We start from the raw sequence: 895,365 nt of genomic DNA, 5'->3' as shown, positions 1-895,365 counted from the left end.
GATCCCGGGAAAGGCGACCTGTTTCATCCCGAGCTGCACCTGCTCCATGTTAGAGAAGTCCTGCAGCAGGATGCGCCCCCAGAACGCCTCGTCCTTCCGGTCGTCGCAGCGCTCGGGCTTGGGCTGGGGCGGCTCGACGCCCTCCGGGGCGCGGTCGAGGGCATAGACCTCGAAGATGCAGCTGTCGGGATCATAGCCGTTCGGCCGGGCGCGGTAGCCCAGCACGAAGGTGGGCGCCTGGAGGATCACCGTATTGGGGAAGATGTGCCAGTCGTAGCCGGCCTCGGCGGATTGCTCGGGCGTGACCTCTGGCCAGGTGACGCCGCGCCCGGCGTCGATCTCGCGCGCCCACCCGAGCATCCTGTCGTAGGCCACATAGGGCGGCGTCTCCGGCGGCAGCTCGACCGGGATCCGCTGGGCGGCCTGGGCGATGCTGTGGCTCTGGAAGGCGTCGAGCGTCTCGTAGAGCAGCCACTCGCGCTCCGCGATCGCCTGCAGATAGTCCTTCCGGGGCTCGGGGTAGATATAGGCCGATCCCTCGCCGAGGTTTCGCATCCCCTCCTGGATCAGGACGCCATGGTTGGCGTGCTTCCCCTGCGCCCGGCTCCAGGTGATGACGTCCGAATAGCGCATCAGCTGCGGGTGGGTGCCGAAGGTGTGGTAGCTCTCGTTGAAGGCTTCGACCGCGACCTTCCAGTTGCAGGGCATGACCAGCCACTTGCGCCAGCGGTAGCGCATCTTGCCGATCTCGTAGGGACGCAGCAGGGCGGCGGCCGGTTCGAGGAAATCCCGCAGCGGCTCGCACTCGGGATCGAAGTTGATGAAGACGTAGCCGCCCCAGGTGTCGAGCCGCACGTCGCGCAGGCGCAGATTGTCCGGCGTCAGGGCGTCGCCCCAATCCTCACCCTCCAGGACACGCAGCGACGCGCCGTCGAGGCTCCACTGCCAGCCATGGAACTTGCATTGGAAGCGCTTGGCGTGGCCGCAGTCCTCGGTCAGCCTGCGCCCGCGGTGCATGCAGACGTTATGGAAGGCCCTCAGCTGGCCGTCGTCGCCGCGGGCGACGATGATCGATTGGTCGAGGATCTCATAGGTGACGAAGTCGCCCGGGCGGGGCAGTTCTTCGACCCGGCAGGCGATCTGCCAGACCTTGAGCCACAGCCTGTCGCGCTCGCGCTGCGCATAGTCCCGGGAAAGGTAGGGCTCGACCGGGAAGGTCTCCGAAACATGCTGCGGGTCTTCGCCGGCGGAGATCCGCGGAACGTCCTCCATCACCCGCATGAACACCCCCTCCGTTCTTGACGTTTCTCGTTGCGAGCCGGCGATAAGGCGCAGTGCGGCCGGCGGGCGCGTTTCACGTCTTGAGGAAGACCATCACCCTAGGTGTGAGCTAACATTGGGGGGCGGGCCGAATCTCGACACTGCGCGCAAGGCATCAGGCATTCTGCGACGGCGGCGCCGTCGCCTCAGCTCGCCGACCGCTGACCGGCTTCAGCATCACCACCGGGATGACGCGATCGCCGGCCGACTGTTCGTACGCCGTGTACGGCGGATAGAGCCCCGCCATATAGCTCCACACGCGGGCGCGCTCCTGGCCCTCCGCGACGCGCCAGGCGCCGCGGAACTCTTGCGTGGCGATCTGGAAGACGGCCTCTCCCTGCTCCAGCAGGTTCAGGAACCAGGCAGGATGCTCCGGCGCGCCGCCCTTGGATGCAATCACCACCCACTCGCCGCCGAAGACGCCATAGAGGAGAGGGACCACGGACGACCGCCCGCTCCGCCGTCCGGTCGTCTTCAGCAGCAGGGTGGGCAGCATGCCGGGCACGCCCACGTGGCTGAAGTCTTCGATATGCCCGTCGGCCCCGCCGCTTGCGAGATATCGTGCAAGGTGGTCCGCCACGAACTCCTGGGTCCGCGCCAGCAGTTCGTCGGCGCCTTCCTGCGAAGTCATCCAAACCTCCCAATGTTTCTATTTCTGGCGGTCCTGGGACCGGCGGGGCCAGAGCTTCCGAGCGGTCGCGGCGGTTGTCCATGTCTGTGGAGGAACGGACGGTCTCGATCCGGGTCCGAGGGAGAGCGAGATGGACGCCCCGTGCGGCTGGCGCCGCACCGGCGGAAACCGCCAAAATTTTTTCAGCCGCGCAGGAACTTCACGCCCGCGCGGAGGTTGATGAGGCGACCGTCAAGCGAAAGCCCGAGGGTCGAGACCGGAGCCTCAGCCAGAAATGGAAGAGACCGATCCCAGAAAGCCCGGCGCGCACCCTTGAAAAAGGGCAACGCCGGGTTTTCGCTGTGCGGATCCGCAAAACCAGATCTCCGGTGCAGACCGCGGCCAGCCGTCGTTGCGCCTCGGTTCATGCAGGCGACGACGACAGGTCAGGATCCGCCAGGACCGGACAGGCTCTACGGGAAAAGCCCGCGCAGCTGATGGGCCGCGCCGACGCGGTTCAGGGCCTCGATCATGGCGGCGGTGCGCATGTCGAGCTTGTCCGCTTCCGCCCGCCGTTGGGTCCGGGTCATCGCGTCGGTGAGGATGTTGCGCATGCGCTCGTTGATCTCTTCGAGCGGCCACATCAGGTTCTGCAGCCCCTGGACCCACTCGAAATAGGAAACGACCACGCCGCCGGCGTTGGCGAGGATGTCGGGCAACAGGAAGACGCCGCGCTCCTTCAGGATCTCGTCGGCCTCGAGCGTAGTCGGCCCGTTGGCGCCTTCCGCCAGGATCCGGCAGTTCAGCCGGCCGGCGTTCTCGGCGGTGATCTGGTTCTGCAGCGCGCAGGGCGCAAGGACATCGCAGTCGAGCTCGAGCAGCTCGCGATTGGTGATCGCCTCGCCAAAGGGGCAGTCGGCGAGCAGGCGGTGCTCGCGGACATAGTCCTGGAGCTTGTCGATCGGCAGTCCCTGCGGATTGTAGAGCGCCGTTCCGACATCGCTGACCCCGACCACCTTGGCGCCGCTTTCCGCCAGGAAGGTCGCCGTATGCGCCCCGACATTGCCGAACCCCTGAACGACCGCCGTCCCGCCGTTGAGGTTGACGTCCATGCTCCGGCACGCGTGCTCGATCAGATAGACCAGGCCGCGGCCGGTCGCCTCGTTGCGGCCCAGCGAGCCGCCCAGCACGATCGGCTTGCCCGTCACGACCGAGGGCACCGCATAACCGACATGCTGGCTGTAGGTGTCCATGATCCAGGCCATGACCTGTCCGTCGGTGCCCATGTCGGGGGCGGGGACGTCCTTGTCCGGCCCGATGATGCCGATGAATTCAGAGGTGTAGCGCCGGGTCAGCCGCTCGAGCTCGCCTTGGCTGAGCGCGGCCGGGTCGACCCGCACGCCGCCCTTCGCGCCGCCATAGGGCAGGTTGGTCAGGGCGCATTTCCAGGTCATCAACATGGCCAGGGCCGCGACCTCGCCGAGGCCGACGTCCGGGTGGTAGCGGATCCCGCCCTTGGTCGGTCCCATCGAGAGCACATGCTGCACGCGATAGGCGAAGACCGTCTCCACCTGGTCGCCCTTGTCGCGCTTGAACGGCAGGGCGGCGATCTGGGCGCGTTCCGGAAACAGCAGCCGTTGGCGGATGTTGTCGTCGAGCTCGGCGATGTAGGCGGCCTTGAGGAGCTGCTGCTGGGCCAGGTGGAACATCGCCGAATGCCACTCGGCGCCCCGGGCATGGGCCCGCTCGACGGCGTAGTGGATCGAACGCAGCAGCGAGACGCTGTTGATGCGATCCTTCAGAAGATAGTCCTGCGCGCCGCCTTCGACCGCCCTGGACGCCAGGCTGACGTCGTCAAGCGAGCTCTGGATGATGATGGGCGTCTCGGCCGACTGCGCGCGGACGCGGAAGAAGGTGTCCAGCGCCATGCTGTCGGGCAGCATCAGGTCGAGCAACACGACGTCGACGCCGCCCTTGGCCAGGCGCTCCAGCGCGGCGGCGAGCGTCTCGACGGTGACGACGTCGAACGTCGGGTGCTCGGAGCGGCCGAGCAGCCGCTGGATGAGGCGCATGTAGAGCGGGTTGTCCTCGACCAGGAGGACGGTGAGGGGCTTGCTGGCCATGGCGCGTCATCCCGTCTGCTGGCTGGTCTTGTCGGCCAGCGCCGCTGTCAGGCGGTCGATTTCGAGGCGGAGCGCGTTCCAGCCGCCGTCCGCGCCGGACAGGTCGCCCCCGGCGCCCATCACCTCCAGGCGCCGCGCCGCTTCGGTGGCCGCCGCCGTCGCGAAGATGCGGGCCGAGCCCTTGAGGCTGTGCGCGGCGCGCTGCAGCGCCAGGCCGTCGCCGGCGTCGATGGCCGCGCGGACCTGACGCATCATCTCCGGGCATTCCTCAATGAACAGGCCGGCGAGCTCGATCAGCAGATCCTCGCTGCCGTCGACGTTCTCAAGCGCCCTGTCCCAGTCGAGCACAGTCGCCATGTCTCACTCCCTTCCTTCTCTGTCTTCCGCGCCGTCCGTGCTCGCCCGCAGCTTCCCCCGGCTCTCCACGACCGCGTAGAAATCGTTGGCCCTGAGGGGCTTGGCGACATAGCCGTCCATGCCGGCGGCGAGGCACCGCTCGCGGTCGCCGCGCATCGCGTTCGCCGTCATGGCGACGATCGGGATATGTGCGCCGGTTTGCATTTCCGCCGCGCGGATGGCGGCGGTCGCCTGGAAGCCGTCCATCACCGGCATCTGCACATCCATCAGGACGAGGTCGAAGCCGTCGCCCGCCACCGCCTCGACCGCCTTGGCGCCGTCGTCGACGATCTCGACCCGGTGGCCGCGCCGCTCGAGCAGCCGCTGGGCGACGCGCTGGTTGATCGCATTGTCCTCCGCGACCAGGATTTTCAGCGAGGCCGGTTCGCTGGGCGCCTCCGGCGCGGTCGGCAGCTCCTCTTCGCCCGTCACGCCGAGCACCGCGAGAATCGACTGCAGGAGCTCCGACTGACGTACCGGCTTCAGCAGGAACCGGCCGACGCCGGGGGCTGAGGCGCGCCGGGCGATCTCGTCCTTGTGCGCCGAGGACAGCATGATCAGCGCCGGAGCCCCGATCTCCCGGCTGAGCGCCATCTGCTCGGCCACGGCGAAGCCGTCCATGCCGGGCATCATCACATCCAGCAGCACAAGCCGGAACGGCTGACCGACGGACGCGGCGTTCTTCATCGTGGCGAGGGCCTTGGGGCCGCTGTCCGCCGTCTGGGACTTCATGCCCCAGCTTCGGACCATCTCCACGAGGATGCGCCGGTTGGTCTCGTTGTCGTCCACCACCAGCACCGGCAGGTGGTCCAGCGCCGACCGATCGAGCCGCGGGCCGGCGACCCCCTTTTCGGCGACCGCGAAGGGCACGGAAAAATGGAACAGGCTTCCCTTGCCGACCTCGCTCTCCAGCTCCAGCCGCCCCCCCATCAGCTGGACGAGCTGGGTGGCGATCGTCAGGCCCAGGCCGGTGCCGCCATAGCGACGGGTGAACGAGGCGTCCGCCTGGGAGAAGGCCTCGAAGATCACTTTCTGCTTGTCCGGCGGGATCCCCGGCCCGGTGTCGCGGACGCCGAAGTGCAGGCGCGCGCCGCTTTCGCCCTTCGTCTCGCAGCTCACCTCGACGACGACTTCGCCCTTGTCGGTGAACCGGACCGCATTGCCGACGAGGTTGATGATGATCTGGCGCAGTCGGTGCGGGTCGCCCTCCAGGCCCTCGGGCACGTCCAGCCCGACATGGCAGGCCAGCTCCAGGCCCTTCTCGGTCGCCCGTCCGGCCAGCGTCTGCAGCGCGTCGGCGAGCTCGTCGCGCAGGCTGAACGGCACGGCCTCGAGCTCAAGGCGCCCGGCCTCGACCTTCGAGAAGTCGAGGATGTCGTTGATCAGGTGCAGCAGCGCTTCGGCCGATTGGCTAATCATGTGGAGATATTCGTGCTGCACGGGCGTCAGGTCGGTGTCGCCGAGCAGTTCCGCCGCGCCGATGACGCCGTTCATCGGCGTGCGGATCTCGTGGCTCATATTGGCTAGGAACAGGCTCTTGGCGCGGGTCGCCTCCTCGGCCTTGGTCTTGGCCGCCCCCAGGTCGCGTGCGGAAATCTCCAGCTGCAGCGTCCGCTCCTCCAGCCGGCTGTAGACCCTGCGCAACTCGGCGGTGCGTTCCTCGACGACGCGCTCGGTGCGGGCGCGTTGATTGGCCAGCGAGAAGAGGTAGGCGACCAGGACGGCGGTGACCGACAGGCCGCCGGCCAGCGCGATCGTGGGGGCGGCGAGCCAGCCTTGGCGGCCATAGGCGTCGGTGGCGGCGGCGTAGACGGTGTAGACGCTGTCGCCGATGACGATCGAGCTCGAATGAAACAGCTCAGCGTCCATGGCGGGCGCGCGGCCCTCCGTTGCGGGGCGCGACGACTTGCGCTCGTCAGGGGCGGGGATCGACAGCAGCACCCGCCGGTCGGCGGGCGCGGATGAATCCAGCAGATAGAGGTCGACGCCCTCGCGCGGCGTCAGCTCGATCGCCTCCTGGATCAGGTCGCCGACCCTCAGCACCGCGGCGACGAACCCCTTCAGGCGCTGCCGGCGCTCGTCGGTGCTCGCCGTCTCCTCGCCGCGGTCATAGACCGGCGCGAACACGGCCATGCGCAGGTCGTCGTCGGGCGCGCCGGGCAGCCGAACGCGGACGGCCGCGTTGACCTCGCCGGTGTCGCGCGCCGCCAGCAGCGCGGCCCGCGCCGCCGGGTCCGATCCCCAGTCGAAGCCGAGCTCTTCGGGGGCGTCGCCGAAAGGCGATTGCGCAAAAAACACCGGGAAATAGGCGTCGCGCTCGCCGGCCGGGGCGAGCGTCCCGTCGGGCGCCATCTGCCGGAACCGGTAGCTCGGATCGACCTCCCGCGCGCCCAGGGCCTCCCAGGCGCCTCGCCGGGCCTGGGGCGCAAAGGGGATCCACTGCAGGGAGTCGATGTTGGAAGGCTCGGCCAGGAAGACCTCGGAGAAGGCCTCGAAGTCGCTCCGGTCGACGGCTTGCGACGCGCGGTAATGGGCCAGGAGGGCGGTGACGACGCCGGTCTCGGACGAGAACTGCCGCTTGATGCTCTCGGCCCGTTGCTCGGCCTCCAGCGCAAACTGGGTCGCGGTGGAACGATGCTGATCGGCCAGCAGCCCCCGCCACACGCCCAGCGTCAGCAGCAGAGCCAACAGGCCGACGACGATGACAAAGCGGTAGCCGCCGCGGGCGGGCAGGGTGGCCACCCGCTGCACGACCCGCCGGAGCGTCGTGGTGAACGACGCCGGTCCGAGCCCGGCCAGCCTCAATCCCCCTCTCCACCTGGCGAGGGGCGCCGCCCCTTCGGGCCCAGCGGGGGTCATTGGTAACGCACCTTCGAGGGCGTCGCCCGCCACACGCTCGCCAGTTGTCGCGCCTCGCTGACCTGCGCCGGGGTCATGGCGGCGGCCACGTGCTGCAGCGCCCGGCTCGCACTATTGCGCACGACGTCCGTTCGCGCGTTGGCGCGGGAGAGCGCGAGCCATTTGTAGGCGGACACCAGGTCCCGCGGCACGCCGCGACCCGCGCCGTACATCTTACCCAGCTCCTGCTGCGCTTCGGCGTGACCCTGCGCGGCGGCGCGCTCGAACCAGTAGGCGGCCTTCTGGGGGTTCACGCGCACGCCGGCGCCGATGAGGTAGAAGGCCGCGAGGGTGAACTGCGCCCGGGAGTGCCCCTGTTCGGCGGCGCGGTTGTACCATCTCGCCGCCTCCAGCAGGTCCTGTTCGACGCCCTGCGACCTGAAATACATCTCGCCCAGATTGAACTGGGCCGCCGGCGACCCCAGCGCCGCCGCCTGGCGGAACCATTTTCTAGCCTGGGTGTAGTCCCGCCTGGCGCCCTGCCCGTACAGGTACATGACGCCCAGACTGTTCTGGGCGTTGGCGTCGCCTCGATCCGCCAAGGTCTGGTAGATGCGAGCGGCCGTCGCATAGTCGCCGCGCTGATGGGCGGCGGCGGCGTCCTCCAGCGGTCCAGCCCAGGCGGAGAGTGCGAGGGCCTGAATGAAGGCGGCGATGCAGAGCGGGCGCAAGACCGCGCCCTGACCGCCCTTCGTCGAATGCGGTCTCGCGGGGCCTATCGCCTTGCTCCGGCCCACCATATCGGTTCTCCCGCGCCTCGCGCGGATCGGGTCCAGAAAAACAAGCTGATCCTAACGCAGATGGGGCTGAAATGCTTGGAATTTCAGTGCGTCCCATGCCTGCGGCGGCGGCGTTGCTGTCCAGGAGAAAGGCATGGGGATTCCCCGCCCCGCCGAGACGTGTTCAGCCAAGTCGAGTCGTGGATCTTCGTCGCTCAGTGCGAGTGAGTCAGCAGGTGGGCCAGGCGGTGCAGGTTCTCCTGGACATGTTGCTTGCGGACCCAGGGCACCTCCGGAATGGGCAGCTTGGGGGGATTTCGCACGTGAACGGTCGCGATCGCGCCGCCCGAGGTGGGGGCGACCTGATAGACGATGATCCCGCGCACCGGCCCCTCCACGATCTCCATGGCCAGCCGGCGGTCGGGATCCAGCTCCGTGACTTCGGTGACGAACGGGCCTCGCAGGCCCAGCGTGCCGGAGTCATGGCGAACGCGCGACCCGACAGCCATGGGGCCGGGGGTCAGCCTCTCAGCCTTCCCGGCCTTGTTGACCCATTTGTCCTCCAGATCAGGATCAAACATGATCCGCGCGACCTCGGCGGGCGCCGCATGGATGACTTGCTCGACATGAAATTCCATGGGGAGACCCCTCCTGCAATGATCCAGGTCGCTTGACCGAGAATTTCCTACGCTTGGCCGTTCGCGGACGCGCGATGGGTGAACGGGGCGAGAAGAGTTGGAGTTCCGCGGTTAAGTCTGCGACGGGCCACCGGAGATTGGTGACGACGCCAGCTTCCATGCGGCGCTTGTGATCTCAGTGGGTGCGATCGACGCGCCTATAACCGGGCTGCGCCCCCCGCCGCTGAAACCTGCGAAGTCGAGGCCGGCTGCTCGGGGCTGATTTGACATTTCTCTAGGCGCCGACGCCGGGGCTGTCGCCGTTGCGACGGCCCCGGTTGACTCGGCGGGACGCCCTTGAAACTGTGATCACCGTTCAGGGGGGTGCATGGGGTCCGCACTGCTGGCGACATCGTCGAAGCTGTCCGGCCGGATGACCGCGCCCGTGCTGCGTAACGCTCGGGAGATGCGCATGGCGCTTGATCCGGTGCTCATGGCGGCGCGACATCTGCGGTTGAACAAGTCCACCGGTCGGCGAGCGCAGGCGCGATCTTGCGGGCGCCGCAGCATGAGAGCCGGATCCAAGTCGCTGAACCGCAAGCTCGACGCCCAGGAGGCTTAAGCAAGACATGAACACGATCCGTCGCGGCCAGAGCCGTCGTTCGCTGCTCACCACCTTCGGCGCCGCCGCCGTGGGGCTTTCGTTCGGTGGGCTGGAAGCCTGCAGTCCCAAGGAAAAGGCCTCAGGCGCCGCCGGCGCCGAGGAGCCGAAGCTCAACTTCTACAACTGGGACACCTACATCGGCAAAACCACCCTGGGCGACTTCAAGAAGGCGTCCGGCGTCGATGTGAACATGAGCCTGTTTGCGACCAACGACGAGTTGTTCGCCAAGCTGAAGGCCGGCAATCCCGGCTTCGACGTGATCGTGCCGTCCAACGAGTTCGTCACCCGGATGGCGCAGGCGGGCATGCTGATGGCGCTGGATCACGCCAAGATCCCCAACATCAAGAACATCGACCCGTCGTTCCTCGATCCGAGCTTCGACCCGGGGCGGAAGTATTCCATGCCCTACACCTGGCTGACGCTCGGCATCGGCTATCGAAAGTCGAAGGTGAAGGGGGTTCCGGACAGCTGGAAATACCTGTTCGACTCGCCGGAGTACGCCGGTCGGATCGCGCTGCTCTCGGAATCCGCCGACCTCGTGCGGCTCTGCGCGAAATATCTCGGCCACTCGGTCAACAACATTCCCCAGGAGATGCTGCCGAAGATCCAGGCCATGCTCATCAAGCAGAAGCCCTTCATCAAGGCGTTCCACGACGACAACGGCCAGGACATGCTGCTGTCCAAGGATGTCGATCTGGTGCTTGAATACAATGGCGACATCGCTCAGGCGATGGTCGAGGACCCGGATCTCGACTTCGTGGTGCCGAAGGAGGGCAGCTTGCTGAACTCCGACACCCTCTGCATTCCGACCGGCGCGCCGCGGCCCAACAACGCCCACGCCTTCATCAACTACCTGCTGGACGCCAATGCGGGCAAGGAGATCACCGAGACCATCCTCTATCCGACGCCGAACGCCGCGGCGAAGGCGCTGATGCCGGCCAGCTACAACGAGAACAAGGTCATCTTCCCGCCGGCCGAGGTGATGGCGAAGTGCGAATACGGCGCCTTCGAGGGGCCGGAGAAGGCCAAGGAATACGAGGAGCTGATCACCAGGGTCCGCGCCGCCTAGCCGCAGCCCAGGCGACCAAGGAGAGCCCCCGCTTTGGAACAGAGCTGGAAAAAGGCCAAGGCCGTCTTCGCAGGGGCGCTGGGGCCGCCGCTGTTCTGGCTCGTGGCCTTCTTCCTCGTGCCCATGGGGATCGTCTGGGCCTACAGCTTCGGCGAGAACCGGGGTCTGACCGAGATCGTCATCGACGGGACCTTCCAGAACTACGCCCGGGTGTTCGAGCCGCTCTATCTGCTGATCTTCTGGAAGTCGGCCTGGACGGCGGCCCTGACCACGCTCTTCTGCCTGATCCTGGGCTTCCCGGTGGCGCTCGCCATCACCTTCGCGCCGTCCAAGCTGAAGGCCTGGCTGCTGCTGCTGGTGATGCTGCCGTTCTGGACCAACCTGCTGGTCCGCACCTACGCCCTCATCGCCGTCTTGCGGACCGAGGGCTATATCAACCTCACGCTGGGATGGATCTGGACGCGCCTGACAGGCGCGGCGTTCACGCCGCTGGAGCTGCTGCACAACAATTTCGCCGTCGTCGTCGGCCTGGTCTACGTGCACCTGCCCTTCATGGTGCTGCCGCTCTATTCCGCCCTGGACCGGCTGGACCGCTCCCTGCTGGAGGCCAGTCTCGACCTCGGCGCCGGGCACCTGCGGACGCTGTTCTCGGTGGTCGTGCCGATGGCGCTGCCCGGCATCGCCTCGGGCGTGGTGATCACCTTCATCCCGGCGCTCGGCGCCTATCTGACGCCGGACCTGCTGGGCGGGCCGGAAAGCCAGATGATCGCCAACGTCATCGAGCGCCAGTTCAAGCGGGCCAACGACTGGCCGTTCGGCGCGGCCCTGTCCTTCGTCCTCATGTACCTGACCTTCCTGGCGATCGCCGTTCAGGCCGTCAGCGCGCGCACCCGCAAGGCCGCCGAACCATGAGCCGCAAGCCGCCCGCCGGACCGCTCGAATACCTGCGCCGCTGGCCGCTCCAGGCCTGGCTGGCGATGGTGGCGATCTTCCTCTACGCGCCGCTGCTGACGCTGATGGCGTTCAGCTTCAACGACTCGCGCCGCAACATCGTCTGGAAGGGCTTCACCCTCGACTACTACAAGATGGCCCTGACGAACTCGAGCCTGCTCGAGGCCTTCGGCAACTCCCTGACGATTGCGGCCGTCTCCACCCTCGTCAGCCTGATTCTGGGCGCCCTGGCGGCCCTGGTGCTCTGGCGCTTCCGCTTCCCCGGCAAGACGGCCTTCGACGGCGCGCTCACCCTGCCGATCGTCGCACCGGAGATCTGCATGGGCGTGGCCATGCTGGTCTTCTTCGCCAAGGTCGTGCCCTGGCCTCAGGGCCTGCCCTGGCCGTTCAACCTGGGCGCCATCATCATCTCGCACATCTCCTTCTCCTTCCCCTTCGTCGCGGTGGTGGTCCGCGCCCGCATGGCCTCGTTCAACCGCGAGATGGAGGAGGCGGCCCGCGACCTGGGCGCCGGCGAGTGGCGGATGATCTGGGACGTGATCGTGCCGCACATGGCGCCGTCGCTGGTGGCCGGCGCCCTGCTGGCCTTCACCCTCAGCCTCGACGACTTCGTGATCACCTTCTTCACCTCCGGGCCGGACACCATCACCTTCCCGGTGAAGGTCTATTCGATGGTGCGCTTCTCGGTGACGCCGGAGGTGAACGCCGCCTCGACCCTGCTCATCGTCCTGACCGTCGTGCTGACCGCGGTCGCCCTGCGGCTGCAGGGCGATCCCGCCGCAGCCGCCGGCCATGGCGGCCCCGCCGAGAAGAAGAGCTGACCCATGACGCCGCTCGTCTCCGCCGAACCTGCCGTCGCCGGCGCGACCGGCCAAGCCCTCGAGCCGGCCGGGCGGCCGATCATCATCTTCGAAAACGTCACCAAGCGCTTCGGCAAGATGATCGCCGTCGACAATGTCGACCTGACCATCCACGAGGGCGAGTTCTTCGCCCTGCTGGGCCCCTCCGGCTGCGGCAAGACCACCTTGCTGCGGATGCTCGGCGGCTTCGAGACCCCGACCGAGGGGCGCATCCTCATCGACGGCCAGGACGTGGCGAACACCCCGCCCAACAAGCGGCCGGTGAACATGGTCTTCCAGTCCTATGCGGTCTTCCCGCACATGACGGTGGCCGACAACGTCGGCTATGGGCTGAAGGTCGATCGGGTGGCCGCGGCGGAACGCGCTCGCCGCGTCGAGGAGGCGCTGGCTTTGGTGCAGCTGGACGGCTTCGGCGGCCGCAAGCCGGACCAGCTCTCCGGCGGCCAGCGACAGCGGGTGGCGCTCGCCCGCGCCCTGATCAAGCGGCCGCGCGTGCTGCTGCTGGACGAGCCGCTGTCGGCGCTGGACGCCAAGCTGCGCGACCAGATGCGCAGCGAACTCAGCGCCCTGCAGCAGAAGGTCGGCATCACCTTCATCATGGTCACCCACGACCAGGACGAGGCCCTGGCGCTGGCCAGCCGCTGCGCGGTGATGAACCGTGGGGTGCTGCAGCAGGTGGCCCCGCCCAATGACCTCTACGAATTCCCCAACTCGCGTTTCGTCGCCGACTTCATCGGTACGGTGAACCTGTTCGAAGGCGCGCTCGTGGAGGACGAGCCGGACCAGGCGAAGGTCCGCTCGCCCGAGCTGGAGGCCGACATCTACCTCGACCACGGGGTGACGGGGGCTACGGGCGCGACGGTCTGGGCGGCGATCCGGCCGGAAAAGATCGAGCTCAGCAAGCGAGCGGAGGGATCGGCCCCGCCCAAGCTGGACGAGGACGCGCCGGCGGGCGCCAACGCCGTGGCCGGGGTAATCCGCCAGGAGATCTACCTGGGCAGCGACTCGCTGTTCGAGGTGGAGATCGCCGGCGGCCGTCGCATCCGCGTGCAGCGCTCGAACCTCACCCGCTGGGACCAGGAAGAATTCTCCGTCGGCGAGGCGGTTTGGCTCAGCTGGCACGCCTGTTCGCCCGCCGTCCTGCTATCCTGAGGCGGAATGACAGGAGGCCCCATGAGGGCGAACTGATGAAATACCGTGAGAAGAGGGCCAAGCCCGCGCCCTACGCCGCACGCGGCGTCGGATCCGTGGAAGAGGCGGCCGAGTGGTTTCGCCGGCAGAACATCGAAGAGATCGAATGCATGGTGCCCGATCTCGCCGGCGTGGCCCGCGGCAAGATCATGCCCGCGACCAAGTTCCTCGCCACCCCGCAGATGAACCTGCCGCTGGCGGTCTTCTACCAGACCATCACCGGGGACTTCCCGGACCTGGAGGGGCTGGTGGGGGCGGTGCAGTCCGACACCGACATCTTCCTCACGCCGGACTACGGCACCCTGGCCGTCGTGCCCTGGGCGCACGATCCGACGGCCCAGGTGATCCACGACGCCTTCTCGCCCGACGGCGCGCCGGTTGAGGAGAGCCCGCGCCGGGTGCTGCGCCGGGTGCTGGAGCTCTACGCCGCCAAGGGCTGGAAGCCGGTGGTGGCGCCTGAGCTGGAGTTCTACCTCGTCGAGAAGAACCTCGATCCCGACTATCCGCTGAAGCCCCCGGTGGGCCGTTCCGGCCGACCCGAGACCGGGCGGCAGGGGTATTCCATCTCGGCGGTCAACGAGTTCGACGCCCTGTTCGAGGACATGTACGAATATTCCGAACAGCAGGGCCTGGCGATCGACACCCTGATCCACGAAAGCGGCGTGGCGCAGATGGAGATCAACCTGCGCCATGGCGATCCCCTGGAGCTGGCCGACCAGGTGTTCATGTTCAAGCGTACGATCCGCGAAGCGGCGATGGCGCACGACATCTACGCCACCTTCATGGCCAAGCCGATGGCCGCCGAGCCGGGCTCGGCCATGCACATCCACCAGTCGATCATCGATCCGGCGAGCGGACTGTCGCTGTTCTCGGACCCCGAGACCGGGGCGCCGACGGCGATGTTCGAGTCCTTCATCGCCGGCCAGCAGCGCTACCTGCCGGCGATCATGTCGATCCTGGCGCCCTACGTGAATTCCTACCGGCGGATCGCCCGGGACTCCGGGGCCCCGATCAACACCCAGTGGGGGCACGACAACCGCACCGCCGGCCTGCGGGTGCCGCCGTCGGACGCCGCCAACCGGCGGCTGGAGAACCGCATCCCGTCGTCTGACGCCAACCCCTACCTGGCCATCGCCGCGGTGCTGGCGACCGGCTACCTGGGGATGGTCGCCGGGCTCAAGCCGAGCGCGGCGGTGGCGGACGACGCCAACGCCGGCGGCATCGCCCTGCCGCGCAGCCTGATCGACTCCCTGGCTCTGATGGAGTCCTGCGAGCCGCTGGTCGAGATCCTGGGGCCGCGTTTCGTCGCCGCCTACACACGGGTCAAGCAGGCGGAGTACGAGACCTTCATGCAGACCATCAGCCCGTGGGAGCGGGAGTTCCTGCTGCTGAACGTCTAAGCGGCCCATGCGCAACCGCGGTCATCCGCCCGGCGGCTGGTACGCCGAGACCGCCGGTCCGCCATTCGACCTGCCGGCGCTGCAGGGCGAGGCCCGTTGCGACGTCTGCGTCGTCGGCGCGGGCTTCACCGGCCTGGGGGCCGCCCTGGAGCTGACCAGGGCCGGCGCCGACGTGCGCCTGCTGGAGGCCGCCGAGGTCGGCTCCGGAGGCTCGGGCCGCAACGGCGGCCAGATCCACACCGGCCAGCGCCGCGACCAGCCCTGGCTGGAGGCGCGCCTCGGCGACGTCGACGCCCGCCGGCTCTGGGATCTGGCCGAGGCGGCGCGGGATCATCTGCTCGCCTTGGCCCGGACCATCGACTGCGACCTGCGGCCGGGCCTGCTGCACGCGCGTCACCGCCAGGGCGGGGAGGAGGAGGACGCCCGCTTCATCGAGCATATGCAGCGCGTCTACGGCTGCGATCGCTACGGCCTGCTCGACGAGACCGCCCTGGCCGAGGCCCTGGGGACGGAGGTCTACCACGGCGGCATGATCGACCGCGGCGGCGGCCATCTGCACCCGCTGAAGCTGGCCCAGGGCATGGCCCGTGCGGTCCTGGCCGCGGGCGGCGTCATCCACGAGCGGACCTTCGTCCGCCGCTGGCGCCGCACCGCCGCCGGGTTCGTGGTGGAGACGCCGCAGGGCGAGGTCGTCTGCCAGCAGCTGATTCTGACCGGCGACGGCTATCTCGACGGGCTGTCGTCGGCGCTGGAGGCGCGGGTGATGCCGATTCAGAACTTCATCGCCGTCACCGAGCCGCTGGACGATCCCGCGATCCTGCCGGGCGGCGAGGCTGCCGCCGACAGCCGCTTCGTGGTCCGCTACTGGCGCCGCACCCCCGACGGGCGGCTGCTGTTCGGCGGCGGGGAATCCTATGTCGCCGGCGAACCGGCGGACATCGCCGCGGTCGTCCGCCGCCACCTGCTGGAGGTCTATCCCCAGCTCGGCGCAGCGAAGATCACCCATGCCTGGGGCGGGGCGCTCGGCGTCACCTTCCACCGCCTGCCGTTCGTGCGCGAGCTGATCCCCGGCGTCTGGACCGCCGCCGGCTATTCCGGCCAGGGGGTGATGCTGGCGCCCTATGTCGGAGGTCTGCTGGCGCGGGCGACCCAGGGGGATCGGGCCGGGGTCGACCTGCTGGCGCGCCTGCCGTGCCCGCCGTTCCCGGGCGGGCGTCTGTTGCGCTGGCCGGTGCTGGCGGCCGGAATGACCTGGTATGCGCTGCGCGATCGGCTGGGCTGAATCATCTCGCACCTGATCGTCATCGCCGGGCTTGTCCCGGCGACCCATGAACCCTGATCTCGAAGGAAAAGGCGGCGGCCTTGCCGCGGCAGAGCTTCAATCATGGTGTTCATGGATGGCCGGGACGAGCCCGGCCATGACGTTCTTCAATATATTCAAAAACCTGGTCGAGTATCGATCCCAGGCGTCATCCTCCCTCAGCCGGCGGCGCGCAGCCTGGGTTCCGCCAGGTCGAGGGCGCGGCGCAGGGTGGCGACCAGCTGATCGATCTGGGCATGGCTGATCACCAGCGGCGGGCTCATGACGATCGAGTCGCGCACCGCGCGCACCATCAGGCCGTGCTCGATGCAGAGGTCGCGCACCATCAGGCCGGTCGGCCCCTGCTTGCCGCCGAAGCGCTCGTTAGTGCCCTTCTTCGAGACGATCTCGACGCAGCCGATCAGGCCCAGCGAGCGGACCTCGCCCACCAGCGGATGGTCGTTCAGCGCAGCCAGCTGTTCGGCGAGATAGGGGCCGAGGTCGCTGCGGGTCCGCTCCACCAGGTTCTCGCGCTCGATGATCTCGATGTTCTTCAGCGCGACGGCGGCCGCGGTCGGGTGGCCGGAATAGGTGTAGCCGTGGACGAAGTCGTCGCCGGTGGTTCGCAGGGCTTCGACGATATGGTCGGCGACGCCCACCGCCGAGATCGGCAGGTAGCCGGACGACAGGCCCTTGGCCATCGAGACCAGGTCCGGCTTCACGCCGAAGTGCTGGAAGCCGAACCATTGGCCAAGCCGGCCGAAGCCGCAGATCACCTCGTCGCAGACCAGCAGGACGCCGTACTTGCGGCAGATCGCTTCGACCCGCGGCCAGTAGGTCTCCGGCGGGATGATCACGCCGCCGGCGCCCTGGACCGGTTCGCCGACGAAGGCGGCGACCTTCTCCGGCCCGACCTCCAGGATGCGATCCTCGACCGCCTGGGCCGCGCGCTCGGCGAAGGCGAGCGGATCTTCGCCGAAGCCCTCGGCGAACCGGTAGGGCTGCATGACGTGCTCGATGCCCGGCAGCCAGGGACCGCCCTGTTCGTGCATGTGCTTCATGCCGCCGAGGCTGGCGCCGGCGATCGTCGAGCCGTGATAGCCGTTGACCCGCGAGATGATGACGTTGCGCTGCGGCTGGCCCTTGATCTGCCAGTAGTAGCGGGCCAGCCGGATGACGGTGTCGATCGCCTCTGAGCCGGAGTTGTTGAAGAAGACGTGCTGCAGGTCGCCGCCCAGCAGTTCGGCGATCTTGGCCGCCAGCATCACCGTGGGCGGCGCGGCGGTCTTGAAGAAGGTGTTGTAGTAGGGCAGCTCGAGCATCTGCTCATAGGCCGCTTCGGCCAGCTCCTTGCGGCCGTAGCCGACCTGCACGCACCACAGCCCGGCCATGCCGTCCAGCAGGGCCTTTCCGTCGCCGTCGTAGATGGTGCAGCCGTCCGCCCGGGTGATGATCCGGCTGCCGCCGATGTCGCGCATCATGCCGTGATCCTGCTGTGACGGCAGGTGGTGGGCGACGTCCAGGCGGCGCAGTTCGGCGATGTCGTAGTTGCGAAGGGTCATGCGCAGCTCCGGGAAGGCGGGGAGAGGAGGCGTTCGCCGCGCAGGGCGCGGCCGAGCAGCTGGAAGAACATCTGGGAGTCCGGATTGGTCTCGGGTCGCCACTCGGGGTGCCATTGGACCGCCAGGACCTGGGCGCCGAGGATGTCCGCCGAGACGGCCTCGACGATCCCGTCCGGGGCGGTCGCCTCGACCGTGAGGCCCGGGGCCAGCCGGTCGAGACCCTGGAAGTGGACCGAGTTCACCGTGATCTGCGGGCGGCCGAAACTGCGGGCGAGCAGGCCGCCGGGCGTCAGGGCGACCTCATGGCTGTGGGCGAACATCGCTCCCAGGTCGGCGTCGGCCGGGGCGTGGTGGTCGATCAGGTCCGGGCTGCGGCTCAGGTCGCGCCGCAGCGTGCCGCCCAGGATGACGTTCAACTCCTGCAGGCCGCGGCAAACGCCGAACACGGGCTTGCCGAGGTTCAGCATCTCCTCGACCAGGGCCGCGGCCATCGCGTCACGCGCCGGGTCGTAAGGACCTGCCCTGTCCTCGGCGCCGGCCTGGCCATAGCGCGCCGGCTCGACGTTCGACGGGCTGCCGGTCAGCAGCAGGCCGTCGAGCAGGGGGGCGATCTCGCGGGCCCGCATCAATTCGGGCAGGGCGGGAACCAGCAGGCCCGCGGCGTCGGCGTAGCGCAGGGCGCTCGCCACATACCGCTCCATCACGCTCTGGGCGGCTTCCCCGCCGACGCTGCGCCGGCAGCAGGTGACGCCGAGAACGGGACGCAGGGGGAAATCCGCCGTGCTCATCGGGCGCGTTGGGCCGGCGAGGCCCCCTCCAACCATTTTGAGGAACGTCTCATCTGTGATCACGTAGCTCCGGATCCCCTCAAGCTGTCAAGGACGACCGGTCGGGCGCGAGCCAGCGATGCTGCATTCCGCGCATGGGCTGGGCAAGAGCTGCGCGCCGACCATGGGCGTCGCGCCGCGAGGCCCATATCGGCTTGCACTGTGATCACTGAAGTCCTAGTGCTCGCAAAATTGGCTCGAAACCCCGGCCGCAATGCGCCACCTTCGCGGCAGGTGCGCCCAAGGCGGCCCTGCAATCGAGGAAGACGCCGGGATGGCGGACGGACACGACCCGAAGAACAGCGCGCTCGAAGCCTATTGGATGCCGTTCACGGCCAACAAGGCGTTCAAGGCGCAACCGCGCATGCTCGCCTCGGCCAAGGACATGCACTACGTCACGCCGGACGGCCGCAAGATCCTGGACGCCACCGCAGGGCTCTGGTGCGTCAACGCCGGTCACGGGCGTGACTCGATCGTCGCGGCGATCCGCGAGGCGGCGGGGCGGCTGGACTATGCGCCCAGCTTCCAGCTCGGCCATCCGGCCGCCTTCGACTTCGCCCGGCAACTCGCCGACATCCTGCCCGAGGGCATGGACCACGTCTTCTTCTGCAACTCGGGCTCGGAGGCCGTCGACAGCGCCCTGAAGATCGCGCTGGCCTGGCAGCGCGCCGCCGGCCGCGGAACCCGGACCCGGTTGATCGGCCGCGAGCGCGCCTATCATGGCGTCGGCTTCGGCGGCATTTCGGTGGGCGGCATCGTCACCAACCGCGCGCCCTACGGCGCCCTGCTGCCGGGCGTCGACCACCTGCGCCACACCTACGACCCCAGCCAAGGGATTGTCCGCGGCCAGCCGGAGCGGGGCGCCGAACTCGCCGACGACCTCGAGCGGCTGGTCGGCCTGCACGGGGCGGACAACATCGCCGCGGTCATCGTCGAGCCGCTGGCCGGCTCGACCGGGGTTCTCGTGCCGCCGACGGGCTATCTCGAACGGCTGCGGGCGATCTGCGACAAGCACCAGATCCTGCTGATCTTCGACGAGGTGATCACCGGCTTCGGCCGCCTGGGCGCTGCGACCGCCGCCGAGCGCTTCGGCGTCACGCCGGACATCATGACCCTGGCCAAGGGGCTGACCAATGCTGCCGTGCCGATGGGCGCGGTCGGCGTCCGCCGCGAGATCTACGAGGGCATGATGGAGGCGATCGCCAGCGGCATCGAGCTGCCGCACGGCTACACCTACAGCGGCCATCCGCTCGCCGTCGCCGCCGGCCAGGCGACGCTGGACATCTACCGGGACGAGGGCCTGTTCCTGCGCGCCGCCGATCTGGAGCCGGTCTGGGAGGCTGCGGTGCACGGGCTGGCCGACGCGCCGCACGTCAAGGACGTCCGCAACCTCGGCCTGGTCGCCGGCATCGAGCTGGAAAGCCGTCCCGGAGCCGCGGGGCAACGGGCGACGGAGGTCTTCCGCGCCTGTTTCGACGCAGGCCTGCTGGTCCGCGTCACCGGCGACATCATCGCCCTGTCGCCGCCGCTGATCATCTCTCCGGCGCAGATCGACCAGACGGTGCAGACCATCGCCGACGTGCTGCGCCGCACCGCCTGATGGCGGCTCCCGCCGCCGCCTCGCCCGCCCTAGGATCACAGCGCCGGAGCCCCAGATGACCGTTTCCGCCGCCCTTCAGGACCGCCTCGCCGCGCTGCAGCCGCCAGGCCTGATGATCATCGACGGCCGCAAGATCGCCGCCCTGAGCGGCGAGACCTTCGCCAACATCTCGCCGCGCGACGGCAAGCCGATCAACGCCGTCGCGGCCGGCGACAAGGCGGACGTGGACCTGGCGGTCGCCGCCGCCCGCGCCGCCTTCGAGGACGGTCGCTGGCGCGATCGCACCCCGGCAGAAAAGAAGAAGACCCTGCTGCGCCTCGCCGAGCTGATGGAGGCTCATCGCGAAGAACTGGCGCTGCTGGAGGCGCTGGACGTCGGCAAGCCGCTGAGCGACGCCCGCAACGTCGACATCCCGCTCGCGATCCAGACCACCCGCTGGTACGCCGAGGCGCTCGACAAAATCTACGGCGAGGTGGGCCCCAGCGGTCCCGGCAGGCTCTCCTATGCGGTGCACGAGCCGTTGGGCGTGATCGGCGCCATCGTCCCTTGGAACTTCCCGCTGCACATGGCGATGTGGAAGGCCGCTCCGGCCTTGGCCATGGGCAATTCGGTCGTGCTGAAGCCGGCCGAGCAGTCGCCGCTGACCGCGCTGCGGGTCGCCGAACTGGCGCTGGAGGCGGGGCTTCCGCCGGGTGTGCTCAATGTCGTGACCGGTTTCGGCGAGACCGCCGGCCAAGCGCTCGCCCGCCACATGGACGTCGACATGATCACCTTCACCGGGTCCGGCTCGGTGGGGCGGCGGTTGATGGTCTACGCCGGCGAGAGCAACCTCAAGCGGGTCAGCCTGGAGCTGGGCGGCAAGTCCCCGCAGATCGTCTTCGCCGACTGCCCCGACCTCGACGCCGCCGCCGAGGCGGCCGCCTGGGGCGTCTTCTTCAACCAGGGCGAGGTCTGCACCGCCGCCTCGCGGCTGCTGGTGCAGGAGGCCATCCGCGAGCCGTTCCTGGAGAAGGTGCTGGCCGTCGCCCGCGGCATCCAGGTCGGCGACCCGCTGGACGAGGCGACCCGCTTTGGCGCCATGGTCAGCAGCGAGCAGATGCGCACGACCCTCGGCTACATCGAACGCGCCCGGGCGTCGGGTCTGGAGCCGGTGCTCGGCGGACGGCAGGTGCTGCAGGCCACCGGCGGCTTCTATGTCGAACCCACCATCTTCGACCGGCTGTCGCCGGACGCAGCCCTGGCGCGCGAGGAGGTTTTCGGCCCGGTGTTGGGCGTGCTGTCGTTCCAGACCTCGGACGAGGCGCTGCGCATCGCCAACGACACCGTCTATGGCCTGGCCGCCGGCGTCTGGACCTCGAACATCGACCTAGCCATGAGCGCGGCGCGCCGGTTGCGGGCCGGCCTGGTCTGGATCAACGGCTGGGACGCTTGCGACATCACCATGCCGTTCGGCGGGTTCAAGCAGTCCGGCTTTGGCCGCGACCGCAGCCTGCACGCGCTTCACAAGTACGCCGACCTGAAGTCGATCACCCTCAGCCATAGGCCGCCGCATGTCTGACGCCCGTTCGCCCAAGCCTGCGACGGCGCTCCCGGCCGCGCGCGCCGAGCTCGACGCCTTTCTCGCCGCCCGTCCCGAGATCGAGTTCTTCGACGTCCTGTTCACCAGCCTGTCGGGCGTGCCGCGCGGCAAGCGCCTTCGCCGGCATGAGCTGGCGGGCGTCTACGACTACGGGCGCTTCCTGCCGGGCTCGGTGCTGGTGGTCGACATCACCGGCCAGGACTGCGAGTCCACCGGCCTGGTGTGGGAAGACGGCGACGCCGACCGCGTGGGCAAGCCCGTTCCCGGGACCCTGGTCCCGGCGCCCTGGCTGGGCGCCGACGTCGCCCAGGTCTCGCTGTCGCTCTACGAGCTCGACGGCCAGCCGAACGACCTCGACCCGCGCGTGGTGCTGCAGCGGGTGATCGATCGCTTCACGAAGGACGGGCTGACTCCGGTCACCGCCTGCGAGCTGGAATACTATCTTGTCGACGCCCGCCGGGCGGCGGACGGCGGCCTGGCGCTGGCGCCGTCGCGCTTCTCCGGCGAGCGCCCGACCCTGCACCAGGTCTATGGACTGCCCGAGATCGAGGAGGCCGCGCCCTTCCTGCGCGATCTCTGGGCCGCCTGCGACGCCCAGGGCGTGCCGCTGGAGGGGGCGATCTCCGAATACGCGCCGGGCCAGATCGAGCTGACCCTGAAGCATAAGGCCGACGCGCTGCGGGCCGCGGACGACGCGGTGATGTACAAGCGGGCGGCCAAGGGCGTCGCCCTGACGCACGGCTGCGAGGCGACCTTCATGGCCAAGCCGTTCGGCGACCGCGCCGGCAGCGGCTTCCACGTCCATGTCAGCTTCAACGACGCCGCCAGCCAGAACGCCTGCGCCAGCGAGGACCCGCAGGGCTCGGAGCTTTTGCGCCACGCGATCGGCGGGATGCGGGCGCTGCTGGCCGACAGCATGGCCATCTTCGCGCCGAATGCGAACTCCTGGCGCCGCTTCAAGGCCAACTCCTATGCCCCGGTGGCGCCGACCTGGGGGGTGAACAACCGCACGGTCTCGTTCCGCGTGCCGGCGGGCCCGCCGTCGACCCGCCACGTGGAGCACCGCGTCGCCGGCGCCGACGCCAATCCCTACCTGACGCTGGCGGCCGTGCTGGCCGCGGCCCACTACGGGATCACCAACAAGATGGATCCCGGCCCCGCAGTCTCCGGCGACGGCTACGCCGCCGCAGCGCAGAGCGGTGAGGGCTTCGCCGTCAACTGGTTCGCCGCCGTCGATCGCTTCGCGGCCAGCGAGGTCCTCAAGGACTATCTCGGCGAGCGCTTCGTGAAGATGTTCGCCGAGGTGAAGCGGACGGAACAGGCCCGCTTCTTCGACGTGGTCACCGAGCTGGATTACGCCTGGTACCTGCGCAACGCCTGAGGCTATCGCGCCTCAGGTCGCATCGAGGGCGCTGCGGCCGATCAGTCCCATGCCGTCGGCGATGTCGCCGCGGATCGCCTGGCGCAGCGTCGCCTCGTCGCCCCGCACCAGGGCGTCCAGCGCCATGGCGTGCTGGTCGACCAGCTTGGCGGTGCCGACCCGGCCGTAGACCACCCGCATATAGGGCCCGAACTGCAGCCAGAGCACCTCGATCAGCTGGTTCAGCGTGCCGTGCGGATGGGTGCGATAGAGGGTGAAGTGGAAGTTGGCGTTCGCCTGCATGTAGGCGTCGACGTCGCCGCTATCCAAGGCGTCGTTGATGGCGCTGTCGAGCTCGCGCAGGCGGCGCAGCCTGGGCGAGGTCATGTAGGGCAGGGCCAGGGCGGCCGACTCCGGCTCCAGCAACAGGCGGCAGCGCAGCAGGTCGTCGAACCGGTCGGGCGTCATCGGCGGGATCTCCACCTTGCGCTTCGACCGGATCTGGATGGCGCCCTCGGCGGCCAGCCGGCTCAGCGCCTCGCGCACCGGGGTCTGGCTGACGCCGAGCTCCTGGGCGAGGCCGCGGGTCGAGAAGCTGCGGCCCGGGAAGATCTGGCCGGTGATGAAGCGCCGTCGCAGCTCATTGTAGACGCTGGTGTGCAGCAGGGCGCCCGGCTCGGAGCCGGCGGGACCGTCTCCTTCCGCCGCCTCCGGCGTCGTCTCTTTGCTCTCGGCGAGCGTGATCATGGCTTCAGAAACGGTCACGCGCCGCACCGGGAGTCAATCAGTGGGGACGAGCGCGCCAAGCCTATTCATGTGCTGGCTGAATCGGCGCACCTGCGTCCGCCACGCGTCTCGGGCTCGGTGCACAACCATGGGGTGCTTTCGCCCCCTGTGCGAACTGCGAATATGGTAAATCTCTGCGCAGGATCCTGGCCGCACCGGCTGGGCGGAATCACAGCGCTGGGCGGTCATGTGGTGTCGACGCGACTTGCAGCCGACAGTTTTTTTCGCCGTGCGCTCGAGAGCAGCCCTGACGGCATCCTGATTCTCGACCTCGGCGGGATCGTGCAGTTCGTCAACCCGAACGCTGCGGCGATGCTCGGCGCCGGCGAGTCAGCCGCCCTGCTGGGCGCGCCCTGGCAGACGTTGTGCGCCGAGCCGGACCGCCTCGCCGCACAGGCCGCCGTCGACGCCGCCGCCTGCGGCGAGACCCGGCGCTTTCCCGCGTCGGGGCAGATGGCGGCCGGCAGGCTGCGGCGCCTCGACCACATCGTCTCGCCGCTGCACGACGACGCCGGCGCGCTGGTCGCCTTGCTCGTCACTTCGAGAGACGTCACCGATCTCGAGGCGGCGCGCCTCGCCGCTGAGGCGAGCGCGCGCGTGGCCGCCCATGAAGCCTCGGTGCAGCGCTCGGTCGCAGAGATGGCCTACCTCACCAGCTGGGATCTCGATTTCCGCAGCAACGTCAGTCGCGTGGGGGCGGCCGGCGTGCAGGCGATGCGCGGCGGCCCGGAGCACAGCGAAATCACCATGGAACAGGGCCTGGCCATGTACGCGCCCGAGGACCGGGCCCGGATTCTGGGCCTGCTGGACCGCGCGCGGCTGTACGGCGAGCCCTTCAGGTTCGACGCGCCGATAACACGACACGACGGGACGTTGGGCTGGGTTCGGCAGTTCGGGGAGCCGATTTACGAGGACGGCGTGTGCGTCGGCATCCGCGGGGCCGGGATGGATGTCACCGACGAGATGACCGCCCAGGAGAGAATCCGCAGCGCACAACAGCGATTGAACCTCGCCGTCCAACTCGCCGGCCTGGAAGTCTACGAGTACGATTTCGACCAGCAATCGCTGATCCACGAGGGGGCCTCCACGTCGACCTTCGATAGCCCAACGGGTTTCGAAAGCCTTTTCATGCCGGATCTGGCCAACCCGGTGGCTTCGCAGGATCGCGCGCGGGTGCGGGCGGAGTGGGTCAAGGCCCAGGAAACACATTCGCCCTTCCGCTCCGAATTCCGCGTCTGTCGCCCCGATGGCCAAGAAGTCTGGGTCTATGGCGTCGCCGAGATCGTCGAGGAGGAGGGGCGGCCGAGGAGGCTGGTGGCCGCGATCATGGATATCACGGAGCGCAAGCGCAGCGAGCTGGAGATGCTTCAGACGCTGGCGCAGATGCGCGAGCATGAGGAACGGCAAAAACTGCTGCTCGACGAGCTCAATCACCGGGTGAAAAATACGCTCGTCGCCGTGCAGTCGGTGGCCGTCCAGACCTTGGCCAGTACGCGGGATCCGCAGGAGGGCCGCGATCTTTTCATCGAGCGGCTGCTGGCGCTCTCGAACACCCACAACCTGCTCGTCAAGAGCGCCTGGACGAGCGCCTCATTCCGGCAGCTCGTGGAAACCGCGCTGAAGCCTTATGGCCAAGCCTATCACTACGAAGGCCAGGACCTTCACCTCGACCCGAACTTCGCCGTGAGCCTGGGGATGGCGCTGCACGAACTCGCCACCAACGCTCTCAAGCACGGCGCCTGGCGCGCCGGCGGTCAGGTGGACATCACGACGGTGGTCACAGGCGGCGAGGTCCGCATCACTTGGCGCGAAAGCAGCGGTCCGCCGGCGTCGACGCCGGCACGGCGGGGTTTTGGCTCTCGCCTGCTCGAACGCGGCGTGGCCGCCGAGCTCGGCGGCAAGGTCGTGCTGACCTTCGCGCCGGAAGGCCTCGTCTGCAGAATCCAGGCGCCGACGAGCGCTCGCATGATGGTGGTCCATGAGTCCCTGGAGCCCCGCCAGCCTGTATGAACGTCTGGGCGCAGGGGCCAGCGCTCAGGGCGTCCGATCGCCCGCTTCGGCCGCGCGCCGGTCCGCAATGAAGGCGCCCGGAAAATGCGAGGTGCAGGCCATCACGTGGGTGATGGCCTCGGCGTCGTACTCGTCGTCTGACCGGTACGCTTCGAAATAGGCGTTCAACCGCTCCACACGGTCGAGGTGGCGGCGCGCGGCCTGCAGGCCCAGCGAGACACCGTAGTTGGTGAAGGCGAACCGCACGTGGCGCTCGCGCCGTCCGCGGCCGAAATAGCCCGGCGGGTCGACCCATAGGTGATCGAGCCCGTCCAGCGAGCGCGCCGACTGCAGCTTCGCCCAGGGTTCCTGCGGGAAGAAGTGCGCCAGCCACAGCATCATGCCGAGGCCGAGGTCCTGATCGATGTCGAGGCTGCGGTGCTGCCGCTCGATGAGCTCCCGCATCTGGCCGATCTCGGCCGCCAGCGCGGTCTCGTCGAGAAGCCGGTAGGCGACGTAGCCGTCGAAGGCGTCGAGCGCGCCCAGGCCATAGCCCGGATAGGGTCCGCTCAGGTCCTCCTGCATCTTCCAGATCACGCCCACCCCCGGAACCACGAAGGCGGAATGGATGTCCTTGGCGAGCTGAACGCCGCGTTCCCGGTACTGCGGCCGGTGATCCCCGAGCCGGGCGAGCGCGAACAGCCACATGGCGAGGTAGTGGAAGTACTGCCCGTCACGGTCGGGCGCCTGGCCGATCCGCAGGCCGCGCGGCCGCCCCAGCACACGCTCGACATCGGCCACCAAGGCCTCCGCCTGATCCAGCCAGGCGGCCTCTCCGAACTTCCGGTACAGGGAGACCAGGAGCACGACCCCGAAGGCGTCGGTCCAGAGGTAGCGTAGGCCGTTGGGCCAGATGCGCTGCTCGCGCATCCAGTCGAGCTTCGCCAGCACATAGTCCGTCTGCTCGAGCATGATCGGCTCCTCGCGGGCCGAGCGGATAGATATCTTCCGCACCTTGCGCATCCAGCCAACGACGGGGCGGGAAGGGGGTTCCGGACCCGTCACGCACGCCATGCGTCGGGTGAAATCCGATTGCTCACTGCGCGGTGATGCGGCGCACAGCCAGTCGCGTGCGCCTGAACTGCGCGCGGAGGCGGGCGCGGCCTCCTGCATTAAAATATGAGCGCGGCGGGCAGGAACTTAGCGAGGCGGGCGATGATTGAGGAGGTTTCTGCATGGCCACATCCGCGTGTCTGTCTCAAGCGGCCAACCTGACCGCGCTGGCGCGCGGCTTCTCGAGGGAGGAAGTTCCGATGGCAGATGTCCAAAATCTCACGACGAGTGGGGCTCCGAAGGGCGGAGACCGCCCTGCTGGGGCGGAGACAGGCCGTGCAGGCGCTGAAGCAGGCTCGCGGTCGTTTGATGAGAGCGCACGCGCCGCCGAGGCCGTAGCGGACAAGACCGCCGATGCGAGCCGCGCTGCGGCCAAGGCCAATACGGAGATCCTGCGCAGCCAGTTCGAAACCGCCGAACAAGCGGTGCACTCGAGCTTGGAAGCCGGCGCGCGCAGCATCGAGGGGCTCAGTCAAACCTGGACGCGGGCTTTCGGGGTGGGGAACCCGAACCCGGTTTTGGCCGAGCAATCGGCGCAGAATATCCAGGCGGTGTCGCGCGCGTCGAGCGCGTTGGCCAAGGGCGCCCAGGAGGCCTCGCGCGCCTGGTTTGACCTGACCCAGAAGACCCTGCGCATGAACCTGGAAGCGATCGGCCGGTTCGCCGGGTGCCGGTCCGTTCAGGAGGTGGCGAACGTGCAGAGCACCCTGTTGCGCGACAACCTGCAGCAGGTGATCGAGAGCGGCGAGGTGATCGCGCGGACCCAGTCCAGTGCGATCCAGGAAGCGACCCGGGCGATTCAACCCCAGGTCCGTCAGAAGGTCTGATTTGAGGGGGGCGCCCGTCGGGCGCTCCCCCGTCGTTTACAGGCTGCACCGCACATTCATCCGCGTGGAGGGCATCCGCGTGGACGGCGCCCGCGCGGAAATGGCTCCGGTCGCCCGGGGGTGAGAATGCCACCGGAGCCATCCGACTGTGTGCGCCACGGGTGGGATCGGAAACACACAACCCCTAGATGAGTTGAGCGCCGTCCAAGGTCAAGGGAAGCCCGCCAAAATAAGCGCCACAATTGTCGTGCTCGAGGTTTCGCCGTCGACTAAGTGGCGCAGCGAGCCGGCCCACGGCTTCCGTTCCGAGGCGCGACGGACGGGGACATCGGACGTGTCTGCCTCGCGCGCCAAATGAGCGTGGGAACGGCGGGCAAGCGCGGCCGTTCTGCCCGCATGGCCATCTACACCTTCACCCTCAGGTCACCGCCCGCGCGTTGCACCGCGTGTTCGAGTTTTTGAAAGACGAGCGATGTTAGCGCACGGCGGGATCTTCGAGATCGGCAAGACATACAAGATGACTATGCTCGTCTACGACAGCGACGGCCGTGCGGACCGCGAGATGCGACCAGGCTGCAGGGTCGTCGCCATCGACGGGCCAATTCTGAAGCTCGATCAGCGCGGAAAGGAGTGGATCCTGAACGTCCACTCCCCGCTTTTCGTGGAAGCCGAACTCGCCTGAGGGAATGGCCGAGGCCTGCTCCATCGGTCCATCAAGTCGCTGGAACTTTCTTGCCACCGCGGCGCTTGGTCGAGATGCTGAGGGTCGCCGTCCGCGGCCCTTCAGCGAGGGCAGGCGAACATGCTTGCGATCACCCGTAGAAACGTGGTGCTGGGCGCCGCCGGGGGATTGACGCCCTTCGCATCCGTTGCGACCGCCCAGGTGCGGGATGGGCCGCTCGCGGAGCTCGCCGTCGGGCTCGAGCGCGAAATCGCTGGACTTGCCGCCGCCCCCGAGGAGGCGCTCGGGGGCGTCCAGGCGCTGCTGCGGTCTGCGGCGGGGGCCGGCGCATTCGATCGCTGGCGCAGATCGCCGCCGGCCGAGAGCCACAAGATTGAAGTCCTGCGCTCCGGCGGGCTCGGCCGAAGCTGGAAGGTGCAGCTCTTCGGCATCCCCGAGGGCCGCAGCCACCCGCCGCACTGTCATGAGAACCTCGCCTCCTGCCTGGTGGTCCTGGATGGCCGGCTCAGAGTCCGGGAGTACGAGCGGCTGCGTGCGCGGGAGACGGAGGCCGCGGCGCTCCTGCGCGGCGTCTTCGACGACCGGCTGGGCCCGGGGGAGGGGATGGTCACGGCCGAGGACTACCGCAACGCCCACTGGTTTGGCGCCGTCGGCGGGCGGGCGCTCGCGGTCAACTTCAAGGCCTCCGGGCATTTCCGACGCGAGCTGTTCCGGTTGCGCAACCGCCGCTACCTGGACCCCTCGGGCGGCAGGCGCGGCGAATTCTGGGCGCCGTTCATCTCTCCCGCTGAAGCCCGGGCGCGGTTCGCGGGGGCGCCACTCTAGGGTCCGAGCATATGTGGCTGGACGCCATGCCCGTCGCGCCGATCGCAGGTCCGCCAGCCCCGGCGGTGGCGGCGGCGGCCGAGCTGCATTTCGGCGGGCCAGACCGGCCGGCGCGCGTGCTCCGTGACCTGTTGCTCGCCCGAATTGAGGCGGCGCCGCCCGGCAGCGAGATCCTCTGGGTGACCTACTACTTCCGGGACCGCGGGCTTGCGCAGGCCTTAACGGCCGCGCAGAGGCGCGGGGTGCGGGTGCGCGTCGTGCTCGACGCTCGCCCCCGGCGGGCGGACATCAACGGGCCGGTGATCGCCTGGCTGCGCGCCGGCCTGGGAGAAGGGCTCCGGGTCCACCGCTCGCCAGTGGCGGGGCTTCGCCTGCACACCAAGATCTACGCCTTCTCAGGCCCCGCGCCGGTCGCCTTCCTGGGCTCGTTCAATCCCTCCGGCGACGAGCCGGAGGATCCGGGCGTGCTGGAGGATATCGGTGACCAGGATCGCGGACATAATCTTCTCGTGGAGTACCGGGATCCCGCGACGGTGGAGGCGGTGCGCCTGCAGGCGGCGCGGATCTGGGGCCAGCGCGACGTTTCCCGCTTCTCCCTCTGGCAGAACCGACCGGTCAGGCTCGGCGCCACGACGCTCTACTTCTTCCCGCGCCTGCGCCCGGGCGTCGTAGAACGGGGGCTTTCGAGATTGGGGCCGGGCGACCATGTTCGTGCGGCGGTCTCGCACGTGGAGCGCGGGCCGTTCACCGCCAGGCTGACGGAGGCGGCGCGGCGGGGCGCGCGGGTGGAGCTCGTGGTTCACGACACCCGCCGACGCGTGCCGGATCCCGTCGTGGCGGGGCTGTCGCGGGCCGGCGTCGTCGTACGCCGCTATTGCCATCCGGACGGCCTGCCGATGCATGCGAAATTCGTGGTGGTGCGCGACGGCGCGCAGAGGACGGCTTGGTTCGGCAGCCTCAACTACAATGCCAACTCTCGCTTTCTCAACCACGAGATTCTGCTGCGCAGCACCGACGCTCGGGTGGTGTCCGGGCTCGACGCCCGCTTCGGACAGATCTCGGCCGAGGCGGTGCGGCTGACGGCCGGCGCCCGGACGGCGCGAACGCCTTTCGCCTCAGCGAAAGCGGACTCTGGCGTGATCAGGGTCTCCGGCCGGTCGGGGCCGGCCGCAGTGCGGGCGCTCGCTCCGGACCGCGCCTGCGGAGAAGCGCGCGGGCGCATCCCGCGGGGGCGTAGTCCCTGGATCTCGTCGGGGATGATCTGGGGCATGTGAGGCCGCCACTCCGCGGCGAGCGATGCGGCCGCGGAGGCTGTCAGCTGCGGGACCAGCCGGCCCTCAGTCGAATATGTCGAAGATCGACCCTCGCTTCTTTCGGTAGCCGCCATGGCCGTATTCGCCGCGCTCTCCGCCTTCTCCGTATTCGCCCCTTTCCCCGCGCTCGCCGTAGTTGGTGTTCCAGGGCGGCGCGGGCGGGGCGCGATGCTGCGCGCTTTGGGCGGGCGGCGGCGCTGAGTCCTGGGCGCTGGCCATGAGCTTCTCGAGTTCGCCGCGGTCGAGCCACACGCCACGACAGGTCGGGCACATGTCAAATTGGACACCGTTACGATCCACGGTCTGCATTGAGCTGCTGTCATTCGGGCATAGGAGCAGAGGCATCCAAGCTTCCTTCTGTTGATCGACGGAGGCGCGACGCCGGCAAGGGGATCGGGCCTCACGTGGGAACGTGATGCGTCCGACATCGCGGAGACCAATTCATGTCGGTCGCCGCCAGAGGGGCCCGGCCCGCGCCGTGAACATGGGAGCGCGGAAGAGGGGCGGCAAGTGGCGCACCGGCGTGTCGAACGCTCTCGCCCTGCGGTCGTTCAGTCTGCGACAAGAGCGTGGCGGAGCGCCGGCGCGTGCTGCTCGGCTGTTCACAAACATGGAGAGGCAGGTTGATTGTTCTGGCCAATGTCCTGAGCCGGGACGAGGTCCTCGCAATTCGCGAGGAGCTTGCGCTCGCGCCGTTCCGCGATGGCCGGGCCACGGCGGGCCCCGCCGCCGAACGGGTCAAGAACAACGAACAGGCCCGAGGGGACGATCCTGGCGTGATCGCCCTGGGCCAAAGGGTGCGGCTTGCCCTGGAGACCCATCCCGAGGTTCGAACCTTGGTGCGACCGGTCCGCTGGTCGCGGCTGATGTTTTCGCGCTATGGCCCGGATCAGGAATACGGGATGCATGCGGATAACGCCTCGATGTTCGACGACGGCGGCTGGCCCCTGCGGACGGACCTCAGCTTCACCTTGTTCCTCTCCGATCCGGAGACTTATGAAGGCGGCGCGCTGCTGGTCCGGGACCTGACCGGCGATCACGAGTTTCGACCTTTGGCGGGATCGGCGGTTCTGTACTCGACCGGGCAGCTTCACGGCGTGACGCCGGTGACGCGCGGCGTCCGCCTGGCCTGTGTCGGGTGGGTCCAGAGCCTGGTTCGGCGGCCCGATCAGCGGGAACTGCTCTACGATTTGGAGCGAGTCCGGGCCGGCCTGGGTCCAGAAGCAGGGTCCCTTCTTCTGGACAAGGCGATCGGCAATCTGCTGCGAATGTGGGGCGAGGCGTGAGGGCGACGCTGTCGGCGAATTTCCGAAGGTCGGGGGAGGGGGGATCTAGTACCAGCCCAGATCGGTGCGTTCGCTGTTGACGATCAGGCCTTTCAGCCGGGCCTTGCCGTCGGCGCCGACGGAGACAACGGCGCGTGCCGTCACCGGGGCGTTTCGCGTCGCCGCAAGCTGTTTCTGGATCGTCTCGGCCTGGGCCTGGTCGGTGTGCAGCCGGTCCAGGCCGAGATTGAGGACCACCCATGTGGTCTCCGGCGCCGGGCGCGCGAGGCAGTCGAGGTCGCCGCGCACGACCACCTCTCCCAGTTTCTGCGCCGCCTCCCGGCTGAGGGTTGCGCCCGTCGCCACGTGGTGGTCGCCCTGCCGCTTGAGCGCCACCCAGGCGCCGGGGCGCCGGGAAAAGCCGCCGTGTCCGGGCGGGCAGGGCGTCCCGCCGGGATGCTCCGACCGGAACTGGAACCGCACATAGTGGCCGGTCAGCAGGCTGCGCGGATCGTAGCCGCTGATCGCCAGCACGACCTCCTGGCCGCCGGACCGCGCCCTGCCCTCGCGCACCACCAGCCCCACCAGGGCCAGCGCCAGCACCGACGCGACGGCCATGATCCGCACCGGGACCGACGGCGGCTTCATGCCGGTCTCCGCCGACGCATGGCGAGGGCTGTCACCAGGGCGACGATCGCACAGCCGGCGAACACCGCCGATGACGTCATCAGCCCGATCCCCAGGTTGAACAACAGGACCGCCCCCGCGGCGAGCAGGCCGACCACGCCGGCCGCCGTGACCGGCGAATGCCGGTCGTGCCGGCCCAGCGCCACGACCGCCAGCGCCAGCAGCATCCACGCCAGGCTGTGGGGCACGCCCCTCAGCCGGTCGCCGAAGCCGGCGACGCCGAACCAGAGCAGCGCGCCCCAGGTGAACCAGCCGTAGAGCACGCTGGGCGGGCCTTCGAAGCGCTCGCGAACCGCCCGGGCCAGCCCGGCGCCGAGCGCCAGGACGAGGGCCGCGCCCATGAAGGTGATCTCCTCATGGCCGCGCCCCAGACGCTCCAGCGTCAGCACCGCGACGACGGCCGCAATCCCCGACACATGCGCCAGCGCCTGTGACCGCCACCAGACGGCGGTCAGCGCGCCCAGCGGTGCGGCGACCACCAGCCAGCCCAGCCAGGGTTTCGATGCGTCGAACAGCCGGCCGACCGCCAGCTCGCCCAGGCCGATCAACACCAGACCGACCGCCGCCGCCCAGGGCGACCGCCCCGCCAGCGCCAGCAGCGCCGCCGCCAGGCCTGCGCTCCGCAGCGCCGTCTGCGGATCGCCGGCGATGTCGAAAATCTGTCCGGTCAGGCCGATGGCGGCGGCGAAGATCAGCGCCGCGACGCTGAGCAGCACCTGGCTGGTGACCGCCCTTTGGCGGGTGCTGGCCCAGGCCGCTCCGCCCGCTGCGCCGAGGAACGCCGCCAGGATCAGGGCGAACCGGGCGATGCGCGGGATCTCCGACCAGTTGGCCGCCACGAAGGCGATCACCGCCACGCCCGCCAGAAGTCCGCCGACGATCGACAGGGTCGTCGCCACATCCAGTCGGCGGGCCTCGCCCACCGAGTCCAGGATCGCTGCACGGCTCTCGGCCGGCACCAGGCCCCGGCCGATCCATCCGTCCAGATCCTGCTCCAACCGGCGCCGATAGCTTGCCATTCGCCCTCCGCGACGGGCGGAGAGTGGCCAAGCTGGGGGGCGGCGCCTAGTCCTTCTTTCCGTCGCGCTTGCCGCGCGTCCGGGCGCCGGCCGGCGCTCGCCCCGTCATGCGAGGGTCATCCCCAAGACCCCGCGAATTTCCGGGTGTTTGGAGCGGCGGAAATCTGTCTGTGACCCAACAATGCTTATACAGGCGGGTTCCCCGTGACGTGTGGCGCGAAGGACGTCGGATCGCGTGAGACCCAGGTACGCCATCTATTACACGCCGCCCCGCGGTTCCGATCTGTCGGTCCGGGCCGCGGCCTGGCTCGGCCGGGACGCCTGGAGCGGCGGCGCCGTTCCGCGGCCGGACTTGCCTGGCTTGGACGGTCTGGATCTCGACGCGTTGACCGCCGATCCGCGGCGCTATGGCTTCCATGCGACCCTGAAGGCGCCCTTCGAACTCGCCGAGGGGCAGGAGGAGGCGGCCCTCCTCGCCGCCGCCGACAGGATGGCGGCCGGGCTTGCGACCTTCTCCGCATCGATTACGCCGGCGTCCCTGGGTCGCTTCCTCGGCTTCGAACTGACGGGCGACACCCAGGCGATGGCGCGGTTGCACGCCGCCTGCCTCTCCGGCTTCGAGACCTTCCGGGCGCCGATCTCCGAATTCGACATCGCCCGGCGGCGCAAGTCGGGCCTCACCCCCGAGCAGGACGCAAGGCTCCTGCAATGGGGCTACCCCTACGTCTTCGACGACTTCCGCTTCCACATGACCCTGACCGGCGCGATCGCCTCCGACGCGCTTCACGGCCGCCTGCTGACGGCGCTCGGCGACTACTTCGCCGCCGACGTCGGCGACCACGTCTTCGACGCCATCTGCGTCTTCAAGCAGCCGGTGCGCGGCGAGCCCTTCAACGTCCTTGGGCGCTTTGCGTTCGGCGGCGGCCATCCGCCCGGTCGCGCTTCGTCACGGGCCTTGTCCGCCGAAGGCCAGGCCACCCTGGCGTCTTAGACGCCGCGTCGCCCAATCGTCGCGCCACTGCAAGAAGGTGAGCTGAAACCTACGTTCCATCTACCGCCGCCCGTCACGGTCGCCAGCCGCGATGGAGGCTCGGCGTGCGAGCGGGTCCGCCTTCACGCCGATGATCAGCAGATAGAGACAGGTCAGGATCTCGCTTAGCCGAGGCAGGGTGATCCAGCGGCCGACGCCGCTTGTTGCGTAGCCGCTCACCAGGATTTCACAGAAGAGGTCGACCGTGTAGCCGATGCTGGCGAGCATGAGCAGCGCGCCCAGCAGCTTGGGGAGGGCTCCAGATCGGAACACCAGATAGCCAAACGGAGCGAGCCAGAGCCCCCAGAACAGCTGGCAGAGCAGAAGGCCGTCGTCGTAGGCGGAGAACGCCTTCGCCACGCGGCCGGCGAGCTCCGCAGGCGCGCCGTCCGGGCCGCTGATCGCGGACAGCACCTCGATCAGCTTGCCCGTATTGATCAGGGCGATGGGCACGCTGGCCGTCGCGAAGGCCGTCATCAGCAGCGCCGCGGTCCGGTCGACACGGCCAAGCAGCCTGTAGAGGGCGAGCGGCAGGACCAGGAAGGCGGCGTAGCAAAGTAGGGCGGCGGCGATCGAGACCCGGAAGAGGGTCTCGTTGGCCTGCAGCCAGGCGACCGTCGCGGCAGGGGCGTCGTCGCCGGGCATGCGGCCGGGAACATAGGCGAGCGAGAAGATCCCCGCCGCCACGACGACCAGGTACAGGGCGCCGGCCAAGCGGGCCGTCGAGCGGTCGAAGCGCTCGGCCGGCGTCGAGATGAGCGCTTCAGCCATTGGCCGCGACGGCTTGCGGGACGGCGTCGGCTGGCGCCTCCCGCGGCCAACGCACCGCATGCCAGACGATGAGCCCCGTGAAGGCGATCTCGACGGCCCCGAGCAGGACGTAGAAGGCCCAGGCTCCCTGGATCGCCAGCACCATGATCACCGTGTAGATCGAGCCCAGGACGATGTTGGCCCATCGGCTGGCGACAGCGGGCAGCGCCAGGGTCAGGAAGATCATGGCGCTCGGGACGGCCATCAGGTTCGCGAAGGCGAACAGCAGCCCCTGACTCACGGGGCCGACCGGCGTCTCCCCCGCCATCAGGGACTGGATCTTCTCAGGCCTGTAAAGGCTGAAGAAGTCACCGTAGACGTAGCAGAACATCACGGCGGTCCAGAGCGCCGAGATCTTCAACTTGACCGGCGTGCGCACGTCAGCAAGGCGTTGTCGAGGTCTCACGCCCCCTCCGGTGATGTCGTCTCGCACGGTCCGCTCGGCTGTACTGAACTCGCCAGTTAAATCTGTGTCACATCGCTCTTCGAACGCGCCATGAACCCCCCGAGTAGAAGGATCAGGCGCGCGGCGCCGCTCAGGCCAGCATCCTGCGAAGCTGCCGTCTTGGAGTCCCGCGAAACGGGAAGACGAGAACATTCAGGGGTAAGCGCATCGCTGAGGTCCGTACGGGTCTCACCGCGACGCAATCGGCCGTCACTGCGTGAGGGCGGCGAGGAAGGCGTTGACGCCTTCCTCCAGCGTGCCGTCGTTTCGCACGACGATGGCGTCGGCGTCCGTCACCTCATAGGCGCAGCCTCGCGCCAGGCGGGCCTCGATCTCGCGGGCCGTCTCGCGGCCGCGCAAGGCGAGGCGAGCCGCCACGATCTTCGGGTCCGCGACGATCGAGATCAGGCGGACCTCCGGGAACTGACGCCGCGCCGCCTCGATCACCGTGCGGGAGACATTGGCGACGACCCGTCGCCCCGACTGCAGCTGGTCGACCAGCCCTGCGCCCAGGCCGTAGTAGAGCCCGTGGGCCTCCCACCAGAGCAGATAGTCCCCGGCGGCGGCCTTGGCCTTGAAGGCGCGCTCGCTGACCGCGATGTGGGCTTCCCCGCCGGCGTCCTGGGGCCGGGTGATCTCGCGCTGCGCGAACACGAAGCGGTCGTCCAGGCGTTCACGCGCCGCGTCCAGAAGACTGTCCTTGCCCACGCCCGAGGGGCCCACGATCAGGATCAGCACGGCCGGGCCAGCCAGACGTCGTGGCTGATCACCACCTTGTGCGGCCGGCGCCGCACGTCGCGCGCGATCGCGCAGAACTTGCCGAATTCGCTATAGGCGGCCGAAGAGTCGTTCACGATGTAGATGTACGCGCCGATCCCGACTTCCGACAGGCTGGTTCGGGCGCCGACGAGGGCTCATGGGCCCAGCACGCCGGGGCGTTCGCGTGGAACGCACCGAGGTGAAGACGGAGGCCCGGATGGCGCAACGGTCCAAGGTCCGGTTTCAGGCGCCACGGCCTACAAGCCCAGGTCGACGATCGGGCCGTCGAAATTGCCGCCCAGGGCCTGCGTGGCCTTGGCCAGCCTTTCCGGGGCGGCGGCCTGCAGATAGCCGTCGATGACCCGCTGGTAGTTGCTGATCAGCCCTTCGATGTCCTTCGCCAGGCGCATGAACTCGAAGCCCTCGGCGTGCAGGCCTATCTGCTGCTCGGGAATGTTGGAATAGTCCTGCCGCGGGATCGGCGGGAACTGGTCGCTGTCGTAGGGGAGCATTAGCGGCGCCATGGGCGGCTCGGGTTCCTCGCCCTCGGGGAAGAAGGTCAATGACCAGAGCTCGAACAGGCAGCTTTCCGGACCCAGCGGTCGAATTCGGTAGGACGCCATGCTGCTGAAAAACGATAGCAGGAAATAGTGCGGGAAGATGAACTCCACGGCCTTGAGCGGGTCGGAGACCGCGACCGCGTTCAGGTCCGGTACGGGCTCGCCCTTCGCGCGCAATTGCTGGGTGATCTGGGCCTGAACCAGGCTGAACCAGGTCATCAGCGCCTGGTTGGGGTCCTCCGGCAGATCGACGTCCACCAGCTGGCGCGCGATCTCGATCTCCTTGGCGTGGATCTGCCCCGCCATGCCGCGGTTCAGCTCCACCATATGTTCGATCTGCGCGCCGATGTTCTCGCGGACGCTGAGCTTCGCGCCGCCGGCGTCACCGGCGTACATGCCGTTGTACAGGGACGGCAGGATCTCCTGCAGTTGCGGATGTGTCCGCATCACATGGAAGCCTTCCATGAAGGCTTCCATCGCGGTCTTCCAGTTGGCCGGGAGCACCGTGGCGTACCACCACTCGGCGCGCAGCTGGCCCACGTTGTGAGCGTCCAATCGGTCGGCGAGCGGACCGATGATCTCGCGGAACGCGGGGGCCTCATCGTCGAAGTTGATGAAGACGCACCCGAGCTGCACCTCTGAGCGGCACGGCGCCAGGGCGAGTTCCGCCGGATCGAGCTGGCCCTCGCCGAACAGGCGCCTGCCGTAGACGAAGGTGTTCTTGCCCTCGATGTTCCAGCGCCAGCCGTGGAACGGGCAGGTGAAGCCCTGGACCTCGCAATTGCCGTGGCCCCTGGCGAGCTGGACGCCGCGGTGGCGGCAGGCGTTGTGGAAGGCCTTCACCCCGCTCTGGGTGCGGACCACGATCACCGACTTGCCGAGGTTCGAATATTCGATCCAGTCGCCGACGTTCGGGATCTGCTCCAGCCGGCAGGCCATCTGCCAGACATGCGGCCACAGCCGCTCGCACTCGAGCCGATAGAAGTCCTCGTCGTAGTAGCGCTTCGCGGGAATGCGTTCCGGGTCGACCACCTGGAACGACGCCGCGCCGAAACGAGCGTCACCCTCTGCCATTGGACATCTCCGGGGCGCGATCGGCGCCAGCCATCGTGAACGGATCCGGCTGGCCTAGCCGAGCACCGCGCCGCCGTCGGCGACGAGGGTGTGGCCGAGCACGTAGGAGGCCTTGTCGGTGCACAGCCAGATCGCGGCCTCCGCCACCTCCTCGGGTTCGGCGAGGCGTCGCAGAGGCGTAAGCGCCTCCAGCTGCTCGACGTGGTGCGGGTTCTGCTCAGCCGTCTGGCGCAGCGCCGGCGTCCACATGGAGCCCGGGCCGATGGCGTTCACCCGGATCCCCTGGCCGCCGTAGTCGAGGGCGGCGACCTTGGTCAGGCCGTAGATGGCCTGCTTGGCGCTCAGGTACCAGGACAGGCCCGGCTTGGAGCTGTGCTCGTTGCCCGAGCCGACGTTGACGATCGCGCCGCCGCCACGTTCCAGCATGGCGCGGATCTCGTGCTTCATGCAGAGGAACACGCCGGTGTAGTTGACCGCGAGCGCCCGGTTCCAGTCCTCGTCGGGGATGTCGGCGAGGGGATGGCGACCGTAGAAGTAGACCGCGTTGTTGATCGCGCAGTCGAGGCCCCCATAGGTCTCCACCGCAGCCCGGACCATCGCCTCGACCTGGGCGGGCTGAGACACGTCGGCCCCCACGGCGATGGCCTCGCCGCCGGCGTCCTTGATGAGCTGGACCGTCTCCTCGCCGCCCTCGGGGCGGAGGTCGACCACCACGACCCGGGCGCCTTCGCGCGCGAAGATGCGGGCGCACGCCCGCCCCAGACCCCGGCCGGCGCCGGTGACGAGCGCAACCTTGCCCTCGAGTGCCGCCATCTTCTCCTCCCTCATGTTCTGTTGCGCCGACGCCTGCGGGCGCCGATCGTTGAATACGTATACATTCAGCAATGGCGCGCCCGCAAGCGGGGTGACTCCGCGCGGTCGGCGGGCGGGTCTCAGTCGCGCTGGGTGCTGGCGCGAACCTTGAGCTCGCCCTCGACCATGGAGAAGGCCGGGGGCTCGGCGGCGTCGGAGGCCAGCAGGATCGCCGCCACGCGTTCGATCACGGCGTCCACCGGCAGGGAGTAGGTGGTGAGGCTGAAGGACGGCCATGCCGCCTGTTCGATGTCGTCGAAGCCGGCCACCCCCAGCTCGCGCCCGATCGCGAGCCCGAACTCGTAGCGGGCGACCTCGATCGTGGCGAGCGCCATGTCGTCGTTGGCGCAGAAGATGGCGTCCGGCCGCGGCGTCCGCGACAGCAGGCTGCGCGCGGCCTCGATCGCGCCCTCGCGCAGGAAGTGGCCGACCTCGCGCACCGGCGCGGGCAGTCCTTGGGCGATCAGATGGTCGGTGAAACCGGCCTCCCGCTCGCGGTTGGTGGAGGTTTCCGTCACGCCGGCCATGAAGGCGAGACGCCGATAGCCCTGCTGCAGCAGGTGGTCGGCGATCTTCGCGCCGCCGCCGATGCTGTCGCCGCTGATGCTGGCGAAGCCCCGCACCTTACGCGCCGGACGGTTGAAAGAAATGATCGGAACGCCCTCGTCGCGGCACCGCTGGGCCAGCTTCGAGGAGAGGCTGGCGGCCATCAGCAAGAGGGCGTCCACCCGGTATTTCAGCAGGTCTTCGACGTGGGCGTCGGCCGTGGCGTTCCCCTCGACGGTGAAGATGAGGATGTGCTTGCCGGCCCGGGAGAGGCGCGTCGAAAGCGCGTCGAGCGCCGTCAGGAAGAAGGGATAGTGGGTGCCGATCACCACCCCGACGATCCCCGACCGGCCCTTGATCAGGGAGCGGGCCAGCAGGTTGGGGCGGTAGCCGAGCGCCTTGGCCGCCTCTAATACCTTGTCCCGCGTGGCCGCCGCGATGCTCGCGCCCGGCGTAAAGGCGCGTGAGACGGCGGCTTGCGACACCCCTGCCAGGCGGGCCACGTCGTGCGCGGAAGGCGGCGGCGGTCGCTTGGACATCATGCCTCGAAAAGCTTCAGCAGGGGCTGATCGCCCCGGGGTATAGGCATCCGTCTCGGCCTTCAAGTTGAGGCGCGGCCAGCCGCCGGAATGGCGGTTGCGCATAGCTATGCATACGTATACATATTTTCAGGAGGGCGAAAGGCGTCGCGCGCCGCGGCGCAGTTCGGAGCGTTGTTCACGTCGTCCACGCCCAGGTTCAACGGGTCGGCTCGCGATCGCCGGGGCGTGCAGTTGACGAGGGGCGAGATGGGAAGCGCCACGACTGAACCTAGCGTCACCCGGCGGGCGAGGGGTTGCGGCCTGTTCCGTAAGGCCCCGGTGCGGCCCTATCATCTGCTCACCTGCGAAAGTCGCTGAGATGGCCCTGACCTCCGAAATCCGCGATCGGTTGACCCTGCCCGCCGTGGCCGCGCCGATGTTCCTGTGCAGCGGCGTCGAGCTTGCGACCGAGGTCTGCAAGGCCGGGCTGGTCGGCTCGCTGACCCGTAACCACTGCCGCGACCTCGAGGAGCTCGAAGCCCAGCTGAGGGCCGTCCGCGACGCGCTCGCCGCCTTCCACGATCAGCATCCGGATCGGAAGATCGGGCCGCTGGCGGTGAACATCTCGCCGACGTTCAGCGCGGAAGAGATGCGGGCCCACCTGCAAGCCTGCCGGCGCCATGGGGCGAGCATCGTGATCACCTCAGTGGGCAATCCCACGGACAATGCGCCGCTGATCCATGACGCAGGGCTCGTGCATTGGCATGACGCCACGACGCTGCGCTTCGCCGAGAAGGCGGCGGCGGCCGGGGTCGACGGCATCGTCGCCATCGGGGCGGGCGGCGGCGGGCATTCCGGCGTCATCAGCCACCTCGCCTTCATCCCGCAGATCCGGGCCATGTTCGACGGAACCATCATCATGGCGGGGGCGGTGACGACGGGGGCCACGATCCGGGCGGCGGAGATCCTTGGCGCGGACCTGGCCTATATGGGCACCCGCTTCATCGCCACCCGCGAGGCCGCCGCCCCGGAGGCTTACAAGGCGATGATTCTCGAGGGGACGGCCGCCGACGTGACCTACACGACCGGCGTCAACGGCCTGCCGGCCATGTGGCTCAAGGCCTCGATCCGTGGGATCGGCATGGACCCGGACAGCCTGCCAAGGCTCGAACGCCGTGGGACTGATCACCTGCCCGACGGCGTCACGCCGTGGCGCGACATCTGGAGCGCCGGCCAGGGGATCGGCCTGATCCGCGACATCCCAAGCGTCGCCGAGCTCGTGCGCCAGCTGCAGGCGGAATATGTCGCCGCCTGCCGCTTGCCCGACATGGCGGAGGCCGCCAGGGCGGCGCTGCAGAACGAGGCGGTCGAATGTCCCAGCGCATAGGCCGCAAGGATGCGGACGGCGTCTGCACGCTGACGCTCGACCGGGCCGAGAAGCTCAACGCCCTCGACATGGCCGCCTTCGAGGCGCTGGACGCCCACCTGACCGCGCTCGAGACCGACGACGCCGTCGGCTGCGTCGTCCTGCGCGGGGCCGGTCGCGCCTTCTGCGCCGGCGCGGACCTGGGCGACCTGGACACGCCGACCGAGCGGCCGCCGCGCTTCAAGCCAGGCGTGATCGAACGCCTGGCGCGCCTGCCAAAGCCGGTGATCGCCGCGGTGCACGGGGTCTGTTTCACCGGCGGGTTGGAGCTGGCCCTCGCCTGCGACTTCATCCTCGCCGACGCCACGGCGAAGTTCGCCGACACCCACGGCAAGTGGGGGCTGGTGGCGTCCTGGGGCATGTCCCAGCGGCTGCCGCGCCGGATCGGGCTTCCCGCCGCCAAGCGGATGATGATGACCAGCCGGATCGTCGAGGCGGCCGAGGCCGAAGGCCTGGGGCTGGTCGACCTGCTGGCGCCGGCGGGCGGGCTGGACGAACTCGTGCGGACCGTCGCCGGCGAACTCACCGCCAACAGCGGGTTCACCAACACCGCCAACAAGCGGCTGCTGATCGAGACGGACGGCATGTCCTTGGCGCAGGGCCTGGCGCACGAGCACTACCGCCACCCCGGCCGGGCGCCGGACTGGCGCGAGCGGATCGACCGCTTTCGGCGGCCCTAAGAACGAAAAACAAAGGGAGGGAGAAGGCCATGTCTCAGCCAGGGGATCGCCCCGTGCGACACGTGCCGGCGCGCGATATTCCGATACCCGCCTCGGTCAGTCCGCAGGCTCAGGCCATCATGGCGATGCGCCGGCCGGATCCGCCGCCCTATCCGGCCCTCGGCGACCTGACCAGCTGGCGCGCCTACGCCGCGGCGGTGAACCAGGCCATGCTGGGGCCCATGCAGGCGATGGCCGCCAAGGTCCCGGCGGAAGTCGAGGAGATCGACGCCGGCGGCGCCAGGGTGTTCGTCGTCACGCCGCACTCGGTGGCCGCGGACGACCGCCGCGTCTACCTGGACATCCATGGCGGCGGCTTCATCGTCGGCGGCGGCGAGAACTGCCGCGCCTTGGCCGTCGTCCAGGCGGGCGTGCTTGGGGCGCGGGTCTGGTCCGTCGACTATCGGGCGCCGCCGGACCATCCCCATCCGACGCCCCTCGACGATTGCCTCGCGGCCTACCGCGCGCTGCTCAAGGCGCGCCGGCCGGAAGAGATCATCATCGGCGGGGCTTCGGCGGGCGCCCACCTGACCGCGGCCCTCATCCTGCGGGCGAGGGATGAGGGACTGCAGCTTCCGGCCGGCTGCGTCCTGCTCACGCCCGCGCTCGACCTGACCAATTCGGGGGACTCCTTCGAGACCCACAAGGGGCTCGACGCCGTCTTGACCGGCGACATGATGTCGATCAACCGGCTCTACGCGGCGGGACACGATCTCACCCACCCCTATCTCTCGCCGCTGTTCGGCGATTTCACCAAGGGCTTCCCGCCGACCTTCCTGAGCGCCGGCACCCGCGACCTCTTTCTCTCGAACGCCGTGCGCATGCACCGGGCGTTGCGCGCCGCAGGCGTGGCGGCGGAGCTGCATGTCATCGAAGCGGCCTCGCACGGCGGCTTCCACGGCGCCCCGGAGGAGGAGGACCTCAATGGCGAGGTTCGCCAGTTCGTCTGGACCCACTGGGGACGCGTGCGCTCGCCGGGGGGCTGACGGTCCGCTCAGTCAGCTCCCCGCTTTGCGTGCAGGGCGATTGCATATCGAACGTGCTCGTCATCCCGGACGGCCGAGGGCCGAGCCGGGACCCAGGGTCGCCGCACAGTGCAGAACCCCCTGGGTCCCGGCTCTCCGCTTCGCTGCGGCCGGGATGACGGCTTCGGTTGGCTCTATTGGCCGGTCGGGCTGCGCAACTCCGGACCCGGCCCTAGTTCACCGATTGGCACTGGCCTCCGTCGATGCGGTAGTTCGCGCCGTCCACGAAGGCCGCCAGGGGGCTGGCCAGGAAGGCGACGAGCGCGCCGACGTCCTCGGGCCTGCCATACCGCTCGGCGGCGCACGGAAACATTCCGAGCTCCATGAACCGGGCTTCGCGCGCCTCGTAGTCGTCGGGCCAGCCATGCTCGGCCGCGAGCTTGTCGAGCGTTCGTTCGAAGGCTTCCGTTCGCGTGCAGCCTGGACTTACGGTGTTGACGGTCACGCCCGTGCGGGCGAGCGCCTTCGACAGGCTGACGGTCATATTGATCACCGCCGCCTTGGCGGCGCAGTAGTCGGGCACGGCGGCGGGCGGTTCCGTGCCCCCAGCGCTGGCGACGTTGATGACGCGACCCCATCCCCGGTCGCGCATGGCGGGTGTGAAGGCGTGGATCATGCGGACCGCGGCGACGAGATTCTGCTGCATCGATCCGGCCCAGTGCTCGGGCAGGATTTCGAACCAAGATTTCAGGCCGCCGCCGCTCGACTCGGTCCCGCCGATGTTGTTGACGAGGATGTCGAGGCCGCCGGCATGGTCGTGCACGGCCTGCACGACGGCCGCCGCGCCGGCTTCCGTCGCAAGGTCGCCGATCGCGACGTGGGCCACGCCTCCGGCGGCGCGGATCGCCTCCGCCACGCCGTCGGTCCGCTCGCGATTGCGCCCGTGGATCACCACCGTCGCGCCTTCGCGCGCCAGGACCGCCGCGACGCCCTTGCCGATGCCCGAGCTGCTTCCGGTCACAAGCGCGCGCTTTCCGGCGAGTTGCAGGTCCATTTCGTCCTCCCTTGATGCGGCCGGCCCTGATGAATTGAGGTGGGGCGTATACGTATACAAGATCGATCGCAATCGCTTTAGGCGGGTCCGCGCCTCGGCTGCAGGTCGCGACCTAGCGGAGAGACGCCGAGGAGACTCTACGAACGCCGCTTCGTCAGGCCCCTTGTCGATAGATGCTCAGGCGCTGGATGCGGCCCTCACTGTTGAGGTGAAAGAAGCTCGCCATGCGGCGAAGCTCGCCATTTGGCAGATGCACCTCAAGCTCCACCGCGATGGCGTTGGGACCGGGAACCATTGCGATCGGTGACGGCGTCGGCGCGCCTGCCGCGAAGACGCCAACCTCCATGTCGCGAATTGCGACGACGCCTGAGATCTCACGGCCGTCGGGAAGGGTCAGAGTCGCATCACGATCAAAAAATGCGATGAAGCTGTCGATGTCGCGCGCTCTGACGCTGGCGAAATAGCGATCCGCGAGCTCGGTCGTTTGCATGAGCTATGACTCCCGGTTCTATCCGAGCCCTTCTTTGACGACCTTCTAGTTCAGACCGGCGTCCAGATCGGTGCGCCGCGCTCGGCGCGCAGCGACGGGATCGTCCGGCGGCCGGTGACGTAGACCGTCGCGCCCTGGTCGGCGAGGGCCAGCGCGATGCCCCGGCCGATCCCCCGGCTGGCGCCCGTCACCACGGCGACCTTGCCTGAGAGTTGGCCCGCCATTTTCAGGGGCGCTCGCGTCCTGCCGCCGTGGACTCCGACATCCTGAGCTCCATGGCGGCCATCCGACCCTCCCTCAAGCGCCGGCGCCCACGGGTGCACGGTCGTTGGCCATTGATTACGCCCGGGGATGGGGCGTCGCTTGACCGATTTCGACTGATGGGTTGCTCTGACCGAGAGCCGCATCGCGGCGTGGCGCGGCGGCGGCGAGACCAGGCTGGGAGAAGGGCGTGGCGAAAACCTCTTCGGCGGAGCCGCAGTCCGAGGCGGGGCAGCGCTTCGACGTGGTGCACGCCAAGATGCTGCAGTTCTTCCCGGACCTCGTCGAACAGCTCGGCGGGGATCCGCAGCAGCTGGCGGCGCAGGTCGGGATCGACGCTGCGCATCCAGGCGAGCCGGGGTCGAAGGTGACGTACCGGCAGGTGCTCGACTTGCTGGAGTGCGCCGCGGAGACCTTGCCTTGCCCGGACTTCGGCATGCGCCTGGCGAGGCTTCAGGGCGGGCGGATGTTCGGCCCCTTGGGGGTCGTGATGAAGAACTCGCAGACCTTTGGCGAGGCGCTCGACTACGTGAGCCAGCACGCCGCGGCGCACAGCCTGGCGGCGCGGATCTGGCTGGCGGGGCCGCGCCGTCACGGCGCCGTTTTCGCGGGTCATGACATTCTGCTCGACCATGCGCCGCACAAGGCCCAGGCCATGGAACAGATCTTGTTGGTCGGGCACCTCTCCGCAATGGAGATGACGGGGGGCGGGGCCCGCGCCCGGAAGGTCTACTTCCGTCACCAGCCGATCTCTTCCCCGAAGGTCTACCGTCGCTACTTCGGCTGCGAAGTCCTATTCGGCCAGCATGTGGACGGTGTCGTCTATTCAGAACGGGACTTGGCCGCGCCGATCGTGACCCCGGACGCCCGCGCCTACGCGGCGGCGACCTCCTTTATCGACACCGAATTCAGCGGCTGCCGGGTCCCGCTTCATGCCCAGGCGAGGGGCGTGATCATGCAGTACCTGGGCACCGATCTTTGCCGCAACGAGCGTATCGCCGCCGAGCTCAGTCTGCATCCGCAGACCATGCTGCGTCGCCTCAAGGCTGAAGGCGCCTCCTTCCAGAAGATCAAGGACGACGTCCGCCGCGACCTGATGATCTACTATATCCAGGGAACCGACCTCGACTTCGCGAGCATCTCGGAGCGTCTCGGCTTCGCCGAACAGTCGGTCATGACGCGCACCTGCAATCGCTGGTTCTCCGCCTCGCCGACAAGGCTGCGATCAGCGGCGAGGTCGCCGCACCCCGCGGGCTGAGCACGCGAATTTTGTCGAAATTCATCAAGCCCCGGCCTGCCGCCCGGCCGCACACAAGCCGACGAACGGCGTAAGCGGGCAGGGCGCGGATAGGCATTCATCCCGCCGCAGGCCCTCGCGCAAAGAAACGATGGAGGATGCGATGGCGGACGACGCAGTGGTTCAACTCGACCTGAGCGACATCGAGTGGCGTCTCGGCCAGAAGGTCGGGGGCGGGCAGCTGTGGGAGCCCTGCAACAAGACCGACATCCGCCGCTGGGTGATGGCGCTGGACTATGTGAACCCGTTGCACTGGGACCAGCGGTTCGCCAGCCAGACCAAGTTCGGCGACATCATCGCCCCGCAGTCGATGGCGGTCGCGCTCGACTACGGCCATGGCAACAACCAGGCCTGCGTCGGCCGCATCGACGGCCAGCACATGATCTTCGGCGGTGAGGAATGGTGGTGGTACGGAACCCACATCCGGCCGGGCGACCAACTGTTCCAGGAGCGGATCTTCACCGACTACAAGGTCGCCGACACCAAGTTCGCCGGCCCGACCCTGTTCCAGCGCGGCGACACCATTCACCGCAACCAGCGGGGCGACCTGATCGCCCGGTCCTGCCCGACGGTGATCCGCTACCTCGCCAAGGAAGCCGAGAAGCGCGGGGTCTACGCGGCGACGGCTGGCGAGCTGAAGCGGTGGACCTCGGCCGAACTGGCGGAGATCGACAAGATCCGCCGCGCCTGGTTCCTGTCCAACCGTGAAGGCAAGTCGCCGCATTTCGAAGAGGTCAAGGTCGGCGACAAGCTGCCGCGCCGGGTGATCGGTCCGCATTCGATCGCCAGCTTCACCACCGAATACCGCGCCTTCATCTTCAACATCTGGGGCAGCTTCTACTGGACCTCGCCAGAGGGGGTCGAAAACCCCTGGGTCAACCAGGACATGGGCTGGATCGAAGGCTTCAGCTTCGACGAAGAGGGGGCGATGATCGACCCGCGCCTGCGCGACGGCCTCTACGTCGGGCCTTCGCGCGGTCACATCGACGACGGCAAGGCGAGCGAGATCGGCATGGCCCGCGCCTATGGCTACGGGGCGACCATGGCGGGTTGGAATACCGACTACCTGGCCTTCTGGGCCGGGCACGACGGTCTCGTGCGGCACGCCAAGTCGGAGTTCCGCGGGCCGGCCTTCGAAGGCGACGTAACCTTCATCGAGGGCGAGGTGGTCGCCAAGATCGAGCGGTCCGAGTGGGGCGTTCCCCTCGTCCAGGTGAGGGTCAAGATGACCGACCAGAACGGCAAGACGATCGTCACCGCGCTGAACGAAGTCGAGCTTCCCTACTAGGCAAGCCAGACGCCGCGGCCCGGCCAGGCGCTTGTCGCCGGACCGGGCCGCGCCCGCCGCCGCTGGCCATCAAAACGAGATGCAGACCTTCTGCGCCGCCTGGGCGTTCGCCGCGAGTTCCAGCGCCTCGCTGATCCGCTCGACGGGGAATTCGTGGGTCACCAGGAAAGACAGTTCGTCCTTCCGCGCCCGCATCATCGCGAGGATGTCGGGCAGCAGATCTTCCGTCTCGCCGTCGCCGCAGCCGTGAATGTGCCAGTTGCTGAAGCTGACCTGCACCCAGTCGATCGGCGCCGGCTGCTTGTGGACGCCGACGATCGAGATGGCGCCGTTGCGCGGCGCCAGCATCGAGAAGCTCTCGATCACCGACTTCACCCCGACCGCATCGACGTAGAGTCGCGCGGCGCAGCGCTCGCCGAAGTGGCTTTGCACAGAGCTGAACTCGGCCAGCGCCTTGGCCTTGAGGTCTTCGGTCGACGGATTGCAGGTCGAAAAGCCGAACTTGCGAGCGTTCTCCAGACGGAAGTCGGAGAGGTCGACCACCATGACCTTCTTGCAGCCGTACCAATGCAGCATGATCGCACTGGTCAGGCCGATGATGCCGGCGCCGAAGACGATCGCGGAGTCGCCGGGCTGGGGATCCAGCACCTTCACGCCGCGCGTGCCGATGACGAAGGGTTCGAACAGGACCGCCGTGCGCAGCGGCAGGTCGTTGTCGATCTTCAAGAGGCTGTGGCCCGCCTCGCACTGCGGAATGCGCAGGTAGTTGGAAAAGCCGCCGGTCGCCGACATGCGCCGCATGTCGCGCATGGCCTTGCCCTGGTTGACGAACACCCGGTCGCCGACCTCCAGGCCAGTGACGTTCTTGCCGAGCGCCACGACCTCGCTGATCGCCTCGTGGCCGAACTCCTCGTCGATCCAGATCCGGCTTTCCGGGCCGTGCTTCTGGAAGGCGAAGATGTCGGAGCCGCAGATGCCGGTCAGGACATTGCGCACGATGGCCTCGTCGTCGCCGCATTGCGGATAGGGAAGGTCGACGACCTCAACCTTGCCGACGCCGCGGAAGATCGCGGCCTTGTAGGTTTTCGGCGTCATCCTTGATGTCTCCCGCAGTCGATCGATTGCGACGCCCGCTCAGATCATGGTCGACGGCGTCGGATGCGGTCCGCGACAAGCGCCGCCTTCCCGCTGAAGATCACGATGGGCCGTCCGCCGTCCGTTCAGCCACGGACCACGCGCCATGTCTAATTAAGTGTTCTCTTAGTCGTAAAATCAATGTTGTGGCGTGGTGTGGATCCAATTGAGTGCATGTTAAGCTCCGCCGGAGCCTGCCGAGGGGTCAGCTGGCCAAGGCGCCGGCCAGGCCTCCATCGACCAGCAGGTCGGTCCCGGAGATGAATGAGGCCTTGTCGGAGGCCAGAAATTCGATGGCGTCGGCGATCTCGAGCATGGTCCCCTCTCGCTTCAGGGGGCTGCGCTCGTAGAGCCTGATCTTGGTCGGGCTGTTCTCGAATTCACGGGCGCCCATCGGCGTGGCGATCAGTCCCGGCGACAGCGAGACGATCCGTGCGCCGTGCTCGCCCCACGCGGCGGCTTGGCGTCGGCAATAGGCCATCAGGGCGTACTTCGACAGCACATAGGCCATCTGCGGCGTGGCCTGATCCTTCCCCAGGGCGGCGGCAAGCGCGTCGACCAGGTTCGCGGCGTCGGGGCGGCGCAGAAGGTCTTCGATGGCGGCGTCGGGGCGAAAATTGTGCCCAGCCAGCGAGGAAATGAAGATGCCGGCCGCGCCGCGATCCGCCAAGGGCAGAAGCCCCGCGGCCACCGCGACCGCACCGACGAGGTTCACCGTCAGGATCGCGCGGAAATCCCCAGCGGAGGGCGAGAGCCCGGCGACGTGGGCCAGGACGCGAAACCCGCCGTGCTTGCCAACCGTCTCGACCAGGCTGGACACCGCCGTCGGATCGGTGATGTCGCAAGCGACGCCGGTCGCGTCGCCGCCTTCATGGCGCAAGGCGTCCGCCGTGCGCTCCGCTCGCTCAGCGTCGATATCGACGACCAGGACGCGATGGCGTTGCGAGAGCCGGCGCGCCGCGGCCGCGCCCAGGCCGCCGGCGCCGATGACGACCGCCAAGCTCCAGTCCGGTCTCTCGCTGGTTCCGATCTTGTGCATGCACAGCTCCACAGGACGCGCGTCTAGCGAGGGCGAGAGGGGGCCCGCCCGCCGCGCTTTGCGCGGGGGAGGCAGGTCTCACATCGAGGGTTTGCCGAATTCGCCCCGGGCGACCTCGTCGATCTTGTCCTGGATGAAGGCGTCGGGCGAGGCGGCGTGGCGCCGGATCACCTCCCAGACCTTGTCGTCGGTCGGGATGATGACGCGGCCGTCGCACATGCCGTTGGCCAGGGTGACCGCCGCCTGCTCGACCGTGGCCACCTTGTACTGGGCGCCGGGGCCGCGGAACGGGATGTTCTCGCTCCAGGACTTCATCGCATTCATCACCCCGGTGGCCACCGGCCCCGGGCAGAGGCAGCTGACCCGGACGCCTTGCGGGTGGAGGTAGAGCGCCATCGACTCCGAAAGCGCGATGACGGCGGCCTTGGAGGCGACGTAGGGCATCCGGTTGGCGGCGTAGGGATAGAGGCCGGCGAACGAGGCGGTGTTGACGATGTGGCCGCGGCCGCGCGCCGTCAGCTTCGGGATGAAGACCTGGTTGCTGTAGATGACGGAGAACAGGTTGAGGTCGATGATCCGCCGCCATTCGTCGAGGGGGATGTCCTCGGGATTGCCGTTGGTGATGACCCCGACGTTGTTCATGACGATGTCGACGTCGCCGAGCGCGCGCTCGGCCTGGTCGGCGACCTCGCGGATCGAGTCTTCGCGCGTCACGTCGCAGGCGAAGGCCGCCGCTTCGCCGCCGATGGCCTTGATCGCCGCAGCGGTCTCCTGCGCGCCTGGGACGTTGATGTCGGCGATGGCGACGCGGGCGCCGCGGCGGGCGAATTCCAGCGCCACGGCCCGGCCGATGCCCTGGCCCGCCCCATAGATCAGCGCGCAGCTATCCTTGAAGGGCGCCGACGGGGCGTGGGTCGCATCGTCTTGGCTCATGTCGCTGTTCCTCAAACTCTGGGCTGTCAGACGCCGGCCTCGGTCAGGAAGGCCGAGGCGAGCTTCACGCCACGGCGGATCGCCGAGTCGTAGCCTTCCGCTTCGATGACCGGTCCCAGGACCTCGAGGTCGAACGGTCCCTTATAGCCGGTCGCGATGACGTCCTGGATCAGCCGTTGCACGGGCAGTTCGCCTTCGCCGATATGAACGCGGCCGCCCGGCGGCGGCCGCCCATTGCCGCCGATGACGACGTCGCAGATCTGCACCAGGGCGATGTGCGGGGCGGCGCGCTGCAGCACCTCGGCGAGGTCGCGCTCCATCCAGCAGTTGCCGAAGTCGACGATCAGGCCGAGGCCGGTGCGTTCGCAGACGTCGACGGCGTCGCGCAGGGTGTTGACGAAGGAGACGTCGGTCCGCAGCGAGGGTTCGAACGCCAGCCGCACGTCATGGTCACGCGCGTAGGCGACCGACGGCGCGACGGCTTCGGCGAAGGTGTCCAGCACCTCGCTCCAGGGGGCGCCGGTGGTGCGGCCGGGCGTCATATAGGCCGTCCCCCCGCCCGCGGTTTCGACGGCGTCGATGATCGCCTTCAGCAGGACCCGGGTTTGCTCCCAGGAGCCGCGGTCGGCGAGATCGAACCCGCCGGTGACGATGGTGCTCGGGCGAATGCCGGCGTCGAGCAGGCGTTGCATCTTGCCGGGGATGTCGTCGGCGATCTTGGAGATCAGCAGGCCGGCGTAGCGCACGTCCAGCTCGCGCCACAGCGCCAGGTCCTGGTCGAACGACCAGTTGAACGAGCTGAGCGCGTCGATCGAGAGGCGGGGATGGGTCATTGGGCAGGGCCCTCGACGGCGGCCCGCAGCCGGCGCACCTCGGACTCCAGCCAGCGCACTTCGCTGAAGTTCTCGCGGGTGGAGCTCGCCAGCAGCTGCTCGGTGGCGGCGAGCTTCAGCGACAGGGCGCCAGGATCGGCCGGGGCCTTGGCGAGCGCGGCCTCTGCCAGGTGGATCGCCTCCAGCGGGCGGTTCTCGGCGAGCTTCTGACGGCCTCGCGCCACGACGGGCGCCGGCCCGCCGGCGAGTTCGACCAGGTCGGCCGACACCGCGCCGAGCGGCACGTTGTAGAGCTCGGTCGTGCTCTCGAAGCGGAACCAGCCGAGATGTTCCTCCCAGATGGCGCGGATGATCCAGGGAACCTTGCCGTGGCCCTGGCCGACATCGAGCTCCGGCGGGAGCTTGATCTGGCCCATCAAGGTCCAGAGGTCGACGCCGGCGTTCATCCCCTCGAAGGTGCGGTCCTTCAGGTGTTGGACGGCGTCGCGGATGCGGCTCAGCTGGCGACGGATTTCGGCGCCGCCGCGGATCGGGTCGCCGTGGCCGGTGATCAGCACCTCAGGTTCGAGGTCGATGACCCGCTGCACCCCGTCGAGCCACCACTGGACGTAGCGGATCTTGTCGCCGCGCAGTGTGTAGAGATTGGGCACGTGGCCGAACAGCGGGCCGGTGAGGTTGCCGGTGAACACCACCCGATCCTGCGGCATCCACACCACCAGCGAATCCAGCGTCTCGCCGCCCGGCGTCGCGAGGAGTTCGAAACGCCGCCCCCCGAGTTCGAAGCTGTGGGTGTCGTGGAAGGTGGTGGAGATCGCCGGTTCCGGCCGTTCGGTCATCTCCTGCTGCTGGTCGCGCGCCCACAGGTGGCGCGACCGCCGCGTCATCGCCTCGCCGAGCCCCGTCCAGTAGCCGCGCACATGGGCGAAATTGGCCTGGGCGATGGTCTCGGTCCCGGGCTGGTTGAAGCTCCGCCAGCCGCCGATGTGGTCGTCGTGGCTCTGGGTGAAGATGATCTTCGCGATCGGGTTGGCGCTGACCGCGCCGAGCCGGCGCGCGTTCTCGTGCTCGTGCCAGACCATGCCGGTGTTGATGATCACGTCGCCGGCCGGCGTCACCACGCGATAGGCGTTCGAGATGTCGCGCGACATGTAGATGTCGTGGCCCAGGGCCACGGCGTCCTGCACCCCGTCGCCGGCGCGGATGATCAGGGCGTTCTCGGGTTGGTCGGCCATCTCACTTCACCTCGTGCTTCACGGGAAAGAGGTCGGTGTAGAAGCTGAAGCGTTCGCGCAGCGCCCGGACATCCAGGCCGAAGTTGCCTTCCAGGTCGTAGACGACCCGGCCGGCGCGGCCGCGGGGGTGATGGTCCATGTAGTCGCGCAGATCCTCGGCGCTGTCCGCCGTCGCCGGCAGGCCGGCGGCTTCCAGCACCTGCTGCGCCGAACCCACGTCGTCGGCCATGATGTCCTGGAACATCAGGTCCACGCGCCGCGCCTGCGGAACCGCGTCCATGTCGCGGATGTAGGCCCGCAGCATGTGCTCGATCCGGTCGGTCCAGTAGGCGACGTGGGCGGCGACGTCGGGCCGCTTCTGGCTGGCCAGCACATACATGCCGCGCATGGTCAGCACCGACTGCAGGATGGCGAGGGGATCGCGATGGTTCATCACGATCGTTGCGTCCGGATAGATCTTGTTCAGCGCCAACAACTGCTCGCTGTGCTGGTTCCCCTTCATCATCCAGCGCCGGTCCCTTGGGAACTGGAGGGAGATCGCCTTCAGCACCTTGCGGCCGTAGGCGTAGTGCGGCGTCTGGTCTTCGGCGAAATAGGCGTCGCGCCACTTCGGCACGTCGCCCATCCACTCCCACTGGTAGGTGGCGAAGTCGGGCAGCTGGAGCTCGTTCTCGCCGCAGGCATGGTCCGGCGAATGCTCGTGCATGGCCTCCATGATCGGATTGGCGCGCATGCGCTCCCACCGCTGCTGCGCACGTTCCCAACGCGGGTCGCGACCGTCCGGCCCGGCCGTTTCGCCCGGCTGCGGGGTGGCCTGGTAACCCAGCCAGACGGGCAGGTGGCGCAGCCGCCGGTCGGCGCCGATCAGGTTCTCCAGGTGGGTGGAGCCGGAGCGCGGCAGGCCGACGATGATGATCGGCCGGTCGATCCGGAGGTCGTCCGCCTCCGGATGGTTTTTAAAGAAGTCCTGATTGCGCAGCCGATTGGCGGCGGCGGAGACGCACTGCTCGACAAACTGCGCCTTGTAGCGCCGCCAGACGTTGGCGTCGGCCTCGACCTCGCCGAGCAGCCGGCCGAGCCGGGCTTCAAAGTCGCGCGGACCGAAGTCGCTGAGGCCCGTCCGCGCCTGGGCTGCGGCGAGCACGGCGTCTACGGACATGTCCAGCGGCTGGGCTTCCTCGGCTTCCAGGGCCTGACGCTGATCCTCGGCCAGGACCGGGTTCTTGAAGGCGTCGACGTGGAAGGTCTTGGTCTCCACCGCATCCTTCGCTTTATCAACGGTGCTCGCACTCATCAGCGCAGCGCCCCGATGTTGGACTTGCCGGCGTTAGCCATCCAGCCGCCGTCGACCTTGACCAGGTCGCCGGTGTGGAACCGCGAGGCGTCGCTCATGAAGTAGACGCCGATCCCCTCGAAGTCCTCGGGCGTCCCGAACCGCGGGATCGGCGTGCCTTCGCGCACCCGCTTGCCGAGCGGGTGGTCGGGACCCGGATCGATCACTGTCTCGCTGATCGTGTAGCCGGGGCAGACGGTGTTGGCGCGAATGGCGTAGCGTCCGAGATCGACGGCGATCCCGCGCGCCATGGACGCCATCGCCCCCTTGGCGGCGTTGTAGTGCTGCATTCCTGGCGAACCGGTCACGGCGGAGAGGCTGGCGCAGAACAGGATTGAGCCACCGGACTGATCGCCGGCGTCCCAACGCGCCTTGAAATGGCGAGCCGCCTCGCGAGCGGCGTGGAAGGCCCCGTGCTGATTGATCGCCAGAAGGCCGTGGTAGGCCTCATTGGTCATCTCAAGGAACGACGTGACGGGCTTCATGACGCCCGCGTTGGCGATCACGCCGGTGACGCGTCCCATCTTCGCGACAGCTTCGGCCATGCCCGCGACCACCTGCGCCTCGTCGGCGACGTCGACCGACTGCGGCAGTGCGCGCACGCCGAATTCCGCGAGTTGCGCGGCGGCTTCTTCGTTCTTCTCCTGGCGGCGGCCCCAGATCACCACGTCGCCGCCGGCGCGGGCGATCCCGCGTGCGAAGCCCAGGCCGATCCCGGCGTTGCCGCCGGTGATCACGACCACCTTGCCCGTCATGTCCCACGGCGCCGCCATCGCGTCCTCCACCCAGCTTGCTTTTTATTAGGTACACTCTTTATCGATATGTGCTCGCATTTCAAGTAATAATTTGCAACAGAGTAGCCTATTAACGTGGCTGGGCGACTTCGGCGCGCCGGACCGCGGCCACCGCCAGGCGGCAGCCTGGCATCCGGGAGCGATCGCGTTAGAGCCTGATCCTTGAGGGAATGTCGTGGTGGAGGCAGTCGGGGCAAATTGGCTACGACGCGAAGGTCGGGAAGACCGTCCAACTCCAGCGTAGAGGGCCGCGAGATTTTTGTTATCAGGTGGCGGTTTACGAATTCAGAGATGCAGTCTACTCTTCTCATAGTTGCATGAAAGCCTGTGTGATCCGCTGGAGTTTGGTGGATCTGGGCCTGCGTTTTCTCGAAATCTCTGAACACCTCTCTCGACCAGGAGGGTGACGTGAAGCTGTTTCTGGCCAACCCCAGGGGCTTCTGCGCCGGGGTGGAACGCGCGATCGCGATCGTGGAGCAGATGCTGAGCACGGCCGAGGAGCCGGTCTTCGTGCGCCACGAGATCGTCCACAATCGCGTGGTGGTGGAGCATCTCCGCGCCCGCGGAGCCGTCTTCGTCGAGGACGTGTCCGAGATCCCGCTCGGCGCGCTGGCTGTCGTCAGCGCCCACGGCGCGCCGATCAGCGTGTTCCGCGAAGCCGGCGACCGGTCTCTGAGGCTGATCGACGCGACCTGCCCCCTGGTGTCCAAGGTGCATCTGGAAGTCGCGCGCCACGCACGTCAGGGGCGCAGCGTCATCGTCATCGGCCACCGCGACCACGTGGAGGTCAAGGGCATCATCGGGCACTACGAGCACACGGGCGCCGCGGCGGTCATGGTGGTCGAGTCGAACGCGGAGGCCGAGGCCGTCGCCCCGCCGACGCCGGACAACCTGGGCTACGTCACCCAGACGACCCTTTCGGTCAGCCACGCGCGCGGAATCATCGCCGTGCTGCGCCGGCGCTTCCCGCACATCATCGCCCCTCACGCCCAGGACATTTGCTACGCGACGGAGAACCGACAGAACGCCGTGCGCAAGCTGGCGGAAGCCTGCGACCTGATCCTGGTGATCGGCGCGCCGCACAGCTCGAACTCGCAGCGCCTCAAGGAGACGGCGCAGGGCGAGGGCGTGGCGGCCCAATTGATCGAACGCCCGGAGGAGATCCAGGCGGAGTGGCTCACCGGCCTTCGCACGCTGGGCCTGACGTCGAGCGCCTCGGCGCCGGAGCATCTGGTGGCGAGCACGATCGAGCGCTTGACGGCGCTCTCTCCAGGGCTCGTGATCGAGGAGTTCGGCAAGCCGGAGATGATCTCGTTCCGCCTGCCGGCAGGATTGAGCGACTTCGACAGGGCCGAGCCGGATTCGGCCCGCGCTTAGACAGGAGCCGTCATGGCCGAGGACACCAAACGCGACGCCGCCGGGCTGGAGGACGTGATCCGCTCGGTCAGAGTGTTGGCGCGAAATGCGCGGGCGCTCGTGGAGGACGCCGGGGGCGTGGCGGAGCGCGAGCTCGCCATGCTTCTCACCGTGGCGGAAGACGCGCGCGACCGACTGGCCTCCAAGGAGGCGCTCGAGCTCGGCCGGGCCCATCCGCTGTTCCGGGCGCTGCGGGCGGACGCGCATCGGGCCGTGGACCTGGGGTTCGACGCGGCGGCGACGGGCTATGTGGTGGTCCGCGACGCCTTCGAAGGCTTCCTCGACCAGCCGCGCCCGGCCATCGCGGCCCGGACGGCCTGAGCGCCCGGCGCCCTCACTCCGGCGCCGCGACCTCGAAGCTCAAGGGCAGGTCCTCGCCGTCGTCCTTGAGAGCCAGCACCACCTCATAGCGCCCTGGCGCGGCGGTCTCCGGGACGGTGACGAACACCGTCAGCTTCTCGAAGTCGCGCGGCGCCACTTCCAGACTCGCCGGCGCAAAACGGATGTCCTTGGCGGACAGGCCGACGGCTTCGACGCCCTCCTGACGGATCGCGCGGACCAGGGGCGCCAGACCGGTCATGGGGCGTTCGCCGGGGTTCTCGATGGAAAGCGGGACCCTCAGGGTCGTCCCGGCGCGCACCCGCGGCCCGCCCCGGCTCGCCGGGGCCTGGCCCGGCGCCGGCGCCGCCGCCCGGCCGCCCGCGCTGATGGCGGTGGTGACCATTCCGACGAGGTTGGTCGCCGCCGCGAGCGAATAGTGGATCATCGCCGGGATCGGCGCGTCGTTGACCGGCGTCGCCACCTCGGAGGTCGGCGCCGTGACCCGAGCGGCCGTGCGGGCCAGAGCGACGCCGACGCCGAACGCGGCGTCAATCACGTCGACGACGCTGCGGGTGAGGTCTTCGCTGGGGCTCGAGGGCGGCGGGGGCTGACTCATGGGGTCCTCACGGGTGCAGCGGCGCTGTCACGACGGGCGGCGGACAGGGCTCTTCGCCTTCGCAGGGCTGCGGCTTGGCGACGGTGGCCCCGGTCAGGCGCACGGCGATCAGTCGGTTGCGGCCGAGGTTGATCTCCAGGCTGTAGTCCGACGCGATGTGCCAGGTGTTGCAGAAGCGGACCTGGAGCGGCGTGCGCATCTGCAGCGCATGGTGGATGGGGTCCGACAGGGCGGTGCGCAGGGCGTGCGACTGCCGGTGCTCGTCCGGAAAGGCGTGCCGCATGGCCACCTGGACCGGCTGATCCGGATCGCCGCCCAGTACGACGCGGCCGCTGATCTCGCAGGGACGGTCCTCGTCCCAGAGGACCATGTGCACGAGCGGCCGCTCAGGATTGGAGCCGTGCACGATCTCGCCGTCGTGCTGGTGCCGCAACGGATCGAGTTTGGCGTGCCCATGCAGAGCCACGCCGCCATGGTGGCGAAGGTCGAAGGCCTCGCCCTCGGGCTGGGTGATGATGCGGGTTTCGCCGTCGGCCATGAGCGGGTCTCCTAACGGATCCGGTAGAGGTCCATGTTGAACGCCTGGTCACAGGTCCAGGCGTCCAGCACCACTTTCACCTCATGCTCGCCGTCGAGGCAGGCATGGGCGAACTGGGTCGCGCCGTCGCTCGAAGCATGAACGCAGAGCGGCTCCCCGTCGACCTCGACCGCGAAGGGCGTGCCGATGGCGAACTGGAAGCGATAGACCCCGTGATTGAAGCAGCCGAGGCCCATCCACGCGGCCTTGTACGGCAGGTGGAGGTCGCGCAGGGTGCGCGGCGTCAGGTCGCTCGAGGGGAGGCCCTCCGTGCAGGCCGCCTCGGGCCCGACATCCAGGCTCTTGCGCGAGACCTGGATCCAGACCGGCCGGCTCGCCGAGGCCAGGGCGTGCAGAAGCTGGGCGCCGCGGACGAGCATGAGCGGCCCCTTGGCGGCGGCCGAGGCGCCGCCGACCATCGAGGCCGTCCCTAGCCGGACGCGCGGGATGGTGTCGTTTCCGGCGCCGTCGTCCTGCGAGTCGCCGCCGCCATTGGTGCGTCCGCCGAGCGCGCCCGCCACGATCCGCAGGCGCAGCTTGTCGCGCAACGCCGCCATCACCAGCTCGTATTCCACCGATCCGATGACCACCAGGAAACGCCGCTCCTCAGGCGTGAACGGCAGGAGCTCGACAGTGTTGCCCGCGCCCGAGAACGGCGGCGCCGTGGTGAGCTCGACGATGGCCATGTCGGCGAACCCGCCGGCGCCCGGGGCGTGAGCCACGGTCTCGACAAATCCATCGAGGGTTTCTCCTTCGCCGCCTCCCCCCAGTCCCTCGCCCCCTCCGGAGGAGACGGTCTTGATGCGGCGGGTCTTCTCGTCGATCCCCAGGCGGAGCGTCTGGCCTGAGGCCTGCGCTTCGCGGATCATGTCCAGCTGCGCCTGGGCGACGCCGCGTTCGGCGTTCTGCAGATCGAGCAGACAGGTCTCCGCCCCTCCCGTCGCGCCCAGGACGACGATGGTGGCGAGATCGGCCGCCTCGCCCCGCGCGCCGGTCCGGTTCGTCGCGTTGACGCTGACGCCGACGATCAGGCCGCTGACGGCGCGGGTCTCGCCGGCCGGGTCCAGGCCGTCGCGCGTAATCCGCGCGACCCGCTCGGCCACCCGTTCGGCCTCGCGCGTCTCGAACTCCACCTCGACCGGCTCGGCCGAGTCCATGGCGTCGCGCAGGATCGCCAATTTCGAGAGGCGTTCATTGAACCGCTCCGGGTCGGCGTCGAGGTCGGGGATGCGATAGTCGGCCTGGCTCCCGTCGTCGTGCAGCAGCGAGAAGACCACCAACCCCTGGCGGCCGATCTCCAGCTTTTCGATGAAGCCACGTTGCGTGGGCATGTTCAGCCTCCTGGTCGATCGGATGAGCGCGGGGTCATGGCCGGGGCAGGTCTCCCGACTCGGCGAGGTCCTCGAAGCTCGTCCCCTCGCGCCGCACGCGCAGCTTTCCCGGGAAGACGAGGCCCTGGCTGGAGATCTCAAGCCCTTCCAGGCACGACTGGAGTTCCGCGACGCCGACCACCACCGGCGGGATCGCCTCGATTTCGCGGGCCTGATCGTCGGCGAACTCCTCCGCCAGGCGACCGCCCACATCGTCGATCATGCCCTCGATCACGCCCAGCATGATCCAGCCCACGATCGGAATGATCAGGTCGACGAAGACGTCGCAGCAGCTTTGCCCGGCGTCGAACTCGCCCATCTCGGGATCAATTTCGATCGAACAGGTCTCGTCCGTCTCGGTGACGACGACATTGAGGAAGATCGGACCGGAGAAGGTGACGTCGGGGTCCGGCCAGCAGTCGATGTGCACCTCCGCCTCGCCCTCCGCCCAGAGATGTCCGCGCGCTTCGTCATGAGCGCCCGGGTCGGATGGCGTGACGGTGAGGCGCTTGAGGTCGGCGTCGCCCTCTTCCGTCTCGATGAACTGGCTGCCGTTCTTGAGGTCGGGGAAGGCGGAGTCGATCGACGCCGCGATGATCTCGTCCAGCTTCGCGCGGCCCACCGCCAGCGCCAGCGAGCCCCCGCCCAGGAAATTGTCCGGCGGGACGTCGTCGGCCTCCGTCCCGCTGCGGCGGTTCATGAGGATCGCCAGCACCCCGTCCGCCGGCAGCAGGAACCCCTTCGGCGTCGCGAGCGGCTCGTCGGGATCGCCGCTGTCGGGCGTGTACATCGGGTAGCGCTTGTCGGCGAGGTAGGCGGCCGCCTCCGCGGCGATGACGGCCTTGGCCGAGGCTTCCGTGAACCACGGCTCGGTGATGGTCCCGAAGCCGGCCAGCTGGGCGTTCACCAGCGGCGTCAGCTGAGTGACGATGAGCCCTTCGGCGGGATGCGAGCCGTCGAACGCGACGACCGTCGCCAGGGCCGGGTCGGCCGGCGCGGTCCCCATGTTCACCGAGACCGAACTGTCGGTGGCGACCACCTCCCGCCAGAAGGTGACGACCCCGTATTGGGCGAAGACCGCCGTAGGAACGGTGGCGTGGATCGGCAGCGTGACCTTCAGGAACTGGCTCGCGCCATGGGGTTCGAGCACGGCCGTTATCGGCGGGTTGCCGCTCTTGTTCGGCGGGCTCAGGGAGGTGTCTCGCACGCCGTCATAGAGGACGAGCGTATTGCCGGCCTGGGCGAAGGTGTGCGTGGGAAGGTCGTCGTAGCGCTCATGGATCGCGTTTTCGAAGCGGGCGGAGTCCAGGGCCGGCAGACCGGAGACCGCCGGAACGTTGACGGCGCCAGCCTCGACGCCCGCGAAATCGACCCCCAGCTGGTCTTTCCCATCGACCTGCCAGGTGGCCAGGGCGCCGGGAACCTGCACCGCCGAGCGCAGCGTCACGCGAGCGAGCGCCGGATCCGGCGCGTCCGGGATCTCGGCGGTGACCTCGAAGGGGAGGGTGAAGACGATGTGGGCGCTGTCCTGGAACGTAAGGTCGGCAGGACTGTCGTTGTCGTCGATCAGCCGCACCGAGATCGACATGGCGCGCCCGGAATAGGTGCGGTCGAATGGGCCGATGTTGTGTGGAAACAGCGCCTCGTTCTTAAGCGCAAGATGGAAGATCGCCTTCACAGGCGCGAGACCCAACTCGACGCAGAAGTCGAAGTTGGAGGTCAGGCTCACGGCTTCATGCTCCCGCCCGGATCCTTGAAGCGGACCGATGTGATCCACGACCGGAAGGCGTTCGGCTGTTCGCCCGAGGCGATCTTCCGGAAGGCTTCCGGCGTGCGGATCGGGAAGGCCATCCGCTGGATCTGGCCGAGTTCGACGAGGTCGCGAGCCAACTCGTGCCGGTCCTTGTAGAACCAGGCGGTCTCGAGCGTGACCGACTGCGGTCGTTCCGCCGCCGGCGGCAGGTCCGGGACCGCGGCGCCGAGATCAAGGCGCCGGACCGCCTCCTTCCACGGCTTCATGCCGATGCTGGAGCGCACCGCCAAGCGCCGCGGACCGGGATAGCGCTTATTGCCCGCCGGCCGCACCGGCTTGATGCGGGTCATCACCTCGGCGTTCAGCGGCGGGCGGTAGGCCGGCTGAGCGTCGCCGACCATCCGTGGCTCGAGGCCGAGACGGTCGAAAAGGACCTGCGCGAGCCAGGTCTCGTCATCGACTCGCGGCGGCGTCCCCAACGCCTCCGTCAGCTTCGCCTCAAGCGCCTCGCGGCGGGTCCGCAGGCGGGGCGGATGGCGGACCGCGCGCAGCACATGGTCCTGCATTTCAGGAGTCAGCTTGATCCCGTACCGTTCCATGGCGAGCACGGGGTTGATCGCCATCATCACGCCGAACTCGGGATCTTCAGAGATCCGCGCGGCGATCTTTCGGAAGGCCACGGCCACGCCGCGGTGGTCCTTCACCTCAAGGGTCTCGAACGTCTTCGGGGGCTTCAGGGGCGACAACCTGTGCTTGAGGCCCGCTGCGGCCCGCGACCCTGCCCGATCCGGCGGCGCGCCGGTCAGCCCGGCCTTGCTGCGAGCTGACGACGCCTTCGGTCCGCCCTTGTCATCATCGCCTTTGTCTCGCGACATCTCGATACCTCGAAATCTCACGACGCGATGAATATGTATCCATCGCGATCGCGCAAGTATACCGCAAACAAAAAAGCTTTTATGTAGATCAACATTATTGCTATCTTCGACAGCGTGTCGGGCAGCACGGTTCCGGAAACGCGTGGCGAAATTCAACGACCCAGAACTATGGGCTGAACCCACCGGTTTAGGACCTTGCGGCCCGTTCCCGGCAAAGCGGCTAGCCGACGGCGTGGAGCGCCGCTGGCTTCACTATGCCTTCCTATCGCGCGATGGTCGATACAGCTTAGTGGCGAATTCTGCCTGGCTGGGTCCGCCCGACGAAGATACGGAAGACGCCACCCGCGTAACCACCATCCTGCTGCTGCACGAGCGCGGCAGGCCGTGGGCGTCGAGCCAGTTCAACGCAGACATTTCGCGCCCGGCGTGGTCAGCCTTCCGACAGCCCATGCCTCTGCACGAGCCAGGCCGCCTGCAGATCGCCGCCGTCGCGAGCGAGCCTGCGGTGGACCTCATGCTTCGCCGTACGAGCCGGCCCTGCACCAGCCAGTGCGCGGTCTTCGCGGGCAGCCATCACCTGCGCTGGCAATCCGAGACCGGCGTGCGCGCCGCCGGACGCTGGCGGTTTCACGGGCGCGAGGTGGAGATCGACGCCGTGGGTTACCATGAGCGCGTTCGCGGCCGTTGGGGCTGGCCCGAGCTGGATGAGTGGGTCTTCGGATTCGCCAACGATCTCAGCTCGGAGGGCGACCGACCGCCGACCTATGCGGGGGTCTTCACCTTCATCAAGCCGCAGTGGCCCGCTGACGCGACCACGGCCTCCTTCATGCTCTGGAAAGATGGGGTGATGCGGCGCCATTTCCCGCGCCGCCGCGTGACGTTCGCTGTCCGCGGCGAACTGGCCCGGGAACATGTGACCCTCACGCCGCCGCTCGCAGGGCTTTTTGGCGTGCGGCCGATGGCTCCGGTCCCGAAGCGCCTGATGATCAGCGCCCGAATGGCGGACGACTGGGCGGTGCTGGAGTTCGAGGCCGAGGCCTGCGCCCGGGTGGTGATCCCCAGCGAAACGAGCTTGCCGGCCTTCAGCGTGCACGAGGTGGTCGGCGACTGCGTCCTGGCCGGCTCGCTCGACGGGGAGCGGTTCGAGATCCAGACCCGCGGGATTGTCGAGTTCTCGGGCGGGGCCCGGCATGATTAAGGCGGCCGCGGACCTGCTGGTGGCGACCGTCGAGACCCTTGCCGCCCGCGCTCCGGCGATCGCGGCGGCGGCGGCGCACGAGCTGGGCGATATCCGGCTGGCCTTGCACTTCGGCGACGGGAGTCACGCCTCGCTCCACCGCGAGCACAGTCGCCTGCTGGCCGCCCGGGAGCGCCTGGCGGCGCCCGCCGTCGAGGTGCGCTTCGACGACCGGGCGCTGAAGTTGCTGTTCGACGCCCAGCACCGTCCGGTCGACGCCGTCTTCGAAAAGAGCTTCGACGTCCGCGGGTCGCGCGACGAACTGCTGGCCACCTGGCGATGTTTCAGCCTCCTGGCGCAGCGCGCCTCCGGTCTGCGCGCCGTGCAGGCCTTGTGGTGCGCATACCGCGACCTGTCCCCGCCGGAGCGCTGGAGCGAACCGGCGACCACGACCGCCAGCGTCCGGCGAACGGGACCGGCGTTCTGGGGCGACGTGCGGTGGCCGGCGCTCGACTACCTCAACCATCGCTATCCCGCCGATGTCGAGCTCTTCCGCGACGACGTCGAGCCGGTGCTGGCGCCGGGCCGCAGCCTCTGGGACGGGCGCGAAGGGCGAAGCTGGGCCGATCATCCGGAGCTTTTCGACAACGACCTGGACGAGACCATGCGGCGACTGAAGCGCCGCGTGGTGGACGAGATCCTCACCTTGGTGCCGAAGCGCCAGCCCGGTCCCGAGCTCTACGACCTCATGATCGACTATGTGAAGCGGGAGGGTAAGGGCCTCAGGCCCACGCTGGTGCTGGCCACCTGCATGGCCTTGGGCGGTCGGGCGGACGACGCCATCCGCGCCGCCGCGGCGCTGGAGATGTTCCACAACGGCTTCCTTGTGCACGACGACATCGCCGACGAATCCACCCACCGGCGCGGCAAGCCCACGCTGCACGAAAGCCATGGCGTCGGCCTCGCCGTGAACACCGGGGACGCGATGAACCTCTTCGCCGTCGACCTGGTGCTCTCCAACCTTCCGCAACTGGGGCTCGCCCGGACCCTGGGGGTCATCCATGAGATCCTCCACATGTGCCGCGAGACGGTGGAGGGACAGGCCGTGGAGCTTGGCTGGATCCGGCGCAACTTCGTCCCCCTGCGGGACGCCGACTACAGCCGGATGAGCACGAAGAAGACCGGCTGGTACACCTGCATCAGCCCCTGCCGGCTGGGCGCCGTCTGCTCTGGCGAAACCGCGCCCGAACGGCTCGACCGGTTCAATGAAGCCTTCCGCCTTATCGGGATCGCCTTCCAGATCCAGGATGACGTGCTGAACCTGATCGGCGACACCGCCCTCTACGGCAAGGAAGCGCTCGGCGACCTGCTGGAGGGCAAGCGCACGGTGATGATGATCCATCTGTTCCGCTCGGCCGATTCCGCCGTGCGCGCCCGGATGAGCGCGATAAACGGCCTGCCCCGCACGGAGAAGACCTTCGACATGGCGATCGAGATGCTGGACGCCATGAAGCGCTACGGCTCCATCGACCACGCCATCGCCCTGGCCGACAAGCTCGCCCAGGAGGGGGTGAGGCGCTTTGAACGCGACTTGGCGTTCGTGCCGGAGAACTCGGCCAAGGCGGTCCTGCGCCAGGTGGCCTACTATGTCACCACGAGGCCGCTCTGATGGCCGCGGGCCGTGAGCCGCCGGCCGCGTTCGGGCCCGCCGACCGAGCCCTGTTCGAGCTGTTGAGCGCGCAGAACCTGGTGCTTCGCGCCGGTCTCTGCACCCTCGCCCGCCTCGGCGTCGCTCTGCGCAAGGCCGACCCGGATCGAGCCGCGGCCTGGGCCGACGCGATCTCGCGGCATCCGGTCTACAAGGCGGGGCAGTTCCTGTTCGACCTGATGGAGTGGGAGGACTTCATGCTGGACGGCCCGCCCCCGCCGCTTGCGCCCGACCTCGCCCGCGACCTGGCGGTTCAGCTGGCCGACATCCTCGGTCTGAACTCAACGATCCTGGCCGAGGCGGAACTCCCGGCGGCCGCGCTGCCGGACCTGGAGTCCGGCTTCTATCTCTACCGTGACGTCGTGCTGGGCCTTATCGCGCTGGCGACCAGCAGCGGCCGGATGGCGTTGGGCTAGGTTTCCGCCGCCCTGGCCCGGTTTCGGGCGGCCGCTCGCCGAACTCGCCCCGGGGAGCCAACGCTGTCGGGACTGGCGCGGCGGGCGGCACGACGTCGCAGGCGGGAGCAGCCTCTGCGGAAACCAGAGCATTCATGTCGTTTGATAGAATCTCCGCTGTCGTCCGGAGGTTGTGTCCTAGCTGAGTTTTCAGAGGACACCTGGAACATGTATTTCGCCCCCTACTTCGCCGCGTGTCTCGACGACGCCGATCTCTCCAACGGAGCTTCAAGCCAGCCGGATGTCGTCGACTTTGAGCCGATCGCAGCGGCCGCCGAATTCACACGGGAGGGTTGGAACAGTGGAGCCGGCGACTTGGCGCGTGCTGTCGTTCTCGCCGCGGCGTTGGTGCAGAAGACCAAACCGGAACTCGTGGACGCCGTCGCGACCTACGTTAGCACCGCCAGGGTGAACTTCCGGTGGGTCCTGCATGACCTCGCTTGCGCGCGCCGGCGATGTGCCGAGGCGCTGGAGGTGCTCCAGAGCGCGGCCGCGCGTTTAGACGTCGCAATGGCCGAAGCTGAGCACCAAGAGCGAATGTCGCGGAGCCTCCCGAGCGCGGCGACATCAGTCGAGCGGTGCGGTCTGGCATCACAGGCTTGTGGCAGGTGAGCGGCCGCAACGACTATCGCCGGCGCGTGGCGCTTCTCTATGGGCGCTCCCGCTCGCTGGGGCTCGATGTGTCGATCCGAGCCGTCCGACACCCGCGTAGACTAGCTCACTGTTTGCTTGGCAGCAGCGAGACGTTCCCGCGGCGAGTCCGCTTCACGCAGAGGTGACGGAGACCTGCCAGGGGCGCTTCTCATCTGTTGTGTCGGGGACGTCACCGGCAAGCCCAGCGTGGGTGCAACCGTGGCCCTGCCAGCGCCGCCGCTGCGCGCGAACAGCGACGGCGCCGCGCCAATGGATCGGACCGAGATGACGGCCTACACGTTCGAGACGATCACCTCTGCCGAGGCCGCGAACTATTCGGCGTCAAGTGACACGCTGCAGTTCGCTACCCCGGGGGCGAACGCTTGGCAGGCCAGTCTTGTTTTTTCACCCGCGACCGATTGGTCATTGGACTACGTGACCATCACGGTGGGCAGCCGTTCCATAGATTTCGGCTTTGGCATCCATGGTAGCGACGCCCGGTTCCCAGACGGGAGCCTGCTGTTCATTGGTTGCCCGCTGGCGGAGGACTGGTGGCTCGGCAGTGCGAGCGGCGACGCGATGTTTGGCGCTGGCGGCGACGACAGCCTCACGGGTCTTGGGGGAGCCGACCGGCTGCAGGGCAACCAGGGTCGGGACACCCTAGTCGGCGGCCAGGGCGACGACTGGGTGGTCGGCGGCAAGGACAACGACCAGCTGTTCGGCGACACCGGCGACGACATCGTCAACGGCAATCTCGGCGCGGACACCTGCTCCGGCGGGGAGGGCGCGGACATCGTCCGCGGCGGTCAGGCCAACGACCTGCTGGACGGGGGCGCTGGCGGGGATTGGCTGTCGGGCGATCTCGGGGATGACACACTGACAGGCGGCGCCGGGGCGGATGTCTTCTACTTTTTCGCCGGAGGCGGCCTCGACCGGGTGCTGGACTTCAGCGTCGCGGACGGGGATCGGGTCCAGGTCTTGCCCGGTCAGTCCTACAGCCTGAGCCAATCAGGCGCGGACACAGTGATCGACCTCTCCGGCGGCGGCAGGCTGGTCCTGGTCGGCGTGCAGCTCTCAAGCTTGCCGGGTGGGTGGATTTTCGGCGCTTGAGGCGCCCGCTCGCGCCTCGGCCGGGACTAACCCAGTCCAAAAGACGGCCCCACACGGGTGCTGGCGCGAGACGCTAGGACAGCGCCGCTTGGCCCGCTGGGCCGGGAAGCCTAAGCGCTTCCGCCATGCAAGGGCGGAGCGGTCGTCGCCCAGGACCGATCTTCAGTCAGTGCGGCCTCGACGCGAAGATCGGCGGCCTGGCGGAGCAAACGCTCCTTGTCCGGATGAAAGCTGATCATCTTGGCCAGGTGCTCGGCCGCCTCAGCTTCCCGGAGAAGTTGCTCATGTCCCATGCCCAACTGCGGACTTGGACCCGCAGCTCCTTCATTGGCGCCCTGCAGTCAGCAAGGCCCGCGGGCGGAAATGATATAGCGCTCCAATTCCGGCGCCTTGATCGAATGACAATCCACCTGCGCGCCTGGCCGGGCCATCTTGATCCGACTACCTGTGTTCGTCCCACCGGGGTGACGAAGGGCGTGCAATCGACCCATGGCGAACCTTGTCAATACGCCTTTGAGTTGTCTCAAGCATCGTAGATTGGTGATCCGGAAGAAGGCAATTCCGCATAGCTTGTGAGCATCAATGTGACTGAATTCAACCACAGGTAAATATGTTCACGACGTGGTGAATTCAGCACTTCGATCTTATCGCGGCCAAAATAGCACGGTGCGTGTGAGTTCATCAAATCAAGGGAACTCAAAGTCACCCCGCCGTATTCGTATTTCTACTCGGAGCTACGTGTATTAGTGGAGGGGGTTATGTCTATGTTGAGCGCCGGCCGCGTTGTTGCGCGCGGCGGGGGGGCCGCGTTCGCCGAGGCGGCTGACGTCGGACAGGTCGACGTCGGGCATGTGCAGAATTTCTGGCGGAGAGTGGAGCGCATGCCGGTCGGCGCCAGCATTTCCGGTCCCGAGAACGCGAAGCGCCAGATCGTCGTGGTCTCGGGATGGCTTACCGAGACGCAGATCCTTCCGGACGGCCGGCGGCAGATCTTCACCTTCCTCCTGCCTGGAGATGTGGCGTGCGTCGGCGGCTCCTCGCACGCCGGCAGCCGCGGCTTGGTCGCCTTGACCAATGTGGAGATCGCCGACGCCGCGGTCCTTGAGACTGGCGACCGGGCAGCCGCCTCCATTACAGATGCGATCCGTCAACGCGAGCAGCGGCTGTTCGACCATGTCGTGCGGATCGGCCGGCTGACGGCCAAGGAACGGGTGCTGAACCTTCTGCTCGAGCTTCACGATCGGCTCGACGCAGTGGGTCTCGTGAAGGAGAACTCCTTCCGCCTGCCGCTCACTCAGGAAGTGTTCGCCGACGCGCTCGGGCTCAGCGTGGTGCACATCAACCGAACGCTGCAGCAGCTGCGGAGCGAGGGGATGCTGACGGTCGGGCGCGGCATGGTCACCTTGCACCAGCTGCACAAGCTCGCGGCTGTCGCCTGCTACCAGTCCGCCTCTGAGCGCGTCGGGCTTGAGCGTCAGCCGCGCAGGGCCGGCGGGGTCCGGGACTAACCCAGCGCGAGAGGGGTCGAATGGTGGTGGTCATCAGCGTCGCGCGGCGGAGCTCGTGGCCGAGCCGGAACTTCAGATGCTCATCTGCAGCTTCGTGGCCATAGATGCCGTCGGCCGGTGATTTTCCTGAGCCGGCCACGTGCGCCTGAATCGGGCGACGAGCGCAGCCTTGCAAAGCAAGAGCCAGTCTTGATGCTCTTGCTCAACAAGAGCCCGTCTTCTTGGGTCGCGAATACGGGTGAGCAAGTGAGCACAATAGGTCGCCTGCTCGTGATAGAGCTTCGTCCGATCCAAGGCGTTTCCGTCCCTACTTCTCGCTGATGGCGAGTTCGTTATTCTGCGCACCGTATTACATGCGTTGCGCAAGAAGGTTGTATAACACAATTTAACACGTGTGGGTTTAGAATCAAGGTGAGCGCAATGCCCGGAAACCGCTAGCTTGCGGACGTTGAACCGCGGTCCTTCTATGGCCACGTGCACGCGTTGGAACAGGGGCGCGGCGCACCAGCACGCGATAGCCGAGGTCGAGGTGCGACCCGATCAGGGCGGGGCTCGCGACCCCGTCGCTTTGAACTCATCGACCTGAACCGTTGGGGCACGACCGGATCGCAACATCGCGCGACCTAGTGGGCGCTTCCATCATCGCCCTGTCTTTTGAAGCACTGGAAGCTGCACTGTCGGCGCACTTGAGTTCAGCTACGGTTCATCGTCGACATGAGACCACAAGCTCGGCTGTTGATTAAAACGGCAGGCCGTCGAACCGACACGCACAGACCAACGTTCAAGAACTCCGCGGCGGAAGGAAGCCAAATGAGCGACGACGACACGAGCAGTGCTGAGCAACAGGCCGCGCTGGCCCCCCCGGGGGTCTACGCGAACCAGGTCTTTCTGAACGTCATCGACGGTATGGTTCGGTTAAGCTTCGGCCTGAAGGCGGGCGGGCAGCTTCGTTATACTGATGCGGTCACAGTCAGCCCCGGCTCGGCGCTCGCATTGCGTGAGCTGATCGACACCTACGTACAGCCGCCGACCGCGGCGCCTGCCAAACGGAGGAGCAAGAAGGCGCCTTGGGAACTGGCTCCGGGGCGTGCGCAAGCTCGGCATTAAAACCTGCTAGCGACCTCTTCGCCTAGGCCTGCCATGCCGTACATGCACTACGACATCCGCCGCCTTGCCTGGTGTTTTTGGGAATGGGAGGCCGACTATCACAGGCAGCTTACCGCTCGCTAACGGCCTGATCCCCGAGGGAAAGTGGCGGTGGAGGCAGTCGCCGAGCAACTCGTCTCCGCCTAGGAGTGACGGCAAAATCGTTGTCTGTTCATGGCAGACGCTCGGGTGTCAACTCGCGGGCGCCCATCGGCGCTCTGTTCTGACCAATCCTGGATCCCTAGGATAGTCGTCTCAAAACTTGTGCCTTTCGCGCTAGGGCCAAGAACTTAGCCCGCGCCGCTTCTGAGCCAAGCATATGAGCTAGGAGGCGCAATGCGCCGACTTGTGAGCTAGGTGGCCATGCCGACCACCCCGTCCGTTCGCGCCTAGCGTACACTCAGCCCACTTTCTTGCAGTGACCCCTGAAGGCCGACGCAAGGACCTAGGCTGGAGCGGGCGCCCGGGGATGCAGCCAGGCCGGCAATAACTCCTCTGGAGCCAGGCGAGCGTCTTGGCGCAGGAATATGCCGGATGCGTTGAGCAGGACTTGCAGGCGCCCTTGCATGTAGGCGTCGAAGACGTCCGTGCAGCCCCCGACGAACTTGCCGCCGACAAAGACCTGCGGGATCGTCGGCGACCCGGTCCTTCCGGTCAGCGCACGGCGCATCCGCAGGCCGAGTTCGTCCGCCTGCAGCGCCAGGGCGTCCAGGGCGACGACATGGTAAGGGATCTCGAGCGCGTCGAAGAACCGCCGCACGGACCAGCAGAACTCGCACCATTCCAGCGCGAACAGCACGACAGGCTCGCCGGCGATGACCTCGGCCACCCGACGCTCGACCTCCGAGTCCGCCGCAGGCGGGACCGCCGCGACGGCCGCAGGGGGTGCGCCCGCGCCGTCGAACCGCGCCGACGGCGTCGACCGCGAAATGGCCAGCTCCTCCGCCGTCATGTCGGTCGGGACGTCGGCGAACAGCGGGGTCGAGAGATAGCGCTCGCCGGTGTCGGGAAACATGCACAGTATAGTCGAGCCTGAGGGAGCTTCGGCCGCCACCTTCAGCCCGCCGACCAGCGCCGCGCCGGACGACACGCCCGCGAACACGCCCTCGGTCTGGGCCAGCCGCCGCGACATGGTCATGGCGTCGCCGCCGTTGATCGGCACGATCATGTCGATCAGGCCCTCGGCGACCGCGTCGGCGGTCAATTTGGAGATGAAGTCCGGCGTCGTGCCCTGGATGGGGTGCGGTTGGAACAGCGGGTGGCTTGCCGGCGCCGCGCCGGTTTGCGGCGGCTGGGCGACGCCGCCGCCGAGCAGGCGGGCGTTGTCGGCCTCGACCACGACGATCCTGGTCTCGGGCCGCGACCGGCGCAGGGCGCGGGCCACGCCCTTGAGGGTGCCGCCGGTGCCGAAGGAGGTCACCCAGTAGTCCAGTCGCTCGCCGCGGAAGTCTTCCAGGATCTCCTGGGCGGTGGTTTCGGAATGCACGTCGGCGTTGGCCTCGTTCTCGAACTGGCGCACGAGGAACCAGCCGTTCGCCGCCGCGAGCTCCAGGGCTTTCAGGTACATGCCGCTTCCCTTCATCGACGCCGGCGTGAGCACGACCTTCGCGCCTAGGAAACGCATCAGCCGACGCCGCTCGACGCTGAAGCTCTCGGCCATGACGATCACCAGCGGGTAGCCCTTGGCGGCGCAGACCATAGCCAGGCCGATGCCGGTGTTGCCGCTCGTGGCCTCGACAACCGTCTGGCCCGGACGCAGAAGGCCTTCGCGCTCGGCGCGCTCGATGGCCGCGAGAGACAGACGGTCCTTGACGGAGCCCATCGGGTTGAAGGCCTCGACCTTTCCGAACAGGCGGCGGCCGGTGGGCGCCAGGCGGGACAGTTCCACAGTGGGCGTGCCGCCGATCGTTTGAAGGATGGATGCGTACTTCATGCTGGAGCTCCAATCGTAAGGGGGGATTCGAATTCGGCGCGGACTTGACGCCAAGCGGAGAGGACCGCGTCGGTTAGACGGTCGACATCGCCTTCCGTGAGCGGTCCGGAGATGATCGACAGACGCAGCACGCGCCGCGCGCGCCACTCGGCGCCGCAGGCCAGGCATGCGGTATCGGCCTGTAGCCGGGCGATGACGGCCTGCGTCGCGCCATCTCCACGCCCAGGTGGTCCGAAGGCGACGATGATCTGGTTCAGGACGACGTCGTTCAGGACGACGACGCCGGGCTCGGTCGACAGCCTGGCCGCGGCGCGGCGGGCGAAGGCGCAGTGGCCGCGCACCAGATCGGCGACCCCGGCGCGGCCAAGGTGCCGCAACAGAGCCCAGGCGGCGAAGCCCCGCGCTCGACGCGACAGCTCCGGCACGCGCTGGGCGGGGTCGTAGACCCCTTCGCCCTCGGCCGGCAGGTAGCTTGCGACAATGGACATCGCGCGCCTGTGCGCCGCTGCGTCGCGCACGATGGCGAAGCCGCTGTCGTAGGGCAGCTGCAGCCATTTATGCCCGTCCACGGCCCAGGAGTCCGCGGCCTCGACGCCGCGGGTGAGGGCGTCTAACTCGGGGGCGACCCGCGCCCACAGGCCGAAGGCGCCGTCCACGTGCAGCCAGGCGCCGTGTTCGCGGCAGGCGCGCACGATCGGCTCGAAGGGATCGAAGGCCCCGGTGTTCATCTGGCCGGCCTGGGCGATGACGATGGCTGGACCCTCCCCAGCCGCGAGGGCGGCGGCGAGCGCGCCCGCGTCCATCCGCCCCTCCGCGTCGGCGGCGATCCGCGTCGCCTGCGAGCCGAAACCGAGGTAGCGCAAGGCGCACCCGATGGTCGCGTGGGCTTCCTCGCCCAGCAGTATGCGCACCGGCGGGGCGCCGACCAGGCCGAAGGCTTCCACGTCCCATCCGACCCGCGCCAGCACCGCGTTCCGCGCGGCGGCAAGGCAAGTGAAGCTGGCCATGGTCGCGCCGGTCACGAAGCCGACCGAGCTTTCGGCCGGCAGCCGCAGCATGTCCACCAGCCAGCGCCCAGCGACCTGCTCGGCGACGGCGGCGGCAGGCGAGCAGCCGTGATTGCCGGCGTTCTGTCCCCAGGCGCTGGTCAGCATGTCGGCCGCCACGCCCGCCGGGTGCGAGGCGCCGATCACCCAGCCGAAGAAGCGCGATCCCGCCGCGCCGGCGAGGCCTGGCTCAGCGGCGGCCACCAGGTCGTCGATTACCGCAAGGGCGTCGCGGCCCTGCTCGGGCGTCGGACCGTCGAACCGGGCGTTGAGCGCCGCGCCGTTCAGCGCCGGCCACGGCGAGCGGCTGTCCAGCATGGCGCGATAGCGGCTGGCGTGGCCAAGCGCTCGTTCGAAAAGTGGGTGAAGCATCACGGCGGTTCTCCGCTCGCCAGGGTCGGCCCCAGCCGACCCTGGCTCTGGCGCAGCTCAAGCGGCGACTGCGTCGCCGACGGGGTCGGCGCGGACGATCACCGTGTCGACCACCGGCACGATGTTTTCCGCCGGCATGCCGACGCGGGCGGCGTGGTCGACGATCGAGTCCACGTCACGCGCCTGATAGATGCAGACGGTTCCCATGCGGCCGTCGGGCTCCCTGACGACGTAGCTGCGGATCCAGCGGACGCGGTCCGACATCTCGGTGTCGCCGATACGCGCCGACTTGGCGCCGGCGGCTTCCAGTTCCTGCAGGTTCGCCCAGGCGCTCGGGCGGCGGATGACATAGAGGTCCATGGTTCTTTCCTTGCTTCGATCAAGCGCCCGAAGCCGAAGCGGCCGTCAGGCGACGACGCCGGTGTAGGCCGCACCGCGGGCGGCGATAATGATCGGGCCGCCGCTGATCTTGACCGTTCCGCCGGGTTTGGGATCACTGCCGCCATGGACGCACTTTCCGACATCCTACGGGTAGTGGGGCTGACCGGCGGCCTCTACCTTGAGGCCGAGATGACGGAGCCGTGGGCGGTCGTGGGCCAGGTGGCGCCCGAGCTCTGCCGCCCCTTCATGGTTGAGCCGCAGCGGGTGGTCGGTTTCCACTACGTGCTTGAAGGCGGCTTCGATCTTGATGTCGGGGATCTCGCGTCGGCGCGCGTGTCGGAAGGCCAGGTCGTCATGCTGCCGCGCAACGAGATGCATGTTCTGCGCAGCGGAGCGAAGACGACGCCGCTGCCGGCCGCCGAGGTGGTGCGTCCGCCAGAGGCTTTCGGCGTGGCCGGGGCGACGTTCGGCGGCGGCGGCGCGAGGACGCGTATGGTGTGCGGTTTCATGGGCGGCAACGAACAGCTCTATCCGCTGCTCTCCAGCCTGCCGTCGGCAATCGTCGTCGATGTCGCCAACCTACCGGGAGGCGACTGGATCGCCGGCACCCTCACCTATGCGGCGCGCACCTTGGCCAACGGCGATCCGGGCACGGCGACCGTCGTAGCCAAGGTCTCAGAACTGCTGTTCGTCGAGACCTTGCGCCGGCATCTGGCGGCCATGCCTGAGGACGCAGTCGGCTGGCTGGCCGCTCTGAGGGATCCGGTGATCGGCCGGAGCCTGTCGCTCCTGCACGCGCGTGTCGACCAGGCGTGGACGACCGAGGCGCTGGCCGGCGCGGTAAACATGTCACGCTCCGCCTTCGCGGAGCGCTTCACCGCGGTCGTCGGCGAACCCCCGATGACCTACCTAGCGGGCTGGCGCATGCAACTCGCCTGCCAGATGCTGCGGGACTCCATTCGCTCCGTGTCGGAGATCGCCTTCGAGGTTGGCTACGGGTCCGAGGCCGCCTTCACCCGGGCCTTTCGTCGCGAACGCGGCGTGCCCCCTGCCAGCTGGCGCAGGCAGGCGCGCCAGTCGAACTAGGGTGTGGGCGAACCATCGGAATGCACCGATGCCGTTGAAAAAGGACCGTTGAAGCCGTGACTCCGGCCTGATTCACTCCTGCTGAGGCGGGCTGCTCCAACGAGCCGCCAGTCGAGCAGTGATACGGACATCCAAGGCCGACCTTGTACGCGAGCAGCAAGTTCAAGGGGGATGGCGTGCGCCAACCCTTCCGTACTCGCGAAGAAAACCTTTGGGAGCGGCTGTTCGGGGAAGGCAACCTTGACGGTTGCCTCAATCGTTTCCATCACGTCATTAGCTCACTGAGGTGCAACCGCCACTATCAGCCTTCCTAGACTAACGGCAGATTTCCACCCTTCTGAGAAGTTGGGAGTGTCCGCTTGTCGGAGGTGGTCGGCCGCCTCCCGGCGCCGCTGACACGCCTGTGAAAGAGTGCTGACATCGACTTTGAAAACCGACAGTTCGTGTTGCGCGTGGATCCCGCTAGTCCCAAATCTCCTAAGTTTTGCGAGAGCACAGTGCACTTGGCGACGGTATCGTGGAACGGTGTCGCAGAATTTGGCCGCAGAAGGCGACCTTTTGCGACCTACATTTGCAACGGCGGCTGGCGCATCAGTGCTCAGCGCGCGCGTTGGCCTTGCGAAGCTACTAGATAGGCGCGACCTTCCATCCGCGAGTGATGCATTCGCTGGGGCGGAGCTTGGGTGTGGCGTGGTTGCGGCTGTACGACGTCGTTCCTGGCGCGAAGCGTCTCGCTGTCGCCATCGTGGCGAGCTTCGGCCTGCTGCTCGTCGCCGGAGCCGCAGCAATCGTGCTGGCGAACCAGGCGGCCGACGCGGAACGGCGGGTCACCCACACCCTTGAGGTCCGGCGCGTCAACCAGGCGCTCTTCGTCAGGGTGCAGGGCGCCACCCTAACCGAGCGCGGCTATCTGATCACGGAAGACCCTCGCTACCTCGCCGCCTTCGAAGCCGCCAAGGCCGACATCCCGCGTCTAGAAGCGCGTCTGCGAGACCTGACCCAAGACAATCCGGCGGCGCAACAGCAGATCGCCGTTCTCCATCGCGCCATCCTCACTCAACTGGGTGAGCTCGACCGGACGCTGAATCTCCTGCGGGGCGGGCGGCGTGATGAGGCGGTCGCGGCCGTGCGCGCCCACGTCCACTTGAACCCTATGGAGGACGTGCGGGCCGCCGCCGTGGCGATCGAGGACCGTGAAGTGAGCCTTCTCGCTGGGCGCGAGGCGCGGGTGACGGCCAAGCGCACTATGCTGGTGGGCGCGATCGCGGTTTGCCTGCTCGCAGCGATGGTGTTGGCGCTGTTCGTGATGCGGGTCGGCCGACGCTCCGTCACCGAACTGACGCAGAGGAGCGCCGCTTTGGCAGATGCGATGCAGCGCCAGGCCGTCAGCGAAGGACAGCTACGCCAGCTGCAGAAGATGGAGGCGATCGGCCAACTCACAGGCGGGCTTGCGCATGACTTCAACAACATGCTGGCGATCATCATCGGCAACCTCGACATGCTGGCGCGACGTCTTGCCGATGACGCGGCACAGCGTCGGTACGTCGACCGTGCGCTGGAGGGTGCGCAACGCGCGGCGCAGCTCACCCAGAGTCTGCTGGCCTTCTCCCGTCAGCAGCCGCTGGCGCCCGCCTCATTGGATGCCAACCGCATCGTGGCGGAGATGTCGCAGATCCTGCGCAGCACGCTCGGCGAACAGATTACCATCGAAACCGTGCTCGGCGGCGGCCTGTGGCCGGCGTTGATCGATCAGTCGCAGCTCGAGAGCGCGGTGCTCAACTTGGCGCTCAATGCTCGCGACGCCATGCCGCAGGGGGGGAGGCTCACGATCGAGACCGCCAACGCGTTCCTCGACGAAGCCTATGCTCGCTCCGACCCTAGCGTGACGCCCGGCCAGTATGTGCTGCTGGCGCTCACCGACACAGGTGTCGGCATGCCGCCTGGAGTGGTCGAGAAGGCTTTCGATCCGTTCTTCACGACTAAGGGCCCCGGCCTGGGCACCGGGCTCGGCCTCAGCCAGGTCCACGGCTTCGTCAAACAATCCGGCGGGCATGTGAAGATCTACAGCGAGCCTGGCGCGGGCACGACTCTCAAGCTCTACCTACCCCGCAGCTTTGCGCCGGCGGGCGCTTCCAACGGATCTGTCGAGCCCGTCCCCGAGCAGGCGCCAGCGGAGACTTGGGTCCTGCTCGTTGAAGATGAGACGGGGGTGCGGGAGTTCGCCAACAACGCCCTTCGGGACCTCGGCTATCGCACACTGGAGGCGTCAGACGGCCGAACCGCCCTGGAGCTGCTCCAGACCCATCCCGAGATTGAGCTTCTGATCACCGACGTGGTCATGCCCAAGATGACCGGCCGCCAACTCAGTGAGCAGGCGCTGAAGCTCCGACCCGATCTGAAGGTCCTGTTTATGACCGGCTACACGCGCAACGCCATCGTCCACAACGGCGTGCTGGACCCCGACGCTCGGCTCCTCACCAAGCCGTTCACGCTGTCGCATCTCGCCAGCAAGGTGCGCGAGGCGTTAGGGGCATAGGGTTGGTGGAGGGCGGCGACCTAACGAAGCTGCCGGCTTTACTCCGCCCTCGGCCTGGGCGCACTTGGGGATGACCGGTTCTGGGCGCAGAGCCAAGCTTTGCCGGAGCAGGGCATCCGCAGGCGAGGCGAGGGCGAGCTTGCGGTGCGGGAGGCCTTTCCCAGCGCAATCCTCATACGTCCGGCGGTGATGTTTGGCCCGGACGATGCGTTCCTGTCGATACTCCACTCCTCAAGCTGCTGCGGCGCTACACGGTCTATCCGATGTTCGGGCGCGGCCAGACGCGGCTTCAGCCGGCCTTTGTGGAAGACGTGGCCGAGGGTTCTCCATCGCCGTGCAGCTTGGGGCGGGTCTCTCCCGCTCCGGTCTGCGGACCCCGCGGATCCACCGCCTTGCAGAGGGGCTACTGAGCGCCCAATTGTGACAATGGCTCCGGTCCAGAAACCGGAGCTTGGCTCGCCTGCTCCGCAGCCCATGCTGACGTCTTGTGCCGGAGGCCGCGAGCACTCCAGCGCGCCTTCGGATCATCTGGATGGAACAAACGATGGCCGCCGCGGTTTGTGTGCAGGCGTAGCCTGCGTCATGGACCAGGGCCAATAATTCCGAGCCTGGTAATAATGGCTCGCGTCCAAGAGAGCTGCGACCGAGGCTGAGCGGGCCGTCCGCGTGATCCGCGTCTGATCGCGCACCTCAAGGAGGTCTAAGATGACCGAATTGGCGACCTATCCAATTGCCGACCTGCGCATTCGCGTTGCAGTGCAGGCGGGTCTGCACAGAAACACACACTTCGATATGTCCGACATAATGGTCGACGTCGATCATGGCGAGGTGTCGCTTTACGGTGTGGTCTCCCGCCCTGCCGCAGCGGAAGCTGTTGCTGATGCGACCGCGGTGGAAGGGGTCCAGCTTGTTCGAGACGGGCTGACCCTTCCCCACTAAAATCAGCCCGGCATTCTGACCCGGTCGTTCGACGATGCGTCTCCAGACGGCTTGAGCACGGTCGCTGTGAGATCACATGGCCAGCAGGGCCGGACGCCTTCCTGCGCGAAGGGCTCGTTAAGGGGGCGCTCCGGCCGCGTGCTGACCGCCCACTCGGCGCCAGGGCATTGTTGGGACACAGATATACGGTAGGGCGTGCGAGGGATTACGCAGCCGGCAATCTCAACGGCATGCACCCGGCAGCGTCGAGCACGAGGGCGTCCGACCAGACGAAATCACCGGTCAGGTTGATATGGTCCCATCCGAGTGGTGAGAGCTGCGGGATCAGCCCGTCGTCGGTCGTCACCGTGCTTTGCGAGCCTCATTCTATCGTCGATAGTTCCAGGGCGAGGATCCGGTGGGTTGGGACGCAGGAACAGCCACGCGGGATTTAGGGGAAATTGACTCGAGACCCGTTGGGGGTCTGAGTGGCGGTGGAGGCAGGCGCCTCGCAATTCGTCTCCACCTAGCAATGATGGCAAAGTCGTTGTCTGCTCATGGCTGACGCTCGAGTGTCCGCCGGCGACCAGAGCATCGAAGCCCAGCGCCATCAGATCGGTCGCGACTTCGATCGCGAGTTCAGCCACGAGAAACTGAGCGGATCGGCCTTGGCTGCGAACGGGCCAAGTCTTGCGAAGCTGCTCGAGCAGCTCCGGCCCGGCGACAAATTATACGTCTATGCCGTCGATCGCCTTGGGCGTGACGCGCTCGACGTCCGGTCCACCGTGCGCAGGCTGCCCGAGGCGGGCGTCTCGGTCCACATTGATGGCTTGGGTCTGATCGTCCGAAGGGTAGGGAGATCATCCTCGCGGTCCTCGCTCAAGTCGCGGATATCGAGCTCAGGCGGATCCGGGCGCGCACAGCCGCGGGCCGCGCTGCGGCTCGCGCTGTCCTGGCGGCCACAGAACCGGGCGAATATCAGGGACACCGCCCTGCGGTTCGGAGCGGGCGTTGCCCCGCGCATCCATCCGAGAAGCGGACCGTCAACCTGTTTACGGTTCGTCCAGATTATCGCTGGGTGGAACATATCTCGAACGCGACCCCTCTTTGCCAAGGCTGCCGCCGAGATTTGGTGCCCCGCAGCCGACGACCCGCCAGTCAGAACAATGTCATATTGCGTGAGGCGCAAGGCGTACGGCGCGCCGACCCCACTCTGGTTGAAAGCTCGAATGCCTAGAGGTGTCGCCTGGCATGCTTAGAGGCAGTTTGGAAAATCGCCGGGCGGGATTCCGGCCGAGGGCGGGTTATGCTTCAAGCTCTGAATGTGGACAGAGCAGAGCCGTGGCCGGATGGCCAAGAAGACCAAGCGCTACCCGTCTGACCTGACGGACGAGGAGCGGGAGCAGATTGCGCCGTTGATGCCAAAGCCCGGGCGTCGGGGCCGTCCGCGCGAGGTCGAATTCCGCGAGGTGATCGCTTTGAACTTTCGCGCATGGATGTGGTAACGATATCATGTCTGGAGATATGTCGTGGAGGGGGAAGGATGAACAGAGCTGATCATCGCCAATTCGTGAGCCCCTTGCAGTCTCACCGCCGCGGCAGCAGAGCGTGAACAGCTGGTTCGTAGACGTAAAGGCTGCGAAATCCGCAGCGGTTCGGGCCTGCTTGGTAGAACGATTGGCCACAGCCGTGCGGTCGCAGCTTGCGAGCGGCCAGCGCCTATCGTCGGGCTGGCAGCGCCGGTCCGGCCGGCGCGTGCTGACCCTGGTGCTTTCTCTTTTCGTCGGGACGCTGGCTCACCGCGTGGCCGCTGCGCCGTTCGATTTGACCGGGCCCACGCTGCAGATCAGCGTCACGCGAGACGGCGCGACCCTGCCGATCGCCAACGTCCCGAACCTTGCGGCAGGCGACGAGATCGTCATAACGCCGGACCTGCCTCCAGGCGAGACGGTGCGCTACCTGCTGGTTGCGGGTTTCCTGCGCGGGGCGACTAATCCACCGCCAGAGAGCTGGTTCACCCGGACCGCAGCCTGGAAGCCGGGCTCCAGCCTCAAGGTCACGGTCCCGCCAGCGGCCGAACAGCTGCTGGTCTTCCTGGCGCCGCAAACGGGCGGGGATTTCCGCAGCCTCGTGAGCGCCGTGCGCGCCCGCCCGGGTGCCTTCGTCCGCGCCGCGCAGGAGCTGGGTCAGGCGAGTCTCGACCGCTCGCGCCTGGACGTCTTCACGGCCCAGGTCGCCCGGATCAACCAAATCGATCCAGGCCGGCTGCAGACGGCCTCGCCGCTGCTGGCGCGCAGCCTGGGGATCAAGATCGATCAGGCCTGCCTGAAGAAGGTGACCGAGACCCAGGCTTCGTGCCTAACGCAGGATCGCGACGCCCTGGTGCTGGACGATTCCTCGCGGGCTTCGACGCTCCAGACGCTCGCCTCTGGTTATTCGGCCGAACTGGTGCGCGAACTCAGCAGCACGCCCTGGGCGGGATCAGGCAACTATAGCCCCTATATCGCCTCCCTGTTCGACATCGTTCACCTGTTCGACGCCTCGCGGACGGCGCAGTACCAGTACATCCCGGCGCTCAGCGTCGTGGTGGGCAAACGCCTGACGTTGCTGCTAAACGCGCCGCCCTCGTTCCGCAATCCGCAGTCGGTGCTGGTGGCGGCCTTGCCGCCGGTGTCCCCGGCGGAGCCGCCCAGGTTGCATCCGGCCGAGCCGGCGGCGGTTTACTGCGCTGCTCGTCCCGACCTCGTGCTGCCGATGGATGGCGCGCCGCTCGTCTTCTCCGCCAGCTATGCGCACGACCTCAGGGTCCGGCTGACCGGAAGGTCGGGCAGCCTGGAGTTGCCGGCCCGCGCCGATCCGGAGCGCGGCGGGATCGTTGTCGACCCCACGGCTGCGGCCGGACGGCGCGACTTGGCGCCCGAGGGGCAGCTTGTCGGCGGGTGGGGGTTTGCGACTTTCGAGGGGCCCACGGTGCAGTTCGTCGCGCCCAAGCCGCAGGCCTGGAGCGCGAAGGGCGGCGTCCGGCCGTCCCTGATCGTGGGCCAGGAAAGCACCTTGCAGCTCGCGGGCGAGGCGACCGCCTGCATCGAAAGTGTCCGGCTGCAGTGGCCCTTGGGTGGCGAGACCCCGCTGGCCTGGAGCGTTTCGGACCCGACCGAACTGAGCATCCACCTGCCGCCGAAGCCCGCGGGTGGCGGCGACTTCCAGCTGATGATCCGCACCTTCGGGCTGAAGAACGCCGACCTGGTGCCGCTCGGCCAGTATTCGCGCCCGAGCCGGATTGCGAACCTGACCTTTCACGCGGGCGACCGCTCCACCCTCCTCATTGGGGAGCGCCTGGACGAAGTGCAGGACGTTGTGCTCGAGGGGGTGCGCTTTACGCTTGCGCCAGACGCGTCAAATTCTGAGACCCAGATCGCACTGACGGCGACCGACCTCCAAGGGGTGGAGCGGCTGAGCGCTGGCGACGCGATTTCGGGCCAAGCCCGCCTGAAGGATGGCCGCAGCGTCCCGATCCGGGCGACCGTCGCCCCCGCCCGGCCGCGGATCGCCGTCATCAGCCGCAATCTGCGGGCTGAAGACGACGCGGGCCTGTCCATCCGCCTCGGGGGAATGGACGCCATGCCACGTAAATCAAAGCTGACCTTCGCCGTGCGCGTCCAGCCGCCCACCGTCTTCAAGGGGCGCGAGACGTTGCAGATCGAGACTACGAACGGCGCCTTCTCCGCCGAGCTCACCGCCGCGGAGGGCCTCATGCTGCAGGACCCGCAGGTGGCGGTCGCCACCCTCGATCTGCAGAACAAGTTCATCGCCTCGGCCTTCGGCCCATTGCGGCTCCGGATCGTCAAGGACGACATCGCGAGCGACTGGCAGCCGCTCGGCGTCCTTGTCCGCCTGCCGCAGATCAGCGGCGTGGCCTGTCCGGCTGGACGCCAAGGAAGCTGCGTGTTGAAGGGCTCCAATCTGTTTCTGATCGCCGCGGTGGCGGCGAGCCCGACTTTCGAGAAGTCCGTCGTCGTTCCCGACGGCTTCGCTGGCGACTCGCTGAAGGTTCCGCGGCCGCGCTCCGGTCGGCTCTTTCTGAAGCTGCGGGACGATGTGACGGCCGTCAATGTTCTCTTCGTCGCCTCGGCCTCGAAGGCCAGGCGGGCGCGCGAGACACTCGCCCTCGGTTCCGACGCTCAGTAGTGCGCCAGGTTCCCGCCGGCGGCCGACCGCTTCCGTCGGCCATGGCCGCGGCGGGCTTCAAGCTCGGCGAGACCCTCAAAGGGCTGCGCTATGAGACCTCAACGAAGGCCGGAGCCCCCGCGGGTGGCGGCCGAGGCCCGTGCGGGCAGCATATAGTCGGACAACTTCGTCAGGGCAAGCAGTCATGGTTGATGTGGCGGCGAAGCCGCTTCGCTCTGTGTCTGAAAGGGCGTGAAGGCTGTGGTGAGGCATGCGACGGAGGACACTGTCGCGGTGCGCGAAAGCCTCTATCATACCATCTGAAAACAATATAGTCGGACTTATTGGCGAGCGGACCGTTGCAATGTCCCGGCCGAAATCGGAGGGAGGATCGGATGGCGACGCAGCGGATGGTGATCGGCCGGCGCGGCTTTTCCCTGGCGCTCGTGAGCTCCCCGCTCGCCCTGGCGACTTCCGCCAGCGCACAGCAGGCCGCCGCACAGAAGGCGGCGGCGCAGCCGGCGTCCGACGAACCGTTCGAGCGGATCGCGTCGGTCGCAATGACCAAGGTCGAGCCGGCGGTCCGAACCTATCCGTTGGGCGCGGTCCAGCTGCTGGGTGGACCGTTTCGAGACGCGCAGCAGGCGAACATCGCCTATATGAAGAGGCTGGCGACCGATCGGCTGCTGCATGTCTTCCGCCTGAATGCGGGCCTGCCGAGCCAGGCGCAGCCGCTTGGCGGCTGGGAGGCGCCCGACTGCGAGCTGCGCGGCCACTTTGTGGGCCACTACCTGTCTGGCGCGGCGACCGCCTTCGCCGCAACGGGCGATACGGAGATGCGCGACCGCGGCGCCGCTCTCGTGGAGGGCCTCGCGGAATGCCAAGCCAAGCTCGATCAGGACGGCTATCTGGCCGCCTTTCCCCTTAGCTTCTTCGACCGGCTCGCCGCCACCGGCAAGGTCTGGGTGCCCTTCTACACTCTGCACAAGATCATGGCGGGGCTGCTCGACATGCATCGGCTCGCCGGCGACCAGGCCGCGCTTCCAGTGCTTGTCGGAATGGCCGGATGGGTGGACCGCTGGACCGCCGCTCAGGGCGAGGGTCGCATGCAGACGATCCTCGAGGTGGAGTTCGGCGGCATGAACGAGCTTCTTTACAACCTCGCGGAGACGACCGGCGACGCGCGCTGGATCGCCGTCGGCGATCGCTTCACCAAGAAGCGGGTGCTGAACCCGCTCGCCAGCCGCCGGGACGAGTTGCGCGGGCTGCACATGAACACCCACGTGCCGCAGCTCGTCGGCGCCGCACGACGCTACGAGCTTTCTGGCGACCGCCGCTTCGGCGACGCGGCGAGCTTTTTCTGGGACACGGTCGTCCAGTCGCGGACCTACGCCACGGGCGGGTCGAGCAATGACGAGCATTGGCAGGCCGGGCCCCACCGCCTGGCGGCAGAGTGGAGCAGGTCCGACAACCACCAGGAGTGCTGCTGCGCATACAACATGATGAAGCTCACCACGCGGCTGTTCACCTGGGCGCCGCGGGTCGAGCTAATGGACTATTACGAGCGCAACCTGCTCAATCACCGCCTCGGCGCCATCCACCCGAAGACCGGGGTGAGCACCTACTTCCTGTCGATAGCGCCGGGTGGCTGGAAAGCCTGGGCGACCGAGGATGCGACCTTCTGGTGCTGCAGCGGCACCGCGCTCGAGGACTTCTCGCAACTCGGCTCGATGATCTATGCGCACGATGCGCAAGGCGTTTACGTGAACTTGTTCGTCGCCTCGGAGCTGAGCTGGGCGGACCGGGGCGTGACCTTGCGCCAGGAGACCGCGTTCCCGACCAGCGACCGCACGACCCTGGTGGTCAAGGCGACCGACGGGCGTCCGTGGACGCTGCGCCTGCGGATCCCCGGCTGGACCAGCGAAGCGGCCCGCGTGCGGATCAACGGCAGGCCGGTCGAGGCCATGGCCGCGCCGGGCAGCTACGTCAAGCTGACGCGCCGCTGGAAGACCGGCGACCGGATCGAATTCGAGATGCCGATGCGCCTGACAAAGGAGCCGTTTCCCGACGATTCGAGTCTCTTCGCGATCCGCTACGGACCGGTCGTGCTCGCGCAGCAGATCCCTCTCGGCACGATTGTGGCCTCGCTGAGCGGCGGGAACGGTGTCGACCTCAAGAAGGCGCCGCCGCCAGTCGAGCCGGCGATGCTGCCGGCGGACGTGATCGATCGCATGGAGCGCCTGTCGCCGACGTCACTCGCGTTCGAGACGCAAGTCGCGGGCGGTACGGTCCTGTTCAAGCCGGTGAGCGAGAGCTTCGAGCGCTTCGCCGCCTATTCGCGGACCGCTCAGCTCGCGTGAGGGCGGCGGTGGAGGGCCGCCGAATTGGGGCCGCCCGCCGCCAGGACAATTCTCCACCGCTGGCCCACCTCCGACGAGCGGACCTTTCGAACTTCGGTTCGGGGTGGTTTCGAGCCGCGGACGTGAGGGGCGATGACCACGTTCACGTCCGACCTCATCTCAAGGCTTCCGTTAAGCGGACGCGGTGTTGACGTGCACCGCGCCTGCCCGTCCACATCACTCTTGCCGAGATACCTGGCTTTTTCGCCGAGGTCGCGAAGTAGTCCTGCAGGTGCTTGGCTTCCTGCGGAGTGATCGCAATCACCGCGCCGTGCTTGGGGTTGGCGAAGTTCGTCGTTTTCATGGGCGAGCCCGGCTCGTTGAAGCGCCCGATGTTCCTGAAGTGGATGAAGTCCGTCGTTTCTGAAAAGCCCATGTTGTTCTTCGGCTTGGCGCCGAAGACGTCGTACATCAGGACGTAGGTGCCCGTGCCCTGGCGACGCCACACGTTCGGCGCTTCGGTCGCGACCGTCTCGGGATCGACCTTCTTCGGATCGAAGACGTAGCCCTCGTTGATCTTGTCCGAGACGGCTTGGCGCAGATAGCCCGGCTTGTCGTGCAGCACGTAGATCAGGTGAAACTTGTTCCCGACCTTGGTGATGTCACCGTCTATGGCGCTCTTTCCAGGCACGGTGAGCAAGGGCTTGGGCGCGGTCTCCAGCTTGGTGAAAGCGTCGTTGGCGTAGGAATAGACCATGTAGTTGCTGGTGTTTTTCACTCGCGTCGTGAAATAGACCATCAGCTTCTTCTGGACCGGATCATAGGTCGTTTCCGGCGCCCAGACCGCGCCGAGGTCCTTCACCTCATCGAAAACGTCACCGATGGGGACGCGCGCATGTGTCCAATGGTTCAGATCGTAGGACTTCATCAGGATGAGGTTCTTGTTGTTGCCCCATCCGTAGTCGGCCTGGGGGCGCTCCCATTCGGTGGCGCGAAGCCCCGCCTCGCGCGCGAAGATGTGGAGGTCCGTCATCGCCATGTAGAAGGCGCCGTCGGGCCCTCGGAAGAGGTGAGGATCGCGCACGCCCTTCTGCTCGGCCAGTTGCGCGCCCAGGAAGATCGGTTCGCCATTGTTGACGTCCGTGAACGTGTAGCCGTCCTTCGACGTGGCGAAGTAGATCGAATGAGTCTCGTCCTTGAAGTAGACGAACAGGTACGCGCTGAGCGCGCTGGGCTTGGGCATGGCGCGTTTCGTCGGGAGCGTCAGTCGATCGACGAGCTTCAAAAGCTTTTGGGGAGGCGACGCCTTAACGCTGGCGATCTCTTGCGCCGTCGCAGCCTGGAAGCCGCTGACCGACAGCAGGATGGCGGCGCAGGCCAATGTGGTTTTGAGGTGTTTCACTTGCCTCTCCCCTGGATGGCGTAAGCTCGGCAGCGCGACGTGCGTTGACGCATGGGTCTTTCGCGTCTTCTCCGGCTGCACGGCGGCTCCGTCAGCCCGACCGTGATCGTTGTCAGGCGACGCCGTTGGTGACGCGGAACATCGTCAGCGCGCCGGATCGAGCCCGATCACCGTCACCGAATGGGGCGGCAACTCGAGCACAGCGACCTTGCCCAAGGCTTGGATCGTGATCGGCTGGGGCGCCACGCGCGTCGGCGCATCGAATGAATTGAAGCTGCCCATCTGGTCGCCCGCCAGGGTTTGCCCCCGCGCGCCGGCGAAGGTGAACCCCGGGACGTCAGCCTTGATCTGAAGCGGTCGCCTTGGGTCCAAATTGGTCAAGGAGAGCCACAGCTTGCGGTCCTTGCCGATCGCACCGATGGCGTCCAGGCGCGGCAGGGCGATGTCGCCTTCCGTGTAGGCGCCAGACGAATAGTTGACCGAAATCAGCTTCGCATCCTGGAACGGCACATACATGTGGAACAGGTGATAAGTCGGCGTCAGGACGATCTTTTCGTCCTTGGTGAGGATCATGGCCTGCAAGGCGTTGATCATCTGAGCGATATTGGCGCCCCTCACCCGATCGGCATGGCGCGCGAAGATGTTGAGGTTGAGCGCTGCGATGACCGCGTCACGCTGCGTGTTTTGCTGATAGAGTGAATAGTCCGGTTCACCCTCTTCGGGCGCGAACCAGGTCCCCCACTCGTCGACGATCAGGCCGACCTTCTTGTCGGGGTCGTACTTGTCCATGACGGCGGCGTGTTTGCTGACCCGCTCTTCCATCCGCAAGGTGTTCTTGAGCAAGGCGGCGTACTGAGCGGTCGTAAAGCCGGTCGCCCGCTCGCCGGTCCCCTTGGCCCATGTGTAGCTGTGCAGGGAGATCGCATCGATGTCCCAACTCCAGACCCTTTTGGCCCACGCCTGCATGACCGTCTCGGTCCAGGCCTCGTCGTCTTGATCCGGGCCGACTGCGATCTTCATCATCTTGTCGGTCGATTGCTGGGCAGGATTGTAGTTCTTGGTGAAGTTGGAGAACTGCCGCATCTGCTGGACGTAGTCCGCGGCGGTCATCGATCCGCCGCAGCCCCAGGCCTCGTTACCAAGTCCCAGCATCGCCACCTTGTAGGGTTGCGCTCGTCCATTTTGCGCCCGTAGCCGCCCCAATGCGGTCGGCTTGTCGGTCGTCATGTATTCGAGCCACTCGGCCGCCTCCTCCGGGGAGCCGGACCCGACGTTGACGGAAACATAGGCCTCGGCGCCGATCTGGCTGACGAAGTCCATGAACTCGTGCGTGCCAAATTCATTGGACTCGACGACACCGCCCCAGCTCGAATTGACCGTGGCCGGGCGATCTTTCCCGACCCCCTTCTTCCAGTGGTACTCGTCGGCATAACAGCCGCCTGGCCAACGCACGTTCGGTGGCCTGATCGCCTTGAGGGCGGTGACGACGTCGTTGCGGATGCCGCGCGTGTTCGGGATCTTGGAGGCCGGCCCGACCCAAATGCCCCCGTAGACGCCGCGCCCCAGATGCTCGGAAAATTGTCCGAGTATATTGCGACTGATAACCGGGCCCGGCTTTGAAGCGTCCACCGTGATCGCGGTCTGAGCAAACGCAGGCGTCATCCAACACCATGCGATGGTCAAGGCAGCAGCTAACCCGACAGGTCTCATGTCGACTTCCAAATTTGTCTGACTAATGAATCGGTACGGCCAGGGGGGCACGATATCGTTATCATGGCAACCCCGGCACGACCCGTGTCGAGCGCGGCGCTGAAGGGCCAGCCATTTTCTTAAGGTCCGGCATCAGTCAAATCCAATCGTCGACGCCGTCATCGCTGATGTCCGAATTGGGTCCGATCCCGGTCCTTAGTTCCCGCGCCGGCAGCGGACCTCGCCAAGGTCTGCTCGAGCGCCAATGTCATGCGGCGGAGAGCCGATAGAGCGCCGCGCCGTGCCTGGGGATGCTCCGCGCGATCCGTCCGCGGGCGTCGCCGTCGGGGCGCCGCGCCCACAGGTCGCGCACGGCGACGCTGCCGGTCGTCCCCAGCCTCGACAGATCGACGCCGATCTCGCGCGGCGCTGCGCCGGTGTTGAAGAGGGCGAGATACCAGTCGCCGTTCGCCGCGCGCGCCGACCAGACGCGTGCTCCGTCGTCGAGGAAGAGGGGACGGTTGGCGCTCGAGGCCTGGTTGACCGCGATCACTTCCGGATTGGTCAGGAGCGCCTTGGTCGGCGCATCGAGCTGGCGCAGGTCGCCGCCCATGATCAGCGACGACCGGGCGATCGACCAGAGCGTCATCAGGGTGCGCTGCTCGTCCGGGGTGAACCGCGTGTCGCGTGCGCCGAGCGCAAGGCGGCCCAGCGGCAGCATGTCGGCGTCCGGCCAGCGTCCGTCGCCCATGAACGGATTCCAGTTCTCGAGGCGCGTGAATTGTGCCTCTAGCATCGGCCAGTCGTCCCAGAAGTCGTCGGAGATGCGCCACATCTGCGCATGGCGCCGCGCGTGGTCGCCGCGGAGGAGCGGGGTCTCGCCCGGCGACATGCTGAGAATCATCGGCCGCCCGCAGCGCGCGATGGCCCGCGCGATGGCTTCGATCTCCGGCGCGTGCGCGTCATAGGGCCGGCTGAGGTCGTCGACCTTGACGAAATCGACGCCCCAGGATGCGAGCTGCGCGAAGACGCTGTCGTAGTAGGCTTGTGCACCCGGTCGGGACATGTCGAGGCCGTACATGTCGACGTTCCAGGAGCAGATGCTGGAGGTGTCGGCGATGTCCTGGGCGCGTACGCCGGGGGCGCCCATAACCGGCAGGTTGCGCTCGACCGCCAGGCGGGGAATGCCGCGCATCCGGTGCAGGCCGAATCTCAGTCCCAGGCCATGAATGCTGTTGGCGAGCGGCTGAAAGCCGCGGCCGCCCTGGCTCGAGGGGAATCGGTTGGGCGCGGGCAGCAGACGGCCGTAGGGGTCCAGCGTCGGCACGGGATGTTGGCTGTACTCGTAGCCGGTCGCGTCCGGAAGGTACCACTGATGGTCGACCGTCAGGATGTCGTAGCCCGCAGGCAGGAGCTCGCTGCGCATGATCGCGGCCTGCTCCAGTGTCTGCGCCTCGGTGATGGTGGTCGCGAAGCTGTTCCAGCTGTTCCAGCCCATCGGCGGCGTTGGCGCGAGCGGCTTTCGAGGCGCGGCGAGCGAGGGCGCGGGGAGGGTCGCGAGCCCCGCCGCGCCCAGCACAGTGCGTCGCGAAACTTTCATGCGAGCTGCAGGAGGGCGGTGGTGAAGCGGCGGGCGTCGCGGGCGATGGCCTCGACCGGCTTGCCGGCGCTGTAGAGAGCGGAGCCGAGCCCGAAGCCGTCGGCGCCCGCCGCGCGCCAGGCTGGCATGGTTTCGCGGGTCACGCCGCCGACAGCGAGCACCTTTGCGTCGCCGGGCAAGACGGCGCGCTGGGCTTTCAGAAAGGCCGGCGAGCCGCCTTCGGCCGGGAACAGTTTGAGCGCGTGCGCGCCGGCGGCGAGCGCGGCGAAGCCTTCGGTCGGGGTGAAATAGCCGGGCAAGGAGATGAGGCCCGTCTCGACCGTCGCCCGAATGACGCCTGGCTCAGTGTTGGGCGAGACCACCAGCGCGCCGCCTGCCGCCGCGACTCGGGGGACCTGGTCGGGCGAAAGCACGGTTCCGGCGCCCACGACCGCACGCCCGGCCAGGCGACTGGCGAGCCGCGCGATGCTGTCATACGGGGACGGCGAGTTGAGCGGCACCTCGATCAAGGTGAAGCCCGCCTCGACGAGCGCCTCGCCCACCTCCGGCGCTTCGGCGGGCGTGACCCCGCGCAAGATCGCCACCAGAGGGCAGGCGTCGAAAGCCTCCGCGAAACGCGCGGCGGGATCGGTCATCGGATCAGTTCCCAAATGCGGTGGATGCCGGCGGTGAAGCCGGCGCGGCTGTCGACCGCTACGGCGCGGCCGCCCGCCGCCTCGATGGCGGCGGCGTAGAGCGGGGCCAGCGGGCCGCTCGCGACCAGGTGGACCTCGCGGCCGGAGATGTCGCTGCGCGCGCCGACGTCTGCGCCGATCAGCACGCCGCTGGCGTATGCGGCGGCGTCGGCGGGCGGCAATACGCCGCTCAGGACAGCTGAGCGCACTTCAAAAAGAGCGACGGCGAGATCCGTCGCGCCGGCGCCGCGCGCCAGGCCACGCTGGAACGCCGGCCCGGCTTCGACCTCGCCGCCGAGCATGCCGGCCAGCACCCCCTGGGCCCGCAGCAGCGCGAACAGTTCGCCCGTCATGGCGGTCGCGAAGTCGACGATGCGCCCGCCTGCCAGCCGGATCCATTTGTTGTGCGTGCCAGGTTGGCAGAACAGCGCGTCGGCCGGCGCCAGGCCGGCGCTCGCCGCCCCGAGCACCTGCACCTCCTCCCCACGCATGACGTCGCAGCGCCGGTCGGTCTGTAGCGAGACGCCGGGCAGGATCACCACTTCGTCGTCGCGAAGCCGGATGTGGGCGCCAGCGAGCGCCGAGAGGTCCGCCGGCGCCGGCGCATAGGGCGCCTCGCGCCAGCCGCGGTTGGAGCCGACCATGCCGGCCGCCAGGATCGGCAGCACGCCCAGCCGCTCTCGGATCGCGACCACCTCGCGTCGATAGTCGTCGCCGACCAGCGACAGCGCGCCGCGATCGTCCTGAAGGGTGTCAAGCACGGTTCCGTCGGACGCCATCAGGTAGGCGCGTCGATTGGTGCTGCCCCAATCGATGGCGATGTAGGTGCTGCTCAAGGACGTGCTGCGGCGCCTGATCGGCGCTCCTCCCAGTTTCGCGGAGTTGTAGGACAAGATGGTGGGGCGGGCAAGGAGTGGTCGAGTTTGCGCACTGGACCCGCGTCGCCGGAATGGGGCCTGATCTCTCCCGGTGTTAGTGCAGTCGCCGCATCGTGGGACCGCGGCGAGATGTAGCCGCATCCATCACCAAAGCCCATTTATGTCAGACTTATGCTCAGCTACAGGGGGCGGTAACCGGCGCGACAACAGCTGTCGAGCTGGAAACCGAGGAGTCATCGGATGCACGCGGAGGTTCGCACCGTCTGGGCTGGCGGCGCCCTGCTCGGGGAAGGTCCGGCCTGGGACGCACGTTCCGGCACGCTGTGGTTCGTCGATATCAAGCGGCGGCTGGTGCTTCGCTATGAGCCGGCCTCGGGTGAGGTGGCGAGCTGGTCCGCGCCGGCGCAAGTCGGCTGGGTGCTTCCCGCCGATGACGGCCGCTTCATCGTCGGGTTGCAGAGCGGGCTCGCCCGCTTCGATCCCGTAACGGGCGCCTTTGACCCCCTCGCCGACGTCGAGCCGGATCTCCCCGGTAACCGGCTCAACGACGCCACGGTCGGCCCGGACGGGGTCATCTGGTTCGGCTCGATGGACGACGGCGAACGGCAGGCCTCAGGCCGCGTCCATCGCTTCGACGGCCGGCGGGTGACGGCGACCGCGATTGCGCCGGTGACCATCACCAATGGTCCGGGCCTCTCCCCGGACGGACGAACCCTCTACCACGTCGACACTTTGGCCGGGGTCATTCACGCCATACCGGTGGCGGCCGACGGGACGACCGGGCCGGCGCGAGAGTTCGTGCGCATCGACCCCACGCACGGCAATCCCGACGGGGTCACCGCCGACTCGGCTGGCAATGTCTGGGTCGGCCTTTGGGGCGGCTGGTGCGCACGCTGCTATGCGCCCGGCGGCGAGCTGCGGCGCGAAGTGCGGCTGCCGACCGCCAATGTCACCAAGGTCGCGCTCGGCGGCGCCCACCTCAAGACCGCCTATGTCACCACCGCCAGCATTGGGCTCGCCGAGGCGGCGCTGGCGGCCCAGCCCGAGGCTGGCGGTCTGTTCGCCTTCGAGGTCGATGTGCCGGGTCAGCGGCTGCCGCTCGCGCGATCGGGCTGCGCCTGACGTTTAGTCGCTTGTGTCGCTTTATTATGTCTGACTATATCTCGCCGCAACCGGCGGATCCGCTCGTACTGGACATCGCGGGAGGGAATTGATGAGCAGGGTGAGGGCGCTTCTTATCTCGGTTTGTGCGGCCGGCGCCCTTGCGTGCGCCAACCCCGCATCCGCCGCCACCGCCCAGCGCGAGCCGTTCGGCACGCTCGCCGATGGGACGGTCGTCGAGGCGGTGACGTTGACGGGCGCAAACGGCGTCAGCGCGCGGATCATTTCCTTCGGCGCGACGCTGCAGGCCTTCAAGGCGCCCGATCGCCATGGCCGTATCGCCGACCTCGAGCTCGGCTATGACGATCTCGCCGGCTACGTCGATCACCCAAACTATTTCGGCGTGACGGTCGGACGCTACGCCAACCGCATCGCCGGCGGGCGCTTCGCCCTGGACGGCAAGTCCTACCAGCTGGCGCTCAACGACAAGACCAACTCCCTGCATGGCGGGGTCCGGGGATTTGACCGGCTGCCTTGGCGGATATTGTCGGTCAAGCAGGGCGCCGCCGGCGCGAGCGTCACCTTGGGGCTGACCAGTCCGGCTGGGGACCAGGGCTATCCTGGCGCTGTCCAGGCGACGGCGACCTATACGCTGGACGACAAGGGCTCGCTGACGATCGACTATGACGCCACGAGCGACGTCCCAACCCTCGTGAACATGACCAACCACGCCATCTTGAACCTTGCTGGCGAGGGCTCCGGCGACGATGTGCTCGGCTATCGATTGACCATTCCGGCGAGCCGCTACACGCCAGTCGACGCGGCTCTGATCCCGACGGGGGAGCTGAAGGCGGTCGCAGGGACGGTGTTTGACTTCACTCAGGGGCGTATCCTGGCGGATGGGGTTCGTGACGGTCGCGATCCGCAGGTCGTCATCGGCCGCGGATACGACCACAATTTCGCGCTCGACGCCGGCCTCACCGCCCAACCGAAGCTCGCCGCGCGCCTGGAGGACCCCGTCTCGGGGCGCGTCCTGGAGGTGCTGAGCACCGAGCCAGGACTACAGCTCTACAGCGGCAACTTTCTTGACGGGACCTATGTCGGCAAAGGGGGCCACGTGTACCGGATGGGCGACGGGATCGCGCTGGAGCCGCAGAAGTTCCCGAACGCGCCCAATCAGCCGTCGTTCGCCTCGGCGCGGATCGAGCCGGGCAGGCCCTATCACCACCGCATGATATTCCGCATTTCGACGGCGCGTTGATTGCGGCCCTCGCCGGCGACGATCACGCCCGCGGAGCGGCGGCGAGCGGTTGCGCATTGAGCGCGGCTTCGGTGTCTATCTGCGCCTGGCGCACCAGCACTTCGGTCGCCTGGCGCGCCGCCGCTGCGTCGCTGTTGGCGATCGCCTCGAACAGCTCCCGGTGCTGCGGGATCGGATCGCGGGGGTGGCGGCTGGTTCTGTATTTGAAATAGGTGGTCCAGCGGACCGCCGCCGCGATGCTGCCGGAGAGCGTGACCAGCAGTTCGTTCCCGGTCGCCTCAAGAATTGCGGCGTGGAACCGCTGGTCTGCGTCCTGGCCCTCTTGGGTCGCCAGTCCGTGCTGCGCCATCATCTCGAGCGCATGGCCCATCCGGGAAAGCTGGCGAGACGTGCGGCCGACGGCCGCCAGTTCCGCCGCGGCGGGTTCGACGATCATCCGGAGCTGAAAAAGGCTCCTCACAAATCCGAGCGGCGGCGCGCCTTCGAACATCCAGGCGAGGAGGTCGGGGGAGAGCAGGTTCCAATGGCTGCGATCCCGAACCCGGGTCCCGGCCTTCGGCCGGCTCTCGAGCATTCCATTCGCCGAGAGCGTGCGAAAGGCCTCGCGCACGACACTGCGCGACACGCCCAGTTGTTCGGCAAATTCGACCTCGCCGGGGAGGTGGTGACCGGGCGGATAACGACCGGTGACAATGGCGACGCCGAGGTCTTTTGAGATCTTCGCATGAGCCGGTTCACGACGCTTAACTTCAGCCAACCGCGCCCTCCCAACGCCGCCCAAACCAAATGCGGACAGGCCGCACCCGCAGGATATCGACGATCGCGTGGGCGAAGGCAAGATGTCTTGCGACCGACTGTTGCAGATTTTGTCAGGTATTTAGAACGAAGTCGGGTGAACGACGATGTGCTCGTGATCGCGCAAAATATAGTCGCGCCGCTTTTTCTGTCCGGCGCCGGCGCCGGGTCTTCTCTCCGCCCGGACGATGTTCCGCGAATGCTGCTGTCCGCCCCTTGAATCGGTGAATTTTTTGGGGGCTCGGACGGCTAGCCAGCTGCGCGCGCGCGGCGCGCGCCGGGCCGCGGCCTCGGCTGCGCGGCGCGCCAGATCCGCGCCGCCGAGAGGGCCTTGCATGATATCGATCCCATATATATTGTCGGACAACAAGCGGGTGGGAAACGTGTCGAGGATGTAGGCTGTTGGCGATGCATTCGCTGTTGCTCGCCTGCGCTTCGCGCGCCTTCGCGCCCGGGGTGTCCGCGCAGGACGCGCTCCCGCCGAGCTGGTCTGCTGCCGCTGCCGCCATCGCCTGCCGTCCCTCATCCACGAGGGCGGGACCCCGTGACCGCACGCCTCGCGCGCGCAATGGAGACTTGATGATGCGTATCGTTTTGAGCGCGGTTGCTGCGCTCCTGCTCGCCACGCCGGCCGCGGCGCAGCAAGCGACCGATGCCGCCCCGGACGTGGTGACTGTGCGTGGCGATCAACCCGCGCCCAAGTTCGACCGGCGGATCTTCGGTCAGTTCGCCGAACACCTTGGGACCGGCGTCTATGGCGGCGTCTGGGTCGGGCCGGACAGCAAGATCCCCAACATCAACGGCTATCGACGCGACGTCGTCGACGCCCTCAAGGCCATTCGCGTGCCGGTCGTCCGCTGGCCCGGAGGCTGCTTCGCCGACGAGTATCATTGGCGCGAGGGCGTGGGGCCGCGATCCAAACGCAAGGTCAAGATCAACACCAACTGGGGCGGCGTGACTGAGGACAACGCCTTCGGGACTCATGAGTTCATGGACTTCTCCGAGCTGATCGGGGCCGAGCCCTATGTCTCCGGCAACGTCGGCTCGGCGCCGCCGTTCGAGATGGCGGAATGGGTCGAGTACATGACCTCGCCGACGGGCTCGAGCCTCGCCAAGGAGCGGGCGGCGAACGGGCGCAAGGCGCCCTGGAAGCTCCCTATGTTCGGGCTGGGCAACGAGCTCTGGGGCTGCGGCGGCGAGATGCGTCCCGAATACGCCGCTGACCTCACCCGCCGATACAGCACCTTCGTGAAAATGCCGGCCGGCCAGCGGGTGATGAAGATCGCCAGCGGGGCCAACGCGGACGATCTCAACTGGACCGAGGTGATGATGCGCCAGGCCGGCGGGTCGTTCGACGGCATCGGCGTGCACTACTACACCATCCCCTACGCCTGGTCGCACAAGGGCGCCGCGACGGGCTTTGACGAGGACGGCTGGGCGCGCACGCTCGCCAAGACGGTGCGCATGGACGAGATCATCACCGGCCATGCCCGGGTCATGGACAAATACGATCCTAAGAAACGCGTCGCGCTGCTGATCGACGAGTGGGGAACCTGGTATGACGTCGAGCCGGGCTCCAACCCAGGCTTCCTCTATCAACAGAACACCTTGCGCGACGCGCTGGTCACCAGCCTGAACTTCGACATCTTCGCGCGCCACACTGATCGCGTGCGGGGCGCCAACATCGCGCAGATGGTCAATGTGCTGCAAGCGATGCTGTTGACCGACGGCGCGCGCATGGTGAAGACGCCGACTTACTGGGTCTTCGACATGTACAAGGACTATCAGGACGCGACGGTGCTGCCCGTCGACGTTCAGTCCCGCTGGTACAGCAAGAACGAGTGGACGTTGAAGGCGGTGAGCGCCTCGGCCGTGCGGGATGCGAAGGGCGTCGTGCACGTCGGGCTGACCAACGTCGACCCCAACCGATCCGACGTGCTGACGATCAAGCTCGACGGCGTCGGCGCCACAAGCGTGGCTGGCAGGATCCTCACCGCCGCGAGCTTGGATGCGCACAATACCTTCGAGGCTCCGGACGCCTTGAAGCCTGCGCCCTTCACCGGCGCGACGCTGGCGAACGGAACGCTCACCGTGGCTCTGCCGCCCAAGTCGGTGGTGATGCTCGACATTCGGTGAGGGGAGGGCGGCGGACGCACCGTCCAGGCGTTCTGGACGGTGCGCCGCCGCTCCTGTCGACAAAAGTTTCTCTGGTATCGATATCATGGCGGATCTATAAGAGTCTGAGACGCGCGGAAGCGTGCAGGGGGCGAACAACATGCGGAGGGGAGGAGGGGCCGAAGTGACGTCAAGGCGGATCTACGCGCTCCTGAGCGCCTTCCTCTTCCTCTATTTCTTCGCCCAGGCGACGGGCGTGTCGCTGCTCGCGCTGTGGCTTAAGGGGCCCCTCGGCCTGAACGGGGCACAGACGGGGTTGGTCTTCGCCGCCAACTTCGCCTTCGCCATGTGCTTCCAGCCGCTCTACGGCTTCATCGGCGACAAGGTCGGGCTCAGGAAGACGATCTTGTGGATCATCGCCGTCCTGGTCCTGTTCTCGGGCGTCTTCTTCATCTTCATCTACGGCCCCTTGCTGAAGGCGCACCTGGTCGCGGGCGCCTTGGTCGGCGGCGCCTATCTGGGCGTCACCTTTATCGCGGGCAGCTACGCCCTGGAGTCCTACGTCGATCGCGTCGGACGCAAATTCGGCTTCGAATACAGCCGGGCGCGGCTTTGGGGCTCGCTCGGCTTCGCGGCCGCGGCCCTGTTCTCAGGCCGGTTGTTCAGCATCGATCCGGCGATCAACTTCGCCTTGGCGTCCGCCGCGGGCCTGTTGCTGTTGCCCGTCCTGGCGTTCGCCCGAATTCCCGTGAGTTCGCAAGAGGCCTTCGACACCCAGGCGTTGAAGCCGACGGACGCCCTGGCGCTGCTGCGGCTCCCCAAGTTCTGGGGCTTCATGGTGCTGATCCTCGGGGTGACCAATCTCTATCTGGTCTACGATCAGCAGTTCCCCGCCTATTACGCCTCGCAGTTCGCCAATCCGCGCCAGGGCGCGGCCATGTTCGGCTACCTCAACTCGGCCCAGATCTTCGTCGAGGCGGGCATGCTGTTCGTGGCGCCTTTCATCGTGAACCGCACCGGCGCCAAGCGGGGCCTGCTCCTCGCGGCCGCCATCATGATCGTGCGGATCGCCGGCTCCGGCCTGGTCTCGGGGCCGGCGGCGATTTCGGCCATGAAGATGCTGCACTCGATCGAGCTGCCGATCCTCGCGGTCTCCATCTTCCGTTACATCGCGGCCAACTTCGACACCCGCCTGGCGTCCAGCATCTATCTGGTGGGTGTGAGCTTCGGCCATTCGCTCGGCCTCGCCGCGCTGTCCCCGATTGTCGGCCTCGGCTACGACCGCTTCGGCTTCCCGGCCACCTACCTGCTGATCGCCGCCGCGGCCGCGATCTTCTGGCTGGTCTCCCTGTTCAGCCTTTCGGCCACTCCGCCGCGTCAGGGTGGCGGAGAGCGCCTGCCTCCACTCCCGCAAGCCGACCTAGCGCAGCTGTGACGCCCCCTATGCCCACTCCAGACTTCCGCGCCCGCGAACCCCTGCTGCGCCGCAGGGAGGTCTGTCTGCGGCCCGCTCCGAGCCGTGAACGGCTGCAGGCCGTGATCGCCGAGGTGCTGGCTCGCATCGACGACAATCTCGCGGTGTTCACCCATGCCTTCCCGGCGCCCTCCAGCGTCGGCGGCGTCTATCCGGCCATCGGCAACGTCGAGTGGACCAACGGCTTCTGGACCGGGATGCTCTGGCTCGCCTACGAAGTCAGCGGCGAGCCGCGCTATCGCGAGGCAGCCGATCGCCAGGTCCGCAGCTTCCGGCTGCGGCTGGATGGCCGGGTGAACATCGACCATCACGACCTCGGCTTCCTCTACTCGCTCTCCTGCGTCGCCGCCTGGAAGCTGACCGGCGACGCCGACGCGCGCGACACGGCTCGCGAGGCCGCCGACGTCCTGCTCCGGCGCTACCTGCCGACCGCCGGCATCATCCAGGCGTGGGGCGATCTGAGCGACCCTGGACAGGCCGGTCGCATGATCATCGACTGCAACCTCAACCTGCCGCTGCTCTATTGGGCGAGTCGGATCACCGGCGACCGGAAGTACGCGAGCGCGGCGGACACCCACATCGAACAGGCGGTGCGCTACATCGTGCGGGCCGACGGCTCCACCTTTCACACCTACTTCATGGACCCGAAGAGCGGGGCGCCTGTCGGCGGCAAGACGCACCAGGGATATGACGACTCCTCCTGCTGGGCCCGCGGCCAGGCGTGGGGGATCGCAGGCTTCGCCCTTGCGCATCGGAACAAGGCCGATCCGGCCCTGCTGCAACTCGCTGCGCAACTCGCCAACTACTTCCTCAATCGCCTGCCGGAGGATCTCATCTGCTGCTGGGACCTGGTGTTCACCGGCCCGCCGCACCCTCGCGACAGCTCGGCCGCGGCCATCGCCGCCTGCGGCCTCCTGGAGCTGGCAGGCGCCTTGCCTCCGTCGGACCCGGACCGCACCGCCTATCAGGCGGCGGCGCTGGCGATCGTCGACACGCTCGGCGCCCACTACCTGCTGCCGCGCGCCGAGCCCGGAACCGGCGTGCTCGCGCACGGCGTCTACCACATGCCCAACCGCATCGGCGTCGATGAGGCCTGCATCTGGGGCGACTACTTCTTCCTTGAGGCGCTCGTGCGCCTGACTCGTGACTGGGAGCCCTATTGGTGATTCAGATCGGAATCGATTTTGGCGGCACCAAGATCGAGGCGGCGGCGCTGGACGCGTCCGGCGCCTTTCTGGCGCGTCAACGGTCGCCGACCCCGGACTCTTACGACGCCGCGATCCGGGCCGTTCGGGATCTCGTCGCAGGCGTCGAGCAGGCCGTGCAGGCGCCGGGCTCAGTCGGAGTCGGCTGCCCAGGATCGATCTCCCCCAGCACCGGGGTGATGCGCAACGCCAATTCGGTCTACCTCAACGGCCGCCGGTTCGGGGAAGACCTTGGCGCCGCGCTCGGTCGCGAGATCCGGCTCGCCAATGACGCCAACTGCCTGGCCCTTTCGGAAGCCGCCGACGGCGCGGCGGCCGGCGCCGCCGTGGCGTTCGCCGTCGTCGCCGGCACGGGCTGCGGGGGCGGTCTCGTGGTGGGCGGCGCGCTGGTCGAGGGCCATAACGGCATCGCGGGGGAATGGGGGCACACGCCTCTGCCCTGGCCCGCCCCGGACGAAAGCCCAGGACCGCGATGCTGGTGCGGCCAGCATGGCTGCCTGGAGACCTGGGTCTCCGGGACCGGCCTGCAGCGCGACTACGCCGAGCAGGTCGCGCCGGGCGTCGTCGCCGAGGAGGTTGTCACGCGGTTCCGTGCGGGGGAGCCTGGCGCTGTCGCCGCCTTCGACCGCTACGTGGATCGCCTGGGCCGCGCCATTGCGGTGGTGTGCAACATGGTGGATCCGGACGTGATCGTCCTGGGGGGCGGCATGTCCAACGTCGCCGAACTCTATGAGCGTCTGCCCCAGGTCATCGAACGGCGCGTCTTCTCGGATCGCTGGTCGGCGCGGATCGCGCCGGCGAAGTGGGGGGATTCCTCGGGCGTGAGAGGCGCGGCGCGCCTGTGGCCAAGCCAGGCGGCCCCGGTGTCGAGCACAAGCCCCGAGGGCGCATAGCGCCCCGCGGCTAGGGCGACGGGGAAGTCCTCCGTTTCTTCTCGCGCCGCAGGGGCGGGGGCGCGGCGGTGGAGTCCCGTTCCACCAGTTTGAACTCCATGAGCTTCTGCACGGGCTGAGGTTTCAGCCCCGTCCGCTGAGCGCGGACCAGGTCGCAGAGGATCGCGACCGCCGCGCTGCCCATGGCGACCACGGGCTGATGGACGGTGGTGAGCTGAGGCCAGATGATGGTCGCCACCGGCGTGTCGTCGAACCCGCAGATGGACAGGTCCTTCGGCACGTCGAGGTGCAGGCCGTGGGCCACCGCCATGGCGGCGGCGGCCATGTCGTCATTGCTGGCGAAGATGGCCGTGGGGCGGTCCTCGCGCTGTAGCAGGCGTCGGGCGGCCGCAAGTCCGGAGCGGTAAGTGAACTTGCCCTCCGCCAGCCGATCGGGCCGGACCTTCAACCCCGCGTCCGCCATGGCCTGCAGGAAGCCTTCGAGCCGGAGCTCGGTCGGGGTGTGCTGCGGGTCGCCCTTGATGAATCCTATGTCCGTGTGCCCGAGGTCGATCAGCCGTCGGGTCATCGCAAGCGCGCCGGCGAAGTCGTCGATCCGCACGGACGAGACGGCCGGATTCGGCCTCGCCGTCGCAAAAGCGAGCGGGATCACGCTCTCGGCCGCGATTAGGTCGACCGTGGCCTTGTTGTCGCACAGGGGCGGCGGAAGCAGGATCGCGTCGACGCCGGATTGAAGCAGCCGCTTCACGGCGGCGCGCTGACTCGCGAGGCCGTCGCACGTTTCCAGGACGAACTGGCTTCCCTGCCGCGTACTCTCTTGGAGCCCGCCCAACATGACCTCATTGAGGTAGGCGGCCGACGGGTTTGAATAGAGCACGCCGACGCGGATCGGGGTCTGGCCCGAACGCGTGCTGCGGGCCGCCAGGTTGGGCGTGTAGTTGAGCGCCTTGATGGAGGCTTGCACGCGCGCCATCATCTCCGGGCTGACGCGATGGCCGCCATTGATCACGCGCGAGACGGTCATCGAACCGACGCCGGCGTGCTTGGCCACGTCATAGATCGTGGCGCCGTCCTTGGAACGGCCGGCCTTCGCCACCATTGCCTCCGCTTTCCTTCCGTCGGGCCTCGGGCCCAGACGATCTAAAGTTGCTCCGGGTGGACTCGGGTCCGCTCTTCTCTACGTCAATCCGCGACAGTCGCGCTTTTCCGCAAGTGATGATATCGATATCTCGCGCCGCAAGTCGAGAGGCGTCGCGTCGTGAACGCCCCGCCGCCGAGCCGGGAACAGGTCGTGACCTCCAGTGGGAAGCCGAGGCTTTCCCGCCTGCCGATGGTTGCGCAATTGTCCGGCAATTATCCAGAGGTGAGTCGGCGTTTCTCCCTGAATTTGGGGAGGCGAAGTCGTAAACAAACCGCTTGTGCCTCAACGTGGTATCGTTATCATGTCTGACATAACGGGTCGGGTACACGACCGCATTCCCTTGGGGGGAGACAGATGGGTTCAATTTCGGCATCAGCTACGCCTCGCCGCCGTCGCCTTGCGGCGCTCCTGCTCGCCTCGAGCGCGATCTGCGCCTGCGGCTCGCCGGCCCTGGCCGCCGCGGCTGACGAGGCTCAGACCGTCGAAGAGGTGGTCGTCACGGGCATGAAGAAGAGCCTGCAGTCGGCCGTGGAGATGAAGCAGCAGACGATGGAGATCGTCGACTCCATCCGCGCGGAAGACATCGGCAAGCTGCCCGACTCCAATGTCGCCGAAACGCTGACACGGATCCCCGGCGTTCAGGGCTATCGTTATGGCGGCGAAGGCGCCTCCCCCGTAGGGTCGGGCAGCGGCCTGACCATCCGCGGCCTCTCCGGCCAGACCGCGTCCCAGGTGGACGGCCGGGCCTACTTCACTGCCGGCAGCCGCGAGTTCAACATCGAGAGCGCCATCCCCGGGATGGTCGCGGGTCTCGACGTTTACAAGAACCCCTCGGCAGAGCACATCGAGGGCGGCATCGGTGGCCTAGTCAATGTACGCACGCGCCGGCCGTTCGACTTCAAGGGCCTGGCCGGCAGCGCTGCGGTTACGGCGCGCTACAACGACCTCGCCAAGAGCACCCAGCCCGATTACTTCGGCCTGATCTCCAATCGCTGGAAGGTCGGCGACGGCGAGATGGGGCTGCTGCTGGCGTTTAACCAGCAGCGCAGCTTCAACCGCTCCGACAACAGCCCGGGCCCCGGCGGGACCCAACTGCGTCGCCCGATCCGCGCCGACAGCGCCGAATACGCGGCTAACACCAGCCTGAACCGCGCGTATGTCGGCCGATCCGACGTCACCTACCTTGCCGACGTTGATCCGCTGACGCTGTCCGCCGCCGACCGGCAGAACCTAGTCACCCTGGCCGGGGTCACCACCAACGTCTTCCAGGAGGACATCCGGCGGGTCCGCAAGGGTTTCAACGGCGCCTTCCAGTGGAAGCCGAGCTCCAATCTCGAGCTCTACGTCGACAGCACCTACTCCTATTACCTTTACCACCAGAACTATCGGTTCCTGACGACGGCGGACAGCCGCTACGCCCAGAACCTGAAGACGGTCCCCTTCAGCCTCACCGAGGGGCTCGCCAACCGGAACCTCAACGGCGGCGAGGACGCCGTGCTGGCCGGGCAAAAGTTCGCCAGCGGGACCTTCCTTGGCTCTGGCGTCAGCAGCATCGGCGGCGATGAACACCGGCCCTACACCACCTGGGTGCTCGGCACGGGCGCCAAGTGGACGCCGACGGACCGGCTCTCCGTGGACTTCGACGTCAGCTATGTGGCCGCCAAGCAGACTCAGGACAACCGCGCCGTCACCATGGCGCCGCGCAACGGCCTGGCGTGGGACATCACCCGCGCTATCGGCGTGCCGCAGAGCCTAGCCATCTCAGGGCCGGACCTCGCCAGTCCCGCCACCTGGGTGTTCCGCAACTACGACAACGGCACCCATCTCGTTTACCACGACCAGGGCCTCGCCGGCCGCGTGGACGTCAAGTACGACCTCGACTCCGGCTTCATCCAGGACATCAAGGTCGGCGCGCGGGTCTCGTCGACCAAGTCGAAGTTCTCGAACTTCTCCTACGGCGGGCGGCCGCTGACCACCGACGGCCAGGCGCTCAACGCCGCCCAGTCCAATGCGATCTTCGCCACCGGCGCGGCGGATCTGGTGGGCCAGTCGCCGACCAACTGGTTCGACGGCCAAGCCGGCTACAGCGGCGGCTATCTGGTGTTCACGCCGGACATGCTGCTGGACGACAACGTCCGCAACCGCTTCCCGCTCGCCGGCATCCCAGCCGACAGCTCGATCCCGGAAAATCTGCTCGCGCAGCGCGTGCAGCAGGAGAAGACCTACGCGGCCTATGCCGTCGCCGACTTCGCCCTGCTGGACGACAAGGTGCGGGGCAGCGCCGGGGTCCGGTTCGTCAGGACCGAGCTGACGACCCAAGGGCGGGTGCTGGACACAACCGGCGCCGTCCCGGCGATCGTCGGGTCCAGCGCCGACACGTCCTACACAAACGTCCTGCCGACCTTCAACGTCGCCTACTATTTCACGCCCGATACCCTGCTGCGGTTCGGCTACGGCAAGGGGCTGACCCGGCCGTCGTCCGGCGACCTGACCCCGAGCATCACGGTCAACAGCTTCACGGGCCTTGGCAACGGCGGCAACCCCAATCTCAAGCCCTTCACGGCCGACAGCTTCGATCTGTCCTTCGAGAAGTACTTCTCCTCGAACGGCTACGCCTCGGCGGCTCTGTTCTACAAGAAGATCGACGGCTTCGTGCTCGGCGCGGACACCTGCCTGACCGTGCCGAACGCGCCCGCCTATACGGGAACGATCTCGAACAACTGTCCGGCGGGGCAGTACCGCATCACCACCTCGGTCAACGCCGAGAAGGGCTCGGCCAAGGGCGTCGAGCTGGCGGCCCAGACCTTCTTCGACTTCCTGCCGGGTCAGTTCAAGAACTTCGGCGTCCAGGGCTCCTTCAGCTATGTGAAGACCGAACTGCCGGTGATGCTGAGCGGCCGGCGGGTCGTCACGCGCCAGCCGTTCCAGTCGAACATCAGCTGGAACGTGGCCGGCCTCTACGAGAACGACCTCGTCTCGGCGCGGCTGGTCTACACCTACCGCTCCGACTTCGTGCTTTTCGGCACGTCCGCCAACCCAATCGACGGGCGCTACATCAAGGGCTATGGCCTGCTGGACGCGTCGGTGAACTTCAACCTGAACAAGAGCCTCACGCTGTCGCTCAACGCGTCCAACCTTCTGAACAAGGCGCCCAACCGCTACGTGGGCGAGCCCGACAACGGTTACGACTCCGGCATCCTGCGCCAGGGGTATCTGAACGGTCGCATCTACAGCGTGGGCCTGCGCTACCGCTTCGGAGGTTAGGGCCGGGCTGCCTCCCCCCAGCCCTTCTGGGGAGCGTAGCTTCGACTGCGCTCCCCACTCTTTTTCGGCCGCCCGGCCGGCGCGTCGGCGTCGGCCACGCGCCGTTGTGGGGCCGCCCCGCCCCACACATTCGGAGACCTGCGATGAAGCGCCTTCGCGCCCACCTGACCATCAGCGCCGCCTGCGCCCTGGCCCTCGGCGGGCCGTGTCTGGCCGAAGTCGCGGCGCCGATTGAGCCGCAGGCGAGCGCCGACCGCCCGGATTGGGAAAACCCAGCCGTCTTCGCCCGCAACAAACTTCCAGCGCGCGCGACCGGTTTTCCGTTTGAGGACCGCGCCCTGGCGCTCGCGGGCGACATGAGGGCGTCCAGGCGGTTCGCCACGCTGAACGGCGAATGGAAATTCTTCTTCTCTCCCGGCGTCGACGAGCGTCCGACGGACTTCTGGCGTGACGACTTCGATGTTTCCGGGTGGAAGACCATCAAGGTGCCGGCCGATTGGCAGGCCGAAGGCTACGATCAGCCGCGCTACAACAACATCACCTACCCCTTCCCGGCCAATCGTCCGCTGATCCCACACGCTGCAAATCCGGTCGGGTCCTACCGCCGCGACTTCATGGTCCCTGCCGACTGGCGCGGCAGCGACGTCATCCTTCACATCGGCGCGGCCAACTCGGCCTACTATGTCTGGGTCAACGGCAAGCCGGTGGGCTACTCCGAGGATTCCAAGCTGCCCTCGGAATTCGATATCACCTCCCTGCTGCGCTCCGGTTTCAACAACGTATCGATCGAAGTCTATCGCTGGTCGGACGGCAGCTACCTCGAGGACCAGGATTTCTGGCGGGTCAGCGGGATCGAACGCGACGTCTGGCTGATGGCCGCGCCGACGACGCGGGCCCGCGACATCTTCGCCAAGGCGAGCCTCGACACGACCTATCGCGACGGCCAACTGGCGATCGAGGTGGACGTTCTCAAACCGAAGGCCGGAACCAAGGTCCGCGCGACCTTGCTGGACCGTGGCCGCACCGTCCTGACGCGGGAAGCGGTCGCGAACGTCGCCGGCAAGACCAGCCTGACCGCCCAAATTCCGGACGTTCGCACCTGGAGCGCCGAGACGCCCAACCTCTACACGCTCGTCGTCGAGGTGCTCGACTCCAAGGGCGCGGTCCTCCAGTCGACGGCGAACCGGGTGGGCTTCAGAACCGCCGAGATCAAGGACGGCCAGGTCATGGTCAACGGGCGACCGATCATGATCCGCGGCGTCAATCGGCATGAGCACGACCCGGACACCTTCCATGTCATCTCCGAGGCCTCGATGCGTCGCGACATCGAGCTGATGAAGCAGAGCAACATCAATGCGGTGCGGACTTCGCACTATCCCAACGCCGAACTCTGGTATGAGCTGGCCGACGAGTACGGCCTCTATGTGATGGACGAGGCCAACATCGAGTCCCACGCCTACATGGAGGCGGGCAACCACGACCCGGCGCGGCGCGCCGCCTATCAGCTGGGCTTCGATCCGGCCTGGGAAGCCGCCCATCTCAGCCGCGTGGCCAACATGGTCGAGCGCGACAAGAACCACCCCTCGATCATCTTCTGGTCATTGGGCAACGAAGCCGGGATTGGTCCCAATTTCGAGAAGGCCGCCGCCTGGATCCGCAAGCGCGATCCAGGCCGGCTGATCAGCTATCTGGGATGGGGCACGACGGGCGAAGCGCACGTGCCCAACGCCTATGTCGACATCTATGCGCCGATGTATGACGAGGTCGAGCAGTTGATCGACTACGCCATAGATCCCAGGTTCACCAAGCCGTTGATCCAGTGTGAATACGCCCACATGCAGGGCAACAGCGGGGGCACGCTCAAGGACTACTGGGACGTGATCTACGCCTACCCCAAGAAGCTCCAGGGCGGCTTCGTCTGGGACTGGGTCGATCAGGGCATGAACGGCCGCGACGGCCTTGGCCGCCATTACTGGAAAACCGGGGGAGATTACGGTCCCAATCCGGGCGGCGACATTGAATTCGGCGACGGGCTGTTACGGCCCGACCGCGCCCCGAATCCGCAATTGTATGAACTCAAGAAGGTCTATGCGCCGATCGCCTTCGAGGCGAACGACGCCGCCGCCGGCCAGTTCAAGGTCCTCAATCGACACGACTTCCGCGACCTGTCGGGCTTCGCCTTCGAATGGGAGCTCATGGAGGACGGCCAGGTGGTCGCAGGCGGCGACCTGGGCGAACTGACCACGGCGGCGCGGCAAAGCCGGGCGCTCGCCATCGCCCTTCCCGTCCCCAGCCGCCCAGGCGTCGAACGCGTCGTGAGCCTGCGCGCCAAAGCTCGCGCAGGCGCAGTGTCGCTCGTGCCCGCCGGTCAGGTCATCGCCTGGGACCAGTTCATCCTGCCAAGCGCGGCGGGCGCGGCGCCGTCGACGCCGGTTCCCGGCAAGGTCGCCGTGTCGGACGACGGCAAGATGGTGCGGCTCTCGGCCAAGGGCGCCGAATTGGCCATCGATCGCAGCACGGGCCTGGTCGAGCGCTACGCCCTCGGCGGCAAGGTGTTGCTGTCCGGCGGCGCGCCGAACTTCTACCGCGCCCTGACCGACAACGATCTCGCCGGCGGGGTCGAAAAGAGCCATGCGGCCTGGCGTCGTTTCTCCGAGGCTCGCGAGGTTCGATCGGTCAGCGTCACCGCCGATCCCGCCGGCGGTGAGGCGGTGACGGTCGACCATGGCTTCGGAGCCGGCGCGGTGCGCTTCCGGACCACCTACGCCATGACGCCCGACGGTGCGGTGCAGGTCACCGGCGCCTTCACGCCCCTGAAGGACGACCTGCCCGATCCGCTGCGCGTTGGACTGGCCTTCGCCATGCCGGCCAGGATGACCGACGTAGCCTGGTACGGCCGCGGTCCGCACGAGACCTATGCCGATCGCAAATGGAGCGGCGCGCTCGGCCTTTGGCGCGGCAAGATCGCCCGTCAGAACCACGATTTCATGCGGCCTCAGGAGACGGGCAACAAGGTCGACGTGCGGTGGATGGATATCGGACCGGCCGACGATCCGGGCGTGCGGATCACCGGCAGAGCACCGCTGTCGATGAACGTGCTGGCCTTCCCCTATGAGGATCTGCAGCGTCGGGAGCCTGGAAGCTGGCGCAGCTCGGACATCCAGCCACGCGACCACGTCAGTCTGCTGATCGACGATGTTCAAGTCGGCCTGGGCGGAGACGACACCTGGAGTCTGGCCGCACGCGCCCACGTCAAATATCGCATCCCGCTGGCGCCCCGCACTTTCAGCTTCACCCTATCGCCTTCGCGACTGGACCGGACCCGCACCGGGCAACTGGGCGAAGCGGACTAGAACGCCTCGAAGCGCCCGCCGCTAAAATGGCCCTAGGGCCGTGCTTTCAGTGAGCCGCCGACGCCTCCTCCGCAGCCCGGTCGAGCTCCGCGATGGCGCAGACGATGTGGTCGTGGGAGCTCGCCGGCGACGGTTCGCCCACGAAGGCGCGTCGGGCTGCATTCGGTCGCGCCACAGGGCCCGCGACCGGGGCGTCGAGAAACTGCATCAGCCGACGTCCTTGCAACCGACCGCACGATCATGGTATCGATATCATAACTTGGCGTTTGAACAACAGAGTTCGCCGCGTCGGCCTCTCGGCGCGGCGATGGTGCGGGGGAGGGGAAGTCGTGGACCAAGGCGTTGCCGCGGTTTCGCGCCGCAGTCTGATCGCGGCTTCGGCTAGCGCCGCCGTCGCCTTGCACCCAGGCAGGGCGGCAGCCGAGACCATGATTGCTGCGCGCTCCCCCGACGGGCGGCTCTCCGTGACCCTGCACCCTGGCGCGGCCCTGACGTGGTCGGTGACGCATTCCGTGCGAGGGTCGGTCCTGGTCGACTCGGAACTCGGCCTTGTCCTGGCGGACGGCCGCCGGCTTGGGCCCGGCGTCGAGCTGATCTCCAGCCGCAGACGCCGGGTGCGCGCGGCCTGGGCGCCGCGGTACGGCATCCGCGATGTCAGCGTCGACCATTGCGACGAACTCACCGCGCACTTCCGCGATCGCGCGACGGGCCTGAGCTTCGGGGTTGTGGTGCGCGCCTATGACGAGGGCGTCGCCGTCCGGTACGTGCTCGGCGCGGCCGCGCGCCTCCAGGGCGAGCTGACCCGGTTCCGCTTCCCTCCGGCTACCCGCGCCGTCGCGAGCCGGGACGAGGGCGAATACCAGACGGGGCCGGTCGATGAGCTCCAGCCGGTTCCGGAGCCCGACCTCACCGCCAGCTCCGATGCGGGGCCCTTGGCCGACCTGCCTGTGCTCGCGGTTTTGGAGCGCGGGACGCACGTGCTCATCGCGGAATCCGACCGGCTCGGCTACCCGCGCGCGATGCTGCGCACCGCGCTCGGCGAGGGCGCAGGCCTGGCCATCCACCTCATGCGCTTTCCCGGACGCGCGACCGGCTATTCCGGGCCCGGAGACACGCCCGCCGAGGCCGGATTCGACGTGCGCCGGGGGCAGGCGACGCCTTGGCGTGTCCTGATCATCGCCGAGACGCCCTCGACGCTGATCGAGCGCGCCGATCTCGTCCCGACCCTGGCCAGCGCGAACCGCCTGGGCGACGTGGGCTGGATCCGACCCGGGCGCGCCTACCGCATCCGCACCTACACGACAGCCGGCGGGCTCGAGGCGGTGGACTTCGCCGCCCGCCGGCGGCTCGAATACGTCGAATTCGACGCCCACTGGTACGGCGACGGCACAGATCCGAGCGACGCCACCCGCCCGATCCCGGCGATCGACGTCGAGAGGATCGTCGCCTATGGCCGCGCGCGGGGCGTTGGCCTCATCCTCTACGTCGATCGCGTGCCGGCCATGCAGCAGTTGGGCGACATCCTGCGCACCTATCGGCGTTGGGGCGTGGCGGGCGTCAAGTTCGGCTTCGTCTGGCAGGGGCGCGCAAGCGACGAGGCCTTTATCTACGACCTGGTGAAGCGCTGCGGCGAGCATCGCCTGCTGGTCAATCTGCACGACGACCTGCGCCCAGCAGGCCTCGAGCGGACGCTTCCCAACTGCATCACGGTCGAGGGCGTGCGCGGCAACGAGCACTTTCCGACCGCTCGACATAACGTCACCTTGCCGTTCGTGCGGAACGTGGCCGGTCCGATGGACTACACCATCTGCTACGCGCACGAGCGCAACCGGACGACCAACGCCCATCAGCTGGCCATGGCGGTGGTCTACTACAATCCGCTCAACTTCCTTTACTGGTACGACCAGCCGGCCAAGTACGCCTCGGGGTTTCCGGAGTTGGCCTTCTTCGACGCCTGTCCGACGAGTTGGGACGATACCGTGGCCCTGGGTGGAGCGGTCGGAGACTTCGTCGCCGTGGCGCGGCGCGCCGGCGGGCGATGGTTCCTGGGCGCGATGACGAACGAGAGGGGCCGGCGCCTGAGCATCCCGCTCAAGTTTCTGGGCGAGGGGCGCTGGCGTGCACGCATCTTCGCAGACGGGCCGGAGGGCTCGCAACCCCGCCTCACCCCCGTGGAGATCACCACCCGTGAGGTGGCGAGCACGAGCGTGCTGGACATGGACCTGACGCCCAGCGGCGGGCAGGCCGTGATCTTCGAGCGCGTCTAGATGGCCGGCGTCCTGAAATCGCTCGCGCTGCTCGCCGCCATGCCGCTGCTGATGGCCGCCTCGCCCTGGAGCCCGGATCAAGGCGACGGAACCTATCGCAACCCCGTGCTCGCCGGAGACTATTCCGATCCGGACGTGATCCGGGTGGGCGATGACTTCTATCTGACAGCGTCCTCGTTCACCAACGTCCCAGGCCTGCCGATCCTGCATTCCAGGGACCTGGTGAACTGGGAGATCATCGGCCACGCGCTGGCTGTCGTTCCGCCGGAAGCGCACTACTCCACGCCGCGGCATGGCGGCGGGGTCTGGGCGCCCGCCATCCGGTATCGCAACGGCAAGTTCCTGATCTACTATCCGGACCCGGACCGTGGGGTCTTCCTCACGACCGCGACGAATCCAGCCGGCCCGTGGAGCGCGCCGGCGCTGGTCGACGCCAGCAAGGGCGTCATCGATCCGGCGCCCTTCTGGGACGACGACGGGACCGGCTGGCTGGCGATGGCCTGGGCCAAGAGCCGAGCGGGCTTCAACAATGTCATCACCCTGAAGCGCCTCAACGCCGACGGGACCCGGACGGTGGGCGAGGGGATCCCGATCATCGAGGGCGACAAGCTGCCCTCGGTCAGGACCTCGCGCGGGCCGATGCCGTGGATGACCACCGAAGGGCCGAAGCTCTACAAGCGGGACGGCTGGTATTATCTCTTCGCGCCGAGCGGCAGCGTGAAAGCGGGCTGGCAGGGCGTCTTCCGCTCGCGCAGCATCACCGGACCCTACGAAGGGCGCGACGTCCTCGACCAGGGCCGCTCGGCGGTGAACGGGCCGCATCAGGGGGCCTGGGTGACGACTGCGCAGGGCCAGGACTGGTTCGTCCACTTCCAGGACACGGATTCTTATGGCCGCCGCGTGTGGCTGGAGCCGATGGTCTGGCGCAAGGGCTGGCCGGTGATCGGCGCCGATCCGGACGGCGACGGGATCGGCGAACCGGTGCTCGCCTGGAAGAAGCCGGTCGCCGGCGCCGGGCCCGCCACGCCCGCAACCGAGGACAGCTTCGAAGGCTCTCTCTCGCCCGCCTGGCAGTGGAACGCCAACTCTAGCGAGGACTGGGCGAGCCTCACCGCCGCGCCGGGCTGGCTGCGGCTGAAGTCCGTCTCCTCGCCGGTCAACCTCTGGGAAGCCAGCGCGGTCCTCACCCAGAAGCTGCCCGCTGAGCGGTTCTCAGCAACCGTCCGGCTCCGCTTTGCGCCCGAGGCCGTTGGCGAGCGGGCCGGGCTCGTCATCTATGGCGCGGACTACGCCTGGATCGGGGTCGAGAAGGCCGCCGAAGGCCTGCGGCTTGTACGCGTGGACCGCCCCCGCGCCGCGGCCTCGCAGCCGGAGACGGTCGCAGTGGCCCTGGCCGAGGCGCCCCCGGAGGTGGTGCTGCGGATTTCCGCCGAGCCGGTCACCGTCCCCGAGCCGCCGCCGGGCTTCTCGCCTTACTTTCCGGCCATGCTCCGGTCCGTCCATGCGCGGGTGAGATTCAGCTACAGCCTGGACGGACGGCGTTTCACTGCCCTGGGCGCGCCCTTCGTCAGCCGCCCCGGCCGCTGGGTCGGCGCCCAGATCGGCCTTTTCGCCCAGGCGCCTTCGGGAACGCCCGCCTATGTGGCGACGAGCGTGGGCGGGGCCGACTTCGACGATTTCCGGATCGGGCCCGCCGACCGGGACACCCAGGCTCCAACCGCTGAGGTCGCTCGCCCATGATCCGCCGGACGTCCCTGATCGCCCTCGCCTGGCTCGCGACAGGAGCGGCGCCGGCCGTGGCGGCGAGCCCGCAGCTGGAGGTCTATTCCAACCCGGCGCCGCTCCAATATTCACACCACAACGACGACTTCACCGTCCGCGTCCGTCAGCCGGGCGGCGCATGGCGGGATCTCTACGAGTACGACGTCGAGGTCGACCTGGATAAGCCGCAGCACGCCTCTATGGCGCGCTTCGACTTCGACGGCCCGGTCGAAGTCGCGATCGAGAAGAACAACGGCGACGTCCGCCGCGTCGCGGTGCGGCCCGCTTCGGCCGGCGTCACGCCGCGACTGGGCAAGGATGGGCTGGTCTATCTGACGCTCGATCGACCGGCGAACCTGTCGGTCGAGTTCGACGGCGACCGGCTGCACAACCTGCATCTCTTGGCGGGGCGTCCCGACGAGCCGCCCAAGCCGGGGCCGGACGTAGTGGTCTACGAGCCGGGCCTGCACAAGCCGCCCGCCGACGCGACCTATTTCCCCGTGCGATCCAACCAGACGATCTATGTCGCCGGCGGCGCGGTGCTGCAGGGCCAGTTCCGGCTCGACGGCGTGGAGAACGTCCGCATCTACGGGCGCGGGATCATCGACCGGCAGCAGGAGCAGTTCCTCGTCCACGACTCGCGCAATGTCACGGTCGAGGGGCTGACCTTCATCAACTCCAAATACGGCACGATCGCCTGCGGCGGCTCCAAGGATGTGCGCTTCCTGGACCTGAAGGCGTTCAGCGCCGGCCAGTGGTCCGACGGAATCAATGTGTTCGCTTGCGAGGGCGTGACGGTGGACCACGCCTTCATCCGCACCTCCGACGACAGCGTCGCGATCTACGCCACGCGGAAGGACGGGACCGGCGATACGCGCAACGTGCGCGTCGCGAACTCGACCTTCTGGCCGGACGTGGCCCACGCCATGTTCGTCGGCCTGCACGGAAACACGCCGGCGCCGAACGTCATCGAGAACGTCGCATTCTCGAACATCGACGTGCTGGAGGTCGACGAGGACGACCCGGAATACGAAGGCGTCATGGCGATTAGCGCAGGCGACAGCAACCTCGTGCGTCACATCAGCTTCGGCGATGTGCGGGTCGAGCACATCCAGGAAGGCAAGCTCTTCAACGTCCGCGTGGTCTTCAACGGGAAGTACAACACGAGCCCGGGCAAGGGCGTCGAGGACGTCGTATTTCGCAACATCAGCTTCACCGGCGCAGGCGCGCCGAGCGCCTCGCTGCTCTCCGGCTATGACGCAGAGCGCCGCGTCCGCGGCGTCGTCTTCGACAATGTGACCATCGCCGGCCGCAAGCTGAAAGCGCCGGAGAAGGGCGTCCTGGAAGTGGGCCCATACGCCGATGGCGTGGCGTTCCACTAGCGCGCTCGCCCGGCGCGGCGCTTGCTGCTGAAAGTATTTGTCGGACTAATGCGACGGCCCGGTCGTCGCCGATTTCGGAGAAGCTAGGTGTTCAAGAAGATCTTCCACGCCACCCATCCCGACATGATGGAGGGCGTCGATAACGAGACGCTCCGCCAGCGGTATCTGATCGACGGCCTGTTCGCCCCCGGCGAGGTGGTTCTCAACTACACCCACTACGAGCGCTTCGTCATCGGCGGAGCCTGCCCCGCGGGCCGCGCGGTGCGCCTGCCCGACCAGACCGCGCCGGAGAGCGCCGTGGGCCACCCCTTCCTGGAGCGGCGGGAGCTCGGCGTCGTCAATGTGGGCGAGGGCCCGGGCATCGTCAGCGTCGATGGTCAGGCCTACACGCTCGCGCCCAACGACTGCCTCTACGTCCCGATGGGCGCCACGGAGGTGATCTTCGAGGGCGACCAGGCGCGCTACTACCTGGTCTCAACCCCGGCGCACGCGCGCTATGAGACCCGTAAGCTCTCCATCGCCGACGCCGTGCCCTTGGAGAAGGGCGAACTCGCCACCTCCAACGAGCGGACCATTTACCAGCTGATCGTGCCGGCGACCTGCAAGTCAGCCCAACTGCTCATGGGACTGACCATCCTGAAGACGGGCAGCGTCTGGAACACCATGCCGCCGCACCTGCACGACCGGCGCTCGGAGGTCTATTTCTACTTCGATCTCGGCCAGGACGAGCGAGTGTTCCACTTCATGGGCGAGCCGGAGAAGGCCCGCCACATCATTATGGCCAACGAGGAGGCGGTGGTCTCGCCGCCGTGGTCGATTCACATGGGGGCGGGGACGGCGAGCTACGCCTTCATCTGGGCGATGGGGGGCGAGAACCTCGACTACACCGACATGCGCGTCCTCGACATCTGCCAGCTACGATGAGCGCCATGGACATCTTCAACCTGGAGGGCCAGGTCGCCCTCGTCACCGGCGCCAACACCGGCCTAGGCCAGGGAATCGCCATCGGTCTCGCCGAGGCCGGGGCCGACATCGTGGCCGTGGGCCGTAGCGCCCCGGACGAAACCGCAAGGCGGGTGGCGGCGCTCGGGCGCAAGTTCTACGCCGTTTCTGCCGACCTCAGCTCGACCGAGCCGATCGGGCGGGTAATCGCCGAGGCCTATGCCGCCGCCGGGCGACTCGACATCCTGGTGAACAACGCCGGGATGATCCGTCGGGCCGAGGCGCTGGCGTTCAGCGAGGCCGACTGGGATGCGGTGATGGAGACCAACCTGAAGGTCGCCTTCTTCCTCGCGCAGGCGGTGGCGAGGCGCTGGGTGGCGGACGGTCGAGGCGGGAAGATCCTCAACGTCGTCTCGATGCTGTCCTTCCAGGGCGGCGTCCGCACCGCCTCCTACACCGCCTCGAAGAGCGGGCTAGCGGGGGTGACCAAGCTTCTGGCCAACGAATGGGCGGCCAAGGGGATCAACGTCAACGCCATCGCCCCCGGCTACTTCGCCACCAACAACACCGACGCGCTGCGGGCCGACAAAGGGCGCAATCAGGACATCCTCGCGCGCATCCCGGCGGGGCGCTGGGGCAAGCCGGAAGACCTCGCCGGCGCCGCGGTGTTCCTGGCGAGCCGCGCCTCGGACTACATGCATGGTGCCGTGGTGCCGGTGGACGGCGGCTGGCTCGCGCGTTGAGGCGATGATGGAGCGGGAAGTGAACCCGAGCGCCGGGCTGGCGGTGCATCCGGCAAGCGACTGCCGCTGGGACTGCGCCGCCTTGGGCGAGGTGATGCTGCGCTTCGATCCCGGCGACGCGCGCGTGCGCAACGCCCGCGGCTTTCAGGTCTGGGAGGGAGGCGGCGAGTACAATGTCGCGCGCGCGATCCGCAAGGCCTTCGGCCTGCGCGCCACGGTGGTCACCGCCTTTCCGGACAACCATCTCGGCCGGCTCGCCGAGGACCTGATCCTGCAGGGCGGCGTGGACGCGAGCCACGTGATCTGGCGCGCCTACGACGGTGTCGGCCGCAACACCCGCATGGGCTTGAACTTCACCGAGCGAGGCTTCGGCGTCAGGCCCGCCCGCAGCGTCTCCGACCGCGGGCATTCCGCGGCGTCGCAGATCGCGCCGGGCGAGGTGGATTGGGAGGAGCTGTTCGGCCGGGAGGGCGTGCGCTGGCTCCACACCGGGGGGATTTTCGCGGCCCTGGCGCCGCAGACGCCGCAGGTGGTGCTGGAGGCGGTGCGGGCCGCGAAACGACACGGAGCGGTGGTCTCCTACGACCTCAACTATCGCGCCTCGCTCTGGAACGCCTTGGGCGATCCCGCGGCGGTCCAGCGGTTGAACCGCGAGATCGCGAGCCATGTGGACGTGATGTTCGGCGATTCCAGGGGGGTTGAGGCGTGCCTGGGGTATCGGGCGCCGGAGGACTTCGAGTCTTTCGCCGCGGCCTGCGCCGAGGCGTTCCCGAACTTCAAGGTGCTCGCCAGCACGCGCCGCCAAGCCCCCTCGGCGAGCCTGAACGACTGGTCGGCGGTGCTTTGGGCGGATGGACGGACCTACGCCTCCGAGACCCGCGAAAATCTCGCCGTCTTCGACCGCGTGGGCGGCGGCGACGCCTTCGCCGCAGGCGTGATCTACGCCTTGCTGCAGGACCTCGGCCCCCAGGCGGCCGTCGACTATGGCGCAGCCCATGGCGCGCTCGCCATGACCACCCCCGGCGACGCCTCCATGGTGGACGTCACCGAGATCGAGGCGGCGATCGGCGCGACCGGCGCGGCGATCATTCGCTGACGACCTGCCGGCAAGCTCAAAGCTAGCGCCGCCCGCCGACTTCGTCGATGTGGCGAAGGAGGTCGGCAGGGGCTTCGTAGACGCGGATCGCGCCGGCTTCGCGCAGTTCGGTTGCGCCGTAGCCGCCGCTGAGAAGGCCCACACCGAGCGCGCGGCAGCGCGTGGCCGCCAGCATGTCCCATACGGCGTCGCCCACCACCACCGCGGTCTCAATGGCGATCCCGAGCTTCGCCGCGGCCGCCACGAAAAGGTCCGGGTCGGGCTTTGCGTACTTCACCTCGTCGCGGGTGAGGACGGCGACGGTCGCAGGATCGATGCCGAGGGCCTCCAGGTCCACAGCGGCGGTCTCCATGCGCCCGCTGGTGGCGATCGCCCAGGGGATTTGGGCGTCGGAAAGCCAGATCAGCAGCTCCGATGCGCCGGGGAGGGGGCGGACGCCGTCGCCGCCGGTAGGCCTCGGCGTGGCTGCGGCGGAGCCGCTCGATCCGGGCGTCGCTGACCGGTCTCGCGGAACAGCTGATTGGTGAAGAGCCCGCCGCTCATTCCGATCTTTCGGTGGATCCGCCACACGGGGAGGGCGATGCCCTCCCTGTCGAGAGCCTCCTTCCAGGCGAGCACGTGCTGGTAGACGCTGTCGACCAAGGTGCCGTCGAGATCGAAGAGGAAGGCCGGCTCAACTCGCACGGTGCATCTCCTTTGGCTGCAGGGCCTGGCGCGGCACCCCCGAGGTTGGATTTCAGTTGGCTACCTGCGCAGGAAGCGGCCGCGGACCGGGCGTGTTCCGCACCTGGTGAGCGCGCGTCCATCTGTTCGCCATGCTCTACCGCAACAGCGGCCCAGCCGCGCCACAATAGTCTGACAAATAGGAGGACATCTTCGCTGCGGTCGCGGCTCTGGCGGCCGCGAAAGTTCTACCTATAGGAACGTGTTGACGAACGTTGCCTGCCGGCCTCCTATTTTCGCAGACAAATTGACAGATCGGCTGAATATGATATCGTTACCACGTTCCCTTTTCTCGGGAGAGCGTGCGATGTGGACCGGCGAGCAGACTGTGCGGAATCCTGGCCTTCCGACCGTTTTGGTGGTCGAGGATGAGCTGCTGATCCGAATATGCGCCGCGTGCTGTCTGGCGGATGCGGGCTTCGAGGTGATCGAGGCGGCCGACGCGGAGGAGGCGATAGCAGCCCTTGAGGCGCGCGCCGACGTGGTCCTTGTGTTCACTGACGTAAACATGCCCGGCCAGATCGACGGTTTGGACCTCGCCTGGGAGGTGAGCCGCCGCAGACCCGAGGTTGCTGTGATCGTCACCTCCGGCAAGGCGATTCCCCGCGAAGACCAGATCCCTTCGGGCGGCCGCTTTCTCGCCAAGCCCTATTCGCCCGAGGTCCTGGCGAAGATCTTCGCTCAGGCCCTGGCGAACGGCGCGGAGCGCTGCGCGGCGTAGCAGGACGCGCGGCTTGGCGCCCATGGCAGGACGGCTGCACGGTCTGCCGTCGGGGCCGCTCGGCAGCCTGCAGCGCGCCCTCTCCCTCAGGGCGCGCGCCCTTAGTCCTCGAATGGGTCCGTCTGACGATAGTGGGCGCAGAGGAAGGCGTCGGCCACAAGCCTGAGCGGCGCCAGGTCGACGTCGCTCTGCCCGCGGCGCACCAGCTCGACGAAATGGCGGTACATGGCCGGGTATTCCCCTTCCAGCGGGGTCGATTGCGGCGCGGAGTCGATGGCGAGCTTGGCGCCCCCCTCGGACAGGACGAGGACGCCGCCGTCGGCCTCGAACGCGATGTCCCAGGTTTGCGGGCCAGTTTGGCGGAAATCAAACAATCCGCGTCGATCCGCACGCCTCCGACTGGGGACGCATGCTCGCCACGCCAAAGTCCGGCTGGCCGGGTGCGAACATCGCCGGGCCGCTGCAGCGCGCCTTCGGGGTTCCCGTGGCTCTGCACACCGATGTCACCGCCGCCGCGCTCGCCGAAGGCCGATGGGGCGCGTGCCGGGGCCTTTCCGACCATGCCTATGTCACCGTGGGCACCGGAATCGGCGTTGGCTTGGTCGCGGGCGGACGAGCGGTCACGGGCCGGCTCCATCCGGAAGCCGGTCACTTGCGCGTGCGCCGCGACTCGCTGCGAGATCCGTTCGTCGGCATCTGCCCGTTCCATGGCGATTGCCTGGAAGGTCTGGCCAGCGGCCCCGCCATCGCCGCTCGCGAGGGCCGTCAGCCCGAAGACGTCGCCCCCGACGATCCCGTGTGGGAGCTGGTCGCCGACTATTTGGCCGAGCTCGTCTGCGCAATCACCCTGGTCGTCTCGCCCAAGCGCATTGTCCTGGGCGGGGCATTGGCGCTCGTCCCGGCCTGCTCGTGTGGACGCGCGGAGCGTCCAGCGGAATGCTTCGCGGCTACTTCGGGGAAATGGGCGAGCCGGCGGCGCTCGCGGCCTACCTCACGGCTCCCGGTCTAGGCGACCGCTCGGGCGTACTGGGCGCCGTCGCGCTAACGCTACAGCCGTCCGCGGGACCGACCATTGGACGGCCGACATGATCGTTTCAAAATCTCATAACGAACGGCTGCTCCGGATCCTGACGGCTCTGATGTTCATGGTCTTCGCCATGACCACGGATTCAGTGGGCGCGATCATTCCGCAGATCATCGAGGCCTACCATCTCGGCATGGCCGAGGCGGGCTTATTCCACTACGCCACCATGTCCGGCATCGCGCTGAGCGCGGCGGGCCTCGGCTTCCTGGCCGACCGGCTCGGACGCAAAGGAGCGATCGTGCTGGGGCTTGCGATCTTTTCCGCCGCCACCCTGCTGTTCCCCGCGACGCGCAGCTTTCCGCTGTTGCTGGTGCTGCTGTTTGTCTCCGGGCTGTCGATCGGGGTGTTCAAGACCGGGGCGCTCGCGCTGATCGGCGACATCTCCTCGTCCACCCGCGCCCATACGTCGATGATGAACCTGGTCGAGGGCTTCTTCGCCATGGGAGCGATCGTCGGCCCGGCGGTGATCGCCGCTCTGCTCGCCGCGGGAGCCTCCTGGACCTGGCTTTATCTGATCGCGGGCGCCATCTGCGCCATCCTGGTCGTCTTGGCGCTCTTGGTGCGCTATCCGACCCCGCGCCGATCCGGGCCGCCGGCAGATCTCAGGCGGGTTCTGGCGCTCGCGCGCAATCCCTACGCGCTGGTGTTTGGAACCGGCGTGATGCTCTACGTAGGCGTGGAGACGGCCATCTACGTGTGGATGCCCACCCTTCTCGCCGGCTACCGCGGCGGGGTCGGGCCAATCGCGGCCTTCGCGCTGCCGATCTTCTTCGTCTTGCGCGCCGCGGGCCGCTTCCTCGCGTTCTGGATGCTGGGCCGGGCGCGCTGGACGGCGGTGCTCGCCTTTTGCAGCCTCGCCATCCTCGTCTGTTTCGCAACGGCGCTGATGATCGGCCCCACAGGTGCGGCGATCCTGCTGCCCGCATCGGGCTTGTTCATGTCGGTGATCTATCCGACGCTGAACTCCAAGGCGATCAGCTGCTTTCCCAAGTCAGAGCACGGGTCGGCGGCCGGGCTGATGCTGTTCATGACCTGCGTGAGCGCGGTGGTCTCACCCCTGGTCATAGGCTTGGCCAGCGACGCCTTCGGTGATCCCAAAGCGGGCTTCGTGCTGGCGACCGGCCTCGCCGCCCTGCTGTTCTTCGGGCTTGCGTGGAACTTGGTGCGCGATCCGAGTTCACGGCTCCTGCAGGCGCGGGACGCAGCCGACTATCAGCAACCGGCCGAACTACGGAACTAACGATGCCGCCCCATCGCATCATCGACGCAAACTTGGCCGTCACCTTGAGCCTTGCCCCGCCGGCGCCTCGCAACTGCGGATGTCGACGAGTCGGTTCCTACATGCGTGAGCAACAATTTGCCGGCCAAAGCGCGACGTGACGCGATCGAATGCGCCGTCGCGCCCCTGTCTCTGACGCCGCAAAAGGCCACCTTGGGGCCAAAACCCCGGAGACCTCTCAGGTGGGCGTCGCCGCGTCGAGAGATATGGCCGTCATAGTCGACCTCGCCGGACTGGTAGCGTCGCGTTGTCAGACCCAGCCACGCGCCCACGGAACGCGACGTCTTGAAGGTCGCTGGATCCTCGATCGCGGCGGTGAAGGCTGTGGCGGTGACCGCGCCGACGCCGAAGATCGTCATCAGCAGCTGGCATGAACGGCTACGCCTTGCGCCGGCGAGCAGCTGACGCCCCAGATCGGCGGCGCGGATCCGCACGCTGCGCCAGGCCTCAAGGACGGGCAGGATGATCGCCTCGAGCCCATCATGATCCGCCAGCAGACGCCGGACATTCGCCTCGAACTGGCCGCCCTTGGATGATGGGACGACCAGGCCGAAGGTCTTCATCAGCCCGCGGATTTGGTTCGAGAGCTCGACCGTCATCTGGACCAGCGGCCATCATGACGAAGGCCCTGCCGCTCGACTGGCGGGCCCAGCGCGATTTCTTCGTACGCTGACCTTCTCCCTGTTCGTCGCACCGGCCTTCGCTGAACGCGACGCGTTCAATCCCTGATCGTTGTGGAAAATGTTCCCTGCTACTTCGACAGGGAATTCAGTCTGAGAATCCTCGAAAACGCTCAGGAAGGCAGGGTGTTGGGATTATCCGGAGCCTACGTCCTGCCCCCGAAATATCGCCGAATTCCCTGTTAGCAGGGAATTTCCGCGCCGGAACAGGGAATGGCGCTCGCCAAAACCTGACCGAACCGGCGTCTGCGGAGACGCGGATGGCGTTTCCAGGCAAATTGCGGGAGATTCTGGGGTCGGGAGACGGCATTTCCGTCTCTCTGAGGGGGCAAGCCTCGGAATTTTCTGGGCTATTCCGCAGGGTCAAGTCGCGGCGCATTTGGCGACTGACTGAGTGGCGGTGAGAGAGGGATTCGAACCCTCGTTAGGCTTTCACCTAAACACGCTTTCCAAGCGTGCGCCTTCAGCCACTCGGCCACCTCACCACACTCCGTCGCCGGCGCACCGCCAACGGAAGGCGCGCAATACACTGAGGCGGGCTAGTGGGGCAAGGGGCGGTTGGCCGCGGCCTGCAATCGGATGGGATTGAACAGGGTGGCGGGCTGGGCGGCGACCAGATCGGCCTCCAGCGGCCGGGCCTCGGCGAGCCAGCGGACGAAGTCGGCGTCGGGCGGGTCCTGGCCCTGCCGCAGCCTGCCTTGCGCCTCGGCGAGGCGGCCGGAGGCGGCGCGCAGCCGGGCGCGCAGGCCGGCGAACCGGTCCGCGTCCAGTCGCTCGTCGATCAGCGCCAGCCGCGCCCGGGCGGCGGCCAGCATGAGGATGGCGGCAGGCCGGTCGCGGAGCGCGATCTCGGCGCGGGCGGCGGCGAGCGCGCGGCGGGCGTCGGACATCAGACGGCGGACGTCGACCGGCTCGTGCGCGGTGGCCGGGCAGGCCGAGGGCTGCAGCGCGCGCACATAGGCCGCCAGGCCCTGCAGCACGGCGGGCGGCGGCGGGTCGCCGTCGAACTCCTCGACCACCAGGCCGCGGATGAAGCCCTCGAGCGCCGGGCTGTCGGGGCTCTGGTCGACTTTCAGCCCGGTCTTCGGCCCGCTGAGGTCGGGGATCGGCCTGGGGTTGTCGATCCCGTCGCCGCGATGGCTGGAGAACAGCGACTGGGTGACGTCCGCCGTGCCGGCCGCGCCGGAGACGCCGGGGAACTGGAAATCGGGGTTGCTGCGGCCGTTGCGATGGCAGGTCTCGCAGGCGAGGCCGGCGCGCGCCGCCTGGCCGCCCAGCAGCAGCGGGGTGCGGAAGGCCGCACGGCCCACCTCCACCTGCAGCGCCTCGGCGGCGTCGGCGGGGATCTGCAGGCACTCCGTCGGCTGGACGCCAATGGCGCGCAGGGGATCGGCGCCTGGGGCGATCCAGTGCAGGGCGCGGATCGGCGGGTCGCCGTCGGCGGCGAGCGCGAGGCGGCCCAGGACGACCGCGACCGCGACGCCTAGCGCAGCTGCGGGTCGCCGCGGTGATCGATCCAACGACGCAGCTCCTCGGCCTCGGCGCAGCCGTAGGCGCAGATCGTGTCCAGCCTGGCCAGCATCCGTTTCGCCCCGGCCATGTCGCCGCGTTCGACCTTCAGCTCGCCATAGTATTCGCTGGCCCCGCGGTGCCTGGGCGCGATGGCCAGAGCCTGGCGATAATAGGTCTCGGCGCGGTCGAACTCGCCCTTCTTGCGCCAGGCGTAGCCCTCGTAGGTCAGGATGTCCGGGTGCGGCCCGAAGACCGCCCGGGCCTGCGTCAGCGCGGCGAGCGCGTCGTCGTAGCGGTGCTCGTTGATCAGGCTGACGGCGGCGGAATAGGCGAGGTCGCCGGCCGCGGCGCCGGCGAAGATCATCGACCCCTGCAGCCTGGCCTGGGGCTTGGCCGCGGGGGCGCCCGCAAGGGCGCCCTGGACCGCGGCCGCGCCGGCCTTGAGCGCGGCGGCGTCCGGACAGGATTCGCCGCAGGCCTGGGCCTTGGCGTTGAGCCAGTCGAGCTCGGTCTTGGCCTTGGCGTCCTGGGTCCGCGCCAGGGCGACGCCGAGGCCGGTGTGGGCGGCGACGTCGTCGGGCGCGAGCTTCACCGCCTGCTCGTAGGCGCGGCGCGAGCCCTTCCAATCGCCGTCCCCGGCGCAGGCCTCGCCCAGCAGCCGCCAGGCCTCAACATTGGACGGGACCGCCCGGACCACCCGCTTCAGCGAACGCGAGGCGTCCTTGTACTGGCCGCTCTTCAGGGCCGCGACGCCGCGGGCATAGTCGGCGGCGGGGTCGTAGGCGGGCGCCGAGACGCTGGGCGCCGCGCTCATGCCGCCGCCCATCGCCAGGGCCGATCCCGCAGCCCCTGCGACGAGGCCCGCCGTAATCAACGCCGCCACCTTGCGCATGCGCCACCCCCCAAACAGCGTTCAGCGAAATCTGCCACAGAACGTCCGCGCGGTCTCGGGCGCGGTACGTGCATTAGTGCAGCCTCGCCCCTATCTTGGTTCAATCCAAAAAGGAGCCCGGCGATGATCTTCGGCAAGACGAGCCGCGAATCGCCGAGGCGGGCGGCTTGAGCCCGGAAGCCTTCGCCCAGGCGGCGCTCGCCCTGCCTGGCGCGACCAGCCAGGTCCAGTGGGGCGACGACCAGGTCTACAAGGTCGGCGGCAAGATGTTCGCCGTCACCGACCTGGCCGCTAGCCGCCTGTCGATCAAGGTCAGCGACATCGCCTACGAAGCGCTGGTCGAGAGCGGCCAGGCGCGGCCTGCGCCCTATCTGGCGCGCGCCAAATGGGTGCAGTTCGACGACCTGGCGGCGCTGGACGACGAGGAGGTGGCGGACTGGCTGAACACCGCCCACGCCCTGGTCTCGGCCAGGCTGACGCGGGCGGTGCGGCGGGAGCTGGGACTGGCGTAGGGCCGCCTATCCCTCCAGCAGCTTCCTCAGGTCGGCGATGGCGACGGCGGCGCGGGAGCGGCGCTGGCGCCAGAGGAGCAGGGCCATGGCGCCGGCGGTGACGCAGATGCAGGGGATCGGGCCGAACAGCCAGGCGGCGGCGGCGAGGGCGAAATAGTAGGCGCGGACCCCCTGGTTGAAGGCGGACAGCGCCGGATTCAGCAGCCGCGCGGCGGTTTCGCCATAGGTGCGCTGTTGCTCCGGCGTCGCGGCCAGGGGCGCGGCGCCGAAGGCCGCCAGGCAGTAGTTCATCTGCCGGATCGACCACATGAAATCGAGCAGGCCGCGCGCCAGGGTGATCAGCACCAGGGCCAGCTGGCCCTCGAACAGCAGCCGCGAAGAGGTCTGCAGCACCACCAGGCTGGAGACCGAGCGGAAGGCGCCCTCGCCGCCGAACAGGCCGCTGGAGATGGCGGCGATCAGGATCAGGTTGGAGGAGGCGAAGAAGGAGGCCGAGCTCAGGGCGTGGCCGAGCAGCTGGCCGTCCATGAAGGCGTTGTCGCGCGCGGCCATGTTGCGCATCCAGGCGGTGCGGACGACCGTCATGTCGGTGTTGATCACCCCGCCGCGGTGGTGGGCGAGGATGCGCAGAATCGGCTGGTAGCCCAGCCAGCAGACCAGGAAGAAGGCCAGGGCGGCGAGGTTCAGCGGGGTCAGCGAGATCAGGGGGAGCAGCGTCAGGCCTCCAGGATCAGCTCGGTGGCGTTGGTGTCCGGCAGCCGGGCTGCGATCAGCATGGCGAGGCTCATCGCGACGGCGACGTAGATGTAGAACCCGCTCTCGTTTCCACCCTGTTTAAACCACAGCGCCACATATTCGGCCGTGCCGCCGAAGGCGGCGTTGGCCAGGGCATAGGGCAGGGCCACGCCCAGGGCCCGCACATGGGTTGGAAAGAGCTCGGCCTTCACCGCGGCGTTCACCGCCGTGTAGCCGGACAGGATGACCACCAGCAGGGTCATCACCGCGAAAGCGACCCAGGGCGAAGTCGTCCCGGCGATCAGGGTGAAGGCGGGATAGGTGGCCAGGGCGCCCAGGCCGAAGCCGATCGCCATCACATTGCGCCGGCCCAGATAGTCGCTCGCCCAGCCGACCAGCGGCTGGATCAGCATGTAGACGATCAGCGCCCCGGCGGTGATGGCGGTCGCCGTGTCCTTGGCGAACCCCGCGGTGTTGACCAGGAACTTCTGCATGTAGGTCGTGTAGGCGTAGAAGCCGAGCGAGCCGGCGCAGGTGAGGCCGAAGATGGCCAGGGTCTCGCGCGGATAGTGCTGCATCAGCATGGAGGTGCGCACCGGCGGCGCCCCCTCGGCCTTCGAGGCCAGGAAGGAGCGGGTCTCCGAAAGGCCGGAGCGGATCCAGAAGACGACGATGGCCAGGAGGCCGCCGATGACGAAGGGGATGCGCCAGCCCCAGGCCTCGAGCTGGGTCTGGGTCAGCAGGTGCTGCAGCACGACCAGCACGCCCAGCGCCGTCAGCTGGCCGGCGATCAGGGTCATGAACTGGAAGGACGACCAGAAGCCTCGGCGGCCCTTGCCGGACATCTCGGTCATGTAGGTGGCGCTGGCGCCGTATTCGCCGCCCAGCGACAGCCCCTGCACCAGCCGGGCGATCACCAGCAGCGCGGGCGCGGCGACGCCGATCGTCTCGTGGTCGGGGATCAGGGCGATGGCGAAGGAGCCGATGCTCATCAGCGCCACCGAGACGGTCAGGGCCGCGCGCCGTCCGGCCCGGTCGGCATAGATGCCCATCAGCCAGGCGCCCACCGGCCGGGCCAGGAAACCCACCGCGAACACCGCCGCAGTCTGCAGCAGCTGGGCGGTCTGGTCCCCCTTGGGGAAGAAGTGGCTGGCGAAATAGAGGGCGAAGGAGGAGTAGGCGAACCAGTCGTACCATTCGACCAGGTTGCCGGCCGAGCCGCCGAGGATGGCGTTGATGCGCGCCAGCGGCGACATCGGCGCCTCGCGTGGCGCCCCCTCGCTCAGCGTTTGGGCCGCGTCCGTCTGCAAGGTCGCCATGCATCCCCCCTCGTTCGAGGGGGGATGCTAGACCGTGTCCCGCCTGACTTGAAACACGTCAGGCAGGATAAACCGGGCCGTGGCTCAAAGTGAGCGGGAAGCGCCCTGGCGTGTTTCGACCTAGGCCAGCGGCCTCGTCACAGCCGTCCCATCAGGACGAGCACGATGATGATGACGAGCACCAGGCCCAGGCCGCCGCTCGGGAAATAGCCCCAGCTACGGCTGTAGCCCCAGCTCGGCAGGGCGCCGATCAAGGCCAGGATCAGAAGGATGATCAGAATGGTGCCAAGGCCCATGTGCGTCTTCTCCGCGGTTGCCCCGAACTTCACCGTAAGAAACGGCGATCGTCAGCGCGGGGTTCCGGAGAGGGCCTGCGGTCCTAGTCGGCGGCGTCCGCCGTATGCAGGGCCGCGTCGCGGTCCTTGACGCCCAGGGCGTACATCAGGCCGATCCAGCCGCCCTTGATCGACGACAGCGCCAGCAGGGTGACGACGCCGACCGAGATCATGACGATCGGCGCCGAATAGATCGCCGGAGCCTCCCAGATGATCGGGAAGATCAGCAGGGGCGCGATCAGCAGGTGGCCGCTCAGCAGGATGGTCAGATAGGCCGGACCGTCGTCCGCCGGATAGCGGGCGAGGTCATGGTCGCACTTGGGGCAGTGAGCCGAGACCTTCAGGTAGCGCCAGAAGATCTTGCCCTCGCCGCAGGCGGGGCATCGGCCCTTCAGTCCACGACGGATGGAGCGCACGAGCGGGTGAACGATCTCAGCCATGCCGGTGCATATGCGCCCTTGGGCGCCAAAACATAAGAGGGGCGGGCCAAGGGGTCGCACCGCGGGTGCGCCCTGGCCGGGGCCGCGCCGTCAGAGCGCCTAGCGCTTGGCGTCCTCGGCGGTGCTGCTGACCGCACGGCCGGCGGCTGAAACGTCGCGGCCGACGCCGGCGACGGTGTTGCAGCCGGAAACCCACAGGGCCGCCGCGGCCGCGGCCAGGACGATGATGGTGCGCATTTTGGAACAGACTCCCTGAGCTCTCGCGAAGCGCGATGAAGACGGCTCCGTCTCTCTAGTCAAGCTTTGGGCGGGAATTGGGCGAGCCGCTCCAGTCGTTCGCCGAGCCGCTTCACATGGCTGCCCGGCCAATAGACCCGCCCGCACGCCGGGCAGGCGCGAAACGGGCCGGGCAGGTCGCGGGCCTGCTGCGGCATGCGCGCGAGGTCGGCGGCCTCCGCCTCGCGCAGGAGGGTGTTGTCGACGATGCAGCGGGTGAAGGGCGCCAGCCTCCAGTCGATCGGCAGCATCGCCGCCAGCTTCTCGGCTTCGGCGTAGGCGCCGCGGCCCTCGACCAGCACGGCGCGCGGATGGGCCGCCGCGGCCAGCCGCTTGTCGCGGGTCACCAGCACGCGGTTCTCGGCGCGGGCGATCTGCAGCAGGTCCGCGTCGCCCTGGCCGTCGTGAGCCAGGTAGGTGTCGTGGCCCGCCGCCCGCAGCAGCCGGGCGAGACCCAGCAGCATCTCGTCGCAGAGGAAGCGCATAGGCGTTCAACGCTGGCGGCAGGAGAAGGTTAGAACCGCGAAAAACACGAAAAACGCGACACGAGTGAAACCGGCCCCTGGTCCGCCCGCGTTCAGACAAGCCTTTCGTGTTTTTCGTGGTTCCAGGTATCTCGCCGCGGCGTCCCATGTTTGGCCAGATCGTGCTTGCGCTGCACCTCGGGGTGATCGCCTTCAACGTGGCCGGGCTGGCGATCATCCCGCTCGGCGCCAGGCTGAACTGGCGCATCGTCCGGGTCCGCTGGCTTCGACTGCTGCACCTGGCGTCGCTGGCCGTCGTCGCGCTTCAGGCGGCGTTCGGCCGGGCCTGTCTCCTGACGATCTGGCAGGCGGATCTCACGGGCGGGCGCGAGGACCCGCTGATCATGCGCTGGGTCAACAGCGTCCTCTTCTGGCCGCTGCCGATCTGGGTGTTCACGACGGTCTATCTGGCGGTGTTCGCCTATGTGGTCGCGCTATGGCGGCTCGTGCCGCCGACCGCGGGCGGACGCAGGTAGTTCGGTTTTCGAACTGGATCCCCCGGCCGACGGCATGGTAGCGGGACCGGAGAGAGGACACGCACCATGATCATCTCGAGGCGCGCGGCGCTCGGCGCGGCGTTCACCACCGCCCTGGCCGCGGCCGGCCCGGGGCATGCGGCGAGGCTCCTCTTCGGCCGCGGCGGCCCGCCGATCGGCATCAACCTCTACATGGTGGAGGCGGCCTACCGGGCGGACGCGGACGGGACGCTGGAGACGCTCGCCAAGATCGGCTTCCGCGAGGTCGAGACTGGCCTGGACACGGTTCCGGCGGAACGGATCCGCGCAGCGCTGACGCGCTCCGGCCTGAGGTGCGCCAACCTCGGCATCCTGCCCAGGCCGCTGCGCGGCGGCCTGAGCCTGGAGAGCGATGCAGGCCTGCTGGCCAGGAGCGTCCACACCGTCGGCGCCGAATACCTGACCCTGACGCTTTTCCCCCTGCCGGACGGCGTGCAGATGCGGCCGATGGCGGGCGAGGATGTGCCGCGGATGCTGGCCCGTGTCGCCGCCAGCCTGACCGCGGACCATTGGAAGAAGACGGCCGAACTGCTGAACGCCAAGGGCGCCGCGTTCAAGCGCCAGGGCGTGAAGTTCGCCTATCACAACCACAATCCGGAGTTCGCCCCGCTCGGCGAAACCAACGGCCTGGCCATTCTGCTGGAGAACACCGACCCGGGGCTGGTGCATTTCCAGATGGACGCCGGCTGGGTGGTGGCGGCCGGCCGTGACCCGGTGGAGATCCTCCGGGCCTATCCAGGTCGCTTCCGGCTGATGCACGTGAAGGACATCGCGCCGGGCCACCAGGTCAACACTGTCTTCAAGGCCGAGACGACCGAGGTGGGCTCAGGCGTGATCGACTGGCGGCGCGTCCTGGGCGCCGCCCGGGCCTCCGGCGTGCGCCACTTCGCGCTCGAGCAGGAGCCGCCCTACAGCCGCATGCCGCCGATAGAGGCGGCGCGGAAGGGGTACGAGTTCCTGAGCAAGCTGGAGGTGTGAACCCAGATCCTACCCCTTCAAGGGGAGCATCTGTTTGGCTCAGTCCGCGTCCATCTTCAGGGCGGCGATGAAGGCTTCCTGCGGGATCTCGACCTTGCCGAACTGGCGCATGCGCTTCTTGCCGGCCTTTTGCTTGTCGAGCAGTTTGCGCTTGCGGCTGGCGTCGCCGCCGTAGCACTTGGCCGTCACGTCCTTGCGCAGCGCCCGCACCGTTTCCCGTGCGATAATGCGTCCCCCGATCGCTGCCTGGATCGGGATCTGGAACATGTGCGGGTTGATGAGGTCCTTCATCTTTTCGACCATGCCGCGGCCGCGGGCCTCGGCGCGCTCGGCGTGGACCAGCATGGACAGCGCGTCGACCGGCTCGCTGTTCACCAGGATCGACATCTTCACCAGGTTGCCGACCCTGTAGTCCTCGATCTGGTAGTCGAACGAGGCGTAGCCCTTCGAGATCGACTTCAAGCGGTCGTAGAAGTCGAACACCACCTCGTTGAGCGGCAGGTCGTAGACCACCAGGGCGCGGGAGCCCACGTAGCTGAGCTCGCGCTGCGAGCCGCGGCGGTCCTGGCAGAGCTTGATCACCGAGCCCAGGTATTCGTCGGGCGTCAGGATGGTGGCCTTGATCCAGGGCTCGGCGATGGAGACGATCTTCACCGGGTCGGGCAGGTCGGCGGGGTTGTGCAGCTCGATCTCCGAGCCGTCCTGCATGCCGATCTTGTAGATCACGCTGGGCGCCGTCGCGATCAGGTCGAGGTCGAACTCGCGGCTGAGGCGCTCCTGGATGATCTCCAGGTGCAGCAACCCCAGGAAGCCGCAGCGGAAGCCGAAGCCGAGCGCGGCGCTGGTCTCCATCTCGTAGGTGAAGGAGGCGTCGTTCAGGCGCAGGCGGCCGATGGCCGCCCGGAGATCCTCGAAGTCGGCGGCATCCACCGGGAACAGGCCGCAGAACACCACCGGCTGCACGTCGCGGAAGCCGGGCAGGGCCTCGCTCGCCGGCTTCTTCTCGTCGGTGATGGTGTCGCCGACGGCGGCGTGGGCCACTTCCTTGATCTGGGCGGTGATGAAGCCGATCTCGCCCGGGCCGAGGCTTTCGACCTCGGTGCGCTTGGGGTTGAAGACGCCGACCCGGTCGATCAGGTGCGTCGAGCCCTGCTGCATCATCTTCACGCGCTGGCCGGACTTCAGCGTGCCGTCGATCACCCGCACCAGCACGACCACGCCCAGGTAGGCGTCGTACCAGGCGTCGACCAGCAGGGCCTTCAGCGGCGCCGCGGCGTCGCCCTTGGGCGGCGGAAGGCGGGTGACGACCGCCTCCAGCAGCTCGTGGATGCCGGCGCCGGTCTTGGCGGAGGTGAGGATGGCGTCGGAGGCGTCGATGCCGATGACGTCTTCGATCTGCTGGCGCACCCGTTCGGGCTCGGCGGCCGGCAGGTCGATCTTGTTGAGGACCGGCACGATCTCGTGGTTGTTGTCGATCGCCTGGTAGACGTTGGCCAGCGTCTGGGCCTCCACGCCTTGCGAGGCGTCGACCACCAGGATCGAGCCTTCGCAGGCCGCCAGCGACCGCGAGACCTCGTAGGCGAAGTCGACGTGGCCGGGCGTATCCATCAGATTCAGGACATAGGTCTCGCCGTCGTCGGCCTTGTAGTTCAGCCGCACGGTCTGGGCCTTGATGGTGATCCCGCGCTCGCGCTCGATGTCCATGTTGTCGAGCACCTGCTCGGTCATCTCGCGCTGGGTCAGCGCGCCGGTCTCCTGGATCAGGCGATCGGACAGCGTCGACTTGCCGTGGTCGATGTGCGCGACGATGGAGAAGTTGCGGATGTGGCTGAGCGGCGTCGTCATGGCGCGTGCGTCTAGCACATTCCGAGCCATTCGCGAGACGCGCGACCGCCTGTCGCGGCGAACACGGTTAAGCGCCCGTTAATCTCGGGGGAGCGATCACTGCGCCGGGCGGGGACTTGATATGCAAAAGGCAGGAAGAGCCATGGACCGTCGCACGCTTATTGTTTCCGGGCTGATGAGTCTCGGAGCTGCGGGTCTGGCCCAGGCCCAGACCCAGCTGCCGCCGGCGTCGCCCCCGCCGCCGCCCGAGGCCGGGCCGCCTGGAGCGGGGCCGCCAACGCCCTCGCCCTCGATCACCTCGTCGCCGAGCTATCCGGCCAATGCGCCGACCGAAACCTATTCGCGCGACGAAATCGTCAACTCGGTCTCCGACTTCATGGGCGTCGGCGCCGAGACCGCCGGCGCCGTGGTCGAGAAGCTGTTCGCCCAGAACGGCCGGCCGACCGCCTATATCGCCGGCGAAGAGGGCTCCGGGGCTTTCGGGGTGGGCCTGCGCTATGGCCGCGGCCTGCTCTACATGAAGGACCGTCCGCCGGTCGAAGTGTACTGGCAGGGGCCTTCGGTGGGCTGGGACGTGGGCGGCAACGCCAGCCGCGTCTTCACCCTCTGCTACAATCTGCAGGTCGCCGATGCGATCTACCAGCGCTTCCCGGGCGTCGAGGGGACGGCCTATTTCATCGGCGGCCTGGGCGTGAACTACCAGGCGGCCAACGGAATCACCCTTGCCCCGATCCGCGCCGGCGTGGGCCTGAGGCTCGGCGCCAACATGGGCTACCTGGCCTATTCGCGTCAGCGCAACGTCCTGCCGTTCTGAGCGACGCTCACCCCCCGTCCTTCCGTCATGGCCGGGCCCCGTCCCGGCCATCCATGAACGTCGAAGGCGAAGGACGGTCTTCGTCTCTCCGTGCGCATGGGTTCCCGGCACAAGGCCGGGAATGACGGTGGAAGTGCGGGGAAGCCGGGGCCTTAGGACAAGCCGGGCCATGACGGCGAATAGGCGGTAGGGGAGCTCAGTGTTTCGACCGGCCGCCCAGCCAGTCCATCAGCGCCATCAGCACGCCGGAGACGACGAAGGTCAGGTGCAGGCCGACCAGCCAGGCCAGGGTGCGGTCGGCGATCGCCTCGCCTTCGGTCAGGCGCATGAAGGCCCGCAGCAGGGCGATGGCGCTGATCGCCACGATGGAGGCGATCAGCTTCATCTTCAGGCCGGAGAAGTCGACCGAGCCCATCCACTCCGGCCGGTCCTCGTCGTCGCCGGTGTCGATCTTCGAGACGAAGTTCTCGTAGCCCGAGAAGATGACGATCAGCAGCAGGTTGCCGGCCAAAGACAAGTCGATCAGCGACAGCACCATCAGGATGGCCTGTTCCGGGCTCATGCCGCCCAGGTGGCTGAACTCGTGCCAGGCCTCCATGGCGAAGACGTAAAGCAGGGCCGCCAGCGCGACCACCAGGCCCACGTAGAAGGGCGCCATCAGCCAGCGCGAGCGGAACAGCCAGAGCTCCAGGATGCGTTCGGCGGCAGGCTTGGGCTTGTGGGGTCGGGCGGCGTTGGTGTCGTCCATGCCCCCTATCTAGGGGCTTGGCCGTGGCGTGCAATCGCAGGTCTGTGACGTCGGTTGAGGCGAGGCCCTCTCCCCACGGGGTGGGGAGAGGGCTCCTAAGGCTCCCGCCAGTCGAAGCCCACATCGCCGATGCGCTGCGCCGGCGGGCGGCGGTCCGGCCCCCAGTCATCGAGCGCAAGCTGCAAGCCGGCCCCGTCGTGCGGGAAGACCTCCGGCCGCTCCGCCCGGCTATAGACGCCGCCCATGGGCGCGAAGACGTGGGTGGCGCCGACGGCTTCGCCGATCACCGCGACCGGACAGTTCCAGGCCGCCGCCAGCCGGGCGAAGATCTCGCGGATGCGCGGCGTATCCCAGGCGTCCGGCCGTCTCGCGTCGACGCAGACCTTGACCACGGTGGGCCAGGCCTGCGCCGGATCGAGCGCCAGTAGGAAGCCGCAGTCGGCGGGGAACAGGTCCGGCGGCAGCAGGGCGTCGGAGCCGCGCCAGAGGCAGGCGAAGCTCTGGCAGGAGGTCGGGTGCTCGCCCCAGACGCGGCAGCCGCCTCCGCCGCCGGCCAGGTGGGCGCACGGCGTCCACGGCGGCTTGTCGAGCTCGCGCACCGCAAGCGTCGTGCAGCACATGTCGCAGCGGTCGCAGCTGCGGGTTGAGGTGTGGGCGGCCAGGTGGGACCGCCAGACGGCGACCTCGGTCATCGCCGCGCAGGCTCGGCGGACCTCAACTCCGCAGCTTGGCCCCGACCGCCTTTTCCGCCGCCGCCACGACCTTGGCCGACAGGGCTTCGATCTCGGCGTCGGTGAGGGTCTTGTCGCGCGGCTGGACGACAACCTCGACGGCGACCGACTTGGAGCCCTCCGGCACGCCGGGGCCCTGATAGACGTCGAAGGCCCGGGCGTCGGCGATCAGCTGCTTGTCGGCGCCGAGGATCGGGCGGACCAGGTCGCCGGCCGGGATGTCGGCGCCCACTACGAAGGCGAAGTCCCGGCTCAGCGGCATCAGGGGCGAAAGCTCCAGCGCCGGCCTGGTCTTGATGGCCTTCTTCTTCGGCTCCGGCAGGGCGTCGAGGTTGAGCTCGAAGGCGTAGAGCGGACCTGGCGCGTCGAGGATCTTCAGGACGCGCGGATGCAGCTCGCCGAACTCGGCGACGATCGTCTTCGGGCCGAGCTGCAGGCGGGCCGAGCGGCCGGGATGCCACCAGGCCGAGGACTGGCCCTGGACGACCTGCAGGCCGGGCGCGCCCAGCTCGTCCAGCAGGGCTGTCAGGTCGGCCTTCAGGGCGAACAGGGCGTCGGGCTTCTGGCCGTCCCAGCGCCGCGGCGGATGCGGCGCGACAAGGGCTGAGATGGTCGTCAGCTGGTCGCCGGGCGCGTCGCCGCGGAAGATCGGGCCGATCTCGAAGAAGGCTGCGTCGGGGAAGCCCTTGCGGGCGCTGCGCGCAGCGGCCTCGGCCAGGTTCGGCAGGATCGAGGGCCGCATGGTCGACAGGTCCGAGGCGATCGGATTGGCCAGCCTGAGCTCGGGCTGGCCGCCGCCGAAGGCCTCGGCCCAGTCCTGACGCAGGAAGCTCCAGGTGACGGCTTCGGCGAAGCCGCGGGCCGCGAGCGCGCGGCGGGCGGTGCGCACCCGGCCCTGGCGCACGGTCAGCACGCCGCCGGACGGGGCGGCGATCTCGGGCAGGGGCTCGGCGGGCAGGGCGGCGTAGCCCTCGATGCGGGCGACCTCCTCGACGAGGTCGGCCTTGCCCTCGATATCGCGCCGCCAGGTGGGCGGGGTCACCTGGTCGCCTTCGACCTTGAAGCCGAGCTTGGTCAGGATCTCGTCGATCCGGGCGGGCGCCAGGTCGAGGCCGGACAGCTTCTTCACATAGGACCGGTCGAAGGTGATCGGGCCGGGCGCGGCGGGCGCCTCGCCGGCCACGCGGATCTCCGAGGCTTCGCCGCCGCCGAGCTTGAGGATCAGGTAGGTCGCCAGCTCCAGGCCGGGGACCACCGACTGCGGATCCACGGTGCGGGCGAAGCGGTACTGGGCGTCGGAGTTGATGCCGGTCAGCCGCCCGGTCTGGGCGGTGCGGATCGGGTCGAACCAGGCGCTCTCGATGAAGACGTCGACGGTCTCGTCCGAGCAGCCGGTGGACTCCCCGCCCATCACGCCGCCCAGGCCGATCGGGCGCTGGCCGTCGGCGTCGGCGATGACGCACATCTCCGAGGTGATGTCGTAGGTCTTGCCGTCCAGCGCGATCAGCTGCTCGTCCGCATGGGCGGCGTGGGTCGGATGGTCGTGGGCGGCGTGCGCCGCGGCCGGTCCGCGGCCGAGGCGGGCCTCGATCACGTGGCCGGACAGCTTGGCGACGTCATAGACGTGCAGCGGCCGGGCGCGGTCGTGGGTGAGCAGGTTGGTGATGTCCACCAGCATGTTGATGGAGCGAAGGCCGACGCCGGCCAGTCGCCGCTGCAGCCACTCGGGCGAGGGGCCGTTCTTCACCCCGCGGATCACCCGGCCGGCGAACACCGGGCAGGCCTCGCCGTCGACGCGGATCTCGATCGGGCAGGGGAAGACGCCCGGGACCGTGACGCCCCCGTGCGGGATCTGGGTTCCGAGGCCGGCGGCGGCGAGGTCGCGGGCGATGCCCTGCACGCCCAGCCAGTCCGGACGGTTCGGCGTCACTTCGAAATCGATGACAGCTTCCAGGCCGAAGACCTCGGCGGCGCTGGCGCCGACGACGAACTCGTCCGAGAGCTCGAGGATGCCGTCGGACTCCTCGGCGATCTCCAGCTCCTTGGCCGAACACATCATCCCGTTGGAGACCACGCCGCGCACCGGCTTGGTCTCCAGGGTGACGCCCAGGCCCGGCACATAGGCGCCGATCGGGGCGTAGATGGTGGTCAGGCCGACGCGCGCATTGGGCGCGCCGCAGACGATCTCCTTGCGACCGTCCTTGGTGTCGACCTGGCAGACCCGCAGCCGGTCGGCGTTCGGGTGCTGCACGGCCTCGACGATCTTCGCCACCGAGAAGGCGGCGAGCTTGGTCGCAGGGTCGTCGACGTGCTCGACCTCGAGGCCGGCCATGGTCATGGCGGCCACCACCTCATCGACGGTGGCCTCGGTCTGAAGATGCTCCTTGAGCCAGGAGAGGGTGAATTTCATCGGTCTCTCTCCTTCAGCTCAGGCCGGTGGCGGGGTTCGGCGCGGCGAAGGCCGAGAAGCCGTAGTGGGCGAGCCAGCGCGGGTCGCCGGCGAACATGTCGCGCAGGTCCGGCATGCCGTACTTCAGCATCCCCAGGCGATCGACCCCCAGGCCGAAGGCGAAGCCCTGCCACTCGTCCGGGTCGAGGCCGCAGTTCCTCAGCACGTTCGGGTGCACCATGCCGCCGCCGAGGATTTCCAGCCAGTCGGAGCCCTCGCCGATCTTCACCGCCCCGCCGGAGCGGTCGCACTGCACGTCCATCTCGGCGCTGGGCTCGGTGAAGGGGAAGTGGTGCGGGCGGAAGCGGGTCACCACCGCCTCGGTCTCGAAGAACCGCTTGGTGAACTCGGCCAGAGTCCACTTCAGGTGGCCCATGTGGATGGTCCGGTCGATGACCAGGCCTTCCAGCTGGTGGAACATCGGCGTGTGGGTGGCGTCGCTGTCGGAGCGATAGACCCGGCCGGGGATGACCACCCGGATGGGCGGCTGCTGGCCGGCCGCGATCCAGGACGGCAGCTTGCCGTTGGCGGCCTGCATGACCCGCACCTGCACCGGGCTGGTGTGGGTGCGTAAGAGCTTGCGCTCGCCGTTCGCGTCTTCCGGCAGCCAGAAGGTGTCGTGCATCTCCCGCGCCGGGTGTTTGGGCGGGAAGTTCAGCGCCGTGAAGTTGTGGAAGTCGTCCTCGATGTCCGGGCCTTCCGCCAGGCCGAAGCCCATGGCGGCGAAGATGGCGATCATCTCGTCCATGACCTGCATGGTCGGATGCACCCGGCCGCGGCGCTCGGGCGGGGCGGGCAGGGAGAGGTCGACGCGCTCGGCGGCGAGACGGGCGTCGAGCTCGGCGGCCTCCAGCTCGGCTTTGCGCGCGGCGATCGCCTGGCCCGCGCGGTCGCGCAGGCCGTTGATCTGCGGCCCGCGCTCGCGGCGCTCGTCGGGGCTCATCGCGCCCAGGGTCTTGAGCAGCTCGGAGATCGAGCCGGACTTGCCGAGCGCGGCCACCCGCACGGCGTCGAGCTCGGCGAGATCGGCGGCCTGGGCGATGCGCCCGCTGATCTCGGCTTCCAGTTGGGAAAGGTCGGTCATGACGGCGGTTGCTCTAGAGCAGGATGGGGGAGAGGGGAACCTGGAGATGCCATTGTCGCGGCGGCCCCCTCCACCGCTTCGCGGTCCCCCTCCCCCGATGGGGGAGGAGAGGTGACGCTGCAGCTTCGTTCTCCTCCCCCTCTGGGGGAGGGGGGCCCCGAAGGGGTGGAGGGGGCTCTCGGGTACGAAAAAGCCCTCCGGCTCACACCGGAGGGCTTTCGAAGATGGGAGTGATCCCGATCCTTAGGCCAGCGCGGCGCGAACCTTGTCGGCGATGGCCTTAAAGCCCACCGGGTCGTTGCCGGCGATGTCGGCCAGAACCTTGCGGTCCATCTCGATGCCGGCCTTGTTCAGGCCGAAGATGAACTGCGAATAGGTGTAGCCTTCCAGGCGCGCCGCGGCGTTGATCCGCTGGATCCACAGCGAGCGGAAGCTGCGCTTGCGGACCTTGCGGTCGCGGTAGGAATACTGGCCGGCCTTGTCCACGGCCGCCTTGGCGGTGCGGATGGTGTTCTTGCGGCGCCCGTAGAAGCCCTTGGCTTGCTCGAGGACCTTCTTGTGCTTGGCGTGGGCGGTTACGCCCCGTTTAACGCGTGCCATCTGTCAGGATCCTTCTTAGAGGCCGTAGGGCAGGAAGACTTTGATGATCTTGGCGTCGGCCTCGCTCATCACCTTCGTGCCGCGGTTCTGACGGATGTATTTGGCGTTGTGGCTGATCAGGCGGTGGCGCTTGCCGGCGACGCCGGCCTTCAGCTTGCCCGACGCCGTCATCTTGAAGCGCTTCTTCACGCCCGACTTCGTCTTCAGTTTCGGCATTTCACGTCGGAGCGATAAAGCCCCGTCCTCTTGGCGTGTTTACGAACCGCCATGGCATGCCTTGTCGGCCAGGCGGTTCCCGAAGGGCGTGGCTGATACGCCAAAGGCAGGGGGAATGCAACCTGCCTCCCGCCGGCTCCGGCGGGGGAGGTTAAGTGGAGGCCTCAAACGAAAACGGCCGCCCGGAGGCGGCCGCTCGCGATCGATCAGCGGATCGGCGCGCTTAGCGCGGGGCCAGGATCATGATCATCTGGCGGCCTTCCATGCGCGGCTCGTACTCGACCTTGGCCGTCGCCTCGAAGTCGGCCTTCACCTGCTGCAGCAGCTTCATGCCCAGTTCCGGGTGAGCCAGCTCACGGCCGCGGAAGCGCAGGGTGACCTTCACCTTGTCGCCTTCTTCGAAGAACCGGGTCATCGCCCGCTGCTTCACTTCGTAGTCGTGCTTGTCGATGTTGGGACGGAGCTTGATCTCCTTGATCTCCACCACCTTCTGCCGCTTGCGCGCCTCGTTCTTCTTCTTCTGTTCCTGGAACTTGAACTTGCCGTAGTCCAGGATCTTGCAAACGGGCGGATCCGCGTTCGGCACAATCTCCACCAGATCGAGACCGGCTTCTTCAGCGGCTTCGAGCGCGGAGGAGGTCGGCATCACCCCCTGTTTCTCACCGCTCTGGTCGATGAGGAGGACACGGGGAACACGGATTTCATCGTTGATGCGCGGCCCGTCCTTGACGGGAGGCGCCTGCATGGGGCGGCGAATAGGCGGGGCTCCTGGGTAGTTGATACGAAGCTAGTCGGTATGCGGGTAGATAATACGCAAACGCCGGGCGCGCTGGCAGCGGACCGGTCGATTGTGCAGTATATGCGTGACCGTTAACGCGGTATCAAGTCGCGCCGGCCTTCGCGCCGATCAAAGATTGTCCGCGTTGCGCCACGGTTGCGACCGCCAGGTCGGATAGCCGCTCGGCGCGGAGCACCGCAACCTTGCCCCGCGGGGCCGACAGCGCCGGGTCCGAGGCGCTGGAGAACAGCACCACGGTCGGCGCGCCGGCGGCTGCGGCCAGGTGCAGCGGGCCGGTGTCGTTGCCCACCGCCAGCGCCGCCCGGGCGCCCAACATGGCGATGCGGGCGAAGTCCGTGCGGCCGGTCAGGTCGCGGGCGCGCGGCACCTCGCGCTGGATGGCGTGGGCCAGCTCCGTCTCCTGCGGCCCGCCGATGATCACGATGTCGAAGCCCTTGGAGTAGAGGATGCGGGCCAGCTCACCGTACTTCTGCACCGGCCAGCGTTTCTCCGGCCGGTGCGCCGAGCCGCCGGGCACGAACATCACATAGGGCCTGGGCTTGACCCCGCCGGCCACCGGGCGCTCGGCCGGCTGGTTCTTCCAGATCCAGGAGAGGTCGGGCGAGGGCGCCGTCCCGGGCTCGGTCGGGGCGTCCGGCCAGATGCCGGCGTACATCAGCTGGTCGGCCTGGCGCTCCAGGGTGTGCATCGAATTGCGCAGCGGATTCTTGTGCGGCAGGGAGCAGCCGAAGGCGATCCCCGACCAGGCCGGCGGCTTGGGCCGGAGCGTCTGGAAGAGGCGGTTGGAGTGGGCCGAGGTCTGCAGATCGTAGACCCGGTCGTAGCCGGCGTGGCGGATCCGCGAGCGCAGCGCCATCCACTGGCCGAAGTTCTCCGGCCGGCCGTCGGTCTCGACCGCATTGAAGTAGGGGCAGATCTTCGCCAGGGCCTCGAACGGCGGGGTGGTGAGCAAGGTGATGTGCGCCTTGCGGTGCGCCTCGCGGATCCGCTTCATCGCCGTCAGGGCGAGTACGAAGTCGCCCAGGGCGGACAGCTTGATGACCAGGATCTTCTCGACCTTGCGGCGGGACATCAGGCGCGGGCCTCCAGAACCCGTTCATAGGCCTTGAGCGTGGCTTCGCACATGGCTTCGACGCGATAGAGCCGGCGGGCGCGGGCCATGGCGATGCTTCCCATCCGGGCGCGGCCCTCGGGGCCCACGTCGATGGCTTTCGCCAGCGCCGCGGCCCAGGCGTCGGCGTCGGACGGCGGGGCCAGCCAGCCGGTCTCGCCGTCGACCACCGTCTCCATGGTTCCGCCGTGGGCCGCGGCGATCACCGTGCGCCCCATGGCCTGGGGCTCGACCGCCGCGCGGCCGAAGGATTCCGGCACGGTGGTCGGCAGGATGGCGAGGTCGCAGAGCAGGAAGGCCGCGGGCATGTCGTCACAGTGGCCGACAATTCTGATCGCTTCCTGAAGGCCGGCGGTCTCGATCGCGGCGACCAGCTCCTGGCGATAGTCGGTGCGGCCCTGGTCGTCGCCGGCGAAGAGGAGGACGAAGTCGTCCCGTCCCTGCGCTTTCAGCTTGGCCGCGGCGGCGATGATCGTCAGGTGGCCCTTGATGCGGGTCAGCCGGCCGGCCAGCAGGATCTTGGTGCGCGCATCGTCCGGCGCGATCCCCCAGGCCTCGCCCAGGGCCGCGACGCGCTCGGGGGCGATGCGGTCGGGATCGAACCGGGCCAGGTCCACGCCGCGGGGGATGGACACGACCTTCGCCGGATCGAGGCGGTGCTCGGCCAGGACGTGGGCGCGGGTGTAGTCGGAATTGGCGATCACCAGGTCACCGCGGGTCATTACGGCGTTGTACCAGCGCTTCAGCCCGGTCTTGGCCTTGTAGATCCCGTGGTAGGTGGCGACGAACGGGGTCCTGGTCGCATGGGCCGCCCACAGCGCCGGGAACGCCGGGGCGCGCGAGCGGGCGTGGACCAGGCTCACCTTCTCGCGGCGGATCAGCTCGACCAGCCGCGCGGCGCTGCCGAGCATCACCAGCGGGTTCTTCGAATGCGCCGGCATGGCGACCAGCTCGCCACCGTCGGCCTCGAGCCTGGCCACCATCCGCCCGCCGCGGCTGGCCACCAGGGCGCGGCCGCCGGCCCGGACCACGGCGCGGGCGATCTCCAGCGCGCTTTGCTCGGCGCCGCCGGTCTCGAGTTCCGGGACGACCTGGAGGAGGGTGAAGTCGGGGGGAAGCGCCACATCCCTTGCTTAACGGCAAAAGAAGTCCCGTAAAGGGCGGCTGACTGACGGTCGAGGCCGGGCGCGTTAAGAGGCTGGCATGAGCGAGACGAGCGGATTCCTGGCCCGGCCCCCCCTCGGCGGCGGCGACGGCGAGCGGCTGGCCTGGCGGCGGGTGACGGGCGCAGCGCCCACGGTGGTCTGGCTGGGCGGCTACCGCTCAGACATGAGCGGGACCAAGGCCGAGGCCCTGGCCGACTGGGCGACGGCGAAGGGGCGCGGCTACCTGCGCTTCGACTACTTCGGCCACGGCGAATCTTCGGGCGATTTCCTCCAGGGCACCATCACCCGCTGGCGCGAGGATGCGCTGGCGGTGTTCGACGAACTGACCGAAGGGCCCCTGGTGCTGGTCGGCTCCTCGATGGGCGGCTGGATCTCCTGCCTGGCGGCGATGGCGCGGCCGGAGCGGATCGCCGCCCTGGTTCTGGTCGCGCCGGCTCCGGACTTCACCAGCAAGCTGATGCCGCTCAGCATTCCGCCTGACGCTCTTGAGGAGATCCGCCGGGCGGGGGTCTGGCTGCAGCCGTCGCAATACGGCGATCCCAACCCGATCACGCTCGCCCTGCTGGAAGACGGCGCGCGCTGGTCGATCCTGGACTCCGCCGTGCCGATCGCCGCGCCGGTGCGGATTCTCCAGGGCGGCGAGGACCCGGACGTGCCCTGGCGCCACGCCCTGGAGCTGGCCCAGGCGATCAAGAGCCAGGACGTGGTCTTCACCCTGATCAAGGACGGCGACCACCGGCTCTCGCGGCCGCAGGATCTGCAGCGCCTGGTGGCGGCGGTCTCGGAAGTCACCGAATAATCCACTGTTATCCCGGAAGCCGCTCAGCGGCTGTCCGGGACCCATGAACACGGCGTGGCAAGGTTCGCGTTGGCGCGGCTGCGGGCCGCCCTGCGTCGCCGTGTTCATGGGTCCCGGTCTTCGCTTCGCGAAACCGGGATGACAGCTTTTGTGGTGATGTTCCCGCGAAACCGGGATGACAGCTGGGGTTATCCCCCAGCCTCCAGCACCGCCTGCAGGCCTTCGCGATAGGTCGGATAGATCGGCCGCCAGCCGAGCTCGGCCTTGGCGAGGGCGTTCGAGACCCGCTTGCTCTCGGCGTAGAACCGCATCGCCGCGGGCGGCAGGCGCACGTCGGCCAGGGCGATCTCGGGCGGGACCGGCAGGCCCAGCAGTTGGGCGGCGTAGGCCACCACCTCGCTGTTCGGGCAGGGGAGGTCGTCGCACAGGTTGTAGGCCGCGCCGGCGCGTGGCCGCAGGATCGAGGCCTCCAGGCCGGCGGCCAGGTCGTCGACGTGGATGCGCGAGAAGACATGGCCGGGGCTGGTGATCCGCCGCGCGCGGCCTTCGCGCAGCCGGTCGAAGGTCGAGCGGCCGGGGCCGTAGATGCCGGGCAGGCGGAAGGCCGCGACGGTCAGCCCCATCCCGCGGCCCATCTCCCACCAGTCGCGCTCTGCCCTGACCCGGCGCGCGCCCTCGACGGACTGGGCGGCGAGGCGGCCGGTCTCGAACACCCAACCGCCCCGCCGGTCGCCGTAGACGCCGGTGGTCGAGAGATAGCCGATCCAGTCGGGGAAGGCGCCCGCGCGGGCGATGGCCGGCGCCAGCGCCGCCAGGGCCGGGCAGCCCTCGGCCGTCGGCGGGGCGCTGACCAGCACGGCGCGGACGTCGGCGAGCACGGCGCTCAGCTTTGCGGCGTCCGCCACATGCACCGGCTCGACGCCCTCGGCCGCCAGCCGGTCGGCGTCTTCCGGCCGGCGATAGCTCGCCGCGATCTCCCAGCCCTTGGCGCGCAGGCGCCGGGCGAGCGCCTGGGCGGAGAAGCCGTAGCCGAAGGTGAACAGACGCAAGCGCTACTCCGCGGCGGCCACAGCCTCGGCCTGGGCGCCGGCGGCGGCGGCCGCACGCTCCGCGTTCCAGTGCGAGACGCAGGGGATCTTGGTGAGGTCGGCGCGCCCGGCGTAGGCGCGGGCGATCTCGGCCGCTTCGAGCAACAACCCGTCCTCCAGGGTGATCGGATCCAGACCGTAGGTCAGAAGCCGGCGGTTCTCCACCATCAGCTCGTTCTCGTCGGCCTCCTGGCGCGGATTGGGCAGATGGGCGATCTGCGCCCCGGTCAACCGGGCGACCATCTGCGCCAGGTCGCGCACCCGCTGGCATTCGGTCATCTGGTTCATCACCTTGACCCGGTCGCCGCGCCTGGGCGGGTTGGCGAGCGCCAGCTCCACGCAGCGCACCGTGTCCTGGATGTTGATGAAGGCGCGGGTCTGGCCGCCCGGGCCGTGCACCGTCAGCGGATAGCCGACCGCCGCCTGCATCAGGAACCGGTTCAGCACGGTCCCGTAGTCGCCGTCGTAGTCGAAGCGGTTGATCAGCCGCGGGTCGAGCCGGGTCTCGCGCGTCTGCGTTCCCCAGACGATGCCCTGGTGCAGGTCGGTGATCCGCAGCCGGTCGTTGCGGGCGTAGAACTGGAAGAGCAGGGCGTCCTGGGTCTTGGTCAGGTGGTAGATCGAGCCCGGATTGGCCGGATAGAGGATCTCGCGGGCCTCCCAGCCGGACGGCGTCTCGACCTTCACCGTGAGATAGCCTTCGGGGATCGCCATGCCGGCGGTCCCGTAGCCGTAGACCCCCATGGTGCCGAGGTGCGCCAGGTGGATGTCAAGGCCGCTCTCGACGATGGCGGCCAGGATGTCGTTGGTGGCGTTGAGGTTGTTGTCGATCGTGTAGCGCTTGTGGCGCGCCGACTTCATCGAATAGGGCGCGGCGCGCTGTTCGGCGAAGTGGACGACGGCGTCCGGCCGCCAGGCGTTCAGGAGCGCCAGCAGGGCGTCATAGTCCTTGCCGACGGTGATCGGATGGAAGCCGATCTCCTGGCCCGAGACCTCGCGCCAGGCCCCCAGCCGGGCTTCGACGCCGGCGATCGGCGTCAGCGAGCCGGCCTGCAGCTCCGCGTCGATCCGCCGGCGCGACTGGTTGTCGGCGATCGCCACCTCCCAGCCCTGGGCCGAAAGGTGGAGGGCGGTGGGCCAGCCGCAGAAGCCGTCACCGCCAAGGATGAGCACGCGCATCCGCGCCTCCGAACCGCAAGAGCCCTGATCAAAGGGCTAACTCCTGAACAGCGGTTTCGGAAGCATGTTCGCCCTCCTCATGAAGGGCAGGGCTATCGCATATGGGCTCAAATCAAATCGTCATCCCGGCCGTAGCGAAGCGGAGAGCCGGGACCCAGGGGGTTCTGCAGTGCGGCGGCCCTGGGTCCGGGATGACGGACATTTTTCATACGCGATAGCCCTGCCATGAAGGGGAGGGCGTGGCCGTCTACAGCAGTTCCTGGATCGCCTTGCGGGCCGCGTCGGCGAGGTCCGGACGGCGCAGCGCGAAGGCGACGTTGGCGCGCAGTAGGCCGATCTTGTCGCCGCAGTCGTAGGTCACGCCTTCGTATTCGAGGGCGTGGAAGCTCTGGCGGCCCATCAGGGTCGCCATGCCGTCGGTCAGCTGGATCTCGCCGCCGGCGCCGCGCTCCTGGCTTTCGAGGATCTCGAAGATCTCGGGCTGCAGGATGTAGCGGCCGGAGATGAAGAGGTTCGACGGTTCGGTTCCGGGCGCAGGCTTCTCGACCATGCCGGTCATGCGGTTGAGCCGGCCGTCCTGCCCGTCGAGGGCGACGATCCCGTACTTGTGGGCCTCGCCAGGCGGGGCGGGCTCGACGCAGACGATGTTGCCGCCGACCTTGTCATAGGCGTCGACCACCTGGGCCAGCGCCGGGCGCTCGGTGGCCATCAGCATGTCGGGCAGCATGACCGCGAACGGCTCGTCGCCGATCACGTCGCGGGCGCACCAGACCGCGTGACCCAGGCCGTGCGGCGCCATCTGGCGCACGAAGCTCATCTGGCCGGGCTTGGGCAGGTCGCGCCGCACGTCCGCGAGGATGGCCGTCTTGCCCTTGGCCTCCAGGGTGTTCTCGATCTCGGGGCTGGCGTCGAAATAGTCCTCGATCGAGCCCTGTCCGCGCCCGACGATGAAGACGAAATGCTCGATGCCCGCCGCGCGCGCCTCTTCGACGATGTAGGAGAGGATCGGGCGGTCGACCACGTTGAGCATGTTCTTGGGAGTGGTCTTGGCTCCGGGGAGCACCCGGGTCCCCAGCCCCGCCACCGGCAGCACCGCCTTACGCACGCGTTTCGTCATTCAGCCCTCCGACTTCGTTCTTGCGCTTAAGCTTCAGCATTTGGTCGAGCGCAAACGCACGGTTTGCGCTTACGATCCCATTAAGGCGCCGGGAAGGACCCATGGCGGACCGGGAAGTATTTCGCAGCTCCTTGCGACAAAAATGCGCGCGGAGGACGTCATCACGATTTCGGGATCACACGAAGACGTGTAAGAGTCGCGCGTCGGGGGATTATCCTCCAGGGGAGCCTAGCAAATGAATATGCGCGTTCTGACCTCGGTCGCCGCCGCCGCCGTTCTGGCCGTGAGCCTGTCCGCCTGCCAAAAGAAGGCTGAAGAAGCCAACGCGGGCAACGCCGCTGACGCTGCGGCGGTCGAAACCACCAACACCACGACCACCACGACGACTGAAATGGGCAACGTCGACGCCGGCAACGCCGCCCCCATGGGCAATGTTGACGCCGGCAACGCCGCCCCGATGGGCAACTCCTAATATCGACTACTGCGAGCGGCCGCCCTCGGGCGGCCGCCGCATCCTTCCTGGCCTGGGACGCAGCCTCCCTGTTGTCGCCGCTATTCGACGGTGACCGACTTGGCCAGATTGCGCGGCTGATCCACGTCCGCGCCCTTCTGCACCGCGACATGATAAGCCAGGAGCTGGATCGGCGCTGACATCACCAGCGGTGCGATCAGCGGATCGCAACGCGGCGCGGTCACCACCACCCGAGCTCCCGCCGGCGCGTGCCGCTGGCCGTCCGGATCGGTGATGAAGATGACCTGGCCGCCGCGCGCCATCACCTCGCTCATGTTCGAGGCCGACTTCTCGAAATAGCTGTCGAACGGCGCCAGGATGACGATCGGCGTCTGCTCGTCGACCAGCGCGATCGGGCCGTGCTTCAGCTCTCCGGCGGCATAGCCCTCGGCGTGGATGTAGCTGATCTCTTTGAGCTTCAGAGCGCCTTCCAGCGCCAGCGGGTACATCGGGCCGCGGCCGAGGTAGAGGACGTCGCGCGCCTTGGCGACCTCGATGGCGATGTTGCGGACCGCCTCCTCCAGCTGGATCGATTCGGCGATCAGCCGCGGGGCTTCGAGCAGGACCCGCACCAGCCGCTTCTCCTCGGCCTCGTCGATCCGGCCGCGGGCGCGGGCGGCGGCGATGGCGAGCGCGGTCAGCACGCTGACTTGGGCGGTGAAGGCCTTGGTGGAGGCGACGCCGATCTCCGGCCCGCAATGGATCGGCCAGACCACGTCGACCTCGCGGGCGATGGTCGATTCCACCGTGTTGACGATGGCCGCGCTCCTCATCCCCTTTGCCTGGCAATAGCGCAGGGCCGCCAGGGTGTCGGCGGTCTCGCCCGACTGGGACATGGCGACCGCCAGCGAGCCCTTGGTCAGGGCCGGCTCGCGATAGCGGAACTCCGAGGCGATCTCGACGTCGACCGGCAGGTCGGCCAGGTGCTCGATCAGATACTTGCCCAGCAGGCCGGCGATATAGGAGGTGCCGCAGGCGACGACCTGCACGCGCTCCACCGCGGCGAAGTCGACCCCGCCGGGGACGCTGGTGAGGTCGGTGAGGGTGTCCACATAGGCCGCGATGGTGCGCTGACAGCCCTCCGGCTGGTCGTGGATCTCCTTCTCCATGAAGTGGCGATAGTTGCCCTTCTCCATCACCGCGGCGGAGGCCGGCAGGATCTTGATCGGCCGCTCGGCCGGCAGGCCCGCCTGGTCGAAGATCTTCGCCTCGTGATGATCGATGACGACGTAGTCGCCGTCCTCCAGGTAGGCGATGCGATTGGTGAAGGGGCCGAGCGCCAGGCCGTCGGAGCCGAGGAACATCTCGCCCTCGCCGTAGCCCACCGCCAGCGGCGGACCTTTGCGGGCGCCCAGGATCAGCTCACGCTCGCCGCCGACCAGCACCGCCAGGGCGTAGGCGCCGCGCAGCCGGTCGAGCGCAGCCTTGAAGGCGGCCAACGGCGCCAGGCCGTCGTTCAGCATCTCGTCCAGCAGGTGGGCGACGACCTCGGTGTCGGTGTCGCTGGCGAAGACCCGGCCCTTGGCCTGCAGCTCGGCCTTCAGCTCGGCGAAGTTTTCGATGATGCCGTTGTGCACCACAGCCACGCGACCGGCGATGTGCGGGTGGGCGTTGCGCTCGGTCGGCGCGCCGTGGGTGGCCCAGCGGGTGTGGCCGATTCCGGTCTCCGCGTTCAGGGGCTCCAGGGCCAGCACCGCCTCCAGCTCGCGCAGCTTGCCCGGCGCGCGCCGGCGTTCCAGCTTCCCGGCGACCTGGGCGGCGACCCCGGCGGAGTCGTATCCGCGATACTCCAGCCGCTTCAGGCTCTCGACCAGGCGCTCGGCGACCGGCCTGGTCCCGACGATGCCGATGATGCCGCACATTTGGTATGACGTCCTTTGTGGTAAATCGTCAGGGTCGCGATCACGACCGACAACATGCGCCTTTATCACTGGCTAAGCGGTCGTGAACTAAATCTGAGTTTCGGTTCGTTTCGAGAGAAGTCGATGAGCAAGCGCGCCTACTTCGGCACCGACGGCATTCGTGGCCAGGCCAATCTTCATCCGATGACCGCGGAAGTCGCCCTGCGCGTCGGCCTCGCCGCCGGCAAGCTCTTCATGTCGAAGGACGACCGCCGCCACCTGGTGGTGATCGGTAAGGACACGCGGCTCTCCGGCTACATGATCGAGCCGGCCCTGGTGGCGGGCTTCACCAGCGTGGGCATGGACGTGCGGCTGTTCGGGCCCCTGCCGACGCCGGGCGTGGCGATGATGACCCGCTCGCTGCGCGCCGACCTCGGCGTGATGATCTCGGCGTCGCACAACATCTTCTCCGACAACGGCATCAAGCTGTTCGGCCCGGACGGCTACAAGCTCTCCGACGACCGCGAGCTGGAGATCGAGGCCCTGATGGACCAGGGCCTGCAGGAGGGCCTGGCGCCGCCGACGGGGCTGGGCCGCGTGCAGCGGATCGACGACTGCCAGGCGCGCTATGTCGAGATCGCCAAGGCCACCTTCCCACGCCACCTGAGCCTCGCCGGCATGCGGGTGGTGATCGATTGCGCCAACGGCGCGGCCTACAAGGTGGCGCCCGAGGCGCTCTACGAGCTGGGCGCCGAAGTGATCCGGGTGGGCGTCTCGCCTGACGGCTTCAATATCAACGAGGAGTGCGGCTCGACCCATCCGGGGGCCATGCAGCGCTTGGTTAAGGAATACCGCGCCGACATCGGCATCGCCCTCGACGGCGACGCCGATCGTCTGGTGATCTGCGACGAGAAGGGTCAGGTCGTCGACGGCGACCAGATCATGGCCCTGATCGCCGGCCACTGGGCCGAGCGCGGCCGGCTGACCGGCGGCGGCGTGGTGGCCACGGTGATGTCGAACCTCGGCCTGGAGCGTTTCCTGCAGGCGCGCGGCCTGACGCTGGAGCGCACCCGGGTCGGCGACCGCTATGTCATGGAGCGGATGCGCGAAGGCGGCTTCAACCTCGGCGGCGAACAGTCCGGGCATCTCATCCTGCGCGACTATGCGACCACCGGCGACGGTCTCCTGGCGGCGCTGCAGGTGCTGACGGTGCTGAAGGAGGCCGACAAGCCGATGAGCGCGCTCGCCCGGCAGTTCGAACCGGTGCCGCAGCTCCTGGAGAACGTTCGCTTCGCCTCGGGCAAGCCGCTCGAGAGCAGCAAGGTCCAGGCGGTGATCGCCGAGGCCGAGCAGCGCCTCAACGGCTCCGGCCGCATCGTCGTGCGCGCCTCCGGCACCGAGCCGCTGATCCGCATCATGGCCGAGGGCGACGACGCGACGCTGGTCAAGCAGGTGGTCAAGGAGATCGCCGGCGTCGTGCGGCAGGCGGCGGCCTAGACCCAAGCCTTGCGCGTTCGTCAGGACGATCGGCGTCGATCCGGTCTTCTGGCGACGCGGTTGAGGCGGCGGAAGGCTGGCTTCAACCTTGAGATGTGATTCACATACCGCGTTAGGTTTCTGCTAAAGCAACCTACCCAAGCCGCGCTCGTTATGACATGGTTGTAATAATACGGTCCGGAAGAGGCCGGGGAGTTAGAGCCTTGGGAGGATTCATGGGGCGCCATCTCGCGCTTGCCGGAGCAGGAAGACCGGAGCAGCGCGCCGCGCGCTCGGTTGCGTGCTTGGCCTTCGTCATTTTCCTCAGCATCGCCTTCTGGACCGGCGCGCTCTGGATCGCCGACTTCCTCATCCACATGGGCTCCCTTGGCGGCTACTGAGCCGCCGAAGAGGCGTTAGGCGTCGCCCCCATTGCGACGGGGCGCTGGCGCGCGCAGGTCGCTTTCGACGAAGGCGGCCGCAGCGCCGCCCTCGTCCAGCCGATTCCTAGAGCCCGAACAGACCGATCCGGTCAGGCCCGGCCGACGCTCGTATAGGCGAAGCCGCGGGCGCGCACGTCGTCGGGCTTGTAGATGTTGCGCAGATCGATCAGCGCCGGCCGCCGCATCAGCGCCTTGATGCGATCGAGGTCGAGTGCGCGGAACTGATCCCACTCGGTGATGATCACCAGCGCATCGGCGCCTTCGGCCGCCGCATAGGGGTCGTCCTTGAAGGCCACCCCGGGCAGCATCTGAACCGCCTCGTGGCCCTCGGGGTCGAAGGCCTGCACCGTCGCGCCCGCCGCCTGCAGGGCCGGGATGATGTCCAGGCTGGGGGCGTCGCGCATGTCGTCGGTGTTCGGCTTGAAGGTCAGGCCCAGGACGCCGATGGTCTTGCCGGCCAGGTCCCCGCCTTCGACGGCGGCCTTCACCTTCAGCACCATCGCCTTCTTGCGGGCGTCGTTCACCTCGACCGTGGTCTCGATCAGGCGCACGGGCGTGCCGGCCGCGCGGGCGGTGCGCACCAGGGCGATCGTGTCCTTCGGGAAGCAGGATCCGCCGTAGCCGGGCCCGGCGTTCAGGAACTTGCCGCCGATCCGCTTGTCGAGGCCGACGCCGCGCGCCACCTGCTGGACGTCCGCGCCGACCGCCTCGCAGAGCTCGGCGATCTCGTTGATGAAGGTGATCTTCATCGCCAGGAAGGCGTTGCCGGCGTACTTGATCAGCTCCGAGGTGCGACGGCCGGTGAACTGGATCGGCGTCTCGTTCAGGTAGAGCGGCCGGTAGAGTTCGTTCATCACCGCCTGGGCGCGCTCGTCGTCGGTGCCCACGACCACCCGGTCCGGCCGCTTGAAGTCCTCGATCGCCGCGCCCTCGCGCAGAAACTCAGGATTGGAGACCACCGCCACGTCGGCGTCGGGCCGCACGCGCTTCATGATGGCCTCGATCTCGTCGCCGGTTCCCACCGGGACGGTGGACTTGGTGACGATCACCGTGAAGCCTTCGACCAGGCCGGCGATCTCTTCGGCCGCGGCGTAGACGTAGGTGAGATCCGCATGGCCGTCGCCGCGGCGGGACGGCGTGCCGACCGCGATGAAGACCGCGTCGGCGTTGCGCACGGCCTCCTTGGCGTCGGTGGTGAAGAACAGCCGGCCGGCCTTGACGTTGTCGGCCACCAGCTTGTCGAGACCCGGCTCGTAGATCGGAATGCCGCCCGACTGCAGCCTCTCGATCTTGCCGCCGTCCTTGTCGATGCAGGTCACGATATGCCCGAAGTCGGCGAAACACGCGCCGCTAACCAGGCCAACATAACCGGTGCCGATCATCGCCACTTGCATGGATCGAGGTCCTCGAGAGTGTGGTAGGCGGCTGCGCTTTGAGCATGTGGCGCGCTTGAGCCGCTAGAGACTTGGCGCCACAGCGCGGGTGAAATGGGTGGTCCTGTTTCGGGAGCGGTCACGCAGGCGCTCCGAACGCCTCTTCAGTCAGCTTGGCCGGCTGTTCCCCGCTTCGCCGGAGAACAGCCTTGCCTGAGGAGAGCGTCCGCTCGATTCAGATCTCCTGGTTGTAGGCGCCGATTTCCGGCCGCTTGGCGAGACGGGGCTTCACCTCGTCGCGGAAGAGGGCGCGCATGTCGTCGTCGGAGCGGGAGCTTTCCACCACGACGACGATCTCGGGCTTGTTGGACGAGGCGCGGACCAGCACCCAGGAGCCGTCCTCCAGCGCCACGCGGACGCCGTTGACGGTGATCAGGTCGGTGATCTTGCGGCCCAGGATCGAGCCGCCGTCCGCATGCAGTTGGGTGTATTCGGCGATCACGTCGTCGACGATCTTGTACTTCACCTCGTCGGCGCAGTGCGGGCTCATGGTCAGCGAGGTGTAGGCGATCGGCAGGGCCTTCTTCAGGTCCGACAGCTTCTTGCCCGGGTTGCGGTCCAGCATGGCGAGGATCGCCGCCGCCGCAACCAGCCCGTCGTCGTAGCCGCGGCCCAGCGGGGCGTTGAAGAAGAAATGGCCGCTCTTCTCGAAGCCGGCGAGCGCGCCGAGTTCGGCGGTCTTGCGCTTGATGTAGGAGTGGCCGGTCTTCCAGTAGACGGTCTTGGCGCCGTTGGCCTTCAGCACCTCGTCGGTGGAGAACAGGCCCGTCGACTTCACGTCGACGATGAAGGTGGCGTCGGGATGCAATTGAGAAAGATCCCGGGCGAGCATCAAGCCGATCTTGTCGGCGAAGATCTCCTCGCCCTCGTCGTCCACCACGCCGCAGCGGTCGCCGTCGCCGTCGAAGCCCAGGCACAGGTCCGCGCCGTGCTCGCGCACCGCCTTGGACATGGCGTGCAGCATGACGCTGTCTTCGGGGTTCGGATTGTACTTGGGGAAGGTGTAGTCGAGCTCGCAATCCATCTCGATCAGATCGATCACGCCCATGGCTTTCAGCGCCTTGACCGCGAAGGCGCCGGCGGTGCCGTTGCCGCAGGCGGCGATCACCTTCAGCGGACGCTTCAAGCTGACGCGCGAGGCGGCGTCGGCGATGTAGCGCTCGGCCACGCCGTCGACCTGGGCCACCGAGCCGCCGGGACGCTGCTGCCAGGTCCCCGACAGCACGATCTCCTTCAGCCGGCCCATTTCGTCGGGGCCGAAGGTCAGCGGCCGCTGGGCGCCCATCTTCACGCCCGTCCAGCCGTTCTCGTTGTGGCTGGCGGTGACCATGGCGACGCAGGGGGCGTCGAGGTCGAACTGGGCGTAGTAGGCCATCGGCGAGACGGCCAGGCCGATGTCTAGGACCTCGCAGCCGGCCGAAATGAGGCCGATGATCAGCGCCTGTTTGATCGACAGCGAATAGGAGCGGTAGTCGTGGCCGACGACGATGCGCTTCTGGCCGAGCTCGTGGATATAGGTGCCGAGGCCCAGGCCCAGCGCCTGGATGCCCAGCAGATTGATCTCCGGTCCGAACAGCCAGCGCGCGTCGTACTCACGGAAGCCGGTCGCCTTAACCAGAGGCAGGATCTCGTAGTCGAAGGTGTTCGGGATCAGGTCGGCGCGAGGTGCGGGCAGCATCGGAACTCCGAGAAAATTACGGGTCTGGCTTGGTGTTTTAGAGAGAGGTGGTTCGCAAGACTACAACGCGTAGCTGAGCAATGGCCTCCTAGACGCAGAATTGCACCCTTTCGTGTCACAGCTGCGCCCATCGTTCGATTGGAGAGGGGCCGCTCGCGCTCACATCACGCCGGCGCGCAGGATGTCGTGGACGTGGAGGATGCCCACCGGCCGTCCGTCGTCGACGACGAAGAGCACGGTGACGGCCGGCGCCGGGTCGCTCATCCGGGCGAGCGCCTCGGACGCCAGCATGTCCGGCGGCACGGTCTTTTTCGGGCCCGGCGTCATCACCTCGCCGGCGGAATGGTCGAGCAGGCCGTCGATGTGGCGGCGCAGGTCGCCGTCGGTGACCGCGCCCAGCAGCCGGCCGCCGGCGTCGGTGACGCCGACGATCCCCCAGCGCTTCTCGGTCATCACCAGCAGGGCCTGGCGCATCGGCGTGGCCTGGTCGACCAGGGGCAGCTCCTCCTCGCCGTGCATCAGGTCGCGCACGGTGCGCAGCATGGCGCCCAGCTTGCCGCCGGGATGGAAGAGGTGGAAATCCTGCGGCTTGAACCCGCGTCGTTCGAGCAGGGCTACGGCCAGGGCGTCGCCGAGGGCGATCTGCAGGGTGGTGGAGGTGGTCGGCGCGTTCACCTCCGAGGTCGCCTCGCCGGCTTCGACGAGCTTGAGGGCCACGTCGGCGGCGCGCCCCAGGGCGCTGGAGGGCTCGGCGGTGATGGCGATCAGCGGGATGGCGAAGCGCTTGGCGTAGGCCAGCACGTCGGCCAGCTCGCGGGCCTCGCCGGACTTCGAGAGCGCCAGGATCACGTCGTCCCCGGTGATCATGCCGAGGTCGCCATGGCTGGCTTCGGCCGGATGGACGAAGAAGGCCGAGGCGCCGGTCGAGGCGAAGGTGGCGGCGATCTTGCGCGCCACGTGGCCGGACTTGCCCATGCCCGTGCAGATGATCCGGCCCTTGGCGGCGAACAGCAGGTCCACGGCGCGGCCGAAGCTGGCGTCGAGCGCCTGGACCTGGGCGGCCAGGGCCTCGGCTTCGGCGGCCAGGACCCGGCGGCCCACGGCGATGGCGTCGAAGCCGCTCATTCCCCGGGCGCGATCGCCTGGGACTGCAAGGTGCGAACGGTGTCGCGGGCGTCGTTCATGCGGCGCTGGGCGGCTTCGGTCTCGCGACGCATGGCGGCCTGCACCTCGGGCTTCTGCTGCTCAGGAACCTGGCCGAACGGTCCCGGCGAGCGCGCGCCCAGTCCCTGCGGCCAGACCAGCGACAGCGCAATGGCGGCCAGGGCGGCCAAGCCCAGCATCGGCATGAAGAGACGATCCAGCATCGCGCGGTCTATAGCGGGTCCGGAGCCTCTGGGCCAACAGCAGGCATCATCCCGCAAGGCGCGCAGCGGCTGTCCGGGATCCCTAAACACGACGTATGGGGATCGAAGCGGCGCCTTCGACGCAGGCGCCCGGCCGGTTCCGTGTTCATGGATCTCGGTCTTCGCTGCGCGAAAGCGCGATCACGGCGAGGGTTGACGGCCTAGGGCATAAGACCCTAGCGCCTCTGCCAACTCACGCTTCTAGAAAGGTCCTGCCCTTGCCGACGCTCATCCTGTTGCGCCATGGCCAAAGCCAATGGAACCTGGAGGACAAGTTCACCGGCTGGGTGGACGTGGACCTGACGCCCGAGGGCGAGGCCCAGGCGAAGAAGGGCGGCGAGCTGATCAAGCAGGCCGGCCTCGCCATCGACCTCTGCTTCACCTCGGTGCTGACGCGCGCGATCCGCACCTCCTGGCTCGCCCTGGCCGCGGCCGACCAGGCCTTCGTGCCGGAGATCAAGGACTGGCGGCTGAACGAGCGTCATTACGGCGGGCTGACCGGCCTCAACAAGACCGAGACCGCCGCCAAGCACGGCGCGGACCAGGTGAAGGTCTGGCGCCGCTCCTACGACGTGCCGCCGCCGCCGCTGGCGCCCGGCGGCGAGTACGACTTCGCAAAGGATCGCCGCTACGCCGGCGCCGTCCTGCCGGACACCGAGAGCCTGAAGACCACGCTCGAGCGGGTCGAGCCCTATTGGGGAGGCGAGATCGCGCCACGCCTGAAGGCCGGCGAGACGGTGCTGGTGGCCGCGCACGGCAACTCGCTCAGGGCCATCGTCAAGCTGCTGTTCGCCCTCTCCGACGAGGCGATCATCGACATCGAGGTGCCGACCGGCAATCCGCTGCTGATCGACCTGGACGGCGACCTCAGGCCTCGCGCGGCGCGCTACCTCGACGCGGCGCGAGCCACGACCCTGCCCACCCTCGTCTAACCCCATGGTGTCATCCCGGTTTTGGCGCGAAGCGCCGAAGACCGGGATCCATGAACACGGCGTCATCGTGCTAGCCTGGCCTCGCCGTGTGCATGGGTCCCGGACAAGCCGCTTGCGCGGCTTTCCGGGATGACAGTTGAGGATGGGATGACTGCTGACGAAACCTTCATGCGCCGGGCCATCGCGCTGGCGGCGCAGAACGTGGGGCGGACCGGCGAAAACCCGTCGGTCGGCTGCGTGCTGGTGAAGGACGGCGTGGCGATCGCCGAGGCGGTGACCGCGCCGGGAGGTCGTCCGCATGCGGAGGAACAGGCGCTCGCCGCGGCCGGCGCGGCGGCCCGGGGCGCGGTCGCCTTCGTGACGCTGGAGCCCTGTGCGGCGCGCTCGTCGGGCCAGCCCTCCTGCGCCGAGCGGCTGGCGCGGGCAGGGGTTTCGCGCGTGATCGTCGCCTGCGAGGACGCCTCGAAGTTCGCCTCCGGCCAGGGCGAGGCGCGCCTGCGCGAGGCCGGCGTGCCAATGGAGGCCGGCCTGCTCGCCGACGAGGCCGCCCCGCTCTACGCGAGCTATCGGCCAGCGATTTGAACGCAATGCAGAATTAACGGGCTGAGGCTTACCCTGCTCGGCGCAATGACCGCCGTGAACAGCCAAGGCCCTGCCTATCGCAAGCTCACCCAGGCGGAGCTCAATCTGGTCTGCGCCAAGCACGACCGGTTGTGGAGCTCCAAGCCGGGCGGGGCGCGCGCCGCCTTGGCCTGGATGGACCTGACGGGCCTCGACCTGCGCGGCCGCAACCTGTGCGATGCGGACCTGACCGGCGCCATCCTGTTCGACTGCCAGATGCGCGGCGCGCGGCTCGACCACGCGAACCTGTACGGCGCCGACCTGCAGTGCGCGGACCTCTACGAAGCCTCGCTGCGGCGCGCGGACCTGCGCGGCGCCTGCCTGCGCAACGCCAACCTGACGGGTGCGGATCTGTTCGAGGCCGACCTGCGCGAAGGGGCCGTGGCCGCCGCCGACCGCAAGGAAGGCTTCCGCCTGCTCGAGGCGCGGACGCGGCCGGGCCAGGCCCAGGGCGCGATCCTCGCCGGCGCCAATCTCGAGCGATCGAGGCTGGGCGGCATCCTGGCGCTGAAGGCCGATTTCAGCGACGCCATCCTGAAGGACGCCAAGCTGGTGCGGGCGAACCTGAAGCAGGCGAACATGAAGGGCGCCAACCTGTCCGGCGCCGACCTCTCCGGCTGCGAGCTGGCGGGCGCCAATCTCCAGGATGCGGTCCTGGTGGGCTGCACCACCAACGGCTGGAACGTCTCGGACGCCAACCTGAAGGGCGTGCTGACCGATGCGCCCGCCGGCACGCCGGCCTCGTCCATGCCCTACCAGGAGATGATCCAGGAGCACGCCCGCTGGTGCGAGACCGGCGGCGCCCAGGGCAAGCCTTCGGTGTTCGACGGGGCGGATCTTCGCGCCCTCAAGAGCATCGGCGGCTTCAACCTGACGGCGCTGTCGGCCAAGGGCGCGGTCCTCTACGCCCTCGACATGGAAGGCGTGCAGCTGCAGGGCGCCCATCTGGAAGGCGCGGACCTGCGCAACACCAACCTTCGCCGCGCCGACCTGCGCGGCGCCAAGCTGCGCGGCGCCAAGCTCGCCGGGGCGGATCTTCGCGAGGCCCAGATGGGCCCGCTGCTGCTCGGCGGCGACCGCGTCCTGCCGTGCGACCTGACGGAGGCCAACCTGAAGGGGGCGGATCTCTCGAACGCCGACCTGCGCCAGGCCATCCTCGCCCACGCCGACGTCAGCCGCGCCAACTTCACCGGCGCCCTGCTGCGCCAGGTCAACGCCACCGGCGCGACCCGCTCAGGCGCGCGCGGGCTGGAAGAGGTGATCTGAGGCGCTTCGCGAACCACGAAATACACGAAATACACGAAAGCGTCCGGGGTGCTGCTTGGCCGTGACCTGCGATCCGACCGGCCGACGACCGGTCCTTGTGTGTCTGAGACCCGCAGTGGGCGCACTCTGAGCACCATGGTTTTCGTGTATTTCGTGTATTTCGTGGACAAATAAAAAGGGCGGCGCCTTGCGACGCCGCCCTTCGGTTGGTCCGCAGCGGAAGGCTTACGCGGCCTTTTCGCCCTCGATCAGGGTCGCCTCGGGCGCGCCGGCGTTGATCTCGATGCGGCGGGGTTTCAGGGCTTCGGGCAGCTCGCGCTTCAGCGAGATGGAGAGCAGGCCGTCGGCGAGCCTGGCCTCGGTCACGACGACATAGTCGGCGAGCTGAAAGCGGCGCTCGAAACTGCGCTCGGCGAGACCGCGGTGCAGGTAGCGACGGACCTCGTCATTGGCGGCCTTGCGACCTTGGACGGTGAGGAGGTTCTCCTTCACGTCGATGCTGAGCTCTTCCGGACGGAAGCCGGCCACCGCGATTTCGATGCGGTAGGCATCCTCGTCGGTGCGCTCGATGTTGTAGGGCGGATAGCCGCTGGCCGCCTCGGTGGTCGCCGCGTCGAGCAGCGAGGCCAGCCGGTCGAAGCCGACGACGGAGCGATAGAGGGGGGCGAAATCGATCGTACGCATAGGTCTCTCACCTTCTTCATAAGCAAGGTTGCGTGTCGTTCAGGACTGTCGGCGACCCGAGTTCGGCGTCGCCTGGTGACCCGGAAGGCCCGGACATCCAGCGCCTTCGATGGTTGAGGTAGGCGCCGGAAAATGGCCCTTCAAGGGGGCGTGCGCGAGACGGCGAGGCGATTGATTGTGGCGCGTGTCACCGCCGGCCGTATGATCGCGCCCGCCTGTTGCAACGAGGATCACCCATGCTGAGCTACGCCACGGTCGGCTCGAACGACTTCGAAAAATCCGTCCCCTTCTTCACCGAGTTGCTGGCGCTCCAGGGGGTCAGCAAGATGTTCGACCATCCGCGCGGCGGGGTGATGTTCGCCAAGGACGGCAAGCTGGTGCTTGGCGTCCTGGCGCCCTTCAACGGCGAAGCCGCCACGACCGGCAACGGGACGATGGTGGCGTTCGACCTGCCGAGCCGCGAGGCGGTGGACGCCTTCCACGCCAAGGCGCTGGAGCTCGGCGCCAGCGACGAGGGCGCGCCGGGCGAGCGGGGTCCGGGCTTCTACATGGCCTATTTCCGCGATCCGGAAGGCAATAAGTTCTGCGCCTGCCGCCTCGGCTAGGCCCGCGGCGGCCCTCGTCGGGCCGCCGTCGTCAGAGCCGATAAGCGGACCGGCGAGGTCCGCTCGCCGCCGGACGTCAGCCACCCCGAAGCGGACCCTGGATTGTCCGCTCCGGGCGTGGCGCTCGGGCGCCATCCATCCCCCTGCAATCCCTCCGAGGCTCGCCGCGGCAGCGACGCCATGACGCTGCGCGACGCAGGCGCAACTTGGGCCCGATGGTTTACTTAACTCGCGCGTGAGACGAAACTTTCCAGTGAGTCGGGGGCGCGGGGGCATGGCCACGTTGGACGAGATCACCGAGCGGATTCGCGGCGCGGTCGCCAGCGGTCCCGGCTTGGGCCAACGTCTGAAGTTCGACCTCAAGGGCGAAGGCTTCATCCATATCGACGGCCAAGCGGTCGCCAACGCCGACCTGCCGGCGGACCTGGTGATCACCATCAGCCGCAAGGACCTGGAAGCGCTGGGCCGGCGCGAGCTCGATCCGATGCGCGCGATCATGACTGGACGCATGAAACTGTCCGACATGGGGCTGGCGATGAAACTTCAGCCGGCGATTCAAACTCTGTTTGCCAAGACGGTGTAGGGAAGCGCCATGGCCGAGCTTGCGCCCCTTGTGACGACGCCCGACGCGCCGGCTCCGCCAGGCGGCGAAGCCGAGTGGTTCCGCGGCGCCGGCGGCGCCCAGCTGCGTGCGGCCCTGTTCGTCCCCGACGGCCGCGCGCGCGGCTCGATCATCCTCTCCGGCGGCCGCACCGAGTACATCGAAAAATACTACGAGCTGATCGGCGACTTCCTGGAGCGCGGCTTTGTCGTGCTGGCGCATGACTGGCGCGGCCAGGGACTGTCGGCGCGCGAGCTCTCCAATCGGCTGAAGGGCCACGCGCGGGGCGAGAAGGCCTTCCTGGAGGATTTTCAGGCCCTGCTGCGGACCTTCGAGGATCGGCTGCCGAAGCCCTGGGTGGCGGTGGGCCACTCGATGGGCGGCTGCCTGAACCTGCTGTCCATGGCGCATGGCGAGCGCCGCTTCGCCGGCGCCGTGCTGTCGGCGCCGATGCTGGGCGTCAACACCGGCAAGGTCTCGCCGAAGCGCGCGAAGCTTGCGGCCAGGACGCACTGCCTGTTCGGCCGCGCCGCGCGTTATGTGCAGGGCCAGCCCGGCGCCCCGTTCGACGACGACTTCGAAGCCAATGTCCTGACCCATGACCGTGCACGCTTCATGCGCAACGTCGGACTGATCGCCGCCGAGCCGAAGCTGGCTCTGGGCGGGCCGACCTGGGGCTGGCTGGATTTTGCGTTCCGGGCCACCGCGTACCTGGCCAGGCCCGATCGGCTGCGTGAAATCACCGTCCCGGTGATCATCGTCGCCGCCGAAGACGAACGACTGGTGGACAACGCCGCCCAGGCTGCGGCGGCGCGCCACCTCCCGCAGGGCAAGTTCATCCGAGCGCCCGGGGCCTACCACGAAATTCTGATGGAGACCGATCTGATGCGAAACATCTTCTTGCGGGCGTTCGACGCGCTCACCGGCCGGGTGGCGCCGAAGCCCGCCGAAGCGCCGAAGCGCGCCGCCGCGGCTGCGCCGGCCGCGTCTGCCGCGCCGACTCCTGCGCCGACGCCGGCCCCTGCGCCCGCGCCTGCGCCCACCCTCGCGGCCGCCGCTCCGGCCCCGGCCCCTGCGCCTGCGCCGGTCAAGGCCGTCGCCGAGCCTGTCGCCAAGAAGCCCGCGGCGAAGAAGCCCGCGGTGAAGGCGGTTGCGGCCAAGACCGCGACGCCCGCCAAGGCGGCGGCGAAACCTGCCAAGAAGCCCGCCGCGGCGAAGGCGGCGGCGGCTCCGAAGCCGGCCCCGGCCAAGCCGGCCGTCGCCAAGGCGCCGGCGGCGGTGAAGACCCCGGCGGCTGCGAAGAAGCCCGCGCCCAAGGCCGCGGCGGTCAAGACTGCGCCGAAGACTGCAGCCAAGCCGGCCACCAAGCCCGTGGCGGTCAAGGCTGTGAAGGCCAAGGCCGTGAAGGTCCCGGCTGGCGAGACCAAGGCGCCGGCGGCGAAGGCCGCAAAGGCCCCGGCCGCGGCGAAGAAGCCCGCCCCCGTGAAGGCGGCGGCGTCCAAGGCGCACGCGCCGAAGACCTCGGCCCCGAAGGCGGCTCCGAAGGCCGCCGGCAAGAAGCCGGTGGCGAAGAAGACCGTCTGATCCGGCGGGCTGCGGCCCGACGGCTATTTCGCCGAGCGTCGAAGGGCGACCAGCGCCTCCTCCAGGCAGGCGCGGTCGCCGGCGACGCAGACCTGTCCGCCATGCGCTCCCACCGGCTGGCCACGCCAGTCGGTGACCAGGCCGCCCGCCCCTTCGATCACCGGGATGGCGGCGTCGATGTCCCACGCCTTCAGGCTGGCTTCCACCACCAGGTCCATGGTGCCCGCGGCGACGCGGGCGAAGGCGTAGGCGTCGCAGCCCGTCCGCGCGATGCGGGCGGCGGCGCGCACCTGCGTCCAGGCGCCGACCTCGGGGCCGTCGAAAATGCCTTCGGGATCGGTGGTGGCGATCACCGCGTCGGTGAGCTGCGGACAGGGGCGGACCTTCAGCGGCGTCTCGCCCTGCGGGCTCATCAGCCGTGAGCCGCCCGCATGGCCCAGGTAGAGCTCGCCCAGGAAGGGCTGGGAGATCGATCCCAGCACCGGGCGGCCCTGATGCCGCAGGCCGATCAGGGTGCACCAGGTCGGCAGGCCGGCGACGAAGGCCCTGGTCCCATCCACCGGATCCAGCACCCAGACGAATTCCGCGTCGGGCCGGTCCTCGCCCAGCTCCTCGCCGATGACGCCGTGGTCCGGGAAGAATTGGGTGATCAGCTGGCGGATGATCCGCTCGGCGCCGACGTCGGCCTCGGTCACGGGATCGAAGCCGGCGCTTCCGCCCTTGTCCCGCAGCCCGTGGTCGGCCCGGAACAGCGGCAGGATGTGCGCCGCGCTGGCGCGGTTGAGCTCGACGAGGAAGGCTTCCAGGTCGGCCAAGCGGTCAGGGGGCAGGCGGTCAGGAGAAAGCGTCGTCATCCATTCGCTTTAGCCTGCCCGCCGCGCCGCGTCAGGCCCCCAAGGCCAGCCTGACCGCGGATCAGGCCTCGACGTCGCCGTTCAGGGACTTGGCCAGGTCGAGCAGCCTGCGCCGGGGGTGTTCGCTGAGGCTGTAGTAGGCGCGGATCAGGTCGCGCGTCTCCTTGCGGGTGAAGACCTCGCGTTGGGCTTCGCCGTCGCGGACGCGGGTCTCCCGCTGCGGCCCGAAGCCCTCGTAGAAATAGCTGACCGGCACGTCCAGCACCTGGGCCAGCTGCCACATCCGCGCCGCCGACATCCGGTTGGCGGCGCATTCGTACTTCTGGATCTGCTGGAAGCGCACGCCGCAAGCGCTGGCCAGTTGTTGCTGGGTCAGCCCCAACAGCCGCCGTCGCCGCCGCAGGCGTCTGCCGAGATGCTCGTCGATTTCGTCGCCCATGCCCCTCGCCCCGAAACACGCGTCACGTGATCTCGCGTCCCAGAGCGGGACGCTGCAGCTTGGCCGCCGCAAATCGCGCGCCAGGCGAGCGCCGGGTTCGCGCAAATCGGCCCTTGGCCGCCCATGGGGGGCCGCCTATCAGAGGGCATGTCTCAGGAGACGCCCTCGCGCGCGCAGGATCTGGTCTGGCGGTTGGAGGCGTTCGGCTTCGACCTCTTCGCGGGGCTGATGCGCCGGCTGCCCGTCGACTGGGTGTCCGATTTTGGCGCCTGGGCCATCGGCGGCCTGGGCCCGCTGACCAGCGCCAGCCGCACCGCCGAGCGCAACCTCAGGATCGCCTTCCCCGACGCGCCGGACGCGGAGATCGCGCGGCTGCTGAAAGCCCAGTGGCGCGAGGTCGGCCGCGTCTTCGCAGAGTTCCCGATTCTCGACCGGATCGTCGCCGATCGCTCGCGCGTGGAGGTGATCCACGCGGAGCGGCTGGCGGCGGTGGCCGAGGGCGCAGGCCCCGTGGTGTTCATCTCCGGCCATTTTTCCTGCTTCGAGATCATGGCCGCGGCCATCGTCCGGGCGGGCGTGCCCTGCCAGGTCACCTACCGCGCCGCCAACAATCCCTATTTCGATCGGCGGCTGCGCGAGAGCCGGGCGCGCTACGGCGTGCAGCTGTTCGCGCCCAAGGGCCTGGAGGGCGCGCGCGCAATGATGCGGGCCTTCGCCCGCGGCGAGTCCGCGGCGCTGATGAACGACCAGAAGTTCAACGGCGGCGTGGCCGCGCCCTTCTTCGGCGTCACCGCCCACACCGCGCCCGGGCCTTCGACCTTCGCGCTGAAGTTCGGCATCCCGCTGGCGCCGATGAGCGTGCAGCGGGTGAGGAAGGCGCGCTTCCGCGTCGTCGTCCATGAGCCGTTCATGCTGGCGGACACCGGCGACCGCGACGCCGACATCGCCGCCGGCGTGCGCCGCATCAACGCCTTCATGGAAGACCGGGTGCGCGAACGGCCGGAAGAATGGTTCTGGGTCCACAAGCGCTGGCCCAACGAGATGTATCGCAAGCGGTAGGGACGCCCTCCATCCCTTTAGCCCGCGCAAGGTCGCCGACGCGGCGGGACCAGAGAAACCTGACAGAAACACAGGCGACGTCGGCGCGATACGTTGGCTCGCCAAATAGCTCCTCGAACCCGCGGAACAGCCGCAAGGGAAAAGGAGACGACCATGGCGACTATCCACGGCACCAGCGACGCCGATCGACTGACCGGCACCAGCAACGACGACTACATCTACGGCGACGGCGGCGACGATACTCTGGGCGGCGGCAAGGGCGATGACTACTTCAATGGCGGCGCCGGGAACGACGTCATCTATGTCGCCTCCGACGAGACCGCGGACGGCGGCGCCGGCGCCGACATCCTCAAGGCCCAGGGCGAAGACATCCACCTGAACGGGGGCGCCGGCAACGACACCTACGTGCTGTTCCAGAAGCTCGACTACGGCTTCTGGGACGCGGTCACGGACGTCGTCCTCGACAGCCTCCAGTTCGGCGGACACGGCATCGGCTACGACGCCAGCGACTGGGAAGACTCGACGGTGACGATCCTCGAGAAGGCCGGCGAGGGCACGGACACCGTGGTCTTCGAGGGCGACAGCTTCACCCTGTCGGCGAACGTCGAGAATTTCGTCAGCGCTTCGATCGACAAGAACGGCGTGTGGGCCACGGGCAATGCGTCGAACAACCAGATCACAGGCGGCGTCGGCGCGGACTATCTCCAGGGCGGCGCGGGCCAAGACACGATCAACGGTGGCGCCGGCGTGGACCACCTCTGGGGGCAGGCCGGCGACGACGTGCTGGACGGCGGCGCGGGCCAGGACTTCCTGACGGGCGGCGCGGGCAACGACACCTTCATCGTGGACCAGTTTACAGACGTCGTCTTCGAGTCGGCGAACGAGGGCCGCGACCTGCTTCTGTCCAAGCTGAGCACCGCCACCCTGATGGCGAATGTCGAGGACCTGACCTTCATCGGGACCGGCAACTTCACCGGCAACGGCAACGGCGTGGCGAACGCGATCGTCGGCGGGGCGGGCAACGACAAGCTGAACGGTTTGGACGGGAACGACAGCCTCTACGGCGGGATCGGCAACGACACCCTGGACGGCGGCGCGGGCGACGACCTCGGCGCGGGCGGCGTCGGCGTGGACTACTTCTTCGGCCGCGAGGGGAACGACTACGGAACCGGCGGCGCGGGGACCGACTATCTGCTCGGCGGCGATGGCGCCGACACCCTGCACGGCGACGATGGCGACGACAGGCTGTGGGGCGACGTCGGCAGCGACGCGCTGTACGGCGACGCGGGCGCCGATGTGATGGCTGGCGGCGTGGGTCAGGACACCCTCTCGGGCGGCGTTGACGCTGACGTGCTGTACGGCGAGGCGGGCAACGACGTGCTCGATGGCGGCCTCGGCAGCGACACCCTGAGCGGCGGCGCCGGCCGTGACCAGCTCACCGGCGGCGCGGGCTTCGACCGGTTCGACTTCGACGCGATCGACGACTCGCTCACCCTCGTCGGCGACACCATCCTGGATTTCCAGAAGGGTATCGACCGGATCGACCTGTCGGGGATCGATGCAAAGACCTACGTCGGCGGCGACCAGGCGTTCACCTTCGTCGGCAGCGCATCGCTTGCCGGCGGGCGCCTCCAGACCATTGAGACCGGCGGCGGCACCTACGTAAACGCCGACGTGGACGGCAACGGGATCGCCGACTTCCAGGTGTTCGTGAAGGGGGTCACCGGCATGACGTCGGGCGACTTCATCCTCTAGGACCTGTCGGATCGGGGCTGCGCCCTCGATCGTCCGCGAAGCCGCCGTGACGCTCCATGCGTCGCGGCGGCTTTACGGCGTATCCAAGTCAAGACGTCGGCCGCGTGCTGTCCCGGACGCTGCGAAACACCGATGTGACTATTTCCGCCATGTCATCGCACGAGCTGTTTGCAATTGAGCCAGGAGACCGGCAAGGGAGACAGCTAGAGATTGCAGGGGGCGGCGCATGGATCAACCACGCATCATCGTCGTAGACGACGAAGCGGACCTCCGCCTCCTGATCGCGGACTATTTCGGGCGGCACGGCTTCTCGGTCCGCACGGCGGCGAGCGGCGCTGAATTAGACGCATGCTTGGCGGAGCAGGCGGCGGATCTGATCATGCTCGACGTCAACATGCCGGTGGAGGACGGCTTCAGCATCGCGCGCCGCATCCGCGCCCAGGACGATGTGCCGATCATCATGGTGACGTCGGAGACGGACATGGTCGATCGTGTCGTCTCGCTGGAATTCGGGGTCGACGACTATGTGACCAAGCCCTTCGACCTGCGGGAGCTGCGCGCGCGGGTGCGGAGCGTCCTGCGCCGGGCCGCCCGTCCGATCTCGGAGCGCCCGGCAGCCGTCGATGACGCCTCCAGCCGCCGGCAGGTTCCGTTCGGCGCGGTGGTGCTCGACATGGAGGCCTACTGCCTGATCGGGGAGGACGGCAGCACCCAGGCGCTGACCGCCATGGAATTCGCCCTGCTCGAAGTCTTCGCCGCCAACCCCAACCGGGTGCTGAGCCGGGACCGTCTGCTGGATCTCGCGCACAGCAGCAATCGCGATCCGTTCGACCGCAGCATCGACATCAGGGTCACCCGGCTGCGCAGGAAGATCGAGGTCGATCCCAGCAAGCCGGCTGTGATCAAGACTGTGCGCGGCGCCGGCTACATGTTCGTGCCCGTTTCCCGCAACGGCGTCGCCTCGTGACGTCGTGCGGGGCCGCCCCGCCGTCCCTGTCCGACGACGGCGAGGACGACAGGCTCGGCGGGATGCTGGAGGCCATTTCCGTTGGCGTGGCGCGCTTTGATCGCGCCCACAGACCTCTCTACGTCAATCGCGCCTACGGGGCGGCGGGCGCCGAGGAGGACCAGGCCCCCGAGGTCGTGCGCATCCATGGCGAGCGGGCGCTGGAGGGCCGGACATCGGCCTGGCGGGACTGGCTGGAGTGGCCGGGCGAGGCCGAGCCGCGCTTTGTCGAGGGTGTCTGCATTCCCCATGCCGGCGCCGGCGGCGGCGTCGAAGGTTACCGCCTGCTCATGCGCGACCTCACCGAGCTGAAGCGCACCGAACGACGCCTCGTCGAGCAGATGGCGGTGCTGGACATGAGCAAGGCGCTCGGCGCCGCCATGACGGCCTCGGCCCTGGATTGCGTCATCATGATCGACGAGGCCGGCTGCGTGGTGCAGTTCAATCCCGCCGCCGAACAGACCTTCGGTCATCGCCGCGCCGATGTGCTCGGCAAGCCGATCGGCGATGTCATCGTGCCGGACCATCTGCGCGCGCAACATGTGGCCGGCTTCGCCCGCTATCTGGCGACCGGCGAAGCGCGCACCCTCGGTCGTCGTGTCGAGATCGACGGCATGCGCGCCGACGGGGAGATCTTCCCGCTCGAGCTGACCATCACCGATGTGAGCCTGCCGGGCAGGCGGCTGTTCACCGCCTATCTACGCGACCTCAGCAAGGTCAAGGCCGACGCCGCCGAGATCGCGCGCAGCCGCGAGGCCTTGCACCAGAGCGAGAAAATGGCCGCCTTCGGCTCGTTGCTGGCCGGCGTCGCGCACGAGCTGAACAACCCCCTGTCCATTGTCATTGGCCACGCCCTGATGCTCGACGACGACGCGGTCGGCGTCGCGCCGGCGCTGGCGGAGCGGGCGACAAAGATCCGATCGGCGGCCGAACGCTGCGGGGGCATCGTGCGCACCTATCTCGCCATGGCGCGCCAGCGGCCGATCGCGCTTCGCCCGCTCGCGCTGCGGCCGCTGGTGACGGCCTCGATCGACCTGCTGGCCTATAACCTGCGCACCAGCGGCGTCACCGTGGAGGTGGCGATTGCGGAAGATCTGCCGTCCGCGGTCGGCGACGCCGATCAGCTGACGCAGGTGCTGGTCAATCTCCTGGTGAATTCCCAGCAGGCGCTCCAGGCCCGGCCGCTGCCGCGCCACATAAGCGTGGCCGCATCGGCCGACGGCGATGGGCTGCAGCTGTCGGTCACCGACAACGGCCCGGGCGTCCCCGCAGAAAATCGCAGCCGCGTGTTCGACCCGTTCTTCACCACCAAGCCGATGGGGCACGGCACAGGCATCGGCCTCGCTGTCTCGCGCGGCATCGTCGAGGCGCATGGCGGAACCCTGACGCTGGCCGTCGCCGAACAAGGCGGCGCCCGTTTTGAGGTGAGACTGCGGACAGCCGCGGCCGCCGAGGTCGCCGGCGCCCTTGCGCCGCTGCCGGACGAGCCCGCAGAATTCGCCGCGCCGTCCGGCGGCGTCCTGGCCCTGATCATCGACGACGAGCCGGAGGTCGCCGCCATCCTGGCGCAGATGGTCTCGGCCCTGGGGTTCCAGTGCGACGTCGCCGGCGGCGGCGATGAAGCCTGCGTCCTGCTGGAACGGCAGGACTACGATGTCATCCTCTGCGATCTGCACATGCCCGAACGGGACGGGTCGGCCCTGTTCGACTGGCTTCAGGATCGCAAGCGCCATCTCCACAGGCGCGTGGCCTTCATCACCGGGGACACGCTGGGCCCGGCGACCGGCAGGTTCCTGGCTCGGGCGGGTCGGCCGGTCCTGGAAAAGCCCTTCATGCCCGAGGAGGTCCGCCGGATCGTGCATGGGCTCTGCGCGCCGCAAAACCCCTTGTGAGCCGCAGGCGCGGAACCGGAGACTGCGGGGCGGGCGTTCTCGATGCGCTTGTCGGTATCGCGGCCCCGCCGACGTCCTAGGGGGCGATAGCAAGCTAGGGAGACCGCTATGTCCTATGTCGATGGCTTTGTGGTTCCGGTGAAGAAGGACCGGATCGAGGATTACCGACGGATCGCCCAGGAGTCGTCCGTCCTGTTCAAGGAGTACGGCGCGCTGGCGGTGGTCGAATGCGTCGCCGATGACGTGCCCTATGGCGAACTGACCTCGTTCCCGCGGGCGGTGCAGCTGGCGGACGACGAGATCGTGGTCTTTTCGTGGATCGTCTATCCGTCGCGCGAAGTGCGCGACGCGTCCAACAAGCGGATGATGGAAGACCCGCGGATGAAGGGCGCGATGGAGAACATGCCGGTCGACGGCAAGCGCATGATCTTCGGCGGCTTCAACACCATCGTCGACGCCTGATTGCGCGTGGGGAAGGCCGGGGCGGCGGTCAGGCCGCGCCGGTTTCCTTCCAGCGCTGGGTGGCCTCGGCGGGGCCGGCGTAGGCTTCCTGGCGCGAGGCGCTCCAGTAGCGCAGGGCCTCGAGCGGGATCTTCTTGCCGGTGACTGCGCAGAGCACGTAGCGCCCCGGCTTGAGCACGGCGAAATCGCCGTCGCCGTAGTGCAGCTTGGCGATGTCGGCGCCGGGGAAGTCGGGATCGTGGGCGTTCATGGGGCGCATATTTAGCGCGCCCCTCGTGCTCAGAACAGGGCGTTCAGAACAGGTCGCCTTGCGCAGGGGAGGGCGACTTGACGCGGGGCTTGGCCGGTTTCGCCGCCGCGGTGGTCGGGTCAGAGGCGCCGTCGACCACGGCCTGGCGGGTCACCTTGTCGCCGAACTTGATCTCGATGCTCTCGCCGCTGGCCAGCGAGGCGCCTTCGCGCACCAGCGAGCCGTCCTGGCGTGTCACCCGCGCAAAGCCGCGTTGCAGCGGCCGGTCGGGGTCGACCGAGACGTAGAGCTTGGCGAGCGACTCCAGCCGTTCGGAGAGGCGCTCGAGCTTGCGTACGGCCGCCGGTTTCAGGCGCTGAGCGACGGCGTCGAGCCTTTGCTTGTGCACCGTCTGCGGCCGTTGCAGCAGCAGCGGGGAGAGCCGGCTCGACACCCGCACCAGGTCGCGCTCGTGCAGGGCGACGTTGCGGGCGAGGCCGGCGGCCAGCTTGCCGGAGACGATGTCGAAGCGCTGCTCGGCCAGGCGCAGGAGATCGGGCGCCCGCTTCAGGGCGCGTTCGGCGGCGGCCACGCGGGCGCGGCGATCCTCGACGGTGCGGCCGCCGCAGCGGTGCAGGCGCGCGTCGAGGTCGGCGATGGCGGCCTTCAGCTCGGCCAGGACCGGGGTGGCCATCTCCGCCGCAGCCGTGGGGGTCGGGGCCCTGCGATCGGAGACGAAGTCGATCAGGGTGGTGTCGGTCTCGTGGCCGACGGCGCTGATCAGCGGGATGGTGCAGGCCGCGACGGTGCGGGCGAGGGCCTCGTCGTTGAACGGCCAGAGGTCCTCCACCGAACCGCCGCCGCGCGCGACGATCAGCACGTCGGGCCGGGCGATGGGCCCCGCCGGATCCAGGGCGCAGAAGCCGCGGATGGCGGCGGAGACCTGGGCGGCGGCGGCGTCGCCCTGCACCACCACCGGCCAGACGATCACGTGGCAGGGCCAGCGGTCGCGGATGCGGTGCAGGATGTCGCGGATCACCGCGCCGGTCGGGCTGGTGATGACGCCCACCACCCGCGGCATGGCGGGGATGGCGTGCTTACGGGCGGGCTCGAACAGGCCCTCGCCGGCGAGCCGGACCTTCAGCCGTTCGAGCTGGGCCAGAAGCGCGCCGACGCCGGCGGCCTCCATGGTCTCGATGACGATCTGGTAGCGCGAGCCTGCGGGATAGGAGGTGATCTTGCCGGTGACGATCACTTCCAGCCCCTGTTCGGGCCTGACCGAAAGCCCCCGCACGCTGCCCTTCCAGACCACCCCGTCGATCGCCGCGCGCTCGTCCTTGAGCGTCAGGTAGACGTGGCCGTTGGAGTGGTTCGTGACCTTCGAGAGCTCGCCGCGCAGACGGACGAAGCCATAGGCGTCCTCCAGCGTCCGCTTCAGTGCGAACGCCAGCTCCGAGACGGAATAGGGCCGCGCGTTGCCGCTCGATTCGGTCTCTGGGGCGGTGTCGCTCATGGGCGGAACGTAGCGGCTCGGCGCCGGAAACCCAATGGGCGGGGGAGGGCGATCGGCCACGCCGTGTTCATGGATCCCGGACAGCCGCTACGCGGCTTCCGGTTGGGCGCTGAAGCTTTGATCTGAAACGAGAAAGGGCGCCTCCCCCTCGCCGTGACCGGCCAGAAGGGACGCGCCCCCATCCCCAACGGATACTGTACGCCCGCTCTCCTCGCGGAACCCGAAAACTCTAGATGTAGCGGCGCAGGCTGCGGGCGAGCTCGGTGGCGCCCGCCTTTTTCTTGGTCTGCGCCGGCTGGTAGGCGACCTGATTGTGTTCGTGGCAGTAGGGGCCTTCGCCGGAGCGGCGGCCGCAGAAGGTGAAGCTGTCCAGGGACGGATCGCCGATCGGCCACTTGCACATGTGCGCCCCGAGCGTGAGCACCGTGGCCATGCCGGGCGCCTCGTCCACATAGCGGACGGGCGAGGGCTGCGGCGCAAGCGCCGTCGTCGGCTCGGCGATGCGGCGCGGCGCGGAAGGCGCAGCCGCCACCGGGCGCGCCGGACGCGGCGCCTTGAAGACGGTGCGCGCCGGCTTCGACGGCGCGGCCCGGCCGGACAGGCCCAGGCGGTGAACTTTTCCGATGACCGCGTTGCGGGTCACGCCCCCAAGTTGCTTCGCGATCTGGCTGGCGGACAGGCCGTCCTGCCAGAGCTTCTTGAGCAATTCGACCCGCTCGTCCGTCCAGCCCATTTCAGCCTCCCGTTCCGCGCGGCCGCGCCCCCGCGACCAAATAAGATTCAACATCTTGTGGCGTCTGGAACTCTCCTGCCCCAGTGACCACCATCAGTAGTAAACAACTCCTTAAGAGCCACAATAGGCGCCCCCCGGGTTCTCCACAGGAACTAGATGTTGCGTCAGCTCGTCGCAGTCTGCGCCGCACTTGCGGCACGCCAAGCGCCAGCGCACATGGGGGGGATGAAGGATATGGTCGTCGAAACCGCCATCCCGCCGGCGCCGCGGGAATACCCCGGCTTCAACTGGGAGGGGTTCAAGACCCTCTATCTCCGGGAGATCCGTCGGTTCCTGAAGGTGGGGGCGCAAACCCTCGCCGCGCCGGTGGTGACGGCCCTGCTCTATATGATGGTCTTCGTGGTGGCGGCGCAGGGCGCGGCGCCCATTCACGGCCTGCCCTACGGCGCCTTCGTCGCGCCGGGCCTGATCATGATGCAGGTGCTGAACAACGCCTTCGCCAACTCCTCATCCTCCCTGCTGCAGTCGAAGATGAACGGGCTGATGGGGGACTTCGTGACCCCGCCGCTCAGCCCGCTGGAGCTGGCCGCGGGTTTCGCACTGGGGGCGGCGACCCGCGGCCTGCTGGTCGGGGCGGTGACCCTGCTGGCGGTGCTGCCGTTCGCCGGAATCGGCGTCGCCCACCTCTGGGCGATCGCCTATTTCGGGGTCGGGGCGGCGCTGATCCTGGGCTTCCTCGGCATCATGGCCGGGCTGTGGGCGGAGAAGTTCGACCACATGGCGGCGGTGACCAATTTCGTGGTCATGCCAATGACCTTCCTGTCCGGCACCTTCTATCTGGTGGAGCGACTGCCCGAGCCGTTCCGCAGCTTCAGCAAGGCGAACCCCTTCTTCTATCTGATCGACGGCTTCCGCTACGGCTTCATCGGCCATGCGGAAGGCTCGCTGGCGATCGGCGCTGCGATGACGGCGGCGCTGACCCTGGCGCTCGGCGGGATCTGCTACGGAATGTTCAGGACCGGCTACAAGATCAAGACGTGAGGGTTTTCTGTCCGCCCGGGCGCCCGGCGCAGATGACACCTTTGCGAAATCTCGGCCAAACCATTGACATCCCGGTGTTCGACGCGGAAAAGGCCAGGCCTTCCAGTCCTCGTCGCACAACGGCGGGGACGCTTCCGTTTTGGAGGGCCCTCCGTGACCGATAAGACCGCGAGCCAAGCCGCCGCGCCCGTCCCCAGCGACCACATCATGGGCGTCTATTCGCGCGCCCCGCTGGCGTTCGAGCGAGGCGAAGGTTCGCGCCTCTATACGGCGGACGGCGAGGCCTATCTCGACTGCATGGCGGGCATCGCGGTGAACGCGCTCGGCCACGCCAACCCGGTCCTGGTGGACGCGCTGAAGGCCCAGGCCGAGAAGCTCTGGCACGTCTCCAACATCTTCAAGATCCCGGGCCAGGAAGCGCTCGCCGACCGGCTGACCAGCATCAGCTTCGCCGACGTGGTCTTCTTCACCAATTCCGGGACCGAGGCGATCGAGTGCGCGATCAAGACTGCGCGCAAGCACCACTGGGCCAATGGCCAGCCCGAGCGGATCGACATCATCGGCTTCGAGGGCTCGTTCCACGGCCGGACCATCGCGGCGGTCAACGCCTCGGGCAACCCCAGCTACCTGGAGGGCTTCGGCCCGCCGCTGCCGGGCTTCGTCCACCTGCCGTTCGGCGACGTCGAGCTGATCCGCAAGGCGATCGGCCCGACCACCGCGGCCATCGTCGTCGAACCCGTGCAGGGCGAGGGCGGGGCTCGCGCCTGGACGGAGGCGGCGTTGTGCGAGATCCGCCAGCTCTGCGACGAGACCGGCGTCCTGCTGATCTACGACGAGATCCAGTGCGGCCTGGGCCGCACCGGCAAGCTCTTCGCCTACGAGTGGGCCGAGGACGCCGCGCCCGACATCATGGCGCTGGCCAAGGCGCTCGGCGGCGGTTTCCCGGTCGGCGCCTGCCTGGCCACCGTCGACGCCGCCAAGGGCATGACCGTCGGCTCCCACGGCTCGACCTATGGCGGCAACCCGCTCGCCATGGCCGTGGGCCTGGCCGCCGTCGACGAGCTGATCAAGCCGGCGCTGATGGATCATGTGAACGAGCTGGCCGGCTACCTGAACCAGCAGCTCACCGGCCTGCGGGAGCGCTTCCCCGACGTCGTGGTGGACATCCGCGGCAAGGGCCTGCTGATCGGGATCAAGCTGGCGACCCCGAACCGCGAGTTCATGCAGCACGCCCGCGACGAGCATCTGCTGATCGCCGGCGGCGGCGACAACTGCGTGCGCCTGCTGCCGCCCCTCGTGCTGACCCAGGCGGAGGCGCGCGAGGCGATCGAGAAGCTCGAGCGCGCCTGCGAGCGCGCCCGGACCCAGGCCAAGGCCGCCTAACATTTTCCGCTCATCCCGCCCCGGACTTGATCCGGGGCGGGACCCAAGCTGAAGCTCAGAAGGGATCCCCACCGCTCCGGCCAATCTCAAGGGCCGCTTGGGTCCCGGCTCTCGCCGGGATGAGCGGGGATTTAATGGCATGACCCAACCCAGACATTTCATCGACCTCTGGAAGCTCGAGGGGAGCGACCTGCGCGCGATCCTCGAGGACGCCAAGGCGCGCAAGGCCGCACGGCTCGGCTGGCCCAAGGGGCAGGTCGATCCCGACGCGCCGGGCGCCGGGCGCACCCTGGCGATGATCTTCGAGAAGAACTCGACCCGCACCCGCTTCTCGTTCGACGCCGCCATGCGGCAGTTGGGCGGGGACGTGATCATCTCCAACGCCCACGAGATGCAGCTGGGCCGCGGCGAGCCGATCGAGGACACCGCGCGCGTGCTGTCGCGCATGGTCGACGGGATCATGATCCGCGCCAACGACCACGAGGACGTCGAGCGCCTGGCGATGGCCTCGAGCGTGCCGGTGATCAACGGCCTGTCGGACAGGGGCCACCCCTGCCAGATCATGGCCGACATCCTGACCATCGAGGAGCATCGCGGCCGGGTGGAGGGCAAGACCCTGGCCTGGGTGGGCGACGGCAACAACGTCTGCGCCAGCTTCATCCACGCCGCCCCGAAGCTCGGCTTCAAGCTGAAGATCGCCTGCCCGTCGATCTACCACCCGGACCTGGTCGACCTCGCCCGCGCCGCCGAGCAGCAGGGGCATGTGCTGACCACCGAGGACCCGCACGAGGCGGTCCGCGGCGCCGACGTGGTGATGACCGACACCTGGGTCTCGATGGGCGACACCGACCACGACGAGCGGCTGGACGCCCTGGAGCCCTACCAGGTGGACGGCGGCCTGATGGATCTCGCCGCGCCCAACGCCGTCTTCCTGCACTGCCTGCCGGCCCACCGCGGCGAGGAGGTGACCGACGAGGTGATCGACGGGCCGCAGAGCGTGATCTGGGACGAGGCCGAGAACCGCCTGCACGCCCAGAAGTCGATCCTCGCCTGGTGCTTCGGCAAGATCTGAGGCTCACCCCCCGCTGTCATCCCGGAAAGCCGCGCAGCGGCTCGTCCGGGACCCATGCGCACTGAGTCTTCGATTAGCCGAAGCGGCGCCACAGCGTCTTTCCCGCGACGCCGTGTTCATGGGTCCCGGTCTTCCGCTTCGCGAAAACCGGGATGACACTGAGGGGGCTTGAGTCGCCACGCTCGAAAATCTCGCCGCCGGACCTATATGCCGCCCATGCCTGATGTTTCTCCCATTCCTGACGACCTGGTCGGCGCCTTTCAGATCGAGGGCGAGCCCGTGCGCGGCCGCATCGCCCGCCTCGGCCCCTCCATCGACGAAATCCTGCGCGCCCACGCCTATCCCGAGGCGGTGGCGAACCTGCTGGGCGAGGCCTGCGCGCTCGCCGCCCTGGTGGGCTCCAACCTGAAGTTCGACGGCCGGCTGATCGTGCAGGCCCAGGGCAAGGGGCCGGTGCGGTATGTGGTCGCAGACTACGACACCAGCGGCGGCCTGCGCGGCTACTGCCGGTTCGACGAGGACCAGGTGGCCGCGGTGTCCGAAGGCTTCGTGCGGCCCGGCGCCCGCAGCCTGCTGGGGGACGGCGTCTTCATCATGACCGTGGACCAGGGCGCGGACATGGACCGCTACCAGGGCGTCACCGCGATCGAGGGCGAGACCCTGGCGCTGTGCGCCGAACAGTATTTCGCCCAGTCCGAGCAGACGCCGACGCGCGTCCGGCTGGCGGTCGGCCAGGTCGAGGGCCCGAAGGGGCGTCAGGACTGGCGGGCAGGGGGCGTCCTGCTCCAGAACATCGCCGAGGACGAGGCGCGCGGCCCGACGGCGGAGGCCTGGTCTCGCACCCAGATCCTGTTCGAGACCCTCGGCGAGGACGAGCTGGTGGACCCGGAGCTGCCCTCGCACACCCTGCTTTGGCGGCTGTTCCACGAGGACGGGGTGCGGGTGTTCGGCTCCCACCCGCTGCGCGCCTTCTGCCGTTGCAGCCAGGAGCGGATCGAGACCGTGCTGCGCTCCTTCGACGCCGGCGAGCGGGCGGACATGGTCGAGGACGACGGCAAGATCCGCGTGACCTGCGAATACTGCTCGCGAGTCTACGCCGTGGCGCCCACGGACCTGGACACGGCGGCGTGAAGGCTGCGGCCGGGATCCGCCGCAATCGCGCCACAAGAATCTCCGAGCCCTTAAGGCGGGCGTGACGCGAGCGTCCCCAGCCAGCGAGGAAAAGCCCATGACCGAGGTGACCTACGTCTCCTACGTGCCGAAGGGAAAGCGGGCGAAGCTGCGCCAGGTGCTTGAGAGCGAAGACACCGGCTCGGTCCGGTGGTCGGAGAAGAAGAAGCTGTTCGGCAGCGAGTTCTATTTCTCCGGGCCGACCCAGCTGGTGCGCAGGACGCACGCCTATATCACGGCCTGGCTCGCCGCCGACGACATGGGCCTGAAGTAGGCCCGCCTCCCGCCTCCTGATCGACGGAACCGCCGGCGGCGCCGCGCGCTCACGCTTGAAAGCGGCGCGCCGAGGTGGCGAGCGTCCGAGACATGAGGTGGAGGAAATGATCCATGCCGACCCGCAGGACCTGCTGGCGCGGTTCTGGCGCGACCTGTCCGACCTTAAGACCGGGATGCTCGGCCTGGCGACCGAGCATGAGGGCCACGCCCAGCCGATGACCGCCCACTTCGAGGGCCAGCACGGTCCTCTGTGGTTCTACGCTCACAGGCAAAGCCGTATCGCGCTCGCCGCCGAGCAGAGCCACGCGGCCGTCTTCCACTACACAGGCCGCACGCACGACCTCTACGCCTGCGTCCACGGCGAAGTCGTGATGACCGACGACGCGGCGGCCATCACCCGCTTCTGGAGCGACGAGGTGGCGCGCTGGTATCCGCTGGGCCGCAACGATCCCGACCTGGCGCTGCTCCGCTTCACCCCGACCAGCGCCGCGATCTGGCTGCCGAGCGACGGCGCCCAGCCGCGGCTGTTCGGCATCGGCCCGCCTCGCGAGCCGCCGCGGGACATCCACGCCGAGGTGAGGTTGTAGCCGGGGTTGGTTCTGGGACGACGGAAGCCTAGGGTTTAGGACCTCTGAGCTCGAGCCTGCCATGAGCCAACCGCGCTTCCGTCCAGCCGCGCCGTTCCGGCCCACCACGCCCCCGCGCCTGTGGCGCAGGCTCAGCGGCGAGCTCGCCACCAACTGGGTGGCGGGCTGGCCGAGGGCGGCCTTCCGCGAGCGCTACATGTTCGCCCGGGTGATCACCGTGCGGAACCACATCATCAACGACCCCGACGCCGTGGGCCATGTGCTGCTGGACAACGCCGCCAACTACGAGAAGCCGGCGCTGATCAAGCGGATCCTGGCGCCGGCCGTCGGCTGGAACCTGCTGGTGGCGGACGGCGATATCTGGCGCGAGCAGCGCCGGCTGATGGCGCCGGTGTTCACGCCTGCGGCGGTGGAATCCTTCACCCAGATCTTCCGCGACGTCGCCCTCGAGCAGACCGACCGCTGGGCGCGCGAGACCCCGAACCGGATCGACGTGGCGGAGGCTGCGACCCACGCCACCTTCGAGGTGATGAGCCGCTCGCTGTTCTCGGGCGATGCGGTGCTGACGTCCGAGGCGGCCTCCGGCCACATCACCGCGACCCTCGCCTCGGCCGGCAAATACAGCGTCGTCAGGCTGCTTGGCCTGCCCTGGCTGGACCAGTCGCGGATCCGCCGCGACGGCCTGGCCGGCTCGGCCTTCCTGCGCGCCAAGCTGACCGAGTTCATCCGACGCCGGCAGGCCAACCCCGCGCCGCCGAAGGACTTCATGACCCGGCTGCTCGACGCCTTCGCCGAGACCCATCCGCCGGAAGAGGCCGCCGAACTCGCCCTCGGCAACGGCATCCTGTTCTTCGTCGCCGGCCACGAGACCACCGCCAACGCCCTGACCTGGGCCCTCTACCTGATGGGCGGCGATCCCGAGGTGCAGGAGCGGGCGGCGGCCGAGGCGATCGCCGCCATCGAGGCCGGCGGCTCGCCGATGCAGGTGGCCGGCCGGCTGCCCTATCTCCGCCAGGTGCTGGACGAGACCATGCGGCTCTATCCGCCGGCGACGCGGATGGACCGCTCGCCGATCACCGACGACGTGCTCTGCGGCCGGCCCGTGCTGAAGGGCGACATGGTCACCATCTGGCCCTGGCTGCTGCACCGGCACGAGGCGCTGTGGGACGAGCCGGACCTGTTCGATCCGGAGAACTTCTCGGCCGAGGCCAAGGCGAAGCACCATCGCTTCCAGTACATCCCCTTCGGCGCCGGCCCGCGGATCTGCATCGGCCAGGCCTTCGCCATCAACGAGGCGCTGCTGATCCTCGCCGAATGGTTGTCGCGCTATCGCTTCCGGCTGGACCCGACCCATGAGGTGGCGCCGACGGCGGCGGTGACGCTGCGGCCCAAGGGCGGCATGCCGATGTTCCTGGAGCGCCGCGCGCAGGCGGGGCAGCGGGCGGCCTAGGTGCAAACCGCCCGCGCGGCCCAGGCGGCGCGGCGGCGATCCTTTTCGTCGCCGGCGGACACTGTTAGCTGCGACGCTCACCGAGGCGGACAGGGGGCCGTTCGACATGCGCGACGGCGCCTTGCAGCGGACGATCCTCGCGATCGCTCTGCCGGCGATGCTGACCAGCGTCGCGACGGCCCTGTTCGGCCTGGCGGACATGTGGGTGATCGGTCGGCTCGGCGACGCCGTCGCCCAGGGGGCGGTGGAAGTCGGCGCCAAGCTGCTGATGACCCTGTTGATCGTCTTCAACTTTCTGCGGTCGAGCACCGTGGCCCTGACCGCCCAGGCGGCGGGGCGCGACGTGGAGGCGGCGCAGGCCGAGGTGCTGGTCCGGGCCCTGGTCGCCGCCGCGGCGATCGGGGCCCTGCTGCTCCTGGCCATGCCGGTGGTGATCCCCGCCGGCCTAAGGATGTTCAGCGCCACAGGGCCGCTCGCCAGCCTGGCGCAGGACTATGTGGCGATCCGCTATTGGGGCGGGCTCCCATGGCTGTTCAACGCGGTGCTGACGGGGTGGCTGATCGGCCGGCGGCGGGTGCGGGCGGTGCTGGTGGTCGAGGTCGCCGCCAACCTGTTCCACATCCTGCTGGACCTCGGCCTGGTGCTGGGACTGGGGCTCGGCGTCGCCGGCGTCGCCATCGCCACCCTGAGCTCGGAAGCCGCCAAGCTTGTCGCCCTTGCGGCGATGGCGGCGAGAGAGCGGCCGGCGCGGAGCGCGGTTGCGGTCGTCCGCGCGCGTCGCACCTGGGATGTCGGCGAACTGGGCAGGCTGCTGCGACTGAACCGCGACCTGTTCGGCCGCACCCTGCTGCTGATGACGGCGACCGTCCTGCTCACCCGGGCCGGCGCGCAGCAGGGCGCGGTCGTGCTGGCCGCCAACGCCATCCTCTATCAGCTCTTCATCCTGTCGGCCCTGCTGCTGGACGGTTTCGAAACCGCGGCGCAGGTGCTGTGCGGCGAGGCCCTGGGCGCGGGCCGGAAGGCGGAGTTCAAGCGGCTTGTGCGGGCCGTCCTGATCTCGGCCGGCGTGGTCGCTCTGGCGATCGCCCTGGTCTACGCCCTGGCCGGCCCGCGGCTGGCCGCCAGCTTCAGCACCATGCCGGCGGTGGTCGCCACGGCCCACGCCTATATCGGATGGGCGGCGCTGCTGCCGCTGGTTGGCGTGGCCTCCTTCGTCTTCGACGGCGTCTTCATCGGCTCCAGCTGGACGCGGGCCATGCTGCTCAGCATGGGGTGGGCGCTGGCGGGCTTCCTGGTGCTGCTTGTCGTGGCGAGGCCGTGGGGCAACCACGGCGTCTGGCTGGCCTTCTCGCTCTTCTTCCTGTTGCGCGGCGTAGGCCAGGCGATCCTGCTGCCGGGACTGGTGCGGCGGAGCTTTGCGAGCCTAGATCCTCCCCCGGAAGGGGAGGATCGTTCACCTAGGCCTTGTCCAGCGCCCGGCTGACGTCGCGGGCGAGGTCGCGAGGGCCTTCGAGGCCGACGCTGATGCGCACCCAGCCCTGGGTCAGGCCGATGGCTTCGCGGTCTTCCTCGGTCATCGAGCGGTGGGTGGTGGTGGAGGGATGGGTGGCCATCGACTTGGCGTCGCCGAGGTTGTTGGAGATGTCGACGATCTCCAGTGCGTCGAGGAACCGCCAGGCGGCTTCGCGGCTGCCCAGGTCGAAGGCGATGACGTTGCCGCCGCCGGTCATCTGGTTGGCGATAATCGCCGCCTGAGGGTGGTCGGGACGGCCGCAGTAGATGGTCCGCTTCACCTTGGAATGTTCGGCGATCAGGTCGGCGATCTTGCCGGCGTTCTCGGTCTGGCGGGTGACGCGCAGCTCCAGCGTCTCGAGACCCTTCAGCAGCACCCAGGAATTGAACGGCGACAGCGCCGGGCCGGTGTGGCGCAGGAAGTCCTTGTAGGTCTCGTTCATCAGCTCGGCAGATCCGAGCATGGCTCCGCCGAGCACCCGGCCCTGGCCGTCGATGTGCTTGGTGGCGGAGTAGACGACCACGTCGGCGCCAAGCGCCAGCGGCTTCTGATAGATCGGCGTGGCGAAGACGTTGTCGACGACCAGCTTGGCGCCGGCCGCCTTGGCGATCTCGGCCACCGCCCCGATGGGCGTGATCTCCAGCAGCGGATTGGCCGGGCTCTCCACCAGGAAGACCTTGGTGTTCGGCCGGACCGCCTCGCGCCAGGCGGCGGGGTCGACGGCGTCGACATAGGTCGTCTCAATCCCGTAGCGCGGCAGCAGTTCGGAGACGATCCACTTGCACGAGCCGAAGAGGGCGCGGCCCGCCACCAGATGGTCGCCGGCGCGCAGCAGGCCGAGCAGGGCGGCGTGCACAGCGGCCATGCCCGAAGCGGTGGCCCGGCACGCCTCCGCCCCTTCCAGGAGCGCCAGCCGATCCTCGAAAACCTGCGTCGTCGGGTTGCCGAAGCGCTGGTAGATGAAGCCCGGCTCCTCGCCGGAGAAGCGGCGATCGGCGGCGGCGGCGCTCTCGTAGGCGAAGCTCTGGTTGAGGAAGAGCGGCTCGGACATCTCGCCGTAGGGGGTGCGCGCCATGCCGCCCCGGACCAGGCGCGTCTCGACGTCCCAGTGGTTCGGATCTTCGGCCATGATGCTTCTCCTGCGGCTGCAAGGCTTGGGTGGCCGCTTGAACGGCAGGGAGCGGGGGAGGTCAAGCCCGGCTCCAGTCGGCGCGATGCGAAAGGTCGGGCTTGAAGCTCGCTTTTTGTGCGGGCGGACGGCGATTACAGATTGTGCTCGCGCGTCGGTAGCGGAGCTATCCAGCTGCCGCTATGCGAGAGGCGGGGCGGGGGCTCGGAGACGAGCATGACCCGCGTGGGATATCTGGACGGCTGGCGAGGCGCTGCGATCCTCAGCGTGCTCTTCGGGCATTTCGTGACGAGCCAGGGCCTGAATCTCGGGCGCTTCGGGGTCGAGCTGTTCTTCGTCCTCAGCGGACGGCTGATGGCCGAAATCCTCTTCGTCCGGCAGACGCCGCTGACGACCTTCTTCCCGCGCCGGCTCGCGCGCATCTATCCCGCCCTGTTCGTGTTCGCCCTGGCGATGTTCGTCGTGGGCCTGACGACCCCGTTCAACGGACCGTCGCTGCTGAACTTCCTGGCGGCCATCACGCTCACGTCCAACTACGTGGGTCTCTGGACGAAGACCGCCGGCGTCACCCAGCACATCTGGTCGCTCTGCGTCGAGGAGCACGTCTACATCCTGCTCGGGCTGGTGGCGTTCGTTCGCCGCCGGGTGGCCTTCCCCGTCGCCGGCGTCTGCGCCGGGCTGGCGGTGCTGGGGATGCTCAACGGGGCGATCCAGACCCTCAACGGGCTGAGCTACTACCACGTCTACTGGCGCTCCGACGTGAGGGGCGCCTCGATCCTGATCTCCGTGGCGGTCTATCTCGCGCTGCGACGCCAGGTCCCGGCCTGGCTGAGCTGGAAGGGCGCGCCCGTCGTGCTGGGCCTGGCCGCGCTCGCCTTGCAGGTCGACGGGTCGCCCGATCCCCTCAAATACTCGCTCGGCACCACCCTGCTGGCGGCCAGCCTGGCCCTGATGCCGGCCGCGCCGGGCGCCGTGCTGAAGGCGTTCGAAAACCCGGTGATGATCCGCGCCGGCATCTATTCCTATTCGCTCTATCTCTGGCAGCAGCCCTTCTACACGGCGGCGCACGGCTTGCTGGAGCATCTGCTCCTGCTTCCGGCCGCGGCGGTCGCCGCCTTGCTGAGCTTCTATCTTGTGGAGCAGCCGGCGCGGACGGCGATCAACGACCTGGTCGGCCGGACGCTGCGGCCCCGTCGTCGACCGGAGCCGGCCCGCGCCGCCGCCTGACGGCGGGGGTCGGTCGCTTGGCTCAGTTTGCGGAAGCATCTGGCCCAAGCCTGCGTGGCGGGGCCGGGAATGTGGCCGCGGGGTCGCATCTTGACGGCATGGTCTTGCAAGACTCGGCGGGCGCCTTAAGGCTGCGCCGTCCATGAGCCAGCCGCCCGGCATTCTGCCCTGCCAGTCCCTCGACGATCTGATCGCCAAGGGCTTCATCACCTCCGAAAGCCCGTTCGACGCCGACCAGGTGCAGCCGGCGAGCCTCGATCTGCGGCTGGGCGCCCGCTGTTGGCGGGTGCGGGCCTCCTTCCTGCCGGGACGCGGCCGCACGGTGGCCCAGCGCATCGCCCAGGTCGCCATGCACGAGCTCGACCTGACCAAGGGCGCAGTGCTGGAGCGTGGCTGCGTCTACATCGCCGAGCTGCAGGAGAGCCTGGCCCTGCCGCCGGGAATCTCCGCGAGGGCCAATCCGAAAAGCTCCACCGGCCGCGTCGACGTCTTCGTGCGGCTTTTGTCCGACGCCGGTCCCGCCTTCGACGATGTGGCCGAGGGCTATCACGGCCCGACCTATATCGAGATCGCGCCGCAGACCTTCTCGGTGCTGGTGCGGCGCGGCACCCGCCTCAACCAGCTGCGCCTGAAGCGGGGCGCGCCGCCGAAGCTCAGGATCGAGAGCGTCGGCGTCGACCTCTCCAACGGCATCGCCGGCTTCCGCGCGCGCCGCCACGCACCCGTCGTCGACCTCGACAAGGAGGACGGCCACGATCCGCACCAGTTCTGGGAGCCCCTGATCCCGCAGAACGGCGAGCTGCTGCTCGACCCCGGCGAGTTCTACATCCTGGCCTCCAAGGAGGCGGTGGAGATCCCGGTGCTGGAGGCGGCCGAGATGACGCCGATCGATCCCTCGGTGGGCGAATTCCGCGTCCACTACGCGGGCTTCTTCGACCCCGGCTTCGGCACCGACGAGGCGCACGGCAAGGGCTCGCGCGGCGTGCTCGAGGTGCGCAGCCACGAGACGCCGTTCATTTTGGAAGATGGCCAGACTGTGGCGCGGCTGGTCTACGAGCCGCTGACCGCGCGGCCGACGCGGCTCTATGGCGACTTAGGGTCGCATTACCAAAGACAAGGTCTCAAGCTATCCAAGCATTTCAAGGTATGGGGCGAGTAGCAGCGCCGCTTGCGTAGAGGCGCTGGCCTTGCCTGTCGGGGGACGGGCTTCGGCTGGCTTTCGCAAGGGTGCTGCCGCAGGCGCCGCAATACTTTGGGGGTGGCTTGGAGCGGTCGGAGCGGCGGGGGCCGCTTCGACCCTCTGGCCGCCGGGGGCGGCTCTAAGCCACCAGCGCCGCGTCGCCCTCGGCCATCTCCCAGACCGGCTTCACGCCGGGGAGGGGGCGTTCGGAGATGATCCATTTGCACATCCGGCGCAGCGGCTCGACGCCGTCCTGCGGGCCGACCAGGCCGGGGCCGTTGAAGGCGTAGCCCAGGGAGACGAACCGCTGGCCGCCGTACAGGGCGGCCTTGTGGCGGATCTCCGGCATCAGGTCGTCGGGGAAGACGCCGACGGTCTGGGTGTAGGCGTCGACCGCGCCCAGCACCTCGTCCAGCGTGTCCACCGGGATCAGGTTGACCGTGCGGTCGGCCAGATATTCCCAGAAGCTGACCGGCTCGGCCGTGTGCGAGACGATCACCGCGCCTTCGCCCTGCTGGCCGCCCACCACCGTGTACCAGTCGTCGTTGAGCCGCAGGGCGTCGACATTGGCCTTGAGCTGCGGGTCGTAGGCCTTGGGCCTGGTGCTGAGGTCCTGGGGCAGGCGCAGCATGGCCTCGTAGGTCAGTTTGCCCAGCGCCTTCAGCGTCTCGACGCCCGCCGCGTCGGTCCCGCACATGACGTAGACGACCCGGCAGCTGGCGCAGGCGGTCTGGTTGCCGGCGCCGACGTCGGCGGCGATGCGCTTCGCCGTTTCCGCGATCAGAGCTTCGCTCTGGAGGGCTCCTTCGCCGACGATGCTGGCGCTGCGCTTGGGGTCCAGCGACATCAGTTCGAGGCCCGGCTGGATGTATTGGGTGACGTGCTTGACCGAGGCCAGGCCGCCCCAGGCGACGATCTTCTCGACGTTGTGCGGCTGATACAGGCGCTTCTCGATCGCCTCGTCGCCGCCGCGCCAGTAGGCGACGGACAGGTGTCTGGTGATCGGGTGGTCGGGGGCGAAGTCGACCATGGTGCGGGCGATGGCGCCGGTGGTGAAGGGGTCGTTCGACGGGACCTTGATGATGGTGTCGCCGCGGGTCACCGCCCCGCGCAGCAGGGTCAGCGCGCCCAGCACCGGCCCGTTGCCGGCGACGATGTGCAGGGCGCGCGCGCCGTAGGCCCGGATGGCGACCATCGAGCCGTTCATCGGCGTCTCCACCCAGCCTTCCAGGTAGGGGATTCCGATGTTGAAGTCGCAGGTCCGCCGGATGCGCTCGCGATCGAACATCGCCGGCATGTGGTCGTAGAAGGCCCGCACGATCGGCGGCGTCGCCGGCGAGGTGGCGTAGCTCAGCTCGCAGGCCTCCTGCATGTAGGCGTTGGTCTTGAAGTCGAGCCGTTTGCCGAGCTCTTCCAGGTAGTCGAGGATCTCCTCGAAGCTCAGCTGGTAGAGATCTTCCATCCTGCTCGGGCTGCCGAGCGGCAGCCGGTCGACGAGCTTCGCCGGATCGGGCGCGAGGAAGGTGATCCCGCCGCCGCGGCCGCCGAACTCGATGAGGTCGCTGTCGATCACCTGGCCGCGGATGACGGCGTAGGAAATGGGTTTGCCCATGGGGTGGTCCTTGTAAATTTTTCACCGCTCATCCCGGCGGAAGCCGGGACCCAAGCTGACGCTTGGAAAGGGTCCCCTCGCGGCCATCTGAGGCGCCGCCTGGATCTGCTGGGACGAGCGGGCGTGTGGAGATCTGAGCCTCAGCTTGGGTCCCGGCTTTCGCCGGGACGAGCGGAATTTTTCCGCGCTTCAGCCCTCGAGCGCGTTGAGGAAGTCCAGGGCCTTGTTCTGGGCGCTCGGCGTGGCGGCGCAGGTGATCTTGTCGTCGCCGCCGGCAGCCTCGCTGAAGCGCTGGATCTTCTTGGCGAAGGACAGGCTCCTGCGGCCGCACAGGCAGGCGTCGTAATGCGCCGTCACCTGGTCGCCGGTGACCACGCCGCCCCAGGTTCCGTCGTGGGTCACGTCGAAGAAGGCGGCGCGGCCGGTCTGGACGCCTTCGCGCGGCAGCGGCTGGCCGGTCTCGCCGTCGAGGATGAAGGGGGCGACCCAGGGGGCCAGGTGATAGCGCTCCGCCTCGCACAGCACCGAGAAGGCGTTCAGCTCGGTCATGCCGTAGGCCGACTGCATCCAGTCGATGCCGAAGAAGTCCTTGATGGTCTGTTCGGCGTCGTCCGGCAGGACCATGCCCTTGGCGCCGCCGCCGCCCATCAGCACGCTGCCGGGCGCAAAGGCGCCGCGGACGCCCTCCGCCAGGCCCTGTTTGGCGATGGCGTAGAACATCGCCGTGGTGCCCATGGCGAAGATCCGCTGGCCGCGCAGCGCCTGAACCTCTCGGCGGATGAAGACCGATTGGATCGAGGGCAGGTCCCTCTGCAGCGTCTCCCATTCGCCGCGGCGGGCCAGCAGGTTGTCCGGCACGTCGACCTTGGTCGCGTCGCCCTTGGCGACCGCCGCCCGGATCCGCGCGGCCAGCCACATCAGGTCGCTGGAGACTTTGAACGGCAGGGCGGTGTGCAGGTAGGCCTCGTCGCCCTGGCAGAAGACGCTCAGCAGGTACTGGGCGAAGCGCCCGGCCGAGGAGTGGCCGTCGCGGTACATCGGCGTCAGCGCGTGGATCTTGCCGTGGATCTCGTCGTCGGTCGGCTCGACGCCGAATTTCTGGCCGAGCTGGACGCGCAGGCCGGTGACCGCGAAGGCGTAGTCCTTCTTCGACTTCGGGAAGAGCGACAGCGTGCCGCTCGAGCCGGACGAGGTCGCCACGTCGAGCGGGGTCTCGGTCTGCAGCCTGGTCAGCCAGCCGTCGATGGAGTCGCAGTCCGAGACGTCGACGCCGGAGACGTCGTAGGGCGTCAGCCGGCCGAGCCATGTGTTGAGCTGGGCGAACCGCTGCTTGGCGAGGAGCGAGATCGGATAGGACTTGTAGGTCTCGTGGGTGAACAGCAGGGGGGCTGCGTCGTCCAGCGTCGCCACCGTCCCGATCCCTTGCGCGTCGGCGAGCTTGGCCAGCACCGGGATCTGCTGGCGGCGCTGGTCCAGCCTGAGGTTCAGGGCGGCGAGCAGGACCGGTTCGGCCTCCTTGGGCGAGATCGAATGGATCTTCGTCGTCGACATGCCGAAGTGGCCATAGGGATCGTCCATCCAGGCGAGCGCCTCGCGCTCGAGGCCGGCGTCGTTCATCAGCGTTTCCTTCCGCCGCTCTCCGTCGGTCGCAGAGGCCTCGCTGATCCGGGCCGCCGTCGCCGAGGACAAAATCCAACCATGTGATTGGTTGTTTCTGACTTGCAGGCTAGCAGTCTTGATGCGACTTACAACCATCTGGTTGGAATTTTTGCGGGCGGCGGATCGCGCGCCCTGGAACGGAGTGAGCATGCCGACGTCCCGCAGTCCGCGCACCGCCGACGCCGAGCCGGAGGCTGCGCCGCGGCCGCGCCGGAAGTATCTGCGCGCCGACGAGCGACGCCGGCAGATCATCCTGGCCGCCCAGGAGGTGTTCTCCCGCACCAACCTGCAGGGCGCCCGGACCCGTGACATCGCCAAGGCGGCCGAGGTCAACCAGGCCACCCTGTTCGAGCATTTCGCGTCCAAGGAGGCGCTGTTCCAGGCCGCCGTGGTCGAGCCGCTGATCGCGGCGATGCAGGGAATGCATGAGCGGGTCCACGCCTACCAGGCGGCGGACACCGACGAGGAGCTGCTGAGCCTGGCCCAGGCCTCGGCCAAGATCCACATCGAGCGGCTGATCGAGGTCTTCCCGTTGTTGACCGCCTCGCTGTTCTCCGATGCCGCCCTGGGCAAGACGCTTTACCGCGAGCAGATCGTCCCGCTCTTGAAACAGAGGGGCGAGGTGCTGGACGGTCTTTTAAAGGACGCCATCGATCCGGAGTTCGCCGGGCTGGCGCTGTTCGGGATCATGTTCGCCGTCGCCATGGACCAGACCTTCAAGGGCCGGAGCGAGGACACGTCGGACCTGGCGCGGCAACTGGTGCAGTTCGCCGCCCTCGGGTTCCTGAAGGACCGCGATCCGGCCTGACGGGCGGCGCAAGACGAAGACGAGAGGAAACGACCATGGCCGACCGGCTCGACAACTATCGCCTGCTGGGCCGCTCGGGCCTGCGGGTCTCGCCGCTTTCGCTGGGAACCATGACCTTCCGCACGGGGTCGGACTGGGGCTCGAGCGACGAGGAGGCCCAGGCCATCTTCGACGCCTACGTCGAGGCCGGCGGCAACTTCGTCGACACCGCCAACTTCTACGGCCAGGGCGGGTCGGAGACCCTGACCGGCCAGCTGATCAAGGCCAAGCGCGAGCAGATCGTGCTCTCGACCAAATACTCCCTGACCATGCGTCGGGGCGACCCGAACGGCGCCGGCAACCATCGCAAGAACATGGTCCGCTCGGTCGAGGCCAGCCTGAAGCGGCTGGACACCGACTACATCGACCTTCTGTACCTGCACGTCTGGGACGACCGCACCCCGGTGGACGAGATCCTGCGCGCCTTCGACGATCTCGTTCGGTCCGGCAAGATCCTCTACGTCGGCGTCTCCGACAGCCCGGCCTGGCAGGTCTCGCGGATGCAGGCGATCGCCGAGCTGCGCGGCTGGGCGCCGCTGGTCGCCCTGCAGGTCCCCTACAACCTCACCGAACGGACGACGGAGCGTGACCTCCTGCCGATGGCGAAGGAGATGGGCCTGGGCGTCCTGCCCTGGTCGCCGCTGGCCGGCGGGGTGCTGTCGGGCAAGTACAGCCGCGAGGACCTCAAGGCCAAGGCGCCTGAGGCCATCGGCGGGATGAACAGCCGCAAGGACATCAACCTGGCCACCGGCCGCCTGAGCGAAAAGAGCCTCGACATTGCCGAGGTGGTCAAGGCCGTCGCCCAGGAGATGGAGCGCACGCCCTCGCAAGCCGCCCTGGCCTGGACCTTGCTGCACCCGGCGGTCACCTCGCCGTTGATCGGCGCCCGCACGCCCGCCCAGCTGCAGGACAACCTCGCCGCCCTGGAGGTCAGCTTCAGCGACGACCAGGTGGCGCGCCTGAACGCCGTCAGCCAGATCGACTTGGGCTTCCCCCACAGCATGCTGAACTCCGGCGTGACGGATCAGATGTTCGGCGGCGCAAAGGTCGACAAGCGCGGCGCGCGCTGACGGGGCGGGGCGAGCGCGACATCCGGGCCGTGAACCCGCGCCGCAAGACCCCTTTTCCCGCGCCCCCGGCGCCGCTATGGTCCGCCGCCTGTCGCCGCCGTCGTGCTTGGGGCGCGCACAGCGCGGGTGTAGTTCAGAGGTAGAACGTCAGCTTCCCAAGCTGAATGTCGTGGGTTCGATTCCCATCACCCGCTCCAATAAATTCAATCACTTGGAATCCCCTGCGTCAGTCGCGGTTGGCGGTTTTTCCAGATTTTTTCCAGAGGCTGTTCCGGTTTCGGGCTCGCTCGGGCGGAGAAGGATCGTCAGCTCGAGCGGGGCGCCGCCCAGTCCTTGAAGGGCGCGCCGTTGCGCAAACGCCGGGCTTGCGGATCGGCCTTGGCCAGCAGCAACCCGTACAGCGCGACCATAACGCCGTTCTGTCCACTCCCAGACAGACGCACCGTTTCGGGTGTGCAATGCGGTATTGCGTCGCAGCAATGGGAGGCTCCCGGTGACCGACGAGACGACGAAAGCCGCAGCGAAGGCAAGGAAACCGGAACAGCCTGTTCAGGGCTCTTCAGGCGAGGCCGAGATGATCGCGCCGCACGCCGATCCTCCCGAAACGCATGCTGCGCAAGCGACAACCGAGCCGCAGTCCAATCAGGCTCGGACGAGAAACGCTCCTGTCCCGACAACAATGGAAAGACGTGAAATGGACGCAACCGAAGGCAAATCGTTTGGCGCCGGCTATGAATTCGACGCGATGTCGGCTTTCAAAACCGCGGCGGAAAAGGCGACGCACAGCCTGGACGCGGTGACGGCGGCGACCATGGCCGCAATACATGGCGCGGAGCAGGCCCGAACCTATCTCCTGAGCAACAGCAAGACGGCCCTCGAAAATCAGTTCGCCGCGGCCAGCGCCTTCGCGAAGGTGAAGACCCCGCAGGAGGCCTTCGATCTCCAAGCGCAGTTCGCGCGCAAGGCCCTCGACGCCTACAGCACGAACGTCAGCGAAATGAGCAAGCTGTTCAGCTCCAGCTTGAGCGCAACGCTCAAGCCGCTGTCGGCGACCTTCTCTTCGACCCGCTGAATCCATTCGCGAGGCGTGGCGCCAGGCTACGCCTCGCTCGCAGCATCAGCCTTGGCCAGGGGACTGGTCGGTGACGACAGCGGCGGCGCCATGGGCGTCACAGTCTGCGTCGAGAGAATTTGACGCTGAGCGCCTCATCTCGCGCGCTGGGCCTTAAGGGAGACGTTGATATGGGAAGAGTGGCTTTTGTCACTGGTGGAACGCGTGGCATCGGCTTGGCCATCGCGGAGCGACTGAAGGCGGACGGCTTCAAGGTCGCCGCCGGCTACTCGGGAAACGAGAAGGCCGCCGGCGCCTGCGCCGACAGGCTCGGCGTGATGGTGGTCAAGGGCAACGTCGGCGTGTTCGAGGACTGCAAGCGCGCCGTCGAGCAGGTCGAAGCGGCGCTCGGCCCTGTCGACGTGCTGGTGAACAACGCCGGCATTACCCGTGACGGCGTCTTCCACCGCATGACTCCCGAACAGTGGGGCGAGGTCATCCGGGTCAACATGGACAGCGTCTACAACATGACGCGCCAGGTGATCGAAGGCATGCGCGAGCGCGGCTGGGGCCGGATCATCAACATCTCGTCGATCAACGGCCAGAAGGGCCAGATCGGCCAGACCAACTATTCCGCGGCCAAGGCGGGCATGATCGGCTTCACCAAGGCGCTGGCCCTGGAGAACGCCAAGAAGGGCGTGACGGTGAACGCCATCGCGCCGGGCTACATCGACACCGAGATGGTGCAGGCGGTGCCGGAAAACGTCCTTCAATCGATCATCGACCAGATCCCGGTCGGCCGCCTCGGGCGCGGCGAGGAGATCGCCGACGTGGTCTCCTACCTGGCCGGCGAACGGGCCGGCTATGTGACGGGCGCTACGATGAGTCTCAACGGCGGTCAGTTCATGGCCGGTTGATCGCCGCCAGGGTCAGCCAGCCCTATCGCCGGTCCGCCCGCGGCAGGCCGGCGATCTCGTGAGACCAGCGGAACGCTCGTCATGAGCCGGTCGCTCAAGGCGCATAAGCCGCAGCGCAAGATGGCGGGGATTGTTCGCGTGCGGCAGGTGATGGTTCTTATCCTGGCCTGGGCTGCGCCGGGACTGCTGCAGGCCCACGACCTGCCCGCCCGCGCGCCCGCGCCTGCGGTGGCCAGCCCGAGCCGAGCAGATCCGGCGCAGCGTCTCTGGCTGGCAGGCGATCACCACGTCCACAGCCGCTTCAGCGTAGGCTGGAAGCCGTCGGCCGACCCCGCCAACCCGCCAGAACCCGTGCTCGCCGGCGACGCCATCTATCCGATCCCCATCAACGCGCGGATGGCGCATCGCTATGGGCTCTCCTGGATGGTCTCCACGGATCACGGAGGGCCGAACCATTCGAAGGTCAACCGCGACATGGCGTATCCGGAGCTGGAGCGCTCCCGCCGCGAGACGCCGGGCCTGATCCAGTTCTACGGCATGGAGTTCGACACCCCGGGCGCCGACCACACCAGTCTGATCCTGCCGCGGACGCTCGACGAGCGCGACGTGCTCTACGAGATCGAGAGCCGATACTCGAAACGCGACGCCTACCCGGCGGACCCGTCCCGCGACGCCGAGGCCAATATGGTCGAGGCGCTGAAGTTCATGGGCGAGGTGAGGGCGCCGCCCGTCGTCATCGCCAACCACCCGGCCCGCTCGGCGACAGGCGTCGGCGCCTATGGGCTGGACCGCCCGGCAGAGCTGCGCGACTGGAACGACGCGGCCCCGAACGTGGCGGTCGGCATGGAGGGCTCGCCCGGTCACCAGGCCGCGGCCCTCAAGCCTGACGGCTCCCCACGGCCGAACTTTCGTGGCGGCTACAGGGCCGCCCCGACCCTGGGCGGCTTCGACCAGATGACCGCTCGGCTTGGGGGATTCTGGGACTCCATGCTGGCCGAGGGGCGTCGCTGGTGGGTCACCTCCTCGTCGGATTCGCATCGCCACTACACGGAGGGCGGCTCGGACTTCTGGCCAGGCGAATACGCCAAGACCTATGTGCGGGCGGTCCGGACGCACGACGACATCCTCGATGGTCTGCGCAGCGGGCGCATCTTCGTGACGACGGGGGATCTGGTCTCGGAGGTCGACGTGACGGCGCAGGTGGTCGGCTCCAGGGCGGAACCGGCGCAAATTGGCGGGACCTTGCGGATTGCGCCGGGGTCGGATGTGCGGATCACCATTCGGGTCCGCGATCCGGCAGGGCCGAACCATGGAGGGCGAACCCCCTCCGTCGACCGCATCGACCTGATCCGGGGCGACATCACCGGTCCGACGCAGGATCGCGGATCCGACGCCAATCAGACCGCCCGGATCGAGCGACGGTTCACCTCCGCCGACTGGCGACGTTCGGGGGAAGTCCTGACCATGACCCACGTGCTGCGAAAGGTCGCCACGCCGACCTATGTGCGCGTGCGCGGGACCAACGGGGCGGAGCTCGAGGCGACGCCCGACCCGGCGGGCGAGGATCCCTGGTCGGACCTCTGGTTCTACGCCAATCCGATCTTCGTGGAGTTCCGTTGACCTTAGAGGAAACCTTCTCGCAGGCTCCGCTTCAGGATCTTGCCGCTGGCGTTCTTCGGCAGCGCGTCGACGATGATGATCCGCTTCGGCCGCTTATACGCTGCAAGCGATCGCCGGCAGTGCGCCTCCAGGCTCTCGAGGTCGATCGCTTCGCCTGAGCGGGCGACGACGACGGCGGTCACCGCCTCAATCCAACGCGCGTCCGGCACGCCGAACACGGCGGCTTCCGCCACCTGGGGATGGGCGAACAGGACTTCCTCGATCTCGCGGCTGGCGACGTTCTCGCCGCCCGTCTTGATCATGTCCTTCTTGCGGTCGACCACATAGAGGTAGCCGTCTTCGTCCATGCGGCCGAGGTCGCCGCTGTGAAACCAGCCGTTGCGGAACGCCTCGGCGGTCTTGGCTTCATCCTTGTAGTAGCCCAGCATCAGCTGGGGGCTGCGGTGGACGATCTCGCCGACGCTTCCGACGGGCGCGTCCCGATCGTCGTCATCGACGACCCTGGTCTCGACGTTGATGGCCGGAACGCCGGCGGAGCCCAGCTTGCGGAGCTGGTCATGGGGTTTCAGCACCGTGGCCATCGGCGCCATTTCGGTCTGCCCGTAGAAGTTCCACAGCCGAAGGCCTGGAAGGCGCTGGAGCAGTTCCTCGATGATGGCCGTCGGCATGATCGAGGCGCCGTAGTAGCCCTTGGTCAGCGAGGAGAGATCCCGTGTCTCGAAGTCGGGGTGGCGCAGGAGGGCGATCCAGACCGTTGGCGGGCAGAACAGCTTTGTGACCCGCTCGGCCTCGATCGCCTCCAGCATGGCGGCCGGGTCCGGCGCGCGCAGCAGGATGCTTGTCGCGCCGAGATAGAGGTCGACGGTCAGGAAGCAATCCAGCTGGGCGCAGTGGTAGAGCGGCAGGCAGTGGAGCTCGACGTCGCTTGCCTCCATGCCCCCGTCGACGATGCAGCTGACATACTGGGCGAGCAGGGCGCGGGAGCTGAGCAGCGCGCCCTTGGGCCGCGCCTCCGTGCCGCTCGTATACATGATCTGGACCGGATCCTCCTCGGAGCGGTCACATTCCACCGGCGTCTCGTCCGGGTGTTCGAGCCAGGAGTCGGCGTCGGCCCAGCCCTGCGGCGGGGCGACGCCGGCGTGGCGCACGAACGCCTGGATCGGCGGCGCAGAGGCCATCAGCGCGAACGCCGCCTCGCAGGTGGCGCACAGGGCGTCCTCGGCGATCACCGCCGAGGCGCCCGAATGCTCGACGATATAGGCGACCTCGGAAGCATTGAGCATGAAGTTGATCGGCGTGAAGATCGCGCCGGCGCGAATGATCGCGAAGCGGAGCACCACATAGGCGCGGTTGTTGTGGGAGAAGACCGCGATGCGGTCGCCCTCACGTACCCCGTTCGCCCTGAGGGCGGCCGCAGCGCGGTCGATCATCCGGTCCAGCGCCTGGAAGCTGTCGCGATGACCTTCGTAGACCAGCGCCGTCTTTGCCGGCGAGCGGCGAGCCTGCAGGCGCACGACATCGCTCACCAGCCGCTTGCGGGCCACATCGACCAGGGCCTGCGCCTCGAAACCAGCCACGCGAGAACCTCCATGGGCTTGAAGTTTGAATCCCAGGACCGAGCCTATCGGTTCTCGGAGCTTTCCGGATCGACCTTCTAGGTCGCCGGCGGCGAGGTCGCGGCGGGGTCCGTCCATCGCGCCGACACGTCGCCCCGGGTCAGGAACGACTGGATGGCGCCTGCGGCCTCCGGCTCGCTCAGATCGGGAGCGTGTCCGCGATCTGCGACCTCCACGACCTCCAGGCCGAAACGGCGCGCCATCTCGTCGGCGGTCTCTCGGGCGAGGATGTCGGAGAGCGCTCCACGGATGACGAGGGTCGGTATCCGCGAACAGACGTCGAAGAACGGCCACATGTCCGGCCCGGCGCCGCTGGCGGCGTCGAACGCGCGGCCCAGGGCGGCGTCGTAGTCGGGGCGCAGGCCGTCCGGGGACTGGACATAGGTCGCCCGGGCCATGCGCCGCCAATCGTGGTCCGTGTAGGTCGGATAGGCGGCGACGTGAACCTCCCGCAGCGTGGCCGCCGCGTCCGCCCAGCTGGCCGCCGGACCGCCCTGGCCCACATAGCCTGCGATGCGCGCTAGGCCCCGCGGGTCGATGTCCGGTCCCGCATCGTCGAGGATCATCCCGGCGATGCGTTCGGGCTTCTGGTTGGCCATGGCGACCGCCATCAAGGCCCCCATCGAGACGCCGATGACGACAACGGTCGTGACGCCGAGCTGGTCGAGAAGCCACCAGGTGTCCTGCACCTGGGCGCCGATGTCGTAGCGACCCGGATCGGGGTCGTAGTCGGAGCGCCCTCGGCCGCGCTGGTCGGGGGCCAGGACGCGGCAGCGCCCGGCCAGGTCCTCGGCGACCCGCTCGAAATCGCGGCTGTTGCGCGTCAGCCCGTGAAGGCAGAGGACGACGTTCGCTCCGGGCGCAGGCCCGGGCCACGCCCGCACCGCCAGGCGCAGCTGGTCGGGCGAGGTCAGGGTGATCAACGTGTTCGGCAAGACCTCTCTCCTAGAAGCGGTGGTCGAGCGTCAGGGTCACCGTGCGGGGCGGACCGTAGAAGCCGATCACGGAGTCCCCGAAGACCAGGGTCGCCGGAGCGGCCGGGTCGAACGCGAAGGTGTAGGCCCCGGTCCGGTACCGCTTGTTGGTGAGGTTGCGGCCGTGGAGCCCGACGCGCCAACGCTCGTCCGCGGAGGTGTAGACGAGGTTGAGGTCGTAGAGCTCGTAGGCCGGCTGGTCGACTTGCGGGAAGGGCGTTTCGAACATGGAGCTGTCCGACCGGAACGACATCGACCCGAGAAGTTGCAGACGGCCGGCGTCGCCGAGCGGGTGCTCGTAGGCGAGGCTGAGGTTTCCCGTCCACTTTGGCGTGTTCTGGAACTGCCTTTGATCGGCGACGTCAGCCAAGACAAAGGTCGGCGGCGGCGCTGCGTTCGGAACGTAGGACAGGAACTCGTCGAACTTCGCCTTGGTGTAGCCAAGCGCCAGGCTCGCGCTGAAGCGTTCCGTCAGCTGCGCCTGCGCCTCGAGCTCCGCGCCGTAGATCGTCGAGGAGCCCACGTTGTCGACGAAGCTGACCACGCCGGTGCCCGCCGGATTCACCCGTTGGGTGGTGATCTGCTGGCCCTTGTACTTGGTGTAGAAGGCCGCGCTGGTGAATCGCAGCCGGCGATCGAAAAGGGCGCCCTTCAGGCCGGCCTCATAGGAGTCCACGATCTCCGGGTCGTAGCCGTCCCGGGTGGCCGGCGTGGCCGTGGCGTCGCCCCGCATGTCGAAGCCGCCGGACTTGAAGCCCCGGCCATAGGCCGCATAGGCGTTGACGTCCGGTGTCAGCTCATAGGTCAGGCTGAGCCGCGGGGTGAACTCCTCGAAGGTCTTGGACGCGCCGTAGTTGGTGAGGGTCTGGAAGGGGGCGGCCGCGCGGCCGGTGATCGGGCTGCCGAGGCCGAGATAGTTCGCCTTGAAGACCAGGGCGTTTTTCTTGTCGCGGGTCCAGCGGCCGCCCACCGAAATGGAAAGGCGCTCGTTGAGGCTATAGGAAAAGTCGGCGAAGACGGCGAAGCTCTTGGTGTCGACGCTGCCGGTGGTGCCCTGGGTCAGGTTGGCGGCCTGGAGGATGGTGTCGAACTGGCCGCTCGCGGAGGCGTCGAGATAGTAGACGCCCGCGACGCCCTGCAGGCGCTTGCCCTCGTAGAGCAGCTGGAGCTCCTGGGAGAACTGATCGTCGCGGTAGATGGTGTCCGCCACCGCCACGTCCAGGATGCGCGCGGGCGTGTTGTCGAAGTCGATGCCCGTGCCGTGGGTCACGCCTTCGCGGTAGGCCGTGATCGACTTGAAGGTGAACGAGCCCTCCGGCGACCATTCCGCCAACAGGGACGCGCCCTTGGTGATCACCTCGTTGGCGTCGCCAAGACCGGCGCAGGTGTCATAGCGGCTTTCCAGAACTGCCCGGCAGGCCGGCGGGTTCACCAGGCCCGCCAGGGCGGCGGGGATCGGCCGCTCCCGGTGTCCGTGGTTGGTGTTGGAATCGTCCTCCATGTAGTCGCCGCTCAGGCTGAGGAAGAGATCCTCCGTCGGATGCATCTCCAGGCTCAGCCGGCCGGAGATCACGTCCTTGTTGTAGGTGCCCGCCCCGGTGAAGAGGTTCTTGCCGTATCCGTCGCGATCGTATTTGGCGATGGCCGCGCCGACCGCCGCGCGCTGGCCGAGCGGAAGCGACCCGGAGAGGATGAAGTCGCGCTGTTGGTAGCTTCCCAGCGCGGCCCGGGCGCGGAGCTGCGGCTTTGAGGTGTCCAGGCGCTTGGTGACGTACTTGATCGCGCCGCCGATGGTGTTGCGCCCGTAGAGCGTGCCCTGCGGCCCGCGGAGGACCTCGATGCGCTCGACATCATAGATGTCGAGGACGGCGCCTTGCGGCCGCGCGACATAGACGTCGTCGATATACAGGCCGACGCCCGGCTCGAACCCCCAGAGCGGATCCTGCTGGCCGACTCCGCGGATGAAGGCGGTCAAGGTGGAGTTCGTGCCTCGCGACACCTGCAAGGTCAGGTTCGGCGTCACCCTCTGGAGCGAGGTGATGTCCGGCGCGCCCCGCTGCTCAAGCTGCTCGCCCGTCTGGACGGTGAGGGAGATCGGGACGTCGTTGAGCGTCTCAGCCCGCCTGCGCGCCGTGACCACCAACTCTTCGACCACAGCGCCGTCCGGGTCTGCGCTCTGAGACCGCGCCGGAAGGGCGGCGGCGAGGCTTGCGACGCCGGCCATCAGGCCGAGCGTCCATTTCGAATGGCTGAAACAAGTCATGCCGGGCCTCCCCCCAGTCTTTGTCGTTGCGGCCACGGTCTCCCGGTCCGGCCCGGGCGTCAAGAATTTTATTGATCAACCAATAAAGATGTGGATGAAGGAGATGCCTGCGCGGCTCCTGTGCGCTAGGCTGCGCACGGGAGACTTCGGTGGTTCGACAGGCGAGACGGAGCAATCAGGCGCGGCGCGGCGAATCTCAGGAGCGGATCCTCGACGCGGCCGAGGCCCTGTTCGCGCGCAACGGCTTCAACGGGGTCAGCGTCAAGGACATCGCGGAGGCGGCCGACGTCGACGCCAGCCTGCTGCACTACTACTTCACCTCGAAGGCGGGCCTCTACTCAGCCGTGATCGGACGGCGGGCCGGGCAGGTGAACGCCGCCCGGCTCACGGCGCTTCAGACCTACGCGGCGGACGCCGGCGGCGCGGTCACCGTCGCCGGCGTGGTGCGGACCTACGTCCAGGCGACGTTCGATTTCGCCATGACGGGCGGAGAAGGCTACCTCAACTACCTCGCCGTGATCGCGCAGCTGAACAGCACCCCGGCCGGGGCGATCCCGATTGCGGAAGCGACGCCGTTTGACGACGTCGTGCAGGTCTTCATCGACCTGTTGAGACAGGCGAGCCCGGGATCGACGGACGCAGAGCTCTACTGGTTCTACCATATGCTCTCCGGGGCCATTTCCCTGTCGTGGGCGAGGACCGGCCGCATCGACCGGCTCTCCGGCGGCGTCTGCCGCTCGACGGACTTCGAGGCCATCGCCGCGCAAATGATCGCCGTCTTCTCGCGCGGCCTCGACGGCCCTGGGACTCCGGCGGGCCGCCGCCGCGGCGGGGTTTGAGGCAGGCGCGCTCATTCTCCGCGAACTGCGCCTTGGCGTAGCGGGAGGCGCATCGGCCGCCGTTCGACTGCCTGTTGACAGCTCCTTGGCGCTGCCACCCTTGGTTGGCAGAAGGTGGAGCTTTTATGCCAGGGCCGGTCTCCCGAAGAGGAATACTCAGCGCACTTGCCGCGGCGCCCGTGGCCGGGGGACGAAGCATTTCCCGCGCGGCCCCGGGGCCCGGTCTGGTCCTCAACGACGCGAGCGGCCTGAACCCAACCGTCGTGCAGCGCCATTGGCGGCCGACGAGCCACGAGACCGGCTTCCGAGACATGCTGCGGAAAGAGCTAAAGGAAGCGGCGGCCGCCGGCCGTCCGGTCTGCATTGGGGGCGCGCGTCACTCAATGGGCGGGCAGAGTCTCGCCGGGGCCAGCACCGCGGTGACCCTCGATCGAGGCTGGTGTCGGCCCGAGCCCCGCACGTCCGCATACCTGGCTTCTGCGGGCGCCAGGTGGCGGGATGTCATTCCCGTGCTCGACAAAATCGGCTTCGCCCCGAAAGTCACTCAGGCGAATAGCGACTTCACGCTGGGCGGAGCCTTCTCGGTCAACGTGCACGGCTGGGCCGCGCCGCTTGGTCCGATGGGTGCGACAGTCCGGGCGGCGACCCTCATGCTGGCGGACGGCGAGATCGTCCGCTGCTCGCGAACGGAAGAGCAGAGCCTGTTCCGCCTTGCGACGGGAGGTTACGGCCTTTTCGGAGTGATCCTCGACCTCGAAATCGAGATGGTTCGCAACGTCCGACTGGTCCCGCAGTTCAGGCGACTGCCAGCCAAGACGTTTGGTCCGGCGTTCGTGGCGGCTCTGCACGATCCACGCACCCGAATGGGTTACGGACGCCTGTCTGTCAGCAAGGGCCGGTTCCTCCAGGAGGCCTTCATGGTCACCTATCATGAGGTCGCCGGGAGGCCTGAGCCTCTGACTCCTGGTCGCGTGGACGTGATGGATGACCTGACAAGGCGGATCTACCGCGCGCAGACTGGATCAGACGCGTGGAAGGAGCTCAGATGGTTCGCCGAAACGCACCTGTCTCCGCAGCTCGATCACCGAGCCGTCACGCGCAATGCGCTAATCAGCACGCCTGTCAGCGCTCTCGCGGCCACGCGTTCGGATCGAACGGACATCCTTCACGAGTACTTCCTGCCGCCCGATCGATTGGCCGCCTTCCTCGCGGATTGTCGCGACATCATCCCACGATCCGGCGCTGAACTGCTGAACGTGACGCTTCGCTACGTGGCCGCCGATACGCAGAGCCTGCTGGCCTTTGCGCCGCAGGATCGGGTCGCGGCGGTCATGTCCTTCTCACAGGAGGCGTCGCTCCAGGCAGATCAGAGGATGAAGCCTGTCACCCAGGCGCTAATTGACGCCGCCCTTAGGCATGGCGGCTCCTTCTATCTGCCGTACAGGCTCCACGCTCGGGCGGACCAAATTGAGCGCGCCTACCCGCATCTCGACGAGTTTGTCCGCTCAAAGCGGGAGCTCGATCCCAAGGCGCTGTTCCGCAACACCATGTGGGACGTCTATTTCAGCCCCCGCGGGTAAGACGGGATTAGGGCAACGCTTGGCGCCAGCTAGAGCCCTTAGTGCGCAGGCTTGGAGGGCCGCGAAATGTCTTCCAGCGTCTCCCGCACGCCGCTTTCGGCGCTGGTCGCGATATCCCCAAGCGAAATGATGCCCACGAGCCGCCCCGCGTGGGTGATGACCGGCAGCCGCCGAACCTGGACCTCCTGCATCACCGCCTCGGCGTCCTCCAGCTCGTCGTCTTCATAGACGTAGCGGACGCCTTCCGTCATGGCGTCCGCCACCGTGGCGACGTCGGGCGGCTGCCCGGCGGCGCTGGCGCGCACGGTGATGTCGCGGTCAGTGATCATGCCCACTAGGCGGTCTTCTCGGCAGACCGGCAGCGCGCCGACGTTCAGCTCCTCCATGAGAGCTGCGGCGTGCTGCAGGGTGTCCTCAGGCGAGACCGGTTGCGGATTGCGCGTCATCAGTTCAGCCACTCTCATGGGTTCGGCTCCTTGTCTGACCGCGGACCGCCCGGCATCAACCGCAGCCCGTCCTGCGGGTTCCTGAGCCGCCAAGACTGGGGGGCGAAAAGGTCCGCAATCAGCGCGTCCGGGACCTCGCCGCTCGATCCGACGATCCCTTGTTGACCGCCACTTGATCGGCCACCGTCGCCAGCGGCCTCGTCCACCGTGGCCAGGCCGTCGTCCACCTCCGAAGAGGACCTTCCGAAGTTCCGAGAAGGGTGATTGCGGACTTGCCCGCCCCGCCTGCCGACAGGGTCCTTAGCTCGCGGGGTCGTACATGAACTCGCGGAGTTCTTGCGCGCAACGGCAGGCGACCGCAATCTTCCGCGCCCATGCGACGGCATCTTCGCGGGTCGGCAACTCCAGGACGGTGAACCCGCCCTTGATCCGGCTGCCTGGATAGATCTCCGTCGACACCGACCCGTCATGGGAGACCAACACGGGGTCGACCTGCTCCGCGATCCCCCCGCCAAACACGTAGACACCGGCAGCTTTCGCCTCTTCGATCACCGCATGTGCCTCGGCAGCGACGATTGGGAACTCTTCCGCGGTGAGCACCATGGCCTCGCTTGGGAAGGAGATGAGGTACTTGGTCATGCTCTGAGAATCCGCGCCGGCCGCATTGTCGGCTCCCGACCGAGGCTGTGTGAAAACTCGGTCTGCGTTCCGGCAGACGTCAATTTCTGCGGCTTGGCGATCAGGCTTGGATCACCTGCATCAGCGGTTTGACGCCGAGGATCTGGATCATTCTCTTCAGGTTGTAGGCCAGGACGTGGAGGCTCATCTCCGTTCGGACCTTTTCGAGGGTCTTGGTCAGGAAGTGAGTGCTTCCCATCCAGGATTTGAGGGTGCCGAAGGGGTGCTCGACGGTCTGCCGGCGGATGCCCATGGCGTGGGGCATGCGGTCCAGCCGGGCCTGCATCTGGTCCATGACGCCCTCATGCTTCCAGCGCTTGAGCCTCTTCAGCTTGTCCGGCGTGCATTTCGGCTTGAGCGCGCAGGTGAAGCAGGCCGTCAGGTGGCGGTAGTGGTCGATGTCGTCCTTGCGGTCCGATCGCGTCGCGCCCTTGGTCAGCTGCTGCCCCGCCGGGCAGGTGTAGTGATCGTTCTCAGGGTCGTAGACGAAGTCGTTTCGTGTGAAGACGCCGCGCTCGCTGGGCCACACGGTCTTGGGGATGCAGGGCAGGATGCCGGTTCCCTCGCAGGCCAGCACCTGCTCGCCATTGAAGTAGCCGCGATCCGCCAGGGCGGTGAGTTGCTCGCAGCCGGTCGCAGCCTGGGCCTTCAGAGCCAGGGGCTCCAGCTGGGTCCTGTCGTGACCCAGGTTAGTCACCTCGTGCGCCACGATCAGGTGGTGCTCGGCATCGACGGCGGTCTGCACGTTGTAGCCGACAACGCCCGTCCCCCGGCCGCTGGTCGCCATGGAGCGGGCGTCCGGATCGGTGAGGGATATCTGTTTGTCTGGAGCGGCCTGGACCTGCTCCTGCATCGCCTTCAAGTCCTGCATCTGGCGGCGCAGACCCGCGATCTTCTCATGGATGTGACTGGTCCTGGCTTCGGCGACGTCGCTGTCTTCGCGGTCGGCCCGGTCCAGGGCGGCGAGGTAGCGGTCGATGCTGGCGTCGACCTGCTCCATGCGCTTGGCGACCTTGGTCGCCGTGAAGTTCTTGTCGCGATTGTTGACCGCTTTGAACTTGCTGCCGTCGATCGCCACCACGGCCTTGGTGAACAGCTCCAGCCGGCGGCAAAGCTCGATGAACTGCCCGCAGGCCGCCCGGATCGCCACGCCGTTATCCCGGCGGAAATCGGCGATGGTCTTGAAGTCCGGCGCCAGCCGTCCCGTCAGCCACATCAGCTCGATGTTGCGCTGGGCTTCGCGCTCGAGCCGCCGGCTCGACTGGACGCGGTTGAGGTAGCCGTAGAGGTAGATCTTCAGCAGGGTCGAGGGGTGATAGGCAGGACGGCCCGTCGCCGCCGGCCGCACGCCGTCAAATCCAAGCGCCGCCAGGTCCAACTCATCGATGAAGGCCTCGACCACCCGGACCGGATTGTCCTCGGCCACGTAATCGTCCAGCGAAGCTGGCAACAGGAACGACTGCCGCCGATCCTCTCCCTCAACGAAACGCCCCATGACCGGCCCTCCGAAAGCCAGTCGATTCTAGCTAAGCTCGGCGCGTTTTCACACAGCCTGGACCCAACCAAGACATTCCGGGCTAGTGCGACGGCCTGCCCTCTTTGTACTCCCATAAGGGCGGCCGCTGGAGCGCGGTTCAGAATCCGATGTCGGCCGCGGACAGGCTGCCGCGTCCTTAGGTCCACGGACGCGCGAAGTGCCTGAGAGGAAATGCAGATGGGCGATCTGGTGCTGACGACTTTCGACTGGGTTCCTGAGCCGCCGAGGGGCTTTGTGCGCGACCTCCGCGTACGCTGGGCGCTGGAGGAGGCGGGGCTTGCTTATCGCGTGGCGACGACCCCGTTCGAGGGGCGCAAGGCCGTGCATTTCGCTCAGCAGCCGTTCGGACAGGTGCCGTGGCTCACAGACGGCGACATCACCGTCTTCGAGAGCGGGGCGATCCTGTTGTACCTCGGCGAGAAGAGCGCGGCGCTCATGCCCACCGATCCGCGCGGGCGGGCGGAGGCCGTGGAGTGGGTGTTCGCAGCGCTCAACTCGGTCGAGATGGCGAGCCTGCCGTGGTCGATGTTCCGGTTCATGGGCTTTCCCGGCAATGCGCCCGAGGCCGAGTTCGTGGACGGCTTCCTGAAGGCGCGGCTCGAGCGGATAGAAGCGGTGCTGGCTAGCCGCGAGTGGCTGGCGGGCGGCAGCTTCTCCGTGGCCGACCTTCTGATGGCTGACGTGCTGCGGCCGGTGGACCGGTTCGAGGGGCTTGCGGCCTATCCGGCGTGCCGGGCGTACCTGGCGCGGGTTATCGGGCGGCCAGCGTTCAAGAAGGCCCACGCTGACCAGCTGGCGGACTTCGCGGCGGCGGACGAGGCGCGTGGCGGCGGCGACTAAGCCTCCGGGCGGATGCCGGTCAGGGCGGGTGGCCGATCGGGTGGGCAGCCCGCCTGGTGGCTGTGGGAACGCAAGCTCCGGCCGCGCGTCATCCCGGCGATGCGAGTCTTCATCGACTTCGAGGCCTCGTCGCTCGGCGACGACAGCTATCCGATCGAAATTGGCTGGGTCGGCGAGGACGGATCGTGCGAGGCGCACCTGATCCGTCCGGCGCCCCAATGGATCGACTGGGATCCCACCGCTCAGGCGGTGCACGGGCTGACGCGTGAGCGGCTGCGCGCCGAGGGTGAGCCGCACGATCAGGTGGCGCGCCGCACGCTGGACGCGCTTGCGGGACACGACCTCTTCGCCAGTGCTCCCTCGTGGGATGGCAAATGGATGAGCGTCCTGCTCCGAGCGTCCGGCCTCCCCCGGCACGCCCTTCGGCTGAAGGATACGGACGAGGCGCACCGCCAGGCGGTCGCCGAGATCCTGCGCGACCGCGTTCCCGACGACCAGATCGAGGCCGTCGCCGTCCGGCTGGGCGAGCAGGCACGCCGGCAGATCGCCCTGGCGCTTCCCCGTCACCGCGCCCTGGCGGATGCTGCGGCCGAGCTGGAGGTTTGGCGGGAGGTCCGCCGCCTCGCCGAGGCGGTGGCCCGCCGCCGTCGACCGGTCTGAACGTCCGCAAGCAGGTGAGGGAGCGAAGTCAGGTTCTGGCGCTGAGCCGACCGCGTGTTTAGTGTGCAGCTGAGGCAAGACTGCGCTCGTAGAAAAAAAGAGAACGTTCAATGGCTACCGGCACCGTGAAGTGGTTCAACCCGACCAAGGGGTTCGGCTTCATCCAACCTGATGATGGCGGCGCGGACGTTTTCGTCCACATCTCGGCTGTCGAGCGCTCGAGCCTCGGCTCGATCACCGAAGGCCAGAAGCTCAGCTATGAGCTCGAACGCGACAAGCGCAGCGGCAAGATGTCGGCAGGTCAGCTCGGGCCGGCCTGACGCGTCCGCGCCAGATTTGGGCGCGAGCGGGTTTTTCAGCTCTTGGGCGCATTCCGGTCGGAAGGCGCTCAGGGGTTGATTTTCAAGACGTGGGGCCGGCCGGGCAACCGCAAGATGTCAGGCCCCGGATCATATTGCTGCGTGCGGCCGCGCCGTCGGGTGCGCAACGAATTCCAGGCGCCGCCAGATGGATTCGAGCGGCGCGATGCGAAGCGGGTTCAACCCTTGCCCGCGCCGCCGGCCGACCTCTCCGGCGACACCGTCGAACTGGTGGTCCCTGTGGAATTCTTCATTCGCTAGCAGCGAATTGGCGACCTTCCATGGTCGTGACCCAGCCTAGCTGGGCTTGATCTGCAGCATGCCGGAGTTGGGAACGAACTCCATCATCAGGAAGACGCCGATCGCCGAGACGATGATGATGATCAGGGCGACCGTGAAGTCGTGCGGGTTGTCACGGGTCCAGCGGGTGAAGAAGCGAAAGGGGCGGATGCGCATGAGCGGAGCCTAGCATCGGTGCGGCACCAATCGAAGATGCGAGCGCTGCTTGGCGCCTACAATCAGGCGGCGAGCGGCAGTTCGGCGAGCTGGCGGGCGGCGGCTGCATTGTAGGCGGCGCGGACGTCCGAACCGGCGGCGTCGCGGTCCGCGGCGAAGCCCGAGGCCACCGTCTCGCCGTCCGCGTCGACGACGCACCAGGCCCAGCCGAGATCCTTCGGCTTCAGCGAGTAGCAGAGCATGGTCTCTTCGAGCCCGGGCATGTCGTCCCTACCTGATACGGCGAAGTTCACGTTGAACCAGGTTTCTGCAACCTCGGCGCCAAGCAGGCCTTGCCTGTTAGGCGAAGGCGGCCTCGTCCGCGCGGATCAGGTCGTCGAGATGGTCCAGGACGTCGTGGTCCTCGAACTTGCGGGCGAACAGGGCGCCGCTGGCGCGGGCGGCGGCGAGGTCGTCGATCTTCAGGGTGATCGGGTGCGGCGTGTGCGGGGCGAAGGAGGAGTAGTTGAACCGCTCGCGCACCACCTCGTCCGCCAGGGGCGAATTGCCGAGGATGGTGTGGAAGATCATCTCGTCCGGGATCAGCACGGTCTTGAAGAAGGCCGCGACCCGCCTGTGTCGGGCGAGATAGTCGAGGACGTATTCGACGTGCTTGCGCGACAGGCACCAGTAGCTGCCGCCGCCGTGGGGGTGGAGCTGGTCCGGCAGCCGCCGGCGCGTGAGCGCCAGACGCCGTATCCGCCCGCGAAACACGAACCAGCGCCCATCGATGCGTTCGTAGCCGCCTGACGGGCCCCATTCCTCGATCGGGAAGGACCGCACGCGAAACTGCGAGCGGTCGCCCAGCTCGGCCAGCCGGCGCCGGACGGCGGCCTGGGGGGTCAGGGGATAGCATTGGACTGTCAGCAGCACCGCGTGGCTGGCGTCGGTCGCCAGGAACCACTTCAGGCCCTCGAGGCTGCCGGCGACATGGCCGTGGCCGGCCCAATGGCAGACATGGCGCGGCAGGAAGGTGACGTTCGGCCTGTTGCGGACGGCCGCCTCGAAGGGGGCGATGTCCGCCTTGCGGTCGATGTGGGCGCCGACGGGCGCATCCCCCAGCGCCGCGACCAGCCGCTCGAACAGGTCGGGCCGCTTGTGGCCGAGCACAATGTAGGCGGGGTGGGCCGGGCGCATGCCGGGCTAGCCTAAGCCATCGAACGGCGTTCTCAAGCTTGGCGGCGCCGGTGGGATCCGCCGGCCGTCGATGCGCCGCGAGCACAATCGCGCAGGTTCAGTCGGGCGATAGCATCCGCTCGAAGGCGGACGGCCGTCAGCTTCAGCCCGCCAGCGTGTTTCCCCACTGGAGGAGGCCGACGCTCGCCACGGCGATGCCGTGCCAGATCATCAGGCTGATCGCGGCGTTCACCGCGTGACCAACGGCGCGCGGCAGGCGGTCCCCGGTCAACAGCATTGGCGTCTCCTCGTTACCGTCGTCGTTGTTTTGACGAAGAAGATAAAAAATATAGTTAAACCTGATACCGTTCTTCCGTGAGTGCAGCGAAAAATCCAGAGAATTTTCGCTTTCTGCGCGATTTTGCCACAATTGCCAATTTTGGCGGGCGAGCCGTCCGACGGGTTCCTTGACCTTGGCCGCATCTAGGCCGTCGGCGGACGTTCGCCGACGGCTTCGCTAACTGTCGATGACGCCGCGCCATCTGCCTGGGATGGCGGCGGCCTGGTCGTATGATCAGCGGGCCAAACGCCGCCGGCCGCCGTCGTTCCATGACGAACGTCAAAGAGGACCTCCGCCATGTCATTTGAGTTGAACAGAAGACTCGCGACCAAGCGTGAGCTGCTCCCCACCTCGGCGAACGTCGACCCGGTCACCGCCGCCATCATCCGCGGCGCCATGGAGACGGTCTGCTACGAGGCGGCGACCCATCTGGGGCGCGCGGCGTCCTCGCCGATCATCAACTCGTCGAACGAGCGCAACGCCAGCATCATCGACGCCCATGGCCGCCTGGCGGCGGTGTCGATCGGCACGCCCCACCTGACCTTCGTCTCGCAACTGTCCGTCCGCTACGGGCTGCAGATGTTCAAGGCGTTCGACTGGGGCCCCGGCGACGTCTTCGTGGGCAACGACCCGGACTACGGCGGCGGCCACCTGCCGGACTACCTGGTCTATGCGCCGATCTTCGACGACGCCGGCGAGCTGATCCTGGTCCAGGTGCTGCAGGCCCACCAGGGCGACACGGGCGGCAAGGACCCCGGCGGCTTCACCCTGGAGGCCACCGACATCTTCACCGAGGGCCTGGCGATCCCCTGCCTCAAGCTCGTCCACCGCGGCGAGAAGCGGATGGACTCGATCAAGCTGCTGGAACGCAACAACCGCTTCGCCACCTTCTCGGGCGACCTGGCGGCGATGATCACCGGCGTCCAGCGCGGCGTGCGCATGCTGGAGGACATCATCCGCAAGTGGGGCTCGGAGACGGTCAAGGCGGCGGTCAACTACCAGATCGACCAGACCGAGAAGCGCGCCCGCCAGGAAGTCGCCAGGTGGGCGGACGGGGTCTACGAGGCCGACGTCTTCATCGACCACGACACTCAGGGCGTGAAGGACGTGCGGGTCCATGTGGCCTGCACGATCAAGGGCGACCAATTGACGGTGGACCTGACGGGCACCGACGACCGTCCGAACCTCGTCGGCGTGTGGAACACCTTCGGCAACAGCCGCAGCTACATCATGACCCAGATCGCGGCCTCGATCGATCCGTCGATCATCAAGAACGAGGGGCTGTTCAACGCCGTGGAGATGGTCATTCCGGAAGGGACGATCGCCCAGCCGCCGCCGAACAAGCCGGCCGCGCTCGGCTCCTTCCACCCGGCCTGCGAGATCACCGAGGCGGTTTGCGTGGCCCTGTCGCAGGTGGTGCCGGAGCGGTCCTCGCCGCAGGTCTACAAGATGGGCATGCCCAACGCCGTGGTCGGCTTCGACGAGCAGGGCCGGATGTGGATGGACCAGGGCGTGGATTCCCGCACCCATGACACCTCGGCGGTGCCGGGCATCGACGGCTGGGGCGCCTCGCCGGTCTCCCTGGGCAACCTCCTGCTGTCGCAGGCGGAGGATCTCGAGAGTCGGTTCCCGACCCTCAATCTCAGCCGCGAGATGGTCACCGACTCCGAGGGCGCGGGCCGCTGGCGCGGCCAGCCCGGCAGCCTCGCCGTGAAGAAGGTGCTCAAGCCCGTCACGGCGATGACCTGGATGGTGACCTCCCGGCATCCGTTGCGAGGAATGTGCGGCGGCGACGACGCCAGCCCCTATTCCAACCGATTCCTGGTCGGCACGCCCGACGAGCACCAGATCGAGCTGTCCGAGACCGCCCAGCTGCCGGAGGGCGCGGTCATCGCCTACCAGTACGGCGGCGGCGGCGGTTTCGAGCCGGCGTTCCTGCGCGATCCCGAGGCCGTCAAGGAAGACGTGCTCGACGAGATCGTCAGCCTGCAGCGGGCGCGCGACAAGTACGGCGTCGTGCTGAAGGGAACGCTGGAGGACTACGACCTGGAGGTCGACGTCGAGGCCACCGAAGCGCTGAGGCGCGACCTGCGCGCAGCGTCGGCCGCGTAAGTTGAGGGGCGGATCTATGAGCTATCGGGTCGGCATTGATATCGGCGGCACCTTCACGGACTTCGCCCTGCTCAAGGGGGCGGAGGTCATTCTGCACAAGAACCTCAGCACCCCCGGGGACCGGTCGTTGGGGGTGATGACGGGTCTTGAGAAGCTCGCCGACAAGGAAGCTCTGACGCTCCGCGACTTCCTCGGGCAGTGCGACGCCATCGTCCACGGCACCACCGTCGCCGACAACACCCTGATCGAGATGAACGGGGCGATCACCGGCCTGATCACGACCGAGGGGTTCCGTGACGAGCTCGAATATCGCCGCGGCTTCAAGGAGAGCATCTGGGACACCCGGCTGGAGCCGCCGAAGCAGATCGCGCCGCGTCGGCGCCGGCTGACGGTCCCGGAACGGATCCTGGCCGACGGCTCGGTCTACAAGCCGCTGGACGAGGCTGCGGTCCGCGAGGCCTGCCGCCGGCTGAAGAAGCAGAACGTCGAGTCCGTGGCGATCTCGCTGCTCTTCTCCTTCGTCAATCCCGCCCATGAGCTGCGGGTCGCCGAGATCGTCGCCGAGGAGATGCCCGGCGTGCACCTGTCGATCTCGCACCAGGTGCTGCCGCGCGGCCCTGAGTACGACCGCACCAGCACCGCGGTGGTGAACGCCTATGTCGGGCCGCGGGTGACCTCCTACCTGGAGCGGCTGGTCACCCGCCTGCAGGAGGGCGGCTACCGCAACCAGCTGATGGTCATGCAGGCCTCGGGCGGGGTGATGACCAAGGCCTACATCGACGGCTCGCCGATCCGGGTGCTCGCCTCCGGCCCGGCCGGCGGGGTGATCGGCTCGGCTCACGTCGGCGTCGCCAAGGGCTATTCGAACCTGCTGTGCGTCGACATGGGCGGCACCTCCTACGACATGTCCATGGTGCTGGACGGCGCGGCCCCGGCGGTCGCCGGCTGGAACATGCACCACCGCAACCTGGTCGGCGTGCCCATGGTGCAGGTGGAGACCCTGGGCGCCGGAGGCGGATCGATCTGCCACGTGGTCAGCGGCGAGGTGCAGGTCGGGCCGCAGTCCGCCGGCTCGACGCCCGGGCCGATCTGCTACGGCCGCGGCGGGACCCAGCCGACGATCACCGACGCCCTGCTGATGCTGGGCATCCTGTCGGCGGAGTCGGAGTTCGCCGGCGGCAGCTTCCAGCTCAGCAAGGCCGGGGTGGTCGAGGCCTTCCAGGCGATCGGCGACCAGCTGGGCTACAGCGCCGAAGACGCCGCCTTCGACTGCTGGCGGGTGGTCAACGCCAACATGAGCCAGGCGGTCCGCCGGACCACCGCGGGCAAGGGCGTCGATCCGAAGGACATGGTCATGCTCGCCTATGGCGGCAACGGCCCGGCCTTCGCCGCCATCCAGGCCGACGAGCTCGGCATCGAAAAGGTGCTGGTGCCGAAGGCTTCGCCGACCTTCTCGGCCCTCGGCGCCTTGGTGGCCAAGCCGAGCATCGACGAGGAGCGCTCGGCCATCTCGCCGGCCAACGCCGCCGACATCGAGAAGCTGAAGGCGCTGTGGAGCGAGCTCGACGCGCGCGCCGACAGATATTTCGGCGACGCCGGCTTCACCCGCGATCAGGTGACCGCCAACTACCAGATGAACATGCGCTACCCGGGGCAGAATTGGGCGATCACCTTCGACATCGCCAGCAAGACCGGGTCCCAGGACCTGTCCTTCGTCGACGAAGCCATGGGCCAGCGGGCCATCGCCCTCTTCAACGAGCGGCACATGGCCGACTTCGGCCACATCCGCGAAGACGAGATCCCGGAAATCGTCGGCGTGCGCCTGGCGACCTTCGTCGACACGCCCGCGCCGCCCGCCGGCAAGGGGTTCACCGCGCCGTCGGTCGCGGCGCCCGTCGCGAAGACCCGCCGCGCGAACCTGGGCGCGGGCTACCAGGACACCGACATCATCCGCGGCGCCGAGCTGAAGCCCGGCCACGAGGTGACGGGCCCGGCGATCATCGAGGAGACCTTCACCACCATCGTGGTCTACCCGGGCTGGAAGGCCCAGGTGGACGACTACGGCGACTACGAACTGACGCGCGTTTCGTGACGCGCCCTGGGCGCCGGCGATCCGCCTAGCCATCGGCCCGTGACCTGAGCGCAGCGCAGTGATTCTCGGCGCGCGCTCCGGGCCTTGCGCGCTCAGGGTCCAGCCCCTTCGCCAGGTCCGCGGGCGCCTAATCTGCAGGCGTTGGCGCTGGCCCTTTCGGCAATTGCCCACGAATTGCGCGACCGTGGGCCAGCTGTCTCATTTGGCAAGGAAGGCTTTACCCTCGGAGGGCCCCGTTAGGGGCTGGTATGTACGAGCGGGGCGGCTTGCAGTTCATGGCGGGGTGGTGGAGCGCGGGGCTTTCGGCCCTTCGGCGCAGGTCGCGTTTTGGGCGGGCGCAGGACCTGGCGGCGGCCGAGGCGCGCGCGGCCCTGGCGGAGGCGCGGCTCGGCGCCGTGCTGGAAGCATTTCCGGAAGGCGTGGTGCTGCTCGACCCCGAGGGCCGCTACGTCATGTGGAACCAGGCCTACGCCGACATCTATCATCGCTCCGCCGACCTCTTCGAACCTGGCCAGCGGCTGGTGGACGTGCTGCGGATCGGCGTCGAGCGGGGCGACTATCCGGACGCCGTCGGCCGCGAGGAGCAATGGCTGGCCGAGCGCGAGCGCCAGCTGCTGGAGAGCGGCGCACGGCACGAGCAGCACCTGGCCGACGGCCGCTGGCTGCTGATCGAGGACCGGCGCACGGCCGACGGCGGCATGCTCGGTCTGCGCGTCGACATCACCGACATGAAGGAACAGACCCTGGCGCTGGCCCGCGCCGTCGCCGCGGCCGAAGCCGCCAACCGGGCGAAGTCCGAGTTCCTGGCCAACGTCAGCCACGAGATCCGCACCCCGCTGCACGGAATCCTCGGCATGACCCAGGTGCTGGCCCGCGACGAGACGTTGTCGGACGACCAGCACGCCCGCATCGGCCTGATCCGCCAGTCCGGCCATCAGCTCCTGGAGCTGCTCAACGACCTTCTGGACCTCGCGAAGATCGAGGCCGGCAAGCTGACCCTGCAGGCGGTGGCCTTCCAGCCTGCGGCGATCGCCCAGGCCGCCTGCGCGCCGTTCGAGAACCTGGCGGCCGACAAGGGGCTGACGCTCGACCTGAAGCTTGCGGCGCTGGAGGGCGCGGTCTGGACAGGCGATCCGCTGCGGCTGCAGCAGGTGCTGGCGAACCTGGTCTCCAATGCGGTCAAGTTCACCGCCCACGGCCGGATCTCGGTGCGGGCGGAGCTCAACGGCGCCGGCGAGGCGGAGTTCCGGGTGGCCGACACCGGCATCGGCATTCCGCAGGAGCGGCTGGCCGAGGTGTTCGAGAAATTCGCCCAGCTGGAGAGCGCCAAGGACCGCCGCTTTGGCGGCACCGGCCTGGGGCTGGCCCTCTCGCGCGAGCTGGCCGAACTGATGGGCGGGGTGCTGGAGGCGGAAAGCGCGCCGGGCGTCGGCAGCGTCTTCAGCCTGCGCCTGCCGGTGACGCCCGCCGCGGCCCCGTCGCAGGACCTCGACGAGGCCCGCCCGACGGCGGCCGGACCGCTCGACATCCGCATTCTGGCGGCCGAGGACAACACGACCAACCAGGTGATCCTGCGCGCCTTGCTGGAGCCGCTCGGCGCCCAGCTGACCCTGGTCGGCGACGGGAGCGAGGCGATAGAGGCCTACCGGGCCGGCGGCTTCGACCTGGTGCTGATGGACATCCAGATGCCGGTGACCGACGGAGTCTCGGCGACGCGCGAGATCCGCAGCCTGGAGGCCCGCGAGGGACGGCCGCGCACGCCGATCATCGCGCTGTCGGCCAACGTCATGGCTCATCAGGTGGCGGAGTATCGCGCCGCCGGAATGGACGCCGTCGTCGGCAAGCCCTTCGAGGCGGAGGCGCTGTGGTCAGCGGTGGCCGAGCTGGTGCTTTCCGACGCGCCCGAAGCCCGGACGGAGATGGCCACGGCGATGGCCAGCTAGACGCCTTCGGGACCATCTCCGACTATCGCCGCTCGGCGGCGGCGGGTTAGATCGGCGGGACATCGATCCGGAGGCGCCATGGAATCCGCCGACCCCGCGGCCGTCCACACGGCCCAGCTCGCCGCGCCGTCCTGTCGGCTGGCGGGCGTTTGAGCCGGGAGGTCAGCGCCGGGCTGGTGGTCTGGCGGCCAGGCGTCGCCGGGCCCGAGCTCCTGCTGGCCCATCCGGGCGGTCCCTACTGGCGCGGCAAGGACCAGGCGGGGTGGTCGATCCCCAAGGGGCTGGTCGAGACGGGCGAAGATCTGCTGGCGGCGGCGCGCCGGGAGTTCGCCGAGGAGCTGGGGCTTTCCGTCGATGGACCGTTTGTCCCGCTGTCGCCGTGCAAGCTGCCGGGGGGAAAGCTGGTCCACGCCTGGCTCGTCCGGGCCGATCTCGATCTTTCGGAGCTGCGCAGCAACCTCTTCGAGATCGAATGGCCGCCGAGGTCCGGGCGGACCCAGGCCTTTCCCGAGGTCGATCAGGCGGCCTACGTTCCCGCCGAAGCCGCCCTGACCAAGATCCACCGCGGCCAGCAGCCGATCCTGATGGAGGCCTTGCGGCGGATCGCGGCGGAGCAGGATTAGCCCCGCGCGGGCAGCAGGCGCTCGTAGTTGCGGTGGATGACGCCGTAGCATTCGCAGGCCAGGGTCTCGAGCGCGCTGCGGTCGATGATGTCCACCACGCCGCGCCGATAGCGGATGACGTTCTTGCCCTGCAGGCTGCGGGCGACGGCGGTCACCGTCGTGCGCTGCACGCCCAGCATGTCGGCGAGGAACTCCTGGGTGAGGGCGATGGTGTCGCTGGAAATCCGGTCGTGGCAGGTGAGCAGCCAGCGGCAGAAGCGCGCCTCGACCGAGTGCAGGGCGTTGCAGCCCACGGACTGCATGGCGTGGCCGAACAGGGCCTCGCTGTGCCGCTCCACCAGCTCGCGCAGGCGGGCGCTCCTCGCCCAGGCGTCGTGCAGCTGGGCGGCGCTGATGCGGCTGGCGCGGAGCGGGGTCTGGACGATGGCGCGCGACATCGACTGGCGCGGCGTGACCGCGGCGTGAAGGCCCAGCGCGCCCTCCCGGCCGATGGTGGCGCTTTCGATGGCCGCGCCGTTCTCCATCAGGGTCATCAGCGAGATCACGCCGTCATGCGGGAAATAGACCGTGTCGATCCGGTCGCCCGGGTCGTACAGGAGCCGCCCGCGCTCGAGCTCCACCGCCGTCAGGTGCGGGGCCAGAAGCGCGGTGTCGTCGGCGGGCAGAGATACGAGCAGGCGGTTTTGCAACGCGATTAAGGGCCTTTGCATCGGAGAATCGAAACGTCGCCGTACGGCTTCGGTTTCAAGTTATCGATGCAGGGCCGATAAGACTGTCGAGAACTCGACATTATTTGGCGAACTTGGGCAAAATTTTTGAAAGAGTAAGAACAGGAGCAGAAGAAGCAGCTGTCTCCGTCAGCCCAAAAGAAAATTCGAGAATCCGACTTTCTATAGTTGGCTAAGGTTTACGTGGGTTCGCCGAAGGCCGGGCTGGATTTGCGGCGGCTGAACACGAAGACGGCGTCGAACAACGATCCGACGCCGCTTGGAAACCGCAATAAGCTCTCCAGGATCAGTGGAAATTCAGGTGCGTGTGGCCGCCGACCTCTGGCGTCGCGTGGGTGGCGTTGGCCTTGACGATCTCCCAGACGTAGCGCAGCGGCCCGCCTTCGGCGATCCAGACCTCGGCGTCCCGGGCCTCGAGGCAAAGCATGGTGAGGCGGGGATCGTCCTTGCCCTCGGGGTACCAGGCCGCGACGAGGGCGTTCCAATAGCGGTTCATCCGTTCACGGTCATATTCGACGCGGAGCTGGCCGCCGACGCAGGCGTAGAACTCGCGCCCGTCCTGGAAGACGAACATCGCCGGCGCGCCGTTCGCGACGGCTTCGGCGAGGTCGGTGTCCTTGTAGGTGAAGAACCACATCCGGTTGTCGGACCGCTCCAGGAAGGCGGTCATTGGCTGGAAGTGCTGCGGCTCGGCGCCGACTGGGGCCAGCATGCCGATCTGGCGCTTTTCGATCTCGTCCCACAGCCGGTGTTGAACGGCGGCGGCGTCGTGGGTGTCCGTGCTCATGGAAGGCTCCCTTTGCATGAGGTCGCCTTCTGAACACCGTCGCTGCGGCGCAGTTCCTCACGGTCGGGGGCAGGTCCTATGAAGCCGCTCAGCTCAGCCAGCGGCGCGGATAGCGCCATCCGAGCGGACGAACCTGGCCGGCCGAGAGGCCGAGCGTCGCCATCCGTGCGCGGGTCAACGGGTGCAGCGCCTGGACGGGCTCGGTTCCGTCGACCGGCCCGCTGGCCACCTCGCCGTCCCGCACCGCCTGGTCGATGGCGGTCCACTCGGCCTTGGCCCGGTCGCCATGGCCGACGCCGAAGTAGTGGCGCTGCATCGGCTGGTCGGCGGTCGCCAGCATCACGCCGATCACCCAGCCGGCCGGCGCGCTCCTGGCGTCGCTTTCACTCATGGGGCTGCTTAGCTGGCCGTCGGCGAGGTTGAAAGCGCTGCGTGGGCGTGGGCCGTTTACACGACCCGCCGGCGGCCTTAGGGCTCTGCGGAACGGTTGGGAGGCGAGGTCGTCCGTATGCTGAGGTGGTTCCAGGCGCTGATGCCGCGCGAGGAGGCCTTCTTCGATCTGTTCGAGGCTCATGCCCGGACCCTCTGCGCCGGGGCGCGGTCGCTGCGCGACCTGCTGCAGGACGGCGGCGAGGGCGTACCCGGCTATTGCGCCGACATCGCCCGCCACGAGGGGGAGGCCGACGAGGTCACGCGCGAGGTGCTGCTGGCGGTGCGTCGGACCTTCATCACCCCGTTCGACCGCGCTGATATCCGTGACCTGATCACCTCGATGGACGACGCCATCGACCAGATGCACAAGACCGCCAAGGCGATCACCCTGTTCGAGCAGCGGCGATTCGCGCCGCACATGGTGACGCTGGGCGAGGTGATCGTGAAGACCGCCGACCTCACCGCAGAGGCCATCCCGCTGCTGCGAGCGCTGCGGACCAACGCCACCCGGCTGAACGCCATCACCGAGGAGGTGACCCGGCTGGAAGAGGATTCTGACCAGCTCTACGACAAGGGCATGGCCGCGCTGTTCCACGGGCCGGCGCGGACCGACGCCATGGCCTTCATCGTCGGCTCGGAGATCTATGATCACCTGGAGAAGGTGGTCGACCGGTTCGAGGACGTGGCCAACCGGATCAGCGGTGTGCTGATCGAGCACCTCTAGGGGCTGACCTGACGTGGATTTCGCCGGTCCGGGCGCCCTGCTCGTCTTCCTGGTCGTCGTGGCGCTGGCCTTCGACTTCCTGAACGGCCTGCACGACGCGGCCAATTCAATCGCCACCATCGTCTCCACGCGGGTGCTGCCGGCGCGCTACGCCGTCATGTGGGCGGCCTTCTTCAACTTCATCGCCTTCCTGTTCTTCGGCCTGCACGTCGCCCAGACCGTCGGCAAGGGGATCATCCACACCGAGATCGTCTCCGACGCGGTGATCTTCGGCGCGCTCGGCGGGGCGATCACCTGGAACGTGGTGACCTGGCTGGCCGGCATTCCCTCGTCGTCCTCGCACGCGCTGATCGGCGGACTGCTGGGCGCGGGGATGGCCAAGGCAGGCCTGGACCCGATCGTCTGGTCGGGAGTCTTGAAGACCGTGGCCGGCATCGTGGTCTCGCCGGCGCTGGGCTTCGGCTTCGCGCTGGTGCTGGTGCTGCTCGTCTCATGGGGGTTCCGCCGGGCGGTCCCGGCGATGGCGGACTCGACCTTCCGCAAGCTGCAATTCGTCTCGGCCTCGCTCTACTCGCTGGGCCACGGCGGCAACGACGCGCAGAAGACGATGGGGATTATCGCGGTGCTGTTGTACGCCCATGGCCAATTGGGTGGTGAGTTCCACGTGCCACTCTGGGTCGTGTTGAGCTGCCAGGCGGCCATGGCGCTGGGAACGCTGGCGGGCGGCTGGCGTATCGTGCACACCATGGGTTCAAAGATCACACGTCTCTCGCCGCAGCAGGGCTTCTGCGCCGAGACGGGAGGAGCGATCACCCTGTTCCTGGCCACCCACATCGGCGTTCCGGTGTCGACGACGCACACCATCACCGGCGCGATCGTCGGCGTGGGCGCAGCGCGCCGGGTGTCGGCCGTGCGCTGGAACCTCGCCACCGGCATCGTCTGGGCCTGGGTGATCACCATGCCGATCTCGGCCGCCATGGGCGCGATCTTCTACGGCCTGGCCCGTTTCGCCGATCGGCTGGCGGGCTGATGGCGAAGAAGGGCCAGGTCCCGGCCGAGCCAGACCGGGAGCCGCGCGCCCAGTCGGCGGCGCTTCCCTGGCGGCGCAATGAGGCCGGCTTGATCGAGGTGCTGCTGATCACCTCGCGCGAGACGCGCCGCTGGGTGATTCCCAAGGGTTGGCCGATCAAGGGGCTGACCTCGCCGCAGACCGCCGCGCGCGAGGCCTTCGAGGAGGCCGGCGTCGAGGGCGAGGTGACGATGAAGAAGATCGGGATCTTCCATTACGACAAGCGGCTGCGCAGCGGCCGCATGCAGAGGGTCCGCGTCGGGGTCTATCCGCTGAAGGTCGACACCGAGCGTCAGGCGTGGCCCGAGGTGCAGCAGCGCGAGAAGCTGTGGACCACGACGCAGGCGGCGGCCGACCTCGTGCAGGAGCCGGAACTGTCGCTGATCCTGCGGACGTTCTCGCCGAAGTAGCGTCCGCCCGGCCTCAGGAACCGGCGGGCGTCGTGGTTCCGGACCTGCCTTCGGCCGACGGCTCGGCGGAGGTCTGGCGCTCTTCGAGCGCGGCGAGCCGGCGGGCCTGGCCGGCGCGCATCTTGTTGCGGACCGCGACCGCCACGCCCGCCGCCAAGGGCCATAGCAGCGCGCTCCCGATGCTGGCGAATTCGGAGGGAGTGAGATGGCGCATCCGCAGGTCGTCGTCCCAAAGGGTGTGATCCCGCCGTCCCCAGGCCCCGCCGGCGCGAGCTTGGCAACGGGAAACCGCCGGCCCTATTGCGGCAAGCTGTCGTGCTCGGGTTGGGAGAGGCTGTGTTCGTAGATCGCCGCAGCCATGCCGCGCAGCGTACGGCAGGCCGTCTGCAGCGCCGTGCCGCCGATTAGGCTGACCCCCTGGGAGGCCAGCTTGTCGAACTCGTCGGCGATCGTCGCGAAGCGCTGGTAGATCTCGAGGTCGCTGGTTCCGCTCATCGGCCGTTGAATAGCGGATTCGCCGGCGCAGTTCTCCCTCCGCGACGCCGCAGACGTGACGCCGCGGAAATCAGCTATAAGCGAAGGTTCCTGCCACGGGAGAGGCCCCCCTCCGCATGTCGTTCTGGAGAGACCTGAAGCCTGCGCTCTACGCCGCAGCGCCTTGGACGGCGGCGGTGCTGACGCTGGCGGCCGGGGTGATGCTCGTGGCGTCGGGGGCGACTCCGTCGGCGCCCTACCGCTTCATGCGGCTGTTGGCGATCACGCCCGTCTTCCTGATCGAGATCAGCCACTTCGCGTCGAGCGTCGTGGGGCTGGTGCTGGTGCTGCTGGCCTTCGGCCTGCGGGCGCGGCTCGGCGCGGCCTGGGGCGCGACCATGGCGGCGCTGCTGATCGCCGCTCCGCTGGCGCTGCTGAAGGGCTTCAACTGGGAAGAGTCCGCCGCCCTGGTGGCGCTGGCGCTGCTGCTGGCGCCGGTCCGCGGCGCCTTCCCCCGCAGCGCGCGCCTGACGCGGATGGAGATCACGCCGGGCTGGCTGTTGTCGGCCTTCTGCGCCGTCGTCGGCGCCGGCCTGCTCGGCCTGTGGTCCTTCCAGCACGCCGACTACGCCGACCAGCCCTGGTGGCGGGTGATGGCCGACGCCGATGCGGCCCGCGCGATTCGCGCCTGGGCCGGCGCGGCCCTGGTGCTGTTCGCCGTCGGCATGTGGCGGCTGTTCGTCTCGGCGGCGACCCCGCCGGTGGTGGGCGAGGCCGACCCGAAGTTCGCCCGCGTCCTCGGCATCCTGGGCAAGGCCGAGGTCGCCGAGCCGGGCTCCAACCTCGCGCTGCTGGGCGACAAGCGCTTCCTGTTCTCGAACTCCGGCGACAGCCTGCTGATGTTCGGCGTCCGCGGGCGCAGCTGGATCGCGCTCGGCGGGCCGGTGGGACGTCGCGAGGAGCGGCTGGAGCTGCTCTGGCGGTTCCGCGAACTGGCGGACAGCCACGCCGCCCGGCCGGGCGTCTACGGCCTGACCAGCGAAGACCTGCCGGACGTCGTCGAGCTCGGCTTCTCGATCCAGAAGGTGGGCGAGTCGGCCGCGGTACCGCTGGACACCTTCTCCATCGAGGGCCGCAGACGCGGCAACCTGCGCCGGGCCTGGCGCAAGGCGGCCGAAGAGGGCGCCAGCTTCGAGATCCTGCAGGATGAGGCGCTGATGCGCGTCATGCCCGAGCTGCAGGCGATCTCGGACGAATGGCTGGCGCATCACGCCGGCGGCGAGAAGGCCTTCTCGATGGGCGCCTTCCTGCCAAGCTATGTGGCGCGGTTCCCGGTGGCGGTGGTGCGCGACCAGGGCCGGCCGGTGGCCTTCGCCAACATCTGGACGACGGCGGCGCGCGGCTCGTTCTCGATGGACCTGATGCGCTACGCCGACGACGCGCCGAAGAACATCATGGACTACCTCTTCGTCGAGCTGATCGCCTGGGGCCGGGTGCAGGGCTACGAGGCCTTCGAGTTCGGCATGGCGCCGCTCGCCGGCCTCGACGACCGCCCGCTGGCCCCGATCATGTCGCGGGTCGGCAAGCTGCTCTTCGAGCGCGGCGAGGAGATCTACAACTTCCAGGGCGTTCGTCGGTACAAGGACAAATACGACCCGGTCTGGCAGCCGCGCTACGTCGCCGCGCCGCACAAATGGGCCATCCCGCTGCTGCTGGCCGACGTGGGCCTGCTGTCGTCCGGCGGCATGGCCGCGCTCGCCAAGCGGCCGAAGCGCGAGGAGCCCAAGCCGGTCCGCGAGGCGGCTTGAACAAGATCCTCCCCCTCAGGGGAGGTGGCGCGGAGCGCCGGAGGGGGCTCCACTCAGATGTGGATGAAGCCCTGGGGCAGCCTTCTGAGCGGAAGCCCCCTCAGTCCCTTCGGGACAGCTCCCCCACAGGGGGAGCATCTTGCCTCACCGCCCCGTCCGCAGGCCGAGCAGGTTCACCAGGTGAACCACCAGGACGACGGCGGCGCAGGCGGCCAGGGTCATCAGGAAGCTCCAGGGGACTAGTCTTGGGCCGCGTATGGGATCGGGCGGCCGGGCGCCCCGCCACCCGGCGAAGACCGCCAGCGCCAGGCAAGCGATTAGCAGACAAATAGTAAGCTCCAGATGCATCTGCGACGCCGTAGCGCACCCTTCTGAACGGTTGAGGTCGAGACCCGCTCTGGTTGTTGAAACATCCACAGGTCAAAGGTCGTGAACGCTACATGTGGTGTTTACGTCGCGTTTACACCCCAAGAATTCGGTGCGTAGCCTTGACGGGCAGGGGGAGATCGATTCGATGAGTGCGGGGGCGCCCTGGAGCGTTAAGGGAATAGACCCGAAGGCGCGTGAGGTCGCGAAGGACCATGCTCGTCGTTCGGGCATGACGCTGGGCGAGTGGCTCAATCGTGTCATCCTCGAGGATGAGGAAGCCGGCGGCGATCTGTCCGCGCCGGATTCCGCCCCCTATGCGGCCCCTGAGCCGCCGCCGCGCGCCTTCACCGATGCGCCGCGGCCGCGCCTCGTGGCGGAGACCCCGGCGCCGGCGTCGCGCAACAACGACGAACTGACCCGGGTCGCCCATGCGCTGGATCGCCTGACCGACCGGCTCGAAGCCTCCGAGACCCGCACCGGCCTCGCCGTCTCCAGCGTCGAGCACACCGTGCGCCAGGCGGTGGCGCGGATCGAAGCCGCCGAACGCGAAAGCCTGGCCGTGGCGACGCGCTTCGAGGGCGCCGTCGAGCTGATGGGCGGTGAACAGGCGCGGATCGGCGAACGGCTGCGCCGGTTTGAGAGCGACGCCGCGGGCCCGCGCTCCACCGAGGCGCTGCGGGCGATCGAGCAGTCCGTCGGCCGCATGGCCGGACAGCTCTACGAGGCCGAAGGGCGCACGCGCGAAAGCGTCTCGGCGCTGGAAGCCCGGCTCGAGCGGGCCGAGACGCGGATCACCGACCCGGCCAAGTTCATGGACGAGGTCGTCCAGCGGCTGGGCGAACGGCTGGCGGCCGCCGAGGGCCACACCGCCGAGGCGCTCGACACCCTGCGCCGCTCGTTCGCGGCTCTGGATTCGCGCCTGCGCACCGTCGAGGGCGGCGGCGCGGGCCAGGATCAGCGCTTCGAGGCCTTGGCCCAGGCTCTGATCCAACAGGTGGACGCCGCCCGCGTCCAGGTGTCGGAGCGGCTGAAGGCGGTCGACGGCGGCCGCGTGGACGAGAGGTTCGCCGAACTCGCCGCCGACGTGAAGGCGGCGGAGCAACGCTCGGCCCGGGCCATCCAGAAGATGGGCCATGAAGTGCTCACCATGGCCGACACGCTGAACCGTCGGCTGCAGAGCTCCGAGGATCGCAACGCCGAGGCCATCGCCCAGGTGGGCGGCGAAATGGCCCGCGTCGCCGGGGCCATGGAGGCTCGCTTCGGCCGCGCCGAACAGGCCCAGGCCCAGGCGCTCGAACGGCTGAGCACCGAGCTCGGCCGCATCACCGACAAGCTCAGCGAACGGCTGCTCCTCTCCGAGCGCCGCGCCGCCGAGGCGATCGACGACGTCGGCGAACAGGTCGGCCGCGTGACCGAGCGCATGACCCAGAGTCAGGAGCGCACGGCCCAGGATCTCGCCGACCGGATCCGCGAGAGCGAGGCGCGCACGGCTCTGCTGCTGGAGGATGCGCACAGCCGGCTCGAACAGCGGCTCGGCGAGGCGCCGCGTCCGGCGGCTGCTTCGGCGGCGCTCGAATCGTCCGTGGTCGAACCATCGGCGATCGCGCCGGCGACGGAAGCCGCCGGCGAGCCGGCGTTCGAGACGGCGCAAGCCCCGCCGGCGCCCTCCGCCGCGGCCTTCGGTCCGGAGCTGTTTTCCCGCGCCGAGGAGGCCGAGGACGACGAACTCGATCTGGTCGACGCCCTGCCGGCCACGCCGCCGCCGTTCGCCCCGTCCCGTCTGGACATGGGTCGCCCGGACATGGGTCGCTTCGAGTCGGACGAGGACTATGCGCCGATCCCCGAGCCGGAGGAGGATCTCTTCGGTCTCGACCAGCCAGAGCCGCCGGCGGACGGCGAGGTCGTGCGGTCGCTGTCCACCCGCGAGGTGATCGAGCAGGCGCGCGCCGCCGCTCGCGCCGCCGCCCCGCAGGAGAAGCCCGAGCGGCTGCAGGTGAAGGCGAAGGCCAACTGGCGCTCCAACCGCCCGGCCTTCGGGGCCAGCCTGTTCGGCATGCGTCCGCGGCGCGGACCGAGCTCGACCCTGCAGACCGCCATCCTGGTGGCCGGCGGCGCCGCCTTCCTCAGCGTCGGCGCGGCGGGCGTCGTCCTGATGCAGGGACCGTCCGATCGGCCGGCCGAAGCCGCCGCCATCGAACAGCCCGAGGCCCGCGCCGCGGTGGCGCTTGCGCCCCAGGCGCTCGGCTCGATCACGCCGGCGCTGGGCGAGGCGGATCGTGCGCGTCCGCCGGCCCAGCTCGCCGACGCCCTGCTGACCGCCTTCGCCAAGGCCGCGAAGGGCGTGGAGTCGGGCGAGCCCGGCGCCCTGGCCAAGCTCAAGGCGATCGCCGAGGCCGGCCATCCGCCGGCCCAGTTCTATCTCGGCAAGCTCTATGAGACCGGCGACCACGGGGTGAAGCAGAACTTCGCCGAGGCGCGGCGCTGGACGGAGCGCGCGGCCGAGGGCGGCGACGCCGCGGCCATGCACAACCTCGCCCTGTTCGACTTCCGCGGCGAAGGCGGGACGCAGGACCTGGCCGGCGCGGCGCGCTGGTTCCGGGCGGCGGCCGAGCAGGGGATCGTCGATTCCCAATACAATCTCGGGCTCCTCTACCAGTCCGGCAGCGGGGTCCCGCGCGATCCGGCCCAGGCCTACATCTGGTTCTCGGTCGCCGCGGCCGGCGGCGACGCCCAGGCGCGCACCAACGCCGAGACCCTGCAGGGCCAGCTCAGCGCCCAGCAACGCGCCGCCGCCGATGGGGTGGTCGCCGCCTTCACGGCGCGGACCGGCGAGGCCAGCGCCCAGGCGGCCGCCAGCCAGCCTTCGGTCTCCGTCAGCGTGGTCGCCGCCCAGCGGATCCTCGGCCGGCTCGGCTACTTCCAGGGCCCGGCGAACGGCCTGGGGTCGACGCGGCTGGCGACGGCGGTCGCCGCCTATCAGCGCGACCAGAAGCTGCCCGTGACCGGCGACCTCGACGCGCGCACGGCCCAACGGCTGGCGGTCTTCGCCCGGTGACGTCGGGCGGCCTGCGGGTCGGCTCAATCCGCCGCCAGTGAGCGCCAGCCGATGGCGTGGACGCGGTCGCGGCCGAGGGCGCCGGCGAGCAGGGGGCGGGTGAAGAGGCCGGCGAAGGCTGCGTCGCGCACGTTGAGGCCGCCGGCGTAAGCCCCAAACGCCGGCAGGATCAGGCGTTCGCCGTCGGTGGCGAAACAGCGGCGGCGGACCGCGCCGCGCGCGCTGCGCACCTTGGCCGCCGGATGCAGGTGACCGGAGACTTCGCCGGACTGAACGCCCGCGCGCGGCTCGTGACGCAGGGCGAGGCCGGACATCGTGAGCTCCGCCGCCCGCTCCCCCGGCAGGGCCCTGGGCCCGTCGGCGTCGTGGTTGCCGACCACCCAGATCAGGCGTCGGCCGCCGGCGAGGGCGGCGATCCGCGCGGCGTCCGCCGCGTCGAGCCGCTCTTCCGACGTGCGGTCGTGGAAGGTGTCGCCGAGGAAGACCAGGATCCGCGGAGCCAGGGCGGCGACCTCGGCCTCCAGCCGTCCGAGGGTCTCACGGGTGTCGTAGGGCGGCAGCATCTGGCCGCGGCGGGCATAGGACGAGCCCTTCTCCAGGTGCAGGTCGGCGACGACCAGGCAGGCCTCGGCCGCCAGCCACAGGGCGCCGGACGGCCGCAGCATCACCTCGGCGGCGGCCACGGTGGTGCGCAGCGAGCCGCAGGTCGCGACGGCGAAGTCGTAGACGAAGCTGGGAGCGACAGCGTTCACGCCAGGGCCTCTGCGATCAGGTCTTCCTCCGCCTCCGCCAGGATCATCTCGCCCGCGCCGCCCGGCGACCGCTCCTTGCCGATCTCCAGCAGGATCGGGACGGAGAAGGGCGACAGGTGGTCGAGCGGGGCGTGCCGGATCCGCCCGCGGATGCGCGTCAACATCTGCGCCAGCCGCGCCACGTCGATGAGGCCGGTCGCCGCATCGGCCCGGGCGCAGCGCAGCAGCAGGTGGTCCGGCTGGTGGCGGCGCAGGACGTCGTAGATCAGGTCGGTGGAGAAGGTGATCTGGCGGCCGGTCTTCTGCTGCTCGCCGGGAAAGCGTCGCTCGATCAGGCCGGCGATCACCGCGCAGCCCTTGAAGGCCCGCTTCATCATGAAGCTCTCCGCCAGCCAGTCCTCGAGGTCGTCACCCAGCATGTCCTGGTCGAACAGCCGGTCGAAGTCGAGGCCGTCGAGCGGCTGCAACGCCCAGACTGCGAGAGCATAGTCATTACAAACGAAGCCCAGGGGGCCGGCGCCCAGACGCTCCAGCCGGCGCGTCAGCAACATGGCGAGCGTGGTGTGGGCGAGCCGGCCCTCGAAGGGGTAGCAGACCATGAAGTTGCGCTTCCCGCGCGGGAAGGTCTCCAGCAGCATTTCGTCCGCGCCGACGATGCGGGAGCGGGCCTTCTGCATCTCCAGCCATTCGCGCACGTCGCCCGGCAGCACGGCCCAGTGGCGCTCGTCGAACATCAGCTGGCGCACCCGGCGGGCGAGGAAGGTGGACAGGGCGAACTTCGAGCCGCCCCAGGAGGGCATCTTCGGGTCCTTGTCCGCGGCCGGACTGACCAGGACGTCGAGGTTGGTCACGCCCATCAGCCGCCAGACCTGGCCGGCGAAGACGAAGGTGTCGCCGGGGTCGAGCATCTCCAGCATGCCCTCCTCGACCTCGCCGATCTTGCGCCCGACGCCGCCGCGGCGACCGGCGATGCGCACCGACAGCATGGCCGGCGAGACGATGGCGCCGACGTTGAGGCGATGGCGCTGGGCGGTCTGGGCGTTGCGCACCCGCCAGAGCCCGTCCTGACCTTTCACGATCCGGCGGAAGCGGTCGTAGGTCTTCAGCGCATAGCCGCCGGTGGAGACGAAATCGACGACCTGTTCGAAGTCCTCCCAGGCCAGGTCCCGGTAGGGGCCGCAGGCGCGGACCTCGTCGTAGAAGGCCAGGATGTCGAAGGGCTCGGAACAGGCGCAGCCCATGACGTGCTGGGCCAGGACATCCAGGGCGCCGGTGCGCGACGGCTCGCCGTCCAGCGCGTTCTCGGCGATCGCCTCGCGGGCGGCCTGGCATTCCAGCATCTCGAAGCGGTTGGCGGGCACGAAGAGGGCGCGGCTGGGCTCGTCCAGCCGGTGGTTGGCGCGGCCGATCCGCTGAACCATGCGCGAGGCGCCCTTGGGGGAGGCCAGCTGGATGACCAGGTCGACGTCGCCCCAGTCGATGCCGAGATCCAGCGTCGAGGTGCAGACAACAGCCCGCAATTCGCCGCGGGCCATGGCGGCCTCGACCTTGCGCCGCTGTTCGGCCGCCAGCGAGCCGTGGTGCAGGGCGATCGGCAGGCTGTCCTCGTTGAGCCGCCAGAGCTCCTGGAAGGCGAACTCGGCCTGAAAGCGGGTGTTGACGAAGACCAGCGCCGTGCGGGCGCGCTTGATGACCTCGTAGACCTCCTCCATGGCGTGCTGGGCGGTGTGGCCGGCCCAGGGCACCTTGCCGTCGGAGAGCAGGACCTCGACGATCGGCGGGGCGCCGGCCGGGCCGGTGACGAGGTCGACCGTCGGGAACGCCCCTTCCGTCTCGGCGCTTCGCGCCGATCCACCTCCCCCGTTGCACGGGGGAGGAGCGAGGTCCAGCTGCTCCCCCGCCTGCGGGGGAGCTGTCAGCGAAGCTGACTGAGGGGGCGCGTAGCCCATCCACCGCTTGATCACCTCCGGATCGTCCACCGTCGCCGACAGGCCGACCCGGCGCAGTTTGGGGGCGAACTGCTGCAGGCGGGCGAGGTCGAGGGCCAGCAGGTCGCCGCGCTTGGAGGCGTGGAGGGTGTGGATCTCGTCGAGGATGACGCAGTCGAGGCTCTCGAAGAACAGCCGCGCGCCCTCCCAGGCGCAGAGCAGGGCGAGCTGCTCGGGCGTGGTCAGCAGGATGTCGGGCGGCTTCACCTTCTGGCGCTGGCGGCGCGAGATCCCGGTGTCGCCGGTGCGCGATTCCGCGGTGACGTTCAGCCCCATCTCGACGATCGGGGCCGTCAGGTTGCGCTCGACGTCGACGGCCAGGGCCTTCAGCGGCGAGATGTAGAGGGTGTGCAGGCCGGGGTGAATGTTGGCGGGCGGCCGCTCGGCGAGCTGGATCAGGCTCGGCAGGAAACCTGCCAGGGTCTTGCCGCCTCCGGTGGGGGCGATGAGCAGGGTGTCGCGCCCCTCGCGGGCCTTCTCGACCATGGCCAGCTGGTGCGCGCGCGCCGCCCAGCCGCGGCGCTCGAACCAGTCGCGGAACCGGGGCGGCAGGAGGTCGGAGGCGGGACCGGCGGCGTCAGCCATCGCCTCCGCCTATAGCACGTTCCCGTTCCGTTTCCATTCGCCTCCGTCGTCGCCCGGCGGGCGATGACGACTAGCAGGCGTAGCGGCTGCGCACCTCGACCCGGCGGCGGATGTAGGGATCCCAGACCAGGCGGCTGCTCTCGCAGACCCGGTAGCCGTCGTCGTAGTAGCCGTAACCCGGATCATAGTAGCTGGAGTAGCCGTAACCTGGACCATAGTAGCTGGAGTAGCCGTAGCTGCGGCGGTAGCCGCCGTCGTAATAGCCGCGGCGGCCGGAATCGCTGGCCAGCGCGGCGCCCAGCGCCAGGCCCACGACGCCCGCGGCGATGGCGACGCCGGCGTCGTTGCCGTGGTGGCGGTGACGGTGGTCGTAGCGGTAGCCGCCGTGGTTCCAGCCCCCGTGAGGCCGAGCCGCGGCCGGCTGCGCTGTCGCGGCGACGGCGCCGCCGAACGTCAGGGCGGCGAGGGCGGCGGTCAATGTCTTACGCATGGTTCAACCTCCTGAGCCGTTCGTCCCCACCAAAACGGCATGGTTAAGCAAAGGTTACGCGGGCTTCCCTGAACCGCGGCTGAATGTTGCGGTTATCTGCCCCGCCGAGCGTCGGTTTCTGTTTCGTTCCGAGGGGAATAGGGCTAGCCCTGGAGCCGTGAACGCGCCCGCCGTCAGTCTCGATCTCGCGCCTGCGCTGGTGGTCCTGCCGGGCCCGCGGGCGGCGGTGGCCGACGCCTCCGGCGACTGGGCGCTGCGGGCGCCCGACGCGCGCGACCTCTTCGAACGCGGGTCGGTGCTGCTGGCCCATTCGGCGATGACGGCGCGACGGCTCGCCGTGCCGGCCCCGCCGCGCAACCCGCGCATATTCGACGCCCTCGAGCTCTTCGCCTTCGTGCGGCCGGCGCGGTTCTGCGCGCCCTCGGCCGCCGGCCTGGCCCAGGCCCTGGGTCTGCCGGAACCGAAGGGCGCGCCGGCCCAGGCCGCCGCCCTGCGCGAGGCGTGCAAGGTGCTGCTGGCGGAGCTTGCGACCGCGCCGGAGCCGTCGCGGGAGGAGGCCCTGGCGGTCGCCGAAACGCTGGCCCGCGCCGGCTGGTCCTGGGGGGCGGCCGTGGTCGGCGCGCTTCGCTCGGCGCCGGTCGGGAACATGTTCCGCAGCTCAGGCCTCGACGTCTGGAGCCGGCTGACCGAATGGGAGGCCGACGCCCCGCCCGGCGAGGCCGGCTCGCGGCCGATCGACCCCGTCGCGGCGGCCGAGCGCCTCAAGGTCCTGCTGGCCCAGGCCGGCCTGTCCGAAGCCCGTCCCGCCCAGGCGGAGTTCGCCGCCGAGGCGGCTTTCGCCTTCCTGCCGCGCGAGCGGGAAGGGGAGCCGCGGATGATGCTGGCCGAGGCCGGCACCGGCGTCGGCAAGACCCTGGGCTATCTGGCGCCGGCCTCGCTGTGGGCCGAGGCCAACGGGCCGTCGGTCTGGGTCTCGACCTATACCCGCGCCCTGCAGCGGCAGATCGAGCGCGAGAGCCAGGCCATCTATCCGGATCCCAAGGTGCGGGCGAAGAAGGCGGTGGTCCGCAAGGGGCGCGAGAACTACCTCTGCCTGCTGAACTTTCAGGACGCGACCAACGCCGCGCAGCTGGGCAATGGCGACCTGGTGGGCCTGGGGCTGGCCGCGCGCTGGGCGCGGGTCAGCCGCGACGGCGACATGACCGGCGGCGACTTCCCGGCCTGGCTGCCGACCCTGTTCCACATCGCCCCGGCGGCCCAGGCGAGCGCGGCCAATCTGGTGGACCGGCGGGGCGAGTGCATCCACGCCGGCTGCGCCCACTACCGAAGCTGTTTCGTCGAGAAGGCGATCCGCGGCTCCCGGCGCGCCGACATCGTCATCGCCAATCACGCCCTCGTGCTGACGCAAGCCGCTTTCGACGGCGCGCGGGCTGCACGCGGCTCCAAGGCCGACGGCGAGACCAGCCTCCTGAAGCGGATCGTCTTCGACGAAGGCCACCACCTGTTCGACGCCGCCGACAGCGCCTTTTCGGCGCAGCTCTCGGGCGCGGAAGCGGCCGAGCTGCGCCGCTGGATCCGCGGGCCGGAGGGTCGTGGCCGGCGGGGTCGTGGGCTCGAAGCCAGGCTGATGGAGGTGCTGGGCGACTACGAGGACGCCCAGCGCGCGCTGCACGATGCGACGCGCGGCGCCGCCGCCTTGCCGGGCGAGGGCTGGTCCGGCCGGATTGCGCCGCCGAACGGCGAGGTGAACCCGATCGGTCCGATCGAGGCCTTCCTGGTGGCGGTGCTGGAACAGCTGCGCGCCCGCTCCGCGGGCTCCGACATCGGCATGGAGTGCGCGGCCCGGCCCGCGCTGGACCTGGTGCGGGAGACGGCGCGCGAGGCCGCCGCCGCGATCGCCAAGATCGAGGCGCCGCTGCTGGCGCTGGCCCGCCAGCTGGAGGACGTGCTCGACGACCAGGCCGGGACCCTGCAGCCCTCCGACCGGGCCAGAATTGAGGGCGCTCTCAGGGGACTAGACCGGCGGGCGCGGATGACCCTGCCGGCCTGGCGCTCGATGCTGCGGGCGATCGACGAGGACAGCGAGGACGATCCGGACTTCGTCGACTGGTTCGACGCCACCTTCCTCTACGGCCGGGTGGTGGACGCCGCCTGTCGCCGCCACTGGGTGGACCCGACCGAGCCGCTGACCAATGCGGTGATCGCGCCGGCCCATGGGGTGCTGGTGACCAGCGCGACGCTGGCCGATCCGACGCTGGACGACCCCTTCGCCCTGGCCGAGATGCGCACCGGCGCGGCCCGGCTGCCCGAGCGGCCGAAGACGCTGAAGCTCGCCTCGCCGTTCGACTACGCCTCCCAGGCCCGCGCCCTGGTGGTGACCGACGTCTCGCGCGACGACGCCCGCCAGGTGGCGGCGGCCATGCGCGAGCTCTTCCTGGCGGCCGGCGGCGGGGGCTTGGGCCTGTTCACCGCCATCCGCCGGCTGAAGGCGGTGCACGAGCGGATCGCCGCGCCCCTGGCGGACAAGGGCCTGGCGCTCTACGCCCAGCACGTCGATCCGCTGGAGGTCGGCGCGCTGGTCGACATCTTCCGCGCCGAGGAGGACAGCTGCCTGCTGGGCACCGACGCCGTGCGGGATGGCGTCGACGTGCCCGGCCGCTCGCTGCGGCTGCTGGTGTTCGACCGCGCGCCATGGCCCAGGCCGGACATCCTGCACAAGGCCCGCCGGGCAAGGTTCGGCGGCAAGAACTACGACGACGCGGTGGCCCGCGGCCGCATCGCCCAGGCCTTCGGCCGGCTGATCCGACGGGCTGACGACAAGGGCGTGTTCGTGATGCTGGACGCCGCCTCGCCGACGCGGCTGTTCTCAGGCCTGCCGGCCGGCGTGGAGATCCAGCGGGTCAGCCTGGTCGAGGCGATCGAGACGGTGGCGGGGTTCCTGAACCCGGCGCCTTCGGCCGGTCAGGCCTAGCGGACGATCTTGAAGCCCCAGGAATTTTTCCCGTTGCCGCAGCTTCCATCGATGCGGCCGCCCTCGGTCGAGAGGTCGCCCGCGCAGGTTCCGCGGTCGTGGGTGCGGTCGTCGACGTAGGCGTAGCTGAGATGACGGCCGTCGATCGTCCCTTCGCCGGAGCCGGCGTGGAAGCCGTTCTGCAGTTGCTCGTAGCTGAATCGATCGCCCGCGACCTTGAAGGCGTAGGTGAAGCCGTCGTCGTCGCGCCAGGTCCCGGAGATGTCGTGCTTCGAGGTGGCAGCGGGGGTGGACGTCGCCGGCGGGGCGATCGATGCGGTCGCGGCAGGAGGCGCCGTCGTGTTTCCGGCGCTCGCCACCGCGACAGGCGGCGGCGAAGCCGCGCTCGCGGTCTGGCTCTGCCGCAGCACCGAGACGCCGAAGCCGACCGCGGCCACCAGCATGGCGGCGAAGACGCCGACCTTCACCTTGTCGCCCGAGCCCTTGAAGAAGCCGTAGGCGAGAAGCGCCACCGCCAGGATGACCAGCGACAGCACCCCCAGCGTGCTGGCGGCCGCAGCCGCGATGATCTTCGGAAAGTCGAATGAGCTCATCTTCGGCTCCGCCAGTCCTCGCCATGAGAGCAGATGACCAGAGGACGGGCGAGCAGGGAAGCCGGAGCATTACGGTGACACTGTATGAAACTTCGCTGGGCGCCTGAGGCAATCCGTCAGCCGAGAACAGCTTCGCACGGCCCGCGTTGCTGCGATCTCTTGGCGTTAGTCGCAATCTTGGGCGGGGGCTATAATTCAGACAGTGTCACCGAAATCCCATGCGGTCCCTTCCAGGAAGCTGACATTGCCGACGGCGCTTCAGGGTGGAAAGACGACCTTAGTGAATGCTCGGCGATTGTGCGCCTCGCGCGAAGTTGCGGAGGAACACTTGAAGGGCGATCCCCTGCGAGATGTCGCCAGCGGTCGACCGAGGCCCGTTCCGCAGCGGCCGGGCGTCATCCGCCCAGGAAGCCCCGCTGACATAGCCCTCGCCTGTGCACTCGTGCTGGCGATGATCCTGTTCGGCATCTGGCACGAGAAGACCCAGGGCCCCCGGCACTTGCAGGCCGCGATGAACAAGCTAGAGGCCGCCGGGCTAGGGAACGCACAGGTTCGCCGAAAATGGTCTTTGTGCCCGAAAGGCAGCAAAGGCTACGCTTGGCGTACGGCGGAAGCGGAAGGCTACGTCTGCTCATATTCACGCAAGGGGCCGGTCATCATGCAGCGGTTCAAGCCTGGCGCAGAGCCTTCGGCTTGATCAGCACCGTGTAAGCCCGGACGTCCGCGACGGGTCGAGGCGCCGACAGGCAGCGGACATTGCGAACCGCGCTTCAGGGTGGAAGGAGGACCTAGGTCCCTTGAGCGCGGCGGCGCGATATCCAAGCGAGCATGTAGATAAGCGAGCTCGCGAGCGCGCTCAGACAAAGGGACAAGACGAAACCAAATCCGTCCATAAAGCCGCCGTCGCCGCCCAGCATGAAGTAGCCCACAAGTGTGACGGTCACCCAACCGGCGAATGACATGGCCATCGCGATAGCTTTAGCCCCGCCGCCCGACGTTTTGAGCAAGCGCAACGCCAGCCACGCGGTTGCAAAGACAACAGCGCCCTGAGCTGCAGCGAAGGCAACCAACACCAGGATTCCAATCATGCAGGACCTTTCCCGATTGGCGAGCCGTCGGATGATACCGCGGAGCTGAGCGCCGACAAGCGGCCCTCCGAACCTCGCCTAGGGGTCGCGACCTACCCTGAGGTTGCGGCCGGGAACCGGACGTCGCGAAAGCCTGGTGGGGGTGGATCTCGCCCGTCGGCCGTTCGGCGGACGAACGTCCGACCTGAGATCACAATCCGGACCAACGCGACCGCCACTCTGAGCGCATGGCTTACGCCTGGGCGGCGCCATGACCGGACCTTGAGCTGCAGTTGAGGTCCTACACGCACCGGCTTGCGGCTGCCCATCGCTCACACGCTACAAGCCACTTTGAACCTGCCGTCGCAGCGGACAGCCGGCGGCACGCTTCCGTTAGTTCCGACGCAGAACTCCGCGTTCCCCATCTTGCGACGCCGTTTGCCACTTCCCGGAACTAAACGGACGCGATCAGGCGCGCTAAATTGGTCGCCTGAGCATAGGGTGCCCGCTGAGATGTAGCGTGGAGATCCCCAGGGCCGGCCTCCTCCTCGGCAAGGGTAGACGAATGATCGGTCTGAAGGGCAAGCGCGCTCTGTTTGCTGGGCGGCTCCCGCGGTATCGGGGCAACCAACGCACAGCTTCTGGCTGAAGATGGCGCCGACGTCGCCATTACTTCACAGCGCGCCGCCCAGAAGGCCGAAGCGGTCGTCAAACGCACCGAGAGCCGCGGGCTACGCGCGCCCTTGCGAGTCCCGTGGCGAGCATGATCACGGGCGCCGTCCTGAGCGTCGACGGGGGCGCGTTCGACCGAAGCCCTCCATCGGCGCCAGCCCACTACCCCGCATGTGACCTGGTCGAGCCATGGCGCCTCCTGCGTCGGCGACCCGGCCGCCTTAGCCCCGGAGACTTCATGACCGAGCCAGAGATCCGCGACAATGCCGCGAGCCGCCGCTACGAACTTGCGGTCGATGGCGAGATGGCCGTTGTCACGTACAACCTGAACGCTCCGAACCTGATGATCACGGAGACCCTGGTTCCTCAGCAGCTCGAAGGTCGGGGGCTGGCTAGCCGCTTAGCCAAGCACGTGATCGCCGACGCGAAATTGCGCGGCTTGGTGATCCTTCCGGTCTGCCCCTACTTCTCAGCCTATCTGCAGAAGCATCCCGAACATGCAGACGTCGTACATCCGACCTATCGAGGCATCCTCGGCATCTAGCCGCTCGTTCCAGGGCGTCGTTTAGGCCGGTTGCAGTACTCGATCAGTAGCTCGGTGAGCAGGCGGATCTTGCGCGCGGGATGTTGCCCCGGCGGCCGCAGGACATAGGCCGCCGCCGGCGGCGGCGGATAGCGCGTCATCACCGGGACCAGCGCACCGGCCGCCACGTGCTCGTCGATGTAGTAGTCCGGGACCCAGGCGAGCCCGATGCCGGCGAGGCATGCCTCGACCAAGGCGGCGGCGTTGTCGGCCTTGAACCGCCCTTGGGGCCGGACCGTGACGACCCTATCGCCGTCAAGGAACGACCAGGCTTCCGTGCCCTGCATGAGAGCTTCGTGCTGGACGAGCTCATCCGGGGTTTCAGGCGCGCCGTGCGCCTCGATGTAGGCCGGGCTCGCGACAAGCTTGCCGAGAATCGGCGCAATGCGACGTGCGATCAGATTGGAATCCGGGAGATACCCGACCCGTATCGCGCAGTCGAAGCCCTCCGCCACAAGATCGACGAATCGGTCCGTGTAGCAGGTCCGGATGCTCAGCTGCGGATGTCGGCGCGCCATCTCGGCGAAAGCCGGCGCGAAGTGTGTGGGTCCGAAGGTCAGAGGGGCCGAAATGCGTAGCTGCCCCCGCAGTTCGCCCTCCGGCAGGATCGTTTCCCGCGCCAGGTCGAGTTCGGCTGTGATGCGCGCGGCGTGATGCCTGAAAGCTGCTCCGGCCTCGGTTAGAGCGGCACCGCGGGTGGTCCTCGTCAGGAGTTGCACGCCGAGCTCCGCCTCAAGGCGAAGTAGCCGTCGGCTCACGATCGACTTGGCGATCCCGAGACGACGTGAGGCCTGAGAGACCCCGCCGGCGTCGGCGACTTCCACGAACGTTCGAAAGTCTTCGATCTCCAAGTCGGCGTTCCTCAAAGCGGGACACGGCGTACCGCTCTTACGTCATATCGCAGCGGAATGGGGGATGCCAATGTCCGGCCGCCGCCCTTGTGCGGCCGTCGTATTCCCCGCCCCTAGCTCAACAGCAGAGATCATCATGACCTTCCGCAACGGCCTGGATTCGCTACTCCGCCCCGAGGACTCGGTCCTCCTTCTGATCGATCACCAGCCCTTTCAGCTTGCGAACCTGAACAGCCATGATCCTCAGGCTGTCATCAACAACGTGACCGCGCTGGCGAAGCTGGCGAAGGCATTCAATGTTCCGACGATCCTCACCAGCGTGCTTGCGGCTCGGGGCGGCCTGCTCTTCAGGCAAATTACCGACGTCTTCCCGGGCCAGGAAGTGATCGACCGGACCTGGGTCAACACCTGGCAGGACGAGAAGGTGGTGGATCTGGTCAAGGACACGGGCCGCAAGCAACTGATCATCGCAGGCCTGTGGAGCGAAGTCTGCGTCGCGATGCCTGTCATCCAGGCTCTCGGCGAAGGCTGGGACGTGACCGTGATTACCGACGCATCGGGCGGAAGCTCGACCGAGTCTCACCAGGTCGCCATTCAGCGGATGATCGCTGCTGGCGCGAACATGATGACCTGGATGGCTCTGGCTGGCGAATGGCAGCGGGACTGGGCGCGCACCGAGCACGTCGAAGAGCTGACCGAAGTGCTCATCTCGCACATGGGCGGCAGCGGCATCGCCTATCTCTGGGAGCAGCAACTGCTGAACACGCCCGTCTCGACCGCGCAGGGCGTGGGCGCCTATCCAAGCCCAGTGTGAACCAGGATCGGGCAGTTCGCGGGCCTGCGATCTGCCCGATGCCCTGGCTTGCGTGCTCGATCTCACACCCCTTCGCCGAGCTGGCGCTGAGCCCAGGTCCTCGGCGCGCCAACCGGAGACATCGAAGTGATTGAGATGGTGATCGACCAACGGCGTCGTAACCTCGGCGGCGGTCTCGAGGTCGGCAGAGTGTTGCCGTTCGCTCAGCGGCGGATGGTCGGGCCGTTCATCTTCTTCGACCATATCGGACCGGTCGACATCGCGGCCGGCATGAGTCGCGACGTCGATGTTCGACCGCACCCGCATATCGGCCTTTCGACCGTCACCTATCTGTTCGCAGGAGAGATGATGCATCGCGACAGCCTCGGCTGTCGGCAGCCCGTCCGCCCTCAGGAGGTAAACTGGATGACGGCGGGCCGCGGAATCACGCACAGCGAGCGCCTTGAGACGGTTCGGGCCGTCGGCGACCGCCTGCATGGCATCCAGGCCTGGGTCGCCTTGCCGATCGAGGATGAAGAGACTGCCCCCGCCTTCTCACATCATGAGCGGGATGACCTGCCATCCTGGCAAGCCGCTGGCGTGCGAGGTCACCTCATCGCCGGAAGCGCCTATGGCTTGACCGCCGCCGCCCGAACCCACTCACCGCTATTCTACGCCCATCTCGACTTGGGTGCAGGCGCCGTCGCGGAGATCCCGGCAGGTCACAGCGAACGCGCCGTATATGTTGCAACCGGCAAGATCGAGATCGGCGGCTCACCTGTCGCGAGCGGCCAGATGGCGGTCCTGAATCAAGACGCGTCGCGCATGCGCGCCGTTTGCCCCTCCACCGTCATGGTGCTCGGCGGAGAGCCGATTGGCGAACGCTACCTCTACTGGAATTTCGTGTCGTCTTCGCCGGACCGCCTCCGCCAGGCCGCCGAGGACTGGAAGGCCGGGCGCATGAAGCTTCCCGACGGCGACGACCACGAGTTCACCCCGCTGCCGGACAGCGGGAAGGTCTCGCCGCCTCTGGCCGACCAGCGCAGATCAGGCGGCGTCTGATCCGATCGGCTCGGCCACAGAGCCGGCCCGCTGCCGATGTCTGGCCTGCGCCAAAACGTTCCCGGCACCCGCGCGCCGTCAGGCAATGTCCGCTTTGGCTGGCGAAGTCGGACATCGTCCACGGCGATGTCGGACGTCGCAGAAGGGTCGTGAGCGGAAACGAGTTCCAGGCCAGCAACCGGACATTCGCGCCTGCGCTGACCCGGCTCTGATGACAGGCGTAGGAGATGGCGGCGCGAACCTCGCAGGGGCTCAGTGTCCTCCTGCATTCGTAGAAAGCCAGAGCAACCCTTGCCTCCATGAACTAAGGGCTGCTCTGTCGCGGGCTGCTGGCGAGGTCGCCCAACGCCCCCTCCGTCTCGCGCTCGGTCCTCAACGGCCAACCGTCCAAGCCTGTGAGCGCGATCCACCTCCCCCGCTGCGCGGTGGAGGATCTCGGCGCAAGATGCTCCACCGCTTGCGGGGGAGCTCCCGCGAAGCGGGTGAGGGGGCGTTCGGGACGTCCCGATCCTCACGCCCTCTTGACGACCACCGCAAATCGTTCGTGGTTTGTTCGCGAATGACCGCCCCCGCCGCCCGCCAGACCGAACGCCAGGAGCTCGCCGAGCTGCGCGCGGTGATGGACCGGCAGCTGGCGGTGTTGGGCCGGCTGGCCGAGGCGGGGCTGAACCTGGCGACCCACGTCGAGCGGCAGGCGACGACGCCGGGCGCGCCGCTCGAGGCGCGGCCCGATCTCGCGCTCGCCTATGCGCGGGTCTCGCGCGCCGTGCGCTTGACGGTCGCCCTGCAGTCCAAGGTGATCAGGGACATCCAGGCGCTGAGCGAGGCGGCGCACCGCCATCGCGCCGCCGACGACAAGAAAGCCGCTCGCGACCACAAGGATCGCATTACGCGCGTCCTCGATCGGGTGATCGCGGCCGAGGTCGACGACGAAGACGAGGTCGACCGGCTGGCCGAGGAGGCCTGCGAGCGTCTCGAACACGACGACATCTACGGCGACCTGCAGCAGTACGGCGCCGGCGAGATCATCGCCCGGGTCTGCCGCGACCTGGGCCTCGCGCCCGACTGGAGCCGCTGGGCCGAGGAGGCCTGGGCCAAGGGCGAGGTTCGCCGCGGCGCTGCGGGCTCGCCCTTCGAGATGCTGAACTGGACAGGTCCGCCGGCGGTCCAAGCCGCCGCCGATCCGGATCCGACGGACCCCCAGGCCGCATCGCCTTGAACGCAGCCCCGGCGCTGCTCTCACTCTCCTCACCCGGCCTTCGCCGGGATGAGCGGGATTTATTGCCGATGATCCCGGCCGAAGTTGGCTTCGGGAGTTTCCTGGCCGGCGGCGACGATGCCGCGGCGGATGGCGCGGGTGCGGGTGAAGAGTTCGAACAGCTTGTCGCCCTCGCCCCAGCGGATCGCCCGGGACAGCGCCTGCAGGTCTTCGGTGAAGCGGCCGAGGATCTCCAGCACCGCATCCTTGTTGGCCAGGAAGATGTCGCGCCACATGGTCGGGTCGGAGGCGGCGATGCGGGTGAAGTCGCGAAAGCCGCCGGCGGAATATTTCATCACCTCGGCCTGGGTGACCTCTTCAAGGTCGGCGGCGGTGCCGACGATGTTGTAGGCGATCAGGTGGGGCAGGTGGCTGGTGACGGCCAGCACCAGGTCGTGGTGCTTCTCGTCCATGCGGTCGACATTGGCCCCCAGCGCGCGCCAGAAGTCGACCAGGCGCTGGACGGCCTCCAGGTAGGGATCGTCCTCGCGCGGCAGCGGCGTGAGGATGGTCCAGCGGTTCTGGAACAGCTCGGCGAAGCCGGCCTCGGGGCCGGAGTATTCGGTGCCGGCGATCGGGTGGCCGGGCGCCAGGAAGACGCCCTCGGGGACCAGGGGCTTGAGCGCTTCGACCACGGCGGCCTTCACGGAGCCGACGTCGGTCACCGTGGCGCCGGGCTTGAGCGCCGACGCGGCCTGGGCGAAGGCGCCGCTCATGGCCATGACCGGGGTGGCGAGGACCACGAGATCGGCGTCGCGCACCGCCTCCGCCGGGTCGGCCGTGACCAGGTCGGCGTAGCCCAGCTCCAGGACCTTCTGGCGATGTTCGGGCGAGGCGTCGGCGACGGAGACCTCGCCGACCGCGCCGGCGGCGCGGGCGGCGCGGATGATCGACGAGCCGATCAGGCCGCAGCCGATGACGGCGAGCTTTGGATAGATCAGGCCATTCGCTGCTTGGGGGCTCATCGCTTCAGGAAGTCCGCCAGGGCGTCGAGGACGGCGTGGTTGTGCTCGTCCAGGCCGATGGTGATCCGCAGGTGGTCGGGCAGGCCGTAGTTGGAGACCCCGCGCACCAGGAAGCCCTTGGACGCCAGATAGGCTTCGGCCTCGATCGCCGTGCGGCCGGCGACCTTGGGGAAGCCCACCAGGACGAAGTTGGCGGCGGAGGGGCGCACCACGTCGAGGCCCAGGCCGCCGAGCTGCTGCTCCAGCCAGGGCCGCCACTGGTCGACGAGCGCGATCGAGCGCTGCTGGAAGTCGTCGTCGGCGAGGGCGGCGACCGCCGCCCGCTGGGCCGGGATCGAAGTGTTGAAGGGCAGGCGGATGCGGTCGACGGCGACCGCGATTTCAAGCGGCGCATAGCCCCAGCCCACCCGCAGGGCGGCCAGGCCGTGCAGCTTGGAGAAGGTGTGGGTGACGACGATGTTGTCGGTGGTCCGCGCGTACTGGAGCCCATCCTCAAAAGTCGGATCCGTGACGAATTCGGAATAGGCGCCGTCCAGCACCAGCACCACGCTGGGAGGCAGGGCCTCGTGCAGCCGGCGAACCTCGGAGAAGGGGATCCAGGTGCCGGTCGGATTGCCGGGGTTGGCCAGGAAGATCAGGCGGGTGCGCTCGTCCACCACCTTGAGGATCTCGTCGACGTCGATCCGGTAGTCCGGTTCGCGGGCGATCTTCACCTCGGCCTGGCAGGCGTGCGCGCCGATGGCGAAGGCGGCGAAGGCGAACTCGCCCTGGACGATGTTGTCGCCGGGCTCGAGGAAGGTCTGGTTGAGCAGCTGAAAGACCTCGTCCGAGCCGCAGCCGAAGATCAGCCGCTCCGGCTCCAGGCCGTAGCGCTCGGCGATCGCCTGGCGCAGGATCGTCGTGCGGCTGTCGGGGTAGACATGCAGCTCGTTCGCCGCGCCGGCGTAGGCCTCGCGCGCCTGGGGGCTGGAGCCCAGGATGTTCTCGTTGGCCGACAGCTTGATCGGGTTGGCGACGCCCTCGGCCTTGGCCTTGCCAGGGACGTAGGCGTGGATGTCCAGGATGCCGGGCTTGGGGAGGGGGCGCGAGGCGCGCCCGCGATCGGCGGGCGGGAAAGATCCGGACATCTGCAGAACCGTAAGGAGAACGGAGCCTTGAGACAGGCTTGAGGCCCGCCTCTTACACGTCCAGCGGCGCCGGCGCAGCCCCGATGACGCCGGAAAGCCGCCCCGGCGCGCGCGCCAGGCGCGGATCGTCGGCCTGGTAGAAGCCGGGGAGGACGAACAGCTTCAGGCCGCCGCCCTCCAGCAGCAGGGTGGCGGCCACGCCGTCGCGGCTCAGCGCCTCGATGATGGCGCCTGCGCCTTGGGTCGCGTCTGTGACCCAGAAGGTGCGGTCGTCGCCGGTGGGCTCGACCTCGACCTCGGCGACGCCCAAGCCCGCCAGCGGCCCCCAGGCGGCCAGGCAGGGCAGGGTGGTGAAGACCTTCAGCTTCGGTTCGGCCAGCAGCCTCGCCCACCAGGCGCTGTCCGGGGTGAGGGCGAGGACGGCGACGCCGCCGCGGGTGCGGGCGGCGGCCAGGGCGTCTTCGGGCTTGGCGACCTGGCGGACCGGGGGGGCGGCGCCGAAACGCATGCGGGCCAGCTCCATGGCGCGGCCCGGATCGCGGCCGCCCCAGACGCTGATGTGGAAGGGGCCCTGCAGGCTGAGGCTGTCGGCCATCAGTTCGCGCCAGATGCGCACGACCAGGGCCGGACGGGCGGCGGTGCGGCGAACGGCCAGCAGCTTGCGCAGCACCTGGGTCTCGCGGCCCGGGCGCAGGCCGAAGCGGTCGGCGTCGCCGGCGGCGACCTTGGCGGCGGCGACGTCCCGGGCGAGCGCCGAGCGCTCGTCGACCAGCTTGAGCAGTTCGGAATCGATGGCGTCGATCCGCGCGCGGACGGCGTCCAGCGACGGCGCGGACTTGCTCTCGGCCATGTTCCCCCTCCGGAAGATCCGCGCCAGCGGTTAGGTCATCGACGCCGGGGGCGCAAGATCCGCGATCAGAAGCGCTGGGTCACCGCCACGCCATAGGTGCGCGGCTCGAGGGTGAAGGTGTTGGTGAACAGGCCCGAGGAGTCGTCGGTCAGATAGGCGTCGGTCATCGGCTGGGAATTGGTCAGGTTCTTGACGAACAGCTGCACGTCGAGGCGCCGGCCCGGGCTGGCGATGGTCAGGGTGGCGTTGACGATCTGATAGCCCCGCAGCTTGTCGCCCCCGGTGTTGAAGATCCGCGCGTAGCTGCCGCCCTGGCGGTAGTAGTCCCCGCGCAGCGTCGCCAGCCAGCCCTCGACCTCCCAGCCGTACTGGGCGCCGACGGCGAGGGTCCAGTCCGGCGCGTTGGGCAGGCGGTTCCCGTCCAGGTTCGCGAGCACGCCCTGGCCGACATTGACGATGGCGTTGGGCGCGGGACTGCGATCCACGGCGATCGGGGCGGTGGTGACGTTCATGCCGGCGTAGTCGTAGAGCCCGAGGGACGAATAGAGCCCCGAACAGGCGCCGAGCAGGGCCGAGGGATTGCCGGTTATGCCTGCGACGGTCGGCGCGCCCGGCAACCGTTGCTGGATGGCGACGAGGCTCGCCAGCGCGGCGCGATTGACGAGGCAGTTGGCGCCGTCCTGCGCCTTGACGATCGCCAGTCGCGGGTCGCCCTGGGCGCGGTCGAAGGTGTCCAGCACCGTCCCGCCGCGGATGCGGGTCTTCAGCCAGCCCGCGCTGAGGTTGAAGCGCAGGCGCTGCACGGGCTCCCAGACGCTTTCCAACTCAAGACCGTCGATCCGGGCGTCGATGTTCTGGTTCACCGAGGATTTGTTGATGGTCGAGGAGACCTGGTAGCCGCGGTAGTCGTAGTGGAAGGCCGTCAGGTTCAGGAGCAGGCGGCCGCCGGCGAGGACGTTCTTCGTCCCGATCTCATAGGCGTCGACGAACTCCGGGGCGAAGGTCGTCGGCACCGAGCCGCAACCGGGGCTCTGCAGGTCGCAAGGCGTGTTGAAGCCCCCCGCCTTGTAGCCGCGCGAATAGCTTGCATAGACCATGGTCCGGTCGGTGAAGCTCAGCTTCGGCGTCCAGTCGAGGTTGAGCCGGCCGGTGGTCGATTGGTCGTTGCGGACCAGCCGCGGCGCCGGGGGATGGCCGATCCCGCCGTTGAACGCCGGGTTGGGCCGCTGGCCGGACGCCGGCGGCGTCGCCACCAGGGTGGGCGGGGCCAGGAGGGTGACGGCGCTGGGCTCGCTCTCCTTGTGGTCGCGGGTGGTGCGCAGGCCGAGCGTCAGCTTGAGGCCGGAGGCGGGCCGCCAATAGATCTCGCCGAAGATGGAGTTCGAGCGCGCCCGGTTCACCGACTGGTTGTCGTAGTAGTTGTGGCCGCTGCCGTCGGCCGGGAAGCCCGGGTCGATGTAGATGGGATAGGTGTTCGGGAAGCCGGCGAGGATGTCGCGCAGCTGGGAGAAGGCCGTCAGCCCGTTCGAGAAGACGTAATAGTGGCTGAGGACCGAGTACTCGCGGTGCAGGGCGCCGGCGTTGAAATCCCAGGCGCCGCCGGTCACCGAAGAGAGCCGCACCTCCTGGGTGAACTCCTTGGACTGGGTCGGGTAGTAGTCGAACGAGCGAAGGGTGTTGCTCCTGCCGACCTGGGGGTCGTTGACGAACCCGCCGGGGAACAGGGCGCTGGCCGAATAGGCGATGTCCGGCACGACCCGCAGATAGTCCTGGTAGGACGAGCTGCGGTCGTAGCTGAACCCGGTGAGCGACTCCAAGGTGAGCTTGGGGCTCACCCGCAGCTTGGCGTCGATCTGGTAGAAGTTGGTGTGCACTGCATAGACCGGGTCGAGGGCGGACTCGATGCGACGCAGGTGGGCGTCCTGCATCTGGCCGGCGAACAGGTCGCCCTGCGCGAGGCCGGTCAGCGGCAGGTACAGGCCCCCCAGCGTCGCGGCCGAGTTGACCGTGCCGTAGGCGGCGTCCTGGCGGCGTGATCCGGGCAGGCAGCCCTGGCTCAGGAAGCCGCGGTTGGCGCCGAGCACGGGCACGGCGCCGAGCGCGCTGGGGCCGGGATCCTTGATGCACAGCGGCTTGCCGACGCGCGAGCGGCTGTCTTTCTCGTCGAACCGCTCCCACATCACATTGAGGTCGAGCGTCTCGTTCGGATGCAGCCGGAAGCTCAGCCGCGACGCGCCGATGTCGCGGTCGTCGACGTGGCGGCCGGTCGCGGTGTTGGTGGTGAAGCCGTCGCGCTTGAGCACGAAGCCGGCGAAGCGCACCGCCATCATCTCGTTGAGCGGAATGTTCAAGGCGCCCTGGAGGCGGACGGAGTTGTAGTTCCCGTATTCCGCGCTCGCCTGCCCGCCGAAGGTGTCGGCGGGGCGGGCGGTGATGACGTTGAGAGCCCCGCCGGTGGCGTTGCGGCCGTAGAGGGCGCCTTGCGGGCCGCGCAGCAGCTCGACCCGTTCGACGTCGAAGAACTCGGCGTCCGCCAGCCGGCTGAAGGTGAAGGGCGTGGCGTTCTCGTGGATGCTGACGCCGTATTCGCCCGACAGGCCGATGAACTTCGAACCGATCCCGCGGATCGACAGGTTGTAGCCGCCGAAGTTGGAGCGCGAATAGTTGACGTTCGGAACCGCCTGCAGGAGGTCGCGCGGACCGTCGAGGCGCCCGGCGCGCAGCGCCTCGCCCGAGAAGGCGGAGACGGCGAGCGGAACCTGCTGCAGCGTCGCTTCGCGGCGCTCGGCGGTGACCACCAGCTCCTCGATCGCGCTCGCGTCTGTCGCCTTGATCTCACGGGCTTGGGCGGTCGGCCCAAGCACCATCCCGACAAGGGCGGCCGACGCGCCCGCCATCAGCGAGCGCTGCAATTTCCGACTCACACCCATGGAACCCCCGTTCGCACGAAGGGCTTACCCTGGGTTTAGCCGCAGCGGGAGCCGAAGGTCGCCTGCGGGGTGGGGGTCGCGGCGAGAGGTCGCGCTCCGGCCACCTCCGCGACGCGTTCCAGCAGGGCGTCGGCCAGGATCGGCTTCGACAAGTGGCCGTCGGCGCCGGCCTGGAGCGAGGCGCTGACATGCTCGGGCATGGCGTTGGCCGTCAGCACATAGGTGGGCGTCGCCGGCGCGCCCGCCTCGCGTTCGAGCTCGCGGATCCTGGTGATGGCGGTGAGCCCGTCCATCACCGGCATCTGCATGTCCATCAGGATCAGGTCGAAGACACCGGTGCGGAAGGCCTCGACGGCGTCGGCGCCGTTCTCGACACAGGTCAGGTCGACGCCGGCGGCGCCCAGGATCAGCTCGACGACCCGGCGGTTGGTCGGATGGTCTTCGGCCAGCAGCACGCGCATGCCGACCATCGGGTCGTGGGGGTGCTCGTCCTCGGCCTCCTCGCACCAGAGGTCGAAGGCGCCGACGCAGCGCGGCAGCTCGACGGTCAGGATGAAGACCGCGCCCTGGCCCGGCTTGGCGTCGGCTTCGAGCCGTCCGCCCATGGCTTCGGCGAGCGAGCGGCAAATGGCCAGGCCAAGGCCCGAGCCGCCGAACCTGCGGGTGATGGAGCCGTCGGCCTGTTCGAAGCGGGAGAACAGCCTGGCCTTGGTGTCTTCGTCGAAGCCGATGCCGGTGTCGCTGATCTCGAAGCGCAGCTCTGAGCTGGTCTCGCCGCGGCGCGCCTGGACGGTCAGGCGCACCCGCCCGGTCTGGGTGAACTTCACCGCGTTGCCCAGCAGGTTGGAGAGGATCTGCCGGATGCGGGCGGCGTCGCCGACGTAGGCCCCCAGGGCAGCCGGCGCGATCGCCACCTCCATGTCGAGGCCCTTGGCCTGGGCGGCGGCGTCGAACAGGGCGGTGCAGGCGTTGACCGAGGTCGCCAGGTCGAAGGGCTCCGGCCTGAGCTCCATCTTGCCGGCCTCGATGCGCGCCAGGTCGAGGATGTCGCTGAGCAGGGTCTCCAGGGTTTTGGCGGAGGTCTCGATCAGCGAGACCATCTCGCGCTGGGCCGGGTTGAGCGTCGTCTTGGCCAGGGCGCCTGCGACGCCCATGACCCCGTTCAGCGGCGTGCGGATCTCGTGGCTCATATTGGCCAGGAATTCCGATTTGGCGCGGTTCGCCGCCGCGGCCTCGGCGGCCGCACGTTGCAGCGCCTCCGCCGACTGGCGCAGCTCGGTGATGTCCTCGGCGATCCAGAGCAGCTGGCGACGCCCGCGGGCGTCGCGGAAGACGATGTGCTTCAGGCGCGCGGTCCGGCCTTTGAGCGGTCCCGAAACGAGGACATGCTCGGCTTCAAGCACGCCGCCGGCCATCTCGGTCTCAGCGACATAGCGCTCCAAGTGCTCCAGTTGCGCGGGCTCCAAGATCTCCTGACAGGTGCGGCCGACCGACTCGCCCATGACCTTCACGGCGCTGTTGTTGAGCAGCTCGACGCGTCCGGACTCCAGATCGACCAGCGCGATCTGGGCGGGCAGGTTGTCCACCACCGCACGCAGCTGCGCCGCGGATTCTTCGCGCGCCAGCCGCGCTTCGATCTCGGCGCCGATGTCCTGGTGAACCATGAGAATGGCGCTCGGCTGGCCGGCCTCGTCGCGCCAATAACTGGCCTGGCAGCGCAGCCTGAGGCAGCGGCCGTCGGGGAGCGGCAGGTCCTGCTCGATCTCGACCGTGGGCTCGCCGCGCGCGAGGCGCGCGTAGATCTCGCTCACGACCGGGCCGACATCGGGCACCGATTCGGCGGCGTGCTTGCCGAGGACGTCGGCCTGCGACACGCCGGTGCTGTCGACGAAGGCCTTCACGAAGACCTGGCTCATCTCGATGACGCGGCCTTCGAGGTCCATCAGCGTCATGTAGATCGGGGCGCACGCGACGAAGCGTCGCGCCACGTCCGTCAGGCCGTAGGAGGTGGCCTCAGTCATCGTTTCCCCCTGATGCGGGAACAATCTAAAGCGGAGTTGCTTAATTTTTCCCGCAGCCTAGCGGGGGCTGTGCGCCAGACGCGGTCCCTCAGAAAGTGTCCCAGTCGTCGGCGCGCGAGGCGGCCATGCGTTCTGCGGCGGGTGCGTAGACCTGCCAACGCGCGCAGCTCCAGCGGCCGGTGGCGGCGCATTGCACTGCGGACGCGATCTCGCCCGCCTCGCAATCGATGCGTTCGTCGGGATCCCAGCCCTCGGACGCGCAAAGTTCGCGTGCGAAGGCCTCGACCTCGGGTGAGGGACAAGCCGCTTCCATCATAGCTGTGGCTACAGCAACTCGGTGTGCGGAAGGTTTACGAGACCGACCGACGCGAGGGGGACGCCCGCGGGCCTATTGCTGGCGCGGCGAGGGCGGCGAGGGTGGCGCGTCGGGCGGCGTCTGCGGGTCCCACGAGCGCGCCTCGATCCGTTCGGCGAGTCGGCGCAGCTCCGCGGCCTTGGCGGTGAGCCATTGCCTGTCCGGCAGATAGCTCACGACCTTGGCCATGAACTCAGCCGAAGCGGCTTCTTTTCTGAGATCTTCTGGGTTCACGGCTGCACAACTGACATCGGCGGCCGCGGGTTCCCAAATTGTCGCTCCGGGCCTGATTGTCTTGCGAGCTTTCGCGCCTGGCCTCCGCCGCGAGTCTTCCCCCGGGCCGCCCCAACGCGCATATGGGGGCGATGAACGGGACTTCGGCCGCGCTTGTGCTGTTTTCCGGCGGACAGGACTCCGCCGTCTGCCTGGCCTGGGCGCTGGATCGCTATGACCGGGTCGAGACCGTCGGCTTCGACTATGGCCAGCGCCATTCGGTGGAGCTGCAGGCGCGCGACGCCGTGCGCCAGGCGATCGTCGAGCGGTTTTCGGACTGGGCCGCGCGACTTGGCGAGGACCACGTGCTGGAGATGCGCGGCTTCGGCGCCGTGGCCGAAAGCGCGCTGACCGCCGACCGGGCCATCGAGCTCACCGAGAAGGGCCTGCCCTCGACCTTCGTGCCGGGTCGCAACCTGGCCTTCTTCGTCTATGCGGCGGCGCTGGCCGACCGGCGCGGCCTGAAGCGACTGGTCGGCGGGATGTGCGAGACCGACTTTTCCGGCTATCCGGACTGCCGCCGCGACACCCTGGACGCCATGCAGCAGGCGCTGAACCTGGGCATGGCCCAGGACTTTGCGATCGAAACGCCGCTGATGCGGTTCACCAAGGCCGAGACCTGGGCGCTGGCCAAGGGGTTGGGCGGAGAGCCGCTGGTCGAGCTGATCGTGCGCGAGAGCCACACCTGCTACCGCGGCGAGCGCGGGACCTTGCACCCCTGGGGCCACGGCTGCGGGGCCTGCCCGGCCTGCGAGCTGCGCGCCCGCGGCTGGGAGGGCTGGGTCGAAAGCGGCCGGCCGGCGCTGATGGCGGAGGAGGCCGTGGCGTGAGCTACGCGGTCAAGGAGATCTTCCTGACCCTGCAGGGAGAGGGCGGCCAGGCTGGGCGGCCGGCGGTGTTCTGCCGCTTCGCCGGCTGCAACCTGTGGTCCGGACGCGAGGCGGATCGGGCCGACGCAGTCTGCAGCTTCTGCGACACCGACTTCGTGGGAATGGACGGGCCGGGCGGCGGGCGGTTCGCCGCCGCCGACGACTTGAGCGCTGCGGTCGAGCGCGCCTGGACGGGCGGGGCGGACGAGCGGCTGGTGGTGCTGACCGGCGGCGAGCCTCTGCTTCAGGTCGATACGGCGCTGATCATGGCGCTGCACGCCCGCGGCTTCGAGATCGCGGTGGAGACCAATGGCACGCTGGAAGCGCCGAAGGGGCTGGACTGGATCTGCGTCAGCCCCAAGGCCGACGCCCCGCTCGCCCAGACCCGCGGCCAGGAGCTGAAGCTGGTCTATCCGCAAGAGGGCGTCGATCCGGCCCGGTTCGAAGGCCTGGATTTCGAGCGTTTCCTGCTGCAGCCGATGGACGGACCGGAACGGCTCGCCAACACCGCGGCGGCGATCGCCTATTGCCTCGCCCACCCTCGCTGGCGTTTAAGCGTGCAAACCCACAAATATCTCGGCATCGCCTGAGGCATTTTCGAAGCCACGGCCGCCTAAGACCCTGATGAGCCCAGCCATTTTCGAGATCACCAAAGCCGCCGGCTTCGATGCGGCGCACAATCTGCCGAACGGCCCGGTCGGCAGCCCCTACACGCGCCTGCACGGCCATTCGTTTCGCGTCGAAGCGACCGTGCGCGGCGAGCCTGTGCCGCCGGTCGGCTGGGTGGCGGACCTGGGCGAGCTGGACCTCGCCCTCAAGGCCGTCGCCGCCGAGCTGGATCACGGTCTGCTCAACGACAAGCCAGGGCTGGAGAGCCCGACTCTGGAGAACATCTGCGTCTACTTCGCCGAGCGCCTGAAGCCGCAGTTCCCGGGGCTCTGCCGGGTGAAGCTGTCGCGGCCGACCATCGGCGAGAGCTGCACCTACCTGCTCAGCTGAAACCTCGGCTGGCGGGGCAAAATTTAGCGCGAGTTCTGGGGGAACAGGGCGGCCCCGCCGGCGGTTGACACGATGTTGCTGCATTGCAGCATCACCGTGCCGTCGCGTTCAAGGCCGGGCAACCTGGCCCGCCGCACGCGGGCCCCTCCAGCGAGGATTTTCCCCATGGCAGATGTTCAAGCTTCCAAGGGTGCGTCCGCACCCAAGAACGGCGGCGGCGCAGCTGCTTTGCAGGCCGCCCGGGCCGCCGAAGCGGCGGCCGACAAGAGGGCGGAGGCGAGCCGCGCCGCGACCAAGGCCAACAGCGAGATCCTCAATAGCCAGATCGAGACCGCCCAGCAGGCGGTGAGCTCGAGCCTGGAGACGGGCGTTCGGAGCCTGGAAGGCCTGACGCAGAACTGGCTCCGGGCCTTCGGCGCGACCGCGTCGAACCCGGACCTCGCCGAGCAGTCGGCGAAGAACGTGCAGGCCATGTCCCAGGCGTCCAGCGCGCTGGCCAAGGGCGCCCATGACGCCTCGCGCGTCTGGTTCGACCTGACCCAGAAGGCGGTGCAGACCAACCTGGAAGCCTTCGGCCAGCTGGGCGCCTGCAGCTCGCTGCAGGAGTTGGCGGCGGTGCACAGCAAGCTGATGCGGGACAGTCTGCAGCAGGTGATCGAGAGCGGCGAGGTGATCGCCCGCATCTCCACCGATGCGATCCGCGAGGCTGCCCAGGCGATGCGGTCGCAGGCCCAGCCGGCGATCTGATCTGGCGAAAGTCGGCGTCCGCGACGCTCGCCGTCTTGTTGGCGGGATGGCGGCGTCGCCTGTTTTGGGTCAGTTCGGCTTGAAGGACGTCACGAAGGCCGAGATGTGGGCGCTGAGGTCCAGGCCGCACGTCTTGTCGTAGGCGATCCAGGCGGTGGTCACCGCGATCGTCCAGAGAATGCTGAACAGTGAGCCGACCAGGAAGTATTCCGCGTCGAGGCGTTCATCCAGCTCCTTGAAGCGAGCGACCGTCTTGAGCGCAACGACGGCGGCGAAGACCTCCCACGATCCGCTGAGCATGCCGGCCGCCAGGATCAGGCGTTCGAACGCCCCGATCACCCCGCCCACCTTGGGGTCGAACGCAGGGGGCGGCGGGGTTTGACCGCGCGCCGCGGCCTGGGCCTCGGCCGCCAGCCGACGCCGGGTCATGGCGGCGGTGAGGCCGCAGGACTTCAAGAGCAGCTTGCAGAGAAGATTTCCGCCCCAGATCAACAGGAGCAAGGCGACCAGGGTGTAGGCCGCGCCGTGCAGCAGGTCAGTCATCCGAGAGCCCGTAAGAGAGGTCCAGAGCCTGAACGGCGGCCCCGAGCGAACGCCACTGACTCTGATAGAAGTCCAACCTTGCAGAGCTGCGGATTTTGTAGAGCGTCCGCACGCCAAGCCCAAGCCGGTCGGCAAGCTGCGGGGCGGAGCTTTCGCCGGACAGCGAGGCGATGGCGATCTCGCGCTGACGTTCGGTCCAGTCGAGCTCGACCAGGGTGACGGAGTAGCCGATCGCTTCCAGCAACGCCTGAAGGACAGGCTCCTCGGGCAGATGGAACCGGTAGGCGTTCGGCCCCCGCTTGTCGGCCAGCTTCTCGCGAGTCGCGGCGAGGCCCGCGCCCATCATGTTCCAGGCGCGGTCCTGGCGGAGCGGGGTCTCGAGGCGGATGACGCCCAGGGCGAAGCGGCACTCGACCTTCTCGGCCAGCAGGGTCAGCCTCAGGGCCTTGATGATCTCGAGCCCGCCGGCGAGCGAGCGGCAGAGGCCCTGGAACTCGTCCCCCAACGTGATGGTCAAGGGCGAGGCGATCTCGGCGACCTTCGCCGCGTTCATCTCGTCGATCACGCGATTGAACAGGCTGTGGAGGCGCTCGACAGAGGGCGCGGCTTCGCTGCGGATGAGGTCGCCCATCACGACGGCATGGGTGTAGTCGCGATGTCGGGTGGGCGTCATCTGTGGATCCCGCGGCGCCAGCGCCGTGCGCGAAGCCTTATGACCCATTTCTGGGGCATTTCATAGATGCGACCCGTTTTTGGGCCGTATCCGCCGAATGGCCCCTTATCAGCTCAACCTGGCCTAGCGCCGCTCACGCTCGCCCGGGTGGAAGGCGCCGCCGCCCGTCTGGGCGCGGTGGCGCAGGAAGGCGTCGGCCAGGACGCAGGCCATCATCGCCTCCACCACCGGCACGGCGCGGATGCCGACGCAGGGGTCATGGCGTCCCTTGGTGCGCAGCTCGATCTCCTCACCGGCCTCGTTCAGCGTCTGGCGCGGGGTGAGGATGGAGGAGGTCGGCTTGAAGGCGATCCGGGCGGTGACCGGCTGGCCGGTGGCGATACCGCCCATGACCCCGCCGGCGTTGTTGGCCAGGAACTCCGGCCCGTCCTGGCCGGCGCGCATCTCGTCGGCGTTCTCCTCGCCGGAGAAGGCGGCCGAGGCGAAGCCGGCGCCGAATTCCACGCCCTTGGAGGCGTTGATCGACATGAAGGCGGCGGCGAGCTCGGCGTCGAGCTTGCCGTAGATCGGCGCGCCCCAGCCGGCCGGGACGCCGAGCGCCTCGACAGCGACGACGGCGCCGGTGGAGGAGCCGGCCTTGCGGATCTTCTCCAGGTGCTCTTCCCAGACCGGGACCATGGCCGCGTCCGGACACCAGAATGGGTTCTCGAGCGTCTGCGTCCAGTCCATGCGGGCGGGATCGACGGCGTGGGGGCCGATCTGCACCACCGCGCCGCGGATCTCGACGTGCGGGATGATCTTGCGAGCGATGGCGCCGGCGGCGACCCGGGCGGCGGTCTCGCGGGCCGACTGGCGTCCGCCGCCGCGGTAGTCGCGCACCCCGTACTTGGCGAAATAGGCGTAGTCGGCGTGGCCGGGGCGGAAGGCCTGGGCGATCTCGGAATAGTCGCGGCTGCGCTGGTCGAGGTTCTCGATCATCAGCGAGATCGGCGTGCCGGTGGTCACCTGGCCGGGCGTGCGCTCGTCGCCGAACACGCCGGAGAGGATGCGCACTGCGTCCGGTTCCTGGCGCTGGGTGACGAACTTGCCCTGGCCGGGCCGGCGCCGGTCGAGCCAGGGCTGGATGTCGGCCTCGGTCAGCTCAATGCCGGACGGGCAGCCGTCGACCACGCAGCCGAGCGCCGGCCCATGGCTCTCGCCCCAGGTGGTCACGCGGAACAGGTGGCCGAAGGTGTTGTGCGACATGGCTTCGGCTTCTAGCGGAACCGGCGCCGCGGAACAATTCGGCGCATGGGTGGGGCGGCGCGCCTAGAACGCCGCCGGATCGAGCAGGCCGAGCTGAGCGACGGTGATCAGCAGGGCGAGCGCCAGCAGTTGCTCCAGCCCCAGGGTCCACCAGAGCGCGCGCGACGCCGCGGCGGGATTGCGGGCGGAGAGCGGCGTCACGGCCCAGCGATTGACGCCCGCCACGACGCCCAGGCAGAGCACCAGGGCGAGCTTCACGCCGAAGGTCATGAGGTAGGTCGGTCCGGGCGGACCGCCGGCGAGGCTGACGACGACGGCGGCGATGACCAGGCCGGTGGTCGCGAGCGCCGCAACCGCGCCGATCGCCATCTTGCCGAAGGCCCGCAGCAGGCGCTCGGTCTCCGCGCCGGGCGTGCGCAGGGCGATGATCAGGGGGAGCAGCCCGCCCAGCCAGGCGCCGGCGAACAGCAGGTGCAACGCCATTACGGCGACCCGCACGGCGCCGGCGACTCCGCCGATCGTCGCGGCGTGGCCGACAAGGGCCAGGCTCGCCAGTAGCGCGCCCGTCACATAGGCCCGGACCCGCGGCGAGCGCGGCGGTGCGAAGGCCATGCCGACGAGCACGAGGCAGAGCCCGACGGCCGCTGACAGCGCCCCGCCCGGGACTGTGGTGAGGCAGAACTGGACAAGGCTCGGGCGGGCCGGCGTCTGGGCCCACAGCGAGAGGAGCCAGACGACGCCGGCGACGGCGGCGGTGGCCGGCGCGGTGACGCGCAGGCTGGTGGGTTCATGGCCGCGCCGCGTCCAAGGGGCGTAGAGCGGGAAGCAGGCGCCGCCGAACAGGGCCACCGCGAGGGTCAGGAGGCCGAAACGACCGATCAGGAGGGGCCAGTCCGCCACTGAGCTCAAAGCGCTGCCTCTTGGGGTCGTGTCATCGGCGCTGATTGCGGCAGAGCCCTGGCGAGAGCAAGTGATCATTCCGCAGGGGGCGCACGGGGCGGCGCCGGCGGCCGGACTGCGCTATATCCCGCCGATGACCGACAAGAGCCTGATCCCGCCGTCGCCGAGCGAGGACGACTACGTCCGCCAGATCGAGCGCGCCGAGCCGCCGCCGCTGCTGACGGCGGACGATCCGATCGCTCTCTTCGGCGCGTGGCTGATGGAGGCCGGCCAGAAGGAAGCGAACGACCCCAACGCCGCGGCCGTGGCGACGGTCGACGAGGACGGCCTGCCGGACGTGCGCATGGTGCTCCTGAAGGACGCCGACGCGCGCGGCTTCGTCTTCTACACCAACCTGGAAAGCGCCAAGGGCCGGCAGCTGGCGGCCAACCCCAAGGCCGCCCTGCTGTTCCACTGGAAGTCGCTGCGCCGGCAGGTGCGGGTGCGCGGGTCAGTCTCGATGGTCAGCGATGCGGAGGCCGACGCCTACTGGGCGACGCGGGCCCGGCCGGCGCAGCTGGGCGCCTGGGCCTCTGCGCAGTCGCGGCCGCTGCCGGACCGGCTGGCGCTGGAGAAGAAGATCGCCGAGCACGGCCTGCGCTTCGGCCTCGGCAAGGTGCCGCGACCGCCGCACTGGTCGGGCTTTCGGGTCGCGCCGGAGGTGATCGAGTTCTGGCGCGACCGGCCCTTCCGGCTGCATGAGCGGCTGGTGTTCGAGCGCGTCGAGGCGGGCTGGACCACGCGCCGGCTGTTCCCTTGAGCAGCGGTCGGCAAGCCGAGGCGGGCGCCTGGCTGGAGGGGCAGGCCGAGCGGGTGATCGAGACCGCGCTCGCCCGGGTCTTCCTGACGCCCACGGCGGTCTTCAAGCAGAAGAAGGCGGTCCGGTACGACTATGTGGACCTGAGCACCGAGGCGCGCCGGTTCTGGGCCCTGGAGCGAGAGCTGGCCTTCAACCGGCCGGCCGCGCCGGACATCTATCGCGCGGTGCGGCGCATCACCCGGCGGGCCGACGGCGGGCTGGAGTTCGACGGCCCCGGCGAGGTGCTGGACCAGGTGCTGGAGATGCGGCGCTTTCCTGACGAAGCGGTGCTCTCCACCAACCCGGAGGCCATGGACGGAGAGATGGCCGAGGCGCTCGGCCGGACCATCGCCCGCTACCACGCCGAGGCGCCGGTGAGGACAGCCTCGGGGATCGCCTACACCCTGCCGTCCAACGCCCACGTCCTGGCCGATCTGGCGCCGCAGCTGGGCGAGGCGGCGGTGGCCGAGCTGGTGGCCGCGACGGCGGCGGAATACGCGCGGCGGCGTCCGCTGCTCGAGGCGCGCGCCGAAGCGGGCTTCTCGCGTCGCTGCCACGGGGATCTCCACCTGGGGAACATCCTGGTGGAGCAGGGCCGGCCGGTGCTGTTCGATTGCATCGAGTTCAACGACGCGCTCAGCGACATCGACGTCTTCTACGATCTGGCCTTCCTGCTGATGGACCTCGACTTCCGCGATCGCAGGGCGGCGGCGGTGCGGGTTCTGTCCGGCTATCTCGATGAGGCGGCGCGCCGCTTTCCGGCGACCCTCTGGGAGGGGCTGGCGGCGCTGCCGCTGATGCTGTCGGTGCGCGCGGCGGTGCGGGCCCATGTCAGCGCCCACAGCGGGAATGCGCCGCTCGGACGGCGGTATCTGGCGGCGGCGATGCAGCATCTTTCGCCGGATCCGCCGGTGCTGGCGGCGGTGGGCGGCCGCTCGGGGTCCGGCAAGTCGACGGTGGCGCGCGAGCTGGCGCCGGGGCTCGGCGCGGCTCCGGGGGCGGTGATCCTGCGCAGCGACGAGATCCGCAAGCGGCAGGCGGGGCTGACGCCCACCGAGAGGGCCGGGCCCGCGGCCTACACGCCCGAGGCCGACGCGGCGGTGTTCGACGAATTCTTCGGCCTCGCCGAGACGCTGCTCAAGTCCGGGCGGGCGGTGGTGCTGGACGCGACCTTCCTGCGGCCGGAGATGCGCGCGCGGGCGCAGGCGGTGGCGACGGCGGTGGGCGCGCCGTTCCACGGCCTCTGGTTGGAGGCGCCGGCGGCTGTGCTGGAGGCGCGGGTGGCGGGCCGGACCGGCGACGCCTCGGACGCCGACGTGCGCGTGCTGCGCGACCAGCTGGCGCGCGATCCGGGGCTGATGAGCTGGCGAGTGCTGGACGCGGAGCGCCCCATCCTTCCAGACTGGGCCCTTCCGGATGGGGCCCGGCAGCCCTAGATCTCCTGGATGGCAGTCGCATTCACCCGTGAGGAAGACTACGAGGCCCGCGCCGCGGACCTTCCGGACCGTCCGATCTCGCCGCATCCGAACCTGGTCACCGCCTCCGGCCTCGCCGCGATCGAGGCCGAGCTGGCGGCGGCGCGCGCGGCTTATGCGCAGGCCCAGAGCGAGGGCGGCATCAGCGCCGACCGCACCGCCATGGCCCGCGCCACGCGCGAGCTGCGCTACTGGTCGGCGCGCCGGGGCAGCGCCCAGCTGATGGAGCCCGAGGGTGTCGCCGAGACGGTGCAGTTCGGCCGCACCGTCGAGATCGAGCGCGACGACGGCCGGCGCCAGACCTTCCGCATCGTCGGCGAGGACGAGGCCGATCCGGCCCGGGGCAGCGTCTCCTATGTCTCGCCGCTGGCGCGCGCCCTGCTCGGCAAAGCGGTCGGCGACGCCGTCGAGGTGAACGGCGCCGAGGTCGAGATCGCCGGCGTTCGCTGACCCCTCATCGCCGCCCCCTTATCGCTGGACGATCGCGCCGGCGAAATCGATGACGCACATGGCGCCGTATTCCGCGTGGGGGCCGCAGGCGACGCCGCCGGCCTGGTAGGCGGCGGCGAACAGATCCTTGCGGTGGGCGCGGCTCGGCACGCCGCTGTCCACCACCAGCTGGCGCACCACGTCGCGGGGCGTGCGCTGGCCGTAGGAGATGCTCTCGGCCTGGATCCCGGCCCAGAGCCCTTGCGCCTGCAGGCGGCGGCCCAGCGCCCCCGGCGCGCCGTGGCCGACCTCGCCGCGCGGCCCTTGCCGCGTCACATGGGTGCGCGCCGCCGCCGCGAGGCGTGAATCGCGAGCGAGCGGCGGGAGCGGCGGCTGGCGCATGAGGAAGTCGATGGCGTCCTCCACCGCGTCCGGATCGTCCCGGCTCATGCCATAGCCGTCATCGGAATAACCGCCGTCGCCCGCCCACTGGCGGCGCAGCTCGCGGGCGTAGGCCCGGGGGTTGGCGCGAACCTGGTTGATCTCGTCGAGGACGGCGTCTTCGAATCCGGCCGCGCGGAGCGGCGTCGGCGTGGCGAGAAGGACGGGGACGGCCAGGAGACCTAGCCAGGCAAGAGCGTGCGCACGCATGCGGTGATGATGACTCGCAGCAGATGACGCCCCCCGAGGCCGAGCTCGCACGGCCAAGCTCCATCCGTCCTGCGACCGGACGCCTCTCTCCGCGCCCGTGCGGATCGCCGTGGCGGAAAGTGCGGGCAAGGGCCGGCGACGGTGGAGACAGCCGCTATCGCGGGGACTAAGTTGCCAGCTGGTAACTAAGAGCCTCGGGGCCAATCTGACCTGCCGCCACGCGGCGCCAGGCCGGGGACAGAAGATCAATTCAACAAGGGTGGACGACATGATTGGGGAAGATCCGCTGGACCTGGGCGGCCAGGTGGCCCTGGTGACCGGGGCCGGCCAGAGCGTCGGCCGTGAGATCGCCTTGATGCTGGCGCGCCACAACGCCGGCGGCGTCGCGGTGAACGACTTCGTGCCGGAGCGCGCCGCAGCCGTGGCCGCCGAGATCGAGGCGATGGGCGTTCCGGCGATCCCGGTCGTGTTCGACGTCGGCGATCTCGCCGCCGTGCGCGCCGGCGTGGCGACGGCGACCGAAAAGCTGGGGCCGGTCACCCTGCTGGTGAACAACGCCGGCAACGCCGGGCCGAATGCTCAGATCGGCCTGTCGCCGGAGTTCTGGGAGACCGATCCGAGCGAGTGGGATCGCTATTTCCGCACCAACACCTTCGGCGTGATGAACTGCTGCCATGCGACGATCCCCGGGATGATCCAGGCGGGCGGGGGCCGGATCGTCACCATCGTCTCCGACGCCGGGCGCGTCGGCGAGGCGAGGCTTGCGGCCTATTCCGCGGCCAAGGCGGCCGCCGGCGGTTTCGTGCGCGCCATCGCCAAGGAGGCCGGCCGCTACGGCATCACCTCCAACGCCATCGCGCTCTCGGCCATCCTGCCGCCGATGGAGGACAAGGCGAAGGAGCAGGCCTTCCTGGAGAGCGACGGGGCCAAGCGGCAGGTGTCGCGCTACGTCATCCGCCGCTTCGGACGCCCGGACGACGTCGCCGGGGCGGCGCTCTTCCTCTGTTCGGACGCGGCGGGCTTCATCACCGGCCAGACCTATCCGGTGAACGGCGGCTACAGCTTCGCGGTCTAAGGTTCCGGACTTTCGAGGTGGCGGGCGAGCTTCTCGAGGCTGAGGCGCGCGCCTTCGTCATTGTCCTCGGGCTTCACGCCCGGGGGCAGGTCCTCGAACAGCATGGCCACCTCCGTGTCGGCGCCCCGCGTCTCGAAGGTCACGGTCATGCGCATTTCGCCGGCGAAGGCGGCGTCGTCAGAGACGAAGTCGGCCGCCTTGACGATGCGTTCCGGCGGCGACAGCTCGAGGTAGCGGACCCGGACGCGATCCTCGTCGGCCGCGGTCTTGCCCCGGCCGGCGTCGGCGTCGGCTGGATAGAAGAGCGACATCTCGAACCCGCCGCCCGGACTTGGATCGAAGGCGTGGAAGCGGGCGGTCATCTCGCCGGGCGGCAGCCAGACGGCGAGGTCCTCGGCCGTCAGGAAGGCCTGATAGACGCGGTCGCGGGGCGCCCTGATGGTGCGCGCGGCCTGGGATCGAGCGCGGCTCATGGAGCACATCTTCGGCGACCTGGCGGCCAAAATGAAGCCCCGGCCTCCGTGGGGGAGGCCGGGGCGGGCCGACGCGTGACTGGCGCCGGCGGAAGGCAGGGCACTTTGGGCTCGTTCCGCCGCCTTCTCATGGGCCGTCCCGACTGGAGACACTCTGGGACGGATGAGACGAGCTCTGCAGGATGCGTTCCAGTTCGGCCTTGGCGGGACCTTCGGCCGTCCGGGGGCGTTAGCGCTGCGGACGTCAAAGACCGGGCGTCGCAGCTGGGGGCGGTAAGATGCGGGTCCTGATCGTCTATGGCTCGACCGAGGGGCATACCCGGGACCTCTGCCACTATGCGGCGCGCGCCCTGGGCGAGGCCGGCTATCCCACGGCGGTGGAGCCGGCGGGGCCGGATGCGTCCGAACCGGATCCTGGGCCATATGATGCGGTGATCCTGGCCGCCTCGCTGCATATCGGCCGCTACCAGGCGCCGCTGGTCGCCTATGCGCGCGCCCAGCACGAGGTCCTGAACGCCAAGCCTGCCGTCTTCATCTCGGTGTCGCTCTCGGCGGCGGGGTTCAATCCGCACGACTGGGAGGGATGCGAAGACTGTCTCGCCAAGTTCCAGCACGAGACTGAGTGGACGCCGGCGTTAGTGCACCACGCCGCCGGGGCGATCCGCTACAGCCAGTACGACTTCTTCAAGCGACTGGCCCTGAAGTTCATCGCCGCGCAGCGCGGGCAGCCGACGGTGACCTCGCGCAATTACGACCTGACCAACTACGACGCTCTGCGTCAGTTCGTGACGACCTTCGCCTTCGGCGTCTCGCAGGCGCGCTGAGGTTCAGACGAGCCGGTATTCGTTCAAGGCGCCCGGAGCGCCCTCGGTGCGAACCTGGCCGCGCCGGACGAGGTCGATCATGGCGGCCAGCATCGAGCGGGCCGCGGCGGGGTGCAGCCGCGGATCGACGTCGGCGTAGAGGCGGGGCACGAGGTCGGCGATGCGGGCAGGGCCGGCTTCGAGGGCGCGCAGGATCTGGTCCGCGCGCTCACGGCGATGGGCGATGTAGGCATCGAGGAAGGGCGCGACTTCGCGCACCGGCGGGCCATGGGTCGGCCAGAGGGTGGAGAAGCCGCCGGCGCGGACCTGCTCCAGGCTCGCCATGTAGTCGGTCATGTCGCCGTCGGGCGGGGCGATCACCGTGGTCGACCAGCCCATGACGTGGTCGCCGGTGAAGAGGGCGTTCTCCTCGGCCAGGGCATAGCAGAGGTGATTGGAGGTGTGGCCGGGCGTGGGGATCGCCTCCAGGGTCCAGCCGGGGCCCGAGATCCTGCCGCCCTCGCAAAGACTGACGTCGGGGGCGAAGTCGGCGTCGTGGCCGGCTTCCATCCGCACCTCGCCGGTGTCGACCTGCGCCGGGTCGGCCAGCGCGCAGCCGTAGACGGTCGCGCCGGTCCGGGCCTTCAGCGCGACGGCCAGGGGCGAGTGGTCGCTGTGATGGTGGGTGATGGGGATGGCGACGATCCGCTCGCCCGCGGTCGCGGCCAGGATGGCGTCCAGGTGCTCGGGCAGGTCGGGGCCGGGATCGATCACCGCGACCTCGCCGCGGCCGATGATGTAGGTCCCGGTGCCGACGTAGGTGAAGGGGCTCGGATTGTTGGCGATCACCCGGCGAACCAGCGGCGAAACCTGGTCGACCCGGCCGTACGCGAAGTCGAAATCGCGGACGTACGGGATCTTGGGGGGGATCATGGTGCTCAGCGCGGCAGGACGCCGGAGAGGTCGTAGCCGGCCTCGCGGCCGAGCTGCACGAGCTCGTCGCGGCTGTGGGCGCCGGACTGCGCCTCGCCCAGCGACCAGGTGACGATGGAGCGGGTGCCGGACCGGCAGAAGGCGAGCACGGGGCCATCCGCCTCGGCGATCACCTGGCGCTGGGTCTCGACCTGCTGGGGGGTCGGGCCGCCGCTGACCGGGATGTGGACGTAGGCGAGGCCGGCGGCGGCGGCGGCGGCCTGGAAGGCGCTGCTCGGCGGCTGGCCGGGCTCCTCGCCGTCGGGGCGGTTGTTGACGATCAGCTTGAAGCCCTGGCGCGCGGCCTCGTCGACGTCGGCGAGCGTGATCTGCGGGCTGACGGAAACCTGGTCGGTGACGCGGCGGAACTGGCTCATGCGGCTCTCGTCTCTCTAGGTGGCCGGGGGCTCTGGGTGGCCGTTCTCTGGGTGTCGGTCTCTAGGTGGTGTGGGACCCGTTTGACATCAATCCGACCGGGAGGGAAGGTCGCGGACCAGCCCTGTTTCGGCCCCCGGTCCCCATGCTCCGCTTCATTGGCCGGCGTCTGCTGGTTGCGATCCCGACGCTGCTGCTGGTGATCACCCTGGCCTTCTTCATGATGCGCGCGGCGCCCGGCGGGCCGTTCGACACGGACCGCAAGCTGTCGCCGGAGATCGAACGCAATGTGCTGGCGCGCTACGGCATGGACCGGCCGCTGGGGGCGCAATACCTCTCTTATCTGGCCGGCGTCGCGCGGGGCGATCTGGGGCCGTCCCTGAAGTACAGGGACAAGAGCGTCCTGCAGATCCTGCAGGAGAATGCGCCGGTCAGCCTGAAGCTGGGGGGCCTGGCCATTGCGCTCGCCGCGGTGACGGGGGTGAGCCTGGGCGTGCTGGCGGCGGCGCGGCAGAACGGCGGGCTTGATCACCTGGTCATGGGCGCCGCGGTGCTGGGCGTCTGCATTCCGACCTTCGTCACCGCCCCGCTGCTGGTGCTGGCCTTCGGCTCGAAGCTGGGCTGGCTGCCGAGCGGCGGCTGGAACGACGGCGCCTGGCGCAACCTGGTGCTGCCGGTGATCGTCCTGGCCCTGCCGCAGGTGGCGGTGATCTCGCGCCTGACCCGGGCGGGCATGGTCGAGGTGCTGCGCGCCAACTACATCCGCACGGCCCGGGCCAAGGGCCTGCCGGAGCACCGGGTGATCGCCCGCCACGCCTTGCGCGCGGCGATCCTGCCGCTGATCAGCTATCTGGGGCCGGCCTGCGCGGGCCTGCTGACGGGGTCGCTGGTGGTGGAGCGGATCTTCAACCTGCCGGGCCTGGGCAAGTTCTTCGTCATGAGCGCCCTGCAGCGGGACTACACGGTGGTGATGGGGATGGTGATCGTCTACGCGGCCCTGATCCTCGCCCTGAACCTGCTGGCGGACCTGCTCTACGCGGCGCTCGATCCGCGGGTGCGGCTGACGTGAGGCGGATCACGCTTGGAACGCCCGGGGCGGCGGCGAAGCTGGAGCGGGCGGCGCGCGGCCGCAGCCTGTGGGACGACGCGCGGCGCCGGCTGTTTCGCAACAAGGCCGCGGTGGGCGGCTTGGTCGTGCTGGCCGCGCTGGCGCTCGGCGCCCTGCTCGGGCCGCTGTACGTCGGCTTCGGCTACGACGAGGTGCGCAAGGCCGACGTCTGGGCGCCGCCGCTCACCGGCGGCCATCTGCTGGGGACCGACGCGCTGGGCCGCGACCTGCTGGCCCGACTGCTGATGGGATTGCGCGTCTCGCTGGCCATCGGCCTGACGGCCACGGCGGTCTCCCTGGTGATCGGCGTCGCCTGGGGGGCGACCGCCGGCTTCGTCGGCGGGCGGCTGGACGAGGCGATGATGCGCCTGGTCGACGTGCTCTATTCGCTGCCCTTCATCTTCTTCGTCATCCTGCTGATGGTCACCTTTGGGTCCAACCTGGTGCTGATGTTCGTGGCCATCGGGGCGGTCGAATGGCTGACCATGAGCCGGATCGTGCGGGGCCAGACCCTGACCCTGAAGCAGAAGGAGTTCGTCGAGGCCGCGCGCGCCGCGGGGCTGACGAACGTGGCGATCATCCGTCGCCACATCGTGCCGAACCTGCTGGGGCCGGTGGTGGTCTATGTGACCCTGACCATTCCGGCGGTGATCCTGGCGGAGAGCTTCCTGAGCTTCCTGGGCCTGGGCGTGCAGCCGCCGATGGCCTCGCTGGGCGGGCTGATCGCCGACGGCGCCCAGCAGATGGAGCTGGCGCCCTGGCTGCTGATCTTCCCCTCGGCGGCGATGATCGTGACGCTCGCCAGCTTCAACTTCATCGGCGACGGCCTGCGCGACGCGATCGATCCGAAGGACCGGTAAGGCGGACGCGCGCGCGGTGCGGGCCCCTATCAGCGGCCGCGACCGGAGTCACCGGAGTGAAACAAAGGTGACGGTCACCAAGTGACAGGTGTTCGCAAATTGACCATCGCGCTGCCCTAATTCGATACATGGCTGAATGGGCGGCCGGCGCCGCGCGACGGGGGCGAGCGCAGGCGGCGCAAGGCGTCCGCCGGGATCCGCGAACGCGCCGCATAAGTAACTGATAAGGTGAAGAAATCCGCCGCAGAAGCGTGACCTCTGCGAGGGCGGGTCTGGCTGTAACGGCGAAGGCGCCGCGCCCAGCTCTGTATCTCTGCTGTGTCTAGAATGTGACATCAGACCGGCGGAATTGGCCGCCCGTTCGGTTGGGCGTTGACGCTCATTTCGCAAGGGCCGTAACACAAACGTAACCGGGGTTCACTGTGACCCTGGGTTCGCACATTTGGAAGCAGGCTGGCCGGGGGAGCACCAGGCGCGGGCCCGCTGGAGGACAGACAATCGTGACGACGAAACATGTTCGGGAGCGCCTTCTGGCCTCTTCGATGATCGGCGGGTTCGCCCTCGTGGGGGTGACGGCGACCCAGGCCATCGCGCAAGACGCGCCCCCGGCGTCCGGCGCCGTTCAGGTCGAAGAACTCGTGGTCACCGGTTCGCGCATTCCGCAGCCGAACCTGAGCAGCATCAGCCCCATCCAGACCGTCGGCAGTCGGGAAGTGCTCCTGGGCGGGCGGCCCCAGACCATCGACATCCTGAACCAGCTGCCGCAGGTGACGCAGCAGCCCGGGGTTGACCTGGGCCCGACGTCCGACCCGCTGAGCGGACCCGGCGGGGTTGCGACCGTGAACCTTCGCGGTCTCGGCCCGCAGCGGACCCTGGTGCTGGTGAACGGCCGTCGCCTGGGGTTGGGCGATCCGAACACCGGCAACCCGAACCCCGCGCCGGACATCAACCAGATCCCGTCGCAGCTGATAGATCGCATCGACGTGCTGACCGGCGGCGCCTCGGCCGTCTACGGCTCAGACGCCGTCGGCGGGGTCGTGAACTTCATCATGAAGCGCAACTTCGAAGGAATTCAGTTCGACGCCCAGTACGGAGTCTACCAGCACAGCCAGGGCAACGACCTGATGCAGGGGCTGGAGGAAGCTTCCGGCAACGCCGTTCCGGGCACCCGCTGGGACGGCAAATCCGCCGACTACAGCCTCATGATGGGCGCCAACGCGCCGGACGGCAAAGGCAACGTCACCGCCTACTTCACCTATTCGAAGCAGAAGCCGGTCCGCCAGGCCGCGCGCGACTACTCGGCCTGCCAGTTCGCCGTCAACGCCGCGGGCGCGCTGCGTTGCTCCGGCTCGTCGAACTCGAACATCCTCTATTTCGCCAACGGAGACCTGCTGGACCTCGACGGCGACGGGACGCCCGACACCGCCGAGGCCGCGGTGCTCGGCAACCAGTTCGTCGAGTATGGAACGCCGGGCACGACGCCGCCGGCGATCTTCAACTCCAACCCCTACATGTATTTGCTTCAGGACAACACGCGGTACACGGCGGGGTATTTCGCGGAGTACGAGGTCAACAAGCACGTCAAGTTCTATTCGGACTTCGGCTTCATGAAGAGCGAGTCCAACGTCAATATCGCGCCGAGCGCCCTTTTCCAAGGTAGCGGCGTGACCGATTCGGGCGGGTTCCTGGTCAACTGCAACAACCCCTTCCTGAGCGGCCAGCAACAGACGGCGCTGGGCTGCTCGGCGGCGGACATCGCCAGCGGAGGAACGCGCGAGCTCTACTTCGGCCGCCGCAATGTCGAGGGCGGGCCGCGTAACACCTATTACGACCACACCAACTACCGCTTCGTCTTGGGCGCCACCGGCGAAATCTCGTCGGCGTGGAAGTACGACATTTACGCGTCCTATTACCGGACCACCCTCAGCAGCCGGTCGGAGAACTACCTGAGCCTCCAGAAGCTGCAGGACGCCCTCCTGGTCGGCCCCGATGGAACCTGCCTGTCGGGCAACGCCGGCTGCGTGCCCTACAACATCTTCTCAGATGGCGGCGTGACGCCGGCGGCGGCGAATTCACTGACCATTCTCGGCACCCAGACCGGCAGCACCACCGAAAAGATCGTGGAAGCCTCGCTGCTGGGCGACCTCGGCGAGTATGGGGTCAAGTCGCCCTGGGCGCAGAGGGGCGTGCAGGTCTCGCTCGGCGCGACCCGTCGGCACGATCAACTGGAGTTCGCGCCCGACGCGGCGTTCGAGAGCGGCGACCTTTCGGGTTCCGGCGGCGCGTCCGTTCGGATCGACAACAGCCTGCGCGCCGCAGAGGCCTATGGCGAAATCAGCGTGCCCCTGGTCAGCGACATGCCCTTCGTCAAGGACCTGGTCCTCGAGGGCGGCTATCGTTATTCCGACTACTCCACGGGCATCCAGGCGAAGACCTACAAGGTCGGCTTCCAGTACGCGCCGATCGACGACATCCGCTTCCGCGGCTCCTACAACAAGGCGATCCGCGCGCCGAACATCCTCGAACTCTACACGCCTCTGTCGGTGACCAACACCAGCGACGTGGCCGAGGACCCCTGCGCGCGCGGCGCCGAGAACCCGGCCACCGCGGCGCAGTGCGCCAACACCGGCGTCACCGCTGCCCAGTACGGCAACATCCCGCAGTGTCCTGCCAACCAATGCGCCGTGCTCACCGGCGGCAACACTGAACTGACGCCGGAGACGGCGAAGACTTTCACCGTGGGCTTTACGACCCGGCCGCGCTTCCTGCCGGGCTTCACCGGCAGCATCGACTATTACAGGATCAAGATCAGCGACATCATCAGCACCATCCCGCTGGAGATCATCCTCCAGCGCTGCCTGACCACCGGCGAACCGATCTTCTGCAGCCAGGTGGTGCGCAACCCCAGCAACGGGATCCTGTTCGGCACCACCTCCACCGGCGGCGGCTACATCAACGGCACGAACGTCAACGTGGCCAAGAGCGTCACCGAAGGCTTCGACATCCAGGCCGGCTACGTCTTGCCGCTGTCGGACTGGGGCATCGAGAATTGGGGCGGGCTTTCGATCAACATGGCGGGGTCGCTGCTCCTGGAGAACTCGACCGTGCCGCTGCCGGGCGATCCGGCCTACGACTGCAAGGGCTTCTTCGGTCCCAACTGCACCTCGATCTTCCCGAAGTGGCGTCACACGGCGCGGCTGAACTGGACCATGCCCTGGGCCGAAGCGACGGTCTCGCTGGCGTGGCGTTACTACGGCAGCACCAAGTACGAGCGCCTGTCGGACGACGAGGGCCTGTCGGGGACGCCGAACCCCTTCATCAGCAAGATCAAGGCGATCAGCTACTTCGACCTGTCCGGTCAGTGGCGCGTGAACGACAGCTTCAGCGTCCGCGGCGGCGTCAACAACATCTTCGACAAGGACCCGCCGCTCATTCCGAACGCCATCGTCGGCGGCGGCCTGCCGAACACCTATCCGCACTACGATCTGCTGGGGCGGCGCCTGTTCGTCGGCGTGACGGCGAGCTTCTAGATCGGCGCACAAGCGGCGTGGATCGGGCGGCGGAGCAATCCGCCGCCCTTTCTTTTTCGTCTACTGGTCGCGATGGACGCGAATGGCGGCCTGCTTGTCCACGTTCATCATGTAGCTGCCCATGCTCGCCCGACGGATGGTGACCTTGGTCCCGGGACGCGGGTCGCGCGACAGCGTCTCGTCGGAGATCTGCCGCCAGACGGCGCCGTCGCTCAGTTCGATGGTCCATTTGCCGAAGGCGTCGGCGCGCGCGCTGCGGACGAAGCCTTCGATGCGGTTGGCGTCGGTCGGCGCGAGGCCGCGGGTGATGAAATCGAGACTGGGCAGGGATAGGCCGAACGCCTGTTCATGCGCCGCCCGCGCCTGGGCGCGGTCGATGACGACGATGTCGCCCCGGGTCTCCGCCGCCCCCATCTTCTCGACGGCGACGTCGTAGCAGGCCAGACGCGCCGCGCTGTCCGTCAGGCCGCGGCAGTTGAGAATCTGTTGCACGGGTTCGGCGTGCTTGGCGGGTTGCGAGGTCTCGGCCGCAATGGCGCTTGCCGGGCCGAAGCTCAAGAGCGCGGCGAAGCCGGAACAGAGCAGATGTCGACGCATGAGATCTCCTTCGGTCGAGGCTAGGACGCCGCCCGTCGTGCGGCAAGCGAGCCTTGGCTCCGAGCGACCGCACCTGCGCCCAGGAGCCGGCGGTTGGCGGACCGCCCCCTTCATTTCCGTGCGCCGCAAACGTCCAAGGCGCGCCGCTAAGGATTCCTCAAGCACACCGTCGTCTTAATGCGCACGCCGTCTGAGGGGGCGGCGTCAATTTTCGTCAAATACGGCCTCCTCGGGCCGGTGTGTTTAGCGGAGCCGCACGGCGCTTAGCGTCGCGCGGCGGACCGGAGGACTGAACGTGAACTGGATCAGCATGCGGACGCGCCTCCTGGCGTCATCCGTAATCTTCGGCGCCACCGCGGCGGTTCTGACGGCCTCGCCCGCGGGTGCGGCGGAAGCCCCCGGCGCAGAGCTGTCCGAGGTCGTGGTCACTGGCTCGCGTCTTCCGCGGCCTGGCCTGGAACAGCCGACGCCGATCGCGGTCCTCACCAGCTCGGCGATCGAAGGCGCGGGGCCGCAGAGCCTCGGCGACCTGATCGCGCGCCTGCCCCAGGCCGGCTATCGGGGCACGCTGCGGGCCAACTCCAACAACTTCGCCAACAGCGCGGGGATCAGCTCGATCGATCTGCGCAGCCTGGGCGTCTCGCGCACCCTGGTGCTGGTGGACGGGCAACGCCACGTCGCCGGCGACCTGAGCAGCAATGCGGTGGACGTGAACGCAATCCCGCCCGCCCTGGTGGACCGGGTCGAGGTGATCACCGGCGGCGCCTCGGCCATCTATGGTTCGGACGCGGTCTCCGGCGTCGTCAACATCATCACCAAGAAGAGGTTCGAGGGCCTGCAGGCCGACGTCCAGCTGGGCGGCTACGACGACGGCTTCGGCGCCAAGTACAGCGCCTCGGTCACCGGCGGGCGCAGCTTCCTGGACGACCGGCTGAACGTGGCGGTCTCGGGCTTCTGGCGGAAGGAAACCGCGGTCGACGTGCGCGACCTTCCCAGCGCGAACAACTACGGCCTGATCAGCAACCCCGCGGACGTGGCGGGCCTCGACCCCAGCTTTCGCTCCAGCGGGCCGACCGTCCCCAACAACGGCATCCCCGACCGGCTCTATGTGCCGAACGTCGGCAGCGACCTGACCACACGCAACGGCGTGCTGGTGAACGGGATCACCGGAGCGCCCATCCTCTTCGACGCCGCCGGCAATCCGGTCGCGACCCCGACGCGGACCGGCTACAACAGCTTCCCGTTCGGCCAGCTGAACGACTGCGCCAACTGCTTCTTCCCGGAAGACTACAAGCAGCTGACCTCGCCCATTGAGACCAAGGGCTTCGCGCTGAACGCCAACCTGGACTTCAGCGCCCATCTGCACGGCTTCGTCGACGCCAAGTTCGTGCAGAGCGACGTCAGCAACGCGATCCAGCCGTCGATCTCGGCGAACACCTTCCTGAGGCCGGACAACGCCTTCCTGACGCCGGCCATTCGCGCCGCGCTCGGCCCGTATCCGGCGCAGTTTTTTGTCATCTCGCGCTTCCTCAACGACGGCCGCGAGCAGGACATCCGCCGCCGCACCTACCGCGCGGTCGCCGGCCTGAACGGCGACTTCGACGCCCGCTTCGCCCAGGTGACCTGGGACGGGGCGTTGAACTACGGCGAGACCGACACTCGGATTCTCAACAAGAACCTGCGGATCCTCGCCAATTTCGCCGCCGCCCTGGACTCCGTGATCGACCCCGCGACAGGGCAGGCCGCCTGCCGGAGCGCGCTCCCGGGCTGCATCCCCTACAATCCCTTCGGCCAGCAGAACGGGGCGGCCGCCATGGCTTATTCGTTCGGCGACTTCGCCACCACCGATCGGTTGACCCAGCAGGTCGCCAACCTGAACGCCCGCTTCGACACTGGCCGCTTCCTGCAGCTGCCGGGCGGTCCGATCGCCGTGGCGACCGGGGCGGAATACCGGATGGAGCGGACGCGCGAGCGCAACGACCCGATGCTGACCTCGGGCGCCACCGAGAATTTCGCGACGGACTCCGCCGGCGGCTACAACGTCTACGAAGGCTATCTCGAGCTGAACGCGCCGATTTTCCGCGAGGCGGGCCCTCTGCTCGACGAGCTGTCGGTCAGCGCCGCCTATCGCGGGGCGCACTACAGCACGGTCGGCGACGTCTCCGCCTACAAGGTTGGCGCGGTCTATGGCCCGGTCTCGTGGTTGAAGCTGCGCGGCACCTATTCGCGGGCGATCCGCGCGCCGAACATCACCGAGGCCTTCCAGCCGGTGTCGGCGACCGCATTCAGCGTCCGGGATCCGTGCAGCACCGAGAATATCCGCGCGAACGTGAACTACGCCGCCAATTGCGCCGCGGCCGGTCTTCCGCCAGGTTTCGTCGCGGTCTCGAACATTTCGGTCCCGGGCATCATCTCCGGCAACAGCAGCCTCGATCCGGAGACCTCGTTCAGCTACACGGCCGGCGTCGTGGTCCGGCCGCCGATGGTCGAGAACCTGACGGTGACGCTCGACTACTACTCGATCAAGATCAAGGACGCGATCACCGAGGTTCAGGCCCAGGACGTCCTCAACAACTGCTACGGATCAAGCGCCGGCCTGGATTCTCGATACTGCAGCCTGTTCACCCGCGCCGCGACGCTGAACAACATCTCGTCGATCCGCACCACCTATGTGAATGCGGCCAAGCTGTTCACCGAAGGCTTCGAGCTGCAGGTGAGCTATGCGGCCGACGTGGCGCCGCTGACCAGCGCCTGGCGCTACACCCAGGCGCTCGACGGGCGGATGAGCTTCAACCTGACGGCGAACTATCTGGCGCACCTGAGGAACTATCCGTTCCAGCAGAACCCCGCCCAGGTGAACATCCTGGAAGGGACGGCCAACGGCACCTTCGGCAACAATCCGCAGCTGAAGGCGGTGGCCGAGCTGGGCTATGCGCAGGGACCGCTGACGCTCGGCTGGACCACGCGCTACGTCGGCCGTCAAGCGCTGTTCAACCGCGATCCCACCGCGGCCAACCACTCGGAGTCGCTGAACATCCCGTTCACCGAGCCGGTCTTCTATCACGACCTGTCGGTGGGCTGGCGGATGGGCGGCGGGGCCGAAGGGGCCGAGCTGTTCGCCGGGGCGCAGAACCTGTTCGACGAGCAGCCGCCGTTCACGGTGGCCGGCACGCGGCAAGGCCTGGCCTTCGACCTCGGCCGCTTCCTCTACGTGGGCGCCCGCTACCGGCGCTGACGAAGGTTCAGGTCCGGACGACGGCCTCCAGGAAGGCCGTCGCCTGGGCCCAGGACAGCTTGTCGAGCAGCGGGTCGTAGCGGAGCCCCGGGACGGGTCTCTCATCCGCGCTCGGATCGGTGAAGGCGTGGAAGCCTTCGCCGTAGGCGGTGATTTGCCAGTCGGCGCCGGCGGCGGTCAGCTCCGCGCGCAGCGCCTGCACATCCTCGGCCGGCGCATAGGGATCCTGGGCGCCGGTCAGCACCAGCACCTTGGCCTTCACCGCGCCGGGCCGCGCGGGCAGCTGCGTCATGAGCAGGCCGTGGAAGCTCACGACCCCCCGCACCTCGGCGCCGCTGCGCGCCAGTTCCAGCACGCACTGGCCGCCGAAGCAGAAGCCGACGGCGCCGATGCGGCTGGCGTCGACCTGCGGCAAGGCGCGGAGAGTCTGATAGGCGGCGAGCACGCGGCCGCGCAGCCGCTCGGGCGCATTCTGCAGGGCGGCGAAGGGTTCCCCCGTCTCCGCCGACGAACCGAATAGCCGACCGCCGCCGTACATGTCGGTCGCCAGGGCCGCATAGCCGGCCTCGGCCAGCCGCAGCGCGCGCTCGCGGACCTGTTCGCCCAGCCCATGGGCGTTGTGCATCACCAGGATCGCCGGATGCGGCCCGGGGCCGGCCGGCGTCGCCAGTTGGCCGATCAGGCCGACGCCCTCGTGTTCGTAATGCAGCGCGCGCAGTTCACCCATGTTCCGCGGTTCTCCCCACCGGCGCTGTCAGCGCGCCTTGCGGGCCGACAGTGCAACGGATCGGCGGGCTTGGCCACCTCAGCCCGTCTTGCGAGCGCGGCCGGCGTTCAGCTGGCGGATCCCCGCCTCGATGGTGTCGCGCATCGTCAGATAGAAGCGCGCCATTTCCTTGAGCCGGCCTGCGACCACGCCTGACCCGGCGGTGGCGGCGGAGTCTTCCATGAGCGCGCCCATGGCGCCCCAGAGGGCGGACTGCTCCAGCATCCCCGCAGCGTAGTTTTCGCTGGGGCCGAAGAGGCCGCGCTTGCTGCCGCGCTCGCCGTAGCGACGGATCTGTCCGCAGTGCACCAGGGTCTTGGCGGCGTTCCAGGCGCCGCCCTTGCTCATGTCGAGCTGGGTGGCGATCTGCTCCAGGCTGACCGGGGCCTCGTTCAGCAGCAGGTAGCCGTAGACCCTGCCGGCGCTGGGCGGCATCCCGCGCGGCGCGAGCAGGGCGGCGATCTCGTCAATGAACCGGAGATCGTCTTCGGAGAGCGGGGCGGGACCTAAATTCACCATCTTGTGAATATCGTTGAGATATGCGACGTCATCAAGCTGAAACGGGACGGCGAGTGTACGACCGGTCCGAAGATGGCGGGAGGGACTATGGATTTCGCGGAACGTTACGGCCCGTGGGCAGTCGTCGCAGGCGCCTCGGAGGGCACCGGGCGGGAGTTCGCCAAACAGATCGCCGCCCAGGGCGTTTCCTGCATCCTGATCGCCCGACGCGAGGGGCCGCTGGCCGAGCTCGCCGAGGAGATCCGCCAGACCGGCGTCGACTGCGTCACCGCCAGCGTCGATCTGACCAAGCCCGACGCCGTCGACCGGATTAGCGAGGCGGTGGGGTCGCGCGAGGTGGGGCTCTACGTCAACAACGCCGGCGCCGACGCCAACGGCTCGCGGTTCCTCGACAAGGACGTCCAGGCCTGGGTCGATCTCGCCCAGCGCAACGTCATGACGACGCTGAAGTGCTGCCACCATTTCGGCGGTCCCATGCGCCAGCGTCAGCGCGGGGGTCTGCTGCTGGTCAACTCCGGCGCCTGTTACGGCGGCGGCAGCTTCATGGCCACCTATTCCGCCAGCAAGGCCTTCGACCTCAACTTCGCCGAGGGCCTGTGGGCGGAGCTTCGCGGCTACGGCGTCGACGTGCTGAGCCTGGTGCTCGGCCAGACCGACACCCCGGCCTACCGCGCCCTGCTCGCCGAGAAGGGCCAGGCGCTTCCCACCAACTGGGCCTCGCCAGTGGATGTCGCCCGGGTCGGCCTTGCCCAGCTGCCGCACGGGCCGATCTACAACTGGGGCCAGACCAACGACGTCGCGGGCTGGGCGCCCAGCTCCCCGGACACACGGCGCGCGCGCATCCTGATGATCGACCAGCACAGCCGCAGCACCTTCGGGGATTGAGACGATGAGCGACACGGAGACACTGCAGGCCCTGGCCGATCGCCAGGCCATCACCGACGTCATCTATCGCTACTGTCGGTCGATGGACCGGATCGACCACGAGCTCGGCTATTCGGTGTTCCACGACGACGCCACGGTCGACTACGGCGAGGAAGTCTATCAGGGCTCGGGGCGCGGCTTCATCGACCATGTGTGCGCGCAGCACGCGCGCACCCTGATCCACCTGCACCAGGTCACCAACATCCTGATCGAGCTCGACGGAGACCGGGCCGCCAGCGAATCCTACGTCTTCTCCGACCTGCGGGTCGGGTCGGAGGAACAGCCGAAACAGATCACCACCTGGGGCCGCTACATCGACCAGTGGTCCCGGCGGGACGGGCGCTGGGCGATCGACCGGCGGATCGCCATCCGCGACTTCTCCGAGATCCGCGAGGTCACGTCGATGCCGCTGCCAAAGCGGAGCAGCCGCGACAAGACCGACCCTTCCTACGCCGTCCTTCGAGGCCCGCGATGAGCCAGACCCGCACCTCCGTCATGTTCGACATGCGCGCGCCCGCCTTCGGGACGCCGTCGGCCGAGCTCTACGCCGAAGCCCTGGAGATGGCCGCCTTCGCCGACCAGATCGGCGTCACCTCCGTCAACCTGATGGAGCACCATGCCTCGGAAGACGGCTACCTGCCTCAGCCCTTTGTCATGGGCGGCGGGGTGGCGGCGCGCACCAAGCGGTGCCGCCTGAGCCTGGGCGCGGTGATCCTGCCGCTGCACGACCCGGTGAAGCTCGCCGAGCAGATCGCCGTGCTCGACCTGATGAGCAACGGCCGCCTGCAGGTGATCTTCGGCGCGGGCTACGTCGCCGAGGAGTTCGCGGCCTTCGGGGTCTCGCTCAAGGACCGTGGACGCCTGCTGGACCAGGGCATCGAGGTCATCCTGCGCGCGCTGCATGGCGAACGCTTCCAGGCGCCCGACGGACGGCCGGTGTTCGTGCGCCCGCTGCCGGCGCAGAGGCCGGAGGACATCCTACTGGTCGGCGGCGGGGTCGAGGCCTCGGCCAAGCGCGCGGCCCGGTTCGGCCTGGGCTTCTCGCCCCTGAAGGTCGATCTGCTGGGCGTCTACGACGCCGAGTGCCGCCGGCTCGGCCGCGAACCCGGGCTCAAGCAGAGCCCGGGCGGGCTGAGCAACGTACACCTGAGCCGCGACCCGGAGGCGACCTGGCCCCTGGTCATGCCGCACCTGAAGCACGTGATCGCCGAATATGCGAAGTGGGCCGAGGCCGAGCCCAACTCCAACTCGCCGTTCCGCGGGCTGCTGACCAACGACGAGGCGCTGAAGCACTGCGGCGTGTTCAACCTGATGACGCCCGAGCAGCTGCTCGAGCGCGCGCCGCAGATCGGCGAGTTCAGCTCGGTGAGCCTGATGCCGCTGCTGGGCGGCCTGCCGCCCAAGCTCGGCTGGGAAAGCCTGGAACTGTTGAAATCGGCGATGCCGAAGCTGCAGACGCCGGCGCTGGCCACCGCGTGGCGGACCTGAGGAAAGCACGATGAAAGCGGCCTATCTCGAGAACGGCCAGATTCATGTCGGTGAGATGCCCGCCCCCACGCCGACGAAGGGCCAGATGCTGGTGCGGACGCATCGCTGCGGGCTGTGCGCGTCCGACGCCCACTTCCTCTGTTCGGGCCACGAGATGGTCGCCAAGTCGCAGGAGTTCGGCGGACCCTATGCCGCTGTCGATCTCGGCAAGCGCATCGTCATGGGCCACGAGTTCGTCGGCGAGATCGTCGACTATGGCCCGGGCAGCCGACGGCCGCTGAAGGTCGGCGCCAAGGTGACCTCCGCTCCGGTGATGCGGCAGGGCGGCAAGACGGGAATCATCGGCTACGTCAACGAGCTGCCCGGCGGCTTCGGCGAATACATGCTGCTGGACGAGGACTTGGCCATGGAGGTCCCTGCGGACCTTCCGGACGACCTGGCGGCGTTGATCGAGCCTCTGGCCGTCGGCCTGGAGCACGCCCGCTCCGGCGAGCCGCAGCCGGGCGAGATCCCGCTGGTGATCGGCTGCGGCGCGATCGGCCTGGGCGTGGTCGCCGGGCTGAAGCTGAGGGGCATAGGCCCGATCGTCGCCGCCGACTTCGACGCCGGCCGGCGCGCGATCGCCATCCAGATGGGGGCCGACGTGGCGGTCGATCCGCGCGAGCTGTCGCCCTATGACCCGATCCCCGACCTCGGCATGAAGAAGCCGAACCTGGTCTACGAATGCGTCGGCAAGCCGGGCCTATTGAACCAGATCGTCCGCGGCGTGGGCTTCGGCGCGCGGATCGTGATGGGCGGCTTCTGCCTGGAGCAGGAGCAGCTCTATGTCCCGCTTGCGCAGATGAAGCGGCTGAAGATCAACTTCGCCTGCGGCGAGGAGCAGGAGGACATGGAGCTGGCGCTGCGCGCCATCGCCGATGGCCGGATCGACGTCACGCCCTGGCTGGGCGCGCGCATCGGCCTCTCCGGCGTGGGCGAGGCGCTGGACAGGATGACCGATCCCGCCTCGCCGGTCCGCACGGTGGTCGATCCGCGGACGCTGTAGGAGGCTCGCACCAACAAGCGCGCTTCCCCGCGAAAGCGCATAGCCCTCTTCCAACGAAGTCGGGAGAGGCTCCCGTTAGCGCACCCGCTCGGGCGCCAGCACCATGGCGCCGCCTTCGCGCAGCCGGGCCTGGGCGAGCTGGTCGATGATCGCTTCGGCGCGCGGATCGCCGAACACCCAGGCCGCAGCCGCCAGCGTGCGGGCGGAGGTGCTCTCGACCCCCAGCAGCTTCTGGAGCGCCTCGACGGGCGAGGCCTGCGGGGTCATCCGCTTCAGCCGCGGCTCGCCGGACATGTTGGCCAGGGTCTTGGCGCGGTCCACCGCCTCGTAGAAGCCGCCGACCTGGTCGACAAGGCCCAGCTGGCGGGCCTGGACGCCGGTCCAGACATGGCCGCGGGCGATCTCCTGCACGCGGGCCAGAGGCAGCTTGCGGCCCACGGACACCCGCTGCACGAAGTTGGCGTAGATCTGGTCCATCCAACCGGCGAAGGCGGCGCGCTCCTGGGGACTGAATTCGCGGCTGCCGCCGAAAGCCCCGGCATAGGAGCTGCCGACGCCCAGCTGGCGCAGGTCGACGCCGAACTTGGCGAGCGCGGGGCCGACGGCGAACTTGCCGCCGAAGACGCCGATGGAGCCGGTGAGGGTGGTCGGTTGGGCGACGATGGCCGAGGCCTCGGACGCCACCCAGTAGCCGCCCGACGCGCCGTAGGTCCCCATGGAGACGACCACCGGCTTGCCCGCGGCCTTGGCCGCGCGGATGCCAGCGGCGATCTGCTCCGAGGCGGTGTCCGAGCCGCCCGGCGAGTTCAGGCGCAACACGATGGCTTTGACGTCGTGGGCCTTGGCGGCGTCGTAGAAGGCCTTGGAGAGGTCGTCGGAATAGATGTTGGAGCCGCCGGTGAACGGATTCCGTCCGCCGTCCTTGCCGGTGATGATCGGCCCCTCGGCCTGGATCACGGCGATGGCCGGGCCGGTCGTCGGATTGCGGCGGCGGCCATGGCCGTAGTCGTCGAAATCGACGGCTTCGCCGCCGGTGCGCTTCAGGAGCGCCTGCTCGGCCTCGCGCACCTGGCCCACATGGTCGATCAGGCCGAGCTTGAGGGCTTGTTCGGCAAGGTAGGGGCCGGCCTCCAGGGTTCGGCGCAGGGCGTCGGCCGGCCGTTTCCGGTCGGCGGCGGCCGCGGCGATGTTGGAGGCGTAGATCGAGCCCATCCAGGAGAGCTCGGACTCGCGGTGCGCCGGCGTGTAGTCGTCGTGGAGGTAGCCGTTGACGGCGTTCTTGAACTCGTAGCGCTGCTCGTAGTCGGCCTTGATCCCGTATTTGTCGAAGAAGCGCTTGAGAAAGACGTCCTCGCCCGCCAGGCCGGTGACCTGGAAGGAGGCGGCGGGCTGCATCCAGAGCTCGTCGGCGGCCGCGCCGAGCATATAGGTCGCCGTCGTCACTCCGGAGGGATAGATGCCCTGGCTATGGGCGACGACGGGCTTGCCGGCGGCGTGGAAGCGGCGCAGCGCCAGCCGCAGTTCGTCGGCCGAGGCCGGCTCCATCCCGCCCTCGGGGAGGCGGATGAACAGGCCCTTCACCCGTTCGTCGCTCTCGGCGCGATGCAGGGTCTCGACGATCGACATCACCGAGTTGGATCGGCGCCCGAGGCCGGACAGCGGATTTTGCGCCGACTGGTCGGTGAGGGGTTCGCGCAGGTCGAGCTCGAGCACAGCCTTGGCCGGCGTGGTCTCCCGGCCCGCGGCGCTTGCGGCCATGGAGATCAGCACGATCGGCACGCCGATCAGGAAGATCATCAGGCCCGCGAACACGCCGGCGGCGGTGATCAGAAACTGCTTCATCGTGGGTGAGCCAAGCCTCGGGAACCAGCGCCGATCAGCGGCTGTCGCACACATTCGTGGCGGCGGGAAGATGGGGGCGGGGATGGGCGAGCGCCGGACGGCGCGCCTCGGGATGGCGCGTTCGCGACAATCGGATTTGACGTGGCCTCTCTGTCTACTCAGCGACAGAACTTGCGCGCCCCTGCGGTTATCAAACTTGCCATGCAACCCGCATCTGGAGAGGGCGATGGCTGAGTACAGACTGTATTTTATCGATGTAGAGGGACGCGGAACGGGTTGCGCCGAGTTCTCCAGCATCGATGACCAAAGCGCGCAAGCCGAAGCTCAGCAATTGGTGGGGCAGGCCGGCGGCGAGCTTTGGCGTGGTCCCCGCTGGGTGAATACCTGGGTCGCGGGGGGCGAGGAGGTCCGGGCCGTGAACGCCGATCCGCCGCAACGGAAAGCGCCTAACGGAAACCGCCAGCGCGCGGCCTATTCCAGCTGGGCGCGGCGACGCAGCGGCTCGGAGTGGGTGAGGCGCGAGGGGTCGACACAGTCTTGATCTGAGAGAGCGCCATGCGGCCCGCGTCGGCTGGGCGACCCTGGCCGCAGGCGTTCAAGGCCGGTTCGGCGAACCGAGCCGGCCCATGACCTCGTTTCCCGGCCGCGCGTCGTCGAGGCAAAGGGCGCGGCGGAGCGCCAGGCGACATTCGCACGCACGTCGGTTGAGCCGATCCGCATCGACGATAAGGACCCGGCTTCGAGCCACATCGACCAGTCCTTCGGACTTGAACCGTTGCAAGATGAGATTCACGGCGCTTCTTTGGAGGCCGAGCCCGCTCGCAAGTTCCTCCTGGGGCAGCCGGATCTCAGAGCGGCCAAGCAGATCGGCGGCGGTTGTGAGCCATCGTGCTATCCGCTGATCGGCGGAGTGCATCGCATTGCAGACGCCGACGTGGATCGCGTAGCCCATTTCTGCGAAGCAATAGAGCTTCATCTGACGCTCGACCGTGGGCACGCTGCGTATCGCAGCCACCAGGTGCGGTAGGGCGATCTTCCAAGCGTGTCCGTCGGTCAGGCAGACAAAGCGCGTCGGAGCCCGCGCGAACCCCAGCGCAGCCACGACGCCTAGAGCATTGGTTCTGCCGATGAGCGCGCATTCGATTTCGCGTCCGTCCTGAAGCACGGCGCGGGTAGACGTTAATCCGTCCGTGGGAAAATAGATGCTCTCTACGTCGTCGCCGGCATGTTTTATTACTTGTCCTGATTTAAAGCACATCGTCGAAAGATTGGGTGTTAAATGTTCGACGTCTGATCCAAGCGAGCGGAGCAAGATATTTCTACTGGGCACTGAAGGTCCGTGATCCTCGAGAATGAATTTCCGGATGTTAGTCGTCCACTCCCTCGGGAGCCGTCTGTCCAATATCAAACACTTCGGTTAACCCGCGTGGGCGGCGCCTCCACCGCCCGAATCCTGGGCGCTGATTCCCTAACTGGCGTCGACAAGTTCGCCACACGTCAGGGACTTTGTCCGCAGCCCGAGCCCGGTTCAACAGCACCCTGCGCCATTCCAAATTCCCGCGCCCGCAGCAGATGTGCTGGAGTAAATTGCACGCTTCCATTGAGAGATCGGCGTGATCGGTCATTTGACGCCAATGAAGTCACCGCGATTTGATCGTGTCAAATCGGATCCGAGAGAGCGAAATTCTGCGGTGCAATATGCCGGTTCTCTTTAGATAGGCCTCACTTAGGAGCTCGATTGTTGCGAGTGCTAACAGCGTCCCTGTTAATTTGGCGGTCCGGAAGCAAAACGAAGATAGTCGCGGCGCGTTCTTAACTTGGGCCAGACCGTGTGGTCTGGGGCTCATGGTTCGGGTGCCAAGTTGTCAAAAAGCAATCTGCTGCTTTCAGCGTTGGGTTCGGACCTTCCCGCTTCGTGGGTCCGTGAGGTCCACCTGCGACCTCGCCAAGTTTTGTGCGAACAAGGTGAGCCGCTGGACACTGTCTACTTCCTGCACAGTGGCGTCGTCTCGAAGCTCGCCATATTCCAGGATGGAACCGAGATCGAGTGCGTGCTCGTCGGTCGCGAGGGCGCCGTGGGGGCGATGGCGGCGCTCGGACTGCGGTCCGGCCTGACCCGCGACGTCTGTCACATGGAGGGCGTCGCCTCGGCAGTGGACGCAGACCTTTTCCGTTCCGCGGTCCAGAACTCCAACCACATGAGCGGGATCGTTCTTGGATACTGCGCCTGGAAGATGAGCTGTGCGATCCGTAACGGCGCCTGCAACGCCCTTCATCCCATAGAACAACGCCTGGCGAAGTGGATTTTGACCTGCTGCGATGTGCTCGAGCAGTCCGAGATCTCACTTTCACAGGAGGTGTTCGCAAAGATGCTCGGCGCCCAGCGATCGTCCGTAAACATCATCCTGCAGCGGTTCCGGTCGGAAGGGCTGATCGAGCTCGGCCGTTCGCGGCTCACCCTTGTCGATCGCCAGAAGCTCATTCGCCGCTCGTGCGAATGCTACGCTGACCTGAAGGTGATGGAGCAGGAGATCAGCGGCGGCATGGGCGAGATCCGCGAGCCCGCGCCAAGACGGCCGGAAGAGCCACGCGTCTGGACTTTGAACGGCCAGACCTCGCCAAGTGTCCGCTGAAGAACATATCCCGCTGATATTCTGTGGGACCGTTCGCTTGGCTCAAGGCCATTGGAGGAAACGTCGACCCAAGAAGCGTTCCCGGGCGGCGCCCGGGAAACGCTCTTCGACAAGGGAGTGGCAGGTATGAAATCAGTCGAGTTATACCGGCGGCGTGCTCACGATTGCGCAAGGCTCCGGGACCTTGCGAACACGGAGATGGCCAGGCGTCGCCTAGACCGCGAATGCGCGGACTGGCTCAGCCTGGCCCACATCGGCGCGGATGGCGAGCGCCACGGACAGACCGTGGGGCGGCTCTAATCGCCGTGTCGACGACGCGACGCCTTTGAACCTCTGACCACCGAAGAGCCACGCGCTCAGCGTCGCCCGATCAGGGGGGGCGGACCATGTCGACTTCGGTCCGGCGCGTGGCGATCTTCGGACGATTGCAGTCAGCGCGGCGCGGCGGCGACGGGCGCGCCCAGTGAACTCAAGCGTCGAACTCAAGCTTCGCCGATCTCGGCGGCCCAGGCGCGAACGTCCTCGACCTCGCACCGGATCTCGCAGCGAACCCCCTCCGGCGCAAAGGTGAAGGCGACCTCGCCGTGCAATTCATGGGCGAGGCTGCGTTGAAGAAGCCGCGTGCCGAAGCCGGAGTGGGAGGGGGCCGCAACCGGCGGACCGCCCTCCTCGATCCAGAAAAGCCTCAGCTCGTCGCCGCAAACGCTCCAGCGGATCGTCACCCGGCCCTCCGGAACGGACAGCGCGCCGTACTTCGCCGCATTGGCGGCGAGCTCGTGCAGCGCCAGGCTGAGCGCGAGCGCGCGATACGCCGTCAGCCAGACGGGCGGTCCGAAGCGGACGATCTGCGGCCGCTGCGTCGTCTCGAACGGGGCCATGGCGGTGGCCGCCACGTCAGTGAGCCGCGCGCCGCGCCAGCTTTCCGCCGTCAGCAGGTCGTGTGCGGCGGCGAGCGCCACCAGCCGCGCTTCGAAGACTTCCCGGGCGCTCGTCAGGTTGGACGCGGAGCGCAGCGTCTGGGCCGCGATCGACTGCACTGTGGCCAGGGTGTTCTTCACCCGATGGTTCAGCTCGTTGATCAGCAGTTGCTGCCGCCGCTCGGCGCGGCGCCGTTCGGTGACGTCGTCGACGACGCCGACCACCCGCGTCGGCCGCCCGTTCGGCCCGGGGGAATGGTCGCTGACGCTGATCACGTCGCGGATCGAGCCGTCAGGCAGGTGGATGCGGTATTCCCGCTCCCGCCGCGCCTCACCGGCCGCCTCGGCGGCGGTCGCTTGGGCGCGGAGCCGTTCGAACTCGTTGCTGTCGATGCGCCTGATCAGGTCGTCAATCGTGAGGCTTTCGTCGGGTCCGAACCCGAGGATTTCGCGCGCGCGAGCGTTGAACGTCGCTTGTCGGGTTTCCAAGTCCAGTTCGAAGACGCCGAGCCGCGCGGCCGCGGCGTTCAGCCGACGATTGCTTTCCTCGACGGCCGCCTGGGCGCGCACTCGCTCGGTGACGTCGAACCCTTCGACGAAAACGCCTGTGACCTTGCCGTCCTCGCCGGTCACCGACTGCATGATGTAGTCGATAAAGCGGACCTCTTCGGGCCCTTCCGGGCTCCTCTTGAGGGGGGCCGGCTGCGCCCGCGCGACATAGCGTTCCCCAGTGGCGTAGACGTGGTCCAGGATCTCGCTGTGAGCGTGCTCGAGCGTGTCGGCGAACACCTCCCGATGCGGCTTGCCGATGATGTTCCGCTTGCCGATCAGGCGCATGTAGGCTTCGTTGGCGAACTCGAAAATGTGGTCCGGGCCCCGGGTGAGGCGGATGAAGCCGGGCGCCTGTTCGAACATCCGCCGCTCCTGCTCGGCCCGAGCGCCCGCCTTGCGCTCGGCGAGTACGCGTTCGGTGGTATCCGCCACGATCGCCAGCACACCGGCGGGGCGGCCGCTCTCATCCAGCACAGGCGAGTAGTCGAGCTTGACCCAGACCTGTCGCGGCTTGCCCGAACGATAGCTCGTCAGCTCCAGGTCCTGGAACGTCAGCGCGCCGCCGGCCAGCGCCGTGGTGATGGCCTGGTCGCTGAGATCGGCGAACTCGCGCAAGCCCTCACGCACCTTGGCGCCGAGCAGTTGCGGGTGGCGCGCCCCGACCATGGCCGCAAAGGCGTCGTTGTATATGGTGACGCCGTCCAGGCCCCAATGCAGCGCCATGGGCACAGGCGAGCGCAATAGGATCCCCGTGGCGGTCTTCAGGCTTTGCGGCCAGGCGCTGAGCGGTCCGAGCGGCGTCGACGCCCAGTCATGCTTCGCGATCAGCTCACCCGTTTCGCCGCCGCCGCGCAGGAACGCCGCCTCGTTCACGTGAGAGTGGATTTCCCATTTCGAGCCAGCACGTTGGCGGCTAGGAAGCACACCATCCGCGGTCGAGGACAAGCAACTCAGGCGAGAACCGGAACCCGCACCCCCCATGCCGCAGCCGCGCCGCGGCGCAGGTTCCGCCGGGTCAGGAGGCGACAAGCGCCTACTCTGTCGAGCCCATGTTCCAGGAGAAGCTTGCGCTGAGCCACGCATCGTGATCGTCCCAAGTCAAAGACGACAAGAACAATGAGGAACGCGTCATGATGAGTGAGACTGCAGCCGCGAGGCGAGGGAAGACCGGCGGCGAAGCTGGGCGGGAGCCGGCCTATCCCTCGTCCGGGCGGGCGTGGTGGTCGGTGGGGGTGCTGACGCTGCTGTCATGCCTGTCGCTGCTCGACAGGCAGATCATGGCGCTGCTGATCCCCGACATGCGTCGCGATCTAGGGCTCACGGATTTCCATATGGGCCTGCTGCAGGGCGTGGTCTTCTCGGCCTTCTATGTGACGTTCGGGCTGCTGTTCGGCTGGATCATCGATCGGTTCTCGCGGCGCGCGGTCATCTTCGCAGGCGTGACCTTCTGGTCCATGGCCACGGCGGCGTGCGGACTCGCCGGCAACTTCTTTCAGCTGATCCTGGCGCGCTTTGGGGTCGGCGCCGGCGAGGCGGCGCTTAATCCCGCGGGGTATTCAATCATCAGCGACACCTTCCCCAGGCACCGTCTGTCGTTGGCCATGTCTGTATTCGGGGCGGGGTCCTATCTCGGGATCGGCGTCTCGCTTGTGCTCGGCGGGTACCTGATCGACGCCTTTCCGAAAGAGGGCGTCGTCGTGCCGGTGCTGGGCCACCTGAGCGCCTGGCGCGCGGTGTTTCTGGCGGCAGGACTGCCTGGCCTGCTGATCGCCTTCCTGATCTGGACCATGGCCGATCCTCCCAGGCGCGGGCGCGTCGAGCAGGCTTCGAGCTCGATCGGCGACACGGTCGGATTCATGCGCCAACACTGGCGGTTCTATACCGGCCACTTCCTGGGCTTCGCCATGCTGGCGGCTTCCGGATATGGGTTTCAGGTTTGGTCGCCGACCTTCCTGCTGCGCAATTTCGACATCGAAATCACTCAGGTGGTCAACATCCTGGCCCCGATCACCGTTATCGGCGGCATCACGGGCGGCCTCTTGGCGGGTTTTGTGACCGACCGCCTGTTCGCGCGCGGCATGCGCGATGCTCACCTGCGCTACTTCATGGTGACCGCCGTCTTTCACGCGGTGTTCCTGCTGCTGGCGATGACCAGCACCTCGCTGGAGCGGTTCATTGTCTTCATGATCCTGGTCAACATCACGTCGGGGTACGCAGGCGTCGGGCCTGCGGCGCTGCAGCTGGTCACGCCGAACAACTATCGCGGCCAGGTCTCGGCCTGCCTGCTCTTCGTCACCTCGCTCCTTGGGACGGGCCTCGGCCCGGTGATCGTCGGCGGGTTCACCACCTATTTGTTCAAGGACGACGCCAAGGTCGGGTGGGCGATCGCCCTGAACGCCCTTGTCGTCATGCCGCTCGCCATACTGGCCTTCGCCAGCGCTCTGAAGCCGATGCGGCGCGCGGTCGACGAGGCCGAGGCGCGCGCCGGGAGCGAAGCGTCGGGCGCCTGACGTCACGCCCAACGCGGAGTTGACGTTCGCAGCGACCAATTCGGGGCCGGTTTCGTTTTAGGTATCCAGAGTTGTCACGCGGTGAGGCCGACATGACCGACGAAGGCGGAGAGCCATCTTTGCGCGGGCGGGTGGCTGTGGTGGCGGGCGCCACCCGAGGCGCTGGCCGGGGAATCGCAGCGGCGCTCGGCGAAGCCGGCGCCACGGTGATCTGCACCGGACGCAGCACGCGCAGGCCCGGCGCTTCCTCCAGGTCCGACTACGATCGGCCAGAAACCATCGAGGAGACGGCGGAACTCGTGACACGTCTGGGCGGCCTGGGCGTGCCCAAGGTGGTCGACCACCTGGATCCTGCACAGGTGGAGCGCCTGGCTGACGAGATCCGCCAGGACCACGGCCGTATCGATGTCCTGGTGAACGACATCTGGGGCGCGGAAGTGCTGAAAGGCGGACCCTCGCAATGGAACAAGCCGATCTGGGAGCACGACCTGCAGAAGGGCCTGCGCATCCTGCGACTGGGCCTCGAGACGCACCTGATCACGTCGCACCACCTCTTGCCGCTTCTGGTGTCGCAACCGGGCGGCCTTCTCGTCGAGGTGACCGACGGCACAGCCTCGTACAACGCGACCCACTACCGGATTTCGGTCTTCTACGACCTGGTCAAGGTGGCGGTGAACCGGCTGGCTTTCTCGCAGGGCCATGAGCTTGCGCCTTGCGGGTGCACGGCGCTCGCCATCACCCCTGGCTGGCTGCGGTCGGAGATGATGCTCGACAACTTCGCGGTTACGGAAGCCGACTGGCGCGACGCGCTGACGGATCGGGGGCCCGGCAGGCCCCAGGCGCCGCCCGGGTTCGCCGCCTCTGAGTCCCCTCGCTACGTCGGCCGGGCGGTCGCCGCCTTGGCGTCCGATCCCGCACGAAGCCGCTGGAACCAGGCGTCGCTCACAGCGTCCGAATTGGCCCGCTGCTACGGTTTCACGGACACGGACGGCTCGCAGCCTGATGCGTGGCGTCATATCTCCGAGGCCTGAGCGAAACTCACCCGTTCGGGCCGCCTCGCGCTTGACGCGTCTTCACGCAGATCCGTCTTCGCTCCCACCCACATGCCGCGCTATCGTGTTCTCCGGCGGGAGGGGCTCCAAGCGTTGGAGATCATGCGTGCACCTTTCTGCTCTAGCCGCAGCCCTTCTCACCACCATCGCCCTGGCCGCGCCGGCGCGCGCCCAGCTGCTGGTCGACTGGCATAGCTGTCTTGGCGACGACCGCGCGGGACCGATCCGGCAGGTCAACGGATGCACCGGGGTCATCCTCTCCAAGCGCGAGATCCCGGTCCACCTGGCCGTGGCGCATTTCAACCGCGGCGTCGGGCGCCAGGATCAGCACGCCCTTGGTCTGGCGCTCGCCGACTATGAGGAGGCGATCCGACTCGATCCCACGCTCGCCGAGGCCTATGCCGGTCGCGGCGGGGTCCGCTTCGCCAACGGGGACTACGCCGGAGCCGAAGCCGATTATCAGGCGGCGATCCAACTGAAGCCCACCTTTGTGGACGGCTGGCTCGGACGGGCCGCGACGCGGATCGTCCGGGGGAACGGGGCGGCTGCGCTGTCCGACTATGATCAGGCCGTGGGGCTGGCCGAGCCCTCGCCCGAGCTTCTCGACGATCGCGGTCGAGCCCATCAGCGCCTCGGCGACGAGGACCGGGCGCTGGCGGACTTCGCCGCCGCGCTCAAGCTCGACCCCGGCTACGCCCCGTCGCTGACGCATCGGGCCGCCCTGTTCGCCGGGCGGCGCGAGTTCGATCGGGCGCTCGCCGACTATCACGCGGCGCTCAAGGCGCAGCCGGACCTGGCGGAGGCCCTGCTCGGCCGAGCCGCCGTCTGGACCGCCAAGGGCGAGTTCGGCCGCGCGACCGCCGACGCCGAAGCCGCGCGTCAGGCGGCGCCGAACGACGCTCGGCCGCACTTCAACATCGCCTATCTGCAAGCCGCGCAAGGCGAGTACGAGGCGGCGGTTCGGACCTATGGCGAGGCGATCGAGCGCGATCCTCGGGACGCAGCCGCCTACAACAACCGCGGAGACGCGCAGCTCAGCCGAGGCGAACTGGAGGCCGCCAAGGCCGACTTCGATCAATCCTTGGCGCTTCGGCCCGGCTATGACCTGGCGCTCGCCAACCGCGCCCAGGTGCGGCTGGAGCTGGGCGACGACGTCGGGGCGGCCGAGGATCTCACCGCGCTCCTCGCGCAGAATCCGGAGAATATGACGGCCCGCATCCGTCGCGCGGCCGCCTACCTGGCCGCGGGCGATCCAGACCGCGCCTTGGCCGATGCGAACGAGGCGGTCCGCCGAGCCCCTGCCTCGGCCGAGGCGCTCGCCGCACGGGCCTGGGTCCGCGCCCTGGCCGGCCGCGACCTCGACGCCGCCCTCGCCGACGCCAGCGCGGCGATCGCGCGCAATCCGCAGCTGGCGGAGGCCCATGACATCCGCGCCCTGGTCCGGCTCCGTCGCGGCGACACCGTCGAGGCTGTCGCCGACTACCAGGAGGCTCTGAGGCTCCGGCCCACCATGGCCAGCGCCCTGTTCGGCCGCGGCCTCGCCGAGAAGCGCCTCGGTGACGTGGCTCGCGCCGAAGCCGACCTTACCCAGGCGGCGGCTCTCGACCCGAAGATCGCAGCCAATTTCGAGCGATATGGGGTGACGCCCTGACGTCGTTTTCGAGCCGCAGGGCGGCCCTTATCGCCCGCGCCATGGATCGGGCGCCTTGCGCGTTCGGATGGGCGTCCCCTTTCAAGCGCTCGTTCGGCGGGATCGGGATTTGAATGTAGTCGATGCCGCCCTCGTCCAGGACCCTTCGGCGGAGAGCGGCCTCCTGCGGCGACTCCGGTTCGAGAATGGGGACGATGATCAGCGACTGCGCTTCCCGCTCCTGCGCGAGCGCGGCCGTGGCCCGCAGCGCGGCTCTCGCGGCCCGCACGCCCTGTTCGATCTCGGCGGCGGAGCGATAGGGCGCGAGACGGCGGAAGGCGCGGGCCAGCCGCCACTCGCCGGCGGCGGGCCTCCAGCGCAGGTCGGCGTCCAGGTGTGGGCGGTCGCGTTCCAGCATGCGGAAGAAGGCGGACGGGAGGAACAGGGTGACGATGGCTGCGGGATGGGCGACGGCGCCGATGTCCCGCCGCAGCCGCATGTAGGCCTGGTCCACAGCGTAGCCGTTGTAGGCGAGATCGACCGCCTGCAGTCCTGTCATGGCCTGGACCTGGGCCGGCGCAGTTTCCTCCCAGGGTAGACCGTCGCCCAGCATGATCGACTCGCCGGCGAAGACGACGCTGGGGCGGGTCAGGTCGACGACCTGGCCCGGTGCGCCGACGCGAAGGCCATGGGCGTCGAAGGCGTATAGGATGCGCCGTCCGGCCGCTTGGTCATAACCCGTGCGGTTGGGGCGGGACGTCCAGCCGATCTCGGCGTCGCTGCGCTGCAGCGACTCTCTGTGCAGCGTTTTCGGGGGATCTGTCGCGTGCTCTGCGACCCGGAGGATCAGCTCGGCGGCGCCGACCGCCAGGACGACGGCGAGCGCGGTGGGCGCCGCGGCGGCGAGAAGCGAGGCGAGGGTCCGGCGCTCTCCCAGCCTGCCGAGCTGCGGCCGGACAATCACAACAAGCGTTAGGGCCAGGCAGGTCGCCAGGATTCTGCCCCAGGCGACCACGGTGAGCGGCAGGCTGCGGTCGGTCCGGAATTCCGGCAGGAAGTGGCGGTCGATCCAGGCGCGGTCGGCCATCGCCGCCCAGCCGAGCAGCGCCGCCGCCAGGATGATGGTCAGTCCCTCGAGCAGCACCCGGCGGATCCGCGACCCCGCGGCGCCGTCCGTCGTTCTGGATGAAGGCGCGTCCCACGCTGGGCGGAACATGGGCAGCTCCTGCCGCAGGCGCGCGCCAACGCGCCCTCTGACCACGGGTTAATGCCTGGCCGGAGCTCGGCGGTTCAAAGCTTTTTGGCGTGGCGTTGAACCTCTTCGATCGGCTCTGGCATTAACGAGCAGGACGTTCGAACCCGATGCTGAGCAGGCCCCGCACCACGCACGTCGACGGCGGCCCGGCCGCTGAGACCGCCGCCCGCCGCGACGCGCGCCTGATCGCGCGGATCGCCGAGGGGGAACCGCGCGCGTTCGAGGAGCTCTACCGGCTCTACCAACCGCGGCTGACCCGCTTCCTCTCGGGCCTTCTGCGCCGGCCGCATCTGATCGAGGAGGTGCTCGATGACACCCTGCTGCGGGTGTGGGATCGGCCGGACGCCTACAACGGCGCCAGCAAGGTCTCGACGTGGATCTTCGCCATCGCCTACCGCAAGGCGCTCAAGGTGCTGAAGCGGTGCGACGAACCGGTGGACGACGCCGAAGCGGCCGACCGGCCGACCGGCGAGCCAGGTCCCGAGGCGGAGTTCGGCCGCCGTCAGGCGCGCGAGGCGCTGCTTCAGGCCATGGCCGAACTCTCATTGGAGCAGAAGACCGTGGTTGAACTCTGTTATTTCCACGAGATGGGATACCGCGAGATCGCCGACATCATGGGTTGCCCCGTCGATACGGTGAAGACGCGCATGTTCCACGCGCGCCGCCGCATGAAGGCGAGCTTGGCGCGCCCGCTCGCCGACTGGCTGTGAGCGTGTAAGCCGTGGGCCGCATCATCTCCTTCCGTGGCGACGCGCACCACGAGACGCAGCTCCTGCTGCCCTGGTACGTCAAAGGCCGGCTCGACCCAGACGACCATGCGCGGGTGGAGGCGCATCTCGCCGCTTGCGCCGAATGCGCGGCGGAGCTCGAGCTCGAACAGGCGCTCGCCAGCGAGGTCGCCGATCTGCCGGTCGACGCCGATGACGGCTGGACGAGGCTCCGCGACCGGATGGTCGCAGACCGGACCGCGTCCCGCCGCCCGACGTCGGGACGTTTGGGGCGGGCCGCGACCTGGAGCGCGCTGGCCGCCAGCCTTTGCCTGGCGGCCCTGCTGGCCGTCATGACCTTCCGGAGTCTGGAGGCGCCGCGCTACCAGACCCTCGGCGCTCGCCCCGCCGGGGAGGCCGGTTCGCTGATGGTGGTGTTCCGCCCGGAGGCGCGGGAGGCGGACCTCAGGCGCATTCTCGTCGAGGCGCATCTTCGGCTGGTGGACGGACCCACGGCGGGCGGCGCCTATGTGCTGCGCGCCCCCCCGGCCGAGCGGGACGCCGCGCTCGCCGCCCTGCGCCGGCAGCCGGAGGTGGTGCTCGCCGAGCCGATCGACGCCGGGACCGGGCGGCGGTGAGACGCCCGCCGTCCTGGCTCCGGCGCACGCTCGCCGCCTGGGCGGCGGCCGTGGGCCTGGTCGTCGCTGCGCCGGCCGCGACGGCGCCGAACGAGGCCGCGGCGTCGCAGCCGGCCGAGGTGCTAGTGCTTTTCCGCGCGCCGCCGCCGCACTTCCGCGCCGGCTCGGACTATCAGGCGGGTTACAGCGACAAGCAGGGGCGCGCGGCGCGACGGCGCCTCGCCCGCGAGATCGCCCAGGCGCGCGGGCTGACGCTGGTGACGGACTGGCCGATGCCGGTCCTCGGTCTTGACTGCTACGTCATGCGCGCCCCGCCAGGACGCTCGGCCGACGAGGTGGCGAGAGAGCTTTCCGGCGAGCGGAACGTCGCCTGGGCCGAGCCCATGAACCTCTATCGCGGCCGCGCGGCGGCCCACAACGACCCTCTGTTCGCCGTCCAGCCGGCGGCGCGGCTGTGGCGGCTGGGAGAGCTGCACGAGATCGCCACCGGCCGGAACGTGCGCGTGGCGGAGATCGACAGCCAGGTGGACGTCTCGCATCCTGACCTGCGGGGTCAGATCGCGCTGGCGCGGGACTTCGTTCCCGACCGTCCCGCGTTGGGCGAGCGCCACGGCACCGGCGTGGCGGGCGTGATCGCCGCCCGGGCGGACAATGGCCTGGGCATCGTGGGCGTCGCGCCGGGCGCGCGGCTGATGGCGCTCAGGGCCTGCTGGCAGAGCGCCGACGACCCCGCCGTCGCGCTCTGCGACAGCCTGAGCCTCGCCAAGGCGCTGGTGTTCGCCATCGATCACAAGGCGCAGGTGATCAACCTGAGCCTCAGCGGACCGCCGACCCTGCTGCTCGGCAAGCTGATCGACGTGGCCGGCGCGCGCGGGGCGGCGGTCGTCGGGGCCTATGACCGGGCGCTGCCGGCAGGCGGCTTTCCGGCCTCGCATCCGGGCGTGATCGCCGTCGCCGACGCGGGGCCGGCCCCGGCGTCGGTCTTCCTGGCGCCCGGGAGTGACATTCCCGTGCCTGAGCCGGGAGGGCGGTGGGGCCTGGTGGACGGCAGCTCCTACGCTGCTGCGCACGTGAGCGGCCTCGTCGCGCTTCTGCGCCAGGGCGGCCGGGTCTCGCGCGCCTCGCTGGCGCTCACCTCGGATAGTGGCGGCCCGCGCGCCATCGACCCCTGCGCGTCCCTGCTCCGCGCGTTCGGGCCCTGCGCCTGCGGCTGCGGCCGTGTTGCTGACGCCGCGCCGCGCCGCCGCTAGGGGGCGCGGTCTGGCGGCCCCGGCGTGCTGGGCCGTCGCGGCGGCGATCGCCATGGGCCTCGCCGGGCCGGCCTACGGCCAGGTGGGCCTGAGCCTCGCCGCGGTCTCGGACTACCGCTACCGCGGCGTCTCCTTGAGCGACGCCCGCCCGGCGGCCAGCCTCAGCCTCTCCTATGACCACCCGAGCGGCCTCTACGCCGGGACGCAGCTGATCGCCGCCCAGCCACGCGGCCAAGGGGCGGAGGTGGTGGCCAACCTGACCTATGCCGGCTATGTCGCCCGTCGCGGCCGCGGGCCCGCCGTCGATCTCGGCGCGATCCGCTACGACCTGACCAGCTACGGGAGCCGCAAGCGAACCGTGGACTACGGCGAGCTGTACGTCGGCCTCGTCGGCGACCACCTGAACGCCCACCTCTACTATGCGCCGGACTACTACCAGTCGGGCGTGCGCACCCTCTACGCAGACCTGGCGGGCGGATTCCGGCCGACGCCCGCGGTGAGGTTGTTCGGCCATGTGGGCGTCCACGCGCCGGTCGGAGGGCGCAAGCGCCCCCAGGCGCGCAAGGTGCGTTACGACTTCAGGGCCGGCACCGCGCTCGACATCGGCGCGGCGGAGCTGAGCCTCTCCTGGACACGGCTTGCGCCGGCCTACGCGCCCGGCGGAGACGCCGACGACAAGGTCGCGGTCGGCCTGGCGGTTTTCTTCTGACGCCGGCTCGCCGGCGTGAACCTTTCGCCGCGGCCGGGGAATAGACCGATCGGTGAACGATCCGAGCCGCGCTCCCGTCCCTCGATGTGTGTTCGGCGTCGCCTCACCGTCGCAGCCCGAGGCCGCAAGGCCTTGGGTTGCCCCCTTGCGGGAGGCGAATGGTGGCCAGGGTCGTCATGCCGGAACGTTCACCGCCCACCGGAGGCCTCATCGGCTCTCACGCGCGGCGGGCGGCCGGATGATCGCCTTCCTGCAGCGCCTAGTGTGGTCCAGCACCTATCGCCGGGCGAAGCTTCTCCTTCGCTTCGCCGAGGTGGAGGCGGATGGCGGCCATGACCTGGTGCGCGCAGCCGAGGTCACACGCGATCCCATCTTGCGCAAGCTGTTCCTGCGCCACGCCAGCGACGAGGCGCACCACGCCGCCCTGTTCCGGCGCCGCGGCCTGGACCTGTTGCGGAGCGGCCAGGCTCAGACGGCGATGACTGCGCCGCCGTGGCTGGCGCCCGGCGAGCGGGGGCTGGACGACGTCCGGATCGACGAGCAGCAGGAGGAGAAGCTGCTGGCCTTCCTGCACCTCTCCGAAAAGGCCGCGGCCAGGGATTTCGCCAGCTACGCCAAGGTCCTGGAGCGGGATCCCGACACCCGCGCGGTGTTCCAGATGATCCTCCGCGATGAGAGTTTCCACATGCGCTACACCCATCAGCAGCTCATCCGGCTGGAGCCCCGACGTCACGCCCAGATCCTCTGGCGAGCCAGGCGCAGCCGGCTCTGGCGGCTCTACCTCCGGCTCGCCGGCGGGATCGGCGCTCTGTTCGGCGCCGTCATGCTGAGCGTCCAATATTTCGTCCTTCTTCCCCCCTTCGCGCTGCTCGCCCGCCGCGCGGCGCGCTCCGAGCCGGAAGGCTGGCGCGCCGTGGCGGACGACCGCGCACGCAGACTGACGAGCCAGTACTGAGATGAACATCCTCGGGATTTCGGCCTACTACCACGACTCCGCCGCCGCCCTGGTGGTGGACGGCCTGCCGGTCGCCTCGGTGCAGCAGGAGCGTCTCTCGCGGCGCAAGAACGATGCGGCCTTCCCGCTGGAGGCGATCGACTGGTGCCTGGAGCACGCGGGCCTCGAGCCGGACGACCTCGATGCGGTCGTCTTCTACGAGCGGCCGCTGCTGAAGTTCGAGCGCATCCTGACCACGGCGCTTCGCGTCTTTCCCCACGGGCGAAGAGCCTTCTCCCACGCCATGCGCAACATGCTCGGGGAGAAGGCCTGGGTGCGCGGGACGATCTGCGGCCAGCTGGCCGTCCCCGGCCGCACGGTGCTGTTCACCGAGCACCATCAGTCGCACGCCGCGGCGGCCTTTCTCACCGCGCCGACCGACGCGGCCGCCATTCTCACCGCCGACGGAGTCGGCGAGTGGGCGACGCTCAGCATCGGCCGCGGCGAGCGCCGGGGCGGGACTGCGCGGATGGAGCTGCTGCGGGAGATCCACTTCCCGCACTCGCTGGGGCTGCTCTATTCGACCTTCACGGCCTACCTGGGCTTCGCGGTCAACGAGGGCGAGTACAAGGTCATGGGCCTGGCCGCCTACGGCCGGCCGCGCTACGCGGACGAGGTCCGCCGGCTGATCCGGCGCACCGCCGACGGCGCCTTCGTCCTCGACCTCGCCTATTTCGACTTCCAGGCTCGTGTCGAGAGCGCCTATTCGCGCAAGTTCCTCGAACTCTTCGGTCCGGCCCGCACTGGCTACGAGCCGATCGATCTGGAGACCGACGAGGGGCGTCGCTTCGCCGACATCGCCGCCAGCGTGCAACTGGTGCTGGAGGAGGTGCTGGTCGACCTGACGACCTCGCTGCGCAAGGAGACGGGGCTGCCCGACCTCTGCCTGGGCGGCGGCGTCGCCCTGAACGGAGTCGCCAACGCCCGCATCCTGGCGGAATCCGGCTTCGAGCGGGTGATGCCGCCGTCGGCGCCGGGAGACGCCGGCTGCGCCATGGGCGCGGCGCTCTACGCCGACCGCCTGTATTTCGGCAATCCGGACCGGGAGGTTCCCGACCATCCGTTCTGGGGACCCTCGGTCGACGCCGACGAGCTCCTTCGTCTCGGCCGCGAGGACAGGTTGGAGACGGCGCTGCACGCCGAGCGCGACCTCATCGAACAGACCGCCGATGACCTGGCGAGCGGTCGCATCGTCGGCTGGATGGACGGGGCGCTGGAGCTTGGGCCCCGTGCGCTTGGCCATCGCAGCATCCTGGCCGCGCCGCACGACGCGGCGATGCGCGACCGGCTGAACAAGGACATCAAATACCGCGAGGAGTTCCGGCCGTTCGCCCCGGTCGTGCCGATCGAAGCCGCCGACCGCTATTTCGAACTGCCGCCCGGCGGCGCGCGGCTGGGACGCTACATGTCCGGCGTCTTCAAGGTGCGGCCCGAGCATCGCGACCGGTTGGCCGCGGTGACCCATGTGGACGGCACCGCCCGAGTGCAGACCCTCGAGCGGAGCATGGAGCCCAGGCTGTACGAGCTGCTCGCCGCCTATGGCCGCCGCAGCGGTCTGCCAGTGCTGCTCAACACCTCGTTCAACCTCGCGGGCGAGCCTATCGTGAACCGGGTCGCGGAGGGCTATTCGACCTTCCGCCGCTCAGGGATCGACGTCCTCGTCGCCGGCCGCGCGCGGATGCTGAAACCGGCCCTCTCCCACGTTGAACCTCAGGAGATGTTCGCATGATCCCGAAGCGCCGGCGCATGCATCGGCAGATGATCGTCCTGGGCAGCATTGCGGGCGCAGCCAACGAGCTGACGCAGGGGCTGTGGCGCGACCGCGGTCACAAGCGTTGGCTCATTCCGCTGGCCCTCTTCCTGTGCCTGACCGGCGCGCTGCTGGTCCTGGCGGTCACGGTCGAGGCGCTCGCTCCCTTCATCTATCCGATCTTCTGATGTCCATCGCATGGGACCTGCTGGCCTGCCCCGCCTGCCGCGGCGAGCTTGCGCCAGGCCCGGTCTGCCACGCCTGCGGGCGGACCTATGCCGAGGAGGCGGGGGTGATCCGGCTGCGGCTGCCGGCGGCGGCGCGGATCGAGGCCGTGCGCGCCTTCTATGAGCAGGCGCCGTTCCCGGGCTACCCGCCGAACAGCAGCCTGGCCTGGCTGCGTGCGCGCGGCGACCGCAGCTCCTTTGCGCGCCGGCTGGACCACGCCATCGCCGGCGACGCGCGCATCGTCGAGGTGGGCTGCGGCACGGGCCAGATGAGCCTCTATCTGGCCAAGGCCGACCGCATGGTCATCGGCGCGGATCTCACCATGGCCTCGCTTCGCCTGGGCGCGGCGGCGGCGCGGCGGTTCGGGCTGGAACAGGTGCGCTTCGTCGAGACCGACCTGCACCAGCCGGGTCTTCGCAAGGCCGCATTCGACGTGGTGGTCTGCTCCGGCGTCCTGCACCACACGCCCGATCCACGGCGCGCCTTCGGGCAGATCGTCGAACTGGCCCGTCCCGGCGGGATGGTGGTGGTGGGCCTCTACAACGCCGTGGCCCGCATTCCCCTGCGCCTGCGCCGCGCCGTCGCCCGGCTCAGCGGCTACCGCTGGATTCCGTTCGATCCGGTCCTGCGGGAACGCGGCGGCGAGCCCGAGCGCCGCCAGGCCTGGCTGCGCGACCAGTACATGCATCCCGAGGAGCACCGGCACACCCATGGCGAGGTGCTGAGATGGTTCGCCGAGCACGACGTGGACTATGTGCGCGCCTTCCCAAGCGCCCTGCTGGACGACCCGAGCGAGGACCTGTTCGAGCCCTGCGGCGACGCCTGGGCCCCCGAGGCCTGGCTGGCCCAGCTCGGCTGGATGGCGAGCCTCGGTCAGGAGGGGGGGCTCTTCGTGATGATCGGCCGTCGCGCGTCTGCGATCGACGCGCGGCCGCCCGCTCGTGGAAGCGACGTCCCAAGCCCTGCGCCCGCGCTCGTCGGTGAGGAGGAGTTGAGATGAAGACCAAGGCGATGCTGTTGGGCGTGGTCCTCTGCCTGACCCTGGCCCCGGCGGCGCCGGCCAACCCCGAGACGACGGATCCCGCCAAGACCCCGGCCGGTCAGTACGAACTCGACAAGCGGCACGCGAGCCTGATCGTCCGCGTCGGGCACATGGGCTTTTCGCACTACACCATGCGCTTCACCGGCCTGTCCGGCAGCTTCGTCTACGATCCCGCCAGCTGGCAGACCACCAAGGCGACGATCACCGTCGATCCGAAGTCGATCGACACGACGGAGAACAGCTTCGACAGGACGGTCGCGGGCTATTTCGAGCCCGACAAGTATCCGGTGATCCAGTTCGTCTCCACCGAGCTCAAGTCGACCGGCGACGGGCAGGGCGAGCTGACCGGGGATCTGACCCTGCACGGCGTGACCAAGCCGGTGACCCTTAAGGTGGTGTTCAACGGCGCCGGCCCGGGGCTGCTCGGCGCGGGCATTAGGATGGGCTTTTCCGGCGTCGGCCGGATCAAGCGCTCCGAGTTCAACGTGACGGGCGGGCGGCCCTGGGCCAGCGACGACGTCGATCTCATGTTCGAGGTGGAGTTCGTCAAGAAGTAGCCGCAGCGATGGACGCAACTCACCCCCGCGCTCAGACGGAAGGCGCCCGCTACGCGGCCGGGGCGATCCTCTTGCATTGGCTGATCGCGGCGCTGATCGTGCTGCAGGTGGTGCTGGCCACGCGCATGGAGGATGCGCGCACGCCCGCGACCTTCGCCCTCTTCCAGCTGCACAAGTCGGTCGGGATCACGGTGCTGCTGCTGTCGCTGGTCCGGCTGGCCTGGCGCCTGGTCCATCCGCCGCCGCCGCTGCCGGCGACCCTCGCGCCCTGGGAGCGGCGGCTCGCGCACTGGACCCACGTCGGCCTCTACGTCGTCATGTTGGGCATGCCGCTCACCGGCTGGATCATGGTCTCGACGAGCCGCATCGCTATTCCCACGCTCCTGTATGGCCAGGTCCCCTGGCCCATGATCCCTGGGTTGCCCGACCTGTCGGCGCCCGCAAAGGCGGTCTGGCACGAGGTCGGGGAGACGGGTCACAAGCTGATCATCCGGGGCGCCTTCGTCCTGGTCGCGCTGCACGTCGCCGGCGCGCTGAAGCACCAGCTCTTCAGGGGGGACGAGCCGGTGCTCGCACGGATGGCGCCGGGCGCCGTTCCGGGGAGATGGCTCGAGCCGCGCCTCCTCGCCATCGTGCTGGCCGTCGCCGCCGTCGTCGCTTTCGGCGCAACGGTGCGCCCGCCTGAGCCGCGGATGTCCGCCGCGACGCTGGCTCCGCCGGTCCAGGCGCCGGCGCCGCAGGCGAGCCGGGCGCCGATCCCCGCCGAGGCTCCCCGGGCTCCGGCCGAGAGGCCCCCTGCGCCCCCTGCGCCGCCGCCGCCGCAGGCCGCCGCGGCTCCGGTCCGGTGGACGGTCGTGCCGGGCTCACGGCTCGTGTTCGAAAGCGCCTGGGGCGGCGAGCCCGTGCGCGGGGTCTTCAAGCGATGGCGGGCCGACATCCTTTTCAGCCCCGAGGCGCTGGACCGCTCGAGGATCGTCGTGACGGTGGACATGACCTCGGCGGACACGGGGGATGGGCAACGCGACGCGGCCCTGCCGTCCGCCGACTGGTTCGACAGCGCGCGCCATCCGAAGGCGGTGTTCACCACCGATCGCATTCGAAAGAGAGGCGAGGGGAGCTTCGTCGCCGAGGGGACGCTCGACCTCAAGGGTATCGCCCGTCCGGTGAGCCTGCCCTTTGAGCTCAGCATCCAGGGCGAGCGGGCGGAAGCGCGCGGGATCGCTCGCGTGAACCGCACACGCTTCGGCGTCGGGCAGGGCGAATTCGCCGCCGCCGATCAGATTCCGGAGGAGGTTCGGGTGAGCATCGACGTCAAGGCGCGGACCGTCAGATGAGCGAGAGGTCCGGAAACGAGGGGCAAATCCGGCGGCCGGAGAGCCGCTCGCAGGGCCGGACCCGCGCCTGACGGACGGGAACTTGAAGGTGTTCGCGGGAGAGAGTTCACCCCGCGTCAGCAGGGGAAAGAATGGTCGGAGTGGCAGGATTCGAACCTGCGACCCCCGCGTCCCGAACGCGGTGCTCTACCAGACTGAGCCACACTCCGACTTGAGAGCGCGCCTTATAGGGAAGGATTTTCACGCCCGCAAGCAGACCATTTTCGATGTCGCAACTTGGTCGAGGGGCGTTGCATCCTGAGGGCCGCTGCGCTATCTCGACCGCCTCGCGAGGGGCGACCCCCCTGCGCCGTTCCTGCTGGGGAATGGTGTAATGGTAACACTGCGGTTTTTGGTACCGTCATTCTAGGTTCGAGTCCTAGTTCCCCAGCCACTTCCCCCGTTAGCCAGTGCGAAGATCGGCGGCGCTGGGAAGGCTCAACTCCGGTGTGCTGAAGCGCGACGTGGGCCCGTCGGCGCGTCGAGATCTCCGGTGACTCGCTGGAAAATCTCAACGGCCCCGACCTGAGACTTTCCAGATTGCCGAGATGACGCTTCTCCAGCCGGGCTGAGGTGCTTGCTTCGCTTCAGCCGATGGACCAGGGGATGCGAGCGGAGTCAGCCAAGCGGGACGCGGCTTGAGCGCAGGCGGGTTGGCCAGAAACCTGACGGCGCTCGGTTTGAAAGCTCCCGCCGGGCGACGGAGGTTTCGGCTGAGCGCCAGGTCTTCCCGCACGAAGACGCTTTGTCCATTTACGATGAGCGGGCGGCCCCTGACGCTCGGATCGGCGAAGAATAGTCTGCCCCGAAGCACGCTGAAGGGACTGCCGCATATTGGGCAGCTGTCGGCCCAGCCTTCGCTGCCGAACAGCCGCGGCGCGCCCGCCTGGTTGAGGGTGGTCCAGTTTGCCATTGGCCGAGCTTTCCGGCGGACCTCGCCGACAAAGACGGTGCTCTCGTCGATGAGATCCTCGATTTCGGAAAGTCAGGCCTGGCTCAGGACGTGGACGCCGTAGTCACAGGTCCAGTTGAGCTCGATATCTGCAGTTGGCGCCTTGGCCACATCGACGTCTATGCGGCCAAGCCGGTGATCGATGTGAAGCCCGCCGTTTGGCGACTTGCACACCCAGGCGGGCAACGGCGTCGGCTCCCCATTGAAAACGGTGGACGGATAGGCGGCGGGGTCCAGCGGCACGCAGCGCCCGGTACGTGCGGCGTACCAGAGCCAACGATCCAATCTCTCCTGAACCCGCGCCACTCAGCAGGTTCCCTCATTTGCGGGGCGGCGGAACCTTGGGTGGCGGCTTTGCAATCCTCAGCTCCTTCTCCAAAGCCGGCCGAGAACTAAGTGACGGGCGAGGATGGCGCTACTTGCCGCTCCGAAGCGCGTCCCGAATGTCCTCCAGGAGAACTTCGGTTCGCGTGGGCTCGGGCGGGGCGGCGGACGCCTCGACCCCCTTGCGCCGCAGATTGTTGATCAACTTGACGATCAGGAAGATCACGAAGGCGATAATGGCGAACTGGATGAGGGTGTTGAGAAACGCCCCGTAGTGGATGGCGACCTCGGCCTGTTTGGCGGCCGGGTCGGCGGCTTTCAGCACGACCCGCAACTGCGAGAAGTCGATCCCGCCGGTGGCGAGGCCGATCGGCGGCATAATGACCTGATCGACCAGACTCGTGACGATCTTGCCGAAGGCGCCGCCGATGATCACGCCGACCGCCAAGTCAACGACGTTGCCCCTGGCGATGAACTCTTTGAACTCGCTGGCGAACGACATGATTTTTCTCTCCCGGACCGGATGGATCAAGTCCTGTTAAGACCTGAACCGCCGGCCAGTATTGGGAACATTGCGATGGAAATCCATCGCTCGCGAGCCGGGCGTCATCGAACCCAGGTCGCCGTCGTCGAGCCGCTCGCGACGGCGAGCGACGGAACCGCATGAAGCTTAAAAATTGTCGCTGGCGTCGAAACTGGCCGTGCCGGTCGCCGGTTTTGACGGATCTGCCTGCGACTCATTGAACCATCCGACTTCTCGCGCGTAGGTAGAGAGCTTTTGTGAACCCCAATTTGGGCCGCCGCAGGATTGCGGAACTCTCCTATCGGTTGTGTGGTTTGATTAGTACGAGTTAGGAGTCAAAGTGGCCGAAATCCTTGATAAATTCGAGGTCCATACGGCATCGGACCTTGCTCACTCCGTCCATCGGAAGTTGAAGGGCGGCATCGTGGCGGATGCGCCGCCGGAGGCGGATCGCGTCCTCGAATCGGTTCGGCCGCTGCCTGGTTGGGCGCGGGTGGCCGTGGTCGTGGGCCTGTCGATGGCGCTCTGGGGGGGCATCATCGGCGGTGTCTGGTGGCTGATCGCACGGTGATCCGTCGCCCTAGGCTGAATGTCGATTCAGCCTAGGCGGTCGCGGTCATCTTGAAGATGCCCTGGGCGTTGGCGCTGTCGAAGCGCAGATCGAGCCCGCCGGTCGGAAGCGGTTCGCGGGTGATGAACTCGTAGAACGACCCCGGCACCAGCCGGCGCACGGCGCCGGCGAGGTCGTGGAAGACGCGCTCCACGGGATCGGCCTTGAAGGCGGTCTGGCGGACGCCGCCGCTGGCGGAGCGCTCGACCTCGGCCTTGATCGGACGTCCCAGACGGCGCTGGGCTTCGGCCAGGGCTTCGACATTGTCGACGCGGTCGGTGGCGTGGTTGAAGGCCGAGCCCTCCGTTGCAATCCAAGCCGCCTCGGGAGATTCGGCGAGCAGGGCCTCGTAGGCGAGCAGGCTGGGGGCTTCGTGCCAGCGGCCGAAGGCGGCCACCAGTTTCGGAAGGGCCCGCCGGGCGAGGTCGAAGTCGCAGACGCCTTCGCGTTCAAAGGCGTCGAGGGCGGCCGTCGCGGTCGCGTCGAGCGGATCGCGGGTGGAGCCGAAGACGTGCGCCGCCACCTTCTGGAAGGCCGGGGAGAAGCGCTCGACGTGCAGCTCGCTGACGAAGAACTGGGAGAGTTCCTCCGGCAGGTCGCGGTGGCGAAAGGCGCGACCGGTCATCTTCAGGCGTTCGAGGGGGTACAGGCCGGCGACCTCATAGCCGAGCGGCTCCAGGATGCGGGCGAAGGCCAGATAGCCGGGCGGCAGGGCGCCGGTCGGGCCGGACGGCAGGGCGATCGTCCGCAGCGCGCCATGGTCCAGCAGGATCCGGCCGCCCGCCGCCCGCACGTCGCTGACATAGGCCGCCCCGGTTGGAACCCGCGCCAGCAGGTCCTGGAAGAGGGCGGCGTTGAGCGCCATGGCGAAGACGGCGCGCGAGACATAGGGGCCGCCGTTGGTGGCCAGGGCGGCGGGGACGACCAGGGTCGCAAGCGCCTCGCGCGCGGCGTCGTCGCCCAGGGCTGCGGCGACCAGGCTCTGCAGGTGGCCGGGGATGTCTTCGGGCATGGCGCGGGCCTCGTTCGGATCAGAAGTCGAAGCTGACGCCCTGCGCGAGCGGCAGGGTACGGCCATAGTTCAGGGTGTTGGTGGCGCGGCGCATATAGGCCTTCCAGCTGTCGGAGCCGGCCTCGCGGCCGCCGCCGGTCTCTTTTTCGCCGCCGAAAGCGCCGCCGATCTCCGCGCCCGAAGGGCCGATGTTGACGTTGGCGATGCCGCAGTCGGAGCCGCGCGAGGAGATGAAGAGCTCAGCCTCGCGCATGTCGTTGGTGAAGATCGAGGACGAGAGGCCCTGGGGCGCGTCGTTCTGCCAGGCGATGGCCTCCTCCAGGTCGCGGTAGCGCATGACGTAGAGGATGGGGGCGAAGGTCTCGCGCTGAACCACCGCTGTCTGCGCGGCCATCTCGACCAGGGCCGGACGGACATAGAAGGCGTCTGGGAAGGCCTCGAGAGCGCTCTCGACGCGCTCGCCGCCGGTGATCTGGCCGCCGCCTGCGCCGGCTTCGGTCAGGGCGGCCTGCATGCGCTCGAAGGCGTCGCGATCGATCAGCGGGCCGACCAGGGTCGAGGCGTGGCCCGGATCGCCGACCCTCACCGAGGCGTAGGCGGCCTTCAGGCGCGGGACGAAGGCGTCGTACTGGCTGTCGTGCACGAAGAGGCGGCGAAGGGTCGTGCAGCGCTGGCCCGCGGTGCCCATGGCGGCGAAGGTGACGCCGCGCAGCGCGAGGTCGAGGTCAGCGGAGGGGGCGATGATGGCGGCGTTGTTGCCGCCGAGCTCCAGCAGGGCGCGCGCGAACCGTTGGGCGAGGCGCGGGCCGACGACGCGGCCCATGGCGGTGGAGCCGGTGGCGGAGACGAGCGGGACCTTCGGATGGTCCACCAGGGCCTCGCCCGCCTCGCGCCCGCCGATCACGACGGACGAGAGCCCCGCAGGCGCGTCGCCGAACCTGGCGCAGGCGCGGTCGAACAGGGCCTGGACGGCCAGCGCGGTGAGCGGGGTCTTCTCCGACGGCTTCCAGACGCAGGCGTCGCCGCAGACGACGGCCAGGGCGGCGTTCCAGGACCAGACGGCGACCGGGAAGTTGAAGGCCGAGATGATCCCGACCACGCCCAGCGGATGCCAGGTCTCCATCATCCGGTGGTCCGGCCGCTCGGTGGCGATCGTCAGGCCGAACAGCTGGCGGGAGAGGCCGACGGCGTAGTCGCAGATGTCGATCATCTCCTGCACTTCGCCGAGCGCCTCGGAGGTGATCTTGCCGGCCTCGAGGGTGACGAGGGCGGCGAGGTCGGTCTTGGCGGCGCGCAGCTCCTCGCCGAACAGGCGGACCAGCTCGCCGCGGCGCGGGGCGGGGACGTTGCGCCAGACGAGGAAGGCCTGGTGGGCGCGCTCGATGGCGGCCTGGACGTCCGCGGGGGAGGCGTCATGCACCGCCCCGATCGGCTCGCCGGTGACCGGGGAGCGGACGGAGCGCGCGCCTCCAACATGGAGCTCGGCCGGCACGCCCAGCGCGGCGAGCAGGTCGGCCGCGGAGCGTAGGTCGCGGGGGGACTCGAAGGCGTTCATCTGGTTCTCGACGGATCGCGGCGGGTCAGGCGGCCGCCTGGGTGGCGGTGGCCGGTGCATAGAAGCGGCCGAAACGGTTCTGCAGGAAGGCCGAAAGCGCGACTTCTTCCTGGCGCACGAAGCCGGACTGGGGAATGGCGCCTGCGGCGAGCAGGTCGAGGACGGCGCAGATGGCGCCGGCGGTGGTGATCTGGATGGCGCTGCGCAGCTGACCCTGGACGGGGCCGGCGTAGATCTTCTGGGCGTAGGTCTCCTGGACCAGGCGGCCGGCGCGCTCGCCGCTGACGCTGGCGTAGACGATGACCACGTCCTGGTAGGTGGCCGGCACCGAATTCTCCAGGATGTCCTTCAGCACGTCGCGGCGCTCGCGTAGGCGCAGGTCGTTGAGCAGAGCCTTCATCAGGGCGGCGTGACCCGGATAGCGGATGGTCCGGTAGCTGAGGTTGCGCACCCGGCCGGCCAGGGTCTCGCAGAGCGTGCCGAGGCCGCCGGAGGTGTTGAAGGCCTCGTAGACCACCCCGTCGAGGGCGAACTGCTCGAGGTCCTCCAGCGGCTGGGTCTGGCGCAGCACGCCGTCGACGATGGCCTCGCAGGGCTCGCAGTATTCGTTGATCAGGCCGTCGGTGCTCCAGGTGAGGTTGTAGTTCAGCGCGTTCGACGGGAACTGGGGCAGAGCCCCGACCCCCATCTTCACTTCGAGGAGGCTGTCGAAGCGGGTGGCGAGGTCGTGGGCGACGATGGAGATGAAGCCTGGCGCCAGGCCGCACTGGGGAATGAAGGCGGTGGCGGCGCCCTGCGCCAATTCCTTGACGATGCGGGTGCTGGCGACGTCCTCGGTGAGGTCGAGGTAGTGGACCTTGGCCTGTTTGGCGGCGCGGGCGGTGTCGGGCGTCAGGTGGTAGGGGGCGGCGCTCATCACCGCGAAGGCGCCGTCGAGAGCGGCGGCGAGTTCGGCCGGCGCCTGGATGTCGACCTGGCGGCGCTCAACCGGCGCGCTGGCGTCGAGCCGCTCCAGCGCCGGTGCGGACTTGTCGGCGACGACGACCTGATAGTCGCCGGTTCCGGCCAGCAGGTCGGCGATCGTCGAGCCGATCTTGCCGGCGCCCACCACGACAACCTTCTTCATCGCCGTCCTCCGCATATGGAGGGATCATCGAGCTTGGCGACTTCGAAAGACAGTGGCTGAACCGTCGAAATGCGGGCTACCTTTCGGCAGTTCGCAGGGGAAGCTTGGCCAAGTGCAACTCGACGCCATCGACCAGAAGCTGATCGCCGCCCTGCGCCGCAACGGCCGCGCCTCCACCGCCGAGCTGGCGCGGCTCGTCGGCCGCTCGCGCACCACGGTCCAGGCGCGAATCGAGCGGCTCGAGCGCGACGGGGTGATCATCGGCTACACGGCCAGGCTGGCGCCCGAGCGCGAGCAGGGGGCGGTGCGCGCCCACGTGATGGTCAAGGTCGAGCCGAAGAAGGAGGCCGCCGTCGGCGCGGCGCTACGCACCATCGACGAGGTCCGGGTGCTGCACACCGTGGCGGGCGTGTTCGACATGATCGTCGTCGCGGCCGCCGACACCGTAGGCCAGATCGAAGTGGTCATCGACCGGATCGGCAACCTCGAGGGCGTCGAGCGGACGACGTCTTCGATCATCCTGTCGACGAAGCTGGAACGGTGAAGGGAGCGCCCATGGCGCCTACACCGCCGGCGGATTCGACCATAGGTTGGCGAACATGGTGTTCATGCTTCCGCTTTGGCTCACGTTCCATGTCCAGGGGCTGGCCTACGCCTACGCGATCTGGAACGGGGACGCCGAAGAACGGCTGATCGGCTGGGTCGAGGCGGGCGTCCTGGCCTTGGATATCGTCCTGCTGGACACGCATGTTGGAAACATCAGCGTCGAGTTGCTGAGCGTCATCATCGATGTGGGGATCGCCCTGTCGGTCGCGCTCAGATCAAACAAGACCTGGCCGCTGGCCTATTCTGCGGTCGCTCTGGCGACGCTCTTGACGGTCGTCGCTCAGCTCGTCGCGCCCGTCAGTCACTGGGCCTATGTCACCACGCTGTTTGTCTGGATCTATCTGGAGTGCCTGGTCCTGGTGGTCGGCGCCTGGCGCGCGGGGCGGGCGCGACGCGCGATCTCCATCGGCGGCGCACCCTTGGCCATGGCGAACTCACATGCGGCTTAACGTCCATGCGCCTGCGGCGGCTACGCGGCCGGGGGATTCGACCCTAGGTTGGCGAAAATGCTGTTCGAGCTTCCCACCTGGGTCACTGCGCACGTCGAGGGCCTCGCCTATGCCTACGCGATCTGGAACGGGGACGCCGAAGAGCAGGTGATCGGCTGGGCCTTGGCGGCCGTCCTGGCGCTGGACATCGTCCTGCTGCACGCCAACCCCCACCTTGGGGTGGAGATCATAAGCGTCATGATCGAGTTGGGCGTCGGGCTGTCCGTGGCGCTGCGCTCGGACAAGGCATGGCCGTTGCTCTACGCCTCGGCTGCTCTTGCGTGTGCGCTGACTGTCTTCGCCCAGATCATCCATCCGGTCAGCCTCTGGGCCTACGTCACGGGCAAGTTCGTCTGGTATTACCTCGAATGCCTGATCCTGGTGATCGGCGCTTCGCGCGCGGCGGCTGAGCGAAGGCGTCACGCCCACCTGCCCGCCCAGCCCGCCGCCGCCTGATTTACAACTAAAGGGCGTTGGCGGGTTTTTGATCGCAATAAAGTTGTCGTTCGCAAAGCGTCGAATACATCAGCGCAGTCGGAATTCGTCGCCCGGTTGTGCGGCGTAAGCGCACACCCTTTGCGGTTTCTCTCGTCTGCAACCGGACGGACGCCTTCGTCATTTGCAAATACTAGTTGGTGCTCTCGTTAACTCGTGGTTAGGGTTACTGCATGGTTAAGCTTAATGGTGTCTTAGCCGCAGACAAGGGGTTGAGGGCAATGGACAAGGATATCCGGGCTCAGCGCGTGGCGGTGAAGGTGCACGCCGTGGAACGCAGCATTGACGATACTCTGGCGCTTGCAGCCGAACTCATGATCGAAATGCGGGGCGCCTGCACCGATCTGAACCTGGCCGCGCAGGTGAGCGACGGCGCTTTCGCCAAGCTGGTGGAAGCGATGACCGAGCTGCAGGCGGCGCGCAGCAGCGTCGTGGCCTCGCACAAGCGCATGGACAAGATTCGCGAGGCCCTGGGCCTGCGGACGACCGGCTACACGACCGGCAAGACCCTCGTCGCGGATGAGGAGCTCGAAGTTAAGGCGGAGACGGCTGCGGCGCGCCTGAGCGCCTAAGCTCTTCGCTGATGCTTAAGGACTGTGTGCTTCTGCTCGACGCGGAGGTGCGCAGTCCATGCATCCGTATGTCATACCGCTATCCGAGAATCTTCTGATCCTCGGGTGCGCGCTCTTTGCGTATCGCGAGGGCGGCATTGCTGAGCGGATCGGTTCGGTCTGGCTGGCGTGCAACACGATCGTCGGCTCGCTTCTCCTCGTGTTGAGGGTTGATTCCCTGACAACCCATCTCGTCGCCGACGGCGTCTTCGCCACCGGCTTGTTGCCCTTGGCGGTGATTTTCGCCAGCTATTGGGTCGGCCTCGTCACGCTCGCCGCGTCAGCGCTCTTCGCGCTCGAGGCTGTCTATCTGATCAATGATTGGCCGATCGACCGCCTCTTCGCCAATGTGAACAACGGCCTCGCGATCGCCATTCCGCTTGTCATTCTTTGTTCGGGGCTGGCTAATCGGCGACGCCGACGGCGGCTGGCCGCGGCCAATGGGCGGCCCGGATCCGCAGGCGCCGCCCTGATCTGAGCGTTGCTTGGCCGCGAGCTTCATCTCCCTGATTGGCGACGCCGGCGGCGCCTGGTCTTCTCAAGTTGCATTGGACGTGGCGAGGCGAGGAGCCCAATCTGCTCGGTAAGAGCCCTTCGCGGGCGCGGGGCCACGTTCCAGCCGGACGCGGAGCGGTGAACCCGGGGGCGAGACGAGGTCTTCGCGCGGCGCGAGCTCGCCAAGCGGGACGAAGTCTTCGAACATTCGCTCGCAATGCTAGGCGATGCGATCGGCCTGCCGATCGAGCGGTTCGAGACGACCAGCGAATTCGCCCTCAGGATCTGTGTGACGACGGCTGGCGGGTGACGGTGGAGGGCGACACCCCGCTCGACGTCACCATCGGCTTCCCCATTGAAGTCGAGGATCGCCAGCTGACCCTGCCGCGCCTGACCGCGCACCGGCCGGTCAACGCCATTCCGCATGTCTGCGCCGCGCCTGCGGGGATCGTCACAACGGCGGACCTGCCGCAGGTCATTTCGCGGTTGGGGTGAGCCGGTCCAGCGGCTCGCCGCCTACTCGGCCGCGAGCCTCATCTCTCCCATGAGCAGCTCCGTCAGCGCCAGGCAGGCGCGGCGCGACTCGGGCTGGTCGAGGCGGCCGAGGGCGGCGAGCGCGGCGCCGATTTCGGCGGGGCAGGCGGGACGGTCGGGATCGGCGAAGCCGCGGGCGAAGGCGGCGCGGGCGGTCTCGGCCGGAGCGGCGTAGCCTTGCTGCTGGAGCGCTTGCAGACTGTGTAGGAACTGACCCCGGGGACTTTGGGCGAAGGTCTCGGCGCGGGCGAGCGCGGCCTCGGCGGCGGCGCGGATCGCCTCGGAGGTGCGTGGGGGTCTCGGGGGCGCTGCGCCGAGCCCGGACCAGGCGACGCCGGCGCAGCGATGCGCCTCGGCGCGGTCAGCGGCCTGGCGCGCGGCGTCGCGCCCTTGCTCCTGGGCCGCATAGGGCGCGATGCAGATCTCGCTCGCGTCCCCGAAGCTGAATCGACCGCTCGTCATGACATCCCTCCTCGATAAGGGAATGGTATAAAATATACCGGATTTGTCAAGGAGCGGGTAGGTTAGCCATCTCACAGGGGGTCGGTCTGCCGCCTCAGGCGACTTGGCGCTCGCCCGCGCGGCGGATGATCCGGCGGGCCTGTTTGGGCGGGATGATGGCGGTCGGCTCCGCCGCCCAGCGTAGGCGGACGTCCTCGATCGGCGGCCCGACCTGGCTCTCCAGCACATAGAGGCCGGGGCCGGAGCCGCGCAGCAGGCGCTTGAACAGCACCCGGCCGTCCTCGGTCTCGACGATGCAGTAGTAGCCCAGCATGTCGGGCGTCGGCGGATTGCGCTGGTCCTCGAAATAGATCAGCGAGCCGTCCTCGGCGACCGCCCGCATGGAGTGGCCGACCACCTCGAGCGCCACCGCGGCGGAGGTTCCCCCAGGGGGCACGGGGGCGGTGTCGAAGCCTTCCTGTCCAGTGGTGTGGATCACCGCGCCCTCGCTGTCGGCGCCGACGCGGCCGATGATCCGCACCATGGGTTCAGCCGTCGCCTGCACCGGACCCGTCTCGTCGTAGAGCCATTCGGCGCGGACGCCGAAGGCCTCGGCGTAGTCGCGGGCCTTGCGGAAGGAGAAGGGCGCGTTGCCGTTCTCGTTCGACTTGTAGGTGTTCTCGTTCCAGCCGAAGCGCGCGGCCGCGTCGCTTGCACGGTCGAAGCCGGCGGCGATGCGGGCCTGACGCAGGCGGTCGTGACGTTCAGCCATGCGGGCAGGTCTAGCACGGGTTGGGGTATGAATGCTACCAAAAGGCTTGACTCCGGAACGGTATCAAAAATACCGTAACGCCATGCCTCACCCCAGAACCGCGCCGCCCGCGCCGCCCTCAATTCCCGAGTGTTCGTGTTTTGTTTCACGCGCATATGGCGTCCCGATTGAGCTGGCTTGTCAATCCGCCGGCGGGTCTCGCTCGCGTGAGGACGTCCGAATTTGTCGTAGAGAACAAAACATGAACTCGATGTCCACTGGAGCCCTTCATGACCTGGACTGACGCACGCGTGGCGCAGCTCGCAAGCCTCTGGGCGGAGGGGGTTTCCGCCGCCGGCATCGCGGAGGCCCTCGGCGACATCAGCCGCAGCGCCGTGCTGGGCAAGCTCTACCGATTGGAGCTGCTGGGCAGCCGCAAGCCGGCGTCGGCGCCTCGGCGATATGACGGGCCGGCGGCGAGCCCGCGGGTCGGAATGGGCGAGGGCGTCGCGCTACGCGGGGCCCCGGCCGTGCGCCCGGAGCCCGCCGGACCGGCGGCCCCGTCCGAGCCGCCGAGATCGCCCTGGCGAGAGGCGGCGTTCGCGCCGCTGCCCGGGACGACCCCACGGCCGTGGCTGTCGCGCGACTTCGGCGAATGCGCCTTTCCCGTCGGCGGCGACGGCGACGCCCTGGTCTCGTGCTGCGCCGCGGCCAGGCCGAGGAGCGGCTACTGCCCGGCGCATCACGCGATCGTCTTCAAGGCGGTCGCGCCCGCCGTCCTGGCGGCGGAGCAGCGGCGCTGGACGCAGGCGGCGGAGCGGTGGGCGGCGTGAGGATCGAGTTCGGACACGGAAGGGGAGCTGCATGATGCGACGAAGCAGGGGCGGGCGTCCGCGCAAGGAAGGGCCGCGACACCCCTCGGGCCAGCTGGTGCAGAAGGTCGAGCCCAACGCCAAGGTGGTGGCCTTGCGCCGCGCCCTGTTGGGGGAGGCGCCGTCGGCGCGGCTGGCCGATGCGGAGGATCCGATGCGGCTGGCGCTGGCGCGCGGCTGGATCAGCGAGGCGCAACACCGAGGCGGGCTGCTTTACGCCGGCGCCTGGCGCCGGTCGCACTTGCAACACCGGACCCCGGGGCTGACCGAGACCTCAGAGCCAGCCGCGCGCGATCTGCGGCGGGTGAGCGAGATGTCGGACGCGGAGATCGCCGCGGCTTTCGAGGCGGTGCTCTGCTCGGCCGAAAGCCGTGGTCCGCCCAGCGACGCCGAGCGGGCCGACGCCCGGCTGCGCTACAACACGATGAGTCGCGCGATGACGGCGGAGGAGCAAAACGAGGTCTTCCTCTGCTTCTGCCTGGCCTCCTGGCCGCAATGGATCCTGCAGCGTTGCGCCGGACGGTTCGACACCAGCTGGGAGCGCAAGCACCGGCTGCTGGTCAGCGGACTTGAGACCCTGGCGGGGATCCGCCCCTACCGGCGGGCGGCGTCGTGATGGCGGCCGCGCCCTAGTAGGGCGGGACGAGCTCGGGCGCGGGCTCGGCGGGCGGCGGCGGAGCGAGCTGAGTGTCGCCCGTCGCCGCCGCATCGACCGCGGCGTCGGTCTCCGGAGCGAGCGCCGGGGCGACCAGCTCGACCGGCGGGGCGACATCCGGGGCCGCGCGGACGCGGCGAGGGGGCGGGACTGTCACCGGCGCTGCGACCGTCGGGGTCATGACGGCGAGGGGGGCGGCGGCCGGGGGCGGCGCCTGCGACGAAACGACCACCACCTTGGCGCCGCGGTCGGGGCGCGGCAGGTCCAGCTGGCGCCACAGGCTCGCGGTGAAGCTGGCCACCGCGAGGGCGACCAGGATGAGGCCGGCGAGGGTGACAGAAATCGGGCCGGAAAAGGGGCGAGCCGTGTCCATGGGCGGCCAACTCACGACGTCGACGGAGGTTCCAGAATCCGAGACTCGCCGCCGCGACGCCGGTCGTTTTTGACAAATCGGCTCAAAATGGGCCGCAAGACGCCACCTTTGCGCTCAAATGTCGCAAGACTCGCGCGTAACGTTTGGAATGTCTTAAGTCTGTCGGTCGTCAGATAAGGTCCAGTATAGTGGCTCTAGGTGGGCGCCTTAACCATGGTTCCGAACGCAAACGACGGACGCGCTGCCCCGCGTGTTCTTTATGTCGACGACAACGTGGTGAATCTCCGAGTGGTCGCGGCCATGCTGGAGGCGCTGGGCATCGCCGTCAGTTGCTGTATCTCTCCGGCGGAAGCGCTCGAACTACTGGAGCGCGAGGCCTTCGACATCATCTTCACCGACATCCACATGCCCGAGATGAGCGGTTTCGACGTGCTGCGCGAGATCCGGCTGCGCAAGGGGCCGAACCGCGGCGCGCCGGTGGTGGCGCTGACCGCCGACCTGACCCGGGACGAGGCCCAGTATCGCGAACTCGGCTTCGACGGCTTCGTGTCGAAGCCGGTGACGCTGCGGCCGCTGAGCGAGGTCCTGCTGCTGGTGCTGAGCCCCCGCGGACGCGCCTCGGCGGCCCGAGACCCGGGCGCTTCAGCGGTCGCGACGTAATCCTGGCTTTTTTCGCGGCGATGGTAGTTTCAGCAATTCGCGGCCAACGCGGGTTGTTTCAGCTTCGGATCGAATCAGCGAACGGCCCAGCCATGACCGACACCCTTTGCGTGATCGCGCTCAAGCATATCCAGCGGGTGGTGACGATCGCCTCGTCATCAAATGCGCCGATCACCACGGCCGAGGCGCTGGAGCAGATCGTCGAGATGCTCGACCTGGCGGGCTTCGCGCCCGGGCTCGCGCAAACGGAGCCGCCGGCGGCGGCGGCGGCGACGCTGCAATAGGCCGCCGGCGGACGCCGCGGTCCGCCAGCCGACCCGCTCAGTAGCTGTACGGGTCGTAGCGGTGGCCGCGGTCGCGCGAGCCGTAGCTGCGATACTGGCGCTCGCCATAGCCGCGGTCATAGCCCTCACCGTAGTAGGGGGTGGTCTGGCGGTAGGCGACGCGGCCGTAGTCGCGCGACTCGCAGACGTTCGAGGTCTTGGCGCTGCTGCGGCCGAGGCTGTTGCCGAGCAGGGCGCCGGCCACCGCGCCGATCGCCGCCCCGCCGGTGCGACCGCCATGGCGGCTGGCGAGGCTGGAGCCCAGCAGGGCGCCGGCGACGCCGCCGACCACCGCCCCGGTCGTCCCCTTGTCGTGCTGCTTCGAGGCGCAGGCCTCGTCGTAGCCGTAGCCATAGCCGCGATAGTCGCGGGCGAAGCTGGGCGTGGCGGCGGCGCCGGCTGTGAGGACTGCGAGGGCGACTGCGGAAATGGCCGAGATCTTCTTCATCTGTCTGTCTCCAGTTGCGGGCGAGGCCTGACGCCCCGTGTTGACCGCAATAGAGAGCGGGGCCGCTGAACGACCTCTGAGGCGGCTGTTGTCGCGCGTTCAGGTGTGAGAGAGGTTCGGCTGACCTCTCTGGGAGCGGCCGCGCGGGCCGGGAACGAAGCCGTATGAGCGAGCCTCTCGACACCTCCGACTATCCGACCGGCGCCGCCGAGGTCGACTATGGCGCGAAGGCGCTGACGGCGCTCGAGGCGCTGAAGGCCGACGCCCGGGCGCACGTGGAGAGCTGGGCCTCGTCGCCGCCGGTCAAGGAGCTGGTGCTGGCCTTCGGCGTCGCCCCGCTGGTGGGGGTCTTCCTGGTGCGGTTCGCCGAGCCGATCGCCAGCGGCGAGCTCGAGGGCGGGACGGAGATGTGGGCGGTCGCCGGCGACCTGCCCGCCATGTGTTTCGAGACCGAGGACGCCCGCGTGCCGTCCGATGCGCTTCGGCTCTACTGCGCCATCGCCGAGGACTGGGCGGAGACCGTCCTGGCCGACGGCGATCTTTCCCAGTGCTACCCGATCCCGGTCGAGCCGAGCGCCGAGCTGGCCGAGATGCTGCAGGAGCGCATCGCCCTGCTGCGGAAGGACATCATTCCGCTGGCGTGACGCTGGCCGTTGAGGCTTGCGAGCGGCTGCAAATCACCGCGGAATTCACGAAATGGCAGTATCGGAGTGCGAACGCGCTTCGGCTTTACTGCGCCATCGCCGAGGACTGGGCGGAGACTGTCCTGGCCGGTTGCGATCTCTCCCAGTGCTATCCAATCCCGGTTGAGCCGAGCCGCGAGTTTGCGGACATGCCGTTGAGCCGCGTGAAGTTCCTGCGTGAGGCGTTCGTTCCGCGCGCGTGAGGGAGCGGCTTGCGGATAGACGCAAATCACCTGGGAATTCACGAAATGGCAGGGTCGGAGTGATGGGCAGCCATCGCCGGTTCGAAGAGATGGACGTGAGCGCGGTCCCAATTCGATCCGCGGCGGAAGGGCGTTGCTTCGATCTAATCCTCTCTCACCTCAGAGCGGGACAGATGTCGTCCCCTAACCACCAATTTGCAGCCTGACGCCTCGGCCGAGGGCGTGCGGCGAAAATGAGGCGGTGCAGTGTAAAGTGTTGCTGTGGAGACAACTTCCAATTGTGCCCGTCACAATTCTAAACTAGCCATCTCCCCGAGATAGATTTCGGGGGGCAGGGTGTGACGACGACTACTTTAAACGTGTCTATTGGGCCGACGTCGCCGAGTGGCCTGACCGACGCCGCCATCGTCAACGGCTACGTCAACAACGTCCGCGACACGGCGAGCCAGAAGCTGACCGGCCTAGCCGACGCCGGCGTCACCGTGCGGGTGTACAACGGCGCGACCCAGCTCGGGACCGCCACCGCCGACGAGAGCGGGGCCTGGAGCTTCACGCTCGGGCGGCTGGCGGACGGGCCTTACAAGCTGACCGCCACCGCCGTCGACGCGGAGGGACACGTCAGCGCCGCGAGCGAGGTCCTCAGCTTCAAGGTCGACACCCGGCCGCCATCCAAGCCCGGAACCCTGGCCGACGCCGCCATCTCGAAGGGCTGCGTCAACGCGGAGCACAACACCGCCAGCCAGGCCTTCACCGGCAAGACCGACGCGGGCGCCACGGTCACCGTCTACGACGGCGAAATCCAGCTGGGGACCGTCAAGGCCGGCGGCGACGGGACCTGGAGCTTCACCCTGGGGCAGCTCTCCGAGGGCGCCCACAAGCTGACGGCGAGCGCCACCGACATCGTCGGCAACACCAGCGACCGCAGCGACATCCTGGCCTTCACAGTCGACACCCATGCGCCGGGCGCGCCCAGCGGCCTTGCGGACGCCAAGATCATCGGCGGCTATGTCAACGCCGCCCACAACACCGCCGCCCAGGCGCTGACCGGCAAGGCCGAGGCCTATTCCTTTGTTTCGGTCTATGACGGGGCGACCAAGCTGGGCGCGGTCCAAGCCAGCGGCACGGGCGTCTGGAGCTACACCCTAGGCAAGCTCGCCGGCGGCGACCACAGCCTCACCGCCACGGCCACGGACAAGGCCGGCAACATCAGCCCTACGAGTTCCGCGCTCGCGTTCACGGTCGCGGCCTCGCCGCACCCGGCGACGATCAGCGGGACGCTCGTGGCCAACCAGATGGTCACCTTCAACGACTTTCCGCCGCAGAGCGCGCCCCCCTTCATCGGCGATGTGCCGGACGGATACGCAGGCTTCCACTGGGGCAGCAGGGGCGATCTCAACTATAGTGAGACGTCGTCCGTCGGCGGCGACATATCAGTCTACAACCTGAATGACAGGCTCGCCATTTCGCGCGCGGACGGGTCCAGTTTCGGCATCGTCAGCCTGGATATCGTCAGCGACAGCAGGTACGGGTCCGACGGGGCGTCGGCGGCCTATATCACGGGATATCGGCACGGGATCGCCGTCTACTCCACATCGGTGGAGCTGTTGAACTATTCGGAAGACCCAGATCACGTCGTGCCGACTACAGTGCAGACGCTAAACCTAAATTTCGAAAACATCGATAGTCTGGTGATTTATGCGGGCGGCCTTAACCCGCACGGAAACCCATACCTGCTGGATAACCTCAATTTCGTCTTGAATGGTCCAGGCGTGACGACCGGGACGGACAGTGGCAGCGTCGGGGAGGACGGCGCGCTCAAGGCCAGGGGCCTGCTCACCGTCACCGATCCGGACAGCGGCGAAGCGCACTTCAAGGCGCCGACCAGCGCAGCGCTTCATGGAACCTATGGCGACTTCGCCTTCGCCGACGGCGCCTGGAGCTACACGCTCAACAACGACGCTACGAATGTTCAGGCGCTGGGGCGGGACCAGGTCGTCCACGACACCTTGACGGTTACCTCGCTGGACGGAAGCGCCACACGCACCATCGATGTGTCAATCATCGGCGTCGCCGAGCCGATCACGCCGAACCATGTGGTCACCTTTGACGACCTCCCGAGCGTGGCGGTCGGCGACTCGATACCGCAAGGCTATGCTGGATTTAACTGGGTCGGCCTGGAATACTTCGAGGAGGAGTCGACGCCGATAAAGAATCAATACGACGCATCGCAAGATGCGGATTTTGAGTTGAGCAATACAGCCTTCTATAGTTCATCGCTGACTATTGCGCGGGAAAACGGGTCGTCTTTCTCGATTTCCAGCCTGAAGATTGCTGACGGGTCCATGCCCAATGACATGGTTCTCGGAAACGTCGACATAATTGGAATTAAGGCTGGCTCTCCGGACATCGTCACCCACGTCTTGATGCAAGACTACGATCAGACCGTCACCCTGAACTATGCCGACATCGATGAGTTGGTGATTGAAAGGACCGGGACCGGACGCTGGTTTGAACCAGCGCTCGGCAAGTTCACCATCGATGATCTTGGATTTTCGTATTGAAATAGCTCGGCGCTCAGCGCCCTTGCCTTCCACCGCAAATCACCGCGCTGGGAAGGCGGCTGTCGTCCACGATTACCTCTATGCGACCGGGGGGCTGGGCGGGCGTTACAGCCGGGCCGAGGCCGACGGGATCTTCCGCGAGGCCTTGGGCGCGCTGGGCGTGCCGTTGTGGAAGCGGAGCCTGCTCTGGGCTGCGGTCCGGCTTGGGGGTGCGGGCGGCTGGAGGCGCTGAGCGGGCGTCAGTGTCCGGTGAGCGTCAGGCCCGTCGCGTCCGGCGCGGTGGCGTCCCCGCCGTTCAGCGCCTTCTGCATCCAGACGACGTCGACCCAACGCCCGTGCTTGAAGCCGACGTTCCTGCCGACGCCGGCAGGTTCGAAGCCGAGGGCGCGGTGAAGGCCGACCGAGGCGGCGTTCCGGGAATCGCCGATCACGGCGACGACCTGGCGCAGGCCCATCGCCTCGCAGGCCGCGAGCACTGCGGACAGGAGGGCGCGGCCCAGGCCGCGCCCGACCGCTTCGGGCGCGAGGTAGATGCTGTCCTCGACGGTGTAGCGGTAGGCGGCGCGCGGCCGAAACGGGGCGGCGTAGGCGTAGCCCAGAACCCGGCCGGCTTCTTCGGCGACGAGCCAGGGCAGGCCGTGCGCGACGACGGCCAGGCGTCGCTGATCCATCACGGCCGCGGACGGCGGAACCTCCTCGAAGGTGCCGAAGCCGTGCAGGACGTTATGGCCGTAGATGGCGGCCAAGGCTTCGGCGTCCGCAGCGGTCGCCGGGCGGATCAGCGGTTGGGTCATGTCGTCCGCCAGCCCTTGTCGATCGCCCAGATGGCGAAGGCGTAGTCGAGGGCGATCTCCTTCAGGAAATCAAAGCGGCCGGAGGCGCCGCCGTGGCCGGCCTCCATATTGATCTTCAGGAGGATCGGCGCCTCGCCCGTTGTCTGTTCGCGTAGCTTAGCGACCCATTTCGCCGGCTCCCAATAGGTGACGCGCGGGTCGGAAAGGCCGCCGGTGGCGAGCACCGGCGGATAGGCCTGCGGCTTCACCTGATCGTAGGGGCTGTAGCCGGCGATCCGGTCGTAGGCTTCCGCGTCCTCGATCGGATTGCCCCATTCGGGCCATTCGGGCGGGGTGAGCGGCAGGGTGGTGTCGCTCATGGTGTTGAGCACGTCGACGAAGGGGACGGCGGCGACGATCCCGCCCCAGAGGTCGGGGCGGAGGTTGGCGACGGCGCCCATCAGCATCCCGCCCGCCGAACCGCCATAGGCCGCGATCCGGTCCTTCGCGCTGTAGTTTTCGGCGATCAGATGTTCGGCGCAGGCGATGAAGTCGGTGAAGGTGTTGGTCTTGGTCTCGCGACGGCCGTCGAGGAACCAGCCCCAGCCCTTGTCCGAGCCGCCGCGGATGTGCGCCACCGCCCAGATCCAGCCGCGGTCGACGAGGCTGAGGCTGCGGATCGAGAAGCTCGGCTCCATGGCGTGGCCGTAGGAGCCGTAGCCGTAGAGAAGCAGAGGCGCGGAGCCGTCGAGCGGCGTGTCCTTGAGCATGAGGACCGTCACCGGCACCTGCTGGCAGTCCTGCGCCGTTGCGTAGAGGCGCCGGGCGACATAGCGCGCCGGATCGTGGCCCGAAGGGATCTCCTGGGTTTTGCGCAGGATGCGCGCGCGGCTTTCGAGGTCGTAGTCGAACCACTGCCGGGGAGTGGTCGGCGACTGGTAGACGAAGCGGGTGGTGGTGGTTTCGTACTCGTAGCCGCCCTCAAGGTGCAGGGCGTAGGCGTCCTCGGCGAAAGCGATCTCGTGCGTGCGGCCGTCGCGGGCGACCACGACCAGACGGTCCAGCGCATTGACCCGCTCGGCCCGGACCAGGTGGCCCGAATAGGCGGCGAAGCCGGTGATGTAGCGGCCCGGCTCGTGCGCGATCCAATCGCGCCAGCTGACCTTGGTCGGGATCGCCGCGTCGGAGACGCTGAGCTTGAAGTCGACCGCGCCGTCGTCGTTGGTGCGGATCACCCAGCGGTCGGTCCAGTGGTCGAGCTCGTATTTGACGCCGACGCGGCGCGGTTCGGCGACGACCGGGGCTGCGGTGGGATCGGTGGCCGGGACGAGCCAGAGCTCGGTGGTCTCCTGGTTGCCGACGTGGATGACGACGTGGCTGTCGTCGGCGGTGATTCCGACGCCCAGGAACATGCCGTCATCGGTCTCTTCATAGACTAGAACGTCCTCGCCACCGCGTGCGGGTCGGCGGAAGACCTTGGCGGGGCGCGCGTTCTCGTCGCGCCAGATCCAGAAGAGATATTGGCTGTCCGGCGAGAAGGTGAAGTCGCCGTAGGCGCTTTCGACCGGGGCGCCGATCTCTACGCCCGAGTCGAGGTCCTTGACGCGGATGGTGAAGTATTCGGAGCCTTGCTCGTCAGCGGCCCAGGCGAAGAGGGCGTGGTCGGGGCTGTGGCTCGCCCCGCCGACCTGGAAGTAGGCCTTGCCCCTGGCCAGCGCATCTTCGTCGAGCAGGATCTCCTCGCCCTTGTCCGAGCCGCGGGGACGGCGGGCGTGGATCGGGTGCTCAGCGCCGATTTCGTAGCGCGAGTAGTATTCCCACGGCCCATCAGGCGTCGGGACCGAGGCGTCGTCTTCCTTGATGCGCCCCTTCATCTCCGCGAACAGCTGGGCCTGCAGCTCTTCGGTCGAGGCGAGCATGGCCTTGGTATAGCCGTTCTCGGTCTCAAGGTGTTCGCGGACGTCGGCGCGCAGGCTCTTGGGGTCGCGCAGCACCTGCTGCCAGTTCTCGTCCTTCATCCAGGCGTAGTTGTCGACGCGGACACGGTCGAGCTGTTCGATCCGCTTGGGATCCTTGCGGGCGACGGGCGGGGCGGGGGAGGTCATGGCCGCCTAAATGCGCTGCCCCGGCTCCAGGCTCAAGACGCCGCCGGCGGATGGCGACGCGGGGGCGGAATTGAGGCGCCCCCGCGTCGCTTAGGCGCAACCCTCTCACGCGCTCTTTTCTTGGCGCGGACCTCTGACTCTGATTCACTCAGTTCACATCGAGATCGCGCAAAGACGCGAAGGGCGTAGTTTTCTTGTTCAGTCGTCGGGGTTCCCAATGAACGTGGATCTCTCCGTCGAGCTGATGCACGCGACCGTTCAGCTGGAGCAGCCGCTCGGCAATGGCACGCGCACGGTCGGCACGGGGTTTCTGATCTCTGATACGGCGCCTGACGGGCGGCCGCGGACGGTGCTGGTCACCGCCAACCATGTGTTCCGGATGATGCCGGGACAGGTGGCCCGCATCGGCTATCGTGTGGCGAACCCCAACGGCAGCTGGAGCTATACGCCTCAGCCGTTGCACATTCGCGACCCGGGCGGGCAGGAGCTCTGGACCCATCATCCGTCGCGCGACGTCGCCGCGATCGTCATTTCGGCTCCGCCGGAATTCGCCAAGGCTGCGATTCCGAAGGATTATCTCGCCTCGGACGACACCTTCACCCAATATCAGGTGGAGGCGGGCGACGAACTGATGGCCCTGGGCTTCCCACGGGGCCTGGCGGCCAACCAAGCGGGTTTCCCGATCCTGCGCTCAGGCCGGATCGCCTCCTATCCTGTGGCGCCCGCGAAGATCTTCCCCACCTTCCTGCTCGACTTCTCGGTGTTTCCCGGCAACTCGGGCGGACCGGTGTTCATGCATAATGGCGGCAGGCGCACGCCGGGCGACGCCACGCAGCCGCCGCGGGACGCGGAGTTCATCGCAGGCCTGCTGACTCAGCAGGTTGAGCTCAACAACGAGCGCCTGGAGATCGGCATCGTCACCCACGCCAAGTATATCCGTGAGACGATCGACCTCGTGGACAATCCGGCCGCGCCGGTGACCATAGCCGCGAGCGAGCCGGTGACAGGCGCTCGAGCGGCTTCGGCCGAGGAGGCCGCAACGCCGAACTGATCAAGAGAATGTGCCTGCGCCTCTCGGAGCGGGGCCTGGAGTTGCTTTGCGATCGATCGACGGCCGATCAGGCGCCGAAGTAGATCGTGAGGGTCTCGGCGATACAGACGGGCTTGGCTTCGCCTTCGATCTCTATGGCGCACTCGGCCCTGACCTGCAGGCCGCCACCCTTGGGATCAGCGCTCAGCAGTGTGGTGCGCATCCGAATCCGCTTGCCGACCTTCACCATGTTGATGAAGCGGATCTTGTCGGAGCCGTAATTCAAGGCGCGGCTGGTCCCCACGACCTCCATCAGAGTGTCGTTGAGCAACGGAATCAACGAGAGGGTCAGGTGCCCATGAGCGATGGTTCCGCCCATCTCGCGGTCGGCGCGTTCGACGTCCACATGGATCCACTGAAAGTCGCCGGTCGCCTCGGCGAACCTATTCACGCGCTCCTGGGTGATCTCCACCCAGTCCGAGACGCCGACCTCCTAGCCGACCAGCCCGGTCAGATCCGTGAACTCAACCTGCCTCATTCTACTTAGTATTCCTCTCGACCTCGCCGCGGGGTTGTCAGCCAATTGCGGGCGCTCCTTGCCCAGCCACGGCGACAGCGTCTTCATGGACTTGAGGGTGAAGGAGGCGGCATCTCCGACGCCTGTGTCGAGAAGCGGAGGCGCGGATTTGCGAAGCTATGTCAAATGATCTTCGGGATACCAGCACGCCTCTCAGCTTCCGACACATCCGCCAGTCGCTTAGGCGCATCAGCTATCGTTGTTGGTGCAAGGTGCATTGGATGTCAGCTTCGGCGCGTGATCTCGTTTTATTGTGAGGACGGCTCAGGTAAATTCGGCCACAATAATCATCCTTGTGCTTGTGCTTGACCTCAGTTCCCGTTAGGACGCGCTACTGATGATGTGAATCGCATCTGCGGCCTATCGTTCGCAGATCCAATGGAATGACAAGAATGGACGAGAAGTCGGAAGTCATCGAGATGACGGCGGATATTGTCTCCGCCTATGTGGGTAACAATTCGGTTGCGGCGGCGGATCTGCCCGGCCTGATCCAAAGCGTCCATCGCGCCCTCGCCGGCGTGTCGGCTGGCCAGGAAGCGCCGGAAGTCGCGCCGAAAGAACCTGCGGTGCCGGTTCGTCGCTCAATCACTCCGGACTATCTGATCTGCCTCGAGGACGGACGCAAGTTCAAGTCGCTGAAGCGGCACCTGCGCACCAAGTACAACATGAGCCCGGAAGAGTACCGGGCGAAGTGGGGCCTGCCGAAGGACTATCCCATGGTCGCCCCGAACTACGCCAAGGCGCGTTCGGACCTGGCCAAGCAGATGGGGCTGGGCCAAGGCGGCCGTCAGGCTCCGCGCAAGAAGCGCTAAGCGCTTCCTGTACGACTGAAACAAGACAACGCCCGCCGGCCCGGCGGGCGTTTTTCTTTGCCTGAAGAATGTCGGGCGTGGATGAAATCACGTCTTCGCCACAATTTTAGCTTGCCGCCGATTCGCGCTTTGGGCGATAAACGAATCGTTATGATTCCAAGCAGTTGTTAAGGAATCTGAAGATGGCGGCGCAGATCGGGGCCCCCGCCGCGGCGGCCCGAGCGCACGAAGAACTGTTCGCCTATTGGGCCTCGTTGCGGGCGGCCGGACGGCTGCCTGGACGTCGAGACATCGATCCCGGCCGGTTCAAGCGCCATCTGCCGACCGTCAGCCTGATCGACGTGCTGTCGGATCCCCTCGATTTTCGCATGCGTCTGGCCGGGACCGGGCTTTACGGGGTCTACGGGCGCGAGATCACCGGACGCCGGTTCGGCGAAATCTATTCGGGCTCAGCGACCGAGTACTGGCGCTCCGAACTGGCGCAGGTCGTCGAGGAGCGGCGTCCTTCGGTGGGCGCGCATAACCTCGCCTGGCGCGGCGCCTCGCACATGTCGATCCTCTGGCTTCGACTGCCCCTCGCCACCAACGGCCGCGACGTCGACATGATCCTGGGTTTCGACGCCCTCGTGGGAATGAGCCAGTCGGCGACGACGGGTATCCGCGCTGCCTAAGGACCGTCAGGCCGCGGCGTACTCCGCATCGCGACGGATGCGGGTGACCATCGACGCGAGACCGTTCGACCGTTGCGCCGACAGGGCGCCGGCCAATCCGAGCTTCTCAAACGCCGCCTTGGCGTCGAAGGCGAGAATTTGCTCTGGCCGGCGACCGGAATAGAGCCGCAGCAGAACCGCGATCAGGCCGCGCACGATGTGGGCGTCGGAATCGCCGCGGAAGGCGAGGCTTCCGTTCGGGTCGGGCTCCGTAACCAGCCAGACCTGGCTGGCGCAGCCGCGGACCTTGTTGGCGTCGCTGCGCTCGGAATCGGTGAGGGGCGCGAGTTCGCGACCGAGGTCGATGACGTACCGGTAGCGCTCCTCCCAATCGCCGAGGACATCGAATTCGGCGGCGAGATCTTCCAGGGTGTCTTCGATGGCGCTCATGGCGCTCGCGACTTAAGGGCGGCAGTCGCGCTCCGCAACGGCCTTACCCCGTCGGCAGCACGATATGGGCGGCGAAACCTTCGCCACGGGCCGAAACCAATTGCAGCCGGCCACCCATCGCCTGACAGGTGAGGTCGCAGATCGCCAAGCCCAGCCCCGCGCCCTCGCCCTGGCGCGTCAACGCGTTCTCGCCCTGCTCGAAGGGGCGCAGGAGGCGGGGCAGGTCTTCCGGATCGACCCCGCCGCCTTCGTTGGCGACGACGATCTCCAACTGACTGTCGCTTGACTTCGCGCTCACCGTGATGGCGCCGCCGTCCGGCGAGAAGGCCACGGCGTTCTCCAAGAGGTTCGCGAGCACGCAGCGCAGGGACCGGCCGTCGACCCGCGCGGCCAGGTCGCCGCATGGCGCCACCTGGAACCGGAGGCGACGTGCGGCGAGCGTGGCGTGCAGCCCGTCGCCGAGGGTCTCGAAAATCGGCGCCAGGGGTTCGATCTGAATGTCGAACTCGACGTCACCGGTCTGCAGACGGGCGATTTCGACCACCTGGTTGACAAGTTTCAGCAGCTTTTCCCCGCTGCTGCGTATGATCTCGGCGTATTGACGGTACTGGTCCGTCCCCAGCGGTCCATAGAGCTCCGAGGCGAGGATTTCGGAGAAGCCCAGTATAGAATTCAGCGGGGTGCGCAGCTCATGACTGACGACGCGCAGGAAGGATCTGTTCGGGACCTCGGGTGCGTCATCTTGGCGGACAGCTGGAAGCATATTGATGCGCGAGGCGTCCATTTTGGGGAGTGCAGCTTGCCCGGATGCGCTTACGATTTGGTTTCCTCTGTCGCGTGGTGAAGGTTTGAGTCGCGTCGGAGGCGAGCGGCCTTAACCGGACTCACCTCCGGCGCTAGGCTGCTTCGATGGAGGATCAGAAGCGGGTGCAAAAGCCTTGAACGCCATCCGCCGCTCACGGCGGCCGCCGTTGAAGTCCAGGCGACGCATCGTTGGTGCGGGGTTTGCGGTCGGCTGGCATCTGGTGTGGGCGGCCGGCGTCGCCGCGACCGGCGCAGGGTTGGTCGCCGCAGATCGGCTGATGATCGGGCCGGACCTCGCGCCCCTGGCCGTCGGCGTGGTCGCGGGCCTCGCTGGCGCCCTGCTGGCCGCCGCGGGCGAGCGGGCCCGCACCGCCTCCCTGCTCGTCTGGACCCTGGCGGCCATCGCCGCCGTGCTGATGACGGGCGGGGCTTCAGGGCCTCTCGCCGCCTGGTGTCTGGCGCCCCTGGCCGCCGCCGCGGCGTTCCGGAGGCCTGACCTGCTTCCTCTGGGCGCGGCGGGGGCGCTCGCGACCGCCGCCGTTACGGCGCTGAGTTCCGCGCTACTGCCGTTGCCGACGGCGCCGGCCGCCGCTGCGGTCTGGCTGAGCCTGGCGGCGCTGTGCGGCATAACGCTCGCCCTGGGCGTCGCAATGGTCGTCCTGCACGCCGAAGCGACCCGTGAGCGGCGCATGCGCGACGGCATCGAGACCGGACTGCTCGAAGTCCTCGACAACCAACCGCAGATGCTGCTGGACCTCTATCCCGGCGGACGGATCCTTGAAGCCTTCGGACAACCCCCACCCGGGTGGCGCACGCGCGACCTGATCGATCGCAACTTTGGCGACTTTGTGCAGGCCGACGACCGGCCGAAGGTCGAAGAGGCCCTGCAGCGGGCGGTGAGCGAAGGCTCGTCAGCGATCGCCTTTCGCCCGGCGCACGACGCGGAGGGCTGGTGGGAGCTGTCGCTACGGCGGATGAGCACCATCCGTATCGTCGGCGCCGTACGGGACGGTCGAGCGCAGCGGGCGCGTGAAGTCGAACTCGAAGCCGCACGCGTCTCGGCCGACCAGCAGAACGCCGGCAAGAGCCGGTTCCTCGCCAACATGAGCCATGAGCTGCGTACGCCGCTTAATGCGATCATGGGCTTCTCGGACATCATGCGGCAGCGGCTGTTCGGTCCGATCTCGGACCGCTACGCGGAATACGCTGACCTGATCCACGAATCCGGCGCGCACCTGCTGGAACTGATCAACGATGTGCTGGACATGTCGAAGATCGAGGCGGACCGCTTCGAACTGGCCCGGGAAGTCTTCGACGCGCGGGAAGCGATCGCGGCGGCCCTGCGGTTGATGCGCGGCCAGGCGGACCGTGCAGGGGTCAGCCTGCGCGGCGTCCTTCCGCCGGAGTCGATGCCGGCCAACGCCGATCGTCGGGCGGTCAAGCAGATCGCGATCAACCTCCTGTCCAATGCGCTGAAGTTCACCCCGCGCGGCGGATCCGTGACGCTCACACTGCAGGCGGCGGGCGACACGCTGGAGCTGGTGGTGGCGGACACCGGCGTCGGTATCGCGCCGGATGACCTGGAGCGACTCGGGCGGCCCTTCGAGCAGGCCGGCGATCCCAGCCAGAAGGCGGCCGGCTCAGGACTTGGGCTGTCGCTCGTGCGCGCCTTCGCCCAGCTGCACGGCGGCGAGATGTGCATCGAGAGCGTGCTGGGCGACGGGGCGACGGTGATCGTCCGCATGCCGGTGCTCAGCGACGCAGACGTCGCGCCCCAGGCCAAGCCCCTCGCCGCCCAGGCCTGACGGGCGCTCGGCGTCCCTCAGCGGCTTGCGAGACTGAGGAAGGCGCGGCCGGCGGCGAAGTCGCCGACCTCCACATGGGCGCGGCGCACGACATCGCCGGGGAAGAGGAATTCGATCGCCACGGCTTCGCGCGGGTCCAGGCTCGCCAGCTCGGCGGCGGCCTGGGCCGGGAAGCGGAAAGCCCAGCCGGTTCGCGCGTCCTTCGGCCGAAGGTCGGATCCAGCCGTGCTGCGGGCTTCGGCGGCGTAGCTGCGAAGCCCGCTCCGCGGCGGCAGGCGGCGATCGAGCGGCAGGGCCTGGCGCGACGCGCCGGGGCCGTCGAGGTAGGGGCCATCGCTTCGGGCGCTGTCGCGCATCAGAAGCCGCGCGCTGTAGGGCGTCTCGCCATCGACGAATTGGGCGACGGCGATCAACACCCCAGGCGCCTGACGTCCGGCCAGCCCGAAGATCATCCGGTCCGGACCGAAGCGGGCGTCTTGGGCGAGCCGCCAGCGGATTGCGCCAACGCCTGTGCGATCGGCGCGCCAAGCGGCCTGCTCGCCCGGATAGTCGATCCGCTGCATGCGCGCGTAACCGGCGAAGGCGTCGCGCACACGTCCGGCCGCGACCGCGAGATCCTGCGAGGCGCAGTCCGTTCCCGCCGCCTTGGCTCGGGCCCTGGCCTCGACGGATCTCAAGGCGTCCACGCCGGCGCCGGCGCGCCGCGCGGCGCCGCGCGCCTGGACCTGGGCCGCAGACAGCGCCGCCGACACGTCGGGCGTGAACAGGCGGCATCGCCCGTCGGCTATGGTCATCACCGTGCGCTCGTAGAGCAGGTCGAGGATCTGCGCCTCTGCACAGCCTGGCGTCGACGCCAAGATCGCACCCAACAACCCCATCCACCGAGACGCCGGCCGCGCTTTGCGCGTGCTCGTCATGCGTCGTCTTTCTGCAGACCGTCGACGGCCTTGGACACAACCTAGGCTTGGGCTTCTTGCCGTTCGGTTAGCGCGGAGACACGGTCCGCCGGCGTCGGCAGGTGACAGTACGGGCAGGTCAGGCGCATGTTCCGGTGCCATGCTGCTCCACACAGACCTCTGGGTTAGCGCCTTGATCCGCCGGGCGGAGCTGGGCGGAGCCTTTCCGATCGTCGCTCGCAAGGGCGATGCGCGCGCGGGCGCGGTGCTGGTGAAGGTCGTCAACCGGAGCGACGGCACGGCGCGGCTCTACGCGGAAGCCACGCGAATGGACGGCGACCAGGTCTGGATGCAGCCGGCGAAATCCGACCAGGAGCCCGATCTCGACCGCTACATCGAGCGCGCCGTCCGCGTCGACCCGGACATCTGGGTGGTTGAGATCGAGGACCGGCTGGGCCGCCATTTCCTCACCGAGCCGGTCGAGGCCTGAGCCACGGCGCGAACCGCGCCTGCGGGGAACGGTTGGCGGATCTGCGAATTCGCAGCCCATGCGCCTCGCCGACCTGCCGGTCCCGCTCGACCTTTCCGCCATGGAAGCCAAGCTGGTGGACGAGATCCCCCAAGAGCCCGGCTGGCGGTTCGAGCCGAAATGGGACGGCTTTCGCTGCCTCGCCTTCCGAGCGGGCGACGAGGTCGCGCTGAACGCCAAGTCCGGCAAGCCGCTCGCGCGCTATTTCCCCGACGTCGTGGCCGTGCTCAAGGCGCTGCCCGTCGACCGTTTCGTCGTCGACGGCGAACTGACCATCGCGGTGAAGGGAGACCTGTCGTTCGACGCCCTGCAGCTTCGGCTGCACCCCGCCGAGAGCCGCGTCCGCAAGCTGGCGGCCGAACATCCGGCTTGTTTCGTCCTGTTCGACTGCCTGCTGGACGCCCAAGGTCGGTCGCTGGTCGAAGCCCCGTTCGCCCGCCGGCGCGCCGAACTGGAGGCGCTCTACGTCCGCCTCGGAAAGCCCGCGGGCGTGCGGTTGTCGCCGGGAACGGAAGACCGCGAGGAGGCCTCGGCCTGGCTGTCCGAGGTCGGTGCGGCGGTGGACGGCGTGGTCGCCAAGCGTCTCGACGGGCCTTATGCGCCCGGCGAGCGCGCCATGCTCAAGATCAAGCGGATGCGAACCGCCGACTGTGTGGTCGGCGGTTTCCGCTACGACCAGAGCGGCCGCGAGGTGGGCTCGTTGTTGCTGGGCCTCTACGACGCGGCGGGGCGGCTGAACCATGTCGGCTTCACCTCGACCATCTCCAACGCCGAGCGCGCCGAACTCACTCGCAAGCTGGAGGCGCTGGCGGGCGGCGACGGCTTCACCGGCGCAGCGCCGGGCGGGCCGAGCCGCTGGTCGACGGAACGCTCGAGCCAGTGGACGCCGCTGCGGCCTGAGCTGGTGGTCGAGGTCCGCTACGACCATGTCACCGGCGACCGGTTCCGGCATGGGACCAAGCGCGTGCGCTGGCGGCCGGACAAGGATCCGCGGCGATGCACGATGGAGCAGCTGCAGGCGGAAGCCTCGCCGCGGCGCCTGGCGGGCGCCCACGACCAATAGGGCGGCCAAGACCCGCGCCCATTTGATTATGCGGCCCCCGCGCGCTACCTGCCGCGCATGAGCAATTCTCCCGCGGCGGAAGCCGCCCGTCGGCGCACTTTCGCGATCATCTCGCACCCTGACGCCGGTAAGACGACCCTGACCGAGAACCTGCTGCTGGCTGGCGGAGCGATCCGCGCGGCGGGTCAGGTGCGCGCGCGCGGCGAGAACCGGCGCACCCGTTCGGACTGGATGAAGATCGAGCGCGAGCGCGGGATCTCGGTGTCGGCCAGCGTCATGACGTTCGACCACGACGGGCTGATGTTCAACCTGCTGGACACGCCGGGGCACGAGGACTTCTCGGAAGACACCTACCGGACGCTCACCGCGGCGGACGCGGCGGTCATGGTGCTGGACGCCGCCAAGGGCATCGAGCCGCAGACGCTGAAGCTGTTCGAGGTCTGCCGTCTGCGTGACATCCCGATCGTCACCTTCATCAACAAGATGGACCGCGAGGCGCAGGACCCGTTCGCCCTGTTGGACGAGATCGCCTCCAAGCTCGCGCTCGACCCGGCGCCGCTTTACTGGCCCGCAGGCTCCGGCAATCGTTTTCGCGGCATGCTCGATCTGCGCCGCGACCAGTTCATCCCCTTCGCCAAGAAGAGCTCCGCCGACAACGAGGGCCATCCCGAACCGGTCGCCTTCCGCGGCAACGCCGTCGTCAGCTACCTGGACGACGAGGAGCAGGGCGAGCTCGAGGAGGGCTCCATGCTTGTGCAGGAGGCGGCCAAGCCGTTCGACCCGCAGGCCTTTCTCGAAGGACATATGACGCCGGTCTTCTTTGGCTCGGCCTTGCGCCATTTCGGCGTCGACCAGTTGCTGGAAGGCCTGGGCGCCTATGCGCCGCCGCCGAAGGCCGTGCCCGCGGTCAGAGGCGGCGAGCCGACCCACGTCGCGCCGGGCGATCGCGAGGTCTCCGGCTTCGTCTTCAAGATCCAGGCGAACATGGACCCGAACCATCGGGACCGCGTCGCCTTCCTGCGGCTGACCTCGGGGCGCTTCAATCGCGGCATGAAGTTGAAGGTGCAGAACACCGGGCGGCAGCTGTCGGTCAACGCGCCGATCATGTTCTTCGCCTCCGATCGGGAGCTCGCCGAAGAGGCGTTCGCCGGCGACGTCATCGGCATTCCCAACCACGGCGTGCTGCGAGTGGGCGACAGTTTGTCGGAGAGCGGGGCGCTGCGGTTCGCCGGCCTGCCGAACTTCGCCCCCGAAATCCTGCAACGGGTGCGCGTCAAGGATCCGCTCAAGGCCAAGCACCTGAAAAAGGCGTTGGAAGGCCTTGCCGAGGAGGGCGTCACTCAGCTGTTCCGGCCGGTGATGGGCGCCGACTTCATCGTCGGCGCCGTGGGACAGCTGCAGTTCGAGGTCATGGCCGACCGGCTGGCCAACGAATACCAGCTCGAAGTCATCTTCGAAGCGAGCCCCTACGCCGAAGCCCGCTGGCTCTCAGGCGAGCGCGCGGACATCGAGGATTTCCAGAGCAAGCACCGCATGGCCATGGCTGTCGACATCGACGACCAGCCTGTCTTCCTGGCGAAGTCGAGCTGGGAGCTGGGCTACGTCAGCGAGCGCTTCCCGAAGGTGACGCTCGAGCGCTCCAAGGAGCGCGCCTAGGTCCGATCCAGACGGAGCAGGCGGCGCGCCGCCGCGAGACCGCCCGACAAGGGCGTATGCCTGTGCAAATTCACGCGCCGGAACGCGCCTGAATCCCGTGCTTTATTGTGGATGGTGACGCTCTGTTAACCATGCGCAAGAAGTTAAGGGATTGTTAAAGGCATCGGCTCCGGCTTTGCTATGGCTCTGGATAGCCCATGCAGACCGTCTCATCGCGGGACGCCTGCGGGATCGGAGCCGCGCAATGTTCGAACTGGGTCGGGAACTGAAGCGTCTGTTCGGCGCAGAGCCGGCATTCGGTTCGGGCGAGGGCCTGACTGGCGGCGACGGCGCCCTGCTCGAACTGCTCGACGCGAACCTGCTGGTCGCTGAAGGCAAGGCGGCCGATATCGCCGCCGGCCGCATCGGAGCCAAGGACAAGCCTGAGCGGCGTATCGAGGCGGCGTTCGTCTGGCGCGAAGCGGCCCGGCGGACGGGCGATGTCGTCCATCTGCGCAAGGCCGCGGCCACCGCCGAGGCCGCGACCGCAGGCGTCGAGCCGGGACGCCGGCCGGATCTCTGGGCGCGAGCCCGTTGCGAACAGGCCTTTTGTGCGCTGGCGGGCGCCGAGCTGTTCGGCGACCTTGGCCTCAACGCCGCCGCCGAAGTCGCCTTCCGCGAATCCCGTGCGAGCGCCCGTGGCGGCGTGGCCGCGGCCCAGGCCGACATCGGGCTTGCGACGGTCGCGGCGCGTGAAGTTCTCAGCCGCGCCACCACCGAAGAGACGCGCACGCTCGCGGCGCGGTTCACAGCGCCGATCGCCGCGCTGGAGACGCTGAGCCGCCGCACGCCGGCCGCCCGGACCCTGGCGGCGGAGGCGCGCCTGTTACGCGCCGAATTCCTTTGCGCGTCCGGCGCACGCCTCAAGGACGAGCGGTTCGTCAAAGGCGCGATCGACGACGCCACGGCGGCGGCGGCCCGGCTGAATCCCGCCTACGAGCCGTTGACCTGGGCGCGCGCCGAGGTGATGCGCGGCCAGGCGCTGACGCTCTGGGGCGAACTCACCGGCGACGTCGAGGCTGTCGCCCGCGCGGCAGCGGTGCTCGCCGAAGCGCTCGAACAACTTCCCCGCGACCACAGCCCGCTCGACTGGGCGCGCACCCAGTTGGCGCTGGCCGAAACGCTCCAGGTGCTGGGCGAAGCCTGCGCCGACGGCCATGCGTTCGAACAGGCGGTCACCTGCTACGATCGGGCGAACCTAGTCCTCAAAGGGATCCCCGCCATGCCCCTGCGCGGCCTCGCCGCCAGCGCGCGGGCCGTCTGCCTGGCGCGCTCGGCCGAAGTGACCGGCGACCTAGCGGTGCTCGACGTCGCCGAGGCGGCGATGAAGATCGAACTCTCGACCTTGCAGGCTCGGCGCGACCCGGTCGGCTGGGCGGTGGCCCAACTGCATCTGGCCCGGCTCTACGAAGCTCGCATCGATCTGACCGGTCGCGACCGCGGCCAGCGCGTGGCCGCCATCGTGGCCCTGGAGGCGGCTTGCGATGTCTTTGCGGACGAAGGCCTGCGGAGCCTGACCGTCATCGCCTCCGACGCGCTCGACCGCCTGCGGATCGCGCCGCTTCACGCGCCCGGCGCCGTCTGAGAGCTTGAGGTCAAAGCGCGTCGGGCGGGTTAGCTGACGCCCCCTAGCGCCCGCGCCACCAGCGCAGGCCGACCCGCTCCACCGCCTCCAGCACCGCGTGGAAGGCGACCCCCATCACGCCCAGGATCGCCAGGGCGGCGATCATTCGGTCTGTCTGCAGCTTGTTGCCGGCGTCGAGAATCTGCCAGGCGAGACCGCGGACCCCGCCGGAGCCGGCGCCGAACTCGGCCACCACGGCGCCGATGATCGCCAGCCCCGCGCCGACCTTGTGGCCCTCCAGCAGGAAGGGGACCGCCGAGGGCAGGCGCAGCCGCGTCACGCGCCGCCAGCGGCTTGCGCCGTAGAGGTCGAACAGCCGCTCCAGGTCGGGGTCGGCGGCGCGCAGGCCAGTGACGGCGCCCGAGAAGATCGGAAAGAAGGCGACCAGCACGGCCAGCGCGACGATCGCCCGCTCCGGGTGGTCGATCCCGGCCCAGATCAGCACCAGCGGCGCGATCGCCACTACGGGCGTCACCTGGATCACCGAGGCGAGGGGGCGCACCGCCCGCTCCAGCAGGGGATGGAGGCTGATCACCACGGCCAGCAGCTGGGCTGTAAGGCTTGCGATCACCAGGGCGGCGAGCGCCACGGCCAGCGTCCGCCCGGCGGCCTGCGCCAGGGTCGGGAGATCCGCCGCCATCGCCATTCCAACCCGGGACGGCGGCGGCAGGAAATAGGCCGGCACATGCAGAGCGCGGCAGGCGATTTCCCACGATCCGAGCAGCAGCACGGCGAGCGCCAGGGGCGCGGCCCTGTCGATCAAGCGGCTCATGGCGCGCCGGCCTTGGCGAGCAGGTCGGAGACCCGCTCGGCGGTGGCGCGGAAGCCGGCGGTGGTGCGGAATCCGGGCGGCCGGGGCGTTGGGCCGGTGACCTCGACCTCGCCAGCGGTTCGCCCGGGACCCGGGGTCATCACCACCACGCGCGAGGCCATATAGACCGCCTCCTCGACATTGTGGGTGACGAAGACGATCGCCGGCTGCGACGCGGCCCACAGCTTCAGGACATCATCGGCCAGCGCCCGGCGGGTGATCTCGTCGAGGGCGGCAAAGGGCTCGTCGAGCAGCAGCAGGCGGGGCTCGGTGACGAGGGCTCGAGCCAGGGACACCCGCATCGCCATGCCGCCCGAAAGCTGGGCCGGCCGCGCGGCCTCAGATCCGGCTAGACCGACCCGCGCCAGCGCCGCGTCTGCGCGCTGCGCGGCCTCTTCGCGCCGGACGTTGGCCAGTTCCAGCGGCAGGGCCGCGTTGGCGCGTGCGCTCAGCCAGGGCGCGAGCGTCGGGGCCTGGAAGACGACCGCAGTCTCGCCGCGTCCGGGCGTGCGGACGACTTCGCCGCGGGTCGGCGCTTCCAGACCCGCAAGCAGGCGCATCGCCGTGGACTTGCCGCAGCCCGAGGGCCCGACCAGGGCCACGATCTCGCCTGGCGACAGCGTCAGGCTGAAGGGGCCAAGCGCCCGTCCACGGCCGCGGTAGTCGACCTCGACCTCATTCAGCGCGGCGACGCTCATTTCCCCAGGAACTGCAGGGTGTAGGCGCGCTTGTAGTCGAGGGTTTTCGGATAGACGCCGGTGCCCGTGGCGATGTCGAAGAATTCCTTCCAGCGCGCCTCGGTCATGACGCCGATCCCCGCCGCCTTCGCCTCGCCGGAATCGACGATCCCGTAGGTCTTCATCTTCTCGCGGGCCTGATCGAGCACGTCCTGGGTCATCTCGGGGTTGTCTTTGCGGATCAGGGCGTCGCCGGGCCGGGGGTCGCCATAGAGGTAGTCATGCCAGCCCTTTGCGCTGGCTTCGACGAAGGCCTTCACTGCCGCGGGATTCTTGTCGATCAGGCTGTCCGGCGCCAGCGCCATGTTGGCGTAGCCAGGGTAGCCGTTGTCGGCGAGCAGGAAGACGACCGGCTTCATGCCGGCCTGTTTTTCCAGCGTGTAGGGTTCGCTCGTCAGATAGCCTTCCTCGGCCACGCGCTTGTCGGCGAGGAAGGGCGCGGAGTTGAAGGTGTATTTGCGGATCTGGTCGTCGCTGAACCCATACTTCGCCTTGAGCCAGGGCCAGAAGGCGCCGACGGAGGCGTCCGACAGCAGGATCGGATGTCCCTTCAGATCGGCGATGGATTTGATGCCCTGGTCCGGATGGGCCATCAGCACCTGCGGATCCTTCTGGAAGTAGGCCGCCACCGCCTTCACCGGCACGCCTTGCTGCGCCAGGTTCAGCGCGATGAAGCTGTTGGAGCCCATGCCCATCTCGACCGCGCCGGCGGCGAGCAACTGGGGCACGTTTACGCCTGGCCCGCCCTGGATGATCCGGACGTCGAGACCGCGCTTCTTGTACTCGCCGTTGGCGAGCGCCTGATAGAAGCCGCCCTGTTCGGCTTGGGCGCGCCAGTCGGTGGCGAAACGGATCACGGTCGTCTCGGCGCCGGCGCCTTGGGAGGCGGCCTCCTTCTTGCCGGGCGAACAGGCCGCCAGCAGCACCGCCAAGGCGACGATGATCGGACGAAAGGCTGTCATTGAAGAGCTTCCCCCGGGAACGGCGGCCGAGGGTAGGGCGGCCGCGCCTTGGCGCCAATAAGGTGATGCCGGCGTCGCGTGAAGCCCCATAGCAAGAGGGCGGCGCTCCGGTCGCCCGATGCGTCGCCCTCTCATCCAGATCCGTTGGGAGATCTGCGTCCCTCAGTCAGGCCGAGACTTTCGTTCGCGGGTCGCCCCGCTGGCGTCCGTCGCATCCGGGTCTCGGAGGGGTTCCGGGTCGCCCTGGTTCCGCTTCCGAGAGCTGGTCCGCTAGGTTTCCCGGTTTCCCGGGGGCGCCTGCGCTGCCGTTCCTTGTGACGTCTTGAGGTTGCGCCCGGACATTTTATCCGGCAAGCGCCCGCCGCAGGCCGACGGTGCAACAGTCTGTGAGCGAACTGTAGACCGCCCGTGGATAGGTCGTAAAATTTCCTGAAATGACAATCGGTTGTCGTTCTCCACAGGAGAGCTCAGCGACCGCCTTCCACCGCCTCGCGCTGTTCCTCAAGCGTCAGCCACTCCTCTTCAGCTGCGCCGAGCTGGATGCGCGCCATCTCCAGCGCGCGGCTGAGCCGTTCGAAGCCGGCCGGGTCGCGCGTGTAGAGCTGAGGATCGGCGAGGCCGGCCTCCAGGGCGGTGATCTTGCCCGGCAGCTCCGCGGTCAGGGTCTCCAGCTCGGCGAGCCGGCGCTGATCCTTGTAGGAGAGCTTGCCGGGACGGGGCGGCGCCGGCTTGGCCGCTGCAGGCGCGGCCTGCGGCTTGACGGCCGTCTTGATCACCGGCGGGGCGAAGAATCCCGGGTTCTGAGTCAGGAAGTCCTTCCAGCCCCCCGGCGTTTCGACGACCCGGCCGCGTCCGTCCAGGCCGATGGTCGAGGTGGCCAGGCGGTCGATGAAGTCCCGGTCGTGGCTGACGAGGATCAAGGTGCCGTCATAGTCCGCCAGCAGATCCTCGAGGAGGTCGAGGGTGTCTATGTCGAGGTCGTTGGTCGGCTCGTCGAGCACCATGACGTTGGCGGGGCTCGCCAGGGCGCGCGCCAGCAACAGCCGATTGCGCTCGCCGCCGGACAGGGTCCGCACCGGCTGGCGCAGCTGGCTGTCGCGGAACATGAAGTCCTTGGCGTAGCCGGCGACGTGCTTCGGCTGGCCGCGCACCAGGACCTGATCGCCGCCGTTGGGCGTGAGAATCTCCTTCAAGGTCGCGTCGCCGGACACCGCCGCCCGCGCCTGGTCGATGTAGGCGACCTCCAGATTGGTCCCGAGCTTCACCTCGCCGGAGTCGGGCGCCAGCTCGCCGAGCAGGATCTTCACCAGCGTGGTCTTGCCCGCGCCATTCGGCCCGACGATGGCGATGCGGTCGCCACGCAGGATGCGGGTCGAGAAGTTGTTGAAAATGATCCGCTCGCCGAAGGCCTTTGAGACACCCTTGGCCGCGGCGACCCGCTGGCCGGAGACGCCGGAGCTGGCGATGCCCATGTTGAGCTGGCCGCGAGCGTCCTTCAGCCGTTCGGATTTGGCTTCGCGCAGCGCGATCAGGCGCCGGCGGCGGCCTTCGTTGCGCGCCCGCCGGGCGGTCACGCCGCGCAGCATCCAGTGCTGTTCGCGCTCGAGCTCTTTGTCGAGCCGGCGAGATTCCTCGGCCTCCTGCGCCTCGATCTTCTCGGCCCAGGCGTCGAAGCCGGCGAAGCCCTCGTCGAGGCGGCGCACCTGGCGATGCTCCACCCAGAAGCACCGACGCGTGACCCGCTCCAAGAAGGCGCGGTCGTGGCTGACGATGAGGGCGGCGGCGCGCGAGGCGGCGAGCTCGGCCTCCAGGACCTCGATGGCCAGGATGTCCAGGTGGTTGGTGGGCTCGTCCAGCAGCAGGATGTCGGGATCTTCGGCGAAGCCCCGCGCCAGCGCCGCCCGCCGGGTCTCGCCGCCGGACAGGCCCTGCGCCGGCTTGGCCGGATCGAGGCCGAAGGTCTCGAGCGCCGCCTCCGCCTCGTGCGGCGCGGCGCCGCCGGCGGTGGCGAAGTCGAGCAGGGTCGCGCCGACGATCTCCGGTTCCTGACGCACGAAGCTGATGCGAGTGCCCGGCGTGATCGTGCGCTCGCCTTCGTCAGACTGGATCTCGCCGGCGATGATGCGCAGCAGGGTCGACTTGCCGGCGCCGTTGCGGCCGACCAGGCAGGCGCGCACCCGGGGCTCGAGCCCGAGGTCGACGCCGTCGAACATCATTTTCGGACCGTCGGCGAGCCGAACGGCCTTCAAGGCGAGGATGGGGGCTCTCATGGGCGGTCTCAGATAGCCGCTTGCGAGCCCCGCGCAAAGGCCGCGCCAATGATCACATTCCTGCATGCCCCCTTGGGGTCCGCGCCCGGCGGGTCTAGATGCTCGGAATGGCGGGCGAACCCTTCTGGCGCAGAAAGACTCTTGAGCAGATGACGGCTCGGGAATGGGAGAGCCTGTGCGACGGCTGCGGCCTGTGTTGCCTGGTCCGTTTCGAGGACGAGGAGACGGGCGACGTCATCCCGACCCGGGTGCACTGCAAGCTGTTCGACGCCCAGGCCTGCCGCTGCAGCGACTACGCCGAGCGGCATCGGCACGTGCCCGACTGCATCAAGCTCACGCCGCACAACATCGAGGCCCTGGAGTGGATGCCGAAGAGCTGCGCCTACCGCCGCCTGCATGAAGGCCGCGATCTGGCGCCCTGGCACCCGCTGATCACCGGCGATCCGGAAAGCCCCCACCGCGCCGGCGTTTCGGTGCGCGGCCAGACGGTGAGCGAGGCCGCGCTCGCCGATCCCGAGGATGCGCTCGACTTCACCGCCTACGACCTTATCTCGGAACGCGGGCGCGGCTGACGAGGCGTCTTTGCGCTTTGGGCTCCTCTGGGCGCCCCATTCGCGGCCATTCGGGATGTTGTAATTTTGCCACAGACGACCTTGCGTGCATGTGACGCCGGACCAATCTACAAGGCGAAGTCTGCAAGAACGTTTGTGAAGGGCTGAGGATTTTGGCGCGCGACCCCTATCAGGAACTGGGCGTCTCCCGCACGGCAAGCGCGGCGGAGATCCGAAAGGCGTTCCACAAGCTCGCCAAGCAGAATCATCCGGACACCAATCCGAACAACAAGGAATCCGAAGAGCGGTTCAAGCGGGTAACCGCCGCCTTCGACATCGTCGGCGACCCCGACAAGCGCAAGAAGTTCGACGCGGGCGAGATCGACGTCGACGGACGCGAGACCGCGCGGGGTTTCGCCGGCGGCCAAGGCCCGTGGGGCGGCGCTCCGGGCGGCGGCTCCACGCGGCGTGGCGGTTCAGGGCCCTTCCAGAACGAGACCTTCGAGGGCGCCGACCTGGGCGACATCCTGGGCGAAATGTTCGGCGGCGGCGGCCGCGCCGGCCGTGGCGGCGCAGGCGGCGGCTTCGGCGGTTTCTCTCAACGCGGCGCCGACGTGCGCGCCCGGCTCGAGATCGACCTCGAGGACGCCATCCGGGGCGGCAAGAAGCGGATCGCCTTCTCCGATGGTCGCACCATCGACGTCAGCATCCCCAAGGGCGCACAGGAAGGTCAGACGCTACGCCTGAAGGGCCAGGGTCATCCCGGCCGGGCCGGACCGGGCGACGCCTTCATCGAACTCACCATCCTGCCGCACCCGATCTTCCGTCAGGAGGGCGAGGTGCTGGTCATGGACGTGCCGGTGACGGTCTATGACGCCGTCCTGGGCGGCAAGGTGGAAGCGCCAACGCCCGACGGACCGGTGACCCTCACCGTCCCGAAAGGCGCGAACACGGGCTCCCGCCTCCGGCTGAAGGGCCGGGGGCTGTCGGACGCGCAAGGCCGGCGAGGCGACCTCTTCGCGCGGCTGACGGTGGTGCTGCCGGAGACGGTCGATCCGGAGCTGGCGGCCTTCGCCGAAACCTGGCGGCAGGCGCGGCCCTATGCGCCGAGACGCCGGAAATAGCCCAGCTGCAGCGTGAAGCCTCTGCGGCGTCCGTTCGAACAGGACCGTCGCCGTCGAGGGAGGGCAGATGACAGAACAGCTGAGCCGTTTCATAACCCGGCATTCAGGCCTGGTTCAGTCCCGGGCGACTAGGTGTGGCCGCATGAAACGCCTGCTCGTGATCATCACCCTGTTCGCCGCGACGGCCGCGCCGCTCGCCGCGACGGCGCAGGATACGGGTCCGCCGGCCCCCGCCTCCGGGCGCCAGGTCTCGCTGTCGAGCGTTATAGCCTCGATCAAGGGGCGTCAGCCGGGCCGGCACCTGAACACCACCATGGGCCAGGCCGGCGGACGGTCAGCCTATATCGTCCAGTGGCAGCTGCCGGACGGCCGCGTCGTGATCTTCATCGTGGACGCCGAAAGCGGCCAGATTCTCAGCCGCCAAGGCGGCTGAGCTCAAACCTGAAAGGGACGCCAGCAGTTGCGCATCCTGCTTGTCGAAGACGATCCGGACCTGTCCCGCCAGCTGAAGCTGGCGCTGGCCGACGCGGGCTATGCCGTCGACCATGCCCCCGACGGCGAGGAAGCCCAGCACCTGGGCGAGACCGAGCCCTATGACGCCATCATCCTCGATCTCGGCCTGCCGAAGGTCGACGGCGTTTCCGTGCTGGAGCGCTGGCGGCGTGAAAACATGTCGACGCCGGTGCTGATCCTCACCGCGCGCGCGGCCTGGAGCGAAAAGGTCGCCGGCTTCGACGCCGGGGCTGACGACTATCTCACCAAGCCGTTCCACACCGAGGAGCTGCTGGCGCGGCTGCGGGCGCTGCTGCGCCGTTCGGCCGGCCATGCGGCGCCCAACCTCTCCTGCGGCGGCCTGAGGCTGGATCCCCGCGCCGCCCGCGCCAGCGTCAACGGCGAACCGCTGCGGCTGACGTCGCTGGAGTATCGGCTGCTGCACTACCTGATGATGCACCAGGGCCGGGTGATCAGCCGCACCGAGCTGGTCGAGCACCTTTACGACCAGGACTTCGATCGCGACTCCAACACCATCGAAGTGTTCATCGGCCGGGTGCGCAAGAAGATCGGCGCCGAGCGCATCGAGACGGTCCGCGGCCTCGGCTACCGACTGACCTGTCCGGACGACGAATCCAGCGACGGGGGCGAGGCTGCGGCTCCGTAGTCTCCGCGCCCGTCTCGACGCCCTGCGGCGGCCCTCGCTCGCGCGTCGGCTGGTGCTGCTCGCCTTGGGCTGGAGCCTGGCGGCGCTGGTGATCGTCGCGGTGGTCCTGGCCTTCCTGTTCCAGCAGGCCGCCATCCGGCGGGTCGACCAGGGGCTGCACGAGCTGATCGACAACCTGGTCCGCTATTCCACGGTCGACGCCACCACGCAGGATGTCTTCGCCCCGCCGCTCACCGACGAGCGCGCGCTGGCGGCCTATTCCGGCCGCTACTGGGAGATCGCCGAGCCGACGGCGGACGGTCAGGTGCGGCCTATTGTGCGGTCCTATTCGCTGTTCGACGCCGTGCTGAAGACCCCGCCGGACCTTGTGGCGCACTTCAAGGCCGCGCCGGGCAAGTCGGTGGCCTACGACACCCGCGGTCCGCTCAACGAGCCGTTGCGCGCCCGGGCCCAGCAGAACTGGCTCCCCGGACGACCCACGCCGGTGATCTTCCTGGCCGCCGAGGACCGAACGGCGGTGGACCGCGACGTGCGCGGCTTCGTCGTGGCGACCGCGGTGGCCTTTCTACTGCTGGGCGGCGGGCTGATCGCGGCGATCGTCGTGCAGGTGCGGGTGGGCTTGAGGCCGCTGTTCGAATTGCGGCGCGAGGTGGCCTCGGTGCGTCGCGGCAAGGCCGAGCGGCTCGCACACGCCTATCCTGTGGAGCTCATCCCCCTTGCCGAGGAGCTGAACGCCCTCGTCGCCCATAACCAAGAGGTCGTGGAGCGTCAGCGTACTCACGTCGGCAACCTGGCGCATGCCTTGAAGACGCCGATCTCGGTGATGCTGACCGAGGCCGGCCAACGTCCGGGGCCGCTCGCAGAAGTGGTCAGCCGCCAGGCCGAGACCATGCGCCAACAGGTCGACCATCACCTGCGCCGCGCCCGCGCCGCGGCCCGGGCCCAGGGGCAGGGCGAGCGCACCTCCGTCGCCGAGATTCTCGACGAACTGGCCCGCACGCTCGAACGCATCTTTCGGGACAAGGGCATGGAGATCGACTGGGACGCCGCCGACGATCTCTACTTCCTCGGTGAACGGCAGGACCTGCTGGAAATCGCGGGCAACGCCATGGAGAACGCCTGCAAATGGGGCCGCGCCCGCGTGCGCGTCCGCGCGGAGCCCACCGGCGAGGAACGCCTTCGGCTGACGATCGAGGACGACGGTCCGGGTCTGCCGGAGGAGGGCCGCGAGGCGGTGCTGCGCCGCGGCGCGCGGCTGGATGAGAGCGCGCCAGGATCGGGGCTGGGTCTTTCCATCCTTCACGAACTCGCCCGCGCCTACGGCGGCGACCTCAAACTCGACACCTCGTTACTAGGAGGCTTACGCCTAGAAGTTGTACTTCCGCGCGCGGAAGCCTAAAATTTCCCGTCATTTGGGAAAAACTTAACCCGAACTGGCCATTCTTACGCTTGGCGGGCTTTCGGCGCGCAGGTGGAGCTACGAATGGCCGCTCTTTCTGAGCGCAAGCTGGAAATCGTTCGAACCCTGGTGGAGACGGCCCCCGACCAGGTCGTCGACGGTCTGCACCAGGCGCTCGCCGAAGCCAGCGGCGACACGGCCCTCGCCAGCGTGCGGCGTCTCGTGGAGACGGAAAGCCGCGACCGTCAGCTCCGCAACATCGTCCTGCTGCCGATCGCCCCGATGTGCGTCGGCGACGGGCGCGACCCGCTGAAGCTGACCTTTCCCGTCCGGGTGATGGGCCTGATCTGGCGTGGCCTGAAGGCCTACCACCCCGCCGTGGTGACCAACGCCGAGCTGGCGCTCTACGACTACCGGCCGGGCGAGACCTCGAACGAGCATTTCGACCGCCTGATGCGGCTGGCCGCCAAGGGGCTTCGCGCCGGCGAACACCGCGAATTCCGCGCCGCCCTCGAGATCTGCGACGAAGCGCGGTCCGACGGCGCGGTCAATCTTCTCGCCTGCCTCGACTTGGGCGGCGTCGTGCGCAGCGCAACGCACAAGCTGCCGGACTGGACGGGCCAGCAAAACAGCGACGCCACCATCGCCGCGCGCCTCGCCTACAAGGACGCCGTGGCCATCTCCGACGACGCCGGCCCGCGGTTCTTCCAGATGTTGGCCGCCCAGCTGCAAAGCCCCTGGATGATCCTGCGGATCGTCTCGGCGGTCATGGAGAAGCCGACCGAGCGCTATCTCGCCGAGACGGAGCTCGGCATGTTCGGCCAGTGCGTTCTTCGCGACATCGAGGACGCCCTGAAGGGCATCGCCGAGTTCGACCTCGACGGCGGCGCGCCAGCCGCCGTTCAGGCGGGACGCCAGGTCGACCAGGTCACCCAGGAGGCGACCGACCTGGAGACCTTCGTCACCCTTTCGCGCGAGCACGGTTGGGGGCAGGCCCTGGTCAAGCACCGAAAATCGCTCGCCTCCATCGTCGAAGGCCGTTTCCGCGAGGCCGAGAAATATTTCGACGAGGCCCTGCCGTGCAGCCGTTCCAAGCTCAAGCGCGTCCGCCGTGGCGTCCCCGACCTCAGCGATCCGCCGGATCCTGTCGCCGTGCGCCGTTGCGAGACCCTGTTGAACTTCGTCGGCGAGGTGCGCTTCAGTTCGAACTACGGCGGCTTCGCTTCGGCGCGCAGCAAGCTCCTCGAAACGCTTGGCGACCAGCTCGACCAGTATGTCGAGGAGCTGATCGACCTGCTGAAGACGGGCGAGCGAGAGCACGAGGCCAACGCCCGGGCCTTTCTCGACGTCGCGGCGGATTTCAGCGGTCTGGTGCGTGACGAAAAGGCCGCCGAGCTGGTGCGCCGCCGCGCCGCCTCGGCCGTCGCTCCGCCGCAGGTCGATCCCGTCGCGAGCCTTTTGACTGGGACCTGACGCGGCGCTCGCACGCGCGACGCATTTCGGCTAAAGCGCGCGCCATGATCGCGTTCTGGGCCGTCGCGGGCGTCCTCGCCGCCGCCGCGGCCGGCCTTGTCCTTTTCCGAGCCGCCCACGCCGCCATGGACGAAGCGGGCGATCCCACGCCCGCCGTCTACCGTCGCCAGCTGGCGGAGATCGATGATCTCGCCGAGCAGGGATTGATGGGTGAAGCCGAACGCCGGAGCGCCCATGCCGAAGCCGCCCGGCGGCTTCTGGCCGCCGCTGATGCGCCGCACGAAGCCTGGGCCGCCCGGCCGAACGCCCGCCGCGTGGTCGTGATCTCCGTCGGCCTCGCCGCCGCCGCCGCCCTGGTCGTCTATTTCGCGGTAGGCCACGTCGGCATGGCCGACCAGCCGTTCGCCGCGCGCCTGGCGTCCTGGCGCGCCGCCGATCCGGCCAGCTTGGACCCGCCCGAGCTCGCCGCCGTGCTGACCCGCATGACGCGGGAGCGGCCCAACGACGCGGAAGCCTTCCATTTTCTGGCGATCGCCCAGGGCGCCGCGCAGAATCCGGCCGAGGCCGTGCGCGCCATGCGGCGCGCCGTGCAGCTGGCGCCCCAGCGCGCCGATCTCTGGGAGCTGTTCGGCGAGGCCCTGGTCGCCGCGGCTGGGGGCGAGATCACCCCGGAGGCGCAGGAGGCCTTCCGTCAGACCCTCGCGCGTGATCCCAAGTCGATCGCCGCGCGCTTCCATCTGGCCCGCGCCCAGCTCCAGGCCGGCGACAAGGCGGCCGGGATCGCCGGCTGGCGCGGCTTGCTTGCGGATCTGCCCGCCGTCGATCCGCGACGTCCGGCGCTGATCCAGGCGATCGCCGAGGCCGAGCGTGCGCCGGCCGCCGCGCCCGGCCTTCCGGAAGGCCAGCTCGCGGCGATCCAAGGCATGGTCGAGGGACTGGCCCAGCGACTGAAAACCACCCCGGACGACCCGCAGGGCTGGGTGCGGCTGGTGCGCGCCTACGCCGTGCTCGGCGACACCGCCAAACGCGACGCGGCCTTGGCCCAGGCCAGGGCGCGCTATGCGGCAAACCCCGATATGCGCAGCCAGCTCGACGCCGCCGCGCGAGCGGAGCCCATGCGATGAGCCTGCTTCCGAAATCTCCCAAGGCGCGCCGCCGCCTGACCCTGGTCGCCGCGATCGCGCCGGTTCTGGCGCTCGCCGTGGGCCTGGCCCTCTGGGGTCTCGGCGACTCCGTCTCGTTCTTCTACACGCCGTCCCAGGCGGCCCAGGCCCGTCCGGCCGCCGGCCGCTCGATCCAGCTGGGCGGCCTGGTGGCCCACGGATCGGTGGTGAAGCACCCCGACGGGGCGGTTGAGTTCACCGTCCAGGACCAGCACGCGGTGGACAAGGTGGTCTTCCAGGGCGACCTGCCGGATCTCTTCCGCGAAGGCCAGGGCGTGGTGGCGGTGGGCTCGTTCCGCCACGACGGCGTCTTCGAGGCCAAGCGGGTGCTCGCCAAGCACGACGAGCGCTACATGCCGCGAGAGGTCTCCAAGGCGCTGAAGGCCCAGGGCGAATGGCGCGGGGACGGGGCGACGCCCAGCTACGGCGCGCCGGCCCCGGCCAGCCCGGCCCAGGGGGCCATCTCGCCCAGCCAGGACGGAGTCTAGATGCTCGTCGAGATCGGCTCCTTCGCGCTCGTCCTCGCGCTCGCCCTATCCATCGCCCAGCTCGGCCTGTCCGCAGCCGCCCGCGTGCGGCGGTCGACGACTCTGGCGGCGGCGGGGGAAGGCGCGGCGGTCGCTGCCTTCCTGGGCGTCGCCGTCGCCTTCGCCGTCCTGCTGCACGCCTTCGTCGTGTCGGACTTCTCGGTGGCGAACGTGGCGGCCAACTCCCACACCGACAAGCCGATGCTCTACAAGGTGGCTGGGACCTGGGGCAGCCACGAAGGTTCGATCCTGCTCTGGTGTCTGGCGCTGACCGGCTATGGCGCCGTCGCCGCGCTCCTGAGCCGCAGCCTGCCGCGCGGCCTGCGCGCGGTCATGGTGGCGAGCCAGGGCGGGCTGGGCGCGGTCTTCCTGGCTTACACCGTCTTCGCCTCCAACCCGCTGGCCCGCATCGCGGCGGCGCCGGTCGAAGGCCGCTCGCTCAATCCGCTGTTGCAGGATCCGGCGCTCGCCATCCACCCGCCCTTCCTCTACGCGGGCTACGTCGGCCTGTCGGTGGTGTTCTCGCTGGCGATCGCCGCCCTGGTCGAAGGCCGCGTGGATGCGGCCTGGGCGCGCTGGGTCCGGCCCTGGACCCTCGCCGCCTGGAGCCTTTTGACCGTCGGCATCATGCTGGGCTCCTTCTGGGCCTACTACGAGCTGGGCTGGGGCGGCTGGTGGTTCTGGGACCCGGTGGAGAACGCCTCCTTCATGCCGTGGCTGGTGGCCGCCGCCCTGCTGCACTCGGCCATCGTCACCGAGAAGCGCGGCGCGCTCGCCGGCTGGACCGTCTTCCTGGCGTTGGCGGCCTTCACCTTCTCCATGCTGGGCGCCTTCCTGGTGCGTTCGGGCGTGCTCAGCTCGGTGCACGCCTTCGCCGTCGACCCCCGGCGCGGGGTGTTGCTGCTGATCATCCTGGGGGGCATGGCCGGCGCGGGCTTCGGCCTGTTCGCCTGGCGCGCGCCGGCGCTGTCGCCGGGCGGGGTCTTCGCCCCGGTCAGCCGTGAGAGCGCACTGGTGCTCAACAACATCCTGCTGGCGGCGGCGACCGCCACGGTCCTGCTGGGCACCCTCTATCCGCTAATCCGCGAGGCGGTGACCGGCGAGGCCATCTCGGTCGGGCCGCCCTACTTCAACCTGACCTTCACGCCGCTGATGGCGGCCCTGCTGATCCTATTGCCGTCAGGCCCCCTGCTGGCCTGGAAGCGCGGCGATGCGGTGGGCGCGGTCCAGCGGCTCTGGGCCGCCGCCCTGATCGCGCTCGGCGTCGGGCTCGCCGCCTACGCCCTGGTCAGCCCGCGCAAGGCCTTGGGCGCGGCCGGCCTGGCGCTCGGCGCATGGCTGATCGCCGGCGTGGTCGCCGAGCTGGTCGAGCGGACCCGCGCTTTCCGCGCCCCCGCCGCCGAGAGCTGGCGCCGGCTGGTGCGGTTGCCGCGCGGGGCCTGGGGCATGACGCTGGCGCACCTGGGGCTGGGCGTCTTCGTCCTGGGCGCCTGTTTCGAGACCGGCTGGCGCCAGGAAGCGGCGGAAACCCTGCCCCTCGGCGGCAGCCTGAACGTCGGCGGCTACCACCTGAGCCTCGACGAGGTGGGCGTCGTCGAGGGGGCGAACTTCGAGGCCGAGCGCGGGCTGATCCGCGTGACCCGCGCGGGCGAGTCGATCTGTGAAGGCGCGCCCGAGCGTCGTTTCTATCCGGCCGGCGGCCAGACCACCTCGGAGGTGGCGCTCTGCTACCGCGGCCTGAGCCACCTCTACATGGTGCTGGGCGAACGGCGGGACGCCGCGGGCGAGCCGGTCTGGCTGGTCCGCGCCTATTGGAACCCGCTGGCGACCTTGCTCTTCCTGGGGCCGTTGATCATGGCCCTGGGCGGCCTCGTCTCGCTCTCCGACCGCCGGCTCAGGCTCGGCGTCGCGGCCCGCCGCCGGGAGCAGCCGGCGTGAAGGCGCGGATCCTCCTGACGGCGCTCGCGGCGGTCTTCTGCATGGCCGCGGCCTCGGATCCGTCGGAGCGGCTCCCCGATCCGGCGCAGGAGGCCCGCGCGCGTCAGATCTTCGAGCAGGTTCGCTGCCTGGTCTGCCAAAACGAGTCGATCGACGATTCCCAGGCCGAGCTCGCCCGGGACTTGCGCCATATCGTCCGCGACCAGATCCGCGCCGGCCGCAGCGACGGCGAGGTCAAACGCTTCCTGGTCGACCGCTACGGCGAGTTCGTGCTGCTCCGGCCCAGCTTCTCGATCGGCAACGCCGCCCTGTGGGGCGGGCCGTTTCTGGTGGTGGCGCTCGGCCTCGCCCTCTTGTTCGGGCGTCTGCGGAGCCGCGTTCGCGAGCCCGAATCGGAGCTGGATGCGGCCGAGGCGGAGCGTCTGCGGCGGCTGCAGGACGGCTCCTCCTGACACAGGAGCGCCTCAGAACCGTCGCGATGCGGCTCGGAGGCTGACCTAAACGTAACTTGAGAGGCTTTTCGCTCTCGTGCATCGAACCTAGGTTGTCGTGGCGCATCGTTTTCCCCGCGTCCCGCGCAAGGATCAAAGGCTTATGAGCTCAAAGAAGACCGGCTATTTCCTGGGCGCCCTTGCAGGCGCGGGCGTGATGGCGGCGGCGGTCGCCGGCGCAGGGGTGCGCCTGCCTCAGGCCCACGCCGACCAGCCGCAGCTGATCCGGGCGTCCACGGCGCCGATCTTCGCGCCGCCGCCCGGCGCGCCGATGTCCTTCTCCGACATTTTCGACCGCGTTTCGCCCGCAGTGGTTTCGATCAACGTCACCAGCCGGGTGGACGCCAGCGCGCTGCGCATCCCCGGCCTGCCTTTCGAGCTGACGCCGAAGGGCGCCCCGGACGACGAGGAGGACGGTGACGAGAGCGCGCCGCCGCAGGGCGGGCGCACCGAGAAGGGCCAGCCCAAGCTTCCGACCCAGCAGTCGGCCGGATCTGGCTTCTTCATTTCGGCGGACGGCTACGTCGTCACCAACAACCACGTCGTCGAGAACGCCGAGACCATCAAGGTCGTGCTGAAGGACGAGACCGAGCTTGAAGGCGTCGTCGTCGGCCGCGACGAGGCTACCGACCTGGCGGTGATCAAGGTGAAGGGCCGAAATGGCTCCTTCCCCTATGTCAATTTCGAGAACGCCGCTCGCCCGCGGGTCGGCGACTGGGTGATCGCCGTCGGCAATCCCTTTGGTCTCGGCGGCTCTGCGACCGCCGGCATCATCTCCGCCTATGGCCGCGACATCGGCGAGACCTTCGTCGACTACATCCAGATTGACGCGCCCATCAACCGCGGCAATTCCGGCGGTCCGACTTTCGACATCTACGGTCGGGTGATCGGCGTCAACACGGCGATCTTCTCGCCCTCGGGCGGCTCGGTCGGCATCGGCTTCGCCATTCCCGCGGATATCGCCGACCAGGTCACCAAGCAGCTGATCTCCGGACGCCGCATCGAGCGTGGCTACATCGGCGCGACCATCCAGAACTTCACCACCGAAATGGCCGAAGCCCAGGGCATGGGCGACCAGCGCGGGGCGATCGTCTCCGATCTCGCGCCCAACGGTCCGTCGCAGCGCGCGGGCCTCACGGCCGGCGACGTCATCGTCTCGATCAACGGCCACGGCGTGAAGAGCTCCTCCGAGCTCACCCGCGAGGTCGCCAAGGCGCATCCGGGCGATACCCTGAAGCTGGAGATCATCCGCGACGGCAAGCGCCGTACGGTCGAGGTTCGTTCGGGCACCCGTCCGTCCGAAAAGGAGCTCGCGGCGAATGAGAACGCGCCCGGCCAGGGCGGCGGCGGTTCGAGCGGCCCGCAGGCGCAACGCGCGCCGGCGGTGCTCGGCCTGTCGCTGGCGCCGCTCGACGACGTGCTCCGTCGCCAGCTCGGCCTGCCGGCCACGGTCCGCGGTGCGGTCGTGCTCAGCGTCGACGCCAGCTCCGACGCCGGCCAGAAGGGCCTGAAGCGCGGGGACGTCATCGTCCGCGCCGGCGATGCGGCCGTCGCCAGCGCTGCGGAAGTCCAGACCGCGGTCGAGGCGGCCAAGCGCGCCAAGCGCCCAAGCGTCCTGCTCGGCATCTATCGCGGCGGTCGGACGCTGTTCCTGCCGCTGAAAATTGGCGAGTAGTCAGGCGGGCCATGCACCGCCGAAGCGGAGTCCGGTTCGGCGTGGCGAATGGTCTGACTTCAAGGTCTTATGAGCATTCGACGGTTCATTCGAACCGCCGGATGCTCTAGCGGGGGGCTGGGTATGCGGATCCTGATCGTCGAGGACGACCTCGAGGCCGCCGAGGCGATGGAGCGCGGTCTCTCCGAGGCCGGCTTCTCCTGCGTGCGCGCCGCCGATGGGGCCTTCGGCCTCGAGGCGGCTCGCGCCGACGCCTTCGACGTCATGATCGTCGACCGGATGATGCCGCGCATGGACGGCGTCGCCCTGGTCGAGAGCCTCCGGCGGGAGGGGAACGCGACTCCAGTCCTGTTCCTCTCCGCCCTGGGCGAGGTTGGCGACCGCGTCACCGGCCTCCAGGCCGGCGCCGACGACTATCTGGTCAAGCCCTACGCCTTCGTCGAGCTGATCGCCCGGGTCGAGGCCCTGGCCCGGCGCCGCGAGACCGGCTCCGTCCAGACCTTGTTGCGGGTCGGCGACCTGGAGATGGATCTTATCGGCCGCACGGTGCGCCGGCAGGGCAAGGACATCGACCTGCAGCCGCGGGAGTTCCAGCTGCTGGAGTTCCTGATGCGCCACGCCGGGCAGTCGGTGACGCGCACCATGCTGCTCGAGAAGGTCTGGGAATACCACTTCGACCCGCAGACCAACGTCATCGACGTCCACGTTTCGCGCCTGCGCTCGAAGATCGACAAGGGCTTCGACAGGCCCATGCTGCAGACCGTCCGGGGCGCAGGCTACCGGCTGGACGCCTAACCCCTAGATGCGCCTGCCGCGGATCTTCCGCACGACGCCGTTTCGGCTGACGCTGCTGTTCCTGGCGCTGTTCGCGGCCGCCGCCAGCGCCTTCCTGGCCTACATCTACATCGCCACCGCCGGCGAGGCGACGCGGCGCACCGACCGCGAGATCCTGCGCGAGATGCGCTCGCTGACCGGGGCGTACGATCGCGCCGGCGTCAACGCGGTCAACCAGTCGCTGATCGAGCGCGCCGCCAGCGAGCGACCCTTTCTCTACCTGCTGATGAGCCCCGACGGGAAACGTATCTCCGGCTCGATCGAGGAGAGCCCCATCGAGCGTTTCGACGGCCAGCCGGCCTGGACCACCTTTCAGGTCTCCGAGGTCGTCGGCGGCCGTCTGCTGAAACATCCGGCGCGCGGCCTGCAGGAGCGGCTCAGCGGCGGCGAGATCCTCTTCGTCGGCGCCGACGTCGGCGAGGACGAGGCCTATGTGGTCAATGTCGTGCGTGCGCTCTGGGGCGCCGGCGCCCTGGTCATCATCCTGGGGCTGGCGGGCGGCGTCCTGGTCAGCCGAAACGTCTCGCGCAGCATGGCCAGCCTGACCGGCGTGGTCGACGCCGTCCGCGGCGGCGACCTCGCGGCCCGAGCGCCGGTGCGCGGCGCCCGCGACGAGTTCGATGAGCTGGCGGCCGGGGTGAACGAGATGCTTGACCGGCTCGAACGCTCGATGGCCGGCCACCGGCACGCCGGCGACGCCATCGCCCACGACCTGCGTTCGCCGCTCACCCGGCTGCGCGCCCGTCTCGAGGCCGCCTACCTCGACGTGGAGGCCGGCCGCGGCGACCCGACCCAGGCGCTCGCCCAGGCCTTGGAGGACACCGACGGCGTCCTGAAGACCTTCTCGGCGGTGCTCGCCATCGCCCGGCTGCAGGCGGCGGGGACCGCCCCTGACCCGACGGCCTTCGACCTCGCCGAGCTCGCCGGCGACGTGGCCGAACTCTACGAGCCGCTCTGCGAGGACAAGGGGATCGAGTTCGGCGCCGAACTCTCCCGTGGACTGACTGTTCGCGCAAACCGCGAGTTCGTCGCCCAGGCCCTAGCCAACATTCTCGACAATGCGGTCAAGTACACGCCCGCGGGCGGCGCCATCATGCTGCGGGTGCGCCGCCGCTCCTCCGGCGATGTCGAGGCGTCGGTGACGGACACCGGTCCCGGCGTGCCCGACGCCGATCGCGCCCGCGTGGTCGAGCGCTTCGTTCGCCTGGAGAACAGCCGCAACCAGCCCGGCGCCGGCCTCGGACTGTCCCTCGTCGCCGCCGTGGCGGAGGCCCACGCCGGCCGGCTGGAGCTGGACGAGGGCCCGGGGAAGGTCGGCGAGATGGGCCCCGGCCTTCGGGTGGCCCTGGTGTTGCCGCGGGCGAGCTGACCGCGACGATCTGCTTTGCCTGCCGTGATGACGGAGTCGCCCGGCGCAGCTAGACTCTGCTTCGCCGGAGACTGACTCGGGCGAGGGACGTCACGGGGGAGCGGCTGCTGTTGGCCAGAAGCGGAAGCGACAGCGCAGCTGCCCGCTGGCCCGCGCTCGCCACGCACGGCGGGCCGCGGTCGCAGACGCCCGCGCCGGATGCGCCGCCGACGCAGCGCTTCGTGCGCATCGCCGTCCTTTCGACGCTGGTCATCCTGGCCATCTACACGGCCGCGGCGCTCGTGCGTCTGACGGGAGCCTCGGAGTCCCATGCCGAGCAACGCCTCTGGTTTATCGCCCCGATGGTGGTCGCCGGCGTCCTCGGCGTCGTCATGCTGTTCGAGTCGCGCCGGGTGGAGCGTGCGCACGCGCGCTTTAACGAGTCTGAGCGGCGTTTCCGCCTGGCGGTGGAGGCGGCGCGCTGCGGCATCTGGGAATGGGACCTCGCCACCGACACCATCTTCATGTCGGACGTGACGGCCTCGCTGTTCAGCTGGCGCGGCGGCGTAGTGGAGGGGCAGAAGGTTCTCGACCGTGTCTGGCCCGGCCATCGCGACGGTCTGCGCGACGCCCTGCGCGCCGCGGCCCTCTATGGTGGGTTTGACGTCTCCTTCCGCGTCCCCAGCCTGACCGGGGGCCGGCCGGTCTGGATCGACGCCCGTGGCGAGGCCTTCGGCGAAAGCCCCGAGGGCGGCTATGCGCGGATCATCGGCGTGGCCCTCGACGTCACCGAGGAACGGCTGGCCCAGGCCCGCGCCCAGTCGGCCGAGGGCCGGCTGCGGGACGCCATCGAGAGCGTTTCCGAAGCCTTCGTGCTCTGGGACCGGCACGACCGCTTGGTCATGTACAATCGCAACTACCGGAGCTTCTTCCGCCTGGACCCGCTGCTGCTGAAACCCGGCGTCCAGCGCGACGAGGTGGAGCGGGCCGCGCGCGGCGCCATGCGCCAGGACGCTCGCGCGCCCGGCGACCGCAAGGGCGTGCGCGAGGCCGAGCTCGTCGACGGCCGCTGGGTGCAGATCTCCGAGCGGCGGACGGCCGAGGGCGGCCTGGTGGTCACCGCCACCGACATCACCGCGGTCAAGGCCCAGGAGGAGGCGCGCCGGCTGAACGAGGAGGAGCTGCGCAAGGCGGTGGTCAACCTCGAGCGTAGCCAGTCGGAGCTTTCGGATCTCGCCCGCAAGTACGAGATGGAGAAGGTCCGCGCCGAAGGCGCCAACCAGGCCAAGAGCGAGTTCCTGGCCAATATGAGCCACGAGCTGCGCACCCCGCTGAACGCCATCAACGGCTTCTCCGAGATCATGCTGGCGGAGATGTTCGGCCCGCTCGGCGACGGCCGCTACAAGGACTACGCCCAGGACATTCTCAACTCCGGCCAGCACCTGCTGGCCCTGATCAACGACATCCTCGACATGTCGAAGATTGAGGCCGGCAAGATGACGCTGAGCTTCGAGCAGGTGACGGTCGAAGACGTCGCCGAGGAGGCGGCCCGGCTGGTCCGCACGCGCGCCGAGGCCGCCGGTCTCACGCTGACGCTGGATCTGCCGCCGCTTCCGGAGATCGAGGCGGACTACCGCGCGGTGAAACAGGTGCTGCTGAACCTGCTCTCCAACGCCGTGAAGTTCACCCCCCGCGGCGGCCGGGTGTGGATCTCCGCCGAACAGGTGAGCGGCGGCATCGTCCGCATCGCCGTGCGCGACACCGGCATCGGCATCGCCGCCGAGGATCTCGCGCGTCTCGCCCGGCCGTTCGAGCAGATCGAGAGCCAGCACGCCAAGACCCAGCAGGGCACGGGCCTGGGGCTGGCGCTGAGCAAGGCGCTGGTCGAGATGCACGGCGGTTCGCTGGGGCTGGAAAGCGCGCCCGGGCAGGGCACGGTCGCCAGCTTCAGCCTACCGGTCCGGCAGGGGAGGCTTGCCGTCCAGAGCGGGGCGGCCGCCTGACCATCCCTCCATCGGCGGACCTCGCCGGTTCTTGCTGAGCGCCTCGCCGAGCTTGCGGCGCTCGTCCACGGGCAGGGTGGCGGCGAAGCCGACGACGGCGCGATCCATCTCCGACCGGGCCTGGAACTCCAGCCTCCGCGCCTGATCGAGGGCGGCGAGCGCGGCCTGGGGGTTGACCGGATCGGCCGTCAGGTCCCGCCAGGCGTCGCGCCGCACCTGGCGCGCGCGCAGCAGCTTCGGCGCGCCGGTCTCGGCGGTCTGGCGGATGGCGGCCTGCCACGCGTCACGCTGCGCGGGGGTCAGGACCTCGCCCAGGGCGACCAGGCGCGGCGGGCCCGACTGCGGCGGCGGTCGGTGTATCGGAAATCCCCGAAGCGCCACGCCGGCGAGCCCGCCGAGAACGAACAGGTTCACGGCTAGCGAGGCGATCAGGGCGATCAGGAGGCCGCGGCGGCTCATCAACCTACCTCCGGAACGGTTGAGACATCGAGGTCCGCCACCGCCTGGGCCGAGGCCTCTGGGCTGACGGACGACGTTCCGCTGAGCTGCACGCCCACCAACAGGCCCGCCGCGGCGACCCCCGCCAAGGCGGCGCTGAGGCCCGCGGGCGCCAGCCACAGCCGCCAGCGCCAGCGCGGGCGCGGGGCAGGCGCGCTGGCCACGATGCGTTCGTAGAGAGCGGCTGAAGCGGTCGCCCTCGGCAGGGCGTCCAGGGCGGCGTCCAGCTGTGACTCGCGCGCCAGCACCGCCTGGGCGAACGCCGGCTCGGCGGCCGCGAGCAGCGCCGCGTCCTCGCGGAGCTCGACCGGCCAGGCGGCGATCTCCGCGCCGTAGGCTTGCGCCAGCGCCAGGAACCTTTCCCTCGTCACCCTATCGCTCCACCAGATCGGCGAGCGCAGTGCGCAGGCTGCGCCGCCCCCGCGACAGCAGGCTTTCCAGCGCCTCCACTGTCACGCCCATGACCGCCGCGGCCTCGATATTGCCAAGCTCCTGATAGTGGCACAGCACGACCGCCTCGCGCTGCCGGTCCGGCAGCTTCGCCAGCGCCTGGCCGACCCGCCGTCCCGTATCCTCGGCCTCCAGGCCGCGGTCCGGAGCGGGACCTTCGTCCACCATCTCCGGCGGATCGTCCGTGCTGATCTCGCGGCGGCGCCGCAGCCGGTCGTAGCAGAGATTGAGCGACACCCGGTGCAGCCAGGTGTCGAACCGCGCCTGGCCGGGCCGCCATTTCGGCGCCTGCCGCCAGACGCGCAGGAAGGCCTCCTGCGCCACGTCCTCCGCCTCCGCCTTGTCGCCCAGCATCCGCTGCGCCAGTCCGAGAATCCGCGGCAACTTGCGCGCGACCAGGGCGCGCGACGCCGCCGGATCGCCGTCGGCGATCCGGATCAGCAGCTCCTCGTCGGGGTCCACCGCTACCAAACCCGTCCTCGCGCTGGATCCAACAACATTCAGGGGGGGGCTCAAGGCCCCGGCTCCGCCGCATGATCATCCGATCGTCCTCGGAGGATTATACGGCGGCGTCCGGGAATTCCGTCGCGCCAAGGCGCCAGGATCGAAAACGTCCGGGATCAGACCTTCTCGATGGCCGCGGCGGTCTCGTCGATCAGGGCGACGATGCGGTCCAGCGCCTCTGGCGTGACCGTCGGTTCCGACAGCCGCTGCTGCAGCGCCATGCCGAGGTTGGCCATGGCCCGGCCCACCCGCGGCGCCGTGGTTCCGCTGCGCTCGGCCGCGTCGGCCATCCGCGCGAATACGGCGTCGACGCTGCTGCGGTTCTGCGCCAGGGCTTCACGGCCCGGTTCGGTGATCTCGTAGAGCTTGCGCGCGCTCTCGCCGGTCGCCGGGCGAATGAAGCCCTCGTCCTCCAGCAGGCTGAGCGTCGGATAGACCACGCCAGGGCTGGGCCGATAGGCGCCGCCTGTCCGCTCTTCGAGCGCCTTGATCAGTTCGTAGCCGTGCCGGGGCTGCTCCTCGATCAGCGCGAGCAGGATGAACCTCAGGTCGCCGTGCTCAAGGAAGCGGCCAACCCGGCTTCCGCGGCCACCGCCGCCCCGGCCGAAGCCGCCGCCCATGCCGTGGCCGCCCCAGGGGTGCCGGCTATGGCGCTCACGGCCTTCATGATGAAATCGACTATGCATCTATGTTCTCCAAAACACTTTAGATGCAGCCTAGATATATCTAAATATCGGGCGCGCAAGCGCGATTTAGATATATCTCGGAAGTTCACGTACCTGTGATCAGGCTTTGAGGATGGCGGTATAGGCGCCGCGGGCCGCCGCCTGGGCCGTCTCCAGGCGCTGGCGCAGGCTGGTGAAGCTGCGGGCCTTCCCTGCCCGGGCCAGCAGGGCGCGGAAGGCCTTGGGCTCGTCCGCGGGATCATGGACGTCCTCGAGCGCCACCTTCAGCAGCTGGGTCAGGTCCTGCTGCAGGCGCCAGGCGTCTTCCAAGGCCTCCAGCGGTTCGCCCGGCGCCAGGCCTGCGCTGCGGAAGGCCGCAAGGGCTTCGGCGGTGTTCGGCGACAGCGGGCCGCCGTCGGCCGCGTGCGCCAGCTGCAGGAACTGGGCGGCGAATTCGATGTCGACCAATCCTCCGGGCGAGAGCTTCAGGTCCCAGGCCCCCTTTGGCGGCCGCTCGCGCTCCAGGAGCTCGCGCATCTCTCGCACGTCCGCCGCGGTAGCCTTCCGGTCGCGCGGCCGGCGCAGCGCCCGCTCGATCGCCGCGTTACAGTCGTCTTCGAATGCCTCGGAGGTCGCCCAGACCACCCGCGCCCGGGTCAGCGCCAGATGCTCCCAGGTCTCGGCCTCGCCCTGATAATAGTTGTCGAAGGCCGCGAAGCTGACCGCCACCGGTCCTGCGGTGCCCGAGGGGCGCAGCTGCATGTCGACTTCATAGAGACCGCCCTCGGCGGTCTGGGTCGACAGCGCCGCGATCAGGCGCTGGGTGAAGCGGCCGTAGAAGGTGGCGGCGTCCCAGCCCTTGGCGGCCGAGGCGGAGGCCGGATCGTCGGCCCGATAGAGCGTCATCAGATCCAGGTCGGAGCCCGCGCTCATTTCGCGCGAGCCGCATTTGCCGAGCGCGACCACGGCCACCTGGCCGGGGAAGTCGCCGCCCAGCCGCACGGCCTCGGCCAGGGCGGCCGGGGCCAGCGCCTGGATGCAGAGGTCGGCGAGCTGGGCGAAGGCCTTGCCCGCCGTCTCGGCGCTGGCCGCGCCGCTCATCACCTGAACGCCGACCCGGAAGGCCTGTTCGCGCTGCAGCCTTCGAACGGCGTCCATCGCGGCCTCGAAGCCGCCGGCCTGCGCCACCGCCGCGTGGAACATCGGCCGGTCCTCGACCAGGTCGATCTCCTGGAAGAATTGGGAGTCCAGCATGGCGTCGATCGCCGCGGGCCGCCGGGCCAGGGTGCTGGCCAGCCTCGGCGCAAAGGCCATCACCTGGACCACCAGTTCGAACAGGCGCGGTTGGGCGAGGAACAGCGACTGCAGCTGTACGCCCGAGGACAGCCGCGAGAAGAAGTCCGCGAAGCGGTTGAAGGCGGTGTCCGGGGCGCCGGTGGCCTGGGCCGCCTCCAGCAGTCGCGGGGCGAGGCGGGTGAACAGCTCCCGGCCGCGCTCGGTGCGGGTCGCCGGGATGTGGCCGTGGTGCCAGTTGCGGATGGTCTGGGAGATCCGAGGCGGGCTGGAGAAGCCCATCCGCGCCAGGGTCGCCAGTGTCTCAGGGTCGTCGTCCACCCCGGTGAAGACCAGGCTGCCGAACCGGGAGGAGAGGGGCTCCTCCGTCGGGAAGAGCTCGCCGTAGCGGGCGTTGACGGTCTTCAGCGTCCGGGTGATCGCCGCGTCGAAGCTGCGCAACAGACCGTAGCCGGAAAGCGCGGCGATCCGGCGCCGGTCGGGGTCGGACTCGGGCAGCTTGTGGGTCTGCTCGTCGGCCAGCATCTGCACCCGGTGTTCGACGTCGCGCAGCATGCGGTAGGCGCGGGTCAGCTCCTCGGCCGTCTCGGGCTGGACGTGGCCGGCCGCCACCAGGGCCGCCAGGGCGTCGAGGGTGCGGTTGCTCCTCAGGCTCGGGTTGCGGCCGCCGAGGATCAACTGCTGCGTCTGGACGTAGAACTCGATCTCGCGGATGCCGCCGCGGCCCAGCTTCAGGTCGACGCCCTTGGCCGAGACCCGCTCGTCGACCTTGTGCGCGTGGATCTGGCGCTTGATCGAATGGATGTCGGCGATGGCGGCGAAGTCGAGGTTCTTGCGCCAGACGAAGGGCCTCAACTCCTTCAGGAAGGCCTCGGCCGCCTCCAGGTCGCCGGCGCAGGCGCGCGCCTTGATGAAGGCCGCCCGCTCCCAGTTCTGGCCGACGCTCTCGTAGTATTCGAGCGCCGCAGGCGTCGGCACGGCAGGCGGCGTCGAGGAGGGATCGGGGCGCAGCCGCAGGTCGATGCGGAAGACGTAGCCCTCGTCGGTCTTCGCCTGCATCAGATCGGCCAGCCGTTGCGTCAGCCGTACGGCGAAGGGCTGGGCCTCGACCCCCTCGGCGAGCGACAGCCGGTCCGGATCGAAGAAGACCGAGATGTCGATGTCGCTGGAGTAGTTGAGCTCGAAGGCGCCCTGCTTGCCCATGGCGATGCAGAACCAGCCCGGCGCCGGCCCCTCGCGCCCCTCGCCGAGCCGGGTCATCCGCCCGGCCTCCAGCTCGCCCCGCGCGGCGACGGCGAGGGCGGCGCCGACCGAGGCGTCGGCGAACCGCGTCAACGCCCCGGTGACCGCGTCGAGGTCCCACACCCCGCCCAGGTCGGCGAGGGCGGTCAGGACGTGCAGCTCCGCCTTCAGCCGACGCAAGACGGCCGAGGCGGCGTCGAGATCGCCCTCGGCCACCGCGGCGGTGCGGGCCAGGAGGTCCGTCAGCCGCTCGTCCGGATCGCCATCGAGCAAGGCCGCCAGCCTCGTCGGCTCGCGCCGCGCCAGGCCCGACAGGTAGGGTGAGGCGCCGAAGATCGGCGCCAGCGCCGGCCAGGCCGCGTCGATCGCCACCGAGGGGCCGAGGATCTCGCGCGTGCGGGCCGCGGCCTTGGCGTCGATCACCGGACCGCAGGGCCGCATCCGCGCGCCCAGGCTCATGCTGTCACCGAAACCCATGCCGGGGAGCGTATCAGCCCTCTTCCGCCAGCGCGCGGCTCGCCTTTTCCAGCACGTTCTTCGACAGGCCCTCGGTCCCGGCGATCCGCTCCAGCTGCGCCTTCATCAGGGCGCCAAGCTCGGGCCTGTAGCGCCGCCAGCCGTCCAGCGGATCGATCAGCCGGGCCGCGGTCATCGGGTTGAAGCGGTCGACCGCCAGGATCTGATCGGCGAGGAACTGGTAGCCGGCGCCGCTGGGATCGTGGAACCGGGCCGGATTGAAGTTGGCGAAGGTCGAGACCAGCGCCCGCAGGCGGTTGGGATTCTTCGGTTCGAAGGCGGGGTGGGCGGTCAGGCCCATCACCCGGCCGAGCGCGGTCTCGCTGGGATCGCGCGCCTGAACGCTGAACCATTTGTCGATGACCAGGGGCTCGCTCTTCCAACGCTCGAAGAAGGCCATCAAGGCCTGCTCATAGGGCTCGCCGCCCATCTGCATCAGCGCGTTCAGTCCGCCGATGGCGTCGGTCATGTTTATCGCGGCCTCGAAGTGGCCGCTCGCCAGCTCAACATTGTCCGAGCGCGGGTTGGCCGCCAGCAGCTCGAGCGCGGCGTTGCGCAGCGCCCGGCGACCGGCGCCGGCGGCGTCCGGCGTATATTCGCCCAGGTCCTGCAGACCCATGTGCAAGCGGCGAAGCTCGTCCTCCAGGTGCACCGACAGCCGGGTCAAAAGGGCGTCGCGCGCCGCGTGGATCGCCGCCGGATCTGCGGCGGGTTTCATCACCAAGGCCAGGTCCGGCTCCGACGGCAAAGCCATCAGCAGGGCCTTGAACGCCGGATCCGCCGCCTGATCGGCGAGCGAGCGGCCGAGGGCCTCGGCGTAGCGCTCTTCGCCGACCTCGTCGGGCAGGCCGCCGGCGCGGGCGAGGATCAGCTCGCGCGCCAGGGTCTGGCCGGCCTCCCAGCGGTTGAACAGGTCCGGGTCCGAGGCCAGCAGGACGTAGCGGTCCCGGGGCTCGATGTCGCTCGACAGGATCACCGGCGCGGAGAAGCCGCGCAGCGCCGAGACCGCGGGGTCGCGGGCGACGCCGGTCAGGGTCACCGTCATCTGCGGCTGGGTGAGCACGATCACCGTCTCTTCGACCGTCTGGCCGTCGTGCTGGAAGCTCATCGGCCGCCCGTCGTGGTCCAGCAGGCCCACGGTCACCGGGATCGGCAGTGGCCGCTTCTGCGGCTGGCCGGGCGTCGGCAGGGTCTGCTGCTCAAGCTCCAGCGTCAGGGTCCTGGCGTCGGCGTCGTAGGTCTGTTTCAGCCTGACCCTGGGGGTGCCGGCCTGTTCGTACCAGGCGAAGAAGTGCGTCAGGTCCTGGCCGGAGGCCTCGGCGAAGCAGCGGATGAATTCCTCGACGGTGGTGGCGTGGCCGTCCCAGCGCTCGAAATAGAGGTCCATGCCCGCGCGGAAGGCCTGGGGCCCGATCAGGGTCCGCAACATGCGGATCACCTCGGCGCCCTTCTCGTAGATGGTCGCGGTGTAGAAGTTGTCGATCTTCAGATAGCTCGACGGCCGCACCGGGTGGGCCTGCGGTCCCTGATCCTCGGCGAACTGCCGGGCCCGCAGCGCCTTGACGTCCTTGATCCGCTGGACCGCCTCGCCGCGCATGTCGGCGGAGAAGGCCTGGTCGCGAAACACCGTCAGCCCTTCCTTCAGGCACAGCTGGAACCAGTCGCGGCAGGTGATCCGGTCGCCGGTCCAGTTGTGGAAGTACTCGTGGGCGATGACGCTCTCGATGCGCTCGTAGTCGGCGTCGGTCGCCGTCGCCGGGTCGGCGAGCAGCAGCGACGAGTTGAAGATGTTGAGGCCCTTGTTCTCCATCGCCCCGAAGTTGAAGTCGCGCACCGCGACGATCATGAACAGGTCGAGGTCGTACTCCCGTCCGAACGCGCCCTCGTCCCAAAGCATCGACCGTTTCAGCGCGTCCATGGCGTAGGTCGCGCGCGGCGCCATGCCCGGATCGACGTAGATCCTAAGGTCGACGGGGCGCCCGCTCATGGTGACGAGCCTGTCTTCCAGCATGTCGAGCTCGCCCGCCACCAGGGCGAACAGGTAGCAGGGCTTGGGGAAGGGGTCGTTCCAGACGGCGTAGTGGCGTCCGCCCGCGAGCTCGCCCGCCTCGATCAGGTTGCCGTTGGACAGCAGGCGGCTGAACGCCTTGTCCGCCTCGATCCGCACGGTGAAGCGCGACAGCACGTCGGGCCGGTCCGGCCAGTAGGTGATCTTGCGGAAGCCCTCCGCCTCGCACTGGGTGCAGAAGCGGCCCCCGGACATGTAGAGGCCTTCGAGCGCCTTGTTGTTCTCCGGGTCGATCTCGACCTCGGTTTCCAGCACGAAGGCGTCGGGCACGCCCGGGATGGTCAGGAACTCGGCGTCGACCGTGCGCTGGCCCTCGTCCACGACCCGGCCGTCGATCGTCGCCGAAATCAGCGTCAGCCGCTCGCCGTTGAATCGCAGGGGTGCGGAATGGTCCCCATTGCGGCGGACCGCGAGCTTCGCCTTCACCCGGGTCGTGTTGGGTTGCAGGTCGAAGGTCAGCAGCACCTCCTCGATCAGGAAGGCTGGGGGACGATAGTCGGAGAGCCGGATCGGCGGGGGCGTGTCGGTGCGCATACGGTGGATTTAACCACCTGCCCGCCCGCCCGCCAGCCGCGAGCGCGTGTCGGACGAAAGAACCCGAGCTGCGCCGCGCCGCGGCCGGCCGCTAGGCGCTGAGGGCCAGCGGGCGGGTCGTGCTCTTGATCAGGCCGCTGTAGAGCTGGGTGATGCTCTCGAACGTGATGTCCCACCCATGGCGGGTCTCGGCGCGCCGCCGGGCCTGCTGGGCGAGCTGCGCCACGTCTCGGGCGAACAGGGCCTCGATCGCCGCCGCCAGGCCCTCCGGATCCGAACTGTCCGCGTGCTGGCCGACGCTCTCGTCGATCAGCTCGCCGACGCCGCCCTTGTTCGGTCCGATCACCGGCAGGCCGGCGGCCATGGCTTCGAGCACGACCAGACCGAAGATCTCGTTCTCGTTGGCGTGCAGGAAGGCGTCGCAGCTGGCCACAAGGCTCGCCAGCTTCAGCGGATCGCGCTCGTAGTCGACGCTGGTCACCTGGCTGGAGCTGCGCACGTCGCGTCCGGCGCCGATCAGAAGCAGATGATAGGGCGCGCCGAGGCGCTCGACGGCGGCGACCATGGACTCGACGTTCTTCTCGCGGGCCGCCCGGCCGGCGAACACCAGCAGCCGGGCCTGCTGCGGCAGGCCGAGCTTCCGGATCAGCTTGTTGCGGTCGCCGCGGCTCGGATGGAAGAGCTCGGTGTCGACGCCGAGCGGCAGCACGGTGACCTTCTCGACCCCCGCCTCGGCGAGCCGCGCGGCGGTATGGCGGCTCGGCGCGATCACCTGGTCGAACCGCTGGTAGGCCTGGGCCCAGAAGGTGAAGGTGGGTTGCTCGGCCCAATCGCCGAGGTGCAGGGCGGCCAGGGCCGCGGCGTCGGTGTGGCAGAAGCCGACCACCGGGACGCCCAGGGCTTCGCCGGCTTCCAGCGCGGCGTGGCCCGGCACGAAGACGTCGCCGGCCTCGATGATGTCGGGATCGCAGCTTCGAAGGATGCTCGCCCACTTGGTGACGCTCGCCGGCATGCGATAGCCGTCGCCGAACGGCAGGCGGGCGGCGGACACCGTGACCAGGCCTTCCGAGTCGATGCGCGTGCGGGCGCCGGGCACCACGAGGGTGTGGCGGATCTCCGGACGGCGCGCGGCGAGCCAGCTGCTCTTGGCGTTCAGGTAGCGCTTCACCCCGCCGGATCGCGGCGCATACATCATGGTGGTGTCGAGCAGGTGGAAGCCTACGCCCGGCGGATTCTGCGGGCTGGCTTCGGTCGGGTCCAGCCTGACGAGGTTCTCTGAGCCCTCGGCGATGACGTCGAACACCTGGCGAACCCTCTTGTCCGTAAGACTGGCGGACGCCGCGCGGAGCGGCGAGACGGATCGATCCCGGTCAACGGCGGCGAACATCCTGGTCTTCGAGCGGCTCCGTGTCGCCGTCTTCTTCCAGAGTCTGGCCAGTGGTCTCGTCCTTATCTGGGGCGGCGCCGTTGCAGGCGGCCTCGCGTGCCGGCAAGCCGGCGGACTTAGATCTCCGTCATCCCGCCGAGAGTTCGGCGGAGTCCGAGGTTCCTACCAGCAGTCGCTATCCTTCGTCATCTGTCCGCGTGCGGCCGATCCGCAAGCTTGGCGCTAGATGAGGGACGGATCGCGACCGAAGCAAGGCGACAGTGCAAGGGTGGCGGCCAGGCTCCTTTCGGACAGCAAAAAGGGCCACGCGGGTGCGCGGCCCTCTTCAAAAGGCAGGTTCGCCCCTAGTGCTTCAAGGTGTTGCGGGCGGCGTCCTTCATTTTGCCGACGCCCTTCTGCATCTTGCCAGCGGTCTTTTCGGCGACGCCTTCGGCTTCGAGCCGTTCATTGCCCGTCGCCTTGCCGGCGGCTTGCTTCATCGCGCCCTTGGCGGCCTTCGCGGCGCCCTTCAGTTCGTCCTTGTGCATGAGAACAGTCCTTCTGCGTCCGCGGCTTGCGAACCGCTTCCGATCAGTACGTGCAAGAGACCGTCGCGTTCCGCGCCGGGCGGCCATTATCGTCTGCCCACCGGCTCGCCTGGGCGCGCGAGAGTCGCGTGCTTGCGCCCGCGCCGCATTGCGCGGGCGGTACGCGACCGCTATCTGCACGGCGACCTCCCATTGCCACCTTGCGAAAGACGCGGACGCCCGATGGCGCAGCAATACATTTTCCAGATGCAGGGCCTGACCAAGGCCTTCCCCGGGGCCACGAAGAAGACCTTCGAGAACATCTGGCTGTCCTTCTATCCGGACGCCAAGATCGGCGTGGTCGGCGTCAACGGCTCGGGCAAGTCGACCCTGCTGAAGATCATGGCCGGCCTGGATACGGAGTTCAGCGGTGAGGCGATCGCCGCCGACGGCGTCAAGCGCGGCTACCTGGAGCAGGAGCCGCAGCTGGACGAGGCGTTGAACGTCTGGGGCAACGCCATCGCCTGGTGCGAAGAGAAGAAGATCGTCGACCGCTACAACGAGGTCGCCGGCGAGCTGGGCGAGAACTACACCGACGAGCTGATGGAGGAGATGACCGCCCTCCAGGAGAAGATCGACGCCGGCGACCTGTGGGACATCGATTCCCGCATCGAGATGGCGATGGACGCCCTGCGTTGTCCGCCGAACGACTGGCCGGTCGACAAGCTGTCCGGCGGTGAGAAGCGCCGCATCGCGCTCGCCCGCCTGCTGCTCTCCAAGCCGGACATGCTGCTGCTCGACGAACCGACCAACCACCTCGACGCCGAAAGCGTCGCCTGGCTGCAGCACCACCTGGAAGCCTTCCCGGGCTGTGTGATCCTCGTCACCCACGATCGCTACTTCCTCGACCAGGTCACCAAGTGGACGCTGGAGCTCGATCGCGGCAAGGGTATCCCCTACGAGGGCAACTATTCGGGCTGGCTCGAGCAGAAGACCAAGCGCGTCGTCCAGGAACAGTCCGAGAGCGAGGCGCGCCAGCGCGCCATGACCCGCGAGCTGGAATGGGTGCGCTCCGGCGCCAAGGCCCGCCAGGCCAAGTCGAAGGCCCGCTTGGCCGCCTATGACGAGATGGTCCGCGCGCAGGAGAACTCCCGCCAGGCCCAGTCCTTCGCCACCATCCAGATCCCGCCGGGCCCGCGCCTGGGCAATCTGGTGCTGGAAGCCGACAACCTGTCGAAGGCCTACGGCGACAAGGTCCTGTTCGAGAACCTGTCGTTCAAGCTGCCGCCGAACGGCATCGTCGGCGTGATCGGCCCGAACGGCGCCGGCAAGTCCACCCTGTTCAAGATCATCACCGGCCAGGAGCAGCCCGACGGCGGGACCTTCCGCCTCGGCGAGACGGTGAAGCTCGCCTATGTGGACCAGAGCCGCGACGCGCTCGATCCGGCCAAGACCGTCTGGCAGGAGGTCAGCCAGGGCCTGGACATCCTCACGGTCAACAAGCGCGACATCAACACCCGCTCCTATGTCGGCTCGTTCAACTTCCGCGGCGGCGACCAGCAGAAGAAGGTCGGCCTGCTGTCCGGCGGTGAGCGGAACCGCGTCCACCTCGCCAAGACCCTGACCACCGGCGGCAACGTCATCCTGCTCGACGAACCGACGAACGACCTCGACATCGAGACCCTGCAGAACCTGGAAGAGGCGCTGGAAGAGTTCGCCGGCTGCGCCGTGGTCATCAGCCACGACCGCTGGTTCCTCGACCGCCTGGCGACCCACATCCTGGCCTTCGAAGGCGACAGCCACGTCGAATGGTTCGAAGGCAACTTCGAAGCGTATGAAGAGGACAAGAAGCGCCGGCTGGGCACGGACAGCCTGATCCCGCACCGGATCAAGTTCCATAAGTTCACCCGCTGAAGCCAGCACGCCGCCCGCCGAAGAGCGGGCGGCGTCCCGCTCACCCGTCGACCGATTGACCCAACCGGCTCCGCCCTGACACCTTATTCGAACCCTCTGCGGCGGGCGACCGTCCTCCAACGAGGGGCCCGAGCCGTCGCGCGGAGCGCTGTCGATGCAGTTCGATCGGTCGTCTGTCGCGCTGCGGCGAATCCACTTGCCCCGAAAATGTCTCGGGCGTAATGCGGCGGCCGCCGGCTTTGACCGGCGTCCGGAGCAGGTCCAGCCATGACGAGCGAGCCTCCCCTCGCTGCGTCCGATTCTTCAGCCGCAAATTCCACGACCGGCCCTTCCGGCGCCCACGGGCCCGGAGCGGGACGCTTCTGGCCGCTGGCCGTTGGCAGCGTCGGCGTGGTCTTCGGCGACATCGGCACCAGCCCGCTCTACGCCTTCCGCGACGCCCTGGCCGAGATCCCCGCCGAGCGGCTCGCCCAGGCCGACATCCTGGGGGTGCTCTCGCTCGCCCTCTGGGCGCTGATCCTCGTGGTCACGGTCAAGTACGTGCTCTTCCTGATGCGCGCCGACAACAACGGCGAAGGCGGGGTGCTGTCGCTGATGGCCCTGGCCCAGCGCGGCCTGAAGACCCAGACTATCGGGGTCTTCGCCCTCGGCGCCATCGGCGCGGCCCTGTTCTACGGTGACGGCGTCATTACGCCGGCGATCTCGGTGCTCTCGGCGGTCGAGGGGATGAAGTCGGTGCACGGCTTCTCCCATTGGTTCAAGACCGAGGAAGTGATCGTCGTCACCCTGCTGATTCTGACGGCGCTCTTCGCCTTCCAGAGCCATGGGACCGCCAAGGTCGGCCGCTTGTTCGGCCCGATCATGGTGATCTGGTTCCTGTCGCTGGGCGCCATGGGCGTGCTGCATATCAAGGATGCGCCGGGCGTCCTGATGGCGGTCTCGCCGCACCACGCCCTAGGCTTCCTGGTGCACCACGGCCTAGTGGGCTTCCTGGTGCTGGGCGCGGTTTTCCTGACGGTGACAGGGGCCGAAGCCTTGACCGCCGACATGGGCCACTTCGGCCGCGTGCCGATCCAGGCGGCCTGGTTCGCCCTGGTCTTTCCCTGCCTGGCGCTGAACTATTTCGGCCAGGCCGCCATCGCCTCCAAGGCGTTGGCCGAGGCCCAGGCCGCGCGTCTGCTGCTCGGCAAGCAGGACTGGTTCTTCCTGATGGCCCCGCCGGAATGGCGGATCGGCTGGGTCGTGCTCGCGGCCGTCGCCACCGTGGTCGCCAGCCAGGCGGTGATCACCGGCGCCTTCTCCCTCACTCAGCAGGCCATCCAGCTCGGTCTGCTGCCGCGGCTGAACATCAAGATCACCTCGGCCACCGAGGCCGGCCAGATCTATGTCGCGCCGATCAACTGGCTTCTGTACGTCGGCGTGGTGCTGCTGGTGCTTTCGTTCCGCTCGTCGGAGGGGTTGGCGCACGCCTACGGAATCTCGGTCACCGGCACCATGGTGGTGACCACCTGCCTGGCCTTCATCGTCGTGCGGCGCTGCTGGGGCTGGAAACTGCCGCTGGCGCTGGCGCTGTTGGCTCCTCTGCTGGCGCTCGACGTCACCTTCTTCGGCGCCAACCTGCTCAAGGTGCTGACCGGCGGCTGGGTGCCGCTGATGCTGGCCGGAGGCCTCATCGCCCTGATGGCCACCTGGGTGCGTGGCACCCGCCTGCTGCGCGCCAAACTGGTCAAGGAAGGCCTGCCGCTGGCCGACTTCCTGAAGATCATCGCCCAGCGCCCGCCGGGTCGGGTTCCGGGCGCGGCCATCTACCTGACCTCGGAGCCGGACACCACGCCGGCCGCCCTGATGCACAGCATGAAGCACTACAAGGTGCTGCACGAGAAGAACGTGATGCTGCGGGTGGTGAACGAGTCCCGGCCCTATCTTGACGACGCCGACCGCCTGGAGATCACCGATCTGGGCGCCGGCTTCTGGTACGTGATCGTCCGCTATGGCTACATGGAGCGGCCGAACATTCCCAAGGCCCTCACCGCCTGTCGCAAGCACGGGCTGAAGTTCGACATCATGGCGACCACCTTCTTCCTCAGTCGCCGGGCCATTGTCGCCAGCTCCGCCTCCAACCTCTCCGCTTGGCGCCGGCAACTCTATGTCTTCCTCAACAAGAATTCGGCCGACCCGACGAGCTTCTTCCACCTGCCGCCCGGCCGCGTCGTCGAATTGGGGACCCAGGTCAGTCTCTGACCGAAACCGGCCTTCCGAAAACGCGAAGACCCCAGCCGTCGCCGGCTGGGGTCCTCGTCGTCCGCAGGTCCTGCGGTCGAGGGCTTACTTGGGCGTGGTGGCCGCGCCCGAGGTGTCGGACGGTGGCGCCGTAGCGGTGTCGCCGCTGGAGGTTCCGGGCGTCGACGGCGCGCCGGTCGTGGCGCCTGCATCGGTCGGCGGATTGACCGCGCCGGCCGCGCCGCCAGCATTGTCCGGAGTGGTCGCCTCGGTCCCGCTCGTCGCGCCCGAGGTCACCGATCCGGAGGCCACCGAGCCGCTCACGTCCGCGCCGGTCGCCGCGCCGGTGCTGGCGGCTGCGTTGGTGTTGGCGCCGGTCGCCGCCATGGTCGAGCCCGACCACCAGTCCGTGGTGGCGCGCTTCTTCGGCGAGGCCGCCAGATAGGCGTCCAACTGGCTGTAGGGGATGGGCTGCGGGGGGCTGGCCGCCACGGTCGAGGCGTGGGTCCGCGAGGTCTTGCGCTGCGTCCCGGCGTCCGCCGCGCCAGCCGTCATCAGCAAGGCCGCCGCGCTGGCGGCCATCACAATCGTCTTCATGTTTGCGTCTCCCTGACGTAACGCTGTTTGCGTTGGCGCCCTTACAAACCCGCACCTCGACCGTTCGTTGCGCTCCCGTCGGGCGGAAGCCAGGACTGCGGCCGGCCTCCAGGCCCGTTCCATGCGTTGAGTGCGCATGGAGCCCCTCGATCCTCCGGCGCCGGAGGGCGCGTCCGCAGCCTTCCGGATCCGCCTCTCGCCCGGACCGCCGCATCGGCTGAGCGTCGCTGAATCCGGAAGGCCGGAGCGCCATTACGACCTGCCGGCGCTCGACCAGCCCTCCTTCCTGGATCTCTTCGAGAGCCTCGCCGGCGACCTCGGCCTGCGCCGTCCGTACGCGCGGCAGGCGCCCCCGGCGGGGGAGGGGCCGCCGCTGACGGCCATCCTCACCGAACCGGTTTCGCCGGCGATCCTGTACGGCTATGGCGATCCCTGCGTGGTGCAGGTCGCGCCCGGCGACTACCGCCTGCTGGTCACCTCCAACGACGCGCCGGACGCCTTTCCGATCCTCGCCTCGGGCGACCTGAAGGCCTGGGTCCTCACCGGCTTTGTCTTTCCCCGCGGCGCGGCTCCAGCCTGGACGCTCACCGGGCCGGAGATCAGCGATTTCTGGGCCCCCGAACTGCACCGCGTCGGCGAAGCCTGGCTGGTCTGCTTCTGCGCCCGCCAGCCGGACCGCAGCCTCGCCATCGGCCTGGCTCGCGCCGCCGCGCCGGACGGCCCATTCGTCGCCGACGAGGCGCCGATCCTCACCGGCGGGGTGATCGACGCCCACATCCTCGTCGACGCCGACGGCGCGCCCTGGCTGATCTGGAAGCGCGACGACAACGGCGTCTGGCCGCGTCTGCTCGCGGCGCTCCTGCACCGGCGTCCCGCCCTTGCGAACGACCTCTTCGTCACCGCTCCGGACCGCCGGACAGCGGCCGTCACCCTGGCCCTCTGGCCATGGATCGAACGGCTCGAGCCGATGGCGCAATTCTTCGCCCTCCAGCTGCTGATCGAAGCCGCGGCCTCGGATCTCGCGGGCTTCGAGCTGCGCCTGACCGCCGTGATGGTCACCGCTTCGCCGTACGAGCGTGACCTGATGGCCGAGGCGCTGGAGGCGCTGCGCACCCGCATCTACGCCCAGCGGCTGTCGCCCGACGCGCGCCGCCTGGAGGGCGAGCCGGCCGTGATCCTGCAGAACGACATGCCCTGGGAGGGGCATCTGATCGAGGGCGTCTGGGTCAGCCGCGACGAGGGCCGCTATCACCTGCTCTACGCCGGTAACGATTTTTCGACGGCCCACTACGGCATCGGCGCGGCGGTGGCCGATGCGCCGGTCGGTCCCTACCGCAAGTCTTCGGAGGTGTTCCTGAGCTCCACCGACCAGTGGTGGGGACCCGGCCATCCCTCCGTCGCCGTCGCCCCCGACGGCCGCCACCACATCTTCCTGCACGCCTTTCGACCTGGGGAAGCCGGCTACAAAGCCTTCCGCGCCCTGCTCGCTGCGCCGATCCGGTTTGAGCACGGGATCGTTTCGCTCGAGCTGTAAGACCGCCGCGACGGGTCTGGCGGCCTCATCCTTGGGCGTGCTTGTATGCCGCCCAAACGGAGGAAGCCGATGAAGTGTAAGTCGCCGATGCGTACCTGGGCCCTGGGCGCCCTGCTGGTGTTTGGAGCGCCGAGCCTCGCCCTGGCGGAATGCCAGCGGCCGACCGCGCCGGCTGCGGTCGACGGCGCCACGGCGACGCTCGAGCAGTTGAAGACGGCCAAGCAGGACGTGTCGGCCTTCATGACCGCCTCGGACGACTACCAGGCCTGCGTGCTCAAGGAGGTCCTCGATCAGAAGGCGGCCGCCAAGGCCGCCAAGACCAAGCTCGATCCGGCGATCGCCAAGGCCGCCGACGCCCGCGTCAGCGAGAACCAGGCCGACAAGGAGCGTGTGGGCGTCGAATTCAACACCGCGGCCAAGGCCTACAAGGCCGCGCACCCGTCCTGATCGGCGGGACGCCATCCAACGATGAGCTGCGCGTCGTCCAGGCGCGCAGCCTCACCTGGGATCGAACGAGGCGACCTCGGCGCTGAGCGGCTCCTGCACCAGCATGTTGACGTCCCGGCCGCGCCAGCTCTCCAGGTGCGCCAGCCGCCGGGCGGCGGCCATCGCCTCGTCACGGTCGGCGAACCGGCCCTGCACGTCGGGATGGGTGAGCAGCCATCCCTCCCGCGCCGCGAACACGCCGATCTGGACCACGAGGCGGGGCGTTTCGGTGAAGGGCATGGGGACCTCCCTTGGACGAGCGTCTGTAGGGGAGCGGTGAATCTACGCCCGCGACTGGGGCGAGATTAGGTCGCGCGGCGCTGTGTTCAGCGGATCTGGAACCGTTTTCCTCCTGGTCCAACGGCGCGGGCAGGGCGCTGCGCCGCGCGCCTGGAGTTCGGCCTCCAAGCCGCCGCGGGGCTTCCGCTGAGAGCGTGTTCCGGACTAGGTTTTCCACCATGAGTGGTAAATTGGTCCGTTTCGCGTCAATCGTCATGGGGATTGCGGCCGTCTCGTCGCCCGTCGCGGCGGAGACCGGGCGTCAGCTGGCCCACATCGTCGCCGCGCAGATCGGCGGCCAGCCGGCACGTCTGGAGGTCGACACCGGCGCTTTCTTCAGCATGGTGACGCCGCGCGCGGTGGAGCGGTTCAAGCTCAAGCCGACCGCTATGATCGGGCCGTGGCGCACTACGACGCCTGGATCGCGGCCCATCCGCGGCATCTCCGAGGCCACGGTGGTCGTCGCTTCGAACCCCTGAGGCGCCTGCCTCTCGCGCGCCTTTCGCAGCCGGCTATAGTCGCGGACACGAACCGGAGGTCCGATGTCCGCCGCCCCGCCGAAAGTCCTGCTCTATCACCCCATGCTGGCCCGCTTCGAGCCGGCGCTCGCGGCCGAGGGCTGGGGCGTCGCCAAGGCCTGGGACCTGGACGACGGCGACCGCGCCGCGGTGCGGGCCATGGCGCACGCCGGCGACATCCCGTTGCCGAGGGAATTCCTGCAGAGCCTGCCCAACCTGGGTCTGATCGCCTGCGTGGGCGCGGGGTACGACGGGGTCGATGTCGCCTGGTGCCGCGCGCGCGGAATCGAGGTCACCAATGCGGCGGGGCTCAACGCCGACGACGTGGCCGATCAGGCGATCGGCTTGATGATCGCCGGCTGGCGCGGGATCGTCGCCGGCGACCGGGCGATCCGCGAAGGGCTCTGGCGTGAAAATCACCGCAACCCGGCAAGCTCCAGCCTCACCGGTCGGCGGTTCGGCGTGGTCGGCCTGGGCGCCATCGGCGAGGCGAGCGCGCACCGGGCCCGCGCCTTCGGCCTCGAGGTCGCCTGGTGGGGGCCCAGGCCGAAGCCCGCGCCCTGGCCGCGCCGGGAGAGCCTGCTCGATCTGGCCGCCTGGAGCGACATCCTCCTGGTGGCCTCTCGGGCCAACGCCGACAATCGCGGCCTCATCTCCCGCGAGGTCATCGAGGCGGTGGGACCGGACGGCATGATCGTCAACGTCGCCCGCGGCTCGCTGATCGACGAGGACGCCTTGATCGCCGCCCTGAAGGCAGGCGATCTGGGCCACGCCGGGCTCGACGTCTTCGCCGAGGAGCCGACGCCGGCCCAGCGCTGGGCGGATGTTCCCAACGTCGTGCTCACGCCGCACATCGGCAGCACCACGCACGAGACTGTTCCGCGTCTGGTCGCTCGCACCATCGAGAACCTGCGGCTGTTCTTCTCCGGTCGTCCGGTCGCCCACCCCGTGCCAGCCGAGACTTGACATAAAGACATAAGGATATCTTTATATGGCCCGATGAAGTTATCGGCGGGCCAGGCTGTTGACGTGCTGCGCGCGGCGGGCGAACCGACGCGCCTGCGCATCCTCGCGCTCCTGAGCCACGAGGAGCTGGCGGTGCTGGAGCTCTGCCGCGTCCTCGACCAGAGCCAGCCGCGCGTCTCCCGCCACCTGAAGCTGCTCGCGGAAGCCGGTCTCGTCGAGCGGTTTCCCGACGGCGCCTGGGTCTTCTACCGCCTGACGACCGCCGGGCAAGCAGCGGAGCTGGTCGCTGAGACCCTGGCGCGCATCGATCCGGCTGATAATGGCCTGGCGCGCGACGCCGAGCAGCTCAGCCAGGTCCGCGCCGAGCGGGCCGCCGACGCCGCCGAATACTTCGCCCGCAACGCCGCGCGCTGGGACGAGATCCGCTCGCTCTACGTGGCCGAAGCCGATGTCGAACGCTCGATCCTGGACGCCGCCGGGCCGGGCCCGTTCAAGCGGCTGGTCGACCTGGGCACGGGCGCGGGCAGGATGCTGACCCTGCTGGCGCCGCGCGTCGACCAGGCGCTCGGTCTCGACCTTTCCCAGCAGATGCTGAACATCGCCCGCAACCACGTGGCCGAGGCCGGCCTGGCGCGCTGCGAGCTGCGCCACGGCGACATCTTCGGCACCCGGCTGCCGGACGCCAGCGCCGACCTGGTGATCGTCCACCAGGTGCTGCACTACCTCGCCGATCCCGCCGCGGCCGTGCGCGAGGCCGGCCGCATCGTCGCCGAGGCCGGCAAGCTGATCATCGTCGACTTCGCCCCGCACGGGTTGGAGTTCCTGCGCGAGCAGCACCAGCATCGCCGGCTGGGTTTTTCCGACGCCGAGATGAAGCGCTGGCTGGGCGAGGCGGGTTTTCCCGACGTCCGGGCCAGCGCCCTGCCGCCCGCCCAGAAGGAAGGCCTCACCGTGAAGATCTGGACGGCCGAGCGCGGCCGCGACCGTCAAAGGAGCGCCGCATGACCCGGCAAAATTCAGCCCCCGTGAAGTCGGCATTGGGCCCCGTCGCCCGCGCCGGCGAAAGCCACCGGCCGCCGCCCACCGTCTCTTTCGAGTTCTCGCCGCCCAAGACGCCCGAGGCCGAGGAGAACCTGTGGGAGGCGATCCGCCGGCTGGAGCCGCTGAACCCGTCCTTCGTCTCCGTCACCTATGGCGCGGGCGGCTCGACCCGCGACCGCACCCACCGCACCGTGCTGCGCATGCTGCGCGAGACGACGCTGAAGCCCGCCGCCCACCTGACCTGTGTCGACGCCTCGCGCGACGAAGTGGACGAGGTGATCCGCGACTACTGGGAAGCCGGCGTCCGCCACATCGTGTCCCTACGCGGCGACCCGCCGGGCCAGATCGGCGGCCGCTACACGCCGCGCGCCGACGGCTACAACAACGCCACCGAACTCACCACGGCGATCCGGGCTATCGCCCCCTTCGAGGTGAGCGTCGGCCTCTATCCGCACATCCATCCGGAGAGCCCGTCGCTGGAGCACGACATCGATGTGCTGAAGGCCAAGGTGGACGCCGGCGCGACCCGGGCGATCACCCAGTTCTTCTTCGACATCGACGGCTTCCTCCGCTTCATGGACAAGGTCCGCAAGGCCGGCGTCACCATCCCGATCTCGCCGGGGATCATGCCGGTGACCAACTTCAAGGGCCTGAAGAAGATGGCGGGTCCCATCGGCATCCAGGTGCCGGCCTGGCTCGCCAACCTGTTCGAGGGCCTGGACAAGGACCCGGAGACGCGGCGGTTGCTCGCCGGCTCCGTGGCCGCCGAGATGTGCGCCAAGCTCGCCGAGGAAGGCTTCTCGGACTTCCATTTCTACACCCTGAACCGCGCCGACCTGACCTACGCCATCTGCCGGGTGCTTGGCGTGCGCGAACCTGAAGCCCCCAATTCTGAAAACACGGCGGAGGAGGCTGCGGCATGACGAGGCAGCAACGAATCGCGGCGCTGAAGGCCGCGGCCAAGGAACGGGTGCTGGTGCTCGACGGCTCCTGGGGGGTGATGATCCAGAAGCGCGGCCTCGACGAGGCCGACTACCGCGGCGAGCGGTTCAAGGATGCACCGGGCCAGCTGAAAGGGAACAACGACCTTCTGTGCATCACCCGGCCGGAGATCATCGCCGACCTGCACGACCAGTATTTCGCCGCCGGCGCCGACATCAGCGAGACCAACACCTTCTCGGCCACCTCGATCGGCCAGGGGGAGTACGCCCTGGAGTCCGCCGTCCGCGACATTAATCTCGAGGGCGCCCGCATCGGCCGCCGGGTCGCCGACGAATGGACCGCCAAGGAGCCGCACAAGCCGCGCTTTCTGGCCGGCTCCATCGGCCCCCTGCCGGTGATGCTGTCGATGTCCTCGGACGTGAACGACCCCGGCGCGCGCAAGGTCACCTTCGAGCAGGTCTACGAGGCCTATGTCGAGCAGGTGAAGGCGCTGCATGACGGCGGCGTCGACCTGTTCCTGATCGAGACCATCACCGACACCTTGAACTGCAAGGCGGCGATCAAGGCCATCCTCGACCTGCAGGAGCAGGGCTACGAGCCGCTGCCGATCTGGATCTCCGGCACCATCACCGACCGCTCGGGCCGCACCCTGTCGGGCCAGACGGTGGAAGCCTTCTGGAACTCGGTGAAACACGCCAAGCCGTTCGCCATCGGCCTGAACTGCGCGCTTGGGGCCGATCTGATGCGGCCGCATATCGCCGAGCTCGCCCGGATCGCCGACACCCTGGTCTCGGCCTATCCGAACGCCGGCCTGCCGAACGCCATGGGCGAGTATGACGAGGAGCCCCATCAGACCGGCCACCAGCTGCACGAGTGGGCTCAAGCCGGCCTGGTCAACATCCTCGGCGGCTGCTGCGGGACCACGCCGGACCACATCCGCCACGTCGCCGACGAGGTGCGCGGCATGACCCCCCGGCCGATCCCGGAACGCCCCAGGGCCATGCGGCTGGCGGGCCTGGAGCCGTTCGAGTTGGCGTGATCTCTCCGGCCCCGGGCTTTCATCTCCCCCGCGAAGCGGGGGAGGGGGACCGCCCGGGGAACACCGGGTGGTGGAGGGGGCAGGCCGCGCCCGCGGCGCTGATGACCTCGGCCGCCCGGCGGATATGCTGAGCCCGTTGGCTCGGCCCCTCCACCACGCGCTCTTCGGCGCGTGGTCCCCCTCCCGCCGCTTCGCGGGGGAGGAAAACAGGTTCTAGGTTTGAATTGATGCGCCCCATCTTCATCAACGTCGGCGAGCGGACCAACGTCACCGGCTCGGCCAAATTCCGCAAGCTGATCGCCGAGGGGGACTATCCCGAGGCGCTGAGCGTGGCGCGCCAGCAGGTTGACGCCGGCGCCCAGGTGATCGACGTCAACATGGACGAGGGCCTGCTCGACAGCGTGGCCGCCATGCGGACCTACCTCAACCTGATCGCAGCCGAGCCGGACATCGCCCGGGTGCCGGTGATGATCGACAGCTCCAAGTGGGAGGTGATCGAGGCCGGGCTGCAGTGCGTCCAGGGCCGCTCGATCGTCAACTCCATCAGCATGAAGGAGGGCGAGGCCAAGTTCATCGAACAGGCCAGGGCTTGCCTTCGCTATGGCGCCGCCGTGGTGGTGATGGCCTTCGACGAACAGGGCCAGGCCGACACCGCCGATCGCAAGGTCGAGATCTGCACGCGAGCCTACAAGATCCTCACCGAGCAGGTCGGCTTCCCGCCCGAAGACATCATCTTCGACCCCAACATCTTCGCCGTGGCGACGGGGATCGAGGAGCACGACAACTACGCCGTCGACTTCATCGAGGCGACGCGGCGGATCAAGCAGACCCTGCCCTACGCCCGCATCTCCGGCGGCGTCTCCAACGTGTCGTTCAGCTTCCGCGGCAACGAGCCGGTCCGCCGGGCGATCCACTCGGTCTTCCTCTACCACGCCATCGCCGCGGGCATGGACATGGGCATCGTCAACGCCGGCGACCTGCCGGTCTATGACGAGATCCCCGCCGAGCTGCGCGAGGCCGTCGAGGACGTGATCCTCAACCGCAAGCGCGCCGACGGAAAGGTGCCGACCGAGGTGCTGGTCGACCTCGCCCCCAAGTACAAGGGCGGCAAGAGCGAGCAGAAGGGGCCCGACCTGACCTGGCGCGAGGGGCCGGTCGAGGAGCGGCTGAAGCACGCCCTGGTGCGCGGGATCGGCGAGTTCATCGAGGTCGACGTCGAGGAGGCCCGCCTCAAGGCCGAGCGGCCGCTGCACGTCATCGAAGGTCCGCTGATGGCGGGGATGGACGTGGTCGGCGACCTGTTCGGCGCGGGCAAGATGTTCCTGCCCCAGGTGGTCAAGTCCGCGCGGGTGATGAAGCAGGCCGTGGCCTATCTGATGCCCTTCATGGAGGCCGAGAAGGAAGGCAAGCCGCGCGAGGCCGCCGGCAAGATCCTGATGGCCACCGTCAAGGGCGACGTCCACGACATCGGCAAGAACATCGTCGGCGTGGTCCTGCAGTGCAACAACTACGAGGTCATCGATCTCGGCGTCATGGTGCCCGCCGATCGCATCCTCGATGAGGCGGAAAAGCAGAAGGTCGACATCGTCGGCCTCTCCGGCCTGATCACGCCCTCGCTCGACGAGATGGCCTTCGTCGCCGCCGAGATGCAGCGCCGCGGCTTCAAGATCCCGCTGCTGATCGGCGGGGCCACCACCTCGAAGACCCACACTGCGGTGAAGATCGCCCCCAAGTATGAGGGCGCGACCACCTATGTGCTGGACGCCAGCCGCGCGGTCGGGGTGGTCTCCAACCTGCTCTCGCCCACCGAGCGCGACCGCTTCATGGCCGAAACTCTCGTCGACTACGAGAAGGTCCGCGTCCAGTTCGCCCGGGGGCAGGGGAACCGCGCCCGCGCCACCCTGGCCCAGGCGCGCGACAACGCCTTCACGCCGGATTGGTCGACCTACGACCCGCCCAAGCCCAGTTTCCTCGGGACGCGGACCTTCGCGCCCTACGACCTGCCGGAACTGGCCCGGCACATCGACTGGACGCCCTTCTTCGCCAGCTGGGAGCTGGTCGGCCACTTCCCGCAGATCCTGGAAGACGACGTGGTCGGGGAGGCCGCGCGCGACCTCTACGCCGACGCCCAGGTCATGCTGGCGCGGATCATCCAGGAAGGGCTCTTGGAAGCTCGGGGTGTCGTTGGATTCTGGCCGGCGAATTCGGACGGCGACGATGTGGTGCTCTACGCCGACGAGAGCCGGCAGACCGAGATCGGCCGCCTGCACACCCTTCGCCAGCAGATGCTGAAGAGCGGCGACCAGCGCAACGTCGCGCTGGCGGACTTCATCGCCCCCATCGGGACCAAGCCCGACTGGATCGGCGGCTTCGCGGTCACCGCCGGCCATGGCGAGCTGGAGTTGGCCCAGAAATTCCGCGACGCCGGGGACGACTATTCGGCGATCTTGTCGACGGCGCTCGCCGACCGCCTGGCCGAGGCCTTCGCCGAGGCCCTGCACCGGCGTGTGCGCACCGAGCTCTGGGGCTATGCGCCGGACGAGGCCTTCGACATCGACCTGATGATCTCCGAGCAGTACCGCGGCATCCGCCCGGCGCCCGGCTATCCGGCCCAGCCCGACCATACTGAGAAGTCCACCCTTTTCCGCCTGCTCGACGCCACCCAGGCCACCGGCCTGGAGCTCACCGAGAGCCTGGCCATGACCCCGCCGGCGGCGGTCTCCGGCCTCTACTTCGCCCATCCCGAAGCCCACTACTTCGGCGTCGGGCGGATCGAGCGTGACCAGGTCGAGGACTACGCCCGTCGCAAGGGCTGGGAGCTGGCGACCGCCGAGCGCTGGCTGGGACCGATCCTCAACTACGACCCGGCCTAGAATGGCGCACGAGCCCATGCCGCCCGGACCGCTCAGACCGGCCCGATGGCGGGGTCTGGGCTGGCGTGAACGGCCTCGATCTGACAGCGGATCTCGCAGCGGACGCCTTCGGGCGCGAAGCTGACGTCGACCTCGCCGTGCAGCTCCTGCGCGAGGCTGCGCTGCAGGAGCCGGGCGCCGAAGCCCGATCGGCTAGGCGCCGTCACCGGCGGGCCTCCCGTCTCGCGCCAGGAGAGGGTCAGCTCCTCGCCCGAGACCTTCCAGCGAATGGAGGCCGAGCCCTCCGGAACGGAGAGCGCGCCGTACTTGGCGGCGTTGGTGGCGAGCTCGTGCAGCGCCAGGCTGAGCGCCAGGGCGCGCGGTGCCGAGAGCCAGACGGGCGGGCCGGAGCGACTGATCTGCGGCCGCTGGACGGTCTCGAACGGCGCCATGGTGGTGGCCACGACATCCGACAGCCGCGCGCCGTGCCAGCTTTCCGCCGTCAACAGGTCATGGGCGGCGGCCAGCGCCACCAGGCGCGACTCGAATGAATCGCGAGCGCTCACCAGGTCCGGCGCTGACCGCAGGGTCTGGGCCGCGATGGACTGCACCGTGGCCAGGGTGTTCTTCACCCGATGGTTCAGCTCGTTGATCAGCATCCGCTGCCGCTTCTCGGTGGCCCGGCGCTCAGTCACGTCGTCGACCACGCCCACCACCCGCCTTATCTGCCCGTCCGGCCCGGCGATTCTGTCGGTCATGGCGGTGATGGTGCGGGTAGATCCGTCCGGCAGATGGATGCGGTACTCGTATTCCCGCCGCGTCTGACGAGCCGCGTCGAAGGCGTCCGTCTCGGCCGCGACACGGCGCATGTCCTGGACATCCATGCGCTGGACGACCTCCTCCACCCGACGGCCTTCGCCCGGCTCGAAACCGAAGATCTCGCGCGCCCGGTCGTCGAGGGTCGCCGCGCCGGTCTCCAGGTCCCATTCGAAGGCGCCCAGGCGTGCGATGGCGATTGCTGCGCTCAGCCGCCGTTCGCTCTCCTCGGCGGCGGCCTGGGCGCGCACCTGTTCGGTGACCTCGAAGCCCTCGAGAAACAGGCCGATGACACGGCCCTCATCGTCGGTGACGGGCTCCAGCACAAGGTCCACAAGGTGCTCCTCCACCCGTCCTCCAGGTTTGGGGATCGCGATGGGCTCTGCACGCCCGGAGTAGCGCTCGCCGCTCTCATAGACCTGCACGATCACCTCGGGCGCGCCGAGGGCGGCGATCTCGGCGAAGGCCTCCATGTAAGGCTTGCCCGTGGCGTCGTGGACGGCGAACAGCTGTTTGTGAGCCTCGTTCACGAAGTCGACGATGAAGTCCGGCCCGCTGAGCAGGCAGATGAAGCCCGGCGCCTGCTCGAACATCCGCCGCTGGCGCTCGATCTCGATGGCGGCCTTGCGCTCGGCAAGCACGCGCTCGGTCGTCTCGACGGAGGTGATCAGCACGCCGGCGGGCTCGCCGCGGTCGTCCAGCACCGGCCAGCAATCGACATTGAACCAGGCCTGTTCGGCCTCGTCCCTGCGGCGGACCGTGATTTCCCGGTCGCGTAACGACTGGGTGCGGCCCGCAAGGCCGGCCGCCAGGATCTGATCCCCCAGCGCCCTCTGCTCCGGCCAGGCCTCGCGCATCTTCGCTCCGAGCACCTCCGGATGTCGCCGCCCGATCACGCCGGCGTAGGCGTCGTTGTAGATCATGACGCCCTCCGGGCCCCACAGCAGATGCATGGGGACCCGCGCATGCAACATGATCGCCGTCACGGTCTTCAGGCTGTCCGGCCAGGCGTCGAGCGGGCCGAGCGAGGTCGCGGCCCAGTCATGTTGGGCGATCAGCGCGCCCAGGGCGCCGCCGTCGCGCAGGAAGGCCGGCTCGTCGTGATCGTCAGGCTCGGCCATGTCTCTCGACACCGCGGTGAGAAAACAAGCGCACTACTCGCATCCAACCTCGAGAATCTCGCAGGCGTCCGCTGCGTCGACCTGTTCCGCCGGGCAGCGGATCTCGCAGCGGACGCCTTCGGGCGCGAAGCAGACCTCGACCTGGCCGTGCAGCTCCTGGGCGAGGCTGCGCTGCAGCAGCCGGGTGCCGAAGCCCGATCGGCAAGGCGCCGTCACCGGCGGTCCTCCCGTCTCGCGCCAGGAGAGGGTCAGCTCCTCGCCCGAGACCGTCCAGCGAATGGAGGCCGAGCCTTCCGGAACGGAGAGCGCGCCGTACTTGGCGGCGTTGGTGGCGAGCTCGTGCAGCGCCAGGCTGAGCGCCAGGGCGCGCGGGGCCGAGAGCCAGACGGGCGGGCCGGAGCGACTGATCTGCGGCCGCTGGACGGTCTCGAACGGCGCCATGGTGGTGGCCACGACATCCGACAGCCGCGCGCCGTGCCAGCTTTCCGCCGTCAACAGGTCATGGGCGGCGGCCAGCGCCACCAGGCGCGACTCGAATGAATCGCGGGCGCTCACCAGGTCCGGCGCTGACCGCAGGGTCTGGGCCGCGATGGACTGCACCGTGGCCAGGGTGTTCTTCACCCGATGGTTCAGCTCGTTGAGCAGCATCCGTTGCCGCTTCTCGGCGGCCCGGCGCTCCGTGACGTCATCAAAGACGCCGACCGCGCGAGTATTCGGCCCGTGCGGCCCTGGCAGCAGGTCGCTGATGCTGACGACGGTGCGGTTCGAACCATCCGGCAGCCGAATGCGGTATTCCAACTTTCGCCGCTTCTGTCCGGCCGCCTCGAAGTTGGCTGCGCTGGCCTGGGCGCTATCCAGGTCGCGGGGATCGATCCGACGCTGCACGTCGTCGACCGTGACGCTCTCGTCCGGCGCGAAGCCGAAGATTTCCCGGGCCCTGGCGTCGAGCGTCGCCTCGCGGGAGACGCGATCCCAGACGAAGACGCCGAGTCGGGCGATGGCTTTCGCTGCGCTGAGCCGTTGTTCGCTCTCAATGGCCGCCGCCTGGGCGCGCACCTGTTGAGTGACGTCGAAACCCTCGACGAAGATGCCGGTGACCGCGCCGTCATCGCCGATCACCGGTTCGAGCACGAAGTCGAGAAAGAGCTCCTCCGCGAGCCCGCCTGGGCTCCGTCTCACCCGGATCGGCTGGGCCCGCCCGATATAGCGTTTCCCCGTCGCAAAGGTGTGGTCGAGGAGATTGCGGAGGTTCTCATCGGGGAGATCCGCGAAGACCTGGTCATGCGGCCTGCCTATGGCGTCGCGCTCGCCGAACAGCAGCTTGTGGGCCTCGTTGCGAAACTGGAAGACGTGGTCCGGGCCGCTCAACAGGCAGATGAAGCCCGGGGCCTGTTGAAACATGAGCTGTTGCCGTTGGGCGTGGGCGGCGGCCTTGCGCTCGGCGAGCACCCGTTGGGTGGTGTCGACGACGATGCCCAGGACTCCGGCGGGCCGGCCGCTTTCGTCCGGCACGGGAGAGTAGTCGAGGTCGAACCACAGCCGTTCCGGCTTGCCCGAACGGCGAAGCGTCACGCCTTGGTTGCGATATTCTAGGGTCGCGCCTCCCAGCACGGGCTTCATGATCCGATCTTCGAAGTCGGCGAATTCCTTCCAGCCCTCGCGCACCCTGGTGCCGAGCAGCTGTGGGTGACGGGCTCCGGCGATCACGGCGTAGGCGTCGTTGTAGATGAGGACGCCCTCTTCACCCCAGCGCAGCAACATTGGGATGGGTGAGCGCAGTACGAGGCCGGCGGCGGTCTTCAGGCTAGGTGGCCAAGATTTCATCGGGCCGAGCGAAGTTGACGCCCAATCATATTGGGCGATGAGCGCCCCCATGGCGCCGCCGCCGCGCAGGAAGGTCGTCTCGTCTACGTGGGTCTCCAGCTTCGCCATTTGAACCGACACGGTGATCAGAAAGGAACACACCATCCGTGCGTGAAGACAACCAATCAGCGCGAGCACTGGGCCTCACGCGCTCGCGCTCCGAGGTTGTGCCGGCGGGTTCGCTGGCTCGGCTGGTGGGCGACGCGCCGGCGGCGCAAAACCTCTTGCGGCCCCTCCTCAACGACGAGCCGGCCTAGGCACTTTCCGGTCCGCTCGGGCCCAGACCCTGCAGCATCGCCGGCTCGGCCGAGGTGGAGAGCGGTTCGAGCTGAAACTGGATCGTGCAGCGCACCCCGTCTGGCGCGAAGGTGAAGGCGACCTCTCCGTCGAGTTCGTGCGCCAGGCTGCGCTGCAGCAGTCGTGAGCCAAAGCCGAAGCGCTCCGGCGCCTTCACCGGCGGGCCGCCCTGTTCGACCCAGAAGAGGGTGAGCTGGTCGTCCGCCGAAAGCCTCCAGAGGATGGTCACATGCCCTTCGAGCCCGGACAGCGCGCCGTACTTCACCGCATTGGTGGCGAGTTCGTGCAGCGCCATGCTCAGCGCCAGCGCGCGTCGGGCGGTGAGCCAGACGGGCGGGCCCGAGCGGCTGATCTGCGGCTGTTGCGCCGTTTCGAACGGCGCCATGGCCCTGGCGACCACATCCGTCAGGCGCGCGCCATGCCAGCTCTCCGTCGTCAGCAGGTCGTGCGCCCCGGCGAGCGCGATCAGCCGCGCTTCGAACGCCTCGCGCGCGCGGGCGAGGTCCGGCGCGGAGTGCAGCGTCTGAGCCGCGATCGACTGGACCGTGGCGAGGGTGTTCTTCACCCGGTGGTTTAGCTCATTGATCAAGAGCCGCTGACGCTTCTCCGCCCGACGCCGCTCGGTGACGTCGTCGAAAACGCCGGCGATGCGCTGGACCTGACCGGTCGGTCCGAGCACGGTGTCGCTGATGGCGGCGATGTCGCGAACGGAGCCGTCCGGCAGGTGGATGCGGTACTCGAATTCGCGCCGGGTTTGCCCGCACGCCACCGCGTCTCTCGATTCCGCCCGTACGCGCACGCGATCCTCAGGGTCGATCCGCTTGACCACCTCGGAGACCCTGAGAGTCTCCTCCGGGCCAAATCCGTAGATCTCGCGCGCCCGTGCGTCGAGGGTCGCCGCGTCGGTCTCGAGGTTCCATTCGAAAGCCCCCAGCCGCGCGATCGACACCGCTGCGCTCAGCCGGCGTTCGTTCTCCGCCGCCGCCTCCTGGGCTCGGACCTGCGGGGTGACGTCGAACCCCTCGACGTAGAGGCCGGTCACCACGCCGGCGTGGTCCCTCGCCGGCGCGACGATGATGTCCAGGAAGTGCTCCTCGATCCGTCCGTCGGGCCTGGGCACGCGCACCAGATCGGCGCGTGCGATGTAGGTCTCCCCGGTCGCGTAGGCCTTGAAGAGGATTTCCGGATCGCCTTCCTGGACGATGTCGCGGAACGCCTCGACATAGGGGCGGCCTTCCGGGCGCCGATCCCCGAACAGGCGCCTGTGGGCCTCGTTGACGTACTCGACGATCAGGGTGGGTCCGGTCATCAGGCAGATGAAGGCCGGCGCCTGTTCAAACACCTGCCGCAGCCGGGCGATTTCCTGCTTTGCGGCCCGCTCCGCCAGCACCCGTTCGGTGGTTTCGGTCGTGATGCTCAGCACGCCGAGCGGACGGCCGTCTTCGTCCGGCACGGGCGAGCAGTCGACGTTCACCCAGATCTGTTCCGGTCGCCCGGTTCGGTAGACCGTCAGCTCGAGGTCGCGAAAGCGCAGCCGCTCGCCGCATCGGGCCGCCTCGATCGCCTGGTCGCTAAGGGCCGCGGTTTCCGGCCAGCATTCGCTCGCCTTTCCGCCCAAGGTCTTCGGGTGCCGCTTTCCGATCAGTTGCGCATAGGCGTCATTGTAGATTGTGACGCCGTCCTTGCCGACCAGGATCGCCATCGGCAGCGACGAGTTCAGGATCATCGCCGTCGCGGTCTTCAGGCTCGGTGGCCACGCTCTCAGTGGACCTAGCGTAGTCGAGCCCCAGTCATGCTGCGCAATAAGCATCCCCATCGGGGAGCTGCCGCCCAGCAAGGCAGATTCTTCTGTGTGAGACTCGGGCGTTACCATTCGGACCGGCAAAATATGTGCGAATGAAGCACATTATCGGTGCGCGAAGACAACCAATCTGCGCGAGCACCGTCGCTTCAGCAGGTCGCAACCCGAAATTGCGAGTAAGCTGAGCAAGGTTCTGTCGGTCGTGGGCGCGGCCGGCGCGCTAGGTTTGGCGGTAACCGGCCAGCCACATGGGCAATGTTGCGGCCAGCGCGCCGGCGGCGTTCGCCATAGCATCGCCCGGCTGGGCCGCGCCGACGATGGCCGGGTGCGCTTGGACCAGCTCGACGGCAGCGCCTAGACCCGCGACCACGATGGCCGGGGTCCACAGCTTGACCCGGGGGCAGGCGACAAGCGTCAGGCTGACAATCAAGTAGGCGACGATCATGTGCTCGACCCGGTCGCCGCCGAGCACCAGGGCCGCCCAGCGCTGAAGGGGGTCCGCCAGTCGAAGCAGGGCGTAGAGCGCCACCAGGATAAGGGCGGTAAGGGCGAGAAGGCGGGGTCTGTTCATGCCTGATCGCATCGTGCTCTAGGCGCCCTTGCCGCGGGCCAGGGCGCGCGGATCGGCCTTTTCGGCGGGCGCCAGGCGCATGACCTCGGTCTGGTACTTCTCGTCCTCGCCGGCGGCGAGCAGGGGGGCCGCGTCGGCGCAGGCCTCCAGCAGCGGCTCGACCCACTTCATCTCGACCTTGTGGAAGTCGGAAAGCACGTGGCCCATCACCCGCTCCTTGTCGCCGGGATGGCCAGTGCCCAGCCGGGCGCGGCGGAAGTCGGGGCCGATCTTGGCGGCGATAGAGCGGATGCCGTTGTTGCCCGCCGCGCCGCCGCCGGTCTTCATCCTGAAGCGCCCGGGCGCCAGGTCGATCTCGTCGTAGAAGACCACCAGGTCCGCCGGCGTCAGCTTGAAGAACTTCAGCGCCTCGCCGACCGCCCGACCGCTCTCATTATAGAAGGTCTGCGGTTTCAGGATCAGCGCGCGCACGGGCCCTGAGGGCGTGTCGATCGAGCCCTCGCTGGCGAGGCTGTGAAAACGAGAACGCGCCGGTGAGAAGCCCCACCGGCGCGCAATCTGGTCAACGGCCATGAAGCCGATGTTATGGCGGTTCTTCGAATACCCCTGGCCGGGGTTGCCGAGGCCCGCGAGAAGCAGCATCCGCGGATGCGGCGTGGCTTTAGGCCGCGCCGCCCTCAGCTTCCGCCGCCGCTTCTTCCGCCATCTGCGCCGAGGCGCCGGTGACGGTGGCCACCACGACCGAGGCGTCGAGCACGGGCTGGGCCGAACCCGGCAGCTTCAGATCGCCGATGCGGATCGAATCGCCGATGTCCAGGCCGGTGAGGTCGTGGACGATGTCTTCCGGGATCTCGTCGGCCGGAACCGACAGGGCGATCTCGTGCAGCGCAATGTTGAGCGTGCCGCCGCGCTTCAGGCCGGGGCTGTCTTCCTGGTTCTGGAAGTGCACCGGGACGGCGATCTTGACGGTCTGGTGCGCGTCGACCCGGAAAAGGTCGAAGTGCCACGGCTCGTCGGTGACCGGGTGCATGTCCACGGCCTTGGCGATGACCTGCTGGGTCTCGGAGCCGTGCTTCAGGGTCACCAGGTGGCCCTGCAGCTTGCCGGTGAACAGCGCCTTGCGGAACTCGTTGGCGCGCACGGTGATCGCGACCGGATCCTTGTCGCCGCCATACAGGACGCCGGGAACCAGGCCCGCGCGACGGGCGGCGCGGGCGCCGCCAGTGCCAGTGCGCTCACGCACTTCAACATTCAGAACGATATCGGCCATGGCCTTGCCTCAAAACGAAGTCGCCGCGCAAGGAAAGCGCGGCGACGCAGATCCGCGACCCCAGGGGCCGAAAGGTGCGCGTAGATACACAATAGCCCCGGCCGGCGCAACGGGCCGGGCGGTGTTTTGCGTCGAAACCGTTAAGCGCCAAAATCGCTCAGCGCTTGACGCGGCGGGGCGGCGGCCGCTTGGCCGAGGTCCGGGCGGGCCTGGCGGCGGCCGCTTCTGCGGCCCGCGCCTTGGCGGCTTCGATGATCGGGTCGGGCGGCACGGCCACGCCGGCGCCCTTCATCAGGCAGGCCCCGGTGTCCTCCATGACATGCTGGCCCAGGCAGAAGACGTCCTCGTAGTAGGGCTTGGACACCGCCAGGCACTGGTAGAGGTTCAGCTTGGACATGTTCAGGCAGGTGGCCGACGCCGGGTCGGTCATCAGCGGCGCCACATGGTCCAGGTGGGCGTCGTCGGCGTAGCCCAGGGCGGCCAGGGCGGCCACCGCCAGGCTGCGGATCACCATCGGGCTATAGGGCGGCGGAACGGCGGTCCCGGTCAGCGCCAGGGACTGTGCGCCGACGCTGGCCTGCTGCAGCCGGGCCGTCTCCTCCACTTCGCCGAGACCAGGGGTCATGGAGAGCTGCTTGGCCTGCAGGAGGCGCGCGTCGCGGCCGGCGACCTCGCCCTTCGACCAGGCCGAATGCTGCACGTCATAGGCGGCCTGCTTCACCTGCCGGCCCTGGTCGAGCACCTTGCGGCCGTTGTCGCCGAGGGCGGCGATCACCAGGCCGGCGGCGCTCGCCGACCCGGAGATGCCGACCACGTAGGCCGGGTCCCGCATGATGTGATAGGCGATCGTCTGGCGCTGGGTCGCGTCGCCGACATAGGCGCGAACGCCCGTCACGAAGGTGGAATCCTGCAGGGCCGCCACCGCGCCATAGGCGATGGCGCCGCGCAGCAGCTGGTCGGGCTGATAGGCCGCGCCTGTGCGCACGGCGTCGGACACCTGCTGGCCGTTGGCGAAGGCCGGCGAGATCGCCGAGGCGCGGCCGACGTAGGCGCGATAGGCGCTCGCCTGTTCGATCACCTTGGACGAGAGGCTGACCGAAGGCGGCGGAGCGGGCGCCGGCGGCGGCGGCGGCTGGGCGCAGCTGGCGAGCAGGGCAGCAGCCGTCAACGCAGCCAACGTCACGCTCCGACGGGCCGAGAAAGCTAGGTACATATGAGGGCGATCCCCCTGACGATCGTTTTGCCGAAAATACACGGGCGGCCGGCCAGAATGTGTCCGCACGTGATCAACTCTCGATGAGCGAATTGGAACCAATCGCTCGACCGAGCCCCGAACAGGCGACGGCGAGATGACCGGAAGGAGGCTAGTCGAAGAGTTTGGAGACGGACTCTTCGTTGGCGATGCGGCGGATGGCCTCGCCGATCAGCGGGGCGCAGCTGACCGCGCGGATCTTCTTCGAAGCGGCGATCGGCTCGGGCTGCTCGATGGAGTCGGTGATCACCAGCTCCTTCAGCACCGAGTTCTTCACGCGCTCGCAGGCGGCGCCCGACAGCACGCCGTGGGTCACGTAGGCCGAGACCTCGGCCGCGCCGGCGTCGACCAGCGACTGGGCGGCGCTGCACAGGGTGCCCGCCGAATCGACGATGTCGTCGAACATGATCAGCCGGCGGCCGGAGACGTCGCCGATGATGTTGGCCACTTCGCTCTTGCCGGGACCCGACCGGCGCTTGTCGACGATGGCCAGGTCGGCGTTCAGGCGGCTGGCGACGGCCAGCGCGCGAACCACCCCGCCGACGTCCGGCGAGACGATCAGCAGCTCGTGGGGCTTGTCGTAGTGGGCCTTGATGTCCGCGGCCATCAACGGGGCTGCGTGCAGGTTGTCGGTCGGGATGTCGAAGAAGCCCTGGATCTGGCCGGAGTGCAGATCCATCGTCAGCACCCGGTCGGCGCCGGCGCGGGTGATCAGGTTAGCGACCAGCTTGGCGGAGATCGGCGTGCGTCCGCCGGTCTTCCGGTCCTGCCGGGCGTAGCCGAAATAGGGCATCACCGCCGTGATCCGCTTGGCCGAGGCGCGCTTCAGCGCGTCGATGCAGATCAGCAGCTCCATCAGATTGTCGTTGGTCGGGTAGCTGGTGGACTGCAGGACGAAGACGTCCTCGCCGCGGACGTTCTCGTCGATCGTCACCCAGACCTCGTTGTCGGGGAACCGCTTCACCTGGGCCCGCGTCAGCGGCACGTCCAGGTGGGTCGAGACGGCCTGCGCCAGCGTTCGGTTGGAGTTGCCGGCCAGCAGCTTCATCGGACCCCGTCACCCCTCATTTTCGGCTTCGCGGGCGCCTTGTAGCAGCGGCGGCGAGCGAGTCTATCCCTCAGCGGCGGAACCTTCGCATGTCGTGACTTAAAGGCGCAGGCGCATTTGCGGACGGGCGGTTGTGGGTGAGTTGGACCACAACGAGAGGGCGTCGTCCCCTGCCGCGCGTCTGCGTTGAAGCTCCTGGATGCTCGTCGCCCTAGGCCGCGACGTCGGTGGTCGCAGGGCTTGGCGCCCGCGCGGCGCGTGAGATGGCCGTCGCACAAACCTCCATGAGAGCGTCGCGCAGTTCCGACACGTGATAGGGCTTCTGCAAGGCTGGAAACGCCCGGTAGCCCTCCTGCAGCCTGTTCGAGGCGTAGCCGGTCGAAAAGACGAAGGGCACGTCGTGGGCGATCAGGGCGTCGGCGACCGGATAGCTCATCTGCCCGCTGAGATTGACGTCGAGCACGGCGGCCTCGAGGGGCTGCATCTTGATCATCGACAGGGCCTCGTCGACGCTGGCCGCGGGCCCGACGACCAGACAGCCGAGATCGTCGAGCATGTCCTGAAGCATCATCGCCACCATCATCTCGTCCTCGACCACCAGGATGCGGCGTCCGCGAAGGGGGTCACGCATGGCGCGCCACCGCCTGAGGCTTGGAGACCGGCATGACGATCGTGCAGACCAGGCCGCCCGCCGCATAGTCCACGTTGACCGCGCCGCGCAGCTCCTGCGCCAGGCCGCTGTCCAACAGACGTGAGCCGAAGCCTTTGCGGGTCGGCGGGGTCACCGGCGGCCCGCCGTGTTCCCGCCATTGCAGCCGCATCCGCTCGCCGTCTGGCGTCGCCACCATCCCCCAGGCGACGTGAACCTGTCCGTCGCCGTCAGTTGAGAGCGCGCCATGGCTCGTCGCATTGGTCGCCATTTCGTGAAGGGCCAGGGCCAGGGTGAGGGCGGCCTTCGGCGCCAGGCGAACATCAGGACCTTCCATTGAGATGCGGCAGGGCTGATGGCCGTTTCTGGCCTGATCACCATTCGAGGTGATGGGCCGTAAAATCGCCTCCAGGACGTCGCGCAGAGGCACCGCCTCCCAGTTTTCGCGTCCCAGCAGGCCGTGAGCCTTGGACAGCGCCAGGACGCGGCGTTCGAGGGTGTCGATCACGTCCTTTTCGGCGTGCCCGCGCAGGGTCTGCAGCACCACGGACTGCACGGTGGCGAGGGTGTTCTGCGTGCGATGATTCAGCTCGTCGAGGAGGAACCGCAGTCGCTCCTCCTCACGCTCATGCTTGGAAAGATCCACCAGCGAAATGAAATGCTGCACGACCTCGCCAGTCTTGTCGCGCACGGGGCTGATGACCATGGCGGCGCGGAACACCCCGCCACCCTTGTGGCGATAGTGCGCCTCCCTGTCGTCCTCGGCGTTGTCCGCGAACGCGCCTTCGACCTGGATAAGACCTCGGGGATCGCCGCCTCGCGCCGCCAGGAAGTCCAGACGCTGTCCCAACATCTCCTCCCGGCTGTAGCCGGTCAGGGCGATGACGCTGTCGTTGACGAAGACGATCGGATGCCCCGGCGCCTTGGCGTCGGTGAAGATCATGGGCATTCGCGTGGTCTCGGCCGCCACGACGAACGGACCGAGGTCCCTTCGAAAGCCCTCGACCGCGGCTTCGGCCCGCTTCTGACCTGGGGATTTCTGGACGACTCTTGGCACGCCATGAAACCATCGAGTTGGAATGCGGCGAACGCCCGCCGCCGGGAACGACAGCGCCCCGAACGGACGTTGGCATGATGTAACGCCTCGCCCCAGGGTTGGTTCACCCGCTCTGGCAATTCTGGGTAGTGGGTCCGCTGTCAGCCTTCCAGCATGATCGCCGAGAGGAGCCGCCCATAGTCCGGCTCGGCCTGCTTGAACGCCCGGCGGTTGGAGAAGAACAGCTCGGGCTCCGCGCAGGTGTCGCGGCCGATCCATTCGCAGCGCTCGACCGCGGCGGCCCGCAGCCGCCCGAGCACGAAGGCCGGCAGGTCGAACATCCGCTTGTCATCCGAGCCGCCTGCACGGAAGAAGGCCGCATAGGCCGGGTCTGCGGCCGCGAACCGCTCCAGGAACTCCAGGCCGACCTCGTAGGAGTCAGGGCCGATGCACGGGCCCACCGCGGCCCGCAGGCGTTCACGCCGGGCGCCAAGACCCTCCATCCGCTTGATCGCGGCCTCCAGCACCCCGGTCAGGGCGCCCTTCCAGCCGGCGTGGGCGGCGGCGACCACCCGCGCCTCCGGGTCGACGAACAGCACCGGCGCGCAGTCGGCGGCGAGCGCTCCGCAAACCACGCCGGGCGTGGCGCTCACCACGGCGTCGGCCTGGGGCGCGCCGTCCGGCCAGGGACCTCCGGCGACGACCGCATCGGCGGAATGGATCTGGTAGGCGGTCAGGATGGCCTCGGCCCCCAAGTGCGCCGCCGCGCGCCGGCGGTTCTCGTTCACGGCGTCGGGGTCGTCGCGCGAGCCCAGGCCGGCGTTGAGGCCGGCGTAGATTCCCTCGGAGACGCCGCCCTGGCGGGTGAAGAAGGCGTGGCGCACGCCGGCGACGTCCAGCAGCGGCGAGGTCAACACGGGAAGGTCGCTCATGCGTCGCAGCCCTCGAAGGCGGGCGGCGTCCAGCCCGGCGAATGAATGCAGGCGGCCTTGAAGAGCTCGCCCATCTCCTCGGCTCCGACCAGCCGGTACAGCTGGCGCCCCAGCGTCGCCGAGCGGTCCGGCCGGGCGCGCAGCAGGGTCTCCGCCCGTGCGCCGATCCCCAGGTTCGCCAGGAAGGCCGCCTGGGTCAGGATCGCGGTCTCGGCGCCTTGCGCCCGGGCGGCCGCGAGCACGGCGGGGAAGTCGGCGTGGACGGTCAGGTCGGCCGCGCCCGGATCGTCGAGCGGATCCACCTTCTTGTGCCGTCGCAGCGCCTGGAGGGTGTCGCCGAAGCCCGGCTCGGCGCGGCCGTAGTCGATCAGCAAAGCCGCCCCGCCGTCGGCGCCCACCCGCCGGCCCAGCGCCGCGCCCAGCGACGCCTGAGCCGCCGACTGTTCGAACACCGCGCCGCGCGGCGCGTCGGGAAGCAGGCTCGCCGCAGGCGTCGCCGCCAGGCCGAAGGCCAGGCGGCCGTCATTGTCGAGACCGATCACCTGCTCGGCCCAGCCGGTCGCCGTGCGCACGAACTGTCGCGCGGGCAGGCAGTCGAGCAGTTCGTTGGCGACCAGCAGCAGCGGCGCGCCGCCCGGAACCTCGTCGAGGCTCGCGGCCCAGCGCACGGCGCCGCCCAGCCGCTCGACCTGCCAGGCCTTGAGCGGTTCGGAGACCTCGACCAGCCAGATGTCGGCGGCGCGCTGGAAGTCGGGGTTCAGGCGCACGGCGCGCAGCAGGTCGCTCATCAGCGAGCCGTCGCCCGGGCCCATCTCGACCAGGCGGAACGGGACTGGCCGGCCGAGGGTCTCCCAGGCGGCGACGGCCCAGACGCCGATCAGTTCGCCGAACATCTGGCTGACCAGGGGCGCGGTGATGAAGTCGCCGCCCGCCCCCAGCGCCGGGCGCGTGGCGTAGTAGCCGTCCTCGGGATCGTGCAGGCAGGCGGTCATGTACTGGGCGACGCTGATCGGGCCGGTCTCGGCGATCAGGGCCGTCAGGCGGTCAAGCAGGCTCATCGGCCTTCCGGGCGCTTTTGACCGAGGGCGGGGTCGCGTCGGCCGGCAGCGGTGCGTTCAGCCCCCGCCAGACCAGCAGGGCGCCGGCGATCACCATCGGCGCAGACAGCATCATCCCCATGGTCAGGCCGAGCGGAAAGTGCGGCATGTAGGCGTCCGGCTCGCGGACGTTCTCCAGGCTGATGCGCACCACGCCGTAGCCGGCGATGAACAGGCCCATGATCACGCCGCGGCGGTTGGTCCATCTCCTGGCCCAGACGGCCCAGGAGAGCAGGGCGAAGAGGGCCAGGCCCTCCAGGGCGGCTTCGTAGAGCTGGCTCGGATGGCGGGGCAGGGGCCCCGCGCCCGGGAAGACGATCCCCCAGGGAACGGCGGTCGGGCGGCCCCAGAGCTCGCCGTTGATGAAGTTGGCGATCCGTCCGAAGAACAGGCCGATCGGCGTCGCCGCCGCGACCACGTCGCCCAGCCGGAGCGCGTCGAGCTTGTTGCGCCAGGCGAAGAGGATGATCGCGAGCAGGACGCCGAGCGCCCCGCCGTGGAAGCTCATGCCCCCGTGCCAGACCTTCAGGATCTCCACCGGGTCGCGCCAGATCAGCTCCGGCGTATAGAAGAGGGTGTGACCAATCCGCCCACCGACGATGACGCCCAGGGTGATCCAGAGGATCAGATCGTCCAGCTGCAGGGTGGTCACCGGCGGCGGCTGGCGGGTCCAGAGCGAGGTCTTGCGCAATATCGTCACGGCGTAGCGCCAGCCGAGCAGGATCCCCGCTACATAGGCTAAAGCATACCAACGGATCGCGAATGGCCCGATATGGATCAGGACAGGATCAAAGTCCGGAAAAGGCACGGGCGCGAGGCTCCAGCGTTGTGCGAGCGAGGGGTTTAGACGAGAAGGCCTTCGCTTTCACCCCCTGCGCCCCATATATGAAGCGGAAGGCGCCATTCTTGCAGGCGCTTATGAGTAAGATGCAGACCCAGAATCCCTTCCTCGACGAGATGGCCAAGCTGACCTCGGCCGCCATGGGCCTGGCCCAGGCGGCGGGCGAAGAGGCGAAAGCCGCGCTCCGCTCCCAGGCTGACCGTGTCGCCGCCGAGTTCGACCTAGTGCGTCGCGAGGATTTCGATGCGCTGCGGGCCGAACTGGCCGCGCTGAGAGCCGAAGTTGCGGCGCTTCGCGCGCAACTGGCGCCTGAGTCAGATGCATCCGTGGCAGGTACGCCCTGAACATCCACAGAAACACGTTCGGACAGCCAAGCTCGTCACAGTTGCGAGTGAACCTCTCTGCGCGAACAAGCTTACTTTCAGTATCGCAGGCGATTCGGGGGCGGCGCCCCGCTCCCCGCCCACTGCGAAAGGACCGCGGGTCTCATGGACACCACCCAGTCTGACGAAAACGTCCTCCTCGCCAACGATCCTCTCGATGTCGTCGAGCACGTGCTCGCGGCGGAGAACCTCCCGTTCGATCGCACCGAAGATGGCGACCTGGCCTTCACCCTCGCGGGTGACTGGAAGGACTACGAGCTGTGGTTCGCCTGGCGCCCCGAAGGGGACTGCCTGCAGCTCTGTCTTTCCATGGACCTCGTCGCCACCAAGGAGCAGCGCGGCGACGCCCACGAGTTGATCGCCATGATCAACCCGCGCGTCTGGCTGGGCCATTACGAGCTCTGGGAAGACGGCGAGATCATCTTCCGTCACGGCATGGCGCTGATGACCGGCGAGCAGCCGAGCCTGGCGCAGGCCGCGGCCATGATCGATGTGGCGGTGGAAGCGGCCGACCGCTTCTTCCCCGCCTACGACTTCCTGGTCCGCGGCGCCAAGTCGCCGCAGGACGCCGTCGCCGCCTGCATGTTCGAGACCGTCGGCGAGGCCTGAGCGCCGAACGCCCCCTCCGTCTCGCTTCGCGAGCCACCTCCCCCGCTGCGCGGTGGAGGATCTGGGCCGAAGATGCTCCACCGCGCAGCGGGGGAGCTGTCGCGGAGCGACTGAGGGGGCGTTTTCGGCCTCTGCGCCCGAAGGAGCGGCGGCGTTTGTATCCGGCGACTTAGGTCGTTAGTTTCCGCCGCCATGATCACTCCCATTCTAATGCTGGGCGCCGGCCGCATGGGCGGGGCGATGCTCGCCGGTTGGCGCAAGGCCGCCGCCTTCGAGGCGACCGACCTGATGATCCGCGACCCCTATCCAAGCCCGCCGGCGCTCGCCGCCGGCCTGGACGGTGCGATCCTCAACCCGCCGGAGGCCGAGCTGGCGCGCGCCCGCACCGTCGTGCTGGCGGTGAAGCCGCAGCTTTGGCGCGAGGCCGCGGCCGAGGTGGCGCCCTGGCTCGCCGCCGACGCGGTCATCGTCTCGATCGCCGCCGGCGTCCGCGCCGGCGACATCGGCAAGGAATTCGGCGGCCGTTGCGTCGCCCGCGTCATGCCGACCACCGCCGCCGCCATCGGTCAGGGCACGGCCAGCCTGTTCGCCGACGATCCCGCGGCGCTCGCCCGGGCGCACGCCCTGTTCGAGCCGCTGGGCGCGGTGGTCGACCTGGCGGACGAGGCGCTGATGCACGCCGCCACCGCGGTCTCTGGCTCGGCCCCGGCCTATCTCTACGCCTTCATCGAGGCGCTCGAGGGCGCCGGGGCCGCGGCCGGCCTGTCGCCCAAGGACGCCAGCCGCCTCGCGCGCTCGACGCTGACCGGCGCCGCGGCCCTGCTGGCCGAAAGCGGCGAAGATCCGGCGGAGCTCCGCCGCCAGGTGACCTCGCCGGGCGGCACCACCCAGGCCGCGCTCGACGTGCTGCTCGGCGCAAGCGGGCTCGGCCCGCTGCTGCGCGAGGCGGTGGTCGCCGCGGTCCGGCGGTCGAAGGAACTGGGCGCCTAAGCGTCTCGCCGAGGCCGGCGTCGCGTCAGATGCCGCCGCCTCCCTCGTGGAAGACGTCGTTGCGGATCTTGGCCTGGGTGATCCGGCTGCCGGGCGGGACGCTGTGCGTCAGCCAGACGCTGCCGGCGATGATCGACCCGCGCCCGATCGTGATCCGCCCCAGGATCGAGGCGCCGGCGTAGACGATCACGTCGTCTTCGAGGATCGGATGGCGCAGATAGCTCTTCGCCAACGCGCCGCTCTCGTCGACTTCGAAACGCCGCGCCCCGAGCGTGACGCCCTGGTAGAGCCGGACGCCGCGGCCGATCACCGCCGTCTCGCCGATGACCACGCCCGTGCCGTGATCGATGAAGAAGCTTTCGCCGATTGCGGCGCCGGGATGGATGTCGATGCCGGTGAGGGAGTGGGCGATTTCGGAGATGATCCGCGCCAGCATCGGCGCGCCCAGCTCGTAGAGCTCATGCGCCAGGCGGTGGCGAATGATCGCCGTGACCCCCGGATAGCAGCACATCACCTCGTCCAGGCTGGTGGCTGCCGGGTCGCCCTCGTAGGCGGCCCGAATGTCACTCTCCAGCTGCCGGCGGATCGCCGGCAGCGCATCGGCGAAGGCGCTGGCGATCTCGTGGGAGCGGTCGGCGGGATCGCCCCCGTCGCCGGCCTCAAGGGACCCGAGCTCCAGCTCGAGGCGCACTTCGCGCTGCAGCGTCTGCAGGGCGCTGGCGAGGGCGAAGGTGACGAAGGCGTCCACGCTGTCCCCGCTGAGGCCCGACGGGCCGAAGTGGCGCGGGAACAGGGCCGCGATTAGCCTGTCGACGGCCTCCGTCATCGCCAGACGCGACGGCAGGGCGGGCAAGGGCCCGGCGCCGTAGCGCGCCTGGTGGGATTGGGCGCGCAGGACGTGCAGCTCCGAGGCGATGCGGCCGAGCCCTGGAAACGTCGGCGCCGAGCGCCCCTGACTGAACGGCTTCGTCATGCGCGCCCCCGTCCGCCGCCGCGGGACCCTGCGATCTGGCGCAGGGCGCTGATCAGGCAGTCGACCTCTTCGTTGGTGTTGTAGAGCGCCAGTGACGCCCGCACCGTGCCCTCGACGCCGAACCGCCGCAGGATCGGCTGGGCGCAGTGATGCCCGGCCCGCACGGCGATGCCGTACTGGTCCAACGCCGTTCCGACCTCTTCCGGCGCGAAGCCGTCGAGCTGGAAGGACAGGACGCTGACCTTGTCCGGCGCCGTGCCGAACAGCCTCAGGCCGGGGATGGTCCGCAGGCCTGCCGTGGCGTAGGCGAGCAGGCCGTGTTCGTGACGGGCGATGTTCTCCAGGCCGATACGCTCGAGATATTCCAGCGCCGCGGCCAGTCCTGCGGCGTCGGCGAGGTTGCCGGTGCCGGCCTCGAACCGCGCCGGCGCCGGCTGGTAGGCGGTCTTCTCGAAGGTGACGTCGGCGATCATGTTGCCGCCGCCCTGCCAGGGCTGGGTGGCGTTCAGGATCTCGCGCTTGGCGTAGAGCACGCCGATGCCGGTCGGCGCGAAGACCTTGTGGCCGGAGAAGACCAGGAAGTCGGCGTCCAGGGCCTGGACGTCGATCCGGGCGTGGGCGATCGACTGGGCCGCGTCGATCAGCACCCGCGCGCCCGCCGCATGCGCTCGCGCGATGATCGCCTCGATCGGGACCACCGTGCCCAGGGCGTTCGAAACGTGAGTCACGGCGACGATCTTGGTGCGGTCGTTGAGCAGTCGTTCGTATTCGCCCAGCAGGATCTGGCCGTCGTCGTCGACCGGGATCACCCGCAGCCGCGCGCCGGTCTCCGCGACGAGCTGCTGCCAGGGGACGATGTTCGCGTGGTGCTCCAGGTGCGAGACGATGATCTCGTCGCCGGCGCCGATGTTCTGCCGGCCCCAGGCCTGGGCCGCCAGATTGATGGCTTCCGTGGCGCCGCGGACGAAGACGATCTCTTCGGTGGAGCCGGCCCCGATGAACCGCGCCACCGTCTTGCGGGCGTTCTCATAGGCGTCGGTGGCGCGCGCGGCCAGGGTGTGGGCCGCGCGGTGCACGTTGGAGTTCTCGTGGGCGTAGAAGTGCGCCAGCCGGTCGATCACAGCCTGGGGCTTCTGGGTGGTCGCTCCATTGTCGAACCAGATCAGCGGCCGGCCGTGGACCTTTTCCGACAGGATCGGGAAGTCGCGTCGCACCGCCTGGACGTCGAAGGCCGGATAGCCGCTGGCTCCCAGCATGGGGGCGGTCTCGAACTCAGGCTCGGCGCCGGCGAGGCCGGCGGCCGGCGGCGGCGCGCTGAAAGGCTGGTCGATCGTCCCCAGCCGGCGCGCCAGATCCGCAGCGCCCGGCAGCTGATCGCTGCGGGCGAGCAGCGGATCGCTCTGAGCCGGGAGATCAGTCGCCGGGAGATCGGCCGGGGTCCGGCCCCGCGCCGCTTCGGCGATCACATAGAGCTCGCCGCCCGGCGCAGCGCCGCTGAGGCCTGGCCTGGACACGTCGAGCGGCGGCAGGCCGGCGCCGGGGACTTCGCCCCCGGCGTAGGGCGCAGCGTCGCTCGGCTGCGGCGGGCTCGTCGGCGAGGCGCCGAAGCCTCCGATCGACGGCGCGAGCGCCAGCGGTCCGAGATCGAGCGTCTGCCGCGCCGCCGCGGCCGCGCCGGGACCCAGCGCGGGCGTCGGGGCCTGGCTGAACACCCCGTCCTGTCCCGGCAGGGCGCTGAACAGGGCGTTGGCCCAGCGGCCGATCTCGGCCGGGTCGGGCAGGCCGGCGGGGCCGCCGCCAGGGCCAGGGCTAGCCGACGTAGGTGTGCTGATAGTCATGGTGCTTATCGATTTCCACGCCTTCCAGCACGGCGAGCGCATCCTCGGTCAGGACCGCGAGCGAGCAGTAGAGCGAGATCAGGTAGGACGAGATCGCGTTCCGGCTGATGCCCATGAAGCGGACCGACAGACCGGGGCTCTGTTCGCCAACCAGGCCGGGCTGGAAGAGGCCGACGACGCCCTGCCGCTTCTCGCCGGTGCGGATCAGCAGGATCTTGGTCTTGCCCTCTTCGATCGGCACCTTGTCCGAGGGAATCAGCGGCACGCCGCGCCAGGTGATGAAGGGCGAGCCGAAGAGGTTGACGGTCGGCGGCGGGACGCCGCGGCGCGTGCATTCCCGGCCGAAGGCGGCGATCGCCAGCGGGTGCGCCAGGAAGAAGCCGGGCTCCTTCCAGACCTTGGTGATCAGCGCGTCCAGGTCGTCCGGGGTGGGCGGACCCAGGCGCGTGGTGATCGTCTGCGAGGGATGGACGTTGGCGAGCAGGCCGTAGTCGCTGCTGTTGATCAGCTCGCTTTCCTGCCGCTCCTTGATGATCTCGATGGTCAGCCGCAGCTGCTCTTTGATCTGGTCGTGCGGGCGGCTGTAGAGGTCGGAGACGCGGGTGTGGATGTCGAGCGTCGTGGTCACCGCGTTCAGGAAGTACTCGCGCGCGGGGTCCTCGTAGTCGACGAAGGTCTCGGGCAGCAGCGACTCGTCCCGGGCCGTGCAGGCGACCGAGATGGCGCTGGCGTTCTTGACCTTGTTCAGCCGGTAGATGCCGGCTTCGACCGGAACCCATTGCAGCAGGTGGACCAGCCAGCGCGGGGTGATCGCGGCGAGCTGCGGCACGGTCTTGGTGGCGTTGGCGAGCTGCCGGGCGGCGTTGTCGCCGAGGGCGTGCCGGGCCTCGGGGGTGGCGACCATCAGTTGTCTCTCCTGGAATCGGTACGATTTGGTCTGGATGGGCTAGCGGATGGTCCGCGGCCTGCGGCCCCGGTCGCCCTTGCAACGCGACGTGTGCATCTAAACCCCTGTAATCCGACCGTGGTGGTAGGGATATGGGGCGCGTGGCTTTCGGCCAAGGTAGTTTTTCTGGCGCCGTCCAGACTTTTGCAGGTGTGCCCTGTGCGGAGCCTAGCTCGCCCGCGTCCAGGTCTGGCTCTGGCAGAACACCAGCACGCAGCCGTCGACCCGGAGCGCGCCGTCCGGCGCCAGCCGCATCTTCGAGGTGTAGGTCTTGCCCGATTTCGGGTCGTAGATCTTGCCGCCCTCCCAGCGCCCGGGGCCGGCTGGGCGGAAGTCCCGGATGATCGTCAGCCCCAGGATCGGGCGGCGGCGCAGCGCCGGATCGGGATTGCGCTTGTCGCGCCTGGGCTGGCCGCTGCCGTCGTCCTCGAGCGGAGCTTTCAGCCAGACGATCTCGCCGCAGAGCCGGTCGGCGCCCTCCTGGCATGGCGCGACGCGAACCCTGGCGTCCTTGTCCTGCACCAGCCAGACCCCCTCGGCCGATCCCGTCCTCACCGGATCGGCGGCCAGGGCCGGGCCGGCCGCCAGACTCAACAGGACGGCGGCCAGGGTCAGACGGCGCATGGGGTCAGCTCCTCCGCGGTTCGGCCGCCGGTCTGAGCGCGCCCGGCAACCTGAGGGTCGCCCGCAGCCCGCCCAGCGGCGAACGGTCGAGCGTGATGTCGCCGCCATGCCCGCGCGCGACGTCGCGCGCGATGGCCAGGCCCAGGCCCACGCCCTTGGTGTTCTGGTTGCGCGACTCGTCGAGCCGGCCGAACGCCTTGAACGCCTCCTCGTAACGCTCGACCGGAATCCCCGGCCCGTCGTCATCGACGACGATCTCGATCCCGCCCTGGGGCCGGGTCTGCGCGGCCACCTCGACGTGTTCGCCGTGGACGGCGGCGTTCATCACCAGGTTGGAGAGGGCGCGCTTCAGCGCATTGGGCCGCACAGGCGCCTCCAGCTTCGGATCGGCCCTGACGCTGACCCGGGCGCCGGCGCGCACCGCACCCTCGCTGACCTGTTCGATCAGCTCCCGCAGCCTGACCGTCTCGATCGCCTCGCCGCCCTCGCCACGGGCGAAGGCGAGGTACTCGTCGATCATGTGCTCCATCTCGACCACGTCGCCCTTCATCGCCGCGTTGGACTTGCTGGGCTCGGCCAGGGCCAGCGCCAGTTTCAATCGTGTGAGCGGGGTGCGCAGGTCGTGGCTGACCGAGGCCAGCAGGGTGGTGCGCTGGTCGATGTGGCGCTGGATGCGCGCGCGCATGTCCAGGAAGGCGACCGCTGCGCGCCGCACCTCGCGCGCGCCATGCGGCTTGAAGGCTGGCGCGTCGCCGCCCCGCCCGAAGGCCTCGGCGGCGTTGGCCAGCCGCTCGATGGCGCGCACCTGGTTGCGGATGAAGAGCAGGGCCACGGCGGTGAGCAGCACCGTGGCCACCGTCATCCACAGCACGAAGATGTGGCCGTTGGTGGCGAAGGCCCGGTCGCGGGGCGCCAGCACCCGCATCACCCCGCCGTTCACTGCGACCCGGATGTCGACGTAGGCGGGGTAGCGGGTGGTGTCGAACCAGAAGGGCTGGTCCAGCCGGTCGCTGAGCGATTGCTGCATCGACCGATCGATCGGGGCGAACAGCGAATAGCGGCGGTTCACCGGCAGCTTCTTGCCCGGCTGCAGGGCGATGGAGAGCCCCATGGAATCTTCCGCGCGCCGGGAGACCTTGCCGAAGGCGGCGGGACTGGGGTCGTCCTGGTAGCTTTCGACGGCCCAGGCGATATCGCCCGCCAAGCCTTCCGACAGCCGGGAGGTCACCGTCTGCCAGTGGGCGTCGAAGAAGATGTAGGTCACGGCGATCTGCATGATCGCCACCGGCAGGACGATGATCAGCAGCGAGCGCCCGAAGAGGGTCTTCGGAACCTGCCGCCGAAACCAGATGCCGATCCGCCGGCCGAGGCGCTTCAGGTCCGCCATCAGTCGGGGGCCAGCCGGTAGCCGACCCCGCGGACCGTCTGGAGGTAGCGGGGCGCCTTGGGGTCATCCTCGATCTTGCGGCGCAGGCGCGTGACCTGGACGTCGACCGCGCGACCGGAGGGATCGCTGGCGCCCTTCGCCAGCAGCAACCGGTCGACCGGTTCGTGAGGCGTGCGCGCCAGTTCGCGCATCAGGGCGACCTCGGCCTCGGTCAGCCGCACCGGCTCGCCCTCGCAGCTCAGCTCGCCGCGGTCGGGATCGAAGAGGCAACGGCCGAGCGACAGCGGCCCCGTCGTGACGGGCCGGTCCTGGGAGCGACGGAGAATGGCCTCGATGCGGAGCAGAAGCTCCTCGGGCTCGAACGGCTTGGCCAGATAGTCGTCGACGCCCATCTTCAGCCCTTCGATGCGGTCGCCGGCCTCGCCGCGGGCGGTGAGCATCAGCACCGGGGTGCGGCCGCCGGCGCCGCGCTGGTCGCGCAGCCATCGGGTGAGCGACAGTCCGTCCTCGCCGGGCATCATCACGTCGAACACCGCCAGGTCGAAATCCAGCGCGCCCAGCAGCTTGCGCGCCGCCGCCCCGCCGTTCGCCGCCGAGACGCGGAAGCCCGCCCGCGCCAGATAGGCCTTCAGAAGCTCGCGGATGCGATCGTCGTCGTCCACCACCAGAAGATGGCGTGTGCGCTGGGCGGGATCGGCATAGAGGTTCAATTCGCTAACCCCATTTCGTTTGACGCGGGGCTTCCATGGGGGTTCAAGAGGGCCCTCTGAAAGGAGCATTTCCCCAAATGTCTACTGTTTCCTTCGACGATCGCGACGGTTGGATCTGGCTCGACGGTCAGTTCGTGCCCTGGCGCGAGGCGAAGGTGCATGTCCTCACCCACGGGCTGCACTACGCGTCGTCCGTGTTCGAAGGTGAGCGGATGTACGGGGGGGAGATCTTCGAGCTGACCGCCCATACCGAGCGCCTTTTCAAGTCGGCCGAAATCCTGGACTTCGAGATCCCCTACACGGTGGCGGAGATCGACCAGGCCTGCAAGGACGCCTGCGCCAAGAACGGCCTGACGGACGCCTACCTGCGGCCGATCGCTTGGCGCGGTTCGGAGATGATCGGCGTCTCGGCCCAGAACACCAAGATCCACGTGGCCATCGCCGTGTGGGACTGGCCGAGCTACTTCAAGCCGGAAGAGCGCGCCAAGGGCATCCGCCTGACCTGGGCCAAGTACAAGCGCCCGTCGCCGGAGAGCGAACCGGTCCACGCCAAAGCGGCCGGCCTCTATATGATCTGCACCGTCTCCAAGCACGCTGCGGAGAAGGACGGATTCACCGACGCCATGATGCTCGACTATCGCGGCTATGTCGCGGAATCGACGGGCTCGAACGTCTTCTTCGTCAAGGACGGTGTGATCCACACCCCGCTTCCGGACTGCTTCCTGAACGGCATCACCCGCCAGACGGTGATCAAGCTGGCGCGGTCGCAGGGGATCGAGGTCGTCGAGCGCCACATCAAGCCGGAAGAGCTCGCCGGCTTCACCGAATGCTTCGTGACCGGCACCGCCGCCGAGGTGACGCCGGTGGCCGAGATCGGCGAGTACAGCTTCACGCCCGCCAAGCTGTCGCTCGGCCTGATGGACGACTACGCCAAGCTGGTGCGGCGGGAGTTGGTGACGGCTTAAGCGCCGAACGCCCCCTCAGTCAGCTTCGCTGACAGCTCCCCCGCGAGCGGTGGAGCAGCTTCGGCCCAGATCCTCCACCGCAACGCGGGGGAGGTGGCCCGAAGGGCCGGAGGGGGCGCTTCTGCGCCTCAGCTCACAAGAACCAGCTGTACGGCCGCGGATAGGGTTCGTCGCGCGCCAGGTAGATGACGCCGATGATGGCGCGCATCGCGAACCAGACATGCACCAGGCCGATGATCAGGCAGCCCAGGAGGAAGAAGGGCAGGCCGACCAGGATCAGGCTGAGCGGCGCGCCCACCAGGATCAGCAGGCCGCCGATCACCGCCCAGGCGAGCCAGAGCCAGCAGGTGCGGATCAGGAAGGTGTAGTGGGTGCGCGCGCTCGGGCTGGCCTGGCTGCGGTTGACGTAGGCGAGGAACAGGCCCAGCAGCACCGTCAGCCCGTTGACGATCCCCAGCAGATAGAGGGCGTAGACCACCGCCGGCATGGTGCGGTCTTCGACTCTTCCGTCGCTCAGACGATCGGTCATGGCGTTCGTCTTTCCTTCACGCCCGCGCGGGCTTTCGCCGGCAAAGGTGGGGGCGATCGGTGTCGGTGGAAAGGCTTTTAGCCGCGTTCGAGGACGATCTCGGCGCCGGCCGCTACGGCGTCAGGCGCAAGCGCCAGCGGCTTTTCCACCCGGACGCGGGCGCGTGTCACCCTGGGATCGGCCATGCAGGCCCGCGCCAGCCGGTCGGCGAAGGTCTCGACGAGCCCGATATGGCCTTCCTCGGCGATCGCCCGGGCGGCCTTCAGGATGGTTTCGTAGTTGTAGGTGTCGGCGAGCCGACCGGCGCCGGCCGACGGCACGTCGAGCTCCACGTCCACCGACAGCGGCTGCAGCTTGCCGATCTCGTGGCGGTGGACGCCGATCTCGGCCTGCAGGCGCAGGCCGGTGACGAAGACCCGGGTCATCGCCGTACGGATCTCGTCGTCGGTGGTCATCGGGGGGAGCGGCGCCTTGGCCACGACGGGCCGGCTCATGGCCAGCCCAGGTGCTGGCCGGAGTCGACGGCGATCATCTGGCCGGTGACGGAGGGCGCATCGATCAGATAGCGCAGCGCCGCGGCGATCTCGCCGGGAGCGACCGGGCGACGCATTGGCGTGGCGGCCGCCTCGTCGGCGAAGTCCTGGGCGTCCTGGTGGATCGACTGCAGGGTCGGGCCGGGCCCGATGCCGTTCACCCGCACCCGCGGCGCCAGCGCTTGGGCCATCATCCGCGTCGCATCCCACAGCGCGGCCTTGCTCAGGGAATAGGAGAAGAACTCGGGTGTCGGACGCCAGACCCGTTGGTCGAGAATGTTGACGATCAGCCCCTCGCGGTCCGCCGGCAGCCGCCGCGCGAAGGCCTGGCTGAGCACCAGCGGCGCGCGCAGGTTGGTCTCCATATGGAGGTCCCAGGAGGCGCGGTTCAGGGTCTCGAAGGCGTCTTCCTCGAAGACGCTGGCGCAGTTGACCAGAAGGGTGATGGGCCCAAGCTCGGTCTCGGCCTCGCCCACCAGGGCGACCAGGGCCGACTCCTTGCGCAGATCGCAGGACAGGATCGTCGCCTTGCGTCCGGCGGAGCGCACTTCGCCGGCGGCCGCATCCGCATCGTCGTCCGGATTGCGCACGTGAATGGCGACGTCGAACCCGGCCGCCGCGCACGCCTGGGCCAGGGCCCGGCCGATGCGGCGCGCCCCTCCGGTGACAAGTGCGGCGCCGCGGTTCGGCATCCCAGGCGCTCGATCGCTCCGGCTGTTAGTCGAACCGGCCGAACTCGTAGCGGTTCAGCGCGGCGAACACGGCGAGGAAGATGACGATGGCGGCGATGCCGGACATGGGCGGCTCCTTGGAAACAGCCTCCGGGCTTTAGCGAGGCCTGGGCTCAGCCGCAAGCCGAGGTTCTGCCCTAGTGTCCCGTGTCTGACGTTCGTATTGCTTGGGGGTGGCCTCGAACGAACGTCAGACACGATAAGGACACTAGCAAGCCGATGTTTCTAGTGAGGTTTATGAATTTGACGTTCGCTGCCGAGCCTGCCCCGACCCGTGAGCGAACGTCAAATTCACCTCACTAGTCGTCCCGCCGCTGGCCCTGGGCCCAGCTCAGCACCGCCATGCCGGCGGCGCTCGACAGGATGGAGCCCATCAGCACCCCCATCCGGACCTCCGCCGCCATGAGCGCGTCGGGGAAGGCCAGGGCGCCGATGAACAGGCTCATGGTGAAGCCCACGCCGCACAGCAGGGAGACGCCGTAGAGCTCGACCCAAGAGGCGCCGGTCGGCCGCCTCGCCAGCTTCAGCCCGATCACCGCGGCGGTGGCGCCGAACACGCCGACCTGTTTGCCGACGAAGAGGCCGAAGGCGACCCCCAGCGCGACCGGGCTCAGCAGACTGCGAAGGTCCATGCCCGCAAACGAGAAGCCCGAGGCGCAGAAGGCGAACAACGGCAGGATCATGAAGGCCACGTAGGGGTGGAGGCTCTCCATGAAGTCCTCAAGCACGCCGGGCCGGTGCGGCTTGCGCGGCTCGATCGGCACGGTCATGGCCGCGGCCACGCCAGCCACCGAGGTCGAGATTCCGGACTTCAGCGTAAAGGCCCAGACCAGCACCAGGCCCAGCGCATAGAAGAGGTAGGGAACCCCGCGCCAGCGGCCGAGCAGGGCCATCAGGACCAGGGTGACGACCGCGCCGCCGAGCGCGATCCACTGGACGCCGTGGGTGAACACCAGGCCGATGACCGCGACCGCGCCCAGGTCGTCGACGATGGCCAGCGTCAGCAGGAAGACGCGCAGCGTTGGCGGAAGTTTCGGCGCGGCGATCGCCAGGGCGGCGATGGCGAAGGCGATGTCGGTAGCCATGGGCGTGGGCCAGCCCTGGGGGGCGCCGCCGGCGCCGGCGTTGATCGCCAGATAGACCAGGGCCGGAACGATCATCCCGCCCAGGGCGGCGACGAGCGGCAGCACCAGCCGGCGAGGGTTGGCGAGCTCGCCGCGCAGGATCTCGTATTTGATCTCCAGGCCGACGACGAAGAAGAACACCGCCATCAGCCCTTCCTTGACCCAGTCGAGAGTCGAATGGGTCTCGCGGAAGGCGCCCACCTGGATGGTGAAGGGCGTCTCGATGAAGCCGAAGTAGAGGTGCGCCCAGGGCGAATTGGCCATGATGATGGCCGCCGCCGCCGCCAGGGCCAGGATGACGCCCGAGGCGCTCTCGGTCTTCAGGAAGTCGAGGGTGATGCGTCGCGCCATGCCGTCCGGTTAGCATGCAAGCCGAAGCGGATCGACATGAGGCCGGGAATCCCGTTGTGGGCGACGCGCTTTACGCCCATCTGGCGTCAATGCCCGTCTCGTCCGCCTATCATCCAGACCCTCAGGTTCCGAAGCTCGGCCCGGAGTTCGCCGACCCGGTGGAGCCGGCCGATTTTCCCGAGACCATTCTGCGGTTCCGCAACGACCGGGCCGCCGCGACCGTCGGGCTCGACACCCTGACCGACGCCGAGTGGATCTCTCACTTCGGCCGGTTCCGGCCCTTGCCCGACAACATCAGCCCGCCGCTCGCCCTGCGCTATCACGGCCACCAGTTCCGCGCCTACAATCCCGAGCTGGGCGACGGGCGGGGCTTCCTCTTCGCCCAGCTGCGGGAAGCTCCCCTGTCTGAAGGAAGACTTGGCCGCCTGCTCGACCTCGGCACCAAGGGCTCGGGACAGACGCCCTGGTCGCGGACGGCGGACGGGCGGCTGACGCTGAAGGGCGGGGTGCGCGAGGTGCTGGCGACCGCCATGCTCGAGGCTCTCGGCGTGCCGACGTCCCGCTCGTTCTCGCTGATCGAGACCGGCGAGGCGCTGGTGCGCGGCGACGAGCCCAGCCCGACACGGTCCTCGGTGCTGACCCGGCTGTCGCACAGCCACATCCGTTTCGGCAGCTTCCAGCGCCACGCCTTCTACGGGAAGCCCGATCAGATCAGCGCCCTCGTCGACCATGTGATCGACAACTATTATCCGGACCTCGCCGGCGCGAACGACCGGCCGAGCGCCCTGCTGACCGTCGTGACGGCGCGAACGGCGCGGCTGACCGCGCGCTGGATGGCCGCGGGGTTCGTCCATGGCGTGCTCAATACCGACAACATGAGCCTGACCGGCGAGAGTTTCGACTACGGCCCCTACCGCTTCCTGCCGCGCTCGGATCCCGCCTTCACCGCCGCCTATTTCGACCGGACCGGGCTCTACGCCTTCGGCCGCCAGCCCGAGGCGGCGTTCTGGAACCTGCAGCAGCTGGCGGGCAGCCTCAGCCTGACGACCGAGAGCGAACCGCTGGTCGCGGCGCTGAACGGCTTCGGTCCGGCCTATCAGCGCGAACTCGTGGCCGTGATGCTCGAGCGGCTGGGCCTGCAGCCCCGGGGCGAAGAGGCCGACTTCGCCCTGGTTCAGGCGGCCTTCGGCGCCCTGTCCGATGGCGGCGAGGCGTTGCGATGGGAGCCCTTCTTCTTCGACTGGTTCGCCGGGGACGAGACCCGCGCCCTGGCCGGACCTAGGGCGGAGCTCTACGCCGATGAGGCCTTCGTCGCGTTCCGCGCCCTGCTGGCCGGCTACGCCCCGGACCGGCCGGAGCGGCTGCAAGACCCATACTTTGCGCGGCCCGAGCCCGAGGAGCTGCTCTACGACGAGATCGAAGCCATCTGGGCGTCGATTGCGGAGCGCGACGACTGGTCCGCCTTCCAGGCCAAGCTGGCCGCGATCGAACGCGCGCGCCTCGCCTGGGGGCTGACGCCGCAGGGGGTGGGTTGAGGCCCGCCGGCTGCGCTCCAGCGGAACGGCGCTCGCGGGCCCACGTTTGAGTCTCTGCGGTCGGATGCCGAGCGTTGAGAGAGACCCGCCCATGAAGGGCATGGTGTGGTGGCTGATCGGCATCCCGATCCCCGTGATCGTCTTCCTCTACCTGTTCGGGATCATGGGATGACGCTCAGGTCTTCGCCCTGGACGCCCCCTGCGCCAGGATTACGCCGGCGAGCGCCACGGCGGCGCCGATCGCCTGCAGCGGCCCGAGAGCCTCGCGGAACAGCAGCCAGCCCAGGAGCGCGGCGACCACCGGCTGCACCAGGACGACCACCGAGGCGGTCGCCGTCGGCAGCCGGCCCATGGCCCAGGCGATCGAGCCCTGGCCGAGCACGTGGGTCACGCCCAGGCCGATACAGGCCGCCCAGCCCCAGGCGTCGCGCGGCAGGATGGATTCCCCCAGCGCCAGAGCTGCGGCGAGCACCAGCGGCGCGCCCGCCGCGCTCGACCAGAACATCAGGACGCTGGCGGTCTCGCGCTTCCGCCCGGCGCTGATCGCCAGCATGTAGAGCGCGTACCAGAACGCGGTCGCCGCCGAGAGCGCGTCGCCGAGCGGCGGATTGATCCCCGGCGCCCCGGCGCGCTGGCTGGCCATCAGGGTGGCCCCGGATATCGCCACGGCCAGCGCCACCAGGAAGAGCGGACGCGGTCGTTCCTTGAGGAACATCCAGGCGAAGGCGGTGACCACCACCGGGGTCAGGTTCGGCAGCACGGTGGCGTTGGCGACCGAGGTGTATTTGATGCCGTAGTGCCAGAAGCCGAGGTCGAGGGCGAACATCACGCCGGCGATCAGTCCCAGCCGCGAAGGCCGCCCGATCTGTCCGCCGACGCGCTGGGCGACGATCCCCATCAGCGGCAGGGCGAAGGCTAGCCGCCAGAAGCCGGCGGCCGAAGGGCCGGTCTGCGTCAGCCGCACCAGGATCGGCGAGAAGCCGATGACGCTGGCGCCGAACACCAGCACGGCCACGGCCCGCCAGCGGCCAGCCTGATGTGACTTCGCCAGCGTCTCAGTCAAAGCCCATCTCCCGGCGCAGCGCCGCGGGCGTGACGCCGCTCGCGCGCAGTTCGCGCAGGGTCTCGGCCCGGTCGCGCTTGGCGTAGCGCCTGCCGTCGGGAGCGGTCAGCAGGCGGTGGTGGCGATAGACCGGCGCCGGCAGGCCGAGCAGGGCTTGCAACAGCCGCTGGACATGGGTCGCCTCGAACAGGTCCTGGCCGCGGATGACGTGGGTCACCCCCTGCAGGGCGTCGTCGAACACCACGGCGAGGTGGTAGGCCACGCCCACGTCCTTGCGCGCCAGCACGACGTCGCCGCCAATCTCGGGCCGCACGCGGATCTCGCCGTGCTCGCCGTTCGGCCCCTCGCCCTCCTCGAGGAAGCGAAGGGTCGCGAAGCCGCCCAGCGCCGCCTCGGCCGCCTCCAGCGACAGCCGCCAGGCGAAAGGCTCGCCGGCGGCGAGGCGGCGCGCCTCCTCTCGCGGCGGCAAGGGCGCGCCGCGGAACACCTCCATCGCCCCGTGTGGCGCGCGGCCGATCTCCTCGGCGATTTCCTTGCGGGTGCGGAAGCAGCGGTAGATCAGCCCGCGCGCGCCCAGCTGGTCCAGCGCGCCTGCGTAGTCGGCCAGGTGCTCGGACTGCCGGCGCGCCGGAGTTTCCCAGTCGAGGCCCAGCCAGGCCAGGTCCTCGTAGATCGCCGCCTCGAACTCGGGCCGGCAGCGGGTGGCGTCGATGTCCTCGATGCGCAGCAGGAGACGCCCGCCGGGGTCTCGTCGGGCGGCGGTCTGGGCGGTCAGCGCCGAATAGGCGTGCCCCCGGTGCAGGTAGCCGGTGGGGGAGGGGGCGAAGCGGGTGACGAGGCCGGTCACGCCTGGCGTGTAACAGGCGGGCGGCGGTGTCCGCGAGCGCTTAGTCCTGCCTGCAGATCAGCGCCGAAGATCAACGGCCGTGGCCGTGCAGCCCCATGTGGCTGAGCACGGCCTTGAGAAACGGCTCCTCGCCGCCCAGCGATTCTTTCAGCCGGTCGAATTGCTTGAAGCCCGCCATTTCGGCGAGGCCGTGAGCTCCGCACCAGGCCGCGGCGATCCCCAACTCGATGTCGTTGGTCGTGGCGTCCGTCTGCTCGCGCGCCAGGGCTTCGCGCACCCAGGCGTAAGGCGCGTTGTTGTCGGCGAGCCCGACGAAGGGGAGGGACTCGGCGTCGCGGGCGGCGTCGTACATGACCCGGTAGAGGGCCGGGCGCGTGCGGGCGAACGAAACATAGGCGATCAGGGGGGCGAGCGGATCGCTGCGGTTCGCCGCGGTGGCTTCGAATATGACGGTGCTGAGCATCGCCCAGCCTTCGCTGGCGACGGCGCCCATCAGCTCGCCCTTGTCCTTGAAGTGGTGATAGGGCGCGGCAGGGCTGACGCCGGCCTCGCGCGCCACCGCGCGCAACGACATCGCCGCGGAACCCTCGTTTTCCACCAGGCGCCGTGCGGCGTCCACCAGCGTACGGCGCAGATCGCCGTGGTGATAGGGGCGGGCCTCGGGTGCGTTGGGTTCTGACATGGCCGGCCACCCTAGTTTTCCATCTGAGCGTCGTAAAGATCATCTTGACGACGCTCCGCGGCTCCCCATCTAAGCACTGTTCAAATTTAGGCCCCGCTTCCCCGGAGCCCAGATCAAAGGTTCGTCGTCATGTCTCTCGCCGCTGTCTCTAACTTCGAACGTCTGATGGATCGACTGGGTCCGGCGGTGATCCTGTCCCTAGGCCTCGCCGCCTTCGTCGCCATGGCGCTGCTGGGCGCGTGACGCCCCAGGGCCGCCGCGAAAAAAGTATCTAAACGGCGTCAAGATATCTTGACGATGCTCAGATGGGGCCCTATCTAAGCATTGTTCAAATAGAACCGGCCCGGCCTCGCCGGGCGCCAGACGGAAAGGATCGCCACCATGTCTAAAGTCGCAGTCGCCAATTTCGAGCGCGCCATGGACTACGTGGCGCCGGCCGTTCTCCTCGCCCTCGGCCTGATGGCGGCGATCGGCACGGCGTTGATCGGGTCCTGAGCCGAAAGGCGATCTGATCAGCGTAAAGATATCTTGACGCTGATCAGATAGGTGCTATCTTAGCGTTGTTCAAATAACCATAACCCCGGCTTCCGGGGGTTTCCAACTCAAGGTGTGTGTCCCCATGCTTCTCGCAGCTGTCGCCAACTTCGAACGTTTCGTCGATCGCTTCGCCCCGGCCGCTCTCCTGGCTCTGGGCCTGGCTTCCGCCGGCGCCATCGCCTTCGTCGGCGCCTGATCGTTCGGCCGGAGGCTCCCCCCGCCGGCCATGACGTTCTCCCCGGGGCCCCTTTAGGGGCCCCTTTCATTTGCAGAAACGGGCCCCGAGATGGGCTCGTTTCTTTTTGTCGGCGGTCCCGCCTGGGCGGCGAGCGCAAGTCATGGAGCTGTTGTCGAATCTTTCCTATAGTGCTGCGAATAGGGTGGCTGTAGCCGCCCGCGCGTCGCGGAAGGGGCTTTGTCTTCAGTCCACTAGCGTACGATATAGCCGCCGGCGTATCCGGTGAAGGTTCGAGCCAGCTGGCGGCGCGCGGCGCGCTGCGGATGGGCCTGTGATGCAGGTTCTCAGCAAGCCGCCGTCCGGCTGCCCCGCCCTGGTGTTGAACGCCGACTACCGTCCGCTCAGCTACTACCCCCTGTCGCTCTGGCCGTGGCAGGACGTGATCAAGGCGGTTTTCCTCGACCGCGTCGATGTGATCTCCACCTACGATCAGGTGGTCCACTCCCCCTCCTTCGAAATGAAGCTGCCGAGCGTGGTGTCGCTGAAGCACTACGTGGCCCAGGACCGGCCGCCGGCCTTCACCCGCTTCAACCTCTTCCTGCGCGACGCCTTCTCCTGCCAGTACTGCTCGACGGGAGAGGACCTGACGTTCGACCATGTCATCCCGCGCTCGCGCGGCGGCCGCACGACCTGGGAAAACATCGTCACCGCCTGCGCCCGCTGCAATCTGACCAAGGGCGGCCGCATGCCGCACGACGCGGGCATGCATCCGCGCAATCGGCCGCGCCGGCCGACCGCCTTCGAACTGCAGGATCGCGGCCGCCGCTTCCCGCCGCACCACCTTCACGAAAGCTGGCTCGACTATCTCTACTGGGACATCGAGCTGGAGGCTTAGGCGTCCCCGCACGCCTCCCCAGGAACTCGGCATCGCCGCTGGCGCTCTGCGCCAGGGCGACGCTGACGTGCTTGGGTGTGAGGAACAGCTACCTCGACGCTGGCGCTACCGGCACCATCGCATTAACCGCGCTACTGTAAACCATCTGTTGGACGGGCGTAGCGGACGTGAGCGGTGTTGCGGGCGCTGCTGCGCTTTGGGCGCTACAAGCTAGCGCCGTCCGACGTTGCAGGGCGAGACTTTCGCCTTTGGCTTGCGCGAGTTCGCCTGAGACATCCGCACCGAATACAGACCCAAGCGGCAGGAGGAAGAGGAACACAGAGGCGGCGTCAGCGGTCGCCGCGTTATTCTGGCGCCGCGAGAGCGCGAACACCTTCGCTTGCGCGGTGTGCAGTTCCGCGCGCGCTTCCTGGCAGCCGAGGTTGCTATATTCGTTTGCTGAGATCGAGGTCGGCGCGACGGAGTTCGCGCGCGTGGCGCACGCGCTGACGGAAAGAGCCGCAAGCACAGTAACAGTAATAGTGTTAAGTTTCATTTGCAGCCCTATTTTTAATACTAAAATACCGTAGTCTGGCTGCGGTCGCGGTGATGTGTCATTTGAGAACCTGTAGTCAAGCTGTGGCGTGGTGACGCGGAGGGGCCTCTATGTTGGGGACGGCGACAGCCTATGTATCGGCGTCGGCCCATTGCGTGACCATGGGGCGAGGCGACCTGCCGCCGCGTCGCCGTCGCCGTCGGCGATCGTCAGAGCCAGGAGCCGTCCGTTGGCCTTGTTCGCGGCCAGCAACGCCCTGCCGAGCGACGTCATCGAATGATGGCGGCCCTCGGCGCGATAGCGTTCGCAAGCGGCCAGCGCTTCGGCGCGCCCCTCGAGCGCGTCCTGCGGCAGCGTCCAGCCGCGCCCGTTCAGCGCCGCCGCCAGCGCGCCGAACAGGGCGCCGGGTAGGGGCGGGGCGTTCAGCGCCTCTTCGCTGGGCGCGAATCGGCCCGAGAGCGTCAAACCGAGCATGTAGCTGGTCGTCGGGCCCAGGCTGACGCGGCCCGTGGGCCCGAGTTGGATCAGCGGCAGATAGGGCGCTAAAGCCGGCAACAGGTGGTTCGGGAAGATCCGGTCCCCCCAGTAGCGCTCAGCGATCCGGCCATAGTGCCTGTGATCGGCGATCGGCGAGAAGCCGGCCTGGGCGAAGGGCCGGATCTCCACCTTCGGCTTGGTCGGGACGACCGTGTCGTTGGCGACGTCGACATAGAGGGCGCCGATCAGCAGGGCGTTCTGGAAATACTCGCCGCGCAGATCGCCCCAGGCCCGGTGGATCGTCCCGCCGGCGCGCGCGAAGACGGTGAGGGCCCTGTGGCCGCGTGCGGCCTGCGGAGACAGGCCGGCGGCGTCGACCGCTCCCAGTCGCCGCTGAACCGCGGTGGTGATCCGCATGCATTGGCCGAGCGGGTAGGGCTTGCCGGCGACGGATGGCTGCTGGACCTGCAGGCTGGCGTCGACCTCGGCGCGCAGAGCCTGGAACAGGGCCTCCAGCCCGGCCAGGGCCGGGGCCAGGAAGCGCTCGGTCAAGGCGGTCTGGCGGGCGACGTCGCGGATCCGGGGCGCCTCCGCCAGCAGCGCCTCGATCTGGCCGGGCCCGTCAGAGTCATCGACAAGCGGATCGGTCAGAAGACGGCTGATCTCCGCTCCGGCGACGGGCGTAGGCATGGGCGCTGAACCTGTGGGACGCTGGTCAGTGGAACGCGCAGCGCTCGCCCAGGTTGCAACTGGCTGACGTGCCGCGCGAAGCGCGATCCGCCGACCGCCGCCTCAGCGCGGGCTGATGGCCGTGGAGGTCACCCAGCCACGGTTGCCGTTCTCGTCGTCGGCTTCCCACCAGATGCCGTTCTTCTGGCCGGTCGGATAGACGAGGTCGCCCACCTCGAAGGTCCGCACCGCCGCGGCCTGGGGCGAGGCGCTCCTGCGCAGGGCCACGGACCTGGTCGCCGTATAGGCCTGCATGCCCGCGGCCTGTTTGACCTGTTCGCCGGTCGGCGCGTCGCGTTGCAGGTAGTGCACCAGGTCGGTGAAGGCGTTGAAGTAGGCCGCGGTGATGACCTTGCCGATTTCGGTGTTGGAATAGCCGCCGCCGGCCGCCGCCGCGAAACCGCTCCAGCCGCCGCCGCCGCCGCCCAGCTGGAAGCCGATGTCGGTCTTCTGGGACACGCCCTCGGCCACATAGAGCTGCTCGGTGGTGCGTGCGTCGACCAGGGTAATCAGCGCCTGGGCTTCGGACTTCTTGGTGCGGATGCCGCCGGCGAGCGCGCCGAAGCCGCCCAGTCGGTTGCCGAAGGCCCCGGCGATGGCGCCGATGTTGTTGCCGCCGGAGTTGGAGTTCGAATTGGCGATGTCCGGGATGATGAAGAAGTCGGCCGCCGCGACCTGGCCGCGCCCGATGTTCGAGCCGCGCCGCAGGTCGCCCGAGGCGCCCAGATCCTTCTCCAGGTTGCGCATGGCCAGCCCGCCGTTGCGGTCGACGATCCGCAGGCAGTTGGAGCGGGCGGCGAACAGCTTCAGCAGCGACTCCGGATTGGAGAGGCCGAGCTCGGTCCACCAGCGGTTCTCCGGCTCCTGGATCGCGGCCCGTCCGAGCGGGCGGTCACAGTGCGGCAGTTCCGGCGTGGCGGCGTTCTTCGGCCCCTTCTTGTCCATGCCGTACTGGGCGGCCGCCGGGGTGGCGGCGATCGCCGCGGCGAGCAGGCCGGCGGCGACGGAAATGGTGGATCTGCGCATCTGAACGGCCCTTCGGGAATTTGCGGACACGCTAACGGTGTGGCGCTCAGCGATCAACGGCGCCGCATTCTTGTCCACTGCGGAGTTGGCGTCGCCAACCTAAGGCATGGGTCCGTTCGGCCGCGCTCTCAGCGGAAGATGAAGATCGCGCCGGCGGGGCCCTGCGGGGCTTCGGCCAGGCCGCGGATCTCCAGCCTGGCCTGGCGGGCGCCGCAGCCGCAGCGCAGGCGCTCCTCCAGGGCGGTCAACGGATGGCGCGATAGACCCTGGCCGAGCCAGGGCGCGGGATCGAGCACCGCCTTCTCGCCGCAGCCGCACAGCGCCCAGAGCGTCGCGCGTCCCGCCTGCGCGTGGCCGAGCCGCGCCGGCGCATCCGGCCGGCCGGTCGTCCGCCAAGAAGTTCCGTCCGCCATGCTGCGCCTCCGAGACGTGAACAAAAGCAGAACTCCTGTGCCAGTGCGAGTCCGCGGAAGCTGTATTTCGCCGTGGCGTCGCAACCGCATATGGTCCGGCGTCGCGACGGTGTCCGCGCGTCTGCTGCGCAGATGCGGCCGATTCCGCGCCCGGTGTCGATCACCCGCCGGGCGACGGCTAGATTTTTTCGCTGATCCGGATCGCCGCGCGGCAGCCGGCGCCGATCACCGCCGACAGCAGTCGGTAGCCGGGCGCCTCGCGGGCGCCTTCCTCCACCGCCTGGTCGCGGTGGGAGATCTCTTCGTCGCGGAAGGTCGACAGCTCGGCCGCCAGCTCCGGCTCGAGCTTGGAAAGCTCTTCGATCTGGCTGGCGTAGTGCTGCTCGATGACCGTCTCGACCGCTTCGGTGCAGGCGTGGGCCGCCCTGGGGCCGAGCAGGGCGGTGCCGGCGCCGAGCGCGAAGCCGGCGAGCCGCCAGACCAGCGCAAGGGCGGTCGGCCGCACGTGGCGCTCGGCGACCAGCTGGTCGAACCGCGCCAGATGCAAAGCCTCCTGCGCCTCCATCTCGGCCAGCTGGCCGGCGATCCGCGCCTGGCCGCGGGCCTCGCCCAGCACGGCGCGCTGGCCGCGGTAGATGGCGACGGCGCCGAGCTCGCCGGCATGGTCGACGCGCAGGATCTCGGCGAGGCGGGCCGCCAGGCTGCCTTCGCCGGGCCGGGGGATGGGCCTGTCGCTCATCGCTTGGACCTTTCACGCAAGGCGGCGGCGACGCTCAAGGCCGCCAGGCCCAGGGAGACCAGCGCGTTCCAGCCGGCCATCGAGAGTCCCAGGAAGACCCAGGGGGCCTCGTCGCAGGAGGGCCCGCGGATCTTGCCGCCCTCGAGCAAGGCGGACATGGCCTGGGCGTTGACGCCGGCCCCGCCCACGCTGGCGCAGGTCGTCGGCCCGGCCCAGAACTTCCACTCGGCGCCGGCGTGATAGACCGCGACGCCGGCGCCGATCAGGAAGCCCAGGGCCAGGATCCAGCAGGTCGCCTGGCGAACGCGGGGGCCGCCCGGCAGCCGGACGATCACCATGAAGACCAGCGCCAGTCCGCCGACCCACCAATAGACCTCGCGCTGGCGCAGGCAGAGCGTGCAGGGGGCCAGGCCGCCGAAGCTTTCGAAGGCGTGCGCGATCGCCAGCATGGCGGCCGAAACGGCGAGCGCGCACAGCCGCCAGCGATCGAGAAAGGGACGCAGCACCTCGGTCATCATCGGCGTCGATATGGCCCGAAAGCGCGCCTCAGCCAAACACCTTCATCGTCGCCGTCACGCCGATCTAAAGGACCTTCAGCACCACCACGACGCCGATCAGCAGAACGACGAAGATGGCGGTGTACAGGCCCAGCCGGCGCTCCACCTCGGCGCGGATCGCCGGACCGAAGTATTTGAGCAGGATCGCCGACAGGAAGAACCGGGCGCCGCGAGTCACGATCGAGGCCCAGATGAAGGTGAAGAGGTCGAAGCGCGCCAGGCCGGCGGTGATGGTCACCAGCTTGTAGGGGATCGGCGTCAGCCCTTTGACGAGGATGATCCAGACGCCCCACTTTGAGAACCACTCATGGAATTCCGCCTGCCCCTGCGGGTGGCCGAAGAGAGCCAGGATGGTGTGGCCGACCGGCTCCAGGAAGACGCCGATGGCGTAGCCGAGCAGGCCGCCGAGCACCGACGCCACCGTGCAGATCCCGGCATAGACGAAGGCCCGCTGGGGTCTCGCCAGCACCATGGGCGCGAGCATCACGTCCGGCGGAATCGGAAAGAAGGAACTCTCCGCGAAGGAGACCACGGCGAGCGCGGCGGGGGCGCGACGGGAACCGGCCAGGTTGATGACCCAGTCGTAGAGTTTGCGAAGCATCGACGGCCCGGAATGACGGAGTTGAGCGTTCAGCTAGCAGGCGCGAAGGGACTTGTCTCGCTTGGCGCTAGGTAGTTACTTTTGATACGAATTATCCAGGCAAGGAGCGCGACGAATGGGCGCCGAGACCCCGATCCAGGCGACGGAGCTGTTCGACAACCCGTTGGGCACCGACGGCTTCGAATTCGTGGAGTTCACCTCGCCGGAGCCGGACCGGCTGAAGGGCCTGCTCGAGCTGATGGGCTTCACCGCCGTGGCGCGCCACCGCTCCAAGGACGTGCTGCGTTTCCGCCAGGGCGACATCAACTTCATCCTCAACATGGAGCCCTCCGGCCAGCCGGCGGAGTTCCGGCGCGCCCACGGCCCCTCGGCCAACGCCATGGCCTTTCGGGTGCGCGACGCGGGCCTCGCCCTGAAGCTCGCCGTCGAGCGCGGGGCCAGGCCGGTCAGCGGCCCCGTCGGACCGATGGAGCTGAACATCCCGGCGATCGAGGGGATCGGCGGCTCCAACCTCTATCTGGTCGACCGCTATGGAGCGCAGGAGATCTACGACATCGACTTCGTGGCGATTCCCGGCGCGGCGGAGCAGGCGGCCGCCAACTCGGTGGGCCTGACCTACATCGACCACCTGACCCACAACGTCTTCCGCGGGGCCATGGACAAGTGGGCCGGTTTTTACGAGCGGATCTTCAACTTCCGCCAGATCCGCTACTTCGACATCGAGGGCCAGCAGACCGGCCTCTTCTCCAAGGCCATGACCAGCCCCTGCGGCAAGATCCGCATCCCGCTGAACGAGAGCCAGGACGACCGTTCGCAGATCGAGGAGTTCCTGCGCGACTATCACGGCGAAGGGATCCAGCACGTGGCGCTCGGCACGCCCGACATCTTCCACGCGGTGGAGGCCATGCGCGAGCGCGGCGTCCGCTTCCAGGACACGCCGGAGACCTATTACGAGCAGCTCGAGGCCCGGGTGCCCGGCCACGGCGAGGACCTGCAGAGGCTGCAGGCCGACCGGATCCTGGTCGACGGCGCGCCGACCGAGGGCCAGGGGCTGCTGCTGCAGATCTTCTCCGAGAACATGATCGGCCCGATCTTCTTCGAGATCATCCAGCGCAAGGGCAATGAGGGCTTCGGCGAGGGTAATTTCAAAGCCCTGTTCGAATCCATCGAGCTCGACCAGGTGCGCCGTGGGGTGTTGCCGGGGAAGGTTTGAACCGTGATCGATTCGGCGGCGTGTGCTGGCGGAGGGGCGCCGAACGCCCCCTCAGTCAGCTTCGCTGACAGCGCCCCCGCTTCACAGGGGAGCATCTTTGCGCTCAGATTCTCCACCGCGGCGCGGGGGAGGCGGATCGCGCCGCCCGCGCGAGACGGAGGGGGCGTTCGCGGCCTATGCGGTCTGTCCATCGCCCTTTCCCTCCTCCTCCTGAGCCTGTTCATGTCCCAGCCTTCCGCCGCTGCTCCCGCCCCGAAGTGGGCGATCGTCGTGCATGGAGGCGCGGGCGTGATCGAGCGCGGCGGCCTGAAGCCGGAGCAGGAGGCGGCCTATCGCGCGGCCCTGGGCCGGGCGGCGGAGGCGGGGGCGGCCGTGCTGAGGCGCGAAGGCTCGGCGCTGGACGCCATTGAGACGGCCATCGGTCTCCTCGAGGATGATCCGCTGTTCAACGCCGGCCGCGGAGCCGTCTTCACGGCGGACGGCAGGAACGAGCTTGACGCTTCGCTGATGGAGGGGCGCGCGATGAGGGCCGGGGCGGTGGCGGGCGTCACGCGGACCCGCCATCCGATCTCGCTGGCCCGTGCGGTGATGGAACGCTCGCCCCACGTCTTCCTGATCGGCGAGGGCGCCGACGCCTTCGCCGCCACCCAGCATCTGGAGCAGGTCGATCCCGCCTGGTTCTTCACCGAACGCCGCTGGCGTTCGCTGGAGAAGGCCCTGACGGCCGGGGGGCTGCCGATCCCGCCCCGGCCGGCGGGCGCAGCCCTGACCCCTGACCCGGCCGCGGCGCTGGCCCATGATGAAGGCAAGCACGGCACGGTCGGCGTGGTGGCGCTGGACCGCCACGGCGACGTCGCCGCCGGAACCTCCACCGGCGGGACCACCGCCAAGCGCTGGGGGCGGGTCGGCGACAGCCCGATCATCGGCGCCGGGACCTATGCGTCGAACCGGTCCTGCGCCGTCTCGGCCACCGGGACCGGCGAGTACTTCATCCGCCTGACCGTCGCCCGCGAGATCTGCGCCCTGGTGGAGTACAAGGGTCTCTCCCTGCAGGCCGCCGTGGACCAGGTGGTGCAGCAGGAGCTCACCGCCATGGGCGGCGACGGCGGGGTCATCGCGGTCGCGCCCGACGGCCAGATGGCCTGGAGCTTCAACACCTCGGGCATGTACCGCGCGCGGCTCAGCGACGCCCAGCCGCTGGTCGTGGGCCTCTACAAGGACGATCCATGATGGCGAAGCGCAACTGGATCCCGGTCCGCGGCGCTCAGGGGCGCCACTCCCGCCAGGCCCATGCCGACCTGCCGGAAGGGACCTATGAGCGGGAGATCTCCAAGGAAGGCTTCTTCGGCCCGGCCGCCTTCATCCATCATCCGCGCCCACCGACCGGCTGGACGAAGTTCGAAGGTCCGCTGCGGCCGCGGGCCTTCGACCTCGCCCGGCTGAACGCGGCGGAGCCGACGCCCTGGACGGCGGGCCGCGTGCTCTACAATCCGGCCGTCGAGATCCGCTTCTGGAAGCTCGCCCAGCCCATGCCGGCGCTCGCCCGCAACGCCGACGGCGACCAGCTGCTGTTCGTGCACGAGGGCGCGGGCGACCTCTTCTGCGACTACGGCCGGCTGTCCTACGCCGCCGGCGACTATCTCTATCTGCCGCGCGGAACTCTGTGGCGGCTGGTCCCCGCCCAGCCGACGTCGATGCTGATGATCGAGGCGACCAACAGCCATTTCGGCCTGCCCGACCGCGGCCTCCTGGGCGGCCACGCCCTGTTCGACCCGGCCATGCTGGAGACGCCGGCGCTGGACGGGGCGTTCGCCGATCAGGCGGCGACGCCCGGCGAGGTCTCGGTGGAGATCAAGAAGCGCGGCCAGGTCTCGGTGGTGACCTATCCCTACAATCCGCTGGACGCTGTGGGCTGGCACGGCGACCTCGCCCCGGTGCGGCTCAACGTGCGAGATCTGCGGCCGGTCTCCAGCCACCGCTACCACCTGCCGCCGAGCGTCCACACGACCTTCGTGTCCGATCGGTTCGTCGTCTGCACCTTCGCGCCGCGGCCGTTCGAGACCGATCCCGGCGCGCTGAAGGTGCCCTTCTTCCACAACAACGACGATTACGACGAGGTGCTGTTCTACCATGCCGGCGACTTCTTCAGCCGCGACCACATCGAAGCGGGCATGATGACCTTCCACCCGTCGGGGTTCACCCATGGCCCGCATCCCAAGGCGCTGAAGAACATGCTGGTCCAGGCCAAGCCCGCCACCGACGAATACGCCGTCATGATCGACGCGCGCGATCCGCTGGAGGTCGGCGAGGCCGGCGCCGCCGTCGAGACCGCGGACTACGTCGACAGCTGGAAGGCGCCATGAGCGAGCCCCTTTTTCCGATGGAGGAGGATCTGCGCGCCGCCGCCGAAGACGAGCTGCAGCGGGCCTGCACGCTCGCCTGGCGCGACCTCTCCGGCCACACGCCCTGGGGCGACACCTTCGAGGGCTTCACGCCGGCCGGCCGCGAGGTCTGCTTCGAGCGCAACTACCTCTGGGAGAGTGAGGCCGGCGGCGATATCCAGGTCGAGATCGTCGTCTTTCCGCCGACCGTCTACGAGGCGGGCGTCAGATTGACCGGCCTCATTCTGCGCACCGGCGCCTGAAACATTCTGAAGGGCGGCGCTCGTCCGCCACGGCAAGCAGCGCAGCTGCGTAGAACAAGATCCGGGAGAGGAACCCCAATGAAACTGGCGTCTCTGAAAGGCGGTCGCGACGGGCGGCTGGTGGTGGTCTCCAACGACCTGGCCTGGTACGCGCCGGCCGACGCGATCGCCTCCACCCTGCAGGCCGCGCTCGACGACTGGGAACGCTGCGAGCCGATGCTGCGGGCGTTTGCCGAGACCCTGGAGCACGGCGGCGTGCCGCGCGAACGTTTCCATGAGCACGACGCCGAAAGCCCGCTGCCGCGGGCCTACCAGTGGGCGGACGGCTCAGCCTATGTGAACCACGTGGCCCTGGTGCGGCAGGCGCGCGGGGCGGAGATGCCCGAGAGCTTCTGGACCGATCCCTTGATGTACCAGGGCGGCTCCGACAGCTTCCTGGGGCCGCGGGACCCGATCCCTTTTGCTGACGAACGCTGGGGGCTGGACCTCGAGGCCGAGGTCGCGGTGATCACCGGCGACGTGCCCCAGGGCGCGAGCGAACAGGCGGCGCTGGACGCGATCCGCCTGGTGATGCTTTGCAACGACGTCTCGTTGCGAAGCCTGATTCCGGGCGAGATCGCCAAGGGCTTCGGCTTTTTTCAGTCCAAGCCCGCATCGGCCTTCTCCCCGGTGGCGGTCTCGCCGGACTCGCTGCAAGGGTGGCGCGACGGAAGGTTGTGCGGCGCACTGGAGGTTGAGTTGAACGGCAAGCCCTTGGGGGAAGCCGATGCGGGGGTCGACATGACCTTCGGCTTCGGACGGCTGATCGCCCACGCCGCCCGGACGCGGAAGCTGGGGGCGGGGACCATCATCGGTTCCGGCACGGTCTCCAACCGCGGTCCCGACGGCGGACCGGGCCGGCCGATCGCGGACGGCGGCGCGGGCTATTCCTGCCTGGCTGAGCTGCGCACGGTCGAGACCCTCCAGCTGGGCGCGCCGAACACCGCCTTTCTGAAGGCGGGCGATATCGTCCGGATCGAAATGCGCGACGAGCGGCGGCGCAGCATCTTCGGGGCGATCGAGCAGCAAGTGGCGGGCGAGCAGGAGGCGGCGAGCCGATGAGCGCCGATGACGGCGAGCCCGGCCTCAGGCTCAGCTCCTATCTTCCCTACCGGCTGTCGGTGGCGTCCAACGCTGTCTCCAGCCTGATCGCGCGCGCCTACCAGGACCGTTTCGGCCTGACGATTCCGCAATGGCGGCTGATCGCCGTGCTGGCGGAGGAGGGCGGGACGACCCAGGGCCAGATCGTCACCCGCACCTTCATGGACAAGGTGACGGTCAGCCGCGCCGCGCAAGGCCTGGCCGGCCGGCGGCTGATCGACCGTTCGGAGCATCACGCCGACGGCCGCTCGCATGTGCTGACGCTGACGCCGGAAGGTCGGCGCCTCTATGCGGAAATCGCGCCCCTGGCGCTCGCCTACGAGGCGGCGCTGATCGCCGGCCTGTCGCCGGAAGAGGTGAGCATGATGCGTCGCCTGCTGCTGCGGCTGCAGTCGGCCGCAACCGCTCTCGCCGGCGAAGGCCAGCCCCCGCCGATCGGCTGATCCGCCCAGCAGAGAGGATCAGTGGATCGAGGCGCCTTCGAAGCGGCGCACGCTCCACCGGTGCGACCCCTCGCCGAACGGCAGGTGGAAGCCCAGCGCCGCGCGCCGTCGCTCGTCTCGCCAGTTCTCCTCGAAGGTATGGATGAGCGCGGTCTGCAGCTCCTCCGGGATCTGGCGAACGTCATGGCCGAGAGATCGGGCCACCTGCTCGATCACCATCCCTCGGTGCGCTTCGCCGCCGAGCGACAGGAGGACGTCCCGCACACGCTTGGCGAGGGTTTGATTGGCTCGCGCCGGCTTTTTGCCAGGGGGAGCGTCGGATGCGAATTCCAGGTTCTTTGACATGGCAAAAGAACCATGGGGCCAGCAGGTTTTCGGACCGTTAAAAGTTCGGTTGAATAAGAGGTTAACGCCCGCTCTGGTTTAGTGGCGAAAACGTGGCGGAGCGCCGATGGGGCCGGTCCCGACTGGGCCCCGGCGCCCTAGCCGAGGCCTACGGCGACGGCCACGCGGTAGACGATCAGCGACGCCACGTAGGCCAGTGCGGTCATGTAGACCAGCATGATGATCGGCCAGCGCCAGGAGTTGGTCTCGCGCTTCACCACGCCCAGCGTCGAGGCGCACTGCGGGGCGAAGACGTACCAGGCGAGGAACGAGAGCCCGGTGGCGATCGACCAGTGGTGGGACAGCATCGTGGCGAGCGTGCCGGGCGCGTCGTCGGCGTTGCCGATCGCATAGACGGTGCCGAGCGCCGCGACGGCGACCTCGCGGGCGGCGAAGCCGGGGATCAGGGCCACGGTCATCTGCCAGTTGAAGCCGATCGGCGCGAGCAGCGGCTGCAGCAGGTGTCCCAGCCGCCCGGCGATCGAATAGTTGATCGCCGGCTCCGTCGCCCCCGCCGGCGCGCCAGGGAAGGACGAGAGGAACCAGATGATGATCATCAGCGGGAAGATGATGCGGCCGGCGCGCTCGATGAAGATCTTGCCGCGCAGCATCAGGTTGCGCGCGACGTTCTCCGGATCCGGCAGCTTGTAGGTCGGCAGCTCCATCAGGAAGGGCTCCACCGCGCCGCGCCAGAAGAGGCGTCGCGTCAGGAAGGAGATGGCCAGCGCGCTGAAGATGCCCGCCGCATAGAGGCTGAACATCACCAGGCCCTGCAGGCTCAGGACGCCGAAGACCTGGCGGTTCGGAATGAATGCCGAGATGATCAGGGTGTAGACCGGGATGCGCGCCGAACAGGTCATCAGCGGCGCCACCAGTATGGTGGTCAGCCGGTCGCGCTTGTTGTCGATCACCCGTGTCGCCATGACGCCGGGGATGGCGCAGGCGAAGGACGAGAGCAGGGGGATGAAGGCGCGCCCGTGCAGCCCGGCGCCGCCCATGATCCGGTCCATCAGGAAGGCGGCCCGGGCCATGTAGCCGAAGTCTTCCAGCAGGATGATGAAGAGGAAGAGCACCAGGATCTGCGGCAGGAAGACCAGCACGCTGCCGACGCCTGCGATCACCCCGTCGGTGAGGAAGCTGTTCAGCAGGCCGGGCGGCAGCTCGCGCGCCACCAGGCCGCCCAGGGCTTCGAAGGCGGCGTTGATCAGGTCCAGGGCTGGCGTCGCCCAGGTGAACACCGCCTGGAACATCAGGAACAACAGGCCCAGCAGGATCACCAGCCCGGCCACCGGATGCAGCAGGACCGCGTCGATCTTGGCGGTGAAGGTGTCCGGCCGCTCAGGCGGGCGGACGTAGGTCTTCAGGATGCGCTGGGCTTCGCGGTGCGCCTGGCGGATCTCCGTCGCGTTCGGCTCGCGCCAGAGGTTCTCCGTGGCCAGGGCGTTGGCCAGGATCGTCTCGTCGACCTTGGCGACCAGCTCGTCGATGCCGCGCTTGCGGGTGGCGACGGTGGTGACGATCGGACAGCCCAGCTCGCGCTGCAGGCCCTCGAGGTCGATCCGCAGGCCCTGGCGCTGGGCGATGTCGTACATGTTAAGCGCCAGCACCATCGGCCGGCCGACGGCCTTCAGCTCCAGGATCAGCCGCAGCACCAGGCGCAGGTTGGTGGCGTCGGCGACGCAGACCAGAACGTCCGGAGTCTTCTCTCCGGCCAAACGGCCCAGCACGGCGTCGCGGGTCACCGCCTCGTCGGGGCTGCGGGCGCGCAGGGAATAGGTGCCCGGCAGGTCGAGCACCGAAAGGGTGCGGCCGGAGGCGGTCTTCAGCTGGCCTTCCTTCCGCTCGACGGTGACGCCGGCGTAGTTGGCGACCTTCTGCCGGCTGCCGGTCAGGGCGTTGAACAGCGCCGTCTTGCCGGAATTCGGATTGCCGACCAGGGCGACGCGGGCGGCGGAGGTAAGGGTCTCGACGGCGACGCTCATGAATGTCGGCGGACGCCCGGATCGCGCGGTTCGAACTTCACCCAGATCTCTTCCGCGTCGCGGCGGCGCAGCGCCACGCGCATGTCGTCCACGCGCACGGCGATGGGATCGTGGCGAATGGCGCCTTCGTGCAGCACCTCGATCTCGGCGCCTTCGACGAATCCGAACTCCAGAAGCCGGCGCTGCAATTCCTCGACGCCGACGCCGTGGTCGCCCGGATGGGTCTCGGCCCGGACGTCGACGATGACGCCGACGTCGCCCGGTCGCGCCTGGCTCAAGGGTCGGACGGCCCCGTCAGTCCCCGCCTGGGCGGCGGCGGCGGCTGCGATCGGTTCGGCGAGCATGTCGTGCATTTGAGGCGCACCTGGCGGTACTTTGCGATTGATTATCAGTTACGTTCAACGTGGCGGAAATACAAGAGCCGAGCCACTCTAAGCCCGCGTTCCGCCGCCGATTTGACCGGCCGAAAATTTGCGTCTTGGCCGGCGACATGGCGGCCCTGACCTGCGTTGGCGTGTTGCGCGCGCAAGGCCGGCCAGTGTAACCAACGGGCGCGGCCCCTGTGGTGGAATTGGTAGACGCGCCGGACTCAAAATCCGGTTCCGAGAGGAGTGTCGGTTCGAGCCCGACCGGGGGCACCACTCAGAACGCTTGGAAAAGCGAGCGCAACACGTGCCGAACCCCCTTAGGCGTTACGGGCGGTCTGGCGTTGCATTCCCCAAGATGGGTTCGCACTGCGAGCCAAAGGGAACGGTTTGTGGGCGCAGAGGTCGTAACGGGCCTGCGGACGCTCGCCGCAGCTAGCCGCTGTTTCCGCCGAAGGCTACAATCGTGCGTTGAACCTATCCCTTGCCTCAGGGGAGTGATCGCATGGGCGATAGCGCCGAGCCGCACGGCTCGTGGTGGCGGACGCTTCCGGGTCTGCTGACGGCGGTCGCGGGCATCCTGACGGCGATCACCGGATTGATCGTCGGTCTGCACCAGGCCGGCCTCTTGCATGGCGGCGGAGGCCGCCCGACGACGGACCAGGCGGTCGCCGAAGAGCACGCATCCGCCCCAGTTCCGCCGGCGACGGCGGCCAAGCCTGAGCTGGCCGCCCTTCCAGCTTCGGCGCCAGGACCCAACCTGCTTGCGGTCGATCAGGGCGGAAACCTGATCGCCAGTCCGTCTGACGGATGGTCCGTCGCCAATGATGGCGATGTAACAAATTCCAACCTGGTTCTTTCGCGAATGGGCGCGGTCTTTGGCTTCAAGGATGACGCACCGGCGACCTTCAATCGCTTTGGCTATCTTGTTCTCGAAGCCGGCGACACGCCTGCGTCGATCGAAATCGCTGCAGGCGACACGCCGAGCGGGCCGTTCCGCATCGTTGGAACGGTCAAGCCTCAGGATCTGAAAATCATTGCGACGGGCGGCTGGCAGTACTTCGAACTCCCGAAGACGACGGCCCGTCATGTCAAGATAACGCTGGGGGACTCGACCCGAGGCGCCCAGGGCGGCTTTCTGACTGAACTGGGCCTCTACGAAGCCTCCTAGACGATGGCTTTTCGCCATTTCGCATCGCGCCCGAGATTGCGACTGCGTCGCAAGATCGTTTCGGCTTGACAACATCGCGCCCTGAAATGAGAACGCCTCGCAATTGCAAAACGAGGGGTTCTCATGCGTCGCTTCCAGCTTCTGCTCCTGGCCACGGCCGCCTTTGCGCCGGTGGTCGCGATGGCGGAGGAGGCGACCAATGCGGTCTCTGAACTGCAGGTGATGGGGCAGCGGCGCGGCTACACGGTGGAGACCGTCACCACGGCCACCAAGATCGCCGCCCCGCTGGAGGACATCCCGCAGACGGTCGACGTGGTGTCGGGCGCGATGATCCAGGCGCAGCGGGCGCTGTCGCTGCAGGACGTGCTGCGCAATGTGCCCGGCGTGGGTCTGGCCTCCGGCGACGGCCAGCGCGACCAGGTTTCGATCCGCGGCTTCACCGCCATCGCCGACCAGTTCGTCGACGGCTTCCGCGACGACGCCCTCTATTTCCGCGACCTGTCGAACGTCGAGCAGGTGGAGGTGCTGAAAGGTCCCGCCTCGGTGCTCTACGGGCGCGGCTCGTCCGGCGGGCTGGTCAACCGCGTCACCAAGAAGCCGGGCGGGAACCTGACCGGACTGGCGCTCAGCTACGGCGGCTTCGACGACAAACGGCTGGAGTTCGACCTGGCGCGCACGGGCCTCCTGCCGTCGGTCTCCGGACGGCTGACCGGCGCGATCGAAGGCGCCGACGGCTATCGCGACCAGCAGTTTCTCGACCGCAAGGCGCTGGGGAGTTCGGTGGCTTATGCGCCGACGGCGGAGACGCGCCTGCTGTTGCAGGGCGACTATGTCTACGACCGCCGGGTGATGGATCTGGGGATCCCGGCCTATCGCGGCCGGCCGGTCGAGGTGGAGCCCTCGACCTACTACGGCGCGGCCAACGCCCGGAAGGTGGACTTCGTCCGCTCGGAAGTCTGGTCGAGCGCGGCGGTGCTGGAGCACAGGTTCAGCGACAGCCTCTCCCTGCGCAACGGCCTGCGCTATTACGAGTACCAGCTCGACCGCAACAGCACGCTGCCGGGTTCCGTCAACGAGGCGGCGCAGACGGTCAGCCTGAACCGCTCCAACGTCCAGCGCGACGAGCATGGCTGGAGCAACCAGCTGGAGCTGACCCACGACGTCGTCTTCATCGCGCGCCATCAGCTGCTCTACGGGCTGGAGCTGTCGTCCCAGACCAAGGAGGCGGTGACCTATTCGCGCACCGGCATAGCCACCGTGGATCTCTTCAATCCGGTGGGGCCGGTGCTGCCGCTGGCCATCGCCGGCGCGCCGTCGGCCAGCACGCTCGGCCGCTTCGACGGGACCGCGGCCTATGTGCAGGACCTGCTGTCGTTCGGCGAGCACTGGAAGGCCCTGGTCGGCGTGCGCTACGACCGTTTCCGCCAGAAGACCGACCAGCGCCTCGCGGGCCAGATGGATCTCGCCCGCACCGACACCGCCTGGAGTCCCCGGGCGGGCCTGGTCTGGCAGCCGGCCGAAGGTCACTCCTACTACGCGTCCTGGAGCCGCAGCTTCCAGCCCTCGGGCGAAGCATTCGCCGTGGCGACCAATAACGTCGACATCGAGCCGGAGGAGACCACCAACAAGGAGGTCGGCGCCAAGTGGAGCCTGCTTGGCGGCAAGCTGCACGCGACCGCCTCGCTCTTCGAGCTGACGCGGACGGGCATCAAGTCGACCGATCCCGTCACCCTGACCCTGATCCCGATCGGCGAGCAGCGCACCCGCGGCCTGGAGCTCAGCGGCGCCCTGGATCTCGGCGACGGCTGGCGCGGCGTGGCGAGCTACGCCTACATGGACGCCAAGGTCGTCCGCTCGCTCGCCCGCGACGCCGGCCAGCCGGTGCAGGGCAAGCGTGCGACTCTCACCCCGAAAACCAGCGCCAACCTCTGGCTCAGCAAGGGCTTCGGCGACCGCTTCGGCCTGGGCGGCGGCGTGTCCTACGTCGGCGACCGGTTCGCCAATCCGGGCAACACCGTGGTCCTGCCGAGCTATGTGACCCTGGACCTGATGGCCTGGAAGCGGGTCGGCGCGGTCACCTGGCAGCTGAACGTCTACAATGTCACTGACGAGGGCTACATCGTCTCGGCCCACGGCACGAGCCCGAACCTCAACGTGCCCGGCGCGCCGCGCTCGGCCATGCTGACGGTGCGGCTGGCGTACTGAGTGCGACAATCGGGTAAGGATTTGTTATTGCGAGCGCCTCGCACTTGCATCATAGTCCTTTCAACAAGGCCGCGTTCGGCGGCTGTGGCGCTCAGGAATCGGGTCGGTTCACGTGTACGTCTGCAACTGCAACGGCATCCGGGAGCGCCAGGTGCGCGACGCCATCGCAGCTGGCGCGCGCCGACCGGCCGACATCTTCAAATCCCGCGCTTGCACGGTGAAGTGCGCCAAATGCGTCTGCGACATGCGCAGCATGATCGCTGAAGCGCGGGAAACGCTCCGCTTCGCGGCGGAGTAGGCGGGCGTCTAGATTCGGTGGTTCGCTCGGCGCATGACCTGCGCGGGGCGAATGCGAAATGATGTCTGATCGTCACTTTCTCGCTATTGCCAGCCGCGCCGGATGGGTCGAGTTTCTCCCCGCGTAATTCAGGAGACTGCCATGCAAGGCGACCCGGCCATCATCGCCCGGCTGAACGAGGTGCTGACCAACGAGCTCACCTCTGTGAACCAGTATTTCCTGCATGCTCGCATGCTCGATAACTGGGGCTGCGTTAAGCTGGGCAAGATCATCTACGATGAATCCATCGATGAGATGAAGCATGCTGACAAGCTCATCAAGCGAATCCTCTTCCTGGACGGCCTGCCCAACCTGCAGGACCTGCACAAGTTGTCGATCGGCGAGTCCGTGCTCGAGGCGCTCACCGCCGACCTGACGCTCGAAGTCGGCGGCCGGGCCACCCTGGTCGCCGGCGTCGCCGAGTGCGAGGCGGCTCAGGACTTCGTCAGCCGCCAGATCCTGCAGGAGATCCTGCACGACACCGAAAACCACATCGACTACCTCGAGACCCAGCTCAAGCTGCTGAGCTCGATGGGCGAGGCCAACTACATCCAGAGCGCCGCCGGCGACTTGGGCGAATAGGGCGGTCAATAGGGCGCGAAAGCCCGGGCGGCGCGCTGGCGCCGAAAGCCCGGGCTTCCCATCTGAGACGGGCACGGAGCCCGATCATGCGCACCGCCTCACGGTCCTTCGTGGGCCGCCTGCTTACCGTTTTCAGCCTCGTCGCGGCCAGCCTGGCCCCGGTCGGAGCTGCGGCGCTGGCCCAGCCGCTGTCGCTGCAGCAAAGCATGGACGCCACGCACCGCGGCATGCAGCTGCAGGCGCAGCAGGACCAGCTCGCACGTCAGGCGGTGCTGCAGCAGAACCAGCTGATGGTGCTGGAAGCCCAGATCCGCACCCAGCAGGCGATCGCCGACATCCAGGCCCGAAGCCAGACGCCCCGGCTGCCGCCGCCGCCGAGCGGGACCTCGCCGAAGCTCGACACCAGCCAGCTCGCCTCCATCCCGGACTCCAAGCTCGCGGAGTCCAACGCCCGGGTGAAGGCCGCCGCGAACAATGACCGCTGAGGTGATGTTCGTGGAGCGACGCGGCGTCTGCGGCGTTATCGGCTGAGCTTCAACAGAGCGAGGGCGAGATGCGTTGGCAGGGCGGCCGCCAGTCGGGGGGCATTGAGGACCGTCGGGGCATGGGCTCGGTCGGCGTTGGCGGGGTGGGCGTCGGCGGCGTGGTGCTCGCGCTGATCGGCTATTTCGTCTTCGGCATCAGTCCGACGACCACGCTCAACGCCGTCGGCGGCGCCGGCGCGCCGGTCGAGCAGCAACAGGGCGTGCAGGGGCGCGTCTCCGACAGTGCGGGCCAGTTCGTCGACGTGGTCTCGACCAACGTCAGCGATGTCTGGACCCCGATCTTCCGCCAGGAGAACCGCAGCTACCGGCCGCCGGCGGCGGTGGTGCTCTACACCCAGTCGACCGGAACCGGCTGTGGCCTGGGCCAGTCGGCCATGGGCCCCTTCTATTGTCCGAGCGACCGGAAGATCTATCTCGACCTCGCCTTCTGGGACGAGCTGGCGGGCCGGTTCGGCGCCGGCGGCGACGCGGCCAAGGCCTATGTTATCGCCCACGAGATGGGCCACCACGTGCAGCACCTGCTCGGCGCCGACGAGACCGCCCAGCGGATGGGCGCGCGCGGCGCCGAGAGCGGCTCGGTCCGGCTGGAGCTTCAGGCCGACTGCTACGCCGGCGTCTGGGCGGCGCACGCGTCCGCGGTCTCGAACGGCCAGGTGGCGCTCGATCCCAGCGACATTGAGGACGGGCTGCGCGCGGCGGCCGCGGTGGGCGACGACACTCTGCAGAAACAGACCGGCGGCCGGGTGGCGCCGGACAGCTTCACCCATGGCAGCTCCGCCCAGCGGACGCGCTGGTTCCGCGCCGGCGCGCAGAGCGGCGATCCGGCCGCCTGCGACACCTTTGGGACCGACCAGCTCTAGGGGCGAAGGCGCGGGGGCAGGGCCGCGACCTCGGCCGGCGTCAGCCGCGTCATTGACTGGACGATGCACGGTGTCGGCGTCACCCCGCCCATGCCGAGACCGCCGCGGGCGATGGAGATGTCGAGGTCAATGGGGCGGCAGGCGTAGGGGACGCCCGGCGGTTCGCGCATCACCAGCGGATCGGACGAGGACGCGCCCGCCAGGCAGCTTCCCGCCATTTCCAGGCGATAGACGTCGCGGTTGGCGACCCGGATGTAGAGGGTGTGGTCGTCGGCGACCTGGTGGCCGTTGATCTCGCGCGTGCGGAAGCAGCCGTCGGCGAGCGGCGGATCTGCGGCGGCGATCGGGGCGAGCTGCGGCCCGGGCGGAGGCGGGGGCGGATAGCCGGTGCAGGCCGCCAGCGCGCCGGCTGCGCCGATCAGGCCTGCGAACGCGAGCTTCATGGGTTTCCTCCTGAGCCTTTCCGCAAGTAAGGCGCCGCCTGGTCCGGCATGCAATTCGTTCGGAAAAGGCTGGCTTCGCCGGCGCGCTGGGCTTAACGTTCGCGCCTCCTCGGGGGGCCGTGCTTAAGCGGCTGAGAGGCGGGTAAGCCCGCGACCCGTCGAACCTGATCCGGGTCATGCCGGCGAAGGGAAGGAAGCGCGTTTTCCATCCTCGCCACAGATCCGCTTTTGACTGAGCGAGGCCGCGCGTCATGAACAAGCCCACCGGAAATCTCGAAGCCGCCGCGATTCCGACCGGCGAACGGCCCGGATCGAAGAAGGTCTATCAGCCCGGCGTGCTGTGGCCCGACATCCGCGTCCCGTTCCGCGAAGTCGCCGTGCATCCGAGCGCGAATGAGCCGGCCCTGACGCTGTACGACCCTTCGGGGCCCTACACCGATCCGACCGTGACCATCGACATCGACAAGGGCCTGTCGCGCACCCGCGAGCCCTGGGTGGTCTCCCGCGGCGACGTCGAGATCGTCGAGAACCCACGCGAGGTGAAGCCCGAGGACAATGGCTTCGCCAAGGGCGAGCACCTGGCGCCGCTGTTCACCGCGCCGCGCCGCGTCTACCGCGCCAAGGCCGGCGCCAACGTCACCCAGCTCGAATACGCCCGTCGCGGGATCATCACCCCGGAGATGGAATACGTCGCCATTCGCGAGAACCTGCGCCGCCAGCAAGGCGACGCCTTCATCCGCGACGGCGAGGATTTCGGCGCCGAGATCCCGGACTTCTGCACGCCTGAGTTCGTGCGCGACGAGATCGCCCGCGGCCGCGCCATCATCCCGGCCAACATCAATCACACCGAGCTCGAGCCGATGATCATCGGCCGCAACTTCCTGGTGAAGATCAACGCCAACATCGGCAACTCGGCGGTCCTGTCCCACGTCTCCGACGAGGTGGATAAGATGGTGTGGTCCATCCGCTGCGGCGCCGACACGGTCATGGACCTGTCCACCGGCCGCAACATCCACAACATCCGTGACTGGATCGTCCGCAACAGCCCCGCGCCGATCGGCACGGTGCCGATCTACCAGGCGCTGGAAAAGGTGAACGGCGTCGCCGAGGACCTGACCTGGGAGGTCTTCCGCGACACCCTGATCGAACAGGCCGAGCAGGGCGTCGACTACTTCACCATCCACGCCGGCGTGCGGCTGGCCTATGTGCCGCTCACCGCCTCGCGCGTCACCGGGATCGTGTCACGCGGCGGCTCGATCATGGCCAAGTGGTGCCTGGCGCACCATAAGGAGAACTTCCTCTACGAGCACTTCGAAGACATCTGCGAGATCATGAAGGCGTACGACGTGTCGTTCAGCCTTGGCGACGGCCTGCGTCCGGGCTGTATCGCCGACGCCAACGACGCGGCGCAGTTCGGCGAGTTGGAGACGCTGGGCGAGCTCACCCAGATCGCCTGGAAACACAATGTGCAGGTGATGATCGAAGGGCCCGGCCACGTGCCGATGCACAAGATCAAGGCCAACATGGACAAGCAGCTCAAGGTCTGTGGCGAGGCCCCCTTCTACACCTTGGGCCCGCTCACGACGGACGTGGCGCCCGGCTACGACCACATCACCTCGGCGATCGGGGCGGCGATGATCGGCTGGTTCGGCACGGCGATGCTTTGCTACGTCACCCCGAAGGAGCACCTGGGGCTGCCGAACCGGGACGACGTGAAGGTGGGCGTGATGACCTACAAGCTCGCCGCCCACGCCGCCGACCTCGCCAAGGGGCATCCGACCGCCCGGGCTTGGGACGACGCCATCTCCCGCGCGCGGTTCGAGTTCCGCTGGGAGGACCAGTTCAACCTCGGCATCGATCCGGAGACGGCGCGCCTGTACCACGACGAGACCCTGCCGAAGGAGGCGATGAAGACCGCCCACTTCTGCTCGATGTGCGGTCCGAAGTTCTGCTCGATGAAGATCAGCCAGGACATCCGCGAGGCGGCCCGTTCGCAGAACGACGTGGCCCCGCAGGAGCTTGCCGCCAACCTCGACGAGATGGCGCGGAAGTTCCGCGAGTCGGGCGGGGAGATCCTGGTTCCGGTGCCGCCGGGCGGCTGATTTCCCGCTTTTGATCACCGGGCGATCACCTCGTGAACGCCAAGACGATATTTCGTGTTTGCGAAAAAAAACCTAGGGCGCCTTCCAGCGCTTTTGGTGTACGGGACCGCTGCTTTCGCGCGCCCGAGGGGCCGAGATATTTTCGATTTTAAGGGGAAGACTATGAAGTTCCGTCTCACCGCAGTGCTCATGGCTGTCGCCGCTGGCGCGATCGCCACCAGCGCGCTGGCTGAACCGGTTGTCGCCAAGCTGCAGGCTCCCGGCAAGAGCGCGGCGAAGCCTGTCGCCGGCGGCGCGGTGTTCGAATGCCTCGGTGACGTCTGCGCCGCGCGCGCCCCGTCGGCGGACACCGCCTCGCTCCGCGGTTGCAAGGATCTCGCCCGTCAGATGGGTCCGGTCAGCAGCTTCGGCCCCGCGTCCAAGCAGCTGTCGGCCGAGCAGATCACCAGCTGCAACGCATCGGCGAAGAAGTAGGTCTGCGCCACGGGGCCGCTGAGGCGGCCCCTCCTGGTTACAAGCCTGAAAAACAAGAACGCCCGCGCGAGCGGGCGTTCTTTTTTGTTTCGGAGACGACATGAGCGGCGGTCGACCGCCGCTCTCGCCGTCCTAGTCGCGGCGCGACGGGTTCCCGGCGGGCGCCTTCGCCGGCCAGATGCGGATCACAACCGCCACGGTCACCGAGCCCAGCACGGCGGCGGCCGCGCCCGCCCACTGTACGGGCGTCATGCCGAGCGAGGCGTAGTGGCCGGCCATGGCGCCTGAGGCGAAGACCATGATGGCCGATCCCCATTCGGCGGCTTCCTTGGACGAAATCATGGTGGCGGCGCTCCCTGTGGCGGGTCAGTTGGCGACGTGAGGGTGAGACTTAACCTCCTAACCGTTTCCACAGCATCGCGCTATGCGGCGCGGACGCGCAGTCGCGGATTTCTGTTGCGGTGCATCATAGGTTTTTACGATCCAAATCGCTGGAACAATCGATTTGATGCTTAAGGGTCCGGCGGGGCATAGATCTCTCCGTCCTCGGGACCGGGTCATGCCGGGCGCGGGGTTTTCCAGATGGACAGCCATCTGCACGGAGGAACGATCATGGCGGACGGAACTCGCGGCCAAGGCGGCTCGCACAACGCCCAGGAGCCCGGCCGGTCGGCGCCGCTGACCAACCGCCAGGGCCACCCGGTCTACGACAACCAGAACACCCGCTCGGTCGGCGACCGCGGACCGCTGGTTCTGGAGGACTATCAGTTCCTCGAGAAGATCGGCCACTTCGACCGTGAGCGGATTCCCGAGCGCGTGGTCCATGCCCGCGGCGCGGCGGCGCACGGCTGGTTCGAAGCCTACGGGACGGCCGGCGACGCGCCGGTGTCGAACTACACGCGCGCCCAGCTGTTCCAGGAGAAGGGCAAGCGCACGCCGGTCTTCATCCGCTTCTCGACGGTGGTTCACGGCGGCCATTCGCCGGAGACCCTGCGCGACCCGCGCGGTTTCGCCCTCAAGTTCTACACCGAGGCGGGCAACTGGGACCTGGTCGGCAACAACCTGAAGGTCTTCTTCATCCGCGACCCGATCAAGTTCCCGGACATGGTCCATGCCTTCAAGCCGGACCCGGTGCACAACCGCCAGGATCCGAACCGGGTGTTCGACTTCCTGAGCCTGACGCCCGAGGCGACCCATATGGTCACCTGGGTCTTCTCGCCCTGGGGCATCCCCGCCGACTACCGTCACATGCAGGGCTCGGGGGTGAACACCTATAAGCTGGTGGACGCCGAGGGGCGGACGCAGCTGGTGAAGTTCCACTTCCAGCCCAAGGAGGGGGTGAAGAACCTGACCTCCGAGCAGGCCGCGGAAATCCAGGGGCGCGACTTCAACCACGCCACCGGCGACCTCTATGACGCCATTGCCCGGGGCGACTTTCCGGAATGGGAGATGTCCATCCAGGTGATGAGCGACGATGAGCACTCCGAGCTCGACTGGGATCCGCTGGACCCGACCAAGCTGTGGCCGGAAGACCAGTTCCCGTTGCTGCCGGTCGGCCGCATCGTCCTGGATCGCAACCCGGTGAACTATCACGCCGAGGTGGAGCAGGTGGCGTTCGGAACCGGCGTGCTCGTCGACGGGATCGACTTCTCGGACGACAAGCTGCTGCAGGGGCGGACCTTCGCCTATTCCGACACCCAGCGGCATCGGGTCGGGCCGAACTATCTGCAGCTGCCGATCAACGCGCCGCGCTGTCCCTACGCGACCAACCAGTCGGGCGGTCAGATGGACTTCCGCGGCTCGGAGGCGGCGGCCAGGGGCGCCAATCCGCACGTCAACTACGAGCCCTCCAGCCGCAACGGCCTGACCCAACAGGCGCCTGCCGGCCCGCCGCCGCGTCCCTACGTGGCCGGCCATGTCGGCCGCCAGCCGCTCAGCCGGCCGAACAACTTCGCCCAGGCCGGCGAGCGTTACCGCGCCTTCGAGCCCTGGGAGCGGGACGAGCTGGTGAAGAACCTGGTCGACGCCCTGTCGCAGTGCAACCGCGACATCCAGGAACGGATGGTCGGCCATTTCACCGCCGCGGACGCTGAGTACGGCCAGCGGGTGGCGGACGGCCTGGGCCTGCCGGCGCGCGCGGCGGCCGAATAGGCGTCTCGGGCGTTGGGAGGGGCGGGGCTATGCTCCCGCCTCTCTCTCCATCTGCTGAAAGGACGACCCATGATCCGCAAGGCCAATGCGGTTTGGAAGGGCGACGGCCGGAACGGGACCGGCGCGCTCACCACCCAGTCCGGGGTGCTCTCGGACAATCCCTACGGCTTCAAGACGCGCTTCGAGAATGAGCCGGGAACCAACCCCGAAGAGCTGATCGCGGCGGCCCACGCCGGCTGCTTCAGCATGGCGCTGGCCTTCGGCCTGCAGGCGGCCGGTTTCACCGCCGACGAGATCCACACCGAAGCCGCCGTGACCCTCGATCCCGACGGCGACGGCTTCAAGATCAGCCGCTCAGCGCTCACGCTCCGGGCGAAGATCCCGGGGATCGACGGGGCGAAGTTCCAGGAGCTGGCGCACGGGGCGGAGAAGAACTGCCCGGTGTCCAAGGTGCTCAACGCCGAGATCACCCTCGAGGCCCAGCTGATCGCCAGCTGAGGGCGCGACGTCGGACAAGGCGAAAGGGCGGCCCCCGATGGGAGCCGCCCTTCTCATTTGGCCTCGGCTGAGCGACGGCGCGCGATCTAAGGCGTGACCGTCGGGTCGCTCGACAGCGCCGGATCGGCCGGCGCCGGGGCGGCCGGTTGTGGCGTGACGGCGCTCGGCGCGCTCGTCACCGGCGCCGTCGGGGCGACCGGGCTGACGGGGACCGAATCCATCGCGGACGCCATCGCCGGTGCGGGCGTTGGGGCCGGCGTCGAGATCATCGGCGCGGTGGCGCCGGCGTTCACCCCGGCGTCCAGGGCGCTGTTGCTCTCCGCCGGACGGACCCGCGGCGTCGGCGCGCGTGCAGCGACCGTGGTCGTGCGGCTCCGCTGTGTCACGGCAGGCGTCGAGGCGCGCGTGGTGGTGGTCTTGGCGGTCTCACGCGTGGTCGAGGCCGTCTGAGTCGCCGGGGGCGCGGCCGCGGCCAGCGGACTCACGCTCGGCGGCGCAGCGGTGTTCAGGGGCGCCGTGATGACGGGCGCAGTGTTCAGGGCGGCCTGGCTGGTGGCCGTGGCGCCGGGCGTCAGCTCCGCCACGCCGGCGTTGCGCGGTTGGCTTGCATACCAGCCGATGGCGCCGGCTGCGACGACCGCGGCCAAGCCGGCGGCGATCGCCCCGGTCGGGACGCCGCGGCGGCGCGTGGCCGTCCGCTCGGCGGCGGACTGGGGCGCATAGACGGCCTCGCTTGGCTCCGCGGCGGTGATCGCCGGATCGCGGGCTGCGCGGCTCGAGGCGTCGCGGCGGCCGCGACGCTTCTTGACATCGCGGTCCCACAGCGGGGTCGGCGCGAACATGACGCCGTCGTTCTGAAGGGGGACGCCCCCCTCGGGGCTGCTGAAGTCCACAGGCATTTTGTGTCTCTCCCAAATAGTGTTGGGCAGTCAAACGGCTCACTGCGCCGGAGGTTCCGAATGGTGTGCAGGCAAGCGGGGCCATTTCCGACTTTAGGTCCGCAAGAGAGGCGGAATTATATTCCTGATAATACTATAGAAAACTATCAGGCAATTTTCGGTATCTCAGCCGGCGTTGGATGATCTCCGTGGGTGGCAAATTCCCCTGTGGCGCGACTGGGGAAAACTTCTTCGCCGCCTGTCCGGGGCCTTCAGGTCCGATGCGCCCCGCGACCGCCTGGCGCTTGACCCGGCGAGCGACGCGCCGCCAAGCTCCTGATCCAAGTCGGAGGAGAGGATGCGCCTGCAGGCAAGGCTCCAGCGCGAGTGGCGTTTTCTGCGTGGTCTGAGCCGGACGCTCTCGCGCGTGAAGTCGATAGAGCCCGGCTCCGACAACCTGCTCTGCGACGATCTCGAAGCCGCCGTCGCCAAGTGGCGCGGCCGGCCGGCGCTCACCTTCGAGGGCCGGACGCTGACCTATGGCGAGCTCGACGCCCTGGCCAACCGGTTCGCCCACTGGGGGAAGAGCCTCAATCTGCGGCGCGGCCAGACGGTCGCGCTGTTCATGCCCAACCGCATTGAATACTTCGCCATCTGGTACGGCCTGTCGAAGATCGGCGTGGTCACGGCGCTGATCAACAACCAGCTGGCGGGCCTGCCGCTGGCCCACTGCCTGAACATCTCCGGCGCGAGCCACGTGGTGCTCGATCCCGAGACGGCGATGGTTTTCGACGCCGCCCGTCCGTTGCTGGACAGGCCGCTGCCGCAGTGGGTGCTGGGGCCGGCGCACGGCGAGCAGCGCGACCTCGTGCAGGCGCTGAAGAGCTGCAGCCAGCTGCCCCCGGACCGGCGGGTGCGCGAGGATCTGAGGGCCCGCGACACCCTGCTGCTGATCTTCACCTCCGGCACCACGGGCATGCCCAAGGCGGCGCGGATCACCAACGTCCGCGGCCAGCTCTACATGCGCGGCTTCGCCGGCTCGACCAATGCGCGGGAGAGCGACCGGATCTATGTCGCCCTGCCGCTCTATCACGCCACCGGCGGCCTCTGCGCCCTGGGGGCGGCCCTGCTGAACGGCGGGTCGGTGGTGCTCAAGCGGCGCTTCTCCGCCAGCCACTTCTGGGAGGAGGTGGCGGCCGAAGGCTGCACCATGTTCGTCTATATCGGCGAGCTTTGCCGCTACCTGGTGAACCAGCCGCCGAGCGACCAGGAGGGCCGGCACAAGCTGCGGATGGCGTTCGGCAACGGATTGCGGCCGGACATCTGGCCGGTGATGAAGCAGCGTTTCCGCATTCCCGAGATCCTGGAGTTCTACGGCTCGACGGAAGGCAACGTCAGCCTGTTCAACTTCGACGGCCGGGAAGGCGCGGTCGGCCGCGCGCCGAAGTGGCTGCGCAGCCGCTTCAACGTGCGCGTCATCCAGTTCGACGTGGAGGCGGAGAAGCCGGTTCGCGGTACAAACGGCTTCTGCGTCGAGGCCGGGCCCGGCCAGGTCGGCGAGTGCATCGGCCAAATCGGCGGCGGCGCGCGCACCGAGTACACCGGCTATGTCGACAAGGCCGCCTCGGAAAAGAAGGTCCTGCACGACGTCTTCGAGAAGGGCGACGCCTGGTTCGCCACCGGCGACCTGATGCGCATGGACGCCGACGGCTATCTCTATTTCGTTGACCGGATCGGCGACACCTTCCGATGGAAGGGCGAGAACGTCTCGACCAACGAGGTGGCCGAACGCCTGCAGGCGGCCCCTGGCGTCCTGCAGGCCAATGTCTACGGCGTGGCGGTGGAGGGGGCCGAGGGTCGCGCCGGCATGGCCGCCCTGGTGGTCGACGAGAACTTCGACATCAACGCCTTCGGCGGTCATGTCGCACATGAGCTGCCGTCCTTCTCGCAGCCCTTGTTCGTGCGGATCGCGCCGGCCATCGAGACCACCGGCACCTTCAAGGTGCGCAAGATGGATCTCGTCGCCGACGGCTACGATCCGGCCAAGGTGCGGGGGCCGCTGTTCTTCCACGACCCCAAGCGCGGCTATGTGAAGATCACCAAGGCCCTCTACGACAAGATCGCCGCCGGCCTGTTGAAGGTCTGACTGCTCTCAGGGCGCGGCTCTCAGGACCGTGCGACGTGCTCGGGTTTGCCCTTGCGCTTGGTCGAGGCCATTTCCTCGAGTTCCGCCTCGCTCATGGATTCAGCCATGTGCTTGGACGGTTCGCGGGCCTTGGATTTCGGCGTCTCGCCACGCTTGATGGAGAGTGCGGCGCCGGCCGCCTTCTGCTGGGACTTGGACTTGGCGGGCATGAGGGGGCTCCTCTCTTCGCCCCCACCAACGACGAACGCCCCGAACAGTTTCACGGCCTCGTCACGGCGAGGCGCGGAGGCTCAGGCCGAGGCTCGCGAGCCGAACGACCCGCCGCGCTCCGAGGCATGGACGTGCCAGCCGAGCAGCACGGTCAGGGCGACGATGGTCCAGAGGAAGGACACCAGCACCGCCGCCAGCGGCGCCACGATCGCGGCGGCGATCCAGCCGACGTAGAGGCCGGTCATCCCGAAGGACGAGATCGCCCCGGCCCAGCACAGGGCGAAGGCCGTGGCGGCGGCGCCCCAGATGAAGGTCCGCCGTAACTTCACGAAGTCCATGAGACTCAAGCCTCCGAAGTCCGCAGCTAAATTAGCCGCCGCCCGCGACGCTTTTGTGTCCCGGCCCGGCGTCGCCATGCCTCCGTCTCACCTCGACCGGCTCGCGCTGGCGGGTAGTCAGCTTGTTCCGTTTCGATCTATTGGCCTTCTCAGGTTCCGGGGCGGAGGTGGCGGTGGCGTCCAGCCGAAGATTAGGCGTGAAGAGCTCGAAGACCCGAAATCTTCTGATTGAGGCCGCCGACCTGCTGCTGACCGAGGAGGGCTATCACGCCATCAGCGCGCGGCGCGTGGCCGAGCGGGCCGGGCTGAAGCCGCAACTCGTTCACTACTATTTCCAGACCATGGACGAGCTGATCGTCGCGGTGTTTCAGCGCGCCTGCGAACAGGACTTCGAACAGCATGAGCGCGCGCTGTCCGACCCCCAGCCGTTGAAGGCGCTGTGGCGGCTGCACGCCAACCGATCCGACACCAAACGCATGATGGAGTTCATCGCCATCGGCAGCCACCGCGAAACCTTGCGCGCGGAAATTGCGCGGGCGGCGGAGCGTTTCCGCAACCTTCAGGCCGCCGCCGTGGCGAAGGCCCTGGACAATCGCGGCATCGACGCGGCGGCCTGTCCTCCAGGCGCCATGGTGCTGCTGATGGCGGCGATCTCGCGGGCGCTGGTGATGGAGACGGAGTTGGGCGTCAACGTCGCCCACGCCGAGCTTCGCAGCATGGTCGAGACCTTCCTCGACTACCTCGAACCCACCGCCGGCGCGGCGTCCGAGTAGCCGCGCCGCGCGCTCGGCGACGGGGGCGGTGCAGGCAGCCTCTTGACCGCCGGCAAAATGCTGAGAAGGTGTACAGCATTGGACCGCACCCCTCGCGGCACGTTCTGCAGGGCAGCATCGCGGGCCGCGTGGACGAGGAAGCGTCGTGAGCGTCGAGAGCGAACAAGCCGAGCAAGGCGACCCGATCGCCTCCGCGGCGCAACGGGCGCGCGCCCGGCCGGCCATTTCAAGAACATGGCGTCGGGCGCTGACCTGGCGCGAACGCCAGGGAGAAGCCAGTTGTCATCCGCTCCAAGCTACAAGGTCCTGATCTTCCTGAAGCGCCGGCCCGGCATGAGCGTGGCCGACTTCCGCGCCTACTACGAAGAGAACCACGCCAAGCTCTGCGCCGGCTATATGGTCGGCGCCCAGCGCTATCAGCGCCGCTATATCGAGCCGATGGTCGATGCGCGGACGGGCGTCGCCGACGAGCTGCCGTTCGACGTCATCACCGAGCTCTGGTTCGACGACCCGGCCATCTTCAAGCAGGTCGTCGCCATCTCGGAGCGCGGAGAGCTGCCGCCGGAAATCCTCGAGGATGAATATCGGCTGTTCGATCGGACGAAGAGCCGCTTCGTCACGCTCGTGGAATGTGAAACCGACCTCGCCGCCGTCGGCGCGGCGAACACGTAAGGGGGCGAGGCATGTCTCTGAAGGGCAGGACGGCGGTGGTGACGGGCGCCGGCAGCGGACTGGGGCGCGCCTGCGCGGTCCAGCTGGCGCGCGACGGCGCAGCGGTCGCCGTCTGGGATCTGAACGCCGAGGGCGCCGGCGAAACCGTCCGCACCATCGAGGCCGAGGGCGGCCGGGCGGTCGCCTATGTCGGAGACGCCGCCGACCGGGCGGCGATTGAGCAGACCCTCGCTCGCATCCGCGCCGATCTGGGTCCGGTGCTGGTCCTGGTCAACAACGCCGGAATCACCGGCTTCAAGCCGTTCCTCGAGATCACCCCCGAGGAGCTTGAGCGGATCTACCGGATCAACCTCATGGGTCCGTTCTTCCTGACCCAGGCCGTGATCCCCGACATGCTGGCGGCCGGCTGGGGCCGGATCGTCAACATCTCGTCCTCGTCCGCCCAGACCGGCGCCGTCGGCATGGCGCATTATTCCTCCTCGAAGGGCGGGATCATCGCGCTCACCAAGACGCTGGCGCAGGAGTTCGCGGCGCGCGGGATCACCGTCAACAACATCCCGCCCGGCTTCATCGACACGCCGATGACCCGGGCCTCGCCGATCGACGTGGACGAGATCGCCGCCATCTCGCCGATGAAGCGCGCCGGCCAGCCCGAGGACATCGCCGCGGCCTGCTCGTTCCTGGCCTCGGAAGCGGCCGGCTACATCACCGGCCAGACCTTCGGGGTGAATGGCGGCCGCGTCATCTACTGAAGGCGCCATGCACCGCACCACCATCGTCGGAGTGGAGGCGGTGACCTAGGCCCGCGTCAGGCGAAGGTGTTAGCGGTTTCGCGTCGCCTTCGCCGCCTCGAAGCCGGGCTCGAAGCCGCAGCGCGGACGACTGTGTCGATCCCGCATCGCGGCGAGATATTCGGAATTGCGAACCCGAATCGTCGCAAAAGACGTTTGACCCCTCAGAAAAACACGCGCCTATTTCCGCGCTGTAATAGGGGCGCGCCTCAGACGCCTCGTCTGAAAGACTGTTAGTTGCAGGGGAGACGAAGCATTCAGACCGAGAGTTGCGGTTGCGACTCAGCCCAGCGGTCTTTTGGCCTTCGTCGCCGCGCCCGAGAGCCGGCGCGCTGCGACAGGCCCTCCGTGGGAACGGGTCGAATACACACTCACTCAGGCGAGGCTTTGATTGACGTGCGGCCGGGTGAGCGGCGGTCGCCGATGTCACCCGGCCGCGTCGGTTTGGCTTCGCAAGACGACGACCGAGGGCACAAGCCCCCGGCGCAAGACAAAACAACCATGCCAGGGAGGAACAGATGAAAACAAACCTCGGAAGAGCTGCGCTCTATTTGACGACGGCCGCGGCGGCGCTCTGCGGCGGGGCCCCTGCGTTTGCGCAGGACACTGGCGGGACTTTGGGCGAGGTCGTCGTGACCGCCCGGCGGGTGCAGGAGCGCCTGCAGGACGTCCCGATCTCGATCACGGTGTTCAACCAGGAACAGCTCACCCAGCGGAACATCGTCAGCCCAACCGACCTTGCGGCCTACACGCCGTCGCTGACGACCAACCAGCGGTTCGGTTCGGAAAAGAGCTCCTTCGTCATCCGCGGCTTCACCCAGGAGGCGGGCACGTCTCCGTCGGTCGGGGTCTATTTCGCGGACGTGGTGGTCCCGCGCGCCCAGGGCGGAACCACGTCCGGCAACACCGCCATGCCGGGCGCCTTCTTCGACCTGCAGAACGTGCAGGTGCTGAAAGGGCCCCAGGGCACGCTGTTCGGGCGTAACACCACGGGCGGCGCGGTGATCCTGGTGCCGCAGAAGCCGACCGACCGCTTCGAAGGCTATGTCGAAGGCTCGGCGGGCAACTACGACATGTGGCGCACGCAGGCCGTCGTGAACGTGCCGCTGGCGGAAACCCTTCGCGTGCGGCTCGGCGTCGACCGGATGCAGCGCGAAGGCTACATGAAGAACCAATCCGGCATCGGGCCGAAAGACTACAACGACACCAACTACTGGGCCGCACGTTTCAGCATCGTCGCGGATCTGGCGGAGAACCTCGAGAACTATACGATATTCAGCTACAACAACTCGTTCTCACACGGCTACGCCCCGCGCCTCCTGGCGTGTCGGCAAACCGGCGGCGTGGGCGCCGCCGCTCTCCTGGGCCCGCTCGCCTGCGGCCAGATCGCCCGGCAGGCGGCGCGCGGCGACGGCATGCGCGATGTCGAGATCAACAACCCCAAGCCGCTCATCGACCTGCGTCAAGTCCAGGGCATCAACACCACGACCTGGAACGTGAGCGACACCCTCACGATCAAGAACATCGTGAGCTATGCGGAATTCCAGGAGCGCTCCAGCTTCAGCCTGAACGGCGAAAATTTCGTGTTCGCCGGCCGGCCGTTCAACTACATCCTGCTCAATCCGGCTCCGACCGGGGCCCAGGCGGCCCAGTCCACCTTCACCGAGGAGCTCCAGTTCCAGGGGCGAACCCCCGATGACAAGCTGGTCTGGCAGGCCGGCGCCTATCTCGAGATCAGCAATCCGACCGGCTGGAGCCAAGGCAACACGGCGATCCTGCTCAGCTGCACGGACATCCGGGCGGTGCAGTGCCTCAATCCGACGGGCGGCGGTCAGATCTCGGCGTCAAAGACCGAGACCTACTTCAACAACAAGGGTTTCTACGCCCAGGGCAGCTACAAGCTGACCGACCAGCTGAGCCTGACGGCCGGCATCCGCTACACCATCGACAAGACCCGGGGCGTCAGCGAGAACACCCGGATTCGGGTCCGGCCGGGCGCTGTCGGCGGCTTCCAGGACATCGTCTGCAACGACACCCTGCGCTTCAACGTGCCGGACGGCCCGGATGCGGGGAGCTCGCCGGATCCGCTGGTGGTCGGCGACACGTCAGCGTGCCACTTCCAGATCAAGACGAAGTCGAAAAAGCCCACGTGGCTGCTCGGCCTCGATTACAAGCCGACCGACGACGTCCTGCTCTACGCCAAATGGTCCCGCGGCTACCGCCAGGGCGGGATCAACATGACCAACGTCGGCCTCGAAGCCTGGGGGCCGGAGAAGGTCAATACCTATGAGGGGGGCGCGAAGACCTCCTGGGCGGCAGGGCCGGTGCGCGGCGTCTTCAACGTCTCCGGCTTCTACAATGACTTCACCGATCAGCAGATCACGGCCAACCTGATCGCCAAGCCCGAGAGCGGACTCGCCGGCGGCGCGGCCATCGTCAACGCCGGCAAGTCGCGCATCTGGGGCGCCGAGGTCGATGCGTCCTTCCGGTACGAGCGCTTCACCCTCGATCTCGGGTACGCCTATCTCAACACGACGTTGAAGGCGATCTCGCTTCCGACCTTGCCCGCCGACAGTCCGTTTTCGCAGATCATCGCAACGGCTCAGGTGGGCGGGGACCTGTCGTTCTCGCCCAAGAACCGCGTAACCGCCTCCGCCAGCTACAGGCTGCCGCTCGCCGAGGACCTGGGCGACATCTCCGTCGGAGCGACCTTCGTACACACCGACAAGCAGAATGCGACGGGCGCCGCGGCGTCTCCGCTCTACCGCCTGCCGGCGACCGACCTGCTCAATCTCAATCTGGACTGGAAGAACGTCACAGGGCGGCCGATCGACGTCTCGCTCTTCGCGACCAATGTGACGAACGAGATCTATCCGGTGGGGGTGCTCAGCTCCTTCAATTCGGCCGGCTTCGAGGGGGTGCTGATCGGGCCGCCGCGGATGTACGGCGTCCGTCTGCGGTACCGCTTCGGCGCCTGACCGATCGGTCGCCGGCGCGCGCCTGTCGGCGCGCGCCGGTCGCCGATCAGCGACCCTTCCACGCCGGCGGGCGCTTCTCGGCGAAGGCCTGGGCGCCTTCGGCCCGATCCTCGCTGGCGGCCTGGGCGGCGAAGTAGGGATAGGTCGCCTGGTTCTGCAGCGCGGTCGCCAGGTCCGGCTCGTCGAGGCTGCGCATAATGGTTTGCTTGGAGGCCGCCACCGCCAGCGGCGCACCCTTCAGGATGTCCTCGCACCAGCGCTCGGTCGCCGCCGCAAGCTCGCCCGGCGCCGCCACCTCGTTGACGAGCCCCAGGCGCAGGCCGTCGGCGGCGCTGATCCGGCGCGAGCTGAGCGCCAGGCCCATGGCCTGCTTCAGACCGATCTGCCGCTGCAGCCGATGCAGGCCGCCGCCGAGCGCCACCGTGCCGACCAGCGGCTCGGGCAGGCCGAAGCTGGCGGTCTCCGCGGCGATGATCAGGTCGCAGGCGAGCGCCAGCTCGAAGCCGCCGCCCAGCGCCAGGCCGTTGACCGCGGCGATCACCGGCTTGGCCAGGTCGAACCGCTCAATCAAGCCGGCGTAGCCGTTCTTCGGATAGGGACGGACCTGGCCGGCCGCCATCGCCTTCAGGTCGCTGCCGGCGCAGAAGGCCTTCTCGCCGGCCCCGGTGACCACGCAGACCCGCTGGCCGTCGTCCGTCGCGAAGTCGTCGAACGCCGCCTGCAGCTCGTGGTGCATGTCCGGCGTGATGCTGTTCATCGCCTGGGGGCGGTTGAGGGTGACCGTCGTCACCCCGCCGTGGCGCTCGACCGTGATGAAGTCCATGGCCGGCATGTTTCCCGCCAAGCGACAGGGGCGGCAAGGGCGTCTGCGCCCGCAGTCTAGCCGAGGCGCCCACGGGAGCTTGAGCGCCGACCTGGGCGGCTAGGCGGTTAGCTCTTTCGCTCGAGCCTCGGGAGCACCTTTTCGGTGAACAGCTCCAAGGTTTTCCAGCCGATCTCCGGGCGGATGCCGCCCTGCAAGGGAAGCAGCGCGATCGGCCGCGTTCTGGCCAGCTCCACGGCCTGGTCGGGCGTGACCACCTGAACCAGGGCGCCGGACGCTCGGATCGCCTCGATCGAGTCGACGCCGTGCACCGGCGAAGAGGAGGTCTCCGCGGAGCTGCTGAACTCCGCATAGCTCTTGAAATAGTAGAGCAGGTTGTCGCCGATCTCCGCCCAGCCCTTCTCCACGTCCTCGAACACGTGGACGGCCGTGGCGAGCCGCTGGATGGGTCCGGGCTCGCGGCCGAGGTCCCGGCACGCCTGCTCGTAGACCGGGATCAGCGCGTCCGACATGGGATAGAAGCCCAGGCCCAGGCGCGCCGCGCGCTTCGCCGAGGCCGGCACGCCGCCGCCGACATAGATCTTGGACAGCCCGCTCGGCGGCAGCGGGCGGACGAACACCGGGCGATCACCCGCCATGAAGCGCTCGCCGCTCAGCGCCCGGGTGATGATCTCCAGCCCCTCGTCCATTCGCCGGGCGCGGTCGTGCAGCGACACGCCGAACGCCGCGAATTCGCGCTCCACATAGCCGGCGGCGAGGATCACGCGGATGCGGCCGCCGCTGATCAGGTCGGCCACCGCGATCTGCTCGGCCACCTCCACGGGATCGTGCAGCGGAAGGATGACCGCGCCGAGCTGGATCGCGATGCGCTCGGTCCGCGCCGCGACGGCGCAGGCCATCAGGAAGGGCGCGGGCAGGTAACCGTCCTCGACGCCGTGGTGCTCCTGAAGATCGACGGCGTCGAGGCCCTTGGCGTCTGCGTAGGCCGCCATCTCCAGGGCCGTCGCATAGACGTCGGAGGCTGGCGCGCCGAAGTCCGGCGCCCGCAGGTCGAAGGTGATGTTGATCTGGCTCATCTGGCCGCCCCCGGACTGTCGGGCGCAGCTTGCGGCAGACCTCGCGACCCTGTCTACGGCGCCCCGTCCCCCTCTCGCCGCTTTACGGCGAGGTGCAAGACGCGACGCCTGCCGGATCTACGCCAGCGCGACCTCGAAGGAAGGTTCGGTCTTGGCCTTGATCTCCTCGACCGCCACGCCGGGCGCCAGCTCGACCAGGGTCAGCGGACGCTTGCCGCGATCGACCTGGAAGACGCCGAGATCGGTGACCACCATGTCCACCACGCCCTGGCCGGTCAGCGGCAGGGAGCAGGCGTTGACCAGCTTGGGCGCGCCGGACTTCTCAACATGCTCCATGACCACGACCACGCGCTTGACGCCGGCCACCAGGTCCATGGCGCCGCCCATGCCCTTCACCATCTTGCCCGGCACCATCCAGTTGGCGAGGTCGCCGTTGGCGGCCACCTGCATGGCGCCCAGGATGGAGAGGTCGATGTGCCCGCCGCGGATCATGGCGAAGCTGTCGGCCGAGCTGAAATAGGAGGAGCTGGGAAGCTCGGTGATGGTCTGCTTGCCGGCGTTGATCAGGTCGGCGTCCGCCTCGCCCTCGTAGGGGAAGGGGCCCATGCCCAGCATGCCGTTCTCGCTCTGCAGCGTCACGGTCACGCCCGGGGCGATGTAGTTGGCCACCAGCGTCGGGATGCCGATGCCGAGGTTCACATAGAAGCCGTCGCGCAGTTCGGTCGCCGCGCGCGCGGCCATCTCGTCACGAGTCCAGCCTTTTTGATCTTGGGGCATCAGACATTCTCTCCGACGGTGGTTTCGCGGGGCCGCGTGGTCACGCGCTCGATCCGCTTTTCGAAGACGGCGCCCTTCAGGATGCGATCGACATAGATGCCCGGCGTGTGGATCTGGTCGGCGTCGAGCGCGCCCACCTCGACGATCTCTTCGGCCTCGACCACGGTGGTCTTGCCGGCGGTGGCCATCATCGGATTGAAGTTCCGGGCGGTCTTTCGGTAGATCAGGTTGCCGGCCGTGTCGCCCTTCCAAGCCTTGACGATGGAGAGGTCGGCGGTGAGGCCGCGCTCCATGACGTAGAGCTCGCCGTCGAACTCGCGGACTTCCTTGCCCTCGGCCACCAGGGTGCCGACCCCGGTCTTGGTGAAGAAGGCCGGGACGCCGGCGCCGCCGGCGCGGATGCGTTCGGCCAGCGTGCCTTGCGGGTTGAATTCCAGCTCCAGCTCGCCCGACAGGTAGAGCTTCTCGAACAGCTTGTTCTCGCCGACGTAGCTGGAGATCATCTTCTTGATCTGGCCGCCGGCCAGCAAAATTCCCAAGCCGAAGTCGTCGATCCCGCAGTTGTTGGAGATGACCGTCAGCTGTTTGACTCCGCTCTGGCGGATCGCCGCGATCAGATTCTCCGGGATGCCGCACAGGCCGAACCCGCCGGACATGATGGTCATGCCGTCGAACAACAGGCCTGATAGGGCCTCGACGGCGTTGGCCTGAACCTTACCTGTCACCACTTGGCTCCTTACCCTGGCCTCGCGCCCTGGTGCGTCGCAATATCAGGGCGGATGGCGCAAGGAAACGCCCAGGGCGAGACCGTGATGCGTTTTCAACCCGGCCGCCGCAGACGCGCGCCGAAAAAGGGAAGGAGATGACCATCAAGGATCGCAGCTACCAGCTCGCCCGGGCCTACTTCGACGCCGTCAGCCAGGGCGACTTGCCGGACGACCTGCTCACGCCGGACATGACCGGCTGGATCACCACCGGCGGCGCCATGGACAAGGCGCGCTACCAGGATCTGGTCCGGCTGCTGGCGGCGATGTGCGCAGGTCCCCTGACCTTCACCATCCATTCGCTGACGGCGGACGAGGACCGGGTCGTGGCCGAGGCTGACTCCGAGGGCCTGCTCATCAACGGAGAGACCTACCGTAACACCTACGTCTTCGTCTTCCGCATCCGCGACGACCGGATCGCCTCGGTGGCCGAGCACTACAACCCCCTCGTCGCACAGGAGAAGCTGGTCCCCCTGATGAAGGACGCCGCAGCCAGGATCGCCGGTTAGAGGGAGGCGCTGATCCCGGACTAGCGGGCGGCCAGGACGACGCCCAGCAGGACCGCGGCCCAGTGGGTGGCGGCCGCGGCCACCACATGGCCGTGCCAGATAGCTCGATAGAATTTCAGCCGCTTGTTGACGTAGAAGATGACGCCCGTGGAATAGACGATGCCGCCGGCCAGCAGCAGCACCAGCGCATACCAGGCGAGATGATCGATCATCGGCTTCAGCGCCACCACCACCAGCCAGCCGAGCGCGAGATAGACGGCGATCCAGAACTTCCGGTCCACATGTTTCAGCACCAGCTTGCCGAGCGCGCCCAGGGCCGCAATCGACCAGACCGCCGTCGTCATCCCCCAGCCCCATGCGCCCGGCAGGCTCAGGGTGAAGGGCGTGTACGAGCCGGCGATCATCAGGAAGATGCCGGCGTGGTCGAGCCGTCGGAGCGCCGGGCGGTACCGCGCCTGGGCGAAATTGTAGGCGGTCGAGAAGCCAAGCATCGCCAGCAGCCCTGCCGCATAGACCGACACGCCGACCACGCGACTGATCGAGCCGGCCTTCACCGCCAAGGTCAACAGCACGATCCCGCCGACGAGGGCGAGGGTGAGGCCGACGATGTGCACCACCAGGTCGGCGCACTTTGCAGCCGCGGTGGGGTAGTGGGGCGGAGGCTTCATTGCGGGCAGGTCCATGTGGGCGCCTTGGCAAGCTAGCAACCTATCATGTCAGCCTTGAGGTGTTCGTCCAAACAGCCGGGCCCCGGCGCGCTCAGGCCTCATTGGTGAAGATGATGGTGCCGGCGGCGCTGAACATGCCGCCGACGCCGTGGCAGACCGAGATCTTCGCGTCGGGGACCTGCGCCGGCGCCGTCCCGCGCATCTGCCGGACGCTCTCCTGCAGGGCGTACATGCCGTACATGCCCGAGTGCATGTAGGAGAGGCCGCCGCCGTTGGTGTTCATCGGCAGCACGCCGCCCTTCTTGCCTTCCGAGGGGGGCGAGGTGCGTCGCTCCCGGAAGAAGTCTTTCGCCTCGCCGCGCCCGCAGAACCCGAGGTCCTCGAGGCCGTAGAGCGGCAGGTGCGCGAAGGCGTCATAGATCATCAGGTGGTCGACGTCGGCGTGGCTGACGCCGGCAGACTCGAAGGCCGCCTGGCCGGAGACCCGGAAGGCGCGGGAGCTGGTGAAGTCCTCCATCATGCTGATCATCGGCGGTTCGCAGCTTTCCCCGCTGCCCATGACGTAGACGGGCTTGGTCGGAAAATCGCGGGCCCGCTCGGCGCTCGTCACGATCAGGGCGCCGCCGCCGTCCGTCACCAGGCAGCACATCAGCTTGCGATAGGGCCAGGCGATCATCGGGGAGTTCAGGACATCGTCGACAGTGATCGGCTCCCGGGCGAAGGCGCGAGGGTTCAGGGCCGCCCACTCGCGCTGGACCACGGCCACCCGGGCGAGATCCTCCACCGTGGCGCCATAGGTCTTGAGGTAGCGGAGCACTGGAACGGTGAACATGGTGGCCGGGATGCTCACGCCATACGGCGCCTCGAACTGGCCCGATGGGCTCGCCGGCGCCCGGGCGTACTGCGGCGCCGCGATTTGCGATCGGCCGGATTCGCCGTGGGTGATCAGCACCGTGGTGCAATAGCCGGCAGCGATGGCCGCTGCGGCGTGGCGCAGATGCAGCATGAAGGAGCAGCCGCCGACGCTGGTCCCGTCCACCCACTTTGGTGTAACGCCCAGGTAGGCGGCGGTGGTGACCGGGCTTTCGCCGGTCGTGGCGATCCCGTCGATGTCCTTCGGCGTCAGACCGGCGTCGGCCATGGCGTTGAGCGCCGCATCCAGGTGCAGGCCGAGGTTCGAGACGTCCGGGATGACGCCGAGCCTGGTGGTTTCGGCGGCGCCGACCACGGCGATGGAATTGGGCTTCATGGCCTCAATCCCTCCGCCGGCTGGAAGAGCGGGAGCGATATCTCGTCGTTCTGTTTCTCGAAGACGACCTGGAGCGGCATGTCGAGCAGCAGGGCCTCCGGCGTCTGCGGGCAGCCGACCACATTGGTCATCATCCGCGGGCCCTCGGCGAGCGTCACGACGGCGATCGAGTGGGGATCGGGGCCCATGCCCGGCCGGGGCCGATGGTTGATGACATAGGAGTAGAGCGTCGCCTTTCCGCTCGCGGCATAGACCTCGACGTCCCGGCTTGCGCACTGCGGACAGAACGGACGCGGCGGGAAGTAGGACGTCGCGCACGTGCGGCATCGCTGCAGACGCAGTTCGCCGGCCTTGCAGCCGTCCCAGAAGTGCTGGGTCTCCGGCGTCGGCTGGGGCAGGGCTCTTTGCATGGAGCTCATCTGTCCTGGGGCGCCGAGCTGCGCAGGCGGGCGGCGACGGCGTCCAGTCCACGTCGCAGATGGGCGGACCGGCGGAGCCCACGGCTGGGAGTGGAGCATCGCCCGAGCCACAGGCTGATGGACATGCATGCGCAGAGCCAAACAACCTCAGGCGCGGAGAGCGATCGGCTTCTCAGGCTTGAGGCGAACAGCGCCAGCCAAGGCAGGCACCCTGCGACCACGGGCCGGGCGACGGCCCAGCAACGCCGAGCCTCCTCATTCGGCAACCGCAAGGGTGACGTGAGGCGGCGTAGTCGCAAGACGCTAGGCCCAGGAAAAGACATCATTTCCCTCGCTCCGACGGCCTCGATGCGAGCCCGTCTGTGATTGTCGCGCCCGGGATCTCCGGACGCTCCTGACGTCGAACGCCTGCTTGGGCCTCAGCAAGCTTGGACGAGCGCCTCGCCCCGATGTGGACTAATTCTGGCTCATAAGTTGTCCGCTGGCTCCACGAAAGTCCGGCCGCGCAGGTCGATTTCTGACGCGGGACGGCGAGCTGCGCCCTTGGCCACGAAGGGGCTGGCCGCCGAGGGGGTGTGTGAAACACAGGCGCCTGGAAGAGTTGATTGTCGAGCAGAAGGGGCCTTGGAAGTTGTGGTGAAATGGCTCATTCGGAGTGCGGTTTTGGGCCTGCCTAGGTCGATGTACTTGTAAGGACGCGGTGGCGCGAAAATGCTGTTGACGAAGGCTTGGAGCCGACTGGCTCGAGCGGGCCGCATTCTCAACTTCGCAGTCCGCGAGCCTCGCCTCGCGGCCAGCGCAGTCGAGACCCAGCTGAATCGAGGCGGGCGACAGCTTGCCTATACCCAGTTTCGCGACGGGCTGCCGTCTATCGCGCCGCTCAATCTGCGCCTCGATCCGACCCTGAGCGCCCGCCCGCGCCTGAACGTCTTGATCCCCGGCATGGCGATGCGGGCCATGTCGGGCGGCCCGAACACCGCGATAAACCTCGTCTACCGGATGTCGCACCTGGGCGTGCCGCTGCGTTTCATCTCGACCGACATCGCCATGGACCAGGACCACGGCCCGCTTCGCAATCACTTCCAGGCCCTGACGGGGCTGTCAGGGGAGGGGGCGGATGTCGAAATCGTCTGTGGGGCGGACCGTTCCGTCGCCTTGCCGATCGGCGAGAACGACGCCTTCTTCGCCTCGGCCTGGTGGAACGTACAGATGATCAAGTACGCCCTGCCGATGATGAAGCGGAAGCGGTTCTTCTACATCATCCAGGATTTCGAGCCCGGACTTTATCCCTGGTCCACCGAATACGCGCTTGCGATGGAAACATATTCTCTCGACTACTATGGCATACTTTGCAGCAATTTGCTTTCTGAGCACATGGTGAGCCGCCAGATCGGCGCTTTCTCGGACGAAGAATTCCTCCGGAACAAGATGACCGTGTTCGAGCCGGCCGTGGATCGCTCGGTCTTCTATCCTGAGAGCGCCGGCCGCGAATCGCGCCGGCGCCTGATCTTCTACGCCCGCCCCAACACGGCGCGGCGGAACCTGTTCGAGCTTGGCCTCTACGCCCTGCGCACCGCCAACGAACTGGGAGTCTTCGAAGGCGAAGAGTGGGAATTCCTTTTCATGGGCGAGGCCTTGCAGACGATCGACCTCGGGCGTGGCGCCGCCATCAGGTCCGCGCCCTGGCTCGACTACAAGGGCTACGGCCAGCTGCTGCGCGGCTCCGACATTGCTCTGTCCCTGATGCTCTCGCCGCATACGAGCTATCCGCCGCTGGAGATGGCCGCCTGCGGCCGCATCGCCGTCACAAACACGTTCGAGAATAAGACTGCACAGGCGCTGACCGCGCTCTCAGGCAACATTGTGCCCGTCTCGGCGACGCTGGACGGCGTGGTGTCCGGCCTGAGGCAGGCGGTCCAGCGGGTCCGCTCGGGGTCGATCGACCCGAGCTGGGTCCAGGCTCCGCGGGCTTGGGAGGAGAGCTTCGCGCAAGCGCTTCCCTGGGCCGTCGAGCGCTACCGAGGGGGGCTGCAATGAGCATGTTGCTGTCAGCGCCGCTTCGCCGGGCGGCTCGGGCCCTGCCGCTCTCGGTGCGGTCGCTGTTCCGCACGCTTTGGCTGAAGGCGCGGACCCACCAGGAGACGACGCCGGGCGGTTGGACCGTCCGGCTTCGCGAGTACAACGAGCCGCAGCACCCGGGCCTGCTCTCCTTCATCACCACGGTCTGGAATACCGATCCGGCCTATCTTCAGCCGCTCGCCGCGAGCGTCTTCGAACAGGAGGGCGGCACGAAATTCGAGTGGTTCATCCTCGACAACGGATCCACGGATCCACGGACGAGGGCGGCTCTCGAAAGGATCGGGGCGCATCCCTGCGTGCGCTTGGAGCGGGTCGAGGAGAACCTCGGCATCATCGGCGGGATGAAATATTGCCTGGATCGCGCCAGCGGACGGTATGTGCTGCCGCTCGACAGCGACGATCTGCTCTCGCTCGACTGCGTCCGCATCATGACGACGGCGATCGTCGAGAACAACTATCCTCCGCTTCTCTATTCGGACGAGGACAAGCTGCGCGGCCAGGAACACGTCCTGCCGTACTTCAAGCCGGACTGGGATCCGGTCCTCTTCCTGCACTCCTGCTACATCGCGCACCTGTGCGCCCTGGATCGGATCCTGGCCCTCGAGTGCGGCTGCTACACGGATGCGGCGGCGGAGGGCAGCCACGACTGGGACAGCTTCACGCGGTTCCACCTCGCCCGGCATACGCCGGTGCATGTCCCCGAGGTCATCTACAGCTGGCGCATGCACGAGAACTCCACCTCGGAGAACATCGCATCCAAGCCGGTCGTCTATTCCAGCCATCAGGCGGTGATTTCCCGCTTCCTGTCCGGCGGCGCCAAGCCGGATCTCTACAGCGTGGCGGAGAGCCCGCTGTTCGGCGGCATGCCGGACTGGCGGATCCAGCGGCGGCGTGAGGCCGCCGCGCCGTTGACCACAGTGGTCCTGGTCGACTCCCCGACGGCGCCGCTGCCCGAGCTGCCGACGAACGGCTACGCGCCCCATGAGATCGTCTCGGTCTCGCGGGCGGAGGGGCTCGCCGGCCTCGCGCGAGCGCTGCGCGGCGTCGAAGGCCTGGTGCACATCCTTCCCCAGGACGTGCAGGTCCGTGACCCCGAGTGGGCCTGGGAAGCCCTTACGCTCATGGAGCTGTTCCCGGACACGGTGACCGTCGGCGGCCGGATCGTCGGCCGTAACGGCCTGCTGCTGCACGCGAGCGGCTGCTTCGGGTTTGGCCGCGGATGCGATCCGCCGGATCGCGGCCGACCGCTCACCGACCCTGGCTATTTCGCGATCGCCTGGAAGCCGCATTCCGCCAGCGCCGTGAGCGCGCAACACGCGGTGTTCCGCGCTGACTTCCTGACGCCGCTGGTGGAGCGTCTTGCCCGCAACGGCAAGGCCTCGCTGCCGTTCCTGGGGGCCTGGGCCGGGGCGGCCGCGCGGCGCGCCAATCTGCGGACGGTGTATTCCCCGTTCCTGATCGCCAGCTGTTCCACGGATTGGGAGGCGGAGGTGAGCGATGACGAGCGCGCCGCCTTCCTCCTGGCCCATGCGGAGCTGATGCCGGAGGAGAGCCTGCTGTCGCGTCACGTCGGGTTTTCGCCGGCTGCGCCGCACGTATGGACTCCCGCGGCGAAACGGGACGCTCACCTGCGCGGCCTGCTCGGCTGGGCTCAAGCCGTGGCGTCGAGCTGACCGACGGATCGATGCCGCAGCCCTATCACGAGCAGCATGCGGAGGCGGTCCGCCGGCGCGGGCGCCGCTATCTGGCTGAAGCGCGGCCAGGGCGATTTGGTCTGCTGACCACGGTCTACAGCGGGACCGATGCGGCGCTTTTCCGCCAGACCGCCGGGTGCCTGCTCAGCCAGACGCTCGCCTTCGACCAATGGGTCATCCTGGCGCATGGGCCGATCACCGACGCCCTCGACAGCGCGCTGAAGGAGCTCGAGGCCGATCCCCGGATCCAACTCCTGCGGGAGCCGGTGAACCTCGGAATCATGGGCGGCATGCGCCGGTGCCTCGCCGCGGCGGAGACGGAGTACGTCGTGCCGGTGGACGCCGACGACCTGCTGACGCTGGACGCCCTGCAGGTGCTCTCCGCCGAGATCGATCGTCAGGGATCGCCGGCGATGCTCTACTCCGACGAGGATCTGCTGGTCGACGGGGTTCCGGTTCATCCCTACTGGCGGCCGGACTGGGACCCGGTGCTGAACCTGGCGAGCTCCTACGTCTGGCACCTGTGCTGCATCCGCCGCGACGCCGCCATCGAGGCGGGGCTCTATACCGACCCGGGCGCCACCTGGTGCCACGACTGGGACACCTGCTTCCGCCTTTCGCGCGCGTCGACGCCCGTGCACGTCCGCGAGGTGCTCTACCACTGGCGTCAGCATCCGGCGTCGACCACGAACACGACGGATGGGCCGAGCGAGGGATCGCGCCAATCCACGCGCCATCTGCTGGAGCGCTTTGTCTCGCAGCTCCCGGAGCCGAGCCTCTACGTCATCGACGACTTTCCGATCTACCGCGGGGCGCCGGAGTGGTACGTCGTGCGCCGTCCCCACGCGAGCCCGCCGGTTGCGGTGGTCGGGCTCAATGGACCGCCGGCCATCGCCGCAGCGGTCCCCGCCGCCCGGACGGTGACGCTTTCGCCCCCAGGGAGGTCCCGACCCTCAGGTCTGATATTCTGGCGACGGAGCCCGGATGCGACAGGCCTGACCGTCGGCGATTTGTCCGACGCCCTGCAGACCGTCGAGGAGCCGCACGTCCTGCTGTTCGGCGGCGGCGTCGTCGCCACCGGCGACGCCTGGTGGTGGGAGGCCGTCAAACTCTTCGAGTGCCACCCGGAAGTGGCGGTCGTGTGCGGAGATCTGACCGACGGCAAGCGCGCGGTTCTGCGCGGCATCGAGGTCCTGGACGAAGCCGGTCGGCTCGCTCGGCCGACGTTTCGACAGGCGGCTGGGTCGGCAGGGCCCTATGCCTTGTGGCTGAAGCCGCAATGCGTCGATAGCGCGGCGACGGACCTTTGTTTCGTGGAGACGGCGCTTCTGGGTCGCACTCTGGCCGCGCTTGCGCGCGAAACGCCGCTCGTTGGGCTTGGCATGCGGCTGGCTCGCCAGGCCCGGGCGGAGGGGCGCGTGACAGCCTATTCGCCGCTGATTTCGGCTGAACTGGCGGGCCCCTCGGTCGACGGCGCGGCGGGCGAGGTCGGCGCCCTGGCTGAGAGGTTGCTTGATTTGAACGCGGTGCGGCAGGCCGCCGGGGCGCGGTCTCAACTCGCGCGATACGCATAGGTGAATGATGACGCCGCGGCGCGCGACACGCTCCGGCCCAGGTTCCGCCGGCGCTCTGGTGGAACATGGGGATCTCGCTGACTTCGGTCGGCGAACACAAGATGATGTAGGCTGCCTGACTTCGCGGCCGAGCCGCGCGCAGCCCTAAGGCCAGGACTTGCCGAGTTTGTCGATCACCTCCGCCTCGCGCGACAGTTACCAGTTCGACCTGCACGCCAGGTATTCAAGGCTGGCCGAGATCCTGACCTCGATGCTCGCTCCCTCGGCGGCGATCCGCATCCTGGATGTGGGGGCCGGGCCGCAGCGTCTCACCGAAGAGTTCCTGCCGGCCGGCTTCGCGGCGGTGACGCGGACCGACGTCCAGGCCTTTGAGGACGAGCATCTGATCGCCGTTCCGCCCAACGCCGCTCTGCCGTTTCCGGACGGCGCCTTCGACGCCGTCGTCGCCATGGACGTGCTGGAGCACGTGGCCCCCAGCGGGCGCGATTTCTTCCTGCGCGAATGCCTTCGCGTGGCGAAAACCGTCACGGTCGTCGCCGCGCCGATCGGGTGCGAGCCGGTGCGGCGCGCCGAGCTTGATTACGCCAGCGCCTTTCGGCGCCTGTTCAAGGCCGACGAACCGTTCCTGGTCGAGCATGAGGACTTCGGGCTGCCGGATCCGGACCAGGTGCGCTCGACCCTGGAGGCCGCCGGCGCGGCCGTCGTGACGGTCGACAACGTTCGGCTGGCGGACTGGCTGGCGCTCAACGTCGCCAATCTCGTCCTCTCTACAGTCAATGATGGCGATGCGGTGCGCGCCGCCGTGTCGAGCCTGCAAAACGCGGCCATCCCAACCGACGAGCCGGGGGTGCAGCACTACCGTCGTTTCTTCATCGCCACACGCGACCGGGGGGTGGCCGATCGCTTGGCCGCGCAGTACCCCGATGTCGCGCCGCCACAGGCGGACGAGGACCCGAACGCCGCCTTGCTGGTCCTCGCCGATCAGCTGAAGCGGTACGCGGAGCGCTATCACGGCCCGACCCTGGAGGCCGTCGTGGCCGACCGGGAGCTTGGCGTGAAGACGCTCGGCGAGGTGGTCGCGGGCAAGGACAAGCACATCCAGGAGCTCCAAGCCGTCGCCGACGGACTGGCCGAGGGGCTCCGCAGGAATGAGGCGCTTCAGCGGACCGAGGAGGCTCTTCAGCGGGCCAATCTGCTCATCGAGCAGCAGGCGGCGGCGCTGGAGATCCACGCCCAGGCGCTGGAAAGCCATGCCCAGGCGCTGCGGTCGGCCCTCGAGTCGCTTGAGCGGCTCCGAGCGGCCTCGCTGGCGGGTCTGGCGCGGCGCATCGTTCGGCGGGTGCGGGGCGAGGCGCCCCGGGCGGAGGGCGCGCGCTCATGAGCGACTTTCAGACGCTGACGGCGCCCGCCACCCGGTGGCGGCGGATCGCGCCGACCACCATGATCGCCCGGCTGTGGCGTCACCGGGACGTGGCGACCCAGCTCGCGATCCGCACCGTGCGGAGCGGACACGGGGGCACCGCGCTTGGCCTGTTCTGGGTGGTGTTCAAGCCGCTGCTGATGCTCGCGGTCTACACCTTCGTCTTCGGGGTGGTGTTCAAGTCGAGGTTCTACAGTACGGGGGGAGCGTTCAGTCCGATCGATTTCGGCCTGGCCCTGTTTGCAGGGCTTTCGATCTTTACGGTCCTGTCCGAGATGCTCGCCAAGGCGCCCAGCCTGATCAAGGCGAACGCCAATTTCGTCAAACGGGTGGTGTTCCCGCTCGACGTGCTTGTGCTGAGCGAGTTCGGCGCGACGGTCTTCACCTTCCTGATCACGATGGCGATCTTCGTCGTCGCGCTCGCGCTCAGATCGGGCGGCCTGCCGCCCTCCAGCTTGAGCGCGCCCTTCATCATCGCGCCATTCCTGCTGTTCGTCCTGGGTCTGTCCTGGTTCCTCGCCTCCCTGGGCGTCTACCTGCCCGACATCAATCAGCTGGTGGGCGTCGTCATCTCCGTGCTGATGTTCGTCAGTCCGATCTTCTTCCCGGTGAGCGCCCTTCCGGCGCCGCTGCAGGAGTGGATGTTCCTCAATCCGGTTGCGAGCGTCGTCGAACAAACGCGCGCGGCTTTTTTCCTCGGTCATTGGCCGGATCCAATCCTGCTGGGGCGGCAGTACCTGACCGGGCTTCTCACCCTTTGGCTCGGCTGGGCCTGGTTCGAGCTGACGCGCAAAGGATTTGCGGATGTCATCTGACGATCCGGATCTGCTGGTCGACGTTCGCGGGGTCGCGAAGAGCTATCGCGTCTATTCGCGGCCGCAGGACCGACTGAAGCAGTACCTGTCGCCAGGCCGGCAGTACTATCGGGATTTCTGGGCGCTGAAGGATGTGTCGCTGCAGCTTCGGCGCGGCGAGACCGTCGGGATCATCGGCCGGAACGGCTCCGGCAAGTCGACCCTGCTGCAGATCATCTGCGGCACCAACCAGCCGACCGAGGGCGAGGTCCGCGTCCGCGGTCGGGTCTCAGCGCTTCTGGAGCTGGGGGCGGGCTTCAATCCCGAATACACCGGGCGCGAGAACGTCCGCCTCTACGCATCGGTGCTGGGGCTGTCGCCGGCGGAAATCGTCGAGCGAATGCCGCAGATCATCGAATTCGCCGAGATCGGCGAATTCCTCGACATGCCGGTGAAGACCTACTCGTCCGGCATGTTCGTGCGCCTCGCCTTCTCGGTGGCCATCAACGTCGATCCGGACGTGCTGGTGGTGGACGAGGCGCTGGCCGTGGGGGATGGGCGGTTCCAGCATCGCTGCATGGCCCGGATTCGGGCGATGCAGGAGAGCGGCGTCGCCATCCTCTACGTGAGCCACGACACCGAGGGCGTCAAACGGCTCTGCAACGAGGTCCTGGTGCTGCAGGACGGCCGCGTCGTCCGGCGCGGCAAGCCGTTGGAGGTCTCCAACTGGTACGTGGCTCTCATGACGGTGGGGTACGACCTCGATCGGCTGTCGCAGCTGGAGGCCGAGCGCGCCGCCCCGGCGGACGACGGAACCACGCTCGCTCCCCGCGAGGGCGCGGCGGCCAGCATTGGCGCCGATCTGCCGGAGTTCGGCTACTTTCGGCACGGAGACGGAACGGCCGAAATCGTTCACGCATCTCTCTGTGACGCACATGGCGTCCAGACCACCTCGGTCGCGCTCGGCGGCGAGGCCGGCATCGAATTCGACGTGCGGTTCGGGATCGACCAGCCCGAGTACGTCGTCGGCTTCTACATCACCGATCGGCTCGGCACCCATGTGATCGGCCTCAACTCCTATCAGGAGAAGATGACCTTTCCGCCGGCGAAGGCGGGAGAGCTGCTGCGGTTCAGCTTCAGGATCCCCGTGGAGCTGCGACCGGGCTTCTACAGCCTCAGCGTCTCGATTGCGTACAACCAGTTCGACGCCGTCTGGATGGACCACATCGACAACGTCGTCATCTTCCGGGTGGTCGATCCGGATCCCGCGAGAACGGTCTTCGGGGCCTATCTGCCTGGCCGGCGTGAGGTGAGCATGCGGCGGCTGGCGGCGGCTGGCGAAGAGCGCGCGACTGCCGTGCCCACCGCCGAGCCCGGGATGCGATGAGCAAACGGCGAAAGGACATGACGGCGAACCCGCCGGCCGCCGGCGCCCTGCCGCCGGAGTTGCAGGCGATGATCGACCACGTCAGCGCCTGCGAAAGCGATTTCCGGCCGTCCGCCTTTTGGGAGCACTTCGACCAGCAGAATGTCCGTCAGCTCCTGTCCGCCGGCGTCGATAATTTCAAGCGGACCATCAATCAGAACTATTACAACTGGCTCCCGACCAGTCCCGCCGACAACCAGTTCCGCGCCCTGTTGCGGCTCACGGCCGATCTCCCGACCGTCGAGGCCTTCATGGCCGAACTCGACGCGGACGACGCCGCCGTCGAAAGCCTCTTCTCGAGCGACGGCCTGAGCTCGCGGCCAGCGGCCGAGATCTACCGGCTCTTCGTCGGCATGCTGTGGGCCTATACGAGCCAGGTCAGCCCCAATGGCCTCACCTCGGCTCTCGAAGAGCCGGCGCTCGGAAACCCGATCCCGCTTCGGCTTGGCGGGCGGCGGATCTCTCAGGACCTGGCGAACAGCATCCGAGAGCGCAACGCAGTGCTCTCGATGGTCGAGCCTGAACTTCGTGAGGGCCGCGCTCAGACCATCGTCGAAATCGGCGCGGGCTATGGCCGCCTGGCCCATGTGATCATGAGCTCGGCGCCCTGCCGCTATGTCATCGTCGACATCCCGCCGGCGCTCTATGTCTCCCAATGGTACCTGACCCAGCTCTTCTCCAACAAATGCACCTTCAAATTCAGAGCCTGGCGCGACTGGGACGAAGTGGCGGCGGAGCTGACCGCGAGCGAGCTGGTCTTCCTGACGCCGGATCAGTTCGCCAAGCTGCCCGACAGGTCTTTCGACATCGCCATCGCGATTAGCAATTTGGCCGAGATGACGCCGCGGCAGGTGTCAAAATACATTGAGCTATTCGACAAAAAGGTGAGGAACTTCGTCTATATCAAGCAGTGGATCAGCTCAGATAACGCTCTGGACCTTTGCCACTACGAAAAGGCGGATTTCGATATGCCGCAGGGATGGTCGAAGTCGTTTGACCGTGCGGACGCCGTCCAGGATTTCTTCTTCGAAACGCTATGGAGGCGTACCTAGAGGGTTCCGCGCCTCAGGGCAGCGCTTGGAATCGCCGCCCGGACCCCACATTAACGGGCTGATCCAGGTCGCGTCTCAGGAGCTGGGTCCGATTCATTGGTGAACCCGTGAACGACGATGGCCGACGCCCGCAAGGCTCACTCCCCGAACTCTCCCCCAGAAGCCGGGGCAGCCTTACGCCAGACCCGGCTGGGCGATCCGTCGTCGAAGCCTACGATCCGAAAAAGCACGATCCATACTTTGACGGCGTCTCCCAGGAATTGGCCGACAAGGGCTTCATCAGCGCAGCCTCAGATGACCTGATCACCTGGGCGCGTACTGGGTCATTGATGTGGATGACCTTCGGGCTGGCGTGCTGCGCCATAGAAATGATGCACGCCTCCATGCCGCGCTACGACCTGGAGCGCTTCGGGGTCGCCCCTCGCGCCAGCCCGCGGCAATCGGACGTCATGATCGTCGCCGGCACGCTCGTGAACAAAATGGCTCCAGCGCTGCGCAAGGTCTACGATCAGATGCCAGAGCCTCGCTACGTGATCTCGATGGGCTCGTGCGCCAATGGCGGCGGCTACTATTATTTCAGCTACTCCACCGTCCGCGGTTGCGACCGCATCATCCCGGTGGACATCTATGTGCCAGGATGCCCGCCCACCGCAGAAGCGCTCGTGTACGGCGTGCTTCAATTGCAAAAGAAGATCCGGCGAACTGGCACCATCGTGCGTTAAGCCCCCCACACCCGACCGAGGCGAGAAGAACCAAATCCATGACCGACACGGCGGGATCTGAAGAGCGGCCACTCAACGACGAGGCCGACGTACTGGATGTCCTGCGCGCGCTGGTGAGGCAGATCGCCGGGACCGAGTACTGCGACCACTTCGGCCATCGGCTGGAGTTGCACGCGGCCTATCTGGAAGCCGTGGCGCTGCTTGAGATGCGCGGAGTTCTGGAACCCTGAGGGTGTTTCCGGCGCGATCGAGAGCTTGCTACGCCCCGATCAGCTCCCGCCCGATCAGGAAGCGGCGGATTTCGCTGGTTCCCGCGCCGATGTCGTAGAGCTTGGCGTCGCGGGCGAAGCGTTCGACCGGATAGTCCTTGGTGTAGCCGGCGCCGCCGAGCGCCTGGATCGCCTCCAGCGAGACCTTCACCGCGTTTTCGCTGGCCATTAGGATCGCGCCGGCGGCGTCGAAGCGGGTGGTCTGGCCGGCGTCGCAGGCCTGGGCGACCGCATAGACGTAGGCCCTGGCCGAATTCAGGGCGACGTACATGTCGGCGATCTTGCCCTGCATCAGCTGAAAGGAGCCGATCGCCTTGCCGAACTGCTTGCGCTCGCGGACGTACGGCAGGACCACGTCCAGGCAGGCCTGCATGATGCCCAGCGGCCCGCCCGCCAGCACCGTGCGCTCGTAGTCCAGCCCGCTCATCAGCACGCCGACGCCGCCGTTCAGCGGCCCGACCACATTCTCCTGCGGGACCTCGCAGTCCTCGAACACCAACTCGGCGGTGTCGGAGCCGCGCATGCCCATCTTTTCGAGCTTCTGGCCGACCGAGAACCCCTTGAAGCCCTTCTCGATGAGGAAGGCGGTGACGCCCCGGCTGTCGGCATGGCTCTCAGTCTTGGCGTAGACGAAGAGGACGTCGGCGTGCGGCGCGTTGGTGATCCAGAACTTGGTCCCGTTCAGCACATAGCGGTCGCCGCGCTTCTCGGCCTTGAGCGTCATCGAGACGACGTCGGAGCCGGCGTTCGCCTCGCTCATGGCCAGGGAGCCGACATGCTCGCCGCCGATCAGCTTCGGCAGGTAGCGGTGCTTCTGCGCGTCCGAGCCCCAACGGCGGATCTGGTTGATGCAGAGATTGGAGTGGGCGCCGTAGGAGAGCCCCACCGAGGCCGAGGCGCGGGAGACCTCCTCCATGGCCACCACGTGCTCGAGATAGCCCAACCCCAGGCCGCCGAAGCCCTCCTCGACGGTGATCCCGTGCAGGCCGAGCGCGCCCATCTGCGGCCAGAGCTCGCGCGGGAAGCGGTTGTCGGCGTCGATCGCTGCTGCGAGCGGGGCGATCTTGTCCGCGGCGAAGCGGGCGGTGGTCTCGCGGATCGCGTCGGTCGTTTCGCCGAGGTTGAAATCCAGCGCGGGAGAGGCGTTCGTGGGCATGAGCGTCGCTCTCCTGTGTCGTGGACGGCATTGTTTTAGCGCCTCAGCGCGCTGAGGGCAGCATGTAATCCTTCATCCGTTCGCGCAGCGCCTTCTTGTCGATCTTGCCCGTCGGCCCGAGCGGGATGTCGCTGACGAAGAGGACGTCGTCGGGCATCCACCAGCGGGCGATCTTGCCTTCCAGGAAGTCGAGGAAATCCTCGCGCGTGGCGATCTGCTCCGGCTTCAGCTTGACCAGCAGCACCGGCCGCTCGTCCCACTTCGGATGGCGCGCGCCGATCACCGCGCAGAGCTCGGCCTTGGGATGGCCCATGGCCAGGTTCTCGATCTCGATCGAGGAGATCCATTCGCCGCCGGACTTGATCACGTCCTTGGCCCGGTCGGTGATCTGCATGAAGCCGTAATCGTCGATGGTTCCGACGTCGCCGGTGTCGAAGAAGCCTTCCTCGTCGAGGATCTCGCCGCCCTGTTCGCCGAAGTAGGCGCCGGCGACGAACGGGCCTTTCACCTTCAGATGGCCGGAGGTCTTGCCGTCGTGCGGCAGGGGACGGCCGGCCCCGTCCGTCAGCTTCATCTCGATCCCCAGCGGCGGCCGGCCCTGCTTCATCTTGAGGCGGAACTGGCTCTCGGGATCGAGCGCGAGGGTCCTGGCGGTCGGTTGCGCCTCGGTCCCGAGCGGAGAGGTCTCGGTCATGCCCCAGGCGTGGGTGACCTCGACGCCGAAGTCGTCCTGGAAGGCCCGCACCAGGGCCTCGGGTACGGCCGCGCCGCCGATCACCACCCGCTTCAGGGTCGTGAGCCTGCCGTCGGTCTGCCGCAGGTGGTTGAGCAGCATCTGCCAGACGGTGGGCACGGCGGCCGAGAAGGTCACGCCCTCGCTTTCCAAGAGCTCGTGCACCGAGGCGCCGTCCAGCCGGCCGCCCGGCATGACCAGCTTGGCGCCTGCCGCGGGCGCGGAGAAGCTGAGCCCCCAGGCGTTGGCGTGGAACATCGGCACAATCGGCAGCACCACGTCGCGCGCGCTGATCCCCAGGAGGTCGCCGCCCAGGGTCACCAGGGTGTGCAGGAAATTCGACCGGTGAGAGTAGAGGACGCCCTTCGGGTTGCCGGTGGTGCCCGAGGTGTAGCAGAGGCCGGCGGCGGTGTTCTCGTCGAAGCCCCCCCAGGCGAAGTCTTCGCCGTACTTGGCGATCAGGGTCTCGAAGCAGAGCGCGTCGGGGTCGCCGACGCCGGTCATGTGCGCCTCGTCGGTCATGACGATGATCCGCTCGACCGTGGGCATCTTGTCCCGCTGGGCCAGCAGCAGCGGCGCGAAGGTGAGGTCGGTGAGGATCACCTTATCGGCGGCGTGGTTGATGATGTAGCAGAGCTGGTCGGCGAACAGCCGCGGGTTCAGCGTGTGGCAGACCGCCCCCATGCCCATGATGGCGTACCAGGTCTCGAGGTGGCGGGCGGTGTTCCAGGCGAGCGTCGCCACCCGATCTCCGGGCTGGACGCCGAGGTCCTTCAGCGCGTTCGACAGCCGCTTCGCCCGGCGGTGCGCCTCGGCGTAGGTGGTCCGCACGACCGGGCCCTCGACGGAGCGGGTGACGATCTCGCTGTCCCCGTGCCAGGTCCTGGCGTGGTCCAGGATCCGGTCGACCGTCAGCGGCCAGGCTTGCATGAGACCGAGCATCGAAACTCCTTGGAATTCCGCCGGCGCGGACGCGAAACCAGCGCCGCGTCGCCGGGGCGCGTGGGGGGCGTCACCCCGTTCCGCCTCATCAAGCCCATGTCGCAGGCTGGAACGCAGCAATAGAACAGCAACGAACGCGTGGCTCGGACATTAACTTAGGATCGAAGAGCAAGGGAGTTCGTCTGCACGATGGACTTTGCGCGCCCGCCATGGAGCCAGCCCGGTGAACGCCCGACGGTCGGGTCGGGTGCGGCGTCGTGAACTGCGCGCGGGGCGCCGATGAGGTCGAGCGACTGCATCACCTGCAGGTCGCTGAGCGACGTTATCGCGGCGTTTTCGACCAGGCGGCCGTCGGCATGGCGCGGATCGGGCCGGACGGCGCCTTGCTGGAGGTGAACGACCGCTACTGCGCGATCACCGGCCACCCACGGGAGGGGCTGGTCGGCCACAGGTTCCAGGACTTCACCCACCCCGACGACCTGCCGGCCTATGCCGAGCGCGCCCACGCCCTGCTGGCGGGCGAGATCCCCACCTTTTCGATGGAAAATCGCTGCCTGACTGCCGACGGCGAGGCGGTCTGGATCAATCTCACAGCCTCCCTGATCCGCGAGGAGTCGGGCGATCCGGACGACTTCCTGGCGGTGGTTGAGGACATCGACGGCCGCAAGCGGGCCGAGGCTGCAGTTCGCCAGCTCAACGAAACGCTCGAGCTTCGGGTCGGCGAAGAGGTGGCCGCCCGGCTCACCGCCGAGGACGCCCTGCGCCAGAGCCAGAAGATGGAGGCGATCGGCCAGCTGACCGGCGGGGTGGCGCACGACTTCAACAATCTGCTGACCGTGATCCGCTCCTCGGCGGCTCTGCTGCAGCGGCCGGACCTCCCAGAGGCGCGGCGCCGCCGCTATGTCGACGCGATCGCCGAGACCGCCGACCGGGCCGCCAAGCTGACCGCCCAGCTGCTGGCCTTCGCCCGGCGCCAGGCGCTGAAGCCGGAGGTGTTCGATGTGCGCGAGCGGGTGGAGCGCATCGCCGACGTGCTGCGCTCCGCGACGGGGCCGCAGATCGAGCTGGTCACCGAGATGGACGGCGGCGCCTGCTTCACCGAGGCCGATCCGACGCAGTTCGAGACCGCTCTGGTGAACATGGCCGTCAACGCGCGCGACGCCATGCCGGACGGCGGGCGCCTGACGATCCGTGTCCGGCCGGCGGATCGTGTGCCGCGAGTGCGCGGCCACAAGGCGGCCGAGGGCGACTTCGTGGCGGTCGCGGTGGCCGACACCGGCGACGGCATTCCGGAGGGGGCGATGACGCATATCTTCGAACCCTTCTTCACCACCAAGCCGCCGGGGAAGGGGACCGGCCTGGGGCTGAGCCAGGTCTACGGCTTCGCCAAACAGTCGGGCGGCGAGGTGGACGTCGCCAGCCGGTGCGGCGAGGGGGCGGTCTTCACCCTGTTTCTGCGCCGCGCGCCCAAGCCGGCGGCGACGGACCAGACGGCTGCGCCGGACGCCGCCGCCCTTCCCCAGCGCGGCCATATCCTGGTGGTGGAGGACAATGAACAGGTCGGCGCCTTCTCCACCCAGATGCTGACCGAACTGGGCTTTGAAGCGAGCTGGGCGGCGAACGCTGACGTCGCCTTGAAGATGCTGGCGGGGCGGCAGCGCTTCGACGCGGTCTTCTCCGACGTCGTCATGCCCGGCATGAGCGGCATCGAGCTGGCCCGGGAGATCCGCCGGCGCGCGCCCGGCCTGCCGATCGTCCTGACCAGCGGCTACAGCCATGTGCTGGCGAACGAGGGGACGCAGGGCTTCGAACTGCTGCAGAAGCCCTATTCGGCTGACGAGATCACCAGTGTTCTGCGCCGCGCGATCGGCGGGGTCGGAGCGGCCCGGACGTGAGACGCGGCGCGGGGCGGCGGGGTCATGCGATGCGGCCTGGCCAGGGCCTGGTCGATCCGCGCCCGGGCGGCGTCGGAGGCGGGCGGTCCGCCGGCCATGATGACGGGCAGGCCGCTCTCGATGACCTCGGAGATCACGACGTCCGGCTTGTACTGCGCGATCAGATCCGGCCGCCATTTGCCGTCCTGATGGTGGACCAGGACGACGCGGCTGAAGTGGCCCTCCAGGAAGGGCAGGACGGCCAGGCTGAAGGAATCGCGCACCATCAGCAGCACCGGCTTTCCGGCCTGTCCGGTCTCGATCACCTGCGGCGCAGTCCACACCCGTTTCGGCGTGAGCCAGATGGTGTTCGGCGTCAGGGCCGGATCGAAGAACTGCGGATAGTCCGCGTCCACGAAGCTGGCGATCCCCAGCATCTGCGACAGGTTGCGCGGCTTGGTCGGATCGTCGGAAACCTCGCGGAAGGCCTCCAGCGGTCGCGGGCCGTCCGTCACCCCCTCCGCAGCGAGCCGCTGCATCACCTGGACATAGGCGACATAGGCCCCGAGCCCGGTCCAGTGGGTCTCGTACGGATTGTAGACCTCCAGGCCCCAGCGCGCCTGCTGTTGCAGGACCGGTCCCGGGTAGACGATCGCGCCCGCCTGGGCCGTGGCGTTCAGCCGGGTGAGCAGCAGGGCCGGGCGGTTGAGGTCCGGCCCGTCGTACCAGGCGGGGGCGTGCTGGCTCTCGATCACCTCCTTGTCGGGACCGGCCAGCACCAGGTAGCTCACGCCGCGGGCCTTGAGCCATTCGGTGCGTCCGGCGAGCTCCTGCAGCCACAGGCGGGCGTCGGCGTCGCTGAAGGCGGGGACGTTGCGCGCCGGCGCGAAGTGGTCGCCGCCTTCGTAGAACAGCCAGCCGTCCCGGCCGATCAGCACACGATCGGATCCGCTGACCCCCACCCGGTAGCGCAGGTAGTTGAGCGCGGCGATCAGCTGCTTGCGCGCCGGGAAGTTGTCGGCGACGTAGGCGTCCATCGCCGCCGGCCAGGCCGCCAACGCAGACCAGGTCCGCGGCGCCGGCGGGACCTTGGCCAGCTTACGGTTCTCGTCCACCCGCGGTTCGCTGACGGCGATTGGGAGCAGGAAGCCGGCCGCCAGGACGGCCGCGCAGGCGAGCGTCAGCCGCCGCCAATGTCGCTGGAGATTGCGGGCGTGCGGGGGATCGAAGGCCATCAGAAGCGGAAATAGAGGAAGGGGTTGAGGCTCGATCCCGCCAGCTTGGCCAGGCTGAGCACCAGGCCTGGAACCAGCAGGGTGGCCGACAGCACGTGGACGCCGTGGGTGTCGAGCCGGGCCGGCAGGTGGGGCGAGGGGGTCAGGCGCGGCGCGCGCAGCCGCGCGGCCAGCCAGGGCAGCACCGGCATGGCGAAGACGCAGCCTGCCGCCAGGGCGGCGAGGACCTCGTTGTTCAACTGCAGGCGCAGGGCGATGTCCGGCGCCTGGACCGCGCGGAGGTCGACCATCGTGCGCCAGTAGTGCAGGGCGTCGCCCAGGCTGTTCGCCCGGAAGAGCACCCAGCCGAACAGCACCGCGAGCAGGGCGTAGGCGTGGGCGACCACCCGCGGCGTCCGCTTGAGCGCCTTGCCGAGGCCGAACCGCTCCAGCAGCAGGAAGCCGCCGTGGTACAGTCCCCAGGCGATGAAGTTCCACGCCGCCCCGTGCCAGAGGCCGGTGAGCAGGAAGACCACCAGCAGGTTGCGCACCGTCTTCAACCGTCCGGCGCGGTTGCCGCCCAGCGGGATGTAGACGTAGTCGCGAAACCACGACGACAGGCTGATGTGCCAGCGCCGCCAGAACTCGGTCAGCGAGCGCGAGACGTAAGGGTGGTCGAAATTCTTCGGGAAGGTGAAGCCCAGCAGGAAGGCCAGGCCGATGGCCATGTTGGAATAGCCGCAGAAGTCGAAATAGATCTGCAGGGTGTAGGCCAGCGCGCCCAGCCAGGCGGTGGTCGGCGCCAGCCCCGCCGCCGGCAGGTTGAAGGCGTGGTCGGCGAGCGGCGCCACGGTGTTGGCGACCAGCACCTTCTGGCTGAGGCCGACGATGAAATACTGCAGGCCCAGGCCGACGTGCCCGGTCCGCCGGCGCTCGGCGTGCAGCTCCTCGCGGATGTTGGCGTAGCGCACGATCGGGCCGGCGATCAGGTGCGGGAACATCAGGATGTAGGCGGCGAACCGGGCCAGGCCGCGCTCGGCCGGGACGGCGCGCAGGTGGACGTCGGCCACATAGCTGATCAGCTGGAAGGTGAAGAAGGAGATCCCCAGCGGCAGGGCGAGATCGACTTCTGGAAGGCCGAGGCCGGGCAGGAGGGCGTCGAGGTTGTCGGCCAGGAAGCCGGCGTATTTGAAGACGCCCAGCACCGCGAGGTCGAGGACGATGACGCCGGTCAGCAGCGCGCGCCGGGCGCGCGGCGCCTGCGCCTTCTCGATCGCCCGGGCGGCGGACCAGTTGGCGAGGATCAGCGCGCCCAGCAGCAGGACGTAGGCGCCTTCGCCCCAGACGTAGAAGATCACGCTGCCGGTCAGCAGCGCCCCCGTGCGCCAGCCGCTCAGGTAGTAGCCGAGCAGGAAGACGGGCAGGAAATAGAAGATGAAGATGATCGAGCTGAACAGCATAGGGCCCGCAACCCCCGCCGACTCATCGCGGGTCGGCCGCACCATGGGGAAGGCGGCCTAGCTCTGCAACCGCGCGGGACGTTCGATCGGTCTCCCGGGGCGTCGCGAGGCAGGCTGTGCAGAAACTCCAAGCGTATCCCAGCGCCGCCGCCGCCGACGATGACGACGTCGAAGTGAGCCGGATTCCCGTCAGCTCGGCGAGTTCGGCGAGGCCTGAGACCGGGCTTGCAGCACGACGTCGTGACCCTCGGCCATGAGCGTGCGCGCCGCAGCGTGGCCGAGTCCAATGAAGACGCGGTTCATGGGGCCTAGTCGCTCACGCGGTGGCTCAGGGTGATGGAGGGGCCGAACACGAGCAGCGGACCGAGTTCCTCCATCACCTCCGCCACATGGGGATTGGCGGCGTGGGCGTCGACCGCGTCCTGGTTCGCCCATCCGTCGATGATGTAGAACGTATTGGGATCATCGGCCTTCTGGTAGAGATCGTAGTACAGGCAGCCCTTTTCCAGTCTCGCGGGCTCGACGAACTGCAGGGCCAGCTGCCGGACTCTCTCTCGGTTGGCGGCGTCGCAGCGCAGCTCGCAGATGATGTGACGTTCCTCTGACTTTCGGCTGCCCATGATCTGTTCTTCCTGTCGAGAATGTCGACTGCGCTGTTCAGTTCTTGCCGGCGTAGACGCGGGTCATGCCGCCATCGACAACCAGGTCGACGCCGCGGATGTAGCTGCTGGCGTCGGACGCCAGGAACACCAGCGCATCGGCGATGTCCTCGGCCCTGCCGACCCGGCCGGCGGGAATCTCGGTCGACACACGACGAACATAGGCGGCGATGTCTTCGTCGCTCATCTTCTGTTCCGTGCTGTAGCCTTCGGTCGGCACCACGCCCGGGCTGATCGAATTCACCCGGATGTTCCGCCCCTTGAGGTCCGTGGTCCAGCTTAGCGCGAGCGACCGGACGGCGGCCTTGGTGGCGGCGTAGACGGCGAACCCCGGCAGCCCCATGTCGGCGGTGATCGAGGCGTTGAGGATGATGGAAGCCCCGTCGCGCAGGACGCCCAGCATGCTCTGCACCGTCAGGACGACGCCTTTGATGTTGATGTTGAGCTCGTTGTCGATCTGCGCCTCGGTCAGCTGATCGAGCGGCGTCGCGTGGCCGGCGCCGGCGTTGGCGAACAGGATGTCGAGGTGGCCGTGCGCCGCCTTGATGGTCTGCGCGACACGCAGCATGTCGCCCTTGCTGGCCGCATCGGCCTGGATCGCGGCAGCCGAGGCGCCCAGCTGGGCGGCGGCTTGGTCGAGCGCGCTCTGCCGCCGGCCGGTGACGTAGACGAAGGCGCCTTGCTCGATCAGGCGCTTGGCGGCCCCGAGACCGAGGCCGGCCGTTCCGCCGGTGATCAGGGCCACGCGGCCCTCGAGGACTTGGCTTTCCATAATCTTCTTCCTGCCCAGGCCAGCCCGGCGAAGGGTCGGCGGAGGATCTCGCCCTCCGCCGCCAGGCGCCGCCGAATGCGATCAGCGACCGACCATCTTCATGGCGGCTTCGGTGTACCGCGCGCCCTGCACGGGGACCTTCGCCAGGACGTCGGCGATCTCCCGCAGGTCGTCTGCAGTGAGCACGACCTCGGCGCCGCCGACATTCTCTTTCAGACGATGCAGCTTGGTCGTCCCGGGGATGGGAACGATCCACGGCTTTTGCGCCAGCAGCCACGCCAGGGCGACCTGGGCGGGCGTCGTCTGCTTGCGTTGGGCGACCTGGCCGATCAGCGCGACGAGGTTGGCGTTGGCCTGCCGGGCCTCGTCGGCGAAGCGCGGCAGAGTGTTGCGGACGTCCCCTTCGACGAAGCTCGTCGCCGCGTCGATCTTGCCGGTCAGGAACCCCTTGCCGAGCGGGCTGAAGGGCACGAAGCCGATGCCGAGCTCTTCCAGCATCGGCAGGATTTCCGCCTCCGGGTCGCGGGTGAACATCGAATACTCGCTCTGCAGGGCGGTGACCGGCTGAACCGCATGGGCTCGGCGGATCGTTCCTGCGCCGGCTTCGGAGAGGCCGAAATGCTTGACCTTGCCTTCCTGGATCAGGTCCCTCACCGCGCCGGCGACCTCCTCGATCGGCACGTCCGGGTCGACCCGGTGCTGGTAGAACAGATCCAGGACGTCGGTCTTCAGGCGCTTGAGCGAGGTCTCGGCCACCTGCCGGATCCGCTCCGGGCGGCTGTCGAGGCCCGCCGAAGGGACGCCGTCCTTGAAGCCGAACTTGGTGGCGACAACGACCTTGTCCCGGAAAGGCGCTACGGCTTCGCCCACGACCTCTTCGTTCGCAGCGCCGTAGCCTTCCGCCGTATCGAAGAAGGTGACGCCCTGATCAAAACCCGCGCGGATGAGCGCGACTGCCTCGGACGATTCGGTCGCGGGACCGTAGCCGAAGGTGAGCCCCATGCAGCCGAGTCCGAGGGCCGAGACCTCCAGGCCGCTCGCTCCAAGTTTGCGCTTTTGCATCCCACGTCCTCCATTTGGCGCAGCCGCTGGCGGCCAAGCCTCGTTCGGACCCCAATCTAGTGAGCGCCGTTTCATGCGATTAGCTGCTATCGCGCGGATGCTCTGTTGAGGGAGGCTCAAGAAAGGTGCGACCGAACGCCAACGATCTGATCGCCTTCGTCGCAGTGGCGCGGGAGCGCAGCTTCACCCGAGCCGCCGCCAACCTCGGCGTGTCGACATCGGCCCTCAGCCACACCATGCGGGGGCTCGAAGAACGCCTGGGTGTCCGGTTGCTGGCGCGGACGACACGAAGCGTCACGCCGACCGAGGCCGGCGAACGCCTACTCAACGGCATCGGGCCGCGGTTCGACGAGATCGACGCCGAGGTGGCGGCGCTGAACGACCTGCGCGAAAAACCGGCCGGCCACATCCGCATCAGCGCCGACGAGCTTGCGGCCACCCGGGTGCTCTGGCCGGCGCTGCACAAGGTGTTGCCGGACTATCCGGACATCAGCATCGAGATCGTCACCGAGAACGGCCTCGTCGACATCGTCGCGGGAGGATTCGACGCCGGCGTGCGGATTGGCGACATCGTGGCCAAGGACATGATCGCCGTGCCGCTCGGACCCGACATGCGAATGGTCGCCGTCGCAGCGCCCGCCTATTGGGCGGCGCACGCAAGACCACAAACCCCGCGGGAATTGACCGCCCACACCTGCATCAACATCCGCCTGCCCACGCACGGCGGTCTCTATGCGTGGGAGTTCGAACGGGACGGCCGCGAACTGCGCGTGCGCGTTGAGGGGCAGCTCGTCCTGAACAGCATCATGCAGGTGCGCCAAGCCGCTCTCGACGGCTTTGGCGTGGCCTACATCGGGGAACAGGCGGTCGAGGCCGATATCGCCGAGGGGCGACTAATTCCGGTGCTCCTGGACTGGAGCCCGCCCTTCGCAGGTTACCATCTCTACTATCCCAGCCGGCGGCAGCATACGCCCGCCTTCACGATCCTGATCGATGCGCTGCGATACCGAGCGGCCAAGTAACGCCGCCGCGGAGGCCGGCATAGGTTCTCGCCGTTGACTGGAACGGCGCCTCGGGCCGGGGCCTGTAACCCGCCCGCAATCACCGCCGCGGGGAGGGCGCTTTCAGGCCCTGCTGCCGACGCGAACAGCAGACATGGCTTGGCGGATGAAGCGCTCAAGGAGACGCGTCGTGCCGGCATCTGTTTTCGAAGTCCTGCCTGAACCCCGGCCACGTGGACGCGTCGCCCTTCGCTTCACTCCGGCCGAGTGGCGGTGTCTGCTGGAGGATTCGTCCTTCCTCCGCGATCGCGACAACTCCTATGCGCCGCGAAGGCTGATGGGATTGGCGGTGGAGATCGTGCCCGATCACCGCTTCGGATAGCGGCGCTCCGCCGCCGCGCGGCCGCTCCTGCTTCTGCGAGGCATTCTTATTGCCAAGCCTTTCCCCTGCAATTAAGAGCCACTCGCAACAGAATTGGTTGGGAGAGTTGGCATGCGACGGGGATCGGGGATCGTGGCCTATCGGCGCAAGCGGTCGTGCGCGGCGGTGGCGGCCTTGGCCGGCGCGGTCAGCCTGGGCGGCGCGGCGCATGCCGGCGAAGCCGCGGCTGCATCCGCCGAGTTGCAGGTGTCCGGCGTCGACGTGACCGGCAAGACCCGGCCGCTCGACGAGCAGACCCATCTCTCGGTGATGCCGCTGAGCATCCAGGACACCCCCCAGGCGGTCAGCATCATCGACGGGGCCAAGCTGAAGGCCCAGGGGATCAACACCCTCGAGCAGGCGCTGCGCAACGTGCCCGGCATCACCGTCGCCATCGGCGAGGGCGGCGCGCTGAACGGCGACCAGTTCAAGATCCGCGGCTTCGACTCCAAGGACGACGTCTATGTCGACGGCCTGCGCGACTTCGGCGTCTACACCCGCGACAGCTTCAACTTCGACCAAGTGCAGGTGTTGAAAGGCCCCTCCGGCGCGCTCTTTGGGCGCGGGACGACGGGCGGGGCGATCAACACCATCTCCAAGCACGCGAAGCTCGACACCTTCGCCAATGTCGACGCCTACGCCGGGAACGGCGACTATTACCGCGGCCTGGTCGACCTCAACTACCGGACGGGCGAGGCCTCCGCGGTGCGCATCAACCTGATGCGCAGCTATGCGGGCGTGGTCGACCGCGACTCCATCAAGTCCGACCGCTGGGGCGCGGCCATATCGGCCGGCGTCGGCCTGGGCACGGACACCTCCTTCGTCGTCAACTACTCGCACCAGGACGACCGTCGTCGTCCCGACTACGGCATCATCGTCGTGCAGCGGCCGGGCGAGATCATCGCCAAGCCGGCCAGCGAATATGACGTGGGCGTCGAGCGCTCCAGCTTCCTGGGCTTCAAGAACGACGTCGACCGCACCAAGGCCGACATCTTCACCGCCCAGTTCGCGCACAAGTTCTCGGACCACCTGAGCATCACCTCGGACACCCGGCTGGGCTTCTACAGCCGCTACTTCCAGTACAGCACGCTGGACCAGTGCAACACGGGCTGCACCACGGCGCTGTTCGACGGCAATCCGGCGACCGAGCCGATGGGCGGCATCGGCGGCTCCAGCCCCTACGACATGGATTCCTGGGGCATCCAGAACATCACCGCGGCGCGCTACGACGGCGAGTTCGTCGGCTTCCGCCACCAGACGATCGTCGGCCTCGACATCTCCAAACAGGTCAACGACAAGCTCTTCTTCGCCTACACCCTGCCGGCGGGGATCACGACGCGGCCGAACATGCCGCATCCGATCGTCAATCCGGATCCGGAATTCCCGGCGGGCTATGGCGTCTTCCGCGCGGTCCCGGGCCAGAACATCACCTGTCCGTCGACCGGCAACTGCACGACCAATGTGCTGGGCTCGACGGTCTTCACCAACGTCGCCGCGACCGGGATCTACGAGAGCCGCGGGATCAGCACCGACCTCGCCGCCTTCCTGACCGAGCGGGTCTGGCTGACCGACCAGGTCTCGGTGATCGGCAGCCTGCGGATCGACCGCTACATCGCCGAACTGAACAGCATGACCTACGCCGGGTCGCGCAGCGCCCTGAAGGTGGAGTCCACCCTGCGCAGCCCGCGGGTGAACCTGCTCTGGGAGCCGGCCGACGACCGGACCTTCTACCTGTCCTGGGGGCGGTCGGAGACGCCGCAAGGCACCTCAATCGTTGGCACGGGCACGGCGCTCACGGTCGCCGCTAAGGACCTCAAGCCGGAAGAGAGCGAGATGCTGGAGGCCGGCGCCAAGGTCGCCATTCCGAAGACCCCGCTCGCGCTCACCCTCTCGGCCTTCCAGATCAAGAAAGACAACGCCCTGCAGGCCGATCCGGCGAACCCCGGCTTCCTGCTGGCGCAGTCCGGCGAGCGGCAGGAGGTGAAGGGCGTGGAGATCGGGCTGACCGGCCAGCTCACGCCGGCCTGGCGCATCGACGCCGCCTACACCTACCTCGACAGCAAGATCAAAGAGTCCTTCTCCAACTGCTCGGTGCCGACCGCCACGACCGCCACGACCGGCACGCCGACCAACGTCGTCTGCCCGGTCGGCGTGACCGCCGCGATCCCGGTCCTCAATACGGTGGCCGTCGGCCGGCAGGTCGCCTTCGTGCCGAAGCATTCGGCCTCGATCTATTCGACCTATGATCTCAGCGACTTCGTCGAAGGGCTCTCGATCGGCGGCGACGTGGTCTACCAGAGCAAGCTCTACCTGACCTATACCGCCCGCAGCCTCAGCTACGCCGACCGCGGGACGCTGACCGCCGCGCGGCTCGGCGAGGCGCCCGCCAGCCTGACCTTCGACGCCTTCGCCAGCTACAAGCGCGGGCCCTACCGGTTCGGCGTGAATGTCTACAACATCGCCAACCGGCTGAACTACACTCAGGTCCAATCGAACCGCGCCGTCCCGGCCGCGGGGCGGACGGTGATCGTCTCGGTCGGAGCGAGCTTCTGAGCGTGCTGGATTTGAAGTTCGCCGGCGCAAGTGTCGAGCTCTGAGCGAACTTCAAATCCAATGAGCACGCTAGAGGTCAAGGAGGCCCTAGTGTCCTTTTCGATTGCGAAGTTCGCTCTGTTTCGCCACATGCGCTGGCGAACTTCGCAATCGGGACACTAGCCGATGCTGGTCCATGTCGAAGCGGTGCTGAGCTCGGAACAGGTCGCTCTGTGCCGAGAGCGGCTCACCGTTTCGACCTGGGTCGACGGCAAGGTCACCGCCGGCAGTCAGTCGGCGACGGTGAAGCGCAATCTGCAGATCCCCGAGGACTCTCCGGCCGCCCGGGAGCTGGGCGACCTCATCCTCGGCGCGCTCGGGCGCAATCAGGACTTCGTCTCCGCCGCCCTGCCGCTGCGGGTCTTTCCGCCGCTGTTCAACCGCTATGACGCCGGCATGGAATTCGACACCCACGTCGACAACGCCATCCGCTTCTCCGGTCCGGTGCGCTTCCGCACGGACCTCTCCTGCACCCTCTTCCTCAGCGAGCCGGACGAGTACGAGGGCGGCGAGCTGATCATCGAGGACGTCTACGGGGAGCATGCGGTCAAGCTCGCGGCGGGCGACATGATCCTCTATCCGGCGACCAGCCTCCACCGGGTGGCGCCGATCACCCGCGGCGCGCGCTGGGGAGCCTTCTTCTGGGCCCAGTCGATGGTGAGGTCGGACGAGCAGCGCAGCCTGCTCCACACCCTCGACCGCAACGTCCAACAGCTCAGCGCCAGGCTTGGCCTGGCGGATCCCGAGGTGGTGAGCCTCACCGGCGCCTATCACAACCTGCTCAGAATGTGGGCCGAGGTCTGATCCAGCGCCGGCCTGGCCGGATCTAGGTTGCGGCGGGCGGGGCGAGGCCGTGGGCCTCTTCGTAGCTGGCTTCGCCGCGGGTGATCCGCGCCAGCGGGTTGGGCCTGGGCTCGGCCACCTTCACCAGGGTGTTGCGGTCCTGGTGCCGGAAGGGCTCCGCGCGTCCGCGAACCTGCAGCATGGTGTCCGAGACGTAGGACCAGCTGCCGTCCGCATTGTAGGTCACAGTCAGCTCATAGGAGTCGGTGCGGAACGCCAACTCCAGGAAGTCCGTCGAACAGATGCCGTAGCCTGGCCCGCCGCGGTCGGCCCGGACGCTGAAGCGCGTGGCGTCGGGCTCGACCTGGCCGCGGGCGAGAGCGACCTGACCGCGGGGGATGGTCAGGCTCTGCATCACCAGGCCGGTCGCCGGCTCCCACAGCCAGTAGCCGACCTGGTCGTGGAAGGTGGATTCCTCGTCCGTGGCGACGATGTGGATGTGATAGCGCAGGCCGTAGAGCAGCTGCGGCCCGTTCGCCTGGGGGTCGATCGGCTGGATGTCGATGCGCTCGATGAACTCGCGCCGCTCGGGCCCTTCCGCCTTCGGGTTGAGGTCCACCCCCTTGCGGCCTTCCCAGACGCCGGCCAGCCGCCGCAGCGGCCCGAGATTGGCCAGGGTGTCGGGATCGACATCTTCGGGTTCGGTGAAAATGTCCTCGGGAAGGTCGTTCATCACGCTACGCTCCGGCCAAGCTTAGTGCGGCCTGAACCGAGCCAGCGGCGTCGTCAAGACGTAATCCGATGCCGGCCGGCGACCGGCGCTCCGGCGCCAGGGAGCGGCGGCCAGCAAGGGCGTCATGGTTAACGTCGTCTTCGCAATAGTTTCTAAATTACGCGCGAGGCGGGAATTTTCGCGTTAATCGCAACTTAAAGCCTCTAATGAATAGATCCGTTCGTGAGCGAGAGCAAAGTCTCTCGGTCACATTGAACTGGTCGGGGTTATCAGTGACAAGCGCTTCTGTTGGCGTCGCAACGATAGAATTCGTTGGCGAGCTTACTATAAGGACGGTCGCGTCTTGTCGCGAACGCCTGGTCGAGTCCCTCAGCGCCTCGCCGACGGTGCAGGCGCTGGTCGCCGCAGACGCCACCGTCGATCTCACCTTCGTCCAACTCCTCGAATCCGCACGGCGCACGGCGCGTGAGGCCGGCGCGGCCTTCGCCCTGGCTGAGCCGGCGACCGGCCAGCTGCGCGAAACGCTGGAGCGCGGCGGCTTCCTGGCCTCGGCGGACGACCGGAATTTTTGGCTTATGCAAGCGGAGGGTCGCTGATGGCGTCCGTGCTGACCGTGGATGACTCGCCGAGCATCCGCCAGGCGATCAAGATCGCGCTGAGCGCCGCCGGCCACGACGTAGTCGAGGCGGGCGACGGCGCCGAAGGGGTGGCCAAGGCCAACGGCGGCTCCTTCGCCCTGATCATCACCGACCTGAACATGCCGGTGATGGACGGGCTCACCATGATCCGCACCCTGCGGGCGCAACCGGCCCATGCCGGGGTGCCGATCCTCTTCCTGACCACGGAAAGCGACGACGGCGTCAAGGCTGAGGCCAAGGCCGCCGGCGCCACCGGCTGGGTCACCAAGCCGTTCCAGCCCGACCAGTTGGTGCGGATCGTCTCCAAGGTGCTCGCCGCGTGAGCCACGGCGATCCGGTCGCGATCTTCCGCCAGGAGGCGCAGGATCTGCTTGAGCAGATCGAGCAAGGGCTGCTCGATCTCGCTCACCGCCCCGGGGATCGCGATCTGGTGGACGCGGTGTTCCGCGGCCTCCACACCCTGAAGGGCTCAGGGGCCATGTTCGGCTTCGACGCCCTGGCCGCCTTCACCCACCATTGCGAAGGCGCCTTCGACCGTGTCCGCAAGGGCGAGGCGCCGGCCAGCGCCGAGCTGGTGGCCGCGGTTCTCGCCGCCCAGGATCACATGCGCTCCCTGGCCGAAGGCCGCGAAGCCTCCGTCCAGGAAGGCGAGGCGCTGCTGGCCCGGCTGCACGCGGCGGTCGCCTCCGGCGGCGAGGTCGCCGTTGCCGCGCCCACGCCCGGCGAGACCACCTGGCGCATAGGTCTCAGCTTCCCGGCCGACGCCCTGGCCAATGGCACGCGGCCGCTGCCGCTGCTCGACGAGCTGCGCGAGCTCGGCGCCTGCGAGGTCCTGGCGATCACCGACCAGGTCCCGCCGCTGGCCGAGCTGGCGCCGGCCGACTGCTGCCTGGCCTGGGAGGTCGTCCTCACCACCACCCATCCGAAGTCAGCGATCGAGGACGTCTTCATCTTCGTCATCGACGACATGAAGCTGGAGATCGAGGCGATCGACGGCGCGTCCGAGGACGCGGAGCCGGACGAGGTCTTCGAGGTCGCGGCCGAAGCGGTCGCCGCCCAGGGCGGGCCCGCGGCGTCGGGCGGCAAGGCGCAGCGCGGCGGCGAAAGCGTCCGCGTTCCCGCCGAGCGTCTGGACGAGCTGATGGACCGCGTCGGCGAGCTGGTCATCGCCCAGTCCCGGCTGACCCAGGTCGCCTCTGGCAGCGCCGACCCGCAACTGCGCAACGTCTCCGAAGAGATCGAACGCCTCGCCGCCGAACTGCGCGACACCATGATGGTGGTGCGGATGGTTCCGGTCGGCCAGCTGTTCAGCCGCTTCCGCCGACTGATCCACGACCTGGCCCGGGATACCGGCAAGGACATCGAGCTCGTCACCGAGGGCGAGACCACCGAGCTCGACAAGACCGTCATCGAGCGGCTGGCCGATCCGCTGGTGCACATGATCCGCAACGCCGCCGACCATGGCCTGGAGGCGCCGGAGCAGCGCCGGGCCAGCGGCAAGCCTTCTAGCGGACGCATCACCCTCTCCGCGCGCCAGGCGGGCGCCGAGGTGCTGATCACCATCACCGACGACGGCCGCGGCATCGACCGCGCGCGCGTGCGGGCCAAGGCCGAGGAGAACGGCCTCATCACCGCCGACTCCGCGCTGTCCGACAACGAGTTGCTGCAGCTGATCTTCCATCCGGGCTTCTCCACCGCCGCGGCCATCACCAACCTGTCCGGCCGGGGCGTCGGCATGGATGTGGTCAAGCGGACCATTGAGGGCCTGCGCGGCGCGCTGGAGATGACCAGCGAACCGGGCGTCGGCTCGGTGGTGACCCTGCGGATCCCGCTGACCCTGGCCATCATCGACGGCCTGCTCGTGCGCGTCGCCTCCGCCCGCTACGTCATCCCGCTGGCGGCGGTCGAGGAATGCGTCGAGCTGTCGCCGGAACAGGATCTGCGCTCCACCGGGCGGCGGCTGCTGCAGCTGCGCGATCAGCTGGTGCCGTTCATCCGCCTGCGCGAACTGTTCGCCACGGGGACCCAGCCGGATCCGTACCAGAAGGTGGTGGTGGTCTCGACCGGCCAGGACCGCGTCGGGCTCGCGGTCGATCAAATCCTTGGCGACCACCAGACCGTCATCAAGTCGCTGTCGGGCTTCCACGCCGACGTCGAGACCTTCTCGGGCGCCACCATCCTCGGCGACGGCGGCGTCGCCCTGGTGCTGGACGTGCCGCACCTGGTGGCCGCCGGCCAACGCCAGGACGCCAAGCTGAGGGCCGCATCGTGAGCCAGGCCGCCGACATGACCGATGTCCCGTCGGAGCGCGCCATGCTGGTGCTGACCTTCGACCTGCAGGGCGAAACCTTCGCGCTCGACGCCGACCTCGTTCGCGAAGTCCTGGACGTCGCGCCGGAGACCTCGGTGCCCGGCGCCGCGCCCTTCGTGGACGCGGTGATCAACTTCCGCGGCCGGGTCATTCCCCTGGCCGACCTGCGCCTGGCGTTCGGCATGGGGCGGGGCGAGAGCACCCGCGACAGCCGCATCGTCGTCATCGAGCACGAGGTCGAGGGCGAACCAACCCTCATCGGCCTGCGCGCCGACAAGGTGCACGAAGTCACCTCGATCCCGCTCGGCGACACCGAGGACGCCCCGCGCGTCGGGTTGCGCTGGCGCACGGATTTCATTCGCTGCCTCGCGAAGCGCGAGGGTGAGCTCATCGTCGTCCCCGACCTTGCGCAGATCTTCGCCACTCGTGGCGGCGCGGTCGGGACCGTCGTCCCCTTCGCCCAGTCTTAAGGCTTCCCGCAATGAACATGCGTTTCACCATCAAGCAGAAGCTTGGACTGGCGTTCGGATTCCTGATCGTCCTGATGCTCGCGGCGGCCGCCGTCGGAATCTTCCAGCTGAACAAGCTGAACACCGCCCAGACGCAGATGCTGGCCGGTCCCTCGGCCCAGCTGCAGCGCTCGCAGACCCTGACCATTGAGGTCCTGCAGCTCGTGCGTGCGCAGAAGAACCTGATGCTCAGCGAGAGCGCCGAGGAAAGCCAGCTGCAGCAGGAGAAGGCCGACAAGGCCAAGGCCCGCTACGAGAGCGTGCTCGCCGCGGTGCTGGAACATGCAAGGCCGGAAACGCGGCCGAGGTGGGAGAAGCTCCGGGAGGAATGGCGCGCCTTTGCGGCCAACGACACGCAGATGCGCAAGGCCGCCGCCGGGGGCCTGGGCGCCCAGAACGCGGCGCTGACGCTGGCGCGCAAGGAACAACGGCCGATCCTCAACCGCCTGACGACCGAGGGGGATGCGATCGTCGAGATGAACCAGGCCATGCTCAAGGCCGCCGACGAGGAGGGGAACCGCACCTACAGGACCGGGCGCAATCTGCTGATCGGCCTGACCTTGGCGTCCTTGCTGCTCGGCGTGACCGCCGCCGCCTGGATTGCGCGGAACATCACCCGCGGTCTCGCTCGGGTCGCCGGACTGGCCGACGCCGTCGCGCTTGGCGATCTCGATCAGCGCGTCGAAGCGACCAGCAATGACGAGATCAAGGACCTGATCGACACCGTCAACCGGATGACGGCCAACCTGCGCGCCACCGCGGCGATCGCCGAGCGGGTCTCGGCGGGAGACCTGACCGTCGAGGCCAAGCCGTTGTCGGACAAGGACGCGCTCGGCCTCGCCCTCGCCCAGATGATCGAGCGCCTTCGCGGCGTGGTGTCGGATGCGCTTTCGGCGTCGGATAATGTCTCCTCGGGCAGCCAGGAGCTGTCCTCGGCCGCCGAACAGGTGAGCCAGGGCGCGACCGAACAGGCATCGTCGGCCGAAGAGGCCTCGGCCTCGATGGAAGAGATGACGGCCAACATCAAGCAGAACGCCGACAACGCGTCGCAGACCGAGAAGATCGCCCGCCAATCGGCGAAGGACGCCGAGGTCTCGGGCGAGGCGGTGAACCGCGCGGTCGACGCCATGCAGACCATCGCCGAAAAGATCACCATCGTTCAGGAGATCGCCCGGCAGACCGACCTGCTGGCGCTGAACGCGGCGGTGGAAGCCGCCCGCGCCGGCGAGCACGGCAAGGGTTTCGCGGTCGTCGCCTCGGAAGTGCGCAAGCTGGCCGAACGCAGCCAGACGGCCGCGACCGAGATCGGCGCGGTGTCGTCGGAGACCGTCAAGGCGGCCCAGTCGGCCGGCGCGATGCTGGCGGACCTGGTGCCCAACATCCGCAAGACCGCCGAGCTGATCAGCGAGATCAGCGCCGCCTGCCGCGAGCAGGACATCGGCGCCTCGCAGATCAACGAGGCCATCCAGCAGCTCGACAAGGTCACCCAGCAGAACGCCAGCGCCTCGGAAGAGATGTCGGCCACCTCTGAAGAACTGGCCGCCCAGGCCGAGGAGCTGCAGACGTCCATCTCCTACTTCAAGGTGTCGTCGAGCGAACGTCAGCCGCAGGTCCGCTCTGCGCCGGTCGTGCGGCTCAAGCCCGAGCCGCGCGTGAAGTCGAGGGCCGTCCCGTCGCCCGCGTCCGCGCCGCGCCGGCAGATGCGCACCGCCGTCGCCGCCCAGCAGGCGCGCGCCGAGGGCTTCGCCATCGATCTGTCGCAAGGCGGCCCTGACGCGGCCGACGACGACTTCACCGGCTACTGACGCCGAACGCATCAACCGCCCCGAAGGGATTCCCACCCATGCGCTTCACCATAAAGCTCAAACTTGGCCTGGCCTTCGGCGGGATCCTGGTCCTGCTGCTGGGGGCGGCCGGCTTCGGCGTCAGCGGCTTGGCGACCATGAACAAGTCGCTGAACGCTTCCGGGGCAGCTGCCGACCGGCGGCAGTCGGCCTCCGACCTGACGATCGCCTTCCTCCAGGTCGTCCGCTGGCAGAAGAACATCGTCATGGAGACTGACCCGGCGAGGTTGCGGACGTTCGCCTCCACCATGAACCAGGCTCAAGGCGAGCTCGACAAGCAGCTGGCCCACGGCTCCAGCATGGCCACGCCCGAAACCAGGGCGACCTATGAAAGGCTCCAGGGTCAATGGGGCGAGATCAAACCTCTGAACGACCGCATCGTCGCGCTGGGACTCCAGAACACCAGCGCCAGCAACGCTGAGGCGGCCGCAATCTCCACTCGGCAGACGCCGGCTCTTGTGAATGCGGCGATCCAGAGCCTTGACGAGATCACTGCAAGCGCCGCAGCCGATATGCAGCGCACGAAGGCCGATGCAGCCCGGACCAACGAGACTACGCGCAACACCCTGATCGCCGCCGCGGCCGTGTCGCTCTTGCTTGCCGCCGCGGCGGCGATCTGGATCGCCATGACCATCAGCCGCGGCCTGGCCAGCGCCTCGCGCGCGGTCGCCTCGGTCGCCGACGGCGACCTCACCCGCACGATCGAGATCACCACCCGCGACGAGATCGGCGACCTGATGCAGGGCCTGAACCTGATGATCGAGCGCCTTCGCGGCGTGGTGTCGGATGCTCTGGCGGCCTCGGACAACGTCTCGTCGGGCAGCCAGGAGCTGTCCTCGGCCGCCGAACAGGTGAGCCAGGGCGCGACCGAACAGGCCTCGTCGGCCGAAGAGGCCTCGGCCTCGATGGAGGAGATGGCCTCGAACATCAAGCAGAACGCCGACAACGCCGCCCAGACCGAGAAGATCGCCCGCCAGTCGGCGAAGGACGCCGAGGTTTCCGGAGAGGCGGTCAACCGCGCGGTCGACGCCATGCAGACCATCGCCGAGAAGATCACCATCGTGCAGGAGATCGCCCGGCAGACCGACCTGCTGGCGCTGAACGCGGCGGTGGAAGCCGCCCGCGCCGGCGAGCACGGCAAGGGGTTCGCGGTGGTGGCCTCGGAGGTGCGCAAGCTCGCCGAACGCAGCCAGACCGCCGCGGCCGAGATCGGCGCGGTGTCCTCGGAGACCGTCAAGGCCGCCCAGTCGGCCGGCGAGATGCTGGCCGACCTGGTGCCGAACATCCGCAAGACCGCCGAGCTGGTCAGCGAGATAAGCGCCGCCTGCCGCGAGCAGGACATCGGCGCCTCGCAGATCAACGAGGCCATCCAGCAGCTCGACAAGGTCACCCAGCAGAACGCCAGCGCCTCGGAAGAGATGTCGGCGACCTCGGAGGAACTGGCCGCCCAGGCCGAGGAGCTGCAGGCCTCGGTCGCCTTCTTCCGCATCGGCGACGCCGCTTCGACGACCCGTCCGGCCCGCAAGCCGGCTGCTGCGGCACGGCCGCAGGGCAAGGCCCCGGCGCGCGTCGTCAAGGCCCGTTCGACGGCGACCGCTCCGGTGGCCGCTCAGCAGGCGCGGGCGCGGGGCTTCGCCCTCGACCTCGCCCAGGGCGGTCCGGACGCCGACGACGCCGACTTCCGGGAATATGCCTGATGGCGGCGCCCCAGCAGTTCGTCACCCTTGGCCTCGGGGCGGAGGTCTTCGCCGTCCCGGTGGACTATGTGCGCGAGATCCTGGACTACGCGCGGCCGTTCGCTATTCCAGAAGGACCGGGCTATTTGCTCGGCCTGACCGATGTGCGCGGGCGCGCCACGCCGACCCTCGACCTGCGCCGCAAGCTCGGCATGAGCGCGATCGAGCCGACCCCGCTGACCCGCATCCTGGTGCTGGACATCCCGCTCGATGGGACCGTCCTGTCGGTGGGGCTGGCGGCCGACCGGGTGATCGAGGTGGCCGCCTACGAGGCCGAGGAGATCGAGCCCGCGCCGGAGATCGGCGTGCCCTGGCGCAACGACTACATCCGCGGCGTCGTGCGGCGCGACGGCGGCTTCGTGGTGCTCTTCGACCTCGTGCGCCTGCTCACCAGCGAAGAGATCGCAGCGCTCCCCGGCGCCCAGGCAGCCTGACGCGATGGCCGCAGAAGCGCTTCGCAGCTCGCCGCCGCACGATGGGCTGAGCGACAAGAACTTTCGCCGGCTGGCCGAGCTGATCCACGGCTACAGCGGCATCAAGATGCCGCCCGGCAAGCGCACCATGCTGGAAGGCCGACTGCGTCGTCGCGTGCGGATCACCGGCGCGGCCAGCCTGGACGACTATTGCCGGCGGCTGTTCGACGAGGATGGGCTCGACGCCGAGCTCGTCGACCTGATGGACGTCGTCACCACCAACAAGACCGAATTCTTCCGCGAACCGGCGCATTTCGCCTTCCTGCGCGACCGCGGCCTGTCGATGCTGATGACGCCCGACCGGTCCAAGCTCAAGGCCTGGAGCGCCGCCTGTTCGATCGGCGCGGAGCCCTACACCCTGGCGATGGTCATCGAAGAACATCTGGCCGAGCGCCGTCGCCGCGGCGACTACAGCATCCTGTGCACCGACCTCTGCACAGAGGTGCTGGAGGAGGCGATCGCCGGCATCTATCCGACGGCGATGGTCGAGCCGGTGCCGGTGGAGCTGCGCCGCAAATACCTGATGCGGGCGCGCGACCGCGACCGGTCGATCGTACGGATTGCGCCGCAGGTTCGCTCGCACCTGTTCTTTTCGCGCCTGAACCTGATGAACGACGCCTATCCGGTCGACGACGATATGGACATGATCTTCTGTCGGAACATCCTGATCTATTTCGACAAGGCTACCCAGGATCGGGTGCTGCGCAAGCTCTGCAGCCACCTGCGGCCGGGCGGGATGCTGTTCCTGGGCCACTCGGAATCGGTCGTCGGCATCGACCTGCCGGTGAAGCAGATCGCCAGCACCGTCTTCCAGCGGTGCTGAGGTGGCGCCGCCGTCCCGCAAGATCCGTGTCCTGATCGTCGACGACTCCGCCACCGTGCGCCAGACGCTCACCGAGGTGCTGGGGGCGGACCCTGAGATCGAGGTGATGGGGGTCGCCTCCGACCCCTTCGTCGCCGCAAAGCGGATCCGCGACGAGGCGCCCGACGTCATCACCCTCGACGTCGAGATGCCGCGGATGGACGGCATCACATTCCTGCGCAAGCTGATGAGCCAGCACCCGATCCCGGTGGTGATGTGCTCGTCGCTCACCGAGGCGGGCTCCGAGACGCTGATGCAGGCGCTCTCGGCCGGCGCCGTCGACATCATCCTGAAGCCCAAGCTCGGGGTGGCCGAGCACCTGGCGGAGTCGCGCATCCGCATCTGCGACGCGGTGAAGGGCGCCGCCCGGGCGCGGGTCAGCGGCCGCCGCGGCCCGGCGCCGGAGTTCGGCGCGGGCGTCGCCAGCCCGGAGAAGAAGCTCACAGCCGACGCCATGCTGCCGCCGCCCACCGGCCGGGCCATGGCGCGCACGACCGAGAGCATCGTCTGCATCGGCGCCTCCACCGGCGGGACGGAGTCCCTGCGCGAGGTGCTGATGTCGCTGCCGGCCAACTCGCCGGGGATCGTCATCGTCCAGCACATGCCCGAGCGCTTCACCGCCTCCTTCGCCAAGCGGCTCAACGACCTGTGCGAGGTCGACGTGAAGGAGGCCGAGGACGGCGATGCGGTGCTGCGCGGCCGGGTGCTGATCGCGCCGGGCAACTTCCACACCATGCTCGAGCGCAGCGGCGCCAACTATCGCGTGTCGGTGAAGTCCGGTCCGCTGGTCTCTCGCCACCGGCCCTCGGTCGACGTCCTGTTCCGCTCCGCCGCCCGCTCCGCCGGCGGCAACGCCGTGGGCGTCATCATGACCGGCATGGGCGACGACGGCGCGCGCGGGCTCGAAGAGATGCAGAAGGCCGGCGCCCGCACCATCGCCCAGGACGAGGCCACCTCGGTGGTCTTCGGCATGCCCAAGGAAGCGATCGCCCGCGGCTGCGTCGCCCGCATCGTTCCTCTGTCGCAGATCGCCGCGGAGCTGCTGCGCGCCGCGGCGCGGTGAGGCGCACAGCAGCTCCCCCGCGAAGCGGGGGGATCGCATATGGCGAGCGGCGCGAACCACCCCACGACTGTCATCCCGGTTTTTCGCGGAGCGAAAAGACCGGGACCCATGGACACGGCGCTTCAAGGCCGAACGCGGCCGCGCCGTGCGAGATCTCGCCTTACGGTGTGCATGGGTCCCGGTCTTCGCTGCGCGAAACCGGGATGACAGTCGTGGAGGAACCGCGCGCCTGACCCGCCAATACCCGGCGCCTAGGATTGAACCCGGACCCTAGAAGAGCACGGCCTCCAGCTCGTTCTCTTCCGTGACTTCGACTTCGACCCCGACCGGCGCTTTCGCCGCCGGGACGTCCAGGTTGAACCCGGCCGTCAGCGCGGCGTGGATCTCGCGCTCCTGGGCCATGGTGTAGGACTTGGCGATCGTCTGAAGGATCTGCGCCAGCATTTCGGGATCGACCGCCGAGACGTCGCCTGGCGGCTGGTCGAGCAGGTTGCTGGCGGCGTCGAGGGCCGCGCCGATCTCCCCGTGGAAATCCAGCCGCTTGGCGGCGTCGCCCAGGGCGCGGACCACCGCCTCGCCCTGTTGCGCCAGGGCGGCGAGGTCGGCTTCGACCGTCGCATTGACCTTGCGCATCCGCCCGGTCGCCTTGGTCAGGGCGGTTCCGGCGGAGCCGCCGGATCCCTCCGCGATCATGCGGCCGGCGTCGGCGGCCAGCTCCTCGAGGGTCAGCAGGGTCCGCTGGGCCGAGCCTTCGAGCAGGCCGGCGTGGACGCGAAGCTCGATGGCGATCACCGACAGCGGCTTGCCCGGGTCGCCGATGCGCGCGCACTTCAGCGTGGTGTTGAGCGCCATCTGCTGGACGTCGGTCTTGATGGACTGGAGGGCCGCGATGCGACGAGTCAGGGCCTCGACCGCCTCGACCGCAGCGCGGCCGGTGTTGGCTGCCGCGCAATCCGCGCCCTCCATCCGACCCACGAGGCCCAGCGCCTGGTCGAGGTGGATGGTCATCCGGTCCAGGAAGCCCTCGTCGGCGGCGCTGCGGCCGAAGGCCAGGTCTTTCAGGCGCAGCAGCTCGGTGGCGTGGCTGGCGATCGCCGCCATGCTCTGATGGATCTGCGCGGCGTCGCGGTGGAAGTCGGCGGCGGCGGCGCCCAGCTGGGCGGCGAGCAGCGGGCTCACCACGGCGGCCAGGCGAGTCTGGGCCTGGGCGTCGAAGGCGGTCGTCGCGACCAGGGACAGGCCGTTCTGGACGTGCTCGATCCGCTGGCGCGTGCTGTCGCCGACCTGCAGGGCGGCCAGCGCGGCGCCCACCTTGCGCTGGATGTCCTGGGCCAGCTCGCGCACCTCGGCGGCCACCCGCGCGACCTTTTCGTGGTGTGCGGAGATGTCGTGGGCCGAGGCGGCCAGGCCGTCAGGCACGGCGGGGATCAACCGTTCGCATTCGGCGGCCAGCGCCTGCTCCTGGACCAGGGCGGCGTTCAGCTGATCGTGCAGGACGCTGACTTCGGAGGCGAACCGCTCCAGCTCCATTCGGCCGGATTCGATGCGGTCGGAGATCTCCTGGGCGAACAGGCCGAAGTCCTCGCCGGCGCCGGGGATGCCCGCGGCGGTGACCTTGATGTTGATGGAGAAGACCCGCAGGTAGGCGAGGTCGCGGCGCATGTCCTCGATCCCGGCGCGCAGGCCGTCGACGAGCCGGCTCAGGCCGCGGGTCTTCAGGCGTCGCCCCTCCAGGCGTTCGCGCAGGTCGAACAGGCTGCGGGCGGCGCTGTTCAGCTCCGTCTTCGTCGCCTCGACGGTCTCAGGGTCGAGCGCGCCGGCGAGACTGTCGAGCGAGCTGATCAGCTGGCCCACGCCGCCGACGGCCAGGGCCAGGACCTCTCCGGCGGCCAGGAAGCGCTTTTCGACGACCCCGCGGGCCAGCTCCAGGCGATGCATCGCCGGGTTGGCGGCGCGCTCGCCCTCGGGATAGCTCGCCGTCTTCAGAGAACTTTGGATCATCAACACGCCATGCTGCACGCTCAGGCCGCATGATCCCGCGCATGTGCGAAGTCCGCGTAAACACAGATGATAAATGCCCCCGGGGCCCGGATGGCGTCAGCGTCTCAAGACCCCGCCAAACGCCCTCGGCGTCAGTCCGGTCCAGCGCTTGAACGCGTCCGAAGCTGCTCCGAATGTCCAAGCGGATGCGCCGATTGTCGAACAGGGCGGCCGGCAGTCTGGCAGGTTGGGTCGTACGATGAAGGCGTGACGTGCGCCGCCGGACCAAAAGCAAAAAACAAAGGTGAAGGAGCGCCGTCATGGCAGAAGAGACCCGTCCCTCGGCCGAGGACATCATCCTCTACGAGAAGGACCCGAAGACCAAGATCGCGACGATCACCCTCAATCGTCCCGACGCGCTCAACGCGCCGACCATCGCCGCGCGGCTGCGCTACGCCAAGATGATCCATCACGCCAACGTCGACGACGAGGTCAAGGTGCTGGTCATCCGCGGGGTGGGCAACAACCTCGGCGGCGGCGCCGACCTGCCCGAGCAGGCGGACATGCTGTCGGAGACGGCCGAGGTGTCGCTGCTGCGGGAGTTCCAGATCGACGAGGACGAAGGCGTCGTCTACCCGCCGAAGAACTCCTACCGCTACCTGGCCCAGCTGACCCAGCTCTACGCCAACTCCAACTTCGGCTGCCGCAGCCTGCAGGACTTCAAGAAGATCAGCATCCTGGAAGTGAAGGGCTACTGCTACGGCTGGCACTTCTACCAGGCGGCCGACGCCGACATCATCATCTCCTCGGATGACGCCCTCTTCGGCCACCCGGCGTTCCGCTACGTCGGCTGGGGCCCCCGCATGTGGCAGTGGGCCAACACCATGGGCATCCGCAAGTTCCAGGAGATGGTCTTCACCGGCCGGCCGTTCACGGCGAAGGAGATGTACGACTGCAACTTCGTCAACAAGGTGGTCCCGCGCGCCGACCTTGAGGCCGAAGTCGCCAAGTACGCGATGGCCTGCTCCAACACCCGCCCGACCGACGTGGTCATGATGCAGAAGACCTTCTTCGAGGTCATGAAGCAGCAGCAGGGCGAGTACATGGGCTCCGTGCTGACCGCCTGGCTGGAGTCGATGCTGCCCACCGTCCACAACGACGGCGGCGAGCTGACACTCGGCGACGAGGCCTTCGAGAAGGGCCTGAACAACGCCGTGAAGGACAACGACAGCCTGTTTCCACCCGAATTCCGCCTGAGCAAGTCGGGCCGGAAGCAGGCGTCGTAGGTCTCCAGGTCGGAGGGAGCGCAGGTCGGCCGTCCAGAAATCCCGGCGGCCGACCGGTCTCACAGTTGGGACTGATCGACGATGCAGTACACCACCCTCGGCGACACCGGCCTGGTCGTGTCGCGCTTAGGCTTCGGGGCCTTGACCTTCGCCCAGGGCGACCAGACCCTGAGCGCGGTCTACAAGGTCGGCGCGCAGCTCGCCGACGCGCTGGTCGGCCGCGCCATCGACGCCGGGGTGAACTTCTTCGACACCGCCGACGTCTATGCGGACGGCGAGTCCGAGACCCTGCTGGGCGCAGCGCTCAAGCCGCACCGCGACAAGGTCGTCATCGCCACCAAGGTCGGCAACCGCGGGACGGGCGACAAGGAGCTGCTGCGCACCGGCCTTTCCCGGCGCCACATCCTGTGGTCCGTCGACCAGAGCCTGAGGCGGCTCGGGACCGACTGGATCGACGTCTACGTCGCCCACCGCGAGGACCTGTTCACGCCGCTGGAGGAGACGCTCGAGGCCTTCGACGCCGTCGTCCGCTCCGGCAAGGTCCGCTACATGGGCGTCTCCAACTGGTCGGCCTGGACCATGTCGGCGGCCGTGGAGATCCAGAAGGCCCGGGGGCTCGCGCGCCTGACCCACGGCCAGATGTACTATTCGCTGCTCGGCCGCGACGTGGAGCGCGACATCATTCCGATGATGCAGCGCTACGGCCTGGGCCTGACGGTCTGGAGCCCGCTCGCCTTCGGCTTCCTGAGCGGCGCCTACAGTCGCGAGGACCTCTCCAGGCCGGACAACCGCTTCTCCAGCTTCGACCCGCTGGGCTTCGACAAGGAGAAGGGCTTCGCGGTTGTCGAGGTGATGCGCAAGATCGCCGCCGCGCGGTCGATCAGCGTCCCGCAGGTGGCGCTGGCCTGGCTCCTGGCGCGTCCCGGCGTCACCAGCGTGCTGATCGGCGCCACCAAGATGCATCAGCTGGAGGACAACCTCGGCGCCGCCGACGTAACCCTCGCAGACGCCGACATGGCCGAGCTGGACGCCGCCACCAGGATCGACCCGATCTACGCCACCGCCCAGTGGATCGATCCGGACCGCAAGATGGCTCGCGCCCTGGGCCGGGCCGGACGGGTGTGATGCGGGCTCTGGTCTGCGAGAGCTACGGTCCGCCGGAAAGCCTGAAGCTGCGGGACATCGCCATCCCCGAGCCGGGGCCGGGCGAGGTCCTGATCCGGACGCATGTTGCGGGCGTGAACTTTCCCGACACCCTGATCATCGAGAACAAATACCAGATCAAGCCGCCCCTGCCGTTCAGCCCTGGCGGCGAGCTGTCCGGCCTGGTCGCCAAGGTCGGCCCGGGCGTCACGGGCTTCCGGCCTGGCGACCGGGCCGCGGCGCTGACCAACTGGGGCGCCTTCGCCGAATATGTGGTGGCCCAGGCCGCGCGGACGACGCACGTCCCAGACACCATGCCGCTCGACATCGCCGCCGCCTTCACCATGGCCTACGGCACCTCGCATCATGCGCTGAAGCAACGCGCGCAGTTGCAGCCCGGCGAGACCCTGCTGGTGCTCGGCGCCTCGGGCGGCGTCGGCCTGGCGGCCGTCGAGCTCGGCAAGGTGATGGGCGCTCATGTCATCGCCGGCGCCTCCAGCCCGGAGAAGCTGCAGATCGCCCGGGACTACGGCGCCGATCAGCTGATCGACTACAGCGCACAGGACCTCAAGGCGACGCTGAAGGCGATGACCGGCGGCAAGGGCGTGGACGTGATCTACGATCCCGTCGGCGACCGCCTCGCCGAGCCCGCCTTCCGCTCCATCGCCTGGGGCGGGCGCTATCTGGTGGTCGGCTTCGCCGGCGGCCAGATCCCCTCGATCCCGCTCAACCTGCCGCTGGTGAAGGGCGCCTCGATCGTCGGCGTCTTCTGGGGCGATTTCGTCGCCCGCACCGCCAAGCTGCACGCCGAGAACATGGCCGAGCTCTACGCCTGGTACGCCGAGGGCAGGCTGAGACCGCTGATCAGCCAACGCTTCGATCTCGCGCGCGGCGGCGAGGCGATCCGCTGGATCCAGGATCGCAAGGCCCATGGCAAGGTCGTCGTCACCCTCTCCGACGAGGACTGAGGCGCGGGGAAGGGGCGGGGCCGTTCAACCCTGCATGTCCTCCAGTTCGCGCCCGCGGGTCTCGTGGACCATCGCCCGGACGAAGACGAAGGAGATGGCCGCGAAGGCGGCGTAGCCGAGGTAGGTGGGCGCCAGGCCGGGGACCACGGCGAGCGTCGGGAAGCTCACCGACACCGCCGCATTGGCGATCCACTGGGCGAAGCCGGAGACGGCGAGGCCCGAGCCGCGGATCTGGTTCGGGAACATCTCGCCGAGCATCACCCACATCACCGGGCCCCAGCTGGCGTTGAAGAAGATCACGTAGAGGTTGGCGGCGACGAGGGCGATCATGCCGTTCGCGCCCGGCAGGGTGACGCCCCCATCGGCGCCGGTCACCGCCGTGGAGAAGGCGTAGGCGACGGTGGCCAGGGTCGCCGCCATCCCGGCGGAGCCGATCAGCAGCAGCGGCTTGCGGCCGACCTTGTCGACCAGGCTGATCGTCAGGAGGCAGGCGCCGATCGACAGCACGCCCGACAGGATGTTGGTCTTCAGCGCATCGTTCTCGGAGAAGCCGACCGCCTCCCACAGCGCCGCGCCGTAGTAGAAGACCACATTGATGCCGACCAGCTGCTGGAAGACCGCCAGGCCGATCCCCGCCCAGAGGATCGGCCGGACGCGGCCGGTGGTCTTGTCGAGCAGGTCCGAGAGCTTGGGCTTGTGCAGGTCAGAGGCCAGGCTGGCGCGGATCTCGGCGATCTTGCGCTCGGCGGCGGCGGGGCCGAACAGGCGCGCCAGCACGACTTGGGCCTCGGCGTCGCGGCGCTTGATGACCAGGTAGCGCGGCGACTCCGGGATGATCAGCAGGGCCAGCAGATAGATGGCCGCCGGGATGGCCTGCAGCCAGAACATCCAGCGCCAGGCGGGGAAGCCGAGCCAGAGGATGGCGGTCGAGCCGCCGGCGTAGTGGGCCAGCAGGAAGTTGGCGACGAAGGCGCCGGTCAGGCCGGTGATGATCATCACCTGCTGCACGCTGGAAAGCCGGCCGCGGATGTTCGCCGGCGTCACTTCCGAGATGTAGACTGGCGAGATGACGCTGGCCGCGCCGACGCCCAGGCCGCCCAGGATGCGCGCCAGGATGAAGAGCGCAGAACTGGCGGCGCCGCCGGCGAGGAGGGCGCTCACCAGGAAGAGGACGGCCGCCAGCATCATCACGCCGCGCCGGCCGATCAGGTCCGACAGCCTCCCCGCGCCGAAGGCGCCGATCGAGGAGCCGAGCAGGATGGCGCCGACGTTCACCCCGATGCCGAGCCGGCCGAGGTTGAAGGCGGCCTCCAGCCCCTTCTGGGTGCCGTTGATGACCCCGGAGTCGTAGCCGAACATGAAGCCGCCGATGGTGGCGACGGCGACGATCGCAGCGATGAAGGCGAAATTGGCGCGCTCGGCCGCGCCGCCTGCCAGGTCCCGCATCATCTCCCCTTCGCCTTCTTATGTGAGCGCTACCATTGACGCTGGCTGTGAGAAGTCAAGGCTGCGCCGGCGCGTCGGAGCGCCGTCGTATGATCGCGTGGCGGAACAGCCGCTGCTCCGCCGGCGCATCCTGGCCAAGCCGTCGGCGGCGGGCGGCGGTGGTCAGCAGCTCGACAGCCGCCTGGGCCATCTCGGCGACGGGCTGGCGCACGGTGGTCAGTTCGGGCGAAATGGTGGTGGCCAGGGCGGTGTCGTCGAAGCCGCAGACGCTGAGGTCCCCGGGAACCTCCAGGCGTCGGCGGTGGGCGGCCGCCACGACGGCGGCGGCCATGTCGTCGTTGCTGGCGAAGATGGCGCTCGGCGCCGGCGAGGCGCCGAGAAGCTGATCGGCGGCGGCAAGGCCTGAGCGGTAGCTGAAATCGCCCTGGGCGATCAGGCGCTCGTCCTGGGGCAGCCCGGCCTCGCGGAGCGCCCGCTGATAGCCTTCGAGACGCTTGGCGCTGGCGGTCTGGTTGGCGGCGCCGACGATGAAGCCGATGCGGCGATGGCCGAGCGAAATCAGGTGGCGGGTCATGTCGGCGGCGGCCTGGACGTCGTCGATGGTCACCGCGAAACAGCCCGGCGCCGGCGCGCCGCTGGCCAGCAGGACGGTGGGGACGCCGCCGGCCAGCAACTCGGCGACCAGTCCGGCCATGTCGCAGAACGGCGGCGGCAGGATCACCCCGTCGAGCCGCCGCTCGACCGCGCGGCCGGCGATGTCCGCCGGATCGACGCCAGCCTCGCAGTTCTCCAGCAGCAACTGCACGTCGTTGCGGCTGGCCATGGCCAGGCCGCCGAGCAGCACCTCGCTGAGATAGGCCGCGCTGGGATTGCCGTAGACCAGGGCGATGCGGGTCCGGGCGGCGCCGGCGAGCACCCGGGCGGCGGAGTTGGGCGCATAGTTCAGGGCTGCGATGGCGGCTTCGACCCGCTCGCGCGTCTGCGGACGCACCGCCTCGTCCCTGTTGATCACCCGGGACACGGTCATGGGCGATACGCCGGCCGCCCTGGCCACGTCGCTCAAGGTGGGCGCCGCCCCCGCGCGACGCGATGTCCTGACGACCAAGCCGACACTCCCATCCACGACGGCGCGACCTTAGGGCCGGGGCCCGGGGCGGACAATCCGCGCTCCGTCGCGGTCGTCCTCCCGCCGGCGGCGAGCGCAGTTGTTCACCCAGCCGGCGCACGTCCTTGCCGCGAGGGACATTGCGCGGGCCTCGCGCCTGTGACTGAGTTTCCTCCGCGCGCGGCCGCCAAGAGCCGCCCGAAGTTCGGAGAAACGCCCATGCTGACCCTCACCAACGCCAAGCTGTTCGACGGCCAGAAGATGCGGTCCGGACAGTGGAGCGTGACGCTGGACGGCGATCGCATCGCCGCGGTCAGCGACGCGCCCGCCATCCCGTCCGGCGAGACCCTCGACCTCGGGGGCATGACCCTGATGCCGGGGCTGATCACCGGCCACTTCCATCCGGACTTCTACAAGTTCGACTTCGCCACGGCGATGCGCGGCGACCAGCTCGGCAAGGAGCTGCCGCCCGGCGTCGGCATGGCCATGGGCGTGCGGAACTGCCGCGTGCTGCTGGAGAGCGGCTTTACGGGCTACGCCGGCGCCGGCTGCGCCCACGACATCGACGCCAGCCTGAAGATCGCCATCCGCGAGGGCATCATCCCGGGGCCGCGCATCCTCGCCTGCGGCCACCACTGCGGCACTACGGCCGACGCCAATGCGGCGATGAAGTGGTGGCAGGCCTACCAGACGCCCGGCATCGACGTGTTCGCCGACGGCCCGGACGCCATGCGCAAGCTGGTCCGCGAGGAGATCCGCCGCGGCGTCGAGGTGATCAAGATCTTCGCCAGTCCCGGCCACCTGATCCCCGGCCACCGCGGTCCGCAGAACATGGCCTATGACGAGATCGCCGCCGTCGTCGAAGCCGCCCACCAGCGCGGCGCCAAGGTCCGCGCCCACGTCTGTACGAAGGATGTGATCCTGCAGTGCGTCGAGCTGGGCGTGGACATCATCGACCACGGCGACGAGGTCGACGACGAGTGCATCGAGGCCCTGGTCGCCAGCGGGGCCTTCTGGGTGCCCAGCCTGACCTTCACCAAGGTGCTGATCGACATGGGCGCCGACGCCACCGGCGAATACGTCGACGCCTGGACTAGGCTGCGGCCGCTCCTGACCAAGGCCCACAAGGCCGGCGTCCGCATCCTGATCGGCGACGACTACTCAGGCCTGCTGCGCGGTATGATCCCGGACGATCCGCTCGACCACGTGGTCGGCGCCTATGGCCGTGAGCTGCCCTTCTACAACGAACATATCGAGGGGCTGAGCGCCGCCGACATCCTCACCTGGGGCACCAAGAATCCGGGCGAGCTGCTGGGCGGTCCGGCCGGCAAGGTCGGCGTGGTGGAGACCGGCGCCCTGGCCGACCTGATCGTCGTCGACGGCGATCCCGTCGCCGACCTGTCGCTGCTGGCCCGGCCGGACGAGGCGCTGAAGGCGGTGATCCGCGACGGCGCCCTGGTCATCGACCGCCTGCCGCAACAAAGCCGTCGCCTCGCGGCGGCTTGAGCGGGGTTCTGCAGTGCGGCGGCCCTGGGTCCCGGCTCGGCCTTGCAGGCCGTCCGGGATGACGACCTTGGGGCTAGCGCCGACCGGCCAACACTGCAGGGACCGCGATCCCCGTCAGCACCAGGGCCATGCCGGCCAGGTGGTAGGGGTGCAGCGGCTCGCCCAGGGTCGCGGCGGCGATCCCGGCGCCGAACACCGGCAACAGATTGATCGCCTGGCCCGCCGGCCCGGCGCCCAGCTGCGCCACCGCCGCGTTGAACAGGGCGTAGGCGACGACCGACGGCAGGATGGCGACATAGGCGACCGCCAGCACGACGGGCGCGGTCCAGACGATGTGGCGCGCCTCGCTCCATTCTCCGGCCGCCAGCGGGGCCATGGCGACGATGCCCACCGCGAAGGTGGCCAGCAGGAAATTCAGCGGATGCAGCGCGGGTCGGCGTCGCAGCAGCGAGGTGTAGGTCGCCCAGCAGACCACGCCGGCCAGCACCAGCAGGTCGCCGCTGTTGAGCCGGGCGTCGCCGATCGCGGCGATGTCGCCGCGCAGCACGATCAGGGCGACCCCGGCCATCGAGAAGAGGACGCCGATGACCTCGAGACCGCGCGGCCTGGCGCGGAACAGCAGGAAGTCGGCGGCCAGGACCACGGCCGGGATGGCGGCCTGCATCAGCAGGGCGTTGGTGGCGGTGGTGTGCCGTAGGCCGGAGTAGAGAAAGGCGTTGAAGCCCGCGACGCCGATCAGGCCCAACAGCAGGATCGGCCGCCAGGCGCGCAGGATCTCGGCCCGCTCGGCGATGGCCCGGCGCAGGACGAAGGGCGCCAGCACCAGGAAGGCGCCGGTCCATCGCAGCAGGGCGAAGGTGAAGGGCGGGACCTGATCTCGCACCGCCCGGCCGACGATGGAGTTCCCCGCCCAGAGCAGCATGACCAGCGCCAGCATGGCGTAGGCGACCATGCGAGGCGACGCCGACGGGACAGCGCCCATCGAAGCTTGGCGTTCAGGCGATGAAGACAGCTTCGGGCCCTCCTCGGACAGGGGGCATCTAGCGGGGCGCGCGGCCGTTCGCCAAGGCCGGCGCGCCGCTCAGCGCCAGCCGGCGTCGATCCAGTAGGCGTGGCCGGTGCAGAAGCGCGCGTCGTCCGAGGCCAGGAACAGCACCAGGGCGGCGACGTCGGCCGGCGAGATCCGGCCATCGAGGCATTGGGCGGCGACGATCTCGGCCTCGCCCTCGGGCGTGTACCACTGCGCCTGTCGCGGCGTCTTGACGTTGCCGGGGACCACGCAGCTGACGCGGATGGCGTCGCGTCCCAGCTCGCGCGCCAGCGCTCGGGTCATGCCCTCGATGCCGGCCTTGGCGGTCTCGTAGAGCACCAGGTCGGGCAGGCCGAGATGCCAGGAGATCGAGCCCAGGTTGATAATGGCGCCGCCGGCGCGCCTCACGCCATCCGCCGCCTTCATGCCCTCGGCCGCCCATTTGGCGCAGAACAGCATGTGCCGCAGGTTCACCGCCATGCGGTCGTCGAAATAGGCGGGGGTGAGCTGGTCCAGGCCATGCCGGTCGTCATTGCCGGCGTTGTTCACCAGGACGTCGACCGGACCGATCCGGGCGAAGACCTCGGCGGTCGCGTCGAGATCCTTCAGGTCGCAAGGGTGGAAGACCGGCGCCGGCGTCGCGTCGCCCAGCGCGCGGACGAGCGCCTCGGAAGCTTCGCGCGCCATATCCAGAAAATGCACCTCGCAGCCCTGGCGGACGAAGGCCTCGACGAGGCCGGCGCCGATCCCGCTGCCGCCGCCGGTGACGATGACGCGTCGGCCTCGCAGGCTGGGATAGACGGCGCTGGCCATCACGCCCGGCCGGAGAGCAGGCCGCGGGCGGCGAGATTGCGCATCAGCTCGCCGACGCCGAAGCTCCAGGGGGCGGCGGCCTTGGAGGTGGTCACCTCGTTGACGAGCGCGCCCAGGCGCGGGCTGGAGATCCGCACCCGGTCGCCCGGCTTGTGGGTGAAGCCGCGGCCTGGTTCGTCACGGTCCTGGGTCGGGGCGAAGAGGGTGCCGAGGAACAGGGCGAAACCGTCCGGATATTGGTGCTCGCTCAGCGTCTGGCGCACCAGCTCCAGCGGATCGCGGCTGATCTGGTCCATCGAGCTATGACCTTCCAGCCGGTAGTTGTCCCGGCCTTCGATGACCAGGTCGACCTGGGCCGCGCGCACGTCGTCGAGGGTGAAGCCGGCGTCGAACAGGCGGATAAAGGCGCCGATGGCGCAGGAGGCGTTGTTGTCCTTGGCCTTGCTGAGCAACAGCGCGCTGCGGCCCTCGAAGTCGCGCAGGTTGACGTCATTGCCCAGCGTGGCGCCGAGCACGCGGCCGGCGGGATCGCAGGCCAGCACCACCTCCGGCTCGGGGTTGTTCCAGGTGGAGTCCGAGCGCACGCCGATCTGGGCGCCGTGGCCGACGGCGGCGAGGATCGGCGCCTTGGTGAAGATCTCCGCGTCCGGGCCGATCGCCACCTCCAGATATTGCGACCAGAGGCCCTCGGAAATCAGCGCCGCCTTCAGCCGCGCTGCGGCCTCCGAGCCCGGCTGAACGGCCCGGATGTCGCCGCCGACCCGGGCGCTGAGGTCGCCGCGGATCGCCTCGGCCCTGGCGGAGTCGCCGCGGGCCCGCTCCTCGATCACCCGCTCCACCGCGGAGACGGCGAAGGTGACGCCGGCGGCCTTGATCACCTGCAGGTCGAACGGCGCAAGCAGGGGGTGGGCGGCGAAATCGAAGTCCGCCAGATCGCCCAGGTCGCGCCCTGGCGGCGTCTCGCCCGTCCAGTCGCGCAGCAGGTCGGACATGGTCGGCGCGGTGGCGGTGACGTCGCGGAGCCGGCCCTCGCGGCAGACCACCACGAGCGGCCCTTCGGGGGCCAGCAGGCGACCTGCCAGGGTCGCGGCGCGCCAATCCAGAGGCAGGTCTTCGGTTCGCAACATTCGAACTCCTCCGTCGCGTTGGTAGCGCTACCATATTTCGGCGGCCGGCCGCAAGGCGTGGGGAGGGGACGGGCGAGGCCAAAGCTCCTGCCCGTCAGGCGGCGCTAGCTGTCGAAGCTACGAAGGTTGTTCACCCGGGGAGGGGTCTGAACGAAGCTGGGGTTGCAACACTCCACTTCCACCGGAACTCCCCGGATGAACGTCCATAAGAATGCGCGGCTGACGCCGCGTGGTCGAGCCCTGATGGTGTCTCGGATCGTAGATGAAGGCTGGTCGGTGGCAGCTGCGGCGGAAGCGGCTGGGGTCTCGGTGCGGACGGCCCGCAAATGGGTGGGCCGGCGTCGTCGGGGGCCGAGCGAAGACTTCACCGATCGCAGCTCGGCGCCCCGACGATGTCCGCGCAGGACGTCGCAACCGCGGGTGATGCAGATCGAGCAGCTGCGCCGCCAGCGGATGACCGGGCCGGCGATCGCCCAGGCCCTGGGCATGGCGCGCTCGACGGTGGGCGTGATCCTTCGCCGGCTGGGGCTGGGCAAGCTGACGGCGCTGGAGCCCCGGCCCGAGGTGATCCGTTACGAGCGCTCGCGACCCGGCGAGATGATCCATCTCGACATCAAGAAGCTCGGCCGCTTCGACGTGGAAGGCCACCGCATCACCGGCGACCGCCGTAAAGGCGCATCCCGGGGAGCCGGCTGGGACTTCCTGCACGTCTGCGTCGATGACGCCTCGCGCCTGGCCTACACCGAGATCCTGCCTAGCGAGCGCAAGGAGGACACCACGGCCTTCCTCGAGCGCGCCCTGGCCTGGCTCGCCCGCCACGGCGTCACCGTCGAACGGGTGATGACCGACAACGGCTCGGCATATCGCTCCAAGCTCTTCGCCAAAGCCTTGCAGACCGCCGGCGCGCGTCACGTCCGAACCCGCCCCTACACGCCTAGGACCAACGGCAAGGCCGAACGCTTCATCCAGACCAGTCTGCGCGAGTGGGCCTACGCCAAGCCTTACGGCTCGTCGGCGGAGCGATCAAAGGCCGTCGGACCCTGGACCGACAGCTACAACCTCACCCGACCCCACTCCGGCATCAAAGGCTTCACCCCCTGGCAGAGGGTGAACAACCTTCTTGGTAACGACAGCTAGCCGAGCTTGAAGCCGGTCAGGTTCTCCACGGCCATGTCCAGGCTGGGGGAAAGCTCCTGCAGCTCGATCACATTGCCGTCCGGGTCCTTGCCGTAGATCGTCCGGATCCGGCCCTCCTCGACGGAGATCGGCGGGGCGTGGAAGGTCATCCCGTTCTTCGACAGTCGCTCGTACTCGCTCGCCAGGTCGACCACGTCGAGGCAGATGTGGGTGTAGCCGTGGTCCGAGGGCAGCAGCCGGTCGGTGTTGCGCGCTGTCGGCTTCCGGTACTCGAAGAGCTCGATGTAGGCGTTCGCCGCCCGGATCATCACCACCCGGGCGGCCGTGCCCTTGAGGTTCACCAGGCCGTCGATTTCGGGCGAGGCGTCCCAGGCGACCTGGCTGCTCTCGACCACCTCGAAGCCGACCACGTCGCGATAGAAGGCGAGCAGCCGGTCGAAGTTCGGCGTGTTGATGGCGACATGATGGATGCCTCGGATCATGACGTTTCCTCCCTGTCCTGGCGCTCTGTCGGCGAGGTCTCAGAAATCATACTTCACCGTCGCCCCGAAGAGTCGCGGTTCCGCATCGCACAGGCGTCAGGTGCTGATCGTCGGCCGCGCTAGACGGCCGGCGCGTGCTTCGCGGCCTCGCTCGTCAGCGAGGCTTCGCGGTGGACCAGCGAGACGAGCGTCCCTGGCGCATTGTCCGCTACTGTCAGGTCCGCCCCCAGCTGCTTGGCGAGCGCCTGGATGATGCTGGTTCCGAGGCCGCCCTTGGCGGGTTCCGCCCCGCCCGGCATCCCGACGCCGTCGTCGCTGACGGACAGCGTCCAGTCCGCGCCCTTGGCGTCATATCCGACGACGATGTGGCCCGCACGGTCGCCGGGAAAGGCATGCTTCAGGGCGTTGATGACGAGTTCGGTGATGACCAGCCCGAGGCTGACGGACACGTCGGCGTTGGCGGCGTTCCGGTCCGCCTCCACGGTGAGGGTGAGCTTTTCGTGGTCCGGGATCATCGAAGCCGCGATGCTCTCGCAGAGCTCGGTGAAGTAGGCGCGCAGTTCGACGTCGCCGGCGCTGGACGTGGCGAGGTGGTGCTGGAGGGCGGCGACCGACATCACCCGGCTATGGGCGTCAACGAGATAGCTTCGCGTTTCGGTGGGCGCCCGCCGCGCGCTCTGCATCAGGACGCTGGCGATGATCTGCAGGCTGTTGGCGACCCGGTGCTGCAGCTCCTGGAACAGGATCGCCTTCTCGCGCAGGAGGTCGTCCTTGAGCCGGTCTGCGAGACGCGCATTGGTGACGTCGGAGACCGACAGCAGCAGGCGCACCGTGGCTGGGTCGTCATGGACAAGCTGGTGGGCGGTGAGCACCAGGCGCCGCGCGGCGCCGCCGGCCCGCTTCAGATCCATCTCGTAAGTCTCGATGTCCGCCGCCCCGGACAGGGTCGCCTTCAGGAGCGAGCGCAGCTGCGGAACATCCCACTCGCCCGCGCCGATCGCGAACAGGGAGACGCCTGCGAGAGCCGCCGGATCGATCTGAAAGGCGCGGGAGAAGGAGGCGCTGGCGGCGACCACGTCTAGCGCGCCGTCGAGCAGCAGGATCGGCGCGTCCGAGGACGCCACCAAGGCAAGCGCAAGGCTGTTGACGATAGGTTCAACTGTAGGTGTCGCAGCCATATGGCCCGATCCTTCCGCCGGAGGCTCTCGAACCGAAAGACGTTTCCCAGCAGAATGTGGCGTGGCCGCAAGGCCCGCAGTTCGAGCTTCAGCGACCGCTGCCGCAAACTAGCAGGTTGCGAAGCCGCATGGTTGACCTATCGCAACCTACAGGCCCAATACCGCACCGCTAGGCGGAGGTGGCTTCGAGACATGGCTCCTCGACCGCCTCAAGGGCGTCGTCCGGATTGCGAAGCGAAATCCCCGGCTTGGCCATCGATCGCCATTTGGCGGCGAGGTTCAGGAACTCCAGCCGGATCGCCTCGCTTGCGGCCAGGGACGCATTCGCCGCGCACATCGCCGCTCGCTCATGGCATTCCTTGGGAGTCATGAGGCGGTCTTATCCTTTCCGGCCGCCGAAGCGCGCACGAGAAGTGAAGGCTCTGCTGAGTCTGGCTTCGCAAGGTGAAGTCGCGGTCCGGCGCCGGATTTCTGTTTGCGGGGTCGAGGGTCGCCTTAGCCCTGAGGCGCGCGCTCCGCCGCGTCGATGATCTCCGTGAGCAGGGCGAAGGCGCCGTTGGCGGCGGGGACGCCGCAATAGATGGCGCTTTGCAGGATGGTCTCCTTGAGGAGCTCGGGCGCGACCCCGTGCTCGAGCGCCGCGCGCAGGTGCATCTTCAGCTCCGCCTCCCGGTTGAGGGCGATCAGCATGGCGATGGTGAGCAGCCGGCGCGTCGGATGGTCGATGGCCGGCCGGGTCCAGATCTCGCCCCAGGCCAGGCGCGTGATCAGGTCCTGAAACTCCTCGGTCAGCGGGGTGGTGTTGGCGAGGCTGCGGTCGACGTGGGCGTCGCCCAGCACGGCGCGACGGGTGCGCATGCCGAGCGCGTGGCGTTCGCGTTCGTCCATCAGGCGGCCTCCAGATGCATTCGCAGGGCCGACGTAAAGGCGTCTGCCTGTTCCAGGTTGGAAAGGTGGGCGGCGGGCAGGATCTCGAGGTTCGCGCCCGGGATCGTCGCCGCCAGGGCGACGGCCTGCTCGGGCGGGGTGGCGACGTCGAGCGCGCCGCCGATCACCAGGGTCGGCGCGGCGATCCGCTCGAGGACTGGGCCGAGGTCGGCGTCGCGCAGCGCCGCGCAACAGCCGGCGTAGCCCGCCGTTGGGGTCGCGGTCAGACGCCGGCGCCATTCGGCGACGACCGCCGGCTGGGCCTGGCGGAAGGCCGGCGAGAAGAACCGCTCCATCGCCGCAGCGGCGATCCCCTCCAGGCCCTGGGCCCGCACGAGTTCCATGCGCGCGGTCCAGCCTTCCCGGCTGCCGATGCGGCTGGCGGTGTTGGCGAGGGTCAGGCTGGCGACGCGGTCCGGCGCCTCGACGGCCAGCCACTGGCCGACGAGGCCGCCCAGCGACAGGCCGCAGAGATGGGTGCGCTCGACCTCCGCCGCGCCGAGGATGGTCAGCGCATCCTCGCCGAGCTGGGCGATGGCGTAGTCGCCGTCAGGAGCGCCGGACTCCCCGTGGCCGCGGGCGTCGAAGACGAGGCAGCGGAACTTCTCGCTCAGCGCGGCGACCTGCGGCTCCCAGAGGCGGCGGTCGCAGCCGACCGAATTCAGGAACAGCAGCGGCGGCGCCTCGGCCGGGCCATGCGCCTCGCCGACCAGGCGGCAGCCGTCCGCCGCGCGCGCCATCAGCCTCATGGCCGCCTCCAGGCCTGCAAGGCGCTCGCCACCAGGGCCGCGGCCTCGCCGACGTCGTCGCCAACCGCGGCCGCGGCGAGGTTGGCCGCCATGCGGTCCGGATGCACTTCGAGCCCTTCAGCGACCTCGGCCATGGCGACGAGGGCGCCGTGCGCCACGCAAAACAGGTCGGCCAGCACCGCGCCCTCGGCCTGCCAGCCGCCGAGCCCGCGCTCGTGCTCCTGGGGCAGGGCGCTGAGAATGGTGGCGGCGAGATGCGGCGCGCGCAGGGCGGCGGAGCGGGCGACCTGGCAGCCGGTCGGATTGCGCTTGTACGCCATGGCCGAGGAGCCGCCGCGCCCGTCTATCCGGGGCTCGAAGGCTTCGCCGACCTCGGCCTGGGCGAGCAGGGCGACGTCGCCGGCCATCTTGCCGAGCGCGCCGGTCAGGATGGCGAGGGCGCCGGCCAGGCCCGCGACGCCGCCGCGCCGGGCGTGCCAGGGCGCCGGCGGGCCGGCGAGGCCAAGCCCTTCGGCCAGGCGCTGCGAGACGGCGAAGGCCTTGCCGTCCAGGCCGTCCAACGTCCCGCTGGCGCCGCCGAACTGCAGGAGGAGGGCGGCCTCGGCTTCGCGGCTGAGGCGACGCAAGGCGGCGTCGACGCCGAGCAGCCAGCCGGCGACCTTCAGCCCGAAGGTGATCGGCCGCGCCGGCTGCAGCAGGGTGCGCCCCAGCATGGGCGCGCCCGCGTGCGTCTGGGCCAGGGCGGCCAGCGCCGTCGTCAGGCGAACCCCGTCGCGGACGATCAGCCCGAGTCCCGCCTCGGCCTGCAGCATCAGCACCGTGTCGGCGACATCCTGGCTGGTGGCGCCCAGGTGGACCTTGGCCGCGGCCTCGGGGTGTTTCGCCAGGCGGCGGCGCAGCTCGGCGACCAGCGGGATGGCCAGGGTCCCGGCGTGGGCGGCGGATTGGGCCAGGGCCTCGAGGTCGGGCAGGGCCTGGCAGGCCGCGGCGATGGCCTGGGCCTGGTCGGCGGTCAGCAGCCCTTCGGCGGCCTGGGCGGCGGCAAGCTCCCGCTCGAAGGCCAGGGCGGCGCGCACCAGGGCTTGGTCGCCGAAGGCGTCCAGCATCTCCGGCGTCGAGGCGGCGAGGTCGCGGATCCGGGAGGTCATGTCAGATCTCGAAGAAGACAGTCTCGGCCTCCCCCTGCAGATGGATGTCGAAACGCCAGGCCCCACCGTCGTAACGGGCGATCAGGGTGTCGCGGCGATCCTGCGGGACCAACGCCAGGATCGGGTCCTCGGCGTTGGCGGCCTCGTCGGCGAAATAGATCCGGGTGACCAGCCGCTTGAGCAGGCCGCGGCCCATGAGGCCGACGGCGATATGCGGCGCCTGCAGGGTGTTTCCAGGGCCGGGGACGCGGCCGGGCTTGAGCGTGCGGAAGCGGAAGGCGCCGTCGACGCTGGTCGACGAACGGCCGAAGCCGATGAAGTTCGGGTCCAGCGCCAGTTCTTCGCGCGGGTCGGCCTCCGAGGCGTAGCGGCCTTGCGGATTGGCCTGCCAGATCTCGACCATGGCGTCTGGGATCGGCTGGCCGTCGCCGTCGTACACGCAGCCGAAGATCTCGACTGCCTCGCCCTGGGCCGCGGTCCGTACGACGTCTCCGGGCCCCAGCAGGTCGTGGCCCTCGGGGATCAGGTCGGGCCGCGCGCCGAGGTCGCCTTCGCCCGCCACCAGGTCGGCCGCGCCCTTCCAGGGCAGGGCGTAGTGGAAGAAGGGGCCGACCGTCTGCCAGGGGGTCTGTTTGAAAACGGTCATGGCTGGGTCTCGAAGGGCGTGGCGGCGCGGCCGCGCAGCACGATGTCGAAGATGTAGCTGAGCGCGAAGGCCTCCTCAGTCGTGGCGAGGTCGAACCGACCGACCATCCGTTCGACGGCCTCGGGCGGAACGGCGCCCGCGATCGGGTCGAGCGGAATCAGCGGGTCGCCCTGGAAATACATCTGGGTGACGAGGCGCGTGGCGAAGGCCGGGCCGAACAGGGAGAAGTGGATGTGCTCCGGCCGCCAGGCGTTCTTGTGGTTGCCCCAGGGATAGGCCCCCGGCTTGACGCTGACGAAGCGGTAGCGGCCCTCGGCGTCGGTGACCACGCGGCCGACGCCGGTGAAATTCGGGTCGAGCGGCGCGTCCCACTGGTCACGGGCGTGGATGTAGCGGCCGGCGGCGTTGGCCTGCCAGACCTCGACCACGGTGTGCGGGACGGGCCGGCCGTCCTCGTCCAGCACGCGGCCGGAGACGATGATCCGCTGGCCGATGGCCTCGCCCGCGTGCTGGCGGGTCATGTCGAGCATCGCCGGCCCCATCAGCCGCTCCCAGACCGCGCGCGGGCCGGTGACCTCGGTCAGGGTCTGGGGGATGCGCACCAGGGGACGGCTCGGCGAGCGTTTCACCGTCGAGCCATAGGGCGGATGGAGCGAGGGCGGCTGGTCTTCGGCTTCCAGCTCGTAGGGGATGACGTCCACGGCCTTCGCCTTTCAGATCCGTTCGAGGGCGAGCGAGACGCCCTGGCCGACGCCGACGCACATGGTGACGAGCGCGCGGCGTTCGCCTGTCGTCTCCAGGGCGTGGACGGCGGTCATCGCCAGCCTGGCCCCGCTCATGCCGAGCGGATGGCCGAGCGCGATGGCGCCGCCGTTCGGGTTCACGTGCGGCGCGGCCGGATCGACCCCCAGCTCGCGCAGGGAGGCGATCACCTGGCTGGCGAAGGCCTCGTTGATCTCGATGAGGTCGAAGTCGCCGATCCCGAGGCCCAGGCGCGCCATCAGCTTGCGGCAAGCCGGGACCGGTCCGATCCCCATCATCTTCGGCTCGACGCCGGCGGTGGCCATGCCGAGCACCCGAGCGCGCGGCGTCAGCCCGTGGCGCCGGATGGCGGCCTCCGAGGCCACGACCATGGCGGCCGCGCCGTCGTTCACCCCCGAGGCGTTGCCCGCGGTGATCGAGCCGTCCGCACGGACGACGGGCTTCAGCCTGGCGAGGGCCTCCAGGCTGGTGGTGCGGGGGTGCTCGTCGCGGTCGAAGGCGGCGAGGCCCTTCTTCCCGTCCGGCGCCTCGATCGGCGTGATCTCCTCGGCGAAGAACCCGGCCTCCTGGGCCGCGGCCGCGCGCGCCTGACTCTGCAGGGCGTAGCGGTCCTGGTCCTCGCGGGCGACGCCATAGGCCTCGGCGACGTTCTCGGCGGTCTCCGGCATGGAGTGGGTCCCGTAGCGCGCCTGCATCAGCGGATTGACGAAGCGCCAGCCGATAGTGGTGTCCTCCAGCCTGGCCGCGCGCTGGAAGGCGGTCTCGGCCTTGCCCATCACCAGGGGCGCGCGGGTCATGGACTCCGCCCCGCCGGCGAGGGCCAGTTCGATTTCGCCGGCGCGGATCGCCCGGGCGGCGGAGCCCACGGCGTCCGCGCCCGAGGCGCACAGTCGGTTGATCGTCGTTCCCGGGACGCTGACCGGCAGGCCCGCCAGCAGGGCCGCCATCCGCGCCAGGTTGCGGTTGTCCTCGCCGGCCTGGTTGGCGCAGCCGAGGTAGACCTCCTCGATCGCCGCGGGGTCGAGGTCGCTGCGGGCCAAGAGCGCCTTGATCGGATGGGCGGCCAGGTCGTCGGTCCGCACGCGGGCCAAGCCGCCGCCGAAGCGGCCGATGGCGGTGCGGGTCGCGTCGCAGATGAAGGCTTCGGTCATGCCGGCAACTCTTGGGGACGCGGCCGTGTCGTCAGCTTTTCGATCCGCTTCTCGTAGCCGCGGCCCTGGATGATGCGGTCGACATAGATGCCCGGCGTGTGGATGCAGTCCGGGTCGAGCGTGCCTTCCGGGACCAGCTCCTCGACCTCGGCGATGGTGACCCGGCCGGCGGTGGCCATGTTCGGATTGAAGTTCCGCGCGGTCTTGCGGAACATCAGATTGCCCGCCGGGTCGGCGCGCCAGGCCTTGACGATCGACAGGTCCGCCCGCAGCCAGGTCTCGCGGATGTAGGTCTCGCCCTCGAACACCTCGTGCGGCTTGCCTTCGGCGACCACGGTGCCGACGCCGGTCCTGGTGTAGAAGGCCGGGATGCCCGCGCCGCCCGCGCGGATCCGTTCGGCCAGCGTGCCCTGCGGGTTCAGCTCCAGCTCCAGCTGGCCGGAGAGGTAGAGCTGCTCGAACAGCCTGTTCTCGCCGACATAGGACGAGATCATCTTACGGATCTGGCCATTGTTCAGCAGCTGCCAGAGGCCGAAGCCGTCCGCCCCGCAGTTGTTGGAGACGATGGTCAGGTCCTTGACCCCGGTCTCCTTCAGGGCGGCGATCAGGTTCTCCGGGTTGCCGGACAGGCCGAAGCCGCCCGACATCAGGGTCATGCCGTCGAAGATGACGCCGTCGAGCGCGGCCTCAGGGCTGTCGTAGAGCTTGCTCGCCATCAGATCGCCATCGGCATGGAGCGGAGCTCGTTGAGGCTTGCCGACAGCTGCTCGGCGAACTTCGCGGCCGGGAGCGGCAGGGCGCGACCCTTCAACTGGCCCAGGACCAGCGGGCCATGCGCCAGGTCGACGTCGTCCACCGGCCGGATGGCCAGTTCGGGATCGCTGCTGTGCTTCAGCGCGCCGATCTCGATCTGGAAGGTCACCAGCTCGCTGCCGCGCACCAGGTCGGCCAGCACTGAGAAGGAATTGGCCTCGGCCATCACATTCAGCCGCATCGACGTCTTGGCGAGGATCTGCTCGATGATCTCCCGGCCGCCGAAGCTCGCGCCGGGCAGGGCGATCTCGTAGTCCGCCAGGTCGCGCAGGCGCAGGGTCGCCCGCCCTGCGAGCGGATGGTCGTGGGCCATGATCGCAACCATCCGCTGGCCGAGGGTCATGATCGGCTGCAGCTCGATCGCGTGCGGCGGACGGAAGACCAGCACGAGGTCCGCCACATAGTCCGACAGGGCGGTGAGCGCGGAGTTGTGGTCGGCGATGGTGACGCGGAAGCGGACCAGCGGATGCGCCTGCCGGAACCGCTTGATGTGCTCGACGACGAAGCTCTGCACCGCCTGGCTGCAGGCGATCGACACCTCGCCGCGCTTCAGGCCCGACAGGTCCTCGATCTGGGAATAGACGCGGCGCAGGTCGGCTTCCTGCGAGCGGATCCAGCCGACGAAGATCTCGCCGGCCGCGGTCAGCGTCACCCCGGTGGTGTCCCGCTCGAAGATGGGGGCTCCGAGGTCATGCTCCACGTCCTGGATGCGGCGCAGAAGGGCGGAGGGCGTGACGTGCAGCCGCTCGGCGGCCTGGCGCACCGATCCCGCCCGCGACACCTCGTCGATGTAGCGCCAGATCCTCATGTTGCGCAGCGCCATTCGCACCCCCGTACCCGGTTACTTTTCGGCAACGCGCGTCCGCAAAATCGGCACCTCTGATCACCGCGGCCGCAGACTAAACTTCCTTGCGTTGGGGAAGCCTAGATCGATTGATCGCATCGCTGCAACAGTGTCAGATCAGGTTTGAGGAAAAAATTCAATGCAAATTATCAGTGATCAAAGATAACTCATAATAGATAAATGCCAATACTTAGGTAATCGTTTCAATATTGATTATTGTCGTAGTCGATATTCCATATGTGTATTTGGTGTAGCTGGGTGGCGAGTTTATGGACTTGAGGCTGGCGGACAAGGTCGTGGTGATCACCGGCGCGGCCAAGGGCATGGGCGCTGCGATCACCTTGGCCTTTGCGGCTGAGGGCGCCCGGCTGGTCCTGTCCGGGCGCGACATGGCCGCGATCGAACCCGTGGCCGAGGCGGCGCGCGGCATGGGCCGCAGCGTGATCACCGTGGCCTGCGACATCACCGACCCCGTTCAGACCGAGGCGCTGGCGGCGGCGGCCCGCGATGCGTTCGGCCGCATCGACGTGCTGGTGAACGTCGCCGGCGGCACGGGGCCGATGGGCGAGACCGCCTGGAGCACCTCCACCGAGGCGTTCGAAGAGATCGTCCGGCTCAACGTCACCGGCTGCTTCAACACCATGAAGGCCGTGCTGCCGGTCATGGTGGAGCAGTGCTACGGCAAGATCGTCAACGTCGGCGGCACCTTCGGCATGCGCGGCCGGGCTGGGCGTATGGCCTATTCCGCCTCGAAGTGGGGGCTGCGCGGCGTGACCAAGTCCACCGCGCTCGAGGCCGGTCCGCACAACATCAACGTCAACTACGTCGCGCCCGGCATGGTCGAGGGGCCGCGCTTCCGCACCAAGGTGATCCCCGACGTCATGGATCGCCACGGCGTGTCGGAGGCGGAGGCGGTCGCTCGCCACGCCGACGAATACGCCCTTCGCCGCATCACCCAGGACGAGGACGTGGCCAACGCCTGCCTGTTCTTCGCCTCCGACGTTTCGCGCCAGATCACCGGCGCCGATCTGGCCGTCGACGGCGGCTGGGCCCACCTCTGACCCGCAAGGAGATCGGCTTGTTCACCGCAGACCTCGTCATCAAGGATGGCGTGATCGTCACCGACCGGACCGAGTTCAAGGGCTCGATCGCGATCAAGGACGAGCGGATCCTGGCCATCGGCGAGGCTGAGGCCATGCCGCCCGCCAAGGAGGTGCTGGACGCGGCGGGCCTGCATGTCCTGCCAGGCGCCATCGACGCCCACGTCCACTTCCGCGAACCCGGCTACACCCACAAGGAAACCTGGAAGACCGGCACGGCGAGCGCCGCCATGGGCGGGGTCACGACGGTGTTCGAGATGCCCAACACCAAGCCGCCGACCGGGACGCTCGAAGCCCTGAACCTGAAGCTCGAGGCGGCGAAGAAGGCGCACGTCGACTACGGGATCTATGGCCTGCTCGGCGAGGAGAACCTCGACCATCTGGAAGAGCTGATGGACGGCGGCGTGGCCGCCTTCAAATGCTTCATGGGCAACACCTTCGGCAACCTGCCGGCGCCCTCCACCGGGGCCATGCTGGAGGGTTTCGAGCGGATCGCGGCGCGGGGGCTGCGCATCGCCCTGCACGCCGAGAACGCCTCGATCATGAAGCGCCGCCAGCTGCAGCTGCAGGCGTTCGGCCGCAAGGATCCCCTGGCCCACCTGGCCGCCCGTCCGCCGGTCGTCGCCGCCGAGGCGGTGTCCCGCGCGGCCATCCTGGCCGAATGGACCGGCGCGCGGATCCACATCCTGCACGTCTCGTCCGGGACCGAGCTCGGCCCGCTGCGCGACGCCAAGGCGCGCGGCGTCGACATCACCGCGGAGACCTGCCCGCACTATCTGCTACTGGACGAGAACGCCTACACAGACGTCGCCTCCCTGATCCGGGTGAACCCGCCGGTGCGCGAAAAGGCCCACCAGACCATGCTGTGGGCGGCGGTGCTGGACGGCACGATCGACATGATCGCCACCGATCACGCTCCGCACCTCGCCGCGGAGAAGTTCAAGGACGACATCTGGTGCGCCGACTGCGGCTTCACCGGCGTCGAGACCCAGATGCCCCTGATGCTGACCCAGGTCGCCGCCGGCCGGATGAGCCTGCAGCACTACGTCAAGATGACCGCCACCGCACCGGCCCAGGCTTTCGGCCTCTATCCGCGCAAGGGTATCCTGCAGCCGGGCGCCGACGCCGACATCGTCGTGGTGGACCTCAAGCGGGAGCACGTCATCCAGGCCGAACAGCTGCAGTCGATCGGCCGCTGCACGCCCTTTGAAGACATGGTGGTTCGAGGCCTGCCGATCCACACCCTGGTGCGCGGCCGCTTCGTGATGAAGGACCGGGAGCTGGTCGAGGCCAGCAGCGGCCACGGCCGGCCGGTCGGCCGCATCCAGCAGATGCCGCCGCCGGCGCCGAAGAATCTCGAGCACACCACGTCGGCGATCCTGCACGCAGGGCCGCCCGCCTAGATGAGCGCGCGCCGAGACATCCAGGTCGGACGCCTGATGGCCGAGCCCGCGCAGGGCTTTGGCGGCGCGGCGCGGATCCGCATCGAGGGGGCGACCATTAGCGCCGTGGAGCCCGCGGCGCTCTGCGACGGGGATCCGGCCGTGGGCCTGGTCGCCCTGCCGGCGCCGGCCAACGCCCACGACCACGGGCGCGGTCTGCGCCCGCTGGCCTTCGGCGCGCCGGACGATCTGCTGGAGCTGTGGATCCCCACCCTGGCGAACGAGCCGGTGGTCGATCCCTATCTGCGCGCCGCGGTCGCCCTGGCGCACATGGCCGAGGGCGGGGCGGGGGCGGCGAACCACTGCCATGGCCCTCAGGTGCGCGAGCGCATGGTCGAGGAGGCGCAGGCGGTCTCGCGCGCCGCCCGCGACGTCGGCGTCCGCATCGCCTTCGCGGTTCCGATCATGAACCGCAATCCCACCGTCATGGGGTCGCTCGACGACTTCGTCGCCCGGCTCTCGCCGGAGGACGCAGCCGCCTTCCGCGCCGGCCTGCGGCCGTTCCGGACGCTGAAGGAGAGCCTCGAACTGGTCGACGCCATCGCCGCGTTCGAGCACGAGAACTTCCAGGTCCAGTTCCACCCGATCGCGCCGCAATGGGCCGACGACGAGACCCTGCAGACCATCGCCCGCCTGTCCGAGGCGACCGGCCGGCGGGTCCACACCCACCTGCTCGAGACGCGCTGGCAGCGGGAGTGGGCCGACGCCGCCTATCCGGACGGCCTGGTCCAGCGGCTGGACGACTACGGCTTCCTCTCGCCGCGGCTCAGCGTGGCGCATGGCGCCTGGCTCAGCACCTGCGATTGCCAGCGTCTCGCCGCGCGCGGCGTGGTGCTATCGGTCAATCCGTCCTCGAACCTGCGCCTGCGCTCCGGCCTGCCGCAGTCGGACGCCTACCACGCCGCAGGGCTGCCGCTGGCGGTGGGACTGGACGGCATGGCCCTGGACGACGACGAGGACCTGCTGCGCGAGGCGCGCCTGGCCTGGCTGCTGACCCGCGGCCTGGCCGACGCCGAGGGCCTCAGCGAGACCGGCCTTTTCGAGGCGCTCTGTCAAAACGGCCGCCGGACCGTCACCGGCGAGGACGGCGGCGGAGTGATCGCCGCCGGCGCGCCGGCCGACATCCTGGTGCTCGACGCCGCGGCCATGCTGCCGGACGCCTGCGGCCGGGAGGTCGACGTCATGGACCTGCTGCTCACCCGGATGACCAAGCGGCACGTCAAGGCGCTGATCGTCGGCGGCCGCGAGATCGTCCGTGATGCGCGGTGCACGAGCGTCGACCTGCCGGCGCTGGAGGCCGAGCTCTACGGCCAGGCGCGCCGCGCCGCCGCCGAGGCGCCGGTCGACGCCGCCCGCACGGCCCGGCTGCAGGCGGCGGTGACGGACTTCTACCGGTCGGGCGCGCATCGGACGGGGCAGGGCGGATGACCAGTTTCATCGAGCGGTTCGCCGGCTGGAGCGATGCCCAGGCCAAGGCGGCCGACGAGGTGCGCCGCCTGGCCCGGGACGGGGCCTTGAAGACCCTGCGCCTGGTGTTCGCCGACCAGCACGGACTGCTGCGCGGCAAGACCGTGATGGCCGCCGAGCTGGAGCGGGTGTTCCGCAGCGGCCTCGGCGCGCCCTCGTCCCTGCTGCTCAAGGACACCTCGGGACGCACGGTCATCCCGACCTTCGCCGCCGGCGCGGGTGTCGGCCTGGCGGCGATGCAGGGCGCCGCGGACCTGGTGATGGTTCCGGACCCGACCACCTTCCGCCTCCTGCCCTGGTCGTCGGGCACGGGCTGGATGCTGTGCGACATCCATTTCACCGACGGCGGGCGCATCCCGTTCTCGAGCCGGGACCTGATGCGCGCCGCCCTGACGCGGCTGCAGGGCGCCGGCTACGGCTTCATGGCGGGGGCGGAGTTGGAGTTCCACCTGTTCCGCATCACCGATCCGAAGCTCGGGCTGGAGGACGCCGGCCAACCGGGGACGCCGCCGGAGGTGGGGCTGGTCAGCCAGGGCTACCAGTATCTCTGGGACGACCGCTACGACGCGCTCGACGAGGTCTATGCCGCGCTGCGCGAGGGGCTGCAGGGACTGGGCTTGCCGCTGGCCAGCCTAGAGGTCGAGTTCGGGCCCAGCCAGGGCGAAATGACCTTCGCGCCCCAGGAGGGGCTGGCGGCCGCCGACCTGGTGATCCTGGCGCGCGCCGCCGTCAAACAGATCGCCCGCCGCCATGGGCTGCACGCGACCTTCATGTGTCGGCCGAAGCCGGCCAATGCGGTCGCCTCGGGCTGGCATCTCCACCAGTCGCTGCTCGACGCCGGCGGGGCCAATGTCCTGCCTGGCGAGGGCGACGAACTGCTCAGCGCGGCGGGGCGCGGCTATCTGGGCGGGCTGCTGGCGCATGCGCGGGGCGCCGCCTCCTTCGCCGCCCCGACGATCAACGCCTACCGCCGCTACCGCGCCTATTCGCTGGCGCCGGACCGCGCCGTCTGGGGGCGCGACAATCGTGGCGCCATGGTGCGGCTGGCGGGAGAGCCGGGGACCTCGTCCCTGCGGCTGGAGAACCGCGTCGGCGACCCAGCGGCCAACCCCTACCTCTACATGGCCAGCCAGATCCTCTGCGGCCTGGACGGGATCGAGCGGCGCACCGATCCGGGCCCGCCCGCCGACACGCCCTACGAGACGGCGGCGCCGAGCCTGCCGCTATCGCTCGACGAGGCCTTGCTCGCGCTGGAAGGCGACGCCGTCCTCTGCGAGGCTCTCGGCGCCGGCTTCGTGGAATACTGGACCCGCATCAAGCGGGCCGAGCTCGCGCGCTTCCACGCCGAGGTCACAGACTGGGAGCACCGGGAGTATTTTGGCCTCTTCTGACCCGCCCCCCTTTGATCGGCCCCCCTTTGATCGACTCGGCTTCGACTGGGACGACCCGCGCGTCGTGCGGGCCGCCATCCGCCACGGCGAGTTTACCGACTTCACCAACCTGGTCGCCAGGAACAGCGTCCAGGGCAATCTGATGATCGTGCCGCAGGCCTACGCCGCCGACTTCGAGGCCTACGCCCGGGCCAATCCCCAGGCCCTGCCGCTGATCGGCCGCTCGGAACCTGGATCGCCGCACATTCGCGAAATCGCCGAGGACCTGGACCTGCGGACCGACGTCGGCGGCTACATGGTGTTCCGGGATGGGGCGTTGGTCGACACGCCGCGCGACATCACCGGCCTGTGGCGGGAGGATTTCGTCGCCTTCGTCCTCGGCTGCTCCTTCTCCTTCGAGTCCCTGCTGCTGCGGCACGGGGTGAGGCTGCGGCACCTCGAACAGGGCGACGTCTCGGCCATGTACGTCACCGACATTCCCACGGTTCCGGCCGGGCCTTTCGAAGGACCGCTGGTGGTCTCGATGCGGGCGCTCAGCCCCCAGGACGCCATCCGCGCCACCCTGGTCTCGGCCCGCTATCCGCAGTTTCACGGCGCCCCCGTACACATCGGCGCGCCAGAGATGATCGGGATCCGGGATCTCGACGCCTCGTACGGCGGCCACGGAATGCGCCGGCTGGAGGCCGACGAGCAGCCGGTGTTCTGGGCCTGCGGGGCGACGGCGCAGATCGCCGCGCTCGCCGCCCGGCTGCCGCTCTGCATCACTCACCACAAGGCGCACATGGTGGTCACCGACCTGCCGATCCCGGATGCGGACTGAGGGGGGCGGCTGGTGTTCGCATTTCGGCTCCGCCACGTGCGCAATCGGCAACCGACGGGCATCGCGAAACGCCCTAGATGGAAGGCGCCCGAAGCCTGCGGAGCCGCGTCATGAACCTGGATGCCTACCTCGAGACCTACCTCGCCCAAGGATACGTCGTCATTCCCGGGCTGCTTGCCGAGGACGAGGCGGCCGGCCTGCGGCATGTGACCGACACGATCTCGGCCCGCGCCTACGGGCTGACCGCCGAGACCGCGGAGTTCGACTTCGAGCCGCACCATCGGCCCGACGCGCCGCAGATCCAGCGCATCAAGAAGCCCCACCGGATCGACCCCTACTTTTTCGAGCTGGCCAAGCATCCGGCGATCCTCGCCTTCCTGGAGAAGGTGATCGGGTCGGACATCCGGCTGAACCACTCGAAGATGAACATGAAGGCCTCGAAGGAAGGCTCGCCCCTGGAGTGGCACCAGGACTGGGCCTTCGCCCCCCACACCAACATGTCGACCTGCGTCGCCTCGGTGATGGTCGATGACTGCAGCGTGGAGAACGGAGCGCTGCAGGTCGTCGCCGAGAGCCACAAGGGGCCGCTGCTGAACCACCACGGCGCGGACGGCTATTTCGACGGCGCCATCCTGCCCACCGAGGCCCATCTGGCGAAGGCCCAGGCGCTGACCGGACCGTCCGGCACGGTGGCCTTCCACCATCCGCTCGCCATCCATGGCTCGGGGCCCAACCGCTCGGGCGATCCCCGGCGGATCCTGTTCCTGGAGTATGCGGCGAGCGACGCCTATCCGCTGTTCTACGACGTCGACTGGGACGAATATAACGGCCGCATCGTCCAGGGCCCGGCGACCAGCGAGGTCCGTATCGAGCCCCATCCCATCCGCCTGCCGCAGCCCACCCGGGCCGGCAGCTCGATCTACAAGATCCAGGCGACCGCCCAATCCAGGTACTTCGCTGCGTGACCGCCCCCATCGCCCTGGTGACCGGCGCCAGCGCCGGCATGGGCCGGGACATCGCCTGGGCCCTGGCCGCCGCCGGCTATGACCTGGGGCTGCTGGGGCGGCGCTCGGAAGGCCTGGAGGAGACCGCCGAGGGCGTCGCCGCGGCCGGCCGGCGGTCCATCTCCCTCATCGCCGACGTCTGCGATGCGACGGCGCTGTCGGCGGCCCTGGACGACTTCCTGGCCTGGTCGGGCGATCGGGTCGACGTGCTGATCAACGCCGCCGGCTGGACTGGGCCGCTGTCGCCGCCGATCCACGAGATCAGCGTGGAGGACTTCGACGCCACCGTGGCGACCAATCTGCGCGCGCCCTTCCTGACGCTGAAGCGCCTGCTGCCGGTGATGTACGCCCAGGGCGCCGGCCGGATCGTCAACATGGGCGGCAACCACGGCATGCGCGGACGCGCCGGCCGGGCGGCCTTCTCCGCCTCGAAATGGGGCTTGCGGGGCCTGTCGCGCACGGCGGCGCTGGAGGCGGGGCCGCACGGCGTCACCGTCAACCTGATCGCCCCGGGCCCCGTCGCCGTCCCCCGGATGAAGGCCAACTGGCGGGCGCAGGCGCAGGCCGAAGGCGTCGCCGAAGAGGTGATCCTCGCCCGCTACATGCAGGCCATGGGCGCAGCGCTGGGCCAGCCCAGCGAGCCGCAGGACGTCGTCGCCATGGTGATGTTCCTGGTAGGCGAAGGCGGCGGGGCGATCACCGGCCAGGAGCTGATCATCGACGGCGGTGTGATCGTCTGAGGCCGAACGCCCCCTCAGTCAGCTTCGCTGACAGCTCCCCCGCAAGCGGGGGAGCAGCGGGGCCTCGCTCCTCCCCTGCGAAGCGGGGGAGGTGGCTCGCGCAGCGAGACGGAGGGGGCGTTGCGGCCTCTCCACCTCACCCCATGTTCACATACAGCGCCTTCACCGCCAGATAGTCGTCCAGCTGCTCGGCGCCGCCCTCGTGGCCGTAGCCGCTCATCTTGCGGCCGCCGAAGGGGGCGGCGGGGTCCAGCGCATTGTAGCAGTTGACCCAGACCGAGCCGCTCACCAGGCCGCGGGCCATCCGGTGCGCGCGGCCGACGTCGCGGGTCCAGACGCCGGCGCCCAGTCCGAACTCGCTGTCGTTGGCCAGGCGGACGGCCTCCTCCTCGGTGTCGAAGGGGATCACCGAGGCGACCGGGCCGAAGATCTCCTCCCGCGCCAGCTGGCTGGTGTTGTCGACGTCGGCGAACACCGTCGGGGCGACGAAATAGCCCTGGGCCAGGACGCCCTCGGTCAGGCGCGCGCCGCCGCACACCAGCCGCGCGCCCTCGCTGCGGCCGAGGTCGAGGTAGCCGGAGATCCGCTGGAGCTGGTTGGCGGACACCACCGGGCCCATCTCGGTGGCCGGGTTCAGGCCGTCGCCGATGCGGATCGAGCCGGCGACCTCCGTCATCGCCTCCAGCACCGCGTCGTAGACCGGCCGCTGCACCAGCACCCGCGTGCCGGCGCTGCAGATCTGGCCGGCGTTGGCGAACACCGCCCGCGCCGCGGTCGGCCCGGCGACAGAGAGATCGGCGTCGGCGAAGATGATGTTCGGCGACTTGCCGCCGAGCTCCAGGGTCAGGCGTTTGAGGTTGCCGGCGGAGGCCTGGACGATCTTGCGGCCGGTCAGGTGCGAGCCGGTGAAGGAGACCTTGTCCACGCCCATGTGGGCCGCTAGCGCCTGGCCGGCGGCCGCGCCGGAGCCGGTGACGACGTTCAGCACGCCAGGCGGGGCGCCCGCCTGCAGCACCAGGTCGGCGAACAATAACGGCGTGAGCGAGGCCTCTTCCGCCGGCTTCAGCACCATGGTGCAGCCGGCAGCCAGGGCCGGCCCCACCTTCCAGACGCAGGCCCACAGCGGACCGTTCCAGGGGATGATGGCGCCGACCACGCCGACCGGCTCCTTGATGGTGCAGGCGAAGGTGTCGGGGATCGAGGTCTGGATCGTGCGGCCGTCCAGCGACAGGGCCTGGGCGGCGTAGTAGCGCAGCAGGCCGACCAGCAGGTCGCGGGGGCCGCGCGTGTGGCGGATCGGGGCGCCCATGTCGAGGGTGTCGAGGAGGGCGATGTCCTCCCAGTGCTGCTCCACCAACTCGGCGAGCTTCAGCAGCACGCGCTGGCGGTCGGCCGGCAGGAACTTGCGCCAGGGACCTTCGAAGGCGCGCCGCGCGTCGGCCACGGCCAGGTCGACGTCGTCGGCGCCCCCGGCGGGCAGGGTGGCCAGCACGGCGCCGGTGGCCGGGTTGAGCGTCTCGAAGGTGGCGCCGGAGAGGGCGTCGACCCATTCGCCGCCGATCAGCATCTGCTTGGCGGGATTGGCTAGGAAGGGATGCGGGGAGATCATGGTGGTCACGCCGCCGCCGCCAGCCGGGCGAAGCCGCGCTCGAGATCGGCGATCAGGTCGTCGCAGTCCTCCAGGCCCGCGTGCACACGGATGCTGGGCCCGCCGCCGTAGGTGGTCGCCGAGCGCAGGGTGTTGGGATAGGTCGGCACCACCAGGCTCTCGTAGCCGCCCCAGGAATAGCCGAGCCGGAAGATGTCGAGGTGGTCGAGCATGGCGGCCAGCTGAGGTTCGCTGCAGGGCTTGAGCTCGATGCCGAACAGGCCCGAGGCGCCGTCGAAGTCGCGCTTCCACAGGGCGTGGCCGGGATCGTCCTCCAGCGCCGGATACATCACCCGCGCCACCTCGGGCCGCGTCTTCAGCCAGCGGGCCAGCCGCGTGGCGGTCTGCTGGTGGCGCTCCATCCGGATCGGCAGGGTGCGTAGCCCGCGCAGCGCGTTATAGACGTCGTCCGGCCCGCCGCAGTAGCCCGCGGCCGAGGCCGTCCTCTTGACCGGAACGAAGGCCGCTTCCGTGCAGACGGCGATCCCCAGCATCAGGTCCGAGTGGCCGGAGATGTATTTGGTCGCCGCGTTGATCGACACGTCCGCCCCATGGGCCAGCGGGCGGAAGCAGATCGGCGAGGCCCAGGTGTTGTCCACGATGGTGGTGATCCCGCGGGCCCGGCAGACCTTGGTGATCGCCGGGACGTCGCTGACCTCGAAGGTCAGGGAGCCGGGGGATTCCATGTAGACGACCTTGGTGTTCGGCTGGATCATCGCCTCGATGCCGGCGCCGATCAGCGGATCGTAGAAGGTCACCTCCACGCCGAAGCGGGTCAGGATGTCGTCGCAGAACTGCCGGGCCGGGCCGTAGACGCAATCCACGATCAGCAGGTGGTCGCCGGCCGACAGGAAGGCGGTGAGGGAGGCGGCGATCGCGCCCAGGCCGCAGGAGGCGACCACCGCCCGGTAGCCGCCCTCGAGCGCGGTGACCGCGTCTTCGAAGGCGCGCGTCAGCGGCGTTCCCTCGCGTCCATAGGTGAAGCCGACGAAGGCCCCCGACGCCCGGTCACGGCGGGTCTCCAAGAGCTCCTCCAGGCTTTCGAAGATGACCGTCGAGGTATGGTAGACGGGCGGATTGACCGCGCCCTTCCAGCCGGTCGGGTCGCGCCCGAGGTGGCCCACGAGCGTGTCGCGCTTGAACCCGGCGGCGGTGACGTCCTTCATGACTTTGCTCACGTGACTTGGCCTCAGATGACTTGGCCGGCGTCGACGATCAGGTCCTGGCCGGTGATGTTGCGACCCGCCTCGGAGGCGAGGTGGATGACGGCCGCGGCGACCTCGTCGCCGGTGACCAGGCGTCCGAGCGCCGAGCGGCTGGTGAAGCGTTCGAGCACAGCTTCGTAAGCGATGCCTTCGCGCTCGGCCGAGCGTTCGAAGTCCCGCGTCAGGCGCGGCCCCTCGATCCCGCCGGGCGCCACCACATTGGCGGTGATCCCGTAGGCGCCGACCTCCAGCGCCACCGAGCGGGTCAGGCCGCGCAGCGCCCATTTTGTCGAGGCGTAGAGGCTGGCGAGCGCCACGCCCTTGTGGCCGTAGGTGCCGCCGATGTTGACGATCCGCCCCGAGCGCCGGGCGATCATGAACGGCAGGACCGCGCGCATCGCCAGCATCGCGCCCAGCACATTGACGTCGTAGCAGGCGCGGAAGTCCTCCGCCCCGAGCTCCCAGATCGGCCTGCGTGGGCTGCCGACGCCGGCCGTGCAGACCAGGACGTCGATCGCGCCGAGGGCCTCGTTCGCCTGGGCGGCGGCGGCGTCCATCTGGTCTTCGGCGGTGACGTCGGCGGCGAGCACCACGGCGCGGCGGCCGAGGACGCGGACCGCCTCGGCGACTCCTTCGCCGGCCGCCGCGTCGCGGCCGAGGACGGCGATGTCGGCCCCGGCCTTCGCCAGGGCGACCGCCAGCTCGGCGCCGAGGCCCTTGGTCCCGCCGGTGATCAGGACGGTCTTGCCGGTCAGCGCGCCCATCTCAGGCGCTCCGGTCGGCGACGGCGCGCTCGAGCATGATGGTCACCGTGAAGAAGAGGTAGGCGACGGTGGTGCTGACCAGGATGGCCGACCACATGAGGGCAAAGTTCTGCTGCGAATAGGCGTCCAGCATCAGGTAGCCGAGGCCGGGCGCGCCGGAGAGCCATTCGGCGAACATGGCGCTGAGGATGGCCGAATGGGCCGCGAGCCTGAGGCCGGTGAAGAGGAAGGGCAGGGCGAAGGGCAGCCGCACCTTCAGCAGCGTCTGCCAGAAGCTCGCGCCGTTCGCCCACATCATCTCCATGAGGTTGGCCGTGGGCGCCTGCAGGCCGCGCTTGGCCGCCAGCATCAGCTGGAAAAAGGTCAGCAGGGCGACGACGCCGATGCTGTTCCAGCGCCCCCGGCCCCACAGCATGACGAGCAGCGGGGCGACCGCGATCACCGGCACGGTGCGGACGATCAGCACCAGCGGCGTCAGCGCCCGGTCCAGGCCCGACGAGAGCGTGAAGAGCACCGCGAGCACGACGGCGAGGACCAGGCTGACGGCCAGTCCGGCGACCGTGCAGCCGAGGGTGAAGGCCGTGGCCGATCCGATCTCGTCGGCGTTCTGCAGGAAGGCCGTCAGAGCCTGGGCGGGGCTGGGCAGCAGGAAGGTGGGAACGCCGAAGACGCCGTTCGCCGCAAACCACAGGATCAGGATGGCGGCCAGGAAGGCGGCGTAGGCGACCAGGCGCGCGCCGCCGGCCTTCAGCGCTCCGGACGCCCGCCAGCGCCGGGGCTCGGCCATCCTTGGAAGCCCGACCGCCAGGGTCATGCGCCGGCCTCCGCGACGACCGCGCCGCTGACGGCGAGCCGCTCGGCGGCGACGACCAGGCCGTAGGCCGCCATGGAGATCACGCAGGTGAGCGCCACGGAGGCCCAGAGCTGGGCGATGTGCAGGCCGAACATCGAGGTCAGCATGTAGACGCCGAGCCCGTCCTCGGCGCCGGTCCACTCGGCGATCAAACTGCCCAGCAGCGCCAGCGGCGCGGCGATCTTCGCGCCCAGGAACAGGTAGGGCAGGGCCGTCGGCAGGGCCAGCAGTCGGAACCTTTGCCAGGGGTTCGCCGCCAGCACGGTGAACAGCTCGCTGGCCGCTCCGGAGCTGGCGGACAGTCCCTGCACCGCCGCGACGATCATCGGGAAGGCGCAGATGATCGTGGTGATGGCGATCCGGGCGCCCAGCCCCATGCCCATCAGGGTGATCAGGGCCGGCGCCAGCGCGATCATCGGGATGCTGGTGAGCACCGCCGCCATGGCCAGCACGCCGGTCTCGATCTGCCGGAACGCATAGACGACGAGGCCGAGACCCAGGGCGATCAGGGTGGCGAGGATGAAGCCGGTGGAGGCGGTCAGCAGCGTCGGCTCGATCGCGCGCCAGATGTCGCCGCGCTCGGTCCAGATCGTTTGCAGCACGGTGCTGGGCGCGGCCACGGTGCTGGGCGCCGCGCCCGAGCCCACATAGCCCTCCAGCAGCAGCGCCAAGGCAGCGAGCAGCAGCAGCGGCGGCAGGGAGTTCCTGAGCGCGACGGACAGCCTATCCATAGTCGAAGGCTTCGGTCTGGTCGTGGAACAGGCCTGCGCGGACCCGCTTCACCGCCTCGATGAAGGCCGGCTCGTTCATCTGGCTCATCCGGCGCGGACGCGCGAGGTCGACCGTGACCGTGTCGACCAGCCGCCCCGGCCGGGCGGCCAGGACGAAGATCTTGTCGGCCATGAACACCGCTTCCTGGATCGAATGGGTCACCATCAGCGCGGTGATCTTGGTCTGCGCCCAGATGCGCAGCAGCTCCAGGTTCATCCGGTGGCGGGTGATCTCGTCGAGCGCGCCGAACGGCTCGTCGAGCAGCAGCACCTTGGGTTTCAGCGCCAGCGAGCGGGCGATGGCGCAGCGCTGCTGCATGCCGCCGGAGAGCTGCGCCGGACGGGCGTGTTCGAACCCACCGAGGCCGACCAGCTCCAGCAACTCCAGGGGCGTGGCGTCGGCCACGCGGCCCTTGCCGCGCGCGACCTCCAGCGGCAGGCGGACGTTTTCCAGCGCGGTGCGCCAGGGCAGCAGGCTGGGGTCCTGGAAGATGAAGCCGATGCCGTGTTCGCGGCGGACCCGTTCGGGCGGCGCATCGCCAATGGAGATCCGGCCGAGCGTCGGCTGCAGGATGTCGGCCACCATGCGCAGCAGGGTGGACTTGCCGCACCCGGAGGGGCCGATCAGGGCGCCGAACTCGCCTTCCTCCAGGGTCAGGCTGACGTCCTGGATCGCCTGGACGCTGCGGCCGTCAATTTCGAAGGCCTTGGACACCCGGTCGACGCGCACGCGGCCCATGACTGATCCGTAGTTCTCGTATTCCGGCGGCCGCAGTCCGGCCGCGTGACTCGGTAAAGCTCGCACGGCTCGGCGTTGACGCGAGATGCCGTTTCGGCGTGGCCGTGGCGCCGTAGCGGCTACGCCTGGGATGCCAGGGCCTCGCGGATGACGCTCTGGGTCACCAGGCGGCCGACGTCGATCTCCATCCCCGCCGGCACGCTGCCCGCTTCGCGCGCGAAGGCCAGGGCGTGTTCGAAACGGCCAGGGTCGATCCACAGCAGGCCATGGGTGAGGGCGTCGCCGTCCAGGATGAAGCTGCGCATCATCGCCGCCTGGGCGAGCTGGTCCTGCAGGCTCGTGCCCTTCTGCGCCCACTTCTCGACGATCAGTTCGGCCGAGCTGGCGGGGTTCTCGACGAAGTAGCGCCACCCCTTGATCAGGGCGCGGGTGTAGCCGACCAGTAGGTCGTGGTGTTTGTCGAGGGTGTCGCGGCGCACGATGAAGGCCTGGGCGTAGCCCGGCACGCCGAGGTCGGTCATGTAAAGGACCTTTGGCTCGACGCCGAGGGCCCGCAGGCCCGGCACGGCGGTCGTCGCGTGGCTGTAGTAGCCGTCGATCTGGCCGGCCGCCAGGGCGCCGGCGTCGGTCCCCACGGGCACGAAGTTGACGCTCTCAAAGGGGATCCCGGCCCGCTGCAGCAGCACGCAGGTCAGCTTGCGCACGCTCGCCGGCACGCCGATGGTCTTGCCGACCATGTCGTGCAGCGAGGTGATGGGCTTGCCGGGCAGGCTCATATAGGCGCCGGGGTCGCGCTGCATCACCGCGGCGAAGGCCACCAGCGGCTGGCCCTGCACCGCGGCCTCGATCATCGCCAGCGGCGTGCTTTCGCTCACCAGCATCCGGCCGCTGGCCACCAGGGTGCGATAGTCGGTGCCCGGGCCGCCGGCGGCGAACTCGGCCGTCACCCCTTCGGCCTCCAGGTAGCCCAGCTCCTGGGCCAGGAACTCGCCCGCGAACTGGACGCCTTTGAGCCAGCCGAGCTGGTGGGTGACGGGGGGCGCGAGCGCGCCGGAGGTGTTGGCCTTGAGCATGTTGGACCGGTCCAGGGCGCGGACGGCGAGCGTCCCGTATCCCGCGGCGCATGCGCCGGTCAGGCCCATGAGCCCGAGACGCCGCAGGGCATCTCGGCGGCCGTAGCGCGGGATGGCGGGAGCGGGCGAGCCGATCCGGGCGCCGGACATTTTTATCTCCTGGTCGAAATTCGTCGGAAGCCTGCAAGCCCCCGCGCAGGGAGGCCGGGCGGCGCGAGCCGGGAGAACTCCAGATCGGCGCCGGACCCGAGGATTTCGGCGCGCCGTATGAAAATCGATCAGCCGGCGCCTGGGGACTGCGCAGACCGGCCGCAGAGCCCATTTCGTGTAGCCGTAACGGCGCCGCCAGCGCGCCAAATTGGCATCCCATCGACACACGGCTGGGGGTGTAGAGCCGATCGGTGGGGTCAAGATCGCAGTGGTCCGGCGGCGCCGGAGCTTCGACTTGGCCATGACCGGCGTTTGCGGAGGACTGGGTCTTGGGACGCAGCAATGAAGAGGCCGATTTCACCCATTCCGCCCAGACGGTGAGCCTCTCCGAGATCCCGACCATCGACTTCGCGCCGTTTCTGACAGGTTCGCCGGATGAGCGGCAGGCGGTGGCGGATCGGATCGCCGAGGCCTCCGGCCGGATCGGCTTTTTCTATCTGGTCGGCCACGGCGTGCCGGCGGGGCTGCGCGAGGCGGTGTTCCGCGAGACCGCGGCCTTCTACCGCCTGCCGCCGTCGGAGCAGGAGACGGTCCGGGCGACGCCGGACTGGTACCGGGGCCTCTGCTCGCTGTCCCAGCACCTCGGGGCGAACAAACGGTACTTCGAACAATACCGGATCCAGGACGAGTTCGCCCCGGATCCGGTGAACGATCCGAACGGGATCTTCTATGGCCCGAACCGCTGGCCGGCGGCCCAGCCCGGCCTGGCGACGGCTTCGATGGCCTACTTCCGCGCGGTGACGGAGCTGTCGCACCATCTGTTGCGCGCCTTCGCCCTTGGCATGGGGCTGCCGGAGGACCGCTTCGACGGCTGGTTCGACAAGCCGCTCTCGCAGCTCAGCCTGCTCTACTACAGCGCCCTGCCGCAGGGCGCCGAGACCGAGGTGCAGAACGCCGTCGCCCATACGGACGAAGGCCCCTTCACCATCCTGGCCCAGGGCGAGATCAGCGGGCTCGAGGTGCGCCGCCGGGACGGGGCCTGGATCGCCGCCCCGCCGGCGCCGGACTCCTACGTCATCAACATCGGCAATATGATGATGTGGTGGTCCAACGGCCGCTACCTGTCGAACATGCACCGGGTGCGCAACACCTCGAGCCAGGAGCGGTTTTCGATCCCCTTCTTCTTCAATCCGGACCGGGAGGTGGTGGTCGAGCCGCTGCCGGAGTTCGTGCGCCAGGACGGCGAAGCGCGCTACCCGGCGGTCGAGGCCGGCCAGCACCTGACCCGCTTCTTCGCCACCTTGCAGCCGGCGCGCGAAGCCGCCGCCGCAGACGGCGACTGATCCGGCGATGGCGCGCAGCGATGTGAACGGTGGGCGTCGAGCCCGCATCGGGTCGGACATTGGCGGGACCTTCACCGACATCGTCCTGGAGGATGGCGAGCGCCGCTTCTCGACCAAGCGGCTGACGACCTACGACGCGCCGGAACGGGCGCTGCTGGAGGGCGTGGCCGAGCTGCTGGCGCAGGCGGGGCTTTCGCCCGCGGACGTCGGCCTGATGGTGCATGGCACCACGCTGGCGACCAATGCGCTGATCGCCCGCCGGGGCGCGGTGACCGGCCTGCTGACGACCGAAGGCTTCCGCGACGTTCTGGAGATGGGCTCGGAAAGCCGCTTCGATCAGTACGACCTGTCGATCGCCAAGCCCGCGCCGCTGGTTCCGCGCAAGCTGCGCCTGACCGCCGCCGAGCGCGTGGCGGCGGACGGCGAGGTGCTGCTGGCCCTCGACGTCGCGGCGGTAGAGCGCGCGGCCGAGGCCTTCGAGGCGGCCGGGGTGGAAAGCGTCGCCATCGGCTTCCTGCACAGCTACGCCAACCCCGCCCACGAGCGCGCCGCCGCCGCCATCCTGGCCGAGCGCCTGCCGCAGGCGAGCCTGTCGCTCTCCAGCGAGGTCTCGCCGGAGATCCGCGAGTACGAGCGCTTCTCCACGACGGCGGCCAACGCCTATGTCCGGCCGCTGATGGACGCCTATCTGCGCCAGCTGGAACGCAAGCTGGCGCAGGCGGGCTTCGACTGCCCGCTGTTCCTGATGCTGTCCTCGGGCGGGCTGACCAGTCTTGACACCGCTGCGCGCTTCCCAGTGCGGCTGGTGGAATCCGGCCCGGCGGGCGGGGCGATCTTCGCCGCCAGCATCGCCGCCGAGCGCGGGGTCGAGCGCATGCTGGCGCTGGACGTCGGCGGCACCACCGCCAAGATCTGCTTCATCGACGACGGCCGCCCGCAGATGTCCCAGGGCTTCGAGGTCGCCCGCGTCCATCGCTTCCGCAAGGGCAGCGGCCTGCCGCTGCGCATTCCTGTCGTCGAGATGGTGGAGATCGGCGCCGGCGGCGGCTCCATCGCCCACCTCGACCGGGTCGGCCGACTGAATGTCGGCCCGCAGAGCGCCGCCTCCGAACCGGGTCCCGCCTGCTACGGCCGCGGCGGAACCGAGCCCACCGTCACCGACGCCGACCTGATGATGGGCCGGGTGGACCCGGAGGCTTTCGCCGCCGGGACGATCCGCCTGGACCCGACCGCCGCCGAGACGGCGCTGCGCAGGCTCGATCCGGCCGGCGACGCCCGCCTGCTGGCGTTCGGCGTCGGCGAGATCGTCGACGAGGTCATGGCCAGCGCCACCCGCGCCCATGCGGTCGAGCAGGGCGCGGCGGTCGAGGACCGCACCATGGTCGCGTTCGGCGGAGCGGCGCCGCTGCACGCCGGCCGCATCGCCGAGAAGCTGGGCGTCTCGCGGGTGATCGTCCCCAGCGGAGCCGGCGTGGGCTCGGCGGTGGGCTTCCTACGGGCGCCGATCGGCTATGAGATCTCGCGCAGTCGTCGCGAGCGCCTGGGCCAGGTCGACCTCGACGGGGTGAACGCCGTGCTGGCGGAGATGTCCGAGACGGCGCACGGCCTGGTGCGCCAGGGCGCGCCCTCGGCCGAACGCGTCGAACGCCGGACCGCCTACGCCCGCTATGTCGGCCAGGGCTATGAGATCTCCGTCGAGATCCCGGCCCGCAGGCTCGGCGACGGCGACGAGGCTGTGCTGCTGGAGATCTTCGAGACCGCCTATCGCCGCCAGTACGGCCGCACCATTCCGCAACTGCCGATCGAGATCCTCACCTGGCGGGTCAATGTCTCGGCCGGCGGCTGGCGGCCGCAGCTGCGCGAGCCGGTCGGCCGCCTGCGCGAAGTCACGCCCGGCGCCTGGCGCGAGGTGTTCGACCCGGCCAGCGGCGCGGTCCGATCCTACGGCGTCGTCCGCCGCGAGACCCTGTCGCCCGGCGACTGGCTGCGCGGCCCGCTGCTGGTGGTGGAGGACCAGACCACCACCGTGGCGCCGGCGGCCTTCGACCTCTGCGTCGACGCCTACGGCTACCTGGTGCTCGACCGCCGCCCAGTGCAAGGAGCGCCGTCATGATCGGCCGTCTCGACGACCTGCGCATGCAGGTGATGTGGACCCGCCTGATCGCCATCGTCGAGGAGCAGGCGCAGACCCTGATGCGCACCGCCTTCTCGACCACGGTGCGCGACGCCGGCGACCTCTCGGCGGCGGTGTTCGACACCCAGGGGCGGATGGTCGCCGAGGCGGTCACCGGCACGCCCGGCCACGTCAACTCCATGGCCGAGGGCGTGCGGCACTTCCTGGCCAAGTTCCCGCCCGAGAGCATGCGCGAGGGCGACCACTTCATCACCAACGATCCTTGGCTGACCGCCGGCCACCTGCACGACGTCACCGTCGTCAGCCCGGTCTTCGCGGGCGGCCGGCTGGCGGCCCTGGTCGGCTGCTGCTGCCACCAGCTCGACATCGGCGGCCTGGGGCAGGGGCCGGACGGGCGCTCGATCTTCGAAGAAGGGCTGCAGATCCCGCTCCTCAAGCTGGCCTCGGCGGGCGAGCTGAATGAGTCCCTGCTGGAGATGCTGCGCCAGAACGTGCGCACGCCGATGCAGGTGGAGGGCGACGTCCTCTCCTATATCGCCAGCAACGAGACCGGCGCCCGGCGGCTGCGCGACATGCTGGTCGAGTTCGGCCAGGAGACGTTGGACGAGGTCGGCGACTACATCCTCGAACAGTCGCTGGCCGCCACCCGCACAGCCATCGAGGCCCTGCCCGACGGCGTCTGGTCGAGCGAGCTCGTCCTCGACGGCTATGATGCGCCGATCACCCTGCGCGCCCAGCTCACCATTCGCGGCGGCGAGATGGCCGTCGACTTCGCCGGCACCGACCCGGCGGTCCCGCACGGGATCAATGTGGTGATGAACTACTGCCGGGCCTATGCGGTCTTCGGCCTGAAGTGCGTGGTGGCCCCGGACGTGCCGAACAACTACGGGGCGCTGAAGCCCTTCCTCGTCGAGGCGCCGGAGGGCTCGATCCTCAACGCCCAGCGGCCGGCGCCCGTGGCGGCGCGCCATGTGGTGGGTCAGATGCTGCCGGACCTGATGTTCGGCTGCCTGTCCCAGGCCCTGCCCGGGCGCACGCCGGCCGAGGGCTCGTCCTGCCTGTGGAGCGTCCAGCTGCGCGGCGAGACGAGGGGCCGTGACGCCGTGGAACGGTTCGACACGGTCTTCTTCAACAGCGGCGGCTCCGGCGCGCGGCCGGGCCTCGATGGGCTGGACGCCACCGCCTTCCCGAGCGGCGTCCGCGCCATGCCGGTGGAGGTGACCGAGGCCGGGGCGCCGGTGGTGATCTGGCGCAAGGAGCTCTGGGCGGACAGCGGCGGGGCCGGGCGCCATCGCGGCGGGCTCGGCCAGGTGGTCGAGGTCGGCGGCCGCTTCGGCGACAGCTTCGAGGTCCTGGCGATGTACGAGCGGGTCGCCAACCCGGCCCGCGGCCGCGACGGCGGCCGGGACGGTGCGGCGGGAACCGTCAGCCTGGCGTCTGGCGCGCCGCTGCGCGCCAAGGGGCTTCAGCGCATCCCGGCCGGCGATCGGCTGGTGCTGAAGGTCCCCGGCGGCGCAGGCCTGGGCGACCCGGCCGAGCGGGCGGCCGAAGACCTCGCCCGCGACGCCGAGGACGGCCGGGTCAGCCCCGGCGCGGCTTCCAGCCTTGCGGATTGCTGAGGAAGTCGGCCAGCTCCGCGCGTTGGTCGGCGTCGAAATAGCCGTCCGCCCCGCCCGACTGCAGCACGTCGGCCCAGTCGCAGAGATAGAAGAGCGACAGGTCGTGCGCGGCCAGGCGATCGGCCGTCTCCGGATAGATGCCGTAGTAGAAGATCGAGGTGGTCAGGTCGACGATGGCGCCGGCCGCGCGCATCACCTCGACGAAGGTGATCTTGGAGCCGCCGTCGGTAGTCAGGTCCTCGATCAGCGGGCAGCGCTTGCCGGCGATGTCGCCGCCCTCGATCTGGCTCTTCATGCCGAAATCTTTGGTCTTCTTGCGGACGTAGGCCATCGGCTTTCCCATCTGCGCGGCCACGAAGGCGGCGTAGGGGATGCCGGCGGTCTCGCCGCCGACGGCGATGTCGAAGTCCGGAAGCGTCTTCAGGCCCTCGCACCAGATGCGAATGACCTCGTCGCGCTGCGGCGCGCTGAGCAGGCCGCGGATGTTCACATAGACCGGGCTCTTCAGCCCCGAGGTGAAGGTGAAGGGCTCGTCCTTGTAGAAGCGGATCACCCCGGCGGCGAGAAGGCTGGCGGCCACCTGCTGCGAGCCGGCTCCCTTGATCAGGCGCTCTTGCACGGCGGTTCCTTTCGGCGAGTGGATGAGTCGGCCCGCACCCGCGGACTGTGCGAGGCTGATAGGCAAGCGGGCCTGGGCCGTCAACGTCGGGGGCGCCTGGATAGGGGCGAGGCGGCGGCTGCAGTTTTCCGATTGGAAATCAAAGTTCGCCGGCGCATCGTCTTGCGGTGGACGGGCGGGACTGCGACAGGCGCGTTGCGGAGGACCTATGGCGCAGGGCAGTTCGTCGATCAGCGAGATCGGCTCGCGGCTGAAGGCGATCCGGCGCGAGGCCGGACTGACCCTGACGGAGACGTCGGGCCGCACGGGCGTGGCTGTCTCCACCCTCTCGAAGATCGAGAACGGGCAGATCTCACCCTCCTTCGACATTATCCAGCGGATCGCCGACGGGCTGGACATGAGCCTGGAGGACCTGGTCCAGTCGGGCCGCAAGAGTCGGGTCTCGGGCCGCAAGACGGTGACCCGGTCGGGCGAGGGCGCGCGGTTCACCAGCGGCCAATACGACTATATCGCCCATGGGGTCGAGCTGTCGCGCAAGGCGATGGCGCCGCTGGAGATGACGGTGCGGGCGCGCACGCCGGAGGCCTTCGACCATTGGAGCGCGCACCCGGGCGAGGAGTTCGTCTACGTCCTGTCCGGCGAGATCGAGGTCCACACCGACCAGTATGCGCCCTTCCGGCTGGCGACCGGCGAGAGCGCCTATTTCGACAGCGGCATGCGGCACCTGTTCATCTCCACCAGCGCGGACGACGCGCGGATCCTCTCGGTGGCGTTCGACATGAACTGGGGCGCCAGCCAGGTGACCCGCTTCATGCATCCGACCGCCCGCGCGGTGGGAATGGCGCCCGAAGATTAGGCGGGCTGCGCGCACCAGAAAGGCTGCTCGCCGCCAAAATTTTCCGATCGGAAAATTCCGCTGGCCGTGCAGGGCCGGCGCCGGCAGGGTCGCCGGGATGAAGATCACATCCCTCGAGGCCATCCCGTTTCGTCTGCCGCTCCGGCGCGATTTCCGCTGGGCGGGGTTGAAGGAGTCCCTGGGCGGTTTCGTCCTGGTGCGGGTGCGCACGGACGACGGCCTGGTTGGCTATGGCGAGGCGACGCCGCTGCCGGACTGGGGCGGCGACTTCGGCCGTCGCGCCGGCGAGACGATGGCGAGCGTCGTCTCCATGGTCGAGACCGTGCTGCAGCCGCGGCTGCTCGGCCGCGATCCGACCGCGGTGACCGCCGTGCGCCAGGCGATGGACGAGGTCCTGGTCGGCGGCAATTACGCCAAGTGCGCGGTCGACATCGCCGTCCACGACATCTGGGGCAAGGCCGTCGGCTTGCCGCTCTACCGCCTGCTCGGCGGCGCCTGCCGCCAGTCCGTGCCGGTGGCGCACATGATCGGCCTGATGGACGATGCCCAGGCGCTGGCCGAGGCGGTCGGAGCGGCGGAGGACGGGCTGAAGGCCCTGCAGATCAAGGGCGGCGTCGACGCCGACCGCGACGTGCGGCTGGTGCGCGAGCTTCGCAAGACCCTGGGGCCGAACATCAACCTGCGGCTCGACGCCAACCAGGGCTATCGCGAGCCCAAGACCGCGGTCCGCGTCGTCGCCGAGCTGGCCCAGGCGGGCGCCGACTGCGTCGAGCAGCCCACGGTGGGCCTGCGGGCCATGGCCGAGGTCACGGGCTCCACCTTCCTGCCGGTGATCGCCGACGAGTCCTGCTGGGACGTCCACGACGCCCTGGATGTCTGGTCGGCGCGGGGCGCGGATGGCCTGTCCATCTACCTGGCCAAGGCCGGGGGCTTTGTCGGCGCGCGCAAGGTGGCGGCGGTGGCGGAGGCGGGGAACCTGCCCTGCGACGTCAACGGCTCGATCGAGTCGGCTGTCGGCAATGCGGCCAACATCCACTTCGCCCTGGCCTCGCCCGCGGTGACGCTCGCCAGCGTCATCCCGATCAGCGCGCCCGCAGGGGCTCACCCGTACAAGATCGGCGGGGCCTATTTCCTCGACGATATCTGCGCCGAACCCTTCGCGGTGCAGGACGGCGCCCTCTTGCCGCTGGAGGCGCCCGGCCTGGGCGTCACGGTGGACGAGGCCAAGCTCGAACGCCTGAGGTGCGGCTGATGTCCTATCGGATCGCGGCCGACATCGGCGGCACCTTCACCGACGTCGCCTGCCTCACCCCCGAAGGCGTGCTGGTCACCGGCAAGACGCCCTCGACCCCCGACGACTACGCCCGCGGCGTGATCGACGGCCTGACGGCCGTGGCGGCGACCTTGGGCGTCACGGGCGAAGCCTTCAGCGAGGTGCTGCACGCCTCCACCGTCGCCACCAACGCCATCCTCGAAGGCAAGGGCGCGCGCACCGCCCTGATCACCACCCGCGGCTTTCGCGACGTCCTGGAGCTGCGCCGCATTCGCGTGCCGCGTCTCTACGAGCCGCTCTACGTCAAGCCGCCGCCCCTGGTCCCCCGCCGCCGCCGCTTCGAGGTGACCGAGCGCATGGGGCCGAAGGGCGAGGTGATCACCCCGCTGGACGAGGCCCAGGTGGCGGCGCTGGCGGCCGAGCTGGCGGCCTCGGACGTGGAGGCGGTGGCGATCTGTTTCCTGCACGCCTACGCCAACCCGGCGCACGAGGCGGCCGCGGCCCGCATCCTGCGCGACGCCCTGCCCGGGCGGTTCATCTCGGTCTCCTGCGAGGTGCTGCCCGAGATCCGCGAGTACGAGCGGACCTCCACGACGGTCGCCAACGCCTATATCGGCCCGCCGGTGGCCCGCTACCTGCGCTCCCTGCAAGCCCGGCTGGCCGACAGCGGCGTCCGCGGCCGGCTGCTGATGATGCAGTCAAGCGGCGGGACCATCGACGTCGAGCGGCTGATCGCCAAGCCGGCGCTGGCGGTGGAAAGCGGGCCGGCGGCCGGCGTCGTCGGGGCGGCGGCCCTGGCGGGCGTCGCGGGCTTTCGCGACGTCATCACCTTCGACATGGGCGGCACCACGGCCAAGGCCTCGCTGATCGAGGACGGCCGGGTGATCAGCACCGACGAGTACGAGGTCGGCGGCGGCATCTCCCTGTCCAGCCGCCTGGTGAAGGGCGGCGGCTACGCCCTGAAGCTGCCGGTGCTGGATGTCTCGGAAGTGGGCGCCGGCGGCGGCAGCATCGTCTGGCTCGATCCCGCGGGGGGCTTGAAGGTCGGCCCGCAGAGCGCCGGCGCCGCGCCGGGCCCGGTCTGCTACGGCCAGGGCGGGACAAAGCCCACGGTCACCGACGCCAATGTCGTGCTGGGCTACCTCAATCCCCACGCCCTGGCCGGCGGGGCGGTCGCGGTGGATGCGGAGAAGGCGCGCAGCGTCCTGGCGGATCAGGTGGCGGCCCGGCTCGGCTGCGACCTCCTGGAAGCCGCCTATGGCGTGCATCGCCTGGCCAACGCCGCCATGATGCGGGCGGTGAAGGCGGTCTCCACCTATCGGGGCCGCGACCCGCGCGAGTTCGTGCTCTACGCCTTCGGCGGCAACGGCGGCGTGCACGCAGCGGCCCTGGCCCGCGAACTGCAGATGACTACGGTGGTGGCGCCGCCGGCGGCGGGCGTGTTCAGCGCGCTGGGTCTGCTGTTCGCCAACCTGGAGGCCAACGCCTCGGCGGCCCTGCTCAAGCCCTTGGACGAGGTGTCGCCGGCCGAACTGGAGGCGGCGTTTCGCCGGCTGGAATCCAGCGTGCGCCAGGACCTGGCCGAGGCGACGCCGGTGCAGATCAGCTGGCGGGTCGAGGCCCGCTACACCGGCCAGGCCTTCGAACTGCCCGTGGAGGTCGCTGTCGGAAACTTGGACGAAGCCGCGCTGCAGGCGATCGCCGGCGACTTCGCCCGGGAGCATGAGCGCATCTACGGCCACAGCATCCCCGAGGCCGCCGTTCAGCTGGTCACCGTGCGGGTGGTCGGAGCCTCGCCGCCCAAGACCTCGACACGGGTGACGCTGGCCACCGCCGCCGCCCTCCCGCCGTCGGTGCGCTCCGTCTACTTCGGCCAGCCGTACGGCGCCATGGAGACGCCGGTGATCGGCCGGCAGGAGCTGGGCCCGGAGCCTCGCCGGGGGCCGCTGGTGATCGAGGAAGTCGAGGGCACCACCGTCGTGCCGCCCTACGCCTCGGCCCTGCGCGACGCCTTGGACAATATCGTCATCACCCTGCAGCCGGAGGCCGCCGGATGAGCCCCAATCTCGATCCCATCCTGCTGGAGGTGTTCAAGAACGGTTTCGAGACCGTCGCCGACGAGATGGCGCTGATCCTGATGCGGACCGCCTATTCGCCGATCGTCCGGGACTCCATGGACTACTCCACGGCGCTCTGCGATCCGGCCGGCCAGACCCTGGCCCAGGGACTGACCACGCCCATGCACCTGGGCAGCTTCTACGACGCCATGCGCCACCTGATCGGGGAGTACGAGGGGCGGGTGAAGCCGGGCGACGTCTTCATCGCCAACGATCCCTACGCCGCCTCGGGCCAGCACCTGCCCGACATCTACATCATCAAGCCGATCTTCTTCGAAGGCGCGCTGCGCGCCTGGGCCACCACCATCGCCCACCACGCCGACGTCGGCGGCCTGGTGCCGGGATCGAATTCCATCGGGGCGACGGAGATCTATCAGGAAGGGCTGCGCCTGCCCTTCCTCAAGCTGGTCGAAGACGGGGTGGAGAACGCCACGTTACTCGCGATCGTTGGTGTCAACGTCCGCGTCCCCGACAAGGTGCTGGGCGACCTGAAGGCGCAGATGGCGGCCTGCGCCGCCGGCGAGCGGGGAATGCTGGCGCTGCTGAAGCGCTACGGCGCCGCGACCGTGGCGGCCTATGGCGACGCCCTGCAGGACCGCGCCGAGGCCCTGGCCCGCGTCGCCTTCGAGGAGATCCCCGACGGGGTCTACGAATTCACCGACCACATCGACGGCTTCGGCGAGGATCCGCAAGCCATCGTCCTGCAGCTCAAGCTGACCGTCTCTGGAGCCCACGTCACCGCCGACTGGACAGGCACCAGCCCGCAGGTGAAGGGCGGCATCAACGCGCCGCTCTCCTTCTGCAAGTCCAACGTCTATGCGGCCTTGCGCTCGATCATGTCGGCCGAGGTTCCCAACTGCCACGGCTACACCCGGCTGATCGAGGTGATCGCCCCGCCGGGATCGCTGGTCAGCGCGGTGCATCCGGCGCCCTGCGGCGCGCGTGGCGTCACCGGCTACCGGATCGTCGACTGCGTCTTCGGCGCGCTCGCCCAGGCCCTGCCGGACCGGGTGGCGGCGGACGGGGCGGGCGGCTCGACCCTGCCGAGCTTCGGCGGCTGGCAGGGCGGCCAGCCCTTCGTCTTCTCCGAATGCGTGATGGGGACCTGGGGAGCGACCTCCGCCCACGACGGCCAGGAAGGCGTGCCGCACATGGCCTCCAACCAGTCGAACGTGCCGATCGAGATGATCGAGGCCGACTATCCGATCCGCATCGAAGAGTATGGGTTCGCCCCGGACACCGGCGGCGCCGGGCGGTTCCGCGGCGGCCTGGGCGTGCTACGCCAGTACCGCTGCCTGGCGGACGAGGTCTATTTCGGCGTCCGCTCGGACAAGCGGCTGCATCCGCCCCACGGCCTGGACGGCGGGGGGACCGGGGCGCCGGCCAGCAACCTGATCCGCGCCGGCGGCCGCGAGATCGACGTGCCGCCCATGCCCAGCGCGCCGATCACCCTGCAGTCCGGCGACGTCTTCCGTCATGTGATGGCCGGCGGCGGCGGCTTCGGCGATCCGCTGGCGCGCGATCCCGCCCAGGTGTTGGAGGACGTGCACGACGACAAGGTCACCGTCGACCACGCCCGCCAGGTGTACGGCGTGGTGCTGGACGGCTCGCAGGTCGATGCGCAGGCCACGACCGAGCTGCGGCGCGCGCTTCGGACCGGAGCCGCTTGATGAGCCGGATCGTCTCTGACCTGGATCCCTTCTCGCCGGAATTCCGCGCCGATCCTTATGTCCACTACGAGGAGATGCGGGCGCTGGGGCCGGTGATCTGGCTGGAGCGCTACGGCGTCTGGGCCGTCAGCCATTACGACGCGGCGAAGGCCGCGCTCAGCGATCACCAGACTTTCAGCAACGCCGGCGGCGGCGGCCTGGCCAACTATTTCGTCGAGCCGCCGTGGCGCCGGCCGAGCATCATCCTGGAGGTGGATCCGCCCGAGCACGACCGCGCGCGCAACGTCCTCCTGCGGGTCTTCTCGCGCGGGTCGCTGCAGCCGCTGCGGCCGGCGTTCGAGCGCCATGCCGAGTTGCTCGTCGACCAGGCCCTGGCCGCCGGGCGGCTCGACGCCATTCCGGATCTCGTCCAGCCGTTTCCGCTGACGGTGTTCGGCGATGCGGTGGGTCTCGCGCCCGAGGATCGCCACATCCTGCTGCAGTATGGCTCCATGGTGTTCGGCGCGTTCGGGCCGCCGACCGACTGGTACAAGACGCTGATGGCCGACGCCGAGGCGGTGAGCGACTGGATCTGGAACCGCTGCGGCCGCGAGATGCTCGCGCCCCAGGGCTTCGGCGCCGATATCTACGCCCGCGCCGACGCCGGCGACATCACCGAGGAAGAGGCGCGGCTGCTGGTGCGCTCGCTGCTGTCGGCGGGCGTCGACACCACCATCGACTCGATCGGGCTGGCGCTGCGCTGCCTGATGGACCACCCCGACCAGTGGGCCCTGGTGCGGCAGGATCCCAGCCTCGCCCGCGGGGCGTTCGAGGAGGCCACCCGCTACGACTCCTCGAGCCAGAGCCTGATCCGCACGACCCTGCACCCGGTCGAGTTCTTCGGCGCCCAGATGGGCAAGTACGACAAGGTCATGGTCTTCCTGGGCTCGGCTGGCCGCGACCCGCGGTACTGGGAGGCTCCCGACGTCTTCGACGTCCGCCGCCAGCTCGCCGGCCAGATGGGCTATGGCGCCGGCATCCATGGCTGCGTCGCCCAGATGATGGCGCGGCTGGAAGGCCAGGCCTTCTTCGAGGTGCTGGCGAAGAAGGTCGCGACCCTGGAGCCCGCGGGGCGGCCGGAGCTGCGCCTCAACCCCGGCCTGCGGGGGCTCGCCAGCCTGCCGCTGGCGATCCGGTAGGGCGCGCTCATGGCCGTGGTCATCGTCGCCGGCGGCGCGACCGGCATTGGCCGGGCGGTGGTGCAGGCCTTCAGCGCGCAGGGCGACAGCGTCTTCCTGGCCGACGTGCGCGAAGCCGCGGCCCGGGAGACCGCGGCCGGAGCTGGCCCAGGCCCCGTCGAGGTCCTGGTCATCGACCTCGCAGCCCCGGGCGCGGCGGACGCGGTGGTGTCCGCGGCCGTGGCGCGCTTCGGCGCGCTCGACACCCTCTATGCGACCGCCGCCCTGATGCCCGCCGCGCCCCTGGCGGAATGGACCGAGACCATGTGGGACGAGTCCCTGGGGCTGAACCTGAAGATGCCCTTTCTGATGGCCCGGGCCGCGGCGCCCTGGCTGGCGAAGTCGGTCAACCCCAGCATCATCTTCACCGCGTCCACCGGCGCGCTGCGCGGGCACGCCGGCATGCCCGCCTACCATGCGTCGAAGACCGGGCTGCTGGGCCTCGCCCGCAGCCTCGCCGACGAGCTCGGGCCGCAGGGGGTGCGGGTCAACTGCGTGCTGCCGGGATGGATCAAGACGCCGTTCAACGACCCCTACTGGTCCTATCAGCCGGACCCCGAGGCGGCGGAGGCGGCGCTGACGTCCGGCATCCCGCTCCGCCGCCAGGGCAGCCCGGAGGAGGTCGCAGGTCCCGTCCTCTTCCTGGCCTCGCCGGCCGCCCGCTACGTCACCGGCACGAGCCTGGTGATCGACGGCGGCTATACGGCCGTCTGAGCAGGGGGCTGAGATGGAAATCTTCGGCGATCCCTATTCCTCGCGCGCCCGGCCGGTTCTCAGCGGCCTGGAAGGCGCGGTCGCGGCGGCCCATCCGTTAGCTGTGGCGGCGGGACAGGAGCTGCTGCTGGCCGGAGGTTCGGCGGCGGACGCCGCCATCGCCGCCCAGGCGGCGTTGTGCGTGCTGGCGCCGGACGCCTGCGGCCTGGGCGGCGACATGCTGGCCCTGGTGCGCGAGCCGGGGGCCAGAGTTGCGGTCGCCGTCAACGGCGCGGGCTGTTCCCCAGCCGCGATGACGCAGGCTGCGACCGACGGCGCCAATAGCGTCACCGTTCCGGGCCTGGTCGACGCCTGGACGGTGCTCTCCGAACGCTGGGGCCGGCTGCCCCTCGCCAGCTGTTTGGCGCCGGCCATCGGCCTGGCGCGCCAGGGCGTGCGGGTCACGCCGATGCTGGCGGCCACAGTGCGCGCCCAGGCCAAGCGGTTGCTCGCCGGCGGCGCGGCCGACTGGTCGCTGCTGCATGTGCAGCCCGGCGAGCTGTTCCGCCAGGAGGCGCTGGCGCTCTGGCTGGAGGAGATCGGCCGGAGGGGGAGCGGCGCCTTCTACCTCGGCGAGCGGGCCGCGGCGATCGCGGGGGCGGTGCAGCTCCTGGGCGGCGCCCTGTCGGTAGAGGACCTCGCCGCGCACGAGACGGTCGTCGCCGTGCCGCTGACCGCCGACTTCCGCGGCGCCGTCGTCGCCGTTCAGCCGCCGGCGACCCAGGGCGTTCTCCTGACCATGGTGCTGCAGGCGCTGGAGCGGCTGGGTCGCCTGCCGCCGGACAAGACCGATCATGCCGCCATCGAGCTGACCGAGGCGGCGTTCACCTACCGGTCACACGCCGGCGAGGGCGCCGCGCTCATGGCCCTGGACCTGCCGATCGATCTCGAGCGCGCCGGGCGGCGGGGCTCCACACGGGCCTATCTGCATACCGCGGGCGTGGCGACGGCCGACGCCGACGGCATGGTGGTGTCGTCTCTGGTCAGCGTGTTCGACGACTTCGGCTCCTGCGTCTATGTGCCGGAGTGCGGGGTGACCCTGAACAACCGGGCGGGCGGCTTCACCGATGGCGCCAACGCCGCCGGGCCCGGCAAGCGCCCGGTGCACACCCTGGCGCCGGCCATGGTCTTTCTGCGGACCGGCGACGTGCTGGGGCTGGCGACCCCGGGCGCCGACGGACAGGTCCAGACCCTGGTCCAGGTCCTGGCCGCGCTGACGGACGGGGTTTCGCTGGCCACGGCCATCGATCGTCCGCGTTGGCGGAGCCAGGCGGGCGAACTGCTGATCGAGGCCGGCCATCCCCAGGCTGCGATCCTGCAGGGCCTGGGTCATCTGCTGCGGACGCTGGAGCCCGGCGACGTGCGCTTCGGCGCGGTGGTCTGCGCCGGGGTCTCGGCGGGTTCGCCCCTGGCGGCGGCGGACTGGCGCCGCGAAACCTGGGCGGGCGTGGTCTGAGGCGCCCCTAGGATCTGGACCCCATCATCTTCCTTTTTGATCGTCATCGCCGGGCTTGTCCCGGCGACTCATGGACGTCGATGTCGGGGAGGGAAGCTTTGGTGTCGCCGCTGCAAGCCTTGGGAAGCGGTGTTCATGGGTGGTCGGGACAAGCCCGGCCATGATGTTGTTTAATTATTCAACGGCCTGATTGAATATTGAACTGTGGTCGGACTCAATACCTGGATACGCAAGATTAATGGCCTGGCCCGCCTACAAGATCCGGTCATCCGCGAAAGGGGGTAAGCCCTGGGGCGCCTCAGGCGATCGCCGCCGTCCGGCGCTTCCAGACCACAGGCAGGGCGGCGACGCAGATCGCCAGCCCAATTCCCGCCAGCAGCACGAAGCCGGTCCAGCCCTGCAGCCCGAAATAGATCGTCGGCGCGGCGAACGAGAAAATCGACATCGTCTGGCCGATCAGACCCGAGGCGGCGCCGCTCTGCGACGGGCTGCGGATCACCGTCGGCAGTAGCGACATGGCGACGCCGGTGATCCCGCCATAAGCGACCAGCCAGGCGCCCAGGCCGACGATCGCAAAGCCGAAGCTCGAGCCGGGCCAGAAGACGGCGACCTGAGCCGCGACGCCCAGGACGGCGAGGCCGGCGAACAGCCGCGGAATGTTGGGGCTGCGGGCCAGCAGGGCCCCGGTCGCCAGCCCGCAGAGCGCCATGGCTGCGCCCTTCACCACCGCCACCCCGGTGGCGGACTCGCCCATGGCCACGCCGTGGACCTCCGCCAGATAGGCCGGCGCCACCAGGCTGGTCCCATAGGAGAGGCCGCAGGGAATCGCCGCGGTGAGCGCCAGGCGAAGCACCGGCGCCTCGGCGAAGACGGTCGCGAAGCCGCGCAACTGGTCCTTGAGCGAGGTGCGGCCGAGGCTGGGCGGCGACGGCAGCAGCACGGCGGCGGCGACTGCGGCGAGCGCCATCAGCCCGCCGTGGATCAGCAGCGGCGCCATCCAGCGGGACGATCCGGCGAACGGGGCGGCGAGCAGCAGGCCGACGGCAAACCCGGTCGGCGCATAGGTCGACCAGAGCGACATGGCCCGCACCCGGCGTCCTCCCGTCGCCGCGGCGACGAACATCACCGGGGCCGACACGGCGATCCCGGTGTAACCGATCCCGCTCAACAGCAGGCTGAAACTCAGTCCGGGCATGGAGCTGAAGAGGACCGCCGCGACGTCGGCGAGGGCGGCCAGGGCGCAGGACGCCAGGATCACTCGCCTGGGCCCGAACCGGTCGATGATCCCGCCGCAGAGGAGGGCGGCCACGGCCGAGGGCAGGGAGAAGATCGAGAGCGCCAGCCCGACCGCCTTTTTCGTCACGCCGAACGCCGTCGCGAGGTCCAGCGTCAGGGCTGCGACCACCCCCACCGCCGCCATGCTGAGCACGGTGGCCAGGTAGACGACGATGATGGCGGGCCAGCTGATCCGTTGTTCGTCCACGTCTGTCTCCGCATCGGCTGGCATCGGCTCAGATGAGCTGAGCATGGGAAACCTCTCGGTCAACCTAACCGTGATGGCGCGCCTGCGGCGTTGCTGATGGTGGCGGGCGACCGCTCAGATTCGGCAACGCGTGGCCGCCGCGGCGCTCAGAGATGTGCGAGATGTCCGCGTCCCTGGACTGCTTGCGCCGCGGCGGCGGCGCTGAGTTGGACAGGATCATCCAGAAGGTTCTCCGGGGAGGCGCGGCCATGCGGACAGCTTGAGCGCGAACAAATTGAGCGATCGCTGAGAAACGCTCGGTTCGAACGCGCTTGGAGTCTGAATGAAGATTTCCAGGCCATGATTCACGCTCTCACCCCGCCAAAAATCAAAGTGCACGGAAAGCGCGAGGCAAACTGATGAAAGACAATTTTAGGTAATCGGTCTCACGGCCTGGTGAATTTGTTAACGTCGGATCCTATGACAACCTCAATTTGCAGTAAGGCTATTTTCAATGGGCCGGGGATCGACGTCACCGTCGCGTCGTCGTAGCGCTGATCGACCCGACCCGATGTATTGGTTTGGGAGGGGTTGTTTATGTCTATGTTGAGCGACGTCGGCGCCGTTTCGCCCGACGAGAGGTCCTCCACCTTCGCCGAAGGGACGAACGCCCGAGAGGTCGACGTTGGTCGCGTGCAGAGCTTCTGGCGGACCGTGGAGCGGATCCCGGCCGGCGCCGGCGTCTCCGCCGGTCCCGAGAGCCGGCCCCGCCAGATCGTGGTGGTGTCAGGATGGGTCGCCGAGACGCGGATCCTTGCCGACGGCCGGCGCCAGATCTTCGCCTTTCTCTTGTCGGGGGATGTCGCGAGCGTCGGCGGCTCCTCCCACGTCGGCGGCCGCAGCCTCGTGGCCTTGACCAACGTCGAAATCGCCGACGCCGCGGCCCTGGCCACCGGCGACCGGGCGTCCGCCTCGATTACGGATATGATCCGTCAAGACGAGGAGCGGCTCTTCGACCATATCGTGCGGATCGGGCGGCTGACGGCCAAGGAGCGGGTGCTGAACCTTCTGCTCGAACTGCACGACCGGCTCGAGGTGATCGGACTCGTCAAGGCGGGCGCTTTTCGCCTGCCGCTGACTCAAGAGGTGTTCGCAGACGCGCTCGGACTGAGCGTGGTGCACATCAATCGAACCCTGCAACAGCTGCGGCGCGAGGGGCTGCTGACGATCGGCCGTGGCATGGTCACCCTGCACCAGCGTCACAAGCTCGCGGCTCTCGCCTGCTACCAGCCTGACGCCGAGCGGATCCGACTTGATCCTCAGTCGCGCAGGCCCGGCGTCGTCCGGGGCTGATCCAGGCATAAGGACGGCGGTTCGCCCAACCGGGCCACCGCCGTCTTTCCTGTCTTCATAAAGTCGGCAGGCGTCGCGTCTTACCAGCACAGGCCTTCATAGGTGACGCCCGGGACCTTCGACAGGTCGTCCAGCCCGGCCAGATCGATGACCTCGTGCGAAGCCAGGCCTTCTAGCAGGGCCGGCCGGTCTTCAGGCGCGATATGGCCGATGACCGCCACCCTGACGTCGGCGAGGGCGGCTTGCGGGCTGCCGACCAGCAGCCGCTCCAGGTGGGGGATTTCCCGGTCGATATAGGCGCGGTTGGCGCCGGTCAGCCGGGCCAGCTGAACGTACTTGTCGTAGATGCGCAGATCGAACCCCTTGCCGATCAGCTTCTCGGCCAAGGCCACGAACGGCGACTCGCGCAGATCGTCGGTGCCCGCCTTGAACGCCAGGCCGAACAGGGCGACCGGCTGGCGGCCATGTCGCGCGATGGCGGCGTAGGTCCGCTCGATGATCGCCGAGTTGGAGGGGAGCAGCTGCCGGAGCAAGGGCGCGGGGAGATTGCGCTGGTCGGCCAGGGCCAGGAAGCTGCGGACATCCTTGGGCAGGCAGGAGCCGCCGAAGGCGAACCCCGGCCGCAGATAGGCCGGCGAGATGTTGAGCACCCGATCCTCACAGAACAGGCGGAAGGCCTCGCGAGCATCGACGTCATAGGCGCTCAGGATGGCGCCGGCCTCGTTGGCGAAGGCGAGCTTGAGCGCGTGGAAGACGTTGGAGAGGTGCTTCACGCTCTCGGCCACGCGATAGGGAACGACGTGCACCGGGGCGGAGAGCGGGGCGTAGAGGCTCCGCAGAAGCGCCGCGTCGTCGCCGGCTGGCGCGCCGATCACCGTGAACGGCGGCTTGTTGAAGTCACGGATGGACGAGCCTTCGCGGAGGAATTCCGGGTTCGAATAGAATCCGAGGTCCGCGCCGAGCCGGCGTCCGCTGGCCGCCTCAAGCAGAGGGATGGCGAATTGCTCGGCGGTCCCGGGCGGGACTGTCGAGCGCATGACCACCGTATGGCGACCCGACTTTTCTCGCAGGGCTGCGCCAATCTGCGTGAGAACCTTCTCCACGGCGTCGAGCGAGACGGCGCCGTCCGGCGCGCTGGGGGTGCCGACGCAGATGAAGGAGACATCCGTCTCCGCCACGGCGGCGGCGACGTCCGTCGTCGCCTTCAGCCGCCCCAGACGCACGGCGTCGGCGACCAGTTCGTCGACGCCGTCTTCGACGATCGGCGAGTGGCCGGACGCCAGCATGGCGACCTTGTCGACCGAAATGTCGACGCCGACGATCTCGTGGCCCAGGCCGGCCAGGCAGCCGCAGGAGACCACGCCGACGTATCCGGTCCCGAACACGGAGATCCGTCGGCCCGCGAAAGCGGGCTCAGGCGGCGAGACCGTGTCCGCGACCGTCCTGGGTAGCGCCTGCGTTTCCATCTGTTCTTCCGTCTCTGAGGTGCGGGCCTGCGGGCGCGCGCCGGGCGCATACAGGGAAGGACTCGGCACAGCTCTTCCGAACCCGACGCCATCGACGGCGAGCCTGCCGCCGCGCCGCCTCCGGGGCCCTATCTTCTGATCACTGGAGGCGTCGGATGGCTGTCTGCCCGGGGATCAGCCCCGGGACACTCTAGGCTGGCGGCTGCGCCGCGTCGGCCGGTCCGGCTGCGGTTCGTCCGAACTCACGTCTGCGGCGCCGCGCATCTGCGGCGGCGGCCATCTGCGACGTCTCCGCCTGGCCGACGCGGTCTTCCCATGCCAGGGCGTCGCGCACGATCAGGTCGAGGGCGTCGTAACGTGGTCGCCAGCCGAGCCGCTGTTTCAGTTTCGCCGAGTCGGCGACGACCGCCGGCGGATCGCCGGGCCGCCGCGGCAGCTCCATGACCGGCAGCTTGCGCCCGCAGGCCCGCTCGACCGCATCGATGACCTCGCGCACCGAGAAGCCGTGACCGTAACCGCAGTTGTACGCGCTCGACTCCCCGAGCGCGCGCAGGTGGTCCAGCGCCAGCGCGTGGGCGGCCACGAGATCGCTGACGTGGATGTAGTCGCGCACGCCGGTGCCGTCGGGGGTCGGAAAATCGACGCCGAAGATCCCGAGGTGCGGCAGGCGGCCGAGTGCAGTCTGGCAGGCCCGCTTTATGAGGTGGGTGGCCCGCGGCGTGGACTGACCCGTCCGGCCCAGAGGATCGGCGCCCGCGACGTTGAAATACCTCAGAGCGACGTATCGGAGGTCGCTGGCCTGCGCGGTGTCCTGCAGCACCCACTCGATCATCAGCTTCGAGCGGCCATAGGGATTGATCGGCGACTTGTCCGCGGTCTCCTCGATGCTCGCGGTCTCCGTGGCGCCGTACACCGCCGCGGTCGACGAAAAGATGAAGTGATTGACCCCGGTCTCGACGCAGGCCTCGATCAGGTTGCGCGAATTGGCGGTGTTGTTGGCGTAGTAGCGCAGCGGATCGGCGACGGAGTCGGGAACGACGGACGAGCCTGCGAAATGGAAGACGCAGTCTATGCCCTGCTCGGTGATGAGCTTGCCCACAAGGCTGCGGTTGCCGACGTTGCCGTGGACGAAGCGGGCCTCTACGGGAACCAGGTCGCGAACCCCCGTCGAGAGGTTGTCGAGGACGACGACGTCCTCGCCACGTTCCAGCAGCGCCAGCGCCATGTGGCTTCCAATGTATCCGGCGCCGCCGGTCACGAGAGCTGTCATGTGGCGCGCCTCCAGGGCGTGGACGAGGGCGAGGGGATGTGGGCCCGACCGGGAGGAAGCCTAGATTGGAGCTCGTCCTCGCTTCTCATCAAAGGACGGGACGGATCCCGCTTTCCGCCGCGCGCTCGCCTGCGTCTGCGCAGGGTCGCCGCCGGCGGCTTCAGGCTCACTCCGCCGCGCCGGGAAGGTGCTCCATGCGGAGCTCAGCCGGATCCGGCGAGGACTGGCGCTGCGGTGCGCGCTCGGTCGCTTCGGCGACCAGCTCCAGCCAGTTGCGGTACAGGCCCACCGCCTGGGTTCGCCAAGCGGCCGCCGGCATGAACCCATCCGTGATCTCGTCGTAGGACTTGAGGACCTCGGTCACCCGGCCGCGTCTGGCGGCAAGCGACAAGACGTGGAAGGCGTGCTCGATCTTCGGATCGAAATAGGTCTGAGGACACGGGGGGGAGGCGGCCTGCTCGCCGCGCAGGAACCGGCCGAGGTCTCGACGGTATTCCCGCATGAGGCTGTCGGGGTCGTACTCCGGATGCCCCTGCAGGAACAGGAACACGCTCGGGCCGTCCCGCAGGAACATGTCGACCCCCACCTGGGCCGACCGGGTCAGGATCTGATATCCGTTGTTGGCGAGGTCCTCAGCCGGCAGGCCGTAATGCCGCGAGTGGGGATTGAACACCGGATCGGCGATGCCGGATGTCAGCGGGCTGTCTGCAACGCGCTCGAACGCGAACACCCCCGAGACCTTGGAGTTCGCACGGCGGCGCTCGATTCCATCCAGGTGCAGCACCGCGGCGTGCGCCGCGAGACAGGAGAAGATCGCCGACCGGGTGTTTGTCCGCGCCCAGTCGACCAATCGGGTGAAATCGCGCCAGTAGGGTTCGTCGACCAGGTGCTGGGCGCGCGGCTCGCAGCCTGTGACGATCACGGCGTCGGCGCCTAGCTTTTCCAGCCTGTCCGTCCAGGCGTAGCGCTCCCGGAGCGTCGCGCGGGCCAGGTCGCCGCGCGGGATGCCGGGCAACGCATAGAGCGCCAGCTTCACCTCGCAGGAATCGCCCGCGGCTTCCGCGAGCAGGGCGGAAAACTGCCGCTCGGTCGCCAGCAGGGCCGCGTCGGGCATGTTGTTCACGAGCGCGATCGTCAGCGCCGGCTTGGCGGAAAAACTGCGGCTCGGGCGATCGGCGGCCGGCGTCGGCGCGCGCCGCGTCGGTTCCTTGGCGGCCGGCTGTGGGTTGACCCGTTCACGCGGCCGCGGCCGCCGCGCGGCTAGCGCCTGATCGAGGTCCTCGAGGATGTCGTCGATGTGCTCGATGCCGACGCTCAGGCGGATCGTTTCGGGGGTCACGCCCGCCCGGGCCTGTTCCGCAGGCGACATCTGCCGATGGGTGGTCGAGGCCGGGTGGCAGGCCAGCGACTTGGCGTCGCCGATGTTGACCAGTCGCTTGATCAGCTTCAGCCGGTCGTAGAAGGCGGTCCCGCAGTCATAGCCGCCCCGGACCCCGAAGGTCAGCAGCGCCGGCGGTCGCCCGGCGAGATACTTCTGTGCGAGCGCATAGTAGGGGCTTTCCTCGAACCCCGCGTAGCTGACCCATTCGATCCGCGCGTCGGCGCGCAGGAAATCGGCCACCCGGCGTCCGTTCTCCACGTGCCGCTCGATGCGGAGCGCGACGGTTTCGATCCCCTGCAGCAGAAGAAAGGCGTTGAACGGCGAAAGCACCGCGCCCGTGGTGCGCTGGTAGACGCTGCGGCAGCGCGCGACGAAGGCCTCGTGCTCGTACCGCTCGGCGTAGACCAGGCCGTGGTAGGATTGGTCGGGTTCGTTGAACAGGGGGAAGCGGCTGGCGTGGCGCGCCCAGGGGAAGGTCCCGGCGTCGACGATCACCCCGCCCAATGTCGTTCCGTGGCCGCCGAGGTACTTTGTCAGGGAGTGCACGACGACGTCGGCGCCGTAGTCGATGGGCTTCAACAGGATCGGCGTCGCCACCGTGTTGTCGACGATCAGCGGCACGCCGGCGGCGTGCGCCGCGGTCGCGATCGCCTCGATGTCGCAGATGTTGCCGGCGGGATTGCCGATGCTCTCGCAGAAGACTGCGCGGGTGTTCTCGTCGATCAGCTGCGCGATATCGGAGGCGCGATCGCTGCGGGCGAACCGGCCCTCGATCCCCTGGCGCGGCAGGATGTTGGCGAGCAGGGTGTGGGTCGCGCCGTAGAGCTGGGGCACGGAGACGATGTTGCCGCCCGCATCGGCCGCCGTGAGGAAGGCGTAGTAGCTCGCCGCCTGGCCGGAGGCCACGGCGAGCGCCGACGTGCCCCCCTCGAGGTCGGCGATCCGCTTCTCCAGCACGGCCAGCGTCGGGTTGCTGATGCGCGAATAGCGGTAGCCCTCCTCCTCCAGGTCGAACAGGGCGGCGCCGTGGGCGGCGCTGTCGAAGGCGTAGGACGCCGTCTGGTAAATCGGGACCGCCACAGCCTTTGTCGCGGGATCGTCCTGGAAGCCGCTGTGGATCGCGATCGTCTCGGGGCGCATGCGCCTACTCCCTGTGCGGCGTTCCGGCCCGGGGGGCGCTCCCCTTCGCAAAAGAGGTCGCGCGGCCGCGGAAACCCGATCAGGAACACCTGAGCCTGAGGCGAGCTTAGGCTGCCCGCGAGACGCCAACCTCACCAAAGGATGTGATATGGGCGCAGTTCTGAACCCCGGGATCGCGGCGGTCGCGCAGGGCGAAAGCGCCAACAAGGCCTGGCTGCGAGCCCTGGAGCTGACCGGCCGGATCGCGCGCGCGCCGGATCGCGTTCTTCCCCAGGTGGTCGAGGAGCAGGCGCTCGCCAGGCCGGGCGCGCCGGCCCTGCTCTCCGATGCGGAGCAGCTGACTTATCGGGATCTCGCCGTCCGCCTGCGCCAGTATGGGCGGTGGGCGCTGGCGCAACGACTGGGCAAGGGCGAGACCGTCGCGCTCATGGCGCACAACCATCCAGGGTACATGGCGGCCTGGCTGGGCCTCTCAAGCGTCGGCGTGGTGGTCGCCCTGATCAACCCCAGCCTTCGTGGCGAGGCCCTGGCGCACTGCCTGGCGGCGGCCTCGCCCAGCCGGTTGATCGTCACGGACGAGTTCGCCGACGCCGCCCGCGAGGCGGCCGCCCGCTTATCCGAGCCGCCGGAGGTATGGTTGCTGGGATCCGGAGAGGGGCGGCGCATCGAGCCTGCGCTGGCGGCCCTGCCGGAGGAGCCGCTCACGCCCGCGGAGCGCCGGGACGTCAAGGTGCGCGACGGCGCCCTTCTGATCTACACCTCGGGAACCACTGGCCTGCCGAAGGCGGCGCGCGTCAGCCATCACCGGATCATGAGCTGGAGCTGCTGGTTCGCCGGCATGCTGGACATCCGACCCGAGGACCGGCTCTACGACTGCCTGCCGATGCACCACAGCGTCGGCGGGGTGGCGGCGCTCGGCGCGGTGCTGGCGAGCGGCGGATCGGCGGTCATCGCCCGCAAGTTCTCCGTCAGCCGCTTCTGGGACGAGGTCAGCGGCTGGGACTGCACCCTCTTCCAGTACATCGGCGAGCTCTGCCGCTATCTCGTCAAAGCCCCGCCGCACCCAAAGGAGCGGCGCCATCGCCTGCGTATCGCCTGTGGCAACGGACTGAGCCGGACCGTCTGGACGGCGTTCCAGGCGCGTTTCGCCGTGCCGCGCATCGTCGAATTCTACGCCGCGACCGAAGGCAACTTCTCGCTGTTCAATGTCGAGGGGGAGCCGGGCTCCATCGGCCGGGTGCCGGGCTTCATGGCCCATCGATTCCCCTCGGCCCTTGTCGTCTACGACCCGGAGACCGGCGCGCCGGCCCGCGGTCCCGAAGGCCGCTGCATCCGCTGTGTCCGCGGCGAGACGGGCGAGGCGATCGGCCGGATCGCCGGCGCCGGGGGCGATCCGGCGCACGGTTTCGAGGGCTACGTCAGCGCCGCGGAGAGCGAGAAGAAGGTGCTGCGCGACGTCTTCGACCCCGGCGACGCCTGGCTGAGAACGGGCGACCTCATGCGCATCGACGAGCGCGGGTTCTTCTATTTCGTCGATCGCGTGGGCGAGACCTTCCGGTGGAAGGGCGAGAATGTGAGCACGACGGAAGTGGCCGCCGCGATCGACTCCTGTCCGGGCGTCGCGGCCTCAGCCGTCTACGGCGTCAAGGTTCCGGGGGCCGAAGGCCGCGCGGGAATGGCGGCGATCGTCGCTGAGCCAGGGTTCGATCTGGAAGACCTGCGGGCGCGGCTCGCCGCGGCGCTGCCGGCCTACGCCCGGCCGCTCTTCCTGCGCCTGGCCCCGGCGCTGGCGATGACGGAGACATTCAAGAAGACGAGCCATCGCCTCGCGGCGGAGGGGTTTGACCCGACCCAGAGCCCAGACCCGCTGTTCTTCGAGGACGCCGCCGCCCAGGCCTATGTGCCGCTCGACGCCGCCCTCTTCGCCCGCCTGGGCGACGGCGCCCTGCGCCTCTGAGCGCGAGCTCAGGCGAGCGCCTCGGCGATGTCCGCTCCGATCGTGTCGAGAACCTCGTCCACGCCGCCGATGACGCGCGCCAGACAGTAGAAGTAGTGGATCATGCCTGGCCAACAGGTGACGCTGGCGCCGATCCCCGCCTCGGCGAGCCGCCGGCCGTAGGCTGCGGCCTCGTCCCGAAACGGATCGTACTCGGCCATGTGGATCAACGCCCGCGGCAGTCCGGACAGGTCGTTCGCGAGCAGGGGCGAGAGCCGTGGGTCGCGCAGGTCCGGCGCCTCCCCGCAATAGTCCCGCAGATCCGCCGCCAGGGTCGCCCGCTCAAGAAAATAGCCCTGGGCGTAGGCGCGCCGGGACGGCGTCTCGTTCGCAAGATCGAGGATCGGGCACAGCAACACCTGCAGGGCGAGGGCCGGCGCGGCGGGATCCTGAGCGATCGCCGCGGCGAGCCCGCCGCCGACGCTGTCGCCGCCGATCGCCAGGCGGCGGACGTCGAGGCCGAGCTCGGCGGCGTGCTCGGCCGTCCAGCGAAGCGCCGCCAGGGCGTCCTCGAGCGCGGCGGGAAAGGGATGCTCCGGCGCCAGCCGATAGTCGACGGCCAGAAGCTTCACGCCCGAGCTCGCAGCCAGGCGGCGGCAAAGGCCGTCGTGGGTGTCCAGTCCCCCGGCCACCCAGCCGCCGCCATGCAGATAGACCAGTCCCGCGGGCGAAGCGTGCGGCCGCGCATAGAGCCGCGCGCGCATCCGCCCGCCCGGTCCGGGCAGGATGAGGTCGCGCGCCTCAACCGCAGCGGCGGGACCGTGGTCGATCCGTTCCGCCAAGCCTGCGAGCATGCGGCGGCGATCGGCGACGCTGCGTGGCGGCCCTGACGCCTGGTCGGAGACCGCCAGCATTCGCAGGAAGCGCTCGGCTCCAGTTTGCAGAGGCACGGTCTCGGCTCAGGGCGTCGGCGCCAGGGAGGAGATGAGCCGATCGATCGCCGCGACCGAGCGGAAGTTCTCCGGGGCGATATGCTCCTGCGGGATCTCGACGTCGAACTCGGCCTCCACGGCAAGCATGAGATTGACCATGTCGAGCGAGCTCAACCCCGCGTCATAGAGCGGCTGGTCCGCGTCCAACCGGGCGACCCGTGTGCGGTTCGCCAGAAGGCGAGTCACGATGCCGAAGATCCTGGCCTCGCTGTTCGCCAGAGCGCGTTCATCCATTGGGTCCGATCTCCCTCGCCCCGAGCGCAAAGCCGCCGCTCATCCAGCCGCATTTCCAGCCCATCCGACGGCGGCCCGCAGTCTCAAAAGACCACGCGGCCCATACTTTGATGCGTTGGCCTCCAGCGCCCTCGACTAGCTTTCGCCGCAGAGGTCAGCCGCTGGCCGACGCAGTTCCCGATACTCGAGGCGTCCATGAACGTTGCCACCAGTCATGCCGCGCAGACAGGCCCGTCCGCCGCTTCCATCGGTCTGGCGGAGACGCCGCAGACGGAAGACATCCTGGTCCGCGCCCGGCGCGTCGCCGCCGTTGCGGAGCAGTACGCGATCGAGGTCGACCGCGACGGTCGCGTGCCGATGGAAGCCATCGCCCAGATCAAGGCCGAGCGTCTGTTCGGCGTCCTTGCGCCGCGTGCGCTGGGGGGAGAGGACGCAAGTCACGCCCAGATCGTCGAGGTCTGCTACATCCTCGGCCAGGCCTGTGCGTCCACGGCGATGATCTACGCCATGCACCAGGTGAAGGCGGCCTGCATCGTGCGGCACGGCCACGGCGCCGCCTGGCACGAAGGCTTCCTGGAGCGGCTGACCGAGGAGCAGCTGCTGCTGGCGTCTTCAACCACCGAAGGCAAGTCCGGCGGCGCGGTCCGCAGCAGCGATGCGGCCATCGTCCATTCGGGCGGGCGCATCCAGCTGGAGCGCCAGGCCGGGGTGATCTCCTACGGCGAAGCCGCTGACGGCCTGGTGACGACGGCCCGCCGCGCCCCTGACGCAGCGTCCAACGACCAGGTCCTCCTGGTGCTCGACCGGCGCGACTACAGCCTCACCCGCACCGGCGGCTGGGACACGCTCGGCATGCGCGGGACGGTGAGCGCCGGCTTCGCGCTGCGGGCGGACGCCGAGGCCGCGCAGATCCTGCCCCATCCCTACAGCCGCATCCACGCCGAGAGCATGGTGCCGTCGGCCCACCTCTTCTGGTCGGCGACCTGGGCCGGGATCGCCACGGGCGCGGTCGAGCGTGCGCGGCGCTTCATTCGCAAGGCGATACGAACCGAGGGCAAGCCGCCGCCGGCCGTGGCCCACCTTGAGAAGGCCATGGCGGCTCTGCGCGGCGCGCGCGCGCTGATCGCGACCACGACGTCGCACTTCGAGAGCATCAAGCACGATCCCGCCGCGCTGACCTCGCTGGATTTCCAGAGCGCCATCACCCTGTTGAAGGTCGACGCCTCGGAACTGGCGGTCCAGGCGGTGACCCACGCGCTGCGCGCCTGCGGCCTCTCGGGGTATCGCAACGACGGCGACGCCAGCCTCTCGCGCCACATGCGCGACGTGCTGTCGGCGCCCATCATGATCAACAACGACAGGATCCTCGCCGACCTGGCGACAACGAGTTTGGTCGTCGAGCTCCCGCAAACCATCTGCAACTGAGGTTACGATGCTCGCGAACGCAATGCTGGCCGAAGACGTCGCCGGACACGACCGCCTCGCCAGGTTGGCCGAGAGCCTGTTTCACCCGACGGGCGTCGATGGCGTCTACGGACGGACGGGCGTTTACGAAAACATCGTCGAGGCGCTGGCCGCGCTGATCAGCTCGCATCGGCCCGTGCGAGCCGAGGTGATGCGCTTCCCGCCGGTGATGAGCCGCAAGCATCTGGAGCGGCACGGCTACCTCAAGAGCTTCCCCAACCTTCTCGGTTGCGTAAGCTGCCTTGGCGGCACGGAACGCGAAATCCGCCAGGTGGTCGACCGCTTCGAAGGGGGCGAGCCTTGGACGGATTCCCTTGAATCGGCCGACCTGGTTCTGAGCCCGGCCGCCTGCTATCCGGTCTACCCCATCGTGGCGATGCGCGGGCCGGTGCCCGCCGGCGGGCTGATCGTCGACGTCGCCTCCGACTGCTTCCGGCGCGAGCCGTCCCGCGACATCGACCGGCTGCAGTCGTTTCGCATGCGCGAGTTCGTCTGCATTGGCGCGCCCGAGGCGATCCAGGACTTCCGGCTTGCCTGGATCGAGCGGGCCAAGGCGCTCGCCGAGGACCTGGGCCTGCCCTACCGCATCGAAGTCGCCAGCGACCCCTTCTTCGGCCGCGGCGGCCAGATCGTCGCCGTCAGCCAGATGCAGCAGGAGCTGAAGTTCGAGCTCCTGATCCCGGTCCGCTCGGAAGAGCAGCCGACGGCCTGCATGAGCTTCAACTATCACCGCGAGCATTTCGGCGAGATCTGGGACCTCGCCACGGAAGACGGCGCGGTGGCCCACACGAGCTGCGTGGCCTTCGGCATGGACCGGCTGGCGGTGGCTCTCTTCGCAACGCATGGAGCGCAGCCCTCGGACTGGCCGACCGCGGTGCGCAACGTCCTGAAGCTCTGAGCCCGACGGCGGGAGGCGCGAGATGAGCGCAGTCGTTTCCACGGCGAGGCCGGTCTCGACGACCTGGACCTTCTTCGAAGGCGAATGGCGCGAGGGCAATATCGCCATCATGGGACCGCGCACCCACGGCGCCTGGCTGGGTTCGACGGTGTTCGACGGGGCGCGCGCCTTCGAGGGCGTCACCCCGGACCTCGACGCCCATTGTGCGCGCGTCAACCGCTCGGCGGAGAACTTCCAGTTGAAGCCCGTGGTCCCGGTCGAGACCTGGATCGGCCTGGCGCTGGAGGGATTGAAGCGCTTCAGTCCCGCGGCCGAGCTCTATATCCGCCCGATGTACTGGGCCGACCAGGGCTTCGGCGGCGGGGTGATGTTCGACCCGGAGACGACGCGCTGGTGTCTTTCGATCTACGAGGCGCCCATGCCGGCGCCGACGGGAAGCGCGATCACGCTCTCGCCCTACCGTCGCCCGACGATCGAGACGGCGCCCGTCGACGCAAAGGCGAGCTGTCTCTACCCCAACAACGCCCGTGGGCTGTTCGAGGCGCGGGCGCGCGGCTTCGACAACTGCATCCAGCGCGACATGCTGGGCGCGGTGGCGGAGCTCGCCAACGCCAACATCTTCATGGTCAAGGATGGCGTGGTGTTCACACCGGCGCCGAACGGCGTGTTCCTGGACGGGATTACGCGCCGGCGCGTCATCAGCCTGTTGCGTGAGGACGGCGTCGAGGTGCGCGAAGAGACCCTGAGCTATGAAGCCTTCCTGGCGGCCGACGAGATCTTCTCGAGCGGCAACTACGCCAAGGTGGCGCCGATGATCCGCATCGAGGACCGGAAGCTGCCGATCGGGCCGATGTTCCTCCGCGCGCGGGCGCTCTATTGGGCCTTCGCGCATGGCGTCGCCGCCAGGCCGGCGCGGAGGCTCGAGCCCGCGCCGCGCGCCGCCTCGGCGCGGCCGAGCGCAGCGGCGCGGATCTGACTGAGCGTGGTCGACGGGCTGATCGCGTCCACGTCGATCTTCAGATGCAGAATCGAGGGCAGGCCTGAAGCCCGGGCGGCCTGGAAGGCCGGGCCGAAATCCGCCGTCGCCTCGACCGTCGCGCCGTAGCCGCCGAACGCGCGGGCATAGGCGGCGAAGTCGGGGTTGATCAGGTCCGTCCCCGAGGTCCGCGTCGGAAACTCGCGTTCCTGGTGCATGCGGATCGTCCCGTAGCTGCCGTTGTCCGCGACCAGCGTGAGGATCGGCAGCTGGTACTGTACGGCGGTGGCGAACTCCTGCCCGTTCATGAGGAAGTCACCATCACCGTTGATCGAGACGACGGCGCGCTCCGGATAGAGCCGCTGCATCGCGACCGCCGCCGGCACGCCGTAGCCCATCGAGGCTGACGTCGGCGCAATGTGGCCTCCAAGGCGGCGAAAGCGCAGGAAGCGGTGGATCCAGCCGGCGTAGTTGCCCGCGCCGTTGCAGACGATGGCGTCTTCGGGAAGGTGCTGACGCAACCAGACCATGACCTCGCCGAGGTTCACCGTCCCGGGTTGGGGCGTCGGCGTCTCCGACCAGGCCAGGTACTCGGCATGGGCCGCGAGCGTCGCCCCACGCCAGGGAATGACCGTCGGGGGCGAGAGGCTTGCGAGAGCCGCCGTGAAACCGGCGGGCGAGGCCTGGATCGCCAGCATCGGCGCGTAGAGGCGTCCGAGCTCCTCCGCGCCGGGGTGGACGTGCACGAGCCGGGACGCGGCGGGGATGTCGAACAGGTCATAGCCCTGGCTCGGAATCTCGCCGATGCGCCCGCCCGCCCAGATCACGAGGTCGGCCGCCTTGATCCGCTCGACGACCCGGGGATTGGGCGCAAGCCCGATATCCCCGGCGTAGCAGGGATGCAGCGGGTCGAAGAGAGGCGCCCGGCGGTAGCTGGTCATCACGGGGAGGGCGAAGCGTTCGGCGAAGGCGTGCGCCGCGGCGCGTGACGCCTCATCCCAGCGCGATCCGCCGAGCACCAGGATCGGGCGCGCGGCGCTGGCCAGCAGCTGCTCGAGCGCCGCCATGTCCTGCGGCCGCGGCGCGCTCTCCACCGGGCGGAACGCCGGCGCGTCGCGCGCGGCGATCGGGATGTTCAGCACATCCTTGGGCAGGGCGATCACCACCGGCCCGGGCCGTCCGGCGCAGGCGGTGTAAAAGGCCCGCGAGACGAGTTCGGGGACCCGCTCGGCGACGTCGATCTCGGTGGTCCACTTGGTCATGGAGCCAAAGACCGCCCTGTAGTCCAGCTCCTGGAAGGCCTCGCGGTCCTTGAGCGCGCGCTCGACCTGCCCCACGAACAGGATCATCGGCGTGGAGTCCTGCTGGGCGATGTGGATCGCGGGCGAGGCGTTCGTCGCCCCTGGCGCGCGGGTGACGAAGCAGACGCCCGGCCGCCCCGTGGCCTTGCCCACGGCCTCGGCCATCATGGCCGCGCCGCCTTCCTGGCGGCAGACGGTGAGCCGAATGGGAGAGTCCCGCAGCGCATCCAGCACGCCGAGGAAACTCTCGCCGGGCACGCAGAAGACGTGCTCGACCCCATGCAGCACCAGCTGGTCCACCAGGGCCTGGGCCGCCGTGCGGAAGATCTGTTCGTGAGCCATTTGCCGTCCTGCGAGCTGGGCGATCAATGCGTGACCGAGTGCTGAGAGGCCGACGTCCAGGCCTTGGCCACCCCTCGTCGGCGACGCCCAGACAGCGTGCGCCGGGATTCGCGGCCGCTCTGGATCATTTGAAATCCGGAGCCCCCGTATTGGCGAGACCCGCGCCCGGCGACCCGGTTTGATTCACCAGCAGGACCAGCGGCAAGGGTCGCCGGCGGCGTGAAACGGAGCTCGGGAATGCGGCCATCGGCCAACCTGCGGGCGGCGGTCTAGATGCTCAGCTTGCGCGAGCGCATCGCCGGGGCGCCGCCGGAACCTGGCGCAGCCCTCGAGGCGTGGGGTCAACGCCTGCCGCTGGCCGAGCTCGCGGCGGCGACCGGCCTGGGATCGGCGCGCGCGGAACTCGCCGGCCGCAGCGTGCTGCTGCGGACGACCAGCCAGCTTGGCGCGGCGCAGGGACTGGTCGAGCTTGACGGCCTTGCCCGCCGGCTCGTGCTCTGTCCGCCGGACCTCGCCGACGGGCATCTGCCGGCGGTCCTCGCCACGGCCGAAATCGACGCGATCCTGACCGACGGGCCCGATCGGGAGACGCCGGATCTGGGCGTCCCGATCCACCGGCTCCGCCCTCCCGTTGAGCCCATCGCCACAGGGGATCGCCCGCAGGCCGCGACCGAGTGGCTGCTGTTCACCTCCGGCACCACCGGGACGCCGAAGATGGTCATCCACTCGCTGGCGAGCCTCACCGGCGCGATTTCGCCGCGGCCGTCGGGCGCGGCGGCGCCCATGGTCTGCGGCACCTACTACGACATCCGTCGCTACGGCGGGCTTCAGGCGCTGCTGCGGGCGCTGGTCCGCGGGTGCAGCCTCGTGCTTTGCGAGGCCTCCGAGCCGCTGAACGAGCAGATGGAAAGGCTCGCGCGCCTCGGCGTGAGCCACCTCTCCGGCACCCCGTCGCACTGGCGCCGCGTGCTGATGTCCTCCGAGGCGAAGGCCATCTCGCCCGCCTATGTGCGTCTGTCCGGCGAGATCGCCGATCAGCCCCTGCTGGAGAGTTTACAGGCCGCCTTCCCGCAGGCCACGGTCGCCCACGCCTACGCCTCGACGGAGGCCGGGATCGGGTTCGAGCTCGAGGACGGCCTGGAGGGCTTTCCGAACGACCTGCTGGGCCGATCCGAGCCGGTCGAGATGAAGGTCGAGGAGGGCAGCCTGCGCATTCGCTCACCGCGCGCGGCCGCCGGCTACGCCGGCCCGTCGGCCCCGGCGCTGGCGGACGCCGAGGGCTTCATCGACACGGGCGATATCGTCGAGCTCCAGGACGGCCGGTGGCGGTTCATCGGCCGCCGCAACGGGATCATCAACGTCGGCGGGCTGAAGGTCCATCCTGAGGAGATCGAGGCGGTGATCAACCGCCATCCGGCGGTGCGCGTGTCGCGCGTGCGGGGCCGGCGCAACCCCATAGTCGGTGCGCTGGTGACCGCAGAGGTCGCCCTGGCCGATCCCCAGGCGGGGGGCTCGCCGGAGCTGGAATCCGCCCTGCGCGCGAGCATCCTCGATCTCTGCCGCAGCCTGCTGGCCCCCTACAAGATGCCCGCAACGATCCGCTTCGTCGCCGGGCTGGCCATGACCGCAGGCGGCAAGGTGGAGCGATCGGATGGCTGAGCCGGCGGATGGACTGAAGACCGTCATCATCACCGGAGCGAGCCGCGGCGTGGGCCTCGCCACTGCGCTTCACCTCGCCGCGGCGGGTTTCCGCATCGTCGCCGTCGCCCGCAGCCAGGGCGAGAGCCTGTCCAGGGCGGCCGACGCCCTGGCGGCGCGGCGCGGCGCTGGGGAGATCGTCTTCCGCGGCTTCGACCTTTCGCAAGTCGAGGACATCGGCGCCTTCGTCCGCGATCTCCGCGGCGAGTTCGGCGCGCCCTTCGGCCTGGTCAACAACGCCGCGCTGGGGACCGGCGGGCTGCTGGCGAACATGCACCTCAGCCAGATCGAGGCGCTGATCCGCCTGAACACCCTCTCGCCGATCGTCCTCACAAAATATGTCGCGCGGGCCATGATGGCGGCCGGCGGCGGGCGGATCGTCAACGTCAGCTCCATCATCGCGTCGACCGGCTACAACGGCCTGTCGGTCTATGGCGCGACCAAGGCGTCTCTGGTGGGATTCACCCGCTCGCTCGCGCGCGAGCTGGGGCGGATGGATGTCACCGTCAACGCTGTCGCCCCCGGCTTCATGGCGACCGAGATGACCAAGACGCTGGACGAGGACGAGCGCGAACGCGTGGCGCGCCGCAGCGCGCTCCAGCGCCTGGTCGCGCCCGAGGACGTGGCCGAATGCATCCATTATTTGATGAGCGACGCGGGCCGTAACGTCACCGGCTCGGTGTTCACGATCGACGCCGGCGCGACGGCTTGATGCGCCCTCTCCAAAACGGCCTGGGCCAGAACAGCGGTCCCGGGCACCCTCGCCGCCGCTAAAGGCGCCTGTCCGCGGCCGCCAGCTCAGAACGGTCGGAAGATCGACAACATCTGCAGGCTGCTGCCGAAGTAGGCGAAGAAGCTCTTCGTGCCGGAGATGTCGACCACGATGATGTCGTCCGCCTGCACCCTGGGATCCGGGGCGCTGCCGTTGCGGATCCTGGACAGGTCGTAGGTCTGACTCGTGCGCTGACCGTCCGCCATCCGGAAGACGGCCACCTTCTTGACGTTGGCGATCCGGGTGTCGGGGCCGTTGGCCAGCGCGATGGCCTGCACTAGGGTGGTTGGGCCGCTGAGGCTGTAGACCCCTGGCTTGACCACGCCGCCGTCGATCGTGACGCGCTGGCTGACGGCCTGCTTCACCAGGACGGTGACCTGCGGGTCGCGCAGATAGCCGCTGTTCAGCCGGTCGGTGAGCACCTTGGTGAGCTCGTCGGTCGTGCGGCCCGCCGCATTGACCGTGCCGACGAAGGGCAGGGTGAACTGCCCGTTGGAGTCCACCTGCACCGTCCGGGTCAGTTCCGGCACCTGGAAGACGACGACCTCCAGGGTGTCGTCGGCGCCGATGCGATAGCTCGAGGTGACCGCCGCGCCCGGCGCCGTGTTCGCCGCGACGGCGGGCAGGGGCGGGGCCGGCTGGGCCAGGCCCGGGCTTGCGGCCGAAAGCTGGGCTGCGATCGCGCTTGTGAGGACCAGATAGCGCAGCATGATCAACCTCCGGGGGGTCACTCGACGTAATACTCGGCGTGCGCGCCGTCGTAGTAGCCGGCGTTCTCCGCAGCCGTCCCGTGGGGGCGACGGTTCAGCACCACCCCGTGCAGCCGCGCGCCGCGGCGCTGCAGGCGGTCCATGGCCGAGCGCACCGCCCGAGGCGGCGTCCGGGCTTGCCGCACCACCAGCAGGGTGGCGTCGCAGAGCGAGGAGATGGTCCAGGCGTCGGTCACCGCCAGCACGGGCGGCGCGTCCAGGATCACGAAGTCGTAGTCGTCGCGAACTCGGCGGAGCATCTCCTTGGCGGCGGGCCCGGAGAAGATGTCGCGGGCGGTGAAGACCGGCGAATCCTGGCCGAGGAAGGTGAGTCCTTCGACCACGTCGTCGTTGAGGGCCGCGCCGGCCTCGGCGGCGCCGTCCAGCACGTCCATCAGCCCGGGCCGGGCCTGGTCCGGCCGCAGGTGGGCGAGGCCGGTCCGGCGCAGGTCGCAGTCGATGAGCAGCACGCGGTCGCCGCTCATGGCCATCACCCGCGCCAGGGCGACGGCGATCACGCTCTTGCCTTCGCCGGCCATCGCCGAGGTCACGCACACGGTGCGCGGCCCGGCGTCGCTCGTCTCGTCAAGCAGGCTCGCGCGGATGTTGCGGATCGACTCGGCGAAGGACGAGGCCGGCCGCTCCACCACATAGTTCCAGGGCGAGGCCGCGGGCACTCGCGAACCCTCGGCCGGAAGCGCAGCGCGCTTGCCCCGACCGGCGAGCCTGGCGCGCTTGCGCCGGCTCGCGCGCGCAGTGAGCTTGGTCGACAGCTCCGGCACCGCTGCGAGCAGGGGCAGGTTCAACGCGCCCTCCACATCTTCGGCGGAGCGGAAGCCGCGTTCGCGCGCTTCGGCCGCCACGACGGCGCCGACGCCGGCCGCCGAGCCGATCGCCAAACCAAGCATCAGAAAGACCGAGGTCTTCGGGAAACTCGGCGTGAGCGGCGCTTGCGCGGCCGAGACGATCCAGGCCCGGACGTCCCCGATGCGCGCCTCTTGGGCCTGTTGCTGGGCGTTTCGGCTGAGGTCGTTGTAGATGTTGCGCTTGGCGTCGGCGGCGCGCTGCAGGCTGAGGGCCACGACATTGGCCTTCGAGTCGATCTCCTGCCGTTCCTGGAGCCGGGCCAGCTGCGCGCGCAGGGCGGATTGCCGCGCCGAGGCTGCGGCGGCGTCGCTCTCCATGCCCCGCACGATCCCGTTGGCGGCCTGGTTGATCTCCCGGTCAAGCCGGGCGAGCTGTTCGTTGATCCGCGCCGAGGCGGGATGCTGCGGGCCGTAGACGGTGGCGATCTGAGCTTGCTCGCGCTGGACCTGCGCCCGCTGCTTGCGCAGCTCCGAAAGCGATTCCGAATTGAGAACCTGCGTGATCGCCTCGACGCCGGCGCTGTGCGCCTGGCTCCGGGCGGCGCTGGCCGCAGCGCGCACCGCGGCGGCGTCCGCCGAGGCCCGCCCGAGCTCGGCGGCCATGGTGCTCATCTGCTGGTCGGTGAGCGTGCCGCCCGTGGCGCTCAAGCTGGCGACGATGCCATGCTCGGCGCGGTAGGCGGCCACCGCGTCGTCGGCTTCGACGACCTGGCGGCCGAGCGGCCCCAGCTCGGCGGTCAGGACGCGAGCCTGGTCGGCGGCCAGCTGGGAGCGCTTGAGCTGGCTCTGCCGCAGATATTCCGCCGCCACGGTGTTCGCGATCTTCGCCGCCTTGACCCGGTCGCGCGATTGCGCGCGGACGGCGACGAGATAGGTCACGCCATCGCGGGAGACGCTCACGCGCTCGGTGAGCGTTTCGGTCGCGGCGAGAACGGGATCGCCCGTGGAGGATCCCGCGGTGAACTCCGGGTCGGAGCCCAGGTTCAGCCGTTGGGCGACCGCGTGGATCACGTCGGGAGAGGTCATCACCTTCACCTCGGTCGCGAAGAGGCTCGCATCGGGCGCCACTGAATTTCGGCTGTCCGCCGACACGGGCGATCCCCGCGGGCGGGGGTCGACCATCACCCGCGCCTCGGCCGAATAGCTCACCGGCAACAGTTTCGCCGCGGCGAAGCTGGCGAGCACGGTGAGCAGCAGGACGGCGAAGAAGATGCGGTAGCGCCGCCGCATCACCCCCAAAAGGAAGCCGAAGGAGAGCGGATCGGGCGGCACGGCGGTCCAGTTCGGAGCGTGGGCGGTGGATGGCGGCCCTGGGATCGCGAGGAACTGGTTTCGTTCGAGCAGGGTCATGTGCGCTCTCGGGAAAATGGTTCGGCGCGCCTGCCGTCGTCAGGCCGCAGGGTCGCAAGGCGGAGATCGAGGCCGCCGGCGGGAGGCGGGCGCCCGGCGCGGCGCAGGCGCGCCTTGGCGGCGGGCGCAGTCGTTCCGGCCGTCGTTGCTGCTTCGGCCGAGATGCCGGCAATCGTAGGCAACAATAGCGGAAACGGGTGTCGCATAGCGAGAGTATATATATACAAAAAATCAGTTAAGTCCCCCACCGTGGGGATGTGGTCGATGGAGGTTGCCGCCAAGAATGAGATCGACGTCGCAACAGGAATGATGATCGGACCGCTTGCGGCGGAGATTATGTCAAAAGATCTGGTGGCGAGCGACCAATGGTCATTCTCGAGCATCTTCATTCCGTGGATTTGCCGCGGATTTACTCGGACGCGCCGTTCGGCGGCGTCGTCAAGCGGGCGCTCGATGTACTCATCGCCCCGGCCGCGCTGATCGTCCTCGCGCCGGTCATGCTGGCGGTCGCGCTCGCCGTGAAGGTGCAGGACGGCGGGCCCGTCCTCTTCGTCCAGCGGCGCGTTGGCCGCGGCGGCGCCGAGTTCAAATTCCTGAAGTACCGCACCATGGTGCCGGACGGCGCGGCCTTGCTGCAGCGCCTGATGCAGGACAATCCCGAAATCGCCCGCGAGTGGCGCGAAAATCAGAAGCTCGCGCGCGATCCGCGGGTGACCATGATCGGCGGTTTCCTGCGCCGCAGCAGCCTCGACGAGCTGCCGCAGCTGGTGAACGTGGTCTTGGGCGATATGAGCATCGTCGGGCCACGGCCGATGCTGCCCGAACAGGTTGAGGTCTATGGCCCGGTCTATGAACGCTATTGCCAGGCGCGTCCCGGGATCACCGGACTGTGGCAGGTCAGCGGCCGCAGCGAGACCTCCTTCAGCCGCCGCTCGGACCTCGATCAGGCCTATCTGCAGGCCTGGAGCATCCGCCGCGACCTTCTTTTGATCCTGCGCACCTTCGGCGCGGTGCTGCGCCAGCGTGGCGCATGCTGACGGCGGCCGGCATCGAGGCCGTGCGGCCGTCTGGCTGTTGCGACGCCGACGCCCTGCCGCGACCGCCGTGCGCTCATCCAGGCCAGGGAGGTGGGTTTCGGCGCCGCACAGCCTGAGACGATGGCCACGGGCCGCCCGGGGATCGCCTACGAGGCCGGCGGAGTGTTCGATGCCATGGCGCCGGTCCATGCCAGCACCTCAGGTGAGCAGGATGACGAAGGGCGTGAGCCGGTGGAAGAAGCCCTCGCGCGAGCAGACGCCGAGCTTGGCGTAGGCGCGCTTGATGTGGGTGCGGACGGTCTCCAGCGAGACGCCGAGCTCCTGGGAGGCCTCCTCGGCGGTGCGGCCGCACATCAGGTGGTAGGCCACGCGGCTTTCGGTCTGGGTCAAGCCGAAGGCGGAATGCAGGTCCGCGAAGCGGAAGGGGAAGTCCTCGGTCGCGCGCAGCAGAGTAAGGCCCACCATGTCGTCGGAGGGGGCGCTCAGGCGGACGGCCGTCAGCACCAGGTGCTCGCCGGCCTTGGCGTCGTGCAGGCAGCAGGTCGACATCTGCGACGCCGCGCCGTCGATCAGCTCGCGCAGCTGGCGGTCGAAACGGTTCTCGCGCGTGCGGATGTGGCCATTGCGGATCAGGATCGAGTTGGGGCCGCTCATCAGGCTCTCGGCCGACGGGTTCAGCCAGCAGACCCTGAGGGCGTCGTCGACCAGCACACGCGCGCGGCCCTCGGCCTCGATCCAGTGCGCCAACGCATGTTCGAGCTTTTCATAGTCGGGGGCGGAGCTGAACCGGTCGGGCCGGTGCGGCTCGGCGAAGGGTTGGCGCTCGTACAGGTTCGCGGTTCGCATTGGGTCGCCTCTTCGCCCAGCGGAGACTGAACAATTGCCACTCTCCGGCGTCGCCCCATCGGACTCTCCCTCAAACGGTAGATGGCGGTGCGGATTTCCGGGTTGCGCCGAGGCGATCTGGCCGGTCGCCCCAGATCTGGGGACGCGGGCGGACGACCGCCGCGCTTGCAATCGCCGGGACAGGAGCAACGACAATGGCGCCGGCGAAGAGCGATGCGGCGGGCCTCGGCGGCGGCCCTCAGAGGCCTGCCTTCGGGCCGGCGATCTGGGCGTGGGGGCCGGCGTGCGGCCTGGTTCTCTGGGCCGTGGGCTTTCTCATTCTGCCCTGGTGGGCGGCGGTCTTCTTGTGGTGGTGGCCGAGCATTCTGTTCGGGGCCGCCCTCGGGCTGGCGACCATTGGGCTTGCCAAGTGGCTCGCCCGCCTCACCGGCGCCCGTGACCGCGCCGCTCGCAGTACGGCGCGCCCAACGCCCCGCGCGAGTCTGGAAACTGTTGCGACCGCGCCGATCAGGCCTGGGCCGACGGGCGCATCAAGCGACCCTCCGACCGGTTGATCTGGCCTGCGACCGGGCGCCGCCTGGCCGGCGTCTGGGCTGCGCAGTACGTGACATAATATCGCAGAGTCTCAGCGGCCGGCTACGCCGTCTCGGCGGAGAAACGCCGATGAGTTGCAGTCGGCTTTATTATCCTCCGATTAGGAGAGTTCGCCTGACGCAATTTCGACATTGTCGAAATTGATAATATCCGCCCGTGCGAGAATGTTAAGTATTAATGGATGGGGTCATCTTGTTGAAAGACGTGACTCCGTGATTTCGCGCGAAGCGAATATATCCTCTTAAATTAGATCAAGTCGTCTTTTCCGAAGACGTCGTTCTGTGGGTTGAGGCCGGCATGTCTTCGGTGGCGGGTGAGGCCGGCGTCGGCGACAGCACGTAGGCGCCAATAAAGTTATATCAAAAGATAGAACTGTCTAGAGAAGAAGCTTAGGTGCGTCATTGGGTCTCACGTCGATCCATAGAGACCTGGGTCGAAGCGCCATAATCTCGTCCCGGTTCCATACAAAACAGATGCCTCACCGATATGAAGATATTCGGTGATGAATATAAATAGTGATCGGGCTACTTCTCATGACCACCGTAATCGAACCGACTCAATGGACGACGAGTACTGACGAAAATAACACGCTCGTCGGTGTTGATGGGTCGAACTATTGGGTGCAGAACGCGGATAAGGCCTACAGCTTCACGACGCCAACACCGGACACCCTCCGGTTTGAGGTGCGCGCTGGCGACGTCTGGTCGGCGGTGGATCCGACCAGCAAGAACCGCTCCGAGATCTCCGGTACGCAGACGTACGCCATGGGGACCGACATCCACGTCAACTACCAATGGCAGGTGGAGCCGGGCGACTCGATCACGGCGCCTTGGTTGGTCGCGGGTCAGTTCCACGAGGTGGCCAATGACGGAAAGTCGCCGCCGTTCGAGATCATGTTCTACGGCAATAACAAGATGACCGTCGTGATCGCGACTGGGTCTGGATATGAGCGCATCTACACAGACACTCAGGATATCGTGCGGGGCCACACGTACGATATGCAGATCGACGCAAATTTTGACGCGACGAATGGGTATCTGCACATGGTTCGCGATGGTGTGACCATCGTGGACTACCGAGGCCCCTTCGGGTGGGCGGACATGGGGTCGGTTTACTGGAAGGAAGGCGTATATCGCGCCGCGTCATCTGAAACGACCGCGATGGAGTACAGTAATCTTAGCATCACGACGGGTGATTCTGTTCCCACCACCAGCCCTGCTACGCCGGCGACCTCCAGCCGGCTTGAGGGAACCTCAGGCAATGACGCGCTGACTGGCGGGGCGGATGTGTCGAACCATATCCGCGGCTACGCCGGCGACGACTCCCTCGTCGGCGGGGGCGGGTTCAACGACATCAACGGCAACACCGGCGCGGACACCCTCGTCGGCAATTCCTCCGTCGGCGACTGGCTGCTCGGCGGGCAGGGCTCAGATTCGATCAACGCCACAGCCTCGACCGGGCGCAACATCGTCAACGGCAACCTGGGCGACGACGCCATCATGGGCGGCTCGGGCGGCGACACTTTGCGCGGAGGCCAGGGGCAGGATCTGATCGTCGGCGGCAGCGGGGCTGACTGGATCAGCGGCGACCTGGGGACGAACACCCTGACCGGCGGCCAGGGCGCGGACATCTTCCACGCGAGCGCGAACGGCGCGGTGGCCTACATCACCGACTTCAACGGGGCGCAGGGCGACCGCATCCAGTTGGACGCGGGCGTGACGCACCAACTGTCGCAGCAGTCCGACGGACTCCACCTCGTCATCGACAACGGCCAGGGCGGTCAGCTGATCCTGCAGAACGTCAGCCAGTCCAGCTTCCAGGCCAGCTGGGTCATCTAGGTGTGCGGCGCGCGGGAGCTGGTCCAGCCCATCGAGGATCTGGGTCCCAACCGCGCGCCGCCCATCCATCAGTGACAGGTCGTTGAGCCCGTGTCGCGGCTTTCGATCTCGGCGGCAATAGAGTTCAAAGTGAATTCAAAATAGTATTTGGATTCTGTTGTATTCAATGTTGAGAGTAATACTCGCATCTGCAGTTGATGGGTGTGGGGTAAAAAGTCGTCTTCTAAATCATACGTAGAATAGGTGCGGCGTTCGGTCTCATAAAGATCCAGACAGTCTGGAATGACCTGACACAATCTTGTCCTTATTGAAGACAATTCAGAGATGGTATCGAGGTAAATTTGCTCGGTGCTAAACGCAACCAGGAGTGGGGACTCTTTATCCATGACGACCACTATCGCGCCAAGCCAATGGACTACTTCTGCTGATGAGAATAACACGCTCGTCAGTGTCGATGGGGTGAGCTATTGGGTTCACAACGACGACGACGCCTACAGCTTCACGAACCCAGGCGGTGACAACTCGACCCTTCGTTTTGAGGTCCGTTCCGGCGACGTCTGGTCGGCCGTGGACCCCTCCACCAAAGAACGCTCCGAGATCGCCGGTACGACGCATTACGCCGTGGGCACCGACATCCACCTCAACTACGACTGGAAGGTGGAGGCGGGCGCTTCGAACACCGCCTCTTGGATGGTGGCTGGTCAGTTTCACCAGACGGCGAATGACGGAAAGTCACCGCCCTACGGGATCTACTTCTACGGAAACAATAAGATGGCCGTCGTGATCGCGACGGCATCAGGATATCAACGTGTTTACACGGACACCCAGGACATCGTCCGTGGACATACCTATGATATGCAGATCGATCTGAAGTTCGACGCAACCAATGGGTATCTGCACATGGTTCGCGATGGTGTGACCATCGTGGACTATCATGGCAGCTTCGGCTGGGCGGGCATGGAGTCCGTTTACTACAAGGAAGGCGTCTATCGCGCCGCCGCGCCTGAATCTGTCGCGATGGTCTACAGCAATCTGGACATCACCACGGGTGCGGCCAGCCCGACCCCGACCCCCACTCCCACCCCGACGCCCACGCCCACGACTGGACAGAACTGGACCGGAACCTCGGGGAACGACGTCCACGCCGGAACTGCCTATGCGGACACGCTGAACGGCGGCTCTGGCCTCGACACCCTGACCGGCGGGGCCGGCAATGACGTGCTGAACGGCGGCTCGGGCGTCGATCGACTTGTCGGCGGACTTGGGAACGACACCTACTACGTCACCGACGGGGATGTCATCGTCGAGAACGCCGGCGAAGGGACGGATACGGTCATCTCGGGGGTGACCTATGTGCTGCCCAGCAACGTCGAGAACCTGACCCTGACAGGCGGTGGTCGGGCCGTGGGCTTCGGCAACGGCTCGAACAACGTGATCCTCGGCACCAGCGGCGCGAACCGCATTGAAGGCGCCGGCGGCGCCGACACCCTCAAGGGCATGGGCGGCGCCGACACCCTCGTCGGCGGCTCCGGGAACGACACCCTGACCGGCGGCTCCGGTTCGGATCGCTTCCTGCTGCAGGGCGGCGGCGGCAGCGACACCGTCACCGACTTCCAGGACGGCTATGACAAGCTCAACATCTCGGCCTTCCACACCAGCTGGTCGCAGGTCCACGTGACGGACAGCGCAGCCGGCGCCGTGATCTCGGTCGGCGACGCCACGGTGCTGATGACGGGACTCCGTGCGAGCCTCTTCACCTCTGCGGACTTCGTCTTCTAGTCGCGGTAGGCAAAAGGGCCCGGCAGCGTCACGACTGCCGGGCTCATAGCCCATCCGTTAAGAAGCCATCGCCTTAGGAAGACTGGGTCGGCACGAACAGGAAGTTGTTGATGTAGTTGAGATCCTGTCGGCGGAATATGTCGCCGGCGCTGATGGTCTTGCGTCCCTGATGTTCCGAGACGCGGAACTTTTCGACCGGAACGGCGCGGCCCTTCTGGAAGAACCAGCCTTGATAGTCGTGCTCCTTCGCCCAGCGGAAAAGGTCCGCGGTGGCGCCGGGGCGGTATTCGTCTTCGGCCTCGACGAGAAGGGTCGGTCGGTCGCGTCGGATCGTGTCGACGGCGCCGGCGAGAACCGCCATCTCGTGCCCTTCCACGTCTATCTTTACGAAGCCGACGCGGCCCAATTCCAGATCGTCCAACCGGCGCACGGGAACGTCGATCGAGCGGGCCACCGGCATCTCCGTCGCCTCCAGGGTGGCCCAGCCTTCCGCCTCTCCGGCGTCGGTGGCCGGGATGTGGAGGGGAAGCGTGCCCGGTGCGGATGACAGCGCCTCAAATCGGACCGTGACGTTGCTCGGCAGGAAGCGGAGCGCCCGGTCAAAACGCGGGTTTGGCTCAAACGCCACCACCGAACGGGCATGTCGGCTCAGGTGGTAGGCGTAGATCCCGTTGTTCGCCCCCACGTCTATGGCCAACCGGTCCCGCGGCACATGCTTACGCAGGAGCCGCAGTTCGTATTCGCCATGTTTGGTGAGAAGCATCCGCCAGTAGTATCTGCGCCAGGACAGCCAGCTTTTCAGGTTCATGCCGGACGCTATCAAGGGGTGCGGCGGATCGAAAAGTTAAAGCCGCAGCGGAACCCATCGTATGATGGGCGAGCGCGCCAGTTGTTGTGGGCGGGACCAGCCCGCGGGGGCAGGCTACGTCCCTGTTGCGTCCGCCTGACGTGAGCTCAAAGCCGGCGGGCGAACAGGGGCAGGTGCTTGTCAAAGTTCGTGTCGAACATCTTGCGGGCGATTTCGCGCCTGACCAGGTCCGACGTGACGGTGATCGCGGGCGGCCAGGTCATGCAGCAGGGACTTTCCCTGCTGACGAGCGTGATCATCGGCCAGATGATCGGCGCCGCGGGCTACGGCCTCGTCAATCTCGTCCGCAACATCCTGACCCCGCTGCAGATTCTCGCCCCGCTCGGACTGGACGTCGCGCTCCTGAAGCACATCGGCCGCGGCGATCGGGACCTCGAGAGCACGCACGCCATCCTGCGGCGCCTGCGTCTCGTCGTCTTCGCCGTAAACCTGCCCGTCGCCCTCATCACCGGCCTGGGCGTCGGTCACATTCTGATGGGGCGCGTCTACCGCTACCCTCACTTCGACGTCATGCTGCTGATCACGCTGCTGGCCTTGCCGCTGACGGCCGACATCGGGGTGTTGAGCGCCTACTACAGGAGCCGCCAGCGGCCTGCCGCCTACGCCGTGATAACCCTCTATCTGCAGCCGCTGGTGCGGCTTGTGCTTGTGGGCCTGGCGTTCCTGTTCGCGCGCACCGCCGAGGCGGTTATCTGGGTCGGCACGATCCAGGTCGCGGTGAGCGCGGTCTGCCTCTGGATCAGCTTTGGGCTTTGGCGCAAACGCGACGCTCGCGCCCTGGCCGCCACGCCGCCGGCGGCGCCCGTCGCGCCGGTCCATGAGCGCGGCGCCTGGCGTGTCGCGCGCATGATCCTCGGCGACTCCGTCTGGATGTCGGTGAACCTCTTCGTCTATGGCATGATGCGCTTCGTCGACGTTCTGGTGCTCGGGGCGTTCGCCTCCGCCGCCGTGGTCGGCTCCTACACGGCGCTCGGCGCCATCGCCCAGCTGGTCTCGATCTGGCCGATCGCCGCCAGCCAGACGCTCGGGCCGAACATTTCACGGCACTATCATGCGGGCGACTACGCAGCTGTCCGCAAGGCGCTCAACGACTACATCCACCTTGCCTCGGTGATGGCCGGCTTCTTGTTCGCAGGCGTGGCCGCGTTCGGAGATCATCTGGACCTGCTGTTCGGAAGCAGCTTCCATTTTCGTCCGCTGATCGCCTTCCTGCTGCCGCTCGGCTATCTCATCAGCGCCACCTTAGGGCCGACGGGTTACGCGCTCAGCATGACTGGGCGTCACCGCGCCGAGCTCGTCATCCTGATTGTGGGCGCGGTCACCCTGGTGTCGCTCTGCTATCTGCTGGTTCCGCGTTACGGGGATGTGGGCGCCGCCACGGCGGTGTGTTTCAGTTTTGCGCTCGTCAACCTGATCCGGTTCCTGTGGGTAGGACGGACCCTGGGGTTCATCCCGGGCCGGATTGCAGATCTTGCGCCTCCCATCATCGCCGCGCTGCTCGCCTATGGCGTCAAATATTGCGTGGTCCTTCTCTTGCCGCGAACCTTGCCGGCCCTGTTGCTCGGCTGCGCCGTCTATGGCCTCGCCTATGCATGCGTGGCCTACAGGCTGCTGCTGGACGACGCCGGGCGTGCGAAGGTCCATGCGCTCTATGGGGTTCACGGGGCCGCTTGAGGCGGCCGTGAGCGACGGCGCCCAAAAGATGGGGCGAGCACAGAAAGCCGACCTAGGCTGGTCGGATGTTGCGATCCGCGCGAGCTCCAACGGTTCAGGTCGATGAGTTCAAGTCGATGAGTTCGCGTGCCCCGACCTTGCCGGCAAGGGCGCTCATGATCGGGTCGCACCTTGACCTCAGCTATCGCGTGCTGCGGTGCGCCGCGCCCTTGTTCGAGCGCGTCCACGTCGCCATGGAAGGTCCGATGGACAATGTGCGCAAGCTCGCCGTTTCCCGGTGTTGCGCCTCGTTCACCTATTTGGGCCGCGACGGTCTCAGCAGCGCCGACGCGGTCGACGTCATCAATGCGATCTGCGCCAGGGAGGGGATCGGCGTCGTCATTCCGGTGGGGGTTTCCGCCGTCGGCCTGCTGATCCGGCGCGGTCGCGAACTGGCCACGCCGCACTACCCCGTTCCAAACGCCAGGGCCTTCGACGACCTCGCGACCAAGTGGAATTTCGCCAAGTTCTGCCGCAAGCACGCCATCGATCATCCAAGGACCCAGATCTTTGCGGACAAGGCCGAGCTCGAAGCCGCGCCGCCTGCCAGACTGCCTGAAGCCTTCATGCTGAAACCGGTCGACCGGGACTCCGCCTGGGGCGTGATCAAGTCCAGCCGTGAGAGGCTGGCCGTTGATCTGCGGCGCGTGACCTACGCGCCCATCCTGGTGCAGGAATTCGTTCCCGGCGAGGATATCGGCGGCATCGCGTTCGCGGAGGCGGGCGTCGTCAAGGCGGCCAAGACCCTGCGATACGGCAGGCGGCGCTTCTGCAAGATTCCGTACCGCGACTCGATGGAGCTTTTCGACGACGAGCAATTCGGGGCGGCGCTCCAGACGCTGGTGCAGGGCAGCGGCTTTACGGGGGCGCTCAATATCGATGGCCGCCGACGGCCTGACGGCTCCATGACGGTCTTGGAGTGCAATCCGCGGTTCTGGTATTCGCTGGACTGGGCGATGCTGGCGGGCGTGAACTACGTCGCCCTGGGGCTTAGCCACGTCTTCAAAGACCTGCCGGCTCCCACCGAGTTTGAACGATTGGTCATCAAGGGCTGGCCGAGCGTGCTCTTTGAACAGCTCGCGGGGCGCGGACGTCAGCATCCTTACCTGAGCTATTTTCTGGAGGATCCGAAATTCCTCTGGCGGGTGGAGCTTCCGCGCATGACGCATGCGCTCTTGAAGCGGGGTGAGGAACGCCTGCCGAGACTGACGCCGCCCCGGTTGCTTCGCGCCATAGCGTCGTCGTCCACCATCCCAAATGCTCGCGGGTTTATCCGCCATGACTGAACAGGTTTTGAGCGGGCGCCGCGTCCTCATCATCGTCGAGAACCTTCCGGTTCCGTTTGACCGGCGCGTTTGGCAGGAGGCGGGCGCCCTGCGCGACGCGGGAGCCGTCGTGACGGTGATCTGCCCGCTCGGGAGCAAGGCCGACAAGCGATCCGAGAGGCTCGACGGCATCCAGATCTACCGCCACCCCATGCCGCCGGAGGCCGATGCGGCCCTAGGTTACCTGCTCGAATACGCAGTCGCGCTGTTCTGGGAATTCACCCTAACGTGTCGCGTCCTGTTCACGCGCGGGTTCGACGTCATTCACGGCTGCAACCCGCCTGACCTGATCTTTCTGGTCGCGCTGCCCTTCAAGCTGCTCGGCAAGAAATATGTGTTTGACCACCACGACATCAATCCCGAGCTCTTCGAGGCGAAGTTCAGCCGGCAGGGCGGCTTGCTGTGGAGAGGCCTGAAGTTCGTCGAGCGGCTGACCTTCGCGACCGCGGACATGTCGATCGCCACGAACGAGAGCTATCGGAAGATCGCGATCGAGCGCGGCCGCATGAAGCCGGAGGACGTGTTTGTCGTTCGAAGCGGCCCCGATCTGCGAAAGATCGCGCGCGTCCCTCCCGACGCCAAATGGCGCAACGGCCGCGCCCACATGGTGGGCTACGTCGGCGTCATGGGCGAGCAGGAGGGGCTGGATCTCCTCGTCGAGTCCGTGGGGCGCATCGTTCACGTCATGGGCCGCCGCGATGTGCAGTTCTGTCTGGTGGGCGGCGGCTCGAGCCTCGCCAAGGTGAAGGAACTGGCCACGGAGAGGGGGCTTGCCGACTACGTCACCTTCACCGGCCGGGCGCCGGACGCCGTGCTCCTCGAGGTGCTCTCGACGGCGGACGTCTGCGTCAATCCCGATCGGGTCAACCCGATGAACGACAAGTCCACCATGAACAAGATCGTCGAGTACATGGCGCTCGGCAAACCCATCGTGCAGTTCGAGGTGACCGAAGGGCGTCACTCGGCCGGCGCCTCGTCGCTGTACGCCAAGCCGAACGATCCGGTGGACCTTGCCGAGCAGATCCTGACCTTGCTGGACGATCCCGAACGCCGCGCTGAAATGGGCCGGATCGGGCGCGAACGCGTGGAGACGGAATTGTCCTGGGAGCACCAGAAGCCGAAGCTCGTACAGGCCTATCGCCGCCTCTTCGGCGAACCGCGGCGGGCCGAGGGCGGCGATTTCGTCAGCGAAACGGGCGCGTAGAGCCTCTTGCCAAGCGCTGGATGAGAAGCCGGCCGCGCGCCGAGCCGGCTTCACGTCACAGGCGACCGAGGGGAAGTTCGCCCGTGATCGGCGGCGTCCACCGATAGCCGCCCGGCGGGTAGGCGATGTCGGCCGGCGGACCGCGTCGACGCATGAAGTGCTGCGCGAAATCGCAGAGCGTCGCTCCGACGAAGCGCTGGCTGACACGCTCGAAGAGAATCTCCAGATGGACGTACAGGCGCTCGACATCGTCGCCGGTGCGGAAGGTCGGGCTGCCGCCCGGCATGAACTCCGACGAGTGAAGGGTGAATTCGAGATAGTCGCGGTCTTGAGCGACCACATCGTCGACGACCTGAAGGAGCTGTCTGAGATTGCGCCCGTCGGGGCGCATCCAATCGGCGCGATAGGACTGCTTTCCGAGCGCCTTGCGGAGCCAGAGTTCCGGGCCATGGCAGGGCCGGCGCACTATGGTCATCGGAAGCTCGAGAAGGCGCGGCGCCCCGGGCCCGAATTCAATGTAGTAGGGCTCGGCCGGAGAGCCCGAATGATCCGGGCCGCCGTGTCCCGCAGGATCGCCCTTGCTGCTGCGCCAGGAGCGGTGGGGGGTTACCGAGCAGTCCACCCAGTAGCCGTTGTCCACCAGGGCCCGTGCGTAGGCTGAGTCAAAAGCCCAGCGCCCGCCGCGGTGGCTGAGCATCTTCCGCCCGAAGACCTGCTCCAGCCCGTCCGTCATGACGCGGACCTTCTCGCGAAGCAGCGCCTCGGGATATTCGGTCAGATAAGGCTGATAGCGGAAGTCGTCCGCGGTCAGCGGAATCAGGGGCGGCGAGTTCCAGGAATGGATATGAAGCCCGACCTCGCCCTGGCCACGGGCCAGGACATCTTTGGCGAACCGCTGGTAGCCCTCGTCATTCAGCGCTTCCCAGTTCGTCAGATACGTCGGCTTGAAGCCAAACCGCTCGCAAAGCGCCTGGAACCTCGGAAGGAAGGCCAGGTTGCGGGTCGTGATCTCGCGTGGCCGGCTCCAAAGGTCGTCGCCTTCCGTGTCGATCGTCAGGAGGAACGCGGGCGCCCGCTCTTTGACCAATGGGGGACGGCGGGCGTCACGCAGCATCCACTCGATCATCGGCTTTGGTGCGCCGTGGGGGTTGATGGGGTCGGTTGCAGAGTCATCGGTCACGGGCGTGGCGTCCTTCGGAATCCCTAGACCGCCGCGATTGACGAGGACACGACCCGTCGAACGCCAGCGGCCATGAAATCCTGGGTCCGGGTCAAGCTGTCGTCTGTATTATTCGATAATAGAGCGGCGGATTTTCTATAGATTCTGCGACGAGATGTTTCCGGCGAAGTGCGTGGCGTCGGAAATCTCAGGTTGTCGAATGACGTTGCGGCCGAACACATAGGCGGGGATCTTGGACCGGACGCCCGGGAAAGCGCCTCGACGAGGCGGCGGTGGCGGCGGGGGGTGAGCTTGTCGGAAGCCGTGTGGGGCGGAATTGGCGCCGGGCCGCAGTCCTCGCAGCCCAAGCTCGGGTTTGTCGTTTCCGCTCTGAATACCGGCGGGGCGGAGCGGCACGCCGTGAGCGTACGCGCACATCTCCTGCACCTTGGATATCCAACCTATCTCCTGGCGATCGCGCAGGCCGATCGACGGGCCCTGTTCGAAAGCCCTGGCGCGGCGGGCGTCGTGGAGCTCGGGACCCGGCGTCTGTTGCGGAGCCCAGTGGCGTGGATTCGAACCGCGCAGGCGATGCGACGGCTCGACGCTGACGTCGTCTTCACCGTCAACTCGCCCGTGTCGATCATGGCGGCCATGCTTCGCAGGCTTGGCCTTATTCGCGGCAAGCTCGTCTGCGTGTTCCACAGCACCAAGCTGCAGCCGAACGAGCGCGCCAGTTGGCGCGGCTTTCGGCTGGCGGCGCGATGGCTCGACGCGCTCGTCTTCGTCAGCGAGACGCAGCGCCGATCCTGGGAGGCGCGCGGCCTGCGCGGGCGGGCCGTGGTCATCAACAATGGCGTCGACCTTGACCGCTTTTCGCCCAGCCGCGTGGACGGCGCGTCCCAACGCCGCGCTCTGGGATTCAGCCCGGATGACTATGTGGTCGGGATCAATGCGGCCTTGCGATCCGAGAAGCGCCACGGCGATCTGATCGAGGCGCTCGCTCAGTTGCGGGCGAGGGGCGTGGCGGCGAAGCTGCTGATGATCGGCGACGGTCCGGAGCGCCAGGCCATCGAGGCGCAGGTCCAGAGGTTGGGGCTTGCCGACGCGGTCGTCTTCGCCGGCGATCAGCGGGACGTTCGCCCCTTCCTGGCCGCCATCGACGTCGGCGTCCTCTGCAGCGAGTTCGAGACCTTCTCCCTTGCGGCGCTCGAGACGCTCGCGATGGGGGCGCCGCTGGTCACGAGCGATGTCGGCTCGATGCGGGAGTTCATTGAGCCTAGGCGCAACGGCTTCCTGTTCGAGCCTGGCCGGGTGGATCAGCTCGTCGACCGCTTGGAGCGCCTCGCCGATCCCCTGTTCAGGTCTCGGATCGCTGCGGAAGCTCGAGCCTCGATCCGCCGGTTCAGTGAAGACGCGATGGTTCAGCAGTTCGACGCGCTGATCTCGTCACTCATGTCGACCGATCGCGCGTCGACGTCCGACCGGCGCCCGCTCAGCGACCTGCCGGCGGTCAGGACGCCACAGGAGCTCCCCTAGGAGCCGATCCAGCCGTCAGTCAACGCGCTTAGCTGGGTGTTCTGAAGGTTGAATTCGAAGCCGTTCGAGACGAGAACGCGGACGTTCGAACCGCTTTGCACAGTGCTGTAGGTCAAGCCCACGTCGATGCGGATGCTGTCGCCTTCCGAGCGGTTGAAGTCGGTGATCAGGTCCAGGCCAGGGCCGGCGGCGTTACGGTAGATATCCGCTCCAGCACCGCCGGTCAGGGTGTTCGAGCCCAGGTCGCCGAACAGCAGGTCGTCGCCCGCGCCGCCCTGGATGACATCATTTCCTTGGCCCCCACGCAGGGTGTCATTACCGGCGCCGCCGGTGACCGTGTCGTTGCCGATGTTGCCGTTCATGATGTTCTGGCCGGTGGAGGCCTGGGCCTGGAGAGAATCCGCGCCCTGACCGCCCAGCAACCAGTCGCCGACATTGGACGCGCCGACGACGGTGTCGTTTCCCTTGTTCCCGTTGACGCGATTAAAGTCGGCGCCGCCGATGATGTAGTCGTCGCCGTCTTGACCAAACAGGACGTTGGCGCCCGCGCCGCCGTCCAGCCGGTCGGCGCCAGCTCCACCGTCGAGGGTGTCGTTGTCCGCCCCGCCGTCCAGGATGTCGTTGTCGTCGCCGCCTTCCAGCAGGTCGTCCCCCAGCGCGCCGACCAGGGTGTCCAGCCCCGGGGCGCCCTGCAGTCGGTCGGCTCCGGCGAGACCCGAGAGGCTATCGTCGCCGTCCACGCCATACATTGCGTCGCCGGCCGCAGTGCCCAGCCACCAATCATCCGCCCGCGGGCAACCAATGAACAGCATGCTGCCGTCCGGGAACCGGGCGTCGCTGCCATGGATGCCGAAGCCGAAGTCCACGGAACGGCCGCCCAGCGTGACGGTCACGAATCTCGATGGCCACTCGGTCTCAGGCGCAAAGACGAGGCTGGCGTGCCAGGCGTTCGTCCCCGGGGTTGCGAACTGCAGCGTGTCGCGCGACCGCGCGTAGCTCGCGGCCTCGGCGGGGGTGATCGTCTCGAAGGTGTAGGTCGCCATCGCTTCACCCAGTGCCACGCCAAGGTTGCGCCCAAGGGTGATGTGCGCCTAGGTGGCGTTCCCCGACACAACAGAAGAGAAGCGCCCCGGCTGGTTTTCGTCACGCGTGCGTGAATCTGAAACTGAGCAGCTTCAATGTAGCTGGCGATCCGCTTCAGCGGTCTCCGCCCAGATTGACTTCAGTCGATGCACGAAGGCGGGCGCATCCAGATGCTCGCGGTGGAAGGTCTGAGCCGCGTGGCCAAGTCTTTTGCGGAGCGCCGGATCTGACACGACCGTGCGCAAGCGTTCCGCCAGCGCCTCAGGATGGCCAGGCGGGCACAGCAGGCCCGTTTCTCCGCAAACAATGATGTCGGGCACGGCGCCGACGGGCGTCGTCACGACCGCGAGTCCGTAGGCCATGCCTTCGATGACTGACATCGGCAGGTTCTCATGGTGCGACGGGAGCACGAGAACGTCAGAGTCCCGCAAGAGGCGCTCAACGTCCTGCGGGCCGGCCCAGCCCCGAACCGTCACCTTCCCTTCGAGGCCGAGGCGCGCGACCTCGGCGCGGGTCTCGTCCACCGCGCCGTTCCCCGCCAAGGTCGCCCGCCATGCACCGTCCCGCGGCAGGGCGGCCAAGGCTTTGACGAGCTCAGGCACGCCTTTGCGCGGTCCGATCTCGCCCAGGAACAGGATGTGCGCCGGGGCCGCCCCGGGTCGATCGCCCGGCGGGGGACGCGGCGCGAAGGTCGCGTTCGGAACGATCTCGATGCGCGCGTTCGGCGCCCGACCGGCGATGTAGCCCGCCCAGACCTTCCCGAGAACGACCGTGCGTGCGGCGTCGCTGAAGGCTGTTTCAAGCTGCGCGGAAAGCGAGGGGCCGATGGAATCCCAGTAGATTTTGAATTCCGAGCCGTGCAGGTGCAGCACATAGGGAAGACCGAGGCGGCGCGCCAAGCCGCATAGGACAAGCTTGCGCAGGGCGCTGCCGCGCTTGCCGATGTTGACGTGCAGCACGTCGGCGCGGCGGATCGCTTTCAACCAGATGAGCCGCAGGGCCGCGGACATCAGGTAGAGGGGCGACAACAGGATCGAGCCCTTGCCGCGGGTCGTCAGAAAGTGGAATGCGAACGCGGGATCGGGATGGGCGCCGGCATAGGTCCGGATCACGTCCATGATCCGGTCGACCCCTCCCTTCCCGTGCTCGCCGAGGGGCGTTGCGATCACCACATGTATCTTGTCAGGTCTGCGCATCATCCTGCCTGGTCGGCGCCTGTAATTCGGCCGGCGACGCGAGCTGGGCTCCCGTCGCGCTATCTGTTCGCCGCCCGCAGCCTCCGATCCAAGGCCGTGGCGCCGAGTTGGTAGAGGGCGGGCACCGCGGTCCACAGGCTGACGGCGCCGTCGCCCGCGACGCAGAACGGGGCGATTTCTCCGACCGCGATGGCGCAGGCGGCGACGAAGAGGCTCATGAAGATGACCGCCTGGTCGCGCTCCTCGCCGGTATGCCCCAGGGCGTAGACGTAGCCCCGAACCACCGGGGTCACGACGGCGATAAACATCAGGACGGCGCCAACGACGCCGAGGTTGAAGAGCACGTCCAGATATCCGGAGTGAAGGTCGACGGCGGATGGGAAAAGGCTGCCCGTCGCCAACTGACCAAACACCAGCCCGTCGGTCGCGAAGCCGAATCCGAGAAGCCAGTGATCCTCCATCATCGCGCGGCCAAGCGCCCAGATGTCCGTGCGGCCGGTGAAGGTGGCGTCTCGTCCAAGGGCCTGTGCAATCTGTCCTGCGTTCAGGGAGAGCCCCTGAACCAAGGCGGCGCCGAGCAGGATGAAGACTGCGATGACGATCGGGTTCGCCGTCGCACGGTTCTTCATCAGCATGAAGAAGGTCACGCCGATGATCGCGCCCAGCCAGGCGTTGGAGGAGAAGGACATGATCAGGCAGAGAAGCGTGGAGAGGCGCGCCACGGTGAAGAATACCTTCCAGCGCATCGTCTCGTTCCGAATGGAACGCAGGCTGAAGATGATCGATGTGACGGCGAGTTCGCCAAGCTCGTTCTTGTGCCTGAAGATCCCCCGCCATTTGCCGGCGTGAAGGGGGCTGGCCAGGTCGTAGTCGTGGTGGACGCCCAGGTGTGGGATGAGCAAGGCCGTCAAGACGCTCGCCATCATAAACAATCCCGTGACGATCTGCGCCCTTCGTCCAAATCCGGCCAGGCCGTACCAAGTCACCAGGGTCGATATCGTCACCAATATAAAGAACAGATTGAGGCTCTCGCGCATGCTCTCCTTGGGAAAGGCTGACCACGCGCAAGAGGCCGCCGCGAAGATTGCGAACGGAAAGGCCGGCCAGCAGCGGGCGAGGGGGCTCAATCCTGAGCGCGCCAGCAGGAGCGGCGCGAGGCCGAGCGCCGCCAGGTAACGGCCGCCGCTCCAGATCTTCTGCAGCGCTTCCGATAACCCGTTCGGCCCATAGACATATTCATTGTGGATCAGGAACCGGCCCACGGGCACGTAGAGGAAGTAGATCAGCGCGATCAGCACCAGACCAAAGTCGATCGCGCCCTGATGGGTGACGCGCGCGCCGATCGGGAGGCCGAAGGCGCGCGGGGCGCCCCTCTGAAAGTCCGGCGTGGCTCTGAATGAGCTCATCGTCTGACTTTCTGCATCCGGCCGTCCGGCGCGCAGCGGAGGTGTTCGACGCCGTGCAGCGCCAGCTGGTCAATCAGGGCCTGCGCCGCGGTGCGCGCCATCATGTCCTCAGCCGTCTCGCGTCCCGGCGGGGATCGGTCACCGCCTGGGTGAAACCTGCAGCGCCTTCGACGACCCATTCACATCAATTGAAATCCCGAGGCTCGCTATTCGCAGGACCCTCGTCTTGGGGTCGGTCAAATATCTCCCGTTCATTCCGGTCCGGCGATCCCCGACGCCCCTGGGCCCGGCAGCAGGAGCTCGTTGATGGTAGAGGCAGTCCTTCACACCCAGGATCCGCATGTCGACGGGCCGTCCGTCGCGCGCGACGCCGGCGCCGCGCGGGCGGCGGTGACGATGTGTTTCACGGTGACCGCCGCCGACCAGGACCGCGCCCTTCAGCCCCTCGCCGACCAGCTCGTTCTGCTGGACAGCGGGCTGGATTCCCTCTGCTTTGCGATCATCGTCGCCCAGCTGGAAGATGAGCTGGGGGTCGATCCCTTCTCCGAGCTGGACGAAGCCTTCTTCCCGGTCACCTTCGGCGAATTCGTGCAGATCTACGAAGCGGCGGTCCAGCGAGCGGCGGGCTAGATGGAGCGCGGTGTTCGAGGATTGGGCGCCAGGGGGCAGGGTCCATGGCCTTTCGCCTGACGCAGCTTAACGAGACGAACCGACCTGCTTTCGAGGCGCTGCTGGAGCACGCCTGGGGGCAGAACTGGGGGCCCGACCTGGCGCGCGCGCTGATCCGCTGGCGCTACTATGACCGGCCTTCGGGCGGCGGCACCTGGCTGGCCTCAAGTGGCGGCCAGTGCGTCGCCATGCTGGATTCCTTCGTGCGGCCTTATCTGCTCGACGGGCGCCGCATCCTCGTGCGCGAGGGCAGCGACTGGTACTGCCTGCCGAAGTATCGCCCGCTCGGACTCGGCGTCAGGCTGATGCGCGAGATGATGGCCTGTCCCGAGCCGATGATTTCGATCGGCGGCTCGGACGCGACGGTCGCCATGCTGCCGCGTCTGCGCTGGACGAGGCTGCCCGACGTGCAGAAATACGTCCTGCCGATCAAGGCGCGCAGCCTCGCAGGCACCTTGCTGCGCAACCGGTGGCCGGCCGGCGAGGGGTGGGCGAGGGCGATCCCGGGCTTCATTCCCTTGCGACGGCCGCGCCGGAGCGCGGCGGCGCCGATCGGCGTGGGCCGTGTCGCCGAATGGCGGCCGGGGACGCCCGCAGTTCTTCCCGCCCCCCAGCACCGGGGTCTCGTCCAGCTCCTTGACCAAGTCGACCAGGACTGGAGGGCGCGAATGCCGCCCGGCGTGGCCCAGCAGCTCGGGCTCGTCTTCTTCCTCGACGACACGCCGGTCGGCTTTTCCCTCTCGCAGATCGAGCCCGCCATCACCGGTTTCGACGGCTGCATCGTCCACCTGGAGGCGGCGCATCAGGCGCAGGCGGTGGTGGATTGGGTCGTCGCCGAGACGGCGTCGCGCCTGGCCGCGCGCGGCGTCGGGATCATCCGCTGCTCGGCGTCCAGCCCTGAGAAGGGCGTGGCGCTACGCAAGGTCGGGTTCGTCGCCACGGGGGCGCTTCCCAGCTATTGGTGGCCGAAGACCGGCGTTCCGACACCCTCGGGGACCGACGCGGGCTATCTGCGCGCCGATGACGCCATACCCTTTCCGGCGCTGCGTGGACGCCATATGGCGACCTCCTGGGGGGGCTCGCATCGAGTTCTGTCCAGCACAGGCGCCGCGCCATGAAGGACAAGCCGCGCCTCCTGTTTTTCGCTCCGCATTTCGCGGAATACTCGACCCGCGTGGTCGAGGCCCTGGCTCCCCATGCCGATATTCTCTTCGCCCTGAGCCGCGACGCTCGGCGGCGTCAGTGCGAGCCGGGCTGGTTCAAGACCGCGACCGCTGACGTGCGTCTGATGGAATTCACCACAAGACGGCGGCCTATCCGCTGGCTTTCGACCCCGGGAGTCCTTGCGCGCTGCCTGCTATTTCGTCCCGATATCATCCATATCCATGAACAGACGGATTTCGTGAACACCCTGATCACGCGCATTCTCGCGCGGCAGGCGCCGCTTGTGCTCACGGTGCACGATCCGAAGCCGCACGTCGGGCGGGACACGGAGTTGTTCGTCAATCTGAGAAACCGTGCCGTGGTTCGAGGATCTGCGAAGGCGTTCCACGTTCACGGAGAGTATTGCCGCCACCTGCTTCTCGATCTGGTCGGTGGCGGGCGACCGATCGTTTCAACAAATCATGGCGTCATGCAGGAGCCTTCGCCAAGCCAGGAGCGGCCGGCGGAGCCGGGGCGCATCCTGTTCTTCGGGCGCATGGAGGTATACAAGGGTGTCGATGTATTGCTCGAAGCCTTCGAACGCCTGAACGCAAGGGGGCGAGCCTATACGCTGGTCCTGGCGGGCGAGGGGCCCGATTTCGACAAGGCGCGCGCCGAACGTACGCGCGGCGTGATCCTGATCAACCGCTTCATCCCCCACGACGAGGCGATCGCAGAGCTGCAGAAAGCTTCCCTTGTCGCCCTGCCTTATTTGGAAGCGACGCAAAGCGGTGTGGCCGCAGCGGCGATCGGCAACGGCCGCGCGATGGTGGCCTCCGCCGTAGGCGGGCTGGGGGACGTCGTCAAAGACCGCAAGAACGGCCTGCTCGTTCCGCCTGGAGACGCCGGGGCGTTGGCCGAGGCGATCGACCGCATTTTCCAGGAGCCGGGCTTGCTCGAGAAGCTCGCGGCAGGCTCCGCGCAATCTCGGGAAGAGTTGGCCTGGGCGAAGATCGCCTCGGCTCTCAGCGAAACCTATCGCTCCGTCCTGCCTGGCCAGCAGGGAAGGCTTGCGACAGGGGCCGACTTCGAACCCGGTCGCTCTGACGCCGCCTAGGCGCGGGCCTGGGAGGGTTCAGCTTGGGCCCGATAGTAGGCGATCATGTCCTTTGGCCCGATCGAATGCTCGCTCCGCCGCCCGAAGAAATAGACGCTGCTGGCGGCGTCGGTCCGGTTGCGGCGAGGTCCCATCCCGTCCAGGTACCGCAGCGGGAAACACGCATATCGCGCCATCCAGCCGACGGCGGACGGTGCGCCCATCGCGTGCAACAGATATTTGGCCGACCAGGAGAGCACAGTCCCGGCGCCGCCGACCGGACCGGACTCGATCTCCTCGAAGCGTCGCAGAAGCCAGCGGTGGCCGCTCAGGGTGAACCGAGTAAAGTCGTACGCGCCCTCGTGCACCTGCTGCATGAACGGCGTGTCGGCATAGAGCAGGCCTGACGGCTTCAGGACCCGGTGGATCTCGTCGATCACGCGCGAGGGTTCGAGAACATGCTCAAGGACCGCCTGGATCCAGACCGCGTCGAAGCTGGAGCTCTTGAACGGCAGCTCGTGCCCATCCGCCACCAGGCGCGTAAAGGGCGATGCATAGACATCGGTCCCGATGACCTCGATGTCGTCGGCCTCGTAGAGCGGATCGGCGCCCGAGCCCCGCGCTCCGCCGCCGATGACAAGCAGCCGTCGGGAGCCCCCGTCTTCCCGCAGCCGCGAGACCATCGCGGTCGCCATCCGAGCGGCGATGGGATTAGGTCCGAAGAGCAGGCCGTTCAGGCGCGCCCTCAGGCCGAGCCGCTCGTCATCCCGCTTCAGCACGGACCCGCGCCCGTCCGAGAAGGCGCTCGGTTCGAACACGCTGCGATCGAAGTCGATCATGACCGGCTGGCCCGAAGCCAACAGAAAGCCGGCGGAATAGGAACAGGCGGCGTCGAGGCAGCGATTGTCGGCGACATCGCCATGGCACCGCGGACATCGCAAAAGCGGGCTGAGGTCGTTCATGCTTCCAATTGAAAGGGAAGCGTCGGGCGTGCGCCTTGTCATATGCAGGGTTTGGGTCCGGTCCATCGGAATGGCGGACGGGGTTTCACCCGTTCTGCGCTGCAGCGCCAGGTCGTCCGCCGCCGCCGCCAGCGACCTTGGGATCCGATCTCAGGCCCAGTGCGCGGACAACGCCTGGATCCATTCCGCTGACGGCCCCCGACGGAAGAATGCCGATGCCGCCTCGGCCGTGGTCGCTGGCGTCCTGGAGAACCCAGATCGCCCAGCCGAACGACCGCGCTTCTGCGGCGCGACGCACGGTCTCGAGCCAGGCCAGGCGCGCGGCCCGAACCGCCGGCGGCTCCCCGGGGCGATGGTAGACGCCGAATTCGCCAACCAGCACCCGGCTGGCCGGGACGCCCTGGGCCGCAGCCCAGGCGGCCACCTCGGCGAAATCCCGGTTCACGCGCGCCTCGCCCCCCATCTCCGAAAAATACTTGCGAAGCGACCGTTGCGCCTGAGCAGAGGCGCTCGTCCTCTCCTCGGGCGAGAGCTTCGCGTCCATGGCGATCCGCGCCAGCGCCGCCTGCGTGACGTCGCCGGCCTGCGCAGGCGCTGGCGGCCAGGCCAACCCCTCCAAATAGCGTTCCGGCATCGCCGTCGGCATTCCCGAATGGGTGAACAGATGCGGGCTGTAGTAGTGGAAGGTGAAAAGCACATTGCCCTTCCGGTAGGGGGTCAGGTCCAACCTGGTAAGCTCGCGGCCGCTCGACCAGTCCGCGCCGCACACGACGAGCGCAAGGTCGGGCGCTTCCTGTCTGGCCGCCGCGTAAAGCCCGGCTTGCTGCGCCTGCCAGCGTTCGGCGCCGCCGGCGTCTTGGGGATGCGGCTCGTTCATCAACTCGAAGGCGACGTGGTCCGCTGAGCGTTGGCCCAGGCCCCGGGCGAGCGCCTTGACGACGTCCACGTATTCCCTGGCCTCGGGAAAATTCTCCGCGGTCAGTCGCTCAGGCAGATAGGCCGGGTTTTCGCGAACCGGGTGCAGGTCGACCAGGACCTCCAGGCCTGCGGCGAGAAAGCGATCGACGCGCGACATCACCAATCTCGCAAGCTCGGCGCGACGTTTCGCATCGGCGGCGAGGAAGATGGATGGGGCCACCGTCACCCGAACAAAGGTGAAGCCGCGCGCGACGATCTCAGCCAGGGTTTCGGCGGCAAGCTGATAGGGCGCGGTTGCGAAAGGCGGCCAGACATAGTCGGCGGAGCTCTGGCCGCCGCGATGCGTGGGCCAGTTCAACATATGGTGGATGTTGACGCCGCGGCGCAGGCCTGGGAGCGGCGCGCCGTCCGCGCGGCGGGCGCATTGGGGCGCCGCCGCCAACGCCGCGATCCCGCCGGCCAGGGTTTTCCGTCGCGTCAGCATTGTCCTGCGCACAAGCCGCCAGCGTGATTTTACGGAAATCGTCGATGATTTCCTGTCACGCGCCAGACGTGACTGTTTTCCCGGGACGGTCTCCGAGTCTCGGAAACACCACGCGAATTGAAATCAATTGACGTTTTCGATTTCGCTTCTTGCTCCAATATTCGCAGCGCGCGCCGGCTTCGCATGTCTGTCAGGCGGCGCCCAAGACTACTTATTGGGGACCCGCCCCGTGAAGCGATCCGCCATTTTCCGATTGCTTTGGGTCGCCAGGCGGCTGTCCAACATGTCGCCGGCGGAGATCGTCCACCGCGTTCAGGAGCAGGCGCGGCGGACCGCCGATCGTCGCCTCGACGACGGCTGGAGCAGGTTTCCCGCGCCAGGCGCAGGCGCGCCCGAACTTCCTGGGCTCAACGAGAGTTTGCGTGCGGGCTGCAGCGCCGCCTTGCGCTCCGCCATCGCCGCCTCGACCGACCACCTGCTGGCCGGCCGCTATGAAGCCCTGGGCGTGCAATGGCCCAACCGGGAGCCGGACGATCTTTTTCCCCCGGATCTGTGGCGTACGGATCCGGTTACCGGCGGCCTTTGGCCTGGCGCGGAGGTGGCGTCCGCCGATATCGCCTACCGCCATCAGAGCCGGCTCGGGAGCGTAAAATACGTCTGGGAAATCAACCGCCTGCAGTTTCTGCAGCCGCTCGCTGCGCACTATGCGCTGAGTGGCGACGAACGTGCGTTGCGCGCCATCGAGCTTTGCATCGACAGCTGGTTCGCCGCCAATCCGCCCTTCCGGGGCGTCAACTGGAACTCGGGGATCGAACTGGCCCTGCGGGCGGTTTCGCTGATCTCCGTAACAAGCCTATGCGGCGCGACCCTACGGGAGGACGTTCAGCAGAAGGTCCGGCAGATCCTCGCCGCCAGCCTGCATTGGCTGGCGCGCTATCCTTCCAAATACAGCTCCGCCAACAATCACCTCGTGGCCGAGGCCTTGGGCCTCTTCATGATCGGGAGCCTGCGCCCCGAATTCGTCGGCGCCGACGCTGCGGCCGAGCAGGGGCGGGCCGTTCTCGAGCGCGAAGCTCAGCTGCAAATCTTCGCAGATGGAATTGGAGCGGAGCAGTCGCCCACCTATGCGGCGCTCACGGCCGAGGCCTTGCTCACGGCCGCGTGGCTCGGGCGTGCGCTGGGACGCCCGTTCAGCTGCGCTTACGACGAGCGCCTCGAGCGCTTTGGAGAGGCGATCTCGTGGTTTCTGCTGCCGGGCGGCGGAATGCCCGCCATCGGCGACGACGACGAGGGCGTGGTCTGGGACACCGCCGATCACAAAACCTATCCTGCTTCGGTGGCTGCGGCCGTTGCAGGCTATCTGAAGCGGCCTGGCTTCGGCGGCGTCGGCCGCCAGCCGGAGCTGCGCGATGCGATCTTCAGCTCGCCTCGCGCGTCCGCGGCGAGCCCCGCCGCCGGCCTGAAAACCTTCCCCCAGGGCGGTTACACCGTCGTGCGGGCGCGCGCCCGGGAGCGCCAGATCCATCTCGTTCTGGATCACGGGCCGCTGGGATATCTGTCGATCGCTGCGCACGGCCACGCCGACGCCAACGCCATCACCCTGGCCGTGGATGGGGCGTCGATCCTGGTGGATCCGGGCACCTACATCTACCACGCGCACGACGACTGGCGGACCTGGTTCCGAGGAACCCGCGCCCACAATACGGTCTGCATCGGCGGCGAGGACCAAAGCCAGATCGCCGGTCCCTTCATGTGGGGACGCAAGGCGCTCGCCCGGCTTGATCAGGTGACGGAGGGCCCGGACTGGCGTCTGGCGTCATCGCACGACGGATACCGCCGTCGGAGCGGGGTGGAACATCAGAGAATTGTGTCGGCGGCGGCCGACGGGATCGTGATCATCGATCGCCTGCATCCCGCGACCCCGGCGGCATCGGTTGAGGTGGTCTTTCAATTCGCGCCGGATCTGGATGTCCGTCGAACGGGCAACGGGGCGGAGGTTCGGACGAATCTGGGCTGGGGCCTGTGCCTGCAATTCGACGCGCCCGGCGCCGTGGCGATTTCAACTGGCGGGGAGCGGTGTGACCAGGGATGGGTCTCTCGCGGCTTTGGCGGCAAGGAGCCCGCCCCAAGACTGGCCTGGACTGGACTGTTGCCCGAGGCGGGGCTCAGCACGCGTATTCGCCTGAGGGATTGAACAAGCTTGAAGCTGTTCGGGGGAGCGGTGCGTCGCTCGCCATCCCTCTCCGGCGCCCCTGTGGTGGAGTCCGCCACGCCTTCAGTTGCGGCCAGGTGACCTGAACGGCCGCAGCCAACCCACTGATCGCCCGGAAGCGGACGTTGGGAATGTGCGAGAAGGGTGGTTCTGGGACGTTGCCTCCCCCATCGCTGCGCTCGGCCCGCGGGTCCTCTCCCCCGCTCGTTGAGCGGGGGAGCTAGAGTCTCAGATGGGTCGCGAGCTGCGCTAACCTTCTGTCCGTGAAGCGGACCTTCGAGACGGCCCCTCAGGGTGGATCAGTGAACGGCGGGATGTAGCGAGTTGGCGGCGGCAATCTTGTACGTTCACCCGATCGGGGTCGTGCTTGAAAGCGCTGTACTACGGCCTAGTGTGCCGCCAGGAGCCTGGACTCTCCTCGGCCTCTCCGCCTTCTTTTCCTATGCCTTAGCGGTTGCGCTTTATTGCACTTGGCCCAAGAGCGAGCGCGGCGATGCGTTAGGCTCCCTCCGTCGTCGTTGATAGCGCCATGTGGTCGGGTAGCTGACGTCCGCAATCCACCCTTCTCGCACATTCCCAACGTCCGCTTCCGGGCGAACAAGGCCCCGGCTACGGCCGTCCAGGTAACTTGGCCAGAACTGTCCATAGGCGTGGCGGACTCCCCTATGGCAAGGAGGACGCATAGTCAGCGGCGAAGGCGCTCAATTGCGCCGGGCGCCAGATCGTCAGTCAGGCGAGGGCCGCCTGTTGTGGCTTGCCGGACAACACGCCCTTCAGCTTGCGAAAGGCGCGAATTCCCATGATCGTCGGGCGCGGGATCGGAAGGCGCAGGAAGGCCACCTTCTTCACGTATTTCGGCACCCACCAGCGCCAGGTCGAGCCCGCTTCGAAGAGCACGACGTCGCCGGGACGGATCGTCCGGGGGCCCGATCCGTCATCGACGATCGCTTCGCCTTCAAGGATGTGCACGGTCTCGTCGTCGACGTAGCTCCAGTTGAATTCGCCGGCCGTACAATCCCAGACGACGGTGCAGGCGCTCCTGTCGCGCGATCGGCTGAGCACGGCGCAACGCGCCCGCGGCGCGCCGGCCAGGATCCAGGACGGCTCGATCGGCGACAGCTCCAGGCGCGCGGCCTCGACGGTGGAGGAAAGGGCGGTGTCGGCGTCGAGATCCATGGCTCAGGTCTCCCCGATAAGCTTGGCCTCGACAGTAAAGCCGAACTCGAGCGCTTGGACTTTACCAAATGAAGGGGAAGGGGCGCGCGCTGGCGGAGGCGCCGCTCAGTCAGATGAGCTGGGCCTGAAGCTCCCGCGCGGCCTCCTTGAGGATGGGCAGGAAGCGGGTCAGGTCGTCGGCCGGGGCGCTCACCACGCGGCCGACGTTGAGGGCGTAGCGGGCGACGCCGGCCGGGTGGACGATCGGCACCGCGAGCGAGCGGAAACCCTCCTCCGCCTCTTCCGAGGCCAGGGCGTAGCCGTCCTGCTCCACCTGGTTGAGGATGCGGCGCAGGGCGGCCTTGCCGGTGACGGTGTGGCGGGTCACCTGCGCCGGCGTCAGGCGCTTGAGGTAGGCCTCGCGCTCTTCCGGGGCGGCCCCGGCCAGCAGGACGCGGCCGACGGCCGAGCAAAAGGCGGGCATGCGCAGCCCCAGGCCGCCGCCGTCGTAGAGCCGGCGCGGCGTGGCGTAGGCGACCATCACCGCGTCGTCGCCGTCGAGCATGGCCAGGGAGAAGGTCTCGCCATGCCGGGCCGACAGGCTGGTGCAGGCCGGCTGGAAGAAGGTGCTGGCGAAACTGGCGCCGAGATAGGCGCTGGCCAGGCGCAGGACCTTGGGCGTCAGCCGGTAGAACCGCTCGCGTTCCTCCGCGAACCCCAGGGCGACCAGGGTGATGAGGGCGCGGCGCACCGTGGCGCGCGGCAGGTCGAGGCGCTTGGCCGCGTCGCTCAGGGTCAGGGCCGGCGTATCGGGGCCGAACAGGCCGATCACCGACAGGCCCCGCGCCAGGGCTTCCGAGAAGTCCCGTCCGACCGGATTCTCGGCGCGGGCGCGGGCGTGCTGTTCGAGCAATCGGGTCATGCTTCAGCCATGGAAGGGCTCAGTCATAGAAGGCTGGCGCAAGGCGCAAGGACTGGATCGCCGTCGGGTCGTGAAACAGGATCATCTGCGCCTTGTGCTCGGCGACGAGGCCCTTGATGCGCCGAATGGCGGCCAGGGCGGCGGCGTCGTCGCAGGAGGCGCCCGGCAGCACCTCGTCCTCGAAATTCTCGGCGAGGTCGCCGACGTCGAAGGGAAGAACCACCCAGCCGGTGTTCGGCAGCTCGACCACGGCGGACTGGTGTCCCGGCGTATGGCCGCGGGTGCTGACCATCCGCAGGCCCGGGATCACCTCCCAGTCGCCGTCGACCAGGCGCCAGTCGAGGCCGAGGTCGCGATAGTCCGCCGGGCTGAAGCAGCCGGGCAGGCCGGGCTCATGGGCGTGTTCGTGTTCGGCGCGCTGCACCCAGATCTCGGCCTGGGGCGTCTGCTTCAGGAAGCCGGTGTGGTCGTTGTGCATGTGGCTGAGCACCACCTTGCGGATCTCGCCCGGGGCGACGCCGATCTCGGCGAGCTGGCGTTCGATCAGGTGGTCGTCGCCGACGACGGGCGGGTAGCAGCCGGTGCGGTCGAAGAAGGCCTGCACCTCCTGCGGGCCGGCGATGGCGGCGCGGTCGAAGCCGGCGTCGAGCAGGATCCAGCCCTCGGTGGTGTCGAGCAGATAGGCCGAGATCGGCTCGCTGAGCACGAACCGGTCCCCACGGTCGCGGGTCGAGATCGTCTTGCGCATGATCTCGAAGCCGCAGAGCAGGACGTAGAGGCGCCGGACGGATGTCATCGCAGCGGGTTCAGGAGGCTGGCTCCAGCTGAGACCAGGCGGCGCCCGCCCGGCGCTCGCCGTCCAGCTGGACCCAGTAGTCGCGCGCTCGCGCCGGATCGCAGATGCCGTCGATCGCCGCAGGTCCGCGCAAGGCCGAGGCCTCGTCCGGCGTCGGCGTCATGATCGGCCGGCGTCCGGCGGCGACGTCCTCGATGGCGGCAAGCAGCAGGCGCCGATAGGCGACGATCGCCTTGTCCGACTGTCCGAGATGCTCGCGAGTGCGGTCCTGGATGGGCCCCTGGGACTCGATCGCCCATTGGTCGTGCACGTTGATGTCGTGTCCCATGCCCGTATAGGTCTGGGTCTGCTGCTGCTTCAGGTCGAAGCCGTAGTTGTTGGCGCGCCCCAGGCGCGGCCGATAGTCGGGCAGCTCGTAGAGCTCCAGCCGCTGCTCGCGCATGTGGGCGTGATCAACGGCTGCGCCGAAGCTGGTGAAGATGGCGTACCAGTAGCAGGACACGTCATCGACCGGCACGTGCCACTGGCTGATCGTCATCTCCTCGCTCATCGGGATGACGAAGGCCTGCGGGAAGGTCAGGTTGGTGACGCGGACATGGGTGCGGGCCTCATCGATCTCCCGCTGGGCGACGATGCGCAGGCCGTAGTCGGTCGGCTCGACCTCGATGGTCGGGTTCACATACTCGCGCAGCACCCGGGTCATCGGCATGTCCGTGCCCATCGAGGCGGAGCGGAACTGCCGGCCGTAGGCCTGGGAGGTGTCCTCGTCCTCGAAGAAGCGGTGCAGGAAGGAGGCGTGGGCGGGATCCAGGCCGACTTCCAGGGCCTGCAGCCAGTTGCACTCGATCAGCCCCTTGAAGGCGAAGGTGTGGGTGTCCGGCGCCAGGAAGCAGTCGAACGCCGGGAAGGCCGGCGGGGCGCCTTCGCCCAGGTAGCCGAAGATGATCCCGCTGCGTTCGACCACCGGATAGCTGCCCTGGCGGATCTGGCTGCACAGCTTGGAGCCGGGCGGCTCGGCCGGTGTCTCGAGGCAGCGACCGTCGACGTCGAACAGCCATCCATGGAAGGGGCAGCGGAGCCCCCCATCCTCAAGACGCCCGAAGGCCAGGTCCGCGCCGCGGTGGGGACAGTCGCGGTCGATCAGGCCGAGCCGGCCGGCCTCGTCGCGGAACAGCACCAGGTCCTGCCCGAGCAGCCTGAGCGCCTTCAGCGGCCGCTGCGGGTCCAGCTCGTCCGCCAGCGCAACCGGCTGCCAGTAGGCCCGCAGCAGGCGGCCCGCCGGCTTGTCCGGCCCGACCTGGGTCATCAGAGCGTTCTTCTCGGCGCTGATCATGGATCTTCCAATTAAGCCGTTCGACTAGTGAACAATGGTGCGCGGCAGGGTCGCGTTGTCCTGCGACCCATCTGCAGATGAAATGCCGCCTGCAGATCGCGTTACCAGCGAAAAGCGCCTCAAGGGTGTGGCCGATACGGCAACGCCCTTCGCAGAAGCCGGCAACAGTCACTCCGGGGCTCCAGGAATATGCTGCCTGCACGATTTGCAGACATTGGTTCGCTGATCGAACACATCTGGCTTGGGCGAGGTTTTCGGGCCCAGTCTGCCGGACGTATCGCTGCAAGACCGGACGGAGAAAACTCCGATCCGGTCGCGATCGTTGCTCAATATATACTTTATAAGATCGAGTTGATATTTTAAAACTCACTCGTGCTTCTGAATTGAACAGGTTGCAGATTTATAACGACTTGAACGTGGAAGCTATAAGGCCGCGGGGCGCGGCGCGATAATCACAGGTCGTCTTTAGCCAAACGCCAAAACGGCAAGCGGGGGTAGATGATGCGTGCGTTGCGTTCTGGGGGTGAGCCGGCTCGATCGGGCTCTTACCGTTTCAAGATGATGTTGCTGGCCGGCGCGGTCGCCGCGGCGGCGCCGGCGTTCGCCCAGGCGGAGGACGCCACGACGATCGACGAGGTGGTCGTGACGGCGCAGCGCCGCGCCCAGAACATCCTCGAGGTCCCGATCTCCATCACCAGCTATTCGCAGGCGGTGATGGACGCCCAGGGCATCCGCCAGATCGACGACATCGCCCGGCTGACGCCGTCGCTGCGGTTCGCCCGCACCTCGGGCGTTTCCGGCAACAACGGCGCCAACATCTCGATCCGCGGCATCGCCTCGGACGTGGGCGCCGCGACGACCGCCATCTATATCGACGACACGCCGGTCATGATCCGCAGCGTCGGCTACTTCAGCGGCAATCCCTATCCGAAGATCTTCGATCTTGAGCGGGTCGAGGTGTTGCGCGGACCGCAGGGCACGCTGTTCGGCGCGGGCGCCGAGGGCGGCGCGGTGCGGTTCCTCACCCCGCAGCCCAAGTTCGGCAAGCCGGAGGCCTATGTGCGGGCCGAACTGGCGACCACCAAGAACGGCTCCGAGAGCGGCGAGTTCGGCGCCGCGCTGGGCGGCGCGATCAACGACACAGTGGCCTTCCGGGCCAGCGCCTCCGTCCGGCGCGACGGCGGCTATGTCGACCTGATCGGCCCGTCGGGGACGAATTCGACGGTCCTCAACAAGGACATCAACTGGCAGAACACGAAGACCGCCCGCCTGGCCGTCACCTGGAAGCCGATCGAGGCCCTCAGCCTCACGCCCTCCGTCTATTATCAGGAGGTCCGGTCGGGCGGCCGCGACCAGCTCTGGGAAGGGTTCAGCGACCTGGGCTCGGCCGACTATGTCGCCGGACCGGCGCTTCCCGAGCCGGAGCGGGACCGGTTCACCCTCTCGGCGCTGAAGGCGCAGTACGATTTCGGCAACATCTCGCTGATCTCGAACACCTCCTACTTCGATCGCAGCAACGCCAAGGACCTCAACTATCTGACCTTCCAGACTTTCCTGCGCTCGGGCAGCGAATTCGGGACCTACAACAACAAGGACCCGAACAACTCGGCGACCCTGCTGAACACGGGCCAGAAGAACCTGATCCAGGAGGTGCGGCTGCAGTCCTATGCGCCGGGCCAGGCGCTGGAGTGGACGCTCGGCGCCTATTACTCGAACACCAAGCAGGACTTTCAGAACCTGACCGGCTCCAGCCTAAGGCCTGGCGTCCTGTCCCGAGGAGTCCAGCAGTACCTCGGACGCTACAACCTCTATGAAGGCGTCGCGGCGCGGGAGAAGCAGTACGCCGGCTTCGGCACCTTGGACTGGCACGTCAACGACAAGCTGAAGCTTACCGCCGGCGCCCGTTACACGGAGGTCAAGTTCGACTTCACCGATACGCGCGACGGCCCGGTGAACAGCGGCCGGCGGACGGTCTCCACGGCGCAGACCAGCGAAAGCTCCTTCACGCCGAAGGTCGGGCTGCAGTACGACCTGGACGATCACAAGATGGTCTACGCCTCGGCCAGCAAGGGCTTCCGCCCGGGCGGCGGCCAGCTGCCGGTCGATCCCACCTTCTGCGCGGCGGACCTGGCGACCCTCGGCATCAGCGCCAGCCCGCTCGGCTTCGAGTCCGACTCCCTCTGGAGCTACGAACTGGGCAGCAAGGGCGTGGTCGGCGGCGGCAAGCTGCAGTTCGACGTCAACGCCTATTACGTGAAGTGGAAGAACATCCAGCAGTCGATCCGGCTGCCGCGGTGCAGCTTCTCCTACGTCGACAACCTCGGCGAAGCGACCGGCAAGGGCGTCGACCTGCAGCTGGCCTTCACGCCGACCGCCGGCGTCACTCTCGGGCTCAACGTCGGCTACAACAACACGAGCTTCGACGAGGACATCCTGGGCGGCAACGGCCTGGTCCTGCGGGAAGAGGGCGACAAGATCGGGGGGCCGGCCTGGACGGGATCCGCCTACGTCGCGGCCGAGCGTCCCGTCACCGAAACCATGACGGCCTACGGCCGGGCGGACTACAGCTACCAGTCCAAGGGCTATTCGCCCAACCCGAACGCCTTCGGCTATGACCCCGGGCTTCCGGCCCTGGCCTCGAGCGGGGAGCTGTCGCTGCGGGCGGGCGTGCGGTTCGACAAGGTCGACCTCTCGGCCTTTGTGGACAATGCGCTCAACTCTCACGCGGCGCTCAGCCGGTCCAACGACGGCGTCGGCTCGCTGCTCTACTACCGCGAGACCTACCGCCCGCGGACGATCGGCGTCACCGCCCTCTATCGCTACTGATCGCTGCGCGGCGGACGGGAAGGTCCCGTCCGCCGCATTCAGCCGATCTCGCCGGCGATCGCCTGTTCGATCGTCTTCTCCTCGGCGAACGCATCCGGCGTGCCGGCTCGCGCCCGTCGGCCGCCGGTCATGGCGAACAGGATCGCCCCGACAATCGTGGCGCCTGCCGCGACCAGCAGGAAGGGCCGGTCGCCGCCCATGAACTGGTGTGTGAAACTGAGGATGAACGACCCCACGGCCGAGCCGAAGCCGATCATGGCGGTCACGCAGCTCAGCAGCAGGCTGAAGTTCTTCATGTCGAACCGGCGGGATATCAGGTAGGCGCCAATGTCGCTCTCGGCCCCCTGGGCGAGCCCGATCACCATCACCGCCAGCGACAGGATCGGGATGGCGGTGAGCGGCGAGGCGAAGACGAGATAGCCGAACGCCGGCAATCCCAGCGCCGCGATCGCCACCAGATGGGGCTGGATGCGATCGAGCGCGAGGCCGCTGAGGATGCGGCCGACCATGACGCCGATCGCATAGAGCGAGAGCATCCATGTGGCCGCGTCGCTCGCCACGCCTCTGTCCATCACGATCAGCTTGAGCTGCGATGAGGCGACCACCTGCGGGATGTTGACCAGCAACATGCCGGCCAGGATCAGGATCAGGGTGGGATGGCGCAGCAGCTGGCCGAGTTCTTTTCGGGTGAGGCGCAACTCGGTCTTCTGCGTGGGCTTGTCGCGCCTTGTTCGTCCCATCATCACGATGGCCACCAGGCCCCCGGCGGCGGTCACCAACGCCAGCGCGACATATCCGGCCCGCCAGCCCTCGGTTTCGATCAGTTGGCCGAGCATGGGCGCTGCGATCGCCCCCGCAAGCGGCGGCGCGGTCATGACGAGCGAGAGGGCTATGCCGCGCGCCTTGTCGAATTTTTCCGCGACGACCCGACAGAACACCATTGAGGTGGTCAGGATCGCGAAGACGTGCTGCAGCAGCCAGATTGCGAAGAACTGGACAATGTTTCCGCTCATCATCGCGAACGCCAGAAAACCCAGCGGAAGCGCGGTGAACCCGACCATGGCCGCCGTGCGGGTCCCGAAGCGATCGGTGAACCTGCCGGCGAAGGGCACAAGGAACAGGGTGGCGAGCGGCATGGAGCCGATCAGGGCGAATTGCGCCTTCGACCAGCCGAATTCAGCGATCAGCGCCGGCCCGAACAGGCCCAAGGTGTAGTGGCCAAGGGCTGAGCCGAGCCCGAGCCCGATGCTCGCCGCCAGCAGCGGTTGCCAGCTCAGCTTGAATTCGCTCAAGAACATTCCACGCGTCCTCCGGGCTCCTGTCACGGAGCCGCGCTTCCTCACCAAAGCCGGCTTGCTCGCCAGTCTTTGCAATAATGCAACGCAAACGGTGTCATTAAAGCGATGGGGTGGCAACGGCCGTTCGGGCGGCGTCGTCGATTTGGCGCTGGGAATACGGTGGGCGGACTAGTTGTCGAAGCTACGAAGGTTGTTCACCCGGGGAGGGGTCTGAACGAAGCTGGGGTTGCAACACTCCACTTCCACCGGAACTCCCCGGATGAACGTCCATAAGAATGCGCGGCTGACGCCGCGTGGTCGAGCCCTGATGGTGTCTCGGATCGTAGATGAAGGCTGGTCGGTGGCAGCTGCGGCGGAAGCGGCTGGGGTCTCGGTGCGGACGGCCCGCAAATGGGTGGGCCGGCGTCGTCGGGGGCCGAGCGAAGACTTCACCGATCGCAGCTCGGCGCCCCGACGATGTCCGCGCAGGACGTCGCAACCGCGGGTGATGCAGATCGAGCAGCTGCGCCGCCAGCGGATGACCGGGCCGGCGATCGCCCAGGCCCTGGGCATGGCGCGCTCGACGGTGGGCGTGATCCTTCGCCGGCTGGGGCTGGGCAAGCTGACGGCGCTGGAGCCCCGGCCCGAGGTGATCCGTTACGAGCGCTCGCGACCCGGCGAGATGATCCATCTCGACATCAAGAAGCTCGGCCGCTTCGACGTGGAAGGCCACCGCATCACCGGCGACCGCCGTAAAGGCGCATCCCGGGGAGCCGGCTGGGACTTCCTGCACGTCTGCGTCGATGACGCCTCGCGCCTGGCCTACACCGAGATCCTGCCTAGCGAGCGCAAGGAGGACACCACGGCCTTCCTCGAGCGCGCCCTGGCCTGGCTCGCCCGCCACGGCGTCACCGTCGAACGGGTGATGACCGACAACGGCTCGGCATATCGCTCCAAGCTCTTCGCCAAAGCCTTGCAGACCGCCGGCGCGCGTCACGTCCGAACCCGCCCCTACACGCCTAGGACCAACGGCAAGGCCGAACGCTTCATCCAGACCAGTCTGCGCGAGTGGGCCTACGCCAAGCCTTACGGCTCGTCGGCGGAGCGATCAAAGGCCGTCGGACCCTGGACCGACAGCTACAACCTCACCCGACCCCACTCCGGCATCAAAGGCTTCACCCCCTGGCAGAGGGTGAACAACCTTCTTGGTAACGACAACTAGCGAACCGCGCGCAGCGCAGGCGTCCCGTGGGCATGCGCCTCCGGCGGGCCGGCGGCGAGGTCTGGCGGCGCCGGCCTGCCGAAGGCCCTTCCCTTGCGGTCGAGGACAAGATCGCCGGCGCGCAGCGGCGCCAGGGTCGCCGCCGGCCAGGGAACGTCCGTGACGGCCATGTAGTCGCCGCTCAAGGTGCGGCGGACGAGCAGGTAGGCGGCGGGCCGGGCGGACTGATGCATGCGCACGGCGCTGCGCACCGTGTCCGGGTCGAGCCCCAGCTCGCCGCCGATGCAGGCCGCCCGCTGCAGGAGGGCGCGCATCGACAGGGGAGACCAGATCTCGGTGACGCAGGAGAGCGCGCGAGAGCGGAGCGAGTTCGCCTGAACGCCGCAGGACGATCCGTCCCAGATCACGAAATGGTCGAGCGGGGTCCGCGCCAGGGCGGCGTCCAGCGTCGCCTGGCTCACCGGCTCCAGTCGCCGGTGTCTCATCTCGAGGCCTTCGGCGTCATCTAGTCGTTCATCGGGATGGCCGGATCCGGCGACTGCAGGGGGCCGGGCGGCTTCAGACCGGCGCAGTCGCCGGCGGGGACCTGACCTGCGAGCAGCGCCTTGGCGAAGGGCAGGCTGTCGGCGAGGGCGACGTTCACCACGCCCGAATGGCCGACCCGCGGATAGTAGCGCCAGGTCACCGGCACGCCCGCGTGGCAGGCCGCCGAGACGAAGTTGTACTGGCCCTCAAGCCCCGCCATCCGGTCGGCCAGGCCGATGCCGGCGAAGATCGGCACGTGCAGGCGCGCGTCGGGCAGGTAGGCATGGGCCGGCTCGCGCGCCGCTATCGGCTCCAGGCTGCGGCGGAAGGCGGTGGCGGTCGAAAGCCCGGTCTCCTTCGCGACCGCAACCACGTCGCGGAAGCAGCGGGTGAGCGCGGCCTTCAGCGCGGGCTGCGCGGCCGGGGTCATCCAGTCGTCGGGCGACAGGGTCGGATCGAAGGAGCGGTCGAGCCCGAGGAAGTAGAGGATGTCGAACGCAGCCTGGGTGTAGGGCGGGTTCTCCCACGGCGGGATCGCCAGCTGCGCCGCCCCGGCCGGGTCGACCATCTGGATCACCAGGCCGGTGGCGACGACGCCGAGGACATGCACCTCGGCGGCGTATTCGGGGGCCAGGTAGGCCGCGCCGATGGCGGCCCCGGAGCCCTGGGAGTGGCCGACGATCACCACCCTGTTGCTGAGCCGTGCGGGGTCTGCGGCGAGGGCGGCTCGCACGGCGTCCAGCACCCCGCGCGCCTCGGCCCGGAAGTTCATGTAAGGGTGCGCCCCCGGCGTACCGAGGCCTTCGTAGTCGGTGGCGACCACGGCGAAGCCGGCCGAGAGCCAGCGGTTCAGATAGGCGACGTTGCGCGCCGACTCGCCGGCGAGCGAGGGGGCGCAGGGATCCGCCACGCCCACCGTCCCATGCGCCCAGGCCGCCACCGGCCAGCCGCCGGCCGGCGCCGGCCCGGGCGGCAGGTAGATGGTTCCCGATACGGCGATCGGCGCATCGGCGACGATGCTCCGCGAGCTGTAGAGGATCCGTCGCGCCTCGCCTGCGGAGGTCATGGCCGCGGCGGTGAGCGGTTCCTGCCGCAGCATGGCGCCTGGCTTGTCCGGCAGGCGCGCGGTCCAATGGTAGAAGTCCGGCGCGCCGCCGTCGCCGGACCATGGGCCGGACTGGGGATCGTCCGCCAGCGCGGGGCCGGCGACAAGCAGGAGAAGGAGGGCGGCGAGCGCGCGCAGGCAGGTTGGTCTGGACATCGAAAACATCCGGATCAGCCTAGCCGCGATGGCGTGTTCGCGGCGTTGCCGATGCCGGCGGGAGATCGTCCGGTTTCGGCAACACCCGCGGACCCGAGAGCTCAATTCGAGAGATCGCGCCGCCTTCGGAGGCGAAGCGTTTTACGAGGCCGCAAGGCCCGTTCGCGACGTCGCCTTCGCGCCCGCCATGACCCTTGCTCTTTGATAGGTGAGGTCTGTGTCCATGAGTTCGGCCAGCCGCTCACGGGCGCGGCTCACGCGGCTCTTGATGGTGCCGATCGAGCAGTCGCAGACGTGCGCGGCCTCGTCGTAGGTGAAGCCGGTGCTGGCCACGAGGAGCAGGGCTTCGCGGTTCTGCTCCGGGAGCTGGGCGAGCGCGCCGAGCATCTCGCCGAACCGCACGCGCCACTCCTGATCGGCCTCTTGCGCCAGTCGGCGCGCGAACAGGTCGTTGATATCGGCAACGATCTTCGGCTTGCCGGCAAGGCCCGCGAGGTAGGCGTTGCGCTGGATCCGGAACATCCAGGCCTTCAGATTCGATCCGGGGCGGAAGGTGTGCCGGAACTGCCACGCGCGCATCAGGGTCTCCTGGACGAGATCGTCGGCGTCGCAGGTTCCGCGCGTAAGGACCCAGGCGTAGGCGCGGAGCTTGGGCGTGAGCGCAAGCATGTCGTCGTTCAAATTCATCACCAGCCCCCAACTCGCAGTGTCGACGGTTCAACCGTCGCGTCCGATGGACGGCGGGTTGTGAGGCCCGCGTGACCTGAATCGGTAAGAGTGCAGGAGCGCTGGCAACCGAACAAAAGTTAAGCCTGGCTGCGGAATATTCGGAATGAAGGCGGCGCCTGGTGTGTTCCGGACCCGTTCGTGACCGAATACACTTATCGAGTGTAGCCTTCGACTTACAACCGAAGTCGAAATAGGATAGCAAGCTTAGTATCTTCGCGAGGATGTTGGGCTGGCGTCGTCGCGCAAGGTTCAGACGGCCAGGCCGTGCCCGGAGCTGGCGAGGCTCCAGACCAGGCCCGCGGCCGCAATGCTCAGTCCATAGGGCACCCGCTCGCGAACGGCGCTGGCGGCCGGGGTCCGTTGGATCACCCGCACGAACGTCAGGGTCGCAAGTCCCTGCACGCCGCTCGCCAGCCCGAGCGCGAGGGCGAAGGTGGAAAGGCCGCCGAGGGGGATCCAGACGGCGCAGGCCATCAACAGCTTCAGGTCGCCGCCGCCCAGCAGGCCGCGCAGCCAGAGCGCGCCGGCGATCAGGCTGATCACCGCCAGCGAGCCGCCGCGGCTCAGCGCCTCCCCGATGCTGTGCGGCGCCGCCAGGACCAGGCCGGCGATCGCCAGCAAGGCCGGCGCCAGGTTGGGGATCCGATAGTGGCGCACGTCGGACACCGCCGCGCACAGCAGGACGGCGTTGAACGCCAGTAAAGCGATGAGCGACATGATCTCAGCCGGCGCCGGCGCCGGAGGTCAGCAGTTGTCGCATGATGCGGATGATCAGCGGCGTAAAGATCACCGTCATCAGCGCGGGGAAGATGAAGAGGACCAGAGGGATGGATATTTTCACCGGCAGCTCCGAGGCGCGCCGCTCGGCGTCCAGGTAGCGCGCTTGCCGGGTCTGTTCGGCGAAGACGCGCATGGTCTGCGCGACGCTGGCCCCGAGCGCCTCGGACTGCACGAGCATGGTCACCAGGGCGTTGATCTCCTCCGAGCCCGCGCGGTCGCCGAGGCGGGTGAGGGCGTCGCCCCGGCTGGAGCCCGCCTGGATCTCGGCGAGCGCGATCCCCAGCTGTTCGGAGATCACCGGGTGAAGCTCGCGAAACTCGCTCTCCACCCGCTGCATGGCCGAGCTCAGCGTGCCGCCGGCCTCCAGGCAGACGACCATCAGGTCGACCGCATCCGGAAGGCCGATCATCATCGCACGGCGGCGTTTGGCGATGCGCTGCCGCAGCAGGAAGTTGGGCAGGTAGAGGCCAATACAGGTTCCTAGCATGGTCACCAGCAGTCCAGTCAGCGGACCCGGCGGCCGGAGCAGGAGGACGGCGGCCATCGCCAGAATGCCGAGGCCCAGCGCTGTCACGACGCGGATGGCGAAGAAGGCCTCCACCGCGTGGTCGGCGTAGAAGCCGCCCTGGAGGAGCTTGGCGCGCAGGGAGGCCCTTTGGACGCCCTCGAGGCTGCCCCGGCCCGCGACCGCGCCGACGCGCTTCAGCGTCTCGGTCAGGCGTATCCGCCGAGCGTTGCGATGCACCGGCGCGCCGAGCCGGCCGTGACGCGCCAGACGCAGGTTGGCGGAGGAGTCGCTCAGTACGATCATCGCGAGCGCGACGCCCATGACGAGAAGCGACAGGGCGGTGATGCTGATCACGAACAGCAGGTCCACGGGCGGCCTCCTCAGATCTTAAGGTTGACCATGCGCCAGATCATGGTGGCGCCGATCGTCAGGGTGATGGGGGCGAAGGACATCATCGGCCAGAACAATGGATCGGCGACGACGTCGCTGAAGAAGGTCGGCCGAAGCAGAAGCAGGGCGGCGGCCACGAAGACCGGAAGGCTGGTGACGACCCAGAAGCTCATCCGCCCCTCCGCCGAGATGGCGTGGACCTTGCGGCGCAGGTGGTCCTTGGCGCGGATCGCGTCGGCGAGCTTGAGGAAGACCTCCGCCAGGTTGCCGCCGCTCTCGCGCGTGACCTCCATCGAGGCCACGAACATGCGCAGCTCGGCCACCGGGAAGCGCTGGAGCATGTTCGCCAGGGCTTCGTCCCGGTCGAGCCCGTAGGTCATCTCCTCCATCACCAGCCGGAATTCCGTGCCGAGCGGCGCCGACATGCGCTGGCCGACGGCGGACATGGCGGTGGTCACGGGATGGCCGGCCTGCAGGCTGCGGGCGATCAGGTCCACCGCCTGGGGCAGTTGGTCGAGGAAACGCTTGCGCCGTCGGCTCGCCATGCTCGTGAGCACCAGATAGGGCGTGCCCGTGGCCATGGCCGTCGCCGCCGCAAAGGCGATCAGCCGCGGCGCTCCGGCCATCGATAATAGCAGGAGGACGACGACGAAGAGCGCCGTCGCGCCGATCACCAGCTGCAGCGCGCTGAACCGGGCGTCGGCCCGCGCCAGCGCCGCCCGGAGACGGGGGAAGCGCGCGGTGAGGCTTGCCGAGATCCGCTCTTTTCCCTGCGCCTCATCCTCGACCTGCGCCATGGCGCGCGCCCTGCTTTTAGCCAGGCGTTGGCTGATGACTCGCTCTTCACCCAGGCTGCTGCGCAGCAGGCGTCCGATCCCCTCCACCGCGAGCACGACGGCGATGAAGGCTGCGGCGTAGAGCAGATACTCCAGGAAGGTGCTCATGGCGGCTCACCCTGCGGTTTCGACGAGGGCCGTGGGGACGGCGATGCGCTGGGCCTTGAAGCTCTCGAAGAAGCGGGGCCGGATGCCGGTCCAGGCGAAACGCCCCTGAACCCGGCCGTCCGCCTCGATCCCGGTCTGATCGAAGCGGAAGATCTCCTGCATGGTGATGACGTCGCCCTCCATGCCCTCGATCTCCTGCAGGCTGACCACCCGGCGCGAACCGTCGGAAAAGCGGCGCAGCTGAACGACCACATTGATGGCGCTGGCGATCTGCGCGCGCATGGAGCGCGGGGACACGTCGATGCCGGACATGCCGATCATCTGCTCGATGCGGGAAAGGGCGTCGCGCGGCGTGTTGGCGTGGACAGTGGTCAGAGAGCCGTCATGGCCGGTGTTCATCGCCTGCAGCATGTCGAAGGCCTCGCCGGCGCGGACTTCGCCGAGGACGATCCGGTCGGGGCGCATCCGCAGGGCGTTCCTGACGAGGTCGCGCTGGGTGATCTCGCCGCGGCCTTCGACGTTCTGCGGCCGGGTCTCCATCCGCACGACGTGGCGCTGCTGCAGCTGCAGCTCGGCGGCGTCCTCGATGGTGACGATCCGCTCGGCGTCGCTGATGCCGTGCGACATGGCGTTCAAGAGGGTGGTCTTGCCGGTCCCGGTGCCGCCGGAGATCAGGATGTTGAGCCTGGCCTGCACCAGGCCCTTCAGCAGATCGCCCACCGGCGCCGTGATGGTGCCATTGGTCACCAGGCGTTCCAGGTTGAAGGGCACGCGCGCAAAGCGCCGGATCGACAGGATGGCGCCGTCGACGGCGACCGGCGGCACCACGGCGTTGACCCGCGAGCCGTCAGGCAGGCGGGCGTCCACCATCGGCTGGGATTCATCCACCCGCCGCCCGACGCGGTCGACGATCCGCTCGATCACCCGCATCAGGTGCTGTTCGTCGGCGAACTTGATGGGGGTGAGCTCGAGCTTGCCGAAGCGGTCGACGTAGACCTCGCGGGCGGTGTTCACCAGGATGTCGGAGACGTCCGGGTCACGCAGCAGAGGCTCGAGCGGCCCATAGCCGAGCAGTTCGTGCAGCATGTCCTCGTTCAACCGGCTGATCTCAGCGCCGTTCAGCGGCCGGGCGTCCTCCTTCAGGAGGGCGGCGACCCGTTCGGCCACCTCGGCCTTCACCTCCTCCACCGGGCGGCGATCGAGGCCGACGAGGTTCATGGCCTCGATGAGCCGCCGGTGCATGTCGGTCTTGAGCTGCAGATAGGCGTCGTCGGCGGGCGAATTCTGCGCCAACGGCGGCGTGTTGTGGAAGCTCCGCTCCTCGACGGGTTCGGCGGTGAGGGTGTGGCGCGGTTTCACGATCGCGTCGGTAAACGAAAGTCTCATGCTGCCGCTCCTGTGAGCTCGAGCTGACGTTGCTCGGCGTGGGTGAGGTTGAGTTCGATCTTGGTGGCCAGCGCGCGCAGTTCGCGGGTCAGGCGGGCGTTCGGAAAGGCGTCGGCGAGCAGCACGCCACGGTCGAAGGCGCGCGTGGCGGTCGCGTCGAGGCTAAGCGCTGCATCAACGGTGCGGTTCAGCGACTTGCCGATGCGGGAGGGCTTCTCGAACGCTTCGACCATGCCGGCCAGCTTGTTGAGCACGAACAGGGTAGGCGTCTCGACATTCGCCTCGCCCATCGCGTCGAGGACGCGTTTGGCGCCGATCGCGCCCTGCACCGTGGGCGGGGCGAGCAGGATCAGCAGGCATGACTGCCGCAGGATCGGCAGCGTCCAATCCGTCCAGACGCAGGGGAGGTCGACAAAGGTGTAGTCGTGCAGTTGGGCGGATTGGGCGAGGATCTGAGAGGCGAAGGCCGGGGTCAGAGCGTCCAGCGGAACCAGTTTCGGCGGGGCGGCGAGCAACCGCAGGCCGGAGCTGTGCTCCACCATGGCGCTGTGCAGCAGGCGTCCGTCGAACCTCTGCTCGGCGCGAAGGACGTCGACCAGGGTGCTGCGCGGCTCGAGGTTGAGCGCCAGGTCCGCGTCGCCGAACTGCAGGTCGAGGTCCAGGAGGGCGGTCGACTTTCTCGACTGCGGCGACTTGCGCTGGGGCCGCCCCATCAGGGCCGCCAGGTTCAGCGCCACCGTCGTCGCGCCCACCCCGCCGCAGCCGCGAACCACGGTGATGATCCGTCCGCGGGCGCCTGAATTGTCGCTGGTTTGGAGGATCTCGCCCAGCGCGGCCTGAAGGGCGCCCGCGGTGAACGGCGTGGTGAGCACGTCGGCGGCGCCCGCACGGAAGAGCCGACGGACATCCTCAGGGCCGGCGTTGCGCGCAGCGGCGATGATCTTGCGCTCCGTGGTGGCTGCGACGAGCCGCGTGAAGGCGTCGGTCGAGGCCGCCGAACTCAGGTCGACCTCCACCAGCAGGACGTCGCAGGCCACGGCCTTGCCGTTCAGCATCTGCGGCTCAGCGCTGGGCGCCTCGTCGATCTGGATCGCGGGCAGGCTGCTGGAGGCGCGGTCCAGCATGAGGCGGAGTTCCTCGCCTGCGCCGGCGAGCAGAATCTTGCGAGCCTGTTTCATATGCCGGGTCCTTCTTTCTGGTCTTCTGCGACGAACGTGCTTGCGAAGCCGGGCATGGTGAGCGGGCCTAAGCCGAGCAGGGCGTCCAGGGTGATGAAGTTGTAGGTGAGGCCGGTGGTGCGGACGGTGATCAGCGGAACCGCGCGTCCACGTCCGACGAAGCCCATGGTGGATCCGCGCAGCTGCACGTTGACGTTCGCGGCCGTGATGAAGGGGGCGTAGGCCTGCATCTGGGCGAGCAGGTCGGCCATGACCGTGCTGCTGCACGAGCCGCCGCCGGATCCGCTGCAGGTCTGGCTCCAGGCCGTGGCTCCGGCCACCTGCGAGCAGGCGGTTCCCGGCGTGTCGCCGGAGTTGACGAAGCAGTCCGGCACCGGAGCGGTATAGAGTTCATTCGTCAGCGCGGCCGTTCCACGCACGCCGTGCCGGGTCGAGAGCCAGCGCGCGCCCACCGCGGTCGCCTTCTCGGCGGCGTGGTATTGCCAGAAGGCGTTGCCGAACTCGACCAGGCCGAAGGTCAGGATCAGCACGAGCGGGAAGATGATCGTCGTTTCCACCAGGGTGGCGCCGCGCTCATCCCGCAGCATTCGCCGAAGACTGCGCATCACGACACCTTCAGCTGTTCGTGAGAGACGGTGAGCGTGAGCGGGCCGACGCCAAGGACGCTCAGCAATCCGAGGTCTGCATAGGGCGCCGTCGCCGTCACGGTGATCCTCGGCAGGTCCGCGCCGTTGACGCGCGGATTGGCGAGGCAGGGCGGATCAGGCACCGAGACAGTCGCGGTGTTGGTCCAGCCGTTGAAGAGCGGCGTTCCGGTCGAGGTCACCCCATAGACCGCGAGGTTGCGGGCCTGGGCGACGTAGGTTCCCCAGTTGGGGTCGGCGATCCCTGTGCAGGGCGGGTTCGCCGGCACCCGCGACAGGTAGCGCGCCGCGTCGCGGACGCCCTTCTCCATGATGTGGTACTGCCGCAGCACCTGGCCGAACTCGGCGAGGCCGCACATGAGGCTGATCAGCAGCGGCGCGAGAATGGTGAACTCGACCAGCGCTGCGCCGCTGTGATCTCGTCTGAACTGTCGAAGGTTTGCGATCAGGTTCATGGCGTCACCGGTAAAGCTGGACTTCTTCGTGGAGAGCGGTGGGGTCGGTCTTGGACGTGACCAGCCCGATCGGCTCGACGTAGACACGCTTTGTGCTGGCCCCTGTCGCAGGGCCGAGCAGGAAGGCCTTGATGTAGCCCGCAGGCGTGCCGGGCGCCGTCGTGGGGCAGTTGTTCATGATGGCCAGGTAGATCAGGCGCCGCTCCGCCGGCGTCGTCTTGCCGGCAGGGCCCGGCGCGGGGATCTTCCCGGCGGCGCGCTCGGACTTGTAGACGTCATAGCGGGTCAGCGTGGTGGTGGTGGTGGTGCATCCCGCCGGCTTTGCGAAACCGTCCGACGCATGTTTGGCGGTCCAGTAGGCGGCGCAGTCCCAGCCGGTTCCACCGCTGAGGTCGCTCGAAAAAGGTATGAAGTCGACGATGTCCAAGTCGGAGGGCCTGGTGGTGGTCGAGCCGATTCCGAGTCGCGTGTTGACCCCGTCCACCGCCTTGCTCGTCTTGTTGCCGGGCGCGGGGTCGGCGTTGTCGGTGACGCAGAACGGCGCCGTGACGCCGGCCAGCGTGGCCTCGACATCGTTGGCGCTGTTGCAGCCCGGGCAGATAAATCCCTTGTTGGCGCCGCCATTGAACCAGGCGTCGAACGCCACGCCCGGCGCCCAAGGGATGTTGTCGCAGGTCATCATGACGGGGTAGGGCGCGCAGAGCGCCCTGCGGAAACCCGCCGTCGCGGTGCGCTGGATCAGGGCCGTGTTGTCCGAGCTCACGGCGCCGAGCAGGGTGTTCTGGTGGGTGAGCTGCTGGGTGGTGACCTGCACGTACCGGGAGTCCGGATCGCTCGTCGTCACAAAGCCGCTCGTCGACGTGCTGTCGCTGGCCGGTAGGCCGTTTAGGCAGACCGGACTGCCGGCGGCGATGGTGACATTGGCCTTCCCGCCCTGTGCGAAGCGCTGCTGGTTGGCCACCGCCGTGGCCTCGGCCTTCGCCCGGGCGCAAGCTCCGGCCTGTCCATCGAGTTGCGACGCGGCCGCCAGCGCGGCGGCGTCGGCGGCCGCCTGGGCTTCGGAATGGGTGATCATCGCGCGGGACCCGTCCAGCGCCAGCCCGATCATGCCCAGGAGCACGGTCGCGGTCAGGGTCACGTAGACCATGACGTTGCCGTCTTCGTTGCGCCGGAATCGCCGCGCACGGCTGGCGAAGCTTCTCAACGGCTGCAGGTGATTACGCAGGTCCATGGTTCACCTGTAAAGCTGGACTTCTTCGTGGATGACGGAGGGGTCGGTCTTGGACGTGACCAGCCCGATCGGCTCGACGTACACGTGCTTGGCGCTGTCCCCTGTCGCAGGGCCGAGCAGGAAGGCCTTGATGTAGCCGGCGGGCGCGCCCGGCGCGGTGGTGGGGCAGTTGTTGATGATGGCCAGGTAGATCAGGCGTCGCTCTTCCGCCGTCGTCTTGCCGGCAGGGCCCGGCGCGGGGATCTTCCCGGCGGCGCGCTCGGACTTGTAGACGTCATAGCGGGTCAGCGTGGTGGCGGTGCTGGTGCATCCCGCCGGCTTTGCGAAACCGTCCGACGCATGGTTGGCGGTCCAATAGGCGTCGCAGTTCCAGCCGGTTCCGGCGCTGAGATCATTCGAATACGGAATGAAGTCGACGATATCCAAGTCAGAGGGCCTGGCGGTGGTCGAGGCGATTCCGAGCCGGGTGTTGATCCCGTCCGGCGCCTTGCCGGTCTTGTTGCCGGGCGCGGGGTCGGTCGAGTCGGTGACGCAGAACGGCGGCGTCGAGGCCGCCAGAGTGGCCTCGACATCGTTGGCGCTGTTGCAGCCCAGGCAGACAAATCCCTTGTTGGGGCCGCCATTGCCCCAGGCGTCGAACGCCACGCCCGGCGTCCACGTGTCCGTGCTGCAGATCGTCATGACCGGCGCCGGGGCGCAGAGCGATCTACGGAAGCCGGCGGTGGCGGTGCGTTGGATCAGGGCCGTGTTGTCCGAGCTCACGGCGCCGAGCAGGGTGTTCTGGTGGGTGAGTTGCTGGGTCGTGACCTGCACGTACCGGGAGTCCGGGTCGCTGGTGGTCACAAAGCCGCTCGTCGCCGTGCTGTCGCTGGCCGGCAGGCCGTTCAGGCAGACCGGACTGCCGGCGGCGATGGTGACATTGGCCTTCCCGCCCTGCGCGAAGCGCTGCTGGTTGGCCACCACTCCGGCCTCGGCCTTCGCCCGGGCGCAGGCCCCCGTCTGTCCGTCGAGCTGGGAGGCGCCTGCGAGCGCCGCGGCGTCGGCCGCCGCCTGGGCTTCGGAGTGGGTGATCATCGCGCGGGACCCGTCCAGCGCCAGCCCGATCATCCCCAGGAGCACGGTCCCGGTCAGGGTGACGTAGATCATCACGTTGCCGCGCTCGTCGGCGCGCAACTTCTGGATGCGGGCCGCGGTGGCGAGCAGTTTGGAGAAAATCGCGGCCCGCATGACGTTCACTTGCCGCCGGAAGACGAGCTGTAGCTCGTGACGTTGGACGTGTTCTGGGTTTCCGGCTTGTAGACTTGGCCCTTGTCGTAGCGGCCGATCGCGGCCGCCCCGTGCACGCCGGAGCCTGAGGGCGGCTCGCTCGAGATCGGCGTCGGGATGATCTGGGTGTCCATCGAGGCCACGGCCCGGCCGAAGGTCGGCGAGAGCGGGGCGTCGAGGTTCTGGGCGCACCCGCAAAGGCCGACGGCGCAGACAGACATGAGGATCAGGGTTCGCATGATCGGCTCCTTAGCGGCCGACGGCGGGAGACGCCGCGGGGTTGCTGATGGGCGTGAGCGCCGGCCTCGCGGCGGTGGTCGCGAGCTTGTTGATGGTCACCGGCTTCGCGGCGGCCACCATGTCGACGGTGATCGGCTCGGCGGCTGACGCAGGCTTCGGCGCGGCGACAGGCTGCGGAGCGACGGCTGGTTTCGTCGCCACGGCGCTCGCGGCGACGGGGGCTGCCGCGGCCTGGCGGACCTGGGCCGGCGCGGCTGCAGGCGGGCTGACCGAGGCGGTGGTCGCCGGGACCTTCGGCGGGGGCGCCGCGCTCGTGGCGGCCATCGTCACCGGGGCGGCGACGACAGGCTTTGGCGCCGGAAGCGGTGCGGGGGTCATGGTCGCCGACGCGACGGTCGCGGCGCGTTGGGCCGGAGCCGGAAGCGCGGTCGGGGCCGGCGTGACGATCGCCGGCAGGGGCGCCGCGACCTTCGCTGGGTTGGGCGGGCTCGCTGTCGGCGGGCTCGTGGCGGCCATCGTCACCGGTGCGGCGACGACAGGCTTTGGCGCGGGAAGCGGCGCGGGCGCCATGGTCGCCGCGACCATCGGCGGGGCTGGCGGGCTCGCCGTTGGCGCGCTCGCGGCGACGATCGTGACCGGCGCGGCGACCACAGGCTGCGGTGGCGCAGGGGCCATGGTCACCGCCGCAACCGGCGCGGGACGCTGGGCCTGAGGCGCGGCGAGGCTCGCCATCGGCCGGTCCGTCGGAACGGGCCGGTCGGTGGAGCCGGACAGGTAGAGGCTCGCTCCGCTCGGGCCCTGGGTCACGTCCGTCGGGGCGAGCAGGTTCCGCCCGTCCGTGGGCTTCGCCAGATGAGCCGTGACGATGATGACCACCTCGGTCTCATTGTTCTGATAGCCGGTCGAGCGGAACAGGGCGCCGAAGACCGGCATGCGCGAAGCCCCTGGGAGGCCCCGCATGTTGTCGCTGAATTCCCGGCGGATCAGGCCGGCGATGGCGAAGCTCTGGCCGTTGCGCAGCTCGACGGTGGTCTTGGCGCGCCGGGTCGTGATGCCCGGGATGCGGAAGCCCTGCAGCACGATGCTGTTGGCGGGATCGAGGGCGCTGACTTCCGGCGCGATGGCCAGGTTGATGGTGTCGCCGAACACGGTCGGGGTGAAGCCGATGCTCACCCCATACTGCTTGTATTCGATGGTGATGGTGTTGGCGCCGCCGACGCCGGCCTGTGGCACCGGGATCGGGAACTCGCCGCCTGCGAAGAAGACGGCCGTTTCGCCCGACAGGGCCACGAGGTTGGGTTCGGCCAGGGTCGAAGCGAAGCCCTTCTTCTCCAGAGCGTCGAAGAGGGTCTGGAAGGTCCAGTCGCCGCTGGTGGAGCGGCCGATCAGGTTGAGGACCGCGTCCGTGTTTAGGATGGGCGCCGCGAAGGTGAGCGATCCGGTCTTGTCCCAGAGGGCGTTGATGTTGTTCAGCCCCAGCTGCTGCAGGGCGGTCCGTTGGACCTCGGCGACACGCACCGAGAGCATGACCTGTTCGGCGCCGCGGATGCTGGTGAGGTTGACCACATGTCCCGGCGCGTACTGCTCGGCGATCGAGGCGGCGCGGGCGGCGGCGGCCGAAGAGGCGAGCACGCCGGTGAGCACCACGCCGTCGCCGTGGGAGGCCACGTCCAGCGTCTCGCCGGGCAGGACCTGGCGCATGGCGCGCCGGATGTTGTCGACGTCGTAGCCGACCCGAAGGTCGAGGGTCGCCAGCGGAGCGCCGCCGCCGCGCGGCATGACGGTGAGGCTGGTCGCCCCTTGTCCCTTGCCCAGGACGTAGAGGGTCCGATCGCCCAGCGGGATGACGTCGCCCACCTTCGGGTTTCCGACCATCACCTGTCCGATCGGCCGGGTGAAGCGCAGGATCCGGGATCCGCCCATCGGCACGGCCAGCTGGCCGCCGTAGCCGGAGGAGTCGGCCACCACGTCCTGCACGGCGCCTTGTTGGGCGGCCGGGGCGTAGGGCTGGCCGTACGGCTGGGCCGCGGCGCCTTGGCCGCCGGTGGAGAGCAGGGCGGTGGTGGCGAGCAAGGTTCCGAGCAGCTTGCGCAGGCCGGGATGGGAGCGATTGGAGGTCATCAACGTTTCAGGCGCTACGCGGCCTGTCCCTGTTTGAGGTTGGTCCGGCTCAGCCGACGCTCGGCACGCGGGTGGAGGTGGCTTCGGCGCCACGGAAGATTTCGATGGTCGGGCTGGCGGGCGCCGTGCGGCGCGGGGCCGTCCGGATCACCTTGCGAACCGGCCGGGCCGCCGGCGCGGGCGGCTTGAAGCCGTCGAGCCGCAGGTCGGCGGTGCGCACGGTCGGCGGGCCGCCTTCGTCGCTGTTGGACAGCGGATCGACCGTGCCGCGCAGCGCCAGTGAGAGCGTGCCGACCTCGGCCGCGAGCGCCAGCTTCTGGGCCTGCTCGGGCGTCACTTCGATGGTCGCAGCCTTGGCCACGACCGGGTCGTTCTTGTTCTGGTTGGCGAGCTGGTCGACGGCGAGCACCCGCACGCTGCGCAGCAGCACGTCGGTGCGCTTGTCATCCTGGTTCGCGTTGCGGTCGCCGTCCTCGCGGGTGATCAGGATGTCGACGAAGTCGCCCGGCAGGACGAAGCCCGCCACGCCGAAGACGTCGTTCACCCGAATGGTGGTGGCTCGCATGCCGACGCGGATCACGCCCGACAGAGTGGCCCGGCCGCCGGGACCCGAGATACGGGTGACGAGCAGCGGCTCGTTGGCCGCGATGGGGCCGAGCGCGACCCGGCGCTGGGCGGTGACCTGAGCGACGGTCTGGAAGGAGCCCTGCGGCTGGGCGTCCTTCGGCCAGGCCTGGACGCGCAAAAGTTCGGGCGTCAGCGCCTCGCCGAAGCCGATCGGCCGGGTGGCGACCACGACGGTGGTCTGGTGCAGCTTGGCGTCCGGCTCGGCGCGGGCGGCGCTCATGTGGCGCAGGCCCCAGATGGTGAGGGCGCCCAGCAGCACGGACACCGCGAGTAGGACAAAACCGATGTTGCGCATGGTTCGCACTCCAAATCGAATAAGGAAGTGGAGGCGGGCAGGTCCGCCCGCCTCCGCAGGCTTTGATCAGGGAAGAGCGGCTTCGAGCTGGACCCACTCGCCGGCCACCCAGGTCCCGACCAGGCCGATCGTGGTGACCGCCCCTACGGTGATGATGCCGATCAGGACCGAGTATTCGACCAGGGACGCACCGCTGTCATCGCGGGCGAGCCGGCTAATCAGGTTTTCGAGCTGCGTCTTCGCAGCGATGTAGGTCTTCAGCACTGTCTGACTCCTCAGAGGATGTTTGCGAAAAAAAGCGCGTTACTCGCCGCCGCGATCGACCACCAGTGATCGACCAACCCAAGCTACTGCAGGCTTTCGCCCACGAGCCCCAAGCGCCGGGTCGCGCCGTCGACCGTCGATTGCGTGTAAAGAGTTGATTAACTGCAGGAAATCTGTTGCCCGACAGGCCGGTTTGGAGGTTATTTGCGTCCGTGTTGCGGAGCTTCGCCTGTCTTTTGAGAGCTTCGCGGGTCGATCGCGGGAACAGTTTCGCGACGTTTCCAATTCTTGGCGGCTATGGGCTGAAAGCAGGGGTGCTGGGTTAATGGCTCGCTTTGATCTGACCCTGGCGTACGCGGGGCTGCGTGCGCTGGGCGCTACATCGGAACTGACCTCGCTGCGGGAGCAGGGCGCTGAGGATGCGTCGGAAGGCGCCCGGTTCCCGGACCATCCTTCGCTGCGCGCCGTCATGGGCGCCCTCATGTGCGCCGGCCCGGGCGCGGCGGCGGCAGGATGGCGGTCCGGCGAAGATTGCGCCGAGCTGGTCGTGCGGATCGGGCTGGACCCCATCCGCGTGCGCCTGCACGCCTGGAACGCCGAGATGGCCTGGCGCGAGGTTTCCGCCGTCACGCCGCTCGCCCTCGACGTCCTGGCCGTCGTCGTCGACCGCCTTCAGGACGCCGGCGGCGAGCTCGTCCTCGTCCGCTGCGCCGACGTTCTCGAGGCGAAGCGCTGCCAGCGCTGGGGCGAGGAGCGACTGGCGCTCGAGCAGCAGGTCGGCCGCGAGCTCCTGCGGCTCGGGGCCATGACCCTTGGCGTCGCGGAGCAGCCGCTCTTCTCGGTGACGCCGCTCGACACGGACGGCGGCCGTTTCGTCATCGCCCTGGATCCCGCGGTGAAGGCGCTGTGGGATGTCGCGCCCCAGCGCCGGCTGAACTGGCGGCTGCTGGATTTCGACCACCGCGCCAACCGCGGCGCGGACGTCCTGGCCATGAAGATGGGCTTCTACTTCAGCATGGCCGGCACCGGATCGCAGCCCGTCGTGCGCAGCATCCGTGCGGTGCTGAAGGGCGTCGGCGCGCTCGGCGAAGCCTCCGGCGGCGGCCGTGGCGGCCGTCTGGCGGACCGTTTCGAGGAGGCCGTGCTGCGCCTGCATGAGCGCGGCCTGGTCACCGTGACCTATCGCGGCTCGCGCGAGCCCTCCATCCTGGACGAGCGGGTCAAAGGGTGGGTGACGCGCTGGCTGGAGACCACGGTCGTCGCGCAGATTCGCCAATGACGCGGGCCGCTTTGCGCACCGGGTGTTGAAGGTCGCGGTAGCCGGTCGATGCGCCTGACCGACGATATCCTCAGCGCCTACATCGACGGCGAGCTTCCCGTGGAGGCGGCCACGCGGGTGGCGCTTGCCCTGACGCGGGACCCCGACGCCGTGCGCCGCCTGGACGAGCTGCGCCAGGGCGACGCCGCCTTGTGGGAAGCCTTCGAGTGCAGCCGGCCGGGCGAGGCGGACCTCACCGCGTCCGTCACCGCCTGGATGCGGCGCGCCGAGACGTCCCGCGCGCTGGCCGGGCGCGTGGCGCTGCTCGCCGTGGCTGCGGCGCTCGGCTTCGGCGTCGGCGTGATCGCGACGCCGCGCGACATCCGCCTGAGTCCCGCGCATGGCCTGCTGGCCGACGGAGGCCTCGAGCGGGCCTTGGACGCACAGTTGAGCAACGCCCCCGGGCGGGTGCGCATTGCGCTTACGTTCCGCGCCGCCGATGGGCGGTTTTGCCGCGAATTTCACGCCGGGCTGGCTCTCGAAGGCCTCGCCTGCCGGCACGGCGACAGCTGGCGTCTCGCCGTCCTCTCGTCGCCGAGCGCGGGGAATGGCGGTGACCGTGCGCGCAGCGGGGGCGTCGGGCCGGTCGTGCTCGACAGGCGCCAGGAGCAGGCTCTGATCCGCTCCAAGTGGACCCAGGTCGTCGCGGCCCCCTAGGCGCGGCGCATGCTCCGGATCGGTACGGGCGGGCTCAGCCACTGGCCGCGCTGATCGGCGAACTCAGACTTGCCGTTGGTCGGCAGGGACAGGATCTTGCGGACCACCGCCATGCCCTTCACGACCTGGCCGAAGGCGGCGAAACCCAGGTTGTCGCCTGGCGCGCCTGGATGGGCGTCCAGATAGGGCTGGGGGGCGGTGCAGATGAAGAAGTTGTTCGTCGCCGTCCCGGGATCGAAACGGCCGAGCGAGATCGTGCCCGTCGTATGTCGAAGCCCCGTCATCGTCGTGCTCTCGTGACGGATCGGCGGGTAGGGGTGGATCTTCGGGTTCGGCGCGCCGACGATCGTCCCGTCCCTGGGCGCGCCAGGCGTTCGCGCCGCACGGAAGAAGGATCCGCCGTCGTAGGCGCGCGAGTCGACGTAGCGCAGGAAGTTGGTGGAAGTGATCGGAGCCCTCTGAGCCTCAAGTTCGACGACGATCGCGCCGCGGCCCGTGTCGATCACGACCAACGGCTTCCGGGGCGCCGCGAGGCTCGCGCCAGGCGTGGTCATCAGCAGCCCGGCCGCGCCCAACACACTCCGACGTCCTAGTCTGGCGACGCTCATCGATGGCCTGCTCCGAATTGACTATTCCCACTCTATCTTCCTGCGCGCCGGGTGGTCGACCCACGCCTGCCCGCCAGGCGGGGTCAGCGACTATCGACTGGAAGCGTCAGCCCTCGACAAGACCGCAGAGTCGCTCCGCCCAGGGATGGAGGACGCAGGCGGCTTCCTGCACGGCCGCCCGCATCCGCACGAGGTCGGCGTCGAACGGCCGGTCGTCGCGACAGGACGCTTCGAGGCGTCGCGCGGCCGCGCCCAGGCTTAACAGGCCCAGCGTGCCGGCCGTGCCGGCGACCTTGTGCGCGTCTTCCAGCACCGTGAGCCGCGCCTCGTCGAGGAACCGCTGCGCCAGCTGTTCCTGGAACATGCGAACGAGCTTGAGCGTCGTCGCCGGCCCCATGGAGGTCTCGAAAGCCTCCCGGACCTGTCGCTCCTCGTCGCGCCGGTCGGGGGACGAGGGCTGGACCGGCGGCCCCGCGACGCCGTCGAAGATGCGGACCAGCGCGCGCTCCAGGTCCTGGGGCGCGAGCGGCTTGAGGAGATGACTGTTCATGCCCGCAGCCAGGCAGGCGTCCACCTGCTCCGGCGTGCCGCTGGCGGTGAGGGCCAGCACCGGCAGCGACATGAAGCCGGCCGCCCGGATCGCCTGGGTGGCGGCCAGCCCGTCCATCACCGGCATGTGGACGTCCATCAGCACGAGGTCGTAGCGCCCGCCCGTCACCGCCTCGACGGCCTCCTGGCCGTCGCAGGCGAGATGCACCTCGCAGCCGTGCCGCTGCAGCATCTCCTGGAACAGCTCGCGGTTCAGCGCGACGTCGTCGACGACCAGCACCCGACGGCCGAGGAAGCTGGCGCGCCCCTGGGCGGCCTTTTCGCGGCGCGGCGCCATCCGCCCGCGCGGAAGCTCCAGCTGGAACCAGAAGGTCGCGCCCCGGCCGGGCGCGCTCTCCACCCCGACCTCGCCGCCCATCAGCTCGACCAGCTCGCGGGAGATGGCGAGGCCAAGGCCGCTGCCGCCGAAGTTGCGGGTGATGGACCCGTCGGCCTGGGAGAAACGCCGGAACAGGTTGGGGATCTTCTCCGGCGCGATGCCGATGCCCTGGTCGATGACCTCCACCTTCAGCCAGGCGCGGTCGTCGGGCCGAGGCTGCGTGGTCAAGGCGACGGTGACAGTCCCCTTCACCGTAAACTTCACGGCGTTGGAGAGGAAGTTCAGCAGCACCTGGCGCAGGCGGTACTTGTCGCCCACCAGGACGCCGGGATCCTCCCCGGCGATCTTCAGCTCCAGGCCCTTGTCCGTCGCCTGCGGCTCGACCATCGAGAGCGCCTCGGAGACCATGTCCCCGACGCTGAACGGGCGCGCCTCCAGCTGGACCGCGCCCACCTCCAGCTTGGAGAAGTCGAGCACGTCGTTGATCAGACTGTTCAGCGCCTCGCCGGCTCCGCGCACCAGCAGGATCCGCCGCCGGTCCTCGGCGGTCAGGTCCTTGCTTTCCGCCAGCAGGCGCGAGAAGCCGATGACGCCGTTCAGCGGCGTGCGCAGCTCGTGGCTCATGTTGGCGAGGAATTCCGACTTCGCCCGGTTGGCGGCCTCGGCGGCGTCCCGCGCGGTCGTCAACTGTTTCGCCATGGCGGCGAGCGCCGCCTGCGCCTCGATACGCTCCGTCTGATCCTGGACCTGGGCGATGAAGTGGAGCGGTTCGCCGCGCTCGCCGCGCGCGAGCGATATGGACAGGTGCGCCCAGACCGTTCGGCCATCCTTCCTCAGGTAGCTCTTGTCGCGGCTGTAGCTCTCGATTTCGCCTGTGAGCAGTTGCTCGATCTGCTCCACCCGGATGGCGTTGGGATCCAGAGGATCGGGGTGGACGATCTGCTCGAAGCTCACTCCCAGCAGTTCGTCTTCCGTGCAGCCGACGATGCTGCACAGGGCCTGATTCACCTTCTTGAGCCGCCCCGTCATGCTGACCAGCGCCATGCCGATGGAGGCATGGGTGAAGGCGGTTTCGAACACTTCCGTCTGGGCCCGGCGCTCGCTGATGTCGTGCATCAGCGTGGTGAAGATCCACCCGTCGGTCATGCGCGTCGCGCTGGTCGCCACCTCGACAGGAAATTCGTCGCCGTTCTTGCGCAGCGCCGTGAGCTCGAGCCTGTGATCGAGCCCCGCGGCCTCGCCCGTCTCGCGGAACCGCGCGAGCCCGTCGACGTGGGTGGCGCGATCCCGCACCGGGAAGAGGAAGTCATAGAGGTTGGTTCCGATCACCTCGTCCGCGCGCCAGCCGAACGTCACTTCGGCGTGATGATTCCAGTCCAGCACTCGCCCGAAGGCGTCGACGCAGATGATCGCCTGGTTGGCGTTGGCGATAACGCGTCGCGCCCGGTCCTCGCTGGCGGCCAGCTGGTCCTCAAGCGCCCGTCGGTCGGAGATGTCGCGGATCACCGCCACCAGCTCCTGCGGCTGACCGGCCGGGTCGCGGACGAGGCGGAAGCGGGTTTCCACCCACACCGGGTGTCCGTTCCGGTGGTGGGCGCGGTGCTGGAGGGTGGCTTCTTCCCGCCCTGCGACCAGTTCGGCGATGGTGGCGCAGAACTGCGGCCGGTCTTCCGGATAGACGAAATCCTGAACGGGCCGGCCGCCCATTTCGTGCGGGCGATAGCCGAGCAGGTCGAAAACGGCGGGTGAGACGTAGTCCGAAGACCCGTCGAGCCGGATGCTGGTGACCACGTCAGCCATGTTCTCGGCCAGCAGCTGCTTGCGCTCGGAGTCCGACATGCGCGTTAGATCCTGCTATGGCCGGGAAGACTGATCGAGGCGCCCGTAAAAGTATATGGAACGCAGGGTCGCACGCCGTGCGCGTCGCGTCGGCGCGCGGGCTCGATTGTCGCCCGCCCCCGTAAAAATACGGGGGTAGTTCTCCGGAATTTCAACCGCAGTTTGCCTCGATCACCTTCGCCGCATGGAGCGTCATGACGGCGCCGATGGAGCACGCGACAGATGAAACCCCTTTCTCAGCCCTGCGCCGCCTCGGCGGGCGGAGAGGCGTCGGACGCCGCCGCGCCGCATCCGGTGGACCGGCAGGTCGGGCTGCGGATCCGTATGCGCCGCAAACAGCTTGGCTTCAGCCAGGAGCGGCTCGCCGAGGCGCTCGGCTTGACGTTTCAGCAGGTGCAGAAATACGAGCGCGCCGCGAACCGGGTGAGCGCTTCGAAGCTGTTCGAGATCGCCCGCGCGCTGGACACCAGCGTGACCTATTTCTTCGATGGGCTCCCCTCGATGGAGGACGCCGAGGCGCCGGTCGCCAGGAATCTGGCCGTCCACGACCTCCTGCTCACGCCCGAAGGCGCGGAGCTGGCCGATCTGTTTGCGAAGCTGCCGCGCGGCCGGGTGCGTGGCCGAATGCTGGATCTGTTTCGCGCCATGGCCGACGCGCAACCGGCGCCTGACCCCAAGGCCGAACCCGCCCCGCGACTTGTCTGGGAGCCTGCCCGCAGCTCCTGATCCTGATCGACCGACGCCTGCACGCGCCGAACCGCCCGGTTTTTTAACTCGCGGACGGCTCGAATCCCTTACGCGACCGCATGTCACGCGGTCATCGCCGCTTTCTCACCCTATGGTGGCGTAATCGCGCGTCGGTTGCGGACGCTGGCCGCGCTATATGGTTTAGCGGATGGCGAAAGGGAGCAGCGAGAATGGCCGAGGCAGTCGCCATCCACGTCATTGATGACGACGTGATCATCCGTGAGCTGCTCTCGGCCCTGCTGAGCGCCGCCGACTACGACGTGCAGACCTATGAATCCCCGCGGTCCTTCCTGGAGCGGCTGCCGACCCTCGCCAGCGGGTGCATCCTCACCGACGTGAGAATGCCCGACATGACCGGGCTCCAGCTCCTGCAGCACATTCGCGCGCGTCTGAAAGATTTCCCGACCATCGTCCTCACCGCGCACGCCGACGTGCCGCTCGCGGTCGAGGCGCTGAAATCCGGCGCCTTGGACCTGATCGAGAAGCCGATCGACAGCATCGCCCTGCTGAAAGCGGTGCGGGAGGCCGTGCAGAGCCTATCCCGCACCGTTGAGGAGAACCAGCGCAAGGCCCAGTGCGCGCACCGGATCTCCGCGCTCACGGCTCGGGAGCGGGACGTGCTGCGCGGACTGGTGGCGGGTTGGTCGAACAAGGTGATCGGCCGGGAGCTCGAGATCAGTCCGCGGACCGTTGAGAACTACCGCGCAAACCTGATGGTCAAGATGCAGGCCTCGAGCCTATCGGAACTCGTCCAAATGACCTGTCTCAGTGAAGGCCAATCTTCCTAGGGACGTCGGCTGCGCCAAAGCCTGCTCCTAGGCTTGCCCGCGGTCGGACGCCGCGCTCAGAACGCCTGCGTAGGTTCCATAGCTCGAGACGGCGAAGGGCACGCAATAGGTCAAGGCGATCTTCCAAAGCACCACATGCTCGCCAAGAACGATGGCCGACCCCTGATTGATGGCGTTGAGAAGGGTTCCGACGACAAGGGAGACGAGCAGCGATCGTCGCACGCTCTGCGCGCGGAACATGATCCTCCAGGCCTCATGGGGCGTCTGCACGCCGCGACCCTGCAGGCTCGAGGCCTCGGCGGCAAACGCCTGCGGGCGCCGCAGGGCCGGGCGCCGGGCCAATTGCCGCAGGCTTGGGCGCACCTAAGCTGCTCCAGCCGGTGATGTGAGCATGGCGGGCTGAGCGGAGGCGGCGAGCTGCTCGACTAGGGCGTTTCCGCTCGCGTCAACATATCCGTCAATCGGCGAATGGCGGGGGCCGCAAACAACACGATCGGCAACATCATCAACCAAGCCAGAAGCCAGGACTGCAACCAGTGGGACACGAACGTGCCGGCGGCTAGAAATGGCAGGCTGGCGATCGCCGCCGCAATTGCGCAGGTCAGACAAGACTGGATGACGCCATAGACAAAATGGCTGAACCTTCGCGGAATTCCGAACATCCGAAATCCTGACCGGGCGCCTCTGCAAAGACAAGTAGGCGCCGTGTCCGCACTAGCGACCGGAGGTCGGCGCCCAAACCCTCGGCATGGCGCGGCTCCGTCTCCGCGCGCCGGGTGCAAGACCCCGAGCTGGTCAGGCGGGTTCCGCATGGCGCAGCCGCTCCGCGAGAGTCAGTCCCAGGCCCAGGCAGCACAGGCCAGTGACTCCGGCGAGAGATGCGGCGACCAGCGACGGGATCGCGCCCGCACCAACCCCGCCCGCCAGCAAGGCCGCAGCCGTCGTCGAGCCCAGGACCTGGCCTGCCAGCCGGGTGGTCTGGGACAGTGCGCCCGCGGCCGCTGCCCGCGCCGTCGGCGCGGCGGCGAGGATCTGTCGCGCATTTGGCGAGAGAAAGAGGCCGAACCCGACGGCCGCCAGGCCGATCCGCCAGATGACGTCCAGGTGGTCGGGCGCGGCGGGCAGGCCGGCCAGCGCCGCCATGCCGGCCAGGGCGATGGCCATTCCGACGCCGCCCAGTCGCGCGGCGGGCACGCGGTCCGACAGCATGCCGGACGCCGGCGCCACCACCATCATCACCATCGGCCACGCCGCGAGGACGAGGCCGGCCTCGGCCGGCGAATAGCCGAATTCGCGCTGCAGCCTGAACGGCAGCGTCAGCATCACGGTTGTCGTCGCGAGGTTGGCGAGCAGCGACCCCGCCGATCCCAGCGCCATCGCCGGGTCGCGCAGCAGGTCCACCGGAAACACCGGGTGTGTCTGACGCAGTTCGCGACGCACGAAGGCCGTTCCGACCACGAGCGCAGCTCCGATCAGGCCGGCGCAAGCCGCCGGCGAGCCTCCGTGCACGGCGCTTTCGAGGCCTACGACCGCAAGGCCGATCGTGACGGCGCACATCAGGGCCGCGGCGAGGTCATAGGGCGCGCTCTGGCGGTGAGGATCGGGCAGGGCTTTGCGGCCGAGGCCGATGGAGAGCAGCGCAAGGGGCGCGCAGACCGCGAACAGCCAGGGCCAGGGGGCGACGGAGAGCACCATTCCGCCGATCGTCGGCGCCAGCGAGGCCGAGGTCGCGGCGACCATGGTGTTGAGCGCCATGCCTCGCCCAAGCCGCGCCCGCGGATAGATCGACCGCAACATCGCGGTGCTGACGCTGAAGGTCGCCGCCGCGCCCAGCGCCTGGATCCCGCGGATCAGCACCAGGGCCGGAAGGCTGCGGACGAAGAAGCACAGAAGCGGGGCGATGACGAAGACCGCCTGCCCGAACTGAAAGAGGGTTCGATGGCCGATGCGGTCGCCCAGCGCCGAGAAGGGCAGCACGGTCATGATCAGGATCAGCTGGTAGACCGTGACCACCAGGACCGTCGCAGACGGCGCGATGTTCAGCTCGTGCGCCAGGGTCGGCAGGGCGATGTTGACCCCGCCATTGTCGAGGCTTGCGACCAGGGTTCCGAGCGAGAGCGCCAGGATCGCCGCGAGGCGCCGGCGGCCGGGGAGGCCATCCTCCGACGCGCGCCTCGCCGCCGCCAACTGGGGCTCAGACGCACTCAAGTCGGCGCCCGGCGCCTCTCGGCGTACTGGTCGTAGGCGCGAATACGCTCGATGTAGTCCCGCAGGCCTGACGTGAGCGTGTGCCGCGGCGTGAAGCCGAGATCCCGTAGGCGCCGATTGTCCATCGGCGGGTGCGGATTGGTGGGGGCGTCGGTCTCGGACACAGTGATCCGGGCGTCCGGAAGCAGCTCTTGCAGCGCATCGCTGAACTCGCCGACGGGACGACGGTCGGCGGCGACGTTGTAGAGGTGGTGCGGCAGGTGCGGCGCCGTCAGGGCGAGCCAGGCGGCCTGCGCCGCATCGTCCGCATAGGTGAAGTCGGCCAGAGCGTCGCCGCGCGGCATGTCGATCGGCCGGCCGCGCACCGCGTCTTCGACCCGGGCCATGTAGTGGGATTGGCGGGGCGGCTCGAGGAGGCCGGAATTGTAGGACCCCCGCCAGGCGCGCCCGAGGCCGTAGGTCGATCCGAACCTGAGGCTGACGACCTCCAGGCCAAGCTCCTGGGTGTAGTAGCGGCCGAGCGCCTCCGCCCAGACCTTCGAAAAGCCGTACGGCTCCAGCGTGTCGGTCGCGAGATCCTCGGTCAGGCGGCTCGCCGTCTGCCTGCCGTAGGCGGCGACGGAGCTGCAGAAGAGGACCCGACGGACGCCCGCCGATCGCGCCGCTTCGAAGACGTTCGCCACGCCGTCCGTCTGTACGCGGACATAGGGCAGCATCTGGCCGAGCGCGGGCGATCCCAGGATGAAGGCGTAGTGGGCGATGCGGTCGACGCCGTGGTCCGCGATCGCCCGGCGCATGGTCTCCGGGTCGGCGACGTCGCCCTCGATCACCGTCGTGCGGTCCAGCACGTCCTCGATCCGGCCGAGGTCGAGGTGCTTGTCCAGCACGACGATCCGTTCCTGGCCCCCGGACTGCAGGGCGTAGCGGGTGAAATAGGAGCCCAGGAAGCCTGTGCCTCCGGTGACAAGGATCGTCATGATGCGTGCGCCGGGACGGGCTCGTCCTGATCGGCGGGAAGGCCGATGACATTGGCGGCGTTCAGGCGCGCGATCTCGGCCGCGTCGCAGCCGAATTCGCGCAGCACCTGCCGGGTGTGCTCCCCGAGACCGAGGTAGGGCTTTCCCGCTTCACACGGGGTCTCGGAAAATCTCACGACGGGCGCGTGACGCCAGTACCGGCCGCCCGGCGCCTGGTCGGCGAAGGCGCGGCTCTGGGTCGGAACCATCAACCCGACGGCCTTGGCGTGCGGATCCTCATGCAGGAACCGGCGATGCCCCAGGCCGTCGGCTCGCACACAGCCGAGGTCGGCGGTCGTCAGGAGCTGCTCCCAATGGTCGGCGCTGCGGGTCCTGAACAGCGGCTCCAGTTGCTCGCCGAGGGCGAGCCGGTTCTCGTAGCGCGCGGCCGAGGCGGCGAAGCGCGGATCGCGGGCGAGATCCTCACGACCGACGATCTTGCAGAAGGCTTGGAACTCCGGATCGAACGGTACGGCGAGGAACACCCAGCCGCTGGCGGTTTCATAAAGGCGATAGGCAGCCTCCAGGCCCAGCTGCGCCTTGTCCGGCGTCCGCCGCGGCGGCTTGCCGGCGTAGTCGAAGGCGTCGTCCGAGTTGCAGTAGACGTTGGAGTTCATCATCGAGGTCTCGACGTACTGGCCCTTGCCGGTCAGCAGGCGGGCGGCGAGGCCCAGCATGATGCCGGTCGCCACGCCGCTGCCGGCGATGGGGTCCGGCGACTGGTCTCCCTTGGGGCGGTTCCCGTCTCCGGACTGGAAGACCGAATTACCCGAGAAGGCGCCCATCGTCGGATTGAAGGCGGCGCGCCGTGAATCCGGCCCCTCGGAGCCGTAGGAGCCGGCGTAGACGTAGACCAGATCCGGCTTGATCTTGCGCAGAGTCTCATAGTCCGCGCCGATCCGCGCCGGCGCGCCAGGCCGCATGTTGTGCATGACGATGTCGGCGCGTTCGACCAGCCTGTGCAGGATCGCCTGGCCCTCCTTGGTCTTGAGGTTGAGCGCGACATTCTCCTTGCCCTGGAAGGAGCGGATCATGTTCTCGTTGGTGATCATCGCCCGGTAGGGATCGCCGGACAACGGCTCGACCTTGATCACCCGCATGCCGAGATCAGCGAGCAGGGCGCCGGAGAACGGCGCCGCCAGCCACGAGGCCAGCTCCAGCATCACCAGCCCCTCCAGCGGACGCCCGGGCCTGCCGCCGGTCGCGGCGATCTTCGGCGGGGACGCGGGCGGGGCGGCCAGGATTTCGGCCGTATGCTGCCCGGGCGAAGGGGCCGGGCGGGAAATCACCGCGGGCGTCTCGCTCATCTTCGCGAACGGCCCCACCTGCGCCATACGGCCGAAGCGCGGATCGTCGAGCTCGATGGAATGGCCGTTGGCTGCGAACTGCTCATGGCGCAGCGCTTCCTGCGTGGTCTGCATGATCTCGCCCGCGCAGTCGGGATTCTGCCGATAGATCTCGCGCCATTCGAGCGAGGTCTTCTGCTTCATCCGCTCGAAGATCATCAGGTTCAGCGCGATCCGGTCGTCGGAGTTGACGAGCCTCGGCGCGTCGCGAAAGCGCGGATCGTCCCAGATCCAGTCCAGGCCGATGGCGCTCATCCAAGCCCTGAACAGCTCCGGCTGAAGATGCGAGTGCATGATCCAGCGTCCGTCCTTGCACTCGACGCAGAGCTGGCTCGGCGTGGCGGTGTAGGGGTCGGATTCATGGCGGTCGGCGACGAGCTCGCCGCGCATGACCGCCTCCTTGGGCGCTTCGTTCGGATAGCGGTCCGGCGGAAGATCCTGGCCCTCGAAGCGGCGCCAGTCGTTGTTCGGCGCGGTGACGCCGGCCAGCAGGCTGGTCTCCACGCGCTGCCCGCGCCCGGTGATCTGGCGCACCCGCAGCGCCGCCACCAGGGCCTGAACGCTGAACATGGCGGTGTGGTAGGAGGTGTCGTTGACCGCGCGATAGGTCGGCCGCCCGCGCTGCCAGCCGACCTGTTCGCGCATGCGGCCGGTCTTGGCGTTGACGATCCCGTCGTAGAGCTTGAGGTCCTTGTAGGGGCCGGTCTGGCCGAAGGCGGACAGCGAGAAATAGATCAGCGCCGGATTGGCCGCCGCCATGGCCGCGTAGCCGACGCCCAGCCGGGAGACCTCGCCGGGGCGCAGGCTCTCGATGAAAATGTCCGCCCCCTGCAGAAGGCCGCGCGCCTGGTCGCGCCCCTGCTCCGAGGACCAGTCCAGCTCGACGCTCTTCTTGCCGCGGTTCCACAGCCTGTAGGCGGGAAGCTCCCACCAGGGGTCTCCGCCCGGAGGCTCGAGGCGGATCACCTCGGCGCCATAGTCCGCCAGGATCATGGTGGTGAGCGCGCCCGCCATCCCTTGCGTGAGATCGATGATCCGGACACCGTGGAAGATCTGGCTCATCTGCGCCTTCCTTGATCGCTGAAATCGTCGCGCACCCGGAACACCGGAACCGCAGCGTTCACCGCCTGGGACCAGCCCAGGGTCAGCGGCGCGCCGACGTGGATGGCTGAAAGGGGGCTGTTGGTGATCGCCGCCAGGAGGCGGACGCCGTCCGCTTCGGGAAACTCGATCAGCGCAGGCACGTGGATCGCGCCGTCATCGTCCTTGCGGTTGCGGACGATCGTGAACGCGTAGATCTGCGCCGGGCCGGACGCGGTCCACTCGACCTGTTGCGACTGGCAATGCGGACAGAAGGGACCGGGCGGCCAGCGGAACCGCCGGCACGCGCCGCACCGCGGGAGCAGCAGCTCACCTTCCGCCGCCGCGTCCCAGAAGGGCTGGGTCCAGGGGTCGATCGGGATTTCGAGCGCGCTGAGATCGGGCGCGCGGCTGATCTCTGGCATCGCTTCAATTCCTCAGGATGGCGCCGCTCATCGGAATCGGCGCCGGCCCTCCGGTGACGAGCGCGAACTGCGCGCCGGCGACCTGGTTGACGGCAGTCCCGCGCAGCTGCTCGACGGCCTCGCGGATGTGGGTCATGCCGATCACATAGGCTTCGGACAGATGGCCGCCGTGCGGATTGACCGGAATGGCGCCATCGGCGCGGATCGCGCCGCTCTCGACGAAGGCGCCGCCTTCGCCTCGGGCGCAGAAGCCGTAGTCCTCGAGCTGAAGGATCACCAGCGGCGAGAAGTGGTCGTAGATCAGGGCGACGTCGATGTCCTGGGGCCCGACGCCCGCCGCCGCATAGAGCCGCCGCGCCACCGGCTCGCCGCCGGCGGAGACGAAGACGTCGTCGGGCATGTTGAACCAGAAGAAGGCTCTGCCCCAATCCCGCGACCCGGCATGGGCGCTGGCGGCGATGTAGACCGGGCGCTGGCGCAGGTCGCGGGCGCGTTCGGCGCTGGTGACGACGAAGGCCAGCGCCCCGTCCGTCTCCAGGCAAAAGTCCAGCCGGCACAGCGGGTCGGCCAGCATGGGGGCGGCCATGTATTCGTCGAACGTGAGCGGCCGCCGGCGCAGGGCTGTGGGCCGCGTGGCCGCGAAGCTCCGCGAGGCCATCACCACCTCGGCGAAGGCCTCGCGCCGCGTGCCGTAGCGGTGCATGTGCCGCCGCGCGACCAGGGCCAGGGCGGCGCCCGGCCCGGTGAGCCCCGCCGCCTTCGACCAGACGCTGTCCGGCGTCGCCGCCAGGTTCGACAGGGCAAGCCCATAGCGGTTGCGGCTCTGCTGGCAGGCGCCGATGCAGACGACGGTCTTGGCGCGACCGGTCTCGATCGCCATGGCCGCGAGATCGAGCACGCCGGCCGATCCGCCCCCCTGGGCGGAGACGATGCTGGCGAAGGAGATCTCCGGGATCCCGAGCATCTCGGTGATCAGGCTGGGCTCGAAACCGTTGGCGTAGAAGGCCAGCCCGTCCACATCGCGGATGTTCAGGCCGGCGTCCGCCACGGCGGCCAGCACGGCCTTGCCGATCAGTTCGTACAGGGTCTGCGGGACGGACTCGCCGCGGAAATAATAGGGCGTCGCGCCGACGCCGGCGATCGCGGTCTTCGCGGCTGACGAGGTCGAGCGCATTCCCGAAGTCTACAGGCTCGAATACGGCGCAGGACACGATCCGGCGTCCGAAACGCATGCCCGATCGTCTTCGGACGCTGAGGCATGTTTTCCGGATGATCCGCCATGGCGGGCGCATTCGGCGCCTCATACGCTCCGCGCCCAAGCCCGCGGGCGTGGCCGGCGAAGCCTCAGTCAGGAGAGCGATGAAGATGTCCTTCCTTCTCGGGGCGCTGCTGTTCGCCGTCGCGGTTCCGCCCGCAGGCGCGGCCGAGCCTCCGCCCGCCGGCGCGATCGCCGGCTGGAACGACTTCGTCGATCAGCTCAGGACCCTGCCGGATCGGCTGCTCGCCAAACTGCCGGAGTCCCTGCGTCAGGACCCTCAGGTGCAGCAGGAGGTGGCGCGTCTCGTGCTGGAGTCGCTGGCGGTCTCCAGCCTCGACGCCATCGGCGGGGACGGCGATCACCCGATGTTCCTGGCGAACCAGAACCTCACCCTGGACCTGCCGATGCCGAACGCGGACACCACCTACCGGGTCTCGCGCATCACGCCGGGCGGAACCTATCGTCTTCGTGGGGAGCGTGGTTCGTTGCGCATGGCGCATCTGAGCCAGGTCGGCCCGGGCCGGAGCGCGCTGGACCTGAACACCCTGCAGGCCGACGCGCAGGGCCGCTTCGACCTGCTCCTGAGCCCGACCCGCCCGGCGGGCTACGACGGCGACTGGTGGCCGCTGCAGCCTTCAACCAACAGGCTCCTGCTCCGCCTGGTGAACTCTGACTGGGGACGCGAGCGGGATCCCACCATCGCCATCGAACGCCTCGACCGACCGCCGCAGAGGCCGAGACCGAGCGCCGCGGACCTGGAGCAGCGCTTGCGCAGCCTGCCGCAGGCCGCCGCCGTCCTGCCGATGATGTTCGTCGACCATGTCGCCAAGCTGCGCGAGGAGGGATACGTCAATCGGCTGAAGCTCCTCGACCTCTCGCAGATCGGCGGCGTAGCCGGCCAGTCCTACTTCGAGGGCGCGTACGATCTCGCCAGTGACGACGCCCTGCTGATCGAGACCCAGGTCCCGGCCGGCTGCACCTACTACTCGTTCATCCTCGGCAACGAGATCCACGAGACGACCGACTGGCACAACAACCACTCGAGCCTGAACGATTCCCAGGCGAAGCGGGACGAGGACGGCGTGTTGCGCATCGTCGTCTCAGCCCGGGACCCCGGCGTTCCGAATTGGCTGGACACCGCCGGCTATCCGCGCGGACTGGTGCAGGCGCGCTGGACCGGCTGCCCGGCGCCCCCGCCGCTGGTGGTCCGCAAGGCGTCGCTGGTCGAGGTGCGTCGCCTTCTGCCGCGCGAGACGCCCGTCGTCACGCCCGCCGAGCGCGACGCTGTGATCCGCGCCCGACGCCTCGCCCTGCAGCAACGGCCGCTCTGGTAAGGCGCTGGAGCCGCCGCGGCCGCATAGGCGCTAACTTACGGCGCCCCGCATCGCCCTTCCCCCACCGTCATTCCCGACCTTGTGTCGGGAGCCCATGCACACGGAGCGACAGAGACAATCCTGCGCCTTCGACGTTCATGGGTGGCCGGGACGGGGCCCGGCCATGACAAAAGGATGGGGGCAGCCCCTTAAGTTGGCACCCCTGCGCGCCGCCGCGGATTCGGACGAACAAGCAGTCGTTCCGGAGGAACCGAGATGGTCGCCTCGTCATCCAAAGGCCTAATCTTTCCAGGCTGCTGTGAGAGGCGGCAGAGGAATTGAGGCTTGGCCTCCAATCGCGCCGTCGTGATCCGCCGTCCTGCCTGGGCGCGACGTCGGCCAACCGAGTGAAGCTCAAGGGATCGACATGCAACGCACCTTGGTCGTGACCGACCGGTACAAGTCCCTCGAGGTTTCGCCAGGCGTCTATCTCGAGCAGTTCCATCCCGGCGGCAAGGATGGGCCGAACGGCGAAGTCCTCTCCGACTGCCCGGGGGGGCAGGTCTGGACCGAGATGGTCGTGCTCGGCGACGCGTCCGACGCCTTCCAGCTCGCGGTCCCCGACATCCGGCTGCCGGCGAACCAGCTGTGGCCTCTGCACTGGCACGACTGCTGCGTCGGCATCGTCATTCTCGACGGTAGTTGCATGATCGGCGACAGCTGGATGAAGCCTGGCGACGTCCTGATCACAGGGGCCTCGCTGGAGTATGGGCCGCTGTTGATCGGTCCGCAGGGCTGCCGGATGTTCGAGATCTTCGCCAAGCTGCATCAGCAGGCCGGCGGCTACGCCCCGGAATATCACGACCATCCGACGCTGCAGGGCGCTTCGTCGCCCTTCAACTTCGCCGAGCGCTCCGAGATCAACATGCGCAACGAGGGGCGCCAGACCCTGCCGCTGGACGGCGTGGAAGGCTTCACCAAGGGCCGGCTGACGCCGGGGGCGCAGTGGGACCTCGGCGCCAGCGACGATCCGGATCGCGGGGTGATGAAGGTCCTGGCCCTGTCGCCGGGACAGCGTCTGGCCGCGCACGCCTATGAGGACTGGAACCTGCTGCTGGTCTGCGAGGGGGCCTTGCGGATCTCCGACCGGACGGCGGGCAAGGACGAATATCTGCTCATCAAGCCGAACAGCCGGGTCGATGAAATCACCGGCGGACCCGAGGGCGCGCTCCTGCTCGCGGTCACGCGGACCAGCCTGGGCCTGACCGCACGAAGCGTCGCCTAGGCGATCGAAGCGCCGCCGCTGAACGGCTTACGGGAGTAGATGATGGCGTTGACGGGCAAGGTCGCCGTGGTGACCGGCGGGGGAAGTGGGATCGGGCGGGCCATCAGTTTTCGGCTCGCCCGGGACGGCGCCTCGGTTGCGGTCTGGGACCTGAACGGCCCAGCCGCGCAGGAGACCGTTGCGATGATCCTGGACGCCGGCGGGCGGGCGATCGCCTGCGAGGCGGACGCCGCGTCGCGGGAAGGGATCGCCGGCGCCTTGTCTCGCACGCGCGCCGAATTCGGCCCGGTGACCATCCTGGTCAACAACGCCGGCGTCACCGGCCGGGTCCCCTTCCTCGAAATGACTGAGGAGGCCTGGGACCGGGTGATCCGGATCAACCTCAAGGGGCCGTTCCTCTGCAGCCAGGCTGTCATCCCTGACATGCTTGCTGCGGGATGGGGCCGGGTGGTCAACATCTCCTCGTCCTCGACCCAGATGGGCGTAGGACAGATGGCGCACTACGTGGCCTCCAAGGGCGGGGTGAACGGCTTCACCAAGGCGCTGGCGATGGAATACGCCGGCCAGGGGGTCACGGTGAACACCATCCCGCCGGGCTACATCGACACGCCTATGCTGCGCGGCACGGTGCAGAACATGGAGACCTCGGTCGCCAACTCGCCGATGAGGCGCGCCGGCCGGCCCGAGGATATCGCCGGGGCCTGCGCCTACCTGGTCTCCGACGACGCCAGCTACGTCACCGGCCAGATGATCAGCGTGAACGGCGGCCGCTACCTGATGTGAGGCCGGTGACGCGGCGAATGGCGAAACGCCGGCGAGACATCGTCAGCCGGCCGACAAGATCTTCGGAGGAAAACGACATGAAGACCCAGGCCCAAAGGAACGCAGACTACGAGCGGGTCCGCCGCGAACTGGGCGTCGACCGCATCGGCGCGGGACCGGACGCCAAACCGCTGCCGCCGTGGTCGGGCGACACGGCGAGAAAGGCCGCCGCGGCCCTGCCGATCGAGGCGGCCATGCACGGCGCCCAGATGTACGAGTACGGCGAGATCTGGCCGCGGCCGGCCCTGGACTACCGCACGCGCAGCTTCATCACCGTCGCCGCCGTCGCTGCGCAGGGCTACCCCAAGCAGCTCTACCGCTACATCAACGTCGCCCTGAACGTTGGGATCACCCCCGACGAGATTCACGAAACCCTGCTGCATGCGACGTCCTACTGCGGCCTTCCGGCGTGGGAGAGCGCCGTCGAGGCGGCGACCGAGGTCTTCGTGGCGCGCGGGATCCTGCCGCCGGGCTCAGGCGTGGCAGTGGAGCCGAAGCCGCCGATGGACGAGCAGGAGCGCCGGAGCGCCTTCAAGCGGGTGACGGCGGCGCTTGGCGTCGGTCGCGTCGGGCTTGGGCCGGATGCGCCGATCCTGAAGGCGCTGCCCGGCGGCCCCGTCCTGTCGAACAAGCCCGGCAGCCTGGGCGAAGAGATCGCCTTCATCTGCGCCGACTACGGCTATGGCGAGCTGTGGGGCCGTGAGGGACTGCCGCTGCGCACCCGCAGCTTCATCACCTGCGCCGTCCTGCATGTCATGGTGGAGAACCATCAACTCCACATCCACATCAACAACGCGCTGAACATCGGGATCAGCCCCGAGGAGATGCAGGAAGCGTTGCTGCACGTCAGCATCTATCATGGGGGTTCGGGCTGGCATAACGCGGTGACGGTCGCCCGGCACGTGTTCGAACAACACGCCGCCGCCGACGGGCAGGCCGCGGCGGCCTGAGCCCGACCGCCGGTCCTCTAGCCCGGCTCTAGCCCGGCGTCGAAGGCGTCGAGGAGCGCCCGGCAACGCGCCTCGAAATGCGCTTTGTGCTCCGGATGGGTGACGATGTAGGGCGCGTCGGTCTCGATCGCCCGCGCCACTGCGCGGCCGACGCGCAGCGGATCCATCATCCGCGCCTCGAGCGCCTCGCGCGAAACCCCGCTGCCCTGAGCGCCTGACGCGCGGTTCATCGACATGCGGCTGCGGACCAGCCCGGGAAACAGGGTCGAGACCCCGACGCCGTCCTGCGCCAGCTCGTCGCGCACCGCGTCGGAGAGGCCGAACACCGCGAACTTGCTGGCCGAATAGGTCGCCAGCCCGCGATAGGGCGACAGGCCGTTCATCGAGGAGGTGTTGACGATGTGGCCTGAGCCGCGCTGGCGCATGTCGCCGGCGAAGGTGCGGATCCCATAGAAGACGCCGGTGACGTTGATCGCCATCACCCGCTCGAACTCCTCGGGCGAGAACTGATCCAGAGACGTCCAGGTGGTGGAGACGCCGGCGTTGTTGCAGAGGACGTCGACCCGCCCGAAGCGGGCGATCGCCGCCTCGCGTGCGGCGGCCCAGCTGTCGAGGCTCGTCACATCGAGGGCGAGCGGCAGGGCCTGCTCGCCCAGTCTCGCCGCCTCCTCCTTGGCGTAGTCGAGCTGGACGTCGGCGAGGACGACCTTCATCCCCTTCTCGACAAAGGCCTCGGCCATGCCGCCGCCGATCCCGCCGCCGCCGCCGCTCACGAACGCGGTCTTGCCTGCAAGTTCCATCGAGACCTCCCATTTTGCGACATCATTGTCGTAAAACTAGCGAACTGGAAGCGGGAAAGCGCTTGGTCGAGCGCAGATCGCTGGTCCGCAACCAGGCGGACCTTCCTCAAAAGGAGGCTGGCCTCAAAGCAGGCTGGGCGTCACCCGCACGACAACGCGCCCATGGTTGGCCTTCTCGGCGTCATCGAAGGCCGCGGCGATATCGTCGAGCTCGTAGGTCGCGCCGATCAGCTCGTCGAGCTTCAGCCGGCCGGTCTGATAGAGGTCGAGGATGCGCGGGATGTCGAGGCCCGGGAAGCCGTTGCCGCCGCGAACGCCGGTGAGCCGGCGGGCGCCGTAAAGCAGGTCCGCCGCCGAAACCGAGACCTTGTCCGCAAAGCCCAGAACGCCGACGGCGACGGTGAGGCCGCCAAGGTCGGTCATGGCCATGAGGCTCGGCAGGCGCTCGGGCCGGGCGCCGACGGCGTCAAAGGCGTAGTCGACCCCGCGCGGCGCGATCTTTCTGATCTCCGCCTCGAGCTCTTTCGGATCCTGCGGAGAGAGAATGCAATGGCTGGCGCCGAAGTTGGCGGCCAGGTCCAGCTTCGCCGGGTTGTTGTCCACGGCGATGATCTTCGCCGCGCCGGCGATCTTCGCCCCCTGGATGATGCAGAGGCCGACGCCGCCGCATCCGAACACCAGCACGGAGGCGCCGGGCGTCACCTCGGCGCAGTTGAACACCGCGCCCAGGCCCGTCGTTACGCCGCATGACGTCAGGCAGAGGCTCTCGAAGGGCGCGTCCAGTTCGACCTTCACCAGCTTTCTGCGCCGCACCACGGCGTATTCTCCGAGCGAGCCGATGCCGACGAACGAATAGACCGGCTGGCCGCCTTTCGAGAGGCGGTAGGTTCCATCGTCCATCTCGCCATAGGTCGCCTTCGGCGGATTGCCGTTGCAGAACGGCATGCGGCCCCTGGAACAGTAGTCGCAATGCCCGCAGGGGGCGCCCATGGTGATGATCACCCGGTCGCCGCGGCGCAGGTCCGTGACGCCCGGACCGACGGCCTCGACCACGCCCGCGCCCTCATGGCCGAGGATGATCGGCAGGGAATCCCCAATGGGGGCCACCCCGTGGATGACGTGGACATCGGAGCCGCAGATTCCCGAAGCGGCGATGCGGACCAGGACCTCGCCGTGCATCGGCTCCTGGAGATCGATTTCCTCGACCTTTGGCGTCGTGTGGAGCTGACACAGGACCGCAGCGCGCATTGTGGAATCCCTCCCGTTTTGCGGCTTCTTGACGCGAGGGGCCGTCGATCCCGATCTCGGGGCGGCCGCCAGCCTCGCCGTGCTCGACACCTGATATCACACGCTTCGTGGATATCCAGATGTGTAAGTCACTTTCTAAATGGGAAAATATAACTAGCTCCGAGCGTGCGTAACGGAGCGGCGTCGTCAGCCGTGGGATGGGACGCCGTCCCGGCGCGCTGCGCCGCGTGGCTCCGACCCAGGACAATTTGACATTTTGGCCGCAAACGCGCTCTATCCACATGTCGTGTAAAGTATCGATATGTGAATAAATCTGCGCGCAGCCGGCAGGTCAGCCTGGAAACGCGGCGGCGCAGGATCAGAGAACGAGAGGGCGCGAGCGCGCCCCACGCGGAGGAGGAGGCGCATGCGGTGGTCGCTTTCGGAGTTCCTGAACATCATCGAACTGCGTAGCCAGACCTGGTGCTATGTGGGGCTGTCGTCCGGCGGCGGGTTCAGTATTCCGCACAACGACGTCATCTACTTCTACGCCGCGCTGGAGGGGGCCGCCGACATCTCGGGCGTGGCCGGCGGCGTGACCAGGCTGCGGCGCGGTGACGTGGTCATGATCCTGTCGGGCGAGGCCCATGCGATCCGCGATCAACCGCACAGCGTGACCTCGAGCCTCGACTTCCTGGCGTCCGGCGAATACGCCGACGCGCCGGCGAACTTCATGCTCGGCGAGGGCAGGCCGGCGGCCCGGATTCTCGCCGGCAGGCTGAAGGTCCGCTGGCCGGGCGGTCAGCGTCCGCGCACGCTCCCGCCCTTCCTGGCGGCGCAGACCAGCGACAGCATCGTCAATTTTTCGACCCTGCTCGACAAGGTCCCGGGCGAGGGCGCGACCGCCGTTCTCACGCGGGCGGCCACCCTGATGTTCGTCACGGCCTTCCGTGATCATCCTCAGTGCCGGGCGGCCTTCCAGGATTTCAGCCTGCACGACCCGATCTCGCGGGCCCAGCAATACATCCAGATGCATCCTTTCGGGCCCTGGACGGTCGAGATCCTCGCCCGCAAGGTCGGGATGGGGCGCTCCAACTTCGCAAGCCGCTTCGCCAGCGACATCGGCCGGACGCCGATGGAGTACCTCTCCGAGGAGCGGATGAAGCACGCGGCGCTGTTCATCGAGCAGACGGACATGAAGGTCGCGGAAGTGGGCGAGCGGGTGGGCTACCGCTCCGAGGCCGCCTTCATCCGTCGCTTCACCACCTATTTCGGCTTCAGCCCCGGGGAATTGCGTCGGCGCAAGCGGCTTGCGGCGCGGGCGGAGGCCGAACGGCCGAGGAGCTTTGAGACGGCGTCCTCGGGAGCCTTGTCGAGCCGGGCTGCGAGCGGCCAGCCGGACCATCCGCCGGCGCACCTGCTGCGGGTTCCGGCTTTCGCGGCGCACGCGGCAGGGTCGCGGGGCAGGCTGTGCAAAAACTCGTGCGCCGTGCCAGTGGCATCATATGAAGATCGCCGCCCGAAAGCGGACCCGCCGAATTACCGTTCGGGGTCGTGAAGCGAAATTGACCTCGATCCGGAGAGCAGGCGTTCGCGGTGGCCGTGGCAAGGTCCGCTAGCGAGCAGGAAGCCAAAGGGCGAAATCGCTCCTTTCGGACCTTTGAAAGTCTGCTCTCGGGAAAAAGGCGCACCGGATGTTGTTTTCCGACCGATCTGATAGCTTCAGCAGAAGGGAAAGGAGGTTCCAGCAATCCAGACGCTAATTCTTCGCGATGCGGGAGCCTTCCACGTCCCCCAGCCCGTCTTCCGACGGGCCGCAGCCACGATCACCCGGCCCGTTTTCTCGCTCGGGGATGCCACTCGGGCAAAAGCCCCGTAGCGGAGCGCTGTCGCTCCACAGCCCTCATCAAAGATCGAGAGGTTGTTTCGTTGGCTGACCCTGGGCTGCGTTCGAAATATCTTCCCAGGCTTCCCAAACAGCAAGACGCTCAGCATAGGCGGCGCGCGCCACCGGCAGCCCTTCGGAGCCGAGGAAGAAGCGCAGCGGCGGCTGTTCCGAATCCACGACCTTGAACAGGGACGCCGAGGTCGCAACGGGATCGCCGAATTTCGTGTTTGCGCCGCCGGCGAAGACCTGCGCTCGCGTTTCGGCATAGGCGTCCATTCCCATAACGAGCTTCAGCGACGACTGGCTTGAAAAGTCGGTCGCGTAGGGGCCGGGCTCCAGGAGGGTGACCTTGATACCGAACTGAGCCACTTCCTTCGCGAGGCTCTCGTGAAGGGCTTCGAACGCCCATTTGGAAGCGTGATAGAAGCCGGTGATCGGGGCGGCATAGACCCCGGCGACGCTCGAGACGCCGACGATATGGCCGCTATGCTGTGCGCGTAGAAGCGGAAGGGCCGCCTGGATGACGGCCAGAGGGCCAAAAACGTTTGTGTCGAACTCGGCGCGAACCTCAGCCTCGCTCGCTTCCTCGATCGCGCCGACGAGCGCATAGCCGGCATTGTTCAAGACGATATCCAGACGGCCGAAATGCGCGTGCGCCTTCGCGACGACGTCGGCGACCTGATCGCGGTTGGTCACGTCCAGCGCCAGAGGCAGGACGGCATCACCGAATTCATCTTTAAGTGGCGTGATGTTGGCCAGCGATCGCGCGGTTGCGACGACCTTGTCACCCCGCTTGAGAGCGTCTTCAGCCCAGATCCGGCCAAAACCGCGTGAGGCGCCCGTGATAAACCAAACTTTGTCAGACATATTGCTCTTGGACATTTTTTCGATCCTTACCGTTGTGTGTGGCCGGCGGGGTGGACGGTCACGGTTTGCTTGCTCAGCTGCTTGCCGCTGGCGCGCGGAGCAGCTGGGGTGCTGCTGAGGACGCTGCGCAGCCTGGCGGTCTGCTGGTCGATGGCCTGTGGGCCGTTGCCGGTGAGCAGCCGCACGGACGGCTCGTAGGCCAGTAGCGGGGCGGCGATGTTGAGAGAGGTCGCGAGTTTGAAGCCGGCTTCCTTGATGGCCTTGTCGACGAAGTAGGAGAGTCGTGTCTTCTTCCCTGGGACGCGGGGGTAGAGGAACCGCAGGGCGAACAGCTCGCCGATCGTAGGGACGGTCGAGATGGCGGCGGCGAGGAACGGGTTGTCGCTGACGACGTAGGGGTGGCCCTGAGCATCGATACGATGGCGGGTGGAGGTCACCGCCACGGGCGCGTGGCAGATCAGGGAGATGATGACCCCGTTCTCCCGGGCTAGGTGGAGGGCTTCGCCGAGCCACGGGTTGTCACGGAAGTCGACCATGGGGGCGTGGCCGCCGGGGGTATGGATGAAGTCAAAGTCGGCGAAAGTGAAAGGATCGACCGGGTCGCGGTGACGCAGGACGAGTTCCTGCAGCGAGTGGAAGGCGCCCTCGGGCAGCTTGCCTAGGCGGTTAATCAGTTCGGGGCGGTACACGGCGAGCTCGGGTTCGCTGTTAGGCAATAGTTCGGAGACCGGGACCCGGCCGATGTGCCGCTCCAGCAGTCGGATTTCCTGCTCGCGCCGGGCGACCAACTCGGGGTGACGCTGCCGGAAGCTGTTGACGTCGAACGATCGCCGGCGCTGCTGCATCCGGAGGGGGATGGTGATGGCGCCGGTCTTCTCGATGGATTGCACGGACAGGGCCATGCCGTTGATGTCGAGTTGCGGGGCGTTGCCGTCGGGAGTGGCGAAGGTGAACTCGTAGTCGTTCTCGAACTCCTTGAGCACTTGAGCCATCTCGACCAGGAAGAACCCGGTCGAGATCGACTTGACGTCGGCCGGTTCGGCCAGCGGCAGCTGTCGGGCCGAAGAGATGAGGATCAATGCGCGGCGCTTGGCGGTGGGCATCCTTGGTTCCTTTCAATGCTTTCGGCTGGGGCGAAGGCCAGGCCATCCCCGCCATTCGTCCGCGGAAGCAGGCAGCCCCTGGCGTCGCTGTCCGCAGAAATGAGTGACTACATGCTCATTCATCGTTTAAAACTCAGGCGGCGGACCCCTTCCAGAACAGGTCGAACCCGGCCTGGCGGATGGCGTCGCTTTCCTGGGGCCTGGCTGCCACCGCGTTGATGCTGATGTCGGCCAGGTCGAAGAGAATGGTGTCGATGTAGAAGGCGATCCTGTCAGGCGCGGCATGGTCGGCGAGACACGCCTCCACCATTGTCCGCGCCTCCCGCTGCATGGCGTGGCACCGACTCCGGCTTTCGGCGGTCACGCGATCCGATACCTTCAACTGGCGAAGGGCCCTGCGCGCCGTGGCGTGAGCCAATCCCCAGTCAATCAACCGATTCCAAACCGCGAACAGCCGGTCCTTGGCGGAGGCGCCCGCGGGATAGGGCGCCAGCATCGTCTTGGTGAGGTCGGTCTCGATCTCGATGAAGAGCTGGTTGAGCAGATCGTCCTTGGTTGGAAAGTAGGTGAACAGCGTCCCCTCGGAAACACCGGCAGCCTTGGCGATTTTGGCCGTAGGCGCGGCTGTGCCAAAGCGCGCGACGAACTCAGCGGCTCCATCGAGCAACGCCTGCCGCTTTTCTTCGCTGAGGGGACGCGCCATCCGTTCGGTCCGACGATATTTGAGTGAGTAGATGCTCAACTATATATGGGCGGCGGGAGATGGGTCAAGGGATGCAGCTCCGATCGGTGCGGGCAGTAGGGCCTGTTTGAGTGTCCGCTTCCCCGCTCGATCCCAAAGTCCGATGTTCTGTCGAGCACCCCTTCGGCATTATCAAACGAATGTCTGGCGGAGGTAGATTCCCCACTCGAGGGCTGCGGAAGGTCAAGGCAGAAGCGGCACTATCGGTCCTGGCCTTCAATATCATCCACGCCGTGAACGCCTACGGCACCGAAAAGATGATGAGCAGGGGCTGAGGGGCTTCTGCAGCTCTTGGCGCCCCTCGCGCGGATCGGTCTTTCAGTGAGTTTCTGCACAGCCTGGGGGGTAAGGCCCCTGAATCGATCCGGCGGCGAGGCTGGATGCCGATAACTGACGGACCCGCCCTTTATGTGTCCATCGGCCGGTTGCCTTGGTGGTGGCCGGAGGCCATCGTGCGTTCGCGGCGACGAGCCGGGAAGCTCGGCTATGGATACAGAAAACTATGCAGGGTCTCTGGTCAGCGCCCCGGATGAGACGCGTCTGATCCCCGCGGTCGTCGTGGGGCCGCCGGTCGGCAAGCTGGACATCGCCACTGTGGTCAGGGCCTCACAAGCCATCTCCGGCCAGATCGAGCGCGGAAAACTTGTCGAGACCCTGATTACGGTCGCCGTTCCAATCGGCGGCGCTGATCGCGGCCTGCTGATCCTTCTTGCAGACGGCGTCGAGCGGATTGAGGCCGAGGCCCGCATGATCGGGGGCGAGGTTGCGGCTGTAGACTGCGAGGCGCCGATTGCCGAAGCCCTCTTGCCCATCTCCCTCATGCGTGAGGTCGTGCGCACCGGCGAACACGTCCTGCTGCACGACACGCTGCGGCCGAATCCGTATTCGGCCGATCCTTATCTTCGCGCTGAGCCGCCCCGGTCGATCTTGTGTCTCCCGTTGCTCAAGCAGGCGAAGGTCGCCGGGGTCCTTTACCTCGAAAACGTGCTGGCCGCGCACGCCTTCGCACCCGACCGGATCGACGCCCTGAAGTTGCTGGCGGCCCAGGCGGTGATCTCGCTGGAAAACGCCCGTCTCTACAGCGAGCTGCAGGAACGCGAGGCGCGGATCCGCAGGCTGTTCGAGTCCAACATCATCGGCATCTATTTTTTCGACTGGACCGCGAAAGCGCGCATCCGGGCCGCCAACGACGCGGTTCTGAAAATACTGGGCTGCACCCAGCAAGACCTGGAGTCGGGCAAGGTCAGCTGGGACGATCTGACGCCGCCCGAATACCGCGCGAGCGACGAACAGGCCGTCGCCAGCTTGCGGGCGACCGGCAGTTGCGGCCCCTATGAGAGGGAGATCATCCGCAAGGATGGCGTCCGCGTGCCCGTTCTGATCGGCGGCGCCTTCTTCGAGGGGGCGCGCCATGAGGGCGTCGCCTTCGTTCTCGACCTGACGGAACGCAAAGAGGCCGAACTGCGCCAGAAGATCCTGGTCGACGAACTGAACCATCGGGTGAAGAACACCCTCGCCACCGTCCAGTCGGTTTGCGCCCAGACCCTGCGCTCGGCCGCGTCGCCCGAAGCGTTCCAGGAGGAGTTCAACGACCGACTCTGGGCGCTCTCCCAGACCCACAACGTGCTGAACCAGAGGGGTTGGCAGGGCGCCGGCTTGCGCGAGATCCTCGAAACGGTTCTGGCGCCCCATCGCCGGGCGGTTGACATGCCATTCGACATCCGCGGCGGCGACGTGCGCCTGGGTCCTGCCTCGGCGGTGGCGCTGGGCATGGCGTTTCATGAGCTCGCCACCAACGCCCTGAAATATGGCGCGCTTTCCACGCCATCGGGCCGGGTCAGCGTCGCGTTCGGGGTCGCCGCGTCAGAGCAACTGCAAATCGTCTGGCAAGAGTTCGGCGGCCCGGCGGTTCAAACCCCCGGTCGACGCGGCTTCGGTTCGCGGTTGATCGAACGGAGCCTGCCGGCCCAACTGCATGGCGAGGTCCATCTGGATTTCCTGCCGCAAGGGCTCCGATGCGAGATCAACGCGTCGCTCGCCGAAATCTGCAGGATTTGATGGCTCGGGCCTAGCGCGCCGCCGCGCGTTTGCGCTTCGATGCAGGCGCGGGACGGCTTGACGGCGGCGAGGCGCCAAGGCGCTCGCGATCGGGCTGCCGACGTCGCAAACGGTCCGAGCGCATGATCTCGAGACAGGTTCGCATGAGCCGATCGGCGTAGTCGGCGATCATGGCTCCGGTGAGCCGCTGTGAGAAACCGCCGAGGGACAGGTTGAAGGCTGCGTCGCCGTCCTGATCGAAGATGGGCGCGGCGATCATCATCACATCATATTCTTCGTCGTCGACGAGCGCCGTGGGCTGCGCCTGATAATGATCAAGCGAATTGATCAGTCGCGCCAGCTCGTCCTTGTAGTCGCCGCTGTTCTGGCCGGACGCCATTTCCGCCATTAGCGACGCGATCGTCGGACCTTTCGAGGATCGCAGGCCGATCTGGAACCCGCGCTGGCGCGTGATCTCCAGGTTGCGCCGCCATTCCTCGCTCAGGGCGCGATCGGGCGGCGAGGCGCGCCGCCCGATCCAGGCCTCGACCGCCGCTTCGGACGCCCAGGCCAGGAACGGCGCGCCGAGCGGGGGCACGAGCGGCAGTCGCTCGCCGACCCACATCCCGGGGGATCGGCCGTGTGAGTCCTCCAGCGAAACCAGGGCGAGGATCTCTTCGCCCACCACGGTGCTCAGCAAGACCGGAACGCCGAGTTCGCGCAGCAGGTCCTCGGCGCCCTGTTTCGCGCGGGCGACGATCGGCTGGCTCTTGAAGCCGGCCTGCCCCACGGCGATCAGCGACGGGCCAAGGGTGTAGGTCTTCTCCTCGCGAGCGCGGTTCAGATAGCCGCGCTCCGTAAGCCTGGTCAGCACGGCGTAGCAGGAGGCGACGTTGATCCCGGTCGCCCGTACGATCTCGGAAAGCGTGAATCCCCGTTCTGGAAAAAGCGCCAGAAGCTCAATGATGTCGATGCTTCTTGAGGCGGCGAGCCCAGGTCTGGCCACAAGGCCTCCTCGCAACGGCGTTGAGTCGATAATCCGTAGACCCCATTATTAGGAAAAATATTTCCACATATCAATAGATGGGTTGGCGTCGGGCCGCCGTCGGGCCGCCGCCGAGAGCAACGGCGGGTCCGTTCGATACGCCTTGACATGGGGAGCGTTCGGCGGCGAGTTATCGGTAATACGATAGAAGTTTTTCACATACGAATTTCTCGTCGCCTCGAGCGACCGTTCGGCGACCTGCATCTCGCGGGCCGTTCCGTTCGACGGGCGGTGATCTCCGTCATCGCGCGCACATTCGCGGAGGAGCGAAAGCTATCATGAAGATGACCGGTGAGCAGAGGATCGCCGCCTCGCGCCAGGCCGTCTGGGAGGCGCTCAACGATCCCGAGGTGCTGAAGCAGTGCATTCCGGGATGCCAGTCGCTGGAGCGAGAGGCGGACGAGCGGCTGAAGGCGACGGTGGCGATCAAGGTCGGGCCGATCGGCGCGAAGTTCGCGGGCGCGGTCACCCTCTCGGACCTCGATCCGCCGAACGCCTACCGGATCTCGGGCGAGGGGCAGGGCGGCGTCGCCGGCTTCGCCAAGGGCGGCGCTGAGGTGCGTCTCGTCGACGACGAGGGCGCGACGCGCCTGACCTACGACGTCCAGGCCCAGGTCGGGGGCCGCCTCGCCCAGCTTGGCGGCGCGGTGATCGACGCCACGGCGAAACAGCTGGCGGGCGCCTTCTTCAAACGCTTCGGGGAAATCGTCGCCAGGCCGAGCGAGGCCGCGGCGGCCGAGCAGGGCGGCGAGCTGACCTCCGGGGCCGGTCGATGAAGCCGGCGCCGTTCGACTATGTCGCGCCGACCACGGTCGAGGCGGCGTTGCAGCATCTGCACCAGGCCGGGGGCGAGGCGACGGTCCTGGCGGGCGGCCAGACGCTGATGCCGCTGCTGGCGCTGCGCATGAGCACGGCCTCGGTGCTGGTCGACATCAACCGCATCGCGGCGCTTGCGGGCGTGGCGCGGGGCGAGGACGGGACCCGCATCGGGGCGCTGGTCCGGCAGAACGAGGTGGTCGGCGACGGTGCGATCGCCGAGGCCCTTCCGGCGCTCGTCGAAGCCGTCCGCCACATCGGCCATCACCAGACGCGCAACCGCGGGACGGTCGGGGGTTCGATCTCGCTCGGCGAGCCTGCAGCCGAGTTGCCGGCCAGCGCCGTGGCGCTCGGGGCCGCGATCGAGGCGCATTCGACGCGGGGGGTCCGCCGGATCCCGGCCGAAGACTTCTACCTCGGACCGTATTCGACGGCGCTCGAGCCGGACGAGCTGGTCACCGCCATCCATTTTCCGGACTGGCCCGCGGACTCCACCAGCATCTTCCGGGAGATCGCCCAGCGGCCGGGCGACTTCGCCCTGGTGGGGCTGGTCGGGGCGCTGGTGGTGGCGGAGGGCAGGATCGCGCGCGCGGGCCTCGCCTGGTTCGGCATGGGGCCGACGCCGATGAAGGCCCGCCAGGCCGAAGCGGCGCTGGTCGGACAGACGGTCGCGGATCTCGACGTGCGCGGCATGGCCGAACTGGCGATCGCCGACACCGATCCCTTCGACGATTCCCATGCGAACGCCGAATACCGGCGCACCGTCGGCCGCCGCGCCTTCTCGCGCGCGCTCGGCGAGGCGCTGGAGGGGAGACAGGCGACATGAGCGACCATCGGATCCAGCTGCAGGTCAATGGCCGAAGCGTCAGCGCCCAGGTCGAGGCGCGGCTGACGCTGAGTGATTTCCTGCGCACGGTCACCGGCTACACAGGCGTGCATCTTGGCTGCGAGCATGGCGTCTGCGGCGCCTGCACCGTGGTCGTGAACGGTTTGGCCGTCCGCTCCTGCCTGATGCTGGCGGTCCAGGCCGACGGCGCCGACATCACCACGGTCGAGGGGCTGTCAGGCGCCGACGGCGCCCTGCATCCCGCCCAGCAGGCGCTGCGCGACGAGCACGGCCTGCAGTGCGGCTTCTGCACGCCAGGCGTGGTGATGACCCTGGCCGCCCTGACCGACGGGGAGCAGAAGCCGAGCGAGCAGACCCTGCTCGACGCCCTGTCCGGCCATCTCTGCCGCTGCACCGGCTATCAGGGCATCCGCCGCGCCGCCCGCCGCCTTGCCGGTGAAACCTTCCCCGGAGAGCCGGCATGAATGCGCCGCCCATCACAGGCGCCCGGTTCATCGGGCAGCGTATGGCCCGCAAGGAAGACGGCCGGCTGCTGACCGGCCGCGGCGCCTTCGTCGACGACGTGGTTCTGGCCGGCATGCTGCATGTCGCCTTCGTGCGCAGCACGATCGCGCGCGGCCGGATCAAGGCGATCGACGTCGCCCAGGCGCGCGCGGCTCCGGGCGTCTGGGCCGTCTACACCGCCGAGAATCTCGCGCCGCTGAACATCGAGATGATCAGCACCCACCTGGTGTCGCCGCCGCCAGGGACCCAGATCAAGCCGCTCGCCTACGAGCGTGTCGCCTATGTCGGCGATCCCATCGCCCTGGTGATCGCCGAGAGCCGCTACCTTGCCGAGGACGCCGCGGGCCTGGTCGCGGTCGACTACGAGGCGGAAACGCCGGTGGTCACCCTCGACGACGCGCGCGCCGGCGACCGGGTTCACCCCGACGTCGACAGCAATGTCGCCGCGGTCCGGGAAATGCCTGGGGACGCCGAGTTCGAGCGGATCCTGGCCAGCGCGCCGCACGTGGTGACCCGCACGATCAAGCACCAGCGCATCTCGCATTCGCCGATGGAGACGCGGGGTGTCGTGGTCTCCAAACAGGGCGAGGGCGAACTGACGGTCTATATCGGCTGCCAGGGGCCGCAGGTGGTGGCGCGCTGGCTCTCGATGGCGTTCGGCCTGCCGCAGACCAACATCCGCGTCATCAGCAAGGATGTCGGCGGCTCCTTCGGCCTCAAGGCCCAGCCGTGGCGGGAAGAGGCGGCGGTCATCGCCGCGGGCCTGATCCTGGGACGGCCGCTGAAGTGGATCGAGGACCGGATCGAGAACCTGACGTCGGCGAACCAGGCGCGCGAGCAGGACTGCGTCATGCGGGTCGCCTTCGACGGCGACGGCAGACTGCTGGCCGCCCATGCCGACTACGCCATCAACAACGGCGCCTATCCGCATTACCCGGACGCCAATGCGGCGGCGATGATGTTCCTGTGGGCGGCCTACAAGCTGCCGCGCCTCGCCTTCCGGGCGCAGGGCTACTACAGCAACACCGTCGGCCTCGCCGCCTATCGCGGGCCCTGGGCGATGGAGTCGCTGGCGCGGGAGACGGTGCTCGACATCGCCGCGCGGCAGATGGGGATCGACGCCATCGAGTTGCGCCGTCGGAACCTGGTGACCGCCGCCGACCAGCCGTACACGACCAACATCGGCCTGCCGCTGGTGGACGTGACGCCGGCGGAGTGCCTCGAGGCCCTGCTGAAGAAGGTCGACGTCCCGGCCTTCCGCGCCGAGCAGGCGGCGGCGCGCGCCGAGGGGCGTTATCTGGGCCTGGGAATCGCCACCTATATCGAGCCCACGGCGACCAGCGCCTTCGCCCCGTTCGCCACCGAACTGGCCCAGGTGCGCATCGAGCCGACCGGCAAGGTCACCGCTGTGCTCGGCACCCATTCCCAGGGCCAGGGCACCCAGACCACCATGGCCCAGGTGGTCGCCGACCGGCTCGGGGTCCGCTTCGAGGATGTCTCGGTTTTCGAGGACGACTCGTCTCGTGGCGGATACGGCGGCGGCGCCGGCGGAAGCCGGCAGGCGGTCGCCGGCGGCGGCGCGGCGATCAAGGCGGCCGAGCTCCTTCTGGACAAGGTCAAGCACCTCGCTGCCCATCTGCTGAACGCCAACCCGGACGACGTGCGGATCGAAGCCGGGATGGTGCATGTCGCCGGCGTCGAGGAGGTCACGCGCAGCCTGCGCGAGATCGCCGAGGTCGCCTACAATACGCCCGGGCGCCTGCCGCCGGACATGGAGCCGGGCCTGGAGGCGCAATTCCGCTACCACCCGCCGATGATGACTCTGTCCTCCGCGGCGCACGCCTGCATCGTCGAGGTCGATCCCGAGACCGGCCTGGTCAAGATCCGGCGCTGGGTCTGCAGCGAGGACTGCGGCGTGGTGATCAATCCGGCGATCGTCGAAGGGCAGATCGCCGGCGGGCTCGCCCAGGCCATCGGCGGGGTGCTGTTCGAGGACATGAGCTACGACGATCAGGGGAACCCGACGGCGGTCACCTTCAAGGACTATATGCTGCCGACGTCGGCGGACGTGCCGGAGATCGAATACACCCATATCGTCACGCCCTCGCAAAGCGTGGGCGGCTTCCGCGGGGTGGGCGAGGGCGGCGCCATCATCGGACCGCCGACCCTGGTCAACGCCATCGCCGACGCCTTGGCGCCGTTCGGCGAGCTTCCCCTCGAGCTGCCGCTGACGCCGTCCAAGATCATGAAGCTGATCGAGGGCGGTCCGGGGCGAACGGACTGACGAAGCCGTCCTGACGGATCGGCGGCGCAACGACCCGCCGGACCGTCATTTGTAAGGGTCCGATCCGGACGCGCTGCCTAGGATTGGCGCTGCAAGCCCCGCCGTTAGCTGTCCTGACGCGGGCTTGTCGGGCGTAGCGTCATGACCGACCAGTTTCAGGAATTCGCCCGCGCCCTGGCGTCGGCGCCGAGCGGGGCGGAGGGCCTCAAGCGCGGGCTCGTTCGAAAGCATGTCGCGGTGGCGCCGCCGGAGCTCGATGAGGTCACAGCGCAGATCCGCCCGCTGCCGCGCCGGATGAGACTGCTCATGGTGGTCGCGGTCAGCCTGGGAGTCTGGGCGGCGATCATCGCGGGCGTCGCGTATTTGCTAAGCTGAGGCCAGCAACGAACGCGAGTGCGATTGGCTAGACAGCGGCGCCTCTGCACGAAAGGTGGCGCTTCGCACATCCCCAGATAGGGGTCGTCGATATGCGCAATTCTCTGGCCTGAATAGGCGGAGCACCGCCACGCGCACGAGGCGCAAATGTCCATCTCCGCGTCACTGATAAAAATTGTCCAGGGTTGTCTGGCGAGCCTGCTTCTCGCGTCATCAGCCTGGGCCGACAACTTCGGGGTTGTGAAAGTCGATACCCGGTCGATGATCATGATCAATATCGATACGATCGCAACCACGCCCGAGGGGTATAAGCGCGCCTGGGTCGCCACGGCATGGTCGGGACACCAGCGCGACAATATTTATGGCGTCCAAGACTATATAGAATACGACTGCACGCGTCGCAGGTATCGCATAATCTCGACAATTGCGTACGGGCGAGACAATTCGCCATTGAAAACATTAAAATACAAATCCGTCTGGCGTCGCGAGCGGCCCAAGACGAACTCATATATTGGATCTAATATCGTTTGTAATACACTCGGGATTGGAGGTGGCCTGCTTACAGGTGACGAGTTTGCGCTTATCAAATCATATAGGGGCGTAGCCGCCAAAAGGTGAGGGGATTGGCGCGCAGCTGCGCGGCCCCGCCCCGCGCCCGCGGCGCAGCCTCAGCCGTCGGCGACGGCCCGGCTGATTTTCAGAAGACCCCGCTGTTGTGCGTGGACAGCTTCATTCTCGCCCTGAACCTCCACCGCCTGCGCCGCGTGGGCGAAGCCCAGGAGGAGGGTCATGAGCCGCTGCGCCTTCTCGTCCAGCGCATTGAGCGGCCGCTCGTCCAGATAGGCCAGGGCGGGGACGAGCAAGGGCTGCACCGCATTGTAGAAGTCGGCGCGTTCCTGCTCGGTGCTGTGGGTCCGGCGGTGCGCGCGATTGGGCGCGCCGACGAGGGCCCAGGAGGCGACGTACGGCTCCAGCGTCTCGAAGCCCGGCGGCAGCTCGGAATTGGCCGCGCTCATGCCTGGGCTCCGGTCGCTTGATGTTCGGCCTTGTACGCCTGCACCATGCCGTCGAGCACGTGGAAGAAGTGCCGGCAGAGGACTTCCTGGGACTGGAAGTGGATGGACTTCAGGGCGCCGCTGGCCAGGCCGCGCTGCCCGGCCTCGATGACGGCGGTGTCCTCGGCGTGGACCTCCATGGCCGAGATCATCGCAAATTCGCGGGCGAAGCGCTCGGACGCGTTCTCTTCGTCCCCGACCCAGTACAGGCGGAAGGCGCCGCGCGAGCGGTTCTCGGACAACGGCATCACCACATGGGAGAAGTTATTGCTGGGGGAGCCAATGGTGCTGAAGTTCGGAAATAGCGAATAGTATTGACGATGCAGAGGATTGCCCAGCAGCCCTTTGTCCGCCGCATATTTGTAGAGCCTTGCGAAGGCCACGGCTTGGGACGGTTGAGGTTTCGTCGCCGGGTTGGTCCAGATCGTCTGGAAGCGGTGCGGCCCCTCGAAACCAAACTCGAGCGCATAGCCGAACGGATTGTCCTCCCCGCAGGCGAAGGCGCCGGACTTGGGATGGATGAAGCGCAGGTGGTAGTTCTCCTGGAAGTTGTCCCAGATCAGCTTCCAGTTCGCGTCCATCTCGTAGACCCATTCCGCAAAGCCGGTGGCCTTGGCGACCGGCAGGGTCTCGAGATCGTCTGCGATGGGACCGAGGAACTCGCGGAGGCCCTGCTTCGGCGCCGGGTCCAGGTTGACGAAGATCAGGCCCGCGCACACCTCCACCGAAACCGCCGGAAGACCGCACTCGGACTTGTCGACATAGAACCGGTCGAAGTCGGGCGCTGCGCGCAGCGCGCCGTCGGCGCCGAAGTTCCAGGCGTGATAGCGGCAGGTGAAGGACGACTTCTTGCCGCTCTCCTCCAGCACCAGCTGCGTGCCCCGGTGCGTGCAGACGTTGTGGAAGGCGCGGACCTCGTCGTCCTTGCCGCGGGTGATCAGGATCGAGGCGTCGGCCACCTCGATCGGCCGGACGATGAAGCTGCCGGGCTCCGGCAGCTCGCAGATATGTCCGATGTTGATCCAGGCGCGCTTGAAGATCGCCTCCCGCTCCAGCTCGAAATATTCGCGCCGGTAGTAGGGGCCCGCCGGGATCGGTCCAGCGCCGAGGCCGCTGATGATGTCCGCGTTGGTCGGCGGCTCATGGGTCTTCAGAGGAACGTTCATCGCCAGCCCTCATCTCGAACATTCGCCCCCGACCTGGTTCAGCCTGGAGGCTTCGTCGCACCCGGCGGGCGGACGATCGGCGCCGATCGTCCGCCCGCCCGATGGGACGGCTGCGTCAGACCTCGAAGCCGAAGACGCGGATCGCGTTTTCGCTGAGCGCCTTGCGCGCATCCTCGGGCTTCATGCCCGTCACCATCTTGATGGCGACGTCGCGGGAGTGAGGCCAGATGGTCGCCGAGTGCGGGTAGTCGGACGAGAACATCGTCATGCTCGAGAGGTAGGGGTAGAGCCCCGTCCTGATCAGGTCATAGCCGCAGTAGTCGTCGACGTTGGTCGTGAAGATGTTCTTGCCGATGAAGTCGCTCGGCGGATGCTTCAGCTTCACGTCGAACCAGCTCGTCTGGATCTCCCAGTGGTGGTCCAGCGTCTGCACCCAGAAGGGAACCCATCCGCAATCCACCTCCGCGGCGACGATCTTCAGGTTCGGGTAGCGGTCGAACACGCCGGAGAAGATCAGGTAGGAGAACGGCCGCACGGCCGAGAAATAGCGGGTGACGATGCCGCCGATGCTGACCTTGTCCTCGGAGTTGAAGTCCCAGTCGGTCTTGTCCGGCGGTCCGCCATGGTTGCGGTGGAAGCAGAGCGTGATGTTGTTGGCCGCCGCCGCCGCCCAGAAGGTCTCGTAGTGGGCCGCGTTGTTGTAGGGCACGCTCGGCATGCCCGGAATGTACATGGCCCGGGCGCCCTTCTTGGCCACCCGTTCCAGCTCCGCCACGGCATGGTTGATGCCCAGCTCCGTCGGCGCCAGCGCCAGGCCGCAGAGCCGCTTGCGATCGGCCGCCTGGAATTCGTCGAGGATCCAGTCGTTGTAGGCGCGGAAGCCGGCGGCGGCGACCTCCGGATCGGGATGGGTGTAGAAGGAGGCGCCGAAGCCCGGATAGACCGTCGAGGCGTAGACGCCGTCGATGTCCATGTCCTTCAGGTGCTCGGCGCCGATGTAGTTGCCGGGGCGAAGGTCCGCATAGCGCAGGCCGCTCAGCCGGTAGTCCTTGCGGTCGTAGCCCGCCATGGCCTCGATGCCGTAGGTGCGCTTGGGGATTTCGCCCGCCACGCTCCAGCCTTCGCCGCCGTCCTTGCCGTCGATGACCCGTGGCGCCTTGTCCTTCAGGTGAGCCGGGAAGCGCGAGGTGAACAGGTCTCTCGGCTCGTTGACGTGATTGTCCGACGAGATGAGCTTGATGCCCAATTGGGCGATCAGATCGCGTTCGAGAACTTGGGTCGACATGCTACCCGCCTCCGTCTGTGAGAAATCCCAATCCGCCAGGGCGAAGCCTTCGTGCGGCGCTGCTGATGTCTACGAACGCGGAGACCTCCTCACCATGCGCGACCCCGCCAATTTCATGCTCGATCGTCTCTAGCTGGATGGGTCGATGGCGTAGTCCGAGCCGCCAACACCGAGTGTCCGTCCCACTTGAGACGGCGGCGGGAAACGGCCCCCTACACAAGACTGGCCGCGAGCCAGGCATCGATGGGAACGCGGCGCAAAGAGGCGAGTGGAAGGCCTACGTTGCTTGCGCCGACAAACGAGCACGTCTGTCACCGCCGCCTTGGCCGGGCGGGGGCGATGTGCTCAATGCGGCCTGTGTTCACTCGACTTATCGTCCTCGCCGCCATCCTGCTGAGCGCGATTTTCGCGCCGCCGGCGATGGCTGGTCGGACGAGCGAAGAGCGCCTCGCGACTCCAGCCTGGAGCCATGACAAAACAGCCCGGGCCGGAGACATGGAAGACTGCGGCGCGCCCGCGGTCGTTCACTGTCAGCTCGACTGCGTGTTGTGCCACGCGATCACGCCTGAGCAGCCCGTCGTCCGCGTCTCCGTGGCCGCCTACGCCGCGCCTCGACCCGATACACCGTCCGCTTGGAAAGATCTGACAGTCGGGGTCGATCCTCCTGTGCCTCGTTGGTCGGCGTAAGCTTGTCAGTTCACACCGACTTTCCGGCCCGATCGGGCCTTTGAGGACAACATGAAGACGATCATCAAATCTCTGGCGCTCGCCGCCGCCCTAACGCTCACCGCCGGCGTCGCTATGGCCGCTGACCAGGCCATGAAGGATTGCTGTGGCAAGGAATGCTGCGACAAGCCCGACTGCTGCGACGACATGAAAAAGCCGGAGGGCAAGCCGGGCAGCGAGCAGCAGCAGCCGAGCCCGGACCACAAGCACTGAGGATCAGACGGGCGCGGTTCTGACGGACTGTGCCCGTCACCTTGAGCGGGCTGCGCGAACTGACGCGCCGGACGTCTTTGGCGTACGTCGCTCTACTCTATGACGTGGACGCAGGACAGCGCCGACGCGCGCCGACCCACTCCAAACATGCGCGCCTTACTTTCGGATGACCAATCACGCCTTTGCACATTCGCGTGTAGGCGATGCGGATGCGCAGGCCGTGAGCGCCGCGCCACGGTAGCGTCAGGTCGGGCAGACCTGAACGCGTTGGCGCGCTGCGCTGCGCGGCCCAATCCGATGCACGGAGATCCTTCATGGTCGACCGGACGAGAATGACGTGGGTCGTCGCATTGGCGGTGCTGATAGCCGCAAGCGAATTGCCGCTGCGCGCGGCGCAGGCGCAGCAGGGAGTCACGCGCACCGATCTCCAGCGGCGCGATCTGTCCGTCCCGGGACGCGAGGTCGTCCAGGTGCGCGTCGATTTCGCGCCAGGGGCGGCGGCCCCCCGGCACAGCCATCCGGGTGAAGAGGTCGCCTACGCGATCGAAGGCGTGATGGAGTATCAGCTCGACGGGAAGCCGCCGGTGACGCTGAAGGCCGGCGAGGTCTTGTTCATCCCGGCCGGATCGGTCCACGCGGTGAAGAACGTCGGCAGCGGCGGCGCGGCGGAGCTCGCCACCTATGTCGTCGAGAAAGGGAAGCCGCTCCTCGTTTGGGCGAAGTGAACGCTCCTCGCCTCTCGCAGGTTTGGACGTAACAGCATGATTTCCGGGGGATTTGCTGTCGTGATCGCAGGTTCGCGATCCTAGTCTTTGGGGATGCTGACAGGGGATCTGCGCTGTTCAGAGGTCGCGAGGGCGGGCGCGGCCGGCTTCGCCGCCCCGGCGGAGGCGGCCGATTCCTTGCGGGTGAAGCGTCGCGAGCCGCGCTCCGACCTTGATTGCGATCCAAAGACAATAAGAGGACGCGCCGAATGAACGTCATCAATCGTCTCAGCTATCGCCCCGTCACCTCCGCCGTCGGCGCCGTTATCGAAGGCGTCGATCTTCGCCGGGCCCTGGACGCCGAAACCGTGCGCTTCATTCGTCAGGTGCTGCTCGACCACGGCGTGGTCTTCTTCCACGACCAGGACCTCGACCCGGCGCAAATGCACGCCTTCGTCTCCCAGTTCGGGACGCCGATTCCGGAGCCGTTCGCCGGCCCCGGCATGGCGGCGACCGAGCCGGTCGGCAAGTCGGACATGCGCCGGACGAAACGCGCGACCGCGGTCTGGCACTCCGACACCACCTTCGTCGCCGAGCCGCCAAAGTTGACCGCCTTGCGGGCCGTGACCCTCCCCTCGGTCGGCGGGGACACCTGCTGGGCGAGCATGTACGCAGCCTATGACGCCCTTTCCGCGCCCCTGCAGCGCATGCTCGACGGGCTCACGGCGGTTCATTCCATGGCTCCGGTGCTTCAACGGATGGCCGACATCGCGGGCGACCGCGGCGCGGCGAACGCACAGCTGCATGGAAGCGCGACCACCCATCCGGTGGTCATGGTGCATCCCGAGACCGGTCGGAAGTCGCTGTTCGTCAACGAGGCCTGGACGACGGAGATCGTCGAGCTGGCGCCGGCGGAAAGCGCCAATCTGCTGTCGCTGCTGTTCGAGCACGTGAAGTCGCCGGACTTCAGCATGCGTTGGACCTGGGCCCCGAATGATCTCGCCCTGTGGGACAACCGGGCCGTCCAGCATTACGCGGTCCCGGACTATGTCGAGGAGCGCGTCATGCAGCGCGTCGTCCTGGCCGGCGATCGGCCGCGCGGACCGCGCGACGTCTCGGAGACTGGCCGTCATGCGGAGGCGAGATCGTGACGATGCGCCTGGACCACGTCGGCATCTCGGTCGAGAGCATCGATCGCGCGATCGCCTTCTATACCGAGCTGCTGGGCATGGAGCTGCTCACGCCGGTCTTTCCTCTCGAGGGCTCCACCTACGAGGAGATCCTGGCGCTCGGAGGCGTCAAAGGACGGATGTGCGTCGTCCGCAAGGGCGGTCTGCAGCTGGAGCTGTTCGAATTCGCCCGCCCGGCGCCGGGGGCGAAGGACGCCAACTATCCGGTCAGCGATCGGGGAATCTCCCACTTCGGCATCGAGGTCGACGACATCGACGCGACCTACGTGCGGCTGACGGCCGCCGGCGTGCGATTTCATTGTCCGGTGAAGACCTTCCCGCGCGGCGTGAAGGCGACCTACGGCCGGGACATGGACGGCAACGTCTTCGAGCTCGTGCAGATGGCCGCGGCCGGCTGATCCGGTCAGGCAGGGACGCCGGCCGCGCATGTGGACGATGCAGCATTCGTTCTGGGGAAGCCGCAATGGTGCGAGCCGGCGCCCAGTCCTAGGTCTCGTTCCTCGCCGTGTTGTTGCAGTGAAGGCCATGTTCCGATGAGGCGCCCCTTCGACAGGTCCCGCGAACGAAGGGGCGTTGCATGACCAGTCAATTGCTCGCCGGCAAGGTGGCGGTGATCACGGGCGCCGGCCGCGGGCTTGGGAAGGCGTGCGCCAAGGTGTTTGCGCGCGAGGGCGCCCAGGTGCTGGCGGTCGACATCAGCGGGGCCGAGGAGACCACCGCGGCCGAGATCGGCCCGGGCGTGACGCCTGTGCGCTGCGATGTCAGCCGTGAGGACCAGGTGGAAGCGCTGTTCGCGAACGCGCTGGACCGGTGCGGCCGGGTGGACGCGGTCCTGAATGTGGCGGGCACGCTCGCCGGCCGCGCGCCTGGCGAGGTCACCGTCGAAGAATACGAGCGGATGTTGCCGGTGAACCTGCTCGCGGTGATCCTGTGCAGCCAGCATGGGGTGCGGGCCATGCTGCGCGGGGACGCCGGCGGGGCGATCGTCAACTTCACCTCGGTCGGGGCGCTCAACGCCGAAGACCGCGCACCGATCAGCTATTCCGCGGCGAAGGCCGGGGTTCACGCGATTTCGAAGTCGATCGCCGTCCAGTACGGCCCGCGAGGGATCCGCTCGAACGTGATTGCGCCGGGGTTCGCCTACACCGAGATCATGGGGGCCATGTCTCCCGACGTGCTCGCCTACATGAGTGCGAAGTCGGCGCTCGGTCGGGCCGGTCGCCCTGACGAGCAGGCGGAGGTCGCGGCCTTCCTGGCGTCGGACCGGGCCTCCTTCGTGACCGGCGTGGTGATCCCGGTCGACGGCGGCTGGTCGGCCCGGCTCGCCTGACGCCCTGACACCTTTGCAAACTGGAGCTCCACGTGACCGTTAGTGATCAGCCCTCGATCAACCTTCTCGCTGGCAAGGTGGCGGTGATCACCGGGGCGGGCAGGGGGATCGGCAAGGTCACCGCCCAGCTGTTCGCGCGCGAGGGCGCCAAGGTGCTCCTGGCCGACATCAGCGGCGAGGAGGAATCCGCCGCGGCGGAGATCGGACCGGCCGCGGTCTCGTTTCGCGTCGATGTCAGCCGGGAGGACCAGGTCGCGGCGATGTTCGCCGCGGCGCTGAGGGTTTTCGGCCGCGTTGACGCCTCGGTGCATCTCGCCGGACCGCCCGGCGGACGGCGCGGAGACGAGGTGACCCTGCAGGAATACGACGAGATCACCAGCGTGCATCTGCGGGGCATGATGCTGTGCACCAAGCACGCCATCCGGGCGATGTCGCCGGGCGGAGGCGCGATCGTGAACTTTTCCTCGGTCGCCTCGCTCAACGCCGATCCGCGGATCTCGATGGTCTATGCGGCGGCCAAGGCCGGCATCAACTCCATGACCAAGTCCTTCGCCGTCCAGTACGGCGCCCAGGGCGTCCGCGTAAATGCGATCGCGCCCGGGTTCACCCTGAGCGAGAAGAACCAGGCCGCGCCCCCTGCGCTGATGGCGGAACTGACCGCGCGCGCGGCGCTGAAGCGAGGGGCTCATCCGGAGGAGCAGGCCCATGTGGCCGCCTTCCTTTGCTCCGACCGCGCCTCCTTCGTCACCGGAACCATCATCCCCGTGGACGGGGGTTGGTCTGCACGGCTCGCCTGAGCCGCATCCGCGGGTCCGGCTTCCTGATTTGGAGACATCCCATGAACGACCTTGCCGCACCCGCTCTCACCGTCGAGCGCGCGCTCGACCTCGACAGCCACGAGATGGTGCCCGTCGAGCTGCGCGAGGAGGTCTTCGGCTCCCTGGAGCTGCTGGAGGTCGCCAAGTCCTTCACCGTGGGTCAGCGCGTCCGCGCCAACAAGAATTCGATGGCGGACCTGGCGGGCGATGTGACGCCGATCAACCACGACAGCGTCTGGAATCTGAAGGGCCCCTACGCCCCCTCGGCGATCGATCTCACGCGCCGGCCCGAGGTGTTGGATGAGATGGGCATCGCCCGGCAGCTGGTCTTCCCGACGTTCGGGCTGATGTGCCTGATCCTGCGGCTGGATCCGCACGCCCATGAATTCCTCGGCTTCGATCCCAACCAGGTCGATGCGCGCAAGCTGGGGCTCGAAGGCGTCGAGGCGCACAATCGGTGGGCGACGCGGACGACGAAGGCGACGACCGGCCGGGCCCGGCCGGTCGGGATCGTGCTCACCGACTCCGCCGAGGCGATGGTGCGGCAGACCGAAGCGATGCTCGCCGACGGCGTTCGCGCGCTGATGATCCCGGCCAATGTCCCCCCGGCGGGCGCCTCGCCCGCAGCGCCGGAGCTCGATCCCTTCTGGCGTCTGTGCGCCGAGGCCGACGTGCCGGTGACGCTCCACCTGGGCACCGAGTTCGGTTTCCTCGCCTCGACCCGGTGGGCCGCGAACGTCGAGGCCTTCCACCCGTCGGACAAGTCGACGATCGAGTTCGCGATCGAGCCCCATCGCGCCGTGACCGTCCACTACAGCGCGGAGAATTTCCTGGCGGCCATGGTGCTGGGCGGCGTGTTCGAGCGTCATCCGACCCTGCGGTTCGGCGTCATCGAGCTCAGCGCCCACTGGATCGGACCGCTGGCGGAGCGGTTGGACATGTGGGTCGCGCGGGAGTTTCGCTCCCGCTTCACCAACCTGTTGTCGATGCGCCCGTCCGAATATATCGCCCGCAACGTCCGGGTGACGCCCTTCCCCTTCGAGCCGGTCGACGAATATTTCGAACGCTATCCCGAGCTCGCCAGCGTCTACGCCTATGCGACGGACTATCCGCACGTCGAAGGCGGCAAGGAGTCGAAGCGTGTGTTCTCAGAGACCCTGAGCCGGGTGTCGCCAGGTCTCCGCGACCAGTTTTTCTTCCAGAATGGGGCGTGGCTTCTGCCGGACTAAGGCCCGATCTGCGACTACGCCGTCAGACCAGCATCGCCGACCAGCCGCCGTCGACCGGCAGGATCGCGCCGGTGACGAACGAGGCGTGGTCCGACACGAGGAACATGGCGACCTCGGCCAGCTCCTGCGGCGTGCCGGCTCGGCCGAGCGCCGACTTTGCCCCCATTTCGCGCGCGAACGGCGTCTCCTCGCCCATGAATTCGGTGAAGGTGAAGCCAGGCGCGATGGCGTTGGCCCGAATGCCCTGGCGGCCGTATTCCACGGCCACGGACTTGGTAAGCGCGTTCACGCCGGCCTTCGCCGCTGCGTACATGAAGGAGGTGTGGCGCTCGACATTGACCGAGGCGATCGCCGACACGTTGACGAAGGCCCCGCCGCCGCCCGCGATCATCAGCGGCACGGCGTGCTGGGTGATCAGCAGGACCCCCCGCAGGTTGACCGCCGTCATCGTCTCGAACTCTTCGACGGTGAGGACGCCGGGCGGCCGTCGGCCGTGAGTCCCGGCCACGTTCATCACCGCGTCCAGCCGTCCGAAGTCGGCGCGAACGGTCTCGAACAAGGCCGCCACGTCCTCGTCGTTGGCGACATCGCAATGCCGGGGAAGGACGTTGCGGCCGATCTCCGCGGCCGTCGTTTTCTCGGCCCCGCTGAAGTCGGCGGCCACCACCGTGGCGCCTTCGCGCACGCACACCTTCGTCGCCTGCTTGCCGATGCCCGAACCTGCCCCGGTGATGAGGACGATCTTGCCGTCGAGCAGGCCCATCAGTGGACGCCCAGGATCTCGCGAGCTTCGGCCGCGGTGGCCACTTCGCGTCCCATGGCCCGCGCCAGGTCGGCGACCCGGGCGATGAGCTCGGCGTTGGTCGGGAAACCCAGTTCCGGATAGGGGTAGTCGTGGAGGCCGATGGCGACGTCGCCGCCGCGCTCCATGGCGTCGGCGAGTAAGGCGAAGGCGTTGGCGCCGATCACGCTCACGGTCCAGCGCCAGTCGGCCTCGGGCGGAATGAAATCGAGCAGGGCGTCGAGCCCCTTGATCGTCGGCGGGTGGCCGAAGCCCAGATAGGGCTCGCCGTACACCGACGCTTCACAGAACATCGGCTGCTTGAAGACGCCCATCTCGGCCAGCTTCTGGGTGACGCGCACGCTGGCGACGTTCCAGAACATCGGGACCGGCGTGACGCCGATCGCGCGCGCCCGCTCGGCGATGTCGATCAGCGTCCGGGTGGTGTTCGAGTATACGCGGTCGAGGCTGGTGAAGGCCTTCTTCCCGGTGTCATAGGCGTCGAGGTTGGTGGTGACGACGTCGACAGGAATGCAGTCGGGCTTGGTCGCGGGATCCTTGGCCAGTTCCACGATATGGGCGAGACGGCCTTCCGGGTGCGCTGTCAGCGCCCCGAGCGTCGGGAAGGTGATGATGTCGCATTCCTGCTTGATCCGCCGCTGGATCTCCGCGAACAGGGCCGTATCCGTCGCCGGCGCGCCCGTCGTCGGATCGCAGGCGTGGTAGTGGACGACGGACGCCCCGTGACGCCAGCACTCGATGGACTGCTGCGCAATCTCCTCGGGGCTGTAGGCAAGGTGAGGGTTCGCGTCCCTCGTCGGCCCATTGAGATGAACGGTGATAATAAGCTTCCGCTTCGCCACGTTGGACTCTCTTCTCGATGAATTCGGACAAGTTCGGGCCGTCAGGGAAGGCGCCCCTCAGGCGCTCGGCTTGTCGCCCTTGATGGTGATGCGGCGCAGCTTGCGCTTGCCGGTGAAGGCGTCGATCGCGCGATGCTGGGTCACGCGCTCTTCCCACACCGCCGTCGTGCCCGGCCGCCAGGTCAGGGCGACGTGGAACTCCGGCGATTTCACATGCTCGAACAGGAACCGCATCAGAGCGTCGCTTTCGCTCTCGCTCATGTCGAGAAAGCGCTCCGAATAGACCGAGTTGACGTACAGCGCCTTCCTGCCGGTCACCGGATCACGGATGACCGCCGGGTGGATCGACTGCGCCCGCTCTCGGACAAACGGCGTGCGCATGGTGCCGTGCAGCACCTGCAGGCCGTCGAGCAGGTTCTGGAAGTGCGAGGACAGGTCCTCGTAAGCCGCATACATGCTGGCCCACATGGTGCCGCCGCCCAGCTCCGGAGGTTCGACCGCCGTCAGGATCGCCGCCTGCGGCGGGCGCTCGAAGGGCGTGCCATCGGTGTGCCACTGGGCGGTTCGATATTCTTTCAGCGGCTGAAAGTCCGCGTCGATGAGCCCCCCGGAGCCTCGCTTCGCCTGCGCCTCCTGCTGTTCGGTCGAAAAGCCGTAGACCGGCTCGAGCTCGCCAAACAGGCGGGCGAAGTTCCTTTGCTGCGCCTCTTCGACCCCCTCGCCGAGCTCGAAGAAGAGGACGCCGTGCTCGTGCAGGCCTTCACGCAGGGCTTGAACGATTTCGGGCGTCGCCGTCTCGTCCAGGGCGACGCCTTGGACCCGGGCGCCGATCGCAGGCGTCGCCTTCTCGAAGCGAATCTTCGTCAGCGTGGCCGCGGCTGCCATTGGACGTCTCCCGAGCTGTTTTCCGCTCACGTTAGAAGACGCATTCCCCACCTCCCGCCATCCCTGTCCCGCCAGAACGGCTGCTCGCGCGTCCACGACGGGCGTTGGCTGACGTCGCGGCCGGCGCCGCCCAGCCCTGCGCCACCCGAACCGCACAAGACGGGCCGGGCATCGAGGCGATACAAGAAATTCCAATAGTTCTTATGATACATTGTTGATTTATAAGAATCTCTGCGTGGAAGGAGAGATTTATAGATTTGCGACACCTTCAACCTGGCGCTTAAGACCTCGGTCTGAATGTTGAATTCGATGCGCGAGGGCTTCGGCGGCGTCCATGTTGCAGAACAAGGTGAGTAAGCACGCCGCGGCGGCCGCGACCGATGCGTGACGCAATTGATCGTCGGTTCGCGCTCCTGGCCGGCGGGGCGCTCGCGCTGGGCGGAGGACTGCTTCAGGGCGGATGCAGCCGGCGCGAAGGGCGCCCTGCCGCCCGAAACGCCCTACGGGTATCCGTCGTCGGCAAGGGTGACGGCGACACCGAACTGCTGCTTCGGACGTCGAAGCTCGATAACGCCGACCTTCCGATCGAATATATCCACTTCGATTCCGGTCATCTTGTCGTCGAGGCCCTCAATAGCGGCGCAGTCGACTATGGCGGCATGAGCGAGATCCCGCCGGTCTTCGCGGCGGGAACCTTGCCCCACAGCTTCCGCCAGATCGCCGTGGCCCACGGCGACGTGAACAATCAGGTCATCCTGGTTCCGCGCGGCTCCGCCATCGACAGCCTCAAAGACTTGAGGGGCAAGAAGGTCGGCTACGTCCGCGCGACGACGTCCCAATATTTTCTGATCCGCATGCTGCAATCCGTCGGCCTGACATGGGCGGACATCACGCCGGTGGCGATGAACGTCGCCGACGGGGCTGCGGCCTTCTCGAGCGGCAGGCTGGACGCCTGGGCGATCTACGGCTTTCCGATCCAGCGCGCGATGGCGACCGAGGGCGCCCGCATTCTCAAGACCGCGCTCGGCTTCCTGTCCGGCAACTATATCGTCACCGCCCACGTGGACGCCCTGGCCGATCCCGCGAAGTCGGCCCTGATCGCCCGCTATCTTCGCCAGACCAAGCTCGCCTACGCCTGGGCCGCCGCCCATCAGGACCAATGGGCCCAGGTGGTCGCCCAGGCGATCGGCGTGCCGCTGGCCCATGTTCAGGATCAGTTCCGCCGCAAGAGCGACAGCTACACGCTGCGCCCGGTCACCGCGGCGGCGATCGCGTCGCAACAGGCGGTCGCCGACGTTTTCGCCAGCGCGAAGCTGATCCCGAAGGCGGTCGACGTCCAACCGCTATGGGACAACCGCTTCAACCGCACCATCGAAGGGAAGGCGTGATCCGCATGTCCGCAGCTCCAGCCCTCGCGCCCCGCGCTGCTTCCCAACCCGTCTCTCAGGCGCGGCTCGACGACATCACGCGCCGCCTGGCGGCGACCGCTGAAGCCTACGATCGCAGCGCGGAGTTTCCACGGGCCAACTTCGACATTCTCGGCGCTGAAGGGCTCATCGGGTTGACCGTGTCGCCCGAATTCGGCGGGGGCGGAGCGGGATACGCCGAAACTCTGCGCGTGCTCGGCGCGGTGGCGAAGGGCGAGCCGTCGACCGCCCTGATCCTGTTCATGACCTACGGCTACCATGCGAACCCGACCCGCGCGCAATCCTGGCCGGCGGACATCTACCGGCGCCTGGCGCGGGAGGCGGTCGCCGGCGCAGGCCTGCTCGGCGGGCTGCGCGTGGAGCCGGAGCTCGGCACGCCGGTGCGCGGCGGCATGCCCAAGACGACCGCCCGGCGGACGGCCGACGGCTGGGAGCTCAGCGGCAGCAAGATCTACTCGACCGGCTCGACGGGGCTGAACTGGTTTTCCGTCTGGGCCAAGACCGACGAGGCCGAGCCGCGCGTCGGCAACTTCCTGGTCGCGGCGAACAGCCCCGGCGTCACCATCGAACCGGCCTGGGATCATCTGGGCATGCGGGCGACGGTGAGCCACGAGGTCGTCTTCCAGGACACCCCCATTCCGCCGGACCATGCGGTCGACGTGCGTCTTCCGTCCGATTGGGCGCCGAAGCCCGGCGACAACGCCCTGGCCTTGTGGAATGCGCTCGCCATCTCGACCATCTACGACGCCGTGGCCCAGGCCGCGCGCGACTGGTTGCGCGACTATCTCAAGGAGAGGACGCCGACCAATCTGGGGGCGGCGCTGGCGACCCTGCCGCGGGTTCAGGAGAAGTTCGGCGAGATCGAGTGCCTGCTGCAGGTCAACCGGACCCTGATCGAGACGGCGGCGATCCGGGCTGACGCCGGCGACGATCCAAGCCCCGTCGAAGTCAACAATATCAAGCACGTGGCCAACGCCAACGCGATCCGCGCCGTCGAGATCGGCCTGGAGCTCACCGGAAATCCCGGGATCAGCCGCAAGAATCCACTGGAACGCCATTATCGGGACGTTCTCTGCAGCCGCATCCACTCGCCGCAAAGCGACACCATCCTGGTCGCGGCGGGCCGCGCAGCCTTTGGACTCTGAGCGATGAGCCTCGTGATCGCCAGCCAGATGGAGGAAGGCTTCAACGCGGACCTGCGCGCCCATGCGAGCCGACCGACGGTGATCGGTGTTCCTGAGACTGAACCCTGGGAAGCGGCCAACGACGCGGACATGCTGCTGGTCCGTCCGTCTCCAGCCTGGCGTGGCCATCGGGGAGCTCCGCGGCCAGCGGCCTGGCCGGGGCGATTGAAATGGGTCTACAGCGCTTCGGTCGGCGTCGACGTCTATCCTCGCTGGCTGCTCGACGCCCCGCTCGTCACCTGCGGCAGAGGCGTCGCCTCCGAGGAGATCGCCGACTATGTGATCGCCGCCATCTATCTCCAGGCCAAGGATCTTGAGCGGGTTCGCGCGCGCAGCCTCGAGGAATGGAAGCAGGCCCCGCTGGGGCGTGTCACAGGCAGCACCGTCGGGATCATTGGGCTAGGCGCCATCGGCGCCGCTGTCGCGCAACGGGCCTTGGCCCTCGGCGCGCGGGTGACGGCCGTGCGGCGCCAGCGTCACCTTCCCAGCCCGGTTCCGGGCGTGGACCTGCTCGATGATCTGCGGGCCGTCGTCGCCTCGGCCGATCACCTCGTGCTGGCGCTTCCGGCGACCGCCGCGACCCGCTCGGTCATTGACGCCGACCTGCTCTCACACGCCAGGCCGACGGCTCACCTCATCAATATAGCCCGCGGCTCCGTACTGGATCAGGAAGCGCTGCTGGCGGCGCTGGATGCCGGCCAGCTCGGTTTCGCCACGCTCGACGTCACCGAACCGGAACCCTTGCCGGCGGACCATCGGCTCTGGACCCATCCGCGCGTCCGGCTGACGCCGCATATTTCCTCCAACTACACCCTCGTCCGCGACGCCCTGTTCGAAAAGGTCGCCGCCAACCTCGAGCGTTTCCTGCGGGGCGAGCCGCTGGCCGACATCGTCGATCCCCTGGAAGGCTATTGAGGCCGAAAGGAAAGAACCATGACCCAGATCGTCCGTCCGTCCGCCTTTCGGTTTTCCAGCGAGGCGTCGCCCAGGTCAATCGAGGAGGAGCGGCTGCATCGCAAACGCCGGCTCGCCGCATCGTATCGGATCTTCGCCGACAAGGGCTACGACCTCAGCCTGGCCGGACACATCACGGCGCGCGACCCGGAATTCACCGACCGCTTCTGGGTCGCGCCGATCGGACCCTGGTTCGGCCACATCCGGGTCTCCGACCTCGTCCTGGTCGATCACGACGGCAATATCCTCGCCGGGGAGGGGCCGATCAATCAGGCCGGTTTTGCGATCCATTCGGAAATTCACAAGGCCCGGCCGGATGTGATCGCCGCAGCGCATTCGCACTCCATCTATGGGAAGGCCTGGTCGGCGCTCGGCCGCCTGCTGGATCCGATCAGCCAGGACAGCTGCGCCTTCTACGAAAACCACGTCCTGTTCGACGATTTCACCGGTATCGTGCTGGACACCTCCGAGGGCAAGCGGATCGCCGCGGCGCTTGGCGACAAGCACGCCGCCATCCTGCAGAACCACGGGATCCTGACCGTGGGCCGAAGCGTGGAGAGCGCCGTGGCGAGCTATGTCTCGTTCGAGAACGCCTGCCAGACGCAGCTCCTCGCCGAAGCCGCCGGCACGATCAAGCCGATCGGCCATGAGGTTGCAAAGCACACGGCCAACCAGATGCAGGGCGGCGGCGATCCCGGCGCCTTCGGCTTCCGACCCTTGTGGGATCGCGTGCTTCGCGAACAGCCCGACTTTCTGGAATAGTCCGGGCGGACAACGCGTACGGCTCAGCCCAGGCCTGTGGCGAGCTCGCGCGCGACCGCCCGGCCGAAGGCGCGGCCTTGGCGGTCGAGCACCAGATCTCCCGCCCGCAGCGGGGCCGCGGCGGCGGCCGGCCACGGCACGTCGGCCACCGCCACATAGTCGCCGTCGGCGGTGCGGCGGACGAGGCCAGAGCCCCTTCGTTCAGGCGCTCGAGTTCGCGATGTCTCATGGTGGTGCTCGTCGTCTCCTTGGATTCCGCCGCGGCGCGCGGGCAAGACGTCTCGACCTCATGAACTTCATTGCAGGCTGGGGTATCCGAGCGCCTGGGCGCATTCCTCGAGATGCCGGGTCAGCTGGTAGTAGTTGAGGGGAAGGACGCTGAAACCGTCCAGCCGAAGGGTTTCGCGGGCCCGTCCCAGCCGCGGGTCGCGCGCCGCCGCGAAAAGCGCCTGCCGCAGGGCATGGATCATTCCCGGATCCGTCGTCCTCGCGGTGATCAGCGGCAGGCCGGGGGTGCGCGCCGTCCATTGTAGCAGCCGCAGGCGTTGCGCGATCTCGGGCCGCCAGCGCTGCAGGTGGGCGTAGGTCACCGCGTCCAGCGCCGCGGCGTCGGCCGCCCCGCAGGCCACCGCCTCGGCGCTGGCCAGATGCGAGCCGGTCACCGCCACCTCCGAAAAGAACGGCCGGCCGCCGGCCAAGGGCGCGACGGCGGCGCGCAGCAGGTTCATGCCGGAATCCGACATCCGGTCGTTGAGGGCGCACCGCGCGCCGCGAAGCCCTGCGAGGCTCCCGACGGGCGCGCCGGCCCCGACGACGATCGCGCTGCGGCGGAACGGTCCTTCGCAGCCCGCGGCGCGGTAGCGCGGCGTGGCCACCAGCTGGACGCGGCCGGCCAGGGTCTTGAGCAGGGGATAGCCGCAGGTCTGGGCGAGGAGCAGCGAGGGAGAGGTCCAGACCGCATCGAGGCTGTCGGATCGGGTCAAGCTGGCGGGGACGTCCTTGATCCCCGCGGCGGCCAGTCTCTCGGCGACGACGGACCACAAGGCGTCGTTCGCCGCCTGCAGCTCAGGCCAGTCGTACATCGGCAGCGCCGCCACCGCGGGGAGCGCGGTGGTGATCGCCGACTGTCGGGACGAGGCGACGGGAAGGGCGATCATGCGGCGACCGGCTCCCGAGCCGGCGCGCTCGCCTCGGGATGGACGAGCACGTCGTGCGGCTTGACCAGGTAACGCGCGAAGACCTCGGCGTAGCCGGCGTAGACCAGGCCGCCGTTCGCCCGCAAGAGCTCGGTCCGGAGCTGGGCGTAGAGCCCTGGCAGCCGGCGCCATGACGCCTCGGGAAAAGCGTGGTGGACCGCATGCAGGTTGTTGTTGAGGAAGAGCAGTCCGAGGACCGGGGCCTTCTCGACGATGGCGATGCGGCGCTCAGGGTTCGGGTCCGCCCGGTGTTCGGCGAAGGATCGCAGCAGCGACAGCGCGGCCCCCGGATAGACGAACAGGAGCAGGTACTGGCCAGGTCCGACGCCGCACGCCTGGACCAGCCAGACGCTGACGAGCGCCACCGCCGCCAGATGGATGGCCCACGCCCGGCGCACGCCAGGCTCGCCTCGGGCCGCTGCCTGCGCCTCGGAGGCGAGGAAGCCGCCGATCTCGAACATCGGGCCGATGACCAGCCGGCCGAGCAGGGTGGAGGTCGCCTGCGCGGCGGCGCAGCGCAGGGCGCCGTCGCCCGGGCCGACGTAGCGCGACTCCGGGTCAGCGTCCGGCGCGGTCAGGCGCTCGGTCGCATGGTGGGCGAGGTGCAGCTGACGATAGCGGGCGTAGGGCAGCCAGAGGTTCAGCGGCGGAAAGCCGAGCAGGGCGTTGAACCGCCGCGAGGGTGTCGGATGACCGTGGATCGTCTCGTGCTGCAGGGAGCCGTGCCACGCGACCAACCACCCGCCAAGCGTCGCGACCAGCAGCGGCGGCAGGCGTGTCGCGTTCAGGGTGAGCGCAATCCACCCGCCGTAGATCAGGGCGGCGACCAGCAGGGTCGCAGCCTCGATCTCTCGAGGAAACCCGCCGGGCGCCTGGCCTTTCAAACTCGACTGCATCGGGAACTCCGCCGTTGCTGGCGGGCCATCGATGCGGGACGAGCGGCCGCGCGACAAACCATATCAAATCGATAGGGATTGAGAAAAACTACAGGCCCGAAATTTGTCGAGCCGGCGCAACCGCGCGATTCAGGTCCGGCTTTCCGGAGACGAGCCTGACGCATGAGGCGCGACCCCCCGTCTCGCGCCCCATGCCTTGCGCGGCCAAAGTCCCAGCTTCTCTAACAATCCTGAGGCGTCTCAGAAGGTCTCGACCCAGGGGCGCAGTTCGAGCTCCCAGCTCCAGGCGCTGCGCGGCTGGCGCAGGACGTCGAGATAGCTCTGGGCGATGGCGTCGGGGTCGAGGGTGCTGTCGGGGCGATCGGCTGGATCGGGCCGCGCGGCGCTGCGCACGCCGCCGTCGATGACGAAGTGGGCGACATGCACGCCCTTGGGCGCCAGCTCGCGCGCGGCGCTCTGCGCCAGGCCGCGCAGGGCGAACTTGCCCATGGCGAAAGGCGCCGACAGGGCGAAGCCCTTGACGCTGGCGGTGGCGCCGGTGAGCAGGATGGCGCCCGAGCCGCGCGGGATCATCCGCCGGGCCGCCTGCTGGACGGCCAGGAAGCCGCCATAGGCGGAGACGGCGAGCGCGCGCTCGACCTCGGCGGGATCCAGCTCGGCCAGCGGCCCCCTCGCGCGGGCGGAGGCGTTGTAGACCACCACGTCGATCGGACCCAGACGGGCTTCCGCGCTTTCGAAAAGGCGTTCGACCGAGGCCGGATCGGCCGCCTCGGCGGCGAAGGCCGGGCCGTCGATCTCGGCCGCCAGGGGCGCGAGCTTGTCGGCGTTTCGCGCCGCCAGGGCGACCTTGAGGCCGGCGGTGGTGAACCCGCGGGCGACAGAGGCGCTGATCCCGGCGCCAGCGCCGATGATCAGCGCGGTCCGATAGGGGGTGGCGGTCATCGGCGGATCTCCTGAAGTCGGCGGGGCCAGGCGCGGGCTTGGATTTCTCTCATGGGCCTCATCAGCTCCCATTCATGGAACGGGGACCGGGGGCCTAGGCTTATGGTCCTCGACGAGAGGGAGAGCGGTCGTGTCCGACAAGACCTCGAGAGAGCTGACCCCTGCCGACCTGCGGATGCTGGAGCCCGACCTCCTGGGCGCGATCGGCTTCGCGCTCTATGGCCGCGAAGCCGCTCCGCCGCAGCGGCCGCCAAGAGATCGCCGTCGCCCCCAACCGCGCAGCCCCGGCGAGCGCGCCGTCTAGCAGAACCGGCCATCGTCAATCGAAGAAGGCGAGGGTGCGGAACTCGATGCTCTCGCGCGGCGGCGTTCCCGGCGGAGTCGTCGGGTCCTCGAAGCCGGTGTGAGGCGCAAAGCGGGCGACGCCCGCATCGGAGTCCCAGCATTTGATGAGCAGCGCCTCGTTGGGCTGCAGATCGGGGATGTAGAACCAACGCTGGGCGGGGCTGTAGGCGACGCCATAGGTCTCGCCGACGCGGTGCGGGAAGCGCAGCTCCGACGGGATCAGGTCGTCGGGCGTGAAGGTGCGCGCGTCGCCCAGGGCCAACGGCCAGTCTCGCGCCGGCCGGTCGATCGGACGCCAGACGTTGATGATGGCGGAGCGTTTCTTCAGCAGGCCTTCGGCCGCGTCGCCCATCAGGTCGCGCACGCGCTTCGGCCCGGACCGGACGGTCTGGTCGACGTGCGCCCGCGTGGCCGGCTGGCGCGGCGCCTCGGCGCTGCGATCGTCCGCGCCGTCGATGCGGCGGCGCAACGTATGGTCATAGACCACCACCCGCGAGGCGCCGGTCGCGGCCTTGACCAGTTCGGCCGCCTCGGGATGGCCCAGGGTCTGCGCCTCGTCCCAGAAGTCCCGCACGGCGGTCGGGCTGCGGACCACCGCAAAGCCTTCGACGTCGAGCGAGAGGTCGCCGGCCAAGGGCCGGGCGTCCTCGATCCGGATACGCCGCTCGTCGGGCACGATGTTGGTGCGCGGAACGCCCGGCGGCGGATCGTAGGCGTAGCTGAAGACCGGCTCGAAGCTGCGCTGGGTGAAGCCAAGCACCCCTTCGACGGAGTGCAGTTGCGGGGTTGAACGCGCGAGAGATTGGACGGACATGGCTCGCCTGCTGTCTTGGGCTATGCCGGAGATATGGGCGGCCGAAGCCCTGGCGTCAGGTCGAGGCGTCGCGCTTACTTATTGAATTATCTTATAACGCCCGTGAGTTGTTCTGGGGGTGGACGCGCATTTCGCTCTGCCGGACGACCGATAGGCCCCGAACGGCCCCCTCACCCGCTTCGCGGGAGCTCCACCGCAATGCGGGGGGGGGGCGCAGCGCCGGAGGGCGCGTTTGCGGCATGGGCGATTTCGCAGATGATTGCAGGAAGTCCGTTGGTCGGCTTGCATTCGTAGAATGCTGGAGACCCTAAAGGTCCATGGCGAGATTGGAGCTCTGGCTTTCGCTCCAGTCAAGGATCGCGCCCGGGGCGCGACCGCTCCGCGGCGGCCCTTCGGGCCGTCCTTGAGTGGAGCGAAAGCCAGAGCAAACTATGCCCCCATGAACTTAGGGCCGCTCTTTCGCGGGCAGCTGTTGGGCGGGCTCGGAGGCCCGCTCTTACTCCGCCGCGAGCCGGCTGCGCTGGGCGATCTCCGAGCGCACCAGCGGGATGAGGTCGCGGCCGTAGGCGATCGCGTCCGACAGCGGGTCGAAGCCGCGGATCAGGAAGGTCGAGACCCCGACGTCCCAGTACTCGAGCAGGGCTTCGGCGACCTGCTCGGGCGTGCCCACCAGACCGGTGGAGTTGCCGCTGCCGCCGTTCAGGGTGGCGATCTCGGTCCACAGCCGCTTGTCGACCACCCGGCCCTGGGACGCCGTCTGCAGCAGGCGCTGGGCGCCGACGGCCTGGCTGAGCAGGCCGGCTTGCCGCGCGACGGGCGCGGCGGGGCTTTGGGCGCGCAGGGCCTCGGCCCGCTCCAGGATGCCGGCGGCGCGGGCCCAGGCCTCGTCCTCGGTCTGTCCGAGCACGGGGCGGAGCGAGAGGGAGAAGCGGATGTGATGTTCGCGGCCGTGCTCGGCGGCGGCGGCGCGGACCGCGGCGACGGTCTCCTTCACCTGGGCCAGGCTTTCGCCCCAAAGCGCATAGACGTCGGCGTGCTTGCCGGCCACCCGGATGGCGGCGTCCGAGGACCCGCCGAAGTATATGGGGATGTGCGGCTTCTGCGGCGGCCTCACCGCCGCATAGCTGCCCTTGATCTTGTAGTGTTTGCCCTCGTGGTCGAAGGGGCCCGTGCTGGTCCAGGTCTTTTTGAGGATGTCGAGGTATTCGTCGGTCCGTTCGTAGCGCTCGTCCTTGCCGAGGAAGTCGCCGTCGCGGGCCTGCTCCTCGTCCGAGCCGCCGGTGATGATGTGCACCGCCAGCCGGCCGTCGCTGAGCTGGTCCAGGCTCGCCAGCTGGCGGGCGGCCAGCGTCGGGGCGACAAACCCTGGCCGATGGGCCAGCAGGAGATTCAGGCGCTGGGTCTGGTGCGCGGCGTAGGCGGCGATCTGGAAGCCGTCCGGCGCGGAGCTGAAATAGCCGATCAGCGCCCGGTCGAAGCCGGCGAACTCGTGCGCCCGGGCGATGGCGGAGACGTAGGACTTGTCGATCACGCCGGGATCGCCGCTCGAGCGCAGGCTTTCGGAGCCGTTCTGGGTCCCGATGATGCCGATGAATTGCAGGGCGTCTGGCTGGGGCATGGGCGATCTCATATCGAGCGTTGTTGGGCTTTGGTCTCGATTAGAGCCAAGTAAACCTCGCCGTCACTCGAGAAACGCTCAGTATTTAGACCAGTGAATCTGCTTATTTAAGCCCGTGAATGCAAGTATGCGGCTCGCTCATGATTTTCTGGGGCCGCAGCCCGCTCAGCTGTTGAGGTCGACGTCGAGAGGCTTGCGCAGGAACAGCATTTGTCCTTCGCCGCGCGGCGGTGGGACCTGTCTTGGCCTATCGCCAAACCATCGATATATGGAGTTGGAAAATATAGACTTGTGACGAGATGATTTCTGGTCAGATAAAGGTTTAATTATTCTCATTTCCCGGCTGTCATCGTTTCACTCATAGCTGAATCTGCTATTCAGCGGGGGGTGAATGATGGCTTCTGAACGCATCTATTGAGTTTTGAAATAGTTCTCCGGCTGACTTCGGAGATTTGACACGTCGTCGCCCGCGGCCTGCGCCGGTCTGAGGCGACCTTCGGCCCATTCCTGTGGGTGCAATCCGGCGTCGCCTGAGCGGCCGCCGACAAGAAATCGCGGACAATGAAACAAGGATTGAGACGCCGGGACGCTGGCGCGATCGGCGGCGCGCTGTTGACCGGCGCGGTCGCGTGGACGCTGGCCGCGGAGCCGGCCCGAGCGGAGGCCGCGGATGTCGCCGCGGCGACCGCCGCCGAGGCCGCCGTGTCGCTCGACACCGTCATCGTCACCGGGGTGCGCGGGGCGGCGCGTACGGTGGCGGACAGCCCGGCGCCGATCGACGTGATCGGGGCGCGAGACCTGCAGTCCAGCGGCCGCGCGGAGCTCGGCGAGGCGCTGGCCAGGCTGCTGCCGTCGTTCAACTTCGGCACCAACCAGGCCGGGGTGAACTCGATCTCGCGGCCGGTGAGCAACCGGGGCCTGGGGCCGGCCTACACCCTGGTGCTGGTCAACGGGAAGCGCCGCCACAACAGCTCCATCCTGACGAACGGCGGCGGCGACAGCAGCGGCGTCAATCCCGTCGACTTCGACCTGATCCCGGCCAGCCTGGTCTCCCGCATCGAGGTGCTGAAGGACAGCGCGGCGGCCCAGTACGGTACCGACGCGGTTGCGGGCGTGGTCAATGTCCAGCTCAAGTCCGGCGCGCGCGGCGGCCATTTCGCGGTCACGGGCGGCAGCCTCTACAGCGCGCACGGCGACCCTTGGACCTACAAGGTCGAGGGCGACTTCGGCCTGCCGCTCGGCTCCGACGGTTTCATCCATTTCAGCGCCGACGCCAAGCAGCGCGGCATGGCCTGGTGGAACCGGCCGGCGACCAACACCATCATCTATGCTCCGGCCTCGAACCCGAAGAACGCGGCCTGGAACCATGACGGGGCGCACAACGGCGACCCCGAAATCAAGGCGCTCAACCTCGCCTACAACGCCGAACTCCCGCTGAGCTCGGACCTGACGCTCTATTCGTTCAGCACCCTCGGATTCCGCAAGACGGTCATCGGCAACAACTTCCGCCGGCCCGGCGCGGTCGGCGAGCTGGCCAGCTTCCAGGTCCTGTTCCCCGAGGGCTACTATCCGCTCAACAACACCCGCGAGCGGGACCTGCAGATCGTCGGCGGCGCACGCGGCGCCTGGTCCGGCTGGTCGTGGGACCTGAGCTCGTCCTACGGCAGGAATCGCAATCACCAGTACAGCGAACTGTCGATCAAGCCGGACCTTGGCCCCACCTCGCCGACCAAGTGGCCCAACCTGGCGACCTTCCAGTTCGAGCAGTGGACGCAGAACCTCGATGTGACGCGCCCGTTCGAGGTGGGGCTCGCCAAGCCGCTGCAGGTCTCGGCCGGCCTGGAATACCGGGTCGATAAGTTCTCGACCTTCGCCGGCGATCCGCTGGCCTACACGCTGAGCAGCTACATCATCCAGCCGGGCGACCAGGAGGGCGACGCCAATGTCGGCAAGCTGGCGGCCAGCGGCGTTCAGGCCGCGGTGGTGCTCTCGCCCGATGACGAGGTGCGCCTGACGCGCGGCGTGGTCGCGGCCTATCTCGACCTGGGCCTCAATCCGATCGAGGCCTGGTACGTCGGCCTCGCCGCCCGGGGCGAACACTATGATGACGGCTCCGGGAACGCCTGGAGCGGCAAGGTCAACTCCCGCTACGACATCACCTCCAGCTTTGCGGTCCGCGGCACCTTCGGCACGGGCTTCCGGGCGCCGTCGCTGTCGCAGATCGGCTACGCCCAGACCGACAACCGCACGGCCCTGATCGGCGGCGTGGTCACGCCCAGCCTGTCGAAGGTGGCGCGAACCACATCGGATCTGGCGCGTGCGCTCGGCGCCACGGACCTGCGGCCGGAGAAGTCCTGGAACGCCGGGCTCGGGTTCGTCTGGCGGCCGACGTCGACGATCAACGTCACGCTCGACGCCTATCACGTGCGCATCAAGGACCGGATCCAGCGGACCGGCCTGCTGTTCGGCCCGTCGGTGACGCCGATCCTGCTGCAATTCGGACTGACGGGGACGGAGAAGCTGCAGTATTTCACCAACGCCGTGGACACCCGCACGAACGGGGTGGACCTGGTGGCGGACACCACCCACGACCTCGGCGACTTCGGCTCGGTCACGTTGACCGCAGCCTTCAACTACAACAAGACCAAGGTCACCCAGGTCGCGGACGCCCCCGCCGTGCTGTCGAACCTCGATGCCGCCGCCGGCTCGTCCTTCTTCGGCCATGACCGGATCGGCGATCTGACCGTGCTCAATCCGAAGACCAAGCTGATCCTCTCCGGCCGCTGGCGTCGCGGGCCCGTGGCCGTCAGCCTGCAGACCACCCGCTATGGCGCCTACACCCTCTACCAGAACGCGCCCGCGCCCGACGTGCGCTACGGCGCCCAATGGATCACCGACCTGGACGTCGCCTATCAGGTCACCGACAGCCTCACCGTCTCGGTCGGGGCGAACAACCTGTTCAGCGTGCGCACCGACACGGTGACCGACACCGCGCCCTTCGCGCCGAAGACGGGCACCGGCTACTACGGGCCGGCCCCTTACGCCCCCAGCGGCGGCTTCTACTACGGGCGGGTCTCCTATGACTTCTGAGCGCAGCCGGCGGGGCTTTCTCACCGGCGCGGGCGCGATCGCCGCCGCCGCCGCCGCCCTGGCGGCGCCGGCTCGCGCGGCGGCGTCCGAACCGCCCGCGCCGGCCGCTGCGCCTGCGCCGCTGCCGGAGCCGGCGCTGATCCTCAACGCCACCGAGATGGCCTTCGTCACGGCGGCGGTCGACGCCTTCATTCCCGCCGACGAGCTCTCGCCCTCGGGCAGCGCCTGCGGCGTGGCGGTCTTCATCGATCGCCAGCTGGCCGGCGCCTATGGCGCCGGCGCGCGGCTTTACCGGGATGGCCCCTTCCTGCCGGGCAAGCCGGAGCACGGCTACCAGCTGCCGCTCACGCCGCTGGAGTTCGTCCGGGCAGGCATCGCCGCCGTCAACGACTGGACCCGAAAGACCCACGGTAAGCCCTTCGACGGCCTGGGCGAGGCGGACCGCGCCGCGGCGCTGAAGACGCTGGAGGCCGGCCGCGCGACGCTCGTGGGCGTCGACGGCGCGGCCTTCGTCAGCAACCTGCTGGAGCTGGCCATGCAGGGCTTCTTCGCCGACCCGATCTACGGCGGCAATCGCGACAAGGCGTCGTGGAAGATGGTCGGCTACCCCGGCCTTCCTGCCACCTACGCCGAGGCCATCAAGACCTATCGCGGCCGACGCTTCGACGCCGAGCCCCAGTCCATCGCCGACTTTTCCTGAGGCCCGACCATGGTGACCCGTCTGCCGGAGGTCGACGCCGTGGTGATCGGCATGGGCTGGACCGGCTCGATCATCGCCCGCGAGCTGACCCGCGCCGGGCTGCAGGTGGTCGGCCTGGAGCGCGGACCCCGCCGCACGCCGGAGGAGGACTTCACCCTTCCCGGTATCCGCGACGAGCTGAAATACGCGGTCCGCCAGGAGCTGTTCCAGGATCCGCAGACCGAGACGGTGAGCCTGCGCCACGCTTCATCGGAGACGGCGCTGCCGATGCGCCGCTTCGGGGCCTTCCTGCCGGGCTCGGGCGTGGGCGGCGCCGGCGCGCACTGGAACGGGATGCACTGGCGCTATGCGCCGATCGACCTCGAGCTGCGCAGCCGCCTGACCGAACGCTACGGCCGCAACGCCATTCCCGACGAGATGACCATCGCGGACTTCGGCGTCAGCTACGACGAGCTGGAGCCCTACTACGACCGCTTCGAGAAGCTCTGCGGCGTCTCCGGCAAGGCCGGCAACCTGCGGGGCCGAAAGATCGCCGGCGGCAACATCTTCGAAGGCGCCCGGCGCAACGAATTTCCCAACCGGCCGCTGCAACAGACGCTCGCCGGCGAGCTGTTCGCCGCCGCCGCCGAGCGCCTGGGCTTCCATCCTTTCCCGATGCCGGCCAGCAACGCCAGCGCCCCTTACGTCAATCCCGAGGGGCTGCGGCTGGGCGCCTGCGTCTATTGCGGCCACTGCGAACGCTTCGGCTGCGAGGTGAACGCCAAGGCCAGCCCGAACACCACCGTCCTGCCGGTGCTGAACGCCGACGCGCGCTTCAACCTGCGCGACCACGCCTATGTGCGAGACCTGGTCTATGACCGGCCCGCGCGGAAGGTCAGCGCCGTCCGCTACGTCGATACGCGCAGCGGCCGGGAGTACGAGCAGCCGGCGGGCCTGGTGATCCTCGGGGCCTACGTCTTCAGCAACACCCTGTTGATGCGCGTCTCCGGCATCGGCGAGCCCTACGATCCCCAGACGGGGAGGGGCGTGGTGGGCAAGAACTACTGCTACCAGGTGGGGGCCGGGGTGCAGGTCTTCGTCGAGGACAAGGCGCTCAATCCCTTCATGGGGGCGGGCGCGCTGGCTACGGCGATCGACGACTTCAACGGCGACAACTTCGACCATGGCGGCCTGGGCTTCTTCGGCGGCGCGGTGATCTCGGCCACGACCGGCGGGGCGCGTCCGATCCTCTCGCGCCCTGTGCCGCCGGGGACCCCGCGGTGGGGGGCGGAGTGGAAACGCGCCACGGCGAAGTGGTACGGCCGCAGCTTTTCCATCGGCGCCTCGGGCGCCAGCTATGCGCACCGCGAGAACTACCTCGACCTCGATCCCAACTATCGCGATGCCCTGGGCCGTCCGCTGGTGCGGATGACCTACAATTTCCGGGAGAACGACCGGCGGCTGGCGGCCCATGGCGCCGAGGTCGTCGAGCGCATCGCCAAGGCGGTCGACGGCGGCGTCGTAGCCCGCTCCCGCGGCCCGCTGGGCGACTTCCACGCCACCCCCTATCAAAGCACCCACAACACCGGCGGGACCATCATGGGCCGTGATCCGAAGACCAGCGTGGTCAACCGCTACCTGCAGGCCTGGGACGCGGACAATCTGTTCGTCCTCGGCGCCTCGGTCTTCCCGCAGAACGCCAGCTACAATCCGACCGGCACGGTGGGCGCGCTCGCCTACTGGGCGGCGGACGCCATCGTCGGCCGCTATCTCAAGCGCCCGGAAGCCCTGGTCCAGGCATGAGGCGGGCGACGAGTCTGGTCCCGTGGGCGGCGCTGGTTCTGGCGCTCGCCGGCGCAGGAGCGGCGGCGGCCGGGGATGTGCGCCGTGGCCGCGAGGTCTACGCCGCCTGCGCGTCCTGCCACGAGCCGGGCTTGAACGCGCTCGGGCCGCCGCTGAAAGGCGTGGTCGGGCGGACGGCGGGCACGCTCGAAGGCTTCCGCTATTCGAATGCGATGCGGCGGTCGGGGATCGTCTGGACGCCGGAGACTCTGAGCCGCTTCATCGCCGATCCGCAGGGGCAGGTGAAGGGCAACCGCATGCCGTCCTCGGGTCTGGCGAACGCCGCGCAGGTCGACGATCTCGTCGCCTATCTGCAGACCCTGAAATAGCCGCGTCCTCGATCGAGGACGCCGGCGGCGAGGCCCGGAGCCGTAGCCATCGACGGCCGCTATGACGGCTCCTGATCTGGAGGATCAGGCGAACTCGTTTGTCGACCGGATTGCTGGACCTTAGGCGTCGAGGACCATCTCAATCGGAGGGTCGTTCGGTGGCTCTGTTCCAACCCGGTCGCATCGGCGCGATCACCACGCCCAACCGCCTCGTGATGGCGCCCTTGGGGCGCGCAAGGAACGAGATCGAGAGCCGCGAGGCCCAGGCCCGCACCGAAACCTACTATGTGCAGCGGGCGAGCGCTGGCCTGATCGTGTCGGAGGCGACCCATGTGTCGGCCTTCAGCGTCAGCCGTCCGGGAACCGGCGCCATCCACACCGCCGGCCAGGTGGCCGCCTGGGCGAGGGTCACCGAAGCCGTCCACGCCGCGGGCGGGCGGATCTTCCAGCAGCTCTTCCATCTCGGCCGCAAGGCCGATCCGGACCGGCTGCCGGGCGGCGCCTTGCCGGTCGCCCCCTCGGCGGTGGCAGCCCTCGGCGAACTGTCCACGCCGACCGGAAAGAAGCCCTTTCCGACCCCGCGCGCGCTGAAGACGGACGAGATCCCCGGCGTCGTCGCCCAGTTCCGGCAGGCCGTCGCCAACGCCCGCGCGGCCGGCTTCGACGGGGTCGAGATCCACGCGGCCAACGGCTTCCTGATCGACCAGTTCCTGCGCGACAGCGCCAACCGGCGCACGGACGCGTACGGCGGATCGGTCGAGAACCGCGCCCGCTTCCTGCTTGAGGTCGTCGACCAGGCGATCGAGATCTTCGGCCCCGAGGGCGTCGGCGTGCGCCTCTCGCCGCACGCGACCGGCGACGGCCTCGACGACTCCGACCCCGTCACGCTCTACGCCCATGTCGCCCACGAGCTGCAGATCCGCGGCGTCGCCTACCTGCACCTCATCGAGCCGGACGCCGTCAAGGCGGGCGACCGGCTGGCGCCGCGGCTGCGGAGCCTGTTCACCGGCCCCTTCATCCTCGCCGGCGAATTCGATCGCGACAGCGCCGAGCGGGCGATCGCCGAGGGGCGGGCCGACTTCGTCGCCTTCGGACGGCTGTACATCTCCAACCCTGACCTCGCGGAACGCTTCCGCCGCAGGGCGCCGCTCAACATGCCCGACGTCGCGACTTTCTACGACGGCGGCGATGTGGGCTACATCGACTATCCGTTCCTCGATCCGGCGGTCGGGACGCCTGCGGGTCCGGTGGAGCGGATCGGCGCCTGAGAGCCATGGCCGCCGATCCTGCGCCCGCCAGTCTGGACGAAGCGGTTCAGCTGTCGGACTGGGATCCGCGGTGGAGCCGGCACGCTCAGAAGTCGGCGCTGAGGGTGACCTGCACCGTGCGCGGCGGCCCGGGCCGATAGGTGGCCGCTCCGGCGGTCACGGGGTTGATCGTGCCCAGGTAGGTCTTGTCGAAAATGTTGTCGACGTTGAGCCGCGCGTGCAGCCGCCCCAGCGGGCCGGCCTCGGTCCCGCCCAGGTCGAGATAGGCGTTCCAGATCGTGTAGCCGTCGACGGACTCGGTGTTCAGATAGTTGCCGAAGCGCGAGGAGATGTGGCGGGCCGAGACGTTGAGGATCGCCCAGGGCGTGGCTTCGAAGGTGGCGCCGGCTTGCGCGGTCCATTCCGGGAAGTCCGGGACCGTCTTGCCGGAGATCGCGAAGGTGGCGAAGTCGTCGCGGAAGGTCGAGACGTTGTAGCCGAGGTTGGCGTTGAAATAGAGCCGGCCGTCCAGCAGGCCGGGCTTCCACTGGCCGCTGAACTCGGCGCCGTAGGCCTCCACCCGGCCGACGTTCTGGTAGAAGGTCTCGACCTGGGTGCTGCCCGGCACGATGGCGGCGAAGGGCTGCAGCCGGTTCTGGAACTCGGTCCGGTAGGCGGTCAGCGAGGCGTTGAACGTCGCCCGATTGGTGCGCACCCCGATCTCGTAGTTCTTCGCCCGCTCCGCCTTCGGCCCGGGCGCCGCGGGGCTCGCCGCCGAGAAGATGTCGTCGGCGCCGCGGGGCAGGGACATGGCTTCCGAATAGGAGGCGAACACCTGGTCGCGGCTGTCGAAATTGTAGACCAGGCCGACCTGCGGCAGGAAATTGTCGGTCCAGTTCGCGCGGATGTCCGGCCGCCGCCCGGCGATGAAGTCCTGCGCGTTGCGGGCGCCGCCGATGTCGTAGTCGAGGCCCAGCGAGCGGAAGCCGAGCTCCACCTTCAGCCGGTCGTCGAGCAGCTGCAGGGTGTCCTTGGCGAACAGCTCCACGATGGTGCGCATGGAGGTGTAGTTCGCCTGCAGGTGCACCGGCTCGTTCAGCAGCGGCGAGCCGGCGGGGTCGCCGTTCGTCATGTTGTCGCGCTGCCGCAGGCGATGGTAGCGGTCGCGCTCGAACCAGACGCCCGCCTGCAGGTGGTGGACCCCGATCGTCCGGCTGAGGTTCGCGGTCACGCCCTCGCGGTCGCCGTCGATCTTCGACAGGCCGTACTGCAGGCCGCGCGGCGCCGTGAGGCCGGGAACGACCAGGCGCTGGTTGTTGTAGGCCGCGAGCGATGTGGCGTAGGCCTCCGGCGAGACGCCGTAGCCGCTCTTGTCCTCGTAATAGGTGGTCGCCGAAAGCTGCGTCTCGCCCAGCGGCGCGCGCAGGGTCAGGGCGTAGAGGTGGTCCTGGCGGTTGTTGATCGCGAACCGGTAGTAGTTGCCGTAGAGCGGGTTGGAGAAGGGCACGCCCGCGGCCGTCTGCGGCAGGGACTGGGCGGTCGCCGGCGAGCCGGGCGCGCCCGGCGTCGGCACATAGTCGATATAGCCGAAGTCGCGGCCGCTGCGGCCGAAGACGTCCCCGACGGTCCCGGCGAACTGGCCGAGCGTGATCGCCGGGGAGTCGAAGTCGGCGTATTTGTTGTGCACGGTCTTGAACGTCAGGTCGATGTTCTCGGCCTGGTAGCGGACCTTGCCCTCATAGTGGTCGCGGCGGAAATCGCCGGGCCCGCGCCAGACGTCGCCGCGGATCAGCGAGGCGCTGGCGAACGCCGACAGGCCGCGGTGCTCGCCGGTGTCGAGCCGCAGGAAGCCGCGCCGCAGGTCGTAGCTTCCCTGGCTGTAGCTGGCGTGGGCGCCGAAGTTTTGGGAGGGCTGGCGCGTCACATAGTCGACGATCGGCCCCAGCGACGTATAGCTCGGCCGCGAGACGTCGCCTGCGCCGGGCGAGGCGGTCACCCGGTCCAGGTTCTCGTTCTCGACGTAGCGGTAGATCGGGCTGCCGCCGAACTGGTCGGAGCGGCCCATCGGGATGTCGTCGAGCAGGAAGCCGATCTGCTGGATGTTGAAGGCGCGGATCGAGACCGAGTTGCCGAATTCATAGAGGCCGAGCGGATCGTTGGCCTGCACGTTGAAGCCGGGCAGGGACTCCAGCATCTTCAGCCCGCTGATGCCCGCCGGCGCTGAGAGCAGCGCCTGGCGGGTGATGGAGATCGTCGCGGTGGGCTGGTCGGTGCCGATCGCCGTCCGCGCCTCCGAAAGACGCGAGCCGGTAACGACGACCTCGTCGACGACCGGCTGGGTCTGGGCGAGCTGGGATTGGGCGAGCGCCGGTCCCGCCGTCAGCAGGGACGCGCCCGCCAGCAGACTGCGCAGCGACGCTGCGCGCGAGATAGATAAGGCCATTGAAACCCCCAAGTCCGAACCCGCCCGCCCATGGTCCCGGGCGGGTCATGCGGACGGCTCAGCCGAACCGCTTCAGGTTGAGAGAGCCGACGTGATCGCCATTTCGAAGAGAAGCGAGATGTTTCAATGCGTCATATTTGGGGTTCTGGAGCGCAGCCGTGACGGTTGGCGCTTTTCTCAGCTCGGCGGCCCAGAGCTGGAGATCGACCGACCGAAACCTGCGCAAACGAACGGAGATCTGAGCGCCGCCTACGGCAGGACGAAGCTGCGGTCGTAAACGGTCGAGATGTCGATGTGGCGGGGGATCACGCCAACAGGACCGAGTGATCGGGCCGCCGCCCAGGCCAACGCCCCTAGGCTGCGATTCCACATCAGGCGCGCCAATGACGCCTATGAAAACCCATCGTTATTTCTGCGCGCCATGGCGGCCTAAGTGTCGAAGCTACGAAGGTTGTTCACCCGGGGAGGGGTCTGAACGAAGCTGGGGTTGCAACACTCCACTTCCACCGGAACTCCCCGGATGAACGTCCATAAGAATGCGCGGCTGACGCCGCGTGGTCGAGCCCTGATGGTGTCTCGGATCGTAGATGAAGGCTGGTCGGTGGCAGCTGCGGCGGAAGCGGCTGGGGTCTCGGTGCGGACGGCCCGCAAATGGGTGGGCCGGCGTCGTCGGGGGCCGAGCGAAGACTTCACCGATCGCAGCTCGGCGCCCCGACGATGTCCGCGCAGGACGTCGCAACCGCGGGTGATGCAGATCGAGCAGCTGCGCCGCCAGCGGATGACCGGGCCGGCGATCGCCCAGGCCCTGGGCATGGCGCGCTCGACGGTGGGCGTGATCCTTCGCCGGCTGGGGCTGGGCAAGCTGACGGCGCTGGAGCCCCGGCCCGAGGTGATCCGTTACGAGCGCTCGCGACCCGGCGAGATGATCCATCTCGACATCAAGAAGCTCGGCCGCTTCGACGTGGAAGGCCACCGCATCACCGGCGACCGCCGTAAAGGCGCATCCCGGGGAGCCGGCTGGGACTTCCTGCACGTCTGCGTCGATGACGCCTCGCGCCTGGCCTACACCGAGATCCTGCCTAGCGAGCGCAAGGAGGACACCACGGCCTTCCTCGAGCGCGCCCTGGCCTGGCTCGCCCGCCACGGCGTCACCGTCGAACGGGTGATGACCGACAACGGCTCGGCATATCGCTCCAAGCTCTTCGCCAAAGCCTTGCAGACCGCCGGCGCGCGTCACGTCCGAACCCGCCCCTACACGCCTAGGACCAACGGCAAGGCCGAACGCTTCATCCAGACCAGTCTGCGCGAGTGGGCCTACGCCAAGCCTTACGGCTCGTCGGCGGAGCGATCAAAGGCCGTCGGACCCTGGACCGACAGCTACAACCTCACCCGACCCCACTCCGGCATCAAAGGCTTCACCCCCTGGCAGAGGGTGAACAACCTTCTTGGTAACGACACCTAAGGAACACTCCGACAACGTGTCGAAGGCGGTCATGAGCCAGCTGGAATTGGAAGCCGACGTGCTGATCCTCGGCGGCGGCATGGCCGCGGCCTGGGCGGCGATCTCGGCGGCGCGCGAAGGCGCCTCGGTGGTGCTCGCCGACAAGGGGTTCGTCGGGACCAGCGGGGTGACCGCCACCGCCGGGCCCGGCCATTGGTGGGTTCCGCCAGCCCAGCGCGAAGCGGTGATCGAGAAGCGCTATCAGACCGCCTACGGCCTGGCCGAGAAGGCCTGGATGGAGCGGATCATCGACACCACCTGGCGGACCCTGCCGCAACTGGCCGCCTATTATCCGTTCAGCGTCGACGGTCAGGGCCAGACCTACTATCCGGGCGTGCGCGGACCGGAATATCTGCGCGCCCTGCGCCGGTTCGCCCTGGCGAGCGGGGTGCGGATCCTCGACCAGCATCCGGCCCTGGAACTGCTCACCCACCCGGACGGTTCGGCCGCCGGCGCTGCGGGTTATGCACGGCTGGACCGGCGCGCCTGGCGGGTGCGCGCCGCAGGCGTCGTCCTGGCCACCGGCGGCTGCGCCTTCCGCTCGGGTCTGATCGGCAGCCACACCAACACCGGCGACGGCTATCTGATGGGGGCGGAGGCCGGGGCGGAGCTGTCCGGGATGGAGTTCTCCGCCATCTACACCCTGTCGCCGGCCTGGTGTTCGACCCGCACTCTGCCCTACACGGCCGCCCGCTTCTTCGACGCCGAGGGGCGCGAGCTCGACATCCCGCCGCCGCTCGCCGACCGGGCGCATCATCAGGCCCTGGCCGCCGCCATGCTCGAAGGCCCGGTCTATGCGGATCTGGCCGAGGCGCCCGCCGCGCTGAAGCCGATCCTGCGCCGGATCCAGCCGGCCACGGTGGCGCCGTTCGAGCGCCGCGGGGTCCGCGTCTTCGAGGACCGCTTCGAGGTCAAGCTGTTCGGCGAGGGCACCATCCGCGGCACGGGCGGCCTGCGGGTCGTCGACGAGGACTGCCAGACCACGGTGCGCGGCCTGTTCGCCGCCGGCGACGCCGCCACGCGCGAGCTGATCGCCGGGGCCAGCAGCGGCGGGGGATCGCCCAATTCCGCCTGGGCCCTGACCTCTGGCCTGGCCGCCGGCGCCGGGGCGGCGCGTCTGGCCCGGCGCGACGGGCGACGCGCGGGCTCGCGGGCGCTCTCCATGGGGCGAGCCGGTCTCAGACCGTCGGCGGCGGCCGCGCCGGTGGACGAAGCCGCGGCGATCCGCACGGTGCAGGCCGAGATGCTGTCCTACGACAAGGCGCTGTGGCGTCGCCGCGAAAGCCTGGAGGCGTCGCGCGCCAGGCTGGATGCGGCCTGGACGGAGCTGGCCTTGCTCCGGCAGGCCCAGGGTCTGGACCAGGTCGCCGCGCGCGAGACCGCCGCCCTGCTGGCGACCGCGCGCTGGTCGACCAACGCAGCCCTGGCGCGCAACGAAAGCCGCGGCCTGCACTTCCGCGCCGACGCGCCGGAGACGTCGCTGGAGGGCGCGCGCCGACTAGTCGTCGGCGGTCTGGACACCGTCTGGACCCGCTACGAGGCGCCGGCCGGGCGGCCGCTCGCCGCGGAGGCCGCCGCATGATCGCGCACATCTTCGAAGACCTCTGCACCGGCTGCAACGACTGCGTCAGCGCCTGTCCGACCCATGTGCTGGACGCTTCGACGGACGGCGGGACGCCGGTGATCGCCCGCCTGGACCAGTGCCAGACCTGTTTCATGTGCGAGCTCTACTGTCCGACCGACGCCATCTTCGTGGGCGCCGACCAGACGGGCCCCGAGTCCATCGACCCCGAGCAGGTGAGAGCCTCCGGCCTGCTGGGCCAGATGCGCCGGGACCACATCTGGGACGCGCCCGACGGCGATCTCGCGCCGCTCGAAGAATACTGGCGCCTCGGCCCCTTTCTGCAGGAGGGCGCTCGGACGGCGGCGGAACGCTATGCGCGCCAACATCCGCCGCCGGCGAAGGAGGGCGCCTAGCTGAGCGTCGGCCACGCGCGCTGCGCCGGACGCAGGCGCTCGTAGGCGCGGGACAGTCGCAGCACGCCCAGGTCGTCAAACCGGCGCCCGACGATCTGCAAGCCGATCGGCAGGCCCTGGGCGGTGTAGCCGCAATTGATCGAGGCGGCCGGCTGCTCGGTCATGTTGAACGGAACCGTGAAGCCGATGTGCTCGAAAGGCCGGGCCGGATCATTGGTCGGGGCCGGCAGTTCCGCGTCGAAGGCCGGCATGGGCGCGGTCGGCGAGAGCACGAAGTCGAAGGGCTGGAAGGCCTTGGCGCCGGCCTCGCGCATCTGCTGGATCTGGTTGAAGCCGCGATAGACCGACAGGCCGTCGGCGCCCTTCGCGGCCCGCGCCCAGGCGTCGATGAAGGGCAGGACGCGAGACGCCCTTTCGGGCGGCAGGGCGCTGATGTCGTTCCAGGACCGTGTGCGCCAGAAGAGGTCCAGGCCGTCGACCATCTCGCGGGTCAGGAAGGGCGCGAACGGCTCGACGATCGCGCCCTGGGCCTCCAGAAGAACCGCCGCGGCGGTGACCGCCGCGACCACCTCCGGCTCGGGCGCCGCGCCGGCGCCGGCGTCCAGCATCAGGCCGATGCGCAGGCCGCGAAGGTCGATGTCCAGCGCCATCCAATCGATCTGCGACGGCGGCAGGCTCATGTAGTCGCGCCAGTCGGGGGCGCAGAGCACGCTCATCATCAGGGCCGAATCCGCCACGGTCCGGGTCATCGGCCCGGCGCACCGGCCGATGTAGGGCGGGTCGATCGGCACGCGGCCGTTGCTCGGCTTCAGGCCATAGATCCCGCACCAGCCCGCCGGAAGGCGGATCGAGCCGCCGATGTCGGTGCCCAGGTGCAGCGGGCCGTAGCCGGCGGCGGCGGCGGTCCCGGCGCCGGCGCTGGAGCCCCCCGGCGTCTTGCTGAGATCCCACGGATTGCGCGCCAGCTTGTGGAAGCTCGACAGGCCCGAGGACAGCATGCCGTAGTCGGGCACGGTGGTCTTGCAGAACAGCACCGCGCCGGCCTCGCGCAGACGCGCCGCAGGCGGGGCGTCCGCCGGCTCGGGGCGCGGGTCCGTCGCCGCGGTGCCCTGGTGGCGGCCGACGCCCTTGGTGGCGATCAGCTCCTTGATGGTCACCGGAACGCCGTCGAGCGGGCCCTGGGGTTCGGCCCGGGCCCAGCGCGCCTCGGCGGCGCGGGCGTCCGCCAGGGCGGTCTCGGCGTCCAGCGCCCAGGTTGCGTTGAGCCGGGGCTCGAGGGCCTCGACGCGCGCCAGCACGGCGCTGATGACCTCCACCGGGGAGACCGACTTGTCTCGATAGAGGTCGATCAGGTCCAGGGCCGGCAAATCCGCCAGGTCGGTCATGACAACTCCGGTAAGCGTAACGCGAACGCCGCAGCGTACCGAACGGCGCGCGCTGTCGCGAAGACGTTTTCCGCCCGCTCCGCCCCCGGGCTCGGCTAAAAGTCCAGCGCTGCAGATGTTTGAAGGATGGCTGCCTTGTATCGCCCCGGTCCGCGCAACCTGATCACCGACGTTCCGGGGCTGAGCGTGGGCAATGCGACGGACGAGGCCGTGCGCAGCGGCGTGACGGCGTTGCTGTGCCCTGGCGGATGGAGCGCCGGCGTCGACGTGCGCGGCGGCGGACCTGGCGTGCGCGAGAGCGAGGCCCTGGCGCCGGAGAACGGCTACGCCAAGGCCCATGCGGTGGTGCTGTCGGGCGGATCGGTGTTCGGCCTGGGCGCGGCGGACGGCGTCACCGCGGTGCTCTCCCAGGCCGGCGAGGGGTTCCGCGTTCGACCGGGCGCGCCGCCGGCGCCGGTCGTCCCCGGCGCGGTGCTCTACGACCTCGGCAATGGCGGCGACAAGGCTTGGGGCGAGGACCCGCCCTACCGACGCCTGGGGATCGAGGCGGCGGCGGCGGCGGGCGAGGCGTTCGAACTGGGCGCGGTCGGGGCGGGGCGCGGCGCCCGGGCCGGCCTGGTCCAGGGCGGTCTTGGCTCGGCCTCGCTGGACCTGGGCGAGGGGCTGATGGTCGGCGCCCTGGCGGCGGTCAATCCCGTCGGGTCGGTGATGATGCCCGATGGCGAGACCTTCTGGGCCTGGCCGTTCGAGATCGACGGCGAATTCGGCGGCCGCATGCCCAGCGGTCGCGTCGAGGCCACCGAGCCGATGCCGGACGCCTCCCGCCTGGCCGGCCAAGGGCGGCTGAGCCCCGGGGTCAACACCACCCTGGCGGTGGTGGCGGTCAACGCCGCGCTCACCTCGGCCGAGTGCCGGCGCCTGGCGATCATGGCCCAGGACGGCCTGTCGCGCGCCGTGCGGCCGGCGCACACGCCGTTTGACGGCGACCTGGTGTTCGCCATCGCCTCCGGCGCCATCGACCTGGGCGACGACGGCGAGCGTCCGCGCCGCATCGCGCGCCTCGGCTCGGCGGCGGCGGACTGCCTGGCGCGGGCGATCGCCCGCGGAGTCTATCTGGCGAGGCCCTAGGCTCGCGCCGCCAGGGCGCGTTCGAGGTTCGGCGTCGCGGCGATCAGCTGGGCTGTGTACGGGTGCTGCGGCCGGGCGAAGACCTCGGCCGTCGGGCCCTCCTCGACGATCTCGCCCGCCTGCATCACCAGCACCCGGTCGGTGAGGCCGCGCACGACCCCCATGTCGTGGGAGACGAACAGATAGGCCAGTCCCAGCTCGTCGGAGAGCCGGGCCAGCAGGGCCAGGACCTCGGCCCGGACGGTGACGTCGAGCGCCGAGACCGCCTCGTCCAGCGCGATGATCGAGGGCTCGGCGATCAGGGCGCGGGCGATGGCGATCCGCTGGCGCTGGCCGCCGGAGAACTGGTGGGGATAGCGATCGGCCGCCGCCGCCGGCAGGCCGACCTGGGCCAGGGCGCGCTCGACCTTGGCGCGGCGCTCGGCGGGCGCGGGCCGGGCGTCCAGCAGGTGCAGCGGCTCGGCGACCAGCCGCTCCACCGTCCAGCGCGGATCGAAGCTGCCGTGCGGATCCTGGAACACCACCTGGATGTGGCGGCGCAGGGCGCGCGGGGCCGCGGGCGAGAACCGCTGGCCGACCAGCTCCACGGAACCGTCCTGCGGGGCTTCCAGCGCCAGCAGGGTGCGCAGCAGGGTGGACTTGCCGCAGCCGGACTCGCCGACCAGGCCGACGATCTCGCCCGGCCGGATCGCCAGGCTGACCCCGGACACGGCGCGGAAGGGGGGCGCCGCGCGCAGCAGCCGGCGGGGGCGGGGATAGTCGCGCACGACGTCCTTGGCCTCGAGCACCGGCGGCGCTGAGAGGTCGGTCGGTCTGCGCCGGACCGGCAGGCGCGTGGCGTCGGCGGCGAGCGCGCGGGTGTAGGGGTGTTTGAGCTCGGCGAAGAGGGCGCCGGTCGGGCCCTGGTCGACGATCGCCCCGTCCTTCATGACGGCCACCTGGTCGGCGATCTCGGCCACCACGGCCAGGTCATGGGTGACCAGCATCAGGGCCGCGCCGTCCTCGCGCACCAGGCGACGAAGCAGGTCGAGGATCTGCGCCTGGGTGGTGACGTCGAGGGCGGTGGTCGGCTCGTCGGCGATGATCAGCCGGGGCGACAGGACGATGGCGATGGCGATCGCCACGCGCTGGCGCTGGCCGCCCGACAGCTCGTGCGGATAGCGGCCCAGCGCAAAGCGCTCGGCGGGCAGGCCGACCCGGTCCAGCGCCTGGCGCGCCGCCTTCAGCGCCTGGCCCCGCGAGCCGCCGCGATGCAGGCGCACGACCTCGGCCACCTGGTCGCCGATGCTCATCACCGGGTTGAGCGCGGTCATCGGCTCTTGGAACACCATGCCGATCTTCGCGCCCCGCAGGCGGCGCAGGTCTTCGTCCGTCAGGCGGGTGAGGTCCTGCCCGTCCAGGCGGATGGCGCCTTCGGCGCGCCCGCCCTGGGGGAGCAGACCCAGGACCGAGAGGGCGGTCATCGACTTGCCGGATCCCGACTCGCCGACCAGGCCCAGGACCTGGCCGGGATCGACGGACAGGGAGACGCCGTTCAGGATCGGCCGGTCGCCGATCGTCGCCCGCAGGTTTTCGATCTCCAGCAGCGCCATCTCAGCGGTCCCCGCTCAGGCGCGGGTCGAGGCGGTCGCGCAGGCCGTCGCCGAGCAGGTTCAGGCCCAGCACGGTAATGACGATGGCCAGGCCCGGGAAGATCGCCTGCAGCGGCGAGAGGCTGATCAGGGTCTGGGCGTCGGCGAGCATCTTGCCCCAGCTGGCGGCCGGCGGCTGGGCGCCGAGGCCGATATAGGACAGGCCCGCCTCGATGATGATGCCGATCGAGAACTGCAGGGTGGCCTGGACGATGGTCAGGCTGGAGAGGCCCGGCAGGATGTGCTCCAGCGAGATCCGCGCCGCGCCCTTGCCGGCCGTTCGCGCCGCCAGGATGTAGTCGCGGGTCCAGAGCGACAGCGCCGCGCCGCGGGCCAGGCGCGCGAAGATCGGGATGTTGAACAGGCCGATCGCCAGCACCGCATTGAGCGCCCCGGGGCCGAGCACGGCGGTGAGCAATATCGCCAGGATCAGGGAGGGAAAGGCGAAGATGACGTCGTTGGCGCGCATCACCAGCTCGTCCACCAGACCGCGTCGCGCCGCCGCCAGCAGGCCGAGGGGCACGCCGACGCCGGCGCCCAGCAGCACCGCCACCAGCGATACGGCGAGCGAGTTGCGCGAACCGACCAGGATCATCGACAGGGTGTCGCGGCCGAAATGGTCGGCGCCGAAGGGGTGGGCGATCGACGGTCCCTGCAGGCGGTGGGCGATGTCGAAGGTCGTGACGTCGTAGGGCGTCCAGGCCAGCGACCCCAGGGCGGCGGCCACGAAGATCGCGCTGATCACGGCGCCGACGAGGAGGCTTGCGGACCGCCTCATGAGCGTCGTCCGCGAAGGCGTGGATCGACGAGCACATAGCCGACGTCGATCAGGAAGTTGGTGGCGACCACGGCGAAGACCAGCAGCATGACGACGCCCTGGACGACGATCAGGTCACGCTGGGTGATGGCCTGCAGGACGAGCCGTCCCAGGCCGGGCAGGAAGAAGACGTTCTCGATGATCACGCCGCCGGCCAGCAGATAGGGGAACTGCAGGCCCAGGATGGTCAGCAGCGGGATCAGCGCGTTGGGCAGGCCGTGGCGCCACAGCGCCTGGCCGGCCGACAGGCCCTTGGCGCGGGCGGTGCGCATATAGTCCTCGCCCAGGGTGTCGATCAGGGCCGAGCGGGTGACGCGGGCGATGATCGCCGCCTGCGGTACGGCCAGGGCCAGGCAGGGCAGGGCGAGCGCCCTGAGCGCCGGCCACAGGCCCGCCTCCCAGCCCGGAAACCCGCCGGCCGAAAACCAGCGCAGGCCCATGGAGAAGCCCATGACCAGCAGGACGGCGAACCAGAAGTTGGGGATCGCCACGCCGATCTGGGTCAGCCCCATGACGGTCGCGTCGGCCGGCCCGCCGCGGCGGGCGGCGGCCAGGGCGCCGACCGGCGCGCCGATCGCCACCGACAGCGCCATGGCCAGCAGGGCCAGCGGCAGGGACACCGCCAGGCGCTCGGCGACCAGGCCGGCCACCGGGGTCTGGTAGGTGTAGCTGAGGCCGAGGTCGCCGCGCAGCAGGCCCAGCACCCAGGCGAGGTAGCGCTCCGGCGCCGAGCCCTCCAGGCCCATCTGGCGCCGCAGATTGGCCACCGCCTCCGGCGTGGCGTTGAGGCCCAGCATGTAGGCGGCCGGGTCGCCGGGCACGACCTGGATGATCGCGAACACCACGACGCTGGCCGCCAGCAGGGTGAGCGCCATGGCGGCGGCGCGCCCGCCCAGATAGGCCGCGCCGAACCGGGCCAACAGGGCCGCGAAGCCCGCAATTGCGGCGAGCGCCGCGCCGACGCCGAGCAGACGGCCTGTCGGGCCGGACTTGGCGACGGCGCTGTCGTCCGCGGCGCCGGGCGCGTCGAAATAGGCGGTGTGCAGGTCCACGATCCGCGTCGGGGAGTTGACCCAGAAGTCCTTCAGCCGGGCGTCGAACACCCCCAGGCGCGGAAACTGGAAGAGAAAGCCGTTGACCGCGTCGTCGGCGATCTTGCGCTGGATCTGCTGCAGGATCGCCGTGCGCTGGCCCTCGTCGGTGGTTGCCTTCAGCGCCGTCATCAGGGCGTGAAACTCGGCGCTGTGATAGCCGAAGTAGTAGTCTGGCCGGTCGTAGATGTCGTAGTCCATCGGCTCGGCGTGGCTGACCACGGTCAGGTCGAAGGCGTGGCGGCCGAGCACCTGGTCGAGCCATTGCGCCCATTCCAGGTTCTCGATCTTCACCTTGATGCCGACCGCCGCCAGCTGGGAGGCGGCGATCTCGCCGCTGCGCCGGGCGTAGTTGGGCGGCGGCAGCTTCATGGTCAGGGTGAATCCGTCGGGATAGCCGGCCTGGGCCAGCAACGCCTTGGCCATGGTGACGTCGTGCGGATAGAGGCCGGTCAGGTCGACATAGGCGGCGTTCTGCGGCAGGAAGTGGCTGCCGATCGGGACGCCATAGCCATACATGGCGCCGTCGATGATCGCCCGGCGGTCGAGGGCGTGCTGGATGGCGCGGCGCACGCGCACGTCGGCCAAGGGGCCGTTGCGGTTGTTGATCGCCAGGATCACCTCGCCCTCGCTGGAGGCCGCGATCACCTTCAGCGACGGATCGGCGCGCAGCTGGGGCAGGTTCTCCGGGGCGGGATAGTCGGCGAAGGCGTCGACGTCGTGGGTCTTGATCGCCGCGAAGGCGGCGGCGGGATCGGCGATGAACTTGAAGGTGACCTGGCGCAGCTTGGCAGGCTCGCCCCAGTAGGCGTCGTTGCGCACCAGGGTCACCGCGTCGCCGCGCCGCCAGCCCTCGAACCTGAAGGGGCCGGTGCCGATCGGCGCGACGGCCAGCGAGGCCGCCGATTTCGGCGAGACCATCACCGCGTCGCCCCAGGCCAGCACATAGATCAGGTTGCTGTCGGCCTGGGTCAGGCGAAGCCGCACCGTGTGGGGATCGATCACCTCGACCTGACGGATGACGCCGAGCGCCTGCTTCTGGACATTGGTCGAGCTGGGCGCGATGGCCCGCTCCAGGCTGAACTTGACGACGCCGGCGTCGAACGGCGTCCCGTCCTGGAAGCGCACGCCGCTGCGCAGGTGGAAGACATAGGTCAGGCCGTCGGGCGAGATCTCCCACCAGGTCGCCAGCAGCGGCTTGATGGCGCCGTCGCGGTCCTGTCGCACCAGGCCTTCGAAGACGTTGGCGTAGACCACCTCGTCGGTGGCCACCGCCGCGCCGGAGGTCGGGTCGAGGTTGGGCGGCTCCAGCTGCAGGGCTAGCGTCAGGCTGTCCTTGGCCAGGGCGGGGCCGGCCGCGCCCAGGAGGACGAGCGTCCAGGCGACCAGGAGCGCGCCGAGCGCCTTCGAAAGCCTCACGCCAGGGCCGCCAGCCGACGCTCGACGCGGGCCCGCGCCTTGGCCGCCTCGCCGGGGAGGCCGAGGCGCTCATAGACGTCGGCCAGGGTTCGGTTGAGCGGCACGCCGTCGGGATCGAAGGCGCGGCGCAACTCCAGCGCCTGCTGGGCCTCGGACAGGCGGCCGGAGCGGATCAGGGCGTCCAGCAAGATCTGTTCGAAGAGGTCGCGCTGGGCGTGGCTGCCGCCGACCTCGATCAATCGCGGCAGGGCGCTGCGCAGGCCCCGCAGGGCCGCCTCGACGTCGCCCCGGGCGTAGGCGACCAGCCCCTCGGCGGCGGGGAGGGCTGCGTCGCGCCAGGCTTCCCGCGTGAACGGCGGAGCCTCCGTCGCCCTCCGGCGCACGGCCTCCAGCAGCGGCCCGGCCTGCGGCCGCCCGGCGCGGGCCAGGCCGTAGAGATACTGCAGCGTCAGGAACGGCTGGACCACGTCCTCGCCGCGCCGGATCAGGTGGTCGGCGAGGTCATTCCAGCGGTCGCCCACGGTCACGCCGGCCAGCTCGAGCCGCGCCAGCAGCGACACCGCGCCGGCCTGATCCTGGGAATAGTCCTTTTCCTGCGTCCAGCAGTGCTGGTCGTAGGCGGCCAGGGCCTGCTCGAACCGGCCCTGGCTGAGATAGAACAGGGCGAGGTGCCACCAAAGATGGGTGTCCATGAAGGAGTTCAGACCCGTCCAGGTGTCGCGCAGGCCTTCGAGGAAGGCCGCGCCTTCGTCGATGCGGCCGCGGGTCAGCATGACGTGGGCCAGGGCGTGCTGGGCCCAGGGCTCCTTGCGCTGCAGGTCGAGGGCGCGGCGGGCCGAGGCCTCGGCCTCGTCCAGCAGGTGGCACTGCTCGTAGGCGAACGCCATCATGCCGTGCAGGTGCGCCACCTCGGCGTTGGCCTCGGCGACGCTGGCGGCGGCGCGCAGCATGGCCGGGGAGTCGCCGCGGTTGAAGTCATGGTACTGGCGCAGCTTCAGGATCAGCAGATCGTGCGGCCAGCGGGCGAGAATGGCGTCGGCGACCGCCAGGGCGCCGGGGATGTCGTCCTCGAACCAGGCGGCCAGGAAGTCGATGTTGGCCTCTTCGCGCGGATGCGCCGTGGGGCGCGCGGCCTGGGCCTTGGCGAGATAGGGCGCGGCGTGGCCGGGACCTTCATGCGATTCCAGCAGCAGCCACAGCATGCCGGCGTAGGCGTTGAGCAGGGCGCTGGCGGGATCGGCGTCGGCGGCGGCGAGGACGCCCGCCGCCCGCGTCTCATAGGCGAGGAAACCGCCGACGAAGTCGTTCACCGCCGCCAGGCCGGCGTCGGTCGAGACGGAGACGGGATTGCCCAGGTAGTCGACGCGCATGGGGGTACTCTAGCGAAGACGGACGCGCCAGCCAGGGCGCGTCCGCCTGGTCACTTGGGGGTCGGATGGTCGGCCAGGAAGGCCGCCACGTCGTCGGCCGTGCGCTGCGGGATCTCCACCTGCGGCAGGTGGCCGACCTTGGGGTAGGCGATCAGCCTGGCGCCTGGGATGCACTGGGCGAACTTGCGGCCGGCCGAGATGTTGATCAGCGGGTCGACCTCGCCGTGCAGCACCAGGGTCGGGACCTTGATCGTCGCCAGCGCTTCCGGGGTCGCCGCGCCGTGCTTGCCGGGCTGGATCGACATCAGGATGGCGCGGTGGCCCGGCGCGCGCTGCAGTTCGGCCCAGCGGTCGATGAAGGCGTCGGTGATCACGGCCGGATCGCCGACCTCGCCGCGCAGGCCCGAGCGGATCAGCGGCTTGTTGTCGATCGATCGCAGGAAGGCCCGACCCCAGGAATATTTCAGGAGCTTGAAGGCCAGGGGCGGCTTGGTCAGCGTCTCCGCAGGCCAGCCGGCGGCGTCCGCCAGGACCAGCGCGCTCAGCCGGTCAGGATAGCGGACCGCTGTCTGCCAGGCGACGCCGCCGCCCATCGAATTGCCGGCGATGGCGAACTTCGGCAGGGCCAGCTTGGCCGCGAGCGCGTCGATCAGGTCGGTGAAACCGTCGGTGTTGGCGACATAGCCGGCCGGCGCGCGGGTCAGGCCATGGCCCGGCAGGTCGATGGTGATGATCCGGTAGCGGTCGGAGAGGCGCGCCACCCAGCCTTCCCACGAGAAGTGGGAGTCGCCGAAGCCGTGGACCAGCACCAGCACCGGCCCGTCGGCCTTGCCCTGGTCGGTGTAGTGCAGGCGCACGCCGCCGGGCAGGTCGGCGTAGCGCGAGGCGGCCGTCGCGTACTTGGCCTCCAGCTTTTCGTAGGGGATGTCGGGACCGCGCAGCAGCAGCCAGCCGACCAGGCCGGCGACCAGCACCAGGGTGACGAGGCCGCCCAGGATCAACAGGAGGGTCTTGAACATGCGAACCTATCCTAGAAGGCGTAGCTGGCGCGGACACCGTAGGTCGCCGGCCGGCCGGCGGCGCCGATCTTGGACGACAGCAGGAAGTAGTTGCGGGTCACGTCGTACTTCTCGTTGAAGATGTTGCGGCCCCATAGACCCAGCAGCCAGGGACCGTCCTTGGGCTGGATCGTCAGGTTGGCGTTGGCCAGCCAGTAGCTGTCGACGTTGAAGTCCTCGCCCAGGAAGGACGTCAGCTTGTCGCGGTAGCTGTAGTCGGTCGCCGCCTGCAGGTCGAAATCGCCCACCGACCAGCTGTAGCTGATCGAGCCGCCGTAGCTCAGCTTCGGGAAGCCGAGATCCTGGCCGGATTTGTCGGTGGTCTGGGCCGACCAGAGACCGGTGACAGGATCCCGCACGGCGGTGGTCGGATCGATGTCGACATAGTCGGTGTATTTGCCCTTCTTGTATCCCAGGGTCTGGTTGATCTGCAGGCCCTGGACCGGAGTCCACTGCAGTTCCAGCTCGCCGCCGTAGATCTCCGACTTGCGCGCGTTGGTGATCCGCCCGATGGCGCCACGCTGAGGGTTGAAGACCACGCCCAGCACCTGCTGGTCCTTGTAGTCATAATAGAAGGCCGAGCCGTTCAGGCGCAGGTTGCGCGCCAGGTCGCCTTTGAAGCCGACTTCGTAAGCGACGAGGATTTCCGGCTTGAAGGCGTCTATCTGCCGGGCCTGCGGCGAGTTGTAGACGGTGAAGCCGCCCGACTTCACGCCGCGGCTGACGTTGGCGTACAGCAGCACCTTGTCGGCGGCCTGGAACTCGACGCCCGCCTTGCCCGACCATTCGTTCAGCGACGTCTCGCGGTCGCCGTCGGTGAACAGCGGCGCGCCGCCGATCTTGGTGGAGAAGTCGATCAGCTCGCGCTTCTCATGCTCGTAGCGCAGCCCCAGGATGGCCTTCAGGCGCGGGGTGATCTTGTACTCCCCTTGGCCGAAGCCGCTTATCGACTCCACGTCCTGGCCGTAGGAAGTGTTGGTGATGAAGCCCAGGCTCTGGGAGAAGTCGGTGAGGAAGACCTCGTCCAGCTTCTGCTTCGAGTAGTAGACGCCGGTCACCCAGTCGAGCGGATCCTTGTCCTTCGAGGCGAGGCGGACCTCCTGGGAGAAGACCTCGACGTCGCTATGCCAGAAGGTGTCGGATTCCGACGAAGCCTTGGCGTCCCAATCGTTGAGCTCGCGGCGCTTGAGCTGGTCGTAGGCGGTGATGCTGGTCAGCTTGGCGAAGGGCAGGGTCCAGCCCACGGTGACCGAGCCGCCGGCCGAGGTGTTGTCGCGCGACGGCTTGGCCTCGGTCCCGACGCCGGCCAGCGCCGCGAAGGTCGGGGAGAAGCCCCAGCCGGTGGCGTTGTACCTGCTGTCGCCGGTCTGGCCCGGAACGTTCAGCAGGTGGAGGCCCTGGCCGTCCGACTCGTCCCGGCCGCCGTGGGCGTTGAGCAGGACGTCGAACGTGTCGGTCGGCGTCCATTCCAGTTGGCCGCGCGCGGCGATGCGGTCGGCGTCGCCGAGCTTTTCGCCGGTCACGCGGTTCTTCTGCCAGGCTCCGCCTTGCTCGGTGACTGCAGAGAGGCGCCCCTTGAGGGTCGCGCTCAGCGGACCCGAGATGTAGCCCTCGACCTTGGCGGCGCCGTAGCGGCCGTATTCCGTGTCGATCCCCGCCGACAGCTTGTCGGTCGGGCGGTTGGTGATGAAGTTGATCGCGCCGCCGGTGGTGTTGCGTCCGTAGAGGGTGCCCTGCGGCCCGCGCAGCACCTCCACCCGGGCGACGTCGAACAAGACGCCCTGGGTCGCCGCCGGAACCGGATAGGCCACCTCGTCGACATAGACGCCGACGGTCGGGGTGTTGTTGGTCGCGTAGTCGTCGAAGCCGACGCCGCGCAGGCGGAACTGCGGCTGGCCGCCGCCGAAGGCGGGGACCACCTCCAGGCTGGGCGTCTGGTACTGAAGTTGGTTGACGTTGGTGACGCCGCGCGCGGCGAGCTGGTCGCCCGAGAGCACCGAGAGCGCCACCCCGACGTCCTGCGCCGACTGTTCGCGACGCTGGGCGGTGACGATCAGCTCCTCCAGCACGGCGCCGTCGGCGGTCTCGGCCCAGGCCCCCGCGGCGAAGGATGCGAGAATGGCGCCGGCGGCGGTCCCGATGAGAAAGCGTTTGATCACTGAACTTTACCCCTTTGTCGGCGTCGCGTGGTCTGCGCCACGGCGAGGCGCCGCCTTCAATTTCGTTGCGCCGAACGCCTATAGATATAGTAGAGTTTGAGAAACGAGTTTTTCTGTCCCCCGCACCAAGCTTCTCTATTCGAATCAGCCAGCTGGAAAGCCAGGGAAGGCATGGGCTTGGGCCGATGTCCGGATGTGGCGCTCGATGAGCATATTCGCCCGGAGGTGGTCGCGTGGACAAAGTTACACGGAGCCGCCCGTGATCGAGGGACAGGGCTTGCTCACGCCCGCGCCGCAAGCAATTGCTGGCGCTGAGAGGACCACATGCCCAACGTCAACGCACAAGACCTCAGCCACTACTGGATGCCGTTCACGGCCAACCGTCAGTTCAAGGCCGATCCGCGCCTGCTCGTGTCGGCGCGCGGCATGTACTACGTCGGCGAAAGCGGCCAGCAGATCCTCGACGGCGCGGCCGGCCTCTGGTGCGTCAACGCCGGTCACGGGCGGCCGGAGATCGCCGAGGCGGTCTCGCGCCAGCTGCTTGAGCTGGACTACGCGCCGTCCTTCCAGATGGGCCATCCCGTGGCGTTCCGGTTCGCCGAAGCGCTCGCCGCGATCGCGCCTGGCGGCGCCGAGGCGGGGCTCGACCGGGTGTTCTTCGCCAACTCCGGCTCTGAGGCGGTCGACAGCGCGCTCAAGATCGCGCTCGCCTATCAGCGGGCGATCGGGCAGGGGACGCGCACCCGGCTGATCGGCCGCGAGCGCGGCTACCATGGCGTCGGTTTCGGCGGGATTTCGGTCGGCGGCCTGGTCAACAATCGCCGCGCCTTCCCGACGCTCGCGGGCGCCGATCACCTGCGCCACACCCACGATCTCGACCGCAACGCCTTCTCGACCGGCCTGCCGGAGCACGGCGCGGACCTGGCCGACGATCTCGAACGGCTGGTGGCGCTGCACGGCGCAGAGACCATCGCGGCGGTGATTGTCGAGCCGGTGGCCGGGTCGGCTGGCGTCCTGCTGCCGCCCAAGGGCTATCTGGAGCGGCTGCGCGCGATCTGCGACCGCCACGGAATCCTGCTGATCTTCGACGAGGTGATCACCGGCTTCGGACGCCTGGGCGCCCCGTTCGCGACAGACTATTTCGGCGTCGTTCCCGATCTGGTCACCGTCGCCAAGGGCATCACCAACGGCGCTGTTCCGCTCGGGGCGGTGTTCGCCAGCCGAAAGGTGCACGACGCCCTGATGACGGGGCCCGAGGCCGCGATCGAGCTCTTCCACGGCTATACCTATTCCGGCCACCCCGTCGCCTGCGCGGCGGGCCTGGCCACGCTGGAGATCTATGAGCGGGAAGGGCTCCTGACCCGCGCCGCCGAGATCGCGCCGCTCTGGGAGGACGCGATCCGCAGTCTCCGCGCCTCCCCCAACGTGATCGACGTCCGCACCATTGGCTTGATGGCGGGGATCGAGCTCGAGTCGCGTCCGGGCGCTCCCGGCGCGCGTTGCTACGACCTCCTGGTCGAGTGCTTCCGCGAGGGCCTGCTGATCCGGGTCACCGGAGACATCATCGCCCTGTCGCCGCCGCTGATCGCCGAGGCCGCCCACATCGAGGAGCTCGTCGAAAAGCTGGGCGACGCCTTGGCGCTCATCGGCTAGGGGCGGCCGTCGCGCGCCCAGGCCGAGCCGTCTTGGCTTCGGCCTCGGCGGTCCGGCGTCAGGGTTGCGCCACGATGCGGATGTAGGGCTTGGGCGCGCGCCAGCCGTCCGGATAGAGGCTCTTGGCTTCGTCGTTCGACACCGACCCGGCGATGATGACGTCCTCGCCCTGCTTCCAGTCCGCAGGGGTGGCGACGCGGTGCTTGGCGGTGAGTTGCAGGCTGTCGATGACGCGGAGGATCTCGTCGAAGTTCCGGCCGGTCGTCATGGGGTAGACCAGGATCAGCTTGATCCGCTTGTCAGGACCGATGACGAAGACGTTGCGAACCGTCTGGTTGTCGGCGGCGGTGCGGCCGGCGGCTCCGCCCTCGACGCCGGCGGGCAGGAGCCCCCAGGCTTTCGAGATGGCGAGATCCGTATCGCCGATCAGCGGATAGTTCACCGCATGACCCTGGGTCTCGGCGATGTCCGCGGCCCAGCGGCTGTGGTCCGCGACGGGATCGACCGACAGGCCGATCACCTTCACCCCGCGCTTGTCGAATTCCGGCTTCAGCCGGGCGACCGCGCCGAGTTCGGTCGTGCAGACCGGCGTGAAGTCTTTCGGATGGCTGAACAGGACGCCCCAGCTGTCGCCGAGCCATTCGTGGAAGTCGATCGGTCCGTCCGTGGTCTCAGCTTTGAAATTCGGAGCGATATCGCCGAATGCGAGCGCCATCCGGATCTCCAGCTTTGCTAATGGTCTACTGATCTCGTGGGAGATGTACGCCTGCCTGGGCGTTAGGCAAGCGCGAAGCCGCCGATTGCGCGCGCTCGCGGGACTGTGATCCGGAGGTCCGGAGCGATCACCGGAAGGGCGCGACGACGAAGGTTGCGGGACGCAGGTCGCATCAGCGCACGCGCTCGAGATCGGGCGCCGGCCGGGCCCGCTGGTTGAACAGGATCTTCTGGCGCCGCGCCTGCTCCTCCGGGGTGACGGTCGCAGGATCCTCCGGTTCGCCGGCCGTGACCGCCAGGCCGCGTTGCACGGCGGGGCGGGCGGAGACCGCCTCGAACCAGCGCTTGACGTGGCGGAACTCGTCCAGGTCGATCCCCTGCTGGGCCCAGGCCGTCGTCCAGGGGAAGGCGGCGATGTCGGCTATGGTGTAGTCCTGGCCGGCCAGATAGGGGCGATCGTAGAGCCGGTTGTTCATCACGCCATAGAGCCGGTGAACCTCGTCGTCGAAGCGTCGCCGGGCGTAGGACTGGTCCCCGGCCTCGGGGCCCAGGCGCGAGAAGTGGCCGCGCTCACCGAATTTGGGCCCCTGGTTGGCCATCTGCCAGACGACCCACTCGACCACCTCGTACTTGGCGGCCTGGTCCTGCTGCGGCCAGAAGCGGCCCTCCTTCTCGGCCAGGTACATCAGGATCGCGCCGGACTCGAAGACCGCGATCGGGTCGCCGCCGGCTTTCGGCGCGTGGTCGAGGATGGCCGGCATGCGGTTGTTCGGGTTGACGGCCAGGAAGCGCTCGCTGAACTGGTCGCCTCGGCCGATATTGAGCGGCGTGATCGCATAGGGGACGCCCAGCTCCTCCAGCAGGATGGCGACCTTCTTGCCGTTGGGCGTGGGCCAGTAGAAGACCTCGATCATCTGCAGTTCCTTTCGCGATCTTCGTCGCCAATCGAAGACGGCGAGCGTGCGGACTTTGATGCTCTTGCGCAGCAGCGCGCCGGGCGGGTCTTCAAGGACCAGGGGTGGCGCAAGGCGTGCGACCGGGCCTCGGAGTTTCCAGCACCTCATATAGGCGGAAATGCCGAGGGCCCCAGGTCGGCGACACGCGATTTCACATTGAATTCGGCAACTTGTCCAATGAGGCTTTCTAATAGCGCCGGCCGAGCTCCGGGGCCGCCGCCACCGTCATGAAGGGCAGGGTGCGGCTTTAAACATACTAAACTGATCGGTTTTATAGAAAAATTCGGCTCCTCTTCCGAAGCGCGAACGATATGTCGGTTTCGCGCGTCGCCTTTCGTCGGTCCACGAAAGCCTGATGCGGTTTTGTAGGGGGGAGTTCCACCATTGATGTCCGCAGAATCTAACGCCGCCTCCGGGCTTGAGCCGCGTGGCGCCGGCGCATCTCGCAGGCGCGCCCTGCTCGGCGCCGCGGCGCTTGCCGTCCTGTTCAGCGGCGTCGCCCGGCCGGCCGCCGCCCAGCAATCCTTGGCTCAGACCGCACCGGAAGCGGGCGTCGCCGCCGCCGCGGAGACCGCGATCGGCGAGCTGGTGGTGACGGCCCGCCACCGGACCGAGACCGCCCAGTCGGTCCCTGCGGCTCTGTCGGTGGTCGGCGGCGATTTCATCGCCAAGACCAACACCACCAACATCGCCCAGCTCGTCCGCTACATCCCAAGCGTCCAGTTCACGGCCTTCAATCCGCGGAACTCCAGCATCAACATCCGCGGGCTCGGCAACGCCACCGGGGTGGCCAGCGACGGCATCGAGCCGGGCGTCGGCTTCTACGTCGATCAGGTCTATTACAACCGCCCGGCGACAGCGACCTTCGACCTGGTGGACATCGCGCAGGTCGAGGTGCTGCACGGCCCGCAAGGCACCCTGTTCGGCAAGAACACCACGGCCGGCGTGATCAACATCACCACCGCCAGCCCGAGCTTCACGCCCCAGGCGAGCGGCGAGATCAGCGGCGGCAACTACGGGTATTTCGTCGCCAAGGGCTCCGTGTCCGGCCCGCTGATCGGCGACACCCTCGCCGGCCGGCTCTCGGTGGCGAGCTCCCAGCGCGACGGCCTGGCGACCAACGATTTCGACGGGAACAAGGTCAACGGCTACCGCAACATCACCGTGCGCGGCCAGTTGCTGTATGCGCCGCAGGATGACCTGAAGGTCCGCCTGATCGCAGACTACAGCCGGCAGAACGCCAACTGCTGCTACCAGGTGCTGGCCGGGATCGTCACGCCGCCGAACGGCAGGAGCTTCGTCAGCTACGCCCAGGCCTTCGGCTACACGCCGGTGGTCGATCACTTCGAGCGCCACGTCAACGCCGACAGCCCGGTCCGTGCGACCCAGGAGACCGGCGGGGTGTCGCTGCAGGCCGAGTGGGAGCTGCCGCACGCCGTCCTGACCTCGGTCACGGCCTGGCGCTTCTGGAACTGGTGGCCGGCCAACGACCTGGACAACAGTCCGCTGTCGATCTTCGCCCAGGCAGGGACCGCCAACTACCAGAACCAGCTGACCCAGGAATTCCGGATCGCCTCGACAGGCCAGAACCGGATCGACTATGTGGCGGGCCTCTTCCTCTACCGCGAACAGATCAAGTCCGCCGCCGTCCAGCGGTATGGAAACGCGGCGAGCTACTTCCTGCTCGGGCCCGCGGTCCCGGCCTTGGCGCTGAACGGCTACGGCTCGAACAGCACCGCCAGCAACAATACTGACAGCTACGCCGCCTTTGGTCAGGCGACCCTTCACCTCACGCCGCAGCTCAGCCTGATCGGCGGGTTGCGCTACACGCATGACAACAAGATCGGCCGCTTCGACCAGACGGTGACCGGCGGCGTTCCGCTCACCGGGCCGCTCGCCGCCCTGGCCGCCGCCCGCAATGCGATCGCCGCCCCGGTGTCGTCGCGCGCCAAGGTCGACGGCGGCAAGGTCTCGGGCCAGGTCGGGGTGTCGTACCAGGCGACCGAAGACGTCCTGGCCTACGCCAACCTCTCCCGCGGCTCGCGCTCGGGCGGGATCAACCTGACGGCGCTTCCGCCCGGGGCGACCGCCACCATCCGGCCGGAGACCATCGACAGCGCCGAGGTCGGGGTGAAGACGCGCTGGTTCGACCGGCGCGTGACGCTGAACCTCGCCGCCTTCCTGCAGCGGGACAAGAACTACATCGGCAATCTGGTGGTCACTGGCACCACCCGGACCTACCTGGCCAACATTCCCAAGGTGGAGTCCAAGGGCTTCGAGGTCGATTTCCGGGCCGAGCCGAACCGGCAGCTCTCGATCTACGCCTCGGCGGCCTACGACGACGCGAGCTACAAATCCTATCCGAACGCGCCTTGCGGGTTGGAGAATGTGCTGAAGACGAGCTGCAGCCTCACCGGGCGGCCGCTCGCCGGCGTGCCGCTCTGGACCGCCGCGGCAGGGGCGGAGTTCCGCTACCCGCTGACCTTCGGCGCTCGGGAAACGGAGGCCTATGTCGGCGTCGACGACACCTTCCGGTCCTCCCTCTACTCCAACGGGAACGAAAGCATCTACAGTCGCCTGCCGAGCCTCAACCTGATCGATGCGCGCCTCGGCGTGCGGGCGGCCGACGGCCGGTGGGATGTCTACGTCTGGGGCAAGAACATCGCCGACAAGAAGTATTTCACCTCGCTCGGCACCGGTCTCGGCAACACCGGCTCGATCTATGGCGCGCTGGGCGATCCGGCGACCTGGGGCGTCACCTTGCGCGGGCGCTACTGAGAAAAAACCGTGGGACTGTGGGAGGAGATCAGGTGAGAAGAGCGCCGTCCCCGAGGCTTCTGGCCCTGGTTTCAGCCGCGTCGGCGGCGGCGTTCCTGACGGTGGGCGCCGCACGCGCCCAGCCAAGCCCGGCGCCGGCCACGGCTGCGCCAAGCGTGGCCGGCTGGAACGAGCTTCTCGACAGCCTGCGCGACCTGCCGGCCCGGATACTGGCCAAGCTGCCGGAGGAGCAGCGCAACGACCCGCAGGTTCAACAGGAGGTCGGCCGCCTCGCACTTGGCGCGCTGACCTCCTCCGGGATCTCGGTGCTGGGCGGCGACCTCGACCACCCCATGTTCCTGCCCCTGAACGGCTCGATCTTCAGCGTCGGCCAGCCGAATTCGGACACCATCTACAGGACCGCGAGCATCGACCCGGCAGGAACCTATCGCCTGCGGGGGCGGCAGGGCACGGTTCGCATCGCCAGGATTGGCCAGATGGGCCCGACGCCAGGGGATTCCGCGACCCCTCCGAAGGAGATCGTCGGCGCCGCACGGGCCCAGCACGACCTCAAGGCGCTGCAGGTCGACGCCGAGGGCCGCTTCGACGTGATCCTCAGCCCGGCGCGGCCGCCCGGCTACGCGGGCGACTGGTGGCGCCTCGAGCCCTCGACGGCGAAGCTCCTGCTGCGTTCGGTCAGCTCCGACTGGAGCCAGGAGCGCGATCCGACGATTTCGATCGAACGCCTCGACAAGCCGGCCCGGCAGACACGGCCCTCAGCCGAGGCGCTGCGCGACCGGCTCCGGCGCCTGGCGATCCTGGCGAATTTCATCGGACCGCTGCGCGCCGGCGAGCCCGAACGGCTGCGGCGCGAGGGCCATGTCAACCGGCTGCACACGCTCGACGTCTCGCGCCTCGGCGGTCTGGCGGGCCAGTTCTACTATGACGGGGTCTACGAGCTGAAGGACGACGAGGCGCTCGTCGTCGAGGTCAAGATTCCCGCGAAATGCGTCTACTGGTCCTTGATCCTGACCAACGAGATCTACGAGACGACCGACTGGTACGACAACCAGAGCAGCCTGAACGACGCCCAGGCCCGGATTGACAAGGACGGCCTGTTGCGCGTCGTGGTCTCGGCGAAGGACCCGGGAGTGCCCAACTGGCTCGACACCGCGGGCTACTCCACGGGCGTTCTTCAGGGGCGCTGGACGGATTGCGACGCCCAACCGATCCCCGCCGTTCGGAAGATGGCCCTGGACGCAGTCCGCTCGGCGCTGCCGTCCGACACCGCTAACGTCTCGCCCAAACAGCGCGAACGGGCCATTCGCGAGCGTCGCGCGGCGTACCAGCAAAGGCCGCTCTGGTGAAACGCGTCGACCTGGGCGGAGCGACGCTGGCGATTGGAGCCGAGGAATGAAAAGACTGCGCCTTCTGCTGGTCTCCAGCGCCGCCGTCGCGGGCGTCTTGGGCGGCGTCAACCTCTTCGCCGCCTCTAAGCCCGTCGCCGGCAGGCCGCCGCCGCCGGCGATCGTCGCGGCCGCGCACGCGACGGAGAATGATCCGTCCGACCGGCGCGCCTTCTTTGGCGAGCTTCACCTGCATACAGGCCAGTCCTTCGACGCCTACAGCCTGATGGGCGCGCGCAGCACGCCGGACGAGGCCTATCGCTTCGCCCGCGGCGAGCCGATCACCTACCTCGGCCAGACGGTGCAGCGGCCGCGGCCCCTCGACTTCACCGCGGTGACCGACCACGCCGAATACATGGGCGTGCTCAACCAGCTCGACGATGCGGACAGTCCGCTGGCCAAGAGCGATCTCGGCAAGCTGTTCCTGCAGAGTCCGGGCAAGGGCTTTCTGGCGCTCATCGGCAGGCTTTCGAAGGGCGAAGATCCGCCCGAGCTGAACGCCAAGGCGGCGATGTCGCGCACCTGGGCGGCCGAGGTCGACGCCGCCAACAACAACTATCAGCCCGGCAAGTTCACGACCTTGATCGCCTACGAATGGACCGCGATGCCGGATCGCAAGAACCTGCATCGCAACGTCATCTTCCGCAACGCGCCGCCGGCGGCCCCCTTCTCCTCGTCGGCGTCGGAGCGGCCCGAGGACCTGTGGAGCTATCTGGAGCGGCTGCGCGGCCAGGGGATCGAGGCCCTGGCGATTCCGCACAACGCCAACGCTTCAGGCGGGCTGATGTTCGACTGGAACGACAGCGATCACAGGCCGATCAGCGAGGACTACGCCCAGCGCCGGGCGCTCAACGAGCCGCTGACCGAACTCTTCCAGACCAAGGGGCAGTCGGAAACCGCGCCGGAGCTTTCCCCGAACGACGAGTTCAGCAACTTCGAGGTGATGGAGCAGCTGCTGACGGGCGGTCCGAGCGCGGTGAACGGCAGCTATGCGCGCCAGGCGCTCGGCCGCGGCCTGGTGGTCCAGTCGAAGGTGGGGACCAATCCCTTCAAGCTCGGCTTCGTGGGGTCGAGCGATTTCCACGGCGGCCTGTCGAACGCCGACGAGAACGCCTACGCTGGCCAGGGCGGGCTCGGCATCGATCCGAAGGTGAACCTGCCGAGCCGCGAGCTCGCCCAAAAGCTGCTCGCGCCCGGCGAGACCCGTCGTCCGAGCATCGAAGAGCGCGCGAAGGGCGGGGCGGAGTCGGAGCTCAATGCGCACGGCATCTACGGCTCGGCCGGCCTGACCGGCGTCTGGGCGGAGCGCAACACCCGCGAGTCCATCTATGCAGCGCTCCGGCGCAAGGAGACCTTCGCCACCTCCGGCCCGACCATCCGCCTGCGCTTCTTCGGCGGCTGGAACGTGCAGGCGAACGCGCTTGCCCGCCCGGACTGGGTCGCGACGGCCTATCGTACGGACGTGGCCATGGGCGGGGACCTGCCCGCCCGGCCCCAGGCCGCCGCCGCACCCGGTTTCATCGTCGAGGCGGCGCGGGACCCGACGAGCGGCAATCTCGATCGCATCCAGATCGTCAAGGTCTGGCTCGACGGCGACGCCTATCGGGAGAAGGTGTTCGACGTCGTCTGGTCGCCAGAGCGCAAGCGCGATCCGAAGACCGGCAAGCCGCCGCCCGTCCGCAACACCGTGGATCTGAAGACCGCCGCCTATTCCAACACCGTGGGCGCCCCCTTGCTCAGGGGCGTGTGGCGAGATCCGGACTTCGATCCCAAGGCGCCGGCCGTGTACTACGCTCGGGCGATCGAAATCCCGACGCCGCGCTGGAGCACCATATTGGCCGTGAAGCGCAACCTGCCGCTCCCACCGCATCTGCCGGCGACCATCCAGGAACGCGCGGTCTCCTCGCCGATCTGGTACACGCCGCAGAGGATCGGACGTCGGTCGGACACCGGCGTCCGCACACCCAGCTGAGTCTGGCGCGCCTCAGGCCTCCGGCTCAGGCCGCCTCGACGGAATCCAGTCCGACAGGGACATTGCCGCTCGCATCGGGGTGCTGCAGCGCAAGGTCCGCGTGCTCGGCTTCACGCACGCGACGCGCCACGTTGAGCCGCGTGAACAGGGCGGTTCCTCGCGGGAGCGCGTCAAGCTCCTGCCGTGCGCGGCTGAGGTCATCCAACACGCCGATGGCGACGACCTTCCGCGTTCTTTCGGCGACCAGCACGAAGTTGCCGGCGATGGGCGGATGTGCGCCCGAACTGGGCCAGCGCCGGAAGCGATAAGCGGTTCCGGACGCCCCGGAAATGTCGATGAAGTCCATGACGCGAGCTTAGCCGGTCAGGCCCGTCGACCAAAGCGCGGCGTTTCAGTCGCTGGATCACATTGCTGCGTGTGGGTGAATCTTGGTGAGCCCCGCCTAGAGGGTGACAGCGGCAAGTGGATGCCGGTTGCGGCTGCCGTCACGCTCTAAGCTGTTGAAGATAGACCCTTTCAAGGGGGTGGCGCCGCGCCGCTGCGCTGGAGGCGGAATTGGTGCGGCGTGATCCCGGCGTCTTTCGCATAGGCATGGATGAAGGCCGACGCGGAGCTGAAGCCGACAAGGCTCGCAATCTCTTTGACAGGACGCGATGTGCTTAGAAGCTGATTTGCGAGCGCAAACTGCCTCTGCTTCACGAACGCGCCGATCGAGCAGCCGCGGCTGGCCCGAAATGCGCGCGTCAGATGGCGCGGAGACATCTCGCACAGCTTTGCGAGCTCCGTCAGGGTGGGCAGACTTCCTGGTGCGTTCACGCGATCCCTGATCTTGCGCCATTGCCAGTCGGAGAGGCCGCCCCTCACCTGATCGACCGCCGATGTCCAATAGCTGCTTATTTCGAGCAGCAGCTGCGAGATCATCATCTCGATGAGGAGGTCTCCGGCGAGGCCCGGGCGCTGCATCTCCTGCGCCAGTCGAGCTAGCAGCTGATGAACGTTCGCGTCGCCAATATCGAGAATGGCCTCGAGCCGAGAGCCGTTGCTGACGGGGCTCTGCGGCATCCATTCCGGAAACGATTGCGGCGGCGCCCGGCAGATGATGGATGATTGGGCCCCGCCCAGGCATCGCAACTGCAAGCACTCGCCTGGAGGCACGAGAAAGATCGAGCCAGCCCGACGGAACCGGTCCGGGCGCCAGTGGTCGACGAACCGAACGTCTGTCTGCTGTCGCTTCGGCCCGAGTGCGAAATCAAGCCAGTACTGGTCGCCGCTGCAGAACACATCTTCCCGTGGACCGGCGAGTTCGAATTTGACGAGCAGGGCGGCGACATGGTCCGCGTGATGCTCAGCCCGCACCTTGAACTCGACCGCGTCGCCCGCGACGCAGCGGTTCGCCGCCGCCCAGGCTTCAAGACTGAACCCGCCCTCCGGCTTCATCGTGCAGCCCCGCAAGCCGGGTTCCGAGCCGACCCCGTTGAGAACGCGGCCGCACTCGCCGATCTCCCAGGGGCCGATCTCCCAGGGAAGCTCATAAACATGCACCCTATTGGCTTCTAAATTGAGCCTGGGCCTGATTACCGCGATCTTCCTTCAGATAACAGGTGTGTTTGAGGGCTCGACGCGTTCGGATCAGACCGGTATGCGCGCCCAGTCGGGGTCTGTGGGTGTTCCGCATGAGGCGGCGAGCGCGCTGAGCAAGGCCCGGCGATATCGAACGGCTTCGAACATCGCCAGTCCGGCGTCTCCATCAAGGATCGCTTGGATTGTGCGAAGCCGGGCGTTGGCCCAGGCCTCGACGCCCGGGGCGTCGGGAAACAGCGCCGGCGCGCTGTGCGTGCGGGACACGTGGGCCGTCACGCGCGCGAGGAGCTGAAACAGCGGCCGCTCGACCATCCGAAATACGATCGTGTGAAGGTCTTCCTCGATCGCGATCCGATCTGCGGCCGCGCCGCCTTGCTCCAACCGTGTCTGAAGCCCGCGCAGTTGCTCGCGCAGGTTCTCGTCGGCGCAGCGGGCGGCGGCAGGCATCAACTCGGTGTCCAGGAGAGACATCATCTCGAAGACTTCGCGGTAAGCGCCGCCGTGGACTCTCAGGTAGGAGCCAAGGCAGCGTTCGAGCGCGGCGTTGTCAGGCCGGGCGCCGAAATAGCCGCCGCCAGGTCCACGACGGACCTGCAGCAAGCCCTCGTGCTCAAGAACTCGGGCCGCCTGCTGCAGGGTCACGATGCCGACCCGCATCATTCGCGCCAACTCGGGCAAGGAGCCGATCTGGGCGCCCGGCTCCCGGTCGAGAATGAGATCTCTCAACTGGTCGACCGTAGCTTGAACAAGCGGAAGACCCCTCTTCGTCGGGGCTGCAGATTGTTTTCCAGGCGCCACGTTCAACAGCCTTCAATTCTGACGTTCAGCGACGTTTCTACAGGGATTCCGCACCACGACAGTGCGCCCAGCGTCAAGCGCATATACCCAATAACACGCATACAGTTAGGCCCTATCCAGGGATATGTTGCCCCGTTCTCGGGATTGACTGGATCAAAGAGGCATGTTTTTTGCCGATCGCACCACGGCCGCGAATGCCGCGGAACAAGCCCTAAATCCATCAAGGAGCCGAGCCATGGCGTTCTCCTCACCCGTGACGGACCTGTTGCCGCGGCACCCTGTGATCATCGGCGACCAGCGGTTGACGCGCGGCGGCGGCGCGCGTTGGGCGCACGTCTATCCGGCGACCGGGGCGGTCACCGGCGAATTCGACCTAGCCAGCCCCGCCGATGTCGACGCCGCGGTGGCTGCGGCGCGCGCCGCCTTCCCGGCCTGGCGGGCGCTGAGCGGCGACAAGCGCCGTGACCTGATGCTGAGGCTGGCGGCCCTGCTCGAACAGAACCTCGAGCCGCTCAGCCAGTTGCTGACGATCGAGAACGGCTCGATCCTGGTCGCCGGCCCCTTCATGGTCGCCGATGCGGTCCAGAAGTTCCGCTACTTCGGCGGCTGGGCGGACAAGATCCAGGGCCAGACCATCAAGACCTGGGGCGGGCCGGCGCACGACTATGTCGAATACGAGCCCTACGGCGTGGTGGGCGCAATCGTGCCGTGGAACGGTCCGCTCTACGCCGCGACCATGGTGCTGGCGCCGGCGCTGGCGGCCGGCAACTGCGTGGTGGTCAAGGCCCCGGAGCTGGCCCCCTACACGGTGATGCGCCTGGGCGAGCTGTTCCTCGAGGCCGGCTTTCCGCCGGGCGTGGTCAATGTGGTGACCGGGGGCGCTGACGTGGGCGAGGCCATGGTCGCCCATCCGGGGATCGACAAGATCGAGTTCGTGGGCTCCGGCGCCACGGCCAAGAAGGTTCTGAAGACCGCGGCCGAGACCCTCAAGCCTTGCGGCCTGGAGCTCGGCGGCAAGTCGGCGGTGATCGTCTTCGCCGACGCCAACCTGGCCGACGCCGCCAAGCGCGGCCTCTCCGGCGCCATCAGCGCGAGCGGCCAGGGTTGCGTCAACGGCACCCGCCTGCTCGTCGAACGGCCGATCTACGACGAGTACCTGGCGATGCTCCAGGGGATCAGCGGCCACATCAAGGTCGGCGACCCGCTGGACAAGACGACCTTTGTCGGCCCGATCATCACCGAAGCCTCGCTGCAGCGGATCTGCGGCATGGTCGACAAGGCCCAGGCGGAAGGCGGCCGCCTGGTCACCGGCGGCGGGCGGATGGGCGGCGACTACGCGAACGGCTTCTTCCTGCCGATCACCATCATCGCCGACGTCGAGAACCAGAGTTCGATCGCCCAGCACGAGGTGTTCGGCCCGGTGCTGGCGGTGACGCCGTTCGACACCGAGGAGGAGGCGATCGCGCTGGCCAACAGCACCGACTATGGCCTGGGCGGCTACGTCCACACCCAGAACCTGCGGCGCGCGCACCATGTCGCCAGCCAGCTCCAGGCGGGCCAGATCCAGGTCAACGGCTCGGGCGAGGCCATGGCGCCCAATGTGCCGTTCGGCGGCATGAAGCAGAGCGGCTACGGCCGGCTCGGCGGCGAAGCCGGCCTGCACGAGTTCCTGCAGATCAAAAATGTCTGGATGAACCTGGCCAAGCTCGAAGGTGCGCAATGAGCCTGCTCGATCCCGCCGAACGCACCCGCAGGGGCGTCGAGCAGCAGGCGGCGCTGACCGGCGCGCCGGCGCCGGAGCCCAAGACGCTACTGGGAGCCTCTTGGCGCGACTTCATCTATGCCGAGGTCTGGACCCGGCCGGGCCTCGACCTGCGCTCGCGCTTCTGGATCGCCATGGCCGCAGCGGCCTGCTCGCCCGGTCCGGCCGAGATCCTCGACAACTACGTTCGCGGCGCCCTGACGACGGGCGAGGTCACCCTGTCGGAACTGCGCGAAGGCGCACTTCACCTGGCCGTCTACGCCGGCTGGTCGCGCGGCGGCGCCTGGGATCAGTCCATCACCCGGGTGGCGACTTCGCTGGATCTTGCTCCGGCGGAATTCGCGCCGATCCGCGCCGAGCCCTGGGACCCCGCGGTCCGGCATGCCGAAGGCTCGGCCAACTTCCTGGCGGTGATGACCATCGGCGGGCCGCCGCCGGTCGTCGCCTACTTTGACAGCGGCATCCTCAACTTCGTCTTCGGCGAGATGTGGATGCGTCCGGGGCTTGATCAGCGCTCGCGCCGCTGGATCACCATGGTCGGCGTGTCGGAGTCCTCGTCGGACACCCCGATCCGCAGCCACACCTACGGGGCCATGGCCAGCGGCAACGCCACCATGGACGAGATGCACGAGTTCGTCCTGCAGTACGCCATCCATGGCGGCTGGCCGAAGGCCTCCGTGATGCAGGCGACGGTGTTCGAGATGGGCAAGCGCGTCGCCCAAGGCCTGCCCTTCGAGGCTTGATCAGGAGATCCCATGCCGACTGCAATTAACATGACGGGCAAGGCCGCGCTGGTCACCGGCGCCGCCTCTGGCCTCGGCCGCGCCACAGCGCTCGCGCTCGGCCGCGCTGGCGCCGACGTCCTTATCGTCGACGTCAACGCCGCAGGCCTGGACGAGACCGCCGAGCAGCTGCGCGCCCTGGACGTGCGGGCCGAGACCTATGCCGTCGACCTCTCGTCGGCCGACAACTGCCGCACGGCGGTGGCCAAGGCGGTCGAGGCCTTCGGACGGCTCGACGCGCTGTGCAATGTGGCGGGGGTCATCTTCTTCAGCCACACGCCGGAGATGTCAGCTGCCGATTACGAGAAGACGCTGGCGGTCAATTTGAGCGCGCCCTTCTACCTGATCCAGGCGGCGATCCCGCACCTGCTCGAAGCCAATGGCGCGGTCGTCAACGTCACCTCCTCGGCTGCCTTCGTCGGCGAAGCCTATGTCGCCGCCTACTGTGCGACCAAGGCAGGGCTGACCCACATGACCAAGGCGCTGGCCATGGAGTACACGCACAAGCCGATCCGATTCAACGCGGTCGCGCCTGGCGGCATGATGACCAACATCGCTACGAACATGAAGATGCCGGCGGACCTCGACCACTCGCTGATCGCCCGCTTCTCGGGTCTGCGCGGCCTGGTCGAGGTCGACGACGTGGCCGAGATGGTCGCCTTTCTCGCCTCGCCCGCGGCGGCTGGCTACCACGGCGCCTGCATCAACATCGACAAGGGCATCACGGCCGGCTGAGGCCGCGTCCGAGCTAGGGGAGAAGCGTCTTGGCGGACGTGAAATGCGGCTTCATCGGCCTCGGCAGCCAGGGCGCGCCGATGGCCCGGCGGATGGTCGAGGCCGGCTACCCGGTCGTCCTGTGGGCCCGGCGGCCGGAGACCCTGGAGCCCTTCGCCGACACCGCGGCGACGGTGGCCGCCAGCGTTGCGGAGCTGGGCGCCCAGGTCGACCATGTGGGGGTTTGCGTCGTCGACGACGCCGGCGTGCAGCAGGTCTGCGACCTGCTGATCCCGGCCATGCGGGCCGGGGGCCGGATCGCCATCCACTCCACCATCCACCCGGACACCTGCGAGGCCCTGGCCAGACAGGCCGCCGAGCGCGGTCTCGCGCTGATCGACGCCCCGGTGAGCGGCGGCGAGCCGGCGGCGAAGGCCGGGACGCTCACTGTCATGGTCGGCGGCGAGGCGGAAGCGGTCGCCGCGGCGCGGCCGGTCTTCGCGACCTTCGGCCAGCTGATCGTCCACCTGGGCGGCGTCGGCGCCGGCCAGCACGCCAAGCTGGTCAACAATGCGTTGATGGCCGCCAACATGGCGCTGGCCAACCATGCCCTGACCGCGGGCGCCGCGCTCGGCATCGATCGGGCGGCGCTGATCGAGCTGCTGAAGGCCAGCAGCGGCCGCAGCTACAGCCTCGAGGTCTGCGCCCGGCTGCCGACGCCCCAGGCCTTCAAACACGGCGGGGCGCTGCTCGCCAAGGACGTGCGGCTCCTCGGAGAGGTGCTGGGCGACGCCCCTAGCGCCGCCGGCTTGCGCGACGCCGCGACCCCGTTCCTCGATCAGGTTTTGGCCGGCTAAGGCCGCGCCCGCCGACAGATATTCAGGAGATTGGCTATGACGTTTTCGATCGAACAATACCGTCTGGACGGCAAGGTCGCCGTCGTGACCGGCGCCGGCGGGCGCGGCAACAGCATCGGCCGCGCCTACGCCCTGGGCCTGGCAGGCGCAGGCGCGGCAGTCGTCGTGGCCGACCTCAATGCGGAAGGCGCCAAGGCCGTGGTCGACGAGATCGTCGCGGCCGGCGGCAAGGCGATCGCTGCACGCGTGGATATCACCGACGTCGCTGCGGTGAAGCAAATGGCGGCCGACGCCAAGGCCGCCTTCGGCGGGGTCGACATCCTGGTGAACAACGCCGCCCTGATGGTCGAACTGGGCTACCAGCCCGCCGTCGAAGTGCCGATCGAGGACTGGACCCGCCTAATGGCGGTCAATGTGACTGGAGCGCTGAACTGCGTTCAGGCGCTCGTGCCGCAGATGCGCGAGCGGGGCGGCGGCAAGATCGTCAACCAGCTGTCAGGCGGGGCCTTCCCGGCCCAGTCGCTCTATGGCGTCAGCAAGCTCGCCCTTCTCGGCCTGACGACCACGCTGGCCCGCCAGCTCGGCCGCGAGAAGATCAACGTCAACGCCATCGCGCCGGGCAATGTGACCAGCGACGCCGGCAAGCTGTTGACGCCGGACGACTCGCCGTTCGTGAAGCTGCTGGAAGCCACCGTCGCCATGCGTGTCCGTGGCCAGCCGGACGAACTGGTCGGCCCGCTGCTGCTGCTCTGCTCGGCCGCCGGCGACTGGATCACCGGCCAGACCCTGCACGTGGACGGCGGCTGGGTCCTGCGGCCCTAAAATTTGATTTATGTCGTCGGCGTCAGCGCGCGCTGCGAGCGAGTTCCACCAGGAACACGGTCAAACGGGCGCTGGCGCCTGGCGATGACAGTCGCGCGGTGTTCCGCAAAGAGGGCTTCGACCCATGCTCGAGGGCTATCACTTCCAGAACGCCTATGTGACGCGGGACGTCGACAAGTGGGTCGAGGTCTTCCGCAAGCGCGCCAAGGTGGACAAGGTCATCGTCTACGAAGGCTCGACGCCGGTCATGACGCCGCAAGGCGAAGGCATTCAGACCAACAAGCTTGCCTTCATCTGGGTCGGTGACCTGCAGTACGAACTGATTCAACCGATCTCCGGCGCCGTCTCGGTCTATGCCGATGCTCTGCCGGCCGACGACGGTCTCCAGTTCCACCACATCTGCATGCGCGTGGCTGACTGGGACGAATTCCGCGCGCGCGTGGACCAGCAACCCTATCCCGTCGTGCTCGAAGGCGGCGGCGACGCCCTGCGTTTCGTCTACCTCGATGCCAGGCCGTTCCTCGGGCACTACCTCGAATACGTGTGGATGTCGGACGAGCGTTGGGCGCAGATGGGCGGGGCGCTTGCGCCTCGCTACAGCGGCAGCTGATCATTCGACGCACTGAGGGGACGGCCTGCCGCAGGTTCGGCGCAGGACGACTGTCCAGTCGAGACACCGGAGAGAGATTGAATGCAGGTCGACGAGATTATCGCCAAGGCGCAAGAGGCCACGGGACTGACCGACCTCGGCGATCCGTCCGTGCTCGAAGGCCTAGAGGTGCTGATCAAGGCCTCGAACGAGGAGGCCCGCCTCTCGGACGTCGGCGCCCAGCGGTGGCAGGCGACAATCGTCGGGACCCTGTCCAACCGGCTGCGCATCGTCGACTATCTGAAGCGTCATCCCGAGCTGCTCGAGCGCCCCGTCGAGAAGCCGCTGTTCGTCTTCGGCCTGCCGCGCACCGGCACGACCCTCACCATCAATCTGCTGAGCGCCGACCCGGCGCGACGCTGCCTGCTGCGGTGGGAGGCGCTCAACTCCGCGCCGCCGGCGCAGGCCGGCGAACTGCACACCGATCCGCGCTTCATCGCCGAGCAGGAGCGGCTCGCCTTCGCGATCAAGCACGCGCCGCAGATCGCAGCGATCCACTACGAGGACGCCGACAGCCCGACGGAATGCCAGTACGCGATGGCGCTGTCATTCAGCGCCCAGATCTTCGACGCCAACGTGCGCATTCCGAGCTATCGGGACTGGTTCCTGAAGACCAGCTACCTGCCGGCGTTCCGCTTCCACAAGCAGCTGCTGCAGCTGTTGCAGGCGAACAACGGCGGCCGCTGGACGCTGAAGAACCCCTGGCACCCGCTGTTCCTCGACGACCTGACGACGGTCTATCCGGACGCGCAGCTGGTGATGACCCATCGCGATCCGGTCGAGGTCGTGGGCTCCGCCTGCAGCCTGATCCGGCACGTGCGGCCGATGTTCAGCGATGATGTCGACCTGCGTGAGATCGCCGAACAGATGATCGAGACCTTCGATCACATGATCACCCGCCAGAACGCCTTCCGCGACAAGCACGGCGAGGATTCGATCTTCGATATCCAGTACGCGGACCAGCTGCGCGATCCGGTCGGCGTGATGCGCAGGCTCTACGCCCATTTCGACGAGGAGCTCACGCCCGAGGCCGAGGCGGCGATGACCAGCTTGCTGGCCAACAACCCGCAGGGAAAGCACGGAAAGCACACCTACAGTCTGGCCGAGTTCGGCCTCACCGACGCTGGGGTCCGCGAGCATTTCAAAGACTACTGCGACCGCTACAGGATCCCCGTCCGAGCCGCTGCGACCTGACGCGGGCCGCCCGCGGTCATCCTGTGACTGATCAATGCTGGGATCGCCGAGGCGCGATCCCAGCTCTTTTTGAGCGCCTCGACATCCTCGGTTAGATCGAGCATGCAGGAGAGTGTTGTGGAGAGCGCGATGGACTCGTCGAATAAAAGGCCAAGCATCGGCGCCACCTTGCTGCTGATCGTTGGCGTCGTTCCGTTCATGGCCGGCCTTTTTGGCCTCTACCATTTGCTGGGCGTCGGCATGGCCTACGTCGGCTTTCTGTTCCTGGTCTACTGGGCCGCCATTCTTCACCAGGATCCCAAGGCCTTTCTTCCGTCCGTGCTTGGCGGGGTAGGCGGTATCCTGCTCGCCTGGCTGCTGATCGCCATGCCGCCGCTGGTCGGACAGGCAGGTACAGTCATCGCCTTCGCAGCTCTTGTGGCCGTCCTGTTCTGCTTCATGCGCGGGCATGCTCGGCTGGTTGTGAACAACTCCACCATGCTGTTCCTGACCGTGGCGACGATTCCCGACCTGAAGATCGCAAGCAATGTCGTCGTCATGGCGGAGTCATTGCTCCTTGCTGCGGCCTATATGGGTGCGGTGTCTGGGGTCGTGCACCTCGTCACCAAGCACCGCTCCAAGAAGAGCCCAGCGCCCGCCCCGATCTGATTATAGCCCGCAACTGCGGGCTCGGCCGGGGCGGCAGCTCTCCAGATCGGGGCCTTGGCTGACCGACAAACCGGGCGCGCTCTTGCGTCGCCTGTCCTCCCAGTCCCCCGGCGTCATGGATACGGCCAGCGTTCCGCGCCAATAATTATGTGCATATTATTGGAGCATGTTTGGCCGGAATGTCCCGCTATAATGGATTGACGGGCGCAATAATGTGCCGATTATAGCGGTCTATAACGAAGCGACGCCAGCAGAGAGCGTCTGAAATATGGGGGAGGGGTCATGGCCAAGGTTACGCGGAGACACGCGCTCGCGACGGGCGTCCTCGGATCGGTCGCGCTGAATGGCTTCGGTTTCGCGGCGGCGGCCCAGGAGGGCGCGGTGAGCGGATCGGTGGAGACGGCCTCAGGCAAGGTGCGTGGCAAACGCAGCGGCGGCGTGTCGAGCTTTGTCGGCATTCCCTATGGGGAGGATACCGGCGGGCGCCGCTTCCAGCCCGCCCGGCCTCCCGCGCCATGGGCCGGCGTGCGCGACTGTTTCACCTTCGGATCCCGCGCCCCGCAGGGCTCGCTGAGCATTGGCGCAGGCCGTCCCGGCGCAGGGACCAATCCCGAATTTCTCCGGATGCTGGGCACGCTGTTCGGCGGCGGCATGGAGCACCTGCCCCCGGAGAGCGAGGACTGTCTCTTCCTCAACGTCTTCACGCCCGAGGCCTCTCGTCAGCGGCGACGTCCGGTGATGGTCTGGCTGCACGGCGGCGGCTTCGCGCTCGGGTCAGGCGACTCGCCGCTCTACGACGGAAGCGCGCTGTGCCGGCGCGGCGACGTCGTCGTGGTGACCCTGAACCATCGCCTGAATGCGCTGGGCTACCTCTATCTCGGCGCGCTGCACGACGACTTCGCCGATTCCGGCAACGTCGGGCAGCTCGACATCGTCCTCGCGCTGCAATGGGTGCGGGACAATATCGCCAGCTTCGGCGGCGATCCGGGCAACGTCACCCTGTTCGGCGAGAGCGGCGGCGGCATGAAGGCCGGCGTCCTCTTAGGTATGCCGCCCGCCAAGGGGCTGTTCCACAAGGCCATCCAGCAAAGCGGGCCAGCGGTCACCGCGGTCGCCAAGGGCGACGCCGCGGAGCTCGCAGAGCGCACGCTCGCCGCGCTCGGTGTGGCGAAATCTGACGTCCACCAGCTGCAGAGGCTCGACCGGGCCCGCCTCATCAAGGCCGCCACGGCGGCGCAAAGCTCCGGCGGCGGCCTCACGGGGCGGACGCTGGCGCCCGTGGTGGACGGCCGGGCTCTGCCCGCCCATCCGTTCCAGCCGACGGCGCCGGAGCTCTCGCGCGACGTGCCGGTCATCATCGGCACGAACAAGGACGAAGGCGCTCTGTTCTTCGCCGCGGATCCTGGCTTCGGCAAGCTGACGGCGGAGGAGGCGCGCGGGCGTTTCCAGACGATGCTGGGTCCGCGCGGCCAGGCCGCGTTCGAGACCTATCGGTCGCTTCGGCCCGACGACCCGCCGACCTACTGGGTCACCGCGCTGATGACCGACCTGATGATGCGCACCAACTCCATCGTCGAGGCCGAGCGCAAGGCTGCGCAGACGGCGGCGCCCGTCTACATGTACCGGCTGGACTGGGAGACGCCGGTCATGGGCGGCGTGTTGCGGGCGCCTCACGGCCTCGACACGCCGCTGGGCTTCGACAACGCCGACAAGGCGGCCGCCCTGCTGGGGACGGGGCCCGAGCCAAAGCAGCTGGCCGCCCAGATGTCTCAGGCCTGGATCAACTTCGCCCGGACGGGCGACCCCTCGCAAACCGGATTGGCCTGGCCGCGCTACGACGTGAAACGCCGCGAGACCATGATCTTCGACGCCCCCAGTCATGTCGTCACCGACCCTGATCCGGAGCGGCGGGCCTTCTGGGCCTGACGCCACGCCGTCAGTTCGTCGCCTTCACCAGAGCGGACGTTGCTGGTAGGCGGCGCGCCGCTCCCGGATGACCCGCTCGCGCTCCTGCTGTGAGATGGTCCGGGTCTCCGGCGGCAGGGCGGCGCGGACTTCGCCAAGCGCGACCTTGCGAGCGGTCGGAATCGGCTGGGCGCTGCACCCTGTCCAGCGCCCCTGCACGATGCCCCGCGGGTAGCCCGCAGTGTCGAGCCAGTTCGGTACGCCGGGATCCTTGGCGGAGACCACGACGCGCAGCACGCCGTCCTTGTCCGGCTTGGCCTGGGCGTCGTTCAGGCTCGACTGGTTATTGATCCAGTCGGTTGTCTCGTAGAGTTCATTGGTCAGCAGCAGCGAGCGGTATCGGCAGGCCTGCGGGACCTTGGCCTCAAGGATGAGCGCTTCGCTGTCGGCCAGCTCGTAGGCTCCCTCGTAATAGAACTGACCCGGAACCTGGCCCATCGAGGTCATCACCTTCAGGCGATTGACGAAGCCCTGCTCCCTCAGACTCTCGACCCGCCGGACCAGCAGCAGGGCGATGAAGTCGGTGGCGCCGGGGAGGCGCCGCAATCGCTGCTCGAGCTCGGCGGCGGGCGGGCGGGGCCGCGTCGCCGGACCATCCAGGCGCTCGATCGATACGGTCGGTTGTTCCTCCTTGCCCCAATCGGAACTCACCATTCGCATCAGGAGCCGGACCGCCCGAGGGTCGAGCTTCCACCAGTCGCCGGTGTAGCCGGCCGGCCGTTCAGGGCTGAGGATCACGTCGAAGCGGCCGCTCTTGTCGACGTGCAGGGCGTTGAAGTCATTGAAGGCGGCGGGCAGGCGCACCTGGCCCGTCGTGGCGCCCGCCTCGTTCGGCGTGGGAAACGACTGGGCGACGTTGAAGATCGGCAGGGACCCGCGGCGGCCGCGCAGGCGATAGGTTCCGCCGGGCGTGATGCTGGTGGAGCGGTAGATGGTGTCCGCATTGGGCTGGCCGACGTTCAGCGTCTGGCCGATCTGCGGTATGAAAGCCGGATGATCGCCGTCGCTGGCGATGGCGTCCAGGCTGGAGGCCGCCAGGGCCTCCAGCGCCAGCCGGCCGACTTCCTGTCGTACCTGGGGGTCGTTGCGCTGATCTTCCGGCAGCTTGGCGAGGATCCGCTCCGGCAAGGTCCGCAGGCTGTCCACCAGTTCGGTCCAACCCTCCGGTGCGGCCGATACGGGCGGGGACGGAGCGGCGGAGGGCTCGGCGCGGGCGGGCGGCGCTTGAGCCGCTGTCGCCACAGCCGCGAATGCGGCTGCGAGCGGGATGATCGCCCGCAAGGGCTGCTGCTGCTTCATTCGGTCCTCTCCAGGCTCGTGCTTCACGCGACCGCGCGGGAATCTGAGACTTTCCACAAAGCACATCAAATAAGTAGGAATTTAGCGCTCTTACGACGACACCGATGCGTTGAGGAGGACGACGAGACCGCCCTGATCTCCACCGCCACTTCGGTCCGGATACGATCGGCCGGAAGGGCGTGGGCCCGACCGCCGTGTCATGAGGCGGCGCGCGGCGGCAGGGCGAGCGGCAGCCAGACGGAGAAGCAGGCGCCCGAACGGTCGTGGCGGTTCTCGGCCCGGATGTGTCCGCTGTGAGCCTCGGCGAGCTTGGCCGCCAGCGGCAGCCCCATGCCGGAGCCCGGGCGGCTTGCATCCTTGTTGGCGACGGCGCGCCAGAACGGGGCGAAGAGCAGCGCCGCATCGCTCGGCGCGAACCCCGGACCCTCGTCGAGGATGTGCGTCACCACCCAACGTCCCGTGACCCTGACGACGACATTGACCTCGCAGTCCTGCGGCGCGTGCTTGACCGCATTGGTCAGAATGTTGGTGAAGACCTGGACCAGCCGGATCGGATCGCCGTGCACCAGCGCGGGCTCATAGTTCTCCAGAAGCCGCACGCCCCGCGCCTGCACCACGGCGCGCAAGTCCGCCACCGCCGGGCTGAGAAGGGCGCCGAGATCGACGAGCCGGCTGACGCTCGCCGCCAAGCTCGCCGAGGCGCACGGCGGACTCATCACCGCCGAGAACAGGCTGGACCGTTCCGGCGCCTGTTTCGCGGTCTGGTTGCCGCTTGCGCGGAACTCCCGCGCCGTCTTGTGACGCCGCGAGTGCGACAGATGAGGGCTCGGGCGATGATTAGGGACCGCGACGCCCTGTGCGCCCAGGCGGCCGCCAGTCGAACGCCAGAAGCAGCGTCCGCTGGAGCTTGGAGAAGTTGTCGTCGGACAGCAGGTAGAGGCGCAGCGACCCGTCGGGTCGGGGCAGGGCGGCCACCCCTTCGAAATTGTCGACGGTCAGCGGGGCGGCCAGCCGAAGCTCGTCCAGGGTGGTCCCGTCGGCGCCGACAATGCGCAAGGTGATCCGCATGCCCTGCAGGAGGCTGAAGGCGCGCAGCAGATAGACCCGCCCGCCGCCCGGCAGGGGGGCGACCGCCGTCAGCGCGAATTCGTCGGGCCTGGCCACCTGAGCGGTGGCGACGCAGCCGGAGGTCAGGCGGCAGAGCCAGGTCTGGCCGCTGGCCTCGCCGCCGACGATATAGGCGTCGGCGCCGGCCGCGGGATCCTGGGCGAGCGCCTCCATGCCGAGATTGTCGGGGAAGCTCACATTGGGCGAAGGGGCGCGGCGCGGCGAGCCGCCGCCGGCGGGATAGAGCAGGATGCGGTCGTCTCGCTCCAGGCTGACCAGCCGCGCGCCGCCCGGCAGTTCGGCTATGCCCTCGGCGTCGGACTCCTGCTTGCCGAGCGCCGAGAGCGGCTGGCTGTTCTCGGCGGGCAGCGGCCAGAGCTTGCCGCCGGCGACGCCGGCGAGCCGTCCCTTCCGGTCGAGGATGAGACGGGCTTCGAAGACGTCGCCTTCGTCGGTGACCGACAACATCCGGCCGTCGGGCCAGACCTTGAGGTCGGAGAGGCCGTGGAGCCGCGAGGTGTCGGGCGAGGTGAGCTGCAGGCCGCCGGCATAGACGAAGGCACCGATCCGTTCCGGCCGCGTGCCCTCGGCGGAGAGCCGGACAGGGCTGGCGCGGATCGCGACCCGCGGCTCGGCGGTGACGGGATGGGCGGGCAGGCCGGACTGGGCCGTGCAGGCGCAGAGGGCGAGAACCGCGAGGGCGGCCGCGGCCCGCCGCGCCGCCCAGGGCCTCAAGCCACCGCCCTTCGCACTTCCTTGAAGGTGGAGCGGCGCATGCCGCCGGTGGGGCCGTGGGTATTGGGCGGCGGCGGCAGCAGGCCGGCGCCCCCGCGGCTGGCCTTGCGCGGCACTTCCTCGAACAGTTCGGCGAGCTGCTCGACGATGGCGCCGGCCAGCTGCTCGACATCGACGATGGTGACGGCGCGGCGGTAGTAGCGGGTGACATCGTGGCCGATGCCGATGGCGATCAGCTGCACCGGGCTCTTGGCCTCGATCTCGGCGATCACCTCGCGCAGGTGGCGCTCCAGATAGTGGCCGGAGTTCACCGAGAGGGTGGAGTCGTCGACCGGCGCCCCGTCGGATATGACCATCAGGATGCGCCGCGCCTCCGGCCGGCCGATCAGCCGATGGTGCGCCCAGAGCAGGGCCTCGCCGTCGATGTTCTCCTTCAGGAGCCCCTCGCGCATCATCAGGCCGAGGTTGCGGCGCGCCCGCCGCCAGGGCGCGTCGGCGGCCTTGTAGATGATGTGGCGCAGGTCGTTCAGCCGGCCGGGCTGGGCGGGCTTGCCGGCCTTCAGCCATTCCTCGCGGCTTTGCCCGCCTTTCCAGGCGCGGGTGGTGAAGCCGAGGATCTCGGTCTTGACCCCGCAGCGCTCCAGGGTGCGGGCCAGGATGTCGGCGCAAACCGCCGCGACCATGATCGGCCGCCCGCGCATCGAGCCGGAATTGTCGATCAGGATGGTGACGACAGTGTCGCGGAATTCGGTGTCGTCCTCCTCCTTGAAGGAGAGGGGGGCGGTGGGGTCGGTGATCACCCGGGTCAGCCGCGCGACGTCGAGGATGCCTTCCTCGAGGTCGAAGCTCCAGGCGCGGTTCTGCTGGGCCAGCAGTTTCCGCTGCAGGCGGTTGGCCAGGCGCGAGACAACGTTGGACAGGCTCGCCAGCTGCTGGTCGAGGTAGGCGCGCAACCGCCCCAGCTCCTCGGTGTCGCACAGCTCCTCGGCGGCGACGATCTCGTCATGTGAGGTGCTGAAGACCTTGTAGGTGACCGGCTTGCCCTCGCCCTTCATCTCTGGACGGGCGGGCTGCTCGCCTTCGCCCATCTCCGGCTGTTCCTCGGAGTCCTCGGAGTCGGCGCTGTCCTGGGCCTCCATCGTCTGGCTGTCGGCGTCGTCGGTTTCCTGGCGCTGGGTCTCGCCTTCCTCCGGGGCGGAGGCCTGGGGCGACTGGCCCTCGTTCTCGCTGTTGTCGTCCGCCTCGTCGGCCTCGGGTTCGCCGTCCTGCTCGCTGTCGTCGCTGTCGTCGGCCTCGTCCGGCTGGTCGAGCATGTCGTCGGACATCTGCAGGTCGCGCAGGATGGCCCGGCTGATCCGGGCGTAGGCCTTCTGGTCCTCGACGGCGTTCACCAGCTTGTCGAGGTCGGCGCCGGCCTTGGCCTCGACGTCGGCGCGGAACAGGTCGATCAGCGGCTGGGCCGCCGCCGGCGGCGCCTCGCCCGTCAGCCGCTCGCGCACCATCAGCGCCAGCACCTCGGCCATCGGCGGATTGGCCACCGCCTCGACCTGGTTGACGGTCTTGCGGGCCCAGGCCTGGTCGAGCACGGCCTTCAGGTTCACGCGCACGCCGCCCAGGGCGTTGGCGCCGATCGCCTCGATTCGGGCCTGCTCAAGGGAGTCATAGGCCGGCTGGGCGTTCGGCGAGGCCGGCCGGGCCTTGGCGTGCTGCGCCGGATCGTGGTGAGCCAGCCGCAGCGCCATCTGGTCGGCGAAGCCGCGGATGCGCGCGGCGTCGGCCGGCGTCATGTCCCGGGGCGGGTGGGGCAGGACGGCGCGCTTGCCGACCAGCTGCGGCCCCTCGCCGGAATAGACGATCTCCAGGTCGGACGTCTCGGCCAGCGACCGCGCGGCGTGGGCCAGCGCGCGCTTGAAGGGCTCGACGGGGCTTTCGGGGGACTTGGCCATCGCTGCGGTCTTAGATCAGGGCGCGGGCGCGATGAAGCAAGGATTTGCGACGGGTTTTTGATCCGGCGTCAGTATGCGGCGCGGCGCTCGATTTTTAGAACCACGGAAAACACGGACGACACGGAAGAGACAAAGGCGGCTAAGCGGCCTGCTTCTGATCGACTGGCTTTTGGCCAGTCCCTCTATTGGCCACGCCCGTGGGCCGCCTCGCGCTCTCGGCGCGGCCCTTCCGTGTCGTCCGTGGTCGCGAAGCGTTCGCTTCTCCAGTCCACGGAACACCAAGGCGAAGCTGCACGTTTGCGCCCCGAAGGCCCTCGCGGCCTTGCGAATGAGGAGAGAGCAAGATGCTGAAATGGGCTCTGATCTTCGCCGTGATCGCCCTGATCGCCGGCGCCCTGGGCTTTGGCGGCGTCGCGGGCGCAGCCGCGGGGATCGCCAAGATCCTGTTCTTCCTGTTCCTGATCGGCTTCGTGGTCTTCCTGGTGCTCGGCTTCATGGCCGGGAAGAAGATCACCGGCGACTAGCGAACCGGACCGCTCAGGCGAACCATGGACGCGCCCGCTCCGGCTTGCCGGGGCGGGCGTTTCGTATCAGGCCACCCGCACCCGGGCAGTGCTTTCCGGCAGGTCCTGGCCGAAGGCGCGCTGGAAGAATTCGGCGACCGTGCCGCGCTCCAGCTCGTCGCACTTGTTCAGGAAGGTCATGCGGAAGGCGAGCGCGATGTCGCCGCCGAAGATCTCGGTGTTCTGCGCCCAGGTGATCACCGTCCGCGGGCTCATCACCGTCGAGATGTCGCCGTTCATGAAGGCGTTGCGGGTCATGTCGGCGACCCGGACCATGGCGTTGATGGTCCGCTTGCCCTCGGCGGTGGCGTAGGCCGGCGCCTTGGCCAGCACGATGCCCGCCTCGACGTCGTGGCTCAGGTAGTTGAGCGTGGTGACGATCGACCAGCGGTCCATCTGCGCCTGATTGATCTGCTGGGTGCCGTGGTAGAGCCCCGTGGTGTCGCCCAGGCCGATCGTGTTGGTCGTCGAGAACAGCCGGAAATACTTGTTCGCGCGGATCACCCGGTTCTGGTCGAGCAGGGTCAGCTTGCCCTGGGCCTCCAGCACCCGCTGGATGACGAACATCACGTCCGGACGGCCGGCGTCATATTCGTCGAAGACGAGGGCGATCGGCCGCTGGATCGTCCAGGGCAGGATGCCTTCGCGGAATTCGGTGATCTGCTTGCCTTCCTTCAGGACGATGGCGTCCTTGCCTACCAGGTCGATCCGGCTGATGTGGCTGTCGAGGTTCACCCGGATCAGCGGCCAGTTCAGGCGGGCTGCGACCTGCTCGATGTGGGTCGACTTGCCGGTGCCGTGATAGCCCTGGACCATGACGCGGCGGTCGAAGGCGAAGCCGGCCAGGATGGCGCGGGTCGTCTCCGGGTCGAACTTGTAGGCCGCGTCGATGTCGGGCACATGCGGATCGCGCTCGGAGAAGGCCGGAACCTTCATGTCGATGTCCACGCCGAAGGTCTCGCGTGCGTCGACCTCCGTGTCCGGGGTCAGCGAGATCAGCTTGTCTTCGGAGGAGTCAAAGGCGGCCATGTGGGTCGATTACAGGCAAGGCGTCCGGGACGCAAACAGGTGTTAGCCCCCTTAACGCTCAGGCGCGGCGTGCAGCGCCGGAACGGGCAGGGGCTCTCATGTGGGCGCCCGCCCCGAGGCTTTCAACCGAGGTCGTGGGTGGCGCGGCGGGCGAGGGGCGCCAGGGCGATCAGGCTGATCACGGCCGCCGCCGAGAGGTAGAGACCCACCGGCGGCAGGCCGCCCCGTTCGGCGAGGGCTGCGGCTATGATCGGCGCCAGGCCGCCGCCGATGATGCCGCCGACGTTGAAGGCGACCGAGGCGCCGGAATAGCGCACGCGAGCCGGGAACAGGCTGGGCAGGAAGGCGCCGAGCGGGCCGTAGACGAAGCCCATCAGGAAAAGGGCCAGCGACAGGAAGGCCCAGATCAGGAAGAGGCTGCCCGAGCCCATCATCACGGGGAGCAGGAAACCCGCCGCCACGGTCGCCGCGCAGCCGGCCATCAGCACCCGCCGCGGGTTGGTCGCGTCCGACCAGTAGCCCGCCACGACGATGCCCACCGCCAGGAAGACGATCGCCCCCAGCTGGACGCCCAGGAAGGTCTCGCGGCTGTAGTTCAGGTGGCCGACGCCATAGCCCAAGGCGAAGGCGGTGGAGAGGTAGAAGATGGCGAAACAGCACACGACCGCGAAGGTGCCGCCGAGCGTCGCCAGCGGATGGCGGGTGAGCACCTCGCCGAGCGGCGCCTGGGCCGGCGGGGCTTCGGCCAGGGCGGCCTTGAACGCCGGGGTCTCGGTCAGCTTCAGTCGCACCCAGAGGCCCACCGCCACCAGGACGGCGCTGGCGATGAAGGGCAGCCGCCAGCCCCAGCTCTTGAACTGCTCCGGCGTCAGCAACAGCCCCAGCAACAGGAAGAGGCCGTTGGCGGCGATGAAGCCGACCGGAGCCCCCAGTTGCGGGAACATGCCGAACCGCGCGCGCCAGCCGGGCGGGGCGTTCTCCACCGCCAGCAGGGCCGCGCCGCCCCATTCGCCGCCAAGCCCGAAGCCCTGGCCGAAGCGAAGCAGGCAGAGCAGGAACGGCGCCCACCAGCCGATCTGGGCGTAGCCGGGCAAGAGGCCGATCAGCACGGTCGAGACGCCCATGGTCATCAGCGAGGCCACCAGGGTCGACTTGCGCCCGATACGGTCGCCGAAGTGGCCGAAGAAGGCCGCGCCCAGCGGCCGGGCGAAGAAGGCCACCGCGAAGGTGGCGTAGGCGCTGAGCAGTTGCGCCGAGGGCGAGGCCGGCGGGAAGAACATCGGCCCCAGCACCAGGGCGGCCGCCGTCGCGTAGATGTAGAAGTCGTAGAACTCCACCGCCGTGCCGACCAGGCTGGCGACCAGCACGCGACGGTTGGAGGGCGCGCCAGGTTCCAGAACCTTGGGCGCGGCTTGCAATACGGACATGGACGCTCTCCCCCGGCTTGGTGGTCTCGCTTCGCGTCGTTCGGGGCGGAAGGTCAAGCGGCGGCGCTGCTCAGCCGAGGCCGACGGGCCAGCAAGATGAGGGCGACAAGCGACAGCAGGGCCGCGCCGGCGAGATAGACGCCGACCGGCGCAAGCCCGCCGTCCTGTGCGAGCGCCGCGGCGATGATCGGCGCCAGGCCGCCGCCGATGACGCCGCCCAGATTGTGCGCGACGGCCGTCCCGGTATAGCGCACCCGCGTCGGATAGAGGCTCGACAGGAAGGGGCCGAGCGGTCCCGTGACGAAGCCCATGACGAACAGGGCCGTCGACAAATAGAGGCAGATGATCAGCAGCGAGCCGGACTCCAGGGCGGCCGGCATCAGCAGGCCGGTGATCACCGTCGCCGCGCAACCCGCCATCAGCGCCCGTCGCGGACTGGCGGCGTCCGACCAGGCGCCCGAGGCGACGACGCCCCCGGCCAGGAAGACGATGGCGACGAGTTCGACGCCGAGAAAGGCCTCGCGGTCGTACCTCAGGGTTCCGACGCCATAGGCGAGCACGAAGGTGGTCATCAGATAGAAGCTGGCGAAGCAGGCGATCACAGTCATTGCGCCGCCCAAGGTGGTCAGCGGGTGATTCGCCAGCACCTCCCGCAGGGGAGCTCGCGGCGGTGGGGCCTCGGCCAGGGCGGCCTTGAACGCGGGCGTCTCGGCCAGTTTCAGCCGGATCCACAGGCCCACCACCACCAGGACGGCGCTCGCCAGGAAAGGCAGCCGCCAGCCCCATGCGCGGAATTCCTCGGGCGTCAGCAGGAGACCCAGGATCAGGAAGAGGCCGTTGGCGGCGATGAAGCCCACAGGCACGCCGAGCTGGGGGACCATGCCGAAGCGCGACCGGTGGCCTGGCGGGGCGTGTTCGATCGCCAGCAGCGAGGCGCCGCACCATTCGCCGCCTAGTCCGAGCCCTTGCCCGAACCTCAGGAGGCAGAGCAGGGCCGGCGCCCACCAGCCGATCTGGGCGTAGGTCGGCAGGAGCCCGATCAACACCGTGGACAGGCCCATCACCAGCAGCGAGGCCGTCAGCATCGACTTGCGACCGAGCCGATCGCCGAAATGGCCGAAGAAGGCCGCGCCCAGCGGCCGGGCGAAGAAGGCGACGGCGAAGGTGGCGTAGGCGCTCAACAGCTGCGCCGACGGTGAGGCGTCCGGAAAGTAGAGCGGTCCCAGCACCAGCGAGGCGGCGGTCCCGTAGATGAAGAAGTCGAAATACTCGACGGCGGTGCCGATCAGGCTCGCGGCGAGCACCCGGCGCATCGAGGACCCCTTGGCGGCGGCCGCGCTTGGCGCCGCCTCGGACACGGCTTGCGTCGCCGACATGCGGCCCCTCCCGAAATCTTCGTTATTTTCCTATCGCTTCGCGTCCTTCGCCGAGCAGGTCAAGCCTGGGCGTCCCTTCCTCCCTCCCCTTCATGGGGAGGGGACGACCGTGAAGCGGTCAGGGCTGGGGAACTGAGGTCCAGGTACGAGCGCTGTGCGTGAAGCGCTGTTCCCCACCCGGCTCGCCGATGGCGAGCTGTCCCTCCCCATTAAGGGAGGGAGGGGGCAGGGTGCTTGTCGCCCGCTCGCCCCCCGGCTAACCCCATCTGATGTCCGCCGAGATAGCCCCCTTCTACGCCATCCAGCTCAGCCGTATCGCCCACGGGCTGAAGGCGCAGGGGCGCTCGATCGTGCACATGGAATTCGGCCAGCCGTCGACCGGCGCGCCGAAGGCGGCGCTGGCGGTGGCGCACCGGGTGCTGGACGCCGAGGCCATGGGCTACTGGGAGAGCGCCGAGCTCACCGCCCGCATCGCCCGCCATTATGACGAGACCTATGGCGTGCGGATCCATCCCGAAGAGGTGATCCTGACCTGCGGCGCCTCGCCGGCCCTGGTGCTGGCGCTGTCCTCGGCCTTCGAGCCCGGAGACCGGATCGCGCTCGCCCGGCCAGGCTATGTCGCCTACCGCAATGTGCTGAAGGCGCTGCACATGACGCCGGTGGAGATCCCCTGCGGAGCGGAGGTCGGCTACCAGCTGAGCGCCGAGGCCCTCGCGGCGGTCCATCCGGCGCCGGCGGGCGTGATCGTCGCCAGCCCCGCCAATCCGACCGGCTCGATCATCGCCCCCGACGAGCTGGCCGCCATCGCCGCGGTCTGCCGGGAGCGTGGGATCCGTATCGTCTCCGACGAGATCTACCACGGGCTCAGCTACTCGGGCGCGACCCGCTCCATGCTGGAGTTCGACGGTAGGGCGCTGGTGGTGAACAGCTTCTCGAAATATTTCAGTATGGCCGGCTGGCGGCTGGGCTGGCTGGCAGCCCCCGGGGAGGCCGCTGCCCGCGCGAGGGCCTATGTCGGCAACCTGTTTCTCACCGCGCCCTCGCTCAGCCAGCACGCGGGCCTGGCGGCGATGGACGCGCGCGACGAGCTGGACGGGCATGTGGCGGTCTACCGGCGCAACCGCGAGCTGCTGCTGGCGGCCCTGCCGAAACTGGGTCTCGCCTCGATCGCCCCGCCGGACGGGGCCTTCTACATCTGGGCCGATATCGGCCACCTGACCGACGACAGCCTGGCCTTCTGCGAGCGGCTGCTGCGCGACACCGGGGTGGCGACGGCGCCGGGGCTCGACTTCGATCCGGTCGACGGCCATCGGTTCATGCGCTTCAGCTTCGCCGTCTCCACCGCCGAGGTGGAGGAGGCGATCGCCCGGATGATCCCCTGGTTCGCGGCCCAGCCCCTCAGGTGAAGGTGACCGGCAGCTTCAGATAGACCTGGCCCTGGGCCGTCGCCGGGGGCAGGGCGCCGGCGCGGATGTTCACCTGCAGCGACGGCAGGATCAGCGCCGGCGGGGCGAGCGTTGCGTCGCGCGCCCTGCGCAGGGTGACGAAGTCCGCCTCGCTGACGCCGTCACGGATGTGGACGTTGGCCGCCCGCTGCTCGGCGACGGAGCTCTCCCAGCGAACTTCGGTGCGGCCGGACGGCAGATAGTCGTGGCCGACGAAGATGCGGGTCTCGGGGCCAAGGGCGAGGATCCGCCGGATCGAGCGGTAGAGAGCCTGCGCGTCGCCGCCCGGGAAGTCGGAGCGCGCCGTGCCGTAGTCCGGCATGAAGAGGGTGTCGCCGACAAAGGCCGCATCGCCGACCAGAAAGGTTACGCAGGCGGCGGTGTGGCCCGGCGTCTCCAGCACCTGGATTGTCAGGTCGCCGAGCGGCAGGACGGCGCCGTCCTCCACCAGCCGGTCGAAGGCCTGGCCGTCGGCGCCCACGTCGTCAGCTTCGAACAGCGGGATGAAGGTCTTCTGCACCTCGGTGATGCGTGAGCCGATCACCACCGGGGCGCCGGTCTTGCGGCGGATGTAATCGGCCGCCGAGAGGTGGTCGGCGTGGGCGTGGGTCTCCAGCACATAGCGGAGGTCCAGGCCCTGTTCGCGCACGGCGGCCAGCATGGCGTCGGCGGACGCGGTCGAGAGCCGCGCACCTTTCGGCTCGAAATCCAGCACCGGGTCGATAAGAGCGCAGGCGCGGGTCTGCGGGTCGGAGACCAGGTAGGAGACGGTCGAGGTCGCGGGATCGAAAAAGGCTTGTACGGCGGGTTGCATGGTCGGAGCCTCGCTTTGGCGTCCTTCATATTAGAAGTAGCTAAATTAGAATCAACGAATATATTGGGCTCATGTTCGATCTCACGAACTTCGACATCACCCGGTTCGAGGCCAGCGCGACGGAGGCGGCCAAGCTGCTGCGCGCGCTCGCCAACGAACGGCGGCTGATGATCCTGTGTCAGCTGGCGGACGGCGAGCGGTCGGTGGGGGAGCTCCAGCCCCGCGTCGGCCTCTCGCAGTCGGCCCTGTCCCAGCACCTCGCGGTGCTGCGCCAGGAAGGCGTCGTGGCGACCCGCCGTGACGGCCAGACCATCTGGTACCGGATCGAAGACCCCGCCGCGCTCAAGGTGGTGGCGACGCTCGCCGAGATCTTCTGTCCTCCAGACATGAAGCAGGCCCACGATGTGCGCTCGACTGACCCCGCTGACCCCCAAGGAGGTGGCTGACCGGCTGGCCGCCGGCCGCGCCGTCCTGGTCGACATCCGCGAACCCGACGAATTCGCGCGCCGCCATGTGAAGGGGGCGCGTCCCCTGCCGCTGTCGCGTTTCGAAGCTACGCATCTGAAGGTCGATCCGGCCAAGCACGTGGTCTTCACCTGCCGCTCGGGCATGCGCACCGAGAGCAATGGCGAACGGCTCGCGGCCTGCGTGGAAGGCGAGACCTTCATGCTGGCCGGCGGCGTCGACGCCTGGGCCGCGGCGGGCCTGCCGGTCGAGACCGACGCCAAGGCGCCGCTCGAGCTGATGCGGCAGGTGCAGATCGCCGCGGGCGCTCTGGTGCTGCTGGGCGTGGCGCTGGGCTTGCTCGTCCACCCGGGGTTCCTCGGGCTTTCAGCCTCGGTGGGAGCCGGCCTGACGCTCGCCGGCGTGACCGGCTTCTGCGGCATGGCGCGGTTGCTCGCCCTGGCGCCCTGGAACCAGCGCCGGGCGGCCTGAGCCGATGGACCTGCCGCTGTTCGCCTACGGCCTGGCCGCGCTCGGCGGCGCGCTCATCGGCCTGCTGCTCGCCGTCTTCGGCGGCGGCGGATCGGTGCTGGCGACACCCTTGCTGATCTATCTGGTGGGAGTGCGCGACCCGCATGTGGCGATCGGCACCGCCGCGGCTGCGGTCGCGGTCAATGCGGTGGCGGGCCTGGCCGGCCAGGCCAAGGCGGGTCGGGTGAAGTGGCCCTGCGCCAGCGTCTTCGCCCTCTCCGGCCTGGCCGGATCGCTGACCGGCGCGCATTTCGCCAAACAGGTCGACGGCCAGCGGCTGTTGATCTGGTTCGCCGCGGCCATGGCCGGGGTCGGCCTCTCCATGCTCCTGCCCAAGCGTGGGACGGGGGATCCGGGCGTCCACCTGACGCCGGCGCTTGTCTGGAAGCTGGCGCCCGTGGGACTGCTCACCGGCCTGGCCGCCGGCTTCTTCGGCATCGGTGGCGGATTTCTGATCGTGCCGGGCCTGATGGCGGCGACGGGCATGACGCTGGCCCACGCCGCGGCCTCCTCGCTGGTGTCCGTCGCCCTGTTCGGGACCGCGACCAGCGCCAGCTACGCCGCCTCCGGGCTGATCGACTGGCCGGTGTTCGCCGCTCTGGTGGTCGGGGGCGGGGCCGGCGCGTTCGCGGGCGCTCCGCTGGCGCTGCGGCTCGCCGGCCACGCAGACCTCGCCCGACGGATCTTCGCCCTGATGGTGATCGCCACCGCCGGCTATGTGGCCTGGCGGGCGCTGGGTTAGACCATGCCCGCCTTGCGCAGCGACTGGTAGGCGCGGATGACTTTCTGCAGGCGCTGCTCGCCGGCGCGGTCGCCGCCGTTGGAGTCTGGGTGCAGGCGGCGCACCAGCTCAGTGTAGCGGGCCCGGATCTTCGGCCCGTCGGCGTTCACATCGAGATCGAGCTCGGCCAGGGCGTTGCGCTCGATCTTGCCGATGTTGCGCGCTTCCGGCTCCGGGGCGCGCTTCGGCCCGGCGCCGCCGCGGCCGAACAGGTTGAAGGGGTCGCGGTAGCCCTCGCCCTTGTGGACCTTGGCGGTGAAGCTCGCAGCCTCGCGCGAGAATCGCCCGGCCTTCATTTCCCAGGTCGGACGCCCGCCGGTGAACAGGTCGTCCTGCTGGCGCTTGCGCACCTCGCCTTCGCTCATGCCGGCGAAGAAGTCCCAGTTGCGGTTGTACTCGGCCGCATGCGGCTGACAGAACCAGTAGTGCTCGCTGAGCATCTCGCGCGATTTGGGCGCGCGCGCGCTGGCCGCCGCGCGGCACCCGGGGTGGTCGCAGGGTCGCTCGCCCGGTTTGAGGGCGTTGACGTCCTGTTCAGCCGCCTTCGCTTCGTCCTCGGCTTTCGAGGGCGGGCGAACACGGATGTCCAGGAACTTAGGCTTGTATTGAAACGCGCCGGGCATGTGGCCAGTATGGGGGGAGGATCTTTTCGTTCAAGAATTGAAGATGCCGTTGATGGGCGCCATAGCTAAAGTGATCCGCGACAAGTTGACCGATGCCTTCCAGCCGACACGGCTGGAGGTGGTGGACGACAGCGCCCGACATCATGGCCACGCCGGGGCGACCGAGGGCGGCGAGAGCCATTTCAATGTGCTGATCGAGGCCGAGGCCTTCGCCGGAACCGCCAAGGTCGCCCGTCAGCGGATGGTCTATAGCACGCTCTCCGAAGAGCTGGCCGGGCCAGTTCACGCGCTCTCTGTCCGCGCGCTGGCGCCGGGCGAGGCGTAGGACGCCCCACTCATCCATCCGTCATGGCCGGGCCCCGTCCCGGCCACCCATGAACGGCGAAGGTGCAGGACGATCTTCGTCTCTCCATGTGCATGGTTTCCCGGCACGAGGCCGGGAATGACGGTGGGGGAGAGAGGCGGAGCCTGCGCGGGCGATGACGGAAAGCGATAATTCGGGGCCAGTCCCTAAACCCCGGCCTTGATCTTCAGCTCGCCCAGCACCCGGGCGAGGTCGGCTTCGCGGAACGGCTTCTGCAGGACCGGGGCGCCCCGGTCGACGTCGCGCAGGCCGGCGTCGCCGTAGCCGGTGGCGAAGGCGAAGGGCGCGCCCTTTTCCCGCAGGAGGTCGGCCAGCGGGAAGATCGGCTGGCCGCCGAGGTTCACGTCCAGCACCGCGCAATCGAGCTCGAGCTCGCGGGCGAGCGTCAACGCCTCGTCGAGGCGTGAGGCGGGACCGACGATGGTGCAGCCCAGATCGGTCAGCATGTCTTCGATCAGCATCGAGACCATCATCTCGTCTTCGACGACGAGCACCCTCAGGCCGTCCAGCTCATTGGTCATTGTCGGGCTCCAAGGCGGCTTGCAGTGTCGAGGTCCCCGATTGGTTTGTCGGCTCGGAGGGAGCCGCAGCGCGTCGCGGATGCAGCTGGCGTCATCGAGGGCTTGCGACGGGCCGCCGTAAGATCTGGCGGGGCGGCGGCGCTGAACTTAGACATAGGACGGACGATCACCCCAATGGATCAAGCTTAGCTAAACGACACCGTCCCTCGTTCAGTTCCAAATGGATTCCTCTTTGAGATTCGAGCGTCAAGCATCGGAGGGCGGATTGCGCGCCCAGGCTGCAAGATTGTCGCTCACAGCCCCAGAAGTCTACTCATCGTGGGGGACCGGCGGCCAGATCTGCAGAACGGTGATTTGGTTCCGCATGCGCTCGGCGACCTTGAATCGCTGCCGGTGGAAGGTGAAGACCTGGCCGACTTCGGGAATCCGCTGGGCTTCGTTGATCAGCAGGCCGGCGACGGTCACCGCCTCGTCGTCCGGCAGGTCCCAGTTCATGGCGCGGTTGAGGTCGCGGATGGTGACCGAACCGTCGACCATCACAGCCCCGTCCGGGCCCGGACGGACGCCGGCGACCGCGACGTCGTGCTCATCCTCGATCTCGCCGACGATCTCCTCGAGGATGTCCTCCAGGGTCACCAGCCCTTTCAAAGCGCCATATTCGTCGACCACCAGGGCGAAGTGGTTCTGGCGCTTCAGGAAGGCGGCCAGCTGGTCCTTGAGGCTGGTGGTCTCGGGAATGAACCAGGGCTCGCGCAGGATGGCGGCGATGTCGAGCGCCTCGATCTTGCCGTCCGCGGCGGCCAGCGCCTGCAGGAGGTCCTTGGCGTGCAGGACGCCGATGATGTTTTCCGGCTCCTCGCGGTAGATCGGCAGGCGCGAGTGGGCGCTGGCGAGGGCCTCGGAGAGGATTTCCCGCGGCGGCAGGTCGCCGTCGATCATCGAGATCCCCTTGCGGTGGACCATCACTTCGCTGACGTCCATTTCGGCGAGGTCGAGCACCCCGCCCAGCATCCAGCGGTCGTGGGTCTCCACCAGGCCTTCGGAGTGGTGGTACTCGACCGCGCCGCGGATCTCCTCGTGGGCGGCCAGGACGTCGAGCTCCATGCCCAGCTTCACCCCGAACAGGCCGAGGGTTTTCCGCACGATCCACTGGATCGTGTAGATCACCGGGCCGAACAGCTTCACGACCAGCAGGGTCGGGCCGGAGAGGAAGCGGGCGACGTCGTCCGAGCGCAGGATCGCCAGCGTCTTCGGCAGAACCTCGGCGAAGACCAGCACCAGCACCGTCATCACGCCCGTGGCGACGGCCACGCCCAGGGCGCCCGGCACCGCGGCGGTGATCACCTGGGTCGCCAGCGCCGAGGCCAGGATGTTGATCAGGTTGTTGCCCAGCAGGACCGCCCCGATCATCGTCTCCTGATCGGAGATCAGCCGGTTCACCCGCCGCGCGCCGCGGTCGCCGTCGCGCTCCAGCTGGTGCATGCGGGCGCGGCTCGCCCCGGTCATCGCGGTCTCGGCGGCCGAGAAGAGGGCCGAGATCGCCAGCAGGCCGAAGAGGATCGGCGCGAGCGCGAGAACGGCGGTCATCTGCCTTCTCCTTCGTGCATCTGGGCGCCTTCGGAGACCAGGAAGCGGCGCACGGCCTCGGCGTCCACGTCCTTCGCCACGAAGGCGTCGCCTAGGGCGCGGGCCAGGATGAAGGTCAGCTGGCCGGCTTCGGCCTTCTTGTCCTGGGCCATGTGCCGTACCAGGCGGGCGGCGTCGAACGGGTGGCCCGCGATCTCGTCCAGGCGGGTGGGCAGGCCGGCCCCGGCGATGGCGGCGGTGGCGCGGGCGGCGTCCTGGCCGGCGCAGAGCCCTTGGGCGGCGGAGAAGCGGAAGGCGAGCGCCTGGCCGGCGGCCACCGCTTCGCCGTGCAGCAGGGCCGCGCCGTAGCCGGTCTCGGCCTCGAGCGCGTGGCCGAAGGTGTGGCCGAGGTTCAGGAGGGCGCGGCGACCCTGCTCCTTTTCATCCTCGGCGACGATCTCGGCCTTCATTTCGACGGACCGCGCGACTGCGCGGGCGAGGGCTGCGGGTTCGCGCGCCAGCACCGCGGCGCTGTTGGTCTCCAGCCATTCGAAGAAGCCGAAATCGCCGAGCAGGCCGTATTTGATCACTTCCGAATAGCCGGCGCGCATCTCGCGGTCGGAGAGGGTCGACAGCACGTCGAGGTCCGCCAGCACCAGCCTGGGCTGGTGGAAGGCGCCGACCAGATTCTTGCCGCGCGGGGTGTCGATCGCGGTCTTGCCGCCCACCGAGGAGTCCACCTGGGCCAGCAGGGTGGTGGGGATCTGCACGAAGTCGATGCCGCGCTTGTAGATGGCCGCGGCGAAGCCGGTGAGGTCGCCGACCACCCCGCCGCCGAAGGCGGTGACGATGTCGCCGCGGTCGAGCTCCAGCGCCAGCAGCCGGTCGGTGACGTCGGCCAGCCCCTCGAAGCTCTTGGTCTGCTCGCCGGGCGGCACGATCACCGGATGGACCGCAAGGCCCGCGCCCTCCAGCGACGCCGTCAGCGCGGCCCCGTGCAGGCCCCAGACCGTCTCGTCGCTGACCACCGCCAGCCGCTTGCGGCGGGCCAGCGGCGCGATCCGGCGCCCCGCCTCGGCCAGCAGGCCCGGGCCGATCACCACGTCATAGGCGCGCGCGCCGAGCCCCACGGGGACGCTGCGGCTCATTGGGAATGTTCCTCGGCATAGGCGCTCAGCGCGCGGAGCAGCTGGTCGACGGTGACATGGTGAGCGGCGTCGCCGGTCTCCACGGTGATGTCGGCCTGGGCATAGGTCGGATAGCGGGCTTCGGCCTGGACCTTCAGCACCTCCATCGGGTCCTTGCCGATCAGCAGGGGGCGGGTGTCCTTGCGGCCGATTCGGCGGGCGAGGACCTCCAGGTCGGTCTTCAGCCAGACCGAGACCGCCTTCGCCTTGATCATCTCGCGGGTCTTGGCGTCCATGAAGGCGCCGCCGCCGGTGGCCAGCACATGAGGGGGCTCGTCCAGAAGGCGCTGGATCACCCGACGCTCGCCGTCCCGGAAGGCGGGCTCGCCAAGCTCGGCGAAGATGTCGGGAATCGACCGCCCGGCTGCAGATTCGACTTCGGAGTCGACGTCGCGGAACGGCAGTCCCAGCGCATTGGCGAGCCTGCGGCCCACGCTCGACTTGCCTACTCCCATGAGGCCGACCAGGGCGATGGTGCGACGGCGCAGCGGTTCGAAACGGTCCATGAATAGCGAAGGCTTACACGAGGCGACGGTCTCGCGCCAACATCGCGCCCAGCGTATGGTCGCTCCCATGTGGCGCATCCTGGCCGTGACGGCCGCCCTGACCCTCTCCAGTCCGGCCGCGTCGGCGTTTGCTCAAGCCGTTGATGGGCAAGCCGTTGAAGGCCAAGTCGTCGAGGGGAGGGGCGTGGAGGTCGCGCCGCTCGCCGCCCCCGACGCCTTCTCCACCGCAGGCCGCCAGACCGGTCTCGCCCAGGATCTCTGGCGCGACGCCTCGGTCGATACGCTGAACGCGGTGCTGCCCAAGCTCGCAGCCCGGCCGCTGTCGCCCGCCGCCGCGGCTCTGGCGCGGCGCGTGCTGGCGACCGGCGCGCCGGGGCCCAGGGGGCTGGGCGCCGACCCCGCGGCGCTCGCCGCCCGGGCGGCGGCCCTGGTCGCGCTGGGCGACGTCAAGGCCGCCTCGGCCATCCTCGCCCGTTCGCCAGGGCTCGACCGTAGCGCCGAGCTCTCCCGCGGGGCGGCGGAAAGCGCGCTGCTCTCCGGCGAGGACGCGCGCGCCTGCGCCGTCGCCGAGGCCCTGACGGTCGGGCGCGAGGACATCTACTGGCTGCGCCTGCGCGCCTACTGCCAGGCGATCGGCGGCCGCGCCGACCAGGCGCAGCTGACCTTCGACATCGCCCAGGCCCAGGCCCGCGACGTGGTCTTCGGGCGGCTGATGGGGGCCAAGCTGGCCGGCGGCGGCGATCCCGGAGCGCCCTCGCTGCGCAACGGCCTCGACTACGCCCTGTGCCGTAGCCTCGGCCTGGACCTTTCCGCCGCCAAGCCTGCGCCGGCGGTGGCCTCGGCGCTGGCCGGCGCCGATCCCGCCGAGCCGGCCTGGACGATCCCCGCCGGCGATTCGGACCGGCTCGCGGCGGCCCGCGCCCTGGCCTCGGGCCAGCCGGTTCCGCCGGAGCTCGTCGGGCGCCTGCTCGACGCCGCGCTGAAGGCCGAGGCGGCTGTGCGGCCCGCCGCCCAGGCCACCGCCCTCATCGTCGCCGCCTACGCCGGGGCGCCCGGGCCGGACCTGCGCGGCTGGCTGGCGGCGCTCAGCCTGCCGGAGGGGCGTACGCCGGCGGGCCGCAGCCTGGCGCTCGCCGCCGCGGGCCAGGACCATCTGCCGGGCGAGACCGCCCTGCTGGCGCTGTGGAGTTGCGCGGAGGCCGGCCCCGCGGGTCTCGCCCCAGCCGAGCGGGCGCGCATCGTCCAGGCGCTGCGGCTGGCCGGCCTCGACGCCGACGCCCGCAACTTCGCGGTCGAAGGGCTGCTCGCCCTTCCATGAGCGGCAAGGGCGGTTCCTGGGCGGAAGCCTTCCTGGAGATGATGTCCGTCGAGCGGGCGGCGGCGAAGAACACGCTCACCGCCTACGCCCGCGATCTCGTCGACGCCGGCGGGTTCCTGAGCGCGCGGGGCCGCGATCTTTCGGACGCCTCCGCCGAGGATGTCGAGGCCTATTTCGCCGACCTCGGCGCGCGCGGCCTGTCGCCGGCCACCGCCGCACGCCGCCGCGCGGCGGTCCGGCAGTTCTACCGCTTCGTTCTCGGCGAAGGCTGGCGCGCCGACGACCCGTCCCGCAGGGTCGAGGCGCCGAAAAAGGGCCGGTCCCTGCCCAAGGTGCTGAGCCGCGAGGAGATGGATCGGCTGATCGCTGCGGCCAGCGCGCGCGACGGCGCCCAGGGCCTGCGGCTGGGTTGCATGGTCGAGCTGGCCTACGCCTCCGGCCTGCGGATCTCGGAGCTGACCGGGCTGACGCTGGCGGCCCTGGCGCGCGATCCGGCCTATCTGATCGTCAAGGGCAAGGGCGGCAAGGAACGGCTGGCGCCGCTGAACGAGACCGCCCGGGCGGCGGTGAAGGCCTATCTGGAGATCCGTCCGCGGTTCCTGCCGAAGGGCGACAAGGCCAATCCGTGGCTCTTCCCCTCGCGCGGGGCGGCCGGCCGGCTCACGCCGCGCCGTTTCGCCCAGATGCTCGACGAGGCGGCGGCCGACGCCGGCATCGATCCGGCCCGGGTCAGCCCCCACGTCCTGCGCCACGCCTTCGCCACCCATCTGCTGGAGGGCGGGGCGGACCTGCGCGTCGTCCAGACCCTGCTCGGCCATGCCGACATCGCCACCACCCAGATCTACACCCACGTCGCCGGCGACCGGCTGCGCGAGGTGGTCGAGACCAAGCATCCGCTGGCGAAGAAGGGCTGAGGGCGAGCGAGCGCATCAAAAATGCCAGTCATCCCGGACAAGGCGCGAAGCGCCGCAGATCCGGGACCCAGGGCCGCCGGCACTGCAGAACCCCCTGGGTCCCGGCTCTCCGCTTCGCTCCGGCCGGGATGACGGAGAAGATTGAGCTCAACTGCGATCACCCTGCCTGACCAAAAAAGAAGCCGCCCCCTTCGGAGCGGCTCCTGCTCAATGGCTCTCTCCGAACCAACCTAACCCGTCACGCGGTAACGGCCGTTGCTGTCGGGGCAGACCCGGACGTAGCGGTAGTCGCGGTCGTTGACCGGGGCCGGGGCGAGGCGGCAGCGGCGGTTGCGGTAATAGGCGGCGCGATCGTCGCGGTAGACGTCGTCGGAGACGCGGTAGGGAACCGTGTCGTTGTAGGTCCAGTAGGCGCCGCGCTGGTCGCACTTGTACTTGTCGCTGGCGTGGCCCACGGCGGCGCCAAGGCCGGCGCCGACCACGCCGCCCAGGACCGCGCCTTCGGTGCGGTCGCCGCGACCGGCGACGTTGGAGCCCAGCACGCTGCCGGCGATCGCGCCGATGATGCCGGCGGTCACGGCCGAGTTGTTGTTGCAGCGGATCGGGGCGGTGTAGGCGGTGTCGCGGCCATAGTAGCCGGCCGAGGGGGCGGAGGCCCAGCGCTGGTCGTCCCAGACGGGGGCCGGCCCGTAGGCCCGGGCATAGGCGCCGTAGCCGCGGCGGGCGTCATAGTCGGCGCGGCGCGCCTCCCAGTCGGCCAGCCGGCGCTCATAGTCGGCGCGGGCGGCGCGATAATCGCCCGAGGGCGGAGCCGAGGCCCAGCGGCGGTCGTCCCAGACGGGCGCTGGCCCATAGGCGCGGGCATAGGCGCCGTAGCCGTAGCGGGCGTCATAGGAGGCCCGGCGGGCTTCCCAGTCGGCCATCCGGCGGTCGTAGTCGGCGCGGGCGGCGCGATAGTCCGCCCGCTGGTCGCGATAGACGTCGCGCTGGGCTTCGTACTGGTCGCGCTGGGCGTCGTACTCGCGCTGCCGGGCGATATAGTCCTCTGTGGGGCGATAGGGGCTGCCGTAGCCCTGGGCTGCGGCCGGCGCGACGGTCGCCAGCGCCAGCGCGGAGGCCATCGCGGTCTTCAAGACGGGATGCATCTGTCTAACTCCGTTTTCTCCTCGAGCGCGGCAGCTTGTCAGGGCAGGGTCCGCGCGGTCGTGAAGACGCGCCCAGTCCGCCTCCGCCCCCCGATCGGATTACGGGCCATGGCTTGACTTCAGCCGCTTTAACGAACGGCGGTGTGCGACAGTTGCAACGGCGTCAAAAACCGGGCCGCGCCGTCTCATCACGCCGCCGCCAGGCCGCGCTGGCGGGCGAGCAGCAGCTCTACGACGATCAGGTTCGGGATCCAGGAGAGGAAGGCCATGGCGCGGTAGGCGTCCAGCATCGACATGCCGGCGAGCGGCAGGACGGCGAGGCCCAGGCGCAGCGTCACGGCGGCGAAGGTGAGCGCAAAGGAGCGGATCATCCAGGCGCGGTGCTCGGCGAACCGCCGCTGCAGCGCCAGCCGCCAGGCCTGAACCGTGGTCGCGATCCAGATCACGGCGAGACTTGCGAAGCCCGCGGTGGCGATCGGGCCGGCGGTTGAGCCCCAGGCCAGGACGAAGCCGCTTAGGCCGCCGACGATGCAGCCCGCGGCGTAGGTCCGGCCGAGCCAGCGATGGACCTGCGGGCGCAGGCGGCGAAGCGGACCCACGAACTGTCCGGGCCCCGCCAGCAGCGCGGTCGCGGCGCCGGCGACGTGCAGATTGAGCCAGGGATTGCGGAAGGCGTTGCGCAGGATGTCCGGCGCCAGCGGTCCGATCCCCAGCAGGTAGCGATAGGAGACGAGGGCGACGGCGACGCTCAGCAGCGCCATCAGGCTCCAGGCGAGGCGGTTGGAAAGTTGCAGCATGTCGATGTCCCTGCGAGTGGTGCTCGCAGATTGCCGAAGCCGGCCCGCCCGGTTAGGGCAGTTTGCGCGAACGGCGCCGTTCCTGCGTGAACGGCGCCGCAGGAACCGGACCGAGTATTTCATGACCGATCCGCGCCTGCTGAACCCCTGGGCCCGCCGCGCCGCCGACCTGACCCTGCTGGTGGTCATCGGCCTCTTCATGGGCTTCGTCGGCGCCTACGGAACCGACCGGATTCCCTCCGGCCCGCGCTTTCTCTACTGGACGGCCTGCATCGTCGGCGGCGGCGTGGTCGGCCTGTCGCTAGACGCCCTGGTCGCCGCGCGGACGGAGCGGTTCTGGTTGCGGATCGCCGCCACCAGCCTGCTGATGACCCTGCCGGTGGCCCTGTGGGTGATCGGGGTCGGCCATGTGCTGGCGGACGGCGCGGTCAGCCTGGCGGCCTACGCCCGGCTCCTGCCGCAGGTTCTGGCGGTCTCTGCGCCGATCATGGCCATCCGCGCGGTGATCTGGCGGCCGTCGCGGGCGGTGGTCGAGACCCGCACCATCGTCGAGCCGCCGCTGCCCGAGGCCGAGGCGGTCTTCCGCCGCCGGCTCTCGGCGAGGCGCCGGAGCGCCCGGCTGATCGCCGTCGAGGCGGAGGACCACTATGTGCGGGTCCATACCGAGGCGGGGTCGGAGCTGGTCGCCCTGCGCTTCGCCGATGCGCTGGAAGAGCTCGCCAGGGCCCACGGACATCAGACCCACCGGTCGTGGTGGGTGGCGGCCGAGGCCATCCGCGGCGGGCGCTGGCGGCGCGGCGCGGGCGAGCTGCGTTTGGATGGCGACTTGACCGTGCCCGTCAGCCGGACCTATGCGGGGCGGCTTCGGGCGGCGGGCTGGCTGTAGCGCCGCTCTTGTGAGCTTGGGCCTTCCCGCCTAATTTCCGCCGCCTCGCGAAGCACTTGGGAGCGACGCCCTCGAATGGCCCTGCATTATCTCGAGTTCGAGCGGCCGATCGCCGAACTCGAAACCAAGATCGAGGAGCTGTCCAAGCTCTCCGAGACCGCCGGTCCCGACGCCTTCGAGGCCGAGATCGAGGGCCTGCGCGCCCGCGCCCAGAAGATGCGGCGCGACGCCTATAGCAATCTCGACGCCTGGCAGAAGACCCAGGTCGCCCGCCACCCGGACCGGCCGCACTTCGTCGACTATCTCGCCGACGTGATCGACGACTTCGTCGAACTGCACGGCGACCGGGCGTTCGGCGATGACCAGGCGCTGATCGGCGGCCTCGGCCGGCTGCGCGGCCGCCCGGTGGTGGTCATCGGCCACGAGAAGGGCCGCGACACCGCCACCCGCGTGAAGCACAACTTCGGCTACGCCCGGCCGGAAGGCTACCGCAAGGCGGTGCGCCTGATGGAGCTGGCCGAGCGCTTCGGCCTGCCGGTGCTCAGCTTCATCGACACCGCCGGCGCCTATCCCGGCATCGCCTCGGAAGAACGCGGCGTGGCCGAGGCGATCGCCCGGTCGACCGAAAAGTGCCTGATGCTCGGCGTGCCGAACATCGCCATCATCACCGGCGAAGGCGGCTCGGGCGGGGCCATCGCCATCGCCGGGACCAACCGGGTGCTGATCCTGGAGCACGCCATCTATTCGGTGATCGCGCCGGAAGGGGCGAATTCCATTCTTTGGCGGGGCGCGCGTTCAGGGGCCGACGCGGCCCGGGCGATGAAGATCTCCGCCCAGGAGCTGCTGGCCATGAACATCGTCGACCGGATCGTCCCCGAGCCGGTCGGCGGCGCCCATTCCGACCGCGAGACCACCATGCGCAACGTGGCCGACGCCCTGGAGCAGGAGCTGGCCGGCCTGGACGGCCTCTCGCCCGAGGCGCTGAAGAAGGCTCGCGCCGACCGCTTCTACGCCATCGGCCGGACGCTGCAGTAGCGGCACGGCCTTACAAATCCCGTCATCCCGGACGGCCGAAGGCCGAGCCGGGACCCAGGGGCAACCGCACTGCAGAACCCCCTGAATCCCGGCTCTCCGCTTCGCTACGGCCGGGATGACGAAATTTAGATGAGCGTCCGCAGCGTTTCGCTGAGCTCTTCCACCGCCGCTTCGGTCGTCGCCCAGGAGCAGACGAAGCGCACGGTTCCGTCGAGGAACCGGTAGGCGAACCAGCCAGCGGCATGCAGCCGGGCCAGCGTCGGCTCGTCCATCTCGACGAAGACGGCGTTGGCCTCCACCGGATGGACGACTTTGAACGGCATGGCGGCGGCCAGCCTGGCGGCCATGGCGTTGGCGTGGGCGGCGTGGCGCAGGAGAGCCCCGTCCTGCAGCATGCCGATGAAGGGCGCGGCGTAGAAGCGGCCCTTGGAGGGCAGCTGGCCTGCCTGCTTCAGGCGCGCGTCGATGCGCCGGGCCAAGCCTGGGTTGAGGATCACCAGCGCCTCGGTAGGCGGCATCCCGGCCTTGGCCCCGCCGAGCACGAAGAGGTCGACGCCGAGGGCTGCGACGCGTTTCAGGTCGAAGCCCGCCGCCGCGGCGTTGGCGATCCGCGCCCCGTCGAGATGGACGCCGTAGCCCCGCGCCTTCGCCGGCCGGATCAGCCGCTCCAGCTCTTCCGTCGAATAGACCGTGCCGAACTCGGTGGCGTTGGTCAGCGACAGCGCTGCGGCGGGCTGGCGATAGGAGACGTCCGGCTGCTCGATGGCGGCGTCCAGCGCCGCGGGGTCGATCCGCCCCGAGGGGCCGGGCAGGCGGATCAGTCCCACGCCCTGGCCGAAGAAGCCGGGCGCGCCGGTCTCGTCGGTGCAGATGTGGGCGTGCTCATGGGCCAGCACCGCCTCGAAGGGACGGGCCAGGGCGGCGACCGAGATGGCGTTGGCGGCGGTGCCGGAGGCCACGAACCGCACCTCGGCGTCGACGTCGAGCAGGCCGCGCACTAGGTCGGCGGCGCGGGCGCTGACGGCGTCCGTCCCGTAGCCGGAGGTGAAGCCCGAGTTCGCCTCGACGATCGCCGCCATCGCCTCGGGCGTGGCGGGGGCGGTGTTGTCGGAGGCGAAGTCGTAGCGGGCCATCAAATCGCTCCGGGCAGAATCCCGCCGCCGGAACGCCCCCTCAGTCGCTTCGCGACAGCTCCCCCGCAAGCGGTGGAGTATCTACGGCCCAGATCCTCCACCGCGCAGCGGGGGAGGTGGCTCGCGCAGCGAGACGGACGGGGCGTTTGGCGCCGATTCCTAAACCAGCGCCCCGTGGCAGTGCTTGAACTTCCGGCCCGAGCCGCAGGGGCAGGCGGCGTTGCGGCCGGTGGCCTCCCAGCCTTGCGGCAGGGCGGAGACCGGCAGGGCCGCGCGCTGATCGACCGGCAGGCCGTCGGGTAGGGCGCCCATATGGGCGGCGTTCTCGCCGGTCAGCGGGTCCACATGGATCTCGAACATCTGGCCGGGCGGCGGCTGCGGCGGCTCTTCGAACTGGAACTCCACCGTCATCAGCCAGCGGGTCACGCTCTGGCGCACGTCGACCAGCAGCTTTTCGAAGAGGGTGAAGGCCTCGGTCTTGTACTCCTGCAGCGGGTCGCGCTGGCCGTAGCCGCGCAGGCCGATCACGTTGCGCAGGTGGTCGAGGTGCATCAGGTGCTCGCGCCACTGCAGGTCGATCATCTGCAGCAGGAAGCTCTTCTCGACCGAGCGCATGTGGTCGCCGACCTGGGCCTCGCGCTCGGCGACGCGGGCGTCGGCGGCGGCGACGATCCGCTCCTCTATCTCCTCGTTGGCGATGCCGTCCTCGGCGGCCCACTCGGCGAGCGGCAGCTCCAGGCCCAGGTGCTCGCGCACATGGGCGTCGAGGCCTTCGATGTCCCACTGCTCGGCATAGGCCTTGGGCGGCAGGTGGCGGCCGACGAAGTCGGTGATGGTGTCGCGGCGCATCTCGGCGATCACGTCGGAGATGTCCTCGGCGGCCATGAACTCCGCGCGCTGCTCGAACACCGCCTTGCGCTGGTCGTTCACGACGTCGTCGTACTTCAGCAGGTTCTTGCGGATCTCGTAGTTGCGCTGCTCGACCCGCTTCTGGGCGGTGGCGATGGCCGAGTTCAGCCACTTGTGGGTGATCGCCTCGCCGTCCTGGACGCCGAAGGTGCGCATGATCGAATCCAGTCGCTCGCCGGCGAAGATCCGCAGCAGGTCGTCCTCGCAGGAGAGGAAGAACTTCGAGTGGCCCGGGTCGCCCTGACGACCGGTCCGGCCGCGCAGCTGGTTGTCGATCCGGCGGCTCTCGTGCCGCTCGGTGCCCAGCACGAAGAGGCCGCCGGCGGCCAGCGACTTGGTCTTCAGGTCGGCGATCTCGGTCTCGATCTCCGCCTTGCGATGGACGGCCATTTCCGGCGTCACTTCGACGCCGAGGCCGCGCTGCTCGTCGCGCCAGCGGGCGACCTTCATGTCGACGTTGCCGCCGAGCTGGATGTCGGTGCCGCGGCCGGCCATGTTGGTGGCGATGGTCACTGCGCCCGGCACGCCGGCGTCGGCGACGATCAGGGCTTCCTGTTCGTGGTAGCGGGCGTTCAGGACGTTGTGCGGGATGCCGGCGATGGTCTTGCCGTCGATCTCGAACTTATGCGCCTTGAGCAGCTCCGACAGCTGCTCGGACTTCTCGATCGTGACCGTGCCGACCAGGATCGGCTGGCCGCGCTTAAAGCAGTCCTCGATCTGGGCGACGATCGCCCGGTTCTTCTCGGCGCCGGTGCGATAGACCTCGTCGTCGTCGTCGATCCGCGTCACCGGCCGGTTGGTCGGGATCTCGACCACTTCCATCTTGTAGATGTCGTGGAATTCCTGCGCCTCGGTCGCGGCCGTGCCGGTCATGCCCGAGAGCTTGGCGTAGAGGCGGAAGTAGTTCTGGATGGTGACCGAGGCCAGGGTCTGGTTCTCGGGCTGGATGACCGCGGCTTCCTTGGCCTCGATGGCCTGGTGCAGTCCTTCGGAGAGCCGGCGGCCCTGCATCATGCGGCCGGTGAACTCGTCGATCAGGATCACCTCACCGGCGCGAACGATGTAGTCCTTGTCGCGGGTGTAGAGGATGTTGGCGCGCAGGGCCTGGTTGACGTGGTGCACCACCGAGACGTTGGCGGCGTCATAGAGGCCTGCTGAATCCTCGGCCAGGTGGCCGCCTTCCTGCAGGATCTCCTCGACCTTCTCGGCGCCTTCCTCGGTCAGGATCACCTGCCGCTGCTTCTCGTCGTGCTCGAAGGTCGTCGGGTCCTTGATCAGCTCTTTGATGACCAGGTCGATGATCTTGTAGAACTCGCTGCGGTCCTCGGTCGGGCCGCTGATGATCAACGGGGTGCGCGCCTCGTCGATCAGGATCGAGTCGACCTCGTCGACGATCGCAAAGTTGTGGCCGCGCTGGACCATCTCGCCCGCGTCGTAGACCAGGTTGTCGCGCAGATAGTCGAAGCCGAACTCGTTGTTGGTCCCGTAGGTGATGTCGGCGTTGTAGGCGTCCTGACGCTGGCCCTGGCTCAGGCCGTGGACGATCACGCCCACGCGCATGCCGAGGAAGCCGTAGATCTGGCCCATCCACTCGGCGTCGCGCTGGGCCAGGTAGTCGTTGACGGTGATGACGTGCACGCCCTTGCCGGCGAGCGCGTTCAGATAGACCGGCAGGGTGCCGACCAGGGTCTTGCCTTCGCCGGTGCGCATCTCGGCGATGCCGCCCTGGTGCAGCACCATGCCGCCGACCATCTGCACGTCGAAGTGCCGCAGCCCGATCGCCCGCTTGGAGGCCTCGCGCACCACGGCGAAGGCTTCTTCCAGGAGGTCGTCGAGCGAGGTCCCGGAGGCGATCCTGGCCTTGAACTCATCGGTCTTGGCGCGCAGCTCAGCGTCGGAGAGCGCCTCGAACTTGGGCTCGAAGGCGTTGATCTTGCTCGCCCGGGCCGTCATGGCCTTGACCTTGCGGTCGTTGGAAGAGCCGAAGAACCGTTGGAAGATGCTCAAAGCAGGAAGGTCCGGTATTGCGGGGCGCCGGCGCGGCCATGCGCCTTTCGGCCCGTCGCCTGCCGGGAGAAACGCTCTTTTCAGGGCGGCCGAGACTTAAGCAGCGCCCCCCCAAGTGTCAACGCGGCGGGGAGCATCAGTGACGCTGTGCGGCCCCCTCCACCGCTTCGCGGTCCCCCTCCCCCTGGGGGGGAGGAGAGTCGAAGCTGCAGCTGCCTTTCTCCTCCCCCATTGGGATAAGGGGACCCCGAAGGGGGGGAGGGGGCTGCCGGGTTCCACAACCTTTGCACTTGCAGCCTTATATCGCTAGGGACGGGCGACCTGGCCGGGGGGCTGCGCTCGAGGCTTTTTTGGGGAGATCGGATGGCGGCGGAATCGCCTTTGCGCCAGATGACCACCACTGGGCTTGTGGCCGGCGCGGCCTTCGCCGCGGCGCTGGCTCTGAGCGGCTGCGCGCGCGGCGGCGCTGAAAGTCCCCCCGAGGCCGGCGACCAGGCCATCGCCAAGGTCGACGGCCGGACCGTCTGGCTGTCGGATGTGCGCAATGAGGCCCAGGCCCAGGGGCTGATCCCCAAGGGCGCGGGTCTTGATCCGAACGCCGAGGTCTTCCGCGCGACGCTGGACCAGCTGGTCGACCGCAAGCTGCTCGCCGCCGAGGCGGTGAAGCGCGGCCTCGACCATGACGCGGCCACCGAGCGCCGGCTGGCGGCGGCGCGCGAGCGCGTACTGGGCGACCGGCTGGTGGAGGCGGTGGTCGCCGGCGCGGTCAGCGAGACCGCCGTCCAGGGCCTCTACAAGGAGCAGGTGAAGGCGGCCCAGCGCGCCGAGCAGATCCGCGCCCGCCAGATCGTCACCGCCACCGAGCCCGAAGCGCGGGCGGCGATGAAGCTGCTGGCCGCCGGCGGGGCCTTCGAGAAGCTCGCCCTGCAGCGCTCGACCGACGCGGCCACCCGGTTCAGCGGCGGCGACCTCGGCTATTTCACCCCGGACGTCATGCCGCCCGGCTATGCGACGGCCCTGGCCGGCGCGCGGCCGGGCCAGACCGTCGGTCCCTTCGAGACCCATGGCGGCTGGGCCATCATCCGGGTTGAGGACAGGCGGCTGGAGCCGCCGATCCCCCTGGCCGCCGCGCGGCCGCAGTTGGTGCGTTTTCTCACCTATGACCGCATCCGCGACCTGCTGGAGACGCTGCGCAGCAAAGCCAAGGTCGAGACCCTGGCCAAGCCCGCAGCCGGTGCGTCGCCCACCCCTTCAACGCCAGCCCCAGAGGGCCGCTCATGACCCGCAAGCCGACCAAGAAAACCGCGGGCGCCAAGCCCGTCGAGGTGGTGGGGCAGACGCTCGAGCGCGCCTTCGACCCGCTGGCCAGCGCCCTGAAGCGCGCGGCGCTGAGGCGCGCCGACAAGCAGGCGCGGCAGTTTGGCGAACCGTCCGCTCCTCCGAGCCAGCCTGCCGGCGCCGGCGGCAAGGCGGCCATGCCGGTCTCGCCGCTGGCCGTGCCCTTCCCGCGCATGCCGCCGATCGCCGGCGTCGAGCTCGCGACCGCGCGCGCCGGCTACTACAAGCAGGATCGCGAGGACCTGCTGGTGCTCAGCTTCCCGGAGGGGGCGAGCTGCGCCGGCGTCTTCACCCGCAGCTCGGTGGGCTCCGCCCCGGTCGACTGGTGCCGCCGGCATCTCGAGGCGACCAAGGGGGAAGGGGTCCGCGCCTTGGTGGTCAACGCCGGCTGCGCCAACGCCTTCACCGGCCGGCCTGGCGCGGACGCGGTGCGCCGGCTGGCGTCAGCCGTCGGAAAGCGGTTCGACTGTCGCCAGCGCGACGTCATGGTCGCCTCGACCGGCGTCATCGGCGTGCTGCTGGACGAGACCAAGATCGTCCACCGCCTGCCGGAGGTGGAGCAGAGGCTGAAGACCGACAACTGGCCGACGGCGGCGCGCGCCATCATGACCACCGACACCTTCCCGAAGGGCGCGTTCGCCGAGGCGACGATCGACGGGACGACGGTGCGGATCGGCGGGATCTGCAAGGGTTCGGGCATGATCGCGCCGGACATGGCGACCATGCTGGCCTTCGTGGTGACCGACGCGGCGATCTCGCCCTCGGCGCTGCAGAACCTGGTCAGCCTCTACACCCGCAACACCTTCAACGCGGTGACGGTGGACGGCGACACCTCGACCAACGACACCCTCCTGCTGTTCGCCACCGGCCAGTCGGGCGCGCCGAAGATCAGCCGCGCCGGGGACCGCCGCCTGGCCGACTTCCGCGACAAGCTGGAGCAGGTGCTGATGAGCCTGGCCCACCAGCTGGTGCGGGACGGCGAGGGCGCGACCAAGTTCATCAAGATCACGGTGACCGGGGCGGAGACCGCCGCCTCGGCGCGCAAGATCGCCCGCTCGATCGCCGACAGCCCGCTGGTCAAGACCGCCTTCGCCGGCGAGGACGCCAACTGGGGCCGGATCGTCATGGCGGTCGGCAAGGCCGATGAGCCGATCGACCGCGACAGCCTGAGCGTGAAGTTCGGCGACCTGGTCGCCGCCCAGGACGGGCTGGTGGCCCCGGGCTACGACGAGGCCAAGATGAGCGCCTACATGAAGCGCCAGGATCTGGAGGTCACCGTCGACGTCGGCGTCGGCCGGGCCACCGCGGCGGTGTGGACCTGCGACCTGACCAAGCGCTACGTCGAGATCAACGGCGACTACCGGAGCTGACCGGCCGCGGCGTAGGCCGCCTCGATCAGGGCGGTGACTTCGCGCGCCTCGGCGGGCGCCACCGGCGGCGGCGCGCCTTCGCGGATCGCCATGGCGACCTGGCGATAGAAGCCGGTCCAGTCGCCGGCGGCGAGCTTGCGCGCCTCGCGACCCTCGGCGCTGACGAGCTCGGCGGGGATCGTCGCCAGGTCCGCGAAGAAGTCCGGGGCCTGGGGATGGCGCCGGGCGTGCAGCGCCGCCTCGATCGGATCGACGCCATAGGTCAGGAAGCTGGCCGCGGTCCCATGGGCGGCGAACCTCGGCCGCGGGGCGGCGATCACCGCGGAGGCCGAGAGGATGCAGCGCATCCGGCCGTAGGTCAGGGTCAGCTCGAAATAGTCGTCGGCAAGGCCGCCCTGGCGCTGGATGGCGATGTCGGCTGTGACCCGGTCGGGCGGGCCGAACAGCTGCAGGGCCTGGTCGACCAGATGCGGGCCGAGGTCCCAGAGCTGGCCGATCCCCGGCGTCGCGGCGCGGTTCTTCCAGGTCTGCAGCACGGTCGGGCGGAAGCGGTCCCAGCGGGCTTCGAACAGCAACAGCTCGCCCAGCTCGCCGGAGGCGATCGCCTGGCGCACGCCCAGGAAGTCGCCGTCGAGCCGGCGGTTGTGGAAGACGGTGAGCATCCGACCCTTGGCCTCGGCGAGGTCGATCAGCCGGTCGGCCTCGGCGGCGGTGGCGGCGAAGGGCTTGTCGATGACGACGTGCTTGCCGGCCGCCAAGGCCGCGGCGGCCTGTTCGAAGTGCAGTTCGTTGGGGGTGGCGATCACCACCAGGTCGACGTCGTCGGCCTCGATCAGCTCACGCGCCTGGCGGACCTGGCGCGGCGCATCGCGGCGCTCGGCGAGCGAGGCCGTGCGCGAGGTCGCGACGGCGGAGATGCGGAAGTCGGGGACGGCTTCGATCAGCGGGGCGTGCAGGATGGCGCCCGCCTGGCCATGACCCAGCAGGCCCACGCGGATCATTGGCGGTTCGAGCGTCATCGGCGGCCCTCGCGAGAAACGGTGTCCGGCCTATAGTGCCGGCCCATGTCTGGCTATGTCATCGTCCACGCCACCGCCGCCACGGAAGCCGAGGCCGAATCCATCGCCGAGGCCCTGCTCGCGGACGAATTGGCCGCCTGCGTGCAGATCGTGGCGATCCGCAGCCGCTATGTCTGGAAGGGCGAGGTGCAGCGCGAGCCCGAACAGCTCTTGCTGATCAAGACCCGCGCCGTGCTGTTCGAGATCGTGCGGGCGAAGATCCGCGCGATGCACAGCTACGAGACGCCGGAGATCGTCGCCCTGCCGATCGTGGCGGCCGATGCGGACTATCTGAGCTGGATGGCGGGCGTGACGCGCTCGGGCGACTAGCTCCAGGTCCAAGCTTCGCTGAAGAAAATTGAACCACGAAAAACACGAAAGCGCCGGCGCTCAGAGGGGGTGACCTGCGACGTCAGCTGGAATGAAGGACCGGCCAACGGCCGGACGCCTCGACAGCGACGGCGCGTCGTTGTCTTGGCGGCTTTCGTGTATTTCGTGTTTTCGTGGTTCAAAAAATGGGCCGGACGGGTGGAAAACCACCTCGTCCGACCCGTTTCCTCGGTCCGCCTTCTCCCTCGCGGGAGAAAGAGAACCTATCGACTAGCGGTTCGACCAGACCTCGGACTTGCCGCCCGAGCGCTGGCCGCCGCCACCACCGCCGCCGCGACCACGGCGGGGACCCTTGAACGCGGGCTTGCCGGCGGCGTCGGCGGAGGCCGGACGTTGCGCGCCGGCGTCGGGGCGGTGATGGCCGGCGGCCGGCTTGGCCGGGGCATGGTTGCGGTTGCGTTGCGGCCTGTGCTCGCCGCGGTGCGGCTGGGCCGTACGCTCCGGCTTGACGCCCGCGGGCTCAGGCATGGCGGCGGTGGCCGCGCCCAGCTGGCGGTCGTTGCGACGGTCGAAGGAGGGGATGCGCTGGCGCGTCACCTTCTCGATGTCCTTCAGCAGGTTGCGCTCGTCGTCGGCGCAGAAGGCCACGGCCGAGCCGTCGGCGCCGGCGCGGGCCGTACGGCCGATCCGGTGGACGTAGGCTTCCGGCACGTTCGGCAGCTCGAACTGGACGACGTGGCTGACGGCGTCGATGTCGATGCCGCGCGCGGCGATGTCGGTGGCGACCAGGGCGCGGACGCCGCCGGCCTTGAACTGCGCCAGAGCGCGCTCGCGCTGGCCCTGGCTCTTGTCGCCGTGAATGGCCACGGCGTCGATCCCGACCTGTTCGAGGCCCTTGGCGACCCGGTCGGCGCCGCGCTTGGTGCGGGTGAAGACGATGACGCGCTTGAAGCCGGCGTCGTCGAACAGCTCCGCCAGCAGGGCGCGCTTGCGCGACTGCTCGACGAAGAGGACGCGCTGGTTGATGCGCTCGACGGTGGTGGCGGCGGGCGTGACCGAGACCTTCAGCGGATCCGGATTGAGCAGTTCGCCGGCCAGCTTGCCGATCTCGGCCGGCATGGTCGCCGAGAAGAACAGGTTCTGGCGCTTCGCCGGCACGAACTTCACGATGCGGCGGATCGGCAGGATGAAGCCCATGTCCAGCATCTGGTCGGCTTCGTCGAGCACCAGGACCTCGACGCCCGTCAGGTTGATGGTCTTTTCCTGCAGGTGGTCGAGCAGGCGGCCAGGCGTGGCGACGAGGATGTCGACGCCAGGCGTCAGGGCCTTGATCTGGCCGCCGTACTTCACGCCGCCGAACACCACGGCGACGGAGACGCCCATGTGCTTGCCGTAGGACTTGAAGCTCTCGCCGATCTGGGTGGCGAGCTCGCGGGTCGGCGACAGCACCAGGACGCGGCAGCTGTTGCGCGGCGCGGGCTTCCGGGCCTCGGCGAGGCGGTGAAGGATGGGAAGGGCGAAGGCGGCGGTCTTGCCGGTGCCGGTCTGGGCGATGCCCAGCAGGTCGCGGCCTTCCATGACGCCGGGGATGGCCTGCGCCTGGATCGGCGTCGGCGTGGTGTAGCCTTCTTCGGCCAGGGCCCGCAGCAGCGGCTTGGCGAGACCGAGGTCAGTAAATTGGGTCAAAAGTCAGTCTTTCAGATAGGCGCGCAATCGGCCCAGCCGGATGTCGCCGGGGGCGGGGAACGCGGGGTCGTTGGGAAGCGCCCCGCGTGATGGGCGATCTATGAGAAGATCTGCGCTCGACAGGCTGAGCCTCAGATGAGGCCCCACGCGGCTGGAGCGCCGATAGCGGCGGCTTATCCCGACGCACGTCCCACATCGCTGTTCGCTACGGCAAAGTCAACCCATGCCGGCGGGATGTCGCGGGCTGTTGCCTTTTAGGCGCAGGCCGGAGATGGGACCTTATGACTGAAAAACCCATGCTGCTCGTCGCCGCCGCCGCCCTGATCGACACCGACGGACGGGTGCTGATCTGCCAGCGGCCCGAGGGCAAGTCGCTCGCCGGCCTCTGGGAGTTTCCGGGCGGCAAGGTCGAGCCGGGCGAGACGCCGGAAGCCTGTCTGATCCGCGAACTGGACGAGGAGCTGGGGATCAAGGTGGCCACCGCCTGCCTGGCGCCCTTCGTCTTCGCCAGCCACGGCTATGACAAGTTCCATCTGCTGATGCCGCTCTACCTGTGCCGCCGCTGGGAGGGCCAGGTGACGGCGCGGGAGCACAAGGCGATGGCCTGGGTGAAGCCGAACAAGCTTTCCGACTATCCGATGCCGCCGGCGGACGAGCCGCTGGTCGCCTGGCTCCGGGACCTGGTCTGATGCGCCAGGCGGCGCGCACGCTGACGGTCCAGACGCGCGGCGCCGGCCTGGTCGAGTTCACCCGCGTGGTCGCGTCCTGGGTCGCCGAACAGGGGATGACCACTGGGCTGCTGACCCTCTTCTGCCGGCACACCTCGGCCTCGTTGCTGATCCAGGAAAACGCCGATCCGGACGTGGCGCGCGACATCGAGGATTATTTCGCCGGTCTTGCGCCCGAAAGCAGCGCCTACCGTCATCAGGACGAGGGGCCGGACGACATGCCGGCCCACCTGCGTGCGGCCCTGACCCAGGTGCAGCTGACCATCCCCCTGGTCGGCGGCCGGCTGGCGCTGGGGACCTGGCAGGGCATCTGGCTCTTCGAGCACCGCGCCCGCCCGCACCGGCGCGAGGTGGTGCTGCACCTGCTGGGGGCGTGAGGGGCAGGCGCCGAACGCCCCCTCAGTCAGCTTCGCTGCCAGCTCCCCCGCAAGCGGTGGAGCATCTTCGGCCCAGATCCTCCACCGCATAGCGGGGGAGGTGTCGGCGAAGCCGACGGAGGGGGCGTTTGGCGCAGGCGTTCGCCCCTACCGCGTCCAGCTCGCCCGGGTGATCGGGCTGCGCTTCGCCGGCGGGTGGGCGGCGTCGGCGACGCACTGGCCGGGATCGATCATGGCGTGCTGGCCCAGGCAGTAGATGTCCTCATACTGCGGCCCGGCGCTGGCCAGGCACTGGTAGAGGTTGAGCTTGGCCAGCCGCAGGCAGGAGGCTGTGCGCGGCTCGCTCATCAGGGGCCGTCCGCGCTCGGCCTCGCCCAGCACGCTCAGCGCCGCCAGCGCCACGCCGCGCGCCACCACCGGGCTCGCAGACCCGCCGCGGCGGCCGGCGGCGGCCACCGCCGCACGCATCCGCGCGGCGTCGCCGGGCGCGGGTTGATAGCCGGCCGCCGAGAGACGCTTCACCTGGGCCAGGCGGCCGCGGGGATCGGAGACCTTCGACTTCGACCAGCCCTGGCGCTGGACGCTGTAGGCGGCGCGCTTCACCCGCTGGCCGACGTCGCCCAGGCCTTCGCCCTGGCGGGCCAGGGCGGCGCCGGCGCGGGCCGCCGCGGCCTCGCCGCCGGGCAGGTCGAGGACGGCGGCCGGATCTGTCGCAAGACGCCGGGCGAGGTCGCCGCCGCGCGCGGCGCGCTGGACGCCGGTCACGAAGCCGGGCTCCTGCAGGGCGGCCATGGCGGCGTAGGCGACCATGCCGGCCTCCAGCTGATGAGGCTCATGGCTGGCGCCGACCTGCAGGGCGGCGCTGACGTCGCCGGCGCTGGAGAAGCCGGGATCGATGGCCCGCGCTTTGCGCATGAAGCTCTCGAAGGCCATGGCCTGGGCCTCGACGCGGCCGACAGGCGCCTCGACGCGTGCAGGGGCCGGGCGCGGCGCCTTGGTGGCGCAGCCGGCCAGCGACAGGGCGAGGCCGGCGCAGGTCGCCGCGGCCGCCTTTAGATGTCTGGATGTCATAACCGACCCCCGGAAACAGGAGCCCCCCGAACGGTCAGTTTTCCGGCGTCAGGGTTTCCGGGGGGTTAAGGCGGTGCAGGTCTACGCCGCTGTCCAGCCCGTCAGCGTCAGGATCTCGAAGGTGGCCGGGATGCGGCCGTCGGGGGCGCCGAAACGCTCGGCGTAGATCTCGCAGGCGCGGGCGAGCAGGGTGCGGGTGAGGGCGCGGGGATGGCGTTCGGCCAGCACGCTGGTCTCGCCCATCTGGCGCAGGTCGGCGAGCAGCTTCAGCGGATGGGCGTAGGTGACGCTCACCCGGTCGATGTCGGCCACCGGCTGAACGAAGCCCGCGCGCTGCAGCAGGCTGGCGGCATCGGCGGCGTCGGCGAAGGGCGAGACCCGGCTGCCCGCGCCGCCGAGGATCTCGGACTCGGCCGCCACCAGCGACTGGCGCAGCTCGGTCAGCGTCGCCCCGCCCAGAAAGGCGCCGATGAACAGGCCGTCGGGCCGGAGCGCCCGGCGGATCTGGATCAGGGTTCCGACCACGTCGTTGGTCCAGTGCAGGGCGAGCGTCGAGACCACTAGGCCGAGGCTCTGATCGGCGAAGGGCAGGCGCTCCTCGTCGGCGACCAGCCGCAGGCCCGACCGGCCGGCCAGCATGGCGGGCGAGAGGTCGGCCTCGATCAGCAGGTCGACGCGGGACGCGGCGTCGCTCTGCGCCAAGGCCTCGCGGAAGACGCCGGTGCGGGCGGCGAGGTCGACGGCCACGCCGAAGTTGCGCATGATCGGCTCCAGCCGCCAGGCGACGTCCTGGGCGGCGCGGCGCTTCAGGAAGTCGGCCTGGGCGTAGCCGCGGGCGGCGCGGTCGAGACGCTTGCGGTGGAGGCCGCGGTCGAACAGCCTGGGTGGGCCAGATATGGGCGGGCCAGATATGGGCGGGCCGGATATGGGCGGGGCGGACATGGGCGCGGAAGATGGCCTTTTTGGCGGAGAATGGAAGCGCGCCCTGCCGGGACGCGGGCTGGTCCGCGGCGCGCTCGAGCTGATCCTGCCGCGCGAGACCCTGGACGGCGAGACGGCGGTGGGAGCGCAGGGCTTGTCGGCCGAGGCCTGGATGCGGATCCACTTCCTCGACGGCCCGGTGTGCGACGGTTGCGGCGCGCCGTTCGACTACGACCCCGGCCCGGGCGTCCGCTGCGCGCCCTGCATGGCCAGGCCCCGCGCCTTCGATGCGGCGCGCGCGGCCTGCCTCTACGACGAGACCTCTCGCGAGCCGATCCTGAAGCTGAAGCACGCCGACCGCACGGACCTCGCGCCGATGTTCGCCCGCTGGCTGTCGCGGGCGGCGTCCGACCTGCTGGCCGAGGCTGAGGCGGTCGCGCCCGTGCCGCTGCATCCGCTGCGCCTGCTCCGGCGGCGCTACAACCAGGCCGCGGAGGTCGCCCGGCCGCTGGCCAGGCTGGCGGGGCTCGCCTACCTGCCCGACGCCCTGGTCCGCCGGCGTGCGACCGAGAGCCAGGGCGGCAAGTCCGGCGCGCACCGCAAGCGCAACGTCGCCGGCGCCTTCCACGTGCCGGAGCGCCGCCGGGCTCAGGTCGAGGGGCGCCGGATCCTGCTGATTGATGACGTCATGACCACCGGCGCCACTGCCGAGGGCTGTTCACGGGCGTTGAAGCAGGCCGGCGCGGCCCGCGTCGACGTGGCCGTCATAGCGCGGGTTAAAGAGACCGGCGGACTCACCATATGACATCGAAACCGGAGACAGACGTTCAGGCCGCCATGCCCAAAGTCATCATCTACACCAAACCCTACTGCCCCTACTGCGTCCGGGCGGTCTCGTTGCTGGAGAAGAAGGGCGTCGCCTTCACGGAAATCGACGCGGCCTTCGATGCGGCCAAGCGCCAGGAGATGATGCAGCGCTCGGGCCGGGCGACCTTCCCGCAGATCTTCGTCGGCGACCGCCACATCGGCGGCTGCGACGACATGATGGCGCTCGAGCGCGACGGGAAGCTCGATCCCCTGCTGCAGGCGGCCTGAGCCGACGCCTCACCTATATCCGTCATCCCGGACGTGCGTCAGCGCGATCCGGGACCCAGGGCCGCCGCACTGCAGAACCCCCTGGGTCCCGGCTCTCCGCTTCGCTCCGGCCGGGATGACGATGGATTTGGCCGCCGCTACCGCCGCAGCGCCGGGCGCACGCGGCCCTGGAGCGGGTTGGTCGTCGCGCGAACGGACGGCAGGTCCTTGGCCGCGCCGTAGAGCCAGCCCTGGGCCATGTCGACTCCGGCGCGACGCACGGCGTCCTCGGCGTCCTGGGTCTCGACCATCTCGGCCAGGGTGCGAATTCCCAGCTCGCCGCACATCTTGACCAGGTGTTTGACGAAGGTGGCTTCGCGGCCGCCGTTCTGCAGGTCGCGGATGTAGCGGCCGTCGATCTTCAGCACGTCCAGCCGAAGCTGCTGCAGATAGGCCAGCGAGGCCGCGCCCGCGCCGAAGTCGTCGAGGCAGATCTCGCAGCCCTGGGCCCGCAGCGCCTGAAGATGGCGGTCCGCCTGGGCCAGGTCGTCGAGGGCGGCGCTCTCGGTCAGCTCGAACATCAGCCGCCCGCGGGTCTGCGGATTCGCCGCCAGCAGCATGCAGGCCTGTTCGACGAAGGCCGGGCTGCCGATCGTGCGTCCCGAGACGTTCACCGCCAGCTTGAGTTTCGGCTCCCCAGCCAGGACGCCCACGGCGCGCTCCAGGATGGCGAAGTCGAGCTGCTCGATCAGCTCCATTTCCTCGGCCATGCGGATCAGCGGGAAGGGGCTCTCCTCGTCGCCGAAGCGGACCAGGGTCTCGTAGTGGTGCAGCGCTGCGTCCTTCAGCGAGATGACCGGCTGGAAGACCAGGCGGAAGCGCTTCTCGCGGATCGCCACGCCGAGGGCGCCGGCCTCGTCGAGGGTGCGCTGCATGGCCTCGTTGAGGGCGTCGGAAAGGTTGCCGGGCGCGCCGGCGTGGCCGTCGCGCAGATAGGCGTCCAGCGAATAGCGCAGGGCGCGCACGGCCTGGCGCGAGTCGCCGTCGGCCTTCAGCGGAATGACGTCGGCGCTCGGCCGGATGGCGTCGTCCTGGCCGGTGTTCATGAGCCGCCCGACCCGCCGGGACAGGGCGTCCGCGCCCTCGCCGCCGTTGCGGACCAGGGCGAAGCGGTCGGCGCCCAGTTCGGTGGCCGCCTGGCCGCCGTGGGCCTGGGCGCGCAGCACGCCGGCGAGCCGGGCCTCCAGCGCCTGGCGGGCGTCGGGGGCGGTGTTCTCACGCACCGCGTTCAGGCCGGCCAGTTCGATGAAGGCGAGCTCGAGCTTGGCGCCGGTCGACTGGGCGGTCTGCATCAGGGTCGCGGTGAGTTCCTCGAACTGCTTGCGGTTCGGCAGTTCGGCGGACGGCGGCGCGGCGTCTGGATCGGCGAGCGACAGGGCGCAGGACAGGGCGTTGTCGTTCTCAGGCGTGCGGAAGGCGCAGAAGCTGGCGGCCCGCGGCTGGCCGTCCGTGCTGGCCAGGCGCACGACCAGAGGCCCGGCGCGCTGGCCGACCTCCAGCCCGTCGAACACGGCTTGCAGCATCGGCTGGTCGGCAGGCGCGACGAAGACACGCCAGGTCTTGCCGATCAGCGCCGGTTCGAGCTGCCCGGAGATGGCCTCGCTGGCGCCCAGGGCGAACGCGATCACGCCCTCGGAGGTGATCTCCATGAGCAGGTCCGCGCTGGCGAACGCAAAGCCGAGCAGTCGGTGCGACCCGATCGACAAACAGTGGGGCTCCTATCGACCTTAAGTCGTAAACCTAACCGCACCGGCTTAATCTCGCGTTTCGCGACAGTGTGAACGCGAAGTTGCCGAGCGGCCCGCTGGCGGCCGGACCGGACTCGCGCGAGGGTCGGGCTCACCTTGGGCGAGGGCGAGCATGGCGCAGATGGGGCTTCCATCCTGGTTCGGCCCTTTCGCGGCCCGTCCGCGCCTGGTGGCGTCCTTCGTGGGCGGGGGGCTGGCGGCGCTGGCCGTGCACTATGTGGCCGGCGTGGGCCCGGTCACCGCTTCGATCGTCGGCTGGGACACGCTCTGCCTGGGGTTCATCATCAGCACCCTCTGGGGCATGGCCAGCCGCTCGCCCGACGCGATCCGGGCCCGGGCGGCTCAGGACGACGAGGGGCGTGCGGTCATCCTGGCGGTGGTGCTGACCGCGGCGGTCGCCGCCGTGGTCGCCGTCGCCCTGGAGCTGTCCCTGGCCAAGGAAGTCCAGGGGCTGGAGCGCGCCCTACGCGTCGGCCTGGCCTTCGGCACCGTGGCGGCGTCCTGGTTCCTGGTGCAGCTGATCTTCGCCCTGCACTACGCCCACGGCTACTACGGTCGCAGCGCGGACGGGACGGCGGATGCGGAGGGCCTGCGCTTCCCCGGGGAGGAGCCGCCCGACTATTGGGACTTCGTGCATTTCGCGGTGATCATCGGGGTGGCGTCCCAGACGGCGGACATCGCCATCAGCGCCAAGCCCCTGCGCCGGCTGAACACGGTGCACGCCCTGTTCTCGTTCGCCTTCAACACGGTGATCCTGGCGCTGACGATCAATCTGCTGGCGGGTCTATTCGGCTGAACGCCAAAAGCCTCCCCCGGCAAGCGGAGGGGGCGATCGCGCCGGCGGCGCGAGAGGGAGAGGACGCGGGCGCCTCGGCGGAACCGCACCCTCTCCAACAGATCGTCCCTCCCTCGCGAACAAGGGAGGAGACGGAAGTCTTAGCCCATGACCCGCAGGTTGGTCGCAGAGGTCTTGCCGCTGCGGCGGTCCTGTTCGAGGTCGAAGCTGACCAGCTGGCCTTCGTTCAGACCGCGCAGACCGGCTTGCTCAACCGCCGAGATGTGCACGAACACATCCTGGCCGCCGCCTTCCGGCTGGATGAAGCCGAAGCCCTTCGTCGGGTTGAACCACTTCACCGTGCCCGAACCCGAGCCGGCGATGGCGCCCGGCTGACGGCTCGCGCCGCCACCACCGAAGCCGCCGCCGCGGTCGCCGCCGCCGAAGCCGCCACGATCGCCGCCGAAGCCGCCGCTGCGCGGCGGACGATCGCCGAAGCCGCCCGCGCTGGGACGACGCGCCGGGGCCGCGCCCTGGCCCGTCACGACGAGTCCGCCAGCCGACAGCTTGCCGGAGCGGCGGTCCTGTTCCATTTCGAACTGAACCTGATCGCCTTCGTTGAGGGCTCGCAAGCCCGCCTGCTCAACTGCCGAGATGTGGACGAAGACGTCAGAGCCGCCGTCATCCGGTTGTATGAATCCAAAGCCCTTAGCGGTGTTGAACCACTTGACCGTGCCCGTCGCCATTCGCGTGACCTAACCAGTATAGAATCTGCGCCGTCCATCGACGCCCGGCCATCCCTTGTGACGAGCCGTGGGCGTTTTGTAGCTGGCGATTGAGCGGGAGGCCAGCCGGACCGTGACACAAGTCTGCAATCGCTATAGGCGGCCTAGGTCCGCCGTTCGATCGACAACGGAAGGTTCTCGTGGAAAGTATTTGCATTTATTGCGGTTCTTCCGCCGGAAATAACCCCGCATTCCTGCAAGCGGCGACCCATGCGGGCACGCTTATGGCGCATTTGGGGCTGACGGTGGTTTACGGCGGCGGGCGCGTGGGCCTGATGGGCGCCGTCGCCGACGCGGCGCTCGCCGCCGGCGGCAAGGTGATCGGCGTGATGCCCGCCGACCTGGTCAGTCAAGAAATCGCCCACACCGGCCTCTCAGAACTGCGGGTGGTGAACTCCATGCACGAGCGCAAATGGGCGATGGCCGAACTGGCTGACGGCTTCCTCTGCCTGCCGGGCGGTCCCGGCACCTTCGAGGAGGTGTTTGAGCAATGGACCTGGGCGTTGCTGGGCTTCCACTCCAAGCCCTGCGGCTTCGTCAATGTCGCCGGCTACTACGAGCCGCTGCGCGCGGCCGTCGCCAACATGGTCAAGAGCGGCTTCCTGCAGCCCCAGTACGGCGAGATGCTGATCTTCGCCCGCGACACCGAAGAGGCGCTCGCGCAGTTCGAAGCCTATGTCCCGCCGCCGCCGAAGTGGAACGTGGCGCCGGTCGAGCAACGTTACTGACGAAGGCGGGAGAACCTACAGTCTCACCAGCGCCGGCCTTCGGCGCGAATGAGGAAGATTGCGCCGACCGGCGGGGTCGCGCCGCGCCGCAGGACGGTGATCCGATCGGCGGCGACGCCCTGGGCCACGAGATAGGCCTTCACGCCCTCGGCCCGGGCCTGGGCCAGGGCGTCCTGCACGGTGTCGGCGCCGTGGCCGTCGGCGTCCGGCTTGATGACGGCCGGCGTCGTCGCATGGCAGGCGAGCCACCTGGCCGACGTCGCCAACGGCCGGCGCATCGAGTCGGTCATCTCGCTCTCGTTGAAGGCGAAGCCGACGAGCACGGGCGAGACCGCGGTGAGGGCGTCTTCCGGGCAGGCGGCGGCGACCGGCGCGTCGCGATGCGCGCGGGCTTCGACCACGGCCTGGCTTAGCTTCGGCTTGACGTGCGGCGTCATGCAGCCGGCGAGGGCGCCGGCCGCAGCCAGCCAAACGAAAGCGAGACGGATGCGCGCAGCGTTGAGCATGGTTGCGACGTACAACCAGCCGCGCGCCAAGGCTAGGCGGGATCGCGACGCAGCGCCTTGAACAGCTCGGGACGAGGGCGGACCCACTGAGCCTGCTTCCGGGCGTTGAGGGGGCGTCGTGCGCAACCGCCGCGGAGTCGCGCGGCGCAGATGTTCCTGATATGTTCCGGTCCAAACTCATTGGGAGCGTTGCGATGGCGCGTCAGACCTATGTCGGCATTGCCGATCCCGTACGTGCGTTCGAGGCGCTGAGACCCTGCGCGGCCCAGCTGCGGGCCCTGCAGCGCAGCTGCAAGCCGTTCGGCTGCGACTACCACGCCATCGCCGTCTCCCTGGAGGCTCTGGAGACCACCGCCTACCACTTCACCCGCCGGCCGCACTTCTTCGGCGACGGCGGGGATCATCGGTAGGCGGCTTGACCTAGGGGGTCGCGTCGAAAACGGGACGCGGCAGGCTGGCCAGGGCCAGGCTGCTGGCCACCATGAAGGCGATGGTGATCCACAGGAACGGGCCGTAACTGCCGTAGGCGTCGAAGATGTGCGACGCGCCCAGCGGTCCGGTGGCGGTGCCGATCGAGAGGGCCGCGAGCAGGCCGCCGTAGAGGGCGCCGAAGCTCTTGAGCCCGAAATGCTTGGTGGTGAGATAGACGATCACGTCCACCTCGGCCCCCAGCGTCAGGCCGATCAGGGCGGCGGCGGCGACGGATCCCGCCGCGCTGCCGCCGGTCGCGATCAGCACGGCGCAGCCGGCCACCGGCAGCAGGAAGACGCTCGCGCCGACCAGGGAGGCGCGGAAATGGTCCAGCAGGACGCCCGTGCCCAACCGGCCGAAGATCGAAAAGATGCCGATGAGCGAGGCGATCCCGGCCGCTTGGAGCCCGCTCAGGCCGTTGCTGGTCAGGATCGGCACGAAATGGACGACGAGCGCGATGATGGTGAAGGTGAACAGCAGGCTCGCCGTCAGCAGGCGCAGATAGATCGAGGACCGCAGCCCTTCGAGAAAGCCGGCCCCGCTGAGCACCGCCTGGGCCTCCCGCTCGGCCTTCGGCCGGCCTCGCTGGCGGTCGCGGGCGCCGCGGAAGAACAGGAAGATCAGCGGATAGGTGAAGAGGATCCACAGCCCCGCCTGGACGACGAAGGCCTGTCGCCAGCCGAGGGCGGCGATCAGTCGCGTGCCGAGATAGGGGAACAGGGCCGCGGCGATCGAGGCGCCGCAGAGGGTGACGGCGAAGGCCAGGCCGCGCGAGGCCTCAAACCGCGTGGCGACAGCGCTGGTCCACACCGTCGCCTGCACCGGCAGGGTCGCGAGCGCCATCAGGGTCCACAGCATGTACCATTGGGCGGCGTCGCCGGTGGCGGTTCCCATCAGGGCGAAGGCTGCGGCGGTCAGCAGGACCCCGAAAATCCCGAAGACGCGCGGCCCCATCCGATCGAGAACCATGCCGATCGGGATGCTGGCGACCGCCTGGACGAGGGTCGAGAGCGTCAGCCCGGAGGTCATCTGGGTGCGCGACCAACCGAACTCTGCGCTCACCGGCTGGATGTAGGGGCCGAGCCCATAGATGTGGATGACGCTGGTCGCGTAGCCCAGGCCGGCTGCGATCGGCAGCATGAAGTATTTCCGCCATTCCGCGGACGAGCTGCTCGCAGCGCTCCCCATTCGCCCCACCCCTGTTCCTGCTTCAGCTCCTTAGCTATGCGGCACGCATCGCAAGACCAACGCTTTTCTGGATCAGGCTGCTGCTTGCCGTGACCTGGCCGCAGCGCCGCTCAGCGGCGGGCTCAGCGAACGAAGCCCGCCGGGGTCAGCCGCAGCTGGCGCAGGTCGACGTTCATGTCTTTGCGGAAGCGCGCGACCGCGGCGTCGGAAAGCCGGATGCTCAGACCCGCGTCGCGCCTGGCCGTGGCGTCGGAGAAGGCCGAGCCCTGGGCCACGAAGTTGAGCATGAACACCTCGGCCATCTCCTGCTTGCCGGCGTCGTCGAGGTGGGCGAAGTCCGGGTTGGACGCGAGCGCCCGGGACACCTGGCCGCGAACCGCCTGCACCTGGGCGCGGTCGGTGAAGGGCCTATTGTTGGCGATCTGCCAGTTCTGCACCCAGTAGGCGGTCATGGCGTCGGCCACGTCGCCGCGGCGCAGGCCGTCGACCGCCACGTGCCTTTCCCAGGCGCCGAGCAGGTCCTTCTGCTGGATGGCCTGGCGCAAGCGGTCGGCGTTGGCGGGGCTGGTCCTGGCCACGAAGTCGGCGAACTGCCGGCGCACCCGAGCCGAGACCTCAGGCGAGGCGCGATAGCGGGTGTCGATGGCGAGGGCCCGCGGCGGCGGCGCGCTGGCGGCGCGGCCGCCGCCCCGCTGGACGGTCGACCCCAGCACATTGTTCATCTGGCCCACGGACATCATCGACGCGCCGTAGTCGATGTACTGGCTGCCGATACTCGGGAAATCCTGAGCTGCGACCGGAAGGCCGACAAACAGGGCGACAGCGGTCAGGGCAGGGACAAGGCGGCGGTTCATCCAGGATGCTCCAGTCTTTTCCCAACCCTGGCGTGCAATCCTGACGGGAAATGGACAGGCGGTCCTGAAACCGCCCGGCCCATTTGTTTCGTGACGCTTGGACCTGACCCACGCGGGGCAGGGGCGCGGCCTATTCCGCGGCGGCCTTGACTGCTTCGGTCTTGGCGCTGGCGGCCTCGTCGATGACCCAGCGGACGCCGCGGCGCATCGGCTCGATGCCGTCGTGCGGCATGCCGGGGAACTCGGCGCCTTCGTCGGCCGGCCCCCGCGCCAGGGCCAGGGGGACCATGCGCTGGACGCCGGCCAGCGCCAGGGCGTCGCGCAGGCGGTAGCGCAGGCTCTCCGGATAGACGCCGACCGTCTGGGTGGTGTCGTCGCACCAGCGCGTCACCTTGGCGAGGTCGGGCATGGGCACCAGGTTGACGACGCGGTTGTTGAGCTGGCCGTGGAAATCCACCCGGTCGGAGAAGCGCGAGACGATGACCCCGCCCTTCAGGGTGTCGCCGATCACCCAGTAGAGCTCCTCTTCCAGCTCCAGCGCCCGCATCTCCGACTCCAGCTCGCGGTTGGGTCGCGGCGCAGGCGTTGAAATCTCCGGTGGAAGGAGCTGGAACGCCTCGTAGATCTTCTGTCCGAGCGCGATGACCCGCTCCAGCGAGGCGTCGTCGGTCTCGCTCTCCACATAGACCACCCGGGTGTTGACGCAGGCGGTCTGGTTCATCTTGCCCGCGGCCATGGCGACCCCGGCCGCGGCCTCCTGCATGGCCTCGGGGCTCTCCAGCGCCTCCTTGCCGACCAGCGACATCGAGAGTTTCGGGTTGAGCGCGATCAGGTCGATCCCGGGGCTCAGGAACTTCTGGATGTGCTTGACCGAGGCCATGCCGCCCCAGGCGGTGATCTTGTCGATGCGCGAGGTCCGGCAGATCTGCGATTCCATCGCCTCGTCGCCGCCCTTCCAGTAGGCGACCGCCACGTGCCGGGTGACCGGATGGTCGGGGTCGATCTCAATCATGGTTCGCGCGATGGCGACGGCCGAGAGCGGATCGTTGGACGGCAGCTTGATGAGGCAGTCCGACTTGGTCAGCGCCGTGCGGGTGATGGTGACCGCGCCCACGACCGGCACATTGCCGGCGGTGATGTGCAGCTGGCGGGTGCCCACCGCGCGGACCCGGAAGCGGGCGCGCGGGCCGGTCCCCTGCGGGACCCAGCCGTCGAGGTAGTCGATCCCCACCGTCTTCTCGACCAGCTCCGTCAGATAGGCGCGGTCGAACATGTGGGGGATGCCGGCATAGATGGCGCGCAGCACCGGCTCGGTCAGGCCGCCGGCCTCCAGCGACAGCTCGAAAGCCTCCTGCAGGTAGGGATTGCGGTCGAACGCCAGCCGCTGGCCGAGCTCGGCCAGGAAGTCGACGATCTCCCGTACCGGCGTCTCCTGGAGATCGCGCAAGCGGCCGGGGTCGCCCAGCACCAGGTCGCCCACGTGCTTTTTCGGGTCGGGCGCACGGAAGATGGCGCCCGTGCGGCCCTTGAACTCGATCGCGTCGGGGCCCGGCGGGATGATGCGGCCGCGCGAGATGATGGGGATGTCGAAGGTCCGGCTCATCCTCAAACCTCCATCACATAGTCCATGAACTCGTTGTAGGCCTGGGCCGACCCCGCGCAGGTGATCTTGTCGTCGCCGCCCTCGATGTCGGCGAAGCGGGTGACCTCGGTCTCGGCGTAGGGGCCCTTCCAGCCGCAGGCGCAGTCCTCGTCCCAGTGCATGGTGATCTGGTCGCCGGAGATGAAGCCGCCCCAGTAGGTCTCGGCCAGGAGGTCGAACAGGGCCAGCCGCCCCGTCTGCACGCCTTCGCGCGGCAGTTCGTTCGCATCCTTGTCGATCAGGATCGGAATGACGTGCGGCATGAAGTGGTAGTGGCCGCAGGCGCAGAGCGGCGCGACGTGCATGCACTCGGACATGCCGTAGATGCTGTGCATCCTGTCGATGCCGAAGAAGCTCTTGACCAGACCCCTCCAGTCCTCCGGAGCGCCTTTGAAGCCCTTCATCCCGCCGCCCGCCATGATGAAGGAGCCGGGCGCGAACTCGCACTTCAGGCCCTTGGCCGCGCCCTGCATGGCGACCCGGGTCAGGTCGGCGTAGGTGCCGCCGATCTTCACCCTCTGGCCGCGGAAGTCCTCGATCAGCTTGCCGAACCAGGCCTCCATGTCCTGCTCGCGCCGGCGGCCCTGCTCGATCATCTCCTGGCGGGCCTGCAGCAAGGCCGGGTCGAGCCCCAGCTCGTCAAGCTCGCCCTTGTCCTCCGCCGACTGCAGGCGTCCCGCGAGCGACATCAGGTCGGAGGAGACCGTGGTCGGATAGAGGGTGTAGTAGTTCTCCCAGCCGCCGGCGGCAGGGACATTGAACAGTTTCAACATCTTGAGCATCATTTGATGCCCGTCGCGGTAGCCGGGGAAGAAGGTCGGCACGTGGTCCGTCCTGGAGTCCACGCCGCTGGTCGCCCGGGTCGCCTCGTTGTAGGCCCAGTCCCAGGCGGGCCATTCGGTCTGTGAGCGGGGGATGAAGCTGAGTTTGCCGGTGGTGCCCGTCGAGTGGCCGACGATCATCCCGAATTCGTCCAGCCGGGTGAGCCAGTCGTCGAGCGTCTTCAGCCCGCCGAGGTCCATCCTGGTCAGGTCGTGGGTGGTGAGCTTGTTCAGCCAGGCGGTCAGCTTGGCGAAGTCGCGCGTCTCGATCAGGCTGAGCGGATAGGCCTTGTAGACCCGGTGATCGAAGAACAGCGGCAGGGCGTCGGCGAAGCTGTCGATGCGCTCCACGCCCTGGCGGTTCACCAGCCGCTCCAGGGCGGCGACCGTGGTCTTCTGCTGGGCGAAGCGATGCTGCAGGGCCGCGAGCTGCAGCGGCTCGTAGTCCTTGCGGCTGATCGCCAGCAGGTCTTCGAAGCGATGCTTCGGCCAGTCGGAGGGGTTGTCCGGCGGCAGCGTCACCTTGGTTGGCGCGCGCGCGTTCAGTGCGACGGACATGGCTGTTTCCTCCGGGCCTTCACCTGTTGGCCGAAGTCTACGGGTTCGCCTCGCCGGTGGAGATCGCGAAGGCCCTCTCGCCGCCATAGGGGATCACTATGGGTGAGCCCTACAGGCCTGTAGAAAGTTCTCGTTGTCGTCGGCGGAGCGACGCCTACAGTGGGGACATAAGAACAGACCTGGAGGACCCCACGATGAAGCTCGCCTTTCCCCTGCCGCACATGCTCCGGCTCAAGGCGACGGTGCAGCCGTGGGAGGCCGCGATCACCGGCGCCGACCAGACCCGGATGGTCAAGCGGGCCGAGCAGCTGGGCTACGACATGGTCGCCGTGCCTGAGCATCACATCATCCCGCTGGAGCATGTGGAGCTCTCCGGACCGCACTATTTCCACGCCGCCTCGGCGATGGGCTATATCGCCGGGACCACGGAGACGATCCGGGTCAACTCCTGCATCACCATCCTGCCGCTGCAGAACCCGATCGTGCAGGCCAAGCAGCTGGCGACCATCGACTGGCTGAGCAGCGGCCGGGTCACCGTCACCTTCGGCGTCGGCTGGCTGGAGCGCGAGTTCGAGATCCTCGGCGTGCCCTTCCACGAGCGCGGCAAGATGGCCGACGAATATCTCGAGGCGATGATCGCGCTGTGGACCCAGGAGAAGCCGGAGTTCGAGGGCCGCTACGTCTCCTTCAAGGACGTCGCCTTCGAGCCCAAGCCGGTGCAGAAGCCGCATGTGCCGATCTGGCTGGGCGGCGACGCCGACGCCGCCCTGAAGCGCGCCGCCCGCTTCGCCTCGGGCTGGTGGCCCTTCTTGACCAAGCCCCAGGACATCCCGGCCAGGCTCGACTTCATCAAATCCCAGCCGACCTTCAAGGGCGGCCCCTTCGAGGTGATGTACGGCATGTCGACCAGCCGCGTCGGCGAGGGCCATGTGGTGATCGACGACCCCAATGCGCGGCCGGGCATGTCGGCCCAGGAGATCATCGACCGCCTGGGCTGGTTCCAGGAGCTGGGCGTCACGCTGAGCTCGGTGCCGATCCCGCCGATGGCGGACGCCGAGGCCTATCTCGATTACGCCCAGTGGGTGATGGAGGAGATCAAGCCGAAGGTCGGCTAGGGGGACGGCTGGACGCGGGACGTTCAACTTCAACCGTCATCCCGGCCGGAGCGAAGCGGAGAGCCGGGACCCAGGGGCCGTGCGCACCGCCCCTGGGTCCCGGATCTGCGGCGCTGCGCGCCTTGTCCGGGATGACGGGGATTGTTCAAACGGGTCAGCTGTGACGCCGGACGGCGTCACAGCTCGACGTAGATGTCCTCGCCCTCGACGCTCACCGGGAAGGTCCGGATCGGCTGCGGCTTCTTGCCGAAGGAGAGCAGGGCGCTCGACCAGGCGGGGATCTTTACGCCGGCGACGGCCGACACCCAGTCGGTGTTTTCGCCGGTGACGAGGTTGAACCGCGAGCCGTGGAAGGGGCAGATGATCTCCCCGTTCTCGATCTTTCCGCGGCCCAGCGGCAGGCCGATGTGCGAGCATTTGTTTTCCAGGGCGTGCACCGCGGCGCCGGTCTTGACGAGCACAAGGCTGACGCCGTCGGTCTTGACGCAAAGGCCCTTGCCCTCTTCGAGCGATCCAAGGTCCGCGATCTTCGTCTTCATGAGCTCTCCCTGGGGCGGTCTTGTCCGACCGCCCGCCCGTGCCTTCGCGTTCAGATTAAGCCTAGAGGATATGCCCTGCGTACGACAGCCAAGGCCGCCGACGGGCGAGGGTTTACACGTGGACGAAGCCGCTGATGGTCGCGGTCAGCTCGCTCGGCAGCACCCCGATCAGCCGGATGTCGTCGGCGGCGGAAAACTGCACCAGCGTATCTGAGCCGCTGAGCACCAGGGTCGGGGTGAAGCCGGCGTTCAGCAGGCTGCTCAGGTTCAGCACGTCGGCGCCATTGCCGAAGTCGGTGATGACGTCGTGCCCGTCCCCCTTGTTGTAGATGAAGCTGTCCCCGCTGGTTCCGCCGGTCAGCCGGTCGGCGCCCGCTCCGCCGAGAATCGTGTCGGCCCCGCCGCCGGCGTCGATCGTGTCGGCGCCTCCGCGGCCTTCCATCCGGTTCGCGGCGCTGTTGCCGTTGATGATGTTGGCCAACTCGTTGCCGTAGCCGTAGGCGGCGAGCGTTCCCGTCAGGGTGAGGTTTTCGACGGTCACCGCGAGGCTGTGGTTCACATTGGTGGTGACCGTGTCGATCCCCTGGCCGGCGGCTTCGACGACGACGTCGAGGTCCGAACCCAGCACATAGGTGTCGTTTCCGGCGCCGCCGGCCAGGCGATCAATGCCGGCGCCGCCGTTCAGCGTGTCGTCGCCGCCGCCGCCGGTGAGGGTGTTGGCGGCGCTGTTGCCGGCGAGGAGGTTGCTCAGCGCGTTGCCGGTCCCGGAAATCGCCGCCGCGCCGGTGAGGGTCAGGTTCTCGACGTTGTCGGTGAGCGTGTAGCTGCTGAGGGCGGACTTGACCGTGTCCATGCCGCCATTGGCCGCCTCGACGACGGTGTCGGCGATCCCCACCACATAGATGTCGTTCCCCGCGCCGCCGGTCAGGATGTCCGGGCCGCCCGTGCCGGCGAGGGTGTCCGCCCCGCTCGTCCCTTGGGTCGGCGAGGCGAGCGGCGCGGCGTCCAGGCTGTAGGCGCGGATGTAGTCGATCGCCATGCCGGGCAGGTTCGGGTCGGTCGGGGTGGGCGCCCAGCTGCCGCCGATCGCGTAGTTGACCAGCATGATCATCGGCCGGTTCATTTCGGCCGGGGTGGCGATCTGTATGACCTGGGTGCGATCGACATACCAGGTCAGGGTCTCGGCGGTCCAAAGCAGGCCATAGGTGTGATAGCCGCTGGCGAGGTCGGCGACGAAGTTCGTATAGGCGCCGACGGTCCAATGGTCGCCGTCGGGACCATAGTGCACCGTGTTGTGCACCGTATTGGTCTCGTTGATATATTCGACGATGTCGGTCTCGGACGTGAAGGAGCCGTCGGCCGGGAGCAGCCAGAAGGCCGGGAAGGCGCCCGTGGCGTCCGGCAGGTCGGCCCGCATCTCGAAGTAGCCGTAGGTCTGGGCGAAGCTGTTGGTCGTGGTCAGCAGCCCCGAGGTGTAGCCCATGTTCCACAGCAGGGGCTTCATCGCATCCGGCGTCTGGCCGGGGGTGATGGTGAGCACCCCGTTGCTGACCGAGAAGGGATTGAGCCCCAGCGCCGTCGTGCCGGTTCCGGCGAACTGCGGGTCGACGTAGACCTCGAGCTCCTGCTTGATCTGGTGCGCCGAGAGGGTGTCGTACGGCGCCCACGGGTAGCTGGTGGCCCAGATCCCGCCGCCGGCGCTCTTGTTCTGCAGCGACAGCGAATTGAACTCGTCGGCGAAGGTGAGCTTCAGCTTGGAAGGGTCGATCGAGACCTGGAAGTTGTCGGCGGTGAAGGCCGAGAGGGTGGTGCTCTTGAAACGGATCGCGTCGGTCGCCGACAAGGTCAGGACCACGTCCGCCCCCGTCTGGGTCATGGCCGCCTTGACGTCGGCGAAGCTGTTGAAGCCGTAGTCGATCAGCCGCACGACGTCGCCGTCGGCTGCGCCCGTATGGAAGTTGTAGACGGCGTCCCGGCCCGAGCCCTTCTCGAAGATGAGGGTGTCGTTCTTGCCGAAGCTGAAGATCACGTCGTCGCCGCCCTTGGCGTTGAGCGTGACGTTGGCGGTGAGCGCCTTGACGACGTTGGCGCCGTTGTTGGCGATCCCGAAGATGGGCGACCAGGTCGCGTCCATCGACAGGTTCTCGACGTCGTTCGGCAGAATCACATTGACCGTGGCGATCGCGGTGTCGATCCCGCCGCCGCCGGTGAAATGGTCGTTGAGGTTGTTGATCCCGAACGTGTCGTCGGCGGCTCCGCCGAGAAGGGTGTCGCCCAGGCCGCTGGCCATCAGCCGCGTGGGCGTGCTTCCGGCGGTGATCGGCGCCGTCCCGTTGGCCCAGATGGTGCTCTGGTAGGCGGCGCTCTGCGCCAGCACCGCGCCGTTATAGTCGGTGAAGGTGATCTTCGAGGGCGCGACCGCGAAATCGAAATTCTGGGCCGTGAAGGCCGAGATCGTCGTGTTCTTGAAGAGGATCAGGTCGGTCGGCGACAGAGTCAGCCGCACGTCGGACCCGACCTGGGTCATGGCTGCGACGACGCTGGCGAAGCTCGTGAGGCCATAGCCGGTCAGGCCGACGACATCGCTGTCGATGGCGCCGGTGTGGAAATTATAGAGGATGTCGCGACCGGACCCGTGGGCGAACAGGAAGGTGTCACGCTGACCGAAGCTGACGATCACGTCGTCGCCGCCCTTGGCGTCGACGGTCACATTGGCGGTCACCGCCTCGACGATGTTGGCGCCGTCGTTGGCGATCCCGAACACCGGGGCCCACTGGCCGTCCATCGTCAGGTTTTCGACGTCGCTCGTCAGGCGGACGTCGACCGTGGCGAAAACCGTGTCGACGCCGCCGCCGCCGGTGAACTTGTCGTTGAGGTTGTTGATCCCGAGGGTGTCGTCGGCGACGCCGCCGCGAAGAGTGTCGCCCAGGCCGCTGGCCATCAGCCGCGTCGGCGAGGCCCCGGCGGTGATCGTCGCCGATCCGCCGGCCCAGATGGTCGTCCCGTAGGCGGCGCTCGACGCCAGAAAGACGCCGCTATAATTCGTATAGCCGGTAGCCAATTGCTCTTCCCCCGACAGCTCTACATGCGACATCTGCAATGACGCCGAGTAGGATTGAACGCACGTTACGCTATCTGTGCACCGGTGCACGCGAAGACTCCCGTCCCGGGGTATTCGCGACTCAACCTATGGACGAGATCGATATCTAAACGCGAACTATTGGGCCAATGTCGCATTTTGGCGCCGTTTGGCCACAGTCTGAAGGGGGTGCAAGTCGGAGACCAATGAAATCCCAGCTCCTGATGGCGGGGCTGGCGATGGACGGTCCGACGTCGTGATCGGGCCGATCGACGAATTAACGTCTCGGTCCGACGAATCAGCCAATTTCGCCTCGGCTTAACCTTCCTCGGGACCGGCGCCGTGGCGCTGTGGCGTGATCCTTTTGTACAAGTCGAGTACGCCCGGGGCTTCTGAGCAGGCCGCGCTTCGCGACGCGGACGTGGCCCGCTGGCTGACCTGTGGCGGCGACGAGCGCATCGTCCTCGACGCCCGGGGCCGCAATCGCTACGGCTGCGGCGCCTTGCCGGAGCCCGGGACGACCAGCTTCAGCTCCTCCACCGCCTCGATCCTCTCCGCCGGCGCCTTCCGGGCCGCCCGCGACCGCCTCGAAGCCCTTGCCGCCTGCGGGTCCGAGCGAGAGGCCTATCCGGCCGCCATGGCCGAGGTGCGGCGGCGCCTGGCCGGCCTCTGCGGCCTCTCGGCCTCGGGCGGCGAGAACATCATCCTCGGGGCGTCGGGCACCGACCTGCACCTGTTCGCCGTCGACCTCGCGCGGGGCGATCGCCAGATCATGAGCGTCATGGCCGACGCGAGCGAAAGCGGACGCGGTGTGGCCAACGCCCTGTGCAGCCGGCGCTACGCCGCGGCCTCGCCGCACGGAGTCGCCGCGGTCGTCGGCGAGCCGCTCGGCGAACCTGGCTGCGCCGGGTTCGTGACCGTTCCCCTGCGGGAGGTGGACGGCGCCTTGCGCGACGCCCAGGTGGTCGATGAAGCCTTCGAAGCGGCGGTCGGCAAGGCGGTGACGGCCACCGGAGCGGTCCTGCTGGTGCTGCTCGACGTCTCCAAGACCGGCCTCGTCGCGCCCTCGGCGGCTTGCGCCGTCCGGTTGAAGCGACGGTACGGCGCAGCGCTGACGGTGATGGTCGACGCCTGCCAGTTCCGGCTTTCGACGGAGAGCCTCGCGGGCTACCTGGCCCAGGGCTTCCTGGTGGCGATCACCGGCTCGAAATTCGTCGGCGGTCCGCCCTTCTCAGGCGCCCTGATCGTTCCGGACGCCGAGTTGGAGCGGTTGCGCGCGACGCCGCTGACGCCGGCGCTCGGCGACTATTCGGCGCGCGGCGACTGGCCGGCGGGCTTCGTCTCGCGAAATGTCCTGCCGGACGCCCAGAACCGCGGCCTGCTCCTGCGATGGGAAGCGGCCCTCTTCGAACTGGCGGCCTTCCGTCAGCTTTCGGACCAGGGCCTGTGCGCGGCGCTGGATCGGATCGCCGCGGTCACCCGGGCCAGCCTGGCGGCGAACGGGTTCGAGGCCCTGCCGGTCTCGCGCGTGCGCCGGTTCGGACGCGATGGCTGGGACGCGCGGCCGACGCTCTTCCCCTTCCTCGTCCGCAACGGCTGCGGCCTGTTCGACGCCGAGCAGACCCAGCGGCTTTATCAGGGCTTGAGCGACGGCGACGCCACAGGCCGCATTCTTCTCGGACAGCCGGTTCCGATCGGCCGCCGCGCCGGCAAGCCGGTCAGCGCCCTACGCCTGGCGATCAGCGCGCGCCAACTCGTCCAGGCGATCAACGAGCCGGGCGGCGCCGAGGCCCTCGAGCGCCAGATTCGTCGGACGTTCGACGTCGTGGCCGCCGATGCCCTGGACCTGCCCTAGAAGTATTCGGCGAGCGAGACGCCGGCGGTCGACGGCTGCATCTGGCGCTCCAGCTCGATCACCGCGGTCAGGTCGGTCGCGCGCTGGGTGAACTCCAGGGCTTCGGCCTGGACGTAGTCGAGGTCGTAGAGGTGGGTTCCGCCCGGATCGATCAGGCGTTCGCCATCCCAGAAGAGGGCGTGGCCGCAGTTCTCGATGGTCTTGGAGACCACGCCGACGATCCCCGGATAGCGCCAGTCCATGTAGATGCTCGACAGCAGCGCCAGCCCCCAGTCGTGGGCGATCCGGCGCATCAGCGAGTGGGGCATGAAGCTGCCGGCGACGTAGCTTGGAGCCATCGCCTGGGCCGCGGCGATCACCTCGTCGTAGTCGCGACCGGCGAACATCGCCAGCGCACAGGTCATGCAGTCGTCGGACGTGCGCTGTCGCACCACCGGCTCATGGCTGTGGGCGCAAAGGTCGAGGACCATGTTCATCAGGCGGGCTCCGCATCGGCAGGGGATGACCGCCCGCCAAAGGCGGCGGCGTTAAGAGTTCCAGCTGATTTCGTTAACCAGTCGAAAACGGTGGGCTGCGACCGTCCCCCCGACGCCGCCGACGGCGGCGTTGATTCCAATTCTTGAGAACATGACGCAGCACTCACTCGATCCCGAGGACTGGACCGGCGTTCGCGCCCAGGGCCACAGGATGCTGGACGACATGTTCGATCATCTCGAGAGCCTGCGCCGACAGCCGGTGTGGCGCGCGCCGCCGCAGACGCTGCGCGAGACCTTCCGCGAGGCCTTGCCCCAGGCGCCGAGCGACCTCGCAGACGTCCACCAGGTCTTCCGCGACACGGTCCTGCCCTACTCGAGCGGAAACGCCCATCCCGGCTTCATGGGCTGGGTGCAGGGCGGCGGCACGGTCGTCGGCATGCTGGCCGAGATGCTCGCCGCGGGCATGAATTCCAACCTCGGCGGCCGCGACCACATGGCCCTGGAGGTCGAGCAGCAGGTGGTCGGCTGGGCCCGGGAGATGTTCGGTCTTCCCGCCACGGCCAGCGGCCTCTTCCTGACGGGCGCGTCCCAGGCCAACTTCCTGGCGGTCCTGATCGCGCGCCGGCGCGCGCTCGGTCCGGCGGTGCGGGCGAAAGGCCTCGCCGGCGACGGCATGCGGCTGATCGCCTATGCCTCGGCCGCGGTCCACGGCTGCCTCGGCCGGGCGATGGACATGGCGGGGCTGGGGACGGGCGCCCTGCGGCTGGTGGCCTTCGACGAAGCCCAGCAGATCGACCTTTCCACCCTGCGCGCGGCGATCGCCGCCGATCGCGCGGCGGGCTTCACCCCTTTCCTGGTGGTGGGGTCCGCCGGCACGGTGGACGTCGGCGCCATCGACGACCTGGCGGGGCTCGCGGACATCGCCGCCGCCGAAGACCTGCATTTCCATGTCGACGGCGCCCTGGGCGGACTGGGCGTGCTGGCGCCGTCGATCGCCCCGCGCCTGGCCGGGATCGAGCGCGCGGACTCCATCGCCCTCGACTGGCACAAGTGGGGCCAGGCCCCTTACGACGCGGGGTTCCTGCTGGTCCGCGACGCCGAGCTGCACCGGGCGACCTTCGCCGCCGACGCCTCCTATCTGCAACGGGCCGAGCGCGGCCTAGCCGCGGGCGACTGGTGGCCCTGCGACTACGGTCCGGACCTGTCGCGCGGCTTCCGGGCGCTGAAGACCTGGTTCACCCTCAAGACCTATGGCGCCGCCGCGCTCGGCGGGGTGATCGAACGGACCTGCGAGCTGGCGCGCGCGCTGGCGCAGCGGATCGAGGCCGAGCCCGATCTGCAGCTGGTCGCGCCGGTCGCGCTCAACGTGGTCTGCTTCCGCTTTCGCGACGCGGCCGAGCTGAACCCGGAGATCGTCATGCGCCTGCACGAGGGCGGCGTGGTCGCTCCCTCCCTGGCGCGGGTCGGCGGCCATGCCGTGATCCGCGCCGCCATCGTCAACCACCGCACGGAACAGCGCGACATCGAGGCGCTGGTCGAAGCCACTTTGGAAATAGGGCGTAAATGTCGTCATCGGCCAGCAGCTTAGCGCCCGCGAATATCTCGCCTGCGGATGTCCCCCTGGCCGCGTCGCCGGCGCCGGCCGACAGCCTGGGCCTCGCCGCCCTGTCGCGCCTCGCCGGCGATCCCGAGCAGCTGCAGGCGGTCTGGGAGCAGCTGGTGGCGCGGGCGACCGCCGACGCCGCCGATTCCGCCGCCTACCTCGACCTGTCGACCCTGCTGCTCGCGGTGGGAAACCGCGACAAGGGGCTGGAGGTCCAGGCCGCCGCGGTCGCCGATCAGCCGCTCTACCGCCGGCCCGTCGCGGGCCAGCCGACGCTGCGGCTCCTGACCTTCATGACGCGGGGCGACTTCACCGCCAACACGCCGCTCGACTTCCTGCTGGAGGAGTCCAGCGTCGAGCAGATCAACTGCTATATCGCCGGGCCCCCCTCGCCGCAGGACATGCCGGACCACGACCTGGCCTTCCTGGCGATCGGGGAGTCCGAGGAGGCCGCGCCGCTGCTCGCCCGGCTGGAGGACGCCTTGGCCCAGTGGCCGCGGCCGGTGCTCAACGCCCGGCCGCAGGTGATCGCCGGCCTGACGCGCGACGGGGTCGCGGAGCGTTTCGTCGGCCATCGGCGGGTGCTCTGCCCGACGGTGCGGCGGGTCTCGCGCGAGACGGCGTTTGGCCTGGCGATCGGCGACCTCGACCTCTCCGGCGTCGCCGAGGGGCTGGCCTGGCCGATCATCATCCGCCCGGTCGGCACCCACGCCGGCCAGGGGATGGAGAAGCTGTCGACCGCCGCCGACCTCGCGCCCTATCTGACGGAGCAGGAGGCGCCGGAGTTCTACCTCACCGCCTTCCACGACTACAGCGGCGCGGACGGACTGTTCCGCAAGCTGCGGGTCGTCTTCATCCAGGGCCGGCCGTTCATCGCCCACATGGCGATCTCCGAGCACTGGATGGTGCACTATCTCAACGCCCACATGAACGAGAGCGAAGCCAAGCGGGCGGAGGAGGCGGCGATGATGGCGACCTTCGACCAGGGCTTCGCCGCCCGCCACGCCGAGGCCTTCGGCGACCTCTGCGAGGCCTATCCGCTGGACTATTTCGGCATCGACTGCGCCGAGACTCCCGACGGGCGGCTGCTGGTGTTCGAAGCTGACGTGGCGATGATCGTCCACGCCATGGATCCCGAAGACCTGTTTCCCTACAAGAAGCCGGCGATGCGCAAGCTGTTCGACGCCTTTGTCCGCTGCCTGCACGAGGCGGCCACAGCGCGGGCTTAGCCGCATAGGCGCTCACTTAAGGGCTGCGACGGAGGTCGGGGACGACGTCCCACCTTCCGTCATGGCCGGGCCCCGTCCCGGCCACCCATGAACGTCGAAGGCGCAGGACGGTCCTCCAGCTCTGCGTGTGCATGGGTTCCCGGCACAAGGCCGGGAATGACGGTTGGGGGAAGGGGACGCGCCGGCAGCTTATGATAGCGCCTATGCGGCAGGCCGGACGCCCGGACGCGCCTGATCGCCCGCTGGCCGCGCCAGGACGTCAGGAGGAGCATTCGCTTCATTTGCGATTTCTTTCGCCAAGTCTGCAAACCGAAGGTGGACAGAAGGGCGTCGCCGCTATTCGGTAAGCGCCGGGATGAGAGAGAGCCGGCTATTCCTGGCGATGCTGATCGCCCTCTCAACCGCAGCTTGCGGAGCGAAAAAACACGCGCCGCCGCCGCCGCCACAGACGGTCGCCGCCGCGCTTCCGCTACAGCGCGACGTCATCGACTGGGACGACTATGTCGGCCGGTTCGAGGCGATCCAGGACACTCAGGTCCGGCCGCGCGTTTCCGGCCAGATCACGCGCATCGCCTTCCGCGAGGGCGTCGAGGTCAAGAGCGGGCAGTTCCTGTTCGAGATCGACCCGCGGCCGTATCGCGCCGCGCTCGCCCAGGCCCAGGCCCAGGCCGCGCGCGCGGCGGCGACGCTGGCCAATGCGCGCACCGAACTTGCCCGCGCCAAGGACCTGCTGCAGGTCAAGGCGGTCAGCCAGGAGGAATATGAGCAGAAGCTGGCGGCCGAGCGCAGCGCCAACGCCGACCTCGAGGCCGCCCGCGCGGCGGCGCGGTCGAGTGCGTTGGACCTGGAGTTCACCACCGTTCGGTCGCCGATCTCCGGGCGCGTGTCCGACAAGCGGGTCTCGATCGGCGACTATGTGACCGCCGGCCAGACCCTGCTCACCCGCGTCGTGACGGTCGACCCGATCTGGTTCAGCTTCGACGGGGCGGAGAGCTTCTACCTCAAATATATCCGCCAGGCGGCGAGCGGCGAGCGACCCTCGTCCCGCTATGCGCCCAATCCGGTCGAGATCCAGCTGGCCGACGAGAGCGGCTATCGCTGGCACGGGCGGATGGCCTTCGTCGACAATGCGATCGACCCGAATTCGGGCACGATCCGCGCCCACGCCACGGTCGCCAACCCGAAGGGCCTGCTGGTGCCGGGCATGTTCGGTCGCGCCCGGCTGCTGGGTTCCGGCTCCTACCGCGCCATGCTGGTGCCGGACGAGGCGATCGTCACCGACCAGACCCGCCGCTTCGTCTACGTCGTCACTCCGGAAAGCAAGGTCGCGGTGCGCAACGTGGAGACGGGGCCGCTGGTGGAGGGCCTCCGCGTCATCAAGACCGGGCTGACGCCGCAGGACCGGGTGGTGCTCGACGGCCTCGCCCGCCTTCAGGCCGGCGCGGCGGTGCGGGCGCGGCTGGTGCAGATCGAGCCGCGCGCGGCGGACGATTCGCCGGGGTCTGCGCCGCTCACGGCGCCGCAAGCCTTCGAAGCCACGGCGCGGTAGGCCGCGGTGCGCTTCCCGCATTTCTTTATCAACCGGCCGATCTTCGCAGCCGTGCTGTCGATCCTGATCGTGCTGGTCGGGGTGATCGCCTACCCGACCCTGCCGGTCGCCCAGTATCCGGAAATCGCCCCGCCGACGGTGGTCGTCTCCGCCACCTATCCGGGGGCGTCGGCCGAGACCCTGGCGCAGACCGTGGCCGCGCCGCTCGAGGAGTCGATCAACGGCGTGGAGAACATGATCTACATGTCCTCCTCGTCGACCGGCGACGGCAATGTCGCCATCACCGTCACCTTCCGGCAGGGGACCAACGTCGATCAGGCGCAGGTCCTGGTGCAGAACCGCGTCTCCACCGCCGAGCCGCGCCTGCCCGACGAGGTGCGGCTGGTCGGCGTCACGGTGCGCAAGAACTCGCCCGACCTGCTGATGGTGGCGACCCTGATCTCGCCCGACGGATCGGTTCCGCAGCAATACCTCTCCAACTACGCCACCCTGCAGCTGCTCGACCGGCTGAACCGCGTGCCGGGCGTCGGCGGCGCGCGGCTGTTCGGCGGCCGCGACTACAACATGCGCCTGTGGATCGATCCGGACCGCGCCACCGAGCTCGGCCTGACGGTGAGCGAGATCATCGCCGCGGTGCGCGCGCAGAACGCCCAGGTCGCGGCCGGCGCGGTCGGCCAGCCGCCGTTCAACCAGGGCGGGACGGCCTTCCAGCTGAGCCTGCAGGCCAAGGGCCGGCTGACGACGCCCGAAGAGTTCGGCGCCATCATCGTCAAGCGCCTGGACCAGGGGCGGGTGATCCATCTGCGCGACCTCGCACGGGTGGAGCTCGGCGCGCAGGACTACAGCGTCAACGCCTTCCTGAGCGGCAAGCCGACAGTCGCCATGGCGATCACCCAGTTGCCGGGCTCCAATGCGCTGAGCACGGCCGAGGCGGTGCGCAAGGAGCTCGACGACGCGGCGAAGAGCTTCCCGTCGGGGGTCGCCTACCGCGTCCCCTACAATCCGACCGAATATATCGCCGCCTCCATCGAGGCGGTGGAGCACACCCTGTTCGAGGCGGTGCTGCTCGTCGCCCTGGTGGTGATCCTCTTCCTGCAGAGCTGGCGCGCGGCGATCATCCCGATCATCGCCATTCCGGTTTCGCTGATCGGCACCTTCGCCACGCTGGCGGTGTTCGGCTTCAGCCTCAACAACCTGTCGCTGTTCGGCATGGTGCTGGCCATCGGCATCGTCGTGGACGACGCCATCGTCGTCGTCGAGAACGTCGAGCGGCTGATGGAGCAGGAGGGGCTGAGCGCGCGGGAGGCCGCGCACCGGACGATGGACGAGGTCTCCGGCGCCTTGATCGCCATCGCCCTGGTGCTGATCGGCGTCTTCCTGCCGACCAGCCTGATCCCCGGCATCTCCGGCCAGTTCTACAAGCAGTTCGCGCTGACCATCATGAGCGCGACGGCGATCTCCGCCTTCGTCTCGCTCACCCTGTCGCCGGCTATGGCCGCTCTGGTGCTGAAGCCGAAACATGCGCAGGAGCCGGCGTCCGGCTGGCGCGGCGCGCCGGCCCGTTTCGCGCGCGGCTTCAACCGCGGATTCGATCGGCTCTCCGCGGGCTACGGCCGCTATACGGCGCGGGCGGTGCGGGCGCTTGTCGTCGTCGGCGTCGCCTATGCCTGCCTGATCGGCCTGGCCGGTTGGCGCTTCACAGCCACCCCCACCGGCTTCATCCCCGCGCAGGATCAGGGCTATCTGATCGGCGCGGTGCAGATGCCGCCGGGCGCATCGCTGCAGCGGACCACCGAGGTGCTGCGCCAGGCGCAGGCCATCGCGCTGCGCAACCCCGGAGCCGAGTCGACCGTGGCCTTCGCCGGTCTCGACGGCGCGACCCTGACCAATGCGCCCAATGCGGCGGCCATGTTCGTCGCCCTCAAGCCCAAACAGGATCGGGCGAAGGCCGACGTGGTCGCCAACCAGTTGCGCGCCGAGCTGGGCGCGATCACCGCCGGCGCCATCCTGGTGATCGCGCCGCCGCCGGTGCGCGGCATCGGCACCGGCGGCGGCTACAAGATGATGATCGAGGACCGCTCCGGGGCCGGTCTGAAGGCGCTGGAGACCGTCACCTCCGGCATGGCGGCGAAGGCCAACCAGACCGAGGGGCTGAGCAGCGTCTTCACCACCTTCAACACCAAGACGCCGCGCCTGTTCGCAGACATCGACCGGGAGCGCGCCGAGCAGCTGGGCGTCCCGGTCGAGGGCGTTTTCTCGGCGCTCAGCACCTATCTCGGCTCCAGCTACATCAACGATTTCAACTTCCTTGGGCGGACTTTTCGGGTGACGGCCCAGGCCGACGCGCCCTATCGCGACGCCGTCTCGGACGTCGGCAGGCTGCGCACGCGATCGGATTCCGGCGCGATGGTGCCGCTGGCCTCGGTGATGACCCTGCGCAACGAGAGCGGCCCCTATCGGGTTGTGCGCTACAATCTCTACCCGGCGGCCGAGCTGCAGGGGGACACGGCGCCCGGCTATTCGAGCGGCCAGTCCCTTAAGGCGATGGAGCGCCTGGCGGCGGAGATTCTTCCCCAGGGCTTCGCGTTCGACTGGACCGAGCTCGCCTTCCAGCAGAAGCAGGCCGGCGCGACCGGCGCGCTCGCCTTCGGTCTCGCCGTGGTCTTCGTCTTCCTGCTGCTTGCGGCCCAATACGAGAGCATCGTCCTGCCATTGGCGGTGATCCTGATCGTGCCGATGTGCCTGCTGGCCGCGATCCTCGGCGTCAACATCATGCGGCTCGACAACAACATCCTGACCCAGGTCGGTCTGGTCGTTCTGATCGGGCTGGCGGCGAAGAATGCGATCCTGATCATCGAGTTCGCCAAGCAGAACGAGGAGCAGGGCCAGGAGCGGCGCGAGGCTGCGCGCCACGCCGCGGCGACCCGCCTGCGGCCGATCCTGATGACCTCGATCGCCTTCATCCTCGGCACCCTGCCGCTGGTGATCAGCAACAGCCCGGGATCGGAAATGCGCCAGGCGCTGGGCGTCGCCGTCTTCTTCGGCATGATCGGCGTGACCCTGTTCGGCCTGCTCTTCACGCCGGCCTTCTATGTCATCAGCCGCAATTTCGGCGACTGGACGACGGCCAAGCTGAGGCGGCGGCGCGCGCCTCCGCCCATCGAGCCTCCGTCGATCGAGCCTCCGGCCGTCGAGCCGTCGACATGAGACACCCGGCGCTGCTGACCGCGGCGCTCGCAAGCGCGGCGCTGGCGGCCTGCGCCGTCGGCCCGACCTACCGCGCGCCGGCCGCCTTGCCGGAGGCGGCGCTCAAGCTGCGCGAAGCGGAGGTGGCGAGCGTCTCGCCTTCGCCGCTGCCGCCGCGCTGGTGGCGGCTGTTCGACGACGCCGACCTCGATCGGCTGGTGGAGAAGGCGCTGGCCCACAACACCGACCTGCGTCAGGCCGCGGCCAACCTGCAGCGGGCGCGCGCCGCGCTCTCCGAGGCGCGGGCCGGGCGGGCGCCGACCAGCGAGGCGAGCGCGCAGGCCGCCCACGAACGCGTCAGCCCGGGCCTGGGCGCGAGCCCGGTGACCACTGACTTCTACAGCGCGGGCTTCGACGCCGCCTACGAGGTCGACCTGTTCGGCGGCGTCACCCGCTCGGTCCAGGCCGCCCGCGCCGACTACCGGGCGGCTCAGGCCGAGGTCGACGCTGCGCGGGTCTCGGTCGCGGCGGAGACGGCCCGCGCCTACGTCGACGCCTGTTCCTTCGCCGCCCAGGCCGCCGTGGCGCGGCAGACGGCGGAGCTGCAGGCGCGCACGCTCGACCTCACCGACCGGATGTTCCGCGGCGGCCGCAGCAGCGAACGCGACTTCGCCCAGGCCCAGGTGCTGTACCAACAGGCGCGCGCCCAGGTCCCCAGTTTCGAGGCCGAGCGTCGGGCCGCCCTCTATGCGCTCGCCGTACTGACCGGCGATCCGCCGGCGGCGGTGGACGCCGCAGCCGAACGGTGCACGGCGCCGCCCGCGGCCAGGCTGCCGATCCCGGTGGGCGACGGCCGGGCCCTCTTGGCGCGTCGGCCCGACGTGCGGGGCGCGGAGCGAACGCTGGCGGCGGATGTCGCGAGGATCGGCGTCGCCACCGCGCAACTCTATCCGAGCATCACCCTGGCCGGATCGGTGACGCTCGGCGCGCCGAAGCTCGCCGATCTCGGCCGGGACCAGTCCTTCACCTATTCGGTGGGGCCGCTGATCAGCTGGAACTTCCCGTTCAATGGCGCGGCCCGGGCGCGGGTGCGCGAGAGCCAGGCGACGGCCCAGGCGTCCCTGGCGGCGTTCGACGGGACCGTCCTGCTCGCCCTGCAGGAGACCGAACAGGCGCTCGCGCGGCTGGGCGGCGCGGCCGAGAAGGAGGCTGCGCTGAGCCGCGCCGCGACGGCGAGCGAGCGGGCGGCGGAGCTGTCCGACCTGCGCTTCCGGGCCGGATCCGACAGCTTCCTGCAACTGCTGGACGCCGAGCGTGACCGGGCGACGACCCGCGCGGCGCTCGCCCAGGCCCAGGCCGATCGCGCCTCCGCCCAGATCAGCCTGTTCAAGGCCCTCGGCGGCGGCTGGGAAGAGGCGCCGGCGATCGAGACGAAGCCCTTGCCGACGCGGTAGCCGCGTTCGGCTGACGCCCCTTGGAACGTCAGGCGTTCGCCGCGCCGTTGGCCAGGATGTGGGCGCCGGACACCCAGCTCGCTTCGGGGGAGCAGAGGAAGGCGACGACGGCGGCGATTTCCTCGGCCCGGCCGATGCGGCCGAAGGGCGAGGCCTTCTCGTAGAATTCGCGGTAGGCGGGCGGCGTGCGCTCCGCCATGCCCGGCGCGGTGGCTCCGGGAACCACGGTGTTGACCGTGACCCCCTTGGGGCCCAGCTCCTTTGCCCAGACCTCGGTGAAGGCCTTCAGGCCTGACTTGGCCGCGGCGTAGACGCTGGCCCCGGCGATCGGGAACTGCGCCAGGCTGGAGCCGATGTTGACGATCCGCCCGCCTTCGCCCAGCCGCTTGGCCGCTTCGCTGGCGACATAGAGCGGGGCCAAAAGGTTGATGCCGAACAGCTGGTCGATGTGCTCGTCACTCATGCCGGCGAGCGGCGCACCGCCGCTGACGCCCGCGCTGTTGACGACGATGTCGAGCCGGCCGGGCTCGCGGTCGATGTCCTCGAAGAGCCGGGCCACCTCGGCGCGCTTGGTGATGTCCGCCTGATAGGCGACCGCCTGGCCGCCGGCCTTGCGGATGGTCTCCACCACCTCTTCGGCGCCCTGGCGGCTGGCGGCGTAGTTGATCACCACCGCCGCGCCCTCCTCGGCCAGCCGCAGGGCGATCACCCGTCCCATCCCGCGCCCCGACCCGGTGACCAGGGCCACCTTTCCCGCAAGCCTGGACATCGCGCCTCCCGAGTTCTCCCGCCGCTCGAGGGCGGGCTCTGCCTCCGGGTTAGACCCGGCGCCGCGCCGCGCGCAAATCCGGATTCGCTCTGGGGCCGATAGGCAGGGCCAATCGGTCGGGCGTCAGGCGCTGGCCGCTTCGTCGGCGAGCCGTTTGGCGGCGAACTCGCGCAGCTCGCTGGTCTTCACCTTGGCGCTGCCGGTCAGGGAGAGGTCGTCCTCGCGCAGGAACAGCACGCGGCGCGGGACCTTGTAGCTGGCCAGGCTCTCCTTGAGGAAATCGCGCAGCGCGGCTTCCTGCAGAGCCGCGCCCTCGTGGGGTACGACGCAGGCGACGACGATCTCGCCCAGGGTCTCGTGCGGCACGCCGACGGTGCGGGTCAGCTTGACGCCCGGGTAGGCGGCGAGCGCCTCGTCCACCTCGACGGGCGAGACGTTGGCCCCGCCGGTCTTGATGATGTCGTTCAGCCGGCCTTCCCAGAACAGCCGGCCGGTCGCGTCGAGCCAGCCGCCGTCGCCGCTGCGCAAGAAGCCTTCGCCGTCCAGGGTCTCGTCGAGCGGGATGCCGATATAGCCCAGCATCAGGGTCGGGCCCTTGACCGCGATCTCGCCGCGCTGGCCCAGGGGCGTCGTCTCGCCGGTGAGCGGATCGACGATCTTGATCGTATTGCCCGGCAGGACCCCGCCGAAGCTGTCTCCGATCGTCTCGGCCGGCGTGCCCGAGGGAAAGCCGGTGACGATGGTGAAGGTCTCGGTGTTGCCGTACTGGCGCAGCGGCTCGTCCCAGTCGGTGGCGACCGTGGGATGTCGCCCCATCGGCGTCTTGGGGTCGACGTAGATCATCTTCGACAGGTCCGTCGTCGACCAGTTCGACGCCGCCTCGAGCTGCGCCCACTGGTGCGGCCAGGCGACCGGGAAGGTGACGCGCTCGAGCTCCATCAGCCGCAGGGCCTCGACCGGCTCGAAGGTCGGTTGCAGCACCAGGCTGCCGCCCGCCGAGAGGGTCGCGCCCAGGGCCATGCCGAAGTTGCCGGACCAGAAGAAGCCGTTGGCGCTCCAGCAGCGGACGTCGTCGCCCAGGGCCCACATGCGCCGCCAGCGCCAGCACTGGATGGCGACGCCCCGGTGCGCCGAAAGGATCCCCTTGGGCTTGCCGGTGGAGCCGGAGGAAAAGAACAGCAGGCCGGGGTCGGCGGGCTTCAGCGCATCGGCCCGCGACTGGACCAGGTCAGGATCGACCGCCTCGCCGTGCGCCAGGAACTCGGACCAGGTCTCGATCGCGCCGCCGGCGCCTTCGCCGATGACGGCTACGCGCCGCAGGTAGGGAAACTTGCGCGAGGCCAGCTCGCCCGGCCGAGCCTGAGCGAGCTGCGGCTCCAGCTCGCTGACGATGGCCGCGAAGTCCTTCTTCAGGACCTGGCCTTCCAGCAGCAGGATGGAAACGCCCGAGACCTGCAGCAGGTATTCGAGCTCCGCCGGCGTGGAGAAGGTCGAGATGGTTGCGGCCACCCCGCCCGCCAGGGTCACGCCGAACACCGATGAGATCCACTCCGGCCGGTTGGTCATCATGACCCCGACGCGTTCGCCCTTGCCGACTCCGCAGGCGACCAGGGCGCGGGCGACGCCCATGGCCCGGTCCCACAGCTCGGCGTAGCTCCAGCGGTCCACCGTCCCGTCGGCCCCCTTCGTGGCGGGATGACGCATGACCAGGGCTTCGCGCTCGGCGTAACGGTCCGTCACCTCACGCAGGTAGCCGGGGAGGGTGAGGGCGCCGAGGCCGGGCTCGTCACTGAGCGGGATCCCGTGAGCGATCGAGAGTGACGGGGTCTGCATGGTTGGGGCCTCAAGCGGCGTGGATCGCGGCCCCGGAGGGTCCAGGCCCCCCGGTCCGTCCATCGAAAGCAGGGGCGGCGCGCGGGCGCCGCCCAAATCTCTTCGGAGGGTGCGGTCGCGCGGACGCGGCCGCCGCCCGTCCTAGGCGATGGCTTCTTCGCCCGCCAGCGTGGTGCGGTGCATCAGCCGTTCGGCCGGATCGTAGGGCTGGACCCGGTGCATCGTGCCGGTGTTGTCCCAGATCAGCAGGTCGCCCGGTTGCCACTTATGGCGATAGACGAACTGCGGCTGGGTCGACCAGCTCAGCAGCTTGGCCAGGAGCAGGCTGCTTTCCTCAGGCGCCATGCCCTCGATGTGCGAGGCCGTGCAGCCGAGAACCAGGGACTTGCGGCCCGAGCGGTGGGTCCAGACGAGCGGCTGGGAGCGGCGTCCATGCTGTTGGTAAGCCAACACCTGCTCATAGCTCGGCTGCGGATAGACCACGCTCTGAGCGGCCTCGAAGCTGTGCACCACCCGCAGCTTCTCGATCGCCTTCTTCTCGTCTTCCGGCAGGGCGTCCCAGGCGGCGTAGGTGTTGGCGAATTCGGTGTCGCCCTCGCCGGACGGCGGCAGGCGCCGGGCGCCCAGGGTGGCCGCGAGGTTGGGCGTGCCTTCGGTGGCGCCGTCGATGTGCCAGAACAGCGAGCCCTTCAGGTACTCGGCGGCCATGTCGACGTTCGGGTCGAGGGTGATCTTCTGGATCGGCGAGCGATCGCCGTGCCGGACCACCGTGCCGAGCGTCTCGGAAAAGGCCAGCTGCTGCTCGTCCGACAGGTCGATGTTGCGGAAGATCAGGACGCCGCGGGCTTCGAGGAGGGCCCGAAGCTCGGCGCCGTGCGCGCCGCTCGTCAGGTCATCGGGGGTGGCCTTGACCTCCGAGCCGGTGAGCGGCGTCAGATTCACCGCCGGGAGCTTTTTGATCTGTGCGTCCATTGTCGTCTCTGAATTCCTTGAAGGCGTGAGGCGGTCCGCGTGCGGGCGCTCTACGGTTCTATATAGCGGCCAAAATCGGAGGCGGAAGTTAACTGCCGTCAGTAGTTGAACCGATTTCGGGCGAGTGCGCACATAATCGCACGTTGTGGCGGAAGCGCGGCCTGAGCCATGCGGCCTCGCGGCTGACCGCCGTTCGAAGTTCAGTCGGGTCTTGCCGCGCGTTCGGCGCGTCGGTCGTCGCCATCCAGACGTCATTCCGGCCATCACGGCCCGAATGTCTTGACCTGGAACGACAGAATGCGGGGGACTCTGGCGGCAGGAGCGCGATGTCCCCTGAGGTCGGCGGTCCGTCAGCGAAGGTCAATATCTCGACCGCAGGGCTCGTGCATCCTGGCCGGCCCAACGACGTCTCCGGGAGAGAAACGTGTCCACGAAACTGACCTTCGGCTACCTCTACGACTTCCGAAATCCGGAGCCGTGGCGCAAGCCGTGGGCGGATCTCTACGCCGAGACCCTGGACGTCATCGCCTGGAGCGAAAGCGTCGGCTTCGAAGGCGCCTGGGTTCCGGAGCATCACGGCGCGCAGGACGGCTACATTCCGTCGCCGCTGGTCGCCCTGGCGGCGATCGCCGCCCGCACCAGGACGATCCGGCTCGGCTCGGCGATCGCCCTGGCGCCGCTCTATCACCCCGTGCGCTTCGCGGAGGAGTGCGCCGTGCTCGACATCCTGTCGAACGGCCGCCTCGAGATGGCGCTCGCCATTGGCTACCGCCGGCGTGAAACCGACGCCTACGGCGTCGACTTCTCCACGCGCGGCCGTCGGTTCGACGAGTTTCTGCAGATCGTCCGCCAGCTCTGGGCGGGCGAGACGGTCTCATTCGAAGGCAAGCATTTCACCGTGAAGGACGCGACGATCATGCCGCCTCCGCCACGGGGCGGCATCCCTCTCTACATCGGAGGCTTCGCCGACAAGGCCATGGCCCGGGTCGCGAAATACGGCGACGGCTATTTCGGCAATGAAGAGGTTTGCGACGTCTACGTGGAGAAGCTGCGCGCCGAAGGAAAGGATCCGGCGGCTGCGCGGATCCGCATCCAGGGCCTGTTCCTCGCCGTCGCCAAGGATCCCGCGAAGGCCATGGACGAGCTGGCCCCCTACTACCACCACGTGAACAATACCTATGGCGAATGGCTGAACGAGGAAAAGGCGTCCGGCCTGGGCGACGAAACCGTGCTCAAGCCGATGACGCTGGAGGCGTTCAAGACCAGCGGCATCCTGAACATCCTGACCCCGGAGCTGGCGATCGACTATTTCCGGGCGATGCAGTCGCGCATCCCGGTGGAGCACTTCATGATGATGAAGCCCCCCGGCCTTCCGGCCGCGAAGTTCGTTGAATACGCCGAGGTCTTCGCCCAGGAGGTCATTCCGGCGTTCGAGTGACGAGCGGCGGGCAGGGGGCGTTCTGCTGCAGGCCGTGCGGCAGCGGGCGTCTTGAGAGGGGACTGTCGCGCTGATGCACGTGTTCGAGACCATCCTTCTGCTCTTGCTCGGGGCGACGGTTCTCTCGATCGTCGCCAGGCGGCTGAGCATTCCCTATCCGACGCTGCTGGCCTGCGGCGGGGCCTTGCTGGCCTTCCTGCCGGGGGCGCCGCGGCTGGAGCTGCCGCCAGAGCTCATTCTCGCCCTGTTCGTCGCGCCGGTTCTACTGGATGCGGCCTATGACGCTTCGCTGCGGGATCTTCGCCGGAACTGGGTCGCCGTCTCGTCGCTGGTCCTGGTCGCCGTCACGGTGACGACCGTCGCGGTGGCCTTCACAGCCCGCCAGCTCGTGCCGGACATGCCCTGGGCCGCGGCGATCGCGCTCGGCGCCTTGGTGGCGCCGCCGGACGCGGTCGCCGCCCTGGCCGTGCTCCGACAGGTGAATCCGCCGCATCGCATCCGCATGGTGCTCGAAGGCGAGAGCCTGCTGAACGACGCCTCGGCGCTGCTCATCTACCGGCTCGCCGTCGGAGCTGTGGCGGCCGGCGGATTCAGCGCGGCCGGCGCCGTCCCGACCTTCGCCCTGGTCTTCTTCGGCAGCGTGGTGACCGGCTGGCTGCTGGCGCGGCCCGTCGGCCTGCTGGTGCAGCGGATCCCGGATGCGCCGAGCTCGGTCATTCTGCAGTTCGTCACGACGTTCGGCATCTGGCTTCTCGCCGAGCACCTCGGGCTCTCCGGCGTCGTCACCATCGTCGTCTTCGGGCTCACCATGGCGCAGCGGACCGGGTCGCCGATGCCGGCCCATCTGAGGGTGCCGTCCTTCGCCATCTGGGAGACCGTGACCGTCGTCCTGAACGTGCTGGCGTTCACCCTGGTCGGGCTCCAGCTCGGCCCCATCCTGGAGGGGCTGAGTCTTGCGGATCGGCTCCGCTACCTGGGCGGGGCGCTCGTCATCCTTGCGGTCGTGATCGTGGTGCGGCTCGCCTGGGTCATGACGCACCACGCGATCGTGACCATGAAGGGCCGGCGTCTCCCGCAGCAGGCGGTCGGATCTTCCATTCCGCCGCCGACGGCGAAGGATGGGCTGGTCATCGGATGGTCGGGGATGCGCGGGATCGTCACCCTCGCGGCCGCCATGGCGCTGCCCGCCGGCTTTCCCGACCGCGACTTCATCCAGCTCACCGCCTTTGTCGTGGTGCTGGGCACGCTGATCCTCCAGGGGCTGACGCTCCGCCCCCTTCTGAGTCTCCTGGGTATTCCGAAGGATACGGTGGTCGAGCGGGAGCTGTGGCTCGGGCGCAAGGCGGCGCTGAAGGCCGCCATGAGCGAGCTGGAAGGCGATCGGACGCCGGCCGCCGAGCGCCTCAAGGAGGAGTACGCCGGAGCGCTTGGCCGGGCTCGGGACGGCGGAGATTCTCGCGACACGCCCGACAATGAGCTGCGGCGGCGGGTCGTGCGCGCATCGCGCGCCGCGATCGGCGACCTGAGACGCGCCGGAACCATCGGCGACGACGCCTATCGGCGCATCGAGGAGGAGCTCGACTGGCTCGAGCTGAGCGCAAGGTCGACGGAGCCTCAGGCTTGAGCGCTCCCAACCGCGGTCGGCGCGAGGTTTGTGCGTTTGGCGACAGCCGTGATTCCACAGCATATGAGGCTGCAGCCGCGGCGCGATCCGCTCGCCGCGCGTGGAGTCTGAAGGTCTCGATGGTCACCGATGATCGCCGCGTGAACTCACCGCAGTCCGTCACGCGCGTGATCCAGATCCTGGAAGCCCTGTGCGCCAGCCCCAGGCCCATCAGCCTGGCCGACCTCAGCCGGGTCCTCAACACGCCGAAGAGCAGCCTGGCCGCCCTGCTGCGGGGGCTCGCGGAGGAAGACTTCGTCGTCTCCACGGATGGCGCCTATCGTCTCGGGCCGGGGGCTTTCGGCCTGGGCAGCGCGCTCATGGAGGCGCGTCGGCGCTTCCAGTCATCGGATCTGGTGCGCGACGGCATGCGGCGACTGGCGGATCGTTCGCATGAGACCGTCCTGTTCGCGGTGCGCGACGACGACGGCGAGACCATGACCTACGTCGATGTCATCGAAAGCCGCAACGCCGTGCGCTTCGCCGTGTCGGTTGGCGACCGCCGGCCGCTGTACTCCACTGCGGGCGGGCGCGCCCTCCTGGCGGCGATTCCGGAGGAGGAGCTGGAGCGCTATCTCCGCCGCCTCAGGCCGCAGCGATTGACGGACCAGACGGAGACCGAGAAGCGCCGGATCGCCGCGGCGGTGGCGGAAGCGCGCAAGACAGGCGTGGCGCAGACCGTGGACCAGGCGGTGGACGGCGTGACGGGAACCGCCTCGGCGATCCATGACGCCGCCGGAACCGTCATTGGCGCGCTGATCGTCGCTGCGCCCAGTTCGCGGCTCCAGGACCAGCGCGCCGAGCTGGCGCGCCTCGTGCTCCAGGAGGCCGCCGCGATCTCCCGCAGCCTCGGCTACCGAACGGCGGCGCGGTCCTAGGTTGAGGCGGCCTAGATCAGGCCGTCGCTGGCCGGAACCGGCGCCGGCTGCTGCGGCGGGTCAGCCAATCCGAGCTCCGCCAACACCGCGTGAGTGTCGGCGCCCAGCGCCGGCGCGGGGCCGGCGACATGGCCGGGCGTCTGCGAGAACCAGGTCGGGACGCCCGGAAAGCGCACCGGGCCCTGGGGCGTATCGACGGTCTCGAAGAAGCCGACGGCGTTCAGGTGCGGGTCGTCGAACAGTTCGTCGGTGGTGCGCAGCGGCGCCGCCGGGATGCCGAGCCGGGTGAGCAGCTCGAGCCATTCCTCGGTGGTGCGCTCCTGGAAGGTCTCCGCCAGCAGGCCGTAGACCTTGTCGATCTGGCGCGCGCGCTGTTCGAGGGTGGCGAGTTCGGCGCCGGCCCAGGCCGGTTGTACGGCCTCGACGAACAGGCCCCAGTGCTTGTCGTTGTAGATCAGGGCGGAGATGTAGCCGTCCTTGGTCCGATAGGGCTTGCGGTTCGGCGCCACCACCCGCGGGTAGTGGGCCGGGCCGAGCGGCGGGGTGAACATGGCGCCGTTGGCGTGCTCCACCAGCATGAAGGAGGCCATGGTCTCGAACATGGAGACCTCCACCTCCTGGCCTTCGCCGGTCCGGGCGCGGTGGAACAGCGCCATCACGGTGGCGTAGAGGGCGGTCATGCCGGACACCTTGTCGGCCATGATGGTGCCGACGTAGTCCGCATTTCCGGTCAGCAGCTGCTGGACGGCCGTCAGGCCGCATTCGGCCTGGATGGTGTCGTCATAGGCGGGCCGGTCCCGTTCGGGCCCGCGCCGGCCGTAGCCGTAGCAGTTGGTGTAGACGATGCCCGGATTGATGGCGGAGACGGCCTCGTAGTTGAAGCCGAGCTTGGCGATCGCCTTGGCGCGCATCGAATGGATGAAGACGTCCGCGGTCTCGATCAGCTTGCGCAGGGCGACCTTGCCCGCCTCGGTCTGCAGGTCGAGCACGATGCTGCGCTTGCCGCGGTTCACATTGACGAAGACGCCGCCCAGTCCGGGCGCGGGGCCGACGGAGATGTAGCGGGTGTTGTCGCCGGCCGGAGGCTCGACCTTGATCACGTCCGCGCCCATGTCGGCCATGATCTGGGTGGAGTAGGGTCCCATGACCATCGCCGTGAGATCGATCACGCGGATGCCGGCGAGCGGGCCTGCGTGCTTCGTGGGATCGCCCATGAACTCCTCCCAATGACGCCTCGTCGCTAACGGATCTGCACGCCGGACGCCATACATATTTCGGTCGTATGGGCCGATATCGGCACGCCGTGCGGTTGCTGTGACCGGCGATGGCTGCTAAGCCGCCGGGCGTAATTCGCCGCAGCCAGGGCTCACGATCGTGGATTTTTCACTCACGCCGGACCAGGAAGGCATTCGCGAAGCCATCCTGAAGATCTGCTCGAAGTTCCCGGACGAGTACTGGCTCGAGCGGGACCGGGACGAGGTCTTCCCGCATGAGTTCCACAAGACGATGGCCGACGCCGGCTGGCTCGGCATCGCCATGCCCGAGAGCGTCGGCGGCGCGGGCCTCGGCATCACCGAAGCGGCGATCATGATGCAGGCCGTCGCCGAATCCGGCGGCGGGATGACCGCGGCCTCGAGCATCCACGGCCCGGTGTTCAGCATGCAGCCGGTCGCCATCTTCGGGACCGAGGAGCAGCAGCAGCGGATGATCCCGCCGGTGCTGAGCGGCCAGGACAAGATCTGCTTTGCGGTGACCGAGCCGAACACCGGCCTCGACACCACCAAGCTGAAGACCCGGGCGGTCAAGGTCGAAGGCGGCTATCGGGTCACCGGCGAGAAGATCTGGATCTCGGTCGCCCAGGTCGCCAACAAGATGATGATCCTGGCGCGCACCACGCCGCTGGATGAGGTCAAGAAGAAGACCCAGGGGCTGTCGCTCTTCTTCACCGACCTCGATCGCTCGAAGATCGAAGTGCGCCTGATCCACAAGATGGGCCGGCACGCAGTCGACTCGAACATGCTCTTCATCGAGGACCTGTTCATCCCCGAGGAGGACCGGATCGGCGGGGAAGGGGACGGCTTCAAGATCATCCTCCACGGCCTCAATCCGGAGCGCATTCTCCTGGGCGCAGAGGCCACAGGGCTCGGGCGAGTGGCGATCCAGAAGGCCGCCCGCTATGCGCGCGAACGCATCGTCTTCGACCGCCCGATCGGCATGAACCAGGGCATCCAGCATCCGCTGGCCAAGTGCTGGGCGCAGGTCGAGGCGGCCAACCTGATGGTGCTGAAGGCGGCCAACCTGTTCGATAAGGGCCTGGACTGCGGCGTCGAGGCGAACGCCGGCAAGTATCTGGCGGCCGAGGCCGGGTTCGAGGCCTGCCACACCGCCATGCTGACCCTGGGCGGCATGGGCTATGCGCAGGAATACCATGTGGAGCGCTATCTGCGCGAAGTGCTGATCCCGCGCACGGCGCCGATCAGCCCGCACATGATCCTGAACTACCTCGCCGAGAAGGTCCTGGAACTTCCGAAGTCGTATTGAGGCGGCCAAAAGGATAGTCAGGTCGGCGAAATAATCAGCAAGGACGCAATGTGATGGCGACCCAGGACGAAGTCTTCAGCGCACGGTCGTGGCTGTTCGCGCCGGGCGACAGCGAGCGGAAGATGGAGAAGGCGGCGGCGAGCACCGCCGACATCGTCGTCTTCGACCTCGAGGACGCGGTCTCGCCGGAGTCCAAGCCTCAGGCCCGCACGATGGTGCTGGATTTCCTGAAGGCCCAGGCCAGCGGCCATGAGCGGCTGTGGGTGCGGGTCAATCCGCTCGACGGTCCGCACACCGTGGTCGACCTGGCGGCGATCATGGCCGGCCGTCCGGGCGGGATCATGCTGCCCAAGGCCCGCGGCCGGGCCGACGTCGAGCTGCTGAACCACTATCTGACCGCCCTGGAAGCCGCCTTTGGCATCGACGTCGGTTCGACCAAGGTGATCGCCCTGGTCACCGAATGCGCCGAGGCCATGTACACCACCGGCGACTATCGCGACGCGCCGCGGCTGGTGGCGATGACCTGGGGCGCCGAGGACCTCGCCGACTCCCTGGGCGCCAGCGAGAACCGCAATCCGGACGGCAGCTACGCCTTCACCTACCAGCTGGCGCGCAGCCTCTGCCTGATCGGGGCGGCGACCGCGGGCGTGGCGCCGATCGAGACCATCCAGGGCGACTTCCGCGACCTCGAAGGCCTGCGCAAGCGGGCCGAGCAGGTGCGCCGCGACGGCTACCGCGGCATGCTGGCGATCCACCCGGCCCAGGTCGACGTGATCAACGCCGCCTTCACCCCGACCGCTGAGGAGGTGGCGACGGCGCAGGAGATCGTCGACATCTTCGCCGCCAATCCCGGCGTCGGCGCCATCGGCTACAAGGGCGGCATGCTCGACCGGCCCTACCTCGCCCGCGCCCAGGCCCTGCTCAAGCTGGCGGGGCTCTGATGGCGGTGGTCACCGACGCGGCGGGGCTGGACCTTCGCCAATTCCTGCGTCGCGGCGACCGGATCGTCATCGGCCAAGCCTGCGGCGAGCCGAGCACGCTGATCGACGCCCTGATCGCCCAGGGCCGCGACATCGGCGAGCTCTCGGCCTTCATCGCCACCAGCTTCTCGGGCCAGCTGACGCCGGAGGCGGCGGACAGTTTCGCCATCTCCAGCATGGGGGCGATCGGCGCCCTGCGCTCGCTGACCGCCGCCCACAGGCTCAGCGTCATCCCGGCCCACGTCAGCCAGATCGGTCCGATGATCGAGCAGGGGATCATCGGCTGCGACGTCGCCTTCGTGCAGGTCAGTCCGGCGGACGCCGACGGCAACCACAGCTTCGGCCTGATCAGCGACCATGTGCAGGCGGCCGTGGCCAAGGCCCGCGTGGTCATCGCCGAGGTCAACGACCAGGTCCCCTTCACCTATGGCGAGCTGCTGCCCGCTGCGCGTATCGACGTCGCCGTGCAGGTCTCGCGGCCGCCGGTCGAGGTCGCGCCGGCCAAGATCGGTCCGACGGACGAGGCGATCGCCCGGTTCGCGGCCGCCTACATCGGCGACGGCGCGGTGCTGCAGACCGGCGTCGGCGCGACGCCCGACGCCATCCTGCGCCTGCTGCATGACCGCAAGGATCTGGGCGTCCATTCCGGCATGCTCGGGGACGGCCTGGTGGAGCTGGTCGAGGCCGGCGTGGTCACCAATGCGCGCAAGGCGATCGACACCGGGGTCTCGATCAACGGCGCCCTGATCGGCACGCGCCGGCTCTACGACTTCGCCCATCGCAATCCGCTGATCCGCATGTGCGCGACCTCCTACACCCACGACGCGGCGGTGCTCGCCCGGCTGGAGCGGCTGGTGACCATCAACTCGGCGATGGAGGTCGACCTCACCGGCCAGGTCAACGCCGAGCAGAGCGGCTCCACCTATCTCGGCGGAACCGGCGGCCAGGTGGACTTCGTCCGCGCCGGCGCCCGCTCGCCCGGCGGCCGTTCGATCATCGCGCTTCCGGCCACGGCCAAGGGCGGCAAGCTCAGCCGCATCGCGCCGGCCCTGTCCGGGCCGGTCACCACCGCGCGCAGCGACGTGGACGTGATCGTTACGGAATTCGGCGCGGCCGAACTCAAGGGCCAGACGCTCGCCGAGCGCACACGCCGGCTGATCGCCATCGCCCATCCGGATTTCCGGGAGGAGCTCGACCGGTCGGCTCACGACATCCAGCGGAGGGGCTTCTGATGAGCGACGCCGTCCTGTTCGACGCCCGCGACGACGGGATCGCGATCATCACCATCAATCGGCCCGACAGCCGAAACGCGCTGAGCCATGAGGTCCGCCAGGGCCTGTTCGCCGCCTGGGACCGCTTCGAGCGTGATCCGGCCCTGCGCGTCGCCATCCTCACCGGGACCGGCGAAAAGGCTTTCTGCGCCGGCGGCGACCTGAAGGAGATGACCGAGACGCGCATGGCGGTCCCGCCGCGCGACATGTTCCCGGTGCCCGGCGACAACATCGAGCTCTCCAAGCCGACGATCGCGGCCGTCAACGGCGTGGCCTTCGCCGGCGGCTGGATGATCGCCCAGGCCTGCGACCTCTGCGTCGCCAGCACCGCTGCCCGCTTCGCGATCACCGAGGTGAAGGTGGGCCGGGGATCGCCCTGGGCGGCGCCGTTGATCCATATGATCCCGCAGCGGATCATGATGGAGATCATCCTGACCGGTAAGCCGATCACGGCGCAGCGCGCCTATGAGATCGGCCTGGTCAACCGTTTGGCCGAACCGGAGGCGCTGCTGGACGCGGCGATCGAGCTGGCCAACGAAATTCTCGACGGCGCGCCGCTGTCGGTGAAGGCCGGACGCGAAACCGTCATGCTCGCGACCGAAATGGGCCGGGCGGCCGCCTTGCAGGCGGCGCGCGCGGCGCATGAATACACCTACAAGAGCGAGGACGCGCAGGAAGGCCCGAGGGCCTTCGCCGAGAAGCGTCGGCCGGAGTGGAAGAGCCGCTGAGGTCAAGGCCGCGCCGGCCATAAAAACTGGAGGAAAGCCCCATGTCTGAACTGAGATTCGACGGCCGCGTCGCCGTCATCACCGGCGCCGGCCGGGGGCTGGGGCGCGCCTACGCCGAACTCCTCGCGGCGAACGGCGCGAAGGTCGTGGTCAACGATCCCGGCGGCAGCATGAAGGGCGAGGGCGTCGACCTCGGTCCCGCTGAAGAGGTGGTCCAGGCGATCAAGGCCGCGGGCGGAGAGGCGATCGCCTGCACCGAGTCCGTCGCGACGCCGGAAGGCGGCAAGGCGATCATCGACGCGGCCATCGAGGCCTACGGCCGGATCGACATCCTCATCCATAACGCCGGCAATGTTCGCTACGGGTCGCTGAAGGAGCTCTCCTACGAGGACTTCGACGCCGTCCTGGACGTGCATCTGCGCGGCGCCTTCCACGTGGTCCGGCCGGCCTTTCCGCTGATGTGCGCGGCGGGCTACGGCCGCATCGTACTGACCTCGTCGATCGGCGGACTCTACGGCAACCACAGGGTTACCAACTACGGGGTCTCCAAGGCCGGCATCATCGGCCTCTCCAACGTCGCCGCGATCGAGGGCGAGGCCGAGGGGGTGAAGTGCAACGTCATCGTTCCCGGCGCCGTGACGCGGATGGCCGAAGGGATCGATACGTCGGCCTACCCGGCCATGGGGCCGGAGCTGGTGGCGCCGGTCGTCGGCTGGCTGGCCCACGAGTCCTGCTCGGTCACCGGGGAGATGTACGTCGCCATCGCCGGCCGGGTGGCGCAGGCCTTCATCGGCGAAACCCACGGCGTTTATCAGCCGGCGTGGACCATGGGGCAGGTGGGCGAACGGATCGACGACATCCGCGCCAAGGACGACCCCTGGATCCTGCCGGTGGTGCCCTCGGCCCATGTCGACCACATCGTGCGCAGCTTCGAGATGGCCCGGAAGGGGTGACGAGCGCCTCGAAAAGCCAGCAAGCTTCTGTCAGACTGGCGCCGCCTTTGTCCGGCAGCGTCAAGTCGCGGGCACGCCGTCCATGACATCCTCTGCGGCTTTCTGTCGGTCGAGGCCTGACGGGCGAGCGTGGTTCGAGACACCTCCCTCTCCCTGAAGGACGAGAGCTTCCGCGAGGCCATCAGGCGATAAGTCTGAGGCCGTGGGATGCAAATTGAGTGGGTGAGGATGCGATGAACGATATCAGCCAGGTTGTTGAGTCCGCCGAAGACCTGACCGCGCCGGTCACCTTCGGCGCCGAGGCCTATGTGTCCGAGGCCTATGTCCGGGCGGAGCGCGACAAGCTGTGGCGCAAGGTCTGGCAGCAGGTCGGCCGGGTCGAGGAGATCCCCGAAGTCGGGAACTTCCTGACCTACGACATCCTCGAGGACTCGCTGATCGTCGTCCGCACCGCGCCCGACACGATCAAGGCCTTCTACAACGTCTGCTCGCACCGCGGCCGCCGGCTGGTCGACACCCCGCCCGGCGCCAAGAACGCCAAGGGCGACCGGGTGAAGTTCGTCTGCGGCTTCCACGGCTGGACCTACGACCTGGACGGCCGCTGCACCTACATCCTCGAAAAGGACGACTGGCAGGGGAAGCTGACCGACGAACGCACCCGCCTGGGCGAGGTCAAGGTCGACACCTGGGGCGGCTGGATCTGGATCAACATGGATCCGGATTGCGGGCCGCTGCGCGAGTTTCTGGAGCCGGCGGCCGGGCTGCTCGACCCCTTCGAGCTGCAGAACATGCGTCCGCGGTGGCGCAAATGGATCGTCTTCGACTGCAACTGGAAGGTCGCCATGGAGGCCTTCGCCGAGATCTACCATGTCGAGGTGACCCACCCCGAGTTCATGTCGTTCGGCGACTTCCGCGGCTGGGCCCGGGCCCAGGGCCTGCACAGCAACATCGGCTACGACGCGCCGAAAGGGCTGGACGAGAACCAGGCGAAGCTGCGCCTGGGGTCGGGCGGCGATCCGCGGGTCAAGACCGCGGAGATGCAGACCTACACCTGGGAGCAGGTCAACACGAACACCACGCGGACCCTGGTCGACGCGGCGCTGCGCCTGGTCGACGAGCTGCCGGAAGGAACCCCCGCGCCGCAGGTGCTCAAGCACTGGCTGGACTCCGCCCGCGCCGACGACGCCAAGCGCGGCGTGATCTGGCCGACCGTCGATCCTGCGCATACGGCCAAGGCCGGCACCGCCTGGCAGATCTTCCCCAACTTCCAGATCGGCCACGCGGTGAACAACTCGCTTTGCTATAGCGCCCGGCCCTACGGCTACGACCCTGACAAGTGCATCTTCGAGGTCGCGGTCTATGAGCTCTATCCGAAGGGCGAAGAGCCGGCGACGGAGTGGGAATATACGGAGAAGGACGATCCGAAGTGGGGTTCCGTCCTGCCGCAGGACTTCTCCAACATGGCGGCTGTCCAGCAAGGCATGAAGAACGGCGGCTTCCGCGGGACCCTGCCCAATCCCTACCGGGAACGCAGCATCGCCAATCTTCACCGCAATCTGTCGAAGTACATGAACGCAGGCGCGCCGCGTCCGCTCAAGTGAGCCGCCAGCGCGCGCACGGCGTCCCGTAGGCCGACCTGAGGTTCGCGATCCAAGGCAGCGCCGCGCACGCAAGTGCGCGGCGTCGTCATGACGGCCCATGGTCCCGCCGAGCTGGCGGATCTCCAAGACCGGTCACGCCGTCCTGGCGCGATGGCCGCTGCATCGCGCGGCGCTTCCGCAGGCTTGCCGGTGAGCGCCTGCGGCGTCATGCTTGAAAAAGGGCCAGGATTTGCGCGTGAGGAGGATCGGATGGGCGAGGCGGTTGATACGCTGAGCAGCGCCCCTGCCGATGCCGATTTCGAGCTGCTGCACGTCGACACGCTGCGGTTCTTCCCGCAGCTGGTCCGCCAGCTCGGCGGCGATCCCGAAGCCTTGCTGCGGCGCGCCGGGATCGATCCGGCGATCTTCTCGACCCGCGGCCCGTGCCTGGGCTATCGCGCCATGGCCAGCCTGCTGGAAATCGCCGCCGCCGAGCTGCAGCGGCCGGATTTCGGCCTGCGCCTGGCCGCCCTGCAGGGCGGCGGGCGAGTCTTCGGGCCGATGGGCGTGGCCATGAGGAACTCCAACACCCTGGGTCAGGCGCTTGAATACGTGGTGAAACATGTCCACGCCTATAGTTTGGCGGCGCGCATGCGCTTCGAGCCCGATCCCGCCCGCCGCAGGCTGTTCGTCGCCTGGGATATCCTGCTGGACCGGCTGCCCAACAAGCAGCAGGCGATCGAACAGGCCCTGTTGCTCGCCCACCTGAACGCCGTCGAGATCACCGGGGGCCGGGCGCGCGTGCGCGAGGTGCTGTTCGCCCACCAGCCGCTGTCGCCGCTCAGATCCTACCGGGACTATTTCGGCTGCGAGGTCCGCTTCAACCAGCCGACCGAGGGCGTGGTCTTCAGCGAGCAGGATCTGCTCTGCCCGATCGTCGATCCCGACGTCCAGCTCTACGAGATGGCGACCTCCTTCATCGACACCAAGTTCACGCGCGTGACGCCGCCGATGCACGCCCGCGTGCGCGGCCTGATCCTGCAGTATCTGGGGGGCGAAGACTGCAACAACGAGCGCGTGGCCGCCGACCTCTGCCTCCACCCGCGGACCCTGCATCGCCGATTGAAGGCCGAAGGCAGGTCCTTCGAAGGGATCAAGGACGAGGCCCGCCGCGACGTCGCCCTGCGCTACCTGCGGCACACGGACATCTCGCTGACCCGCATCGCCGAAAGGCTGGGCTACGCCGAGACCTCGGTACTGTCGCGCAGCTGCTTTCGCTGGTTCGGCGCCTCGCCGAGCCGGTTGCGCTCGCCAGCGGCCGCCCAGGACCGGCGCGTCGCGAGCTGAGCCCGGCTCAATTCAGGGTCGGCGCCGGCCCGCCCGCCATCACCTGTTCCACTTCACTGCGGGTGCGGGCGATCGGCGGACCGAGGATCCGCGCCCCGGTCGCGGTGATCAGCACGTCGTCCTCGATCCGGATGCCACGGACGCCAAGGCGGCGCCGGAAGGCGGCGTAGTCGATCCATTGGCGGAAGCGGCCCTCCGCCTCCCACATGTCGAGAAGCTGCGGGATGAAATAGAGCCCGGGCTCGATGGTGACCGTCATGCCGGCTTGGACCGGCTTGGCCATCCGCAGGCTGCGCAGCCCGAACAGCGGGCTGCGGCGGTGATCGGCGTCGTAGCCGACGTGATCTTCCCCGAGCGCCTCCATGTCGTGGACATCCAGTCCAATCTGATGGCCGAGACCGCATTGGAAGCAGATGGCGTAGGCGCCGGACTCGACGATCTCCGCCGGATCGCCGGTGAACAGGCCAAGATCAGCCAAGCCGCTCACCATGACCTGGGCGGCGAGCTTGTGCAGCGCCAGATAGGGCTCGCCCGGGCGGGCGGCGGCGATGGCTTGCGTCTGCGCGGCCAGGACCAGGTCATAGAGGTCGCGCTGCAGACCCACGAAGCGGCCTGAGGCGGGAAGGGTGCGGGTGATGTCGCTGGCGTAGCCGCCGGGGCCGGTGCAGCCGGTGTCGTTGACGATCAGGTCGCCGGCCTGCAGCAGGCCGTCCCAGCTGGTGTTGTGCAGCACCTCGCCGCGGGCCGAGAAGATCGGCGGATAGGCGAACTGCAGGCCTTCCGCCTGGACGATGTGCGCCATCTCGGCGACCACCTCACGCTCGAGCGCGCCGGGGCGGGTGGCGCGCATCGCCGCGTGGTGCAGGCGGGCGGCGACGGCGATCGAGGCCTCCATCTCGGCGACCTCCGCCGCCGACTTGACCTCGCGCAGGGCGACGACGGCTTCGATCAACGCCGGCGAGACGGCGAGGGGGACCAGGGCCGGGGCGAGGTCGAGCCAGGCGGCGAGCTTCTGGACGGTTTCCCCGCGATAGGGCGGCAGGATGTGGACCGGGCGGCCCGCCTGGCGAGCGGCGCGCAGCCGATCCTGCAGGGCCGCGGGGGCGAGCACCTCGGCGACGCCGACCCGGTCGGCCTCCTGCGCCAGCGACGGGGTCGCGCCGGTCCAGATGACGTCGTCGAGCGTCGCCTCTTCGCCGGCCAGGCTGGCGCGGCCGGTCTCGACGTCGATCAGGCCGCAGAGCCCCGGCGCAGCCAGGCCGAAGAAGTAGCGGAAAGTCCCGTCCTGCACGAAGGGGTAGGTGTTGTGGGCGTAGTTCATCGGCGCGGGGTCGGCGCCGGGAATCAGGATCAGGCCGTGCCGGAGGCGCGCCGCCAGGGCGGCGCGCCGGTCCTGATAGGTCTTGGGCGAGAACATGCCGCCGCTCCGTCGCGCGCTGCGCCTTAGTACTTGTACTCCACCGCCATGCCGACGGTGCGTGGTTGGTTCAACCCCACCCGGCGGGTGGTGGGCAGGTCGGCGGAGATGGCCACCGGCAGATCCGTCTCGCCCTGGATGTCGAAGAGGTTGTTGACGAAGAGGGACAGCTCCCAGGCCTGGCCGTCCTTCTGCAGCCCGACCCGGGTGTTGACCACCGCGAACCCCTTGCGCCGGTAGAAGGGGCTGGTGCGGTCGAACAGGAAATTGGACGGCCCGACGTAGCTGTAATCCACCCGGCCGTAGCCGCTGTAATCCGCGCCGAACTGGGTCTGGTATTCGACCCCGGCCGTGGCGTTCCAGTGCGGCACGTTCTGCAGGGCGTCGCCGTCCTTCGCGTCTGTGCCGGGCACGTCGTTCTTCAGTCGGGCGTTGGTGTAGCCGGCCGCCGCATTGAAGGTGAAATGGCGATCGGGACGGAAGACCATCTCCAGCTCGCCGCCGCGGCTGTAGGCCTTGCCGAAGTTGGCGGTGAGATTGAAGCCGCAGGCGAGCACGATCTGCTGCTGAACCTTGCTCCACTCGATGTCGTAGATCGATCCGTTGATGGTCAGGCGCTTGTCGAGCCAGCTGGTCTTGGCCCCAAGCTCATAGTTCCAGAGGTGATCGGGCCCGTAGCGGGTGAGCTGGTCGGCGCCAAGGCCGAGGCTCTGCACCTCCGCGCCGCAGAGGCTGGCGGGGGCGGGATTGTTGGGACCGCCCGGCCGGTAGCCCTTCGAGGCGGTGAGGTAGATCATCTGGTTCGAGCTCGGCCGCCATTCGAGGGTGGCCTTCGGCGTGGTCCCCTTGTCGCGGGACGAGTTCGTCACCTCGGAGAAGCCGCCGTTGAAGACGCCGTCGCCGGATTGATAGAAGCCCTGGTCGACCCGGAAGCGGCGCACGCCGGCGCGCGCGGTGACCGTCGGGGTGATCGCGTAGGACACCTCGCCGAACACCGCATACTCCTGCAGCCTGGCGCGGCGCACGCCCGCGTAGATGGTCGAGAAGCCCGGGAAGGGCGTGCCGAACGCGTCGTTGAAGCCGGCCGGGAACGGGATCTCCGAATGCAGGGGCGCCTTCACGTCATGATAGAAGGCCCCGACGATCGCCTGGAACGGACCTTCGAGCTTGGTCGAGGCGCGGACCTCCTGGGTGAACTCCTTGTTGAGATAGCTCCCGGACATGGCCACCGGATAGACGGTGGGCAGGCCGAAGAAGAAGTTGATGACCTTCGAGGAGTCGTCCACCAGGCTGACGCTGCGGTGGTAGTAGGAGCTCGACGAGACAAGCTCCACCGGGCCCGCATCCTTCTTCACCGTCAGATTGGCGATCCAGGACTTCTGGATGTTGGGCTCGTCGATGTCGCGCACCTGGTAGAAGTCGGCGCGTGACGCCGGGTTCTTGTCGTAGGTGAAGGGCGTGCCGAGCTTGCTGTACTGGTAGAGGAAGGACGGCGTGATCGAGAGCGTCGAATCTGGCTGCACCAACAGGGCGGCGCGGAAGCCGTAGGACTTGAAGGTGTTGACGTTCTTGTCCTTGGGCTGGGCCAGGTCCGGCGCCAGGTAGTTGGTCGGGTCGATGCGGTAGCGGTCGATGTAGCCGTCGTCGTCGCGGTAGTAGGCCGCGACCCGCAAGGCCGCCTTGTCCTTAACCAGCGGCAGGTTCACCACGCCGCGCGCGTTCCAGTTGAAGCCGCCGTGCTCAGTGCCCGAGACTTCGCCGCGGACGTTGCCGGAAAAGGCGTCCAGGCTCGGCTGGTTCGAGATGTAGCGCACCGTGCCGCCCATCGAGCTCGAACCGTAGAGCGTGCCCTGCGGACCGCGCAGGACCTCGACCCGGGCGATGTCCAGCACCGAGGGGTCGATGACGCCGCGGGTCGACAGAAGGGCGGCGTTGCTGGAGGCGGCGATCGGGGTTTCGTCGAGATAGTAGCCCACCGTCGCGGCCGATCCGGCGATCGAGGAAATGCCGCGGATGATCAGGTTGTTCTCGCCCGGGCCGGACGACATCACCGTCAGGGCCGGAGCGATGCGCGCCAGGTCGCCGACGCTGGTCACGCCGCGACGCTCGAGCGAGTCGCCGGTGAACGCCGTGACGCTGATCGGCACGGTCTGGACCGTCTCTTGGCGCTTCTGGGCGGTGACCACCACTTCGGAGACCTGCGCTGCGGTCTGCCCGCTCGCGGCTTGAGCCGCCACGGCCTGCGGCAGGGCGAGCGCCGCGACGCAGGCGCCGGCGAGCAACGAGGTTCGATTGGCCATCTGGTCCCCCATGGCGAAGCTGAAGGTCCGCATGGGCCAAAACTGTTCTGTACCTGTCAAACTTTTTTGATGCTTCCAAACCGATACGGCTCAGCTAGGCTGGATTTGCAGGCGGAGAAGGCGGGCGATGGTTCCTAAGCTCATACTTGGCGCAGTTGCGATGATCGCGGCGGCCCCGGCGGTCGGCGCCGCGGAAGCGATGCCGGCGCAGCAAGCCGTTCAGCAGGCGCTGGACCAGAGCGCCGCCGCCTGGACGGCCGGGCGGCTCGACGACTTCATGACGCTTTACGAGCGGGATCCGGCCACCAGCTATGTCAGCAGCGGCCAGGTGATCACCGGCTATGAGGCCATTCGCGCGAGGTACGCCGCGCGCTTCGCCGGCGCTTCGCCGGCCGACGGCCCGGTTGACCTGGGGGTTCTGACGCTTGAGGTCCTGGACTTCCGCGCGCTGTCGCCGACCTATGTCTTCGTGCTCGGCCGCTACCACCTGAAGGACCGCAAGACGGGCGAGGTGAAGTCCGGGCCTACGACCCTGCTGTTCCGCCGTGGACCGGCAGGTTGGAAGATCATTTCCGACCACACGGGCTGATCGCTTGACCAACAAAACCGCGGTCGTGGACGAGCCCCCGAAACCCAGCCTGTCCCCGATCGGCTCCGCCATCCGTGATCGTCGCAAGCGGCTGGGCATGACGCTTCGCGAGCTGGCGGTCGCCTGCGGGCTGTCGGTGCCCTTCCTGTCCCAGGTCGAGCGCGACCAGGCCTTGCCCTCGCTGGTGTCGCTCACCGCCATCGCCGGCGCCCTGGGGGTCGAGATGGCCTATTTCGTGGGCGCGCCTTCACCGGGCCAGATCGTCCGCCGGGCCAAGGATCCGGAACATCTCGATCTGGGCCTTGGGCACGGGGACTACGTCCGGCTGAGCGGCGCCCATGAGGAGCGGCGCATGGAGGCGCTGCTGATCACCGTGCCGGCCGGGGTGGCGGCGCCGATGAGCCGGCGGGAGGGCGAGGGCTTCTGGTACGTCCTGGAGGGCGAGCTGGAAGTCTGGATGGGCGCCGAGCACTTCGTCCTCGGCCCCGGCGACAGCGCCCACTTCGACCAGCGTCACCCCTATCGCATGCGCAATCCCGGAAAGGGCGAGTTGAAGATGCTGTGGGTGGGCACGCCGGCCCTGCTCTGAGGCGAGGCGCATCCGGCCCTGGCGGGATCGGCTCGGCGGACCTAGGCTCGCAGCATGGAACACATCCGTTTTGGCCGGACGGGCCTTAGCGTCTCTCGCCTGTGCCTGGGCACGATGACGTTCGGCCTGCAGTGCGACGAGGCGCAGAGCTTCGCGATCCTCGACGCCGCCGCAGAGGGGGGCGTCGACTTCATCGACACCGCCGACGTCTACCCGCTCGGCGGCGATCTCACGAGCGTCGGCCGGACTGAGGAAATCGTCGGCAAATGGCTGAGCGGCCGGCGCCACCGCCATGTGCTGGCGACGAAGTGCGTCGGCCGCACCGGGCCCGATCCCTGGGATCAAGGGATGTCGCGAAAGCATGTGCTGGACGCGATCGACGCCTCGCTGCGGCGGCTCGGAACCGACTATGTCGATCTCTACCAGCTGCACGCTTACGATTCGACCACCCCTCTGGATGAGGCGCTGGAGGCCCTGGACGCGGTCGTCCGCTCGGGCAAGGCCCGCTATGTAGGCGTTTCCAACTGGCCGGCCCATAAGGTGGCCCGCGCGCTCGGCCGCGCCGAGCTGAAGAGCCTAGCGCCGATCGTCTCGGTCCAGCCGCGCTACAACCTGCTCTTCCGCAGCTTCGAGCGGGACCTCCTGCCGATGTGCGCGGAGGAGGGGATCGCCGTGATCCCCTACAACCCGCTGGCCGGGGGCTTCCTCACCGGCAAGCACACGGCGGGGCCGGCGGCGGAGGGCACGCGGTTCACCCTCGGCAAGGCGGGCGCCATGTACCAGGACCGCTACTGGCACGACCGCCAGTTCGAGGCGGTCGAGGCGTTGAGGGGCCTGGCGGCGGACGCCGGCGTCAGCCTAGCCACGCTCGCCGTCGGCTGGGTCCTGGCGAACCCCGCGGTGACCTCGCCGATCATCGGCGCGAGCAAGCCCGAGCAGCTGGCCGACAGCCTGATCGCGGCGAGGGCGCCGCTGCCCGACGATCTGAAGGCTCGGCTGGACGCGCTGACGTCGGAGTGGCGGGCGGTCGACGCCGAGCGGTGACGTCTTCAGGCTCGCTCAGCCGCGAGCGATGCAGACATCTGCATCAAATAGGCAGTTACGAGAAAATCCGGCGACCGCCCCGGAGCGGCGCTTGACGATCCGACGTTGGCCGCCAAAGCGACGCTTCGGCGGGGGCCAGGGCGCCCTGCTGCTCACCGAAGGACGACGGATGACAAGCTTCCCGGAATTCCGAGCTCGCGCTGCGCGGACGCTGAGACTGCTGCTCGTCGGCCTGATGGCCGCGACCGTGGGCGGGGTCGTGCAGGCGGCCGAAGCCAGGCGGAAGGTCATTATCGACGACGAGGGCTTCAGCCTCATGCACATGATGCTGCTGGAGGCGGATGACGTCGAAGTCCTCGGCCTGACGTCGGCTTCCGGCAACGTCTGGGTGAACCGCGCGACCGCCTACGCCCTGCGCGGCCTGGAGATCCTGGGCCGGACCGACGTGCCGGTCGTGGCCGGCGCCACCTATCCCCTGCTCAACACCGAGGCGCAGACCACCCGCTGGGAGGCGATCTACGGCAAGCTCACCTGGAAGGGCGCGTGGATGAAGCAGTGGGTCGAGCCGACGGCCCAAAGCACGCCCCCCTACTACGGCCCCAACGACCCCGTGGACCTGCCCTGGGGCAATCCCAAGACGAAGCCGCAGGACGAGATCGCCGCCAACTTCCTGATCCGGATGGTGCGGAAATATCCGGGGCAGATCACCATCATTGAAGGCGGTCCGATGACCAACCTGGCGCTCGCTCAGCGCCTGGACCCCGAGTTCGCCTCGCTCGCCAAGGAGCTGGTCTACATGGGCGGCAGCCTCAATCCGCATCAGGTGCTGGACAACCGCTCCGCCGCCGAGTTCGCCCGGGAATACGCCAACTCGCCCCGGCGCGAGTTCAACATCCGCTTCGACCCCGAGGCCGCCAGCATCGTCGCGCGCAGCCCATGGAAGAAGATCACCGTCGTCCCGGTCGACCCCTCGACGGCCACCCAGCTGACGCCGGAGCTGCTCGGCCGGCTGGCCAAGGCGGCGCGGCCGGACATCGGCGCCGTCCTGGCCAAATGGGAGCCGGGCTTTCCGCTGTGGGACGAGATCGCCGCCGCCGTCTGGCTCGACCCCACCCTGGTGACCGAGCAGGAGAAGCTGTTCATCGACTTCAATACGCAGTTCAGCGCCAGTTACGGCGACATGCTGTCCTGGCGCGCCGGCTATGAGCCCGGCCTCGGCGAGCAGAGCGCCGATGTGGTGCGCTCGATCGACCCGAAGCGGATGGAAGCCCTGATGGTCAAGCTGATGGCGAACAGCGCGAAGCGGAAGTGAGGGCGGCGTCGACGGGGCGGTGCGTCGTGCTGCCTCATGCGTAGAAATACGGGGGCAATCCCCCGGAATTTCAGCGGAGCATCAATTGATAGATGTTGGCCTCAACCGGCGCTGATCGCCACGCCGAGAAGTTGAACCGTCAGTCTGGAAAATAGACATGTCTATTATCTCGCACGCCTCTTCTAAGAGCTTCGCCCCGACTGCGGCCACGCTTCTGGTCATCGCGGGTGCGCCAGCGCTCGCTGCGGACACGACCATCACCATCGCCAGCGGCCAGGCCGCCGACGTCTACCGCGGCTCGCTGACTGCGACCGCGACCGACAACTGACCCATGGATCTCAGGGCAGGGGGACGGGGGGATCACATGGGACGGGAGCAACTTATTCGCGAGGCTGAGGCGGCCGAGCAGCTGGCCAAGATGATCAGCTTTCACCCGGACAAGGAGCGGCTGCTCGGCCTGGCCGCCCGTCTTCGCGACGAGGCGGCGACGATTGAAGTTCGCTCCTGGCCGGAGGCTGCGCCGCCGCCCTTGCACGCGCCGAAGCCGCAACGCCCGGACCACTAAGGAGACGGTCGGCAGCCAAAACTCGCGGGAAGCAAAATCTCGCGCAAATTCCCGCCGGACGGCCGCGCTCAGTGAACCCAACCTTCGACGATCTCCGGGGCCGCCGCGGAGCCGACGTCCTCGACCTCGCACCGGATCTCGCAGCGAACCCCCTCCGGCGCAAAGGTGAAGGCGACCTCGCCGTGCAATTCATGGGCGAGGCTGCGTTGCAGGAGCCGGGTGCCGAAGCCGGCGCGGGTGGGCGTCGCAACCGGCGGACCGCCTTCCTCGATCCAGAGGAGTCTCAGCTCGTCGCCGGATACGCTCCAGCGGATCGTCACCCGGCCCTCCGGAACGGACAGCGCGCCATACTTCGCCGCATTGGTGGCGAGCTCGTGCAGCGCCAGGCTGAGCGCGAGCGCGCGATGCGCCGCCAGCCAGACGGGCGGGCCCGAGCGGATGATCTGCGGTCGGTGCATCGTTTCGAACGGCGCCATGGCGGTGGCCGCCACGTCGGTGAGCCGCGCGCCGCGCCAGCTTTCCGCCGTCAGCAAGTCGTGTGCGGCGGCGAGCGCCACCAGCCGCGCTTCGAACACTTCCCGGGCGCTCGGCAGGTCGGGCGCGGAGCGCAGCGTCTGGGCGGCGATCGACTGCACCGTGGCCAGGGTGTTCTTCACCCGATGGTTCAGCTCATTGATCAGCAGCAGCTGCCGCTGCTCGGCGCGGCGCCGTTCGGTGACGTCGTCGACGACGCCGACCGCCCGCGTCGGCCGCCCGTCCGGCCCGGGGGAATGGTCGCTGACGCTGATCACGTCGCGGATCGAGCCGTCAGGCAGGTGGATGCGGTATTCCCGCTCCCGCCGCGCCTCACCGGCCGCATTGTCGGCGCGCGCTTGGGCGCCGATGCGCTGCAGATCGTTGCTGTCGATCCGCCCCATCACGTCGTCGATCGTGAGGCTCTCGTCAGGCCCGAACCCGAAGATCGCGCGCGCGCGAGCGTCGAACCTTGCCTGTCGGGTCTCGTAGTCGATTTCGAAGACGCCAAGGCGCGCGATCGCCACCGCGGCGTTCAGCCGACGATTGCTTTCCTCGACCGCCGCCTGGGCGCGCACCTGCTGGGTGACGTCGAACCCCTCGAAGAAGATGCCCGTGACCTCGCCGCGCTCGTCCACGACCGGCTCGAGGACGAAGTCCAGGAAGTGCTCCTCCATCGGCCCCCCCACAGGCGTCGGGAGGAGCGCCCGCCCGGCGCGAATTATGACGCGTTCCCGGGTCGCGTAGACGCGCTCGAGCTGGCTTGGGAAGCCCTGGTCGGCGATATCCGCGAAGACCTCGCCGATGGGTTTGCCGACAGCGTCGCGGTCGCCGAACAGGCGCTTGTGCGCCTCGTTGACGAACTCGAAGACGTGGTCTGGCCCGCTGAGCAGGCAGATGAAGCCCGGCGCCTGTTCGAACATCCGCCGCTGCCGCGCCATTTCGCGGCCGGCCTTGCGCTCCGCCAACACCCGCTGGGTCGTCTCGACGCAGATGGCCAGCACGCCGGCGGGCCGGCCGCTCTCGTCCGGGACCGGCGAACAATCGACGTTCATCCAGATCTGCTCAGGCTCGCCGGAGCGGGAGACCGTGAGCTCCAGGTCTCGGAAAATCTGGGTTCCGCCCGCCAGTCCAACCCTCAGGGCCTGGTCGTTGAGCTCGGCGTTCTCCGGCCAGCTCTCGAGCACCTTCGATCCCAGAACCTCCGGGTGGTGCTTGGCGATCAGGTTCGCGTAGCCGTCATTGTAGATCAGGACGCCGTCCTCGCCCCACAGCAGCGCCATGGGTATCGGCGATTGCAGCAGGATCGCCGTGGCGGTCTTCAGGCTCTGCGGCCAGGCGCTCAGCGGTCCGAGGGCGGTCGATGCCCAGTCATGCTGCGCGATCAGCGTTCGCATGCCGTCGCCGCCGCCCAGGAAAGCCGCCTCGTCCGGGTGAGTGTCGGAGTTTGCCATTTCGATCGACACGTTGGCAGCAAGGAGGCACACCATCCGTGGTCGCAGACAAGCAACCAGGGCGAGAACTGGAGTTCGCGCCCCGCATTCCGCAGCCATGCCGCAGTAAATTTTTCGCCGGGTCGGGAAGCGACCTGAAGCGCTGCTTGGAACAATGTCCGCGGACCACGCCCAAGAGCCCCGCCGGCGGTTGAACCGCCGGCCATCGGCGCCTCGGCGCAGCTCTAGGCCAGCGAAAAGCGGATCGGCTGGGCGCCCTCCCAGAGGGTCATCTTGCCCAGCGCGGCAAGGTTCTCCTGGCCTTCGATGATCGTCAGGAAGTGATTTCCCGACAGCTGGCCGGCCTTGCTGGCGAACTGGACGCCGCCGTAGGCCAGCAGGATCTCGGTCTCGCTGACGCCCTTGGGGTAGAAGATGAACTGCCCCGGCGCAGGATAGCTGGTGTTGTTTTCCCAGGGCAGGTCGAAGGCTTGGTCGCCCATCGGGATCCACACGCCTTCGCCGCTCCAGCGCACGTGGATCACGCGCTCCTCATAGGGCAGCAGGGCGCGGAAGGCGGCGCAGGTGGCCGGCGCGAGATCGTCTTCGAACCGTCCGCGAAAGACGAAGGGGCCGGCGGCGATCGTGACGAGGTTGCTCATCTGGGGGCTCTCTTAAGCTGCGCAGCAGCGAATAGGTTTGGCGGGCGCGCCGTCGCAAGCGCCGATTTCGTACGCCCGCGTTCGCAAAAACAGGCCGCACGACATCAGACGGCGGGGCCGCCATGCGCCAGGCGTCCCGCCACATAGGTCGCATGGATCGCCCGGTCGTCCCCCAGCATCTGCAGCGCGAACAGGCGTTCGGCCAGCCCCTTGCCCGCGGTGCGGCGGGCCAGCAGCGGCGTCGTGGCGGGGTCGAGGACCAGGAAGTCGGCCTCCATGCCGGGCTCGAGCGCGCCGATCCGGTCGCCAAGGCCGAGGATGGCCGCGCCGCCCGCCGTGGCGAGATGCAGTGCGCGGAACGGATCCAGGGCGCAGCTCCGCAGCTGGCAGACCTTGTAGGCCTCCCGTAGGGTCGCCAGCATCGAGAAGCTGGTACCTGCGCCGACATCGGTGCCGAAACCGACCCGGACGCCGGCCGCGTCGAGCCGGGCCAGGTCGAACAGTCCCGAGCCGAGGAAGAGGTTGGAGGTCGGGCAGAGCGATGCGCCGGCGCGGGCGGTCGCCATGCGCGCCAGGGCGGCGGGTTCGAGATGGATGCAATGGGCGAAGACAGAGCGGGGCCCGACCAGGCCGAAGCGCTCGTAGACCCCCAGATAGTCGGGACTGTCGCCGAACCGCTGAGCGACCGCGGCGACCTCGGCGAGGTTCTCCGCCAGATGGGTGTGCAGCAGGGCGTCGGGATGGACGGCCATCAGCTCGCCGGCCATCTGCAGCTGGGCGTCGGAGGAGGTGAGGGCGAAGCGCGGCGTGATCGCATAGCCGAGCCGGCCGCGGCCGCGCCAGCGGGCGATCAGGGCCTCGGTCTCCGCCCGCCCGTGTCCGTCGGCGTCGCGCAGCTCCTCCGGCCCCAGGTCCATCAGCACCTTGCCCGAGATGATCCGCATCTCCCGGGCGAGCGCGGCCTCGAACAGGGCGTCGACCGAGCCCTCGTGGACGGTGGCGAAGACCAGGGCGGTCGTCGTGCCGTTGCGCAGCAGCTCCTCCAGGAAACCGTCGGCGACGTCCCGGGCGTGCAGGGGGGCGGAGAAGGCCGCCTCCGCCGGGAAGATATGCTGCTCCAGCCAGTCGAGCAGCTGATGGCCGTAGGAGGCGATGCGGTCGATCTGCGGATAGTGGGTGTGGGTGTCGACAAAGCCCGGGACGATGAGCTTGCCGGGAAAATGCTGCACGGCGAGGCCGGGAAACCGCGGCGCGACAGCCTCGAAGGGGCCGGCGGCGACGATCAGGCCGTCCTCGACCACCAGCAGCCCGTCCGGATGGTGGATCCTCGCCGCGTCTCCGGCCTCGCGGGGATCGTGGGGGAGGCTCAGGAGTTCGGCGCGATAGCCGTTCAAGCCCATGATCCGCTCGGCGAAGGCGGGCCGGAGACGATGGCGGCGGTCATGTTCGGGAAGCCTCTGGTGGTGTCGATTCGCCGCGCGGGCGGCGAATCCGTGATCGCATCGATCCCCTCGATGCCAAGGCGCTTATCCCCCGCATCATGTGCCGCGATGGCGACCCGCCCGCAATCCTGTCGCCGGTGACGCAAAACTGACCACCCCTTGAAGCGCGCTATTTTTTGCAACAGCTCGTTCCAATCATTGCGTTAGATCGCCCGGGCCTTTCAAATCATCTTGCATCAATGCTTGGCGGATTCGCGTGGGGTCCCGAGGGCGGCTGAGCGGGAGGCGGGCGTTGGAGGATCGTGGTCGGGAGGATCAACTCGTTCCACCCTCTGGTGAGGCCGGCTCCGCAGGAGCCCTGACGTTCGAACGCTTTTTCGGCCTGGCGGCGCGTGGCACGACCGTAAGGACGGAGGTGCTGGCGGGCGCCACCACCTTCGTCACCATGGCCTATATCGTCCTGGTCAACCCGGCGATCCTCGGCCAGGCCGGCATGCCCATCGCCGCGGTCGCCGCCGCCACCTGTTTCGCCGCCGGCGTGGCCTCGATCATGATGGGCCTCTTCGCCAACGCCCCCCTGGCCCTGGCGCCCGGAATGGGACTGAACGCCTATTTCAGCTTCACCGTCGTGCAGCAGATGGGCGTGCCCTGGCCGGTCGCGCTCGGCTGCGTCTTCCTGTCGGGCGTCGCCTTCCTCATCCTGACGCTCACCGGCGTGCGGCAGCTGATCGTGGCGGCGATCCCACCCCATCTCTTCGCGGCGGTCGCCGGCGGGATCGGGCTGTTCATCGGCTTCATCGGCCTGAAGAATGCGGGAATCATCGTCGCCAATCCGGCGACCTTCGTGGCGCTCGGCGATCTTCACGCGCCTGACGCCGCCCTGGCCCTCCTCGGCCTCGTCGTCATCGGCGCGCTCAGCGTCTGGAACGTGCGCGGCGCGATGCTGATCGGCATCGTCTTGACCACGATCGCCGCCGCGCTCGCCGGCCGCATCGACCTCAAGATCGCGCCGTATGACCTTTCGGCGCTTGGCGAGACCGCGTTCAAGCTGGACCTGGCCGGCGTCTTCGGCCTCGGCGGCAAGCACGGGCTGGGCCTGCTCGAGATCCTGTTCGTGTTTCTCTTCGTCGATCTCTTCGACAACCTCGGCACGCTGGTCGCCGTCACCAAGCGGGCCGGACTGATCGACGCGGTCGGGCGGATTCCCGGGCTCAACCGGATGCTGCTGACGGACGCCGCCGCGACCATGGTCGGCTCGCTCGCGGGGACCAGCACGGTCACCAGCTATGTGGAGAGCGCCGCCGGCGTCCAGGCCGGCGGCCGCACCGGCCTGACGGCCGTGGTGACCGGCCTGCTCTTCCTCGTCACCATGTTCGTCGCGCCCTATGCCCAGCTGGTGCCGATCGCCGCCACGGCGCCGGCGCTGATCATCGTCGGCGGCCTGATGCTGCTGCCCTTGACCGAGGTCGCCTGGGAAGACCCGCTCGCGGCGATCCCCGCCTTTCTCACCGTGGCGATGATCCCGCTGACCTTCTCGATCGCCAACGGCCTCGCCTTCGGCCTGACCGCGCATGCCGTGCTCAAGCTGATCCGCGGCCAGCTGGGGCGTCGCGACTGGCTGCTCCTCGTGCTGGCGAGCCTGTTCGTCCTGCGCTTCCTGTGGCTTTCGGGTGCGGGCTGATGCCCGGCGCGTCACGCCTCCACCCGGATGCCGCGGCGTCCCCAAGTGGCGGCGGCCGGGCGGTCGAACGGTGCCGGCTGCTCAGCCGGCCGCCTTACAGCGACACGCCTGAGGGGCTGTATCGCGCCTATTTGACGCCGGCCCACGCCGCGGCGCGCGACAAGCTCGCCGAATGGATGGCCGAGGCCGGGCTGGAGACCCGCGTCGATCCGGCGGGAAACCTGGTCGGGCGCTACCCCGCGTCGGCCGCGGCCGACGCTCCCGTTCTGCTCATCGGCAGCCATATCGACAGCGTCCGCGACGCCGGCGCCTTCGACGGGCCGCTGGGCGTCATGCTCGGCGTCGAATGCGTCGGCGCGCTCCATGCTCGAGGCCTGCGGCTTCCGTTCGCCATCGAGGTCATCGCTTTCGGCGACGAGGAGGGATCGCGTTTTCCCGCCGCCATGCTGACCAGCCGGGCGGTCGCGGGGACCCTGGATCCCCAGGAGCTCGACATCGGCGACGACCAGGGCGTGACCCTCGCCGACGCCCTCGCGGGCTTCGGGCTCGACAAGGACCGGTTCGCTTCGGCCCGCCGGCGCCAGGGCAGCGTCCTGGCCTATTTCGAGGCGCACATCGAGCAGGGCCCGACGCTGGAGGCGGAGGGCCTGGCCCTCGGGGTGGTGACGTCGATCGCCGGGCAGAGGCGCTTCAGCGTCACCCTGACCGGCGCGGCGGGTCATGCCGGGACCAGTTCGATGACGCTGCGCCGCGACGCCCTGGCCGCCGCCGCCGAGGCGGTGCTCGCCATCGAACGGATCGCGCGCGACGGCCCCGCCGACCTGGTGGCCACGGTGGGCCGGCTCGCCGTCGCGCCCGGCGCGGCCAATGTGATCCCCGGGCGGGTCGACTTCACCATCGACGTGCGCGCCGGCGGCGACGCCGACCGCGACGCGGCGGCGGGGCTTATCCTGGAGGCCCTCTCGGCCATCGCCGCGTCGCGCGCCGTTGGGCTGGAGGTCCAGGAGACCCATGTGCTCGCCGCCAGCCCGTGCGACCCGGCGCTGACCGATCGTCTGGCCGAGGCCGTCGCCGCGACCGGACAGGCTCCGCGCCGCCTGGTCAGCGGGGCGGGCCACGACGCCATGGTGATGGCCGCGCTCGCGCCCACCGCCATGCTGTTCATCCGCTGCGCCGGCGGGATCAGCCACAACCCGCTGGAGAGCGTCGACGTCGAGGACGCGGAGCGCTCGCTCCAGGCCATGCTGTTGTTCATCGAAGGGTTGGCCGCATGAGCCGTGACCTGGTCGGCTATGGCGCGACGCCGCCCGACGCCCGCTGGCCGAACGGCGCGCGGATCGCCGTGCAGTTCGTCATCAACTACGAGGAAGGCGCCGAGCGCAGCATCGAGCACGGCGACGCCGGGTCGGAGGCCTTCCTGTCGGAAATGGTCGGCGCGCCCAGCCACGCCGGCGCCCGGTCCATGGCGATGGAGAGCCTCTACGAATACGGCAGCCGCGCCGGCTTCTGGCGGCTGCACCGGCTGTTCAGCTCGCGCGGCGCCCCGGTGACGGTCTTCGGGGTGGCCGTGGCGCTGGCGACCAACCCAGAGGCGGTCGCCGCCATGCAGGCCGCCGACTGGGAGATCGCCAGCCACGGGCTGCGTTGGATCGACTATCAGGACGTGCCGGAAGCGGTCGAGCGGGCCCATGTCGCCCAGGCGATCGCCCTGCACACGCAGGTGACCGGGGCCCGGCCGCTGGGCTGGTATCAGGGGCGCACCAGCCCCAATACGGCGCGCATCGTCGCCGAGGAGGGCGGGTTCCTCTACGACGCCGACAGCTACGCCGACGATGTGCCCTACTACGACCGCCGGCACGGCCGCGCCCAGCTGATCGTCCCCTATACGCTGGACGTCAACGACATGAAGATGGTCGCCCTGAACGGCTTCACCGAGGGCGAGCAGTTCTTCCGCTACCTGCGCGACACCTTCGAGATGCTGCGCAGCGAGGGCGGCCGGATGATGTCGGTGGGCCTGCACGGGCGGGTCGCCGGACGGCCGGCCCGGGCGGCGGCGGTGGCCCGCTTCCTCGACCATGTGCAGGCCTGCCCTGACGCCTGGATCGCGCGCCGCATCGACATCGCGCGGCACTGGCTGGAGGCGCATCCCGCATGAGGCGCGATGAGATCATGGCCCTGCCCGAAGCCGAGTTTGTCGCGCGCCTGGGCTTCCTCTTCGAGCACAGTCCCTGGGTCGTGGAGCGCGCGGCCCGGCGCCGCCCCTTCGCCGATCTGCACGCCGGCCTGATGCAGGTGGTGGCCGAGGCCGCCGACGACGAACGGCTTGCGCTGGTCCGCGCCCACCCCGAGCTGGCCGGCAAGGCGGCGGTCGACCGCACGCTCACCGCCGCCTCCACCGCCGAACAGGCGTCCGCCGGGCTGGACCGGCTGACCCAGGCGGAATTCGACCGCTTTCACGCGCTCAACACCGCCTATCGCGAGCGGTTCGGGTTTCCGTTCGTGATCTGTGTGCGCAAGACCGACAAGGCCGGGATCCTCGCCGCCATGGAGCGCCGGCTGGCCCATGACCGCGAGGCCGAGCTCGCCGCCGCCCTCGCCGAGGTCGGCGAGATCGTGAAGCTCCGGCTGGAGGACCTTTCATGAGCGTGGCGGAACCCATCGGGCTTGCGGCCCTGGAGGCGGAGCTGACGCGGCAGCTCGCCCTGATCGGCCACGGCGGTCCCGACTGGACGCGGCCGCGCGCGCGCCCGGACGGCGCCGTCTACGACGTCGTCATCGTCGGCGGCGGCCAGAGCGGGCTCGCCGCCGCCTTTGGCCTGATGCGCGAGCGGATTTCCAACCTGCTGGTGATCGACGAGAATCCGGCGGGCTACGAGGGGCCGTGGGAGACCTACGCCCGGATGATCACCCTGCGGACTCCCAAGGGGCTCAATCCGATCGACTTCGGCGTACCGGCGCTCACCTACCGCGCCTGGTGGGAGGCGCAGCACGGGGCGCAAGGCTGGGAGGCGGTCGACAAGATCGCCCGCGGCGACTGGATGGCCTACCTGCGCTGGTACCGGCGGGTCCTGGCGCTGCCGGTCCGCAACGAGACGCGGCTCGAGCTGATCGAGCCCCTGGGCGGCGGGCTGCACCGGCTGCACCTCGCCGACGCCGCGCCGATCCTGACGCGCAAGGTGGTGCTCGCCACGGGCATCCAGGGCGGGGGCGAATGGCACGTTCCGCCGATGGTCGCCGAAGCCCTGCCCCGCGAGCTCTACGCCCACACCAGCGAGCCGATCGACTATGCGAGCCTGGCCGGCAAGCGCATCGGCATGCTGGGCGCGGGCGCCTCGGCCTTCGACAACGCCAACGCCGCGCTGGCCGCCGGCGTCGCCGCGGCGGAGATCTTCGTCCGGCGCAAGGCCCTGCCGCGGACCAACCCGATCCGGTTCATGGAGCGGGTCGGCTTCACCGGGCGCTATCCGGCGCTGGACGACGCGGCCAAGTACAAGGTGATGGCCTGCTTCCTGGGCCACAACCAGCCGCCGACCAACGACACCTTCGAGCGGGCCGCGGCGCGGCCGGGCTTCGCCCTGCACCTGGGCGCGCCCTGGCTCTCTATGGAGCGGCGCGACGGCGGCGTCCGCGTGACGACGCCGCACGGGGCGCATGATTTCGACTTCCTGGTGCTGTCGACCGGCCTGGTCAGCGACCCCGGCCTGCGGCCCGAGCTCCGGCAGGTGGCCGACAAGGTCGCGCGCTGGGCGGACCGGTTCACCCCGCCGCGAGGCCAGGCCAATGCGCTGATCGACGCCCACCCGTACCTGGGACCGGCCTTCGAGCTGCTCGGCCGGGACGACGGCGACGCCGAGGCGCTCCATGGCCTCTTCGCCTTCAACTATTCGGCCCTGATCAGCCTCGGTCTTTCGGCCGCCGCCCTCTCGGGCCTGAAGGCGGCCCTGCCGCGCCTCGTCCAGGGAGTCGCCGACCAGCTCTTCGTGGACGATCGCGAGGCGGTGCTCGCCGACTTCCTGGCGTATGATGAGGCCGAGTTCCTGGGGGAATGGCCGGCGCGGAAAAAGGAAACCGCCGCATGAGCAGCCTCTCCACCCACGTGCTGGATACGACCCACGGTCGCCCGGCCGAAGGCGTAACGCTGCGGCTGATGGCCGACGCCACGGTGCTGTTCGAGGGCGTCACCGACGCCGACGGACGATGCCGCGACCTGCCGGCGCTGGCGCCCGGCCGCTACCGGCTCGAGTTCGCGGTCGCCGCCTACTTCCGGGCCAAGGGCGTCGTGCTCAGCGATCCGCCCTTCCTCGACAGCATCCCGATCCATTTCGGGGTCGCCGAGACCGGCGCCCATTATCACGTGCCGCTGCTGGTCTCGCCCTATGGCTACTCGACCTACCGAGGGAGTTGAGATGACCAAGGACGCCTCGTCGGTCCGCTTCCTCCTGGACGACGAACTCATCGCGCTGGAGGACGTCGATCCGACCGCGACCCTGCTCGATCATCTGCGCGGCCGCCTGCGCCGGACCGGAACCAAGGAGGGCTGCGCGGAAGGCGACTGCGGCGCCTGCACCGTCCTGGTGGGCGAGCTGGCGGGGGAGGCTATCGCCTGGCGCGCCGTCAACGCCTGCATCCTGTTCCTGCCGATGCTGGACGGCCGGGCTCTGCTGACCGTGGAAAGTCTGTCCCGCACGGGCGAGCTCCATCCGCTGCAGGCCCTGATGGCGGAGAACGGCAGCTCCCAGTGCGGCTTCTGCACCCCCGGCTTCGTCATGTCGCTCTATGGCCGAAGCTGCGGCGCGATCGGCGGCGACCTGCCGGTGGCCGACGTGATCGCCGGCAATCTGTGCCGCTGCACCGGCTATGGCCCGATCCTCGCCGCCGGGGCCGCGTTCGAGCCTCGCCCGCGCGACGACGGCCCGCTCGTCGAGGCGCTGAAGGCGCTGCAGCGGTCCAAGGGCTCGCGTGGTCGCTTCGGAGACCGGCTCTGGTGGGCGCCGCGCACGGTCGAGGCGGTGGCCGAGATCCTCGCCGAGCACCCGGACGCGAGGCTGGTGGCCGGCGCGACGGACGTCGGCCTGTGGGTCACCAAGGGTCTGCGAACGCTCGAGAAGCTGGTGTTCCTGGCCGACGTGGCGCCGCTCAGTCAGATGGAGGAAGAGGCGGGCGGCCTGCGCCTCGGCGCCGCCGTTCGCTACGCCGACGCCCATCAGGCGCTCGGCCGCCTCCACCCCGACCTGGGCGAGCTGGTTCGACGGATCGGCGGCCTGCAGGTGCGCAACGCCGGGACGCTCGGCGGCAACATCGCCAACGGCTCGCCGATCGGCGACGGGCCGCCGCCTCTGATCGCGCTCGGCGCCGAGCTGACTTTGCGCAGCGTCGACGGCCGGCGAACCCTGCCGCTGGAGGACTATTTCCTCGACTACGGCAAACAGGACCGCCGTCCCGGCGAGTTCGTCGAGAGCGTCTGGATCCCGCACCCTGGGGCCGGCGACGTGATCCTGATGGCCAAGCTGTCGAAGCGGTTCGACAGCGACATCTCGGCGGTCTGCGGCGCCTTCGCCCTCTCGATCGAGGCCGGCGAAATCCGGACCGCCCGCATCGCCTTCGGCGGCATGGCCGCGACGCCGCGCCGGGCGCCGGCCTGTGAGGCCGCCCTGACCGGACAGCCGTTTTCCGTCGAGACGATCGAGCGCGCCGCCCAGGCGCTGCGCGCCGACTACGCGCCGCTCACCGATGTCCGCGGCTCGGCCGCCTATCGCCTGGAGTCCGCCGCCAATCTGCTGCGCCGCCTCTGGCGCCGCGAGCAGGGCGAGGCGGTCTCGGTCCTCGACGTGGTGATGGCCCATGGCTGACTCCACCCAGCACCCGGCGGCGGCGGAACGCTCGCGTCCGCACGACAGCGCCGTGCTGCACGTGACCGGCGCCGCCCTCTACGTCGACGACGTCGCCGAGCCGAAGGACCTGCTGCATCTCGCCTTCGGCCAGAGCCGCATGGCCCACGCCCGCATCGTCTCGATGGACCTCGCCGCCGTCCGCGCGGCGGAAGGAGTCGTGGCGGTCTTTACCGCGGCGGACATCCCCGGCGTCAACGACGTGAGCCCCGTCGCCGGCGACGACCGGCTGCTGGCCGACGGCGAGGTCGTCAATGTCGGCCAGCCGCTGTTCCTGGTCGCGGCCACGAGCCAGCTGGCCGCCCGCAAGGCCGCGCGCCTCGGCCAAATCGAGTACGAGGCGCGCCCGGCGCTCGTCACGATCGACCAGGCGGAAGCGGCGGACTCGCGCATCGAGCCGACGCAGCGCATGGCCCGCGGCGACGCGGCCGCAGCGCTGGCGGCCGCTCCGCAGCGGCTGTCCGGCGGCTTTGAGATGGGCGGGCAGGAACACTTCTACCTGGAGGGCCAGGCGTCCCTGGCCACCCCGATGGAGCAGGGGCAGGTCCACATCCTGGCTTCGACCCAGCATCCCAGCGAGGTGCAGCACCTGGCGGCGAAGCTGCTCGGCCTGACCCACGCCGACGTCACGGTGGAGGTCCGCCGGATGGGCGGCGCCTTCGGCGGAAAGGAGACCCAGGCGGCGGCGTTCGCGGTGGCCGCGGCCCTCGTCGCCAGCAAGACCGGCCGGCCGGCCAAGTTCAGGACCGACCGCGACGACGACATGGTGCTGACCGGTAAGCGCCACGACTTCCGAGTGCGCTTCGCCGTCGGCTTCGACGGGGACGGCCGCATCCTCGGCCTGAAGCTGGAGCTCGCCTCGCGGTGCGGCGCCACGGTCGACCTCTCGCCGGCGATCAACGACCGCGCCATGTTCCACGCGGACAATTGCTACTGGCTGCCCGACGTCGAGATCCTCTCGCAGCGGCTGAAGACCAATACGATCTCCGCCACCGCCTTCAGGGGCTTCGGCGGGCCGCAGGGGATGATCGCCATCGAGCGGGTGATCGACGCCGTCGCCGCCCGTCTCGGCCTCGACCCTCTGTCGGTGCGGCTGGCGAACCTCTATGGGCCGAAGCGCGACGTCACGCCCTACGGCATGACGGTCGCCGACAACATCGCTCCGGAGCTGATCGCCAGGCTCCGGACGGACGCGCGCTACGACGCGCGGCGGGCGGAGATCGCGGCCTTCAACGCCCGCAATGCGATCCTGAAGAAGGGAATCGCGCTCACCCCGGTGAAGTTCGGGATCAGCTTCACCACCACCCACCTCAACCAGGCCGGCGCGCTGGCGCTGGTCTATGCGGACGGCGCCATCCAGATCAATCACGGCGGCACGGAGATGGGGCAGGGCCTGATGATCAAGGTCGCCCAGGTCGTCGCCGACGTCTTCGCCGTCCCGGTCGAAGCCGTCCGGGTCACCTCGACGCGAACCGACAAGGTGCCGAACACCTCGGCGACCGCGGCCTCGTCCGGCGCCGACCTCAACGGCATGGCGGCGCATAATGCGGCCATGACCATCCGCGACCGGCTGACGGAGTTTGCAGCCCGCAGCTTCGGCTGCGCGCCGGCCGATGTCCGCTTCACCCCCGAAGGCGTGCTGGTCGGCGCCGAGCGGCTGTCCTTCGCGGAGCTCTGCCGCAAGGCGCACATGGGCCGGATCTCGCTGGCCTCCACCGGCTTCTACGCAACCCCCGACATCGCCTATGACCGCGCGGCGCACAGAGGGCGGCCCTTCTACTATTTCGCCTATGGGGCGGCGGTCTCGGAGGTGGTGATCGACACCCTCACCGGCGAGCATCGGGTGCTGGCGGTCGACATCCTGCACGACGTCGGCCGCTCCCTGAATCCGACCATCGACCTGGGCCAGATCGAGGGCGGCTTCCTCCAGGGACAGGGCTGGCTGACCACCGAGGAGATCGTGTTCGACGACGAGGGGCGGCTGCTCACCCATTCGCCCGCCACCTACAAGATCCCGACCGCGTCCGACCGTCCCGCGCATCTGAACATCAGCCTCTGGAAGGGCGAGAACGTCGAGCCGACCATCCATCGGTCGAAGGCGGTGGGCGAGCCGCCCTTCATGCTGGCGATCTCGGTCTTCTCGGCCCTGACCCAGGCGGTCGCCGCGGTGGCGCCGCAGCTGGGCGAGCTGCCCGAGCTCGATGCGCCGGCGACGCCCCAGCGCATCCTGGCCGCCGTCTCGGCGCGTCGGAGCCGGCGATGATCGACTGGCTGCAATGGCTCAGCGAGGCCGTCGGCGACGGGCCGGCCGCCATGGTCTCGGTGCTGGCGGCCGAGGGCTCGGCTCCGCGCGATGCGGGAACCCGGATGATCGTCACCGCCGAGCGCGCCCTTGGCACGATCGGCGGCGGCAACCTCGAATTCCGCGCCCTGGAACAGGCGCGGGCGATCCTGGGTCAGCCGCCGGGCAGCTGGCGCGTCCAAGACTATCCGCTTGGGCCCCTGCTCGGCCAGTGCTGCGGCGGGCGGGTGCGTCTGCTGGTCGAACATGTCGACGCCACGCGGTTGCACTGGATCGGCCAGGCGGCTGAAGGCCGCGCCCTGGTGACCACCCTGGCGCGCTCCCAGGTCGAGCGGCGCGTCGTCGACGAGATCACGCCGACGCTGCTGTCGGCCCGGGGGGAGGGACCACGCGAGGGCTCGAGCTTCACCGAGACCCTCGGCGGACGGCGCAGGCCCATCTATCTGTTCGGCGCCGGACACGTAGGACAGGCGATCGCCCGCCACGCCGTCAGCCTGCCCTTCCGCCTCGCCTGGTTCGACTCGCGCCCGGTGTTCGGCAGCATCGACGGCGTGACGATCGTCCCGGAAAAGGCGATGACGCAATGTCTCGCCGAGGCGCCGCCGCCGGCGGCGGTGGTGATCATGACCCACGACCATGCGCTGGATTTTCGGCTGACCGAGGCCGCGCTCAGCCGTGCGCCGTTCGCCTTCCTCGGTCTCATCGGCTCGGCCACCAAGCGCGCGCGCTTCCTGTCCCGGCTCGAGCGGGCGGGCGTCTCCGAAGCGGCGCGCGGGCGGCTGACCTGCCCGATCGGGCTGGAGGGCGTCATCGGCAAGGAGCCGGACGTCATCGCCATCGCCGTCCTCGCCCAGCTGCTGCAGCTGCCGAAAACGGACCTCGCCGCCGCGGCGGCCGAGGCTGAGATGCGCTGCGCCGTCGGCTGAGCCGCGTCAGAGGCTCGCCGCCTCGCCGCCTTCATCGATCGACGCCGGATAGCCCAGCTGCTGGAAGCTGTTCTCGATCTCCGTCAGCACGGCGCCGGCGGCGTGCGAGGGGGTCCGCGTCGAGGCGGTGCACAGGGCCAGGGTCATTGGGCGCAGGATGGAATCGGTGATCCGGGTGAAGCACAGCCGGCCGCTCCGCACCTCCGGAATCACGTCGAGCGAGGTCAGGATCCCGATGCCCACGCCTTGGGTCACGAGCGAGGTGATCATCTGGATGTGGTCGCAGCTCACCGCCTTGTCCATCACCACGCCGGTGACGCCTTCGAGCACGGCGATCTGTTGGCAAACCGCCAGCGGTTCGGCCGGCACGACCAGCTTCTCGTCGACGCAGGACGAAAAGCGGGCCTCTCGCTTCTGGCCGAGCGGATGGCCGGCCGGCGTGACGAAGCCGAGCACGACGTCGACGAAGGCGCGGACCGTGAGATCCTTGTAGGACTGGGGCTCGAAGAAGATCCCGAAATCCACGTCGCCCCGGGCGATCGCCAGGCGAACCTGGTCATTCTCTAGGACCTTGAGACCGATCGAAATCCCCGGATATTGGCTCTGGATAGACTGGATGATCCTGGGGATGTAGCCCTTGGCCAGGGCGTCGATGACGCCGATTTCGACGTGCCCGCGCTTGAGGCCGCGCAAGTCCTCGATCTGCGCCGTCACGTCGAGCAGGTTCTTCTGCCAGCGCCCTCCGGCGGCCATCAGGATCTCCCCGGCCGCCGTCAGCCGCAATCCGGTGGGCAAGCGCTCGAACAGGCGGATGCCGAGATCGGCCTCCACCCGCAGGACCTGCCGGTCGATCGCCGAGGCCGAGACGTTCAGTTCTTCCGCCGCCTTACGGATCGAACCCAGTTTTCCGACCACCATGAAGTAGCGCAGGAACCGGGAGAATGCGGGCATGGCTCGTGCGCTCTTTTTTGCAACTGTCCGTAGAATTCATTGCAATTGGTCGGACCCCATCACGCAGTTACCTTCCCCGGCGCAGTTTGCAAGTGGAGGTCGCGGGATGTTTCGGGGGCAGGTCGCGAGACTTTTTGGAGTGGCGTCTTTCTTGGCGATGACTGCCTCGATGGGCGGAGTCGCCGCGGCGGAGACGTCGGCCGCAGCCGCCGAAGAGACCTCTGCAAGTCAGGTCGGCGAGATCATCGTCACCGCGACGCGCCGGGCCGAACGCACGGTCGACGTTCCGGTCGCGGTCTCCGTCCTGGAAGGCCAGAAGCTGGCGGTTCTGAACTCCAGCGGCGCAGACATCCGCTTCCTATCGGGACGGGTGCCCAGCCTGCTCGCCGAATCGTCGTTCGGCCGCACCTTCCCGCGGTTCTACATCCGCGGCCTCGGCAACACCGACTTCTCCGCGGACGCCGCCCAGCCGGTCTCGGTGGTCTATGACAACGTCGCGCTCGAAAGCCCCTTCCTGAAAGCCTTCCCGGCCTTCGACTTGGAAAACGTCGAGGTGCTCAAGGGGCCTCAAGGCACCCTGTTCGGCCGCAACACGCCCGCGGGCGTCATCCGGCTGACCTCCGCCAAGCCCACGGACTACTACTCCGGGCATGGGAGCATCTCCTGGGGCACCTACAATACGGTCAACAGCGAGGTCGCCGTCAGCGGTCCGATCACCGACAAGCTTCGCTTCCGTGTCTCCGGCCTGCTGCAACGTCGCGACGACTGGGTGAAGAACGACTACACGGCCACGATGTTCGAGGACGAGTTCGAGGGGTATCGCGACCTCGCCGGCCGGGCGCAGCTCGAATACGAAGACGGCCCGATGGACATCCTGCTGAATGTCCACGCGCGGCAGCTGCGCGGGTCGGCGCGAATGTTCCGGGCGAACGTCATCGAGCCCGGGACCAACCACTTCACCGACGCCTTCGACGTCGAGCACGTCGCCCAGAACGGCTCCAATCCGCAGCGGCTCGACAGTGTCGGCGCCAACCTGCAGATCAGCTACAAGTTCGACGGCGCAGGCTCCTTTTACTGGGTGACTGGCTACGAGCGGGTCAAGGTCTACTCCCGCGGCGACATCGACGGCGGCTTCGGCGCCTCCTTCGCGCCGCCGTTCGGCCCTGGCTTCATCCCCTTCCCGGTGGAGACCGGCGGGTCCAACAAGCCCGAAGAGTTCACCCAGGAGCTCCGCTTCGCCTCCGAGAAGTTCAACGACTTCAGCTACCAGGTGGGCGCCTACTTCTTCGACCAGAACCTCGACGGCACCGGCGGCAGCTGGAATCTCGCCGGCGCCTTCGCCCCGGGCAGCAGCAGCCACCTCGACAACAGGACCTACGCCCTGTTCGGATCGGTGGAATATACGCCCACCGACAACCTGATCCTGCGTGGCGGCCTGCGCTGGTCGCACGACAAGAAAAAGAGCTTTCTCTACAACGGCCCCGATGCGGCGAGCTCCACCGCCCTCGTGATCGGCGAGGCCGAAGGGTCGAAGTGGTCCTGGGACGCCAGCGCGACCTACAAGCTCACCCCTGACTACAGCGTCTACGGGCGCATCGCTCACGGCTACTTGGGCGCGGCGATCAAGAACGACATCACCGCCGGCGTCTCGACGATCGCCAAGCCCCAGACCACCACCTCCTATGAGGTCGGGTTCAAGGGACAGCAGCGCGGCCTGTTCAGCTATGCGGCCGACATCTACTACTTCGACACCAAGGACATCCAGCTGACGGCGGTAGGCGGCGGATCGAACGTCACCCGGTTGCTCAACGCCAAGAAGGCGGAGGGTTACGGCGTCGAGGGCGAGTTCACCTTCACGCCGATCGAGCGGCTCGTGCTCAGCGCCGGCGGCAGCTACAACCACACCAAGCTCAAGGATCCGGATCTTCGCGTGGCGCCATGCGGCGGTGGCTGCACGGTCACCGACCCGGTCGACGCATCCGGCCTGGCCTCGATCAACGGCAATCCCCTGCCGCAGGCGCCCAAGTGGATCTTCAACTTCACCGCGGGCTACGCCATCCCGGTCGGGGAGCAGAAGGAGCTGTTCGCCTATACGGACTGGGCCTACCGCAGCAAGGTCAACTTCTTCCTCTACGAGTCGATCGAATTCACCGGCCGTTCGTCGCTGGAGGGCGGCCTGCGGCTCGGCTATCGCGACCTGGCGAAGAAGTGGGAGGTGGCGGCCTTCGCCCGCAACATCACCAACCAGATCCGCGCGGTCTCGGCGATCGACTTCAACAACCTGACCGCCATGGTCAACGAGCCGCGGATCATCGGCGGCGAATTCAAGATCAGCTACTGACGCCGCCGGATCACCGCCCGACAAGACCGGTCCGTCCGACCAACATCTTGTGACGGATGCTTGAGGGGCGATTGGTGACGATGACGTCGATCGGCCTAGAGCGTGACAGCCGCAAGTGGATGCCGGTTGCGGCGGCCGTCACGCTCTAAACTCTTGAAGATTGAGCCTTCCCGGTTCAGGTGATTCCACCTGAACCGGACAAGAAGGGTCTAGCCGAGAGGAACGCGCGGCAGCGGCTCGGGCCTTCGATCGGCCGTGTGATCGAGCGCGCCAGCGGCGGTGACCCGCGTCGGTCGCCACCATCGCCCCGGCGTGGCGCTTCCTGGAACAAGGCCGGGCCGCGTCCTGAGGCGCATAGGCGACCAGCCTCCGCGCGCCGGCGAGGCGCCGGTCGCGGTCAATGGTCAGCACGAGCTTCGGTGGGCGCAGACAAGGCTCTGCGCGACCGCCGCTTCAACGCCTTTTATCCGAACCTGGGCCTCGGCAGGGACGTGACCGCAACAATGGCCCGCCAGCTCGCCCGCCAGCAGCGCCTGTGCTCTTTTTTGCAACGGTCTGTGGAATTCATTGCATTTGGTCGGACCCCATCACGCAGTTACCTTCCCCGGCGCAGCTTGCAAGTGGGGGATATTTCTATGTTTCGGGGGTGTGCGGAGGGACTGCGTGGTCCGTCTGTTTCTAATCATGCAACAGTGTCCGCCACAGCGCGGCGCGACGGCTTGCGCAGACCGCTTCTCGCGATCGCGGCGAGCTTGCTCTCTTGTACGGCGCTGACGTCGCCCGCATGGGCCCTTGACCCGGCCGAGTCCCGTGAGGTGGATGAGATCGTCGTGACGGGCGCGCTCAACGCGCTGCCGAACAAGGACGTCGGAACCGTCTTTGGCTTCAACAAGACCTTGGTGGAGACGCCGCGCTCGGCGTCGACGATCAGCAGCGAACAGATCGAGCGTTTCGGCGTCACCGACATCTACGATCTCGTCGCGCAGGCGCCCGGCACCTTCACCAACTCGTTCTTCGGCGTCGGCGGCGCCCTCGATATTCGCGGCACGCCGGGCGAGGTCTATTTCAGGGGCGTCCGCCGGCTCGACAACCCCGGCAACTATCCGACGCCCATCGGCGCGTCGGACCGGATCGACATCGTGCGGGGTCCGGCCTCGCCGATCTTCGGCCCGTCAAAGACCGGCGGCTACATGAACTTCGTGCCCAAGTCGGCGCGCGTGAAAGGCGGCGCGCTCCTGCCCCAGGCCGAAGGGGAGATCAGCTACACCCGCGGAAGCTGGGACAAGAACGTCCTGAACGCCCAGGTGCGCGGGCCGGCCAAGGTCCTGGGGGCCGAAGTCGGCTACAGCCTCTACGCCGAGATCGAGGACTCGGGCAGCTACTATCGCAATATGTCGACCGAGCAGACGATCCTGCAGGGCGCGTTCGACAGCCAGCTGACCAACAACCTGCGCATCGAATTTGGCGGGATGTATCAGGACTTCGACGGCCAGCAGAACGGCGGCTGGAACCGCCTGACGCAGGCGCTGGTCGATCGCGGAACCTATATCACGGGCACAGCCCAGCTGCTCGACACCAGCGGTGATGGCCAGATTTCCCCGGCCGAGTTCAATGCCGTCGGCGGCTTCTCGCCGTTCGGCACCTTCGCATGCGGCGGCGGCAGCGCCTTCGCCTCCTCCTTCACCGACGCCTGCTTCGCGTCGACCTATCCTTATCTCGCCCTGCAAAACACCGGAACGACGACGCTGAGCCGCAAGGACGTCCTGACCGGCAAGAACGACCTCCTGACCAACACAGCCAAGACGCTATACTTTGATACGATTTTCAACTCGGATGGCGGGTTGGAAATAAAGAATCAGCTGTTCTACGACGGGTACAAGAATCGTAACGAGAACGCTTATGGATTCTCTCAGTTCCACGATTCCTGGGCTGTGGAAGACAAAATCGTCATTTCGAAGACTTTCGAGAACTCGATCGGTAGATTCTCAACTCAGCTGTCGCCATCCATTCGTTACACGAAATTCTTGCATGGCGATGACTTCAACTATGAGTATTTTCATCGCGTTGACCTGACGCAAGGGTACACGCCGCTGTCGGATCGTCTTCTTTCGACCGAATGCGACTGCAACTACGCAAACTATGTGAAGGGCCACTATACCGATCTGGGGCTTGCCGCCCTGGTCGATCTCGATTTCAACTTCGGTCTCGATCTGGTTCTCGGCGGACGCTACGACAGCATCCGCGCCAAATCGAGCACCGACCCGACCAAGCTGGAATCCGGCGCCGATGTGTCTGCGAAGGACACCGACGGCGCGTGGTCCTGGTCGGCGAGCGCCTCCTACAAGCTGCCCTTCGGCCTCATCCCCTATGTGACGGCCTCGCGGCAATCGACGGTCGTCGCCGGGCAGGGCGCCGAGATCGATCCTAACAATCTGAGCGCAGGCGCCTGGATCGCGGCGTCCAAGCTCTATGAGGGCGGCATCAAGGGCAGCTTCCTCGACAACAGGCTGTACACCGCGCTTTCGGTCTATAAGCAGAAGCGAACCGACTACAGCGTCCAGTCGATCACTGTGAACCAGGCGGTGGAGACCAAGGGGCTGGAGGCCGAGTTCCGCTGGTCTGTCAACGAGCACTTCCTGATTACGGGGGCCTACACCAAGACGAAGGTCTACAACCTGACCGGTCTCGCGGACGGCGTGATGTTCAGCTTCTTCGGCATCGAAGACCTGAAGAACGTCTCCGATCCGACGCTCTATCTGGGGGGCCAGCCGATCGGCCTGTTGCTCACCCCCGACAAGAGCTCGGTCCGGCGCGCCGGCATTCCGGAGAATCTCTATTCGCTGACCGGCACCTATTCGTTCGACAACGGCATCGCGCTCAGCGGCAGCCTGGTCAAGGCGGACTCGGTCTATTCGGGCCAGTCTCGGGCGGTGAAGCTGCCGGCGTATACGCTGGTCGACCTTGGCGCGTCGTACGAAAAGAATAGCTGGCTATTCCGTTTCGTCGTGAAGAACGCGACCGATGAAAAATATTTCCGAGCCAACTTTACCGAGTTGTTCGGCAGCACCATCGTGCTTCCTGAAAGGCCGCGTAGCTATCAAGCTACCATTGTCTACAAATTCTGAGGCCCCTCGAAACTGGCGGAGCGGAATGTTTTCCGTTCCGCCTTTTTTCTCGATGACGGAATGAGTTTTATCATGCGTTTCCTGATGCACGGCGCAGTCTTGGCGATCGCCGGCCTGTGCGCCGTCGCGCCAGCCGCCGCGCGCGCCGCGGCGCCGATGGAAGTCCGGGTGGTGGTGGTCACCGCCTTCGAGATCGGCGAGGACACCGGTGACAAGCCCGGCGAGTTTCAGGCCTGGGCGAGCGTCCTGCCGCAGCGCCTGGCCTTTCCGGCCGGCGCGCGCGACCTGCGCTATGATCCCAAGACCGGCGTGCTGGCGATCAACACAGGCATGGGCACCAACCGGGCGGCGACCTCGGTCATGGCGCTCGGGGCCGATCCTCGCTTCGACCTTCGCCACGCCTACTGGCTGGTGGCGGCCATCGCCGGGGTGAATCCGAATACGGCTTCGGTCGGGTCCGCCGCCTGGATCGGTTCGGTGGTCGACACCGACTACGGTTACGAGATCGACTCGCGGGAGATTCCGGCCGGCTGGCCCACCGGGCGCATCCCGCTCGGCCGCATCAAGCCCTACGAGACCCCCGTCCCGAACGACGACGACGGGGCGATCTTCCCGCTCAACACCGGCCTGCGCGACTGGGCCTTCGGCCTGACCCAAGGCGTTGTCCTGCCGGATTCGCCGAGCTTGCAAGCCCAGCGCGCGCCCTACGTCGGCGACCCGGAGGCGCAGAAGCCGCCGCAGGTGATGATCGGCGACGAGGCCACCGGCCAGACCTTCTGGCACGGCGAGCTGATGAACCAGTACGCCGAGCAGTGGACCGCCTACTGGACCGGCGGCAAGGGGCGTTTCGTCATGACCGCCATGGAGGACAGCGGCGTGGTGCGCGCCGTGCAGGTGCTGCAGAAGCTGGGCCGGGCGGACCCCGCCCGCGTCCTGGTCCTTCGCACAGGCTCCAACTACAGCGCCCCGCCGCCCGGCGTGGACGCGGCCGCCAGCCTGGCCCACGAGAACTCGGGCCTGTCGGCCATGTCCGCGGCGCTCGACGCCGCCTACGCCGTGGGCCGTCCCGTGGTCGACGAGCTCAGCGGACGATGGGACCTCTACCGGGACCGAATTCCCGGCGCCCGCGAGGCCCTGACTCAGCGCAGCTCGCCGGCGTCATGACGGCGCAGCCAAAGACGGGGTTTTCCATGAGGTTCGTCCGCAAGAAACGGCTGGGGTGCGTCCTGGCTGGCGCCGCCCTGCTGGCGCTGGCGATCCAGGCGACGGCCAGCGCGAAGGAGCCGCCGGTCCCGGCGCTGCCGGCCGTCACGCCGATCCCCGTCAAGGTGATCGTGGTGGCGAACTTCGAGCCCGGCGAGGACATGGGCGACGCTCCGGGCGAGTTCCAGCTCTGGGCCGAACGCGAGAAGCTGACCGAGGTCATCCCGTTCCGGGGCGGCCTGCAGCCCCTGCGCCGCAACGCCGACGGTCTCTATGGCGTCCGGTGGGGAAGCCCCGACTCCCTGATGGGCGGCGTCGCCGAACAGCTGATGAGCCTGCTGCTCGACCCGCGCTTCGACTTCACCAAGACCTACTGGCTGTTCACCGGGATCTCGGGGGCCGACCCTGAAGTCGCCTCGGTGGGAAGCGCGGCCTGGGCGCGGTGGGTCGTCCAAGGCGACACCCTGCGGGAGTTCGACGACCGGGAAGTGCCGAAGGACTGGCCCTACGGCCTGTTCGCCATCGGCGCCAAGGCGCCCAACAAGCTGCCCGACAATCCGGACAGCTTCGCCGGCATGACAGACGCCGGTAAGCTCAACATGGCGCTGAAGCTCAATCCGGGCCTCGCCCGATGGGCCTTCGACATGACCAAGGACACGCCCATCCCGGATAGTCCGGAGCTGCAGAAGGCGCGGGCGGCCTGGAAGGGCTTCCCCAACGCCCAGCGGCCGCCGTTCGTCCTGATGGGCGAGACCCTGGGGGCGCTGCGCTACTGGCACGGGCCGTCGCGAACCCAGTGGGCGCGCGACTGGGTGAAGCTGTGGACCGGCGGGCAGGGCGTGTTCGCCATGACCAATATGGAAAGCCAGTCGCTGGCCGGGACGATGATGATCGCCTCCAAGCAGGGCCTGGTCGACATGAACCGCGTCCTGGTGCTCAGGACGGCGAGCAATCCCTCCACCCCGCCGCCCGGCCTGACCGCAGTCGAGAGCGTCGGCGACGAAGGCCCGGGCCAGCTGGTGGCCTATGAATCGAACTACCGCGTGGGCGCGCCGGTCGTCCATGAGTTGCTGAAGAACTGGGGCCGCTACAGGGACGCCGTCCCAGGCGCCGCCCATGAGCGCTAGGTTAAGGACCCCGACCTCGTCTCACCCCCACCGTCATTCCCGGCCTTGTGCCGGGAACCCATGCGCACCGAGGGTCGGCGATAGTCCTGCGCCTTCGACGTTCATGGATGGCCGGGACGGGGCCCGGCAATGACGGAAAGGATAGAGATGGGGCCTAGGATGCGCATCTTCAGACTCGCGTTGCTCCTCCTGGCCCTGGCGCTTCCGACGGCGGGCGCGCGGGCGCAGACCTCTCCCGAACAGGCCGCCGCCGCCCGGTTCGACGAGGTCGCGGGCAGCCCGACGCGGCTGCGCGTCTTCCTGCAGGCCATGCCGAAGGGCGGAGACCTGCACAACCACCTGTCGGGTACGCCCTACGCCGAGGACTATCTCGCGTGGGCGGCGGACGCCGGCTACTGCGTCGATCCGGCCGGGCCGCGGTTGGTTCCGCCGCCCTGTGCGCCCGGGACCGATGTGCGGGGGCTGGGCGAGCGCGATCCCTTCGCCTTCGGCCGGCTGGTCGACGCCCTGTCGACGCGCGGCCTGCAGGCTGGCGTCGGCCGCGACGACGCCTCGGGCCACACCCAGTTCTTCACCAGTTTCGGCAAGTTCGGGCCGGTCGCCAGCGCCCGCGTTCCCGACCTGATGGCGGCGACACGCCGGCTGGCGGCGGGAGACCGGGTCCAATACGTCGAGCTGATCAACAATCCCAACGCCCTCAACGCCTATATCCTGGCGGGCCCTGCGACGCCGCTCGACGCGACGGGCCTGGCCGAGGCCTACCGCCGCGAGCTGGCCGGCGCCGGTCCGGTCGTGGCTCAGGGCATGAGCGAGCTGGACCGGCATGAGGCGGATGCCCGCCTGCGTCTCGGGTGCGACAAGACCCCCCCAGGGAGGGCTTCTGACAGCCCGGCCTGCCGGGTCGAGGTCCGCTATCTCGCCTGGGTCTGGCGCGGCCTGCCGCCGGCGCAGGCGTTCCGTTCGATGGTCCTCGCCTTCCTGATCGCCGATCGCGATCCGCGCTATGTGGGCGTGAACATCGTCCAGCCCGAGGACGCGCCGATCTCGCTGCGCGACTACGACCTGCACATGGCGATGTTCCGCTTCCTGGAGGCGAAATATCCGAAGGTGCGTCGGACCCTGCACGCCGGCGAGCTCGCGCGCGGCCTGGTCCCGCCGGCCGACCTGCGCGATCACATCCGCAAGGCCATCGAGGTCGGCGGCGCCCAGCGGATCGGGCACGGGACCGACATCGCCTATGAGGAGGGCGCAGCGGCGACCCTGGCGCGGATGGCGCGCGACAAGATCGCCGTGGAGATCAACCTCACCAGCAATGACGTGATCCTCGGGGTGAAGGGGGCGGAGCACCCGCTCATCCTCTATCGGCGCGCCGGCGTTCCGGTGGTCCTGTCCACCGACGACGAGGGCATCCTGCGGACCGACCTCACCAACGAGTACGTGCGCGCGGCCCGGGAGCACGGCCTGGGCTACCTCGAGCTGAAAGGGATGGCGCGGGCGAGCCTCGAATACGCCTTCCTGCCGGGAGCCAGCCTCTGGAAGGACGGGGAGGTCGGCCAGCCTGTCGACGCCTGCGCCGGACCAAGAGGCGCCCCCGGCTGCCAGGCCCTTTTGCGCAAGAGCGACAAGGCGCGGCTTCAGGCGGACCTCGAGGAGCGTTTCGCGGCCTTCGAGAACGAGGTCGTCGGCTGGGTCTTCTGAGCGAGGCGCGGGTCTCCGGCGTCGGAGATCAGCGAACCTCGCGCCACAGCCAGGAGGCGAATATCGCAGCCGCGCCGAGCCAGGCCGTCACGATCAGAATGGCGGCCGCGTCGCTCCTCGGCCGCTTGGCTCTTTCGAGGGCGAGCGCGCGGAATTCGGCCATCAGCGGCGGCGGGATCAGGCGGATGGCGAGCGCCAGACCGAGCGGCACGATCAGAAGGTCGTCCAGGTAGCCCAGCACCGGAATGAAGTCCGGGATAAGGTCCACGGGACTGAGGGCGTAGGCCGCGACCGCCCCGGCGATCACCTTGGCGAGCCAGGGCGTGCGGCGGTCGCGCGCGGCGATCCAGAGCGCCACGACGTCGGTCTTCAACCTCCGCGCCCAGGACGTCAGCCGTTGGATCCATGCCCTCATGGGCGCGGTGTCGCATCGCTGCGGAAGGTCTGCAAAGGCTCGTCGTCGCGGCCGGCCTCAGGCGCCGCGGCCCTTGAGCAGCGACTCTGGGTCGCCGCCCAGCTCCTGGATCTTGTCCCGCCACCGCTGCAGGGCCTTCTCATAGTAGTCGAAGATGCAGGGGCAGCAGCCGCGGCCGCAGCATTCCCGATCGTCGGGGCGGGCGGGCGGCGGCGGCAGCCGGTCCGGATGGCTTCCAGGCATGCCTAAAGCCCGGCGCGCGTCTCGGCGCCGGCCGTCTGGAAGAGGCGCCGGTCGGCGATCAGCACCGGCCGGGGGCGCCGTTGAGACGCGAGCGACTGGCGCGTGGCATGACAGTCTCCATTTCCAGACCATCTACGCAAAATATCGACCGGGCGTCACGTCAGCTCCGTGTGCGTTCGGCCGAGGCGTGGGGACTGCGGAGAGGTTCCCGGACACGCGTTGGAGGAGACGATGGAGACGAGCGTCAGGACGTTCTTCGAGCGATACGAGAGCGCCTTCAAGGCCGCCCTGCAGGGCGATGTCGATAGCCTGGCGGTCGAAGGTCAGGAATTCTGATCGGCGGGGCGAGCCGGTGGGGGCGGCGACTGGTCCGGAAGGCTCGTCAACGCAGTGGCGGTGGTTCATTCAGCATGAGCCAGTAGAGCCCGAGCTGGCGCGCGGCCTCGGAGAACCGATCGAAATCGACGGGTTTCTGGATGTAGCTGTTCGCCCCGAGGCTGTAGCTGCGCAGGCGATCCTGTTCTTCGCGCGACGATGTCAGGATGACGATCGGCACCAGCCCGGCGGTCGGATCGGCGCGAACCTGTTTAAGCACCTCCAGTCCATCGACCTTGGGCAGTTTCAGGTCGAGGAGGATGACTGCAGGGGCGTCGCGCGGGTCGCGTTCCACGTGGACGCCGCGGGCGAAGACATAGTCCAGGGCCTCGGCGCCGTCCCGCGCGACGACGACCTTGTTCAGAATGCGGTTCTTCGCGAAGGCCCGCATCGTGAGCTCGATGTCGTCGGGGTTGTCTTCCACCAGGAGTATCGTGTCGCCCATGTCGGTCGTCCGTGTTCGGAGGGGGTGCTAGACGGTGAAGTAGAAGGTGGCGCCTGCGTCGGGCCGGCTCTCGGCCCAGACTTGACCGCCGTGGCGCTGGACGATGCGTTGGACGGTCGCCAGCCCGATGCCGGTGCCGGGAAACGTCTCCTGGGTGTGCAACCGCTGGAAGACGCCAAACAGCTTGTCGGCATAGGCCATGTCGAACCCGACGCCGTTGTCGCGGACGTAGCAGGTCGGGACCGCCCGCGATTGATCGACCCCGAGTTCGACCCGCGGATGGGCGGAGTGGCGGGTGAATTTGAAGGCGTTGCCGAACAGGTTCTCGAGCACGATCCGCATCAATTGACTGTCCGCCTTCATTGTCAGGCCCTCCGGTATGTCGACCTCGATCGGGTTGTCCGGCTCCTGATCCCTCAGGTCCGCGATCACCAGCCGGGCTAGGCCTGACAGGTCGATCCGCTGGCGATCGAGGTTCATGCGGTTGATGCGGGTAAGCTGCAGCATATCGTCGATCAGCTCCCCCATCCGCTGCGCCGCTGAGCGGACGCGGTGCAGGTAGCCTTGCCCCTTGTCGTCAAGCCGATCGCCATAGTCTTCCAGCAGGGCCTGACTGAAGCCGTCGATGCTGCGCAGCGGCGCCCGCAGGTCGTGAGACACCGAATAGGTGAACGCCTCGAGCTCATCGTTCTTGCGCTCCAGCTCCGCGACGAGCGTGGCGCGCGTCTCGGCGAGCTCACGCGCCGCCCGCGCCTCGGTGATCTCCAGCGTGCTCATCATGAGCTCGTCGCGGATGCGGCGGTTCTCGTCCTCGAACTGCTTGCGGCGCAGCTGCGCCTGCAGCCGGGCCTTCAGCACCTGCCATTCGCCCGACTTCTGGATGTAGTCGTCGGCGCCGGCGTCGAGGGCCTCGAGCATTGCGGCGCGATCCTCGATGGCGGTCAGCATGATCAACGGAATGTCGCGCAGCGCCGGCGCGGCCTTGATCTGCTCACAGGTCTCGCGACCGCCGAGCCCCGGCATGACGAGGTCGAGCAAGATGCAGTCGATGGGCTGTACGCCGAGGAGTTCCAAGGCTTCTTCGCCAGACTGGGCGAGCGCGACGTCATAACCCTCGTCGCGAAGCGCGGCGGCGAGTTCCTGGAGATGGGTCATGCTGTCGTCGACAGCCAGGATCCGCTTGGGCGCGAGCAGGCTGGCCGATTCCTCGGGCCCGCTTTGCGAAGACTGCCTGAGCATCGCAGCCAGCTTGGCCAGGACTAGGTCAACATTGTCCTCCTTGTGGACGAAGGCGTCGGCTCCCGCCTCATAGGCCTGGAGTTCAGCGGAGCGGTCGGCCTGGGCCGTCAGGAGCAGGCACGGCGTGCCGCGAAGGGCCGAGTCCAGACGCAGCCGGCGGATCACCGTCGCGCCGTCGATGCCGGGCAGGACTCCGTCCACAATGATGGCGTTGGGTCGCCGGTCCGCGGCGACGCGAAGTCCCTGCTCGCCGTCGACGGCGAGCAGGATATCGTATCCGGCGTAGGCAAGCGCGTCGCGCAGCTGCTCGCGGACGGTCGCGCTGTCGTCGATCACCAGCACGAGCGCATTCGTGGAGTCGCGGTCGTTGCGGCCCGCGCCCAGAAGTTCGCGCGCCCGCTTCACGACGTTCTGGGCGTCGTAGGGCTTGCCCACATATTCGTCGGCGCCGCTGCGCAGGCCGCGGACCCGGTCGCGGACCTCCGCTTCCGTGGAAAGCAGGAGGACCCCGGTATCGGCGCTGCCAGGCGAGGCGCGGATCTCGCTCAGGAACTGGACGCCGTCGCCGTCGGGCAACAGGACGTCCAGGATGATCACCCCGACCTGCGTCTCGGCCAGGATTTCGCGGGCCTCGGCGAGAGAGCCGCAGACCAGCGCCTCGAGGCCCGCCGCGGCGAACGCCTCGGCGAGGTCCATGCGCACCGTGATGCTGTCGTCGACGATGAGGACCGAGCCGGTCACGCGGCGTCCTCCGCCGCGGTCAGAGCGACCAGCGCAGGCCCGATCTCGCCGATCGGCAGCACGTGCTGCGCCGCGCCGAGAAGGATCGCCTCCCGGGGCATGCCGAAGACGACCGAACTCGCCTCGTCCTGCGCGATGGTCAGGCCGCCGGCCCGGCGGATCGCCAGCATCCCGGCTGCGCCGTCCCGGCCCATCCCGGTGAGCAGGCAGGCCGTCGCCGCGCCGCCGACTTCCCGCGCCACCGATTCGAACAGCACGTCGACGGACGGGCGGCAGGAGTGCCGCTCGGGCGCGTCACTGAGGCGCAGCAGGCCGTCGCGGACCGTCAGGTGTCGTCCGGGCGGCGCGAGGATGACCCGCCCGCGGGCATGCTCGAGCCGTTCGCCGTCTTCCGGAAATCGGACGCCGCGGGGTGTCTGGCCATCCAGCCAATCGCCAAAGGCGCGCCCGAACGGTTCGTTGATGTGGAGGACCAGCAGGATCGGCGCCGTAAACGCGGACGGAAGGCCGCGTAGAACCTCGACGATGGCTCCGGGGCCTCCCGTCGAGGCGCCGATGGCGACCACCTTGGCCCTCCGCGGCGCGAGCGGGCGCGCCCCGTCGGCCGATCCAGCGGCGGAAGCTGCGCTGAATGCGCTCAGCCGCGCGCGCGGATGCCGGATCACCCGGATCCGGGCGACGAGCTTGACGGCGGCGACGAGGCGGCGTTCCCACCCGCCGTCATCCTCGTCGGCGCCAGGCTTTTCGAGCACGTCCACCGCGCCGGCTGCGAGCGCCTCGTAGGTCTTGAACAGCTCGCCGCGGTTTGTGGACGAGGAGACGATCAGGATCGGCGTCGGCTGATGGGCCATGATGTATTCGGTCGCCGCCAGCCCGCTCATGGCGGGGAGCATCATGTCCATGGTGATGGCGTCGGGCCGCAGGTCGCGCGCCAGCTCGATCGCGCGCCGGCCATCTTCGGCCTGGCCCACGACCTCGATATCGCGGTCGCGCGCCAGGACTTCGCACAGCCGCATGCGGACGGTCAGGGAGTCTTCGACGACGAGGACGCGGATCGGGGCCATGGCTATCCCACCAGTCGCCTGACACTCAGCAGGAACCCGGTCTGGTCGAACTCGCCTTTGACGATGTAGCCCTGGGCGCCGACCTCTTCGCCGCGGCGCCGGTCCTCGGGCGAGGCGCGTGAGGTGACCAGGATCGCCGGGGTCTCGCGCAGATCAGGATCGCCCCGCACCTGCTCGATGAAGGTGAACCCGTCCATGCCCGGCATCTCGACGTCCACCAGGAGCAGGGCGGGGCGCTCGCGCCGGGCTGCCTCCAGCCCTTCCTCGCCCGATTTGGCGGTCTGCACGCGATAGCCTGCGGTCTCGAGGATGCTCTGCTCGAGCATGCGGGTGGTGAGCGAATCGTCGACGACCAGCAGAGGCCGCGGCAGCGGCCGCGGCTCATCGGGCGCGCCGCCGGCGTGTCGAGCCGCGCGCACGAGATTGTCGATGTCCAGCACCAGTTGCGGCGCGCCGTCCTCGTCGAGCGCGACGCCGGCCACGAGCGCGCTGGGCGGCGCCAGGTCGGGCAGGGGGTGCGGCACGACCGCAGCCATCCCCAGCGGTCGTTCAACCCCGATGGCGGCCAAGGCGCCGTCGCCGTCGACCACGACGGCCGACTGCGGCCGCGCTCCATAAGCGCGCGCCTTGGCGCCGAGAAGCGCCGACAGGGGCGCAAAGGGTATCGCTTGGCCGTCGTGCAGCACGGTTTCGCCCTGGGCGCTTCGAGCGACATCAGCGGCCTGCAGGCGCACCACCCGCCGCACGGCGTCCAGCGGGATGGCCGCCGCGCCGCCGCCGCTCTCCACCAGCAGGGCCTCTACCGAGCTGACCGACAACGGCAGCAGGAGCTCCACGGTCGTGCCTTGCCCGGTTTCCGAGCGGATGCTGACCTGTCCGCCGAGCCGCTCGGCGGTCTCGCGCACGACGTCCAGGCCGACGCCCCGGCCCGCGACGCCGCTGACGGCTTGCGCCGTGCTGACGCCTCCGGTCAGCAGGAGGTCGAGCAGAGTCTCAGCGGAGGGACTTGCGGCGCCGGCCGGCAGGACGCCCTTTCGCCGCGCGGCGCGTCGGACGGCCTCCAGGTCGACGCCGGCGCCATCGTCCTCGCAGCTGATCGCCGTGCAGCGGCCCCGCCGTGCGATGGTGAGCCGAATAGAGCCCTCCTTCGGCTTGCCAGCTCGGCCATCCGGCGGCTCGACCCCGTGCGCCGCCGCATTGCGGACCAGTTGCACCAAAGCGCCTTGGACGGCGCCGATCACATGGGCGTCCATGCGCGTCTCGCCGCCGCGTCCCTCGAAGCGGATCTGCTTGCCAAGCGCCAGGGCGGCGTCGCGAGCGGTCCGCTCCAGGGCGTTGAACAGCACGCGGGCCGGCGCCATGCGCAGGCGTTCCGCCGCCGTACGAACCTGACTGAGGTCGCGCTCGATCCGGTCCAACGACGAATCGAGGCCGCGCTGCAGGTCCCCCAGATCTGTCCGCAATTCGGCGGCAAGGAGGTGCGCGGCGCTGGCGACGCCGCCGCCGTCGCGAACGGCCTCACGGCCACGGCGGGCCGGCGCGCTGTCGGTGAGCGCCTCCGCCAGGATCCGCGCATCCCCCAAGCGCTCCAGCTTGCGGCGCAACAGGGCAAGCTCGACGCGGACCTCGCCGACACCGTCGAGGAGCGCGTCGAGTTCCGCTGTGTCGGCGCTGCGAGGCCCGGCTTCCCGCGGCTCCTTGTTGTCATCGGAAACCGGGGCGGCGGGGATGGCGAGCGCCTCGACATGGCCGCCGAGGGCGTCCAGTCGGCCGAATATCGCCTCAACATGCTCGCGGTCCGCCGCCGCGGACGTATCGCGCAGCGGCTCAAGAACGTCCTCGATCTCATGGGCGAGACCGGCGATCTCCGCCTGTTTCACGACGCGCGCCGCCCCCTTCAGCGTGTGGGCGAGCCGCAACAGTCGGGACACCGGCTCGGCGCCTTGCTCCGCTTTCTCGAGGTCGAGCGCGCCTCGCAGGAGCTGATCGAGCAGTTCCCGGGCTTCGACGCGGAAATATCTGTAGGGGTCCTGCGCCATGCGTCACGCCGGAGCGCCGGATTTCACCAGGCGCAGCAGGTCCCGAGACAGGCCGGCCAGCTGGGAGACGGTGTCGAGCGTCTGCCCGGCGCTCACTTCGGTTTCTCTGGTCGTCTGGGCGACGCTGCCGATGGCGATGTTCACCTGCTCGACGGCGGTGGACTGCTGCTTGGTGGACAGCTCGATCTCGCGCGCCGCCTCCGACGTCGGACCCAGCAGGCCGGAGATCCGCTTGAAGGAGGACGCCACCTCGCCGAACTGTCGTGAACCGGCGTCGACGGCCTTCGAACCCGTCTCGGTGGCCATGATCGTGGTGTTGACGGCGCTGCGCACCTCGTCGACGAGCGGGCGGATCTCCTTGGTGGAGCCGCCGACCCGGTCGGCCAGCTGGCGGATCTCGTCGGCCACGACGGCGAACCGGGCCCCGGCTTCTCCCGCCCCGGCCGCCTCGATCGTGGCGTTGATCGCCAGGATGTTGGTCTGTTCGGCCAGCTCCGAGACAATGTCTACGACCGCGCCGATCTGTTGGGACTTCCGTCCCAGCTCGAGCATGTGGCTGACCACCATGTCCATCTGCTGCCGGATGCCGGCTATGGAATCGTGGGCCTGATCCACGGTGCCTTCTCCGGCCCCGGCCGCCGCCGTGGTTTGCTCGGCGATCTGGGCGACACGCTGGGCGCTCTCGGCGATCTGCCGCGACGTCGCCATCAGCTCACTGATCGTGGTGCTGATCTCGCTCATCGCCGTGGCCTGCTCCCTGGCGCCGGTGGCCTGCTGGTTGGCGGCGGTCTGGAGCTCGGCGGACGAGCTTTGCACATGGGCGACCGCCGTGCCGATCTGGCGATTGAGCGCCCGAGCCAGGACGAAGCCCAATACGGTGGCGAACAGGGCGCCGGCCGCGACGGTGATCGCGACGGCGGCGATGGCGAAGGCGGCGCGGTCGGCGGCGGCCCGCTTCGCCTCGGCGAGGACTGTCTCGTTGCGCGCCACCAGGGCCTGGATCCGCGCCGCCGTTTCGTCCTTGGTCGGCGCCACCTCGCTGTCGAACGCGTCGATGACCTGGCCGATGGACGCGCCCGTTCGTCGCTGGGCCGCGACACGCTCGAACGCCTGATGATTCGCCGCTTCGGCTTGTGTGATCGCCGCGACGAGCCGGGTCTTCTCAGGGCTCGATTCCGAGCGGCCCATCTTGCCGGCGACCGCCGCGAACTCGCGGCGGGCGGCCCCCACCTGCTCGACGAAGCGTGCGTCGGCGTTGAGCAGGTAGCCGCGGCCTGCTGAGGACTTGCGTTCGAGCAGCAGGCTTAGCTGCTTGGCGTCGAGCAGGTCCTCGACGTTCACTCGGATCAGGCGCTCATTCGTCGTAACGACGCTTCGCAGCGCGACGACGGAGATGAGTCCGACGAGGATCGCGAACGCTGCGCCAAGGGCCAGACTGGCGCTGATCCGACGCGAGAATGTCCATTCCTGCAGCATGCCGAACGCTCCCCAGGTCAGTTGTCCGAAGTCGGATCGATGATGCGGCGCGCGAGGCGCCTGATGGCCGCCAGAACGGCGGAGATGTCCACCAAGGGGCGCAGTCCAGCCGCCGTCTGCACCGCGCCGCGGATGAGCCGGCCGTCGGACTCAAACTGGACCGGCGACGCGTCCGGGAGCCGCAGATGTCCCTCGATCGCATCGAACGTCAGGGCGACGCGGGCGTCTGCAAGCGTCGCCAGCCATCTGGCGACGCCTGACGGCGCCGGATGATCGAGCAGGACGCGGAGATCGTAGACGGGCGTGATGACGCCGCGCAGGCCCGCCAGGCCGAGGCAGGCCCCCGCCGCGCCCGGCAGGGGCGTGATGCGGCCGAGCGGGGCGATCTCGCCCAGGTCGGCGAGCGGCAGCGCGTACGGGGCGTCGCTGATCCGCACCGCCAGGAAATCGCGCCAGGCCGGAAGGTCCGGCGCGCGCGCGATCGCGAACGACTGGTCAAAGGCCTCCGCCAGCGCCGCAGCCTGGCTCCGTCGTCCGCTGGAGGCGTCGTTCATGGACCGCGCTCGCAGGCGTCCAGCTCGGCGCGGCAGAGCCCGATCAGGCCTGCCCGGGTGAAACCGCCTCCAAAGAGCAGCAGCCGCGACGTGTCTTCACGCTGCAGCAGCAGGAGGGCGTGGCGCAGCTCGCGGCTGGCCGTCTCATGCGCGCCGGCCTGGCGCGCGAGCCGGCCCAGATGCAGCCTCGGCATGGCGAAGGTAGGGTCGAGGTAGGCCGCCACCTGATGGGCGTCGGCAGCTGCGCGATGGTCTCCTGTCGCCTCGCGGCAGAGGGCCAGGACGTGATGGGCGCTGGCGTTCATCTCATCGATCTCGAGCAGCCGCCGGCAGGCCTGCTCCGCGGCGGTCGCCCGGTCGCTGTGCACGAGCAAGGTCGCGCGCAACAATAGGATGTCGGGATCCTCGCCGACGGCGGCGGGCAGGCGGTCCATCAGCTCAAGCGCCTCGCCGAACCGATCGCGCGCCAACAGGTCGAACACACGGGCGACATCTGACGCCGGATCGCGCCGAGGCCCGTCGGCGTCGGGGCGCGCTGCGGTCTTGGTCAGGCGTCCGACCCGCTCGGTCGAATGGAGGATCGCGGCGAACCAGCCGTCCCTTGGGGGCGCGTCCGCGACCGGCGCATGCTGTTCCACGGCTCGGCGCGCCGGATCGATCGCCGTCCGTTCGGTTTCGGACTTGCGTTGGTAATAGAAGGTCCCGTGCGTATGGAGCAGGTGAAAATCCTGGGATACTCCCCGCAAGGTCTCCGCATGACCGAGGAACAGATAGCCGTCAGGGGCGAGGGCGGCCGCGATGCGCGCCACGACCCGACAGGCGATCTCCGGCGCGTAGTACATGAGCACGTTGCGGCAGAAGACCACGTCGTAGGGCTCCGGGCCCCAGAGATCGGTCTCCTCGCCCACGAGGTTGCGCTGTTCGAAGACGACGAGCGCCTTCACCTCGTCGGCGAGCACGCGCTGAGCCCCCTCGCTGCGAAACCAGCGACGGCGCAGATCCGGCGGGGTCTCACGTAGCGCCCACTCCGAGTATCGCGCCTGCGCCGCCTTTCGCAGCGCCACCGGGTTGATGTCGACAGCCCGGATCGACAGACGCGCCGAAGGATCGTCGGCCACGTCGCGCGCGATCATGGCGATCGAATAGGCCTCTTCGCCGGTGGCGCAACCGGCGGACAGGATCCGCAACTTTCGCAGCGGCGCCCTGGCGAGGCGATCGGGCAGCACCGCGTCCCGGAAGGCGCGGAACTGATCCATGTTGCGGAAGAAGTAGGTCTCGGGGACCGTCAGTTCGGCTGCGAGCGCGCCGATCTCGGCTTGCGACGGGCCGACCTCGAGTTTTCGCAGATAGGCCCCGGCGCTGGAGGCGCCCGCCTCGATGCGGCGCGCCAACAGATCCGGCAGTTCGCTGAGCCGGCGGGTGTCGATCTGCAGTCCCAGGCGCGCGGTCAGCAGGTCTCTGAATCGTGCGAGTTCGTGGTCCGCCGGCGCGGTCGTCATGTCGCCACCTGCTCGGACGAACATGCGGTCCAAACGTCGTCTGAAACGATGCGCGCACTGTCGAGGACGAAGAGCAGTTGATCGTCCAACGCCCCGATCTGGGACACAAACGCATGGTCTGCGCCGTCCAGAAGCGGCGGCAAGGCGTGCAACGCCGCCGGGGGCAGGCGTCGAACGCCCATCACGCCATCGACGGCCAGCGCGGCCACCCGGTCGCCGCATGAGACGGTCACGAAATAGCCGAGGTCCGACGCCGCCTCGCCCAGCAACAGCGCGACGTCGATCACCGGGACTGGACCACCCCTCACGATCGACAGCCCGCAAACGAAGGGGGGAGCGCTGGGAGCCCGCTCGGTGGGCAATCGGCGCATAACCTCGCGCACCTGTGCAGCCGGCCAGGCGCAGATCCGCGGACCCACTCGGCTCAGCAGCGCCAGGTTCCCGTCGAAACCAGCCATTAGTTTGGCTCCCGCCGCTCGTCAGACCTGCAGCGCGATCTGCATTTGAGATCACAAACGCGGGGACCACAACCTATAACTGCTATTGCACAGCATTCCCGGATAGCGATTACCGTGATAGGGTGCTGCTTCCGGGGTCGTGCTTGACTTCAACTTTGAGCGGATGGTTCCCCGGTAAGCGCCTGGAAGGTGGTTCGTGTTGTCCCCACTGCGCATCCTCGTCCTCGATGATAGTCTGGCGGACGCGGAGCTGATGGCGCGGGAACTGGAGAGATCTGGCGTTCCACTGGATTGGCGCTGGGCCTCGACGGAGCGGGAGTTCGTCGAGGCGCTCGGGCCCGACCTCGACGCGATCCTGGCGGACTATTCATTGCCGGGCTTCAATGCGCTGGCGGCGCTTGAACATCTGAAACGGCGGGAACTGGGGACTCCGTTCATCATCGTCACCGGCATGCTCGGCGACGAGGCGGCCGTTGACTGCATCAAGCAGGGGGCGACGGACTACCTGCTGAAAGACCGGCTTAAGCGTCTTGGCCCCGCCGTCATGCGCGCGATAGAGGATCGGCGGGCGGCGGTCGAACGCGAGTCGGCCGAGGAACGTCTGAGGCAGTCCAAGGAGGCCGCCTCGGAAGCCCTGCGGCGCGCGAACGCCGATCTCGAGCGCCACGTCGCCGAACGGACGCGCGCACTGACGGAAGCGAACGAGAAACTGCATCTGCAGGTCGCCGAACGGCGACAGGCCGAGGAGCAGTTGCACCAGGCGCAGAAGATGGAGGCGCTCGGCCAGCTCACTGGCGGCATGGCGCACGACTTCAACAATCTGCTGACGGCGGTGATCGGCAATATCGATCTCGCCATGCGGAGGGAAACCGCGGAATCGGTGGCCAGGCTGCTCCGCGGCGCGATGCAGGGCGCCGAGCGCGGCGCCCGGCTGACATCGCAGTTGCTGGCCTTCGGCCGCCGGCAGGCGCTCACCGTCGGGCCAGTGGATCTCAATCGGCTGATCGCCAATCTTGAGCCCATGCTGGTCAGCACGCTCACGCCCGCCATCAGGATCGATAAATCCCTGCAGCCGGATCTTTTGCCTGCCTTGGCGGATACGACCCAGATCGAGCTGGCGCTCATCAATCTGGCGATCAACGCCCGCGACGCCATGCCAAATGGCGGGTCGTTGACCATAAGCACCAGGTTCGTCGACGCGACGGAGCCCGACCGGCCGATCGATCTCGGGGGCGACGCGCCGGGCTATGTCGCACTCACCGTGACCGACAGCGGCGTCGGCATGCCGCCGGAGGTGGCGGCGCGGGCCTTCGAACCCTTCTTCACGACCAAGGGGGTCGGAAAGGGGTCGGGCCTCGGCCTCTCCATGGTCTACGGCCTGGCGAAGCAGCTGGGCGGCACCGCGACCCTCGAAAGCAAGGTCGGTCAGGGCACTGTCGTCGCCATCTACGTGCCCATGGTGGCCGAAGCGCTCGTCGAGACCCGGGAAGACTATTCGACGGACCGCGTCGATCCCGCTGCGTGCGGCAGGCCGGTGCTGGTGGTCGACGACGACGCCATGGTGCGCGACACGACCTGCACGTCGCTGCGCGAGTTCGGCTACGAAGTCATGGAAGCGGGCGATGGCGCGAGCGCCCTGCGTATCCTCGACAGCGGCTGCGCCGTCGATGTGCTGGTGACTGATCTGGTCATGCCAGGCATGTCAGGTTCGGCCCTCAGCCTGCAGGCGCGGAAGCGGCGGCCGAACCTGCCGATCATTGTGATGACGGGCTATTCGGCTGCCGGACTTGAGCCCGAGGGGTTTGACTTTCCGGTGCTTCAAAAGCCCTTTCGGCCAGCGCAGTTGGCGGCGATGGTAGCCGAGTGCCGCCCGCGCTGAGCACCTTCGTTCGCGGCGCTCGCCAGCACCTGAATGCCGCATCGTAGCAGCCCGCATTCCAGCGCAGGCTACACTATAAGATGTCCGCCTAGGGTCGCGAACACCGCTCGATCAGTACGTGATCTGGAATGGCATAGCCTGCGGTTCCGAACCGGGCTCCCTCCCGGATCGCGTCTTCAAATTGAGCCCCAAAGCTTGGGAGCCGGCGCCCCTCCGGACGATCCTGACGCAAGCCGCCCGACTGTCGGGCGCCGCAGGGCTCAAACCAGAGCGCGTGCGCAGCGCCCTCCGAGGGCGCCAATCCTCTGCGAATACATGCTACTTTCTTGTCCGCCGCGAACGTCCGCTTCCTAGAACCGAAACCAGCTCCGCCGCTGTGAGGGCGAGGGCTGACTCTTGGCGGACGTTCGGAACGTCCGGTTTCGGGAGACGCCTTCAGCTCTGCCGTGGGTGTGGCGAGGCCTGACTCATTGGTCTAGACCCTTTGTGGCGCCCGGCATCGTCCTCGTCCAGGACCGCGAAACTCGGCAGCAATGGCGTTTCGCGAGGGCAGATTCGGCAGCCATGTCCTCGCCAGACATCGCCTTCTCAAGATGGAGTGCTCACTGATCGATCTCGCAAGATCATCGGCAGTCGGATTCACCGTTGGAAGCCCCGAAGCATCCAACGCGGCCCCCAGGCACAGGGCGAAAATGGCAGTGGAGGTCTTGGTGATGAGCGCCGAACACGCGACGCAGTTCTACATTGACGGCCAGTGGCGGCGCGGATCCGGTCCCCCAAGGGTAGCGGTCATCGATCCGACCTCGGAGGGGGTCATCGGCCACATCGCGGCGGGTGCTCCTAAGGACGTCGATCTCGCCGTGGCGGCCGCGCGCCGAGCGTTCGAGACCTTCTCGCGCACCTCCGTGGAGGAGCGCCTCAGTCTGCTGACGCGCATCCTGCAGCTGGTCGAGGCGCGCGCCGAACAGTTCGCCCAGGCGCTGGTGATGGAGATGGGCGCGGCGGTCAGCTTCGCCCGCGCCGCCCAGGTGCCGTTGGCGGCGGAGCATGTGCGGGTGCAGATTGATGTGCTGCGGAGCTATCCGTTCCTCACGCGCGACGGCGCCCTGGCGACCGCGAAGGAGCCGATCGGGGTCTGCGCCCTGATCACGCCGTGGAACTGGCCGCTCTACCAGATCACCGCCAAGGTGGCCCCGGCGATCGCCGCCGGCTGCACGGTCGTGCTGAAGCCCAGCGAGCTCTCCCCCTACAGCGCCCTGCTGTTCGCCCAGCTGATGCATGATGCGGATGCGCCGGCCGGGGTGTTCAACCTCGTGAACGGCACGGGCGAGGTCGTCGGCGCGGCGCTCGCCGCCCATCCCGACGTCGACATGATCTCGATCACCGGATCGACCCGCGCCGGCGTGCTGGTGGCGCAGGCTGCGGCGCCGACCGTCAAGCGCGTGGTCCAGGAACTCGGCGGCAAGTCGCCGAACCTCTTCCTCGACGACGCCGACTTCGCCCAGGGGGTCGCCAAAGGCGTCCTGGCCGGAATGCGCAACGTCGGTCAGTCGTGCAGCGCCCCCACGCGGATGCTGGTCCCGGCCGACCGACTCGCCGAGGTGGAATCCTTGGCGGCCCAAGCAGCTGCAGGGATTAGCGTCGGCGATCCCCGACACGGGGACACGACCATGGGCCCGATCGCCAACGCCGCCCAGTTCCGCCGCGTCCAGGAGATGATCGCCGCCGGCCTGGACGAGGGCGCGAAACTGATCTGTGGCGGGCTTGGCCGGCCCGAAGGGCTTGAACAGGGCTTCTTCGTGCGGCCGACGATCTTCTCTGAGGTGACGCCGCAGATGCGGATCGCCCGCGAGGAGATCTTCGGTCCGGTGCTCGCCATCATGCCCTACCGGGATGAAGAGGAGGGGATCGCGATCGCCAACGACACGATCTATGGTCTCGGGTCGCATCTGCAGTCGCAAGACCCGGAGCGCGCCCGGCGCGTGGCCTCGCGCATCCGTGCGGGGCAGGTGCACATCAACTATCCCGCCTGGGACGGGCGGGCGGCGTTCGGCGGCTACAAGCGCTCGGGCAACGGGCGCGAATATGGCGTCCACGGCCTGGAGGAGTATCTCGAGACGAAGTCCATCCTCGGCTACTAGTCGAGACGACTGATCCGCCAGGGCGGAGGCGTCAGCGACTGGCGCAGCAGCGCCACGAAGGCTGTCGTTCGGGTGCTTCGCCCGTGCCGCGCGCCGAGCATGGCGACAACATTGGCGGTCGGAGCCTCCCATTCCGGCAGCACCTGCACCAGGCGGCCGGCGGCGAGGTCGGCCGCTACATCCCACTCGGAGCGGATGGTGACGCCAAGGTCGGCGAGCGCCCAGTCGCGGACGACCGCCCCGTCGTTGCTCGACAGCGCCGGATGGATGCGGACCGTCGCCGGCTCGCGCCCCGGCCTCTGGAACCGCCAGAGGGTCACATCCTCATCGTTCTCCCGCACCACCAGGCACCGGTGATCGGCCAGATCTATCGGGCCGCGGATCGGCGGCGCGCGCTCCAGGTAGCGCGGGCTGGCGCAGAGGATCCGACGGTTGGGAGCCAGGGTCGTCATGACCTGGCTCGGCGGGCCGGGCGGGCCGATGTGGATGACCACGTCACAGCTTTCGATGAGGCGAGCTCCGGGGTGATCGGACAGCTCAAGGCTGACCGTCACGCCGGGATGGGCGCCAGCGAACGCGCCGGCGACCGGCGCCACGTGCAACCGGCCGAAGCCATGGGGCGCCATGATCCGCAGGTGTCCCGTGACCGCGCTCCTGCGGTCAGCCAAGGCCTCCGAAAGCGTCTCGATTGCGTCGCTCACCATCACCCCATGAGTGGCGACGAGCGCGCCCTCGTCGGTCAGGCTGAGCTGTCGCGCGGAGCGATCCACCAGGCGGACTCCCAGGCGGGCTTCCAGGGCGCGAAGGCGCTGGCTCACGGCTGGCGGCGTCACGTTCAGCTTGCGCGCGCTTTCCGCGAGTGAAGAGGAGCCAGCGAGCACGGCGAAGAAGGCGAGGTCGTCGGATGTCAGCATTAAGGCTGACCTTATCATTAAATGCAGATTGTCTAAATTGCGGACTTCACGCTTCAAGCGCAAGAACAGGGTGGGCCAAGGGGTTTGGGATCAGCCTGTGAACGACACCAGCGTACTCGAACAATCGGCGGCGAATGGGAAGGCGGCGAGCCTGTGCGAGCTCGAGACCCCCTGTCTCGTGCTCGACCGCGATCGGATGGAGCATAACATCGCGCGCCTTCGCGGCCGGCTCGCCAGGTTCGATGTGTCGCTGCGGCCGCACCTCAAGACCGCGAAGTCCGTCGAGGTCGCCCGCGCGGTGATGACCTCTCCGGCCGGCCCCGCAACGGTGTCGACCTTGCAGGAAGCCGCGCTGTTCGCAGCCGCCGGCGTGCGCGACATGATCTACGCCGTCGGCATCGCACCGGCGAAGCTCGCCCGCGTTCTCGAACTGCGCGCGGAAGGGGTAGACCTCGCCGTTGTGCTCGACACCGTCGAGCAGGCTGAAGCCGTGGCCGCCGCGTCTCGGCAAGCCGGCGTGAAGATCCCGGCGCTGATCGAGATCGACTGCGACGGCCACCGCTCGGGCGTGCAGCCCAAAGACGCGGCGCGGCTGCTGGCGATCGGCCGCGCCCTCGACGGCCCCGCCGAGCTCCGCGGCGTGCTCACCCATGCCGGCGGCAGCTATGGCGCGCGCGGCGCCGTGGCGCTGCAGCAATGCGCCGAGGCGGAACGGCGTGGCGTGGTCGACGCCGCCGCGATCCTGCGCGAGGCGGGCCTGCCGTGCCCCGTGGTGAGCGTCGGCTCGACACCGACCGCCCACCATGTGACCGACCTGACCGGCGTCACGGAAGTGCGCGCGGGCGTGTTTGTCTTCTTCGACCTGGTGATGGCCGGCGTCGGCATCTGCGCCGTCGAGGACATCGCTCTGTCGGTGCTGGCCACGGTGATCGGTCACCAGCGCGAGAAGGGCTGGATCCTGATCGACGCCGGCTGGATGGCGATGTCGCAGGATCGAGGCACGGCCAAGCAGGCGGTGAACCAGGGCTATGGCCTGGTCTGCGACATTGCGGGCGTCCCTTATCCTGACGTGATCCTCGCCGACGCCAACCAGGAGCACGGCGTCATCGCCCTGCGACCGGGCGCGGACGGCGCGCTGCCGGAGTTGGCGATCGGCGACCGGGTGCGGATCCTGCCGAACCACGCCTGTTCGACCGCCGCGCAGCATCGCAGCTACCACCTGGTGCGCGGCGGCTCCGACAGGGTCGAGGCCGAATGGCCCAGGTTCGGGGGCTGGTGATGCGCGCCGACCTGGTCGCCACGGTCTTCACCCCGCACGCGTCGGCCCCGGCGGGCCACTACGCGCAAGCGACGCTTGCCGGCGGACATCTCTACATCTCCGGGCAGTTGCCGATCCGGCCGGACGGCGTCGTGCTCGCCGATGACGGCTTCGAGGCGCAGGCGCGGCAGGCGATCGGCAACCTGCTGGCGATCCTCGCCGCGGCGGGCGGCGAGGCGCAGAACCTGGCCCGGGTGACCGCCTACATCGTCGGCGTCGAGAACTGGCCGCGCTTCAACGCGGTCTACGCCGCCATGCTGCCCGACGTGCGGCCGGCGCGCACCGTGGTTCCGGTGACAGAGCTTCACCATGGCGTGCTGGTGGAGATCGACGCCATCGCGGTTCTTGCCGAGCACGACTGATCTTCAGGACGCCTCGGGTGCGGAGACTGACATGACGAGCGTGGCGGACGGGTTTCTGAGAACGGAAAGGGTGGCGCGCGCGACGCCGGCGGCCGCGTCGCGGCTGACGAGCATCGACGCCCTGCGCGGGCTGGTCATGCTCATCATGCTGCTCGATCACCTGCGCGAAACCTGGTTCCTCTATGTGCCGCTCAGCGATCCGGTGGACGCGCGAACCCTGATGCCGGCCCTGTTCTTCACCCGGATCACCAGCACCCTCTGCGCCCCGGTGTTCGTCGCCCTGACGGGGCTTTCGGCCTATCTCTACGGCCAGAAGCACACGCCTGCGGAAACCTCGTCGTTCCTGGTGAAGCGCGGGCTGTTCCTGGTCCTGCTGGAGGTCACCCTCGTCAACTTCTCCTGGCGTGCGGAGATCGTCCCGCATTTTGTCTTCCTGCAGGTGATCTGGGCGATCGGGCTGTGCATGATCGCATTGGCGGGCCTGGTTCACCTGCCCCAGCGGGCCATCCTTGCGCTGGGGCTGGCGATCGTCTGCGGGCACAACCTGCTCGACGGAATCGTCCTGCCGCCGGAAAGCCCGTTCTACGTGCCCTGGGCGATCGTCCACCAGCGCTCGGCGCTCGAGGCTTTCGGGACAACCATCAAGTTCAACTATCCGGTGCTCGCCTGGATCGGCGTGATCTGCCTGGGCTGGTCGGTGGGCCCGTGGTTCAGCCAGCTGGCCCCTGACGAGCGCCGCCGCCGACTGCTGCTGCTGGGCAGCGGCATGATCGTCGCCTTCGTCCTGCTGCGGGCGCTCAACCTCTATGGCGACAAGCCCTGGTTCGTGGTCTCCGGCGACGCCTTGCGCACCGTGATGAGCTTCCTGGCGCTCACCAAATACCCGCCCTCGCTGCTCTTCCTGCTGCCGACGCTCGGCCTTGGCGCCCTGCTGCTCGCAGGCTTCGAACGGTTGGAAGGCGCGCGGGTCTCGCACTGGCTCTCGGTGCTGGGCGGCGCGCCGATGTTCTTCTACCTGTTCCACCTCTATCTGCTGCGGGTCCTCTATCTCTCGGCGATGGCCATCTGGGGACCGAACCACGGGTCGATCTTCGGCGTCAGTTCGCTGGCCTGGGTCTGGCTCTGGTACGCCGCGCTGATCGTGCCGCTCTATTTTCCGACCCGCTGGTTCTCCAACCTCAAGAAGCGCCGCAAGGACATCTCGTGGCTCAAGTACCTATGAGTGTCGGCCGGCTTCGTCGCCTGGCCGAGCGGAATCGGCCGACGGTCCAGATCGTGGTGGACGGCGAGATTGTCACGGCGCTGGAGGGCGACAGCGTCCTCGTTGCGGTGCTCGCGTCGGGCCGCACCCTGCGCCGCGCCGAGTTCGGGGGTGGCGACCGCGCCGGCTTCTGCCTCATGGGGGCGTGTCAGGACTGCTGGATGTGGACGGTCGACGGCGGGCGGCTGCGCGCCTGCACCACGGCCGTCGCCCCGGATCTGCGGCTCGTCACCCAAGCGATCAGCGAGGACCTGTGGCCGATCCATCCGTGATTGTCGTTGGCGCCGGGCCTGCGGGCGTGCGCGCCGCCGAGACCCTGGTCGCGGCTGGCTTGCGGCCGACGGTCATCGACGAAAGTCCGCGGTCGGGCGGGCAGATCTACCGTCGGCAGCCCGCAAACTTCACGCGTGGACACCAGGCGCTCTACGGAGCCGACGCCGAGAAGGCGGGGGCGATCCACGCGGTGTTCGACGGCCTGCGCGACCGCATCGCCTATCTCCCGGACACCCTGGCCTGGGCCGTCGCCGAGAACAGGCTCCATGTCCTCACCGACGGCGTCGCCAAGATCCTGCCGTTCGACGCGCTGATCCTTGCGACCGGCGCGACGGACCGGCTCGCGCCGGTCGCGGGATGGATGTCGCCGGGCTGCTACAGCCTCGGCGGGGCGCAGATCGCGCTGAAGGCTCAGGCGTGCAGCATCGGCGCGCGACCGCTGTTCCTGGGCACGGGGCCGCTGCTCTACCTGGTCGCCTATCAATATCTGAAAGCCGGCGGGCGGCCGGTCGCCGTGCTGGACACCGCGCCCTTCTCCGCCCAGGTCAAGGCGTTGCCGGACCTCGCCGTCCGACCTGGCTACGTCGCGCGCGGCCTGATGTTCCGGGCCCGTCTCCACGCCGCCGGCGTGCGCATCGAGAACGGGATCGAGCCGGTCTCCATCGACGGAGACCGCGAAGTCGGAGCCGTGCGCTACCGCACGACGCGAGGCGTTGAGCGACGGCTCGCCTGCGATGCGGTCGCCCTTGGCTTCCACCTGCGCTCCGAAACGCAGCTGGCCGATCTCGCCGGCTGCCCCTTCGTGTTCGACGCGACAACCGGACAATGGCGGCCGGAGGCGGACCAAGACGGGCGCACGCCACGTCCGGGTGTCTATCTCGCTGGCGACGGCGGGCGCGTGCTCGGCGCCGACGCGGCCGAGGTCGCTGGGCGGCTCGCGGCCCTGGCGGCGCTGGCCGACCGGCAGTTCCCCGTCGACACCGCCGAACTCGACCGCCTGCGCGCGCGGGTGGCGCGTCTCGACCGGTTCCGTCGCGGCCTTTCCACCGCCTTTCCCTGGCCAACGCGGCTGGCCGCATCGGCAGCGGACGAGGTGATCGTCTGCCGCTGCGAGGCGATCACCGCGGGCGACATCCGCGAGGCCGCCGCGGCCAAGGACGCGCCTGAGCTGAACCGAGCCAAGGCGCTGTCGCGGATCGGCATGGGGCGTTGCCAGGGTCGCTTCTGTGGATCCGCGGCCGCCGAGATCCTCGCGGCGTCGCGCGGGGTGCCTCTGGCCGATGTCGGAAGACTTCGCGGCCAGGCGCCGGTGAAGCCGCTCTCCATGGCGACCGCCGCGGAGGCGGACCAATGACGGCCGCCGACGTGATCGTCATCGGCGGCGGCATCATGGGCGCGTCCGCCGCCTTCTTCCTGCGCCGGCGCGGCAAGTCGGTGATCCTTCTCGAACGCGGCCTGGTCGGCCAGCAGGCGAGCGGCGTCAACTTTGGCAACGTCCGGCGCCAGGGCCGTCACCTGCACCAGCTGCCGCTGGCCAACCGTTCGCGCGCGATCTGGCGCAGCCTGCCCGAGCTGATCGGCGAGGACTGCGAGTTCGTCGCCGCGGGCCACCTGCGCGTCAGCTACACGCGCGAGCAGGCCGACCGGATGGAAGCCTATGCCCGTGACGCCCGCGACTATGGCCTGGATCTGGAGATGCTCTCCTCGAACGCGCTGCGCGAGCGCTTTCCCTACCTGGGCCGCGAGATCGTCGCCGGCTGCTACGACCCCACCGGCGGCCACGCCAATCCACGCCTGACGGCTCCGGCGATCGGACGCGCCGCCCGTCGCGCCGGCGCGGACGTGCGTGAAGAGGCCGAGGTGATCGGCATCGGCAAGGTCGGCGAGGATTTCGTCGTCGAGGTCGCGGGGCAGGGAGACCTTCGCGCACCCGCCGTGCTGATCACCGCCGGCGCCTGGGCCGGCAAGCTGTCGGCGCTCTTCGGCGAGCCCGTCCCGCTGGCGGTGCATGGCCCGCAGATGACCGTCACCGAACCTTTGCCCTACCGCATCGAGCCGACCATCGGAGTGTCCACCCCGCACCTGCGGGAGACGGTGTACTTCCGGCAGGTGAAGCGGGGAAACATCATCTGCGGCGGCCACGCGCGCGGCCCTGCATCCATCGAGACCAACCGGGCGACCGTGCTGCCGGAGGTGATCGTCGGCCAGATGGAGCAGCTCCGGCGCGCCATGCCCGGCTTTGCCAAGGTCAACATCATCCGCAGCTGGAGCGGCATCGAGAGCTACCTGCCCGATGACGCCCCGATCATGGGGCCGAGCGCCACCACGCCAGGATTGTTCTACGCCTTCGGCTTCTGCGGCGCCGGCTTTCAGATCGGCCCCGGGGTCGGCGAAACCATGGCCGAGCTGGTCGCGACGGGTGAGACCGGGACGCCGATCACGCCCTACGCCATCTCCCGTTTTCGAACGTGATCCCTGCGCCGCCGATGACCGATTCCACCCTCCCGACCCGACGGACCGCGATCACGGGTGCGCTGGGGCTGGCTGCCGGCCTCGCAGGCGGCGGACTGGCGGGGTGCAGTCCGCATGAGGGTGAGGGCGCCCATGACGCGCCGGGGTCAGTAGCTGGCCCGGTCGGGCCGCCGAGACGAGGAGGCCGCATCCGGGTGGCGTCGGTCTCCAGCTCCGCCGCCGACACGCTTGATCCAGCCAAGGGCGCGATCAACACCGACTACGTGCGCCACTATATGATCTACAGCGGGCTCACCCAGTTCGACTCCAACCTTAGCCCACAGCTTGGTCTCGCGGAGGCGATCGAGAGCGGAGATCGCAAGGTCTGGCGGATCAGGCTCCGCAAGAACGTGCAGTTTCACGACGGCTCGACGCTCACCTCGGAGGATGTCGTCTACTCGCTGCTGCGCCACAAGGACCCGGCGACGGCGTCGAAGGTGAAGAGCGTCGCCGACCAGATCCAGACCGTGAGCGCGGTCGGACACTATGAGGTCGAGGTGCGGCTGGAGCAGCCGAATGCGGACCTGCCGGCCATCCTGGCCACGTCCCACTTCCTGATCGTCCGAAACGGCGCGCGTGACTTCCGCAGCGCAAACGGCTGCGGGCCTTACCGGTGCAGGGTCTTCAACCCCGGCGTTCGCACCATCGGCGTGCGCAACGAAAACTACTGGAAATCCGGGCGGCCTTACCTCGACGAAATCGAGCTCATTGGGATCCCCGACGAGGTCTCTCGTGTAAACGCCCTGCTCTCGGCGGACGTACACCTCATCAACGCCGTCAATGCGCGCTCGATACGGCGCATCGAGAGGTCGGCGCGGCACCGGGTCCTGGAGACCAAGTCCGGCCTCTACACAGATCTGATCATGCGCCAGGATCGAGCGCCTACCAGCAACCCTGATTTTACGGCGGCGATGAGGTCCCTGGTGGATCGCGAGCTGATCCGCAAAGCCCTCTTCCGCGGCCGGGCGACGCTCGCCAACGACCATCCGATTGCGCCCAGCAATCCCTACTATCTGCCGGGCCTGCCGCAGCGCGCCTACGATCCGGACCACGCGAAATTCCTGCTCAAGCGCGCGGGGCTGCTGAACGTTCGATTGCCGGTCTATGCGTCGCCGGCGGCGGAGGGATCGGTGGACATGGCCTCGATCCTGCAGGAGTCGGCTGCGAGCATCGGCATGCATCTGGCGGTCAATCGCGTCCCATCGGACGGCTATTGGTCGAACCACTGGATGCGGCATCCGCTGACGTTCGGGAACATCAACCCCCGTCCGACCGCCGACCTGCTGTTCAGTCTCTTCTTCAAGTCCGACGCCGTCTGGAACGAGTCCGGCTGGAAGAACGACCAGTTCGACCAGCTGCTGTTTGCGGCCCGCGGCGAGGCCGACGAGGCCAAACGCAAGCAGATGTACGGTGACATGCAGGTGCTTGTGCATCAGGGGGGCGGGGTCGGCATCCCGGTGTTCATCAGCCTGCTCGATGCTTACGACCGCCGCCTCCAGGGCTTCGGCGCGATTCCGATCGGCGGCCTCATGGGCTATTCGTTCGCCGAAAATGTCTGGTGGGCCGGCTGACCATCGGCGTCCCGTAGATCCGCCATCGAAGGCGAAGCCCATTGCAGGGGCCCCCAGGCCCGCGACCTGCACCCGTCATCGGATCATCCCCCGACCGGACGCGATCCCAGGAGCTGAGCGACGGCCGTATGAATGGCACGCGCAGACGAAATAGAAGCTGCGGCTCCGGCGGGAGCCGCAGCTGGGACTATTTCAGGTCGGGTACGCCAGGCCGTAGGCGCCATAGACGCGCTCGCGGTAGTCCCGATCAAAGCGAGGCTCGTCTTCGGAATAATGCGGCGCGTTCTTGATCATCTCCTTGTCCAGGTCCACGACATAGCCGCCCTGGTCTACATCGTAGGTTAGCGTTTCCCACGGGAGCGGATAGTAGTCGCTGCCCATGCCTAAGACGCCGCCGAATTGGAGTACGGCATACTCGACTTGGCCGGAACGCTTCTCGACCATGAAGTTGTGGATCGTCCCGAGCTTTTCACCTGCCCTATTGAATACAGATGTCCCCTCGACCTTGTCCGATGCGATCAGGTCGTGGGTCTCTTCGGTGGGAAGCGGAGCTTTGCCTTCGGTCATCTCTGTCTCCTGGTAATGAGAATTCCCCCGCCCAAACGCAGCATCGGATGCATCGGCGATACGAAACCGAACACTTTGTCGTGGGCTGGATGCGATCGATCGGCAGCCGCCTGGGGCGTGATCCGGCCGTGCCGGACGGGGCGCAAGATAGGCCTCCTCGTCGCAGACGACCGCGCCGCGCCGAAGCTGTGCTGACGGCGCTGTTGGCGGAGTCGGGCGGCGACGAGGTCTTTCTTGACGTTCCGGCCATCAACGCCGAGGCGGCCGCCATGGCGCAGGCGCAGGCGCAGGCGCAGGCGCAGGCGCAGGCGCAGGCGCAGGCGCTGGCGCAGGCGCTGGCGCCGGTGTTCGAGACTGCGCGCATTTACAGCGGCCCAATCCCGCCGTTGCGCCTGGATCGGGTATTCGGCGTGACCACCTTCGAGCTTGGGTAAGGCCGAAGGTCCTGAGCCTGGAGGCAAGCCAAGGTCCGCTCCTGGCGCTGCTTGGACATCGCGGCCCGGGCAACGGGTCAGCGCAGCGGACGTTTCCGAGGCGCTTGTTAGGGTAGCGCCGCTGACTGATCACCGGGCGGGGCCCAGTTGTGTCCCCGCTGTCGCGAAGGAAGGTTTTTGCAGAATGTGGCCCGCTCCCGCAGGCGAACGGGTTAGGTGAGCGGATCCGGACCTACGAGAGATCACAATGCCCGCGTACACCATCGTCACCACCAGTGCGACCCAAGGCAGCGATGCGGCCGAGGTGAGCACGCTTACGAACGAGTTCGTCAACGAGAGCGAAGGCTTGGGGTACTCGCGTCGAATGGCCGAAGAGATGCTGGACCTCGCGAATCAACTCTCACTGGACTTCGACTACAGCAATGTCGGCCTCTACGAAGGCGATTTGGTCGACGAGGAGCTCGATCCGGCGCATCCTTCGTTCATTGGCATGTGGGTACTGGACGATGAGGGCGCCGCATTCGTCCCCGCAGACGGATTCCGGGAAAGCATAACCGAGCCGGACCTCTGCTAGTCGCGGGTGTCCAACGTCCGGTTATGGCGCTTTGCTGCTGCCCGCAGGCGCCCCCTTAATCCTGCGGGTTATGCGCGATGTCTATCAGCAGTGCGGCCAGGGCCTCTGGGCGGTAGGGCTTTTGTATGATCCGGGCTCGCGGATAGCGGTCAGCGAGATCGGCGGGACCGTACGCCGTCGAGAAGACGATCGGGACGCCTCGACTAACGAGGATGTCCGCCACCGGGAACACCTTCTGGCCGCCCAGGTTCACGTCCAGGATCGCGGCGTCGACCTCGGTGGCGACCTCAACCGCAGCAAGCGCTTCGCTGACTGTGGCGGCGGCCCCGGCCAGGATGCAGCCGAAGTCCGCAAGCATGTCTTCGAGCATGGTCGCGACGAGCGCCTCATCCTCGACGAGAAGGATCTCGAGCCCGAGGAGCGCCGGATAGGCGGCAGGAACACCGGAGCCTTTTCCGCCAGCGGCGCCTCGCCATCCCGTATGAGCCGTAGGCATTGTCGCCACCTGACCTGGTTAGGCGCCTATTTGTAGGCTTCTGGCCTGAGATTTTCCAGGCGACTCCGCAGGCCGCCGCGGAATTGATGCCCGCCGTGGCGGCCCGCCAGACTAGCCGCGCAGTGAAAGATTAATGACCAGCTGGACGCCGAGCGCGCCCGCCGGATGGCCGGGTCTCGGGTCAGCAGCGGGCTGTCAAACGATCTCGCCGGGTCACCGCCCGCCTGAACGTCGCGTTCATGGAGCGGTCGCAGAGTCCGCTCCTGGCGCGCCTCCGCCCTCGCTCGCCTCGGGTGTTCACCCGGGCGCCTTATCAGCGTTCTGACGCATCGCGACCTAACGGGTTCCTCCTGCAGGGCAGTGGCGTCGGCCGCCGCGGCCAGGGCTTCGTCGAGCGCCTTACGCGATCGGCGGAAGTAAGCCTGCCCCGCCTCGGTGGGCGCGACACGGCGCGTGGTCCGGTCGAGCAGGCGAATTCCGAGCCGGGTCTCGCGAGCTATTGAGTCCACGCCCTAGCCCTGAGGCGGGGGCAGCAGCACATCTCCGCTACTGCTGTACCACCGCCGTTCTCAACGCGCCGACCTACTGAGGCGCTACGCCGGCTTCATCGAAGGTCGGGACCGTCACGGAAGTCTGAAAAGTCAGCTTATCCATCGACACGAGCGGCAGGCTGAGCGGCGCGTCATAGCGCGTCTGCACCACCACAGTTCTGGCTGCCGAGTCGCGGGTGAGGGTCACCGCCAGCTCTCTCGCGTCCGCCAATCCGGACAGCTTAGTGAGCATGGCCGAACGAAGCTGGTCCGCGGTCTGGTTGGGGTCGAAGAGCAAGGTCCGCGCACTCGCCTCCAGCGCCCAGCGCACGCTGGCGGCGCAGTGTAGGATCCATCCCACCTGGATTGTGCCCACCACCACCAAGATCAGCAGGGGCGAGAGCAGGGCGAACTCAATGGCGCTCCCTCCGCTCTCGTCCTTGGCCATACTCGCGGCCTTAGGTTTGTCCTCAGCGCACACGCAGCGTCTCCTGTTGACTGAGCAGGTCGGAGCCGCGCATCCCCCGGAATGTCCCCTGGGCGATGAGCGTTACGTGGGTCTGCGGCGGATCCACTCCGTCGCAGGTTTGAGTACAGGCGACGATCTGGACGCTGCAGGTGCAGCTGCGGTTGATGCTCAGGGTCGCGTCGCTCGGCCGGTTCGGCCAGCTCGAGAGCGCCAGCGTCCTTGCGGCCTCATCGTCGGCGCCGCCGTCTTGATAGTAGCGTACGCCCGTCTGCAGCGCGGTCGTGGTGTCGTGGGCGTGGCTCAGTCGCAGCCAGCTATCCAGGCCAAACAGCAGCAGCGCCGCGACGATCGGCAGCACGAGTGCGAACTCGACCGCAGACGCGCCGCTGTCATCGCCGCCATAGCTTCGCCAGACACGCTTCACTCGACGACCCTTACGGCCTGACGCGACGGAATGCGGCTCATGCCCTTGGCGTCGCAATCCGCCTTCAGCTCGGCGTCACCGCCCCAGTCCACGGTGTTGGCGATGATGTGCACGCAGCCGCCGTCGCCGCTGAAGCTGCCGTTGAAGGAGACCTGCTGGCTGGGGAAGTAGATATTCCCGGTGAGCGCCGAACTGGCGTTGCCGTTGAACACGTTGTCGCCGCCGCCGTCCCGGTCGCCGAAGAACAGCACCCCGGAATACGCGCCTGTGGTCGGTGCGCTCATGCTGACTGTGGCCGAGCCGTTCATCCGGATGTTCGAACCGGACTCCATGTAGATGGTGACCCCGCTGCCCGACACCGCCGCGTTGGCGTTCACCGTGAAGTTGCCGCCCGAGATGTAGTAGGCGCCCGGCTGCAGGGTGACATTGCCTTTCAGGTCCATGCCGCCGGAGTACCGACCGGGGAGGAGCGTGATCGGCTCGTTGCTGTTCTTCGGGACCGACTGTGACGGACCCGGCGTTGGATCAGGAAGATCGCGCAGCGGGTCGCCGACGCGCGGCGCCTGGGTGACGGGGGCCGAGCACTTGTTGAGTTGCAGGCCGTTTTTGCTGGCGACGCCGCCAGCGGAAACCGCGCAATCGGCGGTGAGCCGCCCTGCGCCCCAGACCTGCAGGGCGTCATCAGCCAAGGAATTGCTGACCACGTCGCAGCCGTCCAGCTCAAGGCGGGACGAGCCCTGCACCTGCAGCGCCTGGCGCGCGTTGGGGCTAAGCGCCAACACGCAGGCGTTGGAGACGGTCTGATAGACCGCCACAGCCCTAGCCCGCGCGATCATCGGCTGCTGGGAGAACATGGCCGTGAAGAAGCGCGGCAGCTGTTCGGTGATGCGAACTTCGACGGCTTCCCGCGTCTGGTGCGTGCCGGTGCTGGGCGGCGTGTCGACTTCGATGGCGCCGGAGGCGGGCGCCCAGCCGTTGGTCACGGCGGAGTTGGTCGCCGCCGTGGTGACCAGGGCGCCGGCGGACCCGCTGCGGCTCTCAACAGCTCCGGCAAAAGCAGCCGCATCGGCCACCGCCTGCAACTTCGAGTGGCGCCAGAAATGGAAACCGCTCTCTGCCATGAAAGCCGCCCCACCGATCAGCATCGGCGCGCCCAGGGCGAAGACGATGGCGACGTTTCCTCGATTATCGCGCAGGAAACAACCTATGATAGATCTATAGTGGTGGTGCATATCTGAGATAATTTCTGCCGCTGCACGTATTTGTGCGCGTCGTTACTTTGACCATCCACGCTTAATCCTTCGCTATCTGCCATGGTAAATAGGGAGCCGGCGTCCATGGGCAGATCTCTGTTCTTGGTGAGTTCCGGTGACCGGTGGGGAGCGGGGACCCGCCTGATCGCAAACTGCGCGACTGAGATTCGCACCCGTTGTTGAGGCAGGTGCCGGGGCGTCCGCTCTGGGTCGAAATTCCCCGTTTGGGGCTGCCCGCGAAGGTCCGGTTTCCGGACGGACGCGAATGTCTGCAATTGGCGCGACCCGGACTCGGCGCTGGCGGCCCGCTGGGTTCTAGGACCGGGTTGGGGCTGAGCCGGATCTAAACGGGATCTGCGATCGTGCCCATCCAAGCCGTACGCGACGGCCATTGGAGCCCCGCAGTTGGAAGCCGTCCCCGCGCAGAACTGCAAAGCTCGCACGTTCAGGCGATAGACGCCGATGTGATCTCGCGAACGTGAGGCGCAAAACAGCCGAAGAATTGACCTCTACCTTGACGTCAACTCAACTTCGGGGCCACCATTTCATCGCAGTTCAATGTGAGGTTGCCACCCGTACGGCGTGAAGAGTTCGATTATCGTGATGGTGCTCGCCGGCCCCGCGACGGGCTCGTCGCCGAGTTGGCGCTATGGCCCATCGCACGCCAGCGTCGCCGTGGGTGAGCCCGGCAACCGCCCTTTAGTACGAGACGTCCGCGCTTTTCGTCACTCAGTGAACTCCATGGGAGGTCGTGATGCCTGACAATCGGTTCGAACTCACCAAGCTTTCCTTCAACATCGGGGCGCCGCAGCTTCCCGGCGCAGACCTCGCTTCCTGCAACTCAGGTGGCTCGGTGATTTGCAACCCGGGCACCGGCGGCTGCGGCGGCGCGGCGATGACCTGCGTAGGCACCTCATGTAGCGGAAAGAGCGGGACGATGTGGGGGTTCGACGCGAATATCCTGATCAACCCCGTCGACTTAGAGGCGCTGCAGGAAGAGGTGATGACGGTCGTCCAGAAGTTCGCCGCGAGGACGAAGTAAGCGGCGGCCTCGCCCGGCGCTACCGTGCTCAAGGTCGCCAACGCAGTGGTCGGCCGTAATGCGGCCGAGACGCACCCCCTGTTCGCCCTCAGCGCGGCAGCCGTTCGGTATGGCGTATGTCTTCGGTCGCTTTCGCAGGAGACGCTGGCGGCGCGTCTATATGCGTTCAACACGACTCCAGTCTCGGCCGAGTGGCGGGTAGTGTTGCCTGACGTCAACCGCACACGGGCCTGGCTGGGCCTTGAGGCGATGGAAGAGCGCCTCCGGCGGATATACGAGCGTGCGCCAAGCGAGGGCGGAACGCCGCATTGGTTCTACTGGCGACGCCGTAGGGCGGCAGGGTCGCTACGGCATAAGCTCTACGTGAGCCCGCGGGCCGAAGCGCTGCCGTCTGTGTTTCGCAAGGTAGTGGGCGTCTGTTGCGAACTCGGCGCGCCAGCGTTCAAGGTCGGCGTCGGCGCTATCGGCGTGCTGAGGCCGGACAAACTCGTGCTCTACTTCGACAGCCGGGAAGACCTGTGGCGCGCCGCCGATGAGCTCGAGACGGGTCTCGCCGGCGAAGCGGCCCATGGCGTGCCGTTCACGGCCCCGCTGGATCCGGCCGGCCTGCTTTCCTGGGGTTTCGACCCGGGTGCGCCGTACGGCAGCTGGCGTCAGATGGTCACGGACATTCTTGCTCGCGGTCTCCGCGGTGCGCCCGCTGATGGGGGCGCCGCCGAACCCTATGCCTTCGACATATTACGCCACGCCGGAGTTGATCCCGACGGATGGCGGCCACTTGGTGCGCCCGGCCTATGAGTCAGGCGCCATCCCCACGCGGGCCGCTTTGCCTGAACCCCAACGTCGACATCGTAGCGGTGTCGCAATACCCGGCCGACATCCGAGAGCGCCTCGGGGGCGCGCCGGATGACTTCATCGTCAGCGAGCGGCGCTCCCGCTACGCGGCGCACCGGGTCGGTCCCGAGACGGCGGCCTTCCTTCGCCGCTTCTGCGAACCCAGGACCGTCGCGGAGGCCGTCGTTGAGCAGAGCCTTGCGCAGGCGGAGGACCCGGTCCATCTGGCGGCGCAGCTGCTCCCCCTCGTTGCTCGTCTTTGCGCCGAGCGGATCCTTGTGACGCCGGGGGCGATGCGCCCGGCGAGGCGCGAGCCGCATTTTCAGGCCGGCGTTCGCCTGGGCGCGTTCGAGTTGGTCGCCTGCATCGACGCCCAGGCGGAGACGGAGGTCTACGCCGCCCGCGGGCCTAATGGCGCGAAGGCCGCGCTCAAGTGGATCCCGGAGGACGCCCCCGACCTGTTGCGGACCTCCCTGCAGCGAGAATGCGAGATCCTGAAGCGGCTGGAAGCCGCCGACATGCCCGGCGTGCCGCGGGTGCTGGAGCCTGCGCCGGGGACCAAGGCGCCCTTCCTGGCGCTGTCGTGGTGCGAGGGGCGCGATCTGCTGGCCTGGTCCAGAGATTCCGGAAATCTCACGGAGATGCGGATCGTCGTCGCCGCGCGACTGGCGGACCTCTATGCGCGACTCCACGACGGCGGCGTCCTGCATGGCGACGTCCACGGGCGCAATGTCCTCGTGGATGCCGAGGGCCAGGTGAGCGTCATCGACTTCGGCGCCGCCCGCATCTCCGACGCGCCTGAGGACCGGCCTCGCGTCGGCCTGTTGACGGACTATGAGCCGGAAGCGGCGCAGGCGGCGCTGCAGGAGCGCCCGTTGCCGCTGACGACGCCGCGAAGCGAGCAGTACGCTCTGGCGGCGATGATCTATCGGATCATCACCGGCGCGGCCTATCTCCGCCTTTCTCTAGAGAGCCGCGTTGCGCTGAAGCAGATCGCCGAGGAGCTTCCCCGCCGCTTCGCGGACCTCGGCCTTCCCTGGCCGGGCCTGGAGGCGGTGCTGGCGCGCGCCCTCGCCAAGGATCCTGAGGACCGCTGGCCCAGTGTCGCGGCTTTTGCGCAGGAATTGCGAGCAGCCACCGCCGTCGGCGCGACGAGGCCCCGCCCGGAGGTCAGGAAACGCATCGCTCCCACCAATGCGCTCGTCACCGAGTATGGACTGGAGAGTTCCCTCCTGGCGCATGGCTTGGCGCGTGGTCCCACAGCCTCGCTCTACTACGGGGCGGCAGGGATCGCGTGGGCGCTGCTTCGAACCTCGGTTGTAACGCAGGATGCGGCCGCGCTGGCCGCGGCCGAAGTGTGGATCCAACAGGCCTTTGCGGACCGCAGCAGGGTCGAGGCGTTCGAGGGGGTGGAAGTGGGCGTCACACCAGAGATGGTGGGGCGGTTTGCGTTGTTCGGCGCCGAGCCAGGTCTCCACTACACCCTTGCCATGGTTCGCTGTGCGGAAGGCGATAGCGGAGGCTTCGCCGCGGCCGTCTCGGAGTTCCTGCACGGACTTAACCTTTGCGAGTTGGGGGGCGCTTACTCGCTGGATCTAATGAACGGAGCGGCGGGGCTGCTGGTCGCAACCTCCCAGCTCCTGGCCACGTGCGATGCATCGGCGGCGCGCGAGACCGCGGCCTTGGGCGAACTCGGCGGTCGCCTTGCGACGATTGTCGCGAGCGAACTGGAGGCGCCGGCGATCGCGAACTGCCTTGACCCAGCCTATCTCGGCTTGGCGCACGGCCGCGCCGGCGCGCTCTACGCGCTCATCGACTGGACGGACGGCCGGCCCGGTGACCAGCTTCGCCGACTTGTGGAACGCCACCTGTCGCGGCTCGTGGACGAAGCACACGCCACCGCAGAAGGATTGGCCTGGCCGCTGTATTCGGGCGCAGACAGCGGAAGCGCCTGGACTGGTTGGTGCCATGGGTCGGCTGGCCACGTCCTTCTGTGGAGCCGGGCGGCGCGCGCGGGGCAGCGTGACGCACACGCAGACCGCGCGCTGAAAGCCGGCGAGTTCCTCTGGGCCAACCGTGCGGGCTCCGGCCCGTCGCTCTGCTGCGGCCGTGCCGGTCAGGCGCTCAGTCTGTTCGAGCTTGGCCGCCTAACGGGCGACGGAACATGGTTCGATCGAGGGCGCAAGCTCCTCGACGTCGATACGCCGTTCCATCCGCTTGCACCGCACAGTCTGTTCCGCGGTCGATTGGGGCTGGAGCTAGCTCGTCTCGAAGCCCTCGCGCCCGAGGGCAGTGTGTGGCCGATCTGCCATTCGCCTCTCTAGCCGGCCCGATCGGGCCGCCGGGCCCAAGTTCGGGTTCGTGTGTCACTGACAGTCCAGCCGTGGACCCTGCCAGAAAGCTAAGACATCTGCCGTTGGTCGCCTTGCTGTGAACGGACGACGTAAGGCGTTTCCGTCGCCGGCGCCCGGTCGTCCCGCTGATCAGCGCGAACGCCCCCAGTAGCCTTGGGTCGCGTAGGGCAGACCGATATCGTGCAGCGTCAGCATGCCGGCCTTTGCGGCGACGATCTGAGGGATTGCATTGATCGTGGCGTAGGATGTCGTCGCAGTTGGACTCCACTGGCCATCGAGCGGCGACACCGCGGTATTGGTGAAGTGCATGTGCATGTCGATGCGCGGAGCCCCTTCGACGACCAGATGATATTCCTGGTCGTCGATGTCCCAGTCCTCGGCGATGTTCTTGGTGAGGTACCAAGTGACCTGCGAACGCACCCGCGTCTCACCGTTCACCTTGCCGTTCCAGCCGGCACGCACCGCGGCATTGGTCCCTGCTTCCATCACGAACCAGCCGAGGTCCACACGCTCGGCAGCGGTCGCATAATCGCAGTAGAAGTCGAACTCTTCGACTTCTAGCCCCATGCCTTCAGCGACGCGCTCCGCGGCGTCTCTAAACATGACCAGCCAGGTCTTGGCCGCCTCGATCACCTCGTCGGTGACGCCTACTTGGCCCATGCGAAAGTAGTTCCAAGTCTCTGGAGAAGCATAACCTGAACAGTCGGCCGATTCGTAGATCGAAACGCAGTCAACCCTTCCGCATACGGCCGTCAGGCCGGTAGCCATTGAATTGATCCACCCGGGGTTGATCCCAGTGATGTAGAGCGAGGCATTGCCACGCTCGCCCGCTGCCTGGAGCGTGCGCTTCACTTCCCCGCGCACGCCCCCGACGTGGAACAGCAGGTTCGTGCTAAGCACGTTGATGCCGTTCTCCAGCAGCTTGGCAAGCTCGTCCACATCGCCGGTGAAGGGCGTGTAGACGACGACATCGGGCCTGGCGCCGATGATTGCTTCGATATCGTTGGTCGCCTTGATGCCGGTGTTTGGCCGCCCGCAGAGCTGGCCAGCGTCGACCCCGACCTTTTCGGGCGAATGGGCATAGACGCCGACGAGCTCGTACCCCGGATTGTCCAGGATGCCCTGCATCGCGAGCTTGCCAACCTTTCCGGTGTTCCATTGGACTACGCGGATCTTCTGCATCTGAGCTTCCTCCCGTGCTTGAGCATGGCGCTTTGCGGCCGTCGCTGCGAGACCAGAAGGACAGCCGAATTGGGATTCTCACTGGCTTCAAGTGCTCTCGTGGGGCTTCGAGATGCCGAAAGCTCAGGTCTGCTTGGGATCGAAATTCCCCGTTCCACCCACCTCTTGAATGTCTGGATTCTGCAGCGGTCGCCGAGTCCGCTTTTGGCGCCGCTCGGCCATCACAGAGCTGGAATTTAGAGCGGGTCCACGATCAGGCGTCAGGGTTCGCGAGCCTCTCGCGAAGCTGCTGTCGGGCTCGAGCCGCGCGCCTACGGCACCCACAGCCTGCGGCGCACGAAAGTCGCGCTCATCTACAAGCGCACGGGGAATCTCAGAGCGTGCCAACTGCTCCTCGGCCACCGAAAGATCGAGAGCACCGTGCGGTATCTCGGAATCGAGGTCGATGACGCGATCGAACTTTCACTCCAGGTTGATCTCTGACGTGCGCGCGGGGGCGGAGTGCGATGTGATCATTCCGCACGTCCGCTTGTCGGAGGTGGACGCCGCAGTTGGCGGCGGCTGGACAATCTGCTGGCCATCGCCAGCGGGGTTTCAGATTCGATGTCGCCGGGCTTAGTCCTGATCGTCGAGACGGGGCTTTTTGCGGGCGACCCGCTCGAAGAAGAGCCCGATTGCGAGGACGACGACGCCGCCGAAGATCAGGACCTGGATGGTGGGCTCATTCATCGGTTTTCGCCTTGTCGGCTATCGGCGGCATTTCGGCAGCATAAACCACCCAGGCGCTCACGTCCGCTGGGGCGTTCAGGCCGGTTGGGCGGCCGGCGTGAAGGTCTGGAATCTGGGCGGATCCCAACTTCGCCTCTTGGCACCGCGCGGACCAAGCCTGGCGCGTTGCCCGCAGCCGCGGAGCGGACGTTCGGAATAGCCGGGGAGGGTGGCGAGCGGACGTTGGCTCCGCGCCCGGAATGCGGCGTTCGGCCGGGAGGGGTAAAATCCAACGTTGAGGAATGAGCTGGCGAGGCCAATTCTGCGCTCCGGCCAGCGCCACCCGCTTCCGGGCATTCCCATTCGCCATGCTCAGCTCCTGCTGCGGGAAGCATGGATGGTTGGTGCGTCAAAAGCGGGCGTAGACCGACGCCGACCCGAAGCCCTCGCGAGCGCTGTGGGTTCCAGCCGAAGTGCGACGGGGCAGGGGACCGCCCGGCCGGCGCTCTTAAGTCCCGCGACTTTCGCTAACCGACCGTTCAGGCCGATCGGTTAAGTTGGGCGTTGCGCCCCCGTCCCCTTGATTTCGCGCCACCTTTGCTGACGCATGGCGCCGGAAAGGCCGAGGAAAGGGCGGCCGCGGAGCGCATGGGGGGGCGGCCAATGCTTGTTCTCGACGCGGACGAGGGGCGGTCGCGCAGCGCCGTCGCCTGGGACAGCCGGCGCCCCGTGGCGGTCGCCGGGCTTGCAGCGCTCGTGGCGCTAGCGCTGGCGCTGCGCCTGCCCGGCTATCTCAGCCCGGTCGTCTATGTCGACGAGGCCAATACCTGGTACGTCGTCGGCCACAAGCATCTCAGCGACTATCTCGCCTGGAGCCATCACGCCGAGCACCCGCCCGGGATTTACCTGGTCGAGGAGGTCATCGTCCGGTTCTTCGGCGACGCGCTTTGGGCGCTCCGCCTGCCAGGGCTTGTCGCAGGCCTCGCCTGCGTCCCGGCCGCCTGGGCGTTCGGGCGGACCGCCGCGGGGTCCAGGTGCGGATTCTGGCTGGCCCTGCTGCTCGCCGTGGATCCTAACATGGTCCAGCAGAGCGGCTTCGCCCGGATGTACGCTCCCTTCGCGCTGGAGTTGCTGCTGCTCTGCACGCTGCTTGTGAAGCTGCTCCGGAACGAGGCCGGCGGGCTGGCGGGCTGGGTCGCGGCCGCCGCGCTGATGGCCGCCGCGCTATGGACCAGCTCGGTGGCGCTCACGCTGCTGCCCGGGCTGGCGGTCGCCTTCGCCATCCTGGCCGCCACGGCTGCGGGCCCCGGACGTCGGCGCATCCTGCTGGGCGGCGCAGCGGTGCTGGGCGGGGGCGTCCTTTCGGTGGCCTGGGGGCTGACGCACCGGCGCGGCGCCCACTACGACCACGCGTCGCTGGAGCATCAGGTCTTCTTCTCCTCCTCCGCGCTTGCGCAGATCACCGGGGGAGACCCTTGGTGGCCGCTGGGCCTCGTCGCGGCCGCGGTCGGCCTGGCGATCCTCTGGCGCAGGCAGAAGGTCGCGGTGCTCGTGACCGGCGGGGTGGCGCTCGCGAACCTCGTCTGCGTCTTCATCATTCTCGCCAACTTCCACCACGCCGCCGCCCGCCACCTAAGCGCCGTCCAGCCCGCCATCTGGCTGGGCTGGGCCGGCTTGGCGGCGACCAGCGGCCCGGCGCAGGTCGCGCTTCTCCGAACGGGCGTCGTGGCCGCGATCGCCGTTATCCAGCTCTGGTGGAGCACCCATTTGCTGCAATGGTACCCGCGCCCGGCGACCTACGCCGTCTCCACGGCGGTCAAGGCGGTCGCGGCGGCCGGCTATCGGCCCAACCAGGTCATCTACTGGCCTGGCTGGTACTACGCGACGCCCGAATACCTGCGCGCGCCGGTGGACTGGGATCTGCAGGGCTGGACCACGCTCAGCGACGCTCAAACGCGCCTCCCCCGGGCCGGATCTCCCGCCCTCGCCCAGCCGTTGGCGCTCGTCGTCGTTGTCCATGAGCCGCCGCTCGGCGACGAGGGGCGTCGCCTCGCGTCCGGCCTCGCTCGGGCGCTTGGCGTGCGGTTGGACGCCCGGACTCTCGCCGCAAGGTTCCAGCCGGGCATGGTCACCGTCGTCGGTTTCGCCGACGGCCGGGCCGAGTTTCGCAGCTTCAAGCCCAATATCCGGACCAATGCCACGTCAGACGGCCCCCTTCCGCCCGTGCATACGAGCGCGCGTTAGGCAAGATGGGCCGCGGTGGCTTGTTAAGCTAGTCAATCGCTATCGCTAGGTGGTGCGGGCTGTTTATACCCGTGAAGATTGTTTCGTGAGTAAAAATGACCCTGATATTGGTCAGACGTGGCCGGAACGCCTTTGGCTCAAGAATCGTCGGCGAATGTGGTGGCAACTTCCAATCTTGGCCTTTATCGATGCCTGATTGATCCTCAGCCTGTATCTCGCGGCAACCAAAGGAATCGCCTTTGGGGGGCGACGTGGTCATCGAGTGTGGTTCTCGATCGAGCAATACCCGACCCAATTCTGGATGAGCGTAATAATGCACGTGGTCGGATTAGCGATGGAGTGGGCGTACCCCTCTGGGTCGCGTACAGGCTTCACAGGCTCAAAGCCGAGCGGGCCAGAATGTAGTCGATCTGATGTCGGCGCTGCGGGCCAGCCTGATCGCCAAGGGCCACCGGAGCCCAAAGGGCAAGGCCAAACCGCCAAGGCGGCGATCCCCAAAGGCCACTTCTCCCTGGGCCCAGCATCGGTTTAGCATCGCTCGGCGCGCCACTCAGGCGCGAGGGGGGCACGATGAGATTGGTTCTGGCCGCGGGCCTCGCGGCGCTTACGTTCGCGGCATGAACAAGATCTGCTTCTACGACTGCGCAGGCTCTGCGGCCGCGATCACGATTGGCGCAGCTCAGCTCTTGGCCAAGGCGCCCGAAACCATTGGGTGAAGACGTTTGCTTGCGGTAGGCAGCAGGCGCTGCGACTGGTTCCGCGAGGAAGGCTTTGCTTTAGATGGGCGTTGCGAGCACCACGAAGCCGCGGATGTCGCGGCCCGACGATGCGCGAGCTTTGCGCTCGCGTAAGGCGCTTCAGGGCGCCTTGCTCGCCCTCATCGAGGAAAAACCATTCGAACAAGTTTCCATCCGCGAGATCACAAGCCGCGCGGGGGTGAGCTACCCCGTCTTCTTCCGTCGTTACGAGACGAAGGAACAACTCCTCGAAGACATAGCGACCGATGAAGTACGATGCCTGCTTTCGCTAACCGGTCCGATGTTCGAGGTCGGAACGGGCGACCAGGCGCTGCAAGCGCTCTGTCAGCACATCAACGACCATCGGGCGCTCTGGGCGCGGTTGCTCACCGGCGGCGCCGCACCGGCCATGCGAGAGGAATTCAGGCGCATTGCGAAGGAGATCGGAGAGACTCGGGAGCGGCGCAATCCTTGGCTTCCGGTCGAGCTCGCCGCGTCCTTCATCGTCAGCGGCCTCTTCGAGATTCTCGCCTGGTGGATGCGCCAGCCGGCTGACTACCCGGTCGAAAACATCGTCACGATCATCGACACATTGATCGTGAGATCGACCGCGCGGCCGGTGGACGTCCAACTCGTCGATATGCCCGCTTCCAACTGATCGCTGGCCTTCCCAGACGGGAAATAAGTTCAAGCGGCGCGGCCGCCCTTGCATCCCCGGCACGCGTTTTGCCCGCGCGATCACCGTAGCTGCGACTGCGTCGGCTATCCGGCGGCAAGGCTTCTAAGAAATGCATCATCCCGACGGCGGCTGTGCGCGCCAGAGCCGATATGCGGCCGGTCCATTGACGGCGCTTCCGTATACGTAATAGCGTGTAACGTATAAAGAGCGGCTGCACTCTCATGGCCGCCTGAACGCAAAGGGACGGGGAACGCCAGAATGCATTCGATGCCGCTTGCCTTGTTGCTTACAAGCGCCGCCGCTGGAGCGATCGTCGCCCCCGCGTACGCCCAAGAGGCGCCGCGGACGCCGGCGGAAGCCGGCGCCACGACGATGAACGAAGTAGTTGTCACCGCCCGCCGGCGCGTCGAGTCGCTGCAGGACGTTCCCCAGACGGTGAACGCCGTCTCGAGCGAGACTATCCAGAAGCTGCGCATCAACAACGCCGCAGACATCGCGCAGATCGTCCCGGGCGTCAGCATCGAAGGAAGTTCTTCGGGCAGCGGCGGCTTTGGCTCGAGTTCGTCGATCCGCGGCGTGCCGACCTTCCTCACCTCCAACGCCAGCCCGGTGGTGCAGTTCTACCTGAACGACGCCCCGACCGGCCGCGGCCCGGAAGTGACGCAATCCCTGTTCGACATCGGCCAGATCGAGGTCCTCAAGGGCCCCCAAGGCACGCTGCGCGGACGATCGGCGCCGACGGGTGCGATCACCATCACCTCCCGTCGGCCCGACCTCGACGACGTCGGCGGCTATATCAACATGAGCGTCACGGCGCGCGCGAACGCCAACCTTCAGGCGGCGGTGGGCGCGCCGATCATCAAGGACATTCTGGCAGTGCGCCTGGCAGGCGTGCTGGACAGCACCGACGGCGATGGCGTGGAGAGCGCCAACTCCTCCGCCGACCCGTACGTGCGTCAGAAGGCGGTCCGCGGCACGGTGTTGTTTCAGCCCACGACCAACTTCAACGCGAGCATCATGTACCAGCGGCTCGATCGCCGGACGCGCTCGTTCTCCCAGCTCGTCGGCCCGGGCAACGGCCTGAACGGCCCGATCATCGCGGCCGGCGACCGGCTCGGCATCACCGACCGCCCCAACGACGGCAAGGGCAGGACAGACTTCGTCGTGGGCCAGGCGGAGTGGAGCTTCGCCGGCCAGAGGCTCAACTATGTCGGATCCTATCGCGACAGCCTCGCGACCTCGGCGGCGCCGCAGGATGTCGCGAACGTCCTGTCCGGTCACGAGTACTTTCAAAACGTTCGCAACCACGCCGATGAGAACTCTCAGGAACTGCGGCTGAGCTCGGAACGGCCCATCGCCGGCATTTTCGACTACGTCATCGGCGCCTTCTACGACCGAGAGACGTCGCACAACGAGGTCACCGGCGTGGCCTCCTTCCTGACGGGCGCCTTCGGCCGCCCCGGAACTGTGGCGGCGGGGGCGCCGCTCGATCGCTATACTCTGCGGACCGCGATCGTCATCGATCCGGTGGCGGTGGAGAAGTCGGCCTTCGCCAACATCACCGCGCACTTCGGCGAGAACACGGAGCTCTCCGCCGGCGGCCGCTTCATCGACTTCCGGCGGCGCGACCGGTTCAACCTCAACCTGCTGGGCGGCTTCAACGCGCTCAACAATCCCACCCGGGGTCTGCTGCCGTGCTCGGCGCTGGGCGCACTCAGCCCGCAACTCGCCGGCGCCGTCGCCAGTCCCATCTACACCGGTGCGCCGTCAGTGTGCGACCTGCCGATTCCGGGACGGACGCTCCAGGACGTCGATCGCCGGGACAAGTTCACACCGTTCCTCTACAACATCTCGCTGTCGCACAAGTTTACGGGCGACCTCATGGTCTACGGAAACGTCGGAACCGCCTTCCGCTCCGCAGGCCCGTCCATCGGCCTCACCAGCGCGCTCACCTGCTGCACTCAGGTGGGCGGGCCCGATCTCGGCAGCCTGGAAGACCTCGTGTTCCACGGCGACGAGCGCTCGAAGACTTACGAGGTCGGCTTCAAGTCGACCTTCCTGGACCGCCGCGCGCGGCTGAACGTTGCGCTGTTCCACCAGAAGTTCAGCAACTTTTTCTTTTTGACGCAATCGACGCGGTACCTCGCGGTGACGAACCCGGCGGCTCCGGCGGCGTCCGCGGTCAGCTCGTCGGAGTTCACCGCCGACGCTGACGCCAAGGTGGACGGCCTCGATCTGGAAGCCGGATTCCAGGTCACCCCGCGCTGGAACGTGAACCTCGGCTTCACCTGGTCGAAAGCCAGGCTCGCCGACGCGCAGGTCCCGTGCAACGACGGCAACTTCGACGGCGTCGTCGACAGCATCATCCCGACCGCTCAGGACTTCATCAACGCCGGCGTGCTGGTCGCTCGCTGCCCCTCGAGCGAGTCGATCTCGCGTACGCCGCGGTGGAACCTGACGCTCCAGTCGGAATACGCCGCGCCGGTCACGGATAAGCTCGACGCCTTCGTCCGCGGCAACTTCACCTACTATCCGGACAATCCGAACTCGAGCCAAGGCGTCGTCATCGACAAGTACAGCCTGCTCAACCTGTTCGCCGGTGTGCGCGACCCGGAGAATGGCTGGGAAGTCTCGCTCTTCGCCAACAATCTGCTGAACACCCGCCAGGTGCTGTCGATCAACCCGGTCGCGCCCGTCTCGTCCGGCGGTGTCGCGGCGATCTTCAATCGCCCCGCGTCGGGATATCAACAGATCGCCTATACGCCGCGGCGTGAGTTCGGCCTGCTCGTCCGGTACGCCTTCGGCTCGCGCTGATGCGGGCGCTGAGCCGGCAGGTCTGCACAGCGGCGGCCGCCGCCTTGCTAAGCTTCACGACGGCGCAAGCCGCGGCGCCCGGCTCGTCACAGGCGAGCGCGCCGATGCCCTCGGCGAACGTTTCCGTTCGTCCAGTCGACCAGGCGCTGCAAGGTCTCGAGGCGATGGCCCGCAAGGCGGCCGAGCGGGTCGATGCGGCGAACGCCACGCCTGCGCTCAAAGGGTCGGGACCATATCCGGCGATGCTCGAGGTGGACCTCGCGCTGCCGAACGCGACCCTCTATCACCCACGGGACCTGAACCGTTTCGACGGACGCAAGCTCGGCGTCGTGATCTGGGGAAACGGCGGGTGCAGCAACGACGGCGCCAGCGCGTCCGCTCATCTCGCCGAGATCGCCTCGCATGGCTACCTGGTGATCGCGCCGGGCAAGCCGCTCTCGGCGGACGTCACGGTCGGCGGGCCGGCGCCGCTGTTCATGACCACGACGATCTCGGACCTACGCGCGGCCCTCGACTGGGCCATCGCCGAGAACGGCCGGGCCGGCAGCCCTTACTACCAGCGGATCGATTCGACCGCGGTGGCCGTCTCCGGGCACAGCTGCGGCGGCATGCAGGCCATCCTGCTGGCGCAGGATCCGCGCGTCAAAGCCGTCATCATCCACAACAGCGGGATCAACGAACTGCTGCCTGACAATCCGCCGATCCTGATGCACCGCGAGCGCCTCCAGGGGATTCACACGCCGGTGCTGTTCGTTCTCGGCGGCCGGACCGATGTCGCCTGGCCCTGGGGGCAGCAGGCGTTCGACGATCTCCGGAAGTTCCCGGTCTTTCTGGCTAGCCTCGACGTCGGCCACGGCGGGACGTTCGCGGCTCCTCATGGTGGCGCCGCCGCGCAGGTCGCGACGGACTGGTTGGAATGGCGGTTGCGCGGCGACAAGCAGTCGGCGCGCACCTTCGTTGGCGCGGGCTGCAAGCTCTGCGTCGATCCCAAGTGGACCGTGCGGAAGAAGGGCGTGCCGTAGGATGCAAGGCGAAGTTAGGCGCGAGCGATGAGCGCAGCACTCTGGCGGCCCCCGTCGCAGGCGGGGCGCATCATCGTGGTGACCGGGACCGGCGGTCTTGGCTTGCAGGCGGCGCTTGCGCTCGCGCGCGCCGGAGGGTCGGTGATCTTGGCTGGGCGCAGCCCCGAGAAGGGCGCCGCCGCGGTCGGCCGGATCGCCGCCGCCGCGCCCGGCGGCCGGGCCGAGTTCGAACCTGTCGACCTCGCCAGCCTCGCATCCATCGCCGCCTTCGCCGACCGCCTGACCGGGCGCGGCCAAGCGATCGACGTGCTCGTCAACAATGCGGGCGTCATGTCGCCCCCGAAGCGGCAGGTGACTGCGGATGGCTTCGAGGTGCAGTTCGGCGTGAACTATCTCGGCCACTTTGCGCTCACCGCGCGCCTGCTGCCGCTGCTGAAGCGCAGCGCAGCGCCACGCGTCGTCAACGTCACCAGTCTCGCGCACCGGTACGGACCCATCGATTTCGACAACCTGCAGAGCGAGCGGCGCTACCGGCCGGGCGTCGCCTACTGCCAGTCGAAGCTCGCTCAGGCGATCTTCGCGACCGAGCTGCAACGACGCAGCGACAGCGCCGGCTGGGGCTTACGGAGCCTCGCCGCCCACCCGGGCTTCGCCGGCACCGATCTCTTCGCCAACGGGCCCGGCGCCGGCAGCGTCATGGGCCTGGTGAGCCGCGCCGTGATTGCGCCGCTGTTCGGCCAATCCGCCGAGGCTGGGGCCCAGCCCCTGCTCTACGCCGCCGCTGCCCCGCAGGTTACGGGCGGGACGCTCTATGGACCGACCGGGCCGATGGAGATGAAGGGCGCCCCTGGCGAGCGTCAATTCGCCAGGACGGCCGCAGATCCCGACGTCGCCGCACGCCTCTGGCGGCTGTCGGAAGACCTGACACAGCTACGCTTCGGCTGAAACGCAGCCGCAGGAGCGCCGCCCCGGCGGTCCCCCAGAGACCGTCAGGGACGGCTTCAGCCGATCACCCCTCGCAGCCGTCCTCGTTGGCCATCCAGTGGACGAAGCGGTGCAGCGGGTACATGGCGTCGTGCGGGTTGCCGACGGCGCCTGGGCCGGCCTCGCCGAGGCGGACGATGCGCTGGGCGCCGCCGCTCGCCAGCTTGTCGCGTAACTCGGCCATGCGCTCGAACGGGTAGACGCCGACCGTCTGGGTGGCGACGTTGACGTACTTCATCGCCTCGTCGAGCGAGGCCACGCAGACGACGTTCGAGGTTTTGCGCAGCGGATGGAAGTCGACGGGCCTGTCCGAGCGGATGGCGACGCCGCGCCCGTCGGACTTGCCGAAGACGGCGTAGTCGTCGTCCATCATGCGGAGCACGTCGACCTGCTCCTTCAGGTCCGACTCCAGCGGACGTGGCTGGCCCTCGCCCATGCGGTCGACGCGGATCTCCTCGGCGAGGATCCGGCAATAGCGGTCCGCCTCCTCCGGCGTCGCCTCGATGAAGGTGAAGCGGCTGCAGACGCAGGCCTCCTGGTTGGCCATGGCCACGTCGCCGGCGTTGAGTCGGGCGGCTTCGGCCATCGTCTCCTCGGACGCAAAGGCCTCCTTGCCCACCATGGAGATCGACGTCTTGGGGTCGAAGGACACCAGCTGGAAGCCGGGCCCGACGTACTTCATGACGTTGTTGATGGCGTCCCCGCCGCCCCAGGCGACCAGCTTGTCGAAATACTGCGGCCGGTAGAGCGCGCGCTCTACCTTCTCGTCGCCGCCCCGCCAGTAGATCGCCGACATCGAGCGGACGACCGGATGGTCGGGATCTATGTCGGCCATGGTGCGCAGGAAGACCACGGTCGAGAACGGATCGGCCGAGGCCATCTTGAACAGGCTGACCGACTTCACCAGCGCGCTCTGGGCGATCGAGCGGATGCCCTGCGCCGGGGCGTTGCCGGGAAGCACGTGGATCAGCCGGGGGGCGAACGCGCGGACGAAGCTGCGGCGACCCTTGTGATCGGTGTGCGGGACCCATTCGTCCAGCGCCCGCGGGTTCGGGAAGTTCTGCTCGACAACCTCGGTCAGCACCTTCTTGTCGAGGTAACCCAGCGCATCCTTGAACTGATACTGGATGGCCAGTCGCGGCTGCAGGCTGACCTTGGCCATTCGCTCGATGCAGGCCTCGATGTAGGGGTTCTTGCCGTCGCCGAGCCTCTGCCCCGTCTCGACCAGGAAGTCGATGATCTCGGCCAGGGGAACGTTCAGCAGCGGCGGCAGCTCGGTACGCGGATGCACCAGCGCGTCGAGGTCAATCGCGGGCGTCCCGAAGGCCACGCCCAGGTCGCGCGAGCGATGGATCTGATCACGCCCTTCAACCACCTTGCCGCGGATGAAGAAGGGCGCGGAATCGACCGCCTCTTTGGCGGCCGGCGGGGAGGTGTTCAGTTCGGCCGGCGTATTCACGACATGCCCCTCACGTAAGCGTCCACGGTGCCGGCGCAGCCGATCTTGTCGTCGCCTTCGAGATCGGCGTACCGGACGATGTCGTCACGGATCGAAGGGGATTTCGCGCCGCATTTGCACGGGCCGAAATCCACATGGACGTGATCGCCGGAGATCACCCCGCCCCAGCGGCCGTCGAGCGACAGATCGAAGAAGGCGGCGCGGCCTTCCACCTCGCCGTCGCCGACGCCGGGCGCCAGCGCGTCACCCTCCTTGTTCAGGGGGAGGCAGACCACCCAGGGCGCGACGTGGTAGCGCTGGCCCTCCTGGCACCGCGACGCCGCGCTGTTGAGTTCCTGCATGCCGTACATCTGGTAGATGAAGCGCGGCTGCAGATTGAAGGTCTCGTAGATGAACTCCTTGTAGTCGGCTGGAAGCTGCGCGCGCTTCAATCCGCCGCCGAGAAACACCGCATTCTCGGGATGGAAGTCCTTGGCGCTGTAGCCGCGGTTGCGGACCTCCACCGCGATCTGATGCAGCGCCGCCCACATCGAGGTGATGTAGAAGCGCTCATGCCGCTTGGCGATCATCTCGTCGGCGGCGATGACCGAGGCCTGTTCGAGCGCCTTCTGCCGCGCGGCCGAGTCCTCCTCGAAGCGGACGATCTCGCCAGGCTTCGCCGTCCCGTCGGCGATCGCCTTGCGCAGTTCGATCATCTTGGTGATGGAGCCGATGGTGATCGGCGGCACGCCGAAGTCCGGCCGGGGCTTGGAGGTGTCGACGAAGGCCTCCATCAACGCGCGTCCGGTGGCCATGTTGCGCGGCGTATAGGCCGTGGCGCCGAAGCCGACCTGGGTGCGCTGGTCACCCACCCGGATGTCCGAGCCCCATTGCACCTGGGCGACGATGTCCTGGCCGGCGAAATCGAGATCGGCCTGGGTCGCCGTCAGCATCGCCGACTTGCCGGTCGTGCCGCTTGAGCAGGAGACGAAGTGGCCGGCCTGCACCAGCCGCTGCAGCCAGTCATCGATCTCCGTGACGCCTTCTAGGTCGACGTTGTCCGTCGGCCGCGTCGACACCGTGCCCAGCCACTTGGTCAGGCGGTCCCACCGCTTCTCGGTCAAGAAGCTTTCGGGATAGCTCTTGTAGGCCGTGTGGGGCAGGAGCAGCGGGACGACGTCCTGCAGGGTGCGGATCTCCGTCACCCCTGCGTCGTCGGCCCGCATCTTCACGAGCTTGATCTGGTCAATGCGCTCCTGAAGCCGCTCGTTCAACGCCGCGAGCTGAAGCTCACGGATGTCCGCAGTGGTAAGGTGATGCCCGGACGCGTCGGGCATGTAGCCCACGAGCTTCGAAACCGCATCACCCATTTCATCTCTCCCACACGGCGCCATGCCGTGGCGCTCGCAGGCGCTCGGCATAGATACGTTACACTAAGTAACGTATCTGGCAACCCGGCGTCGTGACCCGATAAAATCGCAAATGAGAACATCTTGCGAACATAGAACAAATGGCGTACGGATGAGTCCTGGCTGCGGCGCGGCGCCTCGAAGGGGATCAGCGCGCGGCGGGCCGGCGGAATCGTGAGATAGGGAGCGCTTGAATGACTCAGTCGGCGTTGAGGCTCGTGGCAAAAGAAGACGGTGACAAGCAGCGGGCCCTCGAGGCGGCGCTGACCCAGATCGATCGGGCCTTCGGCAAGGGCTCGGTGATGAAGCTGGGCGAGAAGGGCAAGATCGTCGAGATCGAATCCGTGTCGACGGGGTCGCTCGGGCTCGATCTGGCGCTGGGCATCGGCGGCCTGCCGAAGGGCCGCGTGGTCGAGATCTACGGGCCGGAATCCTCGGGCAAGACGACGCTCGCCCTGCATGTGGTGGCCGAGGTGCAGAAGGCCGGCGGCACCGCCGCCTTCATCGACGCCGAGCACGCGCTCGACCCGTCTTACGCCCACAAGCTGGGCGTGAACCTGGACGACCTGCTGGTCTCGCAGCCGGACACCGGCGAGCAGGCGCTGGAGATCACCGACACCCTGGTGCGCTCGGGCGCCGTCGACGTGATCGTCATCGACTCGGTGGCGGCGCTGACGCCGCGGGCGGAAATCGAAGGCGAGATGGGCGACCAACTGCCGGGCCTGCAGGCGCGGCTGATGAGCCAGGCGCTGCGCAAGCTCACCGGCTCCATCTCCAAGGCCAAGACCCTGGTCATCTTCATCAACCAGATCCGCATGAAGATCGGGGTGATGTACGGCAGCCCCGAGACCACGACGGGCGGCAATGCGCTGAAGTTCTACGCCTCGGTGCGCCTCGACATCCGCCGCACCGGCTCGGTCAAGGTGCGTGACGAGATCATCGGCAACAACGTCCGGGTGAAGGTGGTCAAGAACAAGGTCGCCCCGCCGTTCCGCGAGGTCGAGTTCGACATCATGTACGGGGAGGGGATCTCCAAGCTGGGCGAGATCATCGACCTGGGCGTCAAGGCCGGCGTGATCGACAAGGCCGGTTCCTGGTTCTCCTGGAACAGCCAGCGGATCGGCCAGGGCCGCGACAACGCCCGCGAATTCCTCAAGGCCAATCCGGACATCGCCAACGAGATCGAGAAACAGGTCCGTGGCCGCAAGGAAGTCATTGAGGAGGAACTCCTCGTCGGCCCTTCGGAAGGCGACGAAGACTAGGTTTCGCCTTGCGACCGGCGCCTCGAGGCGCCGGTCGGGCGGGTTTCACGCCGGGCAACCGTGCAGCTTCATTCCGCCTGAGCCACCGCGGGTCCGGGCCTGTCGGCCCCGAAGTGGGCGCAATATGGCCGCCGACGCGCCGCTTTTCGTGAAACTGCCTTTTTTACGGCGCAATCTCAGGTGAGGCAGAGCTTCCTTCTCGCGCTATGCGCTCCTCGGCGCCCAGGTCCCCCTGCCACCCCGGGCCTGGCGCGCCGCGCCCCCCAGTGTGGGCGCTCGCGTCGAGAAGGCGTTGGGGACGCCTGGGTTCGCCCAGGCGTCCTCCTTCTTTCGCCGCGCCCTTCGCCCCTTCAGCATCGGCTTCTTTTCGGCGCCGGGGCCGGTTCCCCTGGCCGCGAGCCCTTGGCCGCTTTCCCTTTCAGGAGGGGCGCCTTAAACGGCGATCAGTCCCCACATCAGGGGACCGGCGAGCTGCTCGCCGTTTCCTGACCCTACGCGTGACGATCCATGGCGAGCCTGAACGAGATCCGCAGCCACTTCCTCGACTACTTCCGGGGCAAGGACCACGCCGTCGCCGCCTCGGCGCCGCTGGTTCCGCAGAACGACCCGACCCTGCTGTTCGTCAACGCCGGCATGGTGCCGTTCAAGAACTACTTCACCGGGGCCGAAGCCTCGCCCTGGCCGCGCGCGACCTCGTCGCAGAAGTGCGTCCGCGCCGGGGGAAAGCACAACGACCTCGACAACGTCGGCTACACCGCCCGCCACCACACCTTCTTCGAGATGCTGGGGAATTTCTCCTTCGGCGACTACTTCAAGGAGGGCGCGATCGAGGCCGCCTGGACCCTGTTGACCAAGGAGTTCAAGCTCCCGGTCGACAGGCTGCTGGTCACCGTCTACGCCGAGGACCAAGAGGCGCCGGTCCTCTGGAAGAAGATCGCGGGCCTGTCCGACGACCGGATCATCCGCATCGGCACCTCCGACAACTTCTGGTCGATGGGCGACACCGGCCCCTGCGGTCCCTGTTCGGAGATCTTCTACGACCACGGCGCCCACATCCCGGGCGGCCCGCCCGGCAGCCCGGACGAGGACGGCGACCGGTTCGTGGAGATCTGGAACCTGGTCTTCATGCAGTTCGAGCAACACGCGGGCGGCGACCGCACCAGCCTGCCCAAGCCCTCGATCGACACCGGCATGGGCCTGGAGCGGATCGCCGCGGTCCTGCAGGGCGTGCACGACAACTATGACGTCGACCTGTTCCGCGACATCATCGCCGCTTCCAAGCGCGAGATCGGCCAGCCGGAAGAGGCCACGACGCCCTCGCACCGGGTGATCGCCGACCACCTGCGCTCCACCAGCTTCCTGATCGCCGACGGCGTCACCCCCTCGAACGAGGGCCGCGGCTATGTGCTGCGCCGGATCATGCGGCGGGCCATGCGCCACGCCCACCTGCTGGGCGCGGCCGAGCCGCTGATGCACCGGCTGGCCCCGACCCTGGTGCAGCTGATGGGCGAGGCCTATCCGGAGCTGAAGCGCGCCGAGCCGGCCATCGTCGACACCCTGCGCCAGGAGGAGGAGCGCTTCCGCCGCACGCTGGGCCGCGGCATGAGCCTGCTTGACGAGGCGACGGCCCACCTGAAGGCGGGCGAGGTGCTCTCCGGCGAGACCGCCTTCAAGCTCTACGACACCTACGGCTTCCCGCTCGACCTGACCCAGGACGCGGTCCGCGCCAAGGGGCTGACCGTCGACCTGGAGGGATTCGACGCGGCGATGGGCCGCCAGCGCGACCAGGCCCGCGAGAACTGGGCCGGATCCGGCCAGGTGGCGGCCGCGGCGGAATGGTTCGCCATCCGCGACCGCCTCGGCCCGACGGACTTCGTCGGCTACGACGCCACCGAGATCGGCGCGGAGCTGCTGGTGCTGGCGGCGGACGGGGCGGAGATCGAGCGCGCGACCACCGGCCAGCGCGTCCAGGCCCTGTTCGACCGCACCACCTTCTACGCCGAAAGCGGCGGCCAGGCTGGCGACCAGGGCGAGGCCGAGTGGGCCATGGAGGGCGGCGTCGGCCGCGCCCGGGTGCGCGACGTCCTCAAACAGGCCGGCGACCTGCATGTCCACGACCTGGAGATTCTCGAGGGCGAACTCCAGCCCGGCGACCGCGTGCGCCTGGCGGTCGACCCCGAGCGTCGCCTGACCACCCGCTCCAACCACTCGGCGGCCCACCTGCTGCACGCCGCTCTGCGCAATGTCCTGGGGCCGCACGTCACGCAGAAGGGCCAGATGGTCGACGGCGAGCGGCTGCGCTTCGACTTCAGCCACGGCCAGCCGGTGACGCCGGAGGAGATCGATCGGATCGAGGCCGAGGTGAACGCCGTCGTGCGCCAGAACCTGCCCGCCGAGACCAAGCTGATGGGCGCCCAGGAGGCCATCGAGAAGGGTGCCATGGCGCTGTTCGGCGAGAAGTACGGCGACACCGTGCGCGTGCTGGCGCTCGGCCGGTCGCTGGGCGGCCAGGGCGACTATTCGGTCGAGCTGTGCGGCGGCACCCATGTCGCGCGCACCGGCGACATCGCTCTCTTTAAGATCGTCTCCGAACAGGGCGTGGCCGCGGGCGTGCGCCGCATCGAGGCGCTGACCGGCGAGGCGGCGCGTCGCTGGCTGCTGGAGCAGGCGGCCGTCGCCAAGGGACTGGCCGACCAGTTCAAGGTCCCGGTCGCCGAGGTGACGGCCCGGGTCGAGGCTCTCGAGGCTCAGCGCCGCAAGCTGGAGAAGGACCTCTCCGAGGCCAAGCGCCAGCTCGCCATGGGCGGCGGCGCGGGCGGGGCTGTGGCGGGGCCGGAGGAGATCGGCGGGGTCCAGGTCATGGCCCGGGTGATGGATGGGGTCGGCGGCAAGGACCTGCGGCCGATCACCGAGGAGTTCAAGAAGCAGATCCCCGACGGGATCATCGCCCTGGTCGGCGTGGCCGAGGGCAAGGCGGCGGTGGCCGTGGCGGTGACCGGCGCCGCTCAGGGCCGGTTCAACGCCGCCGAGCTTGCCAAGGCCGCCGTGCTGGCCATGGGCGGCCAGGGCGCCGGCGGCCGCCCGGACTTCGCCCAGGGCGGCGCCCCGGACGGAAGCAAGGCGGCCGAGGGCCTGGCGGCGGTGAAGGCGGCGATCGCCGGCTGACGGCGCCGACCGCCTCGGTGCGGGCGAGTTTGGAACCAGGGAAAACACGGAGTTCTCCGTGGGGTGGAGGGCGGACGAAACGATGCTCCCCCTCCGCCAGCCACCCTTCTCGCCCGTTCCCAACGTCCGCTCCCCGGCGAGCGGAGGAAGGTCAAGTTTTCGGCGCCGAGCCCAGGACCGCTTGCGACCCTTCTGCGCCCTTCACTCTCGCCAGGGGCAATGTCCGGGTTGGCCGGCGAGAGCGGACATTGCGTTCGGCGGTCCGTTGCGGGCAGCGCACATCGAAGCCCACGCCAAGGTAAGCCTAGCTTTACGACCGAAGATCTCGAGTTCTGAACCGACTCAGGCATCAGATCCCGCGGATGCCGACAAGGCTTTTACTTCGAACGTGAAAAGTGGCGCGCGTCGCTCGTCCTCGGCGTACACGCGAAACGTGCCCCCGCGCCAAAGTCCGCCAGCCGCGTCGCGCACGAGTTGCGACACGATTTCGGCCGCGACGTTGCGCGCGCCATCTAGATCCGTAAGCTCGGTTCCGCCTTCATCGGCGTAAAATTCGTCGAATTGCACATGGAAGAAGAACCGGGGCATACGGCCCCCTTTCCTGATGTAAACTGATGGCATTGCGCTCTAGCTGACGTCGTCAACGTCAGCTCTTCGGCCGCCGTGGTTTGCTTCGCGGGGCGCTTCTTTAGCTTGTGAGCGCGCCGAGCAGGCCTCCATCCACGAGCAGGTCCGTGCCCGAGATGAAGGAGGCGCGATCGGAGGCGAGGAACTCGATGGCGTCCGCGATCTCCAGCATCGTGCCCTCGCGGCCGAGGGGCAGCCGTTCGAAAAGCGCCATCTTGCCCGGACTGTGCACGAACTCCCGGGCGCCTTGCGGCGTGGCGATGAGGCCTGGCGACAGCGAGACGATCCGCGCGCCGCGCTCGCCCCATGGCCGCGCCTGCCGCCGGACGTAAGCCATCAGCGCCCACTTGGAGAGGACGTAGGCGAGCCCGGGCGTCACCTCGTCGCCGAGCTCGGCCGCGAGCTTTTCGATGAAGTGCCGCTCGCCCGGCTGGCGCAGCAGGCTGGTCACTGCAGGGGAGAGGTTGGCGTTGTGGCCGGCGAGCGAGGAGATCAAGACGGCGGCCCCGCCGACCGGCGCATGCGGCCGGAGGCCCTCCGCCACCGCGATGGCGCCCAGCAGGTTGACGCGCATGATGCTGCGGAAGTCTCCCATCGAGGGCGAGAGGCCTGCGACGTGCGCGAGCACCCGAAACCCGCCGAGCTGGGCGACGCGTTCGCAGAGTTGGTCCACCTCGGCGGCCTGGGTGATGTCGCACGCGAAGCTGACGGTGTCGCCGCCTTCGGCGCACAGGGTTTCCGCCGCGGAGCGCGCAAGCGCCTCGTCGACGTCGGCGACCAGCACCCGGTGACGCTGTGAAAGTCGACGCGCCGCGGCCATCCCCATGCCGCCCGCGCTGACCACGACCGCGAGCGGCCAATCCGCGCGTGCGCTAACTCCAGTTCTCGCCATTGCGTCCTCCTCTAGGCGGGTGATGCAGATCTCATCCTGGTCACGAGGCGCTCACCGCAATTCATGGCCGCAACTTGGTTCCGGAGAGGCCGGAGTGCTGAGGAGGATGAGCCTAGTGGCGTCAGCGCGGCCGCGTCGCGCCCTTCGATGCGCGGCGCCGCTGTCAGTCGATGGACAGCAGGCTTGCCGGGTTCGTGCTGACCATGCGTGTGAGTTGCGCCTCCGTCACGCCCACGTCCCAGAGCTTCTCGAGGAAATCCTTCAGCCCTTCCGCGGGCCTGGGCACCACGGGCGACCAGCCGTAGTCGCTTGAAAGCGTGCAGCGCTCGTGGCCGATCGTGCCGATCATCTCGGCCATCTTCTTCGGGCTCTTCGCCGGGCGGTTGAACACGGGCACGCAGCACTCCGCCGTGAGCTCGATCGTCGCGCCCATGTCGGCAAGTTCCTTGGCTTGGCTCGGACTGAGGTTCGGGCCGGACAGCGCCTCGCCGGCGTGGGTGACCAGGACCTTGCTGGTGCGGGCGAATGCCTTCACGACCGCATAATGCTCGTCCGCCGTGGTGTGTCCGGTGGCCAGCACCGCGTCGTGCCCACGCACAAGCTCGACGATCTCGCAAACCAGCTTGGACGGCGCTCCGTCTTCGCCGGTGACCGGAATGCCGGGGAGTCCGCGATAACGCTCGGCGGACTTGTGCTTCATATCCTCGACGCTGTTGACGGTCGGCAGCCAGACGATCTTGGCGCCGAGTTGCAGCGCGCTTTCGACCGTCTCGACGCTGAGGCCGCCGCTTGCGTAGTCCGTGCAAGTGCCGCCGAACACCTTGAGCCCAGGCGCCGCCTGTTCGACGCTGGCCGCGAGCTGGCACGAGCAGAAGCTGTGCGACTTCAGGACGATGGCCTTGTGGCCGCTATCCAAAGCCTCCTTGGCGGCTTCGAACCCCGTGACGGAGTGTTGGAGGACGTCGACGCCGTCGATAATGACCGGCCCTGTTGCTTGGCCGCCAATGGTGTCGGGGCCGAAGTGGCAATGCATGTCGATCGCGTTCTCGATTCGCAGGGGCATGCGCTTCCTCCATTGTTCTCGTCGAGCCAAGCCGCGGCACGATGACGTAGCGCGAGCTTGGCGTCGCTTATTGAGGGTACTTTAATGACGTGTACATCCGAGCGCGTCAATCGAAAGAGTTCATACAGGCAGTCTTATTGGAGCTGACGCAGCCCGGCGGTCACAGGTGGGCGTCATAGCGGGAGGGCTGACCAAAGAGATCTCTTTAAAAGCCAATTCTGCTTGCCTCACTGGTGAGGGGACCAATAAAGGGTCCTTAATAAGGGTTTGGAGGAAGCGATGCCTGGACCATGGGACATGAGCGGCAAGGTGGTCCTGATCACCGGAGGCGATGTCGGCATCGGTCTGGGCTTCGCCAGGGGGTCGCGCGGCTCGCGGCGACGTCGTGATCTGGGGCGCCGGCAGGACAGGAACGAGGAAGCTGCCCGGGAGCTGGAGGCGTTTGGCGTTCGCGTGCTTCCTCAGACCGTCGATGTTTCCGACGAGGCGCAGGTCGCCTCGGCCATGGCGGCGGCTGTCGAGAAGATCGGCTGGGTCGATGGCGTGGGCGGGCCGGGGCCGGTCGTGGAACGCGGCCGGCGACGGCTGGACGAGAGTAAGCCGCTCGAAGCCATGCACCTCGCCGAAGCCGCCCTTGCGGCGGAGCCGTCCTCGCTCGACGCCCCGCGCCTCAAGCTCGATGCGACTGTGGCTCTCCTGGCCGGAAGCACGCGGGAGAACTTCAGCGAGGTTCGGTGGCTGGAATCCGAGGTGCGCCGGTTGCGGGCCGCCGTCGAGGAGCTCGCGCGTTGACACACCCCCGCCTTTCGATCGACGCGTTGAGCTCTATCAATTGGTCTTTCGACCAGGACTTGGCGCTGTGGCGCGAGCTCGCAGTCCCCTACGCCGGGCTGTTGATCTCCAAGATCGCCGATGATCTGCCGGGCAAGATGGCGCGGTTGCGCGACGCCGGGATGCGGCCGAGCACGGTTGTCACGGGCTCGTTCGATCTCGCCTGGCCGGATACCTGGGACGAAAACCGCGCTCTGCTGAAGGCCATCATCGACGCTGTCGCAGACGCCGGCGGCGAGACAGCCTACATGACTCCTGGTCGAACGACCGGCGCGACCTGGCGCGAAGTGCTTGAACTCTTCGCGAACGCCGCGGCGCCCTCGGTGGCTTACGCCAGAGACCGCGGCGTACGGCTGGCCTTTGAGCCCTCGCCCAGGACCGATGCCTCGTTCGTCAACACACTGCGCGACGCGGTGGACGTGGCGGAGCGGACTGGACTCGGGCTTATCGTCGACTTCGGCAACTGCTGGATGGAACGCGATCTGGCCGAGCTGCTGCAGCGCGCCGCTCCGCATATAGCTCTGGTGCAGATCTGCGACGTCGTTATCGGCGGTCCTGGCCGGCCAAGCCCCGGCGGACGCGTGCACCTCGGTGATGGCGAGCTGCCGATCAAGCGGCTCATGGCCGAGGTGCTGGCGACCGGCTACCAAGGTCCTTTCGACCTCGAGGTGCTTGGACCCGTGATCGAAGCGGAAGGTTACGAGAAGGCGATCCGCCGCGGCGTGCGGCTCGCCTCGGACTTCCTCACCGAAGCTGGAGCCTGAGCCGCAGCGAGGCGTTGCGCCGGGCGTCAGCGCCTGTCCTGCGATCGTTTGTAGCTTCGGCGGCCCACGGCGATCCTCGATCCAGCCGAGCGCACCCGCATCGTCTTACGGCCTTCGAAGCAAGCTGACGTCAACGGTCGTCGGGCGCTCAGTCCGAAGGGCGCTCGGCGCCGGCCGGAGACCAGATCCGCCGGTGCCATAGGTTCCGGCTGTGCCGCGCGGCCATCGTGCCGAGCTCCGGGTCGCGGTCTAGGATGGCGTCGAGTTCCATCAGCTTGGCTTTGCGCCAAGCGTCGACGAACTCGCGATGAACCTCCGTATCGTCTGCGAGCGAAGTGGGCGCGAAGCGCTTTCGCGAGAAAGCGATGTTGATCTGGAAAATGAGCTCGATGTATCGCGCCTTGGTGAGTGCGAAGACTTCGGCCTGCACCTCCTGGTCGACCTTGAGAACCTGGGTAAAGGTGGCCGTCGGCTTCAGCGCCATGACGCGAGCCCGGAATTTCTGCGCCATCGCGCTGGCCGCCTCTGTCCCGAGGCTGGCGGCCTTCCGTACGGCCTCCACCCAGAGCACGGAGGCGATGACCGTCACGTCCTCCGCCTCCATGTCGAGCGTGTCCAGATACGCGCTGACGGCGGCCTCGACGGTCTCAAGGTTCGGCCGCCCCGCGAAATAGCCGCCGTTGATGCCGCGGCGGACCTTGAGCAGTCCCTCTCGCTCGAGCAGGCGCGCAACCTGTCGGACCGTGACTCGGGAGACGCCCAGCTTCTCAACCAAAGCCTCTTCACTGCCGAGCAGCTCGCCCTCAGGGCAACCGAGCGCGATCTCCCGCAGCCGGATGGCGGCCTTGTCGATCGCCGATAGGGTCCGATTGCTCATGCGGCCTTTCCACCACAGTCTAGTCAGTTCGTCCATGGCAGGGGGAAAGCCAAAGAGTGATCTGTATGTCACCTTTTCACGGAAAATCAGAGCCGCCCAGGTAAAGGGTCTCTTCGAACCTTGGGGGACGATCGTGAATCCCGAAACCTACAAGGCGGCGATCTTCCGCGGCGTCGGCCACTCGGGGGCACCCAGCTGATCCAGGAGCCGTGCGGTAAGGCGACCATGATCCGCGAGGTCTTCGTCCCGCCCGCGGGAATGTCCCGAAACTGGAGCGAACCCAACGTCAGCTCATGGCGCCGCCAGGAGTAAGCCGCGTGCCCAGAGCGGTGACCGCTTCGGTCCGGATTGTGATCCCAAGTCGGACGTTCGCCCTCTAACGTTGAAATGGGCGAGAACCACCCCACTGAGAAGTTCGGAACGTCCGGTTCCAGGAGCGATGGTCCCGCCGGGCTGCTGATCGATCTGGGGGGCGAGCCAGCTCCTACGCCGATCGAGAGGCATCTGGCTGGCGGCCTGCGCTTCAGCGAGATTGTTCGTTCGCTGGGTTCACGGACGAATTCCGGCCGCATCCAGCGCGATGGCCTTTCCGTGGTTCCAGCCGCGCCTGCACTGCGTTGACGGGCGCGTTGGGCTGCCGCCCCCTGGACGGAGCCCGGGAGGAACGAAAAACGCCCGCCGCGGTCTCCCGCGGCGGGCGTCTTCGTTCTGGCGGCTGTGGCGCCGCTTAGGCGTTCATGGCGACGGCGAGGTTCTCGGCGACCTTGTCGATGAAGCCCTCGGTGGTCAGCCAGCCCTGCTGGTCGCCGACGAGGAGGGCCAGGTCCTTGGTCATGAAGCCGCTTTCGACGGTGTCGACGCAGACCTTCTCCAGGGTCTTGGAGAAGTTGGCGAGCGCCTCGTTGCCGTCGAGCTTGGCCCGGTGCTCCAGGCCGCGGGTCCAGGCGAAGATCGAGGCGATCGAGTTGGTCGAGGTGCTTTCGCCGCGCTGATGCTGGCGGAAGTGGCGGGTGACGGTGCCGTGGGCGGCCTCGGCCTCCATGGTCTTGCCGTCCGGGGTGACCAGGACCGAAGTCATCAGGCCCAGCGAGCCGAAGCCCTGGGCGACCTGGTCGGACTGCACGTCGCCGTCGTAGTTCTTGCAGGCCCAGATGAAGGCGCCCGACCACTTCAGCGCCGAGGCGACCATGTCGTCGATCAGGCGGTGCTCGTAGACCAGGCCGGCGGCCTTGTAGCGGCCGACGAATTCCGCCTCGTAGACTTCCTGGAAGATGTCCTTGAAGCGGCCGTCATAGGCCTTGAGGATGGTGTTCTTGGTCGACAGATAGACTGGGTAGTTGCGGGTCAGGCCGTAGGCCAGCGAGGCGCGGGCGAACTCACGGATCGAATCGTCGAGGTTGTACATGGCCATGGCCACGCCGGCGCCCGGATAGTCGAACACCTCGTGCTCGATCTTCTGGCCGTCCTCGCCTTCCCAGGTGATCTTCATCTTGCCCTTGCCGGGGACGACGAAGTCGGTGGCGCGGTACTGGTCGCCGAAGGCGTGACGGCCGACGATGATCGGCTGGGTCCAGCCGGGGATCAGGCGCGGCACGTTCTTGCAAATGATCGGCTCGCGGAAGACCACGCCGCCCAGGATGTTGCGGATGGTGCCGTTCGGCGACTTCCACATCTTCTTGAGGTTGAATTCCTTCACCCGGGCTTCGTCCGGGGTGATGGTCGCGCACTTGATGCCGACGCCGTACTTCTTGATCGCCTCGGCGCTATCGACCGTGACCTTGTCGTCGGTGGCGTCGCGATGCTCGATCCCCAGGTCGTAATAGTCGAGCTGCAGGTCGAGGAAGGGGAAGATCAGCTTGTCCTTGATCAGCTTCCAGATGATGCGGGTCATCTCGTCGCCATCGATATCGACGACGGGATTGGCGACTTTGATCTTGGCCACGGAGCGCTCCCAGACGGAATTTTCGTTCGAGGCCGTATAGCGGCCACACCGCGGGACGCAAGCGCAGGCCGCTGATTTCGTCGGCTTTAATTCGCCCTTCAGCGGACGCCGCGGACCAGGGCGCGGGCGACGTCGGCGATCACCGCCTCGCAGGCAGCGGGCGAAAGCGTCGCGCCGGCGACGAAAACCGCCATGGAATAGCGCCGCTTGTCCGGAAGAACGGCGATCCCGACGTCGTTGACGGCCGATGTGAAGCCGACGTTGGCGCGGCCGGTGCCGGTCTTGTGGGCGAGCGTCGAGCCGCGGGGCAGGCCGGCCTTCAGCCGGGCCGCCCCCGTAGGGCTTGCCGCCATCACCTGCAGCAGCAACCGGGTCGACGCCGGCGACAGCAGCTCGCCGGCGTTCAGCATGTCGAGGAAGGACAGGATTCCGCGCGGCGTGGCGGTGTCGCGCGGATCGGACAGGTAGGTCCTCATCGCCTGGCGCTGCTGGGCCAGCGGCACGGCCGCGAGCGCCGCCTGGAAAGCCGCCTCGCCCTTCCAGGCGGGGCGGAAGGAGGCCAGCCCCATCATATCGGTCTGCAGCTCGCGCTCGTAGCGGTCGACGCGCAGATCGTCGATTCGCTTGGCGTCGAGCCAGGCGGTGACCACTCCCGGTCCGCCGATGCGCGCCATCAGCACGTCGGCGGCGGTGTTGTCGCTGCGGGAGACGGCGAGGCTCAGGAGCTGGCGGGCGGTGTAGTCGCGCCGCGTAGGCCAGGCGTCGGCCACCGGCGACCAGGGCGGCGACAGGTCCATCGGCTTGAGACTGAAGGCCTCGTCGAGCGACAGCTGGCCAGCGTCGGTCTCCGCCAGCACCGCAGCCGCCAGCGGGGCCTTGAAGACGCTCTGCAAGGGGAAGCGACGGTCGCCGTCGAAGGTGAAGACCTCGCCGGAATCGAGGTTGGTCATGCCGACGCCCAGCACGCCCGGCTGAACCCGGACGGCGATGTCGGCCACCTCGCGGTTCAGCCGCGTCATGTCGAGCGGCGGCGTGCGGGCGGCGGTCATCGAGGCCATTCGCGGCCGGCAGGCGGCGAGCGTCAGCGCGCCGGCGCCGATCAGCAGCTGGCGGCGGGGAAGGCTTGCCATGGGGGAACGAGGCTCCTCTATACGCGACATGGCCGAAACTTCCGCCCAAACACCTGCCGCGACGGCGCCTGTCGTCATCCTCAACGCGCCACAGCTCGCAGAGAACATCGGCGCGGTCGCCCGCGTGATGGCGAACTTCGGCCTGTCCGAGCTGCGCCTCGTCAATCCGCGGGACGGCTGGCCGCAGGAGCGGGCCTGGGCCTCGGCCTCGGGCGCCGACTGGCCGCTGAACGCGGCGAAGGTGTTCCAGAGCGTCTCGGAGGCCATCGCCGACCTGCGCCTGGTCTACGCCACCACCGCCCGGCCCCGGGAGCTGCAGCTGCCGATCCTGACGCCGAGGCGGGCGGCGGCGGATCTGCGGCAGGCGACGGCGGACGGCCTGCGCACCGGCCTCCTCTTCGGCGGCGAGCGGGCGGGGCTGGAGACCGCCGACGTCGCCCTCTGCCAGGCGGTCGTGACCATCCCTATCGATCCGAGGTTCCGCTCGCTCAACCTGGCCCAGGCCGTGGCCATCAACGGCTACGAGTGGTGGACCTTCGCCCTCGACGCCCCGCCGCCGGCCTTCCGCGACGGCGCGCCGCCGGCCGATTCGGCGACGCTGCTGGGCTTCTACGAGCACCTGGAGCGGGAGCTGGACGCCGCCGGCTTCTTCCACCCGCCGGAGAAGACTCCGTCGATGGTGCAGAACCTGCGCTCGGCGCTGGGCCGCGCCCGCTTCACCGACCAGGAGGTGCGCACCTTCCGCGGCGTGGTGACGGCGCTCTCCCGCGGCCGCGGCAAGGTGCTGGAGAAGCTGGCGAAGAAGAAGGCCGGAGAGGAGGCCGCCAAATGAGCCTCAAGGCGCTGCTGGACGGCCTGGAGATCCCGATCCTCCAGGCCCCGATGCTGGGGGCGTCCGGCGCCGCCCTGGCCCTGGCCGTCGGCCGGGCCGGCGGCATGGGCTCGCTGGCCGCAGGCGCCCTGGCGCCCGACGAGATCGGCCCGGCCGTGGCGGCGCATCGGGCGGCGTCCGACGCGCCCTTCGCGGTCAACCTGCTGATGGCTCCCAAGGCCTCGCCGGACGCCGCGACCGTCGACGCCGCGCTGGAGCGGCTGGCGCCCTGGTACGCCGAGCTCGGCGAGCCGCCGCCGGCCGCGCCGAACGCCTTTGCTCCGGACTTCGCCGCGCAGCTGGCCGCGTTGACCGTCGCCGCTCCGCCGATCGCCTCCTTCACCTTCGATGTCCTGACCCGAGAGCAGGTGGACGCCCTGCATCGCGCGGGAACCTATGTGCTGGGGACGGCCAATACGGTGGCCGAAGCGCGCGCCTGGGCCGAGGTCGGGGCGGACGGGATCTGCGCCCAGGGCTCGGAGGCCGGGGGGCATCGCGGCTACTTCCTGGAAGACGTCGACGACAGCCTGGTCGGGACGATGGCGCTGGTCGCCGGGGTCCGCGCCGCCGTCGACCTGCCGGTGATCGCCGCCGGCGGGATCATGGACGGGCGAGGCGTGGCCGCGGCCCTGGCGCTGGGCGCCAGCGCAGCCCAGATGGGCACCGCCTTCCTGCTCGCCGACGAAGCCCTGACCACCCCGGTCTGGCGCGACGCCATCGCGGCCGCCCCCGACGATCCGACACGGCTGACCCGGGCCTTCACCGGCCGCTACGCGCGCGGGCTCGAGAACCGCTTCATGCGCGAGATGCGCCCGGTCGAGCGCCAGGTCCCGGCCTATCCGGTGCAGAACGGCCTGACCCAGCGCCTGCGCGCCGCGGCGACCGCGGCCGGAAATCCGCAGATGACGTCGCTGTGGGCCGGGCAGGGCGTGCGGCTGGCGACGCCCGGACCCGCCGAGGCCATGGTCCGGCGTTGGTGGGACGAAGCCCGCGCGGCGGCCCAGGCCCTGGTCCGCCGGACCGGGAATTGACCGCGCGGCCTTGCGGCCGGCCGCGCAGTCGGCGATCTATCGGCGGCGGGGGCAGGAGAGATTGATGGCGTTTTCGACACGAAGCTTGGCGACGGGCGCAGCCCTGCTGATGGTGCTGGGCCTGGGGCCACAGATCCTGGCGCCGCCGCGGTCGATCGCCGAGCGCGGCGTGCGGCTGGCGCTGATCCGGCTGAACGGCCTCCTGAGCCGGCGCGACCTCTCCATTGTCGACGAGTTCGTCCACGCCGCCGACACCCTGCTGATCGGCGCAAATCCGGGCGAGCGGGCGCGGGGCCTGGCCGAGATCGAGGCCTATTACGAGCAGCTGTTCGCGCAAGCTGAAGCCTTCTCCTTCGCCTGGCGCGAGGTGGACGTGGCGGTGCGCGGCGACGTCGCCTGGATCCACGCCGAGGGCCAGCTGATCTGCAAGACCGATTCCGGCGAGGAACGCCGGCCCTACCGGCTGGCCGGCGTGCTGGAGCCGCACGGAGGCGACTGGAAGTGGCGGCTGTTCCAGGGTTCGCAGACCACCGAGACGGCCTCTTAGCCCTCTTCCCACCCGTGGGGGAGGGCTATGCCCCCAAGGTTGACTCCCGGCGGCCTCGGAGGCATAGACGCGCCCTTCCGCCGCCGGGTTCGCCCGCGTGGTCGGGAACCTATGACGGGATGATGCGAAAGCCGCCGTTGCGATTGCGCTTCTTCTTTCGAGAAGCGCCGGCCCGCGTCGAAGTGAAGAGATAGGCATGTCCAAGCGCCATAGCGCCAAGTACAAACTCGACCGCCGGATGGGCGAAAACATCTGGGGTCGCCCGAAGTCCCCGATCAATTCCCGCGCCTACGGCCCCGGCCAGCATGGTCAGCGCCGCAAGTCGAAAGTCTCGGACTTCGGCCTGCAGCTGCGCGCCAAGCAGAAGCTGAAGGGCTACTACGGCAACCTGACTGAAAAGCAGTTCAGCCGCACCTACGAGGAAGCCGCCCGCCGCAAGGGCAACACCTCGGAAAACCTGATCGCCCTGCTCGAATCGCGCCTGGACGCCATCGTCTACCGCGCCAAGTTCGTGCCGACCCCGTTCGCCGCCCGCCAGTTCGTCAACCACGGCCACGTGCTGGTGAACGGCAAGCGCGTCAACATCCCGTCCTACCGCGTGAAGGCGGGCGACGTGGTCTCGGTGCGCGAGCGTTCGCGCAGCATGGCCCTGGTGCTCGAAGCCCTGTCCTCGGGCGAGCGCGACTGGCCCGACTACGTCACCGTCGACGTCAAGGCGATGAGCGCCACCTTCGTCCGCGCCCCGGAACTGGCCGAAGTGCCGTATCCGGTGAAGATGGAGCCCAACCTCGTCGTCGAATTCTACGCGTCCTAATCGACGCCGGATCTCACGAGAGATTTGCGAAGGCCCCGGAGCGATCCGGGGCCTTTTGCATTTCGGGACCTCGCCCGGCGTCGCCGCGTCGGCTAAGCCACCGCCATGCGCGCGCCTCTCCCCCTGTCTGAACCTCCGCCGCCGACCAGCCTCGCAGACCGCGCCGCGGTCGAGGCGGCGGTCGCGAAAGGCCCAGCGCGGTTCATAGGCTGGAGCCTTGCCGCGGCCGACCTGCGCGAACTCGACCTGCACGGCTGCGAGTTCGTCAAATGCCGGGCGGCCCAGGCCGACTTTTCCTCGGCGGACCTGACCGAGGCGCGATTCCAGGACTGCGACCTCAACAACAGCAAGTGGCGCGGCGCGCGGCTGCCGGCGGCGCATTTCACCGGCTGCAAGCTGACCGGCGCGCAGTTCCGGGAGGTGGCGGCGCTGGGACTGACCTTTTCACGGTCCCTGCTGAGGGACGCCCATCTGCGCCGGCTGTCGTTCCGCCGCCATCACCTCGAGGCCGTCGATTTCTCGGGCGCCGACCTCGTCGGCTGTGATTTCCGCGAGGCGGTGCTGACCGAGTGCAGCCTGCGCGACGCCAATCTCACCGACGCCCGGTTCGAAGACGCCGATCTGCGGGAGGCGGACCTGGGCGCCCTGAAGCTCGCCGACGCCGGCCGCTTCCGCGGCGCCGCCATCTCCCGGCGCCAGGCGGCCGACCTGCTCAGCGGGCTGGGTTTGAAGGTGATGTAGGCGGGGCGACGCCCCAGTGGCGCCGGGCCTGGTCGTAGAACTGCGTCTTTTCCCAGAGGACCCGGTCGCGGAAGGTCTCCTGCGCCGCCCAGTGGCGGGCGGGGTCGGCCTGGGCCGCGGCGAGACGGGAGGCCAGGGCACCGGACAGGGCGTCTTCGCGGGTGAACTTGAAGAGGTCGGGCAGGGGAAAGTCGTCGTAGCAGTCGCCCGAGGCGTGGCGATGGATGAAGACCACGCTGCCGGAGACGGCGGCTTCGCGGGGCAGCCGGTCCTTGCCGGGAAAGTGGCCGAAGTCGACGTAGATCCGCCGCGCGCGGAAGATCGCCCGCAGCTCGCCCCGCGAATATCCGCGCAAGGGGAGCGCATCGAACTGCGGATTGGCGGCGAAGAAGTCCGCGGCGAGGTCGGAGCCCTTGGCACCGTTGTAGCTGATCGCCGGCGACGGGCTGGGCGAACGGGCCGGCGCGGCGGTGAAGGCCGTGCTGGTGTAGTCGGCAAGGTCGTAGAGCTGCTCGACGCCGCGCTCGCGCAGCCAGTCGCGGGCGTAGACGCTCTGGTGAAGGTGGATCAGGTCGGCACGGCCGAGCACGCGGCGCAGCACGACGTCAGCGTCTTCGTCGTCATCGGCGCCCAGGGCGCGGAAGAAGTTGTCGATCGACAGCCACCAGACAGCGACGCCGCAGCCGACGAACCGGTGTTGCAGCCAGGCCAGCCCCTCGGGGAAGATCAGCAGGGTGTTCGCGTCGACGGGGATCTCGGCCGGGACCTGCGGGGCGTATTCGGCATAGGCCTGCAGCACGCCGGGGTGAGGCGGCTCCATGGCGATCAGCTTGCCGCCCGCCACGCGGACGGTGTTCGTCGGGCCGATGTGGACGAGGCTGCAGCGCACGCCGATGGCGTTGAGCGCATGGCTGAGCTGGTGGATGGCCTCGGGGCCGCCGGTCACGCCGGTCGGGCAGAAGATCACCACCTGCCGATAGCGCGCGAGTGACAAGGGGCCTGGGTCCTTCGGATCGAGCGTCGTCCGATCCTGGGATTACCCCAAGGCGCCTGGCGATGAACAGGCCCGCGCCCCTCGACGCTTCCCACAGGGCGTCGCTATTGGGCGACCACGCCCTGCTGTTCGAGGAAGCCCTGCAGCTCGCCGGTCTGGAACATCTCCCGGACGATGTCGCAGCCGCCGACGAACTCGCCCTTCACATAGAGCTGGGGAATGGTCGGCCAGTCGGAAAAGGCCTTGATGCCCTGGCGCAGGGGTTCGCTCTGCAGCACGTCGACGCCGACGAAGTCGACGCCCAGCTGGTCGAGGATCTGCACGACCTGCGAGGAGAAGCCGCAGCGCGGCTGGTCCGGCACGCCTTTCATGAACAGCACCACCGGATGGTCGCTCACCGCTTTGGCGATGAAGTCGTGGACGGGATCGGTGGTCGCAGCGTCGGTCATGGATCGCCCTCTCGGCGCAGTAACTAGAGGCAAGAGCTAGGGAGCAGACCCCTCAGGGTCAAGCGGGTGCGGCGCCGCGTCAGGCCGGCGCGGAGGTTTCCAGGGCCAAGGCGTGCAACTCGCCACCCATCTTGCCCTTCAGGGCGGCGTAGACGAGCTGGTGTTGCTTCACGCGCGGCACGCCTGCGAAGGCCGCCGACACTATCTTGGCGCGGTAGTGGTCATTGTCGCCGGCCAGGTCCTCGACCTGGATCTCGGCGTCCGGAAAGCCCTCGCGCAGGGCGGCTTCCAGCTCGTGGATCGGCATCGGCATAGGCGGGCTCCGTCTTCAGGCCGCTCGATAGGCGGACGCAGGCGCCGCGGCAAGCCCCCTCCACCCCTCCTCAGGCCGGCTGCGCCACCTCGTCATAGCCCCGCCCGTGGAACTGGATGAGACAGAGGCCATGGCCGAAGGGATCGGCGAGCACGACGATCCGGCCCCAGGCCGCGCTGCGGATCTCGCCCTCCGCCACCGCCCCGGCGGCGAGCGCGCGGCTTAGCGCCGCCTCGATGTCGTCCACCACCACGTCCAGATGGATCGGCGACCAGTGCCGCTGATAGCGACGCGGCTCGTCGCCGGCGCCGATCGTGCCCTCGGCCTTCTCCAGCAGGTAGATCCGCGCGGGCCAGCCGCTCAGCTCCACGCCCGCGGTTCCGAACCGGCGGGTGGGGATCAGGCCAAACGCCTCGGTGTAGAAGCGCTCGGCCCGCGCCACGTCCGGCACGTCGATGTTGACCAGCAGGTCCACCGACCTCAGTCCACGATCGCCGAGTAGACCAGGTTCTTCAGCGGCCCGCGGAAGTCGATCACCTCGGAGGGCATCAGCTGGGTCATGAAGACGACCGAGAGGTCCTCCTTCGGATCGACCCAGAAGATGGTCGAGGCCGCGCCGCCCCAATAGTAGTCGCAGCCGCCCAGGCCGCCGCTCTGAACCTGGCCCCGGGTGACCGCGAAGCCCAGGCCGAAGCCGGTTCCTGGCGCGACCCCGACCACGTCGGCGGGATGGGCGAGCTGGGCCACGTCCGCGCCGTCCGGCAGGTGGTTCATATGCATCAGCTCGACCGTGCGGGGACCGAGGATCCGCGCGCCGTCAAGCTCGCCGCCACGGCGCAGCATCTCGCAAAACCGGAGATAGTCGGCGGTGGTGCTGACCAGGCCGCCGCCGCCGGACTTGAAGCCCGGCTCGTGGGCGTAGGAGCTGGCGGCGGGATCGTCGGCCAGGCCGGAGCCGCCGCCCGGCTCCTGGCGATAGTTGGCGGCCAGGCGGTCGAGCCTTTCGGCCGGCACCAGGAAGGCCGTGTCGTTCATGCTGAGCGGCGCGAAGATCTCCTCGCGGAAGACCTCGGCCAGCGGCCGGCCGGAGATCACCTCCACCAGGGCCCCGCAGGCGTCGCTGGCCAGGGAATACATCCAGGCGCTCCCCGGCTGGTAGGCCAGGGGGAGGCGGCCGAGCTTGTCGAGGAAGGTCTCCATGCTGTCGGTCGAACCCGGGCCGAGGACGTTCGCAGCCTTGTAGAGGGCGTCGACCGGGACTTCCGCATACGGCCCGAGCTGTCCGCCGTAGGTGAGGCCGGCGGTGTGACGCAGCAGGTCGCGGATGGTGACCGGCCGCCGCGCGGGTTCGGTGACCATGTCCGCGCCCTCGCCCGAGACCCAGACCCGCTGGCCGCGCCAGGCGGGGGCGAAACGGGCGACCGGATCGTCGAGCTGAAACAGGCCGCGCTCGTAAAGCATCATCAGCGCGACCGCGGTGATCGGCTTGGTCATCGAATAGATGCGCCAGAGGGTGTCCTCGCGCACCGGCTTCCCGCGTTCGCGGTCCATTAGGCCGAAGGACCGGGCGTAGGCGATGTGGCCATGGCGGGCGATGGCGATCTGGCAGCCGGCGAGACGACCGGTGTCGATATGCTCGCGCTGGAGATGCTCGCCGATCCGCGCCAGTCGCCCGGCGTCGAGCCCGGTCCATTCCGATCGTGCGTCCACTGCGCTGTCCTCCCGACGTCGCCGGCCCCCGGCATGATGGGGGGAGAGGGCGGGAGAAGGGAAGGGGGAGCGGAGACGCCGAACGCCCCCTCAGTCCGCTTCGCGGACAGCTCCCCCGCAAGCGGTGGAGCATCTACGGCCCAGATCCTCCACCGCGCAGCGGGGGAGGTGGATCGCGTAGCGAGACGGAGGGGGCGTTTTGCGGCCTTAGTCCATATACTCCGGCATCCAGCCCTCGTGCGCCTGGCGCAGGCGGGCGAGGGGGAGGGTGAAGAGGCCGGAGGCGGACAGCGCGTCTCCGCCGGCCTTGCCGATCACTGCGGCGGGCACGCCGGCCGCCTGGGCGGCGTTCAGCACCGCCGCCGGATCGCTGACGCCCACGAGATAGCGGGCCTGGTCCTCGGCGAAGAGCTGAGCGTGCGGCGCCTCGGCGCCGAGGGTCAGTTCGACGCCGAGGTTCGAGGCCAGCGCCATCTCGGCGGCGGCGGCGACGAGGCCGCCGTCGGAAAGGTCGTGGACCACGCGCAGGACGTCGGCCTGGATCAGCTTGCGCACCAGCTCGCCGTTGCGGCGCTCGACCGCCAGGTCGACGGGCGGCGGGGCGCCGTCCTCACGGCCGAGGATCTCGCGCAGATACATCGAGGCCCCGAGCTCGCCCTTGGTCTCGCCGAGCAGGACCAGCGCATCGCCGGCCTTCAGGCTCGAGAAGTCGGCGTGTTTGGCGTAGTCGGCGATCAGGCCGACGCCGCCGACGGCCGGGGTCGGCGGAATGGCTGCGCCATTGGTCTCGTTGTAGAGGCTGACGTTGCCGCTCACGACGGGGAAGTCGAGCGCCGCACAGGCCTCGGCCATGCCGTCGGTGGCGCGAACGATCTGGCCCATGATCTCCGGCCGCTCGGGATTGCCGAAGTTCAGGTTGTCGGTGATGGCGATCGGCTCGGCGCCCACCGCGACCAGGTTGCGCCAGGCTTCGGCGACGGCCTGCTTGCCGCCTTCGTAGGGGTCGTTCTGCACGTAGCGCGGCGTGACGTCGGAGGTCACGGCCAGGGCCTTGCGGGTCCCGTGCACGCGGACGATGCCGGCGTCCGCTCCGGTGGCCGAATCCTCCAGGGTGTCGGCCATGACGTGGCGGTCGTACTGCTCCCAGAGCCAGCGCTTCGACGCCATGTCGGGGGCGCTCATCAGCTTCACCACGGCCTCGGCGTAGTCCGAGGGCGCCGCGGCGTCGGCGCCGGTGACCCGCGGCTGCAGCGCCGGCTGGACCCAGGGGCGATCGTACAGCGGAGCGTCGTCGAACAACGGCGCGAGCGGCACGTCGGCCACCACCTCGCCCTTGTGCCGCAGCACCATCCGGCCGGTGTCGGTGGTCTGGCCGATCACCGCGGCGTCCAGGCCCCATTTCGCGAAGATGCGGTGGCCGTCGGCTTCGCGGCCAGGCTTGAGGATCGCCAGCATCCGCTCCTGGCTTTCCGACAGCATCATCTCATAGGCGCTCATGCCGTCTTCACGCTGCGGCACGCAGTCCAGGTCGAGGTCGACGCCGACCCCGCCCTTGCCGGCCATCTCCACCGAGGAGGAGGTGAGGCCGGCAGCGCCCATGTCCTGGATGGCGGCCACCGCGCCGGAGGCCATCAGCTCAAGCGTCGCCTCGATCAGCAGCTTTTCGGCGAAGGGGTCGCCGACCTGCACTGTCGGGCGCTTCTCGTCGGAGGCGTCGTCGAACTCCGCAGACGCCATCGTCGCGCCGTGAATGCCGTCGCGGCCGGTCTTGGAGCCGAAATAGACCACCGGCAGGCCGGGCGCCGGCGCCGCCGAGTAGAAGATCTTGTCCGCGTCGGCCAGGCCTACGCACATGGCGTTGACCAGGATGTTGCCGTCATAGCCGGTGTGGAAGTTGGTCTCGCCGGCGACAGTCGGCACGCCCACGCAGTTGCCGTAGCCGGCGATGCCGGCGACCACGCCGGTGACCAGCCGCTTGGTCTTCGGATGGCTGGGATCGCCGAAGCGCAGGGCGTTCAGCAGCGCCACCGGCCGCGCGCCCATGGTGAAGACGTCGCGCATGATGCCGCCCACGCCGGTCGCCGCGCCCTGGTAGGGCTCGATATAGGAGGGGTGGTTGTGGCTCTCCATCTTGAAGATGCAGGCCTGGCCGTCGCCGATGTCGATGACGCCGGCGTTCTCGCCCGGGCCGCAGATCACCCGGGGGCCCTTGGTCGGGAACTTCATGAGCTGGTTTTTGCTCGACTTGTAGGAGCAGTGCTCGCTCCACATCACCGAGAAGATCCCCAGCTCCACGAGGTTCGGCTCGCGGTTCAGCCGAAGCAGGATCAGCTGGTACTCGTCAGGCGACAGGCCGAATTCGGCGGCCGATTCAGCGATGGTCTTGGAAGGCTGGGCGCTCATGCGCGCCTAATAGCGACTCTCAGGCGCGGGCGCGATAGGGTGGAACAACTCGTCGACGCCAGCCGGTCAGTGGACGTTCCGGATGGGACCAGCGGAGGCGGGGGGACAAGCTTCGCCCTTTCTTTTTGGAAGAACGCCGTCATTTTGCTTGACGGTCACACGCATAAGGCACGCTCTATCTATTCCACTACTATGGAGGGAGTGATGGCGGATCCAACCCTGGCCAAATCGCTGGTGCTGCAAGGCGGCGGGGCCCTTGGCGCCTACGAGCTAGGCGTCGCCCGGGTCCTCTACGGCCAGCGCGGCTACAGGCCGGACCTGGTCGCCGGCGTGTCCATCGGCGCGATTACTTCGGTGCTGCTGGCCAGGCCCAAATGCGGCGATCCGCTGACGGCGCTGGAGGGCTTCTGGAAGCGGGTGACGGTGGCGGCGCCCTGGCTTCCGGACAAGCTGGAGCCCTACGCCTCGCTGTGGGGCAATCCGAACTTCTTCATGCCTCGGGGCGACGTCTGGAACCTGCCCCACTGGACCCACGTCTATTCGACCGTGCCCTTGAGGCGCACCCTGGCCGAATTCGTCGACGAAGCGGCGCTGGCCGATCCCGAGGCGATGCCGCGGTTGATCATGACCGCGACAGATGTCGTCGAAGGCCAGATCGCGCCCTTCTGGAGCGGCGACGGCGGCCTGACCCTGGACCACGTGCTGGCGAGCGGCAGCCTGCCGCCCAGCTTCCCCGCCACCACCATCGACGGCAAGCACTATTGGGACGGCGGCCTCTTCGACAACACGCCTCTGGGCGAGGTGATCGCGCGGATGAAGCCGAACAAGGCGCCGCCCGCCGAGCGCGAGGTCGTCGTCGTCAACCTCTTCCCCAATGCAGGCACACTCCCGACGACCTATGCGGAAGTCAGGCAGCGGATGATGACCCTGAGCTTCGCCAACAAGACGGCGTCGGACATCCAACTGCTCATGAGCTTCAACCGTCTGGCGCTGCTGATGCGCGAGATCCGGACCAACGACGACTGGAAGGCTCTGCGCGAACTGCCCGCCTACAAGGACCTGGACCGCGGCTATCTCGAGGTGCCGAACATCGTCGACATCACCCGCACCGGGTCGCTCGACGGCGCGCCCTGGAGCGATTTCTCGCCTCATGGCATCGAGCGCCTGGCCAAGGCCGGCGAGGAGGCGGCCCTCGAGGCCCTGGCCGAGGCGGATCGAAAGAAGAAAGCGGTGGCCAAAGCGAAACCGGAGCCTGTGCCGGCTGAGTGACCCGTCGGGGCCCTTCCACCCCTATTGCATCTCCGCCACCGGCAGCTCGATCGCCGAGGCCTGGGCGCCCGAGTGGTAGATCCGCTGGGTCGCCTTCCGGTAGTCCGCCGGCCTTGCGTCGAAGATATTCGGCACGAAGGTCTGCGGATTGCGGTCGTAGAGCGGGAACCAGCTGGACTGGATCTGCACCATGATCCGGTGGCCCGGCTGGAAGACGTGGTTCGCGTTCGGCAGCTCGAACCGGTAGGCCTGGACCTTGCCGGCGGGGATCGGCTTGGGGTCCGAGAAGCTCTGCCGGTAGCGGCCACGGAAGATGTCCATCGCCACCGGGAACTGGTAGCCGCCCATCTCGAGCTGCGACGGCACGGTGTCCGGATAGACGTCGATCAGCTTCACCACCCAGTCGGAGTCCGTGCCGCTGGTGGAGGCGAAGAGCTTGACGATGGGCGCGCCGGCGATCTGCAGCGGGGTCGTCAGCGGCTCCGAAACATAGGTCAGGACATCGGTGCGGCCGTCCACATGGCGCTGGTCGCTGGTCAGCCAGTAGCGCCACTGGTCGGGGACGTCGGTGCGCACCGGGCGCGGCACATAGGGCACGGGATTGGCGGGATCGGAGACGTATTCGTCATAGGCCCGCCCGGCCGCCGGCGCGGTGAAGCCCAGCCCCTTTTTCGGCTGGAGATGGAGCGGCTTCAGGCCCGTCTGGCAGCCGCTCTCGCAGGCCGCGGGCCACTTCTGCAACCGCTGCCAGCGGTCGGTCCCGGTCTGGTAGATCAGCACCGGCGGGGTGTCGGCCTTCGGCCCGTGGGTCTTCAGCCGCTGGTCGAGGAAGGGCTTGAGATAGTCGCGGCGGAACTGGGTGGCGGTGTCGCCCGCCAGCTTGTAGGCGCCCAGCGCCCGCTGCTCGTAGTTGACGCCGGAGTGACGCCAGGCCCCGAGCGCCAGGAAGTTCATGTCGTTGGCGGCGTCCTTCGCCTCGGCGGCGGCGTAGGCGCGCGGCGCGCCGTAGATATCCTCCTGGTCGAACAGGCTGCCGATCCAGAGCGTCGGCACCTTCAGCGGCTGGGCGGCGAGGATCTTGTCGAGCGCCTGGAGCCGCCAGAAATCGTCATAGGCCGGATGTTCGTGGATCTTGCGCCAGAAGGGGATCTGGTCGAGACCGCCGGCGCGGGCGAAGTCGCCCGCCGAGCCGGCCCGCCGGAAGTTCTCGTAGTCGTCGAGGCCTTCGCGCGCGATCGGGTCGCCGCCCTTCTTGTCGCTCATCTGCTCGGCGAAGAAGTCCAGGTTCACCTGTCGGAAGGCGCCGTGGTGGAACCAGTCGTCCCCCATCCAGCCGTCGATCATCGGGCTCTGCGGCACGGCGGCCTTCAGCGCGGGATGCGGGTTGATCAGGGCGTTGACGACCGTGAAGCCCTCGTAAGAGGAGCCGATCATGCCGACGCGGCCGTTGGATTCGCGGACGTTCTTCACCAGCCAGTCGATGGTGTCGTAGGCGTCGGTGGAGTGATCGACTGCGGTCTTGTTCAGCGGCCCGATCAGGGGGCGGGTGACGACATAGTCGCCTTCCGAGCCGTGCATGCCGCGGACGTCCTGGTAGACCCGGATGTAGCCGTCGCGGACGAAGTCCTCGTCCATCTGGGAGAGCGTCGCGTCGACGTGCGGCGAGACGTTGCGCGCGGCGCGCTTCTTGGCGTCGTAGGGCGTCCGCGTCAGCAGGATCGGCGCGTCGTGCGCGCCCTTCGGCACGACGATGACGGTGTAGAGCTTCACCCCGTCGCGCATGGGAATCATTTCGACCCGTTTGACGTAGTCGTCGGCCGCGGTCGGCGCCTCGAACTTCGCCGGGATGTCCGGCGTCATCGGGTCGGTCCCGGCCGGGCCCTGGGCGAGGGCCGGGTAGGCGACGAGCAATAGCGCCGCGCAGGCGCCGGCCGCGCGCAGCAGGAGGGACGGCAGGGTCATGGTGCTCCCGGGATGTAACATGTGACGGACCTTAGCCGTCACACGTCGCCCGGCAAGCGCGATCAGGCGCTGGCGAGCGCGCTCTGGAACAGGATGGCGCCGTCGGCCGAGCCGAGTTCGGCCTCGAAGGCCCGGTCGGGGTGGGGCATCAGGCCCAGCACATTGCCCTTGGCGTTGACAATGCCGGCGATGTCGCGCGCCGAGCCGTTCGGGTTCTCGTGGTAGCGGAAGACCACCTGGCCTTCGCCCTCGATCCGGTCGAGGGTCGGCTCGTCGGCGAAGAAGTTCCCCTCGCCGTTGCCGACGGTCATGGTGACGTCGCGACGGCCGGCGTAGCCCGCGGTGAAGCGGGTCTGGGCGTTGGTCACCTCCAGCGCCACCGGCTTGCAGACGTACTTCAGCTTCTCGTTGCGCAGCAGGGCGCCCGGCAGCAGCTGGGCTTCGCAAAGGATCTGGAAGCCGTTGCAGATGCCGACGGTCGCCACGCCGCGTTCGGCCGCGGCCTTGACCTCGCGCATGATCGGCGAGAGCGAGGCCATGGCCCCGCAGCGCAGATAGTCGCCGTAGGAAAAGCCGCCCGGCAGGACGATCAGGTCGACGCCCGCCGGCAGCTCGGTGTCGCCGTGCCAGACCATGTCGACCTTGGCGCCGGTCGAGCGCTCGACGGCCACCTTGCAGTCACGGTCGCAGTTGGAGCCGGGGAAGACGACGACGGCGGCTTTCATGCGCACTCATCCAGAACGGGGTAGGCCGGCGTGGCGTCCGGCGCAGGAAACGGATTGCGGAAGGTGAAGGCGTCCGCGGTGGGGCCGAGCGCCTCGATCGTCTTCAGACGCGCGATGCCTTCAGCCGGGCTCGGCCGGTGGCCGGCCGGAACCCACCACAGGGCCATATAGGTCTCCGTCGGCGAAAACCACTCCTTGCGACGCCGCATGACATCGCGGTGGGCGGATCGGTAGACGAAGGCGGCCAGGTGATCGAGGTTTTCCCAGACCGACATGTTGGTGATGATCGCCGGATCGTCGAAGGCCTGCAGGTTGGTGGCGTCGTCGCCGTCGCCGATCAGCCGCCAGACGAACCCCGGCGAGCCTTCGGCCAGGGCGTTGATGCGGTCGAGGTTGGCCACGAACTCGGCGGTCTCCGGCGCGTCGATCGGCGCCAGCAGCCGGGCGATATTGATCTGTGCAAGCTGGTAGCTCATCTCCGTCCCGCCTTCAGGCCTGTGAGATAGGCCATCAGCTGATCATAGGCGGCGCGGTCGCCATAGGCGCAGCCGGTGTTGGTCATCGCCCCGCCCGCGGCCTGCTGCATCAGGATGGCCGGATGCGCCGGGGCGTCGGGCTCGGTGATGAAATAGGAGGCGTGGCCGTCGGCGGTCGAATAGGCCCGGTAGGGCTCGCTCGGCTCCTGCGGCGCGGGGACGAGACCCGGCTGGGCGGTGATCTTCGACCGCAGCGCCTCGAAAGGCTGGCTGCAGTCGAGGGCCACCGCCGCAGCGGGCTTGGCCTTGGGCGCGCAGGCGCCGAGGCTTAGGATTGGGAGCAGGAGGAGGGCGCAGGCCCTCCTCACGCCAGCTCCACGCGGTAGCTTTCGATCACGGTGTTGGCCAGGAGCTTCTCGCACATGGCCTTCACCTCGGCCTCGGCCGCAGCCGTGTCGCCCGCGGCCAGGTCGAACTCGATGGTCTTGCCGACGCGGACGTGCTCGACGCCGCCCCAGCCCAGACCGTGCAGCGCCTGTTCGACGGCCTTGCCCTGCACGTCGAGAACGCCGGGCTTCAGAAACACATGAACCTTCGCCTTCACTAGTGGAGGCCTCCTTGGATGACGGTGGGCATCTCTTTCATGATGCCGAGCCGGCGAGCCACCTCGGTGTAGCTCTCGATGACATTGCCCAGGTCCCGGCGGAAGCGGTCCTTGTCCAGCTTCTCGTTGGTCTGGGTGTCCCACAGCCGGCAGCTGTCGGGGCTGATCTCGTCGGCCAGGATGATGCGGGAGAAGTCATTCTCCCAGACGCGGCCGAATTCGATCTTGAAGTCGACGAGGCTGATGCCGACGGCGCCGAACATGCCGGTGAGGAAGTCGTTCACCCTGAGAGTGAGCGCCATCATGTCGTCGATCTCCTGGGTGGTGGCCCAGTTGAAGGCGGTGATGTGCTCCTCGGACACCATCGGGTCGTGGAGCTTGTCGTCCTTCAGGTAGAACTCGATGATCGAGCGCGGCAGGGCCTGGCCCTCGGGCAGGCCGAAGCGCGTCGACAGCGAGCCGGCCGCGACGTTGCGGCAGACCACTTCGAGCGGAATGATCTCCACCTCGCGGATGAGCTGCTCACGCAGGTTCAGCCGCTTGATGAAATGATTCTGGACGCCGATCGTATTCAACCGCGTCATGATGTGCTCACTGATGCGGTTGTTGATCACGCCCTTGCCTTCGAGCACGGCCTTCTTGGTCGCATCGAACGCGGTGGTGTCATCCTTGAAGTACTGGATGAGAGTGCCGGGCTCGGGACCTTCGTAGAGGATCTTGGCCTTGCCCTCGTAGATCTTCTTACGGCGGGTCATAGTCACGCCTTCTCCGGAGAGCGGGGCTTGCCGGTCGGCGAAACGAAAAAACGCGCGCGATTGGTTCCTCGCGCGCGGATCCGACTCGGCCTCTCGCTCATATATCAGGCGAGCGGAAATTAGCGGATGCTGGGCCGCTGCGCAAACTTCAGCGAGCGCCTTGGCTTTCGATTGCGGGCGGGCTGCCGCCGGGATATGTGAGCGCGGTTTCGCGCCGCTTTGGGGACCACATGACCACCTTCGACGATCGAGAACAGGGTTTCGAGAAGAAGTTCGCGCTCGATCAGGAACAGGAATTCAAGGCCTCGGTCCGTCGCAACCGTGCGCTTGCTCAATGGGCGGCCGGTCTGATGGGCCTGCAGCCTCCGCACATCGACGAATATAGCCGCGCCGTGGTCAAATCCGACTTCGAAGCGCCCGGCGACGAGGACGTTTTGCGCAAGGTCTTCGAAGACCTGAAGGGCGCCGGCGTCCAGGTCACCGAGGCCGAGGTGCGGATGAAGATGGCCGAGCTGATGGCTCAGGCCCGCGAGAGCGTCCGCTCCGGCGAATAGGGGCGGGGGCGCCGATGCGGCGCCGTTCCCAAATCCTTGTCATCCCGGAAAGCCGCGTAGCGGCTTGTCCGGGGCCCATGCACACGGCGCTGCTCGATTCGAGGCGGCGATGCCGCGACTGGCCCGCGACGCCGTGTGCATGGGTCCCGCTCTTCGCTTCGCGAAACCGGGATGCCAGGAGAGGAAAGATGCTCCCCCGAAGGGGAGGATCTCGAGGCCTATTTCACCGCGTCCTGGCCGAACACCCGGCCGAAGATCACGTCGACGTTCTTGAAGTGGTAGCCGAGGTCGAACAGCTCGGAGAGCTCGGCGTCCGAAAGCGTCACCTCCGGATCGGCCTTCAGGAAGTCGAGGAAATTGCCCTCGCCGCGCCAGACCTTCATGGCGTTGCGCTGAACCGCCGCATAGCTGGCCTCGCGGCTCAGGCCCTTTTGCGTCAGCCCCAGCAGCACGCGCTGGCTGTGCACCAGGCCGCCCAGGCGATCCAGGTTCTTGGCCATGTTCTCCGGATAGACCAGCAGCCGGTCGACGACATTGGCCAGGCGGCGAAGCGCGAAGTCGAGGTGGACGGTGGTGTCCGGGGCGATGGCGCGCTCGACCGACGAGTGGCTGATGTCGCGCTCGTGCCACAGCGCCACGTTCTCCAGCGCCGGGGTCACCGCCGAGCGCACCAGCCGGGCCAGGCCCGTCAGGTTCTCGGTCAGGATCGGGTTGCGCTTGTGCGGCATGGCCGAGGAGCCCTTCTGGCCCTTGTCGAAGAATTCCTCGACTTCCAGCACCTCGGTGCGCTGCAGGTGGCGGATCTCGACCGCAAGGCGCTCGATGGAGGAGGCGACCACCGCGAGCGCCGCGAAATAGGCCGCATGGCGATCGCGCGGGATCACCTGGGTCGAGACGGGCTCGACCGCCAGGCCCATCTTTTCGGCCACGTACTCTTCAACCGCCGGGGCGACGTTGGCGAAGGTGCCGACCGCGCCGGACACGGCGCAGGTGGCGATCTCGAACTTGGCCATCGCCAGCCGCTCCTTGGCGCGCTGGAACTCGGCGTAGTGGCCGGCGAGCTTGATGCCGAAGGTGGTGGGCTCGGCGTGGATGCCGTGACTGCGGCCGACCGTCGGCGTCAGCTTGTGCTCGAGCGCGCGGCGCTTCAGCGCCGCCAGCACCAGGTCGACGTCTTCCAGCAACAGGTCGGTGGCCCGCACCAGCTGGACCGCCAGCGTGGTGTCGTTGACGTCGGAGGAGGTCATCCCCTGGTGCAGGAAGCGCGCTTCCGGCCCGACGATCTCGGTGACGTGGGTGAGGAAGGCGATGACGTCGTGCTTCACCTCGCGCTCGATTTCGTCGATGCGATCGGCGTCCCAGACAGCGTCGCGACCCCTCTCCCAGATGACCTGGGCGGCCTCCTTGGGAATAACGCCCAGGTCGGCCATGGCGTCGGCCGCGTGGGCCTCGATCTCGAACATGATCTTGAAGCGCGTTTGCGGCGCCCAGATCTCGGCGGCTTCCTTGCGGGTGTAACGGGGGATCATGGGCGCGGGGTGTGTGCGCGAGGGCCGGGGGAGTCAAGGCCCCCGGCGATCCGCACCGGCTCCGATGACGCGCAGGCGGCGGAGCCTCGCGCAGGGCGCTCCCCGCGGGAACCCTCGCGGAAGACCGTGCTATGCTTGGGTGAGACCGTCACGAGCGAGCCCTTGAGCGACCCGATCCAGGACAGCACCGTCAATGACCTCGCCGCGCGGGATCGGCAGGTCGCGGTCCTGGCCTTCAACTTCGTGCTCGACATGGCCGGCCAGGGAATCGCCGGGCTGAAGCCGCTCGACTCCCTGCTGATGATGGCCATCAACCAGGCCAACATCGCCCCGCTGACCCGCGATCCCGCCGCCCGCAGCCGCTATGGCGCCCTCGAATCCCCCGCGCCGGATGCGGAGCGCCGGCCGGTCAGCGTCCGGGCCGTGGCCGTCTCCATGCGGCTGCCCTACGAGACCGCGCGCCGCAAGATCAAGCGGCTGGAGGCCCAGGGCGTCGTCGTGATCAGCGAGGCGGGCGTCGTCGTGCCGGCCGCCTTCCTGCTCTCGCCGCACTACCTCGACGCCGCGAGGATCGGACACGAGCGGCTCCACGGCCTTTATCGGATGCTCTCCGGACGCGGCCTGCTCGAGCCGCTGCCGGCCGCCAACTACGACGAGGATGAACCCCCGGTTCGCGGCGCGGTGCGGCTGATGTCGGACTATCTGCTGCGCACTGCCGAGAGCGTTGGCGGCCGGACGGGGGACCTGCTGGCGACCCTGGTGATCCTTCCGCTGCTGGCCGCCGCGGCGGGCGCGGACGGCGGGGCGCTGGCGCCGATGTCGGTGGCTGCGCTCGCGCGCCGCCTGCAGATGCCGGCCGAGACCGCCCGAAGGCAGGCCGCGGCCCTGGTCGAGGCGGGGAGCTGCGTCTCCGGCCCGCGGGGCGTCGCCCTCGCCGACGCCGGCCTGACCTCGCCGGTCTGGCGCAGCCTGCTGCGCGAGAACGCGGTCGCCGTGCAGCGGATGTACGCCGGCCTTGCCGAGCGCGGCGTCGTCGCGGCCTGGGCGCAGATGGCGCTGGCCGCCCCCGCCGACGCCAAGGGCGTCGCCTGAGCCCGACGCCGGGGATCAGTCCGCGGGGTCCAGCTCCGGATAGTGGCGGAATATGCCTTCCTCGTTGAACGGAATGCGCCGAGGACTGGCGAGATAGGCGGCGATGTTCGGCAGCGCGAGGACGCGTGCGGCGAGGTCGTCGAGTCGCGGGGTTTGGGACAGCGCTTCGTGCGTCGCATGGGGAAAGGCGTATCGCAGCCCCTCGACCACCTGGAAGGCGGAGAGATCTGCATAGGTGAGGCTGGCGCCGACCAGCCATCCGGAGCCCGCGCCGTTGCGCGTCAGCACGGTCTCCAGCCAGCCGAGGAATTTCGGGATGCGGTTGCGCCGGAAGCCCTCGGACCGTCGCGCCGCTTCCGACTGCTGGTCCTCGTAAAAGAGGTCCACGTCGATGGGATGATGGGTGTCGTGGGCTTCCGCCACGAAGTCGGCCAGGGTCAGCTGGATCTGATGGGTCCAGAGCCGGCCGGCGTCGTCCGCGGGCGTCAGTCCGAGCGGCGGCCCGAGGTGGAGCAGGATGGCCGCGGTCTGGGCGACCAGGATCTGGCCATCGCGCAGGATCGGCGGTGCGAAGGGCGGATGCTCGCCGCCGCCCTCAAGCAGGGCGAGCAGGGCCTCGACCCCTCGGCCCGGGGCCTCGTCGCGGGCCACGTCGACGTAGGGCGCGCCGGCCTGCTCCAGCGCCAGGCGGACGAACTCGCCGCGTCCCTGGATCGTCGGCCAGTAGAAGAGCTCATAGGTCATGGGTGTCGCTCGCTTCTGTCAGGCTCGGGCGCGATGCTGTCGGGAATGCCCGGTCAGGTTCGTCCTAGGGGTGATCAGCTCAATCAGAGGACCAAGCCATGCCAACGATCACACCCTTCCTGTGGTTCGACGCCCAGGCAGAGGAAGCCGCCGCCCTCTACGCCACCGTCTTCCCGAACTCGCGGATCTGCGACGTGACGCGCTACGGCCCGGCCGGGCCGGGTCCCGAGGGCCAGGCGATGACCGTCGTCTTCGAGCTCGATGGACTGCGCTTCACGGCGCTGAACGGCGGACCGCATTTCCAGTTCAGCGAGGCGATCTCCTTCGTCGTCCCATGCGAGACCCAGGACGAGATCGACGCCTATTGGGAGAAGCTGACGGCGAACGGCGGCGCCCCGAGCCAGTGCGGCTGGTTGAAGGACCGGTTCGGCCTCTCGTGGCAGATCGTGCCCACGGTCCTGCCCGAGCTGATCGGTGACCGCGATCCGGACAAGGCGCGCCGCGCCACCGAGGCGATGTTGAAGATGACCAAGCTCGACATCGCCGAACTGCGCCGGGCCCACGCCGGCTAGGCGCTGGTCAGCCCGCGGTTTCGGCCGGGGGAGGGCGGCGCGAGCGACGCTTGGGCTTGGCGGCGGGCTTTGGCGGGGCCGGGGTGGCGATGACCCGCACCGGCGCCTCGACGTCGCAGATCGAGAAGTCTGCCCCGCGGATCGCCCGGACGCGCTCGGCGATGGCCCGGAACTCCGGGCTGAGGGTGTTGAGCACGGCGATCTGCGGCCGCTCGGACTCCGGCAGGTCGGCCATGATCCGCGCCTTCTGCATCCGGCTGGGCTGAATCGGCGGATCGCCAGCGGTCAGGGCGCGCACCGCATCCAGGCCCATCACCACCCGGCCGACCACCGAATAGCTGCGGTCGAGGCTGCGCGTGGCGGCGCGCATGACGAAGAACTCGCTGTTGCCGCTGCTCGGCTCGGAGTCGTGGCCCATCGCCACCACGCCGGGGCAGAAGGCGCCCCAGGCGCTGACCCGGCGGTCCGGCGACATGGCCATGCGGATCTCGTCGACCGAGACATAGGGCTGGGCGCCGATGAAGCCCTGGCTTTCGCCGAGCGGACGGGAGATCTGCACCCGCGGCGTCTCGGCGCCGAGGCGGAAGGTGAACTCCGCGGGCAGGTCCGGCTCGAGGCTCTTGCCGCCGTCGAGATTGTTGGGATTGCCGGTCTGGGCCATGAAGCCGTCGACGACCCGGTGGAACTGCAGGTTGTCATAGACGCGCGTGCGGGCCAGCCGCTTGATCCGCGCCACCGCCAACGGCGCGAACTCCGGCCGAAGCTCGATCACCACGCGGCCCTTGTCGGTGTCCAGGATCAGGGTGTTCTCGGCGTCCAGCGCCCGCCAGTCGGCGAGCGCGGCGGGCAGGCTGACGACCACGGTGGCCGGCGCGGTGGCGGCGGCAGGCGCCACGAGGGGAGGGGCGATGGTCGCCGACGCGACGGCGGAGCGCGGCGGAACAGGCGTGGGCGCTGGAGCGGGGGCGGCTGCGGCCGGCTTCGGGGCCGCCGCCTTGGGCTTCGCCGGCGCGTGATGGACGGGCTTGGGCGCAGGCTCGCCGCCGCCCTCGGCGGATGCGCCGGTCGCCGCCAGCATCGCCGCGGCCAGAGCCAGTGACACGGTCTTGATCGCCAGCCCCCCAGCCGAATCCTTCATCAAGGCGACGCTAGGAGCGACACGGTTAACGGTTCGTGGCGGGGGCGCTTGCGGCGACGCTCAGCCTCTGCGAGTGGAGCCTGCAGATGCCCTATCCCGCGCCCCCTGCTTCCGAGCCGGTCCTCGCCGCAACCGGCCTGCGCAAGACCTATGGGGCGCTGGCGGCGGTCGATGACGTGTCGCTGCAGGTGCGTCCGGGCGAGATCGTCGGCCTCGTGGGGCCGAACGGGGCGGGCAAGACCACCATCATCAACATGATCCTGGGGGTCCTCGAGCCCACCGCGGGCGAGATCCGGATCGACGGCTTCGAACTCGCCAAGGCGCGCAGCCGGGCGCTGGCGCGAACCAACTTCGCCGCCGTCTACGCGCCCTTGCC

At 68.6% G+C, this 895,365-nt stretch carries 818 protein-coding genes, 5 tRNA genes, 5 pseudogenes and 1 riboswitch (2 of these 829 cut by a window edge); of the genes and pseudogenes, 425 read left to right on the top strand and 403 right to left on the bottom strand.

Going from position 1 to position 895,365, the window contains the following annotated elements:
• The 7 genes from ACSQ2B_RS14735 to ACSQ2B_RS14705 all read right to left on the bottom strand — a co-directional run.
• Window positions 1–1,281 carry the 5' portion of an aromatic ring-hydroxylating oxygenase subunit alpha gene (locus tag ACSQ2B_RS14735; protein WP_436050902.1) on the bottom strand. Its footprint begins 72 nt before the window's first position, so only the first 1,281 of its 1,353 coding nucleotides appear in the window; the start codon lies at window positions 1,279–1,281; its stop codon lies beyond the left edge, outside the window.
• 154 nt (window positions 1,282–1,435) lie between these two features.
• Complete coding sequence (locus tag ACSQ2B_RS14730) at window positions 1,436–1,951, bottom strand: nitroreductase/quinone reductase family protein (protein ID WP_436050900.1); 516 nt, start codon at window positions 1,949–1,951, stop codon at window positions 1,436–1,438.
• 452 nt (window positions 1,952–2,403) lie between these two features.
• Window positions 2,404–4,053, bottom strand: a complete 1,650-nt coding sequence (locus ACSQ2B_RS14725; protein ID WP_436050899.1) for a Glu/Leu/Phe/Val dehydrogenase dimerization domain-containing protein — start codon at window positions 4,051–4,053, stop codon at window positions 2,404–2,406.
• A 6-nt stretch (window positions 4,054–4,059) separates the two neighbouring features.
• Window positions 4,060–4,410 (bottom strand): Hpt domain-containing protein, encoded by a 351-nt coding sequence (locus ACSQ2B_RS14720; RefSeq protein ID WP_436050898.1) that lies wholly within the window; start codon window positions 4,408–4,410, stop codon window positions 4,060–4,062.
• Between the two features lie 3 nt (window positions 4,411–4,413).
• The gene (locus ACSQ2B_RS14715) at window positions 4,414–7,254 is read right to left on the bottom strand and encodes a response regulator (protein WP_436050896.1); all 2,841 of its coding nucleotides are present in this window, start codon (window positions 7,252–7,254) and stop codon (window positions 4,414–4,416) included.
• A gap of 50 nt (window positions 7,255–7,304) precedes the next feature.
• Window positions 7,305–8,018, bottom strand: a complete 714-nt coding sequence (locus ACSQ2B_RS14710) for a tetratricopeptide repeat protein (protein ID WP_436050894.1) — start codon at window positions 8,016–8,018, stop codon at window positions 7,305–7,307.
• A gap of 263 nt (window positions 8,019–8,281) precedes the next feature.
• Entirely contained in the window at window positions 8,282–8,704 is a 423-nt protein-coding gene (locus tag ACSQ2B_RS14705; protein ID WP_436050892.1) for an SRPBCC family protein, read from the bottom strand.
• Window positions 8,705–9,071: 367 nt separating this feature from the next.
• Here ACSQ2B_RS14705 and ACSQ2B_RS14700 point away from each other — a divergent pair, with 367 nt between their 5' ends.
• The 7 genes from ACSQ2B_RS14700 to ACSQ2B_RS14670 all read left to right on the top strand — a co-directional run bounded on the left by ACSQ2B_RS14700 (window position 9,072) and on the right by ACSQ2B_RS14670 (window position 16,100).
• On the top strand, window positions 9,072–9,305 hold the full coding sequence (locus ACSQ2B_RS14700) for a hypothetical protein (protein ID WP_436050890.1): 234 nt from the start codon (window positions 9,072–9,074) through the stop codon (window positions 9,303–9,305).
• Window positions 9,306–9,312: 7 nt separating this feature from the next.
• Complete coding sequence (locus tag ACSQ2B_RS14695; protein ID WP_436050888.1) at window positions 9,313–10,416, top strand: ABC transporter substrate-binding protein; 1,104 nt, start codon at window positions 9,313–9,315, stop codon at window positions 10,414–10,416.
• A 33-nt stretch (window positions 10,417–10,449) separates the two neighbouring features.
• On the top strand, window positions 10,450–11,328 hold the full coding sequence (locus ACSQ2B_RS14690; RefSeq protein ID WP_436050886.1) for an ABC transporter permease: 879 nt from the start codon (window positions 10,450–10,452) through the stop codon (window positions 11,326–11,328).
• Window positions 11,325–12,188: an ABC transporter permease gene (locus tag ACSQ2B_RS14685; RefSeq protein WP_436050884.1), complete on the top strand. Its 864-nt coding sequence runs from the start codon at window positions 11,325–11,327 to the stop codon at window positions 12,186–12,188. Before ACSQ2B_RS14690 ends, ACSQ2B_RS14685 begins: the two co-directional genes overlap by 4 nt.
• Before the next feature lie 117 nt (window positions 12,189–12,305).
• The gene (locus tag ACSQ2B_RS14680; protein ID WP_436051039.1) at window positions 12,306–13,379 is read left to right on the top strand and encodes an ABC transporter ATP-binding protein; all 1,074 of its coding nucleotides are present in this window, start codon (window positions 12,306–12,308) and stop codon (window positions 13,377–13,379) included.
• A 35-nt stretch (window positions 13,380–13,414) separates the two neighbouring features.
• Entirely contained in the window at window positions 13,415–14,818 is a 1,404-nt protein-coding gene (locus ACSQ2B_RS14675; protein WP_436050882.1) for a glutamine synthetase family protein, read from the top strand.
• Between the two features lie 7 nt (window positions 14,819–14,825).
• Complete coding sequence (locus ACSQ2B_RS14670; RefSeq protein ID WP_436050880.1) at window positions 14,826–16,100, top strand: NAD(P)/FAD-dependent oxidoreductase; 1,275 nt, start codon at window positions 14,826–14,828, stop codon at window positions 16,098–16,100.
• Between the two features lie 197 nt (window positions 16,101–16,297).
• Here ACSQ2B_RS14670 and ACSQ2B_RS14665 read toward each other — a convergent pair whose 3' ends face one another.
• Complete coding sequence (locus ACSQ2B_RS14665) at window positions 16,298–17,680, bottom strand: aspartate aminotransferase family protein (RefSeq protein WP_436050879.1); 1,383 nt, start codon at window positions 17,678–17,680, stop codon at window positions 16,298–16,300.
• The gene (locus ACSQ2B_RS14660; RefSeq protein WP_436050878.1) at window positions 17,677–18,468 is read right to left on the bottom strand and encodes a gamma-glutamyl-gamma-aminobutyrate hydrolase family protein; all 792 of its coding nucleotides are present in this window, start codon (window positions 18,466–18,468) and stop codon (window positions 17,677–17,679) included. Before ACSQ2B_RS14660 ends, ACSQ2B_RS14665 begins: the two co-directional genes overlap by 4 nt.
• Before the next feature lie 313 nt (window positions 18,469–18,781).
• Here ACSQ2B_RS14660 and ACSQ2B_RS14655 point away from each other — a divergent pair, with 313 nt between their 5' ends.
• From ACSQ2B_RS14655 to ACSQ2B_RS14645, 3 genes are read left to right on the top strand one after another with little or no spacing between them, the layout of a single operon-like run.
• Window positions 18,782–20,107, top strand: a complete 1,326-nt coding sequence (locus ACSQ2B_RS14655; RefSeq protein ID WP_436050877.1) for an aspartate aminotransferase family protein — start codon at window positions 18,782–18,784, stop codon at window positions 20,105–20,107.
• Window positions 20,108–20,162: 55 nt separating this feature from the next.
• A complete protein-coding gene (locus tag ACSQ2B_RS14650) occupies window positions 20,163–21,665 on the top strand; it encodes an aldehyde dehydrogenase (protein WP_436050875.1) in 1,503 nt (500 codons plus the stop codon).
• Window positions 21,658–23,067, top strand: a complete 1,410-nt coding sequence (locus ACSQ2B_RS14645) for a glutamine synthetase family protein (RefSeq protein ID WP_436050873.1) — start codon at window positions 21,658–21,660, stop codon at window positions 23,065–23,067. Before ACSQ2B_RS14650 ends, ACSQ2B_RS14645 begins: the two co-directional genes overlap by 8 nt.
• A gap of 12 nt (window positions 23,068–23,079) precedes the next feature.
• On the opposite strand, the gene ACSQ2B_RS14640 is transcribed toward ACSQ2B_RS14645, so the two are convergent.
• Window positions 23,080–23,811 carry a GntR family transcriptional regulator gene (locus tag ACSQ2B_RS14640; protein WP_436050871.1) on the bottom strand — a complete coding sequence of 244 codons (732 nt, stop codon included), beginning with the start codon at window positions 23,809–23,811 and terminating at the stop codon, window positions 23,080–23,082.
• 213 nt (window positions 23,812–24,024) lie between these two features.
• Between ACSQ2B_RS14640 and ACSQ2B_RS14635 the strand changes: the two genes are divergently transcribed.
• A complete protein-coding gene (locus tag ACSQ2B_RS14635; RefSeq protein ID WP_436050869.1) occupies window positions 24,025–25,842 on the top strand; it encodes a PAS domain S-box protein in 1,818 nt (605 codons plus the stop codon).
• Window positions 25,843–25,866: 24 nt separating this feature from the next.
• Here the strand turns inward: ACSQ2B_RS14635 and ACSQ2B_RS14630 are convergent, their stop codons facing one another.
• Window positions 25,867–26,793: a hypothetical protein gene (locus tag ACSQ2B_RS14630; RefSeq protein ID WP_436050868.1), complete on the bottom strand. Its 927-nt coding sequence runs from the start codon at window positions 26,791–26,793 to the stop codon at window positions 25,867–25,869.
• Window positions 26,794–27,056: 263 nt separating this feature from the next.
• Between ACSQ2B_RS14630 and ACSQ2B_RS14625 the strand changes: the two genes are divergently transcribed.
• The 4 genes from ACSQ2B_RS14625 to ACSQ2B_RS14610 all read left to right on the top strand — a co-directional run bounded on the left by ACSQ2B_RS14625 (window position 27,057) and on the right by ACSQ2B_RS14610 (window position 30,542).
• Window positions 27,057–27,761, top strand: a complete 705-nt coding sequence (locus tag ACSQ2B_RS14625; RefSeq protein ID WP_436050866.1) for a phasin family protein — start codon at window positions 27,057–27,059, stop codon at window positions 27,759–27,761.
• Between the two features lie 523 nt (window positions 27,762–28,284).
• A complete protein-coding gene (locus ACSQ2B_RS14620; protein ID WP_436050864.1) occupies window positions 28,285–28,443 on the top strand; it encodes a hypothetical protein in 159 nt (52 codons plus the stop codon).
• Between the two features lie 120 nt (window positions 28,444–28,563).
• Window positions 28,564–29,268 (top strand): hypothetical protein, encoded by a 705-nt coding sequence (locus ACSQ2B_RS14615; RefSeq protein ID WP_436050862.1) that lies wholly within the window; start codon window positions 28,564–28,566, stop codon window positions 29,266–29,268.
• Between the two features lie 26 nt (window positions 29,269–29,294).
• Entirely contained in the window at window positions 29,295–30,542 is a 1,248-nt protein-coding gene (locus ACSQ2B_RS14610) for a phospholipase D-like domain-containing protein (RefSeq protein ID WP_436050860.1), read from the top strand.
• 63 nt (window positions 30,543–30,605) lie between these two features.
• Here ACSQ2B_RS14610 and ACSQ2B_RS14605 read toward each other — a convergent pair whose 3' ends face one another.
• A complete protein-coding gene (locus ACSQ2B_RS14605) occupies window positions 30,606–30,926 on the bottom strand; it encodes a zf-TFIIB domain-containing protein (RefSeq protein ID WP_436050858.1) in 321 nt (106 codons plus the stop codon).
• A gap of 242 nt (window positions 30,927–31,168) precedes the next feature.
• On the opposite strand from ACSQ2B_RS14605, the gene ACSQ2B_RS14600 reads away from it, so the two are divergent.
• Complete coding sequence (locus ACSQ2B_RS14600) at window positions 31,169–31,867, top strand: Fe2+-dependent dioxygenase (RefSeq protein ID WP_436050856.1); 699 nt, start codon at window positions 31,169–31,171, stop codon at window positions 31,865–31,867.
• A 45-nt stretch (window positions 31,868–31,912) separates the two neighbouring features.
• Here the strand turns inward: ACSQ2B_RS14600 and ACSQ2B_RS14595 are convergent, their stop codons facing one another.
• On the bottom strand, window positions 31,913–32,494 hold the full coding sequence (locus tag ACSQ2B_RS14595) for a GDYXXLXY domain-containing protein (RefSeq protein WP_436050855.1): 582 nt from the start codon (window positions 32,492–32,494) through the stop codon (window positions 31,913–31,915).
• Window positions 32,491–33,552, bottom strand: a complete 1,062-nt coding sequence (locus ACSQ2B_RS14590; RefSeq protein WP_436050853.1) for a DUF2157 domain-containing protein — start codon at window positions 33,550–33,552, stop codon at window positions 32,491–32,493. The genes ACSQ2B_RS14595 and ACSQ2B_RS14590 overlap by 4 nt, the downstream gene beginning before the upstream one ends.
• A 235-nt stretch (window positions 33,553–33,787) precedes the next feature.
• Between ACSQ2B_RS14590 and ACSQ2B_RS14585 the strand changes: the two genes are divergently transcribed.
• Entirely contained in the window at window positions 33,788–34,543 is a 756-nt protein-coding gene (locus tag ACSQ2B_RS14585) for a DUF1045 domain-containing protein (protein WP_436050851.1), read from the top strand.
• Window positions 34,544–34,603: 60 nt separating this feature from the next.
• On the opposite strand, the gene ACSQ2B_RS14580 is transcribed toward ACSQ2B_RS14585, so the two are convergent.
• The 7 genes from ACSQ2B_RS14580 to ACSQ2B_RS14550 all read right to left on the bottom strand — a co-directional run bounded on the left by ACSQ2B_RS14580 (window position 34,604) and on the right by ACSQ2B_RS14550 (window position 40,170).
• Complete coding sequence (locus tag ACSQ2B_RS14580) at window positions 34,604–35,353, bottom strand: DUF4386 domain-containing protein (protein ID WP_436050849.1); 750 nt, start codon at window positions 35,351–35,353, stop codon at window positions 34,604–34,606.
• A complete protein-coding gene (locus ACSQ2B_RS14575) occupies window positions 35,346–35,798 on the bottom strand; it encodes a DUF6326 family protein (protein WP_436050847.1) in 453 nt (150 codons plus the stop codon). The genes ACSQ2B_RS14580 and ACSQ2B_RS14575 overlap by 8 nt, the downstream gene beginning before the upstream one ends.
• 249 nt (window positions 35,799–36,047) lie before the next feature.
• The gene (gene phnN / locus ACSQ2B_RS14570; protein ID WP_436050846.1) at window positions 36,048–36,575 is read right to left on the bottom strand and encodes a phosphonate metabolism protein/1,5-bisphosphokinase (PRPP-forming) PhnN; all 528 of its coding nucleotides are present in this window, start codon (window positions 36,573–36,575) and stop codon (window positions 36,048–36,050) included.
• Complete coding sequence (locus ACSQ2B_RS14565; protein ID WP_436050845.1) at window positions 36,569–36,691, bottom strand: hypothetical protein; 123 nt, start codon at window positions 36,689–36,691, stop codon at window positions 36,569–36,571. Before ACSQ2B_RS14565 ends, phnN begins: the two co-directional genes overlap by 7 nt.
• Before the next feature lie 162 nt (window positions 36,692–36,853).
• A complete protein-coding gene (locus ACSQ2B_RS14560; RefSeq protein WP_436050844.1) occupies window positions 36,854–38,230 on the bottom strand; it encodes an aromatic ring-hydroxylating oxygenase subunit alpha in 1,377 nt (458 codons plus the stop codon).
• Window positions 38,231–38,284: 54 nt separating this feature from the next.
• Window positions 38,285–39,043 carry an SDR family NAD(P)-dependent oxidoreductase gene (locus ACSQ2B_RS14555; RefSeq protein WP_436050843.1) on the bottom strand — a complete coding sequence of 253 codons (759 nt, stop codon included), beginning with the start codon at window positions 39,041–39,043 and terminating at the stop codon, window positions 38,285–38,287.
• A gap of 119 nt (window positions 39,044–39,162) precedes the next feature.
• On the bottom strand, window positions 39,163–40,170 hold the full coding sequence (locus ACSQ2B_RS14550; RefSeq protein ID WP_436050842.1) for a LacI family DNA-binding transcriptional regulator: 1,008 nt from the start codon (window positions 40,168–40,170) through the stop codon (window positions 39,163–39,165).
• Window positions 40,171–40,528: 358 nt separating this feature from the next.
• Here ACSQ2B_RS14550 and ACSQ2B_RS14545 point away from each other — a divergent pair, with 358 nt between their 5' ends.
• The 3 genes from ACSQ2B_RS14545 to ACSQ2B_RS14535 are packed head-to-tail and all read left to right on the top strand — an operon-like array spanning window position 40,529 to window position 43,280.
• The gene (locus ACSQ2B_RS14545; RefSeq protein ID WP_436050840.1) at window positions 40,529–41,536 is read left to right on the top strand and encodes an NAD(P)H-dependent flavin oxidoreductase; all 1,008 of its coding nucleotides are present in this window, start codon (window positions 40,529–40,531) and stop codon (window positions 41,534–41,536) included.
• Window positions 41,521–42,255: an enoyl-CoA hydratase/isomerase family protein gene (locus ACSQ2B_RS14540; RefSeq protein WP_436050839.1), complete on the top strand. Its 735-nt coding sequence runs from the start codon at window positions 41,521–41,523 to the stop codon at window positions 42,253–42,255. Before ACSQ2B_RS14545 ends, ACSQ2B_RS14540 begins: the two co-directional genes overlap by 16 nt.
• 29 nt (window positions 42,256–42,284) lie before the next feature.
• Complete coding sequence (locus ACSQ2B_RS14535) at window positions 42,285–43,280, top strand: alpha/beta hydrolase (protein ID WP_436050838.1); 996 nt, start codon at window positions 42,285–42,287, stop codon at window positions 43,278–43,280.
• A 211-nt stretch (window positions 43,281–43,491) separates the two neighbouring features.
• Here ACSQ2B_RS14535 and ACSQ2B_RS14530 read toward each other — a convergent pair whose 3' ends face one another.
• The 3 genes from ACSQ2B_RS14530 to ACSQ2B_RS14520 all read right to left on the bottom strand — a co-directional run bounded on the left by ACSQ2B_RS14530 (window position 43,492) and on the right by ACSQ2B_RS14520 (window position 45,027).
• Complete coding sequence (locus tag ACSQ2B_RS14530) at window positions 43,492–44,313, bottom strand: SDR family NAD(P)-dependent oxidoreductase (protein ID WP_436050837.1); 822 nt, start codon at window positions 44,311–44,313, stop codon at window positions 43,492–43,494.
• 154 nt (window positions 44,314–44,467) lie between these two features.
• Window positions 44,468–44,803 carry a nuclear transport factor 2 family protein gene (locus ACSQ2B_RS14525; protein WP_436050836.1) on the bottom strand — a complete coding sequence of 112 codons (336 nt, stop codon included), beginning with the start codon at window positions 44,801–44,803 and terminating at the stop codon, window positions 44,468–44,470.
• A gap of 50 nt (window positions 44,804–44,853) precedes the next feature.
• Window positions 44,854–45,027 carry an SDR family NAD(P)-dependent oxidoreductase gene (locus ACSQ2B_RS14520; RefSeq protein WP_436050835.1) on the bottom strand — a complete coding sequence of 58 codons (174 nt, stop codon included), beginning with the start codon at window positions 45,025–45,027 and terminating at the stop codon, window positions 44,854–44,856.
• A gap of 227 nt (window positions 45,028–45,254) precedes the next feature.
• Between ACSQ2B_RS14520 and ACSQ2B_RS14515 the strand changes: the two genes are divergently transcribed.
• Entirely contained in the window at window positions 45,255–46,322 is a 1,068-nt protein-coding gene (locus tag ACSQ2B_RS14515; protein WP_436050833.1) for an AraC family transcriptional regulator ligand-binding domain-containing protein, read from the top strand.
• Window positions 46,323–46,464: 142 nt separating this feature from the next.
• Window positions 46,465–47,649, top strand: coding sequence for an FAS1-like dehydratase domain-containing protein (locus tag ACSQ2B_RS14510; RefSeq protein WP_436050831.1), 1,185 nt, complete (start codon window positions 46,465–46,467; stop codon window positions 47,647–47,649).
• A 69-nt stretch (window positions 47,650–47,718) separates the two neighbouring features.
• Here ACSQ2B_RS14510 and ACSQ2B_RS14505 read toward each other — a convergent pair whose 3' ends face one another.
• The 7 genes from ACSQ2B_RS14505 to ACSQ2B_RS14475 form a co-directional block, all read right to left on the bottom strand.
• A complete protein-coding gene (locus tag ACSQ2B_RS14505; RefSeq protein WP_436050830.1) occupies window positions 47,719–48,744 on the bottom strand; it encodes a zinc-dependent alcohol dehydrogenase in 1,026 nt (341 codons plus the stop codon).
• Window positions 48,745–48,988: 244 nt separating this feature from the next.
• On the bottom strand, window positions 48,989–49,822 hold the full coding sequence (locus ACSQ2B_RS14500) for an SDR family oxidoreductase (RefSeq protein ID WP_436050829.1): 834 nt from the start codon (window positions 49,820–49,822) through the stop codon (window positions 48,989–48,991).
• A gap of 78 nt (window positions 49,823–49,900) precedes the next feature.
• Window positions 49,901–50,755 (bottom strand): SDR family NAD(P)-dependent oxidoreductase, encoded by an 855-nt coding sequence (locus ACSQ2B_RS14495; RefSeq protein ID WP_436050828.1) that lies wholly within the window; start codon window positions 50,753–50,755, stop codon window positions 49,901–49,903.
• Between the two features lie 26 nt (window positions 50,756–50,781).
• On the bottom strand, window positions 50,782–51,588 hold the full coding sequence (locus tag ACSQ2B_RS14490; protein ID WP_436050827.1) for a sugar phosphate isomerase/epimerase family protein: 807 nt from the start codon (window positions 51,586–51,588) through the stop codon (window positions 50,782–50,784).
• Window positions 51,585–52,820 (bottom strand): alkyl sulfatase dimerization domain-containing protein, encoded by a 1,236-nt coding sequence (locus ACSQ2B_RS14485; RefSeq protein ID WP_436050825.1) that lies wholly within the window; start codon window positions 52,818–52,820, stop codon window positions 51,585–51,587. Before ACSQ2B_RS14485 ends, ACSQ2B_RS14490 begins: the two co-directional genes overlap by 4 nt.
• Before the next feature lies 1 nt (window position 52,821).
• Window positions 52,822–54,114, bottom strand: a complete 1,293-nt coding sequence (locus tag ACSQ2B_RS14480; protein ID WP_436050824.1) for a sulfotransferase family protein — start codon at window positions 54,112–54,114, stop codon at window positions 52,822–52,824.
• Window positions 54,114–54,926: an SDR family NAD(P)-dependent oxidoreductase gene (locus ACSQ2B_RS14475; protein WP_436050822.1), complete on the bottom strand. Its 813-nt coding sequence runs from the start codon at window positions 54,924–54,926 to the stop codon at window positions 54,114–54,116. The genes ACSQ2B_RS14480 and ACSQ2B_RS14475 overlap by 1 nt, the downstream gene beginning before the upstream one ends.
• A gap of 429 nt (window positions 54,927–55,355) precedes the next feature.
• Between ACSQ2B_RS14475 and ispH the strand changes: the two genes are divergently transcribed.
• Window positions 55,356–56,324 (top strand): 4-hydroxy-3-methylbut-2-enyl diphosphate reductase, encoded by a 969-nt coding sequence (gene ispH, locus ACSQ2B_RS14470; protein ID WP_436050820.1) that lies wholly within the window; start codon window positions 55,356–55,358, stop codon window positions 56,322–56,324.
• A 12-nt stretch (window positions 56,325–56,336) separates the two neighbouring features.
• Window positions 56,337–56,684, top strand: coding sequence for a hypothetical protein (locus ACSQ2B_RS14465; RefSeq protein WP_436050818.1), 348 nt, complete (start codon window positions 56,337–56,339; stop codon window positions 56,682–56,684).
• Between the two features lie 13 nt (window positions 56,685–56,697).
• On the opposite strand, the gene ACSQ2B_RS14460 is transcribed toward ACSQ2B_RS14465, so the two are convergent.
• The 5 genes from ACSQ2B_RS14460 to ACSQ2B_RS14440 are packed head-to-tail and all read right to left on the bottom strand — an operon-like array spanning window position 56,698 to window position 61,875.
• A complete protein-coding gene (locus ACSQ2B_RS14460; RefSeq protein WP_436050816.1) occupies window positions 56,698–57,300 on the bottom strand; it encodes a hypothetical protein in 603 nt (200 codons plus the stop codon).
• A 7-nt stretch (window positions 57,301–57,307) separates the two neighbouring features.
• Window positions 57,308–57,838: a hypothetical protein gene (locus ACSQ2B_RS14455; RefSeq protein ID WP_436050815.1), complete on the bottom strand. Its 531-nt coding sequence runs from the start codon at window positions 57,836–57,838 to the stop codon at window positions 57,308–57,310.
• An 11-nt stretch (window positions 57,839–57,849) separates the two neighbouring features.
• A complete protein-coding gene (locus ACSQ2B_RS14450; RefSeq protein WP_436050814.1) occupies window positions 57,850–59,208 on the bottom strand; it encodes a hypothetical protein in 1,359 nt (452 codons plus the stop codon).
• A 34-nt stretch (window positions 59,209–59,242) separates the two neighbouring features.
• Entirely contained in the window at window positions 59,243–60,976 is a 1,734-nt protein-coding gene (locus ACSQ2B_RS14445; protein WP_436050812.1) for a hypothetical protein, read from the bottom strand.
• Complete coding sequence (locus tag ACSQ2B_RS14440) at window positions 60,973–61,875, bottom strand: hypothetical protein (protein ID WP_436050810.1); 903 nt, start codon at window positions 61,873–61,875, stop codon at window positions 60,973–60,975. Before ACSQ2B_RS14440 ends, ACSQ2B_RS14445 begins: the two co-directional genes overlap by 4 nt.
• A gap of 289 nt (window positions 61,876–62,164) precedes the next feature.
• Between ACSQ2B_RS14440 and ACSQ2B_RS14435 the strand changes: the two genes are divergently transcribed.
• The 7 genes from ACSQ2B_RS14435 to ACSQ2B_RS14405 all read left to right on the top strand — a co-directional run bounded on the left by ACSQ2B_RS14435 (window position 62,165) and on the right by ACSQ2B_RS14405 (window position 69,573).
• Window positions 62,165–63,073, top strand: coding sequence for a hypothetical protein (locus ACSQ2B_RS14435; RefSeq protein ID WP_436050809.1), 909 nt, complete (start codon window positions 62,165–62,167; stop codon window positions 63,071–63,073).
• Window positions 63,066–64,721, top strand: a complete 1,656-nt coding sequence (locus tag ACSQ2B_RS14430) for a polyprenyl synthetase family protein (RefSeq protein ID WP_436050808.1) — start codon at window positions 63,066–63,068, stop codon at window positions 64,719–64,721. The genes ACSQ2B_RS14435 and ACSQ2B_RS14430 overlap by 8 nt, the downstream gene beginning before the upstream one ends.
• The gene (locus ACSQ2B_RS14425) at window positions 64,721–65,176 is read left to right on the top strand and encodes a hypothetical protein (RefSeq protein ID WP_436050807.1); all 456 of its coding nucleotides are present in this window, start codon (window positions 64,721–64,723) and stop codon (window positions 65,174–65,176) included. The genes ACSQ2B_RS14430 and ACSQ2B_RS14425 overlap by 1 nt, the downstream gene beginning before the upstream one ends.
• A 207-nt stretch (window positions 65,177–65,383) precedes the next feature.
• Window positions 65,384–65,827, top strand: a complete 444-nt coding sequence (locus ACSQ2B_RS14420; RefSeq protein ID WP_436050805.1) for a hypothetical protein — start codon at window positions 65,384–65,386, stop codon at window positions 65,825–65,827.
• Window positions 65,828–66,133: 306 nt separating this feature from the next.
• Window positions 66,134–66,958 (top strand): calcium-binding protein, encoded by an 825-nt coding sequence (locus ACSQ2B_RS14415; RefSeq protein WP_436050803.1) that lies wholly within the window; start codon window positions 66,134–66,136, stop codon window positions 66,956–66,958.
• Window positions 66,959–67,716: 758 nt separating this feature from the next.
• Window positions 67,717–68,466 (top strand): Crp/Fnr family transcriptional regulator, encoded by a 750-nt coding sequence (locus ACSQ2B_RS14410; RefSeq protein WP_436050801.1) that lies wholly within the window; start codon window positions 67,717–67,719, stop codon window positions 68,464–68,466.
• Window positions 68,467–69,276: 810 nt separating this feature from the next.
• Window positions 69,277–69,573 carry a hypothetical protein gene (locus ACSQ2B_RS14405; RefSeq protein ID WP_436050799.1) on the top strand — a complete coding sequence of 99 codons (297 nt, stop codon included), beginning with the start codon at window positions 69,277–69,279 and terminating at the stop codon, window positions 69,571–69,573.
• Window positions 69,574–70,057: 484 nt separating this feature from the next.
• Here ACSQ2B_RS14405 and ACSQ2B_RS14400 read toward each other — a convergent pair whose 3' ends face one another.
• The 3 genes from ACSQ2B_RS14400 to ACSQ2B_RS14390 are packed head-to-tail and all read right to left on the bottom strand — an operon-like array spanning window position 70,058 to window position 73,323.
• A complete protein-coding gene (locus ACSQ2B_RS14400; protein ID WP_436050797.1) occupies window positions 70,058–71,545 on the bottom strand; it encodes a pyridoxal-phosphate dependent enzyme in 1,488 nt (495 codons plus the stop codon).
• A complete protein-coding gene (locus tag ACSQ2B_RS14395; RefSeq protein WP_436050795.1) occupies window positions 71,542–72,963 on the bottom strand; it encodes a pyridoxal phosphate-dependent decarboxylase family protein in 1,422 nt (473 codons plus the stop codon). The genes ACSQ2B_RS14400 and ACSQ2B_RS14395 overlap by 4 nt, the downstream gene beginning before the upstream one ends.
• Window positions 72,964–73,020: 57 nt before the next feature.
• Window positions 73,021–73,323, bottom strand: coding sequence for a nickel-binding protein (locus ACSQ2B_RS14390; RefSeq protein WP_436050793.1), 303 nt, complete (start codon window positions 73,321–73,323; stop codon window positions 73,021–73,023).
• Between the two features lie 144 nt (window positions 73,324–73,467).
• Between ACSQ2B_RS14390 and ACSQ2B_RS14385 the strand changes: the two genes are divergently transcribed.
• From ACSQ2B_RS14385 to ACSQ2B_RS14355, 7 genes and pseudogenes are all read left to right on the top strand, one after another.
• Window positions 73,468–74,430, top strand: a complete 963-nt coding sequence (locus ACSQ2B_RS14385; protein ID WP_436050791.1) for an AraC family transcriptional regulator — start codon at window positions 73,468–73,470, stop codon at window positions 74,428–74,430.
• Between the two features lie 694 nt (window positions 74,431–75,124).
• The gene (locus ACSQ2B_RS14380; RefSeq protein WP_436050790.1) at window positions 75,125–76,966 is read left to right on the top strand and encodes a CHASE3 domain-containing protein; all 1,842 of its coding nucleotides are present in this window, start codon (window positions 75,125–75,127) and stop codon (window positions 76,964–76,966) included.
• Between the two features lie 705 nt (window positions 76,967–77,671).
• The gene (locus ACSQ2B_RS14375; protein ID WP_436050788.1) at window positions 77,672–77,905 is read left to right on the top strand and encodes a BON domain-containing protein; all 234 of its coding nucleotides are present in this window, start codon (window positions 77,672–77,674) and stop codon (window positions 77,903–77,905) included.
• Between the two features lie 536 nt (window positions 77,906–78,441).
• Window positions 78,442–79,143, top strand: a complete 702-nt coding sequence (locus ACSQ2B_RS14370; RefSeq protein WP_436050786.1) for a recombinase family protein — start codon at window positions 78,442–78,444, stop codon at window positions 79,141–79,143.
• Between the two features lie 63 nt (window positions 79,144–79,206).
• A pseudogene (locus tag ACSQ2B_RS14365) lies at window positions 79,207–79,359 on the top strand (transposase); the annotation flags it as partial.
• 214 nt (window positions 79,360–79,573) lie between these two features.
• A complete protein-coding gene (locus tag ACSQ2B_RS14360) occupies window positions 79,574–82,072 on the top strand; it encodes a hypothetical protein (protein WP_436050784.1) in 2,499 nt (832 codons plus the stop codon).
• Window positions 82,073–82,446: 374 nt separating this feature from the next.
• Window positions 82,447–84,411: a glycoside hydrolase family 127 protein gene (locus ACSQ2B_RS14355; RefSeq protein ID WP_436050782.1), complete on the top strand. Its 1,965-nt coding sequence runs from the start codon at window positions 82,447–82,449 to the stop codon at window positions 84,409–84,411.
• A 154-nt stretch (window positions 84,412–84,565) separates the two neighbouring features.
• Here the strand turns inward: ACSQ2B_RS14355 and ACSQ2B_RS14350 are convergent, their stop codons facing one another.
• The 5 genes from ACSQ2B_RS14350 to ACSQ2B_RS14330 form a co-directional block, all read right to left on the bottom strand.
• Entirely contained in the window at window positions 84,566–85,873 is a 1,308-nt protein-coding gene (locus tag ACSQ2B_RS14350; protein WP_436050780.1) for a glycoside hydrolase family 43 protein, read from the bottom strand.
• Window positions 85,874–85,936: 63 nt separating this feature from the next.
• Window positions 85,937–87,475: an alpha-N-arabinofuranosidase gene (locus ACSQ2B_RS14345; protein WP_436050778.1), complete on the bottom strand. Its 1,539-nt coding sequence runs from the start codon at window positions 87,473–87,475 to the stop codon at window positions 85,937–85,939.
• A 274-nt stretch (window positions 87,476–87,749) separates the two neighbouring features.
• Complete coding sequence (locus ACSQ2B_RS14340) at window positions 87,750–89,081, bottom strand: glycoside hydrolase family 27 protein (protein WP_436050777.1); 1,332 nt, start codon at window positions 89,079–89,081, stop codon at window positions 87,750–87,752.
• Window positions 89,078–89,716, bottom strand: a complete 639-nt coding sequence (locus tag ACSQ2B_RS14335) for a 2-dehydro-3-deoxy-6-phosphogalactonate aldolase (protein ID WP_436050775.1) — start codon at window positions 89,714–89,716, stop codon at window positions 89,078–89,080. Before ACSQ2B_RS14335 ends, ACSQ2B_RS14340 begins: the two co-directional genes overlap by 4 nt.
• Window positions 89,713–90,591, bottom strand: a complete 879-nt coding sequence (locus ACSQ2B_RS14330; RefSeq protein WP_436050773.1) for a 2-dehydro-3-deoxygalactonokinase — start codon at window positions 90,589–90,591, stop codon at window positions 89,713–89,715. The genes ACSQ2B_RS14335 and ACSQ2B_RS14330 overlap by 4 nt, the downstream gene beginning before the upstream one ends.
• A 282-nt stretch (window positions 90,592–90,873) precedes the next feature.
• Here ACSQ2B_RS14330 and ACSQ2B_RS14325 point away from each other — a divergent pair, with 282 nt between their 5' ends.
• Together ACSQ2B_RS14325 and ACSQ2B_RS14320 are read left to right on the top strand one after the other, a co-directional pair.
• Window positions 90,874–91,755: an SMP-30/gluconolactonase/LRE family protein gene (locus ACSQ2B_RS14325; protein WP_436050772.1), complete on the top strand. Its 882-nt coding sequence runs from the start codon at window positions 90,874–90,876 to the stop codon at window positions 91,753–91,755.
• Between the two features lie 91 nt (window positions 91,756–91,846).
• Window positions 91,847–92,995: an aldose epimerase family protein gene (locus ACSQ2B_RS14320; protein WP_436050771.1), complete on the top strand. Its 1,149-nt coding sequence runs from the start codon at window positions 91,847–91,849 to the stop codon at window positions 92,993–92,995.
• A 22-nt stretch (window positions 92,996–93,017) separates the two neighbouring features.
• On the opposite strand, the gene ACSQ2B_RS14315 is transcribed toward ACSQ2B_RS14320, so the two are convergent.
• On the bottom strand, window positions 93,018–93,833 hold the full coding sequence (locus ACSQ2B_RS14315) for a FadR/GntR family transcriptional regulator (RefSeq protein ID WP_436050769.1): 816 nt from the start codon (window positions 93,831–93,833) through the stop codon (window positions 93,018–93,020).
• 39 nt (window positions 93,834–93,872) lie between these two features.
• Complete coding sequence (locus tag ACSQ2B_RS14310) at window positions 93,873–94,127, bottom strand: hypothetical protein (RefSeq protein WP_436050768.1); 255 nt, start codon at window positions 94,125–94,127, stop codon at window positions 93,873–93,875.
• Between the two features lie 242 nt (window positions 94,128–94,369).
• Between ACSQ2B_RS14310 and ACSQ2B_RS14305 the strand changes: the two genes are divergently transcribed.
• From ACSQ2B_RS14305 to ACSQ2B_RS14290, 4 genes are all read left to right on the top strand, one after another.
• On the top strand, window positions 94,370–95,926 hold the full coding sequence (locus tag ACSQ2B_RS14305; RefSeq protein ID WP_436050767.1) for an alpha-N-arabinofuranosidase: 1,557 nt from the start codon (window positions 94,370–94,372) through the stop codon (window positions 95,924–95,926).
• A gap of 163 nt (window positions 95,927–96,089) precedes the next feature.
• Complete coding sequence (locus ACSQ2B_RS14300; protein WP_436050766.1) at window positions 96,090–97,340, top strand: oligosaccharide MFS transporter; 1,251 nt, start codon at window positions 96,090–96,092, stop codon at window positions 97,338–97,340.
• An 8-nt stretch (window positions 97,341–97,348) separates the two neighbouring features.
• Complete coding sequence (locus ACSQ2B_RS14295; protein WP_436050765.1) at window positions 97,349–98,545, top strand: glycoside hydrolase family 88 protein; 1,197 nt, start codon at window positions 97,349–97,351, stop codon at window positions 98,543–98,545.
• Entirely contained in the window at window positions 98,542–99,477 is a 936-nt protein-coding gene (locus tag ACSQ2B_RS14290) for an ROK family protein (protein WP_436050763.1), read from the top strand. Before ACSQ2B_RS14295 ends, ACSQ2B_RS14290 begins: the two co-directional genes overlap by 4 nt.
• 10 nt (window positions 99,478–99,487) lie before the next feature.
• On the opposite strand, the gene ACSQ2B_RS14285 is transcribed toward ACSQ2B_RS14290, so the two are convergent.
• A complete protein-coding gene (locus tag ACSQ2B_RS14285; protein WP_436050762.1) occupies window positions 99,488–100,576 on the bottom strand; it encodes a LacI family DNA-binding transcriptional regulator in 1,089 nt (362 codons plus the stop codon).
• A 396-nt stretch (window positions 100,577–100,972) separates the two neighbouring features.
• On the opposite strand from ACSQ2B_RS14285, the gene ACSQ2B_RS14280 reads away from it, so the two are divergent.
• A complete protein-coding gene (locus tag ACSQ2B_RS14280; RefSeq protein WP_436050761.1) occupies window positions 100,973–103,882 on the top strand; it encodes a TonB-dependent receptor in 2,910 nt (969 codons plus the stop codon).
• A gap of 143 nt (window positions 103,883–104,025) precedes the next feature.
• Complete coding sequence (locus ACSQ2B_RS14275; RefSeq protein WP_436050760.1) at window positions 104,026–107,235, top strand: glycoside hydrolase family 2 TIM barrel-domain containing protein; 3,210 nt, start codon at window positions 104,026–104,028, stop codon at window positions 107,233–107,235.
• Window positions 107,236–107,281: 46 nt separating this feature from the next.
• Here the strand turns inward: ACSQ2B_RS14275 and ACSQ2B_RS14270 are convergent, their stop codons facing one another.
• Window positions 107,282–107,443 (bottom strand): hypothetical protein, encoded by a 162-nt coding sequence (locus ACSQ2B_RS14270; protein ID WP_436050759.1) that lies wholly within the window; start codon window positions 107,441–107,443, stop codon window positions 107,282–107,284.
• A 220-nt stretch (window positions 107,444–107,663) separates the two neighbouring features.
• Between ACSQ2B_RS14270 and ACSQ2B_RS14265 the strand changes: the two genes are divergently transcribed.
• The 6 genes from ACSQ2B_RS14265 to ACSQ2B_RS14240 all read left to right on the top strand — a co-directional run bounded on the left by ACSQ2B_RS14265 (window position 107,664) and on the right by ACSQ2B_RS14240 (window position 115,426).
• Window positions 107,664–109,502: a glycoside hydrolase family 97 catalytic domain-containing protein gene (locus ACSQ2B_RS14265; RefSeq protein ID WP_436050758.1), complete on the top strand. Its 1,839-nt coding sequence runs from the start codon at window positions 107,664–107,666 to the stop codon at window positions 109,500–109,502.
• The gene (locus ACSQ2B_RS14260) at window positions 109,503–111,242 is read left to right on the top strand and encodes a glycoside hydrolase family 43 protein (protein ID WP_436050757.1); all 1,740 of its coding nucleotides are present in this window, start codon (window positions 109,503–109,505) and stop codon (window positions 111,240–111,242) included.
• Window positions 111,239–112,645, top strand: a complete 1,407-nt coding sequence (locus ACSQ2B_RS14255; protein WP_436050755.1) for a glycosyl hydrolase family 28 protein — start codon at window positions 111,239–111,241, stop codon at window positions 112,643–112,645. Before ACSQ2B_RS14260 ends, ACSQ2B_RS14255 begins: the two co-directional genes overlap by 4 nt.
• 87 nt (window positions 112,646–112,732) lie before the next feature.
• Window positions 112,733–113,569, top strand: coding sequence for a 5-dehydro-4-deoxy-D-glucuronate isomerase (gene kduI / locus ACSQ2B_RS14250; protein WP_436050754.1), 837 nt, complete (start codon window positions 112,733–112,735; stop codon window positions 113,567–113,569).
• A gap of 5 nt (window positions 113,570–113,574) precedes the next feature.
• Entirely contained in the window at window positions 113,575–114,330 is a 756-nt protein-coding gene (kduD, locus tag ACSQ2B_RS14245) for a 2-dehydro-3-deoxy-D-gluconate 5-dehydrogenase KduD (RefSeq protein ID WP_436050753.1), read from the top strand.
• Between the two features lie 19 nt (window positions 114,331–114,349).
• Entirely contained in the window at window positions 114,350–115,426 is a 1,077-nt protein-coding gene (locus tag ACSQ2B_RS14240; protein ID WP_436050752.1) for a sugar kinase, read from the top strand.
• Window positions 115,427–115,448: 22 nt separating this feature from the next.
• Here ACSQ2B_RS14240 and ACSQ2B_RS14235 read toward each other — a convergent pair whose 3' ends face one another.
• Together ACSQ2B_RS14235 and ACSQ2B_RS14230 are read right to left on the bottom strand one after the other, a co-directional pair.
• Window positions 115,449–115,808, bottom strand: coding sequence for an HAD family hydrolase (locus tag ACSQ2B_RS14235; protein WP_436051038.1), 360 nt, complete (start codon window positions 115,806–115,808; stop codon window positions 115,449–115,451).
• 20 nt (window positions 115,809–115,828) lie between these two features.
• On the bottom strand, window positions 115,829–116,110 hold the full coding sequence (locus ACSQ2B_RS14230; RefSeq protein ID WP_436051042.1) for a hypothetical protein: 282 nt from the start codon (window positions 116,108–116,110) through the stop codon (window positions 115,829–115,831).
• A 346-nt stretch (window positions 116,111–116,456) separates the two neighbouring features.
• Here ACSQ2B_RS14230 and ACSQ2B_RS14225 point away from each other — a divergent pair, with 346 nt between their 5' ends.
• On the top strand, window positions 116,457–116,870 hold the full coding sequence (locus ACSQ2B_RS14225) for a response regulator (RefSeq protein ID WP_436050751.1): 414 nt from the start codon (window positions 116,457–116,459) through the stop codon (window positions 116,868–116,870).
• A gap of 101 nt (window positions 116,871–116,971) precedes the next feature.
• On the opposite strand, the gene ACSQ2B_RS14220 is transcribed toward ACSQ2B_RS14225, so the two are convergent.
• On the bottom strand, window positions 116,972–117,244 hold the full coding sequence (locus ACSQ2B_RS14220) for a hypothetical protein (RefSeq protein WP_436050750.1): 273 nt from the start codon (window positions 117,242–117,244) through the stop codon (window positions 116,972–116,974).
• Between the two features lie 35 nt (window positions 117,245–117,279).
• Here ACSQ2B_RS14220 and ACSQ2B_RS14215 point away from each other — a divergent pair, with 35 nt between their 5' ends.
• Together ACSQ2B_RS14215 and ACSQ2B_RS14210 are read left to right on the top strand one after the other, a co-directional pair.
• Window positions 117,280–117,879 (top strand): ROK family protein, encoded by a 600-nt coding sequence (locus ACSQ2B_RS14215; RefSeq protein ID WP_436050749.1) that lies wholly within the window; start codon window positions 117,280–117,282, stop codon window positions 117,877–117,879.
• A 136-nt stretch (window positions 117,880–118,015) separates the two neighbouring features.
• On the top strand, window positions 118,016–119,194 hold the full coding sequence (locus ACSQ2B_RS14210; RefSeq protein ID WP_436050748.1) for an MFS transporter: 1,179 nt from the start codon (window positions 118,016–118,018) through the stop codon (window positions 119,192–119,194).
• A gap of 209 nt (window positions 119,195–119,403) precedes the next feature.
• Here ACSQ2B_RS14210 and ACSQ2B_RS14205 read toward each other — a convergent pair.
• The 4 genes and pseudogenes from ACSQ2B_RS14205 to ACSQ2B_RS14190 form a co-directional block, all read right to left on the bottom strand.
• Window positions 119,404–119,841 (bottom strand): annotated as a pseudogene (locus ACSQ2B_RS14205) (transposase); the annotation flags it as partial.
• A 467-nt stretch (window positions 119,842–120,308) separates the two neighbouring features.
• A tRNA-Ser gene (locus tag ACSQ2B_RS14200) sits at window positions 120,309–120,398 on the bottom strand.
• 54 nt (window positions 120,399–120,452) lie between these two features.
• Window positions 120,453–121,433 carry a hypothetical protein gene (locus tag ACSQ2B_RS14195; RefSeq protein WP_436050747.1) on the bottom strand — a complete coding sequence of 327 codons (981 nt, stop codon included), beginning with the start codon at window positions 121,431–121,433 and terminating at the stop codon, window positions 120,453–120,455.
• Window positions 121,397–122,317: a tetratricopeptide repeat protein gene (locus tag ACSQ2B_RS14190; RefSeq protein ID WP_436050746.1), complete on the bottom strand. Its 921-nt coding sequence runs from the start codon at window positions 122,315–122,317 to the stop codon at window positions 121,397–121,399. The genes ACSQ2B_RS14195 and ACSQ2B_RS14190 overlap by 37 nt, the downstream gene beginning before the upstream one ends.
• Before the next feature lie 167 nt (window positions 122,318–122,484).
• On the opposite strand from ACSQ2B_RS14190, the gene ACSQ2B_RS14185 reads away from it, so the two are divergent.
• Window positions 122,485–122,829: an MmcQ/YjbR family DNA-binding protein gene (locus tag ACSQ2B_RS14185; protein ID WP_436050745.1), complete on the top strand. Its 345-nt coding sequence runs from the start codon at window positions 122,485–122,487 to the stop codon at window positions 122,827–122,829.
• A 6-nt stretch (window positions 122,830–122,835) separates the two neighbouring features.
• Here ACSQ2B_RS14185 and ACSQ2B_RS14180 read toward each other — a convergent pair whose 3' ends face one another.
• From ACSQ2B_RS14180 to ACSQ2B_RS14155, 6 genes are all read right to left on the bottom strand, one after another.
• The gene (locus ACSQ2B_RS14180; protein ID WP_436051037.1) at window positions 122,836–123,477 is read right to left on the bottom strand and encodes a DUF599 family protein; all 642 of its coding nucleotides are present in this window, start codon (window positions 123,475–123,477) and stop codon (window positions 122,836–122,838) included.
• A 68-nt stretch (window positions 123,478–123,545) separates the two neighbouring features.
• Complete coding sequence (locus ACSQ2B_RS14175) at window positions 123,546–124,883, bottom strand: MFS transporter (protein ID WP_436050743.1); 1,338 nt, start codon at window positions 124,881–124,883, stop codon at window positions 123,546–123,548.
• A 137-nt stretch (window positions 124,884–125,020) separates the two neighbouring features.
• A complete protein-coding gene (locus ACSQ2B_RS14170) occupies window positions 125,021–125,179 on the bottom strand; it encodes a DUF3309 family protein (RefSeq protein ID WP_436050742.1) in 159 nt (52 codons plus the stop codon).
• An 83-nt stretch (window positions 125,180–125,262) separates the two neighbouring features.
• On the bottom strand, window positions 125,263–125,658 hold the full coding sequence (locus ACSQ2B_RS14165; protein ID WP_436050741.1) for a DUF983 domain-containing protein: 396 nt from the start codon (window positions 125,656–125,658) through the stop codon (window positions 125,263–125,265).
• A gap of 99 nt (window positions 125,659–125,757) precedes the next feature.
• The gene (locus ACSQ2B_RS14160; protein WP_436050739.1) at window positions 125,758–125,895 is read right to left on the bottom strand and encodes an entericidin A/B family lipoprotein; all 138 of its coding nucleotides are present in this window, start codon (window positions 125,893–125,895) and stop codon (window positions 125,758–125,760) included.
• 59 nt (window positions 125,896–125,954) lie between these two features.
• Entirely contained in the window at window positions 125,955–126,419 is a 465-nt protein-coding gene (locus tag ACSQ2B_RS14155; RefSeq protein WP_436050738.1) for a DUF5615 family PIN-like protein, read from the bottom strand.
• Window positions 126,420–126,565: 146 nt separating this feature from the next.
• Between ACSQ2B_RS14155 and ACSQ2B_RS14150 the strand changes: the two genes are divergently transcribed.
• Window positions 126,566–126,934 (top strand): DUF2784 domain-containing protein, encoded by a 369-nt coding sequence (locus ACSQ2B_RS14150; protein WP_436050737.1) that lies wholly within the window; start codon window positions 126,566–126,568, stop codon window positions 126,932–126,934.
• 66 nt (window positions 126,935–127,000) lie between these two features.
• Window positions 127,001–127,951 carry a sugar phosphate isomerase/epimerase family protein gene (locus ACSQ2B_RS14145; RefSeq protein WP_436050735.1) on the top strand — a complete coding sequence of 317 codons (951 nt, stop codon included), beginning with the start codon at window positions 127,001–127,003 and terminating at the stop codon, window positions 127,949–127,951.
• Between the two features lie 39 nt (window positions 127,952–127,990).
• On the opposite strand, the gene lepA is transcribed toward ACSQ2B_RS14145, so the two are convergent.
• Window positions 127,991–129,796 carry a translation elongation factor 4 gene (gene lepA / locus ACSQ2B_RS14140; protein WP_436050733.1) on the bottom strand — a complete coding sequence of 602 codons (1,806 nt, stop codon included), beginning with the start codon at window positions 129,794–129,796 and terminating at the stop codon, window positions 127,991–127,993.
• A 142-nt stretch (window positions 129,797–129,938) separates the two neighbouring features.
• Between lepA and ACSQ2B_RS14135 the strand changes: the two genes are divergently transcribed.
• Window positions 129,939–130,610: a DUF1134 domain-containing protein gene (locus ACSQ2B_RS14135; protein ID WP_436050732.1), complete on the top strand. Its 672-nt coding sequence runs from the start codon at window positions 129,939–129,941 to the stop codon at window positions 130,608–130,610.
• A gap of 196 nt (window positions 130,611–130,806) precedes the next feature.
• Here ACSQ2B_RS14135 and ACSQ2B_RS14130 read toward each other — a convergent pair whose 3' ends face one another.
• From ACSQ2B_RS14130 to ACSQ2B_RS14090, 9 genes are all read right to left on the bottom strand, one after another.
• Window positions 130,807–131,358, bottom strand: a complete 552-nt coding sequence (locus ACSQ2B_RS14130) for a TIGR00645 family protein (protein ID WP_436050731.1) — start codon at window positions 131,356–131,358, stop codon at window positions 130,807–130,809.
• Between the two features lie 95 nt (window positions 131,359–131,453).
• A complete protein-coding gene (locus tag ACSQ2B_RS14125) occupies window positions 131,454–132,050 on the bottom strand; it encodes a hypothetical protein (protein ID WP_436050730.1) in 597 nt (198 codons plus the stop codon).
• A gap of 22 nt (window positions 132,051–132,072) precedes the next feature.
• Entirely contained in the window at window positions 132,073–134,499 is a 2,427-nt protein-coding gene (gene pheT / locus ACSQ2B_RS14120) for a phenylalanine--tRNA ligase subunit beta (RefSeq protein WP_436050728.1), read from the bottom strand.
• A 13-nt stretch (window positions 134,500–134,512) separates the two neighbouring features.
• On the bottom strand, window positions 134,513–135,622 hold the full coding sequence (pheS, locus tag ACSQ2B_RS14115; protein WP_436050726.1) for a phenylalanine--tRNA ligase subunit alpha: 1,110 nt from the start codon (window positions 135,620–135,622) through the stop codon (window positions 134,513–134,515).
• A 243-nt stretch (window positions 135,623–135,865) separates the two neighbouring features.
• Window positions 135,866–136,222 carry a 50S ribosomal protein L20 gene (gene rplT, locus ACSQ2B_RS14110; protein WP_436050725.1) on the bottom strand — a complete coding sequence of 119 codons (357 nt, stop codon included), beginning with the start codon at window positions 136,220–136,222 and terminating at the stop codon, window positions 135,866–135,868.
• 15 nt (window positions 136,223–136,237) lie between these two features.
• The gene (rpmI, locus tag ACSQ2B_RS14105; protein ID WP_436050724.1) at window positions 136,238–136,438 is read right to left on the bottom strand and encodes a 50S ribosomal protein L35; all 201 of its coding nucleotides are present in this window, start codon (window positions 136,436–136,438) and stop codon (window positions 136,238–136,240) included.
• Window positions 136,439–136,661: 223 nt separating this feature from the next.
• Window positions 136,662–137,183 carry a translation initiation factor IF-3 gene (gene infC, locus ACSQ2B_RS14100; protein WP_436050723.1) on the bottom strand — a complete coding sequence of 174 codons (522 nt, stop codon included), beginning with the start codon at window positions 137,181–137,183 and terminating at the stop codon, window positions 136,662–136,664.
• A gap of 136 nt (window positions 137,184–137,319) precedes the next feature.
• Entirely contained in the window at window positions 137,320–138,309 is a 990-nt protein-coding gene (locus ACSQ2B_RS14095; protein ID WP_436050722.1) for a glycosyltransferase family 9 protein, read from the bottom strand.
• Window positions 138,309–139,472: a glycosyltransferase family 4 protein gene (locus ACSQ2B_RS14090; protein ID WP_436050721.1), complete on the bottom strand. Its 1,164-nt coding sequence runs from the start codon at window positions 139,470–139,472 to the stop codon at window positions 138,309–138,311. The genes ACSQ2B_RS14095 and ACSQ2B_RS14090 overlap by 1 nt, the downstream gene beginning before the upstream one ends.
• A 79-nt stretch (window positions 139,473–139,551) precedes the next feature.
• Here ACSQ2B_RS14090 and ACSQ2B_RS14085 point away from each other — a divergent pair, with 79 nt between their 5' ends.
• The gene (locus ACSQ2B_RS14085; RefSeq protein WP_436050719.1) at window positions 139,552–140,313 is read left to right on the top strand and encodes an alpha/beta hydrolase; all 762 of its coding nucleotides are present in this window, start codon (window positions 139,552–139,554) and stop codon (window positions 140,311–140,313) included.
• 188 nt (window positions 140,314–140,501) lie between these two features.
• On the opposite strand, the gene ACSQ2B_RS14080 is transcribed toward ACSQ2B_RS14085, so the two are convergent.
• The 3 genes from ACSQ2B_RS14080 to ACSQ2B_RS14070 form a co-directional block, all read right to left on the bottom strand.
• Window positions 140,502–141,362: an SDR family oxidoreductase gene (locus tag ACSQ2B_RS14080; RefSeq protein ID WP_436050718.1), complete on the bottom strand. Its 861-nt coding sequence runs from the start codon at window positions 141,360–141,362 to the stop codon at window positions 140,502–140,504.
• Between the two features lie 3 nt (window positions 141,363–141,365).
• A complete protein-coding gene (locus tag ACSQ2B_RS14075; RefSeq protein ID WP_436050717.1) occupies window positions 141,366–142,580 on the bottom strand; it encodes an NAD-dependent epimerase/dehydratase family protein in 1,215 nt (404 codons plus the stop codon).
• Window positions 142,581–142,827: 247 nt separating this feature from the next.
• Window positions 142,828–143,697, bottom strand: coding sequence for a UTP--glucose-1-phosphate uridylyltransferase (locus ACSQ2B_RS14070; protein WP_436050715.1), 870 nt, complete (start codon window positions 143,695–143,697; stop codon window positions 142,828–142,830).
• Between the two features lie 235 nt (window positions 143,698–143,932).
• Between ACSQ2B_RS14070 and ACSQ2B_RS14065 the strand changes: the two genes are divergently transcribed.
• Window positions 143,933–144,169 (top strand): hypothetical protein, encoded by a 237-nt coding sequence (locus tag ACSQ2B_RS14065; protein ID WP_436050714.1) that lies wholly within the window; start codon window positions 143,933–143,935, stop codon window positions 144,167–144,169.
• A gap of 80 nt (window positions 144,170–144,249) precedes the next feature.
• Here the strand turns inward: ACSQ2B_RS14065 and glmS are convergent, their stop codons facing one another.
• The gene (glmS, locus tag ACSQ2B_RS14060) at window positions 144,250–146,070 is read right to left on the bottom strand and encodes a glutamine--fructose-6-phosphate transaminase (isomerizing) (RefSeq protein WP_436050713.1); all 1,821 of its coding nucleotides are present in this window, start codon (window positions 146,068–146,070) and stop codon (window positions 144,250–144,252) included.
• A gap of 123 nt (window positions 146,071–146,193) precedes the next feature.
• Between glmS and glmM the strand changes: the two genes are divergently transcribed.
• The gene (gene glmM / locus ACSQ2B_RS14055; protein ID WP_436050711.1) at window positions 146,194–147,546 is read left to right on the top strand and encodes a phosphoglucosamine mutase; all 1,353 of its coding nucleotides are present in this window, start codon (window positions 146,194–146,196) and stop codon (window positions 147,544–147,546) included.
• Window positions 147,547–148,057: 511 nt separating this feature from the next.
• On the opposite strand, the gene ACSQ2B_RS14050 is transcribed toward glmM, so the two are convergent.
• The 4 genes from ACSQ2B_RS14050 to ACSQ2B_RS14035 all read right to left on the bottom strand — a co-directional run bounded on the left by ACSQ2B_RS14050 (window position 148,058) and on the right by ACSQ2B_RS14035 (window position 152,446).
• The gene (locus ACSQ2B_RS14050; protein ID WP_436050709.1) at window positions 148,058–149,362 is read right to left on the bottom strand and encodes a UDP-glucose dehydrogenase family protein; all 1,305 of its coding nucleotides are present in this window, start codon (window positions 149,360–149,362) and stop codon (window positions 148,058–148,060) included.
• A 214-nt stretch (window positions 149,363–149,576) separates the two neighbouring features.
• Complete coding sequence (locus ACSQ2B_RS14045; protein WP_436050707.1) at window positions 149,577–151,079, bottom strand: phosphomannomutase/phosphoglucomutase; 1,503 nt, start codon at window positions 151,077–151,079, stop codon at window positions 149,577–149,579.
• A 159-nt stretch (window positions 151,080–151,238) separates the two neighbouring features.
• Window positions 151,239–152,204 carry a KpsF/GutQ family sugar-phosphate isomerase gene (locus ACSQ2B_RS14040; protein ID WP_436050706.1) on the bottom strand — a complete coding sequence of 322 codons (966 nt, stop codon included), beginning with the start codon at window positions 152,202–152,204 and terminating at the stop codon, window positions 151,239–151,241.
• Window positions 152,201–152,446, bottom strand: a complete 246-nt coding sequence (locus ACSQ2B_RS14035; protein ID WP_436050705.1) for a hypothetical protein — start codon at window positions 152,444–152,446, stop codon at window positions 152,201–152,203. Before ACSQ2B_RS14035 ends, ACSQ2B_RS14040 begins: the two co-directional genes overlap by 4 nt.
• A 257-nt stretch (window positions 152,447–152,703) precedes the next feature.
• On the opposite strand from ACSQ2B_RS14035, the gene gpmA reads away from it, so the two are divergent.
• The 3 genes from gpmA (at window position 152,704) to ACSQ2B_RS14020 (ending at window position 155,304) form a co-directional block, all read left to right on the top strand.
• Window positions 152,704–153,417 carry a 2,3-diphosphoglycerate-dependent phosphoglycerate mutase gene (gene gpmA, locus ACSQ2B_RS14030; protein ID WP_436050704.1) on the top strand — a complete coding sequence of 238 codons (714 nt, stop codon included), beginning with the start codon at window positions 152,704–152,706 and terminating at the stop codon, window positions 153,415–153,417.
• Between the two features lie 147 nt (window positions 153,418–153,564).
• Window positions 153,565–153,999, top strand: coding sequence for a riboflavin biosynthesis protein RibD (locus ACSQ2B_RS14025; RefSeq protein ID WP_436050703.1), 435 nt, complete (start codon window positions 153,565–153,567; stop codon window positions 153,997–153,999).
• Between the two features lie 45 nt (window positions 154,000–154,044).
• Window positions 154,045–155,304, top strand: a complete 1,260-nt coding sequence (locus ACSQ2B_RS14020) for a pentapeptide repeat-containing protein (RefSeq protein WP_436050702.1) — start codon at window positions 154,045–154,047, stop codon at window positions 155,302–155,304.
• A 225-nt stretch (window positions 155,305–155,529) separates the two neighbouring features.
• Here the strand turns inward: ACSQ2B_RS14020 and ACSQ2B_RS14015 are convergent, their stop codons facing one another.
• Window positions 155,530–155,988 (bottom strand): Hsp20 family protein, encoded by a 459-nt coding sequence (locus tag ACSQ2B_RS14015; protein WP_436050700.1) that lies wholly within the window; start codon window positions 155,986–155,988, stop codon window positions 155,530–155,532.
• A gap of 236 nt (window positions 155,989–156,224) precedes the next feature.
• Between ACSQ2B_RS14015 and ACSQ2B_RS14010 the strand changes: the two genes are divergently transcribed.
• From ACSQ2B_RS14010 to ACSQ2B_RS14000, 3 genes are all read left to right on the top strand, one after another.
• Complete coding sequence (locus tag ACSQ2B_RS14010; protein WP_436050699.1) at window positions 156,225–156,593, top strand: VOC family protein; 369 nt, start codon at window positions 156,225–156,227, stop codon at window positions 156,591–156,593.
• Between the two features lie 274 nt (window positions 156,594–156,867).
• Window positions 156,868–157,176 carry an SCP2 sterol-binding domain-containing protein gene (locus ACSQ2B_RS14005; RefSeq protein ID WP_436050698.1) on the top strand — a complete coding sequence of 103 codons (309 nt, stop codon included), beginning with the start codon at window positions 156,868–156,870 and terminating at the stop codon, window positions 157,174–157,176.
• A gap of 9 nt (window positions 157,177–157,185) precedes the next feature.
• Window positions 157,186–158,778, top strand: a complete 1,593-nt coding sequence (locus ACSQ2B_RS14000) for an alpha/beta fold hydrolase (protein ID WP_436050696.1) — start codon at window positions 157,186–157,188, stop codon at window positions 158,776–158,778.
• A 23-nt stretch (window positions 158,779–158,801) separates the two neighbouring features.
• Here ACSQ2B_RS14000 and hisN read toward each other — a convergent pair whose 3' ends face one another.
• A complete protein-coding gene (gene hisN / locus ACSQ2B_RS13995) occupies window positions 158,802–159,632 on the bottom strand; it encodes a histidinol-phosphatase (RefSeq protein ID WP_436050694.1) in 831 nt (276 codons plus the stop codon).
• A gap of 61 nt (window positions 159,633–159,693) precedes the next feature.
• Window positions 159,694–160,071, bottom strand: coding sequence for a helix-turn-helix domain-containing protein (locus tag ACSQ2B_RS13990; protein ID WP_436050692.1), 378 nt, complete (start codon window positions 160,069–160,071; stop codon window positions 159,694–159,696).
• A 147-nt stretch (window positions 160,072–160,218) separates the two neighbouring features.
• On the opposite strand from ACSQ2B_RS13990, the gene ACSQ2B_RS13985 reads away from it, so the two are divergent.
• From ACSQ2B_RS13985 to ACSQ2B_RS13965, 5 genes are all read left to right on the top strand, one after another.
• A complete protein-coding gene (locus ACSQ2B_RS13985) occupies window positions 160,219–161,130 on the top strand; it encodes a lysophospholipid acyltransferase family protein (protein ID WP_436050691.1) in 912 nt (303 codons plus the stop codon).
• Between the two features lie 153 nt (window positions 161,131–161,283).
• Entirely contained in the window at window positions 161,284–162,885 is a 1,602-nt protein-coding gene (locus ACSQ2B_RS13980) for a calcium-binding protein (RefSeq protein ID WP_436050690.1), read from the top strand.
• A 226-nt stretch (window positions 162,886–163,111) separates the two neighbouring features.
• The gene (locus ACSQ2B_RS13975; RefSeq protein ID WP_436050688.1) at window positions 163,112–163,852 is read left to right on the top strand and encodes a response regulator; all 741 of its coding nucleotides are present in this window, start codon (window positions 163,112–163,114) and stop codon (window positions 163,850–163,852) included.
• Window positions 163,849–165,783 carry an ATP-binding protein gene (locus ACSQ2B_RS13970; protein ID WP_436050687.1) on the top strand — a complete coding sequence of 645 codons (1,935 nt, stop codon included), beginning with the start codon at window positions 163,849–163,851 and terminating at the stop codon, window positions 165,781–165,783. The genes ACSQ2B_RS13975 and ACSQ2B_RS13970 overlap by 4 nt, the downstream gene beginning before the upstream one ends.
• Before the next feature lie 108 nt (window positions 165,784–165,891).
• Window positions 165,892–166,245 (top strand): DUF1428 domain-containing protein, encoded by a 354-nt coding sequence (locus tag ACSQ2B_RS13965; RefSeq protein ID WP_436050685.1) that lies wholly within the window; start codon window positions 165,892–165,894, stop codon window positions 166,243–166,245.
• A 28-nt stretch (window positions 166,246–166,273) separates the two neighbouring features.
• Here the strand turns inward: ACSQ2B_RS13965 and ACSQ2B_RS13960 are convergent, their stop codons facing one another.
• From ACSQ2B_RS13960 to gcrA, 3 genes are all read right to left on the bottom strand, one after another.
• Window positions 166,274–166,495 (bottom strand): DUF2093 domain-containing protein, encoded by a 222-nt coding sequence (locus tag ACSQ2B_RS13960; protein WP_436051035.1) that lies wholly within the window; start codon window positions 166,493–166,495, stop codon window positions 166,274–166,276.
• A 43-nt stretch (window positions 166,496–166,538) separates the two neighbouring features.
• Window positions 166,539–167,987, bottom strand: coding sequence for an exodeoxyribonuclease VII large subunit (xseA, locus tag ACSQ2B_RS13955; RefSeq protein WP_436050684.1), 1,449 nt, complete (start codon window positions 167,985–167,987; stop codon window positions 166,539–166,541).
• 229 nt (window positions 167,988–168,216) lie between these two features.
• Window positions 168,217–168,720 carry a cell cycle sigma 70 cofactor GcrA gene (gene gcrA / locus ACSQ2B_RS13950; protein ID WP_436050683.1) on the bottom strand — a complete coding sequence of 168 codons (504 nt, stop codon included), beginning with the start codon at window positions 168,718–168,720 and terminating at the stop codon, window positions 168,217–168,219.
• 225 nt (window positions 168,721–168,945) lie between these two features.
• On the opposite strand from gcrA, the gene ACSQ2B_RS13945 reads away from it, so the two are divergent.
• The 8 genes from ACSQ2B_RS13945 to ACSQ2B_RS13910 all read left to right on the top strand — a co-directional run bounded on the left by ACSQ2B_RS13945 (window position 168,946) and on the right by ACSQ2B_RS13910 (window position 177,182).
• The gene (locus ACSQ2B_RS13945; RefSeq protein WP_436050682.1) at window positions 168,946–169,761 is read left to right on the top strand and encodes an ABC transporter permease; all 816 of its coding nucleotides are present in this window, start codon (window positions 168,946–168,948) and stop codon (window positions 169,759–169,761) included.
• 207 nt (window positions 169,762–169,968) lie between these two features.
• Complete coding sequence (locus ACSQ2B_RS13940) at window positions 169,969–171,144, top strand: aspartate aminotransferase family protein (RefSeq protein ID WP_436051034.1); 1,176 nt, start codon at window positions 169,969–169,971, stop codon at window positions 171,142–171,144.
• Window positions 171,145–171,283: 139 nt separating this feature from the next.
• Window positions 171,284–172,216 (top strand): ornithine carbamoyltransferase, encoded by a 933-nt coding sequence (gene argF / locus ACSQ2B_RS13935; RefSeq protein WP_436050680.1) that lies wholly within the window; start codon window positions 171,284–171,286, stop codon window positions 172,214–172,216.
• 207 nt (window positions 172,217–172,423) lie between these two features.
• Complete coding sequence (locus ACSQ2B_RS13930; RefSeq protein ID WP_436050679.1) at window positions 172,424–173,347, top strand: Hsp33 family molecular chaperone; 924 nt, start codon at window positions 172,424–172,426, stop codon at window positions 173,345–173,347.
• Window positions 173,348–173,444: 97 nt separating this feature from the next.
• Entirely contained in the window at window positions 173,445–173,660 is a 216-nt protein-coding gene (locus ACSQ2B_RS13925) for a hypothetical protein (RefSeq protein ID WP_436050678.1), read from the top strand.
• 106 nt (window positions 173,661–173,766) lie between these two features.
• The gene (locus ACSQ2B_RS13920; RefSeq protein ID WP_436050676.1) at window positions 173,767–174,249 is read left to right on the top strand and encodes a pyridoxamine 5'-phosphate oxidase family protein; all 483 of its coding nucleotides are present in this window, start codon (window positions 173,767–173,769) and stop codon (window positions 174,247–174,249) included.
• A 61-nt stretch (window positions 174,250–174,310) separates the two neighbouring features.
• Window positions 174,311–175,699, top strand: a complete 1,389-nt coding sequence (locus ACSQ2B_RS13915; RefSeq protein ID WP_436050674.1) for a cytochrome P450 — start codon at window positions 174,311–174,313, stop codon at window positions 175,697–175,699.
• Between the two features lie 106 nt (window positions 175,700–175,805).
• A complete protein-coding gene (locus ACSQ2B_RS13910; protein ID WP_436050673.1) occupies window positions 175,806–177,182 on the top strand; it encodes an MATE family efflux transporter in 1,377 nt (458 codons plus the stop codon).
• Here the strand turns inward: ACSQ2B_RS13910 and metZ are convergent.
• Window positions 177,157–178,341: an O-succinylhomoserine sulfhydrylase gene (gene metZ, locus ACSQ2B_RS13905; RefSeq protein ID WP_436050672.1), complete on the bottom strand. Its 1,185-nt coding sequence runs from the start codon at window positions 178,339–178,341 to the stop codon at window positions 177,157–177,159. The genes ACSQ2B_RS13910 and metZ overlap by 26 nt on opposite strands.
• A gap of 216 nt (window positions 178,342–178,557) precedes the next feature.
• Here metZ and ACSQ2B_RS13900 point away from each other — a divergent pair, with 216 nt between their 5' ends.
• On the top strand, window positions 178,558–179,568 hold the full coding sequence (locus ACSQ2B_RS13900; protein WP_436050671.1) for an acyltransferase family protein: 1,011 nt from the start codon (window positions 178,558–178,560) through the stop codon (window positions 179,566–179,568).
• A 142-nt stretch (window positions 179,569–179,710) separates the two neighbouring features.
• A complete protein-coding gene (locus tag ACSQ2B_RS13895) occupies window positions 179,711–180,727 on the top strand; it encodes a 2'-deoxycytidine 5'-triphosphate deaminase (protein WP_436050669.1) in 1,017 nt (338 codons plus the stop codon).
• 160 nt (window positions 180,728–180,887) lie between these two features.
• Here ACSQ2B_RS13895 and ACSQ2B_RS13890 read toward each other — a convergent pair whose 3' ends face one another.
• On the bottom strand, window positions 180,888–182,360 hold the full coding sequence (locus tag ACSQ2B_RS13890; protein WP_436050667.1) for an acyl-CoA reductase: 1,473 nt from the start codon (window positions 182,358–182,360) through the stop codon (window positions 180,888–180,890).
• A 189-nt stretch (window positions 182,361–182,549) separates the two neighbouring features.
• Window positions 182,550–183,977, bottom strand: coding sequence for a hypothetical protein (locus tag ACSQ2B_RS13885; protein WP_436050665.1), 1,428 nt, complete (start codon window positions 183,975–183,977; stop codon window positions 182,550–182,552).
• A gap of 190 nt (window positions 183,978–184,167) precedes the next feature.
• On the opposite strand from ACSQ2B_RS13885, the gene ACSQ2B_RS13880 reads away from it, so the two are divergent.
• From ACSQ2B_RS13880 to ACSQ2B_RS13855, 6 genes are all read left to right on the top strand, one after another.
• The gene (locus ACSQ2B_RS13880; RefSeq protein WP_436050663.1) at window positions 184,168–184,827 is read left to right on the top strand and encodes a TetR/AcrR family transcriptional regulator; all 660 of its coding nucleotides are present in this window, start codon (window positions 184,168–184,170) and stop codon (window positions 184,825–184,827) included.
• Window positions 184,828–184,862: 35 nt separating this feature from the next.
• Window positions 184,863–185,936, top strand: a complete 1,074-nt coding sequence (locus ACSQ2B_RS13875) for an aldo/keto reductase (protein ID WP_436050661.1) — start codon at window positions 184,863–184,865, stop codon at window positions 185,934–185,936.
• Between the two features lie 122 nt (window positions 185,937–186,058).
• Window positions 186,059–186,133, top strand: a tRNA-Gly gene (locus ACSQ2B_RS13870).
• A gap of 296 nt (window positions 186,134–186,429) precedes the next feature.
• On the top strand, window positions 186,430–187,008 hold the full coding sequence (locus tag ACSQ2B_RS13865; protein WP_436050660.1) for a phasin family protein: 579 nt from the start codon (window positions 186,430–186,432) through the stop codon (window positions 187,006–187,008).
• 170 nt (window positions 187,009–187,178) lie between these two features.
• A complete protein-coding gene (locus ACSQ2B_RS13860) occupies window positions 187,179–187,904 on the top strand; it encodes a beta-ketoacyl-ACP reductase (protein WP_436050659.1) in 726 nt (241 codons plus the stop codon).
• An 81-nt stretch (window positions 187,905–187,985) separates the two neighbouring features.
• Window positions 187,986–189,524, top strand: coding sequence for a phosphoesterase (locus ACSQ2B_RS13855; RefSeq protein ID WP_436050657.1), 1,539 nt, complete (start codon window positions 187,986–187,988; stop codon window positions 189,522–189,524).
• 2 nt (window positions 189,525–189,526) lie between these two features.
• Here ACSQ2B_RS13855 and ACSQ2B_RS13850 read toward each other — a convergent pair whose 3' ends face one another.
• The 3 genes from ACSQ2B_RS13850 to ACSQ2B_RS13840 all read right to left on the bottom strand — a co-directional run bounded on the left by ACSQ2B_RS13850 (window position 189,527) and on the right by ACSQ2B_RS13840 (window position 194,377).
• On the bottom strand, window positions 189,527–191,101 hold the full coding sequence (locus tag ACSQ2B_RS13850) for a fatty acyl-CoA synthetase (protein WP_436050656.1): 1,575 nt from the start codon (window positions 191,099–191,101) through the stop codon (window positions 189,527–189,529).
• Between the two features lie 77 nt (window positions 191,102–191,178).
• Window positions 191,179–192,075 carry an alpha/beta fold hydrolase gene (locus ACSQ2B_RS13845; protein ID WP_436050654.1) on the bottom strand — a complete coding sequence of 299 codons (897 nt, stop codon included), beginning with the start codon at window positions 192,073–192,075 and terminating at the stop codon, window positions 191,179–191,181.
• 10 nt (window positions 192,076–192,085) lie between these two features.
• Window positions 192,086–194,377, bottom strand: a complete 2,292-nt coding sequence (locus ACSQ2B_RS13840; protein ID WP_436050653.1) for a TonB-dependent receptor — start codon at window positions 194,375–194,377, stop codon at window positions 192,086–192,088.
• A 149-nt stretch (window positions 194,378–194,526) separates the two neighbouring features.
• Between ACSQ2B_RS13840 and ACSQ2B_RS13835 the strand changes: the two genes are divergently transcribed.
• Window positions 194,527–195,216: a TetR family transcriptional regulator gene (locus ACSQ2B_RS13835; protein ID WP_436050652.1), complete on the top strand. Its 690-nt coding sequence runs from the start codon at window positions 194,527–194,529 to the stop codon at window positions 195,214–195,216.
• A gap of 311 nt (window positions 195,217–195,527) precedes the next feature.
• Complete coding sequence (locus ACSQ2B_RS13830) at window positions 195,528–196,796, top strand: FAD-binding protein (RefSeq protein WP_436050651.1); 1,269 nt, start codon at window positions 195,528–195,530, stop codon at window positions 196,794–196,796.
• 38 nt (window positions 196,797–196,834) lie between these two features.
• Here ACSQ2B_RS13830 and ACSQ2B_RS13825 read toward each other — a convergent pair whose 3' ends face one another.
• From ACSQ2B_RS13825 to ACSQ2B_RS13815, 3 genes are all read right to left on the bottom strand, one after another.
• A complete protein-coding gene (locus ACSQ2B_RS13825) occupies window positions 196,835–197,260 on the bottom strand; it encodes a CBS domain-containing protein (protein ID WP_436050649.1) in 426 nt (141 codons plus the stop codon).
• A gap of 282 nt (window positions 197,261–197,542) precedes the next feature.
• The gene (locus ACSQ2B_RS13820; RefSeq protein ID WP_436050647.1) at window positions 197,543–197,881 is read right to left on the bottom strand and encodes a YciI family protein; all 339 of its coding nucleotides are present in this window, start codon (window positions 197,879–197,881) and stop codon (window positions 197,543–197,545) included.
• A gap of 100 nt (window positions 197,882–197,981) precedes the next feature.
• A complete protein-coding gene (locus ACSQ2B_RS13815; protein WP_436050645.1) occupies window positions 197,982–199,415 on the bottom strand; it encodes an IS1182 family transposase in 1,434 nt (477 codons plus the stop codon).
• Between the two features lie 219 nt (window positions 199,416–199,634).
• On the opposite strand from ACSQ2B_RS13815, the gene ACSQ2B_RS13810 reads away from it, so the two are divergent.
• The 4 genes from ACSQ2B_RS13810 (at window position 199,635) to ACSQ2B_RS13795 (ending at window position 201,577) form a co-directional block, all read left to right on the top strand.
• On the top strand, window positions 199,635–200,297 hold the full coding sequence (locus ACSQ2B_RS13810) for a glutathione S-transferase family protein (RefSeq protein WP_436050643.1): 663 nt from the start codon (window positions 199,635–199,637) through the stop codon (window positions 200,295–200,297).
• A gap of 99 nt (window positions 200,298–200,396) precedes the next feature.
• A complete protein-coding gene (locus tag ACSQ2B_RS13805; protein WP_436050641.1) occupies window positions 200,397–200,957 on the top strand; it encodes a hypothetical protein in 561 nt (186 codons plus the stop codon).
• Window positions 200,958–201,067: 110 nt separating this feature from the next.
• A complete protein-coding gene (locus tag ACSQ2B_RS13800; protein ID WP_436050639.1) occupies window positions 201,068–201,277 on the top strand; it encodes a cold-shock protein in 210 nt (69 codons plus the stop codon).
• Between the two features lie 141 nt (window positions 201,278–201,418).
• The gene (locus ACSQ2B_RS13795) at window positions 201,419–201,577 is read left to right on the top strand and encodes a hypothetical protein (RefSeq protein ID WP_436050637.1); all 159 of its coding nucleotides are present in this window, start codon (window positions 201,419–201,421) and stop codon (window positions 201,575–201,577) included.
• A 36-nt stretch (window positions 201,578–201,613) separates the two neighbouring features.
• Here the strand turns inward: ACSQ2B_RS13795 and ACSQ2B_RS13790 are convergent, their stop codons facing one another.
• From ACSQ2B_RS13790 to ACSQ2B_RS13775, 4 genes are all read right to left on the bottom strand, one after another.
• The gene (locus ACSQ2B_RS13790) at window positions 201,614–201,772 is read right to left on the bottom strand and encodes a hypothetical protein (protein ID WP_436050635.1); all 159 of its coding nucleotides are present in this window, start codon (window positions 201,770–201,772) and stop codon (window positions 201,614–201,616) included.
• Window positions 201,773–201,834: 62 nt separating this feature from the next.
• Window positions 201,835–202,035, bottom strand: a complete 201-nt coding sequence (locus ACSQ2B_RS13785; protein ID WP_436050633.1) for a hypothetical protein — start codon at window positions 202,033–202,035, stop codon at window positions 201,835–201,837.
• Between the two features lie 76 nt (window positions 202,036–202,111).
• Window positions 202,112–202,948 (bottom strand): beta-1,6-N-acetylglucosaminyltransferase, encoded by an 837-nt coding sequence (locus ACSQ2B_RS13780; protein WP_436050631.1) that lies wholly within the window; start codon window positions 202,946–202,948, stop codon window positions 202,112–202,114.
• 142 nt (window positions 202,949–203,090) lie between these two features.
• Window positions 203,091–203,225: a hypothetical protein gene (locus ACSQ2B_RS13775; RefSeq protein ID WP_436050629.1), complete on the bottom strand. Its 135-nt coding sequence runs from the start codon at window positions 203,223–203,225 to the stop codon at window positions 203,091–203,093.
• 339 nt (window positions 203,226–203,564) lie between these two features.
• Between ACSQ2B_RS13775 and ACSQ2B_RS13770 the strand changes: the two genes are divergently transcribed.
• The 4 genes from ACSQ2B_RS13770 to ACSQ2B_RS13755 all read left to right on the top strand — a co-directional run bounded on the left by ACSQ2B_RS13770 (window position 203,565) and on the right by ACSQ2B_RS13755 (window position 210,037).
• Entirely contained in the window at window positions 203,565–205,379 is a 1,815-nt protein-coding gene (locus ACSQ2B_RS13770; protein WP_436050627.1) for a hydantoinase B/oxoprolinase family protein, read from the top strand.
• A gap of 16 nt (window positions 205,380–205,395) precedes the next feature.
• A complete protein-coding gene (locus ACSQ2B_RS13765) occupies window positions 205,396–207,471 on the top strand; it encodes a hydantoinase/oxoprolinase family protein (protein WP_436050625.1) in 2,076 nt (691 codons plus the stop codon).
• Between the two features lie 248 nt (window positions 207,472–207,719).
• Window positions 207,720–209,414: an ATP-binding protein gene (locus ACSQ2B_RS13760; RefSeq protein WP_436050623.1), complete on the top strand. Its 1,695-nt coding sequence runs from the start codon at window positions 207,720–207,722 to the stop codon at window positions 209,412–209,414.
• A 149-nt stretch (window positions 209,415–209,563) separates the two neighbouring features.
• Window positions 209,564–210,037 (top strand): NUDIX domain-containing protein, encoded by a 474-nt coding sequence (locus ACSQ2B_RS13755; protein ID WP_436050621.1) that lies wholly within the window; start codon window positions 209,564–209,566, stop codon window positions 210,035–210,037.
• Here the strand turns inward: ACSQ2B_RS13755 and ACSQ2B_RS13750 are convergent.
• The 3 genes from ACSQ2B_RS13750 to ACSQ2B_RS13740 form a co-directional block, all read right to left on the bottom strand.
• The gene (locus ACSQ2B_RS13750) at window positions 210,034–210,747 is read right to left on the bottom strand and encodes a Crp/Fnr family transcriptional regulator (protein ID WP_436050619.1); all 714 of its coding nucleotides are present in this window, start codon (window positions 210,745–210,747) and stop codon (window positions 210,034–210,036) included. The two genes, ACSQ2B_RS13755 and ACSQ2B_RS13750, sit on opposite strands and share 4 nt — an antisense overlap.
• A gap of 304 nt (window positions 210,748–211,051) precedes the next feature.
• Window positions 211,052–211,552: a pyridoxamine 5'-phosphate oxidase family protein gene (locus ACSQ2B_RS13745; protein WP_436050617.1), complete on the bottom strand. Its 501-nt coding sequence runs from the start codon at window positions 211,550–211,552 to the stop codon at window positions 211,052–211,054.
• Between the two features lie 88 nt (window positions 211,553–211,640).
• Window positions 211,641–211,943: a hypothetical protein gene (locus tag ACSQ2B_RS13740; RefSeq protein WP_436050615.1), complete on the bottom strand. Its 303-nt coding sequence runs from the start codon at window positions 211,941–211,943 to the stop codon at window positions 211,641–211,643.
• A 117-nt stretch (window positions 211,944–212,060) separates the two neighbouring features.
• On the opposite strand from ACSQ2B_RS13740, the gene ACSQ2B_RS13735 reads away from it, so the two are divergent.
• Genes ACSQ2B_RS13735 through ACSQ2B_RS13725 form a run of 3 tightly spaced genes read left to right on the top strand, consistent with a single transcriptional unit; the run spans window position 212,061 to window position 214,187 of the window.
• Window positions 212,061–212,708, top strand: coding sequence for a DUF47 domain-containing protein (locus ACSQ2B_RS13735; RefSeq protein ID WP_436050612.1), 648 nt, complete (start codon window positions 212,061–212,063; stop codon window positions 212,706–212,708).
• A 13-nt stretch (window positions 212,709–212,721) separates the two neighbouring features.
• The gene (locus ACSQ2B_RS13730; protein ID WP_436050610.1) at window positions 212,722–213,738 is read left to right on the top strand and encodes an anion permease; all 1,017 of its coding nucleotides are present in this window, start codon (window positions 212,722–212,724) and stop codon (window positions 213,736–213,738) included.
• The gene (locus tag ACSQ2B_RS13725) at window positions 213,738–214,187 is read left to right on the top strand and encodes an NUDIX hydrolase (protein WP_436050608.1); all 450 of its coding nucleotides are present in this window, start codon (window positions 213,738–213,740) and stop codon (window positions 214,185–214,187) included. The genes ACSQ2B_RS13730 and ACSQ2B_RS13725 overlap by 1 nt, the downstream gene beginning before the upstream one ends.
• 13 nt (window positions 214,188–214,200) lie before the next feature.
• On the opposite strand, the gene ACSQ2B_RS13720 is transcribed toward ACSQ2B_RS13725, so the two are convergent.
• Window positions 214,201–214,401, bottom strand: coding sequence for a hypothetical protein (locus ACSQ2B_RS13720; protein WP_436050607.1), 201 nt, complete (start codon window positions 214,399–214,401; stop codon window positions 214,201–214,203).
• A gap of 83 nt (window positions 214,402–214,484) precedes the next feature.
• Complete coding sequence (locus ACSQ2B_RS13715; RefSeq protein WP_436050605.1) at window positions 214,485–214,682, bottom strand: hypothetical protein; 198 nt, start codon at window positions 214,680–214,682, stop codon at window positions 214,485–214,487.
• A gap of 116 nt (window positions 214,683–214,798) precedes the next feature.
• Between ACSQ2B_RS13715 and ACSQ2B_RS13710 the strand changes: the two genes are divergently transcribed.
• Complete coding sequence (locus ACSQ2B_RS13710) at window positions 214,799–216,469, top strand: GNAT family N-acetyltransferase (RefSeq protein ID WP_436050603.1); 1,671 nt, start codon at window positions 214,799–214,801, stop codon at window positions 216,467–216,469.
• Between the two features lie 144 nt (window positions 216,470–216,613).
• On the opposite strand, the gene ACSQ2B_RS13705 is transcribed toward ACSQ2B_RS13710, so the two are convergent.
• Window positions 216,614–216,817: a hypothetical protein gene (locus tag ACSQ2B_RS13705; protein ID WP_436050601.1), complete on the bottom strand. Its 204-nt coding sequence runs from the start codon at window positions 216,815–216,817 to the stop codon at window positions 216,614–216,616.
• A 166-nt stretch (window positions 216,818–216,983) separates the two neighbouring features.
• On the opposite strand from ACSQ2B_RS13705, the gene ACSQ2B_RS13700 reads away from it, so the two are divergent.
• Window positions 216,984–219,893: a peptidoglycan-binding protein gene (locus tag ACSQ2B_RS13700; RefSeq protein WP_436050599.1), complete on the top strand. Its 2,910-nt coding sequence runs from the start codon at window positions 216,984–216,986 to the stop codon at window positions 219,891–219,893.
• Between the two features lie 23 nt (window positions 219,894–219,916).
• Here the strand turns inward: ACSQ2B_RS13700 and pdeM are convergent, their stop codons facing one another.
• The 3 genes from pdeM to ACSQ2B_RS13685 all read right to left on the bottom strand — a co-directional run bounded on the left by pdeM (window position 219,917) and on the right by ACSQ2B_RS13685 (window position 223,708).
• The gene (pdeM, locus tag ACSQ2B_RS13695) at window positions 219,917–220,645 is read right to left on the bottom strand and encodes a ligase-associated DNA damage response endonuclease PdeM (protein ID WP_436050597.1); all 729 of its coding nucleotides are present in this window, start codon (window positions 220,643–220,645) and stop codon (window positions 219,917–219,919) included.
• A complete protein-coding gene (locus ACSQ2B_RS13690; RefSeq protein ID WP_436050595.1) occupies window positions 220,642–223,218 on the bottom strand; it encodes a ligase-associated DNA damage response DEXH box helicase in 2,577 nt (858 codons plus the stop codon). The genes pdeM and ACSQ2B_RS13690 overlap by 4 nt, the downstream gene beginning before the upstream one ends.
• A gap of 70 nt (window positions 223,219–223,288) precedes the next feature.
• Entirely contained in the window at window positions 223,289–223,708 is a 420-nt protein-coding gene (locus ACSQ2B_RS13685) for a hypothetical protein (protein ID WP_436050593.1), read from the bottom strand.
• A 157-nt stretch (window positions 223,709–223,865) separates the two neighbouring features.
• On the opposite strand from ACSQ2B_RS13685, the gene ACSQ2B_RS13680 reads away from it, so the two are divergent.
• Window positions 223,866–226,679, top strand: coding sequence for an ATP-dependent DNA helicase (locus ACSQ2B_RS13680; RefSeq protein ID WP_436050591.1), 2,814 nt, complete (start codon window positions 223,866–223,868; stop codon window positions 226,677–226,679).
• Here the strand turns inward: ACSQ2B_RS13680 and ACSQ2B_RS13675 are convergent.
• Window positions 226,676–227,272, bottom strand: a complete 597-nt coding sequence (locus ACSQ2B_RS13675; RefSeq protein ID WP_436050589.1) for a hypothetical protein — start codon at window positions 227,270–227,272, stop codon at window positions 226,676–226,678. The genes ACSQ2B_RS13680 and ACSQ2B_RS13675 overlap by 4 nt on opposite strands.
• Before the next feature lie 788 nt (window positions 227,273–228,060).
• On the bottom strand, window positions 228,061–228,360 hold the full coding sequence (locus ACSQ2B_RS13670) for a hypothetical protein (RefSeq protein ID WP_436050587.1): 300 nt from the start codon (window positions 228,358–228,360) through the stop codon (window positions 228,061–228,063).
• 575 nt (window positions 228,361–228,935) lie between these two features.
• Here ACSQ2B_RS13670 and ACSQ2B_RS13665 point away from each other — a divergent pair.
• A complete protein-coding gene (locus tag ACSQ2B_RS13665) occupies window positions 228,936–229,106 on the top strand; it encodes a hypothetical protein (protein WP_436050585.1) in 171 nt (56 codons plus the stop codon).
• Window positions 229,107–229,249: 143 nt separating this feature from the next.
• Window positions 229,250–229,555 (top strand): GNAT family N-acetyltransferase, encoded by a 306-nt coding sequence (locus tag ACSQ2B_RS13660; protein WP_436050583.1) that lies wholly within the window; start codon window positions 229,250–229,252, stop codon window positions 229,553–229,555.
• Here the strand turns inward: ACSQ2B_RS13660 and ACSQ2B_RS13655 are convergent.
• A complete protein-coding gene (locus ACSQ2B_RS13655) occupies window positions 229,552–230,445 on the bottom strand; it encodes a LysR family transcriptional regulator (protein WP_436050581.1) in 894 nt (297 codons plus the stop codon). The two genes, ACSQ2B_RS13660 and ACSQ2B_RS13655, sit on opposite strands and share 4 nt — an antisense overlap.
• A 136-nt stretch (window positions 230,446–230,581) precedes the next feature.
• Here ACSQ2B_RS13655 and ACSQ2B_RS13650 point away from each other — a divergent pair, with 136 nt between their 5' ends.
• The 3 genes from ACSQ2B_RS13650 to ACSQ2B_RS13640 all read left to right on the top strand — a co-directional run bounded on the left by ACSQ2B_RS13650 (window position 230,582) and on the right by ACSQ2B_RS13640 (window position 233,519).
• Window positions 230,582–231,259, top strand: a complete 678-nt coding sequence (locus tag ACSQ2B_RS13650) for a hydrolase (protein ID WP_436050579.1) — start codon at window positions 230,582–230,584, stop codon at window positions 231,257–231,259.
• 126 nt (window positions 231,260–231,385) lie between these two features.
• Window positions 231,386–232,300 carry a pirin family protein gene (locus ACSQ2B_RS13645; protein WP_436050577.1) on the top strand — a complete coding sequence of 305 codons (915 nt, stop codon included), beginning with the start codon at window positions 231,386–231,388 and terminating at the stop codon, window positions 232,298–232,300.
• Window positions 232,301–232,859: 559 nt separating this feature from the next.
• Window positions 232,860–233,519 carry a hypothetical protein gene (locus tag ACSQ2B_RS13640; RefSeq protein ID WP_436050575.1) on the top strand — a complete coding sequence of 220 codons (660 nt, stop codon included), beginning with the start codon at window positions 232,860–232,862 and terminating at the stop codon, window positions 233,517–233,519.
• Between the two features lie 59 nt (window positions 233,520–233,578).
• On the opposite strand, the gene ACSQ2B_RS13635 is transcribed toward ACSQ2B_RS13640, so the two are convergent.
• The 7 genes from ACSQ2B_RS13635 to ACSQ2B_RS13605 form a co-directional block, all read right to left on the bottom strand.
• Window positions 233,579–234,523: a prephenate/arogenate dehydrogenase family protein gene (locus ACSQ2B_RS13635; protein ID WP_436050573.1), complete on the bottom strand. Its 945-nt coding sequence runs from the start codon at window positions 234,521–234,523 to the stop codon at window positions 233,579–233,581.
• Window positions 234,520–235,650, bottom strand: coding sequence for a histidinol-phosphate transaminase (gene hisC, locus ACSQ2B_RS13630; RefSeq protein ID WP_436050571.1), 1,131 nt, complete (start codon window positions 235,648–235,650; stop codon window positions 234,520–234,522). The genes ACSQ2B_RS13635 and hisC overlap by 4 nt, the downstream gene beginning before the upstream one ends.
• 52 nt (window positions 235,651–235,702) lie before the next feature.
• Window positions 235,703–236,500 carry a chorismate mutase gene (locus tag ACSQ2B_RS13625; RefSeq protein WP_436050569.1) on the bottom strand — a complete coding sequence of 266 codons (798 nt, stop codon included), beginning with the start codon at window positions 236,498–236,500 and terminating at the stop codon, window positions 235,703–235,705.
• Between the two features lie 65 nt (window positions 236,501–236,565).
• Complete coding sequence (locus ACSQ2B_RS13620; protein ID WP_436050567.1) at window positions 236,566–239,412, bottom strand: TonB-dependent receptor; 2,847 nt, start codon at window positions 239,410–239,412, stop codon at window positions 236,566–236,568.
• A 53-nt stretch (window positions 239,413–239,465) separates the two neighbouring features.
• Window positions 239,466–241,451 (bottom strand): ATP-binding protein, encoded by a 1,986-nt coding sequence (locus ACSQ2B_RS13615; RefSeq protein WP_436050565.1) that lies wholly within the window; start codon window positions 241,449–241,451, stop codon window positions 239,466–239,468.
• 88 nt (window positions 241,452–241,539) lie between these two features.
• Entirely contained in the window at window positions 241,540–241,767 is a 228-nt protein-coding gene (locus ACSQ2B_RS13610) for a hypothetical protein (RefSeq protein ID WP_436050563.1), read from the bottom strand.
• A 72-nt stretch (window positions 241,768–241,839) separates the two neighbouring features.
• On the bottom strand, window positions 241,840–241,995 hold the full coding sequence (locus ACSQ2B_RS13605) for a hypothetical protein (RefSeq protein ID WP_436050561.1): 156 nt from the start codon (window positions 241,993–241,995) through the stop codon (window positions 241,840–241,842).
• A 176-nt stretch (window positions 241,996–242,171) separates the two neighbouring features.
• Between ACSQ2B_RS13605 and queC the strand changes: the two genes are divergently transcribed.
• The 4 genes from queC to ACSQ2B_RS13585 all read left to right on the top strand — a co-directional run bounded on the left by queC (window position 242,172) and on the right by ACSQ2B_RS13585 (window position 244,694).
• On the top strand, window positions 242,172–242,909 hold the full coding sequence (gene queC, locus ACSQ2B_RS13600; protein ID WP_436050559.1) for a 7-cyano-7-deazaguanine synthase QueC: 738 nt from the start codon (window positions 242,172–242,174) through the stop codon (window positions 242,907–242,909).
• Window positions 242,906–243,538 (top strand): 7-carboxy-7-deazaguanine synthase, encoded by a 633-nt coding sequence (queE, locus tag ACSQ2B_RS13595; RefSeq protein ID WP_436050557.1) that lies wholly within the window; start codon window positions 242,906–242,908, stop codon window positions 243,536–243,538. Before queC ends, queE begins: the two co-directional genes overlap by 4 nt.
• A 34-nt stretch (window positions 243,539–243,572) precedes the next feature.
• Window positions 243,573–243,947 carry a 6-pyruvoyl trahydropterin synthase family protein gene (locus tag ACSQ2B_RS13590; RefSeq protein WP_436050555.1) on the top strand — a complete coding sequence of 125 codons (375 nt, stop codon included), beginning with the start codon at window positions 243,573–243,575 and terminating at the stop codon, window positions 243,945–243,947.
• Between the two features lie 165 nt (window positions 243,948–244,112).
• Window positions 244,113–244,694, top strand: a complete 582-nt coding sequence (locus ACSQ2B_RS13585) for a phasin family protein (protein WP_436050553.1) — start codon at window positions 244,113–244,115, stop codon at window positions 244,692–244,694.
• Between the two features lie 69 nt (window positions 244,695–244,763).
• On the opposite strand, the gene ACSQ2B_RS13580 is transcribed toward ACSQ2B_RS13585, so the two are convergent.
• The 4 genes from ACSQ2B_RS13580 to ACSQ2B_RS13565 form a co-directional block, all read right to left on the bottom strand.
• A complete protein-coding gene (locus tag ACSQ2B_RS13580; protein ID WP_436050551.1) occupies window positions 244,764–245,237 on the bottom strand; it encodes a hypothetical protein in 474 nt (157 codons plus the stop codon).
• Entirely contained in the window at window positions 245,230–245,910 is a 681-nt protein-coding gene (locus ACSQ2B_RS13575) for a SatD family protein (RefSeq protein WP_436050549.1), read from the bottom strand. The genes ACSQ2B_RS13580 and ACSQ2B_RS13575 overlap by 8 nt, the downstream gene beginning before the upstream one ends.
• Window positions 245,911–246,033: 123 nt before the next feature.
• A complete protein-coding gene (aroC, locus tag ACSQ2B_RS13570) occupies window positions 246,034–247,155 on the bottom strand; it encodes a chorismate synthase (RefSeq protein WP_436050548.1) in 1,122 nt (373 codons plus the stop codon).
• 63 nt (window positions 247,156–247,218) lie between these two features.
• Window positions 247,219–248,055, bottom strand: coding sequence for a CopD family protein (locus ACSQ2B_RS13565; RefSeq protein ID WP_436051032.1), 837 nt, complete (start codon window positions 248,053–248,055; stop codon window positions 247,219–247,221).
• A gap of 133 nt (window positions 248,056–248,188) precedes the next feature.
• Here ACSQ2B_RS13565 and pdxH point away from each other — a divergent pair, with 133 nt between their 5' ends.
• From pdxH to greA, 3 genes are read left to right on the top strand one after another with little or no spacing between them, the layout of a single operon-like run.
• Window positions 248,189–248,854 carry a pyridoxamine 5'-phosphate oxidase gene (gene pdxH, locus ACSQ2B_RS13560; protein ID WP_436051031.1) on the top strand — a complete coding sequence of 222 codons (666 nt, stop codon included), beginning with the start codon at window positions 248,189–248,191 and terminating at the stop codon, window positions 248,852–248,854.
• Window positions 248,851–250,329 (top strand): AAA family ATPase, encoded by a 1,479-nt coding sequence (locus ACSQ2B_RS13555; RefSeq protein ID WP_436050546.1) that lies wholly within the window; start codon window positions 248,851–248,853, stop codon window positions 250,327–250,329. The genes pdxH and ACSQ2B_RS13555 overlap by 4 nt, the downstream gene beginning before the upstream one ends.
• 9 nt (window positions 250,330–250,338) lie before the next feature.
• Window positions 250,339–250,818: a transcription elongation factor GreA gene (gene greA, locus ACSQ2B_RS13550; protein WP_436050545.1), complete on the top strand. Its 480-nt coding sequence runs from the start codon at window positions 250,339–250,341 to the stop codon at window positions 250,816–250,818.
• An 18-nt stretch (window positions 250,819–250,836) separates the two neighbouring features.
• On the opposite strand, the gene ACSQ2B_RS13545 is transcribed toward greA, so the two are convergent.
• Complete coding sequence (locus ACSQ2B_RS13545) at window positions 250,837–251,448, bottom strand: CAP domain-containing protein (protein WP_436050543.1); 612 nt, start codon at window positions 251,446–251,448, stop codon at window positions 250,837–250,839.
• Window positions 251,449–251,716: 268 nt separating this feature from the next.
• Between ACSQ2B_RS13545 and ACSQ2B_RS13540 the strand changes: the two genes are divergently transcribed.
• The gene (locus tag ACSQ2B_RS13540; RefSeq protein ID WP_436051030.1) at window positions 251,717–252,523 is read left to right on the top strand and encodes an SDR family NAD(P)-dependent oxidoreductase; all 807 of its coding nucleotides are present in this window, start codon (window positions 251,717–251,719) and stop codon (window positions 252,521–252,523) included.
• Here ACSQ2B_RS13540 and ACSQ2B_RS13535 read toward each other — a convergent pair.
• Window positions 252,520–252,996 (bottom strand): SRPBCC domain-containing protein, encoded by a 477-nt coding sequence (locus ACSQ2B_RS13535; RefSeq protein ID WP_436050542.1) that lies wholly within the window; start codon window positions 252,994–252,996, stop codon window positions 252,520–252,522. The two genes, ACSQ2B_RS13540 and ACSQ2B_RS13535, sit on opposite strands and share 4 nt — an antisense overlap.
• Window positions 252,997–253,274: 278 nt before the next feature.
• Here ACSQ2B_RS13535 and ACSQ2B_RS13530 point away from each other — a divergent pair, with 278 nt between their 5' ends.
• Entirely contained in the window at window positions 253,275–253,820 is a 546-nt protein-coding gene (locus ACSQ2B_RS13530) for a flavodoxin domain-containing protein (protein WP_436050541.1), read from the top strand.
• Between the two features lie 3 nt (window positions 253,821–253,823).
• Here the strand turns inward: ACSQ2B_RS13530 and ACSQ2B_RS13525 are convergent, their stop codons facing one another.
• Window positions 253,824–254,732, bottom strand: coding sequence for an MBL fold metallo-hydrolase (locus ACSQ2B_RS13525; RefSeq protein WP_436050539.1), 909 nt, complete (start codon window positions 254,730–254,732; stop codon window positions 253,824–253,826).
• A 5-nt stretch (window positions 254,733–254,737) separates the two neighbouring features.
• Window positions 254,738–255,148, bottom strand: a complete 411-nt coding sequence (locus ACSQ2B_RS13520) for a TIGR01244 family sulfur transferase (protein WP_436050537.1) — start codon at window positions 255,146–255,148, stop codon at window positions 254,738–254,740.
• 143 nt (window positions 255,149–255,291) lie between these two features.
• On the opposite strand from ACSQ2B_RS13520, the gene ACSQ2B_RS13515 reads away from it, so the two are divergent.
• The 3 genes from ACSQ2B_RS13515 to ACSQ2B_RS13505 all read left to right on the top strand — a co-directional run bounded on the left by ACSQ2B_RS13515 (window position 255,292) and on the right by ACSQ2B_RS13505 (window position 260,644).
• Entirely contained in the window at window positions 255,292–256,215 is a 924-nt protein-coding gene (locus ACSQ2B_RS13515; protein ID WP_436050536.1) for an ABC transporter permease subunit, read from the top strand.
• The gene (locus tag ACSQ2B_RS13510) at window positions 256,212–257,114 is read left to right on the top strand and encodes an ABC transporter permease (RefSeq protein ID WP_436050534.1); all 903 of its coding nucleotides are present in this window, start codon (window positions 256,212–256,214) and stop codon (window positions 257,112–257,114) included. Before ACSQ2B_RS13515 ends, ACSQ2B_RS13510 begins: the two co-directional genes overlap by 4 nt.
• Before the next feature lie 500 nt (window positions 257,115–257,614).
• On the top strand, window positions 257,615–260,644 hold the full coding sequence (locus tag ACSQ2B_RS13505) for a TonB-dependent receptor domain-containing protein (RefSeq protein ID WP_436050533.1): 3,030 nt from the start codon (window positions 257,615–257,617) through the stop codon (window positions 260,642–260,644).
• A 60-nt stretch (window positions 260,645–260,704) separates the two neighbouring features.
• Here ACSQ2B_RS13505 and ACSQ2B_RS13500 read toward each other — a convergent pair whose 3' ends face one another.
• A complete protein-coding gene (locus tag ACSQ2B_RS13500; protein WP_436050532.1) occupies window positions 260,705–261,241 on the bottom strand; it encodes a hypothetical protein in 537 nt (178 codons plus the stop codon).
• Between the two features lie 295 nt (window positions 261,242–261,536).
• Here ACSQ2B_RS13500 and ACSQ2B_RS13495 point away from each other — a divergent pair, with 295 nt between their 5' ends.
• Window positions 261,537–264,476 (top strand): TonB-dependent receptor domain-containing protein, encoded by a 2,940-nt coding sequence (locus ACSQ2B_RS13495; protein WP_436050531.1) that lies wholly within the window; start codon window positions 261,537–261,539, stop codon window positions 264,474–264,476.
• A gap of 7 nt (window positions 264,477–264,483) precedes the next feature.
• Here the strand turns inward: ACSQ2B_RS13495 and ACSQ2B_RS13490 are convergent, their stop codons facing one another.
• Both ACSQ2B_RS13490 and ACSQ2B_RS13485 read right to left on the bottom strand, forming a co-directional pair.
• On the bottom strand, window positions 264,484–265,203 hold the full coding sequence (locus ACSQ2B_RS13490) for a dienelactone hydrolase family protein (protein WP_436050530.1): 720 nt from the start codon (window positions 265,201–265,203) through the stop codon (window positions 264,484–264,486).
• Window positions 265,204–265,281: 78 nt separating this feature from the next.
• Window positions 265,282–265,761, bottom strand: a complete 480-nt coding sequence (locus ACSQ2B_RS13485) for a GbsR/MarR family transcriptional regulator (RefSeq protein ID WP_436050529.1) — start codon at window positions 265,759–265,761, stop codon at window positions 265,282–265,284.
• An 87-nt stretch (window positions 265,762–265,848) separates the two neighbouring features.
• On the opposite strand from ACSQ2B_RS13485, the gene ACSQ2B_RS13480 reads away from it, so the two are divergent.
• The 4 genes from ACSQ2B_RS13480 to ACSQ2B_RS13465 are packed head-to-tail and all read left to right on the top strand — an operon-like array spanning window position 265,849 to window position 269,218.
• A complete protein-coding gene (locus ACSQ2B_RS13480; RefSeq protein ID WP_436050528.1) occupies window positions 265,849–266,646 on the top strand; it encodes an SDR family NAD(P)-dependent oxidoreductase in 798 nt (265 codons plus the stop codon).
• Between the two features lie 4 nt (window positions 266,647–266,650).
• Window positions 266,651–267,160: a nuclear transport factor 2 family protein gene (locus ACSQ2B_RS13475; RefSeq protein WP_436050527.1), complete on the top strand. Its 510-nt coding sequence runs from the start codon at window positions 266,651–266,653 to the stop codon at window positions 267,158–267,160.
• Window positions 267,157–268,173 carry an LLM class flavin-dependent oxidoreductase gene (locus ACSQ2B_RS13470; protein ID WP_436050526.1) on the top strand — a complete coding sequence of 339 codons (1,017 nt, stop codon included), beginning with the start codon at window positions 267,157–267,159 and terminating at the stop codon, window positions 268,171–268,173. Before ACSQ2B_RS13475 ends, ACSQ2B_RS13470 begins: the two co-directional genes overlap by 4 nt.
• Window positions 268,174–268,183: 10 nt before the next feature.
• Window positions 268,184–269,218: a zinc-binding dehydrogenase gene (locus ACSQ2B_RS13465; RefSeq protein WP_436050525.1), complete on the top strand. Its 1,035-nt coding sequence runs from the start codon at window positions 268,184–268,186 to the stop codon at window positions 269,216–269,218.
• 75 nt (window positions 269,219–269,293) lie between these two features.
• Here ACSQ2B_RS13465 and ACSQ2B_RS13460 read toward each other — a convergent pair whose 3' ends face one another.
• Entirely contained in the window at window positions 269,294–271,060 is a 1,767-nt protein-coding gene (locus tag ACSQ2B_RS13460) for a S49 family peptidase (RefSeq protein WP_436050524.1), read from the bottom strand.
• Between the two features lie 595 nt (window positions 271,061–271,655).
• Window positions 271,656–272,372: a Crp/Fnr family transcriptional regulator gene (locus tag ACSQ2B_RS13455; RefSeq protein WP_436050523.1), complete on the bottom strand. Its 717-nt coding sequence runs from the start codon at window positions 272,370–272,372 to the stop codon at window positions 271,656–271,658.
• 505 nt (window positions 272,373–272,877) lie between these two features.
• Here ACSQ2B_RS13455 and ACSQ2B_RS13450 point away from each other — a divergent pair.
• On the top strand, window positions 272,878–273,693 hold the full coding sequence (locus tag ACSQ2B_RS13450; protein ID WP_436050521.1) for a Crp/Fnr family transcriptional regulator: 816 nt from the start codon (window positions 272,878–272,880) through the stop codon (window positions 273,691–273,693).
• A gap of 482 nt (window positions 273,694–274,175) precedes the next feature.
• Here the strand turns inward: ACSQ2B_RS13450 and ACSQ2B_RS13445 are convergent, their stop codons facing one another.
• Window positions 274,176–276,035, bottom strand: a complete 1,860-nt coding sequence (locus ACSQ2B_RS13445; RefSeq protein ID WP_436050519.1) for an HWE histidine kinase domain-containing protein — start codon at window positions 276,033–276,035, stop codon at window positions 274,176–274,178.
• A gap of 257 nt (window positions 276,036–276,292) precedes the next feature.
• Between ACSQ2B_RS13445 and ACSQ2B_RS13440 the strand changes: the two genes are divergently transcribed.
• From ACSQ2B_RS13440 to ACSQ2B_RS13430, 3 genes are all read left to right on the top strand, one after another.
• Window positions 276,293–277,672 carry an MFS transporter gene (locus tag ACSQ2B_RS13440; RefSeq protein WP_436050517.1) on the top strand — a complete coding sequence of 460 codons (1,380 nt, stop codon included), beginning with the start codon at window positions 276,293–276,295 and terminating at the stop codon, window positions 277,670–277,672.
• A gap of 92 nt (window positions 277,673–277,764) precedes the next feature.
• Window positions 277,765–278,703, top strand: coding sequence for an SDR family oxidoreductase (locus tag ACSQ2B_RS13435; protein ID WP_436050515.1), 939 nt, complete (start codon window positions 277,765–277,767; stop codon window positions 278,701–278,703).
• Between the two features lie 127 nt (window positions 278,704–278,830).
• On the top strand, window positions 278,831–280,375 hold the full coding sequence (locus ACSQ2B_RS13430; RefSeq protein ID WP_436050513.1) for a tetratricopeptide repeat protein: 1,545 nt from the start codon (window positions 278,831–278,833) through the stop codon (window positions 280,373–280,375).
• On the opposite strand, the gene ACSQ2B_RS13425 is transcribed toward ACSQ2B_RS13430, so the two are convergent.
• Window positions 280,308–281,570: a hypothetical protein gene (locus tag ACSQ2B_RS13425; RefSeq protein WP_436050511.1), complete on the bottom strand. Its 1,263-nt coding sequence runs from the start codon at window positions 281,568–281,570 to the stop codon at window positions 280,308–280,310. The genes ACSQ2B_RS13430 and ACSQ2B_RS13425 overlap by 68 nt on opposite strands.
• Window positions 281,571–281,716: 146 nt before the next feature.
• On the opposite strand from ACSQ2B_RS13425, the gene ACSQ2B_RS13420 reads away from it, so the two are divergent.
• The 10 genes from ACSQ2B_RS13420 to ACSQ2B_RS13375 all read left to right on the top strand — a co-directional run bounded on the left by ACSQ2B_RS13420 (window position 281,717) and on the right by ACSQ2B_RS13375 (window position 290,818).
• A complete protein-coding gene (locus ACSQ2B_RS13420; RefSeq protein ID WP_436050509.1) occupies window positions 281,717–282,319 on the top strand; it encodes an RNA polymerase sigma factor in 603 nt (200 codons plus the stop codon).
• Between the two features lie 11 nt (window positions 282,320–282,330).
• Window positions 282,331–282,954 carry a zf-HC2 domain-containing protein gene (locus tag ACSQ2B_RS13415; protein ID WP_436050507.1) on the top strand — a complete coding sequence of 208 codons (624 nt, stop codon included), beginning with the start codon at window positions 282,331–282,333 and terminating at the stop codon, window positions 282,952–282,954.
• A complete protein-coding gene (locus tag ACSQ2B_RS13410) occupies window positions 282,951–284,204 on the top strand; it encodes a S8 family peptidase (protein WP_436050506.1) in 1,254 nt (417 codons plus the stop codon). Before ACSQ2B_RS13415 ends, ACSQ2B_RS13410 begins: the two co-directional genes overlap by 4 nt.
• A complete protein-coding gene (locus ACSQ2B_RS13405) occupies window positions 284,173–284,913 on the top strand; it encodes a TorF family putative porin (protein ID WP_436050504.1) in 741 nt (246 codons plus the stop codon). Before ACSQ2B_RS13410 ends, ACSQ2B_RS13405 begins: the two co-directional genes overlap by 32 nt.
• A gap of 238 nt (window positions 284,914–285,151) precedes the next feature.
• Window positions 285,152–285,868 (top strand): ferritin-like domain-containing protein, encoded by a 717-nt coding sequence (locus tag ACSQ2B_RS13400; protein ID WP_436050502.1) that lies wholly within the window; start codon window positions 285,152–285,154, stop codon window positions 285,866–285,868.
• 1 nt (window position 285,869) lies between these two features.
• Window positions 285,870–287,636, top strand: a complete 1,767-nt coding sequence (locus ACSQ2B_RS13395; protein ID WP_436050501.1) for a carbamoyltransferase family protein — start codon at window positions 285,870–285,872, stop codon at window positions 287,634–287,636.
• Window positions 287,633–287,845, top strand: coding sequence for a DUF5989 family protein (locus ACSQ2B_RS13390; protein ID WP_436050499.1), 213 nt, complete (start codon window positions 287,633–287,635; stop codon window positions 287,843–287,845). The genes ACSQ2B_RS13395 and ACSQ2B_RS13390 overlap by 4 nt, the downstream gene beginning before the upstream one ends.
• Window positions 287,845–288,885 carry a methyltransferase domain-containing protein gene (locus tag ACSQ2B_RS13385; protein ID WP_436050498.1) on the top strand — a complete coding sequence of 347 codons (1,041 nt, stop codon included), beginning with the start codon at window positions 287,845–287,847 and terminating at the stop codon, window positions 288,883–288,885. Before ACSQ2B_RS13390 ends, ACSQ2B_RS13385 begins: the two co-directional genes overlap by 1 nt.
• Window positions 288,882–289,484 (top strand): YceI family protein, encoded by a 603-nt coding sequence (locus tag ACSQ2B_RS13380; protein ID WP_436050497.1) that lies wholly within the window; start codon window positions 288,882–288,884, stop codon window positions 289,482–289,484. The genes ACSQ2B_RS13385 and ACSQ2B_RS13380 overlap by 4 nt, the downstream gene beginning before the upstream one ends.
• Window positions 289,485–289,492: 8 nt before the next feature.
• Window positions 289,493–290,818, top strand: a complete 1,326-nt coding sequence (locus ACSQ2B_RS13375) for a YceI family protein (protein WP_436050495.1) — start codon at window positions 289,493–289,495, stop codon at window positions 290,816–290,818.
• 132 nt (window positions 290,819–290,950) lie between these two features.
• On the opposite strand, the gene ACSQ2B_RS13370 is transcribed toward ACSQ2B_RS13375, so the two are convergent.
• Window positions 290,951–291,027 (bottom strand) — tRNA-Pro (locus tag ACSQ2B_RS13370).
• Window positions 291,028–291,177: 150 nt separating this feature from the next.
• Between ACSQ2B_RS13370 and ACSQ2B_RS13365 the strand changes: the two genes are divergently transcribed.
• Window positions 291,178–291,251, top strand: a tRNA-Gln gene (locus ACSQ2B_RS13365).
• A 591-nt stretch (window positions 291,252–291,842) separates the two neighbouring features.
• Here the strand turns inward: ACSQ2B_RS13365 and ACSQ2B_RS13360 are convergent.
• Both ACSQ2B_RS13360 and mscL read right to left on the bottom strand, forming a co-directional pair.
• The gene (locus ACSQ2B_RS13360) at window positions 291,843–292,094 is read right to left on the bottom strand and encodes a hypothetical protein (RefSeq protein ID WP_436050494.1); all 252 of its coding nucleotides are present in this window, start codon (window positions 292,092–292,094) and stop codon (window positions 291,843–291,845) included.
• A 130-nt stretch (window positions 292,095–292,224) separates the two neighbouring features.
• Window positions 292,225–292,635 (bottom strand): large-conductance mechanosensitive channel protein MscL, encoded by a 411-nt coding sequence (mscL, locus tag ACSQ2B_RS13355; protein WP_436050492.1) that lies wholly within the window; start codon window positions 292,633–292,635, stop codon window positions 292,225–292,227.
• A gap of 361 nt (window positions 292,636–292,996) precedes the next feature.
• On the opposite strand from mscL, the gene ACSQ2B_RS13350 reads away from it, so the two are divergent.
• Window positions 292,997–293,227, top strand: coding sequence for a hypothetical protein (locus tag ACSQ2B_RS13350; RefSeq protein ID WP_436050491.1), 231 nt, complete (start codon window positions 292,997–292,999; stop codon window positions 293,225–293,227).
• Between the two features lie 31 nt (window positions 293,228–293,258).
• Here the strand turns inward: ACSQ2B_RS13350 and ACSQ2B_RS13345 are convergent, their stop codons facing one another.
• Genes ACSQ2B_RS13345 through ACSQ2B_RS13335 form a run of 3 tightly spaced genes read right to left on the bottom strand, consistent with a single transcriptional unit; the run spans window position 293,259 to window position 296,959 of the window.
• Window positions 293,259–294,278 (bottom strand): 2-oxoadipate dioxygenase/decarboxylase family protein, encoded by a 1,020-nt coding sequence (locus tag ACSQ2B_RS13345; RefSeq protein ID WP_436050489.1) that lies wholly within the window; start codon window positions 294,276–294,278, stop codon window positions 293,259–293,261.
• A gap of 19 nt (window positions 294,279–294,297) precedes the next feature.
• Window positions 294,298–295,833, bottom strand: a complete 1,536-nt coding sequence (amaB, locus tag ACSQ2B_RS13340) for an L-piperidine-6-carboxylate dehydrogenase (RefSeq protein WP_436050487.1) — start codon at window positions 295,831–295,833, stop codon at window positions 294,298–294,300.
• Between the two features lie 25 nt (window positions 295,834–295,858).
• Complete coding sequence (locus ACSQ2B_RS13335) at window positions 295,859–296,959, bottom strand: saccharopine dehydrogenase C-terminal domain-containing protein (protein WP_436050486.1); 1,101 nt, start codon at window positions 296,957–296,959, stop codon at window positions 295,859–295,861.
• Between the two features lie 112 nt (window positions 296,960–297,071).
• Between ACSQ2B_RS13335 and ACSQ2B_RS13330 the strand changes: the two genes are divergently transcribed.
• The 6 genes from ACSQ2B_RS13330 (at window position 297,072) to ACSQ2B_RS13305 (ending at window position 300,149) form a co-directional block, all read left to right on the top strand.
• On the top strand, window positions 297,072–297,503 hold the full coding sequence (locus ACSQ2B_RS13330) for an Lrp/AsnC family transcriptional regulator (protein ID WP_436050484.1): 432 nt from the start codon (window positions 297,072–297,074) through the stop codon (window positions 297,501–297,503).
• 64 nt (window positions 297,504–297,567) lie between these two features.
• Window positions 297,568–298,014, top strand: coding sequence for a hypothetical protein (locus tag ACSQ2B_RS13325; RefSeq protein ID WP_436050483.1), 447 nt, complete (start codon window positions 297,568–297,570; stop codon window positions 298,012–298,014).
• Window positions 298,015–298,071: 57 nt separating this feature from the next.
• Window positions 298,072–298,509 (top strand): hypothetical protein, encoded by a 438-nt coding sequence (locus ACSQ2B_RS13320; protein ID WP_436050482.1) that lies wholly within the window; start codon window positions 298,072–298,074, stop codon window positions 298,507–298,509.
• A 287-nt stretch (window positions 298,510–298,796) separates the two neighbouring features.
• Entirely contained in the window at window positions 298,797–299,120 is a 324-nt protein-coding gene (locus ACSQ2B_RS13315) for a hypothetical protein (protein WP_436050480.1), read from the top strand.
• Window positions 299,121–299,178: 58 nt separating this feature from the next.
• Window positions 299,179–299,637, top strand: a complete 459-nt coding sequence (locus ACSQ2B_RS13310) for a hypothetical protein (RefSeq protein ID WP_436050479.1) — start codon at window positions 299,179–299,181, stop codon at window positions 299,635–299,637.
• 323 nt (window positions 299,638–299,960) lie between these two features.
• Window positions 299,961–300,149 carry a hypothetical protein gene (locus tag ACSQ2B_RS13305; RefSeq protein WP_436050477.1) on the top strand — a complete coding sequence of 63 codons (189 nt, stop codon included), beginning with the start codon at window positions 299,961–299,963 and terminating at the stop codon, window positions 300,147–300,149.
• 21 nt (window positions 300,150–300,170) lie between these two features.
• On the opposite strand, the gene ACSQ2B_RS13300 is transcribed toward ACSQ2B_RS13305, so the two are convergent.
• Together ACSQ2B_RS13300 and ACSQ2B_RS13295 are read right to left on the bottom strand one after the other, a co-directional pair.
• A complete protein-coding gene (locus tag ACSQ2B_RS13300; protein WP_436050475.1) occupies window positions 300,171–300,650 on the bottom strand; it encodes a hypothetical protein in 480 nt (159 codons plus the stop codon).
• A gap of 94 nt (window positions 300,651–300,744) precedes the next feature.
• A complete protein-coding gene (locus ACSQ2B_RS13295; RefSeq protein ID WP_436050473.1) occupies window positions 300,745–301,401 on the bottom strand; it encodes a LexA family transcriptional regulator in 657 nt (218 codons plus the stop codon).
• Between the two features lie 269 nt (window positions 301,402–301,670).
• Here ACSQ2B_RS13295 and ACSQ2B_RS13290 point away from each other — a divergent pair, with 269 nt between their 5' ends.
• Window positions 301,671–302,213, top strand: coding sequence for a GcrA family cell cycle regulator (locus tag ACSQ2B_RS13290; RefSeq protein ID WP_436050471.1), 543 nt, complete (start codon window positions 301,671–301,673; stop codon window positions 302,211–302,213).
• Between the two features lie 31 nt (window positions 302,214–302,244).
• Window positions 302,245–302,868 carry a hypothetical protein gene (locus ACSQ2B_RS13285; RefSeq protein WP_436050469.1) on the top strand — a complete coding sequence of 208 codons (624 nt, stop codon included), beginning with the start codon at window positions 302,245–302,247 and terminating at the stop codon, window positions 302,866–302,868.
• 13 nt (window positions 302,869–302,881) lie between these two features.
• Here ACSQ2B_RS13285 and ACSQ2B_RS13280 read toward each other — a convergent pair whose 3' ends face one another.
• Window positions 302,882–303,280 (bottom strand): hypothetical protein, encoded by a 399-nt coding sequence (locus tag ACSQ2B_RS13280; RefSeq protein WP_436050468.1) that lies wholly within the window; start codon window positions 303,278–303,280, stop codon window positions 302,882–302,884.
• A gap of 213 nt (window positions 303,281–303,493) precedes the next feature.
• On the opposite strand from ACSQ2B_RS13280, the gene ACSQ2B_RS13275 reads away from it, so the two are divergent.
• Together ACSQ2B_RS13275 and ACSQ2B_RS13270 are read left to right on the top strand one after the other, a co-directional pair.
• Window positions 303,494–303,940 (top strand): response regulator, encoded by a 447-nt coding sequence (locus tag ACSQ2B_RS13275; protein WP_436050466.1) that lies wholly within the window; start codon window positions 303,494–303,496, stop codon window positions 303,938–303,940.
• A gap of 92 nt (window positions 303,941–304,032) precedes the next feature.
• Complete coding sequence (locus tag ACSQ2B_RS13270; protein ID WP_436050464.1) at window positions 304,033–304,224, top strand: hypothetical protein; 192 nt, start codon at window positions 304,033–304,035, stop codon at window positions 304,222–304,224.
• A 37-nt stretch (window positions 304,225–304,261) separates the two neighbouring features.
• Here the strand turns inward: ACSQ2B_RS13270 and ACSQ2B_RS13265 are convergent, their stop codons facing one another.
• The gene (locus ACSQ2B_RS13265) at window positions 304,262–304,711 is read right to left on the bottom strand and encodes a glycine zipper 2TM domain-containing protein (RefSeq protein WP_436050462.1); all 450 of its coding nucleotides are present in this window, start codon (window positions 304,709–304,711) and stop codon (window positions 304,262–304,264) included.
• A 164-nt stretch (window positions 304,712–304,875) separates the two neighbouring features.
• Here ACSQ2B_RS13265 and ACSQ2B_RS13260 point away from each other — a divergent pair, with 164 nt between their 5' ends.
• The 4 genes from ACSQ2B_RS13260 to ACSQ2B_RS13245 all read left to right on the top strand — a co-directional run bounded on the left by ACSQ2B_RS13260 (window position 304,876) and on the right by ACSQ2B_RS13245 (window position 308,390).
• On the top strand, window positions 304,876–305,355 hold the full coding sequence (locus ACSQ2B_RS13260; RefSeq protein ID WP_436050461.1) for a hypothetical protein: 480 nt from the start codon (window positions 304,876–304,878) through the stop codon (window positions 305,353–305,355).
• Window positions 305,352–305,597, top strand: coding sequence for a hypothetical protein (locus ACSQ2B_RS13255; RefSeq protein WP_436050459.1), 246 nt, complete (start codon window positions 305,352–305,354; stop codon window positions 305,595–305,597). The genes ACSQ2B_RS13260 and ACSQ2B_RS13255 overlap by 4 nt, the downstream gene beginning before the upstream one ends.
• A gap of 359 nt (window positions 305,598–305,956) precedes the next feature.
• Complete coding sequence (locus ACSQ2B_RS13250) at window positions 305,957–308,158, top strand: Ig-like domain-containing protein (protein WP_436050457.1); 2,202 nt, start codon at window positions 305,957–305,959, stop codon at window positions 308,156–308,158.
• A gap of 22 nt (window positions 308,159–308,180) precedes the next feature.
• Window positions 308,181–308,390: a DUF1353 domain-containing protein gene (locus ACSQ2B_RS13245; RefSeq protein WP_436050455.1), complete on the top strand. Its 210-nt coding sequence runs from the start codon at window positions 308,181–308,183 to the stop codon at window positions 308,388–308,390.
• A 7-nt stretch (window positions 308,391–308,397) separates the two neighbouring features.
• Here the strand turns inward: ACSQ2B_RS13245 and ACSQ2B_RS13240 are convergent, their stop codons facing one another.
• Window positions 308,398–308,952, bottom strand: a complete 555-nt coding sequence (locus ACSQ2B_RS13240) for an N-acetyltransferase family protein (RefSeq protein WP_436050454.1) — start codon at window positions 308,950–308,952, stop codon at window positions 308,398–308,400.
• A complete protein-coding gene (locus tag ACSQ2B_RS13235) occupies window positions 308,949–311,036 on the bottom strand; it encodes a S9 family peptidase (protein WP_436050453.1) in 2,088 nt (695 codons plus the stop codon). The genes ACSQ2B_RS13240 and ACSQ2B_RS13235 overlap by 4 nt, the downstream gene beginning before the upstream one ends.
• Window positions 311,037–311,253: 217 nt before the next feature.
• On the opposite strand from ACSQ2B_RS13235, the gene ACSQ2B_RS13230 reads away from it, so the two are divergent.
• Window positions 311,254–312,087 (top strand): trypsin-like serine peptidase, encoded by an 834-nt coding sequence (locus ACSQ2B_RS13230; RefSeq protein ID WP_436050452.1) that lies wholly within the window; start codon window positions 311,254–311,256, stop codon window positions 312,085–312,087.
• Between the two features lie 67 nt (window positions 312,088–312,154).
• Here the strand turns inward: ACSQ2B_RS13230 and ACSQ2B_RS13225 are convergent, their stop codons facing one another.
• The gene (locus tag ACSQ2B_RS13225; RefSeq protein WP_436050450.1) at window positions 312,155–312,538 is read right to left on the bottom strand and encodes a MaoC family dehydratase; all 384 of its coding nucleotides are present in this window, start codon (window positions 312,536–312,538) and stop codon (window positions 312,155–312,157) included.
• A 497-nt stretch (window positions 312,539–313,035) separates the two neighbouring features.
• Between ACSQ2B_RS13225 and ACSQ2B_RS13220 the strand changes: the two genes are divergently transcribed.
• The gene (locus ACSQ2B_RS13220) at window positions 313,036–313,455 is read left to right on the top strand and encodes a MucR family transcriptional regulator (protein WP_436050449.1); all 420 of its coding nucleotides are present in this window, start codon (window positions 313,036–313,038) and stop codon (window positions 313,453–313,455) included.
• A gap of 182 nt (window positions 313,456–313,637) precedes the next feature.
• Window positions 313,638–314,126 (top strand): motility/cell cycle regulatory protein MopJ, encoded by a 489-nt coding sequence (gene mopJ / locus ACSQ2B_RS13215; RefSeq protein ID WP_436050447.1) that lies wholly within the window; start codon window positions 313,638–313,640, stop codon window positions 314,124–314,126.
• 6 nt (window positions 314,127–314,132) lie between these two features.
• On the opposite strand, the gene ACSQ2B_RS13210 is transcribed toward mopJ, so the two are convergent.
• Both ACSQ2B_RS13210 and ACSQ2B_RS13205 read right to left on the bottom strand, forming a co-directional pair.
• On the bottom strand, window positions 314,133–314,555 hold the full coding sequence (locus ACSQ2B_RS13210; protein WP_436050446.1) for a SufE family protein: 423 nt from the start codon (window positions 314,553–314,555) through the stop codon (window positions 314,133–314,135).
• A 43-nt stretch (window positions 314,556–314,598) separates the two neighbouring features.
• Complete coding sequence (locus ACSQ2B_RS13205) at window positions 314,599–315,318, bottom strand: sensor histidine kinase (protein WP_436050444.1); 720 nt, start codon at window positions 315,316–315,318, stop codon at window positions 314,599–314,601.
• A 208-nt stretch (window positions 315,319–315,526) separates the two neighbouring features.
• Here ACSQ2B_RS13205 and ACSQ2B_RS13200 point away from each other — a divergent pair, with 208 nt between their 5' ends.
• Entirely contained in the window at window positions 315,527–317,164 is a 1,638-nt protein-coding gene (locus tag ACSQ2B_RS13200; protein ID WP_436050442.1) for a PAS domain-containing sensor histidine kinase, read from the top strand.
• Window positions 317,165–317,181: 17 nt separating this feature from the next.
• Here ACSQ2B_RS13200 and ACSQ2B_RS13195 read toward each other — a convergent pair whose 3' ends face one another.
• A complete protein-coding gene (locus tag ACSQ2B_RS13195; RefSeq protein ID WP_436050440.1) occupies window positions 317,182–318,042 on the bottom strand; it encodes a hypothetical protein in 861 nt (286 codons plus the stop codon).
• Between the two features lie 178 nt (window positions 318,043–318,220).
• Here ACSQ2B_RS13195 and ACSQ2B_RS13190 point away from each other — a divergent pair, with 178 nt between their 5' ends.
• From ACSQ2B_RS13190 to ACSQ2B_RS13175, 4 genes are all read left to right on the top strand, one after another.
• Window positions 318,221–318,550, top strand: coding sequence for a DUF1491 family protein (locus ACSQ2B_RS13190; RefSeq protein WP_436050438.1), 330 nt, complete (start codon window positions 318,221–318,223; stop codon window positions 318,548–318,550).
• Window positions 318,551–318,608: 58 nt separating this feature from the next.
• Complete coding sequence (locus ACSQ2B_RS13185; protein WP_436050436.1) at window positions 318,609–319,652, top strand: ATP-dependent DNA ligase; 1,044 nt, start codon at window positions 318,609–318,611, stop codon at window positions 319,650–319,652.
• 57 nt (window positions 319,653–319,709) lie between these two features.
• Window positions 319,710–321,308, top strand: a complete 1,599-nt coding sequence (locus tag ACSQ2B_RS13180) for a peptide chain release factor 3 (protein WP_436050434.1) — start codon at window positions 319,710–319,712, stop codon at window positions 321,306–321,308.
• Window positions 321,309–321,552: 244 nt separating this feature from the next.
• A complete protein-coding gene (locus ACSQ2B_RS13175) occupies window positions 321,553–322,932 on the top strand; it encodes a hypothetical protein (protein WP_436050433.1) in 1,380 nt (459 codons plus the stop codon).
• Window positions 322,933–322,975: 43 nt separating this feature from the next.
• Here the strand turns inward: ACSQ2B_RS13175 and ACSQ2B_RS13170 are convergent, their stop codons facing one another.
• The 4 genes from ACSQ2B_RS13170 to ACSQ2B_RS13155 all read right to left on the bottom strand — a co-directional run bounded on the left by ACSQ2B_RS13170 (window position 322,976) and on the right by ACSQ2B_RS13155 (window position 327,763).
• Window positions 322,976–323,743 carry an ABC transporter permease gene (locus ACSQ2B_RS13170; RefSeq protein WP_436050431.1) on the bottom strand — a complete coding sequence of 256 codons (768 nt, stop codon included), beginning with the start codon at window positions 323,741–323,743 and terminating at the stop codon, window positions 322,976–322,978.
• Window positions 323,740–324,480, bottom strand: coding sequence for an ABC transporter ATP-binding protein (locus tag ACSQ2B_RS13165; protein ID WP_436050429.1), 741 nt, complete (start codon window positions 324,478–324,480; stop codon window positions 323,740–323,742). The genes ACSQ2B_RS13170 and ACSQ2B_RS13165 overlap by 4 nt, the downstream gene beginning before the upstream one ends.
• Entirely contained in the window at window positions 324,477–325,481 is a 1,005-nt protein-coding gene (locus tag ACSQ2B_RS13160) for an ABC transporter substrate-binding protein (protein ID WP_436050427.1), read from the bottom strand. The genes ACSQ2B_RS13165 and ACSQ2B_RS13160 overlap by 4 nt, the downstream gene beginning before the upstream one ends.
• Before the next feature lie 467 nt (window positions 325,482–325,948).
• Window positions 325,949–327,763 carry an ABC-F family ATP-binding cassette domain-containing protein gene (locus ACSQ2B_RS13155; RefSeq protein WP_436051028.1) on the bottom strand — a complete coding sequence of 605 codons (1,815 nt, stop codon included), beginning with the start codon at window positions 327,761–327,763 and terminating at the stop codon, window positions 325,949–325,951.
• Between the two features lie 95 nt (window positions 327,764–327,858).
• On the opposite strand from ACSQ2B_RS13155, the gene ACSQ2B_RS13150 reads away from it, so the two are divergent.
• The 14 genes from ACSQ2B_RS13150 to ACSQ2B_RS13085 all read left to right on the top strand — a co-directional run bounded on the left by ACSQ2B_RS13150 (window position 327,859) and on the right by ACSQ2B_RS13085 (window position 343,436).
• The gene (locus tag ACSQ2B_RS13150; protein ID WP_436050425.1) at window positions 327,859–328,323 is read left to right on the top strand and encodes a YcgN family cysteine cluster protein; all 465 of its coding nucleotides are present in this window, start codon (window positions 327,859–327,861) and stop codon (window positions 328,321–328,323) included.
• Between the two features lie 152 nt (window positions 328,324–328,475).
• Window positions 328,476–329,426 carry a DnaJ C-terminal domain-containing protein gene (locus ACSQ2B_RS13145; RefSeq protein WP_436050424.1) on the top strand — a complete coding sequence of 317 codons (951 nt, stop codon included), beginning with the start codon at window positions 328,476–328,478 and terminating at the stop codon, window positions 329,424–329,426.
• A gap of 142 nt (window positions 329,427–329,568) precedes the next feature.
• Complete coding sequence (locus ACSQ2B_RS13140; protein WP_436050422.1) at window positions 329,569–329,859, top strand: PepSY domain-containing protein; 291 nt, start codon at window positions 329,569–329,571, stop codon at window positions 329,857–329,859.
• Window positions 329,860–329,886: 27 nt separating this feature from the next.
• The gene (locus tag ACSQ2B_RS13135) at window positions 329,887–330,585 is read left to right on the top strand and encodes a response regulator transcription factor (protein WP_436050421.1); all 699 of its coding nucleotides are present in this window, start codon (window positions 329,887–329,889) and stop codon (window positions 330,583–330,585) included.
• 52 nt (window positions 330,586–330,637) lie between these two features.
• The gene (locus tag ACSQ2B_RS13130) at window positions 330,638–331,984 is read left to right on the top strand and encodes an ATP-binding protein (RefSeq protein WP_436050420.1); all 1,347 of its coding nucleotides are present in this window, start codon (window positions 330,638–330,640) and stop codon (window positions 331,982–331,984) included.
• A gap of 84 nt (window positions 331,985–332,068) precedes the next feature.
• A complete protein-coding gene (locus tag ACSQ2B_RS13125; protein ID WP_436050418.1) occupies window positions 332,069–333,457 on the top strand; it encodes a hypothetical protein in 1,389 nt (462 codons plus the stop codon).
• Window positions 333,458–333,501: 44 nt separating this feature from the next.
• On the top strand, window positions 333,502–334,581 hold the full coding sequence (gene ccmI, locus ACSQ2B_RS13120; RefSeq protein WP_436050416.1) for a c-type cytochrome biogenesis protein CcmI: 1,080 nt from the start codon (window positions 333,502–333,504) through the stop codon (window positions 334,579–334,581).
• Entirely contained in the window at window positions 334,578–335,108 is a 531-nt protein-coding gene (gene ccmE, locus ACSQ2B_RS13115; RefSeq protein ID WP_436050415.1) for a cytochrome c maturation protein CcmE, read from the top strand. Before ccmI ends, ccmE begins: the two co-directional genes overlap by 4 nt.
• Window positions 335,109–337,085: a heme lyase CcmF/NrfE family subunit gene (locus ACSQ2B_RS13110; protein ID WP_436050413.1), complete on the top strand. Its 1,977-nt coding sequence runs from the start codon at window positions 335,109–335,111 to the stop codon at window positions 337,083–337,085.
• Window positions 337,082–337,537, top strand: a complete 456-nt coding sequence (locus tag ACSQ2B_RS13105) for a cytochrome c-type biogenesis protein (RefSeq protein ID WP_436050412.1) — start codon at window positions 337,082–337,084, stop codon at window positions 337,535–337,537. The genes ACSQ2B_RS13110 and ACSQ2B_RS13105 overlap by 4 nt, the downstream gene beginning before the upstream one ends.
• A 142-nt stretch (window positions 337,538–337,679) precedes the next feature.
• Complete coding sequence (locus ACSQ2B_RS13100) at window positions 337,680–339,251, top strand: Do family serine endopeptidase (RefSeq protein ID WP_436050410.1); 1,572 nt, start codon at window positions 337,680–337,682, stop codon at window positions 339,249–339,251.
• Between the two features lie 123 nt (window positions 339,252–339,374).
• Window positions 339,375–340,046 (top strand): response regulator transcription factor, encoded by a 672-nt coding sequence (locus ACSQ2B_RS13095; RefSeq protein WP_436050408.1) that lies wholly within the window; start codon window positions 339,375–339,377, stop codon window positions 340,044–340,046.
• Window positions 340,047–340,053: 7 nt separating this feature from the next.
• Window positions 340,054–341,454, top strand: coding sequence for a sensor histidine kinase (locus ACSQ2B_RS13090; protein ID WP_436050407.1), 1,401 nt, complete (start codon window positions 340,054–340,056; stop codon window positions 341,452–341,454).
• 110 nt (window positions 341,455–341,564) lie between these two features.
• The gene (locus ACSQ2B_RS13085; protein WP_436050406.1) at window positions 341,565–343,436 is read left to right on the top strand and encodes a PAS domain-containing sensor histidine kinase; all 1,872 of its coding nucleotides are present in this window, start codon (window positions 341,565–341,567) and stop codon (window positions 343,434–343,436) included.
• Here ACSQ2B_RS13085 and ACSQ2B_RS13080 read toward each other — a convergent pair.
• From ACSQ2B_RS13080 to ACSQ2B_RS13045, 8 genes are all read right to left on the bottom strand, one after another.
• Window positions 343,386–343,895: a periplasmic heavy metal sensor gene (locus ACSQ2B_RS13080; protein WP_436050405.1), complete on the bottom strand. Its 510-nt coding sequence runs from the start codon at window positions 343,893–343,895 to the stop codon at window positions 343,386–343,388. The two genes, ACSQ2B_RS13085 and ACSQ2B_RS13080, sit on opposite strands and share 51 nt — an antisense overlap.
• Window positions 343,895–344,305 (bottom strand): hypothetical protein, encoded by a 411-nt coding sequence (locus ACSQ2B_RS13075; RefSeq protein ID WP_436050403.1) that lies wholly within the window; start codon window positions 344,303–344,305, stop codon window positions 343,895–343,897. The genes ACSQ2B_RS13080 and ACSQ2B_RS13075 overlap by 1 nt, the downstream gene beginning before the upstream one ends.
• Window position 344,306: 1 nt before the next feature.
• Entirely contained in the window at window positions 344,307–344,855 is a 549-nt protein-coding gene (locus ACSQ2B_RS13070; protein WP_436050401.1) for an RNA polymerase sigma factor, read from the bottom strand.
• Between the two features lie 149 nt (window positions 344,856–345,004).
• A complete protein-coding gene (locus ACSQ2B_RS13065) occupies window positions 345,005–345,574 on the bottom strand; it encodes a PadR family transcriptional regulator (protein WP_436050400.1) in 570 nt (189 codons plus the stop codon).
• A gap of 99 nt (window positions 345,575–345,673) precedes the next feature.
• Window positions 345,674–348,565, bottom strand: a complete 2,892-nt coding sequence (locus tag ACSQ2B_RS13060) for a bifunctional [glutamine synthetase] adenylyltransferase/[glutamine synthetase]-adenylyl-L-tyrosine phosphorylase (RefSeq protein WP_436050399.1) — start codon at window positions 348,563–348,565, stop codon at window positions 345,674–345,676.
• A gap of 13 nt (window positions 348,566–348,578) precedes the next feature.
• Window positions 348,579–351,206, bottom strand: a complete 2,628-nt coding sequence (gene pepN / locus ACSQ2B_RS13055) for an aminopeptidase N (RefSeq protein ID WP_436050398.1) — start codon at window positions 351,204–351,206, stop codon at window positions 348,579–348,581.
• Between the two features lie 91 nt (window positions 351,207–351,297).
• Window positions 351,298–352,593 carry a glycosyltransferase gene (locus ACSQ2B_RS13050; RefSeq protein WP_436050397.1) on the bottom strand — a complete coding sequence of 432 codons (1,296 nt, stop codon included), beginning with the start codon at window positions 352,591–352,593 and terminating at the stop codon, window positions 351,298–351,300.
• A 344-nt stretch (window positions 352,594–352,937) separates the two neighbouring features.
• The gene (locus ACSQ2B_RS13045; protein ID WP_436050395.1) at window positions 352,938–353,120 is read right to left on the bottom strand and encodes a CsbD family protein; all 183 of its coding nucleotides are present in this window, start codon (window positions 353,118–353,120) and stop codon (window positions 352,938–352,940) included.
• 222 nt (window positions 353,121–353,342) lie between these two features.
• Here ACSQ2B_RS13045 and ettA point away from each other — a divergent pair, with 222 nt between their 5' ends.
• On the top strand, window positions 353,343–355,013 hold the full coding sequence (gene ettA / locus ACSQ2B_RS13040) for an energy-dependent translational throttle protein EttA (protein ID WP_436050393.1): 1,671 nt from the start codon (window positions 353,343–353,345) through the stop codon (window positions 355,011–355,013).
• A 267-nt stretch (window positions 355,014–355,280) separates the two neighbouring features.
• Window positions 355,281–357,254, top strand: coding sequence for a potassium transporter Kup (locus tag ACSQ2B_RS13035; protein WP_436050392.1), 1,974 nt, complete (start codon window positions 355,281–355,283; stop codon window positions 357,252–357,254).
• An 84-nt stretch (window positions 357,255–357,338) separates the two neighbouring features.
• On the opposite strand, the gene ACSQ2B_RS13030 is transcribed toward ACSQ2B_RS13035, so the two are convergent.
• Window positions 357,339–357,830 carry a hypothetical protein gene (locus ACSQ2B_RS13030; protein WP_436050390.1) on the bottom strand — a complete coding sequence of 164 codons (492 nt, stop codon included), beginning with the start codon at window positions 357,828–357,830 and terminating at the stop codon, window positions 357,339–357,341.
• Window positions 357,831–357,966: 136 nt separating this feature from the next.
• Between ACSQ2B_RS13030 and ACSQ2B_RS13025 the strand changes: the two genes are divergently transcribed.
• Window positions 357,967–359,364: a family 43 glycosylhydrolase gene (locus tag ACSQ2B_RS13025; protein ID WP_436050388.1), complete on the top strand. Its 1,398-nt coding sequence runs from the start codon at window positions 357,967–357,969 to the stop codon at window positions 359,362–359,364.
• Window positions 359,365–359,433: 69 nt separating this feature from the next.
• The gene (locus tag ACSQ2B_RS13020; protein ID WP_436050386.1) at window positions 359,434–359,811 is read left to right on the top strand and encodes a hypothetical protein; all 378 of its coding nucleotides are present in this window, start codon (window positions 359,434–359,436) and stop codon (window positions 359,809–359,811) included.
• A gap of 51 nt (window positions 359,812–359,862) precedes the next feature.
• Here ACSQ2B_RS13020 and ACSQ2B_RS13015 read toward each other — a convergent pair whose 3' ends face one another.
• Window positions 359,863–360,090, bottom strand: coding sequence for a hypothetical protein (locus tag ACSQ2B_RS13015; protein WP_436050385.1), 228 nt, complete (start codon window positions 360,088–360,090; stop codon window positions 359,863–359,865).
• Window positions 360,091–360,308: 218 nt separating this feature from the next.
• Here ACSQ2B_RS13015 and ACSQ2B_RS13010 point away from each other — a divergent pair, with 218 nt between their 5' ends.
• The 6 genes from ACSQ2B_RS13010 (at window position 360,309) to metH (ending at window position 367,508) form a co-directional block, all read left to right on the top strand.
• Complete coding sequence (locus tag ACSQ2B_RS13010) at window positions 360,309–360,608, top strand: aspartyl protease family protein (protein ID WP_436050384.1); 300 nt, start codon at window positions 360,309–360,311, stop codon at window positions 360,606–360,608.
• Window positions 360,609–360,671: 63 nt separating this feature from the next.
• Window positions 360,672–361,613 carry a 2-hydroxyacid dehydrogenase gene (locus ACSQ2B_RS13005; RefSeq protein WP_436050383.1) on the top strand — a complete coding sequence of 314 codons (942 nt, stop codon included), beginning with the start codon at window positions 360,672–360,674 and terminating at the stop codon, window positions 361,611–361,613.
• A 33-nt stretch (window positions 361,614–361,646) separates the two neighbouring features.
• Window positions 361,647–362,618, top strand: coding sequence for an ArsR/SmtB family transcription factor (locus ACSQ2B_RS13000; protein WP_436050382.1), 972 nt, complete (start codon window positions 361,647–361,649; stop codon window positions 362,616–362,618).
• Window positions 362,615–363,577, top strand: a complete 963-nt coding sequence (gene metF, locus ACSQ2B_RS12995; RefSeq protein WP_436050380.1) for a methylenetetrahydrofolate reductase [NAD(P)H] — start codon at window positions 362,615–362,617, stop codon at window positions 363,575–363,577. Before ACSQ2B_RS13000 ends, metF begins: the two co-directional genes overlap by 4 nt.
• Entirely contained in the window at window positions 363,574–364,635 is a 1,062-nt protein-coding gene (locus ACSQ2B_RS12990; RefSeq protein ID WP_436050378.1) for a homocysteine S-methyltransferase family protein, read from the top strand. Before metF ends, ACSQ2B_RS12990 begins: the two co-directional genes overlap by 4 nt.
• A gap of 227 nt (window positions 364,636–364,862) precedes the next feature.
• Window positions 364,863–367,508, top strand: coding sequence for a methionine synthase (metH, locus tag ACSQ2B_RS12985; protein ID WP_436050377.1), 2,646 nt, complete (start codon window positions 364,863–364,865; stop codon window positions 367,506–367,508).
• A 32-nt stretch (window positions 367,509–367,540) separates the two neighbouring features.
• On the opposite strand, the gene ACSQ2B_RS12980 is transcribed toward metH, so the two are convergent.
• The 13 genes from ACSQ2B_RS12980 to lgt form a co-directional block, all read right to left on the bottom strand.
• The gene (locus ACSQ2B_RS12980) at window positions 367,541–369,424 is read right to left on the bottom strand and encodes an HWE histidine kinase domain-containing protein (RefSeq protein WP_436050376.1); all 1,884 of its coding nucleotides are present in this window, start codon (window positions 369,422–369,424) and stop codon (window positions 367,541–367,543) included.
• 33 nt (window positions 369,425–369,457) lie between these two features.
• Window positions 369,458–371,356 carry a PAS domain-containing sensor histidine kinase gene (locus ACSQ2B_RS12975; RefSeq protein WP_436050374.1) on the bottom strand — a complete coding sequence of 633 codons (1,899 nt, stop codon included), beginning with the start codon at window positions 371,354–371,356 and terminating at the stop codon, window positions 369,458–369,460.
• 184 nt (window positions 371,357–371,540) lie between these two features.
• A complete protein-coding gene (locus tag ACSQ2B_RS12970; RefSeq protein ID WP_436050373.1) occupies window positions 371,541–373,310 on the bottom strand; it encodes an HWE histidine kinase domain-containing protein in 1,770 nt (589 codons plus the stop codon).
• A gap of 295 nt (window positions 373,311–373,605) precedes the next feature.
• A complete protein-coding gene (locus tag ACSQ2B_RS12965) occupies window positions 373,606–373,956 on the bottom strand; it encodes a hypothetical protein (protein WP_436050372.1) in 351 nt (116 codons plus the stop codon).
• An 18-nt stretch (window positions 373,957–373,974) separates the two neighbouring features.
• Window positions 373,975–374,598: an aminoacyl-tRNA hydrolase gene (pth, locus tag ACSQ2B_RS12960; RefSeq protein ID WP_436050371.1), complete on the bottom strand. Its 624-nt coding sequence runs from the start codon at window positions 374,596–374,598 to the stop codon at window positions 373,975–373,977.
• Between the two features lie 19 nt (window positions 374,599–374,617).
• A complete protein-coding gene (locus ACSQ2B_RS12955) occupies window positions 374,618–375,226 on the bottom strand; it encodes a 50S ribosomal protein L25/general stress protein Ctc (protein ID WP_436050370.1) in 609 nt (202 codons plus the stop codon).
• Between the two features lie 157 nt (window positions 375,227–375,383).
• Window positions 375,384–376,409 (bottom strand): hypothetical protein, encoded by a 1,026-nt coding sequence (locus ACSQ2B_RS12950; RefSeq protein ID WP_436050368.1) that lies wholly within the window; start codon window positions 376,407–376,409, stop codon window positions 375,384–375,386.
• Between the two features lie 181 nt (window positions 376,410–376,590).
• Window positions 376,591–377,526: a ribose-phosphate pyrophosphokinase gene (locus tag ACSQ2B_RS12945; RefSeq protein WP_436050366.1), complete on the bottom strand. Its 936-nt coding sequence runs from the start codon at window positions 377,524–377,526 to the stop codon at window positions 376,591–376,593.
• Between the two features lie 211 nt (window positions 377,527–377,737).
• Window positions 377,738–378,157, bottom strand: a complete 420-nt coding sequence (locus ACSQ2B_RS12940; RefSeq protein ID WP_436050364.1) for a response regulator — start codon at window positions 378,155–378,157, stop codon at window positions 377,738–377,740.
• A complete protein-coding gene (locus ACSQ2B_RS12935; RefSeq protein WP_436050362.1) occupies window positions 378,150–379,232 on the bottom strand; it encodes an HWE histidine kinase domain-containing protein in 1,083 nt (360 codons plus the stop codon). The genes ACSQ2B_RS12940 and ACSQ2B_RS12935 overlap by 8 nt, the downstream gene beginning before the upstream one ends.
• A 140-nt stretch (window positions 379,233–379,372) precedes the next feature.
• Window positions 379,373–380,143: a peptidoglycan editing factor PgeF gene (gene pgeF / locus ACSQ2B_RS12930; RefSeq protein ID WP_436050361.1), complete on the bottom strand. Its 771-nt coding sequence runs from the start codon at window positions 380,141–380,143 to the stop codon at window positions 379,373–379,375.
• The gene (locus ACSQ2B_RS12925; protein ID WP_436050359.1) at window positions 380,140–381,201 is read right to left on the bottom strand and encodes a class I SAM-dependent methyltransferase; all 1,062 of its coding nucleotides are present in this window, start codon (window positions 381,199–381,201) and stop codon (window positions 380,140–380,142) included. Before ACSQ2B_RS12925 ends, pgeF begins: the two co-directional genes overlap by 4 nt.
• Window positions 381,188–382,048, bottom strand: a complete 861-nt coding sequence (gene lgt, locus ACSQ2B_RS12920) for a prolipoprotein diacylglyceryl transferase (protein WP_436050358.1) — start codon at window positions 382,046–382,048, stop codon at window positions 381,188–381,190. Before lgt ends, ACSQ2B_RS12925 begins: the two co-directional genes overlap by 14 nt.
• Window positions 382,049–382,167: 119 nt before the next feature.
• On the opposite strand from lgt, the gene ACSQ2B_RS12915 reads away from it, so the two are divergent.
• The 3 genes from ACSQ2B_RS12915 to proC all read left to right on the top strand — a co-directional run bounded on the left by ACSQ2B_RS12915 (window position 382,168) and on the right by proC (window position 384,063).
• Window positions 382,168–382,425, top strand: coding sequence for an accessory factor UbiK family protein (locus ACSQ2B_RS12915; protein ID WP_436051026.1), 258 nt, complete (start codon window positions 382,168–382,170; stop codon window positions 382,423–382,425).
• 144 nt (window positions 382,426–382,569) lie between these two features.
• Window positions 382,570–383,073, top strand: coding sequence for a YbjN domain-containing protein (locus ACSQ2B_RS12910; RefSeq protein ID WP_436050356.1), 504 nt, complete (start codon window positions 382,570–382,572; stop codon window positions 383,071–383,073).
• A gap of 195 nt (window positions 383,074–383,268) precedes the next feature.
• Entirely contained in the window at window positions 383,269–384,063 is a 795-nt protein-coding gene (gene proC, locus ACSQ2B_RS12905) for a pyrroline-5-carboxylate reductase (RefSeq protein WP_436051025.1), read from the top strand.
• A 25-nt stretch (window positions 384,064–384,088) separates the two neighbouring features.
• On the opposite strand, the gene epsC is transcribed toward proC, so the two are convergent.
• The 6 genes from epsC to ACSQ2B_RS12875 form a co-directional block, all read right to left on the bottom strand.
• Window positions 384,089–385,036 (bottom strand): serine O-acetyltransferase EpsC, encoded by a 948-nt coding sequence (gene epsC / locus ACSQ2B_RS12900; RefSeq protein WP_436050355.1) that lies wholly within the window; start codon window positions 385,034–385,036, stop codon window positions 384,089–384,091.
• Entirely contained in the window at window positions 385,033–386,874 is a 1,842-nt protein-coding gene (locus ACSQ2B_RS12895; RefSeq protein ID WP_436050354.1) for a family 2A encapsulin nanocompartment cargo protein cysteine desulfurase, read from the bottom strand. The genes epsC and ACSQ2B_RS12895 overlap by 4 nt, the downstream gene beginning before the upstream one ends.
• On the bottom strand, window positions 386,846–387,778 hold the full coding sequence (locus ACSQ2B_RS12890; protein WP_436050352.1) for a family 2A encapsulin nanocompartment shell protein: 933 nt from the start codon (window positions 387,776–387,778) through the stop codon (window positions 386,846–386,848). The genes ACSQ2B_RS12895 and ACSQ2B_RS12890 overlap by 29 nt, the downstream gene beginning before the upstream one ends.
• 210 nt (window positions 387,779–387,988) lie before the next feature.
• Window positions 387,989–388,444, bottom strand: a complete 456-nt coding sequence (locus ACSQ2B_RS12885) for a DUF2147 domain-containing protein (protein ID WP_436050350.1) — start codon at window positions 388,442–388,444, stop codon at window positions 387,989–387,991.
• Window positions 388,445–388,448: 4 nt separating this feature from the next.
• Window positions 388,449–389,831, bottom strand: coding sequence for an ATP-binding protein (locus tag ACSQ2B_RS12880; protein ID WP_436050349.1), 1,383 nt, complete (start codon window positions 389,829–389,831; stop codon window positions 388,449–388,451).
• Window positions 389,831–390,541 carry a response regulator gene (locus ACSQ2B_RS12875; RefSeq protein ID WP_436050348.1) on the bottom strand — a complete coding sequence of 237 codons (711 nt, stop codon included), beginning with the start codon at window positions 390,539–390,541 and terminating at the stop codon, window positions 389,831–389,833. The genes ACSQ2B_RS12880 and ACSQ2B_RS12875 overlap by 1 nt, the downstream gene beginning before the upstream one ends.
• 77 nt (window positions 390,542–390,618) lie before the next feature.
• Here ACSQ2B_RS12875 and ACSQ2B_RS12870 point away from each other — a divergent pair, with 77 nt between their 5' ends.
• Window positions 390,619–391,506, top strand: a complete 888-nt coding sequence (locus ACSQ2B_RS12870) for a branched-chain amino acid aminotransferase (protein ID WP_436050347.1) — start codon at window positions 390,619–390,621, stop codon at window positions 391,504–391,506.
• Between the two features lie 133 nt (window positions 391,507–391,639).
• Here the strand turns inward: ACSQ2B_RS12870 and ACSQ2B_RS12865 are convergent, their stop codons facing one another.
• The 4 genes from ACSQ2B_RS12865 to nhaA form a co-directional block, all read right to left on the bottom strand.
• The gene (locus ACSQ2B_RS12865) at window positions 391,640–392,035 is read right to left on the bottom strand and encodes a DUF4870 family protein (protein WP_436050346.1); all 396 of its coding nucleotides are present in this window, start codon (window positions 392,033–392,035) and stop codon (window positions 391,640–391,642) included.
• A 77-nt stretch (window positions 392,036–392,112) separates the two neighbouring features.
• On the bottom strand, window positions 392,113–392,460 hold the full coding sequence (folB, locus tag ACSQ2B_RS12860; RefSeq protein WP_436051023.1) for a dihydroneopterin aldolase: 348 nt from the start codon (window positions 392,458–392,460) through the stop codon (window positions 392,113–392,115).
• 65 nt (window positions 392,461–392,525) lie between these two features.
• The gene (locus ACSQ2B_RS12855; RefSeq protein WP_436050344.1) at window positions 392,526–393,260 is read right to left on the bottom strand and encodes an SDR family oxidoreductase; all 735 of its coding nucleotides are present in this window, start codon (window positions 393,258–393,260) and stop codon (window positions 392,526–392,528) included.
• A 338-nt stretch (window positions 393,261–393,598) separates the two neighbouring features.
• The gene (gene nhaA / locus ACSQ2B_RS12850; protein ID WP_436050343.1) at window positions 393,599–394,774 is read right to left on the bottom strand and encodes a Na+/H+ antiporter NhaA; all 1,176 of its coding nucleotides are present in this window, start codon (window positions 394,772–394,774) and stop codon (window positions 393,599–393,601) included.
• Between the two features lie 89 nt (window positions 394,775–394,863).
• Here nhaA and ACSQ2B_RS12845 point away from each other — a divergent pair, with 89 nt between their 5' ends.
• Complete coding sequence (locus tag ACSQ2B_RS12845; RefSeq protein ID WP_436051021.1) at window positions 394,864–396,309, top strand: protein adenylyltransferase SelO; 1,446 nt, start codon at window positions 394,864–394,866, stop codon at window positions 396,307–396,309.
• 175 nt (window positions 396,310–396,484) lie between these two features.
• On the opposite strand, the gene ACSQ2B_RS12840 is transcribed toward ACSQ2B_RS12845, so the two are convergent.
• From ACSQ2B_RS12840 to ACSQ2B_RS12830, 3 genes are all read right to left on the bottom strand, one after another.
• Window positions 396,485–397,372 (bottom strand): DMT family transporter, encoded by an 888-nt coding sequence (locus ACSQ2B_RS12840; RefSeq protein ID WP_436050341.1) that lies wholly within the window; start codon window positions 397,370–397,372, stop codon window positions 396,485–396,487.
• Entirely contained in the window at window positions 397,365–398,219 is an 855-nt protein-coding gene (gluQRS, locus tag ACSQ2B_RS12835; protein ID WP_436050339.1) for a tRNA glutamyl-Q(34) synthetase GluQRS, read from the bottom strand. The genes ACSQ2B_RS12840 and gluQRS overlap by 8 nt, the downstream gene beginning before the upstream one ends.
• 70 nt (window positions 398,220–398,289) lie before the next feature.
• The gene (locus ACSQ2B_RS12830; RefSeq protein ID WP_436050337.1) at window positions 398,290–398,901 is read right to left on the bottom strand and encodes a TetR/AcrR family transcriptional regulator; all 612 of its coding nucleotides are present in this window, start codon (window positions 398,899–398,901) and stop codon (window positions 398,290–398,292) included.
• A gap of 1,046 nt (window positions 398,902–399,947) precedes the next feature.
• Here ACSQ2B_RS12830 and ACSQ2B_RS12825 point away from each other — a divergent pair.
• A complete protein-coding gene (locus ACSQ2B_RS12825; RefSeq protein ID WP_436050335.1) occupies window positions 399,948–400,511 on the top strand; it encodes an HNH endonuclease in 564 nt (187 codons plus the stop codon).
• 643 nt (window positions 400,512–401,154) lie between these two features.
• Here the strand turns inward: ACSQ2B_RS12825 and ACSQ2B_RS12820 are convergent.
• From ACSQ2B_RS12820 to ACSQ2B_RS12795, 6 genes are all read right to left on the bottom strand, one after another.
• Window positions 401,155–402,213: a hypothetical protein gene (locus ACSQ2B_RS12820; RefSeq protein WP_436050334.1), complete on the bottom strand. Its 1,059-nt coding sequence runs from the start codon at window positions 402,211–402,213 to the stop codon at window positions 401,155–401,157.
• A gap of 102 nt (window positions 402,214–402,315) precedes the next feature.
• Window positions 402,316–403,278 carry an SH3 domain-containing protein gene (locus tag ACSQ2B_RS12815; RefSeq protein ID WP_436050332.1) on the bottom strand — a complete coding sequence of 321 codons (963 nt, stop codon included), beginning with the start codon at window positions 403,276–403,278 and terminating at the stop codon, window positions 402,316–402,318.
• Between the two features lie 128 nt (window positions 403,279–403,406).
• Window positions 403,407–403,691, bottom strand: coding sequence for a hypothetical protein (locus tag ACSQ2B_RS12810; RefSeq protein WP_436050330.1), 285 nt, complete (start codon window positions 403,689–403,691; stop codon window positions 403,407–403,409).
• 178 nt (window positions 403,692–403,869) lie between these two features.
• On the bottom strand, window positions 403,870–404,430 hold the full coding sequence (locus tag ACSQ2B_RS12805; RefSeq protein WP_436050329.1) for a demethoxyubiquinone hydroxylase family protein: 561 nt from the start codon (window positions 404,428–404,430) through the stop codon (window positions 403,870–403,872).
• The gene (locus ACSQ2B_RS12800) at window positions 404,427–404,984 is read right to left on the bottom strand and encodes a disulfide bond formation protein B (RefSeq protein WP_436050327.1); all 558 of its coding nucleotides are present in this window, start codon (window positions 404,982–404,984) and stop codon (window positions 404,427–404,429) included. The genes ACSQ2B_RS12805 and ACSQ2B_RS12800 overlap by 4 nt, the downstream gene beginning before the upstream one ends.
• Window positions 404,985–405,012: 28 nt before the next feature.
• On the bottom strand, window positions 405,013–405,588 hold the full coding sequence (locus tag ACSQ2B_RS12795; RefSeq protein ID WP_436050326.1) for a YqaA family protein: 576 nt from the start codon (window positions 405,586–405,588) through the stop codon (window positions 405,013–405,015).
• Window positions 405,589–405,703: 115 nt separating this feature from the next.
• Here ACSQ2B_RS12795 and hppD point away from each other — a divergent pair, with 115 nt between their 5' ends.
• The 6 genes from hppD (at window position 405,704) to ACSQ2B_RS12765 (ending at window position 411,028) form a co-directional block, all read left to right on the top strand.
• Window positions 405,704–406,801: a 4-hydroxyphenylpyruvate dioxygenase gene (gene hppD / locus ACSQ2B_RS12790; RefSeq protein ID WP_436050325.1), complete on the top strand. Its 1,098-nt coding sequence runs from the start codon at window positions 405,704–405,706 to the stop codon at window positions 406,799–406,801.
• A 222-nt stretch (window positions 406,802–407,023) separates the two neighbouring features.
• The gene (locus tag ACSQ2B_RS12785) at window positions 407,024–408,031 is read left to right on the top strand and encodes an isoaspartyl peptidase/L-asparaginase family protein (RefSeq protein ID WP_436050324.1); all 1,008 of its coding nucleotides are present in this window, start codon (window positions 407,024–407,026) and stop codon (window positions 408,029–408,031) included.
• On the top strand, window positions 408,028–409,164 hold the full coding sequence (locus ACSQ2B_RS12780; RefSeq protein ID WP_436050323.1) for a homogentisate 1,2-dioxygenase: 1,137 nt from the start codon (window positions 408,028–408,030) through the stop codon (window positions 409,162–409,164). Before ACSQ2B_RS12785 ends, ACSQ2B_RS12780 begins: the two co-directional genes overlap by 4 nt.
• Window positions 409,161–409,445 (top strand): hypothetical protein, encoded by a 285-nt coding sequence (locus tag ACSQ2B_RS12775; protein WP_436050322.1) that lies wholly within the window; start codon window positions 409,161–409,163, stop codon window positions 409,443–409,445. The genes ACSQ2B_RS12780 and ACSQ2B_RS12775 overlap by 4 nt, the downstream gene beginning before the upstream one ends.
• 78 nt (window positions 409,446–409,523) lie before the next feature.
• Entirely contained in the window at window positions 409,524–410,546 is a 1,023-nt protein-coding gene (locus ACSQ2B_RS12770; protein WP_436050321.1) for a fumarylacetoacetate hydrolase family protein, read from the top strand.
• Window positions 410,543–411,028, top strand: a complete 486-nt coding sequence (locus ACSQ2B_RS12765) for a MarR family winged helix-turn-helix transcriptional regulator (protein WP_436050319.1) — start codon at window positions 410,543–410,545, stop codon at window positions 411,026–411,028. Before ACSQ2B_RS12770 ends, ACSQ2B_RS12765 begins: the two co-directional genes overlap by 4 nt.
• Window positions 411,029–411,046: 18 nt before the next feature.
• Here ACSQ2B_RS12765 and ACSQ2B_RS12760 read toward each other — a convergent pair whose 3' ends face one another.
• From ACSQ2B_RS12760 to ACSQ2B_RS12750, 3 genes are all read right to left on the bottom strand, one after another.
• Complete coding sequence (locus ACSQ2B_RS12760) at window positions 411,047–411,232, bottom strand: hypothetical protein (protein WP_436050317.1); 186 nt, start codon at window positions 411,230–411,232, stop codon at window positions 411,047–411,049.
• 278 nt (window positions 411,233–411,510) lie between these two features.
• Entirely contained in the window at window positions 411,511–413,394 is a 1,884-nt protein-coding gene (feoB, locus tag ACSQ2B_RS12755) for a ferrous iron transporter B (protein WP_436050316.1), read from the bottom strand.
• The gene (locus ACSQ2B_RS12750; protein ID WP_436050315.1) at window positions 413,391–413,747 is read right to left on the bottom strand and encodes a FeoA family protein; all 357 of its coding nucleotides are present in this window, start codon (window positions 413,745–413,747) and stop codon (window positions 413,391–413,393) included. The genes feoB and ACSQ2B_RS12750 overlap by 4 nt, the downstream gene beginning before the upstream one ends.
• Window positions 413,748–413,950: 203 nt before the next feature.
• On the opposite strand from ACSQ2B_RS12750, the gene ACSQ2B_RS12745 reads away from it, so the two are divergent.
• The 7 genes from ACSQ2B_RS12745 (at window position 413,951) to ypfJ (ending at window position 419,459) form a co-directional block, all read left to right on the top strand.
• Window positions 413,951–414,035 (top strand) — tRNA-Leu (locus tag ACSQ2B_RS12745).
• Window positions 414,036–414,357: 322 nt separating this feature from the next.
• Window positions 414,358–414,930: a hypothetical protein gene (locus ACSQ2B_RS12740; protein WP_436050314.1), complete on the top strand. Its 573-nt coding sequence runs from the start codon at window positions 414,358–414,360 to the stop codon at window positions 414,928–414,930.
• A gap of 123 nt (window positions 414,931–415,053) precedes the next feature.
• The gene (locus ACSQ2B_RS12735; protein WP_436050312.1) at window positions 415,054–417,135 is read left to right on the top strand and encodes a TonB-dependent receptor; all 2,082 of its coding nucleotides are present in this window, start codon (window positions 415,054–415,056) and stop codon (window positions 417,133–417,135) included.
• 112 nt (window positions 417,136–417,247) lie between these two features.
• Window positions 417,248–417,433, top strand: coding sequence for a (2Fe-2S)-binding protein (locus ACSQ2B_RS12730; RefSeq protein WP_436050310.1), 186 nt, complete (start codon window positions 417,248–417,250; stop codon window positions 417,431–417,433).
• Window positions 417,434–417,574: 141 nt separating this feature from the next.
• Window positions 417,575–418,054 carry a bacterioferritin gene (bfr, locus tag ACSQ2B_RS12725; protein ID WP_436050309.1) on the top strand — a complete coding sequence of 160 codons (480 nt, stop codon included), beginning with the start codon at window positions 417,575–417,577 and terminating at the stop codon, window positions 418,052–418,054.
• 86 nt (window positions 418,055–418,140) lie between these two features.
• The gene (locus ACSQ2B_RS12720) at window positions 418,141–418,539 is read left to right on the top strand and encodes a hypothetical protein (RefSeq protein WP_436050308.1); all 399 of its coding nucleotides are present in this window, start codon (window positions 418,141–418,143) and stop codon (window positions 418,537–418,539) included.
• A gap of 68 nt (window positions 418,540–418,607) precedes the next feature.
• A complete protein-coding gene (gene ypfJ / locus ACSQ2B_RS12715; protein WP_436050307.1) occupies window positions 418,608–419,459 on the top strand; it encodes a KPN_02809 family neutral zinc metallopeptidase in 852 nt (283 codons plus the stop codon).
• Here the strand turns inward: ypfJ and ACSQ2B_RS12710 are convergent.
• Window positions 419,456–419,902: a DUF6491 family protein gene (locus tag ACSQ2B_RS12710; RefSeq protein WP_436050305.1), complete on the bottom strand. Its 447-nt coding sequence runs from the start codon at window positions 419,900–419,902 to the stop codon at window positions 419,456–419,458. The two genes, ypfJ and ACSQ2B_RS12710, sit on opposite strands and share 4 nt — an antisense overlap.
• A gap of 100 nt (window positions 419,903–420,002) precedes the next feature.
• Window positions 420,003–420,110, top strand: a riboswitch (TPP riboswitch).
• A gap of 43 nt (window positions 420,111–420,153) precedes the next feature.
• Between ACSQ2B_RS12710 and thiC the strand changes: the two genes are divergently transcribed.
• Window positions 420,154–422,004 carry a phosphomethylpyrimidine synthase ThiC gene (thiC, locus tag ACSQ2B_RS12705; RefSeq protein ID WP_436050303.1) on the top strand — a complete coding sequence of 617 codons (1,851 nt, stop codon included), beginning with the start codon at window positions 420,154–420,156 and terminating at the stop codon, window positions 422,002–422,004.
• Window positions 422,005–422,166: 162 nt separating this feature from the next.
• Window positions 422,167–422,478: a CC_3452 family protein gene (locus ACSQ2B_RS12700; protein ID WP_436050301.1), complete on the top strand. Its 312-nt coding sequence runs from the start codon at window positions 422,167–422,169 to the stop codon at window positions 422,476–422,478.
• 132 nt (window positions 422,479–422,610) lie between these two features.
• Here ACSQ2B_RS12700 and ACSQ2B_RS12695 read toward each other — a convergent pair whose 3' ends face one another.
• The gene (locus ACSQ2B_RS12695; RefSeq protein WP_436050299.1) at window positions 422,611–422,820 is read right to left on the bottom strand and encodes a hypothetical protein; all 210 of its coding nucleotides are present in this window, start codon (window positions 422,818–422,820) and stop codon (window positions 422,611–422,613) included.
• A gap of 270 nt (window positions 422,821–423,090) precedes the next feature.
• Between ACSQ2B_RS12695 and ACSQ2B_RS12690 the strand changes: the two genes are divergently transcribed.
• Window positions 423,091–424,629: a catalase gene (locus ACSQ2B_RS12690; protein WP_436050298.1), complete on the top strand. Its 1,539-nt coding sequence runs from the start codon at window positions 423,091–423,093 to the stop codon at window positions 424,627–424,629.
• 69 nt (window positions 424,630–424,698) lie between these two features.
• On the top strand, window positions 424,699–425,127 hold the full coding sequence (locus ACSQ2B_RS12685) for an OsmC family protein (protein ID WP_436050296.1): 429 nt from the start codon (window positions 424,699–424,701) through the stop codon (window positions 425,125–425,127).
• A gap of 86 nt (window positions 425,128–425,213) precedes the next feature.
• Here the strand turns inward: ACSQ2B_RS12685 and ACSQ2B_RS12680 are convergent, their stop codons facing one another.
• The gene (locus ACSQ2B_RS12680) at window positions 425,214–426,026 is read right to left on the bottom strand and encodes a hypothetical protein (protein ID WP_436050294.1); all 813 of its coding nucleotides are present in this window, start codon (window positions 426,024–426,026) and stop codon (window positions 425,214–425,216) included.
• Window positions 426,027–426,363: 337 nt separating this feature from the next.
• On the opposite strand from ACSQ2B_RS12680, the gene ACSQ2B_RS12675 reads away from it, so the two are divergent.
• Complete coding sequence (locus ACSQ2B_RS12675; protein ID WP_436050292.1) at window positions 426,364–428,151, top strand: long-chain-acyl-CoA synthetase; 1,788 nt, start codon at window positions 426,364–426,366, stop codon at window positions 428,149–428,151.
• A gap of 20 nt (window positions 428,152–428,171) precedes the next feature.
• Here the strand turns inward: ACSQ2B_RS12675 and ACSQ2B_RS12670 are convergent, their stop codons facing one another.
• Window positions 428,172–428,360, bottom strand: a complete 189-nt coding sequence (locus tag ACSQ2B_RS12670; protein WP_436050290.1) for a DUF3008 family protein — start codon at window positions 428,358–428,360, stop codon at window positions 428,172–428,174.
• Window positions 428,361–428,441: 81 nt separating this feature from the next.
• On the bottom strand, window positions 428,442–428,699 hold the full coding sequence (locus tag ACSQ2B_RS12665; RefSeq protein WP_436050288.1) for a hypothetical protein: 258 nt from the start codon (window positions 428,697–428,699) through the stop codon (window positions 428,442–428,444).
• A 197-nt stretch (window positions 428,700–428,896) separates the two neighbouring features.
• Here ACSQ2B_RS12665 and ACSQ2B_RS12660 point away from each other — a divergent pair, with 197 nt between their 5' ends.
• From ACSQ2B_RS12660 to ACSQ2B_RS12645, 4 genes are all read left to right on the top strand, one after another.
• Window positions 428,897–429,472: a TetR/AcrR family transcriptional regulator gene (locus ACSQ2B_RS12660; RefSeq protein ID WP_436050286.1), complete on the top strand. Its 576-nt coding sequence runs from the start codon at window positions 428,897–428,899 to the stop codon at window positions 429,470–429,472.
• A gap of 279 nt (window positions 429,473–429,751) precedes the next feature.
• A complete protein-coding gene (locus ACSQ2B_RS12655) occupies window positions 429,752–430,144 on the top strand; it encodes an EthD domain-containing protein (protein ID WP_436050285.1) in 393 nt (130 codons plus the stop codon).
• An 11-nt stretch (window positions 430,145–430,155) separates the two neighbouring features.
• Window positions 430,156–430,896 (top strand): SDR family NAD(P)-dependent oxidoreductase, encoded by a 741-nt coding sequence (locus ACSQ2B_RS12650; protein WP_436050284.1) that lies wholly within the window; start codon window positions 430,156–430,158, stop codon window positions 430,894–430,896.
• Between the two features lie 557 nt (window positions 430,897–431,453).
• The gene (locus tag ACSQ2B_RS12645; protein WP_436050282.1) at window positions 431,454–433,913 is read left to right on the top strand and encodes a TonB-dependent receptor; all 2,460 of its coding nucleotides are present in this window, start codon (window positions 431,454–431,456) and stop codon (window positions 433,911–433,913) included.
• Window positions 433,914–433,959: 46 nt separating this feature from the next.
• Here ACSQ2B_RS12645 and ACSQ2B_RS12640 read toward each other — a convergent pair whose 3' ends face one another.
• From ACSQ2B_RS12640 to ACSQ2B_RS12625, 4 genes are all read right to left on the bottom strand, one after another.
• Window positions 433,960–434,745, bottom strand: coding sequence for an enoyl-CoA hydratase-related protein (locus ACSQ2B_RS12640; RefSeq protein ID WP_436050280.1), 786 nt, complete (start codon window positions 434,743–434,745; stop codon window positions 433,960–433,962).
• Between the two features lie 98 nt (window positions 434,746–434,843).
• On the bottom strand, window positions 434,844–435,812 hold the full coding sequence (locus tag ACSQ2B_RS12635; RefSeq protein WP_436050278.1) for an LLM class flavin-dependent oxidoreductase: 969 nt from the start codon (window positions 435,810–435,812) through the stop codon (window positions 434,844–434,846).
• Between the two features lie 117 nt (window positions 435,813–435,929).
• Window positions 435,930–436,589, bottom strand: a complete 660-nt coding sequence (locus ACSQ2B_RS12630) for a 3-oxoacid CoA-transferase subunit B (RefSeq protein WP_436050276.1) — start codon at window positions 436,587–436,589, stop codon at window positions 435,930–435,932.
• Entirely contained in the window at window positions 436,589–437,314 is a 726-nt protein-coding gene (locus ACSQ2B_RS12625) for a CoA transferase subunit A (RefSeq protein ID WP_436050275.1), read from the bottom strand. Before ACSQ2B_RS12625 ends, ACSQ2B_RS12630 begins: the two co-directional genes overlap by 1 nt.
• 137 nt (window positions 437,315–437,451) lie before the next feature.
• Here ACSQ2B_RS12625 and ACSQ2B_RS12620 point away from each other — a divergent pair, with 137 nt between their 5' ends.
• Window positions 437,452–437,862, top strand: a complete 411-nt coding sequence (locus ACSQ2B_RS12620) for a nuclear transport factor 2 family protein (RefSeq protein ID WP_436050274.1) — start codon at window positions 437,452–437,454, stop codon at window positions 437,860–437,862.
• 20 nt (window positions 437,863–437,882) lie between these two features.
• On the opposite strand, the gene trhA is transcribed toward ACSQ2B_RS12620, so the two are convergent.
• The 3 genes from trhA to ACSQ2B_RS12605 form a co-directional block, all read right to left on the bottom strand.
• Window positions 437,883–438,545, bottom strand: a complete 663-nt coding sequence (gene trhA, locus ACSQ2B_RS12615) for a PAQR family membrane homeostasis protein TrhA (protein ID WP_436050272.1) — start codon at window positions 438,543–438,545, stop codon at window positions 437,883–437,885.
• A 76-nt stretch (window positions 438,546–438,621) separates the two neighbouring features.
• Window positions 438,622–439,779, bottom strand: a complete 1,158-nt coding sequence (locus ACSQ2B_RS12610; protein ID WP_436050271.1) for a thiolase C-terminal domain-containing protein — start codon at window positions 439,777–439,779, stop codon at window positions 438,622–438,624.
• Window positions 439,776–440,189 carry a Zn-ribbon domain-containing OB-fold protein gene (locus ACSQ2B_RS12605; protein ID WP_436050270.1) on the bottom strand — a complete coding sequence of 138 codons (414 nt, stop codon included), beginning with the start codon at window positions 440,187–440,189 and terminating at the stop codon, window positions 439,776–439,778. The genes ACSQ2B_RS12610 and ACSQ2B_RS12605 overlap by 4 nt, the downstream gene beginning before the upstream one ends.
• Before the next feature lie 726 nt (window positions 440,190–440,915).
• Between ACSQ2B_RS12605 and ACSQ2B_RS12600 the strand changes: the two genes are divergently transcribed.
• From ACSQ2B_RS12600 to ACSQ2B_RS12560, 9 genes are all read left to right on the top strand, one after another.
• Complete coding sequence (locus ACSQ2B_RS12600; protein WP_436050269.1) at window positions 440,916–442,235, top strand: rhamnosyltransferase WsaF family glycosyltransferase; 1,320 nt, start codon at window positions 440,916–440,918, stop codon at window positions 442,233–442,235.
• Window positions 442,232–443,950 carry a glycosyltransferase gene (locus ACSQ2B_RS12595; RefSeq protein WP_436050268.1) on the top strand — a complete coding sequence of 573 codons (1,719 nt, stop codon included), beginning with the start codon at window positions 442,232–442,234 and terminating at the stop codon, window positions 443,948–443,950. Before ACSQ2B_RS12600 ends, ACSQ2B_RS12595 begins: the two co-directional genes overlap by 4 nt.
• Before the next feature lie 11 nt (window positions 443,951–443,961).
• Window positions 443,962–445,545, top strand: a complete 1,584-nt coding sequence (locus ACSQ2B_RS12590; RefSeq protein ID WP_436050267.1) for a glycosyltransferase — start codon at window positions 443,962–443,964, stop codon at window positions 445,543–445,545.
• 166 nt (window positions 445,546–445,711) lie between these two features.
• Window positions 445,712–446,926 carry a class I SAM-dependent methyltransferase gene (locus ACSQ2B_RS12585; RefSeq protein ID WP_436050266.1) on the top strand — a complete coding sequence of 405 codons (1,215 nt, stop codon included), beginning with the start codon at window positions 445,712–445,714 and terminating at the stop codon, window positions 446,924–446,926.
• Complete coding sequence (locus tag ACSQ2B_RS12580) at window positions 446,923–447,780, top strand: ABC transporter permease (RefSeq protein ID WP_436050264.1); 858 nt, start codon at window positions 446,923–446,925, stop codon at window positions 447,778–447,780. Before ACSQ2B_RS12585 ends, ACSQ2B_RS12580 begins: the two co-directional genes overlap by 4 nt.
• Entirely contained in the window at window positions 447,770–449,146 is a 1,377-nt protein-coding gene (locus ACSQ2B_RS12575; protein WP_436050263.1) for an ABC transporter ATP-binding protein, read from the top strand. The genes ACSQ2B_RS12580 and ACSQ2B_RS12575 overlap by 11 nt, the downstream gene beginning before the upstream one ends.
• Window positions 449,143–450,237, top strand: a complete 1,095-nt coding sequence (locus ACSQ2B_RS12570) for a putative sugar O-methyltransferase (RefSeq protein WP_436050262.1) — start codon at window positions 449,143–449,145, stop codon at window positions 450,235–450,237. Before ACSQ2B_RS12575 ends, ACSQ2B_RS12570 begins: the two co-directional genes overlap by 4 nt.
• 107 nt (window positions 450,238–450,344) lie before the next feature.
• On the top strand, window positions 450,345–450,959 hold the full coding sequence (locus tag ACSQ2B_RS12565; protein WP_436050261.1) for a NuoB/complex I 20 kDa subunit family protein: 615 nt from the start codon (window positions 450,345–450,347) through the stop codon (window positions 450,957–450,959).
• Between the two features lie 38 nt (window positions 450,960–450,997).
• Entirely contained in the window at window positions 450,998–451,189 is a 192-nt protein-coding gene (locus tag ACSQ2B_RS12560) for a hypothetical protein (RefSeq protein ID WP_436050259.1), read from the top strand.
• Window positions 451,190–451,217: 28 nt separating this feature from the next.
• Here the strand turns inward: ACSQ2B_RS12560 and ACSQ2B_RS12555 are convergent, their stop codons facing one another.
• Both ACSQ2B_RS12555 and ACSQ2B_RS12550 read right to left on the bottom strand, forming a co-directional pair.
• Window positions 451,218–452,384 carry an isovaleryl-CoA dehydrogenase gene (locus tag ACSQ2B_RS12555; RefSeq protein WP_436050258.1) on the bottom strand — a complete coding sequence of 389 codons (1,167 nt, stop codon included), beginning with the start codon at window positions 452,382–452,384 and terminating at the stop codon, window positions 451,218–451,220.
• Window positions 452,385–452,427: 43 nt separating this feature from the next.
• Window positions 452,428–454,059, bottom strand: a complete 1,632-nt coding sequence (locus ACSQ2B_RS12550) for a long-chain-fatty-acid--CoA ligase (RefSeq protein ID WP_436050257.1) — start codon at window positions 454,057–454,059, stop codon at window positions 452,428–452,430.
• Window positions 454,060–454,316: 257 nt separating this feature from the next.
• Here ACSQ2B_RS12550 and ACSQ2B_RS12545 point away from each other — a divergent pair, with 257 nt between their 5' ends.
• Window positions 454,317–455,954, top strand: a complete 1,638-nt coding sequence (locus ACSQ2B_RS12545) for a PAS domain S-box protein (RefSeq protein WP_436050255.1) — start codon at window positions 454,317–454,319, stop codon at window positions 455,952–455,954.
• On the opposite strand, the gene ACSQ2B_RS12540 is transcribed toward ACSQ2B_RS12545, so the two are convergent.
• From ACSQ2B_RS12540 to ACSQ2B_RS12520, 5 genes are all read right to left on the bottom strand, one after another.
• Entirely contained in the window at window positions 455,885–457,168 is a 1,284-nt protein-coding gene (locus ACSQ2B_RS12540; protein WP_436050253.1) for an alginate O-acetyltransferase AlgX-related protein, read from the bottom strand. The genes ACSQ2B_RS12545 and ACSQ2B_RS12540 overlap by 70 nt on opposite strands.
• A complete protein-coding gene (locus tag ACSQ2B_RS12535; protein ID WP_436050251.1) occupies window positions 457,168–458,607 on the bottom strand; it encodes an MBOAT family O-acyltransferase in 1,440 nt (479 codons plus the stop codon). The genes ACSQ2B_RS12540 and ACSQ2B_RS12535 overlap by 1 nt, the downstream gene beginning before the upstream one ends.
• 308 nt (window positions 458,608–458,915) lie before the next feature.
• The gene (locus tag ACSQ2B_RS12530; RefSeq protein ID WP_436050250.1) at window positions 458,916–459,227 is read right to left on the bottom strand and encodes a putative quinol monooxygenase; all 312 of its coding nucleotides are present in this window, start codon (window positions 459,225–459,227) and stop codon (window positions 458,916–458,918) included.
• A gap of 37 nt (window positions 459,228–459,264) precedes the next feature.
• Window positions 459,265–460,038, bottom strand: a complete 774-nt coding sequence (locus ACSQ2B_RS12525) for an SDR family oxidoreductase (protein ID WP_436050248.1) — start codon at window positions 460,036–460,038, stop codon at window positions 459,265–459,267.
• A gap of 81 nt (window positions 460,039–460,119) precedes the next feature.
• On the bottom strand, window positions 460,120–461,100 hold the full coding sequence (locus ACSQ2B_RS12520; RefSeq protein ID WP_436050247.1) for an aldo/keto reductase: 981 nt from the start codon (window positions 461,098–461,100) through the stop codon (window positions 460,120–460,122).
• 125 nt (window positions 461,101–461,225) lie between these two features.
• On the opposite strand from ACSQ2B_RS12520, the gene ACSQ2B_RS12515 reads away from it, so the two are divergent.
• From ACSQ2B_RS12515 to ACSQ2B_RS12505, 3 genes are all read left to right on the top strand, one after another.
• Window positions 461,226–462,122, top strand: coding sequence for a LysR family transcriptional regulator (locus tag ACSQ2B_RS12515; protein WP_436050245.1), 897 nt, complete (start codon window positions 461,226–461,228; stop codon window positions 462,120–462,122).
• Between the two features lie 472 nt (window positions 462,123–462,594).
• Window positions 462,595–465,075: a TonB-dependent receptor gene (locus tag ACSQ2B_RS12510; RefSeq protein ID WP_436050244.1), complete on the top strand. Its 2,481-nt coding sequence runs from the start codon at window positions 462,595–462,597 to the stop codon at window positions 465,073–465,075.
• Window positions 465,076–465,240: 165 nt separating this feature from the next.
• Window positions 465,241–465,918, top strand: a complete 678-nt coding sequence (locus ACSQ2B_RS12505; RefSeq protein WP_436050242.1) for a Fe2+-dependent dioxygenase — start codon at window positions 465,241–465,243, stop codon at window positions 465,916–465,918.
• A gap of 22 nt (window positions 465,919–465,940) precedes the next feature.
• Here the strand turns inward: ACSQ2B_RS12505 and ACSQ2B_RS12500 are convergent, their stop codons facing one another.
• On the bottom strand, window positions 465,941–466,630 hold the full coding sequence (locus ACSQ2B_RS12500) for an FABP family protein (protein ID WP_436050241.1): 690 nt from the start codon (window positions 466,628–466,630) through the stop codon (window positions 465,941–465,943).
• 206 nt (window positions 466,631–466,836) lie between these two features.
• Here ACSQ2B_RS12500 and ACSQ2B_RS12495 point away from each other — a divergent pair, with 206 nt between their 5' ends.
• The 9 genes from ACSQ2B_RS12495 to ACSQ2B_RS12455 are packed head-to-tail and all read left to right on the top strand — an operon-like array spanning window position 466,837 to window position 476,066.
• On the top strand, window positions 466,837–467,226 hold the full coding sequence (locus ACSQ2B_RS12495) for an STAS domain-containing protein (RefSeq protein ID WP_436050239.1): 390 nt from the start codon (window positions 466,837–466,839) through the stop codon (window positions 467,224–467,226).
• Window positions 467,226–467,591 (top strand): response regulator, encoded by a 366-nt coding sequence (locus tag ACSQ2B_RS12490; protein ID WP_436050238.1) that lies wholly within the window; start codon window positions 467,226–467,228, stop codon window positions 467,589–467,591. The genes ACSQ2B_RS12495 and ACSQ2B_RS12490 overlap by 1 nt, the downstream gene beginning before the upstream one ends.
• The gene (locus tag ACSQ2B_RS12485) at window positions 467,588–469,540 is read left to right on the top strand and encodes a chemotaxis protein CheA (RefSeq protein ID WP_436050237.1); all 1,953 of its coding nucleotides are present in this window, start codon (window positions 467,588–467,590) and stop codon (window positions 469,538–469,540) included. The genes ACSQ2B_RS12490 and ACSQ2B_RS12485 overlap by 4 nt, the downstream gene beginning before the upstream one ends.
• Window positions 469,537–470,049: a chemotaxis protein CheW gene (locus ACSQ2B_RS12480; protein WP_436050236.1), complete on the top strand. Its 513-nt coding sequence runs from the start codon at window positions 469,537–469,539 to the stop codon at window positions 470,047–470,049. The genes ACSQ2B_RS12485 and ACSQ2B_RS12480 overlap by 4 nt, the downstream gene beginning before the upstream one ends.
• 17 nt (window positions 470,050–470,066) lie before the next feature.
• Window positions 470,067–471,893: a methyl-accepting chemotaxis protein gene (locus tag ACSQ2B_RS12475; protein ID WP_436051019.1), complete on the top strand. Its 1,827-nt coding sequence runs from the start codon at window positions 470,067–470,069 to the stop codon at window positions 471,891–471,893.
• A 38-nt stretch (window positions 471,894–471,931) separates the two neighbouring features.
• Window positions 471,932–473,629, top strand: a complete 1,698-nt coding sequence (locus tag ACSQ2B_RS12470) for a methyl-accepting chemotaxis protein (RefSeq protein ID WP_436050234.1) — start codon at window positions 471,932–471,934, stop codon at window positions 473,627–473,629.
• Entirely contained in the window at window positions 473,629–474,102 is a 474-nt protein-coding gene (locus ACSQ2B_RS12465) for a chemotaxis protein CheW (RefSeq protein WP_436050233.1), read from the top strand. Before ACSQ2B_RS12470 ends, ACSQ2B_RS12465 begins: the two co-directional genes overlap by 1 nt.
• A 4-nt stretch (window positions 474,103–474,106) precedes the next feature.
• A complete protein-coding gene (locus tag ACSQ2B_RS12460; RefSeq protein ID WP_436050232.1) occupies window positions 474,107–474,964 on the top strand; it encodes a CheR family methyltransferase in 858 nt (285 codons plus the stop codon).
• 1 nt (window position 474,965) lies between these two features.
• The gene (locus ACSQ2B_RS12455; protein ID WP_436050231.1) at window positions 474,966–476,066 is read left to right on the top strand and encodes a protein-glutamate methylesterase/protein-glutamine glutaminase; all 1,101 of its coding nucleotides are present in this window, start codon (window positions 474,966–474,968) and stop codon (window positions 476,064–476,066) included.
• A 270-nt stretch (window positions 476,067–476,336) separates the two neighbouring features.
• Here the strand turns inward: ACSQ2B_RS12455 and ACSQ2B_RS12450 are convergent, their stop codons facing one another.
• Window positions 476,337–478,067: a hypothetical protein gene (locus ACSQ2B_RS12450; protein WP_436050229.1), complete on the bottom strand. Its 1,731-nt coding sequence runs from the start codon at window positions 478,065–478,067 to the stop codon at window positions 476,337–476,339.
• 299 nt (window positions 478,068–478,366) lie between these two features.
• Here ACSQ2B_RS12450 and ACSQ2B_RS12445 point away from each other — a divergent pair, with 299 nt between their 5' ends.
• From ACSQ2B_RS12445 to ACSQ2B_RS12435, 3 genes are all read left to right on the top strand, one after another.
• Window positions 478,367–479,332 carry an enoyl-CoA hydratase/isomerase family protein gene (locus ACSQ2B_RS12445; protein ID WP_436050227.1) on the top strand — a complete coding sequence of 322 codons (966 nt, stop codon included), beginning with the start codon at window positions 478,367–478,369 and terminating at the stop codon, window positions 479,330–479,332.
• An 81-nt stretch (window positions 479,333–479,413) separates the two neighbouring features.
• Window positions 479,414–480,457, top strand: coding sequence for an aldo/keto reductase (locus tag ACSQ2B_RS12440; RefSeq protein ID WP_436050225.1), 1,044 nt, complete (start codon window positions 479,414–479,416; stop codon window positions 480,455–480,457).
• On the top strand, window positions 480,457–481,443 hold the full coding sequence (locus ACSQ2B_RS12435) for an NADPH:quinone oxidoreductase family protein (RefSeq protein WP_436050223.1): 987 nt from the start codon (window positions 480,457–480,459) through the stop codon (window positions 481,441–481,443). The genes ACSQ2B_RS12440 and ACSQ2B_RS12435 overlap by 1 nt, the downstream gene beginning before the upstream one ends.
• A 24-nt stretch (window positions 481,444–481,467) precedes the next feature.
• Here the strand turns inward: ACSQ2B_RS12435 and ACSQ2B_RS12430 are convergent, their stop codons facing one another.
• Together ACSQ2B_RS12430 and ACSQ2B_RS12425 are read right to left on the bottom strand one after the other, a co-directional pair.
• Window positions 481,468–482,892, bottom strand: coding sequence for a sugar porter family MFS transporter (locus ACSQ2B_RS12430; RefSeq protein ID WP_436050221.1), 1,425 nt, complete (start codon window positions 482,890–482,892; stop codon window positions 481,468–481,470).
• Between the two features lie 52 nt (window positions 482,893–482,944).
• On the bottom strand, window positions 482,945–483,943 hold the full coding sequence (locus ACSQ2B_RS12425; protein ID WP_436051017.1) for a LacI family DNA-binding transcriptional regulator: 999 nt from the start codon (window positions 483,941–483,943) through the stop codon (window positions 482,945–482,947).
• A gap of 270 nt (window positions 483,944–484,213) precedes the next feature.
• Here ACSQ2B_RS12425 and ACSQ2B_RS12420 point away from each other — a divergent pair, with 270 nt between their 5' ends.
• Window positions 484,214–485,500 carry an amidohydrolase family protein gene (locus ACSQ2B_RS12420; RefSeq protein WP_436050219.1) on the top strand — a complete coding sequence of 429 codons (1,287 nt, stop codon included), beginning with the start codon at window positions 484,214–484,216 and terminating at the stop codon, window positions 485,498–485,500.
• Between the two features lie 73 nt (window positions 485,501–485,573).
• Here ACSQ2B_RS12420 and ACSQ2B_RS12415 read toward each other — a convergent pair whose 3' ends face one another.
• The 3 genes from ACSQ2B_RS12415 to ACSQ2B_RS12405 form a co-directional block, all read right to left on the bottom strand.
• Complete coding sequence (locus tag ACSQ2B_RS12415) at window positions 485,574–486,452, bottom strand: DMT family transporter (protein ID WP_436050217.1); 879 nt, start codon at window positions 486,450–486,452, stop codon at window positions 485,574–485,576.
• Window positions 486,453–486,581: 129 nt separating this feature from the next.
• On the bottom strand, window positions 486,582–487,343 hold the full coding sequence (locus tag ACSQ2B_RS12410) for an SDR family NAD(P)-dependent oxidoreductase (RefSeq protein ID WP_436050216.1): 762 nt from the start codon (window positions 487,341–487,343) through the stop codon (window positions 486,582–486,584).
• On the bottom strand, window positions 487,343–488,470 hold the full coding sequence (locus tag ACSQ2B_RS12405; protein ID WP_436050214.1) for a fumarylacetoacetate hydrolase family protein: 1,128 nt from the start codon (window positions 488,468–488,470) through the stop codon (window positions 487,343–487,345). Before ACSQ2B_RS12405 ends, ACSQ2B_RS12410 begins: the two co-directional genes overlap by 1 nt.
• A gap of 195 nt (window positions 488,471–488,665) precedes the next feature.
• Here ACSQ2B_RS12405 and ACSQ2B_RS12400 point away from each other — a divergent pair, with 195 nt between their 5' ends.
• Entirely contained in the window at window positions 488,666–489,607 is a 942-nt protein-coding gene (locus ACSQ2B_RS12400; protein ID WP_436050212.1) for an IS481 family transposase, read from the top strand.
• Here the strand turns inward: ACSQ2B_RS12400 and ACSQ2B_RS12395 are convergent.
• The 11 genes from ACSQ2B_RS12395 to ACSQ2B_RS12345 all read right to left on the bottom strand — a co-directional run bounded on the left by ACSQ2B_RS12395 (window position 489,604) and on the right by ACSQ2B_RS12345 (window position 498,286).
• The gene (locus ACSQ2B_RS12395; RefSeq protein ID WP_436050211.1) at window positions 489,604–490,089 is read right to left on the bottom strand and encodes a VOC family protein; all 486 of its coding nucleotides are present in this window, start codon (window positions 490,087–490,089) and stop codon (window positions 489,604–489,606) included. The two genes, ACSQ2B_RS12400 and ACSQ2B_RS12395, sit on opposite strands and share 4 nt — an antisense overlap.
• Before the next feature lie 119 nt (window positions 490,090–490,208).
• The gene (locus tag ACSQ2B_RS12390) at window positions 490,209–491,267 is read right to left on the bottom strand and encodes a sensor histidine kinase (RefSeq protein ID WP_436050210.1); all 1,059 of its coding nucleotides are present in this window, start codon (window positions 491,265–491,267) and stop codon (window positions 490,209–490,211) included.
• Between the two features lie 169 nt (window positions 491,268–491,436).
• A complete protein-coding gene (locus ACSQ2B_RS12385; protein WP_436050209.1) occupies window positions 491,437–491,637 on the bottom strand; it encodes a hypothetical protein in 201 nt (66 codons plus the stop codon).
• A gap of 125 nt (window positions 491,638–491,762) precedes the next feature.
• Window positions 491,763–492,155: a 4-carboxymuconolactone decarboxylase gene (pcaC, locus tag ACSQ2B_RS12380; RefSeq protein ID WP_436050207.1), complete on the bottom strand. Its 393-nt coding sequence runs from the start codon at window positions 492,153–492,155 to the stop codon at window positions 491,763–491,765.
• On the bottom strand, window positions 492,155–492,943 hold the full coding sequence (pcaD, locus tag ACSQ2B_RS12375) for a 3-oxoadipate enol-lactonase (RefSeq protein ID WP_436050205.1): 789 nt from the start codon (window positions 492,941–492,943) through the stop codon (window positions 492,155–492,157). The genes pcaC and pcaD overlap by 1 nt, the downstream gene beginning before the upstream one ends.
• Window positions 492,940–494,091 (bottom strand): 3-carboxy-cis,cis-muconate cycloisomerase, encoded by a 1,152-nt coding sequence (gene pcaB, locus ACSQ2B_RS12370; protein ID WP_436050204.1) that lies wholly within the window; start codon window positions 494,089–494,091, stop codon window positions 492,940–492,942. Before pcaB ends, pcaD begins: the two co-directional genes overlap by 4 nt.
• A 1-nt stretch (window position 494,092) precedes the next feature.
• A complete protein-coding gene (gene pcaG, locus ACSQ2B_RS12365; RefSeq protein WP_436050202.1) occupies window positions 494,093–494,737 on the bottom strand; it encodes a protocatechuate 3,4-dioxygenase subunit alpha in 645 nt (214 codons plus the stop codon).
• Complete coding sequence (gene pcaH, locus ACSQ2B_RS12360) at window positions 494,734–495,438, bottom strand: protocatechuate 3,4-dioxygenase subunit beta (RefSeq protein WP_436050201.1); 705 nt, start codon at window positions 495,436–495,438, stop codon at window positions 494,734–494,736. The genes pcaG and pcaH overlap by 4 nt, the downstream gene beginning before the upstream one ends.
• Before the next feature lie 12 nt (window positions 495,439–495,450).
• Complete coding sequence (gene pcaF, locus ACSQ2B_RS12355; RefSeq protein WP_436050200.1) at window positions 495,451–496,650, bottom strand: 3-oxoadipyl-CoA thiolase; 1,200 nt, start codon at window positions 496,648–496,650, stop codon at window positions 495,451–495,453.
• Complete coding sequence (locus ACSQ2B_RS12350) at window positions 496,647–497,366, bottom strand: CoA transferase subunit A (protein ID WP_436050199.1); 720 nt, start codon at window positions 497,364–497,366, stop codon at window positions 496,647–496,649. Before ACSQ2B_RS12350 ends, pcaF begins: the two co-directional genes overlap by 4 nt.
• Entirely contained in the window at window positions 497,366–498,286 is a 921-nt protein-coding gene (locus ACSQ2B_RS12345) for a LysR family transcriptional regulator (protein WP_436050198.1), read from the bottom strand. The genes ACSQ2B_RS12350 and ACSQ2B_RS12345 overlap by 1 nt, the downstream gene beginning before the upstream one ends.
• A gap of 290 nt (window positions 498,287–498,576) precedes the next feature.
• Here ACSQ2B_RS12345 and ACSQ2B_RS12340 point away from each other — a divergent pair, with 290 nt between their 5' ends.
• The 7 genes from ACSQ2B_RS12340 to ACSQ2B_RS12310 all read left to right on the top strand — a co-directional run bounded on the left by ACSQ2B_RS12340 (window position 498,577) and on the right by ACSQ2B_RS12310 (window position 506,271).
• Complete coding sequence (locus tag ACSQ2B_RS12340) at window positions 498,577–499,368, top strand: SDR family NAD(P)-dependent oxidoreductase (RefSeq protein ID WP_436050196.1); 792 nt, start codon at window positions 498,577–498,579, stop codon at window positions 499,366–499,368.
• A gap of 17 nt (window positions 499,369–499,385) precedes the next feature.
• Complete coding sequence (allB, locus tag ACSQ2B_RS12335; protein ID WP_436050195.1) at window positions 499,386–500,810, top strand: allantoinase AllB; 1,425 nt, start codon at window positions 499,386–499,388, stop codon at window positions 500,808–500,810.
• Window positions 500,811–502,277 (top strand): amidohydrolase family protein, encoded by a 1,467-nt coding sequence (locus ACSQ2B_RS12330; RefSeq protein ID WP_436050194.1) that lies wholly within the window; start codon window positions 500,811–500,813, stop codon window positions 502,275–502,277.
• Window positions 502,274–503,707, top strand: coding sequence for a glutamine synthetase family protein (locus tag ACSQ2B_RS12325; RefSeq protein WP_436050192.1), 1,434 nt, complete (start codon window positions 502,274–502,276; stop codon window positions 503,705–503,707). Before ACSQ2B_RS12330 ends, ACSQ2B_RS12325 begins: the two co-directional genes overlap by 4 nt.
• 64 nt (window positions 503,708–503,771) lie before the next feature.
• Window positions 503,772–504,527: a D-glutamate cyclase family protein gene (locus ACSQ2B_RS12320; RefSeq protein ID WP_436050190.1), complete on the top strand. Its 756-nt coding sequence runs from the start codon at window positions 503,772–503,774 to the stop codon at window positions 504,525–504,527.
• Window positions 504,528–504,637: 110 nt separating this feature from the next.
• A complete protein-coding gene (locus ACSQ2B_RS12315) occupies window positions 504,638–505,492 on the top strand; it encodes a phytanoyl-CoA dioxygenase family protein (protein ID WP_436050188.1) in 855 nt (284 codons plus the stop codon).
• The gene (locus tag ACSQ2B_RS12310) at window positions 505,489–506,271 is read left to right on the top strand and encodes an SDR family NAD(P)-dependent oxidoreductase (RefSeq protein WP_436050186.1); all 783 of its coding nucleotides are present in this window, start codon (window positions 505,489–505,491) and stop codon (window positions 506,269–506,271) included. Before ACSQ2B_RS12315 ends, ACSQ2B_RS12310 begins: the two co-directional genes overlap by 4 nt.
• A gap of 136 nt (window positions 506,272–506,407) precedes the next feature.
• Here the strand turns inward: ACSQ2B_RS12310 and ACSQ2B_RS12305 are convergent, their stop codons facing one another.
• The 7 genes from ACSQ2B_RS12305 to ACSQ2B_RS12275 form a co-directional block, all read right to left on the bottom strand.
• Window positions 506,408–507,880: an aldehyde dehydrogenase family protein gene (locus ACSQ2B_RS12305; RefSeq protein WP_436051016.1), complete on the bottom strand. Its 1,473-nt coding sequence runs from the start codon at window positions 507,878–507,880 to the stop codon at window positions 506,408–506,410.
• A gap of 5 nt (window positions 507,881–507,885) precedes the next feature.
• Window positions 507,886–509,097 (bottom strand): cystathionine beta-lyase, encoded by a 1,212-nt coding sequence (gene metC / locus ACSQ2B_RS12300; protein WP_436050184.1) that lies wholly within the window; start codon window positions 509,095–509,097, stop codon window positions 507,886–507,888.
• 11 nt (window positions 509,098–509,108) lie between these two features.
• A complete protein-coding gene (locus ACSQ2B_RS12295; RefSeq protein WP_436050182.1) occupies window positions 509,109–509,888 on the bottom strand; it encodes an SDR family NAD(P)-dependent oxidoreductase in 780 nt (259 codons plus the stop codon).
• Between the two features lies 1 nt (window position 509,889).
• On the bottom strand, window positions 509,890–510,702 hold the full coding sequence (locus ACSQ2B_RS12290) for an ABC transporter permease (RefSeq protein WP_436050180.1): 813 nt from the start codon (window positions 510,700–510,702) through the stop codon (window positions 509,890–509,892).
• The gene (locus ACSQ2B_RS12285; RefSeq protein WP_436050178.1) at window positions 510,699–511,472 is read right to left on the bottom strand and encodes an ABC transporter permease; all 774 of its coding nucleotides are present in this window, start codon (window positions 511,470–511,472) and stop codon (window positions 510,699–510,701) included. The genes ACSQ2B_RS12290 and ACSQ2B_RS12285 overlap by 4 nt, the downstream gene beginning before the upstream one ends.
• The gene (locus ACSQ2B_RS12280; protein ID WP_436050176.1) at window positions 511,465–512,250 is read right to left on the bottom strand and encodes an ABC transporter ATP-binding protein; all 786 of its coding nucleotides are present in this window, start codon (window positions 512,248–512,250) and stop codon (window positions 511,465–511,467) included. The genes ACSQ2B_RS12285 and ACSQ2B_RS12280 overlap by 8 nt, the downstream gene beginning before the upstream one ends.
• Before the next feature lie 119 nt (window positions 512,251–512,369).
• Window positions 512,370–513,473, bottom strand: a complete 1,104-nt coding sequence (locus ACSQ2B_RS12275) for an ABC transporter substrate-binding protein (RefSeq protein WP_436050174.1) — start codon at window positions 513,471–513,473, stop codon at window positions 512,370–512,372.
• A 329-nt stretch (window positions 513,474–513,802) separates the two neighbouring features.
• Here ACSQ2B_RS12275 and ACSQ2B_RS12270 point away from each other — a divergent pair, with 329 nt between their 5' ends.
• From ACSQ2B_RS12270 to ACSQ2B_RS12260, 3 genes are read left to right on the top strand one after another with little or no spacing between them, the layout of a single operon-like run.
• A complete protein-coding gene (locus tag ACSQ2B_RS12270) occupies window positions 513,803–514,816 on the top strand; it encodes an isopenicillin N synthase family dioxygenase (RefSeq protein WP_436050173.1) in 1,014 nt (337 codons plus the stop codon).
• A 7-nt stretch (window positions 514,817–514,823) separates the two neighbouring features.
• A complete protein-coding gene (locus ACSQ2B_RS12265) occupies window positions 514,824–516,929 on the top strand; it encodes a hydantoinase/oxoprolinase family protein (protein ID WP_436050171.1) in 2,106 nt (701 codons plus the stop codon).
• Window positions 516,926–518,569: a hydantoinase B/oxoprolinase family protein gene (locus ACSQ2B_RS12260; RefSeq protein ID WP_436050169.1), complete on the top strand. Its 1,644-nt coding sequence runs from the start codon at window positions 516,926–516,928 to the stop codon at window positions 518,567–518,569. The genes ACSQ2B_RS12265 and ACSQ2B_RS12260 overlap by 4 nt, the downstream gene beginning before the upstream one ends.
• Here ACSQ2B_RS12260 and ACSQ2B_RS12255 read toward each other — a convergent pair.
• Window positions 518,532–519,188 carry an orotate phosphoribosyltransferase gene (locus tag ACSQ2B_RS12255; RefSeq protein WP_436050167.1) on the bottom strand — a complete coding sequence of 219 codons (657 nt, stop codon included), beginning with the start codon at window positions 519,186–519,188 and terminating at the stop codon, window positions 518,532–518,534. The two genes, ACSQ2B_RS12260 and ACSQ2B_RS12255, sit on opposite strands and share 38 nt — an antisense overlap.
• 208 nt (window positions 519,189–519,396) lie before the next feature.
• Here ACSQ2B_RS12255 and ACSQ2B_RS12250 point away from each other — a divergent pair, with 208 nt between their 5' ends.
• From ACSQ2B_RS12250 to ACSQ2B_RS12220, 7 genes are all read left to right on the top strand, one after another.
• The gene (locus tag ACSQ2B_RS12250; RefSeq protein ID WP_436050165.1) at window positions 519,397–520,044 is read left to right on the top strand and encodes a helix-turn-helix domain-containing protein; all 648 of its coding nucleotides are present in this window, start codon (window positions 519,397–519,399) and stop codon (window positions 520,042–520,044) included.
• Window positions 520,045–520,141: 97 nt separating this feature from the next.
• Window positions 520,142–521,296: a mandelate racemase/muconate lactonizing enzyme family protein gene (locus ACSQ2B_RS12245; RefSeq protein WP_436050164.1), complete on the top strand. Its 1,155-nt coding sequence runs from the start codon at window positions 520,142–520,144 to the stop codon at window positions 521,294–521,296.
• A complete protein-coding gene (locus ACSQ2B_RS12240) occupies window positions 521,296–523,374 on the top strand; it encodes a hydantoinase/oxoprolinase family protein (RefSeq protein WP_436050162.1) in 2,079 nt (692 codons plus the stop codon). Before ACSQ2B_RS12245 ends, ACSQ2B_RS12240 begins: the two co-directional genes overlap by 1 nt.
• Window positions 523,371–525,104, top strand: a complete 1,734-nt coding sequence (locus ACSQ2B_RS12235) for a hydantoinase B/oxoprolinase family protein (RefSeq protein ID WP_436050160.1) — start codon at window positions 523,371–523,373, stop codon at window positions 525,102–525,104. The genes ACSQ2B_RS12240 and ACSQ2B_RS12235 overlap by 4 nt, the downstream gene beginning before the upstream one ends.
• Window positions 525,104–526,282, top strand: a complete 1,179-nt coding sequence (locus tag ACSQ2B_RS12230; protein WP_436050159.1) for a cytochrome P450 — start codon at window positions 525,104–525,106, stop codon at window positions 526,280–526,282. The genes ACSQ2B_RS12235 and ACSQ2B_RS12230 overlap by 1 nt, the downstream gene beginning before the upstream one ends.
• A 9-nt stretch (window positions 526,283–526,291) precedes the next feature.
• On the top strand, window positions 526,292–527,035 hold the full coding sequence (locus ACSQ2B_RS12225) for an SDR family NAD(P)-dependent oxidoreductase (RefSeq protein ID WP_436050157.1): 744 nt from the start codon (window positions 526,292–526,294) through the stop codon (window positions 527,033–527,035).
• A gap of 13 nt (window positions 527,036–527,048) precedes the next feature.
• Window positions 527,049–528,530 carry a gamma-glutamyltransferase gene (locus tag ACSQ2B_RS12220; RefSeq protein WP_436050156.1) on the top strand — a complete coding sequence of 494 codons (1,482 nt, stop codon included), beginning with the start codon at window positions 527,049–527,051 and terminating at the stop codon, window positions 528,528–528,530.
• Window positions 528,531–528,828: 298 nt separating this feature from the next.
• Here ACSQ2B_RS12220 and ACSQ2B_RS12215 read toward each other — a convergent pair whose 3' ends face one another.
• Window positions 528,829–530,013, bottom strand: a complete 1,185-nt coding sequence (locus ACSQ2B_RS12215; protein WP_436050155.1) for an MFS transporter — start codon at window positions 530,011–530,013, stop codon at window positions 528,829–528,831.
• 576 nt (window positions 530,014–530,589) lie between these two features.
• Between ACSQ2B_RS12215 and ACSQ2B_RS12210 the strand changes: the two genes are divergently transcribed.
• Entirely contained in the window at window positions 530,590–531,345 is a 756-nt protein-coding gene (locus tag ACSQ2B_RS12210; protein WP_436050154.1) for a Crp/Fnr family transcriptional regulator, read from the top strand.
• Window positions 531,346–531,425: 80 nt separating this feature from the next.
• Here the strand turns inward: ACSQ2B_RS12210 and ACSQ2B_RS12205 are convergent, their stop codons facing one another.
• From ACSQ2B_RS12205 to metA, 3 genes are all read right to left on the bottom strand, one after another.
• Entirely contained in the window at window positions 531,426–532,811 is a 1,386-nt protein-coding gene (locus ACSQ2B_RS12205; protein ID WP_436050153.1) for a nucleotide sugar dehydrogenase, read from the bottom strand.
• Window positions 532,812–533,001: 190 nt separating this feature from the next.
• Window positions 533,002–534,081 carry a UDP-glucose 4-epimerase GalE gene (gene galE, locus ACSQ2B_RS12200; protein WP_436050151.1) on the bottom strand — a complete coding sequence of 360 codons (1,080 nt, stop codon included), beginning with the start codon at window positions 534,079–534,081 and terminating at the stop codon, window positions 533,002–533,004.
• 166 nt (window positions 534,082–534,247) lie between these two features.
• A complete protein-coding gene (gene metA, locus ACSQ2B_RS12195; RefSeq protein WP_436050150.1) occupies window positions 534,248–536,602 on the bottom strand; it encodes a homoserine O-succinyltransferase MetA in 2,355 nt (784 codons plus the stop codon).
• 148 nt (window positions 536,603–536,750) lie between these two features.
• Here metA and ACSQ2B_RS12190 point away from each other — a divergent pair, with 148 nt between their 5' ends.
• Window positions 536,751–538,559 carry a long-chain-acyl-CoA synthetase gene (locus ACSQ2B_RS12190; protein ID WP_436050149.1) on the top strand — a complete coding sequence of 603 codons (1,809 nt, stop codon included), beginning with the start codon at window positions 536,751–536,753 and terminating at the stop codon, window positions 538,557–538,559.
• An 8-nt stretch (window positions 538,560–538,567) separates the two neighbouring features.
• On the opposite strand, the gene ACSQ2B_RS12185 is transcribed toward ACSQ2B_RS12190, so the two are convergent.
• Window positions 538,568–539,488 carry an alpha/beta hydrolase gene (locus ACSQ2B_RS12185; protein ID WP_436050148.1) on the bottom strand — a complete coding sequence of 307 codons (921 nt, stop codon included), beginning with the start codon at window positions 539,486–539,488 and terminating at the stop codon, window positions 538,568–538,570.
• A gap of 9 nt (window positions 539,489–539,497) precedes the next feature.
• Window positions 539,498–539,764 (bottom strand): phosphopantetheine-binding protein, encoded by a 267-nt coding sequence (locus ACSQ2B_RS12180; protein ID WP_436050147.1) that lies wholly within the window; start codon window positions 539,762–539,764, stop codon window positions 539,498–539,500.
• A 195-nt stretch (window positions 539,765–539,959) separates the two neighbouring features.
• Between ACSQ2B_RS12180 and ACSQ2B_RS12175 the strand changes: the two genes are divergently transcribed.
• Genes ACSQ2B_RS12175 through ACSQ2B_RS12165 form a run of 3 tightly spaced genes read left to right on the top strand, consistent with a single transcriptional unit; the run spans window position 539,960 to window position 543,102 of the window.
• The gene (locus ACSQ2B_RS12175; RefSeq protein WP_436050146.1) at window positions 539,960–541,189 is read left to right on the top strand and encodes an acyl-CoA dehydrogenase family protein; all 1,230 of its coding nucleotides are present in this window, start codon (window positions 539,960–539,962) and stop codon (window positions 541,187–541,189) included.
• A 7-nt stretch (window positions 541,190–541,196) separates the two neighbouring features.
• On the top strand, window positions 541,197–542,126 hold the full coding sequence (locus ACSQ2B_RS12170) for an amino acid--[acyl-carrier-protein] ligase (RefSeq protein ID WP_436050145.1): 930 nt from the start codon (window positions 541,197–541,199) through the stop codon (window positions 542,124–542,126).
• Window positions 542,127–542,148: 22 nt separating this feature from the next.
• Window positions 542,149–543,102: a branched-chain amino acid aminotransferase gene (locus ACSQ2B_RS12165; RefSeq protein WP_436050143.1), complete on the top strand. Its 954-nt coding sequence runs from the start codon at window positions 542,149–542,151 to the stop codon at window positions 543,100–543,102.
• Here the strand turns inward: ACSQ2B_RS12165 and ACSQ2B_RS12160 are convergent.
• On the bottom strand, window positions 543,000–544,745 hold the full coding sequence (locus tag ACSQ2B_RS12160) for a thiamine pyrophosphate-binding protein (protein ID WP_436050141.1): 1,746 nt from the start codon (window positions 544,743–544,745) through the stop codon (window positions 543,000–543,002). The genes ACSQ2B_RS12165 and ACSQ2B_RS12160 overlap by 103 nt on opposite strands.
• A 273-nt stretch (window positions 544,746–545,018) precedes the next feature.
• On the opposite strand from ACSQ2B_RS12160, the gene ACSQ2B_RS12155 reads away from it, so the two are divergent.
• Window positions 545,019–546,404 carry an AMP-binding protein gene (locus tag ACSQ2B_RS12155; RefSeq protein WP_436050140.1) on the top strand — a complete coding sequence of 462 codons (1,386 nt, stop codon included), beginning with the start codon at window positions 545,019–545,021 and terminating at the stop codon, window positions 546,402–546,404.
• Window positions 546,397–547,155, top strand: coding sequence for an SDR family NAD(P)-dependent oxidoreductase (locus tag ACSQ2B_RS12150; protein WP_436050138.1), 759 nt, complete (start codon window positions 546,397–546,399; stop codon window positions 547,153–547,155). The genes ACSQ2B_RS12155 and ACSQ2B_RS12150 overlap by 8 nt, the downstream gene beginning before the upstream one ends.
• Before the next feature lie 86 nt (window positions 547,156–547,241).
• Here ACSQ2B_RS12150 and ACSQ2B_RS12145 read toward each other — a convergent pair whose 3' ends face one another.
• From ACSQ2B_RS12145 to ACSQ2B_RS12135, 3 genes are read right to left on the bottom strand one after another with little or no spacing between them, the layout of a single operon-like run.
• Window positions 547,242–547,925 (bottom strand): polysaccharide biosynthesis/export family protein, encoded by a 684-nt coding sequence (locus ACSQ2B_RS12145; RefSeq protein WP_436050136.1) that lies wholly within the window; start codon window positions 547,923–547,925, stop codon window positions 547,242–547,244.
• Between the two features lie 17 nt (window positions 547,926–547,942).
• Window positions 547,943–550,180, bottom strand: coding sequence for a GumC family protein (locus ACSQ2B_RS12140; protein ID WP_436050134.1), 2,238 nt, complete (start codon window positions 550,178–550,180; stop codon window positions 547,943–547,945).
• Complete coding sequence (locus tag ACSQ2B_RS12135; RefSeq protein WP_436050132.1) at window positions 550,177–550,569, bottom strand: hypothetical protein; 393 nt, start codon at window positions 550,567–550,569, stop codon at window positions 550,177–550,179. Before ACSQ2B_RS12135 ends, ACSQ2B_RS12140 begins: the two co-directional genes overlap by 4 nt.
• Window positions 550,570–550,572: 3 nt before the next feature.
• Between ACSQ2B_RS12135 and ACSQ2B_RS12130 the strand changes: the two genes are divergently transcribed.
• Complete coding sequence (locus ACSQ2B_RS12130) at window positions 550,573–551,217, top strand: sugar transferase (RefSeq protein ID WP_436050131.1); 645 nt, start codon at window positions 550,573–550,575, stop codon at window positions 551,215–551,217.
• Between the two features lie 198 nt (window positions 551,218–551,415).
• On the opposite strand, the gene ACSQ2B_RS12125 is transcribed toward ACSQ2B_RS12130, so the two are convergent.
• Entirely contained in the window at window positions 551,416–552,063 is a 648-nt protein-coding gene (locus ACSQ2B_RS12125; protein ID WP_436050130.1) for a helix-turn-helix transcriptional regulator, read from the bottom strand.
• 1,127 nt (window positions 552,064–553,190) lie between these two features.
• Here ACSQ2B_RS12125 and ACSQ2B_RS12120 point away from each other — a divergent pair.
• Window positions 553,191–554,495 carry a hypothetical protein gene (locus ACSQ2B_RS12120; protein ID WP_436050129.1) on the top strand — a complete coding sequence of 435 codons (1,305 nt, stop codon included), beginning with the start codon at window positions 553,191–553,193 and terminating at the stop codon, window positions 554,493–554,495.
• Between the two features lie 384 nt (window positions 554,496–554,879).
• On the top strand, window positions 554,880–556,274 hold the full coding sequence (locus ACSQ2B_RS12115; RefSeq protein WP_436050128.1) for a calcium-binding protein: 1,395 nt from the start codon (window positions 554,880–554,882) through the stop codon (window positions 556,272–556,274).
• Between the two features lie 73 nt (window positions 556,275–556,347).
• Here ACSQ2B_RS12115 and ACSQ2B_RS12110 read toward each other — a convergent pair whose 3' ends face one another.
• Entirely contained in the window at window positions 556,348–557,082 is a 735-nt protein-coding gene (locus ACSQ2B_RS12110) for an FkbM family methyltransferase (protein WP_436050126.1), read from the bottom strand.
• Between the two features lie 177 nt (window positions 557,083–557,259).
• Between ACSQ2B_RS12110 and ACSQ2B_RS12105 the strand changes: the two genes are divergently transcribed.
• From ACSQ2B_RS12105 to ACSQ2B_RS12095, 3 genes are all read left to right on the top strand, one after another.
• On the top strand, window positions 557,260–558,816 hold the full coding sequence (locus ACSQ2B_RS12105) for an oligosaccharide flippase family protein (protein WP_436050124.1): 1,557 nt from the start codon (window positions 557,260–557,262) through the stop codon (window positions 558,814–558,816).
• Window positions 558,817–558,881: 65 nt separating this feature from the next.
• Window positions 558,882–560,141, top strand: a complete 1,260-nt coding sequence (locus tag ACSQ2B_RS12100) for a hypothetical protein (protein WP_436050122.1) — start codon at window positions 558,882–558,884, stop codon at window positions 560,139–560,141.
• The gene (locus ACSQ2B_RS12095) at window positions 560,134–561,384 is read left to right on the top strand and encodes a glycosyltransferase family 4 protein (protein WP_436050120.1); all 1,251 of its coding nucleotides are present in this window, start codon (window positions 560,134–560,136) and stop codon (window positions 561,382–561,384) included. Before ACSQ2B_RS12100 ends, ACSQ2B_RS12095 begins: the two co-directional genes overlap by 8 nt.
• A gap of 55 nt (window positions 561,385–561,439) precedes the next feature.
• On the opposite strand, the gene ACSQ2B_RS12090 is transcribed toward ACSQ2B_RS12095, so the two are convergent.
• A complete protein-coding gene (locus ACSQ2B_RS12090; protein ID WP_436050119.1) occupies window positions 561,440–562,564 on the bottom strand; it encodes a hypothetical protein in 1,125 nt (374 codons plus the stop codon).
• Between the two features lie 168 nt (window positions 562,565–562,732).
• Between ACSQ2B_RS12090 and ACSQ2B_RS12085 the strand changes: the two genes are divergently transcribed.
• Entirely contained in the window at window positions 562,733–564,082 is a 1,350-nt protein-coding gene (locus ACSQ2B_RS12085) for a glycosyltransferase (protein ID WP_436050118.1), read from the top strand.
• Here ACSQ2B_RS12085 and ACSQ2B_RS12080 read toward each other — a convergent pair.
• The 3 genes from ACSQ2B_RS12080 to ACSQ2B_RS12070 form a co-directional block, all read right to left on the bottom strand.
• Entirely contained in the window at window positions 564,079–565,125 is a 1,047-nt protein-coding gene (locus ACSQ2B_RS12080) for a calcium-binding protein (protein ID WP_436050117.1), read from the bottom strand. The two genes, ACSQ2B_RS12085 and ACSQ2B_RS12080, sit on opposite strands and share 4 nt — an antisense overlap.
• 132 nt (window positions 565,126–565,257) lie before the next feature.
• A complete protein-coding gene (locus tag ACSQ2B_RS12075) occupies window positions 565,258–566,334 on the bottom strand; it encodes a glycosyltransferase family 4 protein (protein ID WP_436050115.1) in 1,077 nt (358 codons plus the stop codon).
• An 86-nt stretch (window positions 566,335–566,420) separates the two neighbouring features.
• On the bottom strand, window positions 566,421–567,767 hold the full coding sequence (locus ACSQ2B_RS12070) for an O-antigen ligase family protein (protein WP_436050114.1): 1,347 nt from the start codon (window positions 567,765–567,767) through the stop codon (window positions 566,421–566,423).
• Window positions 567,768–568,073: 306 nt separating this feature from the next.
• Between ACSQ2B_RS12070 and ACSQ2B_RS12065 the strand changes: the two genes are divergently transcribed.
• Genes ACSQ2B_RS12065 through ACSQ2B_RS12055 form a run of 3 tightly spaced genes read left to right on the top strand, consistent with a single transcriptional unit; the run spans window position 568,074 to window position 570,696 of the window.
• The gene (locus ACSQ2B_RS12065; RefSeq protein ID WP_436050113.1) at window positions 568,074–568,397 is read left to right on the top strand and encodes a hypothetical protein; all 324 of its coding nucleotides are present in this window, start codon (window positions 568,074–568,076) and stop codon (window positions 568,395–568,397) included.
• A 44-nt stretch (window positions 568,398–568,441) separates the two neighbouring features.
• Window positions 568,442–569,554 (top strand): hypothetical protein, encoded by a 1,113-nt coding sequence (locus ACSQ2B_RS12060; protein WP_436050112.1) that lies wholly within the window; start codon window positions 568,442–568,444, stop codon window positions 569,552–569,554.
• The gene (locus ACSQ2B_RS12055) at window positions 569,551–570,696 is read left to right on the top strand and encodes a glycosyltransferase family 4 protein (RefSeq protein ID WP_436050110.1); all 1,146 of its coding nucleotides are present in this window, start codon (window positions 569,551–569,553) and stop codon (window positions 570,694–570,696) included. Before ACSQ2B_RS12060 ends, ACSQ2B_RS12055 begins: the two co-directional genes overlap by 4 nt.
• Here ACSQ2B_RS12055 and ACSQ2B_RS12050 read toward each other — a convergent pair.
• Both ACSQ2B_RS12050 and ACSQ2B_RS12045 read right to left on the bottom strand, forming a co-directional pair.
• Window positions 570,693–571,637, bottom strand: a complete 945-nt coding sequence (locus ACSQ2B_RS12050; protein ID WP_436050108.1) for a class I SAM-dependent methyltransferase — start codon at window positions 571,635–571,637, stop codon at window positions 570,693–570,695. The two genes, ACSQ2B_RS12055 and ACSQ2B_RS12050, sit on opposite strands and share 4 nt — an antisense overlap.
• A gap of 85 nt (window positions 571,638–571,722) precedes the next feature.
• Entirely contained in the window at window positions 571,723–573,039 is a 1,317-nt protein-coding gene (locus ACSQ2B_RS12045; RefSeq protein ID WP_436050106.1) for a glycoside hydrolase family 5 protein, read from the bottom strand.
• 229 nt (window positions 573,040–573,268) lie between these two features.
• Between ACSQ2B_RS12045 and ACSQ2B_RS12040 the strand changes: the two genes are divergently transcribed.
• Entirely contained in the window at window positions 573,269–575,233 is a 1,965-nt protein-coding gene (locus ACSQ2B_RS12040) for an alginate lyase family protein (RefSeq protein ID WP_436050104.1), read from the top strand.
• Between the two features lie 747 nt (window positions 575,234–575,980).
• Here ACSQ2B_RS12040 and ACSQ2B_RS12035 read toward each other — a convergent pair.
• The 4 genes from ACSQ2B_RS12035 to ACSQ2B_RS12020 all read right to left on the bottom strand — a co-directional run bounded on the left by ACSQ2B_RS12035 (window position 575,981) and on the right by ACSQ2B_RS12020 (window position 579,457).
• Complete coding sequence (locus ACSQ2B_RS12035) at window positions 575,981–576,427, bottom strand: cupin domain-containing protein (RefSeq protein ID WP_436050102.1); 447 nt, start codon at window positions 576,425–576,427, stop codon at window positions 575,981–575,983.
• A gap of 109 nt (window positions 576,428–576,536) precedes the next feature.
• The gene (locus ACSQ2B_RS12030) at window positions 576,537–577,328 is read right to left on the bottom strand and encodes an IclR family transcriptional regulator domain-containing protein (protein WP_436050100.1); all 792 of its coding nucleotides are present in this window, start codon (window positions 577,326–577,328) and stop codon (window positions 576,537–576,539) included.
• A 19-nt stretch (window positions 577,329–577,347) separates the two neighbouring features.
• A complete protein-coding gene (locus tag ACSQ2B_RS12025) occupies window positions 577,348–578,124 on the bottom strand; it encodes an N-acyl homoserine lactonase family protein (protein ID WP_436050099.1) in 777 nt (258 codons plus the stop codon).
• A 10-nt stretch (window positions 578,125–578,134) separates the two neighbouring features.
• On the bottom strand, window positions 578,135–579,457 hold the full coding sequence (locus tag ACSQ2B_RS12020) for a Rieske 2Fe-2S domain-containing protein (protein ID WP_436050097.1): 1,323 nt from the start codon (window positions 579,455–579,457) through the stop codon (window positions 578,135–578,137).
• 558 nt (window positions 579,458–580,015) lie between these two features.
• On the opposite strand from ACSQ2B_RS12020, the gene ACSQ2B_RS12015 reads away from it, so the two are divergent.
• Window positions 580,016–582,283, top strand: coding sequence for a TonB-dependent receptor (locus ACSQ2B_RS12015; protein ID WP_436050095.1), 2,268 nt, complete (start codon window positions 580,016–580,018; stop codon window positions 582,281–582,283).
• Between the two features lie 38 nt (window positions 582,284–582,321).
• Here ACSQ2B_RS12015 and ACSQ2B_RS12010 read toward each other — a convergent pair whose 3' ends face one another.
• Window positions 582,322–583,581 (bottom strand): MFS transporter, encoded by a 1,260-nt coding sequence (locus ACSQ2B_RS12010; RefSeq protein WP_436050093.1) that lies wholly within the window; start codon window positions 583,579–583,581, stop codon window positions 582,322–582,324.
• A gap of 259 nt (window positions 583,582–583,840) precedes the next feature.
• On the opposite strand from ACSQ2B_RS12010, the gene ACSQ2B_RS12005 reads away from it, so the two are divergent.
• The gene (locus tag ACSQ2B_RS12005) at window positions 583,841–584,782 is read left to right on the top strand and encodes an IS481 family transposase (protein ID WP_436050091.1); all 942 of its coding nucleotides are present in this window, start codon (window positions 583,841–583,843) and stop codon (window positions 584,780–584,782) included.
• Here the strand turns inward: ACSQ2B_RS12005 and ACSQ2B_RS12000 are convergent.
• From ACSQ2B_RS12000 to ACSQ2B_RS11925, 16 genes are all read right to left on the bottom strand, one after another.
• Window positions 584,779–585,267, bottom strand: coding sequence for a hypothetical protein (locus tag ACSQ2B_RS12000; RefSeq protein WP_436050090.1), 489 nt, complete (start codon window positions 585,265–585,267; stop codon window positions 584,779–584,781). The genes ACSQ2B_RS12005 and ACSQ2B_RS12000 overlap by 4 nt on opposite strands.
• 20 nt (window positions 585,268–585,287) lie before the next feature.
• Window positions 585,288–586,568, bottom strand: coding sequence for a lipase family protein (locus ACSQ2B_RS11995; RefSeq protein WP_436050088.1), 1,281 nt, complete (start codon window positions 586,566–586,568; stop codon window positions 585,288–585,290).
• 141 nt (window positions 586,569–586,709) lie between these two features.
• Window positions 586,710–587,237, bottom strand: a complete 528-nt coding sequence (locus ACSQ2B_RS11990) for a sigma-70 family RNA polymerase sigma factor (protein WP_436051015.1) — start codon at window positions 587,235–587,237, stop codon at window positions 586,710–586,712.
• Between the two features lie 309 nt (window positions 587,238–587,546).
• Window positions 587,547–588,014, bottom strand: a complete 468-nt coding sequence (locus tag ACSQ2B_RS11985; RefSeq protein ID WP_436050086.1) for a prepilin peptidase — start codon at window positions 588,012–588,014, stop codon at window positions 587,547–587,549.
• Window positions 588,015–588,018: 4 nt separating this feature from the next.
• Window positions 588,019–588,954, bottom strand: coding sequence for a type II secretion system F family protein (locus ACSQ2B_RS11980; RefSeq protein ID WP_436050085.1), 936 nt, complete (start codon window positions 588,952–588,954; stop codon window positions 588,019–588,021).
• Between the two features lie 11 nt (window positions 588,955–588,965).
• The gene (locus ACSQ2B_RS11975) at window positions 588,966–589,919 is read right to left on the bottom strand and encodes a type II secretion system F family protein (protein WP_436050084.1); all 954 of its coding nucleotides are present in this window, start codon (window positions 589,917–589,919) and stop codon (window positions 588,966–588,968) included.
• Window positions 589,920–589,925: 6 nt separating this feature from the next.
• On the bottom strand, window positions 589,926–591,305 hold the full coding sequence (locus tag ACSQ2B_RS11970; protein ID WP_436050082.1) for a CpaF family protein: 1,380 nt from the start codon (window positions 591,303–591,305) through the stop codon (window positions 589,926–589,928).
• Entirely contained in the window at window positions 591,302–592,483 is a 1,182-nt protein-coding gene (locus ACSQ2B_RS11965) for an AAA family ATPase (protein WP_436050080.1), read from the bottom strand. The genes ACSQ2B_RS11970 and ACSQ2B_RS11965 overlap by 4 nt, the downstream gene beginning before the upstream one ends.
• Window positions 592,480–593,088: a TadE/TadG family type IV pilus assembly protein gene (locus ACSQ2B_RS11960; RefSeq protein WP_436050078.1), complete on the bottom strand. Its 609-nt coding sequence runs from the start codon at window positions 593,086–593,088 to the stop codon at window positions 592,480–592,482. Before ACSQ2B_RS11960 ends, ACSQ2B_RS11965 begins: the two co-directional genes overlap by 4 nt.
• The gene (locus ACSQ2B_RS11955) at window positions 593,088–593,582 is read right to left on the bottom strand and encodes a TadE/TadG family type IV pilus assembly protein (RefSeq protein ID WP_436050076.1); all 495 of its coding nucleotides are present in this window, start codon (window positions 593,580–593,582) and stop codon (window positions 593,088–593,090) included. Before ACSQ2B_RS11955 ends, ACSQ2B_RS11960 begins: the two co-directional genes overlap by 1 nt.
• A gap of 4 nt (window positions 593,583–593,586) precedes the next feature.
• Window positions 593,587–594,813 (bottom strand): pilus assembly protein TadG-related protein, encoded by a 1,227-nt coding sequence (locus ACSQ2B_RS11950; protein WP_436050075.1) that lies wholly within the window; start codon window positions 594,811–594,813, stop codon window positions 593,587–593,589.
• A 3-nt stretch (window positions 594,814–594,816) separates the two neighbouring features.
• Window positions 594,817–596,040 carry a pilus assembly protein TadG-related protein gene (locus ACSQ2B_RS11945; protein WP_436050073.1) on the bottom strand — a complete coding sequence of 408 codons (1,224 nt, stop codon included), beginning with the start codon at window positions 596,038–596,040 and terminating at the stop codon, window positions 594,817–594,819.
• A 5-nt stretch (window positions 596,041–596,045) separates the two neighbouring features.
• A complete protein-coding gene (locus ACSQ2B_RS11940) occupies window positions 596,046–596,318 on the bottom strand; it encodes a hypothetical protein (RefSeq protein WP_436050072.1) in 273 nt (90 codons plus the stop codon).
• A 10-nt stretch (window positions 596,319–596,328) separates the two neighbouring features.
• On the bottom strand, window positions 596,329–598,440 hold the full coding sequence (locus ACSQ2B_RS11935; RefSeq protein ID WP_436050071.1) for a type II and III secretion system protein family protein: 2,112 nt from the start codon (window positions 598,438–598,440) through the stop codon (window positions 596,329–596,331).
• A gap of 49 nt (window positions 598,441–598,489) precedes the next feature.
• On the bottom strand, window positions 598,490–599,362 hold the full coding sequence (gene cpaB / locus ACSQ2B_RS11930) for a Flp pilus assembly protein CpaB (protein ID WP_436050069.1): 873 nt from the start codon (window positions 599,360–599,362) through the stop codon (window positions 598,490–598,492).
• A 66-nt stretch (window positions 599,363–599,428) separates the two neighbouring features.
• Window positions 599,429–599,626, bottom strand: coding sequence for a Flp family type IVb pilin (locus ACSQ2B_RS11925; protein WP_436050068.1), 198 nt, complete (start codon window positions 599,624–599,626; stop codon window positions 599,429–599,431).
• 325 nt (window positions 599,627–599,951) lie between these two features.
• On the opposite strand from ACSQ2B_RS11925, the gene ACSQ2B_RS11920 reads away from it, so the two are divergent.
• On the top strand, window positions 599,952–600,905 hold the full coding sequence (locus ACSQ2B_RS11920; RefSeq protein WP_436050067.1) for a hypothetical protein: 954 nt from the start codon (window positions 599,952–599,954) through the stop codon (window positions 600,903–600,905).
• Window positions 600,906–600,953: 48 nt separating this feature from the next.
• Complete coding sequence (locus ACSQ2B_RS11915) at window positions 600,954–601,601, top strand: anti-sigma factor family protein (RefSeq protein ID WP_436050065.1); 648 nt, start codon at window positions 600,954–600,956, stop codon at window positions 601,599–601,601.
• Here ACSQ2B_RS11915 and ACSQ2B_RS11910 read toward each other — a convergent pair.
• Both ACSQ2B_RS11910 and ACSQ2B_RS11905 read right to left on the bottom strand, forming a co-directional pair.
• Window positions 601,598–602,155, bottom strand: coding sequence for a peptidylprolyl isomerase (locus ACSQ2B_RS11910; RefSeq protein ID WP_436050063.1), 558 nt, complete (start codon window positions 602,153–602,155; stop codon window positions 601,598–601,600). The genes ACSQ2B_RS11915 and ACSQ2B_RS11910 overlap by 4 nt on opposite strands.
• A gap of 160 nt (window positions 602,156–602,315) precedes the next feature.
• Window positions 602,316–604,976 (bottom strand): PAS domain S-box protein, encoded by a 2,661-nt coding sequence (locus ACSQ2B_RS11905; RefSeq protein WP_436050062.1) that lies wholly within the window; start codon window positions 604,974–604,976, stop codon window positions 602,316–602,318.
• Between the two features lie 222 nt (window positions 604,977–605,198).
• Here ACSQ2B_RS11905 and ACSQ2B_RS11900 point away from each other — a divergent pair, with 222 nt between their 5' ends.
• Together ACSQ2B_RS11900 and fixJ are read left to right on the top strand one after the other, a co-directional pair.
• Window positions 605,199–605,702, top strand: coding sequence for a helix-turn-helix domain-containing protein (locus ACSQ2B_RS11900; protein WP_436050061.1), 504 nt, complete (start codon window positions 605,199–605,201; stop codon window positions 605,700–605,702).
• A 191-nt stretch (window positions 605,703–605,893) separates the two neighbouring features.
• On the top strand, window positions 605,894–606,511 hold the full coding sequence (fixJ, locus tag ACSQ2B_RS11895; protein WP_436050060.1) for a response regulator FixJ: 618 nt from the start codon (window positions 605,894–605,896) through the stop codon (window positions 606,509–606,511).
• Between the two features lie 27 nt (window positions 606,512–606,538).
• On the opposite strand, the gene nrtS is transcribed toward fixJ, so the two are convergent.
• The 7 genes from nrtS to ACSQ2B_RS11860 form a co-directional block, all read right to left on the bottom strand.
• Complete coding sequence (gene nrtS, locus ACSQ2B_RS11890; RefSeq protein WP_436050059.1) at window positions 606,539–606,874, bottom strand: nitrate/nitrite transporter NrtS; 336 nt, start codon at window positions 606,872–606,874, stop codon at window positions 606,539–606,541.
• 62 nt (window positions 606,875–606,936) lie between these two features.
• Window positions 606,937–607,173 carry a DUF2798 domain-containing protein gene (locus tag ACSQ2B_RS11885; protein WP_436050057.1) on the bottom strand — a complete coding sequence of 79 codons (237 nt, stop codon included), beginning with the start codon at window positions 607,171–607,173 and terminating at the stop codon, window positions 606,937–606,939.
• Between the two features lie 133 nt (window positions 607,174–607,306).
• Window positions 607,307–608,698, bottom strand: coding sequence for an MFS transporter (locus ACSQ2B_RS11880; RefSeq protein WP_436050056.1), 1,392 nt, complete (start codon window positions 608,696–608,698; stop codon window positions 607,307–607,309).
• A 17-nt stretch (window positions 608,699–608,715) separates the two neighbouring features.
• Complete coding sequence (locus ACSQ2B_RS11875) at window positions 608,716–609,696, bottom strand: NAD-dependent epimerase/dehydratase family protein (RefSeq protein ID WP_436050054.1); 981 nt, start codon at window positions 609,694–609,696, stop codon at window positions 608,716–608,718.
• The gene (locus tag ACSQ2B_RS11870; protein ID WP_436050052.1) at window positions 609,693–612,143 is read right to left on the bottom strand and encodes a CaiB/BaiF CoA transferase family protein; all 2,451 of its coding nucleotides are present in this window, start codon (window positions 612,141–612,143) and stop codon (window positions 609,693–609,695) included. Before ACSQ2B_RS11870 ends, ACSQ2B_RS11875 begins: the two co-directional genes overlap by 4 nt.
• Entirely contained in the window at window positions 612,140–612,586 is a 447-nt protein-coding gene (locus ACSQ2B_RS11865) for a Zn-ribbon domain-containing OB-fold protein (RefSeq protein ID WP_436050051.1), read from the bottom strand. Before ACSQ2B_RS11865 ends, ACSQ2B_RS11870 begins: the two co-directional genes overlap by 4 nt.
• A 4-nt stretch (window positions 612,587–612,590) precedes the next feature.
• Window positions 612,591–613,760 carry a thiolase C-terminal domain-containing protein gene (locus ACSQ2B_RS11860; protein WP_436050049.1) on the bottom strand — a complete coding sequence of 390 codons (1,170 nt, stop codon included), beginning with the start codon at window positions 613,758–613,760 and terminating at the stop codon, window positions 612,591–612,593.
• A gap of 191 nt (window positions 613,761–613,951) precedes the next feature.
• Between ACSQ2B_RS11860 and ACSQ2B_RS11855 the strand changes: the two genes are divergently transcribed.
• The 4 genes from ACSQ2B_RS11855 to ACSQ2B_RS11840 all read left to right on the top strand — a co-directional run bounded on the left by ACSQ2B_RS11855 (window position 613,952) and on the right by ACSQ2B_RS11840 (window position 618,214).
• Entirely contained in the window at window positions 613,952–615,178 is a 1,227-nt protein-coding gene (locus ACSQ2B_RS11855; RefSeq protein ID WP_436050047.1) for a hypothetical protein, read from the top strand.
• A gap of 406 nt (window positions 615,179–615,584) precedes the next feature.
• Window positions 615,585–616,442 carry a hypothetical protein gene (locus ACSQ2B_RS11850; protein ID WP_436050046.1) on the top strand — a complete coding sequence of 286 codons (858 nt, stop codon included), beginning with the start codon at window positions 615,585–615,587 and terminating at the stop codon, window positions 616,440–616,442.
• 39 nt (window positions 616,443–616,481) lie between these two features.
• Window positions 616,482–617,225 (top strand): SDR family NAD(P)-dependent oxidoreductase, encoded by a 744-nt coding sequence (locus tag ACSQ2B_RS11845; protein ID WP_436050045.1) that lies wholly within the window; start codon window positions 616,482–616,484, stop codon window positions 617,223–617,225.
• Between the two features lie 77 nt (window positions 617,226–617,302).
• Window positions 617,303–618,214: a carboxymuconolactone decarboxylase family protein gene (locus tag ACSQ2B_RS11840; protein ID WP_436050043.1), complete on the top strand. Its 912-nt coding sequence runs from the start codon at window positions 617,303–617,305 to the stop codon at window positions 618,212–618,214.
• Between the two features lie 17 nt (window positions 618,215–618,231).
• Here the strand turns inward: ACSQ2B_RS11840 and ACSQ2B_RS11835 are convergent, their stop codons facing one another.
• Together ACSQ2B_RS11835 and ACSQ2B_RS11830 are read right to left on the bottom strand one after the other, a co-directional pair.
• Window positions 618,232–619,014 (bottom strand): SDR family oxidoreductase, encoded by a 783-nt coding sequence (locus ACSQ2B_RS11835; RefSeq protein ID WP_436050042.1) that lies wholly within the window; start codon window positions 619,012–619,014, stop codon window positions 618,232–618,234.
• A gap of 123 nt (window positions 619,015–619,137) precedes the next feature.
• The gene (locus ACSQ2B_RS11830) at window positions 619,138–620,262 is read right to left on the bottom strand and encodes an alcohol dehydrogenase catalytic domain-containing protein (protein WP_436050040.1); all 1,125 of its coding nucleotides are present in this window, start codon (window positions 620,260–620,262) and stop codon (window positions 619,138–619,140) included.
• A 406-nt stretch (window positions 620,263–620,668) separates the two neighbouring features.
• Between ACSQ2B_RS11830 and ACSQ2B_RS11825 the strand changes: the two genes are divergently transcribed.
• On the top strand, window positions 620,669–621,799 hold the full coding sequence (locus ACSQ2B_RS11825; protein WP_436050038.1) for an AraC family transcriptional regulator: 1,131 nt from the start codon (window positions 620,669–620,671) through the stop codon (window positions 621,797–621,799).
• A gap of 348 nt (window positions 621,800–622,147) precedes the next feature.
• Here ACSQ2B_RS11825 and ACSQ2B_RS11820 read toward each other — a convergent pair whose 3' ends face one another.
• The 3 genes from ACSQ2B_RS11820 to ACSQ2B_RS11810 form a co-directional block, all read right to left on the bottom strand.
• Complete coding sequence (locus ACSQ2B_RS11820) at window positions 622,148–623,011, bottom strand: SDR family NAD(P)-dependent oxidoreductase (RefSeq protein ID WP_436050036.1); 864 nt, start codon at window positions 623,009–623,011, stop codon at window positions 622,148–622,150.
• Between the two features lie 11 nt (window positions 623,012–623,022).
• The gene (locus tag ACSQ2B_RS11815; protein ID WP_436050034.1) at window positions 623,023–624,099 is read right to left on the bottom strand and encodes a hypothetical protein; all 1,077 of its coding nucleotides are present in this window, start codon (window positions 624,097–624,099) and stop codon (window positions 623,023–623,025) included.
• 133 nt (window positions 624,100–624,232) lie between these two features.
• On the bottom strand, window positions 624,233–624,802 hold the full coding sequence (locus ACSQ2B_RS11810) for a TetR/AcrR family transcriptional regulator (RefSeq protein WP_436050033.1): 570 nt from the start codon (window positions 624,800–624,802) through the stop codon (window positions 624,233–624,235).
• Between the two features lie 110 nt (window positions 624,803–624,912).
• On the opposite strand from ACSQ2B_RS11810, the gene ACSQ2B_RS11805 reads away from it, so the two are divergent.
• Both ACSQ2B_RS11805 and ACSQ2B_RS11800 read left to right on the top strand, forming a co-directional pair.
• A complete protein-coding gene (locus ACSQ2B_RS11805; protein WP_436050031.1) occupies window positions 624,913–625,116 on the top strand; it encodes a transposase in 204 nt (67 codons plus the stop codon).
• Between the two features lie 283 nt (window positions 625,117–625,399).
• A complete protein-coding gene (locus tag ACSQ2B_RS11800; RefSeq protein ID WP_436050030.1) occupies window positions 625,400–626,899 on the top strand; it encodes a sensor histidine kinase in 1,500 nt (499 codons plus the stop codon).
• Between the two features lie 10 nt (window positions 626,900–626,909).
• Here ACSQ2B_RS11800 and ACSQ2B_RS11795 read toward each other — a convergent pair whose 3' ends face one another.
• The gene (locus ACSQ2B_RS11795; protein ID WP_436050029.1) at window positions 626,910–627,884 is read right to left on the bottom strand and encodes an IclR family transcriptional regulator; all 975 of its coding nucleotides are present in this window, start codon (window positions 627,882–627,884) and stop codon (window positions 626,910–626,912) included.
• A 317-nt stretch (window positions 627,885–628,201) separates the two neighbouring features.
• On the opposite strand from ACSQ2B_RS11795, the gene ACSQ2B_RS11790 reads away from it, so the two are divergent.
• From ACSQ2B_RS11790 to ACSQ2B_RS11765, 6 genes are all read left to right on the top strand, one after another.
• Window positions 628,202–628,699 carry a CoxG family protein gene (locus ACSQ2B_RS11790; protein ID WP_436050028.1) on the top strand — a complete coding sequence of 166 codons (498 nt, stop codon included), beginning with the start codon at window positions 628,202–628,204 and terminating at the stop codon, window positions 628,697–628,699.
• Complete coding sequence (locus tag ACSQ2B_RS11785) at window positions 628,696–629,565, top strand: FAD binding domain-containing protein (protein ID WP_436050026.1); 870 nt, start codon at window positions 628,696–628,698, stop codon at window positions 629,563–629,565. Before ACSQ2B_RS11790 ends, ACSQ2B_RS11785 begins: the two co-directional genes overlap by 4 nt.
• The gene (locus ACSQ2B_RS11780) at window positions 629,562–630,050 is read left to right on the top strand and encodes a (2Fe-2S)-binding protein (protein ID WP_436050025.1); all 489 of its coding nucleotides are present in this window, start codon (window positions 629,562–629,564) and stop codon (window positions 630,048–630,050) included. The genes ACSQ2B_RS11785 and ACSQ2B_RS11780 overlap by 4 nt, the downstream gene beginning before the upstream one ends.
• Window positions 630,047–632,374 (top strand): xanthine dehydrogenase family protein molybdopterin-binding subunit, encoded by a 2,328-nt coding sequence (locus tag ACSQ2B_RS11775; RefSeq protein ID WP_436050024.1) that lies wholly within the window; start codon window positions 630,047–630,049, stop codon window positions 632,372–632,374. The genes ACSQ2B_RS11780 and ACSQ2B_RS11775 overlap by 4 nt, the downstream gene beginning before the upstream one ends.
• A 141-nt stretch (window positions 632,375–632,515) precedes the next feature.
• On the top strand, window positions 632,516–632,749 hold the full coding sequence (locus ACSQ2B_RS11770; protein ID WP_436050022.1) for a hypothetical protein: 234 nt from the start codon (window positions 632,516–632,518) through the stop codon (window positions 632,747–632,749).
• 147 nt (window positions 632,750–632,896) lie between these two features.
• Window positions 632,897–633,367 (top strand): surface-adhesin E family protein, encoded by a 471-nt coding sequence (locus ACSQ2B_RS11765; RefSeq protein WP_436050021.1) that lies wholly within the window; start codon window positions 632,897–632,899, stop codon window positions 633,365–633,367.
• A gap of 50 nt (window positions 633,368–633,417) precedes the next feature.
• On the opposite strand, the gene ACSQ2B_RS11760 is transcribed toward ACSQ2B_RS11765, so the two are convergent.
• The 3 genes from ACSQ2B_RS11760 to ACSQ2B_RS11750 form a co-directional block, all read right to left on the bottom strand.
• On the bottom strand, window positions 633,418–633,765 hold the full coding sequence (locus tag ACSQ2B_RS11760; RefSeq protein ID WP_436050020.1) for a hypothetical protein: 348 nt from the start codon (window positions 633,763–633,765) through the stop codon (window positions 633,418–633,420).
• Window positions 633,762–634,970: an aromatic ring-hydroxylating oxygenase subunit alpha gene (locus ACSQ2B_RS11755; RefSeq protein WP_436050018.1), complete on the bottom strand. Its 1,209-nt coding sequence runs from the start codon at window positions 634,968–634,970 to the stop codon at window positions 633,762–633,764. Before ACSQ2B_RS11755 ends, ACSQ2B_RS11760 begins: the two co-directional genes overlap by 4 nt.
• A gap of 115 nt (window positions 634,971–635,085) precedes the next feature.
• Window positions 635,086–636,255, bottom strand: coding sequence for an amidohydrolase family protein (locus ACSQ2B_RS11750; protein ID WP_436050016.1), 1,170 nt, complete (start codon window positions 636,253–636,255; stop codon window positions 635,086–635,088).
• A gap of 738 nt (window positions 636,256–636,993) precedes the next feature.
• On the opposite strand from ACSQ2B_RS11750, the gene ACSQ2B_RS11745 reads away from it, so the two are divergent.
• From ACSQ2B_RS11745 to ACSQ2B_RS11715, 7 genes are all read left to right on the top strand, one after another.
• On the top strand, window positions 636,994–637,194 hold the full coding sequence (locus ACSQ2B_RS11745; RefSeq protein WP_436050014.1) for a hypothetical protein: 201 nt from the start codon (window positions 636,994–636,996) through the stop codon (window positions 637,192–637,194).
• A 314-nt stretch (window positions 637,195–637,508) separates the two neighbouring features.
• Window positions 637,509–637,919 carry a cupin domain-containing protein gene (locus ACSQ2B_RS11740; protein WP_436050013.1) on the top strand — a complete coding sequence of 137 codons (411 nt, stop codon included), beginning with the start codon at window positions 637,509–637,511 and terminating at the stop codon, window positions 637,917–637,919.
• Window positions 637,920–638,167: 248 nt separating this feature from the next.
• Window positions 638,168–639,049 (top strand): TauD/TfdA dioxygenase family protein, encoded by an 882-nt coding sequence (locus tag ACSQ2B_RS11735; RefSeq protein ID WP_436050012.1) that lies wholly within the window; start codon window positions 638,168–638,170, stop codon window positions 639,047–639,049.
• Between the two features lie 2 nt (window positions 639,050–639,051).
• The gene (locus ACSQ2B_RS11730; protein WP_436051013.1) at window positions 639,052–639,486 is read left to right on the top strand and encodes a VOC family protein; all 435 of its coding nucleotides are present in this window, start codon (window positions 639,052–639,054) and stop codon (window positions 639,484–639,486) included.
• A gap of 179 nt (window positions 639,487–639,665) precedes the next feature.
• Window positions 639,666–640,418, top strand: coding sequence for an SDR family NAD(P)-dependent oxidoreductase (locus ACSQ2B_RS11725; RefSeq protein ID WP_436050011.1), 753 nt, complete (start codon window positions 639,666–639,668; stop codon window positions 640,416–640,418).
• A 32-nt stretch (window positions 640,419–640,450) separates the two neighbouring features.
• Entirely contained in the window at window positions 640,451–641,215 is a 765-nt protein-coding gene (locus ACSQ2B_RS11720; RefSeq protein ID WP_436050010.1) for an SDR family NAD(P)-dependent oxidoreductase, read from the top strand.
• Window positions 641,216–641,256: 41 nt separating this feature from the next.
• Window positions 641,257–642,465, top strand: coding sequence for an amidohydrolase family protein (locus ACSQ2B_RS11715; RefSeq protein ID WP_436050008.1), 1,209 nt, complete (start codon window positions 641,257–641,259; stop codon window positions 642,463–642,465).
• Window positions 642,466–642,487: 22 nt separating this feature from the next.
• On the opposite strand, the gene ACSQ2B_RS11710 is transcribed toward ACSQ2B_RS11715, so the two are convergent.
• Genes ACSQ2B_RS11710 through ACSQ2B_RS11700 form a run of 3 tightly spaced genes read right to left on the bottom strand, consistent with a single transcriptional unit; the run spans window position 642,488 to window position 644,994 of the window.
• Entirely contained in the window at window positions 642,488–643,228 is a 741-nt protein-coding gene (locus ACSQ2B_RS11710) for an SDR family NAD(P)-dependent oxidoreductase (protein ID WP_436050007.1), read from the bottom strand.
• Complete coding sequence (locus ACSQ2B_RS11705; RefSeq protein ID WP_436050006.1) at window positions 643,228–644,109, bottom strand: 3-keto-5-aminohexanoate cleavage protein; 882 nt, start codon at window positions 644,107–644,109, stop codon at window positions 643,228–643,230. The genes ACSQ2B_RS11710 and ACSQ2B_RS11705 overlap by 1 nt, the downstream gene beginning before the upstream one ends.
• Before the next feature lie 57 nt (window positions 644,110–644,166).
• Window positions 644,167–644,994, bottom strand: a complete 828-nt coding sequence (locus ACSQ2B_RS11700; RefSeq protein ID WP_436050004.1) for a TauD/TfdA dioxygenase family protein — start codon at window positions 644,992–644,994, stop codon at window positions 644,167–644,169.
• 380 nt (window positions 644,995–645,374) lie between these two features.
• Between ACSQ2B_RS11700 and ACSQ2B_RS11695 the strand changes: the two genes are divergently transcribed.
• Genes ACSQ2B_RS11695 through ACSQ2B_RS11680 form a run of 4 tightly spaced genes read left to right on the top strand, consistent with a single transcriptional unit; the run spans window position 645,375 to window position 649,321 of the window.
• On the top strand, window positions 645,375–646,382 hold the full coding sequence (locus ACSQ2B_RS11695; protein WP_436050002.1) for an ABC transporter substrate-binding protein: 1,008 nt from the start codon (window positions 645,375–645,377) through the stop codon (window positions 646,380–646,382).
• A 5-nt stretch (window positions 646,383–646,387) separates the two neighbouring features.
• Window positions 646,388–647,566: an acyl-CoA dehydrogenase family protein gene (locus ACSQ2B_RS11690; RefSeq protein WP_436050000.1), complete on the top strand. Its 1,179-nt coding sequence runs from the start codon at window positions 646,388–646,390 to the stop codon at window positions 647,564–647,566.
• A gap of 3 nt (window positions 647,567–647,569) precedes the next feature.
• Window positions 647,570–648,520, top strand: a complete 951-nt coding sequence (locus ACSQ2B_RS11685; protein ID WP_436049998.1) for an NAD(P)-dependent oxidoreductase — start codon at window positions 647,570–647,572, stop codon at window positions 648,518–648,520.
• An 18-nt stretch (window positions 648,521–648,538) separates the two neighbouring features.
• A complete protein-coding gene (locus ACSQ2B_RS11680) occupies window positions 648,539–649,321 on the top strand; it encodes a class II aldolase/adducin family protein (protein WP_436049996.1) in 783 nt (260 codons plus the stop codon).
• 23 nt (window positions 649,322–649,344) lie between these two features.
• On the opposite strand, the gene ACSQ2B_RS11675 is transcribed toward ACSQ2B_RS11680, so the two are convergent.
• From ACSQ2B_RS11675 to ACSQ2B_RS11660, 4 genes are all read right to left on the bottom strand, one after another.
• Complete coding sequence (locus ACSQ2B_RS11675) at window positions 649,345–649,476, bottom strand: hypothetical protein (protein WP_436049995.1); 132 nt, start codon at window positions 649,474–649,476, stop codon at window positions 649,345–649,347.
• Window positions 649,477–649,617: 141 nt separating this feature from the next.
• Window positions 649,618–650,478, bottom strand: coding sequence for a phosphate/phosphite/phosphonate ABC transporter substrate-binding protein (locus tag ACSQ2B_RS11670; protein WP_436049994.1), 861 nt, complete (start codon window positions 650,476–650,478; stop codon window positions 649,618–649,620).
• A complete protein-coding gene (locus ACSQ2B_RS11665) occupies window positions 650,475–651,413 on the bottom strand; it encodes a fatty acid desaturase (protein WP_436049993.1) in 939 nt (312 codons plus the stop codon). Before ACSQ2B_RS11665 ends, ACSQ2B_RS11670 begins: the two co-directional genes overlap by 4 nt.
• Before the next feature lie 240 nt (window positions 651,414–651,653).
• On the bottom strand, window positions 651,654–652,355 hold the full coding sequence (locus ACSQ2B_RS11660; RefSeq protein WP_436049992.1) for an SDR family NAD(P)-dependent oxidoreductase: 702 nt from the start codon (window positions 652,353–652,355) through the stop codon (window positions 651,654–651,656).
• Between the two features lie 130 nt (window positions 652,356–652,485).
• Between ACSQ2B_RS11660 and ACSQ2B_RS11655 the strand changes: the two genes are divergently transcribed.
• The gene (locus ACSQ2B_RS11655) at window positions 652,486–652,659 is read left to right on the top strand and encodes a hypothetical protein (RefSeq protein WP_436049990.1); all 174 of its coding nucleotides are present in this window, start codon (window positions 652,486–652,488) and stop codon (window positions 652,657–652,659) included.
• A gap of 15 nt (window positions 652,660–652,674) precedes the next feature.
• On the opposite strand, the gene ACSQ2B_RS11650 is transcribed toward ACSQ2B_RS11655, so the two are convergent.
• Both ACSQ2B_RS11650 and ACSQ2B_RS11645 read right to left on the bottom strand, forming a co-directional pair.
• Window positions 652,675–653,514 (bottom strand): CmcJ/NvfI family oxidoreductase, encoded by an 840-nt coding sequence (locus ACSQ2B_RS11650; RefSeq protein ID WP_436049988.1) that lies wholly within the window; start codon window positions 653,512–653,514, stop codon window positions 652,675–652,677.
• A gap of 496 nt (window positions 653,515–654,010) precedes the next feature.
• Window positions 654,011–655,132 (bottom strand): LLM class flavin-dependent oxidoreductase, encoded by a 1,122-nt coding sequence (locus ACSQ2B_RS11645; protein WP_436049987.1) that lies wholly within the window; start codon window positions 655,130–655,132, stop codon window positions 654,011–654,013.
• A 573-nt stretch (window positions 655,133–655,705) separates the two neighbouring features.
• On the opposite strand from ACSQ2B_RS11645, the gene ACSQ2B_RS11640 reads away from it, so the two are divergent.
• From ACSQ2B_RS11640 to ACSQ2B_RS11620, 5 genes are all read left to right on the top strand, one after another.
• Window positions 655,706–658,222: a TonB-dependent receptor plug domain-containing protein gene (locus ACSQ2B_RS11640; RefSeq protein ID WP_436049985.1), complete on the top strand. Its 2,517-nt coding sequence runs from the start codon at window positions 655,706–655,708 to the stop codon at window positions 658,220–658,222.
• Entirely contained in the window at window positions 658,212–658,922 is a 711-nt protein-coding gene (locus ACSQ2B_RS11635; RefSeq protein ID WP_436049983.1) for a gluconate 2-dehydrogenase subunit 3 family protein, read from the top strand. Before ACSQ2B_RS11640 ends, ACSQ2B_RS11635 begins: the two co-directional genes overlap by 11 nt.
• A gap of 9 nt (window positions 658,923–658,931) precedes the next feature.
• Entirely contained in the window at window positions 658,932–660,704 is a 1,773-nt protein-coding gene (locus tag ACSQ2B_RS11630) for a GMC family oxidoreductase (RefSeq protein WP_436049981.1), read from the top strand.
• Window positions 660,701–661,072 carry a c-type cytochrome gene (locus ACSQ2B_RS11625; RefSeq protein WP_436049980.1) on the top strand — a complete coding sequence of 124 codons (372 nt, stop codon included), beginning with the start codon at window positions 660,701–660,703 and terminating at the stop codon, window positions 661,070–661,072. Before ACSQ2B_RS11630 ends, ACSQ2B_RS11625 begins: the two co-directional genes overlap by 4 nt.
• A gap of 158 nt (window positions 661,073–661,230) precedes the next feature.
• Complete coding sequence (locus ACSQ2B_RS11620) at window positions 661,231–662,340, top strand: alkene reductase (protein WP_436049978.1); 1,110 nt, start codon at window positions 661,231–661,233, stop codon at window positions 662,338–662,340.
• An 85-nt stretch (window positions 662,341–662,425) separates the two neighbouring features.
• On the opposite strand, the gene ACSQ2B_RS11615 is transcribed toward ACSQ2B_RS11620, so the two are convergent.
• The gene (locus ACSQ2B_RS11615; RefSeq protein WP_436049976.1) at window positions 662,426–664,762 is read right to left on the bottom strand and encodes a TonB-dependent receptor; all 2,337 of its coding nucleotides are present in this window, start codon (window positions 664,760–664,762) and stop codon (window positions 662,426–662,428) included.
• Window positions 664,763–665,282: 520 nt separating this feature from the next.
• Here ACSQ2B_RS11615 and ACSQ2B_RS11610 point away from each other — a divergent pair.
• From ACSQ2B_RS11610 to ACSQ2B_RS11600, 3 genes are read left to right on the top strand one after another with little or no spacing between them, the layout of a single operon-like run.
• Window positions 665,283–666,224, top strand: coding sequence for an IS481 family transposase (locus tag ACSQ2B_RS11610; RefSeq protein ID WP_436049975.1), 942 nt, complete (start codon window positions 665,283–665,285; stop codon window positions 666,222–666,224).
• A gap of 31 nt (window positions 666,225–666,255) precedes the next feature.
• Window positions 666,256–667,845 carry an FAD-binding protein gene (locus ACSQ2B_RS11605; RefSeq protein ID WP_436049973.1) on the top strand — a complete coding sequence of 530 codons (1,590 nt, stop codon included), beginning with the start codon at window positions 666,256–666,258 and terminating at the stop codon, window positions 667,843–667,845.
• A complete protein-coding gene (locus ACSQ2B_RS11600) occupies window positions 667,842–668,240 on the top strand; it encodes a 4Fe-4S dicluster domain-containing protein (protein WP_436049972.1) in 399 nt (132 codons plus the stop codon). The genes ACSQ2B_RS11605 and ACSQ2B_RS11600 overlap by 4 nt, the downstream gene beginning before the upstream one ends.
• On the opposite strand, the gene ACSQ2B_RS11595 is transcribed toward ACSQ2B_RS11600, so the two are convergent.
• A complete protein-coding gene (locus ACSQ2B_RS11595) occupies window positions 668,237–669,625 on the bottom strand; it encodes an amidase (RefSeq protein ID WP_436049970.1) in 1,389 nt (462 codons plus the stop codon). The genes ACSQ2B_RS11600 and ACSQ2B_RS11595 overlap by 4 nt on opposite strands.
• Window positions 669,626–669,760: 135 nt before the next feature.
• Here ACSQ2B_RS11595 and ACSQ2B_RS11590 point away from each other — a divergent pair, with 135 nt between their 5' ends.
• Window positions 669,761–670,753 (top strand): P1 family peptidase, encoded by a 993-nt coding sequence (locus ACSQ2B_RS11590; RefSeq protein WP_436049968.1) that lies wholly within the window; start codon window positions 669,761–669,763, stop codon window positions 670,751–670,753.
• On the opposite strand, the gene ACSQ2B_RS11585 is transcribed toward ACSQ2B_RS11590, so the two are convergent.
• The 6 genes from ACSQ2B_RS11585 to ACSQ2B_RS11560 are packed head-to-tail and all read right to left on the bottom strand — an operon-like array spanning window position 670,750 to window position 680,298.
• Window positions 670,750–672,345, bottom strand: coding sequence for an ABC transporter ATP-binding protein (locus ACSQ2B_RS11585; RefSeq protein ID WP_436049966.1), 1,596 nt, complete (start codon window positions 672,343–672,345; stop codon window positions 670,750–670,752). The two genes, ACSQ2B_RS11590 and ACSQ2B_RS11585, sit on opposite strands and share 4 nt — an antisense overlap.
• A 1-nt stretch (window position 672,346) precedes the next feature.
• Window positions 672,347–673,162: an ABC transporter permease gene (locus tag ACSQ2B_RS11580; RefSeq protein ID WP_436049965.1), complete on the bottom strand. Its 816-nt coding sequence runs from the start codon at window positions 673,160–673,162 to the stop codon at window positions 672,347–672,349.
• Window positions 673,159–675,711 (bottom strand): ABC transporter substrate-binding protein, encoded by a 2,553-nt coding sequence (locus tag ACSQ2B_RS11575; protein ID WP_436049964.1) that lies wholly within the window; start codon window positions 675,709–675,711, stop codon window positions 673,159–673,161. The genes ACSQ2B_RS11580 and ACSQ2B_RS11575 overlap by 4 nt, the downstream gene beginning before the upstream one ends.
• The gene (locus ACSQ2B_RS11570; RefSeq protein ID WP_436049962.1) at window positions 675,708–677,081 is read right to left on the bottom strand and encodes a tetratricopeptide repeat protein; all 1,374 of its coding nucleotides are present in this window, start codon (window positions 677,079–677,081) and stop codon (window positions 675,708–675,710) included. Before ACSQ2B_RS11570 ends, ACSQ2B_RS11575 begins: the two co-directional genes overlap by 4 nt.
• A 50-nt stretch (window positions 677,082–677,131) precedes the next feature.
• On the bottom strand, window positions 677,132–678,100 hold the full coding sequence (locus tag ACSQ2B_RS11565) for an alpha/beta fold hydrolase (protein ID WP_436049961.1): 969 nt from the start codon (window positions 678,098–678,100) through the stop codon (window positions 677,132–677,134).
• A gap of 11 nt (window positions 678,101–678,111) precedes the next feature.
• Window positions 678,112–680,298 (bottom strand): TonB-dependent receptor, encoded by a 2,187-nt coding sequence (locus ACSQ2B_RS11560; protein WP_436049959.1) that lies wholly within the window; start codon window positions 680,296–680,298, stop codon window positions 678,112–678,114.
• Between the two features lie 324 nt (window positions 680,299–680,622).
• On the opposite strand from ACSQ2B_RS11560, the gene ACSQ2B_RS11555 reads away from it, so the two are divergent.
• Window positions 680,623–681,951, top strand: a complete 1,329-nt coding sequence (locus ACSQ2B_RS11555) for an aspartate aminotransferase family protein (RefSeq protein ID WP_436049957.1) — start codon at window positions 680,623–680,625, stop codon at window positions 681,949–681,951.
• Between the two features lie 58 nt (window positions 681,952–682,009).
• Here the strand turns inward: ACSQ2B_RS11555 and ACSQ2B_RS11550 are convergent, their stop codons facing one another.
• A complete protein-coding gene (locus ACSQ2B_RS11550) occupies window positions 682,010–682,666 on the bottom strand; it encodes a peroxiredoxin (protein ID WP_436049956.1) in 657 nt (218 codons plus the stop codon).
• A 172-nt stretch (window positions 682,667–682,838) separates the two neighbouring features.
• Window positions 682,839–683,579 carry a glutathione binding-like protein gene (locus ACSQ2B_RS11545; protein WP_436049954.1) on the bottom strand — a complete coding sequence of 247 codons (741 nt, stop codon included), beginning with the start codon at window positions 683,577–683,579 and terminating at the stop codon, window positions 682,839–682,841.
• A 429-nt stretch (window positions 683,580–684,008) separates the two neighbouring features.
• Between ACSQ2B_RS11545 and ACSQ2B_RS11540 the strand changes: the two genes are divergently transcribed.
• The 3 genes from ACSQ2B_RS11540 to ACSQ2B_RS11530 are packed head-to-tail and all read left to right on the top strand — an operon-like array spanning window position 684,009 to window position 689,756.
• Entirely contained in the window at window positions 684,009–686,399 is a 2,391-nt protein-coding gene (locus ACSQ2B_RS11540) for a TonB-dependent receptor (RefSeq protein ID WP_436049952.1), read from the top strand.
• A 32-nt stretch (window positions 686,400–686,431) separates the two neighbouring features.
• Window positions 686,432–687,745 (top strand): DUF1214 domain-containing protein, encoded by a 1,314-nt coding sequence (locus ACSQ2B_RS11535; protein WP_436049950.1) that lies wholly within the window; start codon window positions 686,432–686,434, stop codon window positions 687,743–687,745.
• A 46-nt stretch (window positions 687,746–687,791) separates the two neighbouring features.
• Window positions 687,792–689,756, top strand: coding sequence for a DUF3604 domain-containing protein (locus ACSQ2B_RS11530; RefSeq protein WP_436049948.1), 1,965 nt, complete (start codon window positions 687,792–687,794; stop codon window positions 689,754–689,756).
• A gap of 25 nt (window positions 689,757–689,781) precedes the next feature.
• On the opposite strand, the gene ACSQ2B_RS11525 is transcribed toward ACSQ2B_RS11530, so the two are convergent.
• The 3 genes from ACSQ2B_RS11525 to ACSQ2B_RS11515 all read right to left on the bottom strand — a co-directional run bounded on the left by ACSQ2B_RS11525 (window position 689,782) and on the right by ACSQ2B_RS11515 (window position 692,135).
• Window positions 689,782–690,102 (bottom strand): hypothetical protein, encoded by a 321-nt coding sequence (locus ACSQ2B_RS11525; RefSeq protein WP_436049946.1) that lies wholly within the window; start codon window positions 690,100–690,102, stop codon window positions 689,782–689,784.
• A gap of 170 nt (window positions 690,103–690,272) precedes the next feature.
• Window positions 690,273–691,298 carry a helix-turn-helix transcriptional regulator gene (locus ACSQ2B_RS11520; protein WP_436049945.1) on the bottom strand — a complete coding sequence of 342 codons (1,026 nt, stop codon included), beginning with the start codon at window positions 691,296–691,298 and terminating at the stop codon, window positions 690,273–690,275.
• Between the two features lie 87 nt (window positions 691,299–691,385).
• Window positions 691,386–692,135, bottom strand: coding sequence for a FadR/GntR family transcriptional regulator (locus ACSQ2B_RS11515; protein ID WP_436051011.1), 750 nt, complete (start codon window positions 692,133–692,135; stop codon window positions 691,386–691,388).
• 235 nt (window positions 692,136–692,370) lie between these two features.
• Here ACSQ2B_RS11515 and ACSQ2B_RS11510 point away from each other — a divergent pair, with 235 nt between their 5' ends.
• The 9 genes from ACSQ2B_RS11510 (at window position 692,371) to ACSQ2B_RS11470 (ending at window position 701,489) form a co-directional block, all read left to right on the top strand.
• Window positions 692,371–693,858, top strand: coding sequence for an aldehyde dehydrogenase family protein (locus ACSQ2B_RS11510; protein ID WP_436049943.1), 1,488 nt, complete (start codon window positions 692,371–692,373; stop codon window positions 693,856–693,858).
• A complete protein-coding gene (locus tag ACSQ2B_RS11505) occupies window positions 693,855–694,640 on the top strand; it encodes a carboxymuconolactone decarboxylase family protein (protein WP_436049941.1) in 786 nt (261 codons plus the stop codon). Before ACSQ2B_RS11510 ends, ACSQ2B_RS11505 begins: the two co-directional genes overlap by 4 nt.
• Before the next feature lie 12 nt (window positions 694,641–694,652).
• Window positions 694,653–695,414, top strand: coding sequence for an SDR family NAD(P)-dependent oxidoreductase (locus tag ACSQ2B_RS11500; RefSeq protein ID WP_436049940.1), 762 nt, complete (start codon window positions 694,653–694,655; stop codon window positions 695,412–695,414).
• 38 nt (window positions 695,415–695,452) lie between these two features.
• Window positions 695,453–696,250, top strand: coding sequence for an NAD(P)-dependent oxidoreductase (locus tag ACSQ2B_RS11495; RefSeq protein WP_436051010.1), 798 nt, complete (start codon window positions 695,453–695,455; stop codon window positions 696,248–696,250).
• Between the two features lie 36 nt (window positions 696,251–696,286).
• On the top strand, window positions 696,287–697,072 hold the full coding sequence (locus ACSQ2B_RS11490; RefSeq protein ID WP_436049939.1) for an SDR family oxidoreductase: 786 nt from the start codon (window positions 696,287–696,289) through the stop codon (window positions 697,070–697,072).
• A 124-nt stretch (window positions 697,073–697,196) separates the two neighbouring features.
• Complete coding sequence (locus tag ACSQ2B_RS11485; RefSeq protein WP_436049938.1) at window positions 697,197–697,682, top strand: VOC family protein; 486 nt, start codon at window positions 697,197–697,199, stop codon at window positions 697,680–697,682.
• Window positions 697,683–697,763: 81 nt separating this feature from the next.
• On the top strand, window positions 697,764–698,915 hold the full coding sequence (locus ACSQ2B_RS11480) for a sulfotransferase family protein (RefSeq protein WP_436049937.1): 1,152 nt from the start codon (window positions 697,764–697,766) through the stop codon (window positions 698,913–698,915).
• Between the two features lie 129 nt (window positions 698,916–699,044).
• Window positions 699,045–699,563 carry a hypothetical protein gene (locus ACSQ2B_RS11475; RefSeq protein WP_436049935.1) on the top strand — a complete coding sequence of 173 codons (519 nt, stop codon included), beginning with the start codon at window positions 699,045–699,047 and terminating at the stop codon, window positions 699,561–699,563.
• A gap of 282 nt (window positions 699,564–699,845) precedes the next feature.
• On the top strand, window positions 699,846–701,489 hold the full coding sequence (locus ACSQ2B_RS11470) for a carboxylesterase/lipase family protein (protein ID WP_436049934.1): 1,644 nt from the start codon (window positions 699,846–699,848) through the stop codon (window positions 701,487–701,489).
• Window positions 701,490–701,513: 24 nt separating this feature from the next.
• On the opposite strand, the gene ACSQ2B_RS11465 is transcribed toward ACSQ2B_RS11470, so the two are convergent.
• From ACSQ2B_RS11465 to cobT, 4 genes are all read right to left on the bottom strand, one after another.
• Window positions 701,514–702,827, bottom strand: coding sequence for a hypothetical protein (locus ACSQ2B_RS11465; RefSeq protein WP_436049933.1), 1,314 nt, complete (start codon window positions 702,825–702,827; stop codon window positions 701,514–701,516).
• Window positions 702,828–703,024: 197 nt separating this feature from the next.
• Window positions 703,025–703,543 carry a sensor histidine kinase gene (locus ACSQ2B_RS11460; RefSeq protein WP_436049932.1) on the bottom strand — a complete coding sequence of 173 codons (519 nt, stop codon included), beginning with the start codon at window positions 703,541–703,543 and terminating at the stop codon, window positions 703,025–703,027.
• Between the two features lie 121 nt (window positions 703,544–703,664).
• On the bottom strand, window positions 703,665–704,669 hold the full coding sequence (locus ACSQ2B_RS11455; RefSeq protein WP_436049931.1) for an esterase-like activity of phytase family protein: 1,005 nt from the start codon (window positions 704,667–704,669) through the stop codon (window positions 703,665–703,667).
• The gene (gene cobT / locus ACSQ2B_RS11450; RefSeq protein ID WP_436049930.1) at window positions 704,666–706,615 is read right to left on the bottom strand and encodes a cobaltochelatase subunit CobT; all 1,950 of its coding nucleotides are present in this window, start codon (window positions 706,613–706,615) and stop codon (window positions 704,666–704,668) included. The genes ACSQ2B_RS11455 and cobT overlap by 4 nt, the downstream gene beginning before the upstream one ends.
• A gap of 344 nt (window positions 706,616–706,959) precedes the next feature.
• Between cobT and ACSQ2B_RS11445 the strand changes: the two genes are divergently transcribed.
• Window positions 706,960–707,139 (top strand): DUF1328 domain-containing protein, encoded by a 180-nt coding sequence (locus ACSQ2B_RS11445; RefSeq protein ID WP_436049929.1) that lies wholly within the window; start codon window positions 706,960–706,962, stop codon window positions 707,137–707,139.
• A gap of 66 nt (window positions 707,140–707,205) precedes the next feature.
• On the opposite strand, the gene cobS is transcribed toward ACSQ2B_RS11445, so the two are convergent.
• The 3 genes from cobS to ACSQ2B_RS11430 all read right to left on the bottom strand — a co-directional run bounded on the left by cobS (window position 707,206) and on the right by ACSQ2B_RS11430 (window position 711,010).
• Window positions 707,206–708,207, bottom strand: coding sequence for a cobaltochelatase subunit CobS (cobS, locus tag ACSQ2B_RS11440; protein WP_436049928.1), 1,002 nt, complete (start codon window positions 708,205–708,207; stop codon window positions 707,206–707,208).
• A gap of 122 nt (window positions 708,208–708,329) precedes the next feature.
• Window positions 708,330–709,634 carry an MFS transporter gene (locus ACSQ2B_RS11435; protein ID WP_436049927.1) on the bottom strand — a complete coding sequence of 435 codons (1,305 nt, stop codon included), beginning with the start codon at window positions 709,632–709,634 and terminating at the stop codon, window positions 708,330–708,332.
• 53 nt (window positions 709,635–709,687) lie between these two features.
• Complete coding sequence (locus ACSQ2B_RS11430; RefSeq protein ID WP_436049925.1) at window positions 709,688–711,010, bottom strand: MFS transporter; 1,323 nt, start codon at window positions 711,008–711,010, stop codon at window positions 709,688–709,690.
• A gap of 269 nt (window positions 711,011–711,279) precedes the next feature.
• On the opposite strand from ACSQ2B_RS11430, the gene ACSQ2B_RS11425 reads away from it, so the two are divergent.
• On the top strand, window positions 711,280–712,416 hold the full coding sequence (locus ACSQ2B_RS11425) for a pyridoxal phosphate-dependent aminotransferase (protein WP_436049924.1): 1,137 nt from the start codon (window positions 711,280–711,282) through the stop codon (window positions 712,414–712,416).
• Here the strand turns inward: ACSQ2B_RS11425 and ACSQ2B_RS11420 are convergent.
• Window positions 712,409–713,269, bottom strand: coding sequence for an MBL fold metallo-hydrolase (locus ACSQ2B_RS11420; protein ID WP_436049923.1), 861 nt, complete (start codon window positions 713,267–713,269; stop codon window positions 712,409–712,411). The genes ACSQ2B_RS11425 and ACSQ2B_RS11420 overlap by 8 nt on opposite strands.
• A 71-nt stretch (window positions 713,270–713,340) precedes the next feature.
• Between ACSQ2B_RS11420 and ACSQ2B_RS11415 the strand changes: the two genes are divergently transcribed.
• The 3 genes from ACSQ2B_RS11415 to ACSQ2B_RS11405 are packed head-to-tail and all read left to right on the top strand — an operon-like array spanning window position 713,341 to window position 714,986.
• Window positions 713,341–713,715, top strand: a complete 375-nt coding sequence (locus tag ACSQ2B_RS11415; protein ID WP_436049921.1) for an ArsR/SmtB family transcription factor — start codon at window positions 713,341–713,343, stop codon at window positions 713,713–713,715.
• A complete protein-coding gene (locus ACSQ2B_RS11410; RefSeq protein ID WP_436049920.1) occupies window positions 713,672–714,205 on the top strand; it encodes a rhodanese-like domain-containing protein in 534 nt (177 codons plus the stop codon). Before ACSQ2B_RS11415 ends, ACSQ2B_RS11410 begins: the two co-directional genes overlap by 44 nt.
• A 4-nt stretch (window positions 714,206–714,209) precedes the next feature.
• On the top strand, window positions 714,210–714,986 hold the full coding sequence (locus tag ACSQ2B_RS11405; protein WP_436049919.1) for a sulfite exporter TauE/SafE family protein: 777 nt from the start codon (window positions 714,210–714,212) through the stop codon (window positions 714,984–714,986).
• Here ACSQ2B_RS11405 and ACSQ2B_RS11400 read toward each other — a convergent pair.
• Window positions 714,983–715,465, bottom strand: coding sequence for a J domain-containing protein (locus ACSQ2B_RS11400; protein WP_436049917.1), 483 nt, complete (start codon window positions 715,463–715,465; stop codon window positions 714,983–714,985). The two genes, ACSQ2B_RS11405 and ACSQ2B_RS11400, sit on opposite strands and share 4 nt — an antisense overlap.
• Window positions 715,466–715,700: 235 nt before the next feature.
• Here ACSQ2B_RS11400 and ACSQ2B_RS11395 point away from each other — a divergent pair, with 235 nt between their 5' ends.
• Window positions 715,701–715,973 carry a BolA family protein gene (locus ACSQ2B_RS11395; protein ID WP_436051009.1) on the top strand — a complete coding sequence of 91 codons (273 nt, stop codon included), beginning with the start codon at window positions 715,701–715,703 and terminating at the stop codon, window positions 715,971–715,973.
• Window positions 715,974–716,158: 185 nt separating this feature from the next.
• Here ACSQ2B_RS11395 and ACSQ2B_RS11390 read toward each other — a convergent pair whose 3' ends face one another.
• The 4 genes from ACSQ2B_RS11390 to ACSQ2B_RS11375 form a co-directional block, all read right to left on the bottom strand.
• The gene (locus ACSQ2B_RS11390) at window positions 716,159–716,533 is read right to left on the bottom strand and encodes a response regulator (protein ID WP_436049915.1); all 375 of its coding nucleotides are present in this window, start codon (window positions 716,531–716,533) and stop codon (window positions 716,159–716,161) included.
• 309 nt (window positions 716,534–716,842) lie between these two features.
• Window positions 716,843–718,120: an HlyC/CorC family transporter gene (locus ACSQ2B_RS11385; protein ID WP_436049913.1), complete on the bottom strand. Its 1,278-nt coding sequence runs from the start codon at window positions 718,118–718,120 to the stop codon at window positions 716,843–716,845.
• Window positions 718,117–719,247, bottom strand: coding sequence for a 3-dehydroquinate synthase (aroB, locus tag ACSQ2B_RS11380; protein ID WP_436049912.1), 1,131 nt, complete (start codon window positions 719,245–719,247; stop codon window positions 718,117–718,119). Before aroB ends, ACSQ2B_RS11385 begins: the two co-directional genes overlap by 4 nt.
• Complete coding sequence (locus ACSQ2B_RS11375; protein WP_436049911.1) at window positions 719,244–719,792, bottom strand: shikimate kinase; 549 nt, start codon at window positions 719,790–719,792, stop codon at window positions 719,244–719,246. The genes aroB and ACSQ2B_RS11375 overlap by 4 nt, the downstream gene beginning before the upstream one ends.
• A 184-nt stretch (window positions 719,793–719,976) precedes the next feature.
• Between ACSQ2B_RS11375 and ACSQ2B_RS11370 the strand changes: the two genes are divergently transcribed.
• Both ACSQ2B_RS11370 and ACSQ2B_RS11365 read left to right on the top strand, forming a co-directional pair.
• The gene (locus tag ACSQ2B_RS11370) at window positions 719,977–721,110 is read left to right on the top strand and encodes a hypothetical protein (RefSeq protein ID WP_436049910.1); all 1,134 of its coding nucleotides are present in this window, start codon (window positions 719,977–719,979) and stop codon (window positions 721,108–721,110) included.
• The gene (locus ACSQ2B_RS11365) at window positions 721,107–722,024 is read left to right on the top strand and encodes a site-specific tyrosine recombinase XerD (RefSeq protein WP_436049908.1); all 918 of its coding nucleotides are present in this window, start codon (window positions 721,107–721,109) and stop codon (window positions 722,022–722,024) included. The genes ACSQ2B_RS11370 and ACSQ2B_RS11365 overlap by 4 nt, the downstream gene beginning before the upstream one ends.
• A gap of 230 nt (window positions 722,025–722,254) precedes the next feature.
• Here the strand turns inward: ACSQ2B_RS11365 and ACSQ2B_RS11360 are convergent, their stop codons facing one another.
• Entirely contained in the window at window positions 722,255–723,169 is a 915-nt protein-coding gene (locus ACSQ2B_RS11360; protein ID WP_436049907.1) for a glycine zipper 2TM domain-containing protein, read from the bottom strand.
• Window positions 723,170–723,357: 188 nt separating this feature from the next.
• A complete protein-coding gene (locus tag ACSQ2B_RS11355; protein ID WP_436049906.1) occupies window positions 723,358–723,966 on the bottom strand; it encodes a DUF2306 domain-containing protein in 609 nt (202 codons plus the stop codon).
• A gap of 121 nt (window positions 723,967–724,087) precedes the next feature.
• Between ACSQ2B_RS11355 and ACSQ2B_RS11350 the strand changes: the two genes are divergently transcribed.
• Both ACSQ2B_RS11350 and ACSQ2B_RS11345 read left to right on the top strand, forming a co-directional pair.
• A complete protein-coding gene (locus ACSQ2B_RS11350) occupies window positions 724,088–724,852 on the top strand; it encodes a LytTR family DNA-binding domain-containing protein (protein WP_436049905.1) in 765 nt (254 codons plus the stop codon).
• A gap of 75 nt (window positions 724,853–724,927) precedes the next feature.
• Window positions 724,928–725,887, top strand: a complete 960-nt coding sequence (locus ACSQ2B_RS11345; RefSeq protein WP_436049904.1) for an acetyl-CoA carboxylase carboxyltransferase subunit alpha — start codon at window positions 724,928–724,930, stop codon at window positions 725,885–725,887.
• A gap of 125 nt (window positions 725,888–726,012) precedes the next feature.
• On the opposite strand, the gene ACSQ2B_RS11340 is transcribed toward ACSQ2B_RS11345, so the two are convergent.
• Together ACSQ2B_RS11340 and secA are read right to left on the bottom strand one after the other, a co-directional pair.
• The gene (locus ACSQ2B_RS11340) at window positions 726,013–727,020 is read right to left on the bottom strand and encodes a beta-eliminating lyase-related protein (RefSeq protein ID WP_436049903.1); all 1,008 of its coding nucleotides are present in this window, start codon (window positions 727,018–727,020) and stop codon (window positions 726,013–726,015) included.
• 159 nt (window positions 727,021–727,179) lie between these two features.
• Window positions 727,180–729,936: a preprotein translocase subunit SecA gene (gene secA, locus ACSQ2B_RS11335; RefSeq protein ID WP_436049902.1), complete on the bottom strand. Its 2,757-nt coding sequence runs from the start codon at window positions 729,934–729,936 to the stop codon at window positions 727,180–727,182.
• A 363-nt stretch (window positions 729,937–730,299) separates the two neighbouring features.
• Here secA and ACSQ2B_RS11330 point away from each other — a divergent pair, with 363 nt between their 5' ends.
• Both ACSQ2B_RS11330 and argJ read left to right on the top strand, forming a co-directional pair.
• A complete protein-coding gene (locus ACSQ2B_RS11330; RefSeq protein ID WP_436049901.1) occupies window positions 730,300–731,217 on the top strand; it encodes a peptidylprolyl isomerase in 918 nt (305 codons plus the stop codon).
• The gene (gene argJ, locus ACSQ2B_RS11325; protein WP_436049900.1) at window positions 731,214–732,644 is read left to right on the top strand and encodes a bifunctional glutamate N-acetyltransferase/amino-acid acetyltransferase ArgJ; all 1,431 of its coding nucleotides are present in this window, start codon (window positions 731,214–731,216) and stop codon (window positions 732,642–732,644) included. Before ACSQ2B_RS11330 ends, argJ begins: the two co-directional genes overlap by 4 nt.
• Here the strand turns inward: argJ and ACSQ2B_RS11320 are convergent.
• A complete protein-coding gene (locus ACSQ2B_RS11320; protein ID WP_436049899.1) occupies window positions 732,632–733,663 on the bottom strand; it encodes a Gfo/Idh/MocA family protein in 1,032 nt (343 codons plus the stop codon). The genes argJ and ACSQ2B_RS11320 overlap by 13 nt on opposite strands.
• A 45-nt stretch (window positions 733,664–733,708) precedes the next feature.
• On the opposite strand from ACSQ2B_RS11320, the gene cutA reads away from it, so the two are divergent.
• Window positions 733,709–734,032: a divalent-cation tolerance protein CutA gene (gene cutA / locus ACSQ2B_RS11315; RefSeq protein ID WP_436049898.1), complete on the top strand. Its 324-nt coding sequence runs from the start codon at window positions 733,709–733,711 to the stop codon at window positions 734,030–734,032.
• Window positions 734,033–734,302: 270 nt separating this feature from the next.
• Here cutA and ACSQ2B_RS11310 read toward each other — a convergent pair whose 3' ends face one another.
• Window positions 734,303–735,718, bottom strand: a complete 1,416-nt coding sequence (locus ACSQ2B_RS11310) for a DEAD/DEAH box helicase (RefSeq protein ID WP_436049896.1) — start codon at window positions 735,716–735,718, stop codon at window positions 734,303–734,305.
• A gap of 281 nt (window positions 735,719–735,999) precedes the next feature.
• Between ACSQ2B_RS11310 and mutT the strand changes: the two genes are divergently transcribed.
• Together mutT and ACSQ2B_RS11300 are read left to right on the top strand one after the other, a co-directional pair.
• Window positions 736,000–736,407, top strand: a complete 408-nt coding sequence (mutT, locus tag ACSQ2B_RS11305; RefSeq protein ID WP_436049895.1) for an 8-oxo-dGTP diphosphatase MutT — start codon at window positions 736,000–736,002, stop codon at window positions 736,405–736,407.
• Complete coding sequence (locus ACSQ2B_RS11300; RefSeq protein WP_436049893.1) at window positions 736,407–736,823, top strand: secondary thiamine-phosphate synthase enzyme YjbQ; 417 nt, start codon at window positions 736,407–736,409, stop codon at window positions 736,821–736,823. Before mutT ends, ACSQ2B_RS11300 begins: the two co-directional genes overlap by 1 nt.
• A gap of 147 nt (window positions 736,824–736,970) precedes the next feature.
• Here the strand turns inward: ACSQ2B_RS11300 and ACSQ2B_RS11295 are convergent, their stop codons facing one another.
• The gene (locus ACSQ2B_RS11295) at window positions 736,971–737,894 is read right to left on the bottom strand and encodes a hypothetical protein (RefSeq protein ID WP_436049891.1); all 924 of its coding nucleotides are present in this window, start codon (window positions 737,892–737,894) and stop codon (window positions 736,971–736,973) included.
• A gap of 81 nt (window positions 737,895–737,975) precedes the next feature.
• Window positions 737,976–738,836, bottom strand: a complete 861-nt coding sequence (locus ACSQ2B_RS11290) for a methyltransferase domain-containing protein (RefSeq protein WP_436049890.1) — start codon at window positions 738,834–738,836, stop codon at window positions 737,976–737,978.
• On the opposite strand from ACSQ2B_RS11290, the gene ACSQ2B_RS11285 reads away from it, so the two are divergent.
• Window positions 738,835–739,620, top strand: a complete 786-nt coding sequence (locus ACSQ2B_RS11285) for a ComF family protein (protein WP_436049889.1) — start codon at window positions 738,835–738,837, stop codon at window positions 739,618–739,620. The genes ACSQ2B_RS11290 and ACSQ2B_RS11285 overlap by 2 nt on opposite strands.
• A gap of 32 nt (window positions 739,621–739,652) precedes the next feature.
• Window positions 739,653–739,910 (top strand): glutaredoxin 3, encoded by a 258-nt coding sequence (grxC, locus tag ACSQ2B_RS11280; protein ID WP_436049887.1) that lies wholly within the window; start codon window positions 739,653–739,655, stop codon window positions 739,908–739,910.
• A 137-nt stretch (window positions 739,911–740,047) separates the two neighbouring features.
• Here the strand turns inward: grxC and ACSQ2B_RS11275 are convergent, their stop codons facing one another.
• On the bottom strand, window positions 740,048–741,655 hold the full coding sequence (locus ACSQ2B_RS11275; protein ID WP_436049885.1) for a sensor domain-containing phosphodiesterase: 1,608 nt from the start codon (window positions 741,653–741,655) through the stop codon (window positions 740,048–740,050).
• 154 nt (window positions 741,656–741,809) lie between these two features.
• Between ACSQ2B_RS11275 and ACSQ2B_RS11270 the strand changes: the two genes are divergently transcribed.
• Window positions 741,810–742,493, top strand: a complete 684-nt coding sequence (locus tag ACSQ2B_RS11270) for a DUF1345 domain-containing protein (RefSeq protein WP_436049883.1) — start codon at window positions 741,810–741,812, stop codon at window positions 742,491–742,493.
• 140 nt (window positions 742,494–742,633) lie between these two features.
• Here the strand turns inward: ACSQ2B_RS11270 and ACSQ2B_RS11265 are convergent, their stop codons facing one another.
• Window positions 742,634–742,855: a cold-shock protein gene (locus ACSQ2B_RS11265; RefSeq protein WP_436051008.1), complete on the bottom strand. Its 222-nt coding sequence runs from the start codon at window positions 742,853–742,855 to the stop codon at window positions 742,634–742,636.
• Between the two features lie 165 nt (window positions 742,856–743,020).
• Window positions 743,021–743,218, bottom strand: a pseudogene (locus ACSQ2B_RS11260) (cold-shock protein); the annotation flags it as partial.
• Between the two features lie 179 nt (window positions 743,219–743,397).
• On the opposite strand from ACSQ2B_RS11260, the gene ACSQ2B_RS11255 reads away from it, so the two are divergent.
• A complete protein-coding gene (locus ACSQ2B_RS11255; protein ID WP_436049881.1) occupies window positions 743,398–743,985 on the top strand; it encodes a TIGR00730 family Rossman fold protein in 588 nt (195 codons plus the stop codon).
• 23 nt (window positions 743,986–744,008) lie between these two features.
• Here the strand turns inward: ACSQ2B_RS11255 and ACSQ2B_RS11250 are convergent, their stop codons facing one another.
• Window positions 744,009–744,506, bottom strand: coding sequence for an OmpA family protein (locus ACSQ2B_RS11250; protein WP_436049880.1), 498 nt, complete (start codon window positions 744,504–744,506; stop codon window positions 744,009–744,011).
• Between the two features lie 179 nt (window positions 744,507–744,685).
• Here ACSQ2B_RS11250 and ACSQ2B_RS11245 point away from each other — a divergent pair, with 179 nt between their 5' ends.
• Window positions 744,686–744,901 carry a hypothetical protein gene (locus ACSQ2B_RS11245; protein ID WP_436049878.1) on the top strand — a complete coding sequence of 72 codons (216 nt, stop codon included), beginning with the start codon at window positions 744,686–744,688 and terminating at the stop codon, window positions 744,899–744,901.
• 10 nt (window positions 744,902–744,911) lie between these two features.
• Here ACSQ2B_RS11245 and ACSQ2B_RS11240 read toward each other — a convergent pair whose 3' ends face one another.
• The 4 genes from ACSQ2B_RS11240 to ACSQ2B_RS11225 form a co-directional block, all read right to left on the bottom strand.
• On the bottom strand, window positions 744,912–746,102 hold the full coding sequence (locus tag ACSQ2B_RS11240; RefSeq protein ID WP_436049876.1) for an MFS transporter: 1,191 nt from the start codon (window positions 746,100–746,102) through the stop codon (window positions 744,912–744,914).
• 170 nt (window positions 746,103–746,272) lie between these two features.
• On the bottom strand, window positions 746,273–747,004 hold the full coding sequence (locus ACSQ2B_RS11235; RefSeq protein ID WP_436049875.1) for a DUF6683 family protein: 732 nt from the start codon (window positions 747,002–747,004) through the stop codon (window positions 746,273–746,275).
• A 130-nt stretch (window positions 747,005–747,134) separates the two neighbouring features.
• Complete coding sequence (locus tag ACSQ2B_RS11230; protein WP_436049874.1) at window positions 747,135–748,607, bottom strand: acyl-CoA reductase; 1,473 nt, start codon at window positions 748,605–748,607, stop codon at window positions 747,135–747,137.
• A 2-nt stretch (window positions 748,608–748,609) separates the two neighbouring features.
• Window positions 748,610–750,025, bottom strand: a complete 1,416-nt coding sequence (locus ACSQ2B_RS11225) for a hypothetical protein (RefSeq protein ID WP_436049873.1) — start codon at window positions 750,023–750,025, stop codon at window positions 748,610–748,612.
• Window positions 750,026–750,219: 194 nt separating this feature from the next.
• On the opposite strand from ACSQ2B_RS11225, the gene ACSQ2B_RS11220 reads away from it, so the two are divergent.
• Window positions 750,220–751,140 (top strand): TIGR03619 family F420-dependent LLM class oxidoreductase, encoded by a 921-nt coding sequence (locus ACSQ2B_RS11220; RefSeq protein ID WP_436049871.1) that lies wholly within the window; start codon window positions 750,220–750,222, stop codon window positions 751,138–751,140.
• Between the two features lie 37 nt (window positions 751,141–751,177).
• A pseudogene (locus ACSQ2B_RS11215) lies at window positions 751,178–751,304 on the top strand (hypothetical protein); the annotation flags it as partial.
• 12 nt (window positions 751,305–751,316) lie between these two features.
• Here the strand turns inward: ACSQ2B_RS11215 and ACSQ2B_RS11210 are convergent.
• Both ACSQ2B_RS11210 and ACSQ2B_RS11205 read right to left on the bottom strand, forming a co-directional pair.
• Window positions 751,317–751,679, bottom strand: a complete 363-nt coding sequence (locus ACSQ2B_RS11210) for a Rieske (2Fe-2S) protein (protein WP_436049869.1) — start codon at window positions 751,677–751,679, stop codon at window positions 751,317–751,319.
• Between the two features lie 112 nt (window positions 751,680–751,791).
• On the bottom strand, window positions 751,792–754,740 hold the full coding sequence (locus tag ACSQ2B_RS11205; RefSeq protein WP_436049867.1) for a family 16 glycosylhydrolase: 2,949 nt from the start codon (window positions 754,738–754,740) through the stop codon (window positions 751,792–751,794).
• Window positions 754,741–755,113: 373 nt separating this feature from the next.
• Between ACSQ2B_RS11205 and ACSQ2B_RS11200 the strand changes: the two genes are divergently transcribed.
• Complete coding sequence (locus ACSQ2B_RS11200) at window positions 755,114–756,613, top strand: hypothetical protein (protein WP_436049865.1); 1,500 nt, start codon at window positions 755,114–755,116, stop codon at window positions 756,611–756,613.
• Here the strand turns inward: ACSQ2B_RS11200 and ACSQ2B_RS11195 are convergent.
• Window positions 756,610–757,089, bottom strand: a complete 480-nt coding sequence (locus ACSQ2B_RS11195) for a hypothetical protein (RefSeq protein WP_436049863.1) — start codon at window positions 757,087–757,089, stop codon at window positions 756,610–756,612. The two genes, ACSQ2B_RS11200 and ACSQ2B_RS11195, sit on opposite strands and share 4 nt — an antisense overlap.
• A gap of 151 nt (window positions 757,090–757,240) precedes the next feature.
• Here ACSQ2B_RS11195 and ACSQ2B_RS11190 point away from each other — a divergent pair, with 151 nt between their 5' ends.
• The 5 genes from ACSQ2B_RS11190 to ACSQ2B_RS11170 all read left to right on the top strand — a co-directional run bounded on the left by ACSQ2B_RS11190 (window position 757,241) and on the right by ACSQ2B_RS11170 (window position 766,110).
• Window positions 757,241–758,677: a pyridoxal phosphate-dependent decarboxylase family protein gene (locus tag ACSQ2B_RS11190; RefSeq protein WP_436049862.1), complete on the top strand. Its 1,437-nt coding sequence runs from the start codon at window positions 757,241–757,243 to the stop codon at window positions 758,675–758,677.
• Window positions 758,653–759,921: an ATP-grasp domain-containing protein gene (locus ACSQ2B_RS11185; RefSeq protein ID WP_436049861.1), complete on the top strand. Its 1,269-nt coding sequence runs from the start codon at window positions 758,653–758,655 to the stop codon at window positions 759,919–759,921. The genes ACSQ2B_RS11190 and ACSQ2B_RS11185 overlap by 25 nt, the downstream gene beginning before the upstream one ends.
• Before the next feature lie 355 nt (window positions 759,922–760,276).
• Window positions 760,277–761,470: an efflux RND transporter periplasmic adaptor subunit gene (locus ACSQ2B_RS11180; protein ID WP_436049859.1), complete on the top strand. Its 1,194-nt coding sequence runs from the start codon at window positions 760,277–760,279 to the stop codon at window positions 761,468–761,470.
• 6 nt (window positions 761,471–761,476) lie between these two features.
• Window positions 761,477–764,677 carry an efflux RND transporter permease subunit gene (locus ACSQ2B_RS11175; RefSeq protein ID WP_436049857.1) on the top strand — a complete coding sequence of 1,067 codons (3,201 nt, stop codon included), beginning with the start codon at window positions 761,477–761,479 and terminating at the stop codon, window positions 764,675–764,677.
• The gene (locus ACSQ2B_RS11170) at window positions 764,674–766,110 is read left to right on the top strand and encodes an efflux transporter outer membrane subunit (protein ID WP_436049856.1); all 1,437 of its coding nucleotides are present in this window, start codon (window positions 764,674–764,676) and stop codon (window positions 766,108–766,110) included. Before ACSQ2B_RS11175 ends, ACSQ2B_RS11170 begins: the two co-directional genes overlap by 4 nt.
• Before the next feature lie 28 nt (window positions 766,111–766,138).
• On the opposite strand, the gene ACSQ2B_RS11165 is transcribed toward ACSQ2B_RS11170, so the two are convergent.
• The 3 genes from ACSQ2B_RS11165 to ACSQ2B_RS11155 all read right to left on the bottom strand — a co-directional run bounded on the left by ACSQ2B_RS11165 (window position 766,139) and on the right by ACSQ2B_RS11155 (window position 769,684).
• Window positions 766,139–766,879, bottom strand: a complete 741-nt coding sequence (locus tag ACSQ2B_RS11165; protein WP_436049855.1) for an SDR family oxidoreductase — start codon at window positions 766,877–766,879, stop codon at window positions 766,139–766,141.
• A 123-nt stretch (window positions 766,880–767,002) separates the two neighbouring features.
• Window positions 767,003–768,712: a class I adenylate-forming enzyme family protein gene (locus ACSQ2B_RS11160; RefSeq protein ID WP_436049854.1), complete on the bottom strand. Its 1,710-nt coding sequence runs from the start codon at window positions 768,710–768,712 to the stop codon at window positions 767,003–767,005.
• 141 nt (window positions 768,713–768,853) lie between these two features.
• A complete protein-coding gene (locus ACSQ2B_RS11155; protein WP_436049853.1) occupies window positions 768,854–769,684 on the bottom strand; it encodes a TauD/TfdA dioxygenase family protein in 831 nt (276 codons plus the stop codon).
• 424 nt (window positions 769,685–770,108) lie between these two features.
• Here ACSQ2B_RS11155 and ACSQ2B_RS11150 point away from each other — a divergent pair, with 424 nt between their 5' ends.
• The 3 genes from ACSQ2B_RS11150 (at window position 770,109) to ACSQ2B_RS11140 (ending at window position 773,663) form a co-directional block, all read left to right on the top strand.
• Window positions 770,109–771,122, top strand: a complete 1,014-nt coding sequence (locus tag ACSQ2B_RS11150) for an LLM class flavin-dependent oxidoreductase (protein WP_436049852.1) — start codon at window positions 770,109–770,111, stop codon at window positions 771,120–771,122.
• Between the two features lie 73 nt (window positions 771,123–771,195).
• Complete coding sequence (locus tag ACSQ2B_RS11145; protein WP_436049851.1) at window positions 771,196–772,746, top strand: cation:proton antiporter; 1,551 nt, start codon at window positions 771,196–771,198, stop codon at window positions 772,744–772,746.
• A 119-nt stretch (window positions 772,747–772,865) separates the two neighbouring features.
• The gene (locus tag ACSQ2B_RS11140; protein WP_436049850.1) at window positions 772,866–773,663 is read left to right on the top strand and encodes an IclR family transcriptional regulator; all 798 of its coding nucleotides are present in this window, start codon (window positions 772,866–772,868) and stop codon (window positions 773,661–773,663) included.
• Between the two features lie 11 nt (window positions 773,664–773,674).
• Here the strand turns inward: ACSQ2B_RS11140 and ACSQ2B_RS11135 are convergent, their stop codons facing one another.
• The gene (locus tag ACSQ2B_RS11135; RefSeq protein WP_436049848.1) at window positions 773,675–774,877 is read right to left on the bottom strand and encodes a CaiB/BaiF CoA transferase family protein; all 1,203 of its coding nucleotides are present in this window, start codon (window positions 774,875–774,877) and stop codon (window positions 773,675–773,677) included.
• 157 nt (window positions 774,878–775,034) lie between these two features.
• Between ACSQ2B_RS11135 and ACSQ2B_RS11130 the strand changes: the two genes are divergently transcribed.
• The 7 genes from ACSQ2B_RS11130 (at window position 775,035) to ACSQ2B_RS11100 (ending at window position 783,063) form a co-directional block, all read left to right on the top strand.
• On the top strand, window positions 775,035–776,204 hold the full coding sequence (locus ACSQ2B_RS11130; RefSeq protein WP_436051007.1) for an acyl-CoA dehydrogenase family protein: 1,170 nt from the start codon (window positions 775,035–775,037) through the stop codon (window positions 776,202–776,204).
• Window positions 776,205–776,257: 53 nt separating this feature from the next.
• Complete coding sequence (locus ACSQ2B_RS11125; RefSeq protein WP_436049847.1) at window positions 776,258–777,145, top strand: HpcH/HpaI aldolase/citrate lyase family protein; 888 nt, start codon at window positions 776,258–776,260, stop codon at window positions 777,143–777,145.
• Complete coding sequence (locus tag ACSQ2B_RS11120) at window positions 777,145–778,416, top strand: acetyl-CoA hydrolase/transferase family protein (RefSeq protein ID WP_436049846.1); 1,272 nt, start codon at window positions 777,145–777,147, stop codon at window positions 778,414–778,416. Before ACSQ2B_RS11125 ends, ACSQ2B_RS11120 begins: the two co-directional genes overlap by 1 nt.
• Window positions 778,416–779,183 (top strand): enoyl-CoA hydratase/isomerase family protein, encoded by a 768-nt coding sequence (locus ACSQ2B_RS11115; protein WP_436049845.1) that lies wholly within the window; start codon window positions 778,416–778,418, stop codon window positions 779,181–779,183. The genes ACSQ2B_RS11120 and ACSQ2B_RS11115 overlap by 1 nt, the downstream gene beginning before the upstream one ends.
• Before the next feature lie 41 nt (window positions 779,184–779,224).
• Window positions 779,225–780,136, top strand: a complete 912-nt coding sequence (locus ACSQ2B_RS11110; RefSeq protein WP_436049844.1) for an SDR family NAD(P)-dependent oxidoreductase — start codon at window positions 779,225–779,227, stop codon at window positions 780,134–780,136.
• Between the two features lie 233 nt (window positions 780,137–780,369).
• The gene (locus tag ACSQ2B_RS11105; RefSeq protein WP_436049843.1) at window positions 780,370–781,737 is read left to right on the top strand and encodes an aromatic ring-hydroxylating oxygenase subunit alpha; all 1,368 of its coding nucleotides are present in this window, start codon (window positions 780,370–780,372) and stop codon (window positions 781,735–781,737) included.
• A gap of 249 nt (window positions 781,738–781,986) precedes the next feature.
• Window positions 781,987–783,063: an AraC family transcriptional regulator gene (locus ACSQ2B_RS11100; RefSeq protein ID WP_436049842.1), complete on the top strand. Its 1,077-nt coding sequence runs from the start codon at window positions 781,987–781,989 to the stop codon at window positions 783,061–783,063.
• A 7-nt stretch (window positions 783,064–783,070) separates the two neighbouring features.
• On the opposite strand, the gene ACSQ2B_RS11095 is transcribed toward ACSQ2B_RS11100, so the two are convergent.
• Window positions 783,071–784,480, bottom strand: a complete 1,410-nt coding sequence (locus ACSQ2B_RS11095; protein ID WP_436049841.1) for an aminopeptidase P family protein — start codon at window positions 784,478–784,480, stop codon at window positions 783,071–783,073.
• A gap of 26 nt (window positions 784,481–784,506) precedes the next feature.
• Window positions 784,507–786,813, bottom strand: a complete 2,307-nt coding sequence (locus ACSQ2B_RS11090) for a TonB-dependent receptor (RefSeq protein ID WP_436049840.1) — start codon at window positions 786,811–786,813, stop codon at window positions 784,507–784,509.
• 94 nt (window positions 786,814–786,907) lie between these two features.
• Here ACSQ2B_RS11090 and ACSQ2B_RS11085 point away from each other — a divergent pair, with 94 nt between their 5' ends.
• The 6 genes from ACSQ2B_RS11085 to ACSQ2B_RS11060 all read left to right on the top strand — a co-directional run bounded on the left by ACSQ2B_RS11085 (window position 786,908) and on the right by ACSQ2B_RS11060 (window position 790,879).
• Complete coding sequence (locus ACSQ2B_RS11085; protein WP_436049838.1) at window positions 786,908–787,369, top strand: YybH family protein; 462 nt, start codon at window positions 786,908–786,910, stop codon at window positions 787,367–787,369.
• A 4-nt stretch (window positions 787,370–787,373) separates the two neighbouring features.
• A complete protein-coding gene (locus ACSQ2B_RS11080) occupies window positions 787,374–787,958 on the top strand; it encodes a helix-turn-helix domain-containing protein (RefSeq protein ID WP_436049837.1) in 585 nt (194 codons plus the stop codon).
• A gap of 54 nt (window positions 787,959–788,012) precedes the next feature.
• A complete protein-coding gene (locus ACSQ2B_RS11075) occupies window positions 788,013–789,002 on the top strand; it encodes an aldo/keto reductase (protein WP_436049835.1) in 990 nt (329 codons plus the stop codon).
• Between the two features lie 91 nt (window positions 789,003–789,093).
• Window positions 789,094–790,314, top strand: a complete 1,221-nt coding sequence (locus ACSQ2B_RS11070; RefSeq protein WP_436049834.1) for a nucleoside hydrolase — start codon at window positions 789,094–789,096, stop codon at window positions 790,312–790,314.
• Window positions 790,315–790,471: 157 nt separating this feature from the next.
• Entirely contained in the window at window positions 790,472–790,642 is a 171-nt protein-coding gene (locus ACSQ2B_RS11065; protein WP_436049833.1) for a hypothetical protein, read from the top strand.
• Window positions 790,643–790,678: 36 nt separating this feature from the next.
• Window positions 790,679–790,879: a hypothetical protein gene (locus ACSQ2B_RS11060; RefSeq protein WP_436049832.1), complete on the top strand. Its 201-nt coding sequence runs from the start codon at window positions 790,679–790,681 to the stop codon at window positions 790,877–790,879.
• A 68-nt stretch (window positions 790,880–790,947) separates the two neighbouring features.
• Here ACSQ2B_RS11060 and ACSQ2B_RS11055 read toward each other — a convergent pair whose 3' ends face one another.
• The 3 genes from ACSQ2B_RS11055 to guaD all read right to left on the bottom strand — a co-directional run bounded on the left by ACSQ2B_RS11055 (window position 790,948) and on the right by guaD (window position 794,881).
• Complete coding sequence (locus ACSQ2B_RS11055) at window positions 790,948–792,858, bottom strand: HWE histidine kinase domain-containing protein (protein ID WP_436049831.1); 1,911 nt, start codon at window positions 792,856–792,858, stop codon at window positions 790,948–790,950.
• A gap of 212 nt (window positions 792,859–793,070) precedes the next feature.
• Window positions 793,071–793,487, bottom strand: a complete 417-nt coding sequence (locus ACSQ2B_RS11050; RefSeq protein WP_436049829.1) for a DUF3830 family protein — start codon at window positions 793,485–793,487, stop codon at window positions 793,071–793,073.
• Between the two features lie 104 nt (window positions 793,488–793,591).
• On the bottom strand, window positions 793,592–794,881 hold the full coding sequence (gene guaD, locus ACSQ2B_RS11045; RefSeq protein ID WP_436049828.1) for a guanine deaminase: 1,290 nt from the start codon (window positions 794,879–794,881) through the stop codon (window positions 793,592–793,594).
• Between the two features lie 463 nt (window positions 794,882–795,344).
• Between guaD and ACSQ2B_RS11040 the strand changes: the two genes are divergently transcribed.
• The 9 genes from ACSQ2B_RS11040 to xdhC are packed head-to-tail and all read left to right on the top strand — an operon-like array spanning window position 795,345 to window position 805,726.
• Window positions 795,345–796,610, top strand: coding sequence for an NCS2 family permease (locus tag ACSQ2B_RS11040; RefSeq protein WP_436049827.1), 1,266 nt, complete (start codon window positions 795,345–795,347; stop codon window positions 796,608–796,610).
• Window positions 796,610–797,884, top strand: coding sequence for an allantoate amidohydrolase (locus tag ACSQ2B_RS11035; RefSeq protein WP_436049826.1), 1,275 nt, complete (start codon window positions 796,610–796,612; stop codon window positions 797,882–797,884). Before ACSQ2B_RS11040 ends, ACSQ2B_RS11035 begins: the two co-directional genes overlap by 1 nt.
• Window positions 797,881–798,765, top strand: a complete 885-nt coding sequence (puuE, locus tag ACSQ2B_RS11030; protein ID WP_436049825.1) for an allantoinase PuuE — start codon at window positions 797,881–797,883, stop codon at window positions 798,763–798,765. Before ACSQ2B_RS11035 ends, puuE begins: the two co-directional genes overlap by 4 nt.
• The gene (gene uraD, locus ACSQ2B_RS11025) at window positions 798,762–799,253 is read left to right on the top strand and encodes a 2-oxo-4-hydroxy-4-carboxy-5-ureidoimidazoline decarboxylase (protein WP_436049824.1); all 492 of its coding nucleotides are present in this window, start codon (window positions 798,762–798,764) and stop codon (window positions 799,251–799,253) included. Before puuE ends, uraD begins: the two co-directional genes overlap by 4 nt.
• On the top strand, window positions 799,250–800,689 hold the full coding sequence (locus tag ACSQ2B_RS11020) for an FAD/NAD(P)-binding protein (RefSeq protein WP_436049823.1): 1,440 nt from the start codon (window positions 799,250–799,252) through the stop codon (window positions 800,687–800,689). Before uraD ends, ACSQ2B_RS11020 begins: the two co-directional genes overlap by 4 nt.
• A complete protein-coding gene (gene uraH, locus ACSQ2B_RS11015) occupies window positions 800,686–801,015 on the top strand; it encodes a hydroxyisourate hydrolase (protein WP_436049822.1) in 330 nt (109 codons plus the stop codon). Before ACSQ2B_RS11020 ends, uraH begins: the two co-directional genes overlap by 4 nt.
• A gap of 1 nt (window position 801,016) precedes the next feature.
• The gene (gene xdhA, locus ACSQ2B_RS11010) at window positions 801,017–802,459 is read left to right on the top strand and encodes a xanthine dehydrogenase small subunit (protein WP_436049821.1); all 1,443 of its coding nucleotides are present in this window, start codon (window positions 801,017–801,019) and stop codon (window positions 802,457–802,459) included.
• Window positions 802,452–804,761: a xanthine dehydrogenase molybdopterin binding subunit gene (gene xdhB / locus ACSQ2B_RS11005; protein ID WP_436049820.1), complete on the top strand. Its 2,310-nt coding sequence runs from the start codon at window positions 802,452–802,454 to the stop codon at window positions 804,759–804,761. The genes xdhA and xdhB overlap by 8 nt, the downstream gene beginning before the upstream one ends.
• A complete protein-coding gene (xdhC, locus tag ACSQ2B_RS11000) occupies window positions 804,758–805,726 on the top strand; it encodes a xanthine dehydrogenase accessory protein XdhC (protein ID WP_436049819.1) in 969 nt (322 codons plus the stop codon). The genes xdhB and xdhC overlap by 4 nt, the downstream gene beginning before the upstream one ends.
• Window positions 805,727–805,732: 6 nt before the next feature.
• On the opposite strand, the gene ACSQ2B_RS10995 is transcribed toward xdhC, so the two are convergent.
• A complete protein-coding gene (locus ACSQ2B_RS10995) occupies window positions 805,733–806,677 on the bottom strand; it encodes a LysR family transcriptional regulator (RefSeq protein ID WP_436049818.1) in 945 nt (314 codons plus the stop codon).
• Window positions 806,678–806,834: 157 nt separating this feature from the next.
• Here ACSQ2B_RS10995 and ACSQ2B_RS10990 point away from each other — a divergent pair, with 157 nt between their 5' ends.
• The 5 genes from ACSQ2B_RS10990 (at window position 806,835) to ACSQ2B_RS10970 (ending at window position 816,171) form a co-directional block, all read left to right on the top strand.
• Window positions 806,835–809,018: a TonB-dependent receptor gene (locus ACSQ2B_RS10990; RefSeq protein WP_436051006.1), complete on the top strand. Its 2,184-nt coding sequence runs from the start codon at window positions 806,835–806,837 to the stop codon at window positions 809,016–809,018.
• 419 nt (window positions 809,019–809,437) lie between these two features.
• On the top strand, window positions 809,438–812,143 hold the full coding sequence (locus tag ACSQ2B_RS10985; protein WP_436049816.1) for a TonB-dependent siderophore receptor: 2,706 nt from the start codon (window positions 809,438–809,440) through the stop codon (window positions 812,141–812,143).
• A 72-nt stretch (window positions 812,144–812,215) separates the two neighbouring features.
• Entirely contained in the window at window positions 812,216–813,307 is a 1,092-nt protein-coding gene (locus ACSQ2B_RS10980) for a purine nucleoside permease (RefSeq protein ID WP_436049815.1), read from the top strand.
• 26 nt (window positions 813,308–813,333) lie between these two features.
• Window positions 813,334–814,473, top strand: a complete 1,140-nt coding sequence (locus ACSQ2B_RS10975; RefSeq protein WP_436049814.1) for a purine nucleoside permease — start codon at window positions 813,334–813,336, stop codon at window positions 814,471–814,473.
• A gap of 159 nt (window positions 814,474–814,632) precedes the next feature.
• Entirely contained in the window at window positions 814,633–816,171 is a 1,539-nt protein-coding gene (locus ACSQ2B_RS10970) for an adenosine deaminase family protein (RefSeq protein ID WP_436049812.1), read from the top strand.
• A 28-nt stretch (window positions 816,172–816,199) separates the two neighbouring features.
• Here ACSQ2B_RS10970 and ACSQ2B_RS10965 read toward each other — a convergent pair whose 3' ends face one another.
• The 10 genes from ACSQ2B_RS10965 to ACSQ2B_RS10920 all read right to left on the bottom strand — a co-directional run bounded on the left by ACSQ2B_RS10965 (window position 816,200) and on the right by ACSQ2B_RS10920 (window position 826,719).
• Window positions 816,200–816,544: a YkvA family protein gene (locus ACSQ2B_RS10965; protein WP_436049811.1), complete on the bottom strand. Its 345-nt coding sequence runs from the start codon at window positions 816,542–816,544 to the stop codon at window positions 816,200–816,202.
• 99 nt (window positions 816,545–816,643) lie between these two features.
• Complete coding sequence (locus ACSQ2B_RS10960) at window positions 816,644–816,829, bottom strand: oxidoreductase-like domain-containing protein (protein WP_436049810.1); 186 nt, start codon at window positions 816,827–816,829, stop codon at window positions 816,644–816,646.
• Between the two features lie 382 nt (window positions 816,830–817,211).
• On the bottom strand, window positions 817,212–817,649 hold the full coding sequence (locus ACSQ2B_RS10955; RefSeq protein ID WP_436049809.1) for a response regulator: 438 nt from the start codon (window positions 817,647–817,649) through the stop codon (window positions 817,212–817,214).
• Window positions 817,650–817,676: 27 nt separating this feature from the next.
• Window positions 817,677–819,629, bottom strand: a complete 1,953-nt coding sequence (locus ACSQ2B_RS10950) for a response regulator (protein WP_436049808.1) — start codon at window positions 819,627–819,629, stop codon at window positions 817,677–817,679.
• Complete coding sequence (cheB, locus tag ACSQ2B_RS10945) at window positions 819,626–820,693, bottom strand: chemotaxis-specific protein-glutamate methyltransferase CheB (protein WP_436049806.1); 1,068 nt, start codon at window positions 820,691–820,693, stop codon at window positions 819,626–819,628. The genes ACSQ2B_RS10950 and cheB overlap by 4 nt, the downstream gene beginning before the upstream one ends.
• Before the next feature lie 2 nt (window positions 820,694–820,695).
• Window positions 820,696–822,732: a hybrid sensor histidine kinase/response regulator gene (locus ACSQ2B_RS10940; RefSeq protein ID WP_436049804.1), complete on the bottom strand. Its 2,037-nt coding sequence runs from the start codon at window positions 822,730–822,732 to the stop codon at window positions 820,696–820,698.
• 3 nt (window positions 822,733–822,735) lie between these two features.
• Entirely contained in the window at window positions 822,736–824,208 is a 1,473-nt protein-coding gene (locus ACSQ2B_RS10935) for a methyl-accepting chemotaxis protein (protein ID WP_436049803.1), read from the bottom strand.
• A 17-nt stretch (window positions 824,209–824,225) separates the two neighbouring features.
• Entirely contained in the window at window positions 824,226–824,762 is a 537-nt protein-coding gene (locus ACSQ2B_RS10930) for a chemotaxis protein CheW (RefSeq protein WP_436049802.1), read from the bottom strand.
• Window positions 824,759–826,261: a CheR family methyltransferase gene (locus ACSQ2B_RS10925; protein WP_436049800.1), complete on the bottom strand. Its 1,503-nt coding sequence runs from the start codon at window positions 826,259–826,261 to the stop codon at window positions 824,759–824,761. Before ACSQ2B_RS10925 ends, ACSQ2B_RS10930 begins: the two co-directional genes overlap by 4 nt.
• Complete coding sequence (locus ACSQ2B_RS10920; RefSeq protein WP_436049799.1) at window positions 826,258–826,719, bottom strand: chemotaxis protein CheW; 462 nt, start codon at window positions 826,717–826,719, stop codon at window positions 826,258–826,260. Before ACSQ2B_RS10920 ends, ACSQ2B_RS10925 begins: the two co-directional genes overlap by 4 nt.
• A gap of 199 nt (window positions 826,720–826,918) precedes the next feature.
• On the opposite strand from ACSQ2B_RS10920, the gene ACSQ2B_RS10915 reads away from it, so the two are divergent.
• Window positions 826,919–828,598 carry a response regulator gene (locus ACSQ2B_RS10915; protein WP_436049798.1) on the top strand — a complete coding sequence of 560 codons (1,680 nt, stop codon included), beginning with the start codon at window positions 826,919–826,921 and terminating at the stop codon, window positions 828,596–828,598.
• A 713-nt stretch (window positions 828,599–829,311) separates the two neighbouring features.
• Window positions 829,312–830,739, top strand: a complete 1,428-nt coding sequence (locus ACSQ2B_RS10910) for an aldehyde dehydrogenase family protein (protein WP_436049797.1) — start codon at window positions 829,312–829,314, stop codon at window positions 830,737–830,739.
• On the opposite strand, the gene ACSQ2B_RS10905 is transcribed toward ACSQ2B_RS10910, so the two are convergent.
• On the bottom strand, window positions 830,736–831,653 hold the full coding sequence (locus ACSQ2B_RS10905) for a LysR family transcriptional regulator (protein WP_436049796.1): 918 nt from the start codon (window positions 831,651–831,653) through the stop codon (window positions 830,736–830,738). The genes ACSQ2B_RS10910 and ACSQ2B_RS10905 overlap by 4 nt on opposite strands.
• 97 nt (window positions 831,654–831,750) lie before the next feature.
• Between ACSQ2B_RS10905 and ACSQ2B_RS10900 the strand changes: the two genes are divergently transcribed.
• The 7 genes from ACSQ2B_RS10900 (at window position 831,751) to ACSQ2B_RS10870 (ending at window position 838,949) form a co-directional block, all read left to right on the top strand.
• On the top strand, window positions 831,751–832,932 hold the full coding sequence (locus ACSQ2B_RS10900) for an alanine racemase (protein ID WP_436049795.1): 1,182 nt from the start codon (window positions 831,751–831,753) through the stop codon (window positions 832,930–832,932).
• The gene (locus tag ACSQ2B_RS10895) at window positions 832,908–833,333 is read left to right on the top strand and encodes a RidA family protein (RefSeq protein ID WP_436049793.1); all 426 of its coding nucleotides are present in this window, start codon (window positions 832,908–832,910) and stop codon (window positions 833,331–833,333) included. Before ACSQ2B_RS10900 ends, ACSQ2B_RS10895 begins: the two co-directional genes overlap by 25 nt.
• A 31-nt stretch (window positions 833,334–833,364) precedes the next feature.
• Window positions 833,365–834,555 (top strand): DUF1624 domain-containing protein, encoded by a 1,191-nt coding sequence (locus tag ACSQ2B_RS10890; protein ID WP_436049792.1) that lies wholly within the window; start codon window positions 833,365–833,367, stop codon window positions 834,553–834,555.
• On the top strand, window positions 834,537–834,866 hold the full coding sequence (locus ACSQ2B_RS10885; RefSeq protein WP_436049791.1) for a (2Fe-2S)-binding protein: 330 nt from the start codon (window positions 834,537–834,539) through the stop codon (window positions 834,864–834,866). Before ACSQ2B_RS10890 ends, ACSQ2B_RS10885 begins: the two co-directional genes overlap by 19 nt.
• Window positions 834,848–836,221, top strand: coding sequence for an FAD-dependent oxidoreductase (locus ACSQ2B_RS10880; RefSeq protein WP_436049790.1), 1,374 nt, complete (start codon window positions 834,848–834,850; stop codon window positions 836,219–836,221). Before ACSQ2B_RS10885 ends, ACSQ2B_RS10880 begins: the two co-directional genes overlap by 19 nt.
• On the top strand, window positions 836,218–837,339 hold the full coding sequence (locus ACSQ2B_RS10875) for an NAD(P)/FAD-dependent oxidoreductase (RefSeq protein WP_436049789.1): 1,122 nt from the start codon (window positions 836,218–836,220) through the stop codon (window positions 837,337–837,339). The genes ACSQ2B_RS10880 and ACSQ2B_RS10875 overlap by 4 nt, the downstream gene beginning before the upstream one ends.
• A gap of 194 nt (window positions 837,340–837,533) precedes the next feature.
• The gene (locus tag ACSQ2B_RS10870; RefSeq protein ID WP_436049787.1) at window positions 837,534–838,949 is read left to right on the top strand and encodes an ABC transporter substrate-binding protein; all 1,416 of its coding nucleotides are present in this window, start codon (window positions 837,534–837,536) and stop codon (window positions 838,947–838,949) included.
• Between the two features lie 192 nt (window positions 838,950–839,141).
• Here ACSQ2B_RS10870 and ACSQ2B_RS10865 read toward each other — a convergent pair whose 3' ends face one another.
• Window positions 839,142–839,516 (bottom strand): PRC-barrel domain-containing protein, encoded by a 375-nt coding sequence (locus tag ACSQ2B_RS10865; protein ID WP_436049785.1) that lies wholly within the window; start codon window positions 839,514–839,516, stop codon window positions 839,142–839,144.
• 188 nt (window positions 839,517–839,704) lie between these two features.
• Between ACSQ2B_RS10865 and ACSQ2B_RS10860 the strand changes: the two genes are divergently transcribed.
• Both ACSQ2B_RS10860 and ACSQ2B_RS10855 read left to right on the top strand, forming a co-directional pair.
• Complete coding sequence (locus ACSQ2B_RS10860) at window positions 839,705–839,950, top strand: hypothetical protein (RefSeq protein ID WP_436049784.1); 246 nt, start codon at window positions 839,705–839,707, stop codon at window positions 839,948–839,950.
• 247 nt (window positions 839,951–840,197) lie between these two features.
• Window positions 840,198–840,524, top strand: a complete 327-nt coding sequence (locus tag ACSQ2B_RS10855; RefSeq protein ID WP_436049783.1) for a hypothetical protein — start codon at window positions 840,198–840,200, stop codon at window positions 840,522–840,524.
• Window positions 840,525–840,579: 55 nt separating this feature from the next.
• Here ACSQ2B_RS10855 and ACSQ2B_RS10850 read toward each other — a convergent pair whose 3' ends face one another.
• The 4 genes from ACSQ2B_RS10850 to ACSQ2B_RS10835 all read right to left on the bottom strand — a co-directional run bounded on the left by ACSQ2B_RS10850 (window position 840,580) and on the right by ACSQ2B_RS10835 (window position 843,564).
• On the bottom strand, window positions 840,580–841,020 hold the full coding sequence (locus ACSQ2B_RS10850) for a response regulator (RefSeq protein WP_436049781.1): 441 nt from the start codon (window positions 841,018–841,020) through the stop codon (window positions 840,580–840,582).
• Window positions 841,021–841,602: 582 nt separating this feature from the next.
• Entirely contained in the window at window positions 841,603–841,998 is a 396-nt protein-coding gene (locus ACSQ2B_RS10845) for a TadE/TadG family type IV pilus assembly protein (RefSeq protein ID WP_436049780.1), read from the bottom strand.
• Between the two features lie 22 nt (window positions 841,999–842,020).
• Window positions 842,021–842,443, bottom strand: a complete 423-nt coding sequence (locus ACSQ2B_RS10840; protein ID WP_436049779.1) for a TadE/TadG family type IV pilus assembly protein — start codon at window positions 842,441–842,443, stop codon at window positions 842,021–842,023.
• Window positions 842,440–843,564, bottom strand: a complete 1,125-nt coding sequence (locus ACSQ2B_RS10835; RefSeq protein ID WP_436049778.1) for a hypothetical protein — start codon at window positions 843,562–843,564, stop codon at window positions 842,440–842,442. The genes ACSQ2B_RS10840 and ACSQ2B_RS10835 overlap by 4 nt, the downstream gene beginning before the upstream one ends.
• Window positions 843,565–844,450: 886 nt before the next feature.
• Between ACSQ2B_RS10835 and ACSQ2B_RS10830 the strand changes: the two genes are divergently transcribed.
• Genes ACSQ2B_RS10830 through ACSQ2B_RS10820 form a run of 3 tightly spaced genes read left to right on the top strand, consistent with a single transcriptional unit; the run spans window position 844,451 to window position 847,896 of the window.
• The gene (locus ACSQ2B_RS10830; RefSeq protein WP_436049777.1) at window positions 844,451–844,738 is read left to right on the top strand and encodes a hypothetical protein; all 288 of its coding nucleotides are present in this window, start codon (window positions 844,451–844,453) and stop codon (window positions 844,736–844,738) included.
• A gap of 24 nt (window positions 844,739–844,762) precedes the next feature.
• Window positions 844,763–845,536: a hypothetical protein gene (locus ACSQ2B_RS10825; RefSeq protein WP_436049776.1), complete on the top strand. Its 774-nt coding sequence runs from the start codon at window positions 844,763–844,765 to the stop codon at window positions 845,534–845,536.
• Window positions 845,533–847,896: a lanthionine synthetase LanC family protein gene (locus tag ACSQ2B_RS10820; protein WP_436049775.1), complete on the top strand. Its 2,364-nt coding sequence runs from the start codon at window positions 845,533–845,535 to the stop codon at window positions 847,894–847,896. Before ACSQ2B_RS10825 ends, ACSQ2B_RS10820 begins: the two co-directional genes overlap by 4 nt.
• 159 nt (window positions 847,897–848,055) lie before the next feature.
• On the opposite strand, the gene ACSQ2B_RS10815 is transcribed toward ACSQ2B_RS10820, so the two are convergent.
• Window positions 848,056–849,108, bottom strand: coding sequence for an NAD(P)H-dependent amine dehydrogenase family protein (locus ACSQ2B_RS10815; RefSeq protein ID WP_436049774.1), 1,053 nt, complete (start codon window positions 849,106–849,108; stop codon window positions 848,056–848,058).
• 291 nt (window positions 849,109–849,399) lie between these two features.
• Here ACSQ2B_RS10815 and ACSQ2B_RS10810 point away from each other — a divergent pair.
• From ACSQ2B_RS10810 to ACSQ2B_RS10785, 6 genes and pseudogenes are all read left to right on the top strand, one after another.
• Window positions 849,400–849,591 (top strand): annotated as a pseudogene (locus ACSQ2B_RS10810) (integrase); the annotation flags it as partial.
• 888 nt (window positions 849,592–850,479) lie between these two features.
• Window positions 850,480–852,060: a glycosyltransferase family 39 protein gene (locus tag ACSQ2B_RS10805; protein WP_436049772.1), complete on the top strand. Its 1,581-nt coding sequence runs from the start codon at window positions 850,480–850,482 to the stop codon at window positions 852,058–852,060.
• Window positions 852,061–852,870: 810 nt separating this feature from the next.
• A complete protein-coding gene (locus tag ACSQ2B_RS10800) occupies window positions 852,871–853,455 on the top strand; it encodes a TetR/AcrR family transcriptional regulator (protein WP_436049770.1) in 585 nt (194 codons plus the stop codon).
• Between the two features lie 393 nt (window positions 853,456–853,848).
• On the top strand, window positions 853,849–856,290 hold the full coding sequence (locus ACSQ2B_RS10795; RefSeq protein WP_436049769.1) for a TonB-dependent receptor: 2,442 nt from the start codon (window positions 853,849–853,851) through the stop codon (window positions 856,288–856,290).
• Between the two features lie 164 nt (window positions 856,291–856,454).
• Window positions 856,455–857,312: a hypothetical protein gene (locus ACSQ2B_RS10790; protein ID WP_436049767.1), complete on the top strand. Its 858-nt coding sequence runs from the start codon at window positions 856,455–856,457 to the stop codon at window positions 857,310–857,312.
• 27 nt (window positions 857,313–857,339) lie between these two features.
• Window positions 857,340–858,257, top strand: coding sequence for an SDR family oxidoreductase (locus tag ACSQ2B_RS10785; protein WP_436049765.1), 918 nt, complete (start codon window positions 857,340–857,342; stop codon window positions 858,255–858,257).
• A gap of 64 nt (window positions 858,258–858,321) precedes the next feature.
• Here the strand turns inward: ACSQ2B_RS10785 and ACSQ2B_RS10780 are convergent, their stop codons facing one another.
• Window positions 858,322–859,755, bottom strand: coding sequence for an acyl-CoA reductase (locus ACSQ2B_RS10780; protein ID WP_436049764.1), 1,434 nt, complete (start codon window positions 859,753–859,755; stop codon window positions 858,322–858,324).
• Complete coding sequence (locus ACSQ2B_RS10775; RefSeq protein WP_436049763.1) at window positions 859,752–861,104, bottom strand: hypothetical protein; 1,353 nt, start codon at window positions 861,102–861,104, stop codon at window positions 859,752–859,754. The genes ACSQ2B_RS10780 and ACSQ2B_RS10775 overlap by 4 nt, the downstream gene beginning before the upstream one ends.
• 233 nt (window positions 861,105–861,337) lie before the next feature.
• Between ACSQ2B_RS10775 and recA the strand changes: the two genes are divergently transcribed.
• Together recA and alaS are read left to right on the top strand one after the other, a co-directional pair.
• Window positions 861,338–862,405 (top strand): recombinase RecA, encoded by a 1,068-nt coding sequence (gene recA / locus ACSQ2B_RS10770; RefSeq protein WP_436049761.1) that lies wholly within the window; start codon window positions 861,338–861,340, stop codon window positions 862,403–862,405.
• A gap of 507 nt (window positions 862,406–862,912) precedes the next feature.
• The gene (gene alaS / locus ACSQ2B_RS10765) at window positions 862,913–865,570 is read left to right on the top strand and encodes an alanine--tRNA ligase (RefSeq protein ID WP_436049759.1); all 2,658 of its coding nucleotides are present in this window, start codon (window positions 862,913–862,915) and stop codon (window positions 865,568–865,570) included.
• Window positions 865,571–865,912: 342 nt separating this feature from the next.
• Here alaS and ACSQ2B_RS10760 read toward each other — a convergent pair whose 3' ends face one another.
• The 3 genes from ACSQ2B_RS10760 to ACSQ2B_RS10750 form a co-directional block, all read right to left on the bottom strand.
• Window positions 865,913–866,158, bottom strand: a complete 246-nt coding sequence (locus ACSQ2B_RS10760) for a DUF6894 family protein (protein ID WP_436049758.1) — start codon at window positions 866,156–866,158, stop codon at window positions 865,913–865,915.
• A gap of 100 nt (window positions 866,159–866,258) precedes the next feature.
• Window positions 866,259–867,089: an SDR family oxidoreductase gene (locus ACSQ2B_RS10755; protein ID WP_436049757.1), complete on the bottom strand. Its 831-nt coding sequence runs from the start codon at window positions 867,087–867,089 to the stop codon at window positions 866,259–866,261.
• 163 nt (window positions 867,090–867,252) lie between these two features.
• A complete protein-coding gene (locus ACSQ2B_RS10750; RefSeq protein WP_436049756.1) occupies window positions 867,253–868,152 on the bottom strand; it encodes a DUF6282 family protein in 900 nt (299 codons plus the stop codon).
• Between the two features lie 309 nt (window positions 868,153–868,461).
• On the opposite strand from ACSQ2B_RS10750, the gene ACSQ2B_RS10745 reads away from it, so the two are divergent.
• Entirely contained in the window at window positions 868,462–868,944 is a 483-nt protein-coding gene (locus ACSQ2B_RS10745) for an SDR family NAD(P)-dependent oxidoreductase (RefSeq protein WP_436049754.1), read from the top strand.
• Window positions 868,887–869,747 carry a sugar phosphate isomerase/epimerase family protein gene (locus ACSQ2B_RS10740; RefSeq protein WP_436049753.1) on the top strand — a complete coding sequence of 287 codons (861 nt, stop codon included), beginning with the start codon at window positions 868,887–868,889 and terminating at the stop codon, window positions 869,745–869,747. The genes ACSQ2B_RS10745 and ACSQ2B_RS10740 overlap by 58 nt, the downstream gene beginning before the upstream one ends.
• Window positions 869,748–869,895: 148 nt before the next feature.
• Here the strand turns inward: ACSQ2B_RS10740 and ACSQ2B_RS10735 are convergent, their stop codons facing one another.
• The 3 genes from ACSQ2B_RS10735 to bla form a co-directional block, all read right to left on the bottom strand.
• Complete coding sequence (locus ACSQ2B_RS10735) at window positions 869,896–870,624, bottom strand: GntR family transcriptional regulator (protein WP_436049751.1); 729 nt, start codon at window positions 870,622–870,624, stop codon at window positions 869,896–869,898.
• A 727-nt stretch (window positions 870,625–871,351) separates the two neighbouring features.
• On the bottom strand, window positions 871,352–872,566 hold the full coding sequence (locus ACSQ2B_RS10730; RefSeq protein ID WP_436049749.1) for an NADP-dependent isocitrate dehydrogenase: 1,215 nt from the start codon (window positions 872,564–872,566) through the stop codon (window positions 871,352–871,354).
• 98 nt (window positions 872,567–872,664) lie between these two features.
• Window positions 872,665–873,696 carry a class A beta-lactamase gene (gene bla / locus ACSQ2B_RS10725; protein ID WP_436049748.1) on the bottom strand — a complete coding sequence of 344 codons (1,032 nt, stop codon included), beginning with the start codon at window positions 873,694–873,696 and terminating at the stop codon, window positions 872,665–872,667.
• A gap of 28 nt (window positions 873,697–873,724) precedes the next feature.
• On the opposite strand from bla, the gene ACSQ2B_RS10720 reads away from it, so the two are divergent.
• From ACSQ2B_RS10720 to ACSQ2B_RS10700, 5 genes are all read left to right on the top strand, one after another.
• Window positions 873,725–874,528: an RNA methyltransferase gene (locus ACSQ2B_RS10720; protein WP_436049746.1), complete on the top strand. Its 804-nt coding sequence runs from the start codon at window positions 873,725–873,727 to the stop codon at window positions 874,526–874,528.
• Window positions 874,525–875,598 carry an NAD(P)H-dependent flavin oxidoreductase gene (locus tag ACSQ2B_RS10715; protein WP_436049745.1) on the top strand — a complete coding sequence of 358 codons (1,074 nt, stop codon included), beginning with the start codon at window positions 874,525–874,527 and terminating at the stop codon, window positions 875,596–875,598. Before ACSQ2B_RS10720 ends, ACSQ2B_RS10715 begins: the two co-directional genes overlap by 4 nt.
• Before the next feature lie 64 nt (window positions 875,599–875,662).
• Window positions 875,663–876,145, top strand: a complete 483-nt coding sequence (locus tag ACSQ2B_RS10710; RefSeq protein ID WP_436049744.1) for a nuclear transport factor 2 family protein — start codon at window positions 875,663–875,665, stop codon at window positions 876,143–876,145.
• Window positions 876,146–876,341: 196 nt separating this feature from the next.
• Window positions 876,342–876,959 (top strand): 30S ribosomal protein S4, encoded by a 618-nt coding sequence (rpsD, locus tag ACSQ2B_RS10705; protein ID WP_436049743.1) that lies wholly within the window; start codon window positions 876,342–876,344, stop codon window positions 876,957–876,959.
• Between the two features lie 105 nt (window positions 876,960–877,064).
• A complete protein-coding gene (locus ACSQ2B_RS10700) occupies window positions 877,065–877,700 on the top strand; it encodes a pentapeptide repeat-containing protein (RefSeq protein WP_436049741.1) in 636 nt (211 codons plus the stop codon).
• Here the strand turns inward: ACSQ2B_RS10700 and ACSQ2B_RS10695 are convergent.
• The 6 genes from ACSQ2B_RS10695 to purL all read right to left on the bottom strand — a co-directional run bounded on the left by ACSQ2B_RS10695 (window position 877,672) and on the right by purL (window position 883,569).
• A complete protein-coding gene (locus ACSQ2B_RS10695) occupies window positions 877,672–878,694 on the bottom strand; it encodes a hypothetical protein (protein WP_436049739.1) in 1,023 nt (340 codons plus the stop codon). The two genes, ACSQ2B_RS10700 and ACSQ2B_RS10695, sit on opposite strands and share 29 nt — an antisense overlap.
• A 104-nt stretch (window positions 878,695–878,798) precedes the next feature.
• Entirely contained in the window at window positions 878,799–879,143 is a 345-nt protein-coding gene (gene grxD / locus ACSQ2B_RS10690) for a Grx4 family monothiol glutaredoxin (RefSeq protein WP_436049737.1), read from the bottom strand.
• A gap of 79 nt (window positions 879,144–879,222) precedes the next feature.
• Window positions 879,223–879,456, bottom strand: coding sequence for a BolA/IbaG family iron-sulfur metabolism protein (locus tag ACSQ2B_RS10685; protein WP_436049735.1), 234 nt, complete (start codon window positions 879,454–879,456; stop codon window positions 879,223–879,225).
• A 70-nt stretch (window positions 879,457–879,526) separates the two neighbouring features.
• Window positions 879,527–879,931 (bottom strand): VOC family protein, encoded by a 405-nt coding sequence (locus tag ACSQ2B_RS10680; protein ID WP_436049733.1) that lies wholly within the window; start codon window positions 879,929–879,931, stop codon window positions 879,527–879,529.
• Between the two features lie 5 nt (window positions 879,932–879,936).
• Window positions 879,937–881,166 carry a serine hydrolase domain-containing protein gene (locus ACSQ2B_RS10675; protein ID WP_436049731.1) on the bottom strand — a complete coding sequence of 410 codons (1,230 nt, stop codon included), beginning with the start codon at window positions 881,164–881,166 and terminating at the stop codon, window positions 879,937–879,939.
• 207 nt (window positions 881,167–881,373) lie between these two features.
• Window positions 881,374–883,569 (bottom strand): phosphoribosylformylglycinamidine synthase subunit PurL, encoded by a 2,196-nt coding sequence (gene purL / locus ACSQ2B_RS10670; protein ID WP_436049730.1) that lies wholly within the window; start codon window positions 883,567–883,569, stop codon window positions 881,374–881,376.
• Window positions 883,570–883,773: 204 nt separating this feature from the next.
• Here purL and ACSQ2B_RS10665 point away from each other — a divergent pair, with 204 nt between their 5' ends.
• A complete protein-coding gene (locus ACSQ2B_RS10665) occupies window positions 883,774–884,838 on the top strand; it encodes a patatin-like phospholipase family protein (RefSeq protein ID WP_436049728.1) in 1,065 nt (354 codons plus the stop codon).
• 21 nt (window positions 884,839–884,859) lie between these two features.
• On the opposite strand, the gene ACSQ2B_RS10660 is transcribed toward ACSQ2B_RS10665, so the two are convergent.
• The 6 genes from ACSQ2B_RS10660 to purC all read right to left on the bottom strand — a co-directional run bounded on the left by ACSQ2B_RS10660 (window position 884,860) and on the right by purC (window position 889,360).
• On the bottom strand, window positions 884,860–886,800 hold the full coding sequence (locus ACSQ2B_RS10660) for a CocE/NonD family hydrolase (protein WP_436049726.1): 1,941 nt from the start codon (window positions 886,798–886,800) through the stop codon (window positions 884,860–884,862).
• A gap of 62 nt (window positions 886,801–886,862) precedes the next feature.
• Window positions 886,863–887,525 carry a phosphoribosylformylglycinamidine synthase subunit PurQ gene (gene purQ / locus ACSQ2B_RS10655; RefSeq protein ID WP_436049724.1) on the bottom strand — a complete coding sequence of 221 codons (663 nt, stop codon included), beginning with the start codon at window positions 887,523–887,525 and terminating at the stop codon, window positions 886,863–886,865.
• Window positions 887,522–888,001 (bottom strand): DUF3291 domain-containing protein, encoded by a 480-nt coding sequence (locus tag ACSQ2B_RS10650; protein ID WP_436049722.1) that lies wholly within the window; start codon window positions 887,999–888,001, stop codon window positions 887,522–887,524. The genes purQ and ACSQ2B_RS10650 overlap by 4 nt, the downstream gene beginning before the upstream one ends.
• Window positions 887,998–888,369 (bottom strand): hypothetical protein, encoded by a 372-nt coding sequence (locus tag ACSQ2B_RS10645; RefSeq protein ID WP_436049720.1) that lies wholly within the window; start codon window positions 888,367–888,369, stop codon window positions 887,998–888,000. Before ACSQ2B_RS10645 ends, ACSQ2B_RS10650 begins: the two co-directional genes overlap by 4 nt.
• Window positions 888,366–888,605 carry a phosphoribosylformylglycinamidine synthase subunit PurS gene (gene purS / locus ACSQ2B_RS10640; RefSeq protein ID WP_436049718.1) on the bottom strand — a complete coding sequence of 80 codons (240 nt, stop codon included), beginning with the start codon at window positions 888,603–888,605 and terminating at the stop codon, window positions 888,366–888,368. Before purS ends, ACSQ2B_RS10645 begins: the two co-directional genes overlap by 4 nt.
• Window positions 888,605–889,360 carry a phosphoribosylaminoimidazolesuccinocarboxamide synthase gene (gene purC, locus ACSQ2B_RS10635; protein ID WP_436049716.1) on the bottom strand — a complete coding sequence of 252 codons (756 nt, stop codon included), beginning with the start codon at window positions 889,358–889,360 and terminating at the stop codon, window positions 888,605–888,607. The genes purS and purC overlap by 1 nt, the downstream gene beginning before the upstream one ends.
• Before the next feature lie 230 nt (window positions 889,361–889,590).
• Here purC and ACSQ2B_RS10630 point away from each other — a divergent pair, with 230 nt between their 5' ends.
• Window positions 889,591–889,914 (top strand): DUF1476 domain-containing protein, encoded by a 324-nt coding sequence (locus tag ACSQ2B_RS10630; protein ID WP_436049714.1) that lies wholly within the window; start codon window positions 889,591–889,593, stop codon window positions 889,912–889,914.
• 218 nt (window positions 889,915–890,132) lie between these two features.
• Here ACSQ2B_RS10630 and purB read toward each other — a convergent pair whose 3' ends face one another.
• Complete coding sequence (gene purB / locus ACSQ2B_RS10625) at window positions 890,133–891,443, bottom strand: adenylosuccinate lyase (protein WP_436049712.1); 1,311 nt, start codon at window positions 891,441–891,443, stop codon at window positions 890,133–890,135.
• Between the two features lie 162 nt (window positions 891,444–891,605).
• Here purB and ACSQ2B_RS10620 point away from each other — a divergent pair, with 162 nt between their 5' ends.
• Complete coding sequence (locus ACSQ2B_RS10620) at window positions 891,606–892,535, top strand: hypothetical protein (protein WP_436049710.1); 930 nt, start codon at window positions 891,606–891,608, stop codon at window positions 892,533–892,535.
• A gap of 15 nt (window positions 892,536–892,550) precedes the next feature.
• On the opposite strand, the gene ACSQ2B_RS10615 is transcribed toward ACSQ2B_RS10620, so the two are convergent.
• The gene (locus ACSQ2B_RS10615) at window positions 892,551–893,279 is read right to left on the bottom strand and encodes a glutathione S-transferase (RefSeq protein WP_436049708.1); all 729 of its coding nucleotides are present in this window, start codon (window positions 893,277–893,279) and stop codon (window positions 892,551–892,553) included.
• Between the two features lie 98 nt (window positions 893,280–893,377).
• On the opposite strand from ACSQ2B_RS10615, the gene ACSQ2B_RS10610 reads away from it, so the two are divergent.
• Window positions 893,378–893,851 (top strand): VOC family protein, encoded by a 474-nt coding sequence (locus tag ACSQ2B_RS10610; protein ID WP_436049706.1) that lies wholly within the window; start codon window positions 893,378–893,380, stop codon window positions 893,849–893,851.
• A gap of 7 nt (window positions 893,852–893,858) precedes the next feature.
• Here the strand turns inward: ACSQ2B_RS10610 and ACSQ2B_RS10605 are convergent, their stop codons facing one another.
• Window positions 893,859–894,953, bottom strand: a complete 1,095-nt coding sequence (locus ACSQ2B_RS10605) for a peptidylprolyl isomerase (protein WP_436049704.1) — start codon at window positions 894,951–894,953, stop codon at window positions 893,859–893,861.
• A gap of 71 nt (window positions 894,954–895,024) precedes the next feature.
• Here ACSQ2B_RS10605 and ACSQ2B_RS10600 point away from each other — a divergent pair, with 71 nt between their 5' ends.
• Window positions 895,025–895,365, top strand: the beginning of a protein-coding gene (locus ACSQ2B_RS10600) for an ABC transporter ATP-binding protein (protein ID WP_436049702.1). 484 nt of this gene lie beyond the right edge of the window; only the first 341 of its 825 coding nucleotides appear in the window; the start codon lies at window positions 895,025–895,027; its stop codon lies off the right edge, out of view.

The organism is Phenylobacterium sp. LjRoot225, from assembly GCF_964252855.1.
Taxonomy (GTDB): domain Bacteria; phylum Pseudomonadota; class Alphaproteobacteria; order Caulobacterales; family Caulobacteraceae; genus Phenylobacterium.
The sequence above is the reverse complement of the archived record's forward strand: the minus strand, read 5'-3'. Positions and strand labels throughout refer to the sequence as shown.

Excerpts from the sequence above, each read along its gene's own strand:
- ACSQ2B_RS13965 (WP_436050685.1), top strand. The coding sequence starts at position 165,892 with ATGTCCTATGTCGATGGCTTTGTGGTTCCGGTGAAGAAGGACCGGATC.
- ACSQ2B_RS12685 (WP_436050296.1), top strand. The coding sequence starts at position 424,699 with ATGATCCGCAAGGCCAATGCGGTTTGGAAGGGCGACGGCCGGAACGGG.
- ACSQ2B_RS13590 (WP_436050555.1), top strand. The coding sequence starts at position 243,573 with ATGAGCCCAGCCATTTTCGAGATCACCAAAGCCGCCGGCTTCGATGCG.
- ACSQ2B_RS13325 (WP_436050483.1), top strand. The coding sequence starts at position 297,568 with ATGCTTCCGCTTTGGCTCACGTTCCATGTCCAGGGGCTGGCCTACGCC.
- ACSQ2B_RS11395 (WP_436051009.1), top strand. The coding sequence starts at position 715,701 with ATGGGCGCCATAGCTAAAGTGATCCGCGACAAGTTGACCGATGCCTTC.
- ACSQ2B_RS13840 (WP_436050653.1), bottom strand. The coding sequence starts at position 194,377 with ATGACTTGTTTCAGCCATTCGAAATGGACGCTCGGCCTGATGGCCGGC.
- ACSQ2B_RS10930 (WP_436049802.1), bottom strand. The coding sequence starts at position 824,762 with ATGAACGACGCCTCCAGCGGACGACGGAGCCAGGCTGCGGCGCTGGCG.
- ACSQ2B_RS12695 (WP_436050299.1), bottom strand. The coding sequence starts at position 422,820 with ATGATTTCGTCCAAGGAAGCCGCCGAATGGGGATCGGCCATCATGGTC.
- ACSQ2B_RS11545 (WP_436049954.1), bottom strand. The coding sequence starts at position 683,579 with ATGATCGAGGTCTTCTACTGGCCCACGCCCAACGGCAAGAAGGTCGCC.
- ACSQ2B_RS13125 (WP_436050418.1), top strand. The coding sequence starts at position 332,069 with ATGGCCGCTCTTTCTGAGCGCAAGCTGGAAATCGTTCGAACCCTGGTG.
- purC (WP_436049716.1), bottom strand. The coding sequence starts at position 889,360 with ATGACCCGCCGTAAGAAGATCTACGAGGGCAAGGCCAAGATCCTCTAC.
- ACSQ2B_RS11465 (WP_436049933.1), bottom strand. The coding sequence starts at position 702,827 with ATGAAGCAGCAGCAGCCCTTGCGGGCGATCATCCCGCTCGCAGCCGCA.
- ACSQ2B_RS13205 (WP_436050444.1), bottom strand. The coding sequence starts at position 315,318 with ATGCTTCCAGCTGTCCGCCAAGATGACGCACCCGAGGTCCCGAACAGA.
- ACSQ2B_RS14160 (WP_436050739.1), bottom strand. The coding sequence starts at position 125,895 with ATGCGCACCATCATCGTCCTGGCCGCGGCCGCGGCGGCCCTGTGGGTT.
- ACSQ2B_RS12990 (WP_436050378.1), top strand. The coding sequence starts at position 363,574 with ATGACGAGGCAGCAACGAATCGCGGCGCTGAAGGCCGCGGCCAAGGAA.
- recA (WP_436049761.1), top strand. The coding sequence starts at position 861,338 with ATGACTCAGTCGGCGTTGAGGCTCGTGGCAAAAGAAGACGGTGACAAG.
- ACSQ2B_RS14255 (WP_436050755.1), top strand. The coding sequence starts at position 111,239 with ATGATCCGCCGGACGTCCCTGATCGCCCTCGCCTGGCTCGCGACAGGA.
- ACSQ2B_RS10955 (WP_436049809.1), bottom strand. The coding sequence starts at position 817,649 with ATGGGCGACACGATACTCCTGGTGGAAGACAACCCCGACGACATCGAG.
- ACSQ2B_RS12785 (WP_436050324.1), top strand. The coding sequence starts at position 407,024 with ATGTCCCAGCCTTCCGCCGCTGCTCCCGCCCCGAAGTGGGCGATCGTC.
- ACSQ2B_RS13380 (WP_436050497.1), top strand. The coding sequence starts at position 288,882 with ATGAAGACCAAGGCGATGCTGTTGGGCGTGGTCCTCTGCCTGACCCTG.
- ACSQ2B_RS11105 (WP_436049843.1), top strand. The coding sequence starts at position 780,370 with ATGAACGATATCAGCCAGGTTGTTGAGTCCGCCGAAGACCTGACCGCG.
- ACSQ2B_RS12240 (WP_436050162.1), top strand. The coding sequence starts at position 521,296 with ATGTCCTATCGGATCGCGGCCGACATCGGCGGCACCTTCACCGACGTC.
- ACSQ2B_RS14275 (WP_436050760.1), top strand. The coding sequence starts at position 104,026 with ATGAAGCGCCTTCGCGCCCACCTGACCATCAGCGCCGCCTGCGCCCTG.
- grxD (WP_436049737.1), bottom strand. The coding sequence starts at position 879,143 with ATGACCGACGCTGCGACCACCGATCCCGTCCACGACTTCATCGCCAAA.
- ACSQ2B_RS11480 (WP_436049937.1), top strand. The coding sequence starts at position 697,764 with ATGCAGGTCGACGAGATTATCGCCAAGGCGCAAGAGGCCACGGGACTG.
- ACSQ2B_RS12225 (WP_436050157.1), top strand. The coding sequence starts at position 526,292 with ATGGCCGTGGTCATCGTCGCCGGCGGCGCGACCGGCATTGGCCGGGCG.
- ACSQ2B_RS13670 (WP_436050587.1), bottom strand. The coding sequence starts at position 228,360 with ATGATTGGAATCCTGGTGTTGGTTGCCTTCGCTGCAGCTCAGGGCGCT.
- ACSQ2B_RS12280 (WP_436050176.1), bottom strand. The coding sequence starts at position 512,250 with ATGGGCCGCGTGCGCGTCGACCGGGTGTCCAAGGCCTTCGAAATTGAC.
- ACSQ2B_RS12575 (WP_436050263.1), top strand. The coding sequence starts at position 447,770 with ATGTCATCTGACGATCCGGATCTGCTGGTCGACGTTCGCGGGGTCGCG.
- ACSQ2B_RS14720 (WP_436050898.1), bottom strand. The coding sequence starts at position 4,410 with ATGGCGACTGTGCTCGACTGGGACAGGGCGCTTGAGAACGTCGACGGC.
- ACSQ2B_RS14700 (WP_436050890.1), top strand. The coding sequence starts at position 9,072 with ATGGGGTCCGCACTGCTGGCGACATCGTCGAAGCTGTCCGGCCGGATG.
- ACSQ2B_RS11695 (WP_436050002.1), top strand. The coding sequence starts at position 645,375 with ATGCGTGACGCAATTGATCGTCGGTTCGCGCTCCTGGCCGGCGGGGCG.
- ACSQ2B_RS13930 (WP_436050679.1), top strand. The coding sequence starts at position 172,424 with ATGCCGCCCATGCCTGATGTTTCTCCCATTCCTGACGACCTGGTCGGC.
- ACSQ2B_RS13295 (WP_436050473.1), bottom strand. The coding sequence starts at position 301,401 with ATGGCTGAACGTCACGACCGCCTGCGTCAGGCCCGCATCGCCGCCGGC.
- ACSQ2B_RS10650 (WP_436049722.1), bottom strand. The coding sequence starts at position 888,001 with ATGAGCTACCAGCTTGCACAGATCAATATCGCCCGGCTGCTGGCGCCG.
- ACSQ2B_RS13280 (WP_436050468.1), bottom strand. The coding sequence starts at position 303,280 with ATGGACACGGCTCGCCCCTTTTCCGGCCCGATTTCTGTCACCCTCGCC.
- ACSQ2B_RS11350 (WP_436049905.1), top strand. The coding sequence starts at position 724,088 with ATGACCGATCCGCGCCTGCTGAACCCCTGGGCCCGCCGCGCCGCCGAC.
- ACSQ2B_RS12285 (WP_436050178.1), bottom strand. The coding sequence starts at position 511,472 with ATGGATAGGCTGTCCGTCGCGCTCAGGAACTCCCTGCCGCCGCTGCTG.
- purB (WP_436049712.1), bottom strand. The coding sequence starts at position 891,443 with ATGATCCCCCGTTACACCCGCAAGGAAGCCGCCGAGATCTGGGCGCCG.
- ACSQ2B_RS14000 (WP_436050696.1), top strand. The coding sequence starts at position 157,186 with ATGGCCGAGCTTGCGCCCCTTGTGACGACGCCCGACGCGCCGGCTCCG.
- ACSQ2B_RS11935 (WP_436050071.1), bottom strand. The coding sequence starts at position 598,440 with ATGACCTCCAATCGCTCCCATCCCGGCCTGCGCAAGCTGCTCGGAACC.
- ACSQ2B_RS14370 (WP_436050786.1), top strand. The coding sequence starts at position 78,442 with ATGGCTGACGCTCGAGTGTCCGCCGGCGACCAGAGCATCGAAGCCCAG.
- ACSQ2B_RS11190 (WP_436049862.1), top strand. The coding sequence starts at position 757,241 with ATGACGCAGCACTCACTCGATCCCGAGGACTGGACCGGCGTTCGCGCC.
- ACSQ2B_RS13825 (WP_436050649.1), bottom strand. The coding sequence starts at position 197,260 with ATGAGAGTGGCTGAACTGATGACGCGCAATCCGCAACCGGTCTCGCCT.
- ACSQ2B_RS12700 (WP_436050301.1), top strand. The coding sequence starts at position 422,167 with ATGAAGTTCCGTCTCACCGCAGTGCTCATGGCTGTCGCCGCTGGCGCG.
- ACSQ2B_RS12945 (WP_436050366.1), bottom strand. The coding sequence starts at position 377,526 with ATGAAGCTGCTGGCCGGCAACTCCAACCGAACGCTGGCGCAGGCCGTC.
- ACSQ2B_RS11020 (WP_436049823.1), top strand. The coding sequence starts at position 799,250 with ATGAGCGTGGCGGAACCCATCGGGCTTGCGGCCCTGGAGGCGGAGCTG.
- cobT (WP_436049930.1), bottom strand. The coding sequence starts at position 706,615 with ATGGCCAAGTCCCCCGAAAGCCCCGTCGAGCCCTTCAAGCGCGCGCTG.
- ACSQ2B_RS14165 (WP_436050741.1), bottom strand. The coding sequence starts at position 125,658 with ATGGCTGAGATCGTTCACCCGCTCGTGCGCTCCATCCGTCGTGGACTG.
- ACSQ2B_RS14705 (WP_436050892.1), bottom strand. The coding sequence starts at position 8,704 with ATGGAATTTCATGTCGAGCAAGTCATCCATGCGGCGCCCGCCGAGGTC.
- ACSQ2B_RS11195 (WP_436049863.1), bottom strand. The coding sequence starts at position 757,089 with ATGAACATGGTCCTCGACCTTTGCGCCCACAGCCATGAGCCGGTGGTG.
- ACSQ2B_RS11390 (WP_436049915.1), bottom strand. The coding sequence starts at position 716,533 with ATGACCAATGAGCTGGACGGCCTGAGGGTGCTCGTCGTCGAAGACGAG.
- ACSQ2B_RS11670 (WP_436049994.1), bottom strand. The coding sequence starts at position 650,478 with ATGATCGCCCTTCCCGTCGCCTCGTCCCGACAGTCGGCGATCACCACC.
- ACSQ2B_RS13035 (WP_436050392.1), top strand. The coding sequence starts at position 355,281 with ATGACGAGCGAGCCTCCCCTCGCTGCGTCCGATTCTTCAGCCGCAAAT.
- ACSQ2B_RS13895 (WP_436050669.1), top strand. The coding sequence starts at position 179,711 with ATGAGCCAGCCGCCCGGCATTCTGCCCTGCCAGTCCCTCGACGATCTG.
- rplT (WP_436050725.1), bottom strand. The coding sequence starts at position 136,222 with ATGGCACGCGTTAAACGGGGCGTAACCGCCCACGCCAAGCACAAGAAG.
- ACSQ2B_RS11500 (WP_436049940.1), top strand. The coding sequence starts at position 694,653 with ATGCCGACTGCAATTAACATGACGGGCAAGGCCGCGCTGGTCACCGGC.
- ACSQ2B_RS13700 (WP_436050599.1), top strand. The coding sequence starts at position 216,984 with ATGAGTGCGGGGGCGCCCTGGAGCGTTAAGGGAATAGACCCGAAGGCG.
- ACSQ2B_RS11050 (WP_436049829.1), bottom strand. The coding sequence starts at position 793,487 with ATGAGCAACCTCGTCACGATCGCCGCCGGCCCCTTCGTCTTTCGCGGA.
- ACSQ2B_RS14660 (WP_436050878.1), bottom strand. The coding sequence starts at position 18,468 with ATGAGCACGGCGGATTTCCCCCTGCGTCCCGTTCTCGGCGTCACCTGC.
- ACSQ2B_RS14085 (WP_436050719.1), top strand. The coding sequence starts at position 139,552 with ATGAGCGAGACGAGCGGATTCCTGGCCCGGCCCCCCCTCGGCGGCGGC.
- ACSQ2B_RS11140 (WP_436049850.1), top strand. The coding sequence starts at position 772,866 with ATGGTCACCGATGATCGCCGCGTGAACTCACCGCAGTCCGTCACGCGC.
- ACSQ2B_RS13945 (WP_436050682.1), top strand. The coding sequence starts at position 168,946 with ATGAAGGATATGGTCGTCGAAACCGCCATCCCGCCGGCGCCGCGGGAA.
- ACSQ2B_RS12410 (WP_436050216.1), bottom strand. The coding sequence starts at position 487,343 with ATGGCCAGCGCCGTCTATCCCAGCCTGCGAGGCCGACGCGTCATCGTC.
- ACSQ2B_RS11090 (WP_436049840.1), bottom strand. The coding sequence starts at position 786,813 with ATGCGGACCTTCAGCTTCGCCATGGGGGACCAGATGGCCAATCGAACC.
- ACSQ2B_RS13605 (WP_436050561.1), bottom strand. The coding sequence starts at position 241,995 with ATGGCCAAGGTCGTGAGCTATCTGCCGGACAGGCAATGGCTCACCGCC.
- ACSQ2B_RS12210 (WP_436050154.1), top strand. The coding sequence starts at position 530,590 with ATGTCTATGTTGAGCGACGTCGGCGCCGTTTCGCCCGACGAGAGGTCC.
- ACSQ2B_RS12885 (WP_436050350.1), bottom strand. The coding sequence starts at position 388,444 with ATGCGCCGTCTGACCCTGGCCGCCGTCCTGTTGAGTCTGGCGGCCGGC.
- ACSQ2B_RS12690 (WP_436050298.1), top strand. The coding sequence starts at position 423,091 with ATGGCGGACGGAACTCGCGGCCAAGGCGGCTCGCACAACGCCCAGGAG.
- ACSQ2B_RS14545 (WP_436050840.1), top strand. The coding sequence starts at position 40,529 with ATGGCCCTGACCTCCGAAATCCGCGATCGGTTGACCCTGCCCGCCGTG.
- ACSQ2B_RS13170 (WP_436050431.1), bottom strand. The coding sequence starts at position 323,743 with ATGAGCCGCTTGATCGACAGGGCCGCGCCCCTGGCGCTCGCCGTGCTG.
- argF (WP_436050680.1), top strand. The coding sequence starts at position 171,284 with ATGACCCAACCCAGACATTTCATCGACCTCTGGAAGCTCGAGGGGAGC.
- ACSQ2B_RS12115 (WP_436050128.1), top strand. The coding sequence starts at position 554,880 with ATGACGACCACTATCGCGCCAAGCCAATGGACTACTTCTGCTGATGAG.
- ACSQ2B_RS13100 (WP_436050410.1), top strand. The coding sequence starts at position 337,680 with ATGAGCTCAAAGAAGACCGGCTATTTCCTGGGCGCCCTTGCAGGCGCG.
- ACSQ2B_RS14730 (WP_436050900.1), bottom strand. The coding sequence starts at position 1,951 with ATGACTTCGCAGGAAGGCGCCGACGAACTGCTGGCGCGGACCCAGGAG.
- ACSQ2B_RS11830 (WP_436050040.1), bottom strand. The coding sequence starts at position 620,262 with ATGCGCGCTGCGGTCCTGTGTCAGCTCCACACGACGCCAAAGGTCGAG.
- ACSQ2B_RS11145 (WP_436049851.1), top strand. The coding sequence starts at position 771,196 with ATGCACGTGTTCGAGACCATCCTTCTGCTCTTGCTCGGGGCGACGGTT.
- ACSQ2B_RS13735 (WP_436050612.1), top strand. The coding sequence starts at position 212,061 with ATGCTGAGGTGGTTCCAGGCGCTGATGCCGCGCGAGGAGGCCTTCTTC.
- ACSQ2B_RS11245 (WP_436049878.1), top strand. The coding sequence starts at position 744,686 with ATGGCGCGTCAGACCTATGTCGGCATTGCCGATCCCGTACGTGCGTTC.
- ACSQ2B_RS11820 (WP_436050036.1), bottom strand. The coding sequence starts at position 623,011 with ATGTCCAAGAGCAATATGTCTGACAAAGTTTGGTTTATCACGGGCGCC.
- ACSQ2B_RS11035 (WP_436049826.1), top strand. The coding sequence starts at position 796,610 with ATGCCCGGCGCGTCACGCCTCCACCCGGATGCCGCGGCGTCCCCAAGT.
- ACSQ2B_RS14455 (WP_436050815.1), bottom strand. The coding sequence starts at position 57,838 with ATGGCCGACGGCGAAACCCGCATCATCACCCAGCCCGAGGGCGAGGCC.
- ACSQ2B_RS13580 (WP_436050551.1), bottom strand. The coding sequence starts at position 245,237 with ATGACTGACCTGCTGCACGGCGCGGCCTACACCCTGGTCGCCTTGCTC.
- aroB (WP_436049912.1), bottom strand. The coding sequence starts at position 719,247 with ATGAGCCGCAGCGTCCCCGTGGGGCTCGGCGCGCGCGCCTATGACGTG.
- ACSQ2B_RS11110 (WP_436049844.1), top strand. The coding sequence starts at position 779,225 with ATGTCTGAACTGAGATTCGACGGCCGCGTCGCCGTCATCACCGGCGCC.
- ACSQ2B_RS14325 (WP_436050772.1), top strand. The coding sequence starts at position 90,874 with ATGCACGCGGAGGTTCGCACCGTCTGGGCTGGCGGCGCCCTGCTCGGG.
- ACSQ2B_RS14615 (WP_436050862.1), top strand. The coding sequence starts at position 28,564 with ATGCTTGCGATCACCCGTAGAAACGTGGTGCTGGGCGCCGCCGGGGGA.
- ACSQ2B_RS12010 (WP_436050093.1), bottom strand. The coding sequence starts at position 583,581 with ATGTTCTTGAGCGAATTCAAGCTGAGCTGGCAACCGCTGCTGGCGGCG.
- ACSQ2B_RS13165 (WP_436050429.1), bottom strand. The coding sequence starts at position 324,480 with ATGAGCGTCGCCGCGCTGAATGAGGTCGAGGTCGACTACCGCGGCCGT.
- fixJ (WP_436050060.1), top strand. The coding sequence starts at position 605,894 with ATGGCCGAGGCAGTCGCCATCCACGTCATTGATGACGACGTGATCATC.
- metF (WP_436050380.1), top strand. The coding sequence starts at position 362,615 with ATGACCCGGCAAAATTCAGCCCCCGTGAAGTCGGCATTGGGCCCCGTC.
- ACSQ2B_RS12430 (WP_436050221.1), bottom strand. The coding sequence starts at position 482,892 with ATGATGCGGGACCTGGCAGGCGGCGCGGCCGAGCGCGCCAATTTCGCC.
- ACSQ2B_RS13080 (WP_436050405.1), bottom strand. The coding sequence starts at position 343,895 with ATGAGCCGCCGCGGCCTCCTGATCGCCCTGATCGCCTCGCTAGCCGTG.
- ACSQ2B_RS13465 (WP_436050525.1), top strand. The coding sequence starts at position 268,184 with ATGAAAGCGGCCTATCTCGAGAACGGCCAGATTCATGTCGGTGAGATG.
- ACSQ2B_RS10845 (WP_436049780.1), bottom strand. The coding sequence starts at position 841,998 with ATGGCCAAGGACGAGAGCGGAGGGAGCGCCATTGAGTTCGCCCTGCTC.
- ACSQ2B_RS11570 (WP_436049962.1), bottom strand. The coding sequence starts at position 677,081 with ATGCGCGTCGACTACCTGGGCAATCCCGTCTCCGTCTCGACCGACGCC.
- ACSQ2B_RS11135 (WP_436049848.1), bottom strand. The coding sequence starts at position 774,877 with ATGGGCGATCCCACGAAGCACGCAGGCCCGCTCGCCGGCATCCGCGTG.
- ACSQ2B_RS12260 (WP_436050169.1), top strand. The coding sequence starts at position 516,926 with ATGATCGGCCGTCTCGACGACCTGCGCATGCAGGTGATGTGGACCCGC.
- mutT (WP_436049895.1), top strand. The coding sequence starts at position 736,000 with ATGACTGAAAAACCCATGCTGCTCGTCGCCGCCGCCGCCCTGATCGAC.
- ACSQ2B_RS13660 (WP_436050583.1), top strand. The coding sequence starts at position 229,250 with ATGACCGAGCCAGAGATCCGCGACAATGCCGCGAGCCGCCGCTACGAA.
- ACSQ2B_RS12030 (WP_436050100.1), bottom strand. The coding sequence starts at position 577,328 with ATGACCCGATTGCTCGAACAGCACGCCCGCGCCCGCGCCGAGAATCCG.
- ACSQ2B_RS11585 (WP_436049966.1), bottom strand. The coding sequence starts at position 672,345 with ATGGCGCTGCTGGAGATCGAAAACCTGCGGGCGACGATCGGCGACCGG.
- ACSQ2B_RS11915 (WP_436050065.1), top strand. The coding sequence starts at position 600,954 with ATGCGCCTGACCGACGATATCCTCAGCGCCTACATCGACGGCGAGCTT.
- ACSQ2B_RS10795 (WP_436049769.1), top strand. The coding sequence starts at position 853,849 with ATGAACGAAGTAGTTGTCACCGCCCGCCGGCGCGTCGAGTCGCTGCAG.
- ACSQ2B_RS11790 (WP_436050028.1), top strand. The coding sequence starts at position 628,202 with ATGAAGATGACCGGTGAGCAGAGGATCGCCGCCTCGCGCCAGGCCGTC.
- grxC (WP_436049887.1), top strand. The coding sequence starts at position 739,653 with ATGCCCAAAGTCATCATCTACACCAAACCCTACTGCCCCTACTGCGTC.
- ACSQ2B_RS10630 (WP_436049714.1), top strand. The coding sequence starts at position 889,591 with ATGACCACCTTCGACGATCGAGAACAGGGTTTCGAGAAGAAGTTCGCG.
- ACSQ2B_RS10830 (WP_436049777.1), top strand. The coding sequence starts at position 844,451 with ATGCCTGACAATCGGTTCGAACTCACCAAGCTTTCCTTCAACATCGGG.
- ACSQ2B_RS14500 (WP_436050829.1), bottom strand. The coding sequence starts at position 49,822 with ATGCACAAGATCGGAACCAGCGAGAGACCGGACTGGAGCTTGGCGGTC.
- ACSQ2B_RS12815 (WP_436050332.1), bottom strand. The coding sequence starts at position 403,278 with ATGCGCAGATCCACCATTTCCGTCGCCGCCGGCCTGCTCGCCGCGGCG.
- ACSQ2B_RS11185 (WP_436049861.1), top strand. The coding sequence starts at position 758,653 with ATGTCGTCATCGGCCAGCAGCTTAGCGCCCGCGAATATCTCGCCTGCG.
- ACSQ2B_RS13345 (WP_436050489.1), bottom strand. The coding sequence starts at position 294,278 with ATGCCCGAAGACATCCCCGGCCACCTGCAGAGCCTGGTCGCCGCAGCC.
- hisC (WP_436050571.1), bottom strand. The coding sequence starts at position 235,650 with ATGTCCGGATCTTTCCCGCCCGCCGATCGCGGGCGCGCCTCGCGCCCC.
- ACSQ2B_RS14475 (WP_436050822.1), bottom strand. The coding sequence starts at position 54,926 with ATGGCGGCGCCGTGGGACATGACGGGCAAGGTGGTCGTGATCACCGGC.
- ACSQ2B_RS13460 (WP_436050524.1), bottom strand. The coding sequence starts at position 271,060 with ATGAAGCAGTTTCTGATCACCGCCGCCGGCGTGTTCGCGGGCCTGATG.
- epsC (WP_436050355.1), bottom strand. The coding sequence starts at position 385,036 with ATGACGAAGCCGTTCAGTCAGGGGCGCTCGGCGCCGACGTTTCCAGGG.
- ACSQ2B_RS14580 (WP_436050849.1), bottom strand. The coding sequence starts at position 35,353 with ATGGCTGAAGCGCTCATCTCGACGCCGGCCGAGCGCTTCGACCGCTCG.
- ACSQ2B_RS14005 (WP_436050698.1), top strand. The coding sequence starts at position 156,868 with ATGGCCACGTTGGACGAGATCACCGAGCGGATTCGCGGCGCGGTCGCC.
- ACSQ2B_RS14280 (WP_436050761.1), top strand. The coding sequence starts at position 100,973 with ATGGGTTCAATTTCGGCATCAGCTACGCCTCGCCGCCGTCGCCTTGCG.
- ACSQ2B_RS12110 (WP_436050126.1), bottom strand. The coding sequence starts at position 557,082 with ATGAACCTGAAAAGCTGGCTGTCCTGGCGCAGATACTACTGGCGGATG.
- ACSQ2B_RS14725 (WP_436050899.1), bottom strand. The coding sequence starts at position 4,053 with ATGGCCAGCAAGCCCCTCACCGTCCTCCTGGTCGAGGACAACCCGCTC.
- ACSQ2B_RS12915 (WP_436051026.1), top strand. The coding sequence starts at position 382,168 with ATGCAGACCCAGAATCCCTTCCTCGACGAGATGGCCAAGCTGACCTCG.
- ACSQ2B_RS14375 (WP_436050788.1), top strand. The coding sequence starts at position 77,672 with ATGACCGAATTGGCGACCTATCCAATTGCCGACCTGCGCATTCGCGTT.
- ACSQ2B_RS14685 (WP_436050884.1), top strand. The coding sequence starts at position 11,325 with ATGAGCCGCAAGCCGCCCGCCGGACCGCTCGAATACCTGCGCCGCTGG.
- ACSQ2B_RS11865 (WP_436050051.1), bottom strand. The coding sequence starts at position 612,586 with ATGCCAGAGATCAGCCGCGCGCCCGATCTCAGCGCGCTCGAAATCCCG.
- ACSQ2B_RS14285 (WP_436050762.1), bottom strand. The coding sequence starts at position 100,576 with ATGGTGGCGAAGGCCGGCCGTTCCAAGGACGGCGCCACGATCTATGAC.
- aroC (WP_436050548.1), bottom strand. The coding sequence starts at position 247,155 with ATGTCGCACAACACCTTCGGCCACCTGTTCCGCGTGACCACCTGGGGC.
- ACSQ2B_RS13240 (WP_436050454.1), bottom strand. The coding sequence starts at position 308,952 with ATGACCCAACCGCTGATCCGCCCGGCGACCGCTGCGGACGCCGAAGCC.
- ACSQ2B_RS11785 (WP_436050026.1), top strand. The coding sequence starts at position 628,696 with ATGAAGCCGGCGCCGTTCGACTATGTCGCGCCGACCACGGTCGAGGCG.
- ACSQ2B_RS11550 (WP_436049956.1), bottom strand. The coding sequence starts at position 682,666 with ATGGCGCTCGCATTCGGCGATATCGCTCCGAATTTCAAAGCTGAGACC.
- ACSQ2B_RS13990 (WP_436050692.1), bottom strand. The coding sequence starts at position 160,071 with ATGGGCGACGAAATCGACGAGCATCTCGGCAGACGCCTGCGGCGGCGA.
- ACSQ2B_RS11340 (WP_436049903.1), bottom strand. The coding sequence starts at position 727,020 with ATGGCCCGCTACGACTTCGCCTCCGACAACACCGCCCCCGCCACGCCC.
- pcaC (WP_436050207.1), bottom strand. The coding sequence starts at position 492,155 with ATGGACGAACGCGAACGCCACGCGCTCGGCATGCGCACCCGTCGCGCC.
- ACSQ2B_RS12175 (WP_436050146.1), top strand. The coding sequence starts at position 539,960 with ATGAACGTTGCCACCAGTCATGCCGCGCAGACAGGCCCGTCCGCCGCT.
- ACSQ2B_RS13985 (WP_436050691.1), top strand. The coding sequence starts at position 160,219 with ATGTCTCAGGAGACGCCCTCGCGCGCGCAGGATCTGGTCTGGCGGTTG.
- hppD (WP_436050325.1), top strand. The coding sequence starts at position 405,704 with ATGGGCGCCGAGACCCCGATCCAGGCGACGGAGCTGTTCGACAACCCG.
- ACSQ2B_RS11180 (WP_436049859.1), top strand. The coding sequence starts at position 760,277 with ATGAGAGAGAGCCGGCTATTCCTGGCGATGCTGATCGCCCTCTCAACC.
- ACSQ2B_RS14150 (WP_436050737.1), top strand. The coding sequence starts at position 126,566 with ATGTTTGGCCAGATCGTGCTTGCGCTGCACCTCGGGGTGATCGCCTTC.
- ACSQ2B_RS10905 (WP_436049796.1), bottom strand. The coding sequence starts at position 831,653 with ATGCTGACATCCGACGACCTCGCCTTCTTCGCCGTGCTCGCTGGCTCC.
- ACSQ2B_RS14340 (WP_436050777.1), bottom strand. The coding sequence starts at position 89,081 with ATGAAAGTTTCGCGACGCACTGTGCTGGGCGCGGCGGGGCTCGCGACC.
- ACSQ2B_RS11970 (WP_436050082.1), bottom strand. The coding sequence starts at position 591,305 with ATGAGACTTTCGTTTACCGACGCGATCGTGAAACCGCGCCACACCCTC.
- argJ (WP_436049900.1), top strand. The coding sequence starts at position 731,214 with ATGACCCGCAAGCCGACCAAGAAAACCGCGGGCGCCAAGCCCGTCGAG.
- ACSQ2B_RS12070 (WP_436050114.1), bottom strand. The coding sequence starts at position 567,767 with ATGAGCTCATTCAGAGCCACGCCGGACTTTCAGAGGGGCGCCCCGCGC.
- ACSQ2B_RS12550 (WP_436050257.1), bottom strand. The coding sequence starts at position 454,059 with ATGCTCGGTCTCATGCAAGCCTGGCCGCTGACGGTCGACCGGATCCTG.
- cobS (WP_436049928.1), bottom strand. The coding sequence starts at position 708,207 with ATGGCCGCCTTTGACTCCTCCGAAGACAAGCTGATCTCGCTGACCCCG.
- ACSQ2B_RS10685 (WP_436049735.1), bottom strand. The coding sequence starts at position 879,456 with ATGCCGATGCCGATCCACGAGCTGGAAGCCGCCCTGCGCGAGGGCTTT.
- glmS (WP_436050713.1), bottom strand. The coding sequence starts at position 146,070 with ATGTGCGGCATCATCGGCATCGTCGGGACCAGGCCGGTCGCCGAGCGC.
- ACSQ2B_RS11420 (WP_436049923.1), bottom strand. The coding sequence starts at position 713,269 with ATGCAACCCGCCGTACAAGCCTTTTTCGATCCCGCGACCTCGACCGTC.
- ACSQ2B_RS11835 (WP_436050042.1), bottom strand. The coding sequence starts at position 619,014 with ATGGAACTTGCAGGCAAGACCGCGTTCGTGAGCGGCGGCGGCGGCGGG.
- trhA (WP_436050272.1), bottom strand. The coding sequence starts at position 438,545 with ATGGACCTGCCCGCAATGAAGCCTCCGCCCCACTACCCCACCGCGGCT.
- ACSQ2B_RS14025 (WP_436050703.1), top strand. The coding sequence starts at position 153,565 with ATGACTGCTGACGAAACCTTCATGCGCCGGGCCATCGCGCTGGCGGCG.
- ACSQ2B_RS14415 (WP_436050803.1), top strand. The coding sequence starts at position 66,134 with ATGACGGCCTACACGTTCGAGACGATCACCTCTGCCGAGGCCGCGAAC.
- ACSQ2B_RS13020 (WP_436050386.1), top strand. The coding sequence starts at position 359,434 with ATGAAGTGTAAGTCGCCGATGCGTACCTGGGCCCTGGGCGCCCTGCTG.
- ACSQ2B_RS11635 (WP_436049983.1), top strand. The coding sequence starts at position 658,212 with ATGACTTCTGAGCGCAGCCGGCGGGGCTTTCTCACCGGCGCGGGCGCG.
- ACSQ2B_RS13880 (WP_436050663.1), top strand. The coding sequence starts at position 184,168 with ATGCCGACGTCCCGCAGTCCGCGCACCGCCGACGCCGAGCCGGAGGCT.
- ACSQ2B_RS10850 (WP_436049781.1), bottom strand. The coding sequence starts at position 841,020 with ATGCCTACGGCTCATACGGGATGGCGAGGCGCCGCTGGCGGAAAAGGC.
- ACSQ2B_RS12180 (WP_436050147.1), bottom strand. The coding sequence starts at position 539,764 with ATGGATGAACGCGCTCTGGCGAACAGCGAGGCCAGGATCTTCGGCATC.
- ACSQ2B_RS11580 (WP_436049965.1), bottom strand. The coding sequence starts at position 673,162 with ATGAGGCGGTCCGCAAGCCTCCTCGTCGGCGCCGTGATCAGCGCGATC.
- ACSQ2B_RS14125 (WP_436050730.1), bottom strand. The coding sequence starts at position 132,050 with ATGACCGAGGTCGCCGTCTGGCGGTCCCACCTGGCCGCCCACACCTCA.
- ACSQ2B_RS13575 (WP_436050549.1), bottom strand. The coding sequence starts at position 245,910 with ATGACGCCCACCCGACATCGCGACTACACCCATGCCGTCGTGATGGGC.
- ACSQ2B_RS13585 (WP_436050553.1), top strand. The coding sequence starts at position 244,113 with ATGGCAGATGTTCAAGCTTCCAAGGGTGCGTCCGCACCCAAGAACGGC.
- ACSQ2B_RS13760 (WP_436050623.1), top strand. The coding sequence starts at position 207,720 with ATGTACGAGCGGGGCGGCTTGCAGTTCATGGCGGGGTGGTGGAGCGCG.
- ACSQ2B_RS11435 (WP_436049927.1), bottom strand. The coding sequence starts at position 709,634 with ATGTCCGTATTGCAAGCCGCGCCCAAGGTTCTGGAACCTGGCGCGCCC.
- ccmE (WP_436050415.1), top strand. The coding sequence starts at position 334,578 with ATGAGCCTGCTTCCGAAATCTCCCAAGGCGCGCCGCCGCCTGACCCTG.
- ACSQ2B_RS14520 (WP_436050835.1), bottom strand. The coding sequence starts at position 45,027 with ATGGCGGGCCAACTCTCAGGCAAGGTCGCCGTGGTGACGGGCGCCAGC.
- ACSQ2B_RS12235 (WP_436050160.1), top strand. The coding sequence starts at position 523,371 with ATGAGCCCCAATCTCGATCCCATCCTGCTGGAGGTGTTCAAGAACGGT.
- ACSQ2B_RS13530 (WP_436050541.1), top strand. The coding sequence starts at position 253,275 with ATGCGGGTCCTGATCGTCTATGGCTCGACCGAGGGGCATACCCGGGAC.
- ACSQ2B_RS14695 (WP_436050888.1), top strand. The coding sequence starts at position 9,313 with ATGAACACGATCCGTCGCGGCCAGAGCCGTCGTTCGCTGCTCACCACC.
- ACSQ2B_RS11995 (WP_436050088.1), bottom strand. The coding sequence starts at position 586,568 with ATGTCCAGACCAACCTGCCTGCGCGCGCTCGCCGCCCTCCTTCTCCTG.
- ACSQ2B_RS13860 (WP_436050659.1), top strand. The coding sequence starts at position 187,179 with ATGGGAAGAGTGGCTTTTGTCACTGGTGGAACGCGTGGCATCGGCTTG.
- ACSQ2B_RS14170 (WP_436050742.1), bottom strand. The coding sequence starts at position 125,179 with ATGGGCCTTGGCACCATTCTGATCATCCTTCTGATCCTGGCCTTGATC.
- ACSQ2B_RS13875 (WP_436050661.1), top strand. The coding sequence starts at position 184,863 with ATGGCCGACCGGCTCGACAACTATCGCCTGCTGGGCCGCTCGGGCCTG.
- ACSQ2B_RS13790 (WP_436050635.1), bottom strand. The coding sequence starts at position 201,772 with ATGCGCATCCGCCCCTTTCGCTTCTTCACCCGCTGGACCCGTGACAAC.
- ACSQ2B_RS12810 (WP_436050330.1), bottom strand. The coding sequence starts at position 403,691 with ATGGCGGACGGAACTTCTTGGCGGACGACCGGCCGGCCGGATGCGCCG.
- ACSQ2B_RS12620 (WP_436050274.1), top strand. The coding sequence starts at position 437,452 with ATGACCATCAAGGATCGCAGCTACCAGCTCGCCCGGGCCTACTTCGAC.
- ACSQ2B_RS12400 (WP_436050212.1), top strand. The coding sequence starts at position 488,666 with ATGAACGTCCATAAGAATGCGCGGCTGACGCCGCGTGGTCGAGCCCTG.
- ACSQ2B_RS11685 (WP_436049998.1), top strand. The coding sequence starts at position 647,570 with ATGAGCCTCGTGATCGCCAGCCAGATGGAGGAAGGCTTCAACGCGGAC.
- cheB (WP_436049806.1), bottom strand. The coding sequence starts at position 820,693 with ATGGCCCCGATCCGCGTCCTCGTCGTCGAAGACTCCCTGACCGTCCGC.
- ACSQ2B_RS11750 (WP_436050016.1), bottom strand. The coding sequence starts at position 636,255 with ATGTCGACCCAAGTTCTCGAACGCGATCTGATCGCCCAATTGGGCATC.
- greA (WP_436050545.1), top strand. The coding sequence starts at position 250,339 with ATGGCAGTCGCATTCACCCGTGAGGAAGACTACGAGGCCCGCGCCGCG.
- ACSQ2B_RS12775 (WP_436050322.1), top strand. The coding sequence starts at position 409,161 with ATGAGCGAGCCCCTTTTTCCGATGGAGGAGGATCTGCGCGCCGCCGCC.
- ACSQ2B_RS12490 (WP_436050238.1), top strand. The coding sequence starts at position 467,226 with ATGGCGTCCGTGCTGACCGTGGATGACTCGCCGAGCATCCGCCAGGCG.
- ACSQ2B_RS11855 (WP_436050047.1), top strand. The coding sequence starts at position 613,952 with ATGTCCTTCCTTCTCGGGGCGCTGCTGTTCGCCGTCGCGGTTCCGCCC.
- ACSQ2B_RS14070 (WP_436050715.1), bottom strand. The coding sequence starts at position 143,697 with ATGACGAAACGCGTGCGTAAGGCGGTGCTGCCGGTGGCGGGGCTGGGG.
- ACSQ2B_RS11375 (WP_436049911.1), bottom strand. The coding sequence starts at position 719,792 with ATGGACCGTTTCGAACCGCTGCGCCGTCGCACCATCGCCCTGGTCGGC.
- ACSQ2B_RS10855 (WP_436049783.1), top strand. The coding sequence starts at position 840,198 with ATGCCCGCGTACACCATCGTCACCACCAGTGCGACCCAAGGCAGCGAT.
- ACSQ2B_RS14145 (WP_436050735.1), top strand. The coding sequence starts at position 127,001 with ATGATCATCTCGAGGCGCGCGGCGCTCGGCGCGGCGTTCACCACCGCC.
- ACSQ2B_RS12680 (WP_436050294.1), bottom strand. The coding sequence starts at position 426,026 with ATGCCTGTGGACTTCAGCAGCCCCGAGGGGGGCGTCCCCCTTCAGAAC.
- ACSQ2B_RS12415 (WP_436050217.1), bottom strand. The coding sequence starts at position 486,452 with ATGGTCGCCTACGCCATGCTGGCGCTGGTCATGCTGCTCTGGGCGGGG.
- ACSQ2B_RS12230 (WP_436050159.1), top strand. The coding sequence starts at position 525,104 with ATGAGCCGGATCGTCTCTGACCTGGATCCCTTCTCGCCGGAATTCCGC.
- ACSQ2B_RS13650 (WP_436050579.1), top strand. The coding sequence starts at position 230,582 with ATGACCTTCCGCAACGGCCTGGATTCGCTACTCCGCCCCGAGGACTCG.
- ACSQ2B_RS13260 (WP_436050461.1), top strand. The coding sequence starts at position 304,876 with ATGAGCGAGCCTCTCGACACCTCCGACTATCCGACCGGCGCCGCCGAG.
- ACSQ2B_RS11910 (WP_436050063.1), bottom strand. The coding sequence starts at position 602,155 with ATGACCACGCCTGGCGCGAGCCTCGCGGCGCCCCGGAAGCCGTTGGTC.
- ACSQ2B_RS13940 (WP_436051034.1), top strand. The coding sequence starts at position 169,969 with ATGGGCGTCTATTCGCGCGCCCCGCTGGCGTTCGAGCGAGGCGAAGGT.
- ACSQ2B_RS10970 (WP_436049812.1), top strand. The coding sequence starts at position 814,633 with ATGCGCATCTTCAGACTCGCGTTGCTCCTCCTGGCCCTGGCGCTTCCG.
- ACSQ2B_RS13515 (WP_436050536.1), top strand. The coding sequence starts at position 255,292 with ATGCTCCGCTTCATTGGCCGGCGTCTGCTGGTTGCGATCCCGACGCTG.
- ACSQ2B_RS13030 (WP_436050390.1), bottom strand. The coding sequence starts at position 357,830 with ATGAAGACGATTGTGATGGCCGCCAGCGCGGCGGCCTTGCTGATGACG.
- cpaB (WP_436050069.1), bottom strand. The coding sequence starts at position 599,362 with ATGCGCAACATCGGTTTTGTCCTACTCGCGGTGTCCGTGCTGCTGGGC.
- ACSQ2B_RS12295 (WP_436050182.1), bottom strand. The coding sequence starts at position 509,888 with ATGGGCGCGCTGACCGGCAAGACCGTCCTGATCACCGGCGGGACCAAG.
- ACSQ2B_RS10805 (WP_436049772.1), top strand. The coding sequence starts at position 850,480 with ATGCTTGTTCTCGACGCGGACGAGGGGCGGTCGCGCAGCGCCGTCGCC.
- ACSQ2B_RS12980 (WP_436050376.1), bottom strand. The coding sequence starts at position 369,424 with ATGGCCGAGCCTGACGATCACGACGAGCCGGCCTTCCTGCGCGACGGC.
- ACSQ2B_RS12000 (WP_436050090.1), bottom strand. The coding sequence starts at position 585,267 with ATGAGACACCGGCGACTGGAGCCGGTGAGCCAGGCGACGCTGGACGCC.
- ACSQ2B_RS12770 (WP_436050321.1), top strand. The coding sequence starts at position 409,524 with ATGAAACTGGCGTCTCTGAAAGGCGGTCGCGACGGGCGGCTGGTGGTG.
- ACSQ2B_RS12390 (WP_436050210.1), bottom strand. The coding sequence starts at position 491,267 with ATGGCTGCGACACCTACAGTTGAACCTATCGTCAACAGCCTTGCGCTT.
- mopJ (WP_436050447.1), top strand. The coding sequence starts at position 313,638 with ATGGCGGCGCAGATCGGGGCCCCCGCCGCGGCGGCCCGAGCGCACGAA.
- ACSQ2B_RS12855 (WP_436050344.1), bottom strand. The coding sequence starts at position 393,260 with ATGCCGAACCGCGGCGCCGCACTTGTCACCGGAGGGGCGCGCCGCATC.
- ACSQ2B_RS11735 (WP_436050012.1), top strand. The coding sequence starts at position 638,168 with ATGAACGTCATCAATCGTCTCAGCTATCGCCCCGTCACCTCCGCCGTC.
- ACSQ2B_RS11460 (WP_436049932.1), bottom strand. The coding sequence starts at position 703,543 with ATGAGTCCGCCGTGCGCCTCGGCGAGCTTGGCGGCGAGCGTCAGCCGG.
- ACSQ2B_RS13780 (WP_436050631.1), bottom strand. The coding sequence starts at position 202,948 with ATGCGCCCGGCCCACCCCGCCTACATTGTGCTCGGCCACAAGCGGCCC.
- ACSQ2B_RS12120 (WP_436050129.1), top strand. The coding sequence starts at position 553,191 with ATGACCACCGTAATCGAACCGACTCAATGGACGACGAGTACTGACGAA.
- ACSQ2B_RS13300 (WP_436050475.1), bottom strand. The coding sequence starts at position 300,650 with ATGACGAGCGGTCGATTCAGCTTCGGGGACGCGAGCGAGATCTGCATC.
- ACSQ2B_RS14075 (WP_436050717.1), bottom strand. The coding sequence starts at position 142,580 with ATGCGCGTGCTCATCCTTGGCGGTGACGGCTTCTGCGGCTGGCCCACC.
- ACSQ2B_RS13470 (WP_436050526.1), top strand. The coding sequence starts at position 267,157 with ATGAGCCAGACCCGCACCTCCGTCATGTTCGACATGCGCGCGCCCGCC.
- ACSQ2B_RS10875 (WP_436049789.1), top strand. The coding sequence starts at position 836,218 with ATGACGGCCGCCGACGTGATCGTCATCGGCGGCGGCATCATGGGCGCG.
- alaS (WP_436049759.1), top strand. The coding sequence starts at position 862,913 with ATGGCGAGCCTGAACGAGATCCGCAGCCACTTCCTCGACTACTTCCGG.
- ACSQ2B_RS12940 (WP_436050364.1), bottom strand. The coding sequence starts at position 378,157 with ATGCGTGACCCCCTTCGCGGACGCCGCATCCTGGTGGTCGAGGACGAG.
- ACSQ2B_RS11645 (WP_436049987.1), bottom strand. The coding sequence starts at position 655,132 with ATGCCCCAGCCAGACGCCCTGCAATTCATCGGCATCATCGGGACCCAG.
- ACSQ2B_RS12150 (WP_436050138.1), top strand. The coding sequence starts at position 546,397 with ATGGCTGAGCCGGCGGATGGACTGAAGACCGTCATCATCACCGGAGCG.
- ACSQ2B_RS11710 (WP_436050007.1), bottom strand. The coding sequence starts at position 643,228 with ATGGGCCTGCTCGACGGCAAGATCGTCCTCATCACCGGGGCAGGTTCG.
- ACSQ2B_RS12605 (WP_436050270.1), bottom strand. The coding sequence starts at position 440,189 with ATGCAAAGAGCCCTGCCCCAGCCGACGCCGGAGACCCAGCACTTCTGG.
- ACSQ2B_RS14035 (WP_436050705.1), bottom strand. The coding sequence starts at position 152,446 with ATGCTGGATCGTCTCTTCATGCCGATGCTGGGCTTGGCCGCCCTGGCC.
- ACSQ2B_RS12345 (WP_436050198.1), bottom strand. The coding sequence starts at position 498,286 with ATGGCGCTGCGCAACATGAGGATCTGGCGCTACATCGACGAGGTGTCG.
- ACSQ2B_RS13725 (WP_436050608.1), top strand. The coding sequence starts at position 213,738 with ATGGCGAAGAAGGGCCAGGTCCCGGCCGAGCCAGACCGGGAGCCGCGC.
- ACSQ2B_RS10700 (WP_436049741.1), top strand. The coding sequence starts at position 877,065 with ATGCGCGCGCCTCTCCCCCTGTCTGAACCTCCGCCGCCGACCAGCCTC.
- ACSQ2B_RS10920 (WP_436049799.1), bottom strand. The coding sequence starts at position 826,719 with ATGGCTGGTTTCGACGGGAACCTGGCGCTGCTGAGCCGAGTGGGTCCG.
- ACSQ2B_RS13980 (WP_436050690.1), top strand. The coding sequence starts at position 161,284 with ATGGCGACTATCCACGGCACCAGCGACGCCGATCGACTGACCGGCACC.
- ACSQ2B_RS10995 (WP_436049818.1), bottom strand. The coding sequence starts at position 806,677 with ATGCCCGCATTCTCCCGGTTCCTGCGCTACTTCATGGTGGTCGGAAAA.
- ACSQ2B_RS11240 (WP_436049876.1), bottom strand. The coding sequence starts at position 746,102 with ATGCTGCCGATCGCAGCCGGCCTGGGCTACGCGACCAGCGTCATCCAC.
- ACSQ2B_RS14355 (WP_436050782.1), top strand. The coding sequence starts at position 82,447 with ATGGCGACGCAGCGGATGGTGATCGGCCGGCGCGGCTTTTCCCTGGCG.
- ACSQ2B_RS13435 (WP_436050515.1), top strand. The coding sequence starts at position 277,765 with ATGACCGACGAAGGCGGAGAGCCATCTTTGCGCGGGCGGGTGGCTGTG.
- ACSQ2B_RS14650 (WP_436050875.1), top strand. The coding sequence starts at position 20,163 with ATGACCGTTTCCGCCGCCCTTCAGGACCGCCTCGCCGCGCTGCAGCCG.
- ACSQ2B_RS14095 (WP_436050722.1), bottom strand. The coding sequence starts at position 138,309 with ATGTCCCGCCGCAAGGTCGAGAAGATCCTGGTCATCAAGCTGTCCGCC.
- ACSQ2B_RS11170 (WP_436049856.1), top strand. The coding sequence starts at position 764,674 with ATGAGACACCCGGCGCTGCTGACCGCGGCGCTCGCAAGCGCGGCGCTG.
- ACSQ2B_RS12450 (WP_436050229.1), bottom strand. The coding sequence starts at position 478,067 with ATGATCCAAAGTTCTCTGAAGACGGCGAGCTATCCCGAGGGCGAGCGC.
- ACSQ2B_RS13715 (WP_436050605.1), bottom strand. The coding sequence starts at position 214,682 with ATGAGCGGAACCAGCGACCTCGAGATCTACCAGCGCTTCGCGACGATC.
- ACSQ2B_RS13095 (WP_436050408.1), top strand. The coding sequence starts at position 339,375 with ATGCGGATCCTGATCGTCGAGGACGACCTCGAGGCCGCCGAGGCGATG.
- ACSQ2B_RS13290 (WP_436050471.1), top strand. The coding sequence starts at position 301,671 with ATGACCTGGACTGACGCACGCGTGGCGCAGCTCGCAAGCCTCTGGGCG.
- ACSQ2B_RS11665 (WP_436049993.1), bottom strand. The coding sequence starts at position 651,413 with ATGCAGTCGAGTTTGAAAGGCCAGGCGCCCGGCGGGTTTCCTCGAGAG.
- ACSQ2B_RS11940 (WP_436050072.1), bottom strand. The coding sequence starts at position 596,318 with ATGCGAACCCTGATCCTCATGTCTGTCTGCGCCGTCGGCCTTTGCGGG.
- ACSQ2B_RS12050 (WP_436050108.1), bottom strand. The coding sequence starts at position 571,637 with ATGAACGACCTCAGCCCGCTTTTGCGATGTCCGCGGTGCCATGGCGAT.
- ACSQ2B_RS12735 (WP_436050312.1), top strand. The coding sequence starts at position 415,054 with ATGCGTCGCTTCCAGCTTCTGCTCCTGGCCACGGCCGCCTTTGCGCCG.
- ACSQ2B_RS13060 (WP_436050399.1), bottom strand. The coding sequence starts at position 348,565 with ATGGGTTTCGGTGACAGCATGAGCCTGGGCGCGCGGATGCGGCCCTGC.
- ACSQ2B_RS12665 (WP_436050288.1), bottom strand. The coding sequence starts at position 428,699 with ATGGACTTCGTGAAGTTACGGCGGACCTTCATCTGGGGCGCCGCCGCC.
- ACSQ2B_RS13615 (WP_436050565.1), bottom strand. The coding sequence starts at position 241,451 with ATGACTGAGGCCACCTCCTACGGCCTGACGGACGTGGCGCGACGCTTC.
- ACSQ2B_RS13810 (WP_436050643.1), top strand. The coding sequence starts at position 199,635 with ATGGGCGATCTGGTGCTGACGACTTTCGACTGGGTTCCTGAGCCGCCG.
- ACSQ2B_RS12975 (WP_436050374.1), bottom strand. The coding sequence starts at position 371,356 with ATGGCGAAGCTGGAGACCCACGTAGACGAGACGACCTTCCTGCGCGGC.
- ACSQ2B_RS14135 (WP_436050732.1), top strand. The coding sequence starts at position 129,939 with ATGGACCGTCGCACGCTTATTGTTTCCGGGCTGATGAGTCTCGGAGCT.
- ACSQ2B_RS13915 (WP_436050674.1), top strand. The coding sequence starts at position 174,311 with ATGAGCCAACCGCGCTTCCGTCCAGCCGCGCCGTTCCGGCCCACCACG.
- ACSQ2B_RS14510 (WP_436050831.1), top strand. The coding sequence starts at position 46,465 with ATGGCGGACGACGCAGTGGTTCAACTCGACCTGAGCGACATCGAGTGG.
- ACSQ2B_RS11905 (WP_436050062.1), bottom strand. The coding sequence starts at position 604,976 with ATGTCGGACTCCGAGCGCAAGCAGCTGCTGGCCGAGAACATGGCTGAC.
- ACSQ2B_RS12520 (WP_436050247.1), bottom strand. The coding sequence starts at position 461,100 with ATGCAAAAGCGCAAACTTGGAGCGAGCGGCCTGGAGGTCTCGGCCCTC.
- ACSQ2B_RS13480 (WP_436050528.1), top strand. The coding sequence starts at position 265,849 with ATGGATTTCGCGGAACGTTACGGCCCGTGGGCAGTCGTCGCAGGCGCC.
- ACSQ2B_RS12060 (WP_436050112.1), top strand. The coding sequence starts at position 568,442 with ATGGCCTTTCGCCTGACGCAGCTTAACGAGACGAACCGACCTGCTTTC.
- ACSQ2B_RS14410 (WP_436050801.1), top strand. The coding sequence starts at position 67,717 with ATGTCTATGTTGAGCGCCGGCCGCGTTGTTGCGCGCGGCGGGGGGGCC.
- ACSQ2B_RS11065 (WP_436049833.1), top strand. The coding sequence starts at position 790,472 with ATGTCTATTATCTCGCACGCCTCTTCTAAGAGCTTCGCCCCGACTGCG.
- ACSQ2B_RS14270 (WP_436050759.1), bottom strand. The coding sequence starts at position 107,443 with ATGCAGTTTCTCGACGCCCCGGTCGCGGGCCCTGTGGCGCGACCGAAT.
- ACSQ2B_RS12035 (WP_436050102.1), bottom strand. The coding sequence starts at position 576,427 with ATGGATCTCGACGCCGACACCGCCCTTTCCTCCACCGTCGAGGCCGCG.
- ACSQ2B_RS10735 (WP_436049751.1), bottom strand. The coding sequence starts at position 870,624 with ATGAGCAATCGGACCCTATCGGCGATCGACAAGGCCGCCATCCGGCTG.
- ccmI (WP_436050416.1), top strand. The coding sequence starts at position 333,502 with ATGATCGCGTTCTGGGCCGTCGCGGGCGTCCTCGCCGCCGCCGCGGCC.
- ACSQ2B_RS14015 (WP_436050700.1), bottom strand. The coding sequence starts at position 155,988 with ATGCGTACGATCGATTTCGCCCCCCTCTATCGCTCCGTCGTCGGCTTC.
- ACSQ2B_RS11445 (WP_436049929.1), top strand. The coding sequence starts at position 706,960 with ATGCTGAAATGGGCTCTGATCTTCGCCGTGATCGCCCTGATCGCCGGC.
- ACSQ2B_RS10960 (WP_436049810.1), bottom strand. The coding sequence starts at position 816,829 with ATGCCTGGAAGCCATCCGGACCGGCTGCCGCCGCCGCCCGCCCGCCCC.
- ACSQ2B_RS11975 (WP_436050084.1), bottom strand. The coding sequence starts at position 589,919 with ATGAGCACCTTCCTGGAGTATCTGCTCTACGCCGCAGCCTTCATCGCC.
- ACSQ2B_RS12475 (WP_436051019.1), top strand. The coding sequence starts at position 470,067 with ATGCGTTTCACCATCAAGCAGAAGCTTGGACTGGCGTTCGGATTCCTG.
- ACSQ2B_RS14480 (WP_436050824.1), bottom strand. The coding sequence starts at position 54,114 with ATGAGTGCGAGCACCGTTGATAAAGCGAAGGATGCGGTGGAGACCAAG.
- ACSQ2B_RS13540 (WP_436051030.1), top strand. The coding sequence starts at position 251,717 with ATGATTGGGGAAGATCCGCTGGACCTGGGCGGCCAGGTGGCCCTGGTG.
- ACSQ2B_RS13190 (WP_436050438.1), top strand. The coding sequence starts at position 318,221 with ATGCTGCTCCACACAGACCTCTGGGTTAGCGCCTTGATCCGCCGGGCG.
- ACSQ2B_RS11400 (WP_436049917.1), bottom strand. The coding sequence starts at position 715,465 with ATGCTCAGCGAGCACTACTGGTTCTGTCAGCCGCATGCGGCCGAGTAC.
- ACSQ2B_RS14045 (WP_436050707.1), bottom strand. The coding sequence starts at position 151,079 with ATGCTGCCCGCACCTCGCGCCGACCTGATCCCGAACACCTTCGACTAC.
- ACSQ2B_RS10665 (WP_436049728.1), top strand. The coding sequence starts at position 883,774 with ATGGCGGATCCAACCCTGGCCAAATCGCTGGTGCTGCAAGGCGGCGGG.
- ACSQ2B_RS12140 (WP_436050134.1), bottom strand. The coding sequence starts at position 550,180 with ATGACCCTGCTCGAACGAAACCAGTTCCTCGCGATCCCAGGGCCGCCA.
- ACSQ2B_RS12910 (WP_436050356.1), top strand. The coding sequence starts at position 382,570 with ATGGACACCACCCAGTCTGACGAAAACGTCCTCCTCGCCAACGATCCT.
- ACSQ2B_RS13535 (WP_436050542.1), bottom strand. The coding sequence starts at position 252,996 with ATGAGCCGCGCTCGATCCCAGGCCGCGCGCACCATCAGGGCGCCCCGC.
- ACSQ2B_RS14525 (WP_436050836.1), bottom strand. The coding sequence starts at position 44,803 with ATGCAAACGACCGAGCTCGCGGATCGCTATTTCGCCAGCGTCAGAGCG.
- ACSQ2B_RS14020 (WP_436050702.1), top strand. The coding sequence starts at position 154,045 with ATGACCGCCGTGAACAGCCAAGGCCCTGCCTATCGCAAGCTCACCCAG.
- ACSQ2B_RS13110 (WP_436050413.1), top strand. The coding sequence starts at position 335,109 with ATGCTCGTCGAGATCGGCTCCTTCGCGCTCGTCCTCGCGCTCGCCCTA.
- ACSQ2B_RS12495 (WP_436050239.1), top strand. The coding sequence starts at position 466,837 with ATGAATAGATCCGTTCGTGAGCGAGAGCAAAGTCTCTCGGTCACATTG.
- ACSQ2B_RS10895 (WP_436049793.1), top strand. The coding sequence starts at position 832,908 with ATGGCCCAGGTTCGGGGGCTGGTGATGCGCGCCGACCTGGTCGCCACG.
- ACSQ2B_RS14390 (WP_436050793.1), bottom strand. The coding sequence starts at position 73,323 with ATGGACCTCTATGTCATCCGCCGCCCGAGCGCCTGGGCGAACCTGCAG.
- metH (WP_436050377.1), top strand. The coding sequence starts at position 364,863 with ATGCGCCCCATCTTCATCAACGTCGGCGAGCGGACCAACGTCACCGGC.
- ACSQ2B_RS11085 (WP_436049838.1), top strand. The coding sequence starts at position 786,908 with ATGGTTCCTAAGCTCATACTTGGCGCAGTTGCGATGATCGCGGCGGCC.
- ACSQ2B_RS11525 (WP_436049946.1), bottom strand. The coding sequence starts at position 690,102 with ATGGACTTCATCGACATTTCCGGGGCGTCCGGAACCGCTTATCGCTTC.
- ACSQ2B_RS12385 (WP_436050209.1), bottom strand. The coding sequence starts at position 491,637 with ATGACTCCCAAGGAATGCCATGAGCGAGCGGCGATGTGCGCGGCGAAT.
- ACSQ2B_RS14460 (WP_436050816.1), bottom strand. The coding sequence starts at position 57,300 with ATGAGTCAGCCCCCGCCGCCCTCGAGCCCCAGCGAAGACCTCACCCGC.
- ACSQ2B_RS11630 (WP_436049981.1), top strand. The coding sequence starts at position 658,932 with ATGGTGACCCGTCTGCCGGAGGTCGACGCCGTGGTGATCGGCATGGGC.
- ACSQ2B_RS13175 (WP_436050433.1), top strand. The coding sequence starts at position 321,553 with ATGTTCGAACTGGGTCGGGAACTGAAGCGTCTGTTCGGCGCAGAGCCG.
- ACSQ2B_RS10610 (WP_436049706.1), top strand. The coding sequence starts at position 893,378 with ATGCCAACGATCACACCCTTCCTGTGGTTCGACGCCCAGGCAGAGGAA.
- ACSQ2B_RS13785 (WP_436050633.1), bottom strand. The coding sequence starts at position 202,035 with ATGCCCGGGCTCGAAGAGACCATGCTCTGCTACTCGCTGAAGCCGAAG.
- ACSQ2B_RS12540 (WP_436050253.1), bottom strand. The coding sequence starts at position 457,168 with ATGGCCTTCGATCCCCCGCACGCCCGCAATCTCCAGCGACATTGGCGG.
- ACSQ2B_RS14560 (WP_436050844.1), bottom strand. The coding sequence starts at position 38,230 with ATGGCAGAGGGTGACGCTCGTTTCGGCGCGGCGTCGTTCCAGGTGGTC.
- ACSQ2B_RS13005 (WP_436050383.1), top strand. The coding sequence starts at position 360,672 with ATGTCCGCCGCCCCGCCGAAAGTCCTGCTCTATCACCCCATGCTGGCC.
- ACSQ2B_RS12220 (WP_436050156.1), top strand. The coding sequence starts at position 527,049 with ATGGAAATCTTCGGCGATCCCTATTCCTCGCGCGCCCGGCCGGTTCTC.
- ACSQ2B_RS13960 (WP_436051035.1), bottom strand. The coding sequence starts at position 166,495 with ATGAACGCCCACGATCCCGACTTCCCCGGCGCCGACATCGCCAAGCTG.
- ettA (WP_436050393.1), top strand. The coding sequence starts at position 353,343 with ATGGCGCAGCAATACATTTTCCAGATGCAGGGCCTGACCAAGGCCTTC.
- ACSQ2B_RS13050 (WP_436050397.1), bottom strand. The coding sequence starts at position 352,593 with ATGTTCGCCGCCGTTGACCGGGATCGATCCGTCTCGCCGCTCCGCGCG.
- ACSQ2B_RS10715 (WP_436049745.1), top strand. The coding sequence starts at position 874,525 with ATGAGCCTCAAGGCGCTGCTGGACGGCCTGGAGATCCCGATCCTCCAG.
- ACSQ2B_RS11125 (WP_436049847.1), top strand. The coding sequence starts at position 776,258 with ATGGCGACCCAGGACGAAGTCTTCAGCGCACGGTCGTGGCTGTTCGCG.
- ACSQ2B_RS14485 (WP_436050825.1), bottom strand. The coding sequence starts at position 52,820 with ATGGCCGACCAACCCGAGAACGCCCTGATCATCCGCGCCGGCGACGGG.
- ACSQ2B_RS11470 (WP_436049934.1), top strand. The coding sequence starts at position 699,846 with ATGGCCAAGGTTACGCGGAGACACGCGCTCGCGACGGGCGTCCTCGGA.
- ACSQ2B_RS12530 (WP_436050250.1), bottom strand. The coding sequence starts at position 459,227 with ATGGGCAGCCGAAAGTCAGAGGAACGTCACATCATCTGCGAGCTGCGC.
- ACSQ2B_RS12795 (WP_436050326.1), bottom strand. The coding sequence starts at position 405,588 with ATGCTTCGCAAACTCTACGACTGGGTCATCAACCTGGCCGGTTCCCGT.
- ACSQ2B_RS14675 (WP_436050882.1), top strand. The coding sequence starts at position 13,415 with ATGAAATACCGTGAGAAGAGGGCCAAGCCCGCGCCCTACGCCGCACGC.
- ACSQ2B_RS11230 (WP_436049874.1), bottom strand. The coding sequence starts at position 748,607 with ATGAGCCGGACCTTCGACATCCCCATCATCTCGCGCGGCCGCATCATC.
- ACSQ2B_RS12245 (WP_436050164.1), top strand. The coding sequence starts at position 520,142 with ATGAAGATCACATCCCTCGAGGCCATCCCGTTTCGTCTGCCGCTCCGG.
- bla (WP_436049748.1), bottom strand. The coding sequence starts at position 873,696 with ATGGCAAGCCTTCCCCGCCGCCAGCTGCTGATCGGCGCCGGCGCGCTG.
- ACSQ2B_RS10940 (WP_436049804.1), bottom strand. The coding sequence starts at position 822,732 with ATGGCGCAGGACCCCTACAGATATTTCCGCGTCGAAGCCCGGGAACTG.
- ACSQ2B_RS13265 (WP_436050462.1), bottom strand. The coding sequence starts at position 304,711 with ATGAAGAAGATCTCGGCCATTTCCGCAGTCGCCCTCGCAGTCCTCACA.
- ACSQ2B_RS13235 (WP_436050453.1), bottom strand. The coding sequence starts at position 311,036 with ATGACCTCCCCCGCCCCGCCCGTCGCCCGCAAGGATCCCAAGCGGATC.
- ACSQ2B_RS13740 (WP_436050615.1), bottom strand. The coding sequence starts at position 211,943 with ATGAGTGAAAGCGACGCCAGGAGCGCGCCGGCCGGCTGGGTGATCGGC.
- ACSQ2B_RS13750 (WP_436050619.1), bottom strand. The coding sequence starts at position 210,747 with ATGCAAAGGCCCTTAATCGCGTTGCAAAACCGCCTGCTCGTATCTCTG.
- ACSQ2B_RS14395 (WP_436050795.1), bottom strand. The coding sequence starts at position 72,963 with ATGCTTCACCCACTTTTCGAACGAGCGCTTGGCCACGCCAGCCGCTAT.
- ACSQ2B_RS12610 (WP_436050271.1), bottom strand. The coding sequence starts at position 439,779 with ATGAAGCCCAATTCCATCGCCGTGGTCGGCGCCGCCGAAACCACCAGG.
- ACSQ2B_RS13275 (WP_436050466.1), top strand. The coding sequence starts at position 303,494 with ATGGTTCCGAACGCAAACGACGGACGCGCTGCCCCGCGTGTTCTTTAT.
- ACSQ2B_RS11235 (WP_436049875.1), bottom strand. The coding sequence starts at position 747,004 with ATGAACCGCCGCCTTGTCCCTGCCCTGACCGCTGTCGCCCTGTTTGTC.
- ACSQ2B_RS14550 (WP_436050842.1), bottom strand. The coding sequence starts at position 40,170 with ATGATGTCCAAGCGACCGCCGCCGCCTTCCGCGCACGACGTGGCCCGC.
- ACSQ2B_RS14405 (WP_436050799.1), top strand. The coding sequence starts at position 69,277 with ATGAGCGACGACGACACGAGCAGTGCTGAGCAACAGGCCGCGCTGGCC.
- ACSQ2B_RS14400 (WP_436050797.1), bottom strand. The coding sequence starts at position 71,545 with ATGAAGTACGCATCCATCCTTCAAACGATCGGCGGCACGCCCACTGTG.
- ACSQ2B_RS11680 (WP_436049996.1), top strand. The coding sequence starts at position 648,539 with ATGACCCAGATCGTCCGTCCGTCCGCCTTTCGGTTTTCCAGCGAGGCG.
- ACSQ2B_RS11760 (WP_436050020.1), bottom strand. The coding sequence starts at position 633,765 with ATGAGCGCGGCCAATTCCGAGCTGCCGCCGGGCTTCGAGACGCTGGAG.
- ACSQ2B_RS12895 (WP_436050354.1), bottom strand. The coding sequence starts at position 386,874 with ATGACTATCAGCACACCTACGTCGGCTAGCCCTGGCCCTGGCGGCGGC.
- puuE (WP_436049825.1), top strand. The coding sequence starts at position 797,881 with ATGAGCCGTGACCTGGTCGGCTATGGCGCGACGCCGCCCGACGCCCGC.
- ACSQ2B_RS11605 (WP_436049973.1), top strand. The coding sequence starts at position 666,256 with ATGAGCCAGCTGGAATTGGAAGCCGACGTGCTGATCCTCGGCGGCGGC.
- ACSQ2B_RS12190 (WP_436050149.1), top strand. The coding sequence starts at position 536,751 with ATGGGCGCAGTTCTGAACCCCGGGATCGCGGCGGTCGCGCAGGGCGAA.
- ACSQ2B_RS11060 (WP_436049832.1), top strand. The coding sequence starts at position 790,679 with ATGGGACGGGAGCAACTTATTCGCGAGGCTGAGGCGGCCGAGCAGCTG.
- ACSQ2B_RS13890 (WP_436050667.1), bottom strand. The coding sequence starts at position 182,360 with ATGGGCAAACCCATTTCCTACGCCGTCATCCGCGGCCAGGTGATCGAC.
- ACSQ2B_RS11730 (WP_436051013.1), top strand. The coding sequence starts at position 639,052 with ATGCGCCTGGACCACGTCGGCATCTCGGTCGAGAGCATCGATCGCGCG.
- amaB (WP_436050487.1), bottom strand. The coding sequence starts at position 295,833 with ATGAACGCCTTCGAGTCCCCCCGCGACCTACGCTCCGCGGCCGACCTG.
- ACSQ2B_RS10935 (WP_436049803.1), bottom strand. The coding sequence starts at position 824,208 with ATGCTGCAGGAATGGACATTCTCGCGTCGGATCAGCGCCAGTCTGGCC.
- bfr (WP_436050309.1), top strand. The coding sequence starts at position 417,575 with ATGCAAGGCGACCCGGCCATCATCGCCCGGCTGAACGAGGTGCTGACC.
- ACSQ2B_RS13395 (WP_436050501.1), top strand. The coding sequence starts at position 285,870 with ATGAACATCCTCGGGATTTCGGCCTACTACCACGACTCCGCCGCCGCC.
- ACSQ2B_RS11780 (WP_436050025.1), top strand. The coding sequence starts at position 629,562 with ATGAGCGACCATCGGATCCAGCTGCAGGTCAATGGCCGAAGCGTCAGC.
- ACSQ2B_RS11385 (WP_436049913.1), bottom strand. The coding sequence starts at position 718,120 with ATGACCGCCGTTCTCGCGCTCGCGCCGATCCTCTTCGGCCTGCTGGCG.
- ACSQ2B_RS10910 (WP_436049797.1), top strand. The coding sequence starts at position 829,312 with ATGAGCGCCGAACACGCGACGCAGTTCTACATTGACGGCCAGTGGCGG.
- ACSQ2B_RS10660 (WP_436049726.1), bottom strand. The coding sequence starts at position 886,800 with ATGACCCTGCCGTCCCTCCTGCTGCGCGCGGCCGGCGCCTGCGCGGCG.
- ACSQ2B_RS13500 (WP_436050532.1), bottom strand. The coding sequence starts at position 261,241 with ATGCGTCGACATCTGCTCTGTTCCGGCTTCGCCGCGCTCTTGAGCTTC.
- ACSQ2B_RS13925 (WP_436050678.1), top strand. The coding sequence starts at position 173,445 with ATGACCGAGGTGACCTACGTCTCCTACGTGCCGAAGGGAAAGCGGGCG.
- xdhB (WP_436049820.1), top strand. The coding sequence starts at position 802,452 with ATGGCTGACTCCACCCAGCACCCGGCGGCGGCGGAACGCTCGCGTCCG.
- ACSQ2B_RS12205 (WP_436050153.1), bottom strand. The coding sequence starts at position 532,811 with ATGGAAACGCAGGCGCTACCCAGGACGGTCGCGGACACGGTCTCGCCG.
- ACSQ2B_RS11875 (WP_436050054.1), bottom strand. The coding sequence starts at position 609,696 with ATGACGATCCTTGTCACCGGAGGCACAGGCTTCCTGGGCTCCTATTTC.
- ACSQ2B_RS12265 (WP_436050171.1), top strand. The coding sequence starts at position 514,824 with ATGGCGCGCAGCGATGTGAACGGTGGGCGTCGAGCCCGCATCGGGTCG.
- ACSQ2B_RS13820 (WP_436050647.1), bottom strand. The coding sequence starts at position 197,881 with ATGACCAAGTACCTCATCTCCTTCCCAAGCGAGGCCATGGTGCTCACC.
- ACSQ2B_RS14625 (WP_436050866.1), top strand. The coding sequence starts at position 27,057 with ATGGCCACATCCGCGTGTCTGTCTCAAGCGGCCAACCTGACCGCGCTG.
- ACSQ2B_RS10755 (WP_436049757.1), bottom strand. The coding sequence starts at position 867,089 with ATGGCGAGAACTGGAGTTAGCGCACGCGCGGATTGGCCGCTCGCGGTC.
- pepN (WP_436050398.1), bottom strand. The coding sequence starts at position 351,206 with ATGCGCACCGACACGCCCCCGCCGATCCGGCTCTCCGACTATCGTCCC.
- ACSQ2B_RS14495 (WP_436050828.1), bottom strand. The coding sequence starts at position 50,755 with ATGAGCCAAGACGATGCGACCCACGCCCCGTCGGCGCCCTTCAAGGAT.
- ACSQ2B_RS14605 (WP_436050858.1), bottom strand. The coding sequence starts at position 30,926 with ATGCCTCTGCTCCTATGCCCGAATGACAGCAGCTCAATGCAGACCGTG.
- ACSQ2B_RS11330 (WP_436049901.1), top strand. The coding sequence starts at position 730,300 with ATGGCGGCGGAATCGCCTTTGCGCCAGATGACCACCACTGGGCTTGTG.
- ACSQ2B_RS14620 (WP_436050864.1), top strand. The coding sequence starts at position 28,285 with ATGCTCGTCTACGACAGCGACGGCCGTGCGGACCGCGAGATGCGACCA.
- ACSQ2B_RS12580 (WP_436050264.1), top strand. The coding sequence starts at position 446,923 with ATGAGCGACTTTCAGACGCTGACGGCGCCCGCCACCCGGTGGCGGCGG.
- ACSQ2B_RS12170 (WP_436050145.1), top strand. The coding sequence starts at position 541,197 with ATGCTCGCGAACGCAATGCTGGCCGAAGACGTCGCCGGACACGACCGC.
- ACSQ2B_RS13545 (WP_436050543.1), bottom strand. The coding sequence starts at position 251,448 with ATGCGTGCGCACGCTCTTGCCTGGCTAGGTCTCCTGGCCGTCCCCGTC.
- ACSQ2B_RS14535 (WP_436050838.1), top strand. The coding sequence starts at position 42,285 with ATGTCTCAGCCAGGGGATCGCCCCGTGCGACACGTGCCGGCGCGCGAT.
- xdhA (WP_436049821.1), top strand. The coding sequence starts at position 801,017 with ATGACCAAGGACGCCTCGTCGGTCCGCTTCCTCCTGGACGACGAACTC.
- ACSQ2B_RS11555 (WP_436049957.1), top strand. The coding sequence starts at position 680,623 with ATGCCCAACGTCAACGCACAAGACCTCAGCCACTACTGGATGCCGTTC.
- ACSQ2B_RS11600 (WP_436049972.1), top strand. The coding sequence starts at position 667,842 with ATGATCGCGCACATCTTCGAAGACCTCTGCACCGGCTGCAACGACTGC.
- ACSQ2B_RS12570 (WP_436050262.1), top strand. The coding sequence starts at position 449,143 with ATGAGCAAACGGCGAAAGGACATGACGGCGAACCCGCCGGCCGCCGGC.
- uraD (WP_436049824.1), top strand. The coding sequence starts at position 798,762 with ATGAGGCGCGATGAGATCATGGCCCTGCCCGAAGCCGAGTTTGTCGCG.
- ACSQ2B_RS14670 (WP_436050880.1), top strand. The coding sequence starts at position 14,826 with ATGCGCAACCGCGGTCATCCGCCCGGCGGCTGGTACGCCGAGACCGCC.
- ACSQ2B_RS12125 (WP_436050130.1), bottom strand. The coding sequence starts at position 552,063 with ATGCGAACCGCGAACCTGTACGAGCGCCAACCCTTCGCCGAGCCGCAC.
- ACSQ2B_RS12595 (WP_436050268.1), top strand. The coding sequence starts at position 442,232 with ATGAGCATGTTGCTGTCAGCGCCGCTTCGCCGGGCGGCTCGGGCCCTG.
- ACSQ2B_RS14680 (WP_436051039.1), top strand. The coding sequence starts at position 12,306 with ATGATCGCCGTCGACAATGTCGACCTGACCATCCACGAGGGCGAGTTC.
- ACSQ2B_RS13625 (WP_436050569.1), bottom strand. The coding sequence starts at position 236,500 with ATGGCCGAGAGCAAGTCCGCGCCGTCGCTGGACGCCGTCCGCGCGCGG.
- ACSQ2B_RS13885 (WP_436050665.1), bottom strand. The coding sequence starts at position 183,977 with ATGAACGACGCCGGCCTCGAGCGCGAGGCGCTCGCCTGGATGGACGAT.
- ACSQ2B_RS14645 (WP_436050873.1), top strand. The coding sequence starts at position 21,658 with ATGTCTGACGCCCGTTCGCCCAAGCCTGCGACGGCGCTCCCGGCCGCG.
- ACSQ2B_RS10975 (WP_436049814.1), top strand. The coding sequence starts at position 813,334 with ATGAGGTTCGTCCGCAAGAAACGGCTGGGGTGCGTCCTGGCTGGCGCC.
- cutA (WP_436049898.1), top strand. The coding sequence starts at position 733,709 with ATGTCTGGCTATGTCATCGTCCACGCCACCGCCGCCACGGAAGCCGAG.
- ACSQ2B_RS11430 (WP_436049925.1), bottom strand. The coding sequence starts at position 711,010 with ATGTCGGCGACGCAAGCCGTGTCCGAGGCGGCGCCAAGCGCGGCCGCC.
- ACSQ2B_RS13375 (WP_436050495.1), top strand. The coding sequence starts at position 289,493 with ATGGACGCAACTCACCCCCGCGCTCAGACGGAAGGCGCCCGCTACGCG.
- ACSQ2B_RS13335 (WP_436050486.1), bottom strand. The coding sequence starts at position 296,959 with ATGAAGAAGGTTGTCGTGGTGGGCGCCGGCAAGATCGGCTCGACGATC.
- ACSQ2B_RS11095 (WP_436049841.1), bottom strand. The coding sequence starts at position 784,480 with ATGTTCTCGCCCAAGACCTATCAGGACCGGCGCGCCGCCCTGGCGGCG.
- ACSQ2B_RS13015 (WP_436050385.1), bottom strand. The coding sequence starts at position 360,090 with ATGCCCTTCACCGAAACGCCCCGCCTCGTGGTCCAGATCGGCGTGTTC.
- ACSQ2B_RS14465 (WP_436050818.1), top strand. The coding sequence starts at position 56,337 with ATGGCCGAGGACACCAAACGCGACGCCGCCGGGCTGGAGGACGTGATC.
- ACSQ2B_RS12155 (WP_436050140.1), top strand. The coding sequence starts at position 545,019 with ATGCTCAGCTTGCGCGAGCGCATCGCCGGGGCGCCGCCGGAACCTGGC.
- ACSQ2B_RS10775 (WP_436049763.1), bottom strand. The coding sequence starts at position 861,104 with ATGGGTGATGCGGTTTCGAAGCTCGTGGGCTACATGCCCGACGCGTCC.
- ACSQ2B_RS11725 (WP_436050011.1), top strand. The coding sequence starts at position 639,666 with ATGACCAGTCAATTGCTCGCCGGCAAGGTGGCGGTGATCACGGGCGCC.
- ACSQ2B_RS12290 (WP_436050180.1), bottom strand. The coding sequence starts at position 510,702 with ATGACCCTGGCGGTCGGGCTTCCAAGGATGGCCGAGCCCCGGCGCTGG.
- ACSQ2B_RS11815 (WP_436050034.1), bottom strand. The coding sequence starts at position 624,099 with ATGCCCACCGCCAAGCGCCGCGCATTGATCCTCATCTCTTCGGCCCGA.
- ACSQ2B_RS12765 (WP_436050319.1), top strand. The coding sequence starts at position 410,543 with ATGAGCGCCGATGACGGCGAGCCCGGCCTCAGGCTCAGCTCCTATCTT.
- ACSQ2B_RS12630 (WP_436050276.1), bottom strand. The coding sequence starts at position 436,589 with ATGCCCCAAGATCAAAAAGGCTGGACTCGTGACGAGATGGCCGCGCGC.
- ACSQ2B_RS12805 (WP_436050329.1), bottom strand. The coding sequence starts at position 404,430 with ATGAGCGACAGGCCCATCCCCCGGCCCGGCGAAGGCAGCCTGGCGGCC.
- ACSQ2B_RS12445 (WP_436050227.1), top strand. The coding sequence starts at position 478,367 with ATGGCAGAAGAGACCCGTCCCTCGGCCGAGGACATCATCCTCTACGAG.
- ACSQ2B_RS12015 (WP_436050095.1), top strand. The coding sequence starts at position 580,016 with ATGATGTTGCTGGCCGGCGCGGTCGCCGCGGCGGCGCCGGCGTTCGCC.
- ACSQ2B_RS10750 (WP_436049756.1), bottom strand. The coding sequence starts at position 868,152 with ATGCCCCTGCGAATCGAGAACGCGATCGACATGCATTGCCACTTCGGC.
- ACSQ2B_RS12340 (WP_436050196.1), top strand. The coding sequence starts at position 498,577 with ATGGACTTGAGGCTGGCGGACAAGGTCGTGGTGATCACCGGCGCGGCC.
- ACSQ2B_RS12675 (WP_436050292.1), top strand. The coding sequence starts at position 426,364 with ATGCGCCTGCAGGCAAGGCTCCAGCGCGAGTGGCGTTTTCTGCGTGGT.
- ACSQ2B_RS11510 (WP_436049943.1), top strand. The coding sequence starts at position 692,371 with ATGGCGTTCTCCTCACCCGTGACGGACCTGTTGCCGCGGCACCCTGTG.
- ACSQ2B_RS10925 (WP_436049800.1), bottom strand. The coding sequence starts at position 826,261 with ATGACGACCGCGCCGGCGGACCACGAACTCGCACGATTCAGAGACCTG.
- ACSQ2B_RS10720 (WP_436049746.1), top strand. The coding sequence starts at position 873,725 with ATGGCCGAAACTTCCGCCCAAACACCTGCCGCGACGGCGCCTGTCGTC.
- ACSQ2B_RS11165 (WP_436049855.1), bottom strand. The coding sequence starts at position 766,879 with ATGTCCAGGCTTGCGGGAAAGGTGGCCCTGGTCACCGGGTCGGGGCGC.
- ACSQ2B_RS12025 (WP_436050099.1), bottom strand. The coding sequence starts at position 578,124 with ATGACATCCGTCCGGCGCCTCTACGTCCTGCTCTGCGGCTTCGAGATC.
- ACSQ2B_RS10615 (WP_436049708.1), bottom strand. The coding sequence starts at position 893,279 with ATGACCTATGAGCTCTTCTACTGGCCGACGATCCAGGGACGCGGCGAG.
- ACSQ2B_RS10980 (WP_436049815.1), top strand. The coding sequence starts at position 812,216 with ATGCGTTTCCTGATGCACGGCGCAGTCTTGGCGATCGCCGGCCTGTGC.
- ACSQ2B_RS11825 (WP_436050038.1), top strand. The coding sequence starts at position 620,669 with ATGCGGTGGTCGCTTTCGGAGTTCCTGAACATCATCGAACTGCGTAGC.
- pcaB (WP_436050204.1), bottom strand. The coding sequence starts at position 494,091 with ATGACCTCCCGGATCCGCGACCTCGCCGCCTCGACGCCGGAGATGCTG.
- ACSQ2B_RS12160 (WP_436050141.1), bottom strand. The coding sequence starts at position 544,745 with ATGGCTCACGAACAGATCTTCCGCACGGCGGCCCAGGCCCTGGTGGAC.
- ACSQ2B_RS11345 (WP_436049904.1), top strand. The coding sequence starts at position 724,928 with ATGGCCCTGCATTATCTCGAGTTCGAGCGGCCGATCGCCGAACTCGAA.
- ACSQ2B_RS11845 (WP_436050045.1), top strand. The coding sequence starts at position 616,482 with ATGATGGCGTTGACGGGCAAGGTCGCCGTGGTGACCGGCGGGGGAAGT.
- ACSQ2B_RS11365 (WP_436049908.1), top strand. The coding sequence starts at position 721,107 with ATGAGCGGCAAGGGCGGTTCCTGGGCGGAAGCCTTCCTGGAGATGATG.
- ACSQ2B_RS12145 (WP_436050136.1), bottom strand. The coding sequence starts at position 547,925 with ATGCTGCGCTATCTGGTCCTCACAAGCGCGATCGCAGCCCAGCTTTCG.
- ACSQ2B_RS10800 (WP_436049770.1), top strand. The coding sequence starts at position 852,871 with ATGTCGCGGCCCGACGATGCGCGAGCTTTGCGCTCGCGTAAGGCGCTT.
- ACSQ2B_RS14155 (WP_436050738.1), bottom strand. The coding sequence starts at position 126,419 with ATGCGCTTCCTCTGCGACGAGATGCTGCTGGGTCTCGCCCGGCTGCTG.
- ACSQ2B_RS13720 (WP_436050607.1), bottom strand. The coding sequence starts at position 214,401 with ATGCGCCATCTCACTCCCTCCGAATTCGCCAGCATCGGGAGCGCGCTG.
- ACSQ2B_RS14540 (WP_436050839.1), top strand. The coding sequence starts at position 41,521 with ATGTCCCAGCGCATAGGCCGCAAGGATGCGGACGGCGTCTGCACGCTG.
- ACSQ2B_RS14505 (WP_436050830.1), bottom strand. The coding sequence starts at position 48,744 with ATGACGCCGAAAACCTACAAGGCCGCGATCTTCCGCGGCGTCGGCAAG.
- ACSQ2B_RS11285 (WP_436049889.1), top strand. The coding sequence starts at position 738,835 with ATGGGCGCGGAAGATGGCCTTTTTGGCGGAGAATGGAAGCGCGCCCTG.
- ACSQ2B_RS12965 (WP_436050372.1), bottom strand. The coding sequence starts at position 373,956 with ATGAACAGACCCCGCCTTCTCGCCCTTACCGCCCTTATCCTGGTGGCG.
- ACSQ2B_RS14040 (WP_436050706.1), bottom strand. The coding sequence starts at position 152,204 with ATGAGCGGCTTCGACGCCATCGCCGTGGGCCGCCGGGTCCTGGCCGCC.
- purL (WP_436049730.1), bottom strand. The coding sequence starts at position 883,569 with ATGAGCGCCCAGCCTTCCAAGACCATCGCTGAATCGGCCGCCGAATTC.
- ACSQ2B_RS14655 (WP_436050877.1), top strand. The coding sequence starts at position 18,782 with ATGGCGGACGGACACGACCCGAAGAACAGCGCGCTCGAAGCCTATTGG.
- ACSQ2B_RS13635 (WP_436050573.1), bottom strand. The coding sequence starts at position 234,523 with ATGAGCCCCCAAGCAGCGAATGGCCTGATCTATCCAAAGCTCGCCGTC.
- ACSQ2B_RS11740 (WP_436050013.1), top strand. The coding sequence starts at position 637,509 with ATGGTCGACCGGACGAGAATGACGTGGGTCGTCGCATTGGCGGTGCTG.
- ACSQ2B_RS11755 (WP_436050018.1), bottom strand. The coding sequence starts at position 634,970 with ATGAACGTTCCTCTGAAGACCCATGAGCCGCCGACCAACGCGGACATC.
- ACSQ2B_RS12535 (WP_436050251.1), bottom strand. The coding sequence starts at position 458,607 with ATGCTGTTCAGCTCGATCATCTTCATCTTCTATTTCCTGCCCGTCTTC.
- ACSQ2B_RS11900 (WP_436050061.1), top strand. The coding sequence starts at position 605,199 with ATGAAACCCCTTTCTCAGCCCTGCGCCGCCTCGGCGGGCGGAGAGGCG.
- ACSQ2B_RS12710 (WP_436050305.1), bottom strand. The coding sequence starts at position 419,902 with ATGAAGCTCGCGTTCGCAGGCCTGATCGGCGCAGCCGGCGCGCTGGCG.
- ACSQ2B_RS11990 (WP_436051015.1), bottom strand. The coding sequence starts at position 587,237 with ATGCTTGCGCTCACGCCCAAGCTCCGCGCCTACGCCTGGGTCCTTACG.
- metA (WP_436050150.1), bottom strand. The coding sequence starts at position 536,602 with ATGCGCCCCGAGACGATCGCGATCCACAGCGGCTTCCAGGACGATCCC.
- ACSQ2B_RS11955 (WP_436050076.1), bottom strand. The coding sequence starts at position 593,582 with ATGAACCTGATCGCAAACCTTCGACAGTTCAGACGAGATCACAGCGGC.
- nhaA (WP_436050343.1), bottom strand. The coding sequence starts at position 394,774 with ATGGCGCGACGCATCACCCTCGACTTCCTGAAGACCGAGAGCGCCTCG.
- ACSQ2B_RS12465 (WP_436050233.1), top strand. The coding sequence starts at position 473,629 with ATGGCGGCGCCCCAGCAGTTCGTCACCCTTGGCCTCGGGGCGGAGGTC.
- ACSQ2B_RS13975 (WP_436050688.1), top strand. The coding sequence starts at position 163,112 with ATGGATCAACCACGCATCATCGTCGTAGACGACGAAGCGGACCTCCGC.
- ACSQ2B_RS13425 (WP_436050511.1), bottom strand. The coding sequence starts at position 281,570 with ATGTTCCGCCCAGCGTGGGACGCGCCTTCATCCAGAACGACGGACGGC.
- ACSQ2B_RS13140 (WP_436050422.1), top strand. The coding sequence starts at position 329,569 with ATGAAACGCCTGCTCGTGATCATCACCCTGTTCGCCGCGACGGCCGCG.
- ACSQ2B_RS13710 (WP_436050603.1), top strand. The coding sequence starts at position 214,799 with ATGTCGTTCTGGAGAGACCTGAAGCCTGCGCTCTACGCCGCAGCGCCT.
- ACSQ2B_RS13705 (WP_436050601.1), bottom strand. The coding sequence starts at position 216,817 with ATGCATCTGGAGCTTACTATTTGTCTGCTAATCGCTTGCCTGGCGCTG.
- ACSQ2B_RS12670 (WP_436050290.1), bottom strand. The coding sequence starts at position 428,360 with ATGCCCGCCAAGTCCAAGTCCCAGCAGAAGGCGGCCGGCGCCGCACTC.
- ACSQ2B_RS12325 (WP_436050192.1), top strand. The coding sequence starts at position 502,274 with ATGACCAGTTTCATCGAGCGGTTCGCCGGCTGGAGCGATGCCCAGGCC.
- ACSQ2B_RS13675 (WP_436050589.1), bottom strand. The coding sequence starts at position 227,272 with ATGAGCTCATTCGACTTTCCGAAGATCATCGCGGCTGCGGCCGCCAGC.
- ACSQ2B_RS10815 (WP_436049774.1), bottom strand. The coding sequence starts at position 849,108 with ATGCAGAAGATCCGCGTAGTCCAATGGAACACCGGAAAGGTTGGCAAG.
- ACSQ2B_RS13690 (WP_436050595.1), bottom strand. The coding sequence starts at position 223,218 with ATGGCTGACGCCGCCGGTCCCGCCTCCGACCTCCTGCCGCCCCGGTTC.
- ACSQ2B_RS11650 (WP_436049988.1), bottom strand. The coding sequence starts at position 653,514 with ATGTCCGTCCAATCTCTCGCGCGTTCAACCCCGCAACTGCACTCCGTC.
- ACSQ2B_RS14630 (WP_436050868.1), bottom strand. The coding sequence starts at position 26,793 with ATGCTCGAGCAGACGGACTATGTGCTGGCGAAGCTCGACTGGATGCGC.
- ACSQ2B_RS11770 (WP_436050022.1), top strand. The coding sequence starts at position 632,516 with ATGACCGACCAGTTTCAGGAATTCGCCCGCGCCCTGGCGTCGGCGCCG.
- ACSQ2B_RS12350 (WP_436050199.1), bottom strand. The coding sequence starts at position 497,366 with ATGGCGAGCAAGCTCTACGACAGCCCTGAGGCCGCGCTCGACGGCGTC.
- ypfJ (WP_436050307.1), top strand. The coding sequence starts at position 418,608 with ATGCGTTGGCAGGGCGGCCGCCAGTCGGGGGGCATTGAGGACCGTCGG.
- ACSQ2B_RS14215 (WP_436050749.1), top strand. The coding sequence starts at position 117,280 with ATGCTCGCCACGCCAAAGTCCGGCTGGCCGGGTGCGAACATCGCCGGG.
- xdhC (WP_436049819.1), top strand. The coding sequence starts at position 804,758 with ATGATCGACTGGCTGCAATGGCTCAGCGAGGCCGTCGGCGACGGGCCG.
- ACSQ2B_RS11885 (WP_436050057.1), bottom strand. The coding sequence starts at position 607,173 with ATGTTCGGAATTCCGCGAAGGTTCAGCCATTTTGTCTATGGCGTCATC.
- ACSQ2B_RS14595 (WP_436050855.1), bottom strand. The coding sequence starts at position 32,494 with ATGAAGCCGCCGTCGGTCCCGGTGCGGATCATGGCCGTCGCGTCGGTG.
- ACSQ2B_RS12330 (WP_436050194.1), top strand. The coding sequence starts at position 500,811 with ATGAGCGCGCGCCGAGACATCCAGGTCGGACGCCTGATGGCCGAGCCC.
- ACSQ2B_RS11485 (WP_436049938.1), top strand. The coding sequence starts at position 697,197 with ATGCTCGAGGGCTATCACTTCCAGAACGCCTATGTGACGCGGGACGTC.
- ACSQ2B_RS12055 (WP_436050110.1), top strand. The coding sequence starts at position 569,551 with ATGAAGGACAAGCCGCGCCTCCTGTTTTTCGCTCCGCATTTCGCGGAA.
- ACSQ2B_RS11290 (WP_436049890.1), bottom strand. The coding sequence starts at position 738,836 with ATGTCCGCCCCGCCCATATCCGGCCCGCCCATATCTGGCCCGCCCATA.
- ACSQ2B_RS10990 (WP_436051006.1), top strand. The coding sequence starts at position 806,835 with ATGACTGCCTCGATGGGCGGAGTCGCCGCGGCGGAGACGTCGGCCGCA.
- ACSQ2B_RS11155 (WP_436049853.1), bottom strand. The coding sequence starts at position 769,684 with ATGGACGCACAGATCAAAAAGCTCCCGGCGGTGAATCTGACGCCGCTC.
- ACSQ2B_RS14530 (WP_436050837.1), bottom strand. The coding sequence starts at position 44,313 with ATGGACCTGCAACTCGCCGGAAAGCGCGCGCTTGTGACCGGAAGCAGC.
- ACSQ2B_RS13640 (WP_436050575.1), top strand. The coding sequence starts at position 232,860 with ATGACCGCCCCCGCCGCCCGCCAGACCGAACGCCAGGAGCTCGCCGAG.
- pdxH (WP_436051031.1), top strand. The coding sequence starts at position 248,189 with ATGACCGACAAGAGCCTGATCCCGCCGTCGCCGAGCGAGGACGACTAC.
- ACSQ2B_RS10760 (WP_436049758.1), bottom strand. The coding sequence starts at position 866,158 with ATGCCCCGGTTCTTCTTCCATGTGCAATTCGACGAATTTTACGCCGAT.
- ACSQ2B_RS13475 (WP_436050527.1), top strand. The coding sequence starts at position 266,651 with ATGAGCGACACGGAGACACTGCAGGCCCTGGCCGATCGCCAGGCCATC.
- ACSQ2B_RS11945 (WP_436050073.1), bottom strand. The coding sequence starts at position 596,040 with ATGCGGGCCGCGATTTTCTCCAAACTGCTCGCCACCGCGGCCCGCATC.
- ACSQ2B_RS13815 (WP_436050645.1), bottom strand. The coding sequence starts at position 199,415 with ATGGGGCGTTTCGTTGAGGGAGAGGATCGGCGGCAGTCGTTCCTGTTG.
- ACSQ2B_RS13685 (WP_436050593.1), bottom strand. The coding sequence starts at position 223,708 with ATGCGTAAGACATTGACCGCCGCCCTCGCCGCCCTGACGTTCGGCGGC.
- ACSQ2B_RS11210 (WP_436049869.1), bottom strand. The coding sequence starts at position 751,679 with ATGAAGACGAAGATCGCGGACCTTGGATCGCTCGAAGAGGGCAAGGGC.
- ACSQ2B_RS11075 (WP_436049835.1), top strand. The coding sequence starts at position 788,013 with ATGGAACACATCCGTTTTGGCCGGACGGGCCTTAGCGTCTCTCGCCTG.
- ACSQ2B_RS11415 (WP_436049921.1), top strand. The coding sequence starts at position 713,341 with ATGTTCGATCTCACGAACTTCGACATCACCCGGTTCGAGGCCAGCGCG.
- thiC (WP_436050303.1), top strand. The coding sequence starts at position 420,154 with ATGAACAAGCCCACCGGAAATCTCGAAGCCGCCGCGATTCCGACCGGC.
- ACSQ2B_RS11985 (WP_436050086.1), bottom strand. The coding sequence starts at position 588,014 with ATGTCGCTCATCGCTTTACTGGCGTTCAACGCCGTCCTGCTGTGCGCG.
- ACSQ2B_RS14295 (WP_436050765.1), top strand. The coding sequence starts at position 97,349 with ATGCCCACTCCAGACTTCCGCGCCCGCGAACCCCTGCTGCGCCGCAGG.
- ACSQ2B_RS11160 (WP_436049854.1), bottom strand. The coding sequence starts at position 768,712 with ATGCAGACCCCGTCACTCTCGATCGCTCACGGGATCCCGCTCAGTGAC.
- ACSQ2B_RS13230 (WP_436050452.1), top strand. The coding sequence starts at position 311,254 with ATGAACGTGGATCTCTCCGTCGAGCTGATGCACGCGACCGTTCAGCTG.
- ACSQ2B_RS10865 (WP_436049785.1), bottom strand. The coding sequence starts at position 839,516 with ATGACCGAAGGCAAAGCTCCGCTTCCCACCGAAGAGACCCACGACCTG.
- ACSQ2B_RS14425 (WP_436050807.1), top strand. The coding sequence starts at position 64,721 with ATGGCCGCGGGCCGTGAGCCGCCGGCCGCGTTCGGGCCCGCCGACCGA.
- ACSQ2B_RS12865 (WP_436050346.1), bottom strand. The coding sequence starts at position 392,035 with ATGACCGATCGTCTGAGCGACGGAAGAGTCGAAGACCGCACCATGCCG.
- infC (WP_436050723.1), bottom strand. The coding sequence starts at position 137,183 with ATGCAGGCGCCTCCCGTCAAGGACGGGCCGCGCATCAACGATGAAATC.
- ACSQ2B_RS11120 (WP_436049846.1), top strand. The coding sequence starts at position 777,145 with ATGGCGGTGGTCACCGACGCGGCGGGGCTGGACCTTCGCCAATTCCTG.
- ACSQ2B_RS13025 (WP_436050388.1), top strand. The coding sequence starts at position 357,967 with ATGGAGCCCCTCGATCCTCCGGCGCCGGAGGGCGCGTCCGCAGCCTTC.
- ACSQ2B_RS12315 (WP_436050188.1), top strand. The coding sequence starts at position 504,638 with ATGAACCTGGATGCCTACCTCGAGACCTACCTCGCCCAAGGATACGTC.
- ACSQ2B_RS11840 (WP_436050043.1), top strand. The coding sequence starts at position 617,303 with ATGAAGACCCAGGCCCAAAGGAACGCAGACTACGAGCGGGTCCGCCGC.
- ACSQ2B_RS12955 (WP_436050370.1), bottom strand. The coding sequence starts at position 375,226 with ATGGCCGATATCGTTCTGAATGTTGAAGTGCGTGAGCGCACTGGCACT.
- ACSQ2B_RS11950 (WP_436050075.1), bottom strand. The coding sequence starts at position 594,813 with ATGGACCTGCGTAATCACCTGCAGCCGTTGAGAAGCTTCGCCAGCCGT.
- ACSQ2B_RS14175 (WP_436050743.1), bottom strand. The coding sequence starts at position 124,883 with ATGGCGACCTTGCAGACGGACGCGGCCCAAACGCTGAGCGAGGGGGCG.
- ACSQ2B_RS11410 (WP_436049920.1), top strand. The coding sequence starts at position 713,672 with ATGTGCGCTCGACTGACCCCGCTGACCCCCAAGGAGGTGGCTGACCGG.
- gcrA (WP_436050683.1), bottom strand. The coding sequence starts at position 168,720 with ATGGGCTGGACGGACGAGCGGGTCGAATTGCTCAAGAAGCTCTGGCAG.
- ACSQ2B_RS12080 (WP_436050117.1), bottom strand. The coding sequence starts at position 565,125 with ATGGCGACCTACACCTTCGAGACGATCACCCCCGCCGAGGCCGCGAGC.
- xseA (WP_436050684.1), bottom strand. The coding sequence starts at position 167,987 with ATGAGCGACACCGCCCCAGAGACCGAATCGAGCGGCAACGCGCGGCCC.
- ACSQ2B_RS13160 (WP_436050427.1), bottom strand. The coding sequence starts at position 325,481 with ATGACAGCCTTTCGTCCGATCATCGTCGCCTTGGCGGTGCTGCTGGCG.
- ACSQ2B_RS11360 (WP_436049907.1), bottom strand. The coding sequence starts at position 723,169 with ATGCATCCCGTCTTGAAGACCGCGATGGCCTCCGCGCTGGCGCTGGCG.
- ACSQ2B_RS13745 (WP_436050617.1), bottom strand. The coding sequence starts at position 211,552 with ATGAGCACGGACACCCACGACGCCGCCGCCGTTCAACACCGGCTGTGG.
- pth (WP_436050371.1), bottom strand. The coding sequence starts at position 374,598 with ATGCTGCTTCTCGCGGGCCTCGGCAACCCCGGCCAGGGGTATTCGAAG.
- ACSQ2B_RS10890 (WP_436049792.1), top strand. The coding sequence starts at position 833,365 with ATGACGAGCGTGGCGGACGGGTTTCTGAGAACGGAAAGGGTGGCGCGC.
- ACSQ2B_RS11220 (WP_436049871.1), top strand. The coding sequence starts at position 750,220 with ATGAAGCTCGCCTTTCCCCTGCCGCACATGCTCCGGCTCAAGGCGACG.
- ACSQ2B_RS12095 (WP_436050120.1), top strand. The coding sequence starts at position 560,134 with ATGACTGAACAGGTTTTGAGCGGGCGCCGCGTCCTCATCATCGTCGAG.
- ACSQ2B_RS11610 (WP_436049975.1), top strand. The coding sequence starts at position 665,283 with ATGAACGTCCATAAGAATGCGCGGCTGACGCCGCGTGGTCGAGCCCTG.
- ACSQ2B_RS12970 (WP_436050373.1), bottom strand. The coding sequence starts at position 373,310 with ATGATCCTGAACTCGTCGCTGCCGATGGCGATCCTGGTCGGCAAGGAC.
- ACSQ2B_RS12925 (WP_436050359.1), bottom strand. The coding sequence starts at position 381,201 with ATGAGCCTGCTTGACCGCCTGACGGCCCTGATCGCCGAGACCGGCCCG.
- queC (WP_436050559.1), top strand. The coding sequence starts at position 242,172 with ATGAACGGGACTTCGGCCGCGCTTGTGCTGTTTTCCGGCGGACAGGAC.
- ACSQ2B_RS14190 (WP_436050746.1), bottom strand. The coding sequence starts at position 122,317 with ATGCGCAAGGTGGCGGCGTTGATTACGGCGGGCCTCGTCGCAGGGGCT.
- ACSQ2B_RS11425 (WP_436049924.1), top strand. The coding sequence starts at position 711,280 with ATGTCCGCCGAGATAGCCCCCTTCTACGCCATCCAGCTCAGCCGTATC.
- ACSQ2B_RS13385 (WP_436050498.1), top strand. The coding sequence starts at position 287,845 with ATGTCCATCGCATGGGACCTGCTGGCCTGCCCCGCCTGCCGCGGCGAG.
- ACSQ2B_RS14590 (WP_436050853.1), bottom strand. The coding sequence starts at position 33,552 with ATGGCAAGCTATCGGCGCCGGTTGGAGCAGGATCTGGACGGATGGATC.
- ACSQ2B_RS13775 (WP_436050629.1), bottom strand. The coding sequence starts at position 203,225 with ATGCTGTTGACCGGGGACCGCCTGCCGCGCGCCGTTGGTCACGCGGTG.
- ACSQ2B_RS13285 (WP_436050469.1), top strand. The coding sequence starts at position 302,245 with ATGATGCGACGAAGCAGGGGCGGGCGTCCGCGCAAGGAAGGGCCGCGA.
- ACSQ2B_RS11870 (WP_436050052.1), bottom strand. The coding sequence starts at position 612,143 with ATGAGCCAGATCTTCCACGGTGTCCGGATCATCGATCTCACGCAAGGG.
- ACSQ2B_RS12250 (WP_436050165.1), top strand. The coding sequence starts at position 519,397 with ATGGCGCAGGGCAGTTCGTCGATCAGCGAGATCGGCTCGCGGCTGAAG.
- ACSQ2B_RS14555 (WP_436050843.1), bottom strand. The coding sequence starts at position 39,043 with ATGGCGGCACTCGAGGGCAAGGTTGCGCTCGTCACCGGCGCCGGCCGG.
- ACSQ2B_RS13320 (WP_436050482.1), top strand. The coding sequence starts at position 298,072 with ATGCTGTTCGAGCTTCCCACCTGGGTCACTGCGCACGTCGAGGGCCTC.
- ACSQ2B_RS14385 (WP_436050791.1), top strand. The coding sequence starts at position 73,468 with ATGGACGCACTTTCCGACATCCTACGGGTAGTGGGGCTGACCGGCGGC.
- ACSQ2B_RS12275 (WP_436050174.1), bottom strand. The coding sequence starts at position 513,473 with ATGTCCGGCGCCCGGATCGGCTCGCCCGCTCCCGCCATCCCGCGCTAC.
- ACSQ2B_RS11475 (WP_436049935.1), top strand. The coding sequence starts at position 699,045 with ATGGACTCGTCGAATAAAAGGCCAAGCATCGGCGCCACCTTGCTGCTG.
- ACSQ2B_RS11765 (WP_436050021.1), top strand. The coding sequence starts at position 632,897 with ATGTCCATCTCCGCGTCACTGATAAAAATTGTCCAGGGTTGTCTGGCG.
- ACSQ2B_RS11700 (WP_436050004.1), bottom strand. The coding sequence starts at position 644,994 with ATGGCAGCCGCGGCCACGCTGACGAAGATTCGCTTCGAGAAGGCGACG.
- ACSQ2B_RS14225 (WP_436050751.1), top strand. The coding sequence starts at position 116,457 with ATGTGGACCGGCGAGCAGACTGTGCGGAATCCTGGCCTTCCGACCGTT.
- ACSQ2B_RS10785 (WP_436049765.1), top strand. The coding sequence starts at position 857,340 with ATGAGCGCAGCACTCTGGCGGCCCCCGTCGCAGGCGGGGCGCATCATC.
- ACSQ2B_RS11745 (WP_436050014.1), top strand. The coding sequence starts at position 636,994 with ATGAAGACGATCATCAAATCTCTGGCGCTCGCCGCCGCCCTAACGCTC.
- ACSQ2B_RS14305 (WP_436050767.1), top strand. The coding sequence starts at position 94,370 with ATGATGCGTATCGTTTTGAGCGCGGTTGCTGCGCTCCTGCTCGCCACG.
- pcaG (WP_436050202.1), bottom strand. The coding sequence starts at position 494,737 with ATGACCGTTTTCAAACAGACCCCCTGGCAGACGGTCGGCCCCTTCTTC.
- ACSQ2B_RS14665 (WP_436050879.1), bottom strand. The coding sequence starts at position 17,680 with ATGACCCTTCGCAACTACGACATCGCCGAACTGCGCCGCCTGGACGTC.
- ACSQ2B_RS12165 (WP_436050143.1), top strand. The coding sequence starts at position 542,149 with ATGAGCGCAGTCGTTTCCACGGCGAGGCCGGTCTCGACGACCTGGACC.
- ACSQ2B_RS12460 (WP_436050232.1), top strand. The coding sequence starts at position 474,107 with ATGGCCGCAGAAGCGCTTCGCAGCTCGCCGCCGCACGATGGGCTGAGC.
- ACSQ2B_RS12420 (WP_436050219.1), top strand. The coding sequence starts at position 484,214 with ATGCTGACCCTCACCAACGCCAAGCTGTTCGACGGCCAGAAGATGCGG.
- ACSQ2B_RS12065 (WP_436050113.1), top strand. The coding sequence starts at position 568,074 with ATGGTAGAGGCAGTCCTTCACACCCAGGATCCGCATGTCGACGGGCCG.
- ACSQ2B_RS13000 (WP_436050382.1), top strand. The coding sequence starts at position 361,647 with ATGAAGTTATCGGCGGGCCAGGCTGTTGACGTGCTGCGCGCGGCGGGC.
- ACSQ2B_RS11660 (WP_436049992.1), bottom strand. The coding sequence starts at position 652,355 with ATGACCGCCACCCCCTATCGGACCGCGCTGATCATCGGCGCTGGCGCC.
- ACSQ2B_RS12500 (WP_436050241.1), bottom strand. The coding sequence starts at position 466,630 with ATGAACGACCTTCCCGAGGACATTTTCACCGAACCCGAAGATGTCGAT.
- ACSQ2B_RS13400 (WP_436050502.1), top strand. The coding sequence starts at position 285,152 with ATGATCGCCTTCCTGCAGCGCCTAGTGTGGTCCAGCACCTATCGCCGG.
- ACSQ2B_RS12870 (WP_436050347.1), top strand. The coding sequence starts at position 390,619 with ATGTCTACTGTTTCCTTCGACGATCGCGACGGTTGGATCTGGCTCGAC.
- ACSQ2B_RS10835 (WP_436049778.1), bottom strand. The coding sequence starts at position 843,564 with ATGGCAGAGAGCGGTTTCCATTTCTGGCGCCACTCGAAGTTGCAGGCG.
- ACSQ2B_RS14130 (WP_436050731.1), bottom strand. The coding sequence starts at position 131,358 with ATGGACGACACCAACGCCGCCCGACCCCACAAGCCCAAGCCTGCCGCC.
- ACSQ2B_RS11625 (WP_436049980.1), top strand. The coding sequence starts at position 660,701 with ATGAGGCGGGCGACGAGTCTGGTCCCGTGGGCGGCGCTGGTTCTGGCG.
- ACSQ2B_RS10710 (WP_436049744.1), top strand. The coding sequence starts at position 875,663 with ATGGCGTTTTCGACACGAAGCTTGGCGACGGGCGCAGCCCTGCTGATG.
- ACSQ2B_RS11565 (WP_436049961.1), bottom strand. The coding sequence starts at position 678,100 with ATGTTCAAGACCCTCCTGTTGATCCTGGGCGGCCTCGTCACCCTGGTG.
- pcaD (WP_436050205.1), bottom strand. The coding sequence starts at position 492,943 with ATGAGGCTGATGGCGCGCGCGGCGGACGGCTGCCGCCTGGTCGGCGAG.
- rpmI (WP_436050724.1), bottom strand. The coding sequence starts at position 136,438 with ATGCCGAAACTGAAGACGAAGTCGGGCGTGAAGAAGCGCTTCAAGATG.
- ACSQ2B_RS13485 (WP_436050529.1), bottom strand. The coding sequence starts at position 265,761 with ATGGTGAATTTAGGTCCCGCCCCGCTCTCCGAAGACGATCTCCGGTTC.
- ACSQ2B_RS13150 (WP_436050425.1), top strand. The coding sequence starts at position 327,859 with ATGGCGGGCGAACCCTTCTGGCGCAGAAAGACTCTTGAGCAGATGACG.
- pheS (WP_436050726.1), bottom strand. The coding sequence starts at position 135,622 with ATGACCGACCTTTCCCAACTGGAAGCCGAGATCAGCGGGCGCATCGCC.
- ACSQ2B_RS13045 (WP_436050395.1), bottom strand. The coding sequence starts at position 353,120 with ATGCACAAGGACGAACTGAAGGGCGCCGCGAAGGCCGCCAAGGGCGCG.
- ACSQ2B_RS11540 (WP_436049952.1), top strand. The coding sequence starts at position 684,009 with ATGTCCGCAGAATCTAACGCCGCCTCCGGGCTTGAGCCGCGTGGCGCC.
- ACSQ2B_RS11355 (WP_436049906.1), bottom strand. The coding sequence starts at position 723,966 with ATGCTGCAACTTTCCAACCGCCTCGCCTGGAGCCTGATGGCGCTGCTG.
- ACSQ2B_RS14440 (WP_436050810.1), bottom strand. The coding sequence starts at position 61,875 with ATGTCGCGAGACAAAGGCGATGATGACAAGGGCGGACCGAAGGCGTCG.
- ACSQ2B_RS14430 (WP_436050808.1), top strand. The coding sequence starts at position 63,066 with ATGATTAAGGCGGCCGCGGACCTGCTGGTGGCGACCGTCGAGACCCTT.
- ACSQ2B_RS13520 (WP_436050537.1), bottom strand. The coding sequence starts at position 255,148 with ATGAGCCAGTTCCGCCGCGTCACCGACCAGGTTTCCGTCAGCCCGCAG.
- pcaF (WP_436050200.1), bottom strand. The coding sequence starts at position 496,650 with ATGACCGAAGCCTTCATCTGCGACGCGACCCGCACCGCCATCGGCCGC.
- ACSQ2B_RS12135 (WP_436050132.1), bottom strand. The coding sequence starts at position 550,569 with ATGAAGATGCTCGAGAATGACCATTGGTCGCTCGCCACCAGATCTTTT.
- ACSQ2B_RS13270 (WP_436050464.1), top strand. The coding sequence starts at position 304,033 with ATGACCGACACCCTTTGCGTGATCGCGCTCAAGCATATCCAGCGGGTG.
- ACSQ2B_RS14065 (WP_436050714.1), top strand. The coding sequence starts at position 143,933 with ATGAATATGCGCGTTCTGACCTCGGTCGCCGCCGCCGCCGTTCTGGCC.
- ACSQ2B_RS14050 (WP_436050709.1), bottom strand. The coding sequence starts at position 149,362 with ATGCAAGTGGCGATGATCGGCACCGGTTATGTTGGCCTGGTTAGCGGC.
- pheT (WP_436050728.1), bottom strand. The coding sequence starts at position 134,499 with ATGAAATTCACCCTCTCCTGGCTCAAGGAGCATCTTCAGACCGAGGCC.
- ACSQ2B_RS11595 (WP_436049970.1), bottom strand. The coding sequence starts at position 669,625 with ATGACCGACCTGGCGGATTTGCCGGCCCTGGACCTGATCGACCTCTAT.
- ACSQ2B_RS13220 (WP_436050449.1), top strand. The coding sequence starts at position 313,036 with ATGGACGAGAAGTCGGAAGTCATCGAGATGACGGCGGATATTGTCTCC.
- ACSQ2B_RS12395 (WP_436050211.1), bottom strand. The coding sequence starts at position 490,089 with ATGATCCGAGGCATCCATCATGTCGCCATCAACACGCCGAACTTCGAC.
- ACSQ2B_RS13090 (WP_436050407.1), top strand. The coding sequence starts at position 340,054 with ATGCGCCTGCCGCGGATCTTCCGCACGACGCCGTTTCGGCTGACGCTG.
- ACSQ2B_RS11715 (WP_436050008.1), top strand. The coding sequence starts at position 641,257 with ATGAACGACCTTGCCGCACCCGCTCTCACCGTCGAGCGCGCGCTCGAC.
- ACSQ2B_RS11615 (WP_436049976.1), bottom strand. The coding sequence starts at position 664,762 with ATGGCCTTATCTATCTCGCGCGCAGCGTCGCTGCGCAGTCTGCTGGCG.
- ACSQ2B_RS10790 (WP_436049767.1), top strand. The coding sequence starts at position 856,455 with ATGGCCCGCAAGGCGGCCGAGCGGGTCGATGCGGCGAACGCCACGCCT.
- ACSQ2B_RS12560 (WP_436050259.1), top strand. The coding sequence starts at position 450,998 with ATGACCGACACGGCGGGATCTGAAGAGCGGCCACTCAACGACGAGGCC.
- uraH (WP_436049822.1), top strand. The coding sequence starts at position 800,686 with ATGAGCAGCCTCTCCACCCACGTGCTGGATACGACCCACGGTCGCCCG.
- ACSQ2B_RS13180 (WP_436050434.1), top strand. The coding sequence starts at position 319,710 with ATGAGCAATTCTCCCGCGGCGGAAGCCGCCCGTCGGCGCACTTTCGCG.
- ACSQ2B_RS12750 (WP_436050315.1), bottom strand. The coding sequence starts at position 413,747 with ATGCACGACATGCTCGCCGAACCGATCGCAGCCGCCGCCGCCGCCCAG.
- ACSQ2B_RS11225 (WP_436049873.1), bottom strand. The coding sequence starts at position 750,025 with ATGTCCGTCGCACTGAACGCGCGCGCGCCAACCAAGGTGACGCTGCCG.
- ACSQ2B_RS12100 (WP_436050122.1), top strand. The coding sequence starts at position 558,882 with ATGTTGCGATCCGCGCGAGCTCCAACGGTTCAGGTCGATGAGTTCAAG.
- ACSQ2B_RS11860 (WP_436050049.1), bottom strand. The coding sequence starts at position 613,760 with ATGCGCTCGACCTCGTCAGCCGCGAAGACCGCGATCGCCGGCGTCGGC.
- ACSQ2B_RS12525 (WP_436050248.1), bottom strand. The coding sequence starts at position 460,038 with ATGGAAAGCCAAGTCCTCGAGGGCCGCGTGGCCCTGATCACCGGCGGA.
- ACSQ2B_RS13920 (WP_436050676.1), top strand. The coding sequence starts at position 173,767 with ATGATCCATGCCGACCCGCAGGACCTGCTGGCGCGGTTCTGGCGCGAC.
- feoB (WP_436050316.1), bottom strand. The coding sequence starts at position 413,394 with ATGAGCGTCGCCGTCGAGACCCTTACCTCCGCCGCCCGCGTCGCCCTG.
- ACSQ2B_RS12505 (WP_436050242.1), top strand. The coding sequence starts at position 465,241 with ATGCTGGTCCATGTCGAAGCGGTGCTGAGCTCGGAACAGGTCGCTCTG.
- ACSQ2B_RS11295 (WP_436049891.1), bottom strand. The coding sequence starts at position 737,894 with ATGACATCCAGACATCTAAAGGCGGCCGCGGCGACCTGCGCCGGCCTC.
- ACSQ2B_RS11960 (WP_436050078.1), bottom strand. The coding sequence starts at position 593,088 with ATGCGCAGTCTTCGGCGAATGCTGCGGGATGAGCGCGGCGCCACCCTG.
- ACSQ2B_RS13195 (WP_436050440.1), bottom strand. The coding sequence starts at position 318,042 with ATGGGGTTGTTGGGTGCGATCTTGGCGTCGACGCCAGGCTGTGCAGAG.
- ACSQ2B_RS14210 (WP_436050748.1), top strand. The coding sequence starts at position 118,016 with ATGGTCTTCGCCATGACCACGGATTCAGTGGGCGCGATCATTCCGCAG.
- ACSQ2B_RS12830 (WP_436050337.1), bottom strand. The coding sequence starts at position 398,901 with ATGTCAGAACCCAACGCACCCGAGGCCCGCCCCTATCACCACGGCGAT.
- ACSQ2B_RS14610 (WP_436050860.1), top strand. The coding sequence starts at position 29,295 with ATGCCCGTCGCGCCGATCGCAGGTCCGCCAGCCCCGGCGGTGGCGGCG.
- ACSQ2B_RS12845 (WP_436051021.1), top strand. The coding sequence starts at position 394,864 with ATGCCCGTCTCGTCCGCCTATCATCCAGACCCTCAGGTTCCGAAGCTC.
- ACSQ2B_RS13770 (WP_436050627.1), top strand. The coding sequence starts at position 203,565 with ATGTCATTTGAGTTGAACAGAAGACTCGCGACCAAGCGTGAGCTGCTC.
- ACSQ2B_RS13525 (WP_436050539.1), bottom strand. The coding sequence starts at position 254,732 with ATGATCCCCCCCAAGATCCCGTACGTCCGCGATTTCGACTTCGCGTAC.
- ACSQ2B_RS13310 (WP_436050479.1), top strand. The coding sequence starts at position 299,179 with ATGCATCCGTATGTCATACCGCTATCCGAGAATCTTCTGATCCTCGGG.
- ACSQ2B_RS13010 (WP_436050384.1), top strand. The coding sequence starts at position 360,309 with ATGAGTGGTAAATTGGTCCGTTTCGCGTCAATCGTCATGGGGATTGCG.
- lepA (WP_436050733.1), bottom strand. The coding sequence starts at position 129,796 with ATGACGACGCCGCTCAGCCACATCCGCAACTTCTCCATCGTCGCGCAC.
- ACSQ2B_RS14010 (WP_436050699.1), top strand. The coding sequence starts at position 156,225 with ATGCTGAGCTACGCCACGGTCGGCTCGAACGACTTCGAAAAATCCGTC.
- ACSQ2B_RS11530 (WP_436049948.1), top strand. The coding sequence starts at position 687,792 with ATGAAAAGACTGCGCCTTCTGCTGGTCTCCAGCGCCGCCGTCGCGGGC.
- ACSQ2B_RS12510 (WP_436050244.1), top strand. The coding sequence starts at position 462,595 with ATGCGACGGGGATCGGGGATCGTGGCCTATCGGCGCAAGCGGTCGTGC.
- ACSQ2B_RS12440 (WP_436050225.1), top strand. The coding sequence starts at position 479,414 with ATGCAGTACACCACCCTCGGCGACACCGGCCTGGTCGTGTCGCGCTTA.
- ACSQ2B_RS12780 (WP_436050323.1), top strand. The coding sequence starts at position 408,028 with ATGATGGCGAAGCGCAACTGGATCCCGGTCCGCGGCGCTCAGGGGCGC.
- ACSQ2B_RS12720 (WP_436050308.1), top strand. The coding sequence starts at position 418,141 with ATGCGCACCGCCTCACGGTCCTTCGTGGGCCGCCTGCTTACCGTTTTC.
- ACSQ2B_RS11775 (WP_436050024.1), top strand. The coding sequence starts at position 630,047 with ATGAATGCGCCGCCCATCACAGGCGCCCGGTTCATCGGGCAGCGTATG.
- ACSQ2B_RS12555 (WP_436050258.1), bottom strand. The coding sequence starts at position 452,384 with ATGCCCACGAACGCCTCTCCCGCGCTGGATTTCAACCTCGGCGAAACG.
- ACSQ2B_RS12820 (WP_436050334.1), bottom strand. The coding sequence starts at position 402,213 with ATGCCTACGCCCGTCGCCGGAGCGGAGATCAGCCGTCTTCTGACCGAT.
- ACSQ2B_RS12435 (WP_436050223.1), top strand. The coding sequence starts at position 480,457 with ATGCGGGCTCTGGTCTGCGAGAGCTACGGTCCGCCGGAAAGCCTGAAG.
- ACSQ2B_RS13765 (WP_436050625.1), top strand. The coding sequence starts at position 205,396 with ATGAGCTATCGGGTCGGCATTGATATCGGCGGCACCTTCACGGACTTC.
- ACSQ2B_RS14420 (WP_436050805.1), top strand. The coding sequence starts at position 65,384 with ATGTATTTCGCCCCCTACTTCGCCGCGTGTCTCGACGACGCCGATCTC.
- ACSQ2B_RS14260 (WP_436050757.1), top strand. The coding sequence starts at position 109,503 with ATGGCCGGCGTCCTGAAATCGCTCGCGCTGCTCGCCGCCATGCCGCTG.
- ACSQ2B_RS11270 (WP_436049883.1), top strand. The coding sequence starts at position 741,810 with ATGGCGCAGATGGGGCTTCCATCCTGGTTCGGCCCTTTCGCGGCCCGT.
- rpsD (WP_436049743.1), top strand. The coding sequence starts at position 876,342 with ATGTCCAAGCGCCATAGCGCCAAGTACAAACTCGACCGCCGGATGGGC.
- hisN (WP_436050694.1), bottom strand. The coding sequence starts at position 159,632 with ATGACGACGCTTTCTCCTGACCGCCTGCCCCCTGACCGCTTGGCCGAC.
- ACSQ2B_RS13440 (WP_436050517.1), top strand. The coding sequence starts at position 276,293 with ATGATGAGTGAGACTGCAGCCGCGAGGCGAGGGAAGACCGGCGGCGAA.
- ACSQ2B_RS12645 (WP_436050282.1), top strand. The coding sequence starts at position 431,454 with ATGAAAACAAACCTCGGAAGAGCTGCGCTCTATTTGACGACGGCCGCG.
- ACSQ2B_RS11850 (WP_436050046.1), top strand. The coding sequence starts at position 615,585 with ATGCAACGCACCTTGGTCGTGACCGACCGGTACAAGTCCCTCGAGGTT.
- folB (WP_436051023.1), bottom strand. The coding sequence starts at position 392,460 with ATGACCCGGGTCTTCGTCACCGGCCTGCGCCTGCAGGCCGAGATCGGC.
- ACSQ2B_RS12590 (WP_436050267.1), top strand. The coding sequence starts at position 443,962 with ATGCCGCAGCCCTATCACGAGCAGCATGCGGAGGCGGTCCGCCGGCGC.
- ACSQ2B_RS11920 (WP_436050067.1), top strand. The coding sequence starts at position 599,952 with ATGGCTCGCTTTGATCTGACCCTGGCGTACGCGGGGCTGCGTGCGCTG.
- ACSQ2B_RS11300 (WP_436049893.1), top strand. The coding sequence starts at position 736,407 with ATGCGCCAGGCGGCGCGCACGCTGACGGTCCAGACGCGCGGCGCCGGC.
- ACSQ2B_RS14450 (WP_436050814.1), bottom strand. The coding sequence starts at position 59,208 with ATGCCCACGCAACGTGGCTTCATCGAAAAGCTGGAGATCGGCCGCCAG.
- ACSQ2B_RS13855 (WP_436050657.1), top strand. The coding sequence starts at position 187,986 with ATGAGCCGGTCGCTCAAGGCGCATAAGCCGCAGCGCAAGATGGCGGGG.
- ACSQ2B_RS12890 (WP_436050352.1), bottom strand. The coding sequence starts at position 387,778 with ATGGTCGCCACCCCCGAGGCCCGGCACGCCCTCGGCGACAACGCCGCC.
- metZ (WP_436050672.1), bottom strand. The coding sequence starts at position 178,341 with ATGGCCGAAGATCCGAACCACTGGGACGTCGAGACGCGCCTGGTCCGG.
- ACSQ2B_RS13065 (WP_436050400.1), bottom strand. The coding sequence starts at position 345,574 with ATGCATAGTCGATTTCATCATGAAGGCCGTGAGCGCCATAGCCGGCAC.
- ACSQ2B_RS11320 (WP_436049899.1), bottom strand. The coding sequence starts at position 733,663 with ATGACGCTCGAACCGCCAATGATCCGCGTGGGCCTGCTGGGTCATGGC.
- ACSQ2B_RS12020 (WP_436050097.1), bottom strand. The coding sequence starts at position 579,457 with ATGATCAGCGCCGAGAAGAACGCTCTGATGACCCAGGTCGGGCCGGAC.
- ACSQ2B_RS11490 (WP_436049939.1), top strand. The coding sequence starts at position 696,287 with ATGACGTTTTCGATCGAACAATACCGTCTGGACGGCAAGGTCGCCGTC.
- ACSQ2B_RS13910 (WP_436050673.1), top strand. The coding sequence starts at position 175,806 with ATGCGCGACGGCGCCTTGCAGCGGACGATCCTCGCGATCGCTCTGCCG.
- mscL (WP_436050492.1), bottom strand. The coding sequence starts at position 292,635 with ATGTCGTTCGCCAGCGAGTTCAAAGAGTTCATCGCCAGGGGCAACGTC.
- ACSQ2B_RS14335 (WP_436050775.1), bottom strand. The coding sequence starts at position 89,716 with ATGACCGATCCCGCCGCGCGTTTCGCGGAGGCTTTCGACGCCTGCCCT.
- ACSQ2B_RS14490 (WP_436050827.1), bottom strand. The coding sequence starts at position 51,588 with ATGACCCATCCCCGCCTCTCGATCGACGCGCTCAGCTCGTTCAACTGG.
- kduD (WP_436050753.1), top strand. The coding sequence starts at position 113,575 with ATGGACATCTTCAACCTGGAGGGCCAGGTCGCCCTCGTCACCGGCGCC.
- ACSQ2B_RS11810 (WP_436050033.1), bottom strand. The coding sequence starts at position 624,802 with ATGGCGCGTCCCCTCAGCGAAGAAAAGCGGCAGGCGTTGCTCGATGGA.
- ACSQ2B_RS13185 (WP_436050436.1), top strand. The coding sequence starts at position 318,609 with ATGCGCCTCGCCGACCTGCCGGTCCCGCTCGACCTTTCCGCCATGGAA.
- ACSQ2B_RS14310 (WP_436050768.1), bottom strand. The coding sequence starts at position 94,127 with ATGCAAGGCCCTCTCGGCGGCGCGGATCTGGCGCGCCGCGCAGCCGAG.
- ACSQ2B_RS12305 (WP_436051016.1), bottom strand. The coding sequence starts at position 507,880 with ATGATCTCCCCGCATCCCTTCCTAGCCAATCCCGCCAAGCAGATGCTG.
- galE (WP_436050151.1), bottom strand. The coding sequence starts at position 534,081 with ATGACAGCTCTCGTGACCGGCGGCGCCGGATACATTGGAAGCCACATG.
- ACSQ2B_RS11965 (WP_436050080.1), bottom strand. The coding sequence starts at position 592,483 with ATGAAACAGGCTCGCAAGATTCTGCTCGCCGGCGCAGGCGAGGAACTC.
- ACSQ2B_RS12005 (WP_436050091.1), top strand. The coding sequence starts at position 583,841 with ATGAACGTCCATAAGAATGCGCGGCTGACGCCGCGTGGTCGAGCCCTG.
- ACSQ2B_RS11115 (WP_436049845.1), top strand. The coding sequence starts at position 778,416 with ATGAGCGACGCCGTCCTGTTCGACGCCCGCGACGACGGGATCGCGATC.
- ACSQ2B_RS12640 (WP_436050280.1), bottom strand. The coding sequence starts at position 434,745 with ATGCCGGCCATGGACTTCATCACGGTCGAGCGCCACGGCGGGGTGACG.
- ACSQ2B_RS11690 (WP_436050000.1), top strand. The coding sequence starts at position 646,388 with ATGTCCGCAGCTCCAGCCCTCGCGCCCCGCGCTGCTTCCCAACCCGTC.
- ACSQ2B_RS11505 (WP_436049941.1), top strand. The coding sequence starts at position 693,855 with ATGAGCCTGCTCGATCCCGCCGAACGCACCCGCAGGGGCGTCGAGCAG.
- ACSQ2B_RS11100 (WP_436049842.1), top strand. The coding sequence starts at position 781,987 with ATGGGCGAGGCGGTTGATACGCTGAGCAGCGCCCCTGCCGATGCCGAT.
- pgeF (WP_436050361.1), bottom strand. The coding sequence starts at position 380,143 with ATGAGCGACCTTCCCGTGTTGACCTCGCCGCTGCTGGACGTCGCCGGC.
- ACSQ2B_RS12635 (WP_436050278.1), bottom strand. The coding sequence starts at position 435,812 with ATGAGCCAGATCAACATCACCTTCGACCTGCGGGCGCCGGACTTCGGC.
- purQ (WP_436049724.1), bottom strand. The coding sequence starts at position 887,525 with ATGAAAGCCGCCGTCGTCGTCTTCCCCGGCTCCAACTGCGACCGTGAC.
- ACSQ2B_RS13830 (WP_436050651.1), top strand. The coding sequence starts at position 195,528 with ATGCTGCGGAAAGAGCTAAAGGAAGCGGCGGCCGCCGGCCGTCCGGTC.
- ACSQ2B_RS13610 (WP_436050563.1), bottom strand. The coding sequence starts at position 241,767 with ATGATGGAAGCGGCTTGTCCCTCACCCGAGGTCGAGGCCTTCGCACGC.
- ACSQ2B_RS12045 (WP_436050106.1), bottom strand. The coding sequence starts at position 573,039 with ATGCTGACGCGACGGAAAACCCTGGCCGGCGGGATCGCGGCGTTGGCG.
- ACSQ2B_RS13900 (WP_436050671.1), top strand. The coding sequence starts at position 178,558 with ATGACCCGCGTGGGATATCTGGACGGCTGGCGAGGCGCTGCGATCCTC.
- glmM (WP_436050711.1), top strand. The coding sequence starts at position 146,194 with ATGAGCAAGCGCGCCTACTTCGGCACCGACGGCATTCGTGGCCAGGCC.
- ACSQ2B_RS13800 (WP_436050639.1), top strand. The coding sequence starts at position 201,068 with ATGGCTACCGGCACCGTGAAGTGGTTCAACCCGACCAAGGGGTTCGGC.
- ACSQ2B_RS12880 (WP_436050349.1), bottom strand. The coding sequence starts at position 389,831 with ATGGCGGACCTGAAGCGCCTCGGCCGGCGGATCGGCATCTGGTTTCGG.
- ACSQ2B_RS12650 (WP_436050284.1), top strand. The coding sequence starts at position 430,156 with ATGTCTCTGAAGGGCAGGACGGCGGTGGTGACGGGCGCCGGCAGCGGA.
- ACSQ2B_RS14265 (WP_436050758.1), top strand. The coding sequence starts at position 107,664 with ATGATTGCTGCGCGCTCCCCCGACGGGCGGCTCTCCGTGACCCTGCAC.
- ACSQ2B_RS13805 (WP_436050641.1), top strand. The coding sequence starts at position 200,397 with ATGCGAGTCTTCATCGACTTCGAGGCCTCGTCGCTCGGCGACGACAGC.
- ACSQ2B_RS13420 (WP_436050509.1), top strand. The coding sequence starts at position 281,717 with ATGCTGAGCAGGCCCCGCACCACGCACGTCGACGGCGGCCCGGCCGCT.
- ACSQ2B_RS10820 (WP_436049775.1), top strand. The coding sequence starts at position 845,533 with ATGAGTCAGGCGCCATCCCCACGCGGGCCGCTTTGCCTGAACCCCAAC.
- ACSQ2B_RS13390 (WP_436050499.1), top strand. The coding sequence starts at position 287,633 with ATGATCCCGAAGCGCCGGCGCATGCATCGGCAGATGATCGTCCTGGGC.
- ACSQ2B_RS14320 (WP_436050771.1), top strand. The coding sequence starts at position 91,847 with ATGAGCAGGGTGAGGGCGCTTCTTATCTCGGTTTGTGCGGCCGGCGCC.
- ACSQ2B_RS13490 (WP_436050530.1), bottom strand. The coding sequence starts at position 265,203 with ATGGGTGAACTGCGCGCGCTGCATTACGAACACGAGGGCGTCGGCCTG.
- ACSQ2B_RS12405 (WP_436050214.1), bottom strand. The coding sequence starts at position 488,470 with ATGTTGCGAACCGAAGACCTGCCTCTGGATTGGCGCGCCGCGACCCTG.
- ACSQ2B_RS11405 (WP_436049919.1), top strand. The coding sequence starts at position 714,210 with ATGGACCTGCCGCTGTTCGCCTACGGCCTGGCCGCGCTCGGCGGCGCG.
- ACSQ2B_RS13210 (WP_436050446.1), bottom strand. The coding sequence starts at position 314,555 with ATGAGCGCCATCGAAGACACCCTGGAAGATCTCGCCGCCGAATTCGAT.
- ACSQ2B_RS12470 (WP_436050234.1), top strand. The coding sequence starts at position 471,932 with ATGCGCTTCACCATAAAGCTCAAACTTGGCCTGGCCTTCGGCGGGATC.